Source organism: Vibrio furnissii CIP 102972 (assembly GCF_000176175.1).
Taxonomy (GTDB): Bacteria; Pseudomonadota; Gammaproteobacteria; order Enterobacterales; family Vibrionaceae; genus Vibrio; species Vibrio furnissii.
On sequence record NZ_ACZP01000013.1, the window covers coordinates 632,469 to 1,355,700 of the forward strand.

At 50.1% G+C, this 723,232-nt stretch carries 662 protein-coding genes, 10 tRNA genes, 3 pseudogenes, 2 riboswitches and 1 other annotated feature; of the genes and pseudogenes, 268 read left to right on the forward strand and 407 right to left on the reverse strand.

Annotated elements, in window-relative coordinates; all coding sequences use genetic code 11:
• Nucleotides 1-76: 76 nt before the first annotated feature.
• Both VFA_RS06880 and matP read right to left on the reverse strand, forming a co-directional pair.
• The gene (locus VFA_RS06880) at nucleotides 77-394 is read right to left on the reverse strand and encodes a DUF3634 family protein (RefSeq protein ID WP_004725981.1); all 318 of its coding nucleotides are present in this window, start codon (nucleotides 392-394) and stop codon (nucleotides 77-79) included.
• A gap of 11 nt (nucleotides 395-405) precedes the next feature.
• Nucleotides 406-855 carry a macrodomain Ter protein MatP gene (gene matP, locus VFA_RS06885; protein ID WP_004725983.1) on the reverse strand — a complete coding sequence of 150 codons (450 nt, stop codon included), beginning with the start codon at nucleotides 853-855 and terminating at the stop codon, nucleotides 406-408.
• A gap of 166 nt (nucleotides 856-1,021) precedes the next feature.
• Between matP and VFA_RS06890 the strand changes: the two genes are divergently transcribed.
• Both VFA_RS06890 and fabA read left to right on the forward strand, forming a co-directional pair.
• Nucleotides 1,022-2,665, forward strand: a complete 1,644-nt coding sequence (locus VFA_RS06890; protein WP_038151156.1) for a S16 family serine protease — start codon at nucleotides 1,022-1,024, stop codon at nucleotides 2,663-2,665.
• 71 nt (nucleotides 2,666-2,736) lie between these two features.
• Nucleotides 2,737-3,255 carry a bifunctional 3-hydroxydecanoyl-ACP dehydratase/trans-2-decenoyl-ACP isomerase gene (gene fabA, locus VFA_RS06895; protein ID WP_004725988.1) on the forward strand — a complete coding sequence of 173 codons (519 nt, stop codon included), beginning with the start codon at nucleotides 2,737-2,739 and terminating at the stop codon, nucleotides 3,253-3,255.
• A gap of 136 nt (nucleotides 3,256-3,391) precedes the next feature.
• Here the strand turns inward: fabA and rmf are convergent, their stop codons facing one another.
• The 11 genes from rmf to VFA_RS06945 form a co-directional block, all read right to left on the reverse strand.
• Nucleotides 3,392-3,565 (reverse strand): ribosome modulation factor, encoded by a 174-nt coding sequence (gene rmf / locus VFA_RS06900; RefSeq protein WP_038151159.1) that lies wholly within the window; start codon nucleotides 3,563-3,565, stop codon nucleotides 3,392-3,394.
• Nucleotides 3,566-3,730: 165 nt separating this feature from the next.
• On the reverse strand, nucleotides 3,731-5,452 hold the full coding sequence (locus VFA_RS06905; protein WP_038151429.1) for a DUF3466 family protein: 1,722 nt from the start codon (nucleotides 5,450-5,452) through the stop codon (nucleotides 3,731-3,733).
• A gap of 8 nt (nucleotides 5,453-5,460) precedes the next feature.
• On the reverse strand, nucleotides 5,461-7,377 hold the full coding sequence (locus tag VFA_RS06910) for an ABC transporter ATP-binding protein (protein WP_004725991.1): 1,917 nt from the start codon (nucleotides 7,375-7,377) through the stop codon (nucleotides 5,461-5,463).
• Nucleotides 7,355-7,597 (reverse strand): glutaredoxin family protein, encoded by a 243-nt coding sequence (locus VFA_RS06915; RefSeq protein WP_081454430.1) that lies wholly within the window; start codon nucleotides 7,595-7,597, stop codon nucleotides 7,355-7,357. Before VFA_RS06915 ends, VFA_RS06910 begins: the two co-directional genes overlap by 23 nt.
• Before the next feature lie 12 nt (nucleotides 7,598-7,609).
• Nucleotides 7,610-9,733, reverse strand: coding sequence for a bifunctional 23S rRNA (guanine(2069)-N(7))-methyltransferase RlmK/23S rRNA (guanine(2445)-N(2))-methyltransferase RlmL (gene rlmKL, locus VFA_RS06920; protein WP_014205102.1), 2,124 nt, complete (start codon nucleotides 9,731-9,733; stop codon nucleotides 7,610-7,612).
• A gap of 470 nt (nucleotides 9,734-10,203) precedes the next feature.
• On the reverse strand, nucleotides 10,204-10,746 hold the full coding sequence (locus tag VFA_RS06925; protein ID WP_014205103.1) for a cell division protein ZapC: 543 nt from the start codon (nucleotides 10,744-10,746) through the stop codon (nucleotides 10,204-10,206).
• Between the two features lie 187 nt (nucleotides 10,747-10,933).
• On the reverse strand, nucleotides 10,934-11,944 hold the full coding sequence (gene pyrD, locus VFA_RS06930; protein ID WP_004725999.1) for a quinone-dependent dihydroorotate dehydrogenase: 1,011 nt from the start codon (nucleotides 11,942-11,944) through the stop codon (nucleotides 10,934-10,936).
• 73 nt (nucleotides 11,945-12,017) lie between these two features.
• Nucleotides 12,018-16,859 carry an NAD-glutamate dehydrogenase gene (locus VFA_RS06935; protein WP_004726000.1) on the reverse strand — a complete coding sequence of 1,614 codons (4,842 nt, stop codon included), beginning with the start codon at nucleotides 16,857-16,859 and terminating at the stop codon, nucleotides 12,018-12,020.
• A 188-nt stretch (nucleotides 16,860-17,047) separates the two neighbouring features.
• Complete coding sequence (locus VFA_RS23130) at nucleotides 17,048-17,266, reverse strand: DUF2835 domain-containing protein (protein ID WP_081454431.1); 219 nt, start codon at nucleotides 17,264-17,266, stop codon at nucleotides 17,048-17,050.
• A 42-nt stretch (nucleotides 17,267-17,308) separates the two neighbouring features.
• Nucleotides 17,309-19,915, reverse strand: coding sequence for an aminopeptidase N (pepN, locus tag VFA_RS06940; protein ID WP_004726002.1), 2,607 nt, complete (start codon nucleotides 19,913-19,915; stop codon nucleotides 17,309-17,311).
• 205 nt (nucleotides 19,916-20,120) lie between these two features.
• Nucleotides 20,121-20,795, reverse strand: a complete 675-nt coding sequence (locus VFA_RS06945; protein ID WP_004726003.1) for a hypothetical protein — start codon at nucleotides 20,793-20,795, stop codon at nucleotides 20,121-20,123.
• Nucleotides 20,796-21,075: 280 nt separating this feature from the next.
• Between VFA_RS06945 and VFA_RS06950 the strand changes: the two genes are divergently transcribed.
• On the forward strand, nucleotides 21,076-21,906 hold the full coding sequence (locus VFA_RS06950; protein ID WP_004726004.1) for an HDOD domain-containing protein: 831 nt from the start codon (nucleotides 21,076-21,078) through the stop codon (nucleotides 21,904-21,906).
• Nucleotides 21,907-21,961: 55 nt separating this feature from the next.
• Here VFA_RS06950 and prc read toward each other — a convergent pair whose 3' ends face one another.
• The 3 genes from prc to VFA_RS06965 all read right to left on the reverse strand — a co-directional run bounded on the left by prc (nucleotide 21,962) and on the right by VFA_RS06965 (nucleotide 25,185).
• On the reverse strand, nucleotides 21,962-23,965 hold the full coding sequence (gene prc, locus VFA_RS06955) for a carboxy terminal-processing peptidase (protein WP_004726005.1): 2,004 nt from the start codon (nucleotides 23,963-23,965) through the stop codon (nucleotides 21,962-21,964).
• Nucleotides 23,966-23,982: 17 nt separating this feature from the next.
• Entirely contained in the window at nucleotides 23,983-24,612 is a 630-nt protein-coding gene (gene proQ, locus VFA_RS06960; RefSeq protein WP_004726006.1) for an RNA chaperone ProQ, read from the reverse strand.
• A 99-nt stretch (nucleotides 24,613-24,711) separates the two neighbouring features.
• The gene (locus VFA_RS06965) at nucleotides 24,712-25,185 is read right to left on the reverse strand and encodes a GAF domain-containing protein (protein ID WP_004726007.1); all 474 of its coding nucleotides are present in this window, start codon (nucleotides 25,183-25,185) and stop codon (nucleotides 24,712-24,714) included.
• Nucleotides 25,186-25,273: 88 nt separating this feature from the next.
• On the opposite strand from VFA_RS06965, the gene VFA_RS06970 reads away from it, so the two are divergent.
• The 4 genes from VFA_RS06970 to rsmF all read left to right on the forward strand — a co-directional run bounded on the left by VFA_RS06970 (nucleotide 25,274) and on the right by rsmF (nucleotide 32,577).
• Nucleotides 25,274-27,070, forward strand: a complete 1,797-nt coding sequence (locus tag VFA_RS06970) for an ABC transporter ATP-binding protein (protein ID WP_038151162.1) — start codon at nucleotides 25,274-25,276, stop codon at nucleotides 27,068-27,070.
• A 39-nt stretch (nucleotides 27,071-27,109) separates the two neighbouring features.
• Complete coding sequence (locus VFA_RS06975) at nucleotides 27,110-28,366, forward strand: paraquat-inducible protein A (protein ID WP_004726009.1); 1,257 nt, start codon at nucleotides 27,110-27,112, stop codon at nucleotides 28,364-28,366.
• The gene (locus tag VFA_RS06980) at nucleotides 28,359-30,995 is read left to right on the forward strand and encodes a PqiB family protein (protein WP_004726010.1); all 2,637 of its coding nucleotides are present in this window, start codon (nucleotides 28,359-28,361) and stop codon (nucleotides 30,993-30,995) included. Before VFA_RS06975 ends, VFA_RS06980 begins: the two co-directional genes overlap by 8 nt.
• A gap of 157 nt (nucleotides 30,996-31,152) precedes the next feature.
• A complete protein-coding gene (gene rsmF / locus VFA_RS06985) occupies nucleotides 31,153-32,577 on the forward strand; it encodes a 16S rRNA (cytosine(1407)-C(5))-methyltransferase RsmF (protein ID WP_004726011.1) in 1,425 nt (474 codons plus the stop codon).
• 173 nt (nucleotides 32,578-32,750) lie between these two features.
• On the opposite strand, the gene VFA_RS06990 is transcribed toward rsmF, so the two are convergent.
• Nucleotides 32,751-33,587, reverse strand: a complete 837-nt coding sequence (locus tag VFA_RS06990) for a CvfB family protein (RefSeq protein WP_004726012.1) — start codon at nucleotides 33,585-33,587, stop codon at nucleotides 32,751-32,753.
• A 102-nt stretch (nucleotides 33,588-33,689) separates the two neighbouring features.
• Here VFA_RS06990 and VFA_RS06995 point away from each other — a divergent pair, with 102 nt between their 5' ends.
• Nucleotides 33,690-35,039, forward strand: a complete 1,350-nt coding sequence (locus VFA_RS06995; RefSeq protein WP_004726013.1) for a hypothetical protein — start codon at nucleotides 33,690-33,692, stop codon at nucleotides 35,037-35,039.
• Here VFA_RS06995 and VFA_RS07000 read toward each other — a convergent pair.
• Nucleotides 35,036-35,518, reverse strand: a complete 483-nt coding sequence (locus VFA_RS07000) for a PaaI family thioesterase (protein WP_004726014.1) — start codon at nucleotides 35,516-35,518, stop codon at nucleotides 35,036-35,038. The two genes, VFA_RS06995 and VFA_RS07000, sit on opposite strands and share 4 nt — an antisense overlap.
• 123 nt (nucleotides 35,519-35,641) lie before the next feature.
• A complete protein-coding gene (locus tag VFA_RS07005; RefSeq protein WP_004726015.1) occupies nucleotides 35,642-36,529 on the reverse strand; it encodes a putative PEP-binding protein in 888 nt (295 codons plus the stop codon).
• Between the two features lie 206 nt (nucleotides 36,530-36,735).
• On the opposite strand from VFA_RS07005, the gene VFA_RS07010 reads away from it, so the two are divergent.
• Both VFA_RS07010 and VFA_RS07015 read left to right on the forward strand, forming a co-directional pair.
• On the forward strand, nucleotides 36,736-37,794 hold the full coding sequence (locus tag VFA_RS07010; RefSeq protein WP_014205115.1) for a 3-deoxy-7-phosphoheptulonate synthase: 1,059 nt from the start codon (nucleotides 36,736-36,738) through the stop codon (nucleotides 37,792-37,794).
• 19 nt (nucleotides 37,795-37,813) lie between these two features.
• Entirely contained in the window at nucleotides 37,814-38,296 is a 483-nt protein-coding gene (locus tag VFA_RS07015; protein ID WP_004726017.1) for a YajQ family cyclic di-GMP-binding protein, read from the forward strand.
• Between the two features lie 63 nt (nucleotides 38,297-38,359).
• Here the strand turns inward: VFA_RS07015 and msrB (VFA_RS07020) are convergent, their stop codons facing one another.
• From msrB (VFA_RS07020) to VFA_RS23670, 3 genes are all read right to left on the reverse strand, one after another.
• On the reverse strand, nucleotides 38,360-38,809 hold the full coding sequence (gene msrB / locus VFA_RS07020) for a peptide-methionine (R)-S-oxide reductase MsrB (protein ID WP_004726018.1): 450 nt from the start codon (nucleotides 38,807-38,809) through the stop codon (nucleotides 38,360-38,362).
• Nucleotides 38,810-38,925: 116 nt separating this feature from the next.
• A complete protein-coding gene (locus VFA_RS07025) occupies nucleotides 38,926-39,657 on the reverse strand; it encodes a hypothetical protein (RefSeq protein WP_004726019.1) in 732 nt (243 codons plus the stop codon).
• Nucleotides 39,658-39,677: 20 nt separating this feature from the next.
• Entirely contained in the window at nucleotides 39,678-39,836 is a 159-nt protein-coding gene (locus tag VFA_RS23670) for a hypothetical protein (RefSeq protein WP_038151167.1), read from the reverse strand.
• Between the two features lie 307 nt (nucleotides 39,837-40,143).
• Nucleotides 40,144-40,248: riboswitch (glycine riboswitch) on the forward strand.
• Between the two features lie 103 nt (nucleotides 40,249-40,351).
• Between VFA_RS23670 and VFA_RS07035 the strand changes: the two genes are divergently transcribed.
• Entirely contained in the window at nucleotides 40,352-41,737 is a 1,386-nt protein-coding gene (locus VFA_RS07035) for an alanine/glycine:cation symporter family protein (RefSeq protein ID WP_038151170.1), read from the forward strand.
• 29 nt (nucleotides 41,738-41,766) lie between these two features.
• Here VFA_RS07035 and VFA_RS07040 read toward each other — a convergent pair whose 3' ends face one another.
• The 6 genes from VFA_RS07040 to hcp-2 all read right to left on the reverse strand — a co-directional run bounded on the left by VFA_RS07040 (nucleotide 41,767) and on the right by hcp-2 (nucleotide 48,927).
• A complete protein-coding gene (locus tag VFA_RS07040; protein WP_004726022.1) occupies nucleotides 41,767-42,405 on the reverse strand; it encodes a LysE family translocator in 639 nt (212 codons plus the stop codon).
• A gap of 123 nt (nucleotides 42,406-42,528) precedes the next feature.
• Complete coding sequence (locus VFA_RS07045) at nucleotides 42,529-43,284, reverse strand: DUF2931 family protein (RefSeq protein ID WP_038151431.1); 756 nt, start codon at nucleotides 43,282-43,284, stop codon at nucleotides 42,529-42,531.
• 1 nt (nucleotide 43,285) lies between these two features.
• Nucleotides 43,286-45,403, reverse strand: a complete 2,118-nt coding sequence (locus VFA_RS07050; RefSeq protein WP_004726024.1) for a phospholipase effector Tle1 domain-containing protein — start codon at nucleotides 45,401-45,403, stop codon at nucleotides 43,286-43,288.
• Complete coding sequence (locus tag VFA_RS07055; RefSeq protein WP_004726025.1) at nucleotides 45,400-46,194, reverse strand: DUF4123 domain-containing protein; 795 nt, start codon at nucleotides 46,192-46,194, stop codon at nucleotides 45,400-45,402. The genes VFA_RS07050 and VFA_RS07055 overlap by 4 nt, the downstream gene beginning before the upstream one ends.
• Complete coding sequence (locus VFA_RS07060) at nucleotides 46,191-48,257, reverse strand: type VI secretion system Vgr family protein (RefSeq protein ID WP_004726026.1); 2,067 nt, start codon at nucleotides 48,255-48,257, stop codon at nucleotides 46,191-46,193. The genes VFA_RS07055 and VFA_RS07060 overlap by 4 nt, the downstream gene beginning before the upstream one ends.
• 151 nt (nucleotides 48,258-48,408) lie before the next feature.
• Nucleotides 48,409-48,927, reverse strand: a complete 519-nt coding sequence (gene hcp-2, locus VFA_RS07065) for a type VI secretion system effector Hcp-2 (protein ID WP_004726027.1) — start codon at nucleotides 48,925-48,927, stop codon at nucleotides 48,409-48,411.
• Nucleotides 48,928-49,261: 334 nt separating this feature from the next.
• Here hcp-2 and VFA_RS07070 point away from each other — a divergent pair, with 334 nt between their 5' ends.
• Nucleotides 49,262-50,746 (forward strand): carboxypeptidase M32, encoded by a 1,485-nt coding sequence (locus VFA_RS07070; protein ID WP_004726028.1) that lies wholly within the window; start codon nucleotides 49,262-49,264, stop codon nucleotides 50,744-50,746.
• 62 nt (nucleotides 50,747-50,808) lie between these two features.
• On the opposite strand, the gene VFA_RS07075 is transcribed toward VFA_RS07070, so the two are convergent.
• Entirely contained in the window at nucleotides 50,809-52,926 is a 2,118-nt protein-coding gene (locus VFA_RS07075) for a TonB-dependent siderophore receptor (RefSeq protein WP_115333242.1), read from the reverse strand.
• A gap of 117 nt (nucleotides 52,927-53,043) precedes the next feature.
• On the opposite strand from VFA_RS07075, the gene VFA_RS07080 reads away from it, so the two are divergent.
• Nucleotides 53,044-53,925 carry a LysR family transcriptional regulator gene (locus tag VFA_RS07080; RefSeq protein WP_004726030.1) on the forward strand — a complete coding sequence of 294 codons (882 nt, stop codon included), beginning with the start codon at nucleotides 53,044-53,046 and terminating at the stop codon, nucleotides 53,923-53,925.
• Nucleotides 53,926-53,984: 59 nt separating this feature from the next.
• Here the strand turns inward: VFA_RS07080 and VFA_RS07085 are convergent, their stop codons facing one another.
• The 4 genes from VFA_RS07085 to VFA_RS07100 are packed head-to-tail and all read right to left on the reverse strand — an operon-like array spanning nucleotide 53,985 to nucleotide 57,851.
• On the reverse strand, nucleotides 53,985-54,794 hold the full coding sequence (locus VFA_RS07085) for an ABC transporter ATP-binding protein (protein ID WP_004726031.1): 810 nt from the start codon (nucleotides 54,792-54,794) through the stop codon (nucleotides 53,985-53,987).
• Entirely contained in the window at nucleotides 54,791-55,837 is a 1,047-nt protein-coding gene (locus VFA_RS07090) for a FecCD family ABC transporter permease (RefSeq protein ID WP_004726032.1), read from the reverse strand. The genes VFA_RS07085 and VFA_RS07090 overlap by 4 nt, the downstream gene beginning before the upstream one ends.
• Nucleotides 55,837-56,868: a FecCD family ABC transporter permease gene (locus VFA_RS07095; RefSeq protein ID WP_004726033.1), complete on the reverse strand. Its 1,032-nt coding sequence runs from the start codon at nucleotides 56,866-56,868 to the stop codon at nucleotides 55,837-55,839. Before VFA_RS07095 ends, VFA_RS07090 begins: the two co-directional genes overlap by 1 nt.
• A complete protein-coding gene (locus VFA_RS07100) occupies nucleotides 56,865-57,851 on the reverse strand; it encodes an iron-siderophore ABC transporter substrate-binding protein (protein WP_004726034.1) in 987 nt (328 codons plus the stop codon). Before VFA_RS07100 ends, VFA_RS07095 begins: the two co-directional genes overlap by 4 nt.
• 157 nt (nucleotides 57,852-58,008) lie before the next feature.
• Between VFA_RS07100 and VFA_RS07105 the strand changes: the two genes are divergently transcribed.
• Complete coding sequence (locus tag VFA_RS07105) at nucleotides 58,009-58,578, forward strand: MSMEG_1061 family FMN-dependent PPOX-type flavoprotein (RefSeq protein ID WP_004726035.1); 570 nt, start codon at nucleotides 58,009-58,011, stop codon at nucleotides 58,576-58,578.
• A gap of 245 nt (nucleotides 58,579-58,823) precedes the next feature.
• Here the strand turns inward: VFA_RS07105 and VFA_RS07110 are convergent, their stop codons facing one another.
• Nucleotides 58,824-59,204 carry a hypothetical protein gene (locus VFA_RS07110; RefSeq protein WP_004726036.1) on the reverse strand — a complete coding sequence of 127 codons (381 nt, stop codon included), beginning with the start codon at nucleotides 59,202-59,204 and terminating at the stop codon, nucleotides 58,824-58,826.
• Between the two features lie 238 nt (nucleotides 59,205-59,442).
• On the opposite strand from VFA_RS07110, the gene VFA_RS07115 reads away from it, so the two are divergent.
• On the forward strand, nucleotides 59,443-60,261 hold the full coding sequence (locus VFA_RS07115) for a DNA-binding transcriptional regulator (RefSeq protein ID WP_004726037.1): 819 nt from the start codon (nucleotides 59,443-59,445) through the stop codon (nucleotides 60,259-60,261).
• Between the two features lie 28 nt (nucleotides 60,262-60,289).
• Here VFA_RS07115 and hcaR read toward each other — a convergent pair whose 3' ends face one another.
• On the reverse strand, nucleotides 60,290-61,174 hold the full coding sequence (gene hcaR, locus VFA_RS07120; RefSeq protein ID WP_038151178.1) for a DNA-binding transcriptional regulator HcaR: 885 nt from the start codon (nucleotides 61,172-61,174) through the stop codon (nucleotides 60,290-60,292).
• 136 nt (nucleotides 61,175-61,310) lie between these two features.
• Between hcaR and hcaE the strand changes: the two genes are divergently transcribed.
• Genes hcaE through hcaD form a run of 5 tightly spaced genes read left to right on the forward strand, consistent with a single transcriptional unit; the run spans nucleotide 61,311 to nucleotide 65,522 of the window.
• Nucleotides 61,311-62,672 (forward strand): 3-phenylpropionate/cinnamic acid dioxygenase subunit alpha, encoded by a 1,362-nt coding sequence (gene hcaE, locus VFA_RS07125; protein ID WP_004726039.1) that lies wholly within the window; start codon nucleotides 61,311-61,313, stop codon nucleotides 62,670-62,672.
• Nucleotides 62,669-63,187, forward strand: a complete 519-nt coding sequence (gene hcaF, locus VFA_RS07130; RefSeq protein WP_004726040.1) for a 3-phenylpropionate/cinnamic acid dioxygenase subunit beta — start codon at nucleotides 62,669-62,671, stop codon at nucleotides 63,185-63,187. Before hcaE ends, hcaF begins: the two co-directional genes overlap by 4 nt.
• The gene (gene hcaC / locus VFA_RS07135) at nucleotides 63,187-63,504 is read left to right on the forward strand and encodes a 3-phenylpropionate/cinnamic acid dioxygenase ferredoxin subunit (protein ID WP_004726041.1); all 318 of its coding nucleotides are present in this window, start codon (nucleotides 63,187-63,189) and stop codon (nucleotides 63,502-63,504) included. Before hcaF ends, hcaC begins: the two co-directional genes overlap by 1 nt.
• A complete protein-coding gene (gene hcaB / locus VFA_RS07140; protein ID WP_004726042.1) occupies nucleotides 63,501-64,313 on the forward strand; it encodes a 3-phenylpropionate-dihydrodiol/cinnamic acid-dihydrodiol dehydrogenase in 813 nt (270 codons plus the stop codon). The genes hcaC and hcaB overlap by 4 nt, the downstream gene beginning before the upstream one ends.
• A gap of 9 nt (nucleotides 64,314-64,322) precedes the next feature.
• On the forward strand, nucleotides 64,323-65,522 hold the full coding sequence (gene hcaD, locus VFA_RS07145; protein ID WP_004726043.1) for a 3-phenylpropionate/cinnamic acid dioxygenase ferredoxin--NAD(+) reductase subunit: 1,200 nt from the start codon (nucleotides 64,323-64,325) through the stop codon (nucleotides 65,520-65,522).
• Between the two features lie 92 nt (nucleotides 65,523-65,614).
• Here hcaD and VFA_RS07150 read toward each other — a convergent pair whose 3' ends face one another.
• The 9 genes from VFA_RS07150 to hrpA form a co-directional block, all read right to left on the reverse strand.
• A complete protein-coding gene (locus tag VFA_RS07150) occupies nucleotides 65,615-66,970 on the reverse strand; it encodes an MFS transporter (RefSeq protein WP_004726044.1) in 1,356 nt (451 codons plus the stop codon).
• A gap of 77 nt (nucleotides 66,971-67,047) precedes the next feature.
• Nucleotides 67,048-68,061 (reverse strand): 4-hydroxy-2-oxovalerate aldolase, encoded by a 1,014-nt coding sequence (dmpG, locus tag VFA_RS07155; RefSeq protein ID WP_004726045.1) that lies wholly within the window; start codon nucleotides 68,059-68,061, stop codon nucleotides 67,048-67,050.
• 12 nt (nucleotides 68,062-68,073) lie between these two features.
• Nucleotides 68,074-69,009, reverse strand: coding sequence for an acetaldehyde dehydrogenase (acetylating) (locus VFA_RS07160; protein ID WP_004726046.1), 936 nt, complete (start codon nucleotides 69,007-69,009; stop codon nucleotides 68,074-68,076).
• Nucleotides 69,009-69,806, reverse strand: a complete 798-nt coding sequence (mhpD, locus tag VFA_RS07165; protein ID WP_004726047.1) for a 2-keto-4-pentenoate hydratase — start codon at nucleotides 69,804-69,806, stop codon at nucleotides 69,009-69,011. Before mhpD ends, VFA_RS07160 begins: the two co-directional genes overlap by 1 nt.
• Nucleotides 69,807-69,816: 10 nt before the next feature.
• Entirely contained in the window at nucleotides 69,817-70,680 is an 864-nt protein-coding gene (locus tag VFA_RS07170; RefSeq protein WP_004726048.1) for an alpha/beta fold hydrolase, read from the reverse strand.
• A 32-nt stretch (nucleotides 70,681-70,712) separates the two neighbouring features.
• On the reverse strand, nucleotides 70,713-71,663 hold the full coding sequence (gene mhpB, locus VFA_RS07175; RefSeq protein WP_014205132.1) for a 3-carboxyethylcatechol 2,3-dioxygenase: 951 nt from the start codon (nucleotides 71,661-71,663) through the stop codon (nucleotides 70,713-70,715).
• A 1-nt stretch (nucleotide 71,664) separates the two neighbouring features.
• Nucleotides 71,665-73,350: a bifunctional 3-(3-hydroxy-phenyl)propionate/3-hydroxycinnamic acid hydroxylase gene (locus VFA_RS07180; protein WP_081454194.1), complete on the reverse strand. Its 1,686-nt coding sequence runs from the start codon at nucleotides 73,348-73,350 to the stop codon at nucleotides 71,665-71,667.
• 452 nt (nucleotides 73,351-73,802) lie between these two features.
• Nucleotides 73,803-74,279: a porin family protein gene (locus tag VFA_RS07185; protein ID WP_004726051.1), complete on the reverse strand. Its 477-nt coding sequence runs from the start codon at nucleotides 74,277-74,279 to the stop codon at nucleotides 73,803-73,805.
• 132 nt (nucleotides 74,280-74,411) lie between these two features.
• A complete protein-coding gene (hrpA, locus tag VFA_RS07190) occupies nucleotides 74,412-78,335 on the reverse strand; it encodes an ATP-dependent RNA helicase HrpA (RefSeq protein ID WP_004726052.1) in 3,924 nt (1,307 codons plus the stop codon).
• 184 nt (nucleotides 78,336-78,519) lie between these two features.
• Here hrpA and VFA_RS07195 point away from each other — a divergent pair, with 184 nt between their 5' ends.
• Nucleotides 78,520-79,107 (forward strand): FMN-dependent NADH-azoreductase, encoded by a 588-nt coding sequence (locus VFA_RS07195; RefSeq protein WP_004726053.1) that lies wholly within the window; start codon nucleotides 78,520-78,522, stop codon nucleotides 79,105-79,107.
• 281 nt (nucleotides 79,108-79,388) lie between these two features.
• Here VFA_RS07195 and VFA_RS07200 read toward each other — a convergent pair whose 3' ends face one another.
• Complete coding sequence (locus VFA_RS07200; RefSeq protein ID WP_038151182.1) at nucleotides 79,389-80,699, reverse strand: MipA/OmpV family protein; 1,311 nt, start codon at nucleotides 80,697-80,699, stop codon at nucleotides 79,389-79,391.
• Between the two features lie 122 nt (nucleotides 80,700-80,821).
• Here VFA_RS07200 and VFA_RS07205 point away from each other — a divergent pair, with 122 nt between their 5' ends.
• The 3 genes from VFA_RS07205 (at nucleotide 80,822) to VFA_RS07215 (ending at nucleotide 83,635) form a co-directional block, all read left to right on the forward strand.
• Nucleotides 80,822-81,175 carry a VC1380 family protein gene (locus VFA_RS07205; RefSeq protein ID WP_004726055.1) on the forward strand — a complete coding sequence of 118 codons (354 nt, stop codon included), beginning with the start codon at nucleotides 80,822-80,824 and terminating at the stop codon, nucleotides 81,173-81,175.
• Between the two features lie 9 nt (nucleotides 81,176-81,184).
• Nucleotides 81,185-83,113: an alkaline phosphatase D family protein gene (locus VFA_RS07210; protein ID WP_004726056.1), complete on the forward strand. Its 1,929-nt coding sequence runs from the start codon at nucleotides 81,185-81,187 to the stop codon at nucleotides 83,111-83,113.
• A 75-nt stretch (nucleotides 83,114-83,188) separates the two neighbouring features.
• The gene (locus VFA_RS07215) at nucleotides 83,189-83,635 is read left to right on the forward strand and encodes a tellurite resistance TerB family protein (protein ID WP_004726057.1); all 447 of its coding nucleotides are present in this window, start codon (nucleotides 83,189-83,191) and stop codon (nucleotides 83,633-83,635) included.
• A 281-nt stretch (nucleotides 83,636-83,916) separates the two neighbouring features.
• Here VFA_RS07215 and VFA_RS07220 read toward each other — a convergent pair whose 3' ends face one another.
• On the reverse strand, nucleotides 83,917-84,447 hold the full coding sequence (locus tag VFA_RS07220) for a 3'-5' exonuclease (RefSeq protein ID WP_038151184.1): 531 nt from the start codon (nucleotides 84,445-84,447) through the stop codon (nucleotides 83,917-83,919).
• 84 nt (nucleotides 84,448-84,531) lie between these two features.
• Entirely contained in the window at nucleotides 84,532-86,049 is a 1,518-nt protein-coding gene (locus tag VFA_RS07225) for a sensor domain-containing diguanylate cyclase (RefSeq protein ID WP_004726059.1), read from the reverse strand.
• A gap of 342 nt (nucleotides 86,050-86,391) precedes the next feature.
• Between VFA_RS07225 and VFA_RS07235 the strand changes: the two genes are divergently transcribed.
• From VFA_RS07235 to VFA_RS07245, 3 genes are read left to right on the forward strand one after another with little or no spacing between them, the layout of a single operon-like run.
• Nucleotides 86,392-87,024: a DUF2760 domain-containing protein gene (locus tag VFA_RS07235; protein ID WP_004726060.1), complete on the forward strand. Its 633-nt coding sequence runs from the start codon at nucleotides 86,392-86,394 to the stop codon at nucleotides 87,022-87,024.
• A gap of 11 nt (nucleotides 87,025-87,035) precedes the next feature.
• Entirely contained in the window at nucleotides 87,036-88,943 is a 1,908-nt protein-coding gene (locus tag VFA_RS07240) for an Hsp70 family protein (protein ID WP_115333241.1), read from the forward strand.
• A gap of 54 nt (nucleotides 88,944-88,997) precedes the next feature.
• Nucleotides 88,998-91,820 (forward strand): Hsp70 family protein, encoded by a 2,823-nt coding sequence (locus tag VFA_RS07245; protein ID WP_004726062.1) that lies wholly within the window; start codon nucleotides 88,998-89,000, stop codon nucleotides 91,818-91,820.
• A 75-nt stretch (nucleotides 91,821-91,895) separates the two neighbouring features.
• Here VFA_RS07245 and VFA_RS07250 read toward each other — a convergent pair whose 3' ends face one another.
• On the reverse strand, nucleotides 91,896-93,038 hold the full coding sequence (locus VFA_RS07250; RefSeq protein ID WP_038151189.1) for a GGDEF domain-containing protein: 1,143 nt from the start codon (nucleotides 93,036-93,038) through the stop codon (nucleotides 91,896-91,898).
• A gap of 417 nt (nucleotides 93,039-93,455) precedes the next feature.
• On the opposite strand from VFA_RS07250, the gene VFA_RS07255 reads away from it, so the two are divergent.
• Complete coding sequence (locus VFA_RS07255; protein ID WP_004726064.1) at nucleotides 93,456-94,004, forward strand: MSHA operon transcriptional regulator; 549 nt, start codon at nucleotides 93,456-93,458, stop codon at nucleotides 94,002-94,004.
• On the opposite strand, the gene VFA_RS07260 is transcribed toward VFA_RS07255, so the two are convergent.
• The 10 genes from VFA_RS07260 to queE all read right to left on the reverse strand — a co-directional run bounded on the left by VFA_RS07260 (nucleotide 94,005) and on the right by queE (nucleotide 104,918).
• Complete coding sequence (locus VFA_RS07260; RefSeq protein ID WP_004726065.1) at nucleotides 94,005-95,339, reverse strand: diguanylate cyclase domain-containing protein; 1,335 nt, start codon at nucleotides 95,337-95,339, stop codon at nucleotides 94,005-94,007.
• Nucleotides 95,336-96,322: an ABC transporter substrate-binding protein gene (locus VFA_RS07265; RefSeq protein ID WP_004726066.1), complete on the reverse strand. Its 987-nt coding sequence runs from the start codon at nucleotides 96,320-96,322 to the stop codon at nucleotides 95,336-95,338. Before VFA_RS07265 ends, VFA_RS07260 begins: the two co-directional genes overlap by 4 nt.
• 224 nt (nucleotides 96,323-96,546) lie before the next feature.
• Nucleotides 96,547-96,771 carry a hypothetical protein gene (locus VFA_RS07270; protein WP_004726068.1) on the reverse strand — a complete coding sequence of 75 codons (225 nt, stop codon included), beginning with the start codon at nucleotides 96,769-96,771 and terminating at the stop codon, nucleotides 96,547-96,549.
• Nucleotides 96,772-96,941: 170 nt separating this feature from the next.
• Nucleotides 96,942-97,592: a glutaredoxin 2 gene (gene grxB, locus VFA_RS07275; RefSeq protein ID WP_004726069.1), complete on the reverse strand. Its 651-nt coding sequence runs from the start codon at nucleotides 97,590-97,592 to the stop codon at nucleotides 96,942-96,944.
• Between the two features lie 194 nt (nucleotides 97,593-97,786).
• Nucleotides 97,787-98,707, reverse strand: coding sequence for an alpha/beta hydrolase (locus tag VFA_RS07280; protein ID WP_004726071.1), 921 nt, complete (start codon nucleotides 98,705-98,707; stop codon nucleotides 97,787-97,789).
• A gap of 192 nt (nucleotides 98,708-98,899) precedes the next feature.
• Nucleotides 98,900-99,508 (reverse strand): HAD family hydrolase, encoded by a 609-nt coding sequence (locus VFA_RS07285; RefSeq protein WP_004726072.1) that lies wholly within the window; start codon nucleotides 99,506-99,508, stop codon nucleotides 98,900-98,902.
• A 130-nt stretch (nucleotides 99,509-99,638) separates the two neighbouring features.
• Nucleotides 99,639-102,086: a molybdopterin guanine dinucleotide-containing S/N-oxide reductase gene (locus VFA_RS07290; protein WP_004726073.1), complete on the reverse strand. Its 2,448-nt coding sequence runs from the start codon at nucleotides 102,084-102,086 to the stop codon at nucleotides 99,639-99,641.
• A gap of 19 nt (nucleotides 102,087-102,105) precedes the next feature.
• The gene (locus VFA_RS07295; protein ID WP_038151193.1) at nucleotides 102,106-103,197 is read right to left on the reverse strand and encodes a NapC/NirT family cytochrome c; all 1,092 of its coding nucleotides are present in this window, start codon (nucleotides 103,195-103,197) and stop codon (nucleotides 102,106-102,108) included.
• Between the two features lie 368 nt (nucleotides 103,198-103,565).
• Nucleotides 103,566-104,255: a 7-cyano-7-deazaguanine synthase QueC gene (gene queC / locus VFA_RS07300; protein WP_004726075.1), complete on the reverse strand. Its 690-nt coding sequence runs from the start codon at nucleotides 104,253-104,255 to the stop codon at nucleotides 103,566-103,568.
• Between the two features lie 12 nt (nucleotides 104,256-104,267).
• A complete protein-coding gene (queE, locus tag VFA_RS07305) occupies nucleotides 104,268-104,918 on the reverse strand; it encodes a 7-carboxy-7-deazaguanine synthase QueE (protein ID WP_038151196.1) in 651 nt (216 codons plus the stop codon).
• Between the two features lie 273 nt (nucleotides 104,919-105,191).
• Between queE and yidA the strand changes: the two genes are divergently transcribed.
• Nucleotides 105,192-106,016, forward strand: coding sequence for a sugar-phosphatase (gene yidA, locus VFA_RS07310; RefSeq protein WP_004726077.1), 825 nt, complete (start codon nucleotides 105,192-105,194; stop codon nucleotides 106,014-106,016).
• A gap of 92 nt (nucleotides 106,017-106,108) precedes the next feature.
• On the opposite strand, the gene VFA_RS07315 is transcribed toward yidA, so the two are convergent.
• A complete protein-coding gene (locus VFA_RS07315; RefSeq protein ID WP_004726078.1) occupies nucleotides 106,109-107,047 on the reverse strand; it encodes an NAD(P)-dependent oxidoreductase in 939 nt (312 codons plus the stop codon).
• A 460-nt stretch (nucleotides 107,048-107,507) separates the two neighbouring features.
• Here VFA_RS07315 and VFA_RS07320 point away from each other — a divergent pair, with 460 nt between their 5' ends.
• The 6 genes from VFA_RS07320 to VFA_RS07345 all read left to right on the forward strand — a co-directional run bounded on the left by VFA_RS07320 (nucleotide 107,508) and on the right by VFA_RS07345 (nucleotide 113,154).
• The gene (locus VFA_RS07320; RefSeq protein WP_004726079.1) at nucleotides 107,508-108,536 is read left to right on the forward strand and encodes an amino acid ABC transporter substrate-binding protein; all 1,029 of its coding nucleotides are present in this window, start codon (nucleotides 107,508-107,510) and stop codon (nucleotides 108,534-108,536) included.
• A 67-nt stretch (nucleotides 108,537-108,603) separates the two neighbouring features.
• The gene (locus VFA_RS07325; protein WP_004726080.1) at nucleotides 108,604-109,812 is read left to right on the forward strand and encodes an amino acid ABC transporter permease; all 1,209 of its coding nucleotides are present in this window, start codon (nucleotides 108,604-108,606) and stop codon (nucleotides 109,810-109,812) included.
• 1 nt (nucleotide 109,813) lies between these two features.
• Nucleotides 109,814-110,911, forward strand: coding sequence for an amino acid ABC transporter permease (locus VFA_RS07330; protein WP_004726081.1), 1,098 nt, complete (start codon nucleotides 109,814-109,816; stop codon nucleotides 110,909-110,911).
• 22 nt (nucleotides 110,912-110,933) lie between these two features.
• Nucleotides 110,934-111,689, forward strand: coding sequence for an amino acid ABC transporter ATP-binding protein (locus tag VFA_RS07335; RefSeq protein ID WP_004726082.1), 756 nt, complete (start codon nucleotides 110,934-110,936; stop codon nucleotides 111,687-111,689).
• A gap of 333 nt (nucleotides 111,690-112,022) precedes the next feature.
• The gene (locus tag VFA_RS07340; RefSeq protein WP_004726083.1) at nucleotides 112,023-112,685 is read left to right on the forward strand and encodes a Bax inhibitor-1/YccA family protein; all 663 of its coding nucleotides are present in this window, start codon (nucleotides 112,023-112,025) and stop codon (nucleotides 112,683-112,685) included.
• Between the two features lie 139 nt (nucleotides 112,686-112,824).
• A complete protein-coding gene (locus VFA_RS07345; protein ID WP_004726084.1) occupies nucleotides 112,825-113,154 on the forward strand; it encodes a TusE/DsrC/DsvC family sulfur relay protein in 330 nt (109 codons plus the stop codon).
• Nucleotides 113,155-113,185: 31 nt separating this feature from the next.
• Here the strand turns inward: VFA_RS07345 and yccX are convergent, their stop codons facing one another.
• The gene (yccX, locus tag VFA_RS07350; RefSeq protein WP_004726085.1) at nucleotides 113,186-113,461 is read right to left on the reverse strand and encodes an acylphosphatase; all 276 of its coding nucleotides are present in this window, start codon (nucleotides 113,459-113,461) and stop codon (nucleotides 113,186-113,188) included.
• Between the two features lie 245 nt (nucleotides 113,462-113,706).
• On the opposite strand from yccX, the gene VFA_RS07355 reads away from it, so the two are divergent.
• From VFA_RS07355 to VFA_RS23980, 7 genes are all read left to right on the forward strand, one after another.
• Entirely contained in the window at nucleotides 113,707-114,900 is a 1,194-nt protein-coding gene (locus tag VFA_RS07355) for a class I SAM-dependent methyltransferase (RefSeq protein WP_004726086.1), read from the forward strand.
• 306 nt (nucleotides 114,901-115,206) lie between these two features.
• Nucleotides 115,207-116,349 (forward strand): amine dehydrogenase large subunit, encoded by a 1,143-nt coding sequence (locus VFA_RS07360; RefSeq protein ID WP_004726087.1) that lies wholly within the window; start codon nucleotides 115,207-115,209, stop codon nucleotides 116,347-116,349.
• A gap of 1 nt (nucleotide 116,350) precedes the next feature.
• The gene (locus tag VFA_RS07365; protein ID WP_232281690.1) at nucleotides 116,351-116,905 is read left to right on the forward strand and encodes a MauE/DoxX family redox-associated membrane protein; all 555 of its coding nucleotides are present in this window, start codon (nucleotides 116,351-116,353) and stop codon (nucleotides 116,903-116,905) included.
• Nucleotides 116,905-117,510 carry a thioredoxin domain-containing protein gene (locus tag VFA_RS07370; protein ID WP_004726089.1) on the forward strand — a complete coding sequence of 202 codons (606 nt, stop codon included), beginning with the start codon at nucleotides 116,905-116,907 and terminating at the stop codon, nucleotides 117,508-117,510. Before VFA_RS07365 ends, VFA_RS07370 begins: the two co-directional genes overlap by 1 nt.
• Nucleotides 117,511-117,526: 16 nt before the next feature.
• On the forward strand, nucleotides 117,527-118,066 hold the full coding sequence (locus VFA_RS07375) for a methylamine dehydrogenase light chain (protein WP_004726090.1): 540 nt from the start codon (nucleotides 117,527-117,529) through the stop codon (nucleotides 118,064-118,066).
• Nucleotides 118,059-118,502, forward strand: coding sequence for a c-type cytochrome (locus VFA_RS07380; protein WP_232281691.1), 444 nt, complete (start codon nucleotides 118,059-118,061; stop codon nucleotides 118,500-118,502). Before VFA_RS07375 ends, VFA_RS07380 begins: the two co-directional genes overlap by 8 nt.
• Before the next feature lie 3 nt (nucleotides 118,503-118,505).
• A complete protein-coding gene (locus VFA_RS23980; RefSeq protein WP_232281692.1) occupies nucleotides 118,506-118,961 on the forward strand; it encodes a c-type cytochrome in 456 nt (151 codons plus the stop codon).
• Nucleotides 118,962-119,039: 78 nt separating this feature from the next.
• On the opposite strand, the gene VFA_RS07390 is transcribed toward VFA_RS23980, so the two are convergent.
• The 6 genes from VFA_RS07390 to VFA_RS07420 form a co-directional block, all read right to left on the reverse strand.
• A complete protein-coding gene (locus tag VFA_RS07390) occupies nucleotides 119,040-119,537 on the reverse strand; it encodes a GNAT family N-acetyltransferase (RefSeq protein WP_004726093.1) in 498 nt (165 codons plus the stop codon).
• A 147-nt stretch (nucleotides 119,538-119,684) separates the two neighbouring features.
• Nucleotides 119,685-121,859: a catalase/peroxidase HPI gene (gene katG / locus VFA_RS07395; protein WP_004726094.1), complete on the reverse strand. Its 2,175-nt coding sequence runs from the start codon at nucleotides 121,857-121,859 to the stop codon at nucleotides 119,685-119,687.
• 716 nt (nucleotides 121,860-122,575) lie between these two features.
• Nucleotides 122,576-124,042 carry a sensor histidine kinase gene (locus VFA_RS07400; RefSeq protein ID WP_004726095.1) on the reverse strand — a complete coding sequence of 489 codons (1,467 nt, stop codon included), beginning with the start codon at nucleotides 124,040-124,042 and terminating at the stop codon, nucleotides 122,576-122,578.
• 22 nt (nucleotides 124,043-124,064) lie between these two features.
• Nucleotides 124,065-124,736 carry a response regulator transcription factor gene (locus VFA_RS07405; protein ID WP_004726096.1) on the reverse strand — a complete coding sequence of 224 codons (672 nt, stop codon included), beginning with the start codon at nucleotides 124,734-124,736 and terminating at the stop codon, nucleotides 124,065-124,067.
• 168 nt (nucleotides 124,737-124,904) lie between these two features.
• The gene (locus VFA_RS07415; RefSeq protein WP_004726097.1) at nucleotides 124,905-126,104 is read right to left on the reverse strand and encodes a type III PLP-dependent enzyme; all 1,200 of its coding nucleotides are present in this window, start codon (nucleotides 126,102-126,104) and stop codon (nucleotides 124,905-124,907) included.
• A 367-nt stretch (nucleotides 126,105-126,471) separates the two neighbouring features.
• Nucleotides 126,472-126,828 carry a VOC family protein gene (locus VFA_RS07420; protein ID WP_004726098.1) on the reverse strand — a complete coding sequence of 119 codons (357 nt, stop codon included), beginning with the start codon at nucleotides 126,826-126,828 and terminating at the stop codon, nucleotides 126,472-126,474.
• A 377-nt stretch (nucleotides 126,829-127,205) separates the two neighbouring features.
• Here VFA_RS07420 and VFA_RS07425 point away from each other — a divergent pair, with 377 nt between their 5' ends.
• Nucleotides 127,206-127,526 carry a DUF1840 domain-containing protein gene (locus VFA_RS07425; protein ID WP_004726099.1) on the forward strand — a complete coding sequence of 107 codons (321 nt, stop codon included), beginning with the start codon at nucleotides 127,206-127,208 and terminating at the stop codon, nucleotides 127,524-127,526.
• A 183-nt stretch (nucleotides 127,527-127,709) separates the two neighbouring features.
• Here VFA_RS07425 and VFA_RS07430 read toward each other — a convergent pair whose 3' ends face one another.
• From VFA_RS07430 to VFA_RS24140, 3 genes are all read right to left on the reverse strand, one after another.
• On the reverse strand, nucleotides 127,710-128,567 hold the full coding sequence (locus VFA_RS07430; protein WP_004726101.1) for a mechanosensitive ion channel family protein: 858 nt from the start codon (nucleotides 128,565-128,567) through the stop codon (nucleotides 127,710-127,712).
• Between the two features lie 56 nt (nucleotides 128,568-128,623).
• Nucleotides 128,624-129,595: a calcium/sodium antiporter gene (locus VFA_RS07435; protein ID WP_004726102.1), complete on the reverse strand. Its 972-nt coding sequence runs from the start codon at nucleotides 129,593-129,595 to the stop codon at nucleotides 128,624-128,626.
• A gap of 604 nt (nucleotides 129,596-130,199) precedes the next feature.
• Complete coding sequence (locus VFA_RS24140; protein ID WP_004726103.1) at nucleotides 130,200-131,516, reverse strand: methyl-accepting chemotaxis protein; 1,317 nt, start codon at nucleotides 131,514-131,516, stop codon at nucleotides 130,200-130,202.
• 305 nt (nucleotides 131,517-131,821) lie between these two features.
• On the opposite strand from VFA_RS24140, the gene VFA_RS07445 reads away from it, so the two are divergent.
• Nucleotides 131,822-132,823: a hypothetical protein gene (locus VFA_RS07445; protein ID WP_004726104.1), complete on the forward strand. Its 1,002-nt coding sequence runs from the start codon at nucleotides 131,822-131,824 to the stop codon at nucleotides 132,821-132,823.
• A complete protein-coding gene (locus VFA_RS07450) occupies nucleotides 132,820-133,227 on the forward strand; it encodes a hypothetical protein (RefSeq protein WP_038151204.1) in 408 nt (135 codons plus the stop codon). Before VFA_RS07445 ends, VFA_RS07450 begins: the two co-directional genes overlap by 4 nt.
• A 90-nt stretch (nucleotides 133,228-133,317) precedes the next feature.
• On the opposite strand, the gene VFA_RS23780 is transcribed toward VFA_RS07450, so the two are convergent.
• The gene (locus VFA_RS23780) at nucleotides 133,318-133,668 is read right to left on the reverse strand and encodes a hypothetical protein (protein WP_140209441.1); all 351 of its coding nucleotides are present in this window, start codon (nucleotides 133,666-133,668) and stop codon (nucleotides 133,318-133,320) included.
• A 192-nt stretch (nucleotides 133,669-133,860) separates the two neighbouring features.
• Between VFA_RS23780 and VFA_RS07455 the strand changes: the two genes are divergently transcribed.
• A complete protein-coding gene (locus tag VFA_RS07455) occupies nucleotides 133,861-134,091 on the forward strand; it encodes a hypothetical protein (protein WP_004726106.1) in 231 nt (76 codons plus the stop codon).
• Between the two features lie 106 nt (nucleotides 134,092-134,197).
• Here the strand turns inward: VFA_RS07455 and VFA_RS07460 are convergent.
• Nucleotides 134,198-134,274: transfer RNA gene (locus VFA_RS07460), tRNA-Val, on the reverse strand.
• A 37-nt stretch (nucleotides 134,275-134,311) separates the two neighbouring features.
• Nucleotides 134,312-134,388: transfer RNA gene (locus VFA_RS07465), tRNA-Val, on the reverse strand.
• Nucleotides 134,389-134,665: 277 nt separating this feature from the next.
• Here VFA_RS07465 and VFA_RS07470 point away from each other — a divergent pair.
• Nucleotides 134,666-135,724, forward strand: a complete 1,059-nt coding sequence (locus tag VFA_RS07470) for a GGDEF domain-containing protein (RefSeq protein WP_038151207.1) — start codon at nucleotides 134,666-134,668, stop codon at nucleotides 135,722-135,724.
• Here VFA_RS07470 and VFA_RS07475 read toward each other — a convergent pair.
• Nucleotides 135,716-136,408, reverse strand: coding sequence for a DUF2726 domain-containing protein (locus VFA_RS07475; protein WP_004726108.1), 693 nt, complete (start codon nucleotides 136,406-136,408; stop codon nucleotides 135,716-135,718). The genes VFA_RS07470 and VFA_RS07475 overlap by 9 nt on opposite strands.
• Nucleotides 136,409-136,927: 519 nt before the next feature.
• On the opposite strand from VFA_RS07475, the gene selD reads away from it, so the two are divergent.
• Nucleotides 136,928-137,971 carry a selenide, water dikinase SelD gene (selD, locus tag VFA_RS07480; protein WP_004726110.1) on the forward strand — a complete coding sequence of 348 codons (1,044 nt, stop codon included), beginning with the start codon at nucleotides 136,928-136,930 and terminating at the stop codon, nucleotides 137,969-137,971.
• A 128-nt stretch (nucleotides 137,972-138,099) separates the two neighbouring features.
• Here selD and VFA_RS07485 read toward each other — a convergent pair whose 3' ends face one another.
• From VFA_RS07485 to VFA_RS07620, 29 genes are all read right to left on the reverse strand, one after another.
• Nucleotides 138,100-139,359, reverse strand: coding sequence for a rhodanese-like domain-containing protein (locus VFA_RS07485; RefSeq protein ID WP_004726111.1), 1,260 nt, complete (start codon nucleotides 139,357-139,359; stop codon nucleotides 138,100-138,102).
• A gap of 66 nt (nucleotides 139,360-139,425) precedes the next feature.
• Nucleotides 139,426-139,791, reverse strand: a complete 366-nt coding sequence (locus tag VFA_RS07490; protein WP_004726112.1) for a DsrE/DsrF/TusD sulfur relay family protein — start codon at nucleotides 139,789-139,791, stop codon at nucleotides 139,426-139,428.
• Nucleotides 139,792-139,831: 40 nt separating this feature from the next.
• Complete coding sequence (gene hypB, locus VFA_RS07495) at nucleotides 139,832-140,779, reverse strand: hydrogenase nickel incorporation protein HypB (RefSeq protein WP_004726113.1); 948 nt, start codon at nucleotides 140,777-140,779, stop codon at nucleotides 139,832-139,834.
• The gene (locus VFA_RS24145; protein ID WP_244291762.1) at nucleotides 140,776-140,913 is read right to left on the reverse strand and encodes a hypothetical protein; all 138 of its coding nucleotides are present in this window, start codon (nucleotides 140,911-140,913) and stop codon (nucleotides 140,776-140,778) included. The genes hypB and VFA_RS24145 overlap by 4 nt, the downstream gene beginning before the upstream one ends.
• Nucleotides 140,914-140,966: 53 nt before the next feature.
• On the reverse strand, nucleotides 140,967-141,308 hold the full coding sequence (gene hypA / locus VFA_RS07500) for a hydrogenase maturation nickel metallochaperone HypA (protein WP_004726115.1): 342 nt from the start codon (nucleotides 141,306-141,308) through the stop codon (nucleotides 140,967-140,969).
• Between the two features lie 8 nt (nucleotides 141,309-141,316).
• Nucleotides 141,317-142,309, reverse strand: coding sequence for a hydrogenase expression/formation protein HypE (gene hypE / locus VFA_RS07505; RefSeq protein ID WP_004726116.1), 993 nt, complete (start codon nucleotides 142,307-142,309; stop codon nucleotides 141,317-141,319).
• Nucleotide 142,310: 1 nt separating this feature from the next.
• Entirely contained in the window at nucleotides 142,311-143,462 is a 1,152-nt protein-coding gene (gene hypD / locus VFA_RS07510; protein WP_004726117.1) for a hydrogenase formation protein HypD, read from the reverse strand.
• Complete coding sequence (locus VFA_RS07515) at nucleotides 143,459-143,716, reverse strand: HypC/HybG/HupF family hydrogenase formation chaperone (protein ID WP_004726118.1); 258 nt, start codon at nucleotides 143,714-143,716, stop codon at nucleotides 143,459-143,461. Before VFA_RS07515 ends, hypD begins: the two co-directional genes overlap by 4 nt.
• A gap of 69 nt (nucleotides 143,717-143,785) precedes the next feature.
• Complete coding sequence (gene hypF, locus VFA_RS07520) at nucleotides 143,786-146,086, reverse strand: carbamoyltransferase HypF (RefSeq protein WP_004726119.1); 2,301 nt, start codon at nucleotides 146,084-146,086, stop codon at nucleotides 143,786-143,788.
• 12 nt (nucleotides 146,087-146,098) lie between these two features.
• On the reverse strand, nucleotides 146,099-146,680 hold the full coding sequence (locus VFA_RS07525) for a HupE/UreJ family protein (protein WP_038151214.1): 582 nt from the start codon (nucleotides 146,678-146,680) through the stop codon (nucleotides 146,099-146,101).
• Nucleotides 146,681-146,793: 113 nt separating this feature from the next.
• Nucleotides 146,794-147,639 carry a formate dehydrogenase accessory sulfurtransferase FdhD gene (gene fdhD / locus VFA_RS07530; protein WP_004726121.1) on the reverse strand — a complete coding sequence of 282 codons (846 nt, stop codon included), beginning with the start codon at nucleotides 147,637-147,639 and terminating at the stop codon, nucleotides 146,794-146,796.
• A gap of 54 nt (nucleotides 147,640-147,693) precedes the next feature.
• Nucleotides 147,694-149,751, reverse strand: a complete 2,058-nt coding sequence (locus tag VFA_RS07535; protein WP_004726122.1) for a sigma 54-interacting transcriptional regulator — start codon at nucleotides 149,749-149,751, stop codon at nucleotides 147,694-147,696.
• A gap of 75 nt (nucleotides 149,752-149,826) precedes the next feature.
• Nucleotides 149,827-151,971, reverse strand: coding sequence for a formate dehydrogenase subunit alpha (fdhF, locus tag VFA_RS07540; protein ID WP_081454197.1), 2,145 nt, complete (start codon nucleotides 151,969-151,971; stop codon nucleotides 149,827-149,829).
• Nucleotides 151,972-151,998: 27 nt separating this feature from the next.
• Nucleotides 151,999-152,544 (reverse strand): 4Fe-4S dicluster domain-containing protein, encoded by a 546-nt coding sequence (locus VFA_RS07550; RefSeq protein ID WP_004726123.1) that lies wholly within the window; start codon nucleotides 152,542-152,544, stop codon nucleotides 151,999-152,001.
• 239 nt (nucleotides 152,545-152,783) lie between these two features.
• On the reverse strand, nucleotides 152,784-153,239 hold the full coding sequence (gene hycI / locus VFA_RS07555; RefSeq protein ID WP_004726124.1) for a hydrogenase maturation peptidase HycI: 456 nt from the start codon (nucleotides 153,237-153,239) through the stop codon (nucleotides 152,784-152,786).
• Complete coding sequence (locus VFA_RS07560; RefSeq protein WP_004726125.1) at nucleotides 153,236-153,670, reverse strand: formate hydrogenlyase maturation HycH family protein; 435 nt, start codon at nucleotides 153,668-153,670, stop codon at nucleotides 153,236-153,238. The genes hycI and VFA_RS07560 overlap by 4 nt, the downstream gene beginning before the upstream one ends.
• Entirely contained in the window at nucleotides 153,657-154,430 is a 774-nt protein-coding gene (locus tag VFA_RS07565) for an NADH-quinone oxidoreductase subunit B family protein (protein ID WP_370447170.1), read from the reverse strand. Before VFA_RS07565 ends, VFA_RS07560 begins: the two co-directional genes overlap by 14 nt.
• 41 nt (nucleotides 154,431-154,471) lie before the next feature.
• Complete coding sequence (locus VFA_RS07570; RefSeq protein WP_004726127.1) at nucleotides 154,472-155,050, reverse strand: formate hydrogenlyase complex iron-sulfur subunit; 579 nt, start codon at nucleotides 155,048-155,050, stop codon at nucleotides 154,472-154,474.
• A 7-nt stretch (nucleotides 155,051-155,057) separates the two neighbouring features.
• Entirely contained in the window at nucleotides 155,058-156,803 is a 1,746-nt protein-coding gene (locus VFA_RS07575) for a hydrogenase large subunit (RefSeq protein WP_004726128.1), read from the reverse strand.
• A 3-nt stretch (nucleotides 156,804-156,806) separates the two neighbouring features.
• A complete protein-coding gene (locus VFA_RS07580; protein ID WP_004726129.1) occupies nucleotides 156,807-157,760 on the reverse strand; it encodes a respiratory chain complex I subunit 1 family protein in 954 nt (317 codons plus the stop codon).
• Entirely contained in the window at nucleotides 157,761-159,692 is a 1,932-nt protein-coding gene (locus VFA_RS07585; RefSeq protein WP_004726130.1) for a proton-conducting transporter transmembrane domain-containing protein, read from the reverse strand. It abuts the gene before it with no gap.
• A gap of 2 nt (nucleotides 159,693-159,694) precedes the next feature.
• Complete coding sequence (locus VFA_RS07590) at nucleotides 159,695-160,300, reverse strand: 4Fe-4S dicluster domain-containing protein (RefSeq protein ID WP_014205182.1); 606 nt, start codon at nucleotides 160,298-160,300, stop codon at nucleotides 159,695-159,697.
• A gap of 278 nt (nucleotides 160,301-160,578) precedes the next feature.
• Entirely contained in the window at nucleotides 160,579-162,390 is a 1,812-nt protein-coding gene (gene selB / locus VFA_RS07595; protein WP_004726132.1) for a selenocysteine-specific translation elongation factor, read from the reverse strand.
• A complete protein-coding gene (selA, locus tag VFA_RS07600) occupies nucleotides 162,387-163,790 on the reverse strand; it encodes an L-seryl-tRNA(Sec) selenium transferase (protein WP_004726133.1) in 1,404 nt (467 codons plus the stop codon). The genes selB and selA overlap by 4 nt, the downstream gene beginning before the upstream one ends.
• A gap of 67 nt (nucleotides 163,791-163,857) precedes the next feature.
• A tRNA-Sec gene (locus VFA_RS23785) sits at nucleotides 163,858-163,949 on the reverse strand.
• A 386-nt stretch (nucleotides 163,950-164,335) separates the two neighbouring features.
• Nucleotides 164,336-165,310, reverse strand: a complete 975-nt coding sequence (locus VFA_RS07605; RefSeq protein ID WP_086027292.1) for a chemotaxis protein — start codon at nucleotides 165,308-165,310, stop codon at nucleotides 164,336-164,338.
• Between the two features lie 23 nt (nucleotides 165,311-165,333).
• Nucleotides 165,334-166,041 carry a substrate-binding periplasmic protein gene (locus VFA_RS07610; protein ID WP_231623464.1) on the reverse strand — a complete coding sequence of 236 codons (708 nt, stop codon included), beginning with the start codon at nucleotides 166,039-166,041 and terminating at the stop codon, nucleotides 165,334-165,336.
• Nucleotides 166,042-166,200: 159 nt separating this feature from the next.
• The gene (locus VFA_RS07615) at nucleotides 166,201-166,884 is read right to left on the reverse strand and encodes a response regulator (RefSeq protein ID WP_004726136.1); all 684 of its coding nucleotides are present in this window, start codon (nucleotides 166,882-166,884) and stop codon (nucleotides 166,201-166,203) included.
• Nucleotides 166,881-168,503 carry an ATP-binding protein gene (locus VFA_RS07620; protein WP_004726137.1) on the reverse strand — a complete coding sequence of 541 codons (1,623 nt, stop codon included), beginning with the start codon at nucleotides 168,501-168,503 and terminating at the stop codon, nucleotides 166,881-166,883. Before VFA_RS07620 ends, VFA_RS07615 begins: the two co-directional genes overlap by 4 nt.
• A 367-nt stretch (nucleotides 168,504-168,870) precedes the next feature.
• Between VFA_RS07620 and VFA_RS07625 the strand changes: the two genes are divergently transcribed.
• The 5 genes from VFA_RS07625 to VFA_RS07645 all read left to right on the forward strand — a co-directional run bounded on the left by VFA_RS07625 (nucleotide 168,871) and on the right by VFA_RS07645 (nucleotide 173,968).
• Nucleotides 168,871-169,104 carry a hypothetical protein gene (locus VFA_RS07625; protein WP_038151221.1) on the forward strand — a complete coding sequence of 78 codons (234 nt, stop codon included), beginning with the start codon at nucleotides 168,871-168,873 and terminating at the stop codon, nucleotides 169,102-169,104.
• 151 nt (nucleotides 169,105-169,255) lie between these two features.
• Nucleotides 169,256-170,695, forward strand: coding sequence for a TolC family protein (locus VFA_RS07630; protein WP_038151222.1), 1,440 nt, complete (start codon nucleotides 169,256-169,258; stop codon nucleotides 170,693-170,695).
• Nucleotides 170,692-171,666 carry an HlyD family secretion protein gene (locus VFA_RS07635; RefSeq protein ID WP_004726139.1) on the forward strand — a complete coding sequence of 325 codons (975 nt, stop codon included), beginning with the start codon at nucleotides 170,692-170,694 and terminating at the stop codon, nucleotides 171,664-171,666. The genes VFA_RS07630 and VFA_RS07635 overlap by 4 nt, the downstream gene beginning before the upstream one ends.
• Before the next feature lie 3 nt (nucleotides 171,667-171,669).
• Nucleotides 171,670-172,833 carry an ABC transporter permease gene (locus VFA_RS07640; RefSeq protein WP_004726140.1) on the forward strand — a complete coding sequence of 388 codons (1,164 nt, stop codon included), beginning with the start codon at nucleotides 171,670-171,672 and terminating at the stop codon, nucleotides 172,831-172,833.
• Nucleotides 172,820-173,968 carry an ABC transporter permease gene (locus tag VFA_RS07645; protein ID WP_004726141.1) on the forward strand — a complete coding sequence of 383 codons (1,149 nt, stop codon included), beginning with the start codon at nucleotides 172,820-172,822 and terminating at the stop codon, nucleotides 173,966-173,968. The genes VFA_RS07640 and VFA_RS07645 overlap by 14 nt, the downstream gene beginning before the upstream one ends.
• A gap of 5 nt (nucleotides 173,969-173,973) precedes the next feature.
• Here VFA_RS07645 and VFA_RS07650 read toward each other — a convergent pair whose 3' ends face one another.
• Nucleotides 173,974-174,348: an ATP-binding protein gene (locus VFA_RS07650; RefSeq protein WP_004726142.1), complete on the reverse strand. Its 375-nt coding sequence runs from the start codon at nucleotides 174,346-174,348 to the stop codon at nucleotides 173,974-173,976.
• Nucleotides 174,349-174,489: 141 nt separating this feature from the next.
• Between VFA_RS07650 and metA the strand changes: the two genes are divergently transcribed.
• Both metA and pilW read left to right on the forward strand, forming a co-directional pair.
• On the forward strand, nucleotides 174,490-175,431 hold the full coding sequence (gene metA / locus VFA_RS07655) for a homoserine O-acetyltransferase MetA (RefSeq protein WP_004726143.1): 942 nt from the start codon (nucleotides 174,490-174,492) through the stop codon (nucleotides 175,429-175,431).
• 184 nt (nucleotides 175,432-175,615) lie between these two features.
• Nucleotides 175,616-176,335 carry a type IV pilus biogenesis/stability protein PilW gene (gene pilW / locus VFA_RS07660; RefSeq protein WP_004726144.1) on the forward strand — a complete coding sequence of 240 codons (720 nt, stop codon included), beginning with the start codon at nucleotides 175,616-175,618 and terminating at the stop codon, nucleotides 176,333-176,335.
• Here the strand turns inward: pilW and VFA_RS07665 are convergent, their stop codons facing one another.
• The 3 genes from VFA_RS07665 to VFA_RS07675 are packed head-to-tail and all read right to left on the reverse strand — an operon-like array spanning nucleotide 176,336 to nucleotide 178,207.
• Nucleotides 176,336-176,566, reverse strand: a complete 231-nt coding sequence (locus VFA_RS07665; RefSeq protein WP_004726145.1) for a hypothetical protein — start codon at nucleotides 176,564-176,566, stop codon at nucleotides 176,336-176,338.
• Nucleotides 176,567-176,601: 35 nt separating this feature from the next.
• A complete protein-coding gene (gene rlmF / locus VFA_RS07670) occupies nucleotides 176,602-177,699 on the reverse strand; it encodes a 23S rRNA (adenine(1618)-N(6))-methyltransferase RlmF (protein WP_004726146.1) in 1,098 nt (365 codons plus the stop codon).
• Nucleotides 177,700-177,703: 4 nt separating this feature from the next.
• Nucleotides 177,704-178,207, reverse strand: a complete 504-nt coding sequence (locus tag VFA_RS07675) for a M48 metallopeptidase family protein (RefSeq protein WP_004726148.1) — start codon at nucleotides 178,205-178,207, stop codon at nucleotides 177,704-177,706.
• A 137-nt stretch (nucleotides 178,208-178,344) separates the two neighbouring features.
• Here VFA_RS07675 and VFA_RS07680 point away from each other — a divergent pair, with 137 nt between their 5' ends.
• On the forward strand, nucleotides 178,345-178,575 hold the full coding sequence (locus tag VFA_RS07680) for a glutaredoxin family protein (RefSeq protein ID WP_038151225.1): 231 nt from the start codon (nucleotides 178,345-178,347) through the stop codon (nucleotides 178,573-178,575).
• Between the two features lie 2 nt (nucleotides 178,576-178,577).
• Here VFA_RS07680 and VFA_RS07685 read toward each other — a convergent pair whose 3' ends face one another.
• Entirely contained in the window at nucleotides 178,578-179,447 is an 870-nt protein-coding gene (locus VFA_RS07685) for a LysR family transcriptional regulator (protein WP_004726150.1), read from the reverse strand.
• Between the two features lie 151 nt (nucleotides 179,448-179,598).
• On the opposite strand from VFA_RS07685, the gene VFA_RS07690 reads away from it, so the two are divergent.
• From VFA_RS07690 to VFA_RS07705, 4 genes are all read left to right on the forward strand, one after another.
• Nucleotides 179,599-180,819 (forward strand): MFS transporter, encoded by a 1,221-nt coding sequence (locus VFA_RS07690; RefSeq protein WP_004726151.1) that lies wholly within the window; start codon nucleotides 179,599-179,601, stop codon nucleotides 180,817-180,819.
• Between the two features lie 46 nt (nucleotides 180,820-180,865).
• Nucleotides 180,866-181,429 carry a DUF1415 domain-containing protein gene (locus tag VFA_RS07695; RefSeq protein ID WP_004726152.1) on the forward strand — a complete coding sequence of 188 codons (564 nt, stop codon included), beginning with the start codon at nucleotides 180,866-180,868 and terminating at the stop codon, nucleotides 181,427-181,429.
• Nucleotides 181,430-181,535: 106 nt separating this feature from the next.
• Nucleotides 181,536-181,886, forward strand: a complete 351-nt coding sequence (locus VFA_RS07700; protein ID WP_004726153.1) for a DUF2750 domain-containing protein — start codon at nucleotides 181,536-181,538, stop codon at nucleotides 181,884-181,886.
• Between the two features lie 83 nt (nucleotides 181,887-181,969).
• Nucleotides 181,970-182,545, forward strand: coding sequence for a nucleoside triphosphate pyrophosphohydrolase family protein (locus tag VFA_RS07705; protein WP_004726154.1), 576 nt, complete (start codon nucleotides 181,970-181,972; stop codon nucleotides 182,543-182,545).
• A 109-nt stretch (nucleotides 182,546-182,654) separates the two neighbouring features.
• On the opposite strand, the gene VFA_RS07710 is transcribed toward VFA_RS07705, so the two are convergent.
• The 8 genes from VFA_RS07710 to VFA_RS07745 form a co-directional block, all read right to left on the reverse strand.
• Nucleotides 182,655-183,269: a sugar O-acetyltransferase gene (locus VFA_RS07710; RefSeq protein WP_004726155.1), complete on the reverse strand. Its 615-nt coding sequence runs from the start codon at nucleotides 183,267-183,269 to the stop codon at nucleotides 182,655-182,657.
• An 83-nt stretch (nucleotides 183,270-183,352) separates the two neighbouring features.
• Nucleotides 183,353-183,583: a hypothetical protein gene (locus VFA_RS07715; protein WP_038151227.1), complete on the reverse strand. Its 231-nt coding sequence runs from the start codon at nucleotides 183,581-183,583 to the stop codon at nucleotides 183,353-183,355.
• Between the two features lie 231 nt (nucleotides 183,584-183,814).
• Complete coding sequence (locus tag VFA_RS07720) at nucleotides 183,815-185,080, reverse strand: maltoporin (RefSeq protein ID WP_004726157.1); 1,266 nt, start codon at nucleotides 185,078-185,080, stop codon at nucleotides 183,815-183,817.
• A 136-nt stretch (nucleotides 185,081-185,216) separates the two neighbouring features.
• Nucleotides 185,217-187,283, reverse strand: a complete 2,067-nt coding sequence (locus VFA_RS07725; protein WP_004726158.1) for a beta-galactosidase — start codon at nucleotides 187,281-187,283, stop codon at nucleotides 185,217-185,219.
• Nucleotides 187,283-188,515, reverse strand: coding sequence for a glycoside hydrolase family 53 protein (locus VFA_RS07730; RefSeq protein ID WP_004726159.1), 1,233 nt, complete (start codon nucleotides 188,513-188,515; stop codon nucleotides 187,283-187,285). The genes VFA_RS07725 and VFA_RS07730 overlap by 1 nt, the downstream gene beginning before the upstream one ends.
• A 16-nt stretch (nucleotides 188,516-188,531) precedes the next feature.
• Nucleotides 188,532-189,377 (reverse strand): sugar ABC transporter permease, encoded by an 846-nt coding sequence (locus VFA_RS07735; RefSeq protein ID WP_004726160.1) that lies wholly within the window; start codon nucleotides 189,375-189,377, stop codon nucleotides 188,532-188,534.
• Nucleotides 189,378-190,682 (reverse strand): carbohydrate ABC transporter permease, encoded by a 1,305-nt coding sequence (locus VFA_RS07740; RefSeq protein ID WP_115333238.1) that lies wholly within the window; start codon nucleotides 190,680-190,682, stop codon nucleotides 189,378-189,380. It lies immediately after the preceding gene.
• A gap of 102 nt (nucleotides 190,683-190,784) precedes the next feature.
• On the reverse strand, nucleotides 190,785-192,101 hold the full coding sequence (locus VFA_RS07745; protein ID WP_232281694.1) for an extracellular solute-binding protein: 1,317 nt from the start codon (nucleotides 192,099-192,101) through the stop codon (nucleotides 190,785-190,787).
• 146 nt (nucleotides 192,102-192,247) lie between these two features.
• Between VFA_RS07745 and VFA_RS07750 the strand changes: the two genes are divergently transcribed.
• From VFA_RS07750 to VFA_RS07760, 3 genes are all read left to right on the forward strand, one after another.
• Nucleotides 192,248-193,351, forward strand: a complete 1,104-nt coding sequence (locus tag VFA_RS07750; RefSeq protein ID WP_004726163.1) for an ABC transporter ATP-binding protein — start codon at nucleotides 192,248-192,250, stop codon at nucleotides 193,349-193,351.
• A gap of 65 nt (nucleotides 193,352-193,416) precedes the next feature.
• Complete coding sequence (locus tag VFA_RS07755; RefSeq protein ID WP_004726164.1) at nucleotides 193,417-194,436, forward strand: LacI family DNA-binding transcriptional regulator; 1,020 nt, start codon at nucleotides 193,417-193,419, stop codon at nucleotides 194,434-194,436.
• Between the two features lie 486 nt (nucleotides 194,437-194,922).
• Nucleotides 194,923-195,153, forward strand: a complete 231-nt coding sequence (locus tag VFA_RS07760) for a PAS factor family protein (protein ID WP_004726165.1) — start codon at nucleotides 194,923-194,925, stop codon at nucleotides 195,151-195,153.
• A gap of 126 nt (nucleotides 195,154-195,279) precedes the next feature.
• Here the strand turns inward: VFA_RS07760 and VFA_RS07765 are convergent, their stop codons facing one another.
• From VFA_RS07765 to VFA_RS07775, 3 genes are read right to left on the reverse strand one after another with little or no spacing between them, the layout of a single operon-like run.
• Nucleotides 195,280-196,935 carry a POTRA domain-containing protein gene (locus tag VFA_RS07765; RefSeq protein WP_004726166.1) on the reverse strand — a complete coding sequence of 552 codons (1,656 nt, stop codon included), beginning with the start codon at nucleotides 196,933-196,935 and terminating at the stop codon, nucleotides 195,280-195,282.
• Between the two features lie 52 nt (nucleotides 196,936-196,987).
• Complete coding sequence (locus tag VFA_RS07770) at nucleotides 196,988-198,256, reverse strand: collagen-like triple helix repeat-containing protein (RefSeq protein ID WP_004726167.1); 1,269 nt, start codon at nucleotides 198,254-198,256, stop codon at nucleotides 196,988-196,990.
• A gap of 15 nt (nucleotides 198,257-198,271) precedes the next feature.
• Nucleotides 198,272-198,829 (reverse strand): YfbU family protein, encoded by a 558-nt coding sequence (locus VFA_RS07775; protein ID WP_038151232.1) that lies wholly within the window; start codon nucleotides 198,827-198,829, stop codon nucleotides 198,272-198,274.
• A 433-nt stretch (nucleotides 198,830-199,262) separates the two neighbouring features.
• Here VFA_RS07775 and VFA_RS07780 point away from each other — a divergent pair, with 433 nt between their 5' ends.
• The 12 genes from VFA_RS07780 to VFA_RS07835 all read left to right on the forward strand — a co-directional run bounded on the left by VFA_RS07780 (nucleotide 199,263) and on the right by VFA_RS07835 (nucleotide 208,771).
• Nucleotides 199,263-199,484: a Flp family type IVb pilin gene (locus VFA_RS07780; protein WP_050780250.1), complete on the forward strand. Its 222-nt coding sequence runs from the start codon at nucleotides 199,263-199,265 to the stop codon at nucleotides 199,482-199,484.
• A 19-nt stretch (nucleotides 199,485-199,503) separates the two neighbouring features.
• A complete protein-coding gene (locus VFA_RS07785; protein ID WP_038151235.1) occupies nucleotides 199,504-199,920 on the forward strand; it encodes a prepilin peptidase in 417 nt (138 codons plus the stop codon).
• Nucleotides 199,917-200,453: a TadE/TadG family type IV pilus assembly protein gene (locus tag VFA_RS07790; protein ID WP_231623459.1), complete on the forward strand. Its 537-nt coding sequence runs from the start codon at nucleotides 199,917-199,919 to the stop codon at nucleotides 200,451-200,453. The genes VFA_RS07785 and VFA_RS07790 overlap by 4 nt, the downstream gene beginning before the upstream one ends.
• A 9-nt stretch (nucleotides 200,454-200,462) precedes the next feature.
• Nucleotides 200,463-201,401 (forward strand): Flp pilus assembly protein CpaB, encoded by a 939-nt coding sequence (gene cpaB / locus VFA_RS07795; protein WP_004726170.1) that lies wholly within the window; start codon nucleotides 200,463-200,465, stop codon nucleotides 201,399-201,401.
• 11 nt (nucleotides 201,402-201,412) lie between these two features.
• Nucleotides 201,413-202,576, forward strand: a complete 1,164-nt coding sequence (locus VFA_RS07800) for a type II and III secretion system protein family protein (RefSeq protein ID WP_004726171.1) — start codon at nucleotides 201,413-201,415, stop codon at nucleotides 202,574-202,576.
• 15 nt (nucleotides 202,577-202,591) lie between these two features.
• Complete coding sequence (locus VFA_RS07805) at nucleotides 202,592-203,857, forward strand: CpaF family protein (protein ID WP_004726172.1); 1,266 nt, start codon at nucleotides 202,592-202,594, stop codon at nucleotides 203,855-203,857.
• On the forward strand, nucleotides 203,851-204,729 hold the full coding sequence (locus tag VFA_RS07810; RefSeq protein WP_004726173.1) for a type II secretion system F family protein: 879 nt from the start codon (nucleotides 203,851-203,853) through the stop codon (nucleotides 204,727-204,729). Before VFA_RS07805 ends, VFA_RS07810 begins: the two co-directional genes overlap by 7 nt.
• 8 nt (nucleotides 204,730-204,737) lie before the next feature.
• Entirely contained in the window at nucleotides 204,738-205,631 is an 894-nt protein-coding gene (locus VFA_RS07815) for a type II secretion system F family protein (protein ID WP_232281695.1), read from the forward strand.
• Complete coding sequence (locus tag VFA_RS07820) at nucleotides 205,632-206,306, forward strand: tetratricopeptide repeat protein (protein ID WP_038151238.1); 675 nt, start codon at nucleotides 205,632-205,634, stop codon at nucleotides 206,304-206,306. It begins immediately after the preceding gene.
• Complete coding sequence (locus VFA_RS07825; RefSeq protein ID WP_004726176.1) at nucleotides 206,303-206,572, forward strand: DUF3613 domain-containing protein; 270 nt, start codon at nucleotides 206,303-206,305, stop codon at nucleotides 206,570-206,572. The genes VFA_RS07820 and VFA_RS07825 overlap by 4 nt, the downstream gene beginning before the upstream one ends.
• Nucleotides 206,572-208,212, forward strand: a complete 1,641-nt coding sequence (locus VFA_RS07830; protein WP_004726177.1) for a pilus assembly protein TadG-related protein — start codon at nucleotides 206,572-206,574, stop codon at nucleotides 208,210-208,212. The genes VFA_RS07825 and VFA_RS07830 overlap by 1 nt, the downstream gene beginning before the upstream one ends.
• Nucleotides 208,213-208,318: 106 nt before the next feature.
• Nucleotides 208,319-208,771 carry a hypothetical protein gene (locus VFA_RS07835; protein WP_004726178.1) on the forward strand — a complete coding sequence of 151 codons (453 nt, stop codon included), beginning with the start codon at nucleotides 208,319-208,321 and terminating at the stop codon, nucleotides 208,769-208,771.
• Between the two features lie 79 nt (nucleotides 208,772-208,850).
• On the opposite strand, the gene VFA_RS07840 is transcribed toward VFA_RS07835, so the two are convergent.
• The gene (locus VFA_RS07840; RefSeq protein ID WP_014205206.1) at nucleotides 208,851-209,213 is read right to left on the reverse strand and encodes an HMA2 domain-containing protein; all 363 of its coding nucleotides are present in this window, start codon (nucleotides 209,211-209,213) and stop codon (nucleotides 208,851-208,853) included.
• Between the two features lie 140 nt (nucleotides 209,214-209,353).
• Here VFA_RS07840 and VFA_RS07845 point away from each other — a divergent pair, with 140 nt between their 5' ends.
• The 5 genes from VFA_RS07845 to VFA_RS07865 are packed head-to-tail and all read left to right on the forward strand — an operon-like array spanning nucleotide 209,354 to nucleotide 213,103.
• Complete coding sequence (locus tag VFA_RS07845) at nucleotides 209,354-209,686, forward strand: HMA2 domain-containing protein (protein ID WP_172475405.1); 333 nt, start codon at nucleotides 209,354-209,356, stop codon at nucleotides 209,684-209,686.
• Nucleotides 209,683-210,432, forward strand: coding sequence for a YtxH domain-containing protein (locus VFA_RS07850; protein ID WP_038151239.1), 750 nt, complete (start codon nucleotides 209,683-209,685; stop codon nucleotides 210,430-210,432). The genes VFA_RS07845 and VFA_RS07850 overlap by 4 nt, the downstream gene beginning before the upstream one ends.
• On the forward strand, nucleotides 210,425-210,730 hold the full coding sequence (locus tag VFA_RS07855) for a magnetosome protein MamC (RefSeq protein WP_004726182.1): 306 nt from the start codon (nucleotides 210,425-210,427) through the stop codon (nucleotides 210,728-210,730). Before VFA_RS07850 ends, VFA_RS07855 begins: the two co-directional genes overlap by 8 nt.
• Entirely contained in the window at nucleotides 210,720-211,046 is a 327-nt protein-coding gene (locus VFA_RS07860) for a YtxH domain-containing protein (RefSeq protein ID WP_004726183.1), read from the forward strand. The genes VFA_RS07855 and VFA_RS07860 overlap by 11 nt, the downstream gene beginning before the upstream one ends.
• Nucleotides 211,043-213,103, forward strand: coding sequence for a heavy metal translocating P-type ATPase (locus VFA_RS07865; RefSeq protein ID WP_004726184.1), 2,061 nt, complete (start codon nucleotides 211,043-211,045; stop codon nucleotides 213,101-213,103). The genes VFA_RS07860 and VFA_RS07865 overlap by 4 nt, the downstream gene beginning before the upstream one ends.
• 273 nt (nucleotides 213,104-213,376) lie before the next feature.
• Here the strand turns inward: VFA_RS07865 and btuD are convergent, their stop codons facing one another.
• The 8 genes from btuD to VFA_RS07905 all read right to left on the reverse strand — a co-directional run bounded on the left by btuD (nucleotide 213,377) and on the right by VFA_RS07905 (nucleotide 220,155).
• The gene (gene btuD, locus VFA_RS07870; RefSeq protein ID WP_004726185.1) at nucleotides 213,377-214,132 is read right to left on the reverse strand and encodes a vitamin B12 ABC transporter ATP-binding protein BtuD; all 756 of its coding nucleotides are present in this window, start codon (nucleotides 214,130-214,132) and stop codon (nucleotides 213,377-213,379) included.
• A complete protein-coding gene (gene btuC, locus VFA_RS07875; RefSeq protein ID WP_004726186.1) occupies nucleotides 214,119-215,114 on the reverse strand; it encodes a vitamin B12 ABC transporter permease BtuC in 996 nt (331 codons plus the stop codon). The genes btuD and btuC overlap by 14 nt, the downstream gene beginning before the upstream one ends.
• Before the next feature lie 111 nt (nucleotides 215,115-215,225).
• Complete coding sequence (locus VFA_RS07880; protein ID WP_004726187.1) at nucleotides 215,226-216,254, reverse strand: succinylglutamate desuccinylase; 1,029 nt, start codon at nucleotides 216,252-216,254, stop codon at nucleotides 215,226-215,228.
• Between the two features lie 240 nt (nucleotides 216,255-216,494).
• Nucleotides 216,495-217,109, reverse strand: a complete 615-nt coding sequence (locus VFA_RS07885) for a histidine phosphatase family protein (RefSeq protein WP_038151444.1) — start codon at nucleotides 217,107-217,109, stop codon at nucleotides 216,495-216,497.
• 50 nt (nucleotides 217,110-217,159) lie between these two features.
• Nucleotides 217,160-217,702, reverse strand: a complete 543-nt coding sequence (cobU, locus tag VFA_RS07890; protein WP_004726189.1) for a bifunctional adenosylcobinamide kinase/adenosylcobinamide-phosphate guanylyltransferase — start codon at nucleotides 217,700-217,702, stop codon at nucleotides 217,160-217,162.
• Nucleotides 217,699-218,502, reverse strand: coding sequence for an adenosylcobinamide-GDP ribazoletransferase (locus VFA_RS07895; protein WP_004726190.1), 804 nt, complete (start codon nucleotides 218,500-218,502; stop codon nucleotides 217,699-217,701). Before VFA_RS07895 ends, cobU begins: the two co-directional genes overlap by 4 nt.
• A complete protein-coding gene (gene cobT, locus VFA_RS07900) occupies nucleotides 218,502-219,530 on the reverse strand; it encodes a nicotinate-nucleotide--dimethylbenzimidazole phosphoribosyltransferase (protein ID WP_004726191.1) in 1,029 nt (342 codons plus the stop codon). Before cobT ends, VFA_RS07895 begins: the two co-directional genes overlap by 1 nt.
• 13 nt (nucleotides 219,531-219,543) lie before the next feature.
• Complete coding sequence (locus tag VFA_RS07905) at nucleotides 219,544-220,155, reverse strand: flavin reductase family protein (protein ID WP_004726192.1); 612 nt, start codon at nucleotides 220,153-220,155, stop codon at nucleotides 219,544-219,546.
• Between the two features lie 415 nt (nucleotides 220,156-220,570).
• Between VFA_RS07905 and VFA_RS07910 the strand changes: the two genes are divergently transcribed.
• The 6 genes from VFA_RS07910 to cdd all read left to right on the forward strand — a co-directional run bounded on the left by VFA_RS07910 (nucleotide 220,571) and on the right by cdd (nucleotide 226,608).
• Nucleotides 220,571-221,254, forward strand: coding sequence for an NAD(P)H-binding protein (locus VFA_RS07910; protein ID WP_004726193.1), 684 nt, complete (start codon nucleotides 220,571-220,573; stop codon nucleotides 221,252-221,254).
• Nucleotides 221,255-221,455: 201 nt separating this feature from the next.
• Nucleotides 221,456-222,841, forward strand: coding sequence for an L-cystine transporter (locus tag VFA_RS07915; RefSeq protein WP_004726194.1), 1,386 nt, complete (start codon nucleotides 221,456-221,458; stop codon nucleotides 222,839-222,841).
• 163 nt (nucleotides 222,842-223,004) lie between these two features.
• Nucleotides 223,005-224,426, forward strand: a complete 1,422-nt coding sequence (gene sbcB / locus VFA_RS07920) for an exodeoxyribonuclease I (RefSeq protein WP_004726195.1) — start codon at nucleotides 223,005-223,007, stop codon at nucleotides 224,424-224,426.
• A gap of 40 nt (nucleotides 224,427-224,466) precedes the next feature.
• Nucleotides 224,467-224,841 (forward strand): CidA/LrgA family protein, encoded by a 375-nt coding sequence (locus VFA_RS07925; RefSeq protein WP_004726196.1) that lies wholly within the window; start codon nucleotides 224,467-224,469, stop codon nucleotides 224,839-224,841.
• Nucleotides 224,832-225,512, forward strand: a complete 681-nt coding sequence (locus tag VFA_RS07930) for an LrgB family protein (protein ID WP_004726197.1) — start codon at nucleotides 224,832-224,834, stop codon at nucleotides 225,510-225,512. The genes VFA_RS07925 and VFA_RS07930 overlap by 10 nt, the downstream gene beginning before the upstream one ends.
• A 208-nt stretch (nucleotides 225,513-225,720) precedes the next feature.
• Complete coding sequence (cdd, locus tag VFA_RS07935; protein ID WP_004726199.1) at nucleotides 225,721-226,608, forward strand: cytidine deaminase; 888 nt, start codon at nucleotides 225,721-225,723, stop codon at nucleotides 226,606-226,608.
• Between the two features lie 117 nt (nucleotides 226,609-226,725).
• Here the strand turns inward: cdd and VFA_RS07940 are convergent, their stop codons facing one another.
• Nucleotides 226,726-229,431 (reverse strand): bifunctional diguanylate cyclase/phosphodiesterase, encoded by a 2,706-nt coding sequence (locus VFA_RS07940; RefSeq protein WP_004726200.1) that lies wholly within the window; start codon nucleotides 229,429-229,431, stop codon nucleotides 226,726-226,728.
• Between the two features lie 212 nt (nucleotides 229,432-229,643).
• Nucleotides 229,644-230,168, reverse strand: coding sequence for an outer membrane beta-barrel protein (locus VFA_RS07945; RefSeq protein WP_004726201.1), 525 nt, complete (start codon nucleotides 230,166-230,168; stop codon nucleotides 229,644-229,646).
• Between the two features lie 224 nt (nucleotides 230,169-230,392).
• Here VFA_RS07945 and VFA_RS07950 point away from each other — a divergent pair, with 224 nt between their 5' ends.
• The 3 genes from VFA_RS07950 to purT all read left to right on the forward strand — a co-directional run bounded on the left by VFA_RS07950 (nucleotide 230,393) and on the right by purT (nucleotide 234,006).
• Entirely contained in the window at nucleotides 230,393-231,283 is an 891-nt protein-coding gene (locus VFA_RS07950; protein WP_004726202.1) for an AEC family transporter, read from the forward strand.
• A 95-nt stretch (nucleotides 231,284-231,378) separates the two neighbouring features.
• The gene (locus tag VFA_RS07955; protein WP_004726203.1) at nucleotides 231,379-232,692 is read left to right on the forward strand and encodes a ferredoxin reductase family protein; all 1,314 of its coding nucleotides are present in this window, start codon (nucleotides 231,379-231,381) and stop codon (nucleotides 232,690-232,692) included.
• Between the two features lie 138 nt (nucleotides 232,693-232,830).
• Nucleotides 232,831-234,006, forward strand: a complete 1,176-nt coding sequence (purT, locus tag VFA_RS07960; protein WP_004726204.1) for a formate-dependent phosphoribosylglycinamide formyltransferase — start codon at nucleotides 232,831-232,833, stop codon at nucleotides 234,004-234,006.
• A 67-nt stretch (nucleotides 234,007-234,073) separates the two neighbouring features.
• On the opposite strand, the gene VFA_RS24280 is transcribed toward purT, so the two are convergent.
• The 3 genes and pseudogenes from VFA_RS24280 to VFA_RS07970 all read right to left on the reverse strand — a co-directional run bounded on the left by VFA_RS24280 (nucleotide 234,074) and on the right by VFA_RS07970 (nucleotide 236,210).
• Nucleotides 234,074-234,643 (reverse strand): methyl-accepting chemotaxis protein, encoded by a 570-nt coding sequence (locus tag VFA_RS24280; RefSeq protein WP_260677939.1) that lies wholly within the window; start codon nucleotides 234,641-234,643, stop codon nucleotides 234,074-234,076.
• Nucleotides 234,617-235,384: pseudogene (locus VFA_RS24285) on the reverse strand (PAS domain-containing protein); the annotation flags it as partial. The pseudogene VFA_RS24285 and the gene VFA_RS24280, both read right to left, overlap by 27 nt.
• A gap of 178 nt (nucleotides 235,385-235,562) precedes the next feature.
• Nucleotides 235,563-236,210: a thiopurine S-methyltransferase gene (locus tag VFA_RS07970; RefSeq protein WP_004726206.1), complete on the reverse strand. Its 648-nt coding sequence runs from the start codon at nucleotides 236,208-236,210 to the stop codon at nucleotides 235,563-235,565.
• Between the two features lie 322 nt (nucleotides 236,211-236,532).
• On the opposite strand from VFA_RS07970, the gene VFA_RS07975 reads away from it, so the two are divergent.
• Complete coding sequence (locus tag VFA_RS07975; RefSeq protein ID WP_004726207.1) at nucleotides 236,533-237,309, forward strand: nucleotidyltransferase family protein; 777 nt, start codon at nucleotides 236,533-236,535, stop codon at nucleotides 237,307-237,309.
• A gap of 49 nt (nucleotides 237,310-237,358) precedes the next feature.
• On the opposite strand, the gene ihfA is transcribed toward VFA_RS07975, so the two are convergent.
• The 3 genes from ihfA to pheS all read right to left on the reverse strand — a co-directional run bounded on the left by ihfA (nucleotide 237,359) and on the right by pheS (nucleotide 241,487).
• The gene (gene ihfA, locus VFA_RS07980) at nucleotides 237,359-237,652 is read right to left on the reverse strand and encodes an integration host factor subunit alpha (RefSeq protein ID WP_004726208.1); all 294 of its coding nucleotides are present in this window, start codon (nucleotides 237,650-237,652) and stop codon (nucleotides 237,359-237,361) included.
• A gap of 445 nt (nucleotides 237,653-238,097) precedes the next feature.
• A complete protein-coding gene (pheT, locus tag VFA_RS07985) occupies nucleotides 238,098-240,485 on the reverse strand; it encodes a phenylalanine--tRNA ligase subunit beta (RefSeq protein ID WP_004726209.1) in 2,388 nt (795 codons plus the stop codon).
• An 18-nt stretch (nucleotides 240,486-240,503) separates the two neighbouring features.
• Nucleotides 240,504-241,487: a phenylalanine--tRNA ligase subunit alpha gene (pheS, locus tag VFA_RS07990; protein WP_004726210.1), complete on the reverse strand. Its 984-nt coding sequence runs from the start codon at nucleotides 241,485-241,487 to the stop codon at nucleotides 240,504-240,506.
• Between the two features lie 350 nt (nucleotides 241,488-241,837).
• Between pheS and VFA_RS07995 the strand changes: the two genes are divergently transcribed.
• Nucleotides 241,838-242,320: a GNAT family N-acetyltransferase gene (locus VFA_RS07995; protein ID WP_004726211.1), complete on the forward strand. Its 483-nt coding sequence runs from the start codon at nucleotides 241,838-241,840 to the stop codon at nucleotides 242,318-242,320.
• An 8-nt stretch (nucleotides 242,321-242,328) separates the two neighbouring features.
• Nucleotides 242,329-243,264, forward strand: coding sequence for a LysR family transcriptional regulator (locus VFA_RS08000; protein ID WP_004726212.1), 936 nt, complete (start codon nucleotides 242,329-242,331; stop codon nucleotides 243,262-243,264).
• Here the strand turns inward: VFA_RS08000 and VFA_RS08005 are convergent.
• Complete coding sequence (locus VFA_RS08005; RefSeq protein ID WP_004726213.1) at nucleotides 243,216-244,364, reverse strand: GGDEF domain-containing protein; 1,149 nt, start codon at nucleotides 244,362-244,364, stop codon at nucleotides 243,216-243,218. The genes VFA_RS08000 and VFA_RS08005 overlap by 49 nt on opposite strands.
• A 398-nt stretch (nucleotides 244,365-244,762) precedes the next feature.
• Here VFA_RS08005 and VFA_RS08010 point away from each other — a divergent pair, with 398 nt between their 5' ends.
• The gene (locus VFA_RS08010; RefSeq protein WP_370447157.1) at nucleotides 244,763-245,827 is read left to right on the forward strand and encodes a PQQ-dependent sugar dehydrogenase; all 1,065 of its coding nucleotides are present in this window, start codon (nucleotides 244,763-244,765) and stop codon (nucleotides 245,825-245,827) included.
• Nucleotides 245,828-246,576: 749 nt separating this feature from the next.
• Here VFA_RS08010 and VFA_RS08020 read toward each other — a convergent pair.
• The 7 genes from VFA_RS08020 to uvrY form a co-directional block, all read right to left on the reverse strand.
• Nucleotides 246,577-246,652, reverse strand: a tRNA-Gly gene (locus VFA_RS08020).
• Nucleotides 246,653-246,675: 23 nt separating this feature from the next.
• Nucleotides 246,676-246,762, reverse strand: a tRNA-Leu gene (locus VFA_RS08025).
• 96 nt (nucleotides 246,763-246,858) lie between these two features.
• Nucleotides 246,859-246,934, reverse strand: a tRNA-Gly gene (locus VFA_RS08030).
• Nucleotides 246,935-246,937: 3 nt separating this feature from the next.
• Nucleotides 246,938-247,011 (reverse strand) — tRNA-Cys (locus VFA_RS08035).
• A 273-nt stretch (nucleotides 247,012-247,284) separates the two neighbouring features.
• Nucleotides 247,285-247,842, reverse strand: a complete 558-nt coding sequence (gene pgsA / locus VFA_RS08040; RefSeq protein WP_004726215.1) for a CDP-diacylglycerol--glycerol-3-phosphate 3-phosphatidyltransferase — start codon at nucleotides 247,840-247,842, stop codon at nucleotides 247,285-247,287.
• Nucleotides 247,843-247,888: 46 nt separating this feature from the next.
• Entirely contained in the window at nucleotides 247,889-249,718 is a 1,830-nt protein-coding gene (gene uvrC, locus VFA_RS08045; RefSeq protein ID WP_004726216.1) for an excinuclease ABC subunit UvrC, read from the reverse strand.
• On the reverse strand, nucleotides 249,719-250,363 hold the full coding sequence (gene uvrY, locus VFA_RS08050; RefSeq protein ID WP_038151245.1) for a UvrY/SirA/GacA family response regulator transcription factor: 645 nt from the start codon (nucleotides 250,361-250,363) through the stop codon (nucleotides 249,719-249,721).
• A 446-nt stretch (nucleotides 250,364-250,809) separates the two neighbouring features.
• Here uvrY and VFA_RS08055 point away from each other — a divergent pair, with 446 nt between their 5' ends.
• Nucleotides 250,810-253,173, forward strand: coding sequence for a DNA polymerase II (locus tag VFA_RS08055; protein ID WP_004726218.1), 2,364 nt, complete (start codon nucleotides 250,810-250,812; stop codon nucleotides 253,171-253,173).
• 14 nt (nucleotides 253,174-253,187) lie between these two features.
• Here the strand turns inward: VFA_RS08055 and VFA_RS08060 are convergent, their stop codons facing one another.
• Complete coding sequence (locus VFA_RS08060) at nucleotides 253,188-253,955, reverse strand: nucleotidyltransferase domain-containing protein (protein WP_038151446.1); 768 nt, start codon at nucleotides 253,953-253,955, stop codon at nucleotides 253,188-253,190.
• A 201-nt stretch (nucleotides 253,956-254,156) separates the two neighbouring features.
• Between VFA_RS08060 and yeiP the strand changes: the two genes are divergently transcribed.
• The gene (gene yeiP, locus VFA_RS08065) at nucleotides 254,157-254,723 is read left to right on the forward strand and encodes an elongation factor P-like protein YeiP (RefSeq protein ID WP_004726219.1); all 567 of its coding nucleotides are present in this window, start codon (nucleotides 254,157-254,159) and stop codon (nucleotides 254,721-254,723) included.
• 4 nt (nucleotides 254,724-254,727) lie between these two features.
• Nucleotides 254,728-255,048: an HI1450 family dsDNA-mimic protein gene (locus VFA_RS08070; protein WP_004726220.1), complete on the forward strand. Its 321-nt coding sequence runs from the start codon at nucleotides 254,728-254,730 to the stop codon at nucleotides 255,046-255,048.
• A 63-nt stretch (nucleotides 255,049-255,111) separates the two neighbouring features.
• Here the strand turns inward: VFA_RS08070 and yqfB are convergent, their stop codons facing one another.
• Complete coding sequence (gene yqfB, locus VFA_RS08075) at nucleotides 255,112-255,429, reverse strand: N(4)-acetylcytidine aminohydrolase (protein WP_004726221.1); 318 nt, start codon at nucleotides 255,427-255,429, stop codon at nucleotides 255,112-255,114.
• A 317-nt stretch (nucleotides 255,430-255,746) separates the two neighbouring features.
• Here yqfB and hutC point away from each other — a divergent pair, with 317 nt between their 5' ends.
• From hutC to hutH, 5 genes are all read left to right on the forward strand, one after another.
• The gene (hutC, locus tag VFA_RS08080) at nucleotides 255,747-256,466 is read left to right on the forward strand and encodes a histidine utilization repressor (protein ID WP_004726222.1); all 720 of its coding nucleotides are present in this window, start codon (nucleotides 255,747-255,749) and stop codon (nucleotides 256,464-256,466) included.
• A gap of 156 nt (nucleotides 256,467-256,622) precedes the next feature.
• Nucleotides 256,623-257,825: an imidazolonepropionase gene (hutI, locus tag VFA_RS08085; protein WP_004726223.1), complete on the forward strand. Its 1,203-nt coding sequence runs from the start codon at nucleotides 256,623-256,625 to the stop codon at nucleotides 257,823-257,825.
• Nucleotides 257,818-258,822, forward strand: a complete 1,005-nt coding sequence (hutG, locus tag VFA_RS08090) for a formimidoylglutamase (protein ID WP_004726224.1) — start codon at nucleotides 257,818-257,820, stop codon at nucleotides 258,820-258,822. Before hutI ends, hutG begins: the two co-directional genes overlap by 8 nt.
• Before the next feature lie 137 nt (nucleotides 258,823-258,959).
• The gene (hutU, locus tag VFA_RS08095; protein WP_004726225.1) at nucleotides 258,960-260,657 is read left to right on the forward strand and encodes a urocanate hydratase; all 1,698 of its coding nucleotides are present in this window, start codon (nucleotides 258,960-258,962) and stop codon (nucleotides 260,655-260,657) included.
• A gap of 11 nt (nucleotides 260,658-260,668) precedes the next feature.
• Nucleotides 260,669-262,204: a histidine ammonia-lyase gene (hutH, locus tag VFA_RS08100; RefSeq protein WP_004726226.1), complete on the forward strand. Its 1,536-nt coding sequence runs from the start codon at nucleotides 260,669-260,671 to the stop codon at nucleotides 262,202-262,204.
• Nucleotides 262,205-262,301: 97 nt separating this feature from the next.
• On the opposite strand, the gene VFA_RS23140 is transcribed toward hutH, so the two are convergent.
• Nucleotides 262,302-262,448, reverse strand: coding sequence for a DUF2256 domain-containing protein (locus tag VFA_RS23140; RefSeq protein WP_167498032.1), 147 nt, complete (start codon nucleotides 262,446-262,448; stop codon nucleotides 262,302-262,304).
• A gap of 179 nt (nucleotides 262,449-262,627) precedes the next feature.
• Between VFA_RS23140 and VFA_RS08105 the strand changes: the two genes are divergently transcribed.
• Nucleotides 262,628-263,353 carry a DUF3581 domain-containing protein gene (locus tag VFA_RS08105; RefSeq protein ID WP_004726227.1) on the forward strand — a complete coding sequence of 242 codons (726 nt, stop codon included), beginning with the start codon at nucleotides 262,628-262,630 and terminating at the stop codon, nucleotides 263,351-263,353.
• A gap of 48 nt (nucleotides 263,354-263,401) precedes the next feature.
• On the opposite strand, the gene VFA_RS08110 is transcribed toward VFA_RS08105, so the two are convergent.
• Together VFA_RS08110 and ydiJ are read right to left on the reverse strand one after the other, a co-directional pair.
• A complete protein-coding gene (locus tag VFA_RS08110; protein WP_004726228.1) occupies nucleotides 263,402-263,863 on the reverse strand; it encodes a methyltransferase family protein in 462 nt (153 codons plus the stop codon).
• Nucleotides 263,864-263,977: 114 nt separating this feature from the next.
• Nucleotides 263,978-267,016 (reverse strand): D-2-hydroxyglutarate dehydrogenase YdiJ, encoded by a 3,039-nt coding sequence (gene ydiJ, locus VFA_RS08115; RefSeq protein WP_004726229.1) that lies wholly within the window; start codon nucleotides 267,014-267,016, stop codon nucleotides 263,978-263,980.
• 359 nt (nucleotides 267,017-267,375) lie between these two features.
• On the opposite strand from ydiJ, the gene VFA_RS08120 reads away from it, so the two are divergent.
• The 7 genes from VFA_RS08120 (at nucleotide 267,376) to VFA_RS08150 (ending at nucleotide 273,310) form a co-directional block, all read left to right on the forward strand.
• Entirely contained in the window at nucleotides 267,376-268,056 is a 681-nt protein-coding gene (locus VFA_RS08120; RefSeq protein WP_038151248.1) for a DUF3334 family protein, read from the forward strand.
• Nucleotides 268,057-268,182: 126 nt separating this feature from the next.
• Nucleotides 268,183-268,866, forward strand: a complete 684-nt coding sequence (locus tag VFA_RS08125; protein ID WP_038151448.1) for a DUF2786 domain-containing protein — start codon at nucleotides 268,183-268,185, stop codon at nucleotides 268,864-268,866.
• 105 nt (nucleotides 268,867-268,971) lie between these two features.
• Nucleotides 268,972-269,640, forward strand: a complete 669-nt coding sequence (locus tag VFA_RS08130; protein ID WP_014205245.1) for an OmpA family protein — start codon at nucleotides 268,972-268,974, stop codon at nucleotides 269,638-269,640.
• A gap of 96 nt (nucleotides 269,641-269,736) precedes the next feature.
• Nucleotides 269,737-270,756: a J domain-containing protein gene (locus tag VFA_RS08135; RefSeq protein ID WP_004726233.1), complete on the forward strand. Its 1,020-nt coding sequence runs from the start codon at nucleotides 269,737-269,739 to the stop codon at nucleotides 270,754-270,756.
• 166 nt (nucleotides 270,757-270,922) lie between these two features.
• Entirely contained in the window at nucleotides 270,923-271,117 is a 195-nt protein-coding gene (locus tag VFA_RS23145) for a hypothetical protein (protein ID WP_004726234.1), read from the forward strand.
• 414 nt (nucleotides 271,118-271,531) lie between these two features.
• Nucleotides 271,532-271,927, forward strand: coding sequence for a hypothetical protein (locus VFA_RS08145; RefSeq protein ID WP_004726235.1), 396 nt, complete (start codon nucleotides 271,532-271,534; stop codon nucleotides 271,925-271,927).
• Nucleotides 271,928-272,206: 279 nt separating this feature from the next.
• On the forward strand, nucleotides 272,207-273,310 hold the full coding sequence (locus VFA_RS08150) for a phosphoribosylaminoimidazolesuccinocarboxamide synthase (RefSeq protein WP_004726236.1): 1,104 nt from the start codon (nucleotides 272,207-272,209) through the stop codon (nucleotides 273,308-273,310).
• A gap of 158 nt (nucleotides 273,311-273,468) precedes the next feature.
• Here VFA_RS08150 and gabT read toward each other — a convergent pair whose 3' ends face one another.
• From gabT to VFA_RS08190, 8 genes are read right to left on the reverse strand one after another with little or no spacing between them, the layout of a single operon-like run.
• Nucleotides 273,469-274,740, reverse strand: coding sequence for a 4-aminobutyrate--2-oxoglutarate transaminase (gene gabT, locus VFA_RS08155; protein WP_004726237.1), 1,272 nt, complete (start codon nucleotides 274,738-274,740; stop codon nucleotides 273,469-273,471).
• Nucleotides 274,741-274,751: 11 nt separating this feature from the next.
• A complete protein-coding gene (locus tag VFA_RS08160) occupies nucleotides 274,752-276,185 on the reverse strand; it encodes an NAD-dependent succinate-semialdehyde dehydrogenase (RefSeq protein WP_004726238.1) in 1,434 nt (477 codons plus the stop codon).
• A gap of 21 nt (nucleotides 276,186-276,206) precedes the next feature.
• Complete coding sequence (gene aguA / locus VFA_RS08165) at nucleotides 276,207-277,295, reverse strand: agmatine deiminase (RefSeq protein ID WP_004726239.1); 1,089 nt, start codon at nucleotides 277,293-277,295, stop codon at nucleotides 276,207-276,209.
• Between the two features lie 14 nt (nucleotides 277,296-277,309).
• Nucleotides 277,310-278,179 (reverse strand): N-carbamoylputrescine amidase, encoded by an 870-nt coding sequence (gene aguB / locus VFA_RS08170; protein ID WP_004726240.1) that lies wholly within the window; start codon nucleotides 278,177-278,179, stop codon nucleotides 277,310-277,312.
• Nucleotides 278,180-278,207: 28 nt separating this feature from the next.
• Complete coding sequence (locus tag VFA_RS08175; RefSeq protein ID WP_004726241.1) at nucleotides 278,208-279,485, reverse strand: NAD(P)/FAD-dependent oxidoreductase; 1,278 nt, start codon at nucleotides 279,483-279,485, stop codon at nucleotides 278,208-278,210.
• 12 nt (nucleotides 279,486-279,497) lie between these two features.
• Nucleotides 279,498-280,985 carry an aldehyde dehydrogenase gene (locus VFA_RS08180; protein ID WP_004726242.1) on the reverse strand — a complete coding sequence of 496 codons (1,488 nt, stop codon included), beginning with the start codon at nucleotides 280,983-280,985 and terminating at the stop codon, nucleotides 279,498-279,500.
• A gap of 25 nt (nucleotides 280,986-281,010) precedes the next feature.
• Nucleotides 281,011-281,565 (reverse strand): HTH-type transcriptional regulator PuuR, encoded by a 555-nt coding sequence (gene puuR / locus VFA_RS08185; protein WP_004726243.1) that lies wholly within the window; start codon nucleotides 281,563-281,565, stop codon nucleotides 281,011-281,013.
• Nucleotides 281,522-282,322 (reverse strand): gamma-glutamyl-gamma-aminobutyrate hydrolase family protein, encoded by an 801-nt coding sequence (locus VFA_RS08190; protein ID WP_004726244.1) that lies wholly within the window; start codon nucleotides 282,320-282,322, stop codon nucleotides 281,522-281,524. The genes puuR and VFA_RS08190 overlap by 44 nt, the downstream gene beginning before the upstream one ends.
• A gap of 195 nt (nucleotides 282,323-282,517) precedes the next feature.
• Between VFA_RS08190 and VFA_RS08195 the strand changes: the two genes are divergently transcribed.
• The 4 genes from VFA_RS08195 (at nucleotide 282,518) to VFA_RS08210 (ending at nucleotide 288,101) form a co-directional block, all read left to right on the forward strand.
• On the forward strand, nucleotides 282,518-283,864 hold the full coding sequence (locus VFA_RS08195; RefSeq protein WP_004726245.1) for a glutamine synthetase family protein: 1,347 nt from the start codon (nucleotides 282,518-282,520) through the stop codon (nucleotides 283,862-283,864).
• Between the two features lie 20 nt (nucleotides 283,865-283,884).
• Nucleotides 283,885-285,357: a Na+/H+ antiporter NhaC family protein gene (locus VFA_RS08200; protein WP_004726246.1), complete on the forward strand. Its 1,473-nt coding sequence runs from the start codon at nucleotides 283,885-283,887 to the stop codon at nucleotides 285,355-285,357.
• 182 nt (nucleotides 285,358-285,539) lie between these two features.
• A complete protein-coding gene (locus VFA_RS08205) occupies nucleotides 285,540-286,547 on the forward strand; it encodes an HlyD family secretion protein (protein ID WP_004726247.1) in 1,008 nt (335 codons plus the stop codon).
• Between the two features lie 12 nt (nucleotides 286,548-286,559).
• On the forward strand, nucleotides 286,560-288,101 hold the full coding sequence (locus VFA_RS08210) for an MFS transporter (RefSeq protein WP_004726248.1): 1,542 nt from the start codon (nucleotides 286,560-286,562) through the stop codon (nucleotides 288,099-288,101).
• Nucleotides 288,102-288,141: 40 nt separating this feature from the next.
• On the opposite strand, the gene VFA_RS08215 is transcribed toward VFA_RS08210, so the two are convergent.
• The 4 genes from VFA_RS08215 to VFA_RS08230 all read right to left on the reverse strand — a co-directional run bounded on the left by VFA_RS08215 (nucleotide 288,142) and on the right by VFA_RS08230 (nucleotide 292,732).
• Nucleotides 288,142-289,053: a LysR family transcriptional regulator gene (locus tag VFA_RS08215; protein WP_004726249.1), complete on the reverse strand. Its 912-nt coding sequence runs from the start codon at nucleotides 289,051-289,053 to the stop codon at nucleotides 288,142-288,144.
• Nucleotides 289,047-289,679, reverse strand: a complete 633-nt coding sequence (locus tag VFA_RS08220) for a TetR/AcrR family transcriptional regulator (RefSeq protein WP_004726250.1) — start codon at nucleotides 289,677-289,679, stop codon at nucleotides 289,047-289,049. Before VFA_RS08220 ends, VFA_RS08215 begins: the two co-directional genes overlap by 7 nt.
• Before the next feature lie 105 nt (nucleotides 289,680-289,784).
• The gene (locus VFA_RS08225; protein ID WP_014205261.1) at nucleotides 289,785-290,162 is read right to left on the reverse strand and encodes a hypothetical protein; all 378 of its coding nucleotides are present in this window, start codon (nucleotides 290,160-290,162) and stop codon (nucleotides 289,785-289,787) included.
• Nucleotides 290,163-290,383: 221 nt separating this feature from the next.
• Nucleotides 290,384-292,732, reverse strand: coding sequence for a helicase-related protein (locus VFA_RS08230; RefSeq protein WP_038151254.1), 2,349 nt, complete (start codon nucleotides 292,730-292,732; stop codon nucleotides 290,384-290,386).
• Between the two features lie 203 nt (nucleotides 292,733-292,935).
• Here VFA_RS08230 and VFA_RS08235 point away from each other — a divergent pair, with 203 nt between their 5' ends.
• Entirely contained in the window at nucleotides 292,936-294,624 is a 1,689-nt protein-coding gene (locus tag VFA_RS08235) for an NAD-dependent malic enzyme (protein ID WP_004726253.1), read from the forward strand.
• Nucleotides 294,625-294,729: 105 nt separating this feature from the next.
• On the opposite strand, the gene VFA_RS08240 is transcribed toward VFA_RS08235, so the two are convergent.
• The gene (locus VFA_RS08240) at nucleotides 294,730-295,215 is read right to left on the reverse strand and encodes a DUF4865 family protein (protein WP_004726254.1); all 486 of its coding nucleotides are present in this window, start codon (nucleotides 295,213-295,215) and stop codon (nucleotides 294,730-294,732) included.
• 106 nt (nucleotides 295,216-295,321) lie between these two features.
• On the opposite strand from VFA_RS08240, the gene VFA_RS08245 reads away from it, so the two are divergent.
• From VFA_RS08245 to VFA_RS08260, 4 genes are all read left to right on the forward strand, one after another.
• Nucleotides 295,322-296,191, forward strand: a complete 870-nt coding sequence (locus tag VFA_RS08245; protein WP_004726255.1) for a LysR substrate-binding domain-containing protein — start codon at nucleotides 295,322-295,324, stop codon at nucleotides 296,189-296,191.
• A gap of 157 nt (nucleotides 296,192-296,348) precedes the next feature.
• The gene (locus VFA_RS08250; protein WP_038151256.1) at nucleotides 296,349-296,651 is read left to right on the forward strand and encodes an antibiotic biosynthesis monooxygenase family protein; all 303 of its coding nucleotides are present in this window, start codon (nucleotides 296,349-296,351) and stop codon (nucleotides 296,649-296,651) included.
• 26 nt (nucleotides 296,652-296,677) lie between these two features.
• Nucleotides 296,678-297,061, forward strand: coding sequence for a hypothetical protein (locus VFA_RS08255; protein WP_004726257.1), 384 nt, complete (start codon nucleotides 296,678-296,680; stop codon nucleotides 297,059-297,061).
• A gap of 2 nt (nucleotides 297,062-297,063) precedes the next feature.
• Nucleotides 297,064-297,768, forward strand: a complete 705-nt coding sequence (locus VFA_RS08260) for an ArsR/SmtB family transcription factor (RefSeq protein ID WP_038151258.1) — start codon at nucleotides 297,064-297,066, stop codon at nucleotides 297,766-297,768.
• Nucleotides 297,769-297,824: 56 nt separating this feature from the next.
• On the opposite strand, the gene VFA_RS08265 is transcribed toward VFA_RS08260, so the two are convergent.
• Both VFA_RS08265 and VFA_RS08270 read right to left on the reverse strand, forming a co-directional pair.
• Nucleotides 297,825-298,571 (reverse strand): NUDIX hydrolase, encoded by a 747-nt coding sequence (locus tag VFA_RS08265; RefSeq protein ID WP_004726259.1) that lies wholly within the window; start codon nucleotides 298,569-298,571, stop codon nucleotides 297,825-297,827.
• 123 nt (nucleotides 298,572-298,694) lie between these two features.
• Nucleotides 298,695-299,897, reverse strand: coding sequence for an MFS transporter (locus tag VFA_RS08270; protein ID WP_004726260.1), 1,203 nt, complete (start codon nucleotides 299,895-299,897; stop codon nucleotides 298,695-298,697).
• Between the two features lie 114 nt (nucleotides 299,898-300,011).
• Between VFA_RS08270 and soxR the strand changes: the two genes are divergently transcribed.
• From soxR to VFA_RS08290, 4 genes are all read left to right on the forward strand, one after another.
• On the forward strand, nucleotides 300,012-300,452 hold the full coding sequence (gene soxR / locus VFA_RS08275; RefSeq protein ID WP_004726261.1) for a redox-sensitive transcriptional activator SoxR: 441 nt from the start codon (nucleotides 300,012-300,014) through the stop codon (nucleotides 300,450-300,452).
• 324 nt (nucleotides 300,453-300,776) lie between these two features.
• Nucleotides 300,777-301,100 (forward strand): DUF3392 domain-containing protein, encoded by a 324-nt coding sequence (locus tag VFA_RS08280; protein ID WP_038151260.1) that lies wholly within the window; start codon nucleotides 300,777-300,779, stop codon nucleotides 301,098-301,100.
• Complete coding sequence (locus tag VFA_RS08285; protein WP_038151262.1) at nucleotides 301,073-301,879, forward strand: SanA/YdcF family protein; 807 nt, start codon at nucleotides 301,073-301,075, stop codon at nucleotides 301,877-301,879. Before VFA_RS08280 ends, VFA_RS08285 begins: the two co-directional genes overlap by 28 nt.
• Nucleotides 301,880-301,972: 93 nt before the next feature.
• Complete coding sequence (locus tag VFA_RS08290; RefSeq protein WP_004726264.1) at nucleotides 301,973-302,800, forward strand: DUF2797 domain-containing protein; 828 nt, start codon at nucleotides 301,973-301,975, stop codon at nucleotides 302,798-302,800.
• 85 nt (nucleotides 302,801-302,885) lie between these two features.
• Here the strand turns inward: VFA_RS08290 and VFA_RS08295 are convergent.
• The 4 genes and pseudogenes from VFA_RS08295 to VFA_RS08310 all read right to left on the reverse strand — a co-directional run bounded on the left by VFA_RS08295 (nucleotide 302,886) and on the right by VFA_RS08310 (nucleotide 305,963).
• Nucleotides 302,886-304,112 (reverse strand): annotated as a pseudogene (locus VFA_RS08295) (cysteine desulfurase-like protein).
• On the reverse strand, nucleotides 304,096-304,752 hold the full coding sequence (locus VFA_RS08300) for a 2OG-Fe dioxygenase family protein (RefSeq protein ID WP_004726265.1): 657 nt from the start codon (nucleotides 304,750-304,752) through the stop codon (nucleotides 304,096-304,098). Before VFA_RS08300 ends, VFA_RS08295 begins: the two are co-directional and overlap by 17 nt.
• A 447-nt stretch (nucleotides 304,753-305,199) precedes the next feature.
• A complete protein-coding gene (locus VFA_RS08305) occupies nucleotides 305,200-305,601 on the reverse strand; it encodes an ACT domain-containing protein (protein ID WP_004726266.1) in 402 nt (133 codons plus the stop codon).
• A 47-nt stretch (nucleotides 305,602-305,648) separates the two neighbouring features.
• Nucleotides 305,649-305,963 (reverse strand): DUF4144 family protein, encoded by a 315-nt coding sequence (locus tag VFA_RS08310; RefSeq protein ID WP_004726267.1) that lies wholly within the window; start codon nucleotides 305,961-305,963, stop codon nucleotides 305,649-305,651.
• Between the two features lie 297 nt (nucleotides 305,964-306,260).
• Here VFA_RS08310 and trxB point away from each other — a divergent pair, with 297 nt between their 5' ends.
• The 3 genes from trxB to cydC all read left to right on the forward strand — a co-directional run bounded on the left by trxB (nucleotide 306,261) and on the right by cydC (nucleotide 310,902).
• Nucleotides 306,261-307,220: a thioredoxin-disulfide reductase gene (trxB, locus tag VFA_RS08315; protein ID WP_038151265.1), complete on the forward strand. Its 960-nt coding sequence runs from the start codon at nucleotides 306,261-306,263 to the stop codon at nucleotides 307,218-307,220.
• Nucleotides 307,221-307,400: 180 nt separating this feature from the next.
• Nucleotides 307,401-309,188, forward strand: coding sequence for a heme ABC transporter permease/ATP-binding protein CydD (gene cydD / locus VFA_RS08320; RefSeq protein ID WP_004726269.1), 1,788 nt, complete (start codon nucleotides 307,401-307,403; stop codon nucleotides 309,186-309,188).
• On the forward strand, nucleotides 309,181-310,902 hold the full coding sequence (cydC, locus tag VFA_RS08325; protein ID WP_004726270.1) for a heme ABC transporter ATP-binding protein/permease CydC: 1,722 nt from the start codon (nucleotides 309,181-309,183) through the stop codon (nucleotides 310,900-310,902). The genes cydD and cydC overlap by 8 nt, the downstream gene beginning before the upstream one ends.
• 665 nt (nucleotides 310,903-311,567) lie before the next feature.
• On the opposite strand, the gene VFA_RS08330 is transcribed toward cydC, so the two are convergent.
• From VFA_RS08330 to VFA_RS08380, 10 genes are all read right to left on the reverse strand, one after another.
• Nucleotides 311,568-312,431 carry an SEC-C metal-binding domain-containing protein gene (locus VFA_RS08330; RefSeq protein ID WP_004726271.1) on the reverse strand — a complete coding sequence of 288 codons (864 nt, stop codon included), beginning with the start codon at nucleotides 312,429-312,431 and terminating at the stop codon, nucleotides 311,568-311,570.
• A gap of 2 nt (nucleotides 312,432-312,433) precedes the next feature.
• Nucleotides 312,434-312,820, reverse strand: coding sequence for a hypothetical protein (locus VFA_RS08335; protein ID WP_038151267.1), 387 nt, complete (start codon nucleotides 312,818-312,820; stop codon nucleotides 312,434-312,436).
• A 275-nt stretch (nucleotides 312,821-313,095) separates the two neighbouring features.
• Nucleotides 313,096-314,040, reverse strand: coding sequence for a 23S rRNA pseudouridine(2605) synthase RluB (gene rluB / locus VFA_RS08345; protein WP_004726272.1), 945 nt, complete (start codon nucleotides 314,038-314,040; stop codon nucleotides 313,096-313,098).
• A gap of 146 nt (nucleotides 314,041-314,186) precedes the next feature.
• The gene (locus VFA_RS08350) at nucleotides 314,187-314,807 is read right to left on the reverse strand and encodes an L-threonylcarbamoyladenylate synthase (RefSeq protein WP_004726273.1); all 621 of its coding nucleotides are present in this window, start codon (nucleotides 314,805-314,807) and stop codon (nucleotides 314,187-314,189) included.
• Nucleotides 314,808-315,121: 314 nt separating this feature from the next.
• Nucleotides 315,122-317,572 (reverse strand): family 20 glycosylhydrolase, encoded by a 2,451-nt coding sequence (locus tag VFA_RS08355; protein ID WP_004726274.1) that lies wholly within the window; start codon nucleotides 317,570-317,572, stop codon nucleotides 315,122-315,124.
• Between the two features lie 83 nt (nucleotides 317,573-317,655).
• A complete protein-coding gene (locus tag VFA_RS08360; protein WP_004726275.1) occupies nucleotides 317,656-318,285 on the reverse strand; it encodes a bifunctional 4-hydroxy-2-oxoglutarate aldolase/2-dehydro-3-deoxy-phosphogluconate aldolase in 630 nt (209 codons plus the stop codon).
• Nucleotides 318,286-318,301: 16 nt separating this feature from the next.
• Complete coding sequence (locus VFA_RS08365; protein WP_004726276.1) at nucleotides 318,302-319,246, reverse strand: sugar kinase; 945 nt, start codon at nucleotides 319,244-319,246, stop codon at nucleotides 318,302-318,304.
• Nucleotides 319,247-319,347: 101 nt separating this feature from the next.
• Nucleotides 319,348-320,868 carry a sodium:solute symporter family protein gene (locus tag VFA_RS08370; RefSeq protein WP_004726277.1) on the reverse strand — a complete coding sequence of 507 codons (1,521 nt, stop codon included), beginning with the start codon at nucleotides 320,866-320,868 and terminating at the stop codon, nucleotides 319,348-319,350.
• Between the two features lie 225 nt (nucleotides 320,869-321,093).
• Nucleotides 321,094-321,486: a RidA family protein gene (locus VFA_RS08375; protein WP_004726278.1), complete on the reverse strand. Its 393-nt coding sequence runs from the start codon at nucleotides 321,484-321,486 to the stop codon at nucleotides 321,094-321,096.
• Nucleotides 321,487-321,539: 53 nt separating this feature from the next.
• The gene (locus VFA_RS08380) at nucleotides 321,540-322,982 is read right to left on the reverse strand and encodes an N-acyl-D-amino-acid deacylase family protein (protein ID WP_004726279.1); all 1,443 of its coding nucleotides are present in this window, start codon (nucleotides 322,980-322,982) and stop codon (nucleotides 321,540-321,542) included.
• Between the two features lie 179 nt (nucleotides 322,983-323,161).
• Between VFA_RS08380 and VFA_RS08385 the strand changes: the two genes are divergently transcribed.
• On the forward strand, nucleotides 323,162-324,433 hold the full coding sequence (locus VFA_RS08385; protein WP_004726280.1) for an amino acid deaminase: 1,272 nt from the start codon (nucleotides 323,162-323,164) through the stop codon (nucleotides 324,431-324,433).
• Nucleotides 324,434-324,522: 89 nt separating this feature from the next.
• Entirely contained in the window at nucleotides 324,523-325,386 is an 864-nt protein-coding gene (locus VFA_RS08390; protein WP_004726281.1) for a MurR/RpiR family transcriptional regulator, read from the forward strand.
• Between the two features lie 30 nt (nucleotides 325,387-325,416).
• Here the strand turns inward: VFA_RS08390 and rnm are convergent, their stop codons facing one another.
• Nucleotides 325,417-326,268 (reverse strand): RNase RNM, encoded by an 852-nt coding sequence (rnm, locus tag VFA_RS08395; RefSeq protein ID WP_004726282.1) that lies wholly within the window; start codon nucleotides 326,266-326,268, stop codon nucleotides 325,417-325,419.
• Between the two features lie 93 nt (nucleotides 326,269-326,361).
• Between rnm and trpL2 the strand changes: the two genes are divergently transcribed.
• The 12 genes from trpL2 to VFA_RS08450 all read left to right on the forward strand — a co-directional run bounded on the left by trpL2 (nucleotide 326,362) and on the right by VFA_RS08450 (nucleotide 337,050).
• Nucleotides 326,362-326,472, forward strand: a complete 111-nt coding sequence (gene trpL2, locus VFA_RS23150) for a tryptophan operon leader peptide (RefSeq protein WP_081454201.1) — start codon at nucleotides 326,362-326,364, stop codon at nucleotides 326,470-326,472.
• Nucleotides 326,419-326,518: a sequence feature (Trp leader region), on the forward strand. Its footprint overlaps the gene before it by 54 nt.
• 114 nt (nucleotides 326,519-326,632) lie before the next feature.
• Nucleotides 326,633-328,198: an anthranilate synthase component 1 gene (locus VFA_RS08400; protein ID WP_004726283.1), complete on the forward strand. Its 1,566-nt coding sequence runs from the start codon at nucleotides 326,633-326,635 to the stop codon at nucleotides 328,196-328,198.
• Between the two features lie 11 nt (nucleotides 328,199-328,209).
• Nucleotides 328,210-328,800, forward strand: a complete 591-nt coding sequence (locus VFA_RS08405) for an aminodeoxychorismate/anthranilate synthase component II (protein WP_004726284.1) — start codon at nucleotides 328,210-328,212, stop codon at nucleotides 328,798-328,800.
• An 88-nt stretch (nucleotides 328,801-328,888) separates the two neighbouring features.
• The gene (trpD, locus tag VFA_RS08410) at nucleotides 328,889-329,887 is read left to right on the forward strand and encodes an anthranilate phosphoribosyltransferase (RefSeq protein WP_004726285.1); all 999 of its coding nucleotides are present in this window, start codon (nucleotides 328,889-328,891) and stop codon (nucleotides 329,885-329,887) included.
• Between the two features lie 7 nt (nucleotides 329,888-329,894).
• Nucleotides 329,895-331,325 (forward strand): bifunctional indole-3-glycerol-phosphate synthase TrpC/phosphoribosylanthranilate isomerase TrpF, encoded by a 1,431-nt coding sequence (gene trpCF, locus VFA_RS08415; protein WP_004726286.1) that lies wholly within the window; start codon nucleotides 329,895-329,897, stop codon nucleotides 331,323-331,325.
• Between the two features lie 86 nt (nucleotides 331,326-331,411).
• Nucleotides 331,412-332,602 (forward strand): tryptophan synthase subunit beta, encoded by a 1,191-nt coding sequence (trpB, locus tag VFA_RS08420; RefSeq protein ID WP_004726287.1) that lies wholly within the window; start codon nucleotides 331,412-331,414, stop codon nucleotides 332,600-332,602.
• Complete coding sequence (trpA, locus tag VFA_RS08425) at nucleotides 332,602-333,408, forward strand: tryptophan synthase subunit alpha (protein WP_004726288.1); 807 nt, start codon at nucleotides 332,602-332,604, stop codon at nucleotides 333,406-333,408. The genes trpB and trpA overlap by 1 nt, the downstream gene beginning before the upstream one ends.
• Nucleotides 333,409-333,725: 317 nt before the next feature.
• The gene (locus tag VFA_RS08430; RefSeq protein WP_004726289.1) at nucleotides 333,726-334,985 is read left to right on the forward strand and encodes a dicarboxylate/amino acid:cation symporter; all 1,260 of its coding nucleotides are present in this window, start codon (nucleotides 333,726-333,728) and stop codon (nucleotides 334,983-334,985) included.
• Between the two features lie 220 nt (nucleotides 334,986-335,205).
• Complete coding sequence (locus VFA_RS08435) at nucleotides 335,206-335,751, forward strand: septation protein A (RefSeq protein ID WP_004726290.1); 546 nt, start codon at nucleotides 335,206-335,208, stop codon at nucleotides 335,749-335,751.
• A 113-nt stretch (nucleotides 335,752-335,864) separates the two neighbouring features.
• Nucleotides 335,865-336,266, forward strand: a complete 402-nt coding sequence (gene yciA / locus VFA_RS08440; RefSeq protein WP_004726291.1) for an acyl-CoA thioester hydrolase YciA — start codon at nucleotides 335,865-335,867, stop codon at nucleotides 336,264-336,266.
• 93 nt (nucleotides 336,267-336,359) lie between these two features.
• Nucleotides 336,360-336,656, forward strand: coding sequence for a YciI family protein (locus tag VFA_RS08445; RefSeq protein ID WP_004726292.1), 297 nt, complete (start codon nucleotides 336,360-336,362; stop codon nucleotides 336,654-336,656).
• Between the two features lies 1 nt (nucleotide 336,657).
• The gene (locus VFA_RS08450; protein WP_004726293.1) at nucleotides 336,658-337,050 is read left to right on the forward strand and encodes a GspS/AspS pilotin family protein; all 393 of its coding nucleotides are present in this window, start codon (nucleotides 336,658-336,660) and stop codon (nucleotides 337,048-337,050) included.
• A 96-nt stretch (nucleotides 337,051-337,146) separates the two neighbouring features.
• Here the strand turns inward: VFA_RS08450 and VFA_RS08455 are convergent, their stop codons facing one another.
• The 15 genes from VFA_RS08455 to lafA (VFA_RS08525) all read right to left on the reverse strand — a co-directional run bounded on the left by VFA_RS08455 (nucleotide 337,147) and on the right by lafA (VFA_RS08525) (nucleotide 351,319).
• The gene (locus tag VFA_RS08455) at nucleotides 337,147-339,069 is read right to left on the reverse strand and encodes a methyl-accepting chemotaxis protein (RefSeq protein WP_004726294.1); all 1,923 of its coding nucleotides are present in this window, start codon (nucleotides 339,067-339,069) and stop codon (nucleotides 337,147-337,149) included.
• Between the two features lie 184 nt (nucleotides 339,070-339,253).
• Entirely contained in the window at nucleotides 339,254-341,548 is a 2,295-nt protein-coding gene (gene metE, locus VFA_RS08460) for a 5-methyltetrahydropteroyltriglutamate--homocysteine S-methyltransferase (protein ID WP_004726295.1), read from the reverse strand.
• A gap of 206 nt (nucleotides 341,549-341,754) precedes the next feature.
• Nucleotides 341,755-342,018 carry a hypothetical protein gene (locus VFA_RS08465; protein ID WP_004726296.1) on the reverse strand — a complete coding sequence of 88 codons (264 nt, stop codon included), beginning with the start codon at nucleotides 342,016-342,018 and terminating at the stop codon, nucleotides 341,755-341,757.
• Entirely contained in the window at nucleotides 342,015-342,989 is a 975-nt protein-coding gene (locus VFA_RS08470) for a flagellar motor protein MotB (RefSeq protein WP_004726297.1), read from the reverse strand. Before VFA_RS08470 ends, VFA_RS08465 begins: the two co-directional genes overlap by 4 nt.
• 2 nt (nucleotides 342,990-342,991) lie before the next feature.
• Nucleotides 342,992-343,849 carry a flagellar motor stator protein MotA gene (gene motA / locus VFA_RS08475; protein ID WP_004726298.1) on the reverse strand — a complete coding sequence of 286 codons (858 nt, stop codon included), beginning with the start codon at nucleotides 343,847-343,849 and terminating at the stop codon, nucleotides 342,992-342,994.
• A 1-nt stretch (nucleotide 343,850) separates the two neighbouring features.
• Nucleotides 343,851-344,591 carry a sigma-70 family RNA polymerase sigma factor gene (locus VFA_RS08480; RefSeq protein ID WP_232281696.1) on the reverse strand — a complete coding sequence of 247 codons (741 nt, stop codon included), beginning with the start codon at nucleotides 344,589-344,591 and terminating at the stop codon, nucleotides 343,851-343,853.
• On the reverse strand, nucleotides 344,546-345,013 hold the full coding sequence (locus VFA_RS08485; protein WP_004726300.1) for a flagellar basal body-associated FliL family protein: 468 nt from the start codon (nucleotides 345,011-345,013) through the stop codon (nucleotides 344,546-344,548). The genes VFA_RS08480 and VFA_RS08485 overlap by 46 nt, the downstream gene beginning before the upstream one ends.
• 1 nt (nucleotide 345,014) lies before the next feature.
• Entirely contained in the window at nucleotides 345,015-345,383 is a 369-nt protein-coding gene (locus VFA_RS24200; protein WP_004726301.1) for a flagellar hook-length control protein FliK, read from the reverse strand.
• A gap of 15 nt (nucleotides 345,384-345,398) precedes the next feature.
• Nucleotides 345,399-345,947 carry a hypothetical protein gene (locus tag VFA_RS08495; protein WP_038151273.1) on the reverse strand — a complete coding sequence of 183 codons (549 nt, stop codon included), beginning with the start codon at nucleotides 345,945-345,947 and terminating at the stop codon, nucleotides 345,399-345,401.
• Nucleotides 345,944-346,237, reverse strand: a complete 294-nt coding sequence (locus VFA_RS08500) for a hypothetical protein (RefSeq protein WP_004726303.1) — start codon at nucleotides 346,235-346,237, stop codon at nucleotides 345,944-345,946. Before VFA_RS08500 ends, VFA_RS08495 begins: the two co-directional genes overlap by 4 nt.
• Before the next feature lie 28 nt (nucleotides 346,238-346,265).
• Complete coding sequence (gene fliS / locus VFA_RS08505; RefSeq protein WP_004726304.1) at nucleotides 346,266-346,655, reverse strand: flagellar export chaperone FliS; 390 nt, start codon at nucleotides 346,653-346,655, stop codon at nucleotides 346,266-346,268.
• Nucleotides 346,656-346,671: 16 nt separating this feature from the next.
• The gene (fliD, locus tag VFA_RS08510; RefSeq protein ID WP_004726305.1) at nucleotides 346,672-347,994 is read right to left on the reverse strand and encodes a flagellar filament capping protein FliD; all 1,323 of its coding nucleotides are present in this window, start codon (nucleotides 347,992-347,994) and stop codon (nucleotides 346,672-346,674) included.
• 110 nt (nucleotides 347,995-348,104) lie between these two features.
• Nucleotides 348,105-348,938, reverse strand: coding sequence for a lateral flagellin LafA (gene lafA, locus VFA_RS08515; RefSeq protein ID WP_004726306.1), 834 nt, complete (start codon nucleotides 348,936-348,938; stop codon nucleotides 348,105-348,107).
• A 359-nt stretch (nucleotides 348,939-349,297) separates the two neighbouring features.
• On the reverse strand, nucleotides 349,298-350,227 hold the full coding sequence (lafA, locus tag VFA_RS08520) for a lateral flagellin LafA (RefSeq protein ID WP_004726307.1): 930 nt from the start codon (nucleotides 350,225-350,227) through the stop codon (nucleotides 349,298-349,300).
• Between the two features lie 252 nt (nucleotides 350,228-350,479).
• Nucleotides 350,480-351,319: a lateral flagellin LafA gene (gene lafA / locus VFA_RS08525; RefSeq protein WP_004726308.1), complete on the reverse strand. Its 840-nt coding sequence runs from the start codon at nucleotides 351,317-351,319 to the stop codon at nucleotides 350,480-350,482.
• 311 nt (nucleotides 351,320-351,630) lie between these two features.
• On the opposite strand from lafA (VFA_RS08525), the gene VFA_RS08530 reads away from it, so the two are divergent.
• A complete protein-coding gene (locus VFA_RS08530; protein WP_038151275.1) occupies nucleotides 351,631-353,718 on the forward strand; it encodes a flagellar biosynthesis protein FlhA in 2,088 nt (695 codons plus the stop codon).
• Between the two features lie 286 nt (nucleotides 353,719-354,004).
• Here the strand turns inward: VFA_RS08530 and flgA are convergent, their stop codons facing one another.
• From flgA to VFA_RS08625, 19 genes are all read right to left on the reverse strand, one after another.
• Complete coding sequence (flgA, locus tag VFA_RS08535) at nucleotides 354,005-354,706, reverse strand: flagellar basal body P-ring formation chaperone FlgA (protein WP_004726310.1); 702 nt, start codon at nucleotides 354,704-354,706, stop codon at nucleotides 354,005-354,007.
• On the reverse strand, nucleotides 354,699-355,118 hold the full coding sequence (locus VFA_RS08540; protein WP_004726311.1) for a flagellar export chaperone FlgN: 420 nt from the start codon (nucleotides 355,116-355,118) through the stop codon (nucleotides 354,699-354,701). The genes flgA and VFA_RS08540 overlap by 8 nt, the downstream gene beginning before the upstream one ends.
• Entirely contained in the window at nucleotides 355,118-355,393 is a 276-nt protein-coding gene (locus VFA_RS08545) for a flagellar biosynthesis anti-sigma factor FlgM (protein WP_004726312.1), read from the reverse strand. Before VFA_RS08545 ends, VFA_RS08540 begins: the two co-directional genes overlap by 1 nt.
• Nucleotides 355,394-355,458: 65 nt before the next feature.
• On the reverse strand, nucleotides 355,459-356,481 hold the full coding sequence (locus tag VFA_RS08550; RefSeq protein ID WP_004726313.1) for a hypothetical protein: 1,023 nt from the start codon (nucleotides 356,479-356,481) through the stop codon (nucleotides 355,459-355,461).
• A 10-nt stretch (nucleotides 356,482-356,491) separates the two neighbouring features.
• Complete coding sequence (locus tag VFA_RS08555; RefSeq protein WP_004726314.1) at nucleotides 356,492-357,511, reverse strand: FliG C-terminal domain-containing protein; 1,020 nt, start codon at nucleotides 357,509-357,511, stop codon at nucleotides 356,492-356,494.
• On the reverse strand, nucleotides 357,508-359,214 hold the full coding sequence (gene fliF / locus VFA_RS08560; RefSeq protein ID WP_004726315.1) for a flagellar basal-body MS-ring/collar protein FliF: 1,707 nt from the start codon (nucleotides 359,212-359,214) through the stop codon (nucleotides 357,508-357,510). The genes VFA_RS08555 and fliF overlap by 4 nt, the downstream gene beginning before the upstream one ends.
• Nucleotides 359,215-359,236: 22 nt before the next feature.
• Nucleotides 359,237-359,587, reverse strand: a complete 351-nt coding sequence (locus VFA_RS08565) for a flagellar hook-basal body complex protein FliE (protein ID WP_004726316.1) — start codon at nucleotides 359,585-359,587, stop codon at nucleotides 359,237-359,239.
• A gap of 29 nt (nucleotides 359,588-359,616) precedes the next feature.
• Nucleotides 359,617-360,450, reverse strand: coding sequence for an OmpA family protein (locus VFA_RS08570; protein WP_231623419.1), 834 nt, complete (start codon nucleotides 360,448-360,450; stop codon nucleotides 359,617-359,619).
• 5 nt (nucleotides 360,451-360,455) lie between these two features.
• Nucleotides 360,456-361,346, reverse strand: coding sequence for a flagellin N-terminal helical domain-containing protein (locus tag VFA_RS08575; RefSeq protein ID WP_004726318.1), 891 nt, complete (start codon nucleotides 361,344-361,346; stop codon nucleotides 360,456-360,458).
• A 14-nt stretch (nucleotides 361,347-361,360) separates the two neighbouring features.
• Nucleotides 361,361-362,731, reverse strand: coding sequence for a flagellar hook-associated protein FlgK (gene flgK, locus VFA_RS08580; RefSeq protein ID WP_004726319.1), 1,371 nt, complete (start codon nucleotides 362,729-362,731; stop codon nucleotides 361,361-361,363).
• Between the two features lie 3 nt (nucleotides 362,732-362,734).
• Nucleotides 362,735-363,397 carry a rod-binding protein gene (locus tag VFA_RS24000; protein WP_232281697.1) on the reverse strand — a complete coding sequence of 221 codons (663 nt, stop codon included), beginning with the start codon at nucleotides 363,395-363,397 and terminating at the stop codon, nucleotides 362,735-362,737.
• A complete protein-coding gene (locus tag VFA_RS08590) occupies nucleotides 363,397-364,518 on the reverse strand; it encodes a flagellar basal body P-ring protein FlgI (RefSeq protein WP_004726322.1) in 1,122 nt (373 codons plus the stop codon). The genes VFA_RS24000 and VFA_RS08590 overlap by 1 nt, the downstream gene beginning before the upstream one ends.
• A complete protein-coding gene (gene flgH, locus VFA_RS08595; protein ID WP_038151450.1) occupies nucleotides 364,518-365,156 on the reverse strand; it encodes a flagellar basal body L-ring protein FlgH in 639 nt (212 codons plus the stop codon). Before flgH ends, VFA_RS08590 begins: the two co-directional genes overlap by 1 nt.
• Before the next feature lie 74 nt (nucleotides 365,157-365,230).
• Nucleotides 365,231-366,016 carry a flagellar basal-body rod protein FlgG gene (gene flgG / locus VFA_RS08600; RefSeq protein WP_004726324.1) on the reverse strand — a complete coding sequence of 262 codons (786 nt, stop codon included), beginning with the start codon at nucleotides 366,014-366,016 and terminating at the stop codon, nucleotides 365,231-365,233.
• An 18-nt stretch (nucleotides 366,017-366,034) separates the two neighbouring features.
• A complete protein-coding gene (locus VFA_RS08605) occupies nucleotides 366,035-366,769 on the reverse strand; it encodes a flagellar basal body rod protein FlgF (protein ID WP_038151277.1) in 735 nt (244 codons plus the stop codon).
• 2 nt (nucleotides 366,770-366,771) lie between these two features.
• A complete protein-coding gene (gene flgE, locus VFA_RS08610; protein WP_004726326.1) occupies nucleotides 366,772-367,965 on the reverse strand; it encodes a flagellar hook protein FlgE in 1,194 nt (397 codons plus the stop codon).
• On the reverse strand, nucleotides 367,962-368,666 hold the full coding sequence (locus VFA_RS08615; RefSeq protein ID WP_004726327.1) for a flagellar hook capping FlgD N-terminal domain-containing protein: 705 nt from the start codon (nucleotides 368,664-368,666) through the stop codon (nucleotides 367,962-367,964). Before VFA_RS08615 ends, flgE begins: the two co-directional genes overlap by 4 nt.
• Nucleotides 368,667-369,089 (reverse strand): flagellar basal body rod protein FlgC, encoded by a 423-nt coding sequence (gene flgC, locus VFA_RS08620; RefSeq protein ID WP_004726329.1) that lies wholly within the window; start codon nucleotides 369,087-369,089, stop codon nucleotides 368,667-368,669.
• Nucleotides 369,090-369,106: 17 nt separating this feature from the next.
• Nucleotides 369,107-369,457 (reverse strand): flagellar basal body protein, encoded by a 351-nt coding sequence (locus VFA_RS08625; protein ID WP_038151279.1) that lies wholly within the window; start codon nucleotides 369,455-369,457, stop codon nucleotides 369,107-369,109.
• A gap of 245 nt (nucleotides 369,458-369,702) precedes the next feature.
• On the opposite strand from VFA_RS08625, the gene VFA_RS08630 reads away from it, so the two are divergent.
• The 6 genes from VFA_RS08630 to flhB are packed head-to-tail and all read left to right on the forward strand — an operon-like array spanning nucleotide 369,703 to nucleotide 373,744.
• On the forward strand, nucleotides 369,703-370,464 hold the full coding sequence (locus VFA_RS08630) for a FliM/FliN family flagellar motor C-terminal domain-containing protein (RefSeq protein ID WP_004726331.1): 762 nt from the start codon (nucleotides 369,703-369,705) through the stop codon (nucleotides 370,462-370,464).
• Nucleotides 370,457-370,843: a FliM/FliN family flagellar motor switch protein gene (locus VFA_RS08635; protein ID WP_004726332.1), complete on the forward strand. Its 387-nt coding sequence runs from the start codon at nucleotides 370,457-370,459 to the stop codon at nucleotides 370,841-370,843. Before VFA_RS08630 ends, VFA_RS08635 begins: the two co-directional genes overlap by 8 nt.
• Complete coding sequence (fliP, locus tag VFA_RS08640) at nucleotides 370,836-371,585, forward strand: flagellar type III secretion system pore protein FliP (RefSeq protein WP_004726333.1); 750 nt, start codon at nucleotides 370,836-370,838, stop codon at nucleotides 371,583-371,585. Before VFA_RS08635 ends, fliP begins: the two co-directional genes overlap by 8 nt.
• Nucleotide 371,586: 1 nt before the next feature.
• Nucleotides 371,587-371,856, forward strand: a complete 270-nt coding sequence (locus tag VFA_RS08645) for a flagellar biosynthetic protein FliQ (protein ID WP_004726334.1) — start codon at nucleotides 371,587-371,589, stop codon at nucleotides 371,854-371,856.
• Nucleotides 371,853-372,629, forward strand: a complete 777-nt coding sequence (gene fliR / locus VFA_RS08650) for a flagellar biosynthetic protein FliR (RefSeq protein WP_004726335.1) — start codon at nucleotides 371,853-371,855, stop codon at nucleotides 372,627-372,629. Before VFA_RS08645 ends, fliR begins: the two co-directional genes overlap by 4 nt.
• Entirely contained in the window at nucleotides 372,626-373,744 is a 1,119-nt protein-coding gene (flhB, locus tag VFA_RS08655; RefSeq protein WP_004726336.1) for a flagellar biosynthesis protein FlhB, read from the forward strand. The genes fliR and flhB overlap by 4 nt, the downstream gene beginning before the upstream one ends.
• A 173-nt stretch (nucleotides 373,745-373,917) precedes the next feature.
• Here flhB and VFA_RS08660 read toward each other — a convergent pair whose 3' ends face one another.
• Both VFA_RS08660 and parM read right to left on the reverse strand, forming a co-directional pair.
• The gene (locus VFA_RS08660) at nucleotides 373,918-374,604 is read right to left on the reverse strand and encodes a hypothetical protein (protein WP_004726337.1); all 687 of its coding nucleotides are present in this window, start codon (nucleotides 374,602-374,604) and stop codon (nucleotides 373,918-373,920) included.
• Nucleotides 374,597-375,646 carry a plasmid segregation protein ParM domain-containing protein gene (gene parM / locus VFA_RS08665; RefSeq protein ID WP_014205321.1) on the reverse strand — a complete coding sequence of 350 codons (1,050 nt, stop codon included), beginning with the start codon at nucleotides 375,644-375,646 and terminating at the stop codon, nucleotides 374,597-374,599. The genes VFA_RS08660 and parM overlap by 8 nt, the downstream gene beginning before the upstream one ends.
• Nucleotides 375,647-376,034: 388 nt before the next feature.
• Between parM and metR the strand changes: the two genes are divergently transcribed.
• Nucleotides 376,035-376,946 (forward strand): HTH-type transcriptional regulator MetR, encoded by a 912-nt coding sequence (gene metR, locus VFA_RS08670; RefSeq protein WP_004726339.1) that lies wholly within the window; start codon nucleotides 376,035-376,037, stop codon nucleotides 376,944-376,946.
• 52 nt (nucleotides 376,947-376,998) lie between these two features.
• Here the strand turns inward: metR and VFA_RS08675 are convergent, their stop codons facing one another.
• Nucleotides 376,999-377,199 (reverse strand): DUF4250 domain-containing protein, encoded by a 201-nt coding sequence (locus VFA_RS08675; protein WP_004726340.1) that lies wholly within the window; start codon nucleotides 377,197-377,199, stop codon nucleotides 376,999-377,001.
• Nucleotides 377,200-377,328: 129 nt separating this feature from the next.
• Complete coding sequence (locus VFA_RS08680) at nucleotides 377,329-378,009, reverse strand: hypothetical protein (protein WP_004726341.1); 681 nt, start codon at nucleotides 378,007-378,009, stop codon at nucleotides 377,329-377,331.
• A gap of 241 nt (nucleotides 378,010-378,250) precedes the next feature.
• Here VFA_RS08680 and VFA_RS08685 point away from each other — a divergent pair, with 241 nt between their 5' ends.
• Nucleotides 378,251-381,004 (forward strand): M16 family metallopeptidase, encoded by a 2,754-nt coding sequence (locus tag VFA_RS08685; RefSeq protein ID WP_038151282.1) that lies wholly within the window; start codon nucleotides 378,251-378,253, stop codon nucleotides 381,002-381,004.
• A gap of 62 nt (nucleotides 381,005-381,066) precedes the next feature.
• Here VFA_RS08685 and VFA_RS08690 read toward each other — a convergent pair whose 3' ends face one another.
• Together VFA_RS08690 and VFA_RS08695 are read right to left on the reverse strand one after the other, a co-directional pair.
• Nucleotides 381,067-381,255, reverse strand: a complete 189-nt coding sequence (locus VFA_RS08690) for a hypothetical protein (protein ID WP_004726343.1) — start codon at nucleotides 381,253-381,255, stop codon at nucleotides 381,067-381,069.
• Nucleotides 381,256-381,295: 40 nt separating this feature from the next.
• Nucleotides 381,296-381,898: a glutathione S-transferase gene (locus tag VFA_RS08695; RefSeq protein ID WP_004726344.1), complete on the reverse strand. Its 603-nt coding sequence runs from the start codon at nucleotides 381,896-381,898 to the stop codon at nucleotides 381,296-381,298.
• Between the two features lie 346 nt (nucleotides 381,899-382,244).
• Here VFA_RS08695 and VFA_RS08700 point away from each other — a divergent pair, with 346 nt between their 5' ends.
• Complete coding sequence (locus tag VFA_RS08700) at nucleotides 382,245-383,780, forward strand: EAL domain-containing protein (protein ID WP_004726345.1); 1,536 nt, start codon at nucleotides 382,245-382,247, stop codon at nucleotides 383,778-383,780.
• A gap of 42 nt (nucleotides 383,781-383,822) precedes the next feature.
• On the opposite strand, the gene VFA_RS08705 is transcribed toward VFA_RS08700, so the two are convergent.
• Both VFA_RS08705 and VFA_RS23155 read right to left on the reverse strand, forming a co-directional pair.
• Nucleotides 383,823-385,472: a methyl-accepting chemotaxis protein gene (locus VFA_RS08705; RefSeq protein WP_004726346.1), complete on the reverse strand. Its 1,650-nt coding sequence runs from the start codon at nucleotides 385,470-385,472 to the stop codon at nucleotides 383,823-383,825.
• A 379-nt stretch (nucleotides 385,473-385,851) separates the two neighbouring features.
• The gene (locus VFA_RS23155) at nucleotides 385,852-386,031 is read right to left on the reverse strand and encodes a hypothetical protein (protein WP_004726347.1); all 180 of its coding nucleotides are present in this window, start codon (nucleotides 386,029-386,031) and stop codon (nucleotides 385,852-385,854) included.
• Between the two features lie 156 nt (nucleotides 386,032-386,187).
• On the opposite strand from VFA_RS23155, the gene VFA_RS08715 reads away from it, so the two are divergent.
• From VFA_RS08715 to VFA_RS08750, 8 genes are all read left to right on the forward strand, one after another.
• Complete coding sequence (locus tag VFA_RS08715; RefSeq protein ID WP_038151285.1) at nucleotides 386,188-386,394, forward strand: nuclear transport factor 2 family protein; 207 nt, start codon at nucleotides 386,188-386,190, stop codon at nucleotides 386,392-386,394.
• A 162-nt stretch (nucleotides 386,395-386,556) separates the two neighbouring features.
• Nucleotides 386,557-386,979 carry a VOC family protein gene (locus tag VFA_RS08720; protein ID WP_004726349.1) on the forward strand — a complete coding sequence of 141 codons (423 nt, stop codon included), beginning with the start codon at nucleotides 386,557-386,559 and terminating at the stop codon, nucleotides 386,977-386,979.
• Between the two features lie 230 nt (nucleotides 386,980-387,209).
• Entirely contained in the window at nucleotides 387,210-387,785 is a 576-nt protein-coding gene (locus tag VFA_RS08725) for an NADPH-dependent FMN reductase (RefSeq protein ID WP_004726350.1), read from the forward strand.
• A 250-nt stretch (nucleotides 387,786-388,035) separates the two neighbouring features.
• A complete protein-coding gene (locus VFA_RS08730; RefSeq protein ID WP_004726351.1) occupies nucleotides 388,036-389,631 on the forward strand; it encodes an ABC-F family ATPase in 1,596 nt (531 codons plus the stop codon).
• Nucleotides 389,632-390,164: 533 nt separating this feature from the next.
• Nucleotides 390,165-392,510: a YgiQ family radical SAM protein gene (locus VFA_RS08735; RefSeq protein ID WP_004726352.1), complete on the forward strand. Its 2,346-nt coding sequence runs from the start codon at nucleotides 390,165-390,167 to the stop codon at nucleotides 392,508-392,510.
• Between the two features lie 387 nt (nucleotides 392,511-392,897).
• Entirely contained in the window at nucleotides 392,898-394,292 is a 1,395-nt protein-coding gene (locus tag VFA_RS08740; protein ID WP_014205331.1) for an MFS transporter, read from the forward strand.
• A gap of 11 nt (nucleotides 394,293-394,303) precedes the next feature.
• Nucleotides 394,304-395,242 (forward strand): glycoside hydrolase family 43 protein, encoded by a 939-nt coding sequence (locus tag VFA_RS08745; RefSeq protein ID WP_004726354.1) that lies wholly within the window; start codon nucleotides 394,304-394,306, stop codon nucleotides 395,240-395,242.
• A gap of 106 nt (nucleotides 395,243-395,348) precedes the next feature.
• Entirely contained in the window at nucleotides 395,349-395,909 is a 561-nt protein-coding gene (locus tag VFA_RS08750) for a sugar O-acetyltransferase (protein ID WP_004726355.1), read from the forward strand.
• Nucleotides 395,910-396,017: 108 nt separating this feature from the next.
• Here VFA_RS08750 and VFA_RS08755 read toward each other — a convergent pair whose 3' ends face one another.
• The 4 genes from VFA_RS08755 to VFA_RS08770 form a co-directional block, all read right to left on the reverse strand.
• On the reverse strand, nucleotides 396,018-396,833 hold the full coding sequence (locus VFA_RS08755; protein WP_004726356.1) for a sugar phosphate isomerase/epimerase family protein: 816 nt from the start codon (nucleotides 396,831-396,833) through the stop codon (nucleotides 396,018-396,020).
• Nucleotides 396,833-398,548, reverse strand: a complete 1,716-nt coding sequence (locus VFA_RS08760; RefSeq protein ID WP_004726357.1) for an FAD-dependent oxidoreductase — start codon at nucleotides 398,546-398,548, stop codon at nucleotides 396,833-396,835. Before VFA_RS08760 ends, VFA_RS08755 begins: the two co-directional genes overlap by 1 nt.
• A gap of 329 nt (nucleotides 398,549-398,877) precedes the next feature.
• On the reverse strand, nucleotides 398,878-399,972 hold the full coding sequence (serC, locus tag VFA_RS08765) for a 3-phosphoserine/phosphohydroxythreonine transaminase (protein ID WP_004726358.1): 1,095 nt from the start codon (nucleotides 399,970-399,972) through the stop codon (nucleotides 398,878-398,880).
• Nucleotides 399,973-400,091: 119 nt separating this feature from the next.
• On the reverse strand, nucleotides 400,092-401,363 hold the full coding sequence (locus tag VFA_RS08770) for a DUF945 family protein (protein ID WP_004726359.1): 1,272 nt from the start codon (nucleotides 401,361-401,363) through the stop codon (nucleotides 400,092-400,094).
• 232 nt (nucleotides 401,364-401,595) lie between these two features.
• Between VFA_RS08770 and VFA_RS08775 the strand changes: the two genes are divergently transcribed.
• The 3 genes from VFA_RS08775 to VFA_RS08785 all read left to right on the forward strand — a co-directional run bounded on the left by VFA_RS08775 (nucleotide 401,596) and on the right by VFA_RS08785 (nucleotide 404,819).
• Nucleotides 401,596-403,539, forward strand: a complete 1,944-nt coding sequence (locus VFA_RS08775) for an ATP-binding protein (RefSeq protein WP_004726360.1) — start codon at nucleotides 401,596-401,598, stop codon at nucleotides 403,537-403,539.
• Nucleotides 403,540-403,548: 9 nt separating this feature from the next.
• Nucleotides 403,549-404,046 (forward strand): response regulator, encoded by a 498-nt coding sequence (locus VFA_RS08780; protein WP_004726361.1) that lies wholly within the window; start codon nucleotides 403,549-403,551, stop codon nucleotides 404,044-404,046.
• 224 nt (nucleotides 404,047-404,270) lie between these two features.
• The gene (locus VFA_RS08785; RefSeq protein ID WP_004726362.1) at nucleotides 404,271-404,819 is read left to right on the forward strand and encodes a hypothetical protein; all 549 of its coding nucleotides are present in this window, start codon (nucleotides 404,271-404,273) and stop codon (nucleotides 404,817-404,819) included.
• Between the two features lie 131 nt (nucleotides 404,820-404,950).
• Here the strand turns inward: VFA_RS08785 and VFA_RS08790 are convergent, their stop codons facing one another.
• The gene (locus tag VFA_RS08790) at nucleotides 404,951-405,544 is read right to left on the reverse strand and encodes a TfoX/Sxy family DNA transformation protein (RefSeq protein ID WP_038151289.1); all 594 of its coding nucleotides are present in this window, start codon (nucleotides 405,542-405,544) and stop codon (nucleotides 404,951-404,953) included.
• Nucleotides 405,545-405,916: 372 nt separating this feature from the next.
• Between VFA_RS08790 and VFA_RS08795 the strand changes: the two genes are divergently transcribed.
• The 5 genes from VFA_RS08795 to VFA_RS08815 all read left to right on the forward strand — a co-directional run bounded on the left by VFA_RS08795 (nucleotide 405,917) and on the right by VFA_RS08815 (nucleotide 411,367).
• Complete coding sequence (locus VFA_RS08795) at nucleotides 405,917-406,837, forward strand: HDOD domain-containing protein (RefSeq protein WP_004726364.1); 921 nt, start codon at nucleotides 405,917-405,919, stop codon at nucleotides 406,835-406,837.
• 19 nt (nucleotides 406,838-406,856) lie between these two features.
• On the forward strand, nucleotides 406,857-407,762 hold the full coding sequence (locus VFA_RS08800; RefSeq protein ID WP_004726365.1) for a LysO family transporter: 906 nt from the start codon (nucleotides 406,857-406,859) through the stop codon (nucleotides 407,760-407,762).
• Nucleotides 407,763-407,905: 143 nt separating this feature from the next.
• Nucleotides 407,906-408,418, forward strand: coding sequence for a hypothetical protein (locus VFA_RS08805; RefSeq protein ID WP_004726366.1), 513 nt, complete (start codon nucleotides 407,906-407,908; stop codon nucleotides 408,416-408,418).
• A gap of 138 nt (nucleotides 408,419-408,556) precedes the next feature.
• Nucleotides 408,557-410,200, forward strand: a complete 1,644-nt coding sequence (gene panP / locus VFA_RS08810) for a pyridoxal-dependent aspartate 1-decarboxylase PanP (protein WP_004726367.1) — start codon at nucleotides 408,557-408,559, stop codon at nucleotides 410,198-410,200.
• Nucleotides 410,201-410,512: 312 nt separating this feature from the next.
• Entirely contained in the window at nucleotides 410,513-411,367 is an 855-nt protein-coding gene (locus VFA_RS08815; RefSeq protein WP_004726368.1) for a MurR/RpiR family transcriptional regulator, read from the forward strand.
• A gap of 51 nt (nucleotides 411,368-411,418) precedes the next feature.
• Here VFA_RS08815 and VFA_RS08820 read toward each other — a convergent pair whose 3' ends face one another.
• A complete protein-coding gene (locus VFA_RS08820) occupies nucleotides 411,419-412,675 on the reverse strand; it encodes an iron-containing alcohol dehydrogenase (RefSeq protein ID WP_004726369.1) in 1,257 nt (418 codons plus the stop codon).
• A gap of 310 nt (nucleotides 412,676-412,985) precedes the next feature.
• On the opposite strand from VFA_RS08820, the gene VFA_RS08825 reads away from it, so the two are divergent.
• Nucleotides 412,986-413,252 carry a GrxA family glutaredoxin gene (locus VFA_RS08825; RefSeq protein ID WP_004726370.1) on the forward strand — a complete coding sequence of 89 codons (267 nt, stop codon included), beginning with the start codon at nucleotides 412,986-412,988 and terminating at the stop codon, nucleotides 413,250-413,252.
• Between the two features lie 168 nt (nucleotides 413,253-413,420).
• Entirely contained in the window at nucleotides 413,421-415,103 is a 1,683-nt protein-coding gene (locus VFA_RS08830; protein ID WP_004726371.1) for an aspartate:alanine antiporter, read from the forward strand.
• 136 nt (nucleotides 415,104-415,239) lie between these two features.
• Here VFA_RS08830 and fabV read toward each other — a convergent pair whose 3' ends face one another.
• From fabV to psrA, 3 genes are all read right to left on the reverse strand, one after another.
• Nucleotides 415,240-416,442 (reverse strand): enoyl-ACP reductase FabV, encoded by a 1,203-nt coding sequence (gene fabV / locus VFA_RS08835; RefSeq protein WP_004726372.1) that lies wholly within the window; start codon nucleotides 416,440-416,442, stop codon nucleotides 415,240-415,242.
• 331 nt (nucleotides 416,443-416,773) lie between these two features.
• Nucleotides 416,774-419,056, reverse strand: a complete 2,283-nt coding sequence (locus VFA_RS08840; RefSeq protein WP_038151291.1) for an acyl-CoA dehydrogenase — start codon at nucleotides 419,054-419,056, stop codon at nucleotides 416,774-416,776.
• Nucleotides 419,057-419,102: 46 nt separating this feature from the next.
• Nucleotides 419,103-419,729, reverse strand: coding sequence for a TetR family transcriptional repressor PsrA (gene psrA / locus VFA_RS08845; protein ID WP_038151293.1), 627 nt, complete (start codon nucleotides 419,727-419,729; stop codon nucleotides 419,103-419,105).
• Between the two features lie 390 nt (nucleotides 419,730-420,119).
• Between psrA and VFA_RS08850 the strand changes: the two genes are divergently transcribed.
• Both VFA_RS08850 and VFA_RS08855 read left to right on the forward strand, forming a co-directional pair.
• Entirely contained in the window at nucleotides 420,120-421,031 is a 912-nt protein-coding gene (locus VFA_RS08850) for a 1-aminocyclopropane-1-carboxylate deaminase/D-cysteine desulfhydrase (RefSeq protein WP_172475404.1), read from the forward strand.
• A gap of 24 nt (nucleotides 421,032-421,055) precedes the next feature.
• Entirely contained in the window at nucleotides 421,056-421,340 is a 285-nt protein-coding gene (locus VFA_RS08855; protein WP_004726376.1) for a YnjH family protein, read from the forward strand.
• 20 nt (nucleotides 421,341-421,360) lie between these two features.
• On the opposite strand, the gene VFA_RS08860 is transcribed toward VFA_RS08855, so the two are convergent.
• From VFA_RS08860 to agaR (VFA_RS08930), 15 genes are all read right to left on the reverse strand, one after another.
• Nucleotides 421,361-422,812: an NAD-dependent succinate-semialdehyde dehydrogenase gene (locus VFA_RS08860; protein ID WP_004726377.1), complete on the reverse strand. Its 1,452-nt coding sequence runs from the start codon at nucleotides 422,810-422,812 to the stop codon at nucleotides 421,361-421,363.
• A 324-nt stretch (nucleotides 422,813-423,136) separates the two neighbouring features.
• Nucleotides 423,137-424,258, reverse strand: coding sequence for a M20 family metallopeptidase (locus VFA_RS08865; RefSeq protein WP_004726378.1), 1,122 nt, complete (start codon nucleotides 424,256-424,258; stop codon nucleotides 423,137-423,139).
• Between the two features lie 9 nt (nucleotides 424,259-424,267).
• Nucleotides 424,268-424,735, reverse strand: a complete 468-nt coding sequence (locus VFA_RS08870; protein WP_004726379.1) for a YjiG family protein — start codon at nucleotides 424,733-424,735, stop codon at nucleotides 424,268-424,270.
• Nucleotides 424,732-425,475: a nucleoside recognition domain-containing protein gene (locus VFA_RS08875; RefSeq protein WP_004726380.1), complete on the reverse strand. Its 744-nt coding sequence runs from the start codon at nucleotides 425,473-425,475 to the stop codon at nucleotides 424,732-424,734. Before VFA_RS08875 ends, VFA_RS08870 begins: the two co-directional genes overlap by 4 nt.
• 720 nt (nucleotides 425,476-426,195) lie before the next feature.
• On the reverse strand, nucleotides 426,196-427,176 hold the full coding sequence (locus VFA_RS08880) for a DHH family phosphoesterase (protein WP_004726382.1): 981 nt from the start codon (nucleotides 427,174-427,176) through the stop codon (nucleotides 426,196-426,198).
• A 295-nt stretch (nucleotides 427,177-427,471) separates the two neighbouring features.
• Nucleotides 427,472-428,335 (reverse strand): tagatose bisphosphate family class II aldolase, encoded by an 864-nt coding sequence (locus tag VFA_RS08885; RefSeq protein WP_004726383.1) that lies wholly within the window; start codon nucleotides 428,333-428,335, stop codon nucleotides 427,472-427,474.
• Nucleotides 428,326-429,525, reverse strand: a complete 1,200-nt coding sequence (nagA, locus tag VFA_RS08890; RefSeq protein ID WP_004726384.1) for an N-acetylglucosamine-6-phosphate deacetylase — start codon at nucleotides 429,523-429,525, stop codon at nucleotides 428,326-428,328. The genes VFA_RS08885 and nagA (VFA_RS08890) overlap by 10 nt, the downstream gene beginning before the upstream one ends.
• Complete coding sequence (gene agaF / locus VFA_RS08895; RefSeq protein WP_004726385.1) at nucleotides 429,515-429,955, reverse strand: PTS galactosamine/N-acetylgalactosamine transporter subunit IIA; 441 nt, start codon at nucleotides 429,953-429,955, stop codon at nucleotides 429,515-429,517. The genes nagA (VFA_RS08890) and agaF overlap by 11 nt, the downstream gene beginning before the upstream one ends.
• Nucleotides 429,956-430,012: 57 nt before the next feature.
• On the reverse strand, nucleotides 430,013-430,894 hold the full coding sequence (agaE, locus tag VFA_RS08900; RefSeq protein WP_004726386.1) for a PTS N-acetylgalactosamine transporter subunit IID: 882 nt from the start codon (nucleotides 430,892-430,894) through the stop codon (nucleotides 430,013-430,015).
• Complete coding sequence (gene agaW, locus VFA_RS08905) at nucleotides 430,884-431,660, reverse strand: PTS N-acetylgalactosamine transporter subunit IIC (protein ID WP_004726387.1); 777 nt, start codon at nucleotides 431,658-431,660, stop codon at nucleotides 430,884-430,886. The genes agaE and agaW overlap by 11 nt, the downstream gene beginning before the upstream one ends.
• Before the next feature lie 15 nt (nucleotides 431,661-431,675).
• A complete protein-coding gene (gene agaV, locus VFA_RS08910; RefSeq protein WP_004726388.1) occupies nucleotides 431,676-432,149 on the reverse strand; it encodes a PTS N-acetylgalactosamine transporter subunit IIB in 474 nt (157 codons plus the stop codon).
• Nucleotides 432,150-432,159: 10 nt separating this feature from the next.
• Complete coding sequence (locus VFA_RS08915) at nucleotides 432,160-433,323, reverse strand: SIS domain-containing protein (protein WP_004726389.1); 1,164 nt, start codon at nucleotides 433,321-433,323, stop codon at nucleotides 432,160-432,162.
• Complete coding sequence (locus VFA_RS08920) at nucleotides 433,323-434,630, reverse strand: D-tagatose-bisphosphate aldolase, class II, non-catalytic subunit (RefSeq protein WP_004726390.1); 1,308 nt, start codon at nucleotides 434,628-434,630, stop codon at nucleotides 433,323-433,325. Before VFA_RS08920 ends, VFA_RS08915 begins: the two co-directional genes overlap by 1 nt.
• Before the next feature lie 8 nt (nucleotides 434,631-434,638).
• Entirely contained in the window at nucleotides 434,639-435,427 is a 789-nt protein-coding gene (gene agaR, locus VFA_RS08925; RefSeq protein ID WP_038151454.1) for a transcriptional repressor AgaR, read from the reverse strand.
• 367 nt (nucleotides 435,428-435,794) lie between these two features.
• Nucleotides 435,795-436,574, reverse strand: a complete 780-nt coding sequence (agaR, locus tag VFA_RS08930; RefSeq protein ID WP_004726392.1) for a transcriptional repressor AgaR — start codon at nucleotides 436,572-436,574, stop codon at nucleotides 435,795-435,797.
• A 488-nt stretch (nucleotides 436,575-437,062) separates the two neighbouring features.
• On the opposite strand from agaR (VFA_RS08930), the gene VFA_RS08935 reads away from it, so the two are divergent.
• The 4 genes from VFA_RS08935 (at nucleotide 437,063) to VFA_RS08950 (ending at nucleotide 439,963) form a co-directional block, all read left to right on the forward strand.
• Entirely contained in the window at nucleotides 437,063-437,566 is a 504-nt protein-coding gene (locus VFA_RS08935) for a helix-turn-helix domain-containing protein (RefSeq protein ID WP_038151295.1), read from the forward strand.
• A 706-nt stretch (nucleotides 437,567-438,272) separates the two neighbouring features.
• Nucleotides 438,273-438,491: a hypothetical protein gene (locus VFA_RS08940; protein ID WP_025637825.1), complete on the forward strand. Its 219-nt coding sequence runs from the start codon at nucleotides 438,273-438,275 to the stop codon at nucleotides 438,489-438,491.
• 64 nt (nucleotides 438,492-438,555) lie between these two features.
• Nucleotides 438,556-438,831: a helix-turn-helix domain-containing protein gene (locus VFA_RS08945; RefSeq protein WP_025637826.1), complete on the forward strand. Its 276-nt coding sequence runs from the start codon at nucleotides 438,556-438,558 to the stop codon at nucleotides 438,829-438,831.
• Complete coding sequence (locus tag VFA_RS08950) at nucleotides 438,824-439,963, forward strand: reverse transcriptase family protein (RefSeq protein WP_004726393.1); 1,140 nt, start codon at nucleotides 438,824-438,826, stop codon at nucleotides 439,961-439,963. The genes VFA_RS08945 and VFA_RS08950 overlap by 8 nt, the downstream gene beginning before the upstream one ends.
• Here VFA_RS08950 and VFA_RS08955 read toward each other — a convergent pair.
• Nucleotides 439,941-441,122: a tyrosine-type recombinase/integrase gene (locus VFA_RS08955; protein WP_004726394.1), complete on the reverse strand. Its 1,182-nt coding sequence runs from the start codon at nucleotides 441,120-441,122 to the stop codon at nucleotides 439,941-439,943. The genes VFA_RS08950 and VFA_RS08955 overlap by 23 nt on opposite strands.
• Before the next feature lie 385 nt (nucleotides 441,123-441,507).
• Here VFA_RS08955 and VFA_RS08960 point away from each other — a divergent pair, with 385 nt between their 5' ends.
• On the forward strand, nucleotides 441,508-441,732 hold the full coding sequence (locus VFA_RS08960; RefSeq protein ID WP_038151458.1) for an excisionase: 225 nt from the start codon (nucleotides 441,508-441,510) through the stop codon (nucleotides 441,730-441,732).
• An 88-nt stretch (nucleotides 441,733-441,820) separates the two neighbouring features.
• Here the strand turns inward: VFA_RS08960 and VFA_RS08965 are convergent, their stop codons facing one another.
• From VFA_RS08965 to VFA_RS09075, 21 genes are all read right to left on the reverse strand, one after another.
• Nucleotides 441,821-442,276 (reverse strand): antiterminator Q family protein, encoded by a 456-nt coding sequence (locus VFA_RS08965; protein WP_038151299.1) that lies wholly within the window; start codon nucleotides 442,274-442,276, stop codon nucleotides 441,821-441,823.
• Nucleotides 442,277-442,867: 591 nt separating this feature from the next.
• Complete coding sequence (locus VFA_RS24290; RefSeq protein WP_038151300.1) at nucleotides 442,868-443,185, reverse strand: terminase small subunit; 318 nt, start codon at nucleotides 443,183-443,185, stop codon at nucleotides 442,868-442,870.
• Between the two features lie 208 nt (nucleotides 443,186-443,393).
• Nucleotides 443,394-444,212, reverse strand: a complete 819-nt coding sequence (locus tag VFA_RS08975) for a helix-turn-helix domain-containing protein (protein WP_004726395.1) — start codon at nucleotides 444,210-444,212, stop codon at nucleotides 443,394-443,396.
• A 17-nt stretch (nucleotides 444,213-444,229) separates the two neighbouring features.
• Entirely contained in the window at nucleotides 444,230-444,517 is a 288-nt protein-coding gene (locus VFA_RS08980) for a hypothetical protein (protein ID WP_038151303.1), read from the reverse strand.
• Entirely contained in the window at nucleotides 444,510-444,740 is a 231-nt protein-coding gene (locus VFA_RS08985) for a hypothetical protein (RefSeq protein WP_038151305.1), read from the reverse strand. The genes VFA_RS08980 and VFA_RS08985 overlap by 8 nt, the downstream gene beginning before the upstream one ends.
• Nucleotides 444,724-444,948 (reverse strand): hypothetical protein, encoded by a 225-nt coding sequence (locus VFA_RS08990; RefSeq protein WP_038151307.1) that lies wholly within the window; start codon nucleotides 444,946-444,948, stop codon nucleotides 444,724-444,726. Before VFA_RS08990 ends, VFA_RS08985 begins: the two co-directional genes overlap by 17 nt.
• Complete coding sequence (locus tag VFA_RS08995) at nucleotides 444,945-445,154, reverse strand: hypothetical protein (RefSeq protein WP_050780253.1); 210 nt, start codon at nucleotides 445,152-445,154, stop codon at nucleotides 444,945-444,947. Before VFA_RS08995 ends, VFA_RS08990 begins: the two co-directional genes overlap by 4 nt.
• A 421-nt stretch (nucleotides 445,155-445,575) precedes the next feature.
• On the reverse strand, nucleotides 445,576-446,055 hold the full coding sequence (locus tag VFA_RS09000) for a hypothetical protein (protein WP_038151309.1): 480 nt from the start codon (nucleotides 446,053-446,055) through the stop codon (nucleotides 445,576-445,578).
• Between the two features lie 148 nt (nucleotides 446,056-446,203).
• On the reverse strand, nucleotides 446,204-446,539 hold the full coding sequence (locus tag VFA_RS09005) for a hypothetical protein (protein ID WP_038151312.1): 336 nt from the start codon (nucleotides 446,537-446,539) through the stop codon (nucleotides 446,204-446,206).
• Nucleotides 446,540-446,598: 59 nt separating this feature from the next.
• Entirely contained in the window at nucleotides 446,599-448,431 is a 1,833-nt protein-coding gene (locus VFA_RS09010) for a hypothetical protein (protein ID WP_140209440.1), read from the reverse strand.
• Nucleotides 448,428-449,630, reverse strand: coding sequence for a phage DNA ejection protein (locus VFA_RS09015; RefSeq protein WP_038151314.1), 1,203 nt, complete (start codon nucleotides 449,628-449,630; stop codon nucleotides 448,428-448,430). Before VFA_RS09015 ends, VFA_RS09010 begins: the two co-directional genes overlap by 4 nt.
• Entirely contained in the window at nucleotides 449,617-450,570 is a 954-nt protein-coding gene (locus VFA_RS22990) for a tail fiber domain-containing protein (RefSeq protein ID WP_004726398.1), read from the reverse strand. The genes VFA_RS09015 and VFA_RS22990 overlap by 14 nt, the downstream gene beginning before the upstream one ends.
• Before the next feature lie 3 nt (nucleotides 450,571-450,573).
• The gene (locus tag VFA_RS09030) at nucleotides 450,574-450,945 is read right to left on the reverse strand and encodes a hypothetical protein (RefSeq protein WP_038151316.1); all 372 of its coding nucleotides are present in this window, start codon (nucleotides 450,943-450,945) and stop codon (nucleotides 450,574-450,576) included.
• Nucleotides 450,946-451,151: 206 nt separating this feature from the next.
• A complete protein-coding gene (locus VFA_RS09035) occupies nucleotides 451,152-451,556 on the reverse strand; it encodes a hypothetical protein (RefSeq protein ID WP_038151318.1) in 405 nt (134 codons plus the stop codon).
• A gap of 22 nt (nucleotides 451,557-451,578) precedes the next feature.
• Nucleotides 451,579-452,433, reverse strand: a complete 855-nt coding sequence (locus tag VFA_RS22995; protein WP_004726400.1) for a BRO-N domain-containing protein — start codon at nucleotides 452,431-452,433, stop codon at nucleotides 451,579-451,581.
• 154 nt (nucleotides 452,434-452,587) lie between these two features.
• Complete coding sequence (locus VFA_RS09045) at nucleotides 452,588-452,815, reverse strand: helix-turn-helix transcriptional regulator (RefSeq protein WP_004726401.1); 228 nt, start codon at nucleotides 452,813-452,815, stop codon at nucleotides 452,588-452,590.
• A 105-nt stretch (nucleotides 452,816-452,920) separates the two neighbouring features.
• Nucleotides 452,921-453,814, reverse strand: coding sequence for a hypothetical protein (locus VFA_RS09050; protein ID WP_004726402.1), 894 nt, complete (start codon nucleotides 453,812-453,814; stop codon nucleotides 452,921-452,923).
• A gap of 2 nt (nucleotides 453,815-453,816) precedes the next feature.
• Nucleotides 453,817-455,043 carry an integrase domain-containing protein gene (locus VFA_RS09055; RefSeq protein WP_004726403.1) on the reverse strand — a complete coding sequence of 409 codons (1,227 nt, stop codon included), beginning with the start codon at nucleotides 455,041-455,043 and terminating at the stop codon, nucleotides 453,817-453,819.
• A gap of 322 nt (nucleotides 455,044-455,365) precedes the next feature.
• Nucleotides 455,366-455,453 (reverse strand) — tRNA-Ser (locus VFA_RS09065).
• A 136-nt stretch (nucleotides 455,454-455,589) separates the two neighbouring features.
• A complete protein-coding gene (locus VFA_RS09070) occupies nucleotides 455,590-456,039 on the reverse strand; it encodes an L-alanine exporter AlaE (RefSeq protein WP_014205362.1) in 450 nt (149 codons plus the stop codon).
• A gap of 240 nt (nucleotides 456,040-456,279) precedes the next feature.
• Nucleotides 456,280-458,703 (reverse strand): hybrid sensor histidine kinase/response regulator, encoded by a 2,424-nt coding sequence (locus VFA_RS09075; RefSeq protein WP_208760320.1) that lies wholly within the window; start codon nucleotides 458,701-458,703, stop codon nucleotides 456,280-456,282.
• A 200-nt stretch (nucleotides 458,704-458,903) separates the two neighbouring features.
• On the opposite strand from VFA_RS09075, the gene VFA_RS09080 reads away from it, so the two are divergent.
• Nucleotides 458,904-459,473, forward strand: a complete 570-nt coding sequence (locus tag VFA_RS09080) for a UPF0149 family protein (protein ID WP_004726406.1) — start codon at nucleotides 458,904-458,906, stop codon at nucleotides 459,471-459,473.
• 78 nt (nucleotides 459,474-459,551) lie between these two features.
• Here the strand turns inward: VFA_RS09080 and nadA are convergent, their stop codons facing one another.
• From nadA to cysS, 16 genes are all read right to left on the reverse strand, one after another.
• On the reverse strand, nucleotides 459,552-460,613 hold the full coding sequence (nadA, locus tag VFA_RS09085) for a quinolinate synthase NadA (RefSeq protein WP_004726407.1): 1,062 nt from the start codon (nucleotides 460,611-460,613) through the stop codon (nucleotides 459,552-459,554).
• A gap of 152 nt (nucleotides 460,614-460,765) precedes the next feature.
• Nucleotides 460,766-461,548 carry a tol-pal system protein YbgF gene (gene ybgF, locus VFA_RS09090; protein WP_004726408.1) on the reverse strand — a complete coding sequence of 261 codons (783 nt, stop codon included), beginning with the start codon at nucleotides 461,546-461,548 and terminating at the stop codon, nucleotides 460,766-460,768.
• A 15-nt stretch (nucleotides 461,549-461,563) separates the two neighbouring features.
• Complete coding sequence (gene pal, locus VFA_RS09095; RefSeq protein ID WP_004726409.1) at nucleotides 461,564-462,103, reverse strand: peptidoglycan-associated lipoprotein Pal; 540 nt, start codon at nucleotides 462,101-462,103, stop codon at nucleotides 461,564-461,566.
• Nucleotides 462,104-462,134: 31 nt separating this feature from the next.
• A complete protein-coding gene (tolB, locus tag VFA_RS09100; RefSeq protein ID WP_086027277.1) occupies nucleotides 462,135-463,472 on the reverse strand; it encodes a Tol-Pal system beta propeller repeat protein TolB in 1,338 nt (445 codons plus the stop codon).
• A 28-nt stretch (nucleotides 463,473-463,500) separates the two neighbouring features.
• Nucleotides 463,501-464,574: a cell envelope integrity protein TolA gene (gene tolA, locus VFA_RS09105; protein ID WP_004726411.1), complete on the reverse strand. Its 1,074-nt coding sequence runs from the start codon at nucleotides 464,572-464,574 to the stop codon at nucleotides 463,501-463,503.
• Nucleotides 464,575-464,588: 14 nt separating this feature from the next.
• Entirely contained in the window at nucleotides 464,589-465,032 is a 444-nt protein-coding gene (gene tolR / locus VFA_RS09110) for a protein TolR (protein WP_004726412.1), read from the reverse strand.
• A gap of 3 nt (nucleotides 465,033-465,035) precedes the next feature.
• Nucleotides 465,036-465,719: a protein TolQ gene (tolQ, locus tag VFA_RS09115; RefSeq protein ID WP_004726413.1), complete on the reverse strand. Its 684-nt coding sequence runs from the start codon at nucleotides 465,717-465,719 to the stop codon at nucleotides 465,036-465,038.
• Entirely contained in the window at nucleotides 465,709-466,116 is a 408-nt protein-coding gene (gene ybgC / locus VFA_RS09120; RefSeq protein WP_004726414.1) for a tol-pal system-associated acyl-CoA thioesterase, read from the reverse strand. The genes tolQ and ybgC overlap by 11 nt, the downstream gene beginning before the upstream one ends.
• A 173-nt stretch (nucleotides 466,117-466,289) precedes the next feature.
• Nucleotides 466,290-466,595 carry a cyd operon protein YbgE gene (gene ybgE / locus VFA_RS09125; protein ID WP_038151322.1) on the reverse strand — a complete coding sequence of 102 codons (306 nt, stop codon included), beginning with the start codon at nucleotides 466,593-466,595 and terminating at the stop codon, nucleotides 466,290-466,292.
• Nucleotides 466,588-466,695: a cytochrome bd-I oxidase subunit CydX gene (gene cydX / locus VFA_RS23160; RefSeq protein WP_000270284.1), complete on the reverse strand. Its 108-nt coding sequence runs from the start codon at nucleotides 466,693-466,695 to the stop codon at nucleotides 466,588-466,590. Before cydX ends, ybgE begins: the two co-directional genes overlap by 8 nt.
• Nucleotides 466,696-466,707: 12 nt before the next feature.
• Nucleotides 466,708-467,844, reverse strand: a complete 1,137-nt coding sequence (cydB, locus tag VFA_RS09135) for a cytochrome d ubiquinol oxidase subunit II (protein WP_004726416.1) — start codon at nucleotides 467,842-467,844, stop codon at nucleotides 466,708-466,710.
• A gap of 17 nt (nucleotides 467,845-467,861) precedes the next feature.
• Nucleotides 467,862-469,448 carry a cytochrome ubiquinol oxidase subunit I gene (gene cydA / locus VFA_RS09140; RefSeq protein WP_004726417.1) on the reverse strand — a complete coding sequence of 529 codons (1,587 nt, stop codon included), beginning with the start codon at nucleotides 469,446-469,448 and terminating at the stop codon, nucleotides 467,862-467,864.
• A gap of 460 nt (nucleotides 469,449-469,908) precedes the next feature.
• The gene (gene ruvB, locus VFA_RS09145; RefSeq protein WP_004726418.1) at nucleotides 469,909-470,913 is read right to left on the reverse strand and encodes a Holliday junction branch migration DNA helicase RuvB; all 1,005 of its coding nucleotides are present in this window, start codon (nucleotides 470,911-470,913) and stop codon (nucleotides 469,909-469,911) included.
• A 138-nt stretch (nucleotides 470,914-471,051) separates the two neighbouring features.
• A complete protein-coding gene (gene ruvA, locus VFA_RS09150) occupies nucleotides 471,052-471,669 on the reverse strand; it encodes a Holliday junction branch migration protein RuvA (protein ID WP_004726419.1) in 618 nt (205 codons plus the stop codon).
• Nucleotides 471,670-471,783: 114 nt separating this feature from the next.
• Nucleotides 471,784-472,305: a crossover junction endodeoxyribonuclease RuvC gene (gene ruvC, locus VFA_RS09155; protein WP_004726420.1), complete on the reverse strand. Its 522-nt coding sequence runs from the start codon at nucleotides 472,303-472,305 to the stop codon at nucleotides 471,784-471,786.
• Nucleotides 472,306-472,418: 113 nt separating this feature from the next.
• Nucleotides 472,419-473,801, reverse strand: a complete 1,383-nt coding sequence (cysS, locus tag VFA_RS09160; RefSeq protein ID WP_004726421.1) for a cysteine--tRNA ligase — start codon at nucleotides 473,799-473,801, stop codon at nucleotides 472,419-472,421.
• A 146-nt stretch (nucleotides 473,802-473,947) separates the two neighbouring features.
• Between cysS and VFA_RS09165 the strand changes: the two genes are divergently transcribed.
• The 4 genes from VFA_RS09165 (at nucleotide 473,948) to VFA_RS09180 (ending at nucleotide 477,088) form a co-directional block, all read left to right on the forward strand.
• A complete protein-coding gene (locus VFA_RS09165; protein WP_004726422.1) occupies nucleotides 473,948-474,442 on the forward strand; it encodes a peptidylprolyl isomerase in 495 nt (164 codons plus the stop codon).
• Between the two features lie 43 nt (nucleotides 474,443-474,485).
• A complete protein-coding gene (gene lpxH, locus VFA_RS09170) occupies nucleotides 474,486-475,217 on the forward strand; it encodes a UDP-2,3-diacylglucosamine diphosphatase (RefSeq protein WP_038151324.1) in 732 nt (243 codons plus the stop codon).
• A gap of 107 nt (nucleotides 475,218-475,324) precedes the next feature.
• Nucleotides 475,325-476,539 (forward strand): EAL and HDOD domain-containing protein, encoded by a 1,215-nt coding sequence (locus VFA_RS09175; protein WP_038151326.1) that lies wholly within the window; start codon nucleotides 475,325-475,327, stop codon nucleotides 476,537-476,539.
• Nucleotides 476,540-476,620: 81 nt separating this feature from the next.
• Nucleotides 476,621-477,088, forward strand: coding sequence for a YchJ family metal-binding protein (locus tag VFA_RS09180; protein WP_004726425.1), 468 nt, complete (start codon nucleotides 476,621-476,623; stop codon nucleotides 477,086-477,088).
• Nucleotides 477,089-477,142: 54 nt separating this feature from the next.
• Here the strand turns inward: VFA_RS09180 and VFA_RS09185 are convergent, their stop codons facing one another.
• On the reverse strand, nucleotides 477,143-477,784 hold the full coding sequence (locus VFA_RS09185; protein ID WP_004726426.1) for a DUF2057 family protein: 642 nt from the start codon (nucleotides 477,782-477,784) through the stop codon (nucleotides 477,143-477,145).
• A 60-nt stretch (nucleotides 477,785-477,844) separates the two neighbouring features.
• Nucleotides 477,845-478,852: a porin gene (locus VFA_RS09190; RefSeq protein ID WP_038151473.1), complete on the reverse strand. Its 1,008-nt coding sequence runs from the start codon at nucleotides 478,850-478,852 to the stop codon at nucleotides 477,845-477,847.
• 512 nt (nucleotides 478,853-479,364) lie between these two features.
• Between VFA_RS09190 and dinG the strand changes: the two genes are divergently transcribed.
• Genes dinG through rsmS form a run of 3 tightly spaced genes read left to right on the forward strand, consistent with a single transcriptional unit; the run spans nucleotide 479,365 to nucleotide 482,170 of the window.
• Nucleotides 479,365-481,440 (forward strand): ATP-dependent DNA helicase DinG, encoded by a 2,076-nt coding sequence (gene dinG, locus VFA_RS09195; RefSeq protein WP_004726428.1) that lies wholly within the window; start codon nucleotides 479,365-479,367, stop codon nucleotides 481,438-481,440.
• A gap of 20 nt (nucleotides 481,441-481,460) precedes the next feature.
• A complete protein-coding gene (locus VFA_RS09200; RefSeq protein ID WP_004726429.1) occupies nucleotides 481,461-482,009 on the forward strand; it encodes a primosomal replication protein in 549 nt (182 codons plus the stop codon).
• Complete coding sequence (gene rsmS, locus VFA_RS09205; protein ID WP_014205375.1) at nucleotides 482,009-482,170, forward strand: pleiotropic regulatory protein RsmS; 162 nt, start codon at nucleotides 482,009-482,011, stop codon at nucleotides 482,168-482,170. The genes VFA_RS09200 and rsmS overlap by 1 nt, the downstream gene beginning before the upstream one ends.
• Before the next feature lie 69 nt (nucleotides 482,171-482,239).
• Here rsmS and VFA_RS09210 read toward each other — a convergent pair whose 3' ends face one another.
• Nucleotides 482,240-484,357, reverse strand: coding sequence for a methyl-accepting chemotaxis protein (locus VFA_RS09210; RefSeq protein WP_038151328.1), 2,118 nt, complete (start codon nucleotides 484,355-484,357; stop codon nucleotides 482,240-482,242).
• A 203-nt stretch (nucleotides 484,358-484,560) separates the two neighbouring features.
• Here VFA_RS09210 and xthA point away from each other — a divergent pair, with 203 nt between their 5' ends.
• The gene (gene xthA / locus VFA_RS09215) at nucleotides 484,561-485,370 is read left to right on the forward strand and encodes an exodeoxyribonuclease III (RefSeq protein ID WP_004726432.1); all 810 of its coding nucleotides are present in this window, start codon (nucleotides 484,561-484,563) and stop codon (nucleotides 485,368-485,370) included.
• A gap of 86 nt (nucleotides 485,371-485,456) precedes the next feature.
• On the opposite strand, the gene VFA_RS09220 is transcribed toward xthA, so the two are convergent.
• From VFA_RS09220 to VFA_RS09235, 4 genes are all read right to left on the reverse strand, one after another.
• Complete coding sequence (locus tag VFA_RS09220; RefSeq protein ID WP_004726433.1) at nucleotides 485,457-486,134, reverse strand: ABC transporter permease; 678 nt, start codon at nucleotides 486,132-486,134, stop codon at nucleotides 485,457-485,459.
• Between the two features lie 6 nt (nucleotides 486,135-486,140).
• Nucleotides 486,141-486,881, reverse strand: coding sequence for an ABC transporter permease (locus VFA_RS09225; RefSeq protein ID WP_004726434.1), 741 nt, complete (start codon nucleotides 486,879-486,881; stop codon nucleotides 486,141-486,143).
• Between the two features lie 116 nt (nucleotides 486,882-486,997).
• Nucleotides 486,998-487,774, reverse strand: a complete 777-nt coding sequence (locus VFA_RS09230; protein ID WP_004726435.1) for an ABC transporter substrate-binding protein — start codon at nucleotides 487,772-487,774, stop codon at nucleotides 486,998-487,000.
• Between the two features lie 106 nt (nucleotides 487,775-487,880).
• Nucleotides 487,881-488,651, reverse strand: coding sequence for an ABC transporter ATP-binding protein (locus VFA_RS09235; RefSeq protein WP_038151475.1), 771 nt, complete (start codon nucleotides 488,649-488,651; stop codon nucleotides 487,881-487,883).
• Between the two features lie 610 nt (nucleotides 488,652-489,261).
• Between VFA_RS09235 and VFA_RS09240 the strand changes: the two genes are divergently transcribed.
• The 3 genes from VFA_RS09240 to VFA_RS09250 all read left to right on the forward strand — a co-directional run bounded on the left by VFA_RS09240 (nucleotide 489,262) and on the right by VFA_RS09250 (nucleotide 494,572).
• Nucleotides 489,262-490,803, forward strand: a complete 1,542-nt coding sequence (locus tag VFA_RS09240; RefSeq protein ID WP_004726437.1) for a DUF3360 family protein — start codon at nucleotides 489,262-489,264, stop codon at nucleotides 490,801-490,803.
• A 299-nt stretch (nucleotides 490,804-491,102) separates the two neighbouring features.
• Nucleotides 491,103-493,379, forward strand: a complete 2,277-nt coding sequence (gene pflB, locus VFA_RS09245) for a formate C-acetyltransferase (RefSeq protein WP_004726438.1) — start codon at nucleotides 491,103-491,105, stop codon at nucleotides 493,377-493,379.
• A gap of 206 nt (nucleotides 493,380-493,585) precedes the next feature.
• Nucleotides 493,586-494,572 carry a lipid A deacylase LpxR family protein gene (locus tag VFA_RS09250; RefSeq protein ID WP_038151329.1) on the forward strand — a complete coding sequence of 329 codons (987 nt, stop codon included), beginning with the start codon at nucleotides 493,586-493,588 and terminating at the stop codon, nucleotides 494,570-494,572.
• An 82-nt stretch (nucleotides 494,573-494,654) separates the two neighbouring features.
• On the opposite strand, the gene VFA_RS09255 is transcribed toward VFA_RS09250, so the two are convergent.
• Nucleotides 494,655-496,535, reverse strand: a complete 1,881-nt coding sequence (locus VFA_RS09255) for a methyl-accepting chemotaxis protein (protein ID WP_004726440.1) — start codon at nucleotides 496,533-496,535, stop codon at nucleotides 494,655-494,657.
• 225 nt (nucleotides 496,536-496,760) lie between these two features.
• Between VFA_RS09255 and pflA the strand changes: the two genes are divergently transcribed.
• The 3 genes from pflA to VFA_RS09270 all read left to right on the forward strand — a co-directional run bounded on the left by pflA (nucleotide 496,761) and on the right by VFA_RS09270 (nucleotide 498,918).
• Nucleotides 496,761-497,501: a pyruvate formate lyase 1-activating protein gene (gene pflA / locus VFA_RS09260; protein ID WP_004726441.1), complete on the forward strand. Its 741-nt coding sequence runs from the start codon at nucleotides 496,761-496,763 to the stop codon at nucleotides 497,499-497,501.
• A 93-nt stretch (nucleotides 497,502-497,594) separates the two neighbouring features.
• On the forward strand, nucleotides 497,595-498,233 hold the full coding sequence (locus VFA_RS09265; RefSeq protein ID WP_370447169.1) for an energy-coupling factor ABC transporter permease: 639 nt from the start codon (nucleotides 497,595-497,597) through the stop codon (nucleotides 498,231-498,233).
• 184 nt (nucleotides 498,234-498,417) lie between these two features.
• Complete coding sequence (locus VFA_RS09270; RefSeq protein ID WP_004726443.1) at nucleotides 498,418-498,918, forward strand: YfbU family protein; 501 nt, start codon at nucleotides 498,418-498,420, stop codon at nucleotides 498,916-498,918.
• A 94-nt stretch (nucleotides 498,919-499,012) separates the two neighbouring features.
• Here the strand turns inward: VFA_RS09270 and VFA_RS09275 are convergent, their stop codons facing one another.
• Complete coding sequence (locus VFA_RS09275) at nucleotides 499,013-499,768, reverse strand: MipA/OmpV family protein (protein WP_004726444.1); 756 nt, start codon at nucleotides 499,766-499,768, stop codon at nucleotides 499,013-499,015.
• Nucleotides 499,769-500,106: 338 nt separating this feature from the next.
• On the opposite strand from VFA_RS09275, the gene VFA_RS09280 reads away from it, so the two are divergent.
• From VFA_RS09280 to VFA_RS09290, 3 genes are all read left to right on the forward strand, one after another.
• Complete coding sequence (locus tag VFA_RS09280; protein ID WP_004726445.1) at nucleotides 500,107-502,041, forward strand: PrkA family serine protein kinase; 1,935 nt, start codon at nucleotides 500,107-500,109, stop codon at nucleotides 502,039-502,041.
• A gap of 134 nt (nucleotides 502,042-502,175) precedes the next feature.
• Nucleotides 502,176-503,444, forward strand: a complete 1,269-nt coding sequence (locus VFA_RS09285) for a YeaH/YhbH family protein (protein WP_004726446.1) — start codon at nucleotides 502,176-502,178, stop codon at nucleotides 503,442-503,444.
• 11 nt (nucleotides 503,445-503,455) lie between these two features.
• Nucleotides 503,456-505,003, forward strand: coding sequence for a SpoVR family protein (locus VFA_RS09290; RefSeq protein WP_004726447.1), 1,548 nt, complete (start codon nucleotides 503,456-503,458; stop codon nucleotides 505,001-505,003).
• A 95-nt stretch (nucleotides 505,004-505,098) separates the two neighbouring features.
• Here VFA_RS09290 and kdsB read toward each other — a convergent pair whose 3' ends face one another.
• The 5 genes from kdsB to VFA_RS09315 are packed head-to-tail and all read right to left on the reverse strand — an operon-like array spanning nucleotide 505,099 to nucleotide 511,034.
• Complete coding sequence (gene kdsB, locus VFA_RS09295) at nucleotides 505,099-505,842, reverse strand: 3-deoxy-manno-octulosonate cytidylyltransferase (RefSeq protein ID WP_004726448.1); 744 nt, start codon at nucleotides 505,840-505,842, stop codon at nucleotides 505,099-505,101.
• Nucleotides 505,842-506,021 (reverse strand): Trm112 family protein, encoded by a 180-nt coding sequence (locus VFA_RS09300; protein WP_004726449.1) that lies wholly within the window; start codon nucleotides 506,019-506,021, stop codon nucleotides 505,842-505,844. Before VFA_RS09300 ends, kdsB begins: the two co-directional genes overlap by 1 nt.
• Nucleotides 506,002-507,009 carry a tetraacyldisaccharide 4'-kinase gene (gene lpxK / locus VFA_RS09305; RefSeq protein WP_004726450.1) on the reverse strand — a complete coding sequence of 336 codons (1,008 nt, stop codon included), beginning with the start codon at nucleotides 507,007-507,009 and terminating at the stop codon, nucleotides 506,002-506,004. Before lpxK ends, VFA_RS09300 begins: the two co-directional genes overlap by 20 nt.
• 3 nt (nucleotides 507,010-507,012) lie before the next feature.
• Entirely contained in the window at nucleotides 507,013-508,761 is a 1,749-nt protein-coding gene (gene msbA / locus VFA_RS09310) for a lipid A ABC transporter ATP-binding protein/permease MsbA (protein ID WP_004726451.1), read from the reverse strand.
• A 32-nt stretch (nucleotides 508,762-508,793) separates the two neighbouring features.
• Complete coding sequence (locus VFA_RS09315) at nucleotides 508,794-511,034, reverse strand: DNA internalization-related competence protein ComEC/Rec2 (RefSeq protein ID WP_081454437.1); 2,241 nt, start codon at nucleotides 511,032-511,034, stop codon at nucleotides 508,794-508,796.
• Nucleotides 511,035-511,042: 8 nt separating this feature from the next.
• Between VFA_RS09315 and VFA_RS09320 the strand changes: the two genes are divergently transcribed.
• The gene (locus tag VFA_RS09320) at nucleotides 511,043-511,573 is read left to right on the forward strand and encodes a DUF2062 domain-containing protein (RefSeq protein ID WP_004726453.1); all 531 of its coding nucleotides are present in this window, start codon (nucleotides 511,043-511,045) and stop codon (nucleotides 511,571-511,573) included.
• Nucleotides 511,574-511,709: 136 nt separating this feature from the next.
• Here the strand turns inward: VFA_RS09320 and lolE are convergent, their stop codons facing one another.
• The 3 genes from lolE to lolC are packed head-to-tail and all read right to left on the reverse strand — an operon-like array spanning nucleotide 511,710 to nucleotide 514,842.
• Complete coding sequence (gene lolE / locus VFA_RS09325) at nucleotides 511,710-512,954, reverse strand: lipoprotein-releasing ABC transporter permease subunit LolE (RefSeq protein ID WP_004726454.1); 1,245 nt, start codon at nucleotides 512,952-512,954, stop codon at nucleotides 511,710-511,712.
• Entirely contained in the window at nucleotides 512,955-513,641 is a 687-nt protein-coding gene (gene lolD / locus VFA_RS09330) for a lipoprotein-releasing ABC transporter ATP-binding protein LolD (RefSeq protein WP_004726455.1), read from the reverse strand. It abuts the gene before it with no gap.
• A complete protein-coding gene (gene lolC / locus VFA_RS09335) occupies nucleotides 513,634-514,842 on the reverse strand; it encodes a lipoprotein-releasing ABC transporter permease subunit LolC (protein ID WP_038151330.1) in 1,209 nt (402 codons plus the stop codon). Before lolC ends, lolD begins: the two co-directional genes overlap by 8 nt.
• Before the next feature lie 175 nt (nucleotides 514,843-515,017).
• Between lolC and VFA_RS09340 the strand changes: the two genes are divergently transcribed.
• The 4 genes from VFA_RS09340 (at nucleotide 515,018) to VFA_RS09355 (ending at nucleotide 520,578) form a co-directional block, all read left to right on the forward strand.
• Nucleotides 515,018-515,587 carry a hypothetical protein gene (locus VFA_RS09340; RefSeq protein WP_004726457.1) on the forward strand — a complete coding sequence of 190 codons (570 nt, stop codon included), beginning with the start codon at nucleotides 515,018-515,020 and terminating at the stop codon, nucleotides 515,585-515,587.
• Nucleotides 515,588-515,595: 8 nt separating this feature from the next.
• Nucleotides 515,596-519,057 (forward strand): transcription-repair coupling factor, encoded by a 3,462-nt coding sequence (gene mfd / locus VFA_RS09345; RefSeq protein WP_004726458.1) that lies wholly within the window; start codon nucleotides 515,596-515,598, stop codon nucleotides 519,055-519,057.
• A gap of 110 nt (nucleotides 519,058-519,167) precedes the next feature.
• Nucleotides 519,168-519,944 (forward strand): peptidoglycan binding protein CsiV, encoded by a 777-nt coding sequence (locus VFA_RS09350; protein WP_004726459.1) that lies wholly within the window; start codon nucleotides 519,168-519,170, stop codon nucleotides 519,942-519,944.
• Nucleotides 519,945-520,038: 94 nt separating this feature from the next.
• Nucleotides 520,039-520,578 (forward strand): GNAT family N-acetyltransferase, encoded by a 540-nt coding sequence (locus tag VFA_RS09355; RefSeq protein WP_004726460.1) that lies wholly within the window; start codon nucleotides 520,039-520,041, stop codon nucleotides 520,576-520,578.
• A gap of 47 nt (nucleotides 520,579-520,625) precedes the next feature.
• Here VFA_RS09355 and VFA_RS09360 read toward each other — a convergent pair whose 3' ends face one another.
• From VFA_RS09360 to hinT, 7 genes are all read right to left on the reverse strand, one after another.
• Complete coding sequence (locus VFA_RS09360; RefSeq protein ID WP_004726461.1) at nucleotides 520,626-521,915, reverse strand: NAD(P)/FAD-dependent oxidoreductase; 1,290 nt, start codon at nucleotides 521,913-521,915, stop codon at nucleotides 520,626-520,628.
• Nucleotides 521,916-522,264: 349 nt separating this feature from the next.
• Nucleotides 522,265-522,804: an alpha/beta hydrolase YcfP gene (gene ycfP / locus VFA_RS09365; protein ID WP_004726462.1), complete on the reverse strand. Its 540-nt coding sequence runs from the start codon at nucleotides 522,802-522,804 to the stop codon at nucleotides 522,265-522,267.
• Nucleotides 522,805-522,904: 100 nt separating this feature from the next.
• Nucleotides 522,905-523,759 carry a phosphotransferase gene (locus VFA_RS09370; protein ID WP_038151331.1) on the reverse strand — a complete coding sequence of 285 codons (855 nt, stop codon included), beginning with the start codon at nucleotides 523,757-523,759 and terminating at the stop codon, nucleotides 522,905-522,907.
• A gap of 23 nt (nucleotides 523,760-523,782) precedes the next feature.
• Nucleotides 523,783-524,373, reverse strand: coding sequence for a penicillin-binding protein activator LpoB (lpoB, locus tag VFA_RS09375; RefSeq protein ID WP_004726464.1), 591 nt, complete (start codon nucleotides 524,371-524,373; stop codon nucleotides 523,783-523,785).
• A gap of 25 nt (nucleotides 524,374-524,398) precedes the next feature.
• Nucleotides 524,399-524,788, reverse strand: a complete 390-nt coding sequence (locus VFA_RS09380; RefSeq protein ID WP_004726465.1) for a YcfL family protein — start codon at nucleotides 524,786-524,788, stop codon at nucleotides 524,399-524,401.
• Nucleotides 524,788-526,179, reverse strand: coding sequence for a COG3014 family protein (locus VFA_RS09385; RefSeq protein WP_038151333.1), 1,392 nt, complete (start codon nucleotides 526,177-526,179; stop codon nucleotides 524,788-524,790). The genes VFA_RS09380 and VFA_RS09385 overlap by 1 nt, the downstream gene beginning before the upstream one ends.
• A gap of 61 nt (nucleotides 526,180-526,240) precedes the next feature.
• Nucleotides 526,241-526,591: a purine nucleoside phosphoramidase gene (gene hinT / locus VFA_RS09390; protein ID WP_004726467.1), complete on the reverse strand. Its 351-nt coding sequence runs from the start codon at nucleotides 526,589-526,591 to the stop codon at nucleotides 526,241-526,243.
• Nucleotides 526,592-526,867: 276 nt separating this feature from the next.
• Here hinT and VFA_RS09395 point away from each other — a divergent pair, with 276 nt between their 5' ends.
• Together VFA_RS09395 and VFA_RS09400 are read left to right on the forward strand one after the other, a co-directional pair.
• Nucleotides 526,868-528,859, forward strand: a complete 1,992-nt coding sequence (locus VFA_RS09395; RefSeq protein WP_004726468.1) for a methyl-accepting chemotaxis protein — start codon at nucleotides 526,868-526,870, stop codon at nucleotides 528,857-528,859.
• Nucleotides 528,860-529,037: 178 nt separating this feature from the next.
• Complete coding sequence (locus tag VFA_RS09400) at nucleotides 529,038-530,198, forward strand: DUF1887 family protein (RefSeq protein WP_004726469.1); 1,161 nt, start codon at nucleotides 529,038-529,040, stop codon at nucleotides 530,196-530,198.
• Between the two features lie 51 nt (nucleotides 530,199-530,249).
• Here VFA_RS09400 and fadR read toward each other — a convergent pair whose 3' ends face one another.
• Nucleotides 530,250-531,089 (reverse strand): fatty acid metabolism transcriptional regulator FadR, encoded by an 840-nt coding sequence (fadR, locus tag VFA_RS09405; RefSeq protein WP_004726470.1) that lies wholly within the window; start codon nucleotides 531,087-531,089, stop codon nucleotides 530,250-530,252.
• A gap of 667 nt (nucleotides 531,090-531,756) precedes the next feature.
• On the opposite strand from fadR, the gene nhaB reads away from it, so the two are divergent.
• Nucleotides 531,757-533,349, forward strand: a complete 1,593-nt coding sequence (gene nhaB, locus VFA_RS09410) for a Na(+)/H(+) antiporter NhaB (RefSeq protein ID WP_004726471.1) — start codon at nucleotides 531,757-531,759, stop codon at nucleotides 533,347-533,349.
• Between the two features lie 86 nt (nucleotides 533,350-533,435).
• Nucleotides 533,436-533,960, forward strand: a complete 525-nt coding sequence (gene dsbB, locus VFA_RS09415; protein WP_004726472.1) for a disulfide bond formation protein DsbB — start codon at nucleotides 533,436-533,438, stop codon at nucleotides 533,958-533,960.
• 125 nt (nucleotides 533,961-534,085) lie between these two features.
• Here the strand turns inward: dsbB and VFA_RS09420 are convergent, their stop codons facing one another.
• Together VFA_RS09420 and lrp are read right to left on the reverse strand one after the other, a co-directional pair.
• Nucleotides 534,086-536,992 (reverse strand): DNA translocase FtsK, encoded by a 2,907-nt coding sequence (locus VFA_RS09420; RefSeq protein ID WP_004726473.1) that lies wholly within the window; start codon nucleotides 536,990-536,992, stop codon nucleotides 534,086-534,088.
• Nucleotides 536,993-537,175: 183 nt separating this feature from the next.
• Nucleotides 537,176-537,670, reverse strand: a complete 495-nt coding sequence (gene lrp, locus VFA_RS09425) for a leucine-responsive transcriptional regulator Lrp (RefSeq protein ID WP_004726475.1) — start codon at nucleotides 537,668-537,670, stop codon at nucleotides 537,176-537,178.
• A 155-nt stretch (nucleotides 537,671-537,825) separates the two neighbouring features.
• On the opposite strand from lrp, the gene ald reads away from it, so the two are divergent.
• Nucleotides 537,826-538,950 carry an alanine dehydrogenase gene (ald, locus tag VFA_RS09430; RefSeq protein WP_004726477.1) on the forward strand — a complete coding sequence of 375 codons (1,125 nt, stop codon included), beginning with the start codon at nucleotides 537,826-537,828 and terminating at the stop codon, nucleotides 538,948-538,950.
• 38 nt (nucleotides 538,951-538,988) lie between these two features.
• Here the strand turns inward: ald and VFA_RS09435 are convergent, their stop codons facing one another.
• The gene (locus tag VFA_RS09435; RefSeq protein ID WP_004726480.1) at nucleotides 538,989-540,179 is read right to left on the reverse strand and encodes a methyltransferase; all 1,191 of its coding nucleotides are present in this window, start codon (nucleotides 540,177-540,179) and stop codon (nucleotides 538,989-538,991) included.
• A 60-nt stretch (nucleotides 540,180-540,239) separates the two neighbouring features.
• A complete protein-coding gene (gene cysB / locus VFA_RS09440) occupies nucleotides 540,240-541,214 on the reverse strand; it encodes an HTH-type transcriptional regulator CysB (RefSeq protein WP_004726481.1) in 975 nt (324 codons plus the stop codon).
• Nucleotides 541,215-541,508: 294 nt separating this feature from the next.
• Here cysB and VFA_RS09445 point away from each other — a divergent pair, with 294 nt between their 5' ends.
• Both VFA_RS09445 and miaE read left to right on the forward strand, forming a co-directional pair.
• Nucleotides 541,509-542,273 (forward strand): hypothetical protein, encoded by a 765-nt coding sequence (locus VFA_RS09445; RefSeq protein WP_004726483.1) that lies wholly within the window; start codon nucleotides 541,509-541,511, stop codon nucleotides 542,271-542,273.
• A gap of 71 nt (nucleotides 542,274-542,344) precedes the next feature.
• Nucleotides 542,345-543,127: a tRNA isopentenyl-2-thiomethyl-A-37 hydroxylase MiaE gene (miaE, locus tag VFA_RS09450; protein WP_004726484.1), complete on the forward strand. Its 783-nt coding sequence runs from the start codon at nucleotides 542,345-542,347 to the stop codon at nucleotides 543,125-543,127.
• 56 nt (nucleotides 543,128-543,183) lie between these two features.
• On the opposite strand, the gene pyrF is transcribed toward miaE, so the two are convergent.
• The 14 genes and pseudogenes from pyrF to VFA_RS24005 form a co-directional block, all read right to left on the reverse strand.
• Nucleotides 543,184-543,879: an orotidine-5'-phosphate decarboxylase gene (pyrF, locus tag VFA_RS09455; protein ID WP_004726486.1), complete on the reverse strand. Its 696-nt coding sequence runs from the start codon at nucleotides 543,877-543,879 to the stop codon at nucleotides 543,184-543,186.
• 89 nt (nucleotides 543,880-543,968) lie between these two features.
• A complete protein-coding gene (lapB, locus tag VFA_RS09460) occupies nucleotides 543,969-545,138 on the reverse strand; it encodes a lipopolysaccharide assembly protein LapB (protein ID WP_004726488.1) in 1,170 nt (389 codons plus the stop codon).
• Between the two features lie 12 nt (nucleotides 545,139-545,150).
• The gene (locus tag VFA_RS09465; protein WP_004726490.1) at nucleotides 545,151-545,435 is read right to left on the reverse strand and encodes a LapA family protein; all 285 of its coding nucleotides are present in this window, start codon (nucleotides 545,433-545,435) and stop codon (nucleotides 545,151-545,153) included.
• A gap of 138 nt (nucleotides 545,436-545,573) precedes the next feature.
• Nucleotides 545,574-545,858 (reverse strand): integration host factor subunit beta, encoded by a 285-nt coding sequence (ihfB, locus tag VFA_RS09470; RefSeq protein WP_004726491.1) that lies wholly within the window; start codon nucleotides 545,856-545,858, stop codon nucleotides 545,574-545,576.
• Nucleotides 545,859-546,089: 231 nt separating this feature from the next.
• Nucleotides 546,090-547,760 carry a 30S ribosomal protein S1 gene (rpsA, locus tag VFA_RS09475; protein ID WP_004726493.1) on the reverse strand — a complete coding sequence of 557 codons (1,671 nt, stop codon included), beginning with the start codon at nucleotides 547,758-547,760 and terminating at the stop codon, nucleotides 546,090-546,092.
• Between the two features lie 104 nt (nucleotides 547,761-547,864).
• Nucleotides 547,865-548,545 carry a (d)CMP kinase gene (cmk, locus tag VFA_RS09480; RefSeq protein WP_038151335.1) on the reverse strand — a complete coding sequence of 227 codons (681 nt, stop codon included), beginning with the start codon at nucleotides 548,543-548,545 and terminating at the stop codon, nucleotides 547,865-547,867.
• A gap of 181 nt (nucleotides 548,546-548,726) precedes the next feature.
• Nucleotides 548,727-549,023 carry a ComEA family DNA-binding protein gene (locus VFA_RS09485; protein ID WP_004726497.1) on the reverse strand — a complete coding sequence of 99 codons (297 nt, stop codon included), beginning with the start codon at nucleotides 549,021-549,023 and terminating at the stop codon, nucleotides 548,727-548,729.
• 138 nt (nucleotides 549,024-549,161) lie between these two features.
• Entirely contained in the window at nucleotides 549,162-551,021 is a 1,860-nt protein-coding gene (gene ppiD, locus VFA_RS09490; RefSeq protein ID WP_004726500.1) for a peptidylprolyl isomerase, read from the reverse strand.
• Between the two features lie 153 nt (nucleotides 551,022-551,174).
• Nucleotides 551,175-551,447, reverse strand: coding sequence for an HU family DNA-binding protein (locus VFA_RS09495; protein ID WP_004726502.1), 273 nt, complete (start codon nucleotides 551,445-551,447; stop codon nucleotides 551,175-551,177).
• 194 nt (nucleotides 551,448-551,641) lie between these two features.
• Complete coding sequence (lon, locus tag VFA_RS09500; protein ID WP_004726504.1) at nucleotides 551,642-553,993, reverse strand: endopeptidase La; 2,352 nt, start codon at nucleotides 553,991-553,993, stop codon at nucleotides 551,642-551,644.
• Nucleotides 553,994-554,113: 120 nt separating this feature from the next.
• Nucleotides 554,114-555,394, reverse strand: coding sequence for an ATP-dependent protease ATP-binding subunit ClpX (clpX, locus tag VFA_RS09505; protein ID WP_004726506.1), 1,281 nt, complete (start codon nucleotides 555,392-555,394; stop codon nucleotides 554,114-554,116).
• An 83-nt stretch (nucleotides 555,395-555,477) separates the two neighbouring features.
• Nucleotides 555,478-556,104 carry an ATP-dependent Clp endopeptidase proteolytic subunit ClpP gene (gene clpP, locus VFA_RS09510; RefSeq protein WP_004726508.1) on the reverse strand — a complete coding sequence of 209 codons (627 nt, stop codon included), beginning with the start codon at nucleotides 556,102-556,104 and terminating at the stop codon, nucleotides 555,478-555,480.
• Nucleotides 556,105-556,210: 106 nt separating this feature from the next.
• A complete protein-coding gene (gene tig, locus VFA_RS09515) occupies nucleotides 556,211-557,515 on the reverse strand; it encodes a trigger factor (protein WP_004726510.1) in 1,305 nt (434 codons plus the stop codon).
• A 310-nt stretch (nucleotides 557,516-557,825) separates the two neighbouring features.
• Nucleotides 557,826-557,969: pseudogene (locus tag VFA_RS24005) on the reverse strand (TolB protein); the annotation flags it as partial.
• Nucleotides 557,970-558,038: 69 nt separating this feature from the next.
• Here VFA_RS24005 and VFA_RS09520 point away from each other — a divergent pair.
• Both VFA_RS09520 and VFA_RS09525 read left to right on the forward strand, forming a co-directional pair.
• Nucleotides 558,039-559,847: a sensor histidine kinase gene (locus tag VFA_RS09520; RefSeq protein ID WP_004726511.1), complete on the forward strand. Its 1,809-nt coding sequence runs from the start codon at nucleotides 558,039-558,041 to the stop codon at nucleotides 559,845-559,847.
• 1 nt (nucleotide 559,848) lies between these two features.
• Nucleotides 559,849-561,183 carry a sigma-54-dependent transcriptional regulator gene (locus VFA_RS09525; RefSeq protein ID WP_004726514.1) on the forward strand — a complete coding sequence of 445 codons (1,335 nt, stop codon included), beginning with the start codon at nucleotides 559,849-559,851 and terminating at the stop codon, nucleotides 561,181-561,183.
• A gap of 104 nt (nucleotides 561,184-561,287) precedes the next feature.
• Here the strand turns inward: VFA_RS09525 and VFA_RS09530 are convergent, their stop codons facing one another.
• From VFA_RS09530 to VFA_RS09565, 8 genes are all read right to left on the reverse strand, one after another.
• Nucleotides 561,288-562,652 (reverse strand): TRAP transporter large permease, encoded by a 1,365-nt coding sequence (locus tag VFA_RS09530; RefSeq protein ID WP_004726516.1) that lies wholly within the window; start codon nucleotides 562,650-562,652, stop codon nucleotides 561,288-561,290.
• A 3-nt stretch (nucleotides 562,653-562,655) separates the two neighbouring features.
• On the reverse strand, nucleotides 562,656-563,330 hold the full coding sequence (locus VFA_RS09535) for a TRAP transporter small permease (RefSeq protein ID WP_004726518.1): 675 nt from the start codon (nucleotides 563,328-563,330) through the stop codon (nucleotides 562,656-562,658).
• 76 nt (nucleotides 563,331-563,406) lie between these two features.
• On the reverse strand, nucleotides 563,407-564,408 hold the full coding sequence (locus VFA_RS09540; protein WP_038151338.1) for a TRAP transporter substrate-binding protein: 1,002 nt from the start codon (nucleotides 564,406-564,408) through the stop codon (nucleotides 563,407-563,409).
• Nucleotides 564,409-564,674: 266 nt separating this feature from the next.
• Nucleotides 564,675-565,808 (reverse strand): S8 family serine peptidase, encoded by a 1,134-nt coding sequence (locus VFA_RS09545; protein WP_038151340.1) that lies wholly within the window; start codon nucleotides 565,806-565,808, stop codon nucleotides 564,675-564,677.
• Nucleotides 565,809-566,189: 381 nt separating this feature from the next.
• Nucleotides 566,190-567,437, reverse strand: a complete 1,248-nt coding sequence (locus VFA_RS09550; RefSeq protein WP_004726524.1) for an ABC transporter substrate-binding protein — start codon at nucleotides 567,435-567,437, stop codon at nucleotides 566,190-566,192.
• A 17-nt stretch (nucleotides 567,438-567,454) separates the two neighbouring features.
• Nucleotides 567,455-568,909: an ATP-binding protein gene (locus tag VFA_RS09555; protein WP_004726526.1), complete on the reverse strand. Its 1,455-nt coding sequence runs from the start codon at nucleotides 568,907-568,909 to the stop codon at nucleotides 567,455-567,457.
• Nucleotide 568,910: 1 nt separating this feature from the next.
• Nucleotides 568,911-569,636: a response regulator gene (locus VFA_RS09560; RefSeq protein WP_004726529.1), complete on the reverse strand. Its 726-nt coding sequence runs from the start codon at nucleotides 569,634-569,636 to the stop codon at nucleotides 568,911-568,913.
• A gap of 307 nt (nucleotides 569,637-569,943) precedes the next feature.
• A complete protein-coding gene (locus VFA_RS09565; protein WP_004726531.1) occupies nucleotides 569,944-571,413 on the reverse strand; it encodes a protein adenylyltransferase SelO in 1,470 nt (489 codons plus the stop codon).
• Between the two features lie 461 nt (nucleotides 571,414-571,874).
• On the opposite strand from VFA_RS09565, the gene VFA_RS09570 reads away from it, so the two are divergent.
• Complete coding sequence (locus VFA_RS09570; protein WP_038151342.1) at nucleotides 571,875-573,242, forward strand: L-serine ammonia-lyase; 1,368 nt, start codon at nucleotides 571,875-571,877, stop codon at nucleotides 573,240-573,242.
• Between the two features lie 96 nt (nucleotides 573,243-573,338).
• Here the strand turns inward: VFA_RS09570 and VFA_RS09575 are convergent, their stop codons facing one another.
• Entirely contained in the window at nucleotides 573,339-574,109 is a 771-nt protein-coding gene (locus tag VFA_RS09575) for a sugar transporter (protein WP_081454438.1), read from the reverse strand.
• A 234-nt stretch (nucleotides 574,110-574,343) separates the two neighbouring features.
• On the opposite strand from VFA_RS09575, the gene VFA_RS09580 reads away from it, so the two are divergent.
• The 6 genes from VFA_RS09580 to VFA_RS09605 all read left to right on the forward strand — a co-directional run bounded on the left by VFA_RS09580 (nucleotide 574,344) and on the right by VFA_RS09605 (nucleotide 581,081).
• Nucleotides 574,344-575,873, forward strand: coding sequence for a bifunctional GNAT family N-acetyltransferase/carbon-nitrogen hydrolase family protein (locus VFA_RS09580; protein WP_038151344.1), 1,530 nt, complete (start codon nucleotides 574,344-574,346; stop codon nucleotides 575,871-575,873).
• A 329-nt stretch (nucleotides 575,874-576,202) separates the two neighbouring features.
• Entirely contained in the window at nucleotides 576,203-576,682 is a 480-nt protein-coding gene (locus VFA_RS09585) for a putative pterin-binding protein (protein WP_004726541.1), read from the forward strand.
• Between the two features lie 29 nt (nucleotides 576,683-576,711).
• On the forward strand, nucleotides 576,712-578,625 hold the full coding sequence (locus VFA_RS09590; protein WP_004726543.1) for a putative bifunctional diguanylate cyclase/phosphodiesterase: 1,914 nt from the start codon (nucleotides 576,712-576,714) through the stop codon (nucleotides 578,623-578,625).
• Between the two features lie 156 nt (nucleotides 578,626-578,781).
• Nucleotides 578,782-579,477 (forward strand): CDP-alcohol phosphatidyltransferase family protein, encoded by a 696-nt coding sequence (locus tag VFA_RS09595; RefSeq protein WP_004726547.1) that lies wholly within the window; start codon nucleotides 578,782-578,784, stop codon nucleotides 579,475-579,477.
• Nucleotides 579,470-580,402: a phosphatidate cytidylyltransferase gene (locus VFA_RS09600; RefSeq protein ID WP_004726549.1), complete on the forward strand. Its 933-nt coding sequence runs from the start codon at nucleotides 579,470-579,472 to the stop codon at nucleotides 580,400-580,402. The genes VFA_RS09595 and VFA_RS09600 overlap by 8 nt, the downstream gene beginning before the upstream one ends.
• A 7-nt stretch (nucleotides 580,403-580,409) precedes the next feature.
• On the forward strand, nucleotides 580,410-581,081 hold the full coding sequence (locus tag VFA_RS09605; protein WP_004726550.1) for a lysophospholipid acyltransferase family protein: 672 nt from the start codon (nucleotides 580,410-580,412) through the stop codon (nucleotides 581,079-581,081).
• Nucleotides 581,082-581,130: 49 nt separating this feature from the next.
• Here the strand turns inward: VFA_RS09605 and VFA_RS09610 are convergent, their stop codons facing one another.
• Entirely contained in the window at nucleotides 581,131-581,889 is a 759-nt protein-coding gene (locus VFA_RS09610; RefSeq protein WP_004726552.1) for a ferredoxin--NADP reductase, read from the reverse strand.
• Nucleotides 581,890-582,062: 173 nt separating this feature from the next.
• Here VFA_RS09610 and VFA_RS09615 point away from each other — a divergent pair, with 173 nt between their 5' ends.
• The 3 genes from VFA_RS09615 to VFA_RS09625 all read left to right on the forward strand — a co-directional run bounded on the left by VFA_RS09615 (nucleotide 582,063) and on the right by VFA_RS09625 (nucleotide 584,382).
• Nucleotides 582,063-582,497, forward strand: coding sequence for an acyl-CoA thioesterase (locus VFA_RS09615; RefSeq protein WP_004726554.1), 435 nt, complete (start codon nucleotides 582,063-582,065; stop codon nucleotides 582,495-582,497).
• Between the two features lie 319 nt (nucleotides 582,498-582,816).
• On the forward strand, nucleotides 582,817-583,437 hold the full coding sequence (locus tag VFA_RS09620) for a LysE family translocator (protein WP_004726556.1): 621 nt from the start codon (nucleotides 582,817-582,819) through the stop codon (nucleotides 583,435-583,437).
• 222 nt (nucleotides 583,438-583,659) lie between these two features.
• Nucleotides 583,660-584,382 carry a recombinase family protein gene (locus tag VFA_RS09625; RefSeq protein WP_004726558.1) on the forward strand — a complete coding sequence of 241 codons (723 nt, stop codon included), beginning with the start codon at nucleotides 583,660-583,662 and terminating at the stop codon, nucleotides 584,380-584,382.
• Nucleotides 584,383-584,445: 63 nt separating this feature from the next.
• Here VFA_RS09625 and VFA_RS09630 read toward each other — a convergent pair whose 3' ends face one another.
• The 5 genes from VFA_RS09630 to VFA_RS09650 form a co-directional block, all read right to left on the reverse strand.
• A complete protein-coding gene (locus VFA_RS09630; RefSeq protein WP_004726560.1) occupies nucleotides 584,446-586,728 on the reverse strand; it encodes a penicillin acylase family protein in 2,283 nt (760 codons plus the stop codon).
• A 419-nt stretch (nucleotides 586,729-587,147) separates the two neighbouring features.
• On the reverse strand, nucleotides 587,148-590,081 hold the full coding sequence (locus tag VFA_RS09635) for a type I restriction endonuclease subunit R (protein WP_038151346.1): 2,934 nt from the start codon (nucleotides 590,079-590,081) through the stop codon (nucleotides 587,148-587,150).
• A gap of 154 nt (nucleotides 590,082-590,235) precedes the next feature.
• Nucleotides 590,236-591,483: a restriction endonuclease subunit S gene (locus tag VFA_RS23000; RefSeq protein WP_004726566.1), complete on the reverse strand. Its 1,248-nt coding sequence runs from the start codon at nucleotides 591,481-591,483 to the stop codon at nucleotides 590,236-590,238.
• A 13-nt stretch (nucleotides 591,484-591,496) separates the two neighbouring features.
• Nucleotides 591,497-593,041: a type I restriction-modification system subunit M gene (locus VFA_RS09645; protein WP_004726568.1), complete on the reverse strand. Its 1,545-nt coding sequence runs from the start codon at nucleotides 593,039-593,041 to the stop codon at nucleotides 591,497-591,499.
• Between the two features lie 428 nt (nucleotides 593,042-593,469).
• Nucleotides 593,470-593,546: transfer RNA gene (locus tag VFA_RS09650), tRNA-Arg, on the reverse strand.
• Between the two features lie 201 nt (nucleotides 593,547-593,747).
• Between VFA_RS09650 and folD the strand changes: the two genes are divergently transcribed.
• Nucleotides 593,748-594,608 carry a bifunctional methylenetetrahydrofolate dehydrogenase/methenyltetrahydrofolate cyclohydrolase FolD gene (folD, locus tag VFA_RS09655; RefSeq protein ID WP_004726573.1) on the forward strand — a complete coding sequence of 287 codons (861 nt, stop codon included), beginning with the start codon at nucleotides 593,748-593,750 and terminating at the stop codon, nucleotides 594,606-594,608.
• Between the two features lie 80 nt (nucleotides 594,609-594,688).
• Here the strand turns inward: folD and VFA_RS09660 are convergent, their stop codons facing one another.
• The 4 genes from VFA_RS09660 to VFA_RS09675 form a co-directional block, all read right to left on the reverse strand.
• Nucleotides 594,689-595,894 (reverse strand): NupC/NupG family nucleoside CNT transporter, encoded by a 1,206-nt coding sequence (locus VFA_RS09660; protein WP_004726574.1) that lies wholly within the window; start codon nucleotides 595,892-595,894, stop codon nucleotides 594,689-594,691.
• Between the two features lie 209 nt (nucleotides 595,895-596,103).
• Complete coding sequence (locus VFA_RS09665; protein ID WP_004726575.1) at nucleotides 596,104-597,051, reverse strand: LysR family transcriptional regulator; 948 nt, start codon at nucleotides 597,049-597,051, stop codon at nucleotides 596,104-596,106.
• A gap of 151 nt (nucleotides 597,052-597,202) precedes the next feature.
• Nucleotides 597,203-598,174 (reverse strand): lytic murein transglycosylase, encoded by a 972-nt coding sequence (locus VFA_RS09670; protein ID WP_004726576.1) that lies wholly within the window; start codon nucleotides 598,172-598,174, stop codon nucleotides 597,203-597,205.
• Nucleotides 598,175-598,199: 25 nt separating this feature from the next.
• On the reverse strand, nucleotides 598,200-598,478 hold the full coding sequence (locus VFA_RS09675; RefSeq protein ID WP_004726577.1) for a YcgL domain-containing protein: 279 nt from the start codon (nucleotides 598,476-598,478) through the stop codon (nucleotides 598,200-598,202).
• Between the two features lie 201 nt (nucleotides 598,479-598,679).
• Here VFA_RS09675 and minC point away from each other — a divergent pair, with 201 nt between their 5' ends.
• The 3 genes from minC to minE are packed head-to-tail and all read left to right on the forward strand — an operon-like array spanning nucleotide 598,680 to nucleotide 600,446.
• Entirely contained in the window at nucleotides 598,680-599,342 is a 663-nt protein-coding gene (gene minC, locus VFA_RS09680; protein WP_038151349.1) for a septum site-determining protein MinC, read from the forward strand.
• Nucleotides 599,343-599,363: 21 nt separating this feature from the next.
• Nucleotides 599,364-600,176, forward strand: a complete 813-nt coding sequence (minD, locus tag VFA_RS09685) for a septum site-determining protein MinD (RefSeq protein ID WP_004726579.1) — start codon at nucleotides 599,364-599,366, stop codon at nucleotides 600,174-600,176.
• A 6-nt stretch (nucleotides 600,177-600,182) separates the two neighbouring features.
• Nucleotides 600,183-600,446, forward strand: coding sequence for a cell division topological specificity factor MinE (gene minE / locus VFA_RS09690; RefSeq protein ID WP_004726580.1), 264 nt, complete (start codon nucleotides 600,183-600,185; stop codon nucleotides 600,444-600,446).
• Nucleotides 600,447-600,498: 52 nt separating this feature from the next.
• On the opposite strand, the gene VFA_RS09695 is transcribed toward minE, so the two are convergent.
• The 9 genes from VFA_RS09695 to VFA_RS09735 all read right to left on the reverse strand — a co-directional run bounded on the left by VFA_RS09695 (nucleotide 600,499) and on the right by VFA_RS09735 (nucleotide 610,408).
• Nucleotides 600,499-602,346 (reverse strand): M3 family metallopeptidase, encoded by a 1,848-nt coding sequence (locus VFA_RS09695; protein ID WP_004726581.1) that lies wholly within the window; start codon nucleotides 602,344-602,346, stop codon nucleotides 600,499-600,501.
• Between the two features lie 165 nt (nucleotides 602,347-602,511).
• On the reverse strand, nucleotides 602,512-603,627 hold the full coding sequence (gene rnd, locus VFA_RS09700; RefSeq protein ID WP_014205442.1) for a ribonuclease D: 1,116 nt from the start codon (nucleotides 603,625-603,627) through the stop codon (nucleotides 602,512-602,514).
• Nucleotides 603,628-603,732: 105 nt separating this feature from the next.
• Nucleotides 603,733-605,430, reverse strand: coding sequence for a long-chain-fatty-acid--CoA ligase FadD (fadD, locus tag VFA_RS09705; protein WP_004726584.1), 1,698 nt, complete (start codon nucleotides 605,428-605,430; stop codon nucleotides 603,733-603,735).
• Nucleotides 605,431-605,534: 104 nt separating this feature from the next.
• Nucleotides 605,535-606,392, reverse strand: a complete 858-nt coding sequence (locus VFA_RS09710) for an alpha/beta fold hydrolase (RefSeq protein WP_004726585.1) — start codon at nucleotides 606,390-606,392, stop codon at nucleotides 605,535-605,537.
• On the reverse strand, nucleotides 606,392-606,949 hold the full coding sequence (locus VFA_RS09715) for a Slp family lipoprotein (protein ID WP_004726586.1): 558 nt from the start codon (nucleotides 606,947-606,949) through the stop codon (nucleotides 606,392-606,394). Before VFA_RS09715 ends, VFA_RS09710 begins: the two co-directional genes overlap by 1 nt.
• 17 nt (nucleotides 606,950-606,966) lie before the next feature.
• Entirely contained in the window at nucleotides 606,967-607,266 is a 300-nt protein-coding gene (locus tag VFA_RS09720) for a hypothetical protein (RefSeq protein ID WP_038151352.1), read from the reverse strand.
• Between the two features lie 59 nt (nucleotides 607,267-607,325).
• Nucleotides 607,326-608,027 (reverse strand): tRNA (adenosine(37)-N6)-threonylcarbamoyltransferase complex dimerization subunit type 1 TsaB, encoded by a 702-nt coding sequence (gene tsaB / locus VFA_RS09725; RefSeq protein ID WP_004726588.1) that lies wholly within the window; start codon nucleotides 608,025-608,027, stop codon nucleotides 607,326-607,328.
• Nucleotides 608,028-608,035: 8 nt separating this feature from the next.
• Nucleotides 608,036-609,964, reverse strand: coding sequence for an ATP-dependent DNA helicase (locus VFA_RS09730; protein WP_004726589.1), 1,929 nt, complete (start codon nucleotides 609,962-609,964; stop codon nucleotides 608,036-608,038).
• Between the two features lie 243 nt (nucleotides 609,965-610,207).
• The gene (locus tag VFA_RS09735; protein ID WP_004726590.1) at nucleotides 610,208-610,408 is read right to left on the reverse strand and encodes a hypothetical protein; all 201 of its coding nucleotides are present in this window, start codon (nucleotides 610,406-610,408) and stop codon (nucleotides 610,208-610,210) included.
• Nucleotides 610,409-610,698: 290 nt separating this feature from the next.
• On the opposite strand from VFA_RS09735, the gene purU reads away from it, so the two are divergent.
• The gene (purU, locus tag VFA_RS09740; RefSeq protein WP_004726591.1) at nucleotides 610,699-611,532 is read left to right on the forward strand and encodes a formyltetrahydrofolate deformylase; all 834 of its coding nucleotides are present in this window, start codon (nucleotides 610,699-610,701) and stop codon (nucleotides 611,530-611,532) included.
• A gap of 75 nt (nucleotides 611,533-611,607) precedes the next feature.
• Here purU and VFA_RS09745 read toward each other — a convergent pair whose 3' ends face one another.
• Nucleotides 611,608-613,611, reverse strand: coding sequence for an NADPH-dependent 2,4-dienoyl-CoA reductase (locus tag VFA_RS09745; RefSeq protein ID WP_038151355.1), 2,004 nt, complete (start codon nucleotides 613,609-613,611; stop codon nucleotides 611,608-611,610).
• 213 nt (nucleotides 613,612-613,824) lie between these two features.
• Between VFA_RS09745 and sppA the strand changes: the two genes are divergently transcribed.
• Nucleotides 613,825-615,675 carry a signal peptide peptidase SppA gene (gene sppA, locus VFA_RS09750; protein WP_004726594.1) on the forward strand — a complete coding sequence of 617 codons (1,851 nt, stop codon included), beginning with the start codon at nucleotides 613,825-613,827 and terminating at the stop codon, nucleotides 615,673-615,675.
• Nucleotides 615,676-615,808: 133 nt separating this feature from the next.
• Nucleotides 615,809-616,822, forward strand: coding sequence for an asparaginase (gene ansA, locus VFA_RS09755; RefSeq protein WP_004726595.1), 1,014 nt, complete (start codon nucleotides 615,809-615,811; stop codon nucleotides 616,820-616,822).
• Between the two features lie 75 nt (nucleotides 616,823-616,897).
• Here the strand turns inward: ansA and VFA_RS09760 are convergent, their stop codons facing one another.
• On the reverse strand, nucleotides 616,898-617,182 hold the full coding sequence (locus VFA_RS09760; protein WP_004726596.1) for a YeaC family protein: 285 nt from the start codon (nucleotides 617,180-617,182) through the stop codon (nucleotides 616,898-616,900).
• 111 nt (nucleotides 617,183-617,293) lie between these two features.
• Between VFA_RS09760 and VFA_RS09765 the strand changes: the two genes are divergently transcribed.
• A complete protein-coding gene (locus VFA_RS09765; protein ID WP_038151480.1) occupies nucleotides 617,294-618,115 on the forward strand; it encodes a DUF2989 domain-containing protein in 822 nt (273 codons plus the stop codon).
• A 31-nt stretch (nucleotides 618,116-618,146) separates the two neighbouring features.
• Here the strand turns inward: VFA_RS09765 and msrB (VFA_RS09770) are convergent, their stop codons facing one another.
• Nucleotides 618,147-618,563, reverse strand: coding sequence for a peptide-methionine (R)-S-oxide reductase MsrB (gene msrB, locus VFA_RS09770; RefSeq protein WP_004726598.1), 417 nt, complete (start codon nucleotides 618,561-618,563; stop codon nucleotides 618,147-618,149).
• Between the two features lie 338 nt (nucleotides 618,564-618,901).
• Here msrB (VFA_RS09770) and gap point away from each other — a divergent pair, with 338 nt between their 5' ends.
• From gap to VFA_RS09795, 5 genes are all read left to right on the forward strand, one after another.
• Nucleotides 618,902-619,897 (forward strand): type I glyceraldehyde-3-phosphate dehydrogenase, encoded by a 996-nt coding sequence (gene gap, locus VFA_RS09775; protein ID WP_004726599.1) that lies wholly within the window; start codon nucleotides 618,902-618,904, stop codon nucleotides 619,895-619,897.
• A gap of 264 nt (nucleotides 619,898-620,161) precedes the next feature.
• A complete protein-coding gene (locus VFA_RS09780; protein WP_004726600.1) occupies nucleotides 620,162-621,046 on the forward strand; it encodes a D-hexose-6-phosphate mutarotase in 885 nt (294 codons plus the stop codon).
• Between the two features lie 82 nt (nucleotides 621,047-621,128).
• Complete coding sequence (rlmA, locus tag VFA_RS09785) at nucleotides 621,129-621,959, forward strand: 23S rRNA (guanine(745)-N(1))-methyltransferase (protein ID WP_004726601.1); 831 nt, start codon at nucleotides 621,129-621,131, stop codon at nucleotides 621,957-621,959.
• Nucleotides 621,960-622,035: 76 nt separating this feature from the next.
• Nucleotides 622,036-622,971 (forward strand): ChaN family lipoprotein, encoded by a 936-nt coding sequence (locus tag VFA_RS09790; protein ID WP_004726602.1) that lies wholly within the window; start codon nucleotides 622,036-622,038, stop codon nucleotides 622,969-622,971.
• A 133-nt stretch (nucleotides 622,972-623,104) separates the two neighbouring features.
• Nucleotides 623,105-623,458 (forward strand): hypothetical protein, encoded by a 354-nt coding sequence (locus tag VFA_RS09795; protein WP_004726603.1) that lies wholly within the window; start codon nucleotides 623,105-623,107, stop codon nucleotides 623,456-623,458.
• A gap of 90 nt (nucleotides 623,459-623,548) precedes the next feature.
• Here VFA_RS09795 and VFA_RS09800 read toward each other — a convergent pair whose 3' ends face one another.
• Nucleotides 623,549-623,995, reverse strand: a complete 447-nt coding sequence (locus VFA_RS09800) for a YcgN family cysteine cluster protein (protein WP_004726604.1) — start codon at nucleotides 623,993-623,995, stop codon at nucleotides 623,549-623,551.
• Between the two features lie 155 nt (nucleotides 623,996-624,150).
• On the opposite strand from VFA_RS09800, the gene VFA_RS09805 reads away from it, so the two are divergent.
• Together VFA_RS09805 and aqpZ are read left to right on the forward strand one after the other, a co-directional pair.
• Entirely contained in the window at nucleotides 624,151-624,399 is a 249-nt protein-coding gene (locus VFA_RS09805) for a YkgJ family cysteine cluster protein (protein ID WP_038151358.1), read from the forward strand.
• Nucleotides 624,400-624,533: 134 nt separating this feature from the next.
• Nucleotides 624,534-625,232, forward strand: coding sequence for an aquaporin Z (gene aqpZ, locus VFA_RS09810; protein WP_004726606.1), 699 nt, complete (start codon nucleotides 624,534-624,536; stop codon nucleotides 625,230-625,232).
• A 54-nt stretch (nucleotides 625,233-625,286) separates the two neighbouring features.
• Here aqpZ and recR read toward each other — a convergent pair whose 3' ends face one another.
• The 7 genes from recR to VFA_RS09845 all read right to left on the reverse strand — a co-directional run bounded on the left by recR (nucleotide 625,287) and on the right by VFA_RS09845 (nucleotide 630,965).
• Nucleotides 625,287-625,886, reverse strand: coding sequence for a recombination mediator RecR (gene recR / locus VFA_RS09815; protein ID WP_004726607.1), 600 nt, complete (start codon nucleotides 625,884-625,886; stop codon nucleotides 625,287-625,289).
• 15 nt (nucleotides 625,887-625,901) lie between these two features.
• Nucleotides 625,902-626,231 (reverse strand): YbaB/EbfC family nucleoid-associated protein, encoded by a 330-nt coding sequence (locus tag VFA_RS09820; protein WP_004726608.1) that lies wholly within the window; start codon nucleotides 626,229-626,231, stop codon nucleotides 625,902-625,904.
• 78 nt (nucleotides 626,232-626,309) lie between these two features.
• Nucleotides 626,310-628,388 (reverse strand): DNA polymerase III subunit gamma/tau, encoded by a 2,079-nt coding sequence (gene dnaX / locus VFA_RS09825; protein ID WP_004726609.1) that lies wholly within the window; start codon nucleotides 628,386-628,388, stop codon nucleotides 626,310-626,312.
• A 21-nt stretch (nucleotides 628,389-628,409) separates the two neighbouring features.
• Entirely contained in the window at nucleotides 628,410-628,955 is a 546-nt protein-coding gene (apt, locus tag VFA_RS09830; RefSeq protein ID WP_004726610.1) for an adenine phosphoribosyltransferase, read from the reverse strand.
• Between the two features lie 129 nt (nucleotides 628,956-629,084).
• On the reverse strand, nucleotides 629,085-629,489 hold the full coding sequence (locus tag VFA_RS09835) for a YbaN family protein (protein WP_014205502.1): 405 nt from the start codon (nucleotides 629,487-629,489) through the stop codon (nucleotides 629,085-629,087).
• A gap of 52 nt (nucleotides 629,490-629,541) precedes the next feature.
• Nucleotides 629,542-629,673: a hypothetical protein gene (locus VFA_RS24150; RefSeq protein ID WP_004726612.1), complete on the reverse strand. Its 132-nt coding sequence runs from the start codon at nucleotides 629,671-629,673 to the stop codon at nucleotides 629,542-629,544.
• 188 nt (nucleotides 629,674-629,861) lie between these two features.
• Nucleotides 629,862-630,965: a response regulator gene (locus VFA_RS09845; protein ID WP_004726613.1), complete on the reverse strand. Its 1,104-nt coding sequence runs from the start codon at nucleotides 630,963-630,965 to the stop codon at nucleotides 629,862-629,864.
• Between the two features lie 240 nt (nucleotides 630,966-631,205).
• Between VFA_RS09845 and VFA_RS09850 the strand changes: the two genes are divergently transcribed.
• Nucleotides 631,206-632,081, forward strand: a complete 876-nt coding sequence (locus VFA_RS09850; protein ID WP_038151361.1) for a LysR family transcriptional regulator — start codon at nucleotides 631,206-631,208, stop codon at nucleotides 632,079-632,081.
• A gap of 135 nt (nucleotides 632,082-632,216) precedes the next feature.
• Here VFA_RS09850 and VFA_RS09855 read toward each other — a convergent pair whose 3' ends face one another.
• From VFA_RS09855 to fadI, 3 genes are all read right to left on the reverse strand, one after another.
• Complete coding sequence (locus tag VFA_RS09855; protein WP_004726615.1) at nucleotides 632,217-632,765, reverse strand: NAD(P)H nitroreductase; 549 nt, start codon at nucleotides 632,763-632,765, stop codon at nucleotides 632,217-632,219.
• A 138-nt stretch (nucleotides 632,766-632,903) separates the two neighbouring features.
• Nucleotides 632,904-635,030 carry a fatty acid oxidation complex subunit alpha FadJ gene (gene fadJ, locus VFA_RS09860; protein ID WP_004726616.1) on the reverse strand — a complete coding sequence of 709 codons (2,127 nt, stop codon included), beginning with the start codon at nucleotides 635,028-635,030 and terminating at the stop codon, nucleotides 632,904-632,906.
• Nucleotides 635,030-636,337, reverse strand: a complete 1,308-nt coding sequence (gene fadI, locus VFA_RS09865) for an acetyl-CoA C-acyltransferase FadI (RefSeq protein ID WP_004726617.1) — start codon at nucleotides 636,335-636,337, stop codon at nucleotides 635,030-635,032. The genes fadJ and fadI overlap by 1 nt, the downstream gene beginning before the upstream one ends.
• Before the next feature lie 587 nt (nucleotides 636,338-636,924).
• On the opposite strand from fadI, the gene VFA_RS09870 reads away from it, so the two are divergent.
• The 4 genes from VFA_RS09870 (at nucleotide 636,925) to VFA_RS09885 (ending at nucleotide 641,269) form a co-directional block, all read left to right on the forward strand.
• Nucleotides 636,925-637,431, forward strand: coding sequence for a sigma-70 family RNA polymerase sigma factor (locus VFA_RS09870; protein WP_370447156.1), 507 nt, complete (start codon nucleotides 636,925-636,927; stop codon nucleotides 637,429-637,431).
• On the forward strand, nucleotides 637,424-638,149 hold the full coding sequence (locus tag VFA_RS09875; protein WP_004726619.1) for a DUF3379 domain-containing protein: 726 nt from the start codon (nucleotides 637,424-637,426) through the stop codon (nucleotides 638,147-638,149). Before VFA_RS09870 ends, VFA_RS09875 begins: the two co-directional genes overlap by 8 nt.
• Nucleotides 638,150-638,380: 231 nt before the next feature.
• Nucleotides 638,381-639,676 carry an outer membrane protein transport protein gene (locus tag VFA_RS09880; protein ID WP_004726620.1) on the forward strand — a complete coding sequence of 432 codons (1,296 nt, stop codon included), beginning with the start codon at nucleotides 638,381-638,383 and terminating at the stop codon, nucleotides 639,674-639,676.
• A gap of 303 nt (nucleotides 639,677-639,979) precedes the next feature.
• Nucleotides 639,980-641,269, forward strand: coding sequence for an outer membrane protein transport protein (locus VFA_RS09885; protein WP_081454440.1), 1,290 nt, complete (start codon nucleotides 639,980-639,982; stop codon nucleotides 641,267-641,269).
• 28 nt (nucleotides 641,270-641,297) lie between these two features.
• Here VFA_RS09885 and VFA_RS09890 read toward each other — a convergent pair whose 3' ends face one another.
• Nucleotides 641,298-641,774, reverse strand: a complete 477-nt coding sequence (locus tag VFA_RS09890) for a low molecular weight protein-tyrosine-phosphatase (RefSeq protein WP_004726622.1) — start codon at nucleotides 641,772-641,774, stop codon at nucleotides 641,298-641,300.
• A gap of 4 nt (nucleotides 641,775-641,778) precedes the next feature.
• Complete coding sequence (locus VFA_RS09895; RefSeq protein ID WP_004726623.1) at nucleotides 641,779-642,342, reverse strand: hypothetical protein; 564 nt, start codon at nucleotides 642,340-642,342, stop codon at nucleotides 641,779-641,781.
• Nucleotides 642,343-642,928: 586 nt separating this feature from the next.
• Between VFA_RS09895 and VFA_RS24155 the strand changes: the two genes are divergently transcribed.
• Both VFA_RS24155 and cobO read left to right on the forward strand, forming a co-directional pair.
• On the forward strand, nucleotides 642,929-644,227 hold the full coding sequence (locus tag VFA_RS24155; RefSeq protein WP_004726625.1) for a methyl-accepting chemotaxis protein: 1,299 nt from the start codon (nucleotides 642,929-642,931) through the stop codon (nucleotides 644,225-644,227).
• Nucleotides 644,228-644,374: 147 nt separating this feature from the next.
• Nucleotides 644,375-644,980, forward strand: a complete 606-nt coding sequence (cobO, locus tag VFA_RS09905; protein WP_004726626.1) for a cob(I)yrinic acid a,c-diamide adenosyltransferase — start codon at nucleotides 644,375-644,377, stop codon at nucleotides 644,978-644,980.
• A 102-nt stretch (nucleotides 644,981-645,082) separates the two neighbouring features.
• Here the strand turns inward: cobO and VFA_RS09910 are convergent, their stop codons facing one another.
• From VFA_RS09910 to apbC, 3 genes are all read right to left on the reverse strand, one after another.
• On the reverse strand, nucleotides 645,083-647,197 hold the full coding sequence (locus tag VFA_RS09910; RefSeq protein ID WP_004726627.1) for an AsmA family protein: 2,115 nt from the start codon (nucleotides 647,195-647,197) through the stop codon (nucleotides 645,083-645,085).
• 98 nt (nucleotides 647,198-647,295) lie between these two features.
• On the reverse strand, nucleotides 647,296-647,937 hold the full coding sequence (udk, locus tag VFA_RS09915; RefSeq protein WP_004726628.1) for a uridine kinase: 642 nt from the start codon (nucleotides 647,935-647,937) through the stop codon (nucleotides 647,296-647,298).
• 175 nt (nucleotides 647,938-648,112) lie between these two features.
• The gene (gene apbC, locus VFA_RS09920) at nucleotides 648,113-649,189 is read right to left on the reverse strand and encodes an iron-sulfur cluster carrier protein ApbC (RefSeq protein WP_004726629.1); all 1,077 of its coding nucleotides are present in this window, start codon (nucleotides 649,187-649,189) and stop codon (nucleotides 648,113-648,115) included.
• Between the two features lie 158 nt (nucleotides 649,190-649,347).
• Here apbC and metG point away from each other — a divergent pair, with 158 nt between their 5' ends.
• Together metG and VFA_RS09930 are read left to right on the forward strand one after the other, a co-directional pair.
• A complete protein-coding gene (metG, locus tag VFA_RS09925) occupies nucleotides 649,348-651,399 on the forward strand; it encodes a methionine--tRNA ligase (protein WP_038151364.1) in 2,052 nt (683 codons plus the stop codon).
• 220 nt (nucleotides 651,400-651,619) lie between these two features.
• Complete coding sequence (locus VFA_RS09930) at nucleotides 651,620-652,426, forward strand: hypothetical protein (protein ID WP_004726631.1); 807 nt, start codon at nucleotides 651,620-651,622, stop codon at nucleotides 652,424-652,426.
• A gap of 66 nt (nucleotides 652,427-652,492) precedes the next feature.
• Here VFA_RS09930 and udp read toward each other — a convergent pair whose 3' ends face one another.
• The 3 genes from udp to VFA_RS09945 form a co-directional block, all read right to left on the reverse strand.
• Nucleotides 652,493-653,254 carry a uridine phosphorylase gene (gene udp / locus VFA_RS09935; protein WP_004726632.1) on the reverse strand — a complete coding sequence of 254 codons (762 nt, stop codon included), beginning with the start codon at nucleotides 653,252-653,254 and terminating at the stop codon, nucleotides 652,493-652,495.
• Between the two features lie 258 nt (nucleotides 653,255-653,512).
• Nucleotides 653,513-655,807 (reverse strand): zinc/cadmium/mercury/lead-transporting ATPase, encoded by a 2,295-nt coding sequence (locus VFA_RS09940; RefSeq protein ID WP_004726633.1) that lies wholly within the window; start codon nucleotides 655,805-655,807, stop codon nucleotides 653,513-653,515.
• Nucleotides 655,808-655,963: 156 nt separating this feature from the next.
• A complete protein-coding gene (locus VFA_RS09945) occupies nucleotides 655,964-656,380 on the reverse strand; it encodes a CBS domain-containing protein (protein WP_004726634.1) in 417 nt (138 codons plus the stop codon).
• 267 nt (nucleotides 656,381-656,647) lie between these two features.
• Here VFA_RS09945 and VFA_RS09950 point away from each other — a divergent pair, with 267 nt between their 5' ends.
• Entirely contained in the window at nucleotides 656,648-657,601 is a 954-nt protein-coding gene (locus tag VFA_RS09950) for a sensor domain-containing diguanylate cyclase (protein WP_172475415.1), read from the forward strand.
• A 58-nt stretch (nucleotides 657,602-657,659) separates the two neighbouring features.
• Here the strand turns inward: VFA_RS09950 and moaE are convergent, their stop codons facing one another.
• The 5 genes from moaE to moaA all read right to left on the reverse strand — a co-directional run bounded on the left by moaE (nucleotide 657,660) and on the right by moaA (nucleotide 660,420).
• The gene (moaE, locus tag VFA_RS09955; RefSeq protein ID WP_004726636.1) at nucleotides 657,660-658,115 is read right to left on the reverse strand and encodes a molybdopterin synthase catalytic subunit MoaE; all 456 of its coding nucleotides are present in this window, start codon (nucleotides 658,113-658,115) and stop codon (nucleotides 657,660-657,662) included.
• Between the two features lies 1 nt (nucleotide 658,116).
• The gene (gene moaD, locus VFA_RS09960; RefSeq protein WP_004726637.1) at nucleotides 658,117-658,362 is read right to left on the reverse strand and encodes a molybdopterin synthase sulfur carrier subunit; all 246 of its coding nucleotides are present in this window, start codon (nucleotides 658,360-658,362) and stop codon (nucleotides 658,117-658,119) included.
• Nucleotides 658,359-658,838 carry a cyclic pyranopterin monophosphate synthase MoaC gene (moaC, locus tag VFA_RS09965; protein WP_004726638.1) on the reverse strand — a complete coding sequence of 160 codons (480 nt, stop codon included), beginning with the start codon at nucleotides 658,836-658,838 and terminating at the stop codon, nucleotides 658,359-658,361. The genes moaD and moaC overlap by 4 nt, the downstream gene beginning before the upstream one ends.
• Nucleotides 658,839-658,847: 9 nt before the next feature.
• Nucleotides 658,848-659,360, reverse strand: a complete 513-nt coding sequence (moaB, locus tag VFA_RS09970) for a molybdenum cofactor biosynthesis protein B (protein ID WP_004726639.1) — start codon at nucleotides 659,358-659,360, stop codon at nucleotides 658,848-658,850.
• Nucleotides 659,361-659,430: 70 nt separating this feature from the next.
• Nucleotides 659,431-660,420 (reverse strand): GTP 3',8-cyclase MoaA, encoded by a 990-nt coding sequence (gene moaA, locus VFA_RS09975; RefSeq protein WP_004726640.1) that lies wholly within the window; start codon nucleotides 660,418-660,420, stop codon nucleotides 659,431-659,433.
• Nucleotides 660,409-660,547: riboswitch (molybdenum cofactor riboswitch) on the reverse strand. Its footprint overlaps the gene before it by 12 nt.
• Nucleotides 660,548-660,729: 182 nt before the next feature.
• Between moaA and VFA_RS09980 the strand changes: the two genes are divergently transcribed.
• Nucleotides 660,730-661,620 carry a YvcK family protein gene (locus tag VFA_RS09980; protein ID WP_004726641.1) on the forward strand — a complete coding sequence of 297 codons (891 nt, stop codon included), beginning with the start codon at nucleotides 660,730-660,732 and terminating at the stop codon, nucleotides 661,618-661,620.
• Here the strand turns inward: VFA_RS09980 and luxU are convergent.
• The 3 genes from luxU to uvrB form a co-directional block, all read right to left on the reverse strand.
• Nucleotides 661,609-661,947 (reverse strand): quorum-sensing phosphorelay protein LuxU, encoded by a 339-nt coding sequence (gene luxU / locus VFA_RS09985; RefSeq protein ID WP_004726642.1) that lies wholly within the window; start codon nucleotides 661,945-661,947, stop codon nucleotides 661,609-661,611. The genes VFA_RS09980 and luxU overlap by 12 nt on opposite strands.
• Nucleotides 661,948-661,953: 6 nt before the next feature.
• On the reverse strand, nucleotides 661,954-663,357 hold the full coding sequence (gene luxO, locus VFA_RS09990; protein WP_004726643.1) for a quorum-sensing sigma-54 dependent transcriptional regulator LuxO: 1,404 nt from the start codon (nucleotides 663,355-663,357) through the stop codon (nucleotides 661,954-661,956).
• 244 nt (nucleotides 663,358-663,601) lie between these two features.
• Nucleotides 663,602-665,632: an excinuclease ABC subunit UvrB gene (uvrB, locus tag VFA_RS09995; RefSeq protein ID WP_004726644.1), complete on the reverse strand. Its 2,031-nt coding sequence runs from the start codon at nucleotides 665,630-665,632 to the stop codon at nucleotides 663,602-663,604.
• Nucleotides 665,633-666,231: 599 nt separating this feature from the next.
• Here uvrB and VFA_RS10000 point away from each other — a divergent pair.
• From VFA_RS10000 to VFA_RS10050, 11 genes are all read left to right on the forward strand, one after another.
• Nucleotides 666,232-666,307: transfer RNA gene (locus VFA_RS10000), tRNA-Asn, on the forward strand.
• 427 nt (nucleotides 666,308-666,734) lie between these two features.
• Nucleotides 666,735-669,032 (forward strand): formate C-acetyltransferase, encoded by a 2,298-nt coding sequence (pflB, locus tag VFA_RS10005; protein WP_038151366.1) that lies wholly within the window; start codon nucleotides 666,735-666,737, stop codon nucleotides 669,030-669,032.
• A gap of 312 nt (nucleotides 669,033-669,344) precedes the next feature.
• Nucleotides 669,345-669,926: an electron transport complex subunit RsxA gene (rsxA, locus tag VFA_RS10010; protein ID WP_004726646.1), complete on the forward strand. Its 582-nt coding sequence runs from the start codon at nucleotides 669,345-669,347 to the stop codon at nucleotides 669,924-669,926.
• A complete protein-coding gene (rsxB, locus tag VFA_RS10015; protein ID WP_004726647.1) occupies nucleotides 669,926-670,525 on the forward strand; it encodes an electron transport complex subunit RsxB in 600 nt (199 codons plus the stop codon). Before rsxA ends, rsxB begins: the two co-directional genes overlap by 1 nt.
• A gap of 8 nt (nucleotides 670,526-670,533) precedes the next feature.
• A complete protein-coding gene (gene rsxC / locus VFA_RS10020) occupies nucleotides 670,534-673,161 on the forward strand; it encodes an electron transport complex subunit RsxC (RefSeq protein ID WP_004726648.1) in 2,628 nt (875 codons plus the stop codon).
• Complete coding sequence (gene rsxD / locus VFA_RS10025) at nucleotides 673,161-674,207, forward strand: electron transport complex subunit RsxD (RefSeq protein ID WP_004726649.1); 1,047 nt, start codon at nucleotides 673,161-673,163, stop codon at nucleotides 674,205-674,207. The genes rsxC and rsxD overlap by 1 nt, the downstream gene beginning before the upstream one ends.
• A gap of 8 nt (nucleotides 674,208-674,215) precedes the next feature.
• Nucleotides 674,216-674,854, forward strand: a complete 639-nt coding sequence (rsxG, locus tag VFA_RS10030; RefSeq protein ID WP_004726650.1) for an electron transport complex subunit RsxG — start codon at nucleotides 674,216-674,218, stop codon at nucleotides 674,852-674,854.
• Nucleotides 674,847-675,539: an electron transport complex subunit E gene (locus VFA_RS10035; RefSeq protein ID WP_004726651.1), complete on the forward strand. Its 693-nt coding sequence runs from the start codon at nucleotides 674,847-674,849 to the stop codon at nucleotides 675,537-675,539. Before rsxG ends, VFA_RS10035 begins: the two co-directional genes overlap by 8 nt.
• Before the next feature lie 59 nt (nucleotides 675,540-675,598).
• On the forward strand, nucleotides 675,599-676,240 hold the full coding sequence (gene nth, locus VFA_RS10040; protein ID WP_004726652.1) for an endonuclease III: 642 nt from the start codon (nucleotides 675,599-675,601) through the stop codon (nucleotides 676,238-676,240).
• Between the two features lie 9 nt (nucleotides 676,241-676,249).
• Nucleotides 676,250-676,666: a lactoylglutathione lyase gene (gloA, locus tag VFA_RS10045; RefSeq protein WP_004726653.1), complete on the forward strand. Its 417-nt coding sequence runs from the start codon at nucleotides 676,250-676,252 to the stop codon at nucleotides 676,664-676,666.
• Between the two features lie 131 nt (nucleotides 676,667-676,797).
• On the forward strand, nucleotides 676,798-677,235 hold the full coding sequence (locus VFA_RS10050) for a DUF2753 domain-containing protein (RefSeq protein ID WP_004726654.1): 438 nt from the start codon (nucleotides 676,798-676,800) through the stop codon (nucleotides 677,233-677,235).
• 42 nt (nucleotides 677,236-677,277) lie between these two features.
• Here the strand turns inward: VFA_RS10050 and motY are convergent, their stop codons facing one another.
• On the reverse strand, nucleotides 677,278-678,162 hold the full coding sequence (gene motY, locus VFA_RS10055; protein WP_004726655.1) for a flagellar protein MotY: 885 nt from the start codon (nucleotides 678,160-678,162) through the stop codon (nucleotides 677,278-677,280).
• A gap of 345 nt (nucleotides 678,163-678,507) precedes the next feature.
• Here motY and rnt point away from each other — a divergent pair, with 345 nt between their 5' ends.
• Together rnt and VFA_RS10065 are read left to right on the forward strand one after the other, a co-directional pair.
• Entirely contained in the window at nucleotides 678,508-679,167 is a 660-nt protein-coding gene (gene rnt, locus VFA_RS10060; RefSeq protein ID WP_004726656.1) for a ribonuclease T, read from the forward strand.
• Between the two features lie 21 nt (nucleotides 679,168-679,188).
• The gene (locus VFA_RS10065) at nucleotides 679,189-680,514 is read left to right on the forward strand and encodes a Na+/H+ antiporter family protein (RefSeq protein ID WP_038151368.1); all 1,326 of its coding nucleotides are present in this window, start codon (nucleotides 679,189-679,191) and stop codon (nucleotides 680,512-680,514) included.
• Nucleotides 680,515-680,598: 84 nt separating this feature from the next.
• On the opposite strand, the gene purF is transcribed toward VFA_RS10065, so the two are convergent.
• The 9 genes from purF to nagE all read right to left on the reverse strand — a co-directional run bounded on the left by purF (nucleotide 680,599) and on the right by nagE (nucleotide 695,084).
• Nucleotides 680,599-682,113, reverse strand: coding sequence for an amidophosphoribosyltransferase (purF, locus tag VFA_RS10070; RefSeq protein ID WP_004726658.1), 1,515 nt, complete (start codon nucleotides 682,111-682,113; stop codon nucleotides 680,599-680,601).
• Between the two features lie 34 nt (nucleotides 682,114-682,147).
• Nucleotides 682,148-682,639: a CvpA family protein gene (locus VFA_RS10075; protein WP_004726659.1), complete on the reverse strand. Its 492-nt coding sequence runs from the start codon at nucleotides 682,637-682,639 to the stop codon at nucleotides 682,148-682,150.
• Between the two features lie 62 nt (nucleotides 682,640-682,701).
• A complete protein-coding gene (locus VFA_RS10080; protein WP_004726660.1) occupies nucleotides 682,702-683,259 on the reverse strand; it encodes an SPOR domain-containing protein in 558 nt (185 codons plus the stop codon).
• Nucleotides 683,260-683,275: 16 nt separating this feature from the next.
• Nucleotides 683,276-684,544: a bifunctional tetrahydrofolate synthase/dihydrofolate synthase gene (gene folC / locus VFA_RS10085; protein WP_004726661.1), complete on the reverse strand. Its 1,269-nt coding sequence runs from the start codon at nucleotides 684,542-684,544 to the stop codon at nucleotides 683,276-683,278.
• A gap of 44 nt (nucleotides 684,545-684,588) precedes the next feature.
• Nucleotides 684,589-685,515 carry an acetyl-CoA carboxylase, carboxyltransferase subunit beta gene (gene accD / locus VFA_RS10090; protein WP_004726662.1) on the reverse strand — a complete coding sequence of 309 codons (927 nt, stop codon included), beginning with the start codon at nucleotides 685,513-685,515 and terminating at the stop codon, nucleotides 684,589-684,591.
• Nucleotides 685,516-685,691: 176 nt separating this feature from the next.
• Nucleotides 685,692-686,486, reverse strand: a complete 795-nt coding sequence (truA, locus tag VFA_RS10095) for a tRNA pseudouridine(38-40) synthase TruA (RefSeq protein ID WP_004726663.1) — start codon at nucleotides 686,484-686,486, stop codon at nucleotides 685,692-685,694.
• Between the two features lie 126 nt (nucleotides 686,487-686,612).
• Nucleotides 686,613-691,442: a FimV/HubP family polar landmark protein gene (locus tag VFA_RS10100; RefSeq protein WP_004726664.1), complete on the reverse strand. Its 4,830-nt coding sequence runs from the start codon at nucleotides 691,440-691,442 to the stop codon at nucleotides 686,613-686,615.
• Between the two features lie 237 nt (nucleotides 691,443-691,679).
• Nucleotides 691,680-693,350, reverse strand: a complete 1,671-nt coding sequence (gene glnS, locus VFA_RS10105; RefSeq protein WP_004726665.1) for a glutamine--tRNA ligase — start codon at nucleotides 693,348-693,350, stop codon at nucleotides 691,680-691,682.
• A gap of 243 nt (nucleotides 693,351-693,593) precedes the next feature.
• The gene (gene nagE / locus VFA_RS10110) at nucleotides 693,594-695,084 is read right to left on the reverse strand and encodes an N-acetylglucosamine-specific PTS transporter subunit IIBC (RefSeq protein WP_014205536.1); all 1,491 of its coding nucleotides are present in this window, start codon (nucleotides 695,082-695,084) and stop codon (nucleotides 693,594-693,596) included.
• 480 nt (nucleotides 695,085-695,564) lie between these two features.
• Between nagE and nagA (VFA_RS10115) the strand changes: the two genes are divergently transcribed.
• From nagA (VFA_RS10115) to asnB, 4 genes are all read left to right on the forward strand, one after another.
• A complete protein-coding gene (gene nagA, locus VFA_RS10115; protein WP_004726667.1) occupies nucleotides 695,565-696,701 on the forward strand; it encodes an N-acetylglucosamine-6-phosphate deacetylase in 1,137 nt (378 codons plus the stop codon).
• Nucleotides 696,702-696,703: 2 nt separating this feature from the next.
• Complete coding sequence (nagC, locus tag VFA_RS10120) at nucleotides 696,704-697,918, forward strand: DNA-binding transcriptional regulator NagC (protein ID WP_004726668.1); 1,215 nt, start codon at nucleotides 696,704-696,706, stop codon at nucleotides 697,916-697,918.
• A gap of 81 nt (nucleotides 697,919-697,999) precedes the next feature.
• Nucleotides 698,000-699,586 carry a cation:proton antiporter family protein gene (locus VFA_RS10125; RefSeq protein ID WP_004726669.1) on the forward strand — a complete coding sequence of 529 codons (1,587 nt, stop codon included), beginning with the start codon at nucleotides 698,000-698,002 and terminating at the stop codon, nucleotides 699,584-699,586.
• 218 nt (nucleotides 699,587-699,804) lie between these two features.
• Nucleotides 699,805-701,469: an asparagine synthase B gene (gene asnB / locus VFA_RS10130; protein ID WP_004726670.1), complete on the forward strand. Its 1,665-nt coding sequence runs from the start codon at nucleotides 699,805-699,807 to the stop codon at nucleotides 701,467-701,469.
• A 98-nt stretch (nucleotides 701,470-701,567) separates the two neighbouring features.
• Here asnB and rfaH read toward each other — a convergent pair whose 3' ends face one another.
• Nucleotides 701,568-702,068 (reverse strand): transcription/translation regulatory transformer protein RfaH, encoded by a 501-nt coding sequence (gene rfaH, locus VFA_RS10135; protein WP_038151371.1) that lies wholly within the window; start codon nucleotides 702,066-702,068, stop codon nucleotides 701,568-701,570.
• 401 nt (nucleotides 702,069-702,469) lie between these two features.
• Between rfaH and dtpA the strand changes: the two genes are divergently transcribed.
• Nucleotides 702,470-703,957, forward strand: coding sequence for a dipeptide/tripeptide permease DtpA (gene dtpA, locus VFA_RS10140; protein WP_004726672.1), 1,488 nt, complete (start codon nucleotides 702,470-702,472; stop codon nucleotides 703,955-703,957).
• 77 nt (nucleotides 703,958-704,034) lie between these two features.
• Here the strand turns inward: dtpA and hemH are convergent, their stop codons facing one another.
• The 3 genes from hemH to htpG all read right to left on the reverse strand — a co-directional run bounded on the left by hemH (nucleotide 704,035) and on the right by htpG (nucleotide 708,061).
• The gene (gene hemH / locus VFA_RS10145; protein WP_004726673.1) at nucleotides 704,035-704,997 is read right to left on the reverse strand and encodes a ferrochelatase; all 963 of its coding nucleotides are present in this window, start codon (nucleotides 704,995-704,997) and stop codon (nucleotides 704,035-704,037) included.
• Nucleotides 704,998-705,197: 200 nt separating this feature from the next.
• Nucleotides 705,198-705,842, reverse strand: a complete 645-nt coding sequence (gene adk, locus VFA_RS10150; protein ID WP_004726675.1) for an adenylate kinase — start codon at nucleotides 705,840-705,842, stop codon at nucleotides 705,198-705,200.
• A 311-nt stretch (nucleotides 705,843-706,153) separates the two neighbouring features.
• Nucleotides 706,154-708,061, reverse strand: coding sequence for a molecular chaperone HtpG (gene htpG, locus VFA_RS10155; RefSeq protein WP_004726676.1), 1,908 nt, complete (start codon nucleotides 708,059-708,061; stop codon nucleotides 706,154-706,156).
• A 279-nt stretch (nucleotides 708,062-708,340) separates the two neighbouring features.
• On the opposite strand from htpG, the gene VFA_RS10160 reads away from it, so the two are divergent.
• From VFA_RS10160 to VFA_RS10170, 3 genes are all read left to right on the forward strand, one after another.
• Nucleotides 708,341-709,204: a transcriptional regulator gene (locus tag VFA_RS10160; RefSeq protein WP_004726677.1), complete on the forward strand. Its 864-nt coding sequence runs from the start codon at nucleotides 708,341-708,343 to the stop codon at nucleotides 709,202-709,204.
• Between the two features lie 11 nt (nucleotides 709,205-709,215).
• Nucleotides 709,216-709,737, forward strand: coding sequence for a regulatory protein ToxS (locus VFA_RS10165; RefSeq protein ID WP_004726678.1), 522 nt, complete (start codon nucleotides 709,216-709,218; stop codon nucleotides 709,735-709,737).
• 75 nt (nucleotides 709,738-709,812) lie between these two features.
• The gene (locus VFA_RS10170; protein WP_004726679.1) at nucleotides 709,813-710,088 is read left to right on the forward strand and encodes an Rdx family protein; all 276 of its coding nucleotides are present in this window, start codon (nucleotides 709,813-709,815) and stop codon (nucleotides 710,086-710,088) included.
• 67 nt (nucleotides 710,089-710,155) lie between these two features.
• Here the strand turns inward: VFA_RS10170 and yfcE are convergent, their stop codons facing one another.
• Genes yfcE through VFA_RS10195 form a run of 5 tightly spaced genes read right to left on the reverse strand, consistent with a single transcriptional unit; the run spans nucleotide 710,156 to nucleotide 713,022 of the window.
• Nucleotides 710,156-710,707 carry a phosphodiesterase gene (gene yfcE / locus VFA_RS10175; protein ID WP_004726680.1) on the reverse strand — a complete coding sequence of 184 codons (552 nt, stop codon included), beginning with the start codon at nucleotides 710,705-710,707 and terminating at the stop codon, nucleotides 710,156-710,158.
• Nucleotides 710,708-710,752: 45 nt separating this feature from the next.
• Nucleotides 710,753-711,160, reverse strand: coding sequence for a CBS domain-containing protein (locus VFA_RS10180; RefSeq protein WP_004726681.1), 408 nt, complete (start codon nucleotides 711,158-711,160; stop codon nucleotides 710,753-710,755).
• On the reverse strand, nucleotides 711,157-711,507 hold the full coding sequence (locus VFA_RS10185; RefSeq protein ID WP_038151374.1) for a P-II family nitrogen regulator: 351 nt from the start codon (nucleotides 711,505-711,507) through the stop codon (nucleotides 711,157-711,159). The genes VFA_RS10180 and VFA_RS10185 overlap by 4 nt, the downstream gene beginning before the upstream one ends.
• Nucleotides 711,497-712,291: a DUF1538 domain-containing protein gene (locus VFA_RS10190; RefSeq protein ID WP_038151377.1), complete on the reverse strand. Its 795-nt coding sequence runs from the start codon at nucleotides 712,289-712,291 to the stop codon at nucleotides 711,497-711,499. Before VFA_RS10190 ends, VFA_RS10185 begins: the two co-directional genes overlap by 11 nt.
• Entirely contained in the window at nucleotides 712,288-713,022 is a 735-nt protein-coding gene (locus tag VFA_RS10195) for a DUF1538 domain-containing protein (RefSeq protein WP_038151379.1), read from the reverse strand. Before VFA_RS10195 ends, VFA_RS10190 begins: the two co-directional genes overlap by 4 nt.
• A gap of 186 nt (nucleotides 713,023-713,208) precedes the next feature.
• Here VFA_RS10195 and VFA_RS10200 point away from each other — a divergent pair, with 186 nt between their 5' ends.
• From VFA_RS10200 to VFA_RS10225, 5 genes are all read left to right on the forward strand, one after another.
• On the forward strand, nucleotides 713,209-714,123 hold the full coding sequence (locus VFA_RS10200; protein WP_004726683.1) for a TIGR01777 family oxidoreductase: 915 nt from the start codon (nucleotides 713,209-713,211) through the stop codon (nucleotides 714,121-714,123).
• 21 nt (nucleotides 714,124-714,144) lie between these two features.
• Entirely contained in the window at nucleotides 714,145-714,972 is an 828-nt protein-coding gene (locus tag VFA_RS10205) for an SDR family oxidoreductase (RefSeq protein WP_004726684.1), read from the forward strand.
• 317 nt (nucleotides 714,973-715,289) lie between these two features.
• Nucleotides 715,290-716,144: a co-chaperone YbbN gene (locus VFA_RS10215; protein ID WP_004726685.1), complete on the forward strand. Its 855-nt coding sequence runs from the start codon at nucleotides 715,290-715,292 to the stop codon at nucleotides 716,142-716,144.
• 148 nt (nucleotides 716,145-716,292) lie between these two features.
• Complete coding sequence (locus VFA_RS10220) at nucleotides 716,293-717,222, forward strand: SPFH domain-containing protein (protein WP_004726686.1); 930 nt, start codon at nucleotides 716,293-716,295, stop codon at nucleotides 717,220-717,222.
• Nucleotides 717,219-717,668 carry an NfeD family protein gene (locus tag VFA_RS10225; RefSeq protein ID WP_004726687.1) on the forward strand — a complete coding sequence of 150 codons (450 nt, stop codon included), beginning with the start codon at nucleotides 717,219-717,221 and terminating at the stop codon, nucleotides 717,666-717,668. Before VFA_RS10220 ends, VFA_RS10225 begins: the two co-directional genes overlap by 4 nt.
• Nucleotides 717,669-717,739: 71 nt before the next feature.
• Here the strand turns inward: VFA_RS10225 and cueR are convergent, their stop codons facing one another.
• From cueR to zipA, 5 genes are all read right to left on the reverse strand, one after another.
• Complete coding sequence (gene cueR / locus VFA_RS10230) at nucleotides 717,740-718,144, reverse strand: Cu(I)-responsive transcriptional regulator (protein WP_038151384.1); 405 nt, start codon at nucleotides 718,142-718,144, stop codon at nucleotides 717,740-717,742.
• A 67-nt stretch (nucleotides 718,145-718,211) separates the two neighbouring features.
• A complete protein-coding gene (locus VFA_RS10235; RefSeq protein WP_050780254.1) occupies nucleotides 718,212-719,021 on the reverse strand; it encodes a DUF2057 family protein in 810 nt (269 codons plus the stop codon).
• Nucleotides 719,022-719,122: 101 nt separating this feature from the next.
• Nucleotides 719,123-720,223, reverse strand: coding sequence for a chitoporin (gene chiP / locus VFA_RS10240; protein ID WP_004726690.1), 1,101 nt, complete (start codon nucleotides 720,221-720,223; stop codon nucleotides 719,123-719,125).
• 486 nt (nucleotides 720,224-720,709) lie between these two features.
• The gene (gene ligA, locus VFA_RS10245; RefSeq protein ID WP_004726691.1) at nucleotides 720,710-722,719 is read right to left on the reverse strand and encodes an NAD-dependent DNA ligase LigA; all 2,010 of its coding nucleotides are present in this window, start codon (nucleotides 722,717-722,719) and stop codon (nucleotides 720,710-720,712) included.
• A gap of 65 nt (nucleotides 722,720-722,784) precedes the next feature.
• A partial coding sequence (gene zipA / locus VFA_RS10250; RefSeq protein WP_038151386.1) for a cell division protein ZipA occupies nucleotides 722,785-723,232 on the reverse strand: 448 nt, incomplete at its 5' end.

The following is a 723,232-nucleotide window of genomic DNA, read 5'->3' on the forward strand; positions in this document are numbered from 1 at the left end:
CGTTTCAGCTTGAAGCGTTAAGATTTCGCTCTAGTTTGCACCTTGATGCAAACGTGTTGTCGCTAATGGCGCAATCCTAGTGAGTCTTTTTACTTTTATCACCGTTGCCTTTGAAGCCTTGGTGTGGAAATACGTTTCGAATGCGCTGTTGTACTTTCTTTGGCACCTGGTTCGAGAACACCAACTTCATATTGTGCCTTTGATGATAAACTTTGAGTTCACCATCAAATGGCGCATTTTCACCAATCTCAATGACATTATGTTTAAACGACGGCGGAAAATGACCTTTAACCTGTGTAATGACGCCATTTTTAAACTTAACTTTGAGTACAGGCCTGTCGGCCGCGACCAACCAAAAGATGACGATTGCAGCAATTAAAATCACATACAACATCTTGCTAACTCCTAATCAGACAGCAATTTACTTAAATCTTCTTTTAAACTCGAAACCGTGCGGCTCGCTTTCTCGCTCCGTGACGCTTCACTAAGCAGATACTCAATGGCATCGGATAACGTGCATCCCAGTTCGTTTGCTCGCACAGACAACTTTTCCCATACGCGATAATCTAAATCGATGGATTTTTTACGTGTATGTAACTGCTCTGCATTGAAATGACGCTTCCGTTTGGCACGAATGGCTTGTTTGAGCTTGTTGTCCAAATCTGGTGCCATATGCTGTTCGATCCATTCAAGCACCAAGGTTGGCTCATGTTCTAGAGATTTGAGTTCTTGAACAGCGGCATCTGCCTCACTACGATCGATATGACAAGTGATCGGTTCGCCATCTTTCCATTTTTTGATTAAGTACTGCCACTTCCAACCGCATTCCAGGTTTTCGAGTTGTTGATATTTCATGTCTGGCAAGCCTATTTAAAATTAGGGTGACAGCGTAACCCAAGTGACACAGTCGTTTCAATTATATCGATAAAAAACACGACCAAGATCATCACAAATATCAAAGCTATTCGCGCTTTGGGTTTTTCTATATAATTTGTCTCCTTTTCACGATTTCGACGATTCAATGACACAAGATATCTGGCGTTTAGTGACGCCTCAGTATGACCAGTTCAGCACTGAGTTATCTCAATACCCTAACCTGCCTTCTGTTTCTCTGTTTGGCACTCAAACCAGACTTTCACAAGCAATTGAAAGGTTCATTCACGTCAAAGGTTTTAGCCGCATTCTGTTAGTCAATGCGCCAGATAACTCAATCTACCGCGCTCTGATTAAAGAGCAGATGGAGAGTATGACGTCTTCAGTGCCCATTGTGGTGACTGAAACGTTAGATATGGGTGCAATTTTCGGACAAGTCAAAGCTGAAAATGGCCATATTGTCAGTGAAGTCAGCGGCCTATTAGACAAAGCTGATAACGGATATCTTGTCGTTTCTGCGAATTTACTACTCGCGAATCCGCGCTGTTGGCCAATGTTGAAATCTGCCGTGCTGGGCGACGCCATTTCACCGGTGAATTGTGACCCCAAGTCACCCATTCACTCATTGCCGACAAAAAGTTACAACGTCAAACTCGTTGTGGTTGGTGATAGAAACCAGTTAGGCGACATCGATTTTCTGGATGCAGATATTCACTCAGGGCTATGCCTGTTCAGTGAGTTGGAAGTGGATATCAAGCTTGATCAGGACTCCATTACGACTTATTTAGGCTACCTACTCTGGCTCACTGATCGCTATGAGTTGCCAATGCTGACGCACGATGCCGTTGAAGCAGTGATGACCGCTGGCGCTCGTTACACCGAAGATCAACATTACGCACCTCTATGTGTGATGTGGCATCGCGCGCTGCTCGAAGAAGCGGCACTTCTGGGTCATCAAGCGACAATCGGAAAAGAACACATTGAACAAGCACTGAATCAACGTTATTACCGTGAATCTTACTTACCTGAGCGTGCACTTGACGACATTCTTGATGGCCAAGTCATTATCGAAACTCAAGGTGAGCAAATCGGACAAGTCAACGGCCTGACTGTCATCGATATTGCTGGTCATCCAGTATCTTACGGCGAGCCAGCCCGTATTTCATGTGTGATTCATTTTGGTGATGGCGATATTTCTGATGTCGAACGGAAAGTTGAGCTGGGTGGCAATTTACACGCTAAGGGCATGATGATCATGCAAGCGTTTGTGAGCAGCGCGCTCAATCTGGACGTTCCGCTGCCATTCTCCGCTTCAGTCGTATTTGAACAGTCTTACAGTGAAGTGGATGGCGATAGCGCTTCGCTCGCTGAACTATGCTCATTAGTGAGCGCCCTATCCGAATATCCTATTGACCAACAAATTGCGGTCACAGGCGCCGTAGATCAGTTCGGTCGCGTCCAAGCAGTTGGTGGGCTCAACGAAAAAATTGAAGGTTTCTACCGGGTTTGCCAACATCAAGGTTTTACCGGTGAACAAGGCGTCATCCTGCCGAAAAGTAATCTGAAACACCTTGCGCTTCATCAATCTGTCGTCGAAAGTATTAAAAATGGGGAATTCAACATTTGGCCCGTCTCGAATGTTGATGAAGCTGTTCCTGTACTCATGAATAAACCATTCCGTGGTGATGATGAGGAAAGCGTGATCAGCCGAATCGCCGAACGAATTGAAAACTTTGAAAAACACATTCAGCCACAAGGATTTGTGGAACGCCTCAAAAACTGGTTCGTTTAGTACTGATCGGAGTTGTTTGGCGTACACGTGTTCACTAAGATGCACCGTATCAGAAATTGGAGTAATTGATAATGCACAACAAACGAGACTCTTATAACCGCGACGATCTTTTAGCTTCTAGCCGTGGCGAACTTTTTGGCCCTGGTTACCCTCAACTACCAGCACCAAACATGCTGATGATGGATCGAGTGACTAAGATGTCTGAAACTGAGGGTGATTTTGGTAAAGGCTTGATTCTGGCCGAACTCGACATCACTCCAGATCTTTGGTTCTTTGATTGTCACTTCCCTGGCGATCCAGTGATGCCTGGCTGTCTTGGCCTTGATGCAATGTGGCAACTGGTTGGTTTCTTCCTTGGCTGGGTTGGCGGAAAAGGCAAAGGTCGTGCATTGGGTGTTGGCGAAGTAAAATTCACTGGTCAAATCCTACCGACAGCGAAAAAAGTTACTTACGAAATCCACATGAAACGCGTTGTAAACCGTAAATTGGTGATGGGTCTTGCTGATGGCCGCGTATTGGTTGATGGCAAAGAAATCTATGTTGCGAAAGACTTAAAAGTTGGCCTGTTCCAAGACACTTCAGCATTTTAATTCGTTGTAATTGAATCTAGCCGCTCGATTGAGCGGCTTTTTTGTTGGTAGTACATTTAGTTATAGTGCATCAGGTGATTTAAAATCCAAATAAAAAGCCCCTTTCGGGGCTTAGATCCTGTGTTGTATGTGGAAATTATTTATAGAGACCAGTCAGTTTGTCTTCTCTAGCTTCACGCCAACCACCTAGCCAAAAGGATCGAGCTTCCATTTGTTGGTAGGGACATTCTTCTTGCGATCGGCCATTCAGGCCCGCTTTGTATCCCTGAGATTGCGCTCTTTCCAGGCGATCACGCTTTTGTCTCTTCATAGTGCAGTCCTCATACAGTAGCTTGTGTCTAAGTTACAACTATTAAAATCGTGTGGCGTTTCCATGACCACACCATTAAGAATTGCTCAAAAAACCACCTTCATCAAGCCAAAAAAAAGCACAAGTCCAGATCTGTGAACTTGTGCTTCGTTTGACAAAAATTTACTATTTTCTACGGAACCCGAGGAAACCTAGTACAGCCAGCATCCACAAACCAATACCTGCACCACTACGCTCAGTCGTTGTTTCATCTGTGCCACGGGCCGAAATGTCACTGCTCGTTACGCCTGGAATTGGCACCAGTTTGACGGCGACCGTTGTCTCATCTTGGTTGCCGTCGCCACACGTCGCGTTGTATGCGGTGGTGTCGTAGCCGTTCTCGCACTTCAACGCGGTTGCAGAAATCACACCTGCATCGTTGATGTCAGTGGCATCAATGATACGGTATTGGTTGTTGTGATCAGAATAGTCACCACCATTAGTGAGATTATCTAACCACCAACTTTTGTTGTTAAAAATACCTCGGCGTGTTTCATTGGTGCCATCAGCATCCAACGGGTAGATAAATGCACGCTTACGGCGCGGCTTACCATTCACTTCACGGGTAGATTCTGCATCGACTTGGCCAACAATTTCGTTGTAATTATTAATGCCTCCGGCTTTACCACCAGCGCCATCAAAGAACACGCCGTCACTTAAATAAGTGGCAGAGGGAGACGTCACATCTTTCACAACAAACACGCGATTCGAGGCCGCCCCTTTGTATGCACGATCGCCGCCCCGTTTCGCTTCACCAATCGCAACCAAATTCTCATTCACCGCCAGTCCGACCGAGTTACTATAAATATAGTCGCCGCTTGAAACACCATTTTCCCGCACAGTCGCATTCGCAATCGGTGTAGATGTCCAATTGCTGGCGGTCATAATATCCGAGCTTGTATCCACAGAATACACAACTGCATTCATGTAGTTGGTTGAGTTGGTTTCATAGGTGTTATAACCCACACCATACAGCGTGCCATCAACTTCAACGAAATCTCGCATACTGCCTTGAGCAAGACGATTGTTCTTCACGCTTGATACGCCAGAGCCAGAGCCCCAATTCAACGAAACAGACGTACCGCTTGCGTTCCACAATGCAGCCTTAGAAGTGTAGTAATCCCCCTGATCATTCGTGTAATCAGTTGAAATACTACCAACTGTATAAGTACCGTCCGTTTTCCATGCACGTGTCTGAAGGTTGTCAGTAAAGGTATCGCTTGTTGTACCAACAAACCCCAATACCGAATCACGGCGATAATCCGTCACAGTCCCCAGCGTTGAGGTGATCCCCACAACATCGCCATCAGAGGTCAAACTGTTCACAACCACGTTGTTGCCTTCATCGATTGCATCGCCGGTGGTTGATGCGCCTGTAAAAGCAATTGCATTCGGGGTTTGACTACCACTCACTTCACTTGCCCAAGGCGTCCACCGCACTGAAGCCCACGCATCACACGTCGCATATCGCAACTGGTTACTACAGTAGCTTTCAAAATCATCGAGGCTATCAATATAGACAAAGCGGCTGTCCATACCAAACGGCGCTTCTTCTCGGAAACTCAAACCGTCGACCGCCTCACCGGCGTTCACTTCAGACGAACGGGTTTCACCAGCCAAAATAAAACTGCTTCCATCACAGTTCGATGCGGCCGAATCAAAACATCCCAAATCAGCATCGCTTCCACCCGTCGCTGTGCCCGGTTGAATCGCAACACCAAAGCTACTCTTGTAAGAATACGTTGTACTTGGTGTCACTTCGACGACTTGATACAAAGCTGCGGACGCAGTGGTCGATGACACAATCGCGGCGGTGATGAAGGTCAGTTTAAAAGTGTTACTACTCATTGGTTTCATTAACTTTCCTGTTGCATTGCCTCGAGCTCTTCCCAGCGCTCAAATGCAATTTCAAGCTCCTGCTCAGTGGCAGCTAACTTGTCTAAAATGGGTTGTGTTGCCTCTACAGGCTGACCAAAGAAGTCAGGGCTGTTCACCTGTTCCTGCAGAGCGTCAATCTCAGCTTCTAATTCTTCGAGTTTCACAGGCAGAGTTTCTAGTTCGCGCTGCAGTTTATAAGATAACTTCTTAGACTTAGGCTTCGAAGGCGCGGTTTTGGGAGATTCCTCAACCACTTTCTCTGCTTTGATTACTTTTTCAGCGTTCCGGTACTGAAGAACTTGCTGTCGTTGTTGTTGAGCATCGTGATAGCCCCCAACAAACTCTTCAATGACACCATCGCCTTCAAAGATCCAACTCGACGTCACGGTATTATCAACAAACTCACGGTCGTGGCTGACTAACAATAACGTGCCTTGGTAATTGGCAAGCAAATCTTCCAAAAGTTCCAAGGTTTCGATATCTAAATCGTTCGTTGGTTCATCAAGCACCAATAAATTGTTCGACTTGAGGAAAATACGCGCTAACAGCAGGCGGTTTTTCTCACCACCGGACAGTGCTTTCACTGGTGTACGTGCACGCTTTGGTGCAAACAGAAAGTCTTGCAGGTAACTCAATGCATGGCGTTGACGCCCGCCCACAGTCACTTCTTGCTTCCCATCAGCTAGGTTATCAATCACCGATTTCTCTGGGTCCAGAACTTCGCGGTATTGGTCGAAATACGCGACTTCAAGCTTGGTACCGCAATGCAGACGACCTGAATCCGGCTGAAGTTCACCCAGCAGTAATTTCAGCAAGGTACTCTTACCGCACCCATTTGGACCGACAAGGGCGATGCGATCGCCACGCATGATGTTAAAGCTAAAGTCCTGAACGATGGACTGGCCGTCAATCGCGTACTGTAAATGTTCCGCCTCAAAGACAATCTTGCCTGAACGCGCCGCATCATCGATTTGTAGGTTCACCTTACCCTGCACTTCACGACGCTCACCGCGCTCTTCACGCAGCTTCTTCAGTGCTCTAACGCGACCTTCATTACGCGTACGACGCGCTTTGATGCCTTGACGAATCCATACCTCTTCCTGCGCCAGTTTCTTATCGAACTCCGCATTCTGCATCTCTTCAATTCGCAGCTGCTCTTCTTTTTCCACGAGGTATTTTTCGTAGTTCCCTGGGAACGAATTCAACTGACCGCGATCCAAATCCACAATACGTGTCGCCATGGATTTGATAAACGCACGGTCGTGGGAAATGAAGATGATTGAACCGCGGAAATCCTTCAGGAAACCTTCTAGCCACTCAATCGTTGTCACATCCAAATGGTTGGTCGGTTCGTCGAGTAGCAATACATCTGGGTCACAGACCAGCGCACGCGCCAATGCAGCTTTACGTTGCCAACCACCGGAAAGTTCGGTCAATTTCGTGTGACCATCAAGCTTCAGTGCACTCAGGACGTTCTTGATTCGGTCTTCAAATCGCCATGCGCCAGCATGCTCAAGCTGCTCTTGAATATTCGCGAGACGTTTAATGTTGGATTCCGTGGGTTCGACCGCCACCAGATCCAGCAGATCTTGATAGATCTTTAGTTGTTCACCGACCTCTTTCAAACCACCAGCAACGTAATCGTACACATTGCCTTCCTGATCGCGAGGTGGGTCTTGCTCAAGGCGAGAAACGACAACATCCTGCATCACCTGCATTTTGCCGTCATCCATCAGGGTTTCCCCTGCCAAGACTTTCATCAGTGTCGACTTACCGGCCCCGTTGCGGCCCACAAGACAGACACGTTCATTTTCTTGCAGTGCGAAATCTGCATGGTCCAGCAATGGGTGATCACCAAATGCCAGCAACCCGTTATGAATGGTAATTAATGCCATTATTTTCCAACCATTGAGTTAATTCGTTGATATCAAAAGGCCAATTCAGCTCTGAATTCTGATAGGAAAGTACGGGGATTGTGACCCCGTAACGAGAAAACAGTACATCGTCGAACGCAATGTCGACGATGTTAACCTGTTGAGTGAGCTGAACTTGTTTAAGCAAGTCATACGCCATTTCACATAAATGGCAGCCTTCCGTGCTATAGAGAGTTATCACATCCGTGCCCTGTTATTTTTTGTGCGTCACAAGCCAGCAGTTGTGAATATGTTTATTGCGCTCGAAATCCAATGGCAATGTTTGCGAGGAGATATTCTGCGCTTCAAGACCGAGCGCTTCCATCTGCTCCATATCCATCTTGAAGTGACGCTTGTTGTTGGAGAATACAATCGTGCCTTCTGGACGAAGAATACGTTTCAAATTCGTCATCAGCTGAATGTGGTCACGCTGAACGTCAAAAGACTGTTCCATGCGCTTCGAGTTCGAAAACGTCGGAGGGTCGATAAAGATCAAATCATACTGCCCAGTCGCTTTCTCCAACCATTGCAAGCAGTCCGCCTGAACATATTGATGCTGGCGACCTACTTGACCGTTCAGCGCCATGTTTTCTTTGGCCCAATCAAGGTACGTTTTGGACATATCGACGGTTGTGGTCGATTTCGCGCCACCACAGGCCGCATGCACGGTGGCAGAGCCGGTGTACGCAAACAAGTTGAGGAAATCCTGGCCTTTCGCCATTTGACCTAAGCGACGACGAGTCAGCTTGTGGTCAAGGAATAGACCGGTATCAAGGTAGTCATACAGGTTCACAATCAGTTTGACGCCGTATTCTTGAGCGTACATGGTTTCAGATTGCTGACTGAGTTTCTGATACTGCGACGTTCCTTTCTTCTTCTCGCGAACTTTCAGCACCACTTTGTTGGCATCAATTTCCGTGACCTGAATGGCAGCACGAATGATATCCGTCAGACGGCGTTTCGCAGTCTCTTCAGGAATGCTTTTCGGCGCCGCGTATTCCTGAATCACCAAATGATCCAAATAAACGTCAATCGCCACGTTGTATTCCGGCAGATCCGCATCATAAATGCGGTAACAGTCTAGCCCTTCACGTTTCGCCCATTTACCAATCTTACCGATGTTTTTCTTCAGGCGATTGGCGAAGTCTGGTGCAACCAGAGACGTTTGACGGCCTTCCGTCAATTCAGATTCCGCTCGTACCGCAATACTGTAGTTTTTTTGGTGACACGGTAACGCACCGTTGTTTAATTTGAACTGCTTTTCAGCACGCATACGCAAACAAGCGAGCAATTCATCCGAACTAGAGAAGATCGAAGCTTGGCAACCGCCAAACTGCGCTTTCAGTTGCGCGCCAAATGCGGTGTAGAGCGCAATCAGGCCAGGATGCGTTCCCAAACGTTCACCGTAAGGCGGGTTACAGATAATCACGCCATTCTCGAAACCAGCAGGACGCGTCAATTTAGCCGCATCGCCAACGTTAAATTCAATGAGGTCGCTCACACCAGCGCGGCGGGCGTTATCTTTAGCCACTTGGATCACGCGCGTGTCGTTATCAAAGCCATAAAACTTAGTGTCAACTTTCTTGGCGCCACGTTTTGCTTGTACGCTCGCTTCCGATTTAATGGTCGCCCACAGCTCGGCATCAAAGTCTTCAATCGCTTCAAAGCCCCACTTCTCACGCTTCAGTCCTGGCGCGATATTGGCTGCCATCATTGCCGCTTCAATCAGCAACGTTCCCGAACCACACATCGGGTCAAGTAACGGTTTTGATTCATTCCAACCACTACGCATCACAATGGCTGCCGCTAGCGTTTCACGAAGCGGTGCTTTACCCGATTCTGGGCGATAGCCACGCATGTGCAAGCCGCCGCCAACCATGTCAATGCCAAGCAGTGCTTTGTCATTGTGAAGGCGAACATGGATTCGAAGATCTGGACGATCTTTACTGATCGACGGACGTGGGAGATTTTTCTTTTCAAAACAGTCCACGACTGCATCTTTGACTTTCATCGCACCGTATTGACTGTTGCGAATTTCACGGTTGGTGCCGTTGAAATCAACCACAAACTTTCTAGAGCTATGGAAGTGATTGACCCAGTTGATCGCCGTGGTTGACAGATACAAGTCCATATCGTTCTGGCAGTTAAACTCCGCCACGACACGTACGAATCGAGAAGCAAGACGGCTCCATAAGCAACAACGGTAGATTTGCTCATTGGTTGCTTTGAATTTCACCCCTGCCTGAACAGGCTTGGCATCGGAAATTCCTAAATTTGTTAATTCTTCGACTAATAGGTTCTCAAGACCGTTAGAGGTAACCGCTAGATACTGATTCATAGTGTTCTTTGACTGGTAAAAATGGCTTCAGATTATAACTGACAATGCAGGCCATTCCTAAATCTAAACGAATCATTTCATTAAAAAGCCCGTTAAGTGGTGATTCATCCAACAACCAAGCTGCCACGTTCTCCCCAACCTCACTCCTTCATCATTAATACGGCTTCATCTGCGCTAGCGGCGAAGTGAGTATTTATTCATACTCAAATTGGACTATACCAGACTAACTTTTACACTGTAAATTTATTACAAAACCCACCAAAAGCGGAATATTTAAGGGGAATTCACCCCGAACACCGGTGAATGACTCGTCACTTTTGTCATAAAAAATATTCGATTCAGGGGTAAATCTCAGGTGTAAGACGACCCAACTTGGCAAGCAAGCTGTCCTTGGGAAGGAATTTGAGGCAAAAAAAATCGGCTTGCGCCGATGGGAAATGAAAAAAGAACGAAATTAACTTAGGGAAAGTTTAACCGACCAAAGCCATTGGCTCTGATACGAAAAGATGGTTGGCATTGGCCATACGGTCATGCATCACTTTAATGACCTGACCGAACTCAAGCGATTTAGAGCCGTTTAATACAAACGCTTGTAAATCGACCAATGCACATAAACTCGCGTTATCGCCCACTTCGAGCACGATAAAATAACCTTGATTGTACCCATTAACCAAACTGACCATGTCACCCTCTTCTGGTGCGACATCCCCACCCTGATAATCAAAGAACCAGCTCTTAGGCTGAACCGGCTTGTGGAAGCGCTTTGCTGCCACACAATACAGTGCCAGCTCGACACGGCGCGGTTCGCTCATTTCTAAGCAACTGATGCGTTCTTTGTAGGTTTGGTAATCCGAGGCATCGTCGACAGTAAAATGGTTTTCAGAAAAAGCGCAATCGACTAATAGGTTTCGGCTGAGATTCGTGCGGAACACCATCTCCTCGCCCAGGTCTAGCATCAAATAGCCTTCGCTATCTGAGTAGTACCAATTCCATTTGTCACTTGGTTTAAGCATTGTTCCGACTCTCAATTTACGAATTATCAAACGATTAGGTAAAACGCTTAATTACCTTTGCCAACGAATAGTTGTAATTCTAAGAACGGAAAATCAAAAAAAAAGAGGAAATGATTATCTCATTTCCTCTGTTTGTCACCTTGTCACTTTTGACAACGGGTGATGAACGTCAGTTGATTGTCGTCAATTACAGGTTTTTGACGATATCGCTGACCAATTTAGGGCCTTGGAAAATAAATCCACTGTAAACCTGAACCAGTTTCGCACCGGCCATCAGTTTTTCTTTTGCCGCGACATAAGAATCGATACCGCCTACCCCGATAATTGGAATGTCATCCCCCAGCTCTTGATACAAGCACTTGATCACTTCGGTACTGCGGGATTGCAAAGGACGACCACTTAACCCACCCGCTTCGGTGGCATTTTTCATGCCTTCAACCAAAGAACGGTCTAATGTGGTGTTGGTTGCGATGACGCCATCAATCTTGTTCTTCAGCAACGATTGGCAGATCTGTTTGATCTCATCATCACTCAGATCCGGCGCGATCTTCAGCGCCAGTGGAACGTACTTGCCATGTTTCTCGGCAAGTTCTGACTGTCGTTCTTTCAGTGCTGCCAATAGCTCATCCAATGCATCACCATACTGCAGCGTTCTAAGCCCTGGGGTGTTGGGGGATGAAATGTTGACCGCAATGTAACCAGCGTATGGATATACTTTGTCCATACAAATCAGGTAATCGTCAGCACCCTTTTCAATCGGCGTGTCTTTGTTCTTACCGATGTTGATGCCGATGATGCCGTCGTAATTTGCTTTTTTAACATTCTCAACAAGGTGATCCACACCTTCGTTGTTAAAGCCCATGCGGTTGATAATCCCTTCAGCCGGGATCAATCGGAACAGACGCGGTTTGTCATTGCCCGGTTGAGGACGTGGTGTCACTGTACCGACTTCGACAAAGCCAAAACCCATTGCACCAAACGCATCGATACATTCGCCGTTTTTGTCCAGACCAGCGGCCAAACCAACAGGGTTTTTGAATGTCAGTCCCATGCATTCTACAGGACGGTTTGGAAGGTGTTGACGATAGAAGAGATCGAGAGGAGTACCAGTGAAACGTTTGAAGTTTTGAATGGCGAGTTCATGCGCCTTTTCAGCATCCAGTTGAAAAAAGCCAGCTCTGGCTAAGCGGTAAAGCATTGTGCCTCCAAAAGAAAAAAGCCCCGAATAAACGGGGCGTTATTATTGACGTATTTATCTAACAATTCAATGCTTATTCCGCCGCCTGGCAGTTTAAGTTGAGGAGCATCAATTCTCGCATCGCAACCGAGAACTTCGCGAACTCATGAACCGTACCGACTTTGAATTCGTTAAGAATGTTTTCCCAACGATGCAGTGACACCTCGTTGTTTTCAATCCACTCTTCCAACGCTTTCATCACGTCCAATTTCTCTGGGTCACACGCACAGTTCAACACTTGTGCAGTCAACTGGCGTTGTTGCCAATCGAGATCTTCGCGGAATGCTGCGCGAGCCAAAGCTTGCCAGTTGTTATCGACCGCTTGACCATTGATCTGCTTCAGGAACCAGTGCAGTGATAAACGGTCGCCCAAGTTAAAGTACAGCTTGGCCGTTTGTTCCACCGATTTACCTTTTTCACGAGATACTGTGGATATATCCAGTACCGAGTACAAGCTCGACAAACGTGCTACATAATTAGCCAATTCTGCATCAATGCCCTGCTCAGCCCACACCTGCGCCATCGCTTTGTGTTCAGCCACTTCATCAACCACCAGCAATTGATCCAGATCTTTCGCAATGGCTTTCACATCCGATTGGTAGCTGTCGATGAGCGCTTGAACCGATTGTTTTCCTGTACGATTGCGCAGGAACCAGCGCGATAAACGGCGCAGTGTACGACGAACATGGAACATCACGTCGTATTGCGCGTGCGCTGTTGCTTTATTGTCGAGCGTACGCACTTGTTCAAGTACCGCACCCAAACCGTAAATTTCACGCGCCGCAGCGTAAGCATTCACGATATCAACGGCATTCGCGCCCGTTTCTTCTTGCAGACGCGTCACGAAGTTACAGCCCATTTCGTTAACCATCTGATTTGCAAGCGCTGTTGCGATGATTTCTTTACGCAGAGGGTGATTCTTCATTTGATCTGAGAAGTTACGACGTAACTCAGATGGGAAGTATTTCACCAATTGAGTGGCATGGAAGTCATCATTGGCGATGTCTTCACACGCCAAGTCTTCTTTCAAGACCATTTTGCCGTACGCGACCAAGACCGCGAGCTCAGGACGGGTTAATCCCATGCCCTGTTTTTCACGTTCCAGCAGTGTTTCATCATCAGGGATATATTCCAGAGCACGATCAAGATGTCCCGATTTCTCCATGTGATGGATAAAGCGAATCTGCTCTTTCACCACACCCACACCTTGCTGTTCGGTCACCGAGATTGATTCAGACTGGGTGTAAGCGTCTTCGAGAACAATGTCGCCCACTTCATCTTCCATCGATTCAAGGATCACATTGCGCTGTTTGATCGTCATGTCACCGTTGGCAACCAAACCATTGAGGAAGATCTTAATGTTCACTTCGTTATCAGAGCAGTCAACACCGCCCACGTTATCAACAAAGTCGGTGTTGACACGACCGCCGGTCAATGCGTATTCCACACGACCCAGTTGTGTCATACCGAGGTTACCGCCTTCACCGACAATCTTCGCGTTCAGCTCACGACCATCAATACGCAGCGCATCGTTGGCACGGTCGCCCACATCAGTGTGCGTTTCTGCAGAGGATTTCACGTACGTACCGATACCGCCGTTCCACAACAGATCCACATCCATTTTCAGGATCATCTTAATCAGATCGTTCGGTGCAACCGAGGCCTTTTTCGTCCCTAACATTTTCTGAATTTCAGGGCTTAGCGTGATGGATTTCGCTTTACGCGAGAAAATGCCGCCGCCTTTCGAAATCAGTTTCGCGTTGTAATCTTCCCAGCTTGAACGAGGCAAGTTGAACAAGCGTTGACGCTCTTCCCAACCGCTGGCAGCGTCTGGTGTTGGATCGATAAAGATGTGCAGGTGGTTGAATGCGGCTTGCAGACGAATATGTTTCGACAGCAACATACCGTTACCAAACACGTCGCCAGCCATATCACCGATACCAATCGCTGTGAAATCTGTGGTTTGACAATCAATCCCGATTTCACGGAAGTGACGTTTTACCGATTCCCAGCCACCTTTCGCGGTGATGCCCATCGCTTTGTGGTCATAGCCGTTTGAACCGCCAGATGCAAACGCATCGCCCAGCCAGAAGTTATATTCCGCCGAGACTGAGTTCGCCAAATCTGAGAACGTTGCCGTACCTTTATCTGCTGCAACCACCAAGTACGGATCATCTTCATCATGACGAACGACACTCTTCGGTGCAATCAATTCACCTTCAATGATATTGTCCGTGACATCTAACAGCGCGCGGATAAAGCGTTTGTAGCAGCGCTGACCTTCGGCGAAGATCTCATCACGCGTGGTGTACAGGTATTGTTTCTTACATACAAAGCCACCTTTCGCTCCCACAGGAACGATCACGGTGTTTTTCACTTGTTGTGCTTTCACCAAGCCCAGAATTTCGGTACGGAAGTCTTCTTGACGGTCAGACCAACGCAAACCACCACGCGCGACTTTCCCGCCACGCAAGTGCACCCCTTCGATATCCGGTGCGTACACGAAGATCTCAAACGCTGGCACGGGTGCCGGAATGTCTGGAATGTCGCTCGGTTTCATTTTGAGCGCCAACCAAGGTTTCGGCTGTTTGTCTTCATCGAGCTGGAAGTAGTTGGTACGCAGTGTGGCTGCGATCATTTCCATGTAACGACGCAAAATACGATCGTCATCGAGGCTTTCCACATGATCCAATTGCGCGGTCAGTTTGGTGACCAGATCCGTTTGACCTTTTTGTGCCCCTTTGAATTTCGGATCAAAACGACGAACAAACAGTTCCACCAGCCCTTTCGCCAGATCTGGATAATGGTTCAGTGTCTCTTCGATGTATTGTTGACTGAATGGGAAACCGACCTGACGCATATAACGGGCGTACGCACGTAGAATAGAGACTTCACGCCCCGTCAATGATGCGCCCAGTACCAGACGGTTGAAGCCGTCGTTTTCTAGGCCACCATTCCAGATTGCGGCAAACGCTTGTTGGAAACGATCGCGTGCTTCGCGAAGATCCACTTCTTTGTCGCTCTTATGCAGCATGGAGAAATCTAGGATCCAGTAGGTCTGGCCGTTAGATTTCACGACTTCGTATGGTGATTCACCAATGACACGCAGGCCGAGGTTTTCCAACATCGGCATCACATCCGACAAATGGATAGGCTCATCGCGGTGATATAGTTTCAGACGAACCGCTTTTGAGTCTTTCTTCTCTTCCTGCGGGCGGTAGAACAACATGCCCAGTTTGTTGTTTTCGTTCAACGCTTCTAGGCTTTCAATGTCAGAAACCGCAGAACCGGGCATCACATCTTCTTTATAAGAACGTGGGAAAGCATGCAGATACTCTTTTGAAAGCGGTAGACCTTTGCTTTCGCCAAAGTTTGCCACGATCGCTTCAGACAAACGATCATCCCAAGTTGTTGATGCTTCCATTAAGTTCTGCTCTATTTTCTTCACATCGACGTTCATGCTGTTGTTGTCCACACGAACAATGTAGTGCGTTCTGGCCAGCGGGCTTTCAGAGAAATACGTGGTGAATTCTACTTCTTGCTGACAGCCAAAATAATGCTTGAGAATGCGTTGTGTCTGGCGGCGCAGTTCTGTGTTGTAACGCTCTTTGGTCACATACACCATGCAGCTAAAGAAACGGCCAAACGGGTCTTTACGCACGAACAGACGGATCAGGTCACGATCCTGCATCTGTACCACGCCCATACCCACTTCCAGTAAGTCTTCTTCACGTGCTTGCAGTAGTTCATCACGCGGGTAGTTTTCCAGAATATTGTGCAGCGCTTTGTACGCGTATGAACCCACGCGGTAGCCGCTGGCATGCAGAATACGTTCTACTTTTTCGCGAATCAGCGGAATGCTTTCCACCGCTTGGTTATACACGGCCGACGTGTATAGGCCGGTAAAGCGGTGCTCACCAATCACTTTGCCGTTGTCATCAAACTTCTTGATGCCGATGTAGTCGGTATACGCCGGGCGGTGAATGCGAGACTGTTTGTTACCTTTGGTCAAAATCAGCAAGAATGGCTTTTTCGCTTCCAAACGCGCTGAATCAGGGAAGTTAGACAACTTCACATTGCGCACACGTTTCGCGTCAGAGAACAGGCCCATACCCGCTTCTTTCGTTGGGCGCAACTCGGTATCGCCTTCCACGTTAACCAAATCAAATTCTTTGTAGCCCATGAACGTAAAGTTATGATCCCCAAGCCAACGGAGGAACTTCAACGTTTCATCGTAACGATCCGCATCCACGGGGATACGATCTTTTTTCGCTTCCAGTTGTGCGATCACTTGATCCAACTGATTCGCCATCGGTTTCCAATCTTGAACCACCAGCGCGGTATCGCTCAGAATATCCAGCAACTCATCCTTCAGCGCGGTCATCTCTTCTTTGCTGTTGAGTCGGTCGACTTCCAAATGGAACAGAGACTGCAGCGGGCCTTCACCTTCGTTAATGCTTTTGATTGTACCATCGGCATGACGCGCGATTTGAGTCGGGCCATTGAGCATTAGGTGCGATGTCAGATCCAGACGGCTCAATGCCATCTTGATGGAGTCAACAAGGAACGGGCTATCCGGAACCACAATTTCGACGATGGTGTGGGTTGATTGCCAACCTTGTTTACTCACCGTTGGGTTAAACACTCGAACAGAGCGTTCTTCCGGTTTTTTCTCGTTGATGTGATGCCACAGACTGACGACGGCTCCGTATAGGTCGGATTCATTTCGTTCGATCAAATCGTCTTGTGCGACATTACTAAACAGGTGTTGTGCGAGTTGGGTGACGAGGGGTTGTTGAGCAAGCTCAAGTTTGTCTTGAATCAGTTGATACACTTTTTCAAGCAGAACCGGCATTAAACTTTCACGCGCGGTCATAGGCGACTCCAAAGATTAGAATTATGTGCTTTGTAGGGTATGCAGTAAGCATAGAGCTTACGCTTGGTAATGCAGAGCTATTGTAAAAGCTTTATTGACAAAAAGTTAATGGTTTTGCGGCTGGTAGGAGGTGAAATGTCTGAGAATGTGACTAAGGTACCTATTTAAATTACTGCAAAATCACGAACTCACAGAACTTCTAACTTTAGGAACTTATTGTTTTGGTCAGTTGTTAGACGAAATCGACCTTTTACACCAATTTGACTAAGAAATGGGCGGAATTTTGCGGCGGGTAATTGGAGGCGCAAGCCACTTTCTGTTAACACTAAAACGGTACTCGCGGCCCCAGAATAGTGCGACAAAAACGACTGGTAAGAGATGTTCAGAGAAAAGAAATAGTGATTCATGCTTTAAAAAATGGTGGTACCGAAGTACCACCTTGGTGTCCCTTAGTTTTCGAGCGCTTTGTTGACTTTCTCGAACAGGTCGCGAGCGAGGTTATCCATCGCTTTCAACCCTTCCAGTTCTGCTTTGATCATGGCTTGGCGCTCATCATCATACAGGCGGAATTTCAGCAGTGGATCAATCAAACGAGATGCCACTTGTGGGTTGCTGCTGTTCATCTCACGCAGGATCTCGCCTGCAAAGCGGTAACCCTCACCACTCTTGGCATGAAAACGAACTGGGTTAGCACTGAGGAATGAACCAATCAGGCTGCGAGTGCGGTTCGGGTTTTTCAGGCTGAATGCTTCATGGTTCATGGTTTGCTTGATCACGTCCAGCGCATTGTCTGCTGGGTTACACCCTTGCAGCGCGAACCATTTGTCCATCACCAAACCATCGTGTTTCCACTTCTCGCTGTAGTCTGCCATCAAGGCTTCGCGGCACGCAAGACCCGCCGAGTTCGCGGCAGACATCGCCGCAATGGTATCGGTCATGTTGTTTGCTTGAGTATACTGCGCGTTCACCAGCTCGTTGCCTTGGGTTGTGTAAGCCAAATAAGCCAAGCAGGTGTTGCGTAGTGCGCGGCGACCAATCGCGGCGTGTTCAGTGGTGTACTCGGCTTGTTTCAACGTGTGATAGGTGGCGCTCAGTTCATCTTGCAGTTCTGTCGCCAAAATCACTTTGATTGCTTTCAGCACCTGAGCAATGGCATCAACGTCGACACGTTTGTACCAACCCGACACTTCATTGTGACTCGGCAGCGACAACATTTCCGCCACAAACGCAGGCTCCAGAACATCACTCAGCAACACACCACGGAAGGCATCGACGACCGCTTCAGACAATGCCACGGGCTTACCCTGCTGCACGTTTTCAACGTTGGCACGAATGTATTTCGCCAGCAACATTTGCCCCGCATCCCAACGCGCAAATTCATTGGTTGCGTGAACCATCAGGAACGTCAGTTCTTCATCGCTGTAGTTGTATTCCAGTTTGACTGGTGCTGAGAATTCACGCAGCAATGAAGGGATCGGCTGCTCAACCACGTTTTCAAACACAAACGTTTGTGTAGATTCTGTCACATTCAGGACATTCGCCACCGGCTTTCCGTGACACTGTAACGGAATAACGTCGCCCTTCTTGGTGTACAGTTCCACATCGAACGGAATGTGTAGTGGTTGTTTCTCTTTCTGTTCGTGTGTCGGTTCGGTGTGCTGTGCGATGGTCAGCGCGTAGGTCTGCGCATTTGCATCGTATTCACTGCTCACTTTCACCGTTGGTGTGCCCGATTGACTGTACCAAAGACGGAATTGTTTCAGAGAAACACCAGACGCATCTTCCATGGCTGAAACGAAATCTTCACACGTTGCCGCCGTACCATCATGACGTTCAAAGTAAAGCTTCATGCCCTTTTGGAAACCCGCTTCACCCAGCAAAGTATGCATCATGCGAATCACTTCACTGCCTTTTTCATATACGGTCAAGGTGTAGAAGTTATTCATCTCGATCACTTTATCCGGGCGAATCGGATGTGACATCGGGCTCGCATCTTCGGCAAATTGCGGGCCACGAATGATGCGGACATTGTTGATTCGGTTGACCGCGCGAGAGCCCAGATCTGAAGAGAATTCTTGATCGCGGAAGACGGTCAGCCCCTCTTTCAAACTCAGTTGGAACCAGTCGCGACAGGTCACGCGGTTCCCTGTCCAGTTGTGGAAGTATTCATGACCAATCACCGCTTCAATGCCGAGGTAGTCAGTGTCGGTGGCGGTTTGGTCGTTGGCTAGCACGTACTTGGAGTTAAAGATATTGAGACCTTTGTTTTCCATCGCGCCCATGTTGAAGAAATCAACGGCCACAACCATGTAGATATCCAAGTCGTATTCAAGATCGAAACGGGTTTCATCCCATTTCATCGCATTGATCAGCGATGCCATGGCGTGATGTGCGCGATCCAGATTGCCTTTGTCGACAAAAATTTCCAGATCTACATTGCGGCCTGATTGGGTCACAAACTTATCACGCAGTACATCAAAGTCGCCAGCCACTAAGGCAAACAGATATGCAGGTTTTGGATGTGGATCTTGCCATTTCACCCAGTGACGACCCTGTTCTGCTTCACCCTGTTCAACTTTGTTCCCGTTACTGAGCAAGAATGGGTATTGTGCTTTATCCGCAATAACGGTGGTGGTGTATTTCGCCAGAACGTCTGGGCGGTCGAGGTAGTAAGTAATGCGGCGGAAGCCTTCGGCTTCACACTGAGTACAGAATGCACCACCTGATTTGTATAAACCTTCCAGCGCGGTGTTCGCTTCTGGATTGATTAACGTGATGATAGTGAGTTCAAACACTTCTGGCAGCGCGCGAATTTCAATGCCCGCTTCCAGCAACGTGTAATCTTGCCAATCGGCGCCGTTGACTTGCAGCGCTTTTAATTCCAGCCCTTCACCATCCAGAGTCAGCGTTGCAGTTTCTCCTTGCTGCTTGACTTGAGACACAGCAGTCACGGTGGTCGCCGTGTCATGAAGATCGAAAGTGAGTTCAATATCTGAAATCAAATGGGAAGGCGCTTTATAATCTTTACGGTACTTGGCCTGTGGAGTTTGAGCCATTGTCGGAATCCTTTTGACGTAATGAAATGTGACGATATCCAATTACTTGGTGTTACAGATCTTAGGCTTGTTCGTGCCAATAACAACCCCTGAAAAGAAAAAACGAGGTATTTACGCGAAATACCTCGTTAAATGGCTAGGTAGAACAAATGAAATAACACAATTCCCTAGTTGATGTGGGCCTGACAGGCTTTCTGCCATCTGGCTAACGAATCCGATCCATCACCGCGAACATCGACCCGTCTTCCACTTCCAGCGTCAGTTGATTCTGGTTCAAGGTATAACGCGTATCGTGTTCACCATCTTCGTACATCAAAACCAAATGGTTCCCTTCGGTATAGTAAACACCACGATGAATCGCCTCGGTGCCATTGTCACCACTGGCTCGAAACAGAAACACAAAATCAGGCTGCAAGATCAAATCGACGCTTTGAATACTTTCTGCTGACAAGTCATTTCCCGACAACGAGGTACTCGACCAAATGCCCGCAAGCGCATTCGACAACGCTTTGGTAAACGTCACACCATTGAGGTGGAGTAAATTATGATTGCCTTTGTACTCGTAGACCTGCGGTTCATCCGAATTGAGGCCAAGAATAATCGTGTCGTTGTTGGCCGCAAACATCCCCTCCCAATGATCAACACTGTAATCTTTCTTTTGAATGTCGATGGCAAAAGTGTAATCCGACGAAAAATTGAGTTTGATCGCTAGAAAATTCTCTCGTGACTCTTCCGGGTTTGGGTTCACCAAGTACCAGTCACCGAGCAAAAACGGTTGATCAAATTGTGTTAAATCTTTGCTATTTGAATCCGTAACGCTAAACGCTGGGCTGGTAGAAACCAAGCTCAGACAAGCGAAAATCATCATGATCCATTTCATTGCGCTTCCCCTCACTTTTTTCTTTAAGCTTAGGACTTCCACGCTAATAACGCTAAATTATTTGAATTCAATCACAATAATCAGTCTTTTCAACGACTTTTTTGATAGTTACTCCTTGGCATTTCTTTCACCCTTCATCGTTAAAATGCATTGTTTCTCGCGGTGTTTTAAACGCAATGTGCTCATGCAAAACCTGTTAATGCAATGTTAAATCGACATTGTCTTATTGTCATCGTGTGAACTATAGTCAGAACACGTAATCTTCAAGGAGACGACAAACATGAGTCAGACAGCTTTAATTTCACGCTTAAATGAACTCCCTCGCATTCAAAGCCTGTTGCATGAGTTGTTAGAAATGGTCAACCAAGACGATGTCGACTTTCACGCATTGGCACACAAGATCGAAATGGATCAAGTGCTCAGTGCCCGATTGTTGCGCATGGCCAACTCGGCGCATTTCGGTGGCAATAAAACCGTCGCCACCGTCAACGATGCCTTGATTCGCGTCGGCACCGGGCCAGTCAGAACATTAGTGGTCGCATCGGTGTTATCGAGCGCCTTCCCCCACATCACGACTTTAGATATGGAAAAATACTGGACTGACACGTTTGAAGTCTCTGTCATTTCAAGCAAACTCGCGGCAGAAGTCGGCATGGACAGCAACGAAGTCTTCACCACCGGTATACTGCACAACATTGGTGAACTGATGATTCATACCTTGGTTCCGGAACACGCGGCGGCCATTAATCAGAAAATTGAAGCGGGCGGCGACCCTTTCGCCATTCAAGAAGAGATTTTGGATGTGTCCTCCCCGACTCTTGGCGCACGTTTGGCGCGCAGTTGGAATTTTCCAGAAGAAATGGCAGACGCCATTGAACATTTCAATGAGCCACGTGAAGCAGAAGTGTCTCCAAAACTCGCGACCATATTGCACTTCGCCCGCTCGATCAACGATCATTGGGATAGCTTTAGTGATGACATGAAGAAGTACGAATTTTTAGCGCAGCACCCAGACTCACGTCTTTTGAGTATTTCCGCCAAATTCTCCGGCACCATCGATCGCATCCGTGGCAACGGCCGCGACTTAGCGATACACATGGTGCAGGTATAGTTGAATCACGCGCATAAAAAAAAGCGGGCTCAACAGCCCGCTTTTTCATTTATGCTTATTTCGATTGTTTGATCATATCGACCATGATCGAAACCGACTCATCCAAATACGCATCGGGCGCTTCATAATCTTTCGGCACATCCGTCAACGCTTTGTACGTCTCTTTACCCATCGCTTTCTGACGAGTATTGATACGTGCTAAACGTTCCTGATCCGATTTATCACTCTGCTCTTTGCGTACTTTTTCGTTTAAAGATAAGAAGTTATCATCTTTTTCAGCTTTGTATTTCGCAATATCTTGCTGAATAAAACCAAACTCTCGATCTTTCGCGATACGCGCCTGATGTTCTGTATTCAACGTACTGATCAGCGTGTGGAAATCGTACAGCTTCTCATACTTGGCTTTGTCGATACTGTCCCAAGGCAGTGCATTCGGCTCCACACTCTCGCCCGTTTCCGCAGCATCAACTGCAGTTGGGAACGCAATGTCCGGAATCACACCTTTATTCTGTGTACTGCCGCCATCAATGCGGTAGAACTTTTGAATGGTGTATTGCACATAACCCAGTTCTTTATCGAACAGATCATAAATATGATTTAGTGAACGGTGCTGTTGCACGGTCCCTTTACCAAATGAGTTTTCACCCAGAATGATCGCACGACCGTAATCTTGCATGGCCGCAGCAAAAATTTCTGAAGCGGATGCACTGTATCGGTTCACCAACACGGTCATCGGACCGGTGTAGCTGATTTTGCCATCGGTATCGCTGTTGACATTCACTCGGCCGTAACTATCACGCACTTGCACCACTGGGCCGCTGGTAATAAACAGGCCAGATAATGCGGTGGCCTCTGTCAATGCGCCGCCGCCATTGTTGCGCAGGTCAACAATGATGCCATCCACGTTCTTCGCTTTCAGCTCGGTGATCAGCTTGTCGGTATCTTGCGATAAGCCAACGTAGAAACTCGGGACTTCAAGCACGCCGATTTTCTTGCCGTCTTTCTCAATCACTTCTGATTTGACAGCGCGGTCTTCAAGACGAATCTTATCTCGAACAATTGTGACAACGTGACTTTTTGCATCTTTGCCTTCAGGCAGAATCTGCAGCTTCACTTTGGTGCCTTTCGGACCTTTGATCAATTGCACGACATCGTCTAAACGCCAGCCGATCACATCAACAACATCTTCGCCGTCCTGACCCACACCGATAATGCGGTCGCCTTCGCCCAACTGTTTACTATTGGACGCCGGGCCACCAGCCACCAGCGAACGAATCACGGTGTAATCATCGGTCATTTGTAATACCGCACCGATCCCTTCCAGAGAAAGGTTCATCTCCGATTGGAATTGTTCAGCATTACGAGGGGACAAATAACTGGTGTGCGGATCGACTTGGCGCGCAAATGCGTTCATGTAAAGTTGGAACACATCTTCACTGTGCGTTTGCGTCAGACGTTTGATGGCGTTGTTGTAACGTTTGGCCAAGGTTTCTTTAATCTCTGGCCACTCTTTACCGGCTAACTTCAGGTTCAGCGCGTCATATTTCACACGCTTGCGCCATAACTCATTCACTTCCGCCTGATCTTTCGGCCAACTTGCCTTTGAGCGATCAAGCTCAATTGATTCGTCGGTATCAAACGTGATTTCGTGATCAAGCAGTGTGAGGGCGTATTGGAAACGGTCAAAACGCTTTTCCATCGATAGATTGTACAGATCGAAGGCGATTTGGTTGTTCCCGACCTTCAGTTGGTCATCCAACTGCATCGACCAATCTTTGAAAGAATCGATATCCGCTTGGGTAAACAGGTTACGGTTATAGTCCAGCATTTCGATGTAACGTTCGAAAATCGCTTGTGAGAATTGATCGTCGAGATTGAAATGTTTGTAATGAGAACGAGTAAAACGGGAAGTCACTCGTTTGCTCGCCGTTTCATGCTGAACTTCAGGAGCAAGAAGAGGAAGATCTTCTTTATGAATTGTGGCTTCGAGAGCCTGAGCTGAAAAGGCTGCTAGCCAAAGGCTAGCAGCAATCAGAGATATCTTTGAACGGCATTTCATGCGTAGGAATTTCTCCTTTATGCGCGCAGGTGCTCCGCTTTCACAACCATTTGCAGGCCGTTGCCGAGTTGAACACGCACATCTTCCTTATTGATTTCAACAATGGTCGCAGCCATGTTGCCTTTGCCCATGTTCACGTTCACTTCGTTGCCGACGTTTAGTTCGTCTGCAGTCAAAGCACGCGTTTCAACTGGCTTTTTATCCGCTTTAGGTGCTGATTTTTGTTGAGGACGACGAGCCTGAGGTTTTTTTGCTGCCTTTGGCTTCGCTTTCGCGTCTTCACGCACCTTTTTTCCTTGCTCTTTACGACGGGCTTCAACACGAGCTTTGCTCTCTGCCAACGCCGCTTTTGCGTGTTCTACATGTTGCTCTTCCAATACGCCACATGCATTACCATCTAGATCGACACGAACCGCACCAGCTTTAACGCCGTGCAGGTAACGCCAAGATGAGGTGTACTGTCTTAACGCTGCACGAAGTTGAGTTTTGCTTACTTTAGAGTCTTCATTAAGACGATCAGCAAGATCTTGAAAAATACCAATTTTTAGAGGCTTTGCCTCACCTTCTAAAGTAAAGCAGTTAGGGAAACATTCAGCAATGTACGCAATCACTTCTTTGCTGTTTTTTAACTTTTCAGTGTTTTCCATGAGGATTCCTGGTTGATGCGGCTGGTCCGCGAAGCATTAGTATAAATATGTTCGGTATTATAGTGACCTGACTACGAAAAACCACAGGCAAAGGCCAATTTATGCCTTGTTCGCCTGTGAATTAAGCAGCTTTTCTACTTCAGTCATCAAAAACGTGAGCCCTTCTTCATCAGTTTCTGAAAAACGGCCAACAGTTGGACTGTCAATATCCAACACGCCCATGACTTCGCCGTTGATCGAAAACGGAATAACAATCTCAGAATTGCTTGCCGCATCACAGGCAATATGTCCTTCAAACGCGTGAACATCATACACACGTTGTACAGAATTTGTGGCAACAGCCGTTCCACAGACACCACGTCCGACAGGAATACGCACACAGGCCGGCTTACCCTGGAACGGGCCCAGTACCAACTCACCGTCTCGCATCAGGTAGAAGCCGACCCAGTTCAGGTCTTCTAATTCCATGTTGAGCAGTGCGCTTAAGTTCGACAAGTTGGCGATCATGTCTGGTTCAGACTCCAATAACGCAACAGCTTGCTTGGTTAAGCGGTGGTAATGTTCTACTTTCATACTAACTTCCAATTGAAAAATAAAGACTTCACTAACGGTTCTACGTAAAATGGCACCCAGAAGTTAAATAGGATGCATTCTCATTATAATGACGTATACCAGTGACACTATTAGCCGTTCTTGGCTCATAACTCAAGTTAAAAAACATAAGTCTAAGTTGTTGTACGCGAATGCGATCGCGATCGTTACAACTTTAATCAGCGTACCGATCCCGCTGCTGATGCCACTCATGGTTGATGAAGTTCTCCTCAATCAACCCGGAACCGGCTTAGCGGTGATGAACCATTGGTTGCCAACCGCGTGGCAAACGCCAACTGGCTACATCATGTTTACCCTGCTGCTGGTGGTACTCATGCGTGCGGCCAGCCAACTGCTCAATATCGTGCAAAACCGCCAATTTACGCTGGTGTCAAAAACCATCACCTTCCAAATGCGCAGCAAGATGATTGATAAATTGGGGCGCATTAGCATAAAGCAATATGAAACCCGCGGCAGTGGCGGGATCAATGCGCATCTCATTACCGATATTGAAACGATTGATCAGTTTATTGGCACCACGCTGAGTAAATTCATCATCAGTTTCTTAACGGTGATTGGCACTGCGATTGTTTTGCTTTGGCTGGAATGGCGTTTAGGCCTGTTTATTTTGCTGGTCAACCCGATTGTGATTTATTTCTCGCGCAAGCTGGGCAGCAAAGTGAAACACCTCAAGAAACGTGAAAATCAAGCATTTGAGCGCTTCCAAAATCGCTTGGTTGAAACGCTGGACGGTATTTATCAGCTGCGCGCTGCCAACAAAGAGCGTGAGTTTCTCGCACAATTGACAGCCAACGCTGATGCGGTACGTCGTCATGCCGATAAGTACGCTTGGCAATCCGAAGCTGCCGGTCGTCTCTCGTTTCTCCTATTCTTATTAGGTTTCGAGCTCTTTCGCGCCGTTGCCATGCTGATGGTGGTATTTAGCGACCTGACCATTGGCCAGATTTTTGCCGTGTTTGGCTATCTGTGGTTCATGCTCAGCCCTGTGCAAGAGCTTTTGGGCATTCAGTTTTCGTGGTACAGCGCCAAAGCTGCCTTGAATCGCATCAACGATTTACTCCAACTAGAAGAAGAACATCGCCCACCAAGCAAGGTCAACCCCTTTACCGATGACCGTGAAGTGGATGTGTCGATTTCGCACGTCGATTTCTCTTACGATGGCGAACACAATGTATTGGACGATTTGTCACTGATCATACCCGCAGGTAAGAAAGTGGCCTTAGTCGGTGCCAGCGGTGGCGGGAAATCCACTTTAATCCAGCTGTTGATCGGCGTGTATCGCGCCAATTCTGGGGAAATTCGCTATAACGGCGAGACGTGCGACGACATCAGTTTTGATGTCATTCGCAGTCAGATCGCGGTTGTGCTGCAACAACCTGTACTTTTCAATGATACTTTGAGGCATAATCTCACCCTTGGTAGCGACTACGATGAACTGTCCTTGTGGCGCGCATTAGAGATCGCACAGATGCAGGATGTGATAAGCAAACTGAATCAGGGGCTCGACACTCAAATTGGGCGCAACGGCATCCGTTTGTCCGGCGGGCAACGCCAACGTTTGGCGATTGCTCGAATGGTGCTCAGTAATCCGAAATTTGTCATCTTGGATGAAGCGACCTCGGCACTCGATACCGCTACCGAAGCCGCGCTGCATAAAGCGCTAACGGAGTTCCTGCAAGGCAGAACCACACTGATTGTGGCGCACCGCCTCTCTGCAGTGAAGCAGGCCGATTTGATCTACGTGCTGGAAGACGGAAAAGTGAGTCAATCCGGTACACATGGAGAGCTGGTTGAACAAGAAGGTTTGTATCAGACATTGTACGGTTCCATTCAATCGCACGCCTAAAGGTGACGTTGTCACTCGCGTGAGTGTGGAACGAGCGCGATGAAAGTCAAAGCGTTACAGAAGCACCTGACAGAAAGCAGCTCGATTCGGCTGTGCCAAGGGTGCGAACTGCCTGTGGACGTGATTGACGTCGAACGGGGAAAAAGCGCTTATTGTCCACGCTGCGGTACGCAGTTGTATCGTGGCGGCAGTCCGTCACTGTCGGGTAATTTGGCCATCGCAATCACCTGTTTGCTGCTGTTTATTCCGTCGCAATTTTTCGATTTCATCAGCATACGCTTGGTCGGTGTGATGATCCCAGCCTCTCTGCCTGCGGGTATCCTGGCGATGAGCAACGAAGGCTACCTCGCGCTCGCCCTACTGGTGTTTTTCTGCAGCACGCTGGCACCATTTTTGGTATGTGGCTCAGTGGTGGTGGCGCACTTATCGCTGCACCACCACTGGTTTAAAGGCTTGCGTTATTCACTCACTTTGATTCAGAAACTCAAATCTTGGGCCATGATGGATGTGTTTCTGGTCAGCGTCGCCGTGTCGTGCTTCAAACTCAAAGACTACTCCGATATTTTTGTCGGCCCGGCGTTGTATAGCCTCGTGCTACTGCAACTCTTCACTGTGCTCCTGATCAGCCGCATCAGTGTGCGCCGCTATTGGGAAGCGTGGAAACCGGAGTGCGACTACGCCGCCGACAATAAACAAGTCCACTGTCACAACTGCCATTTGTCGCAGCCAGAAGCAGCGCGTTGTACACGTTGCCATCACAAACTGTATCACCGGAAACCGCAATCCATTGAACGCACGTGGGCATATGTCATTGCCGCCAGCGTCGCGATTTTCCCAGCCAATATCATTCCAATTTCGATTTTGATCACCAACGGTCAACGCTTAGAAGACACCATTTTTTCCGGCGTTGCTTCATTAGTGAACAGCGGCATGGTGGGGATTGCGATCATCATTTTTGTCGCCAGTATTGTTGTACCGGTCGCAAAAATTTTGGGGCTGATTTATTTATTGCTGGCGATCCGCTTTAAACGCAGCGTATACCACCACCAGCGAATGACGATTTTTTATGTGATTCGATGGATTGGCAAATGGTCCGTGATGGACCTGTTTGTGATTTCCATCATGCTAACCTTGGTCGATCGTGGCCAGATTCTTGATTTTACGCCCGGATATGGTGCGGTCGCTTTTGGTATGGTGGTCGTATTGACCATGTTGGCTGCAGAAAGCCTCGACCCCCGCCTGATATGGGACAACTATCCGAGCGCCGCTTCGAAGAATGAGTCGAATAATGAGTAATGAACCAACGAAACAAGCCGCCTATTCGCCCGATGTAAAGCGCAATAAAGGCATTTCCCCATTGTGGATTTTGCCGATCCTCACGATGATTCTTGCCGGTTGGCTAGTCGTCAAGGCCATTCACGATGCGGGCGAGCGTATTCAAATTTACTTCTCCGATGCACAAGGCTTGGTTGCCGGTCGTACCACCATCCGCTATCAAGGCTTGGAAGTGGGCATGGTTCGCGATATCAAGCTTTCTCCGGATCTCAACAGTATTTACGTTGAAGCCGATGTGTATCCAGAAGCCACTCGCCTACTCTCTTCGGAAACACGATTCTGGCTGGTCAAACCGACCGCAAGTTTATCCGGTGTTTCGGGGCTGGATGCGTTGGTCTCGGGCAACTATATCGCCATCCAGCCGGGCAGCGACGTGGATGACGACAACGATCATCCTGAACAATATCGCGCGTTGGATTCTGCACCGTCGGATCTGCTGGCCAACAGCGGTTTAACCATCTCGCTCAAAGCCAGCGATTTGGGTGGTATCTCGATTGGGTCGCAAATCGTCTACAAGAAAATTCCGATTGGTGAAGTCTACAGTTACAAGCTCAATGACGACGCCAAATCGGTCGTCATTCAGGCGTCTATTCGCAACGAATATCGCCACATTATTACCTCAGAAAGTCGTTTCTGGAACGTGAGCGGCATCGGCACCAGCATTGGTTTTGACGGCGTCGATGTACGACTGGAAAGCCTCAGCGCGCTGCTGGGCGGTTCGATCGCGGTCGATTCCCCAGATGGTGGTGAGCCTGTGGCGCAGAATACACAATTTCGCCTCTACAAAGATCTCAAAACTGCCGGGCGCGGTATTCCGGTGAAGATCGTGCTTCCAGACGACAACAACATCAATCCGTCGGGCGCACCAATCATCTATCGTGGCATTGAAATTGGTCAAATCACCAACTTGCAGCTGCAAAATGACCAAATCTTAGCATCGGCCGCCATTCAACCAGCGTTTAGCGATCTGCTCACATCGGGCAGCCACTTTGTGTTAGAAGAAGCAAAAGTCTCACTAACCGGCGTTGAAAACTTAGCCAACCTTGTCAAAGGTAACTTTCTCACACTGGTACCGGGTGACGGCAAACGCGCCAGACATTTTACTGCCGTGCGTAAAGTGGCATTCAACCAAGAGCAGTCACAATCTGTCCCCCTCACCCTGACCGCCGACAGTTCTTTTGGCTTGGATAAAGATGCGCAAATTCTCTATCGCGGCGTCGCCGTGGGCTCGGTCACCGCAGTGAAGCTCGCTGAAGATCATGTGGAGTTTGATGTACAAATCGACAAACAATACGCAGCGCTGGTGCGCTCTCAAAGTCGCTTCTACGTCACAGGAGCAGCAACAGCAGAGCTGACGGAAGCCGGCTTAAACGTCTCCATTCCTCCGGCCAAACAGCTCTTGACCGGCTCCATCAGTTTCGTCAGCGAAGGCAACGCCACGATGCAAGCAAACTACCGCTTGTATCAAAGCCAATCTCTGGCCGAAATTGCGAAATACAATCAATCGGGCTCGCAAACCTTGCAGCTATTTGCCGATGAGCTGCCACCTGTGAGTGCTGGCAGCCCACTGCTCTATCGCAATCTCAAAGTTGGTACCATCGCGAACTTCAAACTCACGCAGAGCGGCGTCCTGATCGAAGCGAAGATCGAAAACCAATACAAACATTTGATCACGCCACAAACAGTATTTTGGAACCGTTCCGGTGTTGAAGTGAATGCCTCATTGTCTGGTGTGAGTGTCAAAGCCGCACCGTTGCAGACGCTGATTCAAGGCGGCATCGCGTTTGACAACATCAATGGTGTTGAGAACAAACAGGGCAAGTTGTGGAAACTCTACCCCGATTACCAGCACGCGCAGAAATATGGCGAAGAGATTCTTCTTACCGCCAATGGCGATACCGGCATCACGCTCGGTACACCGATTAAATACAACGGCGTCCAAGTGGGCGAAATTACCGATGTGATGCCCGACTTTGGCTCTCCAAACGTGCGTTTTAAAGCCCGCATTCAGCCCGCTTACGCGCCTTATATTGCCAAAGCAGGGTCGGTATTCTGGTTGGCAGAAGCCAAAGTGGGTCTGCAAGGCATCGCCAACCTGCAAAATCTAATATCCAAGTCGATTGAAGTGAAACCGGGAAGCGGTCAAACCACCAAGCACTTTACGCTGGCCGATATGCCTTATCAGGAAAAAGGCGTTGTGTTTAGCTTGCAAAGCGAGACCCGTGGCTCCGTGAATGTGGGCACGCCGGTGTTGTATCGCGACATTGAAGTGGGACGCGTCACGGATGTTCAACTGGGTAGCTTTGCCGATCGCGTGATTTCCACCATTGAAATTGAACCGAACTATGCCTACCTCGTGCGTGAAAATAGCGTGTTCTGGAACACGTCAGGGCTGGATGTGTCGATTGGCCTGACAGGGGCGAATGTGAAGGCCGGAACATTGGATAGCTTAGTGCGCGGTGGCATTACCTTCGCCACCCCAGAGCAAAAGCAGTTGCTCGCGCCCGCAAAATCCGGGCAATCGTTCTACCTCTATCCTGCTGCGCAAGACGATTGGAAGAAATGGCGAACCGCTATTCCAAAATCTTAGCCCAAGCGAAGTCCTACATGGAACGCTATCCATACATCTAACCCTATCCATAAGGCAGCCAAACGGCTGCCTTATTACTTTACGTCACATGACAACTTCAAGAACCTCAGTGAAAGGTATATAATTCCGGCCCCCAATCCGAGACCGAGATACCATTTTGCATTCAAATATTTCTCTACCTGAAGCGTTTCTTTCCACCATGGCCGAAATCCTACCTTCGTCGTTGAATATGGATGATTTCATTGCCGCTTGTCAGCGCCCATTGCGTAAAAGCATTCGGGTCAACACGCTGAAGATCAGTGTGGAAGCATTTCTGTCGCGCGCCAAAGAGAAAGGTTGGATGTTAGAGGCGGTGCCTTGGTGTGACACCGGATTCTGGATTGATGCCGACGAGAGCGACGTGCCGTTAGGCAATACCGCAGAACACATGGCGGGACTATTCTACATTCAAGAAGCCAGCTCAATGATGCCCGTCTCGGCACTGTTTATGGATGCTAGCGAACGTTTTGATGCCGTATTGGATATGGCAGCAGCGCCGGGTTCGAAAACCACGCAAATCGCAGCACTGATGAATAATGCCGGCATTTTGGTCGCCAATGAATTCTCAGCCAGCCGTGTGAAAGTATTGCACGCTAACATCGAACGCTGTGGCATTCGCAATACCGCATTAAGCAACTTCGATGGTCGTGTATTTGGCGGCTGGTTACCCGAACAGTTCGATGCGGTGCTGATTGACGCGCCCTGCTCTGGCGAAGGCACCATTCGCAAAGATCCCGATGCGATGAAAAACTGGAGCAAAGCGTCTGTATTATCGATTGCGGATACACAAAAGGACTTAATTGAAAGCGCATTTCAAGCGCTGAAAGTCGGCGGTGTGTTGGTCTATTCAACCTGTACATTAAGCCGAGAAGAGAACCAACAGGTCTGTTGGCATCTGAAAAATACCTATGGCGATGCAGTGAGTTTTGAGCGCCTTGATAATTTGTTCGAACATGCAGACCAAGCGATTACCGAAGAAGGATTCTTGCATATTTTCCCTCAAGTTTATGACTGCGAAGGCTTCTTTGTAGCGCGGATTCGCAAACATGCCGCCGTTGAAACCCCTGCGGTGAAAAAACGCCTGGGCAAATTCCCGTTCGAAAAAGCGTCGAACAAAGTCCGCGCCGAGATTGAAAAACAACTGGATGGCGCATTGAGCATCCACCTACCACAAGACGCGGACATTTGGCTGCGCGACAACGATGTGTGGCTATTCCCGCATGCCCTTGAACCGATGCTCGGAGAACTACGTTTTTCACGCATGGGGATCAAAATTGCAGAAACCCATAAGAAAGGCTATCGCTGGCAACACCAAGTCGCGACGACGTTAGCAACTGGCCAAGAAGCCAATCGTGTTGAACTTTCGATTGATGATGCACGTGAATGGTACATGGGGCGAGATGTGCGTCCAGAAGGTCAAAGTGGCCAAGGCGAAGTGATTGTCTGTTATGGTAACGATGTGATTGGACTCGGGAAATGGGTGGGGAATCGCGTGAAAAATGGCCTTCCTCGCGAACTGGTTCGAGATAAAAACCTGTTCTAAACCGGTAAACGACAGCATGAAATGCTGTCGGCCTGTCGCGAAAAAATGAGTCTGTACTACACTTAATCTTAAGCAGTCTTAGACTCAGTTCCATTAGCGCAGGCTCTTTGGAGCCATTCCCCTAGGCCCTAAACGCCTTACGTTTTGGGCCTTTTTTTCTTAGGGAAAATACCTTATTCAGCGAGGCGAATACCGTCTTTTTCAATCAGGATCTTACCTTGCTTAAACAGGCCACCGATGGTCTTCTTGAAGGTGCCCTTACTGGTTCGGAAGGTCGCAAAAATCGCTTCCGGCGTCGACTTATCGCTCAGTGGCAAGAAGCCGCCTTTCTTCTGCAAAGTGTCCAGAATTTTCTCGCTCAGATCATCCATCTTCGCAATGCCCACTTTCTGCAGCGCCAGATCGATTTTGCCATCTTCACGAATATGCTTGATGTAACCTTTCAGCTTCTTACCGATAAAGAGCTTACCAAATACATCAGATGGGAAAATCATGCCCCAGTGTTGACCGTTGATGATCGCCTTATAGCCCAAGTCGGAGCGTTCTGCGATGATCAAATCAACCTGTTCATTTTGCGCGTACTTGGCTGGCGTTTTATCCAGCAGCTTGTTGAACTTCGTGGTGCCCACGATACGGCCCGAGGCTTTATCGGTGTAGACATAAACCAAGATATTTTGGCCAGCAGTAAAGCGCGCACGTTGCTCACTGTAGGGCACAAGCAAATCTTTGTCTTTGATTCCCCAGTTGACGAAAGCACCGGTCGTGTTGACGCCTTCAATCTTCATCAGGCCCCATTCACCCACTTTGGCGATTGGTGTTTCTGTGGTCGCCGCCAGTTGGTTTTCTGAATCAAAGTACAGGAACACATCAATAAAGTGTCCCAATTCCACACCTTCAGGTGCGAATCGTTTTGGCAGCAACGTCGTCCCGAATTCCCCGGCGTCCAGGAAGACACCAAAATCGGTAATTTTTACGACTTCTAGATTGTTAATCTGACCAACGTTAATCATTTAAAACTGTCTCACATCAAATTTGCAGAGATTATACGTGATCTCTGTTATGCTTTCCCCCATTCAACAGAGAAAATTAAGCAATTTTTTCAGGAGTTTTCGTTGATCACTGTCGATAAGCAAGATGCCGTCACCCTAAAGATTTCATCGGAGATGTCCGATAGCAAAAAACTCGATCTTGATATGTATCTGTTTATCCCCGGAGAGCTCGGCCTCACTCCGGAAATGATGTCAGAGACGGAGTTTTTTTACAGTTCCATCCACCAAAAACGGTCCTATTACAGTGATCAGATCCTGCTGCCCTTGGTGCACAGCCGTCTGGCACAACGGGGGCGCTTATCGTCGACTCAGTACCGTGTCAGCTTGAGTTTGTTTGCTTATCAGTATGTGATTGCACTCGATAAAGCCGTTAACCAGTTGAATGATACAAGTGACAGCGTCACGTCAGATGAAGTGGATACCGTGATTGAGTTGTCACTCGACATCCTTAAACGACTGCGTCGAACCATTCCCTACGAAGAAAGCCTCAAGCGCTATTACGCCAACATCGATAACTATTTGTCGTGGTACACCGAGCAAAAGTTTCTGTCGATGGTGTCGCACCTCACCCGCGACAACGAATACAAAACCATCAAAGAACGCTTGATCACGCTGGTCGAGAAAGAACAAGCGCACCGTGCGCTAAACCATTACAACTCCGATAAAGCCGACAAAGACATCACGCGCCTCAGTAACAAAATGCGCCTGCTGCGCCGTTTGATTGAGCACCCCATCATTCTCAACGAGAAAGTCACGTCGCTTGGCAAGAACATGAAGCGTGCGGTCAAAGGCATTGCCACAGGCTTGGTGATGGTGGTGGTGACCATTACCGCGATTACGGCTCGTGATTATTGGGGAGAGATCACCGCATCTTTCATCATTGCGATGTCGTTCATCTACGCCTTGCGAGAGATCTTTAAAGATGACCTGCGTGACATCCTGTGGCGCTGGATTCGCAAAGGCAAACCCAAATGGCGTCGCCGCTACTTCGACCCAAGCACCGGGAAACAGGTCGGTCAAAAGGACGAATGGTTGGATTACAAAAGTTTGAGTAGCTTGCCAGATAGCATTCAAAACATTCGTAAGAAACGGGTTGTGCAGCGTGAAGAGCAAATTCTGCATTACCGCTCAGAGACCGAGATGACCACATCCCGATTCATGAGCGGTTACGAAGCCACACGAGAAAGTGTGCTGGTGGATTTACGAGCATTAACGCGTTTAATGGATAAAGGATCGAACCGCATTTATCAACTGAGCAATGGCCAAGTGAGTAAAGAGTCGGTCGAGAAGCGTCATTTGATTAACTTGATCGTCAAAGAGAAAGACCACAAAAACAAGCCACGTTATTACCGTTGGAAAATCGTGCTCAACCGAAGCAAAATTGTGGACATTGAATCGATTGAACTGGATTAACGTCGATTTACGCGCTTGAGTGACAGGGTTAACCAGAATTCCGCCATCGGCTCATCACCATGCAGTGAGGGGCAAGTGGCGGTAATTTTAACGGCCTTATTCACACGCTCACCGGTTTCGATGGTTTCATCCAACATGGCGTCAATCGCGTCGCCTTCATCACAATGAAAATACACATCCGCTTCCGGCCGTTTTAAAAACTCCCCTTTCACCGCTTTAAATGCCAGCGAAACAGTTTCACCGCGTTGCTGTGCTTTTTGCATCGCCATAAAGCCCCCCGCCACGTCTGCACCGACTGCGAGAACGCCAAAATACATGCTATTGAGGTGATTTTTATTGCGACGCTTTAGCGGTATACGCACCACCACCGATTGGTCGTTCAGCGTGATGAGCTTTGGCCGGCAATACCAGATGAGCGGAACTTTCATCAAGCCAAAGTAATTGAGGTAAAAATTTGCTTTTGTGAGTGCGGAGAGCATAGGTCAGACCTTCTTTTATAGTTGTCAGACCAGTTGACTAGACCGCATTTGAATTGTCAATGAGATGTTACAAAAAACAAGAAGCCAGCCTGCTTAATGGCTGGCTTGTCGCATCAAATTCACTTAGAAATTGAAGATGGCTTCCGCTTGCGCATTCTCCAACAAGTAATTTTGAAGTTTCGGATACGATGCCAACGACTGCGTGACAACCAACACGGGCTTTTTCGCCTGATGGGCAGCTTTTATCGCAATGTCTACCAGTTGCGTAATCGACTCGCTGTCTGGGTTATACAAGTACGCCAACGACTCATTGAGCTTGTCGATGCCAAGCGTAAATTGCGCCAGCGATTCCCAATCCAACACCACACCATCAAAGTAATGCAGCAAACGATCTGCCACCATCACGCTGGAAGGCACATTACACACGTACAGCACTTTCAAGCCGTTCAGACCGCGAGGCAAGCCCTGCTCCGCCAGTCGATCAATGATGGTCGCTGCATCGCTCAGCGTGCGCACAAACGGCACAACAATTTCGACGTTGTGATGATTTTTGCGCAATTGCTTAATCACATCACATTCCATCGCAAACGCTGCGCTATAGTCTGACGAAGCAAAACGCGCCACACCACGTACGCCCATGACCGGATTGATTTCATCGTGTTCCAATGAACCACCCAAGAGCGCTTGAAACGCATAGCTGTCGGCCGCACTCAAACAGACACGAATCGTGTCATGATGCGCTTCGATGTTGTTTTCAATCTGCGTGACTAATGTCTCGACAAAATGATGAGCCAACGGCTTCCCGTCGAGCATCGCGTCCAGTGAGCTTTTCTCCAACGCAGTGAGGTTTTCCACGCCGCTCACTAAGGCAGGATGATAAAATACGCTTTCAGCAATGAGTTCAGACAAAGAGACAAACAGATGAGAACTCGGTACTTGTACATTGGCTTTTGGCAAGGTGTTCCCCAGAGCGAGTTGCTCATGAAGGGTGGCATGGTGTTCTAAACTCATTACAGCTCCGTTTATCATGATGATGTTCAAGTCGAAAATACCTAGAGATGCAAAGAAAAACAAGTCCACAAATCAATATTTATTGAATTATTTTGCATAACTTTTCACTTTACGCGCGGTAAGAAATTCCTTTTTTGCGTAACGGTTTATTCTGATACTTAAATTCGTTATCTTTAGGGCCTCGCAATAAAAGGACAGGCTATCCTATGCCACTAAAAACTGATGAATTAAGAACCCAAGCACTGGGCCCCATGCCCACACCGGCAGAACTTAGCCACGCCCATCCCATCACGGATGAAGTAGCAGAACGCATCGCCAATTCTCGACGCCAAATCGAGCGCATTCTTACCGGAGAAGATGATCGCCTGTTAGTGATTGTCGGCCCATGCTCTGTTCACGACACCGAAGCTGCGATGGATTACGCGCGCCGCCTAAGTACTATTCAAGATCAATACGCCAACGAACTGTTTGTTGTGATGCGTACCTATTTCGAAAAGCCACGCACTGTCGTTGGCTGGAAAGGCCTGATCACCGATCCGAACCTCGATGGTTCCTACGCACTGGAAACGGGTTTGAACAAAGCTCGTCAACTGCTACTGGACATCAACAAACTGGGTCTGGCAACTGCCACTGAATTCCTCGATATGATCACCGGCCAGTACATTGCAGACCTGATCACTTGGGGCGCAATTGGCGCACGAACGACTGAATCTCAAATTCACCGCGAAATGGCTTCGGCACTGTCGTGCCCAGTTGGCTTTAAAAATGGCACCAACGGCAATGTGAAGATTGCGATTGATGCGATTCGCGCTGCGCAATCCGGCCACTATTTCTACTCGCCAGATAAAAATGGTCGCATGACGGTCTACCGCACCAGTGGGAACCCGTTTGGTCATATCATTCTGCGTGGTGGCGACAACGGCACCAACTTTGATGCCGCTTCTGTTGATGCCGCATGTACGAAGCTGGCGGAATTTGGTCTTCCTGAACGTTTGGTGGTGGATTTTAGCCACGCCAACTGTCAGAAACAGCATCGCAAGCAGATCGATGTAGCAAAAGACATTTGTCAACAGATCGAATCAGGCAGCCATAAAGTGGCGGGCGTAATGGCTGAGAGCTTTATTCTTGAAGGCAACCAACCGATGCACGATCTGGACAACCTGACTTATGGTCAATCGATCACCGATCCGTGTCTGAGTTGGGAAGATACAGCAACAATGCTTGCTATGCTGGCTCAATCGATTAAAGTACGCCGCGCAAGTTAACCATAAGGAAAACATTAAGATGCCTTCTTTTGATATTGTTTCTGAAATCGATGTTGTTGAAGTTCGTAACGCTGTTGATAACTCCAACCGTGAGTTGGCAACCCGTTTTGATTTTCGTAACGTAGACGCCAGTTTTGAACTGAAAGAAGAGACAGTGAAATTGGCTGCTGAAGGTGACTTCCAACTGCAACAGCTGATGGACATTCTGCGTAACAACCTGGCTAAACGTGGCGTTGACCCACGTTCAATGGATGTGAAAGCATCGGTACACTCAGGTAAGAACTGGTACAAAGATGTCGTGTTCGTCCAAGGTATTGAAACGAACCTCGCGAAGAAAGTCGTAAAAATGATCAAAGATGCCAAGCTGAAAGTGCAAGCATCCATTCAAGGCGACAAAGTGCGAGTCACCGGCAAGAAACGTGATGATCTGCAATCGGTCATTGCCCTGCTACGCGATAGCGAACTGGAACAACCATTCCAGTACAACAACTTCCGCGACTAATGCGTTGCAATGAAGTCTAAAAAAATCCAGCCTCAAGGCTGGATTTTTTCTCCGCGAAAAACGTTAACGGTCTTGCTCTTTCTCAATCGCAACCGAATTCACACAGTACCGTAATCCACTCGGCGGTGGCCCGTCAGGGAAAACATGGCCTAAATGGGCATCGCAACTATTACAGCGGACTTCCACTCTCGGCGTCGCCAGTTTGGTATCCATATGGTAGGAAATTGCGTTCGGTTTGACTGGCTGAGAAAACGACGGCCATCCCGTGCGAGAATCGTATTTCGTGTTGGAATCAAACAGCACCGTTTTACAGCAAACACAGTGGTAGATCCCCGCTTCAAACACGCTGCACATTTCCGAAGAAAACGGCCTTTCCGTGCCATGGTCGCGCGTGACGTGATACTGCACTTCCGTCAGCAATTCTCGCCATTCCTGCGCAGATTTATCAACACGGCGCGTTGGGGTCAGATTGCCATGATTGGCAAACTCCAGAACATCTTTCCAACTCAGCATAATCACTCGCTTATCACGGTTATCTCTATCTACACGACCTGAAAACCACACGAAAACTTTCACATCCTCGTATTGAGGATAAAAAAATAGCTCATCTGAGATGAGCTATTGCATATTTACAGGCCGATTTCTTCGGACAACGCTTTGATTTGTTCCAAATCCATTTTATGGACTCGTATCATCTGATCCAATTGGCTAATCCGAGAATTGGCCTCATCTTGCTTGTCACAAGAATCCGATTTGGCATCCCATGATTTGCCTTCCAAATAGGCATCGCACTCTTTCTTCAGGTCTTTCAACGCAGGAACCAATGCATCACGTTCTTTCTGCATCGCTTCCATTTCTTGCTTGATCTTAAGCTCTTTCTGGAAAAGCTCGCGAGAACGTTCAAACATGGTGGCTTGCATGTCCGCCTGACGGTTCAGTTTGTTATTTTTCGCATCAGAAGCCGCCAACGCATTTTTCTGTGCGGACAGTTCGTTTTCTAATGTCGAGTTCACTTTCTCAAGCTCGGAGACTTGTTTTTCAAGCTTGTTGACGTTTGCTTGATGTTGTTTGGTTTGTTCATCTAACGCCGCTTGCAGCTTGGCTTCCCACTCACTGTTCATTGCCGCTGTTTTTTGTTCGGTGTCAGCCTTTTGTTGGGTATCATCGCTTTTCGAACGCTGAAACTGCGCTTCCAATGTGTGATAAGCACTTTCCCACTTCGCTGCCGTAAGCGACGAGCCAACCAGCCCACCCAGCGCTAAGCCCAGCACTGCGGCGATACCAATATAGAGATAACTGCGCTTATCACGCTCTTCAATGACAACTACATCTTCGTTATCGTCTAAATGTTTCTGGTTCAAGTTTTACTCCTAAATCAACATCAGCGGATTAATTCAGCAACGACCACGGAGACGGTATAAATCACGAATGCCGCCCCTAAAGTAATAACCACACCTTTCTGAAGTTTCTCACTGGTTCGATAGCGGATCAGAAAGTATGCCAGCACAATCAATAATCCTATGGTTATCAGTCTGATCATGGCTCGCTCCCTTTGTAATTCTCTATTTTATACCACTTATACCGCATGAAAGGTCAGAGAAAAGTTTATTCCACCACATCTTAGACAAGATTTCTGTATTCGATGAATTTTGTAGATGACATCACACTTTGTTTTGGTTAGTATCATCGAGCAAGTTACCTATCTCTATAGGTAATTGTTCCGTTGAAGACTGCAGGAGAGAGGTTGTTAACCTATTTTTAACAAAATAGGCAAACATACCCGCCGAAGAAGTAAATCTTTCAGGTGCTTTATTCTTCCCCAAGAAGAATGTGCGAGGACTGTAGTTGGAGGAACCTCTGGAGAGAACCGTTCAATCGGTCGCCGAAGGAGCAAGTTCTGCTTATCCACTAAGCGGAGTGAAACTCTCAGGCAAAAGGACAGAGGAGTGAAAGGTTACCCGTATTGTAGCTGGCCATTGGCCTGTTACTGTTTGATCCATTTTTCGATCCGCCCTTTCCCTCTTCTCCTTAGATGTTGTTTATTAAGGGGAAAACATGACTAATCTACTTTCACTATTACATACAATTGATAGCTTTGTGTGGGGCCCACCACTACTTATTTTGCTCGTCGGTACTGGCGTGTACTTCACTTTTCGTTTGGGTCTATTGCAATTTCGTCACCTGCCAACAGCACTAAAAATGGTGTTCAGCCGAGACAAATCTTCCGATAAACAAGGGGACGTTTCGAGCTTTGCCGCGCTGTGTACGGCACTATCTGCCACCATCGGTACGGGGAACATTGTCGGCGTCGCAACTGCCATTAAACTCGGTGGTCCTGGTGCACTTTTCTGGATGTGGCTGGCTGCGCTGTTTGGTATGGCAACCAAATACGCTGAATGCCTACTGGCGGTGAAATACCGTAAAGTCGACGACAATGGTCAAATGGTCGGCGGCCCAATGTACTACCTGCAATATGGCGTGGGTTCGAAAGCGTTGGCAATCATGTTTGCCATCTTCGCGCTCGGCGTTGCCTGTTTTGGTATCGGTACTTTCCCGCAAGTGAATGCAATTCTCGATGCGACTGAAATTTCCTTTGGTGTGTCGCGTGAAGCATCCGCAGTTGTGCTGACGCTACTGGTCGCATTCGTCACCATCGGTGGCATTCAGTCAATTGCTAAAGTGGCCGGTAAAGTTGTTCCCGCCATGGCTCTATTTTATATCGTCGCGTGTTTGAGCGTGATCGTCACCAATGCTGATCAACTGATGAGCGCGGTGGAACTGGTTCTCACCTCTGCCTTTAGTTCTTCAGCAGCAACAGGTGGTTTCTTGGGTGCGAGCATCATGCTGGCGATTCAATCGGGTATTGCACGCGGTGTGTTCTCTAATGAATCGGGCTTAGGTAGCGCACCAATGGCTGCTGCGGCCGCGAAGACCGACTCTTGTGTCAAACAAGGTCTCATTTCGATGACAGGGACTTTCTTCGATACCATCATCATCTGTACGATGACTGGCTTGGCATTAATTCTGACTGGCGCATGGCAAAGTGATTTTTCAGGCGCTGCGATGACCACTTACGCATTTGCAGTGGGCTTGAACGCTGAAACGATTGGCCCAATGCTGGTTTCTATTGGTCTGATGTTCTTCGCATTTACAACGATTCTTGGCTGGAACTACTACGGTGAACGCTGCATCGTATTCTTGTTCGGTACCAAAGCGGTGCTGCCCTACAAAATCGTATTCATTGCACTGGTAGCCTCAGGCGCATTCCTAAAATTGGATATGATCTGGGTGATTGCCGACATCGTGAATGGTTTGATGGCCATTCCGAACTTGATAGGTCTGATTGCGCTGCGTCATATTGTGGTCGAGGAAACCAAGCGTTTCTTTGCCAATGCAATGAACGAAACGCAGCCAGCGTTCAAAGCTCAGCAAACACGATAAGAAAAAAGCGCCCAATGGGCGCTTTTTTCTTAAACCGTATCTTTTTCGAGTAAGAGCTTCAAACCCAACGCGACTAAAACAAAACCGGTTGTCCCTTCCATCCAACGCATAAAAGATGCGTTCTTCAACAAGTTTTTTGCAGAGCTCAATGCTCCCGCCAGGCCACACTGCCAAACCATCGCAATCACAAAATGAATACCTGCCATCAATAACGACTGAAGCAACGGTGAATGTTCAGGATTAATAAACTGAGGCAAGAACGCAAGGTAAAAAACCGCCGTTTTCGGGTTAAGAACATTAGATAGAAAACCTTCACGTAGAGAACGCTTAACGCTGAGCTGTGAATGAGACAAGGTTGCCACGTTCATGCCCTGTCCAGTTTTCAACAAGGTACGCAAACTAGAGATCCCCAACCAAATCAGATACGCCGCACCAATCATTTTCATGAAGTGGAACAGATCAGCCGACTGAGTCAGGATCGCAGAAATACCAATCGCGGAAAAAGTTGCGTGCACGAATAAGCCAGCACAAATCCCAAGGCTGGTCACACAGCCATCCACCATCCCCGCTCGGGAGGTGTTGCGAATCACCAGCGCAGTATCAAGACCGGGCGTTAAAGTGAGAATAGTAATGGCGATAAGAAACGCTTCAATGTTCTGTATGTACATATCAATCCCTGAAAAATCACAAGTGATTAACTTATACCGTAAAGTGTGATTTGTGTCTCTAACAGATTATCGTCAGATAAGAAAACGCCCAGCAGTAAGCTGGGCGTTTTCTTTAAATTTTTATTAATGGCTAGCACTCAGAGCTTCATCTAAAGTCTTTACTTTTTCTAAAGTATAAACTTTGTTCACCTTATCCCATGGAATCGGATCAGTCGACACACCTTCATCTTCAGCTCTTTTTTTAACATCAGTAAAATATGAGCCTTTCTTATAATCCTCGATAAGTTTCCGATTGCTATCATTATCAATAATTCTGTCTGGTGGTAGCTCTTTAACATAAATCATTTCATCACATCCTTTGAGCCAGACTTTTGCATTTCCATTCGGTAGTAAACCAAAAACTAACTCCGTACGGAAACAATCATGAATAACAAAGCCACTTTCAAGCGTATAACTAAGGTTGATAGACATCAGCCGTTTAACTGACTCGTCAAGTTCATATTTGGTTACGTAAAACTTAGGATTTACCAAAGATGCCCAATAAATATAAATGTAGTCTGGTAAATGAGTTGTACCACCGATTTGGTCGCGTCGTACTATGCTTATTGAATGCAACGGTAGTCCGTATCCGTCATAGTCTGGTAGTTTTTTCCGCGCATTACTTAATTCGCTTCTCGTCATAAACTGCGTAAAATTATGCAGTAATGAAGTCCAATCTTCCTCCTCATTCACACCATAAGCCTGAGTGACATTTACCGGATAGAATGAAGGCATAACAACGCCAACTTGCCACTTTTTCCCAGGTACTGGCGAAGCGTCCGAAGCGCAAGCAATCAATAGAAGCGATATTACAGATGCAATTATATATTTATAATTCAAATCATTTCCCCTTTTCACATTCATAACTGGCCCGTCTGTAACAATTCTGTTTTTCATCCCAGAGGGGTTCCATACCAATATCGCCGCCCGATGAATGATGATACAAGCCCATTTTCATGAATGCATCTTTAAGTTTTTTGTCACTCAGCCTTTTGGACAAAGAGTCATAATCTCCACATTTGGCTGATTCTAATATTTCGTCATTAAATTTTCTGAAACCAATCGTATCAATATCTTGCACCTTATATTGACTTTTTTTAAGCAGTGAATCAGACCAAACTCTTCCATTTTCATCATTAAATGGAACACCATGAAATTCTGATAATCCGTACATCAAGCGAAGATAAAGCCTAGACAGATCACCTGAAACCAAACGTTTAATATAGAGACGCCCAATGACCGTTCCACTATCCCTGTCGTTTCCTCTATTTCTTACCTCAAATTCTGGTTCAGAATAGTCGCTCTCATTCCATCCAGTTAACCGATCTCTTTCCTTATATTCCATCAACTTAGATTTTATATATTTCTTAGCTCGTTCTTTCTCCCATTCACCAGAAAAAGATCTGCTGATTTTCTTTACCAACTTATTCTCAAACATTGGAAGTAAAAAATCTTTTTGGATATAACTTTGCCGAGAATGATAGCCACCACCTATATCTGAGTGTGCACCTGGTAACACAAATTCATAAAAGTGTTGTTCATCTCTCGAGTTGAGATGATTCAAACTAAAGTTGTTCCGACATTCAATGGTTGGGTCAGCGGTTAGGTGTACAACGCGCCGTACACGTTCAGGATCGAGCCAAAGTCGCACGTCTCCATTGTCTGTGTGTGTTGAAAAATCAAAAGACAAAAGATCGACAACAGAAGCAACAGTGTCGAATAACCCTGCAAAGCTAATTTCACAACTTGCCTTGCCTTCATCTTTCTCGTCCCAATCAAATCCGAACTTCAAAGGTAATCCTGCATTGGCACATGCCTTTGAAAATACAGGTACAAACTCACCATGTTTACCATCCAATACCACATTTACAAAATGCCTAGCAGCAGCAGCCCCTCGACTGAAACCAAAAACATCGAATTGTAACTTACTAATGCCATCTATATCTGAACCAACTTGGTTACGAATGTCGGAAGCCACGTATTCCATACTTTTTGAAAGTTGATCAATACCTGTGGAGACCTTAGCCGTTACGCCATACTTGCCTGTTCCAAGTCCTTGCCCAATCAGAGATTCATCTGCTGGAGATATATTTGTGCTGTTGCCTGTTCCAATTCCTGTTACATATTGCGCATGAGAAAACGTCTTGATTTCTTCAAAATATGTATTATCGGAATATAAATCATACAGTTTCTGAACATTAGTCAGCTCATTGGTTGCACTACCTTCCACGGTTTCGATTTCCCCGTCATCGTTTTTAAACAATGAGATAAAGAAGTTATCTTTCTTAGGATACGCAAAACAGTCATCAGAAAGCAGCACTTCTGGTATAGCATTTTTAGGGTAACCGGTTTTTCTGGAAAGAATGTCGCAGTCAGCTTCGTATTTTACCTTCCAAGTGGAATAGTATTTTTCCAGTTCCTGCTTACCCCATTTCGCACCATAGGTATTGTTGGCAGTGCCATCGAAGAACATGCCGACACGCAAGGTGATAAACTTGTATGCTCTGACCTGAAGAACATACGTTTTATCGACGATCAATTTAACTGCATCACCTTTCCCTTTCTGATGGTAAGTCGGCAGTGTTACTTTCTCGGGTAACAGCGTGAGATCGCCAGTGGTGATTTCTGCATATTTCACGAGGCCACCATTGTGACCGCTATAACCAGCAGCAAAGTCTTTGGTCGGCTTATCCGTGCTATTTCTCGGATGAGTTTCAGCTTGAGCTTCGAGAATCCATGGCTCTGCGTCTAAAACCAGTTGTACCGGGCCGGGCGGTAGCTGCTCAATCAAAATGGGGGCATCACTCAGTTCGACAGGATGTTCAACTTGATTGGAGTCAACCAGTACACCAGTCACCCCCGAGAATGGTTGATTATTTTCATCTCGAACAAGAATTTCTATCCAGTGAGTTAACTGTTGGCATGGTAAGCAATAAGCGTTGGTTCCTGTACTGCTCATACAAATTTCTCCTGAATATTCAATAACTGTTCTTGTTCTGGATTAGATAAGTGAAAAGCGAGGCATACTTCCGTCATCGATACCGGAGTCCGTTGAACCAGCATGTTCAACACTGCCAGTTCCCCTTGTTCTGGGTTAAATCCTTGCGATTGCGCCTGAACCAAAGTCTGTTTGATGATCCCCACGGGTTGCTCAAGCGCTTCCATCGATTCGGGCAACACTTCCCAGAACCGTTTTTCTAAAATCACGGCATGAGTTTGGGTGGAGTACAGAGGCTTAAGATGTGCCTCTTTCATTCGCCACCAAGGTGCTGATTGCAGTTCGAACGGCGTCACTCGGGTTGACGACCAGGTTTGCAATTGGTCTGTTTCGGTACAAAAAGCAGTCAATTCCTTGATGTTGCCGAATAGCGCGTTGAGATCGCTCTCGTCCATTACCATAAGCATTGGCAGTAACACTTTCGGATCGTAAAAGCGAAAGACTACTTCTTCACCATCCAACCCTGCGGTCAACAAACTACGCAAATGGTCAGTCAGATCCTGTAGATCTGCCGACGATGTGAAGAACAATCCCTGCTGCAACGTCGCTTGAGAAACCGCAGCCAAGGATTCATCGGCAGGCACCAACCAAGGTGACAATGGCATCGCATTGGCAAACATGTCCCCATAAAAAAGTGGGATGGAATGCTCGAACGCAAAACCGCCATTTTCGCTTGCGGCTTGTTTAAAAGGGTCTGCTTTGGCAAGCCAAAAGACGGGCAAGCTTTGTGTATCTAGCCACTCAGAAATCATGAATTACTCTCCGCGAGTGTACAAGGTTTCACTGCAGGCACATTGGCTTCCTCTGCCTGCAACAAAGCTTGGTAAGAAACCGTTTTCGGAGCATCCAGTGGCGGCGCATCGTCCAAATTGCCCGGCAGTGTGGCAGCTTGGCCACTGAAACCACTGCCACTGCCCGGGCTACCGCCCGAGTTCAGGTTCACACCTGCACCTGAAAGATGAACCCCTGCCGGGTCGACTTTCACAAAGCTGCCGCCCGCTTTCACGGTGATTTCGGAGCCAGCTTCAATGACGACCTTTTGGCCCGCTTTAATATGGACTTCAGTACCCGATTCATTCACCCAAACACTGCCGGTTTTCACATGCAATGAACCTTCAACCATCAGAGTTCGATTTCCGGTCACCGATTCACGGCTTTCGCCGCCCACCGTCAGATGCTGATTGTTTTTGATCTGAGTAAAACGGTCGTTCTCCACCGTGAGGTGTTTGTCGTGTTGAATGACACTGGTGTGGTCATTTTCAATCAGGCTGTCAAAGTCTTTCTGCGCGTGCAGGTAAATTTGCTCACTACCCGCTTGGTCTTCAAAACTGAGTTCGTTATAACCCTGCCCCTGATGGGTTTCGGTGCGCAGCACAGTTTTGGTTTTGTTATCCGGTAGCGTATATGGCGCGGTGTTGGTGGCGTGATAGGTACGGCCGGTGACAATCGGTTGATCGGGGTCGCCATTGAGAAACGACACAATCACTTCATGACCGATGCGCGGTATAGCGATCATGCCATATTGGCTGCCCGCCCAACCTTGCGAGACACGCACCCAGCAGGAGCTGTGCTCATCACCGTTGGAATAGCGATCCCACGGGAAATGCAGTTTTACGCGGCCGTGTTCATCACAGAATATCTCTTCGCCTTCTGGGCCTACGACTGTGGCGATCATCGGGCCATCAAGCTGAGGTTTGGCTTGCGGCGTGGCGCGCCAAGTGCGATGCGCGGGGATGAGCGAGAATTGGTTCGCGTAGGTGGTCGCGCCATGGCCGCCAGCTTCTTCCAGCGCCTGAGGCTGAGTGCCTTGGCTGGTGACACGCACCACCAACCAGTCTCGGTTTAAGGTGTCGTCGAGGTGCTCTTGCAGGTCAAACTTCACGCCCGGACGCAGCATCGGTTGGTTGCTTTTGCCGGTTGCGGTGTGCGCGTTGCGGCGCAAATAATCAAGGCGGATCTGGCTAAACGCTTTACCGCTGACATCGTCTTTATAGCGCCCCGGCGCATCGAAATGTTCGTAGTCTGGCTGCTGGTAGTCCATTTCGATCCCGACCGCTTGCTGGGCAAAGGAGTATGTCGGCTTTTTGAAACTGTAATCCTGCAGCGCCGTCTGGCTCACCTCCGATTGGGTGTGCACGCTCAGCGCCGAGATGTACGGCGATTCAATCATGCCGCCCGCCAGCGTGTTGTACGGGATTGGCTCACCGAGTTTCGGCAGGCTGTCGGAGGCGTCGCTGAATATCAGCGTGTGCTTGCCTTCTTCATGAATGAAGCTGTACACCAGCCCTTCTTCGGCCGCTAAGCGATGGAGAAAATCTAAGTCGGTTTCACGGTACTGAACGCAGAATTCACGTTGCGCGCAGTCGCGAGTCAACGCAAAGGCATAGTCGTTGATGCCCATTTCCTGCAGCAGGATGGAGAGGATTTCCGGCACGGTGTTGAGTTGGAAGATGCGACTGTTGTGGCGCAGAGACAAACGCTCTAAAGCAGGGACTAACGTGAGTGAATAGAAGGTGTGGTGGTGGCCGGTATCGCCCTGTGTAAAGCAGCGCACAATGCCGTTTACACGTTGAACCAGCATATCGTCGCGATAGAGCGTCAGCTCCGCGACTTTATCTACCACCATCTCCGGCGTTAAATTGGCAAGCCGACTGGCCAATTCCAGTTCATAACGAAACCCGTGGCACAGTTGTTCATTTAAGAACTGCCCATTCATGCGTTCGCTGGATAGGGTTTCCTGCCCGTCGAACCCACGCACCACCAGCGTGTCGTCCTCCAGACCTTCCACATGAAACTGATACTTTAACGTCGCCATCCTGCCATTCCTTCATACTCAGTAAAAATGGTGAAACCTTAAGCGCAAAACACCCGAAACCGAGCGGATGCTAGGGTGCGGGTTGGATGCTTTGTGCTTAAGGTTCACAAGGTTGCCCGCCTGAAGACGGGCAACGCAGCTCGCGCGTAAATTACGCTTCGACTGGTTTACGCCAATCGTCTGAGCCTGAAGTACCCGCATTCACGTGATCCCACGTGATTTTGCGGTAAGACATTGAAACAGTCAGGTTCTGAGTGAAATCAGATTTTGCTGGGTCTTGGCAGTGTGGCATTTCACATTGAATATCCACGATAGACGCGTTTTCCAGCTTGGTGGTGAAGAAGTTTTCTTGTTTGCCTTCGATAGACGTGCGGTACCATTTCAGTTCAACAGTCGTCATCTTCTCGCCTGAAGCCAGTGCGTTGTACAGCAAAGGAACGGCTTTGTTCAGAGACACGGTGAATTTGAATGGTTTGTGCACACGTTGACCTGAAGGCTGGCCTGATTGTGGGTCAGTTGGTACGGTAACGATATGGTCGAACTGCTGAACCAGCATTTCGTCTTCATGACCTTCAACGAATGAATCGCCGATAGAATCCGCAGTACAAGCGCCTGCAGTGATAAGACCCTGAGTTTGACCTTCGATAGAGATATAACATGGAGTTGGCATTGCTCATTCCTTTCTAACTGGTTGTTTATCAGGCAACGGGTTAAGACAACCTTTGCCATTCGATAAAACGTTCGTGATGTAAGTGCGCTCAGCGCGAATTCAGTGAGTAAGGGAGCAAAGTCGATGCCACTTTGGCATTCCATTAAAATCAACCAGTTATATTTAAATTATTGCCATTAGAGCAACAAACTGCCTTTGTTCAAGCAAGATCTTGCTTGTCGGGCAAGGTTCACGTCGCTGGGTCAGGTCACCAAAACACCGATTCAGGTCACTTGTTAATTTGTAGCACGTTGGTACACTTCTCTCTCATTTTTCGTCAAGGAAGGCTATTCTCATGAGTGCATTCGATAAATTAGTTAAACACTCTAAAAAGGTTTCTCACTTCAATCATTTGTCTGCCATCTGCGGTTGGGATCAAGCGGCGGTGATGCCGACGGGTGGCGCTCAAGCGCGTTCAGAAGCAATGGCTGAACTCTCTGTTCATATTCATGGTTTGATGACGCAGCCGCAACTTGGTGATTGGTTTGCCGAAGCAGAAGCGGAAAGTCTCAATAGCGAACAAACCGCTGTCCTGCGCGAGATGAAACGCCATTGGCAACAAGCCAACGTATTGCCTGAATCTTTGGTGGAAGCCAAATCACTGGCTGGCTCAAAGTGTGAACATGCCTGGCGCTCTCAGCGCAAAGCAAACGACTGGGCCGGGTTTGAAAAGAACTGGGCTGAAGTGGTGAAGTTATCTCAAGAAGAAGCACAAATCCGTGCTGAAGCGACGGGCGCCACGCCTTACGATGCGATGCTGGAACTCTATGAACCCGGCACGACGACAGAATCTTTGAACCGCGTGTTCAGCGATGTAAAAAGTTGGCTCCCAGAGATGATCGATCAAGCGATTGAGAAGCAGCGTTCTGAATCGGTGTTAGAGCCGAAAGGCTACTACCCAACACATAATCAAAAAGCGCTCGGCCTTGACGTCATGAAACTGCTTCAGTTCGATTTCGATCATGGTCGTTTGGATGAAAGTGTCCATCCATTCTGCGGCGGCGTGCCTAGCGATGTGCGAATCACAACGCGTTACAACGATAATGAATTCGTGCAATCGCTGATGGGGATCGTGCATGAAACAGGTCACGCACGCTACGAGCAAGGATTGCCAAAGCATCTGACGGGAACCCCAGCAGGTGAAGCGCGTTCGATGGGCATTCATGAATCACAATCCCTGTTCTTTGAAATGCAGTTGGGTCGTAGCCCTGCATTTATCGATCATTTGGCGCGTTTGTCTGCGGATCACTTTGGCGCTCACAATGACAAAGTGTTTCAAATCGACAACATTCAAAAGCTGTATACACGAGTGAAGAAAGACTTTATTCGTGTGGATGCCGATGAGCTCACCTACCCTGCACACGTTATTCTGCGTTATGAAATTGAGCGTGATCTGATGAACGGCGCGATCAAACATACAGACGTCCCTGAGCTATGGGACGAGAAAATGAGCGCGTCTTTAGGCCTGAGCACCAAAGGTAACTATCAGAATGGATGTATGCAGGACATTCATTGGACCGACGGTAGTTTCGGCTATTTCCCAAGCTACACCTTGGGTGCGATGTACGCGGCGCAATTTATGGCCACCATGAAACAGAGTGTTGATGTGGATGCGGTGATTCGCAGCGGCGACTTATCTCCGATTTTTGCTTGGCTACACAGTAATATTTGGAGCAAAGGTAGCCTATTCACAACAGATGAACTCGTGAAACACGCGACGGGTGAAACACTCAACGCCAAGCATTTCAAAGCGCATCTAGAAGATCGTTATTTGAAATAAACGTGACATCATCACAACCGAAAAGAAAGAGCCGCGAATGCGGCTCTTTTTGTCAACGAGGATTACCACGAATACTGCAATGCGGCATTCAATGAACGCCCCGGGTTGTAGTAATTCGCCGTCCCAGAGCCAACGACATACTGTTTATCCGTCAAGTTATGTACGTTGAGCGAGAAACTCGCAGCTTTGTTGATTCGGTAGGTAAATGCAGCATCCAAGAGCGTGGCGGCTTCGCTTTTGCTGGTGTTCGCCGCATCGAAATAGTAGCTGCCGACATAACGCGCGCCTAAACCAACATCCATCGAGTTCACTGGCAACGTGTAATATCCCCAAAGCGATGCGGTATGATTCGGCGCACTGGCAAACTCGTTACCTTCCAACGAATCCCCGGTTCGCGTGCTGCCCCGCACCACGTCCGATTTCATGTATGAGTAGCCGCCAGTGACGTTAAAGTTGTCTGCCACTTCCGCTTTCACTTCAAGGTCAAAACCTTTAACGCGCGTTTCACCGACCGTCTCACGTTCAATCGTGCCGTTATCTTGCACAATGGCCATGGTGACATCTTTCTTCTTAAGGTCATACACCGCCGCTGAAATCAGCGCATTGATTGCCGTCGGCGCGTACTTCACCCCCAACTCAATTTGTTCACCGCGTTCCGGTTTCACGCCGATTGACGGTGGCGCTACTGATTCCACTTGGCTGATATACGTCGACCACTCTTGAGACACCTTATACGTCAGCGCGGCACGCAGGGATGTTTCAGAGAAATCATCGCTCGTTTCCACATCATTGATGTCGCGATTCGATAAATCGAGATAATCATGACGAGCGCCCACGGTTAGAATATAACGGTCATCCAGCGAGAGGTTTTGCTGCACAAAAATGGATTTTGTCGTGTAGTCTTGATCGTTCTGACTGTATGGTGCACTAATGGTTGGAGCCCCGCTGTAAACTGGGTTCTCAATATTAATGCTGCTCGCTAAACCGTACACCGATGAGTCTTGACTCGATGCGTCACGATATTCCAATCCGACCAATGTGCTGCTATCGACGCGCGCAAAACTCACGTCGTACTGCAAAATGGTGTTCCCAATCAACTCTTTTGAAGTGGTGTCGGTGCCAAAGTAATAACGCGAGAGATCACTCCCCGAGCGCCCTTCAAAGTCATACAAATACACGTAGCCAAAATTGTCTTTTAAGTGGCTATAACGCAAGTTCCCGCTGAGTTTCAGACCATTCGCGAAGTAATGAGCAATTTGTGCGGTGACATTGGTGCGTTCCACATCATGTTTGTTGTAATCCGGTTCGCCAAAAAATCGGCTGCGATCGTACTCTTTATCGAGCGGGTAACCACCGCTGTTGGGTGTGGAATCGCGCCCTAGGTAATCCAACATCAATGTGGCAGTGGTATCAATAGAAGGCTGCCACGTGATGCCGCCCATCACAAACTGCGAATTATCTTTGGAATGATCATACTCTAGGTCGCCGTCTTTCAATTTCGTGGTCACGCGATATGCTAACGTTTGGTCATCATTGAGCGTGTCGCCGAAATCAACGCCAATTTCTTTGTTGTCATACGAACCGTAAGAGACATAACTGTTGCCAAAGCGCTCAAATTTAGGACGTTTGCTCACGAAGTTAACCGAACCGCCCGGATCCGCTGGGCCAAACAGTGTTGAGTTGGCACCGCGAATCACTTCCACACGCTCATACGCGTAAGGATCTTCACGCACACCGCGCATGGATCCTAACGTTAATCCGTCTCGATACGTGGTGGCTTGAAAGCCGCGAATTTTGAAATAATCGTTTCTGTCGTCCGATCCATAGTAATCGGTAATTAATCCCGGAGAGTATTGCAACACCTCTTCCGTTGTGGTCGCTTGGCGCTGGTTGATCTCTTTGTCTGTGATCACAGACACCATGGCGGGCGTATCCAACACGCTGGTCGCCACCTTGCCCCCCACCCATAGCTCTTTCGATACCGTGGTTTCACTATCATCAGAGAGCGACTGCCCATATACAGTGATGGTATTGACACGATAGGCGTCAGTGTCGGTATCACTTGATTGAGTTTGCGCGTAAACCATTCCAGAGCACGCCAAAGCTGGCGCATAACACAACATCAAGTATTTAGAATATTGGCCTGATTTGGGCGAAAAAGTACCACTACGATTGTCCATTGATTTAATCCTACTCGACAACTTTCTTTTTATTAATGCAAATGACAATACTTACTATTTGCAATTAAATAAATTAATATATCGTTATCGATTGATGCCTAGAGAGAAATAAAGCGAGTGGAATTACGTCATCTGAAATACTTTTTGGCGGTCGCTGAAACACAGAATATTCGTTCAGCCGCGCAAAAGGTTCACGTCACTCAACCAGCCATATCGAGAAAAATTAAAGAATTGGAATCTGAACTGGGCGTGCAGTTGTTTGATCGTCTGCCGAAAGGATTACGTTTAAATCGTGCCGGCAAGGTCTACCAAAAAGAATTAGGCGCCGTCATGCGTCAAATTGACGATGCCAACGAGAGAATACGCCAGTTTGCGCACAACGAATATGGTTCGCTTGCATTAGGCGCGCCTGATTTCGTGTTGTGGGAAGGCGAAATCACTCAGTGTGTGAATCACTTTCGCCATGACAATGCTGAAGTCGAATTGGAAGTGTATTCGGACACGCCCATGGTACTACTCAAACGTTTGGAACTGGACCAAATTGATGGTGCATTTCTCTATCATTTCTCTGACTTATCTTCGGAATACATCGTTCAACCGGTATCACAAGACCGATTGGTGCTTGCCTATCCAACCAGTTGGACAACGGACATCTCCCCTGCCATATCGATTGCATCACTCAACGGGCTCCCTACTGTTCGCTTGCCAAGAAGCGCCGATCCGTTTTATCACGATTGGCAAGAAGCGTTATTTCAAGAACTGGGTTGGAAGCCGGCAGTGACCCAGTGGGCGCATGGCGAAAGCACCATGTTAGGACTGGTGGCTTCAGGTAATGGCGTGGCAATCGTCAATGAACGACATTTCAGCCGCTCATCGAAGCGGATCAAGTACACACCGTTGGATTGCATCCCACAAACGACGCCGCTCAATTTTGTGTACAAGAAAACCTCCGACAATCCGTCACTGAAGTCATTTTTAGCCGTATTAAATAGCGAATGAACAGCGCCTTCGCGAATGCGAAGGGCTGGTCAGACAAATAAGCGAGCATGGAAGGCGATCTAGGTTTGGGAGTGAAGCTTGTGTCGCCCGATCGGAATCATCATGGGAATCTGAGAAATAGGGTCAATGATCACGCGATTGTTCAAGCCAAACACCGTGTGTATCATCGCTTCGGTGAGCACATTGTGCGGTGCGCCGTGACGATGAACTTGCCCCTGTTTCATGGCCAATAAGTCATCGGAATAACGCGCCGCCAAATTGAGATCATGCAACACCATCACCACGGTAATGCCTCGTTGAAGATTCAAATCAACCAATAGATCCAACACCTCAATTTGATGGGTCACATCCAGATAGGTCGTCGGTTCATCCAGCAGCAAAATATCGGTTTGTTGCGCAAGCGCCATGGCAATCCACACACGCTGTCGCTGCCCGCCAGAAAGCTGGTCAACATCACGGTCAATCAGCGCTTCGGTTTTGGTCATGGCTAACGCATCGGCCACCGCTTGATCGTCTTTTTCACTCCAGCGAGACATAAAATGATGGTGCGGGTGTCGGCCTCGGCTGACAAGATCCCCCACGGTAATACCTTCCGGCGCAATGGGTGTCTGAGGCAACAAACCCAGCGTTTTTGCCAGTGTCCGCGTCGGACTGTGATGCACTGACTTTCCATCGAGCAGGACATGCCCTTGCGTGGGCGACAACAGGCGCGCCAACGTACGTAGCAGCGTCGATTTGCCACACGCATTCGCCCCAACAATGGACGTAATTTTTCCCGGCATGATGTCCAAATTGACATCATTTAAGATAGTTTTTTCGCCATATCCAGCAGACAACTGCTCAATCACCAGCTTGTGAGCTATTGTCACAACCCGCCTCCTTTGCGATTCACACGTACGATAAGATAGATTAAATAAGGCGCGCCTAACGCCCCGGTGACGACACCAACCGGATACCGGTTTGGCAATAAAAACTGGCCGATGTAATCACCTGAGAGAACCAAACACGCCCCCACGAAAGCAGAAGGGAGCAACAGCGAGCCATTGGTTTTTATGAGACGTGCAGCGATTGGCCCTGACAGAAAAGCGACAAACGCGATCGGCCCAGTCACCGCCGTGGCGACCGCAATTAAACCCACCGCACACACCATCACCACCAAGCGCGTTTGGGCAATTTTGATCCCCAGCGCTGCGGCGGTGTCTTCGCCCATGCGCAGCGCTTCAATGTCTTTGCTGCGAACAAGCAACACCCCACCAAAAACCAACAAGGACAACGTTAACGGCACCGTTTGATGCATCTGTACAGCATTGATGCTGCCCGCAAGCCAGCGCATCGCTTCTTGTAAATTCCACGCACTGGCCTGAGACAAAAGATAACTGATAAAACTTTCAATCATCGCCGACACCCCGATTCCAATCAGAATCAACCGAGTTCCGGCAACGCCATTGTGATAGGAAAGCCCATACACCAGCAGCGCGACCGCCAGCCCCGCGACAATCGAAAACAGCGCGACCGACATGCCATCCATATTGAGCACGACGATAGCCAATACCGCCGCGGCACTTGAACCCGAGGAGACGCCCACAATGTCTGGGCTTGCCAGCGGATTGCGCAGCATGGTCTGAAACGCCACACCAGCCATGCCAAAGCTCATCCCCACCAACAGAGCGACCAGCGCACGAGGCAAACGAAGATACCCGACGGTAAAGCTGGCACCGGGCACGTGCTGCCCCAATAAAACCTGCCACACTACCGATGGCGGCGTATACGATTGACCGAGTAGCAACGTCAGCCACCACAAACCGATGCTCAAGATCACCAACGCGCCCACAATCCACATCCAGCGCCGGGAGCGCAGCATACGAGCCGCTTTCACCTGCGCGAGGATATTGATATTGTTCGATGATTCCATCACAGTTCCCTCACGCGCTGACGACGAACGACCCAGATAAAAAATGGCGCGCCAATAAACGCGGTCACCACACCAACGGCCAATTCACTTGGCCGTGAGATCAATCGCCCTAACACATCCGACAGCACCAACAAGCTAGCACCGCCCAGAGCGGAGAATGGCAGTAGCCAACGGTGATCAACGCCCACCAATAATCGGCAAAAATGTGGGACAACTAAGCCAACAAAACCGATAGGACCACATATTGCCGTTGATGCGCCGCACAGCAATATTGCGCCGAGTCCAGACAGGCCTCTGGCTAACACGACGTTTTCGCCCAAGCCTGCGGCAAGCTCGTCTCCCAGCGCTAACGTATTGAGTTTTCGCGCCGTCACGATGGTAATCAACAGTCCTACGAGGATAAATGGCAGCACATAATGCATCGCTTCGAACGTAGCACCGCCCACGCCACCGACCTGCCACGACCGTACACCACCAGCAATATCGTTACGCGGTAACACAACTGCAAGCGTAAAACAGGAAAGCGCTGCCGAAGTCGCGGCACCGGCCAACGTTAATTTCAACGGGGTCGCACCGCCGCGCCCCATGGCACCAATGGTATAGACAAACAGCGCCGTCACCGCAGAGCCGAGGATCGCCATCCAGACGTAACTCTCCAGCTCGTCGATACCAAACCACGCTAAACCGATCACCACAAAAAATGCCGCGCCAATATTGACGCCAAAGATGCCCGGATCCGCCAGTGGATTCCGCGTAATGCCTTGCATTACCGCGCCCGCCAATCCTAAAGATGCACCAACAATAGCGGCCAACACCGTGCGAGGAATGCGCATCGCGACCGCTGCTTCCCCCACCGTACGCGTGTGCCCTTGCAGTGCGCCAGTCACGTCAGCCCACGACACATCACGCGTACCAAAAGCGACAGACAATAAACACAACCCACACACCACCATCAACAACGTGATAAAAGCAAACACGCGATTAAACCGTGAGTCGGCGTGAACCGCCGGTTTTGAAGCCGTTCGCATCATTGAACCTTCCGTGCGGCCGCAGCAAGCGCTTCCAGATAGTCATCCAACACCCAAGAAATGGAAAGCGGTGTTGGGTTTGCAGCCGTCGCCATCGGACCGCTGCCGAGCATGACCATTGCGCCCTGCTCGACCGCTTTCATTTTCGCCATCAGCGGATTGGCAGACAGCGGGGCCAACAGCGCTTGACCGCCGTAAGTCACAAACAGGTTCACATCGTCAAACGCGTCGACCTTTTCGATGCTGGCTTCACCGGAAAACTGCCCAGAGCGGCTCAACTCTTCAACACTACGGGGCGAAACCAATCCTAAATCAGTGAAAAATTTCACCCGTGTGTCGTTGGCGGTATAAAAACGCAGCACGCTCAGATCCGTTGGGTCAACATGCGTAATAAACATCGCGGTTTTGTTGTGCAGCTCTGGATAATGGGCAACCCGCTGCGCAATATCCGCTTCAATCGTTTGGATCAACGCCTCACCTTCACTCGCCATGCCAAGCCCCAAACTGTTGATACGAATCATGCTGCGCCAATCGGTTGCCCAAGGCGCATTGGGGTACGCCACCACAGGGGCAATCATGCTCAGCGTGTCATAGTCAGCGCGACTTAACCCAGAATAGGCGGCAAGAATCACATCCGGACGTGTAGCGGCAACCGCTTCAAAATCAATGCCGTCACCTTCATCGAACAACGTCGGAACAGGCGCGTGCAGTGCATCTAACTTTGCTTTCACCCAAGGTAAAACGCCATCACCATCGTCATCGCCAAATTGAGCGGCCGCAAACCCGACCGGCACAATGCCCAACGCGAGCGGCACTTCGTGGTTGGCCCACGCCACTGTCGCGACGCGTGTCGGCTTATGGGAAATGATGGTGGTCCCAAAGGCATGGGAAATACGTAATGGATAGTGCGTTGTTTCATCTGCCCAACAAACGCTGCTGGTCAGTGCAAATGTCAGGGTGGTGACGATCGCTTTAATCATAAACATCGGTTTGACTTCTATTTAATGAATTCAGGAATTGATTGCAGAAAAGGCTTTTCGCTCGGTATGATGACTTCGATTATGATAATAGAAACCATTAACTGATAGAAGTAACTATCATTTACAAATAGTTCACGACCGATAACAAAAGAGAAAGCATGCGATGAGTCAAATCACGACACTGGAACAATTAAGAGCGTTATATCACCTACCGGCGCCTCTGGCTGTGGCCAAGGATCTGCACCATATCGATCAACACACGCAAACCTTTATTGAAAACAGCACGCTGTTTTTTCTGGCGACAAAAAGTGCCGATGGTTTGTTGGATGTATCACCGCGAGGTGGCGAAGCGGGATTCGTGAAAGTATTGGATGATCAAACACTTGGATTTCCGGACAGCCCCGGTAACAACCGGTTAGACACCCTCACCAACTTGCTAACCCATCCGGAAGTTGGCTTACTATTTGTGGTGCCCGGCATCGAAGATGTGGTTCGAATCAAAGGTACGGCTTCCATTCATGTGGATGAGGCCATTCGCGAACATTGTTTAGATGGCAAAACCATCCCGAAATTAGTCATTAAAGTGGCCGTCGAGACCTTATTATTCCACTGCCCGAAAGCATTCATGAAATCGGCAATTTGGAAGGCTGAATCTCACCAAACCCGCGATCTATTACCGTCGCTGTTAAATATCATTAAAGATCAGCAAAAAGAAAAAGCGCAGCGAAGCTAACGTTTATTTTGTGGCTTCATGTTGACCACTGAAAAAATGGAAAAATATAAATTCCACTGACCATGAATGGCTCATTTTCGTGTATTTGGGCGGCATTGAATACGCGATATATATCGACCCACCTGACTCTTCGGCTCCCCCATACAAAAAAGAAAAGGCGTGGGTAGATTCGTTCTACTCACGCCTTTAATTGAACGGCGGTCATTCACAACAGCGCCACTGCAACTCAGAGTGCTGACTGCGGATTAGTCTTCGTCGACATCGCAACCCGTGCAGCTTTGCAGTGCGATTTCGTGTTCAAATACCACCGTGTCGTTGCCTTCTGCGGTCAGTTCAGCGATTTCGTCTGCCACTTCTTGTGCATCATCCGCTTCTACTTGGCCTGCCAATTCTTCTTCAGCGTAACCGTAGAAGTTCAGCAGCAAGTAATCGCGTGCTTCTTCTTTCGAACACGTCACGTTCACCGCGATATCTGGCTCAAGGTTATCTTGCGCGACAATCGCAGCCACTTGTTCGAGAACCTCATCTTTCATCGCAGCAGTTAACCAACCCAAGTCGGTGCTGACTGTGGTCTTTTTGCAGTTAAAACAAGGCAGTTGATGAAAGTAATATTGAAAATCAGCCATAGGTCATTTCTTCTTTGAGTGTTGAATAGGTGGATTATGCGCGTTTTCTCGCAAAATACTATCTTATTAGTCGGCGCAGAGACAATTGCCGCGCTGAATATAGTCAAGTGCCGCATACGCCGTATCACCCGCATCCTTTCGCAGCATGCAAGATCGATTAACGTAAGCCATCCCAAAGAATTACTCGCCCACTTCCTTTATGCTGGTCACGCATGATAAGAACAATCTCTGGTATCCCATGACACAACCATCAGCCGACTACAAAACCGTGCGCGGTCTCACGCGTGGCCTTTATTTGCTCAACGTGCTCAATCGCCTAGACGGCGGCGCAACGGTGCGCCAACTGTCTGAATTAACTGGCATTCACCGTACCACGGTCAAACGATTATTAGAAACGCTGAAAGGCGAAGGCTACGTACGATACAGCCTGTCTGATGACAGCTTCCGTCTCACTATGAAAGTGCGTGAATTGAGTGAAGGATTTCGCGACGAACAGTGGATCTCCGCGCTGGCTGCGCCTTTGCTTGGCGGCCTGTTGGAAAACGTGGTGTGGCCAACCGACATCACCACCTTGGACGTTGATGCCATGGTGGTTCGTGAAACCACCCACCGGTTCAGCCGATTGTCGTTTCACCGCGCCATGGTCGGACGCCGACTCCCCATTTTGCTGACCGCGTGCGGCCTCACCTATCTCGCCTTCTGCCCAGAAAATGAACGCGACAACATTATCGCGCTGCTCGCCCAGCGGGACGACGCAGCCTATCAACTGGCGCGCGAACCCGAAAAACTGGCCAAGCTTTTACAAACGATTCGCGACAAAGGGTACGGCGAGAATAATCAGAGCTGGCAGCAAGAGAACAAAATTGCCGCCATTGCAGTGCCAATCAACGATGAAGACCGCATCATCGGCTGCCTCAATCTGGTGTACATCGCCAAAGCGATGACCATTGAACAAGCCGCAGAACGCTATTTGCCAGCTTTACAAAGTGTCGCCAAACAGATCGAATCGGGCGTGGCGGAAAACACCATTCGCTTTGGTCACCCGCATATTCACTGAAGCTTTGTCTACCAACACATCAGCACAATCACGCTTCCTCTGTTTTGGCGCTGATGATGTCAATCAAATCGTGCAGCGCCGGGTTTTCGTTCTCTCGGCTCCACGCCATGATGAGGTCAAACGTCGGCGCCTCTCCCGCTAACGGACGAAATACCACATTACCCGAGTTAAACTTCTCCATGTAACTGGGAATAATGGAGATGCCCAACCCCATGCCGACCAAATTCATCGTCACCAAAATATTACTCGCCGCCTGAACGATGTTGGGTTGACACGCAGCCACCGTCAAATAGTCCTCGACAATCGCCGATAGCGACCCGGAGTATTGGGGGTCGGTTGACACAAAATCTTGACCGTTGAGCATCTGAGGCGCAATCACTCGTTCTTTGGCCAGCGGGTGCTGCGCAGGCAAAATCGCCACCAACGGTTCATGAAACAAAATCACATGATCAATGTTGGAACTCGTGACGGGGTAACGCATAAATCCCACATCCAATTGACCATCCAGAATCTTCGCTTCCTGCTCGGTCGTAATCACACTGCTGAGCTCAATTTGAGTATTGGGCTGCTTGATCCGCAGCAACGGTAACACGCTCGGTAACACGTTCACTTCCGCTGATGGCACAAACCCAATCGTCAGCGAATTGTTGGCGATCATGGCCTGTCTTGCTTTGATCTTCGCTCTTTCGGCCATGTCGAGGATGGCAATCGCTTCATCAAGAAACAGCTCTCCAGCGGGCGTCATGGTCACTTTTCGGCGGTTACGGTTGAGCAACGGCACGCCGACGCACTGCTCCAAATCCTTGATCTGGCTGCTCAGCGACGGCTGTGATGTATGGAGCTTTTCTGCGGCACGCGTAAAGTTTAACTCTTGGGCTACCGCAACAAAGTACCGTAAGTGCCTTAATTCCATGACAAATTTCCTGTTATTTGAAAAACCACTTAGCTGATAGAAAGTAAATATTTCACATTTCGCACACCAATTCGCAACATGATTATGAACGAGACATCGAAGGTCAATAACTCTGTTACCCGAGGATTTTAATAATATGACCACACACACAAAACTGGATATTTACAGCCTAATCGACAGCAAAAACGGTCGTGTCACGCCCAACATTTACACCGACAATGAAATCTATCAACTTGAATTAGAAAGAATTTTTGGTCGATGCTGGCTCTTTTTGGCCCACGAAAGCCAAATCCCCAAACCCGGCGATTTCTTCAACACTTACATGGGCGAAGACGCCGTGGTGGTGGTGCGCCAGAAAGACGGTTCAATCAAAGCATTCCTCAACCAATGTCGTCACCGCGCCATGCGCGTGAGCAACGGCGACTGCGGTAATACACGTGCGTTCACCTGCCCATATCACGGTTGGTCCTACGGCATTGACGGAAACTTGATTGATGTGCCATTAGAACCGCGCGCTTACCCACAAGGCCTGTGCAAATCGCAATGGGGCCTGAATGAAGTGCCGTGCGTTGAAAGCTACAAAGGATTGATTTTTGGCAACTGGGACACCAGTGCGCCCACGCTAACCGATTATTTGGGCGACATTGCATGGTACCTTGATGGCGTGCTTGACCGCCGTGAAGGCGGCACCGAAATCGTCGGTGGCGTTCAAAAATGGGTCATCAATTGTAACTGGAAATTCCCGGCAGAGCAGTTTGCGAGCGACCAATACCACGCCCTCTTCTCTCATGCCTCTGCGGTTCAAGTGCTGGGCGCCAAAGACGGGGACGACGACAAAAAACTCGGCGCAGATCAAACCGCTCGCCCCGTGTGGGAAACCGCCAAAGATGCCTTGCAGTTTGGCCAAGAAGGCCACGGCAGCGGGTTCTTCTTCACCGAAAAACCGGATGCCAACGTATGGGTCGATGGCGAAGTCGCGCGTTACTATCGTGACACTTACGAAGAAGCCCATGAACGCTTGGGCGAAGTGCGCGCGCTGCGCCTTGCTGGACACAACAATATCTTCCCTACCTTGTCGTGGTTAAACGGCACGGCAACCCTGCGTGTTTGGCACCCCAAAGGCCCCGATCAAGTGGAAGTGTGGGCATTTTGCATCACCGACAAAGCCGCGTCCGACGAAGTCAAAGCCGCATTTGAAAACAGCGCCACGCGCGCGTTTGGCCCGGCCGGATTCTTAGAACAAGACGACTCCGAAAACTGGTGTGAAATTCAAAAACTGCTCAAAGGATATCGTGCCCGCAACAGCAAGCTGTGTTTGGAAATGGGTTTGGGCCAGGAGAAGCGACGCGAAGATGGAATCCCCGGCACCACCAATTACATTTTCTCCGAAACGGCTGCGCGCGGCATGTACCAACGTTGGGCGGATTTACTCACCAGCGACTCTTGGGACGACATCCATCGTAAAACCGCTGCGTACCAACAGGAGGTCCTGAAATGAAACTTGTCTCCCTGCAACTTCATCATGAGATCAGTCAGTTCCTCGCTCACGAGGCGGCATTGCTCGATGATTGGAAATTCCGCGATTGGCTTGATCTTCTCGACGAGACGCTGGCTTACACCATGCGCACCACCGTCAATGCGCAAACCCGCGACCGTCGAAAAGGCAAACAGCCGCCGACCACGTGGATATTTAACGACACCAAGTCTCAGCTTGAGCGCCGCATCGCTCGCTTAGAAACCGGCATGGCTTGGGCGGAAGAGCCCCCGTCGCGCACGCGCCATTTGATCACAAACTGTCAGGTGGAAGAGACCGAACAGGTCGGCGTGTTTGCCGTGCGTGTGAACTACATTCTGTATCGCGCACAGAAAGAACGGGACGAGAGTTTCTACGTCGGCACGCGTTTTGACCTCGTCAAACAAGCCGATAACGCCACGGGCTGGCGCTTACTCAAACGCGAAATCGTGCTCGACCAAGCGACCATTACGTCCCATAACCTGAGTGTGTTGTTCTGATGAATCGAATTAAAGCTTGCCTCGTAGATGATTTGCCGGAAGGTGAGGCACTCCGGATTGACGCCAACCCAGTCATTGCCCTGTTTCATGTTGGCGGCGAATTTTTTGCCATGAATGATCGTTGCAGCCATGGCAATGCGTCCATGTCGGAAGGGTATGTCGAAGAGGACGCAACCGTCGAATGCCCACTGCATGCTGCCAGTTTTTGCCTGAAAACCGGCAAAGCGTTGTGTTTACCCGCCACCGATGCCATCGCGACCTACCCGGTCAGCGTCGAAGGCGACACCGTCTACGTTGATCTACCGGAGGCCTCATGAGCGATCTTCAGCAAGAAGTCATTCTGATCACTGGCGGCGGCTCCGGGTTGGGGTTGGCACTCGTCCATCGCTTTCTGGAAGAAGGCGCGCACGTCGCGGTACTCGACATCTCACAGGCCAAAGTAGATGCGCTGAACCACCGATACGGCGAACGCGTGCTCGCCGTTCAGGGGGATGTCACCAGTGTGGCGGATAACGAACGAGCGGTTGCCGACACGTTGGCGCGCTTTGGAAAGTTGGACTGCTTTATTGGCAATGCAGGCATTTGGGATCACAACGCTTCGCTGGTCAATACGCCAGCCGAACAGCTCAAACAAGGGTTTGACGAACTGCTTAAAATCAACGTGCTCGGCTACCTGCTGGGGGCCAAAGCCGCCACCCCTGCACTGCTGGCCAGCCAAGGCAGCATGATCTTTACGTTGTCCAATGCCGCGTGGTATCCGGGCGGCGGCGGCCCGTTGTACACCGCCAGCAAACACGCGGCGGTGGGTTTGATTCGCCAACTCGCGTATGAGCTGGCACCCAAAATTCGCGTCAATGGCGTTGGCCCCTGTGGCATGGCGACCGATTTGCGCGGCCCGCAATCGCTGAATCAGCATGATCGCACCATTACGGCCTCGCTCAGCCCAGAAAAAATCGCCGCGATTTTGCCGTTGCAATACATGCCCGAAACCGAAGAGTTTACCGGCCCTTACGTCATGCTCGCCTCGCGCCGTAACAATCGCACGCTGACCGGCGTGATGATCAATGCAGACGCAGGATTAGGCATTCGCGGCATTCGTCATGTCGCGGCAGGCCTCGATTTATAAGGAGTGGAGATGGACAACCGATTTGTGATTTTAGGCGGCGGTCAGGCGGGAGCGACCGCAGCTGCCCTGCTGCGCCAAAAAGGATTTACGGGGCAGATCACCCTGCTGTGTGATGAAGCCGATTTCCCCTACGAACGCCCGCCGCTGTCGAAAGCGATGCTGCTTGATGAGCATCCGGCGCTGCAACCCATCTTGCCCCCATCATGGTGGCAGGAGCAACGCGTCGAGGTGCAATTCAACAGCCAGATCGTCGCATTGAAACCCGACACGCGGCAACTTGAACGCCACGATGGTAGCGTTATTGCGTTTGATAAACTGCTGATCGCCACCGGCGCACGAGCGCGAAAACTACCGCTGTTGGATGCCTTAGGCGCTCGCGCCACCACGCTGCGTCATGCAGGCGATGCGCACCAGTTGCGGACGCAACTGCGCAGTGGGCAACATTTGATCGTGGTTGGCGCAGGCACGATCGGGCTGGAAGTGGCCGCCACCGCGCGTCAATGCGGCTGTGAAGTCACGGTGATCGAAGCGGCGCCCGTGTTGATGGGGCGAAATACGCCGCCCCCGATTCAATCGTATTTGCTCGATTACCATCGCCAACGCGGCGTCACGTTCCATTTCAATAGCCAAATTGAATGCGCGAGCGCCGACGATGGCGTGACCCTCACCCTCCAACAGGGCGAGCAAATTCACGGCGATCACGTCGTTTATGGCATCGGTATTGAACCCAACGATCAACTGGCACAAGCAGCCGGGTTGGCCACGCACAATGGCATTATCATTGATGCATTGTGCCGAACATCGCACCCGGATATTTTTGCGGCGGGTGATGTGTGCTTGCAACGCCACCCAGATGGCAGTTTGGTTCGATTGGAAACCTGGGAGAACGCCAATCGGCAGGCGGACATCGCCACCGCAGCGATGCTCAATCAAGCGCCGCCGGTGCATGGCGCGCCGTGGTTTTGGACCGATCAATACGATCTTAACCTGCAATTTATCGGCAACACACGCAGTGACCATTGGCTCTGTCGTGGCGACGCAAATCAACGGATCTGGTTGAGTTTGAACGGCGATCAACTAAGCGGGGCAATCACCCTCAACCAAGGCCGCGAAGTGCGTGTGCTGCGCAAATTAATCGACAGTGGCAAAGCGCTCGATGCGGCGCAACTCACCGATACCAGCGTGGCATTAAAATCGTTGTTGAAGTAACTCGGGAGACCTCGCGCGGAAATAACACAAAAGCCAGTCCGAAGACTGGCTTTCATTGTAAGTACATCATCAACCGTTTGATATGTGGCTAATTATTTACCCATCACCGGCGCCGTGTTGGCTTTTTCTTCCGCCTTCACCAGAGCCGTCTCTTTCGATTTATAGACCCCAAATGCCGTGACAGCACACAGCACACAGAACAGCGCAGCGATGTACTGGGTGTTGGTGCCGCCTCCTGCCTGATTCAACAACGCTTGCGCGATAATGGGCGTAAAGCCCGCGCCAATTAATGAGGTAAGCTGGTAGGTCAATGACAAACCGGTGTATCGGGTTCGTGTGGTGAACTTTTCACTGATAAACGCGCCCATCGGGCCATACATCACCGCCTGAATAATGGGGTTTCCGATAATAAAGCCGAGCAACATCATCCATGGGCTACCGTGACTGATTAAGCTAAACATTGGCCAAATCAGAATCATGCCCACCACCGTGCCCGTCAACATCACCGGGCGACGTCCATATCGATCTGACACGGCCGCCATCAATGGAATGGTAAAAATGTGCAACGTATTGGCGATAGTCAGCATCAATAAGGCGTCACTGCGGCTGTGGCCAATCGACACCGCGTACGTCAGTGCAAATGTCGCCAACAGCGATTGAATGAACAGCGGTGCGATCCCCGACAACGTGCCCAAGCCAATCTCTTTGGACGAGGTACGAAACAGTTCCACCAGCGGCACGCCTGTATGCGCCTCTTCTTGCTCCTGCTTGGCTTTGGCCGCTTCGAAATCAGGAGATTCGGTGACGCGATGACGCATGTACAAACCGATGATCACCAACAGCGCCGAAAGCAAAAATGGCACCCGCCAGCCCCAATCCATAAACGCTTCTTCCGGCATGAGGGAGAATGCGCCCAGCACCAAGGTGGCCAATACCGCGCCAGAAGGTCCGCCGGACACCGCAATACTGGCGCCAAGTCCTTTCGATTTTTTGCTCGAATGTTCCATCGCCATCAAGGTGGCACCCGCCCATTCACCGCCAACGGCCAAGCCCTGCAACACACGCAGCACCAGCAAGGCAATCGGCGCCGCAATGCCGATGCTTTCATAGGTTGGCAACATGCCGATCAGAATCGACACCAAGCCCATCACCATCAAGGTGACGAACAAAATCTGCTTACGGCCATATTTGTCACCAAAGTGACCAAACAACAAACCGCCGATGGGACGGGCGATGTAACCGGTCGCCAGGGTCAGAAACGACAGGATGATCCCAAGCCCCGGGTCCAGATCGCTAAAAAACAGCGCAGGAAACACAAGGCTCGCCGCACTGCCATAGAGAAGAAAGTCATAATATTCGACCGTCGATCCCAGATAACTGGAAATCACGGCGCGGCGACTCTCGCGCTTTTTTTGCTTCTGTTCAGCTTCACGTATTGGATTAGACATATTCCTCACTCCATATCGGAATGACCGGCTTCTCGAAAGAATGCCGGTCTTTTTATTATTATTTAATGAGTTCCAGTTTATCGGCGCTGCAGCAGGTCGAGTGCCACGTCGACGATCATGTCTTCCTGACCGCCAACCATGTCGCGTTTACCCAGTTCCACCAAGATATCCACGGCTTTCAGGTTGTAGCGTTCTGCTGCGCGTTCTGCATGGCGAAGGAAGCTGGAGTAAACCCCGGCATAACCCAGCGCCAATGTTTCTCGGTCCACACGAACCGGGCGATCTTGCAGTGGACGAACGATTTCGTCGGCTGCATCCATCAGCGCATACAAATCGGTGCCGTGGTTCCAGCCCAGTTTGTCTGCCGCCGCGATGAAGACTTCTAACGGCGCGTTACCCGCACCCGCGCCCATGCCGGAAAGGCTGGCGTCAATGCGGTTACACCCTTCTTCTACCGCCACGATGCTGTTTGCCACGCCCAAGCTCAGGTTGTGGTGCGCGTGAATCCCCGTTTGTGTTTCAGGATTCAGCACGTCTTTCAGCGCGCGGAAACGGTCGCGAATATCGTTCATGGTCATGGCACCGCCAGAATCCACCACGTAGATACAGGTCGCGCCGTAGCTCTCCATCTTCTTCGCTTCCAGCGCGAGATTTTGTGGCGTGGTCATGTGGCTCATCATCAAAAAGCCCACGGTATCCATGCCCAGATGACGCGCGTGTTCAATGTGCTGTTTCGACACATCCGCTTCAGTACAATGCGTGGCCACACGAACGATGCGTGCGCCCGCTTGATACGCGTTTTCCAAATCATGCACGCTGCCGATCCCCGGCAACAAAAGCGTCGCCACTTTGGCATGATTCAGCTCTTCGGCCACCGCCGCGATCCACGCTAAATCGGTGTGCGCACCGAACCCATAGTTGAAGCTTGACCCTTGCAGGCCATCACCGTGAGCAACTTCGATGGAATCGACTTTGGCGTTATCCAGCGCGCGAGCGATCTGCTTGACTTGTTCAATCGAATATTGGTGACGCACAGCGTGCATACCATCGCGCAATGTCACGTCTGAGATATAAAGTTTTTGTCCATTCATGAGTGACGCTCCTTATTGATTGAGTCGCGATTGAGCCATACGCTCAGCCGTCGCCATGGCAGCACAAGTCATAATATCGAGGTTGCCCGCGTACGCTGGCAGGTAATGAGCTGCGCCTTCAACTTCAATAAATACCGACACTTTCAGGCCGCTGAATTTGCCGTAGCCTGGCAACGTGAGCGGCGCATCTTTCTCGATCACTTCAAACTGCACGTCTTGCTTCATGCGATAACCCGGCACGTAGCTTTGTACCGCGCTCACCATCTCTTCAATTGAGGCTCTCACCTTGGCTTGATCGTTTGAATCACACAGCACATGTACGGTATCGCGCATCATGAGCGGTGGCTCTGCTGGGTTAAGAATGATGATCGCTTTCCCTTTTTTCGCCCCACCGACCGTTTCAATCGCTTGCGATGTGGTTTCGGTAAACTCATCAATGTTGGCGCGTGTGCCTGGGCCTGCTGATTTACTGCTGATCGACGCAATGATCTCGGCATAATGGACAGTGGCCACTTGCGAAACCGCCGCAACGACCGGAATCGTCGCCTGCCCACCACACGTCACCATGTTGACGTTGTTCTGCGCGAGGTTCTGCTCTAGGTTCACCACAGGGACACAATAGGGGCCGATGGCGGCTGGCGTCAGGTCGATGAGTTTGATGCCGGGCTTCACATGGCGAAGCGCTGCATCATTTTTGATGTGCGCGTTCGCAGATGTTGCATCAAATACAATGTCGATGTGCTCAAATTCAGCCATCGCAATCAGACCGTCCACACCTTCGTGTGTGGTTGCTACGCCCATACGGCGTGCGCGTGCCAGGCCATCGGATTCTGGGTCAATCCCGACCATGACGCTCATGTTCAGGTATTGGCTATTTCGAAGGACTTTGATCATCAGATCCGTCCCGATGTTACCGGAACCAATGATCGCTACATTCAGCTTGTTCATTATTCGCTCTCCTTACCTAAATCAAAGGACACAGCCACGCGGCCCACGCCTGAGATTTCGGCTTCAAATACATCGCCCGGTTGAACCACGGCCATGGGGCCAAGCGCGCCCGTCAGCACAACGTCGCCAGCGCGCAAAGGTTCACCAAACTGACTCATGATGCGAGCCAGCCAAACTGCGGCATTGAGGGGGTTCCCCAAGCATTCTGCGCCATCACCAGACGAGACCACTTCGTTGTTGCGCGTCATCGTCATCTTGGCGCCACGAAAATCGACGCCGTCCGCACGTAAGGCGGGGCCACCCAATACAAACAGGCCGCTGGAGGCGTTGTCGGCGACGGTATCGGCGAACTGAATGTTCCAATCAGCAATGCGGCTTCCAACGATTTCTAATGAAGGCACAACCCAACCGATGGCGTCCATCACGTCTGCAATTGTGGTGTCAGTATTGGGAAGGTCTTTGTTGAGGATCAGCGCGATTTCCGCTTCAATTTTTGGCTGCATCACGGCATCAAACGGCACCACTTCGTTATCGCCGTAACACATGTCGGCAAACAGGGTTCCGAAATCCGGTTGATCCACGCCCAGCTGCGCTTGCACTTTCGGGTTGGTCAGGCCGATTTTACGACCAACAATACGGCGGCCATTGGCGACCCCCACAGCGACATTGAGGCGCTGAATGGCGTAGGCTTCTTGCGGGTTATCGTTACCGATGATTTCACGCAATGGTTTGATGGCTTTGCCGCTGGCTTCCGCGTGACGAAGCTGCTCCGCCAATTGTTCTACGATTTCTGACATCTTCAATTCCTCAGTGCTTTAGGAAGTCCACAACCAAACGGTTGAACGTTTCAGCATGTTCCCACTGCGCCCAGTGACCACATTGGTTAAACACATGCAGCTGAGCTTGAGGAATACCGGCCATCAAACGCAGGCTGGTATCAAATGGCACAAAGCGGTCTTGGCGTCCCCAGACGATCAAGGTGTCAGCTTTGATTTCGCCCAAACGCGGCGAGAAATCAGGGAACTGTTTTGGATTGGCTTCCAAACTCTTCACGAAGTTATCGAGGTGATCTTGGCGCGCAAGAATGTTGTTCAGGCGTGTTTGGAACAACTCTTCCGTTAAATCGCTGGTGTCGTAGACGAAGATGTCCATCATCGCTTTCAAGTTGTCGATGTTGGGTTGACGGTAGAGTTGGTTCAAACGCTTGATGCCTTCAGCCGGCATTGGCGTAAACAGGCTTGCACCGCCCGTGCCGCCGCCCATCAGCACCAGTTTGCCCACGCGCTCAGGGTAACGCAGCGTGAATGCAACCGACGTGTGGCCGCCCATGGAGTTACCCAGCAGATGCACGCGTTCGATATCCAGCGCATCAAGCGCACCTTTCAGCGCTGTGGCGTTGAGATCTGAGCGCGAAACAGTCGAAACAATAGAGTCACTTTTACCCCATCCAGGACAATCAAGCAGAATCACGCGATAGCCGGCCTCAACCAGCGGCTCGATATTGCGGTTAAAGTTTGCCCAGCCCGTCGCACCCGGGCCAGAGCCGTGCAGCATGACAACGACTTCATCACCTTCACCACAATCGTTGTAATGCAGGTTCAGATCCAATTCGCCTTCTTGAATATGAACGAATTGACTCGTCTCTTGCTCACTATGGATGTAATTAGACATTCCGTTACTCCTTGTTATAAAGCTTTATGGTTTTAATGCTTGGCAGCGGTTGCGCTGATCGAGCCGAAACCGGCGATCCATTCGGGAATTTCCCGGTAATAGCGCCCTTCTGTTTGATAAGGTCCAAAGGCTGACATGGCGGCAAAAGCTGCCACCCAAGTTTTCACTTCGTGGGTCGATTTGCCCGCAATGTCAGACAGATCTTGGTTATTCATGGCATCGAGTTTCTGAATGTCGCCATTGGCTAGATCGGTCATGAAAGACTGATCCCATTCAGGATTGAGTGGATGCAGCGTGGTTTGGTCTTGAACGAAATCCACCGCGGCATCGACCACGCGTTGAGTACGCGCATGACGTTCGTTGTCTGGCAGCTCACGGCCACTGCCTTTTAAGCGATCCGCCATGTGCTCGTTGGCCGTCGCCAATTCAGGCACTGGCGGCTGATGCGACAAACCGCCGGATGCGAGGATCAACACGCGTTTGTTGAGGTTGGCGGCAAATTCGCCGATGGCTTCACCCAGCAGACGCGCCCGTTGAAAACTGGGCAGCGGCTTGGCAACGCCATTCACAAACACAGGAATGACGGGAATGCTGTCTAAGTCGCCAATCAGAAACTCCAGCGGCTGCGCAAAGCCGTGGTCTACTTGCATGGTGTAAGACACCGCAGCGTCTACACCTTTCGAAAGCACATAGGTGGCGCACTCTTCGGCAAGCGCTTTTGGCACATTGAGTGGCCCGGCCAGCGTTCCGAAATCACCGATGGCATGCGCCGCCATGCCGATACAAAATGAAGGCATGATGTCGTAGAAGAAGCCGTTGTAATGGTCGGGAGAGAATAAAATGATCAACTCCGGATCAAACGCTTCGATTCGCTGGCGCGCTTGTTGAATCACGCCGTTCACTTCATCCAAGACACTCTGTTCTGGGTCGACATAGCCCACCAAGGGGCTATGTGACAGACAATGCATATATACTGAGGCCATATCACGCTACCTTTTTGCTAGACGAGGTCGAAGACACCGGCTCCAAGACGGTAAGTGCGAACAACTTATGACGGACCTGCTGACACAAGTTCTGCAAGGTTTGCGGAATCGCAATGCCTGCGACGAAACGGTCTGGTCGAAGCAACGCAACCGATGCAGGATAACGGCCAAACCACTCTTTCAGCGCGCCCGTCTCGTCACCAATGCACACTACATCCGGGTGGCATTTCAGATCGCCTTTCAATTGCACCGAAGGAACCACCTGAATAAACTGCGTGCCGAGATGTTGCCAATGCTTGATTTCGCTCTCGCTGAGGCCTTGCATTGGGTCTGTGCCCCAACTCACGATGGCAAAACGTTGACCAATCACATCATCCAATTTGACGATGTCGTCACCCACGCGCACCGACGGTTGAATGAACAATTTGCCAACCGGCGACGATTTCAGCGCAGGCGTGGCTTCCACCACCACACCGTGGTCATATTTCGGCATCGGTTTGAAACGCATTTCAAGGAAATAACGTTTGATTGGTGGCAAGTAATTCAGCAGCCAAGACACGCCATCGCGCAGCGTCGCTTGCCATTTTTTAGGTGGCGCGAGCACATGACCAGCAGTCACTGACAAATCAATCATCGCTTTTGCGTGGTCACGACGCTCTTGTTGGTACGTGTCCAGCAGTTGCGGATCCGCCAAGCCTTGCACAACCAACGCCAGTTTCCATGCCAAGTTGTTGGCATCACGCATGCCCGAGTTATAGCCTTGACCTTGCCAAACCGGCATGATGTGCGCGGCATCACCGGCAAGCAGGATGCGATGTTCGCGGAACTTGCCCGCCAGACGTGCGTTGTGTGTGTAAACGCGCTGGCGAATGAACTCGACGTTCTCCGTAGAAGGCAACACTTTGCGCAGCAGGCGCTCCATGTTCTCTGGTTTGCTCAGCTCTTCTTCGGTTTCACCCGGCATCACCATAAATTCAAAACGGCGAATGCCTTGTGGTAGTGCAGCCGACACGTAAGGACGTTCTGCATCGCAGCACATGTAGATGTTTGGGGTGCCCAATGGATCATTTTTCAGGTCCATCACGATCCATTGGTTTGGCGCAGTTTCGCCATCAAATGAGATGTTGAGCGAGCGGCGAACCAAACTGTTCCCGCCATCACACGCCACCATGTAACGTGCCGTGATCTGCTCAGTTTCGCCCTGCTCATTGGTGAGGGTTGCCCATACTTTTTCTGAGTCCTGACCAAATTCCGTCATTTCGCGTGAGAACAGCACTTGCACATTCGAAAAACGGTCGAGGCCGTCATACAGGGCTTTGTCCGCCATCGGCTGGATAAACGCGTTACGACGCGGCCAACCAAACTCGTCGGTCATGGGCTGAATATCGGCAAAACAGCGACCTTTCGGAGTCAGGAAACGCATGGCATGTAGGGGTGTGGTATACGGCAAGACCTCATTGGCGAGATCAATCGCTTGGAAAGCGCGCAGGCTTTCATCGTCAAGGCCAATCGCACGGGGGTAATCGATCAGGGTCGGCAGTTTTTCAACAACCGTGACGTTGACGCCTTGCCCACCCAGATAGTTAGCAATCATCAAACCGACCGGACCAGCGCCCACGATCATGACATCAGTGTCTATGTTCGTACGAGCGTCCGTCGTTTTAGTAATGGATACAGTCACTTTCATTACTCCAAGTTCGTTCACGTAGGGACACCCTTGTGTGCAAAGTATTCGGTGTTGCCACAAGGGAAAGTTTTTAATAACCACACAATTAATGTGAATATTTATTTTTAAACTTGTTATAGATGTTTTTATTTTGTTACTAGCGAGTATATGAAGGGCTAAGTTTTCCTCAATCAGAAACGACTCAAATGTGCACATAGTGCACTTGGTTGTTTTAATTGATGTTTATTACAAAATGGCACGACACCAACGCTATTGAGGAAATACGTTTTAGCGAGAGAAGTGAGACTTAGATCGAACAATTCAGGCCGATAAAATCGCGAAATTTCGAAGGATGTGAGTAGAAAGTTGCAAAATGAGGCGTAAAAACCCACGGTCACAGACCGTGTGTTTAAGAGTAAAAAAACAAAAAACCAGCCGTTCGGCTGGTTTTTCAATGGCGGTTTAACGTCGACTTAGAGGAAGTGGAACGTTGCGTTCAGGCTGAACGTGTCGATGCTGTCTTTATCCAGATCGTATTTGTGGTAGCTTGCGCCCACAGAGAATGGACCCATGATGAAGTATTCTGCGCCGATACCGTACATGATATCGATGTCGTCATCTTTGTTGCCATTCACTTCTGTTTTCCATGAATGCAGACCGCCGCGTGCATACACATGCAGTGGGCCAAAATCGATGCTTGGTTTCAACGCAAAGTAAACGGTGGATGCAGAGATGTCTGTACCATTGTCGCTGAAATCACCAAAATCGGTGTAACCCGCTTCCACACCGATGAATGGCAGAATGCCAGTCCCTGCGTGAACTGTGTAAGACGTGCTGGTGTCACCTTTGTAGTCCGCTTGACCAATCGAGGCACCACCGTAGATCCAAGAATCAGCCAGCGCTGTTGAAGATACACCGATCAAAGCCAGTGCCAGTAAAGTCTTTTTCATGTTTAACCTTCTCATCGTTATGAGGCAATGCTCCCTGCGGCCATTCATTGCCATGTTGCGCCAAATTATAGTGATATTGATAAGCTATGCAATTCCTGTACCCGGGTTGGTGTCAAAAACCCGGGTCAGTGGTTAACAGGCATCAATCGCGTTCTTCACGCGCTTATCGGATACCGGATACGGTGTGCCCAACTGCTGCGCGAAAAAGCTGACGCGCAACTCTTCCAGCATCCAGCGGATCTCTTTCACATTCTCCGGTACAACCATGCCTTTCGGAATCTTGTTCAGCAGCTCTTGATAATCTTTCGCGACCGATTCAATCTTCAACATGTGTAAACGGTCTTTATTCGGGTCAATCGGCAGTTTTTCCATGCGGCGTTCAATGGCCTTCATGTAACGCAGAATGTCCGGCAGACGTTTCCAACCACACTCCGTGGCGAATCCTTTAAAGATAAGCCCTTCGATTTGCGCTTTGATGTCGGAGAGCGCAAACGCCATGGTGAAGTCGATTTTCCCTTTTAAGCGTTTGTTAATGTTATAGGCGGTCGTGAGGATGGTTTCCACTTGCTTGGCAATATCCACCACAGTATCTCCCAATTCTGCGCGCACGAACTCTTTTAGCGCTTCAAACGCTTCCGGTTCCCACGCCATACCGCCATGCTGCTCAATCAGCTTATCGATGCCACACGCAATGCAGTCATCAATCAGATCCATCACTTTGCCGTACGGGTTGAAATACAATCCTAGTTTCGACTTGTTCGGCAAATTGCTGTGTAAGTACTTAATAGGCGACGGTACATTGAGCAGAATTAAGCGGCGCTGACCTTCACGCATCGCATTGTTTTGCTCTTGCTCAGTCTCAAACAGTTTGATTTCCACACTGTCTTTGTTATCCACCAACGCCGGAAACGCTTTAACTTCAAAGCCACCCCGTTTTTGCTGGTAAACGCGCGGCAGTTCGCCAAATGACCATGTGTGCAAATCTTTCTGTTCGATGTCGTCATCGGCCACTTTTGACAACGTTTCCTGAACTTTCTCTTTCAGGCTCTCTTTCAGCGCGTGCAGATCTTTGTTTTCGTTCAGCTTGCGGTTGCGATGATCCACCGCACGGAACGTCACTTTCAAATGATCTGGTACTTGTTCCCATTTCCAATCATCACGCAGCACTTCCACGCCTGTCATGCGGCGCAGCTCTTTTTCCAGTGCATCCAACAGCGGCGCTTCCATTGGCTTCACTCGAGCAAGGAAGGCATCGGCATAGTTCGGCGCTGGAACAAAGTTTTTGCGCAGCGTTTTGGGCAACGATTTGATCAGGCTGACCACCAGCTCATGGCGCAGACCGGGGATCTGCCAATCAAAACCTTGCGGCTCAATCTGGTTGAGAATCGGCAGCGGCAGATGAACCGTGACACCGTCACTATCATCCCCCGGTTCAAACTGATAACTCAGCTTGAGCTTAATGCCATTTTGATACCAAAAGTTCGGGTAATCTAAATCCGTGATGTGGCTGGCATCGCCCTTAAACAGCATCTCTTTTTCAAAGTTCAGCAGTTCTGGATTGGCTTTGCTTGCCCCTTTCCACCAGCTGTCAAAATGACGGCCTGAAACTACGTCGGTGCCGACACGTTGATCGTAGAAGTGGAATAGCTCGTCGTCGTCCACCAGAATATCGCGGCGACGAGATTTGTGTTCCAGCTCTTCCACTTCTTGCAACAGTGCGCGGTTTTGTTTGAAGAATGCGTGTTTGGTTTCCCATTCCCCTTCCACCAGCGCGCTGCGAATGAAGATCTCGCGGCTGAGCGTCGCATCAATGTTGCCGTAGTTCACCAAACGCTTCGGCACAATTGGCACGCCGTACAGCATTACTTTTTCGTACGCCATCACCGCCGCACGTTTTTTCGACCAATGCGGCTCACTGTAACTGCGTTTGATTAGGTGTTTGGCAAGCGGTTCAATCCATTCCGGTTGAATCTTCGCTACCATGCGCGCCCACAACTTCGAGGTTTCTACCAGTTCTGCGGCCATCACCCACTTCGGCTGTTTCTTAAACAAACCAGACGCAGGGAAGATGTTAAAGCGCGCATTGCGAGCGCCGTGATAGTCGTTTTTCTCCTGATCCTTCGCCCCGATATGCGACAGCAGACCAACCAAAATCGCGCTATGTACGGCTTGGTAACTGCCCGGTTCATCGTTCAGCTTGTATTCCATTTCTCGCATCGACTGATGCAATTGGAAATACACATCTTGCCACTCACGAATGCGCAGGTAGTTGAGGTAATCTTGTTTACACTGGCGGCGGAATTGGTTGCTGCTCAGTGCTTTTTGCTGCTCTTTGACGTAATTCCACACATTCACCAATGTGAGGAAATCGGACTCTTCATCGAAGAAACGGCGATGTTTGTCATCCGACGATTGTTGTTTGTCGCTCGGACGTTCACGCGGATCCTGAATCGACAACCCTGCGGCAATCACCATCACTTCTTTTAAACAGCCATAACGCGGCGCTTCCAACACCATTCGCGCCAAACGTGGGTCAATCGGCAAACGAGCCAACTTGCGACCCACTTCGGTTAAGCGTTTCTTCGGATCGCTGGCATCGGCATTAATGGCACCCAACTCTTCCAGCAAGCGCACACCATCTTGAATGTTGCGTTTGTCCGGAGCTTCCACAAACGGGAACGCTTCAATGTCACCTAAACCCAACGCGGTCATTTGCAAAATAACCGAGGCCAAGTTGGTGCGCAGAATTTCAGGATCGGTAAACTCTGGGCGCGAGAGGAAATCGTCCTCAGAGTACAAACGAATACAGATCCCCTCTTCCACACGGCCACAGCGACCTTTACGCTGGTTAGCACTTGCTTGTGAAATCGGTTCAATCGGCAGACGTTGCACCTTGGTGCGGTAGCTGTAACGGCTAATCCGCGCCGTACCCGGGTCAATCACGTATTTAATGCCCGGCACGGTCAGCGACGTTTCCGCCACGTTGGTGGCCAGAACAATGCGTCGGCCCGCGTGGGGTTGGAAAATCTTATTCTGCTCTCCGGCCGACAAACGGGCGTACAGCGGCACAATTTCCGTGTCACGCAACTTGCGCTTAGCCAGCGCGTCCGCCGTGTCACGAATTTCACGTTCACCGTTCATGAAGATCAGAATGTCGCCCAATCCTTCATCACACAGTTCATCCACCGCCTCGAAGATGCCTTCAAGCTGGTCGTGATCACTCTCATCTTCACCTGCCAGCGGGCGATAACGCGTTTCCACGGGGTAAGTCCGGCCCGACACTTCAATGATCGGCGCGCCATTAAAATGATTTGAAAAGCGCTCAGGGTCGATGGTCGCAGAGGTGATGATAATTTTCAGATCCGGACGACGCGGCAACAGCTCTTTCAGATAACCCAAAATGAAATCGATGTTGAGGCTGCGCTCGTGCGCTTCATCGATAATGATGGTGTCGTATTGATTGAGATAACGGTCGTGTTGAATCTCCGCCAGCAAAATACCGTCGGTCATCAGTTTGATTTGAGTTTGATCTGAAATTTGGTCGTTAAAACGCACCTTATAACCGACAAAACCGCCGAGTTCAGTTTCCATCTCATCCGCAATGCGGTTGGCGACCGACCGAGCCGCCAGACGACGGGGCTGAGTATGACCAATCAGGCCAAACTTACCGCGCCCAAGCTCGGCACAAATTTTAGGGAGCTGCGTGGTTTTACCCGACCCCGTTTCCCCCGCCACAATCACCACTTGGTGCGCTTGAATCGCTCTGGCGATGTCGTCACGCTTTTGGCTAACGGGCAGCAGATCGGGATAGTCGATTTTGATTTTCTGAGCCATGCGCTGCTCCACGGTCATCATGGACTGCGCAATCTCAAGGGCGATTTCGTCAAACACAGCATGGCGCGCTTGTTCATTTTTGATTTTGCTAGCGCCACTGATTCGCTTGTTAAAACGAAAACGGTCTTTAATCAGACACTGTTTCAGTGCCTTCTTCAGCGATTCCGCGCTGTTTGCTTTCGCAACCGCTGACTTTTCTTTTTGGGGCTGTGACTGAGTCAAAGCATTTCCTATTCTTTTTAATCAACAAAACTGCGCGGATTGTATCACAGTCTTGACGCTGCGGAGGAATTTGCACTTGTTCGATTTTTTTGAATGAGTTCAGCAAATCTGCCTACTTATCTTGTGCGCTGGCTCTCACTAATATGACCCCATCGACGTGATAACCACAGTAAAGGAACATTATATGTCTCGTGTACTCGCTCTTAAATCAAGCATCCTGGGTGACTATTCTCAATCAAGCAAACTGCTTGATGCCTATCTGACTAAGTTCAACCAAGACGAACTGAACGTGCGCGATTTGGCGGCTGATCCCCTGCCAGTTCTGGACTTTTCTGTCGCGACTGCACTGCGTGCCACTGAAGATCTTTCTGAAGATCAACAAAAAGTTGTCGCACTGTCTGACACCCTGATTGCTGAAATCAAAGCAGCAGATACGCTGGTTATCGCAGCACCTATGTACAACTTCACCATTCCAACGCAGTTGAAAAACTGGTTCGATTTGATTGCACGTGCGGGCGTCACCTTCAAATACACTGAAGCGGGCGTAAAAGGCCTGATCGAAGGGAAAAAAGCAGTGGTGATCACCACGCGTGGTGGTATCCACAAAGATGCTGCAACAGATAACGTGGCGCCTTACCTCAAAACCATTCTGGGTTTCGTGGGCATCACAGATGTTGAATTTGTTTACGCTGAAGCGCTGAACATGGGTGAAGAGCCTGCCGCAAAAGGCATCGAGTCTGCGAAATCGCAACTAGAAGCCATTGCGCTGTAATTCTTAAGGGTGCGAAGCGCCCTTTTGAACCGGGGAAGCGAACGGAATGACTTCTCCTATTTGTCCTAAATAAAAGTCCTAAGCCTTTGCAGCTCCTTAAAAGAGCTGCTTTTTTTTATCTTGCGTTGGCGGCTCCAACCGCGCGTCGTCGTTTCATGCACCCGACCTGAAGACGAAATACTCGCCAGTCTGGCCGCCGAAAGCAGCGCATTGCGTTGATATTCAATCGGCTCAAAGTGCATATCATAGCACAAAAAACGCCACCCGAAGGTGGCGCTGCGCTAGAAAGTAAACTGCACATAGACGGTGTTGTAGTTGCTGCCGCCTTTAATGCGTCCATATTGTGACGATTTCTCGAAAATTGCCGAGCGGTGATGTAGCGAATACCCCAACCACACTTGCTTCCACGTCGGTTGATTGAACAGGTCACCCATGTTGACATCAAACGAGAAGTCGAGGTAGTTGAGCAGGTGACTGGCGGTGTAGCCCTTGCGATCCATTTCTGTCTTTTCGATGTAGGTGATGTGGTCAATGTACGACATCCCTTCCGCCACACCAAAACGCCACTGTGTCGGCCAATCAAAGGTGTAATACGCTTTGATGGCGGCAACATATTCCGTGCTGCTGGTTTGCACATCCGAGTGCCAGTGGTGCACCAAACCCGGCGTAAAGTAAATGTCCAGCGGCAATCCAAACAACTCATCCGTTAATGGATGGCCGTAGAACACTGATGTCATCTGGTTGTTATTGGGATCGTTTTCGCGGTTGAAACTGAAAATCTCACCAATGTTTGAGGTGGTGCCCCAGCCGTGCGCGATGCGCAGATACCGTTTGTTATTGAGTGACGAGCGTAGCGGCTTGGATTTGTCGTTAAAGAAGCCAAAACCAAAATACACTTCGCCTTGATAACGCTCATTCACCGCATCGCTGTGGTAGGCGTTGTCATCCAGACGCGTCGCACTGATTTCGCCCAGCAAGTACAAATTCGACACCACGTGGTAACGCGTTCCGATCCCCAATTTGGCATCAACGCCAGCGCCAATATTCTCACTCGACGACTCAGCAAACGCGAAATAGGCACTGTTAAAATCAGCATCTTTGTAGCGCAGCGTCAGTGACGGGCGGAATTCCCAATCATCAGCTTCAAAATAACCATTGAGGCGCAAGTTGGCGTGAAAACGCAACTCCGAATCGGTCATCAGTTCAGTATCGACCGACCAGCGATCATCAATGTGGTACTTCAACTGACCACCAAAGTCGGCGGTGTCGCCTTCCATTGCATTTTGATAACTGGCTGGCACATCGATAAAGCGCATGCGCGATAGCGCGTTGAGTTCAAGACGATCATCAAAACGATGCAGAAACACGCCGCCTTCCAACCCGCGAACAAACACATGTTCATTTTCAAAAAACATCATCGGCACAAATGTGGAGACCGACTGATCGTTCGATGGCGTATCAAACGGGATTGAAGCCACACGATACACGGCTGCAATTCCCCATTGCTGCTCGCTTTCCGCCGCGACTTGGCAAGAGGTGAATAAAGTGAGGGCCGCGCCACCAAAACGTATCCAAAACCTGTTTTTGTTCATACTTTCTGCTTATGGTCCGGATTGATCACTCATTTATTGAGCAATCAACCAAAAGAACTCTTAGTTTTCAATCGAATTGGCCGCTAAAATAACACACATACACCTCTTTAATTGACAGAACTGTGAAAGCATCCGAACTCAAAGCACTTTTAAATTCATTGCCTGATGATTGCGACCCCGATGTCGTGATGGGCGAAGCGTGGTTGCCTGAACAACTGGTCGCTGCGCAGCTCGACGACAAGCTGCTGTTTCTCGAGTTCGACAATGCGCCAGAAGAAGACGCTGGCGACGAAGAAGGTCGCGGTTTTGTAGAGCATGAAATCGACCTGATTCGTCAACAGGTGACGCAGATTTTACAAGATGATTGCGCAACGCGAGCCAAAGCTGAGGCATTATTAACCTTGTTAGTGGTTGCGCACGAACGCACCAGCTCAGAATTCATTGAAATGCTGGGCACGCTGGAAGAGGACAACTAGGGAGCCATTTTGACGCACTATCAAACCACCTCACTGCCATTTTTGCTGGCCGGGCCCATCGTCAGAAAAAGCTCCGCCAAAGCGTTGGTGATTTGGTTTGCCACGTCCGAAGCGCCGCAAGGTCAGTTGGAACTGTTTGCCTCCGATGCCGCGTCCCCTTTGCTGAGTTATCCCTTGTCTGAGGCGCAGAGTTACCCCATTGGCGAGCGCGCTTGGGTCACGCTCGTTCACATAAAACACGACTTCCCCTTAGAAACGCTTTACCAGTACGAACTGGTGACGCAATACGGCGCGCTCAGTGAACGCCACCCTGAGTTGCGTTACAAGGATGAAACTCGTTTCTCGTTGTGGCTGACCGGCAAGGCTGATCACGTGTTGCATGGCTCATGTCGGAATCCACACCATGTTGCGCAAGATGCGTTGGTGACAGCCGATGAACACATCGCACGTTTGCCGGCCACCGAGCGCCCCGATCTATTGATGATGAGCGGCGATCAGATTTACGCCGACCATGTGGCTGGGCCAACACTGTTCGCCATTCATAGCGTGATTGAACGTTTGGGGCTTTATGGCGAAACGTTTGAGCAATCGCCCGTCGCCAACAGCGAGGCTTTGTCTCAGCATGCATACTGTTTTTATGGCCGTGACCAACTGCTGCCCCACACCATTGGTGAACAGCGCATGTTTGATCGCCTGTTGCCACGCAAACCCACACCGATATTTAGTTCTACCGACAATGACAATCATCTGATTTCATTGGCTGAATTCTTTGCCATGTATCTGCTGATGTGGTCACCCGCACTGTGGCAAAACATCCACTTTGATGACAGCGATACGCTGCAACTGGCCAACACAACCCATCGCATTCCGCCCGAAAAACTCTCGGAATGGCAAAGCGAGCTGCAAAACATTCGCGTGTTTGTTCAAGGGCTCAGCCAAGTACAGCGCCTGCTGGCTCACTTACCCACGTACATGATCTTTGACGATCACGATGTCACCGACGATTGGAACCTCACGGTGGGATGGGAACAAGCCGCCTATAGCAATGCGTTTTCCAAACGCATCATTGGGAATGCGCTGATCAGCTATTGGCTGTTTCAAGGCTGGGGCAACGAACCCGACAGCTTCGACGATACGTTTCATCAACTCGCCAAAGCTTATTGCCACGCGCCCAATGCCGCCACACAGGATGCGTGGATATCGCATTTATATCCGTTTGAACAATGGCACTACACCACCGACACTTCCCCCAAGATGGTGGTGCTAGACACGCGAACGCGGCGCTGGCGCTCAGAGTCACGCATGAACAAACCGTCAGGCTTGATGGATTGGGAAGCGATGATGGAATTTCAGCACGCGTTGATGAACGAAGACAAAGTGATCATTGTGTCTGCCGCGCCAATGTTTGGGGTCAAATTCATCGAAGCGTTACAACGCATGATGACTTGGCTGGGTAAACCTTTGGTGATTGATGCCGAAAACTGGATGGCGCATCCCGGCAGTGCCAACACGTTGGTGAGTATTTTTACGCATACCAAAACGCCATCCAACTACGTCATTTTGTCGGGCGATGTGCACTATTCGTTTGCCTACGACATTCAACTGCGCTCAAGAAAGTCGAGCCCCAATATTTTTCAGATCACGTGCAGCGGCATCAAAAATCAGTTTCCTGAGCCCCTGCTCTCCTTTTGCGACACCATGGACCGCATGCTCTACAGCCCCGGCTCACCCTTAAACTGGCTCACCAAACGCAAGCGGTTAAAAATCCGTAAACGCGCGCCCAGCTCAGAAAAATTGAAACGATTAGTGAACTGTGCGGCGATTGGCGAACTCAAACTAGATAAGAGTGGCAAACCGAGCACGGTGGCGATCCTCACCAGTGACGGGCGGCGCATTACATTTGCGCCGACGCAACAGCGTGCCCACGGGGCCGATTAGTCCGTTTGGGTTGTGAAATACCTCGCGCGTCGCCATCTATACTTAAACCAACGATTTTTTTGAAAAGGCATCACTATGTTCAATGCGATTACCTCACTGTTTAAACAATTGCTCGACGGGCAAGATCTGAGTCAACAGAAGCAGAGCCCGAATCTCGCGATCGCATGCTTGCTCAGTGAAGTCGCAGGCGCGGATCATCAAATTGATGACAAAGAGCAGCAGGCCAAGCTGACGCTACTGCAACGCTTGTTAGGTTTAGAAGCGCAAGAAGCCAACGCCCTGATCGACAGCGCGGATGAGCAGATTCGCCGTTCGGCGTCACTGTATGATTTCACCTCCCAACTGCGTGAACTCACTCAGGAAACGCGCTTTGAACTGATCAAAGCCATGTGGGAAGTGGCGCATGCCGATGGTGAAATCGACCCATTGGAAGATGCGGTGATTCGTAAAGCCGCTGAACTCTTGTATGTGGATCACAGCCAGTTTATTCGTGCCAAATTGATGGTGACCAACGGCAAATAATGCCGCACGGCTCTCTTCGCCCACCCGCTAAAAGATAGCCCCAATTTCAGTTTCAGGCCCCGCTGAATAAAGTCAGCTGAATGAAGTCAGTTGAATGCAAATACGAGACGGTTGAGGTTACAAATTTGAGGCAAAGAAAAAGCGCAGTGACCACTGCGCTTTTTTGATGGGTTATTTTTATGACTGTTTGCCGCGACGTTGTTAGCATCATTTCCCGATTTGCTGAGGGAAAGCGTACATGCCGAGTATGACGGCGAGATGACCGCAGTTTGACCACGCGGTTACAGCATCGTCAGCGCCAATTTCGCGAGGTTGTAAGCATCCACATAACCGGAGTGCTGACGACCTTCCCACTCGATGCCTTTGGCTTCTTGCGCCGCTCGGTGACCAATCCGTTTATCTTTCAGACGATGCTGAATGCGATACAAGGTCGCCAAGTTAATAAACTCTTTAAAAGGCATGTCGATACCTTTGGCCTGACACTCTTTCATCAGGATCTGATCATCGCGTCCCCACGACGCATAAATCTTTTGTGAACCACCGAAGTTTTTCACCATCGATTGAATCACGGCAGCCAATGGGCGACCCTGTTTTTCAATCTTCCGCGGTGTGATCCCCGTCAGTTCGACGCAGAACAGCGACACTTCATCGTGTTCCGGTTTCACGTAATACTGAGCGCGCTTGACGATTTCGCCCGCCGTCAGATCGATTTCAGCCAGACCGACTTCAATGATCTCACCGATGGTGCCCACTCCGTTTTCATTCCAACAGCACATTTCCAAATCGAAGCACACGACCCGGTTATAGTTCATTGCCAAATCCAGTCCTCTGTCGAAAAACTCAAAGCGCGTTATGTTACCCAACTCTTTGGCAAAACTCGACGTCCAATCGGTACTTTAGTCAGCAATTGAGACCTGATTTCGTCCTTTTGCTTTACTTTCGTACAGCATGGTATCCGCGCGCTGCAGCAATTCTTGCTCAGAATAGCCATGATTCACCGCCGCACCGATACTAAGCGAGACCGAAATCAGTTGGTAACCTGTATCGAACTGACTCTGCTCAACGGTGCGTCGAATCTTCTCCAAATAGCGCATCAAGGGTTCACGTTCGGTGACATGACACAGTATAGAAAATTCATCCCCGCCGGTGCGCACAAAAATATCATTGCCTTCGAGCACTTTTTCGATGGTTTTGGTCACCGCCACTAGGATTTGATCGCCCGCAAGATGGCTGTAGCGATCGTTGATCGACTTAAAATTATCAATATCAAAACTGACCAGCGTGAAAACCTTATCATCACGCATGTAGACATCCAAAATGCGATTAAATGCACGGCGGTTGAAAATACCGGTCAAGCTGTCGTGCTCGACCATAAAGCGCAGCTCTTTAGTGCGCTCTTCCAATTTGAGATTCAATGTCTCTTTCTCGCGCATCAGCAGGTAGCTCACAAAGCCCAGCAGCAACGAGATAATGGTGCCACCAGCGCCCAAGCCGATGAGCACCCACTGATCGTTTTGCGTCAACGGTACCGATAAACGAAAATCCACCAACCATTCACGATTGGGTAATTCCACTTTGCGGCTCACTTCCAGCCCTTGCGCGGCGTCCCAACGATCGCTTTGATACAGCACCGGATCATCTTCCGAATCAAACCCCGTATCGACAACACGCATCGCCATTTGGTGCTCCGCCGCCGTTTTCAACATCATGTCATCAAAATAGGCCGAGAGGCGAATCACGCCGACCATCACGCCCAGCAAATGGTGACGATATTGGTTAAACACCGGGTGGTAGATCAGCAATCCATCTTTACTGATGGAATCATCGCGGCCATCTTGCAACAAACGGATTTTGTCCGACACGTAGGGATGGGTGGAACTCGAAAAGTAGTCTAATACGTGGGCAAAACGGTCGCGCGATGAATAAAATCCCAACAGCTGAATGTTGGTTGGCGTGCGCGGAACAATGTCAGAAACCGCAAAAATCGGCTGACCGTTGAGTTGATACCCCTTTTCGATTTGGCCGCCCTCCCGCACGGTATAAATCGAAAAACCGGGATAGCGCCTGGCCATTTTGTATTCATAAGTGGGGATATTTTTGACGTCGATGCGCTGCAACCATTGCAGGCCAATCAAGCTGTTTGAACCTTTAAGCAAATCACTGGCGTAGATACGAAACCGGCTCCAGTTCATCGGGCTGATGCTGTGAAAGAAATTCGCTCCGGAACCAATGAAATGAATATCACTGTTGAGATACTGCTGCAACGACTGAACCTGTCGGTCAGCTAAATTTTCAAACAGGGTTCGCGTGTAGCGTTGCTGAACAATGTGCGCGGCAGAAACAATCGCGATGGTGAACATTAACGCAATGCAAGTAATGCTCACTGGCACAAAGTTTTTGAAACGTTTCGGCATAAAAATCTAAACTTGTCGGGATATAGTGTGTGTTTACCCTTTACAATCTGGCACGTCAATCACCCTTTATACAAAGAATTGATATGACTCAAAATACATAAAAATTATCACGCCCGTCTGACACCCTACACCCCTTAAATCAGTAGGACTTTTCCTACATTTGTATTTTCTGCTTAAAAGTTCGACTATCAGACCCATAACAAAGTGAGAATCTGCCATTTCTACAAGCCTTATCCCTTGAATATGGTAATATTCGCCCTTATTTTTTGCTAAATTCTGACTATTCGGTGCAGCGGATTTTACATCCATTCGTTGCCTTCCTACATCTACAGAGATTTCATCATGAACTTCGATTTACAAATGATTCCAACGACCTTCGATATGCTTCATGCCGGTTTAGCTGCATCCAGCGTCCTTTTGCTGATCCTTGCGGTCTCACGCAAATCAAAAGTCATCGAAAAAGTTATCGAAAAGCCGGTTGAAAAAATCGTCGAAGTCGAAAAGCCGGTCGAGAAAATCGTCGAAGTGGAAAAAGTGGTTGAAGTAGAAAAAGTCATCGAGAAAGTGGTGGAAGTTGAATCGAAACTGGCCACTGCTTCTACCGATTCGGCGATGCAACTGCTTTCCCTATTCCAACAAGAAGCTCGCCTGATCGACTTCCTGAAAGAAGACGTCACCAGTTTCTCCGATGAAGAAGTGGGCGCCGCGGCACGTGTCATTCACTCTGGCGGCCAAAAAGTGCTGAAAGAGTACGTGGCGCTGACACCAGTTCGCAGCGAAGACGAAGAATCTCGCATTACCATCGCCGAAGGGTTTAACCCTCAAGAAGTTCGCCTGACAGGCAACGTGACGGGCCATGCGCCGTTTACGGGCACGCTGATCCACAAAGGTTGGAAAGCTGAATCCATGACGCTGCCAAAACTGGCTGAAAACTACGATGCTTCTATTATCGCCCCTGCTGAGGTCGAGCTGTAATGGACCAAAATATGTCTCACACTGAACACTCAGATACTGCCGCGAAATACAGCGTTGGTATCGACTTAGGTACCACCCACTGCGTGCTGTCATTCGTTGACACGCAAACCGAAGACGCCCGCGTTGAAGTGATGGCCATTCCACAAATGACTGCGCCCGGTACGGTTGAAGACCGCATGCAATTGGGCTCATTTTTGTATCAGCCCCACGAACATGAAATGTCTGCTGGCTCTCGTCGCCTGCCTTGGACGGACGAACCTAAAGCGCTGGTTGGTGCCATTGCACGTAACTTAGGCGCCAAAACACCCATTCGTTTGGTAGCGAGTGCAAAATCTTGGCTGTGCCACGGTGGAGTCAATCGCCGCGATGCGTTCTTGCCACAAGGCAGCCCGGAAGATGTTGCGAAGGTTTCACCCCTGCGCGCGACGGAATTGTATCTGGACCATTTGAAAGATGCGTGGAATCATGCCCATCCGCAGCACCCGCTGGCGGATCAAGAGGTGACGATTACCGTTCCGGCATCGTTTGACCCGGCTGCGCGCGATCTCACCGCAGAAGCCGCCCGTAACGTAGGCTTTACCCACCTAACGCTGCTCGAAGAGCCGCAAGCGGCGCTGTATAGCTGGGTCGACAACAGCAACGACGAATGGCGCAATGAAGTCAACGTGGGTGATGTTGTGCTGGTCGTCGATATCGGCGGCGGCACCACCGACTTATCGCTGGTGGAAGTCACTGAAGACGACGGCAACCTTACACTCAATCGTATTGCGGTGGGCGAACACATCCTTTTGGGCGGCGACAACATGGATTTGGCACTGGCGTACCGTTTGAAGATGAAACTGGCGCAAGAAGGCAAAGAGCTGCAACCTTGGCAAGTTCAAGCCATGACGCACGCCTGTCGTGATGCCAAAGAAGCGCTGCTCAGTGATGCTGAACTGCAATCCGTGCCGATCGTGGTGCCAAGCCGCGGTTCTAAACTGCTGGGCGCCACACTGAAAACAGAACTGACTAAGCAAGAAGTGCAGCAAACCTTGGTTGAAGGTTTCTTCCCACAAGTGGCCATCACAGAACATCCCGTTCAAAAACCGCGCGGCGCCCTGACACAAATGGGCCTGCCTTATGCACAAGATGCAGGCATCACCCGCCACATTGCCGCCTTCTTGGCTAAACAAGCCAACGCGCAAGGTCAGGCGGATGCCGCACCATTTAACATGGCTGGCATTCCGGGCATGCCGGCACCAAGTATTGAATTTATCAAGCCAACTGCGATTTTGTTTAACGGTGGCGTGCTGAAATCTGATCTGCTGGCGAATCGCCTGTTTAGTACCATTAACCAATGGCTGACCAGCGCAGACAGCCCGGTGGCAAAACGCCTGACCGGTTTGGATTTGGATCTCGCGGTTGCCAGCGGCGCGGCCTATTACGGCTCCGTTCGTCGTGGTCAAGGCGTGCGCATTCGCGGCGGGATTGCCTCAGCGTACTACGTGGGCATCGAGAGCGCGATGCCTGCCATTCCGGGCATGGCACCGCCAATGGAAGCCTTGTGTGTGGCACCGTTTGGGATGGAAGAAGGTTCCAGCGTGAACGTTCCTAGCCAAGAATTTGGTTTGGTCATTGGCCAGCCGGTGCACTTCCAGTTCTTTGGATCAACCGTTCGCCGCGATGATGTTGCGGGAACGCACCTTGATTACTGGGCACCAGACGAGCTAGAAGAGCTGCCAGAAATTCAGGTCACGCTCCCAGTTTCCGAAGGTCGCCGCGAAGGTGAAGTGGTGCCGGTCACGCTGGCGTCACGCGTCACTGAATTAGGCACCTTGTATCTTGAAGCCATCGCCTCGGATAACGGCCAAAAATGGCACGTGGAGTTCGATGTGCGAGAAGGCAATCAAGAGCAGCCGACTCAAGAACACCATCACTAAGTAAAACGGCACCTTTCGGGGTGCCGTTCCTCTATCTTGAAATCGAGGTTACCTATGACAACACCGCGCTTTCTGGTCGGGATCGATTTAGGAACGACCAACACCGTCGTTGCATTCTGTGAACTGAGCGATGATCTCGAAAACGCTCCGGTTGAGCTGTTTCCCATCGACCAATTGATTGGTCCGGGTGAAGTGGTTCGCAAACCACTCCTGCCCTCTTTCCGTTACCATCCTGCAGTTGGCCAAATTGCCGACAGCGATCTCACATTACCTTGGGAACCTCAACCCGTTGCAGGCGATCTGCCCCAAGTGATCGTCGGCCAATGGGCGCGCGATTTAGGCGCAAAAGTCGAAGGCCGCCAAGTCTCCAGTGCCAAAAGCTGGCTCTCCCATCAAGGCGTGGATCGCGAACAGCCGATTTTGCCTTGGGCCGGTGCTGCTGATGTCGAGAAAGTCTCGCCAGTGATTGCCAGCGCCAGCTATCTCAATCACATTCGCCAGGCATGGAACTATCGCCATCCGGGCAACCGACTGGAAGATCAAGACGTGGTGGTCACCGTACCAGCCTCGTTTGACGAAACCGCGCGTAAGCTCACCCTAGAAGCCGCACGTCTCGCGGGCTTGAGCCGCATTGTGCTGCTCGAAGAGCCGCAAGCGGTGTGTTACGACTGGTACGCTCGCCACAAAGCAACCGCCGCCGAACAACTGGCTAACTTGCCACTGATTTTGGTGTGCGATGTTGGCGGCGGAACCACCGACCTGAGCTTAATTGAAGCCAAATTCGAACACGATCAATTGGCGTTGAATCGTATCGGGGTTGGCGAACACTTGATGCTCGGCGGTGATAACCTCGATCTCGCCTTAGCGCACTTGGCCGAATCGCGTTTCAATCAGGGCAAGAAGCTGACGGCGTCCGGCTTAACCAAGTTGATTCAGCAAACGCGCCAAGCCAAAGAGAATTTGTTGTCGGCTCATGCCCCAGAGACGGTGAAAATCACCATGCTGGGCAGTGGCTCTAAACTGCTGGGCGGTACGAAAAGCATTCACCTCAGTAAAGAAGAAGTCCACCAAATCGCCTTGGATGGCTTTTTCCCGATTTCCGATTTCGATCAATTGCCCGATCAGCGCCGCAGCGCAGTGGTAGAATTTGGCCTGCCCTATGTCGCCGATCCTGCCGTCAGTAAACACGTGGCGGAGTTTTTGACTCAGCACCAACAGGTCTCGCACGCCGCACTGCAATTGGAAGATTCAAGCCAGCCTGCGATCCCGGTCGGCATCTTGCTCAACGGTGGCGTATTCAACAGCGACCTCATCACCGATCGCATGTTGTCGCTGCTTGAACATTGGCGCGGTGACGCGGTCACTCAGCTCGATAACCCGCATCCAGATTGGTCGGTGGCACTTGGCGCCGTGGCCTTTGGTAAAGCGCGCCGAGGAGCGCAACTTAAAATTGGCGGCGGCGCTGCCCGCTCCTACTTCCTGCATCTGCAAGAAAAGAATCGCATGGGCAAAGCCCTATGTCTGCTAGCGAAAGGCACGGAAGAAGGCCAAGAAATTCGACTCACCAGTCGCCGCTTTTCGCTCACATTGGGCGAGCCGGTTCGCTTTAACTTACTGACCTCGACCCACGATTCGCTCACCGATCATATCGCGGTGCAAAATGGGGTGTTGGTTGACATCGATGCTGACAAATTTCAGCCGCTGCCGCCATACATCACCACACTGCAAGGCGATGATTCGGTGCAGTTACACGCTAACCAAAAGCAACGCGTCGAAGTGCAGCTGGCTTGCCAGTTAACCGAAGTGGGCACGCTAAAAATCGAATGTGTCTCTGTAGACGACGAACACAAACGCTGGCTGATGGAATTTGAAGTTCGCCACGATGCCCGCTCATCAAGCGACGGCGATGCAGCGGAACACAAAACCGATCCGCGTTTAGAGCAGGCGAAAGAGCTCATCATCAAAACCTACAGTGGCAACAAAGCGAGCGCGGAAGCCGGCGCAGTCAAAACGCTGAGCAAAGATCTCGACAAATTGTTGGGGAAACGCGACGAATGGGACTTTTTAACGCTACGCAGCCTATTTGATTGCTTTGCTCAAGGACGCAAACGTCGTCGCCGCTCAGAACAACACGAGAAAAACTGGCTGCGCCTCGCGGGCTATACGCTGCGCCCGGGCTTTGGTGATGCCACCGACAGTTGGCGCATTGAGCAAATGTGGCCCCTTTACCAACAAGGGATTCAGTTCCAAAATCATCAAGGTTGGACGGACTGGTGGGTTTTCTGGCGCCGTGTAGCGGGCGGATTGAACCAAGAGCAACAAGAAGCCATTCTGGCAGACATCGCCAAGTACCTGCACCCGGGCGCATCACGGAACCCGAAATCGGTGAAAGAAGCGCAAGACAAAGGGTACGAAGCCATGGTGCGTTTGGCCGCATCATTGGAACATCTGGATGTGGAAGATAAAGTGTTGCTGACCAGTTGGTTCATCAGCAAAGCGATTCACCAAAACCAGTTTGAGCAAGCGCACTGGTGGGCCGTTGGTCGCCTTGCCGCTCGCACGCCGCTCTATGGCAGCGCGCACAACGTGATCCCTCGCGAACAAGTTCAACAATGGCTGCCAAAACTGATGACTGAGAATTGGGCGAAAGAGCCGATGATCGCGTTTGCCGCAGTGATGATTTGCCGTAAAACGGGTGACCGCGCGTTGGATATTTCGGACGATTTGCGTACTCAAGTTCTCGATAAACTTAAGCAGAGTAAAGTGCCGGATTCTTGGGTCACTTTGGTGGCAGAAGTCGCCGAATTAACGGAAAGCGAATCGAAGCGCGTATTTGGTGATGCCCTGCCAAGCGGCCTGATGCTGCTGCCGCATTAAACGCAAAAGAGCCAGCAACGCTGGCTCTTATTTTTTCAATGGCAACACAACACGAAAGGTCTGGGACAAAGTCCATCACACCAGCGAGACCAAGCGATTTCGCCCTTTGCCTTTCGCATCGTATAACGCGATGTCGGCCTGCTTGAGAGCCTGATGCAAATGCTGTTCGGACGCCACCGACGCCATGCCAATACTTACCGTCAGATCGACATGATGACCGTAGATTTCCATCGCATGATTCGCAACCTCGTGGTTAAAGCGTTCCAGTTTAAATCGGGTTTCTTCAATACTGCCCGCCAACAACACCACGAACTCTTCGCCGCCATACCGAGCCACCAAATCGTGACGAAACTGGCGATGCATGAGCTGTGCAATCGCTTCAAGCGCGCGATCGCCCACATCATGTCCAAAGCTGTCGTTCACCTGTTTGAAATGGTCCACATCAATAATCGCGATCGTGTAGTGCGCTTTGGCCTGCTTAAGTCGTCGTTCGGCCTGTTCCATAAAGTAACGACGATTAAATATCCCCGTTAACTCATCGTGAATTGCGCGATGATAGTGCCATTCGATTTCATCGTAGAAGAATAGAGACAACATCGCCCCTAAGCTCACGATAGTCAGCAGGTTTTGCCCCACCACCACGCCACTTAAGAAGTAGACTTTTGAGTGAAACTGGTGAAAGAGAAACATCGGTAAGAAGACAAACAGGCTCGACAACAGCAAGCAGGTCGCGAGTAATTTTTCGCCGCTACTGTTTTTTTTCATGAAGCGGAATGTTAGCCACACGCTGGTCAGGTGCACCGCAGAATAACTGACGGCTGCAAGATTGATCCGCCAATCAAAATGCTCGGGGAACTGTTGCAGCAACCAAAGTTGCACGCAGGTATAAGCAATGATATGTGTTGCTGCGAAGCTCATGAGTCGTGGCGTAATTGGCCGTTTAAACCAACTCATCACACCAAAAAGCAACATATAGGTGACGGTTTGGTAGAGGAAGTTGTTACTCACAACGACCAGCTCAATCGGTACCCATCCGCGCATCGTTGTGGTCGCAAACGCTAACGAAAACAACAAAAAATAGGCGGCAAACCAACCCGCCGCAGAGACTTTATGGTGCGTCAGTTTGCGTCTGAGTAACCAGAGGAAGATGCAAGCAATGATACTGCAGATAACGTTATTGAGTATCGTTGCAAACTTTAGAACATCAATATCAAGCAAAATAGTTTACTTCCAATCAATCTTTCGAGACGCATCTCGTTGTTATCGTTTTTTGTGGATTTTAATGCGCTTTGACCACGTCCGTCAGCACTGATCACAAGAAAGTACCAACGAACTATTGATGTCACCAATAGTAGCGCTGAACGACCTGTTATTACCAAGACTTTCTCATTACGACGAAAAAATGTTCGATTTATGCTCGCAATGTTGCGTGAAAGCAGGATAGAATACGCGCCCTCGCTCAATTATTGATAATAATGACTACAATAACGTCAGAGCGGCGGTATATTGCATACCGATCACAACGTCTTCGCTGGAAAAACAATCAACGGCTTTGTCTTAGCTCAAGTCACTTGAGCAAAAAACGTTTTAATTTCGTATTCGATTTTCGAATCACTCGTTGGGTTATTGCAGTCAATGAATCAAGACAAATTTATGCACATTTATCGTTTGCCGGGTTCAATCCAGATTCGCATTGGAAAATGGCAAGCGACATTTCGTGGCACCTCTGATTTGGTGTTGCATGATGCGTTGGTGCTGCGCAATCAGCGGTATCAAAAAGCCGACTTTCTGCCACGTGGATGGTGTCTAACACCGTTTTCGGAGGATGACATTTCGATCACGCATCATGGCAGCTATCTTCAAACGACAATCTTAACCATGCTCGATCGAAAAGTTGCCTATAAACGAGTTTACCTGTCGCGTATCCCGCTGGAACAAGCGGAGCCAGCAATCCGCGCGTTTAAGGTGGAATGGATGCGCAAATACAATCGCGTGGCGAAAAAGTACAACCAGATCAAGAAAAAAGAGCTGTTGCGTTTTGCGCGCGAAGAAGAGGAAACGCTCTATCCGTCGATTCCTAAAGGGGAATTTGATAAAGCCTTATGGAATCGCTTAGTCGTCTCTGAGTTGGGGCCTGCCAAGAAATTCAACAATCCTTACTTCGTGGGTAAAGCGGATTTCTGATCATCCCAACTTCGAGCTGTCTTCATCACAGCCCTGATGAAGAAGTGGACAAAAAAAACGGTTGCCCTCCGCACTTTTGGCCTTGTACATCGCTTCATCGGCCAAGCGTAACAAGGCCACCATATCCTGACTCTGGTCGGGATACAGGCTGATACCAATACTGACACCGACGCTCACCGGCTCTCCGCACACCTCCATCGGCTGGCTTAATTGCTCAATCAACCGTTCTGTTTTCGCCGTTATCCCTTCAAAGTCTTTGATCAGATTCAGACACACCACAAACTCGTCACCGCCAAAGCGGCCACAAAAGTCCGATTCACGAATGTTCTGCTCTAACCTTGCCCCAATCTGCATCAGCACTTCATCTCCCACATCATGGCCTTTGCTGTCATTGATCGCTTTAAATTTGTCTAAGTCGATAAACAACAGCGCGAGCTTCACACCAGTGCGGTTGGCATGCACGATGGCATCGTGCAAGTGTTCTTTGAACGCGCGGCGATTGAGCATGCCCGTCAACGGATCTTTTTCCGACAGAAATCTTAACTGCTCTTTTTGCTGCTCTAGTTTGGCCGTCTGCCTAGCGACCTCGTGTTGCAACTCTTCGCGCGTCACAATCGAGCTTTGCAGCGACTCTTTCATGCGATTGAAGAACTGCGCCAAGGTGACAAACTCAGAATCTTGTTGATGAATCGACAAACGACTACTTAAGTCCCCCTGCGCCAGCTCAGCAATCCCCTGCTTTAACGTCGCAAACCCATGACGCACACGTTTTAAAATCATAAATGCAATCACGGACACAATGACCGAAAAGACCAGAAGGTGCAGCGCACTGGTCATCAACGCCGAACGTTGGCTTTCCGCGCTCTTTTCTAACACCACTTTTTGCAGGTACAACAACTCTTCCGTCATATTCTGCACCAACATGTTGTAGCGTGAATGCAGCAGTTCACTGGCGCCGACAAAGTCACTTGATGAGGTGCGACGGTCATAATCAAGTTCTCGTTCCTGACGCAGTAACGCCGCCAAGCTGCCATTCATTCGCGCTAGGTTTTGAATGTTGTTTTCAAACTCTGGATTTTTCGACAGCTTGGCCGAGAGATTTTGCTGCGCGATATACACCTGATCGAGGCTGTTGGCATCGTCATACTGCAGGAAGATCCACAATTGACTGCGCAGCATGTCGACACTGCGTTGAATCTGCATGATTTGCGTCAGTTCGCTCTGAGTACGCTTTTGTTCTTGCGATAAATCCCACAGCGAATACGCGATTAAAATGGCCAACATTGATGTCGCAACAAATAGCAGCGTCAATTTACGTGAAACAGAGTGAATCATTTGAATGACACCTCCGTTTGCAACACTTGCTCCAGCGGCTCGGAGACAAAGTAACGCCGATAATCAGGTAACGAGCCATCAACAAGGTTATTCTCAATCGCCCAACGCGCTTGAAGTTGAATGTTCGACAGCAGCGCATTCCCCAGCGACAAGCGAAAGGCGTAATCTTGCCACGACCATTCCAATTGATGTTCACGAATGTTGAGTGAATTGGCCACCCAGTAGCGCGCTTGATCCGGGTTGTCGTTCATCCAAGCAATCGCCTGTTTAAGCGCTTCAAGCAGCCGAATCGATTCATCATCACTTTGTTCAACGCGGTCTTTCATCGTCATTAAGTTAAACGACAGATTGTAAATGCCAACCAAGCCCAGATTGATCACCTTGGAGGACGACGTCATCTCGGTACGGTAACCCCAAGGCTCCCACACCGAAATCGCATCCACCTTAAACCCATACAATGCCTGATTGAGCTGATCCGGTGTCAGATAGACCTTTTCCAAATCCAAATGCTTCAAGTTATTGGCGATCAACACAGAATCAAAATAAAACTCACTGGAACTGGCTTTAATCACGCCAACTTTCTTACCTTTCAAATCTTGAATGCCATTGATGTCTCGGTTTTCTAACGTCAACAGTTTGAGATCGTTATCTGAGCTGACAAAGCTGGCGAGCAATACGAAATCTTGGCGTTCAAAACTCTTGAACATCGCCACCGATTCCGATGCCGTGGCGTAATCAACATCCGCACGGAACAAAGATTCCGCGCACGCCACGCCGCCGCTACATGGGACTAGCTCAACATGAAGCCCTTGGCGTTGGAACAATTTCAGTTGTGAGGCAATAAAGAAAGGCGATGACAGCGGGGTTTGTGAAACGGCAATGCGAATATGAGGTTGATTGGTTGAAGGTTTCGCAGCTTCACCTCGCCAGTAGAAATAAGCAGATGCAATCACCGAGAGCGCAACGCATGCACCCACGACCATATATCGTCTCAAGCCTTTAGACTTGCTCTCCATTCGAGCCCCTGACGGTTGTGTCCACTGTAGTATTACTTAGCAGTTTAGTCGGTTATTTGTGCCCTGCATGCAACAATAAGCATTCATTCACTTAAGTGTTTAAAACCATTGATCTTAAATTAGACAAAATTATTCATCGTCTTGAAGTGCAACCGAAAAAAGCCCCATTTACAGAATGGGGCTCCTTAACGTTAATGTTGAGTATCTGAAGGATTGTGTCCGAAATCCGCTTGTTTGTAGATGTCTGCTAACGATTTCGGTTTAGATGAATGAGATTTACGATGGCGTTTAGGTTCGAACTCTTGTTCGACGTGTTTCAATGTTTCTTCATGCTCTCTAGCAGATTGAATGAACTCCGGGTTAGACATCGCCTCTTGGCGCAGGCGGTTAACGCGTTCTAGTGTATCCCACAACATAGAAGACCTCCTTTACCACTGTTTATGTATACAGCATAGTAAAGTGGCATAGGAAGTCAAGAAAAACACTGTGTACTTAACCAGTGCTTCTTCGGTTTATGAGAAGGATCAACGATAGAAGAAAAAGAACAAGCGAAGTAAATTATCTTCTGCTACAGTTAGTTAGATCACTACACTGCAACATCGTCGTATAACGGGATGTGCGTCAGCGCAGTGACTTCATCGATGTACTGTCGCACTCGTGCTGGAAACTCGATGCCTTTCACGACCGTTAAATTGCGCAGCGTCGGATACATGTTCACATCATCATAGTTCAGTGTGTGGCCTCGCTCTGAAGGCAGAACTAGCCAATCCAGTTGCGCCAATAACGCGTTCATGGGCGCTAGAAATTCCGCGCTCTTTGCATACGCATCGTCGAAACTCATGCCAATCATGGCCGATTTATTTTTGGTATACCACGCTTTCGCTTCGGGTTGTTGAAACTCAGGCAACTCAATCATCATCCAACGCGGGTGAACCAATGGGCCATTAAACGGCGTAATTTGACGTTGCCACTCTGCAATTTTTTCCCCCTGCTGTGCAACAGCCAATCTCGGCTGGCCATCAAACGCATCCAAATACGCCGCGATATCTAAACTCTCGGCCATGTAGCTGCCATCCGGCTTTTGCAGAATCGGAACCATGTTGGCGCCCACTTTTTCAATGCGAGCATCAACATCATGGTTTTGTAGATAGACCCACTCGACATCAACGTTCTTATAAGCCGCCACCATCATGGCTTTAATGCAGTACGGGCAATGTTGAAAAACAAACAGTTTCATAATCGATCCTTAGCCAGTTGAATTGCTTTCAGTCTAACGACTCAAGGGGAAAACTCAACATAACATGATGATTGATAAATCAATTCGCCATGTTAGTAAAGCAATCCACCCAGCATCGGCGGAAGCAGAACTCCGCCGCACCGATGCCGTTGGCTCGTCCCAGTTTATCGAGAAATAATTCACAGAGAATTAATTCACAACGAAATGAGCGATGCGACGTGACGCAAGCATTGTCTCGCCGCCGGGCTGATGCCTGCGAGTTGGAAAAATCCGTGGATCACCCCCAAATAGCGCTGACAATGAACCTCGACACCTTTACGACTCAGTAAACCGTAGAGCTGCTCGCCTTCGTCGCGCAGCGGATCGCATTCCGCGGTCAAGATGTGCGTGGTCGGCAGGCCAGCCAGATCATCACATTTCAGCAGATTGAGCTCATCTCGGTTCATCTGCTGACCTGCGTAAAGCTCAAAGCCCGACATAAGCATGGCTTTGGTGATGACATAGTCTTCGCCAAAGGTTTGATAACTGCCTGAACTGCCCGTCGGATCCAGCATCGGATAAATCAAGATTTGCTGCTTTGGCAGCCACTGCCCTTGGCGTTTTAAACGCAGACTCGTCGCCAAAGCCAAATATCCGCCAGCACTGTCGCCCAAAAGCGTGATGCTTTGCGCGTCCCCACCCAGCAGCGCCGCGTTGTGATAAACCCACTGCGCAGCTTCATACGCATCATCGTGCGCGGCAGGATAAGGATGCTCAGGCGCCAAACGATAACTCACCGCCACCACAATCGACCCGCTGAGCATCGCCAACGTTGCCAGTTGTTGGTGATGCGTCGCAAAGCCACCACTGACAAAGCAGCCCCCATGATAATAAAGCGCAATGGCAGAATTCAGTTGCGTTGCCCGACGATAAATCCGCAGTGTGAGGTCACCAACTTGGCGCTCTTCCACACGGATGCCGGCAGGCACATCGCCAGCCAGCACCGCACTGGCTTCATACCCTGCTCGACGCTCAGCAACCGACGGTAAAGGTGCATGTTTCACTCTGTTGGCGAGAAATTCCTCAACCAATGTGGCGATGCCACGCTCTAAATTTGGTGTTGACGTTGATGTCATCCTTCGTGTTCTCTGTCGCAAAATTTTGGTTATTGTACGCAAAGACAAACAACTGTATAAATATACAGATCACAATTTTTCAGCACGAATTGGCAAAACCAAGAAAAGAAATCGTCTAGAAACAAAAAAGGCTGACAAGCGGCCATGCATTGTCAGCCCGAATTTCACCGTTGAACACCGCCACAAGCGAGACTAGAACGCTAATCCTAATGCATGCAAACGCGCACGCGCATCTTGAGCGGTCGCAAACTGGAAGGCGTGAAATCCCTGCTCAATCGCGCCTTGCACATTGGCGGGCATGTCATCCATAAATACTGACTCATGCGGAATAATGTTTTGGCTTTGCGCTAAATGTTGATAGATGCGCGGATCTGGCTTGAGCAATCCACATTCGCTGGAGACCACTGCACCGGTAAATTTCGGCCAGAAGTCATACGTGGTTTTCAGGTGTGCCACAATCTCATTCACATTATCTGTCAGCGCATACAAGGTGTAACCTGCACTCAGTAAGTCATCCATCAAAACCTGGGTGCCATCAATCAGCTGTTGTGTCGCTTTAATGTAGTGAAACAGGGTCTCGAGCTCCGTAGGCTCAATGCCAAGCGTGTGGTGAAACTTCACCTGCGCTTGTTGCTCGGTGTAATGACCTTTATTGAGGTCTCGCCAAATTTCGCTATGGAACAATAATTTAGCTCGTTCTTTCGCCTGCTCTGTTTCGCCAAAGGTTAACGCAGAAATTTCTGCAGGTGCCCATTTTACAATGACGTTTCCAATATCAAACACCACATTTTTTATCGCCATATACGCCTCCTGATTTAGCGTCGAGTCTAGCGCAGATTGATGACCAGATGTTGAAGACTCGCTCGCATTTGGGGATTTGACACAAGCAAAAAACCGCTCCGAAGAGCGGTTTGATGACCGTAAAGAAAAACTACGCGCCTTGTGGCGGTGTGAATGCTGTCAGCGGTAGCGCTTCACCTTGCCATTTTTCGATTTTAACCAGTGACGAGTTACCCGCACAGCCATTCGCCAAACGAGAAGACGGAATGTCTGCCGTCAACACGTTACAACCGCCGTTCTTACAGATACCGTGTGGTTTATCAAAATCAGGCCATGCGCCTTCGTGGATACACACCGAACCTTGCTTGATGCCATCTGTAATGAGCGCGCCCACCAAGACTTGGCCACGATCGTTAAACGCTCGCACCAAATCGCCATCCGCAATGCCACGTGCTTTCGCGTCGTCTGGATGGATCCAAATCGGCTCGCGGTTGGCAACGGCATACAGTTCACGCAGCTTAGCGTAGTTGAGCTGGCTATGAAGACGGTGCGCTGCGTGTGAGGTCATCAGTTGCAGCTCGCCATCTTTGGCATTCCCCACCCACTCGGTTGGCGGTAGCCACGTTGGATGAGGAGGGCAATCTTTGTAGCCAAAGCTTTCAATGGTTTTCGAGAAGATTTCGATCTTGCCGCTTGGCGTACCCAGCGGATTGAGGATCGGATTTTCGCGGAAGTCTTTATAACGCACGAACTTCGCGTTCTCTTCGTTCCATTTCATTTCAATCAGTTGGTTCTGTTTCCAGAAGTAGCTGAAGTTAGGCATTGCCACACGGTTTGCTCGACCAATTTTCTGTGCGTCTTTGTAGAAACCGGCCAACCATTCCATCTCCGATTTGCCTTCCATGTACACATCTCGACCGCCCGGTTTGAGCAGCTCGGCCATGTCAGCAAACACATCCAAATCGCTTCGCGCTTCGAATTGCGGCTCAATCACCTGCTTCATTGGCACCAAGTGTTGGTTACTGTAGTCGCCGGTCATAGTGAGGTCGTTGCGCTCAAATGACGTCGTGATGGGCAATACGATATCGGCATGTTTTGCTGCCGCCGTCCAATACGGTTCAGAGATAACAATCAGCTCCGGCTTTTGCCACGCTTTGATCAGACGGTTGGTGTCTTGGTGGTGAGTAAAGTTGGCACCGCCCGCCCACCAGATCATTTTCACTTCAGGGAACGTGCGCTCATGGCCGTTGTGTTGATATTTTCCGCCTGGATTTTCCAGCGCTTCCACGATACGTGCAACCGGGAACGCATTGACTGCGCCCGAAACGGCCCAATCGTTCCCCGCCGAAGATGACCCTGAAATTTCAGCAGAAATCGCCGGTAACACACCAGCGTTGCGTGTTGGGTTACCGCCATTAGAATAATGGTAAGAGAAACCAAAACCACCGCCCGGCAAGCCAATTTGACCCAACATCGCCGCCAATGTAACCAGCATCCAGTGTTTCTGTTCACCGTATTGCTGGCGTTGAATGCCCCAACCGGACATGATCATGGTGCGGTTTTGACTGAAAATATCCCCCAACAACTCAAGCTGTTTCGCGGGCACGCCACAAATGCTTTCTGCCCACTGCGGTGTTTTCTCAACGCCATCGGATTGACCCAGCAGGTACGCTTCAAACTTGTCGTAACCTGAGGTGTATTTGCTCAAAAACTCCACATCATGTTGTTTCTTCGCCACCAATGAATGTGCCACACCCAACAGCATCGCCACGTCCGTGCCCGGATGTGGTGCCAACCATTGCACTTTGTCGCCAAAGAATTCAATAGTTTCAGAGCGCATTGGATCAATCGCAATAATCGTTTTGTTGGATTTTTGCAGTTGATGGAAGAACTCAAGGCCAGCACCATCGGTACTCAGCCAAGAGATTTTGAGTGTGTTGATTGGGTTGAGTCCCCAAAGCACGACGACATCCGAATGTTCCATGATCATCGGGTACGTGGTTTGTTGCTCATAAACTTCAATCGAACCCACAACATGCGGCATGATGACTTGCGCGGCGCCCGTTGAGTAGTCACCCAAGTGACCCGAATAACCGCCCGCCATACTCATGTAACGTTGCAGCAAAGTTTGCGCTTTGTGCAAAATGCCACTCGAACGCCAACCGTAAGATCCTGCAAACACTGACTCCGCACCATACTGCTTACGAATGCGCATTTGCTGCTTATGGATCAATTGATACACCTGCTCCCAAGTTACGCGGACAAACTCATCGTCGCCACGAGTGCCTTGCGGTTTAGATGGGTTTGCGAGGTATCCTTTACGAACCATTGGGTATTTGACGCGAGCCTGCGTGTGCGCTTGATCCGGCGCAGACGATTGCAGGCTGTTTTCCACGGTTTGTGGCAGTGCGTTGGTCGATGACACGATTTTGCCATCTTTCACTTCAACCAACATGGCGCCCCAGCGACCCGCTGTTAATACAGCCGAACCACTGCGCTCGTTCGCGAAAACAGGCATCGGTGCAACAGAAGAGATAGCAAAAGCGCCCGCTGTCATACCTGCACCTTTCAGAAAACTTCGACGTGTGATAGTTGTCATCACTGAATCCTTATACTGGTTATTGAGCGGCATCTTTTGCGTTGTATTGGAAGTACTTAGTCAGAATCTCTAAGTCTTCTTTGCTGATCGATGTGCGATCACCCATGCTCTTCGCAACCGCAGGCCATGCGTTGACAGTAAAGTGTTCACTTGGGATTTTGGCGTGACACGTTGAACAGTACACATTGTCTAGCTGCTCTGCGTAAGACCATAGAGAATCCACTTTCGCCAACACTGGCGTTTCGATGTCGCCTTGCAACTCAACTTGGCGCCATTGATTACCGTAATCGTCTTCTTTGTACTCACCTGTCTTCAACGCTTTTTGACCCGCGTCTGTCAAGATCGCGACCACAGCACGTTTGCCTTGGCCCATATACAGAACCTGCTCAGCCCCTTGCATTTGGTAAGCCTGCATCGTTACGGTACGTTTGCCATCGTGATCGCTCACCACCGCCAGTTTGGTCGCCGGATTGATGGTGCCCAAATCGCCAATTGGCGTGACTTGAAGGGTGAAGACTTCTTTTGCCGTGGTTGGCGTGAGTTTGGCTTCATCCACCAAATGCGCCAGTGCTTGGCTGTCCATTTTCACTTCAGGAAGAATGTGCGCGACCCCTTTGTGACAATCAATACAGGTTTGATTATTTTCAATCCCATATTGGTGCATTTTCTGCGCTTCAGGTGACTGGTCGTAAGTTTCCATCGCGTCTTCAGTGTGACAAGAACGGCACGTCACAGAGTCATTCGCTTTTAACTGCGCCCAGACCATCTCCGCCATTTCTGCGCGATGTGCCTCGTATTTTTCATCGGTACTGATCTTTTTGGTGATGAATTCGTGGTAGATATCTTTGGATGCGCGAATTTTGGTGATTAAGTAATCGATGGTATCGGTCGGAATATGACAGTCTGCACATTCAGCGCGAATACCCTTCGCATTGGTGAAATGAACCGAACCTTGATATTCCTTATAAGGTGTATCCATAGTGTGACAAGAAACACAAAACTCGGTACTCGACGTTTTTTCTAAGATGGCATGCGTTACGCCAAGTGATAGCCAACCAATGACAACACCAATGACGAGAACAAGCACTATAGCGCCTTTTTTTATACTCATTTTTCCTCACAAATCTGTGGTGGGGATGATTTCCAGTGAAGCCTAATTCGATGATCTGAACAGAGTTGCGAGTGCGACCCTACCCCTTAGGGTTAGGCTTTCTAATAGTAGTCAATCGATAGCATAGGTGAATGTGATTCACATCACTTTTTGTACCAGAATCAAATTATCGCAAAACAATTTGCGCTGATTTCTCAGTTCTTATACGAATAAATCGGGTTACAGAAGAGAATTTGAGAGAAATAGGTAGAGAAATGAAAGGTATAGCGGTAATCGAAATGAAGAAAATAACGATAAAAAAATGCAGCGATAGTGCGCGAATGCAATCGCCACTATCACTGCATCAAGTCAATCTGTCTTAGCAAAAATTATTGGTTTTGTTTTGCAACCAATGCAGCCATCACGGCTTCACGATGTTCCAAATAATCATTTAAGCCGACTTTGCGTAGATGACACGACGGGCAATCGCCACAGCCATCCCCCATGATGCCGTTGTAACACGTCAGTGTTTCATGACGCACCAGCTCCAGCGCGCCATTTTGATCCGCCATAGCCCAGGTTTCAGCTTTATTTAACCACATCAACGGCGTGCAAATCTCCAGTTCACGATCCATCCCCAAGACCAACGCACTGTTCATCGCTTTGACAAAGTCATTGCGGCAATCGGGATAGCCCGAAAAATCGGTTTCACACACACCCGTGATCACGGTTTGCGCGCCGATTTGGTAAGCATAAATGCCCGCCAGCGTCAGAAACAGAATGTTGCGGCCTGGGACAAATGAGTTAGGCAGGCCATTTTCTTGCAGTTCGTTGGACACCGGAATGTCATCGCGCGTCAGTGAGCTGATCGCCAATTCGTTCAACAGCCCCACATCCATCACTTTGTGCGCTTTCACACCGAGTTTTTTCGCCAGCGTTTGAGCCACTTCGATTTCCAATTTATGGCGCTGCCCGTAATCAAACGTAATCGCATGCACTTCATCAAACTCTTTCAACGCTTGAACCAGACAGGTGGTTGAGTCCTGACCGCCGCTAAAGACGACAACTGCTTTTTTCATTCTACGATTCCTTTACGCAATACTGAGATATTTGTGGGTTTGGATCGACAAGCGCCAGTTACGCGCGATGCAGGTATCAATACACAATTGCGTTGCACGTGGCTTTTGGCTAATCGGTTGAAGCGCGACCACCGTCGTTGCCGGCACACCCGCGCGCGCTAAAAGTTGGTCTAAGTTATCGATGTCTTTCTCTGTTGCCACAGGGTGCTTGATCTCGTTGGCGCGTTGCAGCGCCACATCCACCACAGGCAGTTTGCCTTTCATGGCCACTTTTGGTGACACTGTCACCCAAGTGTTTTCCGTTGCTTGTACCGCAAATGTGCCGCTGGTTTCGATCTGACAACGGCAACCGATCGCTTCAAACGCTTGGGTCAATGGCACGAGATCATAGATACAAGGTTCGCCACCTGTGATCACGATATGTTTGGCCGTATAACCTTGAGCACGATATCGTTCGATGATCTGCTGCGCAGATGCCGAACACCAGTTCGGATTGTCTTCTGTCTTGACCAGAATTTCATCAAATGAACGCTCATCAGCGGGCGCCGCATCCCACGTTTGTTTGGTATCGCACCACGCACAACCGACAGGACATTCTTGCAGACGAACAAAAACCGCAGGCACGCCGGTAAACACGCCCTCGCCCTGAATCGTCTCAAACATTTCGTTTACTTTATACAAGGTAAAATTGCCTAACTTGTTATCCAAAAATTGCAGGTCGCTGACCTTAAAGGATGCGTTCGTGAAGGTCAATTTAAAACCGACGTGACTCGCATAAAAAGCGCCGATAGATCCTTCAAACCTGACTCAAACATAGCGCTATCCAGCGCATACTTATGCCCATTCATTGAACATCACTTTCATCAAAAACGCGCATCCTGTCATATTTTAGGTATAATCTTGACTTCCGTTTCGCGCAGACTTTTTAGGTAAAACATGTACAAACTGATCGCTCTTGATATGGATGGCACCCTTTTAAACAGCCAAAAGCAGATTTCACCACGGACTAAACTGGCGATTGCTGAGGCACGTGAACAAGGCATTCAAGTGGTGTTGGCCTCCGGCCGCCCGATTGATGGCATGCGCAGTAAGCTTGAAGAACTGAACATCCAATCCAACGACGATTACGTGCTTTACTACAACGGGTCAATGGTCGCCAATGTCGGCACAGGCGAAATCATCTATCAACAGATTTTGGATGGTCGTAGTGCAAAAATGGTAGCGCGTTTGGCAAACGAGATGGGCGTCAATACCCATGCATTTAGCCAAATTCACGGCTTGATCACACCAAAGATCAGCCAATTTACCGAAGTCGAAGCGCAGATTAACGGCCTGACGATCACGGAAATGGACTTCGAACTGCTCGAAGACGATCACCCGATTATCAAAGCCATGATTGTTGCCGAACCTGAGCTGCTCACTCGCACGATTGAAAGCCTACCCGCGGAACTGCATGAACAATACACCATTGTGCAAAGTGCCCCATTCTTCCTTGAATTCCTCAACACGAAAAGTAATAAAGGCGTCGGTGTCAAAGCGATTGCTGACCACCTCAACATTCCGGCCAGTCAGGTGATATGTATGGGCGATGCTGAAAACGATCACCACATGCTGAACTATGCTGGCCTAGGCATTGCGATGGCAAATGCGATGGAAGAAACCAAGCGCATTGCCGATTACATTACGTTGAGCAACGATGAAGATGGTGTTGCTGTAGCCATCGAAAAGTTTGCGCTCAACAAAACACCCTGTGACGCGTAAACACATAGACTTCAGATCAAAAAGGCGGCCTATGGCCGCCTTTTTACTTGGATTCATTTCTGACTTGATTGGATGTCCAAAGCGCGACGCGGCTATTTCTCGTAGCCTTGTCCCAGCACACGTTGTTGCGCTTGCAGCAACGCGTACTCTTGGGTGCCTTGAGGGATCAAAACGCACACGCGAAGCTGCGCTTGACTCGCTTGCTGTAGGCGTTCACTCAATTCGGCGGCACTGGAAAAGTGTTCACGTTCTGCGTCGCGACGGCACAAATCAATAAATTCAAACGGGCATGAACGCGCATGCAAGACCAGTTCGGCCTGTTGCATGTAACGCAGTGCTTTCAGCGGCAGAAGCTCAACATCCTGGCCAAATTCAACCCACGTCACTTCACCACGTTCATCCAACGGCTTATCGAGCGCTTTAATATAAATCTTCTCGAGGCTTTCACGATCTTTGGCATTTTTAACTTCGGTTTCTGCGAAAAACAGCTCCCAAAATTTGCGACGTAGATCAACTGTCGGCAAAAATTCTTTAATTGAGTTGCGTTTTGACGCTCCGAAATCAGCCAATAATCCTAGGTTTTGTGGCAGGACCGCTTCCAAGGTTTCACGGACGTTGCGAATCAGTACCGGAGACGCGCCACCACTGGAGATCGCCAGTTGAATTCGACCTCGTTCAATCATCGAAGGCGTGATGAAATCACAGTAAGGTTGGTCGTCCACCACATTGACTAAAATACCAAGTTTTTTTGCATCCTTATGCACTTGATGATTGAGTTCAGGATTGTCGGTTGTCGCCCAGACTTGCAAGTACTCCTTTGTGAGCAATTGCGAGGAGTAAAAGTTCTGTATCCATTGGCATTTGCGGTCATCCACATAGGATTGAAGAGTCGAGGCAATTTGTGGTGATACAATGGTCACTTTCGCACCAGCACGCAGCAGCGCATCAATCTTGCGGCACGCTACCTCTCCTCCGCCAACAACGAGCACAGGTTTATTTGTTAAATCCAGAAACAGAGGAAAGTATCGCATTTTATTTTGTTCACAATCTAAATAACTATGCGTTTCATGCTACCAAAAAAGGTGCAATGAAATCACTAGCTAAGGTGGATGAAATAATTAATCACCGAATTTAAGCGGATGATCAGCATTTTATATTGAATTACCATGCCGACACCAAGTGTTAATATTAAGTTAACAGTCAATAGTACTTCGACCGTTCTGTTGCACTATTCGTGTGCCTAGTTGCACTATTTACAATCGCGTAACATTTGGCCATTCTAACAACAGCTTAGGTTTGGCTTCTCAAACGAAAATCTTTTTAAATTATATATTTGAGAAAACTTTAATCCTTTCCTACGCTTATAAACGGTTGATTTGTAAACGTGCGATTGAGCCCAAATACAACCGAAACTAATAATAAAACACAACATTTTCTGAACCTTGGATCAGGCATCACTGATCAAATATGGATCATACAGGAAGGATACAAATGGCAAATAAACTAACACTTCTTGCTTCCGTCGTAGCGGCATCGACTGCCCTGATGGCAAACTCAGCATCTGCTGCGGATAGCACCCTAGACAAAGTGTTGTCACAAGGTTTTCTGACTTGTGGCGTGAGTACTGGTCTACCGGGCTTCTCGAACCCGAACGCAAAAGGCGAATGGGAAGGGATTGATGTGGAATATTGCCAAGCGCTCGCGGCTGCAGTTCTTGGTGACAAAACTAAAGTGAAATACGTACCTCTCACCGCGAAAGAACGCTTTACTGCCCTGCAGTCAGGCGAAATTGATGTGTTGTCTCGTAACACCACTTGGACACTCCACCGCGACAGCGCGCTGGGTCTGAACTTCGTTGGTGTGAACTACTACGACGGCCAGGGCTTCATGGTTAAGAAAGATCTTGGCATTTCAAGTGCGAAAGAACTGGATGGCGCATCCGTATGTGTTCAATCGGGCACCACCACTGAGCTCAACCTTGCAGACTACTTCCGTAACAATGGCATGAGCTACAAGCCGGTCGTATTCGATACTGCGGCGCAAACATCGAAAGGTTTCGATGCAGGTCGTTGTGATGTGCTGACCACGGACCAATCGGGTCTTTACGCGCTGCGTCTGAACTTGGAAAAACCAGATTCAGCAGTCGTACTACCAGAAATCATCTCAAAAGAACCGCTTGGCCCGGTTGTTCGCCAGGACGACGACAAGTGGTTTAACGTCGCGAAATGGACTCTATTTGCGATGGTCAACGCAGAAGAGTATGGCATCACGTCGAAGAATGCTGACGAAATGCTGAAATCAGACAACCCAGAAGTGAAGCGTATCCTTGGTGTTGACGGTCCAAAGGGCAAAGGCCTTGGCATTCGTGACGATTGGGGCTACCAAATCGTGAAACAAGTGGGTAACTACGGTGAAAGCTTTGAGCGTACCGTTGGTAAAGGTTCGCCTCTGCAAATTTCTCGTGGCGTGAACGCGCTGTGGAATGCGGGCGGCTTTATGTACGCTCCACCTATCCGTTAATAAAGACTGATAAAAATGGGCGGTTTCGGCCGCCCTTTGTCAAAAATGGATAAGAGGTTATCGCTGTATGAAACCTACGAATACTGCTGTGCAAAAGACCGCGAGCGCTGCTCCGTCGAAAGGCACAAGTTTATTTTACAATCCCACCTTTCGTTCAGTTGTCTTTCAGCTGATCGCTATTGCCGCTCTGGTTTTTTTCTTCTACACCATCATTAATAACGCCCTGACAAATCTGGAATCGCGAGGTATCGCGACCGGTTTTGATTTCCTCGATCAACCTGCCGGTTTTGGGATTGGCCTGACCTTGATCGACTACAACGAAACGTACTCTTACGGGCGAACGTTCGTTGTCGGCTTACTGAACACCGCTTTGGTGTCAGTCTTGGGCATTATTTTGGCGACGATGATCGGCTTCGTGCTGGGCATTGCACGCCTATCATCTAACTGGTTAGTTAGCCGTCTCGCGGCGGTGTATATCGAAACGTTCCGTAATATCCCACTTCTGCTTCAGATCTTCTTCTGGTACTTCGCCGTGCTACAAGCGCTGCCGTCACCACGTGAGAGTATGAGCTTAGGCGAAGCGGTCTTTTTGAACGTTCGTGGTTTGTTCTTCCCGGCGCCGGTCTTCGAACCTGGATCCAGTGTGGTTCTAATTGCTTTCGTGGCAGGCGTTATCGCCTCGATCGTGATCAATATCTGGGCCAATAACAAGCAACGCCTCACCGGTCAACAAACGCCGATGGGACGTATTGTTCTGGTGCTGTGTGTGGGTCTACCGCTGATTGTCTATTTCATCATGGGGATGCCGATTTCGGCGCAATACCCCGAGTTGAAAGGTTTCAACTTCCGCGGTGGTATCAGCATCATTCCTGAACTGGCGGCCCTGCTGCTCGCGTTGAGTGTCTACACGGCCGCCTTCATCGCAGAGATTGTTCGTTCCGGGATCAATGCCGTAAGCCATGGTCAGACAGAAGCGGCGATGTCGCTTGGCCTGCCGCGCTCGAAAACATTGAAGCTGGTGGTCATTCCTCAAGCGCTGCGCATCATCATTCCGCCATTGACCAGTCAATACCTGAACCTGACCAAAAACTCATCGCTTGCGATGGCCATTGGTTATCCGGATCTGGTGTCGGTCTTCGCGGGAACCACGCTGAACCAAACGGGTCAGGCAATCGAAATCATTGCCATGACCATGGGGGTTTATCTGGCTCTGAGTTTGATTACCTCAGCATTGATGAACCTGTATAACCGTAAAGTTGCATTGGTGGAGAGATAAGATGAAAACGCATCAGTTTCAACCCAGTCTGCCGCCACCAGCAAACACAACCGGCGTGGTCGGCTGGCTCCGTAAAAATCTGTTTAACAGCCCTTTAAACTCTGTCGTAACATTGATCTTGGCCTACATTGCCTTTTCAGCCATCTGGCATGTGCTGGACTGGGCCATCATCAAAGCAGACTGGGTGGGGGCCACTCGTGATGCCTGTACTCGTGATGGTGCTTGTTGGGTCTTTATCAGCGTGCGTTGGGAACAGTTCATGTACGGCTTCTACCCACAAGCTGAGTTATGGCGCCCTCGCATCTTCTTTGCCACATTGGCGATTTTCATTGCGCTCTTGGCGTATGAACGCACGCCAAAACGCACGTGGATCTGGCTGTTCTTTGTCAACATCTATCCGTTCCTGATGGCAGGCCTGCTGTATGGCGGCGTGTTTGGACTGGAGGTGGTGTCTACCCATAAATGGGGTGGCTTGTTGGTGACATTGATCATCGCGCTGGTCGGTATTGTGGTTTCGCTGCCGATTGGGGTCGCACTGGCATTGGGCCGTCGTTCAGACATGCCTGTCATTCGCAGCCTCTGTACCGTGTACATTGAAGTGTGGCGTGGCGTGCCTTTGATTACCGTGCTGTTCATGGCGTCGGTGATGTTGCCGCTGTTTCTCTCCGAAGGTTCAGAAACCGATAAGCTACTGCGCGCCCTGATTGGTGTGGTGATGTTCAGTGCCGCTTATATGGCGGAGGTGATTCGTGGTGGTTTGCAAGCCATTCCGAAAGGTCAGTACGAAGCTGCCGATGCGCTTGGCCTGAGCTATTGGAAGAAAATGGGGCTGATCATTCTGCCTCAAGCGCTAAAAATCACGATTCCGTCTATCGTGAACACCTTCATTGGTCTGTTTAAAGATACCAGCTTGGTGCTCATCATCGGTATGTTTGATGTGTTGGGTATCGGCCAGGCTGCAAACACCGACCCGGAATGGTTAGGGTTTGCAACCGAGAGTTATGTATTTGTCGCGTTAGTGTTCTGGGTGTTCTGTTTCGGCATGTCGAGATATTCGATCTGGCTTGAACGCAAACTCCACACCGGCCACAAACGATAAGCAATCTTTCAAGGAACGTATTATGACGCAACAAAATTCAAGCGAACTCATGATTCAGATTAAGGACATGAACAAGTGGTACGGTGAGTTTCACGTACTAAAAAACATCAATCTAGACGTCAAAAAAGGTGAGCGAATCGTTATCTGTGGCCCATCCGGTTCGGGTAAATCCACCATGATTCGCTGCATCAACCGTCTGGAAGAGCATCAAAAAGGCCAGATCGTCGTGTCAGGCAATGAACTGACGGAAGATCTGAAAAACATCGAAGCCGTTCGCCGTGAAGTGGGGATGTGTTTTCAGCACTTTAACCTCTTCCCTCACCTAACGGTTTTGGAAAACTGCACACTGGCACCGATTTGGGTGAAAAAGATGCCGAAAGAGGAAGCCGAAGCGATTGCTATGAAGTACCTGCAACGCGTGAAGATTCCTGATCAGGCAGACAAATACCCAGGTCAGTTGTCCGGTGGTCAGCAACAACGTGTGGCGATTGCGCGTTCATTGTGCATGAACCCGCAGGTCATGTTGTTTGATGAACCGACTTCAGCGCTCGACCCAGAAATGGTGCGTGAAGTGCTTGATGTAATGGTCGAGTTGGCGGAAGAAGGCATGACCATGTTGTGTGTGACGCACGAAATGGGCTTTGCCAAAGAGGTGGCTGACCGGGTGATCTTCATGGATGCCGGGGAAATTATCGAGGAGAACAATCCAAAAGATTTCTTCGAAAACCCGCAGTCTGACCGCACTCAGGCCTTTTTGGCGCAGATTCTGCACCACTAATGCAGGCCAATTCACTCATCAAAGAGGCGATTTATCGCCTCTTTTCTTTTGCAGAACGCTTGAAAAGCGCCCAATCGCTTGGGCATTCATCACCTTTATGCACATGGATTTAAACAAATATTTCCGCTTAACTTCAAAAAGCTTAGAATATTCATACAATTAGTGTGTTAGCATTCACCAAAACGGAAATATTGTGTTACAACTTGCTCACACATGAGCGACCATTTTTTGATTATTATTTCCAGTAATTGGTATTGGAAGAGGCTTGAAATAAGGAACTTTTGGCCTCATAAATGTCCATATAACTATCAACACCTTTCTATGAGGAAGAGTATGAACAGTCCTATGTATTCACGCACCTCGTCTTATGACAGTGCTCTACAAACAAACAAAGTGCTGCGTAACACGTATGCACTGCTTTCAATGACACTGCTTTGGTCTGCGGTTGTGGCTGGTATCTCGATGGCGATGAACCTTCCTCGTCCGGGCCTGATCATCATGCTGGTAGGTTTCTACGGTCTGCTATTTTTGACTGAAAAGAACCGTAACAACAGCATGGGCCTTGTCTTTACGTTCCTGTTTACCGGTTTCTTGGGTTACACCATTGGTCCAATCCTCAACATGTACATCGGTGCAGGGATGGGTGATGTGGTACTAACCGCGCTTGGCGGTACGGCTCTGGCGTTCATGGGTGCATCCGCATACGCACTGACCACAAAACGTGACCTGTCATTCCTAGGTGGTCTGCTGATGGCAGGCTTTGTGGTTCTGCTGATCGGTATGGTGGCGAACATCTTCCTGCAAATGCCAATGCTGTACTTGGCAATGAGCGGTATGTTCGTGCTGTTCTCAACTGGCGCAATCTTGCTGACTACTCAGCAAATTGTTCGCGGTGGTGAAACCAACTACATCTCGGCAACCATCACACTGTACGTGTCTATCTACAACCTGTTCATCAGCCTGCTGAGCATTCTCGGCGTGATGCGCGACGATTAATTCGCTCGCTTCAGGTGACGATTCTAAGCCCGAAAGCCTCGCTTTCGGGCTTTTTCGTTGTTGCGACACACGCAATACTCCTTGAGCAAACGCCAGAGCTTCGCTACCCTTAGCGCAAACTGACGATTGGACAATAAAGATGTTTGAATACAACGGCAAATCGATTGAAACCGACGCACAAGGCTACTTGTTGGACTACACCTTGTGGGAAGAAGGAATGATTGACATGCTTGCCAAGGAAGAAGGCCTGACTCTAACGGATGCTCACTTGGAAGTGGTGCTTTTCGTGCGTAACTTCTACGAAGAATTTAAAACGTCACCGGCGATTCGCATGCTTGTGAAAGCCATGGAAAAAGAGCACGGTCCAGAAAAAGGCAACAGCAAATACCTGTTTAAACTGTTCCCGAAAGGCCCAGCGAAACAAGCCACCAAGCTGGCAGGCCTGCCAAAACCGGCCAAGTGCCTATAACGCTTTACTCGTCATCCTGTAAGCGTCCAGCTTACAGGATTTCAAACCTGCGATAATGCTTGTTGGTGATACATTCCAAACGTTCCACGTGATTGACCGATGCCGTTCTTGGCCCCTCTTTGAGCCATTCATGCAGCGCGTCGACTTGGTCGGGTTCCCCGCATGCAATTACTTCCACATCGCCGCTCGACAAGTTTTTTGCATACCCCGTTAAGCTCAGCGTTAATCCTTGATGCGCCGTGTGATAACGAAACCCCACCCCTTGCACCACGCCCGACACAATAAACTTATCGCATTTGATCGACATCTCATTCCCTTCCTGTTCCGATGTTGAAGCCTCATGGTGATTCGACAACAACCATTTCCTGAGTTCCCTAAACATATGCGCACCACTTGCTCGCCTTGACCCTAAATCACCTTTACCAAGGATAGACAATTTTCACATCAAGCACTGTGAGCGCAAGACCAAGACTATTTTCCCGCGGCGTTTGCTTTTCTGGCTGAGTTCCATGAAAATACCCGCCCATTTCTATTAATCATTTGAGTAACGCAATGACTCCTGCAATCTATCTGGTCAAAGGTCGTGAGAAATCTTTACGCCGCAAACATCCTTGGGTGTTTTCTCGTGGTATCGGCAAAATCGAAGGCGAACCCAACTTAGGTGACACCGTTGATGTATATACCCACGATGGCCAATGGCTTGCGAAAGCGGCATACTCACCGCATTCTCAAATTCGTGCGCGAGTATGGAGCTTTGAAAAAGAAGCCATCGACACCGCGTTCTTCGTGAAACGTATTCAACAAGCGCAACTACTCCGCGACGATCTGATTGTACGTGACGGGCTAACGGGTTACCGCTTGATCGCCGCAGAATCTGACGGCCTGCCGGGCATTACGATCGACAAATACCAAGATTTTCTGGTGTGTCAATTGCTGAGCGCAGGTGCTGAATGCCAAAAAGACGTGCTGGTTGAAGCACTGAAACAATGTTTCCCAACATGCAGCATCTACGAACGTTCTGATGTTGCCGTCCGTAAAAAAGAAGGGTTGGAAGAGCGCGTTGGCGTTCTGCATGGCGAAGCGCCACCAAAATCAGTCGTGATTGAAGAAAATGGCGTAAAAATCAGTGTCGATATCGTGGGCGGCCACAAAACCGGTTTCTACCTCGACCAACGCGACAGCCGTTTCCAGTCGATGAAATACGTGAAAGATAAAGACGTATTGAACTGCTTCTCATACACCGGCGGTTTTGGCCTGTACGCCCTCAAAGGCGGCGCAAAACGAGTCATCAACGCAGATGTCTCACAACCCGCGCTGGATACTGCGAAGTTCAACGCAGAACTGAACGAATTCGATATTTCGAAAAAACGCGCCGTGTTTCTCAATGCAGACGTATTCAAACTGCTGCGTGAATACCGCGACCAAGGCACCAAGTTTGATGTGGTGATCATGGATCCACCCAAGTTCGCAGAGTCGAAAGCGCAGCTTAATGGTGCATGCCGAGGCTACAAAGACATCAACATGCTGGCGATGCAAATCCTCAATCCCGGTGGCACGCTGCTGACCTATTCATGTTCAGGTTTGATGGATCAAGTGTTGTTCCAGAAAATCATTGCCGATGCAGCGCTGGACGCGGGCCGCGATGTGAAATTCGTGGAACGTTTTGAACAAGCAGCCGATCACCCGACAGACACGGCATATCCAGAAGGGTTTTACCTCAAAGGTTTCGCTTGTAAAGTGCTGTAATCATTTTTCAAAAGGCTTCCCCAAGGGAAGCCTTTTTTCTTTCACGAATGCATGTAACCGCATGTGCAATCAAGCGCATTTTTAGTGCAGTAACTCCAAAATAGTGCATTGAAAACAAACATTTTTGTGCAGCCAGTCCCCGACTTTCGCTTTCCATGACACTTTTATGACAACCCTGTTCACGTGCCAGACCAGATGTAACAAGGTGTGACCTCGAGAGCACACGCAAAATGAGTATCTGCTGATAAATATGGCATAAAGCTTGCGATTTGAATGATGATTTCTTACAACGAAAAGGATCATTCAATGAGAAAAACAGTACTAGGCGCGTTATTTATCAGCGGCTTAATCTTCCTTCCAACCGCAAACGCAGCCACACAATTTAAACCCGAACACGTTTCCGTCGAGAAAGAAATTAAACCGGGACCGAACGTGTTTGTGATCGATCAAAGCTGGGCGGGCTCCAGCACCATCACCGTGCTCGGCGCCGACAATTTTGGCGTCAAAGGGAACATCTCCACCGGTTTGATTGCCCAGTTTGGCCTGTCAAAGGACAAAAAATCGCTCTATACCGCGTCGGTCTATCCCAAACGAATCGTATGGGGCGACATCGATGCGGTGGTGCAAAAATTCACGGTCAACTCGCTGAGTTTAGAAAAAGAGCTCACCTCATCTCCAAAAATGGCGCAATCCGCCGCATACGTGAACTCATTCCAAACCTCAGCCAGCGACAAATACGCCTTTGTCCAAAATGCAACGCCCGCGGCTTCAGTGTCTATCGTTGATATCGCCAGTGGGAAAGAACTCCTAGAAATTCCGACACCGGGTTGCTGGGGGATCTACGCCTCGCAAGAGGACAACAAGTTCAGCGCCGCTTGTGGCGACGGCACTTTTTCCACGTACGTCATTGCCAAAGATGGCAAGAACTACACCGCGCATAAAAGTGAAAAGATTTTCGATACCGATGACGATGCGCTATTCATCACCGCACAACGCGACGGTAGCAAGCTGATGTTCACCTCGTTCAAAGGCAACATGTACGTGCTCAGCGACAGCGGCGACACAGTGAAACTTGAAGATAAGTTCAGCTTTACCAAAGACATCGACGGCGGCTGGCTACCTGGCGGCTACGAAGTGATGGGCTACAACCAACCCAACAAATTGATGTTCGTGGCCATGCACCCGAACGGTAAAGAAGGTAGCCACAAAGACGGTGCGCAAGAGATCTGGGGCGTCAACATGGACACACACCAAGTGGTGACGCGTATTGAAGCGGAAGAACCGATTTCGTTGGCAGTCTCTCAAACCCAAACGCCAGACGTATTTGCGCTGACCGATTTCGGCACCGTGGTCAAATACACCTTCAACGGCAGCACGTTTGAAGGCAGCAAAGTCGATGAAGTCGAAGAGATGGGCAGTTTCACACAAATGCTGATGGTGGATTACTGAGATGAGCACATCCTGGATAACCCAATATCACTTGACCCTCATGACCTTCTTCGTGTTGGTGTTTATTCAGGCCGCACTGCACAAGGGATCGGATTTGCGTCGTTTCTCGGGGTACATCAGCCAGTATTCACGCCACTTTGAGCCACGCGCTTACCCGCTTGCCGTACTGCTGTTGGTGTGTGAAATCGCGGCGGTCGCTCTAAGCATCACACCGGCAACCAATGCCGTGGGCGAAGGGTTGATGTTACTGCTGCTCATCGGCTATACGCTCGCCATGAGCCTTCAGCTTAGAAGTGGTCAACGAGAAATCGACTGCGGCTGCGGCGGCACACCGATTGTGGTGTCGCGCCGGACATTGATGCGTAATGCCACCCTCATTGTGCTGGCCGGTTCGATGTTGTTGACGGCCAATCAACCAATCACCAGCTTGAGTCTGGCCTTGGCGATTGGCGGTGGCGTGTTGCTCTGGTTTGGGTATTACCTGCTGGAACAACTGATGCACAACCATGATTTGATTCTGAAGATTGCTCAACACGATCAGGAAAAGGACGTCTAATGAATACTGTATTACTGTTTGCAGTCGGCTTTCTCGCTGTACTTGTCGCACTGCTGTTTATCGCGTTTATCGCGCTCTCTCGCCAAGTTGGGATTCTGTTTGAGCGAATTTCACCGGTCGGGGCCATGATCAACAACAACGGGCCGCAACTGGGTGAAACGCCCAAACCCATGACACTTATATCGCTCAACCAAGGCGAAATCACCTTGGGCGGCGCACAGGCAAAAAGTACGCTGGTGCTGTTTGTCTCGCCCTCCTGCCCGATTTGTAAAGTGCTGCTGCCTCTCATCAACAGCCTACAAAAAGCCGAAACGCGCTGGCTCAATGTGGTGCTGGCCAGTGATGGCGATGAAGCGGCACAACGCGCACTGATTGCCCAACACAAATTGGATGCGATTCCATACGTGCTCTCCCAAGAGTTGGGTGTGGCGTATCGCGTCGCCAAACTGCCCTTCTCTGTTCTCATGGATGAACAAGGACAGATCGTGTCAAAAGGCCTGATCAACAGCCGAGAACAGTTGGAAAGCCTGTTCAACGCCAAAGAGAGCGGCTTTGAATCACTACAAGATTTTTCACAAAAACAGACCATGACGGTTAATCACTAAGCAGGAGACAGTAACAATGAAAAAATTCAGCGACATGTTATTGAATGCCATGGACAGGCTCTCAGAGAAAACCGTCCGTCATTCCGCACGCCAAATTGGCCGCCGTAACTTCCTCGCCAAAGCGGGTGTATTTATCGTCGGGACCGGCATGATGCCATTGCTGCCCTTCGACCGCTCAGCGGGCAAAGTGTTTGCAGCCGAAGGCCCCGGCGATGACGTGAACAGTTGTGACTACTGGCGCCATTGTGCGCTTGATGGCAACTTGTGTTCCTCATCCGGGGGGAGCGAAACCACCTGTCCTCCGGGTTCTGAAGCGTCCAAAGTGGCGTGGGTAGGCACCTGTCTCAACCCGAACGACAACAAAAACTATCTGGTCTCGTACAACGACTGCTGTGGTAAAGCCACGGTGAACAGTTCGGTGGCGTGTCTGAATAGCGAACGAGAGCGCCCGGGGTATCGCATGGGTCTGCACAATGACATCAACTGGTGCATGGCCAACACCAACAAAGGCTATCACTGCACCGTGGCCGCATTGGTGGGGTTGGCGAATGAATAAACGCGCCGCTTCTCTGTTATTTGCATGTATGGCGCTTGGCACTCACTATTCGGTGAGTGCCGAATCGGGTCAGGATAAGTTTGTCACCAACTGTTCTGGCTGCCATGGAATGGACGCCAAAGGCATCATCGGTCTCGCTCCGCCACTGGAAAATCCGGAACTCTGGAATCGTTTGGGCGACAAACGCGATCAATACATCGCGGGGGTCGTCACCGGTGGAATGAGTGGCAAGATTGAGTCTTTAGGCAACAGCTATCAAGGATTCGCTATGCCTCCACAAAGTTTTCTCGATACTGCGGATCTCGTCGACATCACGCACTACGTGCTGAATGACATCAACCACCTGACTGGCGGTCCGAATGCCACCCTGATCGACCAATACAAAGAGAATCCACTCTCGCATCAGGATCTGCATCAACTGCGTGACGGAGATTAAGGAATGAAGACTACGCTTGACCGTCGTTGGGTACGAAGCGTTTTCCTAACCTTCGCCCTGTTGAACGGAGCGGCGTATGCCGTGCCTAATACGCCTCAACAGAACTACATCCTCAAATGTTCCGGCTGCCATGACATGGATGGCTCTGGCTCCGAACCCGGAGGCATCCCGCCACTGCCCGGCTACCTCGGTGCATTTATGGATGATGAACAAGGCCGAGTCTATTTAATGAACGTCCCCGGCGTGATTGCTTCCGGACTCAACAATCACGACCTTGCGGTATTGATGAATTACCTCAATGACAAATGGGGCGACAAAGCCAATGCCAGACCTTACTCTGCCGAAGAGATTGCGCAGATTCGTGCTGCGCCACTGGAAGATGTGGTGAAATATCGCCGAGAAATCGTCAAGCGCTTCAATGAGCAAGGCATCGCAACAGGGTCATACCCTTGGCCTTAACCCACAAAGCCCGCATTATGCGGGCTTTATTATTCATGTTTACGGACAGAAAGCTGCGACGACCGGCTGTGTTCGTCGTTACTTGGCCGGAATCTCCAATTGCCAATAACCGACGGAAAGCCAACGCTCAAATTTATATCCGACCTGACTGAACTCGCCCACTTTGCGAAAGCCAAGGCTTTCGTGCAGACCGATACTCGCCCCATTGGGTAAAGCGATAACGCCCAAAACATTGCGGATCCCGAGGTCTTTTAGCTTACTGAGCAACATCTGATAAATCGCTCGCCCCCACCCTTGCCCCTTGGCTTGTGGTGAAAGATAGATGGAAGGTTCGACGGTAAAGCGATAAGCGCTGCGGGTGTTCCATTGTCCGGCATAAGCGTAGCCAACTACCGTACCTTCGTGTGCAACGACCAACCATGGCAATCCGGCCGCGCGAATTTTATTCACCCTTTCGCCCATATCACTCACGCTGATCGGATCTTCTTCAAAGGTTATTGTCGTCTGTTCGATGTAACGATTATAAATCTCGGTAATTGTTACGATATCAACGTCCTGAATGTCGCGTATTTCCATCGCCTTTCCTTTGCTTTATCAATGCAATCTGATGACTGCCTTTGTCAATCTAACGTAACCGTGCGCAAAGAGTAAACAATACAGCGTTGAACTGATAAAAAAATCCCCCGGGCTAGCCGAGGGATTGGGTCATATCATCCTATGGACTTAGATAAGGTCAAAACGGTCTGCGTTCATCACCTTGGTCCAAGCAGCCACGAAGTCTTTCACAAACTTCTCTTGGTTGTCGTCCTGTGCGTACACTTCCGCGTATGAGCGCAGGATGGAGTTCGAACCGAACACCAAGTCAACACGAGTGGCTGTCCACTTGGTCGCACCGCTGTGGCGGTCAACAATATCGTACTTGTTGCGACCTGTTGGCTTCCAGCTGTACGCCATGTCCGTTAGGTTGACGAAGAAATCATTGGTCAGCGCGCCAACGCGGTCGGTAAAGACGCCGTGTGCACTGTCGCCGTGGTTGGTCCCAAGGACACGCAAACCACCCACCAATACCGTCATTTCAGGTGCAGTCAGGCCCATCAGTTGAGCACGATCCAACATCATCTCTTCCGGTTTCACCACGTAGTCTTTTTTCTGCCAGTTGCGGAAGCCATCAGCCAGAGGTTCCAGCACCTCAAACGACTCTACATCCGTCATCGCTGCCGTTGCATCACCGCGACCTGCGCTAAATGGAACGGTTACGTTGAAACCAGCCGCTTGAATGGCTTGTTCAACACCGACGTTACCGGCCAGTACAATGGTGTCGGCGACGCTGATACCCGCGTCAGCGGCAATCTTCTCAAGCACAGCAAGCACTTTCGCAAGTTTCGCAGGCTCGTTCCCTTCCCAATCTTTTTGCGGCGCCAAACGAATACGAGCACCGTTTGCACCACCACGATTGTCGGAACCACGGAATGTCCGTGCGCTGTCCCATGCCGTTGACACCATCTCACTGATGCTCAGGCCGCTGGCTGCGATTGCCGCTTTCACTGCATCCACATCGTAATCACTGCGACCCGCAGGAATTGGATCTTGCCAAATCAAATCTTCAGCTGGCACATCTGGGCCCACGTAACGTGCTTTCGGACCTAAGTCACGGTGAGTCAGTTTGAACCATGCACGGGCGAAGACTTCTTCGAAGTAAGCTTGGTCTTTGTAGAAACGCTCGGAGATCTTGCGGTATTCAGGATCCACTTTCAGCGCCATATCCGCATCAGTCATCATTGGGTTGTAACGGGTTTTACCGTCTTCAACGTCAACCGGTTTGTCTTCTTCTGCGATATCGACTGGTTCCCACTGCCATGCGCCTGCTGGGCTCTTGGTCAGTGCCCATTCGTGCTCAAGCAGCATCTTGAAGAAACCGTTATCCCACTGTGTTGGATGCGTCGTCCACGCACCTTCCAAGCCACTGGTTACAGTGTTACGACCGATACCGCGTGATTTGTGGTTAATCCAACCTAGGCCTTGCTCTTCAACGTCTGCGCCTTCTGGATCAGGACCAAGCTCTGCCGCGTTGCCGTTACCGTGCGTTTTACCCACCGTGTGGCCACCAGCAGTCAGTGCAACCGTTTCTTCATCATTCATCGCCATACGAGCGAACGTCACGCGCATGTCGTGTGCCGTTTTCAGTGGATCTGGGTTGCCATCTACGCCCTCTGGGTTCACGTAAATCAAGCCCATCATCACGGCTGCGAGTGGGTTTTCCAAGTCACGTTCACCGGAGTAACGTGTGCCTGCGCTGCCACTTGGTGCCAACCACTCTTTTTCAGAACCCCAGTACGTGTCTTTCTCTGGGTGCCAAATATCTTCGCGGCCAAAGCCGAAACCGAAGGTTTTCAGGCCCATGGATTCATACGCCATGTTACCAGCCAGCAGGATCAAATCCGCCCAGCTAATTTTGTTGCCGTATTTTTTCTTGAGTGGCCAAAGCAGACGACGTGCTTTGTCGAGGTTGGCGTTATCTGGCCAAGAGTTGAGTGGTGCGAAACGCTGGTTACCCGTTGCGCCGCCCCCGCGACCGTCAGTGGTACGGTAGCTACCTGCAGAGTGCCACGCCATACGAATCATCAGACCGCCGTAGTGACCCCAGTCTGCTGGCCACCATTCTTGGCTGTCGGTCATCAGTGCTTTCAGGTCTTTTTTCAGTGCGTCAACGTCGAGCGTCTTCAGCGCTTCACGGTAATTGAAGTCGGCACCGTAGGGATTGGTCTTGCTGTCATGTTGGTGCAGGATGTCGAGGTTTAGTGCGTTCGGCCACCAATCCATGTTGGAGGTACCCGCGGAAGTCATGCCGCCATGCATCACTGGGCATTTGCCTGAAGCGCTACTATCATGATTTGCCATAAAATGTCCCTTTACCTATTTTTGGTTCGAGTTGAATGAATTCGTTGATCCAAATTTGCTAATACGATGAGTTGCTTAGCAAAATATAGTGTGAATTAATGTCTACGAAAGTGAGTCTAGTCGCGAAGTAACAAATGTTCACATTATTTGTAACGATTATTTCAATAGAAAAAACCTATTAAACAAACTTTCGATGTTTCAGTCTGACCCATTGAATGATTAAATAAGTATTTAGCTTTATTAATAGTCCGTTTTACTGAACCACCTTAAAATAAAACCTCAACGCAATGCATCCCTTTCAAAACATACCAAGACAAATTGGATCAATTACTTACATTAAATAAGCTTGAAGGATGGCAATTCTGTTTGTGTCATAAAGTTGTCACCATTTAATTATACTTTCAACAAAATCATTTTTTGAATATATCCAAAATAACAATTATTAGAATGATATTTGCAACATATTTAAAACCAAAGAGCAACCCAGAAATAATACCTAAATACAACCCAACGAGCGCGCCTCATCGCGACAAATAATAACCTGCCCATGCGCGCAGGATTGAAATACATGCCTTGCGTGCAGCAAGAACACGCCATGTCCAGCATCAATGAATGTCACAAGCAGTTAAGCTTCTGAACACATCAACTGAGAGCCTGATTTAAAGCACAAAAAAGCCAGCATATCGCTGGCTTTGGATGGATAGTTTCTCGCGCTATCAGGCGGCGTGAGGTGTTTCGCCTTGTCCCTTAGGAAGGGTAACACTGACCGTTAATTCCAGCGGCTGAGGCTGGTGAAACGCCAACGTGTAACCGTGTTGCTTACAGATGTTGCTGATGATCGAAAGACCGAGCCCAAACCGTTCATCGCTGGTCCGCGAGGCATCAATCTGAAACAGAGGTAACGTGAGTTTCGCTAGCTGCTCTTGCGTGATCGGGTGCATCAATGCATTGCTGATGGTGAGTTGAAACGCCGACGGCGACTCAGTCCACCCAACCGCCACAACGCTCTCTTGCGGGCTGTAAAACATCGCGTTATCGAGCAAGTTCTTCAAAATGGTTTCGATGCTAAACCGGTCGGCGACGAAACACTCCTCACCGTCACAATGCACCGATAGACGTGCATCAATTTGCGGGTATTTGAACGTCAAGTCATGCTTCACTTGACCAAACACCCCTCGAATCGACAACGCCTGTTGCTCGGTATTGATCGATAATGACGACGTTTTTTGCAGCAGCAGCAAATTTTCCACAATCGCTTTCATGCGTTTGGCAATCGCCAGCATGTCATGTTGATAGGTTTTGCTAATGCGCTCATCTTGCGGATAACGAATGTAGACTTCGCTGAGGGTAATCATCTCCGCCAGCGGCGTTTTTAATTCATGCGCAATGTCGGCGGTAATGCGCTTCTCATTGTTGATCAAGGTACGATTGCTGCGGATGTAGCGGTTCAGCTCTTTGCGAATCGGCTCAATCTCTTCCACAGTGCGCTCAGGAATGGCCAACTCTTCCGCCAAATGTTCACTGCTGTGCAACGTTTTCAAATCTTGGTTGAGCTTTTCCAGCGGCTCCAAGCCTCGGCTAATAATGGTTTTGGTGACATAACGAATGATCATCATCGCCAAAATAAAACTGCCCACCAGCAGGCCATCAACCACCCACACCAAGCGTTCCAAGCCGCCAGACGACTCATAAATGGTGAGCGTGACCGGTAAAATTTCATGATCGTCACTCTCGGGCACAAAGTGAGATAACGTCGCTCGGCCAAACTTACCGTTGGGCATCACGGTATCAATAATGCGGTCACGGCCCAGTTTGACATCCGGCTTAATCAAATCCACGCCCGGATAAGCTTCGAGTGATTTCGAGCGTTTAAGCACCGTATCACCACGCCACAACTGAAAGAAATGTGCATCTTCATGGATGTCGTACTCTGGCATAAACCCTTCATCTGCCAGAAATTCCACGTGGTGCTCCGTCGCTCGAATCTGTGACTTCAGGTAGTTTGCTTTGTTGAGCATCGCTTGATCGAACTGCTCTTCAACCCACCCATCCAGACCAAGGTCGACCGACAAAAACACCACAAACAAGAATGCCCCGAAAACAAAGGTCACGGAGTTAATCAGGTTGCGTTCCATGGACGCAAACTGGTTGTCTTTACACAATGAACGCACCCAAGATTTCATCGTCTTCCTCCTACTGTGGCCGCTATTTTTGCGCCACATAACCAAATCCGCGCTTATTCTTCACCGGCAGTGTGCCGCCCGCGTCACGCACTTTTTTACGAATCGCAGACAGGTGCGCTTCGATGGTATTTTTCGCCACATAATCAAAGTGCCCCACCACGGCTTCGCTGATCTGCTCGACGCTCATCACACGATTGGGCGCGGCAAATAAACACTGCAATATTTTGAATTCATTGGGGGTCAAGTCGACCGTCTGCTGCTCAAAATGAAAGGTCTTGTCGACCAGATTCAAGCTGTATTCGTCCACCGTCAAAGTTTGATCGACCTGTTCCAAACTCCCGCGGCGCATAATGGTTAAGATGCGTGCGTGCAGCTCTTCAAACGAAAACGGTTTGGTGAGGTAATCATCCGCCCCTTGCAACAAGCCTTCGACCCGATCTTGCGTCTCGGTTTTGGCTGACAGAATCAGCACACGTGTCTGCTTTTTATGTTTTCGCAGCGCCTTGAGAATTTCCAACCCACTCAGGCCAGGCAGCATCAAATCAAGAATGATCACATCATATGTATTGTTGAGCGCCATGCTGAGGGCTTCCTGCCCATCGCCGGTATCATCCGTCGCAAATCCAAGGTGATTCAAGCCAACAATTAAGCTGCGGCGCAGGGTTTCGGAGTCTTCGATAATGAGTAATTTCACGGCAGGTTCTGATTTTCAGGAAAGTATGGTGACAAGCATACGTGAAATCCGCGCCAATGTGCACCCAAACGGCGCGAGCGATGCTGCGGTGGCGTGTTTCGCGCGCATAAAAAACGCCCACCGAAGTGAGCGTTTTTTCGCGATTTCGTGTGCACCGATTCGGTGGTATTAACCAATCATACGTTCGCTGTTTTCAGCCAACTCATTGAACACCACTGTCTGCGCACGTTTGAAGAAGTTGAAGTCGGTCGCTGTTGCGCTGGTATACGCGCCCATCATGCGGCCAACAATCAAATCACCGTTGTCCAGTTTTGGCAGCAGAATGTCTTCTGCAATCACGTCAATGCTGTCACACGTCGGGCCTGCCAGAACACTCGGGACGCGTTCGCCTTCTTGTTTCAACGTCACCAATGGGTATTGCGCGTCATCAAAGATCAAACCGCTGAATGAACCGTACACGCCATCATCCAAGTAGTACCACATTTGGCCGTCACGCTCAGCTTGGCCCATCACCGACGCCACACTCATCATGCACTGCGCCACAATAAAGCGGCCCGGTTCAGCAATCACTTGTACGGTTTCTGGCAATTCCGCCAACGCTTCGTTGATAGGCAGGCAGAACTGATCAATTGGCATCACTTGTTTGGTGTAGTTCACTGGGAAACCGCCACCGATGTCGAGTGTGCTCAACGCAGGCAAGCCACGCGCCACCACCTCTTCCATCACGCCTTTGCAGGTGCGAATCGCTTCCACGTATTTCTGTGGATTGGTGGTTTGAGAGCCCACGTGGAATGACAACCCTTTGATACGGATATTCCACTCTTTTGCCATTTCGATGATGTTCACCGCTTGCTCAGGAGAACAGCCGAATTTTTTCGACAGATCAGCAAACGCTTCAGAGTTACGGAAACTCAAGCGAACCAACAATTCAACCTCATCGCGGTATGCTTTGAACTTGGCTAATTCATTCAGGTTGTCCACCACAAACACGTTGCAACCGTATGCCAGTGCGTCACGAATATCGGCATCGCGTTTGATTGGGTGAGTATGAATCGTGCGCTCTGCTGGAACGCCTTCTTGTGCCACCAATTCCACTTCGCCAGTGGTTGCCAAGTCAAAGCTTGCGCCTTCTTGCAGCAACGTTCTGACCACCACTGGGTGTGGCAGCGGTTTCAAAGCAAAGTGCAGTGTCACGTTTGGCAGCGCTGCGCTCAACGCACGGTATTGCTGGCGAACGATGTCGCAATCGAGCAGCAACAAAGGCGCGCCAAACTGTTCAACGGATGATTCGATCAAATGAACGTCATCAGCAGACAGTGCTTGAGAAGTGAAAGATTGAAAATTCAGAACTGAACGAGCAGCAGCCATGGCAAACCTCCAAATATAGTGTGCACTTTTCATTGGCGTGATTTCATTCGCTGGAGATGAAAAGTGGAGCGTCAATAAAAGCGCAAACGCGCTGTCAAAGTCACTCTTGGATAGTTGCTCTATCGCCTTGCCACAAGACCTGCTGTGATGTACTCGGATTGGCTATCATCAAGAAGCGAGGCGATAGTAAGGTCATCGTTTCACGAGCGCAATAAAAAATGTGGCACTTAAAAGCAAAAGATTTTTGTGGTGAAGATTGCATTTGATGATGGATTTTTGAGGCGTTGCGACACAAGCGATCTCACTGTTGGCAAAGGAAAAACAGGCGATTTTCGACCCGCTTTTCCATCTGATTTAGACGTTTTTCTTAACGCCCTTCCGACCACACGGCGAACTCATTGCCGCTGGGCTCTTTAAAGTGAAAACGGCAGCCGCCCGGAAACTCAAAAATGGGTCGCACAATCTCACCGCCGTGTTGCGTCACTTTCGCCTGCGTCGCTTCAATCTCGCTGCTGTAAAACACCAACAACGCGCCACCGGTTTCGGTTTGGCTGCACATCGGCGCGGCAAAAAAGCCACCATCCAATCCTTGCCCAGAAAACGCGGTGTACCCTTCCCCGTAATCGACAAATGTCCAGCCAAATGCGCAGCTGAAAAATGCCTTGGTGGCCGCTAAATCGCGCGCCGCAAATTCAACGTAATTGAGTTTTTCATGTTGATTCATTGTCTGCTCCTACTTGGCATATTTTCCTGATGGCCGATCAATGGAGAACCGATCGGCGCAACGTCATCCGCGGACTGAAACGAGGCGGCGTTGACGAGAGGATTGTAGCGACGCGTGATGCATATTGCCGTGATAAGGCGCTAATCATCCAATCCCATACGGTGATTCAGCTTCCAAAGCGCGACTTTTCCATACAACCATGGGCGACATGAAGGCGATTTGAGTTACATGGCCGCGTCAATGACCACGACTGACTGGCTACGACTTACTGGCTACGACGTAGCATATTGCCCGCCATCGGAGTACAGTCAATGTATTCGTAACTTCGCTCGCTACCCCACACGGCATGCGAGCCTGCATTACAAGAGAGAATTCGTATGTTAGTGACCTTTCGCTGTAAAGCGTCCGCCAACGTCACCATGTTTGGCGACATTGCTGTACGCCTGTTGAACATGATGGGACACAGCGGCACGGTGCCCGGTGCCGTTGTTGCCAAAGATGTGCCGCATGCACTGGCGTTATTAACCACCGCGATTGAGGCGGAAAAGAAAAAAGCACAACCACAGATTGAAGAAGACGATGATGAAACCGTGGCCGAGGTTCCGGTCAGCATTGCAAATCGCGCAATTCCGCTGATTGCATTGCTAACTGCGGCGGCCAAAGAAGCGTGTGACGTGATGTGGGAAGAAGGCTGCTAACCCAACCGGGCTGATGCCAGCTCATACCCCATTAGCTCACTGCCCATTAGCTCGCTGCCCATTAGCTCGCTGCCCGCCAGCTCATCACCCACGATGAAACTGACACAAAAAAGCCCCGTCAATGCGGGGCTGATAAATAATATCGTTCGAAATCAAGCTGCGTGACGAAACCGCCAGCGCGCTTTATTTTTGGATAGTTTGAGACACCGAAATTTGCTCTTGCTGAGACATGGTGATGTGCAAATCGCGTTGCGGGAATGGAATTGACAGGCCCGCCTCTTCAATCTTGCCTTTCAACTGACGCTGAATGCTCCAGTACGTTTCCCAGTACTTGTCACTCGGACACCACGCACGCAGCTGCAGATTCACCGAGCTATCAGCCAGCATCTGCACCATCACTTGCGGCTGCGGATCGCGCATGATCGCCTCATGGCTGAGCGCCAATGCTTTCAACACTTCCAAACCGACGTCCACCGAATCGTTGTACGAAATGCCCACGGTCACTTCCATACGACGGCGATTATTGCGGCTGAAGTTCTTGATGGTCGCGCCCCACACCGTGCGGTTCGGGCTGGAGATGTACAAGCCATCGGACGTTTCGAAGACCGAGGTAAACAGGCCGATATCTCTCACGCTACCGGTGTACCCCGCAAACTCAACAAACTCGCCTTTTTTGATCGGTTTGAGGAACAAAATCATGATGCCAGCGGCAATGTTGCTGAGCGTATCTTTCAATGCCAAACCAATCGCTAAGCCCGCCGCACCGACCAAAGCGACTAAGCTGGCCGTATTCACCCCAAACAAGTCAAGGATGATCACCAAGGCCAACAAATACACCGAGTACGCCGCCACTTTCGACAGCAAACGTGCGACGATTTCATCGCTGCTGCCGACTTTCATCACGCCTTTGAACACGGCTTTACGCACAATTTTCGAGGCAATCGACGCCACCACGACGATAAAAATCGTCAGCAAGGTGTTTTTGGCAATATCTACAAGCAACGTCTGATGCGTATTGTAGAAATCGACTAATGAATCCATGAAGGTCTCCGTAATTATTTTTATAGTGAATCGTTGAGCATTTGAGCCAGTGGGAATTAACCCAAGCTGCCCATGATTAAATACAGGTTATAAGCCAGATAGAACAATACAAAAACCGCCCCTTCTTTGCGTGTGATGGTTCTTGCTTTGCCAAACTTCAGCGCCATGATCAACAACATCGCGGTGATCACCAACATCGCTGTCCAATCACGCCAGAAGATTTCAGCGCCGATATTGTTGATCGGCTCAATCACGCCAGCAATACCAATCACCGCCAACGAGTTAAACATGTTCGACCCGACCACGTTACCCACGGCGATGTCATGCTCACCTTTACGTGCCGCAGAAATCGAGGCCGCCAACTCAGGCAACGATGTTCCCAGCGCCACAATGGTCAAGCCAATCAGCAGATCACTCACGCCCAGTTGCTGCGCAATCTCGACTGCGCCCCACACCAAAATGCGCGAACTCGCCACCAGTAGCAGCAAACCGACGATCAACCAGAACGCCGCTTTGCCTTTGGTCAAGGCTGGCATTTGCACGGCTTGCTCACACTCGGATTGCAGCGCATCGCGTTTGGCTTTTAACGCACTCCAAATCGACCAGCCAATCAACCCCATGAAACCCACTAACAAAATGCTCGCTTCGATGAAGCTGACATCGTGGTTCCATAGCATGCCGCCGAGCACCAAGGTGATGATCAGAAGAATGGGTAATTCTTTACGAATGATATTGGAATGCACCGCAATCGGCGCAATCAACGCCGTAACACCCAAGATCAAGCTGATATTGACGATGTTGGAGCCCAGAGCGTTCCCCAGCGCCAACGCCGGATTGCCATCCAGCGCCGCCATAGCAGACACCACCATTTCAGGTGCGGAGGTACCAAAACCGACCACCAACATCCCAATCAGTAATGGCGGCATCCCTGCATAATTTGCACTGGCTGCAGCCCCATCAACAAACCTATCTGCACTCCAGACTAACAGACCAAAACCGACAATAATTGCCACAATCGCTAACAACATAGCTCGTTTCCTACTTTCAAACACGCTTAAAAAATGAGTCGCAACCAAGCGGCGCTATAAAAAGCCTTTGTGTTTGTTGGAAAATATTGCCTGTTGTGTGGTGAGGCTTGTGAATTCAGTATAACGCTCAATTACGCACACAGTGCGCTTGTGACCTATTTCTTCATAAACGAATTTCTTCACAAACGAATTTTTTCACAAACGAAGCACAATGAGATTGAATGTTCTGAAAGGCAGACATTTAAGATTGGTTAGCAGCGCATAAAAACTCCTGTGGTCGACAGGCAAATACACGTAAGCAAAGATCGAGGCCTGTCGTACCCAAACTTTGCTTAAGTCTTGCCAGAACACAGGAACGTGAATACCACAAGCATGAGGCTTGGAGACTGTTGATATTCACTCTTCATCACGATGAAGAAGGCTACTCCCTTAAACGCGCGCATTTAACTACGTCACCGGGGATAATGCAAGTGCTTGTTGATGGCAGCCGATAAAGCTCGGGGGGCATCACACATTGCGCAGCCAAATCAACATAGGCAGATCGGGCAAAGTAAACAGGGAACACCGACGACGATGTTCCCTGCCAAATGTTCGCAATGATCGCTTATAGTTTTTGGTTGAACTGACTGATTGCATCGACCACTTTTTGTGCGCCGCGCTGAATATCGCCCATCACCTGACCCGCTTCCGTCGACAGTTCCAACGCATCCCCCGCTTGGCTCTGACACGCGGCAATCAAATCCACCGCATCTTTGGTGCGTTTCAGGTTTTCACTCACCACCGCCACGATCTCTTCCGTGGTTTTGTTGGTGCGTGATGCCAATTGGCGCACTTCATCGGCGACCACCGCAAAGCCGCGCCCTTGCTCACCGGCTCGCGCCGCTTCAATGGCCGCATTCAATGCCAACAAGTTGGTTTGATCCGCAATGCCGCTGATGCTGTTCACCAAATCACTGATTTTCTTCGAATGCTCACTCAATGCTTCAATACCCACACTGGCCTGCTGCATTTGTTTGGCCAATCGTTCCATGGTCTCAATCGTGGTGCTCACCACTTGCTGACCTTGCGAGGTTTGTTGCCCCGTCACTTCCGACACATCAAACGCAATCTTAGCGGCATCGGCCACGGCCAATTCCTGATTCACTTGATCGGTAATCACCGTCGCGAACTTAACCACTTTATACAGCTCTCCCAAATCGTTATGAATCGGGTTGTAAGAAGCTTCCAGCCACACAATTTGGCCATAACTGTCAACACGCTTAAATCGTTCCGAAACGAACTGACCGCTGGCCAGTTTTCGCCAAAATGCTTTGTAATCCGGTGAATTCACCTCTTCCGCTTCACAAAAAATTCGGTGATGCTTGCCCGCAATTTGTTCGTTATTCGAATATCCCATGGTGCTCAGAAAGTTTTTGTTCGCACGTAAAATCGTGCCATCGAGGCTAAACTCGATCACCGCCGTCGAACGGTTCAGCGCTTTGAGCATGTCTTCATGCTCACGTGATGTGGTGATGGTGCGTGTCAACTCCGTCGCGTAAACGCTGATGCGCAGCAGCTCATTTTTGCTGTTTTTGACCGGTTGAATAATGGTGCGCAACCACGCTTCTTTATTGCCACCTTTCTTGATTTGCAGCGCGCCATTCCAGTGTTCTGCACGCGCCAGCGCTTCTTTCATGCGATGAAAATGCTCAGTATCGCGCGCTTTCTCCGGCACCAGCTCCGTGAGGTGCTTCCCCTCAACCGACTCTTTGGCCAAGCCCAGTTCCTTGTGGAAACGCGCATTGACTGACTGCACCACGCCTTTCGCATTAAGCGTGATTCTCAACATGTCTTGTTCAAGACTTTCCCGAACCTGAACCAGAGAATAAAGCTCTTCTTTAAGCTGCTGATTTTCTTTTTGAAGTGACTGATTAAAAAACATAGCTGCCCTGTGTTTATTATTGTGTGTTTAGGAAACGGAGGTGTAACGTGCCCTCACCGCTTTCGCCACGCCCTTTACCCATTATCGACCAATGCGCCTTTTGTTTGAATTTTTATTGACGCATGCGTTCGGTATATGCACGCATGACCTTATTATTGCTGAGATCCGCTCCCTTCGCTGACACAAGTTTGTGAGCGTCGATCAAAATCCGTCATTGCTTCGTGCTGAGCAAATTTTTGCCTAGGTAATTTTGCGATTATGATATGGGCATAAAAGTATAAACGTCAGAGAGTGCCCTTAATCCCATGTTCGATAAACAAAAAATCTACAAGTGTCCGGTTGGTGAAAATCCGGAAATAGGAAAGTGCGCGTCTTGTGTGATGGAAAGAGAGTTAGCGAAATCAGCTGCACTTTTGAAAACCGCCGAAGCAAAAAATGTATCCAGCGGAACTGCATTTTCCGATTTGAAGCCACAACGTGAATCCGAAGTGACAAAGATGTCTACGAAAGAGCGTCTTGCAATGCAAAGGCAGCAGAACATTGAAGCCAACGATCAAGCGTATGAAATGGTTCAGGCGAGACAAAAAGTTTCCCCCCAGAACATGTACTGGCCACCATATAACCCCACCGCGCCTGAAGGTGAAAAATATATCGATGTTGAATACGTCGAGCCTATTGTCAGCATTGCCGTATTGTCTCTAGAGGAAGCTCAAGAATTTTACCAGAGCCTAGGCGGCAAAGAGACCATCGGCAATGTTCGGAGTTATAGTGATTTAACTAAAGGTGGTGCAGAAGCTTACGCCACTGCAAAGGGCTTGGGTGGTTTGGGCGTTAAAGCATCGACGAAAAGTATCAATGGGAAAGACTGGGTGATCATCCGTGATTTTCGCAAACACCAACAGACATTAATGAAAGGCAATAAATGGGGAGCGAACAACCCTAAAGTTATCCAAGCCGGCTTGGGATTGAACGATCTAAAGGGCGTAACCAGATATGTAAAATTCAATGCCGGTATTGAAATTGCGTTTGCTATTGGAATCAATGCTACCGACTACATATTGCGTGATGAAGCTACCTTAGCAGAACTTGGCGTAAACACAGCGGGGGATTTGGCAAAAGGCTTTATATCGCTGGTAGGGGCTGCGCTATTCACTGCCGTTGTAGTGCCAACAACTGTTGGTGTTCTGTTCAGTGGAATGACGTTCGCTGCGGCGTCATTTATACTTGGTAACGCATTAGATGCAGTTGACGAAAACAACGGATATTCAGAAACAATGACAGAAGCAGTTAAGGAATATTTTCAATGAACTACTTAAGACTCGTTTTTTTGGGTCTCTTGGGGTTTTTGGCATATTGGCAGGTTGCAGGACAAATAGGTTCGGCATTTTCAACCAATACTGTGATAAAAGCGGACGGTTTATTAAACATTTGGGCGAGCTATAGCGGTTTGCTGATATGTACCTACCTCTCCATTTATTACTTAAAAGACATACTTAATCTTTCAATAAATATTGGCAATGTCAACAAAGTGGGAATATTGATGTTTGTTGTCATTGCCCCCCTGCTCGCGATCGCAACATTCGGTCAAACCAAGTCCAATGTTTCGGGTTATGTTGAATGCAAGCACGAGCGCAAAGTCTCCAGTCGATACTCTAGTCGTACGTATGCCATCAATGACGAAATTTGTGCCTCGCTGAAAGACAACAAGTAAACATAAACAGATGAAAGCCAATGCTCATTGGCTTTCTTCAAATGACAAAACTCGCTTAAATCGGAGTTTAGACTTACAAGAGCGGATCATCTAACATTTTTCCTGAAGCTTAGACATAACTGTTTTCAGAGAAGGGTAATTCCCTTGTTTTACCTTGCTCACCCAAACCTCACATTGTCCATAATCACCCCTGTACTCCCAAGTTCCTTTAAAATCGCCAGCACCTTCAATCATGCTTCTTGCTTCAGATTTGCTTTTGTTGTTAAGAGACAAACATTGTGTTGGCCCACATCCCCAATATCGTATGTTTCCAGAAGAATCTCGAAAACTCTTGATAAACATTAAACCGCCGTTTGTATAATATTCGAACGAGTATGCTGAAGTGGAAATAAGTACCGCTGATGCGAACAATGTACTTAATATATGTTTGTTTAACTTCATTGCAATTCCCCTCTTAATCAGGTTAGTAAATCGTTACCACCGAGTGAAAATAAAGCGTAGCAAACTAATGTTTACCTGCTCACCAAACGACGAATCTGAAATTAAAAGTTGCTACATATGTGACACCAATCACTGAAACTGCGTTTAAGTTGCGGACAGGCTTTAAGAACACCACACTGGGAATTGTGGCCAATGAAACCCGCAACCAAGCAGACCAAAACCTATATTGACAATCAGAGCTGTGGCCTGTCGGCTCACAAACCTAACAATCCCTATTCGTCAATCAAGAGCCAAACATGGGACAGCCAATCGGAAATCGCACTGACGATTCAATCAGACAAATCAGTGACCGTGGGTAAGACAAAATGCGAGAAAGGAACCTCCCCTCATCTGGATGTCGGGAACTTAGGTTGGCGCGACTAAAAACACACCAGAGGGAACATGTGGACACCAATAAAAACAAATCTGTAGTTTTTAATTAGTGCAGAAACGACAAAACCCGCTAAAAAGCGGGTTTTGTGTGAATTTATGGTGCGTCCGAGTGGACTCGAACCACCGACCCCCGCCATGTCAAGGCGATACTCTAACCAGCTGAGCTACGGACGCACACTGCAATTTTAGACACTTGCTAAGTGTTTTCTCATGGTGCGTCCGAGTGGACTCGAACCACCGACCCCCGCCATGTCAAGGCGATACTCTAACCAGCTGAGCTACGGACGCTTTCCTTGAGAACGGGGAGGATATTAACGACAGAATTTCACGCGTGCAAGTCAAATTTCTTTGTTTTTGAATCAATTGGCTTTTCTATCGACAGTTTGCTGCTTTTTTATGCCATGTCACGTCAATTAACTGAGTTACATCACAATTAATCATCCGCCACTAATTAGAACTATCTCTCCTTTTGTGACTCGTATTCAAAAATAATATTGATTGCTCAAACTAAAGGGGTAGTATAGCGCTTCATTGGCTAGGAAATATGCAATCGAGACGTGAGAACATGGATGCAAAGTTGTTTGACAATTCGCATACTCTGAGAGCGTCAGTTTTGGCGGGGCTCAGTTTGTTCCTGACCGCGATTGCCCTGTTCTTCACCATCTTCAACATTTCCTACAATGAAGCTTATTTACTGGCTGGGCTGGAGTTCCTCTTCGCCTTCTACTCCGGTTACATCTATCGACTCGCCACCGCGCACAAGCACACGCATCGACACGTTCAATATTACGTCTACTTTCTGATTAGCATCATCGGCGTGGGTAGCTTTATGCAACCTCTGGGAAATGGGTTGTTCCTGTGGACGATCTTCTGCCCGATTTTGCTGTATGTCTTACTTGGGCAATCGCATGGCCGCCTGATGACCGGAGTGGTGCTGATCATTCAAATTTTCAACGTCTACCACAATTCCAGCCAAGTTGCCGCGTTTGATACCGTAGCGACATTGGTTAATTTGATTCTGTGTTATGTGGGCGTTTGGACGGTCTCTCATATCTATGAAACCAACCGTCACAACATCGAAAACTCGCTCAGTTATCTCGCCTCGCGCGACTCACTGACGGGCGCTCACAATCGTTTGTCCCTCTCTTCCGCCTTCAACCATTTTGAACAACATAAAGACGACAATTCGTCGTTGTGTTTGTTGATTATCGATTTGGATTACTTCAAACAGGTCAACGATGAGTTTGGCCACGATACCGGCGATAAAGTGTTGATTGAAACCACGCAACTTTTGGCGCAAGTGGTTGGGGATGAAAATCTGTTTCGCATTGGCGGTGAAGAGTTTTGTGTCACGTTGTTTGATCAGGGATTGACGCAAGCAGAGCGCGTTGGCGAACGTCTGCGTGGCATCGTCGGGCAGCACCTGTACAACTATCGCAACCAACGCATCGCATTAACGCTCAGCGTCGGCATTTGTGAGTACCGCGACGGCGACAACCTCAGTGACTTACTGAAATTGGCCGATGTGGAGTTATACCGCGCGAAAAAAAACGGACGCAATCAGGTCCGTTTATGTCAGGTGGCCGACAAACGCGAACACACCATGCAAACCGAATCAGCTTAACGAGTCGTTGTCGTTGGCCTCGTTCTCTTCATCCAGTTCATAGACCACATTGTAATTTTCGGTATACGTGCAGTGCGGTTGACGACTGCATGTAAAGAAGCGGCGACCTTTAAAATCGCCCTGGCTGGCGACTTTAATCACCATCGGGCTGCCACAGCGCTTACAAAAGCGCACTTCCCTGTCCGTTTCAATCAAATCGATGTGTGCCGCCAGTAAGCGACGCAGCTTGCCCACTTGATAACTGTATTTGATGTTGGCGCCAATCAAAGGAATGTTGGCGGTTTTGCACACGTGCATCAGCAACTTTTCGCGATCCACTTTCGCTTTATTCAGCTCTTTGCCGTCATCCAGCTCCACCACCACACGCGGCTCGAGCGTACGTGCATCGCACACCACAAAGTTAAAATAGCTGCGAGCAATGCGATTACTGGCAATAAACCACTGCTTTTTGTTCTGCAATTTTGCGGGCGCCACCACTTGCGCCATGCTGACTTTGGTTAGCACCACGCCATGTTCGCCCACCGCGGTTTTGAGCGCATTGTAAAAGGCACTTTCGGCCATGTTGAGTACGGGCCCTTTGCGTTTATAGGCGTAATCTTTGCTGTCATCATGACGAATCACAAATTTCTGAATCACCACGAAAAAAATAACCAGCAATGCAACGATGATAAAAATGTTAGTCATGGGACTCCATCGGTTTTCCTTACAGCGCTCAACCCTGTATGACTGCCCGTCGTCAAGCGCTAACAATTTGAGACGTAACGCTTTCATTGATAACTGAAGTTTTGCGGAAAGGCCAGTTTATTCCTTCCATTTTGAGGATTGCACAGCGCGCTGGCTTCACATCGCCCTAGTTTACGCCAACGCGTCCCACACTCAAGGCGAGCAACATCCCGTGCAAAGGTTTCTCAAGTGCGACACCTTTCACCCCAACGCCATCGCTTTATAAACAAAACAGTAAACAACACCGCAAACAACACACCGATGTACAGAAAACGTCATCATCGTTTTGCGCCCATTCAAGGAGCGAATTCGTGCGACGATTTGGCCCCCTTTTGGCGAGAAATCATCAATTTCTGCAACGATTTGAAGATTCGCATTCGCACCGCTACTGAATCATGATGTAGATCAGCGAGTCGTGTCAGCATTCATATATTATTTTAAAAATTAAAATTTTTTAGTAACCGAACATGAGCATTGATTATGAACGAAGATTCGATTCGCTTGACTGAATACAGTCATGGCGCGGGCTGCGGCTGCAAAATATCCCCTGAAGTGCTTGCCACCATTCTCGCCTCTCAACAACCCAGTTTCGTAGACCCAAATCTGTTAGTCGGCAACCAAAGCTGCGATGACGCCGCCGTTTACAAACTCAATGACGAAGTCGGCATCATCAGCACCACCGATTTCTTTATGCCCATCGTGGACGACCCGTTTACCTTTGGCCGTATTGCCGCAACCAACGCCATCAGCGACATTTACGCCATGGGTGGCAAGCCAATTATGGCGATTGCCATTCTAGGCTGGCCCATCAATAAACTGTCGGCCGACGTGGCGCAGCAAGTGGTTGATGGCGGCCGTCAAGCGTGTGCCGATGCGGGTATCTGTTTGGCAGGCGGCCACAGCATCGATTCACCTGAGCCCATTTTTGGATTGGCGGTGACCGGGCAAGTGGCATTGGACCGCATTAAACGCAACGATACTGCGCGCGAAGGCGACCTCATTTACCTCACCAAACCACTGGGGATTGGCATTCTGACCACCGCGCAGAAACAGAAAAAAATTGCCGAAGGCGACACCGACATCGCAGTCAACGCCATGTGCCAACTGAACAAAATTGGTGAACCGATCGCAACCCTTGACGGGGTGCACGCCATGACGGACGTGACCGGGTTTGGCCTCGCTGGACACCTGCTTGAAATGTGCCGCGGTGCCAACCTCAACGCCACCATTCATACCGAACAATTGCCATTGCTGCCGAAAGTGGATGTGTATCTGGCGCAAGGTTGTGTCCCGGGCGGCACCCACCGCAACTTCGCCAGCTACGGCGACAGCTTGCCAAAAATGACCGCCGAGCAAAAAACCATTGTGTGCGATCCACAAACCAGTGGCGGCCTGATGATTGCCGTTGATCCGCAACACGCGGAACACTTAGAAGCACTGCTGGCCGAGCATCACCAGCCGCTGTTTAAAGTTGGGCAATTCTCAGCGCACAACGATGAGGCATGCCGCATTCAATTCCTCTAATTCCTGCGCCCAAATAAACCAAGAGGCGGCGAGATGAAATCAACTTCCATCTCGCCGCCTCTTTATTTGCTTTTATCTCTCTCGCTGATGGCGCAACAATCGATGCGATTCACCGCGACAGTGAGGGCTTATTTCCCAGCCCATTGATACCAACCGCCGTCATAGACGCTGATATTTTCCCAGCCCATCACGTACGCATAAAAAAAGACTTCCGAAGCGCGCCAGCCGGTTCCGCAGAAAAACGACACTTGTTGCTCTGGCTCGATGTTGGCTGCATGCCAGAACTGCGTGATTTCCTCGGCGCTGCGCATGGTTTGGTCTGGGTTACGGAAATCTTCCAGATGGTACGCATCGCTGCCCGCATGGCCCCATTTCGCACCCGGAATGTGACCTTTGGATTGAATGTAATCGTAGCCGCTGGTTTCGCCGTTAAATTCGGCCAATGTACGAATACTCACCAGCGATTGCTGATCTTGTGGCAACGTCAACAAGGCTTTCGCTTCTGGCAGATCAATGATGTAGTTTGGATTGGCAGGAATGGTTTTACCAAAAGCGGTGGTCGCCGACACCTCAGGTGAGGTCATGGCTGTTTGGTAACCGCCATCTTCCCATGATTGCCAGCCGCCATTAAGCAAACGGACATCTTGCACACCCGCATACATCAAAATGTTCGCAAGGCGCGCTGCCGCCATGTTTTCACGGCCGTATAAAATCACCGTGGTGTCGTATTTGATGCCAAGGTTGTGAACCAACACTTCCAGCTGCTCGTCAGAGACACGGTTCCACCACGGTTTCGATTCGATATCATTGGTGTTCACGTACTGAGCGCCCGGAATGTGCGCCCACAGGTATTTGGTTGCCGGGCCCCAAGCCACTTCCAGCACTTTGTAATCGGCGCTTGGTGCATGTTGCACGGTCTCACCTTTAATCACGTCATTCACCCACCACGCGGGCACCAAGTTTTGATAACGCGGCAATGCCACCAAATCGCCTTGGTATTGTTCCAGCGGCTGCTCAATCACGTCCACAGATTGAAAACCCTGCTTCACCAATGTTTTTTTCAATTGCGTCGCGCTGTCCATGGCGCAGTAAAGAAACGTCGGATGATCTTTAACCAGCGACTTATTCTCGATCATGTGTTTCAGTTCATCGGCTGACATCATTTCGACCCAGCGCGCATCAAAGTTCACCGCCCCCGGAATATGACCGCCAGTCGCTTGGCCCATTTCTGGCCAGCCGTTGTAGAAGTTACTGTCGCGACAATCGACAATTTGCACCTCATAGGGTTGCGCTTGTTGGCTCTCCAAGACATCGGAGAAGGTAGCCGCGGCAGCGATGGAGCTCAGGCCGCAGCCGCAGAGAAGAAGAGATGCTTGACTTAAACGCATAATCGAACCTTTTAACGAACGTTGATTTGAATGCACATGATGGGCGGAGTCGCCCATCATTTAGAACTACATGGCGATGACTTTGTCGGCCCACAGGACCCATTGGCTGAGATCCGCCATGGTGCCAATGGCCACATCATCAATCACTTGCGACATGGCGACGCCACGTGCAGAAATGCAGGTTTTACACAGCAGCACACTGACCTTTTGCGCCAGCAAGACCTCTAACATTTGGCCAATGTTGTAACTGAAATCAGGTGTGACCTGCCCTTTCAGCGCGCCAAAGACGCTGTCCGACATCAGGAACAGCTTCAGGTTCACGGTATGGTCGTCTTGCTCTTTGAGCGCAATGGCCAAACGCAGCGCATTAAATAGCGCTTCCGAACCATACGGGCTGCCCGACAATGTCATCACGATATTTTGAGATTGCATGAGTTTCACCTTTCTAAACAATGAACATCGAACACACGACTTAACAAGTCACTGCTGCGCGCTGCTCGGTCAGCCAATTGAGCCAAGCGTCGAACCCTTCGCCAGTGGTCGCCGATAACTGAATCACTTGAATCGCTGGGTTCACTTTTTTAGCGTTGTGAATGCAGTTCGCCACGTCGAAGTTCACGTAAGGCAGCAAATCCGTTTTGTTGATGATCATCAGTTCAGATTCAGCAAACATATTGGGATATTTCAGCGGTTTGTCTTCCCCTTCGGTGACCGACAAAATCGCGACTTTGCAACGCTCGCCAAGATCAAAGCTGGCAGGACACACCAAGTTACCCACGTTTTCGATAAACAGCACACCGGCTTCATCAAACGCCAATTGATGGTACGCGTGGTGAATCATGTCGGCATCCAAATGGCAGCCTTTACCGGTATTGACTTGCAAGGCAGGCACTTGTGTCGCGCGAATGCGATCGGCATCGTTGCTGGTCTGTTGGTCCCCTTCAATCACCGCACATGGCAAGCGATCTTTCAGGCGATTTAAAGTTTCAACCAACAAGGTGGTTTTGCCTGAACCCGGGCTGGAAACGAGGTTAAGCACCAACTGACCGGCGGCAATGAAATGCGCGCGGTTGTGTTCTGCCACTTCGTTGTTTTTGCCCAGAATGTCTTGTTCCAGTGTCAGCAATTGACGTTGCGACACGCCCGCCACATGCACTTGCGCTTCGCCGCGACCAAAATGCATATCGCCATTGTCATGGGTCTGCGCGTGATGTTCGGCGTGGTCGTGATCGCCTGCATGGCTGTGTTCATGGTGCGCATGTTCAGAGTGACTATGTTCATGATGACTATGTTCATGGTGACTATGTTCATGAGGTGCATGGTCAGGCTGGACGTGCTGCGGCGCTGATGCCGGCGTAAAGCCATGATAATGAACGTGATGATGAACATCGCCTTGGTGGTAGTAATGGTGATGAATCACCAGCGGCTGTTCGCTGGCGTGAGCGTGATGCTCACCGTGGTCGTGTGCATGGTCATGGTCATGGTCATGGTCATGGTCATGGTCATGAGAATGCGCGTGCTCATGTGAATGTCCATGAGAATGGGGATGATCATGCTGATGATCGTGCTCAATTTGGCTATCACCGCAGCCACAAACAGTACACATATTATTCAACCTCGATGTGTTTAACTTGAAGTTCCTCGCCTTGCTGCACAGTCAATTGATAACTGTGGCACTGCGGGCAACTGTCTTGATAATTCTCAATGGCAAACTGGTGACGACACCCTTGGCACACAGCAATTGCTGGCAGAGTTTCTATCACCACTTCGGCGTCTTGGGCGATCGTTTCGCGGCTGGCCATTTCTAACCCAGTTCGCAACGCTTCTGGCTCAATGCACGACAACACCCCAACGCTGAGGGTAATTTTGGTGACCTTACGGTAGTGGTGCTTTTGAGCTTGCTCGACAACCAAATCAATGGTTTTCAAGCTAATGGAAAGTTCATGCATGGCGCTTCTCAACAAATTCGTGGCAGCAACTCGCCCGCAGGAAAATCGAGGTAACGACGACTTCCCCAAGGATTGCATAAAATAGGGCGCGCTGGCGTTCCGGCTTGCACGGTGCCAATACACGCCGCGTTAGGGTGATGTTGACGCAGCGCGGCCAGCGCGGTGTCGCTGTCTTTGGCAGGCACGGCCAGCACAAAAGTGCCTTCATTGGCCAAATCGTAAGGTTCGAAGCCAAACAGTTCACACAACCCGCGCACGGCGTCGGTCACCGGCACACTTTGCTCATCAATCACCAACTGCACTTGGCTGGTTTGACACCATTCGTTGAGCACCGCAGACAAACCGCCGCGCGTGGCATCACGCATGGCGTGAATCTCGATGTCGGCGTGCAAAAGTGCGTCTACCGCCGGCCATAACAGATCACAATCGCTCTCGATTTGCGTTTCTAGCGCCATCGACTCTCGCTGCGCCAGCACACATGCGCCGTGACAGCCAATATCGCGCGACACCAAAATGCAATCGCCCGCTTGCAGGTGATGCGCCGACACGCCCTCACGCTGGATGGCGCCGATGCCAGTGGTGTTGATAAACACTTTATCGACACTGCCTTTGGGCACCACTTTGGTATCGCCACACACAATCTGCGCGCCAATACGGCTCAGCTCTTTGGCCATGGTATCGACAATCTCGGTCAGCTCACTCAGCGCCAGCCCCTCTTCAATCATGAAACCGCAGCTCAAGTACGTCGGTTTCGCCGCAGCCATGGCGAGGTCATTGCAGGTGCCCGCAATCGCCAGCGAGCCGATGTTGCCGCCAGGGAAAAACAGCGGTGAAACAGTGAAGCTGTCGGTGGTCATCGCAATTGGGCCGCTGATCGACAAGCTCGCCGCGTCTTCGTCGCGGCTCAGAATTTCATTGCCGAAGCGCGAGAAAAATAGCTGGCGAATAAACTGGCCCATCTCCTGACCGCCACCGCCATGACTGATTTGTACGTGAGTCATCTCACTCATTTTCGTTTCCCCCGGTCAACGACACCGATTCAATGGCGCCGTAGCGATAATACGCATTGCAAGCCCCTTCAGAACTCACCATGCAACTGCCCATTGGGCGCGTTGGCTTGCACGCGCGGCCAAACACTTTGCAGTCTGGTGGCGTGGCTAAACCGCGTAGAATATCGCCGCAGCGACACGCTTTATGATCGTCTTGATGATCGTGTGGCAGATGCGCCGCAAAACGTAATTCCGCATCGCGATGCGCGTAAGCATCGCGCAGTTGCAATGCCGAGTGTGGAATGTTGCCTAATCCACGCCACGCAAAGGTGTCACGCACCGCAAACACGTTGTCGACAAACGCTTGCGCCGCCGTATTCCCCGCCGACGTCACGACGCGAGAATATTGCGTTTCCAGTGCCGCCTGATGCGACAGCGCTTGCTCAACCAGCATCAAAACCGACTCCAGAACATCGACCGGCTCAAAGCCTGCCACCACCACCGGCACCTGGTGTTGTTCGACAATCGGTTGATAGATATGTGACCCGGTCACCGCACTCACGTGTGACGGACCAATGAAAGCGTTCACTGGGGTGCGTTCGTCGGCCATCACCGCATTCATCGCGGGCGGCACCAACACATGGTTGATGTGAAAGTAGAGATTGTTGATCTGCTGGCGCTCGGCCAAATCGACCAACACGGCGGTCATCGGCGTGGTGGTTTCAAAACCAATCGCAAAATAGACCACCTGCTTGGTGGGGTTCTCTTTGGCGATCTTCAACACGTCCATCGGATCGTAAATCGGCACCACATGCCCGCCTTCGGCTCGGCATTGCGCCAGAGACAATCGCGACCCCGGCACACGAATCATGTCACCCAAACAGACCAGCATCACATCCGGCAATTGCGCCAATGCAATCGCGTGGTCGATGCGTTCTTTGGGCATCACACACACCGGGCAACCCGGGCCATGCACAAAACTGAGTGATTCTGGCAGCAACTGTTTTAAGCCATATTTCATGATGGTGTGAGTATGTCCACCGCACACTTCCATGATGTATAACGGCTCGCTTAGCTGCGCGGCGCGCTGGCGGATTTTGTCTGCCAAGGCTTTCACCACATCCGGACGCCGATAGGTTTGATAGAGGTTGGCTGCGACACTCATGAGAGCAACACCGCGACGTCTTCACGTTCCATCTCAGCCAACAACGCTTCATACGTCGCGAGGTTGGTTTCCGCTTCCTGCTGATTAATTTTGCTGATGGCGAAACCCACGTGAACCAGCAGATGGTCGCCGACGGCAATGGAATCACTGATGAGGTGGGTGCTGATCTCTTTGCACACGCCCAAGGTGTCCACTTTGGCAGTCATCGCGTCTTCATCGACAGACAGTACGCGGGAAGGAATACATAAACACATGGTGTTCTCACTTCTTGATCATGAAGCCATGACGGCATGCGTCGCCATGGCGTTATTCGTTAAGTTCGACTAAAGGTCATACGCCAGTTGATGCCAAAGCTGACCTGCGGCGATGCCGGAGTCATTGACCGGAATGTGGCTGCCCGTGATAAACGGACAGGCTGAATCGGGATACATCGCATCAATGGCATCAAGCAAGCAGCGGTTTTGGAACACGCCGCCACTCAGTACCAACGGCAAGTTGGCATGTTGCTGCGCAATATCGATCACCGCTTTGGCCAGTGCACCGATAAAGGCATCGCTGCACACACATGCCCAGCGTTTTGCCGAGATATCATCGGACGCCAAGCCGCGCTCCAGCGATTGTTGCAGCGCTGGCGCCCAGTCGAGTTGCTGGTCGCGCCAAGGCAGCGACAACGCAACTTGGTGCTCGCCCGCTTGACGCGCGGCGTTTTCCATTTGCAGACCGCTCTCACCTTCGTAATCCGGTGTTGTCACGAATCCCAACAGGCACGCCCACGCATCAAATAAACGGCCGACTGAGCTACACAGCGGCGAACGTTCTGCGTTCCGCCACAGGTGAAACAGGTTTTGGAAACGCGAATCCGACCACGCGGCAAATGCAGGCAGATGGAGTTGCTGGATCTCTGCTGGCGTCATGAGTTCAAGCAACAAGGCATAGAGCACTCGCTCTGGCTCACGAATCGCTTGCTCACCGCCAATCAGGCGAAATGGTCGAAGGTGCGCGATGCGCTGATAACCAAGGCGGTCGGCGATCATCACCTCGCCGCCCCATACCGTGCCGTCATCACCCGCGCCGGTGCCATCAAAACTCACCCCCAAAACGGGGCCATTGAGCTGCGATTCAGCCATCACCGACAAAATATGCGCGTAATGGTGCTGCACGTGCAGCGCAGACGACGTTTGTTCGTTCACCCACTGGGTTGAGAAATAGCCCGGATGGGCATCCGCGACCCAACGCTCGGTCGATGCTTGGTAAAGATGAGGAAAATAGTGTGTCGCATCGACAAACCGCTGCTGTGTATCGAGATCAGTCAAGTCGCCCAAATAGGGTGATAAAAACCATTGATTGCGCACCGCAAATGCAACCGTGGATTTTTGCTGCGCGCCCACAGCGAGCGTGGCTGGCGCACGATTAGCCAGCGGAAAACTGAGCGGCGCATAACCGCGCGCCATCCGCAACACACGCATACTGCCCGCAGCAAGCTGCACTAAGCTGTCGTCACAGGCATGGACGATCGGGCGATTGTGATCGAGCACGCTGTCGAGGGAGGCCCCGAACATGGCAAACACCTGCTGCGCCTCGGTCGCCAACGGCAAGCCTGACACATTGGCACTGGTCATCACCAAGGGCGCAAAACAGCCACGTTGTTGCAGCGCGTCAATCAATAACAGGTGCAGCGGCGTATAAGCCAGCATCACCCCCAAACAATCGACATCGGGCGCGACGTTGTCCGCGACAGGCGCGCGCCCCGCATCGGTGTGTTCGGCTTTGTGCATCAAAACAATGGGGCTGGCTTGCGATTTCAGCGTTTGCCATTCCAGCGCTTCCCCCTGCACATAGTGTTTAGCTTGCGCGACATCACTCACCATCACGGCCAACGGCTTTCTGGCGCGATGTTTTAACTCACGCAAACGCGCCACCGCTTGAAGCGAAGTGGCATCACACACCAAATGAAATCCGCCAAGGCCTTTGAGCGCAATCACGCCGCCCGCAATCAGTTGCTCGGCTGCGCGTTCAATCGCTGCATGTGCTTTCGCAATGCACGTTTGTTGCGGGCTGAGCAGCGTCACCGACGGGCCGCAATGCGCGCAACTCACTGGCTGAGCATGGTAGCGACGATCCATCGGATTTTGATACGCACGCGCACATGCTGGGCACAGCTTGAAATCAGCCATCGAAGTTTGATGGCGGTCATATGGCAAAGCTTTGATGATGGTGAAACGTGGGCCACAATTGGTGCAGTTGATGAACGGGTAATGATAAAAGCGCGAATTCGGATCAAACAGCTCGCGGCGGCAATCCATGCAGATGGCCTGATCGGGCGGCACGCTGACACTGATCTCCGCGTCATCGCTGCTGGATAAAATCTGAAACGCCGCAAAATCGGTCGGATCCAGCGGACGCAACGCCACGTTGTCCACTCGGGCCAACGGTGGCGTTTGAATGAGGAGTTCACGATAAAACGCGTCAAATTGGCGCTGCTCACCTTGGACGTCAATCCGTACGCCCCGGGCATCATTGATCACCCAGCCTTTCAACTGGTGTTCAATGGCCAGACGGTACACAAAGGGCCGAAAACCGACCCCTTGTACCTGTCCTTTAATTTCAATCAGACAACGCATCATCGCTTCGGTCCGTTATGAAAACAGGAATGAGCCACCCAGCAGCGCGATTGCCGCACCTGCCAGTTTGGTCAGACGTTTGCTGGCTGCAAAACGCATTACCATTTCGCCCAGAGCGATACCAGCAATGTGCAGACCCGCTGTCGCAACAATAAAGCCAGAGAAGTAGCTGATCGCTTGACCGTTGATTGGCATTTCTGCGCCATGCGCCATACCGTGGAATACCGCAAACGCCATGATCAATGTGGTCGCCATTTTTTGTGGCATGTTCGCACCGCGAAGCAGCATCACACCCATCATCACGACGCTGAGCGCGATGAAGGTTTCAACCCCAGGCACCACAAGGCTAGAAATCCCCATCACACCACCAATCACCATGAAAGCGATAAAGCTCAGTGGCATCGTCCAGCGATTTTTACCACCAAACAGTGATGCGAGCAGGCCCACGCCAATCATCACGCTCATGTGATCCAAACCCGTCAGCGGGTGCATAAAACCGCTTTCCAATCCATGACTACCAATGTGGCCCGGGTGAGCAAACACCATCGGTGAGAAAAGAAGGCATAGACTGACGATTGCTGTATTTTTTGTACTCATAACGAAAAGCTCTTAAAAAATGAACGAGAAAATAAAAACTAAAAAAAGAAGACTCATGACTCCCGATATGCTGGAAACCCAGCAGCCATGAGCCTTACGACTAATCAACGCGATTAACTAACATCCCGTTGAACAGTATCCTGATAACGCACGCGCTCAGGGTGCGCGTAAATATTGAGGCGACCTTCACGGCAATAGCCGCATAACGTCACATTAAGACGTTCCGCCAATTCGACCGCCATCGAGGTGGGGCCGGAGAGCGCGAGCAAAATTTCAAAGCCGCACGCGGCCACTTTTTGCACCATTTCAAAGCTGGCACGACTGGTGACCAATACTGCCCCGCCTTTGACTTGCTGGCGGCTCGCCCAGCCAAGCAATTTATCCAGCGCAATATGGCGGCCGACATCTTCAAACAGCGCTTGCACCTCGCCCTGCTCGTCCAAATAAGCGGCGGCGTGCGTGGTACCTGTGAGTTGATTCAAACGTTGGTGCTGCTCCAGCGACGCGAGCGAATGATCGAGAAAGTCAAAGCAAAACTGCGCGGTGGTAGGCAGTGGCATCAGACAACGCGCCACCTGACTGAGTTGTTCCGTGCCGCAGATCCCGCATCCGGTCACACCGGCCATTGAACGGCGACGCGCTTTCAAGCGGGCAACGCAGCGATTGGCTAATTCAATCGATACCGTGCAGCCTTGCGCGTTGTGGGTTACGTCAATGTCGTGCACATCGCGGGGATGGTCGATGATGCCTTCGCTGAGCGAGAACCCCAGCGCGAAAGCTTCTAAATCTCGTGGCGTGCCCATCATGACGGTGTAAGCGATGCCGTTATATTCCAAGGCAATCGGCGTCTCTTCGATCAAAATGTCATCTTGGCTCCACTGTCCGCGAGTGCGCTGACATTTGATGATGCTGCGTGTTGTCACTTCGGGATGACAGACCGTCTGTTGTTCTTCGTACACCGTTGATACCTTTGTTTATTGTCTGTCGAGCGAACCATCCGCAATCCAAGCGGCTTAGCGTTCGACAAGATAATCCTTACTGCTAATCTCCATTTTTTGCATGCGTGACAACAGCGTTGTCCGTTTCAATCCCAGTTTCACGGCCGCGCCTCTTGGCCCAGCCACAATGCCATTGCTCTCTTTCAACGCCTGAATGATCGCCTCGCGAGAAATCGTGTCCTCGCTGGTGTTGGCACAGCTCGCGTTGGCAGCCAGCGCAGGTGCAGGGCTCGACACGGGTTGTCCCATGCCAACCAGTTCATGCACAGGCACATTCAGCACTTCGCCACGCGTTAAAATCACCGCGCGCTCGATGAAGTTTTTCAACTGACGCACATTGCCCGGCCAAGCATATTCCGTCATGCAGCGCATGGATTCTTGGCTGATGGCACGAATGTTTTTGCCCATCTTTTTCGAAATTAGACGCGCAAAATGTTTCACCAGCAGCGGAATGTCTTCAGCCCGTTCGCGCAGCGGCGGCAATCGAATCGGGAAGATATTCATGCGGTAATACAGATCGCTACGAAACTGCTTCTCTTCCACTCGCGCGAGTAAATCGACATTGGTGGCCACCACCAAACGCACATCCACGTGAATCAACTGGTTGTGGCCCACGCGTTCGATCTCATGTTCTTGCAACACCCGCAGCAGCTTGGGTTGCAGTTCCAGCGACAAATCGCCAATTTCATCCAAAAACAGCGTGCTTTGGTCGGCCAATTCAAAACGGCCCACGCGATTTTTGATTGCGCCCGTAAACGCGCCGCGTTCATGACCAAACAGCTCACTTTCAAACAAACCATCTGGGATCGCCGCACAGTTCATTTTGATCATTTGGCGATTACAACGGCGGCTCATTTTGTGAATCGCTTGGGCAATCAGCTCTTTACCGGTGCCGGTTTCCCCTTCGATCAACACGGTACTGTCACAGCTCGCGACCATCGCAACCTGATCCAATACTTGGCTCATCACTTCACTTTGGCTGATGATGTCGTCAAAGATTTGGTAATGCTCGTACGTTTCATCGATAAGGATGTCGGTGCTTTTGGGCAGCGACTGCGCACTGTGCTGGCTTTCACGCAAACTGTGCATGCTGAGCGCCACGCGCGCCGCGATCTGTTGCAGCAGCGCAACATCGATCTCTTGCAACTGCGAGGCATCGCGCAGCATATAAGCAATTTTGCCCACCAATTCCCGACGGAAAATCAACGGGACTAAAATTAAACATTCAATATCATTCTCAATATTGAAATCGCTATGTTCCGCGCGCAATTGATCGAGATCATTGCCCGTAACAATCATGGTCTCTGGATAATAAATATCCAGGACACTTCCAGAAATATCATTAAAGAAAAAACACTGCGTTTGAATATCATTCCCAACAATTCGTCCATCCCGCTGAATACAGCGACCGTTGTCCATATCAATAATCGACAACTCTTTGATTTTAAAATAAGGATGTAAACAGTTGAGTAATGATGTTAATAGATTTTCTTTACTGCTCTGACTAATAACGGCATTGGTGACATCTACCAGAATATGGTAATTGTCTCTTTCATCACTAATATGTCGTGTTAACGTATTTGCATGTTGATGATCCAACACATGCGTAATAAACGACACCAACATACTGTTAAATAAATTAAATTGATTTTCTCCCCCATCCAATTGGTCAAATTTGGGGTTAATCAGCTCAATCGCACCGAGGTGTTTGTCCAAGGTATCCAGCGGGATCTTATAGTAACTACGCACGTTCTGGTAAGCCGGATGCTGTGCCAGCTTCGGATGTGAGTAGTAAAAATCGACGCCGTCAAGTTGATACACCTGTTCTTCGTAACGTTGATGATAATTATCAATATTATGATGAAATATCACATCGCTTTGGATTTGCTGATTTGCATCAAGAAAATAAACGATCGCTTCACCCAATCGCTCATCATTTAGAATGATATTGATTCTCTCGACGTGTAAAAATTCACACTCTTCGCTGTGAAGAAATGTGAGCAGATCAGACATCCCATGAATTAGCAGCATCGCTTTGGAAAATGCGGTTAATTCTTTCGCTGTTTTATTCATAATAATAACAATAAATTATAGCCCTTCGTATTTGTCATCATTATAAACGCATACGAAGAGCTATTGATTACCGAATTAAGCAAACTCAACTTGCGACTTTAATCGCGCTTTCATGTTGCTATATTCAGTTTGTACATAATTTTCAGCCCACGGTTGATCGTCAATTTTCTCAACTTTCACGGCGCAATATTTAAATTCCGGCGTGCTTGAGATTGGATCCACGTGTTCAATCGTCAGCTCGTTACAGGCACCAATCCACCATTGGTAGGTCATGTACACCACACCTTTGTTGGTTCGTTCACTACAACTTGCACGAGAAATGACTTTACCGCGGCGCGATGAAATCCAAACAAGTTGTTGATCTTTAATGCCAAGTTTCTCTGCATCGGCTGGGTTCATCTGAACATATCCAGGTTCATCTGCCAAAGCAGACAAGGCTGAACAGTTACCGGTCATTGAACGGCACGAGTAGTGGCCCACTTCACGCACGGTAGACAGCACCAATGGGTACTCTTCATCCGGTTGTTCCAGTGGCGCACGCCAGTCGGCTGCAATGAACTTCGCTTTGCCTGATGGTGTCGAGAACTTATTGCCTTCAAACAAGAACGAGGTCCCTGGGTGATCTTCAGTTGGACAAGGCCATTGTACTGATTTCAGATCCGCCATTTTCTCGTAGGTTGCACCCGCGTAAAGCGGTGCCAATGAACGCAACTCATCCCAAATTTCTTGGGTGTTGTTGTAGTGCATTGGGTAACCCATGCGTGTTGCCAACAGGCTGAAGATTTCCCAGTCCGGTTTCACGCCTTCTGGCGGAGTGACGGCTTTGTAGAAACGTTGGAAACCACGGTCAGCACTGGAGTACACGCCTTCATGTTCGCCCCAACTGGTCGCTGGGAAGACCACGTCGGCCATTTCAACCGTTTTGGTCATGAAGATGTCTTGTGCAATCACCAGTTCCATCTTGCGCAGCGTATTACGCATCGCGTTCAAGTCCGCTTCTGTCTGCGCTGGGTCTTCACCAAAGATGTAGAAAGCTTTACATTCGCCGTCTGCCACTTTGTGACCAACTTCAGTCAGGCGGTAACCTGGTTTAGGTGACAATGACACGCCCCACGCTTTTTCAAATTTCGCGCGAATAGCATCATCGGTCACGTCTTGGTAACCCGGATATTGGTGAGGCAACATCCCTAAGTCACAAGTACCTTGTACGTTGTTCTGACCACGAACTGGACCACAACCCACACCACGACGACCCCAGTTACCGGTTAAGGTAGCCAGACCTGCCAAGCCGCGAACCACGTCAACCGCTTGACCATATTGGGTCACGCCCATGCCCCAAAGGATCATGGCTTCTGGCGCTGCTGCATAAGTGCGAGCCGCTAAACGAATCGATGCTGCGTCAAGGCCAGTAATCGTTTCCACGGTTTCTGGTGCGTAGTTCTTCACGATGTCGTAGAACGCATCAAACCCTTCGGTGTACTGCTCAACAAAGGCTTTGTCGTACAGGTTTTCTTCGATGATGGTATAAGCCAGTGCGTTCACCAGCGCCATGTTCGAACCGTTGTTCAGTGGCAACCACTGATCCGCAATACGCGCAGATTCAATCTTACGCGGATCACACACGATGACTTTGGCACCATTCGCACGTGCTTTGATAATATGTCTTGCTACAACTGGGTGAGAATCCGCTGCGTTGTAACCGAAAATGAGCAAACATTTTGTTTCTTGAATTTCGGGAATGGCATTGCTCATTGCACCATTACCTACTGTTGACTCCAGACCGGAGACTGATGGCGCGTGTCACACCCTAGCGCAGTGATCGACGTTGTTGGTCCCAATGACCGCACGTGCCAGTTTTTGCATCACAAAGTTCGCTTCGTTACCTGGGCCACGAGCCGAACCGGTTGTCATAATGGCGTCTGGGCCATATTTGCTTTTGATTTCCATCAGCTTTTCAGCGGCGAAATCTAACGCTTCATCCCAAGAGACGGCTTCCAATTTCGCGTCTTTTGTACGACGGATCATTGGTTTTTTAAGACGAGGAGTCAGCAAGTTAGTATCGTTTAGGAAATCCCAACCATAATAACCTTTCAGGCACAGTTGACCTTCGTTGGTCCGACCGTCGGCCGGTTCTGCACCCACTACTTTGTTGTTCTCAACAAGTAGCTTTAGTTTGCACCCCGTACCGCAGTACGGACAAACTACAATGGATTTTTTCATAGTTACCTTCTTCACTATTTCAAGAAATCAGACAGTGACAATCGCGATACGGCTGGCAGCCGCTTCACGTTTGCTCTGACTGGTTTGATGAATTTCCTCTGGTTCAATCAGAGAAATCGCACCTGTTGGGCAAACTTCCATACACGCAGGGCCGTTGGTACGGTGAGAACATAAATCACACTTAATCGCTTGTGATTTAGGCACTTTTCGTGCGAACAAAGCACTACGTGACGTGTCTTCAATCATGGTTGTCACGACATTCATTGCGCCGTAAGGGCAAGCAATGGCGCAGGTTTTACAGCCAATACACCGTGATTGAATCACTTTAATGTAACCGTCCTCGTGGACAATCGCGTTGTTAGGACACACTTGAGCACACGGTGCATCGTCGCATTGACGACACATCACCGGCGTGGTGACGTGAGCATTTTTAATGACCTCTAATCGAGGTAGAAAACTCTCACGATCTTGCAGTGTCCCGATACCTTCATCTTGATGTGAAATCGCGCAAGCCACTTCACACGTGCGACAGCCAATACATTTATTAGCGTCAGCAAAGACAAATCGATTCATGGGATATCCTTCTGTGTCGATAGAACCGAGTCAACCACTCGGCTCCTTATAAGCACAAGGTGTGCCAATATTGAAATATCAACAAAAATAATTTTAACTCATTGATTTTGAATCATTAAAAATCCAAAACTCGTGAGAAAATATCGAATCATTCCCGGAGTGAAGCTGAGTGCGCAATGGCATCGACACAAGTGTCGATGATTTTCGGCACAAGTGTCGACACTCAGCAAAATCTCGGGTTAACAGCTCTCGTAACCGCCGTGGCCTTCCCATTCAGGAAGGCGGCGATGCAGCTCGGTCACAGCCTCGGTGACCATCTCGGTCATCGGGAACGAAAACGCCACAATCGCTGGCTGAATGCCGACAAATGTGACTTCCGGAACGAACGTTTTTAGCTCATCAATCAGGAAATTGAGCGGTAAGCTGTGCGTAGACACCATGAACATGTCTGCGATGGTATCGGACTCGATAATGCGCACTTCCCCCGCCTTTTCGCCAAAGTCAGCGGCATCCACAACCAACACGCGTCGCGGCTGAATTTTGCGGATCAGATGCAAACTATCTTCCGGCATGGTGCCGCCTTCGATCACGCTCCATCCGACCGGATGATCACGACACAGTTGCGCCAGCAGCGGACCTGCGCCGTCATCGCCCATCATGTTGTTGCCAACCGTTAACAGTAAATCTTGGCTCATGCCCCACCCCGAATCATCAAGTACATGGTCGGCTCGTTGTAGATCGCGTTCAAAATGGCGATCATACCTTTCGTCAACTGTTGGCTTTTTTCTGATTGCGTGGTGCTATCGATGCGATCCAGCGCCAGGGCTAGCATGTGAATGTGCTCTGGGAATACCGTGATCTCACCAAACATCAGAAAACCTTTCAGCTTGCGATAGGCTTCGCTGTGTTCATCAAGGCCGGAAATCCAAGCCAGGTACTCGTGACCTGAGCACTGCATTTCAGACTTCAGACAATCGACAATGCCGAGGTGGTGGCCGATGGTCAGGCTGTAATACATGATCTGCTTCGCTTCTTCGGGCACATCGTATTTGTTGTCGACAAATTTACGGCTCAAGCGGTAGAAGTAGACCTGCCCTTCCAAATGGCGTGATTCACTGACAGCCATGGCAAGCCCCTTTCGGTTGATCGCCACCGGTGATTTGACGCATCACCGAACGCATCACGCTGTTCACGATGTCGCTCAGGCGTGGGTCGTCGCGCTCACTCAAGTAGCGGATAACGTTGCTGTCCACGGTATCACTTGTACTGTTCGCCAGTACAACCAGCAGTTCGTTGGCGATGCGTTTACCTTGGCGGTAACCCGCCAGCAGACGGGTTTCACGTTCCACCATCACGCGGATATCCATCGGAATACCGGTATGGCGCAATGTGGCCGGCGTGGATTCAACATCATGTTGTTTGGCATGCATTTTTTGTTCAAGCAGGCCGAGTGCGACTGCAAAGCCGTATAATGTCGCAGCGGGTGTTGGTGGGCAGCCCGGAATGTAAACATCCACCGGAACGATTTTGTCGGTACCACCCCAGACACAATACAAGTCGTGGAAAATACCGCCGTCGCAACCGCACGCGCCGTAAGAGACTACGATTTTTGGATCCGGCGCCGCTTCATACGCACGCAGCGCTGGCGCGCGCATGGCACGGGTGACCGCACCCGTGAACAGCAGAATGTCGGCATGGCGTGGTGATGCGACCACTTTGATCCCAAATCGTTCTGTATCGTAAACCGGCGTTGTGGCGGCGAAGATTTCGATTTCGCACGCGTTGCAACCGCCGCAGTCGACGCGGTAAACGTAAGCAGAGCGTTTGATTTGCTTGATCAGCGCCTGTTTCAGTTTCTCATGCTGTGGAGAGACTTCGACCGGCACGGCGGTGGTGTGTTGTTCACCAGACAGTTGCTTGATACCTTTCACATCTCCTCCGACGTCATCAGGATTAAATCATTAGGACTGGTCATAAAACGGTGGGTCGCCAAGTTGGTGCCATCGAGCATGTTGTCTGCGCGGCGACATGCCGGACAGGTTTCCAGCTGGCGGCGACGTGTGGCGAGCGCTTCACCGCTCAAGCCCGCTTGTTCCAGTGAATCCACCACGTAGTTGAGCAGTTTTTTCGCCACAAACGGACGCTGGCAGCAGGTGCAGTTGGCCAATTCGAATTCTGCACTTTCGTACAAATCTTCTTTTTTGGTCACGGCCAATTCAAACGCTTTGGAGAGTTCAATCGCGTGGGTTGGGCACACCTCTTCGCAGCGACCGCAGTAAATACAGCGCGCCAGTGAGAGTTCCCAACGACGCGTACCGTTCTGTTCATCCGTTTCCATGATCAAGGCATTGGCCGGACAAGCGCGTGTACACGCACCGCACGAAATGCATTGGCTCGCATTCAACTCCGGTTTACCGCGAAAATCCTCGGCAACCTCAAACGGCGCAAACGGGTATTTCGCCGTCACGTCACCAGTTTTGAGAATGGTTTTGAGTAGTTTAATCATGACAGCCTCACAGTCCTTTCAGCGGTGAGTTTTTACGGCTCACGCTGTATTGTTCGATGGCTTTGTAGGACACGGTTTGGCTACGTTTTTTCTTGGTGTCCACGATGGTCACGCGGTCAGTACAAGAGTAACAAGGGTCCAAACTACCGATGATGAGCGGCGCATCAGCCACGGTATTGCCACGCAGCATGTAACGCAGGGTTGGCCAGTTGGCGTAAGTGGCCGCGCGGCAACGCCAGCGGAACAGTTTTTGGTTGTCGCCCGTCATACTCCAGTGCACGTTTTCACCCCGTGGCGCTTCGGTAAAGCCCAGGGCAAATTTGTGCGGTGTGTATTCGAAATCTTCGGTCAAAATGGCGCCTGCTGGCAGGTTATCCAAACCGTATTCAATAATGTTAAGAGAATCCAACACTTCGCGGATACGTACGATGACGCGAGATTGCACGTCGCCGTTGCCCATGTGTTGCAGTTCAATCGGCACGTTCGCATATGCTTCTAGCGATTGACCATGCACCACACGCACATCACGCTCAAAACCGCTACCGCGGATCAGCGGGCCAACCGGACTGAAGTCGCGCGCGATGTCTTTTGCCAACACACCCACGCCGACCAAACGGCTGTCGATGTTGGGTGTAGAAAGCAGCACTTCCACCAACTCTTGGAAGGAGTGACGTACTTCACGCACCATCGCGATGCCTTTCTCACGTTGCGCTTTCAAGAAATCGCGACGCACACCCCCAATCAGGTTCATGCCGTAAGTTTTACGAGCACCGGTCAGCAGCTCAGCCAGTTCCATGGTTTTTTCACGCACGCGGAAAAATTGCATGAAGCCGGAGTCAAAGCCCACAAAGTGGCTCGACAAACCAATGTTAAGCAAGTGACTGTGCAGACGTTCCACTTCAAGCAAAATGGTACGAATCATTTTCGCACGCAGTGGTACTTGGACATTGAGTGAGTTCTCAACGGTGTTGGCGTAACCCACGCTGTGGGTGAAACCACAAATGCCGCACACGCGGTCGGCCAAAAAGCCCACTTCGTGATAGCCCATGCGTGTTTCTGCCAATTTTTCCATGCCACGGTGTACGTAGAACATGCGGTAATCGGCATCCACGATATCTTCACCATCTACGAACAGACGGAAGTGGCCCGGTTCATCGGAGGTGATGTGCATAGGGCCGACAGGCACGATGCGGTTGGAATCGTCACCACGTTCGTTGATGAACGGGTACGTTTCTGTGTCCGTGGTCGGTTGTGGACGTTGGCGATAATCCATCGCATCTTTACGCAATGGGTGCAGATTTTCTGGCCAGTCATCCGGTAGGATTAAACGGCGTTCGTCAGGCAGGCCCACAGGGCGCAGACCAAACATGTCGCGAATTTCGCGCTCGCCCCAAACCGCTGCGGGAATGGTTGGCGTGATAGAGATGAACTCTTGGCTGTTGGCATCCACCAGCACTTTGACGGTGATCCAGCATTTTTCAACGCCTTCCATCGACAAGGCGTGGTACACCGCGAAGTGACCGTTGATGCTGCGTTCGTCGTTACCAAACGACACCGTCAGCCAGCCGCCTTGATCGTAGTAAAGCCATTGCATCACTTCGACCAGCGAGGTCATTTTCACGGTGATGGTGACTTGGGTGTTGGTCTGCCACTCTTCTTCAAGGATGGCACTCGGGAATTTTTGAACCAACCCCGCCAGATAGTGTTTGCCTGTTTTTGCTAAGGCATCGTTTTGTGTATTCATTGTCATCATCTGTTACCAACCAAAAATAAAAAAGACCAACGCGAGCACAGTGCCGCCAATCATGGGGAACACCGTGCGATGCATGTTGAGAAAGCGAATACGCGCCATGCAGTTTTCAACGATGCCAGCCAACAAGAACACGACGAACAGTTTCACCAACAGGCACAACGCGGCGCTGCCCAGCTCTGCGCCGCTCAAATTCGCTGCGCGGCCCCAAGGAATGAAAATGGCCAAAAAGAGCTGTGCCACAACCAGTTGTTTCAAGCCCAAGCCGAGTTTCACCATCGCCAGACCCGCACCGGAATACTCTGTTGCTGGGCCTTCTTGCAGCTCTTGTTCTGCTTCGGCGCTGTCAAACGGCAGTTTGCCCATTTCAACGAACACAGCAAAAGCACACGCAATGCCTGCAAACAAGTAAGTCACCGGACGCACCCACTCGCCGCTTTGCACGGTGTGGCTGATCACGCCAAGGTCAGTTGACCCCGCGCCCAGCGCCATGATGAAAATCGCGAGGATAAAGATAGGTTCAATCAAGATACCCAGCGTCAACTCGCGGCTGCTGCCCATACCGGCAAACATGCTGTTCGAATCAATTCCCGACAAGGAGAAGAAGAAACGGCCAATCGCTAACAGGTAGATGTCGGTGATCAAATCGCCCGACACCGGAAATGGCGACATGTTGGTGAAAGTTGGTAGCGACATGCTGATCAGCAGCAAGCTGGTCAGCAGCACCCAAGGCATCATCCAAAACACAAAGCTGGCATTGGCTGGTGCCACCGATTGGCGGCGCAACAACTTACCGATATCGCGGTAATCCTGCAGAATGCCAGGACCACGGCGAGAGTGAATTCTGGCTCGAATGACACGAGAAAAACCGGTCGCCAGCGGTGCCAGACATAACATCAGCAACGCTTGGAATACCGCAAAGATCACCCAGTTTAAGCTGGGCATTTCTAGTGAATACATTTACATAACTCCAGAAATCAACGGGAAAAAGATCGTGCAAAGCACCACAAGGCCAATCCAGAACGCCATGGTTCTGCGGTAAGCCCAACGCGAGATTTCTTGCCCCGCAGCCGGTTGAGACAGTAAGAAGCGCTCTGTCCACGTGCGGTGAGGTCGAGATTGATAGATATAGCGGAACATGTGACGCATCGGCTGGGTGATCCCACCAGCAGACACTGTCATTTTTTGCTCATACTGGTAGCCGCACGCCCAAGGGTCGCCTTGGTGACGGTTCGCTAAACGTTGACGTTTGTGGAAGGCCAGAATCGCCATGGGTACTAACAGCAGCAGAGCCAGTGCACACAAGATGAGTGGCGTCGATAGCAGCGCCTGCATGTTGCTGGCAGGGAACAACGACATGCCTTGTGCCACAGTGACCGCGCCAGTTTGCAGCGTTGCGCTGGCAATATCGGCGATGTACGGTGCAATCCATGGTGATGCAATGCCCAGCACCACACACAGCACAGACAAACCGATCGTCGCATTCACCATCGCGTTGCCCACTTCAGTGGCGTTTTCCGCGGCATCAGATTTCGCCGCGCCACCAAAACAGATGCCGTACACTTTGACAAAACACATGCACGCCAGCGCGCCGGTCAAAGCCAGCATCACCGCGCCAAATGGGCCAAAGACAAGGTGCGCAACACTGCCGGTTTGGCTGATAGAAAACAGCGATTGGTAAATAAACCATTCACTCACAAAGCCGTTCAGCGGTGGCAGCGCAGAAATCGCCATGCTACCAATCAAGAAAGTCAGCGCAGTTTTTGGCATACGTTTCGCCAAACCGCCCATTTTTTCCATGTCTTTGGTGTGTAGGCGGTAAACCAGCGAGCCGGAACCCAAACACAACAACCCTTTAAACACAGCGTGGTTGAGCAAGTGATACAACGCGCCCAGCAAACCCAGTACTGCAATCACCATGTGATCGGTCGCGATGCCCATCATGCTCACGCCCACACCCATCAAGATGATCCCGATGTTTTCCACTGAGTGGTAAGCCAGCAGTTGCTTGATGTTGTGTTCTGCCAGCGCAAACATGACGCCCAGCACAGACGACAGCGCACCGAAAATCAGCACCACCAAACCCCACCACCATTGGGTCGCACCAAGAAACACAATGGCGACTTTCAGCAAACCGTATACGCCCAGTTTCACCATCACACACGACATCAAGGTCGCACAGTGTGACGGCGCCAATGGGTACGCTCTCGGCAGCCATTCGTGGAAGAAAATACCGGCAGACTTAATGCCAAAACCAATCAGCGCCAATACAAAGGTCAGCGACGCCAATTCACCTTGCGGCGGGGTCGCAATCCAATCACTGAACATCAGGCTGTTGGCGTGATAGGCCAAAATCGCAAAGGTAGCGACGATAAACACGTTCGCCACATGGTCCATCACCAAGTAATGTAAACCTGCTTTACGGTGTGCAGCGGTGTTTCCTTGAATCACCAAAGCAAACGAGCTGAGTGAGATGATTTCCACAATGATTAAGAACGCGATCGCCTGATTGGCTGCCACTAACGCAGTCATCGCACCAGCGAACAGGTTAAATAAAACCGTAATGGAACGGGCGCCCTTGCCCAGGTACTCATCAAGATAATTCATCGCGTATCCCGCAGCGGCAATCGCAACAATCGCAATCACCAACAGCAACAACGCGGATAATTTATCCAGCACAAACACATCGTAAAACAAGCTAAATTGCAGCGTATATCCAATCGGATGAACGATCACAGCCACAGCAGAAATCAGGCTCAAAATGCCCGCAAACATACTGATCACGCTGGATAAACGCAGGTTTTCCCACTCATGATGACGAGAGAACATGGCCACAAACGCCGCAGCGAGATAACCACACAGGGATAACGCGGTAAGCACAAGAGGATTCATGGTTACGACTCCATATTGACAACAGCGGAGACGCTCGACGCCGCTTCACGTTTTGCATCACGCGCTTGCAAAGCACTCGCTTCGTCCACCAGCACAATCGCACCCGTTGGACACACTTCCATACAGGCCGGACCTTGGTCGCGGAATCCGCACAGGTCGCATTTCACGGCAATGCTTTTCACGCCCGGCTCCCACGCCAACAGATCGTGGCCAAAACTTTTCGGATTCGACGTACAAGGATTACTAGAACGCGGCGTTGAAGGGATAAAGGTGTCGTAGCTATGAGACATCGCAACAGGACGGCTGCCATCCAGCGCGATCGCACCAAAAGGACACGCCACAGCACATAAGGTACAACCTATGCACAATGTTTCTTGTAAGAGAATGCGATCCTCTTCTTTTTTGATCGCGTGAACCGGACAAACCGTCGCACAAGGTGCGTCTTCACAATGTCGACACATAATCGGCGCGGTCGCGTCGTTATGCTTGACTACGGTTAAGCGAGGATGACTTTGCAACCCTTGTTTCTTATGCACATCGGAACATGCTGCCATGCATGTTTGACAGCCAATGCATTTTGTTGGGTCGGCAACCACAAAGCTTTTCATAGTATACCCTGGTTGTTAATAGTGCCCTTTAAGAGCATAAACCGTGCCAGAACGTAAACTTTAATTTAAATCATTAAAAAACAATAAGTTAAATTAAAATCCATTCCAAAATTGTTCCATATTTAGACACGTCATTGTGTGTCGACATTCCCCTCGACACACCCCGTCGACACTTGTGACGACACTCACATTTTCCCGCTTAAAAAACAAAACGGCAGAGGGAGTTCCCTCTGCCGTTTTACTGTCCATGATGCTGTGATTTTGCGGTGACATTTGGCCTATTCGCTGGCCGATTTGAGGATGATTCGAACCTCTTCATCGCGGCGTAACCAGCCATCTTTTTCCATTCGATTGACAAACGGAATGAGGTATTTTCGGCTCAAATCCACCCGCTGTTTTATCTCTTGCAAAGTGACCCGATCATGAGGTTGGTTCTCGCCAATCGCTTGATGGACCAGTGCCTGATACACCCCCATATCGAAGTAAATTTGCTCATCAATCGCGGTGATGTATTTCTGATGCGCGAGCTGACGAAGCCATTTTTTATCTTGGCCAAGGGACACTTTATTGAGCTCTAAACCCGCTGCGCCCGCTTCACGCGCAAGGCGTAAAATGGTCTGCGCCACCTCAGGCAATTCATCTTCACTTTGTCCGCTGCCCAACTGCCATTTCGCGTAGCTATAAAAAATACGATCTTGCTGTTTGAGTTGTTGTGTCAGCACTTGCACGATGTCTGACTCCATTTGCAGCGAACTCGACAGTTCACCCGGCCCCATCGCGCGACCTTCAGACAACTGTTGAATGATGCGCGCTTGCGCCTCAGCCAACCATTGCGGATCAAAGACATATTGGCCTTCAACCACGCCTTGCGTCGCCGGTTCGCCACACAGTAACGCCACCGAATAGTAGCCTTGCAGTTGCAGCAGCATGTCCAACTGCGCATTCGCCGTCAGTCCTTGTGGCAAATCAGACAACGCTTGATAGATGGCACGCTTCCGCGCTTTGGCGATGAACGATGTCCACACCACATCCGCTTGGGCCAGCAATCCATGACCGCTGCTTTGAATGATCGCCAATCGCTGACCAAAAAACATCGGACGTGGCTGACGAAACAGCAAGCGTGCCAAGCGAGTGTTGGGCAGTGGAATACACTGCGCCAAACCGTGCCAAGTACCCACGGCCACTTCCACTTCCGTCGAACGGGTTAAACTTGCATCGCTGTAGCGATCATCAAGGCGCACAATGCAACTGTCCGTCATCGTCACCGGTGCCGACGGCGCGCACAGCAAATCGCCACGTTGTACCTGTTTTCGGCTTAACCCTTTGATGTTGAGCGCCACACGGCAGGTGGCTGTCACGTCATGCACTTGTTGGTGATAACACTGAATGGAACGAACCGCACCCGTTGTGCCACCGTTCGGGCTGAACAGTTTATCGCCGACACTCACGGTGCCTTGGGCCAGCGTTCCGGTCACAATGGTGCCCACACCATTGGCCACAAACACGCGGTCCACGTACAACAATGGCGTACTCGTATCGCCCGGCATCACATCGCTCGGTTCAACTCGCGCAACCATGTCCAGCAAGGTTTGACGCAACGTCTCAATATTGTGTCCCGTAAGCGCGCTGACGCACACCACTTCGGGCACAATGCCGGTGACGTCCATGATGCTTTCCAAGGCCGATTCTTCAACGTCGGCCAGCACTTGCTCACTGACGAGGTCGCTTTTGTTGATGCACACCACGATGTCTTTGACGCCCATCGCACGCGCCAAGCGCATGTGGGCAAAGGTCATGGGCATGCACCCTTCGGTGGCGGAAATGACTAACAACAGAATATTGATGTGCCACACGCCGGCCACCATGTTACGCACGTAACGCTCATGCCCCGGTACATCAATGATGCCGATGGTGCGGCCCTGTTCGTCCTCGAAATGGGCAAAGCCCAAATCTTGCGTCATGCCCAGCGCTTGTTCATGCGGACGGGCGGTCATCATGCCTGTCAGCGCTTTCACTAGCGTGGTTTTACCGTGGTCAACGTGACCTGCGAGGCCAATGACCGTCTGAGGTGAGGTATCGATGCCGATCATGCGTGTTCACCGCTGTCGAGCTGTTGAAAAAAAGCATCCAAGCGTTCGACAAAAGCGGCCTGATCCGCCTCTAGCACCGTGGTGAGATTCAACACCACTTGATTGTTGTGCAGATAACCAAAGATGGCTGGCGTGCCAAGACGCAAGTGATCCAGCAGCGCTTGAGGTTTCAGCGGCGTATTCAGCACTAAGCCGCAGCCGGGATACGTTTGCGCGGGCATAGTGCCACCACCCACTTGGGTTGACAGTGCCACAAACGCCACCCAATGAGGCCAACGCTGCGCTAGGGATTCACACCATTGACGTGCCTGTGGCAGGTGCGCCAATGTCCGTTCAGCAATGCCCTGCCCGGCCGTGTCTTGGTTGAGTTTGCGAACCAGCAGCTCTTCCATCAGTGACAGAATGATGCGTCCGCAACGAAAAGCACGCATCATGGGGTTGCGACCCAAGCGTTGAATGAGGTCATCACGACCTGCGATCAAACCCGCTTGTGGGCCACCCAGAATTTTGTCGCCCGAGAAACAGACCAAATCCGCGCCCATGTCTAAATAGGTCGCCAATTGGGTTTCGTCTGGCGCAAAGCTTTCGGTCGACATGCCGGATCCCTGATCAATCACCAGATTGACATGGCTTGGCAAACGACGCTTCACGTCGCGAATATCGGGGGATTCAGTAAATCCGCCGATGAAGAAATTGGATTGATGCACCATCAACACCAGCGCGGTGTCGTCGGTAATCGCGTTGATGTAATCGTCCGCAGTGGTGACGTTGGTGGTGCCCACTTCAACCAGTTTGCAGCCCGACAATGCCAAAATATCGGGAATGCGAAAGCCGCCACCGATTTGAATTTGTTCGCCGCGAGACACAATTACTTCTTTGCCTTTGGCAAGTTCCAGCAACACCAGATACACCGAGGCGGCGTTGTTGTTCACCAACAGGACGTTCTCTGCGCCCAGCCAGCTTCTCACCAAGGTCGGTAGCAGCCCATTGCGGCCACCCCGTTTGCCGTTTTCCAGCGTAATTTCCAAATTAGTATAACCGGTGTTCACCTCTGAGATCGCATCCCACACCTCTTGGTGCAGCGGAGAGCGCCCCAAATTGGTGTGTAGCGCGATGCCAGTCGCATTGATGACTCGATGTTGGCGTTGCAGCATCAAGCGCTCACAGCGCTGTACAATGCGTTGATTGACATCGATGTGTTGCGTGCCTTCGGTTTTAAAGGTCTCCGACTGACGAATGCTCGCGAGTTCAGCGCGAATCAGGTCGGTAACCACAGGGCGGCTCAGTTGACTGATAAAAGGGGCAAGTAGAGTGAGTTGCAGTAACTGTTCGACCTGAGGAAGACGGTAATTGATGCGAGCAGTACTCGCCTCTGAAAGCTGAGGGGATTTTGAGTTCAAAATGATTCCTTGTTATCTGGTCAATACAACAAGGTCACTACGGAGGCGATTGATATAGTGACAGAATTGGCGGAAGAGGCAGGAATCGAACCTACCAAAGCCTGTGCGGCTCACTTTGGTTTTGAAGACCAAGAGGGCCACCAGACCCCATCTCATTCCACAACGTGTTCAACGGTAAGTAAATTCTTACATCAGTTTCTTGATATAAATCACTGTTCCATCGAATGAACTCAAATTATTTTGAATTCTTCAATTATTTTTACATCAAATGCAACAAATTGAACATTCGGAAAACAATCTAAAAACCTCAGTGATGAATCGTCCCCCTTCTATAGAAGGATCAATGCGGCGTTATCGTCGCCTGTGTTGAGGTGATGGGACGCTTGTTCTAGATATCAAAAGCACAGCTCAGAAAGCCACGTATCACAAGGCACCGATCAGAAAGCTCGTCTCAAAAAGTACGTCTCAGAAAGCACGCATCAAAAAGCGGAGCTCGTAGGCTCCGCTTGCTTGATTCAACATCATGCTCAGTCACATCGCGCGACTCAGCTAAAAATGTAGTTGTCCATCATACTGACCAGTTTGCCGATTTCCGGCTTGGTGATGGTGTCATTGGCACCCAGCGACATTGCTTTGTGGCGGTTATCTTCACTCATCAACGACGAGAACATCACGATTGGTGTTTTGGCGTACGCTTCACAATCACGCAGACGTTTAACCAAGTGCATGCCATCCATTCGTGGCATTTCTACGTCAGTCACGATGGCATCAATCAGTTCGCTCACCGGCAGGTTCTCTTCTTTGGCAATGCGCTGAATGTCCATCATTTTCTCGTACGCTTCACCGCCGTCTTTACACGCAATCACGTTGTAACCAGACGTGCTAAGCGTGTCTTGAATCAGGCTACGAATGAACGCTGAGTCATCAACCACCATGACGGTTTTCGCGTTGCGCTTGCCAATCATTTTGTGGTTGAGATCCACGGAACGGTCGACTTTTACATCGTATTTTTCCATGCTCAATTCTGGGTTGATGTCGGCAATGATCTTTTCGAAATCGAGGATCATGATCAGTTTGCCGTCTTTGCGTACCACCGCGACCACGCAATCTTGTTCGCCCGATTCCAGAAACTGACTGGGTGATTCCACATCATTCCACGAAATGCGGTGAATGCGGCTGATGCTGTCGATCAAAAAGCCATTTGTCATGCGGTTGAAATCGGTCACGATCACGAACTTATTGTCGATTTCTTTACGCGTCGGCACGCCCAACCAGCCCGCCAAATCAACCAGCGGCGTCAGAATTTCTCGTGATGAAAACACACCAATCATGTGTGGCTGTGCATTCGGGTAATCCGTGGTGTCCGGCACACGAATCACCTCGCGGACTTTCGCCACGTTGATGCCGTAATAACACGTTTTGGTTTCACCGCTAGGCAGCAGCTTCTCCAAATGGAACTCGATTATCTCTAACTCGTTCGTGCCGCTTTCTAATAAGATAGTACTGCTTGGATTGCTCATATTGGTCACATCTTTAAGGCCAGTCATCGATACTTGTTTAAGATGGCTTGATACCGATTCACACCATCTTCGTCGGTGGTATTCTTAATTGTATCAATACCTTTTTGTAAGTCGTTCAACAAGCTTTGATTCACGTTTTTGTTAAACGCATAATACAACAAACCTTCTTTCAACACATAAACCGTTTCAAACTCATTTACATTATAACCCGCCTGTTTGATCCACCACTGTGCGGCACGTTCGTCATACGCGATCAGATCGATGCGTTTTTTTAGCAATTGCTCGGCCAGCACGCTGACATACCCCGCTTCCTGCATCGATTCACGCGGCACACCAAACTGCAACAGCATCTGTTCGCCCACATCGTCACGAATCACGCCAATCCGATACGACGCCATCTCCAGCGGCTCCGCGATTTTGATCTGGCTGTCTTTGCGCGCAATGATGGTGACTTTGATGTCGTCAATTGGCCCGACCCAATGAAACAGGTCTTCGCGATGCTGAGTGCGTGTGGTGGAAAACAGCACCGAATCCGGGCGCAAAATGGTGGAACGATAAGAACGAGCCCAAGGCTGCAACACAATGTGATCGCTGGGCAGTTGAACCCCGGCCACTTGCGCAGCCTGCTTGAGCAGGTCGACCGAAATCCCAGTGACCTGTCCGTTTTGATTGAAATTAAAAGGCGGATACTCTTCGGTGTAATACGTCAGAGAATCCAAGGTTGCTCCCATGGCAAAGGAACACGAGCATACCCAAACAAAAGCCGCTTTACCGAATGTGTTACCTATCGTCATAACACCCTACCTATGTTCAGACTACGTCTGCATTTAACTGTAGATAGGGATAGAAAGTTCGTCTAGCGCAGGGGCGCGGGCTTCGATGGCAGTAATTTAATGACGTAGCACTTTTTTGTAGCTGCGCTCTGGGCGGCCAACGCTGCCGTAGCGCACGTCGGCTTCAAGTTCTCCCGAACCAATCAAATACTCCAAATAGCGACGTGCGGTGGTTCGGCTGGCTCCAATGCGTTCCCCCGCTTCATCCGCCGTTAAGCACACGGGTTGACGAAACAAATGACGAATTTTATCCAGCGTCACAGCATCAATGCCTTTCGGCAGACGTTGTAAATTTGCTTCGGATTGTGCGTGCGCGGTGAGCATTTTGTCCACCAAGCCTTGGTCGAGATCCGCCACTTGGCCAAGCTCCACCTGACGCGCCTGATATTTCTTCAGCGCCGCTTCCAGACGCGGGAACATCACCGGTTTGAGCAAGTAATCCACCACACCGCCACGCATGGCTTGCTGCAACGTCTCAACATCACGCGCAGCGGTGATCAAAATAACATCGCAACAGGCGTTGCGCCCGCGTACCCATTGAAGAATGTCGAGCCCCGTGCCATCAGGCAGGTACACGTCCAGCAGCACCAAATCCGGTTTCAGCACCTCAAGCTGCATCTCGGCTTCCGCTTGCGAAGTCGCAATGCCCACCACATCAAACCCACCCATTTGGTTGAGGTACTTGTGATGTAACTGAGCAATCGCTACGTCATCTTCAATGATTAAAACCCGAGTACTCATTGCAATTCTTCCTTCGGTAAATAAACCGTCATACGTGTTCCAAATTCTTGGTTGCTGGCCATGTCCAAATGGCCTTGATAGCGATCCGAAAGCTGTTTCACCAAATAGAGTCCCACACCGCGGTTCTGTTTGGCTTTGCTGGAGATACCTTTGTGCAGCAAGGTGTTCGGATCCACATCATGCGGCAGCCCGCAGCCTTGGTCTTCGACTTCCAAAATAATGTCATGCCCATAATCGCTCACCGATACATCAATGATACGTCGATCCTGCGGAATCAGTTGTTCACTGCGAATCACGCTCAGCGCGGCATCAAAGGCGTTATCAATCAGATTGCCCAAAATCGTCACCACATCTTCAGCCTTGATTCGCGGTGGCAAGACATCTAGGTGCGACCCTTCATCCACTCGCAGTTCCAAGCCGATCTCGCGCGCGCGTTCGGTTTTGCCCAGCAACATGCCTGCGATGAGCGGATCTTTCACGGTTTCGCGCAAAAACTCGATCAAGCTTTGATAATGTTCAGTTTCTTGGCCAATCAACTGTTGCACCGCCTCAAGTTCACCCATCTGCACTAAGCCGCTGATGGTATTGAGTTTGTTGCGATGTTCATGGGTTTGTGAGCGCAGCATCTCCGCGTACTCTTTGGTTTGCGACAATTGCTCGGTCAGCTCATTGAGTTCATCACGCAAGCGGAAACTCGACACCGCGCCGACCACTTTACCTTCAACAATCAGCGGGCTGCGGTTGGCAATCAAACGCTGTTTATTGAGGTAGAGTTCAATGTCGTGGTCAATGTCGCCCGATTCCAACACGGTGTACAAGTCGCTGTCCGGCAGCGAATCGGTCAGCAGCCGATTGAGCGCTTTATCGCGGTCAATGCCGAGAATTTCGCACGCGCTCTTGTTGATCGACCGCAACACACCTTGGTCATCGATGCTCAGAATGCCCTCTTTGATGGTGCTCATGGTGACATCGAGTTCCACATACAACCGCCCAATCTCTTCCGGTTCAAAGCCCAAAATCGCTTTTTGAAAACGGCGGGAGACATAGCTGGAAACCACGCCGTTGGCCGCCACCACCAGAAACGTAATGCCAATCAAATAGATTAAATAGGGTTCGATACGATCTTGCAGGCGTTCCAACAAATAGCCGACGGACACCACGCCGATGATGTTGCCCTGCGCATCCAGCACCGCCGATTTGCCGCGCACAGACTTACCGAGCGAGCCTTGGGCAAACGACACATACGCTTCACCGTTGATCAAGGCGCGCTCGTTGTCGCCCCCCACCATCGGCTTGCCAATTCGACGTTCAAGCGGATGCACAATGCGAATGCCCTTCTCATCGCCAATCACAATAAACGCCGCGCCAATCAGTTGGGTCAGATCGCGAAACCGCGCCTGCTGCGCGTCGGACGCATCGCCGGCTTGAATTAAATCGATGACCGCAGGAGAACTGGCCAGAAACGACGCCACACCGAGCGCTTTCAGCCCCATTTCTTCTTCCTGTGCGTGCTTGATGTATACGAACCCGGCCGCCACCAGCACCAGCAGTTCTATCAACCCGGATAAAGTCATTATGATCAGCATTCGTTTGCGAAAGCTGATGCTGTTCCATGTCATCGAAGTCTCCTTATTGCCAACAAAACTAACATTGAATTAACAACAGCGCGAAACGCGGAGCTGAGAACTGTGAGCCCTGTGATAGTCCCCAACTGATTCATTTCGATAACAAAAATCACTGACTAAAAAACCAACTCAAAGCGTCCAATAAATCATCAAAAAAACAAAACCATTTACACCCTTAAAACATGGCATAGATCACATCATATTTAGGTTATTTTTAGTTCGTTTGGGTGAATAGCCGATATACTCAATGGGCAGTGAGCACTGAAGGAAGCGTTGTAATGACAATCACGACTTTTAAATAACTATTCAAACGTGATTGCGGCTTAACGAATACAACTACATTGTCAGAAGGAAACTCACCATGGAAAGAGATGCATTTGGAATATGTTTGTCGCATGACATGCTATTCGAGAATTTGCACGGCACATTTACGCATGTTCGGGCTTATGAGCTAGAATCGGAAGATGATGACCACCTACGTGTGCTGCTGGCATTCCCACAAATGTCTGGTAAAGATGTCTTGGTGACCATGCAAGGCACCAAAAAACTTATCTGGCGCGCTGATTTTTTGTGCCCCTCTCATTCTCAGATCTAATTGTTCGCTGACTTCGTAAACCGGGTCAGCGTGCTCTCGCATGCGTTGCACTTTCTTGTATACTGCTGATGGCTTTTAAAATTCTGTCACGTCAGGCAGAAAATCGATAATATAGAGCATTAACTCTAAAAACCAAATTCTGAGCTTAAGCATGAAAGTGAAAACCATCAGTATGCTGATGTGTTCACTGTTAGGAATCTCGTCAGTGTCTGCTGCGCCCATCTCTTTCCAGCAAGCCTGGGAAATATTGCAGCAAAACAATAATTCTTTAGCCGCTGAACGAGCCAACGTTGAACACTACGAACACCTGCAAGACGCGACGTGGAACCTGAACCTGCCGTCGGTCACGGTCGGCGCCAACTACACCCGTCTTGATCAAGACGTCACCTTATCTCTGAAGCAGATCGCCGATAGTGCGGGAGGCGTGAGTATTCCGGCCTCTTTGGCTGCTTATGCCCCACTCTTTGCGTCACTCGGCTCCCTCACCTCTACCATCACCGAGCGCGATGTGTTCACATCCTCCATTCGCGCCATGTGGCCTATTTTTACGGGTGGACGCATCACCGCTGCGCAAGATGCCGCGGAAGGTAAAAAAGAAGAAGCGCAAAGCAAACTGGCGATGGAAACCCAAGCCCGTTATGAAGATCTCGCCAAATACTACTTCAGCGTGGTACTGGCAAAGGAGGTCGTGCAAACGCGCATCGCGGTTGAGCAAGGGTTAACCAAACACCGTGATAACGCGATCAAGCTGGAAAAACAGGGGCAAATCGCCCACGTAGAACGCTTGCAAGCCGACGCTTCATTAGATAAGGCGACGGTGGAGCGCAAAAAAGCGCAGAAAGATCTCGATATTGCGCAAAGCGCACTGACGCAGATTCTCAGTCAAGAGTCGGTTGTCGAACCGAGCGGCGGCCTGTTCATCAATCAGAGCTTGCCGCCCATGAGTGCCTTCATCGATCAAACCTTGGCGACGTATCCGGGGCTAGCCATACTGGCTGCGAAAGAGAAGCAGGCATCGAGCCTCATCAAAGCGGAGAAAGGCAAATATTACCCAGAAGTCTACCTATACGGCAGCTACAACCTGTATGAAGACGACTCGCTTGCCAGCCAATTGGCCCCCGATTGGATGGTTGGCGTTGGCGTCAACGTCCCGCTGATTGAAAACACGGGTCGTTCGTCTCAAGTCAAAGCCGCCAGCAGCACCGTCAATCAGGTGAAATTTTTAACCGCGCAAGCCAAACAAGATCTCAGCGTGTTGGTGCAAAAAACCTACAAAGAAGCCGAACAAGCCTTAGAAGAAGTACAAGGCTTGAATTCGAGCTTAAAACTGGCGCAAGAGAACCTGATGCTGCGCCAGAAAGCGTTCAGCCAAGGGCTGTCGACCTCTTTGGATGTGGTGGATGCCGAATTGTATCTCGCCAGCATTCGCACGCAGCAAGCCGCGGCAGGGTTTAATTATCTGATTTCACTGACCAAACTATTGGCAATTTCCAGTGAAATGACCACCTTCCCGCAATACACTCAGAGCGCTATTCCTCTGGTGACACACCCTTCCGACAACCAATTCAACACGCAAAAGGATCCTTCATGAAAGCGGCAAAATCGTCTCTTCTTGCTGTCACTGTCTTAGCAGCCGCGGGCTGGATTGGTTACAGCTTTTATCAGGCCTATCAACCCGCCCCCGTGCGCCTGCAAGGCCAAATTGAATCGCAGCAATACAGCATCTCTTCCAAAGTGCCGGGTCGAATTGATCAGGTCTATGTGCGCAAAGGGGATGACGTCAAAAAGGGCCAGCTGATTTTCACCCTGCACAGCCCAGAAATTGAAGCCAAGTTGGAACAGGCCATCGCCGGTCAGAAAGCCGCGGGCGCGCTGGCACAAGAAGCAGAAAACGGCGCGCGTGAACAGCAAATTCGCGCAGCCAAAGACCAATGGATGAAAGCCAAAGCTGCGGCGGAACTGGCAGAAAAGACTTACCTACGCGTTAACAATCTGTATAACGACGGCGTGGTCGCCGAACAAAAACGCGACGAAGCCAATACCCAATGGCAAGCTGCGAAATATACCGAAAGCGCCGCATTCCAAATGTATGAAATGGCCCGTGAAGGTGCGCGTGCCGAAACCAAACAAGCGGCTCAGGAAAAAGCACGCATGGCCGCAGGTGCCGTGGCAGAAGTGGAAGCGTACGCCGCCGATACCAAGATCGAAAGCTGGTTTGATGGCGAAGTGTCGCAGGTGCTGATGCAAAGCGGTGAACTGGCTCCGCAAGGCTTCCCGGTGGTGACGGTGATTGATCGCGAAGACTCATGGGCGGTGCTCAATGTGCGTGAAGATCTGCTTAGCTATTTTGAAAAAGGCGCAACATTTACCGCTTATTTGCCCGCACTCAATCAATCGCTGGAATTTAAAGTGACGCACGTTGCGGTGATGGGTGATTTCGCTACTTGGCGCTCAACTGACTCAGCGCAAGGCTTTGACTTGCGTACCTTTGAAATCGAAGCTCGCCCAACCGCGCCAGAAGCAAAACTGCGCATGGGCATGAGCGTGGTCGTTGAGTTGTAAGTGATGCGCCGCGCTCTTCCTTCTCAATGGCAACTGCTGCGCCACGACCATTGGTTACTGGCCTGTCTGACGTGGGTTCCCCTGCTGCTGGCCGGTTCCATCTGGTGGATTTTCTCGGCGGGCATCGCGCAGAACCTGCCGATTGGCGTGGTGGATTTGTCGCACAGTCAGCTTTCTCGCCAGTTGGTGCGTGATCTTGACGCGACATCGACGCTAGCGGTCACCCGCCACTATCAAAACGTAGCCCAAGCCAAAGATGATTTGGTGACCAGTGACATCTACGCTTACGTGGTCATTCCGTATCAGTTTGATAAAGCGATTTATCGCGGCGAGCAACCACGCGTCACAACCTTTTACAACAGCCAGTACATTCTGGTGGGCCGCCTGATCAACTCCGCCGTGGTGCAAGTTCAAGGCACACTCAACGCAAAAATTGATGTGGTGAAAACACTCGCTTCTGGCGACCAAACCACACTCAGTGCGATGGGGCGTTCAGTGCCCGTGCGCACGCAAATTACAGCGCTGTTTAACAAAAACACCAACTACGCCCAGTTTTTGGTGTCGGCCATTGTGCCTGCGTTGTGGCAGATCGTGGTGGTGGTGAGCACCATTTTGATCCTGACGGCCAACTATCGCGAATACGGACTCAACGCATGGTTGGGTAACCGCCCCTTGCGCAATTTAACGCGCACGCTAGCGCCCTACTACCCCATTTTCGTGCTGCAAGGCGGCGCATTTCTGGTGTGGTTTTACACGGTGCTGGAGTGGCCAATGCATGGCAGCATGATGGTGATGCTGGTCGCACAGCTGCTGACGGCGATCGCCTGCATGATCATGGGCGCCGCGTTCTACTTCCTCACTTTGGATCCCGCGCGAGCCATGAGCTTTGCAGGCGCCTTTACCGCGCCGAGCTTTGCGTTTATGGGCATTACCTTTCCAACATCGGATATGGGATCACTGGCGCAAGCGTGGCGTAGCCTGCTGCCTATCAGCCACTACATTGAAGTGCAAGTGAGCCAAGTCAGTTATGGGCTAAACGCGGCGAAATCGCTCGCCCACTTGTGGCCGATGGCGGGATACATTCTTCCGCTGCTGCTAACCGTGGCGCTAATTCGCAAACACCAACGCAAAGAACAGGCTGTAAGGAGTGCCCATGACCCTGCTTGAACTGTTTAAAGCCGAACTGAAAGCACTTTTCACCAATCCGGTCGTCATGTTGACCATGATTGGCGGCGTGGTGTTCTATTCGTTCCTTTATCCACTGCCCTACAGTCACCAGACGCCACGTGAGCAAACCATCAGCGTGGTGAACCTTGATAAAAGTCAGGCCAGCTACCAACTAGAACGCATGGTAGATGCGACACCGCAAGTACACGTCGTTCAGCGCGATCATTCGATTGAAGACGCCAAACAGGCGTTTCTGGATGGCAAAGTAAGTGGGATCTTGGTGATCCCAGAGCATTTTTACAAAGACTTGCTGCTGGGGAAAAGCCCAACCTTAGCGTACGCCGGTGACGCGTCTTACTTTCTGGTTTACGGCACCATTGTGGAAGGTTTGGCGCAGGTGGGCGGCACGGTTTCAGCCAAAGCCAAAGTCTCTCGCTTGGTGATGGAAGGCGAACCGATGGCGCTAGCCACGCATCACTATGCCGCAACACAATCAAACCTCAAACCGACGTTTAACGCGCGCATGGGTTACGTTGACTACGTGGTGCCTGCGGTGTTTGTGCTGATCCTGCAACAAACGCTGGCGATGTCGTCGGGGTTGATGGTTGGCACACAAAAGCAAGGACGCGGCTATTGGAGCCGAGTGTCGCCGCTGCGGTTGGTTTTGGTGCGAACATGCATCATCGTCGCCTGCTACTACCTGCTCAGCATGTATTACTTCGGCGCCAGTTTCACCTCTCACGGCGTGAACACACTGGCCAGCGCAGGACAACTGCTCACACTGCTGCTGCCCTTTTTGCTCAGTGCCTGCTTTATCGGTATTTGGCTTGGCGCCATCACGCCACGTCGTGAACTGGTGACCTTGGTGGTGCTGATCAGCTCGATGCCGCTGGTCTTTTCTGCGGGCTTTATCTGGCCGATTGAAGCGATTCCCACGCCGTTGGTTTGGATGTCGAAGCTATTTCCGAGTACACCGGGGATTCAGGGCTTTTTGGCATTGAACCAGATGGGCGCAGAATGGCGGCAGATCGCGCCACAATGGACGCTGTTATGGCTTCAAACCATCGGTTGGGGTGTTTTGGCATGGTGGCAGTTTCAACGCACAGGTCAAGGTGAGTTAGCGCATCGCGATTAAGCGCTTTATGCCTGCCATTGCTGACGCATGCGTTCAATGGTGGCGGGGTCAACACCATGAATATTCTGGAAATTCCCCCGACAGACTTGAATGACCAATTTGGCGCGATATGTTCGCGCCAGTTTTTTATAGGCACTCATTTCCCAATGACGAACGAACGTGTTCGCCACCACCACGCTATTTCCTTGCGCCAACTCGCGTTCACATGCCTGCTGACACCATTCATGCGCTTTGCCAATCCACTCAGGGCGATAATGGTATTCCCCCTGCGCATTGACAAAAAACATATCCGCTTCCAAATGCACGCCCGGCAAGGTTTTCGCCAGTGTGGATTTACCGGAACCGGGCAAACCGCGAATCAAGGTTAAGGTGAGCGTCATGGTGTGTTTTGAGTAGGAAAATCGTAGCTTTTATACTAACTTAATTTGGCGTTCGCTGCATTTTGCTATCGACAACTTCCAGGAGTTAGGTTATAAGTCTAGAAGTATAGACGTCCAAATGTAACGCTTAGGGAGAAAGCTGTGCCGATTAAGATCCCCGATCAATTGCCTGCAACTGATGTTCTACGCAAAGAAAACATCTTCGTAATGCCTGAATCTCGGGCATCCACGCAAGAAATTCGTCCGCTGAAAGTGCTGATCTTAAATCTGATGCCCAAGAAGATTGAGACAGAAACGCAGTTCTTGCGTCTGTTGTCCAATTCACCGCTTCAGGTGGACATTGAATTGCTGCGCATCGACGATCGCCCAAGCAAAAACACTCCAGAAGAGCATCTAAACGAGTTCTATCGCCAATTTGAAATCATTAGTCATCGTAACTTCGATGGCCTGATCATTACTGGCGCGCCTTTAGGTTTAGTGCAATTTGAGGATGTGGTGTATTGGGATCATTTGCAACGCATCATGGAATGGGCCAAAGAGCATGTCACCTCCACACTGTATGTGTGTTGGGCAGCGCAAGCTGGCCTAAAACTGTTGTATAACCTGCCAAAACGCACTCGAGAAGAGAAGTTGTCTGGCGTGTATCACCACGAAACGCTTCAGCCGTTCCATCCGCTGACACGCGGGTTTGATGATACATTCCTTGCACCTCACTCACGCTACGCCGATTTTGAGCCCGGATTTCTGGATACACATACCGATCTGGATATTCTGGCGACATCAGACGAAGCGGGGGTGTATCTGGCATCCACCAAAGACAAACGCAACGTGTTCGTGACCGGGCATCCAGAATACGATTCCCTCACGCTGCACAATGAATACGTTCGTGATGTGGGTGAAGGGCTTGACCCCATGATTCCGGTCAATTACTACCGAAATGATGACCCTTCACAAACACCGCGCGCCAGTTGGCGCAGCCACGGGCATTTGCTGTTTGCAAACTGGCTCAACTACTGCGTTTACCAACAAACGCCGTACGATCTGGAACATTTCAGCGAAGATCGCTTCACCAAAGACGATTAATCAATATTGCCCCGCTCAGGCCGCTCACGCGGCCTTTTTTATGCGCGGTTGGGCGGTTTTATCTCGCTCGCAATCTGCACACCTTGAGCCGTATGTTTGCCAACTGACTCGCAATGTTTCCCCGCGCAACTGGGCGAAGCGCCTGTCGTGCTTATCATTGTGCCGCAAGCGAAGGAGAGTGCGAATGAAATACCAATGGATGTTGCTAGGCGCAATCAGCCTCACGGGGTGCGTGACGATTACCGAATCAGACAACCACGATGTGAAAAGCGATCCGGTCGAAATGGCGGAATCACGCATTGCGCTGGGGCTGGGGTATCTAGATAACGGCCGAATGATCAAAGCGCGGGAAAACCTCGAAAAAGCGCTGCAACACGCCCCTCATTATTACCGCGCGCAACTCTCGATGGCCCACTACTTTGAAATCGTCGACGAAACGGATGCCGCTCGCCAAGCATACCGCGCGGCGCTGCGCGATCATCCGAAGAACGGGAATGTGCTCAATAATTACGGGACATTTCTGTGCAAGCATGGCGAGTATCAACAAGCCGACACCTACTTCAACCGCGCTGTCGAACAGCCCTACTACTATCTGATTTCTGCCAGCTATGAGAACGCCGCGTTTTGCGCGCTCAAATCCGGCGACAAATCGAAAGCCGCTTATTATTTTAAACGCGCCATCGACCACGATCCGACTCGCGTTCGCTCCGTGTTACAGCTGTCAAAACTGGAGATCGAACAAGGTGACTTCACCCAAGCTCGAATTAAATTGATGGCATTTCATCAGCGCTATGGCTATCAAAAAGCCTCATTAGAATTGTTGGTGGAACTGGAAAAACAGGCGGGCAATACCGCATTGGAGAAAAAGTATCAGCACATTCTTCTGACACTTTCTCCCTCATGATCAGCGCCGCTTGCCGATGTTGGTTGGGCGGCCATCTTTACCGCCTTTGCGGTCGCGGTAATGGGTTCGACGTAAACGTCGAACCTTTTTAGAACGCTGAATCTTCAGATATTCGCGATATAAGATACGAATAAACAGCACAAGACCGATCAGTAAGATAATCGAGAATACAGAAAGAAACGGTACACATAGCCAATCAGGCTGACATGGTGAATAGATTTCAAAGTCCATGGCCAACCTCCTCTGCTGTTATCTTGTGAATTAGTTTAGCATTTTTCGCTCAGCCACCGCTTGCGTTGTTCGGCATTTTGAAACGTCCATGCCACAAAGCGACTGACTTTCTGTCCTTGTTGCATCTCTATTACTTTTATCGACTGAACGCCAACTTTCTCCAGTTGTTTTTTCAACCAGCGTACATTATCGCTTTTCGAAATCAGGGTCGTGAACCACAAAACCTGTTGCGCAAACAGCTTGCTTTCTACCGCCATGGTTTTCACAAACGCCGCTTCGCCGCCAGGACACCACAACTCAGCTTTCTGACCGCCAAAGTTCAATGTTGGCGCGTGCGCACTTGCTTTCGCCGAGACCTCTTGCGCAACCCCTTTCTTACGTTGATTGTCCCGCAAGTTGCGAATTTTGCGTTCTGTGCCTTGCTGCGCTTCCGCCAAAGAAGCATGGAACGGCGGGTTACAGGTGGTCACGTCATAGCGTTCATCTTTGCCAATCACGCCACTGAAAATCGCTTTGCTGTTTTTCTGCAGGCGACATTCAATGCGCCCTTTGAGCACCGCGTTCCCCTGCGCAATCAGATTGGCTTGCTTGACCGAAATGGGATCCACATCACTGCCGGTATAGTGCCAGCCGTATTCTGTCACGCCAACAATGGGGTAAATGCAGTTCGCCCCGACGCCAATATCTAGCGCTTTGACGCGATGGTGTACAAGCGCCGGACATTCCTCAGCCAATAAATCAGCCACACGATGAATATAGTCAGCGCGGCCCGGAATCGGCGGACAAAGATAACCGGCCGGAAGATCCCAAAACGTGACACCGTAATGATGCGCCAGTAACGCTTTGTTCAACAGCTTCACGGCCACCGGGTCAGAAAATGGAATGCTCCATTCCCCTTTCGGGTTCTTAATGAGGTGGCGTTCTAGCTCTGGCAAAGCTTTACACAATGCTGGGAAATCGTAATTGCCTTTGTGTTGATTTCGCGGATGCAACCCCGCTTTGCCTTTGAGCGGCGTGGGCGCTTTTTTCTTCGCGCTCGGCGCATTCACCGACTGGCCGCCAGATTGAGGTTTCACGGTTGGTTTTGCGCGGCGCTCAGATGGGCGCACAAACGGACGTGTTGATTTCGACATCGAGTTATTTTCCCGCCTTCAGTTCAAGCACCATCATGTATAAACGAGCATCAAGCTCCAACTGATGATAGTTCGGCTCCATGTGACAGCACAGCTGATAAAAGGCTTTGTTGTGTTCTTTTTCGCGTAAATGCGCCAGTTCGTGAACCACCAGCATGCGCAGTAACGGCTCTGGGGCATTTTTGAATGCACTGGCGATACGAATTTCGTTTTTGGCTTTGATTTTGTTGCCGTGTACGCGAGAAACGTAAGTGTGCAATCCCAACGCATTATTGATGAGATGGATTTTACCGTCGTACACCACTTTGCTCAGCGGCGCGGTCTTTTTCATGTACTGATTCTTGATATCCATCGTGTAGTTGAACAGCGCTTTTTCACTTTGAATGTCATGACGCTGCGGGTAACGCTGCTCAAACCAAGCCACCAACTTGCCAGACTCGACCAAGCGTTGAACCGGTTCTAGAATGTGAGCAGGATAACCGTGAATGTATTTCAGTACCGAATGCATAACAGGACCACTTTGACAGGCCAAAAATTTAAGGTCGCAAAGTGTAACCGAAACCCGGCTGTGAATCATCCTGCCAATTTGCATCCACTGCCGTTCGCCGTTACACTCTGCGCCTTTCCACACTTCGCGAGCGCCCCATGAAACGAGTTGTTTTGTACGTTAAAGATAAATGCCCACACTGCAAAGATGCCCAGCGCTATCTGGATGCTAAAGGGGTGAAATACCGCCTGTGCAACGCCAAAATGGAACGTGGCCGCAAAGAACTCGATGCGATGGGTGCGCGTAGTGTGCCCGTATTGAAGATTGGCGATCGCATGATGATCGGCTGGAACCCAACCAATTTCGACCGCATTTACAACAGTAAATAATCCTAAACGTACTGTTTGACGAACTCGATGAAGGTGCGATCGGCATTCGATAAATAGCCATCCTTGCGCCAAGCCAGCGCCAAATCGAGCCACACCGGCGGTTCAAACGGAATCGCGGTGACCTCGGGTTCGTTATCGGTCACCAATTCCAACAATGCCGTGATCGCGTATTCATGTTTCACTATGCTGAGGATCATCGGCAGCAAGTTGGTTTCAAACGAGAAATTGGCATTGAATTTGTGCTCTTTGCACACTTTATCGATGAACTCTCGGTGAAAATACCCCGGCTTGAACATCACCAGTTCATGTTCAAAAAACTCATCAAAACGAATCTGCGTGCGCTGCGCCAATTCATGTTCGTTCCCCACCACCGCCACCATTTGCGATGACAACAACGGGTCAATTTCCAGATCCGGAGGGAGATCGTGGTTGAGAATCACGCCAATATCCAACTCGCCCGACAGCAACATGTGACGAATCGACTGTGACCCCGCTTCGATGATCGTCATCTTGAGGTTCGGGAAATGACTTTTAAATGCCATTACGATTTGTGGAAAGAAGTAAGACCCCATCATGCTCGGCGCACCCAACCGCACTTCGCCTTTGACCAAGCCTTTGAGTTCATCCATCGCCAATTGTGCATCTTCAATTTGCTGCAAGATGCGCGTGGCGTGCTCAAGCAACACCATCCCTTCATGAGTGAGCGTGACTTTGCGCTCGTCGCGCTTAAACAGCACTACGCCCAGTTGCTGCTCAAACTTCTTGATTGAAATACTCAGCGCCGGCTGTGCAATGTGCAACGCTTTCGCTGCCTGAGTAAAACTCTCGTTGCGTGCAACCGAAACAAAATGTTTGAGATGACGTGTGTCCATAAGGCTCCAACCTCGTTGTTTAGCCCACTGCTCGGCGTGAACTTCCCCATATATAATTTATATGAGGTCAATATTTTTAATATATTTTATTAATTCACTCGCTGCTGATACTTTGGTCACATCGTTGTATGAGCCGAGTTGAGTTGTCGCCATGATTGAATTAAGCAGCCCCCAATATCGCAAAGTGACCTTTGCCCTCGCCTTCGGGTCATTTTTGGTTTTCTGCAACCTCTATTTGTTCCAGCCGATGCTGCCTTACATGGCGAAACACTTTGCGGTGTCGGAAACACAGATCAACTGGCTGTTCGCAGCATCCACATTGGCCTTGTCGGTCAGTTTGGTGCCTTGGGCGATCAGCTCTGAAGCCATTGGGCGTCGCCGCGTGATGCTGCTCGGCCTGTTTGCCATGCCGATGATCGGCGTGATGATGCTGATCAGCGGCGAATTTTGGGTATTGGTGTTGGCGCGCGCATTCATGGGCGTGGCGCTCGCCGCGTTTGCATCCGTGGCAGTAGCCTATATGGTGGAAGAGCTGTCACCACAAGCCTTTAGTAAAGCGATTGGCGGCTATATCGCGGCCAACTCACTGGGCGGGATCAGCGGCCGTATTTTTGGTGGGTTACTAACCGATGCATTGGGGTGGCAGCAAGCGGTGATCGCCATGGCTGGTTTCACCTTCATTGGTGCACTCGTGGTGCTGGCGTGTTTGCCCGCTCAAATCAACTTTAAACCGCAACGCGGCATGTTCTTTCATCACAATCGCGCGCTGGTGAAACACCTGTCCAACCGCACCATATGGCTTGCGATGTTGATCGGCGGCGCCAACTTTGCGCTGTTTGTGAACCTCTACTCGGTCATGGGCTTTCGCTTGGTCGCAGAACCTTATTCAATGCCGATTGGCCTCGCATCACTGATTTTCCTGTGCTATCTGGCGGGCACATTGAGTTCAAAATTGACCGCCAACTGGACCAAACGCTACCCACCAATCACTGGCATGGTCGTCGGCGGTGTGCTGAGTATGGCGGGCATGTTGATTGCGTTGGTCGAATCAATCCCGTTCATGATGCTAGGCTTGATGCTGATTAGCTTTGGCGCCTTTTTTACTCACACATTGGCCTATGCCTGGGTCAGCCAGAAAGCCACCGAAGCCAAAGCAACGGCCACTGCGCTCTATTTAGTGCACTATTATGTGGGCGGCAGCTTGGGCGGTTTCTATCTGCTCTACTGCTGGCAACATGGCGGTTGGCACATGGTCACCGCGGGCGGCCTCGTCGTATATGCCGTGCTTTTTACCTTATGCTGGCGATTAAGCCTGCGCCACAAAAGCACCGCCGCCAACAGCACGACCACGGTTTTAAAATCTTCTCATTAAGTTGTGGTATTCTTGCCGCGAAATAGACAACAACGACGACAAGAATATGAGCTCAACGACCAACAATCAGGCCATCGCCGCCAGCGTTAATCAATGGTTAGACGACGTGGTGATCGGCCTGAACCTGTGCCCTTTTGCGGCCAAACCTCAGCGCAATCAGCAGATTAAAATTTATGTCAGCAACGCCACTCGCGAAGAAGAACTGCTGCAAGACATTCTGGATCAGTTGCTGGAACTCGATACCAAAGCACCGCAAGAACTGGAAACCACACTCGTTGTTGTGCCAGATATGCTGCACGATTTCACCGACTACAACTTCTTCATTGATTGGGTGGAAGCGCTCATTCGCCAGCAAGATTGGGAGGGCGTATTCCAAGTTGCGACATTCCACCCCAATTACTACTTTGCCGGAACAGAGCCGGACGATGCTGAAAACCTCACCAATCGCGCGCCGTATCCGATCTTCCATTTGATCCGCGAAGAGAGCATGGAAAAAGTGCTCAAGCATTACCCGAATCCGGAAGCGATTCCTGACACAAATATCCAGCGTGTCTCGAGCCTCAGCGACGCAGAACGTCAGGCGCTGTTCCCGTACCTGTTTCGCAAATAAATGACAGCAGCACACGGGGAGAAAAGTCGCGGATGGCCTAAATCTTAATGGGATTTAACCGTTGAAAATGCTACCCTTACGCCATCATTCTTAGTGAGAGAATAAAATGAGCAAATTAACGACAGATATTCAAGCTAACCTTGAATTGTTCATCAAAGAGTCCCAAGAAAACAACCTTGTTTGGGGCCTGCGTAATGAAGAAGGCTGGTTGTCTTGTGAATCGACGGAATTTGAAGAGAGCGAAGTGATGCCATTTTGGTCATCGAAAGAAGACGCGCAATTTCATAACGTCGAAGAGTGGGCCGATTTCGAAGTACTGGAAATCCCGCTGGATATCTTCGTTGAAGATTGGCTGATCACGCTGGACGAAGACGGCGTGCTGGTTGGCATCAACTGGAACGCGAATCTCGATGGGAAAGAACTTGAACCATCAGAACTCGCCAAGCTGTATCTGTAATCGTACCCAATAAGGCGCTCGCAACAGCGCCTTCTTTATTTTCTAACGAATCATCTCCTATTTTTAGCCATCGGACTGAAAGCATGCATTTATCTAAGCTGACGCAAGACATTTACGATCACCTTTACCGCGACATCACTGAGTTTCGTAGTACGTTTGACCTACCAGTAGCCGCGCCTGCGAGCTTGGATGGTAAAGCCGATACCCTGCACACGTCGCTGGCCATTGAAGAGTTGACCGAACTTGCCGAAGCAGACAACAAAACTGAACAAGCCGATGCGATCGTCGATAGCGTTTACGTGTTAATGGGCCGTTTGGTACACCTCGGCGACACAAATGTCAGCGACAACCTCGCGATCAGCTACCTGATTGATCTGCTGCTGAACGTGGCTGTCAACCGCGGCATTGATTTCCTTCCTTGCTGGGATGAAGTACACAGCTCAAACATGAGTAAAGTGTGCCGCAACGAGCAAGAATACGCGGAAACCGAAGCGTTCTACGCCAAGCAAGGCATTCAGTTGATGGCGGTACAAAAAGGCGATTACATCATCGCAAAATGTGCGCAGGATTTTGTCTCTGAAGGCAAAACCATCCGTCAGGGCAAAGTGCTGAAATCAGTTTACTACCGCCCAGCAGACCTGGCGAAACTGACGCAATAAGCGCCGCACAATAAAAAATATCAAGACGCCAAAAAGCCAGAGCAGACTCTGGCTTTTTTGTGGGCGATGGTTCGGGTGTGTCACGTCAAGATGGTTTGGATGTATCACGTCAAGAAGCAACGACCTGCGTTTCGAAACGACGGTCTTTGTAATAGAACTCTCGGTCGCGCTCGTTAATCTCTCTCACCACGCGGCATGGGTTTCCGACCGCCACGACATTGCTTGGAATGTCTTTGGTCACCACACTACCCGCGCCAATGACCGAGTTCTCCCCAATCGTCACGCCAGGCAAAACCACCGAGTTTGCACCAATCCAAACATTGCGACCAATGTGAATGGGAATATTAAATTGTGCGACCTTCTCTCGATACTCTGGCGCAACGGGATGTCCTGCGGTCGCCAACGTCACGTTAGGACCAAACATCACATAATCACCAATGTAGATATCAGTATCGTCGACTAACGTCAGATTGAAGTTGGCATACACATGATGGCCCAAGTGAGTATGCCGCCCCCAATTAGCATGCAGCGGTGGTTCGATGTAGCAATCCTCACCCATTTCGGCAAAAAAACGGCGCAAGATCGTTTGCCTTAGCGCCTGCTGCGTTGGCCGCGTGTGATTAAAATCATACAACACATCCAAACATCGCTGTTGTTCCTGCGCCAATCCTTCATCGTTGCAGTAGTAAACCTGTTGGCTGTGCATTTTGTGTTTAATATTCATAACACTCCTCATGATCGTCATGGGTCGCAATGCCCTCCGATATTTTCAGCGTGAAGAACATGCCACCACCAGACGATTTGCCCCTAAACTTTGAACGCCTGCAGTCGGTCCGTCAATTGGGCCGACGCCTGATCGATGCGCTGATTGATTGCCGAAATCGCCGCCGCACATTGAGAAATATCATCACTTAACCGATTGGTCTGCGAGACATGCCCATTCAACTCGCGCATCAAGATGCCTTGTTGCTGCGAGGACGATGAAATCATCGTGTTGATCGAAATAATTCGCTCCACAGCGTCCTGCATCTTTTGCATTTGCACAACCACTTGCTTTGTAACGTTTCGACATGCATCACTACTTTCACGCGTTTCAAAGAAATAGACTTCATGTGACCGACCCAATAAAAAAGCCCCTAAAATGTCAACGTCGTCATAGTTGTTATCCCCCGATAAACCAGACTCATTTTAGGAGCAAATAATCATGTAATGAATAGAACAACCCACAGGTTGGAACGTTCATTCCAACCCGTGTATTGCTATGCGGCGTTACCACCAAGCTTCGATTTGAACACCGTAGTTGATCGTGTCGTCACTCTTGCCGCTGTTAAACGTATTGTCGTTTTCATTGTCTTTGAAGTAGCTGGCAAAGAAGCGAATTTCTGGTCGAGCAAAGAAGGACTCACCCGCAGAGATGGCATGCGCGATGGTAAATTTGGTCCCACCAGATTTCTCTTCTGAGCCTGAATCCCAAGTTTTCTTCTGATCAAAATAGCCAACTTCGACCATGGTTTTGTTGTAAGGCGACCAGTTGTAGGTCGGACGGGCAACAAATGAGAACAGGTCTTCTTTGTCCAGCCAATCACCGTGATCTTGTGCATGGCCGTACGTCAGCACATGGTTGATCATGAAGTTGTCGGTGATTTTCACTTCACCCGTATTGATAAAGCGGAAGCCTTTCGCATCGCTCACATCGCCACTCCAAATATCATACCAACCACCCCCTTGAGAAATGGCGTTCTGCGCTAAGCCTTTGTCCATGTATTGCAACACAACCTTGTTCCAACCCAAGGAGAAGCTTTGGCTTAGTTCTGCGGTTAACATCAGGCCATTCTTGAAGTCGTCCGTCAGCGACTCTTGATCATCGCTTGGGTTGACCACTGCGTAATCCAGACCAAACTCCGTCCACGCGCCTTCCCATGGGCTAAACCCGGCATAGCGTAAATCAAGGAAGTAGGTGTTCAGATCGCCGTAGCTGGTTTCATTGCCGCTGCTGTCCCAAGTCGAGAGCTCATTGTCAGCGCGCACGACCGCGGCTGAAATGGCGCCAGTGCTGAGTTTAATATTCTCAATCCCCACACCGTAACCTGAAATATTCCAGTATTTGGTGTCAATGATGTGCAGATCGTGACGTTGGTAAAAACGTTTACCCGCCCAAATCACAGCATCTGGCGAGGCTGGAATATAACCTTTCGCCTGAATATTCAGCTGTTTGATGGCGAAATTGGCGCTGTCATCTTTCGATGTTTCAGATTCCAGATTTCCATCGGACGACATTTCAAACATACTTTCAAAGTACATCGAACGACCTTCCGCGTTGAATAACTCTTGTCCAAGTCCAATTTCAGAATAGGTATCGTACTCGTTACCCAGGCGACCTAGTTTTGTTTTGTTAAACTCATCGCCACCTTCAGTGCCACCGCCATCGGCACTTGCACCCAGACCTGCTCGGACATATCCGTGAAAATCAACAGCAGAAACTTGAGTAGCCAGTAAGGAGCCTAAAATTGCGACTGCCAATGTTGTCTTTTTCATTTTATTTCCCTTTTGTTTTTCGAGTTATTGGTTTGGGTAAATATGCCTGAGTACGGGATTCAGGCATGACTTACCCGTGAGACAAAAATTTGTCTCATTGCCTTTTAAATCACTTCATGAATTTAAAATTTATTATTTACTTTTTATTTTTAATAACAGCGACCTGATATTCACTCAAAATAATTTCATGACCTATCGTTTCACCATTATTCATATTCACCCATTGTCCTTTTGGTGATTGAATGACCCGTTGATCCGATAATAAATTCATCATAAATAGATATTGATAATCATCATCCTCTCTTGTTGTCACCGAAACACCATACGGAATGACGTCCAATGGCGCTTGAATATGATGCTGCGCCACCAAAGCTCGATAAAACGCGCGGTTAAATTCAACCTCCGTTCGCGCAGCAATATAATAGGCGCAGCCTTTCCCGTGCGTGTTTCGCGTCAGCATTGGTTTGCCAGTAAACATATCCGATGTGAAATGCGCTAAAACGTCCGCCGTTTCTGCATGGATATGCTCCATCAAATGCTTGGCCGTAAACTCGCCATCCAATTGGAACTGGGGTGTGGAAGACGCCGCAAAAGCGACTCGCTCTTCATCGTAAAGTGAATCAATCTCTTCCGCCCAGATACCCAGCGTACGACGCAGTGGACTGTGTTCACCGCCCGGGAAACCACCTAAGAAGCAGAGATCGTTTTCATCTACAATGCCACTCCAGTAAGTTGCGACCAAGGTACCACCTTGTTCAACAAACGCTTCTAGACGTTCCGCCACCCCCGGTTTTACGAGATACAGCATTGGCGCCACCACCACTTGATAGGGCGAGAAATCACTCAGTTGCTCAATGATGTCGCAGTTGATGCCTTGTTCCCAGAACCCGCGATAGTGATCGCATACGGTTTGTTCATAATGCATGCCCTGATTACGCGGGCCGGAAGCATCATCCAGCGCCCAGCGGTTTTCCCAATCAAAAATGATGGCAACGTCCGCTTTCGTCCCTGTGCCTGCAACGTCATTGATGCGCATCAGGTACTCACCGACTGCCGTCACTTCTTTGCCAGTACGGGTGTCGGCATGCCCCACATGGTCGATGACCGCACCATGGAATTTTTCGACTGAACCCCGGCTCTTTCGCCATTGAAAGTACTGCACTGAATCAGAACCATGCGCGACCGCTTGCAGCGATGACAACAGGTGCATGCCATTCCGTTTGAGCTTGGTGATCGGCTGCCAGTTGGTTTGACTGGGTGTCGATTCCATTAACAGAAATGGCTGCTGCTTCAAGGTGCGCATCAAGTCGTGGTACATCGCGGTATAACACGCCAGCGCCACCTCATCGTGGTCGCGATGCCACAGCGGATAGCTGTCCCAAGAGATCACATCAATCGCTTTGGCGAGCTCCCAGTAGTTGTAGTCATAGAAGTATTCCATGAAGTTGGCAGTGGTCGGCAACGCCGGATTCACAGCTTTTAATGGCGCAATTTCATGTTGGCAGAAGTTCGACACGCGATCGGTACAGAAACGCTTCCAATCGAGCTTCAAACCATGCACCGAGTTTTCACCAATCGGTGATGGCGACTCAATCTGCTCCCAACTTGAATAGTTGTGGCTCCAAAATGTGCTCCACCACTGCTTGTTCAACTTGTCCAGCGATTGATATTTGGCTTTGAGCCATACACGGAATGCGTCTTGGCAATAGTGACAATGGCAATCTCCTCCGTACTCGTTTGAGACGTGCCAACCAATCACCGCCGGATGATGACTGTAACGTTCCGCCAGCTTGGTGTTGATGATCGCCACTTTATTGCGATAGTTCGGCGAGCTGTAACAGTGGTTATGACGTTCACCATGCAACTGCTTCACTCGCTGACTGTTCACGCGTAGCACGTCTGGATAACGTTGCGACAACCAGGCGGGACGAGCGCCACTTGGGGTGGCCAGAAAGACCGAGATGTCATTCTCTGCCAAGCGGTCAAGGACGTTATCCAACCATTCAAACTGGAACTCTCCCTCCGTCGGTTCCAGTGCAGACCAACTGAAAATACCGACCGACATAACATTGCAGCGGGTTTGCTTCATCAATTCGATGTCTTTGGCCAGAATGTCAGGTCGATCTAACCATTGTTCAGGGTTGTAATCTGCACCATGCAGCAGCCCTTTTATCTTGGGAATCACAAAATTTTTATTAGTCATTATTTGCCTTTAAATACTTTCAGTGACGGTAAAGCGTTACCTTCAAAATCAAACAGCGCCTGGTTTTCCCATGAGTTCCCCATGTCCCATTTATCGCCGCTGTAGTCCATCCCCGCTTCAGTCGACCATGTGGCGCCATCAATCGGTAACCAAGCGGGCTCCCAGTAGTAGATTCCCAAACCTTTTTGATCAGGCAGAGCATTCATCAATGTCATGATGTCTGAAAGGTAATGCGCCTGACCGTTCACGCTAACCTCGTAGCCTTCAATTGGCCCGGATTCTGAGTAACCATTTGGCAATGCGTCGCCATTTTTGCTGGTGAACGGAAACGAGGTTTCAACCAACACAATCGGTTTGTGATAACGATTGATGACATCGTTCATGTTGGCTTTCACTTTGGCGATCGGCCCGTGCCACCATGGGTAGTACGACATGCCAATCACATCAAATGCCACGTCGCGTTTGGTGATTTCATCAAACCACCAGCGGAATAAACCGTTGTCGCCCGCTTCTGCTAAATGCAGCATGATCTGAATATCTTTACCGCCGGCGTTGTCATGCACGGCTTGAATGCCAGACTTGAGCAATACCGCGAGACGATCGAACTCTTTCCCATCTTGGCCCCAACTTTTACCATCGGGCCACAACATGCCGCCATTGAGCTCATTGCCCACCTGCACCATGTCTGGCACGACTCCCGCTTTGAGATGCGCTTGCATGACAGCGGCCGTGTAGTCATATACTTTTTGGTTCAGCGCATCAAAACTGAGGTTTTCCCACGCTTTGGGCTTTTGCTGTTTCTTCGGATCGGCCCAAAAATCGCTGTAATGAATGTCGAGCAAGAACGTCATGCCATTTTCCTGAGCGCGTTTGCCCAGCTCAATCGAACGCTCAAGCGTATTATTACCGCCGCCGTAAACTTGGCCATCAACTGAAGCAGGATCAACCCACACGCGTGCACGAATCGAATTCACGCCGTTGTCTTTTAGAATTTGAACCAAATCTTCTTGCGTGCCATTTTGATAATATTTACCGCCCAACTTTTCAATTTCAGGCAACATGGAAATATCCATACCGCGAATAAAGTCGGCGCGTAATTCAGGTGCAGTCATCTCCACAGTCGATTGCGTTGACGAGCTATTTGGCGTCGTCGTCATGGATTGATTGGCGGTTTGACAGCCAGCAAGCGCCACTGCCGCACTGATCAGTGCAACCTTAAATTTGATAGTCATCGTGTTCCCTCTTCGATTAGCCTTTGGTACTACCGGCAGTTAGGCCAGACACAAAATATTTTTGTAGCGATAAATAGAGCAACGCGACAGGAATGGAGATCAGCACCGCACCCGCTGCGTAAGTGGTATAACTTGCGCCCATTTTCTCTACCACCAAGTTATATAAACCGATCGGTAAGGTGTAATTTTCTGGTGTTCTTAATATCGTGGTTGCCAGAATAAAATCCCCCAATGGACCGGTGAAAGAAAATAAAGCAACCACCGCGATAATTGGCTTGGAAATTGGCAATATAATTTCAAGAAAAATTCGAATATTACTGGCGCCATCCATTTTCGCTGATTCATCCAGATCTTTCGGAATCGCATCCAGATAACCTTTCATCAAATAGGTATTCATCGGAATCATGCCGCCGACATACACCAACACCAACGCAAGATGGCTGTTGATGAGGCCCAGCATCTGCGCCAGGACAAAAATGGCAATCAATGCGGAAAATTGTGGAATCATCTGTAACAACAGGAACAGCATCAACCCATTCTTACGCCCTTTAAAGCGAAAACGTGAGAACGCATACGAGGTACATGACACACTGACCAGCGTTAACACCATAGTTAAAAAACTGATTTTTAAGCTGTTCCAAAACCAAGTCAGATACGCCACTTTGTCATTGGCAAACAGTGTTGCGTAGTGGCTCCACGTCGGGTTGTCTGGGAAAATCGATTCACCCATGATGCTGTTGCCCGGATAGAACGATGCACCAACCGTCCACACCAACGGATAGATAATGATGACGGAGACCGCGGCGATCAGCAGGTAACTGAGCGTCAGACGAATGCGATTACTGCGCTTAATACTCATCATTTATCTCGTCTCCTCTTTGAATGACTTCGTCATGCGGAATTGCCACAGAGCGATCCCCACCACGAAGATAGACAACAGCAGTGTAATCGCCGAGGCGATGCCATATTGCGACGAAGACATGGTCAGTTTGTATATCCATGACACCAGAATATCCGTGCCCCCGGCGTTACTGCCAATCACTGCAGGGCCACCGTTATTAAACAGATAAATGATATTGAAGTTATTGAAATTAAAGGTGTATTGCGTGATCAATATCGGCGCAATCGAGTACAACACCAGCGGCAACGTAATGGTTTTGAGTTGCTGAAATTTACTTGCGCCATCCATAGTCGCCGCTTCATACAAATCATTTGGAATGGCTTGCAGTACTCCTGTGGTCATTGCAAATACAAACGGGAAACCCAACCAAGTTTGAATCGCGATCAACGCCACTTTGGTCCAGAACGGATCGGTGAGCCATGCTTTGGGTTCGATACCAAAGAAATCCAAAATCACGTTGTTGATCACACCAAAACTGTCGTTGAACATCCCGGTAAAAATCAGAATGGTCACAAAGCCAGGAACCGCCCATGGAAGAATGAAAATCGTACGAATCAACGGTTTGAATTTGAGGTCCTTTTGATTCACTAAAATCGCGAGTAACACGCCAACGGTGCACTGCAACGTTGAAGCCAATAACGTCCACACAATGGTCCACTGCAGCACATCAAAGAACGTGTTGCGCCATAGGTTGATCTGGAAAATATTAAAGAAATTCTTCAACCCAACCCAATCGACCAGTTTTGCTGGCGGGGAGTTGTACAAGTTGTAATTGGTAAACCCAATGGCAAAGCCAAAAATAATCGGAAAAACAACGACAAAGACCAACAAAATAAACCCGGGGCTAATCATCAAATAAGGAAAGCCCGCGTTGATCACGTTGCGATATTGAACACGTAGAGAGTTCAGTGGCTTGCCTTCATCCAGTAATTTCCCGTTTTGAAACGCGTCGTTCATACTCAATGCGTAGACGACGAGCCCAAAGCACATCACTAATAATGCAATCACCCCTTCCGCCAATAAAAAGACCGAATTGTCTTGCGGAAGGTTTTCCCCCAGAGTGCGAATTCCCCACATGCCGTGGGCAATAAAATCGCGGCTAACGCCATAAAAACTTACTAAAAGAACAAAAAACAGAGCACCTTTCACGAACTGACGGTTATAAAACTGACCAAAGCCAGGAATTATCGCCAGTACCAAGGCGGTAAACCGATGAGAACGGTAGAACGCGGTATCGGGCTCCATGTGTTCACTCATGTCAGACATCACTTACAACTCCATATCGGAAACCATCTTGTTTGATGCTCCTGCTCCATGGACGAAGCAGGAGAACGTCATCAAACGCGATGTATCATTCACGCCATCGAATTATTGACCCATCATTGCGTGGTTGGCTTCAATTTGCATGTTGATGCTCTCGACTGCGGCATCCAACGCGCCTTTTGGATCTTGTTTATTGGTCGCGATAAGTTGCAGCGCACTGTTCGCAGGGCCCCAAACTTCGTTCATTTCAGGAATAGAAGGCATCGATGTGGAGTGAATAGATTGCATCGCGACTGCGCGCGCACCTGGGTCATTTTTAATCACCGGATCATCCACCAGCTTGGTCACGGCCGGTACTTCACCCGTTAATTCAAAGCGGTGTTTCGCGTTGTCGTAGTTATTGATGAATTCAATAAACTCCTGGGCCAATGCTTTGTTTTTAGAGAAGGTCGAGATGCTATAACTCTTCACCCCCATAAACGATCCCATCGGCTCACCCGACGGCAGTTTAGGCAGTGGTGCAACACCGTAGTTGATGCCGGCTTCTTTATAAGGTTGCAGTGACCAAGGACCCGTTTGAACGATGGCCGCTTTATTAGAGGTAAACAAGGAATCAATCGCGTTCAGACCATTGTTGCCAATAATGCCGGTTGGAAACACTTTCGATTGATAGAATTTTTGAATGTATGACGCACCTTCAACGGCGCCAGGGTTGTTGAGCAGCACTCGATTTGAATCATATGAGCCGTCTGCTTTCTTCGCAAAAACGTCACCGCCCATGCCGTTTAAAATACCGTAGGTGTAATACAGCTCATCCCATTTTGCTAATAAGCCATATTTACCCTCTTCTCGAAATTTCTTCGACAATTCGAATATTTCATCGAGCGTGTCGGGCAACTCTGGAATAAGGTCTTTGTTATAGACCATAAATACAGTTTCCACAGATTTAGGTAAACCATACAACACACCATTATAAGTCAACGCATCAATCGAAGACTGGCTGAATGTATTGATAACTTCAGGTTTAGATTGAATTGGCGCAAGTAATCCTTGAATCACAGCACCGCCAATTTGGTCATGTGGAATCAGAATAACATCCGGCCCCGTACCTGCTGGGCCATCCATGCGCAGGGATTCAACTTGGCCACCATAAGGCATTTCAAGCACTTGCACCTTCACATCATGTTGTTTTTCGAATGCGGCAACCGCATCAGCGTTCCCAAACGCTTTTTGAATATCTTCCCAAACTAATAAGGATTGCTGAGCGAATGCCAGTGGAGAACATAGCAATGCAGTCGTCGCAGCAAGGATATTTATATTTTTACTAAATTTTTTACTGTCCATAAATTTTCTCGCCTTATTTTTATTAGTAGAAATAAAATTTATGGTGCAAATATGCTTTATTGTGTTATTTTTTCCCATACAGGTGATTCATTGATGTGATTTAAATCACTAACCGTGACAAGCATTGTGATTAATCAAACATGTGAAAAATAAAATTTACTAAATAAAAACGAATTTGATCACATCATCTTATTTAATTTTTATCCAATTATAAGGAATTCAACATGTCTTCTATTCTGCTATCCAATGTCGTTAAGCGTTTTGGCAATGTCCAAACCATCCATGATGTGAATCTTTCTATTGATGAAGGCGAATTTGTGGTGTTTGTCGGCCCATCGGGCTGTGGGAAATCTACGTTGCTAAGAATGATCGCTGGCTTGGAAGATATCAGCGGTGGTGATATTTCTATTGCTGGCAATATCGTCAACGATACACCACCTTCAGAACGAGGCGTCGCCATGGTGTTTCAATCCTACGCACTCTACCCGCACATGACGGTGGCGGAAAACATGGGGTATTCACTGAAAGTAAACAAAGTTCCGAAAGAAGAGCGCGAGAAAAAAGTCCAACTGGTAAGCAAAGCATTACAGTTAGAAAGCTTGCTCGATCGTAAGCCCGCTCAACTCTCGGGTGGCCAGCGTCAGCGCGTTGCGATTGGTCGTGCGATCGTTCGCGACCCGAAGGTGTTTCTGTTTGACGAACCGTTGTCCAACCTCGACGCGGAACTGCGTGTCGATATGCGCCTACACATTGCCAAACTTCATCAAGAGCTGAAATCGACCATGGTGTACGTCACACACGATCAAGTCGAAGCGATGACGTTGGCTGATAAAATTGTCGTGCTTCGTGATGGCCAAGTCGAGCAAGTGGGGTCACCCATGGATCTCTATCATCGCCCGAAAAACAAATTCGTCGCGGGCTTCATTGGCTCTCCTAAAATGAACTTCTTGCCTTGCACCGTGGTGGCGCAAGATGATATCAGCTTAACCGTTAAACTGGCGTTGGGTCAGCAGTTGACCCTGCCAATTGCCACCGCCCGCCTACCACACGGCGCTGAATTAACCTTAGGGGTCAGACCGGAGCACCTCTCCACCGAACCCGATGCCGTCCAGCTTGATTTCCAGTGTGAAGTGGTTGAACGATTGGGGGGCATGACTTACGTATTTGGTCAATGTGGTGGCGTGGATGATTTTAAATATTTGCTGCATGGTGACACGCAAACTAAGCCACGCGAAGCGGTATCCTTGTACACGTCTGTAACGTGTTTGCATATTTTTGAACCGGATGGAAATGCCATTCAATTCAATGCGGTAGACTCTACGCATTAAAGAATCGTTGACCAAGGAACGCCGGAGCGTTCCTTGGTCTTCCCTCTTGCAGTCAAATAAAGCAGGTGATCACCTTGGCGACTCTGAAAGATATCGCACAACGCGCTAACATATCGACGTCTACTATATCTCGCTTCTTAAATGACGATCCGACGTTATCCGTCAGTGACAAGAAAAAACAGGCCATACTCGAAGCCGTCGAAGCCTTGGGTTATACATCGCCGAAACGCAGTAAAAAACAATTCGACCATAAACCGGTGGCCGCAGAAACATTCGACCGCGCCATGAGCCACGAAGTGCTCATGATTAATTTTCTGACCCCGACCCAAGAAATCGATGATCCATATTTCACGTCGATTCGAGCCGGTATTCAAAACCGATGTTTGGAAAAGGGCGTGACATTGCGAACGCTGCATCTTCATCAAGTGGATGCCAATTTAACCTTGATGAAAAATGCCGAAGCGGTCATTGCGGTCGGCCATTTTTCACCAAGTGAAACCGAGTATCTCTATCGCAATAACAAAAATCTTATTTTCGTGGATTCTAATCCGTTGGGGTTGAAAACCGATGCCGTGCTGATCGACCGAATGGCACTGGCGACAGACGTCATGGCGTACATTTTGAAAAGCGATTGCAAACGCCCGGCCTTTATTGGCAATAACGAAGCACGCTTACACGCCTTTCGCGAAGTAACGCGTTCACGGGGGTTATATCAGGAAAATTTTTGCAAAGTGAGCAAAGAGTACTGCATTGAATCTGGCTATCAGGCCATGAAAGACATGCTGCGCTACGACGAATTACCCGATGTCGTGTATGCCGCTACCGATATGGTTGCTGTCGGCGTCTATCGCGCCATTTATGAGCACGAACTGTCGATACCCGATGATATTCAAGTGATCGGCACCAATGACATCTCATCAGCTCGACACATGAGCCCAAGCCTCACCACCATGCGCTTATTCCCATTTGAAATGGGCGAAGCGGCCATTGATATGTTTATTGAAAAAACACAAGGCAGAAAATATAAGAAAAACATTTTCTTTAACCACGAATTTGTGTGGCGAGATAGTTTTAAAATTAATTAACCTTAACCGTGATTTCGTATTCACGATAATACGAAATCACGATTCCCATCTCAAATAGAAATATAATTAAATCGTTGAATGTTGACACCCATAACGATTTATTAAGTAAATTTACTAATTCAAGTATTCTCGCTATCAAACGGGAATTCCCATTCTCTTATTTATACACTTTCTTATTTATTATCCGCGGAACAATCACCAGCTCACTCGATCCGCTGATGATCGCCGTGCTGCGCCATCACATCAGGCTTTTGGAGGTTGGCGCAGTACTTGCCAAACCATTGAAACCACCGATGGATGCCGCGTTAACCACCAGTTAATTGATGAATGGGGATTGTTTCAACTTCGCGATTTCGGTTTCAATGCAACTATCTTTTATCTAATTTTTGTTTGAGTCTTTGTTATGTGACTGTGGCGGACGATTTTTATCGTGCAACCCTTTACAATCCATATGCACTCCGTGCGATAAAATAAAAAGGGAAAAACATGAAAACGCTTATCTACGAAGCTTTGATTAGCCTTGCTAGCCAAGAACCGGAACAACACGCCCAGATTCGCCAAGATCTTTACGAGCAATTGGATTTGCCGTTTGATAAGCAACTGGCGCTGTATTCATGTGCTCTTGGTCCTGCTAGCTCAGGAAAACTTGAGAGTCCTGAAGGCATCAATAACGCTGTGGATCGCGCGGTTAAACTCCTGGAAACACCAGAGCACTAATCGAGTCCACCTCTCATTCACGGCCCAATCCCCCAGGGCCGTTTTTGTATCTGACGTTTCACAATGTCATAAGCTCAATGGTTCGAAACCGAATATCACCCGCGTCCAGCAACAACCCTCTTCCCGTTAAAACTTCCAGCGCAAACTCAAGTTATACACCGCTTTTGAAAACCGCCCATCATGCTCCAGTAAGGGAGTCGCGTAGTCAAAGACAAGATGTAAATGTTGGCGATACCCCGTTTCAAAGCCGATTGCGGCGGAAGAAGTATCAGCATAAGGCAATACCAAACGCACCTGTTCCGCATAAGCGTAATCAACCAGTACAAAGGGATTAAAGTAGATATTTTTTCGTCGGCTTTTGTACATGAATTTGAGTTCTGCCCCATAGCCGCGATCGCCTTCTAACGTGCCTTCTGAATAGGCACGACCGTAATTCACGCCGCCAAAGTTCACCCGCTGCGATGGCACAATGGGGTCATTGGCATACAAGCCATTCGCGCGTAATGACAGTACATAGCGCATTGCCATCGTGTACGAAGCAGCAACATCGAGGTTGTAGAACATCATCCCTTCATCGTAAATCGTCTGTTGGCCTAAATCACTTTCATAGTGAAATGCGCCATTAATACTTCGATTCACGCCAATACCAAAGGCAAACGCTAAGTCGTCTGTAACGCGTTGCGCATTGACGTGCAATCGAGCAATTAGATAACGAAGCGAATCTTCCAACGCGCCAAGATAGGTGTCATTCAATGACAACCCATATTCTCTGTCTTCAGTTTCGTAAAGTAGCCCTAACTCCGCTGTCACCCGATTATTTTTATTCAATACAAACGGATACGCCAATCCATAGTTTGCCGACTGACGTTCAATTCGATTGGCAATATTCACTTCGTTCCCGCCCACGACAAGGCCCGTGTCATCCTTATCTTGGTAATAGGACAAATTCAACCGGCTGGTCCATCCGTCGTAACCTAGCGCATGGGTCAATGCAGCGGCGTAGTATTGTTGGTCGCCGCCATCAATCGGGATCAGTCCAGTCAATTGGATCGTCTCTAGAGATGCTTGATTGACATTGGCTTTGAGCCCTACCGACATATTTTTATCGCCGCGTTGCTGCATCGAATAACCGACAAACGGCTCGAAGATTTCTCGATTTTTTTGTTCAACACGTAATGAGGTGGCGCCCGAGCGTGTTTTTGGCCGGGGCAAGGCCATTGAAAATTGATAACCAGGAATGGCATGAATCAACGCGATCGCCCGTTCCAATGACGCCTGCTGCGCAGGTTTTTGATTTACCACCGATGCGAGAATCGATTGAATACGCTGTTTGACAGCCTCATCATCGACCACCACTTCACTGCGAATGATGTAACCTTCCACCACAGTGATCGTCAGCTTGCCGTCCGAAAAACCATGTTGACCGACCGTCGCAAATGCAAGCGGAAAGCCTGAAGCGTGAAAGCGTTCGGAAACGCGACTAATCGCAATTTGCACCAAATCCGTCGAATAAGGTTGTCCAATCAGAAACTCCACGTCTTGTGCCAACAGATTTAAATCCAACGACGTGCCACCAGAAAAATGGATGGTTTGAATGATCTCGGCGCTCTGTGCATCAACGTCGCCCACCATACTTTCTACCGCGGAAGTGTCGATCGGTTCCGACTCGATATCAAGAATGCCTTTGGGTGTCACCAGCAACGGTGGCTCATTGGCTTCAATGACAAATGAAAAACACAAGAAAATGAAGGAAATGAAGAGAACAGCCGGCTTTTTTCCCATAGACAAACTCCTGCGGGGCTATGATTCGCCCCGCTTTTTTTTGTGAACAAGCTTATTGCCCCAAGACCGGGGTCAAAACGTTCGCACTGAGATAGTTCAACAATTGACTGGTTTCTGTTGAATCGGATACCGACAGCGTATCGTCAGCCAATAGAGAACCCGACACACTGCTCAGCGATACGGTCTCGACGGTCATCCCCGTTAACGAGCCGACCAACGTCGTCAGACTTTGAGCTGTCGAACCGAGCAAATCTTTCAATGGCATGGATGTCGCGTCCAAGTCGCTCAAGTTCAACAGCGTGCTATCGAGTTCAAGAGAAGCCAATAACCCCGTATCAAGACTCAGCACGTCGCCGAGGCTTTGAGTGACCACCGTCAGATTCCCTTGCACATCCGTGTAAAGGCCACCACCGAGATCAAGATCGCCCACGCCAGCCAGTTGTTTACCGTTTAACGTGTCTTGCAGCTGTTCTTTCAAGGCTGACAATGACGCGTCTTGCTGGCTCAACTCGTTGAATAGCAACGCCGTCATTCCGTGCTCACCCACAAATACCGTCCCCAGATTGTTCACCGTCCCATCCGCATTCATGAGTAAAGCGGTCGTGCCTTGTTTGAGAGATGTAGAAGAGAGATAGACCAAACTAGGGACAGCCGTTTGCATCTCACCCAGATCGTTGACCAAAATCAGAGCATGACCTTTCAGATCAATCATGTCCCCAGCTTGAACCAGAATCGGAGCGGTCATGACCGAAACACTTTCAGTCAACCCATAAATGCCGCCCTGATCAGACGTGTGAAACGCCAGCCATTGGCCCACATTTTCCACCTTCCCGCCTAGATCAGACACCGTTTCGCCAGTAAACGTTAACACGCCCGTTTGATTGTTGAGTTGGACAAATACCGGTAATGCATCAAGATTTGCAATGGTATCGCCAGCAGACACTACGGTTGTCCCTAATTGGGTGGTGGCGCTGCTCGCACCTTGCGCGGTGGTTGATAGGTAGTCTTGATTCACGTCGAGCGAACGAGCGGTGAGCGGTAACCCTTCACCCAGCGCTGTCACTACTTCGCCCAAGTTCACCAACACCTCTCCGGAACCCGTCGTAATCGTATCTAGCGTTTCCGTTAACTCACTCTGTGAGATTGCGCCGCCCGTTTCAGACACCACATTTTTTGCCGATTGTGTGCTGACAACATCTTCGCTGGTGACTGAGGATGAACCTTCTGAGTCATTCGACGCCACCGAACCGGTGCCGCTACATGCCACAAGAAAACATCCGGCCACCAAGGCCATTAATGAATGTTGATTTAAAATGGTCATCGTATCCTCCTTGATTCAGATACTGCCCGTTTTACATGGATTAGAACGCGGCTCTGGAATGCGTCCAGCCGCCGCAATAAGCTCATGGAGATTGCGATGGGTCAGCGGGAAAGGCCGCCCCATCGCGATAAATTGGCTAAGCATGGCACTATAAGTTGGCACCGTGGGCACATGCACATGACGAATGCTTCGATCGGAAAACTCCGTGAATCGGTCCATTTTCTGTGTCACAAACGCCATTGCATGGACGTATTTTGACTCCGACGCCAAGTCAAAGCCTTGAAAAACGAGGGCTGGATTATTGTATTGATCGAGGTCGGTGTTTAACTTCGACAGAGACGTTTCGATATAACTAAACATTTCAAGGACATCGTGAACAAAATGGGTCAACTGTTCATTGTCATCCTCAAAATAAATGTAGTTGCGTCGGCACTCCCAATCGAGTGCCCAATCATTACCAGAAACAACCGATTCAAGAATAAAATCTGAATCGACATGAGAAGGAGTTTTTAGGCGTTTATGGATATCACACAAGAGGATCACCACGATCCTTTGAAAGGTATTCAAAATCATAACCAACGACCTCATCACTTTCTTGTAATTATTATCTTTTTATTAATCATGAATGCAATAACACGCTATTCGATATAAATCATGGTGAGTAAATAAATAAAAATCCAGTGACTAAAAAAGATCGTACAAACTACTTAGTGATAAATATAACAACACAATAACAATGGGTATTTTAATTAACTTATTCATTCGAATACCTTTTCGAACATCGTCAGCTCAATGTTTGCACACAAAACTCAAAAAACGTTGTTTCAATGCCACTCGTTTCATTTATTTTTTATGACATTCGTCACATAAAAATACTATCTTTTACTGTCAACCCACCTACGATTAAATTTGAATGAGCACCACAAAAAGTCTCAATTTGTGGAAACTTATTAAATGATTTCATTGAAATTTGACTATTATAACCCTTACGTCAGAGGCAATTAATATGAATACTTTCAATTACCTAGCAACAAAGTCGTGGTGCATCGTGAGCGCTTTCCTAAGTGATACCAAAGGGGCATCGGGGATTGAGTACGCCATCATCGCCACGATTGCCGCCATTGCAATCGCCCTATTTTCAACTGGAGATGACACCATTGCGGATCGCATTGAAGCGGTGCTGACCGGCGTGCGTGATGCACTCCCTACCACCGCTGATGACGTTTAAGGTTTGAGTATACGTTTCAATGGGAATCAGCCTCACTTATTTAGGGCTTTTATTCACGGCAAGTATTTTTGATATTAAAACCATGCGGGTGCCCAACATCATCAGTTATTTATTAATGTTGTGCCCTCCTGTTTTTATCGCGATGATTCATCCCAACGTCGGTCTGGCGATTGAATATAAGTCGATTTTGTTAACACTTGCCTTAACCTTGCCTGGATTGATGAAAGGCGTTTTCGGTGCAGCCGATATTAAAATATTAATCGGCATTGCATCTATTTTTCCTTTTGATGTCATGGCGATATATCTATTTATTACATTTTCGATTTTTATTGTGTACAGCACATTTAAATATAGCGACAGAAATGAAGCACCTTTTGTTCCAGCGGTGTTCGTCAGTACCAGTTTATTTGGATTGATTGGGTGGGTGTCAATATGATGATGAAACCAGAGTTTCTAACCTATCGATTGATTCGGCAGCGCGGGTCCGTGGCTATCGAAACCGTATGCTTGATGCCTGTGATCATTATTTTGTTGTTTGCGGTCATTCATTATTCGATGATTTTCTTTGCCGCAAACCTTTTTGATTACGCCGCCAAAGAGAGCATTCGCCAATCCATCGCCTACGTCGACGAAGCGTGTTATTTCGACTACGCAAGCAGTGATTGTAGTGATACTCAAGTGCTCAACAACGTATCAGGTGTCATTCGTGACAACGCGATTGGCGTGATTCAAGGCGTAACGCATGGAAAAGGCGCCAGCCTCGGCTCATTGTTTGGCGTCACACTCCCCGACTCGTTGATCACGATATCAGCCATCGAGAGTGGCGGCTGTTGCGAAGTGACGATCTCGTTACCGAATTACCAAGAGACACCGTTTTTACCCACGGGCATGATTGACGGTTTGCTGCCTGGTGACGGCTCGGTTTTTCCAACAGAAATTACCGCATCAGCGGTACTCAAACTGAATTAGGAGCGCGCCATGACTTATCCCTTAAACAAAGCGAAAGCGCTCAAACTCTCCGCCATGATCTTATTTGCGATTGCCGTTGTATTTTTAGTCTCCGGTATGTTGACAGCTAACCCATCCCCTCCCAAAAACGCGGCCGTCAGCAAGCCCATTGAGCAGTATGATGCGTGGGTGGTGGTCGATGACTTAACCCAAGGCACACTCATCACACGCGACATGATGAAACCCACTCGAGTCACTCAACTAGGCGATTCATTGATCCAAAACCCCGACGTCGCCCTTGGTCGCCGCGTGAAACAAGACGTCATTGCAGGCGCCTACCTCACTTCAAAAATGTTGGTGCCAAATCGCCCAGTCATCGATGACCTACCCGAAAACTATCGCGCTATCGCCATTCGAGCCGGTGAAGTGCTCACCGTCGGTGGGTATTTGCAACCCGGCGATCATGTCGATGTGATGCTGTTGCTCAAGCCCAATAAAGAATCCGGCGCCATCACCAGCGCACGCCGAATTGCTTCCGATTTAATGGTATTGGCGATAGGCCAACAGCAAAATGGCACGGACAAATTTGAACGGGAAGCGCAAGCCAAATCGGTCGTCTTAGCCGTCCATGAATCGTTGGCCCCCGTTCTCCTGCTCGCAGATGCTTCAGGAGAAATTCGCTTGGCCGCGGTGGGCAGCAAAGAGTTAGCGGCAGGCACTTATGAGCCATCACTCACGCTGCCCGCCATGCTGCTTCAAACCGCATCCTTGAGCACACCCCAAGTCGCTGAACGGCATGCCGCTTCCATGGCTGGCGTCGTAGAGCTGAGACAATTTAACCCGCAGCCGAAGCCCACTTCAAAACCGATCGTGCGTTCGAGCAATCCCGTCAAGCGTAGCCATCCGGCGGTCAACTACGTTGAAGTGATTCAAGGTCGTGAACGTACCGTCGTCAAAGCAAACAATTAATGGAGGCCAGCATGCAAATCCAACATCGAAATCTTGTCGGCCTTTTGGCGTTACTGCTCTCTTGGGTGGTGCATGCAGCCGAGCCAATCACCCTGAGCGAAAATGCTCAGACAAGTTTGTCGGTGGGGGAACAACAAATTACTCGCGTTGCGGTTGCCGACCCGAATGTTGCGACCATTGATGTTCTGAACAAAAACACCTTGCTCATTAACAGCCACAACGGGGGGAGCACGTCGTTATTGGTGTGGCTCAAAAACAGTCCATCGCCCAAAGCGTACCAACTCCACGTCGTGCCTTCGCTCGTCAGCACCACCAATGTCCAAGTACAGACCGACATTAAGGTGGTGGAAGTCAGTAAATCCGCGCTAAAAGAAGCGGGATTCTTTTTCGGCAAACAGTCTGGCAATACCACGTTTGGCATCGGCAACAATGCCGCCCTGAACGGCGGTAATTTTGCGGGCGAATTACTGTCAGGCAACAGCTTCTTGCCGCTGTCGAATGCGTTTAACGTCGTCATTGGTGATATGTCACGCGGCATTCTCAGCACCATCAGTGCGCTCAATGCCAATGGGTTTGCGTACACATTGGCAGAGCCGAGTCTCGTCACCATGTCTGGGCACACCGCCACCTTCTTAGCGGGCGGTGAATTCCCGTATCCCAAAGCGTCCAGCGATGGCGACATCACGATTGAGTTTAAAGAGTTTGGTGTTCGGTTGAACTTGTCACCAACGGTGATGAAAGATAACCGCATCATGCTGAAAGTCGCCCCCGAAGTCAGTGAGCTGAACTACAACAATGCGGTCAGCACCGGTGGCGTTTTAGTGCCCGGAATGAGCGTTCGACGCACCGACACCACGGTACAACTGGGAGATGGCGAAACCTTTGTCATCAGCGGACTCATCAGCAGCAGCACCATGAATAACTCCGACCGTTTTCCCGGCCTGGGTGACATTCCCATTCTTGGCGCTTTTTTCAGCTCTACACGGTTCGAAAAAAATGACAAAGAACTCATGATGGTTGTCACGCCTCACTTGGTCAAACCGATTGCGAAAGGTGCGACGTTACCGCCGCTTCCCGGAGAAATTTATCGCAATTATCGTCCGGATTTTTTTGAGTTGGTCTTTCTTCAAACCGAACCCGAAGATTTACCTGAAGACATCGGATTTTCCGATTAGAACGGAGGTTTCACCATGAAAGCCATGGACTGGTTAACGTCAATCAAAGAAACGAGCTATGAGCCGCTGAGCTTGGAACTCAAAGCCGAATTGCATCGCTTCGTTTTAGAGCGCATGGAAGATGACGGCTTGATCTTTGACATGTCATCGTCAGAACGCGCGAACTTGATGTTGCCGATTAGCCACTATATTGAGCACTATCTGGCCGCTGAACGAATCGAAAACCCACCGCCTCTCGACGTGCTCACCGCCGAACTTGTGGATGAAATGATGGGATACGGCCCCATTGAAAACTTACTGAAAGACAGCAGCATCAACGACATTTTAATCAATGGTCCCAAACACGTATTCGTGGAACGCAATGGCATTCTCGAACAAGTGAACCACCATTTTCTAAACGATGAACATGTGATTCGAGTCATTCGCCGCATGATATCGCCGCTAGGTCGGCGTATTGATGAGTCCAATCCCATGGTTGATGCTAGGTTACCCGATGGCAGCCGTATCAATGCCATTATTCCACCACTGGCTTTGGATGGTGCCTGTCTATCTGTGCGCAAATTCAAGCAGGATATTCTTTCCGAAGAATTTCTGATTGCAAACGGTACATTGTCAGCGGAGATGCTGACATTTTTGAAGCGCTGCGTTCACTCCCGTTTGAATATTCTGATCAGTGGCGCGACCGGCTCCGGTAAAACCACGTTGCTCAACGTGCTCAGCCAATACATCAACGACCACGAACGCGTTGTGACGATAGAAGATGCCGCGGAATTACAACTGCGTAATGGCCACGTGGTTCGCTTGGAAACTCGCCCACCCAATTCAGAGGGCGCTGGCGAAGTCACCGCACGTGAACTGCTCAAAAATGCGTTACGTATGCGCCCAGACCGAATCATCTTAGGGGAAAGTCGCGGAGGGGAAGTGCTCGACATGCTGCAAGCCATGAACACAGGCCACTTGGGTTCCATGAGCACGTTGCACGCCAACTCCCCCAAAGACGCCCTGCTGCGACTGGAAATGATGGTGACGCTCACTGGCTTTCGTTCCAGTGAAACCTTCATTCGTAAAGTCGTCTCATCGGCCATTGATATGATTGTTCAAGTCAGCCGTTTGCCCAGTGGCAAACGCGTCATTTCTGAAATTGTGGAAGTCGCGGATGTACAAGCCTCGCAAATCGAGACCAACACCCTCTATCAATTTATTCCTGCTCAACGTCAGTTCAAAGCGCTGAAAATGCCATCAGAAGAGCTGAATTTAAAAATTGAGGAGCAAATATGGTGAACAGTTATCTGCTCCTCGCCTGCGCATTTCTAGTCCCCGCTTACCTCTGTTTTGTCTGGTCGAAAAAAGTCTCGGCGCAACAGGCAGAATCGGCGCCATCGACGCTGTTACGCACCATCAGAACACACAAAACCGCGCAACATCACCCCATCACCGAACGCATGCTGCAACTCGGATTCAGCCGCTCACCACTCAAAAATACGCTACTATTAGGCGGCATTGTGTTACTGAGCGCGATGCTGGCCTCGCGATTTGGCCCCGTGGCATTTCCCGTCACATTGGTTCTGAGTGTGTTGATTGTCTTTGCAACCGCACAAATTCGCCGCAATAACATCAAGCTTCAACTGGTTCAGCAATTGCCGTCATTCGTTGAACAGGTCAATCGACGCATCAAAGTTGGTTTAAGTATTGCTCAAGCAGTTGAACAATCAGCCAGCGCCACCAACGCCCCTTTGAAAGATGTACTGCAACGTGTGATTCATCGCAAAGCGGTTGGCGTGGAACTCCAAGATGCATTTGAGAAAGAAAGCGTCGTCACGGGCGTGGTCGCATTTCATCTGTTGGGGTCCATTTTTAGCATCAACACACGCTACGGCGGCAGTATTACCGACTCATTAGAGAGTTTAGTCAAACTGTTACGCCAACAAGATCTCAGCCGTCGCGAACTCAAATCCATTACGGGGGAAACACGAATCACGGCGTGGGTGATTGGCAGCGCTCCATTGCTGGTGAGCGCCTACATGCTGACTCAAAACCCAGAGTTGCTGATCAACATGTGGTATTCCGAAGGCGGTCGACAAGCACTGATTCTGGGGATTTCGCTTCAGTTGCTGGGCATCATTCTGATCTGGCGAATGTTTCGCAGCTTGTGACCGGAGGCATGATGAACCCAATTTATCTATTTTTATTGTCTTTCGTGAGTTTGATTGGCGCGACTATTTGTTATGCGCTGTCTCTGAAATCGGTTGGCCATTCAGTCACCCCGTCAAGCGCGAGCAAATTGTTCTCTTATTCCAAAGAAAGTGTCCTGCGCCATTCACAGAAATGGTGGGGAAAATCGAAGCAAGATCATCACAAAACGTTGTCACAAGTTGTGTTGAATATGCGTCAAGCAGGCTACATCAGCGGCCGCCAGCAAATCTTATGTCTGTTTAAAATGTTTCTTGTTTGGAGTGGCCTGTTCCTTATTTTGACCGGCCAGCAGTATCTATTTTCCAGCTCCATAGAACGTACATTTCTTTACTATGCGCTGTTTATGGCCATCGGAGCCTTGGTGTCCATACGTTGGATCCGCATGCAGGCCAATCGACGAGCCAAAATTATCGATGAAGAGATGCTGACCGCCGTGCACATGATGGCAATTTTGTGGCAAGTCGGACTATCCCTTGAACGCCTGCTCAAAACCTACCACCAAGAAGCCAGCGATCTCACGCCGGAGATGAACAAAGACATTGCGTTGATCATCGCCAGAATCGACGCCGGACAAAACCGTGAATGGGTCTTTCGCGATATGGCGACATTGACGCTCTCCACCGGTTTTCAAGATTTGCTTTCCATGCTGTCCCAAGGGTCTGAAACCGGCGGCGGATTGAAGAAATCGTTTCAATCATTGGCGGATCTATTGTACGAACGCAAACGCGTCGCGCTACAGGAAAAAGTGACCAAAATGTCGGGGAAAATATCGGTAACCATGATGGCATTGATGTTCCCTGCTCTGTTTATCATTCTAGGCGGCCCGGCGGCATTGGCTTTAATGGCCGCCTTTGGAGGTTAAATGAAACTCTGGCTATCCCCTTTGATAGTGATGCTTTCCGCGTGTTCCTCCCCGCCGAAAGATGTCAATTACGCCCAAGCCCCCGGTTTATGTGATGAGCAATTTTCACAATCCGTTGGTATGCAAATCTCGATGGCGCAACAAGCCTTCGCTAATCAAAACTATTACTCCTCACTTGCCATGCTGCAAAAAATTGAAGGGACGTACATCACCAAAACCGCCTTGGAAGCCAAGGCACTGCTCAAAACCAATCAATGGGATGAAGCAAACAAGAAGTTTACCGGGCTGCTCAATACGTGCTTAAAGGGCCAAGCTGCCCACGGTTTAGGCCTGCTGACGGCCTACCAGAAAAAATACAAAGAAGCAGGCCATTGGTTGAGATTCGCTGTCGACATGGAACCCGCAGATTCGAATATTCGCAACGACTACGGCTTTTACATGTTGCTGGTCGATGAAGTTGAGGTGGCCAAAAAAGAGTTTCTCACCGCATTGGAACTCAACCCCAATAATCATCGGGCAGCCAAGAACCTCTGGCTGGCACTGGCCCGCAATAACGATTTAAGAGCCGCAGAAAGCCTCACCCGACGTTATGGTTGGGATCATCTTGAAAGCCAGAAACTGGCCAATGCCCTCAACAACTTCAATCCCATTCAAAGCATGGAGAACGACGAATGAACACACCCGCGATCTTAGTCGTCACGCTACTCTGTTCCACCACAGTGTACGCCAATCCCAAAAATCCAGAAAAGGCGGAATTTAAGCTGCCCGAAGTTCAGGAAACCCAAATCTGGCTCAAGATTCAGCGTGAGAACATGATGGCCACCCGCTATCAAGACACCCTCTCTCCCGAAGCTGCACAGGCTGCCCAGCAACGTGTTTTGAAAAGTTATTCACATCCGTTACCCGATAAATTTATTCAAAGTAACTTCGGTGAAAAATAATGGGGCGCAAGCATCGAGCGAAAGGCGCGGTCACCCTCTGGTTGGCGGCGTCATTGCTGAGCCTTGTCATCTTTGCTTCCGTTGCGCTAGACACCGCACGGTTGGTCTATCAGCGCCAGCAGCTACAATCTGTGGCGGATCTGGCCGCCACTGAAGTCGGCTTACAAAACCCCTATTACCTCGATGACCGCCAAAAAGAAGCGATCCTTGACCGCTTAACCGCACGGTTTTCAGGAAAAGTTGATACATTAACCATCGATTATGGCACAGCGAAAATTATCAATAAGATGTGGGTCGTGGATACCGGCTCAACACCAGACAATGGCTACCCTGCAGCCAAAGTCACCGTGACGAAAACCGTGCCTCAAAGTTTGGTTGCCGGCGGCTTGTTTAATTCAAACAGCATGACACTATATGCGGAAGCCGCCATTCAGAAAGCAGGCACGATTAGATTTGGCCTCGGTTCACGTACCTTAAGTACCGCGGAGGATGCGGGCTTTCTTAACAGCATATTCAACGCCACATTGGGCACGTCGTTGGCTTTAGATATCGCCAGCTACAATGGTTTGGCAAACAGCTCGATTGAACTCGGGAGGTTGCTCAATGTTCTGGCGGTTGATTTGGGCGTGGGTTCCAACGAGGAAGTGCTTGAAAGCAACATCTCTTTGCTCGATTTACTCAAGACCTACTTAAATGTGCTAAGCAATAATGATGCTTTCCCCGATGGGCTCAACATGATCATCAATGAGCTTTCGGTGGCAGAGACAGTGCCCGACATCAGGCTCGCCGATATTCTTCGCTTGTCTGAAAGCAATACTGATGGCGCAGCACTGGAAACCTCATTGAATGCGCTGACGTTAATTAAGTCCTCGATTTATGCATCCAACAACAATCATTTTGTTCACGTGCCAACCTCAAGCCTCGACATCCCAAACATCACGAGCCTCAGCTTCGAGACCAATATCATCTCCCCACCGTCTTTCACGATCGCGACGCTCCCAGTTGTTGAAGGGCATGAACCGACCGCCACCACGTCCCAAGTGGCGTTGCAACTTTCAGCAGAGATCCTCACTGACAGCGTTTTAGATCCCGTACTCGGTGTACTGGATAACCCACTACTCGGGCTGACACTCAGTATTGAACCCGTGAGCATCAATGTTGAAGTTGCCAAAGCAAGTGCGACTCTCACCGACGTGATGAGAACGAGTGATGGCATGACTGGGATCGTGACGGCCGATAGCCCATTGATTGGCATTCAGGTAGCGCCATTGCAGATCCAAGTCAATTTAACCGTACTGGGCATCCCTACCACGCTCGGACTTGAAGCAACCGTCACCATCGAAAATACGACCCAAGATCCGCCAGCCTATTCGATTGTCATCCCCAGCAAGGATAAGACGGTCATCGATAATAATCCGCAGTTTACGACGGATGTTGAGGTCGGATTACAGACAGGAGTTGTAGACGTTTCGATTCTTAACCCGCTCTTGAGCACGTTATCTACTGCTCTTGACCCGATCGTTTCAGCGCTCCTATCAGACGCGGTATTACCTATTTTGGACAACTTAGATATTCATGTCGGCGGTGCGGATCTTTGGGTGGAGAGCATCCAATCTTCCTCGTCCGGGTTGATTCTATAACGGCTAGCCTTATCTCAATACGTTTGTAAACACAATGAGAGAATGATAAGTATTTTCAACTGTGCTACATTAGCGGCACGGGCATGGAAACGAACAGAAAGAATCAATGAATAGCAAGAAAGCACTGAAAAAATTAAAAAAAGCCGTCATCAACGGTCAGCTGACCGGCTCCAAAAAACAACTCCGCGCATTGGAGAAGCAGCCTGGCGCTCATCGCCCGTCGACACAACATGCCACATCAGGCAACCAACCGAGGCTCACGGAAGAAGTCAAAACGGTTGCAAACCAAGCACTGATGCAAGCGGCGAATGAACTCATCGCGCCGCTCAACCCGCTACTTTCTTGGTTTGGCGGCATTAACGTGAGTGGCGGCGTGACATCGGCATCGCCTCGCAGCAACGTGTCTGCTATCAAACAATCGGCAAATGATGCGTCCCCCATCTTTGCAATCAAATCAGTCGGCCATTTGCCGCTTAAATCCCCGCCATGCAAGCGCTGCCCGGCACTCTCAAACGGCATCTGTAAGTGCGCCGCGAAAAAATTTAGTCTCAGTGCGTAAACGATTCAAACTTTCTCCGCTCGATCAAAAAAGGCCCAACCAATATCGGTTGGGCCTTTTTGTGTCCGCTCGGCACGCGTCACGCTAAATTCATCACGGTTCGACTAATCGTCGGCCCCACTAAGCGCGTCAACGCGATGCCCGTTAATCCTTTCACTAAACTCTTTGTGCCCGTCACCATCGCTTTTTCAATAAACGAGGGAGTCTCACTACTTTGTGTCCAATGATGGCTTTCTAATATTTCTAATAGGCTTTCACAATCAAGCTCTGCATGATCAAAACAGATCGCAACAGAACCCGCATATTTTTGATGTTTAATTGAGCGAATCGCGTCAATATCTTTCAACTGATCAATCAACTCGCCCACTTCGTTTGGATTATTTTTAATGTAGTCAGAACGAACCCTAAGCCTCTGATTTGTTTTATGAATATAAGTGTTCATATTAACGCCAATCCAAATGATAACAATTATTATTTTCAACGTTAGCATCAAAATTGATTTAGCGCAAAGCATTTGTAGTTAATTGCCCCTCGCTGCGAATTGTTCGCTGAGATAACAAGAAGTTACCTTATAATTTTTTTATGAAATCGTACGTTGATCAGGCCTTAAAACTAAGAAAATGGGTATCGATTGGCCACCATATCCCAGGAAGAGTAAGACTCAAATACAAGCTTGGTATTGTGGCGCATCTGGCGAAGTTCCGTGCTGGCGACATCGAACAAGCCATCGCTTCGATTCCAGCGTTTAAGCACTATCAGTTGAACAATGTGACGGGCAGTATCCTCATTGAATACGATGCTGCAACCATCAACCCTCAGTCCATTGAGGCATTGTTTTCGGAGTCTGACCAAGTCGCAGAACAGGCGTGTTACGCCATCGCTGAGCAATTAGACCTAAATGGAGAACGGTCATGAGTGACTCATTGAACAATGCAAATCCATACGAAGCCTATGTGAGGGCAATGATGGCGATGCAGCAGGAGATGATGAATGCGTATATGACAAGCATTCAAAACGGCGAGCAGCCCCCGATGATGCCGCCTCAAATGAACATGATGCCCGCGTTCCCCCATCCTGCATTTTGTCATCCTTATCAAATGCCACCGATGGGCACGCCATTTCCCCCGCACATGATGCCGCCACCGCCAAGCTGGCCACATCCGGGCATGACACAATCCCCTTCTCAACCTCAACACCCACCACAACCGCCTGAAACATCAGAAAGCGATCCATTATTCGAGCAGGCACAAGCGATGCTCGACGGCGCTCTCGGTGAAGAAGCGGGTATGTTTAAAGAGATATTAGGAACTTTCGGTATGAACGATAAAGAGTTTTGGAAAGGCGCTATGGTCGGCGCAGCGGCTGCACTTCTATTAAGCAATGAGAACGTGCGTGGCAAACTCATGGGTTTAGTCTCCGGCGCGGGAGACCTACTTAAATCTGGCGGTTCGAGCGTCAAAGAAGGCGCGGTGCATACAGCAAGCGCGGTGAAAGACAATGTGTCGACAGGCAGCGAGATTTTCAAAGACACCTATGCGGCGGGTAAACAAGGCTTCAAAGAGTCCGTGAAGCGACATCAAACCGAGACACACGCCGAGGATGCACCGGGAGAAGATACCCAAGGTGACGACAGCCAACGCACGCTCAAAGAACATGAGTAACTCAGCCAATAAACTCAGTTCTGCCAATCGCGCCATGATCGTTGGTGCGATTGCAGGGGGTAGCGCCACCATCGCCAGCCAGTGGAAAGAGCACAAAGCGGGCCATATCGAGACTCAGGATATGGCCGCGAATGCAGCGAAATCAGCGCTAAAAACGGCGGCCATTGCGGGCGTCACCACCTATGTCGCAGAACAAATGGCCGGACGCCCTGCGCTTTCTCTGCTGACCATTCTCAGCGTCGGCGCAGCGGGTCTTTACCTGATGGATCAAGTTTCGGAATCTAAAGATGAACAATAACAACCCCTATTACGGTTACCCTTATTACGGCTATCCTCAACAACCCAACCCAGCGGCCGATCCACAGCAACCGCAACAGACAGCAGAACAGCCCTACCAAAAGCAAAACACCAAAACCCATTTTATGATGGGCTTGGCAGCCGGTGCCGCCGTCGCTTATTTGTTGACCAATAAGAAATTTCAACAAAGTGTTGCGACCACAGGTGAAAAAGCGTGGTCAGCTGTTCGAGGTGAAGTTGAAGAGCTAAAAGAGCGCTTGGAAGATACACAAGCCGAGCTAGAATACTACCGTAACTTATGTAAAGGCGAAGAATGATCGCGATTCTGGTCAAGCACCATTTCCCTGGCCGGATCCGTTTCAAAGCACCTGCGCTGAGACATCATCAAGATGTGGGGACTTGGATTGAATCCAGCCTCATGGCTATTCAAGGCATCAGCGCGGTGCGCGTCAACGAATCGGCTCAGTCGGTTGTGGTGGAATATGACACCCAATTGCTGCAAGCAAACATCGTGGAAGCGCGTTTAAACCAACTTGACTTGAACGAAGCGACACAAGAAAAGACCGAACACAAATTTACCCGTGGCGATGTCGCATTAAACGTCATCGGCACCATCGCGGCAGCATTATTGCCCAATAAATGGGGCGCGCTGTCCACGGCAACCTTGATTGCGCCGACCCTGTTTGAAGGCATCAACGATCTCCGAGACAAAACGGTTTCGGTCGAAGTGTTAGATGCAATTGCCGTGGGGCTATCAGCCTGGCGCGGGGATTATCGTACGGCGATGATGACGCAAAGTCTCATCAGCTTAGGCGAATATATGGAGCAAAAAACTTGCCGAAATAGCGATCAACTGTTGGCTGATTTAATGCGGCCTCAAGAATCGATCGTATGGCGAGTGGATGGCACAGAGCGCACACAAGTCAATTCATCAACCTTAACCGTTGGCGATATCATTGAGCTCGCTCCCGGCGTCTCGATTCCGGTCGACGGCACCATCGTCAAAGGTGCAGCGCTGATTAATCAATCCTCATTGACTGGGGAAAACGTCCCAGTCCGTCGTGAACAAAGCGCTGTCGTGTACTCTGGGACCAGTGTGCATGAAGGCACCATTCAGGTTCGTGTCGACAAAGTGGGTAGCGAAGCCACCACGGCAAAAATTGCCAAGCTGATTTATGACTCGCTCAGTGAAAAGAGTGAAATTCAACAAGTCACGCAAGACATGGCGAACCGCCGCGTAAAAATCACCTTGGGTATTGGGGCGGCCGTATTTGCCTTAACACAAGACTTAAACCGCGTTGCCTCGGTGTTCTTGGTTGACTACTCATGTGCATTAAAACTCAGCACACCGGTCACATTCAAATCCATCATGTACCGTGCAGCCCAGCAAGGAATCTTGTTTAAGGGCGGCAGTGCGATAGAGAAACTCGTCAACGTCGATACCTGCGTCTTTGACAAAACGGGAACCCTGACGCACGGAGATATGCAAGTCACTGATGTGATTCCATTGTGTGACACCAACTCTGCACGCGACTTACTCGCCATTGCCGCGTCTGTCGAAGAGCACAGCAACCATCCCTTGTCTCAAGCGGTGGTCAACGCAGCGAAACACAACCAACTGCCACATATCGAGCACGGCGAAGTTGAGTACGTGATTGCCCATGGTCTCAAGAGCACCATGAACAATCACGAACTGGTGATGGGCAGCCGACACTTCTTAGAAGTGCACGAGCAGGTCGATTTCACGCCCTTTGAGACGGTGATCGAAAGCTACGAGGCACAAGGGCGCCATTTGGTGTTCATCTCGCATCAAAACCGACTGATTGGCATGATTGGCTTGCGCGATCACCTGCGGGAAGATGCGCGGGACACCTTAAACGCCCTGCGCCAATTTGGGGTCAAAGAGCTGATCATGATCACCGGAGACAGCCAATATAAGGCCAATATTCTCGCAGATGAGTTGAAGTTAGACCGCGTCTTTGCCGAAGCCGTGCCTGCCGAGAAATCCACCATCGTCGAAGCGCTTCAATCCGAGGGGCGTACCGTGATGTTTGTGGGGGATGGTGTGAATGATGCGCCCGCACTGACCATTGCAGACGTTGGCATTGCGATGGGGCGCGGCACCGAATTGGCTCGCCAAGTCGCCGATGTCGTGCTCTTGCGCGATCAACTCTACGGGCTTGCCGAAGCGCGAGAGCTGGCCAATATTGCGATGAGCGTGATTAACTCCAACATCAAAATTGCGGAATACGTCAATAGCGGCATCATGTTGGCAGCTGCGCTGGGGTGGCTCAACCCAACGATGAGCGCCCTTCTCCATAACGGGACGACGCTCTCCATTCTCAGCCGTTCTGCGCGCCTCAAGTACAAGTAAGCGCCGCTCGCTCAGTTGACGACTCAGCTGATTCGACAACACGTTCGATGGCGATTTAGAAAAAAAAAGGCCACCTTGGGAGCAAGGTGGCTAAGGAGACTATAAAAAGCCTAACAAGAACGAGAATGTATCGATCTTATTAATGCCATTTGCGTGCCAACTTTTGAAATTAATTTAAGTTATTGATTTTAAATATAAACAACTTTTCAACGCAAAATAGAGTGATGACTCCAAAGGGGTAGCCGACCCAAAATTGTGCTCTATGCACCAAAATTAGTCGAAAATTAGGTAAGGTTTACCTTCAACTTCGACGCGCTTCACAGAAGTTTCAAACACTTGAGCCAGATGTTGCTCCGTGAGCACGTTTTGTGGCGTGTCGACGCAGTGCACGATGCCTTGACTCAGCAACAATACTTGATCGGCATGACGCAGAGAACGGTTGAGATCGTGATTGGCCATGATCACCGTGATGCCCTGCTTGGACACCTGCTGAATCAACGCATACAACAGCCCTTCTTGCGCGATATCTAACGGCGCAGCCGGTTCATCGAGAATCAGCAGTTTGGCGTAAGGGTTGAGCGATGGCCAAATTTGCAAACAACTGCCCGCAAGACGCACGCGTTGCCATTCGCCGCCCGATAAATGATGGATGGGACGATGCAGCTTGTCTTTAATGTTGAGCAGCGTGGTGATTTGGCGGATGGCCTGATTGACCTCATCCCCCTTTTCTGCCGCGCAGGCTGGCAACGACAACGCGAGATATTGAAACACATCCAGATTGAATGCGGGCTTTTCGCTCTGCGACAAATAAGCACGATGCAGCGCCAACTCACTCAACGTGGCAGTACGCACATCCACGTCGCCGATCTGAATGTCGCCCTCACTATCTAAAACGCCCGAAAGCGCGGCCAGTAAGGTGCTTTTGCCACTGCCATTTGGACCAACCACATGCAAGATTTCGCCCGGCTTGCAGGTGAACGACAATGGCAATAGGCGTGATTCGACACGCAAGCTGTTAATGCGAATCATGGCTCTTTACCAACATCCAGATGAAAATAGGCGCGCCGAGCGTGGTGGTCACCACCCCCAGTGGCAGCTCTGCTGAATCCAACGCGAGCCGCGCAATGGTATCGGCAAAAACCAAGAGCAGTGCGCCACAAATGGCAGACAGTGGCAGCAACATGCGGTTTTCTGTCCCCAGAGCCAAGCGCAGCAAATGTGGTACTACCAAGCCGACAAAACCAATCACGCCGCCCAGCGCCACAGCCGCACCTACCAGCACCGACACCGCGAGGATCAGTTTCCAGCGCAGGGCGATCACATCCACCCCCAGCTGTTTGGCGTGGGTTTCACCGAGCATTAATTTATCCAGTGTTCTGCCTTGCATCACCAGCCACACCATCACGGGAATGGCGACAAGCGACAACGTGTGTTGATACCAACTTGCCCCGCCGATACTGCCCATCAGCCAATACATCAGTTGGCGCAAGCTCAAATCATCACTGAAATAGAATGCCCACGTCACGACCGACCCAGACAAGATCCCCAGCGCCACTCCCACCAATAACAAGCGCGTGGTCGTCAGGTGCATCGCTTTGGCAATTGAAACCAGCAGCAACGTAAATACCAGCGATCCGGCAATCGCCGAGAGCATAAACCCGACTGGGGTCGCGGCGGCTGGAAAGAAAAACAGCAAAATCACCATCGCCACACTAGCCCCACCGGAAATGCCGATGATTCCGGGCTCTGCAAGCACGTTCCCAAGCAAGACTTGCAGCGTTGCGCCAGACACCGCCAGCGCGGCACCAATCACAATCGCGGCGAACAAACGAGGCAAACGTAGTTCGACCACCAATTGCTGTTCGAGCGGAGAAAGGGGTGAAAAAGGCGAGATAAAGATTTCACCGACCATCACATAGGCGGCACTGGCTACCCCAAGTAAAACCAACATGATGAGCGCAGCACGCTGCCAACGGCGCTGTTTTTGTAATAGAAGCTGACTAAAATCCATGCAGTACTCAGGTTAATGATCGGCGCCAGAAAGAAGATTGGCCTAACCATAACGTTAAGCCAATCAAATAGAAAGTGTTAGTTGCCCCGCATCATTGGGGTTGCGCAGACCTTAATCGTAGACCAGTTGATCGTCTTCGTAGCGTGTATCCACGGTGCAGACCATCAACGCTGCGCGCTGGCCAATGGCGACATGTCGATTCGGAAACACAATCGCCTCGCCTTCATTTTTCGCCATCAACGGCTTGTCGCCATCGTGACCAAACACTTCACCATGCATAAACGAAGTGAAGTTTTCGACGTCGTCGCCAAAGCGGAAATCAAAATCGTCATGTAAACGCACAATGGTGCGACTGACGCGATACATAATGGTTTTTTTCGACAGGTGTTCACAGGCACTGCGCGCGACCAGATTGTGCAGCGCCAAATCAAATGCCACCAGACGTTTGAGGTTGTTTTCACCCAGACGAGCCACCTGCCCCAGCTCCATCGTTAACGCTTGGGCACCAAAGTGCTCTGCGCTATACCAACTAAACGTGCTCGAAGGCGCATTGGACAACATCACCGCTTCCACGTGTGCCGCTTCAACAAAATCCATCAGCGCGTGGCTGCGCACAGCGTGACGCGCTTTAGGGCTGACGGCGAATGAATAATGTTTGGATTGGCGAATCGCGCAATGCAGATCCAGATGCCAACGCGACAACATCGGCGTTTCTGCATAGAAGTCTTGCACATGAATTTTAAGCCGGTCGGCAATCGCCAGCTCTTCACTCGAATCGTGCGGCTTGTCATCAAACAGGCGATTCAGGTTCACATCGATAAAGCGGGTATGTTGATTGGTCGCTTTCGGATGCGCAATGATCAGCAGCAAGCGTTCTTGAACCGGTTGGAAGCCAGAAATGATGTCATCCACCAGCTTATCCACCAACTCCATCGGCGCCGTTTCGTCACCATGAATACCACAAGAAATGACAATATGACGGGTTGATTTGTCCTGCGAAGCTGGCAGCACTTCTAACACACCGCGATCGTGCAATTTCAGTGTGATACCCGCTGCGGTTTGTATTTCTCCGCGCGTCACAGATTGCTCGAGATCTAAACTGTCAAAAAGAAAAGATTGGCGAAAGAGGGACTTCGTCATGCGCTACTCCTTTATTGCACAGCGGCTATGTTAAAGAATTGTACTGCCAAATTATGTTGGAACGATCCCACTTATCAAGACCGGTCCAACCCAACTCACAAGGGAAATATTTGCCGTACGACACCCTTTAACTCACGCGCCCACCATCATGTTTAAGTACTGATGTTTCAAGTACTGATGGATGAATCGATAACTAACGGCGGATTCTACCACTAACCACTTCAGATACTCTATATTCAATTAGTTCAGTGGCTTATCTTTGAGTTCAATTCCGATGTTCCTCACACTCACAAACGGCGTCGGCGCGGGGAAGATGTCCAATTGCGTCAACGTTTGATTGCCAATGGCCAACGACGAATACCAACGCGGATTGCGCCAATCGGTGTGCAGCACATGCGCCAGTAACAAACGAATCGTGCCGCCATGCGTGATGATCAAAGTGTTGTCCGGGCATGACGGCAACCTGCGCTGCCACGCTTGCGTGACGCGCCGATAGCAATCCGCCAACCGTTCTGCGCCGGGCAATGGCTGTTCTGCCGGAGACTGCCAAAATGCTTCAAGCATCGCCCAATGAGGCGCCAACGCGTCAAAGGGTTGTCCGTCGAACTCGCCAAAATGCATTTCACGAAAATCGGATTCAATGGCCACCGTCAGCGATGGGTTGAGCGCTTGCAGTTTGTGCGCTAAATCGGCGCAGCGACGCAGCGGTGAGGTGATGATGTGCGTAAAGCCGTGCGAGTTGAGCAACTGCGCCAGTTCATCTTGCACTTCATCAGCCACTGCAATATCGGTTGAACCGTTGAGCGCGGCCGGCCCCAGCGTTTTGGCGTGCCGCAACAAAAAGACGCGCTTCATCGTTGTCTCTTGACTCATCGCTGGCTCTTGATTCATGGGCTCCTCTTGATTCATAGATTCCCCTTGAGCGCCAGCGGCAAGCCCGCCGCAATGAGCGTCACGCTGTCGGCGTGTCGTGCAATCGCTTGATTCATCCACCCTGCGTGATCAACAAACAAACGCGACACTTCCCCCATCGGCACCACCCCAAGGCCAACTTCGTTTGAGACGAGCAGCACCGTGGCTTGCGTTTCAACCAATGCGTCTGTCAGCGCGGTAACGCGTGCTTCAATCGCCTGCGCATCAAGCGTTTCGCCATGGTTATAAATCACGTTGTTGAGCCACAACGTGAGGCAATCAACCAACACCACATCGCGACGTGTGAATTGAGCCAAGGTTTCCGCCAGCGCGATGGGCGCTTCGTGTTCACACCACGCATCGCCGCGCTGCGCCTGATGATGCAAAATGCGCTGCTGCATTTCGTCATCAAACGCAATCGCCGTCGCAACATAATGGCGTTGACTCTCGCCAAACGCAGCAAACTGCTTCGCTTTTTGTTCCGCAAAACTCGATTTACCGCTGCGCGCGCCCCCCAAGATCAGGTGAATGGTCATCCCACCAGCCCTCCGCTAACCGCAATGCCAGTGTGCAAGTACGCCAGCAACAACAAGTAGAGACTCAGTTCGATAATTTGTTGCGTGCCGCCCAAACAATCGCCAGTAAAACCGCCCAAGCGTTTCATCAGCCACTGTTTGAGCGCAACGCGAATGACCACGCACAGCGCAATGGCGCCCACCCAAACGTAGGCACTGAACCAAAGACAAGGAATTAGCCCCGTCACCAATAAGATCAGTAATTCATGGCGGCTTTGACGACTCGCCAGCGGCTTGGACTTGCTGCTATCGGGGTCAGAAACATAAGGCATGTCATAAATCAGTGAAGCTGCGACCGCGCGGCTTAGGGTATAACCCAGCAACCAAACGCTCACAAGCGACATCTGCTCCGCCAATGCACTCAAAAACAGAAATTTACCCAGCAGCGCCATCACCAGTGCCGACGCACCATACGTACCAATGCGGCTGTCTTTCATGATGATCAAGCGGCGCTCGACGGTCATGCCACCGCCGATGCCATCTGCCATGTCCGTTAAGCCATCTTCATGAAACGCTCCAGTCAGCAGCAAGCTCACGACCATGGTCAAAAAAACGCTGATCGCCGGCGAAAACAGATGACTCAGCAGCACGTACACCAGCGCACAAATGCCGCCCAATAACACGCCCACCAGCGCAAAATAACGGCCCGCTTGATTCATACGTTCACTGCTATAAGGCAATGACGCCGGTACCGGCAAGCGTGAGAAAAAGCTCACCGCCAGTAAAAAGAGTTGCCATTGATACAAAAGCGCCGCAGGCATTACACCGTCACTCCCGCTTCGGCAAAACTTGCCATGGTGTTATAAAACTCCGCCGCAGCGCGCAGCAGCGGGACGGCCAAGACCGCGCCGGTTCCTTCGCCAAGGCGCAATCCCAAATCCAGCAGCGGCTCGGCATCTAACAAATCCAGAACTGCGCGATGACCCGATTCGTGTGAGCGATGCGCAAAAATCATGACATCACGCGCCTTCGGCTCCAGCAACGTGGCCACATACGCGGCGACCGTCACGATAAAACCATCGACCAGCACAGGCGTATTGCGGCGTGATGCGCCCAAGAACGCACCCACCATTTGGACGATTTCAAAGCCGCCCACTTCCGCCAATATAGCTTCCACATCAAGGCCGTCGCAGCGCGCAACCGCCTGCGCCACCAACTGACGCTTTTTCTCAAACTGCTGCTCAGAAATCCCGGTGCCCATCCCCACACATTGCTCAGCAGACAACCCACTCAGCGCCGCCAGCAACGCCGCCGCACTGCTGGTATTGGCAATGCCCATCTCACCAAACATCACCAGATTGGACCCGCCATCAATGACGCGTTCGGTCAGATCCTGCCCCAGCGCCAACCCTTGCGTGACCTGCTCAGCGCTCATTGCCGCCTGATGAGCAAAGTTTTCGGTGCGCTCCCCTAAACGCTGCACCACGAAGTCCGGATGTTGCGCGTCGATGGGCAGCAGAATACCGGTATCCACTACTTTCATTGCCACTTGGTTGGCACGACAAAAACAGTTGATGGCGGCACCACCAGCGAGGAAATTGAGCACCATTTGCTGCGTCACCGCACTCGGCGCAATGCTGACGCCTTCATCGGCGATGCCATGATCGCCCGCAAACACCAACACCGTTGGTTGCTCTATCGCAATGTGCGTGACGGCGCTGCTTTGGCCTTGGCTTTGAATCAAGGCCAATTGATAAGCCACCTGCTCCAGTTGTCCTAAAGCACCAAGCGGCTTGGTTTTTTGGTCGATACGCTGCGTGATGGCATCGTGGAATGAACGGTCTAACATGAAAATGTCCTGATTAGTGTGGGCGTTGAATGGTAAAAGTTTTTTCGAGCGTGGCGTATTCGCCGCCGCCAAGACGAGACAGCGGATCCAGCGTCAACGCATCCACTGTCAGGCGATCGTCCTGCACGTTGAGGATGCGGTCATCGAGATACACCTGTTCGACCTTAGCAAACAGCAGCGTTTGTGGGGTCGCGCCTATCTCCTGCATTTCATAAAGTGTGCAGCCAAATGCCACCGGACATGCTGTGACGCGCGGAAGCGGAAAACCGTCGAAATCACTCAGTTCAATCCCGTTCGCCGTCACTTCCGATTCACCGTGGTCAAGTGTCGCAGCCGTTTGAGTGACGGCTTCCGCGAGGCCAACATCCGCAATGTGAATCACCAATTGGCCTCTTGCTTTGGCGTTGCGTGCGGTGTCTTTCACCTCGCCAGACGGCTTTTTGCCAATCGAAATCATCAGCAGCGGCGGATGACTCGACACCGCGGTAAAGTAAGAAAAAGGGGCAAGATTGAAGTTTTGGTCGGCCGATTCGGTCAACACCCAAGCGATGGGACGAGGAACGACCGTTTGTGTCATCAGATGGTAGATCGCCGAAGGATCCCACTGGCTGAAATCAATATACATGAGCTAGTCCGTAAGCTGGCAATGAGAGGAACGTGAATTCGTTTTGCAGTCTACCCGCAAACGATCTTGGATACCAAACTTTGCCGCTGCGTTGCGTGCATTTGCCGAAATGACGCTCAATAGATTGGCAAGTGCAGGTAAGCCATTGATCAATTTATACACTATACTTTTGGTACAGATGATGCAGGGCTGCACTATCATCCGCGATAACTCACAGCAAAGGAGACGTTATGTTTGCTAATCAACGATCGCCAAAACAGAAACCGGCAAAATCGTCGGGAAACAAAAAGCACAATCAAATCCCATTGTCGCTCACCTGATGTATCATTCACCGAACAAGACCTCGCTTCGCGGGGTCTTTTTACGACAATATTGAATAAGACGATAGCGAATAAGACGATAGCGAAAGAATAGCATGACAACTTCCTCCTCCACCCACGTGATCATCGCCGGTGCCAGCGGCCTTGTCGGTTCATGTGCACTCCACCAGTTATTGGCAACGCCTGCGATTGATGGCGTGTACGCGCTCACGCGAAAACCCTTAGCGAGCCATGAAAAACTCACCGCAATATGCGATAGCGAACTTGGCATCAAGCAGTGGGATGAGCAGCACATTGCGCCCAATTATGGCGTGATTGCGCTGGGCACAACACGCAAACAAGCAGGTTCTCAAGCCGGATTAGAAGCGGTCGATTACCACTTGGTTTGCCAGGTTGCTCAAACCATGAAAACCATCGGTGTAAAACGTTTGGCGGTGGTGTCGAGCTATGGCGCGCACCCACGCTCGCGATCTCATTACCTACGCTGCAAGGGCAAGATGGAAGAAGCCATTCGCCAAATGGGCTTTGAACACGTCACGTTTGTTCGCCCCGGCCCGTTGGTGGGTGAACGTCAGGTCGTCAGACCCGATGAAATTTGGTTGCAACGCGTGATGAAAATCGGGCAATACCTACTGTGGGGCACACTGAAAAACCTGATCCCGATTCGCGCCGAAGCGGTCGCCCAAGCGCTGCTCTACAATGTATTTGATCGCCGCGCTCCGGCCGTATCCGTTTTGCACACCACCGACATGCAGCGTCTGCTGAAGAATTATCACTGAAACGAATATTTCACCATCGAATCGACAATAATTTGTACAACACCCTGCATTCATAACGTTTCGTTCTAAATAATGCTGTTTTTATATTTTCTATTCAGCATATGAAACGTTATGGTGCTCCCTAGATATATTCCTACTTTTTCGATATCGCGGACGGTTTCCCGCCAAGTCGATATCCACCCGTTTTAAGGATTCTCAATTATGTCAGTTGCAGCTATCGCATCGATTGCGGTATTTGTCGGCATTCTGTTCTTCTTATTTGGACAACAGAAAAAAGCCTACACCCTTTCTCGTCTTGTGTTGCTCGGTTTAGTGCTGGGCAGTGCGTTCGGTTTAGCACTTCAGCTTATCTTTGGTGAAGGCAGCTATGTCATCGGTGAAACCCTATCTTGGGTCGCGATTGTCGGCAATGGTTACGTTGGCCTGCTGAAAATGGTTATCATGCCGTTGGTCTTGGTGTCGATGATTTCTGCCGTGGTGAAGCTGGATAAAAACGGGTCACTGGGTAAAATTTCCGGCCTAACGATTGCCATTTTGCTGTTGACCACCGCCATTGCAGCGCTGATCGGTATTCTGGTCACCCAAGCATTTGGCCTAACGTCTGCGGGCCTGACGGAAGGTGCGCGTGAAACCGCTCGCATTGCCGTGCTGCAAAGCCGCGCGTCTACCGTCGCTGACCTGACCATTCCGCAAATGCTGCTGAGCTTTATTCCTACTAACCCATTTGCAGATTTGACCGGTTCACGTTCAACATCAATCATCGCCGTGGTGATCTTCGGCGTGCTCGTTGGCATTGCTGCTCGCAAAGTGATGATTGAAAAAGAGCAACTAGAAGCACCTATCCGCACGTTTGTCGACGCGATTCAATCGATCGTCATGCGTTTGGTGAAAATGATCATGGCGCTGACGCCTTACGGTATCGCTGCGCTGATGGCAAAAGTGGTCGCAACCTCAAGCGCTGCTGACATCCTGAACCTGCTGGGCTTTATCGTGGCGTCGTACGTTGCCATCGCCCTGATGTTTGTCGTTCACGGCGTACTGGTGTCATTTGTGGGCGTGAATCCAAAAACTTACTTCCAGAAAGTTTGGCCTGTACTGACGTTCGCGTTCACCTCGCGCAGCTCAGCGGCAACCATTCCACTGAACGTGGAAGCGCAAATCACCAAACTGAACGTGTCACCAGCGATCGCGAACCTGTCAGCATCCTTTGGTGCAACGATTGGTCAGAACGGTTGTGCAGGCATCTACCCTGCGATGCTGGCTGTGATGGTTGCACCCACCATGGGCATCAACCCGCTGGACATTCAGTTCATTCTGTCACTGATTGCCATCATCGCGATCAGCTCATTTGGTATCGCGGGTGTCGGCGGTGGCGCTACTTTCGCAGCTCTGATTGTGCTGCCAGCCATGGGCCTACCGGTCACGATTGCTGCGCTGCTCATCTCGATCGAGCCATTGATTGATATGGCACGTACCGCGCTCAACGTGTCCGGTTCAATGACTGCAGGCACCATCACCAGCCGCATTTTGAACCAAACTGCCGAGAATTCAGCAGACGCAGAAGCCGCGCAAGAAGCAACGGCCTAAGCCGCCATCATGAATCATCCAAAGCCGACGCTCAAACGTCGGCTTTTTTGTTGCATCACTGACCGAACATAGCCTGCCGCCGGGTTTCGAGATTGCCATGTCCAGTGCGGAATGTTCTAATAACCGTTCAATAATTTTTAAATCAGCGACTTGGTAAACAAACATGCAGCAACAGCAGCCCACTTATTTTTTCTTTGACTATGAGACGTGGGGCACCAGCCCGGCCAAAGACCGTCCGAGTCAGTTTGCTGGTGTGCGCACAGACATGGAGTTCAATATCATCGGTGAGCCGTTGGTGATTTACTGCCAATTGCCATCGGATTACCTGCCGGCGCCAGAAGCCGCGCTGATTACTGGCATCATTCCGCAAAAAGCAATGGCGCAAGGGCTGCCTGAGCCCGAATTCATCGCCAAAATTCACGCCGAGTTATCGACACCAAACACCACAAGCCTTGGGTACAACAGCATTCGTTTTGATGATGAAGTCACCCGCTACACCTGTTATCGCAACTTCCTTGACCCGTATGCTTGGAGCTGGCAAAACGGCAACTCCCGCTGGGATTTACTGGATGTGATGCGAGCATGCCACGCATTGCGCCCGGAAGGTGTGGTGTGGCCAGAAAACGACGAAGGGTTTACCAGCTTCAAACTGGAGCATTTGTCAAAAGCCAACGGCATTGAGCACGAAAATGCGCACGATGCGATGGCCGATGTGATTGCGACGATTGAACTGGCGAAAAAAGTCAAAGCCGCGCAACCCAAGCTGTTTGAGTATTTCTTCTCGATGCGTCATAAACGCAAGCTCAATGAGCTGATTGATATTGTCAACATGACGCCGCTGATGCATGTCTCTGGCATGCTGGGCCGTGAATGCCAATACACCAGTTGGATTGTGCCGATTGCTTGGCACCCGACCAACCAAAACGCGGTCATTGTGGTGGATTTAGCCAAAGACCCGCAGCCGCTGCTCGATTTGGATGTGGAATCACTGCACGCGCGTTTATACACTCGTCATGACGATTTAGCGCCGGATGAATTGCCTGTGCCCGTCAAGCTGGTTCATCTCAACAAGTGTCCGATTCTGGCTCCAGCAAAAACGCTCACCGCCGAAAATGCCGCCACCATCGGCATCGACCGCGAACTGTGCTTGGCCAACTTGGCACGCATTCGTCAGTCTCCCGATATTCGCGAAAAACTGGCGGCGCTGTTTAGCATTGAGCGCGAATTTGAAGCCTCGAATGATGTGGATACGCAGCTCTATGACGGATTCTTCTCCCCTGCAGATAAAGCTGCGATGGAAATTATTCGTTCTACGAACCCTGAACTGCTCGGTGAGTTGGATATCACGTTCAGCGACAAACGCATTGACCCCCTGCTGTTTCGTTACCGCGCGCGCAACTTCCCGTGGACGCTCGACGACGAAGAGCAACGCCGCTGGGCGAACCATTGTCGCGATTACTACGAAACACATCTGCCCGATTACATGTTGAACCTGGAAAATCTGGTGCATGAACATGAAAGTGATGAAAAGAAAATCGCGATTCTCAAATCCGTTTACCAATACGTAGAGAAGCTAGCCTCTTAGTTTCTGAGTTTATTTGATTGCAATTACGGCTGACATTCTCATGGTAAAAACCATCGCACAATATGTGGTCTCAATCGGGTTGATCTTCCTGTGCCTGCTGGCCGGTGTGAACCTGCAAAGCTGGCTCGGCGTGTCCGTTCCTGGCAGCATCATCGGCATGCTGATTCTGTTCTCCTTGTTGGCAAGTGGCCTCGTTCCCGTGGAATGGGTCAAGCCCGGAGCCAATCTGTTCATTCGCTACATGGTGCTGCTGTTTGTGCCGGTCAGTGTGGGCTTGATGGCACATTTTGATATGTTGGTCGCCAATGCGTGGACCATCATTGCCAGCGCCATTGGCGGCACCACTTTGGTGATTGTCACGCTTGGTGTCTGCTTGGATCGTTTTCTCAAGCGAGGTAAGAAATCATGTGGTTGATTGTCACCCTCATCGTCTTTTTCTTCGCTCGTTGGGTGGCGAAGAAAGGCAATTCACCGTTCTTGAATCCTTTGCTGATTTGTATCGCGATCATCATTCCGGTGCTGATGTACCTGAAGGTGCCGTTTGAAACCTACTATGCCGACAACAAATGGTTGAGCGACTTGCTACAACCCGCCGTGGTGGCACTCGCCTATCCACTGTATGAGCAACTGCCTCAGATCCGTGCCAACTGGCGTTTGGTGATGTTGGCCTGTGGCGTGGGCAGTGTGATGTCGATGTTGACCGCCAGCTTGATCGCGGTGAGCATGAAAGCTGAAATCAGCTTGATCGCCGCCTTGATGGGCAAATCCGTCACCACACCGATTGCCATGGAAGTCGCCAGTAACCTTGGCGGTGAGCCAGCGGTGGCCGCCATTCTGGTACTCATGGTTGGTTTGTTTGGCGCGATTCTCGCCTACCCCATTTACAAAGTGCTCAACGTGACACACCCGATTGCTCGCGGCCTGACGATGGGCACCGTGTCCCACGCATTAGGCACCGCCAGCTGCACAGAAAGAGACCCGCGCGATGCGGCCTTCAGTTCTCTGGCGCTGGTGCTGTGCGGCGTCATCACCTCGATTCTCGCACCAAGCCTATTTGGATTCGCGATCTGGCTCTCCGCCCTCTAAACTCATGGAAACTTTGTGGCCTCTGTCGATGATCGTGACGCGATCATCGACGGACTTCACTCTTTCGCCTTGTGCAATCGATGACATGTGTGACATCACTCTAATTATGAAAACTGAAATGTCGTTGCATTCATTTATGTGACAAAAATCTCAGTAAAGCTGCATCGGTTGCCTAAAATGAAGTTCAATACATTATTAAGGATTCTTTATGAAAAGCCGTATTGAACAGGCGCTAGCGGGCATGCCGAAGCCAATCGCAGAGTTTCTGACTCCGATCACCTTGGCTGATGATTTTGACGCTACCCTTTCTCCCGACCAGTTCAACCAACTGCTTTCCATTTCGGAAATGAGTGATGCTGATCTGCGTGTGACTTTGCTTCCTTTGGCAGCGGCCTACGCCTATGTGCCTATCTCCAAGTTTTATGTCGGCGCCATCGTGCGTGGCCTGTCGGGTCGCCTCTACTTCGGCGGCAACATGGAGTTTTCTGGGGTGCAACTGGGTCAAACCATTCACGCTGAACAAGCGGCCATCAGCCATGCTTGGATGAAGGGCGAAGAAGGTTTGGCGGATATTACCGTTAACTACAGCCCATGTGGTCACTGCCGTCAGTTCATGAATGAATTGAACACATCGAAAACGCTGTCAATTCAACTGCCACAACGTGAAGAAAAGTCGTTGCAATACTACCTGCCAGAATCGTTTGGCCCAGCAGATTTAGGCATTGAATCGGCGCTGATGGCCAACGTCAATCATGGCAAAACCAGCGACGATGAAGAACCATTGGTGCAGCAAGCACTAGTTGCCCTGAACCGCAGCCACGCGCCATACACCGCCAACCTGAGCGGCGTAGCGCTGCAAACCACCAGCGGTCAGCAATATCTGGGTGCGTACGCAGAAAATGCGGCGTTCAACCCAAGCTTGCCCCCATTGCAAGTGGCTTTGATTCAATTGCGCATGGCGGGTGAAACATTCGACACCATCGAAAGTGCCGCGCTGGCTGAAATGGCCGAAGGCAGCATCAGTCACTTGGCCGATACCCAATCCACACTGGAAGCCATTAATCCGGACATTCCACTGTCGTATCTGTCACTGTAACGCTCGGTGCCTCAAAGAATGATCTCCACGAAAAAGCCAGACGCAGTCTGGCTTTTTCTTTTCGCTCTTACCTTTTTGCCGACGTTTCTTCGCCATTTCCCATCAACGTTCCCTCTTTCAATGACGAAACGTTTCCAGCGCCAGCGCTGCATCCATCGGTTTGTAGAAGTAATAGCCTTGAATTTCATCCACGTTCCACACGTTGAGCTTTCTCAGCTGTGACGCGTTCTCAACCCCTTCGGCCACCGTGGTTAAGCCGAGTTCTTGTGACATGTTGATGATATTGCGAATCAGCGATTTGGCTTTCTCATTGGTGTCTAAACCATCGATGTACGACTTATCCAGTTTGACAATATCCAGTGGAAAATTACACAACGAACTGAACGATGAGTAACCCGTACCAAAATCATCCAGCGCCAATTGAACGCCAAGCGCTTTAATGGCGTCCATGCGCTGCTGCGTCTCTTCTTCAACCCCCATCAGAATGCTTTCCGTCAGCTCTAGCACCAATTGACCGGCTTCAAGTTGATACTGCGCGATCACGTTGCGCAGCGTATCAACCAAACTGCTGTGGTAAAAATGCGGGCTGGAGATGTTGACGTGAATACTCACCATCTGTTTGTTATGGCCTTGCGCTTGTTGAAACGTTTGCAAAAATGCACACGCTTGGTCAAGTATTTGCTCGCCGAGTTCCACTATCAGTTTTCGCTGTTCGGCCAGTGGCACAAACACAGCAGGCGACACCATCCCAAATTGCGAATGTTTCCAGCGCGCCAAGGCTTCAAAGCCAACTAACTGGCCGGATGCGGCTTTCACAATCGGTTGATAATGAGCAATGATTTCGCGATTTTTCAGCGCAGCCACGATGTCGCGATTGAGGATCTGCACTTCTTGGGTTTGCTCAAACTGTTCTGGCGTCACGACGTTCAACGAATGTGTCACCGACGACGAGCGATTCATGACGGTGTAGTAACCACAATGGACGATATTTTCAAAGTTCTCAAAATCGATGGAAGACGTCAGCAACGCGCCTTTGAGCCCAAGGTCGAGCTCCATCTCCGCCAAACTGATCTTCGCGCGATACGCTGACAGAATGTGGCTGCCCATCGACTCCACGCGATTCAGCGGGCCAGTGCAGCAGACGATAAACTCATGTTCACTGATCCGCCCTACATCTTCACGGCTGAAATAACGCTTCAAACTGTCGGCGATGTGGCGCACACACGCATCGTAGAGTTCATGACCATACACTTCATCAATCTCTTTGAGCCGGGTCGCGTTAAAGTAGATGACTGAAAATTCAAGCCCTTCGGACTGATGACGAAACAGGCGGCGAACACAATGAATGAGTGTGGGACGATTGAGTAAGCCGGAAATTGGATCGTATTGCGTCAGCGTTTGAATCAATTCCGCCTGCTGCTTTTGCTCACTGATATCTTGCACTGCCAACATCACCGAAGACGTGTCGCCATCTTGCAGAATCGTGGCTTCTATCGAGCAGGCAATTTCTGTCATGTCAGATCGCAGCATCATGGCTTCGAATGTGTTTTGCCCCTTGTCGAGCATCGCGAAAAACTGCTCCACCGCGCAATCGGCATTGCTGGTGCCGCAAATCGCCTCCAGCGTTTTGCCAATCAAGGTGTCACGTGAGTAGCCGAGTAACTCCAATGTGGCCGGATTGACATCCACTATGACTTTTTCATTCAGCAAAATCATGCCCACCGACTGGCCATGATAAAGCGCTTCAAACTTTTGCAACGTCGCCTTCAACTGATCTTGCGCTTGATTGGACGAACGCGCCAGCGACTCTACCAACTGAGTAATGCGTTCAAACTCATCTTGGCGAGTGTCCGATTGCAATGGCACGCTGCCGAGCAGCGCCTCGATATTTTGTTCAAAATGGGTAAAGCGTTTGCCTACTTTGTCTTTAAACAACCAATACACGACCGCCGAAATCAACGATGTCACTACCAATAGGCGGAGGATCATATAGAAAAAAACATATTCACCTTTCTGGTAGTACAAGCGCGGCTCCCACGTTTTGAGGATCGCCACTTCGCTGCCACTCAAATCTCGAATCGACGCGTAGTGAACCAATTCGTCATCGGTTCTAAGTATCGAATGGGGGTTGTCGTCGACCCCAAAGGCTTCATGCACGCCAGAGATGACGTTGGGATCGGTCAGCAGTTGGCTCTGTGCCATCAATAATTCTTGATACAACGCGGGGAAAGAACGCGTGAACAGTTGTCCCCAGAGCATCCAACCCACGGTCTCAGATTCGCCATTGCTGTCACGAACGGGGGTGATGGTGATGATCCAGACTTGTTGGTTCACTTTGACCAGCCCCGCTTCGCTGCGTTTTTGGCTGTCTAAGCGTGTCGACATATGCTGCAGAAACGCATGCAAACTTGGTGTGGCAAGCAGAGCGGGCACATCGACGTGCTCATCGTCGCTGCGACGCAATGTGGCAACGGATGTGTAATCGGGCCGCATAAAGACCATCAGATCGATGGTCAACGCATCGAGCGATTCCTGCGATAAATTTCGATCAATATACTCGGGATTGTCATCAATCAGCAGACGGTAGGTTTCGTCCCAGTAAGCCCAATCATACGAGTTCTTTTCTTGACGACTCACCAACGACTGAATCACCGCCTGCGCTTGGTCGCTGGCGCGGTGAATCTCCATATCTTCAAGTTCATTGAGACTAAACAGGAAAAAGTAACGGGTGACAAATAGGCAGCTCAATAGGACGGCCATGATACCCAATGAGAACAGCAGCACCGTTTTCGTGTGCAGTTTGACTAAGCGAAAGCGAGACATCTCAGTCCTCTGAATGTTAGCAATGGCTAAATGTTAGTAATGGCTAAAATTCTAATCGTTAATATATCGAATTGAAATGATTCACGCCGCGTTTCTATTGTTCGAGCATCAAAACGCGATGAGATGCGCTGCTCATCCGATTCAAATGCTGTCTTGGCGTGCTTTCGCGACATATGGCAGCACAGCCCACCACGCACCGTGGGCTACGCAGATTAAAAACCGTATAAAAAGTTGAGGTTGATTGAACGAAGCTCCATGTCGATGCCATCAAACGTGTCGTCGTAGAACATGCGGTACTCCACATCCAAAATGAACGGCGTGCGGTTTTTGATACGCATGCCCACGCCGTAGGTAAAGTCCGTGCCGTGTTCGTCAAACCCATCTTTGGCAAGCAAACTCAGCCCTGCCACCGCGTAAAAGTTGAAGTATTCATGAATGGGTAAGATACCGCGCGCCAACAACGACGCTTGCGTATCGTAGAGATCATCGTGTCGAGAGACGCGAAACAGTTCACGCCCTTCAATGGCAAAATATTTGATCGGTTGATAACCGAACACTAACCCGAGTGAGGTCACGTCCGCTTTGTCTTCCGAGACAATGTCGTAACTCTCACTTTCCAATTCGGTAAAACTCGCGCCAAGCCCGATGTAAAACCGATCAAAGTTATCGGTGCTGGCCACACTGCCACTGCTGACGACAACAAGCCCTAATCCGATTGCTACGAAGGATGATTTCATACGCTGATTCCTTATTGTTGTAGTAATCAAAAGCTTAGTTGAGCGACACCGTTAATCGACTTCTTATCCCTGACTTTGATTGCACTTTTTGGCGATAGCCCATGGTTGCCAACGACACGCCTCGGCGCCACACGCTGCACGAATCCCCCATCGAATCCGTGACGCTGGTGAAAAACCCTGCTAATTTGAACACCTTATGTGGCGTAACTTAGGTAAGGACACCGATGTTTGAACAGGTCGTGAGTATTCTTTTTCCCGTGATGGCTCTGGTGTGCGTGGGTTATGCGATTGGGCGTTGGCTCAAACCCGATTTTCGCCCTATCAACCGCATCAACATGGATACGTTTCTGCCCGCCTTGGTGTTCTCTTCACTGGCGACCATGCCATTAGACACTGCGCAACTGCCGCTGATTTACGCTTCACTCATTGCAGTGTTGGTGCCCGGATTACTGATGATCCCACTGTGTAAAATCGGCGGCTGGAACTTTAAAGCATGGGCGCCGCTGCATATGTTTCGCAACAGCGGTAACCTCGCCATTCCGCTGTTTACTTATACATTTGGGGAAACCGCGCTCGCTTCGGCGGTGTTGCTGTTTGTGGTTTCCGCGTGCTTGCACATCAGCTTGGGGCTTGCGCTGCTCAGTAAAGGCGGGTCATTTCGTCAGATTTTCACTGCGCCTGTATTCATCGCGACCGTGATTGCCATGCTGTTTAACTTATCAGGCACGCCCGTATGGACGCCACTTTACGAAGCAACCACCCTGCTGGGCCAAGCGGCGGTTCCCGTGATGCTGCTGTCGTTGGGCGCTCAGATGACCAACATGCGACTGTCGGGTTTACGGGTTGGCTTGATCTCAACTGCGCAATCACTCGCCACCGGCGCCGTCGCATTTACCCTCATCTACATCTTGATTCCTTTGCCCACCATGCAGTTGCAAATGATGGTGCTGTTTACCATGTTGCCTCCTGCGGTCATGAACTATCTGTTCGCCGAACGGTTTCATATTGAGCCAACCAATGTGGCGTCCATGGTGCTGTTTGGCAACTTCTTGTGCGTTGTGACCCTCCCCCTGCTGCTGATCTTTGCGCTGTCGCTGGAAAGCGGTGTTATGTAAAGATAAGTCAACCCAAGTAAAACAAGATAAAGTCGATTCCGTCTTTTCATTGACCGATCTAATCTATACCCACAACAAATGAAAGGACTTAGATCATGAAAACAATTGCGTTCATTATCAGTTTGTTATGGATACCCAATGTCTTGTTCACCTGGGATCCAGAGGCAAACTTTTTCTATTGGCGTCACCAACTAATCCTGCTGACTGGTGCGATCGGGTTTGCCTACATGGCCGTTGCGATGGTGTTGGCGATGCGGTTGCCCAAAGTGGAAGAGTTTGTCAACGGACTCGACAAAGGCTACGCCATTCATAAACAGATGGGGATCGGCGCGCTCGTGGCCCTAGTAGCGCACTGGATCATGATTGAATCTCCTAAGTGGCTCATCAGCCTTGGCCTGTTAGCCGCACCGCAACGTCGTGCACGGTTAGGGCAAGCCATCGAGGGCATTAACTGGATGCATTGGGGGAAAGTCGTCGGCGAATACAGCTTTTATGTGTTCGTTATCTTCGTCGCGATTAGCCTATTTCAAGCCATCAGTTACCGCCGTTTTCGTTTCACTCACAAACTAGCAGGCGCGATTTTCCTCGCCGGTGCATTCCACTCGGTGGCCGTGCTGGATTATCAATGGAGTGCCGCGACCTTAAACACGCTGGTTTGGGTTTGCGCGGCAGTCGGTTCACTGTGCGCCGTGCTGTCACTCAGCGGCCAAATTGGTCGCCGTCGCAAAGTGAATGGGCGGGTGTCATTGGTGCAACACGTGGTGGATGACAGCAATGATTATCGCGTGCTGCATATTGGCATCACGTTGGATAAGCCGTTGGATTACCGTGCAGGTCAATTCGCTTACCTCGACTTTCACGATGGCGAAGCGCCTCACCCCTTCTCTATCTTGAAGTACGATGCGTTCACCCAACACGTTGAATTTGCGATGAAAGATCTGGGCGATTATACCCATCACCTGTTCACCACCCTGCAACAAGGGCATGCGGTCACCGTCGAAGGGGGTTACGGACGCTTCCAAGTCCCTGCCGACGTGCAACAAGTGTGGGTGGGTGCCGGAATCGGGATTGTGCCGTTTGTCGCGTGGTTACAACACCTGACACAACAACCGCATTCATCAGGACGTCATATTGAATTGTTCTACTGCCGTGATAACAACAAACAGCAGTATTTCGTCAAACTCTTGGAGCGCTTCGTCAGCAACTTGCCGAACGTGAACCTGCACGTCTACACCTCGGCCAACAACGAACGATTGTGTGCCGAACGCGTGGCAGAGCACCTCAACCTCACACAGGCGAGTGTCAGTTTCTGTGGCCCAGCAGGCTTTGCTTCCAGCTTGAAAAATCAATTGATTGGCATGGGGTTACCGCAACAAAACTTTCATTCCGAACGGTTTGCGATGCGTTAATTTTGCTCACGACGCGCCTAGCGCAAACGTTTGCTTTTTTAGCAAATTCCAGTATGATTGCCGCTGTTTTTACTCAGGGTATTCCCAGTATCGCTGTGATACTGGGAATCGATGCATGACTATAAGGATTTTCGCTCTATGTTGGGGACTGCGACTCGAAACAGTGCTAAACGCGTGCTGTTGCTTGGCTCTGGTGAACTTGGTAAAGAAGTGGCGATTGAGTGCCAACGTTTAGGCTTGGAAGTGATTGCCTGCGATCGTTATGAACATGCGCCAGCGATGCAAGTCGCGCACCGCAGCCATGTATTCGATATGCTCGATGCAAACGCATTGCAACAGGTGATTGATTTAGAAAAACCGCATTACGTGGTACCTGAAATTGAAGCGATCGCCACCAGCAAACTGGTGGAGCTGGAAGCGCAAGGGTTGAACGTGGTTCCCACGGCAAACGCGACGCGTCTCACCATGAACCGTGAAGGCATCCGTCGCCTCGCGTCTGAAGAACTTTCTCTGCCGACGTCCCCATATCAGTTTGCTGACAACTATGACGATTTCGTCGCGGCGGTTGAATTCGTCGGGATTCCTTGTGTATGTAAGCCGGTCATGAGCTCATCGGGCAAAGGCCAGAGCGTGATCAAGACCGCGGAAGATGTAGAAAAAGCGTGGCAATACGCGCAAGAAGGTGGCCGCACAGGCGCTGGCCGTGTGATTGTTGAAGGCTTTATCGATTTTGATTACGAAATTACGCTGCTGACCGTGCGCGCGGTCGATGGCGTTCATTTCTGCGCGCCAATCGGACACCGTCAAGAAGACGGGGATTACCGTGAATCTTGGCAGCCACAAGCGATGTCAGAAAATGCACTCAAAGCAGCGGAATACGTGGCAGAACAAATCGTCAACGCACTGGGCGGCTATGGTTTGTTTGGTGTTGAGCTGTTTGTTAAAGGCGACCAAGTGATCTTCAACGAAGTCTCCCCTCGCCCTCACGACACCGGCATGGTGACGTTGGTCTCTCAAGATGTATCAGAGTTCGCACTGCATGTGCGTGCATTTAGCGGCTTACCGATTGGCGAAATCACGCAATACGGCCCTGCTGCGTCCGCGGCGATTCTTGGTCAAGGCACCTCAAGCGATATTCAGTTCTCCGGTTTAGACGATGCGTTGTGTGTCCCGAACTCGCAAATCCGCCTGTTCGGCAAACCCGAAATCAACGGTCGCCGCCGCCTAGGTGTGGCGCTGTCTCGAGGGAAAACCACCACTGAAGCAACAACTCGCGCGATTGAATGCGCCAAAGCAGTGAAGATCCACTACTGAGTGTCCGTGGTATCAGAAAACACAAAGCGCGCCATTGAGCGCGCTTTTTTGTCACGTGATGAAGCGATCAGTCGTTGACGAGTTGACTCACAGTATCCGCAACATTCTGCGCACCGTGTCGAATCTCGTCGATGAGCGCTTGGGTCGCTTGCAATTGTTGATTGCATTCAATGACCTTGCGCTGAATTTCCGTCATGGTTTGCTCTGACACTTGGGTCAATTCGCTGTTCCGTTTCACGATGTTGCCAATTTCATCCGTCGCGTGCGATGTGTTCGCCGCCAGTTTACGCACTTCATCGGCCACCACTGCAAACCCACGGCCATATTCACCGGCTCTTGCCGCTTCAATCGCAGCGTTTAATGCCAACAAATTGGTTTGGTCAGCAATGGTCGAAATGGTGGTGACGATTTGCGATATTTGCTGTGACTGTTCGGTCAGTTTCTCCATCAACGACGACGCTTGCTCTACCGAGCCGTCAATCTGGTTCGCCACATCCGCGGCGACATCTAAGGTTTTCGCGCCATCATTGGCAATGTCCAACGTTTCAAGCGACGTGCGCTGCGCCACCTTCGACGCCTGTTGAATCGCCTGTAAATGATGAATACGTGCTGTGATTTCACTAGCGAATTTCACCACCCGCACCACATTGCCCTGCTGATCTTTGATCGGGTTGTAGGTGGCTTCCAACCAAATCACATCACCATTCCGATTGCGACGTTCAAACAGTCCGGATTTAAATTCACCACGAGCCAATGATGGCCAAAAATCGGGATTGTTCTGCATGAACGCCTCACTGCAAAATAGGCGATGGTGCTGGCCTTGAATCTCACGCAGTGAGTACCCCACGCAGCGACAGAAATTATCATTGGCATTGAGGATCTGCCCCTGCGGGGTGAATTCGATGTACGCCAACGACGTTTTTAGTGCTTCAAAAATGGCGGCTTGGCTATCGAGCTGCAATTTTTCTTCGGTGACATCGCTGGCCACTTTGACCACTTTCACCACGCGGCCCTGTTCATCGACCACCGGCACGTACGTGGCTTCAATCCAGATGTCTTGACCATCTTTACGCACGCGGCGAAACGTCCCGTGTTGCGGGTTGCCCTGCGCCAATTCACGCCAAAAATTCTGATACGATGCCGATGAGGTCAGTTGCTTATCACAAAAAAGACGGTGGTGCTGGCCTTGCACTTCGTCAAGCGAGTATCCCATCGCGCTGAGAAACAGTTCGTTGGCCGTGAGAATACGGCCATCACTGGAAAATTCGATATACGGTACGCGATGTTTAATCGCATTGAGCACCATACTGGCAGAGCGCATGGCGTCGAGTTGAGCTTGGTGATTCTGTTCTTGTTTACGGCTGCTAAAAAGAAACATACTAGGACCTCATGGTATTGCGGGAGAGCCCGCCACAATCGGAAAATTTGAGATGATTTGCAGCATTCTTCATGCACTGCTTATTTTTCAACCTAGCGAAAAGGTGCCATATCGTACAGCATCTTGGCACCTTTACAATCTTTGATTAGACCTTTTACTCCATTCGTGAGCCACAGGTTCAGCTTTCAATCAACCAAACTTCTTCGGCAAAACGACTGAGGCCTTTTTTGGCGCGTTTCGGATGCTGTGCGTTGGCTTCATCACGCAGTAAACGACGCACCGAAAACCCACTAAACAAGCGCTTCACTTCCTCTTCATTCACACTAAACGGTGGGCCACTCAGCTCTTGCTGATCGTAATCGAGGGTGACCAAAAGAATCCGTGCACCCGGATTGAGCAGAGATTTCAGACGAGCCACGTAATCCGCGCGCATCCCTTCCGGCAAGGCAATCAGTGCCGCGCGATCATAAACAATGTCGACCGGTTGCAGCGGCGCCGTGAAGTAATCCCCGGTGTAAATTGACAGCTCATCGAACTGATACAGCTCATGCAGGCCGTTAATCTGCGTCACAATTGGAGTATAGAAGTGTTCCGCAAAAAAGGCGCGCACCGCAATCGGGCTGAGTTCCACCCCTTGCACATCGTCATGTTTTTCCGCCAACCAAATGAGGTCTTCGCTTTTACCACACAACGGCACCAAAACGCGTTCATCGCGTTTTGGCTGTGTTTCGTGCCAGTGATCGCTGAGCAATGTGTTCACATCGGTCAAGTGAAAGCCAATTTGGTTTGAGGCCCATTTCGCGTGCCAAAATTCTGGATCGTTCATTCGTCATCTCTGAAGTCATGGAAGCGCGATAGGGTAACGAATTCTGGTTAAATTCGGTAGCCAGTTTTTAACACTCGGTCAGCGTTTTGTGAAAGACACACTTCCTTACACTCTCAAAAGGAACTGTTTATTCGGCTAATAGTCTGAATAACCGAGCATTGTCATGTGACAGACCACACACTCTGCACATTTGTCGTTGGGATGCGATTGAGTTTAACGTTTTCAACCCAACATCTTTATTGAAGAGAATGCTTCGTTTGCACACTGTTATGGCCCTTCTGATTGCCAATTTTGACCTAACAGCGCAAGCTAAGGAGAGTGAATGAGCCTATTCTTACGAACGACGGCACTGATGCTTCTGGTTCTGAGCCGAGCGCCTGCTTTTGCGGCCGCTCTGCCTTTTGATACCACGTCGGAAGACAACCGAGGTGAATCGCAAAATCAAGTCAGTTCAAAGCTTTTCAAACATAGCCTCAGCGGCCTTTACGGCATTCAAACCACGCAAAACAGCGTTCTGCAGCCTTATCAGGATTTCGACATCCTCTACAGCAAGGCGCATCAAGCCCAGTGTGAACTGGAAACTTTGTGCAAAAGTACCGCACTACTCACATCCACCCACGCCTACTTTTCTGGCGTAAAATCACACCACCGCGCCTTGGAAAAAATCGAATTGGAATTGAATGGTCAACCGGAACGCATTACCGATTTAGCGCGCGCCACGATCATCGCCGACGATGTGCCGAGCTTGGTTGACGCCTATGAGGCCCTGAGCCGCGAAGCGACGGTGATGAAGGTGAAAAACCGCTTTAAATCACCAGCGGAATCAGGTTATCGCGACTTGAACGTGCTGGTTCAATTGCCAAAAACCGGCATCATTGCCGAAGTACAATTTCACTTGAAAGCGATTGCCGATGTGAAAAGTGGCCCAGAGCATGACCTTTATAAACAGATTCAGAACATTGAGCGCACCGCAGGTCGTGACCAGCGCGCACTCAACGATTGGGAGATGGCTAAAATTCAGAAGATTCGCCGCGAGTCACAAGATCTCTACCAGCAGGCATGGCAGCCTTACATCACCACACACATTCAAGCCGCATAAGCCAGATATGAAAAGACCACGCGAAAGCGTGGTCTAATGCTCGGTCTTTTTACGACTTTTTAATGTTCTCGACTCGGGCTTTTAGTTTTTGCCCTGGGCGGAACGTTACGACACGTCGAGCGGTGATCGGAATATCTTCACCCGTTTTTGGATTTCGACCCGGACGTTCGTTTTTGTCTCGCAGATCAAAATTACCAAAACCGGAGAGTTTTACCTGTTCGCCACCTTCGAGTGCTTTGCGAATTTCTTCAAAAAACACTTCAACCGTTTCCTTGGCATCCCGTTTACTAAACCCTAGTTTTTCAAACAGGTTCTCAGCCAAATCGGCCTTTGTGAGCGCCATAAAACTTCCCTCAAAGCTATGTTAAACCTTGCTGTGCAACGACAGCACCAAAGCAATTTTTGCTTAGCCAATCAAAGACATAATTGGCATCACCTGAAAAGTGTATGCCAAGCTTATGATTTTCGCCAACTTTTTTATTGAGACCAACCAAAATCTCACCACAAAAAGAGACGTTCATCGCGCGCTTAGCCGCAAAACTTGTCTTCACATTTAAAGAAAAACTACTGATATTTTAGTTACTTATACTAATTCACCCAAAATATTTAGAGCTTCTCTCTAATTACAGCGTAGGAAAAAATTTTCGTTACGCCAAAAAATTTTTTTAAATTTATCTGTAAATCAGGTGGTTGCTCCAAATGATGCGCCAACCGATGGGGCAAATGCAAGTCATTCGGAATAAAAAAAGCAGGCTCTCGAGCCTGCTTTTTCACACAATTTGCAACCATTAGTCGCGCAGTGTGGCACCAAATTTCGCGGAGACATGAGCCACAATGGCTTCAACCGCACCGGCGATATCAGCATCTTCCAGCGTACGTTCAGCGGATTGTAGCGTCAGAGCAATTGCCAAGCTCTTCTTACCATCCTCAACGCCTTTGCCCACGTAAACGTCAAACAGTTTGGCGTCTTTTAGGAATTCGCCGCCCTGCTCCAGACACGCTTTCACGATGTCACCAGATGCCACCGCGTCGTCAACCACAACCGCGATATCGCGACGGTTTGATGGGAACTTAGACAGTGCAACCGCTTCTGGGATCACTTTGGTGTTGATCGCCGACCATTCGATTTCAAACACGATGGTACGACCGTTCAGACCAAATTTACGCTCAAGCTCTGGGTGAACCGTACCGATCACACCGATCGTTTTGCCATCCAGAACAATCGCAGCGGATTGGCCTGGGTGCAGCGCTGGGTGTTTTGCCGCAGCGAAGCTGTATGCTTTGCCGTTCGCAGTCAGTTCCAGAATCGCTTCCACGTCGCCTTTCAAGTCAAAGAAATCAACGGTTGCGGTTTCCAGGTTCCAGTGCTCTTCACCACGAGTTCCTGAAATCACGCCCGCCAACATCGGCTCTTGGCGCATGCCGTTTTCAGCCGCTTGATCCGGAATGAAACGCAGACCTTGTTCGAACAGACGCACGCGTGGTTGCTGACGTTTTTGGTTGTGAACCACTGTGTTCAGCAGACCTTGAATCAGGCTCAAACGCATCGCAGACATGTCTGCTGAAATTGGGTTTGGCAGAATCAAAGGCTCAACATCTGGCACGATCAGTTTTTGCTGTTCTGGCTCTACGAAGCTGTATGTGATGGCTTCGTGGTAACCACGGTCAACCAGCAGATCACGAACGCGTTTCAGAGGCAGGTTTGCTTCTTTGTGCAGGTTCATGTTCAGTGCAGCCGCCGGCGCTTGGTTTGGAATGTTGTCGTAACCGTAGATACGGCCAACTTCTTCCACCAAATCTTGCTCGATAGCGATATCAAAACGCCAAGTTGGCGCTGTCGCTGTCCAGCCTTCCGCTGTGGTTTCAACGCTCATGCCTAGACGTTGCAGGATTTCAACCACGTCCGCATCCGCGATGTGGTGACCCAGCAGGTTGTCTAGTTTCGTGCGGCGCAGAGCCACGGTGTTTGGTTTTGGCAGATCCGCATCAGATTCAGCCGCCACAACTGGTGCAACGTCACCACCACAAATATCAACCAGCAGTTGTGTTGCACGTTCCATCGCAGCGTGTTGCAGTGCGTAATCCACACCACGTTCGTAACGCATGGAAGAATCGGTGTGCAGACCGTAGCTGCGTGCGCGGCCACGGATATGGTCCGGAGCGAAGAATGCACATTCCAACAGCACGTCTTTGGTTTCAGTGCTCACACCTGAGTGCTCGCCACCAAAGATGCCCGCAATCGCCAGCGCTTTGTTGTGGTCAGCAATGATCAGTGTGTCGGCATTGAGTTCCGCTTCGTTGCCGTCTAGCAGCGTCAGTTTCTCGCCTTGCTCTGCCAGACGCACCACGATGCCGCCTTCGATCTTCGCCAGATCAAATGCGTGCATTGGCTGGCCTTGCTCAAGCATCACGTAGTTGGTGATGTCAACGATTGGGTCGATGGAACGAATGCCACAACGACGCAGTTTTTCTTGCATCCACAATGGCGTTTGCGCTTGAACATTGACGTTCTTCACAATGCGACCCAAGTAGCGAGGACACGCCGCTGGTGCTTTCACTTCAATCGAAATGTTCGCATCAATCGTGGGTGCAACAGGTGAAACGGCAGGCTCAGCCACATCCGCGCGGTTGAGTACGCCCACTTCACGCGCCATACCACGCAGGCTGAAACAGTCGGCGCGGTTTGAGGTTAGGTCAACATCGATGGTGACGTCATTCAACGCCAGGAATTCACGGAAGTCAGTACCGATCACGGCATCTTCCGCGAGTTCCATGATGCCGTTGGATTCAACATCAATACCCAGTTCAGAGAAAGAACACAGCATGCCGTGAGAAGGCTGGCCACGTAGTTTCGCTTTTTTGATTTTGAAATCGCCTGGCAGTACAGCGCCAACCGTCGCAACCGCGACTTTGAGGCCCTGACGGCAGTTTGGCGCGCCACACACGATGTCGAGCAGTTCTTCTTCGCCCACATCCACTTTGGTTACACGCAGTTTGTCGGCATCTGGGTGCTGACCACATTCCACAACGTGGCCCACTTTCACGCCAGTAAAAGTGCCCGCAACCGGAAGGACATCGTCAACTTCCAAGCCGGCCATCGTAATTTGGTGAGTAAGCTCGTCCGTGGTAACCGCAGGGTTAACCCACTCACGAAGCCAAGATTCGCTGAATTTCATTGTGATTAAACCTCTGGATTACTTGAACTGTTTTAGGAAACGAAGGTCGTTTTCGAAGAACGCACGCAAGTCGTTCACACCGTAACGAAGCATGGTCAGACGCTCAACGCCCATACCGAATGCGAAACCAGAGTATTTTTCAGGGTCGATACCCACACTGCGCAGTACATTTGGATGCACCATACCGCAGCCCAGTACTTCCAGCCATTTACCGTTCTTACCTTTCACATCCACTTCTGCTGAAGGCTCAGTGAATGGGAAGTAAGATGGACGGAAACGCACTTCCAGATCTTCTTCAAAGAAGTTGCAAAGGAAGTCGTGCAGGATGCCTTTTAGCTGTGCGAAGTTGACGTTTTCGTCAACCAGCATGCCTTCCACTTGGTGGAACATTGGCGTGTGTGTTTGGTCGTAGTCGTTACGGTAAACACGGCCAGGTGCGATGAAACGCAGCGGCGGCTGGTTCTCTTCCATGGTACGGATCTGTACGCCAGACGTGTGAGTACGCAGCATCAACTTTGGATTAAAGAAGAAGGTATCGTGGTCAGTACGTGCTGGATGATCGTCAGCGATGTTCAACGCATCGAAGTTATGGAAATCATCTTCGATTTCAGGACCAGACTCAACGGTAAAGCCCAGTTCGCCAAAGAAGCTTTCAATACGCTCGATCGTACGGGTGACTGGGTGCAGACCACCGTTCTCGATACGACGACCAGGCAGGGTCACGTCGATGGTTTCTGCCGCCAGCTTCGCTTCCAGCTCTGCACGTTGCAGGCTGTCTTTACGCGCAGCAATGGCTTTTTGAACCGTTTCTTTTGCGACGTTGATTTCCTGACCAGCAGTGCGGCGCTCTTCTGGTGGAAGTTTGCCTAGGCTTTGCAGCTGAGCCGTCAGCTCACCTTTTTTGCCCAGGTACTGAACACGCACTTCATCCAGTGCGACTAACGACTCTGCAGCATTAATGGCTGCGGTCGCGTTAGCAATAATCTCTTGTAGATGTTGCATCGTTTCCTCGTCTGCTGATGAGCAGTTTCCTTAAGGAGCCCAAAAGGGTGACCTTGGTGCCCTTTTGGGGTACCGATAGGCTGACCATAAGGGATTCTTGGGGTTTTTCAAATAGCTGTACATAGTAACGAAAGCTGCTGTCAAAGCCAAATTGAAATCGGCCTGAATCACACTTTCAACCGCAGGAAAAGGCGCTTTCGTTTATTTGTTAAACAGCCGAATTTGACCCTCCGATTATTTTTCGCCAGCTATCACTTTTGGTTATGGTGATTAGTGAATATTTTGATTTCTGTTTATACTCATCCCCACGTAAGGTGACGACTCCATCTTCATCATTTCTCGAGGTCGACATGAACACACACATCCAGCCCATCTGCGCAGACGACGATCCCATCATCTGCACGATCATCAAAAGCGTCGGCGCTGAATTTGGCGCAATTGGCGACGGTTTCGGCCCATCCGATGATGAAGTACTGGCAATGAGCCAGCATTATGTGGCCCAAAATCGCAGTGGCTATTGGGTTGCAACGCTGGGCGGCAAGATCGTCGGCGGTGGCGGCATCGCGCCATTCAACGGTAGTGATTCCGTCTGCGAACTCAAAAAGCTATTCCTGCTGCCGGAAAGTCGTGGTCATGGTTTGGGCAAGACGCTGGCCACACAATGCCTCGCCTTTGCCAAGCACCAAGGGTTTACGCACTGTTACCTCGATACACTGTCGAATATGAGTACCGCAGTGCGTTTGTATGAGAGTTTGGGGTTTGAGCATTTACCCTCGGCGATGCCCGGCACCGAACACAACGGCTGCGATGTGTGGATGCTGAAAACGCTGTAAGGACACGGATGAACAACTACAAACTGCTGCCTGCGCTGATGGCGCTGCTTGAAACTCGCAATCTCACGGATGCCGCGCGCCGCCTGAACGTGACTCAACCGGCTATGAGTAAGGCGCTGCGCTTGATTCGCGACGAGTTTCAGGATCCGATTCTCATCCGTGATGGCCAGCAGTTTACGTTGACACAGCGGGGCGAACAGCTCAAAGAGCGCCTGCCCGCGTTGCTGTTTCAGCTCGATCAATTGTATTTACCGCCGCAAGCCAATATTCAACATTGCGACCGCTCTTTCCGACTCGCGTTCAACAGTTTCATTTCCATGGATATTCTGCCTGCGCTCTGTGCTGAACTGTATGAGAAGGCCCCGCAAGCGGGCATTCAAACCTCGCTGTGGCAGAATGCACCGCTGAGTGAATTGGGTGAAACCAACTTTGACTTGCTGGGCACATTGGCGGTCACGGTGCCAGAGAATTTGTACGGTAAACGCCTGGCCAGTGACCATTATGTCATTTGCTGCTGTCAGACGAATGAGATCGCCACACACGGCATGTCGATGGAGCACTATTTCTCCGCGCGGCATATTCTGGTCAGTGACTTACATGAAGAGACGCGACAGGTGGATAACTTGTTTCGTCAGCACAAGAAACAACGCCGCATTTTCGCGACGCTCCCTTCCCTTCGCTTGGCTTTGGAGACCGTCATTGGGACACACTGCTTGGTCACGGTGCCGCTGCATATCGCTGCGCAATACGCCAAGCGTTACCCGTTGGCGGTACTGAGTGCGCCGTTTGAATTGGCCACGCACAATTACTACTTATTGTGGCATGCAAAATTCCAAAATGACGATGAGCATCGTTGGTTTCGCGAACTCTGTTTTGCCCATCTGCAACGTGATTTTCAAGCCAAGTTGGCCTTGGGCTCTGCGCTCATCACTTCTTCAAATTGAGCCACACAAACGCGGTTTTTGCCCGCCTTTTTAGCGCGATAAACCGCCGTATCGGCGAGCTTAATCAACGCATGGTGATCGTTCATAAACCCATGGGATTCCGCCACGCCGACACTGATGCTCCCCCGCCAAGGCTCCATGCCCGTAGGCACCAACAGGTTGTTGACTTGCTGACGCGTCAGCTCTGCAATGTGCACGCCGCCATCGAGATCGGTATTAGGACAAATCACCAAAAACTCATCGCCCCCAAGCCGGCACACTAAGTCATCGCTACGAAACGCATGTTTTAACGTATGCGCTAGCGCCATCAACACGCGATCGCCTGCATCATGACCACAACTGTCGTTTACCTGTTTGAAGTAGTCTGCATCAATCATGATGCACACCAGCGGCAACCCTTGCTGCTGTGATTCGTTCCAATACGCTTCCAACTGGCGCATCGCTTTGCGGCGATTGGGTAACGCGGTCAAACTGTCAGTCATCGACAACGCTTCAAGCTGCCGATTCGCTTGCATCAACTGTTGTGTGCGTTCATGCACCTTTTCTTCCAGCGATTGGTTGACGCGAATCAGCTCGCGGTTTCGCTCCGACACCTGTTCAAACAAACCATTTAACGCATTGAGTAACGGCTCCGTCGCGCTGTCTCGTTGCCGTTCTTCTTGCTCATACGCGTGTTGCGCCGAGAGGCCCTGCTCAATCGCTTTGACCTGCCGCGCCATGTTCTGATCGATGCCGAGAATGTGGTAAGCGAGCCAGTGGATCAGGAACTCCAACAATTGCACCGCAGGCCGCTCATCGCTTTCACTGAGGAATGCCTGCATGCTGAAAATCTCCGACATAAAGGTACGATGAACATCAATATGCTCACTCAGGTGCGCCTCAGCGATGCCAACATCACGCATTAACTGCTCTTCTTCTTTGAAATGAAATTCGGCATAGCGCGAGAGTTCAAACAACGCCATACGCACGTCTTGCAATGAGACGTTGTTTTCCGACAGTAACTCGCCATATCGATTAATGAACCCCACCAAATATTGATGCTGTTCATCGACATCATCGATGCCCGTTTCAAAATACCGATCCCATTGGAATGACTTCATATCAAGCAGAGGCTCCGTCGCGTAAAGAATTCACCATCAATGCATAAAACCACAATAAGTGTAATGACTATGCCATAGAAACCACCAATAGGTTGTGAGATAAAGCAGAAAATATGGACGCTTCACTGCGCCAAAGTGAAATAGCCGCCGCCAAAACGGCCTCTCAACATGAAATAAATTACTTTAAAAACAGATAGATAACAAATTTTCATGAAAAATCAACGCCATTGCCCGCGCAGAGGACTCGACCAAAGTATAACGCGCGACAACACATGACATGACGTGTCACACCTAACGAATAAACGATCGTTCAACAGCGTCAACCATCCCTGAACACAAACGAATAGGCCGTGAAAGGCTGCTAAACTCTCTCTATCGCCAACGTGAAGGATGAGGATATGGTGCGTCGACTGTGCATATTAATGTGGCTTTGCAGTTTCAACGCGGCTGCGTGGGAAGCCGAGAAAGTGATGAGTGGCCTGTTGGTGCCTTGGGGAATGAGTTTTGTCTCCAACGATCAACTGCTGGTGACGGAAAGAAATGGCGATATTGTACTGGTGGACCTCAAAACGCAGACCAAAACCTCTCTGCTTCATGTGGCCTCGGTAGCCGCAAACGGCCAAGGCGGCTTGCTCGATGTGGCACTCTCTCCTCATGACCCCACCGTGTTCTACTTCACCTACAGTAAACAACACGATTCCGGCATCGATACCACGCTTGCCATGGCGAATTGGGACGGAAAAACTGTCACGGCGTGGCGAGACGTATTGATCACTGTGTCCAATTCCACCACAACGCGTCACTTCGGTAGCCGCATTGCCTTTGACGCGACCCACCTTTATTTCACTATTGGCGATCGCGGTATGCGCCCGAACGGGCAAGATCGCCGAACCCATGCAGGCAGCGTGTTGCGTTTAAACCTTGATGGGACGACGCCCGATGACAACCCGTTCGCTGGCAATCCCAACGCACAAGCACAGATCTGGAGCTACGGCCATCGCAACCCGCAAGGGTTGTATTACGATGCTCCCAGCCAAACCTTGTGGGAAATTGAACACGGCCCGCGAGGCGGCGATGAAATCAATCTGATTCGTAAAGGCGCCAACTACGGCTGGCCAACCACATCGTATGGTAAAGAATACTGGGGGCCGGTGTCTGTCGGCGACAGTGAAGAAGCGGACGGCATCGACTCCCCAAGGAAAGTGTACATTCCTTCAATCGCCCCCAGCGGCTTATTGCTCTACCGCGGTCAACGCTACCCACAACTCAATGGTAAATTGCTGACGGGCGCCCTCAAGCTCACCCACATCAACGTGATCACGTTGGATGACAACCAGAGCGCCATAGAAGAGACGCGATTGCTAGAGTCACTGAACGAGCGCATTCGCGATATTCGCCGTTCACCCGATGACTGGATCTACTTCTCCACCGACAGCGGTAATATTTATCGCCTCAAGCCGTAAAGTTACAATGCGTAGAAAGCCATATCAGATAATAAATTCCAGATAACAAAAAGCCCGACCATTTCTGACCGGGCTTTCTTTGTTTGGAACGACGCGACCAGCTTGGGCACGAGGTTCGCCCTCTTCGCATGTGCCGGATAACAAAAAACCCGACCATTTCTGATCGGGCTTTTCTTGTTTGGAGCGACGCGACCAGCTTGGGCACGAGGTTCGCCCTCTTCGCATATGCCAGATAGCAAAAAACCCGACCATTTCTGATCGGGCTTTCTTTGTTTGGAGCGACGCGACCAGCTTGGGCACGAGGTTCGCCCTCTTCGCATATGCCAGATAGCAAAAAGCCCGACCCTGTTTGATCGGGCTTTTCTTGTTTGGAGCGACGCGACCAGCTTGGGCACGAGGTTCGCCCTCTTCGCATATGCCAGATAGCAAAAAACCCGACCATTTCTGATCGGGCTTTCTTTGTTTGGAACGACGCGACCAGCTTGGGCACGAGGTTCGCCCTCTTCGCATGTGCCGGATAACAAAAAACCCGACCATTTCTGATCGGGCTTTCTTTGTTTGGAACGACGCGACCAGCTTGGGCACGAGGTTCGCCCTCTTCGCATGTGCCGGATAACAAAAAACCCAACCCTGTTTGATCAAGCTTTTCTTGTTTGGAGCGACGCGACCAGCTTGGGCACGAGGTTCGCCCTCTTCGCATACGCCAGATAGCAAAAAACCCGACCATTTCTGATCGGGCTTTTCTTGTTTGGAGCGACACACGAGGTTCGAACTCGTGACCTCAACCTTGGCAAGGTTGCGCTCTACCAACTGAGCTAGTGTCGCATAAACTATATATTGTAGAGAGATGGTGCCCCGGGCCGGACTTGAACCGGCACGACTCGAAAGTCGAGGGATTTTAAATCCCTTGTGTCTACCAATTTCACCACCAGGGCACGCAAAATTGTTGCGATGGTAACACCATCTAAGCATCGATTAACGATACTCAAATCGAAGTAACACGACCGATTGTCGGTCCTATCACTGTAATTTGGAGCGACACACGAGGTTCGAACTCGTGACCTCAACCTTGGCAAGGTTGCGCTCTACCAACTGAGCTAGTGTCGCAAATGGAGGCGCGTCCCGGAGTCGAACCGAGGTCCACGGATTTGCAATCCGCTGCATGGCCACTCTGCCAACGCGCCTCTGACACTCTTCAAGGCTCACCGCATTGCGGCATTCCTCTGGAGTACGGGATGCATTCTACGGATTCGATGAAATGAGTCAACACAATTTTTTTGATTTTAAATCGTTTGTCTATTTTGCATTCAAAAAGCATTGATTTGCTCAGTTTACTAGCAAAAAAGCTCGATATTTCCACAAGATAACCGAACTCAGACCGTGTATTTCATGGCGAAATACTCGCTTAACCTAAAACAAAAATCGAGAGACAAAAAAACGGGCTTTCGCCCGCTTTTCTATTGATGTTCTTCGCTGAGTAGATCGTCTTTGGCGGCCGCCAAATATTGCACCATTGACCAGTAGGTCAAAATGGTCGCCACGTAAATCGCAGCGTAACCCAGCCAAACCATCCAGTCGTCGTAGCGCCAAATCAGCACCCACAATGCAAACATTTGGGTCAAGGTTTTCACTTTACCGATCCAAGACACAGCAACACTGGCGCGTTTGCCAATTTCCGCCATCCACTCGCGCAGTGCAGAGATGATGATCTCGCGCGCAATCATGGTAACCGCAGGAATGGTGATCCAAATGTTGTGGTAGTACTCAGTAATCAGAATCAGCGCAGTGGCGACCAACACTTTATCGGCAACCGGGTCGATAAACGCACCAAAACGCGACGTCTGCCCGAGTTTTCGCGCCAACATCCCATCCAACCAATCGGTGAACCCTGCAACCCAGAACACCATCGCTGCTGCAAATGGAGCCCAGTGGTAAGGTAAGTAGAAACACACGACAAAGACTGGAATCAGAAAAAGTCGTACTAAAGACAGAATATTGGGAATGTTAAAACGCATATTTTTAGGCTCTTATCGACTGCGCGTTTATGGTGCGGTATTTTTCTTATTGTTTCAATGTTTGATAAATGATTTCTGCTAAAGAATGACTGATGCCCGGCACTTTGGCGATTTCTTCAACAGTTGCACGTTTGAGCTCTTGCAAACCACCCATGTATTTGAGTAACGCCTGACGACGTTTGGGTCCAACCCCTTCAATGCCTTCCAGTGCACTGGTGCGACGCGTTTTACCCCTTTTGGCTCGGTGACCAGCAATCGCGTGGTTATGGCTTTCATCACGAATGTGTTGAATCAAGTGCAGCGCAGGTGCATCACTTGGCAAATGAAATTCATCGCCATCGGTGGTGATCAGCGTTTCCAGACCCGGTTTGCGCGTGACCCCTTTGGCAATACCAATCAGCCGCGGACGCTTCGGCCAATCTTGCCAACACTGCGTCATGATTTCATGTGCGCGGTTCAACTGCCCTTTGCCGCCATCGATAAAGATGATGTCTGGAATTTTGTCGACATCTAACTGCTTGCCGTAACGGCGCTCGAGCACTTGCCCCATCGCCGCATAGTCATCACCACCGGTAATGCCCGTGATGTTGTAGCGACGATATTCCTGCTTGAGCGGGCCTTCTTGGTTAAACACCACGCATGAGGCGATGGTACTCTCCCCCATGGTGTGCGAAATATCGAAACACTCCATGCGAGTAATGTTGTCGATCCCCAACTCATCTTGCAGCGCTTTGAAACGCTGGTTGATGGTCATCTTATGGTTGATCTTGGTGGTGATCGCCGTCAGCGCGTTGGTGTTCGACAGCTTCAAATAGCGCCCACGCGTGCCCGTTGGATTGACGTGGAAGGTGACTTTGCGGCCCGCCAATTGCGTTAAGGCATCCTGCATTGGTTTAGCATCCACCAGCAATCCATCATTCAACAAGATACGGCTTGGCATTGTCCGCGCTTCATTGTGGCTGAGGTAATACTGGCTCAGGAAGCTCTCAAACACCTCTTCTTGCGACGTGTTGTGTGGAATTTTCGGAAAGTGGCTGCGACTGCCAAGGACTTTGCCCTGACGAATCATCAAAATATGGATACAGGCAATGCCCTTTTCCTGCGCAAAACCGAGCACGTCCATGTCGTCCATGCTGTCTTCAGACACGAATTGCTGCTCTTGCACTCGGCGAATGGCATGAATCTGGTCGCGAAACTTCGCCGCATCTTCAAAGCGCAATCCCATGCTGGCTTTTTCCATCTTATCGATGAGGATTTCTAGCACTTGCTTGTCTTTGCCTTGCAAAAACAGGCGCACGTAGTTCACCAGTTCGGCGTATTCGTCATCAGAAATAATGCTGCTGACACAAGGCCCTGCACAACGGCCAATCTGATACATCAGGCACGGGCGTGTTCGGTTGCTGTAAACCGTATCTTCGCATTGACGCACCGGAAAGATCTTCTGAATCAGGTGTAGCGTTTCACGCACCGCCCCGGAATCCGGATACGGGCCGAAGTATTCGCCTTTACGTTTCTTGGCACCACGATGCATCGACAGCCTCGGATGACGATGACCGCTGATGAAAATATACGGGTAGGATTTATCATCCCGCAGTAGCACGTTGTACTTTGGCAGGTACTGCTTGATGTAGTTGTGCTCAAGGATCAGCGCTTCCGTTTCGGTATGCGTGATCGTCACATCGATTTTCTCGATGTGCGTCACCAACGCCCGTGTTTTTTCGCTGTCTATCTTCTTGCGAAAGTAACTGGAAAGACGCTTTTTGAGATCTTTGGCTTTACCGACATAAATAACCTCAGCCTCGGCATTGTACATGCGGTACACGCCGGGCTGATTGGTTACTGTTTTCAGAAAGGAGGTCGAATCAAATGAAGACACTTATAACTTCTCAGTGTCGAGCATTCCGTGTCGAATCGCCAAATGCGTCAGTTCCACATCACCACTGATGTCGAGCTTCGCAAATAGTCGATAACGATAACTGTTGACCGTCTTCGGACTTAAATTCAATTGTTCCGAAATATCAGTCACTTTCTGTCCTTTGGTGATCATCAGCATGATCTGAAGTTCACGTTCGGACAAATCGGCAAATGGGTTTTCGGAGGCGGGTGAAAACTGACTTAACGCCATTTGCTGGGCAATTTCCGGAGAAATATAACGTTGACCACTGTGCACCACACGAATGGCGTTTACCATTTCGTCAGGTGCTGCACCTTTGGTCAAATAGCCCGCGGCTCCGGCTTGCATCACTTTAGTCGGGAACGGGTTCTCTGTATGAACGGTTAAAACGATGATCTTGACGTCAGGATTGAAGCGCAGGATCTTCTTTGTGGCTTCTAAGCCACCAATACCCGGCATGTTCATATCCATCAGTACGACGTCAGCATGTTGGCTACGACACCACTTCACTGCTTCTTCACCGCTATCAGCTTCCCCTGCTACGTTCATTCCACGGACGTCTTCAATAATACGTCGTATCCCTGTGCGAACCAGCTCGTGATCATCTACAAGGAAAACACTTATCAAACTTGTATCTCCACACTTATTAATTGGCTCTGCACCCACTGAGATAGTGGATAGCAGCTTGGCTGCCTTAGTCTAACTTAAATTCGGAATATTTTCTTACTCTGAATATGTGCTCAAACGCAAAGTTTAGCAAGCACTTATTTTTGCTCACCATCACGGATTGAGAATCGATTATTAAATCAACAAGTTAAGAATTATATCAAACCGTTTGCGTCATTTTTATCGCCATCATTCAATAGTTTGAACGGGATCCGGTAACGAATAAAAATTGACTCATTCTCAGCCACTTGGTGAATATTATTCCGGTTAAAAAGCGCGCCAATATGACGAATTATCATGCTGACAAGGCAGATATTCCTGCCATTAATCTCCCCACTTTCAGAATTTTGATATAGTCTCTGCTCAATCAAACAGAATGTTATTAATATCAATACCGGAATAGCGATTTGAGTATTCAGCAAGGCTTCTTATTAACTCGACAAGCGCGTGATATCCAAGGCCAAACCCAGATTGAACTCTGGCTCGCCACCGACCAAGGCCCCACGCAGTTGATCATTCGTGGTGAGCAACCGGTGTTCTTTATTCGCCAGCAGGACATCGATGCAGCGCAGGCGATCGCCCAGCAGCATCAGATCACCGTGGAGATTCGCCCGCTGCCACTGAAATCATTCGACCAAGAACCGCTGGCCGCGTGTTACTGCATTCAAATTCAGCACGCGCAATCTTTGGCCCACCAGTTGGAACAAGCGCAACTGCTGACGCTGGAAGCAGACATTCGCCTTGCCGATCGCTATTTAATGGAGCGCTTTGTCAAAGGCAGCGTCGAATTTACCGGCCACATCACACCTCATGCCGATTACCGTCAAGTGCGCCAGGCGAAATGCCGTCAGGGCGATTACCTGCCCGCGCTGAGCGTGGTGTCATTGGATTTGGAATGTTCCGAGAAAGGTATTCTCTACTCCATCGGGCTCGACAGCCCGCTCGATAGCCGCGTGATCATGATTGGGGAACCGCAAGAAGCCGACACACCGATTCAATGGGTTGCCGATGAATACGCCCTATTGCAGGCGCTGATTGAGTGGTTTGAGCGTTTCGATCCCGACGTGATTATCGGCTGGAATGTGATTGATTTTGACTTTCGCTTGCTGCACAAACGCGCTGAATGGCACAAGATGAAGCTGATGTTGGGGCGCGCCAAACAACCGAGTTTCTTTCGCAGTGCCAGCCAAACGCAACAAGGCTTCATCACCATTCCCGGTCGCGTGGTGCTCGATGGCATCGACACGCTGAAAACCGCCACGTATCACTTCCGTTCTTGGTCACTGGAATCGGTGTCGCAAGAATTACTCGGCGAAGGCAAAGAGATTCACAACGTGCATGACCGAATGGATGAAATCAACCGCATGTACCGTGAAGACAAACCCTCGCTGGCGAAATATAACCTGCAAGATTGCGTGCTGGTGAATAAGATTTTTACCCAGACGCACCTGTTGGATTTCGCCATTGAGCGCTCGCGCCTGACGGGGGTGGAATTGGACCGCATTGGCGGCTCCGTTGCAGCGTTCACCAACCTTTACTTGCCCCAGTTACATCGAGCGGGTTACATAGCACCGAATCTGCACTCCGAAGATTGGCTCGCCAGCCCCGGCGGCTATGTGATGGATTCCATTCCCGGCTTGTACGACTCGGTGTTGGTCCTAGATTTTAAGAGCCTGTATCCGTCGATTATTCGCTCATTTTTGATTGACCCAATGGGGTTGATTGAAGGATTACAACAGCCGCTGGGCAACGCACCCGATCAAGCCGTTCCCGGCTTTCGCGGCGGTCAGTTTCACCGCAGCAAACATTTCCTGCCGCAGATGATCGAAACCTTGTGGGCGGCGCGCGATGTGGCGAAAAAGAACAATGAAAAAGCGTTCTCGCAGGCAATCAAAATCATCATGAACTCGTTTTACGGCGTGCTCGGTTCGTCGGGTTGCCGCTTCTTTGATACCCGTTTGGCCTCCAGTATCACCATGCGCGGACACGAAATCATGAAGCAAACCAAGCAACTGATTGAAGCGCAAGGTTACCAAGTGATTTACGGCGACACCGACTCAACGTTTGTCTCGCTGGGTCGTGAACATGCCCAGCACGATGCCGATGCCATTGGCCAAGGTTTGGTTCAGCACATCAACCAATGGTGGACGAATCACCTGCAGCAGGAATACGCGTTAACCTCAATTTTGGAGCTTGAATATGAAACTCACTATCGCAAGTTTCTGATGCCGACCATCCGCGGCGCAGAAACCGGATCGAAGAAGCGCTACGCGGGTTTGATTGGAGAAGGCGACAAAGAACGCATGGTGTTTAAAGGACTCGAAAGTGCGCGCACCGACTGGACGCCACTGGCACAGCGTTTTCAACACCAACTTTACTGGATGATTTTCCATGGCGAAGCGCCAGATGACTACATTCGTACCACGGTGGAAGCGACGCTGGCTGGCGAATACGACAACGAGTTGGTGTATCAAAAACGCCTGCGCCGCAAACTGCACGAATACCAAAAAAATGTGCCGCCGCAAGTCCGCGCGGCGCGCATGGCCGATGACATTAACGCGCGTCTTGGCCGCCCACTGCAATACCAGAATCGTGGCCTGATTGAGTACTGTATCACCGTGAATGGCCCCGAACCGAAAGAGTACATGAACAGCCCGATGGATTATCAACACTACATCGATAAACAGCTCAAACCGGTTGCCGATGCCATTTTACCGTTCATCGGTCGTCAGTTTGAACAGATCAGCGCGCCTCAGCTCGGCTTGTTCTGAGTAAACCCGCTCGGTTAACCGATACGAAATTCTGTTTTCTCGTACTGTTTCACCAGCCACGGGCCAAAACTATCGAGCAGGCCAATGACCGAGCGTTTGGGAATGACGCGGCCGCTGAGCAGAATCGTCAGCCGTTCCACGTCTTGTTGTTTTTCAGGATGGTAACGTAAAAAGTGCGCGCCACACGCCGCCGGATCGTCAAACCACTGCTTGTCGCGATACATGATCAGCGAATAACTGGCCCGCAGCAGCTTTTTCGCAATCGTCTTTTGTGCCGCGCTCTGCTCGGCCGCATTGCCTGCTTTGGCGATTTTATCGCGGTAGAAGGTTAGCCAGTCGCCCACATCTTGGTTCCAGTGCTTGGCGATTTCCCAGCTCGGTTCGTAATGACCAAAACATTCAGCCAGATCGTCACCGTAGACACAGACGCAGCAGTGGCGCAACATAAATCCCCACGAGAAAATGCTGTCGAGCGTCGCGACATCACTCACCAAGGCCGTTTTGACGGACACATCGGTAATAAAAGGAAAGCTTTTTTGAAAACGCCAACGAATGGTGTTGAGCAGCGTGGTTTTGTTGTCGTCAAAGCCGCGCTTGGTGATCACCACCACATCGAGGTTAGATTCGCCCGGCCGCGCGGTTTTGCGCGCCACGCTGCCATACAAGTAGATACTGTGTAGACGTTCGCCAAGCCCGGCACGCAGAAACTTCACCAAATCGGCAATCGCCGGTTGGTACTCTGGCTGAAAAGGCTGTTGGGGATCGATCACCGGCAAACTCATGGTCAAAAACAATATCCGTTCATGGGGAGACAGCGTTATGTTCGCCCAAGGCTACCGTTGAATCAATACCTTGCCGAATCCGTTGCTGAAGAATTACACATTAAGCGAAAGAACAGCGAGTTTAGTCTCATCTCAGATATTCCTTTTCCCCCACTGCTTTAGTTATAATGCGCCGAATTTAAGAACGAAGGAAATTATTCCATGCCAAAGGCAAGTGAACTGAAAAAAGGTTTTGCGATCGTATCTAACGGCAAAACACTACTGATCAAAGATATCGAAGTGACCACTCCAGGTGGCCGTGGTGGTTCTAAAATCTACAAACTGCGTTGTACTGACCTAACCACAGGTGCACGTGTAGATGAGCGCTACAAATCGGACGATTTCCTGGATACCGTAGACATGAACAAACGCAACATTTCGTTCTCTTACGTAGACGGTGATGAGTGCATCTTCATGGATAACGAAGATTACTCTCAATTCACATTCAAACAAGCTGACATCGAAGACGAGCTGCTGTTCATCACTGAAGAAATTCAAGGTATGCAAGTGGTTCTGGTTGACGGTAAAGCAGTTGCAATCGAACTGCCATCATCGGTAGAAATGGTGATCGAAGAAACTGACCCATCAATCAAAGGCGCGTCAGCTTCTGCACGTACTAAACCAGCTCGTTTCGCAACTGGTCTTGTTGTGCAAGTTCCTGAATACATCGCAACGGGTGAACGCGTGATCGTGAACACCACTGAACGTAAATTCATGAGCCGAGCGTAATTGCATGTCTGATTTAATTTCTTACGACGACGCAATCGACGCCGCTTACGATATTTTCCTCGAAATGGCACCCGACAACCTAGAGCCAGCCGACGTGATTCTGTTCACCGCGCAATTTGATGACCGCGGTGCCGCAGAAATCGTTGAAGTGGGCGATGACTGGGATGAACAGGTTGGTTTTGAAGTCGATAAGGAAGTGTTCACGGAAGTACGCATCGGCCTTGTCAACGAAGAGAACGACGTATTAGATGATGTGTTCGCACGAATGCTCATCAGCCGCGACCCGGATCAGAAAGCTTGCCACATGATGTGGAAACGCGATTAATCTGCTTCAAAAACGCCAGCATCACGCTGGCGTTTTCATTTTCGGTCGGTTACTCAACCCAGGCTATTCCACCAACTGGTACGTAATCACATACAGCTCTTCGATGCCCGGGTAAATATCGCTGATCACTTGCTTTAGTTCATCCAGCATCATGTTCTCCTGCTCAGCGTGATATGCCGTCAACGCCGAGAACTGAACCGGTTCCACACTCTCAATATGCAGGCGGCAGAACCAACGTCCTTCCTCCAGCGTACTCACATCCACTACCGTGCCCGGCTGATAATCTTTTTCACTGGCATCACGAATCGTGATCACTTTCTTGCCCGCCAGAATGTCGCGCTCAAATCGGGCGAAAAACGTCATGGTTGTTGGAGCTGTCATAACACACCTTTTATTCAAATCAATCACACACTGTGGTCGACACAGCGCTGCACCCTCAATTTGCGTAGATACAAATATCGAATACCGCAGCGATTATGCGAGATCGCAGGGGGAAAATCACCAGATTCAACGGCCATATTTCACGATCATGCCTGATTTATCCCCTCCGACGTGCTGATTTCACCACACGTTGACGAAAGCGCGCCCTCAAAAATCAGACCTTGCTAACACCCTGAAGCAAAAACCTCCAGCAGCAATTGCAATTTGTCTTGCAGTTTTAGATTATTTGTATATTCAAATTAATCACGCAGAACACAATGTCCGAATCTCCCCTTTATTTACAGATCAAACACTTCATTCTGGATAACATTGAATCCGGTCGCTGGCCCGTCGGCCATCGCATCGCGACAGAAATGGCATTGACGGAACAGTTCAATGTCAGCCGAATGACGGTCAATAAAGCGATTCGCGACTTGGTGACGGAAGGTAAATTGCAGCGCCGTCCGCGTTTGGGGACCTTCGTTTGCGCGCCGGAAGAGAAAGCTGAATCCCCGCTACTCGATATTCGCAACATCGCCGATGAAGTGGTCAGCCGGGGGAAGCGCTACCACAGTAAAGTGATACAGCAGCAACAGATGATTGCCGACGAAAGCGTCGCGACCAAGTTGGGGGTGATGCTCGGCACGCCGGTGTTTTACAGCGAAATTCTTCATTACGCCAACGATGCGCCGCTGCAACTGGAAGTGCGCTGGGTCAACGCCCGTTATGCGCCCCATTATCTCCAGCAAGATTTCTCGCGCATCACGCCCAATCAATACCTCTCAGAAAACTGTCCGCTCAGCGCGATAGAACACACCGTTGAAGCCATCGTGCCCGATAGCCACATCAAAGCCACGCTGGCGCTCAATCCAAACGAGCCATGCCTGCTGCTCAACCGCCGCACGTGGAGTGGCGATAAGCTGGTCAGCTCTGCCCTGCTCTATCATCCGGGTTCTAAATACAAGCTCACGTCCAAAGTATTGTTGGACGACAATTAAACCTGAAGACCGAAAGCTGATCACATTTTTGCAACATCAACCTTGCCGATGCCCCTCGTTTCCACTATTAATTGTATATACATTTAAATAGACAAATACACTTCACGCTGAAGTGCTCATTGAGTCATGACCGATGCATGACTGACCGAGGGAAACATGGAACTGATTCTGACCAACGCACGCATTGTCAGCATGCAAGCCGGAAGCGCTGGCTACCAACCCAGCGAGCCGATGAACGTGTTGATCCAAAACGGTCAAATGACTGCCATCAGCGCAAAGGCCATCGACGCCGATGCCAAGCGCATTGATTGCAGTGGCAAACTGGTCACGCCTGGACTGATTGATTGCCACACCCACCTGATTTACGCCGGTAACCGTGCGAATGAGTTTGAAATGCGCTTGCAAGGCGTACCGTATCAAACCATCGCGGCGCAAGGGGGCGGCATTATCTCTACGGTCAAAGCGACACGTCGTGCCAGCTTGGATGAGCTGGTTGAATTGGCCCTGCCACGTCTCGATGGCCTGCTAAAAAGCGGCGTGACGTCGGTCGAAGTCAAATCCGGTTACGGCCTGACGCTCAATGACGAAGTGAAAATGCTGCGCGCAGCGAAAGCGCTGGAAAATCACCGCCGGGTCAAAATCACCACGACGCTGCTGGCCGCCCATGCGCTACCACCGGAATACATCGGCCGCGCGGACGACTACATTGCGCACGTCTGTCAAACCATCATTCCGCAAGTTGCGGAAGAAAAACTGGCCACCAGCGTGGACGTCTTCTGTGAATCGGTTGGGTTTAATCTCGCGCAAACTGAGCGTGTCTTTCAGTGCGCCCAAGCACATGGTTTGCAGATCAAAGGTCATACCGAGCAACTGTCGAATCTGGGTGGCACGGCCTTAACCGCCCGTTATCAAGGCTTGTCAGCGGATCATATTGAATACCTCGACGAAGACGGCGTCAAAGCGCTGGCTGAAGCCGGAACTGTCGCCACACTGCTACCGGGTGCGTTTTATTTCCTGCGTGAAACGCAAAAGCCACCGGTTGCGACATTGCGCGCGTATCAGGTGCCGATGGCACTGGCGACCGACATTAACCCGGGCACATCGCCGTTTGCCGACCTAACCTTAATGATGAACATGGGCTGCACACTGTTCGGCCTGACCCCAGAAGAAACTCTGCGTGGCGTTACCGTTCACGCAGCCAAAGCACTGGGCTTTGCAGAAACACGAGGTCAAGTTGCAACAGGCTTTGATGCCGACCTTGCGATTTGGAACATCGACCACCCGGCGGATCTCAGCTATCAGGTTGGCGTTCCTCGTTTACATGCACGAATTGTGGATGGAGCTTTCTGTCATGACTGATTTTCCTCAAACTTCCCATCACTACCAATGGCTTGGTCGTCACGACGCTGAAGATGGCCAACTGGGCACACGGGTTCACCATGTGATGCAATGCCTGCAAGCCAGTGAACTCAGCGGCGAGCAACATGCTGTCTCTCTGGTCGGTTTTGAATGCGATGCCGGTGTAGCGCGCAACAAAGGACGCGTTGGCGCCAGCCAGTCGCCAAACCTGATAAGACAGGCGCTGGCCAACATGGCATGGCATCGCAGCTCAGCGCTCTATGATCTGGGCAACATTCATTGTGACAATGACGCATTGGAACACGCTCAATCGCGCTGCGCACACGTGGTTGCGAAAGCGCTGTCTCATACGCCAGTAATCGTGTTAGGCGGTGGTCACGAAGTCGCATGGGCGACATTTCAAGGCTTGGCTCAGCATCTGCATGCGCAAGGCATCACCCAGCCACGCATCGGCATCATCAACTTCGATGCGCACTTTGACCTGCGTGCCTTTGAATCGGCGCTGGCCCCGGTCAAACCGAGTTCAGGCACACCATTTAATCAGATTCAGCACTACTGCGCCGAGCACAACTGGTGTTTTCACTATGCCTGTCTGGGTGTCAGCCGCGCGAGCAATACCGCCGCCCTGTTTGAACGCGCCGATGAACTGGGCGTGTGGTATGTGGAAGATCGCGCGCTGTCGCAAGCCAACCACATCTATCACATGACGCAGCTGCAACACTTCATCGATGACTGCGATTATCTCTATCTCACCATCGATTTGGACGTGTTCCCCGCCGCGACTGCGCCAGGCGTGAGTGCACCCGCGGCGCGCGGCGTGAGTTTAGAAACGCTGACGCCATATCTCGACCGGATTCTGCACTACAAAAACAAACTCATGATTGCCGATATTGCGGAATACAACCCGACTTACGATATCGACCATCAGACTGCCCGCCTCGCGGCCAGATTGTGTTGGGATATCGCCAACACCATGGCCGAGAAAAATGTGCGCTGATAGTTAGCCACGGGCCAGCCAACGCGAAACAACAAACCCGAAAACGCTCAACGGAAAACGAGCCAAACAAATGAAACACGGCGAATCCTTACCCGACACAACGGGGTTCGCCAACCCAAACATAAAGGAGTCGTAACATGACGCAGCACCACGCTCACGGTACCCGTCTGGACACAAGCCGCACCATTCGTGCACCCCACGGAACCACACTACGCGCCAAATCTTGGCTGACGGAAGCACCATTACGTATGCTGATGAACAACCTTGACCCGGACGTTGCCGAACACCCGCATTCACTGGTGGTGTATGGCGGTATCGGCCGCGCGGCGCGTAACTGGGAATGTTACGACAAAATCGTCGAAGTGCTGGAGCGTCTGGAAGACGACCAAACGCTGGTGGTTCAATCCGGTAAGCCCGTCGGCGTGTTCCCAACACACAAAAACGCCCCCCGCGTGCTGATTGCGAACTCCAACCTGGTTCCCCACTGGGCAAACTGGGAACACTTCAACGAGCTGGATAAACAAGGCCTGATGATGTACGGCCAGATGACGGCGGGCTCTTGGATCTACATCGGTTCTCAGGGCATCGTTCAGGGTACTTACGAAACGTTCGTTGCCGTCGCGAAGAAGCATTTCGACGGCAACGCGAAAGGTCGCTGGGTACTGACCGGCGGTTTGGGCGGCATGGGTGGCGCACAGCCGCTGGCCGCGACCATGGCCGGATTCTCGATGATTGCGGTGGAATGTGACGAGTCACGTATCGACTACCGCCTGCGCACCGGTTACGTAGATAAGAAAGCCACCAGCTTGGATGAAGCACTGGCGATCATTTACGAATCCGATGAGCCAGTCTCAGTTGGCCTGCTGGGCAACGCCGCAGACATTTTCCCCCAACTGATTGAACGCAACATCATTCCTGATGTGGTCACTGACCAAACTTCGGCGCACGATCCGCTGAACGGTTATCTGCCACTGGGCTGGAGCATGGAACACGCAGCAGAAATGCGCAAAGTTGACGAAGCGAAAGTCGTCAAAGCAGCGAAAGCGTCGATGGCGATTCAAGTTCGCGCCATGCTCGAACTGCAAGACCGCGGCGCCGCTACCCTCGACTACGGCAACAACATTCGTCAGATGGCGCTGGAAGAAGGCGTTGAGAATGCCTTTGATTTCCCAGGCTTTGTACCGGCGTACATTCGCCCACTCTTCTGTGAAGGCATCGGTCCTTTCCGCTGGGCGGCCCTATCTGGCGATCCAGAGGATATCTACAAAACGGATCAAAAAGTGAAAGAGCTGATCCCGGATAACCCGCATCTGCACAACTGGCTGGACATGGCGCGCGAACGCATTCACTTCCAAGGTCTACCGGCACGCATCTGTTGGGTCGGTCTGAAAGATCGTGAACGTTTGGGTCAGGCATTCAACGAAATGGTCAAAAATGGCGAACTGAAAGCGCCCATCGTCATCGGTCGAGATCACTTGGACTCCGGCTCCGTCGCCAGCCCGAACCGTGAAACCGAAGGCATGATGGACGGTTCAGACGCCGTGTCTGACTGGCCACTACTGAACGCGCTGCTCAATACCGCAGGCGGTGCGACCTGGGTGTCGTTGCATCACGGTGGCGGCGTCGGCATGGGCTTCTCCCAACACTCCGGTATGGTGATTTGCTGTGACGGCAGTGATGATGCATCACAACGCATTGCACGTGTCTTGCACAACGATCCAGCCACAGGCGTGATGCGTCATGCGGATGCAGGCTACGACATCGCAAAACGCTGTGCCAAAGAACAAAAGCTCGATCTGCCGATGCTGAACGACGAGCTGGCTCAACTGAAGTAAGGACAATGGACATGTTGAATTTAGTCATTAAACCGGGTTCGCTCACGCTGAACCAACTGCGTCAAATCAGCCGCTCACCTGTGACACTGTCACTCGATTCAGCCGCGATTCCTGCCATTGAACAGAGCACGCAGGTTGTCGAGCAAGTGATTGCGGAAGGTCGTACCGTGTACGGCATCAACACCGGTTTTGGATTGTTGGCAAACACCAAGATTGCACCCGAGGATCTGGAAATCCTACAACGCAGTATCGTGTTGTCACACGCTGCCGGTATTGGTGAATTCATGGCCGACGAAACTGTTCGTCTGATGATGGTGCTGAAAATCAACAGTCTGGCCCGCGGCTTCTCAGGCATTCGCTTGGAAGTGCTGGAAGCGCTGATGGCACTGGTTAACAGCGAAGTGTACCCGTGCGTCCCTCAAAAAGGGTCGGTAGGTGCATCAGGTGACTTGGCGCCACTGGCTCACATGAGCACCGTACTACTGGGCGAAGGTCAAGCGCGCCACAAAGGTGAAATTGTTTCAGGCTTACAGGCACTCAAAATCGCCGGTCTAGAACCTGTCACGCTGGCGCCCAAAGAAGGCTTGGCATTGCTAAACGGCACGCAGGCATCGACGGCATTCGCCCTCGAAGGCTTGTTTATGGCGGAAGATTTGTTTGCATCAGCGACCGTGTGCGGCGCCATGTCGGTGGAAGCTGCATTGGGCAGCCGCCGCCCGTTTGATCCGCGTATTCATCGCGTGCGCGGCCATCGCAGCCAAATGGATGCTGCCGCGGCCTATCGTCACCTGCTAGACAGCCAGAGCGAGATTGGCAATTCGCACCAAGGGTGTGAAAAAGTGCAGGATCCTTATTCACTACGCTGCCAACCTCAAGTCATGGGCGCGTGTCTGCAACAAATCCGCAATGCGGCCGAGACTCTGGAAGTCGAAGCCAACTCGGTATCGGACAACCCATTGGTGTTTGCCGACGATGGCGACATCATCTCCGGCGGTAACTTCCATGCCGAACCGGTTGCGATGGCGGCGGACAACCTGGCGCTGGCGATTGCCGAAATCGGCAGCCTGTCTGAGCGTCGTATGGCGCTACTAATCGACAGCGCGCTGAGCAAACTGCCCCCATTCCTGGTTGACAACGGCGGCGTGAACTCCGGTTTTATGATTGCGCAGGTCACTTCAGCGGCGCTGGCGAGCGAAAACAAAACGCTGGCGCACCCCGCGTCAGTGGATAGCCTGCCCACATCCGCCAACCAAGAAGACCACGTTTCCATGGCGACCTTTGCAGGGCGTCGTCTGCGTGAAATGAGCGAAAACACTCGCGGCATTTTGGCGGTGGAATACCTCGCGTCGGCTCAGGGTCTGGACTTCCGTGCGCCAAATAAATCGTCCGCGCGCGTGGAAGAAGCGAAGCAAATTCTGCGCAGTAAAGTGCCGTTCTACGACAAAGACCGCTACTTTGCGCCAGACATCGCCGATGCCAACGAACTGCTGAAGCAGGCGGTGCATAACCACCTGATGCCAGAGCAGATTCTGCCAAGCTTTCAGTAGGTAAGATCTTGCAGTAAGTCACTTCTTACAGTAAGTCGCATCTTGCGTATCCATCAGAGCCCTGCGGGGCTCTTTTTTGTGCGTTTATGTAGCGCGTTTATTTTGCGCATTGACTACGCCGACAGCGCTGCGAACAATACTTCACCTCATCCCAGCAACGTGCCCATTTTTTGCGCCATTGAAATGGCCGCGCGCAAACGATGCAAACTTTAGACGGTAAATGCGCTTTGTGATGACCCGCCATCATGGCCGCCTCCGCGTGGACTTTTCAAGAAATACGCAGATGACACAAGCACGATCAATGTCATTTGTCTCTCTTTTGCGCTCAAAGCTAAGATTTCACAATAAGTTGGCACTCATTGGACCATTAAAACTTTTGATGCGGCTATAATCCGAGGCAGTTTTGACGAAATAGCGTAAATTATGTTTCTAGCTCCGTACTTCTCATCTCAAGAACATCAGTTCCAATTCACCCGCGAACAGGCAAGTCACTTTGCCAAGAAAGTGGCGGGCGACTTCAACCCTATCCACGACGAAGACAGCAAACGCTTCTGTGTGCCGGGCGATCTTCTGTTTGCGGTTCTGCTGCAAAAAGAGGGCATTAGCCAGAAAATGCACTTCAACTTCTCCGGGATGGTGAGCGACGGAACAGCGCTTCACATTGAGAACAAGTGCAGCAAAGAAAGCGCCGTCATCGATGCGGCTGGTAAAGAGTACCTGCACATGCGCCATGAAGGCGATGTGAGCCACAACGCCGCATTCATTGAACACGTGGTGACCAACTACGTGCAGTTTTCAGGCATGAACTTCCCACACATCATGGTGCCGCTGATGGAAGAGAAGCAGATGATGATCAACTGCCAACGCCCCTTGGTGATTTACGAAAGCATGGAAGTGGAATTCGACCACCTCGACCTCACCCATCCAGAAGTTGCATTTACTGGTGCCACTTTTGATGTTGATGGTAAGCGTGGTCTCGTGACCTTAAACTTCGCCTTTAAAGAAGAAGGCCGTGTGGTCGGTAAAGGCGTGAAACGGATGGTGGCTAGCGGCCTGAAGCCCTACAGCCAAGAAGACATTGACGATTTGGTCAATCGCTTCAACGAGCGAAAGGATGCCTTCCTAGCAAAGTTCGCTAAAGCAGCCTAACGGTTGCTCACATGACATAAAGAGAAAAAGCTCCCTTGGGAGCTTTTTTCATATCCAGCGGCGCACACGCGCTTTGTAATCGGTGTAAGCCCGGCCGAACAATCGCGTCAGCACTCGCTCTTCGGGTTGAATCTGAAACCGGTTCATATAAATCACAAACAGCCCCACCACCAGCAAGCTGACCACATTTTGATGCCAGTATGCAAAACCCAGCAGAAGCAATAGCAACGCCAGATACATCGGATTGCGGCTGTAATGGAAAATGCCGCTATCGACGACCGTCGACGCTTCATGCGGTTTGGTCGGATTCACCGTGGTCTTCGCGCGGCGAAATTGCACCACACCGGCGATCCCAATCACGCCCGACAACACAAAGCACACCGCAAACACCCCGTACTTATAAGGCAACATCACATCCGCAAATCGACACGCTTGAGCCAGACGATTCACCATCACCAGCGCAATCAGAAACAGCGCCACTGGTGGTATTTTTAACTCCAAATATCGCATAACCGCTCCTTTCGATGTCGCTTTCAGTATACGCAAAACACGCCAGCGTGCTGCCAACTCTACCGCAATTCGCAGCAGCAGAGACAAGAAAGCCCGGCAATACCGGGCTTTCGATTACAGTAGCGTCAGCAGCGCTTGCAGTGGATGCTTCGGCTTCACCTGCTCAAAGCGCTTCACCTGACTGCGGCACGAATAACCGGTGATCAAACAACGCTCTTTAGGCAACTTGTCTAAGCTGGGTTTCCAGCTCAAGCCATAAATGTCTTTCGACATCTGCAGCTTATCCACTTCGTGACCAAACGTCCCCGCCATGCCACAACACCCAACGGGCACGGTTTGCAGCGTCGCGCCAAAGTGCGCAAAGATAGCGCCCCACTCTTTCTCCGCGTTTGGCATTTTGGTTTTCTCGGTGCAGTGCGCCAGCAAATACCACGGCTCTTCATGGCCGGCATCACGCGCTTCAAACTCACGCAGACGCGGCTGCAACCATTCGTGTACGGTCAGCACCTGATAATCACCGCGCTCAGCGCCCAGCACTTCCACGTATTCATCGCGGTAACACAGCACCAATGCCGGATCGACACCCACCAGAGGAATGTTGAGATCCGCGACTTGAGAGAGAAACGCCGACGTATTGGCCGCCGTGGTGCGAAACTGTTGCAAGAACCCTTTGATGTGCTGCGCTTTCCCGTTCGGTTTAAACGGCAGCAGAATCGGTTTTTTACCCAGTTTGACCGCCAAGGCGATGAAATCTTCCACCACATCCGCATCGTAGTAACTGGTGAACGGGTCTTGCACGATGATCACATGTTGATCGCGATCGGCTTGCGACAAAGAGGCCAAACGCTGCATGTCAAAGTGCGCCACCGGATGACGACGCGTACGCTGTGCCAGCGTCGGCACCGACAGCAGCGGCGCATCAACGTAACCCACCGTCGACGCCGTCAGGCTTTGTACCCATTTCTGCGCGATCACGCCATTGACCAATCTCGGCGCTTTGCCCATCACCGGCAGCATGCTTTCAATGTTCGCCACCAAGTAATCCTTCACCGGACGTTGGTAACGGGAGTGATAAATATTGAGGAAGCGCGAACGGAAACTCGGTACATCGACTTTAATCGGACACTGGCTGGCACACGCTTTACACGCCAAACAACCATTCATCGCTTCATACACTTCATGCGAGAAGTCGTATTCGTGACGCTTGTTCATGCGGTTACGCACGCGCTCGATCATGGTTTTGATGGTCGGCGCGGTTTCCAGCGTCTGTTTTTCCAGATCGAGAATATCGATGCCCTGCTCAGTTAATTGGCGCAGCCATTCACGCACCAGACCCGCGCGGCCTTTGGGTGAGTGGCGGCGATCTGCGGTCACTTTCATTGATGGGCACATTGGCGAGCTGGTGTCGTAGTTAAAGCACAAGCCGTTGCCGTTACACTCCATCGCTTGCTTGAAGCTGTCGCGCACTTGCACGTCGATTTGGCGATCAAAGTAACCACGCTTGGTATCAGACACTTTGACCAATTCAAAGTTGGTGTCGAGCGGCGTACAAATTTTGCCCGGGTTCATCTTGTTGTGCGGGTCAAATGCGGCTTTTACACGGCGCAGTTCAGTAAACAGTTCATCACCGAAAAACTCAGGGCCGTATTCAGAACGGTACCCTTTACCGTGCTCACCCCACATCAAACCGCCGTATTTCGCGACCAGTTTGACCACTTCATCCGAGACTTCATGCATCATCAGCTCTTGCTTGGGATCGCACATGTCCAGCGCTGGGCGCACATGCAACACGCCAGCATCCACGTGACCAAACATGCCGTAAGCCAAGCCTTTGGAATCAAGCAACTGGCGGAACTCTGCAATAAAGTCAGCCAAATTTTCCGGCGGCACGCAGGTGTCTTCGGTAAACGGAACCGGTTTTGCACGGCCTTTCGCCGCGCCCAGCAAGCCCACCGCTTTTTTCCGCATGTTGTAGATACGGTTGATGCTCGGCAGATCGTCGCACACCTGAAAACCGATAATGCCCGCTTCCTGATTCGCGACCATTTGCTCTAAGCGAGCGGTCAAAGCCGCCACTTGGGATGCCACCAGTGCGTCATCTTGGTCAGCGAATTCGACAATGTTGATGCCCTGCATCGTTTTGCCTGGTACGTCAGTGATCAAGTCGCTCACGCTGTGCCAAACGATGTCTTCTTTTGCAAGATTCAACACTTTCGAATCCACGGTTTCTACCGACAACGCATTCGCTTCCACCATCACCGGCGCGTTGCGCAGTGCCGAGTCAAAGCTGTCGTATTTGATGTTCACCAACGTGCGCGCTTTCGGAATGCGCGTCAGGTTCAGTTTGGCTTCAGTAATGAACGCCAAAGACCCTTCAGCACCACACAACACGCGGGTGATATTAAATTGATCGGTTGCTTCATCAATCGCATTTTTCAGATCGTAGCCGGTCAGAAAACGGTTCAGCGGCGGGAATTTCTCCACAATTTGGGCGCGTTTTTCGCGGCACACCGTTTCGGTCACTTGCATCGCCACGGCAGCATATTCTCCCGCATTCGGCAAACCGCGTGATAAATCGGTTTCCAGCATCGAACCGTCGGCAAACACCGCTTGCAACGACAGCACGTGATCGGAAGTTTTCCCGTATTTCAGCGAGCCCTGCCCTGACGCATCGGTATTGATCATGCCGCCGAGCGTGGCGCGGTTACTGGTGGACAAATCGGGTGAGAAGAAGAACCCATATGGACGAACAGCATCGTTGAGTTGATCTTTGATCACGCCCGCCTGCACACGCACCCAACCCTCTTCGGCATTCACTTCAAGAATTTGGTTCATGTGACGCGACAGATCCACCACCACGCCTTTGGTCAGCGACTGGCCGTTGGTGCCTGTGCCGCCGCCACGCGCTGAAAATGTCACGCGCTCGAATTCCGGTTTAGTGCTAAGTTTACCGATAAGGGTGACGTCGTGAGTCGATTTGGGGTGAATCACCGCTTGCGGCAGCTGTTGATACACGCTGTTATCGGTGGACACAGCCAAACGGCTTGAATATTGCGTTTCAATGTCGCCGCTAAAACCTGCTGCTTCCAGTTCATGCAAAAAGGTTAAAACAACGGGGTCGACATCGGATTGGAGATGAAGTCTTGGTAACATTTGCTTCCTGCCCGTACTGCGCTGATCCGATCAGCTCTGGGTTGAGAGTTAATTTTGGAATTAATCTTTGAATCAGGTCACTTTACAACATTTAAAAAGGTGATCAAATCAGAATCTCAATGCCAGAATGAATTGAAAGGGAATTTATTGTGGGCGACACGCCAAATCGGTCAAGTTGCAGCCAAAACACACATAAATGTGGGTCAAAGCACATACGCAATCGTTTAGCTGAGGGATTTTATCTTCGCGATTGAAGGTTTGAATGGAGGGGAATGTGCACATTGCACTACTCCTTTTCGACCGATAAGGATACGCTGCTTATTCCGCTTTTCGTCTTATTAGCATCTACGGACAAATACATGAAAAAAAATAAAATCGTGACCACCGAAGACATTTTGTTGAAGCTGTGCCAATCAGTTTCAAGCGTGCTTACTTCAGCCACAGGTTCAACCATTTCTTATTCTGCGATGGTGCAGAAGATCAACAAAACCTCATTGAAACCTGATTTTGGTTGCTTCGTTCTGTTCGACGGCGGGTTCACTGGCTTGGTCGTGATTAACTTTACGGCGAAAGCCGCTCTGGAAGTCTACGCGAACTACATGCGTAACATGGGCATGCCGGAAGAAGAACTGGCCGTTCTGCACACCTCCGATGAAGTGGGCGACGTCTTGGGAGAACTGATGAACCAGTTGGTCGGCGATTTCACCAAGAAAGTACGCAAAGAGCTGCAAACCAACATCACGCAAAACCAACCTAAAATGCTGTCGCTGAACAAGCAGGTCATTCTGTCGGTCGACACTAACCTCGATCGCCCGCAAGCACGTCGCGTCACCTTCTCCACCGAAAACAACAACATCTTCTACCTTGAGCTGGCAATGGATAAAACCGAATTCATCCAGTTGGAAGAGTTTGAAGTGCAGGAAGACGAAAGCCCAGATTCGATTCTTGAAGCCACCCAACAGAAAATGGCCACCAAGAAAGAACCGGCAAAAAGCAACGACGTTGACCCTTCTGACCTACTCGACGAACTGGGTTTGTAATCCATTGACGCGCCAATCTTTGAGGAGATTCTTTGAGGAGATTGGCGCTCCGCCTTTAAATTCCATGACAGAAACGTTAAAATAGCCAACTTTTCTTAATGCCGTAGAAACGTTTTTCGCATGTCGATGGATAAACAAAAAGCCCTCAAAAAAATCGCGAAATGCCTAGAGTTAGGCAATTCAGCCAACGTGAACGAAGCTGCGAACGCCATCAAGATGGCGCACCGCCTGATGCTCAAGTATGGCTTGGACAAAGATGACATTGAGTTTATCAAAATGGGGAAAACGCAGTCGACGCACTTGTTGCCGGCTTCGATTTCATCTGCCATTTTGCGTGTCATTCGCGGTATCAACACCAAGTTTGGCGTTGAAGCGGTGCTGCTCAATCACAAAGGCCTGAAACGCGTGGAATTCATCGGCGAAGCGGACCGCGCCATCTTTGCGGCGTTTGCGTTTGATATCGTCTATCGCGAGATGAACGAACAGACCGGTCAATTCCGCAACAGCTTTGCTGGCAGCGGCACATCGAACCCAGAAGTACAGCGTCGCGTGAACTCATTCCTCTCGGGTTGGGTCGAAGGCGCACTGGAAAAATTGCCGATCATTACGCCAGATGAAGAATCTGCAAATAAAATCAATAGTTATATTGATAAAGAATTCAAAAACATAGACCGCGAAACCTTTAAGCAGCAATTGCGTGAAGCGATGAAAAACCTCACCGCCGATTACGAAGTTGGGCTGAAAAAAGGTCGTCGAATTTCGGTCAGCCGCCCCATTGATGGCGCTCAAGCGCCTAAGTTATTGAAGTAAATCCTTCGTCAAACCTGAGTAAAATCGTCTAAGCTTGCATTGACGACAAGGCTGTTTTTTCGTTTATTGCATGCGGAAAAAATAATGACTCATGGAGATGACGTTTTGAAAAAAATAACTCTGGCATTGGCCGTGTTGATCGCACTTTCTGGCTGTGCAGCAACACAGCGACAGAACGCAACTACCGGTGAAACCGAGACAAACTCAGCCACCAAAGGCGCATTGCTCGGCGCACTGGCGGGTGCTGCGGTGGGCCTTGCAAGTGGTGATGATGCCAAAGAGCGTCGTCAGCGTGCCCTCATCGGCGCCGCGGGGGGTGCTGCAGTGGGCGGTGGCGTCGGCTACTACTTTGACCAACAAGAAGCTGCGCTTCGTCAAGAGCTGCTGAACTCCGGCGTTCAAGTCGAACGTGTGGGCGAAAACCAATTGGTGCTGCGGATGCAAAACGGCATCGGCTTCCAAACCAACTCATACCAGCTCGACTCGTCTATCCACAACACGCTGCGTGGTGTGGCAAAAATTCTGGTCGAATACCCAGACACCAGCCTTGTGATTGACGGTCACACCGACAGCACAGGCAGCGACACCACCAACCAAATTTTGTCTGAACGTCGCGCGGAATCCGTTCGTTCGTTCTTGCTGTCTCAAGGTGTTGCCGCAGGCCGTGCCATTGCGCGTGGCAATGGTGAACGTTACCCACTGTGCACCAACAGCACCGCGGATGGCCGTTCATGTAACCGCCGCGTTGAGATTCAAATTCTCCCGCTAAAATGATTTAATGAGCCAGCCACCATGATGGGATGTGTCTGAACATCAATGACTTAAGCCTGGCATAACGCCGGGCTTTTTTAATAAGGATCGTGATCGGGTATGCGCCACTTCGTTCGAGGATTGCTCGTTGCTCTTACTGCTCTGCTGACATTCAGCGCACAAGCCGACATTTCAGATTTGATCACCTTGGCCAATCAGGGCGATCGTAACGCGCAGTATCAGCTTGCCGTTGATTATCAACGTGGCCATAACACGCCTGTCAGTCAGGACGATGCATTCTATTGGTTTCAACAAGCCGCAGAAGCCGGCCACACGCCCGCAATGGTTCAACTTGCCAACGCCTACGTCGCCGGCACAGGCACAGATAAAGACATCCACAAAGCACTCTTTTGGTTGATCAAATCCTTGGTGGACGGCAATCAGAGCGCTGCTGTGCATATCGGGCAGCTATATCAAAGCTTAACGCAATCACCGAGCCCAGACGCGATGGCGGAGATTTGGTATCACAGCGCCGCCGAACACAACCCACAAGCGGAGCAATTGTACGCGCAATTACTGGAGCAGAAATTCAACCAGCAGCGTGCGCGGCAGGTGTCGTCCATCGAACAATTGGAAAGTGCCATCGACGCCTCCACCGCCCAACCCACACCCGTGGTGACCACCACGACGCAACACCAAACCGAAAGCCTGATGAGCGATTACCTGTTCATCGTTCTGGTGGTGTTGGTGATCGTCTGTTTGCTGTCGGCTTATCGCTATGTCAAACAGGCCAAACGTCGCCAATCCACGCACGAGCAGGAAGACTATGCCACCAAACATGCCGCCAAACTCAACGCGCAATCCGGCATCGTTAAACAACAAAAGCGCCAGTTAGAAACCCTCTATCGCGAACTGAAATCTCTGCAAAACGCGCAAGCCAATCAAAATCAGGATCATAAGTTATCACTGGCCTGTGCGATGTTTGGTTTTCATCCCAGCCAGCTTCCCGATGAACGCAGCATCAAAGTGCGATACAAACAACTGTCGAAAATCTACCATCCCGACATGAAGGGCAGCGAAGAGGAAATGAAGCGTCTGAACGGCGCCTTAAAGATTATTATTAATCATGTTAATAAATAGTTAATTCAACATTCATTATTCTGATATTGTTTTTCCATGATTGCTCGCAGCCCTTATAGCGCAATCGATTACTCTCGCAAGATCCATAACAAACACTTAACTTCCCCCAGTTGACTATGCGATAATTCGCCGCGAATTAAACACCTGAATCAGGTGGGGAGAAAACATGTTCACAATCGAAGGCATTTGCGACTGGTGTAAACAACCCAGCCTGCTGACTAAACACGAATATATCGACGGTAAATCACACTACTCTTGTGCTAAATGCAATGAATTTGCGCGTATGGATGTACGACAATTTAATATTGCCGAGCAAGCGTTGCGAGAACGTCGAGCCCAGCAGACCGCATTCAGACCTTAACCCGAGAAAAGAGCGCCAGGATGGCGCTTTTTTGATCGCCGTCCTTCCGTATATCTTCTTGTCTTCTTTTTTCTTCTCTTCTTTTGTCTCTGTTGATCTCCGTCGTCAAACACGCGCAATGAAGCCTCGTCTCCGTTTTCCTTTGGATTTCTATACAGGGGTTTGCCTGTTGTACAGGTCGTTGAACAGTATTCGCGTCACCATAAAGCACCACCGCGATCACAAAACATCGCACTTGGCGAACAAAAAACACACAACCAAATTCAATAAAATAATAAATATAATCAATAGGATAAGTTAAAAACCACGCATCACTGATTTGAATTCGTGCATTCCATAAGCGAATTATCACTTGATCAGTACCGCATTTGATAATACTGTATACACATACAGCATGTATGAAAGGACAGTATTATGCTTCACGCAGATTTCAAGACCACACGTTTTGTAAACCACACTTACAACACCACCCGTTACACCCCACAAGGGGCTAACACCGGCATGATGTCTCGCCTGGCTAATTTATCGCAGCAGCAACAGTGGATTCTTTACACTGCCCAGTGCCCGCGTCCTCAATACGATGAGCTCAATGCGCATCACGTACAGTGCGGAAAAATTATTCATATGAAACCTTCTCAGTCTCACTCCGAAATCGAAATCGTGATGAAAGCGATTCAATCCGGCAACGCCAGTGCGATTGTGGCCTCGGGCAACATCGACATCGTCAGCCAAAAATTGCTGGCACAATTGGCGGCTGAACATCACTGTGAAGTCTTCTTCCTCTCCGGCATCCCGACCGCTTTCCATTAATTGTGCTTTTCCATTAAGGATGATTATCACTGTCTTTTCCCTCCGTTTCGGCGGAGGGCTTTTCTGCCGTGCTCACGGATTCCCCCTGATCTTCACATTCCCCCACTGTAAAATAGAGTGACCAGACAAAGCACTGAGTTATTTAAGCAAACGTTTGCTTTTTCTCTGGCGACAGAAAATAGTTCTGGTATGATGCGCTCAGTATTTGATATCTCATCCCGTTTTTACGCTACGGATATCTTCTCTCAACGACGTTTGAAATAAGATAGGAATGTCTAAATGAGCCTTGCTGACCAAGTTCTTGCCGTCAATGACGACCTCCCCATCCGCACCAACCAACCTGTTCACAGCGGCAAAGTCCGCTCGGTATACTGGCTAACTGAAGACGACAGCCGTCGCCTGATCAAAGAAAAAGGCTACAACGTTGCCGAAGATGCGCCACTGGCCATCATGGTGATCAGTGACCGAATTTCTGCTTTTGACTGTATCTGGCACGCCGAAGGCGGCGTCAACGGGGTTCCGGGCAAAGGTGCGGCACTGAACGCGATTTCAAACCACTGGTTTAAGCTATTTCAAGAAAATGGCCTAGCCGACAGCCATATTCTGGACATCCCTCACCCGTTTGTGTGGATCGTACAAAAAGCCAAACCAATCAAGATTGAAGCGATTTGCCGCCAGTACATCACCGGTTCGATGTGGCGAGCGTACTCAAAAGGCGAACGCGAATTCTGTGGTATTGCGCTGCCAGAAGGTCTGGAAAAAGATAAAGCGCTGCCAGAACTGCTGATGACGCCATCAACCAAAGGCATTCTGAAAGGCATTCCCGGCGTACCGGAAGCGGACGACGTCAATATCACACGTCAGAACATTGAAGATAACTTTGCAGCATTCAACTTCAGCAAAGCGTCAGACATCGCGCTGTATGAAAAACTGCTGAAAGAAGGCTTTGGCGTGATCAGCGATGCGCTGAAAGCAATTGGTCAGATTTTCGTCGACACCAAGTTTGAATTTGGCTACGTGACCGATGCCAATGGCGTTGAAAAACTGATCTATATGGATGAAGTGGGTACGCCTGACTCATCTCGTATTTGGGATGCGCAGGAATACCAAGCAGGTAAGATTGTCGAAAACTCAAAAGAAGGGTTCCGTCAGTTCCTGTTGAACTACTTCCCAGATCCAGACATTCTGCTCAACAAAGAGCGCATGCCTGAGCGTGAAGCTCTCGCACGTGATAACGCGTTGCCTCTAGAATCACTGATGGACATCTCACGTACTTACCTTGGCATTGCCGAGAAAATCGTCGGCCATCCGATTGAGCTAAGCACGAATCCAAAACAGGAAATCATCGACGTACTGGCAAAAGAGTACGGTTTGATCGATTAAGTGTTTCATCCCGCATGAAATAGAAAAACGGTCCCGCTGATTCAGCCGGACCGTTTTTGTTGGTGTCGAGGCCAAGCGAGCGCGATGGAAACCCACCCATCGCGTTCTTCTGATCATCAGGCCATATCTGCAAACAGCCTGAATGAAATCAACATCGGTTAGATGAGTGTGCTCAGCGCTTGCTTGACTTTGTCTAGGCCTTCACGCAGGACGTCCGCCTCAATCGTCAGTGGTGGCAGGAAGCGAATCACGTTGCCTTTCACGCCACACGAAAGCAGGATCACGCCCTGTTCGCGCGCCGCAGCCACCAACGATTTCGTCAGTTCGGCCATCGGTTTGCCATCGTTCGGGTCAATAAACTCCATCGCGATCATCGCGCCCAAATGACGCACATCCCCGATTTGTGGCCAGCGTTGCTGCCACGATTTCAGTTCGGTTGTCATCACTTCACCGATATCCAGCGCTTTTTCACACAGACGCTCTTCTTCGATGATCTTGAGCACTTCCAGCCCCGCCACACAACCGAGCGGAGAACCCGCATAGGTGCCGCCCAAGCCACCCGGCGCTGCCGAATCCATCACTTGGGCTTTCCCCACCACAGCTGAAATCGGGAATCCGCCTGCAATGCCTTTGGCCATGGTCATCAGATCCGGTTCAACACCCAGATATTCGGTGGCAAACAGTTTACCGGTGCGCGCAAAACCCGTCTGAATTTCGTCGGCGATCAGCATGATGCCGTGACGATTACACAACTCGCGCAGTGCATGAGCAAACGCTGGGGGAGCGGCGTAGAAGCCGCCCTCTCCCTGCACAGGTTCAAAGATGATCGCGGCCACACGTGAGGGCTCGATATCACACGCGAACAGATCATCCAGCGCCTGTAAACTTTGCTCAATAGAAATACCGTGCACATCATTTGGGTACGGCACGTGGAAAATTTCGCCCGGGAACGGACCAAAGCTGCTCTTGTAGGGCGCTACTTTGCCCGTCAGTCCCATGGTCATGTTCGTGCGGCCGTGGAAGCCGCCTTTAAATGCAATCACGCCCGGTCGGCCAGTATGAGCACGCGCGATTTTCACGGCGTTTTCCACCGCTTCAGCGCCAGTGGTCAGAAAGATCGCTTTCTTCTCTGAAGGGCCCGGCGCGCGGCGGGTCAGCGCCTCAGCCAGCTCAATGAATGACGCATACGGCGTCACCATCGAACAGGTGTGGGAGAAACGCTGCAATTGCGCGGTCACGGCAGCCACAATGCGCGGGTGCGAGTGGCCGGTGTTGTTGACCGCAATCCCCGCAGCGAAATCGATGTAACGATTGCCTTCGATGTCCCACAACTGCGCGTTATTCGCTTTTTCTACGTAAATCGGACTCAGGTTCGCCATACCATTGGCGATCACCTGCTGCTTTCTTTCCTGCCATTGAGAGTTATTCATCGCTATGTTCCTTATCCTTTGAGTCCGCCAAAGCAGAGGTATTTGATGTCCAGATATTCGTCGATGCCTTGTTTGGCACCTTCCCGGCCGATGCCGGATTGTTTGACGCCGCCAAATGGCGCGACTTCCGTTGAAATCATGCCGTCGTTGATGCCGACCATGCCGTATTCAAGTGCTTCTGCGACCTGCCAAATGCGAGCAATGTTCTGGCTGTAGAAGTACGCCGCCAAGCCGTAAATGGTGTCGTTGGCCATCTCAATCAGTTCAGCGTCGCTGTGGAAACGAATCACCGGCGCAACCGGACCGAAGATCTCTTCCTGCACGATGTCCATATCGTGGCGGACATCCGTCAGAATGCACGGCTGAATAAACAGACCATCCAGCGACGCTTTGCCCGTCAATTGGGTCGCACCCTGCTCGACCGCAGTTTCGATCAGCGCCAGAATGTTCTCTTTGGCCTTTTGCTCAATGACCGGGCCGACCGTCACGCCATCATCCAAGCCATTGCCCACGACGAGCTTTTCCACTTCTTGTTTGAAACGATTGACGAACGCGTCGTAGACGGAATCATGCACGTAGAAACGGTTTGCACACACGCAGGTTTGCCCGGCATTACGAAACTTCGATGCCATCGCGCCTTTGACCGCCAGCTCAATGTCCGCATCATCAAACACGATGAACGGCGCATTGCCGCCAAGTTCCATCGACATGCGTTTCACGCTGCTTGCGCACTGCGCCATCAGCAGTCGGCCGACATGCGTCGATCCGGTGAATGACAACTTGCGAATCAGCGGGCTGGTGGTAAACAGCTCACCAATCATGGACGACGATTCATTGACCACCAGCTGCAACACATCGCGCGGTACACCCGCCTGATACGCTAGCTCTGCAACTGCAAATGCCGACAGCGGCGTCTGGTTGGCCGGCTTACAGATGAACGCGCACCCGGCCGCCAGTGCTGGCGCCGCTTTGCGGGTGATCATCGCAATCGGGAAATTCCACGGCGTGATGGCGCAAGCCACACCGATCGGCTGTTTGATGGTGACGATGCGTTTGTCGTTGGCCGGTGTGGGAATCGACTCGCCGTACGTACGCTTGCCCTCTTCAGCAAACCATTGAATGAAACTGGCACCGTACGCCACTTCGCCTTTGGCTTCCGCCAGCGGCTTGCCCTGCTCCAGCGTCATCAGGCGACCGAGGTCATCCTGATTGGCCATGATCAAGTCATACCAACGTTCAAGAATGGCGCCGCGCTCTTTTGCAGTACGCGTTTGCCATGCTTTTTGTGCCAAATGTGCGCGTTCAATTGCATCCAGAATTTCGCCTTCACTTTGGGTCGGAAGGTAACCTAAAACATCGCCGGTCGCCGGATTTGAGACGGCCAACTCCATGCCGCAGGGTTCACCAAGGAACGCCAGCAGCGCTTTATTTTTTATCTGTTCCATTTTGTTTACCTGAGTGACGTATTAACGAGCGGCGGGAATCTGCTGGGTAATACAGTGTATGTTGCCGCCACCGAGCAGGATTTCTCGCGTGGCGACGCCAATGATCTCGTAATCGGGCAGCGCGGTTTGCAGTACCGCGATCGCTTGCTTGTCCATCGTGTCATCCAGCAGCGGCAGAAAAATGCTCTGGTTACACATCAGAAAATTCGCGTATGAGCCGCCGAGTCGTTCACCCGCCGCGCGCTTCATCCCTTGTGAAGCTGCAATGCCCGCAGCTTCATGTTCATCCAGGTAGAGCGGCCCGGGAATCGGCAACTTGTGCACCACAATGCGCCGGCCCTCTGCATCGGTTTCACGCTTGAGCACATCGTATGCTTGGCGCGAAATCGCATACTGCGGGTCAGATTCATCGTCGCACCAACTGAGCACCACTTCACCCGGCGCAATCACGTGCATCAGGTTGTCGACATGGCCGTCGGTTTCGTCGTTAAACAGACCGCGCGGCAGCCAAATCACTTTGCGAATGCCCAGATATTGCGCCAGTTGCGCTTCAATCGCTTCACGGCTGAGGTGCGGGTTGCGCCCCGGAGAGAGTAAACACTCTTCCGTGGTATACAGCGTGCCTTCGCCATCGGTGTGAATCGCGCCGCCTTCCAGCACAAACGGCGCTTGGTAGTGGTCGACATTCAGTTGATTGCAGATCTGCCCCGCGACTTGGTCGTCTTCACGCCAGTGTGCATACAAGCCATTGTATTCACCGCCCCACGCATTGAATTGCCAACTGATGCCGCGGCGTTCGCCGTCAGCATTCACCACCATCGTCGGGCCGATATCACGCATCCACGCATCGTTGTATGCCATTTCCACCACCGAAATCGGCTCAGGTAGCAAGGCACGCGCCGCCTCAAGATAGTCCGCGGTGACCGCGACGGTGACTTTGGCTTTGCGGCTGATCGCCATCGCGACATCCGCAAAAGCGCGCTGCGCAGGCTCGCCGTTGTCGCGCCAGTTGTCCGGGCGAAACGGCCACGCCATCCACACTTGCTCCTGCGGCGCGAATTCGGCCGGGAAGTAAAATCCGTTCTGTTTGGGTGTGCCGGTAAGTTCCATATCCGACCTCCGCGTTATTGTCCGGTCAGCGACTGAATCGCGCCGTAAAGATCCGGACGACGGTCGCGGAACAAGCCCCAGCTATGACGCGCTTGAGCCGTCTGCTCAAGGTCGATGGTCGCATAGAGGATGGTCTCTTCATGGCGCTCCGCTTCCGCCAGTTTCTTCCCGGTGTGGTCGGTAATAAATGACGAGCCGTAGAAGGTGGTTTCGATGCCATCATCGGTTTCAACGCCGGTGCGGTTAGACGCAATCACCGGCACCAAATTCGCCGCCGAATGGCCTTGCATGGTGCGCTGCCAATGGTCGCGTGAATCCAGCGTGGGATCTTGTGGCTCCGAGCCAATCGCAGTCGGGTAGAAAATGGCTTCTGCGCCCGCGAGCGCCAAGCTGCGCGCCAACTCAGGGAACCATTGATCCCAACAGATGCCAACACCAAAGCGACCAAAACGGGTATCCCATACTTTGAAACCCGTATCGCCGGGGCTGAAGTAGAATTTTTCACTGTAACCCGGCCCATCCGGAATGTGCGATTTGCGGTAGTTGTCCAGCACGGTGCCGTCCGCATCCACCATCACCAGTGAGTTGAAAAAGCTGTTGCCCGCTTTTTCAAAGTAAGACACCGGAATCACCACATTGAACTCTTTCGCCAACAGGCTCATCTCTTTAATCAGGCGGCACTGGTCGGTTTCTTCGGCCAGCGAGAAATATTTCGCTTCCTGCTTTTTGCAGAAATACGGTGCGGCAATCAGTTCCTGCAGCACCACCACATTCGCACCATGTGACGCAGCTTCTGCCACCGCTAGACGGATCTTGTTGAGGTTCTGTTCCACATCCCAAGAGATCGCCAATTGAACACACGCAAAGGTTACGTTTCTAGACATCGGATTGTTCCTTTTACTCGCAGGCTGATTAAATCGCTAATTTGTCGCGCAGGTTGTAGTACGCCGCGCCGAGCGCAGTGAATGGCACTTGGAAGTGGCGACCACCCGGGAAGGCGTAATGTTTGAGCGATGCAAAGGCATCGAAACGTTCCGCGTGACCAGTCAATGCTTCTGCCAGCAATTTGCCCGCTAGATGCGTGCACGTCACACCATGGCCACTGTAGCCTTGCAGGTAATAGATGTTATCGGCAAAGGCGCCGAACTGCGGCATGCGCGAGTACGTGAGCAGGAAGTTGCCCGTCCAAGCAAAATCGATTTTCTTGCCTTTGAGTTGTGGGAACACGGTTTCCATCTTCGGACGAATCAGTTTTTCGATGTCGTTTGGATCGCGCGCGCCGTACACCACACCACCCCCAAACAGCATGCGGTTGTCGGCCGTGAGGCGGAAATAGTCCAGCAGATAGTTACAATCTTCGACACAGTAACGCTGTGGTAGCAGCTCGCTTGCCAATTCATCACTCAGCACTTCGGTAGTCACAATCTGAGTGCCGCACGGAATCGCCTTGTTGCTGATATTGGGCGCCAAACCGCCGAGATACGCGTTGCCGGCCAACACCAGATATTTGGCTTTGACCGACCCATTCGCCGTGTGCGCGACAGGGTTCGCCCCTTTTTCGATGCGCGTGACTGCCGACTGTTCAAAGATCTGCCCCCCAAGAGACAAAATCACTTCAGCTTCACCCAGCGCCAGTTTCAACGGATGAATGTGACCGCCACGCATATCAAGCAAGCCGCCTTCGTAGGCGTCGGTGCCGATCATGGTTTGCAGCTCTTGTTTGTCCAGCAGTGTCAGATCGTGGTTGCCGTAGCGTTCCCAATGATGTTTGTGCGCGGCCAGCCCAGCTTGTTGCTTCTTGTTGACCGAAGTAAACAGGCCGCCCTGACGGTAATCACAATCGATGTTATGGTCTTTGATCAGGCCGCGAATGATGTCGCCGCCTTCGAAAATCATGTTGCACAGTGATTGCGCCACATCCGGTGAGTACCGTTTTTCAATCACGTCGACATCACGGCTGTAGCTGTTCACAATTTGGCCGCCGTTGCGACCGGTGGCGCCAAAGCCCACTTTGGCACTTTCCAGCACCACGACTTTGAAACCTTTCTGCGCCAGATGCAGCGCTGAAGAGAGGCCACTGAATCCAGCGCCAACAATACAGATATCGCACTCCATGTCGCCTTCAAGCACAGGGAAATCACGATGGTAATTCGCCGTTGCGGCGTAATATGAACTGGTATGATTAATCACAGCTAACTCCTTTTAGTACGAGCCCAGACGTAGCCAGGTCGTCTTCACTTCCGTAAATTTTTCCAATGCGTGCAGCGATTTGTCGCGTCCGTTGCCACTCTGTTTGAACCCACCGAATGGCACCGTCATGTCGCCTTCGTTGTAGTTGTTGATCCACACCGAACCGGCCTCTAGTTTGCGCGCCACGCGGTGAGCGCGGTCGAGATCAGAAGTCCACAATGCTGCGCCCAATCCGTATGGGGAGTCATTGGCAATCTGAATCGCTTCTTCTTCGGTTGAGAATGGAATCACACACAACACCGGGCCAAAAATCTCTTCCTGCGCCACGGTCATGTCGTTGGTGACATTGTCGAGAATGACTGGTGACACAAACGCGCCTTTGCATTGCACGCTGCCGCCGCATAATTGAGTTGCGCCCTCGTCCACGCCCTGACGAATGTAGCTCAGCACTTTGTTCTTGTGCTCTTGGTCAATCAGCGCGCCCATGCTGCTGCTTGGGTCGAGTGGATCTTTCGGGGTGAAAGCTTCGCTGGCGGCAATCACTTTGCGGACAAACTCATCTTTGATGCTCTCGTGCACCAGCAAGCGGGTCGCCGCAACGCAGACTTCTCCTTGGTTGTAGAAACAGCCAGCAGCCGTTTCTTGCGCTGCTTTATCTAAGTTTTTGTAGTCAGCGAACACGATATTGGCGTTCTTACCGCCCGCTTCTGCCCACACGCGCTTCATGTTGGACTCGCCTGAGCAGATCATCAGTTGGCGCGCAATGCGAGTGGAACCGGTGAACGCAATACAATCGACGTCATGGTGACGCGCCAGCGCATCGCCCACTTCGTGGCCAAAGCCCGGCAAGACTTGGAAGACGCCGTTCGGCAGCCCGGCTTGTTGCGCCAGTTGACCAAGGAAAATTGCAGTCAGCGGGGATTTTTCGGACGGTTTGAGGATCACGCTATTGCCTGCCGCCAATGCCGGAGCAATTTTCCAGCACGCGAGCCACAACGGGAAGTTCCAAGGCACGATGGCGGTCACAACACCGACCGCCTGATGTGTAATGTAGGCGTGAACATTGTGTTCGGTGGTCGCGACTTCGCCATACACTTTGTCGATGGCCTCCGCATACCAACGGAGGCAGGCAGCCGCGCCTGGAATGTCAGTCTGATAGCTGTGACTGATGGGTTTTCCTGTGTCTAAGGTCTCCAGCAGCGCCAGAGTCTCTCTCTCCTGTTCAATCAGATCGGCCAGTTTCAGCAGAACTTCTTTTCTCGCGGCCGGTGACTGACCGGCCCATTCTCCGCTTCGGAAAGCGCCCTTTGCATACTCAACTGCGGCTATCGCATCCTGATCATTGCATCGTGCCACGTAGGCGATGACTTCTTCAGTGGCGGGGTTGATGACTTCAAACGTCTCGCCGCTGAGTGAATCCTGATATTGACCATTGATGAAGGCTCGTCCTTCAATATTGTGTTGCTGCCGCAAATCCATCCATTGCTGTTGAGTTTTCATCACGCTTCCTTAACAAAGAAAACGTCTAGAAGCTTGGCGGCGTATGAGCACTAATGATCCGGCAAACTCTATCCGTTTTATTGGTAAATTTATGAGGCACGTTGGTATCGAAGAGGTAACACTCACCCTCGCGAATCACATAAGTTTTATCGCCCAGAGTCAGTTCAATTTCACCTTCGAGTACCGTTCCGCTCTCCTCGCCTTCGTGTTTAATACTGATCACACCGGTATCGGTATGAGGTTGAAAACACTCAATCAAGAAACCCATTCGGCGTTTATCACGCCCATCACACACCAATCGCATCGATACCCGTTCGTTACCGATCTCAATTAACTGTTCCGGCGCGATCACCACAGGGCGATCATCTATCTCTTGATCCTGAGTAAAGAACTCGGACAGAGACAGATTGAATACTTTCACAATCTTGTGCAGCGAACTGACAGAAGGACTCACTTTGTTGTTCTCAATCGACGAGATGGCGCTGTGAGTTATATTGGCTTTTTCCGCCAGTTCACGTTGAGATAATTTGTGTTCCTTACGCAGTTGCGCAATTTTTTGACCAATTGAATCCGTTTCCATTTATAAGACTCCGACGTTCCGAAGCGGCTATGATAAACCGATCGAATAGAATTCTGGAAAAGATCCTTTGACGAGATTGCCATTCTGGGTGCCATTGCACACCAATGAAGTACGGATGACCCTTGAGGCTAAAGGCTTCAACCAATCCATCCGGTGCTTCGGCCTCTTTCGTCAAACGCGGCGCTAATTGATTGACCCCTTGACCATGCAGCGAATTGACGTCGATTTCCTGCGTGGCATTCAGCCAATGTGCAAAGCTGCCGTTGGAAGATATTTTTACCGTATGCACGTCAGCATATTTTTCATTGAAATCCGAACTCGCGCTTTCGCGGTGATCCATAAAGCCGTCGGTCTCGTGCACTTTCGGGTGCAGTGTGCCGCCCAAAGCCACATTCATTTCCTGAAAACCGCGGCAGATCCCCAGCAGCGGAATCTCTTGTTCGATGCAGTGATCAATGAGTGAAAACGACAACGCATCACGAGACTCATCTGTTTTCGGTTCATCGTGCGTGGCCGCATAACGATGCGGGGCGACGTTCGAGTGACTGCCGGTGAGTAGCACGCCATCCAGCATGGTCAGCAGTTGTTTGAGCTCTTGCGCATCCGCGCCTGCTGGCAGCAGTAGTGGCGAAGCTCCGGCATCACGAACCGCATTCAGATACAACTCATTCACGCTCTGTACGTCATACCCTTCCACTTGCTTACGACAACAAATCACGCCAATCACGGGCTTCGTCATTCCGTTCTCTTTATTCATCGCGACGTCCTACTCGCTTGTTCAATATATTTACCAAACTAAAACCCAAAAACCAAAAGCACAACCTGAAATTAACAAAAAAGACACAAAATATGATCTTCGTTAAAAATTTCTACCAAAAAGGCATTAATTATTGCCAAAAACACAAAGCTTGTTAAATATAAGTTACATATCAGCCATACGGAGTGTCTGAAAATGGACGGATTCACACAAGAAGTTAAAAATTTTAAACAAGAATGGCCCGAGATTCGTTTCATCGATCTCATTTTTCCCGACATCAATGCGCGACCACGCGGCAAACGCATCCCCATTGAAGCGCTCGATAAAGTGGACAAAGGCGTCTATCTGCCACTCTCCACGCTGTCATTGAGTGTGCATGGCAAGGTGGTGGAAGAAGCGGGATTGGGAGAAGCGATTGGCGAACCGGATCATATTTGTTATCCGATTGCAGGCACCTTAACCCCAACCTTTAACCCCGAAGTCGGCCAGATCATGCTCAATATGATGGACCGCAAAGGGGAAAAAGAGACACTGATGTCACCGCGTGTGGTGCTGTCTCAGATGATGGAACGCTTACACGCAAACAACCTCTTCCCAGTGACCGCGATTGAACTTGAGTTCTACCTCATCGATAAAAACCGCAACGACAAAGGCGAAATCCAACCTCCCGTCAACCCGATTCATCAGGGACGCGAATTCAAATCGGATGTGTACAACATCGAAAATCTGGACGATTACGCCGACTTCCTCAGTGACCTCAACATCGCCGCACAAGCTCAGGGCCTCAATACATCCGGCGCACTGTCTGAATCGGCTCCGGGCCAATTCGAAATCAACTTCAACCATCAAGCCGACGTCATCAATGCCTGCGATCAGGTGATTTATGCCAAGCGTCTGATCCGCCAAGTAGCGCTCAAACATGGGTTTGATGTGACCTTTATGGCGAAGCCGTTCGCCGACGAAGCGGGTAATGGCATGCATATTCACCTGAGTGTATTAGACGAACACGGCCAGAATCGTTTCTCAGACACCCAAGGTGATTGCAGCCCGTTTTTTTACAAAACATTAACCGCAATGCTTGCCATGATGCCGGAATCTATGGCACTACTTTGTCCGAATGTGAACTCCTACCGACGCTTCTGCCCGATGATGTACACCCCAACCCGAGCAGACTGGGCAGAAAACCATCGTGGTGTGGCCCTTCGAATCCCGATGAGTGATAGCAAAAACCGCCGCATCGAGCACCGGATTGCCGGCGCGGACGTGAACCCTTATCTGCTCGCAGCCGTCGTACTGAGCGGCCTGCTCGCCAGCCAACAATTCGTTCCAGAGCAATGCCCTCCCGCTCTGGATGAACACGCAGCCTCTTTGCCAACGCGCATGGCGGATGCACTCAGAACACTGAGTTCCAGTGAACTGATTGGCATGTATTTGCCACAAGACTTTGTTTCGCTTTATACCGCATGTAAAGACACGGAGCTGAGGGAGTTTGAACAAGCAGTAACGCCACTGGAAGTGGAATGGATGCTTCATTCAGCCTAATTGAGAAAGGATCTCTATTTATGACGACTAAAAACCCAGCAATTAAGATGCAACCCGCATTCGACTTTAAAAGTCTGATTGCGGTCCTTGGTATCGCAGTGCTCATTGGCATTTTTGCGACCATCGGAACCCACCATCAGCCTGATACAGAATATGGCTGGTACAGCATACTGCCTACGGTCTTCGTTCTGGCCTTCGCCCTGCTAACCCACCGCACGGTGGAAGCGCTATTCAGTGGTGCGATTGTCGGCTTGATCATGCTTAACCCGACTGAAGTGGTTGGTGGCGTGGTCGACATGTCGATGTCGGTGATGATGGATGAAACCATCGCATGGCTGATTTTGGTGTGTGGCCTGATGGGCGGCCTGATCACGATTCTGGAGAAAGGCGGCAGCATTCTCAGTTTCAGTGAAGTATTGGTGACGAAAGTAAAAAGCAAGCGTCAGTCCATGCTGCTCACTTTCGTGCTGGGTATTTTGGTCTTCATCGACGATTATCTCAATGCAATCGCGATTTCATCGTCCATGAAGCGCATCACCGACAGCTACCAGATTTCCCGCGAAAAGTTAGCCTATTTGGTTGATTCAACCGCAGCGCCGGTGTGTATTCTGATCCCTATCTCGACCTGGGCGATTTTCTTCGGTTCGTTGCTCGAGGCCAATAATGTGGCAGAGACCGGAAAAGGCGTTCAAGCGTACATCGAAGCGATTCCTTACATGGCCTACGGCTGGGTAACGCTGCTGGTGGTGTTCTTGGTGGCGATGAACAAAATTCCAGACCTTGGCCAAATGAAAATTGCCGAGCAGCGCGCACAAGCGGGTCAAGTTCAGCCGGACGGTGGCGTGGATATTTCGATTGGTGAAGATGTCACGGCGCATCCAAACTCAACCATGGGCGTGATGAACTTCGCGCTGCCGATGGTCGTGTTGGTTGGCGCAAGCTGGTACTTCGACATCGATCTGCTGGCTGGGGTATTTGTGGCGATTATTTTCACCATCTTCCTGTACGGCGTACAACGCCTGATGCCAGTGAACTCAATGTTCGAAGCGATTTACGATGGCATCAAGATCATGATGCTGCCGCTGGCCACGGTGATCGGCGGTTTCATGCTGAAAAACGTCAACGATCAACTGGGCCTGACTTCTTACGTGATTGAAACCGTAACGCCTTGGATGTCGCCTTCGCTATTCCCAGCGATCATCTTCTTGGTGATGACTGGCCTGGTGTTTGCCACCGCATCGTCTTGGGGTCTGTTTGCGGTTGCAATGCCCATCGTGTTCCCATTGGGCGAGCAAATGGGCGTGCCTGTGGCCCTGACCATCGGTGCATTGCTCTCGGCATCGGCAGCAGGCAGCCACTCATGTTTCTTTAGTGATTCAACCGTGCTGTCGGCACAAGGCAGTGGCTGTACATCAATGCAACACGCCATCACGCAGTTCCCATATGCGCTGATTGGTATTGTCGCAACCACCCTGTTCTTCCTGTTTATCTGATCCCATCGGTCACCCAAAAGCGAGGCTTCGGCTTCGCTTTTTTGTTTTCACACCCTGAATATACCCAATCAAGCGTGCGTTCCATTTTTTGGGCAGTAGCGTTCCAGTTATTTTTCTCGCCACAAAGCGTACTCACCAGTACAGTTTCTCCATCTTTTCTCCCTTTTTAAACGAGTGACACGATGAAGAAATCAATCATTGCATTGGCAGCGCTGGGCACCTTAGCGCTTGGCGGCTGGAAATACTGGCAGCAACAACAATGGGTCACCACCGACAACGCGTATGTCAAAGCCGACGTGACACTGGTCTCCCCCGAAGTCAGCGGCCGTGTCACCCACCTGTTTGTGCGCGACAACCAGTGGGTCAAAGCGGGCGATCCGCTGTTCCAAATTGATGATCAGGACTATCAAGCGAACGTCAACATCTCTCAGGCGGCCATTGCGGTAGCGCAATCAGCATTGGCCAATAACGCTTCACGCATGCAGTTGCAGCAGGTCAGCATTGAACAGGCGAAAACGGCAATCGAAGGCGCGAGCGCCAATGCGCAATTTCAGCAATCCGAACGCCAGCGTTTTCAACAGCTGCTGAAGTCAGCTTCAGTGAGCCAAACCGCATTCGATCATCAGAACACCCAAGCGATCAACGCCAAGGCCAGCCTGAAAAATGCACGTTTAGCATTAGATGCCGCCCATCAACAGCTCAATACGCTGACGGCTGAACGCGAACAACTGAATGCCCAGCTCAAACAAGCGCAGTCCAAATTGGCGCTGAATACCATTGCGTTACAACGCACCCTGGTCAAAGCACCGGTAGATGGCTTTATCGCCAATCGTCAGGTGCAAGAAGGGAAATTTGTCCAGCCCGGCATGGGCACGATCACGCTCATCCCCGAAACCGTGTGGCTGAATGCCAATTTCAAAGAAACCCAGCTCAGCCATTTGATCGCTGGCCAAGCGGTGGATGTGCGATTGGATATGTATCCAGATACCGTGATTGCTGGCTTGATTGATTCAATCACGCCCGCGACTGGCGCGCAGTTCAGTATGATTCCGCCGCAAAACGCCACCGGTAACTTTGTCAAAGTGGTCCAGCGCGTGCCGGTAAAAATCACCCTGACCCTGCCCGATTCGCTCAAAGGCCGCGTCTATCCGGGTCTATCCGCCGTGGTCAGTATCGCGCTCCAGCCTTAAAGGAGAGCTGCAATGCAACGTAAAGCTTGGTTAGCCGCGCTGATTCTCGCGGCGATGTTACCGGTTGGCATCACATCAGCACTGTTTAAAGCGTTGGCCGCTGAAATGGCTGCCAGCAACGGCGTGTCGAGTGATGAACTGAGTTACCTCAACATTGCCTTTTCGGCCGCGCAGTTAATTGCGCTGTTAGCGGCCCCTTTTATTGTGCGCTCTGTCAGCGTCATGCGCACGCTGCGCGTCAGCTTAATCATGGCCGCATTGTGCCAGGTGGTGTTCGCTTGCGCGCACCAATCCCCGGAGTTGCATGGCGCAGCGTGGGTGGTCGTCGGCGTGTGTGTCAGCCTCATCACGTTGAGTATCAACCTGCTGATTTTGGATCAATGCAGCTATCGAGCGATGACGTTGTTTGCTGCGCTGGTGCTCATCTGTTCCACACTGCTGCCGATGGGCGGCTACCCGTGGTTTTTGACATGGCTCGTCACCCACGTGGAATGGCAATGGCTCACTTATCCACTGGCCGGTTCGTGGCTGTTTGCAGCCGCAATCAGCTATCACTTGACGCTGTGCCAGCCCTTTGCGCGCACGCAAAAGTCGCACGTTCTGGCTTACGTCCTGAGCGCCATCGCCTTAGTCGGATTGGTCTATTTGATGATGCGTGGCAGCTACTACAACTGGTTTGATGATCCTCGGTTTGACTATGCCATGCTGGGGGTGGTAGTGGTTGCGCTGCTCGCGATGGGATGTATGCAAGCCAGCCAGAAAAACGGCCCGACCAGCAGCCGCACGTTGCTGACCAACCTGCACAACAATGTCTTTATGTACAACGGCTTTCTCGCGGGATTCGGCGTGACCGCCAGCGGCGCGCTGATGACGCTGTTTCTCACCAGTGTACTCAACTATAGCCATGAAACAGCAGGGTTCGTTCAGCTACCAGCATTGCTTGCCATGGTGGTGGGGATGATCATCAGCGTAGCGGCCAGCAATCAAGATCGCTTTCCCAGTGACATCATTACCCCCATCGGGGTCGTGATGCTGGTCATTTCAGTGGTGATGTTCAGTCGCTTACCTGCGTATGTGGGGCCGGATGATGTCTTGCTGCCAATTTGCCTGCGCGGCTTGGGGGTTGGCTTACTCAATGTGTCGGTCACCATCGCCATGTTGGCTCATTTTCGTCACGATCAGCGCCCGGAAGGCATCAGCATATTTTATGTGTGTCGCACGCTGGGCGGCGTGCTCGGTTCGGCGCTGTTTACCCGTTTGTTGCAAGTCACGCGCACTGAATCGATGACCGATCTGACGCGCGAGCTCGGTGCGGATCCGGCGGCATTCTACACGCAATCGACACAGCAGTTACTGCTGGCTCAAGGCCATTTGCCATCAGGAACCCTCAACGCCACGTTGATGCAACAAACCGTCAGCCAACAAGTGATTGTCTCGGCGCTGGGCAATACCTTTCTCTGGTTTGTCATCGCCATCGCGTTCATGGCACCAATCATTTTGGTTGGGAAGAAGATGGTCAAAAAACGGGCGAATGCCAACGCGTCACACAACTAATCCGCTCTGGCTCCGCTCGCTTTTGCGGCTGGTCGAAGGATCAGAACAGCAAGTGCTTTTCTGCCTCACGCGCAAAGTGCTGACTGAGGTAATCAATCAATAACCGCACGCGACGCGGAATGTGTTGACGATCGTGATAGACCAAATTGATGGGCACACGGCGGCGGTGTTGCTGGTTAAACAGCGGCACCAACTGCTTTTCTTTAATCGCTTGCGCCAATTGAATGTCCGGCAATAGCGCAATGCCAAAACCTTGGGTGGCGAGCGTGAATGTCATCTCCGGCGAATCAACAATCGTCATGTTGGCTCGCCCAAGGTCGAGCTTGCGCGTCGGCGATTCAAACCACCAGAACTTATGCTCGTCTTGCGACATTTCACGGAAGATCAAACGATGTTGCAGCAGATCTTCCGGCAATTTGGGCGTGCCAAATTCAGCCAAATAAGCCGGGCTGGCGTAGTAGTCGGCGTACATCGCGCCAATTTGCTGCGCCACCAAATTACTGATCACCGGCTGCCCGAGCTGCACCAGCAAATCAAAGCGCCGTTTAGGAATGGTGCGCTCCACCACTTCCTGAGCGTGCAGTTCCAACTGAATATGAGGATATGCTTTGCAAAATTCTCGCAGCAATTCCCCCAAACATTTGATCATCGGTGAGACGCACAACAGGCGAATTTTCCCACTCATTTCCTGCCCGTACGCAGCCATTTCCTGCTCCAACACATCGACGTGCGTCAACACATCACGGCTGTGAGCATGAAAGATTTCCCCCGCTTCAGTCAGGGTAAAATGGCGAGCACTGCGATTGATCAACTTAACGTTGTAATGATCTTCCAGTTCTTTGATTTTACGGCTGACACTGGATTTGGGCAGCGAGAGAAAATCGGCGGCTTGCGTGATGCCCCCCAATTGCACCACATGTTGAAACAGCGTCAATGCCTCTAGTTTTAGCATGAAGTCACTCCTGATTCGTGGCTGATTGGCGCCAGGTCATAACCTTGAAGAAACTGGTCCACCACACGGTGAACATGTTGGCGCAGGTGCGCTGTGTCAGGTACTGGGCATCCCAACAACGCTTGATAGAAATAACGCTCGCGCAGCAGCGATAACAGGTCCTGCGCCGCTTGCTCGGCATCGGAAAACACATCCGCTTTAGGATAGGTTTGACGCAAATAATCGGCCAGTTGTTGATGCTTGGCGACGGGGCCATGGCTGAGAAAGAATGCCGGAATGTCTGGGTGATGATGAAAATCGCCAACCACAATGCGAAACAGCCCGAGCAGTGGATTAGAACAGAGGCGTTGAACGTACTGCTCACCAAAAGCCAATAAGCCAGCCCTTAACGAGGTCTGCGACGCTGCAGAGAAATCAAACAATGCCTCCAGCGATTCGAGGTGATACGCCAGCACGGCCTTAAACATCCCCTCTTTGTTGCCAAAATAACGATAGAGCGTCTGCTTTGAGCCGCCGCATTGCAACACGATCTGATCCAACGTGGTGTTGGTATACCCCTGTTCGATCAGCAACGCCGTCGCGGCTTGCAGTAAATTGGTCTGTTTTTGAACCGTGGAAGGTCGCATCAAGGTCACTCTCAAACTGTACTCATGGGTACGATTTTCAAAGTATACCGCCAACACACGGGAAAATCTGCGAAAAAAAAGGACGCCTTGAGCGTCCTGATGCGATTACAACGTGATAATAAATTCTTCCGGTGCACACACCTTGATTTGCGCGTCACCACGCGTTTGAATGGCGGCGATTTGCTCCGGATCCAACGAATACGGCATCACCAATTTCAGTTCTTCAATCCCTTCTAGCTTGGCCAGTTTCACCAGCGTCACCAGATTGGACTCATCACTTCTGCGGCTGGACAGTCGCTGCAACGCCATGTCCCACAGCCTCTCTTCATGACTTTTGCCATCTTTCACTGTGTCATGCCACACCGTTCCGAAAACAGGGGCAAATGAAACGAGCGCATCTGAAAAAGTCCATTTTTTTGTACAAGAGGTGCCTAAGAAGCTGGTGTAATCAAACACGACAGAGATTCGTTCGGTTTTTTCCATGTGTCCTCCGACATCAGTGGTCTCGTTTGATACCCATATTATGCAGGAATTCTTATATAGCAATACGATATATAAAAAGATTCTTTTATGCCCCACATTCCAACCAATGGGGTATATAAAAATCAAACTGGTAACAAATATTGATCAAAGACAAAAAATATTGTGTGTGGCGAATTAATATTTCGCGCCTTAAACAAAACTATTCGTCGTTTATTCACGATTTACAGAATATCCACGATTCGACTCGCCTTTTTGAACTGGATTTTGTAACCACTCCAGCGCGGCAATTCCCAACGTTTCGGCAGTGTTTTGCGTAACCCGCTTTTGTACACCACCTGAACCAGCTTGCGTTTGATGTGGTACTCGACCGTCAGTTGCAAATCGCCCAATGCCAGCTCAAACGGATACGCCTCAGCAAAGTCGTCAAGTTCCCAGTACGGAATGCCATCGAACGGCAAATCGCTGGCCTCGAACATCGCCAGGTCATCCAACGATTCGACGCCCAATGCCTGCAACTGCTGCTCAAACCAGCGGTCGAATGTGAGGTCATCGTGTTGCTGCGTTTTGGCATCCAGCCCCAACGCCACGTACAACTTCCACCAAGCAATTTCACGCTGGCGTTGCTCGGCAAAGCCCGGTAAACAGGCATTGGTTTTCACAGCGTCCACCAGCGGTTTCAGCGCCAACGCGCCGCTGGCTTGTACGGTGTTGCTTGCCACCACACGGCCAGCATAATGCAGCGTGAGCACGGTACTGAGCGCGCCGTCGTACTGCACGGTTTCGCCTTGTTGCCATTCCCCCAGCGCCAGCGTTTCAATCAGCGACAGTGGCACTGGCATCATTACGGTGGCGAGGGTCAGGGTTTGTTTGACGCCTCGACCGGGCAAGCTGTGTTGATCCAGCACCAACGCGGCTTCTGTTCGTTCTGGGAAGCGGCTATGGCGCCCGGTTAACACTTCCATACGCCCATTGCCAAGCGCTTCTCTGCGTCGCTCACGGCGTACAAACAGCAGCTCAGGATGCAAACGCGCAATCGCTTCAGCCAAAGCCGCATGTTGATAACGCGAAGCCACTTCCAATTCCGGCAGTTCATAAATATCGCGCATCTGCTCGGATAACCCGCGCGCTTCCCGCAGCGCTTCGTCATCGACCGTGACGCCAGAAAAGGTTTGTCCACGCACCAACTGAATCAGCAATTGCGCGTCGCACCCCAGCGGCTCTTCCTGCTGCAATTGTTCCAGTCGCTCTGCATTCGACGAGAGCGAATAAAGGCTCGCAGGCACCGCGAGCGCCGCCGTGAGATCGATCATTGCCTCTTTGAGTGCCTTGGGCGTGATGCGCGCCACCAAATCGGCGTAGAGCGCATCAACCGGCAGCGGTGCAATGCGGCGACCGTGCTCTGTCAGGTTAAGCTGCTCATCCAACGCGCCAATGCCTTGGAGCATCTCCGCGGCTTGCGCCAGCGTTTTCTCGGGCAACGTTTCAAGGAAGGTCAAGGCGTGCAATGGCGAACCACAACTGCCCGCCGCTAACATCGGTTCGACCAAATCTTCACGCTGCAATTGTGGCGGCGTCACGGCATCCAACGCGGCATGTTGACCATACAAACGCACCGCCACGCCATTCATCACGCGACCAGCACGGCCAGCGCGCTGCTTGGCGCTCGCTTTGGAAATATGTTTGAGAATGAGGGCGGTGCGGCCATTGCGCTGTTCGTTGCGACGCTCTAAACCGCTGTCGATCACCCAAGCGATGTTGGGAATGGTGAGTGAGGTTTCCGCGACATTGGTCGCCAGCACCACTTTTTGTTGCGCCTGCGGGTTGAGTGCAAGTGTGCGCTCACCTTCGCTGACAGAAGCGTGCAGCGGCACCACCAACAAAGCGTCGATCCCATTGAGCAGTTGCTGACATTGCTGAATCTCTTTTCGCCCCGGCAGAAAGATCAATATATCGTCCTTCGTGGCGAGCATCGCCTGCTGCACTTCGGCTTTAACACGTTCGGCAAGCGAACGTCCATCGGGCAACTGGCGACTATCTGACGCGCGGTATTCCACCTTCACGTCGTACATACGCCCGCTCGCTTGCAGGCGCTTGGCCTGTAAATAGGTCGCCAAACGCTCACCTTCCAGCGTCGCAGAGGTCACGACTAAGCGATGACGCTGGCGCGCTTTGAGCAGTGCCACCAGCAAATCAGTGTCCCAGCGGCGTTCGTGAAATTCATCCACCATGATGACATCGAATGATTTGAGTCCATCTTCGGCAAACCAACGCAGCGCCACCCCGGGGGTCACAAACACCACCTGTGATTGTTCCGAAGAACGGTTTTCCAATTTGATGGCGTACCCAATGTGTTGGCCCACCGCTTCTTGACGCTGCTGCGCAAGAAATTCAGCCAGCGACGTGCAAGCAATTCGGCGCGGTTCGATGACCAGCACTCGCCCTTGCTCTGCCGCCCAGCACGGCAGGCAAGTTGACTTCCCGGAACCGGTTTCGGCTTCCACAATCACGTGATCATGTTGCAAAGCCTTTAAAAATGTATCTTTGAGGGGCTGAATTGGAAGTAACTGCATATTTTTTAAAAGAAAACTCTAAAGATAAATTCGATAAATAGTAAATCAAAATGGTATTGATTTGACAAAAAACAGCTAAGTTTAGGAAATGTTACTGACTTTAGGCAGAATAATCTCCTGAAGGTTAAGGGTTCTCTATTTACAACCTAGCTGATAAGCCGTTATCATTTTTAGGTTTCCCTTCCACCCTACAAAGGCCGAAAATGAATAACGACAAACGTCCGCTTTATATTCCTTACGCTGGTCCAGCTCTACTCAGTACCCCTCTTCTTAACAAAGGCAGTGCATTCTCCGCTGAAGAGCGTGCATCATTCAACCTGGAAGGTTTATTACCTGAAGCCACGGAAACAATACAGGAACAAGTAGTTCGTGCCTACCAGCAATATCGCAGCTTCGAAAGCGATATGGACAAGCACATTTACCTGCGCAACATGCAAGACACCAACGAGACGCTGTTCTACCGTCTGGTGCAAAACCATATTTCTGAGATGATGCCAATCATCTACACGCCAACGGTTGGTGCCGCGTGTGAAAACTTCTCGAACATCTACCGCCGTGGTCGCGGTCTGTTCATCTCTTACGCCAACCGCGATCGCATTGACGATCTGCTGAACAACGCCGCCAACCACAACGTGAAAGTGATCGTGGTGACAGATGGCGAACGTATTCTTGGTCTGGGTGACCAAGGCATCGGCGGCATGGGCATTCCAATCGGTAAGTTGTCTCTGTACACCGCATGTGGCGGTATCAGCCCAGCTTACACTCTGCCTATCGTGCTCGATGTCGGTACCAACAACCCACAACGTCTGGCTGACCCAATGTACATGGGCTGGCGTCATCCGCGCATCACTGGCGCAGAATACGATGCATTCGTCGAAGAAGTGATTCAAGCCATTCAACGCCGCTGGCCTGAAGCGCTGGTACAGTTCGAAGACTTCGCACAGAAAAACGCGATGCCGCTGCTTGAGCGCTACAAAAACCGCATCTGCTGCTTCAACGATGACATTCAAGGCACTGCTGCAGTGACCGTGGGTTCGCTACTGGCCGCGTGTAAAGCTGCAGGCAGCAAACTGTCTGAACAGCGCATCACCTTCCTGGGCGCAGGTTCTGCAGGTTGTGGGATCGCAGAAGCGATCATCGCGCAAATGGTTTCAGAAGGCATTTCAGACGAGAAAGCCCGTTCACAAGTGTACATGGTGGATCGCTGGGGTCTGCTGGAAGAAGGCATGCCGAACCTGCTCGACTTCCAACAACGTCTGGTGCAGAAGAAAACCAACACCAAGAAATGGACTACCGAAGGCAACGGTTACTCGCTGCACGATGTCGTTCGCCAAGCGAAACCAACCGTGTTGATCGGTGTTTCTGGCGCTCCGGGCCTATTCAGTGAAGACGTCATCAAAGAGATGCACCAGCACTGCCCTCGTCCGATTATATTCCCACTGTCGAACCCAACCAGCCGCGTGGAAGCAACGCCAAGCGACATCATTCGTTGGACCAACGGTGAAGCGCTAGTCGCAACTGGCAGCCCGTTCGATCCAGTGATCAACGAAGGTAAAACCTACCCAATCGCACAGTGCAACAACAGCTACATCTTCCCGGGCATTGGCTTGGGCGTTCTGGCCGTTGGCGCAAAACGCGTGACTGACGACATGCTGATGGAATCAAGCCGCGCCTTGGCCGAGTGTTCTCCACTGGCGATCAACGGCCACGGCCCACTGCTGCCGCCATTGGAATCGATCCACTCAGTATCAAAGAAAATTGCGTATGCCGTTGCGAAAAAAGCGATTGAGCAAGGCGTCGCGCTGGAAATTACCGATGAAGCGCTGGACGTTGCCATTGATCAACACTTCTGGCAACCGGTATACCGCCGCTACAAACGTACATCGTTCTAAGCAATTGAATAGATTAAGCCCCTGTACAGGGGCTTTTTTATGCGCGACGAAAAATACGCCCGCGTTCCGTGCGGATGATATGGTGCGTGCAATCCGTACACATCCTTAACAGCCGCGCGCCACATACCCCACGGCGTAAAGATCACCTTGTATCGGGCTACGGTGATCAATCTGGCTGAGCCACGTGACACCCAGCGTTTGCCAGGTCGTCACGTTGACGCCGCGAACATCAGCGTCCTGCAGCGCTGTGTGTTCGATACAGGCAAACACCACGTTTTCATCTGGAGCGTTTGGAACCTCATCAACAAACCAGACCTGCACCGCCGGGCGACCAAATTGCTCACACAAGCCGTTAAATCCATCACTGTTTAAGAACGCGCGCATTGAGCCGTGATCGCGCCAAACGTAAAACGGCGCGTAACTGTTCACGTCGTTGTGGTACGTCGTGGCATCTATGCGCGAATAGAGATACGCCTTAAACAGCAAACCGGGATAACCATCCAACAGATGCCCTTTCTCGCGGATTCGGTTTTCAATGCGCTCCATTGGGTAGTCGGCGGGCAGAACCATTTTGTATTGCATCGCGATCATTGTATGTCTTCTCCATGTCGTTTTTAGAGCCAGCATAAGTTGATCTTTTCATACAAAAAATCAAAACTATTGAAAGTAACTATTTTGATTTTCAGGACGATGAACGATGCGAACACTGGATTTGGATGCATTGCGATGTTTTGTATTGGGCATTGAGCTCGGCAGTTTCGCGCTGGCCGCCGAGCGACTCAATCGCTCCCCTTCGGCCGCCAGTGCCCAATTGAAAAAGCTGGAGCAGCAATGCAATACGGCGTTGGTGACCAAATCTGGCCGCCATCTGCAACCAACCGAGGCAGGTGAAATGGTCCTGTCTTATGCCCGACGACTGTTGCAGCTTAATGATGAAGCCTTGCAACGGCTACAAGGCAATGCGCTGGAAGGCAAAGTGAGTTTCGGCATGCAGGAAGATTTTAGTGAAGCACTGCTGCCCCAAGTGCTCGGTTCTTTTTCGCGCGCTCACCCGCAAGTGCAGTTGCAATCGGTGGTCGGCCGCCATAAAGAACTGCTTGAGGGAATTCAATCTGACGACATTGATTTTTCCTTGGGGTGGGAAGGCCCGAAAGCCGCTCCCTATAGTGAACGTTTGGCAGAACTTCCCTTGCACTGGTTTGGCCCTGCCAACGCGCACTTAAGCGACACCATTCAAGCTACGCAGCCTCTCCCTTTGGTGATGTTGGATGGCGCTTGTGCGATTCGCCAGCAAGCCACCGAAGCGTTAGATGCTGCGGGTATTCCGTGGAAAATTAACTTTATCGGTCGCAGCTTGAGTAGCCTGTGGAAAGCGGTGGAAGCGGGCTTGGGCGTCACTGTGCGCTCGGCATTTGGCCAGCCAGATTGTGTGACAAAATTAACCGACCTGCCCGCTTTAGGCAGCCTGACCGTTTGCCTGGATCGCAGCCAGAATCAACTGGATGGGGTACAACAGCAACTGTACAACGCGCTAAAACAGCAGCTTCAACAGCACCTTGCCCAATAACCCTGCCGCGCACGACGCTCAAGCCAACTGTGCGCGCCGCCACTCACACTGCGTATTCAACGATCCTTCCTTCACATTTCGCTGCGCAGCGAAGTATCCGTTTTTCAACCGATTATGATGGGCTTCATCCATGAGCCACATGCCAAAAGGAAACATCATGATCGCGGTTCTATTTGAAGCTCACGCAGCGTCAGACAAAAAAGAGCGTTACTTCGAGCTGGCAGCCACCCTCAAACCGCTGCTCAGTGAGATTGAAGGCTTTATTTCCATTGAGCGTTTTCAAAGTACCACGGACCCCGACAAATTTATCTCCTTGTCGTGGTGGGAAAACGAAGCGGCCATTCAGCACTGGAAGCACAACGTCCACCACCAGATGGCACAGGATGAAGGGAAACGTGACCTTTTCTCTTCCTACACAATCAATGTACTCACCTCGGTTCGCGAATACCGTTCCCACTAAGTAAAGAACAAGCAAAGGAAAAGCAGATGCAAAACATTCACGTTATTTTCGTTCACACGCCCGGCGAACTCGCCCGTTTTGGCCAAGTGTTAGGCGCTAATGGTGTCGGACTGGAAGGAGGCGGCGTATTTACGGTCGGTGACTGTGCGCACGCCCACTTTCTGGTTGAGGACGGCGAGAAAGCTCAAGCTGTATTGATTGAACATGGCTTTGACGTCCAAAGTGTCACCCGACCATTGATCCGCAAACTGAAACAAGAGCAGCCGGGCGAACTCGGCGCCATTGCCCAAGCGCTGGCGGCTGAAGGCATCAACATTCTCGTCCAATACAGTGATCACGCTAACCAATTGATACTGGTGACCGATAACGATACATTGGCGAAAGACGCGACGCGAAACTGGGCAATTTAAACGTGAGCACACACCATTCGTCTGCCGAGCAGAGTGCAGATTTCAATCAGGAAGTGGATATGGCAGCCTTGGCGGTTGCTCTGTCTGATGCTTCGCGCATGAAAATTCTCTGTGCGCTGATGGATGGGCGCGCTTGGACGGCCACGGAACTGAGTGCGGTGGCCGATGTTTCCGCGTCCACCACCAGCGCTCATCTTTCACGTTTGCTGAACGCCAAGCTGGTGACGTGTTTATCACAAGGACGCCATCGCTACTTTCGTCTTTACAGTACCCACATCGCAGCGCTGCTTGAACAGATGATGGGCATTACGTATCAGGCCAATCACACGGTTCGCGCCACGGTGCCAAAAAACTTGCGCAAGGCCCGCACCTGCTACGACCATTTGGCCGGAGAAATGGCGGTCAAGCTCTACGACTCACTCATTGCACACGATTGGCTGACGCAAGATGGTTCTGGCCTGACACCACAAGGGAAAGAGAAGTTTTTGCAGTTGGGTATCGACATCGATGCCAAAACCAAGCGCAAAGCGTGTTGTCCGTGTCTGGACTGGAGTGAACGTCAATTCCATCTAGGCGGACAGGCAGGCGCGGCGCTGCTCCACTTTTTTGAGCAGCAGCGTTGGATTGAACGTGTGGTCGGTTATCGCGAAGTCACCATCACCGCCAAGGGTAACCACGCGCTGAAAACGCATTTTCATGTCGAATAATGATGACTGTTTACCGCACTGCGCGCCCGTCATCGCAAGACAATCCCCCAACCGAATCAATCGCGGCTTACCTTAGCGAAAAACGTTTCATGTTTTCGGTATGGTCCGGTGTTGTTCTCGGGCTCAAACGCTTTTAAACCATCAGCGTCATGCAACGCGTCCACCATTTGGCGATTAAAATAGGCATTGTTGTCATCACTTAAAAACGAAGGCACATCAAGCCACTTCGCCTCGGCAATTTCGTCGGTATCGTGAATATTGATCGCATCCGACAGCGCCGTGAGCTTACACACCAAGTACATGTTGGTCTTGCCGAACTGAAACGGATGACGCGTGGTGAACCCCAGAATGGAATCAAATTCAGTTTCAACGCCCGTTTCTTCCAATACCTCGCGAATGATGGCCGTTTCGATCTTCTCTCCCAACTCGATATGGCCGCCCGGCAATTTGTAGCCTTTCATGCCATGTTCTTTGATCACCAACAGTTGTCCGAGACTGTTTTTGACTATCGCGCCAGCTCCCAACGTATGCGTGGGGATAAACGGAATAAACGTGGTCGACGGCGCTTTGTGAATCAGAGTGATTTCGTCCTCAAGGCAATTGTGAAACACAAACCCGAGTTCGGTGGCAATCGGCACCAAGTGTGATAAACCAATCGGCAGCGTCAGCCAAATGATGTTCTTTGCTTCAGCGTGGGCAAACGCCACAATGTCTGCCAGTTGTGCGTGAAATGTATCAACATCAGTCGGCACATCTTCCCGGCCGATAATGATGCCGTTGAACTTATCCAACTCGAACTTCAAGGTGATCTCCTTAGTGGTGCTTCATTAGGCCGTCTTAACCACAAGACAACGAGGCAACCATCTTAACCACCTTTTCTCGCTCAGTGACAGAACAAATTCGCCTTCTCTTTAGCGAACAAGATATTACGCTGCGGTGACCGCCAGATCTGGAGTTTTGTTTAAACGCATCATGGTCAAGACTGCCAACACCATGACCGCCGCGGCGAAGAAGAATCCCCACTGAGTCAGGCCATAGTGACTCAGCAACGCAATCGACACATAGCTGAGACTCTGCACCAAAGTTGCGAACATTTGCAGCCCACCATCTGCGCGACCACGTTGGTGGATAGGAATGCTGTGATGCATCCAGTTGGTTCGAGCAATACGATTCAAGGCGTTAAATGTGCCAAAGAAGAAGGTAAACACCAGTAACCAGAGTGGCGTCGGCGCAACACTCATGCCCACCAGCATGATGGCCGCAAGCCCCATGGCCCCGATCATCATATTGGGATGAGAACTCAGCCCCAACAGGCGGCTCACGAGCAGCCCTGTGACCAATGACCCCATGCCAAAAGCGATGTTGTAACCGGCAAACCAATCACCCGACACCCCCGTTTCGGAAAACCAAATCGGCACCAGCTTGGTCAAAAACGTCAGGATGGGATAGCTCAGCGCCGAGAGCATTAAAAATGCATAAAACTGGGGTCTTAATGTCAATATCTCCCGACTCTCTTTCATCTGGTCAATAAACGAAACCGACGTTGCGTGGCGCAACTGGCGGCGGTACGGCGTCATCAGATAACTGACACACGCGATCGCCGAGGCGATGGCCGCAAAGCTGGCGAATTCAAACATGCCCCACATTTCCAGCAACACCACACCGAGCGCGCCAGAACCCAGCGTGGTGCCCTGCATGATCACTTCCTGCTTGCCGGATATCGCCGCATATTCGTGCTGATGAAAATTCTCCTGCGTAAAGGCGTTGTTGGTCGCCCAAGCCAAGTTACTGGACGTCCAGAACAGCAATTGCGCCACTGCCAGCAGCCCATTCGACTCATACCCAGCCCAATAGACCAAAGCCACCACCCCTGCGGTACTGGCCTGAAGCCATTGCACCAAGACCAGTAAGCGTTTGCGCGAAAATCGGTCGATCAAGGTCGAGAAAAACGGCGTCAGCAAAAAAGACGCGGCGGTACATGCCAGCGCCACCATCGCCACAAAAGCGCCCATATTGGGTGTCGACAGCATGGCCCACGGCAGAGCCATCATAAACAGCCCGGAAGAGATGCCGTCAAAGAAGCGCCCGGTCAGATAGGCGCGCGTGCGAGTTTTATTATTCCATTCCATATTAGTATTCCATATCAAGCCAACTTGATGTTACGGTAATACCTCAAGTTAACTTTAGGTAAAGCGCTTTTTTATCATTCATCAGAAAAGCGTCGCTGAGCAGGAGTCCGGACGATGGAAATGACCGTTGGTGAAGTGGCCCAACGCGCAGGAGTGAAGGTATCCACCCTACACTTTTACGAGCAGAAAGGATTAATTCATAGTTGGCGTAATGCTGGTAATCAGCGTCGTTACCATCGCAATGTGCTACGTCGGATTGCGGTGATCAAAGCCGCGCAAATGGTCGGACTCACCTTAGACGAGGTGGCCGAATCGTTGGCGGATTTACCCAAGCATCAAGCGCCTAGCCGACAAGAATGGGAGCAGATGGCATCCAACTGGAACGCCATGCTGGAGCATCGCATTGCGCAGCTCAAAGCACTGCAAAGCGATCTCGGCGGCTGTATTGGCTGCGGCTGCTTGTCGATGGAATCTTGCGCCATTTACAACCCGCAAGATATTCGAGCGCAGACCTTTAGCGAAAAAACACGCCTGACACATCCAGAAGAGTGGTGAAATAACCACCATGCTCACTGCCATGCCGAGTGATGGACGCTGAGTGATGGGCCTCGCCGCGCTCATAAAAACACCTCACCCTGTCACGTGAAAATAGGCACATATGCGGACACAATGGCGGGCAGACAAGCCATCGCTGCCCGGAACCTCAACGCCTTTGAGCAGTCACCATCCCCCAATGAGCGTACGTTAAGGCTGAACCGCCTTAAAACATTCTGCCTCGTCTTCGGTTAAGAGCTTGATAGTTCACCGCAATATCACTTATTATTTTTGCCACTGACACGTTCACGCCGTTTGTTGGCGTTCTACTGATAGATCACGGATATGATGAGCTTTTTTGCCCCAGCGGGACATTACATCGCCCCTTACCTCAGCGAAATTTCCACTGCATTGATCGCCTGTTTGCTGGTGATGCTGGGTGGAGAGATCAATGCGCTGCTGCGTCGCTTAATGCGCGATCAACATTTTCTTTTGCGCACCATCGCCTTTATCTTGGTCAATGCGTTTGGTTACGGATTAATCATAATTAAAGCAAGCCCTTACCTCACTCGGACACTCTCCCATTTAGAGCAAGGCATGATGTTTAGTATTGTTTTTATCAGCTTTATTGTGATTGGCCTATGGGCGCAAAGAAACCGTCAAATCTAAATCTCAGAGTGATGTTCACTCGTCTGAAATCCCGGCTTCGACGTCTGAAGCTGGGGCTTTGGCTGCGTCGAATGTCACTGACGCTGCTTGCCTGCATCGCAGGCATTTACGGCATTGATCGTTGGGTGAGCTGGCAAACCCAAGATCACATCATCAGCAACATTTACAACGTGCCAAAGTTTCAAGTTGCAGTGGTGCTGGGCACCAGTAAGTACCTTGGCCGCACGCTGAATGATTACTACATTCACCGCATCAACGCCGCGATTGATCTATTTGAGCAAGGCAAGGTCAATGGCTTTCTGCTCAGCGGAGACAACGCCCATCGTTCTTACAATGAACCGTGGACGATGAAGCGTGATTTGCTCAAAGCGGGCGTTCCCAACGAACAGATCTATCTTGATTATGCAGGGTTTCGCACCCTCGATTCGATCGTGCGTGCCAAGCGGATTTTCGATACCGATAATTTTCTGATCATCACCCAACGCTTCCACTGTGAGCGCGCGCTGTTTATCGCCAATCATCACGACATCAACGCCACGTGCCTCGCGGTTCCAGGGCCGACCAACCATTCCGGTTTTCAAGTCCGCCTGCGCGAAGTGTTTGCACGCACCAAAGCGTTTTTCGATCTCTATATCTTTGATACTCAGCCGAAATTCCTTGGCCCGAAAGAACCCATTATCTTCGACAAGGCTTCATCAACCGAGATTGCCGATGCCAGCGTGAGCGACTCCGATGCGCTGACGCCCAATGAATCCGCTGCAACACCAACGAACGAATAACCAACAAACAGCGCCATGTGGTCGGCTTGGCGCCCTTTCTGCTTTTCTTTTCTGTTAAACTCACACCAAACAATAAAACCATAGAGTAATGTCATGTCGATCATCGCAACAGGCGTGCTGGATAAAATGCGCGCCAATTTGGAAGGAACCGTCGCTTACCGACTGCCAGTCGGTGAGGACGAAATCGATCTCAACCCACTGATGGGTCACACCATCACGCTGAAACATACAGGCAATATCTATTGCTGTTCATGCGGCAAGAAAACCAAGAAGAGCTATTCACAGGGCCACTGTTTTGTGTGCATGAAGAAACTCGCCAGCTGCGACATGTGCATCATGAAGCCGGAAACCTGCCACTTTGATCAGGGTACCTGCCGTGAACCCGATTGGGCACAAACGCACTGCATGGTGGATCACTACGTGTACCTCTCCAACACATCGAGCCTGAAAGTGGGCATCACCCGCCACACGCAAATTCCAACCCGTTGGATTGACCAAGGCGCGACTCAAGGTTTGCCCATCTACAAAGTGAAGACACGTCAGATCTCAGGCTTGGTTGAAGTGGAATTGGCCAAACACATCGCCGACAAAACCAACTGGCGCGAACTGCTCAAAGGCGACGGCGAACCGATGTCATTGGAAGAACGCGCGGCCGAGCTTAAACCATTGTTGGCCAACAAAATTGCCGAGATCAAACAACAATTTGGTGACGATGCGGTCATCGAAGTGAGCGAGCAAACCACGCAGCTTGCCTACCCAGTCGAGGTGCATCCGAAGAAAATCACCTCGCACAACTTTGATAAAAACCCGGAAGTGACAGGTGTACTGCAAGGGATCAAAGGCCAGTACCTGATCCTCGACAGCGGCGTGATCAACATTCGCAAGTTCACGTCATACGAAGTGGAAGTGAGCACCGACTAAACGTCGAACGCCTCGGCATACACTCGCCAACGCATAGAAAAAGCCCGCATCACGCGGGCTTTTTTTGTTGGTAAATCGAGCGATATTACAAACGCTGTAACGCGTCAAACAGCGCATCTATTTCCTCCGTGGTGTTGTAGTGCATGCACCCAATACGCACCACGCCACCTTTGTCAGCCAAATCCAGTTGGCGAACCAACCCCAACGCGTAGAAATGACCATTCCAGACGCAGATGTTCTGCTCACCCAGTGCTCTGGCGACCAATTCGGGATGAAAATCATCCAACCGAATGGCAAATGTCGGCGTGCGATTTTCGCTCTGATAATCGTCACGGCCATAAAGTGTGACGCCTTTTAACTCGGCGAGTCTGGTTAGGAAATGTTTGCTCAGCGTCTGTTCATGTTCATTGAACTGGGCAAAGCTTTGTTCCAGCCGCTCCCGCAGGCTCAGCCCCGCCTCACCCCACTGCGCGAGATAGTCAATGGCCGCAATGACGCCGGCCAGCCCTTCGAAACTCTGTGTGCCGGTTTCAAAACGGCCCGGGCCAATATTGGTCGCCGGTTCAACTTTATAAGGCTTGAGCGCATGCAGCCATTGCGATGAAACGTAGGCAATCCCCACATGCGGGCCAAAGAATTTGTACGCCGAACACGCGAGAAAATCACACCCGAGTTCCTGCACATCAATCAGATGATGTGGCGCGTAATGCACCGCATCCACGTAAACTATCGCCCCCGCTTGATGCGCCGCTTCGACGATGCGCTTCACATTGACGATCGACCCCGTGGTGTTGGAGGCGTAAGTGAGCGCCACCAGCTTGGTGTTCGGATTGATGAGTGAAATCAGATGCTCTTCATCCAGCGTGCAATCGGCCGGATTAATACGCGCCTGATGCACCATCGCCCCTTTGTCTTCGGCGGCTTGCTGCCAGCTCGAGACATTGGAATAGTGGTCGAGCGCAGTGACGATCACTTCATCGCCCACCTGCCAATCACGGCTGATTGCGCGGCTGAGCGAAAACGTCAGCGAGGTCATGTTCGCGCCGAAGATAATGTTGCCGGAAGACTAAGCATTCAACAGCGCCTGCGCATGTTCACGCGCCTGCTGCATCACATCCGTGGTGATCTGGCTGGAGAAATAGTGTCCGCCAAGGTTGGCGTTGTAATGGCCCAAGTAAGCGGTCATTTTCTCCAGCACTGATTGGGGCACTTGCGATCCCCCCGGGCCGTCGAGGAACACCACCGGCTTATCGTGAACACGTTGATGGAGCGCGGAGAACTGCGCGCGCGCTTGATCAGGAGTGAAGCTCATGAGCATTGCCTTTTGCTGTCAGGACAAACAAGTCCATATAACCTTGTTCATTGCCGCTCAGTGAGCGAATCGGACGGGCGTTATGCCACAACTGGTTGTCTGCCAACATCGCCACTTCCCCATTCCCCAGCGCTTTACGGAAAAACGGGTCGTCATGGCAATCTTGATAGAGCAGAATTTCACCGCCCTCAATGTTATGGCGGCCAATGCCCACAATGGCGATGTGATCAAAGCCATCCTGATGCACCCCTTCCGGCGCCACTTGCGTTTCATCGAACACGGTGGCGATACGAATCTGATGAATTTCGATTTCCTGACCGTTTGGTAGGCGGTTGGTTTCCACGAAGAGCTTGCACAGTTCACGCATGCCATCGCTTTGCAGCGTCGACTTTAAAATGGGTTCAAACTGACGCACGACATTGCCCTGAAAATGGTTGAAGTGATCGGTTTGCATGAATTCGTTTTTGCCTGTTTCCAGCACAATTCCGTCCTGAAATTGAACCACCGAGTAGCGGCGTAAACGGTACTGGCCATCGGCGTGTTCCGTGTGTGGCAGGTCGACAAACGACGGCGCGAGCTGGTTGATCGCCTGAAGACTCAGTTGAGTGATATGTAGGGTATTTTGGTGTGCGTGTAACATCATCGACTCCTTAATGAAGACACATTAATTATCAGTTTTATTAACAAATAATTTACACACAGAATACGCAATTATTTTGTCAGATCAAATTTTCACCATAAATAAATCCAACAAATATAAATAAACAACATATATATCCAATAATTTGTAATTTGTTAGTCGTTACGACCAAATCTAACATTGCAGGCATTCAAAAATTGAACAGTTTCACTAGCAAATGAAATAACCGATATAAATCAGTCAATTATATGAAACACCTATCATTAAGCGTGGAAAGAAACGGCTTGATCTCGGCTAAAGAGATTGTAGTGAATCATGCTGCCAATCTAGCGCGATGCCAGCGTCTTGAAATCACCAACCCCGCGTCATCGCAGGCAAAGAAAACCCGGCAGATCGCCGGGTGAGATAAGGAGAAAAGAGACGGCCGAACGGCGTTATGGGTGCTGATCATGACGCATTGGATAAAGCCTTCAACGCGTTGAACGCATCATGGGCACGCAGCGTTGGCACAAAAATGTGGTCATGGTAATAAGCAGCAATCACGTTGGCGCTGATCCCCTGCTGCGCCAGTGCAGCAGACACCGCAGCGGTCAAGCCGACCGCTTCTAGGCTTGAGTGGACATTCAGCGTGATCTGTTGAAAACTGCCATCAAACGCCAAGCCGTGCGCTTGCGCTGTGATTTTCGATAGCACCAACGTCAGCCCTTCCCGCTCGTGAAACATCGCCAGCGGCGTTAGCGCGAGATAATCTTGCAAGTCGCCGCTGACACTGCAAAACACCACCTCTTCATCGTGCAGTTCCGGCTGCATACTGCGCAGCAACACTGGTAACTCGGTCATGCCTGTCATTGGGTTTCCTCTCCGTTTGAAGCGATGTCCTTTCTCGGCGGGAAAGCCTAAAACGCCATCGCTTTTACCGCTTGTTCGACCGTTGGGAAGTAAATTTTCGTTACGCACACCTGCGCCGCGGCAAATTCATGCGCTTGAATCAGTTGGCTCACCTCGGCAGCGCTATACCATTGATGATCCGCCACCAAGGTCAGCGTATTGGCGGCACGATGAATGTGATACCGCTGCCCTTGGCAGTCAATCACATGATCCGCAGCGCCCAAGATCATGTCGTCGCACTCATGATGAAATTGTATTTCGGAGGCGAGATAAAGCAGTTCGTCGTCACCATCGAGTTTCAGTAATGCAGGCCAATTCACCATGATTCTTTCCAACTACATTGATAAGCAAAGCGATAACATACGCCTGAATGAAAACCCTTCGCAACCCCAAACTTTTTGTGGTGGGAATCCAACACGTTGTCGCGAAACTTCGGCGACGCTTTGTTCAATTCTAAGAATTGGAGATGAATTCCTTTATATTCAAAGGGATTTATTGACACGCTAAGTTCTAACTAATAACGAATAATTACAGTTTCTGCGCGCGTTTAGGCTTTAATTGCCCGACTATATTCCCTACAATCGATCCCATTTACTGAGCACATTGAACGTGGAGCAATCATGAGCGACGTTAAACATTGCAAACTTCTTATTCTAGGTTCGGGCCCGGCTGGCTACACTGCCGCCGTGTACGCAGCACGCGCGAACTTAAATCCTGTTCTAGTGACAGGGATGCAACAAGGTGGTCAGCTGACCACAACCACAGAAGTGGAAAACTGGCCGGGTGATGCAGAAGGGCTGACTGGTCCTGCGCTGATGGAGCGTATGAAAGAGCACGCCGAGCGTTTCGAAACTGAAATCGTGTTTGATCACATCAACCAAGTTGATTTTTCTCAGCGCCCTTACCGCCTGAAAGGCGACAGCGGCGAATACACCTGTGATGCCCTGATCATCACAACCGGTGCCTCAGCGAAATACTTGGGCCTAGACTCGGAAGAAGCATTCAAAGGTCGCGGCGTCTCTGCGTGTGCAACCTGTGACGGTTTCTTCTATCGCAATCAAAAAGTTGCGGTTGTGGGTGGCGGTAACACCGCGGTTGAAGAAGCGCTGTACCTCTCGAACATTGCCGCTGAAGTGCACCTGATCCACCGTCGTGACAGCTTCCGTGCCGAGAAGATTCTGATCAACCGCCTGATGGACAAAGTTGAAAACGGCAACATCGTCCTGCATACCGATCGCACTCTGGACGAAGTACTGGGCGACGAGATGGGTGTGACGGGCGTACGTCTGAAAGATACCCAATCCGGTGAGACGGAAGAATTCGACGTGATGGGCGTGTTTATTGCCATCGGCCACCAGCCAAACACCGCGATTTTCGAAGGTCAACTGGACATGAAAGATGGCTATATCATCGTGAAATCCGGTTTGGAAGGTAACGCGACACAAACCAGCATTGAAGGCATCTTCGCTGCGGGTGATGTGATGGACCATAACTACCGTCAAGCCATCACTTCGGCGGGAACGGGTTGTATGGCCGCGCTAGACGCAGAACGTTTCCTTGATGCGCTGAATGACAAATAACCGTCGCCACTGCCACATGATGCAGTGAGCAACAGACTTGCAACGTTGCGAGCATGCCGCGTACAAGTTTATTTTTCATTTTTGACAAGACAGCAACAAACCCGGCGGTATATCCGCCGGGTTTTCTTTTGTATACTAACGCCTTTCCAAAAACATAATAATTCTCAATAAGCCTTCAACATGGATAAGAAAAAGCAACGTAGCTTGAATATTTGGCTCAAGCAGCAAAGCAAACTCGCCAAGCGTTGGCTGATGCTTGCTGTAGGGCTCGGTGTGTTATCAAGCGTGTTTCTACTCGCCCAAGCCGCCCTTCTCGCCTCGATTCTGCATCAGCTCATTATTGAGCATGTCGACAAACACGAACTGATCCCATATTTCATCGGATTGGTGGTCACCATCGCCATTCGCGCAGGCTGTTCTTGGGCCCGTGAACTGGCTGGTTTTCGCGCCGGTCAGCAAATTCGAATCTACATTCGCCAGCTCATTTTCGACAAACTGCGCGCACTAGGCCCAGCCTACATCAAAGGCAAACCAGCGGGTGCATGGGCCACATTGACGCTGGAGCAGGTCGAGAATATGCACGACTTCTTCGCGCGTTACCTGCCGCAAATGTCGCTTTCAGTGCTGATCCCGTTTGTCATTCTTATTGTCGTATTCCCGGTCAACTGGGCTGCGGGTTTGATTTTCCTCATCACTGCACCGCTGGTTCCGCTTTTCATGGCCTTAGTCGGCATTAAAGCCGCTGATGCTGGGCGCAAAAACTTCAAAGCGCTGCAACGCTTATCCGGCCACTTCTACGACCGCCTGCAATCGATGACCACCATTCGTCTGTTTGACCGCACCGGTGCGGAAACGGAGCAGATGAAAGGCGCATCCGAAGTGTTTCGTAAACGCACCATGGATGTCCTGCGCATTGCGTTCTTGTCATCTGCTGTGTTGGAATTTTTCACTTCAATCTCGATTGCAATTACCGCGGTGTACTTCGGCTTTAGCTTTATCGGCGAACTGAATTTCGGCGGCTATGGCGCCAGTGTCACGCTATTTGCTGGTATTTTTGTGCTGGTGCTTGCGCCTGAGTTCTATCAGCCATTGCGCGATCTAGGCACTTTCTACCATGCGAAGCAGCAAGCCGTCGGCGCTGCCGAAAGCATTGTTGAGTTTTTGAATATCGATGTCAGTCAGGTGCAGTCGGGTTCACAAACCCTGCCGGAGATGCAAGGCGTCGAAATTGTTGCGCGCGATCTGGAAGTGTTCAGCCCAGAAGGCAAACGCCTTGTCGGCCCACTGACCTTTACGCTGAACAGCCAGCAGACGACCGCACTGGTCGGCCCAAGCGGCGCAGGCAAAACCAGTTTGATCAATGCCATTCTGGGTTTCATGCCTTACCGCGGTAGCTTGAGCATGAACGGCATCGAACTGAGTGAACTGGATCATGCGCACTGGCGCAAACAGATCAGTTGGGTGGGACAAAACCCATTGTTGGTGCACGGCACCATTCGTGACAACGTCACCCTGGGTAAATCCAATATCGCGGATGCGCAAGTACAAGCAGTCCTGGACAGCTCCTTTGCAGCTGAGTTTGTCAGCAAGCATGGCCTGGATTACCCAATCAGCGATCGCTCCGGCGGTTTGTCGGTAGGTCAGGCGCAGCGCCTTGCGCTGGCGCGCGCGATGTTGCAAAACGGCCAATTCTGGCTGTTGGATGAACCGACCGCCAGTTTGGATGCCCGCAGCGAACAACTGGTAATGCAAGGCCTCAATCAACAAATCACGCACAAGACGGCGCTGCTGGTGACGCACCAACTGCTGCCACTCAAGTCTGTGAATCAAATCTTGGTGATGCAAGAGGGTCAGTTGGTTCAAGCGGGCGATTTTGCCACGCTCAGCCAACAAGAGGGCTTGTTTGCCACCATGTTAGCGTCCAACCAAGCCCTTCAAGAAGCCAATAAGGGGAACCTCGATGCGTGATTTACTGCCTTATCTGAAACTGTATAAAAAGCATTGGTTCGGCCTAACGCTGGGTATGCTGCTGGCGTTTGTCACGCTGTGCGCCTCGATTGGTTTGTTAACGCTGTCCGGCTGGTTCTTGTCTGCCGCAGCGGTGGCCGGGCTAAGCATCGCCCGTGAAACATTCAACTACATGTTGCCGGGCGCGTTTGTGCGCGGCTTTGCGATGGGGCGTACCGCTGGTCGTTGGGGCGAACGTGTGGTGAGCCACAACGCAACGTTCAAACTGCTGACCGACCTGCGTATCTTCTTCTTTGAAAAGCTGGCACCGATGATTCCGGGCCGCGTGTCGAACCTGCGCGATGCTGATCTGCTCAACCGTTTGGTGGCAGACATCGATGCGATGGACCACGTTTACCTGCGCCTCATTAGCCCAGTGACGGTGGGCGTCTTAGGCATTGCAGCGCTTACGGCGCTCTTGTGCTGGTTTGATATGGCGTTGGGTTTGACGCTCGGTGGCGTGTTACTGGTACTCCTCTTGGTGTGGCCGGTGATGTTCTACAAGCTGGGGAAACGCAACGGCGCAGAGCTGACACAGCACAAAGCCGAGATGCGCGTTGCCACACTCGACTGGCTGCAAGGCTACAGCGAGCTGACCATTTTTGGCGCGGAGTCTCGCTATCGTGACGCGATTTACGCGGCGCAGGAAAAACTGCTGGCAAACCAAAAAGTTAACGCAAGCTTTACCGGCCTTGCCTCTGCCCTGCTTCTGCTCGCGAACGGCTGGACCTTGGTGCTCATGCTGTGGCTGGCGGCCGATGGCGTCAATGGCCAAGCGCCAGATCCGATGATTGCTCTGGTGGTGTTTGCCACCATGGCCAGTGTTGAACTGCTGATGCCAATCGCGGGCGCGTTCCAACATCTGGGTCAAACGCTGACTTCAGCACGTCGCCTGAATGAGATCATCCTTTCTGAGCCGGATGTAAAATTCCCTAGCGAAGAAACACGTCATTCGGGTCAATTTGATATCACCTTTGAGCACCTGACGTTCAACTACAGCGGCGGCGAACAGCCAGCCTTGAAAGACGTCAGCCTGACCGTTCCAGCAGGCCACAAAGTGGCGATTGTTGGCCAAACGGGTTCAGGTAAATCGACGCTAATTCAACTGCTGTGCCGCTACTGGGATGCACAACAAGGCGACATCCGTATTGCGGGCACGCGCCTGCAAGAGTGGAAAGAGAGCGATCTGCGTGCGGCAATCAGTGTGGTGAGCCAGCGCGTTGATATTCTCAACGGCAGCCTGCGAGACAACCTCAGCATGGCAAAACCTCATGCTGATGACAGCGAACTGAGCGCGATGCTAGAACGCGTGGGTCTGGGTAAGCTCCTCGAAGCGCCGGGGCTAGATACATGGCTCGGTGACGGTGGCCGCCAACTTTCAGGTGGTGAAAAACGCCGTATTGGCATTGCCCGCGCCCTACTACACGATGGCCCAATCCTGCTACTAGATGAACCAACTGAAGGTTTGGATAAACAGACTGAGCAACAAATCATGGCGCTGTTTCAATCCCATTTCGAGAACAAGACGGTCATTTTCATTACCCACCGCCTAGTCGAACTGGAGACGATGGATGCCGTTTGCCTAATTGAGCAAGGTGAAATCGTCGAGCACGGCAGCCACCAAGCACTGTTGGCACAGCAAGGTCGCTACTTCCAGCTCAATCAAACACTGTGATGTGATGATCATTAAGATAGCAAAAGCCCCGTCGCCATTTGGCCCGGGGCTTTTCTTTGTCTAGTGTGGGAGAGGAATCTAGTTTCGAGTGGGTTGTCTTGACCATCTAATGGAATACGTTGCTGGTTTAGTTTGGTTTGCTTTGCTTTGGTTTGTTGCGCTTTGGATTGAACGAACCACGTGGCTTTGGTTAAAGCGCACCAGATACTCTTTGCTGGCACAAAGAGTATCCAGAAAGTGCCTTTTGCTTCGTGATCGTCGGCCGGGACGGTTTTAGGCGTTCCCGACGCCGAAAACCTAAAAACTCATCCATGAATTTTTCCCTGTTTGTAAGGTACAAATCTAACTCGTCACTGGATAGAATCTTGTTAGCGATACTTCTAAATTAGTATTTAACGGATTATCTTAGGTATCGAAAAACTCTAATCTAGTGACTAAATTCACTGCCTCACAATATTTCTAAATTCGTTTACATAAATCGAACTGTAAAATGGTTCCTAGTTTTATATAGGCTGACTCTTTCGGATAATTTTCGGCAAGGCAAACGTACAATAACAATTTGCAAATAAAATTACAGGCTGAAAAGGAACGGCATATTTGTTTTAATCCAATATAAGTAATTTCCCAAACGTGCTTAAGAAAACATCCAATTATGAGGTAGATGATCACACCTGATTCTTTGTAGACAGCAATGGATTTGATTTTATACCTATTAACTCAAAGTGGGCATGGCGTAACGTTCGTTTATTTACACAACATTTTTTAAACTTTATCCCACTTCCACAAAAACAATGATCGTTCGGAGATAAGTCGATATATTTTTCATTTGGTTTGTCAAACTCAATTCTAAGTATGCTTTTGAACCCTAAAGGACTTACCTTGTTTTCGATGATATACCCAACGATATTTTTCAAAACAGACATTCCTGCCTGCCCATCGTCTGGATTTAACACACAACGTTTATCGCTTGGATTTTCAACGATTGCAACGTGATCTAACTCTTTGAAGTTCCTTATGATAGCGTATGCTAACTCACCGTCATACAATTCCCCCTTTAAATGTTTGCAATCAAGAGAGTCCATATCATTACCACATATACTACACTCATATTGTTCAACGACAGCACCGATGCTTGAAAATAATTTGTATGGGTAGACTTGTTCAATGGATAAAAGTTGTTTCTCAAAAAAAGATACTGTGTCGCATTGACCGTAATAAAAACGCTTTATCAACCTCAAACCGTCAAGAGAGTCTTGCAATTTACACCAGGCGTCATAGAAACGGTGCTGCAAGACTAGACTCCAGAAGCTAGAAATGTTTTTTAACGCTCTGAACAAGCATGTTTCGATATATACTTTATTTTTATCTTCTAAAAGCACATTACGCTTGAGTAACTCAAGTTCAGTTATCGCACGCTCAGCGGTGTCACTGGCATCTTCAAAAAAATTCAAGTCGATAAGCTTTATAATTTTTAAAGCATAATGCTCAGTGTCGATGCTATTGTTCCACTCGTTAAATAAACTAAGCAAATTTAATCCTTAAAGAATTCATTCAAATCAAAGTTGTTAACCTTTTCTCTATAAAGTGACTCAGAACCCTTGAATTCAAAAAGTTTTTCAGTACCTGTCTGACTATCTTTGATACGGCATCGGACACTAACTTCATTCTTGTCTGTCGCTAAATCTCCACGGAATTTGAAGTTTAGATACTCAACCGTAAGGTTAAGGTAATTTAATAAATCAGGTTCACTGATTAACGTCACCAGTGGCAGAATTAGGGAGCTGTCGTTAAGTTTTAGCTTAGGCTGATTAGCAGGGAGTTTTACTTCAATTGATGGCTGATGTTGGTTAATCCATTTACAAAACAACCCCGCTTCAGATGCTATCGAGCCATTTTCAATATTTACTTCTAAGTACATAAAAATCATCCCTCAAGTCTAGAAGTGAATTGTCTCACAAATAGTTAGATACTTTGTAGCATAAGAAAAAATAAGGCAATTAATAAAAAAGAAATGTGTCCCAAGTCTTCTGCTGACAAACTTTGGGGCATAAACACTTTTGAAAGGCAGCGTACCGATGTGATCGCTGCTTTTCTTTTGCTACTCATTGTTTGGGCTGCGATTTCACGCCGTTTTCCGGGCATAAAAAATCCCGGGACAAGCCCGGGATTTTTATACGTTCTGGCGGCGAAAGATTAACGACCTTTACGCGGCGAGCTGTTATTGCCCGCTTTTTGGCGAGATGCTGCGTCTTTGCGACGAGAGCTACCGCTGCGGCCAGCCGGAGCCGTGACACGTTCTTCGTGACGGCGCACTGCACGACGGATTTTCTGGCTGCGTGAACGCTCACGTTTACGTGATGTGTTGTCTTTTGACACGTCCAGCATGGTGGTTTTCTCTGGCTTCAGTTCAACCAGCTCACGCAGGTAGTTCACATCTTTCAGGTCCAGTTCCATCCAACCGCCACGAGGCAGTTTCTTATCGAGGAAGATGTCACCGTAACGCACACGTTTCAGACGGCTTACTGTGGTTTCTTGCGATTCCCACAGACGACGAACTTCACGGTTACGACCTTCGTTGATCACCACGTAGAACGTATGGTTCATGCCTTCACCGCCTGCGTAGACTACGTCTTCAAAGCGAGCCAGACCATCTTCCAGTTGCACACCGCGAACCAGATTGCGGATTTTATCTTCGGTCACATCACCGAAGACACGCACAAGGTATTCACGTTCAACTTGACGGCTTGGGTGCATCAGGCGGTTCGCCAGTTCACCATCAGTTGTAAACAGCAGCAGACCTGAAGTGTTGGCATCCAGACGACCCACCGAAATCCAGCGAGAACCACGAATCTTGGGTAGACGGTCAAATACTGTACGACGACCTTCAGGATCGTGACGAGTACACAGTTCACCTTCTGGCTTGTAGTACGCCAGTACGCGGCAAATGACTTCTTCTTGTGCTTTTGCAGACACAGCATGTCCGTCAATACGCACTACGGCGTTTTCATCTTCCAGGCGTTCGCCCAGTACAGCTACCTTGCCATTAACACTTACGCGCCCAGCTCGAATCAGAGCTTCTAGCTCACGACGAGAACCATGACCAGCACGTGCTAAAACCTTTTGTAACTTTTCGCTCATTTATCTACCTAATTGTGTCGTCTTCTCAGACGTCGAATAACAAGATGCGACCTCAAAATCGCGGTCGCGTAGTATCGCAAATTCTCTCGCAAAAAGCACCCGTTTTATCAGGGGCTTTCACCCACGCGGCTTTTCCCGCAACCGGATTATTGGAATGGGGTTGGATCACCGGCGCCAAAACGAACAACTTGCATCTCATCGTCACTGAAATCGACAACGGTCGTTGGCTGCTCGCCCAAGTAACCCCCGTTCAAAATCACGTCAACCGCATGCTCTAGGCGGTCGCGGATCTCTTCTGGATCCGATTCTGTGGTTTCGTTGCCTGGCAAGATCAATGACGTCGACATCAACGGTTCGCCCATCGCTTCCAATAAATCCAGTGCAATTTGATTGTTCGGCACACGAATACCGATGGTTTTACGCTTTGCATTCATCAAACGGCGCGGCACTTCTTTGGTCCCTTTAAAAATAAAGGTGTATGGCCCCGGCGTGTTGTTCTTCAACAAACGAAACGCGGTGTTATCCACGCGCGCGTACAGCGAGAGTTCAGACAAATCGCGGCACATCAACGTGAAGTTGTGCTTGTCGTCTAAACGTCGAATTTGGCAAATACGCTCCAACGCGTGTTTGTTTTCCAATTGGCAGCCCAGCGCGTAGCCGGAATCGGTCGGGTAAACCACCACACCACCGTTACGAATGATAGCCACCGCTTGGGTGATCAAGCGCGCCTGCGGGTTTTCAGGATGCACATAAAAAAACTGGCTCATTGTCATTCCTCACTTTCGAGTTGGCAGGCTTTTAACGTCGTCCAACCCTGTATATTTTGCAATCAATAGTTTAGATATAGAATAACACGGCACAATAAACTCTGTCCTATTTCATTGGCACTGACATACATTCAAGCGATTTAAAATGGATAGCGATGACTGGACATGGTCGGCACTGAGTGGAACCCATCAAGATGGATGAGGATGACGAAAAGGACTTTGCGCGGCTCGCCCCATAGTAACTTAACGATATCAAGACGAAGCCCCTTGAATCACCGCCCCTGATCGACCATCAGAAAGGCGGTGTTCCATGATTAGAGAAGGGTATCGAGTAGCTGCTTTGTCGGTGTCACAATAGCGACGATGGTTTCATCAAAAATAATAGCATTGTCGTTGAGGATTCTTTGATACGCTTCCACGTCAGATTCAGCCAGTGCATTGCCACGTTTCGCTGTATCAATCAAAATCAGCCCCAATTCAGCTACTTTGATTGCCGCTTCTGCAACTGGCACAGTTTCTACCGACGCCACATTGGCCGCGAAAATAGGTTTGGCTTGCTGCGCCGCTAACTTAACGCTTTGATAATGCATTGCTAACGCATCCAACGCTGTTTTATCACCTTGAGCATAAGTCGCGACCAAATCGTTCATCTCATACACTGTTAAGCTTTCTACTGGCAATGCATCCGCAAAGCGATTTAATCGTTCGTACTGGTTGTATAAATCGCCTTTGTTTGGCGTCGCGATCCACTTTTCCCAATGACGAGCGTAGTATTGAGCTGGCTCGATGTACTTGGCTAGCATTTGTAGTGGCGTTTCGTCTGCGCCATTTGCAAGACGTTTGAACATCATGTTTGCATCCGCATGATGACGCATCCCAAGCGAAATCTCAGACCATGAATCCATCGCTTTCATACGCTTGTACATACTGCGCTCATCGGTCAAATCTTGACGAGACCAAAGCCGCTCGGCAATCGCGTAGCTTCTTGGCCATAAACGGTGCTCGATGGTCATTGAATTGAGGTTCTCCCCCCAAATGGTGATTTCCCCACCCAAGATTAACTGCTGTTCTTCTTCGGTCAGCTCAGCCGGATAGCCGCCATTCGGCTCAGGAATCATGCTCCCTTCCCTATCACTGCTCGCCACCAGCTCTCCAGTCGTCGGCCAACGAACATTGCCAATCAACTGGTAACTATTGTCTTTCAACTTGCCATCCGAAAAATCATAGTTGAATTCGGTGTAAGACATAAAGTTATCAAAGTGCCCTCTAAACTTCACACCCGGTACGTACTCGATGATAAATACCTCTTCACGAGACTTACCATTGTAATCCGTAAATGCGCGATAGCTGCCGTCAGTCGCTTCTATAATCGTTAAATTGCCAGTACGAGGCCCACCTTTGCTGCGTGGTTTCACCCATTTGTAAGTCGCAAATGTCTCGCCTTGATGGCGCTTGTCATCAACTGTAATCCCTTTCGGCATCGGGTCATTCCGATAGTGGTAACTGGTCGGTTGCGGTTGATCTAAATAATAGCCCGTTGAAAGAATACCTTGATAACCCTCTTTTGCCGCACGACCAATACTGTCATGTCCTTGCCAGCTTTGAATCACGATCGAAGTCGGCAGATCGTTGTGCCAGATTTCATCCCACCCCGTCATCTTCTTGCCGCGCTTCTTGAGCACGTGTTCAACTTGAGTGTTTAGGTATGATTGCAGGCCCCGTTCACCATTCAGATGGTTGTCATGGATAAATTGCTGAATCTTCGGGTTGTCTTTCCATTGTTGGTAATTCGGCTCATCGCCCCCGATATGAACATACTCATCAGGAAACAACTCAACCACTTCGTCAAACACGCTCGCCAGTAGCTTGTAAAGTTCAGGATTGGTTGGATCCATCAAAGGCTCGAAAACACCCCAACCGCGTTGACGCGGATAAGATTGGTCCCCCATACCAGACATCAGTTCAGGATACGCATGTGCTACCGCTGAAGCATGTCCCGGCAAAGAAATTTCAGGAATCACTCTAATGCCAAGGTTACGCGCGTAATCCACCACATCACGGATTTCGTCTTTGGTGTAGTAATCACCATCGGCCGTCTCTTGCCATAACTTTTGGTAGTTATCGAGCTGGATACGAATCGCTTGATCGTCCCAAAGATGCCAATGGAAAACATTCATTTTTGCAGATGCCATCGCATCAAGCTGACGAAGAATGACATTGAGTTCAATGAAGTGACGCGACGTATCATAGGAGACACCACGCCAAGGGAAACGCGGTTCGTCTTGAATGAACACCGCGGGTACAAAATATCCAGCCGCATCCGTCGTCACAAGTTGCAAAAAGGTTTCTAAACCATGGAACGCACCGTAAGGGCGTTCAGAGCGAATGATGATCTGACCATGACGCGAATCAAGTCGGTACGATTCATCGCTGTTGATGTCCTGTACTTCGGATTTCGGCGCATGACGAATATCAATCACTAAAGTTGCGTCTTTTTCCGACTGGGCATGCCAGTTCAGCATGGGCAATCCCGTTTGTCGATACAAACGGGACATGGTGCGTTTTGCATTGAACTGCACGCGTGGAGAATCATAGCCTTTGATATAAATGCTAAAGGATTTATCCAGTGTGATTTTACCTTGCCCTAACTCTACATTGTGTGGGTAGGGCATCAGGTTCAGATCGGTGTTGGGAGTCATCGCCATCGTTGCCGTTGGAATTGTGATTAAGCCTGAAATGAGTAGTGCTAATGTTCCTTTGTTCATTCGCGCCATCCTATCGTTGTAATTCAACCTGAGTCATGCGGTTTCAAAGCGTCATGTGACTCAGTCAAAAGACTTTGCTTGCGTTATGCGACAAGCGCCACCGCTTCACGAACTAGCTCGCCAATTTTGTCCCACTGTTCGCTTTCAATTAAGCTCGGTGCAACCATCCACGTGCCGCCGCAACAAACCACACGGTCGATGGCGAGATACTCATTGATGTTGCTTTTACCAATACCGCCCGTCGGCATCAGGCTCACATCGACGTAGGGCGCCAATAGAGACTTCACCATTGCGATTCCCCCACTCGCTTCTGCTGGGAAGAATTTGAGGAAGTTCAAACCCAGCTCAAGTGCTTGTTCAACCTGACTTGGGTTATTCACACCCGGAACGATTGGCATGTTGATTTCTTGGCAAAGACGAATGGTATTTGGGTTCAACCCCGGCGCGACAATAAACTCTGCGCCAGCCTCTTTCGCTTGGGAAATTTGCTCTGGCGTTAGCACGGTGCCAGCACCGATACACATTTGCGGATACGCATCGCGCATGGCTTTAATCGCATCGGCAGCTGCTGCTGTTCGAAACGTCACTTCCGCGACTGGCAGACCGTTTTCGACTAACACTTTCGCCAGTGGAATTGCGTGCTCAACCTTGTTAATTTGAATCACTGGGATAATTTTAAATTGCTGAAGTTGCTTAATCATGACTTGAGACATAATCGGTTCTCGGAAATTATCGAATAAGATGAATCATGGCTTCGTTTGGAATAATCGCGCCAGGATATTGAATGACGGTCGCCGCTAACGCGTGCCCCTTTTGTGCGGACGCTTCGCAGCTTTGTCCGGTTAATCGCCCTGCAAGGTAACCAGCGGCAAATGAATCCCCAGCAGCACACGTGTCGATCACGTTGGCGACGCTCTCTGCTGCCACATGAGCAAGTTTGTATTCACCATCTTGCTGCCAAATCAATTTGCATGGTTCGCGGCCTCGTTTAATTACGATTTCTTGGCAGCCAAATCGAAGACAACGCTGCGCCACACTTTCCTCTTCTCCCCACACCAATACGTCGTCATCTTCCGTGATAAGCGCAATGTCAACGAATGGTAGAATTTGGCTGTACCAATACTGAGCGTGAGCCGCAGACCAAAGTTGGGGACGAAAGTTATTGTCGAAAACCACCGTTCCCCCAGCGTCTGAGAATTGCTTCAGCGCTGTGCTCAGCCTGATTTTGCTCTCGTCATCTAGAATCGCGATGCTGATCCCGCTTAGATACAAATAATCCAATGCTTTGTTCAAAATAGCGGTTTCTAGCTTATTGAGTGAAGATGTTGAAAAATAGCTTTTCACAGCGGCCTTATCGCGCCAATAGAGAAAGCTGCGCTCACCTGCTTGATCGGTTTGTACCATGTACAACCCAGGGAGCTTCGCTGGGAAAATCTCGATGAAATCAGTCGCAATGCCTTCGTGTTGCCAACGCTCGGTGAGCTCTCGAGAAAGTACGTCATCACCAAGACCCGTCGCATAGAAGACTTGCACAGGATATGAGGCTGTGAGTCGAGAGACATATAGTGCGGTATTGAGCGTATCACCACCAAAACCTTTATGGATTGGATCGCCGCTCAGTTCAATCATGCATTCACCAAAGAAAGCAATCTTAGTTTGGGATGAATTAGTCATCGTTCACCTACTCTGGGTCGCTTTGAATGGTGGCTCAAAAGAGCCACCAGTTTGTCAGGCGCTTATTGCGGTTCCTTTTCTCTGTTGAAAGAAACTCATTATTAAGCGTTTTGATTGGCCAATTTACGGTTCTTTATGGCCACGCCACCGTCTAGGAGATCTTCATCAGACCGCTTCATTTCCATCAGCGCACGTTCGTCATCTAAAATCATTTTCGCGGTATCTGGAGAGACTTGGTTCGCCGGAGTCATCAGACTCACTGCCACACCGGCCGTAAGAGCAAACAAGCAAGATGGAATCACTGGATTACCCCAAAAATCCGTCAAGTCAGGGCTCATCATGACCGCAAATGAAGCAAGAGAAGCACCTGCCAATGTTGCCAATGCACCTTGCCAGTTGTAACGCTTCCAGAAGCGACCCAACATGCCGCACACGAACATACCTGACATCACTGTCGAAATCATTTTCGTGATATAGCTGATAATGTCGTTGGATGTCAGCGCAAACAGCAACGCACAACCGATCACGACAACCAAAGCCCAACGCGAATAGCTCAACATGGATTCTTTATTGGGAACACGTCCGGTGAACATGACGTACACGTCACGCAGTAGAATAGAAACACCAGCAATCGCATCTGAGCTGGCACTTGACATTGTCGCCGAGAGGCCTGCAATCAGCACGATAAGGCCAATCCCCACTGGCAGTATCGTTGCCGCGATGTACGGGAAAGCAAAGTTTGCGTTGTTCAATTCAGGGTCAATCGCATGTGCAGCCATACCGATCACGGCCGGAATGATTGAGAAGAACAGATACAGAACACCGGAACCGACAAATGAGCGGCGGATGGTTGATACATCTTTGCCAGAGTAGATACGTTGACGGAATGAAGGCGTTGCCAAAACACCAACACCGATCACCACTGCCAGTGAAATTGCCGGAATCAAACCAAGCTTATCAATCGCAAGGAAGCTAATCGCTTCAGGCTCCATCGCAGAGTAAAGGTTATCTAAACCGCCGATGTGCTGTACAGAAAGCACCGCCATAAGAATAAAACCAACAAAAAGAATGATGGCTTGAATCGTATCGGTCCACACCACTGCGGTATAACCACCGATCACCACATAGATTGTAAATGCTGCCGCGATGATCATTTTCGCAGTACTAAGCTCGATATCCGCAATCCAAGCGAGGTACATACCACCACCAAGAATATGTGCGCCCAGCCACCCGATCGATGCAATAAAAATAAGCAGGCCAACGACGTTTTTAACGGCACGATTTGCACCCACGTAATAGGCGAGCTCTTCACTCATCGTCATGAAGTTAAGTTTACGAACAGGCGCAAACCAGAGTGCCAACAGCAAGATACCGATGGCACCACCAATGCCATAAAGCGCACCCGCCCAACCGTTGGAGTACCCAAAGCCAACCGCCCCCATACTTGAACCCGTACCAACCATGGTTGCAACCGTGGTACCCAAAACGAGAAATAGCGGTAAACCTCGCCCCCCGAGTAAAAAGTCTTCACCTGATTTTTGGTTGCGAGAAACAAACCATCCCAACCAAATTAAAAATAAGACATACGCACCAAATCCAGTAAGAAAAAGTGTACTGTTCATTGAACACCTCTATATTAAAATCCATTTTTAGAAATATAATCCCAACAGCAATATTAGATTCAGTTCCAAATTCTCTAATTTTATTGTTATGTTAATCGCCCAATATACAAGGCACAGCTGTATTATGGAATTATATTTATGTAGGGAGTGAGAGTGCCAAATAGATAATGGCAGGAAAGTTATTATTCGACACTCTCATTGATTTAAAGAAGTAAAAAGTGATGTCTATCGACGATCTTCTCGGTAGCAAGTCACATCGACTTCAACTTTCACATCGACGACAAGGTCACATACCATGCAAATACGTGCAGGTGGGTGATCACCGAAAAACTCTCTGAACACTTTATTAAACGATTGGAAATAACGAGAATCCGTTAACACCACTTTCACGTGTACCACGTCAGCAAGCGTGTAACCTGCTTCTTCCATGATATCCACACAGTTTTGAATCGCTAAGCGAGATTGCTCAATGATGCCGCCTTCCACCACTTCACCATCAGTCATTGGCGTTTGACCCGATACATATAGGAAGCCCCCGGCCTCTGTTGCGCGTGCAAATGGTAAATGTTGACCGCCTGTACCTACGCCGCCTTCTACGCCATAACGTTTAATTGACATAATATTCTCCAGTGATAATGCTATATAGCATATTTAATCGAATTAATAGGTTATTAATGGGTATTATTTCTATATATAAATACGCCATTTCTATTTTCTGTGACGCGACCTTTAAAATAAGATGGCGCACCATTTACAAATACATATTCAATACCTTGCGCAACAGAAATTGGATGTTCAAATGTCGCAGTATCTTTAATTGTATTTGGGTTAAATAAAACTAGATCAGCGTATGCGCCTACTTTTATTTCACCCCGATCTTTTAATTGATAACGCGTTGCTGACATCCCCGTCATCTTGTGAATTGCTTCTGCCAATGAGAAAAGTTGTTCTTCTCGGCAATAATGACCTAAAACTTTCGGAAATGTGCCCCACAAACGCGGATGTGGATGTGGGTCATTTGGTAAACCGTCAGATCCCACCATGGTCAACTTGTATTTCAGTACACGTTTAACATCGCTTTCATCCATACAGTGATACACAGCACCGGCTGGTTGCAACGCTTTCGCTGCCTCCATCAGAGGGAGTTGCATCTCTTGAGCAATGCTTTTCAGCATCTTGCCAGCATGTTCTGGCTTACTTTCAGACCAGGTAATGAAGATGTCGATGTCTTCAGTCACCTGATTTAAGTCCAACGTTGAAGAACTCGCAGAATAGGGGTAACAGTCACAAGATACGTCTTGATGTTCAGAGACCTTATCCATCAAATCCAGCACTTCTACCGTGCGCCCCCAGTTGCCCGCACCTGCACATTTTAAATGGGATATCACCACGGGCACTTTGGCGTGCTGACCCGTTTCAAATGCTTCTTCCATGGCGCTGATAATTTCTTCGAACTCACTACGCATATGTGTGGTATAGATGCCGCCATGATGACCCAGAATTTCAGCCAACCGCATCACTTCACTCGCGTTCGCTTGTTTGGCACTCGCATAAGCAAGGCCGGAACTCAACCCCAATGCCCCCTCTGCCATAGCTTGCGCGAGCGTCTGACGCATTTGTTCAATTTCGCTGTCTGTCGCCGTACGCAACAAATCGTCCATGACGTTATTGCGTAACGTCGTATGACCAACCAACGCCGCGACATTGACCGCCGGGTTTGCCGCTTGAACCGCTTTGGCGTATGCGGCAAACGTGGGGTATTTAAAATCTTCAAGCTTACCCAATAGGTTCATCGGGTCTGGCGGTGTATCAGTCAGTACCGCGGGGCTTGCACTGATACCGCAATTGCCTACGATGACCGTCGTCACGCCTTGACTAATCTTGGGTAGGCAATCGGGATGACGAATTACATTCGTGTCATCGTGCGTGTGCACATCAATAAATCCCGGCGCCAAAGCAAGACCCTGACCATTGATAACTTTCTTTGCAGACAGCTCGTCAAGCTGCCCGACTTGCTCAATTCGATTTTGACGAATCGCAACATCAGCAATGAATGGTGCTGCCCCCGTACCATCAAATACCTCTACGCTTTTGATCATGGTATCGAACAACATACTTCACTCTCTCTGCCCGTCTTTAACATGATTCCATCTTAATAATTCTTGGCATTTAAACAGTGAAGAAACACACAAAAACAACAGCAATGTTTGATAGTTTCTAACATTTTGCTTATGGTAATTAAGAACAAGTAATTAATATCAACCACTTAAAGCATGTTACAAATAGGATGGCTATGAACAATCATCGACAAATTTTTGATAGAAACTATCATAATGAGTACGTCACAACGCCAGGTTATGGAGAAAAGTCTCAACCTGTTGCACGTCATTCGAACGGACGATACAGCTTGATCCATGAAGAGATCACGTTGCCCGCAGCAGTGATCAAAGCTTCTGCATTAAAAAACAACCTTGATTGGATGCAACGTTTTGCTAACCAGCATCATGTGAAACTGTCTCCTCATGGTAAAACCACCATGACACCCGATTTTTTCAAACAGCAATTAAAACATGGGGCTTGGGGAATCACCGTCGCCACACCAGCACAGGCAGAAGTTGCCGTACTCGCCGGGGCTGAAAATATCATCATGGCCAATCAATTAGTGGGGCGAGCGAACATGAACATCATCGCCAACTTAATTGAAGCACACGGCATCAACTTCTATTGCTGTGTCGATTCAAGCCGCAATATCAACGCCCTAGAACGCGTGTTCGCCGAACGTCAGTTATCTCTCAATGTATTCATTGAGTTTGGCGTCGAAGGTGGCCGCTGTGGCTGCCGAAGTCAGAAGGACATTGTGGAGCTCGCAACGCTCATCCACCAACAAACTCACCTCTCTTTAAAAGGGATTGAAGTCTATGAAGGCGTGATCCATGGTGACAATGCAGAACAAGATATTCGCAACTTCCTCAACAGCACATTAGAGCTCGCGGCGCTGTTACAAAAGAACCAGTTAATTGAGGCAAAACCAATTGTTACCGGAGCTGGTTCTGCTTGGTATGACGTCGTTTCTGAATGCTTTGCCGACCTGAAAGAGTTTGATGCCATCATTCGCCCTGGCTGCTACGCAATTCATGACACCGGCATCTACCTAGATGCACAAAACAAAGTGATGCAGCGAGCAGAAAGTAACCGCGGTGCAGCATGTGGATTAGGAGGGGATTTGGAATCAGCACTAGAACTGTGGGCCTATGTCATTTCTCGCCCTGAACCCACCAAGCTGGTGGTTGGCTTTGGCAAGCGCGACGTTGCCTTTGATGCTGGCTTGCCAACGCCTGAGCGCGCGTACCGCGATGGCGAAGCAATCACGATTGAAAGTGCCGTGACGACCGCAGTGATGGATCAGCACGCATTCATCGAAGTCAACGAAAATAGTGATCTGCAAGTCGGTGATATGATTGCCTTCTCCACCTCTCATCCGTGCTTAACCTTTGATAAGTGGCGCGCAGTGGCCGTTTGTGATGATGAATATCAAGTCACACATTGGGTCAAAACTCGTTTCTGATGATGAGCTTAGGAAAGCTTTTCGTTATACTTCATGCCAAACCTTTGGAGGCGCAGTCATCGCCTCCATGTAAAACATAGGAAGACAGCTTGAGCTTAGAAGTCGATATTATTTCTCAAATCACGGAACGTTTTAGTGCTTTACGCGATGCCGAAAAGAAAGTCGCAAAGTTGATCATGGACGACATTCAAGCCGCCGCCAATGCCAGCATTACAGAACTGGCAGAAAACGCAGAAGTGAGTGAAGCCACCATCACACGTTTTGCGAAAGCAATTGGCTGCAAAAATGTGCGTGAAATGAAGATCAAACTGGCGCAAACCTTAACAGTAGGACAACGATTCATCCTTGAGCCACCGGATCAAAGTGGCTACCAAGGAATTTATGAGTCGATCAAACAAACCCTCGATATCAATCGAAGTTTGATTGTTGAAGAGGATATCGAGAGCGCCGTGAGTTGGCTGCATGAGGCGAGACAAGTCATTTGTGTCGGCATGGGCGGCGGTTCAACAATTGCTGCCCAAGAAATGCAGCATCGGTTGTTCCGTTTGGGTTACCCAGTTGTTGCCTATAACGATGGATTACTGTCGCGAATGATTGCTGCAACCGCGGATATCAATGATGTTTTGGTGATGATGTCAGCGACAGGCTATACCCCGGCCATCATCGAAACAGCACAGTTGGCAAAGCAATACGGTGTGAAAATTATCGTCATTACTCCCAAAAACACACCACTGACTGAACATGCTGACCTCGTTTTGCCTATCGAGCATCAAGAGACTGATTTCATTTACAAACCATCAGCTTCCCGTTACGCAATGCTGGCTTTAGTGGATGTGCTGTCGATGGCATTGGCAGTCAATCACAAACGGCGTTCGAGAGATAAACTACGTCGACTCAAAGTTGCGCTCGATTCCTATCGTGGTGGTTTAGAAAGACAGCCTCTAGGGGATTAATATCTAAAAACCGTCAATCCATCCCAAACATTATTCAGCTTGTTTCTGCAGATCCCAGTCTTTCCAAACAGGTTCTACGCCAGCAGGCAGCCAAAGATTACGCCCCAATTCCATCCACGGAGACGGGTAATGAAAGTCGCTGCCTTGAGAAGCTAATAGGTTGTATTGTATCGCATAATCGGCCAAGTTGCGTTTTTCTTGTGGCGCTTGCTGCGGCTGTGCGACTTCCATGGCATCACCGCCCGCGTCTACAAACGCTGCAATGAGGCGCTTTAGCCATTTGGTCGTCAAGTCATATCGGCCGGGATGAGCCAATACCGCCTGACCGCCCGCAGCATGAATCGCGGCAATCGCTTCTTGCATGGTGCACCAGTTCGGTGGCACATAGCCGGGATGATTGCGCGTCAGGTACTTCTTAAAGACCTGCTGCATATTCTTCACATACCCAGCGTCCACCAGCCATTTGGCAAAGTGCGCACGCGTGATCGGCGCATCGCCAGCAATCGCTTTCACTTCCTCAAGCACGCCCTCACGCGTCGCCTTTTGCAAACGCTCAGCAATCATCTCAGCGCGAACCATGCGGTGTTGCTTTTGCTGGTCAATAAGCGCACTCAGCTCAGGATGATTCGGGTCGATATTCAAGCCAACAATGTGGATGTCTTTGTTCTGCCACACGGTAGAGATTTCAATGCCGTTGATCAGCGTGAGCGAATAGCCGCGCTCGGCAATGTATGCACGCGCCGGCGCCAAGGCATCCACGGTGTCGTGATCGGTAATCGCCAGTGCATCTAGATTAAATTCAACTGCTCGGTCAATGAGTTGGTCGACGTTCAGACGGCCATCGGATGCAGTTGTGTGACTGTGTAGGTCAATTTTTAGCATTTTTTTGAATTTGCCTGTTTTTAAGGCTTGACTTTCGCACCTCGCACTAGTTTACTAGTACACAAATACGAGAGCACATGAATAAGGCTTCCTATGTTACAAGAATTTAACCCAAACCATAATGCAAATTTAAGCGCAGCATCTGCTGAGCTGAGCTGGTGGCGCACTTGGGCAAGTTCTTGGTGGGCTCACGTGTACTCTTAAGAAAGGATACGCCTGAAAAAGCCCGCTCACCAGCGGGCTTTTTTTTCAGCCATTTTTATACGAAATTCACCGGCTCGGTTCATCATACAAATTACGCATTCAACATCGATACTGAACAAGAGCCGCGACGTAAACCGTTTAAAACAGATAAGGAGGTCTTGTGAACAAGGCCATTGAAATCAAAAATCTAGCACAACTTGAAGTGCTCAACGCAACGCTACCATACACGCAAGACCCAACGGCGCTGTTTCACGCTCTGTGTGAAGGAAAGACCGATTGCTTGCTGCTGGAATCGGCAGAAATCGATTCGAAACAGAATCTGAAAAGCCTACTGCTGATCGACGCCGCGGTGCGCATTATCTGTTTCGGTCACCAAGTGACGTTTCAGGCGCTGAGCGACAACGGCCGCGCGCTGATTGAAGTCCTTGCACACAATGTGGTGGCCAATATTCCCGCAACGCGCAGCGACGACGCGCTCACGCTGACGTTCACCACACCATGCGATACGTTGGATGAAGATTCTCGCCTGCGTGAAGCCTCATCGTTTGATGCGTTGCGTTTGGTGCAACACAGCTTTGATTTGTCGGGCCACGACAAACACGCGATTTTCCTCGGCGGCCTATTCGCTTACGACATGGTGGCCAACTTCGAACCGCTGGGTGATGCCACCGCGATCAATCAATGTCCAGATTACGTGTTTTACGTCTCTGAGAACCTGATGATTGTCGATCACCAGAGTGAAAGCTGCCTGCTTCAAGCCACCGCCTTTACCGCCGACAGCGCGGTTAAAGCGACACTGCGTCAGCGTCAGGAAGCAATTCGCGCGCAGGCTTCACAAACTTTGACTCAGCCGCAAGCGACAAAATTGGCTGAAGTCACCGTCGAAACCAACATCAGCGATGCAGATTTCTGCGACATCGTCAGCGATTTAAAACAGTACGTGGTGAAAGGCGATATTTTCCAAGTGGTACCATCACGCCGCTTCATGCTGCCATGCCCTTCCCCATTAGCAGCTTACCAACGCCTAAAAGAGAGCAACCCAAGCCCTTACATGTTCTACATGCAAGACGAACGCTTTACGCTGTTTGGCGCGTCGCCAGAAAGCGCACTGAAATACGCGACCGATACCAACCAAATTGAAATTTACCCAATTGCGGGTACCCGTCGCCGTGGCAAAAATGCTGATGGTTCAATCAACTTCGATCTCGACAGCCGCCTCGAGCTGGAACTGCGCTGCGATAAAAAAGAGAACGCCGAGCACATGATGCTGGTTGATCTGGCGCGCAACGACGTAGCGCGCATTGCCCAAGCAGGCAGCCGCCATGTGGCGGACTTGCTGAAAGTCGACCGCTATAGCCATGTGATGCATTTGGTGTCCCGCGTGGTGGGTCAACTGCGTGACGATTTGGATGCGCTGCACGCTTATCAAGCCTGTATGAATATGGGCACCCTGACCGGCGCACCCAAAATCCGCGCGATGCAACTGATTCGTGATGTGGAAAAAGAGCGTCGTGGTAGCTACGGTGGCGCCGTTGGTTACTTAACTGGCGAAGGCGATTTAGACACCTGTATTGTGATTCGCTCTGCGTATGTTGAAAACGGCATCGCCCAAGTTCAAGCCGGTGCGGGTGTGGTGTACGACTCCGACCCACAAGCCGAAGCCGATGAAACTCGCGGCAAAGCACAAGCGGTTATTTCCGCAATTCAATTTGCTCATCAGGCGTAAGGAATTTCATCATGACACACTCAGCAAATATTGTTTTCATCGATAACTTCGATTCCTTCACTTACAACTTGGTGGACCAATTCCGCTCGTTAGGTCACCGCGTCACGGTATACCGTAACCACATCGCCGCCGATGTGATTGAACACGCCGTGTCACAACTAGACAACCCAGTCGTCATTTTGTCACCCGGCCCGGGCGTGCCGTCTGAAGCAGGTTCGATGCCAGAAATCCTGCAACGCCTGAAAGGCAAAGTACCGATGATTGGCATTTGCCTTGGCCATCAAGCCATGGTGGAAGCCTACGGCGGCACCGTGGCTGGCGCCGGTGAAATTGTCCACGGCAAAGTGTCGATGATGGAACACGACAACCATCCCATTTACGAGGGCCTGCCTTCTCCGCTGGCGATTGCGCGCTATCACTCACTGGTTGCGACCTCAGTGCCTGACAGCCTGAAGGTGACTGCCGAAGTCGATGGTTTGGTGATGTCGATTGTCCATGACGAAGACAAACTGTGCGGGTTCCAGTTCCACCCCGAATCCATCATGACCACCTACGGGGCGACGCTACTGGCGAACGCAATTAACTGGGCGTTGGCGCGATAACAGCACACAGCACAACCAAATAGACGAACACACCGGATTCGCAAACACAACGATTAGAGCGGGTCATTCGGGATACGGAGAAAGCATCATGCAACACATCATCACCAAACTTTACGCGCAAGACGCACTGACCCAAGCCGAAAGTCAGGCCTTGTTTGACTACATCATTCGCGGCGAATGTGAACAGCCACTGATGGCTGCAGCGCTGACGGCACTGAAAATCAAAGGCGAAACCCCCGACGAAATCGTGGGTGCCGTGCGCGCTTTACTCGCCAACGCCAGTCCATTCCCACGTCCAGATTACGATTTTGCGGACATCGTCGGCACGGGCGGCGACGGTGCCAACACCATTAACATTTCAACCACGTCGGCGTTTGTCGCTGCGGCGTGCGGCGTCAAAGTGGCCAAACACGGTAACCGCGGCGTATCGAGCAAATCCGGATCGTCTGATGTATTAGATGCGTTTGGCATCAACATGACCATGAGCGCTGAACAATCCCGTCAAGCACTGGACGACTTGGGCGTCGCCTTCCTATTCGCTCCGCAATATCACGGCGGCTTTCGCCATGCGATGCCGGTGCGTCAAAGTTTGAAAACTCGTACGATTTTCAACATTTTAGGTCCACTGATTAACCCAGCGCGTCCCAATATCGAACTGATGGGCGTGTACAGCCAAGATTTGGTTCGTCCTATCGCAGAAACCATGGTACAAATGGGTTTGAAACGAGCCGCTGTGGTTCATGGTTCAGGATTGGACGAAGTGGCAATTCATGGTGTGACCCATGTTGCCGAAATCAAAGATGGCGAAATTACCGAATACACCTTAACGCCGCAGGACTTTGGTTTGGAAACCTACCCGCTGGAAGCGATTAAAGGTGGCGAGCCTCAGGAAAATCGCGCCATCATCGAAAATATTCTGACTGGCAAGGGAACGCCTGCTCAAGTCGCCGCAGTTGCGGTTAACGTTGCCCTGTTGTTGCGCCTATTTGGCTTTGAAGATTTAAAAGCCAACGCACAACGCGCCATTGATGTCATGAACTCAGGCAAAGCGTTTGATCTGGTAAAACAACTAGCAGAGCGAGGTTAAGCCCCTGATGTCTGAAATGAACGTGTCTGAACAAAACGACCAGCTGTCTGAACACATCTCCGTGAAGAATGCGCAGATGGCCGAAGTCTTGGCAAAAATCGTCAACGATAAAATCACTTGGGTTGCAGCGCGCAAGTTGGCGCAACCGGTCGATACCTTTAAACCGCTGTTGACCCCATCAGATCGCGACTTTTACGCCGCGCTAGACAGTGGCAAAACCGCTTTCATCCTTGAGTGCAAAAAGGCGTCACCATCGAAAGGTCTGATTCGTCAGCAGTTTGATCTGGATTACATCGCATCGGTCTACAACCAGTACGCCAGCGCGATCTCAGTGCTGACCGATGAGAAATACTTTCAAGGCAGTTTCGATTTTCTGCCGCGCGTGCGTGCTCAAGTGACTCAACCCATCTTGTGCAAAGATTTCATGATCGATACGTATCAGGTTTACCTCGCCCGTCATTACGGCGCGGATGCGATTCTGCTGATGCTGTCGGTATTAGATGATGACACATACCGCGAGTTGGCCAATGTGGCGCATGAGCTGGGCATGGGAATTCTGACCGAAGTCAGCAACGAAGAAGAACTCGAACGCGCCGTGGCACTACAAGCTCGCGTGGTTGGGATCAACAACCGCAACCTGCGCGATCTCACCACCGATCTGAATCGCACCAAGCAACTGGCTCCTAAACTGCCGCAAGGCACCACGATCATTTCCGAATCGGGCATTTACACCCACCAGCAAGTGCGCGACCTCGCCCGCTTTGCCAAGGGCTTCCTGATTGGTAGCTCCCTGATGAGCCAAGACAACGTGGAACTGGCGGTTCGCAAAGTCGTGCTGGGCGAAAACAAAGTGTGTGGCTTGACGCACCCCGACGATGCCGTGAAAGCCTATCAATCCGGCGCGGTGTTTGGCGGGTTAATTTTTGCGCAGCACTCCAAACGCTGCGTGGATCTTGAAACCGCTCGCCTCACGATGAGCGGCGCGCCCCTGCAATACGTTGGCGTGTTTCAAAACGACAGCATCGACACCATCGCTCACGCGGTCGAAGAACTGGGATTGTTTGCGGTGCAACTGCACGGTAATGAAAGCCAAGCAGACATTGATGCGCTCAAAGCACGTTTACCTGAATCGGTTGAAATCTGGAAAGCTTACGGCGTCACCGATCGCATGCCGGCCCTACTCAACCAAATCGACCGTCACTTATTGGATGCCAAAGTCGGCAATCAAAGCGGCGGCACAGGGACGGTGTTCGACTGGTCGCTGATTGAATCGCCCGAGCGCATCATGCTGGCTGGCGGTCTCAACCCAGACAACGTTCAGCAAGCGGCCAAATTAGGCTGTCTTGGCTTGGATCTCAACTCTGGGGTGGAAAGCGAACCGGGTAAAAAAGACATCACCAAACTCCGTCAAGCATTCAACGAAATTCGTAATTATTAATCACTCGTACTCCCCCTTTGAGTCGCTCACGCGAGCTGTTTTCACGCCAAAGGGGACGTACATCGGTTATGGAAGGATAGGACATCATGGCAAAACTTAACGCCTACTTTGGCGAATACGGTGGTCAATTCGTACCACAAATTCTGGTTCCGGCGCTGGATCAACTTGAACAAGCGTTTATTGATGCGCAAGACGATCCGCAATTTCGTGCGGAATTCATGACGCTACTGCAAGAGTACGCCGGTCGCCCAACAGCGCTGACACTGACGCGCAATATCGTCAAAGGCACCAAAACCAAGCTGTACTTGAAACGTGAAGATCTGCTGCACGGTGGCGCGCACAAAACCAACCAAGTACTCGGTCAAGCGCTACTGGCGTTGCGCATGGGCAAAAGCGAAATCATCGCCGAAACAGGTGCCGGTCAACACGGCGTGGCCACCGCACTGGCGTGTGCGCTGCTCGGCCTGAAATGCCGCGTGTACATGGGCGCTAAAGACGTGGAACGTCAAAGCCCGAACGTTTTCCGAATGCGCTTGATGGGCGCGGAAGTGATTCCGGTTCATTCCGGCTCTGCAACGCTCAAAGATGCATGTAACGAAGCGCTGCGTGACTGGTCTGGTAGCTACGAAACGGCGCACTACCTGCTCGGTACAGCAGCAGGCCCTCACCCCTTCCCAACCATTGTGCGCGAATTCCAACGCATCATTGGTGAAGAAACCAAAAACCAAATTCTGGCTCGCGAAGGTCGCCTGCCTGACGCGGTCGTGGCGTGTGTTGGCGGTGGCTCGAACGCCATTGGCATGTTTGCAGACTTTATTGAAGAAGAATCGGTGCGTTTGATTGGTGTCGAACCGGCAGGCAAAGGCATTGATACCGATATGCACGGCGCGCCACTCAAACACGGCAAAACCGGCATCTACTTCGGCATGAAATCACCGATGATGCAAGATGAGCACGGCCAGATTGAAGAGTCTTACTCCATTTCTGCCGGTCTTGATTTCCCATCCGTGGGTCCTCAGCACGCACACCTGCATGCCATTGGCCGCGCAGAATATGAAAGCATTACCGATGACGAGGCGTTGGACGCGTTCCAAAAACTGGCACGCACCGAAGGGATCATTCCGGCTTTGGAATCGGCCCACGCACTAGCCCACGCGGTGAAAATGGCGTACGCCGAGCCGGAAAAAGAGCAGTTGCTGGTCGTGAACCTATCCGGTCGCGGTGACAAAGATATCTTTACCGTGCATAAGATTTTAGAAGAAAAAGGAGTGCTGTAATGGACCGCTATCAATCGCTTTTTCAGCGTCTGGCTGACAACAACCAAGGTGCCTTCGTGCCATTCGTCACCATGGGCGATCCAAACCCTGAGCAGTCTCTGCGCATCATGCAGACGTTGGTGGAAGCTGGCGCCGATGCACTGGAACTTGGCATTCCGTTCTCGGATCCATTGGCTGACGGACCAACCATTCAAGGGGCGAACCTGCGTGCGCTGAACTCAAAAACGACGCCTGACGTCTGCTTCGAGTTGATCGGCCAGATTCGCGCGCAATATCCTGATTTGCCGATCGGTTTGCTGATGTACGCCAACTTGGTTTACTCACGCGGCGTCGAAAACTTCTACCAACGCTGCCAACAGGCGGGTGTCGATTCCGTGCTGGTTGCCGATGTCCCAACCAACGAAAGTGAAGAATTCGTGGCTGCGGCACGTAAATTTGGCATCAAGCCTATCTTCATCGCCCCGCCAACCGCTAGCGATGAAACGATGAAAGCAGTGGCCGAACTGGGTGGGGGTTACACATATCTACTCTCACGTGCAGGCGTAACCGGTACTGAAACGAAAGCCAACATGCCCGTTCACGCGCAGCTCGACAAGCTGACGCAATACAATGCGCCGCCATCACTGCTGGGTTTTGGGATCTCTGAACCGGCGCAAGTGAAGGAAGCCATCGCATCGGGTGCAGCAGGGGCAATTTCTGGCTCTGCCGTCGTCAAAATCATCGAATCCAACCTCGATAACTTTGACGAAATGTTAAATAAACTCGCTCAATTCACGCAAAACATGAAAGCAGCCACCCACAAATAATCATGCAATTTATGTGTTCGGTTTCTTAACTCATTTAGAAACCGAACATTTTCGCAACAATTCATTTCTTTCGTCATTCATTTATCTTCCACGAAAAATCCGCGCTTCACATTACCAAAATCAATAGCAAACGTTTTCTTTTGGACAAAAAACCATCTTACGTCAATGAATTCGCTTTTCTACTGACAATTCACTCGATGCACATATTGCCAATTGTGAAAGTTACGTGTAAAAAGTCAGGGCAATATAATTACCCGCCGAACAACTCATGTTCAGTAAGTATCACTGGAAGTTTACATTTAATTAGCACAGAGGTTATGGAAGTGTTAAAAGAAAAGAATTTACTAAGCAACATCGGCGTACAAGTCGTGATTGCCATGATTGTTGGTACTGCCGTTGGTGCCAGCATGGGCCATGATGCAGCGATGTTCGCCCCACTTGGCGCCATCTTCATCAATTTAATTAAAATGCTCGTGATTCCACTGGTTGCCGTGGCACTGATTTCCGGAGCTGCAGGCCTCGGTGATAGCCACTCTGCCGGTAAAGTCGGTTTCGTCACGCTGGGCTATTTCGCCGTTACATCCGCGCTCGCCGTAGCGCTGGCCTTGGTGATGGGCGCTGTGTTCCAACCAGGCATGGGTATCGATGTTTCTGGTGTCGAAGGCATGTTCTCATCGGAATACGCATCAAAAGGTGAACTACCAACTTTCTGGGCGACCATCATTGGTATGATCCCAACTAACGTTTTCCAGTCCCTGAACGATGCGAACATCCTGCAAATTCTGGTGTTCTGCCTATTCCTTGGCGTTGCCATTTCGAAGCAACCTAAAGACAAACGTGATCCTGTCATCAACGGCGTCAACACCATCGTGGATTCTATGGTGTGGATGATCAACAAAGTGATGATCATTGCGCCAATCGGTGTTTTTGGTCTGATGGCAGAAGCCGTGGGCACGTTCGGTTTCGGTGCCCTGATGGTGGTCTTCAAACTATTTTTGGTGTACGTGGCAGCGATTCTGATTTTCGGTTTCGTGGCTTACCCACTGATGATCCAAATCTTCACCAAGACCTCGGCGAAGAAATTTATTATGGCGATGAAAAAGCCGCAAGCCGTGGCGCTGTCGACCGCGTCATCCATGGCTACGCTGCCGGTCACCATGGACACCGTTGAACACGAGCTGGGCGTTCGTAACTCGACTGCATCGTTTGTTCTGCCGCTGGGTGCGACCATCAACATGTCGGGCAACGCGATTTACTACGGTTTGGTGGCGATTTTCTTCGCGCAACTGTTCAACATCGACCTCAGCATGGGCGCTTACGCCGCGATCATCGTGACTGCAACGCTGGGCGCCGTGGGTCAAGCCGGTGTGCCTGGACCATCATTCCTAGTCGTTGCCGTGCTGCTGGCGGCAGGGATTCCAATTGAAGGTCTGCCACTGCTGTTCGCTCTGGACCGTATCTTTGACATGATTCGTACTGCGCTAAACATCACCGGCGATGCGGCGTGTGCCGTGATTGTCGATGCGCTGATCAAAGAAGAAGCGGCTGAGACTGAATACAACAATCAGCAAGCTTAACGCTGAATCTCATGCTCAAACCGCCCAAAAGGGCGGTTTTTTTTATCGCCAATATCTGCCCCGCGTGAACAAGGCTCATCACGGGTCATGAAACGCCATCACAGCGCTCAGAATGCAACACTGCACTGGATAAATTTGTTTCAAAATATCATTTACTGTTTAGCTGACCGCCGTATTTCGTTAGACTGTCAACAAGCTATTAATTGGACGTATCCATACAATGAAACAACTGCTCGACTTCATTCCCCTGATTATTTTCTTCGCGTTATTCAAGTTCTACGATATTTACGTTGCGACCGGCGCCTTGATTGCCGCAACAGCGGTTCAAGTGGCGGTCACGTACTTCATGTTCAAGAAAGTCGAAAAAATGCAGCTCATCACATTTGCATTGGTGGCGGTGTTTGGTGGCATGACCATTTTCCTTCACGACGACAACTTCATTAAATGGAAAGTGACCATTGTGTACGTCATTTTCGCGCTGGGCTTGGCCATCAGCCACTTGATGGGTAAATCTGCGATTAAAGGCATGCTGGGGAAAGAAATCACGCTGCCAGAAGCCGTATGGGCCAAAGTGAACTGGGCATGGGTGGCGTTTTTCTCGGTCTGCGCGGTGCTCAATATCTACATTGCTTACCAGCTACCGCTCGATGTTTGGGTGAACTTCAAGGTGTTTGGCCTGCTTGCCGCAACCTTCACTTATACCCTGCTCACCGGGATCTACATTTACAAACATTTGCCGAAAGAACAAAAAAATTCCGGCGAATAAGCCCTCATCCGAGCACTCAAGGATGAACTGGTGACAGAATTATTGTTATAATTCGACCTCTTTTTTGCAGCGACCACTTTGGTCGCTGTTTTGTTTGTTGTGGATGTCAAAACATGAATCAGGACGTAAACTCACCGCGCGGCCAACTCTTGCTGCGCACGCTGGCGATGCCGGCAGATACCAACGCCAATGGCGATATCTTTGGTGGCTGGATTATGTCTCAGCTCGACTTAGCCGGTGGGATTCTGGCGAAAGAGATTTCTTGCGGCCGAATTGTGACGGTTTCCGTTTCCAGCATCACGTTTAAAAAACCCGTGAAAGTGGGTGACGTGGTGTGCTGCTATGGCGAATGTACAAAAATTGGCCGCACGTCGATGTCAATCAATCTCGAAGTGTGGGTCAAACCGATCAAAGAAGACGGCATTTTAGACCGTTTCCAAGTGTGTGAAGCCACCTTCAACTATGTCGCCATTGATGCCGACGGTCGTCCAAGACCGATCAAGCAAGGAAACTGATCACAGAAATATGTGCTTTGTGCTTTAAAAGTCGCTCTGTTTCAGTACATTAAAGCCTACACTTACCGTTACGAAATTTATAAGGATATCCATATGTGGTACGTCATCTTTTCTCAGGATGTTGAAAACTCACTTGAAAAACGCATGAGTGTTCGCCCAGCGCACCTTGAGCGCCTGCAAGCGCTGCATGATGAAGGCCGCCTGTTGACCGCCGGCCCCATGCCCGCGATTGATGCAGAGAACCCGGGCGAAGCGGGCTTTACCGGTTCAACTGTGATTGCAGAATTCGACACTCTGGAAGATGCCCAAGCATGGGCAGATGCGGACCCTTATGTGGGCGCAGGCGTCTATGCCAACGTGATTGTTAAACCGTTCAAGAAAGTATTCTGATATGAAAAAATCATCTTTGGGTCTGGCACTGCTTTCTCTTGCAGTACTCGCGGGCTGTAGTTCCAATGGCGAGCGTGAGAAGAATCTGGAGCTATTGGCTGCCAACCGTGCCAGCATTCTGGGGACCGAACTTCCGCTGGAATATGGCCCACTCAACATTATGCGCGTGAATGCCAAAGGCAGCACGATTGAGATGATGATGGTTTACAACACCGATCATCCCGGCGCAAAACCGATTGACCAAGTGTTGCAAAGCAGCATTCATTCGTTCTGCAATAACTCGGACATTCGCGCCAACCTCGATGTGGGCATCGGCTACCGAATTAAAATGCGCAACAGTCGTGGCCAACTGATGGTGGACCAGCTGGTGACCAAAGAGAACTGCAAAAAATAACCTTGGCCGGCCTTAACCGCCTTGCCTCGTTACACAGCGGTTAAGGTAGAAAAGGAAACAGGAGGCATTGCCTCCTGTTTTGTCTTTCCCGTTCACTCACAATTTAAAGCGACTGACACTCGACACAATCCGCTGGTTGACTTGCGTAATGTCGCCCATACCTTGTGACGTTCGTGAGCCGATGTCGTCCAATTCAGACACGATGAGATTCAACTCGTTCATGCTCTGACTGACCCCATGGGTGACACTGCTCTGCTCTTCGGCGGCGGTCGCAATCTGCGTGCTGAGATCGTTGATCTCGTTGATGAAATTGACCATGTTTTCCAAGCTTTCCGAAACATTTTTCGAGCTGCTGGCGGTGTCATGACAGCGCTGTTTGGTTTTGCCCATGGAATCGACCACCACCTGATTGCCTTGCAGCAATTTGCCAATCGCGTTTTCAATTTCTTGTGTGCTGTCTTTGGTTCGGTTCGCGAGGTTGCGCACTTCATCAGCGACAACCGCAAAGCCCCGCCCCTGCTCACCCGCACGCGCCGCCTCAATCGCCGCATTCAGCGCCAATAAGTTCGTTTGCTCCGCAATTTCACTGATGACCGTCAGCACTGAATGAATGTTTTGTGTCTCGTCGCTCATGCTCTGCACGTTCGATACCGTCGTATCCACATCTTGAATCAGCGCATCCACCGTCGCCAGCGAGCGCGCCATGATATTGCGTGATTCCACACTGGTGTGATTGGCTTGCTGAGTCAGATTTGACGTGTTCGAAGCATCTGAGGCCGTTGAACTCGCGGTCGCATTCATCTCCTCCAGTGCCGTCACAATTTGCTCGGTTTCCACCACATGATGACGCAGTTTCTCCGCGTTCAGTTGAGACAACTGCTCCACCTCCGCAACATTGGCTTGCAACGTGTCAGAAGCTTGTTTGATGTCCAGCAACATGGTTTGCAAATGGCCGATGAACTGATTCACCCCCTGCGCAATCTGCCCCAAGTCATCTTGCGATTTGACTTCCAGCCGCTGGGTTAAATCGCCGTCGCCGTTGGACAAGCTGATGATGGTCTGTTTCAACGACAAGATGGGGCGATACAGCACTTGAATCACAAAGAAGGCCACCAGCACACTAAGCACCACCGCAATCACACCAATCAAGATTGCCGAGGTTTTGGATGCAGTAAGCGCGGCGAACGCCATGGCTTTATTTTGGTCGATGACAAAGTACCAAGTTTTATCTGCAACCGGAATTTCGTGAGAAAACAGGATTTTGTCTTCACCATTCACGCTGTAGTTTAAGGTCGCCATCGGGGTCGAGGTGATGGTATTCGCAGTGGCTTTAAACCACGCGGGCTCTTTGCTATTTTCGCCCGGTTTGAGCACGCTGTTTTTTGAGGCCGCCAGCACGGTACCGTCGTGATTGAGAATCATCGCCGATGATCCAGTCAACGCTGTCGCCTTTTCCACCAGCTTGTTCAAAAAGCCCAAGCGCATGTCCACCCCCAACATGCCGTCATGGGTTTTCTGCACAATGCTGATCCAGTAGATATCCGCGGTAGCACCATCAGAATACGGATCGGTCACCGCCGGTGTCACCGCCTTGCGACCATCTTGGTAGTAACTCATGGTTCGAATGTCGCCGTTGAACTTGTGATTCGGCCACGCATCGCTGGTCTGGTTCCAGAAGGCATCCCCGTTGGATTCGAAGCCGATGAATGAACTGCCAGTCGCCAACGAGGTCGCCAGCAGCTCGGCAAACGCGACGTAGTCTTGTGCTGAACTGCCCGGAAAAGACTGGTTTTGGTACAGCGCACCAATGCCTTTCACCCCTTCAATTTTTTCCTGCAAAAACGTCTGCACCAGTTCCGCTTTATCGGCGGTGTAGAGCGCCCCAGATTTGGTGATCATCGCGCTGATGACTTCAGATTCTTTGACGTACGACACGTAGCTGGAAATGGCAACCGATGCGCCCACCAGCACCATCACCGAGATCAGTAACAGTTGTTTGAGTCCGAGTGTTTTCTTCATATGGGTACTTATCCCTCAGTCTGATGAACGGGCTAGACGACCGATGCTCCCAATTGGAGCGTCCATCCCGGCTCCCCCGCCGACGCCACATTGGCGATGAATGAACCTATTGAGAATAGCACTCGTGTGTGACGGTAAAAGAAAATAAGGCCTCTTAATGAGACCTTATTGATAATTTTAATCGTTATTCTGCGCTCGGCTGCCATTCGTTGCGCAGCGCTTTGGCCGCCAGCACCATGTGGGTCAGTGCCGCTTCCACTTCGGGCCAGTTACGCGTTTTCAAGCCGCAATCGGGATTCACCCACAGGCGCTGTGCCGGAATTTTCTCCGCCGCTTTACGCAGCAAATCCTCAATCCATTCTTGCGCCGGAATGTTGGGCGAGTGAATGTCATACACGCCCGGGCCAATCGCGTTCGGGTAATTAAACGCTTCGAAGGCTTTCAACAATTCCATGTTTGAGCGCGACGTTTCAATGGTAATCACATCCGCATCCAACGCAGCGACTGAATCAATGATTTCGTTGAACTCGCTGTAACACATGTGGGTGTGAATTTGCGTTTCCGGGCGCGCACTGGCAGCCGAAATCTTAAACGCTTCCACAGCCCAATTGAGATAAGTTTGGTGGTCGCGTTTTTTCAGTGGCAACCCTTCACGAATCGCCGGTTCATCAATCTGAATGATGTTGATGCCTGCATCTTGCAGATCCGCCACTTCATCCCGCAGTCCCAATGCCAATTGCTGCGCAATCTGTTTGCGGGAAATATCTTCGCGTGGGAAGGTCCAGCACAGAATCGTCACCGGCCCCGTCAGCATGCCTTTCATCTGTTTTGACGTCAGCGACTGCGCATAGGTTGACCACGCCACCGTGATGGGCTGCTCGCGTTCAATATCGGCCACCACAATCGCAGGTTTCACGCAGCGTGAACCGTAACTCTGCACCCAACCAAACTGCGTGGTTTGAAACCCTGCCAGATGCTCTGCAAAGTACTCCACCATGTCGTTGCGCTCCGCTTCACCATGCACCAGCACGTCCAGATCCAACGCTTCCTGACGTTTCACCGCATCGGCAATATGACCTTTCAGCGCGGCGGTGTATTCCGCTTGCGACAAATGTCCCTGACGATAAGCGCTGCGCTGAGTGCGAATTTCACCCGTTTGCGGGAAAGAGCCGATGGTCGTGGTCGGTAAGAAAGGCAGACCCAACACTTCCGCTTGATGGTGCGCACGCTCAGCGTATGGCGCGCTGCGCTGTGCCCACGCTGCCGTGACCTGATTGAGCCTCGTTTGTACTTGTGGCTTATTCACGTGCGTCGCGGTTTTACGCGCTGCAATCGGCTGGCTGTAAGTATCACACGCCAGAATCGCCGCCGGATCGCCATCCAACGCGCGGCCAAGCAGTGCCACTTCCGTCACTTTTTGTTTGGCAAATGCAAACCAGCTACGCACCTCTTCCGACAGGTTTTGCTCCAATTCGAGATCAACCGGACTGTGCAGCAACGAACACGAACTTGCCACCCACAAACGCTCACCCAGCGTCGCTTTGACCGGTTCCAATGTGTGCAGCAGCGTACTTAAGTCCGCACGCCAAACGTTTCGGCCGTTAACCACCCCCGCCGATAACACCCAGTTGCTTGGCAGTTTGGCGAGCACCTCGTCCAGTTGCGCTGGCGCTGCCGACAAGTCAATATGCAAACCATTCACCGGCAAGTCGATGATCTTGTCTAGCGTGTCGTGCACTGAATCAAAATAGGTGGTCAGCAGCAGTTTGACATCGCCCTGAATCACTTGGTACGCCAGCTTGAACGCATCCTGCCATGGCTGTTCCAGTTCGAGCGACAGAATCGGCTCGTCGATTTGCACCCAAGTCACGCCCTGCTTGGCGAGTTTCGCCAGAATCGCCTGATACGCCGTAAGAACGCGAGGCAGCAATGTGAGGCGATCAAACCCCGCTTCAACTTCCTTGCCTAAATACAGGTAGCTCACAGGGCCAAGCAGCACAGGTTTGACATCAAACCCCGCCTTGGTCGCGTCATTGATCTCTTCAAACAGTTGCGGCCAACTGACGTCAAAGCTGTCGTCGCGGCTAAATTCCGGCACAATGTAGTGATAGTTGGTATTGAACCACTTGGTCATGTCCGATGCAGCGCTGCCGCTACAACCACAATGGGTTTGCGACTGACCGCGCCCCACACGAAACAGCGTGTCCAGATCAGGAAACCCGTGACGATGACGCTTTGGCACATGTCCCAACAACAGCGTTGTGGTCAACACATGGTCGTACCATGCAAAGTCGCCAGCGGTGGCAAAGCTCAGCCCCGCCTCTTTTTGCAACGTCCAGTTGCGCTGACGAATGTCGCGACCGACGGTCTGAAGTTCTGCTTGATTGATTTCGCCGCGCCAGTATTTTTCCAACGCAAATTTCAGTTCGCGTTTTTCGCCGATACGTGGGTAGCCGAGGATGTGTGTGGTAGTCGCCATCGCTGAAGTCCTTCTGATCATGGATTAGGGCAGACATCCGTGTCTTGTGATTTACCAAGATGTCTGGATGGCTAAACTATCTCGCTCGACGGGGTTGAACTCAACGTCCAAATATTCAACTTGTTTATTAAAAATATTCATGCTGATGGCGAGTTGGATGAGCAGAAATAAAAAAGCCGCCTGTGAAGGCGGCTTGAACATCACGATTAATATTGTGCGGCAACCGAGAACATGGCCAGCAAAATACTGCCCCATAAGGGCGCAACCAAATGGCTGTCTTGACGCGTGCTGAGCGTTCCTTTGGGAAAATTCACCACCACGCGCACGATAAAGTAGTTGTAGCAGAGCAGCAGCATGCCCAGGATAAAGTTGATGATTTCATCCGGGACTGGCATCAACAGGTAGCCAAAGGTCAGCACGAAGTTGATCAGCGTTAACCAAGCCACCCAGCGGCGTTTGTGTTTAATCATAACGTTGGATTCATCCCTTCATGGCGACGCCGTAGCGACACGTCGTTGGGTGGCTGATTCGCCGCGGCCGCACGTCGTGCCTGCTCTTTGCTGTCTTGCACTTTAGACATCGATACTTGGTCGTTGCTCATCTCACTCGGTGTCGCTAGCCCTCGATACACGGCGCTCAGTTGACGCTGTGCGTCGGAGGTCAGCAGAAAAATCTCAATGCGACGGTTCTGACCGCTTTTCGGGTTCTCTGGCAGCAAAGGCGCCGATTCCGCCATGCCCGACACTTGGAAAATCTGTGCTCTCGGCACGCCGCCACTATTGAGGAAATATCGAGCCGAGTTGGCTCGGTTGGACGACAGCTCCCAGTTGGTCATACTCGTACCACGAAAGCGCGACGCATCGGTGTGGCCGGTCACAATGATCGCATTTTCCACACGGCTAAACACGGGCGCCAGATTCAACAGCAGGTCTTGATAATACGGCGTCATCGACGAACCGCCGCGATTAAACATCGGTCCTTTATCGGAATCACTGATGATGATTTTCAGGCCTTGCGGTGTGATCTGTACATTGACACTGCCCGCGCCGTCCAATTCATTCACCTGATCTTCAATCAGGCGACTGAACAGTTCCAACTCTTGGTGTGTATCCACTTCGCCCTCAATCAACGACGCATCACGTATGCGATCAAATTCTGCATCAATGTGAGCAGTGGCGATTTGAGGCAATTTAATCGGGCTGATACTGTTGCCCAGCGCATCCACTGATAACGTGTGCGCCTGCACTTCCCCCGTTTGGAAATATTGAATCAGTTGGCTCCCTTCTTCATCGTCCATCATCGTCAATAGCCACAGGATCAAAAACAGCGCGAACATCGAAATCATCAGGTCGGCCATGGCAACTTTCCAGCCGCCACCATGCCCACCACCGTGTCCGCCACGCTTTTTCTTTTTGATAATGGTAACGCCATCCTGACTCATGATTAGCTCCGCAAACTGTCGATCACTTGCTCAAGCTCAGTGAAGGTTGGCTTGTGATGCAGCTCGATTTGACGTCGCCCCGCATTCACGCACATATGGGGTGAAAGGTTCTGGCAGTAAGCGGAAATGATGCAGCGCACGCATTGCAGTGGCGCAATTTGTTCTTCAGCGACTTCCTGAATCGCTTGCGACAACGGGCCAAATAGACAGTAGCATCCAAAAATACCGGTAAACGTCCCTACCAGCGCGCCAGCGATACTTTGACCAATCACGCTCACTTCCGCATCGAGATATTGCATGGTTAAAATGATGCCCATCACCGCAGCCAAGATACCGATCCCCGGCATCGCTTCCGCCATGGCGTGCATTTTTTCGGACGGCTTTTTGTACTCTTCCAGCAGCTTCTCGATCTCTTCTTCCAGCGCGGCTTCGACATCATGCGCCGACATTTTGGAGCTGATGATTTGACGGAACGAGTCGACAATAAACTTCAGCGTGTTTTCATCACGCGTGATGGACGGATACTTTGCAAAGATATTGCTGCTTTCCGGATTCTCCACATGCGCATCAAGCGCCTTGAGGTTTTGCATTTTCGCCACATTGATCAGTTCAAACATCAAAGACAACAAGTCCTGATAATACTGACGATCGTATGTGCTCTTACTCAGGCTGATCTTCACCTGTTGTAACATCAACTTGAGCGTGGCGGTCTTGCTAGCGATGATCATGCCGCAAATGGCACACCCAAAAATGATCGCAATTTCAGCCACGCTGATCAGCGCGCCCAATCGGCCGCCATGCAAAACAAATGACACAGCAATAATAATCAGTATGACGACAAACGAAACAATCTGTTTCATATTAATGACCACCTAAACGTGAACGTATTATTTCAATTCCTTTGTGTTTTATTCTGTGAACTTTCATTTCGCTGATCTCGAGAACCTGCGCTGTTTCTTGCGTGCTCAGACCCATCACATAAATAAAATAGAGGACTTTTTGTATACTTGGTGCTAATTGTTTCAGCTCTTTTTCGAGCATAAGGGAAATAAATTCCTTCTGAGAATCCTCTGCGTGATTCACCAACTCAAATAATTCCACATCATCCGACATGGTGAGATCGATGATCGCATTCATATACTCTTCAGAAGAGATATTTAACTGTGAACAAATATCAGCTTGTGTTGGCGAACGCCCATATTTCGCCATGAATTTTCGTTCTGTGTCTTTAATTTTATTCGAGAGACTGCGTTGCTCACGGCTTAAATAATCACGCGCGCGAAGTTCATCAATAATGGCACCCTTCAACCGCACCGTGACTGATTTTAAGAAATCATCGTTGATGACGTGATCAAACTTTCTCAGCTCCAAAATAAATGCCATCAGGGCAATTTGTCGCAAGTCGTCCAACGTATCCGGATCGACCACACCACGATATTTATTGAGCGAACGCTGAATCAAATACAGATGCGATTCTAACGCCTGCTGCTCCAACACGTTGCGTTGCGTGGCGCTGCTGATGGGCGTTTTTTGATACGCTTGTCTGGAGAGAAACATTATTGATACACCGCTTTGGTGATCAACACTTCGTTCACTCGCCACTGACGCTCGTCTTTAAACAGATCACGCAAATCTTCTTGAATGTTCCACACAAACGCTTCGTCGCGATAATACTCGATCGGTTTAACACTGAAGGTTTTGAGGATCAGGTTCTTGATTTTCGGCGTTTCTTTGCGCAGCATTTTTTCGTTTTCTTCTGCCGTGTACAGGTAGAAATCCAGCATCAGCAGGCTTTGTCGTCTGCCGGTATTGACCGGAATGATCAGCCCCTGCATGGGCACCTGAACGTTGGTTTCCGATAAGGTCGAAATGCGCTGTGCCTGAGTCAACATCACCTGTTCAATCGAGTGCGGCTTTTCAACGCTCAACAACCCGACCACATCCACCCCCGCGTAACGCAGGCCAAACAAAATGGCTAACGTCGCGGTCACCGACGCAAAAACAGTAATTGCAGTTTTCTTCATGTTAAATTCTCGCAAGCTCGCTCAAAGTCTGTGTCACGTCTGCCTTCTCCTGCTCTTCCGATACCAGGTTAGATGCCACGATCAGGTCGTTGTTGTAGTTCAGTTCTTGATGCGGATCGTGCTGCGTGTGTTCATCAAAACTTTGCACATCCACATCAATAAAGTTTTGGTTTAGCAGTTCGTCACGCAGTCGATCGGACGTCAGTTGCAACGACTCACGCGTCATGTGCGAGGACGCCTGCACCTGAATCTGCACTTTCCCCCCATCCACGCGAACCAACAGATCAATCTTGCCCAGATCGGGGGGATCCAAACGAATGGTCGCGGCAGAGGCTTTGGCGTTGTATTGAACCGCCACTTTATCGGCCACCAATGCGCTCAGTTTCTAGCCCATTTGTTCGGCAGTGAGATGCTTATCCACCGCAGCCTTAAACACCCAGCCGCGTGCGGCATCTTTGAGCTCTGTGGGTGCAGCAGTTTGGAGCAACGTACTCATCTCCACCGTCGGAGCAGATGACTCCGCAGCTCGAACCTCCGCGCCCGCCACCATCACCATCGGCATGGCTGATGCACGTGTATGGCTCACAGACGCAGCCTGCGTTTCCAGCGGCGACAACACGCGGATCGATTCTGGGCCTAACGCCTCAGAAGTTGACTGGGCAGAGCTTGGCTGGACAGTCGTTGACAGAGCAAGGTTCTGAACGCTGTCTTGGCGCACCGAGTCAGGCATCGTGGGGCTGGCTAAACGCTCCGTCACCGTTTCAGGGGTAGCCTGATCCGCGATGTCTGATGTCGACACCGTGTCGATCAATGGCTGAAAGCGATCTGCGCTCAGTTCACTGGCTGCGGCCTGAAAGCCCGGCGTGATCGTGGCCGACACACTCGTTTTGGCGTCCGTCGGGTTGAATTTGGAAAGTGTTATGCTGGCGTTCATAGGGTCTGATTTAACTGCGTCTTCTTGTAAGCGAGATCCCTCACTTTATTGTGTTCAGCGTCATGAAGTTGTGAATGTAAAACGGCGATGTCTTTTTTGATGGTGGCCATCGCCAAGCGATGGACGGATTTCAGTTGCATCAGCAGTTTTTGATGGTTCGGATGACTGCGGTCGATGGCATGAATTTTTTCCGGCAGCAACTGAACAATTCTTTCGATCGCATCAATATTGTGGGTTGTCACGGCTTTCTGATAAATCGCAATCAACCGAGCCAGTTCGTGTTCATTCATGAGTAAGTTCTTATTGCTGAGTGAATGCCTATTGCTGATTCATCAAACCTTGCCAGCCTTCTTTGAGGTCAGCCAATGGTTGTTTTAATTCCAATAAATAACTGACATCCAGATCTTTAGAGGCCTTAAATATTTCGCGAATGCTGTATTCATATAAATTATGAATATTGTTAATCAGCTCATTGGAATTATTGAGATCCAGTGATGAATCCAGAGCGGTAAGAATATCGATCGCTTTTTGAGCCGCCAGCGACTTTTTTTCCAGATCATGGTTTTCAATCGCAAAAATCATCACATCGATTTCTTGATCCAAGCGCTCATGCAGCATGAAAATTAATTCAAAGCTGTTCGAGACAGAGGCATTTGCCTGGACTTGTACATTGCTGTACGCCATCTGTTGTTGATTACCCAGTAACATCAAATATTCCTACGAATTAAAATAACGTGTTGATTGAATCCATCGAGGCCATGATGGAGTTCAAACGAGTGTATTGCGCCAGGTAGCGTGAGTAGATGACCTGGTATTTATCTTCGAGCTTGTCCAACGCCTCATTGATGCGTTTTTGTTGCAACTCAATGGTTTCTTTCTTGCGTGTCAACGAACCGTCGGCAAAGTCGGTATAGTCATTGACGGACTTTTGCAAGGTAGTGAATAGGCCGCCCTCGGCACGGAACACTTGTTCCATGTCCACACTCTTGGACGCTTCACGAAACTTGTCTTCATCGAGCTCCAATTTGCCCGATTTGTCTAATGAGAGCCCCACCTCACTCAAGCTGACGCCGTTGTAGCTGTCCCGCATGAGGCCTTTCAGTTGTTGTTCGAGGCTCTTGAACGACGAGTCGGTGGAAAACACGCCGCGTTCACTGCTCTCACCGCTCGATTTGGTCGCCTCGGCAATCACTGACATCATGTCGTTGTAAGCGGTGACAAACTCTTTGAGCAACGTCATGGTGGCATCAGCGTCTGGCCCCACGGTGATGTTGGTGGCGATACCGCCCATTTCGTGGGCCTTTTTCAGTTCCACATCAACACCATTCACGATGTTTTCAAACGTGTTGGAACTGTTCGTCAGTTGAACGCCGCTGCCGTAATCCCCCAGCCACACAATCGCGTCGGTGCCGGTTTTGATCGGGTTATCATTCGCCGTGGAAAATGCGTCGCTTAGCCCAGAGTCATCGGAGGCGGAAATCTGAAATTGGTTGTCTTGACCGGTCTCATTCGAGGTAAACAGCATCTTCATTTCGTTCCCCGAGCGCACCATGGTCGCCGTCACTCGGCCGTCCATCACGCGGTTAAAATGGCTGATGAACTCTTGATACGACACCGTGCCATCACCGTTACTTTCTGCATCCGCGAGTTGAATCGTGATGGTCTCGCCGCCATGCTGCACTTCGATACTGCCCGTGGCCGGTGAGAATTCGTCATTGACGTTCATTGCCGACGTGTTCACCACCACCTGATGGGATGACGCCAACTGTTCCACGTAGAGATCCATGTTGACGCTGCTGGCATTGCCCGACGTGGTCACGTTGACATGGTCTTCCGACGACAACGAGGTCGTGTTTTGCACAAACGATGCGCCGGGTTTGGTGAACTTGTAGATCACCGAATCCAAACTGCTCATGGACGAGGTAATTTTGCTCAGCATCGACGATTGGTTTTGAAAAATCTTCAATCGGCTGTTGTAGCGCGTTTCCGCTGGCGAGACATCGTAAATCGCCATTTGAGACGCCATACTGGCTGCATCAATGTACATTTATATTCCTTACCCCATAAATCGCCGCCTGATCAGACGGTTTCACTAATACATAATATGATGAAAAAAGGGCGGGCAAACGCCCGCCCCGACTGAAGCGTTTGTAGGAATTAGCCCAACATTGACATCGCCAGCTGTGGCATCATCTTGGTTGCACTCAGCATTTGCGCGCCTGCTTGCATCAGCATTTGGTTTTTCGACATCACGCCAGACTCTTTAGCAAAGTCGGTGTCCATGATGCGGCCCTTCGAGGCATCCACGTTTTCCACCATGTTGGCGAGGTTGTTGATGTTGTGCTCTAGGTTATTGATTTGTGCACCGAATGCAGAACGCGCTGAACCCAACTCGCCGATAAATGAATCTAGATCGCCCATAATCTCGCCAGAATCTGTACCCAATGTTACCGAAGCAAAGCCGGTAATAGACTCAGACAACGCTTCAAGGGATTCGGATACATCAACCTCTAGAACATCAGTTGAGCTCGAACCAATTTGGAATGTGACCTTATCGGAAAAAGACCCGTCTTCTCCCAGCAACTGTTGACCACCAAAGTTGGTGCTGGTTTGCATTTTGCCCAGTTGGCCAGCCAGCGCGTCGAATTCTGACTGCATCGCTGCGATATCTTCAGCACTGTTGGTGCCGTTCGCCGCTTGCGTGGCCAAATCTTTCATGCGGTACGCCATGTTGGTCATTTCGTCCATGGAGCCTTCAGCAGTTTGCATCATCGAGATAGCGTCTTGTGAGTTACGCATCCCCACTGACATGCCGCGCGACTGCGCTTCCAGACGGTTAGCAATTTGCAGGCCTGCCGCATCATCTGCTGCAGAGTTAATGCGTAGACCCGTCGACAAACGCTCCATCGAGGTGGTCAGCGCTTTGTTCACCGAGTTCAGGTTGTTTTGTGTCACCAGGTTGGCGTAGTTCGTGTGTAAAGAAATGGCCATAATCAAGTTCCTTGTTAGCCGCTCATTATCGTGAGCTAAAAATCAGTGTGCGATGTTATCGCGTGTCTAATCAGGCTTTACGGCAACTTGGCACATTCTATTTCACTCATTTCGAAAATATTTATAACCTACTGTTTTTATTGCAAATAAAATCATCATTAGCTCATTCATGCCACTCAAACGATGTAGTCAATCATTACGCGATAGCAGAATCGTCTGACACGCATTTGACCCCAAAGCGCACAATGCCCCGCCCGTCATGACACAGGAAAAAACGTGTACGCCCGAGGAAGATGCGCACGAGGTTGAGCACATAAAAAAGGCGAGCCCATGCTCGCCTTGAAAAAGTGGTGTTGAGATTAACCCAGCATCGACATCGCCAGCTGTGGCATCATCTTGGTTGCACTCAGCATTTGCGCGCCTGCTTGCATCAGCATTTGGTTTTTCGACATCACGCCAGACTCTTTGGCAAAGTCGGTGTCCATGATGCGACCTTTTGAAGCATCCACGTTTTCCACCATGTTGGCGAGGTTGTTGATGTTGTGCTCTAGGTTATTGATTTGTGCACCGAATGCTGAACGCGCGGCACCGAGATCACCGATAAAGCTATCCAGAGCTTCCATCGCCCCTTTAGCATCAGTCGCAATGCTCATCGGTGCAGGTGACGTTCCGCTAGTGCGGGTGCTTCCTTCACCTTCACCCTCTCCATCTTCGTCACCGCCGCCAATATCAGGCACATTAATGCCTACAAAGGCTCCGACGGCCTTTTCCAACTTATTCATCGACGCAGAAACGTTCACGTCTAACACATCGCCCGAACCAGCACCAATTTGGAAGGTAATGCCATTTTCGTTCCCAAAAGCGCCATCTGCCCCCAGAAGTTGCTTGCCACCAAAGCTGGTGCTGGTTTGCATTTTGTGTAATTGTCCAGCCAGCGCGCTGAATTCCGACTGCATCGCCGCCAGATCTTCATCGCTGTTGGTGCCGTTCGCCGCTTGCGTGGCGAGGTCTTTCATGCGGTACGCCATGTTGGTCATTTCGTCCATGGAGCCTTCAGCAGTTTGCATCATCGAGATGGCGTCTTGTGAATTGCGCATACCGACTGACATGCCGCGTGATTGCGCTTCCAGACGGTTAGCAATTTGCAGGCCCGCCGCATCATCCGCTGCAGAGTTAATGCGCAGACCGGTCGACAAACGCTCCATCGAGGTGGTCAGCGCTTTGTTCACTGAGTTCAGGTTGTTTTGTGTCACCAGGTTGGCGTAGTTAGTGTGTAAAGAAATTGCCATTTTAGAGTTCCTTGTTATTCGCACCCCGTCGTTATCGTCGACACCATGGTGCGAGGCTATGGGTTTCAACCATGCTTTACGGCAACACTGAAGAATTTATTTCACGGACATTGAATTTTTTTTCGTTTTTTTTTTTTTTGAGGTTGGCGTGGATACACGCCCCATCGACACCACACGCGCTCACGCCATCCGCACCAGCATTCGATAGCAAAAAGGCGAGCCCATGCTCGCCTTGAAAAAGTGGTGTTGAGATTAACCCAGCATCGACATCGCCAGCTGTGGCATCATCTTGGTTGCACTCAGCATTTGCGCGCCTGCTTGCATCAACATTTGGTTTTTCGACATCACGCCAGACTCTTTGGCAAAGTCGGTGTCCATGATGCGACCTTTTGAAGCATCTACGTTTTCCACCATGTTGGCGAGGTTGTTGATGTTGTGCTCTAGGTTATTGATTTGCGCACCGAATGCAGAACGCGCGGCACCCAACTCACCGATAAAGGAATCCAATGCATCCATGGTTGTTGCTGCATTTGTACTCAGCAGGTCAGCAGCCTGGAAATCACCTACAGCAGTTTCAAGATCAGCAAGTTCAGTTGCAACATTCACTGTCAAGGTATCGGCTGATGAAGAACCAATTTGAAACGTAACATCACCCGCCCCAAAAGCCCCAGTAGAACCCAGAAGTTGCTTGCCACCAAAGCTAGTGCTGGTTTGCATTTTTTCTAGTTGTCCAGCCAGCGCACTGAATTCTGACTGCATCGCGGCGATATCTTCATCGCTGTTGGTGCCGTTCGCCGCTTGCGTGGCCAAATCTTTCATGCGGTACGCCATGTTGGTCATTTCATCCATCGAACCTTCGGCAGTTTGCATCATCGAGATGGCGTCTTGTGAGTTGCGCATACCGACTGACATGCCGCGTGATTGCGCTTCCAGACGGTTAGCAATTTGCAGGCCCGCGGCATCATCCGCTGCAGAGTTAATGCGCAGACCGGTCGACAAACGCTCCATCGAGGTGGTCAGCGCTTTGTTCACTGAGTTCAGGTTGTTTTGTGTCACCAGGTTGGCGTAGTTCGTGTGTAGAGAAATGGCCATAATCAAGTTCCTTGTTGTCCACTCACATTGTGAGTCAAAATTAGTGATGCGATACGCTCGCGTCTTCAACTCTGCTTTACGACAACACAAAAATTTCCATTTCAATAATTTTGAAATTACTTATAACTCATTGTATTTAAATGCAAAATAACCCTCCCATCCCCACTGAAAATATGTAGTGTTTTTCCACATCGCTATCAGACTATTCCTATGCGTGATTATTCAAGTTGGCTCTAAAATAGCGCCCTCTTAATCCGGCTGATGAATCATAAGCATCACCCGGTATCACGTAACAATGAAGACCGCACGCAATGATAAAGGGTTTGAAGATATTCAATTCCAAACTGGCCATTCCAGTTGTTCTCCTGATGGTATTAGCAATGGTGATCCTGCCATTGCCCGCAATTCTGCTGGATGCCTTTTTCACCTTTAACATCATGCTCGCCATTGTGGTGCTGCTGGTCAGTAGCACGGTCAAGCGCGTGCTGGACTTCTCCGTTTTTCCGTCGCTCTTGCTGATTGCCACCTTGCTGCGTTTAACCCTCAACGTTGCATCAACACGTATCGTCCTGCTGGAAGGTCACAACGGGGGCGACGCCGCCGGTAAAGTAATTCAGTCGTTTGGTGAAGTGGTGATTGGCGGCAGCTATGTGGTCGGTATCGTGGTGTTTGTCATTCTGATGATCATCAACTTTGTCGTGATCACCAAAGGTGGCGAACGGATCTCAGAAGTGTCGGCGCGCTTTACGCTGGATGCCTTGCCAGGAAAACAGATGGCGATCGATGCCGATCTCAACTCAGGCAACATTACGCAAGAACAAGCACGTACCCGCCGCAAAGAAGTGGGCGACGAGGCCGAATTCTACGGTGCGATGGACGGTGCCAGTAAGTTCGTGCGCGGCGATGCGGTCGCCGGCTTGCTGGTTTTGTTCATCAACTTAGCGGGCGGTGTGATGATCGGGATGTTTGAGCACCAATTGCCCTTTGGAGACGCATTTCAAACCTACGCGCTGCTGACCATTGGTGACGGTCTGGTTGCGCAAATTCCGTCGCTGCTGCTGGCAACCTCGGCCGCGATCATCGTGACGCGCATTAGCGACAACGACAACGACATCGCCCAAACCGTGCATCGACAAATTCTGGCCACGCCGTCAATTTTGTACATGACGTCTGCCGTGATGTTCATCATTGGTAGCGTGCCCAACATGCCACATCTCGCCTTCTACAGCTTTAGCTGTGTGGTGGGATTTGTGGCGTGGCGCCAGAGCAAACGCGACACCACACCAAGCGATGAAGCCGCCCCAATTGAAGCGCCGATGGAGCAAATCTCCTACAAAGATCAGCCCTTAGATTGGTCGCTGATCCCAAGCGTGGACACCATCGCACTGCGCCTTGGATTTAAGTTGGTGCCTTTGGTCACCAAACAAGAGCAAAACGCCTTGCTGAAAAGCATTCGCGGCTGTCGTAAAACCCTCAGCGAGCAGATTGGATTTTTGATCCCCGAAGTGGTGGTCCGAGACGACTTGGCGCTGAAACCATCGGAATACGCCATTTATATTGATGGCGACGAAATCGAACGTGGCGATGTCTATCCCGACATGTTGATGGTGGTTGGCCCCGGCGTCACGGCAGCCAATATTGATGGCACCATCGGGGTGGATCCAGCCTATCGCTTGCCCGCCTTATGGGTTCACAAAGATCACAAAAGCAAAGCCATCAACATGGGCTTTCAGGTGATTGATATTCACGACGTCATTGCCACACATGTGAGCAAAGTGTGCGCCGAACATTTGGAAGGCATTTTTAACTATGATGATGTGAAAGCGCTGAATGAACGACTGGCGTACCACCATCCGGAGCTAGCGGAGACGTTGTCGACCACCATCACCCCCAACTTACAGATGATGGTGATTCGCAAGCTCTTGGCAGAACAGGTGCCCATCATCAACGTGCGCACCATCGCCAACACCTTGATTGAAAGCGCCGATAAGATCAAAGACCCGATTTTGCTGGCTTCCAATATTCGAGTTGCATTGAAACGCACCATTGCCGGTTTGGTCGCACCCAACTCACGCGCCATTCATGCCTTCACCATCGGCAGTAAAATGGAGCAAGAGATCAAAGCGGCGATCACGTTAACGCAGCAAAGCGATCCGAATGCGCCGCTGGATGGCATTCCGCTCGCCGCTGAGATCCTGCAAACGTTCCAAAATAAAATGCCGTCGATCATGCAGACCATGCAAACACAAGGCATGACACCGGTGTTGTTGGTCACGCCGCTGGCAAGGCCCATCCTGAGCAAATTGGCGCACACCTTCGCCAAAGGATTGATTGTGTTGTCGTTCAATGAAATCCCGAACGACTACCAAATCACCCCACTGGGTCAAATTGATTCCTGATTTTCAGGCCTCACGTCACATCGTGAGGCCTGCCTTTGTGCGATTCGCACCGCTCATCCTCCCGCCCTGCCACCGCCTCAAATTCAACGCAAAAAAAAGCCTAAGAGAAAACCTCTTAGGCAAAAAACAAGCACATTCACTGTGAATGTTAGGGGATACACTTATCAGTAACATCGAATACCAATAGCGGAGGAGATGATATGCCTTGGTGTCAGGTGCAGCAACCGCTTGGCGCGACAATCAGATTTAACTGACGCCTAGAGTTCACCATGCCGAAACCGCGAGCTTAAAACTGTTCCACTTCCCCATCACCCACCACTTTCACCGACAACAATCGGCCAGAATCGCGGCTGCGAACCCAAATGGTGTCGCCAATCAACCCGTTGCTTTCTGCCGTCGCGACCGTCTCTAAGGTGAAGCCTGCGGTGCGGTAACGCAAGGTCACACTATGCCCCTGCAACACCACATAATTTTGCTCTAAATGGGCACTGGTGATGAGATGAGATGCGCGAATGGGACGCCGCAATTTGCTGCCGATGACCTGCTCACGCTCACGATAGACCGCGCTTTTGCTGCTGAGCGTCACCCGGCTTGGCGCCACATCCTCCCCTTGCAGGCGATGGCCTTTTTTCAACGGGCGCGTGGCCGTCAGCGCTTCAATATCAATGCTGCTCACACTGGTGGCTTTGATTTTCCACTGTGTCGGACACGATACCCACCAAGATTCCGTGCCCAGTACGTCGGGGGATTTTTTATCAGCATGGAGCGAGGTCGCGCACGGCGCAAGGTGCTGCGCGGCAGGTGCGAGGCGAATGTTGATTTTCGGGTTTTCAAACGCAGAAAACTGCCCATAAAGAGCAGTTTCGATGACAGACGTCAGGTAGGATTCGATTTGCGTGGCCGCACTTATCGTTTGCGCGCGACTTGAGGTGAACGGCTGCAGGCTCAACACGCCCACCGCCAACGCACAGAACGCGCGATTACGCATGCACCTGAATCCTGAGTGATTCGGTTGCCTGCTGGACGATGTGTTGCTGCTGCACCATCAGTTGGATGTGGCGCTCTGCCTTGTCTTGGCAGGCCGCAATGGCATCGTGCAATGCATCCGATGCGGCTTTGAGTTTCTCGCCGGTCGGGCCGCCCACGCGATGCACCAGCTCGGCGGCATACCGGCGTTGGGTACACCCGAGCTGAACCGCCAGCGCTTTGCGTTCTTGATGCAACTGCGCAATCGCGTCACTGACGATCGCCGCTTGTTGGTTGCATGCGGTCACGTTGTCGTGGTCAAATTTCAGGCTGTATTGGCGAATCAAATCCAGCTGTTCTGACAACTGGCGCGCCAAACGCGCACTTTCTACCGTTTTTTGGTAGTACAGTTTAAACCGTTGTTTATTATCCATCAGTTTGAGTTCACTAACGCGTTAGCCAACTCCCTCATGTCGAAGTTGATCTCGCCATTGAGCATCTGTTGACGAATGCTGGCGACATCAACCGCGCGGTTTGTCTCCAATGCCTTGAGTTTTGCACTGCCTTCTGCAATCAGCGTTTGTTCATGCGTGCTCACCGCCACTTCTGGGCTTGACGCCGGTTTCGACAGGGTCGATGGGCTGTCATTCACCGCTTTGGCTTGGGTTTGCTGAACAGAGAAGTAGGCGTTGCTGGCATCAATTTTCATTACGTTATCCTGATGTATCGGTCACTGCGACACAGTTACATTACGACGACTTTTTTAAATTCATTTCACTTTTTTATCAACGAAACGACATTTTCTCGGTTTGGGCCCACGTAGTGGCGATGAATGCTGTTCATCGCGGCGCGTTGATCCTGTGCAAACAGCGTTTTGATCGTCTGTCCTAAGTCTTCGGCCGCCGAGTGGCAAAATTCAAGCATTTTCTCGGAGCGAAAACGCTGCGCATCCAACACCGCTTTGCAATGCTGATGCATGGCATTGACCCGCTCAACCACGCTCTCTATCGCACTTAGCGCATCGGCTGCATGCACATCCACCATGGTGATGCGCTCGACGGTCGCCTGTTCAGACTGTACCGCGACGGTAATTGGCACATCCTGCGGATAGCGGCCGCCTTGGCCGGAGATATACGCCTGCAAATCCCACAACCGCCACTGCGCATCGGGCATCGCGACCACCAGCTTGTTGTGGTCGTCTAAACGCAGCCGCATGCGGGCAAAGCCAAACGTCAACGCAAATTGCTGAAATAGCGCGTGATCACTGGCTACGCGATCAAAGGCGAGTGGAATCATTTTGTTGTTGATGTACAGCGTCACGATCTCATTTGTCAGGCGTTCACGCACCAAATCCAACCCCGGCACCTGAAACTCAATGTCAGCGCCCGTTTCGGTGCACGGCGCAAACGACGAATCGAGAATGTAGCGGCCAAACAACTGCGTGTTCACCGCCGAGGCGATGTCACGTTTGTGCACATCAATTTGGTTAAACCGCTCCGGCGTGTAGTCGCCAGCACGCACCAGATTGCGAATGCTGATCGACGCTTTCGCGATGCGCTTGAGCAGCTCGGCCGCCAACATCAAACTGCTGACCGCGCGATGCGAGTCCGCCAGTTCAGCGATAAGTCGTGGACGCTCTTTCAATCGATTGAGCGCCTGACGCGAAAGTTGCTGCGTCAGTTGAACCGACTGCACCGACGCGGTTTTTTGTGTTTGCTCTGTGCGCGCACTGGCAACATGAGCGGCGTGCGCCCCGCGCAAGCGCCCGGCAGAACGGTCGATAGACCCCGATTTCACGCGCGCCCCCTTACGTCAAACGCAGTTCATTGGACAAACTGAGTTGAATCGTGCCCTCTTTTTGCAAGCGACGAACAATCTCCAGAATTTCTTTTCTGGCGCCTTCCACTTGGCTGACTGGCACCGCGCCTGAGCGCTCAATGTTTTCGCGCAATTGCGTCGCCAATCGGGTTGGCATGGTGCTGAAAATGACCTGGCGGTTCTCATCCGGCAAGCCTTTCATCGCCATCGCCCATTGCTCGGTCGTCACCTCATTGTTGATGACATCGATGGTCTCCGAGCTTTGCGTAAACAGGGTGTAGAAATCAAACATCGCTTCTTGAATTTCCGTCGCGGTTTTTTCATCGCGCTCGGTCAGGTACGCAAAGATCGACGTTTTATCGCCTTGGAAGCGGTTGATAATGTCGGCCACCACTTTGGTCCCTTTAAGGGTTTGTGGCGCGCCATTGTTGTAGTGATCTTTGCAGCGTTGAATCAAATCTTTCAGGGTTTCAGCGATGGCCGCGGTAAGCACCTGCGTTTTGGTGATTTGATAAATCAGCTCGTTGCATTCATCAATGCTGTATTGCTCCAACACCTTCGCCGTGTAATCGACCGGCAAATGGGCGATGAGCAGCGCTTGCATCATGATGTGCTCTTTGCGCAAATCGTCAGCCAAAATATCGGCCGGAATCCACACCAGTTGCTCCGCGTAAGAGCGAATTTCATCGCCGTAAATCTCAGAAACCAAGTCTTTTGCCAAGTTCCCGTTTAGGGTTTTTTCCAACACGTTGGTCAGGTATTGGCGCGTGCCGCCGATGATCCCGGAGTGTTTACGAAAATCATCAAAAAAGCCGATGATTGACTTCAAGGCGTCATCCGCTTTGATGTCTTTCATCTTGCTCATCGCATGGGCGAGCTTTTTGATCTCATCGTGAGAGAATCCTTTCAGAACTTCCGCACTGATGTCTTCCCCCAATGTGAGGATCAGCAAGGCGACCCCTTCAACATTTTGGTAGACGTTCAACGGTGGATTGGGAGTACTGTTCATGCGTTCATCCAAGTTCTTAGAATTTCGGTCACTCGTTGTGGATCATTCTGAGCAATGGTTTTGAGATGCTGAATTTGGATTTCCAGCGGGCTGTCCGATTCCGGCAAGGTATCGTGCAGCGCTTTAATGCCAGCCGCATCCAACGACAACGTATCCAGCTCTTGCGGGCTGTGGTTTGGCAACGACGGCGCTTGACCCGCTTGGCTTGCCAACAGCGCTTCATCGCCCGCAGTGCCCATCGCACTCTCAGCCGACAGCTCGTTCAGCGCTTTCGCATCGCTGCTCTCGTCATTGTCTGGCTTGGTCAGGAACTGCGCCAACGGACGCAGCACCAACACAATCAGCAGCACCGACATCAAGACACCAAATCCATATTTCGCCGCTTGGAACACGCTTGGGTCTTTATACCAAGCCAGCGGTTCGACTTCTTTCATCGCCGACACCACAAACGGGAAACTGGACACGTAGATCTGATCGCCGCGCACCGCGTCGTACCCGACTGCGTTTTGAATCACGTTGGTGATGCGCGCAAGGCTCTCATCCGACCAACCTTCTGACGTGGCGCTGTGTTCATTGACGATGACGGAAATGGTCAGTTTCTCCAGCACACCTTGTTGATGCTGCACGTGCACCACGCGCCCGCCCACGGCGTACTCGCGTTTGGCTTCATTGCGCACATTGCGCGATTCCGGCGTCGCATTGGTGTCCCCGTCGGTCACCGGTGGCGTATTGCTCAACGCGCCCGGAATACCGAGTGCCATTGAACCCGAATTTTCGTCATTGAAGATGGTTTCTGAGCGCATCACTGGCGCGCCGTAACTCTCTTCCGTTTCCTGACGTTTCGAGAAATCAACTTTGGCAGCCACTTGAACGCGGAAGTTCGCCGCGCCTAGAATCGGCGTCAGCATGTCCGACGCTTGGCTCACCAAACGGGTTTCCAGCGTGCGGCGAAAATCGTTTTGGCGATCGCCCGAATGGCTGATGTCACCCATCGACCCATCTTTGGACAGCAATCTTCCGTATTGGTCAATCACACGGACGTTTTCCGGTTTCAAACCGATGATCGCACCAGACACCAAGTTCACAATCGATGTGACCTGCGCCGATTTAAGATCCATACCGTCAATCAGTTGGACCATCACCGAAGCTTGTGCTTGTTCTTGGTCTTTGCGTTTGAACAGCGAGGTTTTCGGAATCGCCAAATGCACCCGGGCCAACGCAATGGACTCCATGGTGACGATACTGCGAGCCAGCTCGCCTTCTAAGGCATGGCGATAGCGCGCCGATTCCATGAACTGACTTTCGCCCAGCGCGCCTTTACTTTCCAAAGCGTCAAAACCGCTTGGCAGTTGCTGCTTCAAGCCTTTCGCTGCCAGCATCATGCGCGTGGTGGCCACATCTTTGGCTGGCACCATGATCTGCCCGCTGTCTTTATTCAGCTCATATTTCAGGCCAGATTGATCGAGCAGTTGCAGCACTTGGCTGGAGTCATAGTTGGAAGAGTTACTGTAAAGCGGACGATAATCTTCTGACGATGCCCAAAGCATAATCACAATGATCGCGGCTGAGATCATTGAGAAAATGGTAATAATGACAACGTTGCGTTGAGAACTGCTCCAGAACGATTTCGCGTTCTCCAATGCAGCTTGCAACTTGCCAGAAGTGGCAGAGGTCACGATCGTCACCTCTTTTTCATTCGCCATATATTAATGCCTATATCTTGTTCTAAATTTGCATCTTTATGATGTCATTGAAGTTCGAAACCATCTTGTTCCGAACTTGCATCAACGCCGAAAACGATAGCTGCGCTTTCTGCGCGGCTACCGTGGCACCAATCAAATCATCGCTTTGGCCCAGCTCGACTGCCGTAATTTTGGCTTCTGCCAGTTTTTGGTGGGCGTCAACAGTATCAAAGATTTGCTTGAATGTGCTGCCGACACGCAGATCTGAGTCTTTTCCTACGTGGTTACCGGAAACCGCGTTCACCGACTCAAACGTCGGGTTGGTGATCACGCGGCTGCTGTTCAAACGCTCGAGCATCGCGTGCTCAAGTGGACTGATTGCGGGGAATTCCATGGTTTATCTCCTGCTGAGTAAAGCGGTCATTAACGTCTGACCAATTCAATTTCAACGCGTCGGTTGGCCAATCGCCCCTCTTCGGTTGCATTGTTGGCCACCGGGTAGCGCCCGCCCTGCCCGCGAATTTCCATCATCTCGGTGGGCACGCCCGCCATCATCATCCAATAGGCAACATCGTCCGCGCGGCGACGGGACACGCTCAGGTTCACCACCGTATCGCCATGACTGTCGCTATGGCCGGTGATGCGCACGGTTTTGATTTTCGGATCAAACAGCACCAATTCGCTGATGGCTTCCAATTGGCTGCGCTGGTTTTGGGTCAGCGCCAGAACGCCTGATTGGAAATTGAAGATGGTGGTCTTCGCTTGGCGATAACTGATCGGGGGCAATGCACTGGTACAGGTCTGAAATGCATCCAACGCCGGACGCATGTTCACGGTGGGAAAAGTGACGCTGTGAAAATCGTCACGCACCGTCAGCCACGCGCCAGCGACAATGTCGCGGTAGATAAAGTCTGCACCTTGCGCCACGGTGATGAGCTTAGGCGTGCGCGTAAACTCATTCACCAAGGTTTCTTCGTAGTCGTGGCTGCCCCATCGAGGCATCTCACTTTGCACAATCAGCCCCTGATTAAATGACGCAACGCTGCGCCCAGACAGCGACAGCGCGAGCGGCTTCCCGCCTGCGCTTTCAAACCGCACGTTGACACCAGAATAGCGGTCTTCCACCGTGAGTTCGCAGCCATCATCGGCTTTTTTGCCGTGCCACTGAATCTCGTCAAACGGCACCACATAATCGGCAGCACCAACACAAAAGGCAGCACTCGACAGTGCTGCTATCACAAGAGAACGAGAGGTCATCGGCGTTACATTAAATCAAACAGCGTTGGGCTGTTCATGACCGTCATGAACGTGGACTGCGCCGCTTTGAGCGTCAGCATGCTTTGTTCCAGTCGCACCGAGGCTTCCACGTAATCCAGCTCTTGAATGCTGCTGTGCAGCGTGGTCGCGTAGTGTTCGGTGTCAATGCTATTTTGCAGCATGCGATCCAGCGTGCTGTCATTGGCGCCCAGCACGGCCACCGAGTTCATCACATCGCGCTGCGTGGACTGGGCCACATCAATCGCGGACGCTAATGTTTGGGTGTAATCGCCGGTCGGATTTTTGATTTCCGCAATCGCAGCATCAATGGCATTGAAAAATTCACTGCTGCCCGCAAGCATGTCCTGCGCGGTCACGTTGTTGGCGATGGTGGTGTCGGCATCGACTTTGGTAAAACGCTGCTCATCGTTTCCTAAAAACGCATAAGGCGGCGTGGTTTCAATCGCCGGCGTGTTCACATCGGTGCCGGAGAACAGATACACGCCATCACTTTGCTTATTCAGCAGCGACAACGCTTCGTTTTTCAACGCTTCCAGTTCGGTGACGATGCCTGCCATCGCCTCTGGGTCGAGGGTGCTGTTTTGTGCTTGCAGCAGCAGATCCGATACGTCCATGGCCACGTCGTTGAAACTGGTCATGTAGGTTTCGTACTGCGCATACCCCGACTGCACACTGGCGATGTTTTTCTGGGATTGCAACGCGCTGGCGATGGTTTTCTCCAGCCCTTGTAACTTGTATGACGCAATCGGATCATCAGATAAATGATTGATTTTATTTCCGGTTGCGATCTGTTCGGCCACTTTGTTGATGCTGACATTGTTGTCCATCATCGCGCGGCTCATCATTGAATTGAACTGAGTATCAGTGACTCGCATAAAAATATTCCTGATTAAAACGAATTCAGAACGGTGTCGAACATTTGATTGGCGGTCGCAATCACTTTCATGTTGGCCGAATAGGCGTTCATGTACATCATCAGGTTGGCCGCTTCTTCATTGGAGCTGACCGCGCTGATGCTGTCGCGCGCCGATTGCGCTTCGGTCAAGCCGATCATCGCCGCTTTGTAATCGCCTTGCGCTTTTTGCGACACCACGCCGACCGTGCCGAGCATTTGCGCGTACACGTCGTAGATGTTCACTTGTTCACCGTTGATATCGATCGGTTGATTGGCAAGCTTTGCCAGCTCGGTCGCAATGTCGGCATTGCCCACGCTGCCATTGGATGAAAACGCCAGCTCAGCCGCCGTGATGTTGGACACCGACAAGGTCGACGCCGGATTAGCCGGATCGTAGGTAAAGAGCGGCTGACCCGGATTGCCATTGAGATCAGTCCCCGTCATCAGCAGCGCATTCACGGCATCGGCAAACCCAGCCGCCATATCATTAAGCTGCGCCATGATCGGCAGATACTGCTCATTTTTGAGTGTGTCGATCGCGCCCAGCTCGCCGCCTTTGGGATCTTTAAACGCAAACGACTCGCCATTAAAACGGACGGTGATCTCTGTGCTGTATTTGTCGCCTGAAGACGTATCAACGGACAATTGCGCCACATGCGAGCCCACCACCAGCGGTTGGCCTGACTGCGTTGCCAGCTCAACGGTGCCATCTTGGTTGTAGAGCACGTTGATCCCCATCGATTGAGACACCAAGCTCAGCTCGGTATCGAGGGCGTCTTGATAGGCTGAAATGTCGTGCCCTTTGGCGCTCGCCAAACGGATCTGCTCATTGAGCGTCGCCACGTTTTGCAGTTGGCTGTTCACCTGCGTCAACGTGGTCGATTGCTGCTGAATCGCGGTATTCAGATGGTTGGACAGTTGATTCATGGTGCCGTTGAAACGGGCGCTCAAGCTCTTGGCATTCGCCAGCACTTGGGTGCGATACACCAAAGATTCGGGGCTTAGGGTGGATTCTTCCAACGCGGCAAAAAAGTCGTTCAGCCCTAAGCTAACGTTGAGGCCTTCCATCCCCAGCACGCTTTCGATGTTTTTCATGCCCGACATGAACGCCAGATGGTGTTGCAGCTCTGTGTTGGCTGAGCGCAGACGCTCGACCGCCGCTTGGTCTGACACGCGGCGAATGCTGGTCACCGACACGCCGCTACCCGCACTATTGGGGCCGGCATTGCCGTAAATCACCGCACTTTGATCGACCACTTTGCGGCTATAGCCTGCCGAGTTGATGTTGGCGGTGTTTTGCGCCGTCACATTCATGGCCACCTGGTTGGCCATGGCGCCGGATAAAGCAATATTGTACATACTCATGGGTTATACATTCCTCATGTGCTGGCCTGAGAGTTGTTGGTAGAGCATCTCTGCAAGGCCAAACGAGCGTTGCTGCGTGACCGACATCGCCAGTTGGTTATCTAACATGCTCTGAAACATCGAGTTTGAATTGTTGGACAGGGGGTTCTCTTCATCGCCCAGCGCTTCAGTTGCCGAGCGCATGCGTTTGAACAGCTCTTGAACAAACAGCGCTTCAAACTGACGCGACACTTCGCGCAGCGCGGCATCTTGGTCCGCGTCATACTTGATGGAGGCCAACGCCTGCGGATCGAGATAGAACGCGTTGTTTTGGCCTGCCACCAATTTCCCCTCAAGGCGTGATGCCACCGCCGCCACATCGTCAAACGCTGCCAGCTGCTGCCACGCCATATCGGCTGTGGCGCCGGTTTCTGGTGAGACAGTGTTCGCTGCGGGAGTGTTACTCGCGGAAGTGCTGATCGCGAAAGTGTCACTCGGCGCTGGCCGATGTGCCGCACTCACGTTCGGCGCCGCCGTAGACGGCGTTGACGCCAATGAATCAGAATGAAGCGGAACATAACATTGCTCCGCCACCCACTGTATCGGGTTGGATCGCACCGGCGCGTCAGTTAATTCTGGTTTCGACGCCGACTCGATACCAAAGATACGTAGAAAATCAGCAAACATCAGATCACCACCAAATTGGCATTGATGGCACCCACTTCGTCCAGCGCCTGCAGAATCTGCATCAAGGTCATCGGCGAGGCGCCAATGTGGTTGATTGCATCCACGATATCCTGCAGTTGCGTGCCTTCCGGCCACACCATGGCGCCGTTGTTCACTTCCTCAATGTTGATGTTGGAATCGGCAATCACGGTTGTCTGGCCCGGTGCATTGATCGAACCGCTGCTGTTGGGTTGTGACACCAGTTTGTTCTCTTGAATGCGAACGGTTAAACCGCCTTGCGACACAATCGCCTGCCCCACCGTCACGCCTTGGCTCATCACCACGGTGCCGGTTCTAGAGTTAAACACGATGCGTGGCGGCTCGGCGCCAATATCCACATCCAGCGTTTCAACCATCGACAAAAACATCGAGCGATCTTCACTGTCGAGCGGCGCGGCAATTTCTACCGTGCCTTTGTTGATCACTTTGGCCACGCCACGCCCAAACGTGCGGTTAATGGCTTTGGAAATATTGAGCGCGGTTTGGTAGTTCGGTCGCTTCAGTTGCAGCATCACCATCGGCTCTTCGTCGACGCCTTGGGTGAACGGCACTTCGACAGTTGCGCCGTTGGGAATGCGCGCCACGGTCGGCGTATTGTGTGTCACGCTGGAGCCGTCATTGGCGTCGATGCGAAATCCGCCCACCACCAAATGTCCTTGCGCCACCGCATAAACGTTGCCATCAATGCCGCGCAGCTCGGTGATCAGCAGCGTGCCGCCGCGTAAACTTTTGGCATCGCCGATTGACGCCACCGTCACATCCAGCGTTTGCCCCGGACCTTTGTGTGCATCCACTGTCGCCGTCACACTCACGGCTGCGACGTTTTTCAGTTTCGGCTTGCCGCTTTCTTGTAGCTGAACGCCAAACTGCTGCACCATGTTGACGATCGATTGCTGGGTGAATTTCACCTGCGATTTATCGCCGGTGCCATCCAGCCCGACCACGACGCCGTAGCCAATCAACTGGTTGTGGCGATCGCCATACACATCGGTGATGTGCGAAATCGGTACCGCCCAGCTCAGCGGACTCACCGCCACGCACAACACGCCCAAAAGCCAGGCAAAAAAACGTTGGTTTCGCATCAGAATGGCATCCATGGTGAATTGAAGAACTGGGTTAACCAGCCCGCCGTGTTGGTATCGGCAAAGCTGCCACGACCCGCGTAAGTAATGCGCGCGTCGGCAATGCGTTGGGACGACAGCGTGTTATCGGCACTGATGTCACTGGCCCTGACGTTGCCCGTCAAACGAATGAATTCATCGCCCTGATTGAGCTTGAGCCATTTTTCGCCGCGCACTCGCAGCACGCCGTTGGGCAACACTTGATACACGGTCACGGTGATCGAACCACTCAGGCTATTGCCCTGTTTCGAGGCAGCGCTGCCAGCAAAGTCGCGGTTGCCGCTGGCACTGGCGGACAGGTTATCGAACACATGCGTGCCCAAGGTTGGCACATTGAGTGACGCGTTGGAGTTCTTGCCATATTTGGTGGTGGCGCTTTTGTCTGACTCGGTTTTTTCATTCAGCAACACGGTCAAAATATCGCCAACGCGGTAGGCACGGCGATCCTGAAACAGCGTCATGGCGGCATTGCCCGTGTAGAGGCTGCCTTTGCTCACGCGCGCCACGTCGTAGTTGATTTCCGGCGGCGCGAAATCCGCATCATCCGGACAGGGCGGCACGAAGTCAGAGGTGCGCCCCGCGCACCCCACCAACGTCATGCTCACCAGCGCCAGTACCACGTACCGCTGGTTAAATCGCCGCCAAGCGCTCGCCATCACGTTCACGCTACGCATCATGTGTTATTGGCGATGTATTGCAGCATCTGGTCGGCGGCGCTGACCATTTTGGCACTCATCTCATACGCGCGCTGTGTGGAGATCATATCGACCATCTCTTCCACCACTTGTACGTTCGAGGTTTCCAGCGCGCCTTGTTTGATCACGCCCGCGCCATCGGTGCCAGCCACCAGTTCCATCGCTTCACCCGACGCTTCGGTTTCCGCCAGCAGGTTGGCACCTTTCGCCGTCAGACCCGATGGGTTCATGAACTTCACCAGTGTGATTTCACCCAATTGCTCTGGCTCGACTTGGCCTGAAACCACCGCCGACACCTGACCATCCTCAGTAATCGTTACCAACGTGGCGTTATCCGGCACGTTGATTTCCGGTTGCAGCAGGTAACCTTGCGTGTTGACGATGGCGCCATCCGCGTTCAGATGAAACTGACCGTTGCGGGTATACAACACTTCCCCTTCCGGGCCTTCGATTTGGAAGAAACCGTCGCCGACGATCGCCAAATCAAACTGCTGGCTGGTGTTGTTGATGTTGCCCTGCGTGAACACTTTTTCTGTGCCCGCCACTCGCACACCATTGCCAAGCTGTACGCCGGTCGGGTGTATATTTAAATCGTTGGTGCCCGTACCGGCCTGCTTCTCGACCGAATAGAACAAGTCTTCAAACACCACGCGATCGCGCTTAAAGCCAACGGTATTCACGTTGGCCAAGTTGTTGGAAATTGCCGTCATTTTGGCGTCCTGCGCCGCCATGCCGGTTTTGGAAATCATTAATGCGTTATGCATACGTCACATCTCATTGATTTAGGCTCTCAGCAGTTGATTGCCCATTTTTTCTATTTCACTGGCCGACGCCATGGCTTTCACCTGCATCTCATATTGGCGGGTCAGCGCCATCATGCTCACCAGCTCATCAAGGCTTGATACGTTACTGCCTTCTAGGTAGCCCGAACGCACCGCTACCTCGGGATCAAACGCCAACGTCTCACCCTGCTTTGGCACAAACAGGCCGGAGGTGTGCAGCGTCATCTCGGCATATTCCGGGTTGACGAGCTTGAGCAGACCAATTTGCATTTCTGCGCCGCCCCCTGGTGGCGTGATGCTGATGGCACCATCGCTGGCGATGTTGATGGCCTGAAATTCCGGCACTTCAATCGGACCGTCTTCGCCCAGCACTTGGCGATCGCCCAGCAGCAATAAACCGTCACTGCTTAAGCGAAAGTTGCCCGCGCGGCTGTAGAGTTCTTCTGGCTCACCCGCTTGGCCTGCCACGGAAAAGAAACCGCGCCCGGGGATCTGTACATCCAGATCGCGCCCAGTACGTACTTCTGCGCCGGGGGTAAAATTGGTGGACGCCGAGTTGGTTCGCGTGGTGACCGAGGATTGAAATCCCGAGCCTGCCACCGCCATCGCATCAGAGTGTTCCATCAACGACTTGAAACCGACGGTGTTGGCATGTGCAAGGTTATTGGCGCGCACTTCCTGAGCCAACATGACTCGCTCCGCACCTTTCGCGGCCGTGAATAGAATCGGATTCATGATTAAACCGCGTTAAACAGCGACATCATCAATTGATCCGCTGTGGTAATGGTTTTGGTGTTCGCTTGATAGTTGCGCTGCGCGCTCATCAAATGCACCAGTTCAGACGTGAGGTCGACGTTTGAGCCTTCCAGCACACCCGAGGCCAATTCACCAAACTGGCCAGAGCCTGGAATGCCATACACCGGCTGACCAGAGCCGTAAGTCTGCGTCCAAGCGGTGTTGCTGGTTTGCATCAATTCTTGTGGCGCGTTGAAGTTCGCCAGCACCAATTGCCCTTGCAGCAGCGACTGACCGTTGCTGTAAGTGGCGTACACCATGCCGTTGGCTTCCACACGAATGTCGGTGAAACTGCCGGAGGTATAACCGTTTGGATTGTTCTTTGAGACGACAAAATCACTGCCATATTGGCTCAGGTTCGTCATGTCAACGGTGATGTTCAGGGTATCGGCACCCGCTGCTGACGCGCTGATGGTGTACGCCGTTGCTGAGGTCAAGTTGCCCTTGGAGTCGAATGTCGCTGGCGTAGTCGTCAAGGTACTGGTGTCACCATCGACAATGGAGTGAATTTCCCACGTGTTGTCACCCGTTTTGACGAAGTACTGCGTCAAGGTGTGTTCGTTCCCTTTGGAATCGTAGACCGGTGTGGTGTACGAGTTGTTGTACGAATCCACATTCTTCGGGTCAAACGGATTCTCCTTGGTATCAATCGCATCCACACGGTCGTCGAGGTTGGCGGCGAAGTCGACTTTATTGGTCGCTTTCGCTTCTAGAGACGACATGTCCACCTTGAGCGGCCCCATGGAGCCTGCCAACAAGTTGTTGTTGCCATCCACGGTGTAGCCTTGCAGACTGCCGCCAGTATTGGAAATCACGTTGCCTTGTGAATCGAGGCCAAACACGCCCGAACGGGTGTAACTCAGTTGGCCGTTTTTATCTTGCACGACAAAAAAGCCTGAACCCGTCAGCGCCATGTCCAGTGAGCGTCCAGTGGCCGACATGGATCCGGTCGCTTCGAAGTTCTGGCTAATGCCCATCACCTGCACACCGCCAGCTTGCTGGCCGTTGTATACCGAACCAAATTCCGTGCGTGATTCTTTGAATCCAGTCGTGGATACGTTCGCAATGTTGTTCGAAATCGTATTCAGTTCCTGATTCGATGCATTTAAGCCACTCAGGGCGATGTTAAAACTCATACATCATTCTCTTGATTAGTCTCTTCGCTTTTCTTGCCAAAAGAGGAAATTTCATAAAATGGAATGTCACCGACACCATGAATGGTGAGCACACTCGCGCCGCCGGTTGAAGGCACCGTGACTTTCTGTACTGTGCCTTCCAAAGTGATCGCAGGCTTGTAGTTCTGACCCTCATCAACCACCACGGTCATCTCGTATTTGCCTTTCAAGCCCAGCTTTTCGGCATCAATCGAGAAATCCACTTTGCCTTCTGGCTGAGCGCCCAGTGGAATACGCGTGACATTGCCCGCTTCATCCACCAGCTCCAGCGTCACCGTGTTGGAGGATGACGTCAGCTCAATGGAGCCGTTGTAAGTGCCCTCGCCATCGGCGTGCAGCGTATCGGTTCTGACAGACACGCTCTGCCCCACCAAGCCTGCCGTAGTCAGCACTTGCAAGTTGTCCATCATGATCGCGTTGTTGTTGAGGATCGACACCATGTTGTCCGTGCTTTGCACCTGCGCAAACTGCGCCAGTTGCGTGACGTATTGCGTGCCATCGGTGGGGTTCAACGGATCTTGGTTTTGCACCTGCGCCACCATTAAGGTGATGAATTCGTTGTATAAAGAGCTCGTACTGTTTGCATTGGTGGTGGTTTTGGTCGATGCAGACTGCACCGTCACACGCGTATCCACTCCCGCGACGACTGAAGTCGTTGCCATTTAGAGCTCCCAGATTCGCATCAATGACTGTTGCATTGATTTCACGTTATTGAGCACTTCCACGTTGGCTTCAAAGCTGCGTGTGGAAGACATCATGTCGGCCATTTCATTCACAACGTTGATGCCCGAGTGGTACACGTAACCTTCGTTGTTCGCCAAAGGGTGACCCGGTTCATAGCGACTTTCTGACATGCCCGACACTTCGATTACATCGGCGATGCGCACGGGCACCGAGCCGGATGCAGACTGCGCCGACAGCGAATTAAACACCGACGTAAACACCGGCTTGAGCGGCTTGTAGACATCATTCGGGTTCGACGCAACAGAATCTGCGTTGGCCAAGTTACTGGAGATCGTGTTGAGCCGAATCGTCTGAGCCATCATGGCCGACCCCGACGTTTCATAAATACCGTTAAACGACATAGCGCCTCTTCATTGATTTATTGCCCTTCGATAGCCCGTTTCAAGCCCGAAATTTTTGACTTCAGAAACTGCAAGCTCTGCTGGTATTCCATGTTGTTCTGCGCAAATCGGGCTTGTTCCGATTGCAGTTCCACGGTGTTCCCGTCTCGTGAACGTTGCACCGGAATGCGATACAACGATTCGGTTTGAATACCGATGGCGCTGGTCTCTTTCATCAAACCGGTCATCACGACGTTAAAGCTCACGTCTTTGGCTTTGTAATTGGGGGTATCGGCGTTGGCGATGTTCGAAGCCAGCACAGAGGTTCGCTCTGTTCTGAACTGCAGCATCATCGGATGCACACCCAAGGCCTCATCTAAATTAATCATGTTCTAAACCGTAACAATTGAATTTCAGAACCAATAATTAAAAAGTGTCGGACTGAAAATGGGTCAGCATTATAATTAATATCGATTAAACCAAATGTAAGAATAATCCGTTCGGGACGAAAGACGAGGCGTATTGCGGGGTAAAAAATTTATCTTACAATATTCTGACTAATTAAAATTTGAACCCAAAGTTCTCTTATGTATAATGCGCCGCCTTATTATATTTATGTGTTTTGGAACATCATATGAAACTAATTTCTATTGTGGAGATAGGCAATCATAAGAGCCTTTTAACGAAACGCGTAATCGATTTCATACAAGCGCAACAAATCCAGATTAAAACGCTTTTTGAGAAATCATTATCCATTAAAAACATAGAGTTAGAAACTTCAGAAGCCGAAGAAGTGCCCGCATCGCTGTACACCTGTCACTTTTCAATCGGCGAACTTGGCACCCTCAGTGCCTCATTATCATGCCGAGGCATCGATAATATTTTTTGCCGACATCTGAATATTCCTACATGGGTGTCAGACGATATTTTAAATTATGAAAAACTCACGTTTTCGCACGTTAATTTCTTTCATCGGCAGGTCATGAGTCTTTTAGAGATCTTATTTCCAAAAATAAAAGTCGACCTATTAAAAAGCGAAACAACTCAGCAAACTTCCATTGACATTAATTTGTCTTTGGTCGCGAACGAATGTCAAGAAGAACTATACATCAGCTTTAGTAACGAGCTACTGGATTATTTCTCGGATGGATTAAAGAAACAAAAAGATTTCAATGTTCACGACGTTCAACACCAGCTGAATGACATACCGTTTAACATTAACGTCGTCCTGATGAAAAGCGAACTTTCCATCAATGATGTCAATGCGATTGCGGTCGGCGACTTCATTGAATTGCAGAAATACGATCTGCTGGACGTGAATGTCGAAAACCAAACTCTGTTCAAAGGCCAACTGATTGTTGGCGAAAATGCTCAATTAGGAGTGAAGTATGCGTGATGATTTAGACGCTTTTGATGAACCGATGGATGACTTAGATCTGCTCGGTGATGATCTGGATTTTGACGGCCCAGCCATGGCCGATGAACTGTCTTCACTCCCCCAAGACACGGCGCTGCCTACAGGCAATAAATCCAACATGGGGCTGATTCGTGATATTCCGGTCGAAGTCACCGTGGAAGTGTCTCGCCGCCGCTTACCACTCAAAGAGATCATGAGTATCGAACCGGCTTCGGTCATCATGCTCGACAAGCAAGAAGGTGAACCGGTCGATATCAAAATCAACGGTGTGTTGTTTGGCACCGGGAACATTATCATCCAAGACGGCAAATACGGTGTACAGGTGCTGGCGCTGGTCAACAATGAACACCATGAATAAACGCTGGGCAGGATGGCTAGTCGCCATCCTCTTGGTCGGGCTACCGTCTTGGGCATCTGCGCAAGACATCAGCCTGTTCACGATTCACGATGCGTCGGGAACCAGTGAATACTCCGCCAAGCTGCAAATTTTAATCATGATGACGATGCTGAGTTTTGTGCCAGCATTCATCATCATGTGTACCTGTTTTACGCGCATTATCATTGTGTTATCGATTTTGCGCCAAGCACTCGGCTTGCAACAATCGCCCCCCAACCAAGTGTTGGTCGGCTTGGCCTTGGTCTTCACGCTGCTGATCATGCGCCCAGTGTGGACCGAAATTTACGCCGACGCGTACCAGCCATACATGCAAGAGAAGATCACCTTGAGCGAGGCCATCAGTACCGGGGCCAAACCGCTGCATCACTACATGCTGGCGCAAACGCAAGTTCAGACGCTGGAACAAGTAACCAAAATCGCGGGTGAATCACTGGCGGAAAATGACGATGACATTCCGTTTTTGATCCTGTTGCCGGCGTACGTGTTGAGTGAGCTGAAAATCGCCTTTCAAATTGGCTTTATGGTGTTTCTGCCGTTTCTGGTGATCGACCTGGTGGTGGCGTCAGTGCTGATGTCGATGGGGATGATGATGCTGTCACCGCTGATCGTGTCACTGCCGTTTAAACTGCTGGTGTTTGTGGTGGTCGATGGCTGGGGCATGCTGGTGAGTAGCCTATCGCAAAGTTTTTGGATGGGAGGCTAAGATGACGCCCGAAATGTCCGTCACGCTGGTTGCTCATGCGTTGTGGGTGATCATCGCCATGGTGTCGGTGTTGATCGTGCCCAGCCTGCTGGTTGGCCTCATCGTCGCGGTGTTCCAAGCCGTGACGCAAATCAACGAACAAACGCTCAGTTTTCTGCCTCGTTTGCTGGTGACCATGGTGTCGATCATCGTGACGGGCCATTGGCTGTTGATGAAGCTGACCACGTTGTTTGAGACCATTTTTCACAGCGTTCCTAGCCTGTCCCAATGATGGATGTCACGTTCACGCAACTGACCGAATGGTTGGGCATTTTGTGGTGGCCTTTCGTTCGCTTTAGCGGTTTCTTTTTGGTCGCGCCGGTGTTTGGCGACAGCAAAGTGCCGCTGATGACCAAAGTGCTGCTGGCCCTGTGCTTTTCGCTGCTGTGCGCGGGCATGGTGACGAACGTGCCGAGCTTTAATCCGTTCTCCCTGCAAGCGGTGCTGTTTGGCCTCTACCAATTCAGCTTCGGACTGATTTTTGGGCTTGCGGTGCAGATGTTCATCACCATCTTCACGCTCGCCGGGCAAGCGCTGTCGATGCAAATGGGCTTATCGATGGCGATGATGAACGACCCCAACAGCGGCTCCAGTGTCGCCATTACCGGGCAAATTTTCTCGCTCACCGCGATGCTTCTGTTTTTGTCGATGGATGGGCATTTGATTGTGCTGGATGTATTTGTCGACAGTTTTACCCTGTGGCCCATGAATCAGCCCTACCCGTTTGAGAGCATCAAGCACCTGATTTCCCTATTCAGCTGGATGTTTTCATCCGCGCTGATCATTTCGATTCCGGCCATCATTACCATGCTGCTCAGTAACGTCACCTTTGGGTTTATGAGCCGCATTGCGCCGTCGCTCAACGTGTTTGTGCTCGGCTTCCCGATGACCATGTTTTTGGGGCTGTTCGCGTTGCTGATTTCGATTTATGGCATCGGCGACATCTTTTTCAATCTGCTCACCGAACTGCACGAGCACTTAAACATCATGTTGAGGATGTCATGAGTAGCGGCGATAAAACCGAACAGGCCAGTAGTCAGAAGCTGGATAAAGCCCGCAAACAGGGGCAAATTGCGCGCTCCAAAGAGTTCTCCAGTGCGATCATGTTGATGGTGTGTATCGGCTACTTTTATGCCAATGCCGATAGTTTGTCTGGTCACCTCATGCAGCTGTTTGAAGTGTCGTTTCGCTTTACGGCCGAATCGCAAAGCGATCACGACCACATTCTGCATTTGATCACGCAAAGCTTGTATTTGATGATCAAAGTGTTTGCGCCACTGATCATCTTTCAGTTCATCGCATCGGCGATTGCCACCTGCTTGTTGGGCGGTTTTCATTTCAACCTCAGCTTGCTGGCACCGAAGTTTTCCAAAATTAACCCACTCAGCGGGATCAAACGTATCTTCTCGAAGCAGACGCTGGTTGAGTTTCTTAAAAACGTGGCCAAGATCAGCCTGATTTTCGCGTTGCTGTATTACATGATCAGCACCAACTTTCACATGATCGGTAGCTTGGTGCGCGCGTCGTTTCAAACCACCATTCACTTCTCATTGCAGTATGTGTTGGAATTGCTGGGCATGCTGATTTTGATTGCGATTCTGTTTGGCGTCATCGACATTCCGTACCAAAAAATGACGTTTGGCACACAGATGAAGATGACCAAACAGGAAGTCAAACAAGAGCACAAAGAGCAAGAAGGCCGCCCAGAAATCAAAAGCCGCATTCGTCAGATTCAGATGCAAAATGCGCGCCGCTCAGCCAGCCAAACGGTGCCCACTGCCGACGTGGTTTTGATGAACCCGACGCATTTTGCCGTGGCACTCAAGTACGATTTAACCAAAGCGGAAGCGCCGTTTGTGGTCGCCAAAGGTAAAAACGAGGTCGCCTTTTACATTCGTACGCTCGCCGAACAACATCAGGTGGAGGTGCTGGTGGTGCCAGAAATCACCCGTTCGATTTATCACACCACACAATTGAACCAGATGATTCCCAACCAGTTGTTTCTCGCAGTGGCGCAGATTCTAAAATACGTGCAACAGCTCAAATCGTGGAAAACCGGTCAACAAGGCAAACCGGCCAAACTGCCGGCCTTCGTGATCCCAGACAACCTGCGCTACTGAGCGTTGACGTGAAAGGGTCGAATGGCATCGACCCAGCAAAATGCGAGGGACATGACATAGAAAGCTGCGTAGAAAGCTGCGGCGAAGAACATTGCGAAGGAAATCCCCGCGACAGCGATAAAAGCCGACAAAAATAACCGATAAAAAAACCAGCGATATCGCTGGTTTTTTCTTTAGAACACGCCTTTTTGGCGAATCTTTTGCACCCGCTCTAATCGAGCTTCTACCGGTTCAGCACTGGCATCATTGGAGCTTTCCTGCCCCACCACGGCGCCTTGTTTTAAGCTGCCGATCAACTGGTTAATGAGCTGACTTTGTTTGACGATCAGGCGTTTGAGTTCCTGCACCTGCTCACCTTCTGCCGAGCTTGCCGGGGTGGTATGCGAGGTCAGCGTCTCTTCCAATCGCTGTACCTGAGCCAGCACGCTAGCCACGCTGTCGGACATCGCAGACGCATCCGATGGCGCTGCCGCGCTGAGCTGCGCCTGCACCGATGCGGCCACTTTATCCGCCAACGTTTGACACATCACCTCATCCAGCCCCGCAGCCGACTGCGGTTCGATTTGATGCAACTTGAGCATATCGAGCAGGGACTGCGTGTTGATCGACTCTGTCGACAACGCCGATGCCAAGCTCATCGCCAATTCCGGTTTCAGGCTGTGCAGGTACAACCCGCTCAAATAGATGTGCTTGTGAATGTGCACCAGTTGATGCAACTCCATGGCTGCCGTGGCATCGGCAGCCAGTTCCTGACGCTTCTTCGACCAACCCAACATGGTGTTGAAGGCGAAGTTATCCGCGCTGGATTGTTTGGGATCCAGATAGAGAGCAAAAGAGACGCGCTTAAAGCGGTTACTCATCGCTCATCTCCTCGGCCAGCGGCAGATCGCTCATCTCGGTTTCCGGTTGGTCCGCATGATACAAGCAGATCTCCTGTGCCAGTGCTGACTGAGCGTTTTCAATCAGAATCACTCGCTCACCCAGTGACGGATACGCCGCACACACCGCCGGATAAATCAGTGACGCACCGCCCCCCACCAAGTAGATGCGATTCGGGTTTTTGGCGAATTTCTTCGCTTCAGTCACAACTTGCTTGCCCAGCTCATGGATCTTGGCTTCCATTTTTTCGCGCACCATGTCGATTTGCGCTTCGTCATTGATCACTTCCGACACAAATTCATCGTCATTGCGACGGCGGATCAATTCATTCGCCACCAAGTAGCTCGAATCGCTATCGGCGAACGCCAATGCTTTGCGCACAGTGTTGGTCACCATCGACACACCGATTTCATTGTTGCCGTAAACCGCCGAGACTTCGTCAAATTCCCCCACCACGATGCCCATGTCTAAGGTGGTACCGCCAAGGTCAATCACCAGCGAGCGCGTGAATTCATTGCAGTTGGAGTTCACCAGCGTCGACAGCACCGCAGGCAAGCTTTCCGGCATCACCTCCACGTCCACAATGTCAAAGGTCTGGCCTTTGTTGAGGGTGATTTGGCGCATCAAATTGTGGCGCTTACGTGCGATGTTCTTTTCGTTCTTCTGGCAATCTTCAAATCGGTAATATTCGGTGATCGGCAAGGTCACCACCAACGCCACCGGGCAAGGTTCAATGCCGGTTTGCAGCAACGCGTGATGGACGGCCAGCAGGTTCAAATCGTCGTATTGATAGTCGACGTGCGTGGTTTCCAACGCTTTATCCGACGTGGCATCGTAGGTGTACTTAAAGCCATCGATGGTGTAGTTGTAGACTTGTTTGTCCTTTCTTAAGGCCGCACTTTTCCAATCTTTGCGAAAGGAATTGGGCGAGACTAGGCTCCTAATCTTACCGCCATCCAACCAGCTCACTTTGACGTTTGTGGAACCATCATCGACGGCGAATTTCATTAAAGCTTGAGTCATGTAAATCTAAACCTACTAAGAAAGATGATTAAAATAGAGCCGCGGATCATATCTCAGTCTGGGTCAGTCCCCTAACTTCCCTCACAACAATAAAAACAATACTATCAAAATAACCAATTGTTATTTATAAACAAATAATCTCTCAGTAACGGACTGACATCACGACCGGAATTGCCCTACAGCGAATGTACGCCGCGAAAAACGGCTTCGTCTCTTCGCCCTCGCAAATCCAACACCGCTCGCCGACTCGACGCGAAACGATCAACAGAACACCGAATCGATGCCATTGCATTCTCAACAAATAGACGTCTAGATGTTTACAGCTCCAAAAAATCGGCGTAGTTTAAATAAAAATTCATGTTGATCTAGGGAAAGATGAGGAGAACTCATGATCGAGCTCAAACACTTACGCACGTTAGTTTCACTGCGCGACACCGGTTCGCTGACCGCCACCGCCACCGCATTGCACTTGACTCAGTCAGCACTCTCCCATCAGATCAAAGATTTAGAAGCGCGAATTGGCGGGCAACTGTTTTTGCGTAAAACCCGTCCGGTGCGTTTTACCTCGGAAGGTGAGATCTTGCTGAAACTGGCGGATGACATTTTGCCAAAGCTTGCCAAAGCAGAGAACGAACTGGCCAGCCTCAAAGAAGATGTGAATGGCCGCTTGCACATGGCCATTGAGTGCCACTCCTGTTTTCAGTGGCTGATGCCCGCTCTGCGGGAATACCAAATTTCCTGGCCAAGTGTGGCGCTGGATTTTTCTTCAGGGTTCGGCTTTGAGCCCCTACCGGCCTTGCTGGCAGGTGAGCTGGATTTGGTGATCACCTCCGACATTTTGCCGCGCTCTGAAGTGCACTATGAACCGCTATTCGATTTTGAGATGCGCCTGATCACCGCGACCAATCACCCCTTGGCCGAAAAAGCCGTGATTGCGCCGCAGGATTTGGCGGATCAAACCATGTTGAGTTATCCGGTGCAGAAACAGCGCCTCGATGTGGTCAAACACTTCCTGCAACCCGCAGGCGTTGAACCCGCGAAATGGAAACAAGCAGACAATACCTTGATGTTGGTGCAAATGGTGTCGGCGGGGCTCGGTGTGGCCGCTCTGCCAAACTGGGCCATCAGTGAATTCTCCCGTCAGGGACTCATCACCAGCAAACCGTTGGGGAAAGGATTATGGCGCCGCCTGTTTGCGGCAACCCGCAACAGCGAAAAAGACAAACGCTACTTGCAAGCCTTCTTCGCCACAGCGCGCCAACAATGCAAAAGCCACCTCGATGGCATCAAGATGGCTTAAGCGTTGAATGAACAAAATGGGTTAATCAAATGACGGGATTGAACGCTTTCGTTTAGCGTTCAACCGCTTTGAACTGGTTGGTCAGCGGGTCATAGCGGAAGCCCAGCCCGCTTAGCTTATCGACCACATTGTTCATGTCCATTTCGTAAGTGGTCACCAGCTCATCAAAGCTGTCGCATTCCAAACGCAATTTCTCGTTCACAATCCCCAGCAAAATGACACTGTCTAATTTACCGACGTTACTCAGATCCATCTTGGTGCTCCTGTTTCGAAACGCTTTCTCTAAGCTTAGTTCGAAATTTGCCGTAGAACCGTGATTTTGCTCTAGGCAAAGAAAAACGGCGCAAGCGCCGTTTTATCAGGTAGGAAATCACCAAATGGATCACATCAGATACAAGCCGTGAAACCCCGTGGCCGCCACCAGCATCAAGAGCTGCGCAACGGTCAATTGCACTTTACTCACCGGTTTCGACATCATGATGTGCCAGCTCCACACAATAATCGCGGTCACCATCAGCGCAAAGCTGATCAACAGTGGTTGTGTCAGCGTCGCCAGCACCTCAGCGTCCACGCGATACGCATACGGCACCACGCACAGCGTGGTTAACATGGCCGACAAAATGCCCACCACCGGCAAAATACGGTGAAACGCTTGCAAGCGCGTGCGCGCAATCGTCAGCAGCAGATGCGCAAACATTGCGCCCAACATCGCCACCATCGCGAAAATCGAGAGCGCTGCTGGCCAGCTTGGCGCTTCTCCCATCAAAATAGCGACATACGCGATCGACAAACCGTTGGCCAGATACAGCACCCACAGCGGCCCTTCATCACGCGTCTTCTTGGTTTGCACCTGCGAATAGAAATAGAACACGGCAGCCACAATCATAAAGGCTTCGATTTTCACCGAAGCGACGGCCAGCCACAGCACTGCGATCGCAGGCAGCACTTTGTGAATCCGGCCACGTTGGCCCGGACAGATCTCCCCTTTCACCAAAACGAGGGTCAGGATGATTTGTGCGCCCAGCAACATCGGCGCAAACACGGAAAGTAATGAATACAGCATAAATCCAACAATCAATGGCGATTAAACTGGCGCGATGATAGCAAACTCCGCCCGCGCATGCCTAGAGTCGGTTGACGCGCGCGGTTGAATGTTCACAATTCATCATTTAAAAACACAAATTGATAACAAACGCCATGCATATTCTTGGGTCGCACGCATTTTTCAATCAAATTGATTTTTGATGTTTAATAAATTCGCTGGATACGTATATAGTGACGCCAAAACAAGAACAGAGGTTGTTATGATATACCGTTATTTGGCAGGAATTTTTGCTCTATTATTAGTAGGTTGTGCTGCTCAGCCCACATCTACCCCCTTCAAACCGAGTCAGGCTTGGGTCTCCCAAACCCTCGACAATGGGCTCACCTATCACCTGCGTCCCGACCAAAACGAAGCGGTGTCGATCCGCTTGTACGTGCACGCGGGATCGTTTCAGGAAACGCTGCGCCAAGCCGGTTACGCACATTATGTGGAACACATGGCCTTCAACGGCAGCGTGCATTACGAACACAACGCCGTGATTGATATGGTGGCGAAAAGTGGTGGCCAGTTTGGGGCTGACCTCAACGCTTACACCAATTACTCGCAAACGGTGTATCAATTGGATTTGCCAGATAATCAGCACATGGATGATGCGCTGCTGTGGATGCGCGACATCGCCGATGGCTTGACGTTTGATCCACAAGAAGTGGAAAAAGAGAAAGGGGTAATTCTGGGCGAGTTTCGTTTTCGTCGTTCAGAGCCGGACATGCTGTATGAGCATTTCACCGAAGGCACCGATTACCTCACCTACGATCCACTCGGCAATCGCAGCAATGTGCAGATGGCGACCGCAGACGGACTTCGTGAGTTCTACCAAACGTGGTATCAGCCGCAACTTACCGAAGTGATCATCACCGGTAACATCACTTTGGAACAAGGCGAGCAATGGGTGCGTCAGTATTTCTCTGACTGGCAGAAAGGCACCACGCCGCGCCCAGCGCGTCCTGCGTTATCACAACAAAATACCAGCGATTTGATTTACACCGCATCACCGGGTGATTCGCCGCGTCTCTCCCTGTTTTACCCGCAGGGTGAAATCCGCATTGCGGATCATGAAGCATTGCTCAACTACCGTTTGAATGAGATCGCCACCCGCTTGATGGAACACCGCTTGCAGAACGCGTTTTACAACGCTGCACTGCCGACGCAAGACTTGGCGGCGTTCAGCTACAATACCGACGACCTGCGCTACACCGAGTTGACGATTGCGTTTCCGGTCGAGCAGCGCGCGGCATCGCAATCGCTGTTTCTCAACACGCTGGCCTCGCTGCGTGATCACGGCGCCACCCCGCAAGAGCTGGAAATGGTATTGCAAAGCTACCGTGACGATCTGGAAAACTTCGATTGGTATCGTTCGCAACTAACGTCAAACACCTTGGCCGATGACCGTGTGTATGCCATCAGCTACGACGAAGTTCTGCCATCGGATTTGGAGTACAAAAAGGCACTGAAAGCCCTACTTTCCGCCGCCACGCTCACACGCGTCAATCAGCATCTCAACGCATTTTTGCAAGTGGATCCGATGATTGAGCTTGTCGCCGCCGAGAGCGAAGATCTCAACGCGTTGCAGCGTTCAACCGACCATTTACGTCACACACTCAATCAGCCGGGTATCAGCCAGCGCATCAGCCAAGTGGAAACGCCATTTCTGCCACCTGCTGCGCCAGGAGACATCCTCCGGAGCCAAAGCTTCGATGACCAACCGGAGTTAACCCAGTGGACACTCTCCAACGGCGTTGAGGTTTACTACTTGCGCAGTGAGCATGCCGGTGACGACGTTTACCTTCATTACAGCAGCATCGGCGGCGCCGTGGCTCTGCCGCGTGCGCTTTATCCGGCGGGCCAATTGGCTGTGAATGTCGCCAGCCGCAGCGGTTTGGGCCAATTGTCTAATGTGCAACTCAACAACTACCTCAAAGAGAAAAACATCTACTTCGCGCCCTACATTGATCTCACCTCGCACGGCGTGATGATGCGGGCCAATCAGAAGAACATGGAAGCGCTCTTTGCACTGCTGAATCAAATGACGCGTGACATTCGTGTCGATGACAACCAACTGGCTTCAATTCAATCTGAGACTGTGCAAGCGATTGATGAAGGCCAAGCGTCATCGGACGGTCAATTGGGTCAGGCGATCAACCACGCCACTTACATCGAAGATTCGGTCCATTGGTTGTTTGATAAAGCTGACTACCAACAAGTCACGCGCGATCAGATTTATCAGGTGCATCACGAACTGTTTCAAAAGCAGCGCAATAACACGCTCGTGATTGTGGCCAACACATCGCCGCTGGGGCTACAAGCCTTGCTGCGCCAATACGTGGCCAATTTGGCCTTCGACAAGGGCAACACCCCTGATTTTCAGGTTGCCTATCGCCAGCCGATCCAACCTCGCATTGAACTGCCGGTCAACACCAAGCCAAACACGCAGTACTACATCCGCATCGTGGCGCCCATCAGCACACCGGATGCCAAAACCGTGTTTATGGATGATTTGTTAACGCGCATTGCCAACCACCGTTTGACGGCCGTGGTGCGTGAACATCAGAGCCTAGATTACTCACCGTTTGCGTTGGCATTGAACATGGACAGTGAACGCAGCGTGGATTGGATGTTGGGCGCGGTGGTTGAACCGGAAGATGCTCAAAAAGTGGAAGCGGCGTTTGATGAGGTGGTCAGCAGCATGGCGACCTCAATCAGCGCTGAAGAAACGCAGGTGGTGGCGAAACAGTTGTTGACCGACCTCAACAACATGAAGAAGAACGCGTCAAGCATGGCTTGGTACATCAATCGCTACGTGATTCATCACTTTGGTCTGGAAGCGGCATTGAATATGGAAGCGACCCTGCGCAGCATCAGCGCAGACGACCTGACACAGCGCGCGCGCCAGATCTTTGGCGAATCATCCATGAAACAAAAGATCCTAATGACGCCAATGCCAGAAACGCACTAAACGCAGAACGAGACGTCATAAAAAAGCGGTGTTAAACACCGCTTTTTTCGTTTTCATCTCCGTTAATAGCGTCCCATACCATGGAACATGCCACCAAAAATCGCCCCCAAGATCGTAAAAAGAACGCCGAGAATGATCATCGCAGGGATCGACGCAATGGCAAATTTGACCATAAAAATCACCATCGACATAAACGGCATTTTAATGTCGACTACCGTCACTTCTTGTTTGTTGTTATCCATATCAGACATCAGTTTCTCCTAGCACAACGTGAATTATTTTTGCGGCCACCTATTTGGCATCTTCCCAACGCAATGCTTCAACCACCGCATCTTTGGTTAGCGGCCATTCGAGCAAACTTTGTTGGTACTCACCCGCCTTCCCTTCTAGCGCCACGCCGTAGCTTTGCAGGCGAAACGCCAACACCGCATAAAACGTATCCACCACGCCCGCCTCTTCAAACATAAACGGCAGTTGCGCCTGAGCAAACACCGCAGTCGCACGGGCAATGTCAGCTTCCAGCTCCGGCGTCGGCTCGGTGAGGGGCTCAACCGGTTCGAGGCTAAACGGGCACAAGCGACGCAACGCCATAAACCCCGAGTGCATTTCAGCGCACAAACTGCGTGCGACCGCCCGTTGCAGTGCATCACGCGGATAGAGCGCGCCATCAGCCAGCTCATTGAAGTATTCGGCAATCGCCAAGGAGTCGTGAATCACAGCACCATCCACAGTCAACGCCGGTACTAATCCAGACGGTGACTGCACCGAAAGCTGCTTTTTGTAATCCGAGCCCGACAAATCGATCACGCTCACATCCAGCTCAACCTTTGCCAAACGGCTGCACATCCACGCGCGCAGCGACCATGTTGACCCCGTACCCACTAACATTTCCATTTGATTTCCTTATGTTCTGGTCAATTTCCACTCACTCAACATACGAGATAAATGGCTTAAAATCCATCGCTTCGCGCTCACCCATCCGCGTCATCGCCATCGCGATTGATTACGATTTACAACGCAGCCATAACGCGCGATGATGCTACGCAGTTTTTAATTCGTTTTGATGACGTTATCGATTGAACCGAGAGAAGATTCGTCATGAAGATGACCTCGACAGACTTTACTTCGATCACACTTTTTGTGATGAGCGCGCTCTGTAGCACGGAGAACGCACGGAATCAGTTACAGTATGAGTACTTGGGTTGTTTTTCGCGTCCACGCTGTTAAGGAATGAAAAATTTTGTTCAACACGTCTTCAACCAATTATCGCCAGTCCCGATTACACAAAGCGCGTTGGTACACGGGCCTGCTGTTTATCGTTTTGGCGCTCAGTTCGGTGCTGCTGGCTTATCAGTTGGTGGCGCGCCAAATTGCAGTGCAGGCACGAGACGAAGCGACCAATGTGTTGGAGCAACTGGATCATCTGTTTAGCCAACTCGATAGTGCAACGCAACATTTGGTGCCCAACCTCAACGATTCGTGCCAATCGCTCAAGCCGTTGTTGATGGAAGAAATCTTAAAGATCCCCGGCGGCCTCACAGCGACCAAACCGCTCCATCTTGGTTACTGCAATTCACTACGCGGTTTTATGGATCGACTGCCGGTAACCGTGAACGGCCCCTCCGTCAGCCTTGATACCGGCGTGATTGAACCCGTGTCAGTGTACTATCGCAGCCAATCCTTGGTGTATGAGCTGTCGATGAACTACTTTCTGTATCAGCTCAAAATCAACCCCGAATTTATTAAACCGACCCTGCTGCTGGCCGACAAAGAACTCACCACCGGCTACTCGCAATCGCGCCTGATCAAAGGCGAACTCTTCCCCTCGCCCAAATACAATTACGCCATGCGCATTCAGTATGATCAAACCATGTATTTTTGGGAACTGTTGCAGCGCGTGGTGTATTACTTGGTGATTCCGTTCACGCTCTATCTGTTTGCTTGCTATCAGTTTTATCGCTTTCTCTGTCAACCAGACCGCTTGGCGAGTGAGCTCGCGCGCGGCTTGGCCCACCAGCAATTTAAACCGTATATTCAGCCGATTTTTGATTGTGGCGGCAGCTTAGTTGGCGGTGAAATATTGGTGCGCTGGCATCACCCCACCCGCGGTGTCATTGGCCCGTATGAATTTATTTCCATTCTTGAACGCGGCGGTTTATCCCACAGACTGACCGAGTCATTGATGGAACAAACCGCCTTGCAACTGGCACCGTACACCAAAGCGCTGCCGGATGGCTTTCACCTCTCGTTTAACATCAGTGCCGAGCAGCTCACCGACAGTAAAATTGTCCAATGCTGTCACCGTTTTCGTCAGGTGGTGGACACGCACCACATGCAGCTCATTTTGGAGCTGACTGAACGCGAACAGGCGATTGAAGCGGTGGAGTTGATGGACACCTATCAAGCCTTGAAAGCCGAGAACGTGCTGATTTCCATTGATGATTTTGGCACCGGCCATTCGAGCCTGATCTACTTTCAAATGTTTAAAGCCGACTACCTGAAGATTGATAAGAGCTTTGTCGATTTAATTGGCGAGAATGAACTGTCGAATCACATCGTAAACAACGTGCTCGATCTAGCGCGTCGCTTAAACATTCCGACGGTCGCCGAAGGGGTTGAACGCCCAGAGCAGTTGCAATACCTGACCGTACACGGCGTTGATTTTTTCCAGGGGTATCTGTTTAGCACGCCCATCACCTTGGATGATTTTATTGAAGATTACTGCCAGCCCGACTCCTTCGCTTCGGCAAAACGTTTCCCTGATTTTGAGATTTAAAAAAAGGCGCATCATGCGCCTTTTTGCTGGGTTCATACGCCATTAGACTAAGCGAAATTGCCCGACCAGTTTGTCCAACTGCGACGACAGTTTCTGCAGGCTCGCGCTGGATTGATTGAGCTGACCCGCAATGTCCGTGGTTTGCATCGTCAGTTGGTTGATGTCTTCCACGTTGCGGTTAATGTCTTCCACCACACTGGCCTGCTCTTCTGTGGCGGTTGCCACCTGAATATTCTGATCACTGATTTGATCAATATGTCCGTTGATTTGCTCGAGTGAATCATTGGCTTTGTTGGCGTACTCGACCACCTGCACGCTTTTTTCTCGGCCTTTTTCCATCACGGTCACAGCCCGTTTCGATTCCGCCTGCAATTTGTCGATCACTTCTTGAATCTCTTCCGTCGATGCCGCCGAACGGCTCGCCAGCGTGCGCACTTCGTCAGCAACCACCGCAAAACCGCGCCCTTGCTCACCGGCACGCGCCGCTTCAATCGCCGCATTCAGCGCCAGCAAATTGGTTTGGTCAGAAATACTGCGAATGGTATCGAGCGTTGAACTGATCGCATTGATTTGACTCGCCAGCGCTTCGACCACGCCGGTGGCTTGTTGCAGCTCATTCGACAGCTCAGTAATACGCAGCTGCGCTTGGTTCACCACGTCACGACCATCTGCCGAGCGATGGGTCGCTTCACGCGCCACTTCCGCCGCTTGCGCAGCGTTTGAGGCAATTTCGTTTACCGTCGCGCCCAACTCATGAATGGCGGTAGCGACTTGCACGGTGCGATCTCGCTGCGCAACGCAGTTATTTTGCGTATGATGCGCCTGATCCGCCACGTTATCCGACATGGTGGCCAAGTCACGTGCGCTCTTCGCCACTTGGTCAATCGAGGCGTGTACTTTCTCAATAAACTGGTTAAAGCTCACACCAATGTCAGTCAGCTCATCCTTACCGTCCATGTTGATGCGCGTATTGAGCGACAAATTTTTCGCCGCCTCGCCGATGGTTTCGCGCAGAAACGTGACGCGGTTACGCAGGTTGGCCACGATGAACCAAGAGGTCAAAATCGAAATCACAATCGACCCGATGATGATCATGATGCTGCTGTTCTGCCCAGCTTTAAAGCTGATCACACTGTTGTCGTTGCGGCGTTCCGCCTGAGCCAACAGCGCATCCAAAATATCATTAGCCCCTTTACGCATCACACCGTAAGTCTTGGCGTATTGATCGCGATAAATGCGTTGTGCGCTGGCCATATCGCCGCGATCAAACGCGTCCAACATGGGATTGAGATCGGTTTTCACCATGGTTTCGAATTGATCGAGCAACCGCTGCGCCTGCTGTTTCATTTCGGGATTGAGCTGTGCTTCCACCGCCATTTTCATGGTTTGACGCATTTCGGGAATATCTTCGTTGCGCGCTTCCTGCACGCGGGTTTTCACCCCTTTTTCATCACGCAGCGGCGTCTCTTGCAGCAGCATCATGTCGATGCCTACCCGCATACGTGGAATGCGTGAAGCCGCTTCGGCCATCGCGCGCAGCGGGGCTGCGGTATTGAGGTACAATTTCTGCGATTGAAACTGCATGCTCGACATCGTATTGAGGCTGGTCAATCCGGTGAACACCAACGCGAGGCACGGAATGGCCACCGCGACGATGAGCCGGGTTTTCAGGGTCAGGTTATTGATGAACATAGTGCGTTCCTTTTGTGCAGGCTGATTTTTTTGCTCATCCTCAAATGCAGGAGATGGCTGTTATGGATTGTCTAGGCGACCCGATTGAATCAACGCTTGAGTTCAATCCCGTGAACGAAATAACATTGATTCAAACTGAGAGAGCGGTTCCAACACCCCATGAAAACATGGGCATGACCGACAATCGAGGCAGCGACACACCTGACCAGCAGATGGCCTGCCAACCTTTCAAGAATAGACCTGAGTGAGCGTCACGTCGCCCCGACGCAAAAAAACGCGCAGCAAACGTGAGCTAGAGAAGATTTTAGCGGTCGTAACCTTCGCCTTATGGGGGCGGCATGGGCCTAAATAGCGCGTCCAACTGGCGTGAACGCGTGGTTCATCGACCTGATTCTGAGGATGGCTCGGACGCCTGCGCCTCTCGTTTCGGTTTACGAGGCATAAAGAAGCCACACGCAACACGCTTAGCTTGCGTGGGTTGTTCCCAAGCACCACACATATCCTGCGGATTATTGGCCGTGCGGGTAAACTGACGGCATTGACCACAATATTCACTCATCCTTGATTCTCCTGATTCGATGTCCAAGTGCGGCGATGCGCCACCCAACGTGGCCATCGCTTATCCGCACACCCTTTGATATAGCACGCTGCCCACGCAACGATCTTGTTCTGCATCAGGGATTTAGCAGTTGTGCCGACGGGGGGGTACACTCGCATGCCATCGTTTCAGAAGGGACTTCCTAAAGATGAGAACCACGCACACGGCAGTTGCTACTTATTGGACTTCGTGACCGACAGAGCCGCCTCGCAACATCCATTCTTGCTGTTGGGCCATTACGTCGATCACTATGTGCGCATCCACGGAGAATGGCGCATTGCCCACACCGCGTTGGATGTCGTGTGGCCGCAAGAATCTCATTAATTTGTTTCACGTGCGCTCATCGCTTGCTGCATCAAGCGAACATCCCCTATCGATGCGCGGTGAGGAATACAGCAAACGCGTGACTTTCCAGTGTGTTTTGGGGCGATTTCAGTTAAGGTGTGGCACCGAAAATCCCACCGCTTAACCCCATAAGGGAATCGCATGAAACAATCGATTATTCACATCAGCTTAGTGGTTCGTGATTACGACGAAGCACTGGATTTCTACCTCAATAAGCTCAAGTTCGAATTGGTGGAGGATACCTATCAACCGGAACAAGACAAACGTTGGGTCGTGGTGTCGCCTCCGGGTTCACAAGGTGCCACGTTGCTGCTGGCCAAAGCGTCGAAACCAGAGCAGCTGCCTTCGATCGGCAACCAAACTGGCGGGCGCGTTTTTCTGTTCCTCAATACCGATGACTTCTGGCGCGATTACCATCGCATGGTCGAAGATGGCATTCAGTTCGTTCGCCCTCCGATGGAAGCCGACTACGGCACCGTGGCGGTGTTTGAAGATTTGTACGGGAATCTATGGGACCTGCTGCAAATGAACGACACGCATCCGATGGCGAAACGTTCTCACTGATTGAAGCGCGTATCGCGACTTACCCATTTGCGCCCTGCGTAAATGGAGAGAGTGCTCGTCCTACACTAGACTTACTCCCGATACTCCGTATTTGTCACGGTTAACCTTACAGGCAACCCGGCGCCATGATGCGGAGTGCAGACTTGTTGTTCCATCGTCTCATCGCCGCAGTCACATCACATCAGTCACTTCGCACCGGTGTGCAGTGACTGTGGCTATCAGGAGTTCCTATGACCCAATACAAAATCGGCTATTTCGTCGGGAGTTTGTCGTCGACCTCCATCAATCGCAAACTGGCGCATGCACTCGCCAAGTTGGCGCCCCCCGAGCTCGACTTGGTGGAAATTCCCATCAAAGATTTGCCGTTATATAGCCAAGATTACGATGCCAATTATCCAGACGTGGCCCAAGCCTTCAAACAGGCGATTGCCGATTGCGACGGCTTATTGTTTGTGACCCCCGAGTTCAACCGCTCGATTCCCGGATGCTTGAAAAATGCCATCGACTGGGCAAGCCGCCCGTGGGGGCAAAACTCATTTGCCAGCAAACCTTCCGGCGTTATCGGCACCTCGCCCGGCGCGATTGGCACCGCCGTAGCTCAAAGCCAGCTGCGCAGCGTGCTCTGTTTTTGCAATTCTCCGTTGATGAATACCGTTGAAGCCTATCTGCAATATCACGATGGCATGATCGACGACGATGACAATGTCACCACCGAGCGAACCAAAGCGTTTTTGGAAAACTACATGAACGAACTGCACCAATTTGTGGTGCGCGTGCTCACGGTGTTGCCTCGCCAAAAGGGATAGCAAAATCACCGCCCATCCCCAATGCGTGAACGTAATCACCATCGAGCTTGCAGGCCGATTCACGTTAAGTTGAACGATCGTGGGTGATGTTAATCACAAAAACTGTTATCATGCGCGGCTTTGAAAGTTGGCCTCGGCCAACTTTTTACTTATTGACGATGCCCACTCGACCTTGAAGCCATGCCGACTGCCCCGCAGCCGCAGGATCACTTCACGTCGGAACGGGCAGACCAACAACTTGGAATGCCTTGTGTTAACGACTGCAAACATCACCATGCAATTTGGCGATAAGCCATTGTTTGAAAACATCTCGATTAAATTTGGTAATGGCAACCGTTACGGCCTGATTGGTGCCAACGGTTGTGGTAAATCCACATTTATGAAAATTCTTAGCGGCGAACTGGAGCCATCAGCAGGCTCGGTTTCAACCGATCCAAACGAGCGCATGGCTAAACTGGGTCAGGATCAGTTCGCGTTTGAAGAGTTCACGGTGGTGGACACAGTGATCATGGGTCACAAAGAGTTGTGGAAGGTCAAAGAAGAACGTGACCGTATTTACGCGCTGCCAGAAATGACCGACGAAGACGGCATGCGTGTTGGCGACTTGGAAACTGAATTCGCAGAAATGGACGGCTACTCCGCCGAAGCGCGCGCGGGTGAACTGTTGCTGGGCTTGGGCATTCCTGAAGCGCAACATTTCGGCCTGATGAGCGAAATCGCACCGGGTCTGAAACTGCGTGTATTGCTGGCACAGGTGCTGTTCGCAGAACCAGAAATCATGCTGCTCGACGAACCAACCAACAACCTGGACATGCACACCATCGCATGGCTGGAGCAAACGTTGCTGGCACGTAACTGCACCATGATCATCATCTCGCACGACCGTCACTTCCTGAACACCGTATGTACCCACATGGCGGATTTGGATTACGGTGAACTGCGTCTGTTCCACGGTAACTACGACGAATACATGATCGCAGCTGAACAAGCGCGTGACCGTCTGCAAGCCGACAACGCGAAGAAGAAAGCTCAAATTGCTGAGCTGCAAACCTTCGTTAGCCGCTTCTCTGCAAACGCATCGAAAGCCAAACAGGCCACTTCTCGTCAGAAACAGCTGGATAAAATCCAACTCGAAGAAGTGAAACCGTCAAGCCGTCAGTCACCATTCATCCGTTTCGATCAGAAGAAAGAGCTGTTCCGTAACGCGCTGGAAGTGGAAGGTTTGAAACAAGGTTACGGCGAAAACATTCTAATCAACAACGTCAACCTGATGGTTGAAGTGGGTGAACGCATCGCGATCATCGGTGAGAACGGTATCGGTAAATCCACCACGCTCAACACGCTGGCAGGTGTGATGGAACCGATGGCGGGCATGATCAAATGGTCTGAAAACAACAACATCGGTTTCTACGCTCAGGATCACGCGCATGATTTCGCAGAAGACATGTCGCTGCTAGATTGGATGAGCCAGTGGAAAAACGAAGGCGAAGACGAGCAAACCGTGCGCGGTATTCTGGGTCGTATGCTGTTCTCACAAAACGACATCAAGAAATCGGTCAAAGTGATTTCGGGTGGTGAGCAAGGTCGTATGCTGTTTGGTAAGCTGATCATGCAAAAACCAAACATCTTGCTGATGGACGAACCAACCAACCACATGGATATGGAATCGATCGAAGCCTTGAACTTGGCGCTGGAAAACTACAAAGGCACGCTGCTGTTTGTATCTCACGACCGTCAGTTCGTCTCATCGATTGCGACACGCATCATCGAAATCACCAAAGATGGTGTGAACGACTTCCACGGCACTTACGATGAGTACCTGGCGAAACAAGGCCTGATTGGCTAATTCGCCACTCGGTTTTAAGCCAAAACGCTTGCTCAAAAGCCATCGCCTTTGCGATGGCTTTTTTATGTGCACCAACCGGTGAGAGCCTTCTCCCCCCAACGCGATATTCAACGCGGACGCCCACTCAACCACGCCGTAAAGTTTTTGGTGATCCATCACAGAAATTGAGCGACACCGCCGAGAACGTGATACACTCCACCGCTATTTTGTTTGGCTGCTTTTTTCACCTAGTATTACAGCAGGCAGAAAGGTCGCACAACGACGGTCAACGGTGATGGAAGGCATCATCGAAGCCAACAAAACGGAGCGGAAAACGGAAGTTGGACGCTCGTCATACGCGTAAATAACGCCAGCGGGAAGCGACAAGCGTGAGGCGAACCTGAGTGATGAAGATCAGGAAGACTCTAGCGCGCAAGCATATCGGGTGTTGAGTGAAAGACCGCACAACAGAAGCCGGGCGTCAGCCTAGGCGAAATAATAATGGTTCGAACGCCACTCAGCCCCTTCAGTAAAGTGAGCACCTTTTTAAACTTATGAATACACCAAAGATTAACGAATACAAGAAATACTGGGCCGAGTGTTTTGGCACTGCCCCATTCCTGCCAACATCGCGTCAAGAGATGCAGGCGCTGGGCTGGGACAGCTGCGACATCATCATCGTCACAGGCGATGCGTATGTCGATCACCCGAGCTTCGGTATGGCGATCATTGGCCGTTTGCTGGAGTCGCAAGGATTCCGCGTCGGCATCATCGCGCAGCCGGAATGGAACAGCAAAGAGGCGTTTACGACTTTAGGGAAACCGAATCTGTTCTTTGGCGTCACCGCTGGCAACATGGACTCCATGATCAACCGTTACACGTCTGATAAAAAGCTGCGCCACGATGATGCGTACACGCCCAACAACGAAGGCGGTAAACGTCCGGATCGTGCCACGCTGGTGTATTCACAACGCTGCCGCGAAGCATACAAAGACGTGCCGATTGTGCTAGGTGGCATTGAAGCCAGCCTGCGTCGCGTCGCGCACTACGATTACTGGTCAGACAAAGTTCGCCGTTCCGTGCTGTTTGATGCCAAAGCCGACATCCTGCTGTTTGGTAACGCCGAGCGCGCACTGGTGGAAGTGGCGCATCGCCTCGCCAACGGGGAAAGCATCAGCGAGATGACCAACGTGCGCGGCACGGCTGTTAACCTGCCTGCGGCGCCAGAAAGCTTCACCATCATCGACTCGTCACGTATTGATAAGCCGAGCAAACCGTTCGTCCCTACCAACCCGTACGAAGTGGAAACTCAGTGCGAAACCGGTAAAAAAGACGAAGCAGAAGCCAAACCGATCACCATTCGTCCTTCTCGCCACGATGCCAAGACGACCGCGGTACGTCTGCCCTCTTACGAGAAGCTGCAAAACGACCGGATTCTGTATGCACACGCCAGCCGTGTGTTGCACCTAGAAACCAACCCGTATTCTGGCCGCGCGCTAATTCAAAGCCACGGCAACCGTGAATTGTGGGTAAACCAAGCACCGATTCCACTCTCCACTGAAGAGATGGATTTCGTGTTCGATTTGCCTTACGCCCGTGTACCACACCCGATGTATGGCAAAGCGAAAATTCCGGCTTACGACATGATCAAGACCTCGGTCAACATCATGCGTGGCTGTTTTGGTGGCTGCTCTTTCTGTTCGATCACCGAACACGAAGGCCGCATCATTCAAAACCGTTCGAAAGAGTCGATCATCAACGAACTGAAAGAGATTCGTGACAAGGTTCCGGGCTTTACCGGCACCATTTCAGATTTGGGTGGCCCAACGGCCAACATGTACCGCCTTGGCTGTTCAGATCCGAAAGCGGAAGCGAACTGTCGCCGTCCGTCGTGCGTGTTCCCGGGCATCTGTCATAAGCTCAATACCGATCACAAGCACACCATCGACCTGTATCGTGATGCACGTAAAGTCGACGGTATTAAGAAGATCATGATTGCCTCAGGCGTGCGTTACGATCTGGCCATTGAGTCTCCGGAATACATCAAAGAACTGGTCACGCACCACGTGGGTGGTTACCTGAAGATTGCACCGGAACATACCGAGAAATCGCCGCTGGATCTGATGATGAAACCGGGCATGGGAACCTACGATCGCTTCAAAGAGCTGTTTGAGAAATACAGCGCCGAAGCGGGTAAGAAACAGTACCTGATCCCGTACTTCATCTCCGCGCACCCGGGCACAGAAGATGAAGACATGCTCAATCTGGCGCTGTGGCTCAAGAAGAACAACTACGAGTGTGACCAAGTTCAGAACTTCTACCCATCACCGATGTGTAACGCGACCGCGATGTATCACTCCGAAGTGAACCCGCTGAAACGCGTGAAGTACAAAAAACGTGAAGACGTCGCGGTGCCTAAAGGCGACCGTCAGCGCCGCCTGCACAAAGCACTGCTGCGTTACCACGATCCAGCCAACTGGCCGTTGATCCGCGAAGCGCTGATCAACATGGGTAAAAAGCACCTGATCGGCGACAAACCGGGCTGTTTGGTGCCATCAGAAGATGGTGAAAAACTGACGCCGGCCCAACGCCGTAAATCGGGTCGCCATGGTTCGAACCGTTTTGCAACCAAGCATACGATGTCACAGCCGGGCTTTGATGCGCTACGTAGTGGTAAATCCAATGGCCAACGCTCTGGCCAAGGCAAATCCAATGGTCAATCTGGCGGACAAGCCAAGCCGGGAGCGCATGGAAAACCCGCAAGCAACCCAAACAAGCCAGGCCAAAACGGGAAACCGAATGGCAATGGCCGCCCCAACACCTCAGGACAAGGACAAAATCGCACTCGTCCCGGAGGCAAAGGGAAAGCGCAAGGTCGTCATAGCCAACGCGCATCATGAGATGAAAAAAACCGCCAACACTGGCGGTTTTTTTATCACTATCATTTCTTAATTCAGCACCCTAAATTAAAAACCATAAATTGAACCTATATTTCAAATTGAATTCGTCAGATTTTCATTAAAATTTAAATATGTGACATTGTACGTACGATTGATACTCCCGCCCAGAAAAACACAAAATCTCTCTATAGACCATGGATAATATCGCTACCAGCTTAGCGACAGCCTCAAACCCATGAAGCGCTGGAATAACAACCAAACATAACCAGTTTCGCTAAAGACATGTACAAATCTGCTGGATAATTCTTTTCATGAGAACTCTAACAGCGACCGAAGATGAATCACTTTAAGGTAATTCACAGTTGTTCATCGACGGAAGAGAATACAATGTATAAATATAAGCTGCCTGTATTAGAGAAAGTGGGGTTCGGGGCCGGTGATATGGCCGTTAACGTCGTAATTTCCTCTATGATGTTAATTATTACCTTCTTTTACACCGATATCTTTGGCATCAAACCGCAAGATCTCGCGATGTTGTTCATTGTCGTGCGTCTAATCGATGCGGTGACCGATCCATTGATGGGTATGCTGACTGATAAAATCAAAACGCGTTGGGGACGCTACCGCCCTTACATGCTGTTTTTGGCTGTGCCATTTGGCTTGTCAGTTTACTTGGCGTTCAGCACGCCAGACGCCGACTACAACAGCAAACTGATCTACGCCTACGCGACTTACATTCTGGTCACCATCATGTTTACCGCGGTGACTATTCCGTACATCTCGCTCATCAGCGTGTTGACCGATGACCCGAAAGAACGCTTGTCTGCCAATGGCTACCGCTTGTTCTTCGCCAAGATCGCCGCGTTTCTGGTCACCATCATTGTGCCGCAACTGTCTGCGTATTGGGGCCAAGACAACATTCAGTTAGGTTACCAATACTCCATGGGACTGATGGGCCTCATGGGCACGCTGTTATTCCTGTTCTGCTTTGCGACCACCAAAGAGCGCATCGAACACAAAGTCGAGCAAACCAATTTTGCTCAGCAAGTGAAACTGTTAGTCAAAAATGACCAATGGTTGATCCTGTGTGCGGTGTGTGTCACCGGTACAGTCGGCTACGTGATTCGTGGTTCAGTGGCCGCTTATTACGCCAAATACTATCTTGGCGGTGACGCTGGCACCATCTCAGCCTTCTTGGCGACCGGTGTGGTGGCTGCGATTCTGGCAATGGTTGCATCCACGTGGATCACCAAGTTCTACTGTAAAGTTAAACTGTTCCGCTACAGCCAAATTGCGGTGCTATTTCTGAGCGCACTACTTTATCTGACTGTCGGTCGTGGCGACTTTGCGTTGGCCTTCATCCTCTATTTCTTGGTGTCATTTGTGGTGGACTTGCATGCCCCTGTGTTTTGGTCAGCCATTGCCGAAGCCGTCGATTACGGCACCTACAAAACTGGCCAACGTGTTTCTGGCCTCGCCTTTGGTGGCATCTCTTTCTGCCAAAAATTTGGGATGGGGATCGCGGGGGCGATTGTGGGCTGGCTACTCACCACCTTCGAATACGTACCCAACCAAGATCAATCTGATTTCACACTGACCGGTATCGCGCTGATGTTGACGGTGATCCCGGGCTTGTTCCACTTCCTGATGGGCGCTTTCATGTTCAAGTACAAAGTGACGGACCGTTACTACCACTCCATCACCGCGACCAACATTCTTGAACAAGAAGAAAACCTCAGCGAAGTGAAGACTCATATACCTGTTAAAGGCCAGGCAAATTAAGGTTAAGTAAGATGCAAGAACTCATCAATCCAATTATTGAACAGCGTGCTGATCCACATATCACCAAGCACAGTGATGGCTACTATTACTTCACGGCGTCTGTCCCCGAGTATGACCGCATTGAAATTCGCCGTGCCAAATCCATTGCTGAGCTGCGTACGACCAGTGAACTCATTAACGCTTGGTACAAACCAGACACAGGCCCATACAGCGACCTCATTTGGGCGCCGGAATTACATTTCATTGATGGGGCTTGGTATGTGTACTTTGCCGCAGCACCGTCTCGAGCGATCGTTGACGGATTGTTTCAGCACCGCATGTATGCCATCTCCAACCACAACGCCAACCCCATCACCGACAACTGGGTGTTTGAAGGGCAAATCGACACCGGCATGGACACATTCTGTCTGGATGCCACGTCGTTTAGCCATCAAGGGCGAAACTACTACGTTTGGGCGCAAAAAGAGAACGGCATTCGAGGCAACTCCAACCTTTACATTGCCGAGTTGGAAACGCCAACACAGCTGAGAACCCAACCGCAACGATTAACCATTCCCGAATTCGATTGGGAACAACGCGGGTTCTGGGTCAATGAAGGGCCGTCGATATTGCATCGTCATGGCAAGTTCTGGATGACATATTCCGCCAGTGCGACCGATGAAAACTACTGCATGGGCTTACTCTGGGCCGATGAGAACAGCGACTTGCTCAACCCAGCAAGCTGGCATAAATCTGATCATCCCGTCTTTGCGACCAACTGGGAGAAAAAGGTGTACGGCCCGGGTCACAACAGCTTTACACAAGATGAAAACGGTCACGACTTGTTGGTTTACCACGCGCGTGATTATACCGAAATTGAAGGCGATCCACTGTGGGATCCAAACCGTCACACCCGCATCAAAGTGCTGACGTGGAAAGATGGCTTCCCACAATTTGGCGACGCCATCTAACCGACCGGGCAGAGGCCGCGTTTTACGCGCCCTCTGCTTTTCGGTTCAACATATTTCCAACCATCAAGCAAACCATTGGATGAACAACATGAGTGCCCTTACCGATATGCGCGCTGGCGAGCGCTACTGGATTAACGACCCAGAACTGATCGAAATTCGAGATACAACGCGAGATTTGGCGGCTGAATACAATCAGTTGCCTCGACGAGACCGCGACCAACAACGTGCGATTTTGACCCAAATGTTTGCGGCGGTTGGTGAAGATGTCCACATCGAAAAACAGATCAACATCGACTACGGCATCAACACCACTTTGGGAAGCCACGTGTTCATCAACTTCAACTTCACCCTACTCGACTGCGCGCCAGTCACCATTGGCAACCACGTGTTTATCGGCCCCAATGTGCAGGTCTACACCGCGCATCATCCGCTCGATTTTACGACCCGAGATGAACACATCGGTTGGGCAGAACCTGTTACGATTGGCAATCATGTGTGGATTGGCGGCAACTGTACCATCATGCCTGGCGTCACTATCGGCAACGGCGCAGTCATTGGTGCCGGCAGCGTTGTCACCAAAGATGTCCCGCCCAATAGCCTAGCGTTCGGTCATCCATGCCGAGTCCACAAAACGCTCGGACAAGCACAACGCGAAGCAAACCATTAAACGAAAGCCACCCATGCGGTGGCTTTCGTTTGTTTAACTACATGCAACGCAGATGGCCCGGCTAGGCAAATGTCATCACACGAACTCAATCAGCGGCGATCCATCATGTCACACGTGCGCCGCGGTTGGATTCACCAATGCTTGAGCGCCGTTCAGGCACTGCAAAGCACACGCCCGCATTTCCGCTAGCGAATAGGGATTCTCCATCTGCATCGGCACTTCCAACCCCATCGGAACGCCTTTTGGCATCGCATCAAGAATCGCTTGTAACGGAATCTGTCCTTGTCCCGGTGGCAATCGATCTTCGCGCGCGGTATGCAGTAATGCCTCGTGTTCGTAATGTTCGAGCCTTAACGCGTCACACAAATGCATAAACGGCAGCTTGTGCACCGGAATCGTGGCAAGTTGTTGCAACGAACTGTTAGAACGATCAAAATGCAGCGTGTCCACCAAAATCCCGACCGAATCGCCAGCGTCTTTTGTCACGGCGTACGCTGTGGCTAAATCAGGCACGTTGGTCCACGGGAAAAACTCAAGCACAACATTTAAATCATAGCTCGATGCTTTCTCCCCCAAATGCGCTAGTGAGTCCGCCAATCTCGAGAGATTTGGATCGTAAGGTGCCGTGATGATCTGCTTTGCACCCAATTGCGCACCAGCTTCGAGAAAAGGTTCCAAATCCTTGATGTCAAAGTTGGGCGTCATGCGAACAAACTCAATGTCATGAACGCCAATGCCCGTATTGGCCAACGCCGCTTGCGTCGCTCTCATCATTCGCTTGTCCTCCATCAATGGATAGCCAGGCGAGTTATCGGTCACTTTTATGAGCCGCAGCCCCACAGCGTCGTAGCCAATATCGGCAGCCATTTCAATCATTTGATCCGGTGTAAGATGAATCACCGTGAGGTGTGCCAATGAAAACATCAGATTTTCTCCCTTAAATCCACTTCCCATGCCTTGATACCCGCCGCGTGACGCGCGGCCAAATAACCAAAAGTCAATGCCGGACCAAGGTTGATTCCACCCGCCGGATACTGCCCACCCATGACACTTGCCAAGTCACTACCCGCAGCATAAAGCCCAGGGATGATGTGCCCGTGAGCATCAATCACACAGCCGTCGCCATTACTTTTTAACCCGGCAAAAGTTCCGAAACTGCCTGCGATCACTCGCACCGCATAGAATGGCCCTAGCTCAATGGGCGCAATACAGGGATTAGGATGATGATTCGCATCCCCTTGCAATCGTGTATACGGCGTTTCTCCGCGATGAAAATGAGGGTCAACCCCCTGCTTGGCGTGTTGATTCCATTCGGCAATGGTGCGTTCCAATCCTATCGCATCAATACCTGCTTTGTGTGCCAATTCAGCAATACTGTCAGCTTGAATCAAATAACCATTTTTCACGTATTTTCCGACAGGCAACGGCGCTGGACGCGCAATACCCAAGCCATATCGACGCTGAAAGTGATGGTCACAAATCAACCAAGACTGTACCGCCTGCCCTTCTGGCGTGTTATCCATCATCTGCTTAACGTAGTCGTAATACCCCATCCCTTCGTTACAAAATCGGCGACCATCTTGCAAGACACCGATCAGCCCAGGTTTACCGCGATCAATAATGTGGGGGAACACACCTAACGACTCAGTCTTTGGCACCTGAGATACGGGGCACCATGCCCCCGCAGACGGATAATTGGCTTCTACCACTCCCCCTGCTTGTTCACCCAAGTTCAACCCATCTCCTGAGGCGGAAGGCACAGCTAACGATTGATGTTCAATGGCGTTTGGAAACAACTGTGCGATGCGTTGTGGATCATGAGCAAAGCCGCCGGTTGCCAGCACCACACCTTTGCGCGAAGTACAAACCATCCGCGTCCCCTGTGCGGTCACAAACTCAACCCCAGTGACTCGGCCATTGTGTTGAGTCAACGTCATGTCACGACAATCTGTGCGAAACGTCACCCCAAGATCCAGCGCAGAACGTAGTAAACGGGCAGCCAGAGAGAGTCCATTACGCAGTTGCATGCCTCGTCGGTAACACAGGAGATCCAGTAAATGTTTGCTCACGCGTCGACTGACATAGATGAAGCTAGTCAATTGGCGGGTCACATTCATAAAATGCTTCAGATCGGTACCAGCTTGAATGGTCAAACCGTGAAACGTGGTCTCAGCCAGTGGCTGACGCAGGCGACGAATCCAGCGTCCGAGCCGACGACCATCGTAAGGTAATGCGATCACGGATCGCCCCCCTGTTCCCGCGCCCTCCTCCGAGCTATAGGTATCAGGGATATGTAACCCTGGCTCAAATTTCAACGCCGTTTTATGATGAAAAAATGCCACCATTTGTGGCGCCCCATGCAAAAAGGCACTCACTCGCTCTTGGTTGAACTGACCTTGAATCACGTTGCGTAAATAGGTTTCAACTTGCGCGTAGGAATAGCGAATACCATGCTCTGCGGCTAAATGGTTGCGTGGTGCCCAGATCCAGCCCCCTGACCATGCGGTTGTGCCACCAATCACATCGGCTTTTTCTACCACCAGCACATGGAGACCGTGATACGCGGCCGTCACCGCCGCCGACAAACCTGCCGCACCAGATCCCAATACAATCAGATCGTAGTTATGTTTCTGCGTCATTCCTCATTCCTCCACCAGCGTTTACGCTGCGATACAGGTGCATGAGGAGTACGGGACTGAGCAGCATCACATACCGCCTCCCTGAATACTCTTATTTTCACCACTCTTCCTTGAATTGCGATTGCTATGACCGTGTTCGTCTTACGATGAAATGTTAGTGATTCGCACCCAGTGCGCTCACAGTGCATTTTCACTATAAAGGCAACGCAATCACCGCCACCAATTCAAAATCTGGCCATGCTATTGATTTTTGAGAACAACAGAAAAACAAAAAAGCCCAGTGTCGCCACTGAGCTTTTGCATTGTGATGGGTGAGTTGTGCTTGAGAATTACGCGTATTGCGCTTCGAACTCTTTCATGAAATCAACCAACGCTTGAACGCCTTCCAGCGGCATTGCGTTGTAGATTGAAGCACGCATTCCCCCTACGACGCGGTGACCTTTTAGCGAAGTCAAACCACGGGCTTCTGCCAATTCGAGGAAAGTGCCATCCAGTTCTGGTTTTGCCAATTGGAACGGAACATTCATCAGCGAACGGTTATCCGCGTGAATTTCGTTGCGGTAGAAGTCAGAAGAATCGATGTAACCGTACAGCAGCGCAGCTTTCTCGCGGTTCACGGCTTCAATCGCTTTAACACCACCTTGCGCTTTCAGCCATTTGAACACGAGACCAGACAAGTACCACGCGAACGTTGGTGGGGTGTTAAACATCGAATCTTGTTCAGCCAAGATTTTGTAGTTCAGAATGCTAGGAATGACATCGTTGGCTAAGCCCAACAGATCGTCACGTACGATAGCAATACAGATGCCCGCAGGACCAATGTTTTTCTGAGCGCCCGCGTAAATCACGCCGTATTTCGATACGTCGATTTCGCGCGAAAGAATCGTAGAAGACATATCAGCAACGATTGGCTTGTCAGTCACTGGCAGGTCGTTGATTTCAATCCCGTCGATGGTTTCGTTTGGACAGAAGTGAACGTAAGCGGAGCCCGCATCAATTTTCCATTCGCTCGCTGGCAGTACGGCCGTTTTGCCGTCTTTGTTGATTTTCGCGTCAAATACATCCGTAGTGCAGTATTTTTTCGCTTCTTTCACAGCGCTTGCTGCCCAGTAACCTGCGTCGATGTACGTCGCCTGAGTTTTGTCGCCCAGTAAGTTCAATGGCACGGCCGCGAATTGTGCGCGCGCACCACCTTGGCAGAACAGAACTTTGTAGTTATCTGGAATATTGAGAAGATCGCGTAAGTCTTGCTCCGCTTCTTTCGCAACTTGAATGAAAGGTTTGCTACGGTGACTGATTTCCATCACTGAAACGCCCAGATCGTTCCAGTTTACAAATTCAGCCTGTGCTTGTTGCATCACTGCTTTTGGCAACGCTGCGGGACCAGCACTAAAGTTAAAAACAGTGTCCGTATTCGGCTCCATGTGTTCTTTGCTCCTGCTATCGTAAATTAGTGTGATTAATACCACTTTTTTGACGGGATAAAAAGTGAGAAAAGAGGTCTGAAGACCTCTTTTCTTGAATAACTGATCAATTGAGCAGATTAATAACCTTGTTGCATCATTAACGGCATCAACAGCGCCACCAAGGGGATCTGCTGACCGTTGGCAAACACGAGATTGCCATCCTTCACATCCGCTTTGAGGTGATAGCCCTTTTCATCCTGTGTCGCCATATCCATCATCACCAGCTCGTCCACGCCTTGTTGCACAAACGGGTAATCGGCCGCCAATTGGGACGACACAAACGTGTTCAAATGACCCGTCAGCGCCGACAAAATCACGCTTGGGTCTTGCAGCACGTCATGAGTCCCCTCAGGGATCGCAAGCGCCCAGTTCGAGTCAAACTCACCGTCCCCCACATTGAGCGCCATCTTGTTCATGCTGAGCTTAAACCCTTTGGCGAACAGTGTGTCGACGTACGGCAGTGCTTCTGAAATGGCTTGCTGTGACATGTCTGGATGGTTTTGATAGATATTGGACAGTTTTTCAAACGACAAACTGTCGACATCCCCCAAAGTGAAATCAATTTGCAGGTTGTTGACCGTACCGCTGTCGTTGACGAGCTGGCCAGCCATCACCCGATGTTGGCTACTGAAACGCTGCTCGAGCTCATCCAAAGTTGAGGTAAAATCGTAACTCACGTTGTCCGCAGAAAGCGGCGATGCCCCTTGCGTGTCACGTGTGTCCAATTTTTCGAGCGTCAGTTTTTGCTGACCAATCCAAAATCCATTGACTTGTTTGCCATGGCCTTCACCAGCAAAATTGCTCATCTGCACCTTTTCACCCGTCGAGAAGTCCATGTCGATCGATGGAATAGAGGCCGAATAAGTGATTTCACCCAGTGTCGTAGCCGTGCCGCTCAACGTCATCGGCGTGACCGACAACGTAAACGGCGTTTCGCCTTGGTTGACGTAATGCCACGCTTCGGTTGTCGCTGTGTACTCGGTATTGCCGTTCAGACGCGTGGTGCTGTTGATCACCATCGGGAAATCGGGGAACTGCGGGAACGTGGAGACAGACGTCAAGCTCAGCAACCCGTGGTGCACATCGCTATCCATGACGATTTCAGTCGGAAAACCTTCCGCTTCCATCTGTTGCTTCATTTTTGGATCCACGACCGTGTAACGGGTTTGTACCTTTGAGGACAAATAGCCGCGATCGTAACTGACTAACTCAGCCGTCACTTTATCGTTGCTGACGTGCGCCACGCCGTCGGTGATCACGCTCTGGCCGATTTGTCCAACGGCCAACGGCCAACACAGCGCCAACGCAATAGCCCCACCCACTGCACCAATTCGTTTAATAGTTTGCATAATAAAAGGATTTCCTGATTGTTTGGCTCAGTCTACCGTAGTTATTCAACTGAGCTCAAGAGACGAGAGTCTAAACGATGATTGTCCGAGATTAATGAGGAAAGTATGAGTTAAATCAGAGTATTGACGCCTGCATTGTCAAAGTTTGGTGTCTTCAAACCTAGCTCTCAAATCCGCCAAGCGAAGCTTGTTACAGTAATGCTGCCGATCCGTAACCGACAACGAGACTGACGTGAACCGATATGCCCTGCTCTGTTTAGACAATAATCCCATCAGTGTGGAACAGTGGCGCCACGAATTAAGCCCGTTTGCCACCAAGTTCGATCTGCATACGGCCGACTCCGTTGACGATGCACAGCAAACACTGGAATACCTCGAACAGCAAAATCAAACCGTCGCGCTGGTGATTGCCAGCCATCACGAAGCATTGAACGGCGCGGATTTCCTCATTCATCTCGATAAGCTGCCTCATACGCGCAACGCGCGTAAAGTGCTGGTCAGTTGCGGCCAAGACATTCAAGCCATTCTCAATGCGGTGAACGAAGGGCGATTGGACTACTGCCTGACCAAACCGCTGCAAGATCACGTGCTGCGCAAAACCGCGCAACAGGAATTGACGACCTTCATCCTCGAACACGATAAAGACAATATCCTCAGCTACAGCACGCAACTCGATCAACAGCGTATTTTACGCGCCCACATCGACAATAAAATGCGCTCTTTTCGCGATGGCTTTATCACCGATTACCACCGCCTGTCAGACACGGAATTGGCCGAACAAGTCATCGGCGCGCTGTACCTGTTTTTCGAAAAAGAGGATGAAACCCGAGCTTGCCGCACCTATTCAGCCGAACACCTGCTCACCAAAGAAGGCGAAGAAAATCGCTTTTTGTGGTTTATCACGGAAGGCGAAGTGGCGCTGTATAAAAAAGATGATTTGGGACAGCAACGCGAAGTGGTACGCCATAAGAAAGGCAATATCGTCGGTGGGATGTCGTTTGTGACCGGAGAACCCTCCTTCTCCACCGCCATCACCTTAACCAAAACGGAAGTGATTAAACTCGATCGCGATGTGTTTGCCAAAGTGATGCATTCCGACAGTAGCTTGTTGCCGCTGTTTACCAACTTGTTACTGCGCCATTTCAACCGTCGTTTACAGCGCAGCATCAACACAAAAATCAAACTGCAAAAGACGCTCGAATCCTTAGAATCCGCCCATCAACAGCTGATTGAGCGTGAAAAAATGGCCATGTTGGGTCAATTGGTGGCCGGGGTCGCTCACGAACTCAATAACCCAGTCGCCGCCATTTTACGCGGAACGGAAACACTCAGCCGAAACATCGAAACCATTGTTGACAGTTGCAATGCGCCAGCCCCAGCACAGGCCACGCAAGGCGCCCAATTGCTGCGCAGCGCACTGCTGGCCAAACCGATGTCGACATCGGAAGAGCGCGCTCGCGCCAAGCAGTTGGAACAGCAAACGCAGCATCGATTGGTGGCCAAAAAAATGGTCAAACTCGGGTTAGAACAAGACACTGAATTGATCGCACTGGCACGGCGCAATCCCGAACACGTGCTGGCCCAAATCGAGACATTGGAATCGTATCATCTGGCGGGCAGCAACTTGCGCTCGATTCATGTCTGCGCGCAACGCATTGCCGATATGGTCAAAAGCCTCAAAGGTTATGCGCGCCCCGATGACGAAACTTTCCATCGTGTCGATATTCACGAAGGGATTGAAGACACCTTGGTGATCTTCGAAAACCGTCTCAAACTGCACCGAGTAGAAAAGGAATACGCCAGCATTCCACCGATTGATTGTTTGCCGATTGCGCTACAGCAGGTGTGGACCAATTTAATTTCGAACGCCATTGATGCCTTCCCCGAACGCGGCGTACTTCACATTCGAACACGAATAGAGGAGAAAAATAATCAAACCTATGCTGTCATAAGCTTCACCGATAACGGTTGTGGGATTCCTGATGAGCTCAAAGCGCAGATTTTTGCACTCAACTACACCACCAAACGTGAAGGCAATTTCGGATTAGGGATTGGCCTTTCCGTCTGCCAACAAATTGTGTTGCAGCACCAAGGTTGGATAGCCGTCGACAGTCAACCGCATCAATACACCACCATGAGCGTTTGGTTGCCGCTCTCACCTCGCTCAATCGATTAGGAGACAAGCATGAATAAATACATGATTTTATGTGTCGATGATGAAAGAGAAGTGCTTGATAGCGTGGTTCAAGACTTGGATTGCTTTGAAGAACATTTCGTGATCGAAGCCGCCGAATCGGTGGCCGAAGCCAAAGAGGTGATTGATGACTATCGCCAACAAGGCATTTCACTGGCGCTGATTTTGTGTGACCACATCATGCCAGAGCAAACGGGAATCAGCTTTTTGATCGAACTCAATGACGATGAAGAGACCGCCAAGACACGTAAAGTCCTGCTGACCGGACAAGCGGGCCTTGAAGATACGGTACAAGCCATCAATCACGCCAGTTTGCACTTTTATGTGGCCAAACCGTGGCGTGGCGACGCATTGCGTGAAACGGTGAAAGATCAATTGACCCAGTATGTTATCGATAACGACGACAACCTGATGCCTTGGATTCAAGTGCTCGACGCCGAGAAAATACTCAATGCCATTGCGGCAAAACGCATGAGTTTCGGTGAATAATGGACACTCAAAAAATCACAAAGGCTTCATCTATTTGGCACCTAAATTGCTTAATATCACCTTAGACGACAAAACAATGACATTTTTTGGTGGAGCCTGACTGCACCGATGAATTATGATGTCGACACTTTTGAAGCCTGGTTATCTTTCAAGGCTTTACGTCTTAGCGGATATTCCGCTTTCGACCATGGAATTAATCATAAAGATATAGGTTTATCGTGACTATGCGTAAAACAATCATTGCAACAGCACTTCTTCTTGCTTCAGCGCAATCAATGGCTGCAGTTGACCGTAACAGCCCTTCCGTAATGAGCAACTTCAACTACGACTACATTGAAGCTCGCATCGGCGTAAGCCCTGTCACCTACGGTGCTGCTGTCAGTAAATCTATTCACCCGAACGCGCACGTGATTGCACGTGTCGACTCTGAATTTGAGAGCGACTATGACGTCGCGACTGGCTTTGGGTTCCACGCGCCAGTCAATAACTGGGCAGACTTTACCGGCGAGATGCTGTTCCGTCTGCAAGACAAAAAGAACAATGGCAGCGCAGACACCGGGATGGAATTGAACCTTGGCGTGCGCCAATGGTTGGGGCCTCAATTGGAAGTCGGTGGTAAAGGCGGTTACGTTTCCATTGACAACGATGATCACTGGATTGGTTCTGTGTACGCCCGTTTCCACTCAACAGAGCTGTTCTCTTTGGGTGCAGAAGCGCGCATCAACGACACTTATGATGACCAACTGATGTTCACGGCTCGCTTTAAATACTAAGTGTTCACATCCCGCAGCCGCGATCGTTCATCGAGGCTGCGACTTGCACAAAAAAACCGAGGCCAAAGCCTCGGTTTTTTATTGCCTTTCCCAACAACAGTGTCCATCTCCCCCCACTGCGTCCGCTGTCCTTAACGCGCGTGACAGCTTTCTAACAATTGACGCTTGCGCGGCTCTTGCAGCAGTTTCCAATGGATTCCTTCAATCGCACCCGCGAATTTCCACAGCAATTTCACATCCAAATCACTACCGTAAATGCGACGAACTTTATTGAACACTTCCGGCGCACCCAAACGCATGAAGGTGTCCACGTCTTCAACGCCCGCCTTCTTCACCATACGTTCCAGCGTTAACTGCATATTAGGCAAATCCCTCAGCCGGCGATTCGCATGCGATTTCTGAAAGTACCGTTGTTCAATCGAATACAAGATAGCGCGTTCGATAATTGAATCTAAATCCGAATAATTTTGTTCAAATAGCTGTGTAATATCGTAATAGTTAACCGTTGCGGTTGTTTGCTTCTTCACATGGCGATATTTCTCACACCCCAGATCCGTCAAAATTTTATCGAGGTCTTCACCACCTCGAATAAAGATGCAGTCATCGGTTAGCAAGGCATACATCGCCTCTTGTTGAAACAAACCAATACCACCAAACATAGAGCGTTTTTGGTAGGCACCAAACTTAATTGCATAATCGAAAAATCTATGCTCACACATATCCATTGATCCTTTAATCACGTCCCCGATTAAGAAAGATCACCAGATAGCAGCAAATTTTTAGCGAATAAAATGAATAGGTTAAATAGTAAGCTTTATTTGTATACAGAATGCTTACTTATAAGTTTTATACATCATAGTTAACGAAACGAAATAAGTCTGGGCTTAATTCACATCAACACATTGATTATTTACCAATAATGAGAGCAGCGTCACAAGGCCATCATTTCCATGCGCTTAAATAAACGAACAGGTACGCAAAATGTCTCACAGATCATCGAAATGTAAAGAAATTGACGCTTTCTGCAGGTTTGTGGTTGCTTCTATTTATTAGCGATCGGTAGAATGACACGGAACGAAAACTATCAATAATAAAAAATGAATCATTTATCTTTCTTTTGGCTTCCAGAAAACCGACACAAACTCATTGAAGGGCTAGAGAGTGAGTTTGCTCAGTTGGTTAAAACTTCCATCAGCACCGGCAAAATCTCTCTGCCGCCGATTCCTGACGTCGTGCTCAAAATTCAACGTTTGTGCACACTCGAATCGACGGGTGTTTCCGACATTGCCGACTGCCTCACCGACGATCCCGGCCTCGCCGCGATCGTTATTCGTGTGGCGAACTCCGTGGTCTTCAATCGCCGCAACATTACCTGTACCGATTTGATGACCGCAGTGTCTCGTTTGGGCATCGTGCGCGTGCGTGACATCGTCACCGCTCAAGCGATCGAGCAGCTCAAAAACTCCATCAACCTCAGCAAAGAATGCAACAAGATACTGATCAACAGTGCTTCGGTGTCTCGCGAGCTGGGGGCCACAATGGTGCTTGTCGCTCAGTCGTTCAAAAAGCTTGAGCCGGACAACTACCTGCACCTTGAACAAGACAAAGCCCTGCTGGTTGGCCTGTTGGCTGACATCGGATTGTTCTGTTTGGTCAACGAATACTACCTTTACCTCGAAAACGGTAACTACCTCGATCAAGACATTGCGCTGCAAATTTTCCAATCCAATTGTTCCAGTACCAGTCAACTGGTGTTGAAACATTGGGGCTTCGATCAAGATTTCCTTGAAGTCGCTTGCAATGAAGAATTAGTAGAACATTGTCAGGAAGTCAGCTACCTTGATGTGGCACGAATTGCACATCACTTACTTATGTATAGAAAACAAGACGATGCGATAGAAGAGCACGAGGTCGAAATCAACGCGACGGGCGCCGAAGTGCTTTACGATCTTAGCAATCTCAGTGATGTGGAATTCAAAACCCAACTCAGCGCGGTGATCAACGCGAGCGGTTTCTAAATCACTTTTCGAGGAATGTATGTTATCAGGGATGATGTTTATCTTTGCCCCACTGGTGGTGGGGTATCTGTTTGCGATTCAAAATAAAGCGTGGCTTGCCCAACTCAACCGAGCCACCGCCTCTCTGGTTTATGTCATTCTATTTTTAATGGGCTTGAGCCTTGCCGCATTGGATAACTTGGGCGACAACCTACAACTAATCCTCAAATATGTGGGCGTGTTCTTTGCACTGCTTGGTGCCTGTAACCTGCTTGCCTTGCCGCTGGTTGACCGCTTTCTCCCGTTGGAAACGGACACCAGCCACACCAAATTGCCGCTGTCGAGTATGGCATTGGAGTCAGTCAAACTGATTCTGGTCGTCGGGGGTGGTTTGCTCGTGGGCGTGCTGTTCAATTTAGACCTCTCTTGGGTCGATACCGCCAGCGAGTGGATTCTTTTCTTATTGCTGTTTTTTATCGGTATTCAACTGCGCAACAGCGGCCTGACGTTAGGTCAAATCCTGCTGAATAAACATGGCATGATCATCGCCGCAGTGGTGATGGTCACCAGTTGGATTGGGGGCGCGATTGCCGCATTGGTGCTCGACATTCCGGTATACAAAGGGCTGGCGATGGCGTCCGGCTTCGGTTGGTATTCATTGGCGGGGATTCTGATGGGCGATGCCTTTGGGCCAGTTTACGGTGGGGCGTCATTTATGATTGAGCTGCTGCGCGAGCTGATCTCACTGGTGCTGATCCCGATGTTCATCAGTCGCAAACCCTGCACCTCGATTGGCTACGCGGGCGCCACAGCGATGGACTTCACGCTGCCCGTCATTCAAACCACCGGCGGTGTGCGTTGTGTGCCCGTGGCGATCGTCAGTGGGTTTATTCTCAGCCTGTTAGTCCCTGTTTTGATGTTATTCTTTGTGTCTCTTGCAGGCTAGATCTCAGGAATCATGTTACACATCCTTTAAAATAGCGTACTTGGCATGTAACCGATTGGTTGCATGCATCAAATCAAGCCCAACTGGAAGTCTATAAAAACCCCAACCAAGGGGTTACGATAAAAATCGCAAAAGGAACGATTATGAAACGCTTTATTGTCACCATGCTCTTATCGGCCACCTCGATGACCGCAGCAGCCGCCGACAATCAATGTTTTGCGAAAAAATACGATGCCTACATTGATGCTTCTTTGGCGTGGTACCAAGACCTTGCCGAGATGACCACCGAGAAATATCCCGAGCTTGCGAGTGTCAGCCAATGGTTCCTTGAAGGTCGCCAGCACCACTTCGAACTGAGCCGTGCGGCAGTGCACTACTACCTTGAGCACGATGCTTCTAAAGTGGCGACCGCACAACCCGTGGAAGCCTGGTTAAAACTCGAACAGCACGACATTAAAGTACTTGCATCGCGCAGCGATGAACTCGGGAAAATCGCCAAAACCACCTTCGATGATCGTCAAGCCAAACCGCATGAAAAAAACTATGAGTTGCGCTCAGCGTTTGCTGAATTGCTGAGCCACCCAAAACAGATTGAAGGCGCGCTGAACAAGTACAACGAAGCGATTGCGAAAACCGAAAAAATCGTGTGTCGCTAAGCGCTGCTCTTGCGCGTTTAGCGCATCAAGCACCGCCCTTTCCACTGGGTAGCAGTCCGAATTAAGGCGGGACTTTGGTCCCGTTTTCGTTTAGATTGTCTCGCCTGAAATGTTAGATTAAACCGATAACGACGCTGTATGGTATCTGAACACAAAACCGCGGATGCGAACTTTGACACTCTGCTTCGTATATTCACCGTACCCGAAGGGCCAGACTCAACACTGACCCGAATCGAAGAAGAGCTCTCTCGCAACCTGAATAAGTTTCTGCGCGAACACATCGTGGCAGAAGAGAAGCCATTGAAAGAGATCGAAAAAGATTTCTCCGATGCCCGCATTCCTGATGAGCCGGAATTTGTTTCTGACCATACGCAACATCTGCTCGACACCTTAGTCGCCCAATCAGTGCATACCGCATCCCCCAGTTTTATCGGCCACATGACCTCAGCGCTGCCCTACTTTTTGATGCCGCTGTCAAAAATCATGATCGCCCTGAATCAAAACTTGGTCAAAATCGAAACGTCAAAAGCATTTACACCGCTAGAACGTCAAGTATTGGGAATGCTGCACCGCTTGATCTACGGGCAGGATGATGCTTTCTATCAGCAATGGATGCACAGCGCAGAGCACTCATTGGGTGCATTCTGCTCTGGCGGAACCATTGCCAACATCACGGCCTTATGGGTTGCCCGTAACAACGCATTGAAAGCCGATGGTGATTTCCACGGCGTGGAGAAAGAAGGTCTGTTCAAAGCCATGCGCCACTACGGTTATGACGGTTTGGCGATTCTGGTTTCCGAGCGCGGCCACTACTCGCTGAAGAAAGCCGCTGATGTTCTGGGCATTGGTCAAGAAGGCTTGGTTTCGGTCAAAACCGATGAGAACAACCGCATCTGTCCAGATGATCTTCAACGCAAAATTACCGAACTCAAAGCCAACAACATCAAACCATTTGCAGTCGTTGGTGTGGCAGGCACCACGGAAACAGGCAACGTTGACCCGCTGCGGGTAATGGCGGAAATCTCACATCAAGAAGGCTGCCATTTCCATGTCGATGCCGCTTGGGGCGGTGCAACCTTGATGTCGAATCACCATCGCCATGTGTTAGATGGCGTCGAGCTTGCCGATTCAGTCACCATTGATGCCCACAAACAGCTCTACATTCCAATGGGCGCAGGCATGGTGCTGTTTAAAGACCCAAGTGCCATGAATTCGATTGAGCACCATGCGCAGTACATTTTACGCAAAGGCTCAAAAGATCTAGGTAGCCATACGTTAGAAGGCTCCCGCTCCGGCATGGCCATGTTAGTCTATGCCAGCATGCACATCATCAGTCGCGCCGGTTACGAACTGCTCATCGACCAAAGCATTGCCAAAGCGCGTTACTTTGCCGATCTGATAGAAGCGCAAGATGACTTCGAGTTGGTCTCTCAACCGGAGTTATGCCTGCTCACGTACCGTTATTTGCCGCAAAATGCTCGCCAAGCGCTGCAACAAGCCAACGCCGACGAGCAAGCACTACTCAATGAATTATTGAATGAACTGACCAAGTTTATTCAGAAGAAACAACGGGAAACCGGTAAATCGTTTGTTTCACGGACACGGCTCAACCCGATGGTTTGGAACAAATTGGATACCCTCGTTTTTCGCGTCGTTCTGGCGAACCCGCTAACAACCCATGATATCCTTCAATCGGTGCTGGACGAGCAACGCCAAATTGCCACGTTAGCCCCGAATTTGATGGGCAGAATTGAACATTTAGCACAACAAATACTGGCATAAACCGCCCGGAAAAAGTTACAGCGAACTGAAAATTTATTTCTTTTTGCTGTAACTTACACATCAAGTCGATGCATCAGAATTCCTTTTACTGACAAATCTGCGGCTAAAACTGTAGTTTTTATGAAATTTAGTTTGAGGCTTGTCATATTCTCATCATTCGATACGTCGTTTCATTTCTGAAATATCGGTGCTTAGGTTTATACTCATTTAATGGCGTTGGTGAATGTACCTTTTGGAAATGATTTATTTCCCTCCCCTGAAATGGTTACATCGCTTTACCAACGAGTTGTTCTCTATGCCCGCGTGAACACTATGAATACATTAGAAAAAATTCAAAAGAACCTAGAAAACTTTAGCAAGTCGGAACGTAAGGTTGCCGAAGTAATCATGGCGTCGCCGCAAACTGCCATTCACTCGAGCATTGCGACTCTTGCCAAGATGGCTGATGTCAGCGAGCCAACGGTGAACCGCTTCTGTCGTCGCTTGGATACAAAAGGTTTCCCCGATTTTAAACTGCACTTGGCCCAAAGTTTGGCGAACGGTACACCTTATGTGAACCGTAACGTCGAAGAAGATGACGGCCCGGATGCGTATACACACAAGATTTTCGAATCGACCATGGCGTGCCTGGACGTAGCGAAAAACAGCTTAGACCCGATGCAAGTCAACCGTGCGGTTGATCTGCTGACGCAAGCCAAACGAATTTCGTTCTTTGGTTTGGGGGCCTCCTCGGCGGTCGCGCGCGATGCACAAAACAAGTTCATTCGTTTCAACATTCCGATTGCTTGTTTTGAAGACATTGTGATGCAACGTATGAGCTGTATTAACTGCACCGACAACGATGTGATTGTGCTGATCTCACACACTGGTCGCACGAAGAGCCAAGTCGAAATCGCGAATCTGGCCCGCGAAAACGGTGCGACCGTCATTGCGATTACCGCCAAAGACTCCCCGCTGGATAAAGCAGCATCACTGTCGATTTGTCTGGACGCCCCAGAAGACACCGACGTGTACATGCCTATGGCAAGCCGCGTCGTTCAGATGACGGTGATTGATGTACTGGCGACCGGCTTTACACTGCGCCGTGGCTCAGGTTTCAGAGAGAACCTCAAACGCGTGAAAGAGGTCTTGAAAGACTCACGCTACGACAAGCTGTCGCATTTCTAACACTGATTAAAAAAACGGAGCCACACGGCTCCGTTTTTCTATACGCTTGATTCATTCACTCAGTGAACTACGCGCTTCCTGCAGCGCATCATGCACCACAAGCACTTGACCTTTCACGTGCGCTTCATGGTCACTGTCTGCCTCAGCGCAGACGCCACGACACGAACAGACCTGTTCAAGAATATAAATCAGCCGCTCGTAGGTCAAAGGAATGGGATTGCCTTTGATGGCATTGGATTTAAGGGCATCCTGCGCTACCTGATCAAATGACGTACTGCACACACCAAACTCACTAAGCTTGGGGAGCGCCAACTGATCCAACATCATTTGAACCCACAACACCCCATCCTCAACATTGGCGTTTTTACGCCCAGTGAGCAGATGCGATAAACGTTGATAGCGCGACAAAATATCCGGCCTGCCCACCAACTGCGCGGCATGAATGTTTTCTCGCATCACAAATGGCGCGAGCCTTGCCGTGATCACGCTGTGCGGCGCATCCAACTTGCCGCCTAATGCCGAAGCCAAACCGTGCGCGGCGCCAAGTTTAGCATTGGTGATCGCCATGCCACCCAACATGGCCGCAAACGACAAATCGGAACGCGCCTGATGATCATCGCGTTCACACGCAGCCATGACTGAACGCGCGATACGCCGTACGCCTTCTTCACAAATCATATCGGTGAGCGAGTTCGGTTCACCGCACACATAGGCTTCCATCAAGTGAGTAAACGCATCCATCGCGCCGCGAGCGGAAGTTAAACGATCGGTGCCATACGTTAATGTCGGATCGACAATCGCCACATCGGCCAGCATCTCTGGGCTGCGTAAACTGACTTTGACTTGATCTTGCCCGGATCGCAACACGGCATTGCGAGTGACTTCGGAGCCCGTACTGGCGGTGGTTGGAATGGCGATGAAAGGGAGTGGTTTGGCTTTGAGCGGCACGTTGCGTCCAACGACTTCAACGTAATCATACACGTTGCCTTGATTTGGAATGATGGCGGCTAAGGCTTTCCCCATGTCGAGTACGCTGCCACCGCCCATTGCCACCACCACATCCGGTTGAAAGCGCCGCCCGCCAATGGCCGCTTCTTCGACCATGGTGATGTTGGGTTCACCGCTGACCGCGACATGCTGATAGCGTAGATGTTGTTGCTGAAGATACTCAATCACATGGCTTGCCCGTTCAATTCGCTTCCCTGACACCAACAATACGCTGTAACCATATTGACTGATGACCGATAACGAACTGTCCAGCGCACCTTCGCCGAAGATGATTCGACTTGATGTCATGAACTGAAACATGATCTCTCCCGACCCGAACTCGTTACACTGTGAAACAGCTTGCGCGTATTGCACAAAAAAATGTTTGATGCAGTGCAACTTGCCGCCAATAACCCCAATAAAAATATGAGATTATGGCGAACGTCACAGCCAAGGAATGCAAACATCACGCTTTCAATACCTTGCTGCTGGGTCGGTAGCTTAACGATTCAACCGCGACTGAAGTAAATTTGAGCGATAGTTTTTACCTATTGAACGAACAGGTACTTGCCACTTTATTTTCTACTTGGGATCGGGCATAGTGGCACAAACTCAAATAAAGGAGAAAGTTATGTTCGTAGTGATTTTTGGCCGCCCTGGTTGCCCTTACTGTGTTCGTGCAAAAGAGCACGCGGAAACGTTGAAAGCAAAACGTGACGACTTCAACTACCGTTATGTCGATATTCACGCAGAAGGTATCTCAAAAGCTGACCTTGAAAAAACCGTTGGCAAACCGGTTGAAACTGTGCCACAAATCTTCCTCGATCAACAACACATTGGCGGCTGCACCGAGTTTGAAGCGTACGCCAAAGAGCACCTAGGTCTGTTTGACGAGTAAGCACCCGAATACATTAGAACCCGCTGATATTTGGCGGGTTTTTTATTTGCGGTTTTCCTTCAGAGAAATGTCAAACCACAAAAAATTTCACTTATCTTTTTGCATATTTACGATACAATCCTCACACTTTAACTATTCTATTGTTGCGCGCTTGAATCGAGCTAAATTGTGAATATCGACGTCGTACTTTTGCTAGACCAAAACCCCATCCTGCTGATTTTTGTTGTGCTGGCTATCGGGCTTGCTTTCGGAAAAATCCGTTTTGGCAGCCTGCAGTTGGGCAATTCTATTGGCGTGCTTATCACGTCTCTCATCATGGGGCACCTTGGCTTTTCGTTTAATGCGGAAGCCTTAACCATCGGCTTCATGCTGTTCATCTATTGTGTGGGCATCGAAGCGGGACCCAACTTCTTCGGTATTTTCTTTCGCGACGGCAAACACTATCTGATCCTCAGTTTGGTGGTGTTGGTGACGGCGACCACGCTGACCTACTTATCCAGCCATTACTTCAATCTCGATTTTGGTTTGGCGGCCGGTATGATGGCAGGCGCCTTGACCTCGACCCCAGTGTTGGTTGGTGCACAGGATGCATTGAACTCCGGCCTGTCGTCCGTACCACGCAACATGGACTTATCACTGGTGCTGGAAAATGTTTCCGTCGGTTATGCCATGGCCTATCTGATTGGTCTCATCAGCATGATCATGTTCGCCAAACTGCTGCCCAAAATTCAAAAGCAAAACCTGTCGGATTCAGCGCAGCAGATCGCGCAAGAACGCGGCTTGGGGGGCAGCAGTCAACGCAAAGTGTATCTCCCCATTATTCGCGCCTACCGTGTTGGCCCGGAGCTGATTAACTGGGTGGACGGACGAAACCTACGCGAACTAGGCATTTACCGCCAAACTGGTTGTTACATCGAACGTATTCGTCGCAACGGCATTCTCGCCCATCCTGATGGGGACGCGATTTTGCAAGAAGGCGATGAAATTGCGTTGGTGGGTTTCCCAGATAGCCACGCGCGTTTAGACCCAAGCATTCGTAACGGCAAAGAAGTGTTTGACCGTAACTTGCTCGATTTGCGGATTTCGGAAGAAGAGATCGTCGTTAAGAGTGACAGCATCGCGGGCAAGCGCCTGTCGGATCTAAATCTGTCAGAATACGGCTGTTTCCTCAACCGCGTGGTACGCGCACAAATTGAAATGCCGATGGATCTCGACATTGTGCTGGCCAAGGGCGACGTGCTGCAAGTCAGTGGCGAGAAAAGCCGCGTGAAAGGACTGGCCGAGAAAATCGGTTTCATCTCAATTCACAGCCAAATGGCTGACCTGTTGGCGTTTTGTAGCTTCTTTATTTTGGGCATTCTGTTTGGTCTGGTCACCATGACCTTCGGTCAGGTGTCGTTTAGCCTCGGCAACGCCGTCGGCCTGCTGTTGTCTGGCATCACGCTCGGTTTCTTGCGTGCCAACCACCCGACTTTCGGGTATGTGCCGCAAGGCGCATTGAATATGGTCAAAGACCTTGGTTTGATGTTCTTTATGGTCGGCATCGGCCTGAGTGCTGGTGGCAAGATGTTTGAGCACCTATCCGAAGTCGGCCCACAAGTGATTGGCTTGGCGTTTATTGTCAGTGTGGTGCCCGTGGTGTTTGCGTATCTGGTTGGCGCACACATTCTGAAAATGAACCGTGCCCTGCTGTTTGGTGCCATCATCGGTGCTCGGACGTGCGCGCCCGCGATGGACATTGTAAACGAATACGCTAAATCAACCATCCCTGCATTGGGTTACGCCGGTACATACGCTATCGCCAACATTTTGATGACGCTTGCAGGTACGATTTTGATACTGCTGAGCTAATCAAGCAGCGCCGTTCACGCTGCGCTGAATTATCGCTTGGCGAGAGTGCAGATGAGCCAATCATCCATCACGGATAAAAATAAAGGGTATGAAAAAAGGCGCTGAAATCAGCGCCTTTTTTTGTCTCTCAATCGAATTAGATATCGATCACGTCAAACTCAACCGCAGGGTTCACGTCTGCTTCGTAATCCACACCTTCGATACCGAAACCGAACAGTTTCAAGAACTCTTCTTTGTACAGCGCGTAGTCTGTCAGCTCTTTCAGGTTCTCAGTCGTGATTTGTGGCCACAGATCACGGCAGTGCTGTTGAATGTCTTCACGCAGTTCCCAATCATCCAAACGCAGACGGTTCTTGTCGTCTGTTTCTGGCGCGCTGCCATCTTGCTTGTAAAGACGCTCGTTGAACAGACGGAAGATCTGTTCCATACAGCCTTCGTGAATGCCTTCTTCACGCATTTTCTTGAATACCATCGCAATATACAACGGCATCACTGGAATCGCAGAACTTGCTTGAGTCACCACGGATTTCAGCACCGCAACGTTCGCTGAGCCGCCTTTGGCTGCTAGCTTCGCGTTCAATGCAGCAGAAGCGCGGTCTAGGTCCATTTTTGCACGACCTAACGCACCATCCCAGTAGATAGGCCAAGTCAGTTCAGTACCGATGTAGCTGTAAGCCACGGTTTTGCAACCGTCAGCAAGAACACCAGCGTCTTCTAACGCTTGCATCCACAGTTCCCAGTCCTGACCGCCCATCACGGTGATGGTATCTTCGATTTCTTGCTCGGTGGCCGGCTCAACGCTGGCTTCGATGATCACATCTTTATTGGTATCAACCGCTGTAGATGTGTAAGTCTCACCGATAGGTTTCAGTGCTGAACGAATCAGCTCACCGGTTTCCGGCATTTTACGCACTGGAGATGCCAGTGAGTAAACCACCAGGTCAATCTGACCCAGATCTTGTTTAATCAGTTCAATCGCTTTCTGTTTGGCTTCGTTTGAGAACGCATCACCATTGAGGCTTTTCGCGTACAAACCTTCTTCGTGCGCCAGTTTGTCGAACGCTGCTGCGTTGTAGAAACCAGCTGTGCCAGGCTTCTTGTCTGTGCCTGGTTTTTCAAAGAAGACACCGATAGTCGCTGCGCCGCCGCCAAACGCTGCCGCGATGCGAGAAGACAGACCATATCCACTAGAAGAGCCGACAACAAGCACACGCTTAGGCGCGTTCTTGATTGGACCTTGTGCTTTGGTGTAAGCAATTTGTTCTTTTACATTAGCTTCACAACCCACTGGGTGCGTTGTTGTACAGATAAATCCGCGAATTTTAGGTTTGATGATCATATTCAACTTCCTTCAAAAATCTTCGCTAGGATAAAAGGTTCGCCCGCGGTTCGCATCCTATTTCTGTAAAAATGCCTTCATTTTGCAAGTGGTTGGAGCACTCAACACCTAAATTGGCGGCAAGTTAGGTCATTTTAAGGGGGTGCGCTACATCTCTCACTCGGGTGTCTGCCTGTGTTCGTCACGAGCTTCATCGCAAGATGAATCACGACAGAGACGAAGAACACACGAACCTTCCAACATTTCTAACGATTCCAACGACGTTTCAACGATTCCAACGAAAAGAAGGCTTCGATCAGGAAGCCTTCTTGGATAAACGGGAGCGAATCAATTAAGCCACGTTATTGAGCTTAGGTTTACTCTCTTTATTGGTCAAAACTTCGGAGAAATCATGACTAAAATGGTCAACCTGAATGGCTTTATAACGCAGTTTGTCGGCGGCTAAAATCGCCTCTACTTCTTCAGCGTTCAGTACACCTGCCGCTTTGGCTTGTTCCAAGCGCTCAGTCAGCACACCTTTACGCGCCACTTTGCCCTCTTTCACGCCTTTGTTGAGTTTGCGTTCTAAACCTTTCACGCCATACATCGCAAGGAATGCTTTTTCCATCAACCCAACGCTGTCATTTTCATCTTTACCGATGTAGCACAAGTGCGTCAGACGATCGCGATGTGCACCCGGCGTCATGATGCTTTCCGCAATGTTGACCGTCAACGTATCGCTTGGTGCGTCAAAATGGTTGCCCAATGGGAACAGCAGACCTTTCAGCAACTTGCCGACCGATTTGATCGGGTAGTTGCGATACGCTTCGTTGAGCGACTTCGCCGCATGGTGCAAACAGTACTGCATCGAGTAATGAACAAAGTTCAAATCCGCTTGCTGGCGCCCTTCATCTTCATAGCGTTTCAAGACTGCCGATGCCATGTACAAGTAGCTCAAACCATCGCCCAAACGCGCGGAAATCATCTCTTTGCGTTTCAGTTCACCGCCCAACGTCAGCATGGCGAAATCCGCACTCACTGCCAATGCGCGGCTCAAACGCGTCATCTGTTGATAATAAGGTTTAGTCGGCCCGCTCATGTCGGTTTTGATAAAGCGAGAGCCCGTCAACGCCGCCCCTAACGCGCCAAAGGTGTTTTTGGTCGCATGAGCGATGTGTTTAAACAGCAGTTCATCGAACGCTTTCGCCGCTTGTTTTTCATCCGGGTTCGCCGCAGCTTCCATCTCTTTCAATACGTATGGATGGCAACGCGTCGCGCCCTGACCGAAGATCATCAGGTTACGCGTCAGGATATTCGCCCCTTCAACCGTAATGGCCACCGGCACACCCAAGTAATGGGTTGAAAGGTAATTCATCGGGCCATCTTGGATCGCACGGCCGGAGTGAATATCCATCGCATCATCCAAAATGGTGCGCGCAATTTCAGTCATGTGATACTTGGCGATCGCTGTAACAATCCCCGGTTTCTCTTTGAGATCGAGCGAGGTTGTGGTCAGCGTGCGCGTAGCTTCAAGCAGATAAGTCAGGCCACCGATGCGCCCCATCGCTTCCGCCACACCTTCAAATTTACCGATCGACATGCCAAACTGTTTACGCACATAACCGTAAGCACCCGTGGTGCGTGCTGTCAGGTGACCAATGGCCGTACCCAATGCCGGCAGGGAAATACCGCGACCTGCAGATAGACACTCCACCAGCATGCGCCAGCCTTTACCAGCGTAATCCACGCCGCCAATCAGCCATTCCATGGGGATGAACACCTCATGGCCACGGGTTGGACCGTTCATGAATGCCAGCCCCAGTGGGTCGTGACGTTCACCGATTTCCACCCCGTCGTGATCTGCTGGGATCAGCGCACAGGTAATGCCGATGTCGACTTTATCACCCAGAAGTTGGTCTGGATCGCTCATTTTGAACGCTAAACCCAACACCGTGGCGACCGGCGCCAGCGTAATGTAACGCTTGTTCCAGTTCAGGCGCACACCCAGCACTTCCTTGCCTTCGTGCATGCCGTAACACACCACGCCTTGGTCCGGAATCCCGCCCGCATCAGAACCCGCTTCGGGGCCTGTCAATGCAAAACATGGAATGTCTGTGCCGTCTGCCAAACGCGGCAGCCAGTAATCTTTTTGCGCCTGAGTCCCATAGTGAGACAACAGCTCACCCGGGCCCAATGAGTTGGGTACCATCACCGTTACCGCAGCGCTGATACTGCGCGTTGCGATTCGAGTCACGATGGTGGAGTTCGCCAGCGCAGAAAATTGGCGACCACCGTACTCTTTGGCAATGATCAGAGAGAAGAAACGCTCTTTGCGTAGATAGTCCCAAACTTCTTTGGGCAAATCACGGTCGTGTTTGATGATCTTATGTTCATCTAACATCGACAGCAGCGTATCCAACTCATTGTCGATGAAAGATTGCTCTTCCGCGGTCAGAGTTGGTTTTGGATAGTGGTGTAGCTTTTTAAAGTCTGGCTTGCCAGAGAACAGCTCACCATCCCACCACACGCTTCCTGCTTCCATCGCTTCCTTTTCAGTGTCAGAAAGCGGCGGAAGTACCTGTTTGAACAGTTTGAAAGCCGGGTCACTAATCCATTTTCTTCGTAGAGAGCACATATTCAGATCCTTTTGTTCACTGGTCTTTATACTTATTGTCTTAATTTTAGTGTGCAGCCACGCCGGCTGCTAAGTATGGAATAATCTGGTCAACGACCGCTTTTGCATCGACCTTATTTCCAAAATCGTTTTCAGCAATTTGTGCCAAAGCCTGACTCGAAGACATCGTGAAGACACACGTTCCGAGCGTAAAGTGCAGTCGCCAGAATAAGGTTTCACGAGTCAAATCCGGATTGGCTTTCATCACCGATTCAATAAACAGAGACAACGCATCGTTATACCGAGTGGTGATAAACCAACGCAGGTGTCCTTGCACATCGGTATAGCCGCGTCCAATCAACAACATAAAGCGGCTGGTGCCGTTCGGACGAACATCATTGAGTGCTCGCAGCGGGCCGCGCAGCGATTCAAACACATCCGCCACGGTGTATTCGTCACGTAAATTCAGGTTGATCAGCGCATCGTGGACTGCAGGCATAAATGCCTCTAGGTAACGATTAAGCACTGCACGCACCAATGTTTTTTTGTCTCCAAAGTGGTAATTCACCGACGCTAAGTTCACGTTCGCCTTGCTGGTAATGGTTCGTAACGAGGTATCGTTAAACCCATGTTCCGCAAATAATCCCTCAGCGACGTCCAGTATCTTTTCCTTAGTACTACTTCTCGGTGCCATTTTAATCACTCGTATCAAACATCTGTTTGAAATATACCGTTGACACAGATCATTAACAAGCAATTAACATCACACTTTTCACTCTTGGTCTGACCAGAATGTATTTTGTACAACTAACAGCTTGATCCAGCTCTAATTCTGAAAAATGTGAATTTTTTTTATCTTTTCTGGGAACTCTTTCTGTGCGGCCCGGTCTGAATTATCGTAGTTGCCAGAGCTTTAAGAGTTTTACAGGCCGTCGAACGTTCTTCTTTCTGCCAACTGACATTTACGCTGCTTTTTCTTATTAACTCCTATGTTTGTATCAGCCCAGATCGTCTTTGTTCTGGGCTTTTTTTCGTCTGCCGTTCAAGGCACACTATGCGTCATCGCCTTTACATATCGCTTAACATGAAGCTTGCCCATAGCCCGATCACTCCACATCATTTTTCCGGCCACGCGTTTTATCTCAAACGGGATGACTGGTTACATCCGCAATTTAGCGGCAACAAAGCGCGCAAATTGATGAGCTTGCTGACGGGGCATTATCCCAACATCACCACCTTGATCAGCTACGGTTCAGCGCAGGCCAATTCGCTCTACTCGTTGGCTGCGCTTGCACACTTACGCGGTTGGCAACTTGAGTTCTACGTTGATCACCTGCCTGCGTGGCTGCAAGCCACGCCCATTGGCAACTATCGGGCAGCATTGGCATTGGGGGCTCGCCTCATTGAAACTCGGCCACTGGGTTTCGCTCATCCGCGTGATTACATTGCACAGGTTCGCCAACCCGATGACGCCTGTTTGTCGGTGGAAGAAGGCGGCCGCAGTGTTCTCGCTGAGCAGGGGGTCACTCAGCTCGCCGAAGAGTTATTGGCATGGATAGCAACGCAACCGGAACACCCCTGGCGTGTGGCGCTCCCGGCCGGCACGGGTACAACCGCGTTGTATTTGCATAAAGCGCTCTCTTCACATCATATCGAGGTGGTCACTTGTCCTTGCGTGGGGGGCGAGACTTATCTGACGCAGCAATTTCTGGCATTGGGTGAAACGGCCCATCCCACCATCATTTCGCCTTCATCCAAGCATCATTTTGGTCGCCTTGATCCACAAGACTATGCGATTTGGCAAGCGCTCCATGCACAGACGGGGGTGGAATTTGAGTTACTTTACGATCCGTTGATGTGGCGTTGTCTGATAGAATGGTTACCCACTCAACCTGCTAAATCGATGATTTACATTCATCAAGGGGGACTGCTCGGCAATGAGAGTATGCTCCCACGCTATCGGCGCCTCTTGGGTGAGCCGAAGCTGCAACCTTAATCTGGGCGCAAAAGGAGTCCATGTATGATTAAACCCCTCAGCGTATGGGCCGCAATGGCGCTGACCGCCAGTGTGCACGCCGCCAGTATGCACACCAACACCGCGTCCACATCCAACCAACACAATACCCTGTTGATGGATGGAAACCTTGGCAAGCGCGTCTGTTATTACGACGATAAAGCGTATTCCGAAGGGTCGGTCTTGCAGATCGGGGCCGTGTATATGATTTGTCAGCGAGCCAATGATTTTGAAACCAATGGCCCGCTGAAATGGGTGCTGTTACAACAAGAGCAACCTAAAACGCCTTAAACCCAGGCGTGCGTGATGAGTTAGTTCAAGCCGCCCATTAAGGTGTATTTCACTTCTAGGTATTCTTCCAGTCCGTGCTTGGCACCTTCGCGTCCCAAGCCGGACTCTTTCACACCACCAAACGGGGCCAACGTGGTGGAGATCAGCCCTTCATTGATTCCAACAATGCCACTTTCTAATGCTTCACTCATTCGCCATGCACGCGCCAACGATTGGGTATAGCAATACGCGGCCAAGCCGAAATCGGTGGCATTGGCACGCGCCACCACTTCCTCTTCCGAACTAAACCGAAACAGTGCCGCCAGCGGGCCAAAGGTTTCTTCGTGAGCCACCAGCATGTCATCGCTCATGTCGGTCAAGACATGGGGAACCAGCAAGCGGCTGCCATGTTGAGGCAATGTCCCAAACGCCACTTTGGCGCCCTTCTCCACCGCATCACTGATGTGACTCAGTACTTTCGATGCCGCCGCATCGTTAATCAGCGGGCCGATGTGTGTTCCGGCGTCTAATCCGTTGCCCACCTTCAGTTTGCGCACGCGATCCACCAATTTGGCGGTAAATTGCTCATACACGCTGTCGTGCACGTAGATGCGGTTGGCACACACACACGTTTGACCCGCGTTGCGGAATTTGGCGATCATCGCCCCGTCGACCGCCGCATTGATGTCGGCATCATCAAACACGATGAATGGCGCATTGCCCCCCAGCTCCAGCGACAACTTTTTCACGTTGGATGCCGATTGTTCCATCAAGATTTTACCCACGCGCGTTGAACCCGTGAACGACAACTTGCGCACCGTTTTACTTTTGGTCAGCACTTCACCAATTGAAATCGCATCGCCCGTTACCACTTGCAGTAAACCATCCGGCAAACCGGCACGTTTGGCGAGTTCGGCTAACGCAAGCGCAGTGAATGGCGTATCGGGCGCCGGTTTGAGCACCACCGCGCAACCAGCAGCAAACGCAGGCGCCGCTTTGCGCGTGATCATCGCAGCAGGAAAGTTCCACGGTGTAATGGCGGCCACAACCCCCACCGGTTCGCGAGACACCAAAATGCGTGCATCGGCTTTGTGTGTGGGAATCATTTCCCCGTACGCACGTTTGGCTTCTTCGGCATACCATTCCACAAAGCTCGCGGCGTAGCCGATTTCACCTTTGGCTTCGGACAGCGCTTTGCCCTGTTCACAAGTCATCAGGTAAGCCAAATCATCTTGATGTTGCTCAATCAGATTGAACCAACGACGCAACACACCAGAACGCGTGGCAGCCGTCTCTTTTGCCCACGCACGCTGCGCGATCTGCGCAGATGCAATCGCACGTTTCACCTGTGCCGCAGTCAATTCAGGCACTGTACCAATAACCGAATCATCAAATGGATTGGTCACGGTCGCGGTTTGACCATCGTCACTGGACACCCAATGGCCATCAATAAAACATTGCTGTTGGAATAGTGCGGAATCGGATAATTGCATACCTATCTCCTGAATCGTGAGTCGAGCGGGCTGAAAGTATTTTTCAGTGTATGACATCAGTTATATCACTAAACCGGAACGTCGTCTGAATGAAGTGGGTGATTGACGTGTAAGAGCGCAAAGGTGCAGCAGTTTGGGCGTGATCGTCCCCCAATTCGCCTCTCAATGCAGAAGTGAAATGCAAAAGGTCAAGCAGCAGGCTAATACAGAAGGCTCATACTGAAGGCAAGGCAAGAGACATGCCCGCGCGTTTAGTCGCGCAGCAAGGACGGATAAAAAAATCCCCGAGGAAGCCCCGGGGATTTGCAGACAGGATTGGGCCAATTACGCCAATTTTTCAATCACACGCATCAGCAGGCGAATGCGTGGCTCAATCGATGCCAGCAACAAGTACTCTTGATCGCTGTGGAAACCGGCGCCAATCGGGCCAAGGCCATCGAGAGTCGGTACACCAAGAATGGCGGTATTGTTGGCATCAGAGCCCCCACCAACCGCTTTCCAATTGATGTCAATCGCCAGCTCGCTTGCCGCAGCTTCCACCAGCTGCATCAAACCTTCAGTTTGCGCGCTTGGCATCATCGATGGTTTGTACGCTTCGCGTTCAAGCGTCACGTGAACATCCGCGGTAAATGGCGCGCTTGCCAAACCATTCAGTTTGGTGTCGACGTCATCGTACTCGTCGTTGCTCCAGAAACGAACGTCGACAATGGCTTCTGCATGATCAGGAACGATGTTCGCGCCATCGCCACCCGATACAATCCCAACGTTCAATGTGGTGCCGGATTCAAAATTAGTCATCGCATTGATGGCCAGAATCCAGTGCGCCATTTCGGTAATCGCACTACGACCATTCTCCGGATCGTTCCCCGCGTGGGCAGCGACGCCATTAAAGGTGATTTTGTAGCGTGCCATGCCTTTTCGCGCTTTCACCAAACCGCCGTCTGCACGCGCCGCTTCTGCCACCAACACATGCTGGGCGTGTTTGGCCACCGATTGAATCCAATCGACCGAATCCAGCGAGCCCGTTTCTTCATCCGGGTTCATGCAGATGCAAACCGACAGGTTGTCCAGCACTGCTGGATCTAGATGACGCATCGCATACACGATGTTCAGCAGGCCAGATTTCATGTCCGACACACCCGGACCATACGCTTTCTCGCCATCCGTCGACATCGGGCGCTGCGCGGCCGTCCCAACTGGGAATACGGTGTCCATATGGCCAATCAGCATGACGTCGATATGCGCTGCCTCGGGCTGATTACGGATTTCTAGACCGACACCCGCTTTACCGCAATCGATACGTTTAACTGTCCAACCCGGCAGGGCTTGGAACTTGGCTTCAAACTGCGCCGCAACCACTTCGATGCCGTCGGTGGTGTACGTCCCACAATCGACATTGATCAGCGGACGCAATTCTTCGAGGTATTCGTTAAGAGAAAATTGCATGATGAACTCCTAGACAAACAAATTCATGACCAGCATGGCGCCAAATGCGTTGATAATCGAAATGATGATCATCACTGGAATGTAGCGACCTTCAGTCCCGATAGGGCCCATGATGCGACCCATGTACTGAACCTGAGACCCCATCAGATAGATAGCAGGTGCCAAAATCGCGATGTGAGTACCGTTCAAAATGCCTTGGTCGAACAGCGTGATCACCACGCCCACAGCGCCGCCCATCGACATCCACGCGCCGATCAATACCGCAGCAGCTTCACCCGGCAAACCAAAGACCGCCATGATTGGAGAAAACACCGTGCCCATCAGATCCAGCGCACCGGTGATTTGTAGTGCAGCGATAATCACAAACGCCATCAGCACGTTTGGCACTGTTGACGTGGTTGCGATCACCCAACCTTTCTTAGCGCCTTCGACGAAAATATCCGTCACCATTGGCTTACTTGCTTTTGGGTTACTCATTGTGCCGCTTCCTCTGTCAAATGCTTCGCGTCTTTCTTACCTTGTTTGTCTTCTTTGCCTTCCGTGATGTTGAGGTACACACGGAACAGGTTCGCACCCACGATCTTAAAGGCAAACATCACCACCACTGCCAGACCAATCGACGACGACACCGCCAAAGAGCCATCTGCCATGGTGAGCGTAAACAGCACAGCACCAGAAGAGAAAAAGTTCACAATGGCCGCACCGGCGGTGAATTGGAACATCGTAAACACGTCGGTTTCGCGTTTGGTGAGATGCCCTTCATCTTTCAGTTGGCGAGTCATGGCTGCGCCAGCATCCGTACTTTGCAGCGATGCGATCAGCGCCAAACCGGTATTCCCAGGAATCCCCATGATTGGGCGTAGTAAAGGCGTCAGTAGCTTACGAGCCGCTTCAAGTGCGCCGTAATGCTCTAGCACATTGATCATGCCAAGTGCGAACATCACCGTTGGGATCAGGGTGAGTGCAAAGATAAAGCCATCGCGTGCGCCGCTACCGCCCGTACCACGGAAAGACGTGGTGGCGGCTTGGACGACGCCATCGGCCGTGGTCGTGACGCCGTGCGCCACCTTACCGAAAGAGCCATTTAATGTGGTGAAGTCGAATACGCCATACCACGCATTGGATTGCATTAAACCAGAGAAGAACACCACGGCAAACGCCAGTGCGATATAGCACCCAAACGTCACCTTGCGTTCAGTTGGAACAGGAGTTGTCATAAAATAACCTACACATGAGGAACAGGGCACACATGCTCCTCCTAATATAAAACGGGAAAAATGATCAAAATCAAATCGCTCGTTAAACAGGTTATTCCCTACAATTATGAATTTTTATTTTATGATTTCAATCACACTCGAAATATAATAAGAATTGCGTTAATAATATCGACACATCGCACTAAATGAATCATTCCCGCATAAACAATTCATATTAAAGATGACTTAATGAAATAACACTGACATCGAATTTGTGATTCATTTCTTATTTTGTGCAGCGCAAACCCACTGATAAATCAGCAACATGAATAGATACAACCCAGCGCATTCAAAGCAGGTTGTATTGATAGGATTTTATTTGAAGTCCTCCCAAATGATGCGATTCCAAATCATGGGGTGATTCATCTCCTGCACACCCATGTGTTTGTTCTGGGATTGGTCGAAATAAAAATAGAAGAACATTAAAACCACTCATCCGGTCATTGTTTAAATGAACGGCCACGCGTTCAGCTTATTTATAGCCTTGTTATCGACTGCCACTAAAATATTTAGGACGCGCGCATAATGGCGTAATAATATTGATAAAAACAATGACAAGTCACCGTGATGATTCAAGGAATGAAGGCACGCTCGCGTGATCAGAAACGATCGCTGACTCTGGTAAGCACCGATGCCATGACAACACAGCATCGGCTAAACGGAGACGACGAAGCGTCGCGGCTACGACTCTTTTAATTGCAACTGTGGCTTAATCAAATCGTATACGTAATCAAATTCATCCGCGAGTTGATACATGTGGTTGATGATCCCACCCGCCATGTGAGGGTGACCACCACCAAAGCCGATACCGCTGTCGTTCAAGGCTTTGCGCACAATGCGCGCCACGTTGTTGTGTTGGCATTCTGAGCGGAGTGAAAGAAAGGTTTTCTCTTTGCTTCTGGCACTCAAGACCACCATGTCGATCTCATCGACACCCAGCAGGAAATCCCCCAGTACACCCAGCATGTTTTTGCTGCACCCTTCCGGCAACACCGCGAACGCGCAGTTCTTTTCTCGCTTCATGGACGCAAGCAAGGTGTCGAACAGTTTAAGTTCGTGAAACTCAATTTGATTACGGCAAATGCGATTGACCATCGCCATGTCGGCCTTGGATTGCAGTTGCAGCAAGGCATGAATATCTGCAGGCCCAACAGCGCGCGTAAAATTCGCGGTATCAAATGTGAGTCCCACCAGCAACGCGGTGGCGATTTTAGCTGGGATGTCGACGTCACACTGATTGTAATACTCAACCATCATGGTCGCCGTTGAGCCGTAATCAGGACGAATATCGGCATACCACACAAAGTCAGGAGCGCTGACTTGATGGTGATCGATCACGCCCACTTCCAAACCCGGGAAATCCGTCACGTTCTTTTCACCAATACAGCCATCGACCACAATGATTTTGTCATCGGGCGTCAACCCCAGTTGATGCGGTTTGACGATGGGAATGTGCAACCATTCAATCAGGTTGCGTAGCGAAATGCGGTCGATAAAACCGTGGTAAGTGATGAATGGCTTGAAGCCGAGCTTGCGTAGAAGATAAGCCAACGCAAAGGCCGAGCCTAAAGCGTCGTGGTCTGGAAAATCATGGGCTTGAACGATGATGCGTTCACACTGTTTCAAGCTAGCAAGAAACGTTTCAAAATCGTGGTATTTCATGGAATAGACGTTGTACCGAGATGAAAAGCGGGCGCAAGCGACAAAGAAAACGGGGCTGGCCAATGCAGTTCATTCATTGTTGTTATTGATGAGCCTTCGATTAAACGCTCAAGCCACCAAAAGTACAACACTCAGTCCAAATTCAGACACATTTAATTGACAAGAGTCTCATGTCTACATTTTCTCGCGCTGCAGGGAGACCGTTGCACGCAGCGTCGGTGGCCACAAAAAAAGGGCACTGTCACCAGTGCCCGACTCATACTTAGAGCGTTAGGGGGAAGTATGAGTGAAACACTCAGCGAGACGACAACTGACCTTCACTGCCGCACAGACGGATTTTATCCATGACCACTCGCTTCATGGCCGCTTTCCCTGGTGTGATGTATTTCCTTGGGTCGTTGGCATCAGGATGTTCGGAGAAATGCGTTTTGACCGCGTTAGAAAACGCGATTTTGAGTTCGGTCGCCACGTTCACTTTGCACACGCCAAGCGCAATCGCGCGTCTCACCATGTCGTCCGGCACGCCCGATGCGCCATGCAGAACCAGTGGAATGTCCACCACCGACTGGATTTTTTCCAAGCGGTCAAAATCGAGGTGAGGTTCTGCTTTATACAAACCATGTGCCGTGCCAATGGCCACCGCCAATGAATCAATGCCAGTTCGACGCACAAATTCAGCCGCAGAAGCGGGATCCGTCATCAATGAATCGGCGCTGTCGACGATCAAATCATCTTCCTGCCCGCCCAAACGCCCCAACTCAGCTTCCACGCTGGCATCAAAGCGGTTACAAAACGCCACCACCGATTTCACCACCTCAATATTTTGTTCAAACGCGTAATGTGAACCATCGATCATCACCGAACGAATGCCGTGTTCCACTTTGCTGCGAATGTCTGGCAGTGTTTCGTGGTGATCCAAATGCAGCACCAACGGAATGGCATGCTTGTGCGCCGCTTCCTTACAAATGCTGATGAGATAATCGGTCCCTGCATATTCGTAAGTACCCGGCGTCCCTGCGAGGATCACGGGCGACCCCATTTCAGACGCGGTTTCGACGACCACTTGCACCGTCTCGAGGTTATGGATATTGAATGCGGGCACCGCGTAACCGCCCTGTTGAGCGCGCTTTAACATTTCACGAGAAGAAATTAGATACATAGAGCCTCCTGACGGGGTGAGGCCACGGCATCAAAGACCAGACGCCCTTTCACCCACGTTTTTTCAATTGAGAAATCAGAACTGACAGCAACCATGGAAGCGAATTTCCCCACTTCCAAGCTCCCCAGCTGATGTTGAATGCCTAACGATTCGGCGGGCGTATACGACGCCATCAGCCACGCTTGCTCAATCGGCACATTGAGCCAACGGTGAATGTTCTTGACGCCACGAAGCAATGTTAATGTGCTGCCGGCCAATCCTCCCGAGGAAGTCATGACTACCCCTTGCTTCATGTCGACTTGGTATTCGCCCAAGGTGTATTGCCCATCTGGCATGCCAGTCGCGCGCATGGCATCGGTGATCAATGTCATGCGCGAGCCACAGCAGCGATGAGCAACATCAATCGCGGCAGGATGCACATGGTGACCATCAGCAATCATTTCCACAAAGCAGTGCGGATGTAGCAACCCCGCGCCCACCACGCCCGGATCGCGATGATGCAGACCGCGCATTCCGTTGTAGCAATGCACAATCCCTTTTGCGCCCGCCGCCAACGCCGCCTTCACTTGCTCGTAACTGGCGTCGCTGTGGCCCAACATGACGTGAATGCCATGCGCATCGAGATAACGAATGGCGTCCAGCGCGCCAGTTTTTTCCGGCGCTAAGGCCACTTTGAGCAGTTGGTTGTCGCTGTAAGAGATCCAATCTTCCAGCTCTTCTACGGCCAACTCACGAAACCATTGGGTCGGGTGCGCGCCTTTGTTTTTTTCGGTGAAATAGGGCCCTTCCAAATACGCGCCAAGAATCTCAGCCCCCTCGACGCCGTCGTGCTTACTTTTGGCCACTTGTGCCAGTGCCGCTCGAATTTTGGCCACAGGCGCCGTCACGGTTGTTGCGACAAACGCGGTCACTCCCAAAGTGGCGAAATAGCGCGACATGGTATTGAGGCTGTCGTGCGTCGCATCCATGACATCGCACCCTTGGCTGCCGTGCACATGGCTATCGATCAGCCCCGGCATCAAATCCACAGGGCCAAGAGGAATCGCATCGGCATGACGCTGACCGTCATACGGTTCGATGGCGCTGATCGTTCCGTTTTCATCGACCGTCACCACGGCGTCTTGCAGCCATTGCTTACCATGCAGCACTCGCTGAGCGCGAAAACAGTGTGCGTGCGATTTAGATTCCATCGTCTGCTACCATTGTGCTAAGCGGGGCTTTCGCCGCCATTTCTACGGCCAAACAGGTGATGCCACGATGACCGCATTCCAATGCGAGATTGCGAAACTCAAGCAGTGACAGCGCATCCCTTTCGAGCAACATTTCCGCCGTCATCTGCATGTTGGTTCCCGTGATCACTTCAATATCTTGGCGTGCTTGGCTCAGCAGCGATGCGGTGCGAAAGGGCGTCCCGCCAAGTAAATCGGTCAGAAAGACAATGCCTTCGCCACTGTCGATCTCTTTCATAGCTTGGCGCATTGCTGCCTCCAACTGTGGCGTGGTCATCTGCTCAGGAAAATCAATGAATCGAAACTGATCTTGCTCACCAATCACCTGATGCACCGCCTGCGCCATGCCCGAAGCAAACGCGCCATGACCTGATAGTATTACCGCTAACATAGAGGTCTCCTTGATTGGGGCTGACACCTCAGCCCCGTTGCTGTGTGCGATTCGATGTTACAGAACGCCCATAAATCGCCCGGCCACACCCAAAACCATGGTGATGATGATGAGCTTTAACGGACTCCAGCCACGTTTCACCAAGGCATACATCAACAAGGTGTACACCAAGGGCAAGAAGGCAGGCATCAACTTATCAATCACATCGGCTTGCAGTTTAACTACCGCGTCCCCGGCTGTAATTTCAGCGGTGGTCGCAAGGCGAACGTATGTCGCGACCAGTGCACCAATGACGGTCATCCCCACCATCGACGCGGCATGACCAACTTTTTTGGTGTTGGCTTTGATCATTGGAATAGCGGCAACCCCCATGCGATAGGCGTAGTGCGCCAAACCAAAGCGCAAGCCAAAATGCACCGCGTTAAATAACACAAAGAAGAACACCGCCCCCATGATGGAACCTTGCAGCGCAAGGTCCGCACCGATACCGCCGCAGATGGGTAGCAGTGTCAGCCAGAACATGGCATCCCCAATGCCGCCCATCGGCGCACCGACAGCAATTTTGGTGCTCTGAATACTGTTGATGTTCTGTTTAGAGCGTTCCATCGCCAGCACAATACCCATCACGAACGTGACCAAAAATGGGTGAGTATTGAAGAACCCCATGTGTCCTTGCATTGCTTTGGATAGATCCGCTTGATTGGTATGAATCTTTTTCAGTGCCGGAAGCAATCCGTAAAGCCAACCTGAGGCTTGCATACGTTCGTAGTTGAAGGACGCTTGCAAAAGCAGCGAACGCCAAGCCATTTTGTTGATATCGGCTTTAGTGAGCTCGGCCCCAATCGCTTTGTTCTCATATTCGTCGGCAGAAACGCTTGGCGCAGGCTGAACGGAGGTCTGACTCTGCGGCACCGCTTGGTTGATTACATTAGATTCCATCTTCAAGATCCTCGGCTGAAGCGTTAACAGGCGTTGGTTCTGACTTGCGCATAAAATCGATGATGGCCATCGCAGTGGCGGCGCAAGCAATTGCCAAAATGGGTAGTTGAAGCCAAGCGGCGGCGACAAACCCTAAGATGAAGTACGGAATATAGGCATTCTTCATCATGATTTTCATCAGCACGGCAAACCCAATCGCCGGCATAATGCCCCCCGCAACCCCTAGGCCATCAATCAATGCTTTCGGGAGCGCCGCAACCATCGCACCTGCATGGTCAGCCCCCAGATAGATGGGCAAAAAAGCACACAAGAAGTAAAAACTCCCCAACACCGCCAGCGCGAAATAGTTCACTCGTTCAATGCCACGAGTATCGGCATTCTTGGCGTATTCATCGCACTTCGACATCACCGCTGACATAGCGGAGAACAGCAAGGTGATGCCCATCTGAACCGCGACCGCAAAGGGAACGGCAACCCCAACTGCAACGTTTGGTTCCACGTTGGTCGTGATAGCGAAAGTGGTGCCCACGATGGTGCCAATGATGACATTGGGCGGCTGCGCGCCAGCCAGTGGCACAAGCCCCATCCAGATCAGTTCTAACGTTCCGCCGACCAAAATCCCGGTGTGTAAATCACCGAGAATCAGACCAACCAACGGTCCTAAGACCACCGGCCGGTGAAAGTGAGTCAGGCCATTGAAAAGGTCAAGACCGGCCAAGAAGGCCAGTATGCCCAACATCAACGCCTGAAAAAGTCCTATTTCCATAGTGAATATCCTTAATCAGAGTAGAGTGAAGAGGTCTGTTGCACTTTCTGTTGGGACGCCCTGAATGGTGCAGCGTACGCCGAGTGCTTTGAGTTGTTGAAAATCCGCCACGTCTTCGGCATCCACCGAAACCGTTTTAGAAATTTGTGTTTTGCCATCGATGTAATGCATGTTGCCCACGTTGATCGCGGCAATCGGAACCCCACCTTCCACCAAGCGGCGAAAGTCGTGCGGAGTCTTACACACCAACAAGATGCGCTGACGGTCCGACGCTTTATGGATGGTGTCGATGGTCTTTTGTACCGTCCAAAAACGAATGGCGATTCCGTCTGCCAGCACCATCTCCATCAGGTTCTGCTGAATGGTGTCTTCGGCCACCTCATCATTGGCCACCACCACAATGTTGGCGTCGGCAAATCCCACCCATTGCACGCCCACTTGGCCATGCACCAAACGTTCATCAATTCGGCTGAGTACAATATTTGGCATGATCCGGTCCTTACTGATTCACATCAGGTTGCGGTGAATAGGGATAAATGGTGACGCCTTGCACAACGCGATTCACTTCGCCGGTCGGGCACGGATTGTCTGGCCCCAATCCCAGTTGAAGCGATTTTTCAAACGCCAACATTTGGCAAAACAGGATGTATGGGAAGCAGAGCCAGCGGTCACCAAGGTTCAAACGACCCAACTCAAAAACGTCTTCTTCATCAAGAGGCGCTTCAGTCAGCGCCACATGACGCAGCGCCTGATTATCACGGCGAATTTCACGCAGCAGATCCACATCGTATTGACGCGTGTAGTCATCGCTCGACAGCAGTTGAATCACCAAAGCTTGGTGGTTGATGGTAAATTTAGGCCCGTGGCGAAAACCCAATGAAGAGTCAAACGCCGTCATTACGTGGCCTGCACTCAGCTCTAATGACTTGAGCGACGCTTCACGGGCAAGGCCAGAAAATCCGCCACTGCCCAGCACAATCAAGCGCTCGTAAGGCAGAGCAGCCAGTTGTTTGACGGCGCTTTGCCACTCCGCCAATTTGCGTTCACACAACTCGGCAGTGGCACGCACTGCCGCCATTGATGAAGCGCCCAGCAGTGCCAGCGTGGCCATTAACATGCAACTAAAGCTGGAAGTCATGGCAAAGCTTTTGTCGTTTGAACCTTCTGGCATCAATACGCACAACGCATTCGGAGCGTGTTCGGCGTAACGAGAAAGTTCACCATCGCCATTGCACGTGAGAAACAGGTGATAGCACTCGTTGACTCGCTGATCCGCCAGCTCAACCGCAGCAACACTTTCCGGGCTGTTGCCAGAACGCGCATAGGAAACCAGCAACGTCGGACTGGCGGCATCCAGATACTGCTCCGGGTTAGACACTAGGTCCGTGGTTGGAATTGACGCCACTTGAAATTTCAATTCCGGCTGCAAAAACGGCGCCGCGGCATCCCCAACAAACGCAGATGTGCCCGCACCCGTCAAAATAATTCGTAGGTCGTCACGCTGTAACAGTGGCGTAAGAAAGCCGTCGATGCGTTCAGCTTGCAGCGCCAAACTTTGCGCCAACGCGCGCCACAACGCAGGCTGATGCGAGATCTCTTGAGCCGTATGAATCGCGCGATGTTCGGCAAGCCAAGCGGATGAATAACCTAAATAAGCTGTCATTAAATCGTCTCCTGATACTCAGCCTCATTGCGATAACAAGCATCGGCATACCGCTGAGTCACTTCCATGATTTTGTGAATGATGATCTCCGCGGGATGATTGGCAATCTGTTGCTGCGCAATCGCTCGAGCCTGATTAGGCAAGTATTGGCTTAATAACGTCGTCGGTAAGGGGTTATCAATAAGGTTGGTCAACTGGATCTGCTGCGCTGCTTGCACGTCCGAATGCGCCCAGTAATAACGAATGCGGTCACTCAGGCTGTAGGTGCAATCTAAGAATTGCTGATGCCCTTTGCTTTGATAATGAGAACGCCAGTGATTGGGCTGTTCATGCATCACTTGTTCGATGGTGTCGCGCAGGTGGGAGGCGTGATGCGCGCCCAACCACTCTTTCTCTGCCGCATCTAACGCAAAGAGTGCTTCACGCAATGCAAACGTCAGCGCAGGCCCCACTTTCAAAATCGCAAAATGGTCACGCACGAGCGCATGATAAGCCGAAGGGTTTTGGTAATCGGTCGAGTGGGCTTCAAACACCAAGTGTGGCTGGTGCTCAATCATTTGACTCAGTGGTTGTGCTTTTTGGCTTTGATAGTGATGCACATCATGGTGATCAAACTCCACGCCAGGCTGCACCACCAAGCCAATCACGCGCGGCCAGACATACGCCAACCCTAAATCACTGAATGCTTGATGATGCGCATTCAACGTCGCAATGGCTTGCGCTGGCTGCGTCACTTGCATGTCATGCTCATGCAACGATTCAAGCGCGCCCCCCGGAATTGGCACTTCTGTGCCAATCACATACAACGGCGCTTCGCCACCCCGGCTTTTCCACGCTTGCTCGGCGACCATACACAGCTGCGCCGCACGCTCGGCCATCACAGCTTCACTGAGCGGCATGTCGTCTCCATCGCAAGCCATCGAACAATCGAGATGAATTTTATTGAAACCGGCGGTGACGTAGTCGTGAATCAGCTGTGCGGAATACTCCATCGCTTGTCGTGCAGGCAAATGCTGCCAGCAGTTTGGACCAAGGTGATCGCCGCCCAAAACCAAGCGCTTTTTCGGAAAATTCAAGCGCGCCGCCAAAGCAACCACATCATCGGCAAACGCGCGCGGGGTTAGGCCGGTGTAGCCGCCAAACTGGTTCACTTGGTTGGATGTCGCTTCGATCAACACCAGTTGATCATCGCGCGCCGCTTGTTTGATCGCAGCTTCCAACACCAGAGGATGCGCAGAACACACGGAGTAGATCCCCTTAGCTTGTCCTTGTTTATGTTGCTGAATTAACGAGAGTAGCGTTTTCATGGTTTGTCCTAGTTCAACTTAAGGTGTGAGGAAATGTGGTCTGCGATGATGACGTCCACCCCCATCTCCAGCAGCGCTTGATGCGTGGCGTGTGGAATGAGGCTGTCGGTCACCAGCACATCGATCTGGTTGGCTGCGCGGATCAGGCAAAAGCTTTTACGGCCAAACTTGCTTGAATCCGTCACCGCAATCACTTGCCTCGCCACATCGCACATGGCGCGATTCACTTGTGCTTCATGGCTATCGGGCGTCGTAATACCAGCGTGTAAATCAAATCCATCCACCCCTAAAAACAACTTGTCGAACAAGTAGGAACGAATGTGTTGTTCGCCATGGTGGCCCGTTAGAGAACAAGATGCGCGGCGCAAACTGCCGCCAATAACATGCAGCTCCACATTGTCGTTGTGGCTCAATTGGTACGCGGTGTTGAGTGCATTCGTCATCACGACTAATTTTTTCTGGGTCAGATGCTGAGGCATCAACGCGATGGTTGAGCCGGAGTCGAGAATGACGGCTTCGCCATCGCTAATTAACTGCGCGGCTGCCAAAGCAATCATCTGTTTGGTCGTGCGATTTAGTTGATCTTTTCGATGTAGCGGTTGGTCAAACGCGAAATTGGGATTGAGGTTTGCGCCGCCGTAACAGCGAAAAACACAGCCTTCTTTTTCAAGCACATTGAGGTCATGGCGAATCGTGACGGCAGAGACATTAAAGGTCAGCGCGAAATCATCCACTTTGCCCGAGCCGTGTTGCTGAATGTGAGTCATGATTCGTTGTCGACGTTCTGCGCTGGTCATCATTGTTCTCCCCTTTCGTTGCCTTTCAGTTGACTTTCCACAGCTTTCGCTTCGTTGTGTTTTTATTTAATCAGGGGCTGTTTGAGAAAAATGAAAGCCAGATCACAGCGGAAAACCTTTCGATTTAACGACAAAAAACCTTTCACTTCGCAAAAAGTGAAAGGTTAATCTTTCGATAATTCGACAGTCAAACGAGGGTTAACCGCAGAAATTCAAGGAAATAAGGGAAGTGAAAGTGAAAGGGAAAGCAGTGGTTAAAAAAGCGGCGCAATTTCACATCATGACCTGCGTGAGATCACACTTTGCGAAAGTCAGCTTAAAATTCAGCGGTCACCCTTTGGGGCACATGGTGAAAAGGAGGCAATCATCAGGCCGTTGGCAGCAGGTCCACCAAACGCACATCTACCCCCATCGCCACCAATTCACGGTGATAATCGTCAGGAATGCCACTATCGGTAATCAGCATGTCCAACTGTTCTGGACGCGCGATTAAACAGAAACTTTGCCGGTTAAATTTCGAAGAGTCCGCCACGGCGATCACCATCTGAGCCGCTGCCACCATGCTGCGATTGATGTTGGCCTCGCCCGAATGGGGCGTGGTGATCCCCGCAGACTTATCAAAACCATCCACACCCAAAAACAGTTTATTGAAGCGAAACTGGCCGAGCAGCGCTTCGCCGGACTCGCCATGCAATGAATACGAATTTTTGCGCATCACCCCTCCCGTCACAATCACTTCAATGTCTTCGTGATTAGCCAAGTGGTACGCAATGTTGATGGCATTCGTCATCACCTTCAGTTGCTTTTTATGCGTCAAATGAAATGCAATGTGCTCTGTGGTCGAGCCGGAGTCGAGAATTAAGGTGTCACCGTCTTCCACCAGCGAGGCAGCATACGCACCGAGCTGGCTTTTGATGTCCTGATTTAACTGCTTTTTATCGTGCAATGGCTGGTCAAATGCAAATTGCGCGTTGATCAGCGCGCCGCCATAGCAACGCGTCACACAACCTTGTCGTTCAAGGATGTTCAGATCGTGGCGGATGGTGACTTCGGACACTTGATAGCGCTTTGAAAAATAGCGAACCGTGCCACGCTGATGAAGTTGGATATAACTGAGAATTTCAGCTCTGCGCTCTTTCGACGTCATCAATACATTCTTAGAAAACAATGAGGTAGCTTTCAGTCTAACCCATATGCATCGAGGCTTCCTATGAAACTACTCATAATTTTGGACTTGTCGGCGTTAAACGTGGCGTCACGCCAAAACGCATCTAGTTGAGATTGCAGAAACGAAAAAGCCCCAGCATTTCTGCTGGGGCTTAGAATTTGGCGGTGAGCAAGAGATTCGAACTCTCGATACGTAAAGCTACGCTTTCACCATCACCTAACGGCGATGTGCCGTATATAGGTCAATGACTTATCTTCAGTAAGATAGCAAACCCACTGTTGATTGTGTGCGTTTGTGTGGGCTGATTTTACACGATTTTACTTTTTCGATACAGCATATCTCTGCATCCTAATGTAATATTCGTTACTTAACTTTTAATACACAAGGCAGTGGAAAGTTAATAGATGCGCGCTGAAGAGGTTTAGAGCGTCCATTGCTTCCTTAATCGAATACTAAGGAGGCCTAAAATGGTCAATCAGTTTTCTATAACGAAAACCATCATTGAATCGAATCTAAAGCAAGCGCACGGAATCACAGCCACTGAAAAGTGCGTTTTGATTACACTTTCTAGTTACTTCGGTAATCAAGAAAACCCTTCCGTGTTCACATGCTACCCAAGCCAAAATCGTATCGCTAGAGAAGTAGGTTGTACTCGTCCAACCGTGAACAGCGCACTTCAAAAGTTTGAGCGATTAGGGTTCTTGAGGGCGAACTACCGCAGCACACCTGAAGGTGGCAACACTTCAAAACTCTATACATGGCTTGGTATTCCAACAACAGAAGAACTGGAAAGCGAAAGCTCTGACGAGCCAAGCGAGTCTGACGTTGTGGAAACTAGAACGGAAGTAGAAGAAGCACTTACTGAAACGCCAGTAGTCGTGGAGTCTACACCTTCCCTTCAGCCTGAAAGTAGACATGAATCAGTGCCTACTTCAGGCTGGTGGGCCGATGAAGATGAATCACCGTTCTGAGATGGCCCCTTTGGGGGCTTTCTTCTCTCTTTGACAGAGTATGTAGCATCAGAATACTACCCCTATCCAATCTCGCTACAGGCCTTGTAGCATAAAGCTTCACCCCATGTTAATCGAGTAGACACAAACATACTAAGGAACAGACTAGTTAATCTACTATTTATCCTACCAATTAATAAGTACGCTGAAAGAAAAAGAGAGAAATCACAAATAGACTTCCCCCCTTTCAGTGTCAATACATGTGGCCGTTCGGTGCATACATTAAACCGCTGATTCAATACCATATGTATACCTATCGACTAAACCCTACCAACGGCATGACCTTTCAAATGACAACTCAGTAATTCTGCAAAATAAGTGTTGACTCTCAGTCCACCCTACACTATTCTAAAAATGTGCAGACGAAACCGTCTGTAACGCTCTTTCAAAATACCTAAGTATTCGTGATTAGTTAATTGGCTTAACCGCCGTTCATTTGTTTACTCAAAATGGACTATGTTTTCAGCCCACATACGAATTTATCTTCTTATCGGGATATCTCGTATCGCATCGTTGAATAATGATGTTGGCGGCAGGAAATACCAGAGTATTTGCTCTGGAGGTGTTGGTTGGTTTGTTTACTGTGTTTCTATTCGGTCACGATGTGCAATTGCGGCAGGGTACATCCGTATCCGATTAGGCAACAATTCAACTAAAGGTATTATTTATGAAATTGAAAGAAACTCTCACGTCGCTAAAAGCGGCAAGAGAAAAATGCGTTAACACAGTAGACAAGGGCACACTGGACAAAATTGATGGAGCAATTCGTCAACTTGAGTCTTTAGAGAAAGTAGAATCAAAACCAAATAAGATGCAGTGGCTTGCAGGTGCAGTAAGGGTATTAACTCTTCTAAAACTACTGGTCGGTGACATTGATTTAGGATGATAGATGCTTTTCGAATGTGCAACCGACCAAATAAATCCTCCCTTCAACAAAGAGCGAACCAGTTATGTTACCTATCGGACAAACCATAAAAGAGCTGAGACTACTTAAGGGACTATCCTTAAGCCAAGTCGCACAGCTATCCGACATGGACAAATCGTACCTATCAAAGATAGAGAACGACAAAAGAGACCCTTCGATAACCTCCCTAGAAAAAATATGTGCCGCAATAGAGATTCCGCTTAGCATATTGATACTAATGTGCGATGAAAATGAAGATGGGCCATTCAGCGTACTAACCGATGAATTAAAAGAGTTGGCAAGAGAAATAATTAGTGCATAACCTTTCTCCAGTTTATAAGCAAAAACCTATCAGCAGCATAGATGCACTTTGCCGACTACTTCAAGTAGAGCAAAGAGACTTACTTTCATTGGCGGAAAAATCCAACTCTCATTATTTTAAAAAAACAGTGGAAAAGAGTGGCTCTAAACCAAGGGTTACTTACAAAGCATCCCCCAAGCTTCGCCCTATATTAGACTCACTAAAAGATAGAGTGTTCTCTTGTGTGAGCTTCCCTGCTTACATTGCTGCTGGTCAGCTAGGTAAGAGTTACGTGGCTAATGCAGAGTCCCATATTGGTGCAAAAATGTTAATGTCCGAAGACATTAAAGACTTCTTTCCATCGATTACGCAGTCCCAAGTCGAAAACGTATACAAACATTTCTTCAAATTTGCCCCTGATGTATCCCTGTTACTTTCAGAGCTTTGCACAAAGGATGGTAAGCTAGTACAAGGTAGTCCACTAAGTGGTTATCTTGCTAACCTAGTTTTCTTTAGAGAAGAACACTCCATTGTTGCATCGTGTATCGAGCATGGGCTGCATTACACACGCTACTACGACGACATTCACATTAGTTCGTGCCAACCATTCTATGAAGAAGTGCACGACTTAAAGCAACAGTTATACGGAATGATGGGTCGTGTTGGAGTTAGCCCGCATCGCTCCCCTAAGAAATGCAATATCAAGCTATCTAACACTAGACTTGATGTTCACGACGTTACCATTAACTCTCATAAAACTTCCCCATCAAGAAAGAGAGTCTCTAAAGTCCGCAACTTATTGTTTAACTTCAATAATTGTGTATCTTCGGGCTGTAACATCGAAACCTTAGTAAAACAATATCGAAGCATCTTAGGGCATATAAACACGCTACAACAGCAAGGTTATAGCAAAAGTAAGACTCTCAAAAAAGAACTCCGTGAGGCCGTTCATCACATTGATGAAAAAAGCGCTAAAAAATACGCTAGAGGCTATAGAAAAGTAAAAAACAGTAAAGAGTTCAAAGCATTTAGCCTTAAAGCTTCCATACTCAAACGCATCAACGGAAGAGTGGCGTCTGTTATTAATGCTGAACACGATGCTGCGAAGAAGAAGCTGGAAAGAAATAAGGCTAGTCGCAAGCCAACGAGCTAAAGAGCCCCTCTCGCACGAAACTATCGTCATGCTTTAATGCTAACATTTGCATGGCGTTGTGTTTATTTCTGTAACTAAAGCCTGATAAATACACCTTACCAGTGGTTAATTTACCTACGCTGTGCCCCAAAAGAGCACCAATCAATTCTTCTTTTACTCCTTGATTGAAGAGTTCTGTTACCACATAGTGACGCAGAGAATGGAACGTTACATTGTAGATATCTAATTGCTTCAGCAGTTGGGAAAAGAACTTACTAGGCTTGCCAACATAACCGTTGTATTTACTGTAAGGCAGCTCAAAAAGTCGCTCATCACCCCCTCGACCTTCCACCAGTTCAACGAACAACTTATTTAACTCGTTGGTTATTGGAATCTCACGTTCACTGGCTGAGTTCTTGAGTTTCTTATCAATATGAGAATCATTGATACTCAAACTTGGTTGCTTACCTAAGTCAATATCGCCAACTCTTAGTTGAGCTAACTCATTGAGCCTACAACCTGTTAGAGCTGCAATACGAGGTAGATAGTACTTCCATCTATCCACTTCATTCTTGTATCTCTCTGTGGCTTGTAGGAGCATTTTAAGCTCGCTTTCAGCAATAGCTCTAGTTGGTCGAACTGGCTTCTTCTCTACACTGATTTTGAACCATTCAGTTTCAACCTTATGCCCTAGGCGATTGAAACAGCTAGAGAGTAAACGGAGTTTTTTCTTCATAGTAGTAGCGCTACAGGTCTGTGTTTGCTTCCACTTTTCAATGTGAGCACTCCTCACGCTATCTAGTGTCGTTGAAGGAGCAAGACAATTAACAAAACCATTCCAACAGTTGCGGTATTCTGTCTGACTTTTTGCACTCAAGTCTTGAAGAAAGTCCACGATATCAATGGAAGATAACAACAAGCTTTGTTTCTTCTGCCTTCCTGAAAAGTCACTGTAAATAGATTTGATTTCATCAACGGTAGGGTTTGAAAGCAGAAGGATTCGACTTGCTAGGTCGGAGGCAAAGCGAACAGCCGTCATGTAATCTCTGGTTTTTAAACTCAAGCTTGGCTGGTGGTGCTTCCCATTGACCCTAACATTCCATCGAAAGGCATAAACACCTGTTCGACTAGTAAAAAGGTAAAGCGTTTTGCGTGATGTTAGGCGTTGATTAGATAACATTGTGTGAGCTCCAGTGTGGGCTCTTGCTATCTTTAAAACCTTCAGATATGAAAAAAGGCCTGATAAATCAGACCTTTAAGAATGTGGCGAGCAAGGGCTTCTACCAGGGCACTTAATTGATTGTTTTTATTTAAAAATATCCAACACTTATTTCAAATGCATTTCAAAAAGCATTACTTTAGGCAACTGCTTAGTATTTCCACATTTGCCAGCTAAACAACAAGCAATTCCATTCAACAAACAGATTCAAACTGCTTTATGGAGTCACAGTGACACTATGTCGGATTCCTATTTCATCCACTACACTGACATCCGAACTCTGTTCAATAAACTAGCTTCCACCAATTGGACAATATCACCACATAGGGTGAATAAGGCAACAGCCATGAACACATACGTTTCGTTACAGGAATGGGCAGACAAGAAGTTTGGTCATGTTCCAACATCAGCAACTCTTTCACGTTATGCCAAGAACGGCCAGATATACCCTAAGCCCGTTAAGTTCGGCGGTCGGTGGCGAGTTGATCCGGAGGCTCAATTTCTGGAACTGCAACCGGCAAATCATGACACATCAAATCCATTGCTAAAGAAAATCTTAAGCGGAGGCTAAAACACGCTCCAACGCATGTTAACGACTCCCGCTACAGCTGTTCTTAACTGGTTGATTTTCTTCCAAGGGACAATTTTGTCCCTTGCTCTTATGCTGCTTTGCTTGATAACTGTTTCAACAAGCCTTGATGAAAGAACACACCAGCCAAGAAGAATTCTGTAAGCTGGATTGCATTTCTAACCTTACCCTCTGAACACTTAACCCGATCGGCTATGGTTGCCAGTCGCGCGATTTCGCTCTTATTTAGCCCGTAGACATAATAAAGCACCAGGAAAGCCATAGCCTGAGAATCATGGTTTTGAAGTAAGTTAGCGATCGCTTTATCGATAACACCGGCTTGTTCGTCAGTGATAGAGATATGATTGCGTGTTGGCTTAGGAGCCACAGAAGCAAGGTATGGAGCTTCTCGATACCAATCGGTGAAAGTGTTGTTGTTAGACCAATTGCCCCACGCATGTAGTAGGTCTCTCGTTCCTGAAAGGTCTAATACACCATTGCCACCAGTAACCCTTCCGTCATGTTTACTCAGTCTAAGATTTCCCATTTGAAAGCCTCCGCGCAATTATTGACCTGTATTTAAACACAGTAGTTAGGTTTCATAAATGTAAATCTCAATGTCAGGTTTTTCCTGGGAGTAAATGAAGCGGAAGTGCCTGTTTTTAAATATGTGTGGATATTTGTTGAACAATAATGCTATTACTTCCATGGTAAATTTTTGTTGGCTTACCACCTCCAATTGTAGGTTCCTCAGATTGAGTTACCGAAACCAAAGACAAATCCCACAAGCTTTCTATTGTCCTTCTAACGTTGCCACGATACTCGTATTCTGAACCGTCCAAATTTGGGCGGTAAATTCTGGTGATAGTTGGGCCACGACGATGTAACTATCACTCTTGTTTACATTGTATACAGTGAGTGGCCTTCCTCCTTGTGCGTTGGGTTTTCCTGCATTGTAGTAAAACCTATTACACCTGATTTCTTCCTCATCCGTCTTTGCATTCTCCTGACTTTTCGGGAGATTAAATTTTAACCAGAATATTTCTAATGTCGGTTAAAACATGGTCGTGGCGTTTTCTAACCTCGCCCTAACCTCGCCCTTTTGGGATAGTTAATAGAGATAACTCAAAGCAGAGATCTAATCCTGATAATTCATGAGCCAGGCGGCGTCCCTAGACAACATGAGCTTACTGGACTCTCTGTTTGATCTTATGCCAACACATTCAACGCTGGCGGCACTCTGTATGCGCTGCTCCATTAGTTCGGCTATCCTTGCCCTTACAATAGGATTCCGCATAAGTCGCCACGCTTGCTGCTTGGCATATTTGTGGGAATAACAACCGGTGCGCCTAACTGCTTTGGTAGGGTTCAAATCGATAAGCATCTCATGGCAAAACCTATCGTATCTATCCGTGATTCGATATGAACTCGCTAAAAAAAGGTCTACATTTGTCATCGATCAACCTCCATTAAAGTTTGCCTTTTAATACTAACATTCACTAGCACCCTGCATGCTACAAACAGCCACCATTTCATCCAATAACTTTGACAGTCCATAGTAAAATTTAGTCAGTGAAATGACTTGCAATGCTTGCTGCACAAAGCTTCAAGGATATTTAGCTGGCATATTGATAACATCAAAACGTCAAGGACAGTCAAAAAAATTAGTCGCGATTATAGTCTTCCATGTATTGCCAAAATTTCTCACCGAAACGCATCTCAGGCCACTCATGGGCGCCATAGGCAAGCCTGAGCCTTACTATTGGGTTTAAAACGCTGTGAGGCTCTCCTAGCTCGTCATCAACATAGATGCAAAGTAATCGACAATCATTGTCACTCACTCCATTAGGTAGCATTTCATCAATAGCCCATTCCATTGCTTCGATATCTTCTTGGCTTGGTCGTGATGGAAATCTTCCCACCTGGTACACGTCTCTCACATGAGCACGAATTGCTTTCCAGAATGCAATGATCTCATCAGACAAATTTTCGTGCGTAACTTTTTTACGCACCCCTGTTCCCCCTGTATTTACGTTTTCTATTACGTTCTCATTTGCGTTCTTGTAGGCAAATACTGCCCCACCATCAGGCAAATATTGCCTGTACGGGGGGCAAATACTGCCCTTACAAATCTCATGTTGTGGTTCTTCAGTCGTATTCGCCGTGACATCATCTTCTTTGTTGGGACAAAGATTACTCCTACCAAGTTGAGATATGCGCTCAAGATTCAATGCATAAATACTGGATGAATCCTTTCTTAACTGCTTTGTGATTAACCCCATGTCAGACAGCGCCTTAGTGGCGTTTTTCACTGACCTTTCAGACACACAAAGGATCCTCGCCATTTCTGACACGCTACGCCAAGATGAGTAATTTTTTTTGGGATTAGCCTTGCGGCACAAAAAGTTTAATACAGACTTCTCACTGCCTTTCATGCCACCGATATTATCAACCAAATCCCAATATTCATTTGGGATTGCCATGACTACAAACCTCTCATTTAACCTTTCCGCTCATCATCAACATAGACCGAGTATTTAGCTTCCCCACGCTCCACCGATGCCCATGCTAAATGTTCGATTCTGTCCAGCAACGCAGACTGAAGCTTCCTATCAGCATCATCACTAGTTAATGTTTGAGCAGCCATGGCTAGCGCTTCGATTTTCTTCATAATAAGAAGCAAGTCTATTGCAAGTGGGACGGCGTTCTTTATTCTCAGCTTTTCACGCTCTCTACTATCGATACTGTTTCGATCAGTAACCACTACTCCACGACTCATACTATTCATGATCGGCCCCCTTGCCTCTGCTAGATTTAATATCCTTAACAAGCTCCTTGAACTCACCTTCAATTCGCTCCAATTGCTCACTGATTAGCCAGAGAGACCCAGAAATAACCTCATCACTTGATGCTTCTACATTTTCTGGTGAGCCAATAACTGATAGGGCAGAGCGAGCCTGAGTCAACCAGCGAGAGACGTTGTCTACTTGGGTGCTATTTTTCGGAGCCATTCCCTTTCTCCCTATTGGCGTTGTTATCATCAACCAACTCAACAAGTTTTATACTTGCGCGATCAATCTGCTCAATAACGAGCCACAATGCATTGGACATATCAAGTACTGTTGAGCGTCCTATATTTTCCTCATCCCCAATCATCAAAGTGATAGAGCGGGTTTGCCCCAACAGTCGTTGGATATCATTAACAATATCGAGGTTCATGCTGCCACCTCCACAGCCCGTCCGGGCATTCGGGAGATAAACACGAGGGGTAAACCGGTTAACTGCTTACGAGCCCGCAACTCAGACGGAGCCACAACAGAGATGGTGCGAATACGCTTGAAACCTGACAGCGTGCGAACGCCACCAGCGATAATAAATGTGTAGATCATTGCTGTGGATACAGCTTGGGTAGGGGTAGTAGTCATGATGACCGCCTCCTTAGTGTGAACATTGAATCCATCACCAAAGAGACCAATCTTATGGAGATGGACTGATCAAGGTTGGTCTTACCGCCACTAAGGTTACGGCGCGCCGAAGCGCCCTCAATCAGCCCACCATAATTTGAATACAAGTACACCTTGTGTACTTCAAAATAGATGTGTGCAAATTGTACGCATAAAAAAACCAGCAAGAAAGCTGGCGACATGCGCCTTAGTGATTAACAGGAGACCAATCCTGATTGCAGATTTTGCTGCAATACGGACACTGTATCGTACTTTTGGGGCAGTCATCAACTAGATTTCTGTTGATGGTTATCACATTTCACGTGTAGGCCGAAGCCTTAACCTTTAGGTCCGATTAATTAACCGTCATTGTATCTATTGGCAAAACACTAATGAAAGAGAGCTATTTAATAGGATTAGCGTGAATAATGAAGTAAGTCAGAGCATCAATAAACGCCTCCGCTTTTTGCTCATCCCGGGTGTAGAACCGTTTTAGTCTTCTTCCTTTGTCATCGACAACTTGAATAGTGTACCAGTCGCGTTTAACGAAAAGCTCAGGGGCACCGAGGGAGTTAAAGTAAAGCCGAGAGTTGATCGCCTTTCCCTTGGTTCTCGATGAGCCAATGCCGATAACCGCATTTGAGCCTAACCTTGTTCCGCTGGCCAGTCCCGTGCTTTTCTCTGAGTATCCCTCGCCAAACGCTAGGTAGTCATCAGTGACAAGCACACTTTCAGGCCGGTGTTTTGCAGACTGCTCCATAATCACTTGCTCAATGATTCGCTCTGAATCTTCTCGGTTCGTCATTGGCTCTGGTGAATACTGAACTTGCGTAGCTGTGCATCCAGTGAGTAGCAGAATAGACAATAGGTGCCAAATCTTCATTTTATCATCCGTGTTTTTTATATTGGGTGAAAATGATATCGTAGAAATCAGTTTCACATAACCGGAACGAGGATATTAAAATGATCTATCTAGCCGCAATTATGGTTGTATTTTTTGCTCATCGACTCCTGACAAGTAAGTAATAATGTCAGTCATCATAATGGTGGACTGACTTTTTGTCGGTTATGATAATGCCAACCGCCACATCTTCTGGAACTCCAGTTCTGACAAGCCTTTTTATTTTTACGTCATCAGAGATTAAATCATCTTCAAGCTGACTCAATTGCATATTAATAGTTTTACATTCCCCCTCCAGTCGCTTTACCTCCCGTTCTAGAACATAAACCCTATCTTCGATTTCTATGCGCATTTTCTCGCCTATTTCATTGGCCCTCCACCTGCCATAGAAATCCAAAATAAGGTAAAAAATCAAGAATGCAACAATGCCATTAAGAGAGAAATTTTCAAAAATCCAGTCAGTCATAAGCCACACCAATTTGCTTTTGGAAAAATATTACCAAAATAATTGGAGCGACTTCTATGCTACTGATCTTGATTTTCGGCGGACAATTCATTCACGGCATTATCTAGTCCGATAAGCGCCTGGTTATATTCCGGCGTGTACGGCCTTGATTGCTTGATCTTGCGAAGTGCGTTTCTAAGTTTGCGAGATTCAAGTAATCGCCCGGCCGTACCAAGAGTAATAGCTCCAGCAGTAGCAACACCGCCAGTACCGGCAATGTCGGCAACAGGGGCCATACTGATAAGGGTCATGATTTGCTGTCCGTTCTGGTTGTAGATGCCAGATTGCGCCGCTTGCTTGGTCTGCTTTAGATAGGACAGAAGATCAAGATATGTCTGCTTCTGTTCGCCCTTCATGAAAACATCCATCTGGTTTTCAAGCTTCTTAGCTCGCTGCAGGAATCGCTCTGGACTTTCGTTGTCCTCGAAAGCCTTAGCCAACTCATTAACCAGCATTCCCCGCGCATTATCTCGCCCCTGACTATCCAGCTCTCGATATAGCTTGACGTTTTCTGAGCGATCGTTGCTCATTAGCATCTTGCTCACTTCTTCTGGCTTCACATCACCTTTGCTCAGAACATTTTTCAGCTTGGTCTTTTTCGCTTCGTTGTATTGCTTCGCCAACCTTGCGTCTACCGCTTTCAGTTTTTGAACAGCTTGAGGCCCAGCGACAGAATCAACAGCGGAGTGAATATCATCAGTCATTGCCTTGTACACTCTGTCGATGACGCGATCAGACTGGGTTTTTGCTGTTTCACTCTTCAGAGATTCACGAACGTACGTCCGGTTGTTTCTCATCGTGTTGTAATCAACATCTCCGCTAGAAATCTGCTCTTTCAGCGTGTTCAGTTGAGAAAGAAGCGCATCATCAGCGATAACACCAGGCTTGGTCATTCTTTCGATTTCAGAATCGATGGCAGCAATGGTTTTTGTTGCCGGCACCGGAGCGTCACCCATCTTATTGCCGATCTCTTCGTAACGCTTACTCATCGCCTTCGATACCTTGTCCTGAGAGCGAGCAAGTGAGTTGTACAGGTCTTGATCGGTTACTTGATTGAAACCTTCCGTAAAGCCTGAGATTGCAGCTTGCCTTGCTTCTTGTTGCTTCGCTCTCATTCCGCCAGTGCCAACAAACGGAACCTTCTCCGCCGCTCCGCGCACAGCTTTGCCAGCAAATGTAGATGGCGGAGCAACATCACTCGCGAACAGTGGTGCTCTGTTCTGTTCTGCGAATCTCTCCGCTCTGGCGATCTGTTCTGGAACCACAACTTTGCCAGGCTGGCGTCCAATGCGTACACGTCCGGCATTAGGAAGCCCGGTCGCCACGGGTGGAAGCGACTGAGTAGCCTCGCCAATGGCGCGCACTTGCGCCTGCCCTGCTTCTGTCTTTGGTTCATAGGTAAACATCGCCGCAGTGCGCTGCTGAAGCGCCTGAGCTTCTTCTGGCGTGAGAATGCCTGCAAGGTCACCAATTGCGCCTGCAAGCCCTCCAAGGGCGCCAGCAGCCATGCCAGTAGTACCACCAGTTATGGTGCTCAACGCAGTCTCACCTGCGCCAATAGCATTCTCAGCGGCAGTGAAATCACTAATGCCTTTTCTACCGCCCGGTACCTCTGGTACAGGTTGAGAGTAACCTTCCTCAGTCGGAAGGAAATACGGATCTTCTTGGCTTACTGGTTGCGTGGTTCCTGCCTGTGGTTGTTCTGCTGGTGGTTGCTCTTGCATTGGCTGAGTTTGAAAGTCCGCTTGAGTTGCTAACCCTGCTGAAATCGCCTTTTGCATGATCTGTTCTTTGGGTGTGCCTTCTGGTACGCCCTTGATCACCTTTCCGTTCGGCAGTCTTACATCCATCACAAATCACTCCATTCAACGACATCTTGCGGCTTCGCTTGCGCATCACCAAACAATGGGTTTTGATCTGCGAACTGTTGGAACTGAGCCTCAAACTCGCCTTGGTCAAAATAGCCTTTGTCTTTGCGGAACTGCTGCGCCTGTTTGGCGTAGTCTTTCTGCCTGTTAAGCAGTGCTTTGTTGTAATCAAACACCTGCTTACGGCCTTCTCGCGTATTTGATAGGTTTGGCACCGTGTTCTGCAGGAATGCCATATCACCTTCGGATAGCGCGCCAGACATTTGCTGAGACTTATCAAGAACAAGTTCATTGGATACAGCACGGAAAGCCTCTGACTCTGGCATTCCTGAAATGTCGATGCCCAAGTTTTTAGCCAGCGCACCAACGGCAAGCTTCGCATTCGCGCCGGGGCCAGAAAACGCCTTTTCGTTTAGCTTGATAAGGCGATCAACCTTGTTCTCTTCGGCTCGTACTTGCTTTTGCTGTTGCTGGATGTCGGTGTATGCCTTTGCATTTAGCTTTCCGATCTCTTCATCAAACTTGCTCTGATTACCACCAACGTTAACCACTGTCTGCGGTTTCTGTTCGCCGCGCACAAACCCGCCTTGGATTGGCTCAAATTGCCCTGTTCTCTTATTTAGGCCAAAAGGTCGCCCTTCTTGGTCAAACTGTACGTTGGAATATTGCGGCGCCTGCTGCTGAATCTGAGTTGACATGTATGAGCGATAACGCTCTGGATAGCTCGCAGCAAACACACCCTCAGTGGTCTTGAGGAAGTTCGCTGGATTGTCCTTGTACATTTGCAGCCTGCCGACAGTGTCGGACGGATCAGCGCCGATGCTTTTTAAATAGTCGATGCGTTGATTTAGGTACTTCTCTGTATTCTCCGGATCGGAAAGAATTCGTGATGTGGTATCCACGAAGTTTTTCTCAGTCGCATCATTTTTGAACTCAAATCCAGATCGAATGGCTTGAGACATTTTAGGGTACTTGATAGAAACCTGAGCGATCTGGTTAGGATCGCCAGACTGCAACGCAGAGTTAATCTCCGATTGCATTTGCTCTTGCTTTGTAACTGCCTGGCTTTTCGCACGGCTTTGATCGATAGCTTGTCCGGCTAGTCCTCCAAATTGTCCAAGAGCTTGTGACATCTGGGAGTTTGCGGACAGAAGCCCGCTCCAGTCTGGGTTATACCCTTGCATAATCAACCACCTTGTAACCAGATTTATCCGTTGAAACAGCGTCAGGGGTAACCTGCTCTGCATGGTCGGCGATTACGCCGCGACTTGAACCAACAAGGCCGAGTTTTTCAGCTTTCTCGTTCCAATCCCAAGTGTAAATCTCGTTTCCGCGATCAGTGTATTCACCAGTCGCCTTAATATTTTTCTTGAGTCTGATGTCAGAGAATGCCGCTAGAAGACCGCCAGCAGCAGAAAGAAGACCCGCTTTATTCTGTTGCTGCATCGCCGCAGAGTTTAACGCCCCTGTACCTATACCTGACATTGTTCCTGTCATTCCGCTAAGGGTGTCGCCGCCAAATGACCCAAGACCTTGTGAGCCTTGAAGACCGCGGCCAGAAAGAGCGCCAAGAGCATTGAAGTAATCGTATTGCCCTTGATATTCACGAGCAAAGTTTTGATTGGCGAGATTACTCAACAGAGAGGCTGAGCTTGCTCCAAGCGCATTGCCTGTTGCTGTCGAACCTAGCCCCCCAGTTGCTTCTGCAGCATTCAATAGCGAGTATTGAGCTTCTTTGTTCATGGTTTTGAATTCAGGCGATGAGACTGCGGCTGCATAATCCGGTCCAGAAGTAGCCATGTTTTGCAGCGTACTAAGCAATCCCTCTTGTTTCCCGAGCGCTCTCTGGCCAGCATTTGAATATGGTTCAAACTGGTTTTTGATGTAGTTTAACCAATCCTGCTGCATCCCTAACGTTTTATAGCCAAGATCTGCAGAAGTAGCAGCTGCTTTCGCGGCGGCTTGCCCGCCCATAAGATCACCCGGGTCGAGAATGCTCATCAATCCACCATCAGCACCAAGAAAGCTACCTCCACTACCCAAAGCCCCACCAAGAAGACCTCCTGATACAGGTTCTCCTGTTATTAAACCTCCGCCCAATACTCCGCCTAATGCATTTCCCATATCTCAATACCTCTTCATTAGAATTGTTTCGTCAATGGAGCCATCGAATAGAAGCGCATGTCCGCGCCACGTCTCAATGAATCCAAATTTTTTAGCTAAGTTACAAACATGCTTTCTCGTTACACTTATTAGGGCCCAAACTTCTCTGTTCCCAATAAGATTCAAAATATCGGCAACGGCTTCACGGCACCGGTAACGCTCTCCTATCTTCATTGCCATGTGTAATTCAACGTATTTACCACGCTCAATTACTACGAAAACCCCTGAATCGTTCCAAAGGTAATAATTACCTTTGACCAGCGGCCATGCATGAACACCCCAGAGATGCATTAATTGAGAACCTGTGTACCCGTCTATTCGGTTAAGTACTTTCATAGAGCAACTTCTGTTTTCACTGTCATGTACTCAAAGTTCTAAATAAATACATGGTATTGTTATAAAGAAGTTCAGAAACTGAACTAAGTAAATCGCCTCATGGGTTCAGAAACTGAACCGACAGAACTCACAATTCACCTGCTTTTTGCCTCGCTTGGTCCAGAAACTGAACCGAACCTAGTTCAGAAACTGAACTGAGCGTTTTGTTACCATTCAGTCCGTAAAGGCGTTCTAGTTGGCCCAATCTCTAACTCCTTTCCTAAACACTCATCCACAGGTAACCAAGTCAGCGCATACAAAGCACAGCGTCCACCTGGATTCGTGAACTTACCTTGCCTAGTCATCGAAATAAGCCGTCTCATCTGTAACTCCTTCAACGCTTTAACTAACGTTTGTTTTCCGCCAATACCCCAACTTTGGGCTAATGTATGAGTTGCAGCCAAATCACCGTTGTTCTTGCCCTTGTACTGATAAGACATCCACAACAACAGACGCACAGCATTTCCAGACAAACTCCTAAAATCCTCGCTCTCCATTACTCTTCTTGGAATGCCAGCAAAGCTCGTTCTTACACTCTGGCGCCCTTTGGCTCGCTCTCTTGTTTTTGCCATAAATCATTAGTCCGCCACCTTATTAGTGAAGAGCTTTAAGCTGCGCTGGAGTCAGTTGGCTGGTGGTATAAAGCCCATCCCAGTCCTTACGCATCGGCAATTTGTCTTTCCGATACAATCGATACAAAAGCTCAGCACCTTTTGGAGTCACAAGCGTCTTATAGCTACGCTTCCCGGGTTGGTATTCATATGAACTACACGTAAACGATGTATTTCTATAAGCTGACGACGGCCTAAAACCATGTCTCTCAGCGATCAGAACACCAATAGACGCCAAAGAACTTTGGACATCTTGGGTGTTAACTCCATTGAGCTGCATACAGAACGAAGGAATCGTTACCCCAGTGGCAAGCTGCGCAGAAAGATCTTCAATCGCACTTGATAGTCGAGCGTTCTCTTGCTCTTTCTCCTGGATAGCGCTTTGGGCCACCAGCAATGCTTTTGCCATTAGTTCTTCCGGTGATAACTCACTCTGGCCATGTGTATAACCTCCATGCTTTCGGATAGACGGTAATACTTCACTTGTTACCCAGCGCTTAAACGCTTTAGCCTTAGGTAGCTTTGAAGAAAAGATAAGAGCGTATAAACCAGATTCGTTAATCGTGGTTACTTCCTGCTCACCTCCAAGGGTGTCGTGATTCGCGACGCCCTTGTCCTCAATATCAACATGCTTAGCTAATGCGTCTCGTGGATTTTTGTAGCCCAACGTCTTAGCGACTTCTCCACCAATAAACCAAGGCTGACAATCAACATCAGTGACAACCTTTAACTCTCCGAACTGGGCGTTTGTGAATACCTTCAGTGAGCGATCAGTGTTATAATCTTTCTCGGAAACTAAGTTAGATTGCGCCCTATCATGGGCGTTTTCTTTTTTCATAGCTCAGCGTCCTTTCCCGCATAGCAGTCGATGGCACAATCTAACGTGCCTTGTTCTGTTTGGAGTGACTTAGCCGGCCTTGAGTGTCCATCCACATTAGCCGCAGGGTGAACAAGGGTTAATACTCTTTTGTTACCGTTTTCGTTAGTTTCCATCATGCGGCAACCTCACGGTTACTGATTAAATGACCTTTCCAGGCATCACATTCAGATTTCAGCCAGCCAATAGAATTCGGGCCAATTTTGATAGGTTTGGGAAATGTGCCTCTTTCCATCCAGTTGTAGATGGTTTGTCGAGAGCGCGCTCCAGTTAAAGCTAAAACTTCTGGAAAGCGTAAGACGGGGTCAATGTTTAAGGCTTGGTTGGTTTCGAATTGAGTCATGGTCACCTCTTGTCGCTTGTTTGTTCCTTTGGACAAGAGGTAATTTACGGCACTGTATAAAATGACAGTAGAAAGTTAAGGTAACTTTCAGGAAAGTTAACTATTTTAAGGCTTGTATTGTGCCTTAGCTATCCAGTTTCTGTAATTATTTTCACCTAAATTCAATGGCTTAAGATCTTTATTAATCAAATAACTATCCATAATATTTGGAGCTAGACTTGGGTTACTTTCTAGCTCTTCATTGAGATCGGGCAAACAAGCTAGCAGAGCTTTTATCATATCGCTTTGGGCTCTTTCAGTACGAGGTTTCCTTTGCTTCCCTTCCTGTACCTCCTGCTCTTTAAGTTGTTGCCTTATATCTTCGCTGTTATATCGATTGGGGAGAGCCTCATCGGAATATATCGCCCTATACAATTTTTCAATATCTCTACGCAATATATAGTGTGTTTTATTCTCAATATGATCACTGTCAACTGATATTAACCGTACTGTAGCTCCGGTAAACTCTTGTTCTCCTGGCTCTACAATCATTTCGTCGATAGGATATAACGAACTCTCTCCTGCAAATTTACGTTCATTAAAGAACCAGAACCCATCAGCTATAGCTTGGTAACTTAGAGATATACCTTGTGCTAACACATCGCAAATACTAAGACCTGATAACTCTTGTAAATGCTCAATGTTATACGGGCCAATTCCTATGACGAATCCCATAGAAGACGAGAAGTTAGCCCCCTCAACTATCTTGTCTATTTCAGCAACAAGATTTTTATCATGTTGATTTAGATTGCTTTTCCAATGAATCAATGCTTCACATATGCAATCATCTAGTTTGACTGCCAGATTTATCGCACCAATTTCACACCAGTGATAAATGTCCTCAACTTCAACTCGTAACATTCTGGAAGCGCGTTCGATGGAGCAATATTCTAGCGGTAGCAGCACTGGGGCCCCATTAATAGCACTTGTCTTATCATCATCTTTCTTACCATAAGTCATATCTACACCACCTTAAACTGACGTAACCCGGTAACAGACATAGAGCCATAACTAGCCTGTTCTATGCGATCGCTCCACCATGCCATTAACGGCCTGCGCTGCTCCAGGTAACTGGTACGGTTGTAGGCTTTGCGAATAGCGTTCTTGTCTGTGTGAGCAAGTGCTGCCTCGATCACATCAGCATTAAAACCCTGCTCATTCAGCGTTGTTGAGGCGAGAGAGCGCAATCCGTGGGCTGTTGTCCTGCCTTTGAACCCAACACGACTGAGTGCTTTATTGATACTCTCTGTATCTGTGGGCTTCTTAGGATCACGTATTGAAGGGAACACATACTCTCTATGCCCACTTATAGGTCTAACAGCTTCAAGAATGGCCAGTGTCTGTGTCGTAAGTGGAATTTGATGTTCTTTATTCATCTTCATGCGATCGGCCGGAATGGTCCACACTGCACTTTCAATATCGATTTCACACCATCGGGCGCCGGCGGCTTCGTTTGGGCGGGTCATGGTATGAAGTTGCCACTCGATCAAGCTTTTCGTTGTCACTGCCATATTCGCCCGGGCGACGGTTTGCACCAGTTCCGGCAGTTCGTGAGGAAGCAGAGCCAACATGTGCTGGACTTTCGGTTTCCGGAATACTTCCCTGATGCCGCTAAGAGGGTTAGCGTGTATCATCCCGGCATTCACGGCATAAGTCATTACTTCATTGATAAGTTGCGCGGTTCGTTTAACAGTTTCAAGCTGGCCTTTCTTCTCAATTGGTTTGAGTGCCGCAATGGCCATAGGCGCCGATAGCATAGAAACAGGAATCGAGCCGATTTCAGGGAAAGCATAAAGCTCAAGTTTGCGCCAATTGCCTTCTATCGTTTTTTCTTTGATGCGGTTTCGCTTGGTATCCATCCAGAGAGTTGCTACAGCTTTAAACGTGTTGTTTTGTTCACTGGTGGTCTTCGCTTTCTGTTCCGCTTTGACGAGTTGCGGATCAATTCCGTCACTCACCAACTTTCTAACCTCAGTTGCTTTTAACCTGGCATCAGCCAATGACACGTCAGGGAAAGAACCAATTCCTGTATACGTTGGTTTACCTGTAGCCGGCTTAACGTAACGACACTCCCATGATTTAGTCCCACTTTTACGAACGTATAGAAATAGCCCGCCACCATCTCCAAGACGATATGGTTTTTCTCTAGGTTTTGCGCTAGAGACTTCACGTGCAGTTAGCTTTGCCATGTTGGCCCCCGAAAGTAATGCTTCTTTTGGGTCAGTCCTGCTCCTCGATTGTCGAGTAATGCTTTTAGCAGTAATTATAGATATCAACTGGTTGCAAAGTTTTGAAGCGGTTATAGCCCAAAACTTTCAGCTCCAAGTAATGCCGATTTTTTTCCCAAAAGTAATGCTGAATTTCTATACAGTATAAAAGCATTACTTGAGGCATTACAGAAAAAAATGGTTTGGAATTGACGCGGTTATACCGGAATGGACGCTAACTATTTGATTTTTGGGAATGTTAGAAATGAAAAAAGACGTCCTTGGACGTCTCTTTACATGAAATTGGCGGTGAGCAAGAGATTCGAACTCTCGATACGTTGCCGTATACACACTTTCCAGGCGTGCTCCTTAAGCCACTCGGACAACTCACCGTTGTGTTAACCTTATCGGCTAACGAGGCGCTAATTTAATGATTCTGCTGAAGATGGTCAAGAGCAAAACCTAAAAAAAGCGGACAATGTGGTTTGTTTGCTTACTAATTGGCTAATTCGCACAAAATCACCGCGTTCAGATGTTTTGATAGTAACCTGGCACTTTAAACCAACGGCGACACATGTCGAGGAAGTAACCATACAGCACGCCCATGCCACAAGACACCAATGCGTTACTGGCCACCGCGGTGATGATCTGTTCGCTTGACGCGCCAACGGTGTACAAAATCGCCGCGTAAACCGGTGACTGGAACAAGACATACGCCACCAAATCCGAGATGTTCTTCATCACGCTCCCGGTCGACAGTTTTCGACCTTGACGCAACACGAAATCTCGAAAGACGCCATACGGCCATGCAATGGCGATGTTGACCGGAATCGAGAGCGTACGCGAAGCCAGCGACTGCTCAAACGTCATACCTGAAATAAAGATCTCGATGATCATTCCAGCGACAAAACAGAACACGACCATGGCAAATGTATCCGCGGCTGCGTGTCTGATACAAAACGGACCACGTGGTTTCATTTACACCCTCATCAATGAAATATTTAACTGCAATTTAAATGATTTAATAAAACAGATGACTGGATATTACATTTCATCCAGATTATGGCGCTATTAAATCACACAAATATTAGTTTTAGGTTCCGTTTTTCGTTTCAAATGGTAAATAAACTACCAAAAAGTGAGAGAAAAGTAGCCACTCCCGCTAAATTTACAACTACTTAACAAGACAATCGTTTAACTTTGCGCTCTATTTGTAATTTAATTACAGAATTCAGTCAGTAAGACCGTTAAAAGATCGATCTGATCGTGTGAGGGAACGCGCCCTCTTCTTAACGATTCAAGGGTCTGTTCCAGAACGTGGACAATCTGGTGATCGGCAGGAAGTGGAAGGGTTTGTTGCAATGATTCGGTGATTTCCAGCGCGTCATCAACGGCTTGATTATCCAAAGCAATATAGAGTTTGACCAACAGTTCTTCGGTTGAACCGGAGAACACGGGCTTTCGCTGATGCGTCTGAAATTGATACAGGGCATTGGCATGACGATATAACGCATCGTCTAGTTCATTCTCGTCAATCGGTTTGGCAATAATAAAATCGGCGCCCGCATGGAGCATCTGCTCGCGCGTTTCTTTAAAAACATCTGCGGTGCAGCCAAAGATGAGCACTTTGGCTTTGTCGCTCTCCAAGCGTCGAATGCCATCAATCGCTTCAACGCCATCTTTAACTGGCATGTGGTTATCCATCAAGATGAGGTCGTAATGACCATCTTTGACGGCTTTGATCGCTAAAGCGCCATTTTCGACACACGAGCACTCAAACCCTTTGTTTTTCATGAAAGTTTCCAGAATGACGCTGTTGGTGCGATTGTCTTCGACGATCAGCACCCGCAATCCTGTGTAACTGACGTGACGCAGTGGTTTCGTGGTGGTGGTTTGTGACTCCGTCGCATCAATGGCCACGCGAATGGTAAAACTGGTTCCAATGCCCACTTCACTCACCACGTTGACAGAACCGCGCATCAATTCGGTGATCTGCTTGACGATGGCCAGCCCCAACCCAGTGCCGCCAAAACGACGTGTGGTAGACGATTCCGCCTGCTCAAACGGTTTGAAGATTTTGTTTTGCGCGTCTTTGGGAATGCCGATGCCAGTGTCACGCACTTGAATGATGAGATACAACTGCTCGCCAACGGTTTCTTCTTCAAGAATCACCTCGACCAACCCACGATAGGTGAACTTAACCGCATTGTTGAGTAGGTTGAATAGGATTTGGCGCAAGCGTGCTTTATCCGAGTAATACCAACGGTTCTCTTCAATTTGTGAATAGACTTTAAATTGCAGCCCTTTTTCGTTGCACAACGTGGAGTAAACGCTGGTGACGCTACCAATGATGGAATCCAGCGGAAAACTGCTGCGATCGAGCTCCAAATGGCCCTGCTCTATTTTGGAAAAGTCGAGGATTTCATTCAGCAGCGTCATCATGTGTTCACCGGACTCGTAGAGGCTCTTCATCTGCTGACGTTGTCGCGGTTTGAGGTCGCTTTTTAACAGAATTTGCGCGGTTCCCAACACACCATTCATCGGTGTACGAATCTCATGAGACAAGGTCGCTAAGAACGCACTCTTGGCTTTGGTTGAAGCCTGGGCTTTGACTTTCTCCGCTTCGAGATACACGGTTTTTTGATTGAAGGTATCGATAAGGTAACGGATTTCATCTTGGCTGTGGTACGGCACATCGATGATCCCGCCTTCCATCGACTCATCCACTTTTTGTGCAATCACCACAATCGGCTTAATCAAGTAGCGATTAAGCAGGTAATAACCGAACATGACGCACAGCAATAACAAGGGAATTAGCCCGCGCTCCACGCCCGAGATCAACTCATACACTTGCTCGTTGACCAATCGACGCGCATTGACCACTTCCAACTGCCAATGAAAATCGCCAAACGGGTATCGGCTGACATACGCGCCGCGGCGTAAATGAAAATTGTGCTCACTGATGATCGAGCCATAGGCATCATGCAGTTTGATCCCAAGGCCATATTCCTCTGCGTGATCAGCAATAAAATCCACAAAGCCTTCGAGCGACAAATCCACCGTAGCCACACCCGCAAAATGTCCATCCACGTAATACGGTGCGGAGGCGGTGATCATCTGCACTTGGGTGTAAGAGTCCACATAGACCGGCGACCACGTTACGCTGCCTTTGGGTTCATCCACCGCCGACAGATACCACGCTTCACGGTCATAACCACCGGCCGCCGGATTGTTCCAAGAGATCAATTGATCAACCTTGCCATCACTGGCGCGGTTGAAGAACAGGCTGGTGTACTGACGATCAGGCACAATGCTGTTGGGCGTTGGCCACAATCCGCCGCTAATCACCACACCGTCAAGAATGGAGAAAAGCGACCGCAGCATTCGGCTTTGCTCCGTCTGCCCTTGCCCACTTTGGCCGATGCTCACAATGCTCTGTAACACGCCGATGGAGCTGTTCAGTGGCTCCCGCACTTGTGTCGCTAACAGCGTCGCGCGCAAATCCAGATTCTGCTGTACCTCTTGGCGAAAAGGAGCCTCCACCACCCAATAGGTCACCGTTCCTATCGTCGCGAGGAAGAAAAACAGGTACACGCCCAGAGCGAGCATACTTTTGCGTTTCAGTGAGGAACGTATTTCCATAAGCCTTTGAAATTTTTCCGTTTGTACAAGTATAGTGAATAAGTTATTGAGTAAAATGTTTTATTCATTGATTTCGTGATTCAGACACCGCTCTCTTTTGCTCGCAAAGCATTCGGTTTTGATGCAACTAATTCGCCTTTGAGGTGCGTTTGAGGGTAAGATGGACGCTTATTTTCCCCAGATAAGTATGGAACTCTATTTTGACGTTACACGATATTCTTGCCTTACCTGAGTTAGAAGACCGACTGCTAAACGAAGCGAAGACCCGTGGTTTTGTGACAGCGATGGCTTCCGCGCCCAACATTCTGCCACCCGAAGAGTGGCTGCCATTCTTATGGGGCGGAGAAGAAGTTGCGCCATTTACCGACGCCGAAGTGATGGAAAGCTATTTTCAACACATCATCGACATGTGGAACGTCTATCGCCCAGCGCTGTTAAATGGCAGTTGGGCATGGCCAGAAGGCTGTGAACTGGATGAAGAAGAGATCATCAATCAAGCCGCACGCGATTTTTGTGAAGGCACACTGCAAGGCTGGCAGCTCGCGCGCGATGACTGGGAAGTGCTGATGCCGCAAGAGAGCCAGGACAACGCACTGCTCGGTGGTGTGTTGCTCTCGCTGAGCATGCTCTATGATCCGGAAACCTCGCTCGCAACCTTGGCTGAACAAGGTTTAGAAGGCCTTGATCAGTTTGAAGAGATTTACAATGCGATTCCAGTGATGCTATGTGGCCTGACCCAACGTGGGGTGGCACTGGCTGAGCAGCAGTGATCGATATGATGTAAAAAAGCCCGTCCAATGGACGGGCTTTTTCGATGGATTTGCGGTCAATGAAAACTCGCTGACGGCTTACGCGTTGCCTTTGACTTGCATGTTCAGTTGTTCAGCAAAATCCAGCATGCGATTAAGTGGGATCAGTGATTTCACACGGAGCACTTCATCCACAAAGATTTCATGCGCTTCACCGCCATCACGCAAGGCCTGTTCAATCGCCTTCAAACCGTTCATCGCCATCCACGGGCAGTGAGCGCAGCTACGACAGGTTGCACCAGCACCAGCGGTTGGCGCTTCGATCAACTCTTTTTCTGGCACCATTTGCTGCATCTTGAAGAAGATGCCTTTGTCCGTCGCCACAATCATTTTTTTCTGTGGCAGCGATTTGGCCGCTTTGATCAGTTGGCTGGTTGAACCGACAGCATCTGCCAGTTCCACCACGCTGGAAGGTGATTCTGGATGCACCAAAATGGCAGCATCAGGATACAGCGACTTCATTTTTTTCAGCGCATCGGCAGAGAACTCATCGTGTACGACGCATTCGCCTTGCCACAACAGCATGTCTGCGCCCGTTTTATTGGCGATGTATGAACCTAAATGGCGATCCGGTCCCCAGATGATTTTTTTATCATCGGCATCCAGATGTTCCACAATTTCCAAGGCAATGCTAGAGGTGACAACCCAGTCTGCCCGTGCTTTGACCGCCGCGGACGTATTGGCATACACCACCACCGTGTGGTCTGGGTGCGCATCGCAAAATTCTGTGAATTTGTCTGCTGGGCAGCCCAAATCAAGCGAACATTCCGCTTCCAGTGTTGGCATCAAAATGCGTTTTTCGGGCGTAAGGATTTTGGCAGATTCCCCCATGAAGCGCACACCAGCAATAATCAGCGTGCTGGCAGGATGGCGGTTACCAAACTTAGCCATTTCAAGGGAATCACCCACAAAGCCGCCCGTTTGTTCAGCCAATGCCTGAATTTCAGGATCGGTGTAATAGTGGGCAATCAACACTGCATCTTTGTCTTTCAGCAGTTGTTTGATACTTGCGATGTACGTTTGTTTTTCTTGTTCTGTTAACGGAATCGGTTTGGGAGGGAACGGGTAAACCGTGTCTATCTTATCCAGTATATGACTCATTGCTCTTGCTCTACGCAACTTCCTTAATCCGGGCATTGTACACTGTAACCTCAGCGATAGGCAAAAGTGATTGGTGCCAGAACGTGGTATCCAAACCGTCCATTATCGCAACACACCAGAGACAAAAAAGGCCGCAGCATGCGACCTTTTGACTACTTGAGATTTTCTTTTGCCACTTTGGCAGATGCACTGTCTGGATATTCATCCACAACTTGCTGATAGTATTTCTTTGCCTGTGCAGCGTTGTTATTACGCTTGGCGATATCGCCAAGTTTGACCATCGCATCCGCACGCTTGTTGGAATCTTTGTATGCCAACACAGCCGCGAAGCTCTTCACCGCTTCTGGATCTTGCTTCTTCGCAAAATAGAGCTGGCCTAGCCAGTAATGCGAATTCGAGGCGAAATTTGAATTAGGGTAGTCTTTCTGAAACTGTTGAAACGCAGCGATTGCGCCAGCGTAATCACGTTTTTTCAAGATCAGATCGACGGCATTTTCATAGGCAGCTTGTTCGTCAGCATCACTGCTGAATGTACCAGCCGGAATCTCTTCACTTTGACTGGTATCTGCCACGGCAGCCGCAGCCGGACGTTTTTTCATGTCACTACGAACGTTATCCAGCTCGACAAACAATTCGCGCTGACGCTCCAGCATTTGCTGCATGTCGTAGTTGTTTCGTTCTATCTGCCCACGTAATTCATTAATTTCCAAGGACATATCGTCCAGTTGCTTTTGCATTTGCAACTGCATGCGATTACGGTTTTCCAGCAAGCGTTCGAGACGTGCCACCTCACCTTCTGGCGCACCAGAACGTGTCGCAGACGCGGAATTGTTGCTGTTACTCAGGTCAGATACTGGAGCTGGTGCAGCGAACGAAACGCTCGCTGCACTTGCCAGTAACGTAAGCGTAAACACGCGCTTTAGGTTACTGAACATGAGGTTCATCCTCAATTAGTATACTAGAACAGCACGGCGGTTCTTCGCGTATACTTCTTCAGTTTGACCTAGAAGTAGCGGCTTCTCTTCACCGTAGCTTACGATAGCGATTTGGTCAGCTTGAACACCCAGTGCTTCTAGGTATTTAGCAACAGCTTGCGCACGACGCTCACCCAGTGCGATGTTGTACTCTGGAGTACCACGCTCGTCTGCGTGACCTTCGATAGTCACTTTCAGGCTTGGGTTCTTAGTCAGGTATACAGCGTGCGCTGCTAGCATTTCTTCGTAATCGCTTGCGATTGTTGCGTTGTCGAATGCGAAGTAGATGGTTTGAGTTTCACGAAGCGCTTGTTCTTTCAACTCTTGTTCAGAAAGTTGTGCATTCTCGTCCATTGGCGAAACAACGGTCGTATCCACGTTGCCTGCTGTACCTGACGTAGTTTGGTTAGTTTCAGAACCAGAAGCGTTTGCCGCTTCGTCGCTTGAACTACATGCAGTCACTGCTAGTACTGGTAGCGCAATCAGTAGCCCTTTAAGAACTTTGTTAAGTTGCATCTTATTTTCCTTACTATGTAATAGTTAGTTGCTATAAAAACGGAGACCAAGCAGGTGCTCTAACGCGCCCATTAGTTGCCGGTAATCTAGCTTTAAATCGTCCATCTATCGACACCATAGACAATACGTTTGCCTTGTTATAGATAGAACTGTAAATGACCATACCACCATTCGGTGCAATACTTGGAGACTCATCAAGCAAAGTCTTCGTCAGAATTTGCACAGAACCGGTTTCCAAGTCTTGTTTTGCCAAGTTAAAACCAGAGTTACTGCGATTCACCATCACGAGGAATCGGCCATCCGGCGTAATTTGACCACCTAAATTTTGGCTACCTTGCCAGGTCAGACGTTTGGTCGCACCGTCTGTCAAATTTACTTGATATATCTGTGGTTTACCACCCCGATCCGATGTAAATATCAGGGATTTACCATCAGGATTCCAGAAAGGTTCTGTGTTATTTGACCGACCACTCGTAATTTGCGTCAGCTTGCGGCTGGTCAGATCCAGGGTGTAGACCTGCAAACTACCGGTTTTTGATAAAACCAAGGCCAGCGTTTTTCCATCCGGAGAGAATCTTGGCGCCCCATTGTGACGTGGGTATGACGTCACTTTTTCACGCTCACCGGTATAAATGTTCATGATGTAAATTTCTGCCTGACCGTTTTGAAAGCTCACATAGGCAAGTTTCTTACCGTCCGGAGACCAAGCAGGCGACATCAACGGTTGTTTCGAGCGCAACACCAAACGTTCGTTGTAACCGTCGTAGTCGGCCACACGCAGCTGATAAGGGTAAGCGTCTTTATCGTTCACCACCACATAAGCAATGCGCGTTAAGAAAGCGCCACGTTCGCCAGTGAGTTCTTCGTACACCAAATCGGCAATACGGTGCGCGTATTCACGCATGCGCTTGGCCGGAACCGTCGCCACTTTATTAAACAGCACATGATCTTTCGACAAGACCAGTTGACCATCAGAACTTAACGCACGGCTTTGGCCTTGGGTTAACTGACCTCGCACCACATCGACCAATTGATAGTTGATGACGTAGTTGCCATCGGCATTTTGGGTAATGCTACCGGTCAGTAGCGCATCGACACCAATACTGGTCCATGCGTCGAATTTGACGTCGGCTTCGTTGTATGGCGTTTGAGGCATTTTGCTGGTTGGAATGGGGCTAAATTTACCACTGCGCTGAAGATCCGAGGCAATCACGCCAGAGACATCTTGTGGCAGTTTGGTTTTTCCTTCCCATTTGAAAGGAACAATCGCAATTGGACGCGCGGAGTTGATACCGTCGGTGATCACCAGCTCCAACGCCGCATTGGCAAATTGCACGCTGCTTGATACCACAAGCAGGCATCCTAACATTAATCGCTTTAACACAAGCTTTTCCTTTTTACTCTGGTACTACGGTTAAATTGATGTTCTTTAGCTTTTCGATGACGTCAGATTCATCTTTCTTCGGCAGTGGGAAGGTCCCCACTTGCGCCACCGCACGTTTGGTGGCCGCACACAGTCGGCTGTCACCATCAAGAATACGAAGATCGCCAACAATCGCGCCTGTTCCAGTAGGGATGAGGCGCAGATTCACCCTACACTGCTTTCCCTTGAAACTATCTTCCAGTAACAAGTTTTGTTGAATCAGTTGCGTGTAGATCGCGCCCCAACGTTGCGCTTCACTGGTAACGTGCTGAGAGCGTGCCGCTGAGTTGTTTTGCGATTCCGTTTCCAAGCCGGCGAAGATATTGTTCAACGCGGCTTCTTGTTCTTTGCGTTCTCGCTCAGCTTGCTGCGCGCGCTCTTTTTCGATACGAGCTTTTTCAGCCGCAGCTTTGGCTGCCTTTTCTTTCGCAATACGTTCTTGTTCCGCTTTGGCAGCCGCTTCGCGCTCTTTACGCGCCTTTTCTTGTGCTTCTTGAGCCGCTTTCTCACGTGCGACTCGCTCTTGTTCTGCTTTCGCTGCCGCCGCGGCTTTAGCTGCTCGTTCTGCTTCAGCTTTCTTCGCAGCTTCTTCTTTCAGCTTACGTTCGGCTTCAGCTTTAGCAGCGCGTGCTTGTTCCTGTTTCGCTTTTTCTGCGGCAACTTTTTGCTCTTGTTCTTTCTGTTGGCGAGCCTTTTCAGCTTCTCGAGCCGCTTTCGCGTCTTTCGCTTGTTGTTCTTTCAACTGGCGAATACGCTCTTCAGCCTCTTTGCGGTTCTTTTCCAACTGCTCGCTTTCGCGGCGCAACTTATCCAGCCGCTCCTGCTCTTGCTTTGCGGCGGCTTCCCGTTGGCTGCGAATCTGCTGTGCCTGCTGCTTGACCAAATTCGGGTCAATCACCACAGCTTCCACCATCCGACCACTGACTTCGGGTTTGGACATCGTAAAGTCCGTGCCCCATAGCAAGGCCACCACCAGCACCACGTGTAAAGCAACCGAGATGACAAGCGGCTTTTTGTAATCGTTTTTCTTCGACTTCTGATCTTTCATGAACAGTATTAAGCCTATTCCTTGATATCCGTTAATAAGCCAACTTTAGGAATACCTGCTCGGCTCAGTTCGTCCAATACCAGCACCACATCCGCATACGGTGTGGCTCGGTCGCCGCCCACCGCCACAGGGGAATCGGGCTTTAGCGATAATTCCGCTTTGATGCGAACAATCACGTCCTGTAGCGACAGGCCGCGCTGTACTTCTTCATCGTTCACGCTCAAACCGAGGTTCCCCTCTTTATCGATTTCAACGATGATAAAGCTGGCGTCGCTTTCTCCCGCCATATCAGACATCGATTTGGCCGTGGTCGTTTGAGGAAGCTCCACATCCACACCTTGTGTCACAAAAGGCGACGTCACCATAAAGATGATTAACAGTACCAACATGACATCGATGTAAGGTACGACGTTAATCTCAGCCGTCATCTTCCGCTTTTTCGGTTGATAACCTGCCATACGTTATTCCCTACCTGCCATCGCCTGACGATGGAGAATACTGTGAAACTCTTCAGAGAAGGTGGCGTAACCGTGTTCCAGCTTACTGACTTTGTTGCTCAGACGGTTATATGCCATCACCGCAGGAATCGCGGCAAACAGACCCATCGCGGTCGCGACCAGCGCTTCTGCGATACCTGGGGCAACCATTGCCAGTGTCGCTTGTTTCACCTGCCCCAACGCGATGAAAGCGTGCATGATCCCCCAAACGGTACCAAACAGGCCGATGTAAGGGCTGATTGAGCCAACCGTTGCCAGAAATGGCAAGTTGGTTTCTAAATCATCAACTTCACGCGCCACAGACACGCGCATCGCACGGCCAGTGCCTTCCATGACGTAGTCTGGAGAAGCCGCATTGGTTTTGCGTAGGCGGGCAAACTCTGTAAAGCCAGAATAGAAAATCTCTTCTGTGCCGGCGATTTCGTCCTTGCGCTTTTTGACATCTTGATACAGCACCGACAGATCTGTTCCTGACCAGAACTTATCTTCAAATGCTTCCGCACTACGTGCAGCTTGAGACAGCACTTTACTGCGCTTGATGATCATCGCCCACGAGACAATCGACATCCCCAAAAGAATCAGCATCACCACCTTAACGAGGAAGCTGGCTTGCAAAAATAAATCGAGAATAGAAATATCAGCAGTCACTATGGGTAAACTCCAAAAAAATTGATTGAGGCATCGCCTTGGGTTTCATTTTCTCATTGTCGATACATGCTACCTTAACCATTGCTTTACACAATAGTCGCCCATCAGGATTTACCAGCTCCTGACAGAAGGTTAACGACGCCTTTTTAAGCTCTGCGATTGAGGTCACGACCGTCAGTTGATCGTCAAGACGAGCCCCTTGCAAAAAATCGATGTCAGCATGTCGGACAACAAAGCCGATGCTTTGTTCCAGCAACACTTGTTGCGACACACCGATAGAACGCAGCATTTCTGTCCGCGCACGTTCGAAAAATTTGAGGTAATTGGAATGGTAGACCACGCCACCGGCGTCTGTGTCTTCGTAGTAAATGGTAATTGGCCAGTTAAAAACTTGCATGATAGTGACGTAACCGTCTCACTAGATGGCTGAATGAGTGGGTTACTATAACGCATCTCATTGATGTTAGTACAAGGTGTCGCAAAGATTTCGCCTGCGACTGATAAAAAATTAGCGCTGCCTCAAAGAGACAGCGCTAATTCGAATAAATCATCATCAATGATGCTGCTTTGTTATCCGATCACGCGGATCGCCAACAAACAAAGCAGAATCGGCAGTGAGATGTAAGGGCTGAATACCAGTTGCCAAATCCATTTACGTGGTTTGAAGCCGACACCGTATACCATGCTTGAGCAAATCGCCCAAATCAGTAACGGCGCCACCACTGCATTAAAACCACCAATGCTCGCGCTGTACGCTTCGGGATCCCACATCACCATTGCAACGTGGTAGAAACCGAGAATCAGGGATAGAACCTTCAATAAGGTTCTATCCATTGGCGCATGTAAATTGGCAATCTGATCAGACCAATTACTCACTATCTTTGTCCATCATTTCTGAGTGCTCTAACCAAAGAGCGTTGATGATGCCGAATGCACAGGCGAGCAATACGCCAAGAATCCACGCAAAATACCACATAGTCTGAGCTCCTTAGTACAGTGAGTTTTTGTTGTCTTCGATGAACTTGTCATCCAAGCGGCCGAACATTTTGTAGTAACACCAAGTGGTGTAACCCAGAATGATTGGCACCATGACAAACGCCACACCCGTCATCAGGTTCAGGGTCAGCTCACTTGAGGTTGCATCCCACATGGTCAAGCTGTGGCTAGGCATCAGGCTTGATGGCATCACGAATGGGAACATGGCAAAACCCGCAGTGAAGATAACGCCCGCGTTACCCAAGCTTGAAGCAAGGAACGCAATGCCACCTTTCTCAACGCGAGAAGCGAGCACCGCCAGCAGCGGCATGACAACACCCAAGGCTGGCGCAGCCCAAAGCAGAGGGTACTGCTCAAAGTTATGCATCCAAGCGCCGGCTTCGCGTGCCACTTCTTTGTTCAGTGGGTTCGATGGGCCCATGGTATCAATCGCACTGGTAATCACGTAGCCATCGATGTTTTGTACCCAGAAGCCTGCTGCAACAAACAAAATCACAGTCAGCAAACCAGTCAGTTGAGCAATGTTGCGAGCGCGAACATGTACATCACCGGTGGTTTTCATTTGCAGCCATGTTGCACCCTGCATCAGGATCATAAACAGGCTAACTAGGCCACAGACCAAACCAAATGGGTTGAGCAGACCAAAGAACGAACCGTGATAAGTCGGCATTGCGAACTCGCTCAATTGGAACGGTACGCCTTGCAGCAAGTTACCAAACGCCACACCAAAAATGATTGGCGGCACAAAACCACTGATCGAAATACAGATGTCCCAAGCATTACGCCATTTTGGGTTTTCCAATTTCGAGCGGTAATCCAAGCCAATCGGACGCAGCCACAAGGCAGCCAGAGTCACGATCATCGCCAGGTAGAACCCTGAGAATGACGTTGCGTACACCAGAGGCCATGCCGCAAACAGCGCACCACCTGCGGTGATCAACCAAACTTGGTTGCCATCCCAGTGAGGCGCAATCGAGTTAATCATCACACGGCGTTCGTTGTCGTTTTTACCGATAATCGGCACCAACGCACCAACGCCCATATCGAAACCATCAGTGATGGCAAAGCCCACCAGCAGTACGCCAATCAGTACCCACCAAATGAGTCGTAGGATTTCGTAATCAAACATAATCTTCTCTCCCTGCCTTACGCTTCGACCTGACGACTAACTCTGTCTTCCACAGTGTTGCCGTTTTGCTCAAAGTGGTAGCGACCTGTTTTCAGGCTGCTTGGACCTTTGCGAGCAAATTTCACCATCAGATACACTTCAGCAATCAAGAATGCGGTGTACAGCGCAAGAATCGCAAACAGTGATGTCCAGATTTCACCAGCGCTCAGCGCCGATGCTGCAGTATGCACTGGCAGGATTTCACCAACCGCCCATGGCTGACGACCAAACTCAGCAACGAACCAACCCGTTTCAACGGCAATCCATGGTAGTGGAATGCTAAACAGTGCGGCTTTGAGGATCCAACGTTTCTGTTCGATCTTCTGACGACATGTTTGCACGAATGCTGCACCAAAAACGAATAGCATGATGAAACCACACGCAACCATGATGCGGAAAGACCAGAACAGCGGCCATACCGTCGGAATAGAATCATCCGCCGCCGCTTGAATTTGATCTTCAGTCGCGTCAGTCACTTTGTCTGTGTAGCGTTTTAGCAACAGGCCGTAACCAAGGTCATTTTTCACTTCGTCAAATGCTGCAACGTTCTCTGCAGATTTATCACCCGCACGTAGTTTTTCCAGCAATTCGTAAGCGTACATACCGTTACGGATACGGTCGACGTGTTCTTCGCGCAGGTCGCGCAGACCGGTCACTGGCGTATCAAGAGAACGAGTGGCGATGATGCCCATCACATACGGAATCTTGATTGCGAAATCAGTATTCATGGTTTCCTGATTCGGTAAACCAAACAGCGTAAAGGCCGCAGGAGCAGGCTCGGTGTGCCACTCGGCTTCAATCGCAGCCAGTTTCACTTTTTGCACTTCGCCCACTTCGTAACCAGATTCGTCACCCAGCACGATCACAGACAGAACTGCTGCCATACCGAAAGATGCTGCGATAGCAAAAGAGCGACGTGCAAACGCAATATCGCGACCTTTCAACAGGTAGTATGAGCTGATGCCTAGAATGAACATTGCACCTGTTGTGTAACCGGCAGCGACCGTGTGTACGAATTTAACCTGAGCCACTGGGTTGAACACCACTTCCGCAAAGCTCACCATTTCCATACGCATGGTTTCGAAGTTGAAATCAGCGCCCACTGGGTTTTGCATCCAGCCGTTTGCGATCAAGATCCACAACGCCGAGAAGTTAGAACCCAAAGCCACCAGCCAGGTCACGGCTAAGTGTTGACGTTTTGACAATCGATCCCAGCCAAAGAAGAACAAACCGACAAAGGTGGATTCCAAAAAGAAGGCCACGAGTGCTTCGATAGCGAGAGGGGCGCCAAAAATATCGCCTACATAATGAGAATAGTATGACCAGTTGGTACCAAACTGGAACTCCATGGTCAGGCCGGTCGCCACGCCCAGAGCAAAGTTAATACCGAAAAGCTTACCCCAGAACTTGGTCATGTCCTTATAGATTTGCTTATCAGTCATTACGTATAAAGACTCCATGATGGCAAGCAAGAACGCCATGCCTAGAGTCAATGGAACGAACAAGAAGTGATACATCGCTGTCATTGCGAACTGCAATCGCGATAGATCAACTACGTCAATCATGGTAACTCCTTTGTGTCGGCTGAATGACACTTTCGACATAAATCAACAGAAAAAAGACAGGTTAACAATAACGTTAATTTGTTAGTTTACCGCTATAACTTGTTGCAATTATGTACCATTGTGGTTAGTTAATTGTTAAGCATCAGCTAATATAGCTGGAACTAATACTACTGCCAAAAACCAGATGTTTCAAAAGGTTTATAGGAGAAAACCGCCTTGATTTACATCAAATTATGCTGTCCAAAAATGTATAAAAAAACCACAAAATGATACAGATCAACGAAAGATAAACTTTCTTGTTAGCATTAGGTAAAAAACACAATTAGATACGAGAAAAGGCGTACAAAGGGTTAACAATTCATCGAAATTAGCTAACCCTTTCAGCGTAAGAGAATTTCAAAAAGTGTGATTTAGATCCACAAAAACACTTTTTTATTTGAAGGGAGAATTAATTGTAACGTTATTTTTCTAAACCAAAATGCAAGTAGGCGCGATCGGTCGCAATCCGGCCGCGAGGCGTTCGTTGCAAATAACCCTGCTGAATGAGAAACGGTTCGATCACATCTTCAATCGTATCTTTCTCTTCACCAATCGCAGCAGCCAAGTTATCGAGGCCAACCGGTCCCCCACCAAATTTCTCCATAATGGCCAGTAGCAACTTACGGTCCATGTAATCAAACCCTTGATGGTCCACATCCAGCATATTAAGCGCTTTATCTGCGATGTCAGCACAAATATGACCATTGCCCTTCACTTCTGCAAAATCACGCACTCGGCGCAGCAGACGGTTGGCAATACGGGGTGTACCGCGAGCACGACGCGCCACTTCCAGCGCCCCTTCAGCATCCATAGAGAGGCCAAGGCAGTCCGCACTGCGCTGCACAATGTGTTGCAGGTCAGCCACTTTATAGTATTCAAGACGCTGCACAATGCCGAAACGATCGCGCAGCGGTGAGGTTAACGACCCAGCGCGGGTTGTGGCCCCAATCAAGGTAAAGGGTGGCAAATCAATTTTGATGGAACGCGCAGCTGGTCCTTCACCAATCATAATGTCCAGCTGATAATCTTCCATCGCCGGATAGAGGACCTCTTCCACCATAGGGCTGAGACGGTGAATTTCATCGATGAACAGCACATCGTTCTCTTCCAGGTTGGTCAACAGCGCAGCGAGATCGCCCGCTTTTTCCAACACTGGGCCTGACGTGGTGCGAATGCTCACTTCCATCTCATTGGCAACAATATTAGCGAGGGTGGTTTTCCCCAACCCCGGCGGCCCAAAGATCAGCAAATGGTCGAGTGCTTCGCTGCGTTTTTGCGCCGCTTGAATAAAAATTTCCATCTGATCACGGACGTGATCCTGACCTCGGTAATCGGCCAGCTTCTTCGGACGAATCGCACGATCGATCACCTCTTCATCTTTAAATGAAGGGTTGGTCGGAGCAATAAGGCGATCGGCTTCAATCATTCAACAATTCCTGTTCGTTAGCAGGGAGACTATAGGGGTAACAACGCTGTGTGGGCAGCAAAACCAATCAACACAATAAGCACCGCATCCATTGGCTTGAGAAAAAAACAGACGGCTAAAGTGAGCCGTCTGTTGAGTTTAAACCATCGACTTCAACGCTTCGCGAATCAATTGTTCGCTGGTCATATCCGGTTGCGCCACTTGAGACACCGCTTTAGACGCCTGCGCTGGTTTATAACCAAGCGCCAGCAGTGCGCTCACTGCTTCCTCTTCGGCGTTTTGGTCATGGATCGCGCCCATCGCATCGAGCGGTGCAGCGTCGGTTGCCGGAGTAAACAAATCACCAGCCCCCCACCCTTTGAGGCGGTCTTTCATTTCCACCACCAAACGCTCTGCGGTCTTTTTACCCACACCGGGTAACTTCACCAACGTTGAAATGTCTTCTCGTTCTACACAAGCAACAAATTGGCTCGCCGTCATACCAGACAGAATGGCCAAGCCCATTTTCGGCCCAACACCATTGGCTTTAATGACTTCACGGAACAACGCACGTTCGTTCACGGTATTAAACCCGTACAACAATTGTGCATCTTCACGCACCACAAAGTGAGTGTAAATAATAGCTTCATCGCCGATATTCGCGAGTTCATAAAAACAGCTCATCGGCATTTGTACTTCATAACCGATGCCGCCGACTTCAATCAGAACTTGTGGAGGTTGCTTTTCAATCAGTGTGCCGCGAAGACGTCCAATCACTGGGAATCCTTGGTTTTGATGAGTTTAGAATGCTCAAGATGATAATCAATAACTGGATGGATAGCCAGTAAAAGATAGGTCAAACAGGAGGCAGAAAGCCTCCCGAACGTTGCGTTAGCGATAGCGGCCGCGTCGGGCACTGGTCGCTTGCCCAGCCAAGGCAATCAGGGTTTTGTTGGTGTTGGCATGACAAATGGCCACGCCAAGCGCATCCGCCGCATCCGCTTGCGGTTTGGCTGGCAGTTTTAACATTTGCTGCACCATGTGCTGCACCTGTGCTTTTTCCGCGCCGCCATTCCCCACCACCGCTTGCTTAATCAGACGCGCCGCGTATTCAAATACCGGCAGATCGGCATTCACGGCGGCCACAATAGCACTTCCGCGAGCTTGGCCAAGTTTCAGCGCGGAGTCGGCATTTTTCGCCATAAACACCTGCTCAATCGCAAACACTTCCGGTTGAAACTGCGTGATGATTTCGCTCACACCGGCATAAATCTGTTTCAGACGCAGCGGCAGATCTTTTTCCGATGTACGAATACATCCACTGCCCAAATATTGCAAATGGCGACCTTGCTGGCGAATCACGCCATATCCGGTGATACGAGAGCCCGGGTCAATACCCAGAATAATAGACATGAGAGTTCCTCATTGTTGATAAGGAATAAATAGCAATCACGTGTCGCGCTCACCACAAGGCCTCACACAGACACAAAAAGAAAGTGGGCGATGTCGCCCACTTTACACAATCGTTATTTACGACGCCATGTCGTACCACTTGGACCATCTTCCAGCACGATCCCCATCTCGTTCAGCTTGTCGCGCGCCATGTCCGCATTCGCCCAATCTTTAGAAGCGCGAGAGTCGTTGCGCAGTTTGATCAGCGCTTCGATTTCAGCAACTTCGTCATCGTTGCCCGCATCGCCTTTCAAAAACGCTTCCGGATCCTGATACAAAATGCCAATCACATCCGCCAATTCACGCATCAGCGCGCCCAAAGCACTCGCTTTATCGGTGTCTTCCGTTTTCAGGCGGTTCACTTCACGCGCCATATCAAACAGAACCGAATACGCTTCTGGCGTGTTGAAATCGTCATTCATCGCGGTTGTAAAACGAGTTAGGTATTCTTCGCCACCCGCTGCTGGGACGGTCATGTCTAGACCACGCAGTGATGTGTACAGACGTTCCAAAGACGCGCGAGCTTGATTCAAGTTTTCTTCACTGTAGTTTAGTTGGCTACGGTAGTGGCCAGACATCAGGAAGTAACGCACGGTTTCTGCATCGTAGTGATTCAACACATCACGAATGGTGAAGAAGTTGCCCAGTGACTTCGACATTTTTTCTTTGTCGACCATCACCATACCGCTGTGCATCCACGTGTTCACGTACTGCGTATCATGCGCGCAGCAAGATTGAGCGATTTCATTTTCATGGTGTGGAAACTGCAGATCAGAACCCCCACCGTGAATATCAAAATGGTTGCCCAAAATCGATGAGTTCATCGCAGAACATTCAATGTGCCAGCCAGGACGACCCGGTCCCCATGGTGATTCCCATGTCGGTTCACCAGGTTTAGACATTTTCCACAGCACGAAATCCAATGGACTGCGTTTCGCCATGTCGATGTCAACGCGCGCACCCGCTTGCAACTGATCCAAGTCTTGCTTCGACAGTTTGCCGTAATCATCAAACTTGTTGACTTCAAACATCACATCGCCGTTGTCTGCTACATAAGCAAAACCACGGTCAATCAGACGCTGAACCAATTCAATTATCTCTTGAATATACGCCGTTGCGCGAGGTTCAACATCCGGGCGCTTGATGTTCAGTGCATCAAAATCAGCATACATTTCTTGAATCAAACGCTCCGTCAAGGATTCACAAGATTCCTGATTTTCGGCGGCGCGTTTGATGATTTTGTCATCAATGTCAGTGATATTGCGTACGAAGGTTAAATCGTAACCAAGGTAGCGCAGGTAACGGGCCACGACATCAAACGACACAAAGGTGCGACCGTGGCCGATGTGACAGAGATCGTAAATTGTGACTCCACAGACATACATGCCAACTTTACCGGCAGTGATGGGTTTGAATTCCTCTTTTTGTCTTGTAAGTGAGTTATAAATCTTCAACATGATCTCTATCTAATTACCGTTAAAACCAAAATAGTGGCACAGTATAACAACTCTGTTATCGCTAGGTCATCCATTTGATGTTTTGAATGAACAAAAAGTTAGGCTAAAATTCGGTATTCATACAAAACAAAGCAAAGGTAATGCACATGATCACCCTTCACACAAATTTTGGTGACATTAAAATTCAACTGAACGAAGAGAAAGCGCCAGAAACAAGCGCAAACTTCCTACAGTACTGCCGTGACGGTTTCTACGACAACACACTGTTCCACCGTGTTATCGATGGCTTCATGATTCAAGGTGGCGGCATGACGTCTGGCCTGCGTGAAAAAGCAACTCGCTCTCCAATTCGTAACGAAGCGAACAACGGTCTGAGCAACAAAGTCGGTTCAATCGCGATGGCGCGTACCATGGAGCCGCATTCAGCAAGCTCTCAGTTCTTCATCAACGTCAACAACAACACCTTCCTGGACTTCCGTTCAGAAAACCGTGACGGTTGGGGTTACTGTGTATTCGGCGAAGTGGTCGAAGGCATGGACATCGTGAATAAGATCAAAGGCGTAAGCACCGGTTCTTACGGCATGCACCAGGACGTACCACTAGACGAAGTGGTCATCACTGGCACCACCATCGAAGAGTAATCGATCAAAGGAGCGCGTTATCGCGCTCCTTATTTCTGAACCTATGCATACACTATTTATCTCTGATCTCCACCTGACCCCAAGTCGCCCCGATATCACTCATTGTTTCACTCAATTCATGCGCAACGAAGCGATCCACGCCGATGCCTTGTATGTGTTGGGCGATTTGTTTGATTTTTGGATTGGCGATGACGACCCGACCCCGTTCGCCAAACAAATTCAGCAAGAATTTAAACACCTAACCGCGCAAGGGGTGCCTTGTTACTTTACTCAAGGGAACCGTGATTTTCTGGTGGGCCGCCGTTTCGCAAAACAAACGGGCGTCACGTTACTGCCCGACGAAACGGTGATTGACCTGTACGGCACTTCGGCTGTTATTTTGCACGGCGACACTTTGTGTACCCAAGACGTACGCTATTTGGCGTTTCGCGCAAAAGTGCACCAGCCTTGGTTGCAATGGCTCTTTAACCGCCTGCCGTTCTTCATCAAACAACGCATCGTGGCCAAAATTCAAACCGACATTCGCTCAGATAAAAGCCAAAAAGCGATGGAAATTATGGATGTGACGCCGGACGAAGTAGTTCATGTGATGGACAAATATCAGGTCCCGCTGATGATTCATGGCCACACCCATCGCCCTGCCATTCATCACATCAGTGACGCCCCGCAAAAAACGCGGATTGTTCTGGGCGACTGGTATACCCAAGGCTCGGTATTGGTCTATTCTGAAAGCGGTTATTCATTGGAAAAGCGACGTTTCGAATCGCAATTATGATTTAAATCGCAATCTACCACGCAAACTTTTGCGATGATGCTAAGCAATGAATATGTGTACTGATATTATTCACAATACGAAGCAACCACGATAAGAATCAATCAGCCTTGACGTACTCTTATATTGCACGACAGCCCATTTTAGACAGCGACCGAAAAACCGTGGGTTATGAGTTGCTGTTTCGGGATGGGCCTAAAAATACCTTCCCTGAGATTGACCCAGATCTGGCAACCAGCCGGTTGCTGTCTGATCATTTTCTGTCGACGCATCACAACATGCTCGGGAATCATTTGGGCTTTGTGAATTTTCCCTATCAAAGTTTGATCAACATGATCCCGACCCTGTTTCCCACCAACAGTTTGGTGGTCGAGGTATTGGAAGATTGCGAACCGACCGGGGAGTTGCTTCAGGCAGTGCGAAAAATGGCTCACATGGGGTATAAAATCGCGCTGGATGACTTCGTACCTAGCCCAGAGTGGAAGGCATTTTTGCCGTATGTGTCGATCATTAAGTTCGACATTCGCATCATTCCTATCGAAAAAGCTCGCCTGTTCATCAACAAACTCAAAGGCTCTAAAATTATCTTCCTCGCTGAAAAAGTGGAAACATACGAAGAGTTCGAACAAGCGAAGGCCGCTGGGTTTCGTTACTTTCAAGGGTATTTCTTCAGCAAACCTGAGATTATTCAGCGTAAATCGCTCGAACCAGCATTTCTGACCGTCGTCCAACTGTGTAAAGAGATTGCCAAAGACGAGATCGACTACAAAGAACTCGAAGCCTTAATCGCCAAAGACGTCACCTTATCGTACAAGCTGCTGACGTTTGTCAATTCATCGGCGGTGGTCAGCTCGAAAATTCAGTCATTCAAACAAGCGTTGGTGTATCTGGGCGAGGAACGACTGCGTAAATTCGTGTCGCTGGTTGCGATTGCTTCCACACACAGCGATAAACCCGATTACCTCTATGGCTTGTCGATTCAACGGGCCCGTTACTGCGAACTGGTGTACTCACGTCTGAGTGAAAACAGCGACATGGGCAATGCCTTTTTGACGGGCATGTTCTCGCTGCTTGATAGCCTGCTGGATCAATCACTTGAATCGATCATCAACGAAATGCCTGTCGAAGAGAGCGTCAAACAAGCTTTGGTTGCTGAAAGCGGCACTCTGGGCGATATATTGTCGCTGACAAAAGCCTACGAACAGGCCGATTGGGAGAAAGTATCGACCATTGCCACGCGGCTCAACATTAGCGATGAGGTCCTTAGCAGCTGTTATGATGAAGCGGTGAGCTGGACAGCAGACCTGCTCAATCTCAACACCTAAGCAAACCTCTCCAACACTCGACACGCTGCGTGCATGCCCATAAACTATGGGCGTTTTTATCAGCGTATCCGAGACAACACCATGACCCCTTGTTATTGTGGCAGCGGCGCAGCCTATGCCAACTGCTGTCAACCTATTCATCAGGATCACAAGCACGCACTCACTCCCGAACAACTGATGCGCGCACGCTACAGTGCACACGTCCTCGGGTTGGTCGACTTTGTGGTTGCAACCTATCACCCATCGTGTCATGCCGAATCGCAACGCGACGCCATTGCAGAGTCCGTCCATAGTGACTGGCAACGATTAGACGTTATCAGCGCTTCAGCGGGTTCACACGATCAAGAGGGTTTCGTGCATTTCAAAGCATACCTGTGCGATCAACAGCAGGAATTGTGCTTAGAAGAGCGCTCGCGATTTTTACGTGAAGAAGGTCTGTGGTACTACGTGGATGGTGAGTTTTCGCAACAGGCACCGGCACTCAAAGTCGGCCGCAACGACCCTTGCCCTTGCGGTAGTGGAAAGAAATTTAAGAAGTGTTGTGGTTGAATTTAAAAAGCCAAGTGACGATAGCTTGGCTTTTTGATCCGATACGACAGAGTTTTAATCCTGATCAACAACCCACTGACGAAACGCTTCGCGCTCCTCCACGCTTGCTTTGGTGTACCACAACTTCAACTGCGCGACGTTTTCAGTGTCCGTCAACTCTCGTTGCTGCGCATTGACAGGCAAGGTTTTTGCGTAGGTAAAGCCAGCCACTGGAATCGACGCCACACCACCCTTTTGGTTGTAATCTAAAACGTCCTGAATATAGTTGCGCCCCAACTGAACACCATTTGAGTCCAACGTGTCACTGACGAGATCAATCGATTTCCCTGACGCATCTTTCAATGCCCACTCGAAGGTTTTGATGTCTTTACGAGCTTGACTCAGTCGGCGATATTTAGGCAGTTCAAAAGTCAGTGATGTATCCGCAGTGGCGAATTTGGTGACCACAACATCGCTATAGACGCGGCGCATACCATCATTATCTTCAACCATAGGTTCAAACTTAAAAACAATTTGGTTTGTTCCATCAGGTAACGTGACGCTTCTGCTGTCGGTGTATGCTTTATCGATAACAGGCTTCATTCCGTTGACAGCGATAAGATCAATAAACTCTGGTAGTTCGAGTTTGACATCAGCGTGAGCTGCAACACTGAATGCACTGATACCCAAAATCAGGCAAGACTTCAAAACTTTCATAAATTTACCTTAAAAAAAACCCGGTCTAGACCGGGTTTATAATAACTTAGGTAATCAAAATTACCAGTATACGCGCATACCCAGAGAGTAGTTGAATTCAGAGTCAACTTGAGTTGGGTCAACAGTGATGTCAGACTCGTTGGTGAAGCCAAGAGTTGTACCATCTGCGTAGTTCGCTTCAGCAAATAGGCGAGCCCATGATGCGAATTTGTATTCTAGACCAACAAAGATGTTAGTACCGTCTTCGTCTTTGTCGTTGTAGATGTTTTTAGCATCTTGTTGAACGAATTCGTAACCACCGTATAGAGAAGTTTTCTCTACGAATGTCCAGTAAGCGCCCAGAGAGTAACCGTTTTGAGTGATTTTCTCGTTGCCAGATTCGTTTTTCAGTTGAGAACCATAGTAAGTACCGCTCAGCTCTAGAGCATCTGTTGCAGTAAATACAGCAGTCAATTCGTAGTAAGTGTTAGACAGGCCGTCTACTTGGTCTTTACCACCACCAACGTGAATTGCTACAGGACCGAAAGAAGAACCAACGAACGCTTCAGCCAGATCGTGACCGTCAGCACCGTCGCCACCAGCAACGCCTACGCTTGCTTTAACCCACAGGTTATCAAGGTCTAGAGCGTATTTGATTTGAGATTCATGCAGCGCACCGTTTAGAGTGCTGTACATGTTAGCAGAGCCACCATATACGTAAGAGTAGTCAGTACCGCCGATGTCATCTGAAGTTGTCCAGTCACGACCAACACGGATTGTGCCGTAGTCAGTTGCAAAACCAACCATGTGAACACGAACATTCATATCAGTGCTTGAGTTAGCTGGTACACCAAACTCAATCTTACCCAGTGCTTTCACGCTGTCGTTCACTGCGTAAGAAGCATCTACGCCTAGACGAGAAGAACCTGTAGTCAGGTTTGCATCGTAATCAGCGTCATCACGGAAATCTACGCGAGTACGTAGTTGACCGTAAAAATCTACTGAGCCGTCATCAGTCTTCAGAATTTCTGCTGCGTTTACAGAGCTTGCTGCTGAAATAACAGCTAGAGCTAGTAGCGTCTTTTTCATATTAATCCACTGCCTTTTCTTAAATGGGAAGTCCGTTTCGATTCCCTTTTGTTTTTTAGATGACGGTCTCCTAACTCTGCGGTTAGTTACCGTCGACCACTTAATTCGAGGTTTAGATTGCAAAAGATTATGCTGCGTGTCAAATGTGAAAAAAAATATTTCTAAACAACACATAAATCATTTTAAATCATAGTCTTACATATAAATTTCACAATATCTCGGCGAAGTTCTAATCAAAAAAATAAGAATAGGTAAATGTTAAATGTTTTAACATAATAGTCTTTCGTGTTGTTAATACTCAAAAAAACAAAATCAAACAGCATTTAATTCAGCAAAACACCCACAAATGGAGTTTTATATTTTTTATCATTCAAATTAAATTTAAGTGTATGAAGGTTCAGTTTTTTTTTGTGAAGGAGATCTAGATTTGTTCTAAAAGCACACGATTTCGTGAACTACGTATCGCTTAGTAAACTGTGCTAACATCCGGGACCCGATACGCAGGTCACATTATGCTTACTACCAAAATTCAACAGTCCATACGCAACAGCTATCAAAACCTTCAAAACCAGCTCGATAACTTTGTTCCTCGTCGAGCTCAAAATTATCTTGTTGCAGAAATTGCAAAAACGCTTTGTGGTAGCTATCACAAGTCTACTCGTATGCTGGTCGCAGAAGCGGGGACCGGAATCGGCAAGTCGTTATCTTATTTAATGGGCGTGATTCCTGTTGCGGTGAGCAACAATCGAAAAATCGTCATTTCTACGGCGACCGTGGCGCTTCAAGAACAGCTTGTGCACAAAGATCTGCCACTGTTTCGCCGCATCACAGACCAAAAATTCTCTTTTATACTCGCGAAAGGTCGACAACGTTATTGTTGCACCGAAAAACTGGCCGCGGCCTCCGGCGCTGATGGCGGACAAATGGCCATGTTTGAGTCCAAACCTGCAGAAAAGGATATACAACAGCTTCAGCAGCTCTACACCGAATTGTCTCAAGGTAAGTGGGATGGTGACCGTGATTCATGGCCAGAGCCTATCTCTGAGACGGTCTGGAACAGTATCGTCAGCGACAAACACAGCTGTAATGGCAGCTTTTCAGCCCATCGTCAGTGCCCGTTTCAAAAGGCGCGCTCTGAGCTTGATAAAGCGGACATCATCATTGCCAACCATAGCTTAGTCATGGCTGATGCCGATCTTGGTGGTGGTGTGATCCTTCCTGAACCAGAAAATACGATTTACGTATTCGATGAAGCACATCATTTACCTCATGTGGCGCGCGAGCACGCCTCCGCGGCAGCGACCATGAAGGGCGCAGCAGCTTGGTTAGAAAAACTCAATCAATCTTTATCTAAGCTCGCAAATCTGGCCGACGAGAAACGTGTCTCCCGCTTTCGAAATGAAGCGCAAGATGCAATACAAGCGCTGATACCGAGCTTGAGCCAACTCCCCAAACAGTTTGATGCCAGCGCATTTGAAGAAAAACGTTATCGATTCGAACACGGCGATTTGCCGACATGGCTTGAAGAACAAGCAAAAGACCTGAAACGACAAAGTCAGAAAGCCAATCAAGCCGTGGCAAAAATCGCCGACTTAATTGGTGAACGGGTTAAAGATGGTGAACTGGCACCACGCCTTGCTGAGCCTGCCTTGGCCGAACTTGGTTTCTTCATCCAACGTTTGGAAAATTTGGCGCAGGTATGGCACTTGATGGCGGAACCCAAGCGCGAAAAAGGAGCCCCGCTCGCTCGCTGGTTGGAGCTCAGCCCAGAACGTGAGGGGGATTACGTCGTGAACGTATCGCCACTTGAAATCGGTTGGCAACTCGATCAACAGATCTGGAGTCGTTGCGTCGGCGCCATTTTGGTCTCGGCAACCATGCGCGCGCTCAACTCATTCAATTTTTTCTGCCGCCAAGCCGGCATCAGCGAAAAAGCCGAGGACGGCGTTCAATTTTTAGCCCTTGCTTCACCATTTGATTATCAAAATCAGGCTGAATTGCTGATTCCTAAGATGCAATACGAACCTCAGGCTCCCGAATACACCGATTATCTGGCCGATAAAGTGGCCGATTACATCCAAGACGGCAAAGCAAACCTCGTTTTATTTGCGTCTTATTGGCAAATGAAAGAAGTTGCGGAGAAATTATCTAAATTATTTATAAAAAAAGGTTGGGCGCTGCAAGTTCAAGGCGAAAAATCCAGAAAAGAAATTCTAAATAAACATAAAACCCTAGTCCAATGCGGAAAAACCAGTGTGTTGTTTGGTACAGGAAGCTTTTCAGAAGGACTCGACTTACCCGGAGAATTACTGGAAAACCTTATCATCACCAAGATTCCGTTTGCCGTACCAACCTCACCCGTAGAGCAGGCACATGCTGAATACATTCAACATCGTGGCGGCAATCCGTTTCTACAAATCACCGTCCCGGAAGCCAGTAAGAAATTGATTCAATCAGCAGGCCGTTTACTGAGGAAAGAGCGCGATTGTGGTAGAGTCGTGATACTTGACCGCCGCGTGGTGTCAAAACGCTATGGCAAAGCCTTATTGGATTCGCTGCCACCGTTTAAACGCACCATTGAATACTGAGTTTTCTGGACCGTAGAAACATGAGTGATTTATCGAGACTAAACTCGCTATTGGATGAACTAAAGCACCACGCCGCACAAGTCGACCGTGTTCGTGGAGAGCATCATCAGCCCCTGTTTGATGATGTTCTGTTTCACTGTCGCGGGAAGTTGCTCACACCGTGCGTGCAGGAAGCAGAAAGCACACTAAATGCAATTACGCGTGAACAACATGCGGGGAAGCTGACGCAACACCGAGCCGAGTACCTCACCGAACGGTTGCTGGCGCAAGTCGGGGCGATTCAACGTGAATTGTCCACACAATCCATCCGCAAAAATGAACCGAAACACAGTAGCTATTACCGCAAACCCATCAGCGATTTGTATCAAGATCTCGCGCAGCATCAAGATTGGGAACGTCGCTTGATGGAAATGGTGCTCGATAAACAGCAGGCACTTGAACAGGCCTCGGTGTATCACAAACAAGCGGCGCAGCAGGCATTGCTGGCCGTTGAGCAACGCCTGAAACGCTGCCAAGATGCCAAAGCCAAAATTGAAAGACAAATCACCTACCGAGAGAAGCACCAGTAATGACGCAACCATCTGTCCCCCTCAGCGACGCGCCTGATGAAATCAAATTGGCCGTTGATCTGATCTACCTGCTAGAAAGCAACGGCGTTGATCCCAAAGTTGCCTTGGCAGCACTGGCGATCGTCAAAGCCGACCTTCAACAAAAGCTCGACAACCACTGATATAGCATCGCCATCGCATGGGCGAAAATTTCAGTGAAAAAAAGAGCGCCACTGCGCTCTTGTTTCGATTTAGACTTTAAACTGTGACACCAGCCGTTGTTGTTCTTGGCTCAGCTCGCTGATCTGCGTTCCGACCGCTTCCGATTCCCCGGCTTGCTCTAGGATTTGCGCGCTGAGATCTCGAATGTTGGCCACACTTTGATTGACTTCTGCCGACACCGTTTGCTGCTCCTCCGCCGCTTTCACAATCTGCGAATTCATGTCATTGATCGAGGCGATGGCATCAAACACCTGTCCCAGTTCAGCCACAGCGTTTTGAACTTGTTGCGCAGTCCCATTGGCCAGTTGATTACTGTCTTGAATTGCGGCAACCACATCTCGCGTGCCTTTGTGAACTTGCTCAATCACCAAACGAATTTCGCCGACGGAATCTTGTGTTCGGCTGGCCAAATTACGCACTTCATCTGCGACCACCGCAAATCCTCGTCCTTGCTCCCCTGCCCGTGCAGCTTCAATTGCCGCATTCAGGGCCAACAAGTTGGTCTGCTCTGAGATACCTTCGATGACTTCCAGAATTTCCGTGATATTCGCGTTGTTCTGCGCCAATTCTTCCACCACCGGCACGGCTTCGCTCATTTTCTGCACCAGTTTGAGCATTTCTTGCTCAGATGCTTCGATAACATTTTGCCCCAACTGCGCCGAATGATTCGCTTGCTCTGCCGCCTTCACCGCGTTTTCAGCATTATGAACCACCAGACTTGCCGTCTGGGTCATCTCTTCCGACGCCGTCGCCACCAAGTCAACCTCTTTGAACTGCGATTCACTACGCAAGCGAGTTTGTGCGGCCGCCACTTTGGATTGCTCAGAAGTCGCCGCCACGGAATGGGTCGCATCCACCACCTGACGAATGGTCGACTGCAACTTATCCAGAAATTGGTTGAATCCCAATGCCAGTTGGCCGACTTCATCTTGGGAAGCCACCGCCAAACGCTGCGTCAAATCCCCTTCACCTGAAGCAATGTCTTTCAAACGAACCACGACGGCCCGAATCGGTTTCACAATGCGCGACGCTGTCAGAGCAATAATCAGCAGACCGAGTACAACAAACAACAAGCCGGCAATAAGCTCTGCTTTCACCCCGTTTTCCACTTGTGTGGAAATCACGCTATCGAGTTCATTGGCATCTGCCAACACACTGCTGCGTGGCATCTCAAAGATCACGCCCCACGTTTGATTGGCTACATGAATCGGTGCAAACACCGTTAGCCACGCACGATCATCCGTCCATTGTGTTTTGACTTCATTGCCAAACAACAGATCCGTCACTTGATCGCCGCTTAGAGTCGAACCTGAAAACGGCTGACCGATCGGTAATGCGTTGTCATCACTTGCGATCAACGTCCCATCCAAACTAATGATAAACACTCGGCCATTGCCACCGAACAGGCTGCGATCCGAATCTTGAGCAATTTTCAGCAGCGGATTGAGTTTTAGATCAATCCCGTAAAAACCAACCGCAACATCATCAATTTTGATTGGCACGGAAATCGATGTCGCCAAGAGTCCGCCATTGTCTTGTTCAATCAAACGCGGCGTGGTGACACACGCTTCACCGCTACTGAGCGGACAATAAAATCGCTCGCTGTTGGCTGAATCGGCCAGCGATTTTTCACTCAGCACATTCGCCACCACATTTTCACCATTGGCAGTCGTCATCCAGTAAGGTGCAAAACGACCTTTTTCATTCGAGCCAACGTAATCCGCATTGATGTAGTTGTCGTCCTCGCTGTCGAGCATGTTGGGTTTGAAAACCAGATACGCCCCATCGATGGTCGCAAAGTTCAGCACCGATTTGCGCACCATGTCGTCCAGCGATGTGCGCAGTTCTTCGCTGTCGCCGAAATTTTCTTCAGCATTGGTTTTTAAGAACAGCGCGTTGGACGCGAGCATTTCCGCTCGATAAATGGCTTCATTGAGGAATTCAGAAATTTCAGTCGCATTTAACTGAGCACGTGTCTGCAGCAGTTGCTGAGATTTGTTGATCACCGAAGCAGCACTTTGCTGTTTGATGATTTTTTGATTATTGACTGCGTTATAAACCGAAAAGCCAATAAGAGAAAGTGACGTCACGAGAAGGCAGATTCCCGCCATCAGCGTAATTTTCCACTGAACTGATAGTGTTCGCATACAACATCCTTATGCTTGCGCCATTTGCCCTTTAATCGAACAAGGAAGCTTGAAATTAGACCACAATCTATCGATTTATCAACTGAAAGTTTACACCGTTTTTACAACTTCCTGACTCAGACAGTATTGCAGAGGTTTTTCGTCTTGTGATCACTTTTGAAGCTGGTAACATCGTTGATTAAAACCATAAGAAAGGACAAACCATGAAAGTCATCAGCTTTAATATCAACGGCTTGCGTGCTCGACTACACCAACTTCAAGCAGTCATTGATAAACATCAGCCTGACGTAATTGGCCTACAGGAAATCAAAGTTCATGATGAAGCGTTTCCACTCGAAGACGTGGAAGCGATGGGCTACAAGGTTTACTTCCACGGTCAAAAAGCGCATTACGGCGTCGCTATGCTGTGCAAGCAAACGCCCTTGGAAGTCCGCAAAGGCTTCCCAACCGACAATGATGATCATCAAAAACGTATGATCATGGCGACCTTCCTCAATGAACAAGGCCAAAAAGTCACGGTCATGAACGGGTACTTCCCTCAGGGCGACAACATCAGTCATGAGACGAAATTTCCCTATAAGCGCCAGTTCTACGCGGATCTGATGACCTATCTGAATGACTACCACACGAAAGACGATCAACTGATTGTGATGGGCGACATCAACATCAGCCCAATTGACTTGGATATCGGCATTGGTGAGCCGAACCGTCAACGCTGGCTAAAAACGGGCAAATGTTCATTCCAACCTGAAGAGCGTCAGTGGTTAAAAACCCTGCTAGATTGGGGCTTTGAAGATACATTCCGTAAACTGCATCCGGCGGTTAACGATCAGTTTTCGTGGTTCGATTACCGCTCAAAAGGGTTCGATGACAACCGCGGCCTGCGCATTGATGTGATTCTGGCCACGCCATCGTTGGCCGCAACATGTGTCGAAGCTGGAATCGACTACGAACTACGCGGCATTGAGAAACCTTCTGACCACGCACCGATTTGGTCGGTCTTTTCAAATTAAACTGCACCTGCGATAGATCAAAAAGCCCCGAATTCGGGGCTATTCTCATTGCGTTGTCGCTCCGTCGAGGCGTTCGCCTCAAGACGTTAACTCAGAGGACGTAGATACGCGAGGAAGCGTTTCTCTGCTTTTTTGAAGCAGAAGATAATGATAAACGTGAGCGACATGTAAAACAGACCAGCGGTAAGGAATGACTCAAATGGCGCGTAGTAGCGCGAGTTGACCAAGCGCGCTGCCCCCGTCAAATCCATGATGGTGACGATCCCCGCCACAGCGCTGCCGTGTAACATGAAGATCACTTCATTACTGTAGGCCGGCAATGCACGACGCAATGCGCTTGGCAACACCACTCGGCGATAGGTTTTCCATGTGCTCATGCCATACGCTTTGGCCGCTTCCACTTCACCTTTGGGTAACCCGTTGATGGCGCCACGAATGATTTCAGCGGTGTAAGCCGATGTATTGAGCACGAACGAGACCAACGCACAAAACCATGCATTTTCCCACAAAGTGTCTTTCACTGGGAAAAACTGATCCATGCCGTAATAAATGAGATACAACTGAACCAGCAGCGGCGTTCCACGGAAAAAGTAGATATATGCCCACGCCGGCGTGCTAATCGCATAATTGCGACTGTTGCGCGCAATCGCCAATGGAATCGCAATGCTGAGCCCGATGACCAGTGCAACCCCCACCAGCCAAACCGTCGTCCACAGGCCACTGAAATAGATAGGCAAACTTCCGATAATGAGAGAAAAATCCATAGTCGTTTACCTCGTGTGAATACTGAATTTTCGTTCAACGATCTTCAACAGACCGGTGGAAACACTGGTAAATAGAAGAAAGATGATCGAGACCGCCATGTAGAACGTAAATGGCATTTTAGTGGAACCTGCTGCCAGCGAACTCATCCGCACCATATCTTCCAAACCGATGATCGACACCAACGCCGTGGTTTTCAGCAGCACCAGCCAGTTGTTGCCAAAACCGGGCAACGCGTGACGAATCATTTGCGGTAAGAGAATGCGACGAAACGCGAGTGCGGCACTCATGCCATAAGCTTTTGCAGCTTCAAGTTCGCCTTTGTCGACTGCCATAATGGCGCCGCGAAAGGTTTCTGCCATGTACGCGCCGAAGATAAAACCGATGGTCAGCACCCCCGCGATAAACGGGCTGACATCAATGTAATCCGGTAGATAAGAGACCCATTCGTGGTTCGGGTCGCTAGACATAAACCAGTTGTTCAACCATTCGTTGATGGCATACAAACTGTTGTTGAGAAGAATTTGGCCACCAAAGAAAATGAGCATCATCAGAACCAAGTCCGGAATACCGCGAATGATGGTGGTATAAACGGTCGCAATGGCTCTCGCCCAACGGTACGGTGCGAGTTTGGCCAACGCACCTAACATGCCTAACAGCATCGCTAGCAGCAGTGAAAGCACGGCAACTTCGATGGTCAGCACGGCTCCTTTGAAAATGGAGGCTTCGTATCCCTGTAAATCCAGCATAACAATGTTCCTAGTCCCTGAAAGCCTGGTTGCTGGGTACTGCTACGAACTAGGAACCAGCAACCAGGAATGCCTTTTATTATCTCAACACGAACGGTCGCGTTGTGTTCGGCTGATTATTCGCCGTAAACATCATATTTGAAGTATTTCGCGGCGATTTGTTGGTATTCGCCTTTCGCACGTAGGGCATCGATCGCAGCATTTAGTTTCTCTGTCAGATCTTTGTCTTGTTTACGTGTTGCGATACCAAAGCCGTCACCGAACCATTTCGGATCAGTCAATGAAGGACCCACGAATTCGTAGCCTTCACCACCCGGTTTGTTTAGCACGCCATCTTCCAGTGCCGACGCATCACCCAGAACGGCTGCGATACGGCCATTCGCCAGATCTAAATACGCTTCATCAAATGAACCATAACGCACGATCTCAACCGCATCGCCATAGTTGTCAGTCAGGTATTTATCGTGTGTAGTGGCACGTTGAACACCAATTTTCACCCCTTTCAGACCTTCTTTCGTGAAGTCGAGCTGTGCGCCTTTTTTCGCGATAAATTTATTAGGGATCAGCGCGTATTTGTTGGTGAAATCGACTTTTTTCTTACGCTCTTCGGTAATAGACATCGCCGCGATGATGGCATCATATTTACGTGCCAACAGCGATGGAATGATGCCATCCCAATCCTGTGGAACGATCTTACATTGCACCTGCATCTCTTTACACAAAGCGTTGGCCATATCCACGTCAAAGCCTTTCAGAGAGCCATCTGCTTCTGTCCAGCTAAACGGAGGGTACGCGCCTTCAATGCCGAAGCGAACGGTTTTCCATTCTTTCGCTTGGGCGACGCCCGTTGCTGCTGTTGCTGCCAAAGCCGCCACTAATAACCACTTTTTCATTTCCATACTCCTGTGATTGTATTGTTGTGTTTGTTGTTGCTCTACGCTGCGAGTTCATACTTCGGTGCCACCGCGGCATTCCGACGACAAACCTTGGGCATAAAAATCAATAAATTGATGAAATAAACTGTTTCAGACGTTCTGAATCTGGGTCACTGAACAACTTGGCCGGATTCCCCTGCTCTTCGACACGCCCTTGATGCAAGAACATCACGTGGTTAGAGACATCACGCGCAAACGCCATTTCGTGGGTTACCACCAACATGGTGCGTCCTTCTTCAGCCAGATCACGCATCACGCCAAGCACTTCGCCAACCAATTCAGGGTCAAGCGCGGATGTTGGTTCATCGAACAGCATCACTTCCGGATCCACTGCCAGCGCGCGAGCAATCGCCGCACGTTGTTGCTGACCACCAGATAAGTGACCTGGGTAGTAATCGCGACGCTCGTAAAGACCAACTTTTTTGAGCAGGATCTCTGCGTTCTCGATCGCCTGAGCTTTGGGGACGCCAAGGACGTGCACGGGAGCCTCAATGACATTTTCCAGCACGGTCATGTGCGACCATAAGTTGAAACCTTGAAAAACCATCGCCAGACGCGAACGGATGCGTTGGACTTGCTTTTCATTGGCTGGAGACGATTCCCCCTGTCGGTTTTTCTTCATTTGGATCAGTTCACCTTTGACCCAAATTTCACCTGCAGTGGGTGTTTCCAATAAGTTGATGCATCGAAGAAAGGTACTTTTGCCAGAACCCGATGAACCGATGATCGAAATCACGTCACCTTTGTGAGCCTGAAGTGAAATGCCCTTCAGAACCTCGTTCTGGCCAAACGTTTTGTGCAGGTTTTTGATATCCAGCGCGGCTACATCAGTCATGCGCTCTAACTCCCTGTATTTTTTATCACTGCCGAGCATTCCAGCTCAATTTCGGATACAAACTAGCACTCTCCCCAATAACATGCAACAAATCATTAACCTAAAAAATCAGTATATTTAGTTATTTAATCTGACTAGTAATTCAAGTTTTAGCCAATTCTTCTCCAAACACCGCATAGAATCACACGAAACCAGAAGAAAAATTTACTGACATTTATTAACATTTTTATAAAAGTAAGACCTGCCGCAAGATTTCTGGGCAACATTTGTCACCAAGTGATACATCTCTCAAACTGAACAAATTTTTGGAAAGAATACTTACAATTTGAAATTAAATTTCACACTTAATCGCCAGTATGTGACTGATTTCATTCGTGTAATGTAGCTTAATTTCATATCTATTCTTAAAGTGATCAAGATCAATCACCCTAAGGGGTTAGCACGCTAAACTCGCCAACAAATAAAAGAGTAAATAAAAACTCTGTATTCAATCAGTTGGTTATGCATAGTCATTGCAAAAATGAACACTTATGCAGTTTAAACCGTTTCGCTTCGGCAATTTATTTAGAATTCAATTAAGAATTACTTACTTTTAACATATGAGGAATCTATGTCAGACGTAGTCAATCAAGAGCGCTCAGACATCGACACAAAGAGCTATAAAGAGCTCCACCGTCCAGCATCTGAGTTTGCAAGCCGCTCCGATTACCTAGACCACGAACTGCAGATCATGAAGCCACGTCGCTTCGGCCTGAACCTGCCTGGTCGTGACTTCCGTTTTGAACTTGAAGACTTAGTGCCAGCACTTGCTGGTACCATCGGCATTATCGCGATGTACTCTGCCGTCATGATGTCTTGGGCTGAGGGGCTGACCCAAGCTTGGGATCATGTCTCGCTTGGTAAAGACTTTGCGATTGAAGTGGCACGTGTAGAAATGCTGATCCCAGCACTGCTGTTCTGTATCATTTCTTCAGGCTTTCTCAACCCACGCGCAAACCTTGCGGGGAACCATGGTCCAATGATCCCATTGATCGGAACGATCGCTCTGGCGGGTGCTCACCCACTGGCACTGGCGATTCTGATCGGTGTGTTTGGCCTGATTCTGAGCTTCTTAAAAGGTGGTTCAAAACTGGTGAACCTCACCTCGGAAGGAACCGCCGGTGGCTTGCTCATCTTCTTAGGATTGACCGGCACCATGAGTCAGATCACCTCCATCCAAGAGTGGGCCGTTGGTCTGCAATCGGCGAGCGTTGAAGCGGGCAGCATGGGTTATGTGGGCTTGATTGTTCTGGGTGTGACTGTCGCTATTTATGCGTACCTTGCCAAAGTGAACAAACGCTGGCTGGCCATCCCGGTGTGTGCCTTTACCGGTCTGGCGATTGCGCTGGTTCTGGGTGCAGGTTTTGACATCAAGTTTGAAACCCAAATGGGCTTACCAAACCTTAACCCAGTTTACTGGTGGGGCAGCACTGAACAAGGTTGGATGCTGGGTCTGCCGAACGTAGAACACTTTATTGCTTCACTACCGTTCGCGATTCTTGCCGTTGCCATGTGGTCACCTGACTTCCTCGGCCACCGCATCTTCCAAGAGCTGAACTACCCGCGCAAAACTGAGAAAGTGCTGATGGATGTCGATGACACCATGACCATGTGTTCTGTACGCCAGATGGTGGGGACTGCCGTTGGTGGCGGTAACATTACGTCGTCTTGGGGGACATACATGATTCCAGCGGCGATCGCGAAGCGTCCGATCCCAGCTGGTGCCATCCTACTTGGTTCATTCTGTATCATTGTTGCGATTCTTGGTTTCCCAATGGACGTAGCGGTATGGCCGCCAGTGATGCGTGTGGCACTATTAGTTGGTGTCTCCCTACCGCTACTTGAAGCGGGTATGCAAATGGTCCGTGACACGAAAGATTCACAAGCAGCTGGTATTTGTATCTTTGCTTCTATTGTTACGAACCCAGTTTTAGCATGGGCGCTGACCATGTTCTTGGATAACAATGGTTTGATTGGTGACAAAGAGCGTGCATCACGCCTGTCATTCGCCGATAAAATCATTATTCCAGTCGGCGTGTTTATTATCTGTTTAGTTGCTATGCTTGCTGTGGGTATGCTGGAAAGCCAATATGGCCTCAAGGCTTGGCTGTAAAGCGGCAACTCGGGATTCAACAATACTTTGGGTAGTGCTTAGCACTACCCAAACTTTATTTGAAATTTTTAACTTTTATTGATTTAGTTTAAGGTTTACGAGTTTTTTTTAGCTTACATTGCCAATCAAGGGGAACAAATAACAATATCTATATTCAAACAGATGAGTATAATTTTTGCGTATAGATTGAATATAGATATTGTTATTCAATGAGTGTACTGCCTCCCGCATTACATGCAGGATAGCTGGCTCAACGGCGAAACAGTACGTGTTTTTTCTACTAAAAAGGTAGGTATGTCATGGCAGAGCAATTTGCTAAAGCTTGGGAAGGTTTTGCAGCAGGTGACTGGCAAAACGAAGTCAATGTTCGTGATTTTATTCAAAAGAACTACACTCCTTACGAGGGTGACGAATCTTTCCTAGTTTCTGAAGGCACCGAAGCAACTAACAAGCTTTGGGCACAAGTAATGGAAGGTATCAAACAAGAAAACTCAACTCACGCTCCTGTTGATTTCGATACTTCTGTTATCTCTACCATCACAGCTCACGATGCGGGCTACATCAATAAAGACCTAGAAACAATCGTTGGTCTTCAAACCGAAAAACCTCTGAAACGTGCTCTTATCCCTAACGGTGGTATCCGCATGGTTGAGAGTTCTTGCCACGCTTACGGCCGTGAACTAGACCCTGAAGTTAAAAAAATCTACACCGAGTACCGTAAAACTCACAACCAAGGTGTATTTGACATCTACACACCAGCAATTCTTGCTTGTCGTAAATCAGGCGTACTGACTGGTCTTCCAGACGCATACGGCCGCGGTCGTATCATCGGTGACTACCGTCGTATCGCACTTTACGGTATCGACTTCCTGATGGCTGACAAATTCGCTCAATTCACTTCTCTACAAGAGCAGTTTGAAAACGGCGAAGATCTGCAAATGACCATGCAACTGCGTGAAGAAATCGCAGAGCAACACCGTGCTCTTGGCCAAATCAAAAAAATGGCTGCGAAATACGGTTTTGACATCGGTCGCCCAGCAGAAACTGCACAAGAAGCAATCCAATGGACTTACTTCGGCTACCTAGCTGCAGTTAAATCACAAAACGGTGCTGCAATGTCTCTAGGTCGTACTTCGACTTTCCTAGACGTGTACATCGAACGTGACCTGAAAGCAGGCACAATCACTGAAGAACAAGCGCAAGAAATGATCGACCATTTCGTGATGAAACTGCGTATGGTTCGTTTCCTACGTACTCCTGAGTACGATGAACTGTTCTCTGGCGACCCAATCTGGGCAACTGAATCTATCGGTGGTATGGGTCTTGACGGCCGTACTCTAGTTAGCAAAACTAACTTCCGCTTCCTGAACAGCCTATACACCATGGGTCCTTCTCCAGAGCCAAACATCACTGTACTTTGGTCTGAAAAACTGCCAGAAGGCTTCAAAAAATTCTGTGCAAAAGTTTCAATCGACACGTCTTCTATCCAATACGAAAACGACGATTTGATGCGCCCAGACTTCGATTCTGACGACTACGCGATCGCATGTTGTGTATCTCCAATGGTTATTGGTAAACAAATGCAGTTCTTCGGTGCTCGTGCAAACTTGGCGAAAACTATGCTTTACACCATCAACGGTGGTGTGGATGAAAAATCTAAAGCACAAGTTGGTCCTAAAATGCCAAAAATCACTTCAGAAGTTCTGGATTTCGATGAAGTATGGGACAAAATGGACCACTTCATGGACTGGTTGGCAAAACAATACGTCACTGCATTGAACGCTATCCACTTCATGCACGACAAATACAGCTACGAAGCGTCACTGATGGCACTGCACGATCGTGATGTGAAACGTACAATGGCTTGTGGTATCGCTGGTCTGTCTGTTGCTGCTGACTCTCTGTCTGCAATCAAATACGCAACTGTTAAACCAATCCGTGACGAAGATGGCGTTGCAGTCGATTTCGAAATCGAAGGCGATTACCCTAAATTCGGTAACAACGATGCACGTGTTGATGACATCGCATGTCAACTAGTTGAAGTATTCATGAACAAGATTCGTGAACTGAAAACTTACCGCAACGCGATTCCTACTCAGTCTATCCTGACTATCACTTCAAACGTGGTATACGGTAAAAAAACTGGTAACACACCTGACGGTCGTCGTGCTGGCGCTCCATTCGGTCCTGGTGCAAACCCAATGCACGGCCGTGATGAGAAAGGTGCTGTTGCATCACTGACTTCAGTAGGTAAACTACCATTTGCACACGCTAAAGACGGTATCTCTTACACCTTCTCTATCGTGCCAAACGCACTGGGTAAAGAAGAAGGCTCACAACGCGCTAACCTTGCTGGTCTGATGGATGGTTACTTCCACCATGAATCTGGCATCGAAGGTGGTCAGCACCTAAACGTGAACGTACTGAACCGTGAAACTCTGCTAGACGCAGTGAAACACCCAGAGAAGTACCCACAACTGACTATCCGTGTATCTGGTTACGCAGTACGCTTTAACTCTCTGACTACTGAACAGCAGCAAGACGTTATCGCTCGTACTTTCACTGAATCACTATAAGTTTCAGTCTCGACATAGTCGATGATCAATCCCCGCTCATTGAGCGGGGATTTTCTTTTATTTCAATCTAAAAATCAGTTAAATAAACAAGTTGCATATTAATGTAACCCACACCTCAATTTCACTGCATCAAATCCGCTTTATTCATACTTGAATCGACTTTTACGCTACCATCATCACTCTCTGACGGAATGATGTAGCCTTCTATGAAGTTATTGCGCCTATTACCTCTTACTTTGCTTTGCGGGCCAGCATTGGCTGCCACGCAAGCCACCTTGTCGATGCACTTGGACAATGACGGCATTTTTGGGGTTGATGAAGATTACACCAACGGTATTTTTTTCACCTATACCTCTCAAGGCATTCGCCCCCCTTGGTGGGCAAAGCCCTTAAGCGTATCCGCTTGGGGAGCCAGCAGCCTCGATAAATGGGAAATCAGCGTGGGCCACAAAATGTGGACTCCAGCCGACATTACCTTGGAAAAACCGCAAGCCAACGAACGTCCTTATGCAGGTTATTTGCATGCGGAGTTCAACTACCTCAGCCTTCACTCGCAACAAGCGCAGCGCTTTAACCTGACGATCGGTACCACAGGCGACAGCTCGCTCTCGGAGCGCGCACAAACCCTAGTACATAGCATCACCAACTCCGACGATCCCAACGGTTGGGATTATCAAGTGGAAGATAAAGTCGCAGGCAGCGTCGGCTATCTCGGCCATTTTAATTGGATGCGTTCACGGACTTGGCAAGGCTTGGAGTGGGACGTCTCCAACGTGTCGGAAGTGAATGTGGGTAACTTTCGTAGCGACATCGCCACTGGCATCATGCTGCGCTGGGGACAAGATCTCGCAGGCAACTTTGGCAGCGCGCAAATCTCCGCAGAAAAGCCATTTTTACCCGGCATGATTGGCGCATCCAGCCAAGGGTGGTTTGTTTACACGGGTATTGAAGCACGATATCGCTTTAACGATTTAACCATTGAAGGGCACCGACCGCTGAACGACTTAGACCACGAACCCAGTTACTACGAAGTCACTGTCGAACCGGTTCAAGCGACAGCCGTCTTTGGCGCCGCTTGGTACGGTTCACGAATGGGGGCGAGCCTTGCGGTTGCTGCCAACAGCGCGGAATATAAAGAGAGCCGGGACGCTCTACACAGTACCGGCTCTTTTACACTCTATGGCTTTTTCTGATCGACGATTGCATCGGTGATTCAATTGCTCGGGTGATTCAATTGCTCGCCAGTGAAATCGTATCGGCCGTTAAACCGTTCAGTTAAATCGTAAAGCGCTGACAATCGCTGTTTAGACTGGTCGAACGCTGGTCCACAATCTGGCTGGTTGAACGCAACTGATCGTTGTTTTCTTCCAGCTGTTTCATCGCACTGGAAATCTGCGTCATGCTGTCGGCCATCGATTGACTGGTGGTGGCCAGCTCTTTCATCGATGCAAAAATCACTTCTGTTTGATGGGCCGCTTGTTCCGCCTTTTCAGTAATGTGCGTCAGCGCTTCCATCGCTTCCATCCCGCGCTCTTGGCCGGTCTTCATGCTGTGCTCGGACTGACCAATGTACTGAATCACCTCAGCGCTCTCTTTTTTCATCGTTTCAATGGTGCCTGAAATCTCGGTCACCGCATCAACCGTGCGCACCGCTAAGCTACGAACTTCATCAGCCACCACGGCAAAACCTCTTCCCTGCTCGCCAGCCCGGGCTGCTTCAATCGCCGCGTTGAGCGCCAACAAGTTGGTTTGCTCAGCAATGCCATTGATGATTTCCATTACGGAATCAACTTTCGACGACGCTTGTTCAAGCTGCTGAATGTGCCCTGCTGCCGAGCTCAAAATTTTGCCCACATCTTCCAACGAACCAATCGCCGCGGCGATAACCTTTGAGCCATCTTCTGCCGCTTGGGTCGAGGATTTACTCACATCCGACACAAACTCCAGTGAATTCGACACTTCTTGCGTGGTGACACTCACCTCTTCCGTGGCGGACGCTAACAATTGTGTTTGCCCCAAGATATCCGACTGACTGCGCGCCAAGTTGTCCACCCCGGCATTGAGCTCAGCCGCATCACCGGACAACGCTTGGCTGCGATCTTGCACCGCTTTGACCAACTCACCCAGGTTCTCACAGCTTTGGTTGATCGCCACCGCCAGTTGATTAAATTCATCGTTGGCATTGCGCGTAATGGTCAAACGTTGCGACAAATCGCCGCCGGATAAACGTTCCAAAATCGCTTTGGTTTGCAACAACGAACGCGACAACGAAAGACTGAGCATCACAAAAATGGATATGGTGATCACCGCCAACACCGCACAGGCCACCAGCACCGACCACAACGTATTGCTACCCGCTCGGTCTGCCGCGCTTTGATAGCGGCCACTCATGGTTTCGAGTTTTTCAGAAATCGATTCAATGAGCGACTGCGCTTGCGTTTCACTGTTCACCAATGCCGCTTCCTGCACTTTCACCTGCTGAGACAACTCACTGACGCGCGCGAACGTCGCTTTGAACTGCTCAACCTCTTTTTCATACAGCTCTAGCATGGCGTAGGTATTCGACATGTTGACGAACCCTGCCATGGCGCGGTTAAACAACTTGAGGTTTTGATCGTTGGGTTGCAACAAGTAATTTTGTTGCGCTTTGATCATCGCTTGAAAGTCCGAGTTCAACGTCACCATGCCGGTTTCTGCAATTTTCTTTTCAATGGTTCCGGCCAATGACTTCAGTTCCCCGAGTTTGCCTTCTTCAACATTAAAGCCCAGCTCCCCTTTGATGTTCATCCAAGGGCGCAGCGCATCACCAAATTCCTGAGTGGCTTGGCCGAGTTGATTGGCTTCATCATTCAAACCGCTCGATTGTAGAAACTGTACATCGTTGGCCACTTCCGACAGCAATTCACTGAGCTGAGTGGTGGTCTCGCTCACTTGGGCAGCGCTGAGATCATCACGCTCGGCAGCCAACGTCAGCAATTTAGCTTGAGTGGCGTGGATAGCGACCGCGCCGGTGGTGATTTTTCGGCTTTGTTGATACTGCGCGCTCATGCTCGACAAGCTGCTGGCGGTGTAAACCCCCAACGCACTAAACCCGATACAAAGAATCACGATAAACGCGATGATTTTCTGTTTTTGAGAGAGATTAAATACTTCCATGCATTCATTCCTTACCACGGTGCAAATGACTGACGACATCAAGGAAAACGTAAATCTTGTGTTTGCTTTTCTTATAATTAATAACAAGTTTATAACATAATTTTATCTATAATCGATTATTTTTATGCCCAGCGTTCGTCGCCAACAGATTGGACAAGGAAAACCTATTTAAACCCTACCTTTTGTAATAAAATAACGAACACATTCAGCAAACGAGAGCAGCTTATGTCTACTACTGGTCGTATCCATTCATTTGAATCTTGCGGCACTGTTGATGGCCCCGGCATTCGATTCATTATTTTTCTGCAAGGTTGCTTATTCCGTTGTAAGTACTGCCACAACCGAGACACTTGGGATACCCACACAGGTAAAGAAGTGTCTGTTGAAGAAATCATCGCAGAAGCGAAGTCTTATCGTCACTTTATGAACGCATCTGGCGGCGGCGTGACGTGTTCGGGCGGTGAATCGATGCTGCAACCGGAATTCGTGCGCGACTTTTTCCGCGCTGCACAAGCTGAAGGGATTCATACCTGTCTTGACACCAATGGCTACATTCGTAAATACACCCCTGTAATCGATGAAGTCTTGGACGTGACCGATTTGGTGATGCTTGATATCAAACAGATGCAAGACGAAATTCACCAAGATCTGATTGGCGTATCGAACAAACGCACACTGGATTTTGCCCGCTATCTGCAAAAGATGGGCAAGAAGACGTGGATTCGTTACGTGGTCGTTCCTGGCTACACGGACGATGAAGAATCGGCGCACCTGCTGGGTCAATTTATTCAGGACATGGACAACGTCGAAAAAATCGAATTGTTGCCATACCACAAATTGGGCGCTCACAAATGGGAAGCGATGGGTGAAACGTATCCACTGGAAGGTGTGAACCCACCGAGCAAAGAAACCATGGATAAAATCGTGTCAATCCTTGAGCAGTATCACTCAAACGTAAAATACTGATTCAATCCCACGAGCGAATCGTAAAAAATACCAGCCATAGCGCTGGTATTTTTATGGAAAGGAGTTCGCGTGCAACTGGAAGAATTGGCCTCGCTGGTCGTGATCCTACTGTTTATTGTGGGGACTGCACGTGATGTCCGGACTTCGTTCTGGCCCAAATTCACGCATGAGAAAACATTTCAGCACCTCACCTACTTCGTGATGTTTGCCCTGTTTTTGCTTTGGTCCGCGCAAGCCAGCGTCAAAGAAGGGTTACACATTCACTTCCTTGCCCTCACCACCCTGACGATGATGTATGGCTGGCGCTGCGCATTCCTACTCACCATTCCTGTCACCGCCGCACTGGTCGTGGTGGGGAAACTGGGTGTGTATGACGTGCCCGAATATTTGCTACTTTCTGCGCTGCTGCCCATTCTCATCAGCTACGCAATTTTCGCACTTAGTTATCACTACTTGCCCCGTAACATCTTTGTGTTCATCTTCGTTGCGGGCTTTTTTAATGGCGGTATGACCGGCAGTTTGCATTTACTGCTGAACACGCTCTACCAACTGGCATTGGGCGTGCACGATTGGCAAACCATCTACAGCAATTATCTGATTCTTGTGCCGTTATTGGCGTTTCCTGAAGGCCTGCTCAACGGCATGGCACTGGCGATTCTTTGTGTGTTTAAGCCCGAATGGTTACGCGTCTTTTCCGATCGAGATTACATCTACAATCACTATCACAAGTAAGGCTCGCAGGCCATCACCGATAACACGCTGCGCACCGAGCACTGCCTCAACGAAAACGATAAAAGATGCAGATATTTTGTACTTTCTCCATTAAATCCGTGTTGAGATCATGTTTCAGGCCTACCCGTACTGTTAACCTTAACTCAGAAAAAATGACACAGTTTAACTTTTAGTGAGGCCAGCTATGGAAATGACAAACGCACAACGTCTGATCCTGTCTAACCAATACACATTAATGTCTCAGCTTGATCCGCAGAACGCTGCCAAATACAAACGTCTGCAAACCATCGTTGAACGTGGTTACGAGTTGCAGATGTGCGAACTGAATAAAGAGTTTGGCTGCATCTCTGAAGCGCAATGCCGCGAAGTGATCGACATCATGGAGATGTACCACGCGATGCAAGAGTCGTTCAACATGTTGGAAGAGGATGAGCGCAAAGATGTGGATGTTCGTCGCCTGAACTACCTTGGCTACGACATTGCGTCGGAAGCACAATTGGTGAATTACGTTCGCTTCCTTGTGAACGCTGAAGGCCTCTACCCGCAATTCGACAAAGGCGATCACCACTTCAACAGCCAAATGCCAATGCAGGAGAAATATCGCCGCATGTTGACCACGTGGCGCAACTGCCCACGTCAATACCACTTGTCTGCCAGTGAACTGAGACAGATTTTTAACGCATAAGCGGAACGAAAAAGGCTGGGAATCCCAGCCTTTTGTCATGATTCAAACCTCATCGTGAGCATGCAACGATGTCATCGCCTTTGCTCACCCGTCATTAGAACACGTAAGCGATGCCCAAAGTGCCCATCACGCTGGTATCGCGGCCAACCACGGGGCTGTCGGACAAATCACTGTCGAGGTTCGAGTAACGAATGCCGCCATTGACACGCACGCTGCGCGTAATCGACCAGTAGGCTGACGCACCAATAAAGTACTGCCCATCCCATCCGGCATCATATTCTTGCAAACCGCTGCGTGCCGATTCACTGGCCGAGACACCGTACAAGTGGTTGTTGAGTTTGTCGGAGTTGTATGAATAACCGATCGCCGGCGTAATGCCCCAGTTCGAGAAACGCAGCGGCAAACGCCAAGCAATTTCACCGTACATCCCGTTGTGACGACCAGCCACATCGGCGCCCACCGAGGCTTCCCACATGCCCACCAAGGTACGGAGCTGATAACTCACACCACCGAGTACCGTCGACTTGCGCTTATCCAACAACCGGATTTGCGGGTCATCCGAATCTTCTGGTTTGAGTGTGCGTGGGTCGTAGGCCAAACGAAACACAATGTTCTGTTCAGAGCCGATCGGCATCAAACGATAACCGGCGGTAAAACCACGCAAAAATAGGTGTTCACCTTCATAGCCAATCACAGGAATGACCGTACGGTTTGACGACGTATCTTTATACACCGCAGGTGAGTATGCCGCAGCAACCCCGACTGACCATTGGTTCATTTCTGCGTGTGCAAAGGATGAAGCCGCGAGAGCCGAAACCGCCCAAGCCGCTTTGAAAATTGGATAGCGCATACTGACCTTGTGAAATTGTTGTATAAAAAGGATGAGAGACAAATGATACGACGTGTCCCCCCAGCACACAATCTTTGACCGGAAATTCGCCAATTTTCAGTCAGCGAAGTGCCAATTTCAGCGAAAACGCCTCGCATTCTCCTGCAAAATCAATTGAACATTTCGCTCGCATTCATCGTAAAAATAGATAATAGAAAAGACGTCATTCCAGTCACGAATTTGAAATAAATACATAATCTCTAAGCAAAATCGACAATTGCGAACTAGGCTTAATTTGTTAGGGATTTGTGTTTTTAAGCGGTTGTATGTCATCACGACATTTTCAGAGGGGAATCACTATGAGTATTTTTGACCACTTTCAGGCACGCTATGAAGCAGCCAAGGACGAAGAGCTTTCCATTCAGGAGTTTCTAGCTCTGTGTAAAGAAGACAAAAGTGCTTACGCCAATGCAGCGGAGCGCTTGCTAATGGCCATCGGCGAACCTGAGTTTGTCGATACATCGAAACACCCACGACTTAGCCGAATCTTTTCAAACCGTGTGATTTCTCGCTACAAAACGTTCGAAGACTTCTACGGGATGGAAGACGCTATCGAACAAATCGTTTCTTACCTCAAACACGCGGCCCAAGGATTGGAAGAGCGGAAACAAATTTTGTACTTACTCGGCCCAGTGGGCGGGGGTAAATCATCACTGGCTGAAAAACTCAAAGCCTTGATGCAACAAATGCCGATTTATGTGTTGTCCGTCAACGGGGAGCGCAGCCCGGTGAATGACCACCCATTTTGCCTGTTTGACGTCACCGAAGACGGTGACCTATTGAAACAGGAATATGGTATTGAAAAACGCTATCTGCGTTCAATCATGTCGCCTTGGGCAGCCAAACGCCTACACGAATTCGGTGGCGACATCACCAAATTTAAAGTCGTCAAAGTGCGCCCTTCGATTCTCGACCAAATTGCGGTCGCCAAAACCGAACCGGGCGACGAAAACAACCAAGATATTTCATCACTGGTCGGTAAAGTCGACATTCGTAAACTCGAGCACTTCTCACAAGATGATCCAGACGCCTACAGCTACTCCGGCGCATTGTGTCGAGCTAACCAAGGTTTGATGGAATTCGTTGAGATGTTTAAAGCACCGATCAAAGTGCTGCATCCCCTATTGACTGCCACGCAGGAAGGCAACTACAACGGGACCGAAGGCCTCTCTGCCCTGCCGTTTGACGGCATGATTCTGGCGCACTCGAACGAGTCCGAATGGCAAACCTTCCGTAACAACAAAAACAACGAGGCGTTCCTCGACCGTGTGTACATCGTCAAAGTGCCTTACTGTCTGCGTGTGTCGGAAGAAGTCAAAATCTACCAAAAACTGCTGGATCACAGTGAGTTGTCGCAAGCCCCTTGCGCGCCAAGCACCTTGGATCTGCTGGCCCAATTCAGCGTACTGTCACGCCTAAAAACCCCCGAGAACTCGTCTGTGTTCTCGAAAATGCGGGTCTACGATGGTGAAACGCTCAAAGACACCGACCCGAAAGCGAAAAGCTATCAGGAATATCGTGATTACGCCGGCGTCGATGAAGGGATGTCGGGTCTGTCGACCCGTTTCGCGTTCAAAATTTTGTCTCGCGTGTTTAACTTCGATCACAGTGAAGTTGCCGCCAACCCAGTGCATCTGTTCTACGTCATTGAGCAACAAGTCGAGCGCGAACAGTTCCCACAAGAAACCGCAGAACGCTATCTAGAATTCCTCAAAGGGTATCTGGTACCGCGTTATGTTGAATTCATCGGCAAAGAAATTCAGACCGCTTATCTTGAGTCTTACTCTGAATACGGTCAGAACATCTTTGATCGCTACGTCACCTACGCTGACTTCTGGATTCAAGACCAAGAATACCGCGATCCAGAAACCGGTCAGTTGTTTGACCGTTCGGCACTCAACAGCGAACTGGAAAAAATCGAGAAAACTGCCGGCATCAGTAACCCGAAAGATTTCCGTAACGAAATCGTCAACTTCGTGTTGCGTGCGCGTGCCAACAACAACGGTCAAAACCCGGTTTGGACCAGTTACGAAAAACTACGCACCGTGATCGAGAAAAAAATGTTCTCGAATACCGAAGAGTTACTTCCTGTTATCTCCTTCAATGCGAAAACCTCTTCTGACGATCAGAAGAAACACGACGACTTTGTCGCCCGTATGATGGAGAAGGGCTATACAGAGAAGCAAGTCCGATTGCTGTCTGAGTGGTATTTACGCGTACGTAAATCCTCTTAACAGTCAATCAGCCCAGGCCTCAGTTGCGGTGGCATTCGGATAGGATGCCACTTCTGCTGGTCTAACACACAGGGCAGGCCCGAAGTCGTTTGAGCGAACAACGCTCACTGGGGGACGTATACAGGGAGAATCTCATGGCGCAATTTATCGACAGAAGGTTGAACGGCAAGAACAAGAGCGCAGTCAACAGACAGCGTTTCTTACGCCGTTACAAAGAGCAGATCAAGGAATCGGTCGCTGATGCCGTCAATCGTCGTTCCATCACCAACACGGAAACCGGCGAAGACGTTTCTATTCCGCATCGTGACATCAAAGAGCCCGTTTTCCATCAAGGTAAAGGCGGCCTGCGTGAACGCGTGCACCCGGGAAATGATCAATTCATTCGCGGCGACAAAATCGAACGGCCGAAAGGTGGCCAAGGGGGCGGCTCAGGTGAAGGGGAAGCCAGCCCGGATGGTGAAGGCGAAGACGATTTTGTATTCCAAATTTCCAAAGACGAATATTTAGATATTCTGTTTGAGGATCTGGAACTGCCAAACCTCAAGAAGAATCAAGTCAACAAAATTACGGAATGGAAAACCCACCGTTCCGGCTTCCAAACAGCCGGGATTCCAGCCAACATTTCCGTGGTGCGTTCATTGCAACAATCCTTGGCTCGTCGCACGGCAATGACCGCAGGTAAACGCCGCTTAATGAACGAACTGGAAGCCGAACTGGAGCGAATTCAGCACGCCGAACCTGCGCAGCTGCTGGAAGAACGTCGCCTCAAACAGGAAATTGAAGCGTTACGCGCCAAAATTGATAGCGTGCCGTTTATCGATACATTCGATTTACGATTCAAGAACTATGAAAAGAGACCCGTCCCTTCCAGCCAAGCCGTGATGTTCTGCTTGATGGACGTATCTGGCTCGATGGATCAAGCCACCAAAGATATCGCCAAACGGTTTTATGTGTTGTTGTATCTGTTCCTCACGCGAACGTACGAGAACGTGGAAGTGGTCTTCATTCGTCACCATACCCAAGCCAAAGAAGTCGATGAACATGAGTTCTTCTATTCACAAGAAACCGGGGGCACCATCGTCTCCAGTGCTTTGAAGTTGATGAACGAAATTATTGAAGCACGATACCCACTCGGGGAATGGAACATTTACGGCGCACAAGCATCTGATGGCGACAACTGGGCCGATGATTCCCCCCGCTGTAAAGAGCTGCTCACCAACAAGCTCTTACCGTATTGTCAGTACTACGCGTACATCGAGATCACGCGACGTTCGCACCAAACTCTGTGGCACGAATATGAAAAACTGCAGCCTTCATTTGACAACTTCGCGATGAAGAATATTCGCAATGTGGAAGACATTTTCCCTGTGTTCAGGGAGCTATTCCACAAGGAAACAGCATAGGGAGCGCGCACATGACGACAAAGACCAAAGCGACCTCAAAGCGCAAAACCAAAAGCAATATGTTGCCCGATGGACCGGATTGGACGTTCGACCTGCTCGAGCAGTATCACGTTGAAATTAAACGGGTTGCTGAACATTACAAACTCGACACTTACCAGAATCAGATTGAGGTGATCACCGCAGAACAGATGATGGATGCCTACTCCAGCATTGGGATGCCGATTAACTATAACCACTGGTCATTCGGTAAAAAATTCATTCAAACAGAGCAGAACTACAAGCACGGCCAAATGGGCCTTGCCTATGAAATTGTCATCAACTCCGACCCATGTATTGCCTATTTGATGGAGGAAAACACCGTCACCATGCAAGCGTTGGTGATGGCCCATGCGTGCTACGGACACAACTCGTTTTTTAAAGGCAACTACCTGTTCCAAACGTGGACGGATGCCAGCTCGATCATCGACTACTTGTTGTTTGCCAAGAACTACATTAGCCAGTGTGAAGAGAGGTACGGCGTCGCCGAAGTGGAACAGTTACTCGACTCCTGCCACGCTTTAATGAACTACGGTGTGGATCGCTACAAACGCCCCGAAAAAATATCCATTGCGGAAGAGAAAGCTCGCCAGGAAGAACGCGAAGCCTATCTGCAATCGCAGGTGAACGAACTGTGGCGTACCGTGCCGAAAAAAACAGCGGAAACCGAAAATCAGCACCGTTTCCCAAGCGAACCCCAAGAGAACATTCTCTACTTCATTGAAAAGCACGCCCCCCTGCTTGAACCGTGGCAGCGCGAAATTGTGCGTATTGTGCGTAAAGTGAGTCAGTACTTCTATCCGCAAAAGCAAACGCAAGTGATGAATGAAGGCTGGGCGACCTTCTGGCACTACACCATTCTCAATCATCTGTATGATGAAGGATTGGTGTCTGACAAATTCATTCTTGAGTTTTTGCATAGCCACACCAGCGTTGTGGCACAACCGTCCTACAACAGTCAGTACTACAGTGGCATTAACCCCTATGCGTTAGGCTTTGCCATGTTCCGCGACATCAAACGTATCTGTGAAGAGCCGACAGATGAAGACCGCGAATGGTTCCCTGAATTGGCGGGATCCGACTGGTTGGAAGCGCTCCACTTCGCGATGCATAACTTCAAAGACGAGAGCTTCATTAGCCAATACCTGTCACCGAAGATCATTCGTGACTTTAAACTGTTCGCTATCTCCGATGATGACCACAAAAACTTTATCGAAGTGAGCGCAATCCATGATGACTTGGGCTACCGCCAAATCCGGGAGAAATTGGCCGCTCAATACAACCTCAGCAACTTAGAACCGAATATTCAGGTCTACAGCGTCGACGTGCGTGGCGATCGTTCCATCACGCTGCAATACGTGCCGCATGATCGTATTCCTTTAGATCCAAGCTACGAGGAGGTGCTGAAACACATGCATCGCCTGTGGGGTTTTGAAGTCAAACTAGAGGAGGTCAAGGAGACAGGAAGAAGAGAGATCCTCGCAACCTGCCCGAAGAGGAATGACTTCGAGAGTCATAATTAAACGGGCAAAACACAACATCTAACATGCAATTTGTAATCAAAAGCCCCGCGATTGCGGGGCTTTTCTTATTTGGTTCGTGCGATGAACTCACACAATTAACCCACGATGCGACGCACCGCTTCTAAATCTTCTGGCGTGTCTACACCCGCTGGCGGCGCTTCAAGCGCAACGGCCACGTGGATTTTCTCGCCGTACCACAGCACGCGCAGCTGTTCGAGGCTTTCAATTTTTTCCAACTGACTTGGCTGCCAATGGATATAAGTATTGATGAAACCGGCGCGATACGCGTAGATCCCAATATGACGCATCAAGGGTTGAACGATGGTTTTATCGTTGGCAAAGTTGTCGCGATCCCATGGAATCGAAGCGCGGCTAAAATACAGCGCATACCCGTCTTTGTCGGTCACCACTTTCACCGCATTGGGGTTAAACACCTCTTCGGCATCGCTAATTTCAACCGCTAGGGTTGCCATCGGCGCTTGGCTCGCGGCCAGATTATCGGCCACTTGACGAATAATACTCGGCGGGATCAGCGGTTCATCACCTTGCACATTGACGATGATGTGGTCATCTTCGATGCCCATTCGTTTCACCACTTCGGCCAAGCGTTCAGTACCTGACTGGTGGTCCGGCGATGTCATGCATACCGTGCCGCCAAAGGCGTTCACGGCCTGTTCTACTCGCGCATCATCTGTCGCGACAATGACGCGATCCGCGCCCGCTTGCATCGCTTGTTCATAGACCCATTGCACCATTGGCTTGCCTGCGATATCCGCCAGCGGTTTGCCCGGTAAACGCGTCGACTGGTAGCGCGCAGGAATGACAACCGTAAACGACATTAGCGTCCCTCATCCATCGACATGGTGCGAGCTTCGTTTTCCAGCAGCACTGGAATCCCTTCTTTAATCGGGTAAGCGAGGCGATCCAATTTACAAATCAGCTCTTGGTGATCTTTATCGTACGTCAGTTTGCCTTTACAGACTGGGCAAGCCACGATTTCAAGCAGACGGTGATCCATACTGTTCCATTACCTCTTTAATTGTTTCCAGAATGCACTGTTTATCTTCGGCGGCAATTTCCGCTGAAACAGGTAAATACCACCAGTTGTTCTCGGCAAAGCCGGTGCATTTGACGGCATCTTTTTCTGTCATGATGACATGGTCTCCGCGACTGGCTAATACGCGCAGTTCAGAGACATCAAATTCTTTATGGTCTGCAAACCCATGCGTCACCACTGGGGTTGCGCCGAGCTGTTCTAATGTGTTGAAAAAGCGAGGTGGGTGTCCAATCCCCGCCCAAGCGACCAGATTGGTCAGTTCACTGACCGACACTTTCTCACCCGTAACCAAATTGACAGCCCGCTCAGGTTGAAGGCGCATGGCAATTTCGCCATCTTGAGCCACACCACCGTTGGTCATGATGAAGTCAACCTCTTTGAGCCGAGCAATCGGTTCACGCAGTGGACCAAGGGGGATCATCTGTTCATTTCCAAAACGACGAACGCCATCGATCACGACAAATTCAATATCGCGCTCTAACGCGTAGTGCTGAAGGCCATCGTCGGTGATCACGACATCGATCGCCTGCGCCAAAAGCGCCTTCACGGCATTAGCACGAATTGGATCGACTGCCACGGGCGCCCCTGTACGCTGATGAATCAGCTTCGGTTCATCGCCACAATGGGCTGCTGGCGTTTGCGCATCAACCACCAGCGGGTAAGACGGCGCTTTGGCTCCATAACCGCGAGACACCACCCCCGGCTTGTAACCCAACGCTTGCAAGGTTTCCACCAGCCACACCACCACAGGCGTTTTACCGTTGCCTCCGGCGGTGATATTCCCCACCACAAGAACGGGAACTGGCGCTTTGTAACTCGGTTTCAGTCCACGTTGATAACGGTGTCTGCGCGAGCGACTCACCGCAGCGAAGAGCACACTCAGTGGCCACAACAGTGGCCACAGCAGATAAGACATCCAGTGACGCTGAAACCAGATCTTTTCAATCACGAATTATTCACCGAACTGAATGCGGTGCAATTGCGCGTAAGCACCATCTTTAGCCAGCAATTCAGCGTGCTTACCGCGTTCGATAATTTCGCCCTCATCAACCACCAGAATCTCATCGGCTTGTTCGATCGTCGACAGGCGGTGCGCAATCACCAGCACTGTTTTGTTCTTCTGCAGCTCATCGAGAGCCGCTTGAATCGCACGTTCCGATTCGGTATCCAGTGCAGATGTCGCTTCATCAAGAATCAAGACCGGCGCATCGCGCAGCAAAGCTCGCGCAATCGCAATGCGTTGACGCTGACCACCAGACAGGCTCGCACCATTTTCACCAATCATGGTATCCAAGCCGTCATCCATGTTCTGCACGAAGTCCATCGCATGCGCCAAACGCGCCGCTTCTTCAATCTGTTCACGCGTGTAGTTGCCTTCCGCCGCATACGCAATGTTGTTGGCAATGGTGTCGTTGAACAGGTGAACGTTTTGCGAAACCAAAGCAAAATGCTGGCGCAGGTTGGTCAGTTTGTAATCGCGAATGTCATGTTCATCAAGCGTGATCGAGCCAGAATCCACATCATAAAAGCGTGTAAACAGATTGGCGATGGTCGACTTACCCGACCCAGAACGGCCAACCAGTGCCACGGTTTTGCCTTGTGGAATGGTAAAACTCACATGCGACAACGCGGGCTTTTCTTTGCCTTGGTAAGTGAACGTCACATCTTTCACCGCAATGTCACCGCGCACTTTATCGGTTTCAAATTTACCGGTGTCGTTTTCGGTTTCTAGCGCCATCAGTTGGAACAACGTTTGGCTTGCAGCCATACCGCGTTGGAAATCAGAAGTCACGTTGGTCAATGCTTTGAGTGGACGCATCAAGCCAAACATGGCCGAGAAAATCACCGTGAACGTCCCCGGAGTCAGTTGGTCACGAATGGAATCAAAGCTTGCTAAGTACAGCACTGCCACCAGCGCCATTGATGCAATCATTTGAATCACTGGGTTGGCAATGGACTGCGCAGAAACCAGCTTCATGGTTTGCTGGCGCATCTTATTACTCACAGTTTCAAAACGCTTTGTTTCCACGTTTTGGCCACCGTAACTCAGCACCACTTTGTGGCCTTTCAACATCTGCTCGGCAGAAGACGTCACATGACCCATCGTGGTTTGCATGCTTTTGGAAATCTTACGAAAGCGCTTCGACACGACGCTGATCCCCATCGCCACGACAGGCGCGACCACCAAGAGCACCAGCGACAACTGCCAGCTGTTCCAAAACATCAACACGAGGAGGCCGACAATGCTCGCACCTTCACGTACGATACTCACCAGCGCTTTACTGGTTGCGCCCGCGACTTGTTCGGTATCGTAGGTAATGCGTGAGAGCAATCCGCCCGTAGACTCGCGGTCAAAGAAGCTGACCGGCATGTGCATGAACTGATTGAAAATACGGCGACGCATCAACATCACCACATTCCCCGACACCCAACTGAGGCAATAGGAAGAGACAAAGCTACTGATGCCGCGCACCATCATCAACCCCAGAATGATGAACGGCAGCGTTTTCAGAAAATTGGACTCCGCTTGGCCAAAACCTTCATCCAGCAAAGGTTTCAACAACGAAATCATATAAGTATCAGAAACAGCGTTCACCACCAGTGCGATTACTGCAACCACCAAGCCCGCTTTGTAAAGGCGAATATAGGTCCACAAGCGTTTAAAAGTTTGCCAAGTGGTTTCGTCAGAATTCAGTGACATAGATAAGCTTTATTTTGATGACAATATTGCGGTCATTCTACCCCTTTACGTAGCATCTGCCTATACCAAGGGGGATATCCTGACTGGCGCAATGTTGATAATAGACGAGTTTCTGCGCGATAGCTGAGGGTGATTTGCCCCGCCTCCCCCGTATCCAGCCACTTTGCCCCAGTCGCTTGATAGCGTTGAACCACGTCTTGAGCGGGCAGATGCCATTGATTGCCTTTGGCCAACGAGGCGATTGCCACCTGCGGCGCCACGTGTTCGATAAAGCGAGCGGTCGAGGAAGTTTTGCTACCATGATGCGGCACAATCATGATATCGCTCTTGATATCTTTGGCTTGGCGACTGAGTAACCACTCACCGACTGCCGTCACATCGCCAGCCAACAACACGGAATGACCATATTCAGGATCGCTGAGCCTCAGCACGCAGGAGTGCACATTGTGCGCGCGCGAGACCGTTTTCGGCGGCCACAACGCCTGTAATCTCAGCCCCTGCCAATCCCATTGTTGCCCTGCAACACACGTTCGCCATTGGGGTTGACGTTGACTGGCCAATACCCATGACGGAGACAACCATTGCTGCGCATCCGCCAAACCGCCTGCATGATCGCTATCCATATGACTGATAATCAAGCCATCCAGTTGATGCACGCCACGTTGATGGAGCAGTGGCACCACCAGTGAGCGCACGTAACTGCCATCAGGCCAACCACTGCCGGTGTCATAGAGCAACACGCGCTGCTGGCGCTCAATCAGCACCGCCAGACCATGGCCAACATCAAGCACATCAATGCGCCAGCGATCCTTGGGCGAATTGAACTCCCACATGCCAAGCGCGAGTAGTGCCACAGCGATTCGGGCATCGCGACTCAGCAATGGACGCAGCACCCAACCGATCCCGCCAGCGCACAACACGAACGTGGTGGCATGACTGACTGCCACCCAACTGGATTCAGAGAGTGTTAATGCCTGACTCAAAGGCCAAAAGCTGAGATCAATCAGCGTCCATATCCAATCGACTTGCTCAAACAGCGACGTCAAGACCAACCCCAAGAACAGCAGCGGCACAATCACCACACTGAACCACGGAATAAACACCAAGTTGTAGAGCGCCGACGATAGGCTAAAACCAGAGAAAAACATCGCAGAGATCGGCGTCATCAATAGAACCAACGTACACTGCGTCATGACAAGCTGTCGCCATCCACGTTGCGTCGATGAACGACTCGCAAGTTGATACAGCACGACCGCGACGGCCAAGAACGACAACCAAAAACTCATCGACAGCGGCGCAAATGGCGACACCAGCAGCAACGCGCCCAGTGTCAACAGAATGCGCTGCACAGCCGTGATGCGCCACCCGCTCATCGTCAATAGTACATTCAGCGTACACATGAGCAACGCGCGCTGTGTCGGCAAGGTAAATCCAGCCAACCACGCGTACACCGTGGCCATCAGCAGACCGACGATCCATGGCAGCCACAGCGCGTTCACGTGGATGCGCATTAACGCGCTTCCCAACAAATAACCCACAGCGAAAGCCATGCCGATGTGCAATCCAGATATCGCAACCAAATGGATTAATCCGCTGTCGCGAAGCGCGCGCCAGTCATCTTCCTGAATGCCATTGCGGTCGCCAAACGTCAGCGCCAAAATCATGCCTTGTGCTTGGAGATGTTGCGTAGCAACTTGGATTTTTTGGTGCAAAGTGTCCCGCCAGCTGGGTCGAGAGACGACCGAAAACGCCGACTGCGGTTTGACGGTCGCGCGAGCAACCCAACCTTGGCTGAGATAGTATGCTTCTATATCAAATCCGGTTTCATTGAGGCGTCCATAAATCGGTTTCACCGTGACTGAAAACGTCACCTGATCGCCGATATGGAGTGCAATGGGCGCGACTAATCGGACAATCGGCTGACGAAAGGTGGGCAATTGTTGACCGTTAATTGATCTCACCACGATACTGCCTTCATTCCCGTAACTTATTTGCTTAAAAAAGCTGTCAACCTCTCCTTTTATGGTAATATCCTGCCCTGCTTGAAAAATAGTGTTGGATTGAGATCTCATTACGTTGCCATGTGTTACTATCACTAACACGGCAAACGCGATCCCGCCCCATCCTCTGAGCCGAGTGACTAATACGGTGCCCATCAGAGCGACAAGGCAAATGAATGCAAAACCCCAACTTGGCATCCGCGGCCAATAGGGTGCAGACAAGACGGTGAGCGAGAACGAAATGAGCATCCAATAATTCGAATAGAGAGTCATGTTCCCCTATGCCAAGAAAATTCATTAAGCGGTTTATGCCTGACCACGACGTCATCAAACGTCAAAAGGCATTAAAAGTTTTTGGCAATGTGCTTTATAACCCAAACTTGTGGTGTCTCAATCGACGCTCTGCTGCCGGTGCGTTTGCTGTTGGTCTATTCATGGCATTTGTGCCACTGCCAAGCCAAATGATCATGGCTGCCGGTCTCGCGATTCTGTTCGGTGTCAACTTGCCTTTATCCATCGCCTTGGTCTGGATTACCAATCCCATCACGATGCCCGTAATTTTCTACTTCTGTTACAAAGTCGGTGCCTTGCTGATGAACGTGCCGCCTCAACCGTTTCATTTTGAGGCGACGTGGGACTTCATCATGCAGCAAATGAGCACCATCGGCCCTCCGTTCTTACTTGGGTGTGCCGTCTGCGGTGTAACCGCTTCGCTACTGGGCTATTTTGGTATTCGCGGTCTATGGCGTTATTCGGTGGTGCGCAGTTGGAAAAAACGTCGTACCAGTAAAGTGGCATCTAAGATAATCTGAACACGTCGGCATGAAGTAAGCTTTGTGTAACGCTGAGAGCGATAAAGAATTCTGGTCTGCAATTCGTTGTAGACTCAGTATGAAAAAAGGACCCGACGGGTCCTTTTTTATTGCGTTAGCGTTTACTTCATCGCGGCTACTTGCTGCTCAGGACACGCGCCGGATTCAGTTTGCTGGCGCGCGCAGCGGGATACCATGTTGCAAGTAGGCTCAAGATAATCGCCGTGCCCGACACCAGCAGGACATCCCCACTGTCGACCTGCGACGGCAGAAAATCGACAAAGTAGATATCCCCCGATAAGAAATGGTGGCCAATCAGCGTTTCCAACCCTTTGACCAATGGCGTCAGGTTAAATGCCACCACAACACCAAACACGCTACCGACAATACTACCCAGTACGCCAGAGAACACACCCTGCCAAACAAAAATTCGTTTCACCAATCCATCCGTCGCGCCCATGGTGCGCAGAATAGCGATTTCCGCGGCGCGGTCTTTCACCGCCATCATCAGCGTGGAAACAATGTTAAAGCTCGCCACCCCAATCACGAGCACCATCACCAAATACATGATGGTGCGCACCATCTGAATGTCGCGATAGAGAAAACCAAATTTCTGCTGCCAGCTGCGCAGGTACACGTACTCGTTCAATGTATTGCCAACAGAACGTACGATCTGATTGGCACGCAGCACATCTGACACTTTGATCGACACGCCAGTCACCGCGTGATCCAAGCGCGCGTATTGCTGCGCATCTTCCAAGGGCAACAGGGCCAAGCTGTGGTCTATCTGACCATTGAGCGCAAGCAAACCCGTGATCTGCACGCGAATGCGGCGCGGCGCCTGAACGCGCGACGAACCATCGGCGGTAGGGATCATTAACGTGACATAGTCACCGACTTTGGCGCCCAGTTGATCGGCCACACCTTTGCCCAGAATCACTTGTTGCTCGCCAGGCACAAACCGGGACCATGCCTCATCCGTCACAAACTGCGACAAACGCGACACCGCTTGTTCCATGCTTGGATCAACCCCACGCACTTCAATCGCTTTGAGTTGTGTGCCTCGCTCAGCCAGCGCGGTAAATTTCACGTATGGCGCAGCCGCTAACACTTCAGGATCCTGGGTCGCCTGCGCCACGACGGCTTGCCAGTTTTGCACCGGGCCGCGCACCCCTTCAAACTCCCCATGCGGGATGACCGACAACACGCGATTTTGCAGCTCACGTTCAAACCCATTCATGGCCGATAAGCCAATGATGATCACCGCCACACCGACAGCAATGCCAATGGTTGACGAGAGGGAAATAAACGACACCATTTTGTTGCGCTGTTTCGCGCGACTAAAACGACTGCCGATGAACAGCGACAGAGAAGCCAACACTTACGCTTCCCCCACATTCAGTAGCAGACCATCTTGCATGTGCAATTGACGATCCATTTTCGCCGCCAATTCACCATCATGCGTCACCACCAAAAAGGCCGTGCCAGACTCACGATTGAGCTCTCGCATTAAATCGTAAATGGACAAGGCGGTGTTGTGGTCAAGGTTGCCCGTCGGTTCATCCGCCAGTACCAAATCCGGCTTATTCACCAACGCTCGCGCAATCGCCACACGCTGACGTTCACCACCAGACAGTTCAGCAGGTCGATGTTCCAGACGATGCGACAATCCAACTCGCGCCAGCAGTGCTGCCGCTTCTTGTTTCGCCTGAGCCACTTTTTGACCGCTAATCAGCAACGGCATCGCCACGTTTTCCAGCGCACTAAAGTCCGCCAGCAAGTGGTGGAACTGGTACACAAAACCCAAATGCTGATTACGAATTTTGGCTTGCTTGTTTGAGCTGAGTGAACTGAGTTGCTGGCCTAAGAACTCCACATGGCCTTCAGACGCATCATCTAGCGCCCCAAGAATGTGCAGCAACGTACTTTTGCCCGACCCCGACGTACCAATGATCGATGCGAGTTCGCCTTGTTGCAATTCAAAGCTCACCCCTTTCAACACCTGCGTCTGAAGATCGCCTTCTTGATAAGTTTTACAAACGTGGTGACAACGTAAAAGGTTATTCATAACGGAGAGCCTCAGCGGGTTTGACAGAAGATGCGCGGTAAGAAGGAAACAACGTTGCCAGTAAGCTCAGCACAATCGCTAACAGCACGACAACACAAATTTGTAGCGGATTAATCAGCACCGGCAGCTCACCGCCCATCGGAAACAGCGCCACACCAAGTGTCGCCATCAAGGTATTGAGATACTTTGCCACAAGCACCCCCAACGCGCCGCCGACCATCGCGCCGATCACCCCACTACTGGCACCCTGAACCATGAAAATCGCCAGCACTTGGCGGTCGGTCATGCCTTGGGTTTTCAAAATTGCGACTTCCGCCTGCTTCTCCATCACCACCATGATCAGCGCCGAAATAATATTGAACGCCGCCACACCAACGATAAGCCCCAACATCAAACCCATCATGTTCTTTTCCATACGCACGGCTTGAAACAGTTCACCGCGTTGATCGCGCCAGTCGCTCCATTGCCACCCATCAGGCAGGGCCGTTTTCGATAATTCCCCCACCACAAACGGATCGTTAAAGAACAAGCGCCAACCCGAGACCGTTTGATCGTCAAAGCGCAGCAGTTTGCCCGCATCATGAATGTGCGTAATCATTAACTGACCATCCACATCGGAACCGGTGTTGAAAATGCCAGCGACAGTGAAATTGCGCTGACTGGGAATGCGACCCAGCGGTGTAAATTGGCTCGCACTGGTGACCATCAAACGCACTTTGTCGCCCACCGACACATTCAGATTGCGCGCCAGCGTATGGCCGAGAAAGACGCGATATTCCCCTTCCATTAACGATGCCAAACGCCCTGCAATCAAATAGTCGCCAATCGGGTCATGTTGGTTCGGCGCGATGCCGACCATCAATCCGGCCGAAAGTTGAGAGGCACTTTGAATCACAGCTTCACTGCGAACAATGGGTTCGGGTTCACGTTGCGTGGAGAGTGCGCGGATGAAGGCTGGCGCGGTATCGGTCAGCGCCGTTTTGTCCTGCGCTTGGGAAATCACCGCTTGTGGCAATACGCCAAGGATGCGGCTTTTGAGCTGCGCTTCAAAGCCATTCATCACGGAGAGTACCGTGACCAACGCCATCACACCGATGGTGATACCGGCGGTGGACATATAAGACACGAATCGACTGAACCGGTCACCGGAACGTCCGCGCAGATAGCGTAGCCCGATGAAGGTAGAAATCGGATGAAACATAATGAAAACCAATCAAATAGGATAGCGCTACTGTAACGAGAATCCAGCCAAGGTTGTAGTTTTTCTTTGCTAAATCTCTGTAAGAGGCGCTTTAATTCACACCAATAACAATGACATACCTTGATTACTTGGTCCGTATGACGATAATCAACACAGAGGTGAGAAGGAACACACTATGATTGACCAAGAATATTTCACGGTGCATCACGCACTGAACATCAATGTTGAGCCGATGCCGGCCGACTTTCTGCTGCCTTCTCCACTGGATTTTGAAGCTGAAATTCCGGCGCCTTTCGTCGTGGCGAGCGAATTCAGCCAACTGGATCAACTCAACGATGCCGCCAGACTTGAACTCAAAAGCAGCGATTTCAAACATGTTATTCAGCTCTTGGAAACGCAAAACTCCAAGCTGAATTTGCTCCTGAGCTTTATGCTGTCGCAGCAAGACGATCCGGCCTATCGCACCTTCACGATCAGCTTCGGCGCCAGCCAGTTTACCTACCGCGCCAAATACGCGGTGCAAGCCGGACAACAAATGCGCGCCAAACTGTTCTTGGAACACCCAGCCGCAGCGATTTACTGCTATGGCCAAGTAACGGCTTGCGAAGCTGAAGACAATCAGTTTATCGTGACGGTACGTTACGAACTACTGCGCGATGCCGATCAAGATCTATTGATTAAAGCCGCGCTCTACCAACAGCAAAAGCTGCTACGTCAACGCTCTTTAGACCGAGACAAATCATAAGCGTTACCATGACAACACAAACTTTATTCTCTCTGCCTGCCGCCTCTGGTGCGGGAGACAAAAAACACGTTGGTAATCTTCATGGCGCCAGTTTGGCGTTAGCCATTGCCGAGTTGGCCAATCAACATCAAGGCCACACACTGCTTGCCGTGCCGGATCCACAAACGGCGCTTAAACTGTTGCAGGAAATTGAACAGTTCAGTCAAGCAAACGTCGCCCTGTTCCCCGATTGGGAAACATTGCCGTACGATAATTTCTCACCGCATCAAGAGATCATTTCTGAGCGTATTTCGCGCCTGTATCAACTGCCGTCGCTGTCGCAAGGCATTACCATTGTGCCAGTGAGCACATTACTGCAACGTCAAACGCCGCGTGATTATCTGCTGCAACATACCTTGATGGTTAACCGAGGCGATCGGTTCTCATTAGATAAATTACGCGTGCAACTTGAAAATTCTGGCTATCGTCATGTCGACCAAGTTTTTGGCCCGGGTGAATATGCCAGCCGTGGGTCGATTCTGGATCTGTTCCCCATGGGCAGTGCGGATCCGTATCGCATCGACTTCTTCGATGATGAAATCGACACCATTCGCACCTTTGATCCCGAGAATCAACGTTCCATTGACGAGATCGACGCGATCCGCCTGCTGCCTGCGCATGAATTCCCCACCACCGAACAGGCGATTGAGGAATTCCGTACCCGCTGGCGCGGCCGATTTGAAGCGCGTCGCGAGCCAGAATCTGTCTACATGCAAGTGTCCAAAGGCACTTGGCCGGCGGGGATTGAATATTGGCAACCGCTGTTTTTTGACCACACCGAAACTCTTTTTGATTACCTGCCCGCTGGCAGTCAACTGCTGAGTGTCGGCCAGTTAGAGAACGCGATCGACAACTTCCTCAGCGATGTCGACTACCGCTACGATCAACGCAAAATTGATCCGCTGCGTCCGCTGTTGCCGCCCGATGAATTGTGGTTGAAAAAAGATGAGCTGTTTGCGCGCTTTAAAACGCTGCCGCAAATCCAACTCAGCTTAGCGCCGGTAGAAGAGAAAGCCGGACGCGTGAATCCTAGCGTACAGCCCCTGCCCGATCTTGCGGTGCAGCATCAGAACAAAGAACCTCTGGCCGCCCTGCGCCAATTTAGCGAAAGCTTTCCCGGTAAAGTGATTTTCTCGGTTGAATCGGAAGGTCGCCGTGAAGCCCTGCTTGAACTGCTGCAACGCATCAAGCTGCGCCCGCAAAGCAAAGCTGATTTTATGCAAGCCTATCAGAGCGACGATAAGTTCTCGCTGATCTTGGGCTCTGCCGAACACGGTTTTATCTTCGGTGATCAGCAACTGGCGCTGATTTGCGAAAGCGATTTGTTGGGCGATCGCGTCATTCAGCGACGCAAGAAAGAACGCAAAGTCACCAACAGCGATGCTGTGATTCGTAATCTGGCAGAGCTGAAACCTGGTCAACCGGTGGTGCATATCGATCACGGCATCGGCCGCTACGTGGGTTTGCAAACCCTTGAAGCGGGCGGCATGACCACCGAATATGTCACGCTGGAATATCAAAATGACGCCAAGCTCTACGTGCCGGTTTCGTCGCTAAACCTCATCAGCCGCTACTCTGGCGGCGCCGAAGAAAGCGCGCCGCTGCATAAATTGGGCGGTGAAGCTTGGGTGAAAGCGCGCCGTAAAGCCGCCGAAAAAGTGCGAGATGTGGCCGCGGAGCTGCTGGATGTATACGCCAAACGTGAACTCAAACCGGGTTATAAATTCCAGCTCGATCGCGACCAGTACGCCACGTTTAAATCGGGTTTCCCATTTGAAGAAACCGACGATCAAGCAATGGCGATTAACGCCGTGATGTCGGACATGTGTCAACCCAAAGCGATGGATCGTTTGGTGTGTGGTGACGTGGGCTTTGGGAAAACCGAAGTCGCAATGCGCGCTGCGTTTGTTGCCACCGATAACGGAAAACAAGTGGCGGTGTTGGTCCCGACGACCCTGCTTGCCCAGCAACATTTCGAAAACTTCCGCGACCGTTTTGCCAACCTGCCCATTCGTGTGGAAGTGCTATCGCGCTTTAAATCGGCCAAAGAACAGAAAGCCATTTTGCAAGACGTGGCCGACGGTAAAGTAGACATTGTCGTCGGTACCCACAAACTGCTTTCAAGCGACATCAAGTTTGCTGATTTGGGTTTACTAGTTGTCGATGAAGAACACCGTTTTGGTGTGCGCCAGAAAGAGAAAGTCAAAGCGATGCGTGCGGACGTCGACATTCTCACCCTCACGGCCACACCGATTCCGCGAACGCTAAACATGGCCATGAGTGGCATGCGCGATCTGTCGATCATCGCCACACCACCCGCGCGCCGCATGGCGATCAAAACCTTTGTTCGTCAAAGCGAAGACAGCGTGATCCGCGAAGCCGTACTGCGTGAGATCATGCGGGGTGGTCAAGTGTACTTCCTGCACAACCAAGTCGAAAGCATCGACAAAGTCGCTGCAGATCTGGAGAAACTGATCCCAGAGGCTCGCATCACGGTGGCCCATGGGCAGATGCGTGAGCGCGAATTGGAACGCGTGATGAACGACTTCTACCACCAGCGTTTTAACCTGTTGGTGTGCACCACCATCATTGAAACCGGAATCGACGTACCAACCGCCAACACCATCATCATGGATCGCGCTGACTCTTTGGGCTTAGCGCAGTTGCACCAGTTGCGTGGGCGCGTGGGTCGTTCGCACCATCAAGCATACGCCTACTTGCTGACGCCGCATCCGAAAGCGATGACCAAAGATGCGGTGAAACGCCTTGAAGCAATCGCCTCCCTGGAAGACCTCGGCGCGGGCTTTACTCTCGCGACTCACGATTTGGAAATTCGCGGCGCAGGTGAACTGCTGGGCGATGAGCAAAGCGGTCAGATTCAGTCGATTGGTTTTACGCTCTATATGGAGATGCTGGAACAAGCGGTTGAGGCATTGAAGTCCGGCAAAGAGCCATCGCTAGACGACCTGCTGCGCGAGCAAACGGAAGTGGAACTGCGAATTCCTGCGCTGCTGCCAGATGATTACATTCCAGACATCAACACGCGTTTGTCGATGTACAAGCAGATTGCCAGCGTCGCTGACAGCGACGAGCTCACCGAACTGAAAGTTGAGCTCATTGACCGCTTTGGTAAACTGCCGGATGCGGCGCTGAACTTACTGGCCATCGCCGATCTCAAGCTCGATGCGGCGCGTTTGAAAATTCGCAAAATTGAAGCGCATGAGAAAGGGGGTTACATTGAGTTCTATCCAAATGCTGACATTAACCCGATGTTTTTGGTTAAACTACTGCAATCGCAGCCGAAGAAATTCGCAATGGAAGGGCCGACCAAGTTCAAATTTGCCTTACCTCTGGTCGATCGCAGAGAAAGAATTCAATTTGTTGCAGACATGCTGAATGAATTCCAGCAAAATCTACTTCCAGCAGCCTAAGAGCGTGACGCTCTTTTGATATACCTGGCTGACTCAGCGTGGCCTCAGGCGCCAAGCTCTGTTCAACAGGGACAAGAAGACCGTGCTGTGGCACGAATTACGGAGTCATAATGAAAAAGCTGATCCCACTATTACTTTTGCTGGTGTCCATGCCAAGCTTGGCGCAGCGACAGTTCGATATTGAAGTGATCCTCTTCAAACGCGCAGTGGATGCAGAAAAAGTGAGTGAATCATGGCCAAACAGCCTGCCAGAAATCAACGTCTCGCGCGCGGGCAGCTTCGGTGATACCAGCTACCGTCAATCAAAAGGCGTGCAAATGCTGGCTTACTCTCAATATCAGTTGAACGACGAAGTCCAAAAACTGAAAAACCATGCCGGCTTCCAAGTGTTGTTGCACACCGCATGGCGTCAAGGTGACCAAGGCCGAGCCTCTGCACCCATCTTCCATATTCAAGCGGGCAAAGACTATTCGCAGCAGTTTAACCCTGACGGCAGCGAAGTGGGCAAACAGGCAACCACGGATACGCCCGTTAGCGGCGTGGTGGAAGAGAGCATCGCCAAGCCCCTGTATGAACTTGACGGCACACTACAAATTTACGTTCAACACTACTTATATGCCGAAGCCATGCTCGATTTGAAAGAGCCAAGCGTGCGTGATGTGGTGATGCAAGATGCGCAACTCAACCTGAATGTCGCGCCAGACGATCAAAACGCCACCGTGCAAGCCGGCAACTTGGAGTCGGTATCGCCAACGGTGGATGTGGAATCCTTCCTCAAGAGCTACCGCATGGATCAAAAGCGTCGCATGCGCAGTGGTGAAACGCACTACTTGGATCACCCACTGATGGGCATGATCATTCAAGTTCGCCGCGTCAATCCGAACTAAATCAATCGAAAAAGAAGCGCCCCTTGTGGGCGTTTCTTTTATACCGACAGGTTCTCTATACTTAAGCCAGTCCATCGCCTATCCGTCGAGACTTATGAGCCCTGATTTTCAGATCATCACACAGCGCCTACAATTACGCTTGATCAGCCTCGATGAAGCCACGGAGCTGAGACGCTGTGTCTGTCACTCCCCTTCCCTTCATCAATGGATTGATTGGTGCTCCGCGCAATTTTCCCTGCAAGAGGCCGAACGCTTTATTCTCGCCACGCGTCTGAACTGGGTCAAAGCCGACGCCTACGGATTCGGGGTGTTTGATAAAAAGCAGCAGACACTGATTGGCATGGTCGCCATCAACGAGTTTTACCACACGTTTAATATGGCCAGCCTCGGCTATTGGATCGCCGATGCATATCAGCATCACGGCATGGGAAAAGAAGCGCTTGATGCGCTGATTGAGTTCTGTTTTAGTCGCCTTGAATTGACGCGGCTGGAGATCGTGTGCGATCCGCTCAACGCAGCCAGTCAGCGCCTTGCCATCACCTGTGGCGCCGAGCAAGAGAGCATCGCTCGAAATCGTTTTCTGTTCGATGGTGAGCCCAGAGACGGCATTGTCTATTCGCTGATCCCGGAATAATAAAAAAGCCCCGAAAGGGGCTTTTTAGAAGCCATTCATGCGAAAGCTTAGTGCAATTTCAAGTTTGGACGCAACACGCGGTTAATTCGTCCAACCAACATCATCAAACCCGTTTTGAAGATGCCATGCAGCGCCACTTGGTGCATGCGATAGAGTGAAATGTACACCACGCGCGCGATACGACCTTCCACCATCATCGACCCTTTGGTCAGGTTGCCCATCAGGCTACCCACGGTTGAAAAGCGACTCAGCGACACCAACGACCCGTGATCTTTGTAGACATACGGTTTCATTTCACGTCCAATCAGCTTCGCCACGATGTTCTTAAACGCGAGGCTTGCCATCTGGTGCGCAGCCTGAGCGCGCGGCGGAACAAATGAACCATCCGCTTGTGTGCATTGTGCCAAATCACCAATCACGAAGATGTTCTCATCACGTGTGGTTTGCAGTGTCTCTTTGACCACCAACTGGTTAATGCGGTTGGTTTCCAAACCCGCAATGTCTTTCATGAAATCAGGCGCTTTGATACCTGCAGCCCAAACCATGATTTGTGCGGGAATTTTTTCACCATCTTTGGTAGTCAGGCCATCGGCGTCCGCTTGAGTCACCATGGTCGCAGTGCGAACGTGTACGCCCAACTTGGTGAGTTCACTGTGCGCCGCGGCAGAAATGCGTGGTGGCAGAGCAGGTAGAATGCGTTCACCCGCTTCAATCAGGTTCACGTTCAGCTTGCTTGAATCCAGGTCGCCAAAGCCATACGCATGCAGCTCTTTCACGGCATTGTGCAGCTCTGCTGACAACTCAACGCCGGTCGCACCAGCACCCACAATTGCGATGTCCACGGTACCGTTGCCATTTTTGGCATGCAGTTTCAGGAACTCGTTATTCATTTCAGTGCGGAAGCGATTGGCCTGTTCAGGGCTATCTAGGAAGATACAGTGTTCGCGAACGCCAGGGGTATTGAAATCGTTAGACGTAGAACCAATCGCCAGTACCAGAAGGTCGTATGGCAGCTCACGTTTTGGCATCAACAATTCGCCCTGCTCGTCTTTGAGTTCGCTCAACGTAATGGTTTTGTTGTCGCGATCAATCGACTCAAGGCTACCCAATTGAAACTCAAAGCTGTGGTTTTTGGCGTGGGCACGGTAACTCAGCGCATCCACCCCTTCATCCAAAGAGCCGGTTGCCACTTCGTGCAACAGCGGTTTCCATAGGTGGGAAGATTTACGGTCTACCAGTGTAATGTCTGCGCGGTTTTTGCGGCCCAGTGTGCGGCCCAGTTTGGTCGCAAGTTCAAGACCACCAGCGCCGCCGCCTACTACAATAATGCGTGTCACAACAACAATCCTCAAAACAAATATCAATAACTATGGCTCGGCACGATGACTCGCACCGAAAGAATTCTTTGTAAACTGTCGTCTGGGTATCGATGTCAGTTTTAACTTTTGTTGTTTTTATTTATCGACACGTCAATTGGGCTAAAGCGTGGTTAACGCAAAAATTCGGGCAAGTTTTCTTGCTTGCTCTTTCTGTTTTTTTGATATCTATCAAATTATTTTGTGCGAAAGCACATTATATAGAGGTAAATTCCCGGCGCAACCTAAGAATTCTCTGAATTCGGTACTTTTTTTGCGAAAAAAAACGACCCCAATCAGGGGCCGTTAAAACGTTGATTATTTGTACCGTTTACGCATTTTTGAACGCTTTCATGGTCTGCAAATGCTGTGAAATCTTCTTAAACTTGTGCGATTGCGCTTCATCCCAAACGATCTCGTAGTAGTCTTGAAGTTCGTTCGCCGTGTCCTGATTGTTGAGGAATTCATCCTCACGCGACAAAATCACCAAGCAGCGACCTTTATTCTTCACTCGGTACTGTTCCACACATTTCGTGGCGATGTCGTCGTATTCTTCTGGGCGGTCAATTCGGCCAACCATGTTACGTTCCGGATGCAGGTTCGGATTGAAAATCACCTGCTTGATACCACATAGAAATCCGATTCGCTCAGACCAGTAGCCCCCCAATCCAACGCCACACACAATAGGATGCGGATCATTCGACTGTTCAATCGCTTTATGCACTTCTTTCAATAAGTGTTGCATGTCGTGTTTAGGGTGCAGCGTGCTGTAGTTGATGAAGCGCACATCGTCGTCGATGAATTGAAGCTGCAAGACTTTCTCGTGGTTCCCTGGGCTGGTTGAGTCAAACCCGTGCAAATAAATAATCATAATATCCCCCGATTCCCTTGGATTTCTAATCTACCACGAACCGCATGGTTTTTACGGCTTAGCATTTAATTTACCGCAACAAAGCGTGCAAACAGTGATCCTAACTACAGAATGTATCTTTAATATGCAACGCCTGCTGGTAATAGCTTTCATCGCCCCACAACTGATACGCCAACAAGTACCACAGCATCGCCATCATAGTGGTGCGCGGTAACCACGCTTTCACACCATCGACCCACACATCGACATCATCGATGTCTCGCAACTGGCAGTAGCGAAAAACCGAATCCAGTATTTTTTCGCCCGCGACATTGATACTCAGCGCCAAATCCATCCGCGGATCGGCGATGGCGGCATACTCCCAATCGATCACTTTATTGCCGTGCTCCGTCTTCACCATGTTGTAACCCGCCAAATCGAAATGGCACAGCGCATAAGGTACGTCTTCAATGTTGGGCGGATGACGCCAATCGCGATAGAGCTTTTCGATTTCATCCGTTTTCAATTCGGCTTTGAGTTGCATCCAATAATGGTCGACCCGTGCAGTGAAGCTAAACGGCGCCACGGGAATGCGTGAGATGGTGAGCTCGTGAATGCGAATCTGCGTACGCAGCAAAGCATCAAATGGCAAGTGATGGGTCAGCGATTCCCCTTCAATCCATTCCACCAATAACCCTTGATCATTAATGGTGACAGGCGCTGGGCCAATCTGGGTGGATTCAATCGATTTGAGGATCTGAAATTCTTGAAAGCGGGAAATAGAAAAGGCTTTTGTGATGGCCGTGGCGGGACGCCACACGTAAGCCAGGCCATGCTGGCACATCACTTTCCAGCACCGATTGGTGAGCCCTCCCGTCAGCGTTTGTGCGTATTCAGGAGGGTACGCAAAGAAATGAGTTAAGGACTGCAGCGTCGGATCGAGCTGACACGCTTCTCGCCATGACATTCTCGCCATAACTCACCTCTTATCGTGGCTGTTTACATTCCAAAGAAACTTTTAGACTGCTGTTTGCGGATTTCAGTTTCATCGGCCCATTCAATGAGACCGGTTTTTAGATCCATCAAACGCATGGTCATTTTGTAATACACGTCAGTGTTGCTGCCCGCATTTTTCACGATGCTCGACAAGTTGCCATACAACATGTATTCCGCGCCTACCATTTTACCAAACTGAATCGCAGTGCTTTGGTTCACAAGCTCGTCGTTGTTCTGGAACTTCAACTGATCGCGAACCGCTTCAACGCGGTCCATATCGACGAAACGGAATTTACCAGAGTTCAGCATTTTGGTACTGATGGTATCCGTGATGGATTCGGTATCGATGTGTTCACTGGTTTTATTCTTGATGCGCTCAACAAAGACGATCGGGCGAGAATCGCGAGTGATCGCCGACACGGAGCCAGACATCATCATGCTGTCGATCATATCCGCAGCGATTTTCTGCAAGTCGGTCGAACCGAAATCCACCGTGACTGTTTCAACCGCTTGTGCATCACCATAACTGACTTTGTTTGAACAACCGCCAAGGATCACGGCTAGACCCAACAATGCAATAATACTTTTTTTCATTTCAAATCCTCTAAACTTACACAGCTCAATCATTTGATGCACGAATCTGAACACGGAACTGAGTTCCATTCGGATTCACAGAAACTTCAGACAGGGACACGGTCTCTTCGCCACGAATAATCACTTGCTTCCATGGGCTTGGCTGTGTGTTCACTTCGAGCCCTTCATCGTCATACCAATAAAAACGGTATTGCAGATGTTGGTCGCCACGGTAGTTACTCAGCAGGCGCACCACACCACGCGTATGGCCATCAAAGGCCGTGGTCGCGATATCTTCAATCTGCAAACGCCCTGCCAGCACATTATCGCCAATCAGAACCCGTTGCGTGTTGCCATCGACTCTCAAGCCGGCGGTATTGTCTGCACACCCCATTAATGCAAGCGCCGTCAATACACTCACGAACCATTTTTTCATCACAATCTTCCCAACTGTTTGTGCCATAACGTAGCATGGTTGCCCTGACGTGATAACCACACCAGAGTTGTGCCGCGTGACGGCACGGAAAACGTATAAGTTTGACCACCAACCTGCAGGCTTTGTTCACCGGCTGTCACCACCGTGCTGGTTGCACTCACGGCGCCCGGCAGCGTTAACCAACTTCGCGTGTCCGGTTGCTCAGTCAACGTATTAAAGATATTGAAGATCAAGCTCCCCACATCATCGCCTTTGGTCGCTTCTTTACGCAATTGATCTTTCGCCACCACACGCAGTGCTTGGCGTATCACGATCGTCGGCATACGTTCACGCAAATCGCGCTGCGCCATCAAATCGACATCGGTCAGGCGATCACTCGCCAGTGATTCGCCATTGAGTACCAAGGCGGAAAACCGCGGCGCACTCTGCGTGCCGTAATAAGGCAGCGCCAAAGAATACAATGCCGTATTCCCACGGCTGTCAAAAAGCGGTAAAGAAAGTCGCCAGCTTTCCAGCGCTTGCACGACACCTTGCTCATCGAGCACAATCACGCGCCCTTGTTGATCACTCAACGATTGGCTTTGACCATAGCGCTGGGTTAACTGTGCTAAGTCCTCACGCATGCCAAGCCGCTGAGCCACACGAATCGTGCCGTCTATCACCGCACGGTTATCCGGCGCAACAGCCAGTGCTCGGCGATAATCCACGTAGGCACTGTTTAAGTCGTTCGAGGCTTCATACAACAACGCGGAAAGATACAACAAATACCCGTTTTGGACGGCCTGTAAGGTTTTCCCCGCATCGGGATAGCGTGCCAGCACGCTGCCCAAATTCGGTGTCACCCCTTTAGACTGCATCTCTTGCTGCGCCCGTTCCAACTCAGCCTCGCGCGATTTTCTCGCTTGCTCTTGCACCTGATTTGCTCGGCGCATTTCCACCAGCGCACCTTCTAAACTATTGTTTTGAAGATAGTTCAAACCGAGGTAAAGATGCAAAAATCCCAACTCGTAATCGGCAGGTGTGTATTCATTGAGGTTGTCGTTCACCGCCAAGGCGCCAACGCTGCTTGCGGTTGAACTGAGGGAGATCACGGCTTGATCCTGTTGACGACGAATTGCTGTGTCAGACAGCTCAAACGCCGATTTGCTCTCGGGGTATTGGCGATTTAGAAAATAGACGCGCCCTTTTTCCAGATTATCCAGAATATCTCCGGCCACGTAATCGGAAAACTCGTCGGTCGCCTGCTGATAGTCCCCCGACTTGACCGACTGGTACAAATCAGCGTTCTGCGCACTGTAGTGGCTAAACAGATTTCCGGCGGTAAAATTGGCGCAGGCGCTCAGCCAGACACACGTAAGCGAAATGGTCAGGTGTCGTATATGAAACTTCACTACAAACTCCGCTGAACGGCGATGACAACACAGCCCGGCGTCAACCGAGCTGTGTTAGAAATTAACTCATTAATAGCGGGCCAAGCGGACGGCCGCCGACGAGGTGCATGTGAATGTGGTACACTTCTTGGCCGCCATGCGAGTTGCAGTTCACCAACAAACGGTATCCATCTTCTGCAATGCCTTCCTGCTCAGCGATTTTCTTCGCCACAGTAAACATACGACCCAACGCCAATTCATCTGCTTCTTCAACATCGTTCACGGTAGGGATCAACTTGTTCGGAATGATCAAGACATGACTTGGCGCACGAGGATTGATGTCACGAAATGCGGTGACTAAGTCATCTTGATACAGAATATCAGCAGAGATTTCTTTACGGATAATTTTGCTAAAAATGGTTTCTTCAGACATGAAGGGCTCCATCAGACGTGTTTTGAAATATCGTAGTTTGAGTGAGTATGCGACAAGGCGTATGAAAGCTCAATAAAAAACACTGTTCACTTAACAGAAACCCACTTTGGCCACCCACAAAAAAATAGTTTTGCCGTATACGTCATAAAATGTGCTTCTCGTGCTCCATACAATAATGATTCTTTTGTTAATTTTTTACGAAAATTTTGTCACCATTATTTTTATATTTGTCATTACTATTCTTATAAAAGAACGATTGTATCAAGGGAGAGAACTATGCAAGGTTCTGTAATCAGGCGCATGTACGCCGGCTTTGCGCTGATCATCATTATGTTTGTCGTCACTGTGGCAACCATGATGCAAGGCATGAGCCAGATCCATTCCAATTTCGAAGGCGTCTCCAACACCGCCTTACCACTCGTCTCACTATCCAACAAAACCAGCGTTCAACTGCTTTCCGCAGACAAATCATTTAAGGACTTTTTGACCACGCAGAACCGTGAACGCATGACCGTCACCCGCAATGAATTTGCCCAAGCCAAGGACGATTTCAGTGCGGTGTTAAACGAACTGGCCAAAGCCAGCACCAGCCATTCCGATTTACAAGAGCGTATCGAGGCGCTCAAGCAACTGGAAGCTCGCTACTTTGATGAAGCCAACGAAGCCATGAACAACTATCAAGCGATGTTCTCGGCGCAAGATCAGGTGCAAAAATCAACCCGTGAATTCCAGCGTTTGCACTCTGAGCTAAGTGTTGGCATGAAAGAGTACGTCGACGATCAAAGCAGCATCTCGGTCAAAGTCATGGCCAAGAGCTACTTCATTAAATTGAAAGATGCCGAAGTGATCACGTCCGATGCACTGGCAAGCTCGGATATGGACTTCGTTGAAAAAGCAGTGTTGAAAAACAAAAAAGCGGTGACGCATCTGAACTACGCTTACCGCGGCCTGACAACGCAATTGCCGGCACTGAAAAAAGTGTTTGATGAATCGGTCGAAAAATTCACGCAAGACATTGGCCAGAAAGGCGGCGTACTCGATCAGCACAACGAGTACCTTAAAGCCCGCAACGCTCTGTACGACAACATCGCCAACCTCGCCGCGGAAGTCGACAATGCGATGACGATTTTGGACTCGTTCAACCAAACCGCCACCCAAGATTTGGATAACTCGCTGGCGGAAGCTGGCAATGTGTATCAGCAAGGGGTTTATAAAGCCATTGGCATTAGCTTGGTGGTGGTCTTGCTTGCGGCGGGGATCGGGTACCACATCGCCCATAGTGTTCGTTCACCACTCAAGTCGATCTTAACGACCTTAGAAAGCCTGACACAAGGTGACATGACGCAGCGCATTCAGATTACACATCAAAACGAGTTTTCCCGCCTCAGCGGCCACATCAATTCTCTGGCGGATAACCTGCACGACATCCTACGCCAGCTCAATCAAGCATCCGATGATTTGACGGACACCGCGAATCAGAACCAATCGACCTCGCAAGGCGCGCAATCCCAACTGAGTACGCAACGCGAGCAAACCGCCAGCGTGGCCACCGCCATGACGGAGATGGCGCACTCGGTGCAGGAAGTTGCGCACAGCGCGCAAAACTCACTGGAAATGGTTCAACAGGTGGAAAGTGCGTCTGAATCCGGTCGCCAGATCATGAGCAACAACATCAGCACCATTAACCAATTGGAAACTCGCCTCAATGACTCTGTGGATGCAGTCAGCCAGTTGCGCCGAATGAGCAGCCAAATTGGATCGATTTTGGATGTGATTCGTAACATCGCTGAACAAACCAACCTGTTGGCCCTCAATGCGGCCATCGAAGCAGCGCGTGCCGGTGAACAAGGGCGTGGCTTTGCCGTGGTCGCCGATGAAGTGCGCGTGTTGGCGCAGCGGACCACGGAGTCAACATCTGAAATCGAAACCATGATCAGCAACCTGCAAACCAGCTCCAGCTCGGCCAGCAAAGTGATTGAAAGCTGTATGCAGGACATGGAACAGTCGGTTGAACAAGCGTCGCAAGCCAACAGTGCCATGGAAGAGATTCAAGCGTTGATCATTGAGATCAGTCAGATGAGTACGCACATTTCTCAAGCCGCAGCTGAACAAAGTGAAACCACCACCGCCATTGCGCAAAGCATTGAAGACATTAACCTGATTGCCGACAAGAGCTATCAAGCGATGAGCGAAATTGCACAAACCAGCAGTAACCTGACACAACTGGCGAACCAGCAAAGTCATTTGGTTCACCGATTTAAACTCTAACAGAGATTCGTCTCACACCGCCTGCTGTGTTAGCGCGGTGTCAAATATTGACCTTGGGCGACTTTTATTCGGAGTCGCCCTTGTTTTTTGTGCGCTGCGTCGTTATATGAGTAATACGGCTTGCAACACAACTTCTCCAAACATCTCAATTTTTGCAAGCCAAACATGAGGATAACGTATGGCCGTTCATGTTGGCATCATTGACCAGGATCCGGTTCGCTTGGTCACTCCACTACTGGATAACCGAACCATCAGTCGCCACATTGTGTTCATTGGCGACAGCTCGCAAGAAACGATGTACACCCGTTTGCACACGGTACTCAATGAGCGTGATATTACCTCTGAATTTTTCGAAATTCCTTCCGGCTCGAACATTGCCGACATCAAAGCCTCAATCCGCGAACTCGCAGAAGATCTGAAGCAACGCAACATGGACGTCAAACTCAACGCAAGTTGTGGTCTTCGTCACCGTTTGTTGTCGGTCTATGAAGTTTTTCGGACGTACCATTGGCCTATTTTTGTCGTCGAGCCAAACAGCGATCGTTTATGCTGGCTCTATCCTGATGGCAATAAAGACACGCAAGTGCAAGACCGCATCACCATTTCCGATTATCTCACCATCTTTGGCGCACGCGGCGAGTTCAACCAACAAAGCCTGCCACCACAACTCGATCAAAAATTGTATGAATTGGGTGAACGTTGGGCGAGTAACGCGTTGGAACTTGGCCCAGGCCTTGCCACACTGAACTACTTGGCGACCACTTGCCGCAAAGAGCAGCGACTGGACGTTGAATTGTCAGACAAACAACAAGGCTACCGTGAACTCAACTTGCTACTGAGCGATTTGGTGGAAGCGAACATCGCCACCTATGACAAAGGCATTTTGACCTTCGCGAATGAAGATGCAAGACGCTTCTCAAACGGTGAATGGCTTGAAACGCTGGTGCACAGCACCGTACGTCAGATCCAAGACGATATGCCCACCATTCAAGACCGTTCGCTGAACGTGCAAGTGTATCGCCAGTTGGGCGATCGCGAAGTGCGCAACGAACTTGACGTGGCCACCGTGGTGAACAACAAACTGCACATCATTGAATGTAAAACCAAAGGCATGCGAGATGACGGCGATGACACGCTGTATAAGCTGGAGTCCTTGCGTGATTTACTGGGTGGCCTTCAAGCGCGTGCCATGCTCGTCAGCTTCCGTCCACTGCGCCACAACGACATCACTCGCGCAGAAGACCTTGGACTGGCCTTGATTGGCCCTGATGAGCTCAAAGATTTGAAAACGCATCTGAAAAACTGGTTTGCCGCTGCCGGTGGTAGCGAAGAAATCTAACCCATGAAAAAAGCCCGCTAAGCGGGCTTTTTAGTATTCGGCGGTAACGATTTAGCAATCGTCTTCAGTGAAGTTCGAAGGCAACGTCGTTTTCATCTGGTTCCAGATGTGCGCACTGGCAATACCATATTGGCGAATGACTGCCGGAATTTGTTCACGGTCGCCGGTAGAACAGATGTCCAACAACTCACGATAAAACTTCATCGCGAGTTGGCGCGCTTCTGGGTTGGAGAAGTAGTAGCTTCCCACGCGATCGTACAGCTTTCTCAGACCATTAAAGATCAAACCATAGATTTGGTTACCAGAATGGAACGCCAAACGTTGGAATAGCATGTAATCGTAGAAATTGAAGGTTTTAGCCAACAACAACTGCTGACGCTTCGCTTCGTCTTTCTCACCATCATCTTTCACGTGTTGCACAATTTTCTCAGCGTATGGCGATGACGCAATAAATTCATCCCAAGACGTCGCTTCCATCAGTGATTCACACGATTCAATCACGTTCGAAATAGTGCGTTCGCTGTTCTCTTTGTTCACCTTAAATGCATAACGCATAAAGATAGGACTGATGTTGGTACGCGCAGCCAAAAGATCCTCAACAATGCTGGTTGCATTTTCTGCATCCAACGTCATCAACGTATCCAAAATATGTAAACCGGAGGTTTCCATAAACTGGTTCACTTTCGTTGGCTTACCATGTTGAATGGTTAACCACCCATCACGTGCTAAGCGTTGTAAGACTTCGCGAAGCGTTGTACGTGTTACACCAATCAGTTCGGAGAGCTCTCGTTCGGCAGGGAGAATGGAGCCTGGTGGAAAACGGCCATTCCAAATGCTTTCAATAATGTATTTTTCTGCAAAACCTGCTGGACTTTTTGCCTTGATGACCATTAAGTACTTTTCCAGTTTTCTATTTTTTTGGGTCGAATGGTACTCATCATACCACTAGTTTTCATTCAGCGGAAACAAACCATTGGTAAACTGGTAACAACCACTCAATTAGAGTTTTAGCTCTATATGAAATTTATTTCTTTGTATTAAGGCTGTTTTATTGTGAAATAAACGTTTCAATATGTTTCAAAGTATTTCAAAATAAATATTCCAGCCATAATAAAACCCAAGATAAAGAGAGATTGCTCACATTATTATTTTGATAAATTTCAAACTTAACTTACCAGAAAGTCATATTTTTCATCGTTAAACTTTCCTTTACTGACAATGTCATTCCCTATCACCTTCCAAATGAATTTTTTATAAGTTTTATGGTATGCTGGCGCCACTTTGATCGCGTTTCTTCACGAAAAACCGGTGAGTGGTTTGTCAATTGATGCTTCGTTATTGACTAAATCACGTCTCACTGTATTGTTGCGGTCAAAGCACGGAGTGCTTGTTTTTCTCAGGGAGTGACTCAGTAAATCGGTCGGATAACATCCACTTGTTGATTTTCTAAGTCATTGTTGGAAAAGATTTTTGTATAGACGTCCGTCTAATTTCTTGAATTAGATCCAAAACGGGCACATAACTTAGTCTATTAATAACTAAAGTAAGAGTAATCACCATGCCGATGTCGCTAGGAAGCGCATTTATCAAAAACTTCTTAGGTAAAGCGCCAGATTGGTACAAAGTTGCCATTATTGCCTTCCTTATTATCAACCCGATTGTGTTCTTTTTTATTAATCCGTTTGTCGCTGGATGGCTATTAGTCGTTGAATTTATTTTCACGTTGGCTATGGCATTAAAATGTTACCCGCTACAACCTGGTGGTTTATTAGCAATTGAAGCAATCGCAATTGGAATGACTAGTCCTGCGCAAGTTAAGCATGAATTAGTCGCCAACATTGAAGTGTTATTACTGCTGGTTTTTATGGTGGCAGGCATCTACTTCATGAAGCATCTGCTGCTATTTATTTTTACCAAAATTTTACTTGGCATCCGCTCAAAAGCGCTGCTTTCCGTAGCGTTTTGTGTCGCAGCAGCCTTTCTTTCCGCTTTTTTGGATGCATTGACGGTCATCGCGGTCATCATTAGCGTTGCAGTTGGCTTTTACTCGATTTACCACAAAGTTGCCTCAGGACAGTCGTTTCACTCTGCGCACGACCACACGCAGGATGAGCATATTCCTGAACTCACACGTGATGACTTAGAGAACTACCGCGCCTTCTTGCGCTCACTGTTAATGCATGCCGGTGTGGGGACAGCACTTGGTGGGGTGACCACCATGGTGGGTGAACCACAAAACCTGATCATTGCAGACCAAGCAGGCTGGTTCTTTGGTGAATTCTTGATCCGCATGGCGCCGGTGACCCTGCCCGTATTCCTGTGCGGTATCGTCACCTGTGTGTTGGTCGAGAAGTTTAAAGTCTTCGGTTATGGCGCTCGTCTGCCAGCCAACGTACGTCAGATTCTGATCGACTTTGATACCGAAGAACGCAAAACCCGAACCAACCAAGACGTTGCAAAGCTGTGGATTCAAGGCGCCATCGCGGTCTGGTTGATTGTCGGCTTGGCGATGCATTTGGCCGCTGTTGGTCTGATTGGTTTGTCGGTCATTATTCTTGCGACCGCCTTTACCGGGGTGATTGAAGAGCATTCAATGGGCAAAGCGTTTGAAGAAGCGCTACCGTTTACAGCCCTACTGGCCGTCTTTTTCTCGATTGTTGCGGTGATCATCGACCAAGAGCTGTTTAAGCCCATCATTGATGCGGTATTGCACATTGAAGATAGCGAAACGCAGCTTGCCTTGTTCTACATTGCCAATGGCGTGCTGTCGATGGTTTCGGATAACGTCTTTGTCGGCACCGTTTACATCAACGAAGTCAAAACGGCCATGATGGAAGGCATCATCACACGCGATCAGTTCGACCTACTGGCCGTGGCGATTAACACCGGCACCAACCTTCCTTCGGTCGCGACACCGAACGGTCAAGCGGCCTTCTTATTCCTGCTGACGTCGGCGCTGGCGCCACTGATTCGTTTGTCATACGGTCGCATGGTTGTGATGGCTCTGCCATACACCGTGGTTCTGACACTGGTTGGCTTGGCGGGCATCGTATTTTTTGTTGACCCAATGACCAGCTATTTCTACGACATGGGGTGGATCACACACCACAGTGTACCCGCGATGGGAACGGTCGTGTCTGGCGGTCACTAAAAATGTGTTGAACCGGAAACTTTTCCGAGATAAAAAGCTCTGAGTTATCAGAGCTTTTTTTATGTTGAACCACTAAGGATTGTTACGTGAACTTTCTATCCGGCCTTAACTCTTTTTCTCGATCTCGTCTTTCTTGGGCCTTGCTTCTGGCTTTCGTGGTGTTCTTTGAAGCCTGTGCCTTGTTCTTTCAGCACGTCATGATGCTGGCGCCCTGCGTCATGTGTATCTATGAACGCATTGCGATGCTGGGCATCGGCGGAGCCGCCGTACTGGGCTTGATTGCGCCACACAACCCACTGTTTCGTTGGCTTGGACTGGCCGCATGGGCTGGCAGCGCTTATAAAGGCTTAACGCTGGCAATGCAGCATGTCGAGTACCAATTTCATCCGTCTCCATTTGCAACGTGTGACCTGTTTGTCATGCTTCCCAGTTGGGCGCCATTGAACCAGTGGTTCCCTTGGATGTTTGAAGCGTATGGTGATTGCAGTAAAGTGGTGTGGCAGTTTTTGAATTTGTCCATGCCCCAATGGTTGGTGGTGATTTTTGCCGCCAACTTGATTGCTCTGGCAGTCATTGTGATTGCGCAGTTTGTTCATGCGAAACGTGCATAAGTCTCGAGCATTCCATCACCCGACCTCAACGTGTCAACTTGATTGAGGCCGGTACAAACCTTATTTAGGACAGTACAACGGTTAGAAAAAAGGCGCCTGATGGCGCCTTTTCTTTGGATGTCAGATTAATCTCTTACCGGAGCGGGCGCGAGCACCTCACGGTTACCGTTGTGTCCAGGGGCGCTGACAATGCCCTGAGCTTCGAGCTGCTCCACAATGCGAGCGGCACGGTTATAACCAATCTTAAAGCGGCGTTGGACACCAGAAACCGAACCACGGCGGCTTTCAACCACATGCTCCACCACTTGGTCAAACAGTGGATCCATCTCTTCATCACTTTCCATCTTCTCTCCCGGCAACAAAGCATCTGGGCCTTGATCACCGTTGGTGATTTCTGTGATGTAATTCGGTTTACCGCGCGCTTTCCAGTTGTTCACCACCGCATGCACGTCATCATCGGATGCAAATGCACCGTGAACGCGAATGGTATGACTGGAGCCCGGTGGCAGATACAACATATCCCCCATGCCCAGCAGCGATTCAGCGCCGCCTTGGTCAAGGATGGTGCGTGAATCCGTTTTGGTTGACACCGTAAACGCGACACGCGTTGGAATGTTCGCCTTGATCAGGCCGGTAATCACATCAACGGATGGGCGTTGTGTCGCCAGAATCAGGTGAATCCCCGCAGCACGCGCTTTTTGCGCCAAACGCGCAATCAGCTCTTCGACTTTCTTACCGACCACCATCATCAGGTCAGCGAATTCATCGACCACCACCACGATATAAGGCAGTTTTTCCAACAGCGGTGGTTCAGGATCCATACTGTCCCCTTCTTGCCACAATGGGTCATGAATGGGGTGCCCAGCTTCTGCGGCCATTTTTAGCTTGTCGTTGAAGCCTTTGATATTCCGTACACCCAAGACGGACATCAATTTGTAGCGACGTTCCATCTCGCCCACACACCAACGCAGGGCATTCGAGGCATCTTTCATGTCCGTCACGACTTCAGACAATAAGTGAGGAATGCCTTCGTATACCGAAAGCTCCAACATTTTCGGGTCAATCATGATGAATCGAACATCTTCCGGCGTCGACTTGTACAACATACTCAGAATCATCACGTTCACGCCCACGGATTTACCTGAACCCGTAGTACCCGCCACCAACACGTGCGGCATTTTCGACAAATCAGCCACCACGGCGTCGCCCGCAATGTCCTGCCCCAACACCACGGTGGTCGGTGATTTCGATTCTTTAAACTGCGTGCTGCTGATGACATCAGACAAGTAAACCGTCTGGCGACTCATGTTTGGCAGTTCCAGGCCCACATAAGGTTTACCCGGAATCACTTCAACCACACGCACGGCCATCGCAGACAGAGAACGCGCCAAGTCCATCGACAAGCTAGAAATACGGCTCACTTTAACGCCCGGCGCCAAATCAAGTTCAAAACGCGTAATGACAGGCCCAGGGAAGATATCCACCACCTGTGCCTGAATCTTGTAATCGGCCAATTTAGATTCAACCAAACGAGCGATCTGCTCTAACGCATCACGGTCAATGAAGTTTTCACGTTTTTCAGGATGGTACAGCAGCTCCAGTGTGGGCATCGGCTCTGCCGGTTTGGGCAGGTTCACATTTTGCTGCACCAAGAACGGGTTCTGTTTCGCAGCCATATTCGCTTGCGCTTCCGACACCAAATTCTGGAATGCAGCCACATCCTGATCGCTGTCACCCTCATCATCTTCGTCTGCGTCATCGACAGGTTCAACAGAATAGTGTGGCGCATCGTCTATCGCCTCACTCACCGCCGCAGGCACATTCAAGGCAGGCTCTTCTTCCTCATCCAGAATGTCGAAATTGGAAATCGTCGGCTCAATGTGTGAGTGATCGTCTTCCACGTCATCAATGGTCTGTGTCAACACCACTGGATCCACTCGCGGTGGCAGAGGTTCGGAAATCGATGGTTCAGGTTCAAACACCGGTGTTTGCGGTACTTGTGGCGATTCTTCCCATGGTAGCGCATCAGCGAAGTCATCTTCTTCTCGCGCGACCATTTCTAACTCTTCAATGGTTGCACCAAGCTGGCGACTTCTCGAATGCTCAAGGTCATCGTCATCTTCTTCCGTGTAAGTGTACAGGGGTGCGGTGTTGACCACTGGCTCTGGCTCAACCTGTGGTGGCGTCGTGTGAATCGGCTCTTGGCGCTCTGGGATGTGAATGTTAAAGCGACGCTCTTCAGGCTCAATAGCGGCCTCAAACGCAGGTTGAGGCGCAATCGGTTCCATATCAACCGACGAGTTCAGCACCGGCTCACTCTCTTGCGAAACCTTCGGCTCAGCAACCACAGGGGTCACCAATTGCGGCGCGACAACTTCCTCTTTTTCACCACGCAGGCGATTGATCAGCCAATGGAAGCCACGGATACTGTTTTCACCGAGGCGCTCCACCATGCTCAGCCAAGAGATCCCCGTCAACAGCGTGAAACCAGCGCCCCACAAAAACAGCAGCACTAAGGTGGTTCCCAAGACGTTCAGCGTCGGCAAAGCCAAGCTAGTGAGGACATCCCCAACCACACCACCGGATGAAAAGTACCAAATATCATCGAAGTTGATGTCGGCTAAACCGCAGCTTGTTAGCAGCAGTACCACCAAACCCAGTAGACGAGTCCCCCACAACATGAGGTCAATCGACTCATCTTCATCACGATGACGCAGCAGGATCCACGCAGTTGCGGTCAAGATGATCGGCAAAGGATAAGCCAGCGACCCAAACACAAAAAACAGCGTGTCGGCCACCCAAGCGCCAACAATACCGCCTGCATTTTGAATATCAGATCCCCAAGCCGTTTGCGACCAAGACGGATCGGCGGGATTGAAGGTGAGTAAAGCGACTGCCAGTAGAATGGATGCAAGCACAGCCAGAATAAGACCGCACTCACGGAGACGTTGAGCACCATTCAAACGAGGAGACTGAGGCTCTTCACTCGTTTTGATAATGGTTTCGACTTTATTGTTGTTCTCTTTGAACATAAACCAACTTGATTATGATTATGGCCAATGTGACTCACACTATACGCACATTGGTGGGGTGAAAACAGTCCGAGCGGCAAAAGCCGCTCGGTTTGTTCGAAGATTTAACCATATCAAGGTCAAAAACCCAATTAGCGAAAGTCAGAATGTGGAAAGAAGTACCACTATTCTGACAGATTCTAATTAACGTGTTTTGATCACTAGCTGGTTGGTCTGCTTCACTTCTTCCATTACCACGTAAGTTCGAGTGTCATTCACGCCTGGCAGGCGCAGTAATGTATCACCGAGTAGTTTACGATAGGCACCCATGTCGGATACGCGAGTTTTGAGAAGATAGTCGAAATCACCTGATACCAGATGACATTCTTGGATATCATCCAGTTTCTGAACCGCGGTATTAAACTGTTCAAACACATCAGGAGCACCACGGTTAAGCGTGATTTCCACAAACACCAAAAGCGAAGCGTCAAGATATTGCGGGTTCAACAACGCGGTATACCCCGTGATATAACCCTGACGTTCTAATCGACGAACACGTTCCAAACATGGGGTTGGAGAGAGTCCCACACGCTTAGACAATTCTACGTTCGAAATACGACCGTCTTTCTGCAACTCATTCAAAATGTTGCGGTCGATACGGTCTAAATCCTTGGACGGCCTTTTATAGTTGTCTGCCATTTTTTATTCCACCTTATTACTTCCTTGCAAAAAAATATACTACAACTTTTTAATATTCAGTATCAAATTACTTATTACACTAACTATACTAGCCATAAATTCGATACAAAAACCCTACAATAGTCAATACAACCACACAAACATAAGGAGTCAGGATGATCATTGGCGTACCAAAGGAAATCAAAAACCACGAATACCGTGTGGGTATGATTCCAGCAAGCGTGAGAGAGCTTGCCTCACATGGGCACCAAGTCTTTGTTGAAACAAATGCCGGTGCCGGCATCGGCTTTTCAGACGATGATTACATCGCTGTAGGCGCATCCATTCTTCCTACTGCTGCAGACGTATTTGCGAAAGCAGACATGATTGTAAAGGTTAAGGAACCTCAAGCTGTCGAACGAGCTATGCTCCGAGAGGGGCAAATTTTATTTACGTATTTACACCTCGCTCCAGATTTTCCACAAACTGAAGAGCTAATCAAGAGCAAAGCTGTCTGCATAGCCTATGAGACTGTAACAGATAATATGGGTCGCTTGCCACTATTAGCACCAATGTCTGAAGTCGCGGGCCGAATGTCGATTCAAGCCGGCGCCCTAACACTGGAAAAATCGCATGGTGGCAGTGGCTTATTACTCGGTGGCGTTCCCGGTGTCGCACCAGCAAAAGTGGCGATCATCGGTGGTGGCATGGTGGGAGCCAATGCCGCTCGCATGGCGATTGGCTTACGTGCCGATGTCACCATTCTTGATCGTAACATTGATACGCTGCGCAGACTGGATGAAGAATTCCAAGGTCGTGCCAACGTGGTGTATTCCACCGAAGATGCGATTGAACACTACGTGTTGGATGCCGATTTAGTGATTGGCGCCGTATTAATCCCAGGCGCGGCTGCGCCGAAATTGGTCACCAAAGCGCACATTTGTCGCATGAAACCCGGTTCTGCAGTCGTGGATGTGGCGATTGACCAAGGAGGCTGTTTTGAAACCTCGCACGCCACCACACATGCCGACCCGACATATATCGTCGACGATGTGGTGCATTACTGTGTTGCCAATATGCCCGGCGCGGTGGCTCGAACTTCAACCTTTGCACTCAACAACGCGACCTTGCCTTACATTGTTAAATTGGCAAATAAAGGTTATCAAGCCGCGTTAACATCCGATCCCGGCTTTATGAAAGGACTGAATGTCATTCACGGCAAAGTAACATGTAAAGAAGTCGCCGAGAATTTCAATTTGGCGTATGTCGATCCGGCCGAAGCCATCGCGATGTTCAACTAAATCAGACCGCGTGCAATAGCCGGGCGAATGCCCGGTTATCATGCCTGCCAAGCGTGGATGAGTATATTTCTTGGCGTCACTGCTCGTTCACAAAACTCCGACACTTCAACCTGATAGCCCCGCTCTTGCAAATACATGGCTTTATCCAATACCAGCCACATTTCGATCAGACGCAGAAACCCCAATTGCACTAAGCTGAGTCGCTCCATTTCCCAAAAACGTTGCTCGCCTTGGTATTGATAATGGGCAAAATCGACCGTCGGCAACGCGATTCCTTTGTGTTGCGCAGCCCAATGGCAGAATGCTGTAAATCCATCACTCAATTGCGATTTTTTAATACTTGGCACGGGTTGATAGGCGGTAATGCCCAATTCCGCTTTCAGCAATGCATCAAAGCCGAGCCGATAGCTCATCTCTTCAAATCGGTGCCGCCGCACACGCTCACCGCCCGTGACCGTTTCTTGTAATGGAATTCTCAACTCTTGGCGAGTCAACGACAGAGAAGACGTTTGCGCGAGCTGCGATAAGCATTGATAGTGCGACGACTGGGTGAGATGGTAACAGCAGGGAGAAAAGCTGATCGCTTGCAATGACGCATCGGTCGCGTACTGCATCAAACGCACATGCAAGTCGCCGCACGCATGCAGTGCTACTGCATGCTGCTGCGCAGAAAAACACGCTCGGCTTTGTTCATCAAACGCATCTCCCTGCACAAAGCGCATCGGTAAATGCAACGCGTCGGCGTCTTGCTGCCCTCGTTCACATAGCTCGGTTTGATATTCAAAACTGGTGACGTGTTGCCTGGTTTTACTCGCCAACACGCGCCCTAAATAACCTTTGCCCGAGCACCACTCCAACCACGCCTGCCCGCGATGCAAGCTCACGACCGCACCACCGAGTCGGCGAATCTGCTCCAACTTTCGCCCCGGGATCCCGCTTTCAATCGCGCTCGTCTGGCAATCCATCAAAGGGGCTGGCGGTAATTGAATACGCTGCCACGTTTCTGCCAAACCGTCGACCAAAGGCGACAGACTCGCTAACAACTCAGATGGAGAGTTTTTTAGCTGCTCGATCGTTGGCTCGTCTAAACCATGCAGCCACTGCTCAAGTAAAGGATAGGCCTGAGCCCAAGGCGCACAGGCTTGCGCGCTTGCATGAAACGACTCAAACCGCCACAACGGCTGCGTGTGAGTCAGAAAGTGATCCAGATGTAGAAAAAGTTCGCGCATGCGGCCCCCGAGTTGAAGACGCTATTGTAGAGCCAACACGAGGAAGATCAATGCGACAAATCAGCGCACCGGCAACTCGATATCGCGAAACATTTCTTCAATTTCATGGTTAGATTTCAACGAGATCGCGCGTTCAACCACCGGACGCGTTAAGTGCGGCGCAAAACGTTCCATGAAATCATACATATAAGTGCGCAGGAATGTCCCCCGACGAAAACCAATGCTGGTTGTGCTGGCCCCAAAGATATGACTGGCATTGATGGCCACCAGATCGCTGTCTTGAATTGCATCCATCGCCATGCTGGCAATCAAGCCGACCCCAATCCCCATGCGAACATACGTCTTAATCACGTCAGCGTCCGTGGCGGTAAAGACCACGCGCGGCGTCAACCCCACTTGGTGAAACGCAGCGTCCAATTCTGAACGGCCAGAAAAACCAAAGACGTAAGTCACCAATGGGTAATTCGCCAGCTCTTCAACACTGATGTGATCTTTCTTTGCTAAGGGGTGATCTTTCGGCACCACAATGGCTCGGTTCCAGTGATAACACGGCAGCATAATCGCGTCGTGATAGAGATGCAGCGCTTCAGTGGCGATGGCAAAGCTCGCCGATCCTTTGGCAATCGATTCTGACATCTGAGCCGGCGTCCCTTGATGCATGTGCAAAGAGACTTTCGGATAACGCGCCGTGAAACCTTTGATCACCTCGGGTAGCGCGTATCGCGCCTGCGTGTGCGTGGTTGAGATATTCAGCATCCCCATTTCAGGATGCGTATGTTCCCCCGCGACCGACTTGATGCTTTCGACCCGCGACAAAATCTCAGTTGCAATGCGAACAATGTCTTCGCCAGCTTGCGTCACCTGCGTTAAGTGCTTCCCACTGCGTTCAAATATCTGAATGCCCAGTTCATCTTCCAGCAAACGAACCTGCTTACTGATGCCGGGTTGTGAGGTATAAAGACTTTCAGCGGTGGCAGAGACGTTTAAGTTGTGATTGACCACTTCAACGATGTATTTCAGCTGCTGCAACTTCATAATTGACCTGTGTATCCTTACGGAGTGCTACATCACGTGTTTATAGTTTATAATTATTAGTTATAACGCGTCGAGAACATAATTCAAAGCACAACCCCGAAATTGTTTTTGAATGTATTCACCTTTTTGCGTATTGAACAAAAAATTGCCACCGAGCACCCAAACTCAGCATTCTGTTGCAGTTTTTTGGTGGTAAAACAGGAATAATGAAAATTATAAAATAGTAGGTGTAGTGAAAAGTTAGGATAGTGTATCCTTCATCATTAGGCCTTGGGAAATGTAGACACGGATTATATGAATATCGGTTTAATTATCGCTCTGATTGCCATTCTGCTGGTTTTGATTCTGGGTTATAACATTATGCTCCAGTATAAAGTCAAAGTAGAAACCGCTAAGAAGCAGGAATCTTCGCGTTACCTGACGATTATTGATGCCACTGAAGATCTGATTGGCAATGCGCATCACATGCCCTTTAGTAAAGATCTCTTGGTGTGTCTGAACAATCGCATTTTGGACGCGCTACAAAGCATGTACGAGCTGGATCCGAAGAACAAGCAGTTGGCGCAGCGTATCGAAAATATGGCCGCGCAAATCAAAAACCTGCAAGACAACCATCCGGGTAATGAAAGCACCACGTTTAAAGTTCCAAGCAGTGATAAACAAGCGATCGTGATGTTGAAGTTGGTGAAGCGCCTACGCGATACCATTCGCAGTGAGCACAACAAAGGCCGCTTTGATACGCAAGCCTACGTCACAGAAAATGCGCGCTTAGAAACCATTCAAATTCGCATCAACATCGAAAACGTCATTAAGCGTTCAAATGATGCCATTGTGCGTGGCCAACCGGGCACCGCCGTGCAGCTTCTGCGCAAAGGGCTGGAAGTGTTAAGCACCAAAAATGACACCTACTCCAACCAAGCACGAGAAAAGCTACAAGGCATGTACGATGAATTACAGCAACGTCGTCAATCCAAAAGTGCGGCAGAACTGCAACAAATCGAAGAGAAAGAGCGTAATAGCGATATGGAAGCGCTCTTTGGTGAAAAGAAAAAATGGTAATATACTCGCACTAAGAGTACCGATTCATTGAAACAAAGGTCGCCAATGCGGCCTTTTTTATTAATAAGATCATGACGAATACCCCAGCAATTCAACAACTTCTAGAACCGATTAACCAGTTCTTGCACTGCGAAACACCGGACGCGTGGATCGAAGAAGCACGCCAGCCACACAACTTACCAACGTTGCTGTTGGATCACCTACTGTGCGAGCTCAAGGCTGGCCAATCCGCCATGTACCTGATCCGCAAATATGCCGTGGATAAAGAGAGTCAACACTCGCTGTTGGAATGGTTTAAACCCTACGAAGATTTTGCGTATCGCAACACGGGGTCCATTGAAACGCTGAAAGGCAAAAGCCAGATTTCTAAAGCGATCATGGCGAAGTCTGCATCCCCTTACAGCCAAGACTTAATCGACAAGATGGTGTTGTTGATCAAAGAGGAGTTGCATCACTTCTATCAAGTGTTGGAAATCATGGACAGCCGTGGCATCGCTTATGAATCGATTCCTGCCAGCCGTTATGCTAAAGGCTTGCTGTCACACATGAAAACTCATGAGCCACAAACCTTGATCGACAAACTGATCATCGGCGCTTACATCGAAGCCCGTTCTTGTGAACGCTTTGCGCGTCTCGCACCTCATCTTGATGACGACATCGCCAAATTTTATGTGTCCTTATTACGCTCTGAAGCGCGCCACTATCAAGACTATTTGGCCTTAGCGGAGCAAATTGCCGGTTGTGATATCAGCGTACGCATTGCCTACTTTGGCCAACTCGAAGCGAGTTTAATCCTGTCAGACGATGAGGATTTCAAATTCCACAGCGGTGTTCCTACTCACCGAACCGAATAGAAAAAGGTCAGCATGTGCTGACCTTTTTGATTATGACGGTCTGGAACGTCCAAACGTTATAGCAATGATGCGTTAATCGCCGCCAGCACCTTGGCAGGCTCCGCAGCTTGCGTGATTGGGCGGCCAATTACCAAATAGTCGGAACCAGCCTGAATCGCCTCATACGGCGTCATAATGCGGCGTTGGTCGCCGACATCAGAACCAGCAGGACGAATCCCTGGCGTCACCAGCTTAAACGCCTGCCCGAGCGACTGTTTGAGCATGGCCGCTTCCTGCGCCGAACACACCACGCCATCCAAACCTGAGTTTTTGGTCAAGGTAGCCAGTCGCATCACTTGTTGTTGCGGCGCTACATCTAGGCCAATACCAGCCAGATCAGGCTGTTCCATGCTGGTCAGCACCGTCACACCGATCAGTAACGGGCGATCATTGCCATAAGGCTCAAGGATTTCACGAGATGCAGCCATCATGCGTTCACCACCACTGGCATGCACGTTCACCATCCAAACGCCAAGCTCTGCAGCTGCGCGAACAGCTTTAGAACAGGTGTTCGGAATGTCGTGGAACTTGAGGTCAAGAAAAACGGAAAACCCGCGTTTGTGCAGCTCGCGTACAAACTCTGGACCAAACAAGGTAAACATCTCTTTGCCCACTTTCAATCGACAGCTTGCAGGATCGATTTTATCGACAAATGCCAGCGCATCCGCTTGATTGTCATAATCCAGTGCCACGATCACTTTTTGGTCGTTCATTTCTACTCCTAAGATACGCGTTGAGCCTAAAAAAATGCAGCCTCTACAGCTGCATGTCTTATCAAACCGGCGGTTAGCCAATTCTTTGATTATTCTCCGTCCAAACCACGAATCGGTTTGATCGAGCCCCATCCTTTACAAGATGGACAATGCCAATACAGGGAATGGGTGGAAAACCCACATCGACGACAACGATAGTGTGGTTTTGCTTTCAACTGCTCACCCACGAGCTTTTGCAGCGTCGACAAACTGGCCTTTGCCCGTCCCTCTTCCGCTTCAGCAATATGGTAGTCAATCAGGCGATAGAAGCCTTTCATGGTCGGGTTCTTCACCAACTGGCGAGTCAGTAATTCTTGCGCCGATGCCACCCCTTCATGCTGTGCCACCAATTGAGCCAGCATCAGCTCAGCCGATACACCAGCTTTATCGGAGATACATTGGCGAAGAAACTGCACCAACTCCTGCTCTTGTCCAAGATGGTGGTAACACTCCGCCAACGTTGGCAGCACTTCGCCGATAAAGTCGATGTCTTGATCCAATACCATTTCCATGTATTGAATCGTTTTTTTGTAGTCTTCGCTTTCTAGGTACAACTTACCCAATGAAATGCTGGCACGAACGCACTTCGGGTCTTCCTGAAGTGCCTTCTTAAAAAGTTGGATCGCTTTGTTATCGTGGCCGTCGGCTTTTTCTTGCATCGCCAATTCACACCAGAAGTGGGCAATGCTCGCTTTCATGCGTTTACGGCCCATTTTGACCAATGCATGGGCGCAATCAATGGCTTTATGCCACTCACGAGTTTGCTGATAAATTGCAGTCAATTGTTGCAGAGCCGATTCGCGGTGCTCAGGTTCATCGACCAATTGTTCGAAAATGCGTTCAGCGCGATCGAGGAAACCGGAGACCATGTAGTCTTTCGCCAACTGTTGCAGCGCTAAGTTTTTCTGTTCGATGGTTAAACCCGAACGAGAGATCAGGTTTTGGTGGATACGAATTGCGCGGTCAACCTCGCCGCGAGAGCGAAACAGGTTGCCCAATGCCAAGTGGGTATCGATGGTCTCGTTATCCACTTGCAATAGTTCAATGAAGTGATCAACCGCTTTGTCTGATTGATCAGACAAAAGCAAGTTCAACCCCGTCACGTACTGACGGGAGATCTGATGGGAATGTTTCTGCTTGTCTTGCTGGGCACTACGATTACCCATATACCACCCGTAAGCGGCGGCGATTGGCAATAACAAGAAGAGAATTTCTAACATCTAAAAACGACCTTACCCGATATTCGCTTTTTGCTCTGACACATCGTGAGACGACGTTTGTTTTTTCAGTTTTCGGTTCAGCTTGCGAATCTCAAGTTTGGATTTTAGGTGCATACTACCAAAAATGATCCAAGCGATCAGAAAGCCGATCACAAAGACCGATCCGAGCAGCGTTGACAGATGGAATTCACCCTGCGCCAACAGATAATTGAACGTCACGATCTCCTGATTTTGAGATCCTAACGCCAACGCGATCAGAAAGAGAGCAAGTAACACCACGATTTTTATTATTTTCATAATCTATTACCTATTCACGAATTGGCTACCTGATTATGCAGGAAAACCGCCCGACAAACCATGGCTATCGAGCACACACCCGCAAAAAAGCGGCACGCTAAATCAGCATGCCGCTTTATCCAAGAATCTTTACGTAAATCAGATATTTTCGTTTACACGTTCACGGAGTTCTTTGCCTGGTTTGAAGTGTGGAACGAATTTACCTTCCAACTCTACTTTCTCACCAGTTTTCGGGTTGCGCCCGACTCTTGGCTCACGATAGTGCAGGGAAAAACTGCCGAATCCACGAATTTCGATACGGTCTCCTGCCTCTAGGGTGTTTGCCATGTGCTCAAGAATATCTTTTACCGCGTCTTCGATCTCTTTTGCAGACAAATGTGTTTGCTCAGCACAGAGTCTTTCAATCAATTCAGACTTAGTCATAGTTTCCCTCATCGAGTTTTTATCCTGATTATAGTCAGTAATATCAATTCCAACAAACACTTGCTTAATATTGTAGAAAATTTCTACGGCTTAGCTAAATCTTTTTTTTTGCTTACAAGATTTATTTTACTTGGCAGTTCGAAATTACAAGTCAGAGGAAAGATAAGAGAGGTGTTGAATGAAACATAAAAAAAGGAGCCTCACGGCTCCTTTTTAATTAGCGATACGGAATTATTCGCCTTTAGCAGCTTTGAAAGCGTCTGCCATTGCGTTACCGAATGCAGCGTCATCTTGTTTGTTGATAGATGCCATTGCTTCTTGCTCTTCAGCTTCGTCTTTCGCTTTGATAGACAGGTTGATTACGCGGTTTTTACGGTCAACGCCAGTAAATTTCGCTTCAACTTTGTCGCCAACGCTCAGGATTAGAGAAGCGTCTTCTACGCGGTCACGAGAAACTTCAGAAGCGCGGATGTAACCTTCAACGCCATCTTCTAGCTCGATAGTTGCGCCTTTCGCGTCAACTGCAGTTACAGTACCGTTTACTAGAACGCCTTTCTTGTTGTCTGCAACGTAAGCATTGAATGGGTCATTTTCCATTTGCTTAACGCCTAGAGAAATACGCTCACGCTCTGCGTCTACTGCTAGAACTACTGCAGAGATCTCGTCGCCTTTTTTGTACTCACGTACAGCTTCTTCGCCTGGAACGTTCCAAGAGATGTCAGACAGGTGAACAAGACCATCGATGCCGCCTTCTAGACCGATGAAGATACCGAAGTCAGTGATTGACTTGATCTTACCAGTAACTTTGTCGCCTTTAGCTTGCGCTTCAGCGAATGACTGCCATGGGTTAGCTTTACACTGTTTCAGGCCTAGAGAGATACGACGACGTTCTTCGTCGATATCAAGAACCATAACCTCAACTTCGTCGCCAACATTAACAACTTTAGATGGGTGGATGTTCTTGTTAGTCCAATCCATTTCTGAAACGTGTACCAGACCTTCAACGCCTTCTTCGATTTCAACGAAGCAGCCGTAATCAGTCAGGTTAGTTACACGACCAGTCAGTTTGTGACCTTCTGGGTAACGTTTAGCGATTGCTACCCATGGATCTTCGCCAAGCTGTTTCAGACCTAGTGATACGCGAGTGCGGTCACGGTCGAACTTAAGAACTTTAACTAGGATCTCGTCACCAACGTTCACGATCTCAGATGGGTGTTTAACACGTTTCCACGCCATATCAGTGATGTGCAGAAGACCGTCAACACCGCCAAGATCAACGAATGCACCGTAGTCAGTAAGGTTCTTAACGATACCTTTAACTTCAGTACCTTCTTGTAGAGTCTCAAGAAGTTCGTCACGCTCAACGCTGCTTTCTGATTCGATAACAGCACGACGAGAAACAACAACGTTGTTACGTTTCTGGTCTAGCTTGATTACTTTGAACTCTAGCTCTTTGTTTTCTAGGTGAGCTGTGTCACGGATAGGACGTACGTCAACCAGTGAACCAGGTAGGAACGCACGGATGCCGTTCAGTTCAACAGTGAAACCGCCTTTAACTTTACCGTTGATGATACCAACAACAGTCTCAGCTTCTTCGTAAGCTTTCTCAAGAACGATCCAAGCTTCGTGACGTTTCGCTTTCTCACGAGAAAGTTGAGTTTCACCGAAACCGTCTTCTACAGCGTCTAGAGCTACGTCAACTTCTGAACCAACTTCAACTTCAAGTTCGCCAGCAGCGTTCTTGAACTGTTCAGCAGGGATAGCAGACTCAGACTTAAGACCAGCATCAACAAGAACGTAACCGTTCTCGATCGCTACTACAGTACCTTTAACGATAGTACCTTGTTGGAATTCAGTCTCGTTTAGAAACTCTTCAAAGAGTTGAGCAAAAGATTCAGTCATTTAATTAATCTTCAATAAGTAAACGTCCACGGGTGTCCTACCACATGGGGTTATTAAATTCGCCAGTCATCTTCCTTGCGACCGACGCTCTTAACTGACGTGGTTTATTCCGCCAGCTTCGATTCGATATATTGTAGTGCTTTTACCACCACTTCGTCGATAGACATTTCAGTGGAATCCAGCAACAGCGCATCCTCAGCAGGGCGTAGTGGCGCCACTGGGCGGTTACGATCGCGATCGTCACGCTCTTGGATTTCGCTCAAAAGGGCGTCAAATTTAACATCAAGCCCCTTGAGTTGCAACTGCTTGAAACGACGACGGGCGCGTTCCTCCGCACTTGCATCGAGGAAAATTTTGGCTTCAGCCTGAGGGAAGACCACGGTTCCCATATCACGGCCATCGGCAACCAAGCCTTTGCCGTCGGCAAATGCGCGTTGTCTGCGCAGCAGCGCTTCACGAACACGGGGTAGAGCAGCCACTTTCGACGCAGCCATGCCGGTTTCTTCTTTGCGCAGCTCTTTCGAGACATCTTCGCCTTCCAGAATGACTTTCACCAAGTCACCCTCAGCGATGAACTGAACATCCAGATGCGTCGCTAGCGGCACAAGTGCGTCTTCGGATTCGGTGTCGACACCATGATGAATTGCAGCAAGCGCAAGCACACGGTAGATGGCTCCAGAATCTAAAAGATGAAAACCGAGTTTGTTAGCCAACAGCATGCAAAGTGTGCCTTTACCCGCTCCGCTTGGTCCATCAACGGTAATCACCGGTGTATGAGAGGACATGTTTTACTCCACTTTATTTTTGTTCGCGACTGACGTTGTCTGCGATTTACCGGCGGCAAATTATAAAGGGATTCGAGGTCAGGCGCTAGGATGGATGTAAAAAAGGACGCATTTTTAAGCAAAAACTACGTAAGAAAAACTCAGATCGAAGACCTGAGTTTTTGACGGTGATAACGGCAACTTATAACAGAATGCGGTCGTCATTTTTGGCCACTATCGAAGGGCCGATACCTTTTACCTGAGTCAATTCCTGTTTGGATTGAAAAGCGCCATTCGCTTCACGGTACTCGACGATGGCCTGTGCTTTTTTCAATCCAATGCCTTTGAGTAAGGTTGCCAACTCTTCGGCAGGGGCGGTGTTGATGTTGACCGTAATTTCAATTTCATCACTCACCTGCGCGCTATCAGCGGCCATCGCATGCGTGACGGGCCAGCAAATCGCCAGCAGAAAGGCCAGCCAATATGTGTTGAACTTCATCTCATGTGCTCCTTGCAAATCATCAGAGCAGCGATGATAGAGCAAGCGCTTTCATTCAGCACAGAGGGTTTAAACAGAAATGAAATGGGCTGCAAACGCAGCCCATTTTGTCAAACATATCAATTACACTCAGAGCAATTACTGGCTCACAGCGTAATATTTGATATCCGCATTTTGGCGCAATACGCTGAGCACACCCGCCAGATCTTGTTGAACGCCCATTCGTGCCAATTGCGCACCAATCTGCTCGTTGTATTGTGGATTCACTTTCGCTTCCACTTTATCCAACTCAACCACCACGATGTTGCCATCAAAGTCTTTCGCCTGCGCGTAAGTCACGGCACCATCAGCAGGTTTAGCCATCGCATACACCGTACCAGCCAGTGGAGAACTGCGGTCGATCATGTTCAGTTCACCGAACGCCAGTTGATGTTGTTCAAGTAATGACAGATCACCTTTTTTCAGACCATCCACCAATTGATTTGCCAACGCCAAAGCTTGTTGTTCACCTTTCAATTTCGACAGCTGCGCAACCACTTGGTCTTTCACTTCGTTCAGTGGCAATACCATTTCAGGACGAGACTCTTCAACACGAACCACAACCACGTGTTCAGGCGCCACTTCAATGGCTTCGGAGTTAAGGCCGTCTTCTTTCACTTCTGGTGACTGAATCGCTTTCAATACATCTGCGTTGTTAAGCGCTTTCGGTAGCTGCTGTTCAGAGACGAAGTCCGTGCTGACGATATGCGCAGAAATCGCTTTGGCTGCATCGTCCAGCGAATCTGGAGATTCAAACGCCACTTTTTCTAGTTCGGTCTGTAGCTCATAGAACTTGTCGATCGCCTGTTGGTCTTTTAGCTCAGATTTGATGTCTGCTGCAACCTCTGCATACGGCTTCGCAACGGGCGCTTTCACATCGTCTAGTTTGATGATGTGGTACCCGAAATCTGATTTGACCAAACCACTCACGTCACCCGCTTTCTTGAGTGCAAACGCTGCGCTTTCAAACGCAGGATCCATGGTGTCATGCTCAATCCAACCTAATGAGCCGCCCTCTTCTGCACTGCCGATGTCTTGCGATTTTTCTTTCGCGAGTGTTGCGAAGTCTGCACCTGCATTCAACTCATCAAGAATGGCTTGCGCGGCTTTCTCATCATCACCCTGAATCAGGATGTGGCTCACTTGACGTTGCTCTGCTGATGAGTACTTGTCCATGTGGCTTTCGTAGTACTGCTTGGCTTGCTCATCACTAATGGTGATCGCGTTCTTCAGCTGTTCAGCCGACAATTCGATGTAAGACAGTTTGACCTGTTCTGGACGCGTGTAACGTTCAGAATTTTGTTTGTAGTACTGCTCGATTTCGTCATCGCTCAGTTCAATACTTTTTGCAAACTCTGCCGGTGACAGCGTGATGGTGCGAATGTCACGCGTTTGTGTGATCAATTCACCTTGCGCTTCCACTTCACCTTTCAGTGTAAATTCGCTGCCTTGCAATGCAGACAGAAGCTGGTTACGCACGAGGTCACGACGCATGTATTCAGCGAACGAGTCAGGTGAGAAGCCAGCACGGCGTAATGCAGATTGATAGATCTCTTGATCAAATTTGCCATCGGTTTGGAACTGCGGCATATCCAGAATCATTTGGCGAATTTGGGTATCGCTCACACGTAGACCCAGCGCTTGCGCGTGTTGGTCCAGTAGCAAATCGTTGATCATGCGATCCAGTACAGATTTACGGAAAGATGCGACGTATTCAGGATCTGCCAATAAATTAGAGAAGTAATCGCCCAGTTGCGATTGCATGCGATTGCGTTCGTTCTGGTAGGCTTGTTCGAATTCACCACGGCCAATTTCTGTGCCGCCGACTTTGGCTGCTGCGTTATTGCTGCCGCTGATCAGGTAGTTACCTACCCCTGCGAAGATAAAAGAAAGGATGATTAGTCCTAGGATAATTTTTACCGCGATGCTGTTCACGCCTTCGCGTAATCGATCCATCATAGTTTTACTGCTCTCCGGGTTTGAAGTGACACACTTCAGCCAAAATTGAATAGCGCGATAATATCAGAAAAAGAAATGCGCATCAGTATGATGCGCATAATTTCAAAAGGTTCGAATTAATTTTGCCTCAAAGCGGCAAAACCATAATTCTAATTAGTTGCAAGCGTCTTTAAGTGCTTTGCCTGCTTTGAACGCAGGAACTTTAGCTTCTGCGATTTGGATTTCTTCACCAGTCTTCGGGTTACGACCTGTGCGAGCAGCGCGAGTACGGACTGCAAATGTACCAAAGCCAACAAGAGCCACCTGATCGCCAGATTGAAGCGTGTCGCTTACGGCTTCAATGAATGCATCAAGTGCACGGCCAGCTGAAGCTTTAGAGATGTCAGCGTTCGCTGCGATTTGTTCTACTAATTGTGTTTTATTCACTGTGAATTCCCCTTCGGTCACCAATTATTATTTTATTCGGCGCCTATTTCGTTCCATTAATGTTAAAAACTGGCCTAAAGCCTTGTTACAACTGGGCTGGAGGCCTAGTGAGTAACGTTAGCGCCCAAAAAAAACGCTGACAAGCCTTTTTCAGCCTATCAGCGTAAACTTTTACTTATTTTTGCTGCACATCACTATTTTTTAGCGTCAAACTCGACACCAGTCGGGTCATTTTCAAGTGCAACCTTCAACACTTCGTCGATCCAGCGTACTGGGATCACCTTCAGATCAGCGATGACATTGTCCGGAATCTCTTCCAGATCACGTTCATTGTCTTTCGGAATCAGAACCGTTTTGATGCCACCACGGTGTGCGGCCAACAGTTTTTCTTTCAGACCACCAATAGGCAAGACTTCACCACGCAGGGTAATTTCGCCGGTCATCGCCACTTCCGCTTTTACCGGATTCCCCGTTAAACATGAAACCAAAGCGGTACACATCGCGGTACCGGCACTTGGGCCATCTTTTGGTGTTGCTCCTTCCGGCACGTGTACGTGAATATCGCGTTTTTCGTAGAAATCGGGGTTGATACCCAGTTTGTCTGCGCGAGAACGTACCACGGTCATTGCCGCCTGAATCGATTCCTGCATGACATCGCCCAGCGAACCGGTTTGCGTCAGCTTCCCTTTACCCAGCATTGACTGCGTTTCAATGGTCAGCAGATCGCCCCCAACTTCGGTCCAGGCCAAGCCAGTGACCTGACCGATGCGGTTGAATTCATCCGCTTTACCAAAGTCGAAACGCTGCACGCCAAGGAACTCTTTCAAGTTCTCTTGATTCACGGTGACCGTTTTCACGCCACCATTGAGCAGAATTTTCTTCACGGCCTTGCGACAGATCTTAGAAATCTCACGCTCTAGGCTACGCACACCCGCTTCGCGTGTGTAGTAACGAATGATGCCAATGATCGCTGAATCTTCAATCACGATTTCGCTAGGTTTCAAACCGTTACGTTCGATCTGTTTGTTCACCAAGTGGCGCTTCGCGATATTCAGTTTCTCATCTTCGGTGTAACCCGACAAACGAATCACTTCCATACGGTCGAGCAAAGGACCTGGAATGTTCATTGAGTTTGAGGTCGCAACAAACATCACATCCGACAAATCGTAGTCCACTTCAAGGTAGTGGTCGTTAAACGAGTTATTCTGTTCCGGGTCAAGCACTTCCAACAGCGCAGAAGCAGGGTCGCCGCGCATATCAGACGACATCTTGTCGATTTCATCCAACAGGAACAGTGGGTTTTTTACCCCAACTTTAGCCATTTTCTGAATCAATTTACCCGGCAGTGAGCCGATGTATGTACGACGGTGACCACGGATTTCCGCTTCATCACGAACACCACCCAGCGCCATGCGAACGTATTTACGCCCCGTGGCTGCTGCAATTGAGCGACCCAGCGAGGTTTTACCCACACCTGGAGGCCCAACAAGGCACAAGATCGGGCCTTTCAGCTTGTTGATGCGGCTTTGTACCGCGAGGTATTCCAGAATACGTTCTTTCACGCGCTCTAGGCCGTAGTGATCAGCGTTCAAAATCTCTTCTGCTTTCGAGAGATCTTTTTTCACTTTGGAACGTTTGTTCCAAGGCACGCTCACCATCCAATCAATGTAACTGCGCACAACTGTCGCTTCGGCTGACATCGGAGACATCATTTTCAGCTTTTGCAGTTCCTGCTCAGTTTTCTCGCGTGCCTCTTTTGGCATCTTCGATTCATCGATTTTCTGTTTCAGCGCTTCGAATTCATCTGGCGCGTCATCCATCTCACCCAGCTCTTTCTGAATCGCCTTCATTTGCTCATTCAGATAGTATTCACGCTGAGATTTCTCCATCTGCTTTTTCACGCGGTTGCGAATGCGCTTTTCAACTTGCAGCAGATCGATTTCAGATTCCATTTGACCCATCAAGAATTCCAAACGCTCAGAGACGTCCAAAATTTCCAGCACTTTTTGCTTATCGATGAGTTTCAAAGGCATGTGTGCTGCGATGGTATCGGCAAGGCGCGCCGCCTCATCGATGCCGTTCAGAGACGTCAGCACTTCCGGTGGAATTTTTTTGTTCAGCTTGATGAAGCCTTCGAACTGATTGATCGCACTGCGAACGATCACTTCTTGCTCTTTGTCATCAAGTTCTGGGGTGAGCATGTACTCAGCTTCTGCCGAGAAGAACTCACCCTCTTGGATTTGGGTGATTTTCGCGCGCTGCTGACCTTCCACAAGCACTTTCACAGTGCCATCTGGCAGTTTCAGTAGCTGGAGAATGGTTGCAACTGTACCGACATCAAATAGATCGGTGATTTTCGGTTCGTCGGTTTCCGGCTGTTTTTGCGCGACCAGAAGAACCTGTTTGTTGTTGTCCATCGCTGCTTCTAGGCATTGAATCGACTTTTCACGACCAACAAACAGAGGAATTACCATATGTGGATACACCACCACATCGCGCAGAGGTAGTACAGGGATCTCGATACGCTCGGAACGTTCCAAGTTCATATTTATCTCTCTTCCGCTTTTCTATATATCGCAGTATATGGGGGCTAACTAACTGGATTCAATGACAGAATAAAAAAAAGGAGGTATTAAATACCTCCTTTGATGTTTTAACGTTCTGTTTTACTCAGCGCCAGCGGCCTGACTTTCGCTTCCGGTGTAAATCAGCAGCGGCTCAGACTCACCGTTAATCACGGATTCGTCAATCACCACTTTCTCTACTTCGGTCATCGAAGGCAGTTCATACATGGTCTCAAGCAAAACGTTCTCAAGAATAGAACGCAGGCCACGAGCCCCTGTTTTACGCTTCATTGCACGAGCGGCAATGGCGCGAAGTGCATCTTCGCGGAACTCCAGATTCACATTTTCCAACTCAAACAGAGCAGCATATTGCTTGGTCAATGCGTTCTTGGGTTCACACAGAATTTGAATCAGTGCTTCTTGATCCAATTCTGTCAATGTTGCGGTCACAGGCAGACGACCGATGAATTCTGGAATCAAACCATATTTCACCAAATCTTCCGGTTCCACTTGAGTAAACAGCTCACTCAGTGATTTACTTTCATCTTTAGAACGAACTTCAGCACCGAAACCGATACCGGTTCCCGTTGCCACACGTTGTTCAATCACTTTATCTAGGCCAGCGAATGCACCGCCACAGATAAAGAGGATCTTCGAAGTATCTACCTGCAGAAACTCTTGTTGAGGGTGCTTACGACCACCTTGAGGTGGTACAGAAGCGACTGTGCCTTCAACCAGTTTCAAAAGCGCTTGCTGAACCCCTTCACCAGACACGTCACGCGTAATCGATGGGTTTTCAGCTTTACGTGAAATCTTGTCGATTTCATCGATGTAGACGATACCGCGTTCAGCTTTAGCAACGTCGTAATCACATTTCTGGAGCAGTTTCTGGATGATGTTTTCTACATCTTCACCCACGTAACCAGCTTCCGTCAGTGTGGTCGCGTCCGCCATAGTGAACGGTACGTCTAGGAAACGAGCCAGTGTTTCCGCCAGCAGTGTTTTACCACTACCAGTTGGACCGATAAGAAGAATGTTACTCTTACCCAGTTCCACACCTTCACTCGTTGTATCACCGTTACGTAAACGCTTGTAGTGGTTATAAACTGCAACCGCGAGCACTTTTTTCGCGTGTTCTTGGCCAATCACATAGTCATCTAGATGCTCACGAATCTCACGAGGAGTCGGCAGTGCTGAAGATTCTTTCTTCGGCAACACATCTTTGATTTCTTCACGGATAATGTCGTTACATAAGTCGACACATTCGTCACAAATGTAAACAGATGGACCTGCGATTAGCTTGCGAACTTCGTGCTGGCTTTTGCCACAGAAAGAGCAGTACAGCAGTTTACTACTACCACCCTCTTTGCTTTTGTCTGTCATTCGCTAACCTCTTAGCCTTTACTCGTTATGGTTTGAGTGTATAACAATTTGAACCAAATTGCGTTAAACAATTCCCGGAACTGTTACTCGCCGCGATGGGTCAAAAGTGCGTCAACCAAACCATAGTCTACTGCTTGTTGCGCCGACATGAAGTTGTCACGGTCGGTGTCACGTTCGATCACTTCAAGTGGCTGACCGGTGTGGTCTGCCAACAAGCGGTTCAGCTTGTTCTTGATGGTCAGGATTTCCTGAGCGTGGATCTGAATGTCTGAAGCCTGGCCTTGGAAACCACCCAAAGGCTGGTGAATCATCACACGTGAATTCGGCAGCACATAACGCTTACCTGGTGCACCACCAGCCAGCAGGAATGCGCCCATTGAACAAGCTTGTCCGATACACAGCGTGCTCACGTTTGGCTTAATAAACTGCATGGTGTCGTAAATCGACATACCCGCAGTCACGCTACCGCCCGGAGAGTTGATGTATAGGAAAATATCTTTATCAGGGTTTTCAGATTCTAAGAAAAGCAGTTGAGCCACGACAAGGTTTGCCATGTGATCTTCCACTTGACCCGTTAAGAAAATCACGCGGTCTTTTAACAAGCGAGAATAAATGTCGTATGAACGCTCTCCACGAGACGTCTGTTCCACCACCATGGGTACTAGCGCGTCAATAATTGGCGACATTACATTTTTTTCTTGGTAGCTCATAGTCTTATGTCCCTAAAATAAATGGCCCGGATGATGGGTATCACACGGACCATTGTTAGCAGAATAGGCGACGTGTCGTCAACCTTTCTACGTGACAACTTGCTTATTACGCAGCAACTTGTGGGTTCATTAGCTCGTTGAAGCTAATCGCTTTCTCAGTTACTTGTGCTTTAGCAATGATAGCGTCGATCGCTTGCTCTTCAAGAGCAACGTTACGCATGTTGTTCATCATTTGCTCGTTTTGCTCGTAGTAAGCAATCACTTCAGTTGGATCTTCGTAAGCAGTCGCCATCTCTTCGATCAGCGCTTTCACTTTCTCTTCGTCTGCTTTCAGCTCTTCAGCTTTGATCACTTCACCCAGCAGAAGGCCGACAACAACGCGGCGTTTTGCTTGTTCTTCGAACAGTTCACGTGGCAGCTGGCTAGCCGCTTCCATGTTACCGCCGAAACGTTGTGCAGCTTGCTGACGCAGTACGTTGATCTCTTGGTCAATCAGTGCAGAAGGAACGTCGATGTCGTTCTCTTTGACTAGACCTTCAATCGCTTGCTCTTTGATGCGCGCTTTGATCGCTTGTTTCAGTTCGCGATCCATGTTCTTACGAACTTCTGCTTTCAGTGCGTCAACGCCGCCGTCAGCAACACCAAATTTAGCAACGAATTCGTCGTTCATTTCTGGCAGTTCACGTGCTTCAACTTTGTTCACTTTGATCGCGAACTTCGCTGCTTTACCTTTCAGGTTTTCAGCGTGGTAATCTTCTGGGAAAGTCACGTCGATTTCGAATTCCATACCTTTGGTTTTACCCGCGATACCGTCTTCAAAACCTGGGATCATGCGGCCTGCGCCCATTTCCAGAGGGAAGTTTTCAGCTTTACCGCCTTCGAATTCAACGCCGTCGATTGAACCAACGAAGTCGATAGAAACGCGTTTGCCTTCTTCTGCAGCTTCGTCAACTTCTTTCCAAGTTGCTTGTTGCTTACGCAGTGTTTCCAGCATTTCAGCCACATCAGCTTCAGTGATTTCTGCAGCTGGTTTTTCAACAGTGATGTTTTCCAGACCTTTCAGTTCAACTTCTGGGTAAACTTCGAAAGTTGCTGTAAAGACTAGATCTGCGCCTTCTTTCGCTTCCACTGGAGCAAATGTTGGTGCGCCAGCTGGGTTGATCTTTTCTTTTACGATCGCTTCGATGAAGTGGCGTTGCATCACTTCACCAAGAACGTCTTGACGTACTGCTTTGCCGTACATCTTAGCAACCATCTTCATTGGCACTTTGCCTTTACGGAAACCATCGAAACGACGGTTTTTCGCGATGTTGCGTAGTTCAGCTGACACTGCATCTTCGATGTTTGCAGCTGGAACAGTAATATTCAGACGGCGCTCTAGGCCTTCTAGCGTTTCAACAGTAACTTGCATTGTTTATAAACCTCAAAACTGGCTCAGGGCTCCTGAGCGTCATGAGCCAAAACTACGTTTCGGCTGCATCCTTGTGTTGCACTCCTAAGAGCACTTTTAACTGTAAATATTGAGCATCGATATTCAAAAGCTCAGTCAGCCTGAATACCGGACTAATGAGTGATATCTTTGTCGATTCACGTCGAATAAAGGTATCTCTGATTAGTCTCAGGACAAAAATTTAGACGCGACATTCTACCGACCTCAAGTTTAGCTGTCGAGCTAATCCCCCGTCAGGGAAAGGTCAATGTCCTAAAAACTCAGCCAAGTGCTAAAAATTCCACCAGATAGAAAGTGTGGATGGCTCTGAAATGGGGACAATAAAGGCTTTTTCAAGGGAATCGAGGCTTTTTTTTCCTCAAAAGCTTAAAAAGAGATCTTGCTCTTGTTTTGCACTCTCATTTTGCCATCTTTTTGAGCACGGCAGCGACAACACCCAGTATCATGAATCCTTCAGAAGGATTGTAAATATTGGACACTCAGGATGTTGTCGATTCGTAGGCTTAGCCTGCTGTTTTTTATTGTCTTTATCACGGTAACGGCCATTGCCACGCATTTGGTTTGGCGTTATCAGTACCAGACGTTGCTGCTTGACCATCAATCACAGTTGGATAAATTCTCCAGCTTGATCACCGCCAAGTTGGACAAATACGCCCACATTCCGCGCTTACTGTCCAAAGATAAGGAACTGGTGGATGCGCTCATGCACCCCACCAACACCGCTCAAATTGAAGTCACCAATCGGTATCTGGAACAGGTCAACGACGTGATTCAAGCCGCGGACACCTATCTGCTCGATCAATATGGCAACACGCTTGCCGCCAGCAACTGGAACTTGGATCGCTCGTTTATCGGCCGTAATTTCGCTTGGCGTCCCTATTTCTATCAATCCATTGCGGGGGCGGACAGCCAATATTTTGCACTAGGATCCACATCCGGGCAGCGCGGCTACTACTATGCCTACCCGGTGGTTTATGCCGCAGAAATACTCGGTGTGGTGGTGGTCAAAATGGATCTATCTGCCATCGAAGAGAACTGGCAAAACCAGCGCAGTTATTTTGTGGCCACCGACCCCAATCAAGTGGTGTTCATGTCCAGTCAGCCAGAATGGCTGTTTAAAAGCGTGGAAGACTTAAACAACGCGACACGCGATCGCATTCGCAGCAGTCGCCAATACCTCGACAAACCGATCGCCTCGTTAGGCTTAAACGGCGACTTTACCGCGCAAGAAACGGAGTGGTTCAACTATCGACAAGGTTGGATCAAAGGTGACTTTATCGTCTCCAGCCGCAGCTTGAGTAACCCCGATCTCACCATTCGCGTCCTCTCGCCTAAGATGAATGTATTCTGGGATGTGTTTGGCTTTGTGATGATTCTGACGATGGTGTTTGCGATTGTCTATCTCGCGCTGTTGCTTGCGCATCATCGTCAGGTGCGCCAACGCCAAATTGAGCAATTACAGGTGGAAGCCAAACAGAAGCTGGAGTTTTTGGTGATGGAACGCACCGCCAAACTGCACGCTGAAATCGACGAACGCATTCGAACCGAACAAGCACTACGTCAAACGCAAAACGAGCTGATTCAAGCGGCCAAATTGGCGGTACTCGGTCAAATGTCAGCCAGTATCAGTCACGAGCTGAATAACCCATTGGCCGCGATTCGTAGCTTTGCCGATAATGGCCGTCGTTTTCTCGCCAGCGGCAAGTCAGAGCGTACCGATGAAAACCTCGCGCGTATTTCTGGCCTCACCGAACGCATGGCGAAAATCAGTGAACAGTTGAAATCTTTTGCACGCAAAAGTAGCAGCGATGACACCGCGGACGTTCAGCTCTACCCGATTGTGGTGTATGCCAAAGAGCTGATGCAGCCCCAGTTCAAATCGCACTATATCGACCTCAACATTCAGACGCCGCAAGCGCCCGTGTGGGCCAGCGTCAATCCGATTCAGTTGGAACAGGTTCTCATCAACCTGCTGACCAACGCCATGCAGGCTTTGGACGGGCAAGAATCTCGCTGCGTCGCCATCACGCTGCTGAGCGAAGAGGACGGCACGCTGATTCATGTCGATGACAACGGCCCCGGCCTTGGTCAAGACAAAATTGAGCATCTGTTCGAACCGTTTTTTACCACCAAACAGAATGGGTTGGGGCTGGGTTTGTCGATTTCCCAGCAAATTATGCAAAGCATGAATGGCAACCTCACCGCATCAACTTCGCCCCTTGGCGGCGCGCGCTTCACCATTCATTTGCCTGCATTGGCCGCCCCCACCACAGAATCAACGCAAGGAACGTAATATGTGCGACGTATTTTTTATCGACGATGAAACCGATATTCGCATCGCCATTGAGCAGAGTTTTGAACTGGCAGATATTCGCGCGCGTTTTTTTGCCAGCGCCGAAGAAGCGCTGCTGGCCATCAAACAAGCGGGGTTACCATTGGTGGTGGTGACCGATATTTGTTTACCGGGATTGAGCGGCCAAAACCTGCTGGCTACCATTCGTCATCAAGACGCGGACGTGCCCGTGATTTTAATTACCGGGCACGGCGATATTTCGATGGCAGTACAAGCGATGCACGACGGCGCCTACGACTTCATCGAGAAACCCTTCGCCCCCGAGCGCTTGATGGAAACCGTCAGCCGCGCGATGGAAAAACGCAAACTGACGCTCGAAAACCAACAGCTCAAACGTAGCCTGAAAGCCAGCCAAACACTTGGCCCGCGAATCATCGGCGAAACCGCTAGCATTCAAGAACTGCGCGAGACCATTGCGCATATCGCTGATACCGATGCCGACATTTTGCTGTTTGGCGAAACCGGCACAGGGAAAGAACTCATTGCCCGTTCGCTGCATGAACAGAGCTCGCGCCGCGAGCAGAATTTCGTCGCGGTCAACTGCGGCGCAGTGCCGGAAAATCTGATTGAAAGTGAGCTGTACGGCCACGAAAAAGGTGCGTTTACTGGCGCCGATGCCAAACGCATCGGTAAGTTTGAACACGCACAAGGCGGCACCCTGTTTCTAGATGAAATTGAATCCATGCCGATGCAGGCGCAAATCCGTTTGCTGCGTGTGCTGCAAGAGCGCGTGATTGAACGGGTCGGTTCGAACGCGCTCATCCCTCTGAATATTCGGGTGATTGCCGCCACCAAAGTCGATCTGCGACAAGCCGCGATGGAAGGGACATTTCGCCAAGATCTTTACTATCGACTCAACATTGTCACGCTTGATTTACCGCCGCTTCGCGAGCGCAAAGAAGACATTCCAACCCTGTTTCACCATTTTCTGCTCGTTGCCGCTGCACGCTATGGCAAAGCCGCAACGGCGCTCGCCAGCCAAGATCTACAACATTTGATGAATCACGACTGGCCCGGCAATGTGCGAGAGCTGCGCAATGTGGCCGAGCGATTTGTGCTGCTGGGTAAGCTGGCACAATTGGATGGCGCACCGACCACCACCACCCTCAGCCTAACCGACCAAGTGGCCGAATTTGAAAAAGTCGCCATCGAAAAAGCGCTGGTTGAGTGCAACGGCAGCATCAAACACACCATGGAAGTGCTGGCGATTCCGCGTAAAACCCTATACGACAAAATGCAGAAATATCGCATTGATAAAGAGATGTACAAAGCCTGAGCAGGCTTGGCGAACGAAGAACAGGCTTTGCGCCCTCGCGAAAGAGGTCGCACAAGCCTGTAAACAAGGAAGTCTGACTTTTCTAAATCATGAACGGCACGGGATTACTTGGTGATAATTTCCGGTCCCATCAGCATGGTCGGTAACCACGTCGAAACCCAAGGCACGTACGTGACGATGAGCAGGAACAAGAACATCACACCAACCCACGGCAGTGCCGCCTTGACCACATTCATCATCATCGACATTTTCGCCACCCCGGCGGTGACAAATAAGTTGAGCCCGACCGGCGGCGTGATCATGCCGATTTCCATGTTCACCACCATCATGATGCCAAGGTGAATCGGGTCGATACCCAATGCAATCGCAATAGGAAACACCAGTGGCGCCACGATGATCAGCAGACCGGATGGCTCCATAAACTGACCGCCAATCAGCAGCAACACGTTGACCACAATCAGGAAAGTGATTGGGCCTAAGCCTGCCGACAGCATTGATTCGGTGATCATTTGCGGTACACGTTCTTCTGTGAGCACGTGTTTCAGAATCAGCGCATTGGCGATGATGAACAGCAACATGATGGTCAATTTACCAGCATCAAATAGCGTGGCTTTGGTGTCTTTATGAATGAGCGACTCAAACACTTTGACGATCGCCGGTTTGGTGTTGGTCTTGTCGGCGAACGGTCCCATGTCGCGGTAGATAAAGTTGGCGATCAGAAATGAGTATACTGCCGCAACCGCCGCCGCTTCAGTGGGCGTGAAAATCCCCCCGTAAATTCCCCCCAGAATGATGACCACCAGCAGCAAACCCCAGCTCGCATCTTTCGCGGCCGCTATCGCCTCTTTCCAACCAACAAACGGCTGTTTAGGCAGATTTTTCACACGCGCCGTGATGTAAATCGCGATGATCAGCATCAAACCCGCCAGCAGGCCCGGAATCACGCCACCCAGGAACATACGGCCAACTGATACGTTGGTCGCCGCCGAGTACACCACCATCACAATCGAGGGCGGGATCAAAATGCCCAACGTACCCGCGTTACAAATCACGCCAGCGGCGAATTCTTTGGTGTAACCATTTTTCACCATCCCCGCAATCACGATACTACCGATCGCCACCACGGTAGCCGGTGACGAACCCGACAGTGCCGCGAACATCATACACGCCACCACGGAAGCGACCGCCAAACCACCACGGAACCAACCCACCATCGCAATCGCAAAGCGAATAATCCGTTTTGCCACACCACCGGTCGACATGAAACTGGATGCCAAAATAAAGAACGGAATCGCCAGCAAGGTGTAGTGCCCTTCAAAGGCGTTAAACAACGTTTGTGCCACCGACGCGAGGGACGCTTCAGAGTGCCACATCAAAAACAGAATACTGGACAACCCCAGTGAAACCGCGATCGGCACGCCTGCAAGCATGAAGCCAACCACCATCAAAAATAACAGCAAAATCGCCATGGTTTACTTCTCCTTCCCATTGTCGCGCGATTCAGGCGTCGCCATCATGGCTTCCCCTGCACCTTTCAGCTCTTCCTTCAGCGCTTCAAGATCTTCTTCTGCTTCGTGACCCGCAATGATGCGATCCAACTCGCCCGTCAGCACCTGATAACCCACTTGCAGAAAACGGAACGTCAGCAGCGCCATGCCCAACGGCAACGCCATGTAAGGAATAAAGCGCGGCATTTTCTCGTACGCTTCGCCTTCGTTTAACCAATCCGCTAAAAACTGCAGCATGTCTGGCATCGGAATATCGTCCGTTTCATACCAAGCGCGCTCAGAAACAAACGGATACCAATAGTTCCAAGACCCAATCAACAGCAGAATGGAGAAAGCAAGACAGCAACCGACTGCAAACAGGGCCATCAGCTTGCGCCCGCTCTCTGGGACAAGGTTGATCATCACATCAACGCCGATGTGGAAGTGCTTTTTCACGCCATAGGAAGCGCCCACCAGCACCATCCATGCGAACATGAAAACGGTAAGCTCAAGGGCCCAAAGAATATTGTCGTTGAATAGATAACGCATAATAACGTTGACGAAAGTTAACAACGTCATGGCACCGAGGAAGAAGGCGATTAACGTCTCTTCGACCTTATCGGTTATATTGCCGACTTTAGAAAAGAATGACTGTTCCATGTGATACATCGCTCTATAAGGCTTTCATTATGGTGAGAAATGGCCTCATTGCCCGATACAATGAGGCCCACTTCTATTACTTGTTGTTCGAAGCTAGAGCGGCTTCGATCAAGTCTGAACCGATGTCTTTCTCGAATTTCTTCCACACCGGTTTCAGCGCATCAACCCAAAGCTGGCGCTGCTCTGGCGTCAGTTCACGCACTTTGCCACCCGCTTCGATGACGTATTGCTTGTTCTGCTGTTCCACTTTGTTGGATTCTGCGTTTCGTGTTTGGCTCACTTCTTTCAGAATGGTGGTCAGTTGGTCACGGACGTCTGTTGGTAGGCCGTCCCACCACTTGGTTGACGTCACCACCAGGTAATCCAGAATGCCGTGATTGGTTTCCGTAATGCCGTCCTGTACTTCAAAGAACTTCTGGCCGTAGATGTTCGACCACGTGTTTTCCTGTCCATCAATCACTTTGGTCTGCAGGCCGCCATAGACTTCGGCAAACGACATTTTCTGAGGGTTGGCACCCAACTGTTCGAACTGAGCCACCAGCACATCAGACGCCTGAACGCGGAACTTCAGACCTTTCGCGTCAGCTGGCACCAGAATGGGTTTGTTGGCGGAAATCTGCTTCATGCCGTTGTGCCAGAATTCCAGCCCTTTCACGCCACGACGGTTCATCGCATTTTTCAGCTTTTCACCCGCATCCGAGTTTTGGAAACGGTCGACGGCATCAACATCATCAAAAAGGAACGGAAGGTCGAAAAGGCGGAACTTTTTGGTGAATTTTTCAAATTTAGACAGGGATGGCGCAGCCAGTTGAACATCCCCGTTCAACAGCGCTTCCAGTACTTTGTCATCATCGTATAGCGTTGAGTTCGGGAACACCTGCATACAGGCTTTACCGTTCATCTCTTCGTTAACGCGTTTTTCTAGCAGTGAGGCAGCAATCCCTTTCGGGTGTTTGTCTGTGTTGGTCACGTGGCTGAACTTGATCACGATTTCACCTGGATCACAACTGTTCGCAGCAGCATTGAAGCTTGTGACAGCAAGAATAGAGGCAGTTAACAGGGTAAGCGGCTTTAACATTATAATTCTCCTTGGTTGGATGCATCAGTCCCATCTATGGGTACTGCATGTTTCCTAAAGAGCAATTACTAAGCCAAGTGGTTACAAATTGTTAACAGTCCTTATTTAACAGTAAGTTAGAATTATCCATGAGACAAATGAGTTATCCACGATGAATTCAAGCGACTCAAAATGGGTGGAAAATGACCCATCAAAAATCGGGTGTTGGGTCAATTTCCGCCAAAAATGAATATTGTTTATTGATGAACGATTTATTAATGCACGAGTTATTGATGAACGATAGGGTCTGGGTTGCCATCGGGATCGCCCTCGGCATAACCGGACATGCTCGGCTGACCGCGCGTGACAAGCAGTACGCCGCACATGTGTGGTGCCGCCATGGACGTTCCATTGTAAGTGACTGTTCCGCCCCCCGCTTTGGTTGATAGCACCGACACCCCAGGCGCGGCATACTCGACGTCAGATCCATAGTTCGAGAAGTACGCAAAGTTGTCGTTATTATCGATGGCCGATACTGTATACACATTGGGATGAACCGTGCTCGCAGGCGTATACAACGAGGCGTCATCTGCTGAATTCCCTGCGGCAATTGAAAACAAGATCCCGGCATCCGCGGCGGTTTTGATCGCGGTATCCAACGCTTGCGAATAGCCTTTCGCGCCCAAGCTTAAGTTGGCACAATCCCCTGAGGCGGCGGCCTCCGCAACGTAATCCACACCAGCAATCACTCCAGAAATCGTTCCGCTACCAGCATTGTCGAGCACTCGGACGGGCACCACCGTGACGCCCGCAGCCACCCCCACAACATCCATTGCATTGTTGATCGCCCCGACGGTTCCAGCGACATGGGTGCCATGGCCATTTCCATCCGACGTTTGATTGGGCTTGCCGCGTGAGAAATTTCTCCCAGAGCGAGCATCCACATTCAAATCCGGATGTTTATCGTCAATGCCGGTATCGATGATCCACGCTCGGGCATCGTCACCACTCATGTCTACAAAACCGCCCACACGCTTAATACCCCAGGGCGTGGTTTGTGGCGGCTCAGTCGACGTTCCGCTATCGCCATTGTTCGGTTTATTGCCCCCACGCGGCATCGCCTGCACGGCCAGATCCGGCTCGATGTAATCAATGTCAGGGAAACGGTGTTGAAGTCCTTGTAGCGCCGTCAGTGGCATCTGCACCGCAAACCCTTGCAGGGTATGTTGATAGCGAAACAGCACCGCTCCGCGCTGGTTTTCAATCGCGGCCAGCACCTGTTGTGCGGCATTGGGTGAAGCATCCTTCTTCAGCACCACGATGTAGCGGTCCGTCAGATCCACGCCGGGATGGACAACCGCCCATGACGCAGATGACACAAGCAGAGAGGCCAGTGTGAGAGAAATCGTAGTTCGGCGCATAACGTCTTTCCATGTGTGATCACAACATGGTTCAATTATAGCCACTAATGATAGAAATGTTATTTAACGAACCATTCGAAAAGATCAGTGCATTCGAAGAGGTAAGTGCACCCTCCGTCTGAGCCATGCATTGACCCAGCCGCACCCCCGTGCTGGTTGCCCAGACCTCCCCCGAGTCCCTGAGCAGCAGTGGAGAGTGCACTTAAAGCGTTGAAATCATGAGGCATTGGAAACCGAAAGTCCCCGATATGTTCACGATGATTGGTATACAGTCACACAATATTAGACCAAAAACCACGGACCAGTTGTAACAATTTGTCTGCATGGTTTGACGTCCATCATGGCATACGGCAATCCATGGACATCAAACCCAGACGTGGTTTACCTCGCCGCTTTGACGGCTTTGGCCAGTCGCTGCGCCGCCTCACGCGGATCGGCCGTGCGGTCTGCCGCAAAGTTGCTGACCACATCAAAAATAGCGGCCTGCACATAGTTGGTGGTCGCCATGTCATGGGCAACACTTGGCACCAGCGATGCGGTTTTTGCCGAGGATTTAAACTCACGCATCGAATCCACGGCACACTGATCAAAGGACGACATATCCATGTCCGTGCGTACCGGAATCGAACCTTTGTTCAAGTTAAACACCTTTTGAAATTCCGGATCCAGAATGGTTTTCGCCAACACCTGCTGCGCTTGAATACTGTCGTGATCGTTCAGTTCAAAAAAGACGAAACTATCCACGTTGTAGATAAACGCCCCTGCCGTGCCTAACGCGGGCAAGCAAACATAATCTTTGCCCGGTTGTTTGCCCGCAGCCGAAAACTCGCCTTTGGCCCAGTCCCCCATGATCTGCATCGCCGCTTCCCCTTTGATCACCATCGAGGTCGCCACGTTCCAATCTCGTCCCGGCGCGCCGCCGTCAACGTACCGATGCAACCGCTGAAACTGCGTAAACACCTCAACCATTTGCGTGCTGGACAAGGTCTTCATGTCTAAGTCGACAAACGCCTTGACGTACCCTTGCGCGCCGAGCATATCCAGTGCCAACGTTTCAAACACCGTCACATCCTGCCAAGGCTGTCCCCCATACGCGAGCGGAATATACCCGGCGGCCTGAATTTGATCGGCCGCGACAAAGAACTCATCCAAGTTAGTAGGGATCTTGGCGCCAGCCTGTTGAAACACCTTAGGATTGGCCCAGATCCAGTTCACGCGGTGCACATTCACCGGCACCGCCACGTAATCTTGGTGATATTTCATGACATCGGTGATCATCGGCGGAATGAAGGAATCCCACCCTTCAGTTGTTGCCACCTCGTTTAAGTTGGTCAGAAAGCCCAAACTCGCCCATTCCTGAATATCGTGGCCTTTAATTTGGGCCGCAGCTGGCGGATTGCCCGACACAGCCCGCGTTTTCAGCACAGTCATCGCACTTTCTCCGCCCCCGCCCGCGACCGCAAAATCATTCCACGTGTAGCCCTGCTGCTCGAGCATCTCTTTCAACACAGTGATGGATTTCGCCTCGCCGCCGGAAGTCCACCAGTGCAGCACTTCCACTTCGCCAGCCGAAGCATGAGAGACCGCCAGCCAGAGTGCCGCGGTGAGTAAACATTTTAGTCGATTCATGATGAGCATCCGTTGCGTCACACGTCGATGGTCGGCGGAATAAACACTTGTACCAATAGCCCCCCTTGGAGCGAATTACTGATGATCAAGTCGCCGCCGTGCCCGTGCAGAATATTACGACAAATTCCCAGCCCCAAACCGTGTCCTTCCCCATCCTCTGACAGACGGAAATAGGGTTCAAAGACGGCGTCCAATTGGCTCTCCGGAATCCCCGGGCCTTGGTCATGAATCGAGATCACCACCCATTCCGGCGTTTCATGGATGCTGACGGTCACGTCATCACCATACTTAACCCCGTTGCCAATCAAATTGGTGAGTACACGTTTCATCGCCAGCGGCTTCGCGACCAAAGGTTCCATCTCAACCGGTTTGAAATGCACCGTTTCACGCGCAAAGTTATACCCTTCAGCAATGTTCAAAATCAGTTCGTTCAGGTCGATGTAATCATTGTTTTCGTGCAGTTCGGTGTCGCGCACACATTGCAGCGCGCCTTTGACCATCATTTCCAGCTCATCGAGATCGCGGTTAAACTTCTCGCGTTTGACGTCACTTTCCAACAGCTCGGCACGCAATCGCAGACGCGTGATTGGGGTTTTCAGATCGTGTGAAATGGCAGCAAAGAGATGCTCGCGATCCGACACATACCGACGAATGCGCTGCTGCATGCGGTTAAATGCTCGAGTCGCCGTCACCAACTCGCTCGCCCCTTCTTCGCGTAATGGCCGCTGGGCGATATCGAGGCTGAGATCGTTCGCCGCCCGTGCCAGATTTTTCAGCGGCCGGACCTGACGTCGCATCAGCAAATAAGTCAGCAACAGCAAAATCGTCGTCGAGAAGAACAGGAACAGAATCTGCTCACGCCCGAGAATGTTGTCATCGAGTTTGACATACGGCGCGGGCAGCAAAGCCGCGACGTAAATCCATTCGTGTTCACCGAGTTCAATCTGCACCACCAGCACCGGCGGATTCAGCGGCTCCAGCGTTAAGGTGTGATACGCCCACGATTTCGGCAGATCGCTGAGTAGAATATCGTTTTTCAGCAAACGCAGTTTTTCCGGCCGGGTGAAATCCACCAGAATATTGCCAACGTGCGTTAGTTTCTGATGCAAGACGTCCTGCACGGCCTCAACCGACGCCAACTTGAGACTGGTGTCTTCAATGGGCTCGACGATGAGCTGCTCTTTATTAAACGAAACAAAAAAGCGCGTGCCGCCCATATTGCGGATCTGATCGAGGACAATGTGACGATACTTGACGGGCAGAGACTGGAAAAAAGTCACGGTTGACGCAAACATGCCCGCCATACTGGCGGAAGCCGAACGAATGCCTTCCAACTCATTGGCTTTGGATTGACTGTACCAAATCGATGTGGCGACGCCCTGTGCCAACATCACGGCCAACAAGGTCAACAATAAGGTTCGCGCCACCAGCGACGTGGGTTTGATGCGTGTCCATACGCGGTGTATCGGCATGTCAGTACTCGCGTTGAACCGGTACCGACAGGATGTAGCCATTCCCGCGCATGGTTTTGATGTAGTTCGGGAATTGGGTACTCTCGCCCAGCCGTTGACGCAAACGGCTCAATTGCACGTCAATGCCACGTTCAAAAGGCAGTGCTTCACGTCCACGGGTGGCAAACGAGATCGTATCGCGATCAATGACTTCATTCGGACGATTGAGAAACAGCATCAACAGCAGGTAATCACTGCCCGACAATTCATGCGCGTCTTCTCGTTTCAGATGAACGATGCGATGGGTCAGCGTATCCAGTCGCCAATCACCAAACACAATATGAGACGGCGTGGGTTCTTCCGGCTTCTCCTCATTGACCTGCACGCGGCGCAGCAGCGCTTTGATTCGTGCCATCAACTGGCGGGGGCTAAATGGTTTGGCGATATAATCGTCGGCACCGATGTCCAAACCGATGATTTGATCGGTCTCGTCCGAAACCGCCGTTAACATGATGATCGGCACATTAGAATCGCGTCGTATCTTTTGACACAAGGTAAAGCCATCCTCACCCGGCAGCATGACATCCAATAACACCAAATCTGGATAGCCATGATCCGTCAAGTATTGTGCCAACGCACGACCATCGGAAACCGTGGCTACGCTGAAACCAGATTTGCTCAGATATTCATCCAACAGTTCACAGATTTCGATGTCATCATCAACGACTAAAATATGCGTGTTTTCCATTCCCCACCCACTGAAAGCACGATTTGGCACAGTGTAACAATCCAGTTCACTATTCATCATTGATATTTATGTAAAGTTTGAATCCATCCAAGATGGCGATCACATTTTGATGGTGTCTTGAACACGCCGTCTGTTCTGCGATGTTTCGCGCCGTGCAGCGCCCGTGGCACACATCGCGCTTTCCCTCGCATCGACCGCCGCTCAGTCTGCGGGTCATGTGCTGGGCCAACCCGTAAGAAGCGCATGGGATAAAAAACCCGGCTCAGGCCGGGTTCTCTCAAGACAATATATTGCGGTGAAAGCGTGTTTAAGACGAACAGCTGATTTCGAGCTTCTTGCCCCACTCGGGCGGCAGTTTGGCGTACGCTTCAGCGTCCGGTTGTTCATCAAAAGGATGCTTCAACACCTGCGCCAATCGCAACACTTCGCTGTCGTCGCCCTGCTCCGCTTTGTCGATCGCAATCTGCGCCAAGTAATTACGCAGAATATATTTCGGGTTCACTTGACGCATTTTGGCGCAGCGCTCATGGGCGCTCACAACCTGACCTTGCTCATCGCGCTCCAATGCACAACGGTTCAAATAGCGCGTGAGCCACGCCAGTGCCGCGTCACGGTCAAGACACAAATCCGCCACATGCTGCGCAGGCTGAGTATCCAGAGCAGACAACTGACGCATAAAGCGCGTGTAATCTACGTGGTGTGTTTCGAGCAGTTCAAACAGATCATGAAACAGCTCACCGTCTCCCTCTAGCCGAGTCGTTAACCCTAATTTGTCGCGCATCAAGCCGCTAAAATAGCCGTTGAGCTGCGTTTCATAGGCACTCAATGCTGCTTCTAAAGCCTCGCGTTCAATCAACGGCGACAGCGCATGCGCCAGCGCCGATAAATTCCACAACGCAACGCGCGGTTGCTGATCGAACGCGTAACGTCCTTGGTAATCGGAGTGATTGCAGATATAACCAGGCTCGTAATCGTCTAAAAAGCCGTACGGGCCGTAATCAAACGTCTGACCGAGGATCGACATGTTGTCGGTATTCATCACCCCATGCGCAAACCCAACCGCCTGCCACTGGGCAATCATCTTCGCCGTGCGATCCACGATGTGGTCAAACATCGCCGCATACGGCTGTGCGGTCTTCGCACAGTGCGGGAGATACCATTCGATGACTTTGTCCGCCAACAATTTAAGTTCGTCATGCTGCTCGGTATAAAACAGGTATTCAAAGTGCCCAAAGCGAATGTGACTTTGCGCCACACGCACCAGCAACGCGCCGCGCTCTTGCTTTTCGCGATACACCGGCGTGTCACTGCGCATCAGGGCCAACGCGCGGGTGGTGGCAATGCCCAGCCCAGCCATCGCTTCGCTGCACAAATATTCTCGGATCGACGAACGCAATACCGCGCGACCATCGCCCATTCGCGAATATGGCGTCAGACCCGCGCCTTTCAGATGGATGTCGAACACCTCGCCTTGCCGCGTCGCCATTTCCGCCAGCAATAAACCGCGGCCATCCCCGAGATCCGGATTGTAGACCCCAAACTGGTGACCAGCGTATTTCATCGCTAATGGTGAAAATGCGGCGGGTAACTGCGCGCCGGACAAGCTGTGCAGTAATTCATCATTGGGGGTATGAGGCAGGCCAAATTGGTGCGCCAAATCGTGATTCCACGCGACCCAGCGAACATGGCTGAGCGGTTGCGGTTGCACCGGCGTGAAAAACGCATCAGGTAATGTGCTGAAGCGGGTTGTTAATGTGACGCTGTCCCAAACCGACATAACACTATCTCTTGTTCAACTATTTGCGTGCAAGTTAGCAAATACCCGAGTGGAATACTAGGTTTTAACTGAAGCGCCTGCTCGAAGCGAAAGGGAATTTAAACGGCAGTAAAAACCCCAGCAGCAAGCTGGGGTTCTCTTCATTACACTTTTCTTCACTAGACTTTTCTTCACTAGACTAAGAAAAATACGCCGACGACCGTGACCAGGGAGAACACGAGCGTTCTGCCTATCACTCCCAATACACTCGGTTGAATCATTTCTACGTGCATTTGTCTCTCCCCTTTGAATGTGACACTGTTATGACAATATGATGAAGTTTCATCCAATTCTCAAGCGCCAACAATATTAATTTTTTGTTACATCGCAGATGACAAAAGGCAACCAAGACAAAGGTTAACGTCTACGCTTTAAAGGCGCACAATAGCGTTTTGAGGCTGAATACCACGACAGGTGACCGTATGTTATCGATCTTCGATATTTTTAAAATTGGCGTAGGCCCATCCAGTTCACACACGAATGGACCCATGATCGCAGGCTTTCAATTTCTGTCTGTCATACCCGATATCCAGCAGGTTTCGCGTATCCAAATCGACCTGTTTGGGTCGCTGTCTCTGACGGGCAAAGGCCACCACACTGACCGAGCCGTGATCCTCGGCTTGCTCGGGAACCAACCAGACACGATCAAAATGACCAGTGCCACGCAGGCCATGCAACGCGCGATGGACGATGCTGTGCTGCATTTGGGTGCTCAAAAAGAGATTCCATTTCACTACACCAGCGACCTGCTGTTCCACAGTGAAAATTTACCGCTGCACGAAAACGGCATGACGCTGTCCGCGTTTGATGCCCAAGGCGTCATCGTCGCCTTTGAAACCTACTACTCGATTGGTGGCGGCTTCATCGCCACTGCAAAAGAGCTCGAACACGGTACACCGGAATCAGCCATCCATGTCGAGTTTCCGTTCAAATCAGCCGAAGAGCTGTTGAAAAAGGCTGAGCGCAATGGCTTGAGCCTTGGCGGGTTGGTGCTGCGCAACGAATCGGCATGGCGCGACATCGACACCATCGACCAAAAGACCGAACAGATTTGGAAAGTGATGTCGCTGTGCATGCAGCGCGGTTTTGATACCGAAGGCATTTTGGAAGGCGGCCTCAACGTGACTCGCCGCGCGCCTGCGCTACTCAAAAAGCTGGAAGCCAATGCGGCCATTGAGAACGACCCCATGGAAATCATGGATTGGATTAACTTGTTTGCGTTCGCCGTGAGCGAAGAAAATGCTGCTGGCGGGCAAGTCGTGACCTCACCGACCAATGGCGCAGCGGGCGTAATTCCCGCCGTGTTGATGTACTATCACCGCTTTATTCGTCCACTCGACACCAAACAGCTCAAAGATTTTCTCGCCGTCGCAGGCGCGATTGGTATTTTGTACAAAACCAACGCCTCCATTTCCGGTGCCGAAGTGGGCTGTCAGGGGGAAATCGGCGTGTCTTCGTCCATGGCAGCGGCAGGATTGACCTCTTTGCGCGGTGGCAGTAATGAACAGATGTGTATCGCGGCAGAAATTGCGATGGAACACTCGCTGGGCATGACCTGTGACCCCATCGGCGGCTTGGTACAAGTACCATGTATTGAACGCAATGCGATGGGCGCGATGAAGGCGATTAATGCGTCACGCATGGCGTTAAAACGCACCAGCAAATGCTTAATTTCTCTCGATAAAGTGATCGATACGATGTATCAGACGGGGAAAGACATGAATAAAAAATACCGGGAAACGTCGCTGGGCGGGCTGGCACTGATTCATCTCGCGCCGCCCTGTGAGTAAACGCCGGCTTCGCGCGCAACCTAGAAAACAATCCTGAACGCTTCATGACGCGAACAACCTCGCGTCGACCCTGAAACCATTGGCCTGGCGATAACGTCAGGCCAGCAAATTCAAATGCGATTGCTGCAGCAGTTTATCTATGGTTTGACGCTGCACAATCCACTGATAACTCAACGATAAAATACAAATTTCATACATCCAAGCCACATAAGACAAGACGCCAAATCCCAGCGCCAAAAGCCAGTTGCCGTCGGCCGGAACATTCGAGAACAGAAGGCCCGAACTCATCGGAATGAGGCCCGTTAACACGAACAGAGATCGCTTGTGCTCCTGCGATAAGCGCCACGCAAACCGCAAACCGCGCGGCTCATCATCAATCGCCGTCGCTGGAATGACTAACCCGCAGCGGGAAATCAGCCACACCATCATCAGCACTGTCACTGCCGTGATCAGCATCTGCGTCCAGAATCCACTCTCTTCATGAATTAGCCCAATCGCGCCGCTGACCGACACCCAACTGAGCATCACCACCAACAGCGTCACGCACATCAACAACCAATACCCGATGATCCGCAGCTCGCGCATACCGGGCACTGGCGCCACGTCGTTTGCCGCGCTTGAACGGGTCAACAGAATGTCGCGATGCAAGCGTACCGTCGCCCACGCCATAGCCACCAAAAACACCAATCCAAACAGGATCTGCATCGGTAATGCATCTGTCTCAAAGCCATACACGGGAGCCATTTGCGACACCAGAGTGACGGCCAGATAAGGCCAAGTGCAGCGCACAAAGATCCGCCAACGGTCTCTCATCAAGTGAGCCGAAGTGACTAACGTATACAAAATCGGTAAGGGGTAATGTTTCATGATCCATGCTCGGCGCTTCGCGTCCTTACAATATGACTCAAATTGCCTAGCTTTACAGTGCAAACTGCGTGACGTGACTCAAGGGAACAACACGAGTTACTAATACAATAATGACTAATGCACGGCGAGCCCGCGAATGAAAACAAGCGGTTAAATCTTAGCCCAAACCTTGAATTGACCGCACAAGTTGTCCAGTATGGATCCATGAAGGAAGCCACTGAGGACAGTAAGTGTATGAGTAGTGATACACCGCGTTTGACACTACGTGTGATAGAAAAAAGTGATTATCCCGAATTAGCAGCACTCATGGATCTGGTTTTTCACGATGTGGGCGGCGCTTGGCCACGCATGACCATCATGGATTTAATTCACCAGTTCCCCGACGGCCAGATCTGCATTGAAGACAATGGCAAAATCGTCGGCGCCGCGCTCACCATCAAAGTCGACTACAACCGTTTTTCCCTCCCCCACGTCTACACCGACATCATCAACGAACACAACGTCATTCAACACAAAGCCAACGGCGATGCCTTGTATGGGCTCGATGTGTTCGTCCACCCCGATTATCGCGGGTTACGCTTAGGGCGACGCCTGTATGCCGCGCGCAAAGAGCTGTGTCGTAGCGATAACCTCAAAGCGATTTTGGCCGGTGGCCGCATTCCCGGTTTTGGTCGTTACGCTGACACCATGGACGTGCCGGAATACATTGAAAAGATCAAGCGCCGCGAGCTGTACGATCCGATCTTGTCGTTCCAACTCTCCAACGACTTCGACGTCAAACGTATCATGCGTCATTATTTGCCCGAAGATGACAGTTCGCGCGGTTACGCCACCTTGCTCGAATGGGACAATTTCTTTTATGAGGAAGACATCCACTCGATTCATGACGTGGAAAAAACCTTAGTGCGCATTGGCATTGTGCAGTGGCAGATGCGCGCCATGCTGAGCGTGGAAGATCTGATTGAACAGGCAGAGTTTTTTGTCGATTCGCTCTCCAACTATCAGGCCGATTTTGCGTTGTTCCCCGAGTTCTTTAACGCGCCGTTGATGGGCTTGAAAAAAGACCAAAATACGGTTGAAGCGATTCGCTTTCTGGCGTCATTCAGTGAAGAAATTAAGCTGCGATTCTCCAAACTGGCCGTGACGTACAACATCAATATCATCGCGGGCAGCATGCCGGTGTTGGAAGATGGCCAGTTGTACAACGTGGCCTATTTGCTTCACCGGGATGGCACCATTGATGAACAGTACAAAATTCACATCACACCGCACGAAAAACGCGATTGGGTGATTGATGGCGGCAATCAAGTTCAAGTGTTTGAGACCGATGCCGGACGTGTGGGCATTTTGATTTGTTACGACAGTGAATTCCCTGAACTGGGGCGGATGCTGGCCGAGCAAGGCGTGCAGATCATCTTCGTGCCGTTCTGGACCGACACCAAAAACGGCTACCAACGCGTGCGTTTGTGCTCGCAAGCACGTGCCATCGAAAACGAATGTTACGTCGCCATTGGCGGCAGTGTCGGCAACTTGCCGCGCGTCGATAACGTTGATATTCAGTACGCGCAATCTGCGGTGTTCTCGCCGTCAGACGTCTTTTTCCCGCACGATGCCACCATCGCAGAAGCCAGTCCCAACACCGAAATGATCATCTTTGCCGATGTGGATCTCGATAAGTTAAAGCAATTGAATACTGAGGGTTCGGTGACCAACTTGCGTCACAGGCGCATGGATTTATATGGCGGTTTCACCCACACCAAGTGATGAAACTTGTTGAGAGCCGTCACAATAACTAGTCTGACCAGCATGCGCTCCCCATTTTTGGCGGAGCGCATGCTTTTTCAATTTGGTAATCACGCCACTTTTCCGATCAGCGAGTTACCCCTTCCCACGTCTCGTGTGCAACAAGCGTCGCATTTTGCAAATCAACAACCCTTTAAATTTCAATCAATTAACACTCATACTCCTTTAGTATAAGTGGCTTATGCCCCCTCTTGCACTTCGTGCATAAACTTTTTATACCTATAGAGAACTCGCACGTTTTTGCGAGCAATATCCCACTTTATGCCCTAATTACTGGTGAGGACTACGCCATGTTAAACGCCCTTGTTTCCCGTCAATCCGCTGTGTTGCTTCTGTGGTTTACCTCTCTGGCGGCTTTCGCCAGCAGCGATGCGATCCTCACCGTCGACAATCAAGGTCAGAAAGCGTATTTCAGCCTTGAGCAGTTGCTCACGCATGCCGACAAAGAGATCGTCACCAACACGCCATGGACGGACGATTCCACCAAATTCGTTGGCGTTTCAGCCAAAGCGTTACTGCATATGATTGGCGTCGAAAAGGCCGATCTCAAAGTGACAGCACTCAACAACTATTGGTCGACGATTCCCTATGACGACATCGAAAAATACAACCCGCTGTTTGCCGTCAAAAAGAACGATGACGTGATGAGTGTGCGTGACAAAGGGCCGATCTGGGTCATTTACCCGCTCACCGAGTTCAATGAACTCAACAACGAAGTGCTGCATAGCCGTATGGTGTGGCAAGTGAGCCAAATCGAAACGTTGCGTTAACCGCAACCAACTGAGTGTGCAGGTGCCCTATGAGTCGCAGCGTCGCTTTCTTCATCTTATGTGTGTTCGGACTGTTCATCTTCTCCATCTGGACGTTGGTGAAGTTCAACGACACCTATAACATGCTGACGAAGCACACTCAGTTGTCGGCGTGGGCTCTGGCACAGCTCGAAATCGAAACGCTGGAGTTTTCCTCACAGCTCGACACCTATCTGGTCAATGACACGCGTTCATCCAGCAAACTCAATTTAAAATACGACATTTTGTGGAACCGTTACGACACCTTCCTCAACAGTGATGAGACGCGAGAAATTCGCTCACAATTTGGCTCTGGCGAAGTGGTTGCCGCTGCGTTTAACGTGCTGCGTCGGTATGAAAATGCGGTACTGAAATCCGACTTAACCGCACTGAAAGACTTTTCTGCAGAACTGAAAACGTTGATGCCGGGCATTCGCAACCTCATGATTGTGAATTTCACCGGCGAAGAATCCGCGCGCAATCGCGCCGTCATTGCTCAAAACAAACAAACCGTGCTGTACGACATGCTGCTGATCCTGTTTGTGCTGGCGTACATTTCCTTGCGGGTTTATAGCGATGCGAAGTATCAACAATTTATGGCATGGCACGATCCGCTGACCAAATTGAAGAACCGCAACTACCTGCTCAAACAGATTGAAGTGTTGAGCAAACGCAACCATCACTACGCGCTGATCTTAGTCGACATCAGCCACTTCAAAGAGATCAACGACATCGTCAGCTATGAATATGGCGATAAAATTCTGATGGAAATCAGCGAGCGTATTCAAGACAAGTGTGACAAGTTTTCCTTTCTGTGCGCGCGAGTCGGCGCGGATGAATTTGCGATTCTGATTAACCGCAGCGAGTTCAACTTTGAGTTTTTCGTCAAGTCACTGCTGAGCGATTTAACCACGGTACTTCACCGACTCGACCCTTCGAAGCGCATGACGCTCTCAACCGGGATCGCGCTGAGCCATGAGATGAGCGAGCACACCAAACGCTACCTGAAAAAGTCTTCCGTGATTCTCAACAACGCCGATCTGGCACTCCATATCGCCAAGCGCCACCCCACAGAATCGGTGGTGTATTACAGCAAAGAGATGGAGATTGAGCATCGCAAGAAACGGAAACTGTCAGAAGAATTGGAAGTTCTGCTCAAAACCAGCCATCAAAAGCAGCTGTACATGGCCTTTCAACCCATCATCCTACGTCAAAGCGAACGCTTAGGCTGCGAAGCGTTGATCCGCTGGAATCACCCCACTCATGGTTTTATCAATCCGGAATACCTGATTGCGATTGCCGAAGAGTCGGGGCTTGCTAAAGCGCTGGGTCGCTGGATCATGCAGCAAGTTTATCAAGCGCTGTCGGTCGATTGGCTTGCGTTTAATTCGCGCATTGAAGTGGCCATCAACTTGTCCGATTCGCTGTTCGATGAAGAGTTACCGGCGTTGGTGTCCGATATTTTTGCCTCCAACATCAACTATCTCGACGCCATCGTGTTGGAAATCACCGAGACCATGACGCTCGACGAAATCGATCGCAGTGTGAGCATTATTCGTCAGTTGGAAGACATCAACATTCGCTTGTCCCTCGACGACTTTGGAACTGGCTGGTCATCGCTGTACAACCTCAACCATCTGCGGTTTAACAAACTGAAAATCGACAAATCGTTTGTGCGCGACCTCAATAGTTTGGAGCGCCAGAAGTTCTTCATTTCGGCCATTGTGACCCTGTCGCATCAATTGGGCATCAAAGTGGTTGCTGAAGGCGTCGAGGATGAAACGCAGCTTCATCGTCTACAAGAATTAGGCGTCGATGAGTTTCAGGGCTACTACTTTTCTAAACCGGTCACCAAAGAAGAATTTGCCCGCTTTAGCGATCAATATTTCGCGCGTGCCCAGCCGGTTCTGAGCGCTGCTGAATGAGACGGGTCACGTGGGATCGCCAATCGTGTTAGCTGCTCCCAGAACTGGCGTGACCACGCTTCAAAAATACACCAATCCATGTTAATACATCGCCTCTTATAAAACTTGTTTAATAATTAATCTATCAAAAATAACCAATCACACGTCAGAGGCTTTATGACTACCCCAACACCGGAAGAGGCGAACCGTCGACCGCTCGCTGTCCGAGAACTCAAACTCACCAAACGCATCGCCATCTGGCTGAGCCAGAAACAGGTGACGCCCAATCAAATCTCATTACTCAGCATCGTATTCGCGCTGGTGGGTTTTATCAGTTTGATGCTACATCATTTCTATCCGTCTGCGCTGTTATTGCTCTTGGCCGCAGGCTGTATTCAACTGCGCTTACTGTGCAATTTGTTTGATGGCATGGTCGCCGTTGAAGGCGGCAAAAAAACACCCGCTGGCGAACTGTTTAATGATGTCCCCGACCGCATTGCCGATCCGCTGTTTATCGTCGGAGCAGGCTTTGCCACACACTCACTGTTCGGCATGGATCTGGCTTGGATCTGCGCCATTCTCGCGGTCCTCACGGCGTATGTACGCGTGCTGGGCGTCAGCATGAACGGCCCAGCCGATTTCTGCGGCCCGATGGCCAAACAGCATCGCATGGCATTGCTGACCGCATCTCTGGTGATTTTGTGCGTCTATCAAGGGCTGCACCTACCGCTGCATTTCCTCAGCTACACCCTCGATTTCGCGCTGGCGCTGATGTTGTGCGGCTTGGTGATCACCACGTGGCGCCGCTTGGAGCACATCTACCATTTCCATCACGCGCAATTTGCAAAGCAGGACGCCCAGCCACATGTTTAATCTTCCCGTTCACGCTCAACACGTCATGCTGGCGATCGTCGCCGTACTGCTCGTCGGCACGGTCTGCTATTTGTGGTTGTCACGTCGTCATCGGGATCGCGATTATCTCGAGCTGAAACTGCGCATTCGCTCTTGGTGGTGGATGGTGGCTATCGCGTTTGTGGTGTTGGCACTGCCGCTCAACTACACGCTGTTTTTCATGGGATTTTTGAGCTTTTTGGCGCTGAAAGAGTTCCTGTCGATCGTCCCAACTCGCATGACCGACCGCCGCGTCATTTTCTGGGCTTACCTTTCCATTCCGTTCCAATTTTACTGGTTGTCGATTGGTTGGTACGGCATGTTCATCATCTTCATTCCGGTGTACATCTTTTTGTACCTGCCGATGGTGATGGTGTTGATTGGCGATACCAAAGGGTTTATTCGCTCGGCCGGTATCATTCACTGGGCCATGATGCTGACGGTATTCTGCATCAGCCACATGGCGTATCTGCTGGTGCTGCCGAGCCTGAATCCAAATGCAGGGTCATTAGGCATGTTGCTGTTTTTGCTGGTGATGACTCAGTTTAACGACGTGTGTCAGTACGTGTGGGGCAAGAGCTTTGGCAAACACAAAATCGTGCCGAAAGTCAGTCCGAACAAAACCTGGCAAGGGTTTATCGGGGGCAGTGCGACGGTGATTGTGGTGTCCTATTTCGCCGCCCCGTACCTGACGCCGCTGACTCCGATGCAAGGCTTGGTGGCCGGCATGATCATTGCGTTTAGCGGCTTCATTGGCGATTTGGTGATTTCATCGGTTAAGCGCGATCTGCGTATCAAAGACACCAGCCAGTTTATTCCGGGGCACGGCGGCATTTTGGATCGCATTGATAGCCTGATGTTCACGGCGCCGCTGTTCTTCCACTACATCTACTATCTCTATTACTGAGGCCCTCATGGCAAGACTACTCAAACTGCTGTTTGTGCTGCTGATCGTCAAGCCGCTGGTGTTTATTGGTTTGGGGCTCAACATCATACAGCGACACAATCTCCCCGAACAGGGGCCGATGATCATCGCCGCCAATCACAACAGTCATCTCGATACCTTGGTATTGCTGGCGCTGTTTCCGATTCATATGGTGCATCGCGTGCGCCCAGTGGCGGCTGCCGATTACTTTCTCGCCAATCGCTTTGTGGCGTGGTTGTCCCTGAATGTGATTGGCATCATTCCGATTCGCCGCGCGCCATCCGCTTCCCAGCGCGACGCCGTTTTTGACGCTTGTCATGCGGCATTAAATAACGATGAAATTCTGATTATTTTCCCCGAGGGCAGCCGCGGTGAGCCGGAGATCATGAGCGGCTTGAAAAAAGGCATTTATCATTTAGTGCGCGAGCACTCCGGCGTCGCGGTGCTTCCGGTGGTGATGCGAGGTCTTGGGCGCTCACTGCCCAAAGGAACTGCGATGCTGGTGCCGTTTAACTGCGATGTGGTGATCGGTGAGCCGCAAACCGGATTTACCAGCGCGCAGCACTTTATCGACGCCATGCAAACCCAATATCAGCAACTCGCACAGCACTGCATCACGCAGACAGGCAGCGCCGATGCGCTCGATGGGGAAGCGGGATAAGCAGGAAACACAGTAAAATGGTAAAACGCGGCAATGGCCGCGTTTTTCTTTACCAGTAACGTTCGTGAATGTAGTTCCCACCCGTCGCCTGACGAAATGGCGGCAACCCTTTGTCGCGCAAGGTACTGGCGGTGTCTTTGATCATCTCCGGATTACCACACATCATCACAAAGCTGCGTTCTGGCGCCAACTCTAACTCACTTACGGTTTGCAGCTCACCTGAATCAATCAGGGCCGGAATACGTCCGCTCATCGCATCGTCTACCGCTTCACGGCTCACCACGCTGTGATAACGCAACCGCCCCTGATACTGTTCCACCAGCGTTTGAATCGCTTCGCGATATACGCGGTCACGGTCATAACGCACGCCGTGCACCAATACGATATTCGGTTGGGTCAGGCGCTGATCCGCGAGCAGCGACAGAAATGGGCCAATCCCCGTCCCGGTTGCCAATAACCATAGATCTTGTGTGAACTCAGGAATCGACGGCTGAATCAGATCGCCGTAGGCCGAATCGCCCATCCATACGGTGTCACCGGCGCGCAGTGATTGCAGGCGCGGCGAGAGCTTGCCTTGTGGATGCGCCACAATCAAAAATTCATGTTCATCCGTTTGAGCCTCTGGCGCATTCACCAACGAATAGGCGCGACTCACGAGGTTTCCCTCCTCATCACTTAACCCCAATTTGGTAAATTGCCCTGCAGCAAATGGCAACGCAGCGCCGCGAACGCGCAACGAAAACTGCTCTGGCGTCCAGTCGATACGTTCGATCACGTGTACGGGGTTAAACCCTGCGAATTGACTCATGACGTTTCTCCTCACCGATTATCTTTGAGTGACGTTACGCCCCTTCACTCATTAAGTAAAGTTTTTGCCTTACTTATTAAGTTAATATTTTGTTAACGCACTCACCGACAACTCTATGCGATGACAGCTAGAATAATTAGTCTAATCACAGCCCAAACAAGGAATAAAAGAAGATGGAAAACTTACTGCAGGACTTTCCAGTCGTGACCGAAATCCCGGTGGCATGGGGCGAAATGGATGCCTTACAGCACGTCAATAACGTGGTCTATTTCCGTTATTTTGAAACCGCGCGCATCGATTATTTTCGTCATATTCAGTTGATGGAAGACATCGCAATCACGCAAATAGGGCCCGTGCTGAGCGAAACACAATGTCGCTACAAAATCCCGGTGACTTTTCCTGACACGCTGCTGGTCGGCTCACGGGTGAGCAATGTGCAGGCGGACCGTTTCTCGATGGAATACCAAGTCGTGAGTAAAAAGCTCGGCAAAGTGACCACCACCGGCAGTGCCACCGTGGTGATGTTTGATTTTAAAAACGGCACCAAAGCCAAACTGTCAGAGCGTATTCTCGACGCCATTCAAACCCTTCAGGATCTGCCTTCCTGATACGGTTCGACACCTACCTGCAGGCTGCTAGCCACAAGGCAGCCTGAAATACTGCATTCGTGCCGATGTGAGCCATGGCGGCATATACCCAAACAACTTGGAGTTGCAGGTAGGCGGCAAATGAGTGAGTCCCCATGAGCATAGATACGCTATGTGATTGGGGTGAATGAATGCAGCCAACACCGCTGCAGCTTCAAGTAGGAAGGGTATAGTGACTATAACTAAATCTCATGTTGCCAGCGTGTGAATCGTATTGCGCATTCGCGCGGCTGCGCTTATTGTTTGGCCTTTGTCGTCCTCTTTTCATTTGGAGCCCTTCATGAACACCGCACTTCTGGGCATGTTTATTCCCACCTTCTTTTTGGTCTCAATCACGCCGGGCATGTGCATGACACTGGCCCTGACTCTTGGCATGAGTATCGGCTACAAACGCACGCTATGGATGATGATTGGCGAGTTGATTGGCGTAGCATTGGTTGCCGTCGCGGCTGTGGTGGGAATTGCAGCCGTCATGCTCAATTACCCGTGGCTGTTTACGGCCTTTAAAACCGTCGGTGCCTGCTATCTGTTTTACCTCGGTGTACAAATGTGGCGCTCAAAAGGCAAATTGGCGCTCACTTCCGAGTCCGACACGCACTATCAGGGCAGCGATTGGGGCTTAATTGTTCAGGGCTTTGTCACCGCGATCGCCAACCCGAAAGGCTGGGCGTTTATGATCTCGTTGCTACCGCCATTTATCGACCAATCGACCAGCCTGACACCACAATTAATTTTCCTGGTGTCGATCATCATGGTGTCCGAATTTGTGTGTATGACGCTCTACGCCACTGGCGGTAAAGGGTTAAAACGCGCCTTGGGCAAATCGCAAAATGTTCGCGTGATGAATCGCGTTTCCGGTTCCCTGATGATGGCCGTAGGCATTTGGCTGTTTGTCAGCTAAACGTTGTGAGTTAAACAGCCTTTATAATTTATGACCTATCGAAGCGGCCTTGCGCCGCTTTCTTTACATGACTTTACACATCAAAAATACTCATTAAATTCAATCATTAATGTAAAAGTTAGCACTCGAGAGAAAACCCTATTGGTTCATTTGGTGTTTACAGCGGAATTCAAGCGCGTATATTTATGAGCTATAACATCAAATAAACCAAAAGGTAATGAAATGACTATCTATACCTACTCGCGCTTCTCGCCACGCAACCCAGATTTCCAGCAAGATATGGAAGCGCTCAAAGCGGCCTTCCCCGACGCCACACACATTGAAGATTCCGCTCGCGGCCGTATGCCAGCCATGGAACGCCCAGACTTTGTTGCCTTAGTCGACACACTGCAAAGCGGCGACACACTGGCCGTCAACTGGCTGAGCAGCATCAGCAAAGATTTCCAGCAGTGCCAACACGTATTGCAACTGCTGATGGAGAAAAACATCACGCTCAAAACTACCAAACCCGCCATGACGGTGGCTCCGGGCAGCGAAACCGCCGCCGCGATTGCACTGGTGCTGGAAGGGTATGGACAAGCGGACACGCGCCATCGCTTACACGCCGCAGAAATGGGCCGCCGCGCCCTGCGCGAAGATGACCGCGCGTGGAAAGAGAAATTCCGCGGCCGCCCGGCCAACAAAGAGAAACACATGAAAATCGCAGGCCTGCTGCTAGAAGGCAAAACACTGGAAGAAGTCGCACAAATCTGCGATTGCAGCCTGTCGACCGTGAAACGCGTCAAAAGCCGCGTCAGCGAACACGATGACGAAGGCGCACTGCGTCGCCGCGGTCATGGCCGCCACGCCCACCACCGTCATGTGATGCATCGCGGCGATCACCGTGGCGAAGGTCGTGGTGAAGGTCGTCGACACCGAGGCCGCCCAACGGACAGCGAAACATAAGATCCCGACAAACGTCAGGAAACCAAACGGCGCCTGATGGTGCCGTTTTTTATTTGAATCAAATCATTCGAAGATGGTACACGAACTCATCCGCAGCGACGCAGTTGCGGTGAACGTTGCCGCGTCGAGTTGCGCTGCGGTAAAGGGAATGTCGTGCAGTTGTTTATGGGCAAACTGCTGCAACTGCGTTGTTCTGCCCAGAGATTCAACGCCATCCCGCTGGCCGTGGCTGAGGATGCCTTGGACGGTGATACCCTGCTCATCCCACGTCGCCAACTGGATATACGCACTGCCAAACAAAATATGCGGAAAACCGTTTTTATCGAGCGGTGCGGGCATTTCGCCATTGAGGAGCCCTTCTTGATACGAGCCGCCATGCAAGGCGATTTTGGAGTTATCCGCCGTCTCAAACAGCGCCTCGCCCCACGCGGTATCGAGCACAAATCCCAACGTGTTCAGCTCATCAACGGCATCGGCCAACGCCTGTGTGATGACCGGTCCATTCGCCTCACGGGTATCCAGTTGAGAGCCCAGTGTCGGATCGCCACTGTTGGGGACGTTCAACACATTGAGTTGCACCATACGGTTCCAGAATAGATGGAATAACAGCGCGCCTTGGCTGGTCGCATTGTTTTTGCGATCCCATCGACTCAGCACTTCGCACGCTTGGCACACCGTGGCGGAAGCAGAAACGCGCCCAACGCTTAAGATCAGATCAAGAAACGTTTCTGCGGCGTAGTTGCGGTTATCAAAGATGATCGGCAACACCTTGTCTGGCGTGATGGAACCTTCGGCCGTAAGTTCATCCAGTCGGCGCGTTGACATGATCAACCTTGGGTCATAACGCAGCCCGGCGGCAATGTGTTTACCCACTTGATACGCCGCTTTATGCTGGCCAAATACCGACGGAAAGTCCGGTTGAACTGTCCCGTATTCAGAAAACTTATAGCTGTTGTTGGTGTTTTGAATGATACCGCGCGAGATAACCATCGGGTAAAACGACGCTGGCGCCAGCAATGGTCGGCCATCGCTGCCACGCAAAAAAGCATCGGAGCGCGTACCATCCAGCACATTAAACGCCGATTCCGCATCGCCAACATGGCGCTGGGCCATGGCATCATCATTCAGCGGCGGCACGTTACCCGCGACCACATAAGCCACCTCGCCGTGGCGGTCGGCCACCACCAACTGGCACAAAATCCCCCGCTGCGATTCGATGGCCGCAACAAAGTCTCGGGTCGACGTGGTTTTCGCCGCTGCCAGAAACTGATCCAGCCCGCGCGCATTCTGCTCTCCGGGGTTGGTGATGGCATACCAACCTTGCGGTTTACCCGCGCGAGTCGGCAGGTGATAGAGCACACCCAGTTCTGATTCAAGGAACTCATAATGGCGTGTCGCGATCTCGCCAGAGGCTTCGAGCACCTCAACCGCCACGGCGCGAATCGATAATAGACGGTTTTCACCATCGACTCGATAGCTCAGTGTATTGCCTGACGTGTGAATCGCCATTTTCTGCAGCACAAACGGCGTCACCGATGCCGCATCTAAAATGCTCCACGCCACATCGGCGTTATAGCCAGTCATCGGGAGCGGGAAACCAAGAAATGACGTGCCTGCGACGTCTAGCTCGCCGGGAATGGTCAAATGGTATTGATGCATGTAAATGCGTTGCTGATGCGGCGTTCTTTTCCAGGCCGAATGGGGGTTACCAAGCAATATAGCACTGTCTCCGGCGACAACATCGCCACCAAATGCCCAGGCGTTACTGCCAAATCCACCCTCCACTTCAACCGGTGTCGCATGCGGTGAATCAGCCGTGTCAGGTGCAGATTCCGCACGCCATTGCTGCGCCGACGAAACAAGGTGCGGGCCAATTTCCACCAGCTCTTTCATAATGCCAAAACGCATCGCAGCCCTCACCACGTCTTGCTCGGTAAAGGTCACCAGTGGCTCATCGGCGTGCCAACGCTGTTTCTCCTCTGCTGGCATCTGATCCACATAGTGATTCAATCCGCGCACGTAGCCCTGCACGTACTCACGCGTTTGCGGGCCGAGTTTTGCCAGTTCATTTTCGACCCACTCAGGCGGCAGACGTAAACGAAACATCAGGTCGGAATTCAAGTTGGTGGTTTTGAGAAAACCGATGGTGGAGAAACGCTCTGCACCATAATGTTTTGAGCGCTCCCCCCGCAAGGTGATCACCTGCCCGGAGAGCTCACACAAGCGGTCGCGCGCATGCACGTAACCGTAACCAAAACCCAAACTTGCGTAATTCTGCGCTTCGATGTGCGGAACATCATGATCCGTCCAACGAATATTGACCTGATCCCATTCGTGTTGATTCATACCGTTAAAGCCTGCCTGTCGTATCACATTGTCTTAGAAAATTTAACGAGAATGATAACACATATCATTTGCACAAATTCCCCTGTGCAGATCAACTTTAAGTGCTTTGTGGGCGGCTTTTCGTTCCAAGGATCGCTTGATGCACGCCATTAGACTCAGCGGTCAGACTCAACCAGAGATGCCAAATAACGCTTACGGTACTGCAACGGTGTGTCGCCCAAACAATGACGAAAGGAACTGATGAAATAGGTATTGCTGGAAAAACCGATGTTGACAGCGATCGCATCGATAAATGCAAAAGTCTTTGAAGTCAATGGAGAGGAGGTGACTATTTGGCATGTGGTTGAAGTACATGTGAGGGAATACGAAAGGCAGATATTAGGATAGGCTACAACTTATCGTTGTAGCCTTGCCCATGCTTAATGAAACCCTTCAATAAATGTCGCAGCGAAGCCCTTTAGCCTCTCTGCGATCCTTGGCAAAATCGTTCTGCGAGTTCTAAACGTCATCTTCTCTGTCGTTAGCTGTGCAATGTCATCTGACTTCAAGCTGTCTACGCTTAAACCATTCTCGATGCTCGTCACCATTTCGCTGAACTTTTCGACATCAAGCTTCTCTTCTTGCACGATTTGGCTCAGTTTCTTTTGCTTCTGCGCTTCGATGTACTCATCGAACTCAGAACCTTGCACTAAGCCTTGCATGCTCTTCTCGATAAAATCTTCAATGAGTGAACGCTTGCTATACAACGTCGGCTCCGTCGCTAACAAGTTTGCGATAACTTGGCGCTTCTTCTCTTTCGCTTCTTCACTAGATTCTTCGAACATTGTCATCAATAAGTGACGAATATAGCTAACGTTGACTTCATCTCGCTGAAGTAGCTCTAGCTCGAAGTCGATGTCCGCTAAGATAGATGCTTTATCTACCGGACCTTTCTTGAGCTCTCGGGCTAAATCGCTGTATTTCGAGGCGTAGTCAACGAACTCTTGCTCAGACATGCCAAGCGCTTCAATGTCGAAGTCGCTAAATGTCTCTAGCTGGTTCTTTAAGCGCATCAAGATACGGAATTGCTTAATAAAGCCCGCTTGCATGTCCTCGTCAGGCAAGTCATCGACACTTTGAACATCAGGCGCGATTGCTTTTAACGCGTCCAATGCTTTCGCAAAGTCTTTTGTTAAACCGTTGAGGTCTGGTATTTCAATGAACTCGATTGGCTGCTTGTTTGAGAACAGCGTAAACGCCTCGTCTGCTTGCGGTTTGAGGTTGCGGTAACACATCACATTACCATGCGATTTCACCGTGCCATTTAAGCGGTTGGTGCGGGAGAACGCTTGTACTAGCCCGTGATACTGAAGGTTTTTATCGACATAGATGGTGTTCAAGCCGGGGGCGTCGAAGCCTGTCAGGAACATATTCACCACCAGCAAGATATCAACTTCACCGTTCTTCGTGCGGTTAGAGAGATCTTTGTAGTAGTTGTAGAAACTGTCGGTATCTTGGGTCGAATAGCTCGTACCAAACTGCTGGTTATAGTCTTCGATGTAAGCGTCCAACTTGTCTCGGCTATGCACCTTGGCATTCGCTTCCGCTAAGCCCTTCACATTGACCTCGCCTTCGAACTCTTCTTCCTCATTGACGCCATAGCTAAAGATCGTACCAATGTTGAGCTTATGCTTGCCCTCTTCTTTAAGGGTTTTGAAGGTGTCGTAGTAGGTGATGAGATCAGGCACACTCGCCACACATAGCATGGCGTTAAACTTACGTTTGGTTTTATGACCATGGATACCAATGATGTGCTCACACACTTGTTGAATACGCTGTGGAGAGCTAAAGAACTCCGCAACATCAATACTGCTGACATCGACATCCATGCCGTTGTTTTTATGTTTCAGCTTACCGTAATACTCAATGGCAAATGGCAGCACGTTGTCGTCCTTGATGGCATCAACAATCACATAGCTATGAAGCCGTTCACCAAACAGATCCTTGGTCGTTCGCTTTTGTGTTCCCTTGCCTTCCACTTTCTTAGCGGTCGCATTTTTGGCAAAGATCGGGGTTCCGGTAAAACCAAATAGTTGCGCTTTTTCAAAGAACTCGACGATGTTCTGGTGCGTTTCGCCAAATTGGCTGCGGTGGCATTCATCAAAGATAAATACCACTCGTTCTTGACGTAAGTGTTCAACCTGATTTTTGAAACGAGGCTTAGTAATCAAGTTATTCAGCTTTTGAATCGTCGTGATGGTCAGCTTATTGATTCGATTCACTTTATTGCTATAGATCGGCGCATACTCTGCAACTTGCGGCAGCGCTTCACCATCATTGGCGCTATGACCTGTAGCGCTCGCCACTTTTTTCGGTACAGGTCGTAAACCGAGGAACTGATTCAGTAGGCTTTTGGTATTCCCCGTGCTGTCGACACTGCCTCTTAAAAATGCATCAAACTCTTTGGCAGTTTGGTAATCGAGGTCTTTACGGTCAACGACAAATACCACTCTATCCACATCTTCAAGCGTAGAGAGGATCTGAGCCGTTTTGAAACTGGTCAATGTCTTACCACTGCCGGTGGTGTGCCAAATGTAACCGTGATTATTGTTGGTCTTTACCTGATGAATGATCGCTTCTACCGCATAGAATTGGTACGGGCGCAGCACCATCAAAAACTTACCTGACTCGTTCTGTACGATGTAGCGACTCAGCATTTTAGTCAGGTGTGGCTGATTTAAGAAAGCGTCCGCAAACTGAGGCAGTGCGCTAATCTTGTTGTTTTCAACATCCGTCCAGTGGAAGGTTTGCTTAAACGAAAACTCACGGTTATTCGAAAAGTATTTGGTGTTGACACCATTGGAGATAACAAACAACTGCACATAATTGAACAGCGCACCTTGCGCGCCATAGCTGTGCTTATCGTAGCGCTTGATCTGGTTGAAGGCTTCCGCCAGTTCAACGCCTCGGCGTTTGAGTTCAATTTGAACCAGTGGTAAACCATTGACTAGGATGGTGACGTCGTAGCGGTTCTCGTACTTACCTTGAATGGTGATTTGATTGGTGACTTGGAAGCGGTTTTTGCTTGCATCATCAAACAACAACGTCAGGTAATCGGTGGTGCCATCTTCACGAGTGACGTCCACCTTGCCTTTCAAACGCTTGGATTTATCGAAAATGTTACCCTTTTCAAGCTTGATGAGCACACTGTCAAACTCACGTTCGGTGAGCATTACGCCGTTGGCTTTCTCAAGCTGAGTTTTGAGGTTTGCTTTTAGCGCCTCAGCGTTGCCAATATCGACAGGTTTGAAATCGGCAGCGACAAGCTGATCGATTAGCTCTTTTTCAAGTTGTGCTTCTGATTGTGTGCTCATCATTCTTCTATTTATCAATCCAACTAACGATTACCTACTTTTTAACGCAGATAATTGGGCTGTCAACAAGGCAGCAATTGAGCGAAGCCCTAGGAGCATAGCTTGCCTATGTGACTAGGGTGAGTTAACGCCGCTGACAGTTCAATTAGCAAAGTTAAACGAACATTTGTTGTAATAAGCCCCTCTTCCACTCTTTGGCTTTTTCAAGCTCTGAGTTGGCTAGATCGATTTTCTGGTCGATTGCGGATAAAAACTTCACGATCTTTTTCTGTTCTTTAAGTGATGGGTTGTCGAACACAGCACTCATAATGATGTTGTTATAAAGCCTTTGTATCGTTCCACCTTCAGACTGATACTTAACTATCTGATATACGTAAAAAAGGAACTCGTTAGTTGTAAAGCTGCCGTCATTCTCTATCCAGACAATATTGGAGTCCTGAAAGTATGCAGGGCTACCATCATAAACAACCGTTCTACCGAGAGTACCAGATGCCGACATCAAAATATCACCAACATTTGGAAATGAGAATTTGTGACGATATTCGTCATATAGCTCTTGCGATATGAATGCATCTGGCTCTCTACCGAAGGTGCCTATTTTGAAAAAGGGGATGTCCCCATTCTCTGATGTTTGGTTTGCCATGATGCGTTTACACATTTTAACTTTACCGATGTCTCCCAATGTACTTTTCGTCCAATCAGGAAATTCGCTACCGTCATCTGCCTTAAAACGCAGTGTCGGTGGGATAAAGATTAGCTGCCCGTCTTGTTCATCCCACTTGCCATTGAACAACTGCTGCATCACACCTTTCTTGTACTCGGTGAGTTTGGCTTTCTTCTCGGTGAGTAGCGTGATTTTCTCATCGACCTTTGATAAGAATGAGGCGATTTTTTGTTGTTCTGGGAGATTTGGGTAATTGTGTATGAGCTTTTTAATTTCCTTGAGAGAAAAGAAAGGCTGCGCCCCTCCCGATGTCAAACGATGAAATAGCCTAGCCGTCGACTTTCGTTGGATTTGCTCAAGAAAATAAGGGTCTATTATCTCCCTATCAGGCTTTATCAGAGCGACATTTTTCATACTGAACTCAGCGTCATATGTGTTGATTGCACATGTCGCAGTACCAGCTCCAATATTGACTAACAACAGATCCCCCTTTTCAGGGTTACAACGCTTATATATAGCTTGATGAACTTCAGGGGTTACGTAGTAGCAATTATCAAAGTCAATAGACCCATCTTTAACATGTATTGCCGTGATATAAGGCATACCACTTTCTACAGGTTTTGGGGTGTCGTGCGTACCATCTGTAACTTTCGTAGCGACTTCCGTAATACTTTTTTGTTCCCAAGTATCACTAAAGCAGCCAAACCTCAGCTTCGGTACATTCATTTGTGCTGTCATAATCACCTTCCCCTTAAAAAGGAGCCTTGATGTTGAGCTGAGAGCAGAAGTCAGCAATATCAGCATCCACTGAGTGCATCTTCGTTTCTAGCAGAGCAAGGTCAGACGCCACCGCATCCAGATCAACAGGCTCTTCTTCTTCAAATGTGTCCACGTAACGCGGAATATTGAGGTTGTAGTCGTTCTCGGCAATCTCATATAGTTTGGCAACATGAGCAAATTTTTCGACGGATTCACGCTTGCTGTAGGCTTCAACGATGCGCTCGACGTCTGCATCACGCATAAAGTTTTGCGCTTTACCTTTTTCGAAGTGGTTAGAGGCGTCGATAAATAGCACATTGTCAGCATGCTTTCTGTTTTTCTTGAAAACAAGAATACACGTTGGGATACCTGTGCCGAAGAAGATACCCGCAGGTAAGCCAATCACGGCATCGAGGTAGTTCTTTTTCTCAATCAGGTGCTGACGGATGTGCCCTTCTGCTGCGCCACGGAAAAGGATACCATGAGGAACAACCACGGCTAGTGTGCCCGTTTCATTCAATTGATGGATCATATGCAGAACAAAAGCAAAATCCGCTTTGGTCTTAGGCGCAAGTTTGCCGTAATCGGCGAAGCGTTCACTGTTTAGGTGCAGCTCGTTGGCACTCCAGTTGGCTGAAAATGGCGGGTTTGCGACTACTGCATCAAACCGCTTCTCTAGGTGCATTGGGTGCTCTAGGGTGTCATCGTTTTTGATGTCGAACTTATCGTAACGCACACCGTGCATCAGCATGTTCATACGTGCGAGGTTATAAGTGCTTGGGTTCTGCTCCTGACCACAAAACTCAAGGTTGTGGCTACCCACTTCACGCGCAACACGCAGTAGCAGTGAGCCTGAGCCACAAGTCGGGTCGTATACCGATTTCACATTCCCATCGAGGCTAACAAGCTTCGCGAGAATCTTACTCACCTGTTGCGGCGTGTAGAACTCACCCGCCTTTTTACCCGCACCAGAAGCAAACTGACCGATGAGGTATTCATAAGCATCACCCAGCAAATCAATCTCGGTGTTTTCTAGGTGGAAGTCGATGTTATCGAGGTGAACCAAGACCTGACTGATGAGCTTATTCCGTGCATCTGGGTTTTTACCTAATTTGCTTGAGTTAAGGTCTAACTCTTCAAACAAACCATTGAAGTCGTCAGCAGAGTCCGCTGTTGTGGTAGATTGCTCAATATCTGCAAGGACACGGTCAAGCTCATCAATAATGAACTCCTGTTTTTGACCGCGCGCCGCGAGGCTTGAGAAAAGCTGCTTAGGCGCAATAAAGTACCCCAGGTTCTCGACACACTCTTCTCGCAATTCATGGATCAGCTCTTGATCATCAGCAGCGCCAACAAAGGTAACGCCATCTTCGGCAAGTAGCTCATCACAGTAACGGTTTAGCTTATCTGATAGGTACTTGTAGAAGATCAGCCCCAGAATATAGTCACGAAAGTCATCTGCCGACATATTGCCACGCAGCGTGTTGGCAATGTTCCAGAGCTGTTTTTGCAGTGCTTGTTGGTGTTGTTGAACCATGGTTTACCTGTGAAATAAGTACAAACGTAAATTAGCAGCATTATATCAGAGGGTTATTGGCTTAACTTGAAGTAATTGCATAAACGGTCAATGAGCCACGATGACCTATCTACCTACCCGTTCATGTTGGCCATTACTTTGTCATCGCGCTGTTCATCTTTGGTTTTCAAACGAATAATTGGTTCAATACAGACAAAGCCTGACATTGCTGTGATGAGAAAACTGCTCATTGCACGCGGTGGCTGGTTTGCGTTTTAAGGCTCAAAGATCTGGCGGCGAAAAGAGGCTACGTTTTGTATTCATTACAGATGATGACATTCAGCGACAAGCTTAACCAACGGTTAAGCCGACAATACATACCTAAAACGAAATACCCAAAACGACAAAGGCCTGACAACTTGATAAGCTGTCAGGCCTTATAGAATAAATGGCACGCCCTGTAGGATTCGAACCTACGACCACATCCTTAGAAGGGACGTGCTCTATCCAGCTGAGCTAAGGGCGCGCTACAGGGACAGGATTATACGAGTTAGAAAGGTGAAATCAACGGCTTTGTCTAACATTATGTTTCAAATGAGCAAAATTTTGTCACTCAATCAATATGTGCTGAAAAACAGAACAAAGCAAACGTTTGCTTATAGATGTTCTTCAAAATATCTGCGACAATGCGCGCAAAAATTTTCACTACGAATGTGTAAGGAAAGTCATGACTGCTCAAAATATTGATGGAACACTCATTTCACAGACAGTACGTTCCGAAGTTGCGGCCCGTGTTAAGGCGCGCACTCAAGCAGGGCTGCGTGCGCCTGGTCTGGCTGTGGTTTTAGTGGGTGAAGACCCCGCGTCTCAAGTGTATGTAGGCAGCAAACGCCGCGCTTGTGAGGAAGTCGGATTTGTGTCGAAGTCGTTTGACTTACCCGCTACTGCAACCGAAGAAGAACTGTTAACGCTGGTCGAACAGTTGAACAATGATCCTGAAATCGACGGCATTCTGGTTCAGTTGCCGCTGCCTGCGGGCATCGATTCAACACACGTGTTAGAGCGCATCATTCCCGAAAAAGACGTCGACGGTTTCCACCCATACAACGTGGGTCGTTTGGCGCAGCGCATTCCCAAACTGCGCTCTTGCACACCGAAAGGCATCATCACGCTGCTGGATCGTTACAACATTCCACTACGCGGCAAACACGCAGTCATCGTGGGTGCGTCCAACATTGTCGGTCGCCCGATGACACTGGAACTGTTACTGGCCGGTTGTACCACCACCACCTGTCACCGTTTCACCAAAGATCTCGAACACCACGTTCGTCAAGCCGATGTGCTGGTGGTTGCAGTGGGTAAACCGAACTTCATTCCTGGCGCGTGGATTAAAGAAGGCGCCGTGGTGATCGATGTCGGCATCAACCGCCTCGATACCGGTAAACTGATTGGTGATGTGGAATACGATGTAGCGCGCACGCGCGCCAGCTTCATCACCCCGGTTCCGGGTGGTGTTGGCCCAATGACCGTTGCCAGCCTGATCGAAAACACCATGCTGGCCTGCGAGCAGTACCACACCAATAAGTGATGCTGTTTAACAAGTTCCAAAAACAAAACCCCAGCCAAGGCTGGGGTTCTTTTTTATCGGACGTCGAATAACGCTTGCGATTACAGCGACAAAATCACACCAGCAATCGACGCACTCATCAGGTTGGCCAGAACGCCAGCGGCAATGGCACGAAAACCGTATTTTGAGATAAAGCTGCGGCGCTCAGGCACCAAGCTGCCCAGACCACCAATCAGAATCGCCATGCTGGAAATGTTGGCAAAGCCACACAAGGCAAAAGTGACGATCGCTTGCGAGTGAGCGCTCAATTGCGATTTCACGTCCATCAGTTGGATGAAGGCCACAAACTCGTTGACCACGATCTTATTGCCGATCAGCGACCCTGCGGTGATGGCTTCGTTCCATGGAATACCAATCAGCCACGCCAGTGGGGCGAACAGGTAACCTAAAATCAGTTGGAAGCTCAGTTCGATACCAAACAGGCCACCGACCCAACCCAGCATACCGTTAAGCAGCGCAATCACACTGACAAACGCCAGCAGCGTTCCGCCCACGGCAACCGCGATACGAACACCCGACATCGCACCATCAGCCACGGCTTCCACCACGTTGGTCGCTTTTGGCAGATCCAGCTCGTTGGTATCCACGTGCACATCAACAGTGCCTTGCTCTGGTACCAGCAACTTGGCCATCAATAAACCCGCAGGCGCAGACATAAACGCCGCCGCGATCAGGTAGCTCAAATCCACACCCAGTGAGGCATAGCCCACCAACGTACCGCCCGCAACCGATGCCAAACCACAGGTCATCACTGCGAAGAATTGTGAATCACTCATCTGCTTCAGGTACGGTTTAACCACCAGCGGCGCTTCGACCATGCCTACAAAGATGTTGGCAGTTGCAGACAGCGACTCCGCACGGCCAGTGCCCAGCAGCTTTTGAATGCCACCGCCGATCAGGTTGATCACTTTCGGCATCAAGCCAATGTGGTACAAGCCCGAGATCAGGGCGGAGAAGAACACGATGATGCCCAGCACGTTCACGGCGAACACAAAACCGACGCTGCCGGTCGCAAGGCCACCAAAAATAAACGCAATGCCTTCCTGGCCGTAGTTGATCAGATTCGACACACTTTCCGTCACGGTATGCAGTACTTCTTTGCCCGCTGGCACGTACAGCACCAACAGCGCAAAAATCACTTGCAGCGCAAATGCACCCGCAACCGTACGCAGATTAATATTTTTTCTATCTGTAGAAAGTAGCCAAGCAATCACCAAGATTGCCACAACACCAATGAGAGAAGACATAACGCCATCCAAATAAAAGGGAAACCGGAAAGGCGTCGGATTGTATAGCAGGAAAACGTGTGCGCAACTCGAGTTTGTTAATTGCGTGTGTTCAGAAAAGAGGAGAAATGAGCGTGAAGATTAACTCATTGATTTTACGTTTATTAAACGTTTGCTTTTGTCTTGTTTTTCCATATAGAAAAAATGTTTTGAGACCGAGAAATAATCGCTCACAACATCGGCAAGCGAACATACGGTTCCAGTTTCGTATCCCAATAACACGGTTCGCCAATTTTCTGCTTGAGGAATTCAATCACCGCTGAGGTTTTCTTCGGGAGATGCTGCCGACTTGGATACACCGCATAAAATGGCATGTTTTGACTCGCTTGCCAGTCCGGCAACAGCTGAATTAGTTTGCCCGTGCGAAATTCATCGCGGATGAGGTAAGTCGCCAAATACGCAATCCCCCACCCAGACACCGCCGCATCGCGCACCGCTTCAGCCAAATCGACCGAATAGTTGCCGGAAACTTTGATGCTCAACTGCTGCTCACGGTTACGAAATGCCCAGCGTGTGTAGTCTCGATCCCAACTGCGATAGATCAAACAATTGTGATCCAACAGATCGTTGGGTAATTGCGGCGTCGAATGATGCAGTAGGTAATCTGGCGACGCCGCCACGACAAATTTGCACTCCGCAAGGCGCTGAGCAATATAACCTTCCGGCAGGTGTTCATTGCTGGTGATCCACAAATCGAGCCCTTCGCTCAACATGTCAATCTTGTAGTCGAACAGGTGCACTTCAACCTGCAAATTCGGATACTGCTGACGCAGCTCTTCCAGTGCAGGCAGCACATGCAGCGAGCCAAATGATTGAGACAAGCCCAGCCGCAGCAGCCCCGAAACTTCTTCGCGCTGGTTCACCAGTTCGTTGTCCGCATCGCTCACCAGCGCTACCAACTGCTCACAATGGCGGTAGAAAGACTCCCCCGCTTCGGTGATGGTAAAACTGCGCGTGGTACGCTGCACCAGTTTAATCCCCACCGAGGCTTCCAGTTGCGCCAGTTGCTTACTGACATGCGACACCGACACGCCCAAATTGCGCGCCGCAGCCGTAAAGCTCTGATGTTTGATTAACGCGGCGAACATCACCATCTGACTGGCTCGGTCGGCTAACACGGCAACTCCTGTTGTGGCTTGCAACATCGAACAGCGCGATGTTGGGGATGGGCTGAAAGCGAGACGCAATCAGTCATAAGTAATCTGTCATAACTAATCAGCGATAAGTAATCGGTAATTAGCAATAAGGGCTCTCGCGAGCCCTTTGAGGTTAAAACTTGATGCGGTCCGCTAAATGGCTCACCGCGAGCGCAAAGTAATACGAGCGGTTCCACTTCATCAGAACATTGTAGTTGTTGTACACCAGATAAATACGACCACTTTCATCATCCGGCATGATCAGCCACGCTTTCACGTCTTCATCGAGTTTCGGCAGCGGCTGACCGTCATAACGTGTGATGCCCAGTTTGCTCCACTCTTGCAAGTACTTGCCTTTTTCAGCCTGACGGCCTTCCAGTGCGTGATCAAACCCTTTGGGAATCTTCACCTGGCGTCCCCACGTGTACTTATCATCCCAGCCAGATTGGCTGAGGTAGTTCGCGGTTGACGCAAAAACGTCTTCTTTGCTGCCCCAGATATCTTTCTTGCCATCGCCATCACCATCGGCGGCGAACGCCAAAAACGAGCTCGGCATGAATTGACATTGCCCCATCGCGCCAGCCCATGAGCCTTTCATGTCCTCGGCATTGATGTGGCCTTGTTGCAGAATTTGCAAAGCAGCCATGGTTTCTTTGCGGAAGAACTCTTCACGGCGACCTTCATACGCCATGGTCGACAAGGCATCAATCACCTTGTAACGCCCCATGTGCGCACCAAAGTTACTTTCTACCCCCCACAGCGCGACAATAAAGCGCGGCTGCACGCCGTACGCTTTGCCAATGCGTTGCAGTTCATCGTAATGCTTTTCGTACAGTGCTTGCGCTTGGTTCACTTTCCACGCGGGCACAGCACGTGGAATGTATTCATCCAAGGTCAGCTTTTTCTCTGGCTGATTGCGGTCAGCCACCACCGCACGAGGTTTAAATTGCACATCGTGAAACGCGTCACTCAATATTTGCTCAGAAATGCCTTCCTGACGCGCTTGCTGTTTGAGGCCTTCGACGTATTGTTCGAAGCTTAAATCGTTCGCCAATACCGGTGCGGAAAGTGTGAATCCCAGAATCACTGACAATAATTTTTTCAAGATACCCTCCCCGAGTCATCCTTGCTCAGGATTTGCGCTGAGCCTTTTCTTCTTTGTATTTTTCTAACAAATTCTCTGGTGGTGGTGGCAGTTGCAAGAAGAAGCCTTGCTCTTGCAGCGACGCTTTCACTTTATCCACATTCACCTGCGCGAGCTGACGTTTTTCGAGGTTCACCAGCATCACGAACACAGGTTTACCGAACATCTGCATCAGAGTGTCAGGGACCTGTGAAAAATCGTCGCGTTTCGGGATGTAGAGATAGGTACCGTCTTTCTTAGAACTTTTGTAGATAGAACAAAGCATGAGAAGCCTTTTGTTGTCTTGAACCCGCGTCGCGGCTGAATTTGTCTATAAATGATCAACTTTTGATAAAATTGAGTCTAAATCACTCATTTGACCGCAAGATGACTTGCTGCGTCTAGGCGCTGAATATAACATGACTTCCCTAGTCTCGGGCAACGCTCTTTCCTATGTAGCCAAGAGTTTATTGAGGTCAACGTTACGATGTCTAATACACCTGACCTAAAAGGTAGTAGCTTTACTTTGTCAGTTTTGCACCTTTCTGACAACCAAATCGCCAACACGGTCGAATTTCTGAAACAGAAAGTGGCGCAAGCCCCGGCGTTCTTCGCCAACGCACCGGTGGTGATCAATATTTCGAAAGTGGATGGCGACATCGACTTTCTCGCCCTCAAACATGGCATTAGCGACGCGGGTTTGATCCCGGTCGGTGTCACGGGCTGCAAAGATAAACGCTGTCAGTCGTTGGCGTCGGAAGCCGGTTTTGCCGTGATGACCGCCAGCAACAACCCAGCGAAAGCGCCGGCAAAGATGGCGCCAACCACCATCGTCCGTACGCCCATTCGCTCCGGACAGCAGGTGTACGCCAAAGATGGCGATTTAGTGATCCTCAATCACGTGAGCCCCGGTGCTGAAGTGATTGCCGATGGCTCGATTCATATTCATGGCACACTGCGCGGCCGAGCAATTGCCGGCGCCAGTGGTCAAAAAGAAGCAAGAATTATCTGTCATGATTTACAAGCTGAGCTGGTGTCCATCGCGGGTAACTACTGGCTGAGTGAACAGATTGAAAGTGAGTTCTGGCAGAAGAAAGTGATGCTCAGCATGACTGAAGAGTCACTCCATTTTGAACTACTCACCATTTAAAATTCGAAAGGAAATTATTAAATGACACGCATCATTGTCGTTACGTCAGGAAAAGGCGGCGTCGGTAAAACGACCTCCAGCGCAGCCATTGCGTCAGGCTTAGCACTCAAGGGCAAGAAAACTGCGGTGATCGATTTCGATATCGGTCTGCGTAACTTGGATCTCATCATGGGCTGTGAACGCCGCGTGGTGTATGACTTCGTCAACGTTATCAACGGTGAAGCCACCTTAAACCAAGCGCTGATCAAAGATAAACGCAACGAAAACCTGTTCATTCTTCCCGCCTCTCAGACCCGCGACAAAGACGCGCTGACCAAAGATGGCGTGCAGCGTGTGCTCAATGAACTCAAAGCGATGGACTTTGAATTCATCATCTGCGATTCACCTGCAGGCATCGAGCAAGGTGCACTGATGGCGCTGTACTACGCCGATGAAGCGATTGTGACCACCAACCCTGAAGTCTCTTCTGTGCGCGACTCTGACCGCATTCTGGGCATTCTGGATTCGAAATCACTGCGTGCGGAACAAGGGTTAGAGCCGGTCAAACAGCACCTACTGCTGACACGTTACAGCCCAGCGCGTGTGACACAAGGTGACATGCTGAGCGTGGAAGACGTCGAAGAAATTCTGCACGTGCCACTGTTGGGTGTGATTCCAGAAAGCCAAGCGGTGCTGAATGCGTCGAACAAAGGCGTGCCGGTGATCTTTGACGACCAATCCGATGCAGGCCAAGCTTACGACGACACGGTCGAGCGTTTGCTGGGTCAAACTGTTGAGTTTCGTTTCCTGACCGAAGTGAAGAAAGGCATCTTTAAACGACTTTTTGGGGGCTAAAGCACAATGTCATTACTTGAATTTTTCCGACCACAAAAGAAAACTTCAGCCAGTCTTGCCAAAGAGCGTTTGCAAATCATTGTCGCTGAACGTCGTAGCCAGAACGATCCAGCGCCGACGTATCTGCCTCAGTTGAAAGAAGACATTCTGAAAGTGATCGCCAAATATGTCGCGATTGATCCGAGCATGGTTGAGCTCTCCTTTGAACACAAAGATGACGACATCTCTGTGCTGGAGCTGAACGTCAAGCTACCGGATGACGAAAAGTAAAAAAAGAGCCGACTGAGTCGGCTCTTTTTCATTGTGAGACGGCGTCATTTCGTTAACAGCCGTAGTGCTCAGCAATATATGACTCAAACTGCGCGCACATCTGTTCGTCGGACACCACGTTACTCGCAAGCTCTTGCGCGCCATCCACGACGCGAATTGTCGCATTGAGTGACGCGACAGGGGCCTGCTGGCGCGCAGACAACCCTTCAATTTTCTTGAGCTGACTTTGCCACGCCTGCTCGGCAGATTGGTTACACATGTCGGCCAGATACTTGGCGTTAAAGCCTTCCCCAGTAAGACGAATGATCGTCTCGTTGTGCGACACTTGGTTACCATCATGCCAATAGTGCTGCGCCAATAGCGGCCCGATATGCGGGTTGTCGGTCAAGTAACCAAACTGCTCCAAGAAATACGCGCGGGTCTGGTAAACCGCCATGTGTGCCAACAAGTAGCCGTGATACGCACATGCCGATTCGTCCGACAACAAGTGGGGAATCGCCAGCAGCGGACGCGGACTGCACGCCAAACCAATAATGCGCTGCTCCGTCTCGCGCATCAGCGCCGTAATGCGCGCTGGCGTCAGCGCCTCATCCGGCAATTGATACAGCGCGCGTTCAAAGTACGGCACCAACAAAATACTGCGCTCTTCGTACGCCTTAAATGGCTGACGGCTGTAGACCATGGCTTTGATGACTTCATCCGGCACCACTTCACCTTGGGCATTGAAGGCATAGGTTTTCAGCCAATCTGCATCGGTGAGCAAGCTGTCGCAGAACATCGACTGCGTTTCGGCATACGCCATTGACGTCGGGGCAAACTCCTGCGAAAAACACGGTGCGTTCAATTTCACGTTGGCGAAATGCGCCGCGTGGCCCCCTTCGTGAAACAGCGTATTGATACCATCGTAACCGCTGCCAACTTGGTCCGGTTTAGCGTTGCTGGTGAAGTTGACTTTCGCCGCCACCCATTGACCTTGGTCGTAAAACGACGGGATCGGGCCGTGGCAGAAACCATTTGGGTATTTGCCTTTTCGATCAAGCAGATCCAAAGTGAGTTCTGCGCCAGAATAGTCGATATTCAAGCGGCCAAACGACTCAACCCAACGGCGCAGCGAACGAGAAAATGGCACATACGGGTCCAAATCGCGCATCACATCACCCGCAAATGAGAAGATGAAATTGTAACCGGTCAGCGCGCTTTCGCCTTTTTCTGCGGCCAATGCGCTCAAGCTGCGCTGATGACTGTCGCGAGTGCGCACTTCAAAGTCATCCAAAATGGCAAACAGCGCATCGCTGGTCATTTTCTCTTTCTTGGCCACCGAATAATCAAAGAAAGTGCGGTAGCCCAGCGTCCGCGCAAATTCGTTGCGCATCTTCACCAGTTCGATAAAGCCGTTTTGCAGCAGCCACTGCTCCAGCTCAAGCAGCGCTTGATGCACGCTTTGACGCACCGCTTCCACATCACTGGTGCGGATGGTCGCCGCCAGCGTCACCAGAGAGGCTTCGATCGCTTCACCTTGTTCATTGGTGTAATACAGCGGGTGCTTCTGTTTTTTCTCAAACAGATCCGCTTCAAACTGAATCAGCTTGGCTTTCAGTTGCTGCGCGGCTTCCGATTCCAGCGCATGCGACTCAAACATCGCCAGCCAACCTTCCAATCCGGCCAGCGTGCTGCGCTTTTCCTGCGCGTCCGGAATGGCCTGCGCGGCGTCGATTTGGTCACGAATGGCCTGAATCTGTTCCCCAGCACTGAGAAATTGTGTCCACGCTGTCTGTGCCTGAGTCGAGCCGTCATGGTCATCACTGATGCCCATGTACGTGTCCCAGAAAAAGTCTTCTTTCACGCGATGAAGATGAAGATAACGATGGTTCAAATCGTTGAGATATTGCGTCGCTGTCATGGGATTCCTTATGTGACGTTGTCCATACCAGTCACGAGTATGGCATGCCTTGTTTGCGGCCAAAAATATTCAACCCGAGTCCGATTCAACACGAATGTAAACTCACATGTACTGTGATGTTTCGGCGGGAAAAAAGACAAAACCGGCCCAAGGCCGGTTTCGCAATTACACTAATTTTTCGAGCTTTTCACCGAGCAGAGGCAAACGCCAGTTTTGCATCACATCGGGTAGTTTTTCCGGATCTTTGTCTTTATTCCACACCCAGCTCAGCAGTTGGTTCAGCTGCTTTTTCGAAGCCAAAAACTCGGTCGCCAAACCTGACGATTGCGAGACATTCTTCACTTCGTCTTTGAGCTTTTTGAACAGCTGTTTGTACCCTGGGTAATCCATCAGTGGCACAATTTTTTCGGGGTAGTGTTCAGCCGGAGTTTGCAACGCGGCTTTGACGATGTTGATCATCTTGGTGCTGTGGCGGCGAATCGCATGTGGGTCGATGCCTTCTTCTTCCATGCGTTTCGGGCTGCGCAGCGCCAAACGGGCAATGGTCAGCAGATCGTTTTCACGAATCACAAAGTTGAGGGCCAAATCGCGGTTCATGGCTTCTTGATAACGCCACGTCGCCAGCGGTTTGAGGATCGCAAGCTCTTTCGGTTTCAGTTGCCACGCACCTTTGATGTCGAGATAAACCATCTCCGGATCGGTGGTGCGCGTACGTTTCTCGACTTGCAGCTCCGATTCCTGCTGCGCTGCCTCCCACCAGCCCGCTTGCGTGACTTTTTCCAGCAGTTGCTCATACATGGGCATCAGATAGAACACGTCAGCAGCAGCGTATTCAAGCTGCTTTTGCGACAGCGGACGCGCTAACCAATCGGTGCGCGACTCGCTCTTGTCCAGCTCGACATTGAGCAGATCGTGCGCCAATGCCGCAAAGCCAGTCGACAGGCCGTAGCCCAGAAATGCCGCCATGATCTGGGTGTCGACCATTGGAAATGGCACACAACCAAAACTGGTTTTGAACACTTCAATGTCTTCCCCACACGCGTGCAACACTTTCAGCACCGAGGTGTCTTGCAGCAACTCGACAAACGGCGTCATCTCGTCCATGGCAAGCGGGTCGATCAGGGACAGGTTTTCACCATCAAACAACTGGATCAAGCCAAGCTGCGGGTAAAACGTTCGGGTGCGGACAAATTCGGTGTCCAGCATAACTACGTCTGCGTCTCGCGCTAGGCTACACACACGTTCTAAATCGTTGAGTTGATCAATTATCTGATAATTCACAAAAGGCTCGCTTTGTATCTCCCTGATGGGCATTAACAACCCGGGGGAATAAAAAATGCCGACGGTTAAGGTCGGCATTGTAGCATCATTTTTTAGGGAAGTGCGTTACGCGCTTTTCTTCTGCTCAGCCAAAGCCGCATCATTCTCTTCGCGCAGCACGCGACGCAGAATTTTACCGACGTTGGTTTTTGGCAGGTCTTCGCGGAACTCAATCAGTTTCGGTACTTTGTAACCGGTCAGATGTTTACGACAATGCGTGATCACTTCTTCTTTCGTCAGGCTCGGGTCGCGTTTCACGATGTAGATTTTCACCACTTCGCCCGACACTTCATGCGACTGACCAATCGCGGCCACTTCCAGCACTTTGCCGTGCAGCGCCACCACGTCTTCAATCTCATTCGGGTACACGTTAAAGCCCGACACCAGAATCATGTCTTTCTTACGGTCGACGATGTAGATCATACCGTCTTCGTCAAAGCGCACGATGTCCCCAGTCGACAACCAACCGTCTTCGTTGATGACTTCTTTCGTCGCTTCCGGACGTTGCCAGTAGCCTTGCATCACCTGCGGGCCGCGCACTTGCAATTCGCCCGTTTGGTCGAAATTCAGCACATGGCCTTCATCATCGACGATACGCACTTCAGTCGATGGTACTGGCAAACCAATCGCGCCAGAGTAGTCGGCCAAATCGTATGGGTTACCCGTCACCAGCGGCGAACATTCGGTCAAACCGTAGCCTTCGAGCAAATGGATACCGGTGATCTTTTTCCATTTCTCCGCGACTGCACGTTGCACCGCCATACCACCGCCCACCGACAATGTCATTTTGGAGAAGTCCAGTTCGTGGAAATCTTCGTTGTTCACCAGCGCGTTAAACAACGTATTCACCCCCGTAATGGCGGTAAACTGATGTTTTTGCAGCTCTTTGATAAAACCTGGAATATCGCGCGGGTTGGTAATCAACAGGTTGCTGCCGCCCATTTCGATAAACAGCAAGCAGTTCACGGTCAGTGCAAAGACGTGATACAGCGGTAACGCAGTCACCACCAATTCGCGACCTTCACGCAAAACTGCGCCGTACGCCCCTTTGGCTTGTAGTACGTTCGAAACCATGTTGCGGTGCGTGAGGATGGCCCCTTTCGCGACACCTGTCGTCCCGCCGGTGTATTGCAGGAAGGCGATATCTTCACCCGACATAAACGGTTTCACGTATTGCAGGCGGCGGCCTTTGTGCAGCGCTTTACGCATGGAAATCGCACCCGGCAGGTCATATTTCGGCACCATGCCTTTGACGTATTTCACCACGAAATCCACCAGCGTACCTTTCGCACGTGGCAACATTTGGCCCAAACTGGTGAGCACCACGTGCTTCACTTGGGTATTGGCGACAATCTGTTCCAAGGTGTTGGCGAAGTTGGACACAATCACGATGGCACGCACATCGGCATCATTGAGCTGATGTTCCAATTCGCGAGGCGTGTAGAGCGGGTTCACGTTAACCGCGATCATGCCCGCACGCAGGATGCCAAACAGCGCCACAGGGTATTGCAGCAGGTTTGGCATCATCAGTGCGACGCGATCGCCTTTTTTCAGTTTCAGTTCATTCTGCAGGTAAGCCGCAAACGCTCGGCTCCGCTCCTCCAGTTTACGAAACGTCATCACCGAGCCCATATTGATGAAGGCCGGTTGGTCGGCAAATTTGTGTACAGACTGTTCGAACATTTCAACCAATGACAGGTATTGGTCAGGATTAATGGTTTCCGGTACATCGCTTGGATAACGTGAGAGCCAAGGTTTATCCACGGTAATACTCCTCGTAATTGGCTGGCGTATTTTTTATCGTTATGAGTATGAACGCTATTACAGCACAGCCGACGTGCTTGAGCACGAAAGACTCAAACACTTGTTTAAATTTTGTTAACTAAGCCAAAAATTAGTTCTGCGACGCATGAAGGTTGTTCGAGGTGGCAGTGATGGCCACCTCGAATGGTAAACATCTCTAGACGATCGTTCGGCGAAATGCGGCGATCGTGCTGCAAATGTTGAAAACCTTGATCCCCCAAGATAATCCGCTGCGGGCAACGTATTTCTGCCAACACGGCTTGGGCGTGTTCCCACGACATGCGATATAACGAGTCACTCTTGAGTTTGCTGTCGTGTCGCCAGCGCCATTGATCCCCCACCAACGCGATGCCGCGCTCGACGATGGGAGCAAGCAGTTCGGCCGCAATTTGATTGGCCGCGACACGGCGCTCAAGCGCTTGTTCCAAGCTGGCGTAACCCCGTTCGGGTTTGCGTCGAATGCGTTGACGACTCATCACGCCGTGACGTAATCGTTGAACGCTGAGGGCTGGAGATTCCGCGAGTGGGCCGAAGCCTTCGATCTGAACTAATCCTGCGACTTGGTCAGGAAAGGCGGCACTATAGCAACTTGCGATCAAAGCACCAAGAGAGTGGCCGACTAACACCCGTCTGTTTGACGAAAAGTTAACCAAAAGCTGGTAAATATCGTCAATATAGTCATGAAATGGGTAAAAACTGTGGCCAGATTTGTGGTCGGAGTGACCATGACCCGGTAAATCGATTGCGCACAGATGCCAATCGGGATTCAGGCGATGAAGCTCGCGCATCACCGTTTGAAAACTCGCGGCATTATCAAGCCAACCATGGACAAAAATTAATGACGTCTCGGCGGTTTCGGCGCTGCCCATCTCCAAGGCGGCGAGACGGCCTTCCGCGATACGATAACTACGAGCTTGAAGCATTAGTTGACTTCTTGGATCACTCGGCCATTGCGAGGGTAATCATCAAAATGGCGACAATAGAAATTGCGGCATGGGAAAAGATAAGGGCCGGTGTCATCAATGACGACGCGTTCCGTCACGCGCCATAAATAATGGCCGTGCGCATTCATCACCGGAAATAACTGTTCGAAATCGCCCACTTTACCCCGTTCAGGCTCGCCGGTGGTGCCCACCAGCGTGATCAGACGTCCCTCACCGTAAGTGACCGGATCGAGAAAGCCCTTCACATAAGCGACAAAGCGGCCTTGAGGCTCACTGGTTAAGCTCGGACGACCTGCGTTATCGACGGGTAAATTCACCACTTCCACACGGGTTTGATGGGCCAGATTAGTCACCTTGGCGATCACGCCGCCCAAACGTACTTCATGGTGTTGCGCCGGGTCGAGTTGAGTCCAGGCGGCATAGTCGGTCACCACGGCGTCACTGGTGGCTGTTAATTCCTCAGGCAGGGACGCACAGGCCGACAGCAGTAAGGCTGTGAGCGCGACAAAAACCAGTTGGATTGGAGAAGTGTTCATCGTTACGTCCCATTCGATCAGATATAAATATCGACCCCAAGCATCTGAGCAAGTTCCTCTTTTCGCGCTCGGTTCATCACGTCCATGTACTCTTCGAGTGCTTTGCGTGACCGGCCTTCCGGCAGGTCGTACTGCAATTGCGCTCGATTGATGTCCGCCGGGTCGACGTGACGAATCGAATTGGAAACAGCGGTCGCAACTTTGGTGGTTTGCGCCACCTCACTCGATCCCTTGCTTACCTCATTTTTCTTTTTCGCTTTGGAAGCCCGATGGGTATTGGGGATTCGCGAAGGAGGCAGTCCGTTAATTGAAACCATGCTGTTCCTGCTCATTGAAGGCAAGCCTTAACGCCTGCCTTTGCCTAAGATCGCCGGGATTATTCGCGGCCCGGCAGTTTTTTCCATGCCACGGTGTCACGCAAATACACCGGGCTGGCATTTTCCGCCGCCAAAGTCTCGCCATTGGCCAACGCTTGCGCCGCAAGGACAACCATATCCTGCGCTTGCGGATACAACACGCCGCTGTCTTGACGCGTCAAAGGCAGCGCTGCCAGCGCATCGCTGTATGCATCCCAGCCAGTCCCTGCCGTGCCCCACGGGGTGCTGTCGGCATCGATTTTTTCACATAGCACATCTGGCGCAATCACACACTCGTCATCAATGGTCAACCACGTGCCATCCGCCTGACGCTCGAATCGGCCCCAGTACACTTCGCTCATGCGTGCATCAATCGCGGTTGCGACGCGCGTCATGCCGTGTTCACGGTAGGCGCCTTGCGCCATTGCCGCCAATGTCGAGACACCAATCATGGGTAAATCGGCACCAAACGCTAAACCTTGTGCAATTCCGATGCCAATGCGCACACCGGTGAAGCTGCCCGGTCCGCGACCAAAGGCCAACGCATCCAATTCTTGCAGCGTAACACCCGCTTCTTTCAACACCTCATCCACCATCGGCAGAATTTTCTTGGTGTGGTCGCGTGGCGCCACTTCACTGCGGCTGTATAGTGTGTCGCCCACCATTAAAGCAACCGAACAGACTTCTGTTGCGGTATCTAAGGCAAGAATTTTTGCGCTCATGAATATCTCTAATTTATTGCAGTTTCTGATAAATGTTGCAGAAAGTCTTTCACCACCGTCAGATCCCGCGTGCGCGGAATCGGCGGTAGACTGGCGAGGAAAATGCCGCCATAGTCACGTGTCACCAAGCGGTTATCGCAGATGATCAACGCCCCTTTGTCTTTCTGATCTCGAATAAGTCGTCCCACACCCTGTTTCAAGGTGATCACCGCTTCAGGCAGTTGCACCTGAGCAAACGGATCGCCACCTCGCAACTTACAGTCTTCGATGCGTGCTTTGAGCAGCGGATCATCGGGGGCGGTAAACGGAAGTTTGTCGATGATAACACAGCTTAACGTGTCGCCTCTAACATCGATGCCTTCCCAGAAGGCGCCCGTGGCCACCAGCAGCGCGTTGCCCAGCTCCATAAACTCAGCCAAGGTCTTCTGTTTGCTGGTTTCCCCTTGCATCAGCACTGGCAGCGTCAATTGCTCGCGAAAGCGTTCGCCAAGCTCACGCATCATGCTGTGCGAGGTGCAGAGAAAGAAACAGCGCCCTTGGTTTTGTTCAATCACCGGTGCCAGCATACGCACCAGTTTGTCCGCCAGCCCCGGGCTATTGGGCTCTGGAAGATACCGCGGCACGCATAATTTGGCCTGCTGCTCATAATCGAACGGGCTTGGCAGAGAAAACTGCGCGACGGGTTTGAGCCCCAAGCGATGGGTAAAGTGGCCAAAGTCATCATTTACCGCCAGTGTGGCCGAGGTGAAGATCCACGCGCCCTGCTTCATTTCTATCTGTTCATGGAATTTATCCGCCACGGTGAGCGGCGTGATGTGCAAGCTGAAATGGCGCGGCGTGGTGTCATACCAGTAGGAATAACCAGTGATCGACACATCGCACACGCGCTCGATGCGCCCTTTAATAAGATTGGCTCGTTCAAACGCAGTATCCAGCAGTTGGCTGCGCCCCAGCGCCAGCTTGAGCACCTCAATGGCAAAATTGAGGCTATCCAGCACGCGTTCGATCTCACGCGAAATCGAGGGCGATTGCAGCGCTTCGCGCCAGTTTCCGCGATACCCCGGCTCTCCCAGCACGATGCGCAGATCCATGGCCGACTGCACCAGTTTGTCGCCGACTTTCTGCAATTGACGCATGTCTTTGGCTTCGGTGCGGTAACCAATCTCGATGTCTTTCGCCAGTTCTTGGATCTGGCGGCTGGACACCGACTGGCCAAAATATTGGCTGGCGATATCCGGCAACTGGTGCGCTTCATCGAAAATGAACACATCCGCTTCCGGAATTAACTCGCCAAAACCGGTTTCTTTGATGGCTAAATCGGCCAAAAACAGGTGATGGTTGACCACCACGACGTCAGCATCCATCGCTTTGCGGCGCGCTTTCGAGACGAAACAGTCCTGATAACTCGGACACTCTTTGCCCAAGCAGTTGTCGTTGGTTGAGGTGATGGTCGGAATGACCAAGCTGTCTTCGGGCAAGTCATCGCATTCACCCAAATCGCCGGTTTTGGTTTCCGACGCCCAACTGCGCACTTTGACCAATTGCGTCAACAGCGTCGGGTCCGCTTCGTTGGTATGGCTTTCCACCATTTGGCGACTGAGGCGATCCAAGCACAAGTAGTTAGCACGCCCTTTGAGTAGGGCCACGTTACCATGAAACCCCAGCGCACCAACCATCAAGGGTAAATCGCGATGAAATAGCTGCTCTTGCAGGTTCTTGGAACCGGTACTGATAATCACTTTTTTACCGCTCAACAGTGCAGGCACCAGATAGGCAAAGGTTTTACCCGTTCCGGTTCCGGCTTCCACCACCAGTTGAGAGCTTTGCTTGATGGCGTTGGCGACGGCTTCGGCCATGTCAATTTGTGCCTGACGAGCTTGAAAGCCCGGTATGGCTTTCCCGAGCGCGCCTTGCTGAGAGAACGTTTTTGCAATCATCGAAAGAGCTGACGAAGAATAGAATGACGCGATTATGGCAGGTTTCTGCACAAGGCGCGAATCGGATTACGCACGCGCCGATATGCAGCAATACATCGAAGAAAAACCAATCTAGTGCACGAAGCCAAGATAACGTCACCCGGTTAACGAAGCCAGATTCACGAAGCTAGGTTCATGAAGCTAGGTTCATGAAGAGCTAGGTTCACGAAGACAGGTTCACAAAGACAGATTCACAAAGACAAGTTAACGCCGGTTCAGATAACGCGCCATCCACGGCGGGGCATCGTAGCCGGTGCCCATCTGGGACATCACGCGTGCCGCTTCCGCGGGCGAGGCCTTGTTGTCCCATAACGTATCGAGCAACGCTTGATTGATGGGTTGATCGCCCATCAGTTCAGAAACGCGTTCAACATACAACTTACGCGCAAGCAGTTCTTTATCCATAAACACCACCTTGAAAGCACACAAAAAGCCGGGGTTAAACCACCGTCAACCCGCAGCACCCCTGATAGTTGTTGAAACCGATGTGAGAATAGATTAATTATAGACGCTATATTTTGGGCTGCCCGACCGTTCTGAGTCGCCCATCTTGTTATGCATCCCAGCGCACTGGACAAATAAACGCCGACAACTTGGGGTTACTGCGCTCAGCGCACCAACCCAAGAGCACGAGAAGTAGCGTGTCTGGTTGACGAGGGATTTCAGAATAAAAGAAATGCACGGAAGTTGTATTAATGGAAAAGAAAACGCTCCTCACGCATTGTACAGATGCCCCAGGTTTGATCGCTAAAATCACCAATATTTGTTACAAGCACCAACTCAACATCATTCACAACAGCGAGTATGTGGATAACACCAGCGGCCATTTTTTCATGCGCACCGAGCTGGAAGGTTACTTCAACGATGAAACGCTGCTGGCCGATTTAGACCAAGCGCTGCCGCAAGGTGCGAAGCGTAAACTTATCGACTCCAGCCGCAAACGTATCGTGATTCTGGTGACCAAAGAAGCACATTGCCTAGGCGACATTCTGATGAAGAACTTTGACGGCAGTCTGGATGTAGACATCGCCGCGGTCGCGGGGAACTACGACACCCTGCAAGGGCTGACGGAGAAGTTTGATATTCCGTATCATTGCGTGTCGCATGAAGGGCTCAACCGCCAAGAGCATGAGCAAAACATGCTGGAAGTGATTGACCAGTACCAACCGGATTACGTGGTGCTGGCGAAGTACATGCGCGTGTTAACGCCGGGCTTTGTGGAAAAATACCACCACAAAATCATCAACATTCACCACAGCTTCCTGCCGGCATTTATTGGGGCAAAACCATACCAACAAGCGTATGAACGCGGCGTGAAGATCATCGGCGCGACAGCCCACTTCGTGACCAACGATCTCGATGAAGGGCCGATCATCAAACAAGACGTGATTCCCGTCGATCACACGTTCAGTGCACAAGACATGGCGCAAGCAGGCCGCGATGTAGAAAAGAGCGTGCTGAGCAAAGCGCTGGGCAAAGTGCTCAACGACCATGTGATTGTCTACGGCAACAAGACCGTCATCCTGTAACTGCAAGGTTGAGGTATAAAAAAGGCGCTCAAGGCGCCTTTTTGTCATGCTCAGTCGTGCTCTACGCTCGTCCGTTTACAGTTTGATGGCTAACGTCACCCCTTGGCGAATCGCACGTACCGCATCCAACTCACCGGCATGCTCGGCTCCCCCAATCACGTGCAGTTTATCGCCCAGTTGCGCCCATTGGTCTTCAAATGGACGAACCGACTCTTGACCGGCACAGATCACCACGGTATCGACTTCCAATAAGCGTTGCTGCTCATCAATGGCAATGTGCAACCCGTGCGGGTCAATCTTGTCATAACGCACGCCACCGACTAAATGCACGCCGCGTTTTTCCAACGTCCGTTTGTGAATCCAACCGGTGGTTTTGCCCGGGCCACGACCCACGCGACCTTTGCGGCGTTGCAGCAGCCACACTTCTTTGTCGCTGACCGAATCCGGGTGAGGATACAACCCGCCGGGGTGCGCAATGTCGGTATCAATGCCCCATTCATGCAACCAATCGTCTAGATGGTGCCCTTGAGGTTCGGTGATCATGGTCGCCACATCCACGCCAATGCCACCAGCACCAACGATAGCGACTTTTTCGCCGACCGGTGTTTTTTCGCGAATCAGCGTTTGGTAATCGACCACTTTCTCGGGGTTATCCACGCCCTCAATATTCACTTTGCGCGGCGCCACGCCAGACGCCATCACGACCTCGTCGTATCCCGCCAGCATGTCATACGTCACTTCGGTATCGAGGTGCAAACGCACGCCCGTTTCATCCAAACGGTTGGCGAAATAGCGAATGGTTTCACGAAATTCTTCCTTGCCCGGGATCTGCATCGCCAAGCGGAATTGGCCGCCAATGCGGTCATTGCGCTCAAACAAATCAACCTCATGCCCCCGCTCTGCAAGCGTCGTTGCACTGGCAAGACCGGCAGGGCCGGCGCCAATCACCGCAACTTTCTTCTTCACGCTCGCCGGTTGCACCACAATTTCAGTTTCATAACAGGCACGCGGGTTGACCATGCAGCTTGCCCGTTTACCACGGAAAATGTTGTCGAGACACGCTTGGTTACAGCCAATACACGTGTTGATCAGCGCCGATTTGCCCTGCTCCGCTTTCGCAACAAATTCTGGGTCGGCCAAGAACGGACGCGCCATCGACACCAGATCTGCCTGCCCGCTGGCGACAATTTTCTCTGCTTCTTCCGGCGTATTGATGCGGTTACACGTCACGACGGGCACGTTCAGGTGCGGTTTGATTTTCTCCGTCACCCACGTGAATGCGGCGCGCGGCACTTGCGTCGCGATGGTCGGAATACGCGCTTCATGCCAGCCAATGCCCGTATTGATGATGGTGACGCCAGCCGCTTCCAGCGCTTTCGCCAGCATCAGTACTTCTTCAAACGTACTGCCTTCTTCGACCAAATCGAGCATCGACAAGCGGAAGATAATGATGAATTCTTTGCCGACGGCTTCGCGAATCGCGCGCACCACTTCGAGGGGGAATCGAATGCGGTTTTCGTAGCTGCCGCCCCAGTCGTCGTAGCGCATGTTGGTGCGCTTACAGATAAATTGGTTGAGCAAATACCCTTCCGAGCCCATCACTTCGACGCCATCGTAGCCCGCCAGTTGGGCCAGTTCCGCGCTGTTGGCAAACGCGTCGATGGTTTTGCGAATCTGACGTGGGCTCATTTCACTTGGTGCAAACTTGGCGATCGGCGCTTTGATGGACGACGCGCTTTGAGAAAATGGGTGCATGGCATAGCGCCCTGCATGCAGCAATTGCAGCGCAATTTTACCGCCGTGACGATGAACCGCTTCTGTTACCACCTTGTGCGCTTTGGCATGTTTGGTTTTACTAAATTCGGCACTGAATGGGTGCAGGCGCCCACGCAAATTGGGCGAGAAACCACCGGTCACGATAAGCCCAACGCCACCTTTGGCGCGCTCTTCGTAAAAGGCAGCGAGTTTGTGGAGTCCTTCCTTGTGTTCTTCAAGACCGGTATGCATCGATCCCATCAAGACGCGGTTGCGCAGTTGAGTGAATCCTAAGTCTAAAGGCTTTAGCAGATGTGGGTACATGGCGACATCACTTTTATCGTTATCCTTATTGGTCTGACCAGAATATTCTCAGCCCAACGAAAAATCAAACAAGCGTTTACATTTTTGTAACACCGATCAATCTTGCAGTTGTTTGGGTATGATGAATAACGTAGGATGTAACTCATTCATATCTCTCGGGAACTTATCCGAGCTATCCTCAACAAGTCACTCACTTGTTGCATTGGAGACACAATGAAACAACTATTCCGATTTATTGGGCTGATTTTTAAAGGTATTTGGAAGGTCATTACTTTTATTCGTCTTGCCCTCACCAACCTGATATTCCTGCTCAGCATCGCCATCATTTACTTCATCTATATTCATGCTGAGTCGCCTACCCCCACCGTCGATAAAGCCTCTGCATTGGTGCTAAATTTATCCGGTCCGATTGTCGAACAACGAACCTACGTGAACCCCATGGACTCGTTTGCTGGCTCGGTACTGGGGCAGGATTTACCTAAAGAAAACGTCTTGTTTGATATCGTCGATACGCTGCGTTATGCCAAAGATGATAAGCAAGTGACGGGGTTGGTGTTGGCGCTGCGCGATCTGCCTGAAACCAATTTGACCAAACTGCGTTACATCGCCAAAGCGATCAACGAGTTCAAAGCGTCCGGGAAACCGGTCTATGCGGTGGGTGATTTCTACAATCAAAGTCAGTATTACCTTGCCAGCTACGCCGACAAAATTTTTCTTTCGCCCGATGGTGCGGTGATGCTGCGCGGCTACAGTGCTTACAATCTGTATTACAAAACGCTGTTGGAAAAACTTGACGTCAACACGCACGTGTTCCGCGTCGGCACTTATAAATCAGCCATTGAACCGTTCATCCGTGACGACATGTCCGATGCCGCGCGCGAATCCGCGTCTCGCTGGTTGACCCAACTGTGGGGAGCGTATGTGGATGACGTGGCAACCAACCGTCAGATCGATGCGAAAACGCTCACGCCGAGTATGGATGAATTTTTGGCACTGCTGAAACAGTCATCAGGCAACCTGGCGGATTTGTCACTCAAAGCCGGTTTAGTCGATGAACTCGCCACACGACAACAAGTGCGTGCCGAGCTAACCGACGTGTTTGGCAGTGACGGCGACGACAGCTACAACGCCATGAGCTATTACGATTACCGCGCGACCGTGTCACCAACCTTTGACATGGCCGCAGACGACATCGCGGTGGTGGTTGCCAGCGGCGCCATCATGGACGGTGTTCAACCACGGGGTACCGTAGGCGGCGATACACTGGCATCCTTGCTGCGTCAGGCGCGAAACGATGACAAAGTGAAAGCCGTCGTGCTGCGTGTCGACAGCCCGGGGGGCAGCGCGTTTGCCTCTGAAGTGATTCGTAATGAAATCGAGGCGATCAAAGCGGCCGGTAAACCGGTGGTGATTTCTATGTCGAGCTTAGCCGCCTCTGGCGGGTACTGGATCTCGATGAGCGGCGATCAAATCGTTGCGCAGCCCACCACGCTGACTGGCTCCATTGGCATTTTCAGCGTCATTACCACGTTTGAAAAAGGGTTGAATAAACTGGGGATCTACACCGACGGCGTGGGCACGTCACCGTTCTCCGGCGTGGGGGTCACCACCGGCCTGAGCGATGGGATCAAAGATGCGCTGCAAATGGGCATTGAACACGGCTACCACCGCTTCATTTCTCTGGTGGCTGAACACCGCCACATGTCAGAACAAGAGGTCGATAAAGTGGCGCAAGGCCGCGTGTGGACCGCGCAAGATGCGCAAAAATTGGGGTTGGTCGATAAGCTCGGCGACTTCGATGATGCCGTCGCACTGGCAGCCAGCCTCGCGAAACTGGACACATACAACCTGTATTGGGTAGAGGAACCCTTGAGCCCGGCGCAGCAATTCTTGCAAGATCTGTTTGGTCAGGTGCGCGTTGGGCTTGGGCTTGATGTCTCCAGCTTGATGCCAGACGCACTTAAACCGGCGACAAAACAGCTGGTTTCTGATGCCAACCTGCTGAGCAGCTTCAACGATCCAAAAGGGTATTACGCGTTTTGTCTCACCTGTCAGGTGGAATAACAGCGGCAAGCCTTATCCCCACTGCTCTTACCAGCAGGTTCCTAAGCGGCGCTTTGTTAGAAGCGCCTCTTTTTATTGCAGTGGTTTTCGCTATAATCCGCGTTCTGTTCCCCTACAATAAGTGATTTATCCCATGACAAGAAAGCATATCTATATCGCCTACACTGGCGGCACCATCGGTATGAAAAAATCCGATCATGGTTATGTACCTGTCGAAGGCTTTATGGAAAAGCAGTTGGCCAGTATGCCGGAATTCCACCGTGCAGAAATGCCACAGTTCACCATTCACGAATACGAGCCGCTGATCGACTCTTCAGACATGACGCCTGAAGATTGGCAGAAGATTGCCGATGACATTCGCGATAATTACGACAAATACGATGGCTTTGTGATCCTGCATGGCACTGACACCATGGCCTACACCGCCTCGGCGTTGTCTTTCATGCTGGAAAATCTCGGCAAACCTGTGATTGTGACCGGTTCACAAATTCCACTGGCTGAACTACGTTCAGACGGTCAGGCGAACCTGTTAAACGCCCTGCACATTGCGGCCAATTACCCGATCAACGAAGTGACTTTATTCTTCAACAATCAGTTGATGCGCGGCAACCGCAGTACCAAATCACATGCGGACGGCTTTAACGCGTTCACCTCCCCCAACCTGCCTCCTCTGCTGGAAGCGGGCATCAACATTCAAGTGAGTGGCAACGTCAAGCTTGGTGTACAACCGGAAGGCGAATTCCGCGTTCAAAACATCACGCCGCAGCCAATCGGGGTGATCACCATGTACCCGGGCATTTCACACGAAGTGATTCGTAACACCTTATTGCAGCCCGTCAACGCTATGATTTTGCTGACCTTCGGTGTCGGCAATGCACCGCAAAACCCAGAACTATTAGCCCAATTGCATGATGCCTCTGAACGTGGCGTGATCGTGATGAACCTGACGCAATGTTTGGCCGGTAAAGTGAACATGGGTGGCTACGCCACAGGCTGCGCGCTGGCGGATGCTGGCGTGATCAGTGGTTACGACATGACGCCGGAAGCGGCGCTAGCAAAATTGCACTATTTACTGAGCCAGAATTTGTCTTACGAAGAAGTGAAAGTGCGCATGCAGCAAGTGCTGCGTGGCGAAATGAGCCTGTAACGCATTCTGTAGACACACAAAACCCCGCCGATGCGGGGTTTTTTATGCCATGTGAGACCAGGATAAACCGACCACTTACTCTTGGTTCGGATTCACTCGCATGATGTCGTCTTGCCCTGCCTGAAAACGCTTTTTCAGCTCCGCTTTTGACTTAAACACCACATCGCCCCCAACGCCCACCGTCATGTGGTCAGCGTTCAGATTGTGCTTGGATTGATACAACATCACAGCTTGCATACAGTAATCTCGCTGCTCCTGAGAAAGTAGTGTACCCTCAGGCCACTTACCCGTTTCTACCGCGAACACCAAACGATCATACGCTTCCGGTGTAATAGCATCGATTAATTGATTTGCATCCATGATTGTTTCCTAATAAACGCTTATAAAAACAGTTCGCGTCACCTTAACTGGCTGGCATTTCGAGTCAAGACCAGCTAAATAAATAAGTGTATCGGATCACAAGCTAACATGATGAACAGCGTAAAAACCTTACTAATTTTGTCTCTGCCACTGCTGCTCAGTGGCTGTTTTGAGAATCGCAAGAATACGGAGAAGCTGTGCGCAGACAATCCAAATTTGCGCTGTGAGCAGCTCAATATGGACGACGGCCAATGCCGTATTCCACGCACCGATCTGATCTGGCACCGTTATGCGGTACTCAAAAATCCGACGGTCGATAACAAGATTCAAGAATACACCTTGGTGAGTGCCTACCGAAAATGCCTTGAATTGGCTTCGCAAATTCAACCGATTGATCAAACGGCGCTCAAACAAAAACGCTTTGATGCGCTGATCAACTCAGGCAAAGAACAAGAACGATTGGTGAAAGAGCTGCATCAGATGCGTACGCCGCAATCGCTCTATTTCCTGTGGAGCCAAACCGGTGATAACCAAGCACGACGTGAATTTTTGCAGATGGAAGGAACACCAGAACTAGACACCGCCGAGATGCAATTCGCACTCGCCACCTTTTATACCTCGCGCAACCGTGAAAAAACCATTCAGCTGCTGAACCGAGCGTTAGAGCTGAGTGACGCTCAATCGGTCAATATCGAGATTTTCAAATCGCTGGCGAGTACGTATCAAGTCCTCAACGACAAAGAACATGCCTATGTATGGGCCATGGTCGGCAAAGCGTTTGGCGTGCCCTTAGCCACACCGGCCGAACTGGAACGCCTTTACGGCTTTAGCCAAGAAAAGTTCGCTCGTTTACAATCTCTGGCCGATGACGTCACCAAAGCGATCAAATCAGGGCAGTATTCCCGCCGTTTAGTGCCTACCGTTATCGAATGATGTAAAGATTAAACAATAAGCGATGAAAATTTCAGCGCTTATTGTTATTTTTGTTGAAAATTAACGACACTGAATTGACACAATAACGTTCCCCGGTTGTCACAGGACCATCGGGAAAAACGTGCCCTAAGTGGCAATCACACGCCGCGCAGCGAATCTCCGTACGCACCATTCCGTGACTGCGATCATCTAAATAGCGAATCGCCTCTGGGCTCACAGGGGCATCAAAACTTGGCCAACCACAGCCCGAATCATACTTGTTTTCTGAACGGAAAAGGGGCGCTTCACAGCAAGTGCAGTAGTAAATCCCGTCCGCTTTGTTGTGCAACAGTTTGCCACTGAATGGTGCCTCTGTACCTTGCTCGCGACACACACGAAATGCTTCATCACTGAGTCGCTCACGCCAGTATTCATCAGGCTTCGTTACTTTATCTACTTTCTGAACCACGGTACTTCATTTCCTTTTTTACAGCGTATTGATGCGCTTTTTTTGTATAAAAACTTGCGCGTTTTGCGCTTTGTAGCACATACTTTCTCACCATGATGCGGTGGACTTTCGCTTTCTAATTTACCTAAGATAACTCGGGTATTTTACGTCAATTGGTAGAGATAATAAGCAGGCTCGAGTTTAAAAACTAACCGTTTGCAACTGAATGTTAAAAAAAGCGACGCTTTTTTTTGACTTTAAACAAGTTAAGTCCGATTATCTGTTGCAGACTTTTACTGGAATCTGTAATTTTACTACCAGTTATCTTTAATCAGAAATTAAGTTGTGGAGCAACTATAATGACTATCAAAGTAGGTATTAACGGTTTTGGCCGTATCGGTCGTTTCGTATTCCGTGCAGCGCAAGAGCGCAATGACATCGAAGTTGTAGGTATCAACGACCTGATCGACGTAGATTACATGGCATACATGCTGAAATACGACTCAACTCACGGCCGTTTCAACGGTACTGTTGAAGTTGAAGGCGGTAACCTGATCGTTAACGGCAAAACTGTACGTGTAACTGCAGAACGCAACCCAGCGGACCTGAAATGGAACGAAATCGGTGTTGACGTTGTAGCAGAAGCAACTGGTCTATTCCTGACTGACGAAACTGCTCGTAAACACATCGAAGCTGGCGCGAAAAAAGTTGTTCTGACTGGTCCTTCAAAAGACAAAACTCCAATGTTCGTAATGGGTGTTAACCACACTACTTACGCAGGTCAAGACATCGTTTCTAACGCTTCTTGTACTACTAACTGTCTGGCTCCTATCGCTAAAGTTCTTAACGACAACTTCGGCATCGAGTCTGGTCTGATGACTACAGTTCACGCAACAACTGCAACTCAAAAAACTGTTGACGGTCCTTCTGCGAAAGACTGGCGCGGTGGTCGTGGTGCTGCTCAAAACATCATCCCATCTTCAACTGGTGCAGCTAAAGCAGTAGGCGTTGTTCTTCCAGAACTAAACGGCAAACTGACTGGTATGGCTTTCCGCGTACCAACTGCAAACGTATCTGTAGTTGACCTGACTGTTAACCTAGAAAAAGCAGCATCTTACGATGACATCAAAGCAGCAATGAAAGCAGCTTCTGAAGGCGAACTTGCTGGCGTACTAGGCTACACTGAAGATGCAGTAGTATCTACTGACTTCAACGGCGACACTCGCACTTCAATCTTTGATGCTGCAGCAGGTATCGCACTGACTGACAAATTCGTTAAAGTTGTATCTTGGTACGACAACGAAATCGGTTACTCAAACAAAGTTCTAGACCTGATCGCTCACATCTCTAAATAATGTAAGCATTCAGCGAAGCTTATCATTTAGATAAAGCGCAGAATGAAAAAGGCGGCTCTCGAGTCGCCTTTTTAGTATCTGAATTTTGATCGGCGGATTCGATACCGTCGATTGACCCAAGCGTTCCCCGCTTACCCACGGCGAATAGGTTGAGCCACTCGTCCACTGACTAGACGAAGCCTTGAAAGGCACGCCCGACAAGGTCTTGGAGACGGTAGCCACTCGGTATGCTGGTCCGGAGCGCATTACTCAGGAGCGTTAGATATGGATTTACACTCTCTTCCTGCACTGACTGTATTGTCAGATTGCGTGACCGTCGTTGAACACGACCAAGTCAAAATTGTTCGCGTGATACATGACAAAGCCACTGCGGGTATCGCGCTGCACGGCGGTCATGTGGTGTCGTTTCAACCTGCAGGTCAACCCGATCTGATCTGGATGAGCGACGCTGCAGTGTTTGACGGCAAAGCAGCACTGCGCGGCGGTATTCCCGTGTGCTGGCCTTGGTTCGGACGCTTGGCCAATCCAGGGCATGGCTTTGCCCGCACCAGCGAATGGCAATTGATTGAACATCGTGAAAACGAGCACGGCGTCATCGTGACTCTCGGTTTAGCGCACAACGATGCAACGATGGCGATCTGGCCTTATCACTTCTCTGTGCGTTTGCATGTTGAAGTTTCCGAGCAATTGACCGTTTCGTTGGAAATCTCCAATACCGATGAGAAAGCTTGGGTCTTCTCTGGCGCCTTACACACCTACCTCAACGTGGCCGACATCACCCAAGTCACCACCACCGGGATGGGCTCCGAATACATCGACAGCTTGCAAGACGCCAAAGTCTGCCACGGTGGCGAGACGTTGGTACTGACCGACACCATTGATCGCGTTTACACACAACCCGAAGCACAAGTGCACGTGCAAGATCCCGTGCTGCAACGTACGCTCATCGTTGAAAACAGCGGCCATAACGCTGCGGTATTGTGGAACCCTTGGGCGCAAGGTGCGGCATCCTTGAGTGACATGACTGACGAGGGTTACAAAACCATGCTGTGTGTGGAATCCACCCTGCATGCCCCATGTCTAGCCGCGGGTAAAACGCTACAACCCGGCGAACAGCATGTTCTGGCGACCACCTTGTCCATGAAATAATGCGCAGGACAGCTTCGGCTGTCCTTTTTATTTTGTGAGCTTGCCGCTAAACTGACGCCTTAATTTTTTACGCGAGATCACCATGTCTTATCAGTGCCCTTTATGTCAGCATCCCTTAACGTTAACCGGTCAGACTTACACCTGCGAAAACCGTCATCAGTTTGATGTCGCCAAAGAAGGCTACGTCAACCTGATGCCTGCGCATCACAAGCGCTCCAAAGATCCCGGTGACAATAAAGAGATGATGCAGGCGCGTCGCCGTTTTCTCGAAGGCGGGCACTATGACCCCATGCGCGATCAAGTGGCCACCCTGTGCGCCAAGGCGCTAGAAGGCACAGAACATCAGCTACTCGACATTGGCTGCGGCGAAGGCTACTACACCACTTATGTGGCGAAAGCACTGCAAGCGCAACATGCCCAGGCCCAAACGTACGGTTTAGACATCTCAAAGGTTGCCGTGCGCTACGCGGCCAAACGCTACACCAATTGCGAATTCACGGTGGCCTCGAGTCATCGTCTGCCGTTTGCTGATCACGCGTTAGATGGCATTTTACGGATTTACGCACCATGCAAAGCAGAAGAGCTGCAACGGTGTGTTCGTGACCATGGCGTGGTGATCACGGTCACTCCTGCGGCACGCCACCTCTATCAGTTTAAACAAGGCATTTATCAAGACGTTCGTCTGCACGAAGAGCAGCCTGAACACATTGAGGGCTTTGCGCTGGAAACCGAGCAAAAAATCAACTATATGATGACATTACCCGGTGAAGTGGCCTTTGATCTGTTACAAATGACTCCGTTCGCATGGCGAGCCAGCGACGCATTTAAAGCGCAGATTCGCGCATCCGAACAGTTTGAATGTGAAGCTGACTTTATGTTGCGTGTTTATCGCAAGCTGAGTGCCAACGAATAAACGATAATAATTCTCATTTTATTTGCAACTCCAAAGGCACTCCATTACCATGAGCCGGTTTTCAATGGAGGCCTTTATGCGATTTGCCCTACCCCTACTGCTTTCCGCTGCCCTTATGGGCTGCGCTGCGACACCCCCAGTCTCGACCTATTACGACTATCAACTCGCGACGCCGACGGGCGAAGTGCGCTCACTTACGCAATTTCGTCATGCGATTCGCCATGCTGATGTCATTCTGGTTGGGGAATGGCACACTCACACTGGTATTCATCGCTTTCAAACCGATTTATTGCAAACACTCAGCCAAGAAGAGCGCCCGGTTGCACTCTCTATGGAGCAGTTTTCTCGCGACAAGCAAGCGTTGCTCAATGACTATCTGCAAGGCACGATTGGCGAACAGTACCTGATTCAGCAAGCAAACGCATGGCCAAATTACGAGAGTGACTACCGCCCCTTGGTGGAATTGGCAAAGCAACAACAACTGGATGTGATTGCCGCCAACGCGCCCAAACCGATTGTGCGCTGTATTGGCCGACAAGGACTCAGTTATCTTTCTCAGTTGGATGCAGCCAACCGTTCGTTCGTCGCCCAACAGATCAACACCAACGACTCTCCATACAAACAACAGTTTATGGCCTCCATGCATCACGGCACACCAGAGCAAACGGAAAACCAATTTGCCGCGCAAGTGACTTGGGATGAAACCATGGCTGAAAGCATCGTCAACTACCTCACAAAGCACCCTGAGGCACGCGTAATGCACATTGCAGGTTTGTTCCATACGCAAAATGGGCTCGGGACGGCCGCCGCCATTTTGCGCCGTAACCCAGCGCTCAACGTTGTGGTCGTCACCCCAGTGGCAGAGTGGCAATCCCAAAGCCAAGATTACCAACTGCGTGTCCTGCCGCCACCGGTTCGCTACGTGCAACCTGAGCACCAGATGGCAGCGTTTCGCCAATTGAAACATCGCAACGCCGATCTCACCTGCGACACCACCGCACATCAGGAATGAGGTTATCTCTCAGAAAATCTAAAAACAGGCACAATGTTTGCTTGACGAATTAGCACACAAAATGTGTAAAAATCGCACAAGTTTTTCACCCCCCTGTCGATATAGTGACTGAGAGACAATTTAGGAGAGATGTATGAACCCAGTAGGCGTAGGATCAGCACAGCTGTATTCCCCCCAAACGGTGAGATCTCAGGCGACGGCAAACAATGACGCCAAGTCAGAATCGGCGCCCCTCAAGGTTGAGCAAAATAAGGTCACCCTCTCTGAAGAAGGCAAAGCATTGCTGGCCGCACTCAAGGAAATTGAAGAGGGGAAAACCCCCAATATTCAAGATAAAAGCTTAGGGGATAAGGTCGAAGCCTTCACCTATGGCGCCTTGGGCATGGGCCATCCAGATGATGTGAAGAAGGAAGATGATTCGTCGTATTCGGCGGGGCAATATCTTTCCGCTGCGGCAACCGTCGGCAGTATTTTGTTACTGCTTTAACCGTTGATGGTCTTTCCGTGGCTCACATAGCAAAAAGCCAACCGGGCATGCGTATCGCATCAGACGGTTGGCTTTTTTGATCCGAGCAGCTTACAGGCTATCTCGTCCGGGATGGTTCAAAATGTGGTCTTCCCAGTCGATAACATCAATTTCATACACCACTTTATTACGCACGCTTTCTTGAGCTGCGTGCATCGCTTCTTTTGAACCGGTGATCAACGGGTGCCATGGTGGCAAAGTATCGCCTGCCGCCAACAAGCGGTAGGCACAAGTATCCGGCAGCCAGTTGAACTCATCAATTTTATCGCGAGTCAGTTTCAGGCACTCTTCACCAGAAGTGAAACGATTTGGGTAATCTTTACAAGCGCAGGTTTCGCTGTTCAGCCAGCTACAGGCGACGTTGGTGTAATACACCTCATCGGAGTCTTCATCCATTAGCTTGTGCAGGCAGCATTTGCCACAGCCGTCACACAGAGATTCCCACTCTGCTTCTGTCATCTGATCCAGCGTTTTACTTTGCCAAAATGGAGTACTCATCACTTCTGTTTTCCTGTCTTGTTTCAGGGGGACGATTTATACCTTCCTCCCCCACAAAGTTCAAGGATAAATATTCTGCGATTTCGCTGTGATGATCCGATATTTCTGTTAGGATCGGCGGCCTTATTGAGCGGATACACAAATACGAGGTCATGATGGATTGTCGATTAGGTTGCGGCGCCTGCTGCATTGCTCCAAGCATCTCTTCCCCGATCCCGGGCATGCCCAATGGCAAGCCGGCCGGAACACGTTGTATTCAGCTCAACGAGAATAATCTGTGTCAGTTATTCGGCAAACCAGAGCGCCCCGCTGTGTGCCACCATTTCAAACCCTGCCCAGTGGTTTGCGGCAAAACCAACCAAGAAGCATTGGCTAATCTCACGGAATTGGAACAACTGACATAAACAACCAGTTTCACAATCTTTGTTTTTGCTAAACGACCTTAGTATTTGCAATATCCTGACTTTGGCTTATTCAATTCGCAGTATTTTCCTACCGAATTTTGGGACTTCCCATACACTTTGTAAGGTTAAAACTCATGAATAAGTATATTGCCGAAATGTTCGGCACCTTTTGGTTGGTTCTCGGTGGTTGTGGTAGCGCTGTATTGGCTGCAGGATTTCCGGATGTCGGCATTGGCTTGCTCGGTGTGGCACTCGCATTTGGTTTAACCGTTTTGACAATGGCATTCGCCATTGGTCACATCTCAGGTTGTCACCTCAACCCAGCCGTGACTGTTGGCCTGTGGGTTGGCGGCCGTTTCTCAACAAAAGACGTGATCCCTTACATCGTATTCCAAGTGATTGGTGGTGTGATTGCGGCAGCGATTCTATATGTCATTGCATCAGGTCAAGCTGGTTTTGATGTGGCTGCATCAGGTTTTGCTGCGAATGGTTTTGGTGAACACTCACCTGGCGGTTACTCTTTGACCGCCGCTTGGGTTTGTGAAGTCGTCATGACGGCCATGTTCCTGTTGGTCATCATGGGCGCCACTGACCGCCGTGCACCACAAGGTTTTGCGCCTATCGCAATCGGCCTGTGCTTGACACTGATCCACCTCATCAGCATTCCTGTAACCAACACATCTGTGAACCCAGCGCGTAGTACTGCGGTTGCATTGTTTGTGGGTGACTGGGCGATTTCTCAATTGTGGCTATTCTGGTTGGCACCAATTGTTGGTGGTGCGCTGGGCGCGTTGATTTACCGTTCACTGCTGGCAGAAAAAGTCACTGCTTAAGTGATTGAATGACACTCTGCTTTATAAAAAACCGCGCTTTCAAGCGCGGTTTTTTTACAACTTTTGTCGGCCGAGTAATGAGTGAGACAGCGTGGTGCCATCCACCAATTCCAGCTCGCCGCCGACCGGGACGCCGTGAGCGATTCGGCTGGCTGACACGTCATGTTCGCGGCACAACTCTGCAATGTAATGTGCGGTTGCTTCGCCTTCCACCGTCGGGTTTGTGGCCAGAATCACTTCGGAAATTCCGCCGCGTTGAAGACGAAAATCCAGCACATCCAAGCCAATGTCACTCGGTCCAATCCCATCCAGTGGTGACAGGTGCCCCATCAACACAAAGTAACGTCCGGAGTACTGGCCGGTTGCTTCCACCGCAGCGATATCCGCTGGGCTTTCCACCACACAAAGTTGACCGTTTTCCTGACGTTTCGGGTTTTGACAGATGTGACACACCTCTTCTTCAGTGAAGGTGCGACATTCGCTGCAATGGCCGATTTCCACCATCGCCTGACTCAGAGCATCTGCCAGTTGCAAGCCACCTTTGCGGTCTCGTTGCAACAAATGAAAGGCCATACGCTGCGCTGACTTGGGGCCAACCCCAGGTAGACAACGTAAGGCCTCCATCAAATGCTCCAGCATATGACTGGTACGCATTAAATTAACTCGTCGTTAGAACGGCATTTTCATGCCTGGTGGTAGTTGCATACCGCCAGTCACGCCCGCCATTTTTTCTTTCTGAGCTTCTTCAACACGGCGCGCAGCGTCGTTAAACGCAGCAGCAATCAGGTCTTCCAGCATCTCTTTGTCGTCTTCCATCAGACTCTCGTCGATGTCAACACGGCGTACGCTGTGGCTACCAGTGATTGTCACTTTGACCAGACCAGCACCAGATTCACCGGTGATTTCCATGTTTGCGATTTCTTCTTGAAGCTTTTGCATGCGTTCTTGCATTTGTTGGGCTTGCTTCATTAGGTTGCCCATACCGCCTTTACCAAACATCTTTGTCTCTCTGGTTTGTCTTGATTGTTTTACATACTGTGGGGTTGATTGGTGTAAATCTCAAGCCCACAGTTGCCGTTAAATCGGTCTAACGCTGTCTTTATCAAGTTCAGCGCTAAAACGTCGCTCAATAAATTGTACCGTAGGATCAGCCACCAAATGGCCGATGGCTTGTGAGAGTTTGCCTTGGTACAGGCGCTCTCGCAGCTCAAGAGGCGTTTCACCGTCGTCACCAATCGTGACGGACAAATGGCAATCCTCTTGTAATTGGTCATTCAACGCTTGCAGAAGTTCACTCTGCGCTTTATCCGTATTGAGGTGCGCGTGCGAGGGACGCAATGTCAGCTCAATCGACGCGCCACTCTTCTTATACGTTGAGTTCAATGCGAGCTGTTCCACCAGCTTCGCCGTATGCAAACGCTGGACAATGTTCGCCCACTCATCCAATTCAATCGCTTCATGAATCAGTTTCGCGGTCATTTCCGGCGTTTTTTCGTGTTCTAACGCGCGTTTGATCTGCGTTGGGGTTAACTCGCTTTTTTCCTGCGTGGGAGTCGGCAAGTTTTGCGTTGGTCGCCACTGATACGCTTCATCATCCGGTGTGTCGTCAACAGACGGCGCAGAATAAGGCGACATCTGCGCGGCATGTTGACCACGCTGGGCTACACGCTCAAGAACCGAGACCGGTTTAGCAGATGCCGCTTCAGGCTTTTTTGGATCCGTACCTTTCTGAGCCAAGCCTTGACGTTGAGAACGCAGTTGATGACGCAATCCCACCATCGGTGATGGCTTATTGTCACGCTCCGCCGTTTGTTGTGGCGTCGGTTGCACAGGAGTATCAGCGTGTGACGCTCTGACTGGTTGCGACTGCGGCTCTAGCTGTTGCATTGACGCAGGCTGCTGCATCGGCTCTGGCGCACTCGCGGCAGGATGAACCGGCGCCGAAGGCTGTGGTTTGCTTGGCATGGGTTGCGATGCTTGCGCAGCAGGCGTCGCCACGGGATGACTCACTTGAGGCTGGCTTGGTGCCACTGCTGCCGACTGAGTCGAAATCACATGCGTGATCGATGCTTGAGACGGTCGAAACGCCATCATTCGCAAGGTAATCATTTCGATCCCGATGCGCGGCGTTGGCGACAACGACAAATCGTCACGCCCTTTCAATGCGATTTGGTAGTAAAGCTGAACATCTTGCGGCGTCAACGCCTTGGCCAGCCATTCAATGATTTCGGCATCAGGCTGCGCTTTATCAATGCTCGAGGGCAATGCTTGATACATAGCAATGCGGTGCAACTGAGTGGCCAATTGCTGTAGCAATCCATCCCATTCCACTCCGTTTTGCGCCAAGGCTTCGATGCAATCCATCACCGCTTGCGGTTGCTTATTGCTCATCGCTTTCAGCAGGTGCAGCGCCTGATCGGTGTCGAGTGTCCCCAACATGTGAGACACCACATCCGGCTGCACTTGACCATTCCCCAGCGCAATCGCTTGGTCGGTTAAGCTCAGCGCATCTCGCATACTGCCGTCGGCCGCATGCGCAATCATCGCCAGTGCTTTGTTATCGCTGTTGACCTGTTCGGCAGCCAGAATGTGTGCCAATTGATGCTGAATGTTTTCAACACTAATCGGTTTGAGATGGAATTGCAGACAGCGCGACAAAATCGTCACAGGCAGTTTCTGCGGATCCGTCGTTGCCAGCAGGAATTTCACGTACTCCGGTGGCTCTTCCAAGGTTTTGAGCAGCGCATTGAAGCTGTGACGAGACAGCATGTGCACTTCATCTATCAGGTAAACCTTGAAGCGGCCGCGTGCCGGTTTGTACTGAACGTTATCCAGCAGTTCACGCGTATCTTCAACTTTGGTTCGTGAGGCCGCATCGATCTCCAGCAGGTCGACAAAGCGTCCCTGATCGATCTCTTTACACGTCGCACATTCACCACACGGTGTCGCGGTGATGCCGGTCTCACAGTTCAGCCCTTTGGCAAACAAGCGACCAATGGTCGTTTTACCGACACCGCGCGTCCCGCTAAACAGGTACGCATGGTGCAATCGGTTTTGCGCCAGAGCATTTTCTAAAGCCGTTAATACATGTGCCTGACCCACCACTTCATTAAATTTGGTGGGTCGCCATTTTCGCGCTAAGGCAAGATAACTCATGAAACCTTCCGATATGGGTGCTTAGTGACCTTCAAATTCACAGATGCTGTAAACGTTCAAGCCTAACCCTTCAAGACGCTTGTCACCACCAATTTCTGGCAGGTTAATCACAAATGCCGCGTGCTCCACTTCACCGCCCAACTGACGGATCAGTTTGGTTGTGGCTTCAATCGTGCCACCCGTTGCCAGCAGATCATCAACCACGAGAACTTTGTCGCCCGGTTGAATAGCATCAACGTGAATTTCTAGCGTATCCGTGCCGTATTCTAGGTCGTAGGTTTGCGCAATGGTTTTACGTGGCAGTTTGCCTGGCTTACGCACAGGGACAAAACCCACACCCATTTCCAGCGCCAGTGGTGCACCAAATAGGAAACCACGAGCTTCAGTCCCCACAACTTTCGTGAAACCCATCTCTTTGTAACGATCCAAAAAGAGTTGAATCGTCGCCTGATAGGCTTTGGCATCTTCAAGCAGACTGGTCACGTCACGGAACAGGATGCCTGGTTTTGGATAGTCTTGAATGCTTTTGATGCTTGATTTGATCAGTGAAAGAGTTTCGGTTGTCATACTAATTTAACTTCGATTGGCCCGATGCGGTCTACGACCGAATCCGGTATTAAGGGTTCCGCCGGTCAATTTTTACCCTGCAGAAAAAACAAACGCCCACTCGAAGAGCGGGCACACTTCCACATAATGCTAGTGATTTTCTTGTTGGTTAGCAACCAGCTCGTGAGTTGGAAGTCGCAGAAAGCAGGTGATCAACACCACAAGGCCGACAAACAGCAGAGCTTTCAACCACAAATGAGGAACCACACTAATGGAAAATGCGAAACTGAGCAAAATCACGATGCAACCACGTTGCTTCACCCTTTTGGAGACGGCTTTGTGTTGCTGCCAGTTGGTTAATATGGGCCCAAACACGCGATGTTGATGCAGCCAACGATGAAATTTAGGGCTGCTGCGCATAAAGCATGCACTGGCCAATAACAGAAATGGGGTGGTGGGAAGAAGAGGAAGGACGATGCCTAGAATGCCTAAGCCAACACTGAGACCACCAACAATATTTAACAACAGGTGACGAATATTGATGGTGAACCTCACTTAAGCCAAACCCAACGTCGCACACGTGTCGACACTTGGGTTTGTGACTTGATTAAAAACCTGCGTAACCGTTCACAACGCGAATCCACGTCAGGGTCGCTGGAAGGGTTGGGATCAACAAGGCTGCAATAAAACCTAAAAAGTACAGCGCATTGTAAGGTTCTTTAAACTCTTTGTCTGCCATGATTCGCTTCTCTCGTGTAGGTGAGGCTTACTTTCAGTCCGGCTCTGAATACAGAGACGCGGATTCATTATTGTTTTGAGGCGCTGATGATACCTTAAACAATTTGCCACAAATACGGACAAAGAATGAGGTTATTCGAGGGGAGTTAAACCGCTCACACTCTGTAGGCAAGTGTGAGCGATACGACGCTACGTGGAAGCACCTTGATAGATATCGAGGATAAAGCTACTTGCTCCCAAACAGCTAACCGACAACTGGCAAGCATTGTGAATCAGCAAGTCTTTGGTGATGAAGTTTTTCATGCAATTCTCACCCAGTTTTACGCCTGCGGCAATGTGCTGCGTCATGTAACCATTCGACCATTGGCTATCGAGCCCAGCGGGCAAAATCGACAACGTCCCGTCACTCAAATTAGCGAGGCCAAACACCGCAGCTACCGGCTCCGCGCAATCGGAACACTCAATCGCCCGTTCAACGATCTCCGCCAGATCTTTTAAATCAGCGTTGAAGCTGCGCAAGTTGCGCAGGTAATCGTGAAACAGTGCGCGCACCAACAGAGTGCTCGCGACGCCTTTGTCGTCATCACTGGCAGAATCAACAATGTAGAATGCAAATTGCCCATTCATGAGCCACGCGTAATCAAACACCAAGGGCATGACATCGGTCGATTGCAGCAAACGGTAGCTGCATTTCCACGCGCCTTGCGTCGTGTCTTTCTCCGGCAACAATGCATGCAGCAAATCTCGCGCCGCGCTGGGATTATCCCGCAGATATTCTAAGTGCCAATGCAGCTCCTGCTCTTCGGGTATGTCTCCCCCCCCGTCGACTCGGAACCATTGGCTTGAGAAGTCACGCTGATCCGTGATGTGATGCGAGGCATCTTCCAACGTGCTTTCAATGGCGCAACCTAAGTGTTCGTGATTTCCAATCGGTTTGGCGAGAAAATCTTTGATGCCGTAGCGCAGCGCCTTGGCGACATCCGACATTTCGTCAGTGCCAGACACCACAATCATGGGTAAGGAGGGGTACTCCAAACTCACTTCTTCTACGAATTCAATGCCATCAAGCACCGGCATCGACAGATCGCACAGCACCAAATCGGGCGCTGCGTGTCTCAACTTTCTCAGCCCATCCAGACCGTCTTCCGCCTCCATCACCTTGTAGCCTTGCGCTGACAAGTAGCCGCTGGTGATCCGCCTGAAGATCGGATCATCATCCACCAACATAATCAGCTTTTCAGGCAGGGATTCTGGAGCCGAGAATTCTTTAGCCCTGATGTGAGTTTTATACATAGCTTCTACCTCACTATGCTCTTCCTGTTCACAATCTATTTTATTGTTATAAGATGGTTTCATACGTTACTTAAAAAGTAGTCATGAAATAAGATTTATACAAATATTCCACTTTGCACTGCAGTTGCATACTATATGTATGGAATATCACGAATCGGCCAACAAGTTGACGTGACTCAATCTTTAACAGCTGATATCCGTATAAATTACTCAAATTCGTAAAATAATGTGTCAGGAACAATGAAATTAGATGACCTAAACCTCTTTCGACTGGTTGTCGAAAATGGAAGCTACACCGCCACTTCCCGCAAGACGATGATTCCTGTAGCGACCATCACCCGACGCATTCAAGCGCTTGAAGATTCACTGAATCTACGACTTTTGAATCGCCACGCTCGCAAGCTATCACTGACGGAAGCCGGAGAACGTTTTTTTAGTGACTGTTCACCGTTATTGCAACGTCTGGCTTCAATGGCCGAAGAAATTACCGACGAATGTCGCGGTGCATCTGGCAAAATCAAAATCTCGTCACCGTATAATTTGACGAAGCGCATGATGATGCCGATGTTCAATGAGTTTATGAAGCAATACCCAGAAATCAACATTGAACTCACCACCAGCAACCACGCGGATCAACTGGACCCAACCGAATGGGATGTCATTTTTCGCGTCGGCCCACAACGCGATTCCAGCCTGATTGCGAGAAAAATCAGTGAAGTCAAAGACATCCTTGTCGCAAGCCCTGACTACCTCACCAAACACCCTGCCCCAACGCACGCTGAAGAACTGAGTAGACATTCCCTGTTAAAGGGCTATCCATTGCTGAAATGGCAATTGAGCAATTCCAAAGGGGAAACAGTCATCAACGGTGACAAAGGCCGTTTTCAAGCCAATGCGCTGAACGTGGTTCGAAGTGCTTGTTCGGAAGGTTTGGGCATTACGCTGATGCCGGATGTGATGCTGCGTGAATTCATTGCAGATGGCAGTTTGGTTAGAGTCCTGAGTGATTGGAGCGCCAACCCGCGCGACATTTACATGCTCTACAACCACAAAGATCATCTGCCTGAGAAAGTGCGCCTGTTTATCGACTTCGTGATTGCTTACCACATTCACTAAGTCATCGTGACTCAGCAGAGAGTCACGAAGAAAACAAACCGATAGAAAAGAGGGCCACAAGGCCCTCTCTGTTTAATATCGACTGCAGTCAGTGAGACCGCCTGTTAGAACGCGCGTAGTATTGCAGTGCTGCGGTTAGAGAAACTCCACAAATTGGCTCAGTTCGCGTTCTGGTACTTTCATCGGCGTCATCGTTGGCGTGCCTAAATAGAGAAAACCGACGATTTGATCGTCACCTTCCAGCCCAAATGCCTGATGCACTTGTGGGTGGAACATCCAGTTTCCAGAGCGCCAGATGCCTTGATACCCTTGCGCAATCGCAGCCATCTGCATCGCCTGCACCGCACAACCAGCCGATAAATGCTGCTCAAACGCGGGCACCTTCTCATGCGGCGTGACTTTCGCAATCACAGTAATGACCATGGGCGCGCGAAACGGCGCATTCTTCACTTTGGTCACCACCGCATCATCGCTCTGATCGCTTAAGGCCGCATTGACCAAAATATTCGACAGCTTCTGCAAACCGCTTCCTTGAGCGATCACAAATCGCCAAGGCATTAAGTTGGCGTGGTCAGGCGCACGCAGCCCCGCACGAATGATGTTTTCCAAAACCTTTCCTTCCGGCGCAGGCGCCTCAAGTTTGGCAACTGAGCGACGGTGTAACAGCAGTTCAAGCGCATCCATGTTGAATCCTTCTTACTTCTTGATATTGCAAATTATGCTAGCACACTCCGCGACAAGACACGCAAGACCAATGTGCAAGACGGTGATAAAAAAACGGGGCCAATGCCCCGTTATTTGTCGATGCGCTCACTGCGTGGTTTAGGCTGGATAGAAACGCTCATCCAAGCCCGCACGGGTCAACAAGCCATCGCACGGCGCAAAACGATCGCCATATTTCTCGGCATGTTGGTTCATCAGCTCGACCAGCTTTTTCATGCCAATGTGGTCCATGTAACGGAACGGGCCACCGAGAAACGGCGGGAAACCGATGCCGAAAATCGCCCCAATATCACCATCACGCGGGCTGCGAATAATGCCTTCGTCCAAGCAGCGCACCGCTTCATTGAGCATCGGCAAAATGCAGCGCAGCGCAATGTCTTGGTCGCTGAACTTCGATTCCGGTGTCAATTTCAGCAATTTATAAACGGATTTGTCGACTTCCTTCTTCTTACTGCCTTTGTAACTGTAGAAGCCTTTGCCTGATTTGCGCCCTTTGCGGCCATCGTTGAGCAACGTATCGAACACATCTGGCCCTTGGAAACGTGGCCCCAGTTCGTTGACCAAAATCGGCATGATCTTCGCGCCAATATCAACGCCCACTTCATCGAGCAGCGTAATCGGCCCGACCGGGAAGCCGAAGTCAAGCAGCGCACGGTCTAGGTTTTCAATCGGTTCACCCGCCATCAGGATCTGCGCCGATTCATTCATGTAGGGCGCCAGAATGCGGTTGACGTAAAAACCCGCGCAGTCTTTGACCACGATGGGCGTTTTCCCTTGTTTGCGCGCCAAAGCCACCACGGTCGAGATGGTTTCATCTGACGTGGTATCGTGCGGAATCACTTCCACCAGCGGCATTTTCTCCACCGGGCTGAAGTAATGTAGGCCGACGATATTCTCAGGACGCGCGGCTTTCGCGGCAATGTGATGAATCGGCAGCGACGACGTGTTCGTCGCAAAAATGGTGCTCGCTTTCGCGTTGGCTTCAATATCCGCCACCATGCTCTGTTTCAGAGCCAGATCTTCAAACACCGCTTCGATGACCACATCGGTGTGATTGAAGCTGGTGAAATCGATACCGCCAGACAGCTGGCTCATTTGTGCCTGCAATTGCGCTTTGCTAAGAATGCGACGCTTGCGCTGCTTATCAAACAGTTTGTAGTTGTAATTCAGTGCATTGAGAATACCATCGTTGGACACATCTTTAATACGCACCGGCACTTTGGCTTTTGCTACGCTGACATGGCTAATCCCCGCGCCCATCAATCCACCGCCCAGCACGCCAATACGATTGACGGTCAGCGGGGTCGCATCGGTGCCGTTCTCTTTCTTCATCTCGGTGGTCGCAAAGAAAATCGACCGCAGCGCTTTCGATTCCGGTGTCATCACCAGTTCGCCAAAACGTTTGGCTTCCAGCTCTAGCCCGGCGTTCATGCCCTTCTCAAGGCCATGTTGAATCACTTCCAAAATCGCTTTTGCCGCTGGGTAATTTCCGCGCGTCTTTTGTTCCGTTTTCTTACTCGCTTGATCAAAGATCACTTTGCGGCCAAACCCGGTCTGAGACATCAGTTTTTCTTTGGTCGTCAGTTTGACTTTGCCTTTCTTCTTGCCGTTTTCGTCGATGAAACGTTTGGCCACATCAAGCAACACGGTATGTGGTACACACGCATCCACCACGCCCAGTTTCTTGGCCTTTTTGGCGCGCAACTGCTTGCCCGTCAAAATCAAATCCAGTGAAGGCAACAAACCAATCAGGCGCGGCAGACGTTGCGTCCCACCAGAGCCTGGCAGTAGACCCAACATCACTTCCGGCAAACCGAGACGCGTTTTATCGTGATCGGTACACACGCGATAATCACAGGCCAATGCCAATTCCAGACCGCCGCCCAAACAAGGACCATGAATCGCGGCCACCACGGGGAATGGTAGATCGGACAACTGCTGGAACATCGCTTGGCCTTGCGTGGCCAACGCTTGAGCTTCCGGTGCAGACGTACACGCTTCCAGCATGCGCACGTCAGCGCCCGCAATGAAGTTGTCGGGTTTGAGCGAATGCACAATCAACCCTTTGAGCTGACTTTTTTGCGCGTCGAGCTGTTTGAACACGGCCTGCATGTCGTCGGCAAATGCCGCCTGCAAGGTATTCATTTTTTCTCCCGGCACATCAATGGCCAGCCACGCAATGTTCTGCTCATCCACACTCAGATGAAATGCTTTCGATTGGCTCATTACTCCACCTCCAGAATCATTGCTGCGCCCAATCCACCCGCGGCACACGCGGTATTCAAGGCCAAACCGCCACCACGACGTTTCAATTCACGCAATGTTTGCGTGATCATGCGCGCGCCTGTTGCCGCAAAGGGATGGCCATACGCCAGCGACCCACCCAACACATTAAATTTATCCATATCCACTTCGCCAATCGCTTGGCTGCGACCCAAACACGCCTGCGCAAATTTGTCGCTGGCAAACATTTTCAGGTTGGCCAACGTCTGCGCGGCAAACGCTTCATGCATGTCAATCAGCGTCAGGTCGGCAAGCGTAATGCCAGCGCGATCCAGCGCCAGAGGCGTGGCGTAAGACGGCCCCATCAGCATGTCTTTTTCTACACCGATGGCAGAGAATGCATACGAGCGAATGTACCCAAGGATCTCAAGCCCCAGCTCTTTCGCACGCCCTTCGCGCATCAACATGATGGCCGCAGCACCATCGGTCAGCGGCGTACTGTTTGCAGCCGTCACGCTACCGTATTGGCGATCAAACGCCGGACGCAATTTGGCGTAGCCTTCTAGCGTGGAATCCTGACGAATGTTGTTGTCGGTATCGATCCATTTTTTGTACGGTTCTGGGAAAGCGGTCATCACTTCATCGCGAATCTTACCGTCTTTCCAAGCTTGCGCCGCCAGTGTGTGCGACCGATGCGCCAAGGCATCTTGATCCTGACGCGAAATACCATGCGATTTCGCCATTTGTTCAGCCGTTTGGCCCATGGATAAACCGGTGGAATACTCGGCCACCGCAGGCGGCACTGGCATCAAGTCTTTGAGTGACAAGGATTTCAGCACACTCAATTTCTGGCCCAAGGTTTTGGTTTTGCTCAACGCCAGCAAGCTCGACGCCAATTTCTTAGACACACCAATGGGTAAAACAGAGGAAGAATCCGCACCACCTGCGATGCCGATATCAATGGTACCGGCCATGATGCTTTCTGCGACGTTCACCGCCGACTGAAAACTGGTGGCACAAGCACGAGTGACACTGTACGCATCAGTATGAATGCTCATCCCAGTACCCAGTACAATTTCACGCGCAATGTTCGGCGCTTCGGGCATCTGTACCACCTGACCAAACACCACTTGTTCAATCAACGCGGGATCGATATCCGTTCTCGCCAGCATTTCGCTCACGACCATTTTGCCCAAATCAACAGCTGGCACCTGGCCAAATTCTGTACTTTGACGCGCAAAGGGAGTTCGTAGACCCGCTACGATCGCCACACGTTCACCGGAGCGTGTTCTCACTTCCTGTTTGCCCATTGTTTCTCCTTAGAATAAGAGGTCTGACCTGACGCATTGTAACGAGATTGTTAAGACAATCAAACAACTGTTTAAATAAACGTGATATTTGCAGCGAATCACTTGTTAAGTGTAGAAGAATCAAAGAGTTTATGGGTTTGGCTTTTGTCAAAGTAGGTGGAGGGTGTGGGAAACAAAAATCGGAGGCAAAAAAAAACCACACAAAGTTGTGTGGTCGGAATGTTTTTAAAGCAATTAACTTGCGCCAATTGAAAATAATCAGTTTCCTGATTAGGAGAAAGTAAAGTCAGCCTTCAAAAGGAAGTGTCATCTTGCTCAACACGTTAGCCGCAAAGACTAACTAGATGACAGGAGCTACTATAACCATATCAAGGCATGAGATTTTGGCTTAGATCAATTTTATCGTGGTTTTGTAACCCCAACGCCGCCTAAACTTGATTCAAAACAATCTCTGAGCACATTTCGAAACTGAATAGTATTTGTGCATTCCTCATTCTGAACGGATCTGGCGTGATCAACTGGAGACTTTTGTGTCGCTACTCAAATTATTTGGAAAGAAAAGTTCCAACCGTCCGGTCAATAGCGGTATGGACAGACAAAGAAAATATGAAGCACTGGTTCGTGCTTACCACCGCGATCTCTATCGCTACGCTTACTGGCTGTGTAAAGACCAAAGCGTAGCGCAAGATCTGGTGCAAGAAACCTGCTTAAGGGCGTGGAAATCGCTCGACAGTTTACAAGATGAGAAAGCCGCAAAGTCGTGGCTGATTACCATATTGCGGCGCGAAAACGCACGGCGGTTTGAACGCAAACAGTTTGACTTGGTGGACATCGATGACCACAGCAACGAAGCCAACGTTTCAGATGATGCACATCATCAACAGGAATGGCTGCACGCACAAATCATGAAACTGGATGTGGATTACCGAGAGCCGCTGTTTTTGCAAGTGATTGGGGGCTTTAGTGGCGAGGAGATTGCTGAGATACTGGAGCTGAATAAAAACACCGTGATGACCCGACTATTTCGGGCACGCAACCAACTCAAAGAGATGTTAGATTCTTCAGAGAATTACAGGGGGCAGCAAAATGGATGATTTAGAATTTCGCCGCCGCATGTTGTCGGATCCAAAGCATCGCGACAAAGCGATGCAAGAGGCCATTGCTGCGCATGAAGCAAACAGCAAATTTGCCGACGACGTGTTGAACCTGGATGCAAGAATTGCTGAAGCAATGCGAGTCGAGGTGCCCGATGGTTTGGCAGATCGTATCTTGTTCAGCCACAGTTCGGCTGCCGATAACGTTGTGCGTCCGCGCTTTGTACGCCGAGCCATGGCGATGGCTGCATCCGTGGCGTTTGTCGTCGGTTTAGCGGTAGGACAAGTCAATTGGGGCAACCTGCTCGTGACGCCAGCACAGGCGAGTCTTGCAGATATCGCCGTTAAGCACGTTTTAGACGAAGAAGTGTTTGTTTCTGTATTAGATGAAGCGGTTAGCTCCCGCCAAATTAATGCGAAGATGCAACCTTTCGCCTATCACCTCAACGGGACCTTCCCGTATCACGTGTACTACCTCAACCATTGCGGATTTGGTCATGCCAATGCTGTTCACATGGTTTTTCAAGGTGAAAAAGGCAAAGTCACGCTGTTTTTGACCGCCATGGCCAGTGAGCAAAATGTCCAGTTCGATAAGGCTGGCATGTCCGGTATCATTGAGCCCATCGGCCACATGAGTTTGATACTCGTCGGTAATCAAGGCGAAAATGTTGCGAAAATAGCCGAACATCTGATGCCGATGATAAAACCAGCAAAATAACCCCAACCCGCTCCATGAGCGGGTTTTTTAATTGTTAAAATAGAGTTAAAACTCTAAAAAATCACATATCCGAGCATTTTCATGCCAAATGGTCATCATTTCTATAACTTTATCATCCAATTAGACAATGGTCGGATTTCTATACTCTATACTTGCGTCTAGTATCAGCCACCAACTGAGCAATTGCTCAAAACAAACGCCCAAAGAGGCGAATAATAAGGAAAAGTCCAAATGAACAAGACGCGTCTGTTTAAACAGTCACTCTTAGCAGTGACCGTCTCTCTCGCTACGCAGCAAGCAATGGCTGCGGGCTTCCAGCTCAACGCTCAATCTGCTACTGGCCTTGGCCGTGCATTCGCCGGTGATGCCGTTATCGCAGATAACGCAGCGGTGATGTCACGTAACGCCGCTGCCATGGCTCTATTTGACAAAACATCGATGTCTTTGGGTTTTGAAACCATTACTACAAAGATTAAAGTCAAAGATGCTACGTACACCTCAGGTGCATACGTACCTGCGACGGGTACTGTTGCTGGCGCTAGCTCTTCTAGCGCAGATTATGATGATGCAGGCAGCACTTCTGTCGCTCCAAACCTCCATATTATCGTTCCGGTAAACGATCAATTTGCATGGGGTGTCAGCGCGTATTCAAACTTTGGTACAAAAACTGATTTCGACAGCGACTACGCTGCAACTGAGTACGGCGGTCTGACCGACGTGAAAAGTTTCAACCTTGGTCTGGCTGGTTCATACCGTCTCAACGAGCAACTGAGCTTCGGTGCAGGTCTGGATATTATTTATGGTAAGGGTACGATGAAACGTGCCGTACCGGGATCAAGCAGTACTTACCTACTGAACGTTGATGGCGCAGACGGCTGGGCCGTAGGCTTCAACGTGGGCACAGTATATGAACTAGATAAGAACAACCGTTTTGGTCTGGCATATCGTTACAGCCCAGAGTTCAAAGCAAAAGATGGTGATGGACAGGAAATCACATTACCTCTACCTGACATCGCAGAATTCTCTGGCTACCACAAAATTGAGAATACCAATTTTGCGGTTCACTATAGTGTGCAATGGATCGGTTGGTCATCATTCGATCAAATCGATTTCGACAATCTGACTGCGAGCCAATCTGCTCTAGCAGCATCTAGCACTAGCTATGCTAAACAGTACGAATGGAAAGATGGTTGGCACTACTCTATCGGTGGTACTTACTACCTGAACAAAGACTGGACACTACGTGCTGGTTACATGTACGACACCAGCGCACAAGATTCAGTAACATCCATTTCTGTACCTGACTCGGATCGTCAATGGTTCTCGACTGGTTTCACCTACCAAATCGATGAGCAATCTAACTTTGACTTTGGCTTCACCTACCTGATGGGTAAAGATACTGACGTTTCAGAATCTCTAGTTCTGCCTTCATCTTCAAGTCCAACTGGTTACGCTTACACTTCTGTAAATGGTACAACTCGCGCTGATGCAATCCTATTGGGCTTACAATACAGCCGTACATTCTAAGCAAAATAGTCGATAGACAACTCACTTTAAGGGCTGGATTTCCAGCCCTTTTTATTTCTGAAATGCTTTCACCCGATTGAATTTTGGCGAACACTTGTGTCCCCAAAGGCGCCCCCCGCCCTACAGTTGTACGCCGAAAGAAGAATAACCGTACGGTTTAAATCAGTTACTTTCGCTATTTATCCATCAATTAGCAGATTTTATATCCAAACAAGTCCAATACAGTGTTTTTTATTGTTAAAGCAAAAGCTCTAGTTTTAGACTTTACGGTCATCCATTCAGATAAATTCAGCGAACAATATAATGAAAACCAATAAGAAATTTCTTTCTATTGCAGTAGCATGTGGTCTAGCAAGTGTCTCAACTCTCTCTCAAGCAGCTGGTTTCCAGTTAGCAGAATACTCTGCAACCGGTCTTGGCCGAGCGTACGCTGGTGAAGCAGCCATGGCTGACAACGCAGGCGCACAATGGCGTAACCCTGCCATGCTTACTTATCTGAAAGGCACCCAATTTTCAGCAGGCGCACTGTACGTGAACCCCAATGTGGACGTCGAAGGCGATGTGAACTTTTACGGCAACACCTCAAGCGCCAGCTCTTCTGATTACGCCAATGATGCTGTCATTCCAAACTTTTATCTGTCTCACCAACTGAGTGACACACTGGCTGTTGGCCTGGCATTTGGCACCAACTACGGCATGGAAACCGAATTAGATTCAGGGTTCGCCGCGAGCCATTTTGGTAATGAAGCCATGGTGAAAACCATGGAAGCCAACGCCAACATCGCCTACAAACTGACAGAAACCGTTAGCGTGGGTGGTGGTGTTCGTTTTGTGAAAGGTGAAGGCCACTTTGGCGCCAAATCACCCAAACAAACTGAAGCGCTTGGCCTTGCTCAAGGCACAACGTTGAAATACATGGAAGGCGATGACACCAGCTGGGGCTGGCAAGCAGGCGCTGCATGGCAAGTGACGCCGAGCAACCGCATTGGCTTTGCGTATAAATCTGAAGTCGATTTGAAACTGACAGGCTCAGCAAACATGTATGTTCAAGCATACAATGCCGTGCTGTCTGATACCGGCCATATGATGCTGACACTACCTGCAACGGCTGAGCTGTCAACCTACCACCAAATCACCGATCAGTTTGCGCTGCATACCAGCATCAACTGGACGGACTGGAGCAGCTTTGAAAAGCTGCAAGCAGAACTCGATACCATGGGTTCGGTGATGGTGAAAGAAGAAAACTGGAAAGACAACTACCGCTTTGCCGTTGGTGCGACCTATCAACTCGATCCGAAACTGGCGCTACGCACGGGTGTCGCCTACGACACCGCCGCGGTGAGCACTAAAAACCGTACAATCACGATTCCAGAAACTGATCGCATTTGGTTAAGTATCGGTGCAGGTTACGACATCACCGAACAGCTCACTCTAGACGCTGCGTTTACCTACATTTTCGCTAAAGATGCCGACATTTTGGAATCTCGTGGCTATGCTTCCGATGACAAAGCCGAGGCGGTGGGTGGCCAATTTGACGGTCAAATGAGCGGCAACGTATGGATTGCCGGTATCCAAGCCAGCTACCGTTTCTAATTATCCTTGATACCCAAAAGGCCAGTGTTCAACACTGGCCTTTTTGTTTGAGTTGAAAAAGCAATTGCTCGGACGCTTCTTCAATCAGATCCAACACCAATTCAAAACCGTGCTCTCCGCCGTAATAAGGATCGGGAATTTCATCGTATTCCGAATGGCCAAAACTCAAGAATAGCGCCAATTTATGTTGATATTCAGATGGACAGCGTTGTTTTAAATCCGATAAGTTGTCGCGATCTGCAGCCAAAATCAAGTCAAAACGAGCAAAGTCCTCATTCGTTACTTGACGAGCGTGCATTCCAGAAAATGAATAACCACGTTTTTCTCCCGCCGCTCTTGCGCGTGCATCGGGCAGGTTCCCTTGATGATAGCCAATGGTCCCCGCAGAATTGACGTCGATCTCAAGCCCCAATTGCTGCGCTTTGTGTTTCAGCACCGCTTCTCCCGTTGGAGAACGACAAATATTTCCCATACACACAACCAATATGGCAGTTTTACGTTTCATCCACTCATTCCAGTTTGTTTTTAAAAAGTGTACGCGCCATCTGATCGTATTGCAGTAAAAGCTGCATTAACTCATTCACTTTGCTTTGCCAAGTCGGCCACTGGTGGCGGTAGTAGGCTCGGCGCTCCTGTTTATACGCCTCACAACGTTCTCCAGAAGCCAAACTGTCCGCCTCCACCAGCGCATTGATCAAATAGACACGCGTAAACGTCGGGAATGCCTGTCGACGCCCCACACGTGACATCAATTCGGCATGGCCGCCTCGTGTCAGCGCAAAACCATCAACAAGAACAGGGATCAGGGATCGGAAAGAAGGAGCAAGGACACGATCCAAGTGTTGCTGTTGCCACTGGGCATCAATAGCATCAAACAGACGGCGACGGCATACGTCTTGCGTCGCGGTATGGTCAAGATAAACGTAGCTGAGCCAATCTGCCAAGCATTGCGATTCTCGTGCCACGCGCTCAACCGCCAAGTGGGTGCGTTGTGTCCGCGCTTCACACTCCATCATCACGCCATCCGTGTCGGCGCGGGGAAAGCGTGGGTTTGTCTGCACTGCACATTCCATTCTCGTTCTCCATCGGTGTAGATGAATCCGCAGTATAAAAGATACCTGTATATAATTACAGTATAAATTCACACACTGATGCTATGAACGAATCACACAACTTGATGGGTGAATGCATCACACAAAAAGAAAGGGCTAAGCAACAGCTCAGCCCTTTAAGCAAGCGAAGTGTATCGTGGAGATATTGTCATTGGTTTCATGACTGACTATAGATGGCTCGTGGCAAATGAGTGACCCGTTGGACAAAAAACGCGCAATATTGCCAGCAACTTCAAATAAATTTGTGTAATTGACAGACTTATCACGTTGAGTAAATGCGATTCATACAACACATGACAGGTGACTCAATCTGGCGTTGATATCGCATCCCTCCGAATTTGAACTAAACTCATTGCATATCAAAAGAATAAGATCACAGAATCCATGCCATCATACATTCGAGTTGCAGTTGATGTTGTTGAAACGCATGTTGAATACATCGGCTCACACACTTCCGCCAAAAAGCGGTCCATGCGGCTTGTAATCATCCGCTATTACGACTAAATAACTGATGGTTTGACCTAGTTTTATTTGTTGAGGGAATGACATGTTTGGGTCCAAGAAAACTCGCCACACCATGGAAGCATTGCAACAAGAACGGTTTCAGTTCGAATGCTTTAAAAACGCCATCAGAGACCAAGTACCGTACATCGAATTTACGCCTGACGGCCACATCCGCTTTGCCAACGCACTCTTTTTGAGTGTGGTCGGATATACCCTAGAGGAGGTTCAAGGCAAACATCACAGCATACTTTGCTTTCCTGAAGACACCGCCAAAGCGGACTATCAACAGTTATGGCACGACTTAAAAAGCGGCCATCCCGTTCGAGGTCGATTCATTCGCAAAGACCGCCACGACAACGCCGTTTGGGTGGCTGCGACGTACTTTCCGGTACTTGAGCATGGCCACGTCGCCTACGTGGCCAAAGTGGCGTCGAACGTCACTCAAGAGCAAGTGGAATTAGAGCGAAATCAGGCACTGCTCAAAGCAATGGACAAGTCACTGGCGGTGATTGATTTTACGCCCGATGGCACGGTTCTCAGCGCCAACCGAAACTTTCTCGCCTGTTTGGATTATCAGCTCAACGACATTGTCGGTCAGCATCATCGCCTATTTTGCGAAGATGAATTTTACCAAAACAATCCCAATTTCTGGGCCGATCTCGCCAGCGGAAAAATTCAATCTGGTCTGTTTAAACGTCGGGACAAGCACGGGCGCGTGATCTGGTTGGAAGCCACCTACAACCCCATTTTCAATCACGAAAACAAGGTGGTTAAGATCATCAAGTTGGCGAGCGACATCACCGAACGGGTTGAGCAAGCCATGGTCGTACGCGATGCCGCGAAAAAGTCTTGTCAAATTGCCGAAGACACCGTCTCCATTGCACGTCAGGGGCAAGGCTCTATTGCATCGATGTTGTCGAATTCCAAAGAGATCAATGCCGCGGTCGATGTCGTCAGTGGGTTGATTGAAGAACTCAATCGCCAATCGAAGAACGTCGAGGCCATCGTTTCCACCATCAGCGACATCGCCGAACAGACCAACTTGTTGGCACTCAATGCGGCGATTGAAGCGGCGCGAGCAGGCGATCAAGGACGCGGATTTGCCGTGGTCGCCGACGAAGTCCGTAAACTGGCCTCTCGCACCTCAGCATCCACGTCTGAAATCGCATCCGTGATCGACAAAAACTCGCAAATCATTGGCAATATCGATCACACCATCAAAGTCGTGTTTGATAAAGCCTCACACGGCGAGAATCAAGCCAACACCGTCTCACGTGTAATTGAAGAGATCATCTACGACGCAGATCTGGTGTCGGAAACCGTGCAAAAGCTCTCCATTTAGCGCTCGGCAGGCTGCGCCGCCACCGGTTAGCAGCCTTCACCCGCGTCAACACACTTATCTTGCCGGTATCTCCATGCTTTTCGTTGGTGTTTGCCATTCACGAGTTGGGCTATCATAGCGGGAATATCACGACAACAAGGATTGCGCATGTCCAGCGAAGAAATCAAACAAGAACGCCATCAAGCACGACAGCAGAAAGTCAAAGAACAAGTTGATGCGCGCGTTGCAGCCGCACAGGAAGTGAAAGGCTTATTGCTGATCATCACCGGCAACGGCAAAGGAAAATCCACCTCAGGTTTTGGCACCGTTGCGCGTGCAGTGGGCCACGGTAAACAGTGTGCCGTGGCACAATTTATTAAAGGCACTTGGGACAACGGTGAACGCAACCTGCTGGAAAAACTCGGCGTTGAATTTCAGGTCATGGCAACGGGCTTTACTTGGGAAACACAAAATAAAGAGAGCGACACGGCAGCCGCACAGCTGGTGTGGCAAGAGTGCAAACGCATGCTGCAAGATGAGTCACTGGATGTGGTGCTGTTTGACGAACTGACTTACATGGTGAGTTACGGCTACATCGACCTCGATGAAGTGGTTGAGGCGCTCAAGAATCGCCCGTACATGCAATCGGTCATCATCACAGGCCGTGGCGCCCATCGTACGCTGATTGACATGGCAGATACCGTGTCTGAAGTGAAAAACGTGAAGCACGCGTTCGAGTCCGGCGTGAAAGCGTTACAAGGCGTGGATTGGTAAACCCGCACTGCGCGTCTCACCTCTCATCACCACCATAAAAAAGGGCTGGATATGCCAGCCCTAGATTGGTTCAGTACGTCAACTGATTGAGGTGTCGAACACTTATTTGAACAGCCCTTTGAGTAAGCCATCCACCGCTTTCTTGGTATTCTCGTCTTTGATCTTGTCGTTGAGTTTCTCAAGGCCACGATCTATCTCTTTTTGTGCTTTCTGTTTCAGCACATCATCAAATACCAGTTTGAATTTCGGATCTGCCCATTGACCAGAGATGTTGATTGGAATGGTCACGTCGCGAAGTTCATCAATGTTCTTGCCTCCCTGCCCTTCCAAGGTTCCGACGATTGAGGTACGCACCAGAAAATCGACAGTTTCCTGCAGATAGTTCGCTTTGCCTTCACCATGAATGCGCAGCAAAGGCGATTGCATGTTGAGGTTATCGGTGGTCATTTCGCCTTTGTTCAGCTTCAGGGTCGCGGTCATCGCGCTGAAATCGGTTTTCTGCACGGAATCGACTTCCGTCACGGTCTGGCCTTTGATCTTGGCGTAATTGGTACGAATGAGCTGCGCCACGTTGATCCCGTTGACGGCCCCATCGGCAAAATTAATCGCCACCGTACCCGCAAGATTCTGTTTGATCCCCGTTGGCGTCAGACTTTTCCCTTGCACGTTGACATCGATGTTCCCGGTGCCTTCCAATTTGTCGTTACCCAACACATCTTTCAGCAGCGGCTGAACCTTGATGCCAATAGCAGTTTTCTTCACGGTGTATGTGGCTGGTGTTTTGCGCGCGTCAATCTGCGCGGTTGCTTTTACACTGCCGTCATACAGGTTGGCGGTAAACGATTTGAGATCGATCACGCCCCGGTTCACCGTAAAGCTGGTTTTCACGTTCTGCATTTTTGCGTTGCTGGCTTTAAATTTATCGATGGCGATATCACCCGCGACATCCAACGTTTTCAGTGCCGACAAATCCGGTTCAACCTCAGCTTTGTCTGAAGAACTCTTGCCTGCAGAACCACCAGCGGCTGGCTTGCTTTCAGCGGTTGCAGTTGACTGATTGAGCCCGAGGAATTCATCCAAATCGATATCTGGGCTGTGCAGATTAAAGCGGACTTTGGGAATATCCCCCAACACCACGTTGGCTTTTCCATCGAACTGCAATGCGTTGGCGGTGAGTTTATCTAAAACCACACTCAGCGCATTTTTGGTCATATCAAACGCGACTGAAGATTGCATGGTCACCTTCATCGGCGATTGTGGCAACGCCGCACCATCAAGGTTGGCGGTTAAATCCAGCTTCTCAACGCTCACGTGACTGATTGCCTGATCAACGGTCACCGAGGCACTGCCGTTGGCGTCCAGTTTCATCTGCGAGGCGGTGCCTTTGGCAGAGAATGTCAGCGCGTTGGCTTTATCAAACTCAAAGGTTGCCAAAGTCAGTTTGGCTGAATCAATACGCGTGCTTGGATCGCTGAAATTCGCATCAAGCGTGATATTGCGCAGCGCATATTGTTTGAAATCTTTCGACAGCTTGATTTCCGCGTTACCACTGGCACCAAACTGCTGTTGGTTGTTGCTGCCTTTGGCGGCAAAATCCACACGAGTCCAAGCGTCGGCAGCAAATTCAGACACTTGCAACTGCACATCGTACAACTTGGTTTGTGTACCCGCTTTGCGATCCTGTATTTCGAGCAACGCATTGTTGATGGAAACACCAGCGAGGTTGATTGACCAATCCTGCGCCGCAGAAGCCGAGTCATTGGCGGTCGGTGTTTCTGCTGCCGGAGCGGTCTCTTTCGCATCGTTCGATTGGGTCGAGGCCTGCGCTTTGGTCAGGCTGTCTAAGTTCGAGCGGCCATCTTTGAGCGTTTCCAGATGCACTTCGGCACCGTCTAGGCGGATATTGCCGATCTGCAACTGTTTATCAAACAGCGGCATCACCGACACATCAATCCCGACGCTGTCGACTTTAAATAGATTCGGGCTACTAAAGCCTGACGGGTTTTTCAGTTCGGTTTTGCCCAACTCAAACCCAATGGAGGGAAAGAATTGCCAACCGATATCGCCTTCGATCACCAGATCAAGGCCAGTTTGCTTCTTGGTTTGCTCAACCAACAAGGGCTTAAACTGGTTGGGATTGACCAAAATAACGAGGGCTGCGATCGCGCCTAGCACGACGATCAACAATGCAGCAACGAACAGGAACAGTTTTTTCATCTGCTTTTTTCCTTGCTTGACGGATAAAGAAAGTGGCACCTAAAGTGCCACTTATACGAAGAAAAATAAAGACAGCTAATGCTAAGCATTGGTTAAATTTACGATTTTAGCAACTTCGCAATATGCGCTTTTAACACGTCAATCGCGATGCGGTTTTTACCGCCACGCGGCACGATGATGTCTGCGTACTGTTTAGACGGTTCAATAAACTGCATGAACATAGGGCGTACCGTCTTTTGGTACTGAGCCAACACCGATTCCATAGTACGACCCCGCTCTTCTACATCGCGTTTCACGCGGCGCAGCAGGCAGATGTCCAGTGGGGTGTCCATAAAGATGCTTGCGTGCATCAAATCACGCAGACGCGGATCCGTCAGCAGCAGAATGCCTTCTAAAATGATCACCTTCTTTGGTGTCATCGTGGCCGTATTTGAGGTGCGAGTATGTTCGGTGTAGCTGTATTCAGGGACGTCAACCGCTTCACCACGGGTCAGCTTTTGCAGGTGTTCACAAAGCAGATCGTGGTCTAGCGCACTCGGGTGGTCATAATTGGTTTTGACACGTTCTTCCATGCTCAGATGGCTTTGGTCTTTGTAATAGCAATCTTCCGTGATCACACCAATTTGATGGTCGCCTACTTTCGCACGCAGTTCATTGTAAATGGTACTGGCGATGAGGCTTTTCCCAGAAGCAGAAGCGCCAGCGATACCGACGATGACGCATTGATTATTATCAGACATGTATGTGCACCCGATACGTGAAGATGAGGAAACTAAGATAAACCGCCTGATTATAGGGAGTTCACAAGGTAGATACCAGTTTGCAGTGGAGCAAAGTATCAATAATTTCCCTGATCGAACAACATTAAAACAGAGCAAACGATTACATTCACTCTGCAAATATTTGTGATCTAGATTACTCTACCAAAGTGAAGCTGATCGGGTCCGGTTTCGCTTTGCCTTGCCAATATAACTGGGCGCAAATTCGCTCCGCCAAATCCAAATACAGCGCGGTATGTTCACTGTCTGGATGTGCCACGACGGTTGGATTGCCCGCATCAATATCTTCACGCATCTGAATGTGCAGCGGAATTTGCGCCAATAGCGACAAACCATATTCCGCCGCTAGCGTCTGCGCGCCACCGACACCAAAAATGTGCTCTTTTTCGCCACAATGGCTGCAAATGTGGTAGCTCATGTTCTCAACCAGCCCCACCACCGGCACATCGACTTTTTCGAACATCGCCGCGCCTTTACGAGCATCCGCCAGTGCCAAGTCTTGTGGAGTGGTCACAATCACCGCGCCCGTCACCGGAATTTGCTGCGCCAACGTCAATTGGATGTCGCCCGTGCCCGGTGGCATGTCGAGCACCAGATAATCCAAATCGGGCCATTCGGTTTCATTGAGCAACTGGGCTAACGCTTTGGATGCCATCGGGCCACGCCAAATCGTTGCATCGGATTTATCCACCAGATACCCAATCGATTGAGTGGCAATGCCATGAGCCATTACCGGCTGCATCCATTTGTTGTCGCGCACCGTTGGTTTGGCATCCGGCTGACCAAACATCATGGGCACAGATGGCCCATAAATGTCGGCATCCAAAATCCCGACTTTGGCTCCGCAAGCGGCAATCGCCAAGGCTAAGTTCCCGGCGGTGGTTGATTTACCCACCCCGCCCTTAGCTGAGGTGACCGCAATGATGTTCTTCACCCCTTTCAGCGGATGAGTGACCTGCGTTTCCAGCGCTTTGGGTTTGACTTGAATCGCGTATTCAAACGGCGCAACCGCGTGTGACGCTTGTTGTGTGGTCAGCCACTCGGTAAGCGCTGCGACAACACCGCGGCAGGCAAATGGCAGTTCAATCACAAACGCGCCCGTCGGGGCCACAGACACAATACCAGCGGTTGATGCCCAATCGGCCACCAAATTCGGATGGGTAAATTGACTTAACCAGGAACAGAAATCCTGTTTGGACGTAAACGTAAGCATAAGTCCTCCTTTTGAGGTCATGCTATCACTCTCATGCATCAGACAGAACCCTTAAAAAGTTAAGGCTTTGCCCCTACTCACGCCTTGGCGTTAACAGCGTCATCAGGTAGTATTATCTATCACATTAAATACCTATCAAACAAAGCGAATAATTAAGTATGGCAACTGAACCAAGAAAACTTTTGGTAACTTGTGCCCTTCCGTACGCTAACGGTTCGATCCACTTAGGTCATATGCTTGAGCATATCCAAGCGGATATTTGGGTTCGTTACCAGCGCCTACGCGGCAATATTGTAAACTTCATCTGTGCTGACGATGCTCACGGCACGCCAATCATGCTTAAAGCGCAACAGATGGGTATGACTCCGGAAGAGATGATTGCTGCGGTCAGTGAAGAGCACCAAAAAGACTTCGCAGGTTTTGATATCAGCTTTGATAACTACCACAGCACACACAGTGAAGAAAACCGGGAACTGGCTTCGCACATTTATCTGGAACTGAAAAAGAACGGCTTTATTTCAAGCCGCACCATTTCTCAGCTGTTTGACCCTGAGAAAGAGATGTTCCTGCCAGACCGTTTTGTGAAAGGCACCTGCCCGAAATGTAAATCAGAAAACCAATACGGCGACAACTGTGATGCCTGTGGCGAGACGTACAGCCCAACTGAACTGATCAATCCAAAATCAGCGGTTTCTGGCGCGACACCAATCATGAAAGATTCTGAGCACTTCTTCTTCGATCTGCCTCAGTTTGAAAGCATGCTGAAAGAGTGGACACGTTCTGGCTCACTGCAATCTGAAACAGCCAACAAAATGCAGGAGTGGTTTGAATCTGGCCTGCAACAGTGGGACATTTCCCGCGATGCGCCTTACTTCGGTTTTGAAATCCCGGGCGAGAAGAACAAATTCTTCTACGTGTGGCTGGATGCGCCTGTCGGCTACATGGCGTCTTTCAAAAACCTATGTAATAAGACAGACGGTCTAGACTTCGATGAGTACTGGAAGAAAGACAGTACCGCAGAGCTGTATCACTTCATCGGTAAAGACATCGTTTACTTCCACAGCTTGTTCTGGCCAGCGATGCTGGAAGGCAGCGGCTTCCGCAAACCTAACAACGTGTTTGTGCATGGCTACGTGACGGTAAACGGCGCGAAGATGTCGAAGTCGAAAGGGACGTTCGTGAAAGCGAGCACTTACCTAAACCATTTGGATCCAGAGTGTCTGCGTTACTACTATGCAGCAAAACTAAACAGTCGTATTGATGACTTGGATCTGAACCTGGAAGACTTCACGCAACGTGTCAACGCAGACGTCGTGAACAAGATTGTCAACCTGGCATCACGTAACGCAGGCTTCATCACCAAACGTTTCGACGGCAAACTGTCTGACAGCTTCGCCGAGCCTGAGCTGTACAACGAATTTGTCGCAGCAGCCGATCGCATCGCTGAGCTGTATGAAGCGCGTGAATTCGGTCGCGCCATTCGTGAAATCACAGCGCTGGCAGACAAAGCCAACCAATACGTTGATGAAAAAGCACCTTGGGTGGTCGCAAAACAGGAAGGACAAGATCAAGCGCTGCAGGATATCTGTACCGTGGGCATCAACCTGTTCCGCGTGCTGCTGACTTACCTGAAACCTGTGATGCCGGGCCTTGCCGCGCGCACAGAAGCTTTCCTGAACCAAGAACTGACTTGGGACGGCGTGGCTCAACCGCTCACTGGTCACACCATCAGCGCGTTCAAAGCCCTGTTCAACCGTATCGATCCAAAACACATCGAAGCGATGATTGAAGCGTCACGCGAAGAAGCGGCTGCCGAGAAAGCCGCCGCAGAAGCAGCAGCGCCAAAAGCACAAGAAACTGAACTGAGCAAAGACCCGATCGCAGCAGAAATCGAGTTTGATGATTTCGCGAAAGTGGATCTGCGTATTGCCAAGATCGTGTCGTGTGAATCGGTACCGAAAGCAGACAAACTGCTGAAATTCCAATTGGATATCGGTGGCGAAATGCGTCAAGTGTTCTCAGGCATCAAAGCGGCGTACAACCCAGAAGATCTGGTGGGCAAATACACCGTAGTCGTTGCCAACTTGAAACCACGTAAGATGAAGTTCGGCATGTCTGAAGGCATGATCCTCGCCGCAGGCCCAGGTGGCAGCGAGTTGTGGATCCTTGAACCCCACGACGGTGCACAGCCGGGTATGCGTGTGATGTAATCATCCCATCCGCGAACACCATCTGACCATCAAAAGCTCTCGGCGCTCACCTGCCCGAGGGCTTTTTTATTGAACCAGCTCACACTTTTAGTTCACATTGCACAATTCGAGTGCAAAACATTTGTTTTATTTTTGTTAACTAATTGATTTATAAAAATAAAAAACTTGGCATCAAGACTGCTAACTCATTCGTAGTATAAACACTAACAAGGAGTTGGTTATGTTTGTCTTTATCTCGATGCTCATTTCAATCGGCATACTGTGCCTGATGTTCTTCTTTGCCAAACAAAGAGAATCGACCCTTCAACGCAAATACGAACTGCTCGTCGACCTGCGCCAGTTGCTCTATTTATGTCGCCAACACCGCAGTGCAACGCATCATGCACTGATGTTTGGTGAACACCGCGAGACGGAACTGAATCACCTGCACGACTTGATGCACGAAAAATCCAACCATTTGATCGCCACGGCTCACTTTGACAACAAACCCATGTATCGCATTTTACAGTTGAAGCTCAAAGCATTGATGAAAGAATGGTCTGATCGCACCATTGCGCGCAACCAAATGATCCACGGCAAAGCAATTCGTCACTGCATGTTCTTGATGGATGAAGTCATGCTGGCGTGGCTAGTGGAATCTAGCCGTGAAGATTTGAGCGATGAGTACCACATGAACTGGCAGCAAGTCATCGACACCATGGACGCCCTGACGCAACTGCGCATCTGCATTGAAGACATGCACACGCACGACGGCCGTTCACGTATGCAACACTACTGCGATTTGGTCCGCCGTAAACTGAACCAATTGGCGCTGATCAGCCCGCTGTCGATCGCCTCACCAGCGTGCTCCAAAGCCATGCACACACTGGCCGAATTGCATGACAATCCGATGTATGACATCGATGCCGAACAGGTCTATCAATTGACGTCCGATGTATCGCTGAGCATTGCCCATGTATATGACCAGATGCTGGCTGATTTAACTGAAAGCCTGTATCTACCGCTCCCCAAGCTGGTGATTGCGTAAAGGCCAAACGCCAGACATAAAAAAACGCCACCCGAAGGTGGCGTTTTTGATGAAATTTGATGAAGCTTATTTCAGCATTTTACGTGCAGCTTCAACCACAACTTTGATAGAGCGCGCTTCGGTTTCTTTCAGCGTTGAATGGTCTGGGATCTCTTTCTGCGTGCGGTTGATGATCACACCCGCCACACAACCCGCTTTCAGACCTGAACTTGCACACATGGTCAGCAGCGTGGCTGATTCCATTTCAAAGTTCAGCACGCCCATTTCTTGCCACTCTTTCATCGAGCCTTGGAAACGACGTACCACACGACCTGTGAACGTGTCGTAACGCTCTTGGCCTGGGTAGAACGTATCGCTGGATGCAGTCACGCCCATGTGAACGGTCGCACCGCTCTCTTCTGACGCCTGTTTCATCGCAGTTGCCACTTCAAAGTCAGGCACTGCAGGGAACTCCATTGGCGCAAAGTGCAGGCTTGCACCGTCAAGACGTACAGAGCCCGTAGTCACAATCATGTCACCCACGTTCACGTGAGGCTGAATCGCACCAGTGGTGCCCACACGAAGGAATGTACGAACACCCAGTTGCGCCAGTTCTTCAACCGCAATCGAAGTTGATGGGCCACCGATACCTGTTGAACACACCACAACGGATTGACCATCTAGCTCAGCGCGGTACAGCGTGTATTCACGATGGCTTGCCAGGAACACAGGGTTTTCCATCAGTTCCGCGATCTTTTGCACGCGTGCAGGGTCACCCGGAATGATCGCCAATGTTGCACCATTCAGATCGGCTTCAGTAACACCAAGGTGGAATACGGCTTGAGACATAAGTTACTCCTTCATTGTGGCTTATTCAGCTCATAAATATGTTTGGGTACCGTGCTACTTTAACGGAGCCGACCCAAACAGTAAGTGATAGCAATCACAAGATTTAACGCAATAAATAGTTACATTTCAATAAAAATAGATCTTAATCACATAAAAGCATGATTCTGATGCAACTATGCGCAATATCACTACCAACGCTGAATACCGTGACATGGCAAGGCCCACCCTTGCCATGAGTCAGTATAGACACAAACATTGCTACTTCTTGAACTTTAACAACCGCAGCGCATTTAATGTCACCAGCGCTGTCGCGCCACTGTCAGCAAGGACCGCCACCCACAATCCCGTCACGCCCAGTAAACTGGTGACTAAGAAAATGCCCTTTAGTCCCAATGCAATGGTGACGTTTTGACGAATGTTGCTCAAGGTCGCTCGGGAGAGCGCAATCATACTGGCCAGTTCGGTCAACCGGTTGTGCGTAATCGCTGCGTCTGCGGTTTCCAGCGCGACATCCGTTCCGCCGCCCATCGCAATGCCAATATTCGCTTCTTTCATTGCGGGCGCATCGTTGATGCCATCGCCCACCATCGCGACGTGATGCTGCTGCGCCAGTTGGCGCACAAACTCCACTTTGTCTTCCGGCATCAAGCTGGCCTCAAAATCCATATTGAGCTGGCTGGCGATCGCCGCGGCACTGCGCGGGTTATCCCCGGTCAACATGGTGGTCGTAATGCCCATGCGATGCAGATCCGCGATGGCTTGCTGCGCGTCGTCTCGCAACGTATCTTGCCAAGCCACCAAGCCAATCACGCGCTCGTCCTCAAACGCAACGACCACGGTTTTTCCCTGCGCTTCGAGCGTGGCAATGGATTGGGTCACCGAAGCTTCCAGCGTGATATCGACCTTGCTGGGCGCCAACACACGATACTGCTGCTCACCAATACGCCCGCTCACACCGCGGCCAACCAAGGCTTGTTTATCCTCCGCAGGCGGTAACACAACGCCGCGGTGCTGCGCGGTGTCCACCAGCGACATCGCCAACGGATGACGAGAGCCCTGCTCGATGGCCGCAGTCACCGTCAACAATCGCGCTTCCGACCAACCGGAAAATGCAACAAGGTCGGTCACCTGTGGTTTGCCTTGGGTCAACGTGCCGGTTTTATCAAACGCCACGGTTTGAATACGGCCGAGTTGCTCCAGCGCCGCGCCGCCTTTAATCAGCGCGCCACGACGCGCCCCCGCAGCCAGACCCGATGTAATCGCCGCCGGTGTGGAAATGACCAGCGCACACGGACACGCAATCAGCAGCATGGCTAAGCCACGATAGACCCACGTTTCCCAAGGCTGGGCAAATAACAGTGGCGGCACCGTGACCACCAACAGCGCCACGACCATCATCAGCGGCGTGTACCAACGGCTGAATTGGTCTAAGAAACGCTCCATCGGGGCTTTGCGGGCATCCGCCTCTTCGATCAGATGCAGAATGCGGTCAATCGCATTCTCGCCCTGACGGGAGGTAATTTTCAGTTGGATGACTCGGTCAACCACCACGGCACCTGCGACCAACTGATCGCCTTGATGATGGTCAACTGGCAGAGATTCACCGGTCAGCGCACTTTCATCCAGACTGGCTGCGCGCTCGAGCAGCACGCCATCAGCGGGCAAACGACCACCGGGGGCCACTTCCACAATATCGCCCGGGTTCAACGTGCTGACCGGGACTTCCACTCGCTGGCCTGAGACCAAACGAACGGCCGTTTCCGGCACCAGTTCCATCAACGATTGCACGCCGCTGCGCGCTTTTGAGGCGGCAAAGGCTTCCAAACGTTCACCGATCAAAAACAGCAGCAAGACCATCGCCGCTTCAACGGTTTCACCCAAGTACAATGCGCCCAATGCGGCCACCGTCATCAGGGTTTCGATGGCAAACGGTGTGCCTGATTTTGCCAATTTCCACGCTTTGCTGGCAATGGGTATCAAACCAGCCAGACAGCTCACGACGAAAATCCAATGCCCACTTTCTGCAGACCATAAGCTCACCAAGGCACCCACCGCCATCAGGGCGGCCAGCACGATGATGCGTAGCGTTTCGGTTTCAAGCAGTGGGTGACGCGGCGAGGTTTGCTCGGCAGTTGATGCCGCTTGATCGCTGTAAATCTTAAAGCCTGTATTGGTCACGGCCTGCTCGATCGCAGTTGCCGTGGCAGCGCTGTTAAACTGCACCACCAACTTCTCGGTCGCAAACAACACCCGCGCATCAACGATATCGCTCAATTGATTCACTGCGGTTTCGATTTTACGCGCGCACGATGGGCAATCCATGCCGGCCACGCGCCAGCTCTGTTTGAATGTTGAGGTGCCCTTGGCGGGGTCGTCTTCGTCAGGGCCATCGGGGCCGCTGCCTGTATCAGACGAGCAACAGCTTCCTTCGGGGGCGCGCACGCCCGCGGGATGAATAGATTGGATTTTTGGACTTGCCGCGCAGCAAGACACAGATTGGATCGCTGGCGCTGCTGATTTTTCTGAGCGACAACCTTCATGTTTGGTACACATAACCGATCTCCTTTTATCAGGCTTGGCTCAATGCTACACCTTGGAGTCTACTCCAAGGTCAAGCGTTATTTCGCATTCTCGCGCTCGGACGCTGAAACAACCGCAGAAACAACAAAAGGCACCGCAGTGCCCTTTGTCCCACATTGTCGCCGTCGCTTAAACCGGATGCTGAAAACACGCGGAGAGGTATTTCCCAATCGCCTGAAGCACGTCACGTCGCGTAATGATGCCCACCAGCTTGCCTTCATCCACCACGGGGTACACCTTCGGTTTGCCCACTTTCATCATTTCGGCCAACTCGATGATCGACATTTCCGGCGAGACCGACAGCACCTCTTGATGCATGCAATCGCTGACAATATGAGTGTCCTGACAGTGGTAACTCACTTTGATCAGCTTTTCCAACAAGTCCTGTTCAGACAAAAAGCCAATCACGCGTTCTTGATCATCAATCACCGGGCCGCCCAAGTGGTTAGAATTCATCACCCGTTCCAACGCTGCCGACATCGACATATCGGGTTTGAAGGTCACGGCTTTCACGGTCATGTAGTCTCTTACTTTCAACGAATCCATCGCGCATCTCCTTAATCGCTCGCAAACTCATGTTGCGTATTTAGTAAGTGTTGACTAATTTCTTGATTTTACTAAATGGAAAACCCCAATTTTGTTGATAGTTTTTTTCGATGAATCCCCGTCCCTTGCACACCACTCGCCTCACGTTTTAACGTCAACACGATAAAATCCGTCTTATTTTTTGTTCCTGCGTGACGAAGCAAGCTTTTCCCTGCGTTTTCATCTATATGTTAATTATTGACTCAACCATCAATAGAGCCAGCTATGGTGAATTCTGTCTTCTACTCAGTGATTACGGCCAACCCGGATCTACTGCATGTGGTGTTTGAAGCCTTGCCCGAGCCCACATTTTTGATAAACCATGACGGCGTGTATGTCGAAGCATGGGGCGGTACCGACACCCAACGTCACCATGACCCCACCAGCATTATCGGCATGAATCAGCACCAAGTGCTCCCACCGGATAAAGCCGCTTGGTTTACACAAGTGATCGCACACGCCATTCACAGCGGTGAAGCGACCGAGCTGGAATACGATTTAGATCCCAAACAGATGCCGTGCTTTGAAGGGTTAGAAGGCCCGACAGACGTGCAGTTTTTTACCGCACTTGTGGTGCCGTTGCCAAACACCGAATACGTGCTTTGGATTGTTCGCAACATCACGGAATACAAGCGAACGGTCGATAAGCTGGCGCGTCACCAACTGGAGTTGGAACACCTGACGCACATCGACCATTTAACGCAGGTGTACAACCGTTACGCCATGGATTCGCTGTTACCACAGGCGCTCGATGTCGCCAAGCTCGAACAGGTGTCCAGCGCGCTGTTTATGATTGATATTGACTGTTTTAAGGAGTTCAACGATCGCTACGGACACCTGCAAGGCGATGAAGCCCTCAAGCAAGTGAGCCAAGCGTTGAATCATTGGAAGCGAAAAGGCGATCTCTGTTTTCGCTATGGCGGAGACGAATTTTTGTTGTTTATTCCTGACATCAGCATCGAACAGTGCGAACACAAAGCACGTCAACTGTTGCAAGACATTCAAGCCTTGCATATTCCCCACCACGCCTCGCGAGTCGGTGACGTGCTGTCGGTGACCATCGGCATTCAGCACTGCCTGCGGCTCGAACCCAACATGACGGCTGAAAAGCTGGTCGCGATTGCCGACAAAGCACTGTTTCATGCCAAACACCAGCAGCGCGGCACACTGCACATTTACTGACGCAGGCAGAATCAAAAAAGCAGAGCCATTCGACTCTGCTTTTGGGTTCATCAGTGGCTTATTGCTGCCAACGTTCTGCTGCTTTGGCGTCCGACTCACGGGAATCGACCCAACGCGTGGCTTCGGTCGTGCGTTCTTTCTTCCAGAACGGCGCTTTGGTTTTGAGGTAATCCATCACAAACTCGCACGCTTCAAACGAAGCACTGCGATGCGCACTGCTCACGCCCACAAACACAATTTGATCGCCAATGTCCATGTCACCAACACGGTGAATAACACGCACATTCTGCAATGGCCAGCGGCGCGCCGCTTCATCACAAATCTCAAGCAAGGCTTTTTCGGTCATGCCCGGGTAGTGCTCCAAATGCAATCCCGCCACATTGTCGCCAAGGTTCATGTCGCGCACTTTTCCGACAAAGGTCACCACTGCACCGGCTTGTGTACCCGCAGAAAGTTGCGCGTACTCATCGGCAACGGAAAAATCCTGTGTTTGAACAGAAACTCGATTGTCCATATTAACCTCCGGTCACAGGGGGGAAGAACGCCACTTCATCGCCATCATTCAGCGCGAAGTCCATCGGCACGATCGCCTGATTCACGGCCGCCAACAGCTTGCCGGGTTCCAGTGCCAGCGACCACTTCCCTGGCTGCGCAGCCAAATGCGCACGCAAGGCTTCAACGGTGGCAAATGACGCGTCCAACGTCAGCGCGTCGCAGCCGACCAACTCGCGGGTTTGCGCGAAAAACAGTACTTTGATCATGCATCCACCTTAAAGTGACCCGATTTGCCGCCGGTTTTTTCCAACAGACGAACCTGTTCAATCACCATGTCTTTTTGCACGGCTTTACACATGTCGTAAATGGTCAATGCAGCAACGGAAGCAGCGGTCAGCGCCTCCATTTCCACGCCGGTTTTTCCCGCCAATTTGCACACAGATTCAATACGCACGCGGTTTTCCGCTTCAATTGCTTCCAATTGCACTTCGACTTTTGACAGCAGCAGTGGATGGCACAGTGGAATCAACTCCCAAGTGCGTTTCGCCGCTTGAATCCCCGCGATACGAGCCGTCGCAAAGACGTCCCCTTTGTGATGTTGTCCCGAGAGGATCAGTTGCAACGTTTCCGGTGCCATCTGCACAAAAGCTTCAGCACGCGCTTCACGAACGGTGTCGCTTTTCGCGGAAACATCCACCATGTTCGCTTCACCGGACGCGTTGATGTGGGTCAGTTGACTCATGACGCCCCCTTACACCGACAGGTGCGGCATAAAGTTACATGGGCGATGGCTGGCATCCATTTGTTGGCGAATGATCTTCGTCCAACCAGTGCGACACGCGCCGGTTGAACCCGGCATCGCGAAAATCACTGTGTGGTTGGCAAAACCGGCAACTGCGCGAGACTGAATGGTCGAGGTGCCAATTTCTTCATAAGACACCATGCGGAACAACTCGCCAAAGCCTTCCACTTCTTTATCAAACAGCGGTTTCAGCGCTTCTGGCGTGCTGTCACGTGATGTAAAGCCAGTACCGCCTGTGATCATAATCGCTTGCACGTTTTCATCGGCGATCCACTGAGACACCACCGCGCGAATTTTGTACATGTCATCGATCACGATTTGTTTGTCGATCAAGCGATGACCGGCTTCCTGAAGTTGTTCGGCGAGGTAACGACCAGATGTGTCGTTCTCTTCTGTGCGCGTGTCAGATACCGTCAGAACGGCAATATTAGCAGGCTGAAATTTGCTTTCTGCGTGACCCATGAGTCCACCTTTATCAATAATCGTTGAATGTGCTGTCGGCCAGGCCCGTAAGCCCAGCAGAAAAAGAGAGTTAACCGCCAATTGACGCCAAATGCGGCGTCATTCCGGTATTGCCATCATGCAGGAAGTGGCTGACCGATTTGGTTTGCAGTTGGGCTTGAATGCGCTCAATCAAGGCTTGGTTTTGTCCGTCCTCTTGCATGAGATCGCGCAGCTCAACACCGTGCTCGCCAAACAGACACAGGTGCAGCTTACCAAGCGCAGAGATGCGCAGGCGATTACAACTGGTACAGAAGTTTTTCTCGTACGGCATGATGAGGCCAATTTCACCTTGGTAATCGGCATGTACAAACACTTGCGCCGGACCATCGTTGTTGGCGCGCGCTTTGAGGATCCACCCATCAGCAATCAGTTGATTGCGAATCGCCGTGCCTGACACGTGATGGCGGTTGAACAGATCGTCCATTTCGCCGGTCTGCATTAATTCGATAAAACGCAGTTGAATCGGACGATGTTTAATCCAGTTGAGAAATTGAGGCAGTTCCAACGCGTTCAGGTCCTTCATCAACACCACGTTGACTTTGACCTGCTCATAGCCGACTTCAAATGCACGGTCGATGCCTTGCATCACCTGATGAAAACGGTTTTCGCCGGTAATTTGGTGAAACATGCGCGGGTCTAAGCTGTCGACACTGACATTGATATGGGTTAAGCCCGCCGCTTGCCACTCTTCAACACTTTTCGCCATGCGATAACCGTTGGTGGTCGTCGCCACTTTTTGAATGCCCGGGGTCGATGCCACCGTATGAATAATGTCAGTAAAGTCTTTGCGTAGAGAGGGCTCACCGCCCGTAATGCGCACTTTGGAGGTCCCGCACGTGGCAAACGCATTCACAACACGTTTGATCTCCGGCAGGGTTAAAAAAGAGGAATTCTTATTCCCCGACGGGTGATACCCATCAGGTAAGCAATAAGTGCATTTAAAGTTACAGACATCTGTAACCGATAAGCGTAAGTAGTAGAACTTACGCTGAAAACTATCTTCAAATTGTTGCGCCACGTCACACCTTTCCAAACACGGGAGGCATAACCATTTCCAACTATGCCCTTGTGGCTCGAGACCACTGGCTTATTCACCATATCCTACCGCAGGACTTAGCTGAATAAGCTCGGAGTAATGGCAACTAATGCGCCCACGTTATGGGTTACTCATTAGCAGCTGCTTGGTAAAATACTTAAAAAGAGTGCGGGATTCCAGTGTAAACGCGAAAAAAACTTGCGTGTTACTCAAATTACCCCGAAATCATTATGAGATATAAATCGTATCCTCTAAATTGTAGCGGATTGTAAAAATATAAGAAGAAGAGAGATGACTCTGTATCAAAACAAAAAAGTGGTCGCAATTGGCGGTGGCCACGGTTTAGGACGCATGTTGGCTGCGTTAAAAGTGTTTGGGGCCAATGCCACAGGCATCGTCACCACCACCGACAACGGCGGATCCACCGGGCGCATTCGTCATTGCCAAGGCGGTATTGCGTGGGGCGACACCCGTAACTGCATTAATCAGCTCATCACCGAACCGTCGATCAGTTCGATGATGTTCGAATATCGCTTCAAAGGCGCCGGCGAGCTGGATGGCCATAATCTGGGCAACTTGATGCTCACGGCGTTGGATCATCTGTCCGTTCGCCCGCTGGAAGCGATCAATTTGATCCGCAGCATGCTGAAAGTGGATGTGAATATCGTCCCGATGTCCGAGCACCCGTCTGATCTCAAAGCGCTGTCGATGGATGGCAAATGGGTGACCGGCGAAACCAGCGTGGATGAAATGCAGCAGGATTTACGTCGTCTGGATCTTGAACCTGAAGTTCCGGCCACACGTGAAGGGGTCGTCGCGCTGTCTGAAGCTGATGCGATCATTCTGGGCCCTGGTAGTTTTCTCACCAGTATTATGCCGCCGCTGCTGCTCCCTGAACTCGGTCAGGCCATCGAAAACAATCGCCACGCGAAACTAATTTTCGTGGAAAACTTATCGCCCGAATATGGCCCCGCAGGTCGCATGACGCTGCGCCAAAAGCTCGAGTGGTGCGAGCGCGCCTGTCATGGTCGAAAAATTGATGTGGTTCTGGGGGATGAAGCGCATGCGGATTTAGACAGTGACTGGAATTGCGTCACCCGTGATTTAGCATCACCCAACCGCGACTGGCGTCACGACCGGGTGAAATTGCGTAAAGCCATTGAAGAGCAGTTAAGCAATTAACTGCGCATAGCTCTGACGTGTATGCTGGATAAGGTCAATCATCATGGCCGTATCCAGCGTTGCATCAATGGTACTTCCCAGCTTCGCGCGACTGTCAATGTCAATCGCTTTCGCACACAATTGATCCGCACCAAAACTGGCGGCACTGCTTTTCAGGGCGTGGCTAATTTCTTTGAGGTATTCCAGCTTATCGCCAAAGGTGACATCACTGAGATTGTTGCGATAAGTATCGAGTTCACCTAAGAAAATCTCCACCAATACCGGGACGTTTTCTTCACCAATTTCTTGGGCCAGATTATCAATTTTGCTGAGATTCATCAGTTCCATGTGCGCTTACTTTTCCTTTTCCTGCACCTTTTCATTCCAGGTTTGCAGCTTGCGGTAGATGGTGGATGGACTGACATCCAAATAGCCCGCAGCACGCGGAATATTGCCATCACAGGCCTCGATTGCTTTTTCGATCGCCTGCTTTTCTGTCATCCATAACGGGAAAATTTCATGCACCGACACCGGCGCTGGGCTGGCTTTCGGGACATTGATGCGTGAGTCACTCAATTGGTTCAGCGGTGGCGGCAGCATTGTCAGCGCAATTTCACGCCCTTCATTAAGCACCACCACGTTGCGCAGCACGTTCTGCAGCTGGCGCACGTTCCCCGGCCATTCGTACTGTTTGAAGCGCTCTACGACATCTGGCGCCAAACGCACAAAGCCTTTGCCTTCTTCTTTCGACATGTACCCCAGTAGTGAATACGCGATTTCAATCACATCATCGCCGCGCTCACGCAAAGGGGGCAGATGCAACGGAATCACGTACAGACGGTAATACAAGTCTTCACGAAAACGCCCTTCTTGCACTTCTTTCCAAGGGTCACGGTTGGTCGCACACACAAAACGCACGTCCACACTCTTCATTTTAGACGATCCGACTTTCTGGAAGGTCCCGGTCTGAATAAAACGCAGCAGCTTGGTTTGCAGATCCAAATCCATTTCACACAGCTCGTCCAAGAACAAGGTGCCGCCATCGGCCAGTTCTGCCGCGCCCTGACGATCCGTCGCCGCGCCAGTAAACGCACCTTTGACGTGACCGAACAACTCACTTTCAATCAGATCTTTGGGAATGGCCGCACAGTTAATAGCAATGAACGGCTTGTCGCCGCGCTTGCTGGCTGCATGGATGGCTTCGGCGCACACCTCTTTGCCGGTACCACTTTCGCCGGTAATGAAAATACTCGCTTTACTGGTGGCCGCAGAGTCGATGGTGCGATACACCGCCAACATGGTCTGGCTGCTGCCAATGAACCCTTGGTAATTCTGATTACCCGGATTGTCGGTCTCGTTTTTGAGTTTGTTTGCCTTGCGAATGGCGTTGTTGACCGTCACACGCAAACGGTCGGCTTCGCACGGTTTGATGAGGAAATCTTGCGCGCCGTGGCGCATGGCTTCGACGGCGGTATCAATGGAGCCATGCGCCGTCATAAAAATCACCGGCACATCCGGTGAACGCTGTTTCACCGCATGCAAGACGTCCATACCCGTCATGTCCGGCAGGCGCAGATCGAGGAGGATCAGATCCGGCTCGCGATGGGCGATACTCTCGATCGCTTCACGTCCCGTTCCGACAATGTTGATATCGATCTCGAGCGGTGTCAGGTACGAACGATACAACGCCGCAACCGACGCCGTGTCTTCGACCATCAGCAAATATTTCGCTTTATGATGAATATCATTTAATTGCATAGCCTAGCCATTTATCGTTTGCATTTTGCTTAATAGTCGCATTTGAAGTTGCATTTTGCAAATTCAAAGCCATATTACCGTAAAAATAATGTCAGAATTTTCTTAGAATCACACAGATACAAACTGGCACAGAATATGCTTTTATTGAATTGACCCGAGAGGGTCACCTAGCCAACTGACGTTGTTAGTGAATATGATATTCACGATATAACAGCCAATAGAACCGTTTCTATTGGCTATTTTTTTAGCTGTTGACGATGAACTGCTGGCGCAATGCCTCAAGTTGGTCACGTTTTTCCGCTGCCAATTCAAACTCCAAATCCTGTGCATGTTTGTACATCTGAGCTTCGAGTTTGTTGATCTCTTTTTCCAACTGCTGTGGTGTCATAGTATCGTAGCTGGCTGACGTTTCCGCAACTTTCGCCAATGGCACAACTTTGCTGGTGCGCTGTTTACGCGATTTCGTGATATCTCCCAACTCCATGATATCTTTCACATTACGTTTCAATGCTTGGGGTTGAATGCCCATGGCTTCATTGTACGCTTGTTGTTTTTCACGACGGCGGTTGGTCTCATCCATCGCTTTTTTCATCGACTTGGTGATGTTGTCCGCGTACAGAATCGCTCGACCTTCCAGGTTACGTGCTGCGCGGCCGATGGTCTGAATCAATGACCGCTCCGAACGCAAGAAACCCTCTTTATCGGCATCCAGAATCGCCACCAGCGACACTTCCGGCATATCCAGACCTTCACGCAGTAAGTTAATGCCCACTAACACGTCAAACAGCCCTAAACGGAGGTCACGAATAATTTCCACCCGCTCCACAGTATCGATGTCTGAGTGTAGGTAACGTACTTTCACATCGTGTTCATGTAGGTATTCGGTTAAATCTTCCGCCATGCGTTTGGTCAGCGTCGTCACCAGCACTCGCTCATCTTTCGCGGCGCGAATACGAATCTCAGACAACAGATCGTCAACCTGAGTCGCCACTGGGCGAACTTCCAATTCAGGGTCAAGCAAACCGGTCGGACGCACCACTTGATCGGCGATGTCGTTGCCCGATTTTTCCAACTCGTAATTGCCTGGCGTCGCCGAGACAAAAATGGTTTGCGGCGCCAATGCCTCGAACTCTTCAAATTTCAGGGGGCGGTTGTCCAGTGCCGATGGCAGACGAAAACCATATTCCACCAACGTCTCTTTCCGGGAACGGTCACCTTTATACATCGCGCCAATTTGTGGCACCGTCACGTGAGATTCATCGATCACCAATAACCCATCGTGAGGCAGGTAATCAAATAGGGTCGGAGGCGGCTCGCCTTCCGAACGGCCACTGAGATATCGCGAGTAGTTTTCAATCCCCGAGCAGAAACCCAGCTCGTTCATCATTTCGATATCAAACTGAGTGCGTTGCGAAATACGTTGCTCTTCCAACAGCTTATTATTGTCGAGCAAGTATTGGCGACGTGACGCCAGCTCCACTTTGATGTGCTCGATCGCCTCAAGAATACGCTCGCGCGGGGTGACATAGTGGGTTTTAGGATAGACCGTAAAACGAGGCAAATCGCGCTGCTTAATCGCCCCCGTCAGCGGGTCAAAAATACTGATGCACTCCACTTCATCATCAAACATCTCCACGCGCACGGCATCTTGGTCTGACTCTGCCGGAAAGATGTCTATCACTTCGCCGCGTACACGGAACTGACCGCGTTCAAATGCCACATCGTTGCGTGAATACTGCAACTCCGCCAGCCGACGCAGCATGTCACGCTGATTAATCACATCACCACGGCGCAAATGCAACATCATTTTCAGATAAGAATCCGGGTCACCCAGACCATAAATCGCCGACACTGACGCCACGATAATCGCATCTTTCCGTTCTAACAGTGCTTTGGTGGCCGACAGACGCATCTGCTCAATGTGGGCGTTGACCGCCGCATCTTTCTCGATAAAGGTATCGGTAGTGGGCACATACGCTTCAGGCTGGTAATAGTCGTAATAAGAGACGAAATACTCCACCGCATTGTTCGGAAAGAAACTTTTCATCTCGCCATACAACTGGGCAGCCAAGGTTTTATTCGGTGCCAGCAAAATCGTCGGACGCTGCGCTTTCGCGATCACATTCGCTAAGGTAAATGTTTTCCCTGAACCCGTTACCCCAAGTAGCGTCTGGTGAGCCAAACCCGCATCGACACCGTCTAACAGTTGTCGAATGGCTTCGGGCTGATCACCAGAAGGTTGATACTCGGAGACCAATTCAAATGCTTTGCTCATGTCGTCCTCATTATGCCTGGGTATCTATACAGTTTATTGTCGCTTTACGTCCCCACCAAAGGCAAGCAAATATTCCGCTTGTGGCGACGAATCGACCAATCCTCAATGCCTTCATCAACATACGGTCAGCTTGTGCTTTCGATCGCGTAAAAAATTGAAATAGTATTGGCTTCTAAAAAATGACTTTGGTATTATTCTCAGCCCTATCTGCCGTCCGGCACCTTTTCTCCTAAAAAATAATCCACGGGTTTTCCCCAGTTTTTCTAAATTTAACCTCAATTTAACATCCATTACCATTCAATTACTCAGTTAGATCTTCTGTGGATAATTAAGAAAAAACCAATAAAACCAACCCAATAGCCATAAATGGAAATCGATTGCATCGTGCAATTTAGTCACACGTGGTCTAGAAAATATAATTGCTCAAGATTCATTAACACACTTATCCACAAATTTAGTGGATAAGTAAATCAAGCGCATACCCTGTAAGGGGTACAGAAAAGTAAAGCGTTTCGAAGAAATTTTTTTCGCCGATTTTTCAGCCGCAAAGGTTGACACACCAATCTCAGCTCGCTACCATCCGCCCCGCATTCAGCAATTCCCCCTTAGTTCAGTCGGTAGAACGGCGGACTGTTAATCCGTATGTCGCAAGTTCAAGTCTTGCAGGGGGAGCCAAATTCGAAAGCCCAGCGAATCAATCGCTGGGCTTTTTTCGTTTTATCTCGTCGAAAATAGAGAGCATATCTCGATGACATTTTCCGCCCCTGAGTCAACCCCGGCTGAATCCCGCTGACACTAACCATACGGCCGTGTGCCCTGCTCTCACCTATCGCGCCTTGTCTTGTCATCCAGTCATCCAGTCATCCAGTCATCCAGTCATCCAGTCATCCAGTCATCCAGTCATCCAGTCATCCAGTCATCATTTTTTGTATAAAAACGACTATAGCCATCTGTTTTTAAAATTAATGCACAAAAATCATTTAAAAAATGAAAAGCATTCATTTTACTCATACAGATTAAATCCATACGATTTCAGTGGTTAAGAATGGTTCCGTCCACTCGTCGCCTCCATTCTATTTATCAATAACTTAGGGATTTATTTATGACTATTCCGACCACTGATATGCTCGACGCATGGGCTGGGTTTACTGCCGGTGAATGGCAGCACTCGGTCAATACCCGTGATTTCATTCAGAGCAACTACACCCCGTACGAAGGAGACGAGTCCTTCTTGGCTGATGTGAGCCACTCAACCTCAACACTCTGGAACCAAGTCCTCGAAGGCATCAAAGAAGAAAGCCGAACGCACGCGCCAATCGATTTCGATACGGATCTACCGTCAACCATCACCTCTCACGACGCCGGTTATATCAATAAAGCGCTCGAAAAAATTGTCGGCTTGCAAACCGACCAACCGCTCAAACGCGCCATCATTGCCAATGGTGGTATTCGTATGGTGAAAAAATCGTGCGAAGTGTATGGCCGTGAACTGGATCCGACCGTTGAGAAAATCTTTACCGACTATCGCAAAACGCACAACACCGCCTGTTTCGATTTGTATACCAAAGACATTCTCGCTTGCCGTAAATCTGGCATCATCACGGGCCTGCCCGATGCCTATGGTCGTGGCCGCATCATTGGTGACTACCGCCGCCTTGCTTTGTACGGTATCGACTTCCTAAAAGCCGACAAGAAAGCGCAGTTCGATTCCACACAAACGTTTCTTGAACACAGTGCTGATTTAGAAAAAATGTTGCGTTTGCGCGAAGAACTTGCCGACCAAATTCATGCGTTGGAAGACATTCGCCAGATGGGGCTGAAATACGGCATCGACATGTCTTTGCCAGCTAAAAACGCGCAACAAGCCATTCAGTTTACCTATTTTGGTTACCTCGCCGCCGTGAAATCACAAAATGGCGCGGCGATGTCTCTGGGACGGACATCCACATTCTTAGACGTCTATGTGGAACGCGATTTGGCGTCAGGGGTGATCACAGAAGCACAAGCGCAAGAACTGATTGACCACTTTATTATGAAGTTGCGCATGGTGCGTTTCTTACGGACGCCAGAATATGATTCCCTTTTCTCAGGCGATCCGATTTGGGCGACAGAAGCCATGGCGGGAATGGGCGTTGATGGCCGTACACTGGTGACAAAAACGACATTCCGTTACCTGCATACGCTGCACACCATGGGGCCTGCACCTGAACCCAACATGACGATTTTGTGGTCAGAGCAACTACCAGCGGCATTCAAACATTACGCGGCCAAGATTTCGATTGAGACCTCTTCTGTTCAATACGAAAACGACGATTTAATGCGACCTGATTTTAACAACGATGATTACGCCATCGCCTGTTGCGTCAGCCCGCAAATCGTGGGCAAGCACATGCAATTCTTTGGCGCTCGTGCAAACCTTGCCAAAGCACTGCTGTACACCATCAACGGCGGTGTGGATGAGAAATCTAAAGCACAAGTCGCGCCAGCCACCGAGAAAATGCTAGACGCCACGTTAGATTTTGATGCAGTGATGACTCGCTTCGACAGCACATTGGATTGGCTCGCCACCCAATACGTCACCGCCTTAAACATCATTCACTATTCCCACGACCGCTACAGCTACGAAGCCTCTCTCATGGCACTGATGGATCGCGATGTGTATCGCACCATGGCCTGTGGCATTGCCGGGCTCTCCGTTGTGGCGGACTCTCTCGCGGCCATCAAGTACGCCACCGTGACGCCGATTCGTGATGAAGAAGGTATTGCGGTCGATTTCGACATCCAAGGCGACTATCCAAAATTTGGCAACAACGACGCACGTGTCGATGACATCGCATGCGACTTGGTGGAACGCTTTATGAAAAAAATTCAGCGGATGCACACCTATCGCGAAGCCGTTCCGACCCAATCGATACTGACCATCACGTCCAACGTCGTCTACGGTAAAAAAACCGGCAACACACCGGATGGCCGCCGTGCAGGCATGCCGTTTGGCCCCGGTGCTAACCCAATGCATGGTCGAGATGAAAAAGGCGCGGTCGCGTCATTGAGCTCGGTGGCGAAGCTGCCATTTGCTTACGCAAAAGATGGTATTTCCTACACCTTCTCCATTGTGCCCAATGCGCTTGGCAAACATGAAGCCGCGCAGAAGCAGAACTTAGCGGCATTGATGGATGGCTACTTCCACCACGAAGCCCATGGTGACGCTGCGATGGTAGAAGGCGGACAACACCTGAATGTCAACGTCATGAATCGCGAGATGCTGTTGGATGCGGTTGAACACCCAGACAAATACCCGCAGTTAACCATCCGCGTGTCAGGGTATGCCGTGCGTTTCAACTCACTAACCCGTGAACAACAACAAGACGTCATCACTCGAACGTTCACGAACAAGCTTTAATCGCCTGTTCGCGATCGGCCACACACATCACGGATAACAAGGCCGATCGTTAAACGCTTTGCTCGCATCCCTGTCCTACCTGGCGGATGCGAGCTTTTTTGCATTGCCACATAACCTCATCGCCACAAACAGCCCTCCAGCGCTTCCTTCAGCCCCGCTCAAATCACAATATCAACGGGTCGACATTCGACGACGATACGCGCCAAAACCGATGTTTTTCGTCGGTGAAGCTAAAACCACACCGTTCACTGGTTGTTATTGGTGTCACAAAACACGATAATATCGGGATCGGATTTTAAGAACGTAATAACTATGACCGAATATCTTTTGTTGTTGGTCGGCACCGTGCTAGTCAACAACTTTGTACTGGTAAAGTTTCTGGGCTTGTGTCCTTTCATGGGCGTCTCAAAGAAGCTGGAAACTGCAATTGGCATGGGGTTAGCAACGACTTTCGTTCTAACGCTCGCGTCTGTGTGCGCGTATCTGGTTGAAAGCTATATCCTTCGCCCTCTCGGCATTGAATACTTGCGCACCATGAGCTTCATCCTCGTGATCGCGGTGGTCGTTCAATTCACCGAAATGGTGGTGCATAAAACCAGCCCAACGCTGTATCGCTTACTCGGTATCTTCTTGCCCCTCATCACCACCAACTGTGCCGTGTTGGGTGTGGCGCTGCTGAACATCAACGAAAACCACAACTTTATTCAGTCGATCATCTATGGTTTCGGCGCCGCCGTGGGCTTCTCTCTGGTTCTGATTCTCTTCGCGTCGATGCGTGAACGCATTCACGTTGCTGATGTGCCTGCGCCGTTCAAAGGCGCTTCGATTGCGATGATCACCGCAGGTCTGATGTCGCTGGCCTTTATGGGCTTTACCGGTCTGGTGAAACTGTAATGAGTACGATTTTAATCGCCGTCCTCGTGTTGGCTGCACTGGCTGCCGTCTTTGGTGCCATACTCGGTTTCGCGTCCATTCGCTTTAAAGTGGAAGCGGATCCCATCGTCGATCAAATTGATTCCATTTTGCCACAAACCCAATGCGGTCAGTGTGGTTACCCAGGTTGTCGCCCATACGCCGAAGCGATTGCCAATGGCGACGCCATCAATAAATGCCCGCCCGGTGGCCAAGCGACCATCGAAAAACTGGCGGATTTGATGGGCGTTGAGGTTCAAGAATCGGCGCACGATCTGGACGACAACGTCAAAACCGTGGCCTTTATTCATGAAGACATGTGCATCGGCTGCACCAAATGTATTCAGGCCTGTCCGGTCGACGCCATTGTCGGCGGCAACAAAGCACTGCATACCGTCATTAAGGATGAATGTACCGGTTGCGATTTGTGTGTGGCACCGTGCCCGACCGACTGTATTGAAATGATTCCCGTAAAAACCACGACGGATACCTGGAAGTGGCAAATGAACGCGATTCCTGTTGTTGATGTTACCCATTCTTCATCGGCCAATGCCGAGACTTCTCAGAAGAGTGCGAGTTAAGGACTGGTATGTTGTCATTAATCGATAAAATTCGAACCGGCTATCTCTGGGACTTCCCGGGAGGCATTCATCCGCCGGAAAATAAAGTTCAGTCGACTCAAACGCCGCTCGTCGAAGCCCGCTTAGCGCATGAGTATGTACTGCCACTGAAACAACACATCGGTAAATCGGGTGATTTGTTGGTGCAGGTCGGCGACAACGTGCTGAAAGGTCAACCCCTGACCTCATTCTCAACCACATTCATGCTGCCGGTGCATGCGCCCACGTCTGGCGTCGTCAGCGCGATTGAACCTCGCACCGTCGCGCACCCATCTGGGTTAAGCGAGCTGTGCGTGGTGATCACTCCAGATGGCAAAGACCAATGGTGTGAGCGCCATCCGGTTGCCGACTACACCCAAACCCAACCCGAAGAGCTGATCGACATCATCCGCAATGCGGGGATCGCGGGCCTCGGCGGAGCGGGTTTCCCCACGGCAAAGAAGATTCAGTCTGGCCTCTCCCGCGTTGAGATTTTTATCGTCAACGCCGCAGAGTGTGAACCGTACATTACCGCCGATGACGCGCTGATGCGCGAACACGCGCAAGAGATTATCGATGGCATCGGGATTGTCGAACACATTCTGCAACCGAAGCTGACCGTCATTGGCGTTGAGGACAACAAACCGGAAGCCATTCGAGCGTTGCAACTGGCCGCGGAAGGCAAAGATATTGTGATTCGCGCCATTCCGACCAAGTATCCGTCCGGCGGTGCGAAACAACTGATTAAACTGCTGACCGATCTGGAAGTGCCCGCCGGTAAGCACTCCGCCGACATTGGTGTCATTGTGCAAAACGTCGGCTCCATTCAGGCCATCAAACGTGCTGTGGTCGACGGTGAACCGTTGATTCGCCGCGTGGTAACGCTGACAGGAAAGACCTTCACTCAACCACGGAACGTTTGGGTTCGCCTCGGCACGCCCGTGCAATCGCTGCTCGATGAATTTGGTTATCAAGCGGACAAAAAGTTACCGCGTTTGATCCTTGGCGGTTCGATGATGGGCTTTACGCTGCCCCACGCCAACGTGCCGATCGTGAAGATTGCCAACTGCATTCTGGCGCCAAGCCGCAACGAAATTCCGCAGCACGATTACGAGATGGCCTGCATTCGCTGCGGCCAATGCGCGGACGCTTGTCCGGCGTCTCTGCTGCCGCAGCAGTTGTACTGGCATTCAAAGGCCGAAGAATATGACAAGTGCGAAGAGCTCAACCTCAAAGATTGCATAGAGTGTGGCGCTTGCGCTTACGTGTGTCCAAGTGAAATTCCACTGGTTCAGTACTACCGTCAATCCAAAGCAGAAATCAAAAACCGTCAATGGGAAGCGGAAGCCGCTGAACGGGCCAAACTGCGCTTTGAAGAGAAAAAAGCGCGCATGGAACGTGAAAAAGCCGAACGTGAAAACCGCTTTAAGAAAGCCGCAGACGATCGCCGCAAAGAGATGCAACAAAGTGGTGGCGAAGACGCAATTGCCGCCGCCATTGCCCGCGTCAAAGCGCAAAAAGCACAAAACGAAACCAGCGATGCGCCCGTCAAACCTGCGGTAGCCGCAGCGATTGCCAAAGCCAAAGCCAAACAGGCTGAAGCGGCGAAGGCTGGCGCAACTGAACCCGACAATAGCGACATGGCGAAGCTGCGTGAAGAACGCAAACGTCAGGCGCGTGAACGGAAAGCAGAAAAAGCCGACTCCGGTGATGTGACAAGCTCGGGCGACGAGAAAAAAGCCGCTGTATCCGCCGCGATTGCTCGTGCCAAAGCGCGCAAAGCTGCTCAGCCTGAGGCCAGCGACAAGCCTTCGGTTGACAATGCGCCAGCGACTGAAGAACCTACCGGCGATCCAAAGAAAGCTGCCGTGGCCGCTGCCATTGCTCGCGCTAAAGCGCGCAAAGCCGCGCAGCCTGAGTCCAGTGAGACGCCGATGACGCAAGACCCAGCGACTAACGAACCGGCAGACGATCCAAAGAAAGCCGCCGTAGCCGCTGCCATTGCTCGCGCCAAAGCGCGCAAATCCGCCCAGCAAGAGACCAGCGACAAGCCTGCGGTTGACAATGCGCCCGCTGAAGCGCCAGCGGTTGAAGAACCTACCGGCGATCCAAAGAAAGCCGCCGTGGCCGCTGCCATTGCTCGCGCCAAAGCGCGCAAAGCCGCGCAGCCTGAGGCCAGCGACAAGCCTGAGGTTGACAATGCGCCCGCTGAAGCGCCAGCGGTTGAAGAACCTACCGGCGATCCAAAGAAAGCCGCCGTGGCCGCTGCCATTGCTCGCGCCAAAGCGCGCAAAGCTGCCCAGCAAGAGACCAGCGACAAGCCTGCGGTTGACAACGCGCCCGTTGAAGCGCCAGCGGCTGAAGAACCTATCGGCGATCCAAAGAAAGCCGCCGTGGCCGCTGCCATTGCTCGTGCCAAAGCGCGCAAAGCTGCGCAGCAAGAGGCCAACGACAAGCCTGAGGTTGACCACGCGCCCGTTGAAGCGCCAGCGGTTGAAGAACCTACCGGCGATCCGAAGAAAGCCGCCGTAGCCGCTGCCATTGCTCGCGCCAAAGCGCGCAAAGCCGCGCAGCAAGCCGAGAATCAAACCCCAAATAACGTTGAGGAGAACGACTAGTGGCGTTTTTCATTGCCAGCTCCCCACATGCGCGGACGAAACGCAGTACTGCCGATATGATGAAATGGGTCGCAATCTGCGCCCTGCCCGGTCTGTTGGCCCAAAGTTATTTCTTTGGTTTTGGTACCTTGATTCAATTACTCTTGGCGATTGTGGTCGCCATGGCGTTTGAAGCAGGCGTCATGCTCTTGCGCCGCCGACCGGTGCGTTTTGCGCTGCGTGATTACAGCGCGATTGTGACAGCCTGGCTGTTGGCTGTCGCGATTCCACCACTTTCACCGTGGTGGGTCGTGGTGATTGGGTTGATTTTTGCGATTTTAATCGCCAAACACCTCTACGGCGGTTTGGGACAAAACCCGTTTAACCCGGCGATGATTGCTTATGTGGTGTTGCTGATCTCCTTCCCAGTGCAGATGACCAGCTGGATTGCACCGTCGGAATTGGCACCGGAGCCCATTTCATTGGTGGACTCATTTTCACTGATCTTCACTGGGTTTAATGTTGATGGTTTGTCCTTGCAACAAATTCGGACTGGCATCGATGGCATGACCATGGCAACGCCATTGGATTCGATTAAAACGTCACTGCGTGCCGGACACACGATGTCTGAAGCCATGGCGAAACCACAATTCAGCGGCATTGCCGGTCTGGGTTGGGAGTGGGTGAACTTGGCGTATTTAGTCGGTGGTCTAATTCTGGTTAAACTGCGCGTGATCAACTGGCACATTCCTGCCGCATTTTTGGGCGGCTTGGTGGTGACCAGCCTGCTCATGGCGTTGTTTGCGCCCGGCACCACCGCTTCGCCACTCATGCACCTGTTGTCAGGCGCAACCATGTTAGGCGCATTCTTCATTGCCACCGACCCGGTCACCGCATCGACCACCACCAAAGGACGCCTGATTTACGGCGCATTTATTGGTGCCATGGTGTTTATTATTCGCAGTTGGGGCGGCTTCCCTGATGGCGTCGCGTTTGCGGTGCTGCTCGCGAACATGTGCGTTCCACTGATCGACTACTACACCAAACCTCGTACTTACGGACACTAAGGAGCATTATGTTAGCCGCTATTCGAAAAAACGGTCTGGTCCTTGCTGTGTTTGCCTGTGCGTCCACCGGCGTGGTTGCGCTCACGCACTACCTGACCGAAAGTCAGATCAAAGTGCAAGAAAATAAACAGCTATTGTCGGTGCTCAATCAGGTCGTTCCGCCGAAGCTGCATGACAATGCCCTGTCTCAAACGTGTACACTGGTGAGTGATCCGTTGCTCGGCAGCAACAAACCCATGCCGGTGTATCTCGGCACGCTGGGCGGTGAACCCAACGTATTAGCCATTGAATCCATCGCACCGGATGGCTACAACGGCGCGATTAAGATCATCGTCGGGATTCGCAACGACGGCACGATTACGGGAACGCGCGTGCTCGCGCATCAGGAAACACCGGGATTGGGTGACAAAATCGACTTGCGAATTACCAACTGGATTCTCGGTTTTACTGGCAAACAAGTGACAGAAGATAATGAAGGTCAATGGCGTGTACGCAAAGACGGCGGCCAATTCGACCAATTCACTGGGGCGACGATCACCCCGCGTGCCGTGGTGAAAGCTGTGAAGCAGACCACGCAGTACGTGAACCAGCACCGTGACGACATCTTCAAGCAACCATTAAACTGCGGAGGTGAACACAATGAGTGATCATAAAACGCTGATTAAAAATGGCATGTGGAATAACAACCCGGCGTTGGTACAGCTGTTGGGCTTGTGTCCGCTGCTCGCCGTCTCCTCTACCGTGACCAACGCACTCGGTTTAGGAATCGCGACCCTGTTGGTTTTGGTCAGCTCCAACGTGACCGTTTCTCTGGTGCGCGACTACGTCCCCAAAGAGGTGCGTATTCCAGTCTTTGTGATGATCATTGCGGCACTGGTGACCTGCGTACAATTGTTGATGAACGCTTACGCCTACGGTTTGTACTTGTCCCTGGGTATCTTCATTCCGCTGATTGTTACCAACTGCATCATCATTGGCCGCGCTGAAGCGTATGCGTCGAAAAACGACGTCCTACCCTCTGCGCAAGATGGCTTTTGGATGGGCCTTGGCATGACTTCCGTGTTGGTCGTTTTAGGATCACTCCGTGAAGTGATCGGTAATGGTACCCTGTTTGACGGCGCAGATTTGCTCCTCGGAGATTGGGCGAAAGTGCTGCGAATCGAGATTTTTCACTTTGATAACAGCTTCCTGCTGGCACTGCTGCCACCGGGTGCCTTCATCGGTGTCGGCTTTTTGATTGCCGCCAAAAACATCATTGATAAACAGCTAGCATCTCGCCAGCCAAAACAAGAAAAGCCCGCGATCGAACGGGTGCGCGTGACCAACGTATAAAAAAGCCAACAGCCGCAGCATTCCCTGCGGCTGCGGTTTCAAGGAAGTAATGAATCACCATGAATAACAGCAAGCGTGTCGAAATACTGCAGCGATTAAGGGAAAACAATCCCCATCCGCAGACCGAGCTCAACTGGAACACACCGTTTGAACTGCTGATTGCGGTGTTGCTGTCAGCGCAGGCCACCGATGTCAGCGTCAATAAAGCCACCGACAAACTTTATGCCGTCGCCAACACCCCCCAAGCGATGTGGGATTTGGGCGTTGACGGCGTCAAGGAATACATCAAAACCATCGGTTTGTTTAACTCCAAAGCAGAGAACGTCATCAAAACCTGCCGCATTCTGCTCGACCAACACCAAGGCGAAGTACCGGAAAACCGCGAAGCGCTAGAAGCTCTGCCCGGCGTGGGACGCAAAACCGCCAACGTGGTACTCAACACCGCCTTTGGCTGGCCAACCATTGCCGTCGATACACATATTTTTCGCGTGTCCAATCGCACCAAGTTTGCGGTCGGAAAAAACGTCGATGAAGTGGAAGCGAAGCTGCTGAAAGTGGTTCCGAAAGAGTTCAAACTCGATGTCCATCACTGGTTAATTCTGCATGGCCGTTATACCTGCGTGGCACGTAAGCCTCGTTGTGGCAGCTGCATTATTGAAGACCTGTGCGAATTTAAAGAGAAAGTTTACCCGGAAAGCTAGGAGTCCATTATGTCAAACAATCGTATTCTTCATACCATGCTGCGCGTTGGCGACCTTGACCGTTCGATCGCGTTCTACACACAAGTGATGGGCATGAAATTGCTACGTCAAAACGAAAATGCCGAATACAAATACACACTGGCATTTTTGGGCTACGGTGACGAATCAGAAGCAGCCGTGATCGAGCTGACGTATAACTGGGGCGTTGAAAGCTACGACCTCGGCAACGCGTATGGCCATATCGCCATCGGTGCAGACGACATTTACGCCACTTGCGAGGCCATCAAAGCCGCCGGTGGTAACGTGACGCGTGAACCGGGCCCAGTCAAAGGCGGTTCGACACACATCGCGTTTGTAAAAGATCCTGACGGTTACATGATTGAGCTGATCCAAAACAAACAAGCCAACGCGGGCCTAGAGGGTTAATTCTCCCTACGCGTACACCTTTCAAAACCGCCGCTCTGGCGGTTTTGTTGTATTTCCCCGCAATTCACATGGTTTACATGATAATAATTATCATTTAAATTGAGCTTATTCAGGCGTATGAGGATTGACCGATGACCATCAAAGAGTGGGAAAAACACACCTTATTAGCAGATATCGCGATGCAACAAGCGGATCATCTGCGTAGCATTCTCCATTACCAACAAGCCCTGACACTGAGCGATCGCATTGGCGTGGCGGAAGAGATTGAGCTGGAAGACCGACTGATGATCTCGGTGATTTCGTGCCATAACATGGCCGGATTCTGGCGCACAATCGGCGATGACCAATACGAGTTGAAATACCTCGAACTGGCGTCGGAACGTATCCTGACGTTGATCCCGCAATGTGGTAACCCGAGCTGTGAAGCGTTTGTGGATTCACTTGGCTGCTGCAAGAAAGCGCTGGTTGAATTTATGAAACGTCACCCGAATCCCGAGCTGGCCAGGCTGGTGAAAGACATCGACTCCGCCTCGACCTGCAACTTGATTGCCAAGTTTCGCTTGCACTAAGGCAGTGTCATCCCCCGATTCACGGGGGATGTACCACACGGTTTAGACTTGTGTGCGACCGAGGGAAATCACCACGCGGCGGTTCTTGTCTTTACCGATAGGCGATGCGTTGTCGGCAATCGGGCGGCGCTTGCCATACCCTTGCACTTGAATGCGATCAGACGGCAATCCGAGCGATTCAAAATACTTCTGCAATGACTCTGCACGTTTGTCAGATAAACTCTGACTCTCATTTCTGCCATCCGTCGAATCGGTATAGGTTGATACCAAGACCAAATCGATATCTGGGTTATAACGAATGTATTCGGCAATCTGCGCTAAACGTTTTTGTGATGCTTTGTTGAGCTCCACGCTGTCGCCGCGATCGTAATGTAAAATAGTGAATGAAATATCTTCAAAGCTGTAGGGCAGCAGGCTCGCCACACAATCGCTGAACGCATTGTATTGCGGCTGAAACAGCACCGCAGACAGCGCCACTTCAATACGCTGATCACGGCTTTGCCAATCCTGATAACTGAACGTCGGGTAACGTCCTTGCTCCAACTCACTCAGCAAAGCCCACGCCGTTTGACCACCGACATAACCATCAAACTGTTTAAAGAACTGGATGTTGGTGATTCGATCGGCGCTTTCACCCGGTCGCCATACAGGCGGCATCGACACCAAACTCACATTGCGGGTTTCCCCCATCGGGCGACGCATTTTGAGTTCGAAATCGAGGTTAATTTTTTTGCTGGCGTGCGAGGTAAACACCGCCTCACCATAATTTGGAATGGGATGCACCAGTCGGCATTCGAGCGGCGTATTGGTCGCCATTTGCCAACTTGACTGTTGTGGTGTTGCCACGTAGCGCTTTTCCAGTGCCGAAGCGGCAAATGAGGAACAGGCACTCAGTACAACAAAACTGCTTACAACCCATTTATTCATAAGGATTTACTTCTCTTTACGCGTTCAGCGGCAATGACGATATTTTGCCGCCTTATTGATTTCTAACTCGAAGATGCAAAAACCTCGCCAAGGCGACATCCATCGCGGCACACCCCGTGCATTTCCACTCGATAGTACGCTGATTTTCTGTCAAATCAGAGACGTGCCCCCTGCGTTTCCCGCCCTTTCTCATTCAACGCATAAATCCGCACGAAATATGAATGAATCGGCTTGAATATCACCCGTCAAAGCACAAATTTAATTGCGCTTTAATCCACCTATTTGGTTTTGCTCACGATGAGAATCTGCAATAATGCTGCCCCTATCACATAAGCTAGGGATCACATGACAGACATTAATGAAGCTCTGACTCTGAAAAAGCGCTTTCGCGGCTATTTTCCAGTCGTAATCGATGTAGAAACCGCAGGATTCAACCCTCAAACTGATGCTCTGCTCGAAATTTGCGCAGTGACATTGGCCATGGATGAAAATGGCGATTTACACCCTGCTTCGACAATTCACTTTCATGTCGAACCTTTCGAAGGCGCCAACCTTGAAAAAGCGGCGCTGGAATTCAACGGCATTTATGATCCTTTCAGCCCGCTACGCGGCGCCGTCAGCGAAGAACACGCCCTGAAAGAGATCTATAAACAAGTTCGTAAAGAACAGAAGGCCGCCGATTGTAGCCGTGCCATTATTGTGGCGCACAACGCAGCGTTCGACCATGGGTTTGTGATGGCCGCCAGCGAACGTTGTAAACTCAAACGAGTCCCTTTCCATCCATTTGCTACTTTTGATACCGCAACTTTGAGCGGCCTTGCTTATGGTCAGACCGTACTGGCTAAAGCCTGCAAAGCAGCAGGGATGGCGTTCGACAATCGTGAAGCCCATTCTGCACTTTACGATACTCAGCAAACCGCAGAGCTGTTCTGCGGCATCGTCAATCAATGGAAAGCTCTTGGCGGCTGGCCATTGGCCGACGACCATAACCTTAATAATAAGTAAACACAACTGACCGAGAAGTATATGAACCCTGTAGTCATTTCTGTCTGTGTCATGCTGGTCCTGGCCCTGATGCGCGTAAACGTCGTCGTTGCACTGACGTTTAGTGCCATCGTTGGGGGTCTGGTTGCTGGTATGAGCCTCAACGACACCGTTGCCGCATTTGAAAGTGGTTTAGGTGGTGGTGCAACCATCGCACTAAGCTACGCAATGCTAGGTACTTTTGCTGTGGCCATCTCAAAATCGGGTGTCACCGATTTGCTGGCTCAAAGCGTCATTAAACGCATTCATGGCCGACACAGTGCGGCAGCCTCAACCGGAATGAAATACGTTGTGATCGTGGCTTTGCTGCTGATGGCGATGTCTTCCCAAAACATTATTCCGGTCCACATTGCCTTCATTCCGATTCTGATCCCGCCACTGCTGAGCGTGTTTGCTCGTCTGGGCATTGACCGTCGTATGATCGCCTGTGTACTGACCTTTGGTTTGATCACCCCATACATGGTGTTACCCGTGGGTTTCGGCGGCATTTTCTTAAACAACATTTTGCTGAAAAACCTACGCGACAACGGCCTAGAAAGCGTCACCGCGAGCCAAGTTCCGATGGCGATGCTGCTGCCGGGCTTGGGCATGGTATTTGGCCTGCTCGTGGCGGTCTTTTTCTCTTACCGCAAACCACGCGTATACAAAGAGACCGAGCTAACCGTTGTCAATGAATCAACCACGGCGATCAACAAGAAGCACATCCTCGTTGCTGGCCTAGGTATTTTGGCGGCACTGGCCGTGCAGTTGACCACCGGCTCGATGATCATCGGTGCGCTGGCCGGTTTCATGGTGTTTACGTTTGGTGGCGTGATTGCTTGGAAAGAAACGCACGACGTCTTTACCAAAGGCGTACACATGATGGCGATGATCGGCTTCATCATGATTTCAGCCGCAGGGTTTGCGGCAGTCATGAAACAGACTGGCGGCGTGGAAACCTTGGTGTCGTCTCTGTCCACCAGCATTGGGGATAACAAGCCACTGGCGGCGCTGCTGATGCTGGTTGTTGGCCTGTTGGTGACCATGGGGATTGGTTCGTCATTCTCGACCATTCCAATTATCGCGACTATTTACGTCCCGCTGTGTCTGGCATTTGGTTTCTCACCGATGGCGACCATCGCCTTGGTTGGTACCGCCGCTGCACTCGGTGATGCGGGCTCGCCAGCATCGGATTCCACCCTCGGTCCAACGTCGGGCTTGAATGCCGACGGGCAACACGAGCACATATGGGAAACCGTGGTTCCGACCTTTATTCACTACAACTTGCCATTAATCGCATTTGGCTGGTTGGCCGCCATGGTGCTGTAGTTTCCAGCGAACCATGAGATACAAAAAAGGCTTCCCTCGGGAAGCCTTTTTCATGTTCAAAACGAATGTTAAGCAGACAACGAATTACGCGCCTTCGTTGTGCAATTCGAGGTTAGCCAGCTCTTGCTGAATTTCACGTTCCGTCTTCGCGTCATCGCTGCGCATTGACTCGAGGAAGTCCAGATATTGCTGATCGATGTCGCCCGTCACGTACTCGCCGTTAAACACCGAAGTTTCAAACTTGGCGATGTCCTGATTGCCTGCGCGCACAGCGTCAACCAAATCATCTAGCGTTTGGAAGATCAGTGCATCCGCACCGATTTGTTTACAGATGGCTTCGTTGTCACGACCGTGTGCAATCAGTTCGTTCGCACTTGGCATGTCGATACCGTAAACGTTCGGGAAGCGAATCTCAGGCGCCGCAGACACCATGTACACTTTCTTCGCACCGGCATCACGCGCCATCTCAATGATCTGCTCTGAGGTTGTGCCGCGAACAATCGAGTCATCCACCAGCAGAACGTTTTTGTCTTTAAACTCTGAACGAATGGTGTTGAGTTTACGACGCACTGATTTCTTACGCTGTTGTTGGCCCGGCATGATAAACGTACGACCCACGTAACGGTTCTTCACGTAACCTTGGCGGTAGGGCTTATCCAGCGCCTGAGCGATTTGCAGCGCGATATCGCATGATGTTTCTGGAATTGGAATCACCACATCGATGTCGAGTTCTGGGAAGTTGGCTTTGATGCGCTCGCCAAGCTTCTTACCCATTTCAACACGCGCGCTGTAGACCGAAATTTTGTCAATGAACGAATCAGGACGCGCGAAGTAAACGAATTCAAAAATACATGGATTCAGCACGGGGTGGTCCGCACACTGCTTGGTAAACAGTTCACCGTCAAACGTCGCGTACACGGCTTCACCCGGCGCAACATCACGCATGAAATCAAAACCAACGGCATCGAGTGCTACCGATTCAGAAGCAACCATGTACTCCGTACGGCCGTTGATTTCACGTTTACCTAGGCAGAGCGGGCGAATACCGTGTGGGTCGCGAAATGCAATCATGCCGTGGCCGATGATCATCGCAGTCACCGCGTAAGCACCACGAATCGCACGGTGTACATTGGCCACCGCGCGGAAGACGTCTTCTGCTGTCACGTTGCCTTTCACGGTGTCAATCTCGTGCGCCAAGACGTTCAGCAGCACTTCTGAGTCAGAAGTCGTGTTGACGTGGCGACGGTCTTTTTCAAACAGTTTCTGGCGAACTTCGTTGGCATTGGTGAGGTTGCCGTTGTGAGCGAGGGTGATACCAAATGGCGAGTTGACGTAGAAAGGTTGAGCTTCTGAGGCGCTTGAGCTGCCTGCGGTTGGGTAACGAACGTGTCCGATCCCGACGGAGCCCTGAAGGCGCTGCATGTGTTTCGCTTCAAAGACATCCTTCACTAAACCGTTCGCTTTACGCAGACGGAAACGATTGCTTTCTATGGTACAAATACCAGCGGCATCTTGGCCACGATGCTGCAATACCGTTAACGCGTCATAAATTGACTGGTTTACAGGCGTTGTACCCACGATTCCAACAATACCACACATGTCCTAATCCTCGATTTGCGACAATAGCTGGCGCTTAAATCGCGCCAGACAGAAAACTTGATGTTGCTTGTAAGTGCTCGAAGAACGGCGCAATGATTCGGCTAAATTCCGGTACCAATTGCGAACTCTTCCACCACTCAGAGCTTGGGAATGCGGTAAACGCATCCATAAAAAATAAGGCCGCTGCCACAATCAGAACCCCACGCAGTGCGCCAAAGACGACGCCGAGAATTCTGTCTGTACCTGATAGCCCGGTTTTCTGCACCAACTGCGAAATCACGTAGTTCACGATCGCGCCCACAATCAATGTTGCGACAAACAGCGCGGCAATCGCCGTTCCGTTGCGAAACATGTCATCCTTAATGTTAGTAAAGTATACCGCCAGCTTGGCGTAGTATTCCGAAGCGATGTAAAACGCTCCAAACCATATCACTAAGGACAAGGCTTCTTTCGCAAAGCCACGAACCAGACTGATCAGTGCAGACAAACCAATCACACTTAAAATGACAATATCTAACCAATTCATGAGTTCTTACATTCTAAGTTGGCGCGCATTTTAACAGAAAAATACGCGACGCAAACGTTTTCTTAAGGGTTTAGTGGTTTAAATTTGAGCAATTGACCTTTCGCGCCGGTAATTTTCTCTAATTCCAGTAACTGTTTTTCCAGCTTACTTTTCGAAACGTCCGGACCGATAATCACTCGAGTAAAACCATTTTCTTGTTTGGTATGAGCCTGATAGCCCCGCTTTTGCAGATCGGCCACCACATTCTTCGCATTCTCAGAATTTTTCAGTGCCATGAGCTGAATAATCCACGCGCTGTCCTGATAATCATTTTTTTCAGGGACATTTCGCACCGCAGTCGCCAGCGGTTTGCTCGGTTGTGGTGTCGTTGACGACGCAGGATTCGCTGGCGCGGTATCCACCGCAGTCACCGGCGAATCCGGCAAGGCGACTTGATCTTCCACCGGGTCCAACACTTCAAATTTTTCCACTTCGCTCTCAAGCTCAGGCTTGATCGGAATACTGGCCATTTCTTCTTTGTAGTGTAGTTTTTTACCATCCAGCACATCCGGTAGCACGATGACCCCGATGGCAACAAGAATGATGGTACCAACCAAACGGCTTTGAAATTTACTCGCCATTGATACTCCCTAGGATTTAAGACGGATTGCTGTTTTGCCAATGCTCCAACACTTCACCCACCGTGTGGAAAGAGCCGGCCACGACTATGACATCGTCCGCTTGCGCTTGTGTCAACGCCGCTTCAAATGCCGCAACCGGATTGGCGTAGCGCATTTGCGACGCCTCAAGGTATTGGCATAACTCCTCGGCGCTGGCGGCACGCGGGCCACTCAGGGAGGCGGGATACCATTGTTTGACCACGGGCTTCAAAATCGCAAGGGTCGACTTCACGTCTTTGTCATGCAACATGCCGACCACCAAATGCACGCTTTGGCCGGGGAAACGCAGCTTGAGCTGAGACACCAGGTATTCAGCCGAATGTGGGTTGTGGGCAACATCCAGTAAAATGGTGGGCGCATCGCTGATTTTCTGCATGCGTCCTGCCAGCGTCGCTTTTTTCAGCCCATCAACAATATTGACGTCACTGATTTCAAGCCCAGAACAGCCCAGCGCCATCAATGCCGTCGCTGCGTTTGGCAGCGGCAAGGTGGGCAACGGCAGATCCGTCAGTTCAAACGAGCCTCTGCGCCATTGCCAGCGCGTCTCGCTCACTTTGTCATACGTAAATTGAATACCGACTTGATGGAATTCCGCGCCGATGTCATCGGCATGCGCTGCCACAGTGGCTGGCGGTTTCGGTTGACCACAGATCGCCGGTTTCCCCGAACGATAGATACCGGCTTTCTCAAAGCCAATGACATTGATGTCACTGCCCAACCAGTCGACGTGATCTATGGCCAAGCTGGTAATCACAGAAACATCGTGATCAACCACGTTGGTTGCATCGAGGCGACCGCCAAGGCCGACTTCCAGCAGCACCACATCGACCTGCTCGGTTTGGAAAATGCGCAGGGCCGCTAAGGTCCCAAACTCAAAGAGACTCAGTGTGATATCGCCACGTTGCTGCTCGACAAAATCAAACGCTTGCGTGTGTTGCTCATCCGGTACATCTTGGCCGTTGATACGCACTCGCTCATTGTAGCGAATCAGGTGAGGCGAACTGTACACACCCACCGAATAGCCTGCTTCGAGCAGAATGGCTTCCATGAGCGCGCAAGTGGAGCCTTTACCATTGGTGCCGGCTACCGTAATCACGGTCGGTGCGGGTTTGGTTAGGTTGGCTTTTTGAGCGACCGCTTGAACGCGATCAAGACCGAGGTCGATGGCAGAGGAATGAATATGGGTTAAATAATCAAGCCACACCGAAAGAGGCGATGTGGCTTGAGGAATTGGGTTTTGACTCATCTAACGTAGAACCATTATTTTGCTTGGTTTAGTTAGAGCCTACTTTACCCTTTTTTGTTCGCTTCTGGTACAGAATATGCGGCTTCATTTGGCGCATCGTTCACAGAAACCACCAGCGGCGACTCCTGACGTGTCATTTTCGCCAGCAGGCCAGCCACACGCTGACGCATTTCACGACGGTCAACGATCATATCAATCGCACCGTGCTCCAGCAGGAATTCGCTGCGTTGGAAACCTTCCGGCAACTCTTCGCGCACGGTCTGCTCGATCACGCGACGACCCGCGAAACCGATCAGTGCTTTCGGCTCACCGATGTTGATGTCACCTAGCATTGCCAGACTCGCAGACACCCCACCCATGGTTGGGTCTGTCATCACGGAGATAAACGGGAGACCTTTCGCCGTCAGACGTTCCAGCGCTGCACTAGTTTTGGCCATCTGCATCAGCGACATCAGCGCTTCTTGCATACGGGCACCGCCACTGGCAGAGAAACAGACTAGACCACAGTTCGCTTCAATCGCCGCTTCAACTGCACGTACGAAACGCGCACCGACAACCGACCCCATTGAACCGCCCATGAACGAGAATTCAAACGCACACGCCACGACTGGAATCGTCATCAACTCGCCTTTCATCACAATCAGCGCATCTTTTTCGCCACTGCTCTTCTGCGCAGTCGCAAGACGCTCTTTGTAACGTTTGGAGTCTTTAAATTTCAGTTTATCTTGCGGTTCGAGTTCGTCCGCGATTTCGTAACGGTTTGCTTCGTCCAAGAACGTTTCAAGACGACGGCGCGCCTTCATACGCATGTGATGATTACACTTCGGACAAACTTCAAGATTGCGCTCTAGTTCAGCGTAATAAAGCACCTGTTCACATGATGTACATTTGGTCCAAACCCCTTCAGGGATAGACGCTTTACGTGAACTTCCGATGTTGCTTTTTTCTAAAATCTTCTCAAGCCAGCTCATGCAAGACCTTTTACTCTCTCATCTGCCGCTGTATTGCGACAGATTCTAATTCGACATTAACGCGTGTGGATTAAAGCATAGAAAATGCCAACTGTGGACAAAAAACTGGTTGTACCTATTTCTTGTACGGGCATCCCACGCACAATATTGTTCATTTTTGAACCGATTACTGCCAATTAGTTCAAATTCTCAGGTAAGAATAGCGGACCAAGCGGCGCTTTGGGTAAATCAAACACTGCTGGGTAGTCCACATCAACCAGATATAAGCCTTCTGCCTTGGCTGTCGCCCCCGCCAGTTTGCGGTCTTTGGCTTCCAGCAGCCACTGAATCCACTCGGGCTCCTGCTCACCACGACCCACGGCAATTAAACTGCCGGTAATATTACGCACCATATGGTGGACAAACGCATTCGCTTTAATATCAATCACAACGTAGCGCTCGTGGCGAGTTACATTTAAGTGCATTATGTTACGCCAAGGACTACGTGACTGACAATGCACGGCACGAAATGACGTGAAGTCATTCTCACCCAGCAAGAATTGACCCGCTTGATGCATGCGTGCCACATCAAGCTCACCGTGATAATGGCTGACACCGGTGGCCAGAATTCCCGGACGGAACATGTGATTGTAGATCACGTAGCGATACCGGCGTGCCGTGGCACTAAAACGAGCATGAAACTCATCCGGCACTTCTTTTGCCCAGCGCACCGCAATATTTTTCGGCAAATTGGCATTGGCACCCATTGTCCACGCGATCATTTTACGCGTTGCCGTCGTGTCAAAATGAACCACTTGTCCGGTTCCGTGCACACCCGCATCAGTGCGACCAGCACACTGGACTTCAACCGGATGGTTTGCGATAACCGACAAGGCTTTTTCCAGTTCTTCCTGGACACTATTGACTTCGCGTTGGCGCTGCCAGCCATAATATTGAGTGCCGTCATACTCGATACCCAGAGCGATTCTCATGTTCTCTTTCTCTTAAAAACGAAGGCGTTGAAAATGGGTCGGGCAGTATAAACCCTAACGGGGTTAATTTCTAATGGGGTAAAAAAAGAGGTAACTCAGTTACCTCTTCTTGTTACCACGATGTGCTTATACGCGTCCGTTAATCACATCAATCAAGCGTTTGGCTTGTTGACGAATGTCGTCGCTGCCATCCACGATGGCTTCTTCCAGCAACTTAACCGCACCTTTCTCATCGTTCATTTCCATATAGATTTTGGCCAGATCCAACTTGCCTGCGGCTTCGGAGTTGTTATCCACATCCACATCCGAGATATCACCGATCACATCAGGAAACTCGTTGAGCCCCACATCCAGCTTCAACGCTTCATCATCAGGGTTAAACGCCGGATCGTCGCGTTCCACTTGCGCCATCAGCTCGTCAATGGTCATAAACTGGTTCTGTGTCGGATCGAAATCAGCGATATCTTCCTGCGTTCCCCAGTTTTCGGTTTCCACTTCCGGCTGCTGATTTTGAATGTCCTGTTGCCATACCGCTTGCTCATCTTCCGGCACTTCATCGGGAATGATCGCTTGTTGATCCGGTGTCAAACTGAAGCCGTTCCAATCTTCGCCACCCATTTGCAACATGGCATCAATGTCCATGCCTGCGCTATCAATGGTTTTCGCGTCCATCGGTTGGTCAAAGGCGAATCCATCAGCGGATTCATTGTCATTCAGCAGTGAGTCGAGGGCTTGCTCATCAAATTCTTGATGCGCCATCGATTCAAAATCAATGCCCTGCTCTGCTTTCGGCTCAATCGCTTCACTCACTTCGTCCGCTTGCGACGAAGCCGTTGAGGCTTCTGACACCTCCGGTTCGGCGATGGCATCAGCTAAGGCGTCCGCTTCGTTGTACTCCGGCAGCTCGACATCATCAAACTCAAACTCGTCGTCAGCTTCAGCTTGTGGCGACTCAATCTCTGCATCGTCTTGAACTGGTTCTGCCAGTTCACCCGATATATCCGGTTCAGCAATCGCATCGGCTAAGGCGTCCGCTTCGCTGTACTCCGGCAATTCGACATCATCGAAATCAAACTCGTCGTCAGCTTCAGCTTGTGGCGACTCAAGCTCTGAATTGTCTTGAATGAATGCTTCCGGTTCACCCGATACATTCGGTTCAGCAATCGCATCAGCTAAGGCGTCCGCTTCGTTGTACTCCGGCAATTCGATATCATCGAACTCAAACTCGTCGTCAGCTTCTGCTTGTGGCGGCTCAATTTCTGCGTCGTCTTGAACTGGTTCTGCCGGTTCTCCCGATACCTCCGGTTCCGCAATCGCATCGGCTAAGGCGTCCGATTCGCTGTACTCCGGCAATTCGAGATCATCGAACTCAAACTCGTCGTCAGTTTCAGCTTGTGGCGGATCAATCTCTGCATCGTCTTGAACGAATACTTCCGGTTCACCCGATACCTCCGGTTCAGCAATCGCATCAGCTAGAGCGTCCGCTTCGCTGTACTCCGGCAGCTCGAGATCATCGAACTCAAACTCGTCGTCAGCTTCAGCTTGTGGCAGCTCAATCTCTACATCGTCTTGAGCTGGTTCTTCCGATTCACCCGATACCTCCGGTTCAGCAATCGCATCGGCTAAGGCGTCCGCTTCGCTGTACTCCGGCAGCTCGAGATCATCGAACTCAAACTCGTCGTCAGCTTCAGCTTGTGGCAGCTCAATCTCTACATCGTCTTGAGCTGGTTCTTCCGGTTCACCCGATACCTCCGGCTCAGCAATCGCATCGGCTAAGGCGTCCGCTTCGTTGTATTCCGGCAACTCAACATCATCGAACTCAAACTCGTCGTCAGTTTCAGCTTGTGGTGGCTCAATATCTGAATCGTCTTGAACTGGCGCTTCGAGTTCACCCGATACTTCCGGTTCAGCAATCGCATCGGCTAAGGCGTCCGCTTCGCTGTACTCCGGTAGATCGAGATCATCGAACTCAAACTCGTCGTCAGCTTCTGCTTGTGGTGGTTCAATGTCTGAATCGTCTTGAACTGGCGCTTCGAGTTCACCCGACACATCAGGCTCGGCCATGGCATACGCGAGTGCATCAGCTTCGCTGTACTCCGGCAGCTCGAGATCATCGAACTCAAACTCGTCGTCAGCCGTAACTGGCTGCTCTACAGCATTGTCTTGCTCCGGCGCTTCCAGTTCACCCGAGACATTTGGTTCGGCCATGGCATCCGCGAGTGCATCAGCTTCGCTGTATTCTGGCAACGCCGCGTCATCGAAGCCAAACTCATCTTCTGCTTCTGCATCTAAAAATTCAGCAGCCAGTGCGTCTTCGCTCACATCCGTTTCAGCCGGTAATTCGGCTTCGGCCATCGCGTCAGCAAAAGCAGCTGCGTCGGTTTCTTTTGGCTGTTCAATATCGTTGAAACCAAATGCTTCTTCGGCCTCAGCGTCTAAGAATTCCGCCGCCAATGCGTCTTCACTCGCCTCAACATCCGCTAACGGTTCCGATTCAAGCTGCGCTTCAGCGATCATGTCATCGATGGCGTTCTCTTCTGGCAATGACGGTTCATCCGCCGTGTCTTGAACGCGATCCTGAGATACCGACTCCTGAGTCTCATCCAGTTCCGCCATAAAATCAGCTGAGGAAAGCGGCGCATCGTCCGCCATGGATGATGCTGGAGGCAATTCGCTTTCGGCAGACTGTTCCATTGCGTCGTCGAGCAACCAATCGTCATCTTGAGGCACGCCAAATTCATTGGCGACTTCAGTCGACTTGTCTTCCGGCTTCGACGTCACGTCGGGCTCGCTTTGCGGCTCTGGCTCTGGCGTCGTGTCTAAACCTTCGATTTCTGGATTAAAGTCAAATTCATCGTCGTCAAATGACAACGCATCATCGTCATCGAGTTTAAACTCATCCAGTAAAGGATCGTGTTCTGGTGCTGAACTCAGCAGATCATCTTTAAAGTTTGCACTATTAAATTCTTCGGCAGGCTCCTGCGCTTGCTGTTCGATCTCCAGCAGCTCGTCCAGGAATCCAGTCCCATCATCCAGCGATGAAGCCTCGACCTCGTCTTCGTCGGTCGCCGCATCACTCGGTTGATTTTCTTGCTCAACCCACTCATCCAGTAAGGTCGCGCTGTCGTGATCAAACGCGTCCTCGTCTGGGGTTGCAGATTCCTCCAACAGCTCATTGAGGAACTTGTCACTTTCCGCATCGAAGTCATCATCCAGATGAATGCTGTCCTCGTCCGCTTCGGAAAGTAACTCGTCGAGCAAATCCGTGCTGTCGCTGTCAAACGACACGTCGTCGTCATCTAGCAATTCATCCAACAAGGCGGTTTCTTCGTCATTGTCGGCTTGCGCTTCAAGCTCATCCAAATCGGCTTGAGATTCAATTGAGTTAAACAGGTTTTCAAGATCTTCGTCGGACGTCATTTTAACGTCAGATGCTGCCTGTTCACCCGTGTTCGACATCAACTCATCGAGGTTGTCATCCAACAACGTATCAAAGTCGAGATCATCCGCCTCGTCGTCATCTAAACCGCCTAACAGCTCGTCCAGCATGGATTGATCGATAGCCTCGGATTCCAGATCTTCCGCTTCACCATCACTAGCAAGCAGGGACTCAATCTCTTCCTGCGACATGTCACCATCATCAGACAGATCAAACGCCGTTTCGTCATCATCGTCAGAGTCATGCGTTGCTTCGTCCAACGCGCGTTCCATCTCTTCCAGACCCAGCGCTTTCTCATCGCCGCTGACGCTGATGCCACTGTTGCTGCCAAAGTCAGTGTCGAGATCGCCGTCGTCATCAATGCCAGCAAACGGATCTTGACCATCTTCCCCTTCGAGGTTGAAATCGAGATCGCTTTCGTCCAAGTCGGCGAAGATGTCGGCTTCATCCTTACTGTCCATTTCATCGCTGAACAGTTTCTCACTGTCATCGCTATCGCCGAACAAGTCATCGTCGAGCAGCAATTCATCGTCCAGACCATCAATTTCTGGCTCACCCACCGTGATCGGTGCCACGGTGGTTTCCGGCGTGGCCGTCTGGGTTTGTGATTCAGCTTGCTGCGCGTCCGACGCTTTGGAGCGACGGTTGAGCAACATCAAGACCAGCGCACCAATGAGTAATCCCGGGATCAGCGCTAACAATCCGACCATCCAACCGTTGGATAGCCAATCGTCAGCCGGCGCCATTTTCGCGGCTTCTTCGCGTTTCACGCGCTCTTCTTGCAACAGCTTTTCAACTTCTGAGCGAATACGATTCTCATCACCCAGTTCGTGCTTGAGGTTATCGACTTCAGACTGCATCTGCGCAACCATCAGGCGCAAACGGTGGTTTTTCTCTTCCAACGCGTCCAGTTCGGTATCGGATGCTGTCAGTTGTTTCTCAACTTTGGCCACATCCGCTTGAACTGGCGCAACCACAGGCGCGGGCGGAGCGGCTTCTTCGACCACGCTTGGTGCTGGCTTTTTCACCTCAACAACAGGTTGTGGCTTCGCGGGCTGACTCGGTGTTGTGACTGGGGTTTGATTGAGGCGCGCTTGATGCGCCGCCATGACATTCACCGCTTCTTGGGTAGAGACACGGCTTACTTGTGCCAGTGACGGCACCCGCAGCGTACTACCCGGCATCAAACTGTGAATATTTTGGTTTTCAAAAGCCTGCGGATTCAGGCGATAAATGGCAAGCAAGGTTTGTTGAACAGAGACATTCGCGGAAGGCTTAAGGCGCGTTGCAATCGACCATAAGGTATCTTGCTCGGTTGTCGGACCGAAGAATGTGGAAGGCTCGCTATTGGCAGAAGGGGTTGGCGTGTTGCGTACAACCTCACTGCTAAACTGCGGTGATGATTGTACTTCTCCGCCAGGGCCGATAAGGCGAATGCCCTCTGCATGAACGATAGAAGTCTGAGACACGGCGGCCACTGCCAGAGGCAACAGCAATCGCTTGAAAAATTGACGCATAAAAGGCTCAGCTGAATGCTTTATCTAAAGGAATACGATGATCTGTTAAATATATCGGATCAGATGAGCAAAACTATAGGCTATAAGGCAAAAAATGTGTCTCGACCACAATAATCGCAGGAATCTCACACAAAATTTGCCACCTAACGCAAGTCCGCTCATGTCATTGGGTATCATTGATAAAAATAAAGCCAGCTGAATGCTGGCTCTATTTCTTCGTTCGACAAGGCGAAACGCTTATTCAGCTTCGATTTTTGCCCAAGTATCACGTAGGCCAACCGTGCGGTTGAATACCAATGCTTCAGGCTTAGAATCTTTACCGTCGGCACAGAAGTAGCCCATGCGCTCGAACTGGTAACCAAATTCAGCCTCAGCAGACACCAAACTTGGTTCGATAAAGCCGTTGAGCTTCACCAGCGAATCTGGGTTGATGGTTGCTGCGAAGTTTTCCGCCGCCGCTGGGTTTGGCACAGTGAATAGACGATCGTACAAACGGAATTCCGCAGGCACGCCTTTGTCTGCTGAAACCCAGTGAATCACGCCTTTGACTTTACGGCCATCGGCAGGGTTCTTGCCCAGTGTGTCCGCATCGTAAGTACAGTAGATCGTGGTGATATTGCCTTGCTCATCTTTTTCGATGCGCTCGGCTTTGATCACGTACGCGCCACGCAAACGCACTTCTTTACCCAAAACAAGACGCTTGTACTTTTTGTTGCCTTCTTCACGGAAGTCTTCACGTTCAATCCATAGCTCACGCGTAAATGGCACTTCGCGTTCGCCCATTTCTGGTTTGTTAGGATGATTTGCCACGTTCAACAGCTCCACGCTGTCTGCCGCAAAGTTTTCGATCACAACTTTCACAGGATCCAGAACGGCCATCGCACGCGGCGCGTTTTCGTTCAAATCGTCGCGAATGCAAGATTCCAGCACACCAAATTCGATCAAGTTATCTTGCTTGGTGACACCGATGCGTTTGCAGAATTCGCGGATAGAACCGGGTGTAAAGCCGCGGCGACGCAGGCCTGAAATAGTTGGCATGCGTGGGTCGTCCCAGCCTTCTACCAATTTTTCAGTCACCAGTTGGTTCAGCTTACGCTTAGACATCACGGTGTATTCAAGATTCAGGCGACTGAATTCGTACTGACGTGGGTGACACGCGATGGTAATGTTGTCCAGAACCCAGTCGTACAGACGGCGGTTGTCTTGGAATTCCAGTGTGCACAGTGAGTGTGTAATGCCTTCCAGCGCATCTGAAATGCAGTGCGTGAAGTCGTACATTGGGTAAATGCACCACTTGTCACCCGTTTGATGGTGCTCAGCAAAACGCACGCGGTACAGTACCGGATCGCGCAACACAATGAACGACGATGCCATGTCGATCTTCGCGCGCAAGCACGCTGTGCCTTCTTTGAACTCACCAGCACGCATTTTTTCAAACAGCGCCAAGTTCTCTTCCACGCTACGATCACGGTACGGGCTGTGTTTGCCCGGTTCAGTCAACGTACCACGATATTCGCGGATCTGCTCAGGACTTAGCTCTTCAACGTACGCTAAGCCTTTATTGATCAGTTCCACCGCATATTCATAAAGCTTGTCGAAGTAATCCGATGAGTAACATACGTCGCCAGACCATTCGAAGCCTAACCAGTTCACATCTTTCTTAATCGACTCAACGTATTCGAGATCTTCTTTTTCTGGGTTTGTGTCGTCAAAACGTAAGTTACACTGACCCTGATAGTCCTGAGCAATACCAAAGTTCAAACAGATCGACTTCGCGTGCCCGATATGCAGATAACCGTTGGGTTCTGGTGGGAAACGAGTATGCACGCTAGTGTGTTTACCATCCGCTAAATCTTTATCAATGATTTGGCGAATGAAGTTCGATGGACGAGCCTCAGCTTCACTCATCTATAGCACCTCAAGTTTATTTAGTATTGTCAGAAAAGTTTTTCTGCATTTAAAAGCTACAAAAGCCCGGCAGAGCAGAAATTATTGTCGGCCATGATCCACAATTCTGAACGAATTCACAATAAAAACTGCCGTTTTCTTGTGATTATTTCTGGTGTACGGCGGATATATCGCCAAACCGATCAGACGAAAAAGCCTTCGCACTAGGCGAAGGCTTTGGTAAGGACTCGCGTTTGAAGCGGCTTATGACTGTTTTGCTTCTGTCACGTGCTCTTCAGTGCGAATGTTCTTCATTTGACCCGCGATGATTTCGGCCAGTGGGCCAAGGATAACTTGAAGGTTGTTTGAACCCAGTTTCACAACACCCATTGCGCCCAGCGCTTTCAGCTCTTTCTCATCGATGATAGACATGTCTTTCACGGTCAGACGAAGACGAGTGATACACGCGTCGATGTTAGACAGGTTGTCGTGACCACCCAGAACTTGCAGGTATTGTTTAGCCAGTTCAGACGACTCAGTCGAACCTTTTGTCGCAGACGTTGTTTCTTCATCATCTTCACGACCCGGTGTTTTCAGACCGAATTTCACGATAACGGTACGGAAAATCACGTAGTACAGAGTAAAGAACACCAGACCTTGAACAATCAGCATGTACCAGTTCACCGCCAGTGGGTTACGTGATGACAGTACCATATCCACAAGACCAGCTGAGAAACCGAAACCTGCAATCCAGTGCATTGATGCAGCGATGAATACAGAGATACCAGTCAGCAATGCGTGCAGAACGTAAAGCATTGGCGCTAGGAACATGAATGAGAATTCTAGCGGTTCAGTCACACCGGTAAAGAACGCAGCGAATGCAGCAGCGATCATGATACCAGCAACTTTCTCTTTGTTCTTCGCTGTTGATGTGTGGTACATCGCTAGCGCAGCGCCTGGCAGACCAAACATCATGATTGGGAAGAAGCCCGCTTGGTACATCCCCGTCACACCGACAATACCAGTACCTTCTGCGATAGATTTAGCACCACCGAGGAAGTTCGGAATATCGTTAATGCCCGCCACGTCGAACCAGAATACTGAGTTCAGTGCGTGGTGTAGGCCAACAGGAATCAATAGGCGGTTAAAGAATGCGTAGATACCTGCACCGGTTGCGCCCATGCCTTGAATTGATTCACCAAAGTGCACCAGACCACCGTAGATTGCTGGCCAGATGTACATCAGTACAAAAGACAGCACGATACCGACGAATGATGTCAAAATCGGAACCAAACGTTTACCCGAGAAGAACGCCAATGCTTTGTGCAGTTCAACGGCAGAGTAACGGTTGTAAATTTCAGCAGAGATGATACCGACAAGGATACCAACAAACTGGTTTTGAATTTTGCTAAATGCTGCTGGAACTTCAGAGGCGGCGATACCTTGAATTTGAGCAACCGCGCCAGGTGACAGTAGCGTTGTCACAACATACATACATACGAGACCAGCCAGTGCCGCTGCGCCGTCTTTGTCTTTCGACATACCGTACGCGACACCCACTGCAAACAACCATGACATGTTGTCGATAATTGCTGCACCCGCTTTAATCAGGAAGCCTGCTAATGCAGAGTTTGCACCCCAACCATTCGGGTCAATCCAGTAGCCGACACCCATAAGAATGGCCGCGGCAGGCAAAGTAGCAACAGGCACCATCAGGGCCTTACCTACTTTTTGAAAATATCCAAGAATATTCACCTTAAGTTCCCCCTATAGGATTTTGGTATTATTGGACTGGACGACTTATTTTAGTCGCTCAATTTAGTCAGGCTCAGTTTATGATATTAATTTTGCTCCGCAAATTAAAAGCTTATCAATTGTGATCATAATCACCAGAAACGGCCAAAAAACGACTATTTTGCTAGCGAGATCATAAAACTTATTTTACAATATAAAAAAACGAAAATTTAACGATACTATCTTCAGCATTGTTACTCTAAAGATTGAAACGCTCAATCGATGCTCAGTTGTCATTTTGAACGTGCTCGCAGTTGAAAGCCATTGAGTAATAATGCTGTTTAACACTTATTTTTAGCCACGACATTTGTGGACGTTGGCCCGAAAGATAATTCGCGACCTAATTGAAGTCAGCAAAGTAAGTTCTGCCCAATCACTGCTTCGCTGCCAAACCGTCGCCAAGTAAATTGATAAAATCTCGATAGATAAGGATTCGCTGATATGTACGCGCTAACTAACTGCAAAATCTACACAGGTAACGACGTGTTAAGTGGACATGCTGTCATTGTGGATGGCGACTTGATTCAAGCTGTGTGCCCCATCGAGCAACTGCCGGAAAATGTGAAAACCGTTGACCTGAATGGCGCGAACGTGAGCCCAGGTTTTATCGACGTGCAATTGAATGGCTGTGGTGGCGTCATGTTTAATGATGAAATTACCGCAGACACGATTCAAATCATGCATGAAGCGAACCTTAAATCAGGCTGCACCAGCTTCCTTCCAACGCTGATCACCTCATCTGACGAAAACATGCGTCAAGCGATCGCCGCCCAACGTGAATATCAGCAAAAATACAACAACCAATCCTTGGGTCTGCACCTGGAAGGTCCTTATCTGAACGTGATGAAAAAGGGCATCCATTGTGTCGACTTCATCCGCACTTCTGACGATGCCATGATCGATTTCATTTGTGACAACAGTGATGTGGTCACCAAAGTGACACTGGCACCAGAGAACAACAAAGCAGAACACATCGCGAAATTGGCAAAGGCTGGCATCATTGTCTCGATCGGACACACCAACGCGACCTACGCCGAAGCGCGCCAAGGTTTCGAAGCGGGCATCACCTTCGCAACGCACCTCTTCAACGCAATGACCCCAATGGTTGGCCGTGAGCCGGGCGTCGTGGGTGCTATTTACGATACGCAAGATGTCTACACCGGTGTGATTGCTGATGGCTTCCACGTGGATTACGCCAACATTCGAATCGCGCACAAAATTAAGGGCGAAAAGCTCGTATTAGTGACCGATGCCACAGCTCCTGCAGGTGCTGAAATGGATTACTTTATTTTTGTCGGTAAGAAAGTATATTACCGAGATGGCAAATGTGTCGACGAAAATGGCACACTTGGCGGCTCAGCCCTTACCATGATTGAAGCAGTTCAAAACACGGTTGAGCATGTCGGCATCGCTTTAGATGAAGCTCTACGGATGGCTACTCTGTATCCAGCGAAAGCAATTGGGGTTGATCACAAACTCGGTCGTGTCAAACAAGGCATGGTCGCCAACCTGACTGTTTTTGACCGTGACTTCAACGTGAAAGCGACTGTGGTTAACGGACAATACGAGCAAAAGTAAGAATGAATGGCGGACAAATAGGTAACGTAGATCTAGTTAAACAGCTAAATAGCGCAGCGGTTTATCGATTAATTGACCAACAAGGGCCAATTTCTCGAATCCAAGTTGCCGATGTGAGTCAGCTTGCGCCAGCCAGCGTGACCAAAATTACCCGCCAACTTCTGGAACGCGGCCTCATTAAAGAGGTCGCGCAACAAGCTTCTACGGGAGGACGCCGTGCGATCTCCCTGACGACGGAAGTGGAACCCTTTCACTCCGTCGCCGTACGTTTAGGGCGCGACTACATTCAGCTCAGCCTCTACAATTTGGGTGGCAAAGAGCTGGCTTCAGCGTCACACGAATTTCATTACACCCACCAGCCACAACTAATTGAAGGGCTGGTCACTCACCTAAAAGATTTCATTGAGCAGCAAAGCCAACTGATCGATCAACTGATCGCCATTGGTGTTGCGCTGCCCGGTCTGGTCAACCCAGAAAATGGCGTGGTGGAATACATTCCAAACGTCGACGTCGATGCCTTGGCACTGGGTGACATCATTCGCGATCACTTCCATGTGGAATGTTTCGTCGGCAACGACGTGCGCGGCATGGCACTCGCTGAACACTATTTTGGTGCCAGCCAAGACTGCCAAGACTCCATTTTGGTCAGCGTCCACCGCGGGACGGGGGCTGGGATCATCGTCAATGGCCAAGTGTTTCTAGGCTCCAACCGCAACGTTGGCGAAATCGGCCACATTCAAATCGATCCACTGGGCGAACAATGTCAATGCGGTAACTTTGGCTGTTTAGAAACAGTCGCCACCAACCCCGCCATCGTTGCGCGCGTCAAAAAGCTGATCGCCCAAGGATATGAATCCAGCCTTGCTGATTTAAAGACCATCACCATCGACGACATTTGCCAGCACGCCAATGCCGGCGATGAGCTGGCGAAGCAAGCCTTAGTGCGTGTGGGCAATCAACTCGGTAAAGCCATTGCCATCACCATTAACCTGTTTAACCCACAGAAAGTCGTGATTGCCGGTGAAGTCACCGAGTCACCAGACATCATTTTCCCGGCAATTTTGCGTAACGTGGAAAACCAATCGCTCAAAACATTCCATCGTCAATTGCCTATTGTGACCTCTCAAATCGACAAGCAACCGACCCTTGGTGCGTTTGCGATGATCAAGCGGGCGATGCTAAATGGCGTACTGTTGCAAAAATTGCTTGAAGATTAACCAAGCGAATGTTCTATAATATTGGGCCGTATCTCACTGATGATACGGCCCTTTTTTATTACATCAATTATAAGAAATATTATGGATTTGATTCTTATCTCTGCAGCGTTCATCGTCGGCTTTGTGGCGCTGAAATGCCACCTCCCCCCCCTCGTCGGTTTCCTCATCGCAGGTTTTGGACTAAACCTGTATGGCTTCGAATCCAACGAGACCATCGCCCTGCTGGCCGATCTCGGCGTCACCCTGATGCTGTTTACCATCGGCCTGAAATTGGATGTAAAAACTCTGCTTGAGAAAGAGATTTGGGCTGGCGCCACCCTGCACAACATCGTCTCAACCGCTATCTTTACGCTGGCGTTACTCGCCTTCAAGTTCCTGGGCTTGGATAGCCTGGCATCCGTACCATTAAGCAGTTTATTGCTCTTGGGGTTTGCGCTCTCCTTCTCCAGTACCGTGTTTGCCGTGAAGTCATTGCAAGAAAAGGGCGAAATGAACTCCACCTACGGCACGTTGGCCATCGGTATTTTGGTGATGCAGGACATCTTTGCAGTGGTTTTCTTAACTGCTTCAACTGGCAAGCTCCCTGAGTGGTACGCGATTGGCTTGTTTATCCTGCCATTTTTGCGCCCACTCTTCTTTGAATTGCTTGATTGGGTTGGCCATGGCGAAATGCTGATTCTGTTTGGCATTTTCCTCGCGTTGGTCGTCGGCGCAGGCTCCTTTGAACTGGTCGGAATGAAACCGGATCTGGGCGCCTTGATCCTTGGTATGATGCTGGCGAAGCATCGCAAGTCTTCTGAGCTATCAAAAGCACTCTTCAATCTCAAAGAACTCTTTCTGGTGTGCTTTTTCCTCAATATTGGCCTGTCCGAAGAGCCGACCGCAACTGGGTTTATGCTGGCGCTGTTGCTGCTGATTTTGCTCCCCATCAAGGGCGCGATCTATTTCTGGGTGATCAACAAATTCCATTTTCGCGTACGCACCTCGCTACTTGCATCATTGTCGCTGTTTAACTTCAGCGAATTTGGCCTCATCGTCGGTGGGCTGGCATTTAAGATGGGTTGGATCCCCGGTGACATATTGGTTGCTTTGGCGATTTCCGTACCCCTGTCGTTTATTTTGGCCGCCCCGCTGGGCCGTAAAGGCCACGCGATTTATCAGCACTCCTCTCAATGGTTCCAAGAACAGCTGCCAGAAGAACTCAATCAGCGCGACAAACTGATCAATCCAGGCAACGCCCAAGTGTTGATTTTAGGCATGGGGCGTATCGGGACGGGCGCCTATGAAGAACTACGTCATCGCTATGGTCATATTTGTCTTGGCATTGAACTGCGAGAAGAGGCTGCCAGCGGCCATCGCGATGAAGGCCGCAACGTGATCAGCGGCGATGCCACAGATCCAGATTTTTGGGAACGCATTTTAGATACCGGACAGGTCAAAATGATTCTGCTCGCCATGCCGCACCACCAAGCCAACCAGATCGCCTTGTCCTTGGTGAAAAAGCGCCAGTTTAAAGGCCAAATTGCAGCCATTGCTGAATATCCGGATCAAATGGACAACTTAATTGAAGAAGGCGCTCATGCCGCGTTCAACATTTATAGTGAGGCGGGCACGGGCTTCGCACGCCACGTCTGTGAACAGCTTAAACCCACCTTTATTCGCTATTAATCAAACACAAACAGGGGCTTCGGCCTCTGTTCTTCTTTGTCTTTCGCTTACATTTACGCCAGAAATTAGAAAACATTCACTCATTTGCCGTTATTTTTAAATGATGTTTAATAGACAACGATTTCTTTAAATTTTTTAATAGTTATGGGTTGCCTTTTTTAATCAAAATGGCAAATTGGAGTCATCTGATTAAAACTCGTCTAATTAAGGAAAGTTGTATGTGTTCTATCTTTGGCATTTTAGACATTAAAAGTGACGCCGCCGCACTTCGCCCTGTGGCTTTGGAAATGTCTAAAAAACTTCGTCACCGTGGCCCGGACTGGTCAGGTATCTACACATCAGACCGCGCGATTCTTGCTCACGAACGTCTGGCTATCGTAGGCCTGAATAGCGGCGCGCAGCCTCTGTACAGCCCAGATAGAAAACTCATCCTTGCTGTGAATGGCGAGATTTACAACCACAAAGAGATTCGTGCACGTTACGCGGGCAAATACGAGTTCCAAACCGATTCAGACTGTGAAGTGATTCTGGCCCTGTATCAAGATAAAGGTGCTGACCTTTTAGAAGAGTTGAACGGTATTTTCGCTTTCGTTCTCTACGATGAAGAAAAAGACGAGTATCTGATCGGCCGCGACCACATTGGGATTATCCCGCTGTACCAAGGCCACGACGAGCACGGTAACTACTACGTCGCATCCGAGATGAAAGCACTGGTTCCGGTTTGTAAAACCATCAGCGAATTTCCTCCAGGTTGTTCATTCAGTTCGAAAGATGCAGAACCAACACGTTACTACACCCGTGATTGGTACGAATTCGATGCGGTGAAAGACAACGTCACCAGCAAAGAAGATCTGACCAAAGCATTGGAAGATGCGGTGAAACGTCAATTGATGACCGACGTACCTTACGGTGTTTTGCTGTCAGGTGGCTTGGACTCATCCATTACCTCTGCGATTGCAAAACGCTTTGCGGCGATGCGTATTGAAGATGACGAGAAATCAGCGGCCTGGTGGCCACAATTGCACTCGTTTGCCATTGGCTTGGAAGGCGCACCCGATCTGAAAGCGGCACGTGAAGTCGCAGACAAACTGGGCACGGTTCACCACGAGATGACCTACACCGTGCAAGAAGGTCTGGATGCGATTCGCGACGTGATTTATCACATCGAGACGTACGACGTGACCACGATTCGCGCATCCACACCCATGTTCCTGATGGGGCGTAAAATCAAAGCGATGGGGATCAAAATGGTTCTCTCTGGCGAAGGCGCGGATGAAATCTTCGGGGGTTACCTGTACTTCCACAAAGCACCAAACGCAAAAGAGTTCCACGAAGAGACAGTACGTAAGCTGTTGGCTTTGAACATGTTCGACTGTGCTCGTGCGAACAAATCTCTCGCAGCTTGGGGCGTTGAAGGTCGCGTCCCATTCCTTGACAAAGAGTTCATTGATGTCGCAATGCGTCTCAACCCAGCAGACAAAATGTGCGGTAACGGGAAGATGGAAAAACACGTGCTGCGTGAATGCTTCCAACACTACCTACCAGATTCCATCGCATGGCGTCAAAAAGAGCAGTTCTCTGACGGCGTTGGCTACAACTGGATTGACACACTAAAAGCAACTGCAGAAGCGAAAGTCACTGACCAGCAGATGGAAACGGCGAAATTCCGTTTCCCTTACAACACGCCAACCACCAAAGAAGGTTACGTGTACCGTGAGATTTTTGAAGAGCTATTCCCGCTGGAATCTGCAGCGCGCTGTGTCCCTGGCGGCCCTTCAGTGGCTTGCTCGTCCGCAAAAGCCATTGAGTGGGATGAATCATTCAAAAACTGCATCGACCCATCAGGCCGCGCAGTCAAAGCGGTTCACAACGAAGCTTACTAACTGAACACAAAACCATCACAAAAAAGGCGCATCAAGCGCCTTTTTTCATATTTTTCATATGCCATGATCGTGCGCAGCAAGCGCACTGAACCTACGTTTCAATCATTGAGATCCAAGTGCTTATTCTCAATACTCATCGGAACAGATTGGCTGAGCATTTTCACCAGCATAATCGAACGCGTTTCGCCATCAGGCTGTTGATAAATCGCCTTCAAACCACAAAACTGGCCACTCTTGACTTCGATTTCCTGACCGCGAACCGGCATTTTCGCATCAGAGACGTCATCAAGATGTGTACTGAGCTGTTTCAGCTCGTAAATCAAATCCCCTTGCAACTCCTTCGGCTCGGCACCAAAACGGATGAAGTCGGTCACACCTCGTGTCGAGCGCACCGTGGTAAAAGTCGGCCCCTGATTAAAATCAAAACGCACAAACATATAAGAGGGAAACAACGGTTCTTTGACCATTTGGCGTTTTCCGCGCAATATCTTTTCCACCTCAATTTCAGGATAAAAGCATTCAACCCCTTGATTTTCAAGGTGTGCTTTCGCTCTGCGTTGTTCTCCTCGTTTACAATACAGCAAATACCAACGTTTCATTTTCCATCAACTCTTTTCTAATCCAGCAGCCATTCTTGGGCAAAATGAGCTGCATAAAATCCACTTTGAGATCTGTAACATGCATAACGCAAATTGTAACCAATTATGAAAAATTAGATTTCACAAACAATTAACGCATTTCCATTTGGTCAATGTCTTGTTTTTCAATCAGTTATAACAATAAGTTTAATAAACAACCAAATCGTCCTATTGCAGGCTTATCACCTTGGATGTATACGTAACTGCCGAATAAAAAACCTTAATGCATTGCATTAACCAAAATAATACTCTTAACGAGAATTTATAACATACAACCCGACCTCGTCAGGCACATCGTATTCAATCGCGGTCAACAGATCCGAACGTCACGCCGACACGGGTTAGATTACAGGAAGCTCTTTATGTCAGACTTGAATATATTCAAGCAACCTAAATCATTCTATCTGATTTTCTCTATCGAATTCTGGGAACGTTTCGGTTTTTACGGGATGCAAGCCATTCTGACCGTTTACCTCGTAAAAATCTTGGGAATGGATGAGTCGTCATCGTTTGTGCTGTTTGGTGCTTTTTCTGCGCTTGTGTATGGCTTCGTTGCAGCAGGCGGCTGGATTGGTGACAAAGTCATTGGGACCAAGCGTGCCATTACTTTAGGCGCCATTATCCTGATGGTTGGCTACGTGCTACTGGGCATTTCCACCTCTGGGGCGCATCTGGGCGGAAAAACGCTGATTTATGTCGCAATGGGCTTTATCACCGTGGGTAACGGCCTATTTAAAGCAAACCCATCGAGCTTACTGGCTAAAGTTTACCCTGAGAACGACCCTCGCCTTGATGGTGCCTTCACCATGTACTACATGGCCGTCAACCTCGGATCATTCTTCTCGATGATCATCACCCCGATTGTGGCTGAGCGTGCGGGTTACGGTTTGGCGTTTGGCGTCAGTGCGATTGGTCTCGCCATTACTGTGGTGAACTTCATGATCTGCCAACGCATGTTGAAAAATGTCGGCTCACCGGCTGACCTGAAACCGGTCAACAAAGGTTACCTGCTGGCGGTTACAGTGGGTTCCGTGATTGTGAGCTTTGTCTGTAGCTACCTACTACAAAACTTGATGCTGGCACACGCCATTCTGGTTGTGGCAGGTCTTATCATTGTGAGCTTCTACTTTAAAGAAGCGTTCTCGATTAGCGGCATCGAACGTCAGAAGATGTTGGTGGCCTTTATCCTGATGCTGCAAGGGATTGTGTTCTTCGTCCTGTACTTCCAAATGCCAACCTCACTGAACTTCTTTGCGATTCACAACGTGAGCCATGACATTTTCGGCATCAACGTTGAACCCGAGCAGTTCCAAGCGCTGAACCCATTCTGGATCATGCTGGCCAGCCCAGTATTGGCGATGGTGTACGGCCGATTGGGCGAACGCCTAGCAATGCCGTTCAAGTTCGCCATCGGTATGGGCCTGTGTGCGCTGTCATTCCTGATCCTGTCTTGGGGCGCCAACTTTGCCAATGCCGAAGGCATCATCAGTTCAAACTGGCTGATCCTGTGCTACGCCTTCCAATCTATCGGCGAGCTGCTGGTTTCTGGTTTGGGCCTAGCCATGGTTGCTCAACTGGTTCCACAACGCATGATGGGCTTCGCGATGGGGATGTGGTTCCTGACTTCAGCCACTGCAGCGGTTATCGCAGGCTGGGTTGCAAGTTTGACGTCCGTACCGTCACACATTGCTTCATCAACAGAGTCACTGGCCATTTACAGTGACGTGTTTGGTAAGATTGGTTACGCAACAGCGATCATTACCGTGCTGACCTTCATCATTGCGCCAAAACTGACCAAGATTTGTCGCGGTGAAAACAGTGACGCGGTACTGGAAACAGCGCAAGCGTAATTGGCAATAAGACATGACGAAAAAGCCTCAGCAATCGCTGAGGCTTTTTTATGGGTCGAGAACCGCGTGATGCGATGCTAAAGCATCTCTTCCACCAGAGCCGCCATCATCTGAATGTGGCTTGCAGAATCGTTCAGACATTCGATGTAATGAAACGCTTCACCCCCAGCATGCAGGAAGATCTCCTGATTTTGTTCCGAAATTTCTTCGAGCGTTTCTAAACAATCGACAGAGAATGCCGGGCAGAGAATATCGAGTTTTTTGATCCCTTTCGCCGGTAAAGCTGCCATGGTTTTGTCCGTGTACGGCTGTAACCACTCTTCTTTCCCAAATTGAGATTGATAGGTCATCATCACCTGTTCGTCGCTCAGCCCCAACTCTGCGGCCAGCAGGCGCGTGGTCTCTGCACAGTGCTGCGGATACACATCGCCATTCTCAGCATAACGTTGAGGAATGCCGTGATAAGAACACACTAACAAGTCGCCCTGCCCGTTTTGCTGCCATGAATGACGAACTTTTTCTGCCAACGCTTGGATGTACAGTGGATGATTATGGTAATCACGCACAAAATGCAATTCAGGCACCAAAGCAACGCGCTTCATTGCTTTGGCCAAACCATCAAACACCGCCGCGGTCGTGGTGCCGGAATACTGCGGATAGAGCGGTAATACAATGATCGATTCCACGCCCTGTTGTTGTAGTCGTTCAATGCCCTGTTGCAGGCTCGGCTCACCATAAGTCATCCCCAATTCAACCGGCTGATTGAGCAGTTGCGCCAATCCGGCTTGTTGCCGTTTGGAATACACCATCAACGGCGATCCCTCATCCATCCAAATGCTTTGGTACAGTTTGGCGACTTTGGGCGAACGAATGGGCAGAATGATGCCATGCAGAATTGGACACCATAACCAACGGCTCATGTCGACCACACGCGGGTCGTGAAGAAATTCACCAAGAAAGCGTTTAACCGCTGGCGCCGTCGGCGCGTCTGGGGTGCCGAGGTTGGCTAACAAGACACCGTATTTTTTGTTTTTTTGCATAGTTTCCTGTCGGATTGTTGTCATCGGCTGCGAGAGCATGCAGCAAAGAGGCGCGCGGCTGAATCAGGCCGCGCATCACCTCATCATCAAAGGATGGTTCTTTTACGCGAACATCACGGAAAAAATTCATAAAAAAAGCGACCTTACGGTCGCTTCACTATAACAAAATTATTGAAAATTTTGATAATAGGTATTGTCTATTATGCTAATGCCTTCTCGATATCAGCACTCACTTCAGCCACCTGTTTGGTGCCGTCAAATTTCAGGTAAGTCGTGTGACCTGCTGCCGCTTCTTTACCGTAGTATTCGATCAGCGGTGCAGTTTGAGTGTGGTAAACGTCCAGACGAGCACGAACCGTTTCTTCTTTGTCGTCATCACGAACCACAAGGTCTTCACCCGTGATATCGTCTTTACCTTCCACTTTTGGCGGGTTGTAAACCACGTGGTAAGTACGACCTGAGGCTAGGTGAGCACGACGGCCAGCCATGCGCTCAACGATCACATCGTCAGCCACATCGAATTCGATCACGTAGTCCACGTTGACACCCATTTCTTTCAGGCCATCCGCTTGTGGGATTGTGCGAGGGAAACCATCCAATAGGAAACCCTGTTTGCAATCTTCTTCAGCAATACGCTCTTTGATCAGGCCCAGAATGATTTCATCTGAAACAAGCTGACCCGCGTCGATAACAGCTTTAGCTTGTTTGCCTAGTTCTGTACCCGCTTTGATCGCCGCACGCAGCATGTCACCAGTAGAGATTTGCGGAATACCGTATTTCTCCATGATGAATTGAGCTTGTGTGCCTTTACCTGCACCTGGAGCACCTAGAAGAATGATGCGCATGTTTAATCCTCTTTAGAAATGATATTTATACCGAAGCTCACAGTTTCCCTCTGCTTCGAGACGGTAAGTTTCGGTATAAGGAGACCAATACAGTTTGCGCCGGCAAACTGGCGTGCAAAAATACACGGGTTGGTAGTGACATTCAAGTTTGCGATTCTATCATAGAAAATCGCCGTTCCGACGAAACTAAGACTAAAGAATGCCCACCTGAGCGAAATTTCTCAGCATTTGCACGAAAGAACGCGTCAGTTCACATCGTGCAAAACAAAGCCCAAGAAAAAAGCTCGCATGATGCGAGCTTTTTCATCGTGTTATTCCACCTTGGTCAAAAGCTGGTTGATGGCAGTAACAAACTGCGATGGATCTTCCATCGAGCCGCGTTCCGCCAACATTGCCTGACCGAGTAAAACTTCAACCCAACGACCAAACGCCGCTTGATCCGGCTCATCAGCCATGTGTTTGACCATCGCGTGTTCTGGGTTAATTTCCAGAATGTACTTCACTTCCGGTACCGCCTGACCCGCTGCCGCCAGCAGTTTGGCCATTTGCGTCCCCATTTCAAAATCATCGGTGACCACAACGGCCGGCGTTGAAGCCAACTTGAATGTGGTGCGCACATCTTTAACCCGCTCGCCGAGATACTCTTTCACGCGTTCAACAACGGATTTAAATTCCTGTTCGGTTTCTTTGTGTTTCTCTTTTTCCGCTTCGTCTTCAAACTTGCTCAGATCCAAGCCCGCTTTGGTGATGGACTGGAACTGTTTGCCATCAAACTCGGTCAGGTAGTTCATCAACCACTCATCGATGCGATCGTACATCAGGATCACTTCAATGCCTTTGGCTTTAAACTGCTCCAAGTGCGGGCTGTTTTTCGCCGCGTTGTAGCTGTCGGCAGTGAGATAGTAAATTTTCTCTTGGCCTTCTTTCATGCGCTCAATATACGCACTCAAGCTCACATTTTGTTCGGCAGCATCGTTGTGGGTTGATGCAAAACGCAGCAAACCTGCGACTTTCTCACGATTGGCAAAATCTTCCGCCGGGCCTTCTTTTAGCACCATGCCGAACTCTTTCCAAAAGCCCAGATATTTCTCGGCATCGTTCGAGGCCATGCGTTCAAGCATGGTCAATACACGCTTGGTGCACGCATTGCGCAGCGATTGCGTGATCTTGTTGTCTTGCAGAATTTCACGTGACACGTTGAGCGGCAAATCGTTCGAATCGATCAAGCCACGCACGAAACGCAGGTAAGACGGCATAAACTGTTCCGCGTCATCCATGATGAACACACGTTGCACATACAGTTTCAAACCATGTTTATGATCGCGGTTGTACATGTCCCACGGCGCTTTGGCTGGAATGTACAACAAGCTGGTGTAATCGTTTTTACCTTCGACTTTGTTGTGGCTCCACGCCAGTGGCTCTGCAAAGTCATGCGACACGTGTTTGTAGAACTCTTGGTACTCTTCATCGGTGATGTCAGATTTCGAACGCGTCCACAATGCCTGTGCTTTGTTGATCTGCTCCCATCGGGTCTCACCGGTCTCTTTCCCTTCGTCATCCAATACGTTGGATTGAATGTAAACCGGGATCCCGATGTGATCGGAGTACTTTGAAATCACATCACGTAAACGCCATTCGGACAGGAATTCTTTGCCTTCTTCACGCAGGTGCAAAATGATATCAGTCCCGCGTGATGCCTTAGAAATGGTCTCAATCGTGTACTCCCCTTCACCTTGAGAGAACCATTGCACGGCTTCATCGGTTGCTAAACCTGCGGCACGCGTGCGCACGGTGACGGCATCAGCCACGATAAATGCCGAGTAAAAACCCACCCCGAACTGACCGATCAGTTGCGAATCTTTAGATTGTTCTTCGGACAATTTTGAGAAAAATTCAGCCGTCCCCGACTTCGCAATTGTCCCCAGATGCTCAATGACATCGTCTCGGCTCATTCCGATACCGTTGTCAGAAATGGTGAGGGTGTTGGCTTCGGCATCAAACGACAGTTTCACGCCCAAATCGGCATCACCGTCATACAATTCAGGGGCCGACAACGCTTGAAAACGCAGCTTGTCCGCCGCGTCTGAGGCGTTAGATATCAACTCGCGCAGAAAGATTTCTTTGTTGGAATACAGCGAGTGAATCATCAGATGAAGTAGTTGCTTAACTTCAGATTGAAAACCACGCGTTTCTTTGTTTGTCATTGCAGTTTCGCTCATATTAGCTCCATAACATCAATTCAGTTCCCCATGTCAAACAACAAAAGGGGTTTGAGGAATATCGATTTGGTATTAACATGAGGTTCATGAATGTAAATTCAAGGTCAAAAACCATAAAAACACTGTTTTTTGTGTTTTTTTTGATTATCCTCTATCCGTATTTTTATCAAGGAAGATAAAAGCCCGTCAGTTCGAATCGTTTTTTAATTTGTCAACAAGGAAGATAATCTGGGTAGTTGATAGTCCAAGCGCTAATACTAATTAAAAAAGAAGATATCGATGAGTAACACAGGCACAAAGTTTATTCTTGCTGATAGATTTACTTTCGACCCAACGAGCAATTCGCTAGTAGACAAAGACGCTGATAACGAGAACGTTCGTCTTGGAAGTAATGAAAGCCGCATTCTATTAATGCTTTCTCAACGTCCAAATGAAGTCATTACTCGCAATGAACTTCACGATTTCGTGTGGCGTGAACAAGGCTTTGAAGTGGATGATTCCAGCCTCACTCAAGCCATTTCCACCCTGCGTAAAATGCTAAAAGATTCCACCAAGTCGCCTCAGTTCGTGAAAACGGTGCCAAAACGCGGCTATCAATTGATCGCCAAAGTGGAAGTTGTACAGCCGGACATCAGCAAAGACGCTGATCTCGAACCACAGCTGGCGGACGCAAACACGGTAACTACCCCGTCAGGTGACCAAAGCGCCATGATGTCGGATTTTATCATTCAACCGACCGCGACCGTCGCAGCGCCAGAAGCAACACCGGAGGCTCCCAAAACCAAGTTCGATTTGTACACCAAATTGATTTTACTGGTTGCGGTTATACTCCCCATTTGTGTCATTTTGTTTACCACGCCATCGCAATCGACATTTCGTCGTCTGGCGGTCTTTGACAATGTGGTGGTCAGCACCCCCATTAACCACCCAGACTTAACGTCTTGGTTGCCGCTCATTGAAAGCTGCGTGAAGAAATATGGCGAAATGCACACGGGCGAACTGGCTCCCAAGGAAGTCATCGCCACCGGTGGCCACAACGCCCAATTGGTGCTGAATTACATTCATGCTCCTCAATTCTCGGGTGAAAACATCACATTGAGAATCTTTGCTAACCAAGAAGACATCGCTAAGATCTGTCAATGAGGAACTCAACCATGACCCGTAAATTTGCCAGCATTTTGTTGCTCATTTCTGTTGCCTTCAGCGCTTGGTTCTACTGGGGCAGCGACATCAAACTGGAACAAGTTCTCTCGTCACGAGAATGGCAATCCAAGATGGTCACGCTGATTGAAAGCAAACATCAGAACCAATCGGTCGGCCCATTGCGCCGTGTTGATGTGGCGTCAAACGTCAAGTATTTGCCCAACGGCACGTACCTGCGTGTTTCCGTCGTGAAGCTGTACGCGGTGGATAAAACCGTCCCCGAAAATGTCATCAACATTTCCGAGTCTGGAGACTGGGACGTGAGTGCGAATTACCTGCTGGTCTCGCCAACCGAATTTAAAGATGTCTCTTCTGCGCAGAGCAAAGATTTTACGCAAGAGCAGCTCGATTTGATTACACAACTGTTTAAGATGGACTCCGAGCAGAGCCGCCGTGTCGACATCGTCAACGACAAGACATTGCTGCTGACCAGTTTGAATCACGGTTCAACAGTCCTGTTTGGAAATGGCTAAATAAAGGGGTCTGGTTCTCGCGATGAACTGACAGCCTCTTTCTTTAGCCAAACCGTAACATAGGGAAATGAATCCATGGAAAAAGCGCAAATTGACATCTACTACTGTCGTCAATGCAATTGGATGCTGCGTTCAACTTGGCTGACGCAAGAACTACTGCATACGTTCAGCGAAGAGCTCGAGACCGTCACGTTGCACCCGGACACCGGTGGACGCTTTGAGATCTGGTGCAATGGCATACAAATTTGGGAACGCAAACACGATGGCGGTTTTCCGGAGGCCAAAGAACTCAAACAGCGCGTGCGTGATCTGATTGACCCTGAGCGCGATCTGGGTCATGTCGACCGTTAATCACGACCAAACAAAAGGGCACAGTCAAGTGCCCTTTTGCGTCTCTTTTCGATGCTCGAACACGACGTTACTCGTGGATCGCCACGCCAGCAATCACATCCCCAGCAAAACTGCAGACTTCAAGTTTCCCTTGATGAAAACGACCAAAACTGGCGACAAATCCATCACGCGGGAACGTCACAGAGCCCGGATTAAATAGATAATTATGCGTGTGTTTTTCCGCCACCGGAATATGCGTATGCCCATGGACCAACACATCCCCTTCACGCAGCGGTGGTTGCTGATTTTGATGATACAGATGCCCATGCGTCAGAAACATGCGTTGGCCGGATTCCAGTAACACCCAAGCGTAATCAGCCATCATCGGAAACGACAACAACATCTGATCCACTTCACTGTCACAGTTGCCTCGCACCGCAATGATGCGATCGGCGAATTCATTGAGTCGCGCCGCAACCGCCGGCGGATTGTACCCTTCAGGAATCGGGTTTCTCGGCCCATGATTCAAGATGTCACCAAGTAACACCAGCGTCTCAGCACCCGATTGCTGATACGCCTGCAAAACGCGTTCGGTGGCTGGCAGTGAACCGTGTAAATCTGAAGCAAAAAATAATTCCATTGCACACCTCTTGAATTAAACCCTCAGATTGTACGGTTTCTGCGGTTAATCGTCATCTCTTGCCATGCCGTTAATCACGATGTTGTTGTAGCTCACCATGCCAATCACGTTGCCCGCTTCAATGACCGGAGCGCGGCTGATGCCAAAACGCTCAAACAGGCGGGCACAGTATTTGACATTCATCTCCGGCGACACGGTTAACGCAGGCTTGGTCATGATCTCGTAGATGTTGGTGCGTTTGGGCGACCGGTTCTTGGCCAGTACTTTTTTAGCGATGTCATTCATGAGGACGATGCCAAATTCATCGTCCTCGTGCCGTTTGTTCACAATCAAAGCTTTAACGTCGTGTTTTTTCGCCAAGCAAATGCCTTCATGCACCGTGGTTAACCCATCGACCATGACGTAAGTGTTGGCCATTACATCGCGCACGTGGATTTTGTCATCTCGGTTCATAGATTGTCCTCCACCACTTTGGTTAACGTCGCCACTTGATGAGCCACGCCCACCGCATCTTCAATATCTATCTGAATCGCAATCCCCTGCCCGGATTCCTGATCAAATTCACCCACCTCACAAATGGTTTCTAAAATATGTCGAGACAAATGCTCTTCCACCATCAGCAACACCACGTCTTTTTGCACATCGAGTGTCAAGCCGAAAAACGTGCGTTTTTTATTCAACCCTTCCCCACGAGCATTGTTGATCACGGTCGCGCCCGTCGCCCCGGCATCACGAGCGGCATCGAGTACGAGATCGGTTTTGCTGTCTTCCACAAACGCGAGTATCAGTTTAAACCTCATCATCTTGCTCCTTCAGATTGGCTTTTTGAGTCAGCCAGTGAGTGATTTGTGCATACCCCATGACCGACATCATGGGAAACAAGCTGGCAAAGGCAATTAAGCCAAAGCCATCGATCATCGGATTTCGTCCCGGTACCGTCGAGGCCAGCCCCAGCCCTAGCGCTGCAACGATGGGCACCGTCACGGTGGACGTGGTTACGCCGCCGGAATCATAGGCTAGCGGCACAATGAATTTTGGGGTGTAAAATGTTTGAATCACCACCACCACGTACCCGGCAATGATGTAGTAATGAATCGGGTCACCCACCACAATGCGGTAACTGCCCAGCGCGATGCCACAAGCCACGCCCAAGGCGACCGCAATGCGCAGACCATGCACGCTAATGCTTCCCCCCGACACCTGATTGGCTTTGATCGCCACCGCAATCAAGGAGGGTTCTGCCACCGTGGTGCTAAATCCGATCAGAAACGCGAACAAGTAGACCCAGTAATAATCTATCCATTCGAGGCTTTGGCCGATGCTCAAACGAAATTCCGCTAAAAATTGCGGATCCGTCAATTGACGCGCCATGGTTTTCCCCAGCGGAAACAGCGCCAATTCCAATCCAAGTAGAAACAGCGATAAACCCAGAATCACATACCCGAACCCCATCACGATCTTGACCGGATGCGTCAGCGGTTTTCGCAATACCGCGAACTGAAAACCGAAGATGATGACTGCGATCGGAAACACATCCAGAACCGTCGACACGAGGGTATTGAAAAAATCAACGCTGCTGATCATGCCACCACCATGCCAAAGACCATGACAAACATCATCGGTAACAACGAAGCAAAGGCGATCAAGCCAAATCCATCCAACATCGGATTGCGCCCTTTAATCGACGAGGCTAACCCCACCCCCAAGGCCGTGACCAATGGCACAGTGATGGTGGATGTTGTGACGCCCCCCGAATCGTAAGCGATGCCAATAATCGAAGCTGGCGCAAACGCCGTCAGGATCACAACGCCCACGTACCCAAACGCGATCATGTAATGCATTGGCCAGCCGCGCAGAATGCGCAGCACGCCAATGACAATCGCGAACCCGACCGACAACGCCACCGTCAGGCGTAACCCCTGCGCATAATCGTGCCGAGCATTGAGGGAATCGGCAATCATGCCGCCTTGTGCCGCCACATTGGCCGCTTCCTCTGCCACAGCAGTGAGTGCAGGCTCGGCAATGGTGGTTCCAAAGCCGAGGCAAAACGCAAACACCAACAACCAAAACAGGCTGCCTTTGCGAGCAAACGCCTGCGCCATGGATTCCCCAATCGGGAACAGGCCCATTTCCAAACCAAAAATAAAAAACGTCAACCCCAAGACCACCAGCACTAATCCGCTCAACACATTCAGCAGATGGGGCAAAGGTTCTTGCAGAACACACAGCTGAAAGAATGCAATGACCAACACGATCGGCATCAAATCGCGCAAACTGTTCAACATCGCTTTGAGTAACGCCAACGCTCCGGCCATAGTTGCTCCGATACATTTCCTTACACTTATCATGGCAAAGGATAATCAGGCGTGATGTGACGTGGTTTACGAGGTGGGCAAAAAGTCATCAAAGGTTAAAAAACAGAATGTTGGCAGTTGTCGTAGATTCCCTTAAGCTGAACGGCAGACCACGGCGGCTATACTTAAGCCAAGTAAGGAGGCGGCATGAAAATATTGATCACGGGTGGAACTGGCTTTATCGGGCGTGAGCTGATCAAGTTACTGATGACGCATGATTTGGTCGTCTTGACTCGCAATCGCGCTCAAGCCAAGGCAACGCTGGCACATGTGCACAATGAGAAGTTGGCGTTTATCGACACGCTGGATGATCTGCATGATCTCAACCCTTATGATGCGGTGATTAACTTGGCGGGCGAACCCATTGCCGACAAACGCTGGACGTCACGTCAAAAGCAACGCATCTGCGATAGCCGCTGGATCCTCACCGAACGACTGGTAGAACTGATTCACGCCAGCACTGAACCGCCTCACGTGTTGATCAGCGGTTCCGCGGTCGGTTATTACGGCGATCAGCAAGACCACCCATTTGATGAAAGCTTGCAGGTGAAATCGAGCCGATTTTCTCATCACGTCTGTGAAACTTGGGAGCAAATCGCCCTGCGAGCCCAATCCGATCGCACGCGCGTGTGCTTATTGCGTACAGGGGTGGTACTTGCGCCAGAAGGTGGCGCATTGAAAAAGATGTTACCGCCCTACCGCCTGGGTTTGGGGGGGCCAATCGGAACCGGCGATCAATACATGCCTTGGATACACATGAACGACATGGTGAAAGGCATTGTCTATGTGTTGGAAACGGAACATGCGCAAGGGCCATTTAATCTGTGTGCGCCGCACCCCGTGACCAATCGAGTTTTCAGCCGCAGCTTAGCGGCAACGCTCAAAAAACCACACCTATTGACCACGCCGAAGTGGGCCATCACGCTATTGATGGGGGAAGCCAGTGAACTGCTGTTTGACAGCATGCGCGCCAAACCCAAAAAGCTGACCGAATTGGGTTTTCAATTCTCCTATTCACGCATCGAACCCGCCCTCCGGCACTTACTACAACATCAGGCTTAACGCTGTTCACTTGGATATATGATGACGCACTCAATTTTGATCACCGGCTGCTCTTCCGGCATTGGTTATATGGCGGCCACCAAGCTGCACCAACGTGGCTATCAGGTCATCGCCTCTTGCCGCAAAGCAGAAGACGTTGCTCGCCTTCAAGCGCAAGGGCTGACGTGCATTCAACTCGATTTAAACGATGAACACAGCATTCGTGAAGGCGTTCAACAGGCACTAGAACTCTCTCATCATCAACTCTACGCCGTATTCAATAATGGCGCTTATGGGCAACCTGGCGCCTTGGAAGATTTACCCACCGATGCGTTACGTGCGCAGTTTGAAACCAACTTCTTTGGCTGGCACACCTTAACAACCGCCCTCTTGCCGCATTTTCGCCAGCAAGGTCATGGTCGCATCATCCAAAACAGTTCCATCCTAGGGTTTGCCGCCATGAAATACCGCGGTGCGTATAATGCCTCCAAGTTCGCGCTTGAAGGTTGGACGGACACCGTGCGCCTCGAACTCAAAGACAGCGGCATACACATCAGTTTGATTGAACCCGGCCCCATCGAAACACGATTTCGCGCCAATGCACTGGCTGCATTTCAGCGCTGGATCCCCATTGAACACTCCGTGCATAGTGCGCAGTATCGCGCGCAATTGGCGCGATTGGGCAACGAGAAATCCGGTAACGCATTTGTGTTACCGGCAGAAGCCTGCCTCGCTCCCCTGCTGCATGCACTGGAATCGCCACGGCCTCGACTACGCTATCGCGTCACAACGCCGACCAAAGTGTTTGCGGTGCTCAAGCGGCTCCTTCCGGGTCGAACCTTGGACAAACTGCTCAACAAAGCAGCATAAATTTATAATTTTGTCATTAATGCGTAACAATTCGATGCCATGCTTCAACTCACAGTGAAACCATTCACGACAAACGACTTTGGCATTGCATTGGGTACCACCGTTATGACATTAAACCAATGGAATTGGCTCAGTGTTAGCGTAACGCTGACGCTCTTGATCCTTTTATAGCATCTTTGCTTGCTGGCTCTTCGGAGCACTCAAAAGCCGCCACTAGGCGGCTTTTGGGTTTTCTGGCTTTGACGGGCGTCCACGCCTTGTGTTTTGAAATCATGCCCCCATTTATGAGGAAAAGCGCAAGCGTAAAAGGAATCATCATGCAATCACCTCATATGACTGACGTCACCCAACACAACTTTCGCGAAGTTCTTGAACGTTCGGCCTCCACACCGATCCTGTTCTATTTCTGGGCTCCCATGAGTGAAGAAAGTGCTCAAATGATCCCAGCACTGCAACAACTCACTCAGCAATATGAGGGGGCGTTTCAGTTGGCACAATTGAATTGCCAAGAAGAACAAGCCATTGCGGGTCAATTTGGTATTCAAGCACTGCCCACCATCGCCCTGTTCATCAACGGTCAGCCGGTCGACGGTTTGGGCGGCCCACAACCCATTGCTGCCATTCAGGCCATGCTGGATCGTCATTTGCCCAGTCAAGATGAGCGCACATTGCAACACGCCTTACTGCTGGTTCAAAACCAGCAACACGCAGAAGCCTTGCCGCTGCTGTTATCGCTCAGTGAGGAGTGGAAACGAAAAGGGGACGCCAAACTGGCGCTGGCCGATTGCTTCCTTGCCACACAGCAGTTTGATGCCGCCAAAGTGGAACTGTCTGCTATTCCACTGGAATACCAAGATAGCTACTACAAGAGCCTGATGGCGAAACTGGAACTGCATGAACAAGCGGCCGACAGCCCTGAAATTCAAGCCTTAGAAACCGCATTTGCCCAAAACGGCAGTGACGCGAAAGTGGCAGTGGAACTCGCCACACAATATCATCAAGTCCAGCGCGATGAAGAAGCACTGGAGCTGCTGTGGTCGTTCCTTAAACGCGACCTGAATACACTCGATGGCGACATGAAAAAAATCTTCATGGATATTCTCAATGCGCTTGGCCAAGGCAACAGCATCGCGAGCCGCTACCGCCGCCAATTGTATTCACTCCTCTACTGATAAATTTATCTTAAACATCATATTCTTAAGGCAGGTATTTCCTGCCTTATTTTTTGCGACAACTCCAATCATTCATCACAATACGTTGTGAGTCTTGCGGTTATCATTCACACTTTAGCCATTCATCAACACTCAGAAAGGAAACGTCATGGCCGTAGATTCATTCGTCGCAATCGGTATTTTTGTCTTCGTGGTGATCGCGTTCATCGCCTCCGCCGTGAAGACCGTCCCCCAAGGAAACAACTGGACCGTGGAGCGATTTGGACGCTACACCCACTCACTCAAGCCGGGCCTGAATGTCATCATGCCGTTTATCGATCGCGTCGGTAAAAAGATCAACATGATGGAACGTGTCCTCGACATTCCCGCTCAAGAAGTCATCAGTAAAGACAATGCCAATGTGGTCATCGATGCAGTCTGTTTTGTGCAAGTGATTGATGCCGCCAAAGCCGCATATGAAGTGAACGATTTGGAAAACGCCATTCGTAATCTGACCTTGACCAACATGCGGACCGTTTTGGGGTCCATGGAGCTTGATGAGATGCTCAGCCAGCGTGACATGATCAATACCAAGCTTCTATCGATTGTCGACCAAGCGACCAACCCTTGGGGAGTCAAAGTCACTCGGATTGAAATCAAAGATGTACAGCCCCCCGCAGACCTCACCTCCGCCATGAATGCCCAAATGAAAGCCGAACGTGAAAAACGCGCCTCAATCTTGGCCGCAGAAGGGGTTCGCCAAGCAGAAATTCTCCGTGCCGAGGGACAAAAGCAGTCAGAAATCCTGCGTGCTGAAGGTGAAAAACAAGCCGCAATTTTGCAAGCTGAAGCGCGCGAACGTGCCGCCGAAGCGGAAGCCAAGGCGACAGAGATGGTGTCCAATGCCATCGCCAAAGGTGACATGCAAGCCGTGAATTACTTTATTGCTCAAGGTTACACCGATGCGTTGAAGTCCATCGGGCAGGCAGAAAATGGAAAAATCATCATGCTCCCGTTAGAAGCCACCGGATTAATGGGATCGGTTGCCGGGATTGCAGAAATGTTTAAACAAACCAACACGAAGAAGGTGGACCATTGATCGACTGGATATTGGCATTAAACCACTGGCATTGGCTCGCGCTGGGGCTCGTACTACTTGCCGCAGAGCTACTGGGCACGGCAGGTTACTGCTTATGGCTTGGGCTTTCCGCCCTGCTGGTGAGTGCACTTTTAATTTGGATTCCGATCAGTTGGCAGCTGCAATGGTCGGCGTTTGCCGCATTCTCGCTGATCACCACTTGGCTTTGGTGGCGCCGTCAACTCAGCCGCGATACACAAGGAGATGCGCAGCGAAACTTAAATCAAAAGCAAAAGCAACTGATCGGTCAAAGTGCAACCGTCTCCGATGCTGTGCCAGCCGGTCAATTTCGCCTGCCATTGGGCGATACCACGTGGATTGCTGAATGTGAACAGGCCCTTGAAGCCGGCCAGCGTGTGGTGGTGGTCGATGTGGATGGCACGATTCTTAAGGTCGAACCGAAATAGAAGCACCAATGCTCGACGTTGTACAGAGACGAGTCAACACGCAAAAAACAAAAGGCCCGCTGGGCCTTTTGTCATGAATGGTGGCAACAGTGCCCTTTCAAATCATCAATGATCGGACATTCACTATTTTCATCACCAGGGCATTCTCGAATCCACGCTTCCAGTTGCTCTTTAATCAGCGTTAATTCCTGCAATTTGAGTGTCACTTGCTTCAATTTCACCTGCGCTCGCTCTTTGACTGCCGAGCTACTGCGCTCCGGATCATTGGCCAATGCCAACATCGCTTTGCACTCATCGAGCGTAAAACCAACACGCTTGCAGCGAGCAATCAATAACAAATCATCGACATGACTCTGACCATAGTTGCGGTAACCATTCTCTGAACGCAGCGGCGGTTGTATCAATCCCTTCTCTTCATAAAGACGGACCGATTTCGCTGTCAATCCAGTGCGTTTGGCCACTTCACTAATGTTCATCATTGCTTTCTCTCGACAATAAAAAAGGCATGGTCAACACCATGCCTCTTCTTGACTTCGTTGGCAATTATTCTTGACTGATCAACCAAGACAAAATACCCGCTTTCTGGGTTTTATCCGCTTTTTCGTACCAATAAGCCATCATCTCCAACGCTTTGCTTTCGCTATTCATGGCTTGCTTCACTTCAGCACGGTTGCTAAACGCCCAGTCGGCAAACTGCTTGCGTTCTGCATCGGAGCCTTCATTGAACCAGTATTGCACCATTTCTTCTGGCTTGCTGACTGGTGCTGCCACGACCACAGGGGCAGGTGTAGCGACTTGCACGCTAGCTTGTGGCGCCACTTGGTTTAACGAGCCTTGCAGCTGTGCTTCACGCTGCACGGCATTCACATATCCAGACGCGATCGTAAAACCCGTCACGACGCGAGAGGCGCCTGAGCGCAGTTCGAATTGCAGATCAGCGCTGGTTGCAAGATCATCATTGGAAATAGGGAAGCTGATATATTGCGTCACCACGCAGTGCTCAGAGCACATACTTTTGGAAGGTTGGTCCACGCGCAGCTTTTGCGTTTGGCCATTGAACAATACGGACGCGTATTCATCGTATGATTCAAACGTCGTGACTTCGACATAAACAAACGTCTCAGGCGCCTTTTGCTCAAGACGTGGGTAATTTGCCACGATAGCGACCGACGCCTGAACCACATCCGGTCCTTTAATCGCCTGTGTCGCTGGTGTGTATGATTTACTTTTAACCTGAACAAAATTGTATCGCTGATTCACCGAATCAACGACATCATCAAAATTGCTGCTGGAATCCAAAGCTGAACAGGCCGAAAGAATGAATGGAGCAGCGACAAGTAATAATTTACGCATAATTATCTACAACCTTATGTTTAGTCAGCACTGAATTAAAATTTTTGTGATGAAAACGCTGGCATGAGCCAGCGTTTTATCAGTGTGAGACAAAATACGAATTAGAAACCGTACTCTAGACCTACGCGAGTCACGATATCAGTGTCTTTGTCTGAAGTGAAGTCAGAGCGAGCGGCAACACGTACGTAAGGAACGAAACCGTTAATCACACCCATCACCTGACCAGACAGAATGTTGTTTGCATCATCCTGTTTTACGCCATCGATTTTAGAATCTAGGTTCGCGGCATAACCGATTTTGATCCCAAGAGGACCATTCCAGTATTGACCCACGATAGAGAATGAATCTTGCTTGTGCTTACGAATGCCGTTGTCTAGTTCTTCACCTTTAAATGCCGCTGCCAGACCAAAGCCTGCAGGTAGGCTCGCTTCAAAACCAACTAGGTAAGCAAAGGTGTCGTCATCGTAACCGGCAACAACTGGGTTTTGAACGGCAGTCCCTGTATTATCAAGTTCCCAGTCACCACCTGTCTCTGCAACCACACGCGTACCGGATTCAACTGCACCCAAAAGCGTGATTTTTTCGAAGCTGTAACGAGCATTGGCACCAAAGAAGTTTGCATCACGAGTTGCTGCACCGCCGCCGTTGTCATTGTCATCACGACCAACCGATGCCGCAAATGAGAAGCCACCAAATTTAGGTGAATCGTAGCGAATTTGGTTTGATTGACGATCGTAGTGAGCGTTGATACCGCCCCAGTCAAAGGCTGCACCCAGACCTGGGTTAGAGAAAGGCCAGTCAACGATTTCGTATAAAGGAGTCAGAACACGACCAACACGAACGTTACCCCAATCGCCTGAAGCGCCGATGTAAGTATCACGGAAACCTAGCACACCGCCAGATACGCCGCCGTGGCCCCAGTCAGTACTATCAACATAACCAGATTCGATCTGCATGGTTACTGTAAAGTTTTCAAACATCTCTTTGTGTGCACGGAAACCGATACGAGATTCGTTTTCTAACACATAACCTGAACTATCATCACGATTGTCTGTTGTGTTGTAGTTCACAACCGACATTGCTGCCACACCGTAAACATCAACGTTAAAGTCAGAGTTCACACCAACTTCTTTAGCCATCAGACCAGTAGAAGCAAGAGCAACTGCCGCACCGATTACAGTGCGTTTAAACATTTTGTCCATGGAAAACTCCTAAAAAATAGATATAGCTGTTTTGTCATTTTCTCCCCCAAAGTTGGCCGCCGAGGGGAAGTCAAATTTCCTTACCAGAGTCTCAATCCGAGTCTCTCAAGTATCTGCATACACTGGGTGTATCCATGGTGATAAGACTAACTTCACCGAGTAAAACATCAACGAGAACTTAATTTTCGACTAAAAAAATATGAGCCACGACAAACTTTGCTCCAGTAAGTGATCAAGATCTAAATCTTATTTTTATTTTTACGAATGAAAACAAATCAAGTTAAATCAATGGCTTAAATTTTTAGAAAAGTTAATTTTATTGAAGTGCGTCGCATTGATGCGACAATGAAGATGACAAGACGAGAGATTGCTGCATTCAGGTGTAGGAAAAATGAATCAAATTCATTCGATATAGATTAGTTATTTCTCCTTAATAAAAAACCCCAAGCCTCACGACCTGGGGTTCATATAATGATGTAAAATTGTTCAGCGGATCATCGCGATCAAATCTTGTTCGTCGCGAATTTCAATCCCCAGCTCTTGCGCTTTAGCGAGTTTCGAGCCAGCAGCTTCCCCCGCAAACAAAATGTCCGTATTTTTGGAAACGCTGCCAGTCACTTTGGCACCCAGTGCTTGTAACGCAGCCTTCGCATCACTCCGTGAAAGCTGAGACAACGTTCCGGTCAACACCACGACTTTCCCCGCCAGTGGTTGTGGTTCATCGTCTGTTTTAGGCGCAATCGCCTGCCAGTGAATTCCCAGAGCGATCAGCTCTTCGACAACTTTTTGGTTCCGTTCTTGCGTAAAAAAAGCATGAACATGACTGGCCACGATGGTGCCCACGTCTGGCACTTCTATCAGTTGTTCAATCGTCGCTTCGCGAATGGCATCCAGCGTTAGAAAATGGTGTGCTAAGTTCATCGCCGTGGCTTCCCCAACCTCACGAATCCCCAAAGAATATAAGAATCGCGGCAATGTGGTGGCTTTTGCAGTGTTTAACGCATTAACAATATTCTGCGCCGATTTCGGCCCCATACGCTCCAGAATAGTCAGCTCACCAGCACGTAATCGGAACAAATCCGCCGGCGTCGACACCATCTCTTTGTCCACCAGTTGTTCAATCACTTTGTCTCCCAACCCATCTACATCCAGGGCTTTTCGAGAAACAAAATGCTTCAGGGCTTCTTTGCGCTGCGCCTGACACACCAATCCGCCACTACAACGCGCGACAGCTTCGCCTTCGACCCGTTCAACATCCGATTGGCAAACTGGGCACTGTGCTGGGAAAAGAATCTCACGCGCGGTCTCCGGGCGCAGTTCATTAACGACAGAAACGATCTGCGGAATGACATCACCAGCACGGCGGATCACCACCGTATCACCGATTTTTACGCCTAAACGCTCAATTTCATCCGCATTGTGCAGTGTCGCATTGCTGACGGTGACCCCACCAACAAACACGGGTTCGAGTTTGGCCACCGGCGTGATGGCGCCAGTACGACCCACCTGAAATTCCACATCGTTGAGCACCGTCATCTCTTCTTGTGCGGGGAATTTGTAAGCGATTGCCCAACGCGGCGCACGCGCCACAAAGCCCAGTTGTTCCTGCAGCGCAATGTCATCCACTTTGATCACCACGCCATCAATTTCATACGGCAGTTCGCTGCGACGCGTCATGATGTCTTGGTAATACGCTTTTACCTCGTCTAGAGATTCAACGCGTTTTGTCTCTGGACTCATCGGAAGCCCCCAGCCTTTCAGCTGTAAGAAACGCTCATAATGGCTATCGACCAGCGTGCCGCCTTGAATCACCCCCACGCTGTAGGCATAGAAAGCTAACGGGCGTTTCGCAGTGATACGAGAATCCAACTGGCGCAGGCTGCCTGCCGCGGCATTTCGTGGGTTCACAAACACTTTTTCGCCTTTTTTGAGCGCTTCCGCATTCATTTTCTCAAACCCAGCTTTGGGCATGAAAACTTCACCACGCACTTCAATACGCGTCGGCCAACCGGTACCTTGCAACCGCAACGGAATCGATTTGATGGTACGCACGTTCTCAGTAATATTTTCACCCGTGGTGCCATCGCCACGTGTTGCCGCCTGCACAAGGACACCATCCACATACAGTAAGCTGACCGCGAGACCATCCAATTTCGGCTCACAGCAAAACTTAGCCGTTTTCGCCGCCAAAACGCGATCGCCCATGCGGCGATGGAAGCTGTTCAATTCATCATCATCAAACGCGTTGTCCAGGGACAACATGGGGATTTCATGCGTCACTTGTTCGAAACCGGCCAGCGGTGCACCGCCGACGCGCTGGCTTGGTGAGTCCGGCGTCACCAGCTCTGGATGTTGCGCTTCTAAGTCCAGTAATTCACGCATCAAACGGTCATATTCCGCATCAGGAATCGTGGGGTCGTCTTCGACGTAGTAACGTATCGCATGGTAATGCAGTGTATCTTTGAGTTCGGTTAATCGTTGCTCTACGTTTTGCATGGTTGGTGTATCTCTCGAATCAAGAAAAAAGGCTCCGACATGGAGCCTTTGTTAAATCAATTTTATTACGCGTGTGCTTTTTTGGCGCGAAAATCGGTGATCTGCTTTCGGTATGCCGCAAGGCGATCAGGCGTCATCAAGTTACGTGCATCATCCAGCACATTGGCCCCTAAATCGTCAGCCACTTGCTGAGCGGTTCTGAGCATCATCTTGAAGTTCTGATCGGGTTCACCGAAACATGGCAAAGTCATAAAGAAAGAAATGCCTTTGGTGGTGAAGTCTGCCGGATCGTCGTGCTTTAACGTCCCCGGATGCATCATATTCGCCACACTGAACAACACTTTGCCAGTGCCCGATAGATCCGAATGACGATGGAAGATATCCATTTCACCGTACAGCAAGCCGTTTTGTTGCAAGCTATCAAATAACTTCGTGCCCACAAACGGCTCATTGCCAGCGCAGTGCACATTGAGCACAATCACCTGCATTTCATCTTCTGCTGGCTCTGGCTCT

Excerpts from the sequence above, each read along its gene's own strand:
- VFA_RS06880 (WP_004725981.1), bottom strand. The coding sequence starts at position 394 with ATGTTGTATGTGATTTTAATTGCTGCAATCGTCATCTTTTGGTTGGTC.
- matP (WP_004725983.1), bottom strand. The coding sequence starts at position 855 with ATGAAATATCAACAACTCGAAAACCTGGAATGCGGTTGGAAGTGGCAG.
- VFA_RS06890 (WP_038151156.1), top strand. The coding sequence starts at position 1,022 with ATGACACAAGATATCTGGCGTTTAGTGACGCCTCAGTATGACCAGTTC.
- fabA (WP_004725988.1), top strand. The coding sequence starts at position 2,737 with ATGCACAACAAACGAGACTCTTATAACCGCGACGATCTTTTAGCTTCT.
- rmf (WP_038151159.1), bottom strand. The coding sequence starts at position 3,565 with ATGAAGAGACAAAAGCGTGATCGCCTGGAAAGAGCGCAATCTCAGGGA.
- VFA_RS06905 (WP_038151429.1), bottom strand. The coding sequence starts at position 5,452 with ATGAGTAGTAACACTTTTAAACTGACCTTCATCACCGCCGCGATTGTG.
- VFA_RS06910 (WP_004725991.1), bottom strand. The coding sequence starts at position 7,377 with ATGGCATTAATTACCATTCATAACGGGTTGCTGGCATTTGGTGATCAC.
- rlmKL (WP_014205102.1), bottom strand. The coding sequence starts at position 9,733 with ATGAATCAGTATCTAGCGGTTACCTCTAACGGTCTTGAGAACCTATTA.
- VFA_RS06925 (WP_014205103.1), bottom strand. The coding sequence starts at position 10,746 with ATGCTTAAACCAAGTGACAAATGGAATTGGTACTACTCAGATAGCGAA.
- pyrD (WP_004725999.1), bottom strand. The coding sequence starts at position 11,944 with ATGCTTTACCGCTTAGCCAGAGCTGGCTTTTTTCAACTGGATGCTGAA.
- VFA_RS06935 (WP_004726000.1), bottom strand. The coding sequence starts at position 16,859 with ATGACCGCGCGTGAAAGTTTAATGCCGGTTCTGCTTGAAAAAGTGTAT.
- VFA_RS23130 (WP_081454431.1), bottom strand. The coding sequence starts at position 17,266 with ATGAATCACTATTTCTTTTCTCTGAACATCTCTTACCAGTCGTTTTTG.
- pepN (WP_004726002.1), bottom strand. The coding sequence starts at position 19,915 with ATGGCTCAAACTCCACAGGCCAAGTACCGTAAAGATTATAAAGCGCCT.
- VFA_RS06945 (WP_004726003.1), bottom strand. The coding sequence starts at position 20,795 with ATGAAATGGATCATGATGATTTTCGCTTGTCTGAGCTTGGTTTCTACC.
- VFA_RS06950 (WP_004726004.1), top strand. The coding sequence starts at position 21,076 with ATGAGTCAGACAGCTTTAATTTCACGCTTAAATGAACTCCCTCGCATT.
- prc (WP_004726005.1), bottom strand. The coding sequence starts at position 23,965 with ATGAAATGCCGTTCAAAGATATCTCTGATTGCTGCTAGCCTTTGGCTA.
- proQ (WP_004726006.1), bottom strand. The coding sequence starts at position 24,612 with ATGGAAAACACTGAAAAGTTAAAAAACAGCAAAGAAGTGATTGCGTAC.
- VFA_RS06965 (WP_004726007.1), bottom strand. The coding sequence starts at position 25,185 with ATGAAAGTAGAACATTACCACCGCTTAACCAAGCAAGCTGTTGCGTTA.
- VFA_RS06970 (WP_038151162.1), top strand. The coding sequence starts at position 25,274 with ATGACGTATACCAGTGACACTATTAGCCGTTCTTGGCTCATAACTCAA.
- VFA_RS06975 (WP_004726009.1), top strand. The coding sequence starts at position 27,110 with ATGAAAGTCAAAGCGTTACAGAAGCACCTGACAGAAAGCAGCTCGATT.
- VFA_RS06980 (WP_004726010.1), top strand. The coding sequence starts at position 28,359 with ATGAGTAATGAACCAACGAAACAAGCCGCCTATTCGCCCGATGTAAAG.
- VFA_RS06990 (WP_004726012.1), bottom strand. The coding sequence starts at position 33,587 with ATGATTAACGTTGGTCAGATTAACAATCTAGAAGTCGTAAAAATTACC.
- VFA_RS07000 (WP_004726014.1), bottom strand. The coding sequence starts at position 35,518 with ATGCTCTCCGCACTCACAAAAGCAAATTTTTACCTCAATTACTTTGGC.
- VFA_RS07005 (WP_004726015.1), bottom strand. The coding sequence starts at position 36,529 with ATGAGTTTAGAACACCATGCCACCCTTCATGAGCAACTCGCTCTGGGG.
- VFA_RS07010 (WP_014205115.1), top strand. The coding sequence starts at position 36,736 with ATGCCACTAAAAACTGATGAATTAAGAACCCAAGCACTGGGCCCCATG.
- VFA_RS07015 (WP_004726017.1), top strand. The coding sequence starts at position 37,814 with ATGCCTTCTTTTGATATTGTTTCTGAAATCGATGTTGTTGAAGTTCGT.
- msrB (WP_004726018.1), bottom strand. The coding sequence starts at position 38,809 with ATGCTGAGTTGGAAAGATGTTCTGGAGTTTGCCAATCATGGCAATCTG.
- VFA_RS23670 (WP_038151167.1), bottom strand. The coding sequence starts at position 39,836 with ATGATCAGACTGATAACCATAGGATTATTGATTGTGCTGGCATACTTT.
- VFA_RS07035 (WP_038151170.1), top strand. The coding sequence starts at position 40,352 with ATGACTAATCTACTTTCACTATTACATACAATTGATAGCTTTGTGTGG.
- VFA_RS07040 (WP_004726022.1), bottom strand. The coding sequence starts at position 42,405 with ATGTACATACAGAACATTGAAGCGTTTCTTATCGCCATTACTATTCTC.
- VFA_RS07050 (WP_004726024.1), bottom strand. The coding sequence starts at position 45,403 with ATGAGCAGTACAGGAACCAACGCTTATTGCTTACCATGCCAACAGTTA.
- VFA_RS07055 (WP_004726025.1), bottom strand. The coding sequence starts at position 46,194 with ATGATTTCTGAGTGGCTAGATACACAAAGCTTGCCCGTCTTTTGGCTT.
- VFA_RS07060 (WP_004726026.1), bottom strand. The coding sequence starts at position 48,257 with ATGGCGACGTTAAAGTATCAGTTTCATGTGGAAGGTCTGGAGGACGAC.
- hcp-2 (WP_004726027.1), bottom strand. The coding sequence starts at position 48,927 with ATGCCAACTCCATGTTATATCTCTATCGAAGGTCAAACTCAGGGTCTT.
- VFA_RS07070 (WP_004726028.1), top strand. The coding sequence starts at position 49,262 with ATGAGTGCATTCGATAAATTAGTTAAACACTCTAAAAAGGTTTCTCAC.
- VFA_RS07075 (WP_115333242.1), bottom strand. The coding sequence starts at position 52,926 with ATGGACAATCGTAGTGGTACTTTTTCGCCCAAATCAGGCCAATATTCT.
- VFA_RS07090 (WP_004726032.1), bottom strand. The coding sequence starts at position 55,837 with ATGGAATCATCGAACAATATCAATATCCTCGCGCAGGTGAAAGCGGCT.
- VFA_RS07095 (WP_004726033.1), bottom strand. The coding sequence starts at position 56,868 with ATGATGCGAACGGCTTCAAAACCGGCGGTTCACGCCGACTCACGGTTT.
- VFA_RS07100 (WP_004726034.1), bottom strand. The coding sequence starts at position 57,851 with ATGTTTATGATTAAAGCGATCGTCACCACCCTGACATTTGCACTGACC.
- VFA_RS07105 (WP_004726035.1), top strand. The coding sequence starts at position 58,009 with ATGAGTCAAATCACGACACTGGAACAATTAAGAGCGTTATATCACCTA.
- VFA_RS07110 (WP_004726036.1), bottom strand. The coding sequence starts at position 59,204 with ATGGCTGATTTTCAATATTACTTTCATCAACTGCCTTGTTTTAACTGC.
- VFA_RS07115 (WP_004726037.1), top strand. The coding sequence starts at position 59,443 with ATGACACAACCATCAGCCGACTACAAAACCGTGCGCGGTCTCACGCGT.
- hcaR (WP_038151178.1), bottom strand. The coding sequence starts at position 61,174 with ATGGAATTAAGGCACTTACGGTACTTTGTTGCGGTAGCCCAAGAGTTA.
- hcaE (WP_004726039.1), top strand. The coding sequence starts at position 61,311 with ATGACCACACACACAAAACTGGATATTTACAGCCTAATCGACAGCAAA.
- hcaF (WP_004726040.1), top strand. The coding sequence starts at position 62,669 with ATGAAACTTGTCTCCCTGCAACTTCATCATGAGATCAGTCAGTTCCTC.
- hcaC (WP_004726041.1), top strand. The coding sequence starts at position 63,187 with ATGAATCGAATTAAAGCTTGCCTCGTAGATGATTTGCCGGAAGGTGAG.
- hcaB (WP_004726042.1), top strand. The coding sequence starts at position 63,501 with ATGAGCGATCTTCAGCAAGAAGTCATTCTGATCACTGGCGGCGGCTCC.
- hcaD (WP_004726043.1), top strand. The coding sequence starts at position 64,323 with ATGGACAACCGATTTGTGATTTTAGGCGGCGGTCAGGCGGGAGCGACC.
- VFA_RS07150 (WP_004726044.1), bottom strand. The coding sequence starts at position 66,970 with ATGTCTAATCCAATACGTGAAGCTGAACAGAAGCAAAAAAAGCGCGAG.
- dmpG (WP_004726045.1), bottom strand. The coding sequence starts at position 68,061 with ATGAATGGACAAAAACTTTATATCTCAGACGTGACATTGCGCGATGGT.
- VFA_RS07160 (WP_004726046.1), bottom strand. The coding sequence starts at position 69,009 with ATGAACAAGCTGAATGTAGCGATCATTGGTTCCGGTAACATCGGGACG.
- mhpD (WP_004726047.1), bottom strand. The coding sequence starts at position 69,806 with ATGTCAGAAATCGTAGAACAATTGGCGGAGCAGCTTCGTCACGCGGAA.
- VFA_RS07170 (WP_004726048.1), bottom strand. The coding sequence starts at position 70,680 with ATGTCTAATTACATCCATAGTGAGCAAGAGACGAGTCAATTCGTTCAT.
- mhpB (WP_014205132.1), bottom strand. The coding sequence starts at position 71,663 with ATGGCCTCAGTATATATGCATTGTCTGTCACATAGCCCCTTGGTGGGC.
- VFA_RS07180 (WP_081454194.1), bottom strand. The coding sequence starts at position 73,350 with ATGAAAGTGACTGTATCCATTACTAAAACGACGGACGCTCGTACGAAC.
- VFA_RS07185 (WP_004726051.1), bottom strand. The coding sequence starts at position 74,279 with ATGAAAAAGACTTTACTGGCACTGGCTTTGATCGGTGTATCTTCAACA.
- VFA_RS07195 (WP_004726053.1), top strand. The coding sequence starts at position 78,520 with ATGTCTCGTGTACTCGCTCTTAAATCAAGCATCCTGGGTGACTATTCT.
- VFA_RS07200 (WP_038151182.1), bottom strand. The coding sequence starts at position 80,699 with ATGAACAAAAACAGGTTTTGGATACGTTTTGGTGGCGCGGCCCTCACT.
- VFA_RS07215 (WP_004726057.1), top strand. The coding sequence starts at position 83,189 with ATGTTCAATGCGATTACCTCACTGTTTAAACAATTGCTCGACGGGCAA.
- VFA_RS07220 (WP_038151184.1), bottom strand. The coding sequence starts at position 84,447 with ATGAACTATAACCGGGTCGTGTGCTTCGATTTGGAAATGTGCTGTTGG.
- VFA_RS07225 (WP_004726059.1), bottom strand. The coding sequence starts at position 86,049 with ATGCCGAAACGTTTCAAAAACTTTGTGCCAGTGAGCATTACTTGCATT.
- VFA_RS07235 (WP_004726060.1), top strand. The coding sequence starts at position 86,392 with ATGAACTTCGATTTACAAATGATTCCAACGACCTTCGATATGCTTCAT.
- VFA_RS07240 (WP_115333241.1), top strand. The coding sequence starts at position 87,036 with ATGTCTCACACTGAACACTCAGATACTGCCGCGAAATACAGCGTTGGT.
- VFA_RS07245 (WP_004726062.1), top strand. The coding sequence starts at position 88,998 with ATGACAACACCGCGCTTTCTGGTCGGGATCGATTTAGGAACGACCAAC.
- VFA_RS07255 (WP_004726064.1), top strand. The coding sequence starts at position 93,456 with ATGAATCAAGACAAATTTATGCACATTTATCGTTTGCCGGGTTCAATC.
- VFA_RS07260 (WP_004726065.1), bottom strand. The coding sequence starts at position 95,339 with ATGATTCACTCTGTTTCACGTAAATTGACGCTGCTATTTGTTGCGACA.
- VFA_RS07265 (WP_004726066.1), bottom strand. The coding sequence starts at position 96,322 with ATGGTCGTGGGTGCATGCGTTGCGCTCTCGGTGATTGCATCTGCTTAT.
- VFA_RS07270 (WP_004726068.1), bottom strand. The coding sequence starts at position 96,771 with ATGTTGTGGGATACACTAGAACGCGTTAACCGCCTGCGCCAAGAGGCG.
- grxB (WP_004726069.1), bottom strand. The coding sequence starts at position 97,592 with ATGAAACTGTTTGTTTTTCAACATTGCCCGTACTGCATTAAAGCCATG.
- VFA_RS07280 (WP_004726071.1), bottom strand. The coding sequence starts at position 98,707 with ATGACATCAACGTCAACACCAAATTTAGAGCGTGGCATCGCCACATTG.
- VFA_RS07285 (WP_004726072.1), bottom strand. The coding sequence starts at position 99,508 with ATGGCGATAAAAAATGTGGTGTTTGATATTGGAAACGTCATTGTAAAA.
- VFA_RS07290 (WP_004726073.1), bottom strand. The coding sequence starts at position 102,086 with ATGACAACTATCACACGTCGAAGTTTTCTGAAAGGTGCAGGTATGACA.
- VFA_RS07295 (WP_038151193.1), bottom strand. The coding sequence starts at position 103,197 with ATGAGTATAAAAAAAGGCGCTATAGTGCTTGTTCTCGTCATTGGTGTT.
- queC (WP_004726075.1), bottom strand. The coding sequence starts at position 104,255 with ATGAAAAAAGCAGTTGTCGTCTTTAGCGGCGGTCAGGACTCAACCACC.
- queE (WP_038151196.1), bottom strand. The coding sequence starts at position 104,918 with ATGTTTGAGACGATTCAGGGCGAGGGCGTGTTTACCGGCGTGCCTGCG.
- yidA (WP_004726077.1), top strand. The coding sequence starts at position 105,192 with ATGTACAAACTGATCGCTCTTGATATGGATGGCACCCTTTTAAACAGC.
- VFA_RS07315 (WP_004726078.1), bottom strand. The coding sequence starts at position 107,047 with ATGCGATACTTTCCTCTGTTTCTGGATTTAACAAATAAACCTGTGCTC.
- VFA_RS07320 (WP_004726079.1), top strand. The coding sequence starts at position 107,508 with ATGGCAAATAAACTAACACTTCTTGCTTCCGTCGTAGCGGCATCGACT.
- VFA_RS07325 (WP_004726080.1), top strand. The coding sequence starts at position 108,604 with ATGAAACCTACGAATACTGCTGTGCAAAAGACCGCGAGCGCTGCTCCG.
- VFA_RS07330 (WP_004726081.1), top strand. The coding sequence starts at position 109,814 with ATGAAAACGCATCAGTTTCAACCCAGTCTGCCGCCACCAGCAAACACA.
- VFA_RS07335 (WP_004726082.1), top strand. The coding sequence starts at position 110,934 with ATGACGCAACAAAATTCAAGCGAACTCATGATTCAGATTAAGGACATG.
- VFA_RS07340 (WP_004726083.1), top strand. The coding sequence starts at position 112,023 with ATGAACAGTCCTATGTATTCACGCACCTCGTCTTATGACAGTGCTCTA.
- VFA_RS07345 (WP_004726084.1), top strand. The coding sequence starts at position 112,825 with ATGTTTGAATACAACGGCAAATCGATTGAAACCGACGCACAAGGCTAC.
- yccX (WP_004726085.1), bottom strand. The coding sequence starts at position 113,461 with ATGTCGATCAAATGCGATAAGTTTATTGTGTCGGGCGTGGTGCAAGGG.
- VFA_RS07355 (WP_004726086.1), top strand. The coding sequence starts at position 113,707 with ATGACTCCTGCAATCTATCTGGTCAAAGGTCGTGAGAAATCTTTACGC.
- VFA_RS07360 (WP_004726087.1), top strand. The coding sequence starts at position 115,207 with ATGAGAAAAACAGTACTAGGCGCGTTATTTATCAGCGGCTTAATCTTC.
- VFA_RS07365 (WP_232281690.1), top strand. The coding sequence starts at position 116,351 with ATGAGCACATCCTGGATAACCCAATATCACTTGACCCTCATGACCTTC.
- VFA_RS07370 (WP_004726089.1), top strand. The coding sequence starts at position 116,905 with ATGAATACTGTATTACTGTTTGCAGTCGGCTTTCTCGCTGTACTTGTC.
- VFA_RS07375 (WP_004726090.1), top strand. The coding sequence starts at position 117,527 with ATGAAAAAATTCAGCGACATGTTATTGAATGCCATGGACAGGCTCTCA.
- VFA_RS07380 (WP_232281691.1), top strand. The coding sequence starts at position 118,059 with ATGAATAAACGCGCCGCTTCTCTGTTATTTGCATGTATGGCGCTTGGC.
- VFA_RS23980 (WP_232281692.1), top strand. The coding sequence starts at position 118,506 with ATGAAGACTACGCTTGACCGTCGTTGGGTACGAAGCGTTTTCCTAACC.
- VFA_RS07390 (WP_004726093.1), bottom strand. The coding sequence starts at position 119,537 with ATGGAAATACGCGACATTCAGGACGTTGATATCGTAACAATTACCGAG.
- katG (WP_004726094.1), bottom strand. The coding sequence starts at position 121,859 with ATGGCAAATCATGATAGTAGCGCTTCAGGCAAATGCCCAGTGATGCAT.
- VFA_RS07400 (WP_004726095.1), bottom strand. The coding sequence starts at position 124,042 with ATGAAATCTTGGGTGCGTTCATTGTGTAAAGACAACCAGTTTGCGTCC.
- VFA_RS07415 (WP_004726097.1), bottom strand. The coding sequence starts at position 126,104 with ATGGCTGCTGCTCGTTCAGTTCTGAATTTTCAATCTTTCACTTCTCAA.
- VFA_RS07420 (WP_004726098.1), bottom strand. The coding sequence starts at position 126,828 with ATGAATCAACATGAAAAACTCAATTACGTTGAATTTGCGGCGCGCGAT.
- VFA_RS07425 (WP_004726099.1), top strand. The coding sequence starts at position 127,206 with ATGTTAGTGACCTTTCGCTGTAAAGCGTCCGCCAACGTCACCATGTTT.
- VFA_RS07430 (WP_004726101.1), bottom strand. The coding sequence starts at position 128,567 with ATGGATTCATTAGTCGATTTCTACAATACGCATCAGACGTTGCTTGTA.
- VFA_RS07435 (WP_004726102.1), bottom strand. The coding sequence starts at position 129,595 with ATGTTGTTAGCGATTGTGGCAATTATTGTCGGTTTTGGTCTGTTAGTC.
- VFA_RS24140 (WP_004726103.1), bottom strand. The coding sequence starts at position 131,516 with ATGTTTTTTAATCAGTCACTTCAAAAAGAAAATCAGCAGCTTAAAGAA.
- VFA_RS07445 (WP_004726104.1), top strand. The coding sequence starts at position 131,822 with ATGTTCGATAAACAAAAAATCTACAAGTGTCCGGTTGGTGAAAATCCG.
- VFA_RS07450 (WP_038151204.1), top strand. The coding sequence starts at position 132,820 with ATGAACTACTTAAGACTCGTTTTTTTGGGTCTCTTGGGGTTTTTGGCA.
- VFA_RS23780 (WP_140209441.1), bottom strand. The coding sequence starts at position 133,668 with ATGAAGTTAAACAAACATATATTAAGTACATTGTTCGCATCAGCGGTA.
- VFA_RS07455 (WP_004726106.1), top strand. The coding sequence starts at position 133,861 with ATGAAACCCGCAACCAAGCAGACCAAAACCTATATTGACAATCAGAGC.
- VFA_RS07470 (WP_038151207.1), top strand. The coding sequence starts at position 134,666 with ATGGATGCAAAGTTGTTTGACAATTCGCATACTCTGAGAGCGTCAGTT.
- VFA_RS07475 (WP_004726108.1), bottom strand. The coding sequence starts at position 136,408 with ATGACTAACATTTTTATCATCGTTGCATTGCTGGTTATTTTTTTCGTG.
- selD (WP_004726110.1), top strand. The coding sequence starts at position 136,928 with ATGAACGAAGATTCGATTCGCTTGACTGAATACAGTCATGGCGCGGGC.
- VFA_RS07485 (WP_004726111.1), bottom strand. The coding sequence starts at position 139,359 with ATGCGTTTAAGTCAAGCATCTCTTCTTCTCTGCGGCTGCGGCCTGAGC.
- VFA_RS07490 (WP_004726112.1), bottom strand. The coding sequence starts at position 139,791 with ATGCAATCTCAAAATATCGTGATGACATTGTCGGGCAGCCCGTATGGT.
- VFA_RS24145 (WP_244291762.1), bottom strand. The coding sequence starts at position 140,913 with ATGATCATCCCCATTCTCATGGACATTCACATGAGCACGCGCATTCTC.
- hypA (WP_004726115.1), bottom strand. The coding sequence starts at position 141,308 with ATGCATGAACTTTCCATTAGCTTGAAAACCATTGATTTGGTTGTCGAG.
- hypE (WP_004726116.1), bottom strand. The coding sequence starts at position 142,309 with ATGACTCACGTACAAATCAGTCATGGCGGTGGCGGTCAGGAGATGGGC.
- hypD (WP_004726117.1), bottom strand. The coding sequence starts at position 143,462 with ATGAGTGTCGCAGCCAACCTCTATCAAACCTATCGGCGTCCGGATGTG.
- VFA_RS07515 (WP_004726118.1), bottom strand. The coding sequence starts at position 143,716 with ATGTGTTTATGTATTCCTTCCCGCGTACTGTCTGTCGATGAAGACGCG.
- hypF (WP_004726119.1), bottom strand. The coding sequence starts at position 146,086 with ATGATGCGTTGTCTGATTGAAATTAAAGGACAGGTACAAGGGGTCGGT.
- VFA_RS07525 (WP_038151214.1), bottom strand. The coding sequence starts at position 146,680 with ATGAGTACAAAAAATACAGCAATCGTCAGTCTATGCCTTCTTTTCTCA.
- VFA_RS07535 (WP_004726122.1), bottom strand. The coding sequence starts at position 149,751 with ATGAATAAAACAGCGAAAGAATTAACCGCATTTTCCAAAGCGATGCTG.
- VFA_RS07550 (WP_004726123.1), bottom strand. The coding sequence starts at position 152,544 with ATGAATCGATTTGTCTTTGCTGACGCTAATAAATGTATTGGCTGTCGC.
- hycI (WP_004726124.1), bottom strand. The coding sequence starts at position 153,239 with ATGAGCCAAGATTTACTGTTAACGGTTGGCAACAACATGATGGGCGAT.
- VFA_RS07560 (WP_004726125.1), bottom strand. The coding sequence starts at position 153,670 with ATGGCTGTCAGTGAATCACGCCATTTGGAAGGGCAGGTCTACTTCTAC.
- VFA_RS07570 (WP_004726127.1), bottom strand. The coding sequence starts at position 155,050 with ATGATTAAACTACTCAAAACCATTCTCAAAACTGGTGACGTGACGGCG.
- VFA_RS07575 (WP_004726128.1), bottom strand. The coding sequence starts at position 156,803 with ATGATGACAATGAATACACAAAACGATGCCTTAGCAAAAACAGGCAAA.
- VFA_RS07580 (WP_004726129.1), bottom strand. The coding sequence starts at position 157,760 with ATGTATTCACTAGAAATGCCCAGCTTAAACTGGGTGATCTTTGCGGTA.
- VFA_RS07585 (WP_004726130.1), bottom strand. The coding sequence starts at position 159,692 with ATGAATCCTCTTGTGCTTACCGCGTTATCCCTGTGTGGTTATCTCGCT.
- VFA_RS07590 (WP_014205182.1), bottom strand. The coding sequence starts at position 160,300 with ATGAAAAGCTTTGTGGTTGCCGACCCAACAAAATGCATTGGCTGTCAA.
- selB (WP_004726132.1), bottom strand. The coding sequence starts at position 162,390 with ATGATCGGCATCGATACCTCACCTCAGACGGTCATTGGCCTCGCAGGT.
- VFA_RS07605 (WP_086027292.1), bottom strand. The coding sequence starts at position 165,310 with ATGAGCAATCCAAGCAGTACTATCTTATTAGAAAGCGGCACGAACGAG.
- VFA_RS07610 (WP_231623464.1), bottom strand. The coding sequence starts at position 166,041 with ATGGGAGCAACCTTGGATTCTCTGACGTATTACACCGAAGAGTATCCG.
- VFA_RS07615 (WP_004726136.1), bottom strand. The coding sequence starts at position 166,884 with ATGAGTACTCGGGTTTTAATCATTGAAGATGACGTAGCGATTGCTCAG.
- VFA_RS07620 (WP_004726137.1), bottom strand. The coding sequence starts at position 168,503 with ATGACATGGAACAGCATCAGCTTTCGCAAACGAATGCTGATCATAATG.
- VFA_RS07625 (WP_038151221.1), top strand. The coding sequence starts at position 168,871 with ATGGAAAGAGATGCATTTGGAATATGTTTGTCGCATGACATGCTATTC.
- VFA_RS07630 (WP_038151222.1), top strand. The coding sequence starts at position 169,256 with ATGAAAGTGAAAACCATCAGTATGCTGATGTGTTCACTGTTAGGAATC.
- VFA_RS07635 (WP_004726139.1), top strand. The coding sequence starts at position 170,692 with ATGAAAGCGGCAAAATCGTCTCTTCTTGCTGTCACTGTCTTAGCAGCC.
- VFA_RS07640 (WP_004726140.1), top strand. The coding sequence starts at position 171,670 with ATGCGCCGCGCTCTTCCTTCTCAATGGCAACTGCTGCGCCACGACCAT.
- VFA_RS07645 (WP_004726141.1), top strand. The coding sequence starts at position 172,820 with ATGACCCTGCTTGAACTGTTTAAAGCCGAACTGAAAGCACTTTTCACC.
- VFA_RS07650 (WP_004726142.1), bottom strand. The coding sequence starts at position 174,348 with ATGACGCTCACCTTAACCTTGATTCGCGGTTTGCCCGGTTCCGGTAAA.
- pilW (WP_004726144.1), top strand. The coding sequence starts at position 175,616 with ATGAAATACCAATGGATGTTGCTAGGCGCAATCAGCCTCACGGGGTGC.
- VFA_RS07665 (WP_004726145.1), bottom strand. The coding sequence starts at position 176,566 with ATGGACTTTGAAATCTATTCACCATGTCAGCCTGATTGGCTATGTGTA.
- rlmF (WP_004726146.1), bottom strand. The coding sequence starts at position 177,699 with ATGTCGAAATCAACACGTCCGTTTGTGCGCCCATCTGAGCGCCGCGCA.
- VFA_RS07675 (WP_004726148.1), bottom strand. The coding sequence starts at position 178,207 with ATGCATTCGGTACTGAAATACATTCACGGTTATCCTGCTCACATTCTA.
- VFA_RS07680 (WP_038151225.1), top strand. The coding sequence starts at position 178,345 with ATGAAACGAGTTGTTTTGTACGTTAAAGATAAATGCCCACACTGCAAA.
- VFA_RS07685 (WP_004726150.1), bottom strand. The coding sequence starts at position 179,447 with ATGGACACACGTCATCTCAAACATTTTGTTTCGGTTGCACGCAACGAG.
- VFA_RS07690 (WP_004726151.1), top strand. The coding sequence starts at position 179,599 with ATGATTGAATTAAGCAGCCCCCAATATCGCAAAGTGACCTTTGCCCTC.
- VFA_RS07695 (WP_004726152.1), top strand. The coding sequence starts at position 180,866 with ATGAGCTCAACGACCAACAATCAGGCCATCGCCGCCAGCGTTAATCAA.
- VFA_RS07700 (WP_004726153.1), top strand. The coding sequence starts at position 181,536 with ATGAGCAAATTAACGACAGATATTCAAGCTAACCTTGAATTGTTCATC.
- VFA_RS07705 (WP_004726154.1), top strand. The coding sequence starts at position 181,970 with ATGCATTTATCTAAGCTGACGCAAGACATTTACGATCACCTTTACCGC.
- VFA_RS07710 (WP_004726155.1), bottom strand. The coding sequence starts at position 183,269 with ATGAATATTAAACACAAAATGCACAGCCAACAGGTTTACTACTGCAAC.
- VFA_RS07715 (WP_038151227.1), bottom strand. The coding sequence starts at position 183,583 with ATGCAAAAGATGCAGGACGCTGTGGAGCGAATTATTTCGATCAACACG.
- VFA_RS07720 (WP_004726157.1), bottom strand. The coding sequence starts at position 185,080 with ATGAAAAAGACAACATTGGCAGTCGCAATTTTAGGCTCCTTACTGGCT.
- VFA_RS07725 (WP_004726158.1), bottom strand. The coding sequence starts at position 187,283 with ATGACTAATAAAAATTTTGTGATTCCCAAGATAAAAGGGCTGCTGCAT.
- VFA_RS07730 (WP_004726159.1), bottom strand. The coding sequence starts at position 188,515 with ATGACTATCAAATTTAAGGTTGCACTGATCAGTGCGGCAGTGGCGCTT.
- VFA_RS07735 (WP_004726160.1), bottom strand. The coding sequence starts at position 189,377 with ATGATGAGTATTAAGCGCAGTAATCGCATTCGTCTGACGCTCAGTTAC.
- VFA_RS07740 (WP_115333238.1), bottom strand. The coding sequence starts at position 190,682 with ATGTCTGACATGAGTGAACACATGGAGCCCGATACCGCGTTCTACCGT.
- VFA_RS07745 (WP_232281694.1), bottom strand. The coding sequence starts at position 192,101 with ATGGGAAAAAATAACACAATAAAGCATATTTGCACCATAAATTTTATT.
- VFA_RS07750 (WP_004726163.1), top strand. The coding sequence starts at position 192,248 with ATGTCTTCTATTCTGCTATCCAATGTCGTTAAGCGTTTTGGCAATGTC.
- VFA_RS07760 (WP_004726165.1), top strand. The coding sequence starts at position 194,923 with ATGAAAACGCTTATCTACGAAGCTTTGATTAGCCTTGCTAGCCAAGAA.
- VFA_RS07765 (WP_004726166.1), bottom strand. The coding sequence starts at position 196,935 with ATGGGAAAAAAGCCGGCTGTTCTCTTCATTTCCTTCATTTTCTTGTGT.
- VFA_RS07770 (WP_004726167.1), bottom strand. The coding sequence starts at position 198,256 with ATGACCATTTTAAATCAACATTCATTAATGGCCTTGGTGGCCGGATGT.
- VFA_RS07775 (WP_038151232.1), bottom strand. The coding sequence starts at position 198,829 with ATGATTTTGAATACCTTTCAAAGGATCGTGGTGATCCTCTTGTGTGAT.
- VFA_RS07780 (WP_050780250.1), top strand. The coding sequence starts at position 199,263 with ATGAATACTTTCAATTACCTAGCAACAAAGTCGTGGTGCATCGTGAGC.
- VFA_RS07785 (WP_038151235.1), top strand. The coding sequence starts at position 199,504 with ATGGGAATCAGCCTCACTTATTTAGGGCTTTTATTCACGGCAAGTATT.
- VFA_RS07790 (WP_231623459.1), top strand. The coding sequence starts at position 199,917 with ATGATGATGAAACCAGAGTTTCTAACCTATCGATTGATTCGGCAGCGC.
- cpaB (WP_004726170.1), top strand. The coding sequence starts at position 200,463 with ATGACTTATCCCTTAAACAAAGCGAAAGCGCTCAAACTCTCCGCCATG.
- VFA_RS07800 (WP_004726171.1), top strand. The coding sequence starts at position 201,413 with ATGCAAATCCAACATCGAAATCTTGTCGGCCTTTTGGCGTTACTGCTC.
- VFA_RS07805 (WP_004726172.1), top strand. The coding sequence starts at position 202,592 with ATGAAAGCCATGGACTGGTTAACGTCAATCAAAGAAACGAGCTATGAG.
- VFA_RS07810 (WP_004726173.1), top strand. The coding sequence starts at position 203,851 with ATGGTGAACAGTTATCTGCTCCTCGCCTGCGCATTTCTAGTCCCCGCT.
- VFA_RS07815 (WP_232281695.1), top strand. The coding sequence starts at position 204,738 with ATGATGAACCCAATTTATCTATTTTTATTGTCTTTCGTGAGTTTGATT.
- VFA_RS07820 (WP_038151238.1), top strand. The coding sequence starts at position 205,632 with ATGAAACTCTGGCTATCCCCTTTGATAGTGATGCTTTCCGCGTGTTCC.
- VFA_RS07825 (WP_004726176.1), top strand. The coding sequence starts at position 206,303 with ATGAACACACCCGCGATCTTAGTCGTCACGCTACTCTGTTCCACCACA.
- VFA_RS07830 (WP_004726177.1), top strand. The coding sequence starts at position 206,572 with ATGGGGCGCAAGCATCGAGCGAAAGGCGCGGTCACCCTCTGGTTGGCG.
- VFA_RS07835 (WP_004726178.1), top strand. The coding sequence starts at position 208,319 with ATGAATAGCAAGAAAGCACTGAAAAAATTAAAAAAAGCCGTCATCAAC.
- VFA_RS07840 (WP_014205206.1), bottom strand. The coding sequence starts at position 209,213 with ATGAACACTTATATTCATAAAACAAATCAGAGGCTTAGGGTTCGTTCT.
- VFA_RS07845 (WP_172475405.1), top strand. The coding sequence starts at position 209,354 with ATGAAATCGTACGTTGATCAGGCCTTAAAACTAAGAAAATGGGTATCG.
- VFA_RS07850 (WP_038151239.1), top strand. The coding sequence starts at position 209,683 with ATGAGTGACTCATTGAACAATGCAAATCCATACGAAGCCTATGTGAGG.
- VFA_RS07855 (WP_004726182.1), top strand. The coding sequence starts at position 210,425 with ATGAGTAACTCAGCCAATAAACTCAGTTCTGCCAATCGCGCCATGATC.
- VFA_RS07860 (WP_004726183.1), top strand. The coding sequence starts at position 210,720 with ATGAACAATAACAACCCCTATTACGGTTACCCTTATTACGGCTATCCT.
- VFA_RS07865 (WP_004726184.1), top strand. The coding sequence starts at position 211,043 with ATGATCGCGATTCTGGTCAAGCACCATTTCCCTGGCCGGATCCGTTTC.
- btuD (WP_004726185.1), bottom strand. The coding sequence starts at position 214,132 with ATGATTCGCATTAACAGCTTGCGTGTCGAATCACGCCTATTGCCATTG.
- btuC (WP_004726186.1), bottom strand. The coding sequence starts at position 215,114 with ATGGATTTTAGTCAGCTTCTATTACAAAAACAGCGCCGTTGGCAGCGT.
- VFA_RS07880 (WP_004726187.1), bottom strand. The coding sequence starts at position 216,254 with ATGACGAAGTCCCTCTTTCGCCAATCTTTTCTTTTTGACAGTTTAGAT.
- VFA_RS07885 (WP_038151444.1), bottom strand. The coding sequence starts at position 217,109 with ATGAAGCGCGTCTTTTTGTTGCGGCACGCCAAAACGCTGGGGCCGGCC.
- cobU (WP_004726189.1), bottom strand. The coding sequence starts at position 217,702 with ATGACCATTCACCTGATCTTGGGGGGCGCGCGCAGCGGTAAATCGAGT.
- VFA_RS07895 (WP_004726190.1), bottom strand. The coding sequence starts at position 218,502 with ATGCCTGCGGCGCTTTTGTATCAATGGCAACTCTTTTTACTGGCGGTG.
- cobT (WP_004726191.1), bottom strand. The coding sequence starts at position 219,530 with ATGTTAGACCGTTCATTCCACGATGCCATCACGCAGCGTATCGACCAA.
- VFA_RS07905 (WP_004726192.1), bottom strand. The coding sequence starts at position 220,155 with ATGTATATTGATTTCAGCCAGTGGGATCCTTCGGCGATCTACCATCTG.
- VFA_RS07910 (WP_004726193.1), top strand. The coding sequence starts at position 220,571 with ATGACAACTTCCTCCTCCACCCACGTGATCATCGCCGGTGCCAGCGGC.
- VFA_RS07915 (WP_004726194.1), top strand. The coding sequence starts at position 221,456 with ATGTCAGTTGCAGCTATCGCATCGATTGCGGTATTTGTCGGCATTCTG.
- sbcB (WP_004726195.1), top strand. The coding sequence starts at position 223,005 with ATGCAGCAACAGCAGCCCACTTATTTTTTCTTTGACTATGAGACGTGG.
- VFA_RS07925 (WP_004726196.1), top strand. The coding sequence starts at position 224,467 with ATGGTAAAAACCATCGCACAATATGTGGTCTCAATCGGGTTGATCTTC.
- VFA_RS07930 (WP_004726197.1), top strand. The coding sequence starts at position 224,832 with ATGTGGTTGATTGTCACCCTCATCGTCTTTTTCTTCGCTCGTTGGGTG.
- cdd (WP_004726199.1), top strand. The coding sequence starts at position 225,721 with ATGAAAAGCCGTATTGAACAGGCGCTAGCGGGCATGCCGAAGCCAATC.
- VFA_RS07940 (WP_004726200.1), bottom strand. The coding sequence starts at position 229,431 with ATGTCTCGCTTTCGCTTAGTCAAACTGCACACGAAAACGGTGCTGCTG.
- VFA_RS07945 (WP_004726201.1), bottom strand. The coding sequence starts at position 230,168 with ATGAAATCATCCTTCGTAGCAATCGGATTAGGGCTTGTTGTCGTCAGC.
- VFA_RS07950 (WP_004726202.1), top strand. The coding sequence starts at position 230,393 with ATGTTTGAACAGGTCGTGAGTATTCTTTTTCCCGTGATGGCTCTGGTG.
- VFA_RS07955 (WP_004726203.1), top strand. The coding sequence starts at position 231,379 with ATGAAAACAATTGCGTTCATTATCAGTTTGTTATGGATACCCAATGTC.
- purT (WP_004726204.1), top strand. The coding sequence starts at position 232,831 with ATGTTGGGGACTGCGACTCGAAACAGTGCTAAACGCGTGCTGTTGCTT.
- VFA_RS07970 (WP_004726206.1), bottom strand. The coding sequence starts at position 236,210 with ATGAACGATCCAGAATTTTGGCACGCGAAATGGGCCTCAAACCAAATT.
- VFA_RS07975 (WP_004726207.1), top strand. The coding sequence starts at position 236,533 with ATGAGCCTATTCTTACGAACGACGGCACTGATGCTTCTGGTTCTGAGC.
- ihfA (WP_004726208.1), bottom strand. The coding sequence starts at position 237,652 with ATGGCGCTCACAAAGGCCGATTTGGCTGAGAACCTGTTTGAAAAACTA.
- pheT (WP_004726209.1), bottom strand. The coding sequence starts at position 240,485 with ATGAAATTCAGCGAATCTTGGCTTCGTGAGTGGGTTAACCCTGCGGTT.
- pheS (WP_004726210.1), bottom strand. The coding sequence starts at position 241,487 with ATGCAACATCTACAAGAGATTATTGCTAACGCGACCGCAGCCATTAAT.
- VFA_RS07995 (WP_004726211.1), top strand. The coding sequence starts at position 241,838 with ATGAACACACACATCCAGCCCATCTGCGCAGACGACGATCCCATCATC.
- VFA_RS08000 (WP_004726212.1), top strand. The coding sequence starts at position 242,329 with ATGAACAACTACAAACTGCTGCCTGCGCTGATGGCGCTGCTTGAAACT.
- VFA_RS08005 (WP_004726213.1), bottom strand. The coding sequence starts at position 244,364 with ATGAAGTCATTCCAATGGGATCGGTATTTTGAAACGGGCATCGATGAT.
- VFA_RS08010 (WP_370447157.1), top strand. The coding sequence starts at position 244,763 with ATGGTGCGTCGACTGTGCATATTAATGTGGCTTTGCAGTTTCAACGCG.
- pgsA (WP_004726215.1), bottom strand. The coding sequence starts at position 247,842 with ATGCGTTTTAACATTCCCAATATTCTGTCTTTAGTACGACTTTTTCTG.
- VFA_RS08060 (WP_038151446.1), bottom strand. The coding sequence starts at position 253,955 with ATGAGTTTGCCGGTGATCGATCCCCAACAGCCTTTTCAGCCAGAGTAC.
- yeiP (WP_004726219.1), top strand. The coding sequence starts at position 254,157 with ATGCCAAAGGCAAGTGAACTGAAAAAAGGTTTTGCGATCGTATCTAAC.
- VFA_RS08070 (WP_004726220.1), top strand. The coding sequence starts at position 254,728 with ATGTCTGATTTAATTTCTTACGACGACGCAATCGACGCCGCTTACGAT.
- yqfB (WP_004726221.1), bottom strand. The coding sequence starts at position 255,429 with ATGACAGCTCCAACAACCATGACGTTTTTCGCCCGATTTGAGCGCGAC.
- hutC (WP_004726222.1), top strand. The coding sequence starts at position 255,747 with ATGTCCGAATCTCCCCTTTATTTACAGATCAAACACTTCATTCTGGAT.
- hutI (WP_004726223.1), top strand. The coding sequence starts at position 256,623 with ATGGAACTGATTCTGACCAACGCACGCATTGTCAGCATGCAAGCCGGA.
- hutG (WP_004726224.1), top strand. The coding sequence starts at position 257,818 with ATGACTGATTTTCCTCAAACTTCCCATCACTACCAATGGCTTGGTCGT.
- hutU (WP_004726225.1), top strand. The coding sequence starts at position 258,960 with ATGACGCAGCACCACGCTCACGGTACCCGTCTGGACACAAGCCGCACC.
- hutH (WP_004726226.1), top strand. The coding sequence starts at position 260,669 with ATGTTGAATTTAGTCATTAAACCGGGTTCGCTCACGCTGAACCAACTG.
- VFA_RS23140 (WP_167498032.1), bottom strand. The coding sequence starts at position 262,448 with ATGGCGGGTCATCACAAAGCGCATTTACCGTCTAAAGTTTGCATCGTT.
- VFA_RS08105 (WP_004726227.1), top strand. The coding sequence starts at position 262,628 with ATGTTTCTAGCTCCGTACTTCTCATCTCAAGAACATCAGTTCCAATTC.
- VFA_RS08110 (WP_004726228.1), bottom strand. The coding sequence starts at position 263,863 with ATGCGATATTTGGAGTTAAAAATACCACCAGTGGCGCTGTTTCTGATT.
- ydiJ (WP_004726229.1), bottom strand. The coding sequence starts at position 267,016 with ATGTTACCAAGACTTCATCTCCAATCCGATGTCGACCCCGTTGTTTTA.
- VFA_RS08120 (WP_038151248.1), top strand. The coding sequence starts at position 267,376 with ATGAAAAAAAATAAAATCGTGACCACCGAAGACATTTTGTTGAAGCTG.
- VFA_RS08125 (WP_038151448.1), top strand. The coding sequence starts at position 268,183 with ATGGATAAACAAAAAGCCCTCAAAAAAATCGCGAAATGCCTAGAGTTA.
- VFA_RS08135 (WP_004726233.1), top strand. The coding sequence starts at position 269,737 with ATGCGCCACTTCGTTCGAGGATTGCTCGTTGCTCTTACTGCTCTGCTG.
- VFA_RS23145 (WP_004726234.1), top strand. The coding sequence starts at position 270,923 with ATGTTCACAATCGAAGGCATTTGCGACTGGTGTAAACAACCCAGCCTG.
- VFA_RS08145 (WP_004726235.1), top strand. The coding sequence starts at position 271,532 with ATGCTTCACGCAGATTTCAAGACCACACGTTTTGTAAACCACACTTAC.
- VFA_RS08150 (WP_004726236.1), top strand. The coding sequence starts at position 272,207 with ATGAGCCTTGCTGACCAAGTTCTTGCCGTCAATGACGACCTCCCCATC.
- gabT (WP_004726237.1), bottom strand. The coding sequence starts at position 274,740 with ATGAATAACTCTCAATGGCAGGAAAGAAAGCAGCAGGTGATCGCCAAT.
- VFA_RS08160 (WP_004726238.1), bottom strand. The coding sequence starts at position 276,185 with ATGGAACAGATAAAAAATAAAGCGCTGCTGGCGTTCCTTGGTGAACCC.
- aguA (WP_004726239.1), bottom strand. The coding sequence starts at position 277,295 with ATGGAACTTACCGGCACACCCAAACAGAACGGATTTTACTTCCCGGCC.
- aguB (WP_004726240.1), bottom strand. The coding sequence starts at position 278,179 with ATGTCTAGAAACGTAACCTTTGCGTGTGTTCAATTGGCGATCTCTTGG.
- VFA_RS08180 (WP_004726242.1), bottom strand. The coding sequence starts at position 280,985 with ATGAAAACTCAACAGCAATGGATGGATTTGCGGCAGCAACACAATATT.
- puuR (WP_004726243.1), bottom strand. The coding sequence starts at position 281,565 with ATGGAAACGGATTCAATTGGTCAAAAAATTGCGCAACTGCGTAAGGAA.
- VFA_RS08190 (WP_004726244.1), bottom strand. The coding sequence starts at position 282,322 with ATGAATAAAGAGAACGGAATGACGAAGCCCGTGATTGGCGTGATTTGT.
- VFA_RS08195 (WP_004726245.1), top strand. The coding sequence starts at position 282,518 with ATGGACGGATTCACACAAGAAGTTAAAAATTTTAAACAAGAATGGCCC.
- VFA_RS08200 (WP_004726246.1), top strand. The coding sequence starts at position 283,885 with ATGACGACTAAAAACCCAGCAATTAAGATGCAACCCGCATTCGACTTT.
- VFA_RS08205 (WP_004726247.1), top strand. The coding sequence starts at position 285,540 with ATGAAGAAATCAATCATTGCATTGGCAGCGCTGGGCACCTTAGCGCTT.
- VFA_RS08210 (WP_004726248.1), top strand. The coding sequence starts at position 286,560 with ATGCAACGTAAAGCTTGGTTAGCCGCGCTGATTCTCGCGGCGATGTTA.
- VFA_RS08215 (WP_004726249.1), bottom strand. The coding sequence starts at position 289,053 with ATGCTAAAACTAGAGGCATTGACGCTGTTTCAACATGTGGTGCAATTG.
- VFA_RS08220 (WP_004726250.1), bottom strand. The coding sequence starts at position 289,679 with ATGCGACCTTCCACGGTTCAAAAACAGACCAATTTACTGCAAGCCGCG.
- VFA_RS08225 (WP_014205261.1), bottom strand. The coding sequence starts at position 290,162 with ATGGAAAAAACCGAACGAATCTCTGTCGTGTTTGATTACACCAGCTTC.
- VFA_RS08230 (WP_038151254.1), bottom strand. The coding sequence starts at position 292,732 with ATGCAGTTACTTCCAATTCAGCCCCTCAAAGATACATTTTTAAAGGCT.
- VFA_RS08235 (WP_004726253.1), top strand. The coding sequence starts at position 292,936 with ATGAATAACGACAAACGTCCGCTTTATATTCCTTACGCTGGTCCAGCT.
- VFA_RS08240 (WP_004726254.1), bottom strand. The coding sequence starts at position 295,215 with ATGATCGCGATGCAATACAAAATGGTTCTGCCCGCCGACTACCCAATG.
- VFA_RS08245 (WP_004726255.1), top strand. The coding sequence starts at position 295,322 with ATGCGAACACTGGATTTGGATGCATTGCGATGTTTTGTATTGGGCATT.
- VFA_RS08250 (WP_038151256.1), top strand. The coding sequence starts at position 296,349 with ATGATCGCGGTTCTATTTGAAGCTCACGCAGCGTCAGACAAAAAAGAG.
- VFA_RS08255 (WP_004726257.1), top strand. The coding sequence starts at position 296,678 with ATGCAAAACATTCACGTTATTTTCGTTCACACGCCCGGCGAACTCGCC.
- VFA_RS08270 (WP_004726260.1), bottom strand. The coding sequence starts at position 299,897 with ATGGAATGGAATAATAAAACTCGCACGCGCGCCTATCTGACCGGGCGC.
- soxR (WP_004726261.1), top strand. The coding sequence starts at position 300,012 with ATGGAAATGACCGTTGGTGAAGTGGCCCAACGCGCAGGAGTGAAGGTA.
- VFA_RS08280 (WP_038151260.1), top strand. The coding sequence starts at position 300,777 with ATGATGAGCTTTTTTGCCCCAGCGGGACATTACATCGCCCCTTACCTC.
- VFA_RS08285 (WP_038151262.1), top strand. The coding sequence starts at position 301,073 with ATGGGCGCAAAGAAACCGTCAAATCTAAATCTCAGAGTGATGTTCACT.
- VFA_RS08290 (WP_004726264.1), top strand. The coding sequence starts at position 301,973 with ATGTCGATCATCGCAACAGGCGTGCTGGATAAAATGCGCGCCAATTTG.
- VFA_RS08300 (WP_004726265.1), bottom strand. The coding sequence starts at position 304,752 with ATGTTACACGCACACCAAAATACCCTACATATCACTCAACTGAGTCTT.
- VFA_RS08305 (WP_004726266.1), bottom strand. The coding sequence starts at position 305,601 with ATGACAGGCATGACCGAGTTACCAGTGTTGCTGCGCAGTATGCAGCCG.
- VFA_RS08310 (WP_004726267.1), bottom strand. The coding sequence starts at position 305,963 with ATGGTGAATTGGCCTGCATTACTGAAACTCGATGGTGACGACGAACTG.
- trxB (WP_038151265.1), top strand. The coding sequence starts at position 306,261 with ATGAGCGACGTTAAACATTGCAAACTTCTTATTCTAGGTTCGGGCCCG.
- cydD (WP_004726269.1), top strand. The coding sequence starts at position 307,401 with ATGGATAAGAAAAAGCAACGTAGCTTGAATATTTGGCTCAAGCAGCAA.
- cydC (WP_004726270.1), top strand. The coding sequence starts at position 309,181 with ATGCGTGATTTACTGCCTTATCTGAAACTGTATAAAAAGCATTGGTTC.
- VFA_RS08335 (WP_038151267.1), bottom strand. The coding sequence starts at position 312,820 with ATGTACTTAGAAGTAAATATTGAAAATGGCTCGATAGCATCTGAAGCG.
- rluB (WP_004726272.1), bottom strand. The coding sequence starts at position 314,040 with ATGAGCGAAAAGTTACAAAAGGTTTTAGCACGTGCTGGTCATGGTTCT.
- VFA_RS08350 (WP_004726273.1), bottom strand. The coding sequence starts at position 314,807 with ATGAGCCAGTTTTTTTATGTGCATCCTGAAAACCCGCAGGCGCGCTTG.
- VFA_RS08355 (WP_004726274.1), bottom strand. The coding sequence starts at position 317,572 with ATGAACAAAGGAACATTAGCACTACTCATTTCAGGCTTAATCACAATT.
- VFA_RS08360 (WP_004726275.1), bottom strand. The coding sequence starts at position 318,285 with ATGTCTCAAGTCATGATTAAGCAACTTCAGCAATTTAAAATTATCCCA.
- VFA_RS08365 (WP_004726276.1), bottom strand. The coding sequence starts at position 319,246 with ATGACTAATTCATCCCAAACTAAGATTGCTTTCTTTGGTGAATGCATG.
- VFA_RS08370 (WP_004726277.1), bottom strand. The coding sequence starts at position 320,868 with ATGAACAGTACACTTTTTCTTACTGGATTTGGTGCGTATGTCTTATTT.
- VFA_RS08375 (WP_004726278.1), bottom strand. The coding sequence starts at position 321,486 with ATGTCAATTAAACGTTATGGCGTAGAAGGCGGCGTAGGTACAGGCGGT.
- VFA_RS08380 (WP_004726279.1), bottom strand. The coding sequence starts at position 322,982 with ATGTTGTTCGATACCATGATCAAAAGCGTAGAGGTATTTGATGGTACG.
- VFA_RS08385 (WP_004726280.1), top strand. The coding sequence starts at position 323,162 with ATGAACAATCATCGACAAATTTTTGATAGAAACTATCATAATGAGTAC.
- rnm (WP_004726282.1), bottom strand. The coding sequence starts at position 326,268 with ATGCTAAAAATTGACCTACACAGTCACACAACTGCATCCGATGGCCGT.
- trpL2 (WP_081454201.1), top strand. The coding sequence starts at position 326,362 with ATGTTACAAGAATTTAACCCAAACCATAATGCAAATTTAAGCGCAGCA.
- VFA_RS08405 (WP_004726284.1), top strand. The coding sequence starts at position 328,210 with ATGACACACTCAGCAAATATTGTTTTCATCGATAACTTCGATTCCTTC.
- trpD (WP_004726285.1), top strand. The coding sequence starts at position 328,889 with ATGCAACACATCATCACCAAACTTTACGCGCAAGACGCACTGACCCAA.
- trpCF (WP_004726286.1), top strand. The coding sequence starts at position 329,895 with ATGTCTGAAATGAACGTGTCTGAACAAAACGACCAGCTGTCTGAACAC.
- trpB (WP_004726287.1), top strand. The coding sequence starts at position 331,412 with ATGGCAAAACTTAACGCCTACTTTGGCGAATACGGTGGTCAATTCGTA.
- trpA (WP_004726288.1), top strand. The coding sequence starts at position 332,602 with ATGGACCGCTATCAATCGCTTTTTCAGCGTCTGGCTGACAACAACCAA.
- VFA_RS08430 (WP_004726289.1), top strand. The coding sequence starts at position 333,726 with ATGGAAGTGTTAAAAGAAAAGAATTTACTAAGCAACATCGGCGTACAA.
- VFA_RS08435 (WP_004726290.1), top strand. The coding sequence starts at position 335,206 with ATGAAACAACTGCTCGACTTCATTCCCCTGATTATTTTCTTCGCGTTA.
- yciA (WP_004726291.1), top strand. The coding sequence starts at position 335,865 with ATGAATCAGGACGTAAACTCACCGCGCGGCCAACTCTTGCTGCGCACG.
- VFA_RS08445 (WP_004726292.1), top strand. The coding sequence starts at position 336,360 with ATGTGGTACGTCATCTTTTCTCAGGATGTTGAAAACTCACTTGAAAAA.
- VFA_RS08450 (WP_004726293.1), top strand. The coding sequence starts at position 336,658 with ATGAAAAAATCATCTTTGGGTCTGGCACTGCTTTCTCTTGCAGTACTC.
- VFA_RS08455 (WP_004726294.1), bottom strand. The coding sequence starts at position 339,069 with ATGAAGAAAACACTCGGACTCAAACAACTGTTACTGATCTCGGTGATG.
- metE (WP_004726295.1), bottom strand. The coding sequence starts at position 341,548 with ATGGCGACTACCACACACATCCTCGGCTACCCACGTATCGGCGAAAAA.
- VFA_RS08465 (WP_004726296.1), bottom strand. The coding sequence starts at position 342,018 with ATGATTAAACACAAACGCCGCTGGGTGGCTTGGTTAACGCTGATCAAC.
- VFA_RS08470 (WP_004726297.1), bottom strand. The coding sequence starts at position 342,989 with ATGAGTCAGGATGGCGTTACCATTATCAAAAAGAAAAAGCGTGGCGGA.
- motA (WP_004726298.1), bottom strand. The coding sequence starts at position 343,849 with ATGAAACAGATTGTTTCGTTTGTCGTCATACTGATTATTATTGCTGTG.
- VFA_RS08485 (WP_004726300.1), bottom strand. The coding sequence starts at position 345,013 with ATGAAGAAAACTGCAATTACTGTTTTTGCGTCGGTGACCGCGACGTTA.
- VFA_RS08495 (WP_038151273.1), bottom strand. The coding sequence starts at position 345,947 with ATGAACGCCAGCATAACACTTTCCAAATTCAACCCGACGGACGCCAAA.
- VFA_RS08500 (WP_004726303.1), bottom strand. The coding sequence starts at position 346,237 with ATGAATGAACACGAACTGGCTCGGTTGATTGCGATTTATCAGAAAGCC.
- fliS (WP_004726304.1), bottom strand. The coding sequence starts at position 346,655 with ATGTTACTGGGTAATCAACAACAGATGGCGTACAGCAATGTACAAGTC.
- fliD (WP_004726305.1), bottom strand. The coding sequence starts at position 347,994 with ATGTACATTGATGCAGCCAGTATGGCGTCTCAAATGGCGATTTACGAT.
- lafA (WP_004726306.1), bottom strand. The coding sequence starts at position 348,938 with ATGGCCATTTCTTTACACACGAACTACGCCAACCTGGTGACACAAAAC.
- lafA (WP_004726307.1), bottom strand. The coding sequence starts at position 350,227 with ATGGCAATTTCTTTACACACTAACTACGCCAACCTGGTGACACAAAAC.
- lafA (WP_004726308.1), bottom strand. The coding sequence starts at position 351,319 with ATGGCCATTTCTCTACACACGAACTACGCCAACCTGGTGACACAAAAC.
- VFA_RS08530 (WP_038151275.1), top strand. The coding sequence starts at position 351,631 with ATGATAAAGGGTTTGAAGATATTCAATTCCAAACTGGCCATTCCAGTT.
- flgA (WP_004726310.1), bottom strand. The coding sequence starts at position 354,706 with ATGCGTAATCGCGCGTTCTGTGCGTTGGCGGTGGGCGTGTTGAGCCTG.
- VFA_RS08540 (WP_004726311.1), bottom strand. The coding sequence starts at position 355,118 with ATGGATAATAAACAACGGTTTAAACTGTACTACCAAAAAACGGTAGAA.
- VFA_RS08545 (WP_004726312.1), bottom strand. The coding sequence starts at position 355,393 with ATGAAAATTGATGCCAGCAACGCCTACTTCTCTGTTCAGCAAACCCAA.
- VFA_RS08555 (WP_004726314.1), bottom strand. The coding sequence starts at position 357,511 with ATGAACAGTACTCCCAATCCACCGTTGAACGTCTACCAAAATGTTGAA.
- fliF (WP_004726315.1), bottom strand. The coding sequence starts at position 359,214 with ATGGCGAATGAAAAAGAGGTGACGATCGTGACCTCTGCCACTTCTGGC.
- VFA_RS08565 (WP_004726316.1), bottom strand. The coding sequence starts at position 359,587 with ATGGAATTCCCCGCAATCAGTCCACTTGAGCACGCGATGCTCGAGCGT.
- VFA_RS08570 (WP_231623419.1), bottom strand. The coding sequence starts at position 360,450 with ATGACCTCTCGTTCTCTTGTGATAGCAGCACTGTCGAGTGCTGCCTTT.
- VFA_RS08575 (WP_004726318.1), bottom strand. The coding sequence starts at position 361,346 with ATGCGAGTCACTGATACTCAGTTCAATTCAATGATGAGCCGCGCGATG.
- flgK (WP_004726319.1), bottom strand. The coding sequence starts at position 362,731 with ATGAGTATGTACAATATTGCTTTATCCGGCGCCATGGCCAACCAGGTG.
- VFA_RS24000 (WP_232281697.1), bottom strand. The coding sequence starts at position 363,397 with ATGTTTGCTGATTTTCTACGTATCTTTGGTATCGAGTCGGCGTCGAAA.
- VFA_RS08590 (WP_004726322.1), bottom strand. The coding sequence starts at position 364,518 with ATGCGAAACCAACGTTTTTTTGCCTGGCTTTTGGGCGTGTTGTGCGTG.
- flgH (WP_038151450.1), bottom strand. The coding sequence starts at position 365,156 with ATGACGTTGGTGGGGTGCGCGGGGCGCACCTCTGACTTCGTGCCGCCC.
- flgG (WP_004726324.1), bottom strand. The coding sequence starts at position 366,016 with ATGCATAACGCATTAATGATTTCCAAAACCGGCATGGCGGCGCAGGAC.
- VFA_RS08605 (WP_038151277.1), bottom strand. The coding sequence starts at position 366,769 with ATGAATCCGATTCTATTCACGGCCGCGAAAGGTGCGGAGCGAGTCATG.
- flgE (WP_004726326.1), bottom strand. The coding sequence starts at position 367,965 with ATGAGTTTTAACATCGCCCTGAGTGGCTTAAATGCATCGAATCAGGAA.
- VFA_RS08615 (WP_004726327.1), bottom strand. The coding sequence starts at position 368,666 with ATGGCAACGACTTCAGTCGTCGCGGGAGTGGATACGCGTGTGACGGTG.
- flgC (WP_004726329.1), bottom strand. The coding sequence starts at position 369,089 with ATGTCGTTTAACGGTATTTATGAAACGTCGGGGTCGGCCATGATGGCT.
- VFA_RS08625 (WP_038151279.1), bottom strand. The coding sequence starts at position 369,457 with ATGATTAATTTAGATGAGGCCTTGGGTGTGCATCCGATGATGCTGCAG.
- VFA_RS08630 (WP_004726331.1), top strand. The coding sequence starts at position 369,703 with ATGAAACTAATTTCTATTGTGGAGATAGGCAATCATAAGAGCCTTTTA.
- VFA_RS08635 (WP_004726332.1), top strand. The coding sequence starts at position 370,457 with ATGCGTGATGATTTAGACGCTTTTGATGAACCGATGGATGACTTAGAT.
- fliP (WP_004726333.1), top strand. The coding sequence starts at position 370,836 with ATGAATAAACGCTGGGCAGGATGGCTAGTCGCCATCCTCTTGGTCGGG.
- VFA_RS08645 (WP_004726334.1), top strand. The coding sequence starts at position 371,587 with ATGACGCCCGAAATGTCCGTCACGCTGGTTGCTCATGCGTTGTGGGTG.
- fliR (WP_004726335.1), top strand. The coding sequence starts at position 371,853 with ATGATGGATGTCACGTTCACGCAACTGACCGAATGGTTGGGCATTTTG.
- flhB (WP_004726336.1), top strand. The coding sequence starts at position 372,626 with ATGAGTAGCGGCGATAAAACCGAACAGGCCAGTAGTCAGAAGCTGGAT.
- VFA_RS08660 (WP_004726337.1), bottom strand. The coding sequence starts at position 374,604 with ATGAGTAACCGCTTTAAGCGCGTCTCTTTTGCTCTCTATCTGGATCCC.
- parM (WP_014205321.1), bottom strand. The coding sequence starts at position 375,646 with ATGACTCAAGCTTTAATGAAATTCGCCGTCGATGATGGTTCCACAAAC.
- metR (WP_004726339.1), top strand. The coding sequence starts at position 376,035 with ATGATCGAGCTCAAACACTTACGCACGTTAGTTTCACTGCGCGACACC.
- VFA_RS08675 (WP_004726340.1), bottom strand. The coding sequence starts at position 377,199 with ATGGATCTGAGTAACGTCGGTAAATTAGACAGTGTCATTTTGCTGGGG.
- VFA_RS08680 (WP_004726341.1), bottom strand. The coding sequence starts at position 378,009 with ATGCTGTATTCATTACTTTCCGTGTTTGCGCCGATGTTGCTGGGCGCA.
- VFA_RS08685 (WP_038151282.1), top strand. The coding sequence starts at position 378,251 with ATGATATACCGTTATTTGGCAGGAATTTTTGCTCTATTATTAGTAGGT.
- VFA_RS08690 (WP_004726343.1), bottom strand. The coding sequence starts at position 381,255 with ATGTCTGATATGGATAACAACAAACAAGAAGTGACGGTAGTCGACATT.
- VFA_RS08695 (WP_004726344.1), bottom strand. The coding sequence starts at position 381,898 with ATGGAAATGTTAGTGGGTACGGGGTCAACATGGTCGCTGCGCGCGTGG.
- VFA_RS08705 (WP_004726346.1), bottom strand. The coding sequence starts at position 385,472 with ATGTTCATCAATAACCTGACCCTGAAAACCCGGCTCATCGTCGCGGTG.
- VFA_RS23155 (WP_004726347.1), bottom strand. The coding sequence starts at position 386,031 with ATGAGTGAATATTGTGGTCAATGCCGTCAGTTTACCCGCACGGCCAAT.
- VFA_RS08715 (WP_038151285.1), top strand. The coding sequence starts at position 386,188 with ATGCCATCGTTTCAGAAGGGACTTCCTAAAGATGAGAACCACGCACAC.
- VFA_RS08720 (WP_004726349.1), top strand. The coding sequence starts at position 386,557 with ATGAAACAATCGATTATTCACATCAGCTTAGTGGTTCGTGATTACGAC.
- VFA_RS08725 (WP_004726350.1), top strand. The coding sequence starts at position 387,210 with ATGACCCAATACAAAATCGGCTATTTCGTCGGGAGTTTGTCGTCGACC.
- VFA_RS08735 (WP_004726352.1), top strand. The coding sequence starts at position 390,165 with ATGAATACACCAAAGATTAACGAATACAAGAAATACTGGGCCGAGTGT.
- VFA_RS08740 (WP_014205331.1), top strand. The coding sequence starts at position 392,898 with ATGTATAAATATAAGCTGCCTGTATTAGAGAAAGTGGGGTTCGGGGCC.
- VFA_RS08745 (WP_004726354.1), top strand. The coding sequence starts at position 394,304 with ATGCAAGAACTCATCAATCCAATTATTGAACAGCGTGCTGATCCACAT.
- VFA_RS08750 (WP_004726355.1), top strand. The coding sequence starts at position 395,349 with ATGCGCGCTGGCGAGCGCTACTGGATTAACGACCCAGAACTGATCGAA.
- VFA_RS08755 (WP_004726356.1), bottom strand. The coding sequence starts at position 396,833 with ATGTTTTCATTGGCACACCTCACGGTGATTCATCTTACACCGGATCAA.
- VFA_RS08760 (WP_004726357.1), bottom strand. The coding sequence starts at position 398,548 with ATGACGCAGAAACATAACTACGATCTGATTGTATTGGGATCTGGTGCG.
- serC (WP_004726358.1), bottom strand. The coding sequence starts at position 399,972 with ATGGAGCCGAATACGGACACTGTTTTTAACTTTAGTGCTGGTCCCGCA.
- VFA_RS08770 (WP_004726359.1), bottom strand. The coding sequence starts at position 401,363 with ATGCAAACTATTAAACGAATTGGTGCAGTGGGTGGGGCTATTGCGTTG.
- VFA_RS08780 (WP_004726361.1), top strand. The coding sequence starts at position 403,549 with ATGAATAAATACATGATTTTATGTGTCGATGATGAAAGAGAAGTGCTT.
- VFA_RS08785 (WP_004726362.1), top strand. The coding sequence starts at position 404,271 with ATGCGTAAAACAATCATTGCAACAGCACTTCTTCTTGCTTCAGCGCAA.
- VFA_RS08790 (WP_038151289.1), bottom strand. The coding sequence starts at position 405,544 with ATGGATATGTGTGAGCATAGATTTTTCGATTATGCAATTAAGTTTGGT.
- VFA_RS08795 (WP_004726364.1), top strand. The coding sequence starts at position 405,917 with ATGAATCATTTATCTTTCTTTTGGCTTCCAGAAAACCGACACAAACTC.
- VFA_RS08800 (WP_004726365.1), top strand. The coding sequence starts at position 406,857 with ATGTTATCAGGGATGATGTTTATCTTTGCCCCACTGGTGGTGGGGTAT.
- VFA_RS08805 (WP_004726366.1), top strand. The coding sequence starts at position 407,906 with ATGAAACGCTTTATTGTCACCATGCTCTTATCGGCCACCTCGATGACC.
- panP (WP_004726367.1), top strand. The coding sequence starts at position 408,557 with ATGGTATCTGAACACAAAACCGCGGATGCGAACTTTGACACTCTGCTT.
- VFA_RS08815 (WP_004726368.1), top strand. The coding sequence starts at position 410,513 with ATGAATACATTAGAAAAAATTCAAAAGAACCTAGAAAACTTTAGCAAG.
- VFA_RS08820 (WP_004726369.1), bottom strand. The coding sequence starts at position 412,675 with ATGTTTCAGTTCATGACATCAAGTCGAATCATCTTCGGCGAAGGTGCG.
- VFA_RS08825 (WP_004726370.1), top strand. The coding sequence starts at position 412,986 with ATGTTCGTAGTGATTTTTGGCCGCCCTGGTTGCCCTTACTGTGTTCGT.
- fabV (WP_004726372.1), bottom strand. The coding sequence starts at position 416,442 with ATGATCATCAAACCTAAAATTCGCGGATTTATCTGTACAACAACGCAC.
- VFA_RS08840 (WP_038151291.1), bottom strand. The coding sequence starts at position 419,056 with ATGTGCTCTCTACGAAGAAAATGGATTAGTGACCCGGCTTTCAAACTG.
- psrA (WP_038151293.1), bottom strand. The coding sequence starts at position 419,729 with ATGGCACCGAGAAGTAGTACTAAGGAAAAGATACTGGACGTCGCTGAG.
- VFA_RS08850 (WP_172475404.1), top strand. The coding sequence starts at position 420,120 with ATGAAGCTTGCCCATAGCCCGATCACTCCACATCATTTTTCCGGCCAC.
- VFA_RS08855 (WP_004726376.1), top strand. The coding sequence starts at position 421,056 with ATGATTAAACCCCTCAGCGTATGGGCCGCAATGGCGCTGACCGCCAGT.
- VFA_RS08860 (WP_004726377.1), bottom strand. The coding sequence starts at position 422,812 with ATGCAATTATCCGATTCCGCACTATTCCAACAGCAATGTTTTATTGAT.
- VFA_RS08865 (WP_004726378.1), bottom strand. The coding sequence starts at position 424,258 with ATGCAATTTTCTCTTAACGAATACCTCGAAGAATTGCGTCCGCTGATC.
- VFA_RS08870 (WP_004726379.1), bottom strand. The coding sequence starts at position 424,735 with ATGAGTAACCCAAAAGCAAGTAAGCCAATGGTGACGGATATTTTCGTC.
- VFA_RS08875 (WP_004726380.1), bottom strand. The coding sequence starts at position 425,475 with ATGACAACTCCTGTTCCAACTGAACGCAAGGTGACGTTTGGGTGCTAT.
- VFA_RS08880 (WP_004726382.1), bottom strand. The coding sequence starts at position 427,176 with ATGAAATACCACGATTTTGAAACGTTTCTTGCTAGCTTGAAACAGTGT.
- VFA_RS08885 (WP_004726383.1), bottom strand. The coding sequence starts at position 428,335 with ATGTATCTAATTTCTTCTCGTGAAATGTTAAAGCGCGCTCAACAGGGC.
- nagA (WP_004726384.1), bottom strand. The coding sequence starts at position 429,525 with ATGGAATCTAAATCGCACGCACACTGTTTTCGCGCTCAGCGAGTGCTG.
- agaF (WP_004726385.1), bottom strand. The coding sequence starts at position 429,955 with ATGTTAGCGGTAATACTATCAGGTCATGGCGCGTTTGCTTCGGGCATG.
- agaE (WP_004726386.1), bottom strand. The coding sequence starts at position 430,894 with ATGGAATCTAATGTAATCAACCAAGCGGTGCCGCAGAGTCAGACCTCC.
- agaW (WP_004726387.1), bottom strand. The coding sequence starts at position 431,660 with ATGGAAATAGGACTTTTTCAGGCGTTGATGTTGGGCATACTGGCCTTC.
- agaV (WP_004726388.1), bottom strand. The coding sequence starts at position 432,149 with ATGCCAAATATTGTACTCAGCCGAATTGATGAACGTTTGGTGCATGGC.
- VFA_RS08915 (WP_004726389.1), bottom strand. The coding sequence starts at position 433,323 with ATGACAGCTTATTTAGGTTATTCATCCGCTTGGCTTGCCGAACATCGC.
- VFA_RS08920 (WP_004726390.1), bottom strand. The coding sequence starts at position 434,630 with ATGAAAACGCTACTCTCGTTAATTCAGCAACATAAACAAGGACAAGCT.
- agaR (WP_038151454.1), bottom strand. The coding sequence starts at position 435,427 with ATGACCAGCGCAGAACGTCGACAACGAATCATGACTCACATTCAGCAA.
- agaR (WP_004726392.1), bottom strand. The coding sequence starts at position 436,574 with ATGACGTCGAAAGAGCGCAGAGCTGAAATTCTCAGTTATATCCAACTT.
- VFA_RS08935 (WP_038151295.1), top strand. The coding sequence starts at position 437,063 with ATGGTCAATCAGTTTTCTATAACGAAAACCATCATTGAATCGAATCTA.
- VFA_RS08940 (WP_025637825.1), top strand. The coding sequence starts at position 438,273 with ATGAAATTGAAAGAAACTCTCACGTCGCTAAAAGCGGCAAGAGAAAAA.
- VFA_RS08945 (WP_025637826.1), top strand. The coding sequence starts at position 438,556 with ATGTTACCTATCGGACAAACCATAAAAGAGCTGAGACTACTTAAGGGA.
- VFA_RS08955 (WP_004726394.1), bottom strand. The coding sequence starts at position 441,122 with ATGTTATCTAATCAACGCCTAACATCACGCAAAACGCTTTACCTTTTT.
- VFA_RS08960 (WP_038151458.1), top strand. The coding sequence starts at position 441,508 with ATGAACACATACGTTTCGTTACAGGAATGGGCAGACAAGAAGTTTGGT.
- VFA_RS08965 (WP_038151299.1), bottom strand. The coding sequence starts at position 442,276 with ATGGGAAATCTTAGACTGAGTAAACATGACGGAAGGGTTACTGGTGGC.
- VFA_RS24290 (WP_038151300.1), bottom strand. The coding sequence starts at position 443,185 with ATGACAAATGTAGACCTTTTTTTAGCGAGTTCATATCGAATCACGGAT.
- VFA_RS08975 (WP_004726395.1), bottom strand. The coding sequence starts at position 444,212 with ATGGCAATCCCAAATGAATATTGGGATTTGGTTGATAATATCGGTGGC.
- VFA_RS08980 (WP_038151303.1), bottom strand. The coding sequence starts at position 444,517 with ATGAATAGTATGAGTCGTGGAGTAGTGGTTACTGATCGAAACAGTATC.
- VFA_RS08985 (WP_038151305.1), bottom strand. The coding sequence starts at position 444,740 with ATGGCTCCGAAAAATAGCACCCAAGTAGACAACGTCTCTCGCTGGTTG.
- VFA_RS08990 (WP_038151307.1), bottom strand. The coding sequence starts at position 444,948 with ATGAACCTCGATATTGTTAATGATATCCAACGACTGTTGGGGCAAACC.
- VFA_RS08995 (WP_050780253.1), bottom strand. The coding sequence starts at position 445,154 with ATGACTACTACCCCTACCCAAGCTGTATCCACAGCAATGATCTACACA.
- VFA_RS09000 (WP_038151309.1), bottom strand. The coding sequence starts at position 446,055 with ATGAAGATTTGGCACCTATTGTCTATTCTGCTACTCACTGGATGCACA.
- VFA_RS09005 (WP_038151312.1), bottom strand. The coding sequence starts at position 446,539 with ATGACTGACTGGATTTTTGAAAATTTCTCTCTTAATGGCATTGTTGCA.
- VFA_RS09015 (WP_038151314.1), bottom strand. The coding sequence starts at position 449,630 with ATGCAAGGGTATAACCCAGACTGGAGCGGGCTTCTGTCCGCAAACTCC.
- VFA_RS22990 (WP_004726398.1), bottom strand. The coding sequence starts at position 450,570 with ATGGGAAATGCATTAGGCGGAGTATTGGGCGGAGGTTTAATAACAGGA.
- VFA_RS09030 (WP_038151316.1), bottom strand. The coding sequence starts at position 450,945 with ATGAAAGTACTTAACCGAATAGACGGGTACACAGGTTCTCAATTAATG.
- VFA_RS09035 (WP_038151318.1), bottom strand. The coding sequence starts at position 451,556 with ATGGCAAAAACAAGAGAGCGAGCCAAAGGGCGCCAGAGTGTAAGAACG.
- VFA_RS22995 (WP_004726400.1), bottom strand. The coding sequence starts at position 452,433 with ATGAAAAAAGAAAACGCCCATGATAGGGCGCAATCTAACTTAGTTTCC.
- VFA_RS09045 (WP_004726401.1), bottom strand. The coding sequence starts at position 452,815 with ATGACTCAATTCGAAACCAACCAAGCCTTAAACATTGACCCCGTCTTA.
- VFA_RS09050 (WP_004726402.1), bottom strand. The coding sequence starts at position 453,814 with ATGACTTATGGTAAGAAAGATGATGATAAGACAAGTGCTATTAATGGG.
- VFA_RS09055 (WP_004726403.1), bottom strand. The coding sequence starts at position 455,043 with ATGGCAAAGCTAACTGCACGTGAAGTCTCTAGCGCAAAACCTAGAGAA.
- VFA_RS09070 (WP_014205362.1), bottom strand. The coding sequence starts at position 456,039 with ATGAAACCACGTGGTCCGTTTTGTATCAGACACGCAGCCGCGGATACA.
- VFA_RS09075 (WP_208760320.1), bottom strand. The coding sequence starts at position 458,703 with ATGGAAATACGTTCCTCACTGAAACGCAAAAGTATGCTCGCTCTGGGC.
- nadA (WP_004726407.1), bottom strand. The coding sequence starts at position 460,613 with ATGAGTCATATACTGGATAAGATAGACACGGTTTACCCGTTCCCTCCC.
- ybgF (WP_004726408.1), bottom strand. The coding sequence starts at position 461,548 with ATGTTCAGTAACCTAAAGCGCGTGTTTACGCTTACGTTACTGGCAAGT.
- pal (WP_004726409.1), bottom strand. The coding sequence starts at position 462,103 with ATGCAACTTAACAAAGTTCTTAAAGGGCTACTGATTGCGCTACCAGTA.
- tolB (WP_086027277.1), bottom strand. The coding sequence starts at position 463,472 with ATGTTAGGATGCCTGCTTGTGGTATCAAGCAGCGTGCAATTTGCCAAT.
- tolA (WP_004726411.1), bottom strand. The coding sequence starts at position 464,574 with ATGAAAGATCAGAAGTCGAAGAAAAACGATTACAAAAAGCCGCTTGTC.
- tolR (WP_004726412.1), bottom strand. The coding sequence starts at position 465,032 with ATGGCAGGTTATCAACCGAAAAAGCGGAAGATGACGGCTGAGATTAAC.
- ybgC (WP_004726414.1), bottom strand. The coding sequence starts at position 466,116 with ATGCAAGTTTTTAACTGGCCAATTACCATTTACTACGAAGACACAGAC.
- cydX (WP_000270284.1), bottom strand. The coding sequence starts at position 466,695 with ATGTGGTATTTTGCGTGGATTCTTGGCGTATTGCTCGCCTGTGCATTC.
- cydB (WP_004726416.1), bottom strand. The coding sequence starts at position 467,844 with ATGTTTGATTACGAAATCCTACGACTCATTTGGTGGGTACTGATTGGC.
- cydA (WP_004726417.1), bottom strand. The coding sequence starts at position 469,448 with ATGATTGACGTAGTTGATCTATCGCGATTGCAGTTCGCAATGACAGCG.
- ruvB (WP_004726418.1), bottom strand. The coding sequence starts at position 470,913 with ATGATTGAAGCCGATCGCCTTATTGCTCCGACCAACCCTTCATTTAAA.
- ruvC (WP_004726420.1), bottom strand. The coding sequence starts at position 472,305 with ATGTCTATTATTCTGGGTATTGACCCGGGCTCTCGTATCACCGGATAT.
- cysS (WP_004726421.1), bottom strand. The coding sequence starts at position 473,801 with ATGTTGAAGATTTATAACTCACTTACAAGACAAAAAGAGGAATTCAAA.
- VFA_RS09165 (WP_004726422.1), top strand. The coding sequence starts at position 473,948 with ATGATCACCCTTCACACAAATTTTGGTGACATTAAAATTCAACTGAAC.
- lpxH (WP_038151324.1), top strand. The coding sequence starts at position 474,486 with ATGCATACACTATTTATCTCTGATCTCCACCTGACCCCAAGTCGCCCC.
- VFA_RS09180 (WP_004726425.1), top strand. The coding sequence starts at position 476,621 with ATGACCCCTTGTTATTGTGGCAGCGGCGCAGCCTATGCCAACTGCTGT.
- VFA_RS09185 (WP_004726426.1), bottom strand. The coding sequence starts at position 477,784 with ATGAAAGTTTTGAAGTCTTGCCTGATTTTGGGTATCAGTGCATTCAGT.
- VFA_RS09190 (WP_038151473.1), bottom strand. The coding sequence starts at position 478,852 with ATGAAAAAGACGCTACTAGCTCTAGCTGTTATTTCAGCAGCAAGCTCT.
- dinG (WP_004726428.1), top strand. The coding sequence starts at position 479,365 with ATGCTTACTACCAAAATTCAACAGTCCATACGCAACAGCTATCAAAAC.
- VFA_RS09200 (WP_004726429.1), top strand. The coding sequence starts at position 481,461 with ATGAGTGATTTATCGAGACTAAACTCGCTATTGGATGAACTAAAGCAC.
- rsmS (WP_014205375.1), top strand. The coding sequence starts at position 482,009 with ATGACGCAACCATCTGTCCCCCTCAGCGACGCGCCTGATGAAATCAAA.
- VFA_RS09210 (WP_038151328.1), bottom strand. The coding sequence starts at position 484,357 with ATGCGAACACTATCAGTTCAGTGGAAAATTACGCTGATGGCGGGAATC.
- xthA (WP_004726432.1), top strand. The coding sequence starts at position 484,561 with ATGAAAGTCATCAGCTTTAATATCAACGGCTTGCGTGCTCGACTACAC.
- VFA_RS09220 (WP_004726433.1), bottom strand. The coding sequence starts at position 486,134 with ATGGATTTTTCTCTCATTATCGGAAGTTTGCCTATCTATTTCAGTGGC.
- VFA_RS09225 (WP_004726434.1), bottom strand. The coding sequence starts at position 486,881 with ATGCTGGATTTACAGGGATACGAAGCCTCCATTTTCAAAGGAGCCGTG.
- VFA_RS09230 (WP_004726435.1), bottom strand. The coding sequence starts at position 487,774 with ATGAAAAAGTGGTTATTAGTGGCGGCTTTGGCAGCAACAGCAGCAACG.
- VFA_RS09235 (WP_038151475.1), bottom strand. The coding sequence starts at position 488,651 with ATGACTGATGTAGCCGCGCTGGATATCAAAAACCTGCACAAAACGTTT.
- VFA_RS09240 (WP_004726437.1), top strand. The coding sequence starts at position 489,262 with ATGTCAGACGTAGTCAATCAAGAGCGCTCAGACATCGACACAAAGAGC.
- pflB (WP_004726438.1), top strand. The coding sequence starts at position 491,103 with ATGGCAGAGCAATTTGCTAAAGCTTGGGAAGGTTTTGCAGCAGGTGAC.
- VFA_RS09250 (WP_038151329.1), top strand. The coding sequence starts at position 493,586 with ATGAAGTTATTGCGCCTATTACCTCTTACTTTGCTTTGCGGGCCAGCA.
- VFA_RS09255 (WP_004726440.1), bottom strand. The coding sequence starts at position 496,535 with ATGGAAGTATTTAATCTCTCTCAAAAACAGAAAATCATCGCGTTTATC.
- pflA (WP_004726441.1), top strand. The coding sequence starts at position 496,761 with ATGTCTACTACTGGTCGTATCCATTCATTTGAATCTTGCGGCACTGTT.
- VFA_RS09270 (WP_004726443.1), top strand. The coding sequence starts at position 498,418 with ATGGAAATGACAAACGCACAACGTCTGATCCTGTCTAACCAATACACA.
- VFA_RS09275 (WP_004726444.1), bottom strand. The coding sequence starts at position 499,768 with ATGCGCTATCCAATTTTCAAAGCGGCTTGGGCGGTTTCGGCTCTCGCG.
- VFA_RS09280 (WP_004726445.1), top strand. The coding sequence starts at position 500,107 with ATGAGTATTTTTGACCACTTTCAGGCACGCTATGAAGCAGCCAAGGAC.
- VFA_RS09285 (WP_004726446.1), top strand. The coding sequence starts at position 502,176 with ATGGCGCAATTTATCGACAGAAGGTTGAACGGCAAGAACAAGAGCGCA.
- VFA_RS09290 (WP_004726447.1), top strand. The coding sequence starts at position 503,456 with ATGACGACAAAGACCAAAGCGACCTCAAAGCGCAAAACCAAAAGCAAT.
- kdsB (WP_004726448.1), bottom strand. The coding sequence starts at position 505,842 with ATGTCGTTTACGGTTGTCATTCCTGCGCGCTACCAGTCGACGCGTTTA.
- VFA_RS09300 (WP_004726449.1), bottom strand. The coding sequence starts at position 506,021 with ATGGATCACCGTCTGCTTGAAATCGTGGCTTGCCCAGTCTGTAAAGGC.
- msbA (WP_004726451.1), bottom strand. The coding sequence starts at position 508,761 with ATGTCACTGAATTCTGACGAAACCACTTGGCAAACTTTTAAACGCTTG.
- VFA_RS09315 (WP_081454437.1), bottom strand. The coding sequence starts at position 511,034 with ATGACTCTCTATTCGAATTATTGGATGCTCATTTCGTTCTCGCTCACC.
- VFA_RS09320 (WP_004726453.1), top strand. The coding sequence starts at position 511,043 with ATGCCAAGAAAATTCATTAAGCGGTTTATGCCTGACCACGACGTCATC.
- lolD (WP_004726455.1), bottom strand. The coding sequence starts at position 513,641 with ATGAATAACCTTTTACGTTGTCACCACGTTTGTAAAACTTATCAAGAA.
- lolC (WP_038151330.1), bottom strand. The coding sequence starts at position 514,842 with ATGTTTCATCCGATTTCTACCTTCATCGGGCTACGCTATCTGCGCGGA.
- VFA_RS09340 (WP_004726457.1), top strand. The coding sequence starts at position 515,018 with ATGATTGACCAAGAATATTTCACGGTGCATCACGCACTGAACATCAAT.
- mfd (WP_004726458.1), top strand. The coding sequence starts at position 515,596 with ATGACAACACAAACTTTATTCTCTCTGCCTGCCGCCTCTGGTGCGGGA.
- VFA_RS09350 (WP_004726459.1), top strand. The coding sequence starts at position 519,168 with ATGAAAAAGCTGATCCCACTATTACTTTTGCTGGTGTCCATGCCAAGC.
- VFA_RS09355 (WP_004726460.1), top strand. The coding sequence starts at position 520,039 with ATGAGCCCTGATTTTCAGATCATCACACAGCGCCTACAATTACGCTTG.
- ycfP (WP_004726462.1), bottom strand. The coding sequence starts at position 522,804 with ATGATTATTTATTTGCACGGGTTTGACTCAACCAGCCCAGGGAACCAC.
- VFA_RS09370 (WP_038151331.1), bottom strand. The coding sequence starts at position 523,759 with ATGGCGAGAATGTCATGGCGAGAAGCGTGTCAGCTCGATCCGACGCTG.
- lpoB (WP_004726464.1), bottom strand. The coding sequence starts at position 524,373 with ATGAAAAAAAGTATTATTGCATTGTTGGGTCTAGCCGTGATCCTTGGC.
- VFA_RS09380 (WP_004726465.1), bottom strand. The coding sequence starts at position 524,788 with ATGAAAAAATGGTTCGTGAGTGTATTGACGGCGCTTGCATTAATGGGG.
- hinT (WP_004726467.1), bottom strand. The coding sequence starts at position 526,591 with ATGTCTGAAGAAACCATTTTTAGCAAAATTATCCGTAAAGAAATCTCT.
- VFA_RS09395 (WP_004726468.1), top strand. The coding sequence starts at position 526,868 with ATGCAAGGTTCTGTAATCAGGCGCATGTACGCCGGCTTTGCGCTGATC.
- VFA_RS09400 (WP_004726469.1), top strand. The coding sequence starts at position 529,038 with ATGGCCGTTCATGTTGGCATCATTGACCAGGATCCGGTTCGCTTGGTC.
- fadR (WP_004726470.1), bottom strand. The coding sequence starts at position 531,089 with ATGGTCATCAAGGCAAAAAGTCCAGCAGGTTTTGCAGAAAAATACATT.
- nhaB (WP_004726471.1), top strand. The coding sequence starts at position 531,757 with ATGCCGATGTCGCTAGGAAGCGCATTTATCAAAAACTTCTTAGGTAAA.
- VFA_RS09420 (WP_004726473.1), bottom strand. The coding sequence starts at position 536,992 with ATGTTCAAAGAGAACAACAATAAAGTCGAAACCATTATCAAAACGAGT.
- lrp (WP_004726475.1), bottom strand. The coding sequence starts at position 537,670 with ATGGCAGACAACTATAAAAGGCCGTCCAAGGATTTAGACCGTATCGAC.
- ald (WP_004726477.1), top strand. The coding sequence starts at position 537,826 with ATGATCATTGGCGTACCAAAGGAAATCAAAAACCACGAATACCGTGTG.
- VFA_RS09435 (WP_004726480.1), bottom strand. The coding sequence starts at position 540,179 with ATGCGCGAACTTTTTCTACATCTGGATCACTTTCTGACTCACACGCAG.
- cysB (WP_004726481.1), bottom strand. The coding sequence starts at position 541,214 with ATGAAGTTGCAGCAGCTGAAATACATCGTTGAAGTGGTCAATCACAAC.
- VFA_RS09445 (WP_004726483.1), top strand. The coding sequence starts at position 541,509 with ATGAATATCGGTTTAATTATCGCTCTGATTGCCATTCTGCTGGTTTTG.
- miaE (WP_004726484.1), top strand. The coding sequence starts at position 542,345 with ATGACGAATACCCCAGCAATTCAACAACTTCTAGAACCGATTAACCAG.
- pyrF (WP_004726486.1), bottom strand. The coding sequence starts at position 543,879 with ATGAACGACCAAAAAGTGATCGTGGCACTGGATTATGACAATCAAGCG.
- lapB (WP_004726488.1), bottom strand. The coding sequence starts at position 545,138 with ATGTTAGAAATTCTCTTCTTGTTATTGCCAATCGCCGCCGCTTACGGG.
- VFA_RS09465 (WP_004726490.1), bottom strand. The coding sequence starts at position 545,435 with ATGAAAATAATAAAAATCGTGGTGTTACTTGCTCTCTTTCTGATCGCG.
- ihfB (WP_004726491.1), bottom strand. The coding sequence starts at position 545,858 with ATGACTAAGTCTGAATTGATTGAAAGACTCTGTGCTGAGCAAACACAT.
- rpsA (WP_004726493.1), bottom strand. The coding sequence starts at position 547,760 with ATGACTGAATCTTTTGCTCAACTCTTTGAAGAGTTTCTAAACGAGACT.
- cmk (WP_038151335.1), bottom strand. The coding sequence starts at position 548,545 with ATGTCCTCTCATACACCGGTGATTACCGTTGATGGACCAAGCGGAGCG.
- VFA_RS09485 (WP_004726497.1), bottom strand. The coding sequence starts at position 549,023 with ATGAAGTTCAACACATATTGGCTGGCCTTTCTGCTGGCGATTTGCTGG.
- ppiD (WP_004726500.1), bottom strand. The coding sequence starts at position 551,021 with ATGATGGATCGATTACGCGAAGGCGTGAACAGCATCGCGGTAAAAATT.
- lon (WP_004726504.1), bottom strand. The coding sequence starts at position 553,993 with ATGAACTTGGAACGTTCCGAGCGTATCGAGATCCCTGTACTACCTCTG.
- clpX (WP_004726506.1), bottom strand. The coding sequence starts at position 555,394 with ATGACAGACAAAAGCAAAGAGGGTGGTAGTAGTAAACTGCTGTACTGC.
- clpP (WP_004726508.1), bottom strand. The coding sequence starts at position 556,104 with ATGAGCTACCAAGAAAAAAATGTAATGTCGCCAATTATTGACGCGCTA.
- tig (WP_004726510.1), bottom strand. The coding sequence starts at position 557,515 with ATGCAAGTTACTGTTGAAACGCTAGAAGGCCTAGAGCGCCGTCTGAAT.
- VFA_RS09520 (WP_004726511.1), top strand. The coding sequence starts at position 558,039 with ATGTTGTCGATTCGTAGGCTTAGCCTGCTGTTTTTTATTGTCTTTATC.
- VFA_RS09525 (WP_004726514.1), top strand. The coding sequence starts at position 559,849 with ATGTGCGACGTATTTTTTATCGACGATGAAACCGATATTCGCATCGCC.
- VFA_RS09530 (WP_004726516.1), bottom strand. The coding sequence starts at position 562,652 with ATGGCGATTTTGCTGTTATTTTTGATGGTGGTTGGCTTCATGCTTGCA.
- VFA_RS09535 (WP_004726518.1), bottom strand. The coding sequence starts at position 563,330 with ATGGAACAGTCATTCTTTTCTAAAGTCGGCAATATAACCGATAAGGTC.
- VFA_RS09540 (WP_038151338.1), bottom strand. The coding sequence starts at position 564,408 with ATGTTAAAGCCGCTTACCCTGTTAACTGCCTCTATTCTTGCTGTCACA.
- VFA_RS09545 (WP_038151340.1), bottom strand. The coding sequence starts at position 565,808 with ATGCGCCGAACTACGATTTCTCTCACACTGGCCTCTCTGCTTGTGTCA.
- VFA_RS09550 (WP_004726524.1), bottom strand. The coding sequence starts at position 567,437 with ATGAATCGACTAAAATGTTTACTCACCGCGGCACTCTGGCTGGCGGTC.
- VFA_RS09555 (WP_004726526.1), bottom strand. The coding sequence starts at position 568,909 with ATGCCGATACACCGCGTATGGACACGCATCAAACCCACGTCGCTGGTG.
- VFA_RS09560 (WP_004726529.1), bottom strand. The coding sequence starts at position 569,636 with ATGGAAAACACGCATATTTTAGTCGTTGATGATGACATCGAAATCTGT.
- VFA_RS09565 (WP_004726531.1), bottom strand. The coding sequence starts at position 571,413 with ATGTCGGTTTGGGACAGCGTCACATTAACAACCCGCTTCAGCACATTA.
- VFA_RS09570 (WP_038151342.1), top strand. The coding sequence starts at position 571,875 with ATGTTATCGATCTTCGATATTTTTAAAATTGGCGTAGGCCCATCCAGT.
- VFA_RS09575 (WP_081454438.1), bottom strand. The coding sequence starts at position 574,109 with ATGAAACATTACCCCTTACCGATTTTGTATACGTTAGTCACTTCGGCT.
- VFA_RS09580 (WP_038151344.1), top strand. The coding sequence starts at position 574,344 with ATGAGTAGTGATACACCGCGTTTGACACTACGTGTGATAGAAAAAAGT.
- VFA_RS09585 (WP_004726541.1), top strand. The coding sequence starts at position 576,203 with ATGTTAAACGCCCTTGTTTCCCGTCAATCCGCTGTGTTGCTTCTGTGG.
- VFA_RS09590 (WP_004726543.1), top strand. The coding sequence starts at position 576,712 with ATGAGTCGCAGCGTCGCTTTCTTCATCTTATGTGTGTTCGGACTGTTC.
- VFA_RS09595 (WP_004726547.1), top strand. The coding sequence starts at position 578,782 with ATGACTACCCCAACACCGGAAGAGGCGAACCGTCGACCGCTCGCTGTC.
- VFA_RS09600 (WP_004726549.1), top strand. The coding sequence starts at position 579,470 with ATGTTTAATCTTCCCGTTCACGCTCAACACGTCATGCTGGCGATCGTC.
- VFA_RS09605 (WP_004726550.1), top strand. The coding sequence starts at position 580,410 with ATGGCAAGACTACTCAAACTGCTGTTTGTGCTGCTGATCGTCAAGCCG.
- VFA_RS09610 (WP_004726552.1), bottom strand. The coding sequence starts at position 581,889 with ATGAGTCAATTCGCAGGGTTTAACCCCGTACACGTGATCGAACGTATC.
- VFA_RS09615 (WP_004726554.1), top strand. The coding sequence starts at position 582,063 with ATGGAAAACTTACTGCAGGACTTTCCAGTCGTGACCGAAATCCCGGTG.
- VFA_RS09620 (WP_004726556.1), top strand. The coding sequence starts at position 582,817 with ATGAACACCGCACTTCTGGGCATGTTTATTCCCACCTTCTTTTTGGTC.
- VFA_RS09625 (WP_004726558.1), top strand. The coding sequence starts at position 583,660 with ATGACTATCTATACCTACTCGCGCTTCTCGCCACGCAACCCAGATTTC.
- VFA_RS09630 (WP_004726560.1), bottom strand. The coding sequence starts at position 586,728 with ATGAATCAACACGAATGGGATCAGGTCAATATTCGTTGGACGGATCAT.
- VFA_RS09635 (WP_038151346.1), bottom strand. The coding sequence starts at position 590,081 with ATGAGCACACAATCAGAAGCACAACTTGAAAAAGAGCTAATCGATCAG.
- VFA_RS23000 (WP_004726566.1), bottom strand. The coding sequence starts at position 591,483 with ATGACAGCACAAATGAATGTACCGAAGCTGAGGTTTGGCTGCTTTAGT.
- VFA_RS09645 (WP_004726568.1), bottom strand. The coding sequence starts at position 593,041 with ATGGTTCAACAACACCAACAAGCACTGCAAAAACAGCTCTGGAACATT.
- folD (WP_004726573.1), top strand. The coding sequence starts at position 593,748 with ATGACTGCTCAAAATATTGATGGAACACTCATTTCACAGACAGTACGT.
- VFA_RS09660 (WP_004726574.1), bottom strand. The coding sequence starts at position 595,894 with ATGTCTTCTCTCATTGGTGTTGTGGCAATCTTGGTGATTGCTTGGCTA.
- VFA_RS09675 (WP_004726577.1), bottom strand. The coding sequence starts at position 598,478 with ATGCTTTGTTCTATCTACAAAAGTTCTAAGAAAGACGGTACCTATCTC.
- minC (WP_038151349.1), top strand. The coding sequence starts at position 598,680 with ATGTCTAATACACCTGACCTAAAAGGTAGTAGCTTTACTTTGTCAGTT.
- minD (WP_004726579.1), top strand. The coding sequence starts at position 599,364 with ATGACACGCATCATTGTCGTTACGTCAGGAAAAGGCGGCGTCGGTAAA.
- minE (WP_004726580.1), top strand. The coding sequence starts at position 600,183 with ATGTCATTACTTGAATTTTTCCGACCACAAAAGAAAACTTCAGCCAGT.
- VFA_RS09695 (WP_004726581.1), bottom strand. The coding sequence starts at position 602,346 with ATGACAGCGACGCAATATCTCAACGATTTGAACCATCGTTATCTTCAT.
- VFA_RS09710 (WP_004726585.1), bottom strand. The coding sequence starts at position 606,392 with ATGCTTCAAGCTCGTAGTTATCGTATCGCGGAAGGCCGTCTCGCCGCC.
- VFA_RS09715 (WP_004726586.1), bottom strand. The coding sequence starts at position 606,949 with ATGAACACTTCTCCAATCCAACTGGTTTTTGTCGCGCTCACAGCCTTA.
- VFA_RS09720 (WP_038151352.1), bottom strand. The coding sequence starts at position 607,266 with ATGGTTTCAATTAACGGACTGCCTCCTTCGCGAATCCCCAATACCCAT.
- tsaB (WP_004726588.1), bottom strand. The coding sequence starts at position 608,027 with ATGAGCGCAAAAATTCTTGCCTTAGATACCGCAACAGAAGTCTGTTCG.
- VFA_RS09730 (WP_004726589.1), bottom strand. The coding sequence starts at position 609,964 with ATGATTGCAAAAACGTTCTCTCAGCAAGGCGCGCTCGGGAAAGCCATA.
- VFA_RS09735 (WP_004726590.1), bottom strand. The coding sequence starts at position 610,408 with ATGGATAAAGAACTGCTTGCGCGTAAGTTGTATGTTGAACGCGTTTCT.
- purU (WP_004726591.1), top strand. The coding sequence starts at position 610,699 with ATGGAAAAGAAAACGCTCCTCACGCATTGTACAGATGCCCCAGGTTTG.
- VFA_RS09745 (WP_038151355.1), bottom strand. The coding sequence starts at position 613,611 with ATGTACCCACATCTGCTAAAGCCTTTAGACTTAGGATTCACTCAACTG.
- sppA (WP_004726594.1), top strand. The coding sequence starts at position 613,825 with ATGAAACAACTATTCCGATTTATTGGGCTGATTTTTAAAGGTATTTGG.
- ansA (WP_004726595.1), top strand. The coding sequence starts at position 615,809 with ATGACAAGAAAGCATATCTATATCGCCTACACTGGCGGCACCATCGGT.
- VFA_RS09760 (WP_004726596.1), bottom strand. The coding sequence starts at position 617,182 with ATGGATGCAAATCAATTAATCGATGCTATTACACCGGAAGCGTATGAT.
- VFA_RS09765 (WP_038151480.1), top strand. The coding sequence starts at position 617,294 with ATGAACAGCGTAAAAACCTTACTAATTTTGTCTCTGCCACTGCTGCTC.
- gap (WP_004726599.1), top strand. The coding sequence starts at position 618,902 with ATGACTATCAAAGTAGGTATTAACGGTTTTGGCCGTATCGGTCGTTTC.
- VFA_RS09780 (WP_004726600.1), top strand. The coding sequence starts at position 620,162 with ATGGATTTACACTCTCTTCCTGCACTGACTGTATTGTCAGATTGCGTG.
- rlmA (WP_004726601.1), top strand. The coding sequence starts at position 621,129 with ATGTCTTATCAGTGCCCTTTATGTCAGCATCCCTTAACGTTAACCGGT.
- VFA_RS09790 (WP_004726602.1), top strand. The coding sequence starts at position 622,036 with ATGCGATTTGCCCTACCCCTACTGCTTTCCGCTGCCCTTATGGGCTGC.
- VFA_RS09795 (WP_004726603.1), top strand. The coding sequence starts at position 623,105 with ATGAACCCAGTAGGCGTAGGATCAGCACAGCTGTATTCCCCCCAAACG.
- VFA_RS09800 (WP_004726604.1), bottom strand. The coding sequence starts at position 623,995 with ATGAGTACTCCATTTTGGCAAAGTAAAACGCTGGATCAGATGACAGAA.
- VFA_RS09805 (WP_038151358.1), top strand. The coding sequence starts at position 624,151 with ATGGATTGTCGATTAGGTTGCGGCGCCTGCTGCATTGCTCCAAGCATC.
- aqpZ (WP_004726606.1), top strand. The coding sequence starts at position 624,534 with ATGAATAAGTATATTGCCGAAATGTTCGGCACCTTTTGGTTGGTTCTC.
- recR (WP_004726607.1), bottom strand. The coding sequence starts at position 625,886 with ATGCGTACCAGTCATATGCTGGAGCATTTGATGGAGGCCTTACGTTGT.
- VFA_RS09820 (WP_004726608.1), bottom strand. The coding sequence starts at position 626,231 with ATGTTTGGTAAAGGCGGTATGGGCAACCTAATGAAGCAAGCCCAACAA.
- dnaX (WP_004726609.1), bottom strand. The coding sequence starts at position 628,388 with ATGAGTTATCTTGCCTTAGCGCGAAAATGGCGACCCACCAAATTTAAT.
- apt (WP_004726610.1), bottom strand. The coding sequence starts at position 628,955 with ATGACAACCGAAACTCTTTCACTGATCAAATCAAGCATCAAAAGCATT.
- VFA_RS24150 (WP_004726612.1), bottom strand. The coding sequence starts at position 629,673 with ATGGCAGACAAAGAGTTTAAAGAACCTTACAATGCGCTGTACTTTTTA.
- VFA_RS09845 (WP_004726613.1), bottom strand. The coding sequence starts at position 630,965 with ATGTATAAAACTCACATCAGGGCTAAAGAATTCTCGGCTCCAGAATCC.
- VFA_RS09850 (WP_038151361.1), top strand. The coding sequence starts at position 631,206 with ATGAAATTAGATGACCTAAACCTCTTTCGACTGGTTGTCGAAAATGGA.
- VFA_RS09855 (WP_004726615.1), bottom strand. The coding sequence starts at position 632,765 with ATGGATGCGCTTGAACTGCTGTTACACCGTCGCTCAGTTGCCAAACTT.
- fadJ (WP_004726616.1), bottom strand. The coding sequence starts at position 635,030 with ATGAGCCAATCGAAAGCATTTCATCTGAGTGTGGATGAGCAGAACATT.
- fadI (WP_004726617.1), bottom strand. The coding sequence starts at position 636,337 with ATGGGCAAACAGGAAGTGAGAACACGCTCCGGTGAACGTGTGGCGATC.
- VFA_RS09870 (WP_370447156.1), top strand. The coding sequence starts at position 636,925 with ATGGACAGACAAAGAAAATATGAAGCACTGGTTCGTGCTTACCACCGC.
- VFA_RS09875 (WP_004726619.1), top strand. The coding sequence starts at position 637,424 with ATGGATGATTTAGAATTTCGCCGCCGCATGTTGTCGGATCCAAAGCAT.
- VFA_RS09880 (WP_004726620.1), top strand. The coding sequence starts at position 638,381 with ATGAACAAGACGCGTCTGTTTAAACAGTCACTCTTAGCAGTGACCGTC.
- VFA_RS09885 (WP_081454440.1), top strand. The coding sequence starts at position 639,980 with ATGAAAACCAATAAGAAATTTCTTTCTATTGCAGTAGCATGTGGTCTA.
- VFA_RS09890 (WP_004726622.1), bottom strand. The coding sequence starts at position 641,774 with ATGAAACGTAAAACTGCCATATTGGTTGTGTGTATGGGAAATATTTGT.
- VFA_RS09895 (WP_004726623.1), bottom strand. The coding sequence starts at position 642,342 with ATGGAATGTGCAGTGCAGACAAACCCACGCTTTCCCCGCGCCGACACG.
- VFA_RS24155 (WP_004726625.1), top strand. The coding sequence starts at position 642,929 with ATGTTTGGGTCCAAGAAAACTCGCCACACCATGGAAGCATTGCAACAA.
- cobO (WP_004726626.1), top strand. The coding sequence starts at position 644,375 with ATGTCCAGCGAAGAAATCAAACAAGAACGCCATCAAGCACGACAGCAG.
- VFA_RS09910 (WP_004726627.1), bottom strand. The coding sequence starts at position 647,197 with ATGAAAAAACTGTTCCTGTTCGTTGCTGCATTGTTGATCGTCGTGCTA.
- udk (WP_004726628.1), bottom strand. The coding sequence starts at position 647,937 with ATGTCTGATAATAATCAATGCGTCATCGTCGGTATCGCTGGCGCTTCT.
- apbC (WP_004726629.1), bottom strand. The coding sequence starts at position 649,189 with ATGCTTACGTTTACGTCCAAACAGGATTTCTGTTCCTGGTTAAGTCAA.
- metG (WP_038151364.1), top strand. The coding sequence starts at position 649,348 with ATGGCAACTGAACCAAGAAAACTTTTGGTAACTTGTGCCCTTCCGTAC.
- VFA_RS09930 (WP_004726631.1), top strand. The coding sequence starts at position 651,620 with ATGTTTGTCTTTATCTCGATGCTCATTTCAATCGGCATACTGTGCCTG.
- udp (WP_004726632.1), bottom strand. The coding sequence starts at position 653,254 with ATGTCTCAAGCCGTATTCCACCTTGGTGTTACTGAAGCCGATCTGAAT.
- VFA_RS09940 (WP_004726633.1), bottom strand. The coding sequence starts at position 655,807 with ATGTGTACCAAACATGAAGGTTGTCGCTCAGAAAAATCAGCAGCGCCA.
- VFA_RS09945 (WP_004726634.1), bottom strand. The coding sequence starts at position 656,380 with ATGGATTCGTTGAAAGTAAGAGACTACATGACCGTGAAAGCCGTGACC.
- moaE (WP_004726636.1), bottom strand. The coding sequence starts at position 658,115 with ATGGACAATCGAGTTTCTGTTCAAACACAGGATTTTTCCGTTGCCGAT.
- moaD (WP_004726637.1), bottom strand. The coding sequence starts at position 658,362 with ATGATCAAAGTACTGTTTTTCGCGCAAACCCGCGAGTTGGTCGGCTGC.
- moaC (WP_004726638.1), bottom strand. The coding sequence starts at position 658,838 with ATGAGTCAACTGACCCACATCAACGCGTCCGGTGAAGCGAACATGGTG.
- moaB (WP_004726639.1), bottom strand. The coding sequence starts at position 659,360 with ATGGGTCACGCAGAAAGCAAATTTCAGCCTGCTAATATTGCCGTTCTG.
- VFA_RS09980 (WP_004726641.1), top strand. The coding sequence starts at position 660,730 with ATGACTCTGTATCAAAACAAAAAAGTGGTCGCAATTGGCGGTGGCCAC.
- luxU (WP_004726642.1), bottom strand. The coding sequence starts at position 661,947 with ATGGAACTGATGAATCTCAGCAAAATTGATAATCTGGCCCAAGAAATT.
- luxO (WP_004726643.1), bottom strand. The coding sequence starts at position 663,357 with ATGCAATTAAATGATATTCATCATAAAGCGAAATATTTGCTGATGGTC.
- uvrB (WP_004726644.1), bottom strand. The coding sequence starts at position 665,632 with ATGAGCAAAGCATTTGAATTGGTCTCCGAGTATCAACCTTCTGGTGAT.
- pflB (WP_038151366.1), top strand. The coding sequence starts at position 666,735 with ATGACTATTCCGACCACTGATATGCTCGACGCATGGGCTGGGTTTACT.
- rsxA (WP_004726646.1), top strand. The coding sequence starts at position 669,345 with ATGACCGAATATCTTTTGTTGTTGGTCGGCACCGTGCTAGTCAACAAC.
- rsxB (WP_004726647.1), top strand. The coding sequence starts at position 669,926 with ATGAGTACGATTTTAATCGCCGTCCTCGTGTTGGCTGCACTGGCTGCC.
- rsxC (WP_004726648.1), top strand. The coding sequence starts at position 670,534 with ATGTTGTCATTAATCGATAAAATTCGAACCGGCTATCTCTGGGACTTC.
- rsxG (WP_004726650.1), top strand. The coding sequence starts at position 674,216 with ATGTTAGCCGCTATTCGAAAAAACGGTCTGGTCCTTGCTGTGTTTGCC.
- VFA_RS10035 (WP_004726651.1), top strand. The coding sequence starts at position 674,847 with ATGAGTGATCATAAAACGCTGATTAAAAATGGCATGTGGAATAACAAC.
- nth (WP_004726652.1), top strand. The coding sequence starts at position 675,599 with ATGAATAACAGCAAGCGTGTCGAAATACTGCAGCGATTAAGGGAAAAC.
- gloA (WP_004726653.1), top strand. The coding sequence starts at position 676,250 with ATGTCAAACAATCGTATTCTTCATACCATGCTGCGCGTTGGCGACCTT.
- VFA_RS10050 (WP_004726654.1), top strand. The coding sequence starts at position 676,798 with ATGACCATCAAAGAGTGGGAAAAACACACCTTATTAGCAGATATCGCG.
- motY (WP_004726655.1), bottom strand. The coding sequence starts at position 678,162 with ATGAATAAATGGGTTGTAAGCAGTTTTGTTGTACTGAGTGCCTGTTCC.
- rnt (WP_004726656.1), top strand. The coding sequence starts at position 678,508 with ATGACAGACATTAATGAAGCTCTGACTCTGAAAAAGCGCTTTCGCGGC.
- VFA_RS10065 (WP_038151368.1), top strand. The coding sequence starts at position 679,189 with ATGAACCCTGTAGTCATTTCTGTCTGTGTCATGCTGGTCCTGGCCCTG.
- purF (WP_004726658.1), bottom strand. The coding sequence starts at position 682,113 with ATGTGTGGTATTGTTGGAATCGTGGGTACAACGCCTGTAAACCAGTCA.
- VFA_RS10075 (WP_004726659.1), bottom strand. The coding sequence starts at position 682,639 with ATGAATTGGTTAGATATTGTCATTTTAAGTGTGATTGGTTTGTCTGCA.
- VFA_RS10080 (WP_004726660.1), bottom strand. The coding sequence starts at position 683,259 with ATGGCGAGTAAATTTCAAAGCCGTTTGGTTGGTACCATCATTCTTGTT.
- folC (WP_004726661.1), bottom strand. The coding sequence starts at position 684,544 with ATGAGTCAAAACCCAATTCCTCAAGCCACATCGCCTCTTTCGGTGTGG.
- accD (WP_004726662.1), bottom strand. The coding sequence starts at position 685,515 with ATGAGCTGGCTTGAGAAGATTTTAGAAAAAAGCAACATCGGAAGTTCA.
- truA (WP_004726663.1), bottom strand. The coding sequence starts at position 686,486 with ATGAGAATCGCTCTGGGTATCGAGTATGACGGCACTCAATATTATGGC.
- VFA_RS10100 (WP_004726664.1), bottom strand. The coding sequence starts at position 691,442 with ATGCGTCAATTTTTCAAGCGATTGCTGTTGCCTCTGGCAGTGGCCGCC.
- glnS (WP_004726665.1), bottom strand. The coding sequence starts at position 693,350 with ATGAGTGAAGCTGAGGCTCGTCCATCGAACTTCATTCGCCAAATCATT.
- nagA (WP_004726667.1), top strand. The coding sequence starts at position 695,565 with ATGTACGCGCTAACTAACTGCAAAATCTACACAGGTAACGACGTGTTA.
- nagC (WP_004726668.1), top strand. The coding sequence starts at position 696,704 with ATGAATGGCGGACAAATAGGTAACGTAGATCTAGTTAAACAGCTAAAT.
- VFA_RS10125 (WP_004726669.1), top strand. The coding sequence starts at position 698,000 with ATGGATTTGATTCTTATCTCTGCAGCGTTCATCGTCGGCTTTGTGGCG.
- asnB (WP_004726670.1), top strand. The coding sequence starts at position 699,805 with ATGTGTTCTATCTTTGGCATTTTAGACATTAAAAGTGACGCCGCCGCA.
- rfaH (WP_038151371.1), bottom strand. The coding sequence starts at position 702,068 with ATGAAACGTTGGTATTTGCTGTATTGTAAACGAGGAGAACAACGCAGA.
- dtpA (WP_004726672.1), top strand. The coding sequence starts at position 702,470 with ATGTCAGACTTGAATATATTCAAGCAACCTAAATCATTCTATCTGATT.
- hemH (WP_004726673.1), bottom strand. The coding sequence starts at position 704,997 with ATGCAAAAAAACAAAAAATACGGTGTCTTGTTAGCCAACCTCGGCACC.
- adk (WP_004726675.1), bottom strand. The coding sequence starts at position 705,842 with ATGCGCATCATTCTTCTAGGTGCTCCAGGTGCAGGTAAAGGCACACAA.
- htpG (WP_004726676.1), bottom strand. The coding sequence starts at position 708,061 with ATGAGCGAAACTGCAATGACAAACAAAGAAACGCGTGGTTTTCAATCT.
- VFA_RS10160 (WP_004726677.1), top strand. The coding sequence starts at position 708,341 with ATGAGTAACACAGGCACAAAGTTTATTCTTGCTGATAGATTTACTTTC.
- VFA_RS10165 (WP_004726678.1), top strand. The coding sequence starts at position 709,216 with ATGACCCGTAAATTTGCCAGCATTTTGTTGCTCATTTCTGTTGCCTTC.
- VFA_RS10170 (WP_004726679.1), top strand. The coding sequence starts at position 709,813 with ATGGAAAAAGCGCAAATTGACATCTACTACTGTCGTCAATGCAATTGG.
- yfcE (WP_004726680.1), bottom strand. The coding sequence starts at position 710,707 with ATGGAATTATTTTTTGCTTCAGATTTACACGGTTCACTGCCAGCCACC.
- VFA_RS10180 (WP_004726681.1), bottom strand. The coding sequence starts at position 711,160 with ATGAACCGAGATGACAAAATCCACGTGCGCGATGTAATGGCCAACACT.
- VFA_RS10185 (WP_038151374.1), bottom strand. The coding sequence starts at position 711,507 with ATGAGGTTTAAACTGATACTCGCGTTTGTGGAAGACAGCAAAACCGAT.
- VFA_RS10190 (WP_038151377.1), bottom strand. The coding sequence starts at position 712,291 with ATGATCAGCAGCGTTGATTTTTTCAATACCCTCGTGTCGACGGTTCTG.
- VFA_RS10195 (WP_038151379.1), bottom strand. The coding sequence starts at position 713,022 with ATGGCCGGAGCGTTGGCGTTACTCAAAGCGATGTTGAACAGTTTGCGC.
- VFA_RS10200 (WP_004726683.1), top strand. The coding sequence starts at position 713,209 with ATGAAAATATTGATCACGGGTGGAACTGGCTTTATCGGGCGTGAGCTG.
- VFA_RS10205 (WP_004726684.1), top strand. The coding sequence starts at position 714,145 with ATGACGCACTCAATTTTGATCACCGGCTGCTCTTCCGGCATTGGTTAT.
- VFA_RS10215 (WP_004726685.1), top strand. The coding sequence starts at position 715,290 with ATGCAATCACCTCATATGACTGACGTCACCCAACACAACTTTCGCGAA.
- VFA_RS10220 (WP_004726686.1), top strand. The coding sequence starts at position 716,293 with ATGGCCGTAGATTCATTCGTCGCAATCGGTATTTTTGTCTTCGTGGTG.
- cueR (WP_038151384.1), bottom strand. The coding sequence starts at position 718,144 with ATGAACATTAGTGAAGTGGCCAAACGCACTGGATTGACAGCGAAATCG.
- VFA_RS10235 (WP_050780254.1), bottom strand. The coding sequence starts at position 719,021 with ATGCGTAAATTATTACTTGTCGCTGCTCCATTCATTCTTTCGGCCTGT.
- chiP (WP_004726690.1), bottom strand. The coding sequence starts at position 720,223 with ATGGACAAAATGTTTAAACGCACTGTAATCGGTGCGGCAGTTGCTCTT.
- ligA (WP_004726691.1), bottom strand. The coding sequence starts at position 722,719 with ATGCAAAACGTAGAGCAACGATTAACCGAACTCAAAGATACACTGCAT.